This window comes from Rhodococcus sp. 2G, from assembly GCF_001886355.1.
GTDB classification, from domain to species: Bacteria; Actinomycetota; Actinomycetes; order Mycobacteriales; family Mycobacteriaceae; genus Rhodococcus; species Rhodococcus pyridinivorans.
In genome coordinates this window covers 2242381-3165126 of record NZ_CP018063.1, presented here as the reverse complement: position 1 = coordinate 3165126, position 922746 = coordinate 2242381, and the positions used below count along the sequence as shown (strand labels likewise).

General features: G+C 68.4%; 852 protein-coding genes, 13 tRNA genes, 2 other RNA genes, 22 pseudogenes, 2 riboswitches and 2 other annotated features (2 of these 893 cut by a window edge). Of the genes and pseudogenes, 598 read left to right on the top strand and 291 right to left on the bottom strand.

Features of this window, described 5'->3' with window-relative positions:
* Both BO226_RS14880 and BO226_RS14875 read left to right on the top strand, forming a co-directional pair.
* A protein-coding gene (locus BO226_RS14880) for a dihydrofolate reductase family protein (protein ID WP_024101753.1) crosses the window boundary here: on the top strand, positions 1-461 show its 3' portion. The gene continues 103 nt to the left of window position 1, outside the view; 461 of the gene's 564 nt are visible here — the last part of the coding sequence; its start codon lies beyond the left edge, outside the window; its stop codon occupies positions 459-461.
* Positions 462-524: 63 nt separating this feature from the next.
* Positions 525-746 carry a hypothetical protein gene (locus tag BO226_RS14875; RefSeq protein ID WP_006552390.1) on the top strand — a complete coding sequence of 74 codons (222 nt, stop codon included), beginning with the start codon at positions 525-527 and terminating at the stop codon, positions 744-746.
* Between the two features lie 77 nt (positions 747-823).
* On the opposite strand, the gene BO226_RS14870 is transcribed toward BO226_RS14875, so the two are convergent.
* The 3 genes from BO226_RS14870 to BO226_RS14860 are packed head-to-tail and all read right to left on the bottom strand — an operon-like array spanning position 824 to position 2878.
* Positions 824-1681: a polyphosphate kinase 2 family protein gene (locus BO226_RS14870; RefSeq protein WP_019291166.1), complete on the bottom strand. Its 858-nt coding sequence runs from the start codon at positions 1679-1681 to the stop codon at positions 824-826.
* Positions 1682-1736: 55 nt separating this feature from the next.
* Positions 1737-2090: a DUF4873 domain-containing protein gene (locus tag BO226_RS14865; RefSeq protein ID WP_019291167.1), complete on the bottom strand. Its 354-nt coding sequence runs from the start codon at positions 2088-2090 to the stop codon at positions 1737-1739.
* 44 nt (positions 2091-2134) lie between these two features.
* Positions 2135-2878, bottom strand: a complete 744-nt coding sequence (locus tag BO226_RS14860) for a TetR/AcrR family transcriptional regulator (protein WP_024101752.1) — start codon at positions 2876-2878, stop codon at positions 2135-2137.
* Between the two features lie 156 nt (positions 2879-3034).
* On the opposite strand from BO226_RS14860, the gene BO226_RS14855 reads away from it, so the two are divergent.
* The 6 genes from BO226_RS14855 (at position 3035) to BO226_RS14830 (ending at position 8141) form a co-directional block, all read left to right on the top strand.
* Positions 3035-4246, top strand: coding sequence for a DUF445 domain-containing protein (locus tag BO226_RS14855; protein WP_259443923.1), 1212 nt, complete (start codon positions 3035-3037; stop codon positions 4244-4246).
* Between the two features lie 61 nt (positions 4247-4307).
* Entirely contained in the window at positions 4308-4784 is a 477-nt protein-coding gene (locus tag BO226_RS14850; protein ID WP_071935550.1) for a helix-turn-helix domain-containing protein, read from the top strand.
* The gene (locus BO226_RS14845; protein ID WP_071935549.1) at positions 4781-5695 is read left to right on the top strand and encodes a heparin-binding hemagglutinin; all 915 of its coding nucleotides are present in this window, start codon (positions 4781-4783) and stop codon (positions 5693-5695) included. Before BO226_RS14850 ends, BO226_RS14845 begins: the two co-directional genes overlap by 4 nt.
* Positions 5696-5759: 64 nt before the next feature.
* On the top strand, positions 5760-6050 hold the full coding sequence (locus BO226_RS14840; RefSeq protein ID WP_024101750.1) for a DUF2516 family protein: 291 nt from the start codon (positions 5760-5762) through the stop codon (positions 6048-6050).
* 89 nt (positions 6051-6139) lie between these two features.
* Positions 6140-7063 carry an AurF N-oxygenase family protein gene (locus BO226_RS14835; RefSeq protein ID WP_071935548.1) on the top strand — a complete coding sequence of 308 codons (924 nt, stop codon included), beginning with the start codon at positions 6140-6142 and terminating at the stop codon, positions 7061-7063.
* A 40-nt stretch (positions 7064-7103) separates the two neighbouring features.
* Positions 7104-8141, top strand: coding sequence for an alpha/beta fold hydrolase (locus BO226_RS14830; RefSeq protein WP_071935547.1), 1038 nt, complete (start codon positions 7104-7106; stop codon positions 8139-8141).
* A 95-nt stretch (positions 8142-8236) separates the two neighbouring features.
* Here BO226_RS14830 and purU read toward each other — a convergent pair whose 3' ends face one another.
* The 3 genes from purU to BO226_RS14815 form a co-directional block, all read right to left on the bottom strand.
* Entirely contained in the window at positions 8237-9124 is an 888-nt protein-coding gene (gene purU, locus BO226_RS14825; RefSeq protein WP_006552379.1) for a formyltetrahydrofolate deformylase, read from the bottom strand.
* Positions 9125-9200: 76 nt separating this feature from the next.
* A complete protein-coding gene (locus tag BO226_RS14820; protein ID WP_071935546.1) occupies positions 9201-10073 on the bottom strand; it encodes a class I SAM-dependent methyltransferase in 873 nt (290 codons plus the stop codon).
* Positions 10070-10603: a GNAT family N-acetyltransferase gene (locus BO226_RS14815; protein ID WP_071935545.1), complete on the bottom strand. Its 534-nt coding sequence runs from the start codon at positions 10601-10603 to the stop codon at positions 10070-10072. The genes BO226_RS14820 and BO226_RS14815 overlap by 4 nt, the downstream gene beginning before the upstream one ends.
* Positions 10604-10797: 194 nt before the next feature.
* Here BO226_RS14815 and deoC point away from each other — a divergent pair, with 194 nt between their 5' ends.
* Positions 10798-11463 (top strand): deoxyribose-phosphate aldolase, encoded by a 666-nt coding sequence (gene deoC, locus BO226_RS14810; RefSeq protein WP_071935544.1) that lies wholly within the window; start codon positions 10798-10800, stop codon positions 11461-11463.
* A 38-nt stretch (positions 11464-11501) separates the two neighbouring features.
* Here the strand turns inward: deoC and BO226_RS14805 are convergent, their stop codons facing one another.
* Positions 11502-12254 carry an LmeA family phospholipid-binding protein gene (locus tag BO226_RS14805; RefSeq protein ID WP_006552374.1) on the bottom strand — a complete coding sequence of 251 codons (753 nt, stop codon included), beginning with the start codon at positions 12252-12254 and terminating at the stop codon, positions 11502-11504.
* Between the two features lie 104 nt (positions 12255-12358).
* On the opposite strand from BO226_RS14805, the gene BO226_RS14800 reads away from it, so the two are divergent.
* Complete coding sequence (locus BO226_RS14800) at positions 12359-12976, top strand: type IV toxin-antitoxin system AbiEi family antitoxin domain-containing protein (protein WP_006552373.1); 618 nt, start codon at positions 12359-12361, stop codon at positions 12974-12976.
* 35 nt (positions 12977-13011) lie between these two features.
* Here the strand turns inward: BO226_RS14800 and BO226_RS14795 are convergent, their stop codons facing one another.
* From BO226_RS14795 to BO226_RS14785, 3 genes are all read right to left on the bottom strand, one after another.
* The gene (locus BO226_RS14795; protein WP_071935543.1) at positions 13012-13821 is read right to left on the bottom strand and encodes an SAM-dependent methyltransferase; all 810 of its coding nucleotides are present in this window, start codon (positions 13819-13821) and stop codon (positions 13012-13014) included.
* A gap of 3 nt (positions 13822-13824) precedes the next feature.
* On the bottom strand, positions 13825-14325 hold the full coding sequence (locus tag BO226_RS14790; protein WP_071935542.1) for a DUF2505 domain-containing protein: 501 nt from the start codon (positions 14323-14325) through the stop codon (positions 13825-13827).
* 75 nt (positions 14326-14400) lie between these two features.
* Entirely contained in the window at positions 14401-14910 is a 510-nt protein-coding gene (locus tag BO226_RS14785; protein WP_024101744.1) for a DUF2505 domain-containing protein, read from the bottom strand.
* A 71-nt stretch (positions 14911-14981) separates the two neighbouring features.
* Here BO226_RS14785 and BO226_RS14780 point away from each other — a divergent pair, with 71 nt between their 5' ends.
* Positions 14982-16028: a UDP-N-acetylmuramate dehydrogenase gene (locus BO226_RS14780; protein ID WP_232238131.1), complete on the top strand. Its 1047-nt coding sequence runs from the start codon at positions 14982-14984 to the stop codon at positions 16026-16028.
* A gap of 142 nt (positions 16029-16170) precedes the next feature.
* Here BO226_RS14780 and BO226_RS14775 read toward each other — a convergent pair whose 3' ends face one another.
* Entirely contained in the window at positions 16171-16920 is a 750-nt protein-coding gene (locus BO226_RS14775) for an SDR family NAD(P)-dependent oxidoreductase (RefSeq protein WP_006552368.1), read from the bottom strand.
* Positions 16921-17003: 83 nt separating this feature from the next.
* Here BO226_RS14775 and BO226_RS14770 point away from each other — a divergent pair, with 83 nt between their 5' ends.
* Together BO226_RS14770 and BO226_RS14765 are read left to right on the top strand one after the other, a co-directional pair.
* Positions 17004-17681, top strand: coding sequence for a TetR/AcrR family transcriptional regulator (locus tag BO226_RS14770; protein WP_071935541.1), 678 nt, complete (start codon positions 17004-17006; stop codon positions 17679-17681).
* Between the two features lie 282 nt (positions 17682-17963).
* Complete coding sequence (locus tag BO226_RS14765) at positions 17964-19289, top strand: ROK family transcriptional regulator (protein WP_071935540.1); 1326 nt, start codon at positions 17964-17966, stop codon at positions 19287-19289.
* Between the two features lie 15 nt (positions 19290-19304).
* Here BO226_RS14765 and BO226_RS14760 read toward each other — a convergent pair whose 3' ends face one another.
* Complete coding sequence (locus BO226_RS14760) at positions 19305-20399, bottom strand: tocopherol cyclase family protein (protein WP_071935539.1); 1095 nt, start codon at positions 20397-20399, stop codon at positions 19305-19307.
* A 185-nt stretch (positions 20400-20584) separates the two neighbouring features.
* Here BO226_RS14760 and BO226_RS14755 point away from each other — a divergent pair, with 185 nt between their 5' ends.
* The 6 genes from BO226_RS14755 (at position 20585) to BO226_RS14730 (ending at position 27175) form a co-directional block, all read left to right on the top strand.
* Complete coding sequence (locus BO226_RS14755; protein ID WP_071935538.1) at positions 20585-21778, top strand: MFS transporter; 1194 nt, start codon at positions 20585-20587, stop codon at positions 21776-21778.
* Between the two features lie 5 nt (positions 21779-21783).
* Entirely contained in the window at positions 21784-22686 is a 903-nt protein-coding gene (locus BO226_RS14750; RefSeq protein ID WP_071935537.1) for an alpha/beta fold hydrolase, read from the top strand.
* Positions 22683-24017 carry a D-inositol-3-phosphate glycosyltransferase gene (gene mshA / locus BO226_RS14745; protein ID WP_024101737.1) on the top strand — a complete coding sequence of 445 codons (1335 nt, stop codon included), beginning with the start codon at positions 22683-22685 and terminating at the stop codon, positions 24015-24017. Before BO226_RS14750 ends, mshA begins: the two co-directional genes overlap by 4 nt.
* A complete protein-coding gene (locus BO226_RS14740) occupies positions 24014-24568 on the top strand; it encodes a YbjN domain-containing protein (protein WP_019291186.1) in 555 nt (184 codons plus the stop codon). The genes mshA and BO226_RS14740 overlap by 4 nt, the downstream gene beginning before the upstream one ends.
* A 444-nt stretch (positions 24569-25012) precedes the next feature.
* Complete coding sequence (locus tag BO226_RS14735; RefSeq protein ID WP_006552360.1) at positions 25013-25342, top strand: transglycosylase family protein; 330 nt, start codon at positions 25013-25015, stop codon at positions 25340-25342.
* Positions 25343-25588: 246 nt separating this feature from the next.
* Positions 25589-27175 (top strand): AMP-binding protein, encoded by a 1587-nt coding sequence (locus BO226_RS14730; RefSeq protein WP_071935536.1) that lies wholly within the window; start codon positions 25589-25591, stop codon positions 27173-27175.
* 122 nt (positions 27176-27297) lie between these two features.
* Here the strand turns inward: BO226_RS14730 and BO226_RS28720 are convergent.
* Both BO226_RS28720 and BO226_RS28715 read right to left on the bottom strand, forming a co-directional pair.
* Positions 27298-27674, bottom strand: a pseudogene (locus BO226_RS28720) (FAD-dependent oxidoreductase); the annotation flags it as partial.
* Positions 27675-27749: 75 nt separating this feature from the next.
* Positions 27750-27812 (bottom strand): annotated as a pseudogene (locus BO226_RS28715) (hypothetical protein); the annotation flags it as partial.
* A gap of 331 nt (positions 27813-28143) precedes the next feature.
* Here BO226_RS28715 and BO226_RS14720 point away from each other — a divergent pair.
* The 3 genes from BO226_RS14720 to BO226_RS14710 all read left to right on the top strand — a co-directional run bounded on the left by BO226_RS14720 (position 28144) and on the right by BO226_RS14710 (position 31024).
* Positions 28144-28890: a phosphoglyceromutase gene (locus BO226_RS14720; protein WP_019291191.1), complete on the top strand. Its 747-nt coding sequence runs from the start codon at positions 28144-28146 to the stop codon at positions 28888-28890.
* Positions 28891-29091: 201 nt separating this feature from the next.
* Positions 29092-30273 (top strand): sensor histidine kinase, encoded by a 1182-nt coding sequence (locus BO226_RS14715; protein ID WP_024101733.1) that lies wholly within the window; start codon positions 29092-29094, stop codon positions 30271-30273.
* A gap of 61 nt (positions 30274-30334) precedes the next feature.
* On the top strand, positions 30335-31024 hold the full coding sequence (locus tag BO226_RS14710) for a response regulator transcription factor (protein WP_006552355.1): 690 nt from the start codon (positions 30335-30337) through the stop codon (positions 31022-31024).
* On the opposite strand, the gene BO226_RS14705 is transcribed toward BO226_RS14710, so the two are convergent.
* Entirely contained in the window at positions 31006-31836 is an 831-nt protein-coding gene (locus BO226_RS14705; protein ID WP_071935535.1) for a hypothetical protein, read from the bottom strand. The two genes, BO226_RS14710 and BO226_RS14705, sit on opposite strands and share 19 nt — an antisense overlap.
* A gap of 45 nt (positions 31837-31881) precedes the next feature.
* Here BO226_RS14705 and BO226_RS14700 point away from each other — a divergent pair, with 45 nt between their 5' ends.
* Genes BO226_RS14700 through BO226_RS14690 form a run of 3 tightly spaced genes read left to right on the top strand, consistent with a single transcriptional unit; the run spans position 31882 to position 35070 of the window.
* Positions 31882-32835: a Ppx/GppA phosphatase family protein gene (locus BO226_RS14700; protein WP_071935534.1), complete on the top strand. Its 954-nt coding sequence runs from the start codon at positions 31882-31884 to the stop codon at positions 32833-32835.
* On the top strand, positions 32832-34112 hold the full coding sequence (locus BO226_RS14695; protein ID WP_071935533.1) for a hypothetical protein: 1281 nt from the start codon (positions 32832-32834) through the stop codon (positions 34110-34112). Before BO226_RS14700 ends, BO226_RS14695 begins: the two co-directional genes overlap by 4 nt.
* A 4-nt stretch (positions 34113-34116) precedes the next feature.
* Entirely contained in the window at positions 34117-35070 is a 954-nt protein-coding gene (locus BO226_RS14690; protein ID WP_019291195.1) for a sugar phosphate isomerase/epimerase family protein, read from the top strand.
* On the opposite strand, the gene BO226_RS14685 is transcribed toward BO226_RS14690, so the two are convergent.
* The gene (locus BO226_RS14685; RefSeq protein ID WP_019291196.1) at positions 35029-35445 is read right to left on the bottom strand and encodes a hypothetical protein; all 417 of its coding nucleotides are present in this window, start codon (positions 35443-35445) and stop codon (positions 35029-35031) included. The two genes, BO226_RS14690 and BO226_RS14685, sit on opposite strands and share 42 nt — an antisense overlap.
* A 94-nt stretch (positions 35446-35539) precedes the next feature.
* Here BO226_RS14685 and BO226_RS14680 point away from each other — a divergent pair.
* The 7 genes and pseudogenes from BO226_RS14680 to BO226_RS14650 form a co-directional block, all read left to right on the top strand.
* Positions 35540-36133: pseudogene (locus BO226_RS14680) on the top strand (MerR family transcriptional regulator); the annotation flags it as partial.
* A 69-nt stretch (positions 36134-36202) separates the two neighbouring features.
* A complete protein-coding gene (locus tag BO226_RS14675; protein WP_071935532.1) occupies positions 36203-37060 on the top strand; it encodes a thioesterase family protein in 858 nt (285 codons plus the stop codon).
* A 77-nt stretch (positions 37061-37137) separates the two neighbouring features.
* Positions 37138-37998, top strand: a complete 861-nt coding sequence (proC, locus tag BO226_RS14670; protein WP_024101725.1) for a pyrroline-5-carboxylate reductase — start codon at positions 37138-37140, stop codon at positions 37996-37998.
* Between the two features lie 213 nt (positions 37999-38211).
* A complete protein-coding gene (locus tag BO226_RS14665; RefSeq protein ID WP_006552345.1) occupies positions 38212-38448 on the top strand; it encodes a helix-turn-helix domain-containing protein in 237 nt (78 codons plus the stop codon).
* 270 nt (positions 38449-38718) lie between these two features.
* Positions 38719-38820 carry a 30S ribosomal protein bS22 gene (locus BO226_RS14660; RefSeq protein WP_003402602.1) on the top strand — a complete coding sequence of 34 codons (102 nt, stop codon included), beginning with the start codon at positions 38719-38721 and terminating at the stop codon, positions 38818-38820.
* A 225-nt stretch (positions 38821-39045) separates the two neighbouring features.
* A complete protein-coding gene (locus tag BO226_RS14655; RefSeq protein ID WP_121208889.1) occupies positions 39046-40077 on the top strand; it encodes an NAD-dependent epimerase/dehydratase family protein in 1032 nt (343 codons plus the stop codon).
* Entirely contained in the window at positions 40074-41057 is a 984-nt protein-coding gene (locus BO226_RS14650) for a lysophospholipid acyltransferase family protein (protein WP_006552343.1), read from the top strand. The genes BO226_RS14655 and BO226_RS14650 overlap by 4 nt, the downstream gene beginning before the upstream one ends.
* A gap of 12 nt (positions 41058-41069) precedes the next feature.
* Here the strand turns inward: BO226_RS14650 and BO226_RS14645 are convergent, their stop codons facing one another.
* Positions 41070-42026: an HAD family hydrolase gene (locus tag BO226_RS14645; RefSeq protein WP_071935531.1), complete on the bottom strand. Its 957-nt coding sequence runs from the start codon at positions 42024-42026 to the stop codon at positions 41070-41072.
* Between the two features lie 242 nt (positions 42027-42268).
* Between BO226_RS14645 and BO226_RS14640 the strand changes: the two genes are divergently transcribed.
* From BO226_RS14640 to BO226_RS14605, 8 genes are all read left to right on the top strand, one after another.
* A complete protein-coding gene (locus tag BO226_RS14640) occupies positions 42269-42559 on the top strand; it encodes a glutaredoxin family protein (protein ID WP_006552340.1) in 291 nt (96 codons plus the stop codon).
* A 159-nt stretch (positions 42560-42718) separates the two neighbouring features.
* The gene (locus tag BO226_RS14635; RefSeq protein WP_019291201.1) at positions 42719-43588 is read left to right on the top strand and encodes a redox-sensing transcriptional repressor Rex; all 870 of its coding nucleotides are present in this window, start codon (positions 42719-42721) and stop codon (positions 43586-43588) included.
* Positions 43585-45006: a glutamyl-tRNA reductase gene (locus BO226_RS14630; RefSeq protein WP_071935530.1), complete on the top strand. Its 1422-nt coding sequence runs from the start codon at positions 43585-43587 to the stop codon at positions 45004-45006. The genes BO226_RS14635 and BO226_RS14630 overlap by 4 nt, the downstream gene beginning before the upstream one ends.
* Positions 45003-46013 (top strand): hydroxymethylbilane synthase, encoded by a 1011-nt coding sequence (gene hemC, locus BO226_RS14625; RefSeq protein ID WP_071935529.1) that lies wholly within the window; start codon positions 45003-45005, stop codon positions 46011-46013. The genes BO226_RS14630 and hemC overlap by 4 nt, the downstream gene beginning before the upstream one ends.
* Positions 46014-46076: 63 nt before the next feature.
* Positions 46077-47642, top strand: coding sequence for a uroporphyrinogen-III synthase (locus tag BO226_RS14620; RefSeq protein WP_033096113.1), 1566 nt, complete (start codon positions 46077-46079; stop codon positions 47640-47642).
* Positions 47643-47728: 86 nt separating this feature from the next.
* The gene (hemB, locus tag BO226_RS14615; protein WP_006552336.1) at positions 47729-48706 is read left to right on the top strand and encodes a porphobilinogen synthase; all 978 of its coding nucleotides are present in this window, start codon (positions 47729-47731) and stop codon (positions 48704-48706) included.
* Entirely contained in the window at positions 48703-49236 is a 534-nt protein-coding gene (locus BO226_RS14610; protein ID WP_232237957.1) for a hypothetical protein, read from the top strand. Before hemB ends, BO226_RS14610 begins: the two co-directional genes overlap by 4 nt.
* A gap of 281 nt (positions 49237-49517) precedes the next feature.
* Complete coding sequence (locus tag BO226_RS14605; RefSeq protein WP_006552334.1) at positions 49518-50006, top strand: hypothetical protein; 489 nt, start codon at positions 49518-49520, stop codon at positions 50004-50006.
* Here BO226_RS14605 and BO226_RS14600 read toward each other — a convergent pair.
* Positions 49988-51934: an acyl-CoA dehydrogenase family protein gene (locus BO226_RS14600; protein WP_071935527.1), complete on the bottom strand. Its 1947-nt coding sequence runs from the start codon at positions 51932-51934 to the stop codon at positions 49988-49990. The two genes, BO226_RS14605 and BO226_RS14600, sit on opposite strands and share 19 nt — an antisense overlap.
* Positions 51935-52060: 126 nt before the next feature.
* Between BO226_RS14600 and hemL the strand changes: the two genes are divergently transcribed.
* The 7 genes from hemL (at position 52061) to BO226_RS14565 (ending at position 59185) form a co-directional block, all read left to right on the top strand.
* Positions 52061-53386 carry a glutamate-1-semialdehyde 2,1-aminomutase gene (gene hemL / locus BO226_RS14595; RefSeq protein WP_083543639.1) on the top strand — a complete coding sequence of 442 codons (1326 nt, stop codon included), beginning with the start codon at positions 52061-52063 and terminating at the stop codon, positions 53384-53386.
* A gap of 61 nt (positions 53387-53447) precedes the next feature.
* On the top strand, positions 53448-54098 hold the full coding sequence (locus BO226_RS14590) for a histidine phosphatase family protein (protein WP_060650690.1): 651 nt from the start codon (positions 53448-53450) through the stop codon (positions 54096-54098).
* Positions 54095-54700, top strand: coding sequence for a TlpA disulfide reductase family protein (locus BO226_RS14585; protein ID WP_006552330.1), 606 nt, complete (start codon positions 54095-54097; stop codon positions 54698-54700). The genes BO226_RS14590 and BO226_RS14585 overlap by 4 nt, the downstream gene beginning before the upstream one ends.
* Positions 54701-54702: 2 nt before the next feature.
* A complete protein-coding gene (locus tag BO226_RS14580; protein WP_006552329.1) occupies positions 54703-55521 on the top strand; it encodes a cytochrome c biogenesis CcdA family protein in 819 nt (272 codons plus the stop codon).
* Positions 55518-57185, top strand: coding sequence for a cytochrome c biogenesis protein ResB (gene resB / locus BO226_RS14575; protein WP_071935526.1), 1668 nt, complete (start codon positions 55518-55520; stop codon positions 57183-57185). The genes BO226_RS14580 and resB overlap by 4 nt, the downstream gene beginning before the upstream one ends.
* Positions 57185-58168 carry a c-type cytochrome biogenesis protein CcsB gene (ccsB, locus tag BO226_RS14570; RefSeq protein WP_071935525.1) on the top strand — a complete coding sequence of 328 codons (984 nt, stop codon included), beginning with the start codon at positions 57185-57187 and terminating at the stop codon, positions 58166-58168. The genes resB and ccsB overlap by 1 nt, the downstream gene beginning before the upstream one ends.
* A 51-nt stretch (positions 58169-58219) precedes the next feature.
* The gene (locus BO226_RS14565) at positions 58220-59185 is read left to right on the top strand and encodes a MinD/ParA family ATP-binding protein (protein ID WP_071935524.1); all 966 of its coding nucleotides are present in this window, start codon (positions 58220-58222) and stop codon (positions 59183-59185) included.
* A 26-nt stretch (positions 59186-59211) separates the two neighbouring features.
* Here BO226_RS14565 and BO226_RS14560 read toward each other — a convergent pair whose 3' ends face one another.
* Both BO226_RS14560 and BO226_RS14555 read right to left on the bottom strand, forming a co-directional pair.
* Positions 59212-59412, bottom strand: a complete 201-nt coding sequence (locus BO226_RS14560; RefSeq protein ID WP_024101710.1) for a hypothetical protein — start codon at positions 59410-59412, stop codon at positions 59212-59214.
* Positions 59413-59602: 190 nt separating this feature from the next.
* Positions 59603-59812, bottom strand: a complete 210-nt coding sequence (locus tag BO226_RS14555; RefSeq protein WP_006552323.1) for a BldC family transcriptional regulator — start codon at positions 59810-59812, stop codon at positions 59603-59605.
* Positions 59813-60020: 208 nt separating this feature from the next.
* On the opposite strand from BO226_RS14555, the gene BO226_RS14550 reads away from it, so the two are divergent.
* From BO226_RS14550 to BO226_RS14535, 4 genes are all read left to right on the top strand, one after another.
* Complete coding sequence (locus BO226_RS14550) at positions 60021-60404, top strand: DUF4229 domain-containing protein (RefSeq protein ID WP_071935523.1); 384 nt, start codon at positions 60021-60023, stop codon at positions 60402-60404.
* Positions 60401-61498 carry a PLP-dependent cysteine synthase family protein gene (locus tag BO226_RS14545; RefSeq protein WP_071935522.1) on the top strand — a complete coding sequence of 366 codons (1098 nt, stop codon included), beginning with the start codon at positions 60401-60403 and terminating at the stop codon, positions 61496-61498. The genes BO226_RS14550 and BO226_RS14545 overlap by 4 nt, the downstream gene beginning before the upstream one ends.
* Positions 61499-61575: 77 nt before the next feature.
* The gene (locus BO226_RS14540) at positions 61576-61791 is read left to right on the top strand and encodes an HTH domain-containing protein (protein WP_006552320.1); all 216 of its coding nucleotides are present in this window, start codon (positions 61576-61578) and stop codon (positions 61789-61791) included.
* A 5-nt stretch (positions 61792-61796) separates the two neighbouring features.
* Positions 61797-62360, top strand: coding sequence for a Clp protease N-terminal domain-containing protein (locus tag BO226_RS14535; RefSeq protein WP_033096353.1), 564 nt, complete (start codon positions 61797-61799; stop codon positions 62358-62360).
* Positions 62361-62381: 21 nt separating this feature from the next.
* Here the strand turns inward: BO226_RS14535 and BO226_RS14530 are convergent, their stop codons facing one another.
* Positions 62382-63368: a hypothetical protein gene (locus BO226_RS14530; RefSeq protein ID WP_071935521.1), complete on the bottom strand. Its 987-nt coding sequence runs from the start codon at positions 63366-63368 to the stop codon at positions 62382-62384.
* A gap of 111 nt (positions 63369-63479) precedes the next feature.
* Here BO226_RS14530 and BO226_RS14525 point away from each other — a divergent pair, with 111 nt between their 5' ends.
* Positions 63480-63869, top strand: a complete 390-nt coding sequence (locus tag BO226_RS14525; protein WP_033096110.1) for a phage holin family protein — start codon at positions 63480-63482, stop codon at positions 63867-63869.
* Between the two features lie 42 nt (positions 63870-63911).
* On the opposite strand, the gene BO226_RS14520 is transcribed toward BO226_RS14525, so the two are convergent.
* From BO226_RS14520 to BO226_RS14490, 7 genes are all read right to left on the bottom strand, one after another.
* Positions 63912-64781 carry a 1,4-dihydroxy-2-naphthoate polyprenyltransferase gene (locus tag BO226_RS14520; RefSeq protein ID WP_071935520.1) on the bottom strand — a complete coding sequence of 290 codons (870 nt, stop codon included), beginning with the start codon at positions 64779-64781 and terminating at the stop codon, positions 63912-63914.
* 48 nt (positions 64782-64829) lie between these two features.
* Positions 64830-65999 (bottom strand): o-succinylbenzoate--CoA ligase, encoded by a 1170-nt coding sequence (menE, locus tag BO226_RS14515; RefSeq protein ID WP_371683078.1) that lies wholly within the window; start codon positions 65997-65999, stop codon positions 64830-64832.
* Positions 65972-66271, bottom strand: a complete 300-nt coding sequence (locus tag BO226_RS14510; RefSeq protein ID WP_024101704.1) for a DUF3349 domain-containing protein — start codon at positions 66269-66271, stop codon at positions 65972-65974. The genes menE and BO226_RS14510 overlap by 28 nt, the downstream gene beginning before the upstream one ends.
* Positions 66272-66283: 12 nt before the next feature.
* Positions 66284-66544, bottom strand: coding sequence for a hypothetical protein (locus tag BO226_RS14505; protein ID WP_006552313.1), 261 nt, complete (start codon positions 66542-66544; stop codon positions 66284-66286).
* Positions 66541-67722 (bottom strand): inorganic phosphate transporter, encoded by a 1182-nt coding sequence (locus BO226_RS14500; protein ID WP_071935519.1) that lies wholly within the window; start codon positions 67720-67722, stop codon positions 66541-66543. The genes BO226_RS14505 and BO226_RS14500 overlap by 4 nt, the downstream gene beginning before the upstream one ends.
* 193 nt (positions 67723-67915) lie before the next feature.
* Complete coding sequence (locus BO226_RS14495) at positions 67916-68299, bottom strand: VOC family protein (RefSeq protein ID WP_024101701.1); 384 nt, start codon at positions 68297-68299, stop codon at positions 67916-67918.
* 2 nt (positions 68300-68301) lie between these two features.
* Positions 68302-68748 (bottom strand): hypothetical protein, encoded by a 447-nt coding sequence (locus BO226_RS14490; RefSeq protein WP_071936453.1) that lies wholly within the window; start codon positions 68746-68748, stop codon positions 68302-68304.
* A 184-nt stretch (positions 68749-68932) separates the two neighbouring features.
* Here BO226_RS14490 and BO226_RS14485 point away from each other — a divergent pair, with 184 nt between their 5' ends.
* Positions 68933-69229 carry a DUF4193 domain-containing protein gene (locus tag BO226_RS14485; protein WP_071935518.1) on the top strand — a complete coding sequence of 99 codons (297 nt, stop codon included), beginning with the start codon at positions 68933-68935 and terminating at the stop codon, positions 69227-69229.
* Positions 69230-69316: 87 nt separating this feature from the next.
* Here BO226_RS14485 and BO226_RS14480 read toward each other — a convergent pair whose 3' ends face one another.
* On the bottom strand, positions 69317-70210 hold the full coding sequence (locus BO226_RS14480; protein WP_024101698.1) for a 1,4-dihydroxy-2-naphthoyl-CoA synthase: 894 nt from the start codon (positions 70208-70210) through the stop codon (positions 69317-69319).
* 64 nt (positions 70211-70274) lie between these two features.
* On the opposite strand from BO226_RS14480, the gene BO226_RS14475 reads away from it, so the two are divergent.
* The 3 genes from BO226_RS14475 (at position 70275) to BO226_RS14465 (ending at position 72456) form a co-directional block, all read left to right on the top strand.
* On the top strand, positions 70275-70907 hold the full coding sequence (locus BO226_RS14475; RefSeq protein ID WP_006552307.1) for a PaaI family thioesterase: 633 nt from the start codon (positions 70275-70277) through the stop codon (positions 70905-70907).
* 80 nt (positions 70908-70987) lie between these two features.
* Positions 70988-71917: an o-succinylbenzoate synthase gene (locus BO226_RS14470; RefSeq protein ID WP_232238128.1), complete on the top strand. Its 930-nt coding sequence runs from the start codon at positions 70988-70990 to the stop codon at positions 71915-71917.
* Positions 71918-72015: 98 nt separating this feature from the next.
* Positions 72016-72456, top strand: coding sequence for a DUF6918 family protein (locus BO226_RS14465; protein ID WP_006552306.1), 441 nt, complete (start codon positions 72016-72018; stop codon positions 72454-72456).
* Positions 72457-72552: 96 nt separating this feature from the next.
* On the opposite strand, the gene BO226_RS14460 is transcribed toward BO226_RS14465, so the two are convergent.
* Together BO226_RS14460 and BO226_RS14455 are read right to left on the bottom strand one after the other, a co-directional pair.
* Positions 72553-73413, bottom strand: coding sequence for a siderophore-interacting protein (locus tag BO226_RS14460; protein ID WP_024101696.1), 861 nt, complete (start codon positions 73411-73413; stop codon positions 72553-72555).
* Positions 73414-73496: 83 nt separating this feature from the next.
* Positions 73497-74102, bottom strand: a complete 606-nt coding sequence (locus BO226_RS14455; protein WP_071935517.1) for a flavin reductase family protein — start codon at positions 74100-74102, stop codon at positions 73497-73499.
* A 52-nt stretch (positions 74103-74154) separates the two neighbouring features.
* Between BO226_RS14455 and menD the strand changes: the two genes are divergently transcribed.
* The 4 genes from menD (at position 74155) to BO226_RS14435 (ending at position 78189) form a co-directional block, all read left to right on the top strand.
* Positions 74155-75774, top strand: a complete 1620-nt coding sequence (gene menD / locus BO226_RS14450; protein ID WP_024101694.1) for a 2-succinyl-5-enolpyruvyl-6-hydroxy-3-cyclohexene-1-carboxylic-acid synthase — start codon at positions 74155-74157, stop codon at positions 75772-75774.
* Positions 75771-76223, top strand: a complete 453-nt coding sequence (locus BO226_RS14445; RefSeq protein WP_024101693.1) for a DUF3592 domain-containing protein — start codon at positions 75771-75773, stop codon at positions 76221-76223. Before menD ends, BO226_RS14445 begins: the two co-directional genes overlap by 4 nt.
* A gap of 82 nt (positions 76224-76305) precedes the next feature.
* On the top strand, positions 76306-77448 hold the full coding sequence (locus BO226_RS14440; protein WP_071935516.1) for a glycosyltransferase family 4 protein: 1143 nt from the start codon (positions 76306-76308) through the stop codon (positions 77446-77448).
* Between the two features lie 39 nt (positions 77449-77487).
* A complete protein-coding gene (locus tag BO226_RS14435; protein WP_071935515.1) occupies positions 77488-78189 on the top strand; it encodes a demethylmenaquinone methyltransferase in 702 nt (233 codons plus the stop codon).
* A gap of 158 nt (positions 78190-78347) precedes the next feature.
* Here the strand turns inward: BO226_RS14435 and BO226_RS14430 are convergent, their stop codons facing one another.
* Positions 78348-79619 carry a geranylgeranyl reductase family protein gene (locus BO226_RS14430; protein WP_024101690.1) on the bottom strand — a complete coding sequence of 424 codons (1272 nt, stop codon included), beginning with the start codon at positions 79617-79619 and terminating at the stop codon, positions 78348-78350.
* A gap of 112 nt (positions 79620-79731) precedes the next feature.
* On the opposite strand from BO226_RS14430, the gene BO226_RS14425 reads away from it, so the two are divergent.
* Together BO226_RS14425 and htpX are read left to right on the top strand one after the other, a co-directional pair.
* On the top strand, positions 79732-80778 hold the full coding sequence (locus BO226_RS14425) for a polyprenyl synthetase family protein (RefSeq protein ID WP_060650709.1): 1047 nt from the start codon (positions 79732-79734) through the stop codon (positions 80776-80778).
* A gap of 101 nt (positions 80779-80879) precedes the next feature.
* Entirely contained in the window at positions 80880-81740 is an 861-nt protein-coding gene (gene htpX, locus BO226_RS14420) for a zinc metalloprotease HtpX (protein ID WP_024101689.1), read from the top strand.
* Between the two features lie 100 nt (positions 81741-81840).
* Here the strand turns inward: htpX and BO226_RS14415 are convergent, their stop codons facing one another.
* A complete protein-coding gene (locus tag BO226_RS14415) occupies positions 81841-82332 on the bottom strand; it encodes a YajQ family cyclic di-GMP-binding protein (protein ID WP_006552295.1) in 492 nt (163 codons plus the stop codon).
* Positions 82333-82482: 150 nt separating this feature from the next.
* On the opposite strand from BO226_RS14415, the gene BO226_RS14410 reads away from it, so the two are divergent.
* The 27 genes and pseudogenes from BO226_RS14410 (at position 82483) to BO226_RS14280 (ending at position 109224) form a co-directional block, all read left to right on the top strand.
* Positions 82483-82565, top strand: a tRNA-Tyr gene (locus BO226_RS14410).
* A 261-nt stretch (positions 82566-82826) separates the two neighbouring features.
* Positions 82827-82899, top strand: a tRNA-Thr gene (locus BO226_RS14405).
* 43 nt (positions 82900-82942) lie between these two features.
* Positions 82943-83018: transfer RNA gene (locus tag BO226_RS14400), tRNA-Met, on the top strand.
* A gap of 59 nt (positions 83019-83077) precedes the next feature.
* Positions 83078-83245 (top strand): 50S ribosomal protein L33, encoded by a 168-nt coding sequence (rpmG, locus tag BO226_RS14395; protein ID WP_003941903.1) that lies wholly within the window; start codon positions 83078-83080, stop codon positions 83243-83245.
* Positions 83246-83329: 84 nt separating this feature from the next.
* Positions 83330-83905 carry a (3R)-hydroxyacyl-ACP dehydratase subunit HadA gene (gene hadA / locus BO226_RS14390; protein WP_006552294.1) on the top strand — a complete coding sequence of 192 codons (576 nt, stop codon included), beginning with the start codon at positions 83330-83332 and terminating at the stop codon, positions 83903-83905.
* A complete protein-coding gene (gene hadB / locus BO226_RS14385) occupies positions 83892-84317 on the top strand; it encodes a (3R)-hydroxyacyl-ACP dehydratase subunit HadB (protein WP_071935514.1) in 426 nt (141 codons plus the stop codon). The genes hadA and hadB overlap by 14 nt, the downstream gene beginning before the upstream one ends.
* Before the next feature lie 179 nt (positions 84318-84496).
* Positions 84497-84569 (top strand) — tRNA-Trp (locus BO226_RS14380).
* A gap of 32 nt (positions 84570-84601) precedes the next feature.
* Positions 84602-85027: a preprotein translocase subunit SecE gene (gene secE / locus BO226_RS27075; protein WP_156895215.1), complete on the top strand. Its 426-nt coding sequence runs from the start codon at positions 84602-84604 to the stop codon at positions 85025-85027.
* Positions 85028-85077: 50 nt separating this feature from the next.
* Positions 85078-85914, top strand: a complete 837-nt coding sequence (nusG, locus tag BO226_RS14370) for a transcription termination/antitermination protein NusG (RefSeq protein ID WP_006552291.1) — start codon at positions 85078-85080, stop codon at positions 85912-85914.
* Between the two features lie 95 nt (positions 85915-86009).
* Entirely contained in the window at positions 86010-86444 is a 435-nt protein-coding gene (rplK, locus tag BO226_RS14365) for a 50S ribosomal protein L11 (protein WP_006552290.1), read from the top strand.
* 116 nt (positions 86445-86560) lie between these two features.
* Positions 86561-87274 carry a 50S ribosomal protein L1 gene (gene rplA, locus BO226_RS14360; RefSeq protein ID WP_039585374.1) on the top strand — a complete coding sequence of 238 codons (714 nt, stop codon included), beginning with the start codon at positions 86561-86563 and terminating at the stop codon, positions 87272-87274.
* Positions 87275-87672: 398 nt separating this feature from the next.
* On the top strand, positions 87673-88200 hold the full coding sequence (gene rplJ / locus BO226_RS14355) for a 50S ribosomal protein L10 (RefSeq protein ID WP_006552288.1): 528 nt from the start codon (positions 87673-87675) through the stop codon (positions 88198-88200).
* A 123-nt stretch (positions 88201-88323) separates the two neighbouring features.
* Complete coding sequence (gene rplL / locus BO226_RS14350; protein WP_003937621.1) at positions 88324-88710, top strand: 50S ribosomal protein L7/L12; 387 nt, start codon at positions 88324-88326, stop codon at positions 88708-88710.
* Between the two features lie 328 nt (positions 88711-89038).
* A pseudogene (locus BO226_RS14345) lies at positions 89039-90411 on the top strand (ISL3 family transposase).
* An 83-nt stretch (positions 90412-90494) separates the two neighbouring features.
* Positions 90495-91571 carry an ABC transporter ATP-binding protein gene (locus BO226_RS14340; protein ID WP_041803793.1) on the top strand — a complete coding sequence of 359 codons (1077 nt, stop codon included), beginning with the start codon at positions 90495-90497 and terminating at the stop codon, positions 91569-91571.
* A 67-nt stretch (positions 91572-91638) separates the two neighbouring features.
* Positions 91639-92430 (top strand): MlaE family ABC transporter permease, encoded by a 792-nt coding sequence (locus BO226_RS14335; protein WP_006552286.1) that lies wholly within the window; start codon positions 91639-91641, stop codon positions 92428-92430.
* A 4-nt stretch (positions 92431-92434) separates the two neighbouring features.
* On the top strand, positions 92435-93295 hold the full coding sequence (locus BO226_RS14330; RefSeq protein WP_024101684.1) for an MlaE family ABC transporter permease: 861 nt from the start codon (positions 92435-92437) through the stop codon (positions 93293-93295).
* On the top strand, positions 93292-94665 hold the full coding sequence (locus tag BO226_RS14325; RefSeq protein WP_006552284.1) for an MCE family protein: 1374 nt from the start codon (positions 93292-93294) through the stop codon (positions 94663-94665). The genes BO226_RS14330 and BO226_RS14325 overlap by 4 nt, the downstream gene beginning before the upstream one ends.
* Positions 94662-95741: an MCE family protein gene (locus BO226_RS14320; RefSeq protein ID WP_024101683.1), complete on the top strand. Its 1080-nt coding sequence runs from the start codon at positions 94662-94664 to the stop codon at positions 95739-95741. The genes BO226_RS14325 and BO226_RS14320 overlap by 4 nt, the downstream gene beginning before the upstream one ends.
* A complete protein-coding gene (locus BO226_RS14315; protein WP_006552282.1) occupies positions 95738-96736 on the top strand; it encodes an MCE family protein in 999 nt (332 codons plus the stop codon). Before BO226_RS14320 ends, BO226_RS14315 begins: the two co-directional genes overlap by 4 nt.
* Entirely contained in the window at positions 96736-97986 is a 1251-nt protein-coding gene (locus BO226_RS14310; protein WP_071935513.1) for an MCE family protein, read from the top strand. Before BO226_RS14315 ends, BO226_RS14310 begins: the two co-directional genes overlap by 1 nt.
* Before the next feature lie 14 nt (positions 97987-98000).
* Positions 98001-98381: pseudogene (locus tag BO226_RS14305) on the top strand (MlaD family protein); the annotation flags it as partial.
* Between the two features lie 19 nt (positions 98382-98400).
* A complete protein-coding gene (locus BO226_RS14300; protein ID WP_039958116.1) occupies positions 98401-99648 on the top strand; it encodes an MCE family protein in 1248 nt (415 codons plus the stop codon).
* A gap of 140 nt (positions 99649-99788) precedes the next feature.
* Positions 99789-100403, top strand: coding sequence for a hypothetical protein (locus BO226_RS14295; RefSeq protein ID WP_024101678.1), 615 nt, complete (start codon positions 99789-99791; stop codon positions 100401-100403).
* A gap of 202 nt (positions 100404-100605) precedes the next feature.
* The gene (locus tag BO226_RS14290; RefSeq protein ID WP_198040555.1) at positions 100606-101241 is read left to right on the top strand and encodes a hypothetical protein; all 636 of its coding nucleotides are present in this window, start codon (positions 100606-100608) and stop codon (positions 101239-101241) included.
* Between the two features lie 389 nt (positions 101242-101630).
* Positions 101631-105137 (top strand): DNA-directed RNA polymerase subunit beta, encoded by a 3507-nt coding sequence (gene rpoB / locus BO226_RS14285; protein WP_039585362.1) that lies wholly within the window; start codon positions 101631-101633, stop codon positions 105135-105137.
* Positions 105138-105252: 115 nt separating this feature from the next.
* Complete coding sequence (locus tag BO226_RS14280; protein ID WP_071935511.1) at positions 105253-109224, top strand: DNA-directed RNA polymerase subunit beta'; 3972 nt, start codon at positions 105253-105255, stop codon at positions 109222-109224.
* Positions 109225-109372: 148 nt separating this feature from the next.
* Here the strand turns inward: BO226_RS14280 and BO226_RS14275 are convergent, their stop codons facing one another.
* Both BO226_RS14275 and BO226_RS14270 read right to left on the bottom strand, forming a co-directional pair.
* Entirely contained in the window at positions 109373-109864 is a 492-nt protein-coding gene (locus BO226_RS14275; RefSeq protein ID WP_006552274.1) for a SixA phosphatase family protein, read from the bottom strand.
* Positions 109861-110673, bottom strand: coding sequence for an acyl-[acyl-carrier-protein] thioesterase (locus tag BO226_RS14270; RefSeq protein ID WP_024101674.1), 813 nt, complete (start codon positions 110671-110673; stop codon positions 109861-109863). The genes BO226_RS14275 and BO226_RS14270 overlap by 4 nt, the downstream gene beginning before the upstream one ends.
* Positions 110674-110839: 166 nt before the next feature.
* Here BO226_RS14270 and BO226_RS14265 point away from each other — a divergent pair, with 166 nt between their 5' ends.
* From BO226_RS14265 to BO226_RS14250, 4 genes are all read left to right on the top strand, one after another.
* Positions 110840-112516: an FAD-dependent oxidoreductase gene (locus BO226_RS14265; protein ID WP_071935510.1), complete on the top strand. Its 1677-nt coding sequence runs from the start codon at positions 110840-110842 to the stop codon at positions 112514-112516.
* Positions 112517-112605: 89 nt separating this feature from the next.
* On the top strand, positions 112606-113061 hold the full coding sequence (locus BO226_RS14260) for a Rieske (2Fe-2S) protein (protein WP_006552271.1): 456 nt from the start codon (positions 112606-112608) through the stop codon (positions 113059-113061).
* 25 nt (positions 113062-113086) lie between these two features.
* Positions 113087-113452 (top strand): YidH family protein, encoded by a 366-nt coding sequence (locus BO226_RS14255; RefSeq protein WP_024101671.1) that lies wholly within the window; start codon positions 113087-113089, stop codon positions 113450-113452.
* Between the two features lie 13 nt (positions 113453-113465).
* Positions 113466-113798, top strand: a complete 333-nt coding sequence (locus BO226_RS14250) for a DUF202 domain-containing protein (RefSeq protein WP_071935509.1) — start codon at positions 113466-113468, stop codon at positions 113796-113798.
* On the opposite strand, the gene BO226_RS14245 is transcribed toward BO226_RS14250, so the two are convergent.
* On the bottom strand, positions 113785-114810 hold the full coding sequence (locus BO226_RS14245) for a YeiH family protein (protein WP_006552268.1): 1026 nt from the start codon (positions 114808-114810) through the stop codon (positions 113785-113787). The two genes, BO226_RS14250 and BO226_RS14245, sit on opposite strands and share 14 nt — an antisense overlap.
* A gap of 101 nt (positions 114811-114911) precedes the next feature.
* On the opposite strand from BO226_RS14245, the gene BO226_RS14240 reads away from it, so the two are divergent.
* A complete protein-coding gene (locus BO226_RS14240) occupies positions 114912-115805 on the top strand; it encodes a LysR family transcriptional regulator (protein ID WP_019291245.1) in 894 nt (297 codons plus the stop codon).
* 23 nt (positions 115806-115828) lie between these two features.
* On the opposite strand, the gene BO226_RS14235 is transcribed toward BO226_RS14240, so the two are convergent.
* Positions 115829-116692, bottom strand: a complete 864-nt coding sequence (locus BO226_RS14235) for an EamA family transporter (RefSeq protein WP_024101669.1) — start codon at positions 116690-116692, stop codon at positions 115829-115831.
* Positions 116693-116786: 94 nt separating this feature from the next.
* On the opposite strand from BO226_RS14235, the gene BO226_RS14230 reads away from it, so the two are divergent.
* The 3 genes from BO226_RS14230 to BO226_RS14220 all read left to right on the top strand — a co-directional run bounded on the left by BO226_RS14230 (position 116787) and on the right by BO226_RS14220 (position 120046).
* On the top strand, positions 116787-117581 hold the full coding sequence (locus BO226_RS14230; protein ID WP_071935508.1) for a TIGR03084 family metal-binding protein: 795 nt from the start codon (positions 116787-116789) through the stop codon (positions 117579-117581).
* An 88-nt stretch (positions 117582-117669) separates the two neighbouring features.
* Positions 117670-118818: an acyl-CoA dehydrogenase family protein gene (locus tag BO226_RS14225; RefSeq protein ID WP_071935507.1), complete on the top strand. Its 1149-nt coding sequence runs from the start codon at positions 117670-117672 to the stop codon at positions 118816-118818.
* A 67-nt stretch (positions 118819-118885) separates the two neighbouring features.
* Positions 118886-120046 (top strand): acyl-CoA dehydrogenase family protein, encoded by a 1161-nt coding sequence (locus BO226_RS14220; RefSeq protein ID WP_071935506.1) that lies wholly within the window; start codon positions 118886-118888, stop codon positions 120044-120046.
* On the opposite strand, the gene BO226_RS14215 is transcribed toward BO226_RS14220, so the two are convergent.
* Positions 120043-120702, bottom strand: coding sequence for a TetR/AcrR family transcriptional regulator (locus BO226_RS14215; protein WP_071935505.1), 660 nt, complete (start codon positions 120700-120702; stop codon positions 120043-120045). The genes BO226_RS14220 and BO226_RS14215 overlap by 4 nt on opposite strands.
* A gap of 162 nt (positions 120703-120864) precedes the next feature.
* On the opposite strand from BO226_RS14215, the gene BO226_RS14210 reads away from it, so the two are divergent.
* From BO226_RS14210 to tuf, 7 genes are all read left to right on the top strand, one after another.
* A complete protein-coding gene (locus BO226_RS14210; RefSeq protein ID WP_071935504.1) occupies positions 120865-121494 on the top strand; it encodes a TetR/AcrR family transcriptional regulator in 630 nt (209 codons plus the stop codon).
* A 10-nt stretch (positions 121495-121504) separates the two neighbouring features.
* Positions 121505-122056 carry a DUF3558 domain-containing protein gene (locus BO226_RS14205; RefSeq protein ID WP_051121622.1) on the top strand — a complete coding sequence of 184 codons (552 nt, stop codon included), beginning with the start codon at positions 121505-121507 and terminating at the stop codon, positions 122054-122056.
* Positions 122053-122586, top strand: coding sequence for a DUF3558 domain-containing protein (locus tag BO226_RS14200; RefSeq protein WP_071935503.1), 534 nt, complete (start codon positions 122053-122055; stop codon positions 122584-122586). The genes BO226_RS14205 and BO226_RS14200 overlap by 4 nt, the downstream gene beginning before the upstream one ends.
* A 324-nt stretch (positions 122587-122910) precedes the next feature.
* Complete coding sequence (gene rpsL, locus BO226_RS14195; protein ID WP_006552258.1) at positions 122911-123285, top strand: 30S ribosomal protein S12; 375 nt, start codon at positions 122911-122913, stop codon at positions 123283-123285.
* Entirely contained in the window at positions 123285-123755 is a 471-nt protein-coding gene (rpsG, locus tag BO226_RS14190) for a 30S ribosomal protein S7 (protein ID WP_006552257.1), read from the top strand. The genes rpsL and rpsG overlap by 1 nt, the downstream gene beginning before the upstream one ends.
* A 146-nt stretch (positions 123756-123901) precedes the next feature.
* Entirely contained in the window at positions 123902-126004 is a 2103-nt protein-coding gene (gene fusA, locus BO226_RS14185; protein WP_024101663.1) for an elongation factor G, read from the top strand.
* Positions 126005-126096: 92 nt separating this feature from the next.
* Positions 126097-127287 (top strand): elongation factor Tu, encoded by a 1191-nt coding sequence (gene tuf / locus BO226_RS14180; protein ID WP_064060461.1) that lies wholly within the window; start codon positions 126097-126099, stop codon positions 127285-127287.
* 127 nt (positions 127288-127414) lie between these two features.
* Here tuf and BO226_RS14175 read toward each other — a convergent pair whose 3' ends face one another.
* Positions 127415-128560 (bottom strand): serine hydrolase domain-containing protein, encoded by a 1146-nt coding sequence (locus tag BO226_RS14175; RefSeq protein ID WP_232237956.1) that lies wholly within the window; start codon positions 128558-128560, stop codon positions 127415-127417.
* Positions 128561-128698: 138 nt separating this feature from the next.
* Entirely contained in the window at positions 128699-129277 is a 579-nt protein-coding gene (locus BO226_RS14170) for a TetR/AcrR family transcriptional regulator (protein WP_071935501.1), read from the bottom strand.
* 99 nt (positions 129278-129376) lie between these two features.
* Between BO226_RS14170 and BO226_RS14165 the strand changes: the two genes are divergently transcribed.
* Positions 129377-130552 carry an oxygenase MpaB family protein gene (locus tag BO226_RS14165; protein ID WP_071935500.1) on the top strand — a complete coding sequence of 392 codons (1176 nt, stop codon included), beginning with the start codon at positions 129377-129379 and terminating at the stop codon, positions 130550-130552.
* 42 nt (positions 130553-130594) lie between these two features.
* Here BO226_RS14165 and BO226_RS14160 read toward each other — a convergent pair whose 3' ends face one another.
* Genes BO226_RS14160 through BO226_RS14140 form a run of 5 tightly spaced genes read right to left on the bottom strand, consistent with a single transcriptional unit; the run spans position 130595 to position 133115 of the window.
* A complete protein-coding gene (locus BO226_RS14160; RefSeq protein WP_006552251.1) occupies positions 130595-131158 on the bottom strand; it encodes a hypothetical protein in 564 nt (187 codons plus the stop codon).
* Positions 131155-132162 carry a DUF6286 domain-containing Asp23/Gls24 family envelope stress response protein gene (locus BO226_RS14155; RefSeq protein ID WP_006552249.1) on the bottom strand — a complete coding sequence of 336 codons (1008 nt, stop codon included), beginning with the start codon at positions 132160-132162 and terminating at the stop codon, positions 131155-131157. Before BO226_RS14155 ends, BO226_RS14160 begins: the two co-directional genes overlap by 4 nt.
* Entirely contained in the window at positions 132155-132349 is a 195-nt protein-coding gene (locus BO226_RS14150) for a hypothetical protein (protein WP_006552248.1), read from the bottom strand. Before BO226_RS14150 ends, BO226_RS14155 begins: the two co-directional genes overlap by 8 nt.
* A complete protein-coding gene (locus tag BO226_RS14145; RefSeq protein ID WP_006552247.1) occupies positions 132346-132657 on the bottom strand; it encodes a hypothetical protein in 312 nt (103 codons plus the stop codon). The genes BO226_RS14150 and BO226_RS14145 overlap by 4 nt, the downstream gene beginning before the upstream one ends.
* Positions 132654-133115: an Asp23/Gls24 family envelope stress response protein gene (locus BO226_RS14140; protein ID WP_006552246.1), complete on the bottom strand. Its 462-nt coding sequence runs from the start codon at positions 133113-133115 to the stop codon at positions 132654-132656. Before BO226_RS14140 ends, BO226_RS14145 begins: the two co-directional genes overlap by 4 nt.
* A 214-nt stretch (positions 133116-133329) precedes the next feature.
* On the opposite strand from BO226_RS14140, the gene BO226_RS14135 reads away from it, so the two are divergent.
* The 3 genes from BO226_RS14135 (at position 133330) to BO226_RS14125 (ending at position 136879) form a co-directional block, all read left to right on the top strand.
* The gene (locus BO226_RS14135) at positions 133330-134595 is read left to right on the top strand and encodes an NAD(P)/FAD-dependent oxidoreductase (protein ID WP_071935499.1); all 1266 of its coding nucleotides are present in this window, start codon (positions 133330-133332) and stop codon (positions 134593-134595) included.
* A gap of 67 nt (positions 134596-134662) precedes the next feature.
* Complete coding sequence (locus BO226_RS14130) at positions 134663-135466, top strand: glutamate racemase (RefSeq protein ID WP_006552244.1); 804 nt, start codon at positions 134663-134665, stop codon at positions 135464-135466.
* A 162-nt stretch (positions 135467-135628) separates the two neighbouring features.
* Positions 135629-136879 carry an MFS transporter gene (locus BO226_RS14125; protein ID WP_071935498.1) on the top strand — a complete coding sequence of 417 codons (1251 nt, stop codon included), beginning with the start codon at positions 135629-135631 and terminating at the stop codon, positions 136877-136879.
* A 52-nt stretch (positions 136880-136931) separates the two neighbouring features.
* Here the strand turns inward: BO226_RS14125 and BO226_RS14120 are convergent, their stop codons facing one another.
* On the bottom strand, positions 136932-137987 hold the full coding sequence (locus BO226_RS14120; protein ID WP_019291258.1) for a ferredoxin--NADP reductase: 1056 nt from the start codon (positions 137985-137987) through the stop codon (positions 136932-136934).
* 299 nt (positions 137988-138286) lie between these two features.
* On the opposite strand from BO226_RS14120, the gene mdo reads away from it, so the two are divergent.
* The 3 genes from mdo (at position 138287) to madC (ending at position 142291) form a co-directional block, all read left to right on the top strand.
* Positions 138287-139558, top strand: coding sequence for an NDMA-dependent methanol dehydrogenase (gene mdo, locus BO226_RS14115; protein ID WP_024101655.1), 1272 nt, complete (start codon positions 138287-138289; stop codon positions 139556-139558).
* An 80-nt stretch (positions 139559-139638) separates the two neighbouring features.
* Entirely contained in the window at positions 139639-140742 is a 1104-nt protein-coding gene (locus BO226_RS14110) for a MadB family AAA-type ATPase (RefSeq protein ID WP_071935497.1), read from the top strand.
* A 7-nt stretch (positions 140743-140749) separates the two neighbouring features.
* Complete coding sequence (gene madC, locus BO226_RS14105) at positions 140750-142291, top strand: MadC family VWA domain-containing protein (protein WP_071936451.1); 1542 nt, start codon at positions 140750-140752, stop codon at positions 142289-142291.
* On the opposite strand, the gene BO226_RS14100 is transcribed toward madC, so the two are convergent.
* The gene (locus tag BO226_RS14100) at positions 142201-142632 is read right to left on the bottom strand and encodes an SRPBCC domain-containing protein (protein ID WP_232238127.1); all 432 of its coding nucleotides are present in this window, start codon (positions 142630-142632) and stop codon (positions 142201-142203) included. The genes madC and BO226_RS14100 overlap by 91 nt on opposite strands.
* 33 nt (positions 142633-142665) lie before the next feature.
* Positions 142666-142785 (bottom strand): annotated as a pseudogene (locus BO226_RS28125) (transcriptional regulator); the annotation flags it as partial.
* A gap of 58 nt (positions 142786-142843) precedes the next feature.
* On the opposite strand from BO226_RS28125, the gene ggt reads away from it, so the two are divergent.
* The 4 genes from ggt (at position 142844) to BO226_RS14080 (ending at position 148293) form a co-directional block, all read left to right on the top strand.
* Entirely contained in the window at positions 142844-144841 is a 1998-nt protein-coding gene (gene ggt / locus BO226_RS14095; protein ID WP_071935496.1) for a gamma-glutamyltransferase, read from the top strand.
* 175 nt (positions 144842-145016) lie between these two features.
* Positions 145017-146249, top strand: a complete 1233-nt coding sequence (locus tag BO226_RS14090) for an iron-containing alcohol dehydrogenase (protein WP_071935495.1) — start codon at positions 145017-145019, stop codon at positions 146247-146249.
* Entirely contained in the window at positions 146246-147619 is a 1374-nt protein-coding gene (locus tag BO226_RS14085; RefSeq protein ID WP_071935494.1) for a MadS family sensor histidine kinase, read from the top strand. The genes BO226_RS14090 and BO226_RS14085 overlap by 4 nt, the downstream gene beginning before the upstream one ends.
* Positions 147616-148293 carry a MadR family response regulator transcription factor gene (locus BO226_RS14080; RefSeq protein ID WP_006553550.1) on the top strand — a complete coding sequence of 226 codons (678 nt, stop codon included), beginning with the start codon at positions 147616-147618 and terminating at the stop codon, positions 148291-148293. The genes BO226_RS14085 and BO226_RS14080 overlap by 4 nt, the downstream gene beginning before the upstream one ends.
* 21 nt (positions 148294-148314) lie before the next feature.
* Here the strand turns inward: BO226_RS14080 and BO226_RS27070 are convergent, their stop codons facing one another.
* The 4 genes from BO226_RS27070 to mftR all read right to left on the bottom strand — a co-directional run bounded on the left by BO226_RS27070 (position 148315) and on the right by mftR (position 150465).
* Positions 148315-148470, bottom strand: a complete 156-nt coding sequence (locus BO226_RS27070) for a hypothetical protein (RefSeq protein WP_024101650.1) — start codon at positions 148468-148470, stop codon at positions 148315-148317.
* 6 nt (positions 148471-148476) lie between these two features.
* Positions 148477-148917, bottom strand: a complete 441-nt coding sequence (locus tag BO226_RS14075) for a hypothetical protein (RefSeq protein WP_024101649.1) — start codon at positions 148915-148917, stop codon at positions 148477-148479.
* An 82-nt stretch (positions 148918-148999) separates the two neighbouring features.
* Positions 149000-149803: a mycofactocin oligosaccharide methyltransferase MftM gene (mftM, locus tag BO226_RS14070; RefSeq protein ID WP_071935493.1), complete on the bottom strand. Its 804-nt coding sequence runs from the start codon at positions 149801-149803 to the stop codon at positions 149000-149002.
* Positions 149800-150465 carry a mycofactocin system transcriptional regulator gene (mftR, locus tag BO226_RS14065; RefSeq protein WP_071935492.1) on the bottom strand — a complete coding sequence of 222 codons (666 nt, stop codon included), beginning with the start codon at positions 150463-150465 and terminating at the stop codon, positions 149800-149802. The genes mftM and mftR overlap by 4 nt, the downstream gene beginning before the upstream one ends.
* 120 nt (positions 150466-150585) lie before the next feature.
* Here mftR and mftA point away from each other — a divergent pair, with 120 nt between their 5' ends.
* Genes mftA through BO226_RS14030 form a run of 7 tightly spaced genes read left to right on the top strand, consistent with a single transcriptional unit; the run spans position 150586 to position 158274 of the window.
* Positions 150586-150681, top strand: a complete 96-nt coding sequence (gene mftA, locus BO226_RS14060) for a mycofactocin precursor MftA (protein WP_006553546.1) — start codon at positions 150586-150588, stop codon at positions 150679-150681.
* 40 nt (positions 150682-150721) lie between these two features.
* Positions 150722-151015 (top strand): mycofactocin biosynthesis chaperone MftB, encoded by a 294-nt coding sequence (gene mftB, locus BO226_RS14055; protein ID WP_006553545.1) that lies wholly within the window; start codon positions 150722-150724, stop codon positions 151013-151015.
* A gap of 19 nt (positions 151016-151034) precedes the next feature.
* Complete coding sequence (gene mftC / locus BO226_RS14050; protein WP_019291268.1) at positions 151035-152276, top strand: mycofactocin radical SAM maturase; 1242 nt, start codon at positions 151035-151037, stop codon at positions 152274-152276.
* Positions 152277-152299: 23 nt separating this feature from the next.
* Complete coding sequence (mftD, locus tag BO226_RS14045; RefSeq protein WP_006553543.1) at positions 152300-153508, top strand: pre-mycofactocin synthase MftD; 1209 nt, start codon at positions 152300-152302, stop codon at positions 153506-153508.
* A 13-nt stretch (positions 153509-153521) separates the two neighbouring features.
* Positions 153522-155423 carry a mycofactocin system FadH/OYE family oxidoreductase 1 gene (locus BO226_RS14040; protein ID WP_071935491.1) on the top strand — a complete coding sequence of 634 codons (1902 nt, stop codon included), beginning with the start codon at positions 153522-153524 and terminating at the stop codon, positions 155421-155423.
* Between the two features lie 50 nt (positions 155424-155473).
* Entirely contained in the window at positions 155474-156286 is an 813-nt protein-coding gene (locus BO226_RS14035) for a mycofactocin-coupled SDR family oxidoreductase (RefSeq protein ID WP_039585332.1), read from the top strand.
* 2 nt (positions 156287-156288) lie between these two features.
* Positions 156289-158274 (top strand): mycofactocin system FadH/OYE family oxidoreductase 2, encoded by a 1986-nt coding sequence (locus BO226_RS14030; protein ID WP_156895213.1) that lies wholly within the window; start codon positions 156289-156291, stop codon positions 158272-158274.
* On the opposite strand, the gene BO226_RS14025 is transcribed toward BO226_RS14030, so the two are convergent.
* Positions 158249-159232, bottom strand: a complete 984-nt coding sequence (locus BO226_RS14025; RefSeq protein WP_071935490.1) for a GNAT family N-acetyltransferase — start codon at positions 159230-159232, stop codon at positions 158249-158251. The genes BO226_RS14030 and BO226_RS14025 overlap by 26 nt on opposite strands.
* Positions 159233-159329: 97 nt before the next feature.
* Here BO226_RS14025 and mftE point away from each other — a divergent pair, with 97 nt between their 5' ends.
* From mftE to BO226_RS13945, 16 genes are all read left to right on the top strand, one after another.
* On the top strand, positions 159330-160013 hold the full coding sequence (gene mftE, locus BO226_RS14020; protein ID WP_019291273.1) for a mycofactocin biosynthesis peptidyl-dipeptidase MftE: 684 nt from the start codon (positions 159330-159332) through the stop codon (positions 160011-160013).
* Positions 160010-161443, top strand: coding sequence for a mycofactocin biosynthesis glycosyltransferase MftF (gene mftF / locus BO226_RS14015; RefSeq protein ID WP_071935489.1), 1434 nt, complete (start codon positions 160010-160012; stop codon positions 161441-161443). Before mftE ends, mftF begins: the two co-directional genes overlap by 4 nt.
* A gap of 1 nt (position 161444) precedes the next feature.
* Positions 161445-162905 (top strand): mycofactocin dehydrogenase MftG, encoded by a 1461-nt coding sequence (gene mftG / locus BO226_RS14010; RefSeq protein WP_071935488.1) that lies wholly within the window; start codon positions 161445-161447, stop codon positions 162903-162905.
* Between the two features lie 36 nt (positions 162906-162941).
* Positions 162942-164240 carry a helix-turn-helix domain-containing protein gene (locus BO226_RS14005; protein ID WP_071935487.1) on the top strand — a complete coding sequence of 433 codons (1299 nt, stop codon included), beginning with the start codon at positions 162942-162944 and terminating at the stop codon, positions 164238-164240.
* Positions 164241-164306: 66 nt separating this feature from the next.
* Positions 164307-165830 (top strand): aldehyde dehydrogenase, encoded by a 1524-nt coding sequence (gene adh, locus BO226_RS14000; RefSeq protein WP_006553532.1) that lies wholly within the window; start codon positions 164307-164309, stop codon positions 165828-165830.
* A gap of 93 nt (positions 165831-165923) precedes the next feature.
* On the top strand, positions 165924-166448 hold the full coding sequence (locus BO226_RS13995) for a DUF779 domain-containing protein (protein ID WP_006553531.1): 525 nt from the start codon (positions 165924-165926) through the stop codon (positions 166446-166448).
* 133 nt (positions 166449-166581) lie between these two features.
* Positions 166582-167130, top strand: a complete 549-nt coding sequence (locus tag BO226_RS13990) for a hypothetical protein (protein ID WP_006553530.1) — start codon at positions 166582-166584, stop codon at positions 167128-167130.
* 146 nt (positions 167131-167276) lie between these two features.
* Positions 167277-168677, top strand: coding sequence for an MFS transporter (locus BO226_RS13985; protein ID WP_006553529.1), 1401 nt, complete (start codon positions 167277-167279; stop codon positions 168675-168677).
* A 97-nt stretch (positions 168678-168774) separates the two neighbouring features.
* Positions 168775-170442 carry an AMP-binding protein gene (locus BO226_RS13980; protein WP_006553528.1) on the top strand — a complete coding sequence of 556 codons (1668 nt, stop codon included), beginning with the start codon at positions 168775-168777 and terminating at the stop codon, positions 170440-170442.
* A gap of 145 nt (positions 170443-170587) precedes the next feature.
* A complete protein-coding gene (locus tag BO226_RS13975; RefSeq protein ID WP_016932945.1) occupies positions 170588-170857 on the top strand; it encodes a GlsB/YeaQ/YmgE family stress response membrane protein in 270 nt (89 codons plus the stop codon).
* Positions 170858-171000: 143 nt separating this feature from the next.
* A complete protein-coding gene (locus tag BO226_RS13970; protein WP_071935486.1) occupies positions 171001-172962 on the top strand; it encodes an acetoacetate--CoA ligase in 1962 nt (653 codons plus the stop codon).
* A 64-nt stretch (positions 172963-173026) separates the two neighbouring features.
* Positions 173027-173377, top strand: a complete 351-nt coding sequence (locus tag BO226_RS13965) for a hypothetical protein (RefSeq protein WP_071935485.1) — start codon at positions 173027-173029, stop codon at positions 173375-173377.
* 375 nt (positions 173378-173752) lie between these two features.
* Entirely contained in the window at positions 173753-191422 is a 17670-nt protein-coding gene (locus tag BO226_RS13960) for a non-ribosomal peptide synthetase (protein WP_083543636.1), read from the top strand.
* A complete protein-coding gene (locus BO226_RS13955) occupies positions 191423-205420 on the top strand; it encodes a non-ribosomal peptide synthetase (RefSeq protein WP_071935483.1) in 13998 nt (4665 codons plus the stop codon).
* Positions 205421-205688: 268 nt separating this feature from the next.
* Entirely contained in the window at positions 205689-227987 is a 22299-nt protein-coding gene (locus BO226_RS13950) for a non-ribosomal peptide synthetase (RefSeq protein WP_083543635.1), read from the top strand.
* 227 nt (positions 227988-228214) lie between these two features.
* A complete protein-coding gene (locus BO226_RS13945; RefSeq protein ID WP_039586818.1) occupies positions 228215-228433 on the top strand; it encodes a hypothetical protein in 219 nt (72 codons plus the stop codon).
* A 76-nt stretch (positions 228434-228509) separates the two neighbouring features.
* On the opposite strand, the gene BO226_RS13940 is transcribed toward BO226_RS13945, so the two are convergent.
* Positions 228510-229286, bottom strand: coding sequence for an SDR family NAD(P)-dependent oxidoreductase (locus BO226_RS13940; RefSeq protein WP_071936449.1), 777 nt, complete (start codon positions 229284-229286; stop codon positions 228510-228512).
* 168 nt (positions 229287-229454) lie between these two features.
* On the opposite strand from BO226_RS13940, the gene BO226_RS28710 reads away from it, so the two are divergent.
* A complete protein-coding gene (locus BO226_RS28710; RefSeq protein WP_071935481.1) occupies positions 229455-230321 on the top strand; it encodes a wax ester/triacylglycerol synthase domain-containing protein in 867 nt (288 codons plus the stop codon).
* Here the strand turns inward: BO226_RS28710 and BO226_RS13930 are convergent.
* Positions 230224-231449 (bottom strand): IS3 family transposase gene (locus BO226_RS13930; protein ID WP_156895169.1). Its coding sequence is split into 2 segments (ribosomal slippage): positions 230224-231167 and positions 231167-231449, totalling 1227 coding nucleotides; the frame shifts between segments, so codons are not numbered across the junction. The two genes, BO226_RS28710 and BO226_RS13930, sit on opposite strands and share 98 nt — an antisense overlap.
* Positions 231046-231180: a sequence feature (AL1L pseudoknot), on the bottom strand. Its footprint overlaps the gene before it by 135 nt.
* A gap of 87 nt (positions 231450-231536) precedes the next feature.
* Here BO226_RS13930 and BO226_RS13920 point away from each other — a divergent pair.
* From BO226_RS13920 to BO226_RS13910, 3 genes are all read left to right on the top strand, one after another.
* Positions 231537-232247 (top strand): WS/DGAT domain-containing protein, encoded by a 711-nt coding sequence (locus BO226_RS13920; RefSeq protein WP_071935480.1) that lies wholly within the window; start codon positions 231537-231539, stop codon positions 232245-232247.
* 208 nt (positions 232248-232455) lie between these two features.
* Complete coding sequence (locus BO226_RS13915) at positions 232456-233544, top strand: alpha/beta hydrolase (RefSeq protein WP_071935479.1); 1089 nt, start codon at positions 232456-232458, stop codon at positions 233542-233544.
* 199 nt (positions 233545-233743) lie between these two features.
* Positions 233744-234619 (top strand): glycosyltransferase, encoded by an 876-nt coding sequence (locus BO226_RS13910; protein ID WP_232238126.1) that lies wholly within the window; start codon positions 233744-233746, stop codon positions 234617-234619.
* Here BO226_RS13910 and BO226_RS13905 read toward each other — a convergent pair.
* From BO226_RS13905 to BO226_RS13890, 4 genes are all read right to left on the bottom strand, one after another.
* A complete protein-coding gene (locus BO226_RS13905; protein ID WP_071935477.1) occupies positions 234592-235473 on the bottom strand; it encodes an ABC transporter permease in 882 nt (293 codons plus the stop codon). The genes BO226_RS13910 and BO226_RS13905 overlap by 28 nt on opposite strands.
* Positions 235474-235477: 4 nt before the next feature.
* On the bottom strand, positions 235478-236344 hold the full coding sequence (locus BO226_RS13900) for an ABC transporter permease (RefSeq protein WP_071935476.1): 867 nt from the start codon (positions 236342-236344) through the stop codon (positions 235478-235480).
* Positions 236341-237402 carry a daunorubicin/doxorubicin resistance ABC transporter ATP-binding protein DrrA gene (locus BO226_RS13895; RefSeq protein ID WP_064852604.1) on the bottom strand — a complete coding sequence of 354 codons (1062 nt, stop codon included), beginning with the start codon at positions 237400-237402 and terminating at the stop codon, positions 236341-236343. The genes BO226_RS13900 and BO226_RS13895 overlap by 4 nt, the downstream gene beginning before the upstream one ends.
* A 150-nt stretch (positions 237403-237552) precedes the next feature.
* Positions 237553-237732 carry an FCD domain-containing protein gene (locus BO226_RS13890; protein WP_071935475.1) on the bottom strand — a complete coding sequence of 60 codons (180 nt, stop codon included), beginning with the start codon at positions 237730-237732 and terminating at the stop codon, positions 237553-237555.
* Between the two features lie 405 nt (positions 237733-238137).
* On the opposite strand from BO226_RS13890, the gene BO226_RS13885 reads away from it, so the two are divergent.
* The 25 genes from BO226_RS13885 (at position 238138) to map (ending at position 252913) form a co-directional block, all read left to right on the top strand.
* Positions 238138-239646 (top strand): amidase, encoded by a 1509-nt coding sequence (locus BO226_RS13885; RefSeq protein WP_071935474.1) that lies wholly within the window; start codon positions 238138-238140, stop codon positions 239644-239646.
* 484 nt (positions 239647-240130) lie between these two features.
* Complete coding sequence (rpsJ, locus tag BO226_RS13880; RefSeq protein WP_003938093.1) at positions 240131-240436, top strand: 30S ribosomal protein S10; 306 nt, start codon at positions 240131-240133, stop codon at positions 240434-240436.
* Positions 240437-240481: 45 nt separating this feature from the next.
* A complete protein-coding gene (gene rplC, locus BO226_RS13875) occupies positions 240482-241135 on the top strand; it encodes a 50S ribosomal protein L3 (RefSeq protein ID WP_006554610.1) in 654 nt (217 codons plus the stop codon).
* Positions 241132-241815 (top strand): 50S ribosomal protein L4, encoded by a 684-nt coding sequence (gene rplD, locus BO226_RS13870; RefSeq protein WP_006554609.1) that lies wholly within the window; start codon positions 241132-241134, stop codon positions 241813-241815. The genes rplC and rplD overlap by 4 nt, the downstream gene beginning before the upstream one ends.
* Positions 241812-242117 (top strand): 50S ribosomal protein L23, encoded by a 306-nt coding sequence (rplW, locus tag BO226_RS13865; RefSeq protein ID WP_006554608.1) that lies wholly within the window; start codon positions 241812-241814, stop codon positions 242115-242117. The genes rplD and rplW overlap by 4 nt, the downstream gene beginning before the upstream one ends.
* Positions 242118-242155: 38 nt before the next feature.
* Positions 242156-242989 carry a 50S ribosomal protein L2 gene (rplB, locus tag BO226_RS13860; RefSeq protein WP_024101620.1) on the top strand — a complete coding sequence of 278 codons (834 nt, stop codon included), beginning with the start codon at positions 242156-242158 and terminating at the stop codon, positions 242987-242989.
* A 19-nt stretch (positions 242990-243008) separates the two neighbouring features.
* A complete protein-coding gene (rpsS, locus tag BO226_RS13855) occupies positions 243009-243290 on the top strand; it encodes a 30S ribosomal protein S19 (RefSeq protein WP_003938088.1) in 282 nt (93 codons plus the stop codon).
* The gene (gene rplV, locus BO226_RS13850) at positions 243287-243679 is read left to right on the top strand and encodes a 50S ribosomal protein L22 (RefSeq protein WP_006554606.1); all 393 of its coding nucleotides are present in this window, start codon (positions 243287-243289) and stop codon (positions 243677-243679) included. The genes rpsS and rplV overlap by 4 nt, the downstream gene beginning before the upstream one ends.
* Positions 243679-244476, top strand: coding sequence for a 30S ribosomal protein S3 (gene rpsC, locus BO226_RS13845; protein WP_006554605.1), 798 nt, complete (start codon positions 243679-243681; stop codon positions 244474-244476). The genes rplV and rpsC overlap by 1 nt, the downstream gene beginning before the upstream one ends.
* Before the next feature lie 4 nt (positions 244477-244480).
* On the top strand, positions 244481-244897 hold the full coding sequence (gene rplP / locus BO226_RS13840; RefSeq protein ID WP_006554604.1) for a 50S ribosomal protein L16: 417 nt from the start codon (positions 244481-244483) through the stop codon (positions 244895-244897).
* The gene (gene rpmC, locus BO226_RS13835) at positions 244897-245133 is read left to right on the top strand and encodes a 50S ribosomal protein L29 (RefSeq protein WP_006554603.1); all 237 of its coding nucleotides are present in this window, start codon (positions 244897-244899) and stop codon (positions 245131-245133) included. The genes rplP and rpmC overlap by 1 nt, the downstream gene beginning before the upstream one ends.
* A complete protein-coding gene (gene rpsQ / locus BO226_RS13830; RefSeq protein WP_024101619.1) occupies positions 245130-245414 on the top strand; it encodes a 30S ribosomal protein S17 in 285 nt (94 codons plus the stop codon). Before rpmC ends, rpsQ begins: the two co-directional genes overlap by 4 nt.
* Before the next feature lie 319 nt (positions 245415-245733).
* A complete protein-coding gene (gene rplN, locus BO226_RS13825; RefSeq protein ID WP_006554601.1) occupies positions 245734-246102 on the top strand; it encodes a 50S ribosomal protein L14 in 369 nt (122 codons plus the stop codon).
* A complete protein-coding gene (rplX, locus tag BO226_RS13820) occupies positions 246102-246419 on the top strand; it encodes a 50S ribosomal protein L24 (protein WP_006554600.1) in 318 nt (105 codons plus the stop codon). Before rplN ends, rplX begins: the two co-directional genes overlap by 1 nt.
* 1 nt (position 246420) lies before the next feature.
* The gene (gene rplE / locus BO226_RS13815; protein WP_006554599.1) at positions 246421-246987 is read left to right on the top strand and encodes a 50S ribosomal protein L5; all 567 of its coding nucleotides are present in this window, start codon (positions 246421-246423) and stop codon (positions 246985-246987) included.
* Between the two features lie 4 nt (positions 246988-246991).
* Positions 246992-247177 carry a type Z 30S ribosomal protein S14 gene (locus BO226_RS13810; protein ID WP_006554598.1) on the top strand — a complete coding sequence of 62 codons (186 nt, stop codon included), beginning with the start codon at positions 246992-246994 and terminating at the stop codon, positions 247175-247177.
* A 173-nt stretch (positions 247178-247350) separates the two neighbouring features.
* On the top strand, positions 247351-247749 hold the full coding sequence (gene rpsH / locus BO226_RS13805; RefSeq protein ID WP_006554597.1) for a 30S ribosomal protein S8: 399 nt from the start codon (positions 247351-247353) through the stop codon (positions 247747-247749).
* A gap of 15 nt (positions 247750-247764) precedes the next feature.
* Positions 247765-248304, top strand: a complete 540-nt coding sequence (gene rplF, locus BO226_RS13800) for a 50S ribosomal protein L6 (protein ID WP_006554596.1) — start codon at positions 247765-247767, stop codon at positions 248302-248304.
* A 2-nt stretch (positions 248305-248306) separates the two neighbouring features.
* Positions 248307-248714, top strand: a complete 408-nt coding sequence (gene rplR / locus BO226_RS13795) for a 50S ribosomal protein L18 (protein WP_006554595.1) — start codon at positions 248307-248309, stop codon at positions 248712-248714.
* A gap of 31 nt (positions 248715-248745) precedes the next feature.
* Entirely contained in the window at positions 248746-249393 is a 648-nt protein-coding gene (gene rpsE / locus BO226_RS13790) for a 30S ribosomal protein S5 (protein WP_006554594.1), read from the top strand.
* Complete coding sequence (gene rpmD, locus BO226_RS13785; RefSeq protein ID WP_006554593.1) at positions 249393-249572, top strand: 50S ribosomal protein L30; 180 nt, start codon at positions 249393-249395, stop codon at positions 249570-249572. Before rpsE ends, rpmD begins: the two co-directional genes overlap by 1 nt.
* Before the next feature lie 2 nt (positions 249573-249574).
* Positions 249575-250018, top strand: a complete 444-nt coding sequence (gene rplO, locus BO226_RS13780; protein WP_006554592.1) for a 50S ribosomal protein L15 — start codon at positions 249575-249577, stop codon at positions 250016-250018.
* Positions 250019-250245: 227 nt separating this feature from the next.
* Entirely contained in the window at positions 250246-251559 is a 1314-nt protein-coding gene (gene secY, locus BO226_RS13775; protein ID WP_006554591.1) for a preprotein translocase subunit SecY, read from the top strand.
* The gene (locus BO226_RS13770; RefSeq protein WP_006554590.1) at positions 251556-252101 is read left to right on the top strand and encodes an adenylate kinase; all 546 of its coding nucleotides are present in this window, start codon (positions 251556-251558) and stop codon (positions 252099-252101) included. The genes secY and BO226_RS13770 overlap by 4 nt, the downstream gene beginning before the upstream one ends.
* Positions 252102-252115: 14 nt before the next feature.
* The gene (map, locus tag BO226_RS13765; protein WP_006554589.1) at positions 252116-252913 is read left to right on the top strand and encodes a type I methionyl aminopeptidase; all 798 of its coding nucleotides are present in this window, start codon (positions 252116-252118) and stop codon (positions 252911-252913) included.
* Between the two features lie 24 nt (positions 252914-252937).
* Here map and dtd read toward each other — a convergent pair whose 3' ends face one another.
* Entirely contained in the window at positions 252938-253375 is a 438-nt protein-coding gene (dtd, locus tag BO226_RS13760; RefSeq protein ID WP_006554588.1) for a D-aminoacyl-tRNA deacylase, read from the bottom strand.
* A 219-nt stretch (positions 253376-253594) separates the two neighbouring features.
* On the opposite strand from dtd, the gene infA reads away from it, so the two are divergent.
* The 9 genes from infA to BO226_RS13715 all read left to right on the top strand — a co-directional run bounded on the left by infA (position 253595) and on the right by BO226_RS13715 (position 259328).
* Complete coding sequence (infA, locus tag BO226_RS27065) at positions 253595-253816, top strand: translation initiation factor IF-1 (RefSeq protein ID WP_006554587.1); 222 nt, start codon at positions 253595-253597, stop codon at positions 253814-253816.
* 92 nt (positions 253817-253908) lie between these two features.
* Complete coding sequence (rpmJ, locus tag BO226_RS13750) at positions 253909-254022, top strand: 50S ribosomal protein L36 (protein ID WP_003938068.1); 114 nt, start codon at positions 253909-253911, stop codon at positions 254020-254022.
* Between the two features lie 209 nt (positions 254023-254231).
* A complete protein-coding gene (gene rpsM / locus BO226_RS13745; RefSeq protein ID WP_006554586.1) occupies positions 254232-254600 on the top strand; it encodes a 30S ribosomal protein S13 in 369 nt (122 codons plus the stop codon).
* Complete coding sequence (gene rpsK, locus BO226_RS13740) at positions 254600-255013, top strand: 30S ribosomal protein S11 (protein WP_006554585.1); 414 nt, start codon at positions 254600-254602, stop codon at positions 255011-255013. Before rpsM ends, rpsK begins: the two co-directional genes overlap by 1 nt.
* A 22-nt stretch (positions 255014-255035) precedes the next feature.
* Positions 255036-255641, top strand: coding sequence for a 30S ribosomal protein S4 (gene rpsD, locus BO226_RS13735; RefSeq protein WP_006554584.1), 606 nt, complete (start codon positions 255036-255038; stop codon positions 255639-255641).
* 101 nt (positions 255642-255742) lie between these two features.
* Complete coding sequence (locus tag BO226_RS13730; protein WP_006554583.1) at positions 255743-256804, top strand: DNA-directed RNA polymerase subunit alpha; 1062 nt, start codon at positions 255743-255745, stop codon at positions 256802-256804.
* A gap of 30 nt (positions 256805-256834) precedes the next feature.
* On the top strand, positions 256835-257389 hold the full coding sequence (gene rplQ / locus BO226_RS13725) for a 50S ribosomal protein L17 (protein WP_006554582.1): 555 nt from the start codon (positions 256835-256837) through the stop codon (positions 257387-257389).
* A gap of 65 nt (positions 257390-257454) precedes the next feature.
* Positions 257455-258291: a tRNA pseudouridine(38-40) synthase TruA gene (truA, locus tag BO226_RS13720; protein ID WP_232237955.1), complete on the top strand. Its 837-nt coding sequence runs from the start codon at positions 257455-257457 to the stop codon at positions 258289-258291.
* Between the two features lie 35 nt (positions 258292-258326).
* A complete protein-coding gene (locus BO226_RS13715) occupies positions 258327-259328 on the top strand; it encodes an alpha/beta hydrolase (RefSeq protein ID WP_071935472.1) in 1002 nt (333 codons plus the stop codon).
* 85 nt (positions 259329-259413) lie between these two features.
* Here the strand turns inward: BO226_RS13715 and BO226_RS13710 are convergent, their stop codons facing one another.
* Positions 259414-260316 carry a phosphotransferase family protein gene (locus tag BO226_RS13710; RefSeq protein WP_071935471.1) on the bottom strand — a complete coding sequence of 301 codons (903 nt, stop codon included), beginning with the start codon at positions 260314-260316 and terminating at the stop codon, positions 259414-259416.
* Between the two features lie 59 nt (positions 260317-260375).
* Positions 260376-261518, bottom strand: coding sequence for an acyl-CoA dehydrogenase family protein (locus BO226_RS13705; protein ID WP_033096996.1), 1143 nt, complete (start codon positions 261516-261518; stop codon positions 260376-260378).
* A 69-nt stretch (positions 261519-261587) separates the two neighbouring features.
* Between BO226_RS13705 and BO226_RS13700 the strand changes: the two genes are divergently transcribed.
* A complete protein-coding gene (locus BO226_RS13700) occupies positions 261588-262193 on the top strand; it encodes a TetR/AcrR family transcriptional regulator (RefSeq protein WP_006550047.1) in 606 nt (201 codons plus the stop codon).
* Positions 262190-262765, top strand: a complete 576-nt coding sequence (locus tag BO226_RS13695) for an NADPH-dependent FMN reductase (RefSeq protein WP_071935470.1) — start codon at positions 262190-262192, stop codon at positions 262763-262765. The genes BO226_RS13700 and BO226_RS13695 overlap by 4 nt, the downstream gene beginning before the upstream one ends.
* On the opposite strand, the gene eccE is transcribed toward BO226_RS13695, so the two are convergent.
* Positions 262753-264465: a type VII secretion protein EccE gene (eccE, locus tag BO226_RS13690; RefSeq protein ID WP_083543634.1), complete on the bottom strand. Its 1713-nt coding sequence runs from the start codon at positions 264463-264465 to the stop codon at positions 262753-262755. The two genes, BO226_RS13695 and eccE, sit on opposite strands and share 13 nt — an antisense overlap.
* Before the next feature lie 138 nt (positions 264466-264603).
* Between eccE and eccB the strand changes: the two genes are divergently transcribed.
* Complete coding sequence (eccB, locus tag BO226_RS13685) at positions 264604-266058, top strand: type VII secretion protein EccB (protein WP_071935469.1); 1455 nt, start codon at positions 264604-264606, stop codon at positions 266056-266058.
* A gap of 1 nt (position 266059) precedes the next feature.
* Here eccB and mycP read toward each other — a convergent pair whose 3' ends face one another.
* Positions 266060-267427 (bottom strand): type VII secretion-associated serine protease mycosin, encoded by a 1368-nt coding sequence (gene mycP / locus BO226_RS13680; protein ID WP_033096999.1) that lies wholly within the window; start codon positions 267425-267427, stop codon positions 266060-266062.
* Positions 267424-268875 carry a type VII secretion integral membrane protein EccD gene (gene eccD / locus BO226_RS13675; RefSeq protein WP_232237954.1) on the bottom strand — a complete coding sequence of 484 codons (1452 nt, stop codon included), beginning with the start codon at positions 268873-268875 and terminating at the stop codon, positions 267424-267426. The genes mycP and eccD overlap by 4 nt, the downstream gene beginning before the upstream one ends.
* A 195-nt stretch (positions 268876-269070) precedes the next feature.
* Between eccD and eccCa the strand changes: the two genes are divergently transcribed.
* The 9 genes from eccCa to BO226_RS13630 all read left to right on the top strand — a co-directional run bounded on the left by eccCa (position 269071) and on the right by BO226_RS13630 (position 279653).
* The gene (eccCa, locus tag BO226_RS13670) at positions 269071-273054 is read left to right on the top strand and encodes a type VII secretion protein EccCa (RefSeq protein WP_071936447.1); all 3984 of its coding nucleotides are present in this window, start codon (positions 269071-269073) and stop codon (positions 273052-273054) included.
* Positions 273054-274568, top strand: a complete 1515-nt coding sequence (locus BO226_RS13665; protein ID WP_232237953.1) for a type VII secretion-associated protein — start codon at positions 273054-273056, stop codon at positions 274566-274568. The genes eccCa and BO226_RS13665 overlap by 1 nt, the downstream gene beginning before the upstream one ends.
* Before the next feature lie 130 nt (positions 274569-274698).
* The gene (locus BO226_RS13660; protein WP_019288588.1) at positions 274699-275052 is read left to right on the top strand and encodes a WXG100 family type VII secretion target; all 354 of its coding nucleotides are present in this window, start codon (positions 274699-274701) and stop codon (positions 275050-275052) included.
* A 60-nt stretch (positions 275053-275112) separates the two neighbouring features.
* Positions 275113-275403, top strand: coding sequence for a WXG100 family type VII secretion target (locus BO226_RS13655; protein WP_016690931.1), 291 nt, complete (start codon positions 275113-275115; stop codon positions 275401-275403).
* Between the two features lie 289 nt (positions 275404-275692).
* Positions 275693-276136, top strand: a complete 444-nt coding sequence (gene rplM, locus BO226_RS13650; RefSeq protein ID WP_006550055.1) for a 50S ribosomal protein L13 — start codon at positions 275693-275695, stop codon at positions 276134-276136.
* Positions 276133-276636, top strand: a complete 504-nt coding sequence (rpsI, locus tag BO226_RS13645) for a 30S ribosomal protein S9 (protein WP_006550056.1) — start codon at positions 276133-276135, stop codon at positions 276634-276636. Before rplM ends, rpsI begins: the two co-directional genes overlap by 4 nt.
* Positions 276637-276788: 152 nt before the next feature.
* Entirely contained in the window at positions 276789-278129 is a 1341-nt protein-coding gene (gene glmM, locus BO226_RS13640; RefSeq protein WP_071935466.1) for a phosphoglucosamine mutase, read from the top strand.
* 118 nt (positions 278130-278247) lie between these two features.
* On the top strand, positions 278248-278616 hold the full coding sequence (locus BO226_RS13635; protein WP_024101602.1) for a hypothetical protein: 369 nt from the start codon (positions 278248-278250) through the stop codon (positions 278614-278616).
* On the top strand, positions 278613-279653 hold the full coding sequence (locus BO226_RS13630) for a hypothetical protein (RefSeq protein ID WP_071935465.1): 1041 nt from the start codon (positions 278613-278615) through the stop codon (positions 279651-279653). Before BO226_RS13635 ends, BO226_RS13630 begins: the two co-directional genes overlap by 4 nt.
* Before the next feature lie 16 nt (positions 279654-279669).
* On the opposite strand, the gene BO226_RS13625 is transcribed toward BO226_RS13630, so the two are convergent.
* Positions 279670-280518: a hypothetical protein gene (locus tag BO226_RS13625; RefSeq protein WP_071935464.1), complete on the bottom strand. Its 849-nt coding sequence runs from the start codon at positions 280516-280518 to the stop codon at positions 279670-279672.
* Between the two features lie 128 nt (positions 280519-280646).
* Here BO226_RS13625 and glmS point away from each other — a divergent pair, with 128 nt between their 5' ends.
* The 8 genes from glmS to tsaD all read left to right on the top strand — a co-directional run bounded on the left by glmS (position 280647) and on the right by tsaD (position 289100).
* Positions 280647-282512 carry a glutamine--fructose-6-phosphate transaminase (isomerizing) gene (glmS, locus tag BO226_RS13620; RefSeq protein WP_006550061.1) on the top strand — a complete coding sequence of 622 codons (1866 nt, stop codon included), beginning with the start codon at positions 280647-280649 and terminating at the stop codon, positions 282510-282512.
* A gap of 28 nt (positions 282513-282540) precedes the next feature.
* Complete coding sequence (locus BO226_RS13615; RefSeq protein WP_071935463.1) at positions 282541-283992, top strand: bifunctional ADP-dependent NAD(P)H-hydrate dehydratase/NAD(P)H-hydrate epimerase; 1452 nt, start codon at positions 282541-282543, stop codon at positions 283990-283992.
* Between the two features lie 58 nt (positions 283993-284050).
* Entirely contained in the window at positions 284051-285223 is a 1173-nt protein-coding gene (gene alr / locus BO226_RS13610; protein ID WP_071936446.1) for an alanine racemase, read from the top strand.
* A gap of 4 nt (positions 285224-285227) precedes the next feature.
* Positions 285228-286286: an alpha/beta fold hydrolase gene (locus BO226_RS13605; protein WP_071935462.1), complete on the top strand. Its 1059-nt coding sequence runs from the start codon at positions 285228-285230 to the stop codon at positions 286284-286286.
* A 22-nt stretch (positions 286287-286308) separates the two neighbouring features.
* On the top strand, positions 286309-286767 hold the full coding sequence (tsaE, locus tag BO226_RS13600; RefSeq protein ID WP_033097002.1) for a tRNA (adenosine(37)-N6)-threonylcarbamoyltransferase complex ATPase subunit type 1 TsaE: 459 nt from the start codon (positions 286309-286311) through the stop codon (positions 286765-286767).
* Between the two features lie 79 nt (positions 286768-286846).
* Positions 286847-287515 (top strand): tRNA (adenosine(37)-N6)-threonylcarbamoyltransferase complex dimerization subunit type 1 TsaB, encoded by a 669-nt coding sequence (gene tsaB, locus BO226_RS13595; protein ID WP_006550066.1) that lies wholly within the window; start codon positions 286847-286849, stop codon positions 287513-287515.
* On the top strand, positions 287512-288027 hold the full coding sequence (gene rimI, locus BO226_RS13590; protein ID WP_071935461.1) for a ribosomal protein S18-alanine N-acetyltransferase: 516 nt from the start codon (positions 287512-287514) through the stop codon (positions 288025-288027). The genes tsaB and rimI overlap by 4 nt, the downstream gene beginning before the upstream one ends.
* 44 nt (positions 288028-288071) lie before the next feature.
* Positions 288072-289100, top strand: a complete 1029-nt coding sequence (gene tsaD, locus BO226_RS13585) for a tRNA (adenosine(37)-N6)-threonylcarbamoyltransferase complex transferase subunit TsaD (protein WP_033097166.1) — start codon at positions 288072-288074, stop codon at positions 289098-289100.
* A gap of 39 nt (positions 289101-289139) precedes the next feature.
* On the opposite strand, the gene BO226_RS13580 is transcribed toward tsaD, so the two are convergent.
* Positions 289140-290876: an Hsp70 family protein gene (locus tag BO226_RS13580; RefSeq protein WP_071935460.1), complete on the bottom strand. Its 1737-nt coding sequence runs from the start codon at positions 290874-290876 to the stop codon at positions 289140-289142.
* 311 nt (positions 290877-291187) lie between these two features.
* Between BO226_RS13580 and groES the strand changes: the two genes are divergently transcribed.
* Positions 291188-291490, top strand: a complete 303-nt coding sequence (gene groES, locus BO226_RS13575; protein ID WP_006550071.1) for a co-chaperone GroES — start codon at positions 291188-291190, stop codon at positions 291488-291490.
* An 87-nt stretch (positions 291491-291577) separates the two neighbouring features.
* Positions 291578-293188: a chaperonin GroEL gene (gene groL / locus BO226_RS13570; protein ID WP_071935459.1), complete on the top strand. Its 1611-nt coding sequence runs from the start codon at positions 291578-291580 to the stop codon at positions 293186-293188.
* A gap of 259 nt (positions 293189-293447) precedes the next feature.
* On the opposite strand, the gene BO226_RS13565 is transcribed toward groL, so the two are convergent.
* Positions 293448-293741 carry a WhiB family transcriptional regulator gene (locus BO226_RS13565; protein ID WP_006550073.1) on the bottom strand — a complete coding sequence of 98 codons (294 nt, stop codon included), beginning with the start codon at positions 293739-293741 and terminating at the stop codon, positions 293448-293450.
* A gap of 525 nt (positions 293742-294266) precedes the next feature.
* Between BO226_RS13565 and BO226_RS13560 the strand changes: the two genes are divergently transcribed.
* From BO226_RS13560 to BO226_RS13550, 3 genes are all read left to right on the top strand, one after another.
* A complete protein-coding gene (locus BO226_RS13560) occupies positions 294267-295184 on the top strand; it encodes a hypothetical protein (RefSeq protein ID WP_071935458.1) in 918 nt (305 codons plus the stop codon).
* 127 nt (positions 295185-295311) lie between these two features.
* On the top strand, positions 295312-295890 hold the full coding sequence (locus BO226_RS13555) for a sigma-70 family RNA polymerase sigma factor (RefSeq protein ID WP_019288580.1): 579 nt from the start codon (positions 295312-295314) through the stop codon (positions 295888-295890).
* Positions 295883-296953 carry an anti-sigma-D factor RsdA gene (locus tag BO226_RS13550; RefSeq protein WP_019288579.1) on the top strand — a complete coding sequence of 357 codons (1071 nt, stop codon included), beginning with the start codon at positions 295883-295885 and terminating at the stop codon, positions 296951-296953. The genes BO226_RS13555 and BO226_RS13550 overlap by 8 nt, the downstream gene beginning before the upstream one ends.
* A 95-nt stretch (positions 296954-297048) precedes the next feature.
* Here the strand turns inward: BO226_RS13550 and BO226_RS13545 are convergent, their stop codons facing one another.
* Positions 297049-297459, bottom strand: a complete 411-nt coding sequence (locus tag BO226_RS13545; RefSeq protein ID WP_006550077.1) for a DUF5319 domain-containing protein — start codon at positions 297457-297459, stop codon at positions 297049-297051.
* Between the two features lie 259 nt (positions 297460-297718).
* Between BO226_RS13545 and guaB the strand changes: the two genes are divergently transcribed.
* The 4 genes from guaB to guaA all read left to right on the top strand — a co-directional run bounded on the left by guaB (position 297719) and on the right by guaA (position 303996).
* Positions 297719-299242 carry an IMP dehydrogenase gene (guaB, locus tag BO226_RS13540; protein WP_033097050.1) on the top strand — a complete coding sequence of 508 codons (1524 nt, stop codon included), beginning with the start codon at positions 297719-297721 and terminating at the stop codon, positions 299240-299242.
* A 71-nt stretch (positions 299243-299313) separates the two neighbouring features.
* On the top strand, positions 299314-300447 hold the full coding sequence (locus tag BO226_RS13535; protein ID WP_006550079.1) for a GuaB3 family IMP dehydrogenase-related protein: 1134 nt from the start codon (positions 299314-299316) through the stop codon (positions 300445-300447).
* 182 nt (positions 300448-300629) lie between these two features.
* A complete protein-coding gene (locus BO226_RS13530) occupies positions 300630-302354 on the top strand; it encodes a GMC oxidoreductase (protein WP_071935457.1) in 1725 nt (574 codons plus the stop codon).
* A gap of 67 nt (positions 302355-302421) precedes the next feature.
* The gene (gene guaA, locus BO226_RS13525; protein ID WP_024101587.1) at positions 302422-303996 is read left to right on the top strand and encodes a glutamine-hydrolyzing GMP synthase; all 1575 of its coding nucleotides are present in this window, start codon (positions 302422-302424) and stop codon (positions 303994-303996) included.
* Between the two features lie 77 nt (positions 303997-304073).
* Here guaA and BO226_RS13520 read toward each other — a convergent pair whose 3' ends face one another.
* The gene (locus BO226_RS13520; protein WP_006550082.1) at positions 304074-304307 is read right to left on the bottom strand and encodes a hypothetical protein; all 234 of its coding nucleotides are present in this window, start codon (positions 304305-304307) and stop codon (positions 304074-304076) included.
* Complete coding sequence (locus BO226_RS13515) at positions 304300-305808, bottom strand: PspC domain-containing protein (protein WP_071935456.1); 1509 nt, start codon at positions 305806-305808, stop codon at positions 304300-304302. The genes BO226_RS13520 and BO226_RS13515 overlap by 8 nt, the downstream gene beginning before the upstream one ends.
* A gap of 97 nt (positions 305809-305905) precedes the next feature.
* On the opposite strand from BO226_RS13515, the gene BO226_RS13510 reads away from it, so the two are divergent.
* Entirely contained in the window at positions 305906-307228 is a 1323-nt protein-coding gene (locus BO226_RS13510) for an ATP-binding protein (protein ID WP_231414021.1), read from the top strand.
* Complete coding sequence (locus BO226_RS13505) at positions 307225-307911, top strand: response regulator (protein WP_071935455.1); 687 nt, start codon at positions 307225-307227, stop codon at positions 307909-307911. The genes BO226_RS13510 and BO226_RS13505 overlap by 4 nt, the downstream gene beginning before the upstream one ends.
* 94 nt (positions 307912-308005) lie before the next feature.
* Here the strand turns inward: BO226_RS13505 and BO226_RS13500 are convergent, their stop codons facing one another.
* Positions 308006-309154, bottom strand: coding sequence for a serine/threonine-protein kinase (locus BO226_RS13500; RefSeq protein ID WP_024101583.1), 1149 nt, complete (start codon positions 309152-309154; stop codon positions 308006-308008).
* Between the two features lie 274 nt (positions 309155-309428).
* On the opposite strand from BO226_RS13500, the gene BO226_RS13495 reads away from it, so the two are divergent.
* Genes BO226_RS13495 through BO226_RS13480 form a run of 4 tightly spaced genes read left to right on the top strand, consistent with a single transcriptional unit; the run spans position 309429 to position 313497 of the window.
* Positions 309429-310190 (top strand): hypothetical protein, encoded by a 762-nt coding sequence (locus BO226_RS13495; protein ID WP_006550087.1) that lies wholly within the window; start codon positions 309429-309431, stop codon positions 310188-310190.
* Positions 310187-311767 carry a DNA polymerase Y family protein gene (locus BO226_RS13490; protein WP_024101581.1) on the top strand — a complete coding sequence of 527 codons (1581 nt, stop codon included), beginning with the start codon at positions 310187-310189 and terminating at the stop codon, positions 311765-311767. The genes BO226_RS13495 and BO226_RS13490 overlap by 4 nt, the downstream gene beginning before the upstream one ends.
* A 15-nt stretch (positions 311768-311782) precedes the next feature.
* Entirely contained in the window at positions 311783-312571 is a 789-nt protein-coding gene (locus tag BO226_RS13485) for an alpha/beta fold hydrolase (protein ID WP_006550089.1), read from the top strand.
* Between the two features lie 11 nt (positions 312572-312582).
* The gene (locus BO226_RS13480) at positions 312583-313497 is read left to right on the top strand and encodes an exodeoxyribonuclease III (protein WP_006550090.1); all 915 of its coding nucleotides are present in this window, start codon (positions 312583-312585) and stop codon (positions 313495-313497) included.
* Positions 313498-313573: 76 nt separating this feature from the next.
* Here the strand turns inward: BO226_RS13480 and BO226_RS13475 are convergent, their stop codons facing one another.
* Complete coding sequence (locus BO226_RS13475) at positions 313574-314680, bottom strand: alcohol dehydrogenase catalytic domain-containing protein (protein WP_019288569.1); 1107 nt, start codon at positions 314678-314680, stop codon at positions 313574-313576.
* A 50-nt stretch (positions 314681-314730) separates the two neighbouring features.
* On the opposite strand from BO226_RS13475, the gene BO226_RS13470 reads away from it, so the two are divergent.
* Both BO226_RS13470 and BO226_RS13465 read left to right on the top strand, forming a co-directional pair.
* Entirely contained in the window at positions 314731-315255 is a 525-nt protein-coding gene (locus tag BO226_RS13470) for a hypothetical protein (RefSeq protein WP_024101580.1), read from the top strand.
* Positions 315256-315310: 55 nt separating this feature from the next.
* Entirely contained in the window at positions 315311-316189 is an 879-nt protein-coding gene (locus BO226_RS13465) for a sucrase ferredoxin (RefSeq protein ID WP_071935454.1), read from the top strand.
* Positions 316190-316316: 127 nt separating this feature from the next.
* Here the strand turns inward: BO226_RS13465 and BO226_RS13460 are convergent, their stop codons facing one another.
* From BO226_RS13460 to BO226_RS13450, 4 genes and pseudogenes are all read right to left on the bottom strand, one after another.
* Positions 316317-318440 (bottom strand): MMPL family transporter, encoded by a 2124-nt coding sequence (locus tag BO226_RS13460; protein WP_071935453.1) that lies wholly within the window; start codon positions 318438-318440, stop codon positions 316317-316319.
* Between the two features lie 285 nt (positions 318441-318725).
* Positions 318726-320255, bottom strand: a complete 1530-nt coding sequence (locus BO226_RS13455; RefSeq protein WP_071935452.1) for a multicopper oxidase family protein — start codon at positions 320253-320255, stop codon at positions 318726-318728.
* A 74-nt stretch (positions 320256-320329) separates the two neighbouring features.
* A pseudogene (locus BO226_RS28705) lies at positions 320330-320446 on the bottom strand (RNA polymerase subunit sigma-24); the annotation flags it as partial.
* Positions 320447-320497: 51 nt separating this feature from the next.
* The gene (locus tag BO226_RS13450) at positions 320498-320905 is read right to left on the bottom strand and encodes a YciI family protein (protein ID WP_071936445.1); all 408 of its coding nucleotides are present in this window, start codon (positions 320903-320905) and stop codon (positions 320498-320500) included.
* Positions 320906-321017: 112 nt separating this feature from the next.
* Between BO226_RS13450 and BO226_RS13445 the strand changes: the two genes are divergently transcribed.
* Positions 321018-321923, top strand: a complete 906-nt coding sequence (locus BO226_RS13445) for a D-isomer specific 2-hydroxyacid dehydrogenase family protein (protein ID WP_071935451.1) — start codon at positions 321018-321020, stop codon at positions 321921-321923.
* On the opposite strand, the gene BO226_RS13440 is transcribed toward BO226_RS13445, so the two are convergent.
* Entirely contained in the window at positions 321917-322249 is a 333-nt protein-coding gene (locus tag BO226_RS13440; RefSeq protein WP_024101573.1) for an ArsR/SmtB family transcription factor, read from the bottom strand. The two genes, BO226_RS13445 and BO226_RS13440, sit on opposite strands and share 7 nt — an antisense overlap.
* Positions 322236-322694, bottom strand: a complete 459-nt coding sequence (locus BO226_RS13435; RefSeq protein ID WP_024101572.1) for an ATPase — start codon at positions 322692-322694, stop codon at positions 322236-322238. Before BO226_RS13435 ends, BO226_RS13440 begins: the two co-directional genes overlap by 14 nt.
* A 186-nt stretch (positions 322695-322880) precedes the next feature.
* Here BO226_RS13435 and BO226_RS13430 point away from each other — a divergent pair, with 186 nt between their 5' ends.
* Genes BO226_RS13430 through BO226_RS13420 form a run of 3 tightly spaced genes read left to right on the top strand, consistent with a single transcriptional unit; the run spans position 322881 to position 327299 of the window.
* The gene (locus BO226_RS13430) at positions 322881-326132 is read left to right on the top strand and encodes an error-prone DNA polymerase (protein WP_071935450.1); all 3252 of its coding nucleotides are present in this window, start codon (positions 322881-322883) and stop codon (positions 326130-326132) included.
* Between the two features lie 11 nt (positions 326133-326143).
* Complete coding sequence (locus BO226_RS13425) at positions 326144-326998, top strand: DUF4349 domain-containing protein (protein ID WP_006550104.1); 855 nt, start codon at positions 326144-326146, stop codon at positions 326996-326998.
* Positions 326991-327299 carry a rhodanese-like domain-containing protein gene (locus BO226_RS13420; RefSeq protein ID WP_016692855.1) on the top strand — a complete coding sequence of 103 codons (309 nt, stop codon included), beginning with the start codon at positions 326991-326993 and terminating at the stop codon, positions 327297-327299. The genes BO226_RS13425 and BO226_RS13420 overlap by 8 nt, the downstream gene beginning before the upstream one ends.
* Here the strand turns inward: BO226_RS13420 and BO226_RS13415 are convergent.
* Positions 327296-327760, bottom strand: coding sequence for a tRNA (cytidine(34)-2'-O)-methyltransferase (locus BO226_RS13415; protein ID WP_071935449.1), 465 nt, complete (start codon positions 327758-327760; stop codon positions 327296-327298). The two genes, BO226_RS13420 and BO226_RS13415, sit on opposite strands and share 4 nt — an antisense overlap.
* 148 nt (positions 327761-327908) lie before the next feature.
* Here BO226_RS13415 and BO226_RS13410 point away from each other — a divergent pair, with 148 nt between their 5' ends.
* From BO226_RS13410 to BO226_RS13400, 3 genes and pseudogenes are all read left to right on the top strand, one after another.
* Entirely contained in the window at positions 327909-328592 is a 684-nt protein-coding gene (locus tag BO226_RS13410; RefSeq protein ID WP_071935448.1) for an excalibur calcium-binding domain-containing protein, read from the top strand.
* A 116-nt stretch (positions 328593-328708) separates the two neighbouring features.
* Positions 328709-329740, top strand: a pseudogene (locus tag BO226_RS13405) (aldo/keto reductase).
* Positions 329741-329889: 149 nt separating this feature from the next.
* Positions 329890-330504 (top strand): maleylpyruvate isomerase N-terminal domain-containing protein, encoded by a 615-nt coding sequence (locus BO226_RS13400; RefSeq protein WP_024101565.1) that lies wholly within the window; start codon positions 329890-329892, stop codon positions 330502-330504.
* A 102-nt stretch (positions 330505-330606) separates the two neighbouring features.
* Here BO226_RS13400 and BO226_RS28120 read toward each other — a convergent pair.
* A pseudogene (locus BO226_RS28120) lies at positions 330607-331026 on the bottom strand (glycosyltransferase); the annotation flags it as partial.
* 820 nt (positions 331027-331846) lie between these two features.
* On the opposite strand from BO226_RS28120, the gene BO226_RS13390 reads away from it, so the two are divergent.
* Genes BO226_RS13390 through BO226_RS13380 form a run of 3 tightly spaced genes read left to right on the top strand, consistent with a single transcriptional unit; the run spans position 331847 to position 334493 of the window.
* Positions 331847-333322, top strand: coding sequence for a wax ester/triacylglycerol synthase domain-containing protein (locus BO226_RS13390; RefSeq protein ID WP_071935447.1), 1476 nt, complete (start codon positions 331847-331849; stop codon positions 333320-333322).
* Between the two features lie 5 nt (positions 333323-333327).
* Positions 333328-334182 (top strand): bifunctional methylenetetrahydrofolate dehydrogenase/methenyltetrahydrofolate cyclohydrolase, encoded by an 855-nt coding sequence (locus BO226_RS13385; protein WP_198040554.1) that lies wholly within the window; start codon positions 333328-333330, stop codon positions 334180-334182.
* A 26-nt stretch (positions 334183-334208) separates the two neighbouring features.
* A complete protein-coding gene (locus BO226_RS13380; RefSeq protein WP_033097065.1) occupies positions 334209-334493 on the top strand; it encodes a DUF3017 domain-containing protein in 285 nt (94 codons plus the stop codon).
* Here the strand turns inward: BO226_RS13380 and metX are convergent.
* Positions 334490-335617: a homoserine O-acetyltransferase MetX gene (gene metX, locus BO226_RS13375; protein WP_071935445.1), complete on the bottom strand. Its 1128-nt coding sequence runs from the start codon at positions 335615-335617 to the stop codon at positions 334490-334492. The genes BO226_RS13380 and metX overlap by 4 nt on opposite strands.
* Before the next feature lie 134 nt (positions 335618-335751).
* Positions 335752-335863: riboswitch (SAM riboswitch) on the bottom strand.
* A gap of 270 nt (positions 335864-336133) precedes the next feature.
* On the opposite strand from metX, the gene BO226_RS13370 reads away from it, so the two are divergent.
* Both BO226_RS13370 and BO226_RS13365 read left to right on the top strand, forming a co-directional pair.
* Positions 336134-337351, top strand: a complete 1218-nt coding sequence (locus BO226_RS13370; RefSeq protein ID WP_006550117.1) for an NADP-dependent isocitrate dehydrogenase — start codon at positions 336134-336136, stop codon at positions 337349-337351.
* Positions 337352-337495: 144 nt separating this feature from the next.
* Positions 337496-338710 carry a hypothetical protein gene (locus tag BO226_RS13365; RefSeq protein WP_071935444.1) on the top strand — a complete coding sequence of 405 codons (1215 nt, stop codon included), beginning with the start codon at positions 337496-337498 and terminating at the stop codon, positions 338708-338710.
* On the opposite strand, the gene BO226_RS28115 is transcribed toward BO226_RS13365, so the two are convergent.
* A complete protein-coding gene (locus BO226_RS28115; protein ID WP_083543633.1) occupies positions 338653-339045 on the bottom strand; it encodes a helix-turn-helix domain-containing protein in 393 nt (130 codons plus the stop codon). The genes BO226_RS13365 and BO226_RS28115 overlap by 58 nt on opposite strands.
* Positions 339046-339262: 217 nt before the next feature.
* Here BO226_RS28115 and BO226_RS13355 point away from each other — a divergent pair, with 217 nt between their 5' ends.
* The 4 genes from BO226_RS13355 to BO226_RS13340 all read left to right on the top strand — a co-directional run bounded on the left by BO226_RS13355 (position 339263) and on the right by BO226_RS13340 (position 342526).
* Entirely contained in the window at positions 339263-340066 is an 804-nt protein-coding gene (locus BO226_RS13355) for an exodeoxyribonuclease III (RefSeq protein ID WP_071936444.1), read from the top strand.
* 75 nt (positions 340067-340141) lie between these two features.
* Positions 340142-341182, top strand: coding sequence for a tryptophan--tRNA ligase (trpS, locus tag BO226_RS13350; protein WP_006550121.1), 1041 nt, complete (start codon positions 340142-340144; stop codon positions 341180-341182).
* Positions 341183-341198: 16 nt separating this feature from the next.
* Complete coding sequence (locus tag BO226_RS13345) at positions 341199-342227, top strand: YhjD/YihY/BrkB family envelope integrity protein (RefSeq protein WP_006550122.1); 1029 nt, start codon at positions 341199-341201, stop codon at positions 342225-342227.
* 68 nt (positions 342228-342295) lie between these two features.
* On the top strand, positions 342296-342526 hold the full coding sequence (locus BO226_RS13340) for a LapA family protein (RefSeq protein WP_232237952.1): 231 nt from the start codon (positions 342296-342298) through the stop codon (positions 342524-342526).
* Between the two features lie 100 nt (positions 342527-342626).
* Here the strand turns inward: BO226_RS13340 and BO226_RS13335 are convergent, their stop codons facing one another.
* The 4 genes from BO226_RS13335 to sdhC are packed head-to-tail and all read right to left on the bottom strand — an operon-like array spanning position 342627 to position 345947.
* A complete protein-coding gene (locus BO226_RS13335; protein WP_006550125.1) occupies positions 342627-343403 on the bottom strand; it encodes a succinate dehydrogenase iron-sulfur subunit in 777 nt (258 codons plus the stop codon).
* Complete coding sequence (gene sdhA / locus BO226_RS13330) at positions 343403-345154, bottom strand: succinate dehydrogenase flavoprotein subunit (RefSeq protein WP_006550126.1); 1752 nt, start codon at positions 345152-345154, stop codon at positions 343403-343405. The genes BO226_RS13335 and sdhA overlap by 1 nt, the downstream gene beginning before the upstream one ends.
* Before the next feature lie 15 nt (positions 345155-345169).
* The gene (locus BO226_RS13325) at positions 345170-345610 is read right to left on the bottom strand and encodes a succinate dehydrogenase hydrophobic membrane anchor subunit (RefSeq protein WP_006550127.1); all 441 of its coding nucleotides are present in this window, start codon (positions 345608-345610) and stop codon (positions 345170-345172) included.
* Between the two features lies 1 nt (position 345611).
* The gene (gene sdhC, locus BO226_RS13320; RefSeq protein WP_006550128.1) at positions 345612-345947 is read right to left on the bottom strand and encodes a succinate dehydrogenase, cytochrome b556 subunit; all 336 of its coding nucleotides are present in this window, start codon (positions 345945-345947) and stop codon (positions 345612-345614) included.
* A 325-nt stretch (positions 345948-346272) separates the two neighbouring features.
* Between sdhC and BO226_RS13315 the strand changes: the two genes are divergently transcribed.
* From BO226_RS13315 to BO226_RS13305, 3 genes are read left to right on the top strand one after another with little or no spacing between them, the layout of a single operon-like run.
* The gene (locus tag BO226_RS13315; RefSeq protein WP_006550129.1) at positions 346273-346692 is read left to right on the top strand and encodes a cytidine deaminase; all 420 of its coding nucleotides are present in this window, start codon (positions 346273-346275) and stop codon (positions 346690-346692) included.
* The gene (locus BO226_RS13310) at positions 346685-347968 is read left to right on the top strand and encodes a thymidine phosphorylase (RefSeq protein ID WP_071935441.1); all 1284 of its coding nucleotides are present in this window, start codon (positions 346685-346687) and stop codon (positions 347966-347968) included. The genes BO226_RS13315 and BO226_RS13310 overlap by 8 nt, the downstream gene beginning before the upstream one ends.
* A gap of 56 nt (positions 347969-348024) precedes the next feature.
* The gene (locus BO226_RS13305) at positions 348025-349110 is read left to right on the top strand and encodes an adenosine deaminase (RefSeq protein ID WP_006550131.1); all 1086 of its coding nucleotides are present in this window, start codon (positions 348025-348027) and stop codon (positions 349108-349110) included.
* Between the two features lie 169 nt (positions 349111-349279).
* Here the strand turns inward: BO226_RS13305 and BO226_RS13300 are convergent, their stop codons facing one another.
* Genes BO226_RS13300 through BO226_RS13280 form a run of 5 tightly spaced genes read right to left on the bottom strand, consistent with a single transcriptional unit; the run spans position 349280 to position 352646 of the window.
* Entirely contained in the window at positions 349280-350518 is a 1239-nt protein-coding gene (locus BO226_RS13300) for a primosomal protein (RefSeq protein WP_071935440.1), read from the bottom strand.
* Between the two features lie 60 nt (positions 350519-350578).
* Positions 350579-350947 carry a YbaB/EbfC family nucleoid-associated protein gene (locus tag BO226_RS13295; RefSeq protein ID WP_006550133.1) on the bottom strand — a complete coding sequence of 123 codons (369 nt, stop codon included), beginning with the start codon at positions 350945-350947 and terminating at the stop codon, positions 350579-350581.
* A complete protein-coding gene (locus BO226_RS13290) occupies positions 350944-351258 on the bottom strand; it encodes a hypothetical protein (RefSeq protein ID WP_006550134.1) in 315 nt (104 codons plus the stop codon). The genes BO226_RS13295 and BO226_RS13290 overlap by 4 nt, the downstream gene beginning before the upstream one ends.
* Positions 351259-351318: 60 nt before the next feature.
* Positions 351319-352314: a C40 family peptidase gene (locus tag BO226_RS13285; protein ID WP_071935439.1), complete on the bottom strand. Its 996-nt coding sequence runs from the start codon at positions 352312-352314 to the stop codon at positions 351319-351321.
* Positions 352311-352646: a type VII secretion target gene (locus BO226_RS13280; RefSeq protein WP_024101552.1), complete on the bottom strand. Its 336-nt coding sequence runs from the start codon at positions 352644-352646 to the stop codon at positions 352311-352313. The genes BO226_RS13285 and BO226_RS13280 overlap by 4 nt, the downstream gene beginning before the upstream one ends.
* 112 nt (positions 352647-352758) lie before the next feature.
* On the opposite strand from BO226_RS13280, the gene upp reads away from it, so the two are divergent.
* Together upp and BO226_RS13270 are read left to right on the top strand one after the other, a co-directional pair.
* Positions 352759-353382, top strand: a complete 624-nt coding sequence (upp, locus tag BO226_RS13275; protein ID WP_024101551.1) for a uracil phosphoribosyltransferase — start codon at positions 352759-352761, stop codon at positions 353380-353382.
* A gap of 219 nt (positions 353383-353601) precedes the next feature.
* The gene (locus BO226_RS13270; protein WP_006550140.1) at positions 353602-354249 is read left to right on the top strand and encodes an MspA family porin; all 648 of its coding nucleotides are present in this window, start codon (positions 353602-353604) and stop codon (positions 354247-354249) included.
* Positions 354250-354303: 54 nt separating this feature from the next.
* Here BO226_RS13270 and BO226_RS13265 read toward each other — a convergent pair whose 3' ends face one another.
* The gene (locus BO226_RS13265) at positions 354304-355803 is read right to left on the bottom strand and encodes a phospho-sugar mutase (protein ID WP_071935438.1); all 1500 of its coding nucleotides are present in this window, start codon (positions 355801-355803) and stop codon (positions 354304-354306) included.
* Complete coding sequence (locus BO226_RS13260; RefSeq protein ID WP_006550143.1) at positions 355800-356612, bottom strand: purine-nucleoside phosphorylase; 813 nt, start codon at positions 356610-356612, stop codon at positions 355800-355802. Before BO226_RS13260 ends, BO226_RS13265 begins: the two co-directional genes overlap by 4 nt.
* A gap of 66 nt (positions 356613-356678) precedes the next feature.
* On the opposite strand from BO226_RS13260, the gene BO226_RS13255 reads away from it, so the two are divergent.
* The 6 genes from BO226_RS13255 to BO226_RS13230 all read left to right on the top strand — a co-directional run bounded on the left by BO226_RS13255 (position 356679) and on the right by BO226_RS13230 (position 363490).
* Positions 356679-357377 carry an enoyl-CoA hydratase/isomerase family protein gene (locus BO226_RS13255; RefSeq protein ID WP_024101548.1) on the top strand — a complete coding sequence of 233 codons (699 nt, stop codon included), beginning with the start codon at positions 356679-356681 and terminating at the stop codon, positions 357375-357377.
* 78 nt (positions 357378-357455) lie between these two features.
* Entirely contained in the window at positions 357456-358616 is a 1161-nt protein-coding gene (locus BO226_RS13250) for a M20 family metallopeptidase (protein ID WP_024101547.1), read from the top strand.
* Positions 358613-359770 (top strand): M20 family metallopeptidase, encoded by a 1158-nt coding sequence (locus tag BO226_RS13245; RefSeq protein WP_006550147.1) that lies wholly within the window; start codon positions 358613-358615, stop codon positions 359768-359770. The genes BO226_RS13250 and BO226_RS13245 overlap by 4 nt, the downstream gene beginning before the upstream one ends.
* A gap of 71 nt (positions 359771-359841) precedes the next feature.
* The gene (locus tag BO226_RS13240; RefSeq protein WP_006550148.1) at positions 359842-360885 is read left to right on the top strand and encodes an iron ABC transporter substrate-binding protein; all 1044 of its coding nucleotides are present in this window, start codon (positions 359842-359844) and stop codon (positions 360883-360885) included.
* Between the two features lie 107 nt (positions 360886-360992).
* Complete coding sequence (locus tag BO226_RS13235) at positions 360993-362447, top strand: ABC transporter permease (RefSeq protein WP_197539135.1); 1455 nt, start codon at positions 360993-360995, stop codon at positions 362445-362447.
* The gene (locus BO226_RS13230) at positions 362444-363490 is read left to right on the top strand and encodes an ABC transporter ATP-binding protein (protein WP_071935437.1); all 1047 of its coding nucleotides are present in this window, start codon (positions 362444-362446) and stop codon (positions 363488-363490) included. Before BO226_RS13235 ends, BO226_RS13230 begins: the two co-directional genes overlap by 4 nt.
* A gap of 12 nt (positions 363491-363502) precedes the next feature.
* On the opposite strand, the gene BO226_RS13225 is transcribed toward BO226_RS13230, so the two are convergent.
* Positions 363503-363973 (bottom strand): gamma-glutamylcyclotransferase, encoded by a 471-nt coding sequence (locus BO226_RS13225; protein ID WP_006550151.1) that lies wholly within the window; start codon positions 363971-363973, stop codon positions 363503-363505.
* Between the two features lie 210 nt (positions 363974-364183).
* Between BO226_RS13225 and BO226_RS13220 the strand changes: the two genes are divergently transcribed.
* Positions 364184-365581 (top strand): NAD(P)H-quinone dehydrogenase, encoded by a 1398-nt coding sequence (locus BO226_RS13220; protein WP_024101543.1) that lies wholly within the window; start codon positions 364184-364186, stop codon positions 365579-365581.
* 39 nt (positions 365582-365620) lie between these two features.
* On the opposite strand, the gene glpK is transcribed toward BO226_RS13220, so the two are convergent.
* Positions 365621-367135, bottom strand: a complete 1515-nt coding sequence (gene glpK, locus BO226_RS13215; RefSeq protein ID WP_024101542.1) for a glycerol kinase GlpK — start codon at positions 367133-367135, stop codon at positions 365621-365623.
* Positions 367136-367251: 116 nt separating this feature from the next.
* On the opposite strand from glpK, the gene glpD reads away from it, so the two are divergent.
* Positions 367252-368982, top strand: coding sequence for a glycerol-3-phosphate dehydrogenase (gene glpD, locus BO226_RS13210; RefSeq protein WP_024101541.1), 1731 nt, complete (start codon positions 367252-367254; stop codon positions 368980-368982).
* Positions 368983-369034: 52 nt separating this feature from the next.
* Here glpD and BO226_RS13205 read toward each other — a convergent pair whose 3' ends face one another.
* Together BO226_RS13205 and BO226_RS13200 are read right to left on the bottom strand one after the other, a co-directional pair.
* Positions 369035-369556 carry a hypothetical protein gene (locus tag BO226_RS13205; RefSeq protein WP_071935436.1) on the bottom strand — a complete coding sequence of 174 codons (522 nt, stop codon included), beginning with the start codon at positions 369554-369556 and terminating at the stop codon, positions 369035-369037.
* Positions 369557-369609: 53 nt separating this feature from the next.
* Positions 369610-370364, bottom strand: a pseudogene (locus tag BO226_RS13200) (oxygenase MpaB family protein).
* A gap of 186 nt (positions 370365-370550) precedes the next feature.
* Between BO226_RS13200 and BO226_RS13195 the strand changes: the two are divergent.
* Complete coding sequence (locus BO226_RS13195; RefSeq protein ID WP_071935435.1) at positions 370551-371165, top strand: TetR/AcrR family transcriptional regulator; 615 nt, start codon at positions 370551-370553, stop codon at positions 371163-371165.
* Here BO226_RS13195 and BO226_RS13190 read toward each other — a convergent pair.
* The 4 genes from BO226_RS13190 to BO226_RS13175 all read right to left on the bottom strand — a co-directional run bounded on the left by BO226_RS13190 (position 371135) and on the right by BO226_RS13175 (position 378542).
* Positions 371135-371935, bottom strand: a complete 801-nt coding sequence (locus BO226_RS13190; RefSeq protein WP_019288533.1) for a DNA-formamidopyrimidine glycosylase family protein — start codon at positions 371933-371935, stop codon at positions 371135-371137. The genes BO226_RS13195 and BO226_RS13190 overlap by 31 nt on opposite strands.
* Position 371936: 1 nt before the next feature.
* A complete protein-coding gene (locus tag BO226_RS13185) occupies positions 371937-376499 on the bottom strand; it encodes an ATP-dependent helicase (protein WP_033097076.1) in 4563 nt (1520 codons plus the stop codon).
* A 74-nt stretch (positions 376500-376573) separates the two neighbouring features.
* Positions 376574-377134, bottom strand: a complete 561-nt coding sequence (locus tag BO226_RS13180; protein ID WP_006550159.1) for a hypothetical protein — start codon at positions 377132-377134, stop codon at positions 376574-376576.
* A 37-nt stretch (positions 377135-377171) separates the two neighbouring features.
* Positions 377172-378542, bottom strand: coding sequence for an FAD-binding oxidoreductase (locus BO226_RS13175; RefSeq protein WP_006550161.1), 1371 nt, complete (start codon positions 378540-378542; stop codon positions 377172-377174).
* A gap of 100 nt (positions 378543-378642) precedes the next feature.
* Here BO226_RS13175 and BO226_RS13170 point away from each other — a divergent pair, with 100 nt between their 5' ends.
* A complete protein-coding gene (locus BO226_RS13170) occupies positions 378643-378900 on the top strand; it encodes a DUF7218 family protein (RefSeq protein ID WP_006550162.1) in 258 nt (85 codons plus the stop codon).
* A 114-nt stretch (positions 378901-379014) separates the two neighbouring features.
* Here the strand turns inward: BO226_RS13170 and amaB are convergent, their stop codons facing one another.
* On the bottom strand, positions 379015-380520 hold the full coding sequence (gene amaB, locus BO226_RS13165; RefSeq protein WP_071935434.1) for an L-piperidine-6-carboxylate dehydrogenase: 1506 nt from the start codon (positions 380518-380520) through the stop codon (positions 379015-379017).
* A 93-nt stretch (positions 380521-380613) separates the two neighbouring features.
* Between amaB and BO226_RS13160 the strand changes: the two genes are divergently transcribed.
* From BO226_RS13160 to BO226_RS13150, 3 genes are all read left to right on the top strand, one after another.
* Complete coding sequence (locus BO226_RS13160) at positions 380614-381021, top strand: Lrp/AsnC family transcriptional regulator (protein WP_232238125.1); 408 nt, start codon at positions 380614-380616, stop codon at positions 381019-381021.
* 67 nt (positions 381022-381088) lie between these two features.
* Positions 381089-382423, top strand: a complete 1335-nt coding sequence (gene lat / locus BO226_RS13155) for an L-lysine 6-transaminase (RefSeq protein WP_071935432.1) — start codon at positions 381089-381091, stop codon at positions 382421-382423.
* A gap of 47 nt (positions 382424-382470) precedes the next feature.
* Positions 382471-383301, top strand: a complete 831-nt coding sequence (locus BO226_RS13150; protein ID WP_071935431.1) for a tyrosine-protein phosphatase — start codon at positions 382471-382473, stop codon at positions 383299-383301.
* A gap of 3 nt (positions 383302-383304) precedes the next feature.
* Here BO226_RS13150 and BO226_RS13145 read toward each other — a convergent pair whose 3' ends face one another.
* From BO226_RS13145 to BO226_RS13095, 11 genes are all read right to left on the bottom strand, one after another.
* Positions 383305-384240: a hypothetical protein gene (locus tag BO226_RS13145; RefSeq protein WP_024101532.1), complete on the bottom strand. Its 936-nt coding sequence runs from the start codon at positions 384238-384240 to the stop codon at positions 383305-383307.
* Positions 384227-385378 carry a hypothetical protein gene (locus BO226_RS13140; protein ID WP_071935430.1) on the bottom strand — a complete coding sequence of 384 codons (1152 nt, stop codon included), beginning with the start codon at positions 385376-385378 and terminating at the stop codon, positions 384227-384229. Before BO226_RS13140 ends, BO226_RS13145 begins: the two co-directional genes overlap by 14 nt.
* Positions 385375-385656 (bottom strand): hypothetical protein, encoded by a 282-nt coding sequence (locus tag BO226_RS13135; RefSeq protein ID WP_071935429.1) that lies wholly within the window; start codon positions 385654-385656, stop codon positions 385375-385377. Before BO226_RS13135 ends, BO226_RS13140 begins: the two co-directional genes overlap by 4 nt.
* Positions 385653-385970 carry an SAV_915 family protein gene (locus tag BO226_RS13130; RefSeq protein ID WP_071935428.1) on the bottom strand — a complete coding sequence of 106 codons (318 nt, stop codon included), beginning with the start codon at positions 385968-385970 and terminating at the stop codon, positions 385653-385655. Before BO226_RS13130 ends, BO226_RS13135 begins: the two co-directional genes overlap by 4 nt.
* A 96-nt stretch (positions 385971-386066) precedes the next feature.
* On the bottom strand, positions 386067-386429 hold the full coding sequence (locus BO226_RS13125) for a VanZ family protein (protein WP_071935427.1): 363 nt from the start codon (positions 386427-386429) through the stop codon (positions 386067-386069).
* Positions 386430-386432: 3 nt separating this feature from the next.
* Positions 386433-386870: a DUF1707 SHOCT-like domain-containing protein gene (locus BO226_RS13120; protein WP_071936443.1), complete on the bottom strand. Its 438-nt coding sequence runs from the start codon at positions 386868-386870 to the stop codon at positions 386433-386435.
* A gap of 133 nt (positions 386871-387003) precedes the next feature.
* A complete protein-coding gene (locus BO226_RS13115) occupies positions 387004-387381 on the bottom strand; it encodes a DUF1707 SHOCT-like domain-containing protein (protein ID WP_006550174.1) in 378 nt (125 codons plus the stop codon).
* 128 nt (positions 387382-387509) lie between these two features.
* Positions 387510-389300: an acetyl/propionyl/methylcrotonyl-CoA carboxylase subunit alpha gene (locus BO226_RS13110; RefSeq protein ID WP_071935426.1), complete on the bottom strand. Its 1791-nt coding sequence runs from the start codon at positions 389298-389300 to the stop codon at positions 387510-387512.
* A 120-nt stretch (positions 389301-389420) separates the two neighbouring features.
* The gene (locus tag BO226_RS13105) at positions 389421-390881 is read right to left on the bottom strand and encodes a condensation domain-containing protein (RefSeq protein WP_019288523.1); all 1461 of its coding nucleotides are present in this window, start codon (positions 390879-390881) and stop codon (positions 389421-389423) included.
* Between the two features lie 7 nt (positions 390882-390888).
* Positions 390889-391302 (bottom strand): SufE family protein, encoded by a 414-nt coding sequence (locus BO226_RS13100; protein ID WP_071935425.1) that lies wholly within the window; start codon positions 391300-391302, stop codon positions 390889-390891.
* On the bottom strand, positions 391299-392192 hold the full coding sequence (locus BO226_RS13095; protein ID WP_024101525.1) for a sulfurtransferase: 894 nt from the start codon (positions 392190-392192) through the stop codon (positions 391299-391301). The genes BO226_RS13100 and BO226_RS13095 overlap by 4 nt, the downstream gene beginning before the upstream one ends.
* A gap of 62 nt (positions 392193-392254) precedes the next feature.
* Between BO226_RS13095 and BO226_RS13090 the strand changes: the two genes are divergently transcribed.
* On the top strand, positions 392255-392671 hold the full coding sequence (locus tag BO226_RS13090) for a group III truncated hemoglobin (RefSeq protein WP_019288521.1): 417 nt from the start codon (positions 392255-392257) through the stop codon (positions 392669-392671).
* Between the two features lie 13 nt (positions 392672-392684).
* On the opposite strand, the gene BO226_RS13085 is transcribed toward BO226_RS13090, so the two are convergent.
* The 3 genes from BO226_RS13085 to BO226_RS13075 all read right to left on the bottom strand — a co-directional run bounded on the left by BO226_RS13085 (position 392685) and on the right by BO226_RS13075 (position 395472).
* Positions 392685-393347 (bottom strand): Maf family protein, encoded by a 663-nt coding sequence (locus BO226_RS13085; protein ID WP_071935424.1) that lies wholly within the window; start codon positions 393345-393347, stop codon positions 392685-392687.
* A 1-nt stretch (position 393348) separates the two neighbouring features.
* The gene (locus BO226_RS13080) at positions 393349-393675 is read right to left on the bottom strand and encodes an acyl-CoA carboxylase subunit epsilon (protein WP_071935423.1); all 327 of its coding nucleotides are present in this window, start codon (positions 393673-393675) and stop codon (positions 393349-393351) included.
* A gap of 156 nt (positions 393676-393831) precedes the next feature.
* Entirely contained in the window at positions 393832-395472 is a 1641-nt protein-coding gene (locus tag BO226_RS13075) for an acyl-CoA carboxylase subunit beta (RefSeq protein ID WP_019288520.1), read from the bottom strand.
* Positions 395473-395588: 116 nt separating this feature from the next.
* Between BO226_RS13075 and BO226_RS13070 the strand changes: the two genes are divergently transcribed.
* From BO226_RS13070 to BO226_RS13050, 5 genes are read left to right on the top strand one after another with little or no spacing between them, the layout of a single operon-like run.
* Positions 395589-396434, top strand: coding sequence for a biotin--[acetyl-CoA-carboxylase] ligase (locus BO226_RS13070; RefSeq protein WP_019288519.1), 846 nt, complete (start codon positions 395589-395591; stop codon positions 396432-396434).
* Positions 396435-396489: 55 nt separating this feature from the next.
* Positions 396490-397059: a PH domain-containing protein gene (locus tag BO226_RS13065; protein WP_039584821.1), complete on the top strand. Its 570-nt coding sequence runs from the start codon at positions 396490-396492 to the stop codon at positions 397057-397059.
* On the top strand, positions 397037-397222 hold the full coding sequence (locus tag BO226_RS13060; protein ID WP_071935422.1) for a hypothetical protein: 186 nt from the start codon (positions 397037-397039) through the stop codon (positions 397220-397222). The genes BO226_RS13065 and BO226_RS13060 overlap by 23 nt, the downstream gene beginning before the upstream one ends.
* Positions 397219-397902: a response regulator transcription factor gene (locus BO226_RS13055; RefSeq protein ID WP_024101522.1), complete on the top strand. Its 684-nt coding sequence runs from the start codon at positions 397219-397221 to the stop codon at positions 397900-397902. Before BO226_RS13060 ends, BO226_RS13055 begins: the two co-directional genes overlap by 4 nt.
* A gap of 10 nt (positions 397903-397912) precedes the next feature.
* Positions 397913-399220 carry a sensor histidine kinase gene (locus tag BO226_RS13050; protein ID WP_071935421.1) on the top strand — a complete coding sequence of 436 codons (1308 nt, stop codon included), beginning with the start codon at positions 397913-397915 and terminating at the stop codon, positions 399218-399220.
* Between the two features lie 12 nt (positions 399221-399232).
* On the opposite strand, the gene BO226_RS13045 is transcribed toward BO226_RS13050, so the two are convergent.
* Positions 399233-399766, bottom strand: coding sequence for a GtrA family protein (locus BO226_RS13045; RefSeq protein ID WP_024101520.1), 534 nt, complete (start codon positions 399764-399766; stop codon positions 399233-399235).
* A gap of 156 nt (positions 399767-399922) precedes the next feature.
* Here BO226_RS13045 and BO226_RS13040 point away from each other — a divergent pair, with 156 nt between their 5' ends.
* From BO226_RS13040 to BO226_RS13010, 7 genes are all read left to right on the top strand, one after another.
* Entirely contained in the window at positions 399923-401197 is a 1275-nt protein-coding gene (locus tag BO226_RS13040; RefSeq protein WP_071935420.1) for a 5-(carboxyamino)imidazole ribonucleotide synthase, read from the top strand.
* Positions 401198-401228: 31 nt separating this feature from the next.
* Complete coding sequence (gene purE, locus BO226_RS13035; protein WP_071936441.1) at positions 401229-401702, top strand: 5-(carboxyamino)imidazole ribonucleotide mutase; 474 nt, start codon at positions 401229-401231, stop codon at positions 401700-401702.
* Between the two features lie 13 nt (positions 401703-401715).
* Complete coding sequence (locus BO226_RS13030) at positions 401716-402906, top strand: sensor histidine kinase (protein ID WP_071935419.1); 1191 nt, start codon at positions 401716-401718, stop codon at positions 402904-402906.
* Between the two features lie 100 nt (positions 402907-403006).
* Positions 403007-403636, top strand: coding sequence for a response regulator transcription factor (locus BO226_RS27050; protein ID WP_100167887.1), 630 nt, complete (start codon positions 403007-403009; stop codon positions 403634-403636).
* 112 nt (positions 403637-403748) lie between these two features.
* Positions 403749-404534: an ABC transporter ATP-binding protein gene (locus BO226_RS13020; RefSeq protein ID WP_071935418.1), complete on the top strand. Its 786-nt coding sequence runs from the start codon at positions 403749-403751 to the stop codon at positions 404532-404534.
* On the top strand, positions 404531-406975 hold the full coding sequence (locus BO226_RS13015) for an FtsX-like permease family protein (protein ID WP_071935417.1): 2445 nt from the start codon (positions 404531-404533) through the stop codon (positions 406973-406975). The genes BO226_RS13020 and BO226_RS13015 overlap by 4 nt, the downstream gene beginning before the upstream one ends.
* A 194-nt stretch (positions 406976-407169) precedes the next feature.
* The gene (locus BO226_RS13010; protein WP_232237951.1) at positions 407170-407583 is read left to right on the top strand and encodes a hypothetical protein; all 414 of its coding nucleotides are present in this window, start codon (positions 407170-407172) and stop codon (positions 407581-407583) included.
* Here BO226_RS13010 and BO226_RS13005 read toward each other — a convergent pair.
* Positions 407561-408271 (bottom strand): TIGR03089 family protein, encoded by a 711-nt coding sequence (locus BO226_RS13005; RefSeq protein WP_071935415.1) that lies wholly within the window; start codon positions 408269-408271, stop codon positions 407561-407563. The genes BO226_RS13010 and BO226_RS13005 overlap by 23 nt on opposite strands.
* 51 nt (positions 408272-408322) lie before the next feature.
* Entirely contained in the window at positions 408323-409816 is a 1494-nt protein-coding gene (locus tag BO226_RS13000; protein WP_006550196.1) for an LCP family protein, read from the bottom strand.
* A gap of 296 nt (positions 409817-410112) precedes the next feature.
* Here BO226_RS13000 and rfbD point away from each other — a divergent pair, with 296 nt between their 5' ends.
* From rfbD to BO226_RS12980, 4 genes are read left to right on the top strand one after another with little or no spacing between them, the layout of a single operon-like run.
* Positions 410113-410982, top strand: a complete 870-nt coding sequence (gene rfbD, locus BO226_RS12995; protein ID WP_071935414.1) for a dTDP-4-dehydrorhamnose reductase — start codon at positions 410113-410115, stop codon at positions 410980-410982.
* A 59-nt stretch (positions 410983-411041) separates the two neighbouring features.
* On the top strand, positions 411042-411968 hold the full coding sequence (locus tag BO226_RS12990; RefSeq protein ID WP_071936440.1) for a glycosyltransferase family 2 protein: 927 nt from the start codon (positions 411042-411044) through the stop codon (positions 411966-411968).
* Positions 411958-413043 (top strand): sugar phosphate nucleotidyltransferase, encoded by a 1086-nt coding sequence (locus tag BO226_RS12985; RefSeq protein WP_006550199.1) that lies wholly within the window; start codon positions 411958-411960, stop codon positions 413041-413043. Before BO226_RS12990 ends, BO226_RS12985 begins: the two co-directional genes overlap by 11 nt.
* Before the next feature lie 14 nt (positions 413044-413057).
* Positions 413058-413822, top strand: a complete 765-nt coding sequence (locus BO226_RS12980) for an SGNH/GDSL hydrolase family protein (protein WP_071935413.1) — start codon at positions 413058-413060, stop codon at positions 413820-413822.
* Positions 413823-413957: 135 nt separating this feature from the next.
* Here BO226_RS12980 and BO226_RS12975 read toward each other — a convergent pair whose 3' ends face one another.
* The 3 genes from BO226_RS12975 to cofD are packed head-to-tail and all read right to left on the bottom strand — an operon-like array spanning position 413958 to position 416871.
* Positions 413958-414512 (bottom strand): NUDIX hydrolase, encoded by a 555-nt coding sequence (locus tag BO226_RS12975; protein WP_006550201.1) that lies wholly within the window; start codon positions 414510-414512, stop codon positions 413958-413960.
* Positions 414513-414514: 2 nt separating this feature from the next.
* Entirely contained in the window at positions 414515-415882 is a 1368-nt protein-coding gene (locus BO226_RS12970; protein WP_033097202.1) for a coenzyme F420-0:L-glutamate ligase, read from the bottom strand.
* A complete protein-coding gene (cofD, locus tag BO226_RS12965) occupies positions 415882-416871 on the bottom strand; it encodes a 2-phospho-L-lactate transferase (protein WP_071935412.1) in 990 nt (329 codons plus the stop codon). Before cofD ends, BO226_RS12970 begins: the two co-directional genes overlap by 1 nt.
* A 334-nt stretch (positions 416872-417205) precedes the next feature.
* Between cofD and BO226_RS12960 the strand changes: the two genes are divergently transcribed.
* Positions 417206-417472, top strand: coding sequence for a WhiB family transcriptional regulator (locus BO226_RS12960; protein WP_167414258.1), 267 nt, complete (start codon positions 417206-417208; stop codon positions 417470-417472).
* Between the two features lie 123 nt (positions 417473-417595).
* Here BO226_RS12960 and BO226_RS12955 read toward each other — a convergent pair whose 3' ends face one another.
* Positions 417596-418090 (bottom strand): metallopeptidase family protein, encoded by a 495-nt coding sequence (locus BO226_RS12955; RefSeq protein ID WP_033097091.1) that lies wholly within the window; start codon positions 418088-418090, stop codon positions 417596-417598.
* Positions 418091-418177: 87 nt separating this feature from the next.
* On the opposite strand from BO226_RS12955, the gene BO226_RS12950 reads away from it, so the two are divergent.
* The 16 genes from BO226_RS12950 to secA all read left to right on the top strand — a co-directional run bounded on the left by BO226_RS12950 (position 418178) and on the right by secA (position 436158).
* Entirely contained in the window at positions 418178-418573 is a 396-nt protein-coding gene (locus BO226_RS12950; RefSeq protein WP_170318468.1) for a DUF3499 domain-containing protein, read from the top strand.
* 76 nt (positions 418574-418649) lie between these two features.
* Positions 418650-420020, top strand: coding sequence for a phosphomannomutase/phosphoglucomutase (locus BO226_RS12945; RefSeq protein WP_071935411.1), 1371 nt, complete (start codon positions 418650-418652; stop codon positions 420018-420020).
* A gap of 147 nt (positions 420021-420167) precedes the next feature.
* The gene (locus BO226_RS12940) at positions 420168-421253 is read left to right on the top strand and encodes a hypothetical protein (RefSeq protein WP_033097092.1); all 1086 of its coding nucleotides are present in this window, start codon (positions 420168-420170) and stop codon (positions 421251-421253) included.
* Positions 421253-422530, top strand: a complete 1278-nt coding sequence (manA, locus tag BO226_RS12935) for a mannose-6-phosphate isomerase, class I (RefSeq protein ID WP_006550209.1) — start codon at positions 421253-421255, stop codon at positions 422528-422530. Before BO226_RS12940 ends, manA begins: the two co-directional genes overlap by 1 nt.
* 210 nt (positions 422531-422740) lie before the next feature.
* Positions 422741-423985, top strand: a complete 1245-nt coding sequence (locus BO226_RS12930) for an alkane 1-monooxygenase (RefSeq protein WP_071935410.1) — start codon at positions 422741-422743, stop codon at positions 423983-423985.
* Positions 423986-423987: 2 nt separating this feature from the next.
* Complete coding sequence (locus tag BO226_RS12925; RefSeq protein WP_071936438.1) at positions 423988-424155, top strand: rubredoxin; 168 nt, start codon at positions 423988-423990, stop codon at positions 424153-424155.
* Positions 424152-424337 carry a rubredoxin gene (locus tag BO226_RS12920; protein WP_019288502.1) on the top strand — a complete coding sequence of 62 codons (186 nt, stop codon included), beginning with the start codon at positions 424152-424154 and terminating at the stop codon, positions 424335-424337. The genes BO226_RS12925 and BO226_RS12920 overlap by 4 nt, the downstream gene beginning before the upstream one ends.
* Before the next feature lie 69 nt (positions 424338-424406).
* Positions 424407-425012 carry a TetR/AcrR family transcriptional regulator gene (locus tag BO226_RS12915; protein WP_039584805.1) on the top strand — a complete coding sequence of 202 codons (606 nt, stop codon included), beginning with the start codon at positions 424407-424409 and terminating at the stop codon, positions 425010-425012.
* A gap of 128 nt (positions 425013-425140) precedes the next feature.
* Positions 425141-426610, top strand: coding sequence for an adenosylhomocysteinase (ahcY, locus tag BO226_RS12910; RefSeq protein ID WP_006550214.1), 1470 nt, complete (start codon positions 425141-425143; stop codon positions 426608-426610).
* Between the two features lie 56 nt (positions 426611-426666).
* Positions 426667-427332: a dTMP kinase gene (locus BO226_RS12905; RefSeq protein ID WP_039584803.1), complete on the top strand. Its 666-nt coding sequence runs from the start codon at positions 426667-426669 to the stop codon at positions 427330-427332.
* Positions 427333-427337: 5 nt separating this feature from the next.
* Positions 427338-428015: an MtrAB system response regulator MtrA gene (mtrA, locus tag BO226_RS12900; protein ID WP_006550216.1), complete on the top strand. Its 678-nt coding sequence runs from the start codon at positions 427338-427340 to the stop codon at positions 428013-428015.
* Positions 428016-428083: 68 nt separating this feature from the next.
* Entirely contained in the window at positions 428084-429733 is a 1650-nt protein-coding gene (mtrB, locus tag BO226_RS12895) for an MtrAB system histidine kinase MtrB (RefSeq protein WP_071935408.1), read from the top strand.
* On the top strand, positions 429730-431514 hold the full coding sequence (lpqB, locus tag BO226_RS12890; RefSeq protein WP_071935407.1) for an MtrAB system accessory lipoprotein LpqB: 1785 nt from the start codon (positions 429730-429732) through the stop codon (positions 431512-431514). The genes mtrB and lpqB overlap by 4 nt, the downstream gene beginning before the upstream one ends.
* A gap of 52 nt (positions 431515-431566) precedes the next feature.
* Positions 431567-432211, top strand: coding sequence for a ComF family protein (locus BO226_RS12885; protein WP_039584801.1), 645 nt, complete (start codon positions 431567-431569; stop codon positions 432209-432211).
* 235 nt (positions 432212-432446) lie between these two features.
* Positions 432447-433115 carry a ribosome hibernation-promoting factor, HPF/YfiA family gene (hpf, locus tag BO226_RS12880; RefSeq protein WP_024101500.1) on the top strand — a complete coding sequence of 223 codons (669 nt, stop codon included), beginning with the start codon at positions 432447-432449 and terminating at the stop codon, positions 433113-433115.
* A 184-nt stretch (positions 433116-433299) separates the two neighbouring features.
* On the top strand, positions 433300-436158 hold the full coding sequence (secA, locus tag BO226_RS12875) for a preprotein translocase subunit SecA (protein ID WP_232238124.1): 2859 nt from the start codon (positions 433300-433302) through the stop codon (positions 436156-436158).
* 68 nt (positions 436159-436226) lie between these two features.
* Here secA and BO226_RS12870 read toward each other — a convergent pair whose 3' ends face one another.
* A complete protein-coding gene (locus BO226_RS12870; protein WP_071935405.1) occupies positions 436227-436778 on the bottom strand; it encodes an Rv3235 family protein in 552 nt (183 codons plus the stop codon).
* 174 nt (positions 436779-436952) lie between these two features.
* Here BO226_RS12870 and BO226_RS12865 point away from each other — a divergent pair, with 174 nt between their 5' ends.
* The 6 genes from BO226_RS12865 to BO226_RS12840 all read left to right on the top strand — a co-directional run bounded on the left by BO226_RS12865 (position 436953) and on the right by BO226_RS12840 (position 443217).
* The gene (locus BO226_RS12865; RefSeq protein ID WP_083543738.1) at positions 436953-437441 is read left to right on the top strand and encodes an HAD-IA family hydrolase; all 489 of its coding nucleotides are present in this window, start codon (positions 436953-436955) and stop codon (positions 437439-437441) included.
* Complete coding sequence (locus tag BO226_RS12860; RefSeq protein ID WP_026061398.1) at positions 437438-438847, top strand: WS/DGAT/MGAT family O-acyltransferase; 1410 nt, start codon at positions 437438-437440, stop codon at positions 438845-438847. Before BO226_RS12865 ends, BO226_RS12860 begins: the two co-directional genes overlap by 4 nt.
* 36 nt (positions 438848-438883) lie before the next feature.
* Positions 438884-439360 carry a DUF6912 family protein gene (locus BO226_RS12855; protein WP_183079261.1) on the top strand — a complete coding sequence of 159 codons (477 nt, stop codon included), beginning with the start codon at positions 438884-438886 and terminating at the stop codon, positions 439358-439360.
* A gap of 110 nt (positions 439361-439470) precedes the next feature.
* Positions 439471-440601, top strand: a complete 1131-nt coding sequence (locus BO226_RS12850; RefSeq protein WP_024101494.1) for a ferredoxin reductase — start codon at positions 439471-439473, stop codon at positions 440599-440601.
* 31 nt (positions 440602-440632) lie between these two features.
* Positions 440633-441946 (top strand): fatty acid desaturase family protein, encoded by a 1314-nt coding sequence (locus BO226_RS12845; protein WP_019288491.1) that lies wholly within the window; start codon positions 440633-440635, stop codon positions 441944-441946.
* A gap of 35 nt (positions 441947-441981) precedes the next feature.
* Positions 441982-443217, top strand: a complete 1236-nt coding sequence (locus tag BO226_RS12840) for a fatty acid desaturase family protein (RefSeq protein WP_024101492.1) — start codon at positions 441982-441984, stop codon at positions 443215-443217.
* 73 nt (positions 443218-443290) lie between these two features.
* Here BO226_RS12840 and rsgA read toward each other — a convergent pair whose 3' ends face one another.
* Both rsgA and aroA read right to left on the bottom strand, forming a co-directional pair.
* Positions 443291-444310 (bottom strand): ribosome small subunit-dependent GTPase A, encoded by a 1020-nt coding sequence (rsgA, locus tag BO226_RS12835; RefSeq protein WP_071936436.1) that lies wholly within the window; start codon positions 444308-444310, stop codon positions 443291-443293.
* Complete coding sequence (gene aroA / locus BO226_RS12830; protein WP_198040664.1) at positions 444277-445563, bottom strand: 3-phosphoshikimate 1-carboxyvinyltransferase; 1287 nt, start codon at positions 445561-445563, stop codon at positions 444277-444279. Before aroA ends, rsgA begins: the two co-directional genes overlap by 34 nt.
* A gap of 80 nt (positions 445564-445643) precedes the next feature.
* Here aroA and BO226_RS12825 point away from each other — a divergent pair, with 80 nt between their 5' ends.
* On the top strand, positions 445644-446402 hold the full coding sequence (locus tag BO226_RS12825; RefSeq protein ID WP_024101490.1) for an SOS response-associated peptidase: 759 nt from the start codon (positions 445644-445646) through the stop codon (positions 446400-446402).
* A 22-nt stretch (positions 446403-446424) separates the two neighbouring features.
* Here BO226_RS12825 and ybaK read toward each other — a convergent pair whose 3' ends face one another.
* Positions 446425-446922: a Cys-tRNA(Pro) deacylase gene (gene ybaK / locus BO226_RS12820; protein WP_071935403.1), complete on the bottom strand. Its 498-nt coding sequence runs from the start codon at positions 446920-446922 to the stop codon at positions 446425-446427.
* Positions 446923-447128: 206 nt separating this feature from the next.
* Here ybaK and BO226_RS12815 point away from each other — a divergent pair, with 206 nt between their 5' ends.
* Together BO226_RS12815 and rsrA are read left to right on the top strand one after the other, a co-directional pair.
* Positions 447129-447773, top strand: a complete 645-nt coding sequence (locus BO226_RS12815; protein ID WP_371683125.1) for a sigma-70 family RNA polymerase sigma factor — start codon at positions 447129-447131, stop codon at positions 447771-447773.
* Positions 447770-448051, top strand: a complete 282-nt coding sequence (gene rsrA, locus BO226_RS12810) for a mycothiol system anti-sigma-R factor (protein ID WP_006550233.1) — start codon at positions 447770-447772, stop codon at positions 448049-448051. The genes BO226_RS12815 and rsrA overlap by 4 nt, the downstream gene beginning before the upstream one ends.
* A gap of 87 nt (positions 448052-448138) precedes the next feature.
* Here rsrA and BO226_RS28700 read toward each other — a convergent pair whose 3' ends face one another.
* The gene (locus BO226_RS28700) at positions 448139-448213 is read right to left on the bottom strand and encodes a 50S ribosomal protein bL37 (protein ID WP_022597109.1); all 75 of its coding nucleotides are present in this window, start codon (positions 448211-448213) and stop codon (positions 448139-448141) included.
* A 95-nt stretch (positions 448214-448308) separates the two neighbouring features.
* On the opposite strand from BO226_RS28700, the gene BO226_RS12805 reads away from it, so the two are divergent.
* Both BO226_RS12805 and BO226_RS12800 read left to right on the top strand, forming a co-directional pair.
* The gene (locus tag BO226_RS12805; protein ID WP_006550234.1) at positions 448309-448524 is read left to right on the top strand and encodes a biotin/lipoyl-binding carrier protein; all 216 of its coding nucleotides are present in this window, start codon (positions 448309-448311) and stop codon (positions 448522-448524) included.
* 34 nt (positions 448525-448558) lie between these two features.
* Complete coding sequence (locus BO226_RS12800; RefSeq protein ID WP_071935402.1) at positions 448559-450034, top strand: sensor histidine kinase; 1476 nt, start codon at positions 448559-448561, stop codon at positions 450032-450034.
* Between the two features lie 80 nt (positions 450035-450114).
* On the opposite strand, the gene BO226_RS12795 is transcribed toward BO226_RS12800, so the two are convergent.
* Together BO226_RS12795 and BO226_RS12790 are read right to left on the bottom strand one after the other, a co-directional pair.
* Positions 450115-450369 (bottom strand): WhiB family transcriptional regulator, encoded by a 255-nt coding sequence (locus BO226_RS12795; protein ID WP_006550236.1) that lies wholly within the window; start codon positions 450367-450369, stop codon positions 450115-450117.
* A 271-nt stretch (positions 450370-450640) separates the two neighbouring features.
* The gene (locus BO226_RS12790; RefSeq protein WP_006550237.1) at positions 450641-451579 is read right to left on the bottom strand and encodes a diacylglycerol/lipid kinase family protein; all 939 of its coding nucleotides are present in this window, start codon (positions 451577-451579) and stop codon (positions 450641-450643) included.
* A 47-nt stretch (positions 451580-451626) separates the two neighbouring features.
* Between BO226_RS12790 and BO226_RS12785 the strand changes: the two genes are divergently transcribed.
* The gene (locus tag BO226_RS12785) at positions 451627-452049 is read left to right on the top strand and encodes a hypothetical protein (protein ID WP_024101488.1); all 423 of its coding nucleotides are present in this window, start codon (positions 451627-451629) and stop codon (positions 452047-452049) included.
* Between the two features lie 6 nt (positions 452050-452055).
* On the opposite strand, the gene BO226_RS12780 is transcribed toward BO226_RS12785, so the two are convergent.
* Complete coding sequence (locus tag BO226_RS12780) at positions 452056-452541, bottom strand: GNAT family N-acetyltransferase (protein WP_006550239.1); 486 nt, start codon at positions 452539-452541, stop codon at positions 452056-452058.
* Between the two features lie 74 nt (positions 452542-452615).
* On the opposite strand from BO226_RS12780, the gene BO226_RS12775 reads away from it, so the two are divergent.
* A complete protein-coding gene (locus tag BO226_RS12775; RefSeq protein ID WP_071936435.1) occupies positions 452616-453416 on the top strand; it encodes a ParA family protein in 801 nt (266 codons plus the stop codon).
* Between the two features lie 30 nt (positions 453417-453446).
* On the opposite strand, the gene BO226_RS12770 is transcribed toward BO226_RS12775, so the two are convergent.
* Together BO226_RS12770 and BO226_RS12765 are read right to left on the bottom strand one after the other, a co-directional pair.
* Positions 453447-454652: an Rv3212 family protein gene (locus BO226_RS12770; protein WP_071935401.1), complete on the bottom strand. Its 1206-nt coding sequence runs from the start codon at positions 454650-454652 to the stop codon at positions 453447-453449.
* Positions 454653-454656: 4 nt separating this feature from the next.
* Positions 454657-456321 (bottom strand): DEAD/DEAH box helicase, encoded by a 1665-nt coding sequence (locus BO226_RS12765; protein WP_071936434.1) that lies wholly within the window; start codon positions 456319-456321, stop codon positions 454657-454659.
* A 206-nt stretch (positions 456322-456527) separates the two neighbouring features.
* On the opposite strand from BO226_RS12765, the gene BO226_RS12760 reads away from it, so the two are divergent.
* Complete coding sequence (locus BO226_RS12760) at positions 456528-457232, top strand: ferritin-like fold-containing protein (protein ID WP_006550243.1); 705 nt, start codon at positions 456528-456530, stop codon at positions 457230-457232.
* Positions 457233-457289: 57 nt separating this feature from the next.
* Positions 457290-457520, top strand: a complete 231-nt coding sequence (locus tag BO226_RS12755; RefSeq protein ID WP_006550244.1) for a DUF3107 domain-containing protein — start codon at positions 457290-457292, stop codon at positions 457518-457520.
* A 146-nt stretch (positions 457521-457666) separates the two neighbouring features.
* Here BO226_RS12755 and BO226_RS12750 read toward each other — a convergent pair whose 3' ends face one another.
* On the bottom strand, positions 457667-458323 hold the full coding sequence (locus BO226_RS12750; RefSeq protein WP_006550245.1) for a TetR/AcrR family transcriptional regulator: 657 nt from the start codon (positions 458321-458323) through the stop codon (positions 457667-457669).
* A gap of 194 nt (positions 458324-458517) precedes the next feature.
* Here BO226_RS12750 and BO226_RS12745 point away from each other — a divergent pair, with 194 nt between their 5' ends.
* The 8 genes from BO226_RS12745 to BO226_RS12710 all read left to right on the top strand — a co-directional run bounded on the left by BO226_RS12745 (position 458518) and on the right by BO226_RS12710 (position 468318).
* Complete coding sequence (locus BO226_RS12745; RefSeq protein WP_374214093.1) at positions 458518-459576, top strand: DUF3152 domain-containing protein; 1059 nt, start codon at positions 458518-458520, stop codon at positions 459574-459576.
* 71 nt (positions 459577-459647) lie between these two features.
* Positions 459648-460880: an adenylyltransferase/sulfurtransferase MoeZ gene (gene moeZ / locus BO226_RS12740; protein ID WP_071935400.1), complete on the top strand. Its 1233-nt coding sequence runs from the start codon at positions 459648-459650 to the stop codon at positions 460878-460880.
* Positions 460881-460955: 75 nt separating this feature from the next.
* Positions 460956-461810, top strand: a complete 855-nt coding sequence (locus BO226_RS12735; protein WP_006550248.1) for a TIGR02569 family protein — start codon at positions 460956-460958, stop codon at positions 461808-461810.
* A gap of 121 nt (positions 461811-461931) precedes the next feature.
* On the top strand, positions 461932-463386 hold the full coding sequence (locus BO226_RS12730; RefSeq protein WP_039584791.1) for a nitrate/nitrite transporter: 1455 nt from the start codon (positions 461932-461934) through the stop codon (positions 463384-463386).
* 30 nt (positions 463387-463416) lie between these two features.
* On the top strand, positions 463417-465933 hold the full coding sequence (gene nirB / locus BO226_RS12725; RefSeq protein WP_033097106.1) for a nitrite reductase large subunit NirB: 2517 nt from the start codon (positions 463417-463419) through the stop codon (positions 465931-465933).
* Between the two features lie 89 nt (positions 465934-466022).
* Positions 466023-466457, top strand: a complete 435-nt coding sequence (gene nirD, locus BO226_RS12720) for a nitrite reductase small subunit NirD (protein WP_006550251.1) — start codon at positions 466023-466025, stop codon at positions 466455-466457.
* Positions 466454-467593: a uroporphyrinogen-III synthase gene (locus BO226_RS12715; RefSeq protein ID WP_006550252.1), complete on the top strand. Its 1140-nt coding sequence runs from the start codon at positions 466454-466456 to the stop codon at positions 467591-467593. Before nirD ends, BO226_RS12715 begins: the two co-directional genes overlap by 4 nt.
* Complete coding sequence (locus BO226_RS12710) at positions 467590-468318, top strand: sirohydrochlorin chelatase (RefSeq protein WP_024101478.1); 729 nt, start codon at positions 467590-467592, stop codon at positions 468316-468318. The genes BO226_RS12715 and BO226_RS12710 overlap by 4 nt, the downstream gene beginning before the upstream one ends.
* Before the next feature lies 1 nt (position 468319).
* Here the strand turns inward: BO226_RS12710 and BO226_RS12705 are convergent, their stop codons facing one another.
* Complete coding sequence (locus BO226_RS12705; protein WP_071935399.1) at positions 468320-470056, bottom strand: NTP transferase domain-containing protein; 1737 nt, start codon at positions 470054-470056, stop codon at positions 468320-468322.
* Positions 470057-470174: 118 nt separating this feature from the next.
* Here BO226_RS12705 and BO226_RS12700 point away from each other — a divergent pair, with 118 nt between their 5' ends.
* The 3 genes from BO226_RS12700 to BO226_RS12690 are packed head-to-tail and all read left to right on the top strand — an operon-like array spanning position 470175 to position 472529.
* Positions 470175-470588, top strand: a complete 414-nt coding sequence (locus tag BO226_RS12700) for a DUF6412 domain-containing protein (protein WP_071935398.1) — start codon at positions 470175-470177, stop codon at positions 470586-470588.
* Positions 470521-471174, top strand: coding sequence for an ABC transporter ATP-binding protein (locus tag BO226_RS12695; protein ID WP_064061587.1), 654 nt, complete (start codon positions 470521-470523; stop codon positions 471172-471174). Before BO226_RS12700 ends, BO226_RS12695 begins: the two co-directional genes overlap by 68 nt.
* Positions 471165-472529, top strand: a complete 1365-nt coding sequence (locus tag BO226_RS12690) for a DUF6297 family protein (RefSeq protein WP_071935397.1) — start codon at positions 471165-471167, stop codon at positions 472527-472529. The genes BO226_RS12695 and BO226_RS12690 overlap by 10 nt, the downstream gene beginning before the upstream one ends.
* Here BO226_RS12690 and BO226_RS12685 read toward each other — a convergent pair.
* Positions 472488-472829 carry an MGMT family protein gene (locus BO226_RS12685; protein WP_006550258.1) on the bottom strand — a complete coding sequence of 114 codons (342 nt, stop codon included), beginning with the start codon at positions 472827-472829 and terminating at the stop codon, positions 472488-472490. The two genes, BO226_RS12690 and BO226_RS12685, sit on opposite strands and share 42 nt — an antisense overlap.
* 3 nt (positions 472830-472832) lie before the next feature.
* Complete coding sequence (locus BO226_RS12680) at positions 472833-473618, bottom strand: alpha/beta fold hydrolase (protein ID WP_198040551.1); 786 nt, start codon at positions 473616-473618, stop codon at positions 472833-472835.
* 154 nt (positions 473619-473772) lie between these two features.
* Here BO226_RS12680 and BO226_RS12675 point away from each other — a divergent pair, with 154 nt between their 5' ends.
* On the top strand, positions 473773-477099 hold the full coding sequence (locus BO226_RS12675; protein ID WP_071936433.1) for an ATP-dependent helicase: 3327 nt from the start codon (positions 473773-473775) through the stop codon (positions 477097-477099).
* Positions 477096-480452 (top strand): ATP-dependent helicase, encoded by a 3357-nt coding sequence (locus BO226_RS12670; protein ID WP_071935395.1) that lies wholly within the window; start codon positions 477096-477098, stop codon positions 480450-480452. Before BO226_RS12675 ends, BO226_RS12670 begins: the two co-directional genes overlap by 4 nt.
* Positions 480453-480459: 7 nt before the next feature.
* On the opposite strand, the gene BO226_RS12665 is transcribed toward BO226_RS12670, so the two are convergent.
* Together BO226_RS12665 and BO226_RS12660 are read right to left on the bottom strand one after the other, a co-directional pair.
* A complete protein-coding gene (locus BO226_RS12665) occupies positions 480460-481524 on the bottom strand; it encodes an NAD-dependent epimerase/dehydratase family protein (protein ID WP_071935394.1) in 1065 nt (354 codons plus the stop codon).
* 49 nt (positions 481525-481573) lie between these two features.
* Complete coding sequence (locus tag BO226_RS12660; RefSeq protein WP_033097208.1) at positions 481574-481963, bottom strand: DoxX family protein; 390 nt, start codon at positions 481961-481963, stop codon at positions 481574-481576.
* Positions 481964-482084: 121 nt separating this feature from the next.
* Here BO226_RS12660 and BO226_RS12655 point away from each other — a divergent pair, with 121 nt between their 5' ends.
* Together BO226_RS12655 and nudC are read left to right on the top strand one after the other, a co-directional pair.
* Positions 482085-483173 carry a potassium channel family protein gene (locus BO226_RS12655; RefSeq protein WP_006550264.1) on the top strand — a complete coding sequence of 363 codons (1089 nt, stop codon included), beginning with the start codon at positions 482085-482087 and terminating at the stop codon, positions 483171-483173.
* Positions 483174-483182: 9 nt separating this feature from the next.
* A complete protein-coding gene (gene nudC / locus BO226_RS12650; RefSeq protein WP_071935393.1) occupies positions 483183-484082 on the top strand; it encodes an NAD(+) diphosphatase in 900 nt (299 codons plus the stop codon).
* 125 nt (positions 484083-484207) lie between these two features.
* On the opposite strand, the gene BO226_RS12645 is transcribed toward nudC, so the two are convergent.
* Entirely contained in the window at positions 484208-484462 is a 255-nt protein-coding gene (locus BO226_RS12645) for a mycoredoxin (protein ID WP_024101470.1), read from the bottom strand.
* A gap of 109 nt (positions 484463-484571) precedes the next feature.
* On the opposite strand from BO226_RS12645, the gene BO226_RS12640 reads away from it, so the two are divergent.
* Positions 484572-486716 carry an ATP-dependent DNA helicase UvrD2 gene (locus BO226_RS12640; RefSeq protein WP_071935392.1) on the top strand — a complete coding sequence of 715 codons (2145 nt, stop codon included), beginning with the start codon at positions 484572-484574 and terminating at the stop codon, positions 486714-486716.
* A 661-nt stretch (positions 486717-487377) separates the two neighbouring features.
* On the top strand, positions 487378-487704 hold the full coding sequence (locus BO226_RS12635) for a WhiB family transcriptional regulator (protein ID WP_228044579.1): 327 nt from the start codon (positions 487378-487380) through the stop codon (positions 487702-487704).
* Positions 487705-487723: 19 nt separating this feature from the next.
* Here BO226_RS12635 and BO226_RS12630 read toward each other — a convergent pair whose 3' ends face one another.
* From BO226_RS12630 to BO226_RS12620, 3 genes are all read right to left on the bottom strand, one after another.
* Positions 487724-489049, bottom strand: a complete 1326-nt coding sequence (locus BO226_RS12630) for an ABC1 kinase family protein (RefSeq protein ID WP_033097113.1) — start codon at positions 489047-489049, stop codon at positions 487724-487726.
* Positions 489046-489936: a TOMM precursor leader peptide-binding protein gene (locus tag BO226_RS12625; protein WP_071935391.1), complete on the bottom strand. Its 891-nt coding sequence runs from the start codon at positions 489934-489936 to the stop codon at positions 489046-489048. Before BO226_RS12625 ends, BO226_RS12630 begins: the two co-directional genes overlap by 4 nt.
* Positions 489937-490021: 85 nt before the next feature.
* A complete protein-coding gene (locus tag BO226_RS12620) occupies positions 490022-491467 on the bottom strand; it encodes a zinc-dependent metalloprotease (RefSeq protein WP_071935390.1) in 1446 nt (481 codons plus the stop codon).
* A 115-nt stretch (positions 491468-491582) separates the two neighbouring features.
* On the opposite strand from BO226_RS12620, the gene BO226_RS12615 reads away from it, so the two are divergent.
* The gene (locus BO226_RS12615) at positions 491583-492608 is read left to right on the top strand and encodes a YlbL family protein (RefSeq protein ID WP_064061582.1); all 1026 of its coding nucleotides are present in this window, start codon (positions 491583-491585) and stop codon (positions 492606-492608) included.
* Positions 492609-492671: 63 nt separating this feature from the next.
* On the opposite strand, the gene BO226_RS12610 is transcribed toward BO226_RS12615, so the two are convergent.
* Positions 492672-493277: a PPA1309 family protein gene (locus BO226_RS12610; protein WP_006550273.1), complete on the bottom strand. Its 606-nt coding sequence runs from the start codon at positions 493275-493277 to the stop codon at positions 492672-492674.
* 192 nt (positions 493278-493469) lie between these two features.
* On the opposite strand from BO226_RS12610, the gene BO226_RS12605 reads away from it, so the two are divergent.
* Positions 493470-496484: a UPF0182 family protein gene (locus tag BO226_RS12605; protein ID WP_024101464.1), complete on the top strand. Its 3015-nt coding sequence runs from the start codon at positions 493470-493472 to the stop codon at positions 496482-496484.
* Positions 496485-496611: 127 nt separating this feature from the next.
* On the opposite strand, the gene BO226_RS12600 is transcribed toward BO226_RS12605, so the two are convergent.
* Positions 496612-497136: a transglycosylase family protein gene (locus BO226_RS12600; protein WP_006550275.1), complete on the bottom strand. Its 525-nt coding sequence runs from the start codon at positions 497134-497136 to the stop codon at positions 496612-496614.
* 465 nt (positions 497137-497601) lie between these two features.
* On the opposite strand from BO226_RS12600, the gene BO226_RS12595 reads away from it, so the two are divergent.
* Positions 497602-497678, top strand: a tRNA-Met gene (locus BO226_RS12595).
* A gap of 50 nt (positions 497679-497728) precedes the next feature.
* Here the strand turns inward: BO226_RS12595 and BO226_RS12590 are convergent.
* The 3 genes from BO226_RS12590 to BO226_RS12580 form a co-directional block, all read right to left on the bottom strand.
* The gene (locus BO226_RS12590; RefSeq protein WP_052040031.1) at positions 497729-499432 is read right to left on the bottom strand and encodes an acyl-CoA synthetase; all 1704 of its coding nucleotides are present in this window, start codon (positions 499430-499432) and stop codon (positions 497729-497731) included.
* A 221-nt stretch (positions 499433-499653) separates the two neighbouring features.
* Complete coding sequence (locus tag BO226_RS12585; RefSeq protein WP_071935389.1) at positions 499654-500868, bottom strand: acyl-CoA dehydrogenase family protein; 1215 nt, start codon at positions 500866-500868, stop codon at positions 499654-499656.
* A gap of 28 nt (positions 500869-500896) precedes the next feature.
* Positions 500897-502291, bottom strand: coding sequence for an acyl-CoA dehydrogenase family protein (locus tag BO226_RS12580; protein ID WP_071935388.1), 1395 nt, complete (start codon positions 502289-502291; stop codon positions 500897-500899).
* Between the two features lie 166 nt (positions 502292-502457).
* On the opposite strand from BO226_RS12580, the gene BO226_RS28110 reads away from it, so the two are divergent.
* Both BO226_RS28110 and BO226_RS12575 read left to right on the top strand, forming a co-directional pair.
* Positions 502458-502691 (top strand): MerR family DNA-binding transcriptional regulator, encoded by a 234-nt coding sequence (locus BO226_RS28110; RefSeq protein WP_231913094.1) that lies wholly within the window; start codon positions 502458-502460, stop codon positions 502689-502691.
* Entirely contained in the window at positions 502618-503082 is a 465-nt protein-coding gene (locus tag BO226_RS12575) for a GyrI-like domain-containing protein (protein WP_232237950.1), read from the top strand. Before BO226_RS28110 ends, BO226_RS12575 begins: the two co-directional genes overlap by 74 nt.
* A 45-nt stretch (positions 503083-503127) precedes the next feature.
* On the opposite strand, the gene hisN is transcribed toward BO226_RS12575, so the two are convergent.
* The gene (hisN, locus tag BO226_RS12570) at positions 503128-503913 is read right to left on the bottom strand and encodes a histidinol-phosphatase (protein ID WP_006550344.1); all 786 of its coding nucleotides are present in this window, start codon (positions 503911-503913) and stop codon (positions 503128-503130) included.
* Between the two features lie 145 nt (positions 503914-504058).
* Here hisN and prfB point away from each other — a divergent pair, with 145 nt between their 5' ends.
* From prfB to BO226_RS12495, 15 genes are all read left to right on the top strand, one after another.
* The gene (prfB, locus tag BO226_RS12565) at positions 504059-505177 is read left to right on the top strand and encodes a peptide chain release factor 2 (protein ID WP_006550345.1); all 1119 of its coding nucleotides are present in this window, start codon (positions 504059-504061) and stop codon (positions 505175-505177) included.
* Positions 505178-505198: 21 nt separating this feature from the next.
* Positions 505199-506086: a mechanosensitive ion channel family protein gene (locus BO226_RS12560; protein ID WP_232237949.1), complete on the top strand. Its 888-nt coding sequence runs from the start codon at positions 505199-505201 to the stop codon at positions 506084-506086.
* Entirely contained in the window at positions 506083-506565 is a 483-nt protein-coding gene (locus tag BO226_RS12555; RefSeq protein WP_064851517.1) for a hypothetical protein, read from the top strand. The genes BO226_RS12560 and BO226_RS12555 overlap by 4 nt, the downstream gene beginning before the upstream one ends.
* 55 nt (positions 506566-506620) lie before the next feature.
* A complete protein-coding gene (gene ftsE, locus BO226_RS12550) occupies positions 506621-507310 on the top strand; it encodes a cell division ATP-binding protein FtsE (RefSeq protein ID WP_071935387.1) in 690 nt (229 codons plus the stop codon).
* 49 nt (positions 507311-507359) lie between these two features.
* Entirely contained in the window at positions 507360-508265 is a 906-nt protein-coding gene (gene ftsX, locus BO226_RS12545) for a permease-like cell division protein FtsX (RefSeq protein ID WP_006550352.1), read from the top strand.
* Between the two features lie 69 nt (positions 508266-508334).
* Positions 508335-508811 (top strand): SsrA-binding protein SmpB, encoded by a 477-nt coding sequence (smpB, locus tag BO226_RS12540; protein ID WP_024101458.1) that lies wholly within the window; start codon positions 508335-508337, stop codon positions 508809-508811.
* Positions 508808-509665 (top strand): DMT family transporter, encoded by an 858-nt coding sequence (locus BO226_RS12535; RefSeq protein WP_051121498.1) that lies wholly within the window; start codon positions 508808-508810, stop codon positions 509663-509665. The genes smpB and BO226_RS12535 overlap by 4 nt, the downstream gene beginning before the upstream one ends.
* Positions 509666-509920: 255 nt before the next feature.
* Positions 509921-510289: a transfer-messenger RNA gene (ssrA, locus tag BO226_RS12530) on the top strand.
* Positions 510290-510699: 410 nt separating this feature from the next.
* Positions 510700-512328 (top strand): phosphoglucomutase (alpha-D-glucose-1,6-bisphosphate-dependent), encoded by a 1629-nt coding sequence (pgm, locus tag BO226_RS12525; protein WP_024101457.1) that lies wholly within the window; start codon positions 510700-510702, stop codon positions 512326-512328.
* A 60-nt stretch (positions 512329-512388) separates the two neighbouring features.
* Positions 512389-513606: an MFS transporter gene (locus BO226_RS12520; RefSeq protein ID WP_071936430.1), complete on the top strand. Its 1218-nt coding sequence runs from the start codon at positions 512389-512391 to the stop codon at positions 513604-513606.
* A 26-nt stretch (positions 513607-513632) separates the two neighbouring features.
* Positions 513633-514124: a MauE/DoxX family redox-associated membrane protein gene (locus tag BO226_RS12515; RefSeq protein ID WP_071935386.1), complete on the top strand. Its 492-nt coding sequence runs from the start codon at positions 513633-513635 to the stop codon at positions 514122-514124.
* A gap of 41 nt (positions 514125-514165) precedes the next feature.
* Positions 514166-514915 carry a DsbA family protein gene (locus tag BO226_RS12510; RefSeq protein ID WP_006550359.1) on the top strand — a complete coding sequence of 250 codons (750 nt, stop codon included), beginning with the start codon at positions 514166-514168 and terminating at the stop codon, positions 514913-514915.
* A gap of 146 nt (positions 514916-515061) precedes the next feature.
* Positions 515062-515134 (top strand) — tRNA-Ala (locus BO226_RS12505).
* A gap of 73 nt (positions 515135-515207) precedes the next feature.
* Positions 515208-515280: transfer RNA gene (locus BO226_RS12500), tRNA-Ala, on the top strand.
* Positions 515281-515390: 110 nt separating this feature from the next.
* Positions 515391-515876, top strand: coding sequence for a hypothetical protein (locus tag BO226_RS12495; protein WP_033097161.1), 486 nt, complete (start codon positions 515391-515393; stop codon positions 515874-515876).
* A gap of 410 nt (positions 515877-516286) precedes the next feature.
* Here the strand turns inward: BO226_RS12495 and BO226_RS12490 are convergent, their stop codons facing one another.
* Positions 516287-517228 carry a GlxA family transcriptional regulator gene (locus BO226_RS12490; RefSeq protein ID WP_024101449.1) on the bottom strand — a complete coding sequence of 314 codons (942 nt, stop codon included), beginning with the start codon at positions 517226-517228 and terminating at the stop codon, positions 516287-516289.
* Between the two features lie 107 nt (positions 517229-517335).
* Between BO226_RS12490 and BO226_RS12485 the strand changes: the two genes are divergently transcribed.
* Positions 517336-517647, top strand: coding sequence for a putative quinol monooxygenase (locus tag BO226_RS12485; protein WP_006247389.1), 312 nt, complete (start codon positions 517336-517338; stop codon positions 517645-517647).
* Positions 517648-518326: 679 nt separating this feature from the next.
* A pseudogene (locus BO226_RS28580) lies at positions 518327-519610 on the top strand (IS1634 family transposase); the annotation flags it as partial.
* Between the two features lie 75 nt (positions 519611-519685).
* Here BO226_RS28580 and BO226_RS12475 read toward each other — a convergent pair.
* From BO226_RS12475 to BO226_RS12465, 3 genes are read right to left on the bottom strand one after another with little or no spacing between them, the layout of a single operon-like run.
* On the bottom strand, positions 519686-521491 hold the full coding sequence (locus BO226_RS12475; RefSeq protein ID WP_024101448.1) for an oleate hydratase: 1806 nt from the start codon (positions 521489-521491) through the stop codon (positions 519686-519688).
* 45 nt (positions 521492-521536) lie between these two features.
* A complete protein-coding gene (locus BO226_RS12470; RefSeq protein ID WP_071935385.1) occupies positions 521537-522394 on the bottom strand; it encodes a 3-hydroxyacyl-CoA dehydrogenase in 858 nt (285 codons plus the stop codon).
* Positions 522395-522407: 13 nt separating this feature from the next.
* Positions 522408-523094, bottom strand: a complete 687-nt coding sequence (locus BO226_RS12465; RefSeq protein WP_230811593.1) for a TetR/AcrR family transcriptional regulator — start codon at positions 523092-523094, stop codon at positions 522408-522410.
* Between the two features lie 190 nt (positions 523095-523284).
* Here BO226_RS12465 and BO226_RS12460 point away from each other — a divergent pair.
* A pseudogene (locus BO226_RS12460) lies at positions 523285-523485 on the top strand (ISL3 family transposase); the annotation flags it as partial.
* Positions 523486-523835: 350 nt separating this feature from the next.
* Here the strand turns inward: BO226_RS12460 and BO226_RS12455 are convergent.
* Together BO226_RS12455 and BO226_RS12450 are read right to left on the bottom strand one after the other, a co-directional pair.
* Positions 523836-525680, bottom strand: a complete 1845-nt coding sequence (locus tag BO226_RS12455) for a siderophore-interacting protein (RefSeq protein WP_071935384.1) — start codon at positions 525678-525680, stop codon at positions 523836-523838.
* 89 nt (positions 525681-525769) lie between these two features.
* Positions 525770-527347 (bottom strand): AMP-dependent synthetase/ligase, encoded by a 1578-nt coding sequence (locus BO226_RS12450; RefSeq protein ID WP_071935383.1) that lies wholly within the window; start codon positions 527345-527347, stop codon positions 525770-525772.
* A gap of 167 nt (positions 527348-527514) precedes the next feature.
* Between BO226_RS12450 and BO226_RS12445 the strand changes: the two genes are divergently transcribed.
* Positions 527515-528792: a LuxR C-terminal-related transcriptional regulator gene (locus BO226_RS12445; protein WP_064852952.1), complete on the top strand. Its 1278-nt coding sequence runs from the start codon at positions 527515-527517 to the stop codon at positions 528790-528792.
* 39 nt (positions 528793-528831) lie between these two features.
* Here the strand turns inward: BO226_RS12445 and BO226_RS12440 are convergent, their stop codons facing one another.
* On the bottom strand, positions 528832-530610 hold the full coding sequence (locus tag BO226_RS12440) for a cutinase family protein (protein ID WP_071935382.1): 1779 nt from the start codon (positions 530608-530610) through the stop codon (positions 528832-528834).
* A gap of 333 nt (positions 530611-530943) precedes the next feature.
* Between BO226_RS12440 and BO226_RS12435 the strand changes: the two genes are divergently transcribed.
* The 3 genes from BO226_RS12435 to BO226_RS12425 all read left to right on the top strand — a co-directional run bounded on the left by BO226_RS12435 (position 530944) and on the right by BO226_RS12425 (position 533756).
* Positions 530944-532029 (top strand): S-(hydroxymethyl)mycothiol dehydrogenase, encoded by a 1086-nt coding sequence (locus BO226_RS12435; RefSeq protein ID WP_006550372.1) that lies wholly within the window; start codon positions 530944-530946, stop codon positions 532027-532029.
* Positions 532026-532661 carry an MBL fold metallo-hydrolase gene (locus BO226_RS12430; RefSeq protein WP_006550373.1) on the top strand — a complete coding sequence of 212 codons (636 nt, stop codon included), beginning with the start codon at positions 532026-532028 and terminating at the stop codon, positions 532659-532661. Before BO226_RS12435 ends, BO226_RS12430 begins: the two co-directional genes overlap by 4 nt.
* A 72-nt stretch (positions 532662-532733) precedes the next feature.
* Positions 532734-533756 carry a CobW family GTP-binding protein gene (locus BO226_RS12425; protein ID WP_071935381.1) on the top strand — a complete coding sequence of 341 codons (1023 nt, stop codon included), beginning with the start codon at positions 532734-532736 and terminating at the stop codon, positions 533754-533756.
* Positions 533757-533909: 153 nt separating this feature from the next.
* Here the strand turns inward: BO226_RS12425 and BO226_RS12420 are convergent, their stop codons facing one another.
* From BO226_RS12420 to BO226_RS12405, 4 genes are all read right to left on the bottom strand, one after another.
* On the bottom strand, positions 533910-535349 hold the full coding sequence (locus BO226_RS12420) for a DEAD/DEAH box helicase (protein ID WP_071935380.1): 1440 nt from the start codon (positions 535347-535349) through the stop codon (positions 533910-533912).
* Positions 535350-535572: 223 nt separating this feature from the next.
* Entirely contained in the window at positions 535573-535986 is a 414-nt protein-coding gene (locus BO226_RS12415) for a molybdenum cofactor biosynthesis protein MoaE (RefSeq protein ID WP_071935379.1), read from the bottom strand.
* On the bottom strand, positions 535979-536977 hold the full coding sequence (gene moaCB, locus BO226_RS12410; protein ID WP_024101436.1) for a bifunctional molybdenum cofactor biosynthesis protein MoaC/MoaB: 999 nt from the start codon (positions 536975-536977) through the stop codon (positions 535979-535981). The genes BO226_RS12415 and moaCB overlap by 8 nt, the downstream gene beginning before the upstream one ends.
* Positions 536974-538179 (bottom strand): molybdopterin molybdotransferase MoeA, encoded by a 1206-nt coding sequence (locus tag BO226_RS12405; RefSeq protein ID WP_071935378.1) that lies wholly within the window; start codon positions 538177-538179, stop codon positions 536974-536976. The genes moaCB and BO226_RS12405 overlap by 4 nt, the downstream gene beginning before the upstream one ends.
* A 129-nt stretch (positions 538180-538308) precedes the next feature.
* Here BO226_RS12405 and moaA point away from each other — a divergent pair, with 129 nt between their 5' ends.
* Both moaA and BO226_RS12395 read left to right on the top strand, forming a co-directional pair.
* Positions 538309-539367: a GTP 3',8-cyclase MoaA gene (gene moaA, locus BO226_RS12400; RefSeq protein WP_071935377.1), complete on the top strand. Its 1059-nt coding sequence runs from the start codon at positions 538309-538311 to the stop codon at positions 539365-539367.
* Positions 539360-539638, top strand: a complete 279-nt coding sequence (locus BO226_RS12395) for a MoaD/ThiS family protein (RefSeq protein ID WP_071935376.1) — start codon at positions 539360-539362, stop codon at positions 539636-539638. The genes moaA and BO226_RS12395 overlap by 8 nt, the downstream gene beginning before the upstream one ends.
* Here the strand turns inward: BO226_RS12395 and nadE are convergent.
* Entirely contained in the window at positions 539635-540471 is an 837-nt protein-coding gene (gene nadE, locus BO226_RS12390; protein WP_071936429.1) for an ammonia-dependent NAD(+) synthetase, read from the bottom strand. The two genes, BO226_RS12395 and nadE, sit on opposite strands and share 4 nt — an antisense overlap.
* Positions 540472-540548: 77 nt before the next feature.
* Between nadE and BO226_RS12385 the strand changes: the two genes are divergently transcribed.
* Positions 540549-541349, top strand: a complete 801-nt coding sequence (locus BO226_RS12385; protein ID WP_071935375.1) for a fructosamine kinase family protein — start codon at positions 540549-540551, stop codon at positions 541347-541349.
* Positions 541346-541894, top strand: coding sequence for a nucleosidase (locus BO226_RS12380; RefSeq protein ID WP_071935374.1), 549 nt, complete (start codon positions 541346-541348; stop codon positions 541892-541894). The genes BO226_RS12385 and BO226_RS12380 overlap by 4 nt, the downstream gene beginning before the upstream one ends.
* A gap of 21 nt (positions 541895-541915) precedes the next feature.
* Here BO226_RS12380 and BO226_RS12375 read toward each other — a convergent pair whose 3' ends face one another.
* From BO226_RS12375 to BO226_RS12365, 3 genes are read right to left on the bottom strand one after another with little or no spacing between them, the layout of a single operon-like run.
* Positions 541916-542335 (bottom strand): META domain-containing protein, encoded by a 420-nt coding sequence (locus tag BO226_RS12375; RefSeq protein ID WP_232237947.1) that lies wholly within the window; start codon positions 542333-542335, stop codon positions 541916-541918.
* Positions 542336-542359: 24 nt separating this feature from the next.
* Positions 542360-543151, bottom strand: coding sequence for an META domain-containing protein (locus BO226_RS12370; RefSeq protein WP_071935373.1), 792 nt, complete (start codon positions 543149-543151; stop codon positions 542360-542362).
* Positions 543152-543155: 4 nt separating this feature from the next.
* Entirely contained in the window at positions 543156-543800 is a 645-nt protein-coding gene (locus BO226_RS12365; RefSeq protein ID WP_050993422.1) for a TetR/AcrR family transcriptional regulator, read from the bottom strand.
* 128 nt (positions 543801-543928) lie between these two features.
* Between BO226_RS12365 and BO226_RS12360 the strand changes: the two genes are divergently transcribed.
* From BO226_RS12360 to BO226_RS12345, 4 genes are all read left to right on the top strand, one after another.
* On the top strand, positions 543929-544486 hold the full coding sequence (locus BO226_RS12360; RefSeq protein WP_071935372.1) for an NAD(P)H-dependent oxidoreductase: 558 nt from the start codon (positions 543929-543931) through the stop codon (positions 544484-544486).
* A 222-nt stretch (positions 544487-544708) separates the two neighbouring features.
* A complete protein-coding gene (locus BO226_RS12355) occupies positions 544709-545302 on the top strand; it encodes a 2Fe-2S iron-sulfur cluster-binding protein (RefSeq protein WP_071935371.1) in 594 nt (197 codons plus the stop codon).
* Entirely contained in the window at positions 545299-546300 is a 1002-nt protein-coding gene (locus tag BO226_RS12350) for an FAD binding domain-containing protein (protein ID WP_024101424.1), read from the top strand. The genes BO226_RS12355 and BO226_RS12350 overlap by 4 nt, the downstream gene beginning before the upstream one ends.
* Positions 546297-548420: a xanthine dehydrogenase family protein molybdopterin-binding subunit gene (locus BO226_RS12345; RefSeq protein ID WP_071935370.1), complete on the top strand. Its 2124-nt coding sequence runs from the start codon at positions 546297-546299 to the stop codon at positions 548418-548420. The genes BO226_RS12350 and BO226_RS12345 overlap by 4 nt, the downstream gene beginning before the upstream one ends.
* On the opposite strand, the gene BO226_RS12340 is transcribed toward BO226_RS12345, so the two are convergent.
* The 5 genes from BO226_RS12340 to BO226_RS12320 are packed head-to-tail and all read right to left on the bottom strand — an operon-like array spanning position 548400 to position 553335.
* On the bottom strand, positions 548400-548867 hold the full coding sequence (locus tag BO226_RS12340; protein WP_024101422.1) for an ATP-binding protein: 468 nt from the start codon (positions 548865-548867) through the stop codon (positions 548400-548402). The genes BO226_RS12345 and BO226_RS12340 overlap by 21 nt on opposite strands.
* On the bottom strand, positions 548857-549192 hold the full coding sequence (locus tag BO226_RS12335) for an STAS domain-containing protein (RefSeq protein ID WP_024101421.1): 336 nt from the start codon (positions 549190-549192) through the stop codon (positions 548857-548859). Before BO226_RS12335 ends, BO226_RS12340 begins: the two co-directional genes overlap by 11 nt.
* The gene (locus BO226_RS12330) at positions 549189-551144 is read right to left on the bottom strand and encodes a glycosyltransferase (RefSeq protein WP_071935369.1); all 1956 of its coding nucleotides are present in this window, start codon (positions 551142-551144) and stop codon (positions 549189-549191) included. The genes BO226_RS12335 and BO226_RS12330 overlap by 4 nt, the downstream gene beginning before the upstream one ends.
* Positions 551141-552379, bottom strand: a complete 1239-nt coding sequence (locus BO226_RS12325) for a PP2C family protein-serine/threonine phosphatase (RefSeq protein WP_024101419.1) — start codon at positions 552377-552379, stop codon at positions 551141-551143. The genes BO226_RS12330 and BO226_RS12325 overlap by 4 nt, the downstream gene beginning before the upstream one ends.
* Entirely contained in the window at positions 552376-553335 is a 960-nt protein-coding gene (locus tag BO226_RS12320) for a glycoside hydrolase family 26 protein (RefSeq protein ID WP_071935368.1), read from the bottom strand. Before BO226_RS12320 ends, BO226_RS12325 begins: the two co-directional genes overlap by 4 nt.
* Before the next feature lie 393 nt (positions 553336-553728).
* On the opposite strand from BO226_RS12320, the gene BO226_RS12315 reads away from it, so the two are divergent.
* The 5 genes from BO226_RS12315 (at position 553729) to BO226_RS12295 (ending at position 561218) form a co-directional block, all read left to right on the top strand.
* Positions 553729-553959, top strand: a complete 231-nt coding sequence (locus tag BO226_RS12315) for a redoxin NrdH (RefSeq protein ID WP_006550390.1) — start codon at positions 553729-553731, stop codon at positions 553957-553959.
* A 109-nt stretch (positions 553960-554068) separates the two neighbouring features.
* Positions 554069-554521 carry a class Ib ribonucleoside-diphosphate reductase assembly flavoprotein NrdI gene (gene nrdI, locus BO226_RS12310; protein ID WP_006550391.1) on the top strand — a complete coding sequence of 151 codons (453 nt, stop codon included), beginning with the start codon at positions 554069-554071 and terminating at the stop codon, positions 554519-554521.
* An 83-nt stretch (positions 554522-554604) separates the two neighbouring features.
* Positions 554605-556770 carry a class 1b ribonucleoside-diphosphate reductase subunit alpha gene (gene nrdE / locus BO226_RS12305; protein WP_019288422.1) on the top strand — a complete coding sequence of 722 codons (2166 nt, stop codon included), beginning with the start codon at positions 554605-554607 and terminating at the stop codon, positions 556768-556770.
* Positions 556771-556821: 51 nt separating this feature from the next.
* Complete coding sequence (nrdF, locus tag BO226_RS12300) at positions 556822-557823, top strand: class 1b ribonucleoside-diphosphate reductase subunit beta (RefSeq protein WP_071935367.1); 1002 nt, start codon at positions 556822-556824, stop codon at positions 557821-557823.
* Positions 557824-557981: 158 nt separating this feature from the next.
* Positions 557982-561218 carry an arabinosyltransferase domain-containing protein gene (locus BO226_RS12295; protein WP_071935365.1) on the top strand — a complete coding sequence of 1079 codons (3237 nt, stop codon included), beginning with the start codon at positions 557982-557984 and terminating at the stop codon, positions 561216-561218.
* Here BO226_RS12295 and BO226_RS12290 read toward each other — a convergent pair.
* The 3 genes from BO226_RS12290 to BO226_RS12280 are packed head-to-tail and all read right to left on the bottom strand — an operon-like array spanning position 561212 to position 563847.
* Positions 561212-561685: an NUDIX hydrolase gene (locus BO226_RS12290; RefSeq protein ID WP_006550397.1), complete on the bottom strand. Its 474-nt coding sequence runs from the start codon at positions 561683-561685 to the stop codon at positions 561212-561214. The genes BO226_RS12295 and BO226_RS12290 overlap by 7 nt on opposite strands.
* Positions 561686-561734: 49 nt before the next feature.
* Positions 561735-562793 (bottom strand): iron-siderophore ABC transporter substrate-binding protein, encoded by a 1059-nt coding sequence (locus BO226_RS12285; RefSeq protein ID WP_071935363.1) that lies wholly within the window; start codon positions 562791-562793, stop codon positions 561735-561737.
* A gap of 46 nt (positions 562794-562839) precedes the next feature.
* Complete coding sequence (locus BO226_RS12280; protein WP_071935362.1) at positions 562840-563847, bottom strand: ABC transporter substrate-binding protein; 1008 nt, start codon at positions 563845-563847, stop codon at positions 562840-562842.
* A gap of 270 nt (positions 563848-564117) precedes the next feature.
* Between BO226_RS12280 and ctaD the strand changes: the two genes are divergently transcribed.
* From ctaD to BO226_RS12265, 3 genes are all read left to right on the top strand, one after another.
* Positions 564118-565878: an aa3-type cytochrome oxidase subunit I gene (ctaD, locus tag BO226_RS12275; RefSeq protein ID WP_071935360.1), complete on the top strand. Its 1761-nt coding sequence runs from the start codon at positions 564118-564120 to the stop codon at positions 565876-565878.
* Positions 565879-566050: 172 nt separating this feature from the next.
* Positions 566051-567280 (top strand): phosphoserine phosphatase SerB, encoded by a 1230-nt coding sequence (gene serB, locus BO226_RS12270; protein ID WP_024101411.1) that lies wholly within the window; start codon positions 566051-566053, stop codon positions 567278-567280.
* A complete protein-coding gene (locus BO226_RS12265) occupies positions 567273-568115 on the top strand; it encodes a peptidyl-tRNA hydrolase (protein ID WP_006554579.1) in 843 nt (280 codons plus the stop codon). Before serB ends, BO226_RS12265 begins: the two co-directional genes overlap by 8 nt.
* A 27-nt stretch (positions 568116-568142) precedes the next feature.
* On the opposite strand, the gene glgX is transcribed toward BO226_RS12265, so the two are convergent.
* On the bottom strand, positions 568143-570275 hold the full coding sequence (gene glgX / locus BO226_RS12260; RefSeq protein WP_156895209.1) for a glycogen debranching protein GlgX: 2133 nt from the start codon (positions 570273-570275) through the stop codon (positions 568143-568145).
* A 73-nt stretch (positions 570276-570348) separates the two neighbouring features.
* On the opposite strand from glgX, the gene BO226_RS12255 reads away from it, so the two are divergent.
* Genes BO226_RS12255 through BO226_RS12235 form a run of 5 tightly spaced genes read left to right on the top strand, consistent with a single transcriptional unit; the run spans position 570349 to position 575036 of the window.
* Positions 570349-571179, top strand: coding sequence for an ABC transporter ATP-binding protein (locus BO226_RS12255; RefSeq protein ID WP_006554577.1), 831 nt, complete (start codon positions 570349-570351; stop codon positions 571177-571179).
* 44 nt (positions 571180-571223) lie between these two features.
* The gene (locus BO226_RS12250) at positions 571224-572057 is read left to right on the top strand and encodes an NUDIX hydrolase (RefSeq protein ID WP_006554576.1); all 834 of its coding nucleotides are present in this window, start codon (positions 571224-571226) and stop codon (positions 572055-572057) included.
* A 10-nt stretch (positions 572058-572067) separates the two neighbouring features.
* Entirely contained in the window at positions 572068-572847 is a 780-nt protein-coding gene (locus tag BO226_RS12245) for an enoyl-CoA hydratase-related protein (RefSeq protein WP_071935357.1), read from the top strand.
* A 53-nt stretch (positions 572848-572900) separates the two neighbouring features.
* Positions 572901-573878: a class I SAM-dependent methyltransferase gene (locus tag BO226_RS12240; RefSeq protein ID WP_019288412.1), complete on the top strand. Its 978-nt coding sequence runs from the start codon at positions 572901-572903 to the stop codon at positions 573876-573878.
* Entirely contained in the window at positions 573879-575036 is a 1158-nt protein-coding gene (locus tag BO226_RS12235) for a THUMP-like domain-containing protein (RefSeq protein WP_071935355.1), read from the top strand.
* 24 nt (positions 575037-575060) lie between these two features.
* On the opposite strand, the gene BO226_RS12230 is transcribed toward BO226_RS12235, so the two are convergent.
* Positions 575061-576377 (bottom strand): outer membrane protein assembly factor BamB family protein, encoded by a 1317-nt coding sequence (locus tag BO226_RS12230; protein ID WP_071935354.1) that lies wholly within the window; start codon positions 576375-576377, stop codon positions 575061-575063.
* A 93-nt stretch (positions 576378-576470) separates the two neighbouring features.
* Between BO226_RS12230 and BO226_RS12225 the strand changes: the two genes are divergently transcribed.
* Positions 576471-577229, top strand: a complete 759-nt coding sequence (locus tag BO226_RS12225; RefSeq protein ID WP_006554571.1) for an acyltransferase — start codon at positions 576471-576473, stop codon at positions 577227-577229.
* A gap of 34 nt (positions 577230-577263) precedes the next feature.
* Positions 577264-578765 (top strand): annotated as a pseudogene (locus tag BO226_RS12220) (amidase).
* A gap of 13 nt (positions 578766-578778) precedes the next feature.
* Here BO226_RS12220 and BO226_RS12215 read toward each other — a convergent pair.
* The 4 genes from BO226_RS12215 to BO226_RS12200 are packed head-to-tail and all read right to left on the bottom strand — an operon-like array spanning position 578779 to position 582909.
* Positions 578779-579321, bottom strand: coding sequence for a GNAT family N-acetyltransferase (locus BO226_RS12215; RefSeq protein ID WP_006554569.1), 543 nt, complete (start codon positions 579319-579321; stop codon positions 578779-578781).
* Positions 579318-580565, bottom strand: coding sequence for a glycosyltransferase family 4 protein (locus BO226_RS12210; protein ID WP_006554568.1), 1248 nt, complete (start codon positions 580563-580565; stop codon positions 579318-579320). The genes BO226_RS12215 and BO226_RS12210 overlap by 4 nt, the downstream gene beginning before the upstream one ends.
* The gene (locus BO226_RS12205; RefSeq protein WP_037216018.1) at positions 580562-582082 is read right to left on the bottom strand and encodes a 1,4-alpha-glucan branching protein domain-containing protein; all 1521 of its coding nucleotides are present in this window, start codon (positions 582080-582082) and stop codon (positions 580562-580564) included. Before BO226_RS12205 ends, BO226_RS12210 begins: the two co-directional genes overlap by 4 nt.
* A 26-nt stretch (positions 582083-582108) precedes the next feature.
* Positions 582109-582909, bottom strand: coding sequence for a class I SAM-dependent methyltransferase (locus BO226_RS12200; protein WP_071935353.1), 801 nt, complete (start codon positions 582907-582909; stop codon positions 582109-582111).
* A 223-nt stretch (positions 582910-583132) separates the two neighbouring features.
* Here BO226_RS12200 and BO226_RS12195 point away from each other — a divergent pair, with 223 nt between their 5' ends.
* From BO226_RS12195 to ligA, 8 genes are all read left to right on the top strand, one after another.
* Positions 583133-583918, top strand: coding sequence for an electron transfer flavoprotein subunit beta/FixA family protein (locus tag BO226_RS12195; RefSeq protein WP_019288406.1), 786 nt, complete (start codon positions 583133-583135; stop codon positions 583916-583918).
* Positions 583919-583963: 45 nt separating this feature from the next.
* A complete protein-coding gene (locus tag BO226_RS12190; protein WP_006554564.1) occupies positions 583964-584920 on the top strand; it encodes an electron transfer flavoprotein subunit alpha/FixB family protein in 957 nt (318 codons plus the stop codon).
* A 148-nt stretch (positions 584921-585068) separates the two neighbouring features.
* Positions 585069-585899 carry a GNAT family N-acetyltransferase gene (locus BO226_RS12185; RefSeq protein WP_071935352.1) on the top strand — a complete coding sequence of 277 codons (831 nt, stop codon included), beginning with the start codon at positions 585069-585071 and terminating at the stop codon, positions 585897-585899.
* Between the two features lie 83 nt (positions 585900-585982).
* The gene (locus tag BO226_RS12180) at positions 585983-586786 is read left to right on the top strand and encodes a lysophospholipid acyltransferase family protein (RefSeq protein ID WP_156895207.1); all 804 of its coding nucleotides are present in this window, start codon (positions 585983-585985) and stop codon (positions 586784-586786) included.
* A gap of 58 nt (positions 586787-586844) precedes the next feature.
* Complete coding sequence (locus BO226_RS12175; protein ID WP_006554560.1) at positions 586845-588080, top strand: cysteine desulfurase family protein; 1236 nt, start codon at positions 586845-586847, stop codon at positions 588078-588080.
* Positions 588077-589156 carry a tRNA 2-thiouridine(34) synthase MnmA gene (mnmA, locus tag BO226_RS12170; RefSeq protein WP_033097734.1) on the top strand — a complete coding sequence of 360 codons (1080 nt, stop codon included), beginning with the start codon at positions 588077-588079 and terminating at the stop codon, positions 589154-589156. The genes BO226_RS12175 and mnmA overlap by 4 nt, the downstream gene beginning before the upstream one ends.
* Positions 589153-590178, top strand: a complete 1026-nt coding sequence (locus tag BO226_RS12165) for a methionine synthase (protein WP_071935351.1) — start codon at positions 589153-589155, stop codon at positions 590176-590178. Before mnmA ends, BO226_RS12165 begins: the two co-directional genes overlap by 4 nt.
* Positions 590179-590215: 37 nt before the next feature.
* Positions 590216-592324: an NAD-dependent DNA ligase LigA gene (ligA, locus tag BO226_RS12160; protein ID WP_071935350.1), complete on the top strand. Its 2109-nt coding sequence runs from the start codon at positions 590216-590218 to the stop codon at positions 592322-592324.
* 37 nt (positions 592325-592361) lie between these two features.
* Here the strand turns inward: ligA and BO226_RS12155 are convergent, their stop codons facing one another.
* The gene (locus BO226_RS12155; RefSeq protein WP_033097737.1) at positions 592362-593003 is read right to left on the bottom strand and encodes a hypothetical protein; all 642 of its coding nucleotides are present in this window, start codon (positions 593001-593003) and stop codon (positions 592362-592364) included.
* A 173-nt stretch (positions 593004-593176) separates the two neighbouring features.
* On the opposite strand from BO226_RS12155, the gene BO226_RS12150 reads away from it, so the two are divergent.
* From BO226_RS12150 to BO226_RS12130, 5 genes are all read left to right on the top strand, one after another.
* A complete protein-coding gene (locus BO226_RS12150; protein WP_024101399.1) occupies positions 593177-594457 on the top strand; it encodes a metal-dependent hydrolase family protein in 1281 nt (426 codons plus the stop codon).
* Between the two features lie 58 nt (positions 594458-594515).
* The gene (locus tag BO226_RS12145) at positions 594516-595391 is read left to right on the top strand and encodes a hypothetical protein (protein ID WP_039586015.1); all 876 of its coding nucleotides are present in this window, start codon (positions 594516-594518) and stop codon (positions 595389-595391) included.
* Between the two features lie 3 nt (positions 595392-595394).
* Positions 595395-597380, top strand: coding sequence for a YhgE/Pip domain-containing protein (locus BO226_RS12140; RefSeq protein WP_071935349.1), 1986 nt, complete (start codon positions 595395-595397; stop codon positions 597378-597380).
* 54 nt (positions 597381-597434) lie between these two features.
* Positions 597435-598826, top strand: a complete 1392-nt coding sequence (locus BO226_RS12135) for a glutamate decarboxylase (RefSeq protein ID WP_006554552.1) — start codon at positions 597435-597437, stop codon at positions 598824-598826.
* Between the two features lie 226 nt (positions 598827-599052).
* On the top strand, positions 599053-601536 hold the full coding sequence (locus BO226_RS12130; protein WP_232238108.1) for a LuxR C-terminal-related transcriptional regulator: 2484 nt from the start codon (positions 599053-599055) through the stop codon (positions 601534-601536).
* Positions 601537-601571: 35 nt separating this feature from the next.
* On the opposite strand, the gene BO226_RS12125 is transcribed toward BO226_RS12130, so the two are convergent.
* Positions 601572-602222 (bottom strand): amino acid-binding protein, encoded by a 651-nt coding sequence (locus tag BO226_RS12125; protein ID WP_006554550.1) that lies wholly within the window; start codon positions 602220-602222, stop codon positions 601572-601574.
* 367 nt (positions 602223-602589) lie between these two features.
* On the opposite strand from BO226_RS12125, the gene gatC reads away from it, so the two are divergent.
* Together gatC and gatA are read left to right on the top strand one after the other, a co-directional pair.
* A complete protein-coding gene (gene gatC, locus BO226_RS12120; RefSeq protein WP_006554549.1) occupies positions 602590-602889 on the top strand; it encodes an Asp-tRNA(Asn)/Glu-tRNA(Gln) amidotransferase subunit GatC in 300 nt (99 codons plus the stop codon).
* Positions 602886-604361, top strand: a complete 1476-nt coding sequence (gene gatA, locus BO226_RS12115) for an Asp-tRNA(Asn)/Glu-tRNA(Gln) amidotransferase subunit GatA (protein ID WP_006554548.1) — start codon at positions 602886-602888, stop codon at positions 604359-604361. The genes gatC and gatA overlap by 4 nt, the downstream gene beginning before the upstream one ends.
* 84 nt (positions 604362-604445) lie before the next feature.
* Here gatA and BO226_RS12110 read toward each other — a convergent pair whose 3' ends face one another.
* Together BO226_RS12110 and BO226_RS12105 are read right to left on the bottom strand one after the other, a co-directional pair.
* Positions 604446-605726, bottom strand: a complete 1281-nt coding sequence (locus tag BO226_RS12110; RefSeq protein WP_071935348.1) for an alpha/beta-hydrolase family protein — start codon at positions 605724-605726, stop codon at positions 604446-604448.
* Positions 605723-606334 carry a hypothetical protein gene (locus BO226_RS12105; protein ID WP_071935347.1) on the bottom strand — a complete coding sequence of 204 codons (612 nt, stop codon included), beginning with the start codon at positions 606332-606334 and terminating at the stop codon, positions 605723-605725. Before BO226_RS12105 ends, BO226_RS12110 begins: the two co-directional genes overlap by 4 nt.
* A 167-nt stretch (positions 606335-606501) precedes the next feature.
* Between BO226_RS12105 and BO226_RS12100 the strand changes: the two genes are divergently transcribed.
* The 5 genes from BO226_RS12100 (at position 606502) to BO226_RS12080 (ending at position 612270) form a co-directional block, all read left to right on the top strand.
* Complete coding sequence (locus tag BO226_RS12100) at positions 606502-607668, top strand: sensor histidine kinase (RefSeq protein WP_387395774.1); 1167 nt, start codon at positions 606502-606504, stop codon at positions 607666-607668.
* Positions 607669-607679: 11 nt separating this feature from the next.
* On the top strand, positions 607680-608357 hold the full coding sequence (locus BO226_RS12095) for a response regulator (protein ID WP_016691187.1): 678 nt from the start codon (positions 607680-607682) through the stop codon (positions 608355-608357).
* Positions 608358-608460: 103 nt separating this feature from the next.
* A complete protein-coding gene (locus BO226_RS12090) occupies positions 608461-609489 on the top strand; it encodes a 6-phosphofructokinase (protein ID WP_019288390.1) in 1029 nt (342 codons plus the stop codon).
* A gap of 42 nt (positions 609490-609531) precedes the next feature.
* Positions 609532-611040 carry an Asp-tRNA(Asn)/Glu-tRNA(Gln) amidotransferase subunit GatB gene (gatB, locus tag BO226_RS12085; protein ID WP_024101389.1) on the top strand — a complete coding sequence of 503 codons (1509 nt, stop codon included), beginning with the start codon at positions 609532-609534 and terminating at the stop codon, positions 611038-611040.
* Between the two features lie 24 nt (positions 611041-611064).
* Entirely contained in the window at positions 611065-612270 is a 1206-nt protein-coding gene (locus BO226_RS12080) for a cation:proton antiporter (RefSeq protein ID WP_071935345.1), read from the top strand.
* On the opposite strand, the gene BO226_RS12075 is transcribed toward BO226_RS12080, so the two are convergent.
* Positions 612271-613416: a PQQ-dependent sugar dehydrogenase gene (locus BO226_RS12075; protein WP_071935344.1), complete on the bottom strand. Its 1146-nt coding sequence runs from the start codon at positions 613414-613416 to the stop codon at positions 612271-612273.
* A gap of 77 nt (positions 613417-613493) precedes the next feature.
* Here BO226_RS12075 and BO226_RS12070 point away from each other — a divergent pair, with 77 nt between their 5' ends.
* Positions 613494-614252 carry a DoxX family protein gene (locus BO226_RS12070; RefSeq protein ID WP_019288387.1) on the top strand — a complete coding sequence of 253 codons (759 nt, stop codon included), beginning with the start codon at positions 613494-613496 and terminating at the stop codon, positions 614250-614252.
* Between the two features lie 78 nt (positions 614253-614330).
* On the opposite strand, the gene ilvD is transcribed toward BO226_RS12070, so the two are convergent.
* Both ilvD and BO226_RS12060 read right to left on the bottom strand, forming a co-directional pair.
* On the bottom strand, positions 614331-616172 hold the full coding sequence (ilvD, locus tag BO226_RS12065; RefSeq protein WP_024101385.1) for a dihydroxy-acid dehydratase: 1842 nt from the start codon (positions 616170-616172) through the stop codon (positions 614331-614333).
* Between the two features lie 139 nt (positions 616173-616311).
* Positions 616312-616833, bottom strand: a complete 522-nt coding sequence (locus tag BO226_RS12060; protein ID WP_006554537.1) for a PH domain-containing protein — start codon at positions 616831-616833, stop codon at positions 616312-616314.
* Positions 616834-617099: 266 nt separating this feature from the next.
* On the opposite strand from BO226_RS12060, the gene BO226_RS12055 reads away from it, so the two are divergent.
* The 6 genes from BO226_RS12055 (at position 617100) to BO226_RS12030 (ending at position 625295) form a co-directional block, all read left to right on the top strand.
* Positions 617100-619040 carry an acetolactate synthase large subunit gene (locus BO226_RS12055; protein WP_071935343.1) on the top strand — a complete coding sequence of 647 codons (1941 nt, stop codon included), beginning with the start codon at positions 617100-617102 and terminating at the stop codon, positions 619038-619040.
* Entirely contained in the window at positions 619037-619540 is a 504-nt protein-coding gene (ilvN, locus tag BO226_RS12050; protein ID WP_006554535.1) for an acetolactate synthase small subunit, read from the top strand. The genes BO226_RS12055 and ilvN overlap by 4 nt, the downstream gene beginning before the upstream one ends.
* A 50-nt stretch (positions 619541-619590) precedes the next feature.
* Entirely contained in the window at positions 619591-620592 is a 1002-nt protein-coding gene (ilvC, locus tag BO226_RS12045; protein WP_170318577.1) for a ketol-acid reductoisomerase, read from the top strand.
* 118 nt (positions 620593-620710) lie between these two features.
* Positions 620711-622483 (top strand): SulP family inorganic anion transporter, encoded by a 1773-nt coding sequence (locus BO226_RS12040; protein ID WP_071935342.1) that lies wholly within the window; start codon positions 620711-620713, stop codon positions 622481-622483.
* A gap of 128 nt (positions 622484-622611) precedes the next feature.
* Positions 622612-624204 carry a phosphoglycerate dehydrogenase gene (serA, locus tag BO226_RS12035; RefSeq protein WP_071935341.1) on the top strand — a complete coding sequence of 531 codons (1593 nt, stop codon included), beginning with the start codon at positions 622612-622614 and terminating at the stop codon, positions 624202-624204.
* Positions 624205-624284: 80 nt separating this feature from the next.
* Positions 624285-625295, top strand: a complete 1011-nt coding sequence (locus tag BO226_RS12030) for a 3-isopropylmalate dehydrogenase (RefSeq protein ID WP_024101382.1) — start codon at positions 624285-624287, stop codon at positions 625293-625295.
* Positions 625296-625394: 99 nt separating this feature from the next.
* Here the strand turns inward: BO226_RS12030 and BO226_RS12025 are convergent, their stop codons facing one another.
* Complete coding sequence (locus tag BO226_RS12025) at positions 625395-626591, bottom strand: MFS transporter (protein WP_006554530.1); 1197 nt, start codon at positions 626589-626591, stop codon at positions 625395-625397.
* A gap of 110 nt (positions 626592-626701) precedes the next feature.
* On the opposite strand from BO226_RS12025, the gene BO226_RS12020 reads away from it, so the two are divergent.
* From BO226_RS12020 to BO226_RS12000, 5 genes are all read left to right on the top strand, one after another.
* The gene (locus BO226_RS12020; RefSeq protein ID WP_006554529.1) at positions 626702-627478 is read left to right on the top strand and encodes a fumarylacetoacetate hydrolase family protein; all 777 of its coding nucleotides are present in this window, start codon (positions 626702-626704) and stop codon (positions 627476-627478) included.
* Positions 627479-627544: 66 nt separating this feature from the next.
* The gene (gltX, locus tag BO226_RS12015) at positions 627545-629017 is read left to right on the top strand and encodes a glutamate--tRNA ligase (RefSeq protein WP_071935340.1); all 1473 of its coding nucleotides are present in this window, start codon (positions 627545-627547) and stop codon (positions 629015-629017) included.
* 215 nt (positions 629018-629232) lie between these two features.
* Positions 629233-629304: transfer RNA gene (locus BO226_RS12010), tRNA-Gln, on the top strand.
* 86 nt (positions 629305-629390) lie between these two features.
* A tRNA-Glu gene (locus BO226_RS12005) sits at positions 629391-629463 on the top strand.
* An 83-nt stretch (positions 629464-629546) separates the two neighbouring features.
* Positions 629547-629619 (top strand) — tRNA-Glu (locus tag BO226_RS12000).
* Positions 629620-629672: 53 nt separating this feature from the next.
* On the opposite strand, the pseudogene BO226_RS11995 reads toward BO226_RS12000, so the two are convergent.
* Both BO226_RS11995 and BO226_RS11990 read right to left on the bottom strand, forming a co-directional pair.
* A pseudogene (locus BO226_RS11995) lies at positions 629673-630184 on the bottom strand (pyridoxamine 5'-phosphate oxidase family protein).
* 94 nt (positions 630185-630278) lie between these two features.
* Entirely contained in the window at positions 630279-630980 is a 702-nt protein-coding gene (locus tag BO226_RS11990; RefSeq protein WP_006554526.1) for an IclR family transcriptional regulator, read from the bottom strand.
* 116 nt (positions 630981-631096) lie between these two features.
* Between BO226_RS11990 and leuC the strand changes: the two genes are divergently transcribed.
* The 3 genes from leuC (at position 631097) to BO226_RS11975 (ending at position 634033) form a co-directional block, all read left to right on the top strand.
* Complete coding sequence (gene leuC / locus BO226_RS11985; RefSeq protein ID WP_071935338.1) at positions 631097-632524, top strand: 3-isopropylmalate dehydratase large subunit; 1428 nt, start codon at positions 631097-631099, stop codon at positions 632522-632524.
* A gap of 28 nt (positions 632525-632552) precedes the next feature.
* A complete protein-coding gene (gene leuD, locus BO226_RS11980) occupies positions 632553-633149 on the top strand; it encodes a 3-isopropylmalate dehydratase small subunit (protein ID WP_006554524.1) in 597 nt (198 codons plus the stop codon).
* Between the two features lie 170 nt (positions 633150-633319).
* The gene (locus BO226_RS11975; protein ID WP_071935337.1) at positions 633320-634033 is read left to right on the top strand and encodes an HU family DNA-binding protein; all 714 of its coding nucleotides are present in this window, start codon (positions 633320-633322) and stop codon (positions 634031-634033) included.
* Positions 634034-634128: 95 nt separating this feature from the next.
* Here the strand turns inward: BO226_RS11975 and BO226_RS11970 are convergent, their stop codons facing one another.
* From BO226_RS11970 to cofC, 3 genes are read right to left on the bottom strand one after another with little or no spacing between them, the layout of a single operon-like run.
* Entirely contained in the window at positions 634129-635085 is a 957-nt protein-coding gene (locus tag BO226_RS11970; protein ID WP_071936425.1) for an NUDIX hydrolase, read from the bottom strand.
* Positions 635086-635098: 13 nt separating this feature from the next.
* Positions 635099-637294, bottom strand: coding sequence for an RNA degradosome polyphosphate kinase (locus tag BO226_RS11965; RefSeq protein WP_071935336.1), 2196 nt, complete (start codon positions 637292-637294; stop codon positions 635099-635101).
* Positions 637291-637992 (bottom strand): 2-phospho-L-lactate guanylyltransferase, encoded by a 702-nt coding sequence (cofC, locus tag BO226_RS11960; RefSeq protein ID WP_024101375.1) that lies wholly within the window; start codon positions 637990-637992, stop codon positions 637291-637293. The genes BO226_RS11965 and cofC overlap by 4 nt, the downstream gene beginning before the upstream one ends.
* Positions 637993-638231: 239 nt before the next feature.
* On the opposite strand from cofC, the gene BO226_RS11955 reads away from it, so the two are divergent.
* From BO226_RS11955 to holA, 14 genes are all read left to right on the top strand, one after another.
* Complete coding sequence (locus BO226_RS11955; RefSeq protein WP_024101374.1) at positions 638232-639230, top strand: NAD(P)H-dependent glycerol-3-phosphate dehydrogenase; 999 nt, start codon at positions 638232-638234, stop codon at positions 639228-639230.
* 5 nt (positions 639231-639235) lie between these two features.
* Positions 639236-640396, top strand: a complete 1161-nt coding sequence (locus tag BO226_RS11950; RefSeq protein WP_083543626.1) for a cystathionine gamma-lyase — start codon at positions 639236-639238, stop codon at positions 640394-640396.
* Between the two features lie 71 nt (positions 640397-640467).
* Positions 640468-641574, top strand: coding sequence for a D-alanine--D-alanine ligase family protein (locus BO226_RS11945; RefSeq protein WP_198040641.1), 1107 nt, complete (start codon positions 640468-640470; stop codon positions 641572-641574).
* Positions 641575-641622: 48 nt separating this feature from the next.
* Positions 641623-642906, top strand: a complete 1284-nt coding sequence (locus tag BO226_RS11940) for a glutamate-5-semialdehyde dehydrogenase (RefSeq protein WP_024101371.1) — start codon at positions 641623-641625, stop codon at positions 642904-642906.
* Between the two features lie 29 nt (positions 642907-642935).
* Complete coding sequence (locus tag BO226_RS11935; protein ID WP_071935333.1) at positions 642936-643832, top strand: AAA family ATPase; 897 nt, start codon at positions 642936-642938, stop codon at positions 643830-643832.
* A 1-nt stretch (position 643833) separates the two neighbouring features.
* The gene (locus BO226_RS11930) at positions 643834-645279 is read left to right on the top strand and encodes a vWA domain-containing protein (protein WP_024101370.1); all 1446 of its coding nucleotides are present in this window, start codon (positions 643834-643836) and stop codon (positions 645277-645279) included.
* A 70-nt stretch (positions 645280-645349) separates the two neighbouring features.
* Positions 645350-646012 carry a nicotinate-nucleotide adenylyltransferase gene (gene nadD / locus BO226_RS11925; RefSeq protein ID WP_071935332.1) on the top strand — a complete coding sequence of 221 codons (663 nt, stop codon included), beginning with the start codon at positions 645350-645352 and terminating at the stop codon, positions 646010-646012.
* Positions 646009-646416, top strand: coding sequence for a ribosome silencing factor (gene rsfS, locus BO226_RS11920; protein WP_024101369.1), 408 nt, complete (start codon positions 646009-646011; stop codon positions 646414-646416). The genes nadD and rsfS overlap by 4 nt, the downstream gene beginning before the upstream one ends.
* Positions 646417-646505: 89 nt before the next feature.
* Positions 646506-647084, top strand: a complete 579-nt coding sequence (locus tag BO226_RS11915; RefSeq protein ID WP_232238120.1) for a histidine phosphatase family protein — start codon at positions 646506-646508, stop codon at positions 647082-647084.
* Positions 647071-647853, top strand: a complete 783-nt coding sequence (gene octT, locus BO226_RS11910) for a diglucosylglycerate octanoyltransferase (RefSeq protein ID WP_071935330.1) — start codon at positions 647071-647073, stop codon at positions 647851-647853. The genes BO226_RS11915 and octT overlap by 14 nt, the downstream gene beginning before the upstream one ends.
* Before the next feature lie 5 nt (positions 647854-647858).
* The gene (locus BO226_RS11905) at positions 647859-648698 is read left to right on the top strand and encodes a DegV family protein (RefSeq protein WP_006554508.1); all 840 of its coding nucleotides are present in this window, start codon (positions 647859-647861) and stop codon (positions 648696-648698) included.
* Positions 648699-648843: 145 nt separating this feature from the next.
* On the top strand, positions 648844-649683 hold the full coding sequence (locus BO226_RS11900; RefSeq protein ID WP_071935329.1) for a ComEA family DNA-binding protein: 840 nt from the start codon (positions 648844-648846) through the stop codon (positions 649681-649683).
* Entirely contained in the window at positions 649680-652040 is a 2361-nt protein-coding gene (locus tag BO226_RS11895; protein ID WP_071935328.1) for a DNA internalization-related competence protein ComEC/Rec2, read from the top strand. Before BO226_RS11900 ends, BO226_RS11895 begins: the two co-directional genes overlap by 4 nt.
* On the top strand, positions 652037-653008 hold the full coding sequence (gene holA / locus BO226_RS11890; protein WP_071935327.1) for a DNA polymerase III subunit delta: 972 nt from the start codon (positions 652037-652039) through the stop codon (positions 653006-653008). Before BO226_RS11895 ends, holA begins: the two co-directional genes overlap by 4 nt.
* 160 nt (positions 653009-653168) lie before the next feature.
* Here the strand turns inward: holA and rpsT are convergent, their stop codons facing one another.
* Positions 653169-653429 (bottom strand): 30S ribosomal protein S20, encoded by a 261-nt coding sequence (gene rpsT, locus BO226_RS11885; protein WP_006554505.1) that lies wholly within the window; start codon positions 653427-653429, stop codon positions 653169-653171.
* A 363-nt stretch (positions 653430-653792) separates the two neighbouring features.
* Here rpsT and BO226_RS11880 point away from each other — a divergent pair, with 363 nt between their 5' ends.
* Positions 653793-654614, top strand: a complete 822-nt coding sequence (locus BO226_RS11880) for an aquaporin (protein WP_006554504.1) — start codon at positions 653793-653795, stop codon at positions 654612-654614.
* Positions 654615-654641: 27 nt separating this feature from the next.
* Here BO226_RS11880 and BO226_RS11875 read toward each other — a convergent pair whose 3' ends face one another.
* Positions 654642-655310: a type II toxin-antitoxin system PemK/MazF family toxin gene (locus BO226_RS11875; RefSeq protein WP_019288360.1), complete on the bottom strand. Its 669-nt coding sequence runs from the start codon at positions 655308-655310 to the stop codon at positions 654642-654644.
* Positions 655311-655373: 63 nt separating this feature from the next.
* Between BO226_RS11875 and lepA the strand changes: the two genes are divergently transcribed.
* Both lepA and BO226_RS11865 read left to right on the top strand, forming a co-directional pair.
* Entirely contained in the window at positions 655374-657269 is a 1896-nt protein-coding gene (gene lepA / locus BO226_RS11870) for a translation elongation factor 4 (protein WP_269666639.1), read from the top strand.
* A gap of 35 nt (positions 657270-657304) precedes the next feature.
* The gene (locus BO226_RS11865; protein WP_071935325.1) at positions 657305-658237 is read left to right on the top strand and encodes an NAD(P)H-dependent flavin oxidoreductase; all 933 of its coding nucleotides are present in this window, start codon (positions 657305-657307) and stop codon (positions 658235-658237) included.
* Between the two features lie 391 nt (positions 658238-658628).
* On the opposite strand, the gene BO226_RS11855 is transcribed toward BO226_RS11865, so the two are convergent.
* Positions 658629-660575 carry a glycoside hydrolase family 15 protein gene (locus BO226_RS11855; RefSeq protein ID WP_071935324.1) on the bottom strand — a complete coding sequence of 649 codons (1947 nt, stop codon included), beginning with the start codon at positions 660573-660575 and terminating at the stop codon, positions 658629-658631.
* A gap of 66 nt (positions 660576-660641) precedes the next feature.
* On the opposite strand from BO226_RS11855, the gene BO226_RS11850 reads away from it, so the two are divergent.
* The 6 genes from BO226_RS11850 to BO226_RS11830 all read left to right on the top strand — a co-directional run bounded on the left by BO226_RS11850 (position 660642) and on the right by BO226_RS11830 (position 665000).
* Positions 660642-660848: a hypothetical protein gene (locus BO226_RS11850; RefSeq protein ID WP_019288357.1), complete on the top strand. Its 207-nt coding sequence runs from the start codon at positions 660642-660644 to the stop codon at positions 660846-660848.
* 171 nt (positions 660849-661019) lie between these two features.
* Positions 661020-661112, top strand: coding sequence for an Ms4533A family Cys-rich leader peptide (locus tag BO226_RS28575; protein WP_309568822.1), 93 nt, complete (start codon positions 661020-661022; stop codon positions 661110-661112).
* A 152-nt stretch (positions 661113-661264) separates the two neighbouring features.
* Positions 661265-662290 carry a sulfate ABC transporter substrate-binding protein gene (locus BO226_RS11845; RefSeq protein ID WP_071935323.1) on the top strand — a complete coding sequence of 342 codons (1026 nt, stop codon included), beginning with the start codon at positions 661265-661267 and terminating at the stop codon, positions 662288-662290.
* A 114-nt stretch (positions 662291-662404) separates the two neighbouring features.
* Positions 662405-663202, top strand: coding sequence for a sulfate ABC transporter permease subunit CysT (gene cysT / locus BO226_RS11840; protein ID WP_016694104.1), 798 nt, complete (start codon positions 662405-662407; stop codon positions 663200-663202).
* A complete protein-coding gene (gene cysW, locus BO226_RS11835; RefSeq protein WP_071935322.1) occupies positions 663199-664005 on the top strand; it encodes a sulfate ABC transporter permease subunit CysW in 807 nt (268 codons plus the stop codon). The genes cysT and cysW overlap by 4 nt, the downstream gene beginning before the upstream one ends.
* Positions 664002-665000, top strand: a complete 999-nt coding sequence (locus BO226_RS11830) for a sulfate/molybdate ABC transporter ATP-binding protein (protein ID WP_024101362.1) — start codon at positions 664002-664004, stop codon at positions 664998-665000. The genes cysW and BO226_RS11830 overlap by 4 nt, the downstream gene beginning before the upstream one ends.
* A 34-nt stretch (positions 665001-665034) precedes the next feature.
* Here the strand turns inward: BO226_RS11830 and BO226_RS11825 are convergent, their stop codons facing one another.
* From BO226_RS11825 to BO226_RS11795, 7 genes are all read right to left on the bottom strand, one after another.
* The gene (locus BO226_RS11825; RefSeq protein ID WP_071935321.1) at positions 665035-665910 is read right to left on the bottom strand and encodes a universal stress protein; all 876 of its coding nucleotides are present in this window, start codon (positions 665908-665910) and stop codon (positions 665035-665037) included.
* A gap of 96 nt (positions 665911-666006) precedes the next feature.
* A complete protein-coding gene (gene ppk2 / locus BO226_RS11820) occupies positions 666007-666897 on the bottom strand; it encodes a polyphosphate kinase 2 (RefSeq protein ID WP_006554492.1) in 891 nt (296 codons plus the stop codon).
* 105 nt (positions 666898-667002) lie between these two features.
* Complete coding sequence (locus BO226_RS11815; protein WP_071935320.1) at positions 667003-667746, bottom strand: sirohydrochlorin chelatase; 744 nt, start codon at positions 667744-667746, stop codon at positions 667003-667005.
* Positions 667743-669077, bottom strand: a complete 1335-nt coding sequence (locus BO226_RS11810) for a sulfate adenylyltransferase subunit 1 (RefSeq protein ID WP_006554490.1) — start codon at positions 669075-669077, stop codon at positions 667743-667745. Before BO226_RS11810 ends, BO226_RS11815 begins: the two co-directional genes overlap by 4 nt.
* 2 nt (positions 669078-669079) lie before the next feature.
* Positions 669080-670024 (bottom strand): sulfate adenylyltransferase subunit CysD, encoded by a 945-nt coding sequence (cysD, locus tag BO226_RS11805; RefSeq protein ID WP_071935319.1) that lies wholly within the window; start codon positions 670022-670024, stop codon positions 669080-669082.
* A complete protein-coding gene (locus BO226_RS11800; RefSeq protein ID WP_006554488.1) occupies positions 670021-670749 on the bottom strand; it encodes a phosphoadenylyl-sulfate reductase in 729 nt (242 codons plus the stop codon). The genes cysD and BO226_RS11800 overlap by 4 nt, the downstream gene beginning before the upstream one ends.
* 49 nt (positions 670750-670798) lie before the next feature.
* The gene (locus tag BO226_RS11795) at positions 670799-672514 is read right to left on the bottom strand and encodes a nitrite/sulfite reductase (protein WP_071935318.1); all 1716 of its coding nucleotides are present in this window, start codon (positions 672512-672514) and stop codon (positions 670799-670801) included.
* Positions 672515-672906: 392 nt separating this feature from the next.
* On the opposite strand from BO226_RS11795, the gene hemW reads away from it, so the two are divergent.
* Positions 672907-674130, top strand: coding sequence for a radical SAM family heme chaperone HemW (hemW, locus tag BO226_RS11790; RefSeq protein ID WP_198040661.1), 1224 nt, complete (start codon positions 672907-672909; stop codon positions 674128-674130).
* A 40-nt stretch (positions 674131-674170) separates the two neighbouring features.
* On the opposite strand, the gene BO226_RS27045 is transcribed toward hemW, so the two are convergent.
* Both BO226_RS27045 and BO226_RS11785 read right to left on the bottom strand, forming a co-directional pair.
* Positions 674171-674320: a hypothetical protein gene (locus BO226_RS27045; RefSeq protein ID WP_156895203.1), complete on the bottom strand. Its 150-nt coding sequence runs from the start codon at positions 674318-674320 to the stop codon at positions 674171-674173.
* A gap of 20 nt (positions 674321-674340) precedes the next feature.
* Positions 674341-674694, bottom strand: a complete 354-nt coding sequence (locus BO226_RS11785) for a type II toxin-antitoxin system VapB family antitoxin (protein WP_006554485.1) — start codon at positions 674692-674694, stop codon at positions 674341-674343.
* Positions 674695-674850: 156 nt separating this feature from the next.
* Here BO226_RS11785 and hrcA point away from each other — a divergent pair, with 156 nt between their 5' ends.
* The 4 genes from hrcA (at position 674851) to BO226_RS11765 (ending at position 678791) form a co-directional block, all read left to right on the top strand.
* Positions 674851-675894 (top strand): heat-inducible transcriptional repressor HrcA, encoded by a 1044-nt coding sequence (hrcA, locus tag BO226_RS11780; RefSeq protein WP_071935317.1) that lies wholly within the window; start codon positions 674851-674853, stop codon positions 675892-675894.
* A 49-nt stretch (positions 675895-675943) separates the two neighbouring features.
* Positions 675944-677095 carry a molecular chaperone DnaJ gene (dnaJ, locus tag BO226_RS11775; protein ID WP_006554483.1) on the top strand — a complete coding sequence of 384 codons (1152 nt, stop codon included), beginning with the start codon at positions 675944-675946 and terminating at the stop codon, positions 677093-677095.
* Between the two features lie 9 nt (positions 677096-677104).
* On the top strand, positions 677105-677863 hold the full coding sequence (locus BO226_RS11770; RefSeq protein ID WP_006554482.1) for a 16S rRNA (uracil(1498)-N(3))-methyltransferase: 759 nt from the start codon (positions 677105-677107) through the stop codon (positions 677861-677863).
* A gap of 115 nt (positions 677864-677978) precedes the next feature.
* Positions 677979-678791, top strand: a complete 813-nt coding sequence (locus tag BO226_RS11765; RefSeq protein WP_071935316.1) for an alpha/beta hydrolase family protein — start codon at positions 677979-677981, stop codon at positions 678789-678791.
* Here BO226_RS11765 and BO226_RS11760 read toward each other — a convergent pair.
* Entirely contained in the window at positions 678735-680348 is a 1614-nt protein-coding gene (locus BO226_RS11760; RefSeq protein ID WP_071935315.1) for an MFS transporter, read from the bottom strand. The two genes, BO226_RS11765 and BO226_RS11760, sit on opposite strands and share 57 nt — an antisense overlap.
* A gap of 181 nt (positions 680349-680529) precedes the next feature.
* Here BO226_RS11760 and BO226_RS11755 point away from each other — a divergent pair, with 181 nt between their 5' ends.
* From BO226_RS11755 to era, 5 genes are all read left to right on the top strand, one after another.
* Positions 680530-681132 (top strand): TetR/AcrR family transcriptional regulator, encoded by a 603-nt coding sequence (locus tag BO226_RS11755; RefSeq protein ID WP_170318574.1) that lies wholly within the window; start codon positions 680530-680532, stop codon positions 681130-681132.
* 102 nt (positions 681133-681234) lie between these two features.
* Positions 681235-682293, top strand: coding sequence for a PhoH family protein (locus BO226_RS11750; RefSeq protein ID WP_006554479.1), 1059 nt, complete (start codon positions 681235-681237; stop codon positions 682291-682293).
* 49 nt (positions 682294-682342) lie between these two features.
* Positions 682343-682885 (top strand): rRNA maturation RNase YbeY, encoded by a 543-nt coding sequence (ybeY, locus tag BO226_RS11745; RefSeq protein WP_006554478.1) that lies wholly within the window; start codon positions 682343-682345, stop codon positions 682883-682885.
* 58 nt (positions 682886-682943) lie between these two features.
* Complete coding sequence (locus BO226_RS11740; RefSeq protein ID WP_006554477.1) at positions 682944-684260, top strand: hemolysin family protein; 1317 nt, start codon at positions 682944-682946, stop codon at positions 684258-684260.
* A complete protein-coding gene (gene era / locus BO226_RS11735; protein ID WP_024101353.1) occupies positions 684257-685174 on the top strand; it encodes a GTPase Era in 918 nt (305 codons plus the stop codon). Before BO226_RS11740 ends, era begins: the two co-directional genes overlap by 4 nt.
* A gap of 114 nt (positions 685175-685288) precedes the next feature.
* Here the strand turns inward: era and BO226_RS11730 are convergent, their stop codons facing one another.
* From BO226_RS11730 to BO226_RS11720, 3 genes are all read right to left on the bottom strand, one after another.
* Entirely contained in the window at positions 685289-685822 is a 534-nt protein-coding gene (locus tag BO226_RS11730; protein WP_232238107.1) for a transporter, IT superfamily protein, read from the bottom strand.
* A gap of 235 nt (positions 685823-686057) precedes the next feature.
* Positions 686058-686633 carry a TetR/AcrR family transcriptional regulator gene (locus BO226_RS11725; RefSeq protein ID WP_071935314.1) on the bottom strand — a complete coding sequence of 192 codons (576 nt, stop codon included), beginning with the start codon at positions 686631-686633 and terminating at the stop codon, positions 686058-686060.
* Positions 686624-688033, bottom strand: a complete 1410-nt coding sequence (locus tag BO226_RS11720; RefSeq protein ID WP_071935313.1) for an amidase — start codon at positions 688031-688033, stop codon at positions 686624-686626. The genes BO226_RS11725 and BO226_RS11720 overlap by 10 nt, the downstream gene beginning before the upstream one ends.
* Positions 688034-688136: 103 nt before the next feature.
* On the opposite strand from BO226_RS11720, the gene recO reads away from it, so the two are divergent.
* From recO to BO226_RS11700, 4 genes are read left to right on the top strand one after another with little or no spacing between them, the layout of a single operon-like run.
* Positions 688137-688967: a DNA repair protein RecO gene (recO, locus tag BO226_RS11715; RefSeq protein ID WP_024101350.1), complete on the top strand. Its 831-nt coding sequence runs from the start codon at positions 688137-688139 to the stop codon at positions 688965-688967.
* Positions 688924-689730, top strand: a complete 807-nt coding sequence (locus BO226_RS11710; protein ID WP_050993415.1) for an isoprenyl transferase — start codon at positions 688924-688926, stop codon at positions 689728-689730. Before recO ends, BO226_RS11710 begins: the two co-directional genes overlap by 44 nt.
* Positions 689727-690152: a hypothetical protein gene (locus tag BO226_RS11705; protein ID WP_006554470.1), complete on the top strand. Its 426-nt coding sequence runs from the start codon at positions 689727-689729 to the stop codon at positions 690150-690152. Before BO226_RS11710 ends, BO226_RS11705 begins: the two co-directional genes overlap by 4 nt.
* On the top strand, positions 690149-690706 hold the full coding sequence (locus tag BO226_RS11700) for a T3SS (YopN, CesT) and YbjN peptide-binding chaperone 1 (protein ID WP_024101349.1): 558 nt from the start codon (positions 690149-690151) through the stop codon (positions 690704-690706). Before BO226_RS11705 ends, BO226_RS11700 begins: the two co-directional genes overlap by 4 nt.
* Before the next feature lie 18 nt (positions 690707-690724).
* Here BO226_RS11700 and BO226_RS11695 read toward each other — a convergent pair whose 3' ends face one another.
* The gene (locus tag BO226_RS11695; RefSeq protein ID WP_006554468.1) at positions 690725-691141 is read right to left on the bottom strand and encodes a Fur family transcriptional regulator; all 417 of its coding nucleotides are present in this window, start codon (positions 691139-691141) and stop codon (positions 690725-690727) included.
* Entirely contained in the window at positions 691138-691521 is a 384-nt protein-coding gene (locus BO226_RS11690) for an ArsR/SmtB family transcription factor (protein WP_071935312.1), read from the bottom strand. Before BO226_RS11690 ends, BO226_RS11695 begins: the two co-directional genes overlap by 4 nt.
* 176 nt (positions 691522-691697) lie before the next feature.
* Here BO226_RS11690 and BO226_RS11685 point away from each other — a divergent pair, with 176 nt between their 5' ends.
* On the top strand, positions 691698-693089 hold the full coding sequence (locus tag BO226_RS11685; protein WP_071935311.1) for a glycine--tRNA ligase: 1392 nt from the start codon (positions 691698-691700) through the stop codon (positions 693087-693089).
* A gap of 81 nt (positions 693090-693170) precedes the next feature.
* On the opposite strand, the gene BO226_RS28420 is transcribed toward BO226_RS11685, so the two are convergent.
* Both BO226_RS28420 and BO226_RS11680 read right to left on the bottom strand, forming a co-directional pair.
* A complete protein-coding gene (locus BO226_RS28420) occupies positions 693171-693299 on the bottom strand; it encodes a hypothetical protein (protein WP_024101348.1) in 129 nt (42 codons plus the stop codon).
* Positions 693300-693302: 3 nt separating this feature from the next.
* Positions 693303-695318, bottom strand: a complete 2016-nt coding sequence (locus tag BO226_RS11680; RefSeq protein WP_071935310.1) for a TPM domain-containing protein — start codon at positions 695316-695318, stop codon at positions 693303-693305.
* Positions 695319-695404: 86 nt separating this feature from the next.
* Between BO226_RS11680 and BO226_RS11675 the strand changes: the two genes are divergently transcribed.
* From BO226_RS11675 to dnaG, 3 genes are all read left to right on the top strand, one after another.
* On the top strand, positions 695405-696097 hold the full coding sequence (locus BO226_RS11675) for a YdcF family protein (RefSeq protein ID WP_006554464.1): 693 nt from the start codon (positions 695405-695407) through the stop codon (positions 696095-696097).
* A gap of 38 nt (positions 696098-696135) precedes the next feature.
* The gene (locus BO226_RS11670; RefSeq protein WP_071935309.1) at positions 696136-697407 is read left to right on the top strand and encodes a deoxyguanosinetriphosphate triphosphohydrolase; all 1272 of its coding nucleotides are present in this window, start codon (positions 696136-696138) and stop codon (positions 697405-697407) included.
* Positions 697408-697550: 143 nt separating this feature from the next.
* Positions 697551-699446, top strand: coding sequence for a DNA primase (dnaG, locus tag BO226_RS11665; protein WP_006554462.1), 1896 nt, complete (start codon positions 697551-697553; stop codon positions 699444-699446).
* A 4-nt stretch (positions 699447-699450) separates the two neighbouring features.
* Here the strand turns inward: dnaG and BO226_RS11660 are convergent, their stop codons facing one another.
* Positions 699451-699696, bottom strand: a complete 246-nt coding sequence (locus BO226_RS11660) for a hypothetical protein (RefSeq protein ID WP_024101344.1) — start codon at positions 699694-699696, stop codon at positions 699451-699453.
* Between the two features lie 148 nt (positions 699697-699844).
* On the opposite strand from BO226_RS11660, the gene BO226_RS11655 reads away from it, so the two are divergent.
* A tRNA-Asn gene (locus BO226_RS11655) sits at positions 699845-699917 on the top strand.
* On the opposite strand, the gene BO226_RS28695 is transcribed toward BO226_RS11655, so the two are convergent.
* The gene (locus tag BO226_RS28695) at positions 699879-700127 is read right to left on the bottom strand and encodes a helix-turn-helix domain-containing protein (protein WP_442977407.1); all 249 of its coding nucleotides are present in this window, start codon (positions 700125-700127) and stop codon (positions 699879-699881) included. The genes BO226_RS11655 and BO226_RS28695 overlap by 39 nt on opposite strands.
* A 136-nt stretch (positions 700128-700263) precedes the next feature.
* Between BO226_RS28695 and BO226_RS28690 the strand changes: the two genes are divergently transcribed.
* From BO226_RS28690 to BO226_RS11380, 57 genes are all read left to right on the top strand, one after another.
* Positions 700264-700479 carry a helix-turn-helix domain-containing protein gene (locus BO226_RS28690; protein ID WP_071935308.1) on the top strand — a complete coding sequence of 72 codons (216 nt, stop codon included), beginning with the start codon at positions 700264-700266 and terminating at the stop codon, positions 700477-700479.
* Entirely contained in the window at positions 700445-701326 is an 882-nt protein-coding gene (locus BO226_RS11640) for a BRO family protein (protein ID WP_198040682.1), read from the top strand. Before BO226_RS28690 ends, BO226_RS11640 begins: the two co-directional genes overlap by 35 nt.
* Entirely contained in the window at positions 701323-701805 is a 483-nt protein-coding gene (locus BO226_RS11635; protein ID WP_156895199.1) for a hypothetical protein, read from the top strand. Before BO226_RS11640 ends, BO226_RS11635 begins: the two co-directional genes overlap by 4 nt.
* The gene (locus BO226_RS27040; RefSeq protein WP_156895197.1) at positions 701802-701942 is read left to right on the top strand and encodes a hypothetical protein; all 141 of its coding nucleotides are present in this window, start codon (positions 701802-701804) and stop codon (positions 701940-701942) included. Before BO226_RS11635 ends, BO226_RS27040 begins: the two co-directional genes overlap by 4 nt.
* The gene (locus tag BO226_RS28415; protein WP_269666631.1) at positions 701939-702067 is read left to right on the top strand and encodes a hypothetical protein; all 129 of its coding nucleotides are present in this window, start codon (positions 701939-701941) and stop codon (positions 702065-702067) included. Before BO226_RS27040 ends, BO226_RS28415 begins: the two co-directional genes overlap by 4 nt.
* Positions 702064-702465 carry a DUF4326 domain-containing protein gene (locus tag BO226_RS11630; protein WP_071935305.1) on the top strand — a complete coding sequence of 134 codons (402 nt, stop codon included), beginning with the start codon at positions 702064-702066 and terminating at the stop codon, positions 702463-702465. The genes BO226_RS28415 and BO226_RS11630 overlap by 4 nt, the downstream gene beginning before the upstream one ends.
* Positions 702462-702758 (top strand): hypothetical protein, encoded by a 297-nt coding sequence (locus BO226_RS11625; protein ID WP_071935304.1) that lies wholly within the window; start codon positions 702462-702464, stop codon positions 702756-702758. Before BO226_RS11630 ends, BO226_RS11625 begins: the two co-directional genes overlap by 4 nt.
* Positions 702755-703108 (top strand): hypothetical protein, encoded by a 354-nt coding sequence (locus BO226_RS11620; protein ID WP_071935303.1) that lies wholly within the window; start codon positions 702755-702757, stop codon positions 703106-703108. The genes BO226_RS11625 and BO226_RS11620 overlap by 4 nt, the downstream gene beginning before the upstream one ends.
* On the top strand, positions 703105-703260 hold the full coding sequence (locus tag BO226_RS27035) for a hypothetical protein (RefSeq protein ID WP_156895195.1): 156 nt from the start codon (positions 703105-703107) through the stop codon (positions 703258-703260). The genes BO226_RS11620 and BO226_RS27035 overlap by 4 nt, the downstream gene beginning before the upstream one ends.
* Positions 703261-703262: 2 nt before the next feature.
* Positions 703263-703451, top strand: coding sequence for a hypothetical protein (locus BO226_RS11615; protein WP_156895193.1), 189 nt, complete (start codon positions 703263-703265; stop codon positions 703449-703451).
* Positions 703448-703849: a hypothetical protein gene (locus BO226_RS11610; RefSeq protein ID WP_071935301.1), complete on the top strand. Its 402-nt coding sequence runs from the start codon at positions 703448-703450 to the stop codon at positions 703847-703849. The genes BO226_RS11615 and BO226_RS11610 overlap by 4 nt, the downstream gene beginning before the upstream one ends.
* A gap of 166 nt (positions 703850-704015) precedes the next feature.
* The gene (locus tag BO226_RS11605) at positions 704016-704303 is read left to right on the top strand and encodes a hypothetical protein (RefSeq protein WP_071935300.1); all 288 of its coding nucleotides are present in this window, start codon (positions 704016-704018) and stop codon (positions 704301-704303) included.
* 23 nt (positions 704304-704326) lie between these two features.
* Positions 704327-704617: a hypothetical protein gene (locus tag BO226_RS11600; RefSeq protein ID WP_033097011.1), complete on the top strand. Its 291-nt coding sequence runs from the start codon at positions 704327-704329 to the stop codon at positions 704615-704617.
* A 29-nt stretch (positions 704618-704646) separates the two neighbouring features.
* The gene (locus tag BO226_RS11595) at positions 704647-705462 is read left to right on the top strand and encodes a hypothetical protein (RefSeq protein WP_071935299.1); all 816 of its coding nucleotides are present in this window, start codon (positions 704647-704649) and stop codon (positions 705460-705462) included.
* A complete protein-coding gene (locus BO226_RS27735; protein WP_071935298.1) occupies positions 705459-706235 on the top strand; it encodes a DUF6551 family protein in 777 nt (258 codons plus the stop codon). The genes BO226_RS11595 and BO226_RS27735 overlap by 4 nt, the downstream gene beginning before the upstream one ends.
* Positions 706232-706495, top strand: coding sequence for a helix-turn-helix domain-containing protein (locus BO226_RS27730; RefSeq protein ID WP_071935297.1), 264 nt, complete (start codon positions 706232-706234; stop codon positions 706493-706495). Before BO226_RS27735 ends, BO226_RS27730 begins: the two co-directional genes overlap by 4 nt.
* Positions 706492-706800 (top strand): hypothetical protein, encoded by a 309-nt coding sequence (locus BO226_RS11580; RefSeq protein ID WP_071935296.1) that lies wholly within the window; start codon positions 706492-706494, stop codon positions 706798-706800. The genes BO226_RS27730 and BO226_RS11580 overlap by 4 nt, the downstream gene beginning before the upstream one ends.
* On the top strand, positions 706797-707081 hold the full coding sequence (locus tag BO226_RS11575) for a hypothetical protein (protein ID WP_071935295.1): 285 nt from the start codon (positions 706797-706799) through the stop codon (positions 707079-707081). The genes BO226_RS11580 and BO226_RS11575 overlap by 4 nt, the downstream gene beginning before the upstream one ends.
* Positions 707078-707263: a DUF7352 domain-containing protein gene (locus BO226_RS11570; RefSeq protein ID WP_071935294.1), complete on the top strand. Its 186-nt coding sequence runs from the start codon at positions 707078-707080 to the stop codon at positions 707261-707263. Before BO226_RS11575 ends, BO226_RS11570 begins: the two co-directional genes overlap by 4 nt.
* Positions 707263-707574, top strand: coding sequence for a hypothetical protein (locus tag BO226_RS11565; protein ID WP_071935293.1), 312 nt, complete (start codon positions 707263-707265; stop codon positions 707572-707574). Before BO226_RS11570 ends, BO226_RS11565 begins: the two co-directional genes overlap by 1 nt.
* Entirely contained in the window at positions 707574-708203 is a 630-nt protein-coding gene (locus tag BO226_RS11560; RefSeq protein WP_071935292.1) for a hypothetical protein, read from the top strand. Before BO226_RS11565 ends, BO226_RS11560 begins: the two co-directional genes overlap by 1 nt.
* Positions 708200-708403: a DUF1508 domain-containing protein gene (locus BO226_RS11555; protein WP_071935291.1), complete on the top strand. Its 204-nt coding sequence runs from the start codon at positions 708200-708202 to the stop codon at positions 708401-708403. The genes BO226_RS11560 and BO226_RS11555 overlap by 4 nt, the downstream gene beginning before the upstream one ends.
* On the top strand, positions 708400-708894 hold the full coding sequence (locus tag BO226_RS11550) for a hypothetical protein (RefSeq protein WP_071935290.1): 495 nt from the start codon (positions 708400-708402) through the stop codon (positions 708892-708894). The genes BO226_RS11555 and BO226_RS11550 overlap by 4 nt, the downstream gene beginning before the upstream one ends.
* A complete protein-coding gene (locus BO226_RS11545) occupies positions 708894-709445 on the top strand; it encodes a 3'-5' exoribonuclease domain-containing protein (protein ID WP_071935289.1) in 552 nt (183 codons plus the stop codon). The genes BO226_RS11550 and BO226_RS11545 overlap by 1 nt, the downstream gene beginning before the upstream one ends.
* Before the next feature lie 64 nt (positions 709446-709509).
* Positions 709510-710796, top strand: coding sequence for an HNH endonuclease (locus BO226_RS11540; RefSeq protein WP_071935288.1), 1287 nt, complete (start codon positions 709510-709512; stop codon positions 710794-710796).
* Positions 710786-711178: a hypothetical protein gene (locus BO226_RS11535; RefSeq protein ID WP_071935287.1), complete on the top strand. Its 393-nt coding sequence runs from the start codon at positions 710786-710788 to the stop codon at positions 711176-711178. Before BO226_RS11540 ends, BO226_RS11535 begins: the two co-directional genes overlap by 11 nt.
* Positions 711175-711903 carry a hypothetical protein gene (locus BO226_RS11530; protein ID WP_071935286.1) on the top strand — a complete coding sequence of 243 codons (729 nt, stop codon included), beginning with the start codon at positions 711175-711177 and terminating at the stop codon, positions 711901-711903. Before BO226_RS11535 ends, BO226_RS11530 begins: the two co-directional genes overlap by 4 nt.
* A 214-nt stretch (positions 711904-712117) precedes the next feature.
* Positions 712118-712300: a hypothetical protein gene (locus tag BO226_RS11525; RefSeq protein WP_071935285.1), complete on the top strand. Its 183-nt coding sequence runs from the start codon at positions 712118-712120 to the stop codon at positions 712298-712300.
* Positions 712300-712650, top strand: a complete 351-nt coding sequence (locus BO226_RS11520) for a hypothetical protein (RefSeq protein ID WP_071935284.1) — start codon at positions 712300-712302, stop codon at positions 712648-712650. The genes BO226_RS11525 and BO226_RS11520 overlap by 1 nt, the downstream gene beginning before the upstream one ends.
* Before the next feature lie 130 nt (positions 712651-712780).
* A complete protein-coding gene (locus tag BO226_RS11515) occupies positions 712781-713059 on the top strand; it encodes a hypothetical protein (RefSeq protein WP_071935283.1) in 279 nt (92 codons plus the stop codon).
* A gap of 13 nt (positions 713060-713072) precedes the next feature.
* On the top strand, positions 713073-714554 hold the full coding sequence (locus BO226_RS11510; RefSeq protein ID WP_071935282.1) for a hypothetical protein: 1482 nt from the start codon (positions 713073-713075) through the stop codon (positions 714552-714554).
* A gap of 14 nt (positions 714555-714568) precedes the next feature.
* Positions 714569-715879: a phage portal protein family protein gene (locus tag BO226_RS11505; RefSeq protein ID WP_071935281.1), complete on the top strand. Its 1311-nt coding sequence runs from the start codon at positions 714569-714571 to the stop codon at positions 715877-715879.
* Positions 715880-715965: 86 nt separating this feature from the next.
* Entirely contained in the window at positions 715966-717096 is a 1131-nt protein-coding gene (locus BO226_RS11500) for a head maturation protease, ClpP-related (RefSeq protein WP_232238106.1), read from the top strand.
* Between the two features lie 3 nt (positions 717097-717099).
* A complete protein-coding gene (locus BO226_RS11495; RefSeq protein WP_071935279.1) occupies positions 717100-717465 on the top strand; it encodes a capsid cement protein in 366 nt (121 codons plus the stop codon).
* A gap of 32 nt (positions 717466-717497) precedes the next feature.
* Complete coding sequence (locus BO226_RS11490) at positions 717498-718427, top strand: phage major capsid protein (RefSeq protein ID WP_071935278.1); 930 nt, start codon at positions 717498-717500, stop codon at positions 718425-718427.
* A complete protein-coding gene (locus BO226_RS11485) occupies positions 718424-718780 on the top strand; it encodes a hypothetical protein (RefSeq protein ID WP_071935277.1) in 357 nt (118 codons plus the stop codon). The genes BO226_RS11490 and BO226_RS11485 overlap by 4 nt, the downstream gene beginning before the upstream one ends.
* A 3-nt stretch (positions 718781-718783) precedes the next feature.
* Positions 718784-719146, top strand: coding sequence for a hypothetical protein (locus BO226_RS11480; RefSeq protein ID WP_071935276.1), 363 nt, complete (start codon positions 718784-718786; stop codon positions 719144-719146).
* On the top strand, positions 719146-719490 hold the full coding sequence (locus tag BO226_RS11475; RefSeq protein WP_071935275.1) for a hypothetical protein: 345 nt from the start codon (positions 719146-719148) through the stop codon (positions 719488-719490). The genes BO226_RS11480 and BO226_RS11475 overlap by 1 nt, the downstream gene beginning before the upstream one ends.
* A 47-nt stretch (positions 719491-719537) precedes the next feature.
* Positions 719538-719798 carry a hypothetical protein gene (locus BO226_RS11470; protein WP_156895187.1) on the top strand — a complete coding sequence of 87 codons (261 nt, stop codon included), beginning with the start codon at positions 719538-719540 and terminating at the stop codon, positions 719796-719798.
* On the top strand, positions 719798-720199 hold the full coding sequence (locus BO226_RS11465) for a hypothetical protein (RefSeq protein WP_071935273.1): 402 nt from the start codon (positions 719798-719800) through the stop codon (positions 720197-720199). Before BO226_RS11470 ends, BO226_RS11465 begins: the two co-directional genes overlap by 1 nt.
* 86 nt (positions 720200-720285) lie before the next feature.
* Positions 720286-721224 (top strand): hypothetical protein, encoded by a 939-nt coding sequence (locus BO226_RS11460; protein WP_071935272.1) that lies wholly within the window; start codon positions 720286-720288, stop codon positions 721222-721224.
* A gap of 72 nt (positions 721225-721296) precedes the next feature.
* Complete coding sequence (locus BO226_RS11455; protein WP_156895185.1) at positions 721297-721656, top strand: hypothetical protein; 360 nt, start codon at positions 721297-721299, stop codon at positions 721654-721656.
* Positions 721653-722015: a hypothetical protein gene (locus BO226_RS11450; RefSeq protein ID WP_071935270.1), complete on the top strand. Its 363-nt coding sequence runs from the start codon at positions 721653-721655 to the stop codon at positions 722013-722015. The genes BO226_RS11455 and BO226_RS11450 overlap by 4 nt, the downstream gene beginning before the upstream one ends.
* On the top strand, positions 722016-722834 hold the full coding sequence (locus BO226_RS11445; protein WP_071935269.1) for a hypothetical protein: 819 nt from the start codon (positions 722016-722018) through the stop codon (positions 722832-722834).
* Between the two features lie 13 nt (positions 722835-722847).
* On the top strand, positions 722848-727005 hold the full coding sequence (locus tag BO226_RS28095; RefSeq protein WP_071935268.1) for a phage tail tape measure protein: 4158 nt from the start codon (positions 722848-722850) through the stop codon (positions 727003-727005).
* A complete protein-coding gene (locus BO226_RS11435) occupies positions 727005-727907 on the top strand; it encodes a hypothetical protein (protein WP_071935267.1) in 903 nt (300 codons plus the stop codon). Before BO226_RS28095 ends, BO226_RS11435 begins: the two co-directional genes overlap by 1 nt.
* Positions 727907-729082, top strand: a complete 1176-nt coding sequence (locus BO226_RS11430; RefSeq protein ID WP_071935266.1) for a Gp37-like protein — start codon at positions 727907-727909, stop codon at positions 729080-729082. Before BO226_RS11435 ends, BO226_RS11430 begins: the two co-directional genes overlap by 1 nt.
* A 5-nt stretch (positions 729083-729087) precedes the next feature.
* Positions 729088-730176, top strand: coding sequence for a hypothetical protein (locus tag BO226_RS11425; protein WP_071935265.1), 1089 nt, complete (start codon positions 729088-729090; stop codon positions 730174-730176).
* A 10-nt stretch (positions 730177-730186) separates the two neighbouring features.
* Positions 730187-730516, top strand: coding sequence for a hypothetical protein (locus tag BO226_RS11420; protein WP_071935264.1), 330 nt, complete (start codon positions 730187-730189; stop codon positions 730514-730516).
* Positions 730513-731139, top strand: a complete 627-nt coding sequence (locus tag BO226_RS11415; RefSeq protein ID WP_071935263.1) for a peptidoglycan recognition protein family protein — start codon at positions 730513-730515, stop codon at positions 731137-731139. The genes BO226_RS11420 and BO226_RS11415 overlap by 4 nt, the downstream gene beginning before the upstream one ends.
* A complete protein-coding gene (locus tag BO226_RS28410; RefSeq protein WP_071935262.1) occupies positions 731139-732095 on the top strand; it encodes a M23 family metallopeptidase in 957 nt (318 codons plus the stop codon). The genes BO226_RS11415 and BO226_RS28410 overlap by 1 nt, the downstream gene beginning before the upstream one ends.
* 3 nt (positions 732096-732098) lie before the next feature.
* On the top strand, positions 732099-733238 hold the full coding sequence (locus BO226_RS11405; RefSeq protein WP_071935261.1) for a DUF4185 domain-containing protein: 1140 nt from the start codon (positions 732099-732101) through the stop codon (positions 733236-733238).
* Between the two features lie 13 nt (positions 733239-733251).
* On the top strand, positions 733252-733749 hold the full coding sequence (locus tag BO226_RS11400) for a hypothetical protein (RefSeq protein WP_071935260.1): 498 nt from the start codon (positions 733252-733254) through the stop codon (positions 733747-733749).
* Between the two features lie 42 nt (positions 733750-733791).
* The gene (locus tag BO226_RS11395; protein ID WP_033097043.1) at positions 733792-734082 is read left to right on the top strand and encodes a hypothetical protein; all 291 of its coding nucleotides are present in this window, start codon (positions 733792-733794) and stop codon (positions 734080-734082) included.
* Positions 734079-734597 (top strand): hypothetical protein, encoded by a 519-nt coding sequence (locus BO226_RS11390; RefSeq protein ID WP_071935259.1) that lies wholly within the window; start codon positions 734079-734081, stop codon positions 734595-734597. Before BO226_RS11395 ends, BO226_RS11390 begins: the two co-directional genes overlap by 4 nt.
* 16 nt (positions 734598-734613) lie before the next feature.
* Positions 734614-735444: a hypothetical protein gene (locus BO226_RS11385; RefSeq protein WP_071935258.1), complete on the top strand. Its 831-nt coding sequence runs from the start codon at positions 734614-734616 to the stop codon at positions 735442-735444.
* A 3-nt stretch (positions 735445-735447) separates the two neighbouring features.
* Positions 735448-737541, top strand: coding sequence for a hypothetical protein (locus BO226_RS11380; protein WP_071935257.1), 2094 nt, complete (start codon positions 735448-735450; stop codon positions 737539-737541).
* Here BO226_RS11380 and BO226_RS11375 read toward each other — a convergent pair.
* The gene (locus tag BO226_RS11375; RefSeq protein ID WP_071935256.1) at positions 737495-738553 is read right to left on the bottom strand and encodes an acyltransferase family protein; all 1059 of its coding nucleotides are present in this window, start codon (positions 738551-738553) and stop codon (positions 737495-737497) included. The two genes, BO226_RS11380 and BO226_RS11375, sit on opposite strands and share 47 nt — an antisense overlap.
* Positions 738554-738693: 140 nt before the next feature.
* Between BO226_RS11375 and BO226_RS11370 the strand changes: the two genes are divergently transcribed.
* The 5 genes from BO226_RS11370 to BO226_RS11350 all read left to right on the top strand — a co-directional run bounded on the left by BO226_RS11370 (position 738694) and on the right by BO226_RS11350 (position 741196).
* Positions 738694-739017 carry a hypothetical protein gene (locus tag BO226_RS11370; RefSeq protein ID WP_071935255.1) on the top strand — a complete coding sequence of 108 codons (324 nt, stop codon included), beginning with the start codon at positions 738694-738696 and terminating at the stop codon, positions 739015-739017.
* 49 nt (positions 739018-739066) lie between these two features.
* Positions 739067-739384, top strand: coding sequence for a hypothetical protein (locus BO226_RS11365; protein WP_071935254.1), 318 nt, complete (start codon positions 739067-739069; stop codon positions 739382-739384).
* Between the two features lie 131 nt (positions 739385-739515).
* Positions 739516-739662, top strand: coding sequence for a hypothetical protein (locus tag BO226_RS27030; protein WP_156895183.1), 147 nt, complete (start codon positions 739516-739518; stop codon positions 739660-739662).
* 129 nt (positions 739663-739791) lie between these two features.
* Complete coding sequence (locus BO226_RS11355; RefSeq protein WP_156895181.1) at positions 739792-740721, top strand: tyrosine-type recombinase/integrase; 930 nt, start codon at positions 739792-739794, stop codon at positions 740719-740721.
* 121 nt (positions 740722-740842) lie between these two features.
* Positions 740843-741196: a hypothetical protein gene (locus BO226_RS11350; RefSeq protein WP_232238105.1), complete on the top strand. Its 354-nt coding sequence runs from the start codon at positions 740843-740845 to the stop codon at positions 741194-741196.
* A 59-nt stretch (positions 741197-741255) separates the two neighbouring features.
* Here BO226_RS11350 and BO226_RS27720 read toward each other — a convergent pair whose 3' ends face one another.
* The 3 genes and pseudogenes from BO226_RS27720 to BO226_RS28085 form a co-directional block, all read right to left on the bottom strand.
* Positions 741256-741717 carry a hypothetical protein gene (locus tag BO226_RS27720; RefSeq protein ID WP_198040638.1) on the bottom strand — a complete coding sequence of 154 codons (462 nt, stop codon included), beginning with the start codon at positions 741715-741717 and terminating at the stop codon, positions 741256-741258.
* Positions 741718-741857: 140 nt separating this feature from the next.
* Positions 741858-742178 carry a DUF5319 family protein gene (locus tag BO226_RS11340; protein WP_156895179.1) on the bottom strand — a complete coding sequence of 107 codons (321 nt, stop codon included), beginning with the start codon at positions 742176-742178 and terminating at the stop codon, positions 741858-741860.
* A 34-nt stretch (positions 742179-742212) separates the two neighbouring features.
* Positions 742213-742839: pseudogene (locus BO226_RS28085) on the bottom strand (tyrosine-type recombinase/integrase).
* A gap of 549 nt (positions 742840-743388) precedes the next feature.
* On the opposite strand from BO226_RS28085, the gene BO226_RS11330 reads away from it, so the two are divergent.
* A tRNA-Ile gene (locus BO226_RS11330) sits at positions 743389-743462 on the top strand.
* Between the two features lie 122 nt (positions 743463-743584).
* Entirely contained in the window at positions 743585-743965 is a 381-nt protein-coding gene (locus tag BO226_RS11325; RefSeq protein WP_006554460.1) for a hypothetical protein, read from the top strand.
* Here BO226_RS11325 and BO226_RS11320 read toward each other — a convergent pair.
* Positions 743962-744408 carry a hypothetical protein gene (locus BO226_RS11320; RefSeq protein ID WP_071935250.1) on the bottom strand — a complete coding sequence of 149 codons (447 nt, stop codon included), beginning with the start codon at positions 744406-744408 and terminating at the stop codon, positions 743962-743964. The genes BO226_RS11325 and BO226_RS11320 overlap by 4 nt on opposite strands.
* Positions 744409-744845: 437 nt before the next feature.
* Between BO226_RS11320 and nhaA the strand changes: the two genes are divergently transcribed.
* Positions 744846-746699 (top strand): Na+/H+ antiporter NhaA, encoded by a 1854-nt coding sequence (gene nhaA, locus BO226_RS11315; protein WP_071935249.1) that lies wholly within the window; start codon positions 744846-744848, stop codon positions 746697-746699.
* A gap of 321 nt (positions 746700-747020) precedes the next feature.
* On the opposite strand, the gene BO226_RS11305 is transcribed toward nhaA, so the two are convergent.
* Positions 747021-747767, bottom strand: coding sequence for a TetR/AcrR family transcriptional regulator (locus BO226_RS11305; RefSeq protein ID WP_071935247.1), 747 nt, complete (start codon positions 747765-747767; stop codon positions 747021-747023).
* A gap of 73 nt (positions 747768-747840) precedes the next feature.
* Between BO226_RS11305 and BO226_RS11300 the strand changes: the two genes are divergently transcribed.
* The gene (locus tag BO226_RS11300) at positions 747841-748230 is read left to right on the top strand and encodes a VOC family protein (RefSeq protein WP_006554455.1); all 390 of its coding nucleotides are present in this window, start codon (positions 747841-747843) and stop codon (positions 748228-748230) included.
* 12 nt (positions 748231-748242) lie between these two features.
* Here BO226_RS11300 and BO226_RS11295 read toward each other — a convergent pair whose 3' ends face one another.
* A complete protein-coding gene (locus BO226_RS11295; protein WP_071935246.1) occupies positions 748243-748680 on the bottom strand; it encodes a VOC family protein in 438 nt (145 codons plus the stop codon).
* 1 nt (position 748681) lies between these two features.
* On the bottom strand, positions 748682-749254 hold the full coding sequence (locus BO226_RS11290; protein WP_024101338.1) for a DinB family protein: 573 nt from the start codon (positions 749252-749254) through the stop codon (positions 748682-748684).
* 61 nt (positions 749255-749315) lie between these two features.
* On the opposite strand from BO226_RS11290, the gene BO226_RS11285 reads away from it, so the two are divergent.
* Both BO226_RS11285 and BO226_RS11280 read left to right on the top strand, forming a co-directional pair.
* Complete coding sequence (locus BO226_RS11285) at positions 749316-750281, top strand: helix-turn-helix transcriptional regulator (protein ID WP_006554452.1); 966 nt, start codon at positions 749316-749318, stop codon at positions 750279-750281.
* A gap of 40 nt (positions 750282-750321) precedes the next feature.
* Positions 750322-751287 carry an endonuclease/exonuclease/phosphatase family protein gene (locus tag BO226_RS11280; protein WP_006554451.1) on the top strand — a complete coding sequence of 322 codons (966 nt, stop codon included), beginning with the start codon at positions 750322-750324 and terminating at the stop codon, positions 751285-751287.
* 39 nt (positions 751288-751326) lie between these two features.
* On the opposite strand, the gene BO226_RS28080 is transcribed toward BO226_RS11280, so the two are convergent.
* The 4 genes and pseudogenes from BO226_RS28080 to BO226_RS11270 all read right to left on the bottom strand — a co-directional run.
* A complete protein-coding gene (locus tag BO226_RS28080; RefSeq protein ID WP_232238104.1) occupies positions 751327-751632 on the bottom strand; it encodes a hypothetical protein in 306 nt (101 codons plus the stop codon).
* The gene (locus tag BO226_RS11275) at positions 751547-752305 is read right to left on the bottom strand and encodes an alpha/beta hydrolase (protein WP_232238119.1); all 759 of its coding nucleotides are present in this window, start codon (positions 752303-752305) and stop codon (positions 751547-751549) included. Before BO226_RS11275 ends, BO226_RS28080 begins: the two co-directional genes overlap by 86 nt.
* Before the next feature lie 273 nt (positions 752306-752578).
* Positions 752579-753336, bottom strand: a pseudogene (locus tag BO226_RS26690) (thiolase family protein); the annotation flags it as partial.
* Between the two features lie 40 nt (positions 753337-753376).
* Positions 753377-753463: pseudogene (locus BO226_RS11270) on the bottom strand (DNA-binding protein); the annotation flags it as partial.
* Between the two features lie 78 nt (positions 753464-753541).
* Here BO226_RS11270 and BO226_RS11265 point away from each other — a divergent pair.
* On the top strand, positions 753542-754021 hold the full coding sequence (locus BO226_RS11265; RefSeq protein WP_064257580.1) for a GNAT family N-acetyltransferase: 480 nt from the start codon (positions 753542-753544) through the stop codon (positions 754019-754021).
* A gap of 32 nt (positions 754022-754053) precedes the next feature.
* On the opposite strand, the gene BO226_RS11260 is transcribed toward BO226_RS11265, so the two are convergent.
* The 3 genes and pseudogenes from BO226_RS11260 to BO226_RS11250 all read right to left on the bottom strand — a co-directional run bounded on the left by BO226_RS11260 (position 754054) and on the right by BO226_RS11250 (position 757316).
* The gene (locus tag BO226_RS11260; RefSeq protein WP_064257581.1) at positions 754054-755247 is read right to left on the bottom strand and encodes an IS110 family transposase; all 1194 of its coding nucleotides are present in this window, start codon (positions 755245-755247) and stop codon (positions 754054-754056) included.
* A gap of 218 nt (positions 755248-755465) precedes the next feature.
* Positions 755466-755597 (bottom strand): annotated as a pseudogene (locus BO226_RS27020) (zinc ribbon domain-containing protein); the annotation flags it as partial.
* A gap of 66 nt (positions 755598-755663) precedes the next feature.
* Positions 755664-757316, bottom strand: a complete 1653-nt coding sequence (locus tag BO226_RS11250) for an MBL fold metallo-hydrolase (protein ID WP_071935245.1) — start codon at positions 757314-757316, stop codon at positions 755664-755666.
* A gap of 167 nt (positions 757317-757483) precedes the next feature.
* Here BO226_RS11250 and BO226_RS11245 point away from each other — a divergent pair, with 167 nt between their 5' ends.
* The 3 genes from BO226_RS11245 to BO226_RS11235 all read left to right on the top strand — a co-directional run bounded on the left by BO226_RS11245 (position 757484) and on the right by BO226_RS11235 (position 760106).
* Positions 757484-758611 (top strand): NDMA-dependent alcohol dehydrogenase, encoded by a 1128-nt coding sequence (locus tag BO226_RS11245; RefSeq protein WP_071935244.1) that lies wholly within the window; start codon positions 757484-757486, stop codon positions 758609-758611.
* Between the two features lie 52 nt (positions 758612-758663).
* Entirely contained in the window at positions 758664-759476 is an 813-nt protein-coding gene (locus BO226_RS11240; RefSeq protein WP_071935243.1) for a serine hydrolase domain-containing protein, read from the top strand.
* Positions 759477-759599: 123 nt separating this feature from the next.
* Positions 759600-760106, top strand: a complete 507-nt coding sequence (locus BO226_RS11235; protein ID WP_006554444.1) for a DUF3145 domain-containing protein — start codon at positions 759600-759602, stop codon at positions 760104-760106.
* A gap of 78 nt (positions 760107-760184) precedes the next feature.
* On the opposite strand, the gene BO226_RS11230 is transcribed toward BO226_RS11235, so the two are convergent.
* From BO226_RS11230 to aceE, 6 genes are all read right to left on the bottom strand, one after another.
* Entirely contained in the window at positions 760185-761618 is a 1434-nt protein-coding gene (locus BO226_RS11230) for an acyl-CoA carboxylase subunit beta (protein WP_024101332.1), read from the bottom strand.
* Between the two features lie 91 nt (positions 761619-761709).
* Entirely contained in the window at positions 761710-762966 is a 1257-nt protein-coding gene (locus tag BO226_RS11225; protein ID WP_162836414.1) for a KasA/KasB family beta-ketoacyl-ACP synthase, read from the bottom strand.
* On the bottom strand, positions 762963-763241 hold the full coding sequence (acpM, locus tag BO226_RS11220) for a meromycolate extension acyl carrier protein AcpM (RefSeq protein ID WP_006554441.1): 279 nt from the start codon (positions 763239-763241) through the stop codon (positions 762963-762965). Before acpM ends, BO226_RS11225 begins: the two co-directional genes overlap by 4 nt.
* 120 nt (positions 763242-763361) lie before the next feature.
* Positions 763362-764279 carry an ACP S-malonyltransferase gene (locus tag BO226_RS11215; RefSeq protein WP_071936421.1) on the bottom strand — a complete coding sequence of 306 codons (918 nt, stop codon included), beginning with the start codon at positions 764277-764279 and terminating at the stop codon, positions 763362-763364.
* A gap of 128 nt (positions 764280-764407) precedes the next feature.
* A complete protein-coding gene (locus BO226_RS11210) occupies positions 764408-765721 on the bottom strand; it encodes a PucR family transcriptional regulator (protein WP_006554439.1) in 1314 nt (437 codons plus the stop codon).
* Positions 765722-765787: 66 nt separating this feature from the next.
* A complete protein-coding gene (gene aceE, locus BO226_RS11205; protein ID WP_071935242.1) occupies positions 765788-768637 on the bottom strand; it encodes a pyruvate dehydrogenase (acetyl-transferring), homodimeric type in 2850 nt (949 codons plus the stop codon).
* 325 nt (positions 768638-768962) lie between these two features.
* Between aceE and BO226_RS11200 the strand changes: the two genes are divergently transcribed.
* From BO226_RS11200 to BO226_RS11190, 3 genes are all read left to right on the top strand, one after another.
* Positions 768963-769385 carry a DUF3052 domain-containing protein gene (locus tag BO226_RS11200; RefSeq protein ID WP_006554437.1) on the top strand — a complete coding sequence of 141 codons (423 nt, stop codon included), beginning with the start codon at positions 768963-768965 and terminating at the stop codon, positions 769383-769385.
* Positions 769386-769416: 31 nt separating this feature from the next.
* Positions 769417-769881 carry a peroxiredoxin gene (locus tag BO226_RS11195; protein WP_071935241.1) on the top strand — a complete coding sequence of 155 codons (465 nt, stop codon included), beginning with the start codon at positions 769417-769419 and terminating at the stop codon, positions 769879-769881.
* A gap of 32 nt (positions 769882-769913) precedes the next feature.
* Positions 769914-769988, top strand: a tRNA-Val gene (locus BO226_RS11190).
* Positions 769989-770179: 191 nt separating this feature from the next.
* On the opposite strand, the pseudogene BO226_RS26680 reads toward BO226_RS11190, so the two are convergent.
* Positions 770180-771154: pseudogene (locus BO226_RS26680) on the bottom strand (tyrosine-type recombinase/integrase); the annotation flags it as partial.
* The gene (locus BO226_RS11180; protein WP_156895177.1) at positions 771141-771644 is read right to left on the bottom strand and encodes a helix-turn-helix domain-containing protein; all 504 of its coding nucleotides are present in this window, start codon (positions 771642-771644) and stop codon (positions 771141-771143) included. The pseudogene BO226_RS26680 and the gene BO226_RS11180, both read right to left, overlap by 14 nt.
* Positions 771645-771719: 75 nt before the next feature.
* Here BO226_RS11180 and BO226_RS11175 point away from each other — a divergent pair, with 75 nt between their 5' ends.
* From BO226_RS11175 to BO226_RS11170, 3 genes are all read left to right on the top strand, one after another.
* Entirely contained in the window at positions 771720-771974 is a 255-nt protein-coding gene (locus BO226_RS11175) for a helix-turn-helix transcriptional regulator (RefSeq protein ID WP_232238103.1), read from the top strand.
* Positions 771975-772032: 58 nt separating this feature from the next.
* Complete coding sequence (locus BO226_RS27715) at positions 772033-772185, top strand: hypothetical protein (protein ID WP_198040637.1); 153 nt, start codon at positions 772033-772035, stop codon at positions 772183-772185.
* A gap of 555 nt (positions 772186-772740) precedes the next feature.
* Positions 772741-772968: a hypothetical protein gene (locus BO226_RS11170; protein WP_071935239.1), complete on the top strand. Its 228-nt coding sequence runs from the start codon at positions 772741-772743 to the stop codon at positions 772966-772968.
* Positions 772969-773546: 578 nt separating this feature from the next.
* Here the strand turns inward: BO226_RS11170 and BO226_RS11165 are convergent.
* The 3 genes from BO226_RS11165 to BO226_RS11155 form a co-directional block, all read right to left on the bottom strand.
* On the bottom strand, positions 773547-775043 hold the full coding sequence (locus BO226_RS11165) for a hypothetical protein (RefSeq protein WP_071935238.1): 1497 nt from the start codon (positions 775041-775043) through the stop codon (positions 773547-773549).
* A gap of 317 nt (positions 775044-775360) precedes the next feature.
* Positions 775361-775771, bottom strand: coding sequence for an HNH endonuclease signature motif containing protein (locus BO226_RS28685; RefSeq protein WP_083543622.1), 411 nt, complete (start codon positions 775769-775771; stop codon positions 775361-775363).
* A complete protein-coding gene (locus tag BO226_RS11155) occupies positions 775768-776079 on the bottom strand; it encodes a helix-turn-helix domain-containing protein (RefSeq protein ID WP_071935237.1) in 312 nt (103 codons plus the stop codon). The genes BO226_RS28685 and BO226_RS11155 overlap by 4 nt, the downstream gene beginning before the upstream one ends.
* Before the next feature lie 322 nt (positions 776080-776401).
* Between BO226_RS11155 and BO226_RS11150 the strand changes: the two genes are divergently transcribed.
* Both BO226_RS11150 and BO226_RS26675 read left to right on the top strand, forming a co-directional pair.
* Positions 776402-777010 carry a hypothetical protein gene (locus tag BO226_RS11150; RefSeq protein ID WP_071935236.1) on the top strand — a complete coding sequence of 203 codons (609 nt, stop codon included), beginning with the start codon at positions 776402-776404 and terminating at the stop codon, positions 777008-777010.
* Between the two features lie 153 nt (positions 777011-777163).
* Positions 777164-777972, top strand: a protein-coding gene (locus tag BO226_RS26675) for an IS5 family transposase (RefSeq protein ID WP_375295872.1) whose coding sequence is annotated in 2 segments (ribosomal slippage) — positions 777164-777511 and positions 777514-777972 — 807 coding nt in all. Because the reading frame shifts where the segments join, the coding sequence is not laid out codon by codon here.
* A gap of 44 nt (positions 777973-778016) precedes the next feature.
* Here BO226_RS26675 and BO226_RS11135 read toward each other — a convergent pair.
* Positions 778017-778331: a hypothetical protein gene (locus tag BO226_RS11135; RefSeq protein ID WP_071935233.1), complete on the bottom strand. Its 315-nt coding sequence runs from the start codon at positions 778329-778331 to the stop codon at positions 778017-778019.
* Between the two features lie 884 nt (positions 778332-779215).
* On the opposite strand from BO226_RS11135, the gene BO226_RS27710 reads away from it, so the two are divergent.
* Together BO226_RS27710 and BO226_RS11120 are read left to right on the top strand one after the other, a co-directional pair.
* A complete protein-coding gene (locus tag BO226_RS27710) occupies positions 779216-779773 on the top strand; it encodes a hypothetical protein (protein WP_071935232.1) in 558 nt (185 codons plus the stop codon).
* A gap of 61 nt (positions 779774-779834) precedes the next feature.
* Positions 779835-780979 (top strand): IS3 family transposase gene (locus tag BO226_RS11120; protein WP_442977402.1). Its coding sequence is split into 2 segments (ribosomal slippage): positions 779835-780099 and positions 780099-780979, totalling 1146 coding nucleotides; the frame shifts between segments, so codons are not numbered across the junction.
* A 389-nt stretch (positions 780980-781368) separates the two neighbouring features.
* Here BO226_RS11120 and BO226_RS11115 read toward each other — a convergent pair.
* The 3 genes from BO226_RS11115 to BO226_RS27015 form a co-directional block, all read right to left on the bottom strand.
* Positions 781369-782808 (bottom strand): IS1380 family transposase, encoded by a 1440-nt coding sequence (locus BO226_RS11115; protein WP_071934730.1) that lies wholly within the window; start codon positions 782806-782808, stop codon positions 781369-781371.
* Between the two features lie 92 nt (positions 782809-782900).
* Positions 782901-783725 (bottom strand): hypothetical protein, encoded by an 825-nt coding sequence (locus BO226_RS11110; protein ID WP_198040636.1) that lies wholly within the window; start codon positions 783723-783725, stop codon positions 782901-782903.
* A 48-nt stretch (positions 783726-783773) separates the two neighbouring features.
* Positions 783774-784433, bottom strand: a complete 660-nt coding sequence (locus BO226_RS27015) for a hypothetical protein (RefSeq protein ID WP_156895171.1) — start codon at positions 784431-784433, stop codon at positions 783774-783776.
* 454 nt (positions 784434-784887) lie between these two features.
* Here BO226_RS27015 and BO226_RS11095 point away from each other — a divergent pair.
* From BO226_RS11095 to BO226_RS28075, 3 genes are all read left to right on the top strand, one after another.
* Positions 784888-786161 (top strand): IS3 family transposase gene (locus BO226_RS11095; RefSeq protein ID WP_156354424.1). Its coding sequence is split into 2 segments (ribosomal slippage): positions 784888-785167 and positions 785167-786161, totalling 1275 coding nucleotides; the frame shifts between segments, so codons are not numbered across the junction.
* A 138-nt stretch (positions 786162-786299) separates the two neighbouring features.
* Positions 786300-787525, top strand: a protein-coding gene (locus tag BO226_RS11085; protein WP_156895169.1) for an IS3 family transposase whose coding sequence is annotated in 2 segments (ribosomal slippage) — positions 786300-786582 and positions 786582-787525 — 1227 coding nt in all. Because the reading frame shifts where the segments join, the coding sequence is not laid out codon by codon here.
* Positions 786569-786703 (top strand) — a sequence feature (AL1L pseudoknot). (Overlaps the previous gene by 135 nt.)
* A gap of 81 nt (positions 787526-787606) precedes the next feature.
* Positions 787607-788101, top strand: coding sequence for a recombinase family protein (locus BO226_RS28075; protein ID WP_071935227.1), 495 nt, complete (start codon positions 787607-787609; stop codon positions 788099-788101).
* Here the strand turns inward: BO226_RS28075 and BO226_RS11075 are convergent.
* Positions 788018-789457: an IS1380 family transposase gene (locus BO226_RS11075; RefSeq protein WP_071935226.1), complete on the bottom strand. Its 1440-nt coding sequence runs from the start codon at positions 789455-789457 to the stop codon at positions 788018-788020. The genes BO226_RS28075 and BO226_RS11075 overlap by 84 nt on opposite strands.
* A 179-nt stretch (positions 789458-789636) precedes the next feature.
* Between BO226_RS11075 and BO226_RS27010 the strand changes: the two genes are divergently transcribed.
* From BO226_RS27010 to BO226_RS11060, 3 genes and pseudogenes are all read left to right on the top strand, one after another.
* Positions 789637-789741, top strand: coding sequence for a helix-turn-helix domain-containing protein (locus BO226_RS27010; RefSeq protein ID WP_332260667.1), 105 nt, complete (start codon positions 789637-789639; stop codon positions 789739-789741).
* 136 nt (positions 789742-789877) lie between these two features.
* Positions 789878-790687: a hypothetical protein gene (locus BO226_RS11065; RefSeq protein WP_156895167.1), complete on the top strand. Its 810-nt coding sequence runs from the start codon at positions 789878-789880 to the stop codon at positions 790685-790687.
* Between the two features lie 208 nt (positions 790688-790895).
* Positions 790896-794397: pseudogene (locus BO226_RS11060) on the top strand (helicase-related protein).
* A 221-nt stretch (positions 794398-794618) separates the two neighbouring features.
* Here the strand turns inward: BO226_RS11060 and BO226_RS11055 are convergent.
* Positions 794619-795874, bottom strand: a protein-coding gene (locus BO226_RS11055; protein ID WP_232238102.1) for an IS3 family transposase whose coding sequence is annotated in 2 segments (ribosomal slippage) — positions 794619-795601 and positions 795601-795874 — 1257 coding nt in all. Because the reading frame shifts where the segments join, the coding sequence is not laid out codon by codon here.
* 1 nt (position 795875) lies between these two features.
* Here BO226_RS11055 and BO226_RS11045 point away from each other — a divergent pair.
* Positions 795876-798670, top strand: a pseudogene (locus tag BO226_RS11045) (DUF1156 domain-containing protein).
* A 2-nt stretch (positions 798671-798672) separates the two neighbouring features.
* On the top strand, positions 798673-802068 hold the full coding sequence (locus BO226_RS11040) for a DUF499 domain-containing protein (RefSeq protein ID WP_071935222.1): 3396 nt from the start codon (positions 798673-798675) through the stop codon (positions 802066-802068).
* Positions 802069-802239: 171 nt separating this feature from the next.
* On the opposite strand, the gene BO226_RS11035 is transcribed toward BO226_RS11040, so the two are convergent.
* Complete coding sequence (locus tag BO226_RS11035; protein WP_232238024.1) at positions 802240-803346, bottom strand: IS630 family transposase; 1107 nt, start codon at positions 803344-803346, stop codon at positions 802240-802242.
* Positions 803347-803587: 241 nt separating this feature from the next.
* Between BO226_RS11035 and BO226_RS11030 the strand changes: the two genes are divergently transcribed.
* From BO226_RS11030 to BO226_RS11010, 5 genes are all read left to right on the top strand, one after another.
* A complete protein-coding gene (locus tag BO226_RS11030; protein WP_071935221.1) occupies positions 803588-803893 on the top strand; it encodes a hypothetical protein in 306 nt (101 codons plus the stop codon).
* Positions 803894-804073: 180 nt separating this feature from the next.
* Positions 804074-804463: a recombinase family protein gene (locus BO226_RS11025; protein ID WP_083543621.1), complete on the top strand. Its 390-nt coding sequence runs from the start codon at positions 804074-804076 to the stop codon at positions 804461-804463.
* A gap of 183 nt (positions 804464-804646) precedes the next feature.
* Positions 804647-805633, top strand: a complete 987-nt coding sequence (locus BO226_RS11020) for a hypothetical protein (RefSeq protein ID WP_071935219.1) — start codon at positions 804647-804649, stop codon at positions 805631-805633.
* 259 nt (positions 805634-805892) lie between these two features.
* Complete coding sequence (locus BO226_RS11015; protein WP_156895165.1) at positions 805893-806750, top strand: GIY-YIG nuclease family protein; 858 nt, start codon at positions 805893-805895, stop codon at positions 806748-806750.
* 217 nt (positions 806751-806967) lie between these two features.
* Positions 806968-807219, top strand: a complete 252-nt coding sequence (locus BO226_RS11010; RefSeq protein ID WP_071935217.1) for a hypothetical protein — start codon at positions 806968-806970, stop codon at positions 807217-807219.
* Between the two features lie 327 nt (positions 807220-807546).
* On the opposite strand, the gene BO226_RS11005 is transcribed toward BO226_RS11010, so the two are convergent.
* The 4 genes from BO226_RS11005 to BO226_RS10990 are packed head-to-tail and all read right to left on the bottom strand — an operon-like array spanning position 807547 to position 809968.
* Positions 807547-807948 (bottom strand): DUF5655 domain-containing protein, encoded by a 402-nt coding sequence (locus tag BO226_RS11005; protein ID WP_081263469.1) that lies wholly within the window; start codon positions 807946-807948, stop codon positions 807547-807549.
* Positions 807945-808781, bottom strand: coding sequence for an SURF1 family cytochrome oxidase biogenesis protein (locus BO226_RS11000; protein ID WP_071935216.1), 837 nt, complete (start codon positions 808779-808781; stop codon positions 807945-807947). The genes BO226_RS11005 and BO226_RS11000 overlap by 4 nt, the downstream gene beginning before the upstream one ends.
* Before the next feature lie 28 nt (positions 808782-808809).
* Positions 808810-809280, bottom strand: coding sequence for a low molecular weight protein-tyrosine-phosphatase (locus BO226_RS10995; protein ID WP_071935215.1), 471 nt, complete (start codon positions 809278-809280; stop codon positions 808810-808812).
* On the bottom strand, positions 809270-809968 hold the full coding sequence (locus BO226_RS10990; RefSeq protein WP_071935214.1) for an HAD hydrolase-like protein: 699 nt from the start codon (positions 809966-809968) through the stop codon (positions 809270-809272). Before BO226_RS10990 ends, BO226_RS10995 begins: the two co-directional genes overlap by 11 nt.
* A gap of 75 nt (positions 809969-810043) precedes the next feature.
* Here BO226_RS10990 and BO226_RS10985 point away from each other — a divergent pair, with 75 nt between their 5' ends.
* The 3 genes from BO226_RS10985 (at position 810044) to BO226_RS10975 (ending at position 813161) form a co-directional block, all read left to right on the top strand.
* Entirely contained in the window at positions 810044-811192 is a 1149-nt protein-coding gene (locus tag BO226_RS10985; protein WP_071935213.1) for a Nif3-like dinuclear metal center hexameric protein, read from the top strand.
* 74 nt (positions 811193-811266) lie between these two features.
* Positions 811267-812004 (top strand): zinc ribbon domain-containing protein, encoded by a 738-nt coding sequence (locus BO226_RS10980; protein WP_006554428.1) that lies wholly within the window; start codon positions 811267-811269, stop codon positions 812002-812004.
* Positions 812001-813161: a bifunctional RNase H/acid phosphatase gene (locus tag BO226_RS10975; RefSeq protein WP_071935212.1), complete on the top strand. Its 1161-nt coding sequence runs from the start codon at positions 812001-812003 to the stop codon at positions 813159-813161. The genes BO226_RS10980 and BO226_RS10975 overlap by 4 nt, the downstream gene beginning before the upstream one ends.
* 133 nt (positions 813162-813294) lie before the next feature.
* On the opposite strand, the gene BO226_RS28070 is transcribed toward BO226_RS10975, so the two are convergent.
* The 4 genes and pseudogenes from BO226_RS28070 to BO226_RS10955 form a co-directional block, all read right to left on the bottom strand.
* On the bottom strand, positions 813295-813540 hold the full coding sequence (locus tag BO226_RS28070; protein ID WP_071935211.1) for a lipase family protein: 246 nt from the start codon (positions 813538-813540) through the stop codon (positions 813295-813297).
* Positions 813541-813659: 119 nt separating this feature from the next.
* Positions 813660-813829 (bottom strand): annotated as a pseudogene (locus BO226_RS28065) (lipase family protein); the annotation flags it as partial.
* On the bottom strand, positions 813829-814047 hold the full coding sequence (locus tag BO226_RS10960; protein WP_071935210.1) for a hypothetical protein: 219 nt from the start codon (positions 814045-814047) through the stop codon (positions 813829-813831). The gene BO226_RS10960 and the pseudogene BO226_RS28065, both read right to left, overlap by 1 nt.
* 84 nt (positions 814048-814131) lie before the next feature.
* Complete coding sequence (locus tag BO226_RS10955; RefSeq protein ID WP_019289801.1) at positions 814132-814653, bottom strand: DUF1697 domain-containing protein; 522 nt, start codon at positions 814651-814653, stop codon at positions 814132-814134.
* A 55-nt stretch (positions 814654-814708) separates the two neighbouring features.
* On the opposite strand from BO226_RS10955, the gene rnpB reads away from it, so the two are divergent.
* From rnpB to BO226_RS10935, 4 genes are all read left to right on the top strand, one after another.
* Positions 814709-815116, top strand: an RNA gene (gene rnpB / locus BO226_RS10950) — RNase P RNA component class A.
* Between the two features lie 268 nt (positions 815117-815384).
* Positions 815385-815567 (top strand): hypothetical protein, encoded by a 183-nt coding sequence (locus tag BO226_RS10945; protein WP_071935209.1) that lies wholly within the window; start codon positions 815385-815387, stop codon positions 815565-815567.
* Between the two features lie 43 nt (positions 815568-815610).
* A complete protein-coding gene (locus BO226_RS10940; protein WP_071935208.1) occupies positions 815611-817020 on the top strand; it encodes an RNB domain-containing ribonuclease in 1410 nt (469 codons plus the stop codon).
* On the top strand, positions 817010-817615 hold the full coding sequence (locus tag BO226_RS10935; protein ID WP_071935207.1) for a CHAP domain-containing protein: 606 nt from the start codon (positions 817010-817012) through the stop codon (positions 817613-817615). Before BO226_RS10940 ends, BO226_RS10935 begins: the two co-directional genes overlap by 11 nt.
* 7 nt (positions 817616-817622) lie before the next feature.
* On the opposite strand, the gene pip is transcribed toward BO226_RS10935, so the two are convergent.
* From pip to panB, 4 genes are all read right to left on the bottom strand, one after another.
* Positions 817623-818534: a prolyl aminopeptidase gene (gene pip, locus BO226_RS10930; protein ID WP_442977406.1), complete on the bottom strand. Its 912-nt coding sequence runs from the start codon at positions 818532-818534 to the stop codon at positions 817623-817625.
* Positions 818535-818585: 51 nt separating this feature from the next.
* Entirely contained in the window at positions 818586-819026 is a 441-nt protein-coding gene (locus BO226_RS10925; RefSeq protein WP_033097808.1) for a hypothetical protein, read from the bottom strand.
* Positions 819027-819097: 71 nt separating this feature from the next.
* Complete coding sequence (locus BO226_RS10920; protein WP_071935205.1) at positions 819098-821800, bottom strand: cation-transporting P-type ATPase; 2703 nt, start codon at positions 821798-821800, stop codon at positions 819098-819100.
* 112 nt (positions 821801-821912) lie between these two features.
* Positions 821913-822773 carry a 3-methyl-2-oxobutanoate hydroxymethyltransferase gene (panB, locus tag BO226_RS10915; RefSeq protein ID WP_024101318.1) on the bottom strand — a complete coding sequence of 287 codons (861 nt, stop codon included), beginning with the start codon at positions 822771-822773 and terminating at the stop codon, positions 821913-821915.
* Positions 822774-822958: 185 nt separating this feature from the next.
* On the opposite strand from panB, the gene BO226_RS10910 reads away from it, so the two are divergent.
* The 3 genes from BO226_RS10910 to BO226_RS10900 all read left to right on the top strand — a co-directional run bounded on the left by BO226_RS10910 (position 822959) and on the right by BO226_RS10900 (position 828958).
* Positions 822959-824509, top strand: coding sequence for an alpha/beta hydrolase (locus BO226_RS10910; protein ID WP_083543620.1), 1551 nt, complete (start codon positions 822959-822961; stop codon positions 824507-824509).
* 85 nt (positions 824510-824594) lie between these two features.
* Positions 824595-825932, top strand: a complete 1338-nt coding sequence (glnA, locus tag BO226_RS10905; protein WP_071935203.1) for a type I glutamate--ammonia ligase — start codon at positions 824595-824597, stop codon at positions 825930-825932.
* 14 nt (positions 825933-825946) lie between these two features.
* Positions 825947-828958 (top strand): bifunctional [glutamine synthetase] adenylyltransferase/[glutamine synthetase]-adenylyl-L-tyrosine phosphorylase, encoded by a 3012-nt coding sequence (locus BO226_RS10900; RefSeq protein ID WP_071935202.1) that lies wholly within the window; start codon positions 825947-825949, stop codon positions 828956-828958.
* A 7-nt stretch (positions 828959-828965) separates the two neighbouring features.
* Here the strand turns inward: BO226_RS10900 and BO226_RS10895 are convergent, their stop codons facing one another.
* The 4 genes from BO226_RS10895 to glnA (BO226_RS10880) form a co-directional block, all read right to left on the bottom strand.
* The gene (locus tag BO226_RS10895) at positions 828966-829301 is read right to left on the bottom strand and encodes a hypothetical protein (protein ID WP_024101314.1); all 336 of its coding nucleotides are present in this window, start codon (positions 829299-829301) and stop codon (positions 828966-828968) included.
* Positions 829302-829547: 246 nt separating this feature from the next.
* Positions 829548-831731: a catalase/peroxidase HPI gene (gene katG / locus BO226_RS10890; RefSeq protein WP_198040634.1), complete on the bottom strand. Its 2184-nt coding sequence runs from the start codon at positions 831729-831731 to the stop codon at positions 829548-829550.
* A gap of 37 nt (positions 831732-831768) precedes the next feature.
* Positions 831769-832206 carry a Fur family transcriptional regulator gene (locus tag BO226_RS10885; RefSeq protein WP_198040633.1) on the bottom strand — a complete coding sequence of 146 codons (438 nt, stop codon included), beginning with the start codon at positions 832204-832206 and terminating at the stop codon, positions 831769-831771.
* Between the two features lie 225 nt (positions 832207-832431).
* Positions 832432-833868 (bottom strand): type I glutamate--ammonia ligase, encoded by a 1437-nt coding sequence (gene glnA / locus BO226_RS10880; protein WP_006554411.1) that lies wholly within the window; start codon positions 833866-833868, stop codon positions 832432-832434.
* A 210-nt stretch (positions 833869-834078) separates the two neighbouring features.
* On the opposite strand from glnA (BO226_RS10880), the gene BO226_RS10875 reads away from it, so the two are divergent.
* Positions 834079-834555: an RDD family protein gene (locus BO226_RS10875; RefSeq protein WP_016694972.1), complete on the top strand. Its 477-nt coding sequence runs from the start codon at positions 834079-834081 to the stop codon at positions 834553-834555.
* A 106-nt stretch (positions 834556-834661) separates the two neighbouring features.
* On the opposite strand, the gene BO226_RS10870 is transcribed toward BO226_RS10875, so the two are convergent.
* The 5 genes from BO226_RS10870 to BO226_RS10850 all read right to left on the bottom strand — a co-directional run bounded on the left by BO226_RS10870 (position 834662) and on the right by BO226_RS10850 (position 841397).
* On the bottom strand, positions 834662-835402 hold the full coding sequence (locus BO226_RS10870) for a DUF4191 domain-containing protein (RefSeq protein WP_006554409.1): 741 nt from the start codon (positions 835400-835402) through the stop codon (positions 834662-834664).
* 83 nt (positions 835403-835485) lie between these two features.
* A complete protein-coding gene (gene lipA, locus BO226_RS10865; RefSeq protein WP_024101310.1) occupies positions 835486-836496 on the bottom strand; it encodes a lipoyl synthase in 1011 nt (336 codons plus the stop codon).
* 54 nt (positions 836497-836550) lie between these two features.
* Positions 836551-837330 carry a lipoyl(octanoyl) transferase LipB gene (gene lipB / locus BO226_RS10860; protein ID WP_064061308.1) on the bottom strand — a complete coding sequence of 260 codons (780 nt, stop codon included), beginning with the start codon at positions 837328-837330 and terminating at the stop codon, positions 836551-836553.
* A 127-nt stretch (positions 837331-837457) separates the two neighbouring features.
* Positions 837458-839587, bottom strand: a complete 2130-nt coding sequence (gene sucB, locus BO226_RS10855) for a 2-oxoglutarate dehydrogenase, E2 component, dihydrolipoamide succinyltransferase (RefSeq protein ID WP_071935200.1) — start codon at positions 839585-839587, stop codon at positions 837458-837460.
* Positions 839588-839885: 298 nt separating this feature from the next.
* Positions 839886-841397: a leucyl aminopeptidase gene (locus BO226_RS10850; RefSeq protein WP_071935199.1), complete on the bottom strand. Its 1512-nt coding sequence runs from the start codon at positions 841395-841397 to the stop codon at positions 839886-839888.
* A 155-nt stretch (positions 841398-841552) separates the two neighbouring features.
* Between BO226_RS10850 and gcvT the strand changes: the two genes are divergently transcribed.
* Together gcvT and BO226_RS10840 are read left to right on the top strand one after the other, a co-directional pair.
* Positions 841553-842653, top strand: coding sequence for a glycine cleavage system aminomethyltransferase GcvT (gene gcvT, locus BO226_RS10845; protein ID WP_071935198.1), 1101 nt, complete (start codon positions 841553-841555; stop codon positions 842651-842653).
* A gap of 32 nt (positions 842654-842685) precedes the next feature.
* Positions 842686-843792, top strand: coding sequence for a branched-chain amino acid aminotransferase (locus BO226_RS10840; RefSeq protein ID WP_024101305.1), 1107 nt, complete (start codon positions 842686-842688; stop codon positions 843790-843792).
* A gap of 74 nt (positions 843793-843866) precedes the next feature.
* On the opposite strand, the gene BO226_RS10835 is transcribed toward BO226_RS10840, so the two are convergent.
* Positions 843867-844631: an adenosylcobinamide-GDP ribazoletransferase gene (locus tag BO226_RS10835; protein ID WP_071935197.1), complete on the bottom strand. Its 765-nt coding sequence runs from the start codon at positions 844629-844631 to the stop codon at positions 843867-843869.
* Positions 844631-845722: a nicotinate-nucleotide--dimethylbenzimidazole phosphoribosyltransferase gene (gene cobT, locus BO226_RS10830; protein WP_071935196.1), complete on the bottom strand. Its 1092-nt coding sequence runs from the start codon at positions 845720-845722 to the stop codon at positions 844631-844633. Before cobT ends, BO226_RS10835 begins: the two co-directional genes overlap by 1 nt.
* 123 nt (positions 845723-845845) lie before the next feature.
* Here cobT and BO226_RS10825 point away from each other — a divergent pair, with 123 nt between their 5' ends.
* Complete coding sequence (locus BO226_RS10825) at positions 845846-846079, top strand: hypothetical protein (RefSeq protein ID WP_071935195.1); 234 nt, start codon at positions 845846-845848, stop codon at positions 846077-846079.
* A 13-nt stretch (positions 846080-846092) separates the two neighbouring features.
* On the opposite strand, the gene BO226_RS10820 is transcribed toward BO226_RS10825, so the two are convergent.
* Positions 846093-846767, bottom strand: a complete 675-nt coding sequence (locus tag BO226_RS10820) for a DUF3043 domain-containing protein (protein WP_016693856.1) — start codon at positions 846765-846767, stop codon at positions 846093-846095.
* Positions 846768-846908: 141 nt separating this feature from the next.
* Here BO226_RS10820 and BO226_RS10815 point away from each other — a divergent pair, with 141 nt between their 5' ends.
* Positions 846909-847259, top strand: a complete 351-nt coding sequence (locus BO226_RS10815; RefSeq protein WP_006554400.1) for a HesB/IscA family protein — start codon at positions 846909-846911, stop codon at positions 847257-847259.
* A 134-nt stretch (positions 847260-847393) separates the two neighbouring features.
* Positions 847394-848368 (top strand): carbohydrate kinase family protein, encoded by a 975-nt coding sequence (locus BO226_RS10810; protein ID WP_006554399.1) that lies wholly within the window; start codon positions 847394-847396, stop codon positions 848366-848368.
* An 83-nt stretch (positions 848369-848451) separates the two neighbouring features.
* Here BO226_RS10810 and asnB read toward each other — a convergent pair whose 3' ends face one another.
* Positions 848452-850377, bottom strand: a complete 1926-nt coding sequence (gene asnB / locus BO226_RS10805; protein WP_006554398.1) for an asparagine synthase (glutamine-hydrolyzing) — start codon at positions 850375-850377, stop codon at positions 848452-848454.
* A 353-nt stretch (positions 850378-850730) separates the two neighbouring features.
* Here asnB and ctaC point away from each other — a divergent pair, with 353 nt between their 5' ends.
* Positions 850731-851807, top strand: a complete 1077-nt coding sequence (gene ctaC, locus BO226_RS10800) for an aa3-type cytochrome oxidase subunit II (RefSeq protein ID WP_006554397.1) — start codon at positions 850731-850733, stop codon at positions 851805-851807.
* A gap of 33 nt (positions 851808-851840) precedes the next feature.
* Entirely contained in the window at positions 851841-852257 is a 417-nt protein-coding gene (locus tag BO226_RS10795; protein ID WP_006554396.1) for a cytochrome c oxidase subunit 4, read from the top strand.
* A 96-nt stretch (positions 852258-852353) separates the two neighbouring features.
* Here BO226_RS10795 and BO226_RS10790 read toward each other — a convergent pair whose 3' ends face one another.
* From BO226_RS10790 to ctaE, 6 genes are all read right to left on the bottom strand, one after another.
* Complete coding sequence (locus tag BO226_RS10790) at positions 852354-853364, bottom strand: MerR family transcriptional regulator (protein ID WP_039585174.1); 1011 nt, start codon at positions 853362-853364, stop codon at positions 852354-852356.
* A 4-nt stretch (positions 853365-853368) separates the two neighbouring features.
* Positions 853369-854076, bottom strand: a complete 708-nt coding sequence (locus BO226_RS10785) for a HEAT repeat domain-containing protein (protein WP_228044532.1) — start codon at positions 854074-854076, stop codon at positions 853369-853371.
* A gap of 162 nt (positions 854077-854238) precedes the next feature.
* On the bottom strand, positions 854239-855900 hold the full coding sequence (qcrB, locus tag BO226_RS10780; protein ID WP_024101297.1) for a cytochrome bc1 complex cytochrome b subunit: 1662 nt from the start codon (positions 855898-855900) through the stop codon (positions 854239-854241).
* Positions 855897-857024 carry a cytochrome bc1 complex Rieske iron-sulfur subunit gene (qcrA, locus tag BO226_RS10775; RefSeq protein ID WP_006550010.1) on the bottom strand — a complete coding sequence of 376 codons (1128 nt, stop codon included), beginning with the start codon at positions 857022-857024 and terminating at the stop codon, positions 855897-855899. Before qcrA ends, qcrB begins: the two co-directional genes overlap by 4 nt.
* A complete protein-coding gene (gene qcrC, locus BO226_RS10770) occupies positions 857021-857857 on the bottom strand; it encodes a cytochrome bc1 complex diheme cytochrome c subunit (protein WP_183079267.1) in 837 nt (278 codons plus the stop codon). The genes qcrA and qcrC overlap by 4 nt, the downstream gene beginning before the upstream one ends.
* Positions 857858-857957: 100 nt before the next feature.
* Complete coding sequence (ctaE, locus tag BO226_RS10765; RefSeq protein WP_006550008.1) at positions 857958-858572, bottom strand: aa3-type cytochrome oxidase subunit III; 615 nt, start codon at positions 858570-858572, stop codon at positions 857958-857960.
* 174 nt (positions 858573-858746) lie between these two features.
* Between ctaE and BO226_RS10760 the strand changes: the two genes are divergently transcribed.
* The gene (locus BO226_RS10760) at positions 858747-859202 is read left to right on the top strand and encodes a hypothetical protein (protein ID WP_071935194.1); all 456 of its coding nucleotides are present in this window, start codon (positions 858747-858749) and stop codon (positions 859200-859202) included.
* Positions 859203-859265: 63 nt separating this feature from the next.
* Positions 859266-860345, top strand: a complete 1080-nt coding sequence (gene trpD / locus BO226_RS10755; protein ID WP_024101295.1) for an anthranilate phosphoribosyltransferase — start codon at positions 859266-859268, stop codon at positions 860343-860345.
* A gap of 83 nt (positions 860346-860428) precedes the next feature.
* Here trpD and BO226_RS10750 read toward each other — a convergent pair whose 3' ends face one another.
* Together BO226_RS10750 and BO226_RS10745 are read right to left on the bottom strand one after the other, a co-directional pair.
* Positions 860429-860704 carry an Lrp/AsnC family transcriptional regulator gene (locus BO226_RS10750; RefSeq protein ID WP_006550005.1) on the bottom strand — a complete coding sequence of 92 codons (276 nt, stop codon included), beginning with the start codon at positions 860702-860704 and terminating at the stop codon, positions 860429-860431.
* Between the two features lie 32 nt (positions 860705-860736).
* Positions 860737-862485, bottom strand: coding sequence for a DEDD exonuclease domain-containing protein (locus BO226_RS10745; protein WP_033097588.1), 1749 nt, complete (start codon positions 862483-862485; stop codon positions 860737-860739).
* 449 nt (positions 862486-862934) lie between these two features.
* A riboswitch (cyclic di-AMP (ydaO/yuaA leader) is annotated at positions 862935-863099 on the top strand.
* Between the two features lie 15 nt (positions 863100-863114).
* On the opposite strand from BO226_RS10745, the gene BO226_RS10740 reads away from it, so the two are divergent.
* The 12 genes from BO226_RS10740 to BO226_RS10685 all read left to right on the top strand — a co-directional run bounded on the left by BO226_RS10740 (position 863115) and on the right by BO226_RS10685 (position 874232).
* Complete coding sequence (locus BO226_RS10740; protein WP_024101293.1) at positions 863115-863696, top strand: C40 family peptidase; 582 nt, start codon at positions 863115-863117, stop codon at positions 863694-863696.
* A gap of 321 nt (positions 863697-864017) precedes the next feature.
* Positions 864018-865061 carry a C40 family peptidase gene (locus BO226_RS10735; RefSeq protein WP_006554173.1) on the top strand — a complete coding sequence of 348 codons (1044 nt, stop codon included), beginning with the start codon at positions 864018-864020 and terminating at the stop codon, positions 865059-865061.
* Between the two features lie 76 nt (positions 865062-865137).
* Positions 865138-866478, top strand: a complete 1341-nt coding sequence (locus tag BO226_RS10730; RefSeq protein WP_071935193.1) for a hypothetical protein — start codon at positions 865138-865140, stop codon at positions 866476-866478.
* 89 nt (positions 866479-866567) lie between these two features.
* The gene (locus BO226_RS10725) at positions 866568-867737 is read left to right on the top strand and encodes a glycosyltransferase family 4 protein (RefSeq protein WP_006554171.1); all 1170 of its coding nucleotides are present in this window, start codon (positions 866568-866570) and stop codon (positions 867735-867737) included.
* A gap of 39 nt (positions 867738-867776) precedes the next feature.
* Positions 867777-868166 (top strand): hypothetical protein, encoded by a 390-nt coding sequence (locus tag BO226_RS10720; protein WP_024101289.1) that lies wholly within the window; start codon positions 867777-867779, stop codon positions 868164-868166.
* Positions 868167-868279: 113 nt separating this feature from the next.
* On the top strand, positions 868280-868717 hold the full coding sequence (locus BO226_RS10715; RefSeq protein WP_006554169.1) for an SRPBCC family protein: 438 nt from the start codon (positions 868280-868282) through the stop codon (positions 868715-868717).
* 23 nt (positions 868718-868740) lie between these two features.
* A complete protein-coding gene (locus BO226_RS10710; protein WP_071935192.1) occupies positions 868741-869949 on the top strand; it encodes an ArsA family ATPase in 1209 nt (402 codons plus the stop codon).
* A complete protein-coding gene (locus BO226_RS10705) occupies positions 869937-870359 on the top strand; it encodes a hypothetical protein (RefSeq protein ID WP_033097590.1) in 423 nt (140 codons plus the stop codon). The genes BO226_RS10710 and BO226_RS10705 overlap by 13 nt, the downstream gene beginning before the upstream one ends.
* A complete protein-coding gene (locus BO226_RS10700; RefSeq protein ID WP_024101286.1) occupies positions 870356-871333 on the top strand; it encodes an ROK family glucokinase in 978 nt (325 codons plus the stop codon). Before BO226_RS10705 ends, BO226_RS10700 begins: the two co-directional genes overlap by 4 nt.
* A gap of 177 nt (positions 871334-871510) precedes the next feature.
* A complete protein-coding gene (locus BO226_RS10695; protein WP_006554165.1) occupies positions 871511-872296 on the top strand; it encodes a lysophospholipid acyltransferase family protein in 786 nt (261 codons plus the stop codon).
* Positions 872297-872300: 4 nt separating this feature from the next.
* Positions 872301-872792 (top strand): polyadenylate-specific 3'-exoribonuclease AS, encoded by a 492-nt coding sequence (locus BO226_RS10690; protein WP_006554164.1) that lies wholly within the window; start codon positions 872301-872303, stop codon positions 872790-872792.
* 54 nt (positions 872793-872846) lie between these two features.
* Positions 872847-874232 (top strand): class II 3-deoxy-7-phosphoheptulonate synthase, encoded by a 1386-nt coding sequence (locus BO226_RS10685; protein ID WP_006554163.1) that lies wholly within the window; start codon positions 872847-872849, stop codon positions 874230-874232.
* 42 nt (positions 874233-874274) lie between these two features.
* On the opposite strand, the gene pknB is transcribed toward BO226_RS10685, so the two are convergent.
* Complete coding sequence (gene pknB, locus BO226_RS10680; RefSeq protein ID WP_071935191.1) at positions 874275-876317, bottom strand: Stk1 family PASTA domain-containing Ser/Thr kinase; 2043 nt, start codon at positions 876315-876317, stop codon at positions 874275-874277.
* Between the two features lie 182 nt (positions 876318-876499).
* Here pknB and BO226_RS10675 point away from each other — a divergent pair, with 182 nt between their 5' ends.
* Positions 876500-876871 carry an Rv2175c family DNA-binding protein gene (locus BO226_RS10675; protein ID WP_024101284.1) on the top strand — a complete coding sequence of 124 codons (372 nt, stop codon included), beginning with the start codon at positions 876500-876502 and terminating at the stop codon, positions 876869-876871.
* A 15-nt stretch (positions 876872-876886) separates the two neighbouring features.
* Here the strand turns inward: BO226_RS10675 and BO226_RS10670 are convergent, their stop codons facing one another.
* The 4 genes from BO226_RS10670 to BO226_RS10655 form a co-directional block, all read right to left on the bottom strand.
* Positions 876887-877825, bottom strand: a complete 939-nt coding sequence (locus BO226_RS10670; RefSeq protein WP_083543619.1) for a phytoene/squalene synthase family protein — start codon at positions 877823-877825, stop codon at positions 876887-876889.
* Entirely contained in the window at positions 877818-879404 is a 1587-nt protein-coding gene (locus BO226_RS10665; RefSeq protein WP_019289764.1) for an alpha-(1->6)-mannopyranosyltransferase A, read from the bottom strand. Before BO226_RS10665 ends, BO226_RS10670 begins: the two co-directional genes overlap by 8 nt.
* 100 nt (positions 879405-879504) lie before the next feature.
* Entirely contained in the window at positions 879505-881037 is a 1533-nt protein-coding gene (crtI, locus tag BO226_RS10660) for a phytoene desaturase family protein (protein ID WP_071936414.1), read from the bottom strand.
* A 5-nt stretch (positions 881038-881042) separates the two neighbouring features.
* Complete coding sequence (locus BO226_RS10655; RefSeq protein ID WP_071935190.1) at positions 881043-882089, bottom strand: polyprenyl synthetase family protein; 1047 nt, start codon at positions 882087-882089, stop codon at positions 881043-881045.
* A gap of 219 nt (positions 882090-882308) precedes the next feature.
* On the opposite strand from BO226_RS10655, the gene metF reads away from it, so the two are divergent.
* A complete protein-coding gene (metF, locus tag BO226_RS10650; RefSeq protein ID WP_170318569.1) occupies positions 882309-883253 on the top strand; it encodes a methylenetetrahydrofolate reductase [NAD(P)H] in 945 nt (314 codons plus the stop codon).
* Between the two features lie 24 nt (positions 883254-883277).
* Here metF and BO226_RS10645 read toward each other — a convergent pair whose 3' ends face one another.
* The 5 genes from BO226_RS10645 to BO226_RS10625 are packed head-to-tail and all read right to left on the bottom strand — an operon-like array spanning position 883278 to position 888298.
* Positions 883278-884495: a glycosyltransferase gene (locus BO226_RS10645; RefSeq protein WP_019289761.1), complete on the bottom strand. Its 1218-nt coding sequence runs from the start codon at positions 884493-884495 to the stop codon at positions 883278-883280.
* Entirely contained in the window at positions 884465-885187 is a 723-nt protein-coding gene (locus tag BO226_RS10640) for an LppM family (lipo)protein (protein ID WP_006554154.1), read from the bottom strand. The genes BO226_RS10645 and BO226_RS10640 overlap by 31 nt, the downstream gene beginning before the upstream one ends.
* Positions 885184-886062, bottom strand: coding sequence for a carotenoid biosynthesis protein (locus BO226_RS10635; RefSeq protein ID WP_006554153.1), 879 nt, complete (start codon positions 886060-886062; stop codon positions 885184-885186). Before BO226_RS10635 ends, BO226_RS10640 begins: the two co-directional genes overlap by 4 nt.
* Positions 886059-887654: a phytoene desaturase family protein gene (locus tag BO226_RS10630; protein ID WP_071935189.1), complete on the bottom strand. Its 1596-nt coding sequence runs from the start codon at positions 887652-887654 to the stop codon at positions 886059-886061. The genes BO226_RS10635 and BO226_RS10630 overlap by 4 nt, the downstream gene beginning before the upstream one ends.
* A complete protein-coding gene (locus tag BO226_RS10625) occupies positions 887651-888298 on the bottom strand; it encodes a GNAT family N-acetyltransferase (RefSeq protein ID WP_024101276.1) in 648 nt (215 codons plus the stop codon). The genes BO226_RS10630 and BO226_RS10625 overlap by 4 nt, the downstream gene beginning before the upstream one ends.
* 323 nt (positions 888299-888621) lie before the next feature.
* Here BO226_RS10625 and BO226_RS10620 point away from each other — a divergent pair, with 323 nt between their 5' ends.
* The 24 genes from BO226_RS10620 (at position 888622) to BO226_RS10505 (ending at position 916591) form a co-directional block, all read left to right on the top strand.
* The gene (locus BO226_RS10620; RefSeq protein WP_071935188.1) at positions 888622-889107 is read left to right on the top strand and encodes an SAV_6107 family HEPN domain-containing protein; all 486 of its coding nucleotides are present in this window, start codon (positions 888622-888624) and stop codon (positions 889105-889107) included.
* A gap of 173 nt (positions 889108-889280) precedes the next feature.
* Entirely contained in the window at positions 889281-889700 is a 420-nt protein-coding gene (locus tag BO226_RS10615; RefSeq protein WP_024101274.1) for a DUF3040 domain-containing protein, read from the top strand.
* A gap of 448 nt (positions 889701-890148) precedes the next feature.
* Positions 890149-890580 (top strand): division/cell wall cluster transcriptional repressor MraZ, encoded by a 432-nt coding sequence (gene mraZ, locus BO226_RS10610; RefSeq protein WP_006554148.1) that lies wholly within the window; start codon positions 890149-890151, stop codon positions 890578-890580.
* A 383-nt stretch (positions 890581-890963) separates the two neighbouring features.
* Positions 890964-891911 (top strand): 16S rRNA (cytosine(1402)-N(4))-methyltransferase RsmH, encoded by a 948-nt coding sequence (gene rsmH / locus BO226_RS10605; RefSeq protein ID WP_232238118.1) that lies wholly within the window; start codon positions 890964-890966, stop codon positions 891909-891911.
* Positions 891912-891914: 3 nt separating this feature from the next.
* A complete protein-coding gene (locus BO226_RS10600) occupies positions 891915-892763 on the top strand; it encodes a hypothetical protein (protein WP_071935187.1) in 849 nt (282 codons plus the stop codon).
* A 71-nt stretch (positions 892764-892834) separates the two neighbouring features.
* Positions 892835-894667 carry a peptidoglycan D,D-transpeptidase FtsI family protein gene (locus BO226_RS10595; protein ID WP_006554145.1) on the top strand — a complete coding sequence of 611 codons (1833 nt, stop codon included), beginning with the start codon at positions 892835-892837 and terminating at the stop codon, positions 894665-894667.
* A 206-nt stretch (positions 894668-894873) separates the two neighbouring features.
* Positions 894874-896508 carry a UDP-N-acetylmuramoyl-L-alanyl-D-glutamate--2,6-diaminopimelate ligase gene (locus BO226_RS10590; protein ID WP_064852008.1) on the top strand — a complete coding sequence of 545 codons (1635 nt, stop codon included), beginning with the start codon at positions 894874-894876 and terminating at the stop codon, positions 896506-896508.
* A complete protein-coding gene (locus BO226_RS10585) occupies positions 896505-898046 on the top strand; it encodes a UDP-N-acetylmuramoyl-tripeptide--D-alanyl-D-alanine ligase (RefSeq protein WP_071935186.1) in 1542 nt (513 codons plus the stop codon). Before BO226_RS10590 ends, BO226_RS10585 begins: the two co-directional genes overlap by 4 nt.
* Complete coding sequence (mraY, locus tag BO226_RS10580; RefSeq protein WP_006554142.1) at positions 898043-899122, top strand: phospho-N-acetylmuramoyl-pentapeptide-transferase; 1080 nt, start codon at positions 898043-898045, stop codon at positions 899120-899122. Before BO226_RS10585 ends, mraY begins: the two co-directional genes overlap by 4 nt.
* Positions 899123-899124: 2 nt before the next feature.
* Positions 899125-900615: a UDP-N-acetylmuramoyl-L-alanine--D-glutamate ligase gene (murD, locus tag BO226_RS10575; protein ID WP_083543618.1), complete on the top strand. Its 1491-nt coding sequence runs from the start codon at positions 899125-899127 to the stop codon at positions 900613-900615.
* An 80-nt stretch (positions 900616-900695) separates the two neighbouring features.
* Positions 900696-902192: a putative lipid II flippase FtsW gene (ftsW, locus tag BO226_RS10570; RefSeq protein ID WP_064852021.1), complete on the top strand. Its 1497-nt coding sequence runs from the start codon at positions 900696-900698 to the stop codon at positions 902190-902192.
* Entirely contained in the window at positions 902189-903343 is a 1155-nt protein-coding gene (murG, locus tag BO226_RS10565; protein WP_033097602.1) for an undecaprenyldiphospho-muramoylpentapeptide beta-N-acetylglucosaminyltransferase, read from the top strand. Before ftsW ends, murG begins: the two co-directional genes overlap by 4 nt.
* Complete coding sequence (gene murC / locus BO226_RS10560; RefSeq protein ID WP_024101267.1) at positions 903340-904908, top strand: UDP-N-acetylmuramate--L-alanine ligase; 1569 nt, start codon at positions 903340-903342, stop codon at positions 904906-904908. Before murG ends, murC begins: the two co-directional genes overlap by 4 nt.
* Positions 904905-905678, top strand: coding sequence for a cell division protein FtsQ/DivIB (locus BO226_RS10555; protein ID WP_006554137.1), 774 nt, complete (start codon positions 904905-904907; stop codon positions 905676-905678). The genes murC and BO226_RS10555 overlap by 4 nt, the downstream gene beginning before the upstream one ends.
* 245 nt (positions 905679-905923) lie before the next feature.
* Complete coding sequence (gene ftsZ, locus BO226_RS10550; RefSeq protein ID WP_071935185.1) at positions 905924-907153, top strand: cell division protein FtsZ; 1230 nt, start codon at positions 905924-905926, stop codon at positions 907151-907153.
* Entirely contained in the window at positions 907150-907896 is a 747-nt protein-coding gene (gene pgeF / locus BO226_RS10545; protein ID WP_071935184.1) for a peptidoglycan editing factor PgeF, read from the top strand. The genes ftsZ and pgeF overlap by 4 nt, the downstream gene beginning before the upstream one ends.
* Positions 907893-908624, top strand: coding sequence for a YggS family pyridoxal phosphate-dependent enzyme (locus BO226_RS10540; protein ID WP_024101264.1), 732 nt, complete (start codon positions 907893-907895; stop codon positions 908622-908624). Before pgeF ends, BO226_RS10540 begins: the two co-directional genes overlap by 4 nt.
* A 32-nt stretch (positions 908625-908656) precedes the next feature.
* Positions 908657-909319 (top strand): cell division protein SepF, encoded by a 663-nt coding sequence (locus BO226_RS10535; protein ID WP_006554133.1) that lies wholly within the window; start codon positions 908657-908659, stop codon positions 909317-909319.
* A gap of 156 nt (positions 909320-909475) precedes the next feature.
* On the top strand, positions 909476-909766 hold the full coding sequence (locus BO226_RS10530) for a YggT family protein (RefSeq protein WP_006554132.1): 291 nt from the start codon (positions 909476-909478) through the stop codon (positions 909764-909766).
* Between the two features lie 151 nt (positions 909767-909917).
* Positions 909918-910772 (top strand): DivIVA-like cell division protein Wag31, encoded by an 855-nt coding sequence (gene wag31 / locus BO226_RS10525; RefSeq protein WP_006554131.1) that lies wholly within the window; start codon positions 909918-909920, stop codon positions 910770-910772.
* A gap of 63 nt (positions 910773-910835) precedes the next feature.
* Positions 910836-911108, top strand: coding sequence for a hypothetical protein (locus tag BO226_RS10520; protein ID WP_006554130.1), 273 nt, complete (start codon positions 910836-910838; stop codon positions 911106-911108).
* A gap of 260 nt (positions 911109-911368) precedes the next feature.
* Positions 911369-914527 carry an isoleucine--tRNA ligase gene (gene ileS / locus BO226_RS10515; protein ID WP_071935183.1) on the top strand — a complete coding sequence of 1053 codons (3159 nt, stop codon included), beginning with the start codon at positions 911369-911371 and terminating at the stop codon, positions 914525-914527.
* A gap of 124 nt (positions 914528-914651) precedes the next feature.
* Entirely contained in the window at positions 914652-915962 is a 1311-nt protein-coding gene (locus BO226_RS10510; RefSeq protein WP_071935182.1) for a DNA polymerase IV, read from the top strand.
* Positions 915963-916084: 122 nt separating this feature from the next.
* Positions 916085-916591 (top strand): hypothetical protein, encoded by a 507-nt coding sequence (locus BO226_RS10505; RefSeq protein WP_033097609.1) that lies wholly within the window; start codon positions 916085-916087, stop codon positions 916589-916591.
* Between the two features lie 78 nt (positions 916592-916669).
* Here BO226_RS10505 and BO226_RS10500 read toward each other — a convergent pair whose 3' ends face one another.
* The gene (locus BO226_RS10500) at positions 916670-917626 is read right to left on the bottom strand and encodes a hypothetical protein (protein ID WP_037216823.1); all 957 of its coding nucleotides are present in this window, start codon (positions 917624-917626) and stop codon (positions 916670-916672) included.
* 66 nt (positions 917627-917692) lie between these two features.
* On the opposite strand from BO226_RS10500, the gene lspA reads away from it, so the two are divergent.
* The 5 genes from lspA to dnaE all read left to right on the top strand — a co-directional run.
* The gene (gene lspA, locus BO226_RS10495; RefSeq protein ID WP_033097611.1) at positions 917693-918307 is read left to right on the top strand and encodes a signal peptidase II; all 615 of its coding nucleotides are present in this window, start codon (positions 917693-917695) and stop codon (positions 918305-918307) included.
* Between the two features lie 14 nt (positions 918308-918321).
* On the top strand, positions 918322-919230 hold the full coding sequence (locus tag BO226_RS10490) for an RluA family pseudouridine synthase (protein WP_170318568.1): 909 nt from the start codon (positions 918322-918324) through the stop codon (positions 919228-919230).
* Between the two features lie 3 nt (positions 919231-919233).
* Positions 919234-919881: a hypothetical protein gene (locus BO226_RS10485; protein ID WP_006554123.1), complete on the top strand. Its 648-nt coding sequence runs from the start codon at positions 919234-919236 to the stop codon at positions 919879-919881.
* Positions 919882-920004: 123 nt separating this feature from the next.
* Positions 920005-920946: an EamA family transporter RarD gene (gene rarD / locus BO226_RS10480; RefSeq protein WP_442977401.1), complete on the top strand. Its 942-nt coding sequence runs from the start codon at positions 920005-920007 to the stop codon at positions 920944-920946.
* Positions 920947-920984: 38 nt separating this feature from the next.
* Positions 920985-922746, top strand: partial view of a DNA polymerase III subunit alpha gene (gene dnaE / locus BO226_RS10475; RefSeq protein WP_071935181.1) — the beginning only. 1775 nt of this gene lie beyond the right edge of the window; only the first 1762 of its 3537 coding nucleotides appear in the window; the start codon lies at positions 920985-920987; its stop codon lies off the right edge, out of view.

Here is a 922746-nt window from a genome sequence, read left to right as displayed (position 1 = left end):
GGCCGTTCGACTACGAGAAGTTCATCGCCGGTATCGGCGCCATCGTCATGGGATCGTCCACCTACCGCTGGGTGCTCGACCATGCAGGCGAGGACAAGTGGGAGTACGACCTGCCCTGCTGGGTGTTCACGCATCGCGACGACCTGCCCGTCGCCCGGGCAGGCGACGAACCCGGCGACATCCGCTTCACGCAGAAGGACGTCCGTCAGGTCTACGACGAGATGGCCGAGGCCGCGAACGGCCGCGACCTGTGGATGGTGGGCGGCGGTGATCTCGCCGGACAGTTCGCCGAGCGCGGTCTGCTCGACGAGCTCGTCGTCTCCTTCGCGCCGGTGACCATCGGTTCCGGCCGTCCGTTGCTCCCGCTACACGTGGAGATGCGCCTCACCGAGCTCGGGCAGAGCGGCGAGTTCGCCGTCCTCCGCTACGAGGTGCTGAAGGAATCCACCGGTCGGTTGTGATGCGCGTCACGTGCAGGTACCGTCGGCATCGAGAGGGACACACCTCGTCCGAGGAGGCCGGTCGTGAAACTCAATCTGTTCGTAGCCTGGAGCGCCTATGCGCTCGCACTCGCCTCGATCCTGATGATCGCCCTGACGATCGTCGCCGCGGGGTACGGATTCTCGGGCTGGGCGCTCGTCGCGGCGCTCGGCGCTGTCGTCGCACTCGGCGCGGCATTCGGCATGATGGCCGGAACCGTGCGCCGAGACCACAGACGGCACTACGACACCCCGCATCTGTTCTGAGGGTGATACCTGACGCGAGTCGGTGAAAGCCGACTCGCATCACTCACACGACGTCACGACTCTGCGAGTCTGTGACATCACGACTCTGCGAGTCGGCGCTTCTCCGTTTCGATGTCGAAAGTCGGCTCCGGCCAATCGAGGTCGAGACGTTCGAACGCGTCGATGAGCAGTTCCGTCACCGCGAGGCGGCTGTACCACTTGCGGTCGCACGGTACGACGTACCAGGGCGCCTCGTCGGTGCTGGTCCGATCCAGCACGTCCTGATAGGCCTGCTGGTACTGCGGCCACAGGGCGCGCTCCGAGACATCGCTCGGGTCGTACTTCCAGTGCTTGTCGCGGCGCTCGAGGCGCTCGGCGAGGCGCTTCTTCTGCTCGTCCAACGAGACGAACATCGCGACCTTCACGATGGTCGTGCCCTCCCGGACGACTTCGCTCTCGAACCGGTTGATCTCGTCGTAGCGTCCGCGCCAGACATTCTCCGGCACCAGTGATCTCACCCGCGCGACCAGCACATCCTCGTAGTGCGACCGGTCGAAGACGCCGAGCTGACCGTTGCGGGGGAGGGCCTTCGCGATCCGCCACAGGAAGTGGTGCCGCTTCTCCTCCTCCGTCGGCACCCCGAAGGCCTTATGGTCGACGCCCTGCGGGTCGATTTGGCCGACGACGTGACGCACCATGCCGCCCTTCCCGGCGGTGTCCATGCCCTGCAGGATCAGCAGCACCGAGCGGGTGCCGCCGGTCCGCCCCTCGGCGAACAGCATCTCCTGCAGATCGGAGAGGATGGCACCACGTTCGGCGAACAGACGTTCGCCGAGCGCCTTGTCGCCGTCGAATCCCGGGGTGCCGTTCGTGTCGATGTCGGCGACGCGGGTCTCGGGCGTCGCCCGGAGGGCTTCGACGATCGATGCGGGCCGGAAGACGTCGTCCTTCGTCATCCCGCCAGCGTGTCACACGCAGGCGTCATCGGGCGTGTGCCACACGCAGTCGTGATCAGGCGGGATCGACACCGTCGGTCTCGGTTGGCAGAGGGTAGGGCGGTCGCGAGATGCCGTCGACCATGTGGCTGCCCCACAGGTCGACCTCCGAGATGCGGGCGGTCGCGGTCTCGGGGGCGTCGGGCACTGTAATCGTCACGGTGGTGCCGGGGGCGGGCGAGGCGTCTGCTCCGAGGGTCTCGGCGAGCCTGCGGAGCCGGCCGCGCCACACGTGCCGGCCGAGCAGGGGGTCGAACCGTCCGGAGATCTCGACGTCGACGGCGACCGTGCGGTTGCCCACGGTGACCTCGGCGGGACCGCGGTAGCCGGGATCGTCCTCGTCGTGCAGGTCGTCGGCGTGGTCGCTCATGTCCGCACTATACATGCAACTTCGAGTAACAGTAAAGATGTCGATCAGGGAGTGGTCGACGACTCCGGCAGGAGTGGATGCGGTTGCGACTTGAAGCGCACCGGAGATCCGGCGACTCCGGCGATGCCGTTCATGCCGCCCCAGATCATCATCGTCAGATAATCGATCAGGTCCTCGGCGGTCATCGACTTGTTCGAGATCCACCAGTGCGTCGCGAGCTGGATGCCGCCGACGATTCCGTACGCCCACGGCACGGCACCACCCGAATCCATCTCGAGCAGCCGCAGCCGTTCACCGAGGACGGTAGCGACGAGCTCGGCGATCATCCGCTCCGAATCGGCCACCACGTCGCGCCCCGCCGACGCGCTGTTGCTCATCACGTACAGATAGACCTCGGGATCGTCGGCGACGGTCTCGACGTAGGCGGTGATCGCCTCCCGGGTGAGCTCGTACTCGTCGAGATCCTCCGCGACCGCCGCGTAGATCCGGGGAGCGAGGACCGTCTCGACGTACCGCAGCATCGTCGCGGTCGTCAGGTCGCTCTTGTCGGTGAAGTAGCGGTAGAGCACCGTCTTCGACACGCCGATCTCGGCGGCGATCTCGTCCATGCCGATCTCGTGGCCGCGGGAGCGGATCGCGTTGATGGTGCCGTCCACGAGCTCTTCCCGGCGGGCGATCTTGTGCTCGTGCCAGCGCCGTTTGCGGCCGTCCTGCTTCACGGGCGGGGCGGCCTCGCTCGAGGTCGTGGTCGAAGTCGTCTGCGGTCTGCTGGACACTGTGTGGCACATCCGTTCGGTTTCGATCGTCGGCTCAGTCTACGATCCGGCCCCCCGTCCTTCAGAACTCGAGGGCGATCCGTCCGCCGAGTGCCGACTTTCGGCACAATCGATCGGGTGCAGCTCCTGACGACCGACGACGAGATCAAACGCCGAGAACTCCGCCGTATGAAGGCGGTCGCGACCGGCTTCCTCGTCGCCGCCGCGATCATCTATCTCTTCTGCCGCTGGCAGGAAACCCGCGGCGCCGGCGCATGGGTGGGTTACGTGCGCGCGGCTTCCGAGGCCGGCATGGTCGGCGCGCTCGCCGACTGGTTCGCCGTGACCGCCCTGTTCCGGCACCCACTACGGATACCCATCCCGCACACGGCGATCATCAAGCGGAAGAAGGACCAGCTCGGCGCCAACCTGAGCTCGTTCGTCGGCAACAACTTCCTCGCACCCGAGGTGGTGTCGGCCAAGGTCGAGTCGGCGCAGATCCCGCTGCGGGTCGGTACCTGGCTCGCCGAACCCGAGAACGCCCAGCGTGTGGCCAAGGAGACGTCGACGGTCCTGCGCGGCGTGGTCGGAATCCTGCGCGAGGACGACATCCAGCAGATCATCGACCACACCATCGTCAAGCGGATCGCCGAACCGGAATGGGGACCGCCCATCGGGCGTGTCCTCACCGAACTCCTCGCCGAGAACCGCCACCTGCCGCTCGTCGATATGCTCGCCGAACGCGCGCACCAGTGGGCGCTCGGGAGCCAGGAGACCATCGACCGCGTGATCAGCCGCGACTCGCCGTCGTGGTCGCCGAAGTTCGTCGACCTGCTGCTCGGCGAGAAGATCCACCGCGAACTCGTGGAGTTCACGTGGAAGGTGCGGTCGAATCCCGACCACGAGGTGCGGCTCGCGGTCAACAAGTTCCTCGCCGACTACGCCCGCGACCTGCAAAGCGATCCCGTGACCATCGCCAAGGCGGAGAAGGTCAAGGCCGAGATCATGGGCCGCGACGAGATCACCGGGCTCGCCGCGGCGACCTGGCGGACGGCCAAGCGGATGATCCTCGACTCGGTGGACGACCCGAACAGCACCCTGCGCACGAAGATCGCGGAGAACGTCATGGCGTTCGGCATCCGGGTGCGTGAGGACGCCGAGCTGCGCACCAAGATCGACGGTTGGTTGCTCGACGCGGTGCGTTTCGTCGCGTCCAACTACGCCGACGAGATCACCTCCGTCATCCGCGAGACGGTCGAGCGCTGGGACGCCGAGGAGGCCAGCCGCAAGATCGAACTCGCCGTGGGTCGCGACCTGCAGTTCATTCGCATCAACGGCACGGTGGTCGGCTCACTCGCCGGGTTGACGATCTACACGGTCTCGGAGTTGCTGTTCGCGTGACGACGGTCACGTGCTAGCAGGGTGCTTGCTGTAGCTAGCACTTGTCCGTAGACTGGTCGGTGTGTCCACGGAACCAGATCCGATCGAGGGCTCGGACACGCCGGACGACAGCGCCGGACCGGGGGATATCGCCGTTCGGGTGGTCAACAACGCCGCCCAGGACATCGGTGCCTTCATTCGGTCGCAGCGCGAGGCTGCACAGGTGTCGCTCCGCCAGTTGTCGCAACTGGCCGGTGTCAGCAACCCGTACCTGAGCCAGATCGAACGGGGCCTGCGCAAGCCGTCCGCGGAAGTGCTCGCCCAGATCGCCAAGGGGTTGCGGCTCTCGGCCGAGGTTCTCTACGTGCGAGCGGGGATCCTCGAGCATCGAGCGGAGAGCGCCGTGCGCGACGCGGTGCTCGTCGACACCGTTCTCACCGAGCGGCAGAAGCAGGTCCTGCTCGACATCTACGACTCGTTCTGCCGAGAGAACCAGCAGAACACCGGCGAGGCCCGGTCCGACCATCCGACAGACTTCGACGAGGAGAAAACTCCATGACCGATCCCACCAACATCCGTACCTCCCTCTACGCCGCGGTCGGTGCCGGCGACGCCGTCGTCCAGGCCGTCGCCGACCTCGTGGCCCAGGCGCGCCGACGTGCGGAGACCAACCGCACCGAGGTGGCCGAGCGAGTCGAGACCGCCCGCGACCGCTTCGCAACCCTGCCCGCCGATCTCACCGAGACCGTCGAGTCCCTCCGCGAGCGTCTCGCCGAACTCCCGGCCGAGCTGCCCGAGGAGATCGCGGAGCTGCGCGAGCGCTTCAGCACCGAGGAGCTGCGCAAGGTCGCCGAGGCGTACCTGAAGGTCGCCTCCGACCTCTACACCGCACTCGCCGAGCGCGGTGAGGAGACCATCGAGCGTCTGCGCTCCCAGCCGGCCCTCGAGGACGGCCTCGGTCGCGCCGAAGCCGTGCTCGGCGACGCCGCCGACCTCACCGAGGAAGCCCTCGGGACGGTGGCCCGCCGGACCCGCGAGGTCGGCGAGCAGGCCGCCAAGCTCGCGGGTCGCGCGGCCGGCCGCATCTCCGAGACGAGCGACGAGGTGAGCGAGGCCGTGTCCGACGCCGGCGACAAGGCCGCCGAGCGCGTCGTCGAGCTCGGTGAGCGTGCCGAAGAGACGGGCTCCGAGACCGCCGGACGGGTCGAGTCGGCCCGCGGCGAGGTCCGCGAAGCGGCCGACAAGGCTGCGGAGAAGGTCCAGTCGGTGGCCACCCCGGTCGAGCCGGTCGAGGTCACCCCGGCCAAGGCTCCGGCCAAGAAGACTCCCGCCAAGGCTCCGGCGAAGGCCCCGGCCAAGACGGTTGCCAAGACGCCCGCCGCCAAGGCTCCGGCCAAGACCGCCGCCAAGACCCCGGCGAAGAAGACCCCTGCCAAGAAGGCGGCTCCGCGCAAGACCAGCGGTTCCTGACCTGCAGTGATCGATCGGCCCTCGTGCGAACTCGCACGAGGGCCGATTCTCGTAGACTGGTGTGGTGACCAATGTCGATTCACTTGCCGGTCTGATCATCCTCGCGCTGCAGATCATCGCCATCGCCGGGGCGGGATTCGCGCTGTTCCACGTCGTGCGTCAGCCCGCCGAGGCGTTTCCGGCCGTCGACAAGCTGACCAAGCCCGTCTGGCTCGGCATCCTCGTGGCCGCGTTGCTCGTCCTCGTCGTCTTCGGCGCGGTGGGTCTGCTCGGGATCATCGCGGTCGTCGCCGTGTGCGTGTACCTCGTGGACGTCCGTCCGCGGGTCGAGGAGGTCCAGCGCCCTCGGTGGTAGGGGGTCGGGCCTCCCTTTCGCTTGACAAGTGTGATCCAGATAATGACACTTCGGGTAACGGATAATTTTCCGAGACGAGGTGATCGGCGATGACGCTCCTGCGAAAGCACGACAGCCTGCCTGGTGAACACTCCACGGATCACCGGCAGGAGACCGCGCAACGCCTGCTCGATTCGTCGGCGCGGCTCTCCTACGATCCCGAGCTCGAGATCGACTGGGACGCGCCGCTCGTGGACGGCAAGTACGGCATGACCCCGGAGTGGTGCAGTCTCTACGGCACCGACCTGTGGGAACGCATGTCGGAGGACCAGCGCATCACCCTCACCGAGCACGAGGCCGCGAGCATCGCCGGCACCGGGATCTGGTTCGAGATGATCCTCATGCAGATGCTCGTCCGCGATCTCTACCGGCACGATCCGGCAACCCCCTACGTGCAGTTCGGGCTCACCGAGATCGCCGACGAATGCCGGCACTCGATCATGTTCGCGCGGTCGGCGCAGCGATACGGCATCCCCTCCTACCGGCCCAAGCGTTGGATCCGCGAGACCGGCCGGCTGTTCAAGGCCGTCGCGCGCGGCGCCCTCGCCTACGGCGGCACCCTGTTCGCCGAGGAGATCCTCGACATGATGCAGCACGATTTCATGCGCGACGAGCGGGTGCAGCCCATCACCCGGACGGTGAGTCACGTCCACGTCGTGGAGGAGTCGCGGCACATCCGCTACGCCCGCGAGGAGACACGCAGGCGCTCGGCCCGGCTCGGACGTCTCGAGCGGGCATGGATCCGGATCCACCTCGGGGTGAGCGCGTACTTCGTCGTCACCAGCCTCGTGAACGACCAGGTCTACGCCGCGGCCGGACTCGACGTCGCCGAAGCGAAGAAGGCCGCGCAGGAGAACAGGCACTACCACGACAAGCTCCGTCAGGGCACTCGCCGCACGGTCGAGTTCCTCGACGAGGTGGGACTGATCGGCGGTCCGTCCACTCTGCTTCTGCGTCGCGCGCACGTCCTGTGACGGCGCGCTGCTCCACCGAACCGACAGGAGAATTCCACCCGTGAGAAAGCCGTCCCCGACCGCGTCGATCGCCGCGGGCTCGATCGTCCTCGCTGCCGCGGCGACCACCGCCGTGCTCGTCCGCCGGCGTCGTCGGACGGTCGTCCGTACCGAGGACGTCGCCCCGCACGAGCTGCTGCGCGAACCGGAACTCGAACCCGAGATCCTCGACGTCCGCGCCGACGACGGTGCCCGGCTGAACGTGCTCGCCTATGGCGACGCGGACGCTCCCGTGCTGGTGTTCTGTCACGGCTGGACGTGCAACGCCGCGTACTGGACCCCGCAGATCAACGCCTTCGCGGAGAACTACCGGGTGGTGGTCTACGACCAGCGCGGGCACGGCGACAGCGAGGCCGGGGCGCGGACGCTGGGAGCAGACGTGCTCGCCGACGATCTCCGGACGGTCCTCGACGCTGTGGTCCGGCCCGGTTCGAAGGCCGTGCTCACAGGTCACAGCATGGGCGGGATGAGCATCATCGCGTGGGCCGAGAAGTACCCGGAGAACGTCGGCCGCACGGTCGCAGGCGTGCTGCTCGCAAGCACCGGCACCGACCGGCTGGTCGCGGACTCGGCGATCGTGCCGCTGCCGCAACGCTTCCCGCGGGTGCCGGTGTCCGTCGCGAGCCGGCTCATGGGTGCGACCGTCCCGTTGGCGGCGTCCCCGGTGACGACGCGGGCCCTGCGCTACGTGGCCCTGTCGCCCGGTGCGAGCGCCGCCGAGGTGCAGTTCTGCGAGAAGATCGTGCTCGGCTGCCCGCCGCGCACGCGGGGCGGCTGGGGCAGGGCACTGAGTGCCCTCGACATCCGTGAGGGTCTGCGCAATCTCACCGTGCCGACGACGGTGCTGGTCGGCACCGCCGACCGTCTCACCCCGCCTGTCCACGCCCGGCGTCTCGCCGAGGAACTCGACCGTGCGGGCAACCTCGAACGTTTCGTGGTGCTCGACGGCATCGGCCACATGAGCTCGGTCGAAGCGATCGACCGGTTCGACGAGGAGCTCGCGCACCTTGTCGAACGAGCCGGTGTGCCCGTCGGCTGAGCCGATCACTCGCACGCACGTCGGCTGAACCGATCACCCACGCACGAAAGACCGGTCCATCCGCTCGCGGGTGGACCGGTTTCGGCTCGGGGGATCTACCGGAAGACGACGGTCTTACTGTCGTGCACCAGCACACGATCCTCGAGGTGCCAGCGCAGACCGCGCGAGAGGACCAGCTTCTCGACGTCGCGGCCCTGACGGACCATGTCGCTGACGCTGTCGCTGTGACTGACGCGGATGACGTCCTGCTCGATGATCGGGCCCGCGTCGAGTTCGGCGGTGACGTAGTGGCAGGTCGCGCCGATGAGCTTCACGCCGCGCGTGAAGGCCTGGTGGTAGGGCCGTGCGCCGATGAACGACGGCAGGAAACTGTGGTGGATGTTGATCGCGCGGCCGGCCCAGTGCTCGCACAGTTCCTCCGGGAGCACCTGCATGAACCGGGCGAGGACCACCGCGTGCGGGTCGTGGGCGTCGACGAGCTTGCGGACCTGCTCGAAAGCCGGTCCGCGCTCGGCGGGATCCTTCGGGAACGACACGTAGTGGAAGGTGATGCCGTGTCGCTGCGCGACCGGTTCGAGATCGCGATGGTTGCCGATGACCGCGCAGATCTCGGCGTCGAGTTCCCCTGCGGCGACCCGTCCGAGGATGTCGTGCAGGCAGTGCCCTTCCTTGCTGACGAGCAGCACGACGCGCTTGCGCTTGCCGGTGTCGGAGAGCGTCCATTCGGTCTGCGGGCCGATGTCGGCGGCGACGCTCGCGAACTTCTCGCGCAGCTCGTCGAGTCCGAACGGGATCGACGACGCCCGGACGGCCTGCCGGGTGAAGAACCAACCGGTGTCTTGATCGGCGTGGTAGGCCGCCTCGACGATCGAACCACCGACCTCCGCGAGGAAGGTCGCGATGCGGGCGACGATCCCGGTGGTGTCCGGGCAGCCCAGGGTCAGAACGTAACGTCGATCGTCGGCGGATGAGGCGAGCGTCATGCCCCGATTCTCTCAGGTGACACACGGCGTCCTACTTCCGGTCGGCCCTGCTCCCGGTAGACCCTGTCTCCGGTCGTCAGCCCGAGACCGGAGGACGTCGAACCGTACCCGTGGCGACGAGAGTGGTCGCATCGATCGTGCGCAGTCCGCGTGCGGTGACCTCCTCGGCGATCTGCTGCCGCACCGACGCCACCTGCCCGGAGTCGAGCCCGGGCAGCACCGCGCGCAAACCGGTGCCCGTTACGAGCGACCAGCACAACTCCTCCGTCGCCGGAAGGAGATTCGACAGGGTGCGGACCTCCACGGAATCGGTTCCGGCGTCCGCGAGCCACGCCTCGAGTGTGTCCGGAGTGTCGATCCGGTGCAGGGGTGTGCGGTCGCGCAGGACGCCGCGCTCGCGCAGCCCGGGGGAGTAGCGCGACGCGACATCGAACACGATCGACGAGAACTCCTCCATCGCGCCGCGTCGCCAGACCGTCACGCCGGCGCGTCCGCCCTGCCTCACGAGCGAGACCAGACGCCAGAAGGTTCGGTCCATGTCCGGGAGGAAGAACACCCCGTAGGAGATCGACAGCACGTCGTAGCCGGCGTCGGGTACGTCCGACGGTGCCTCCCACTGCGAGGCGTCCGCACAGACGAATTCGATGTTCTTCAGGCCGCGGAGTTCCGCGGTCAGGCGGCCGTGTTCGAGCATCTCGTCGGCGACGTCGACGCCGTGGACGAGACCTTCGGGTCCGACGGCGGCGGCGGCGGGAAGCGCGGACGATCCCGTTCCGCAACACGCGTCGAGCACCGCCTCGTCGGGGGCGACGCCGAGCTGGAAGACCAGTGCCTGCCCGGCCGGTCCCCACACCGTCGGGGTCAGCTCGTCGAAATCCCCGCTCGCCGCGTCGAAGGTGCGTGCGGTCTCGGCGGAATCGGCCCAGGGGTTCTCGGGATCGTCGTTCATGCCTGCTCCTCGAGGGCGTAGAACGGCTCGGCGTACCGGAAGGTGCCCCGCAGCTCGGGGTCGTGTGCCGTGAGCGCCCGTGCCTGGAAGTGGGACGCCCACTCCTCGACGTCGGGGGAGATCCCGAGTTCGGCGGCGGGCACGAAACCGAAGCGGGGGTAGTAGTCGGGATGTCCGAGCAGGAGCACGATCGACTCGTCCAGGGCATCCGCCGCACCGAGCACGGCGTGCATGAGAGCGGCGCCCACGCCGGAGCGCTGGAAATCGGGACGGACACCGAGTGGACCGAGGCCCAGGGCAGGGGTGGCGCCGACGTGACCCCGGGTGGCGACGACCTGGCCGACGATCGCGCCCGAGGGGGCCTCGGCCACGAGCGACAACGGCGGCAGCCATGCGTCGCTCGCCCGCAACGACGCGACCAGACCGGGCTCGACCGGCTCGCGACCTTCCGGGGCGAACGGCGCGAACGCGGCGCGATGCACGTCGGCGGTCGCACGGACGTCGGCGGGGAGTTCTCGACGGATCAGCACGCGATCATTGTCGTGGCCGAAGCGGTGCGGCGGTATCGAATTATCGCCGTCTGCTGTTCCTCCGGACCACCACGACGGCCACAACTGCGACGAGAAGCGCGATCACCAGGATTTCCATGGGAATCGACTACCCGGCACTGGGCGAAGCCTGCTGAGCACGGCCGTCGGATCTCGCCGTGTGGAAAGCTGCAGTCATGTCTGGAACCACGTTGACCCGCGCGCAGGTCGCGTCGATGATCGACCACACCCTCCTCAAGCCCGAAGCGTCCTCGCAGGACGTGCGGGCCCTCGTCGACGAAGCCGTCGAACTCGGCGTGTACGCGGTGTGCGTGTCGCCGTCGATGCTGCCCCTGCGGGCCGAGGGGGTCACGGTCGCGACGGTCGTCGGTTTCCCTTCCGGCAAGCACCATTCCCTCATCAAGGGCGCCGAGGCGCGACTCGCCGTCGACGAGGGCGCACGTGAGATCGACATGGTGATCGACGTGGGCGCAGCGGTGGCCGGCGACTACAACGCCGTCCTCGCCGACATCCTCACCGTGCGTGAAGCGATCGGTTTCGACCCTGTCCTCAAGGTCATCATCGAATCCGCGGTGCTCTCCGACGAGGCGATCGTCGAGGTGTGCCGCGCCGCGGAGAAGGCCGGGGCGAACTTCGTGAAGACCTCCACCGGTTTCCATCCCGCGGGTGGCGCCACCACCCACGCGGTCGCGCTCATGGCGGAGACGGTGGGCGGCAAGCTCGGCATCAAGGCGAGCGGCGGCATCCGCACCGCCGAGGACGCGGTCGCAATGATCGCGGCCGGAGCGACGCGACTCGGACTGTCCGGCAGCCGCGCGGTGCTGGACGGGCTGCAGAGCTGACGACAGCTCTCGACGGTCTGCCGGACCGGCCTCCTCGCTCACGACAGGAGGCCGCAGCTGCCCTCCTGTTGTTGCTGCTGCTGTCCCTGCGGGGCCTCCGGCAGCACGAAGCGGCCACCCTCGAGGCGGAGATCGATACCGCTGTCGGTGACGTTCACCTCGGTGGCCTGCATACCCAGCGGGTACTGCTGCAGACCCGAGGTCAGGATCTCCACGACGCCGTCGACGAGGGCCGTCGGGAGCCCGATGCCGAGGATCGTCGCGTCGGTCGTCTCTACCGTCACCACACCGCCGTTCACCACCGGTCGCGCGGTGAACTCCGCGAGACCCTGGCCGCCGACCGTGAACGTCAGGGTGCCCGCGTTCTCGTCGGCCATGACATCGGTGACGAGGCCGCCGACCGACTGGCTCTGCACGGTCGCGAGGATCCCGGAGGTGGGCCACGAGACGTCGGCACTCGAGCTGCCGATGGTGCCGGCGCCCTCGGCGGAGTCGCGCAGGTCGACGTCGTTGACCTCGGCGTGCACCTGCATCTGCTGGGCCGGACCGAAGGCGGTGTCGTCGCTGTCGAGAGCGACCGAGGGAACCTGCCGGTCGAGCAGCTGGAGCAACACCGGCTTCCAGCTCAGGTCGACGTCGACTCCCGTGCCGAGCTCGCTCTCGAAGGACTGGGCGAGGCAGGCCGTCGCGCGGTTGCGGACGTAGACCTCCGCGCCCACCAGGACTGCGACCAGCGCCGCGACGAGAACGACGGCGATCGTGACGGTGCGGTTGCGCTTCCGTTGCGTCATGGTCGCCGATTCTTCCGGACGACGCTGAGGATCGACTGAGCACACGGCCACAGGATGAGGAAAATATGTGAGGTGTACCACATTTTTCGGCTACGCTGGGCGCCATGACAGGGTGGACGGATTCAGGTTACGACGCAACCGGGCGGGCCGATGCCGACGACTCGCTGCGGCGCCTCGCCGCCACACAAGCCGGGTTCTTCACCGCACGCCAGGCCGTCGGTCACGGAATAGCAGCTCACGACTTCGCGGAACGCATCGAGGCGGGACTGTGGATCCGCGTCGAGACCGAACTGTTCCGCCTCAGCGACAGCCCACGGACGAAGTTCGACGAATTCGCCCAATGGTGCACCTGGTACGAGGGGGAAGCGGTCGTCTCGCACCAGAGCGCCGCCGACCTGCACGGCATGGGCCACCTGCAGCCCCGCTTCCTGCACCTGTCCACACCCGACCAGCGCACCGTGCCGAGCAACCGGCTCGCGCTGCATCACCGGACGCTGGCAGAGGAGGACTGCGAGGTCGTCGGGGCCTTCCGGATCACCACACCCGCCCGCACCGCGGTCGACCTCGCGGCCGGCGGCGTGTCCCAGGAAGTGCTCGACGAACTCGTCGGCGACGCGATCGCGCTCGGCCGGGTCGACTCCGACCAGCTGCACGCCGCCGTGGCGAACCAGCCGGCCGCAGTGGCCGACCGGATCGAGCTCGCGCTCCTCGCCGCGGGCTGACCGACCGGAGCGACGACGAACTCGGACAGACGGTCTCAGACCGCGACCAGCTCGGATGCAACGGGTGCGCCGGCGGGCGCGACCGCGTCCCACGGCACCGTCAGCACGCAGTCACGCAGACGGCGGCGGGGCGGAGACACCGGGAAGCCCTGATCCCGCAGCAGCTCGAGCGTCGCCTTCCATCGGATCCGCGGCCCGAACGCCGCGTGCGGAGCGCTCGTCGCCCACGCCCGGTCGGCCGCGCGGAGCAGCGCGTGGATCGGCTCGCCCGGGACGTTCCGGTGGATCAGCGCCTTCGGCAGCCGTTCGGCGACGTCGGACGGTCTCTCCACGTGGAACGGGCTCCACGCCAGGGTCAGCGAACGGGGACCGTGCTCGTCGAGAAGCACCCAGGCGCAGCGCCGGCCCAGCTCGTCGCACGTGCCGTCGATGAGCAGGCCGCCGGAAGCGAGGCCGGAACGCAGGTGCGCCCACGCCGGTTCGACCGCCTCCTCCGGATACTGCCGGAGCACGTTGAAGGCCCGGACCAGGGTCGGGCGCAGGCCCGCGAGCTCGAAGCCGCCCCGGGCGAACGCGACACCGTCGCGGCCCGGGACCACACGGTCCGGATCGATCTCGAGACCGACCACGCGCAGATCGCTGCGGACCCGACGCAGGCGCGCGGCGAGTTCGAGGGTCGTCACCGGCATGGCGCCGTAACCCAGATCGACCACCAGCGGGTCGGTGGCGTGCGTCAACGCCCTCGTGATGTGGGGGTCGTGCATCGCCCAGCGGTCGCTGCGGCGCAGCCTGTTGATGCCGGTGGTACCGCGCGTGACGACACCGACGGGTCCTCGATTCCGCATGCGCTACCGACCGGCGAGCCAGTCGGCGGTGATGGCCGCCTCGGTGCGGAACACGTCGACGAGATTGGTGAGGATGAGTTCTTCGAGCTTGCCGCCGACGAACGGGATGTGCACCTTGGCCTCGGAGGTGGTGCGGAGCGTGGCGCCATGGTCGTCGGCGAAGAGCTCCATCGTGCCCGTGAGGCTGCCCGGGCCGCCGGGGATCGACGCCTGGTAGGTGCCGGTCGCGCCGTCGGTGAACGGCCCGTAGTTCTCCTTGCGCGTGATGACCATGTCCTTCTTGATCACCGTGCGTGCGATCTCCGGCAGGTCGGAACGTGGCAGGACGTGGTGCAACACCAGTGCGATGCCCGATTCGGAGACCGTGAACTCGCGGACGTGGTTCTCCGAATACTTGCGCATCTCGGTCATCCGCGCTTCCCAGTGATCGGGGTCGGCGAGAGCCTCGTACACCCGCTCCGGTGGATGAGGGAAGCGGGCGGAGTAGTCGATACGCCGTGCCACGACCGGCCAGGTTACCGCGCCGGACGGCCGGCCCGGAAATCGCGACCGTCCACGGGGGAGCCCCGCGGGGTGCGATCAGGCCGAGTGATCCCCGTTCAACCACTGTTCGGTGAAGGTGCGCTCCGCGTCGAACAGCTCGACGAGCTGCTCGACGATCATGCCCTCGATCTTGGAACCGAGGAACGGGATCTTCACCTCGACGGTGCCCTCGATGACGACGGACGAGCCTGCTCCGTCGGCGATGAGTGTCATCCCGCCGGTGACCTCGCCGGGCATGCCGTCGACGTGGGCCGAGAACCTGCCCTCGGCGCGACCGTCTGCGTACGCACCCCACGATTCGTGACGCCGGATGACGAGATCGCCCGGGCGGAGGCTCGTGACCATGCTCGGCAGGTGCTCGGCCGGGATGGCCTGGTGGAGGTCGAGTTCGATCGTGCCGTCGCCGGTGTCGGCGCGTTCGACCGCCGCGCCCGGGCCCCCGACCTCACTCAGCCGGGTCTGCCAGTACTGCGGATCGACGAACGCCGCGTGGACCGCAGCAGGCGGGGACGAGTAGTTCGCAGTGTGGTCGATAGGGCTGCCCATACGGGGCACGCTACCGTTTGCTGGTGCTTGATCCACGTACCAGGGCCCGGCTCGTCGAAACGGGAGCCACGGTGTCCGAGCAGGTGTCGCTGTCGGAATTCACGACCCTCCGGCTCGGTGGCCCCGCCCGGTATCTCGTCGAATGCACGTCCACCGCGTCGTTGATCGAGGTCGTGCGCCTGCTCGACGAGCAGGAAGTGCAGCTGCTGCTCCTCGCGGGTGGCTCCAACCTCGTGATCGGCGACGACGGCTTCGACGGCGTGGTGGTGCGTGTCGCGACCACCGGTGTCGACCTCCGCGACGACCACGTCCGGGTGGACGCGGGAGCCGAATGGGACGCCGTCGTCGCGGCCACCGTGGAGGCCGGCCTCGGCGGCCTCGAATGCCTGTCGGGCATCCCCGGCTCCACGGGAGCGACGCCGGTGCAGAACGTCGGCGCGTACGGCGTCGAGGTGGGCTCGATCCTGCGTCGCGTCCGCCTGTTCGACCGCGCCACCGGCCAGGACTCGTGGGCCGGCCCCGAGGCACTCGGTCTCGGCTACCGGACCAGCATCCTCAAGCACACCGACGCAGCGGTCGTCCTCGAGGTGGAACTGGACGTGCGGAGCGACGGTTCGTCCGCACCCCTCGCATACCGGGAGCTCGCTGTCGCGCTGGGTGCGGAGGAGGGCGAGCGCCGGCCGGCGGCGCAGGTACGCCAGCACGTGCTCGCGTTGCGCCGCAGCAAGGGCATGGTGCTCGACGCCGACGACCATGACACCTGGAGCGCCGGATCGTTCTTCACGAATCCCGTCGTCCCCGACGACCGCCTGCCGCAGGTGCTCGCGGCCATCGCGGCGAAGGTGGGGGCGGACGTGCGCATCCCGCAATTCCCCGCGGACGGCGGCACCAAACTGTCGGCCGGATGGCTCATCGAGCGGGCCGGTTTCGTGAAGGGTTTCCCCGGCGCCGACGCACCGGCGCGGTTGTCGACGAAGCACACGCTGGCGCTCACCAACAGGGGAGCGGCATCGGCCGCGGACCTCGTGGCGCTGGCGCGGACGGTGCGCGACGGCGTCGAGGACGCCTTCGGGGTCCGTCTGCATCCCGAACCCGTCACCGTGAACTGCGTGATCTGACGGACGGCCCGCCCGTCGCCCCCGGTCGAACACCCCGAAGGCGGTGGCGGGATCGAGGACCAGCTCCCGCCCACCCACGGTGACCGTGACAGTACCGACGGGGGTGGGCGCGACCGCCTCGCCGCGCCCACCACCCGGTGGGTCAGTCGGTGACGCGGTGGAACCGGCCGGCATTGGCCTGGTCGCGCGGCTTGACGATGATCTGGTCGAGGTTGACATGCGACGGCCGCGACGCGACGAAGCCGATGATGTCGGCGATGTCCTGGGCGACGAGCGGGGTGATGCCCTCGTACACCTTGTCGGCCCGATCCTTGTCGCCCTCGAAGCGCACCAGCGAGAACTCGGTCTCGACCGCGCCCGGCGCGACTTCGGTGAGGCGGACGGGCTGTCCGAGCAGTTCGCCGCGCAGCGTGCGGTGCAGCACGGCCTGCGCGTGCTTCGCCGAGGTGTAGCCGGCGCCGTTGTCGTAGGCCTCGAAGGCCGCGACCGAGGTGATGGTGACGATCAGGCCGTCGCCCGAGGCGATGAGCTTGGGGATCAGCGCCTTGGTGATGCGCATGGTGCCGATGACGTTGGTCTCCCACATCCAGCGCCAGTCGTCCTCGACGGCCTCGGCCACCGGTGCGAGTCCCTTGGCGCCACCGGCGTTGTTGACCAGCACGTCGACCCGCGGCAGCACCGTGGTGAAAGCGTCGACCGAATCCTCGTCGGTGACGTCGAGCTCGAGCGCGGTACCGCCGATCTCGTCGGCGAGCTTCTGCAGGCGGTCGAGGCGGCGTGCGCCCACCACGACGTGGAAGCCCTGTGCGGCGAGCGTGCGGGCGGTCGCCTCGCCGATTCCGGAGGAGGCTCCGGTGACGACGGCGACGCGGGAATCGGGAGAGATGCTCATGGGGGCAATCGTAGTGTCGGGCACCGGATGCCGCCGCACGTCCCGGCCTGCGAAGTCCTTTCCGTGCGGCTACCCTGCGGCGTATGACCACCACCCGCGGTCGATACAGTTCGGGCGAACAGACCCGGATCCGGCTCGTCGAAGCCGCTGAGCGACTCTTCGCCCGCAGTGGATACGACGGGGTCACCCTCGCCGACATCCGCAAGGCCGCCGGACAGCACAACTCGTCGGTGGTCGGTTACTACTTCGGCACCAAGGAGGGGTTGCTCGAGGCGGTCTTCTCCCACCGGTTGCTCGCCCTGCACTCCCAGCGGGAAGCGCTCCTCGCCGAGATGCTGCGGACGCGGGAGACCCTCTCGGTCCGCGACCTGCTGTGGGTGATCATCCGCCCCCTGGCCGGCACGCTCGGCCGCAACAACCACTACGTCGCCTTCCTCGACCGGCTGTCGAACCACGACCGGTTCGCCGAGTGCTTCCGCGTCACCGGACCGACGGGAACCGAGAGCGGCCGCCGGTCCGACACCGCGCTACGGACCCTGCTCGGGCCGTTGCCCGACGATATCGCCGGGCAGCGTCTGCGGCTGGTCTACTCCGGCACCGTCGGTGCGCTGGCGCGGTGTCACCGTGCAGGCGAATCACCCACCACGGCAGAACTCGCCGCACTCGTCGACGCGTGGGAGGCGTTGCTGCTCGCCCCGGTGTCGGCGGAGACCGCGCACGCACGCGGGGACGTGCAGGAAGATTTCCCACCGGATCGGTAAGGATTGGACACGACGCGGTTCGGGCGATAGTTTGAGCGACATGTCAGTCGGCCACGCCTCCGCACCGCGGGTCACCTATGTGACCGCCGCGCTGGGATCACGGCTGCCTCTGGCGCGCGAACTCTGTTGTCGCTGCTGCGGAAAGTAACTCCGCACCGATCCCACCCTCGTTGTGCGGGTCCGTCTCCGATCATGTTCTCCACGTCGGGGTCTCGGTGCGTCGATCGTCTCCCGCCCGTTCTCCGGTCATCACGTCCGGATCAGCAGCCAAGGATCAGCGCCGTGTCGGTTCCCACTCTCTCGCCGTCCGTTTCCCTTCCCTCGCGGTCGTCCGCGCCCCGTCGCGCCGCCGGTTCCGCCGTCCGTGGATCCACGCGTGCGACGGTCGTCCGTCCCCGCACCTCCCGTGTGTCGAGCCCCGTCAGGATCGTTCCGCCGGACCTGCGTATCGCCGACGGCACCGGGGCGTCGGTCTTCCGTGTCGCCGCCAACCGTGGCCCCGTCTCGCGCGACGTGATCGCCAAGGTCACCGGTGCGAGCATCGCCACCGTCAATCGTCAGGTGTCGGCCCTGCTCTCGGCAGGTCTGCTGCGTGAGCGCGCCGACCTGACCGAACCCGGCGCGGTCGGCCGGCCGCGTGTTCCCGTCGAGGTCGACCACGAGCGGTACCTGACGGTCGGCATTCACATCGGTGCCGTCACCACCGGCATCGTCGCCAGCGACCTGCGCGGTCGCATCATCGGCGCCGTCGAGGTCCCCACGCCGACCGGCGACCAGGACGCCGCGCTCGCGTCGATCACCGCGAGCGCCAAGGCCTTCGTCGGGCGGTGGCACCGCCGCGCCCCGTTGTGGGTCGGCGTCGCACTCGGCGGGCGGGTGGACTCGAACACCGCCGTCGTCACGCACCCGCGACTCGGCTGGGTCGACGCCCGGGTCGGCGTGATCGTCGGTGGCGGTATGGGGCTTCCGGTCTCGGTGGCCGCGCACGTCGAGGCGATGGCCGCCTCCGAACTGCTCCTCACCCCCGATCGCGACGCCCCCGAGGCCAAGGGCACCGGCCTGTACTTCTACGTTCGTGAGACGGCCGGTGTGGCAATCACTTTCGAGGGCAAGGTGCACACCCCTGCCGGCGGTCCGGGTTCGGTGACGCATTTCCCCACCGGTTCGTCGACCCGGTGCTCGTGCGGCGGCACGGGTTGCCTCGAGGCGACGGTGAGCGATCGGGCGGTCGTGCAGCGCGCGGTGGCCGAGGGCATCCTCGCCGACGGCGACAACACCATTCAGTCGCTCTACCGCCTCGCGCGCGGCGGTTCCGAGGCCGCCCACGGTCTGCTCGTCGAGCGGGCCACCGTGCTCGGCCGCACCGTCGGAATGCTGCGCGACCTGTTCAATCCCGACCGTGTGATTCTCGGCGGACAGGCCTTCACCGAGTACCCGGCCGCGGTTCCGCACGTCGCCCGCGCGTTCGCCGCGTCGACCACCCTGCCGCGCAAGGACATCCGCATCACCGGCTTCGGCAACCGGGTGCAGGCCCACGCCGCGGGTGTCGTCTCGCTCAGCTCGTTGTTCTCGGATCCGATCGCGGCGATGAAGCGCACCGAACTCTGAGCGATCCCGTCGGATTCACACGCTCGGTGGGGCGTCCGTCGCGTCCGCAGCGGCGCCCCGCCGGTCGAGTTCCGCCCGGGCCCGGTCCAGCCCGCCGTGTTCGAGTGCGGCCGAGTGCGATTCGTCGGCCCACACCAGTTTCCCCCGTTCGTGGACCGTCACGGTCATGCGACCGCCGAGATGTTCGATCGAACCGGCGACGTTCCGTCGTTCCGCGGGCACGGGGACCGGCAGGACGTGTGCCGCTCCGAGGGGTGAACTTCCCGAGATCTCCACGCTCCAGCGGGCATTGCGGCCGCGCAGGTGCCAGCTCTCGTCGGTGACCGTCGCCCGGACCGGGGATGTGACGGGATTGCCCAGCCGCACGATGCGCCCGTCGGGTAGCGCGACGACGACCGCCGTGACCTCCGTGTGCAGCGGACCCGAATGCACCTGCCCGCCTGCGAACGCCACACACGCCTGCGGGTCGGCGAATCCCTGCGTCTGACCCCACCACCACGACTCGGGGAAACCGCCCTTGCCCCAGTTCTTCTCGCCGTAGACCTGGGCGCCGGTCAGATCCCACTTCTCGTTGCCGAGGATCGCGTGCCCTTCCACCCGGCCGCCGAGCAGCCAGGAATGCCAGTACTGGTTGAGACCGGGGACGGAATGGAACACGCTCGACGCGCCGAAGCGGCGTCGCGGCCAGAGCCACAGATCCGACAACCGGATGTCGAGACGGGCGTCGTCGCCGAGATCCATCCACACGCGTTCGCTGTCGCCGCAGAAGACGTCGCCGGCCGATGCGCCGAGCCGATCGGGATCGGAAGCGGCCACCGGATGCGCGGCGGTGCGCAGGAAACCCCCGGGATGGGCGGCCAGACCGAGCGTCGCCCAGTGCGAGCCGGGCCCTCCCGAGTCGTCCGCACGGTTGACCCCGCACAGGGCGATGACGACGCGGCCGGTTCCGGGCTGGGTGAAGCGCCAGAAGTAACCCTCCATCGCGACGCCGTGCGCGGCGAGCGGATTCCCGAAGGGCAGATCCGCTCCCGACGCGCGGTAACGGGTCCACAGACTCCTCGGTGAGGGTTCCTTCGGTGAGAGCCGCCCGTGTCGTTCGTGCACCGCCATGCCCGCTCCGTTCCGTAGATCCGTCCTGTCCGTTCCCCGGATGTACCCAGCATGGCCGTTCCCGTCACGGATCGTGCGGAATCGGGCAGCGACGTCCGGAGGCCGGGAGGTACCTGCACCTCGCGTGGTCGGTCGGCCATAACGTTGACCGGACCGGATCGGACCGAAGAGAACGTGAGAAGTACGTGACAGGAGAGAAGGGCGGCTCGTACCGCGAGTTGTTCGCAGCGCCGGGTGCAGCCGCGTTCTGCCTGGCGGGATTCGTGGCGCGCCTGCCGATCGCGATGGTCGGGATCGGCATCGTCACGATGTTCTCCCAGCTCGAGGGGAACTACGCGGTCGGCGGCGCACTGTCCGCGGTGTTCGCGCTGTCGTACGCCGTGCTCACCCCGATCGTCTCCCGCGCGGTCGACCGGTACGGCCAGCGACGGGTCCTGCCCACGGCCGCGGCCGTCAGTGCGGTCGCCACCCTCGCGATGCTCGCCGGCGTCCGGTTCGAGGTGCCCACGATATGGCTGTTCGTCTGCGGGATCCCGGCAGGACTCATGCCCACGATCGGCGCGATGGTGCGGGCGCGGTGGACGCAGCTCTACGGCGGCACTCCACGACTGCGCACCGCCTTCGCGCTCGAAGCGGTGGTCGACGAGGTGTGCTTCATCGTCGGCCCCGTCCTGTCGGTGGGCCTGAGCGTGGCGGTCTTCCCCGAGGCCGGTCCGCTGCTCGGCGCGGTCCTGCTGCTCGTCGGGACCCTCGCCCTTGCGGCGCTGCGCAGCACGGAGCCTCCCGTGCAACCGCACACCGACGACCGTGCGCGGGCGAACATCCTGCGCATGCCCGTCCTCCTGTCGATCGTCGTGGTGATGGTCGCGATGGGTGTGGTCTTCGGCGTGATCGATGTCGCAGCCGTCGCGTTCACGGCCGAACAGAACTCTCCGGGCTCGGCCACCTTCGCGCTCGCACTGTTCGCGACGGGTTCGGCGATGAGCGGCCTGATCTTCGGTAGCCGGGTGGGATCGAGTGCTCCGACCCGCCAGTTGTTCGTCGCCACCGGCACTCTCGCCGTCCTGCTGTGCCCGTTGCTGCTCGCCGGTTCGGTGCCGATGCTCACGGTGCTGTACTTCGTTGCCGGATGCGCGATCTCGCCCATCATGATCGTGGCGACGTCGCTGACGCAGCAGATCGTGCCGCCCGACCGGCTCACCGAGAGCATGACGTGGACGGTCGCGGGTCTCGGCGTCGGCGTCGCCGCAGGTTCGGCGCTGGTGGGACAGGTCATCGACCGGGCCGATGCCGGCACCGGATATCTCGTGGCGGTCGCCGCGGGCATCCTCGCGGTCACCTGTGCCGGCGGGATCCATGTGCGAGCACGGTTAGAGTGACGCGCATGGCAGTTCGTGAAGTGGCCGGTATCGACGGCACCTCCCTCGTGTATCGCGTATTCGGCTCCGAGACGGCACCGGTTCTGGTGCTGCTCCACGGGTGGGCCCAGTCGTCGCGGTGCTGGGGCGACGGGGTCCTCGACGCACTCGCCCGCGACTTCCGTGTCGTCGCCGTCGACCTGCGCGGACACGGTTATTCGCAGGCTCCCGAGACCGGATACGCCGATCGCAGTCTGTGGGCCGGCGACCTCGCCGCGGTGCTCGCCGCCGAGAACGTCTCCGAGACGAACCCGGCGGTGCTGCTCGGTTGGTCGTACGGCGGCCTGGTGATCTGCGACTATCTCGCCGAACACGGCGCGGGAGCTGTCGCCGGCCTGGTCCTCGTGGGTGCCATCACGAGCATCGGCCGTGGCGAGAAGGGCGGACGCGTCGGTGCCTCGATGCGTGCCGCGATCCCCGCCGCGATGTCGGAGGACCCGAAGGAAGCGGTGCGCGCGCTCGGCTCCTTCGGTAACGCCCTCACCGGTCCCGTCGTCGAGGGCAGCGCTCTCCTCGAAGGCAAGGGCGCGGTGTCGCAGGCCTTGTTCGGTGCGAGCCTGTGCACCCCGCCCCGCGTCCGTGCGGCGCTGTTCGACCGGGCGGTGGGCAACGACGACCTGCTCGCCGACCTGGACGTGCCGGTTCTCCTCCTGCACGGCGACGCCGACTCGGTCGTCGACGTCTCCGCGGCGCACCACGCGGCGTCGCTGCTGCGACGCGCCACGACCTCGATCTGGGAGGGCGTCGACCACGGTCCGTTCGTCGAGGATCCCCACCGGTTCGTGTCGGAGGTCGGAGAGTTCGCTCGCACCGCGACGGCGGAGGCGGCGACACGCGAAGATCGGCAGCAGGGCAGTATGGAGGGGTGACGTCCCAGCCCAGCCGCCCGCACCGCGTGGCCGTGATCTCGGTCCACACCTCGCCGCTGGCGCAGCCCGGAACCGGGGACGCAGGCGGTATGAACGTGTACGTCCTGCAGACCGCCGTCGAGCTCGCGCGTCGCGGCGTCGAAGTCGAGATCTTCACCCGCGCGACCTCGTCGGCCGATCCGGCCGTCCAGCAGGCCGCGCCCGGGGTGCTCGTCCGCAACATCGAGGCCGGCCCCTTCGAAGGCCTCGACAAACACGACCTGCCGACGCAGCTGTGCGCTTTCGCTGCCGGCGTGCTGCGCGAGGAGGCACGGCACCCGCAGGGCTACTACGACCTGGTGCACTCGCACTACTGGTTGTCGGGGCAGGTCGGCTGGCTCGCCCGCGACCGCTGGGGTGTGCCGCTCGTGCACACCGCCCACACGCTCGCCGCGGTGAAGAACGCCTCGCTCGCCGAGGGCGACACCCCCGAACCCGCAGCCCGGCAGATCGGGGAACAGCAGGTCGTCGCGGAGTCCGACCGCCTGGTGGCCAACACCGCCGACGAAGCGGGGCAGCTCGAACGCATCTACGGGGCCGATCCCGCGAAGATCGACGTCGTCGCACCGGGCGCCGACCTGAACCGCTACCGGCCCGGCGACCGCGCGGCCGCCCGCGCCGAACTCGGACTCGACCCGCGCGAGACCGTCGTGGCGTTCGTGGGCCGCATCCAGCCGCTCAAGGCCCCCGACGTGCTGCTCGAGGCCGCTGCGCGGGCACTCGCCGACGATCCCGGCATGCCGCTGCGGGTCCTGGTGGTGGGAGGTCCCTCGGGAACGGGTCTCGAGCGCCCCGACGCGCTCATCGAACTCGCGTCCGCACTGGGCATAGCGTCGCGGGTCACCTTCCTCCCGCCGCAGCCGCCGGACCGTCTCGTCCAGGTCTACCGGGCTTCGGATCTCGTTGCGGTGCCGAGCTATTCGGAGTCCTTCGGTCTCGTCGCAATCGAGGCGCAGGCTTGCGGCACGCCCGTGCTGGCCGCGAACGTCGGGGGTCTCGGCGTCGCCGTGCGCGACGGGGAGACCGGCATGCTCGTCGACGGGCACCGCATCGACGACTGGGCGACGGCGTTGCGTTCGCTCGTCGGCGATCCGGATCGTCTCGCCCGGTTCGCGGCGACCGCGCCCGTGCATGCGGAGTCCTTCTCGTGGGAACACACCGCGGAAGGACTGCTCGACAGCTATCGGCGGGCCGGGATGCGCCGCAACCGCACCTTCGGTACCGGTGAGCATTCGCTGCGACGGCAGCGTGGAGTGTGGAAGTTGCGACGGACGAGGGGAGTCACGGCATGAGCGACCGGCTCATCGAACTGATCGAATCCACGCTGCGCGATCGCGAGCTCGAGTTCTCCGTCAAGGAGGGCGGGCACTTCGTCGTCGAGCTCCCGGGCGAGAAGAAGCTCAAGACGACCACGCTGCTCAGCGTCGGACAGCACGGTGTGCGGGTCGAGGCGTTCGTGTGCCGCAAGCCGGACGAGAACTTCGAATCGGTGTACCGCTACCTGCTGCGTCGCAACCGTCGCCTGTACGGCGTGGCGTACACGCTCGACAAGGTCGGCGACATCTATCTGGTGGGACGCATCGCCGCGCACGCGTTGACCCCCGAGGAGATCGACGCGGTCCTCGGGCAGGTCCTCGAGGCGGCGGACCACGACTTCAACATCATCCTCGGTATCGGGTTCATCACGTCCATCAAGCGCGAATGGGAGTGGCGGGTCTCGCGGGGCGAACCGTTGCGCAATCTCGAGCCGTTCCGTCACCTCATCGAGGAGGAGACCGGCACGCCGTTCGAGCCCGATGTGGACGACGACGAACCCGGGGATCGGCGCGAAGCGAACGGGTGACGGCGTTGCCGGACACCGTTATCTCCCCGTGAACATGTCCGGTTGGAGAGGTCTGCACGGCCGTATGGTGTGACCATTCCCACAATCGAAATCCGCTGAAAACGTCCGGGAAACGGTGCGTTCCCACGAAGCGACCTGGGGTTTTGTCGATCGCCGGTCCGGTTTCTCGCACAGCCGTACCGGAAAATCGAACCGTGACCTCGCCGTGATGAACCCTTACCGTCGATGTAGGCCCGATACCGACGGGCGTTACACACCGGCCCCGCAGCCGCTCGTTCCACCCCCGCGGGATTGTCGGATCCACAACCTGCCGAGGGGTGGAGCGAGAGAGCGACCGGGCGTGCGCGAGCACCGCACCGTGTCGCCGGCACCGACCGTCCAGCCCACATGTGGCGGACCCATTGCGTCGGGGGCCTCGCAAGCAGCCGGAAAGGATTCATCCACATGGCAAAGTTCACGATCAAGCGCGCCCTGGGCACCCTCGCTGCCTCCACTGCACTCGTTGCGACCCCGTTCGCTCTGGGTGCCGGTACCGCCAACGCCGCATCCGGCAACTGGGATGCCGTCGCACAGTGCGAGAGCGGTGGAAACTGGGCGATCAACACCGGTAACGGCTACTACGGCGGTCTGCAGTTCTCGCAGAGCACCTGGGAGGCCTACGGTGGCTCGGGAACCGCGAACAACGCCTCGCGCGAGGAGCAGATCCGCGTCGCCGAGAACGTCCTCGCCGGACAGGGCGTCGGTGCATGGCCGGTCTGCGGTCAGTACCTCTGACCGCAGCGCCCTCGGGCGTAGGGAGCGCAGCTCACACGACATCGTGAGCGCAGCTCCAGCAGCTTCCGAACCCCGCGTGCGATCCGTCGCACGCGGGGTTCGTGCTCTCCGGCAGGCGAACCGCGCCGGAACGGTATCCTCGCAATCCCCACACAGCGCGTGTGACGGGCTTCACAACCGCTGCGGTAGTGTGGACTCGACCGAAAGTCGGCACGGCGTGCCAGCAGAATGCTCGGAGGATGAGTAATGAGTTTCCGCAGTCCCTTTCCCGACGTCGACATCCCGGCATCGAGTGTCTACGACTTCCTGTTCGGTTCGCTCGACGAGTCCGAGCTCGATCGACCCGCGCTCATCGACGGCGCGTCCGGCACCGTGACGGACTACCGCACGCTCGTGGCCCACATCGACGCCGTCGCCGGAGCGCTGGCCGCCCGGGGCATCGGTGTGGGGAAGGTCGTCGGGCTGCTCGCACCCAACGTGCCGGCCTTCGCCTCGGTCTTCCACGGCATCCTGAGGTCCGGCGCCACCGCGACCACGATCAACGCCCTCTACACAGCCGGGGAGATTTCGAAGCAACTCGACGACTCGGGGGCCGTGGCACTGTTCACGGTGTCCCCGTTCCTGCCGCAGGCGAAGGAGGCCGCCGCGGCCGCCGGGATCCCCGACGAGTTGCTCTTCGTGCTCGACGGCGCCGAGGGCCATCCGTCCCTGCGCGACGTGCTCACCGAGGGTTCACCGGCTCCCGCCGTCGAGTTCGATCCGGCCACCCACCTCGCGGTACTGCCGTACTCCTCGGGCACGACCGGCCGGCCCAAGGGCGTGATGCTCACGCACCGCAATCTCGTCGCGAACGTCTGCCAGATCACCCCGCGGATGGGTATCGCCGCCGACGACCGCGTGCTCGCACTGCTGCCGTTCTTCCACATCTACGGCATGACGGTGCTGCTGAACGCCGCGCTGTACAACCGCGCGTCGCTGGTGACGATGCCGAAGTTCGACCTCGTCGACTTCCTCACCTACATCTCGGAACACAAGTGCACGTACGTGTTCATCGCGCCGCCGGTCGCTGTCGCGCTCGCCAAGCACCCCCTCGTCGACCAGTACGATCTGTCGAGCGTGCACACGGTCTTCTCCGGTGCTGCACCGCTCGACAAGGAACTCGCCGGATCGGTCGCGAAGCGCTTGGGCTGCAACGTCCGGCAGGGATACGGCATGTCGGAGATGTCTCCCGTGTCGCACGCAATTCCCTTCGAGGACAACGAGACCGAACTCGATTCGGTGGGACCGACGATCGCGAACATGGAATGCAAGATCGTCGATCCCGCCACCGGCGAGGAAGTCGAATATCCCACCGGCGACGGCGTTTCGGCGCCCGGCGAACTGTGGTGCAAGGGACCGAACGTCATGGTCGGTTATCTCGGCAATCCCGAGGCCACGGCCGACACCCTCGACGAGGACGGCTTCCTCCACACCGGCGACATCGCCACGGTCGACGGGAAAGGTGCCGTCCGGATCGTCGACAGGCTCAAGGAACTCATCAAGTACAAGGGCTACCAGGTGCCGCCGGCCGAGCTCGAGGCTCTGCTGCTCACGCACCCGCAGATCGCCGACGCCGCGGTGATCGGCGTCCGCGACGACGAGGGCGAGGAGGTTCCGAAGGCCTTCGTCGTCCGGCAGCCGGATTCGACGATCGACGAGGACGAGGTCATCGACTTCGTGGCCGCGCGGGTCGCGCCGCACAAGAAGGTCCGCCAGGTCGAGTTCATCGACACGGTGCCGAAATCCTCTGCGGGCAAGATTCTTCGGAAGGATCTGCGCGCCCTGAACGCCTGACGGGCGCACCGGCGACGTGTGGATCCCCGGGAGATCGTGTGTCTCCCGGGGATGCCGCTGTCCGGCCCCTGCTACGGAACCGCCGGGCCTCGACCTCTCGGGCCGTGGAGGACCCTGCCCGATCAGGCGAGCATGTGCGGTTGTCCCGCTCGGTACCGGTCGGCGTCGATGCGCCGCAAGGGTTCCAGTTCGGGCGGTTCGTGCAACTTGTACAGTGCCGGCGGTGCGGCGGGGGAGCCCGCAGTTTGGAGCAACGCACCCACCGCCACCCGCGCCGATTCGTTCGCGCTCTCCATCGTCGCGAGGTCGATGTCGTTGCGGACGTAGTCGCCCGCGAGGAACAGGTTCGGGATCGCGGTGTGTGCCTCGGGCCGGTTCGCGAGCGATCCCGCGGTGTTGATGAGCAGCGGGTGTCGTTGGTGACGCCACCGGCTCCCCACTTCACGCCGGGATCGAGGAACCACGAGGCGATGTCGTTCTCGTCGATCGCGCCCGTCCCGTGCAGATCGAGGCGGCCGCCTGCCGCGGTGCCGGGGGAGGGGATGCTGCGCGCCTTGCCGCCGAGCGCGGTCGGCTTGAGGACGGTGACCTCGAAGCCGCGTCCGATCAACTCGTGCGCGGCGGCCGGTCCGGCCATCCCGCCGCCGAGGATCGCGACCCGGCGTCCGCCGGAGTGCACCGCCGGTGCGCGGCGGCTCGGCTGTGCGCCCGCCGTGACCGGCAGTGCTGCGGCCCCGAGCGCGCCGAGGGCGGTGAGGACGGTGCGGCGGGACATGCGTCCGTCGGGCTGCGGACCCCGGTGTGGCTGCGGACCCCGGTGTGACATCGAATCCCGTGTGTGTCGGTGATGACGAACTGTGGTGCGCGGCGCCGACTCCCGCGTTCCTGGCAACGTACATTGTCAGATATGGCCCACGATCGGGGGCGCCCGTGGCGAAATCCCCATCCGTGCATGTCAGGATTGGGTCATGACTATCGGAACACTTGTTCTGCTCCGCCACGGCGAGAGCGAATGGAATGCGATGAACCTGTTCACCGGCTGGGTGGACGTGCATCTGACCGACAAGGGGATCGCCGAGGGCAAGCGGGCCGGTGCCCTCCTCGCCGAGCACAATGTGCTTCCCGACGTCTCCTACACCTCCCTGCTGCGCCGCGCGATCAGCACCGCCAACTTCGCGCTCGACGCCGCCGACCGGCACTGGATCCCCGTCATCCGCGACTGGCGTCTCAACGAACGCCACTACGGCGCGCTCCAGGGCAAGAACAAGTCCGAGATCAAGGACGAGTTCGGCGAGGAGCAGTTCATGCTGTGGCGTCGCAGCTACGACACCCCGCCGCCGCCGATCGAGCCGGGTTCGAAGTACAGCCAGGACGCCGACCCGCGCTACGCCGACGTCGACGAGGTTCCCCTCACGGAGTGCCTGAAGGACGTCGTCGCCCGTTTGATCCCGTACTGGGAGTCGACGATCTCCCAGGACCTGCTCGCGGGCAAGACCGTGCTCGTCACCGCGCACGGCAACTCGTTGCGCGCGCTCGTCAAGCACCTCGACGGGATCTCCGACGACGACATCGCGGGCCTGAACATTCCCACGGGCATCCCGCTGCGCTACGACCTCGACGAGAACCTGCGCCCGCTGAACCCGGGTGGCACCTATCTCGACCCCGAGGCCGCAGCTGCCGGTGCGGCGGCGGTCGCGAACCAGGGCGCCAAGTAGCAGCCTCACGGAAGCGAGATCCGACCCCGTTGCCGTTCGGTGACGGGGTCGGTTCGTTCGTGCAGGTCCGTCGCAGAGTGGTCCGTTCTGGGCGAACAAAGGGTGAACAACACTCCAACATCCGAAAAATGGGGTGTGACGTGCGGGAAATGCCGTCGACCCGCTGTCCGGTGGGGTACCGGTGTCATTACGATTCGAAGTGTGAGTGTTACGCAGGCCGTGTTGCTGGCCGTGGTCGCAGCGGTCCTCGGCGGGATCGTCACCGTCGCCGCCGGGAGGCTGGTGCAGCGCCGGGCCCACGGTAGCGACCAAGCCGACCTCACGATGTTCGACGTGCTCGACCGGGTCGTGCACGGGGCGTCGACCGGTATCGCGGTGGTCGACAAGTTCCACGACGTCGTCCTGTCGAACCCGCGCGCCGAGGAACTCGGCCTCGTCCGCAACCGGCAGATCGACGACCGGGCCTGGGCGGCCGCCTGCCAGGTACTCGAGAAGAGGAAACCGATCGAACTCGACTTGGGCGCGAAGGCATTGCTCGGCCGCGAGCCCGTCGCGGTGCGCTGCACCGTCCGGCTGCTGCTCGACCAGGATCCGCGCTTCGTCGTGCTCTACGCCTTCGACGACTCCGAGCACGTCCGCATGGAGGCCACCCGGCGCGATTTCGTGGCCAACATCAGCCACGAACTGAAGACCCCCGTCGGCGCGATGGCGTTGCTCGCGGAGGCGCTGCTCGAATCCGTCGACGATCCCGAGACCGTCCGCCACTTCGGCGAACGGGTCCAACGCGAGGCGACGCGCCTCGGCAACATGGTGACCGAACTGATCGCCCTCTCGAAGCTCCAGGGTGCCGAGAAACTGCCCGATCTCGAGGTCGTGGACGTCGACGACGTCGTCGACGAGGCTCTCGACCGCACGCGCCTGACCGCCGAGAACGCCTCGATCACCATCAGCACCGACCGGCCGAGCGGTCTCGAGATCCTCGGCGACCGAACGCTGCTCGTCAGCGCCCTCACCAACCTCATCGAGAACGCGATCGCCTACTCCCCGGCCGGCTCACCGGTGACCATCAGCAGGTCGCTGCGCGACGGCAAGGTCGCTATGGCCGTCACCGACCGGGGGATCGGTATCGCCAAGGAGGACCAGGAGCGGGTCTTCGAGCGCTTCTTCCGCGTCGACAAGGCCCGGTCGCGGGCCACCGGAGGCACCGGCCTCGGGCTGGCCATCGTCAAGCACGTCGCTGCGAACCATCACGGCGAGATCACCCTGTGGAGCAAGCCCGGTACCGGCTCCACCTTCACCCTCCTCGTCCCGGCCCACGTCGAGGACGCCGAGGATGACGAGAACCACACCGCCGACCGCACCGAGAAGGTGGTCGGATCGTGACGCAGACCCCACCCGGGTTCCCGGGCGGACGGATATCGAGAAACAGACGGAGGACCAGTTCGTGACGCGTGTGCTGATCGTCGAGGACGAGGAATCGTTGGCGGATCCGCTCGCCTTCCTGCTGCGGAAGGAGGGGTTCGAGACGACCATCGCCGGCGACGGCCCTTCGGCCCTCGCCGAGTTCGACCGGGAGGGCGCCGACATCGTCCTGCTCGACCTGATGCTCCCCGGGATGAGCGGCACCGACGTGTGCAAGCAGTTGCGGACCCGCTCGGGTGTGCCGGTCATCATGGTCACCGCTCGCGACAGCGAGATCGACAAGGTCGTCGGGCTCGAACTCGGCGCCGACGACTACGTCACCAAGCCGTACTCGGCGCGTGAACTCATCGCCCGGATCCGTGCGGTCCTGCGGCGCGGGGCCGACACCGAGAGCGAGGTAGCGGCGGACGACGGACTGCTCGAGGCCGGACCCGTGCGGATGGACGTCGACCGTCACGTCGTGCACGTCAACGGTGAGCCGGTTGCCATGCCGCTCAAGGAATTCGACCTGCTCGAATATCTCCTGCGGAACTCCGGGCGGGTGCTCACCCGCGGACAGCTCATCGACCGGGTGTGGGGCGCCGACTACGTCGGCGACACCAAGACCCTCGACGTCCACGTCAAGCGTCTGCGCTCGAAGATCGAGGAGGATCCGGCCAAGCCGCGTCACCTCGTGACGGTGCGCGGTCTGGGTTACAAGCTCGAGGCCTGATCGGAGCCGGCATCGGAGCCCACCTGTGCTGCCGACGTCGCGGGATGGATCGCGATCAGACCCAGTCCCTGGCGTCGCCGGCACAGGCGCGCGAGCTCGTCGTAGGCCGCCGCACCGAGGAGTTCGGTGAGCTCGGGGGCGTACGACTGCCAGACCGGACGCTCGCCGACGTGCGCGTCGGGAGAGCCCGAGCAGTACCAGTCGAGGTCGTGCCCACCCTCACCCCAGCCGCGTCGGTCGTACTCGGTGATGACCGTGCGCAGGATCTCGGTGCCGTCGGGACGCTCGACCCAGTCCTGGGTGCGGCGGATCGGGAGCTGCCAGCACACGTCCGGCTTCATCTCGAGCGGTTCGATGCCGCGTCGCAACGCCATGGTGTGGAGGGCGCAGCCCTGGCCGCCCTCGAATCCGGGACGGTTCAGGAAGATGCACGCACCCTTGTAGCGGCGGGTGCGCAGGGCGGGCTCGTCGTCGATCTCGTCCTCTTCGAGGTAACCCTTCTTGCCCAGGCCCTTGTCCATGAACTGCCAATCGGCCGGCGTGAGGTGTTTCACTGCCTTCGCCAGCTTCTGGCGATCGTCGTCGTCGGACAGGAACGCACCGTGCGAGCAGCACCCGTCGTCGGGTCGCTCGGCGATGATGCCCTGGCACGCCGGAGTGCCGAACACGCAGGTCCACCGCGAGAGCAGCCATGTCATGTCTGCGGCGATGACGTGTTCGTCGTTGTCGGGGTCGGTGAACTCCACCCATTCCCGAGGAAAGTCGAGAGGGACTTCCGGGGCCGGGTCGAGTTTGTGTGGGGCATGGGACATACCTGCTGTCACAGGTCCCGACGGTAGACCCAGTACCGTATTGATGTGCGCTTAGGGGTACTCGACGTCGGAAGCAACACCGTTCACCTGTTGGTGGTGGACGCCCATCGTGGTGGGCACCCCACGCCGATGAGTTCGACGAAGGCCACGCTGCGGCTGTCCGAGAACATGGACGACAACGGCGACATCACCTCCAACGGCGCCGATCGGCTCGTCGAGACCGCCGCCGAATTCGCCAGCATCGCCCGCACCTCGGGATGCGGCGAGCTCATGGCGTTCGCGACGTCCGCGGTGCGCGACGCCGGCAACTCCGAGGCCGTCCTCGAGCGGGTGCGCCGGGAGGCCGGGGTGTCGCTGGACGTGCTCTCCGGCGAGGACGAGGCGCGGCTGACCTTCCTCGCGGTGCGCCGCTGGTACGGCTGGAGCGCCGGAAACATCCTCGACCTCGACATCGGCGGTGGATCGCTCGAGCTCACCTTCGGTGGCGACGAGGACCCCGAGATCGCCTACTCGCTCCAGCTCGGTGCGGGACGGCTCACCCGCGACTGGTTCCGTGAGGACCCGCCCGGCAAGCGCCGGATCTCGGCGCTGCGCGACTGGCTCGACGCCGAACTCGCCGAGCCGGCGAAGGCCATACGCAACGCGGGCGCCCCCGACCTGTGTGTGGGCACCTCCAAGACCTTCCGGACCCTCGCCCGCCTGACCGGCGCGGCCCCCTCGTCCGCCGGCCTGCGGGTACAACGGACCCTGACGGCCAGCGGACTGCGCCAGCTCATCGCCTTCATCTCCCGGATGACCACGGCCGACCGCGCAGAACTCGAAGGCGTCAGCTCGGACCGGTCCGAGCAACTCGTCGCCGGCGCCCTCGTCGCGGAGGCGAGCATGCGTGCCCTCGGAGTGGAGACGCTGCAGATCTGCCCGTGGGCGTTGCGCGAAGGCCTGATTCTTCGGAAGCTCGATACGGATATGGGTGGCGAACTGGTGGTGGCAACCGGATGAGCGAGAATCGCAGCAACGACACGGGGCAGATCTCCGTGGCCGAGCTGTTGGCGCGTAACGGCCAGAAGGTGGGAACACGGGCCGGGGGACGACGCCGACGAGGTGCGAGCGGCGGCATCTCCGTCGCCGAACTGACGGGCGAGATCCCGATCACCCGCGCAGACAGCAAGGTCGAGCGGAATACCCCGACCGATGCGGAAAGCGCTGCCGGGCAGGCGGATTCGTCGTCCTCGACGGCTGCTGTCGAGGCGGAGACCCCGCCGAAGGCCGTCCCGGCGCCACGCAAGGTCGAGACCCCGAAGCTAGAGACGCCGAAGGCGGCGACCTTCGCGCTGTCCGACATCGAGAAGACCACCGTGACCCCGCGGGTTGCCGTCGAGACGAAGACGCCGCCGGTGAAGACCGGAACGAGCACGCCTGCCGTCACGAAGACGCCGCCTGCCGCGAAAACACCACCCACTGCGAAGGCGCCGTCCGGCCCGGCGGCGAAGGTGCCTGCAGCCGCGGATGCAGTGTCGAAGACGGACACGGTGTCGAAGACGGATGCAGTCTCGAAGACGGCCGCATCGACGAAGGCAGCGTCCAAGGCGGCGCCGCCCAAGATCGAGTCGCCGACCGAGGTCATCCGTCCCGAGGCGCTTCCCCGGCGCGCGCGGGCGCATCTCGGAGGGGCCGCGCCCGGCTCGCAGTCCGGTGAAGGAGCAGCGGTCGCCGACAAGAAGGCGGACAAGAAGTCCGAGAAGGCGAGCGCCCCGGCGGTGTCGGTGCGCAAGGCCGACGTCGCCGAACCGCGACTACTGTCCGGCCCCGCCAGCGACCTGCAGGGCACCGGTGCCGACGCCGACGACTCGACCGACACCATCGGTGCTGCGGGTGCCGCGCCCGACGCTTCGGAGGGAGTGGCATCGTCGCGGTCGCGGAAGTCCCGCGGCAAGGGTGGGAAGTCGACGTCCGACGCCGTCGACGACTCGGCACGGAAGAGTGCGGACGACGAGTCCACCGACGCGGAGCAGGGCAGTGGCCTCAAGCAATGGGCGTTGCTGATCGGCGAGAGCGTCGCCGCGATCGTCGCGGGCGGATTGCTCTTCAAGGGCTTCGAGCGGTTGTGGGACCTCATGCCGTGGGTTGCCTTCGCGCTCGCGCTGCTGGTGATCGTGGGCCTGGTCGCGCTGGTGCGTGTCCTGCGGCGCACCGACGACATCACGAGTCAGCTCATCGCGCTCGCGGTGGGAGCATTCGTGGCCTTCGGGCCGCTGTTGTTCCTGCTGCCCGGGTGAGCCGATGCCGACCGCGCAGGGAATCCGGGTAGGGCTGTCCACCGCTTCGGTCTATCCGGAGAACACCGAAGCGGCGTTCCGCTTCGCGGCCGATCTCGGTTTCGACGGGGTCGAGTTGATGGTGTGGGCCGAACCGGTGAGCCAGGACCCCACCTCGGTGGAGCGTCTGGTCCGCGAGTACGGCGTGCCGGTGCTCGCCGTGCACGTGCCGTGTCTGCTGATCTCGCAGCGCGTGTGGGGATCCGATCCCGCCGCCAAGCTCGACCGTTCGGTGCGTGTCGCCGAGATCCTCGGTGCGGAGACCGTCGTGGTCCATCCGCCCTTCCGGTGGCAGCGTCGCTATGCGGAGGGATTCTCCGACCAGGTCGCGGCGCTCGAGGCCGACAGCCACGTGGTGCTCGCGGTCGAGAACATGTACCCGATGAGGGCCGACGTCGTCTTCGGCGGTCGTGATCGCGGCGCCGAACGTCTGCGCCGGCGCGGTCCCGGCCGCGCGGTCTCGGCCTACAGCCCGTCGCTCGACCCCACCGACACCGGTTTCGCGCACTACACGCTCGACCTGTCGCACACCGCGACCGCGGGGGCCGACGCCCTCGCGCTCGCGGATCGGATGGGGGAGGGGCTCGCCCACCTCCATCTCGCCGACGGCCGGGGCTCCTCGCTCGACGAACACCTCGTCCCGGGAACGGGCACGCAGCCGTGTGCGGACGTGTGCCGCCGGCTCGCCGCGAGCGACTTCGGCGGGCACGTGGTGCTCGAGATCAGCACCCAGAGCGCACGGACGCGTGCGGAGCGCGCCGGGATGCTGGCGCGTTCGCTGGCCTTCGCGCGCACGCACCTGGATCGCTCGGCGACGCGCGCGATCACCGCCGGCCCCGAGAGTCCCCGGCACACGGACATCGCGCGCGTCCCCGCCTCAGAGGGCAGCGATTCCGGCGGCGAGCACGGCGACGCCTGAGATCAGCACGCCCGCGGTGAGGGAGACGGCGCCGAGCCGGACCGCCGCGAACATCCGGCCGGGCCGCGTCGGATCGGGCCCGAGCACCGACAGGAAGAAGCCTGCCGGGATCAGGATCGCGGCGACGAGCACGGCGATGGCGCCGGCCGCCGACCAACCGGGTGATGCGCCCACGACGTGCGTGAGAACGGCGATGAGCAACCCGAGGGTGACGAGTACGCCAGCGTGGGCGTGACCGGCACGGAAGAACGTCTTCTGCAGGTCGTTGGTGGGTACGCCGCCCGCGGCGACGCGTAGCAGGAAGGTGCCTCCGAAGGCGATGCCTGCGACGGTGAGCACGGTGCTCCCGAGAACGATGGTCACGAGCGGATGCATGAGGGCCTCCTCGGCCGGTACTCCGTGACTGGATACTACAACTATCCAATACTGGATAGTTGTAGTATCCGGTGTCGAGGAGCGGAGGTGATCGGTGCGTATCTCGGAACTCGCCGAGCGTTGCGGCATACCGCTGCCGACGGTGAAGTACTACCTGCGCGAGGGGCTGCTCATGCCGGGCGTGGCGACGAGCGTCACCTCGGCGACCTACGACGACCGGCACGTGCGGCGCCTGGGTCTGGTCCGGTCACTCGCCGCGCAGGGTCTGCCTCTCGAGAAGATCAAGACCGTCGTGGATCTCGTCGACAATCCCCGCGACGACCTCTTCGTCGAACTCGGCCACGCCATCGCCGCGCTGCCACCCTACGTCGAGGACTCGGCCGGTCCCGGCTATCCCCGCGCCCGCCACCTGCTCGAACGCCTCGGCCAGGTCTACGACCCACGGTTCGCGGCCGTGGCGCAACTCGAACACGCGCTCGCGGCACTCGAAGCCGCCGGCCTGCGGATGGACGACCGCCGGATCGACGCCTACGGCCGTCACGTCCGCGCCATCGCCGAACTCGACCTCGAACTGCTGCCGACGCACTCCCGGGAAGCCACCGTGGAAGCGGCCGTGCTCGGGACCGCCCTGTACGAACCGGTCCTCACGGCCATGCGCCGGTTGGCCCACCAGCATCTCGCCGCCCGCATGTTCGGGTCCGGTGGACCCCCCCACGACCGGCGCCGATCCGGCCCCGAACGACGACCAGGAGCAGCAGTGACCCTCACCGACCAGCCCTTCCTCGACCTGACCTCGGTCACCCGGGTGCCGGGAGAGCACCCGGATGGCACGGCGGCCTGGCAGGCGCACATCGATCCGGTGTGGACCATCGGGCCCAAGGTGCACGGCGGATGCATGCTCGCGGTCTGCGCGTCCGCGGCGCGCAGGTCGGTGCTCGACGCCGGCGTCGACCCGCTCACCCAGCCCCTCGCCGTGAGTGCCTCGTTCGTCGCCGCGCCCGACCCCGGCGACGTCGAACTCACCACCGTCCTACGCAAGCAGGGCAAGCAGATCGCCCTTGTGGACGTCGAACTGTCCCAGGCCGGGCGTGTGGCGGTGCGGGCGAGTGTCACCCTCGGCACGCCGGATACCGAGGAGCCCTTCCACACGGTGCCGCACCGCGCGACCACGATGCCCGCCGACCCGCCGGCCGAGTCGGTGCTCGTCACCCCCGAGCACCCCATGGGGCAGATCGTGAAGTTCGCCGCCACCTCCCACCTCCGGATCGACTCCGCCACCGCGCGTTTCCTCGACGGGCAGCAGGGCGAACCGCTCGTGTCGATGTGGACGCGGCCGTCGCCGGGCGACGAGGCCGACGTCGACACCTCGGTGCTGTTCGCGCTCATGTGCGGCGACGTGTCGGCTCCCGTCGCGATGAACCTCGGCCGTTTCGGCTGGGCGCCGACGGTGCAACTCACCGCCTATCTGCGGCGGGTTCCGGCTCCGGGATGGCTGCGGGTCATCGCCGAGAGCAGCGTGCTCGGCAGCACCTGGTTCGAGGAGGACCACACCGTCGTCGACTCGACCGGCCAGGTGGTCGTGCAATCGCGTCAGCTGGCCATGATGCCGCGCTGATACGCCCGAACGCGGTAGGTCCCGACAGGCGGTGACCGTGGTGTAGGCCGCACGGACGGTCGTGGCAGGCTGTCCCCATGACGAGAATCGCAGTGATCGGTGGCGGCAGGATCGGCGAGGCGCTGATCTCGGGTCTGCTGAAGAACGGCTTCGCGACCAAGGATCTCGTGGTCGCCGAGAAGTTCGAGGAACGGCGTGAGGAATTGTCCCGGGCCTACTCGATCCGGGTCACCGACAGCACCTCCGACGCCGCGGAAGGCGCCGACGTGGTGGTCGTGGCCGTCAAGCCCAACGACGTGGACGTCGTCGTCACCGCCCTCGCGGCGGTCGACGCCGGGAACGACGACGAGCAGATCCTGGTGTCGCTTGCCGCGGGCATCCCGACGGTCCGCTACGAGACCAAGCTCCCGGCCGGCTTCCCCGTCGTGCGCGTGATGCCGAACACCCCGATGCTCGTCGGGGAGGGCGCGAGCGTGCTGTCCGCCGGTCGGTACGTCAAGCAGCAGCATCTCGACACGGTCCGCGAGATCCTCGCGAGCGTGGGAACGGTCTCGGTGGTCCCGGAGGCGCAGATCGACGCGGTCACCGCGGTTTCCGGGTCCGGGCCCGCATATTTCTTCCTCGTCGCGGAGGCGATGATCGACGCCGGTGTCTCGCTCGGCCTGACGCGGGCGGTGGCCACCGATCTGGTGGTGCAGACGATGACCGGCTCGGCCGCGATGCTCACGCGCTCGGGGGACAACGCTGCCGACCTGCGCGCCGCGGTCACCTCGCCGGGTGGCACCACGGCGGCCGCGATCCGCGAACTCGAGCGTGGAGGCCTGCGTACGGCCTTCTACGAGGCGCTCGACGCTGCGAAGCGCCGTTCCGCGCAACTCGGGGCGGCATCGGATCAGCCGTCGCCTGCGGCCCGCGAGGGGCTCTCCGGGACGGCCTGACAGGGCATCCACCCGAGGCACTGACAGGTGTCACTGCGGAACGCTGACAGACGTCACCGTAGGGCGTAGCGTGGCGACGAACAGCCGCCCGCCGGAAATTCCCCAGCTGCATCGTCGCACAGGAACCATTCGTCACGCTAAGCTCGAATCAGCACGTGCGTGTCTGTTCCGCCGGAGGGGAAGCCGGCGGCGCGGGCGTGCCGGAGGTGTGTAATGGTTTCAGGAAACACGCCGTCGAAGGGTCAACCTCAAGACGGACAGTCGGTTCTCGCCGGTACCCAGTTCCTGACGGTTGCCGAAGTGGCAGCTCTCATGCGGGTGTCGAAGATGACCGTGTACAGGCTGGTGCACAGTGGCGAACTACCCGCAGTGCGTGTGGGACGCTCGTTCCGCGTGCATGCGAAGGCCGTCCACGACTACCTCGAGACGTCGTACTTCGACGTCGGATAGAGGTCGGACAGGGACGATCGGCGCATCGTCGGGGACGACGGTACGACGAACGGATCCGGTGCGCGAGGGAACGCGAGGGAAGTCGCGTTCCGGGACGGACCTCGGTTTCACGCCGGGTGGGCCGCCCCGGTAGGATTGCTTGTCGTCGTACCGGCCAGCCGGTGTCGTGAGGCGCTGTTACTCGTCGCCACGAGGCCCAGCGTCGACATACATCAGGCGTACGTCACCGGCGTGCGCAGGAACGCTACAAGGAACGTGAGGGATGCCCACATGGGATCTGTGATCAAGAAGCGCCGTAAGCGCATGTCGAAGAAGAAGCACCGCAAGCTGCTCCGCCGCACCCGAGTGCAGCGTCGTAAACTCGGCAAGTAAGCCCTGCGCCTATCCGATGCCCGTCACCTTCCATGGTGGCGGGCATCGTTCGTCTGTGCATCCCGGTACACGAAAGTTCACCCACGAGTCGTGCAATGGCGGCGAAGTGGCCGTATTGTGGGACGGCATACCGCGTCGGGGCGAATGTGACCGATGACGCGTGTGGTGCAGCAGGGGGTTTCACGAGTGGTTTCGCAGGGGCACGAAGTGGCACGTCCACGAGTCGTGCTGGTCACCGGAGCAAGTCGGTTCCTGGGTGGTTTCCTCGTCACCAGGCTCGCCCAGAATCCCGACATCGAGCGGGTGATCGGCGTCGACACCCAGTCGCCGTCGAAGGACATGCTCCGGCGCATGGGGCGGGCCGAGTTCGTGCTCGCCGACATCCGCAACCCACTCATCGGCAAGATCATCCGCAACATGGACGTCGACACCGTCGTCCACGCGTCCGCCGTCACGAAGGCCCCGAAGTCCGGGAGCCGCACGGCGATGAAGGACATGAACGTCCTCGGCGCGATGCAGCTGTTCGCTGTGTGCCAGAAGGCACCCTCGGTGCGCAGGATCGTGCTGCGCTCGTCGTCCGTCCTCTACGGATCGAGTGCCAAGGACCCCGCGAAGTTCACCGAGGAGATGAGCGCCCGCCGCCGGCCCACGGGCGCCTTCGCCCGCGACATGATAGAGGTCGAGGGATATCTGCGCGGCGTCGCCCGGCGGCGCAGCGACATCGCGACCACCATCCTCCGGTTCGCACCCACCGTCGGAAACCGGCTGCCCGGCTCGGTGTCGAGCTATCTCACCTCCCCGCTCGTCCCCAACGTGCTCGGCCGCGACGCGCGACTGCAATTGCTGCACGAGGAGGACGCACTCGGTGCGCTCGAACACGCGGTCGTCGCCGGACCGTCAGGGACGTACAACATCGCCGGTGAGGGGATCGTCACGATGACCCAGGCCGTGCGCCGGGCCGGTGGCGTCACCGTGCCGATGCCCTACGCGCTGTTCCGCACGGTCGGGCACGCACTCATGGGCTCCGTGATGAACTCCTTCACCAAAGAAGAACTCGACTATTTCCATTTCGGATGCGGACTCGACACCACGCGCATGCGCAACGAGTTCGGATTCGAACCACGCTGGACCACGAGAGAAGCGCTCGACGATTTCGCCCGGGGCCTCGCCCTCACCCGCATCGTGAAGACCGAATGGGTGGACAAGGCCGAGTCGATGGCGCTCTCCGTGCTCGGAGAGACGAGGGAGACGCGATGACGGAGGTCGCGAAGGTCATCCCGTTGCACGCCGGCAACCGCCGTCCCGGCGAACGGGTCACACGCACACCCCATCCGTCGATGGGGCCACCGCCCACCCCCGAGCAGGTGAACCGCACCGATCGATTCCTCGACGACCTGCGCGGCACGCTCGCACAACAGGTCACCGCCACCGCCGAGTTCGTGCGCCGCCGGATGACCGGCGACTACGAAGTCGACGACTTCGGCTTCGACCCGCACTTCACCGAGAACGTCGTCCTGCCGGTGCTGCGACCCCTGTTCGACAAGTGGTTCCGCGTCGAGGTCCGCGGCGTCGAGAACATCCCCGCCGAGGGCAGCGCACTCGTCGTCGCCAACCACGCCGGCACGCTCCCCGTCGACGCACTGATGACCTCCGTCGCCGTGCACGACCACGCGGATCGTCACCTGCGGATGCTCGCCGCCGATCTCGCCTTCGGTATGCCCGTGGTGGGGACGGTGACGCGCAAGGCCGGCCACACCCTCGCGTGCCATCCCGACGCCGAACGACTCCTCCGGCAGGACCAGGTGGTCGCGGTCTTCCCCGAGGGGTACAAGGGACTCGGCAAGCCGTTCAAGGAGCGTTACAAACTGCAGCGGTTCGGCCGCGGCGGTTTCGTGTCGGCGGCCCTGCGCACCCAGGCGCCCATCGTGCCGTGCTCGATCGTCGGCTCCGAGGAGATCTACCCGAACATCGCCGACCTCACCTCGCTCGCGCGCCTGCTCGGCCTGCCCTACTTCCCGATCACCCCGCTGTTCCCGGCGCTCGGCCCGCTCGGGATCGTGCCGCTGCCGTCGAAGTGGTACATCGAGTTCGGCACACCCATCGTCACCGACGTGTACGACGAGGCCTCGGCGGAGGATCCGATGGTGTTGTTCGAGGTCACCGACCACGTGCGCGAGACGATCCAGCAGACCCTCTACAAGCTGCTCACGCGCCGGCGGAACGTCTTCCTCGGCTGAGCACCTCGAAAATCAAGCCGCTCGGTCGCGGCGGCGACCCACGAGGACCGCGACAGCACCACCCGCGGCACCGAGACCGAGCGCCGTCGGCACCCCGACCTTCGCGGCCTTGCGCGCCGTCCGGAAGTCGCGGATCTCCCACCCGCGTGTGCGAGCGACCTGCCGTAGATCCGGATCGGGATTGATCGCGACGGCCGTGCCGACCACCGAGAGCATCGGCACGTCGTTGTGGCTGTCCGAATAAGCCGTGCAGCGCTTGAGATTCAGACCCTCACGGATCGCGAGGGCCCGCACCGCGTGCGCCTTGCCGAGACCGTGCAGGATGTCGCCGACGAGACGGCCCGTGAAGACGCCGTCCTTCGACTCGGCGACGGTGCCGAGCGCACCGGTCAGGCCGAGGCGTTCGGCGATGACGTCGGCCAGTTCGACCGGCGTCGCGGTCACGAGCCACACCTGCTGGCCCGCGTCCAGGTGCATCTGCGCGAGCGCGCGGGTGCCCGGCCAGATCTTGTCGGCGATGATGTCGTCGTAGATCTCCTCGCCGAGCCGGCGCAGTTCCTCCGTGGAGCGGCCCTGCACGAACGACAGCGCCTTGTCGCGACCGGACGCGACGTCGTTCATGTTCTCCTTGCCCGTCAGGCGGAACTTGACCTGCTGCCAGGCGAATTCGAACAGGTCGGACTTGTCGAAGTAGTTCCGGGCGACGAGGCCGCGGGCGAAGTGGATGATCGACGCGCCCTGCACCATCGTGTTGTCGACGTCGAAGAACGCCGCCGCGGTCAGATCGCGCGAGACGGGAGCGGTATCGGGGGAGGGCTCGGGTTCGACGCGGGATTCCTGCAACGCGAGGGCGGCATCGGCGCTCGCCTCACCTGCGAGATTGGCGCGGACCTCTTCCTCGCTGGGTCCGAACTTGCGAGAGAAGAGCCGACGTCCGGGACGGATGATGCTCGCCCACGTCTCACCCATGCCCCATCCGTAGGGAAACGAACGTCCTGGCACTCGCACCTCCGGTGTCGTAACGGGCGGGGCTGTCGAAACGGGCGGGCCCCGTGTGACCCCTGCACTTCCGGGCGCCGCACATATGGCGACCGCATGCACGGGCGACCCGCGCCAAGCCTAGCCCGCGACACCGCCCCTCACCGGGAGGCCGTCGCCCCCGTGACGGGGTGTGACGTTCATCTCGACAGGTCGTGCCGCACAGTGGAGCCATGAGTGAGCAATCGTCATCGGCAACGAGCGGCTCCGCGAGCCGTCATCACCTGACCCTTCTCGTGCGCGCCGGGTGCGGTGCGTGCGGTCCTGCGCGCGAGCAGCTCGAGGCGCTCGCGGAGGAGCTCGGCGTCGAGGTCACCTGCATCGACGTGGATGTCGCTGCCGCAACCGATCCCGATCTGAGGGCCGAATTCGGGGACCGTCTGCCCGTCGTTCTGCTCGACGGACGCGAGCACAGCTACTGGGAGGTCGACGAGCCGCGACTGCGCGCAGATCTCGCTCGGTGAGTCGGCAGGTCCTCGTCGTACAGCAGGTGGGAAGCACATTCGGGGTGCTTCGAGCAACTTTGTGCATGGCTTCACAAGCGGTTACCGTGGTGTGAACGAATTCCCGGATCACCGTGAGGCCAGGCGTGTATCCACCGGCCGGACGAGGAGCCACGTACCGTGACGCAGTTGCACCCACCGCAGGGCGAGGACGCTCGCGGCACCGCCGAGTCCGGCGAGGGTGCCACTCCCACTCCTCCGGTCCGCGATATCCCACAGGCTACTGTGACGCGTCTCGCGACCTACCTCCGGGTCCTCGGTGCGTTCGCCGAAGCGGGCACCCTCATCGTCTCCAGTGAGGAACTCGCGGCCGCCGCCGGGGTCGGTTCGGCCAAACTGCGCAAGGATCTGTCCTTCCTCGGACCCAACGGAGTGCGCGGCGTCGGCTACGACGTCCTGCGCCTCCAGTCCCGCATCGAAGCAGCTCTCGGACTCGACCGGGGCCATCGCGTCGTGCTCGTCGGAGTTGGCAGCCTCGGCCGCGCCCTCGCCCGGTATCCGGGCTTCGACCGCCGCGGTTTCACGATGGCCGGACTCTTCGATTCCGATCCCGACGTGGTGGGCACACGTGTGGGCGATCTCGTCGTGCGTCACGTCGACGATCTCGAGAACGGAGCCCATGAACTCGGCGCGACCATCGGTGTCGTCGCCACCCCCGACGAGGCAGCACAGCAGGTGTGCGATCGGCTCGTGCTCGCAGGAGTGCGCAGCATCCTGAGCTTCGCTCCCGTCGAACTCGATGTCCCCGACCACGTCGAGATCCGACGCGTCGATCTGTCCGTCGAGATGCAGGTCCTGTCCTTCAACAGCACCCGCAACGGGGAGACCCCCCGGGCCGCGACCGCTGACGTTCGTCCTGCTGCCGGCGACGTACGCCCCGCCGGCATACCGCGGGTGTCCACCCGAAGCTCTGCTCGGCGTACCACAACAGGAAAGGCGGGTCCGATGGGCTCGGCCGCGACCAGAAACGGATCGGTGATCGCACCGTGAGTGTTCTCCTCGTCGGGATATCGCATAGGAGCGCACCGGTCCCGGTGCTCGAGAAGGTGGCGGTCACGGACACCGACCGCCCCAAGCTCACCGACAAGATGCTGGCGTCGGACAAGATCTCCGAAGCGATGATCGTCTCCACCTGCAACCGGGTGGAGATCTACGCGGTGGTCGACGCCTTCCACGGCGCGCTCGCCGCGGTCAGCGAACTGCTCGCCGAGCACTCGGGTCTGCCCGTCACCGAACTGCACAAGCACGCCTACGTCCGCTACAGCGAGGCCGCTGCCGAACACCTGTTCTCCGTCGCCAGCGGGCTCGACTCGATGGTCGTGGGGGAGCAGCAGATCCTCGGCCAGATCCGCACCGCCTACGCCGCCGCCGACGCTCAGCAGGCCGCCGGCCGCACCCTGCACGAACTCGCCCAGCAGGCGCTGCGCGTCGGCAAGCGGGTGCACTCGGAGACCGGCATCGACGCCGCCGGTGCATCCGTCGTGTCGGTCGCGCTCGACAAGGCCTCGAACTTCCTCGGAGGCGCCCTGAAGGGCCGCACCGCCGCGGTGATCGGTGCCGGCGCCATGGGTGGTCTCGCCGTCGCGCATCTCGTCCGGGCCGAGGTCGGCTCGATCGTCGTCGCCAACCGCACCCGCGACCGTGCCGAGCGACTCGCCGAGACCGCACAGGCCGCCGGTGTCGACGCCGAGGTCGTCGGATTCGACGAACTCGCGACCGCACTGAGCCGCGCCGACGTCGCCGTCACCTGCACCGGAGCCGTGGGCGCCGTCGTCACGCTCGCCGACGCGCACCGCGCACTCGCGCAGCCCGGCCGCGGCGAACGCCCCCTCGCAATCTGCGATCTCGGTCTGCCGCGCGACGTCGACACCGCCGTGGCCGGTCTTCCCGGTGTGCAGGTCTTCGACATGGAGTCGCTGCAGCGCGACCCGTCGGCCGGCGCCGCCGCGACCGACGCGGAGGCCGCCCGCACGATCGTCGCCGCCGAGCTGTCGCAGTACCTCACCGCGCAGCGACTCGCCGAGGTCACCCCCACCGTGACGGCACTGCGTCAACGCGCCGCCGAAGTGGTCGAGGGCGAACTGATGCGCCTCGAATCGCGACTGCCCGATCTCGACGACGGCCAGCGCGGCGAGGTCGCCCGCACCGTGCGCCGGGTCGTCGACAAGCTCCTCCACGCACCGACGGTGCGCGTCAAGCAGCTCGCGTCGACGCCGGGAGGCGACCAGTACGCCGAGGCCCTGCGCGAGCTGTTCGAGCTGCGCCCGGGCTCGGTCGAGGCGGTCGCGACACCCACCAAGGATCTGAACTCGCTGACCGATCCCACCCTCTCGGGGGATCTGTCCGCCGCACTCGACCCCGCTGTCACCACCGAACTCCAGGCCTCACGAAAGGACGGCACCGCATGAGCACCGAAGCCGCATCGGTTTCCCGCGACGATGTTGCTCGGCAGGATCGTCCCCTGCGGATCGGTACCCGCGGCAGCGTGCTCGCCACGACCCAGGCCGGTACCGTGCGCGACGCACTGATTGCCGCCGGTCGCCCGGCAGAGCTCGTCATCATCACCACCAAGGGCGATGTGACGCCCGGCCCGGTGCAGCGCATCGGCGTCGGCGTGTTCACCGCCGAGCTGCGCGAGGCGCTGCTCGCAGGTGAGGTCGACGTCGCCGTGCACTCCTACAAGGACCTGCCGACCTTCCAGGATCCGCGCCTCGTCGTCGCGGCCGTCCCCGAGCGGGAGGACCCGCGCGACGCGCTCGTCGCCCGTGACGGACTCGTCCTCGGCGAGCTGCCGCCCGGCTCCAAGGTCGGTACCTCGGCGCCGCGCCGGCGGGCACAACTCGCTGCGCTCGGCCTGGGACTGCAGATCGAACCGCTGCGCGGCAACATCGACACCCGCATCGGCAAGGTCGACTCCGGCGAACTCGACGCGATCGTCATCGCGCGTGCCGGACTGTCGCGGATCGGACGCCTGGACCGGGTCACCGAGTCCCTCGAATCGGTGCAGATGCTGCCCGCGCCGTCGCAGGGTGCGCTCGCCGTGGAGTGCCGGTCGGACGATCCCGAGATGATCGAGCTGCTCGCCGGACTCGACCATGCGCCGAGCCGCGCCGCAGTCGTCGCGGAGCGCTCGCTGCTCGCCGAACTCGAAGCCGGATGCACCGCACCGGTGGGGGCGATCGCCGAGGTCGTCGAATCGCTCGACGACGACGGCCGGGTGATCGAGGAACTGTCGGTGCGCGGATGCGCCGCCGCCATGGACGGATCGGATGTGCTGCGAGCGAGCGCGGTGGGGGCGCCGGAGAAGGCCGAGGAACTCGGTCGCCGTGTCGCCCGCGAACTGCTCGACCTCGGTGCGCGCGAGCTCATGGTCGAGCACGGGGTCCTCCCCGAGACGAGACCTGCCGATGATTGACACAGCCGTCACCGTCACCCGATTTGCCCTTACCGCTGATTTGACCGCACTGGAGAATGACCGATGAGCCGAGTCCGTAAGCACAACCCCGGGCGCATCCTGTTCGTGGGATCGGGCCCGGGCGATCCTGCGCTGCTCACCGTGCGCGCGCGTGACGTGCTGGCGGGCGCCACGATCGCCTTCACCGACCCCGATGTCGACAAGGGTGTCGTGGCCCTCGTCGGTGTCGACCACGGCACCGACCCGGAGACCGGTGAGCCCGTCGCCGAGGTCCGTCCCGCGCTCGGCGAGCCCGCCGAGGTCGCCAAGACGCTCGTCGCCGAGGCGAAGGCCGGTCGCGACGTGGTGCGCCTCGTCGCGGGCGACCCGCTCACCACCGACTCGGTGATCGCCGAGGTCAACGCCGTCGCCCGCACCCAGGTGGTCTTCGAGGTGCTTCCGGGCCTGCCCGCCGGATCGTCCGTGCCGAGCTACGCCGGTATGGCGCTCGGCTCGTGCCACACCGAGGTCGACGTGCGCGGAGAGGTCGACTGGGCCGCGCTCGCCGCCGCCCCCGGCCCCCTCGTCCTCCATGCGACCTCCGGCCACCTCGCCGAGACCGCCAGCGCGCTGGTCGAACACGGCCTGGCGCCGCAGACCCCCGCCGCGATCACCGTGCGCGGCACCACCCGTCAGCAGCGCACCGTCGAGGCCACCCTCGCGACCCTGAACGACGCGGGTTCCGAGCTCGTCGGACCGCTCGTCGTCACCGTCGGCAAGGTCGTCTCGCACCGCAACAAGATGTCGTGGTGGGAGTCGCGCGCCCTGTACGGCTGGACCGTGCTCGTGCCCCGCACCAAGGATCAGGCCGGCGAGATGAGCGAGCGGCTCGTCACGCACGGCGCGATCCCGATGGAGGTGCCGACCATCGCGGTCGAGCCGCCGCGCAGTCCCGCGCAGATGGAACGCGCGGTCAAGGGCCTGGTCGACGGTCGCTACCAGTGGGTGGTGTTCACTTCCACCAACGCGGTGCGTGCGGTATGGGAGAAGTTCGAGGCGTTCGGTCTCGACGCGCGCGCGTTCTCCGGCGTCAAGATCGCGTGCGTCGGTGAGGCCACCGCTGCGAAGGTGCGCTCGGTCGGCATCATCCCCGAGCTCGTGCCCAGCGGCGAACAGTCCAGCCTCGGCCTGCTCGCCGAGTTCGCCCCGTACGACGACGTCTTCGATCCGGTCAACCGGGTGCTGCTGCCGCGCGCCGACATCGCCACCGAGACCCTCGCCGAGGGTCTGCGCGAGCGCGGCTGGGAGATCGACGACGTCACCGCCTACCGCACCGTGCGTGCCGCTCCGCCGCCGGCCGCGACCCGCGAGATGATCAAGACCGGTGGTTTCGACGCGGTGTGCTTCACCTCGTCGTCGACGGTCCGTAATCTCGTGGGTATCGCCGGCAAGCCGCACGCCCGCACGATCGTCGCGTGTATCGGCCCGAAGACGGCCGAGACGGCGATCGAGTTCGGCCTGCGGGTGGACGTGCAGCCCGAGACCGCGCAGATCGGGCCCCTGGTCGACGCGCTCGCCGAGCACGCGGCCCGGCTCCGGGCGGAAGGCGCACTGCCTCCGCCGCGGAAGAAGTCCCGCGCCCGCCGCTGATCTCTGGTGATCCGATGATCCGTGCGCGGTCCCGGTAGTCGCCACTACCGGGGCCGCGCACGACCCGTATGGAAGGTGTTCTCCCCATGTTTCCCGACATCCGTCCCCGCCGGCTGCGCAGCACACCCGCCATCCGACGGCTCGTGGCAGAAACCTCCCTCGAACCCCGCCACCTCGTGCTCCCGATGTTCGTGGCCGACGGCCTCGACGAGCCGCGCGAGATCGCGTCGATGCCCGGGGTGTACCAGCACACCGCCGATTCGCTGCGCAAGGCCGCGGCCGCGGCCGTGTCCGCCGGTGTCGGCGGCCTGATGCTCTTCGGTGTGCCCAGCCCCGAGGACAAGGACGCCCGTGGTTCCGCGGCGAGCGATCCCGGCGGTGTGCTCAACCGCGCGCTGCGGTCGCTGCGCAGCGAACTCGGCGACTCCACGGTGATCATGGCCGACACCTGCCTCGACGAGTTCACCGATCACGGCCACTGCGGTGTGCTCACCGACACCGGCGTCGTCGACAACGACGCGACCCTCGAGCGTTACGCCGAGATGGCCGTCGCGCAGGCCGAGGCCGGGGCGCACCTGCTCGGCCCGAGCGGCATGATGGACGGCCAGATCGGTTTCATCCGGTCCGCGCTGGACGAGGCCGGGCACACCGAGGTCGGTCAGCTCGCCTACTCCGCGAAATACGCCTCGGCGTTCTACGGTCCCTTCCGCGACGCCGTCGGCTCGTCCCTCGAGGGAGATCGCCGCACCTACCAGCAGGATCCGGCGAACCGTCGCGAGTCGCTGCACGAGGTGGACCTCGACCTCGCCGAGGGCGCCGACATGGTGATGGTCAAGCCGGCGATGTCGTATCTCGACGTGCTGCGCGAGGTCGCCGACCGCTCGCCCGTCCCGGTGGCCGCCTACCAGATCTCGGGGGAGTACTCGATGATCACCGCGGCCGCGCAGAAGGGCTGGATCGATCGCGATGCGGCGATCCTCGAATCGCTGGTCGGCATCCGGCGGGCCGGTGCGGACGTCGTCCTCACCTACTGGGCCGCCGAGGTCGCGGGTCGCCTGTCATGAGCTTCCCCGCACCTCCTGTCGGGCCCGGCCCCGCGGCGAATCGTCCCGTTCCCGGAGACGTCACGACGGCCCACCAATTGTGGTGCGGGGTACTCGCTCTCGCCGTCGTGAGTTTGGCGGCAAGTCTCGCCGATCTGCTGAGTCGACGCGAGGAACTGCTCGACCTCATGACCACGATGGCCGCCGAGCAGGCCATCGAGGGCGTCACCACGGAGCAGCTCGAGTCGGCGGTCCCGCTGCTGGTCGCGCTGACCGCCGGCATCGGCCTGGTGATCGTCGGAGTGCTGTATCTGGTAGTCAGGCAGCTGTTGAAGGCCAAGAACTGGGCCCGGATGTTGCTGACCCTGCTCGGGGTGTTCATGTCGCTGTCGACCCTGCCCACCGTCTTCGGTGTGGGCGTCGGGGAGGGCGGCGCGGGCTGGATACTCGGTGTGGTGGGCATTCTGCAAGCCGTCGCGACCGTCGGAGCGATCGTGCTGATGCACCGGCGGGATGCCAACCGCTTCTTCCTGCGACTGCCGGAAGAATAGACGTACCACTCGGTTTCGTCCGGCGCGACCGAAGAGTACGGTGGGCTCACCATGTGGGCCGCACGGCCCTTTCCGTCGAGCGAAAAGGACGTCATGCAGGTGGAACCGCGGCCCTATGGGCGCCGTCGCGAATTGGTGTTGATCGCTCTCATCGCCCTCCTCGGCCTGGTGACCACCGTGCTGCTGGTGATCCCCGGCGCGTTCGCCGCTTGACCGACCCGACGGCCCCCGATCCGGCGACCCCTGATCCGGCAACCCCTGATCCGGCAACCCCTGATCCGATGGGCACCGACCCGGCCGGGCCGCTGTTCCACGAACCCGGAGCGCGCTGGCGCACGGTCGCCATCGGCCCGCTGGTCTGCGTCGTGGCCCTCGTCGTCGAACTGTTCACCGGCCCCGTCGTGCACTGGGTCGCGCTGCCGATCATCGCGATCGTGCTCGCCGGCTTTTCCTACGTGATGGTCGTGGCTGCTCGTCGGCACGTCAGCGTCGAGCTCACCTCCACGGTCCTGCGGCAGGGCACCGAGGAACTGCCGGTCGCCGAGATCGAGGCGGTGCTGCCGCCGCCACCGGACGACCGGCGCGATCCGGAACGCTGGGAGACCGCCCGGAGCCTCGGCGAACTGGCGGATGTGCCGCGCGGCCGCAAGCCTGTCGGACTGCGGCTCATCGGAGGAACGTTCGTGCGGGCGTGGGCGAAGGACGCCGACGAGCTGCGAGCACGGCTCGGCGAGCTCGTCGGCGAACCCGGTCAGACTGCGACGTCCTGAGGTGGGACGACCGCTCCCTCACGGTCGAGCATGGCCGAGCCGAGCAGGTAGTCGGGCACACCCAACCCGTCCACGAGCGTCAACGCGTGCGGACGCAGGCTGCGGCACCGCTCGTTGATCCCGCGTGTGACGGCCTTGGCGCGTTCGACCGACAGCAGGCGGTGCTCCATGAACCACGCCTTGTCCTCGTCGATGATCGTCAGCGCGTAGAGATCGCACAGCTCCGACAGCAGGTCGCGGGCGGTCTCGTCCTTGCAGTCCTCGATCGCGGCGACGAACGCCTCGAGCACGACCCGGTCGATGTGCGCGCGGGCGGCGTGCAGAACGTGGTCCTGCACGAAGTTGAAGGCGTCGAACGGGTTGTCCTCACGCTTCATCGCGCCCTGCAGGCGCCGGGCCGCAGTCGACAGCAGGTACTGCTCGCGGTCCTCGAACATCGTCACCTGCGTACCGCGGTTGAAGAGGCTGCCGTCCTCCTCGTTGTCCTGGCGGGTGTCGACGATCGTCTGGATGATCTGCTGCGCCGCGGTGCGCTTCTTGACGATGTCGGAGATCGTGGTGGCGGCGAACCGCATCCACTCCACAGGGCTCATGCCCTGCACCTCGTCGGCGTAGGCCGTGAGCAGTTCCTTCGCGACCAGCTGGGTCAGGACGTGGTTGTCGCCCTCGAAGGTCGTGAACACGTCCACGTCCGCGCGCAGCGCCGTCAGCCGGTTCTCGGCCATGTAGCCGGCACCACCGCACGCCTCGCGGCACTCCTGTATCGCCCGCGACGCGTGCCAGGTGTTGGCGGCCTTGAGGCCGGCCGCGCGACCCTCGAGTTCGCGCTGTTCCTGCGCGTCGAGTTCCTGCAACGACGTCGACTGCAGCCGGTGCATCGTCGTGAGCAGCTCGTTCTGGGCGAAGCCGAGCGCGTACGAGCGGGCGATCAGCGGGAGCAGGCGCCGCTGGTGGACGAGATAGTCCATGATCGGCACCTCGCCGTCGCGCCCGGGGGCGTCGAACTGGCGACGCTTCTCGGCGTAGCGGGTGGCGATGCTCAGCGCGACCCGCGCCGCCGCACCCGCCGAGCCGCCGACGGTGATGCGCCCGCGGACCAGCGTGCCGAGCATCGTGAAGAACCGTCGGCTCGGGTTGTCGATGTCCGAGGCGTAGGTGCCGTCCGGTTCGACGTCCGCGTACTTGTTGAGCAGGTTCTCCCGGGGGATGCGCACCTGGTCGAAGACGATGCGGCCGTTGTCGACACCCGGCAGGCCGCCCTTGTAACCGCAGTCGGAGGTCGTCACACCCGGCAGGTCGTTGCCGTCCTCGTCGCGGATCGGGACGACGAAACAGTGCACACCGTGCGTCTCACCCTGCGTGACGAGCTGCGCGAAGACGGCCGCGAACCGGGCGTGTTGCGCCGCGCCACCGATGTAGTCCTTGCGGGACGACGGGGTGGGGGAGTGGATCACGAACTCCTGGGTGTCCGGATCGTAGGTCGCCGTGGTCTCGAGCGACTGTACGTCGCTGCCGTGGCCCGTCTCGGTCATCGCGAAGCAGCCGAGCACGTCGAGGTCGATGAGCTGCTTGACGTACTTCTCGTGGTGCCGCTCGGTGCCGAGGTTCTCGATGGCACCGCCGAACAGGCCCCACTGCACGCCCGCCTTGACCATCAGCGACAGGTCGGACATCGCGAGCATCTCGATGGATGCGACCGCGCCGCCCGCGTCGCCCGTGCCGCCGGACTCGACGGAGAAACCCGCCGCGGCATAGCCGTGTTCGGCGAGGATGCGCATCTGCTCGAGCGTGATGGCGCGCGCCTTGTCGGTCTCGGGGGTGTAGTGCGGTGCGAACTTCTCGTGCGCGAGATCCTTGCGTGCGCGTTCGCGTGCTTCGTGCCACGCACCGTCGAGTGCGATGCGCAGGTGTTCGGCTGTCGTCGGCATGCCTCAGACGATAGGTGCGACAAGTCACTCATGGTGTCCCTTTTTCCTGGTAAGGGAGAAAAAACACATGAGGTTTGAGGACCACTGTTTTTGGCAAATCCCGCGAAACTACGGACACTGGAAGTCGTGACTGCGACCCCCGATGCTTCGTCCACCCGCGACACTCGATCCGCCGCACTCTTCCACCGGGCATCGAAGGTGACACCGGGGGGCGTCAACTCTCCGGTCCGCGCGTTCGGATCGGTCGGCGGCAATCCTCCTTTCTTCGCATCGGGATCGGGTCCGCTGCTCACCGACGTCGACGGAAAAACCTACGTCGACCTGGTGTGTTCTTGGGGCCCGATGATTCTCGGGCACGCGCATCCGGCGGTCGTCGAGGCCGTCCGATCCACCGCGCCGGCGGGTCTGTCGTTCGGTGCCCCCACCGAGGGTGAGGTCGAACTCGCCGAGGAGATCGTCGCCCGCATCGCACCCGTCGAGCAGGTCCGGCTCGTCAACTCCGGCACCGAGGCGACGATGAGCGCCGTCCGTCTCGCGCGCGGATTCACCGGACGGTCGAAGATCGTGAAGTTCGCGGGTTGTTATCACGGTCACGTCGACGCGCTGCTCGCCGACGCCGGTTCCGGCCTCGCCACCTTCGGTCTGCCCACCTCGCCCGGCGTCACGGGCGCCCAGGCGGGCGACACCATCGTCGTCCCCTACAACGACCTCGCCGCCGTGCGCGCCGCCTTCGAGGCGAACCCCGGTGAGATCGCCGCGGTCATCACCGAGGCCGCCGCCGGCAACATGGGCACCGTCCCGCCGGTGTCCGGCTTCAACGAGGGCCTGCGCGAGCTCACCCGTGAGCACGGCGCGCTGCTGATCATGGACGAGGTGATGACCGGCTTCCGCGCGAGCCCGACCGGCTGGCACGGCATCGACGGTGTCTCCGGCGACCTGATGACCTTCGGCAAGGTCATGAGCGGAGGTCTGCCCGCCGCGGCCTTCGGTGGCCGCGCCGACGTCATGGCCCATCTCGCCCCGAGCGGACCGGTCTACCAGGCCGGCACCCTGTCCGGTAATCCCGTCGCCGTGGCCGCCGGCCTCGCGAGCCTGCGTGCCGCCGACGCCGAGGTCTACGCCACCCTGGACCGCAACTCCGAGACCCTCGGGCGTCTGCTGGGGGAGGCACTCGCCGCCGAAGGGGTGCCGCACCGCGTCCAGAATGCCGGCACGCTGCTGAGCGTCTTCTTCACCGATGAGCCGGTGACGAACTACGAGCAGGCCAAGGCCGCGCAGACCTGGCGCTTCCCGGCCTTCTTCCACGCGCTGCTCGAACGCGGCGTCTATGCACCCCCGAGTGCCTTCGAGACGTGGTTCGTCTCGTCCGCGCTCGACGACGACGCGTTCTCGCGGGTCGCCGACGCGCTGCCGCACGCCGCGCGCGCGGCCGCCGCGGCGACCGCGCCGTAGCACCGCTCTCCTGCCTGCCCAGCCCGATCCGCCCCTCCCACACCCCTCGAGGAACATCGACGTGACCGACGCCGCCCCGTCCGAGACCCGCACGATCGTGCACGTGCTCCGCCACGGAGAGGTCCACAACCCCTCCGGAATCCTCTACGGCCGCCTGTCCGGCTTCAAGCTGTCGGTGACCGGTGAGGCCCAGGCACGTGCGGTCGCGGCGTCGCTCGCCGACCACGACATCGCACACGTGGTCGCGTCCCCGCTCGAACGGGCCCAGCAGACCGCCGCCCCGATCGCGGAGAAGCACGGACTGCAGATCCGCACCGACGAGAACCTCATCGAGGCGGCCAACGACTTCGAGGGCTTGAAGGTCTCGGTCGGCGACGGTGCGCTCAGCCGCCCGCGCCACTGGTGGAAGCTGCGCGATCCGTTCACCCCTTCCTGGGGCGAGCCCTACCTGCAGATCGCCCACCGCATGCTCGCCGCCGTCAACGCGGCCCGCGTGGCCGCGGTGGGGCGGGAAGCGGTGTGCGTGAGCCACCAACTCCCGGTGTGGACGCTGCGCCGCTTTCTCGAGGGCGAGCGACTGTGGCACGACCCGCGTCGCCGCCAGTGCAGCCTCGCCTCGCTGACCTCCCTGGTCTACGAGGGTGACACCCTCGTCGACCTGGTCTACTCCGAGCCGGCCGGCGCCTCCGACCCGAACGTCCACGGCGCATGAGAAAGGTGTTCCGGGCGACGGTCGCCGCGATCTGCGGTGCCGTCCTTCTCACCTCCTGCGCCACCGGGGACGACGCCGTCGCCACCGGGGGAACGTTCGACTTCGTCTCGCCCGGCGGGCAGACCCGCATCTTCTACGACCCCCCGGCCGACCGGGGCACCCTCGGTGAGCTCACCGGCGAGGACCTCATGAACGAGGGCGAGACCATCTCCCTCGACGACTACGAGGGCCAGGTCGTCGTGCTCAACGTGTGGGGCCAGTGGTGCGCGCCGTGCCGCAGCGAAGCCGACGATCTCGAGGAGGTCTACGAGGCCACCAAAGATCTCGGGGTGCAGTTCCTCGGCATCAACGTCCGCGACAATCAGCGCGACAAGGCCCAGGACTTCGTCACCGACCAGCGGATCGGCTACCCGTCGATCTACGACCCGCCGATGCGGTCGCTGCTCGCCCTCGGCCGCAACTACCCGACCTCGGTCGTGCCGACGACGGTCGTCCTCGACCGTGAGCACCGCGTGGCTGCGGTCTACCTGACCGAACTGCTCGCCGAGGACCTGCAACCGGTCGTCGAACGGGTCGCGGCGGAACCGGATTCGGAGCAGTAACAGTGATCCTTGCGTCGGGTGTCGGGGAGACCTTCCAGAACGCGGCCCTGTCGGGTCCGCTGCTGTTGGCGATGGGCGCGTGCCTGCTCGCCGGTCTCGTCTCCTTCGCATCGCCGTGCGTCGTGCCGCTCGTTCCCGGCTATCTGTCCTACCTCGCCGGAGTGGTGGGAGCCGAGGCCCCCGCCGTCACCGCCGAGCAGGCCGGTGCCCGCACCACGACCGTCCGCAGCGACGGCCGCCTCCGGGTGGCCGGTGCCGCCGGGCTGTTCGTCCTCGGATTCACCGTGGTGTTCGTCCTCGCGACGGCCTCGGTGTTCGGGGCGATCTCCGCGCTCGCCGTCAACCGCGAACTGCTCATGCGGATCGGTGGTGTCGTCACCATCGTGATGGGTCTGGTCTTCATCGGTCTCATCCCAGTCTTGCAGCGCGACACGCGTCCGGCGCCCCGGCGCATCTCGAACCTTGCGGGAGCCCCGCTGCTCGGCGCGGTGTTCGCGCTCGGGTGGACCCCGTGCCTCGGTCCCACCCTCGCCGGCGTCATCTCGCTTGCGGCGGGCACCGAGGGCACCACCGCGGCACGCGGGGTGACGCTGATCGTCGCCTACTGCCTCGGCCTCGGGTTGCCGTTCGTCGTGCTCGCGCTCGGTTCGGCGCGGGCGCTGCGCGGGGTGGGCTGGCTGCGCACCCACGCGCGGACCGTGCAAATCGTCGGTGGCCTGATGCTCATGGCCGTCGGCATCGCTCTCGTCACCGGTGCGTGGGACCTGTTCGTGTCCTGGGTCCGTGACTCGTTCATCTCGGAAGTGACTCTGCCCGTATGACCGCGACACACACCCCGACCCCCGCACCGCAGCCGTCGCCTCCGCCGCGACAGGCCGCGTTCGGACGTGCCACGGCCTTCGTGCGGAACACCTGGCGCGGCCTGACGTCGATGCGGACCGCGCTGGTCCTGCTGTTCCTGCTCGCGCTCGCCGCGATCCCGGGCGCACTCCTGCCGCAGCGCAGCCTCAACACCCAGAAGGTCGACGAGTACATCGCGGCCCGGCCGACGCTCGGACCGATCATGGACCGCTTCGAGCTGTTCGACGTCTTCGGAAGCTTCTGGTTCACCGCCGTCTACGTGCTGCTGTTCGTCTCGCTGGTCGGCTGCATCCTGCCGCGCTGCGTCGAGCACTTCCACGCCCTGCGCACCCCGCCGGTCGCCGCGCCGCGCAACCTGCAGCGCCTGCCGCACCACACACAGACGATGGTGGCCGAGGCCCCCGCCGACGCCCTCGACCGGATCCAGAAAGAGCTGCGCGGTTGGAAGGTCGTGCGCCGCGAGGGCGGTGCCCGCGGGCGTGACGGCGAGGTGACCCTGTCCGCCGAGAAGGGTTATCTGCGCGAGGCCGGCAACCTGGTCTTCCACATCTCCCTCGTCGGGCTGCTCGTCGCGGTCGCCGCCGGCAAGCTCTTCGGTTACGAGGGGCAGCGCATCCTCGTCGCGAACGGCGAGGAGTTCTGCACCACCTCGCCCGCCTCCTTCGACTCGTTCCGCGCCGGCAGCACGCTCGACGGCACCGGTCTGAACCCCATGTGCGTGCGGGTGAACACCTTCGTCGCCGACTATCTCGACAACGGCCAGGCCGAGATGTTCACCTCCGACATCGAGTACCAGTACGGCGACGACCTCGTCACGAACACCTGGCGCGACGCGCAATTGAAGGTCAACCATCCGCTGCGGGTCGGCAGCGACCGCGTGTACCTACAGGGTCACGGTTACGCCCCGACCTTCACGGTCACCTGGCCGAACGGCGAGACCCGCACCGAAACGATGCAGTGGGCGCCCGACGACGCGACGACCTTCCTCAGCAGCGGCGCCATGCGCTTCGACCCGCCCGGTGGCATGTACCCCGACGCCGACGAGCGCCGGAAGAACCAGATCGCGATCGAGGGACTGTTCGCGCCGACGGCCTCGTTCCACGGCACGCTGCTCACATCGATCTTCCCCGCCCTGACGGACCCGGCTGTCGCCATCGACATCTACAAGGGCGACTCCGGTCTCGACACCGGCAACCCGCAGTCGCTGTTCTCGCTCAACAAGGAACTGATCAATCAGGGACGCCTCGTGAAGCAGGATCGTGTCAACCTGCGTCTGGGGGAGAGCGTGACGCTCGCCGACGGCACCGAGGTGCGATTCGACAAGGCCACCGACTTCGTCAACCTGCAGGTCTCCCACGACCCGGCTCAGCAGTGGGTGCTGGTCGCGGCGATCTTCATGATGGGCGGACTGCTCGTGTCGCTGCTGGTCAAACGACGCAGAGTGTGGGCACGCGCGTACCCGGACGGTACAGTGAGCGACGGCGAACGACGGACCGTAGTAGAGCTCGGCGGTCTCGCACGAACCGATCAGGCCGGATGGGGAGACGAGTTCGACCGACTGGTCGAGCGCCTTCTCGGCGACGATGCACCCTCCGCCCCGGCGGCACAGGAGAAGAAGAACTGATGACAGAGAACGACACCCTCGCGCAGTACAGCGACTGGGCCTTCGAATCGGCGTTCGCGGTGCTCGTGCTGGCTCTGCTGCTGCTCATCGCCGAGTACGCGACCCACCGGGCCGACGTCGTGGCGGAGCGGGAACGCGAACTCGTGGCCGCCGGAAGGCAGCAGGCCCCCGCCGAGCGCGCGACCGGGCCGGGACGGATCGACCAGACGCCGAGGCGCACCGTGTCGCAGCGTCTCGGCAACATGGGACGCGCGCTCGTCGTCGTGGTCGCGGGCCTGCAGCTCGCCTCGATCGTCCTGCGTGGGCTGGCCACCGAGCGGTTCCCGCTCGGCAACATGTACGAGTTCGTCTCGATGGCGTGCACCGCCGCGGTGATCTTCGGGCTGATCGTCCTCCGCAAGCCGGCCTACCGGATCATGTGGGTGTACCTGGTGGTCCCCGTATTGATCCTCATGTTCCTCGCGGCGACGGTGTTGTATGCCGACGCCGCTCCCGTGGTGCCGGCCCTCCGATCGTTCTGGCTGCCGATCCACGTGACGATCATCAGCGTCGGCAGCGGCATCTTCCTCGTCTCGGGTGTCGCGAGCGTGCTGTTCCTGCTGCGCATCCGCTTCCCGAAGGGCGAGGAGCGCAGCGGTGTGTTCGCGGCGATCGCCGAGCGGCTGCCCGACGCGCAGACCCTCGACCGGCTCGCCTACCGCACCACGATCATCGGCTTCCCGCTGTTCGGCGCCGGCATCATCCTCGGGGCAATCTGGGCCGAGGCGGCGTGGGGACGCTTCTGGGGCTGGGACCCGAAGGAGACGGTCTCGTTCATCTCGTGGGTCGTCTACGCCGCCTATCTGCACGCGCGTGCGACCTCCGGCTGGCGGAACACCCGCGCAGCGTGGATCAACATCGTCGGCTTCGTCACGGTGCTGTTCAACCTGTTCATCATCAACATGGTCGTGTCGGGCCTGCACTCGTACGCCGGGCTCAACTGAGGCTGCTATCGTCGCGCCGTCGTCCGTGACAGTCGACGGGGGGAGAACGCGGTGAATGGGGCCGGTAACGGGTCGTCGGGGCTCGACGGACACGCATTGGACGCGACGGCGCTGGACTCGTCGCTACTTGTACGTCCGGTCGCCGCGCCGCCGCGGAGGGGCTGGCGGCGGGTCGTCTACCGGGCGACCGGTGGTCGCGTGCACGTGGGGGAGAGTTCCCGGCAGCAACGCAAGGAGGAATCGGCCGAGCGGGTGCGTGCACCGCTGCACGGCTGCCATCGGATCGCCCTGCTGAGTCTCAAGGGCGGGGTGGGCAAGACGACCACCACGGTCACGCTCGGTTCGACCTTCGCGGAGCTGCGTGGCGATCGGATCGTCGCGGTCGATGCGAATCCGGACCGCGGGACGTTGAGTCAGAAGGTGGCCGAACAGACGCCGGCCACGGTGCGCACGCTGCTGCGCGATCAGTCGCTGCTCGAGACGTATGCGGACGTGCGCGCCTACACCTCGCAGAACACGCATCGTCTCGAGGTGCTCGCCTCGGACACCGATCCGGCGGTCTCGGAGGCCTTCAGCGCCGACGACTACGAACGGACGTTGGGTCTTCTCGAGCGGTTCTACAGCATCGTGCTCACGGATTGCGGGACCGGGCTCATGCACTCCGCTATGACCGCGATCCTCGAGAACGCCGACACGCTGGTCGTCATCAGTTCCGGTTCGGTGGACGGCGCCCGCAGCGCGTCGGCCACGCTCGACTGGCTCGACGCGCACGGCTATCGCGAACTCGTCGAGCGGTCGGTGGCCGTCGTCAACGCGGTGCGGCCGAGGTCGGGCAAGGTCGACCTCGACCTCGTGGTGCGACACTTCGAACAGCGGTGCCGCGCGGTCCACGTCCTGCCCTTCGATCCCCACCTCGAAGAAGGGGCGGAGATCGACCTGGACCGGTTGCAGTCGGGTACGCGGCGCGCCCTGCTCGGACTCGCCGCGGATATCACCGACGGTTTCGCCGCGCGGTGACAGACCGCTCGGCGTAACGCGAACGGTCAGTCGCCCCGCTCCTGATCGGACTCGCCGGTGCCGTCGCCACTCCGGCGGCGGTGCACCTCGCGATCGACCTTCCACAGGAAGTCGGGATCGTCGTCAGGCCCCATCACGCGGGACGGCGGACGAGATGTGGGACCGTACGCCTTCCACAGCAGGACGGCGAGTGTCACCGCACCGATGAGTGCCAACAGATAGAGCACGTTGCACCTCCTGACCGTGGTGGTGCCGGACGAGGACGTGCCCTCGCCGTGCACCTCCGGGCCGCGGCGACCGCAGACCGGTTCGTCCACATTCTAGGTGGGAGGAACCCGGTCCGGCACGTGGGTTCCGCGGGTGGTCGGCCGAGATCCGGCAGGTGTACGCCGGAGGTGCGGATTCTGCTGTCTCGGATCAGCGTGTCGCTTCGGTCGTGAGGGAGCGGAGAAGCGCCAGGACCTCGGACTCACGGAAGCGGCGATGGCCACCGGGGGTCCGCAGCGAGCCCAATCGGCCGGCGTGGGCCCACCGGGTGACGGTCTTGGGATCCACATGGAACAGTGCCGCCACCTGGCCCGGGGTCAGCAGGGATTCCTTCGCGCCGTTGAAAGTGGGTGCGCTCATTGCGAATGTCCTCCCGGTTGTCGTGATCGTGTTGTTCGACGCGATCGAGTTGTTCGATCGGGATGTCCAAGCCCATGGTGGCACCGATACCCCTGGTTGCTCGAACGGTCTACGGTTGGTAAAGCGGAAGTAATAGACAAAACGGACGGATGTCCGACTTACGGAAATCGACGCGGAGCTCGTCGCCCGGGCGGCCGGTTAACCTGGAGTGGTGAACGACGAACGCCGGAACGAACCCTCGGATACCCCCTCCCAGCGCACTCCACACCCTCACAGTGAGGGCGCCACGGCCGCCGACGGTCAGGCGGGGGCCGGGTCTCTGATCCGGGACGTCGCGTTGTACTCGGTGGCCCGACTCGCCCTCGTGGTCGTGCTCACTCTGCTCATTCTCTACGTTCCGCGGGCATTCGGGGTGGAAATCCCCCTCCTCGTCGCGGCCCTGTTCGCCGTGCTCATCGCCCTGCCCGTCTCGCTCGTGCTCTTCGCGTCGCTTCGGCGTCGCGTCAACGTGGGCATCGCCGCGGTCGATGAGCGTCGGCGCACCGAACGCGCGGACCTCGAGAAGCGCATGCGCGGCGAGAACGGGCGGTGACGGCGACCGGTGCGGTCGTCGACCGCAGCGCACCCCGGGACTGGGTCGACAACGCGGTCCGGCTCATCGAGGCCGACGCCCAGCGCAGCGCCGACACCCACCTGCTCCGCTACCCCCTCCCCGCGGACTGGGGCATCGACCTGTACTTGAAGGACGAGTCGACGCACATCACGGGCAGCCTCAAGCACCGTCTCGCGCGCTCGTTGTTCCTCTACGCCCTGTGCAACGGCTGGATCCGTGAAGGGACCCCGATCATCGAGGCGTCGTCCGGGTCCACCGCGGTCAGTGAGGCGTACTTCGCGCGACTCCTCGGCCTCGACTTCGTCGCCGTCGTACCGCGCCGCACCTCACCGGCGAAGGTCGCGCTCATCGAGGCGCAGGGCGGCCGGTGCCACTACATCGACCGCCCGCCCGAGATCTACACCGAGGCTCAGCGGCTCGCCGACGAGCTCGGGGGCTGCTTCATGGACCAGTTCACGAACGCCGAGCGGGTCACCGACTGGCGGGGCAACAACAACATCGCCGAGAGCATCTACTCGCAGATGCGTCTCGAGCGTCATCCCGTGCCGGAGTGGATCGTCGTCGGCGCCGGAACCGGCGGCACGAGCGCGACCCTCGGCCGCTACATCCGCTATCGCCGTCACCGGACACGGCTGGCGGTCGTCGACCCGGAGAACTCGGCGTTCTTCGGCGGGTTCGAGACGGGATCGGCCGACTACACGACCGGCATGCCCTCGCGTATCGAGGGGATCGGACGTCCGCGCGTCGAGCCGTCCTTCGTGCCCGAGGTCGTCGACCGGATGGTGCGGGTGCCCGACGCGGCGTCCATCGCCGCCATGCGGCACGCGAGCACCGTGCTCGGACGTCGGGTGGGCGGCTCGACCGGCACGAACCTCTGGGGAGCCTTCGGCCTGATCGCCGAGATGCTCGCGGAGGGCCGCGAGGGCAGCGTCGTGACGTTGCTGTGCGACGGCGGCGAGCGCTACGCCGACACTTATTTCTCCGACGAGTGGGTCGCTGCCGAGGAGATGGACCTCGCAGGGCCGCTCGCGGTGCTGGAGAAGTTCGCGACCACCGGCGGCTGGTGCTGGTAGAGCCTTCACCACCTGCGCAGATTCCGTTTCTGTCAATCGTCGTTGACGCGCCCTCGGTGTCAACCTATATTGACAACATGAGTGAAGCCACCACCCTCGCCGCTGCCGCCGCGAGCTCCGATCCCGCAGTGGGCCTGCGCGCCGTGCGTGCCCTGCGCCGGCTGCTGGAACGGCTCGAGGAGGTCCAGGTCACGAATGCCCGTGAGCGAGGTTGGTCCTGGCAGGCCATCGCCGACGAGCTCGGTGTCAGCCGCCAGGCGGTCCATCAGAAGCACAATCGGAAGCGCAGGTGATCGACATGTTCGAACGATTCGCCGACGGTGCCAGATCCGCCGTTGTCGCAGCGCAACAGGAGGCGATCCGGGTGTGCGATCCCCGGATCGAGGCGTCGCACCTGCTCATCGGGGCCGCTGTCGCTGCGGACGAACCGCTGCGGGTCCTGCTCGCGGAGGAAGGTCTCACGGTCGACGGGCTCCGCTCCGACCGGGCCGCCCGCACCGCCGACGCCCCGCTCGGTGACGAGGACGCCGCGGCGCTCGAAGCGATCGGGATCGATCTCGACGAGGTCCGGAGCCGTCTCGAAGCGGCCTTCGGCAAGGGGGTGCTCGACGGGAAGAACGCCGATCGGCGGGGCGTCGCGAACCGGCTCGGTCACATCCCGTTCGACCGGGCGGCGAAGAAGTCGCTCGAACTCGCGCTGCGGGAGGCCATCGCACGCCGCGAACGGGTCATCCGTCCCGAACACATCCTGCTCGGACTGCTGCGCAGCGACGATCCGGCGACCGGCGCCCTCGTGGAAGCGCACGTGCCGCGCGCGCAGCTCCGTCAGCGCCTGAGCGGCCACCTCGACGCCGCTGCCTGAGGTCGTCGAGCCTTCGGGTGGTTACCGGGTCGGCTGCGCGGGGGCGACGGCGAGCGGACGCCCGGCGACGAGCGGGACGACCATCGCCGCGACGAGCAGCAGCGTGCCGACCGCGATCGTCGCGAACGGCCACCACTGACGATCCGAGGTCGCCGTGACCTCCGCAGCCTGCGTGTCCGTAGCGGCCGGCGCGGTGCGCGGCAGCGCTTCGGTGGCCGACCGGACGTTGTCGGCGATGCCACCGACGACGTCGGCCACCGGCCCCACACCGTCGACCAGCTGTCCGGTGCCGTCCGTCAGGGCTCGGCCACCGTCGTCGAGGAGAACGAGGCCGTCGCGGAGCTGTCGCGAGCCGTCGGCGGCCTGCGCCATGCCCGCAACGAACTGCGCGTTCGGATCGGTGAGTTCGTAGGCGAGCTGCCGTGCGCCGTCGCGCAACTGCCCGAGCTGGGCGAGGGTGTCCGGTCCGAGGCCCTGCGTGTCGAGGGTCTCGACGAGCCCGCGCAGTCGGCCGGCCGCGCCCTGCGAGACCGGATCTGCAGATGCACCGAGCGTGTCGGCGACAGCTGCGAGTTGCGCGGTGACGTCGCCCTGCATCTCCCCGAAACCGGAGAGCCGGTCGACCACCTCGTCGACGCCACCGCTCACCTGGCGGGCACCGTCGCCGAGCATGTCGACACCGCCGTCGAGTTGTCCGAGACCGTCGGCGAGCTGCTCCCCGCCGCCACGGGCCTGCCGGAGACCGTCGGAGAGCTGGTGGGCACCGTCGTCGAGCTGGGTGCTGCCCTCCGTCAGCTGACCGACCCCGCCGTCGAGCACCGACAGCGGCAGTCCGGCCCGCTGCAGATTGCTCCGCGCCTCGTCGACGCCGTCCGCAGAGGGACTCGGCTTTTCCGCGACGGTCGCGACCGTCGTCTGGGGGCGGTCGAACCAGGCGAAGACCGAACCCGTGCCCACGAGGAGCAGACCGGCTACAGCGAGAAGCAGGGGGAGAAGACGTGAACGCACGCCGGCCGACGCTACCGTCCGTCGCTGAGAGGCCCCTGAGGGGGAGGGGCGATCCCGAATGGGCCCGATTTGCCCGTTACGAGACCGAGTTCGGTGTGCCACAGTGGCACCATGATTTCTCTGATACTGCGGTTGATCATCAACGCGGTCGGTCTGTGGCTCGCGGTCGAGCTGGTCGACGGGATCGACTTCACCGATCCCGCAGGCACCTCCGACACGACCCGCAAGGTCATCTCGCTCGTCGTGCTGGCCGCCATTTTCACCGTCGTCAACGCACTCGTGAAGCCGCTGGTGAAGCTGCTGTCGCTGCCGCTGGTGATCCTCACCCTCGGGCTCTTCCTGCTCGTCGTCAACGCGCTGATGCTCATGCTCACCGCGTGGCTGAGCGGATTCACCGAATACGGCCTCACGATCGACGGTTTCTGGGCGGCGCTGTGGGGCGGCGTGATCATCGCGATCGTCAACTTCGTCCTCGGCCTGGTCGTCCCGGACCGCGACTGATCCCGTCCGCCCGCGACCCGGTCCGCCGCGCCCGCATCATGGTCAGCCGAAGGCCAGCGCGGGCGCGGTGGCTACCGCCCACACGAGCATCGCGACACCCGAATCGCTGAGCGCCGGGATCAGCGCGAGACCGAGGGCACCGGCCCGCACCGGTTTGTGCGCGCGGACCGCGAACGGTGCGGCGAGGAAGCCGGCGAGCGCCCACGGCGTCGCCGCGACCAGCACGAGCGACATCACGAACGGCACGACGACCAGCACCAGGTGGAGCGTGCGGGTCCTCGGGTCGCCCAGCTTGACCGCCAGGGTCCGCTTGCCGGTCTCCGCGTCGGTGGCGATGTCGCGGAGATTGTTCGTCACCAGGACGGCCGTCGAGATCGAGCCGACGGCGACCGCGCAGGCCAGACCCACCCAGTCGACGCGACCGGCCTGAACGAACTGGGTGCCGAGCACCGCGACCAGCCCGAAGAAGACGAAGACGCCGATCTCACCGAAGCCGCTGTAGCCGTACGGGTTCTTTCCGCCGGTGTAGTACCAGGCCCCGGCGATGCAGACCGCGCCGACGAGCACGAGCCACCAGGCGGTCGTGACGGCGAGAGCGAGTCCCGCGACGGCCGCGATGGCGAAGCACACGAACGCCGCGCGCTTGACGGCGCCGGGGCTCGCCGCCCCCGAACCCACGAGCCGCATCGGGCCGACCCGCTCGTCGTCGGTGCCGCGGATGCCGTCGGAGTAGTCGTTGGCGAAGTTCACGCCGATGATCAGTCCGAGCGCGACGACCAGTGCCAGCAGCGCCTTCCACCACACGGACTCACCGAGCCACGCCGCAGCGCCCGTGCCCGCCAGGACGGGTGCGATCGCGTTGGGGAGGGTGCGCGGACGAGCGCCTTCGAGCCATTGACCAGCCGTTGCCATGGATCGATCTTCGCACCCGGGCCTGCCTGCCGCGTCGTGCGCACCCCGTCAGGAGAAGCGCGAGACGAGGGCGCGGCGATCGACCTTGCCCGGTCCACGCAGCGGCAGCGTGTCGACGACCTGCAGCTCACGCGGCGCAGCAGTGGGATCGAGCGTGGCCTCGACGTGGTCGCGGAGTTCGGCGAGCGTCGGCGTCGCGCCGGGGACGGGCACGACGACCGCCGCGACGCGCTGACCGAGCCGGGCGTCGGGCAGACCCACCACCGCGACCTCCCGGACGGCCGGGTGCTCGACGAGCACGGCCTCGACCACCTGGGGGACCACGGTGAGCCCACCGGTCGAGATGGCCTCGTCGAGCCGTCCCAGGATGCGCAGGACCCCGTCGTCGAGCATGCCCGCGTCGTCGGTGCGGAACCAGCCGGGTTCGGCGAAGGCAGGATGGTCGGGCAGGTTCCGGTAGCCCGAGGCGAGCGTGGCGCCGCCGAGCCACACCCGCGAGTCGCCGTCGACGCGCACGTACACGCCGTCGAGCGGCACGCCGTCGTAGACGCAGCCGCCGCAGGTCTCGCTCATGCCGTAAGTGCGCACGACGGTGATGCCGGCCGCCCGGGCGCGGTCGAGGATTGGCACGGGAGTCGCGGCCCCACCGAGCAGGATCGCGTCGAGGCGGGCGAGCGCCGCGGTGGCGTCGGGATGGTCGAGGGCCTTGATCAGCTGCGTGGGAACCATCGAGCTGTACCGGCGGGGGCCCGGCACGGCGTCCACCGCCGCCGGCAGATCCGCAGGATCGAAACCGGCGGACACGTCGACGACGACGGGTTCGGTTCCGGAGAGCAGGCTGCGCAGCAGCACCTGCATGCCCGCGATGTGATGGGCGGGCAGGGCCAGGAGCCACGAGCCCGTCCCGCCCAGTCGGGCGTGGGTGGCGTCGCCGCTCGCGCGCAGCGCCTGCGCGGACAACATGGCACCCTTCGGGGTCCCGGTCGTGCCGGAGGTCGCGACCACCAGTCCCACGCCGTCCGCGACGGGTTCACCGGGGCTCAGTGCGGCGGTGAGTCGGAGCGTCTCCCGCTCGTCCCCGGCGGGGACGGGAAGCAGCGCCGGTCCGTCACCGTCGAGCATGCGCTGCAGGGTGGGCAGCACGGAGCGGACGGCGGACCCGGCAGGAACGGGCAGGAGCTCGAGCGTGGTCACAGATCGTATTGTGTCGTGTCCCATCCGCCTGCCTCGAGCTGGCGGCGGACCCGGTCCACATCGTCGGGCGACGGCATGTTGTTGGTGATCCTGCTGACCAGGACCGCGATGTCGATGCGGTTGATCGAGAGGTCACCGTCCTCGACCAAGGTGTCGGCGACCTGGGCGACCTCCTCGTCGGACAGGCGCCGCGCGAGCAGTGCGAACAGGGGTACGTAGTCCTGTTCCGGTACCCCTTCGGGGTAACCGGCGCGGAGCCACTCGACGATGGAAGCGAGAAACGGCGGGAGAGCCACCCGTCACTCCGATCAGAAGATGTCGATGCCGAACGTTCCGGCGAGGAAATCGGACGCCAGCAGGAGGATTCCCGCCAGGATCGCGCAGGCGACCACGGCGAAGCACAACACCGCAGCGGTCCGCGCCACGGGAGTCGGTATGCCGTCGCTGCCCCGACCGGTGTCGAGCGCGCGGACCCCCAGGGCGAACAGGGAGGGCAGGCCGGCGCCGAGCAGCAGGCCCACGAGAACGACCTGCCAGAGGGAGTCGAGGGTGTGCGTCAACAGGTTCACGAGCGTCCTTCCCCGCTGACCGTTGCGGAGGCACCCGGCGCCGGGGCCGGCTTGTCGTCCCAGTCGGCGGTGACATTGGAGGCGTCGACGGGCTGCCGGCGCGAGCGCAGCCACATGAACAGGGCCAGGGCGCACAGGATCGCGAACACGCCGAGCACGCCGGGCATACCTCCGATGAGGTGGGCGAGCGCCCAGCAGATCGCTCCGACGACCGCGGCGCACGGCAGGGTGATGACCCACGCGACGACCATCCGTCGCGCCACCGACCAGCGCACCTCGGCGCCCTTGGTGCCCAGACCCGTTCCGAGGATCGACCCCGTGGCGACGTGCGTGGTCGACAGCGGCAGACCGAAATGACTCGAGGTGAGGATGATGGCGGCCGACGACGACTCGGCGGCCAGGCCCTGCGGCGGGGCGATCTCGACGAGACCCTTGCCCAGCGTGCGGATGATACGCCAGCCACCGAGATAGGTGCCGAGTGCGATCGCGACGGCACAGGCGACCTTCACCCAGAACGGCATCGCGGTGTCGGCGGTGATGGTGCCGTGGGCGACGAGGGCCAGGAAGATCACGCCCATCGTCTTCTGCGCGTCGTTGGTACCGTGCGCGAGGGACATCAGGGACGCCGTGCCGATCTGTCCCAGCCGGAAGCCGCGGTCGCGGTGCTCGGTGGAGACGGAACGGGTCAGGCGGTGAATCGACCAGATGCCCACCGTGGACACGAGCGCCGCGATGACGGGCGCAAGCACGGCGGGGATCAGGACCTTGCCCAGGACTCCGTCCCACACGACGCCCTGGACACCGATCGACGCCAGTGCAGCGCCGACGAGACCGCCGAACAGAGCGTGCGACGAGCTGGACGGCAGGCCGAACAGCCAGGTCGAGATGTTCCAGAGGATCGCTCCGACCAGACCGGCGAAGACGATGAGCAATAGATCGGTACCGCCGACGGTGTCGAGGTCGACGACACCCTTCGCGACGGTCGCGGCGACTTCCACGGACAGGAAGGCGCCGACGAGGTTGAGGGTTGCGGACAAAGTGACCGCGGTCTTGGGTTTGAGGGCGCCGGTGGCGATGGATGTCGCCATGGCATTGCCGGTGTCGTGGAAGCCGTTGGTGAAATCGAAAGCGAGGGCAGTGACGACCACCACCAGGAGCACGACGAACTCTGCGGTCACGTCTGTCGATTGTGGGGTAGCGGGCAGGTGAATGTACAGCGACGGGGATGTGAATTCTGCGCCTCGCCGTCACGCCCGACCGGTTCTTTCGGACTCCGACCATGAGCGGAGTGCAGAGCAGACCGCACGGCTTGTGTGCAAGATCACCGGCGCCGCGCGACTGCCTCCGGCCGTGCCCGGGTACCTCCGTTCGTCAACGGAGGTCGCGCCGCAAGGGATGGTCCTCGGGGATCTGCACCAGGACGATCGGGATCCCCTCGGGATCCGCGATCCACAGCTCGCGCAGTCCCCACGGCTCCTGCTTCGCACCCCGGACGATGCGCACGCCCTTCAGCGCCAGTTCGGCCTCGGCGTCGTAGACGTCGCGCACCTGGAGCCACAGGGCGCCGTGGAACATTTCGTCGCTGTCGTCGGATCGGCCGTGCGCGGCGATCTCGATGAGCGACTGCCCCGCGAAGAAGACGGTTCCGCCGGGATACTCGCGGGCGATCGCCAGTCCCAGCGTCGAACCGTAGAACTCGAGGGCGGCCTCGGGGTCGCGCGGACGGAGGATGGTGCGGCTGCTGAGGATCTCCACGGTCACTGTTCCTCGGCCGGGCAGGCCTCGTGATGGCGGCGGCCGTGCGTGCGCCGCGATTCCTTCATCTCGGCCTCGAACAGATGGCGCCGGCCCTCCACGAGTTCGTCGCGCACCTGCTTCTCGAAAGTGCGGAAGTCCGACCAGTAGCCGTCGTCGAACTCCTCGACGAGCTGGAAGGTCCAGCGACCCTCGGCGATGTTGCGTCCGATGATCTCGGTGCCGAGCCGCTCGGCGATCTCGTCGTGCCCGGCCTCGCGGAACAACTCCTCGGCGTCGCCGGTGAGCAGATCGGCGCGGCCCATCAGCTGGTGGAAGGCATAGAGATGGCCTCGCGCCTGCTCGACGGTCTCGAGGGCCTCGGACAGTTTGCCGGTCGCTTTCACAGTGGCGTCGGAGACGCCTTCCGGGCGGGTGTGGGCGGTTCGCGGACTCTGGCGATCGGTCATGTCCCACAGTGTGCCCGAGAGCACACGGTTCGAACGTAACTGAACATATGTGTTTGACGAAGCTTTCGATGGGACATTACTGACGGCAACGGTGCCCATGACAGCGCCGGCCTGCCACAGCGGATCCGACGCAGCCGTTACCGCGGCTGCGCGGCACCGCCGACAACGAGTGAGGAGAACTGCCATGGCGACCGACTACGACGCTCCCCGCACCACCGACATCCTGGGCGGCGGTGGCACTGCCCTGGACGAGCTGGACATCAAGCCCACCGCGGCCGCCGACACCGACGAGGGCGAGATCCTCGAGTCCCTCGACCTGCCCGGCGCCGACCTCTCGGCACTGTCGGCGGAGGAGCTCTCGGTGCAGGTCCTGCCGAAGCAGTCGGACGAGTTCACCTGCATGGGCTGCTTCCTCGTCCAGCACCACAGCCGTCGCGCGACGGGCGACGGCGAGCAGGCCTACTGCCGCGACTGCGTCTGACCTTCCGTCGGACGACTCCTCCCTGCGCGGCGAACCGGGCTTTGCACCTGCTGTAGCAGGGGCGAAGCCCGGTTCGCCGCGTCAGGATCAGTAGTAGTGCGGGTAGGGCGACCAGTCGGGCTCGCGCTTCTCGAGAAAAGCGTCGCGACCCTCGATCGCTTCGTCGGTCATGTAGGCCAGACGCGTGGCCTCGCCCGCGAACAACTGCTGACCGACGAGGCCGTCGTCCTGCAGGTTGAAGGCGTACTTGAGCATGCGCTGCGCCTGCGGCGACTTGCCGTTGATCTTCTGCGCCCACTCCAGCGCGACGTTCTCGAGCTCGTCGTGGTCGACGACCTTGTTCACCGCACCCATGTGGTGCATCTCCTCGGCCGTATAGGTGTCGCCGAGGAAGAAGATCTCCCGCGCGAACTTCTGGCCGACCATCTTGGCGAGGTAGGCGCTGCCGTAGCCCCCGTCGAAGCTGCCCACGTCGGCATCGGTCTGCTTGAAGCGGGCGTGCTCGCGGGAGGCGAGCGTCAGGTCGCACGTGACGTGCAGGCTGTGACCGCCACCGGCGGCCCAGCCGTTGACCAGAGCGATGACGACCTTCGGCATGAACCGGATCAGCCGCTGGACCTCGAGGATGTGCAACCGGCCCGCGCGGGCCTTGTCGACGGTGTCGGCGGTCTCGCCGCTCGCGTACTGGTAGCCGCTACGGCCACGGATCCGCTGGTCGCCGCCGGAGCAGAACGCCCACCCGCCGTCCTTCGGGCTCGGGCCGTTGCCCGTGAGCAGCACGACGCCCACGTCGGAGGTGGTCCGCGCATGATCGAGCACGCGGTAGAGCTCGTCGACGGTGTGCGGACGGAAGGCGTTGCGCACCTCGGGACGATCGAACGCGACGCGGACCGTGCCCTGCGTGACGTGTCGGTGATAGGTGATGTCGGTGAGGTTCTCGAACCCGGGTACCGGGCGCCACAATTCTGGATCGAAGGTCACCTCGTCACCATAAAGGGCCGGACATCTCGGCGACGTGCGCTGCCGCCCGATAACGTGCACAACCATGACCGAGCAGACCGATCCCCGCGACGACTACGAACACCACGGCGGATTCCCGGTCTACGAACCGGTGAAGGCGGGGCCGAACTACGGTCGCCTCGTCGAGACCTTCCGGCGTCTGCAGGATCTGATGGTCTCCACGAACCCGCCGGACGAGGTCGTCGACCGCGCGATCGAGCAGACCGAGGCACTCGTCGGCCTGCTTGCCGAGCACGCCGTGCCCGAAGGCCGCTCGCCCGCCGGATTCAACGTCGACCTGCCCGGACGCGGCAGCGCGCTGCTGCTGCCGTGGACGATCGAGAAGTACGGACCGGACGGTGTCCGTGAGCGCGGCGTCTTCCGCCGCTACCACCTCGGAGGCAACGGGGCCGCGCACGGCGGCACGCTGCCACTGCTGTTCGACGACCTGTTCGGCATGGTCATCCACGCCAACGGCCGCCCGATCGCCCGCACCGCCTATCTCCACGTCGACTACCGCAGGATCACTCCGATCGAGACCGAACTCGTCGTCGACGGCTGGGTGGACCGCGTGGACGGTCGCAAGGCCTTCTGCAAGGCCGAACTGCGCGATGTCGACGGCAACCTCCTCGCCGACTGCGAGGCGCTGATGGTCCAGTTGCTGCCGGGCCAGCCGTGACCTCCCTGCCCCTCCCGTCCGCGCTGCCCCTCCCGTCCGCGGACGAGTTGCTCGACGGGGCAGTCGTCGTCTCGCTGCCCATGCGCGTCCGGTTCCGCGGCATCACCGAACGCGAGGTGCTGCTGCTGCGCGGACCCGCCGGGTGGGGCGAGTTCGGACCGTTCCCCGAATACGGCGACGACGAGGCGGCGCACTGGTTGCAGTCGGCGATCGAAGCCGCCTGGCAGGGCCATCCGGCTCCGCGCCGCTCCCGGATCGCGGTCAACGCGACCGTGCCCGCCATCGGCCCGGAGCGCGTCCCCGAGGTGCTCACCCGGTTCCCCGGCGCGCGCACCGCGAAGGTGAAGGTCGCCGAAACGGGCCAGGATCTCGCGCAGGATGTCGCTCGCGTCCGGGCCGTGCGCGAGCACGTGCCCCACATCCGGATCGACGCGAACGGCGGCTGGAGCGTGGACGAGGCCGTCCGCGCCCTCACGGCGCTCACCGCCGACGGTCCGCTCGAATACGCCGAGCAGCCGTGCGCGACCGTCCCCGAACTCGTCGAGGTGCGCCGGCGACTGCCCGGGGTGCGCATCGCGGCGGACGAGAGCATCCGCCGCGCCGAGGATCCCCTGCGGGTCGTGCGGGCCGGGGGCGCGGACGTCGCCGTCGTGAAGGTCTCGCCGCTCGGTGGGGTCCGACGCCTCGTCGCGCTCGCCGACGAACTCGCCGGGCACGGCGTCGAGGTGGTCGTCTCGAGCGCCCTCGACTCCGCGGTGGGGATCGCCACCGGTCTCGCGGCGGCAGCCGCCCTGCCCGACCTCCCGTACGCCTGCGGGCTGGGCACGGGTGGTTTCTTCGAAGCCGACGTCGCGCCGGCTCTGCACATGTCCGACGGAGCGCTCGATGTCGTCGCGGTCGAGCCCGAACCCGAGCGGCTCGACGCGCTGCGGGCCGATCCCGATCGAGTCGAGTGGTGGTGCGAGCGGGTGCGTCGGTGCCGTACGGTGCTCGCCGGACGCGGACTGTGACGACCTCGCCGGACGCGGACTGTGACGGCACGGAATCGTCGTATATCGTTCCCCGCGTCCCAACGGTCACAAGTGTCACATCTACGGAGGCAGTGAAAGTGGTTGCAGCTCTGGGCGATGCCCTCCTCGGCGCCGACAAGTTCCCGGCGGTCAAGGCAGACGTCGAAGCCCTGATCGATGCTGAGGTGTCGGACAAGAAGGGTGCGTCCGGTCTCGCCCTCAAGGGTGGCTACGCAGCAGTGAAGAAGGTCGGCCCGGGCATCGTGCCGGGTGCCGTCGAAGGTCTGCTGCCCGAATTCGTCGAGAAGCTCCAGCCGTTCTGGGTGGAGTACGCAGGCAACGGTTCGTTCGCGGACTTCCTGGTCGCCCGCGGCGAGGTCGTCGCCGACGCTCTCCTCGGCGTGACCGACGAGCGCATCGCCGGCACGTCGAAGTCCGGCGTCAAGAAGGTCTACGACTCGCTGCGCCCCTCGGCCAAGAAGCACGTCGTCGAGGCCCTGCCGCGCCTGGGTGATCTCATCCAGAAGCACGCCGGCTGAGCCGACACCAGCGACATCCGGACGTCGCGGTCCCGAACCGGTTCGCCGGTCGGTACCGCGACGTTCGTCGTTCGAGGGGGTCGTTCGAGGGGTCCGTCAGTAGACGGGCTCCCCGTACTTCCAGTAGCCGATGAAGGTCACCGCCGCACGGTCCCAGCCGCACTCGCGCACGAGATGGCGGCGCACGCCGGTCGCGAGCGACGACTCGCCCGCGACGAACGCGTGGGCCGAATCCGACGAGGGCGTCGACTCCCGCACCGCGTCGACGACGAGACTGCCCGGAACCGCCTCGCCATCCGTCCTGATCACCGGATGCACCCGCACGTTCTCGCCCGTCGGCAGATTCTGGGCGCTGAGATCGCCCGGGTGCGGAACCTCGACGAAGACCTCCACGGCCGCGAACGGGTCGAGGGCAAGAATCGAGTCGAGGATGCCGACCACGGCGGGCACCGCGCTCTCGTCGCCGACGAGCAGCCACGACCGTGCTTCGTCGAGGGGCAGGTTGCTGATGCCCTCGTCGAGGATGCCGATCTCGTCGCCGGGCTGTGCCCGCTCCGCCCACGCCGAAGCCGGACCCAGATCGCCGTGCGACGCGAAATCGATCTCGATCTCTGAGGTCGGACCGAACAGCCCGGTGCCCGCAGGTCGCACACGGCGGAACGTGTAGTTCCGCAACACCGGACGCCGCTCCTCGGGCAGTTCCTGGTATTCGGGCCACCAACGGTCGTCGGTCGCGCCGGGAAGGGTCAGTTCCTGCTGATCCGGGGTGGGAAAGAACATGCGGAACCAGTGGTCGAAGCCCATCGGTGCGATCGAGTCGACGTCGTCGCCGCCCACGGTGATGCGCACGAAGGTCGGGCTGATGCGTTGGGCGGCGAGTACCTGCGCGCGCACCATCCGCCGCGACTCGGGCTTGAGATAGGGATTGCGCCGTGCGGTTCCGGTGCTCTTCGCCATACGGCCCTCCGAGGTTGCTCGGATGCCACCACTGACGACGTGCAGCATCCCGACGATCGTTCAGCGGAGCCTAACCTGTGTCGTCACCCGGGAGTGCCGGGCCGCTGCAGTCTCCGCACCGCGGGCGTCAGTCCCCATTCGGTCCGCCCCAACCGGCTCACCGCGCCGAGCGCGGCGAAGTCGGGGGCACCGTCCTCCGCCAGCACCTCCGAATCGACCGTCACGGCGAGGACGTCGCCCATCACGACGAACGAGTCGCCGATCTCGATCACACGGTGCAACCGGCACTCGATCGAGGCCGGTGCCTCCGCGACCCGCGGGGGCCGCACCCGCTCGCTCGGCTCGGCGTGCAACCCCACCTCGGTGAACTCGTCGATGTGGTGCGGGAACGCCGCCGACGAGGCGTTGACCTTCTCCATCAACGGCACGGTCGCGATGTTGATCACGAACTCGCCCGTCTGCTCGATGTTCCGCAGACTGTCCTTCCGGCCCACGGAGGTGAACTGCACGACCGGCGGGGCCGTACTCGCCACCGTGAAGAAGCTGTACGGAGCGAGATTGAACACACCGTCCTCGGCCTCGGTGGACACCCACGCGATCGGTCTCGGCACGATTGTCGCGGTGAGAAGGCGGTAGAAGCGGCCGGGACTCGACTCGGCGGGATCGAAGACTGTGCGCACGGCCTCCATTCTGACCGCACCTGTACCCGGCCACACTTCCGGCGCAATTACCCTGGACTCCGTGAATCCGTCCACTGCCCAGGCCACTGCTGTCGTCGACGAACTCGCCCGGGGCGGTGTTCGGGACGTCGTGCTGTGCCCGGGCTCGCGCAACGCGCCGCTCGCCTTCGCGCTCCAGGCCGCCGACAGCGCAGGACGTCTGCGCCTGCACATGCGTATCGACGAGCGCACCGCCGGATTCCTCGCGATCGGCCTGGCCCTCGCATCGGGGCGTCCCGTCCCGGTCGTCATGACCTCCGGTACCGCCGTGGCCAACCTCGCGCCCGCCGTGCTCGAGGCGAACTACGCCCGCGTCCCGCTGGTCGTGCTCAGCGCCAATCGCCCCTACGAACTGCTCGGATCCGGTGCGAACCAGACCGTCGAACAGCTCGGGTTGTTCGGCAGCCAGGTGCGCGCCACCATCAGTCTCGGCCTCGCCGAAGGCATCGAGCAGAACAGCCAGTGGCGTTCGGCTGTCTCCCGGGTTCTCGCTGCCGCCCGCGGAACCCGATCGGGCAACGCCGGCCCGGTCCACTTCGACATCCCGCTGCGCGAACCGCTCGTGCCCGAGCTCGACGCGAAGGGCCCGGTGCCCGAGGGCCGCCCCGACGGCAATGCCTGGACCACCACGGTGAACGCCACCCTCGACGTCCCGCTCGAGATCGACCTGACCCCCGACACGATCGTCGTCTCCGGTCACGGTTCCGCCCACCGCCCCGAATTGTCCGGGCTGCCGACCGTCGCCGAACCCACCGCTCCGTTGCACGGCATCCCGGTGCATCCGATGGCGCTGCCGCACCTGAAGCCGCGCCAGGCGATCATCACCGGACGGCCCACGCTGCACCGGCCGGTGTCGAACCTGCTCGCCGACCCCGCCGTCACCGTGTACGCGCTGACCACCGGCCCGCGCTGGCCCGACGTGTCGGGCAACGTCATCGCGACAGGCACCCGCGCCGTGGTGTCGGGAACACCCGACGAGGCGTGGCTCGAACGATGCCGCCAGCTGTCGGCGCACACCGACAAGGCCGTGCGCGCCCAGCTCGACGGGCATCCGAAGGCCACCGGACTGCACGTCGCGGCGGTCGTGACGGACTCGCTGAAGCCCTGCGACCAGCTGCTGCTCGGGGCGTCGAACCCGGTGCGCGACGCGGCGCTCGTGAGCTACCCGAAACCCGACGTGAAGGTGCTGTCCAACCGGGGTGTCGCCGGGATCGACGGTACGGTCTCCACCGCCGTCGGTGCCGCACTCGCCTACGAACAGGGACGGACCGTCGCGCTGCTCGGCGACCTGACCTTCCTGCACGACGCGTCGGGCCTGCTCATCGGGCCGTCGGAGCCGCGGCCGCAGAACCTCACCATCGTCGTCGCGAACGACGACGGCGGCGGAATCTTCGAACTGCTCGAACAGGGCGACCCGCAGTACGCGGGTGTTTTCGAGCGTGTCTTCGGCACCCCGCACGGTATGGACCTCGCGGCACTGTGTGCGGCCTACCGCGTCCCGCACGAGCTGGTGGATCTGCAGGGACTCGCGCTCGCCCTCGCGAACGACACGGCGCCGCCCGCGGGCATCCGTGTGGTCGAGGTCACCACCGATCGGGCCGGGCTGCGCGAACTGCACGCGGCGGTGCGGGCGCAGCTGTGAGCGGACCCGAGCGCGCGCGGCGCGCGGTTCTCATGGTCGCGGCGGCGATCTCCGCCCTCGCGGTGATCCTGTTCCTCGGCGCCCTCCGCAACGACCTCACCATCCGCTCCGACACGGGCACGGCCGTCGCGGAGGTGCTCTCGGCCGGCTCCGTGCGGTCCGCCGTGAGTTTCGTCACTCCTGACGGTGTGACGCACAATCCGGAGCTCGGCGTTCTGTACCCGACGGGGCTGACCACCGGGCAGCGGATCGCCGTCGAGTACGCCCGGAGTGATCCCGATCTCGTTCGTGTGACCGGTCGCGACGCCCGCGTCGCCCTGATCCCGACCGGATCGGTGATCGTCGTCACATGGTTGATCGCCACGCCGGTGCTGATCTGGCTGCGGCGGAGGGCGACCGCCGCACCCGCTGTCGCTCCCGACGTGAAGGATCGACAGCTGCAGGTGTGACGAACGAAACGTTCGTCGCGACTTCGTTCATCGGTCACCGAACTCGCACCTGCTCGACTCGCAGGCTCGCCACGCTGTCGGCGTGCGAGTAGCCATCGTCGCGGAATCCTTCCTCCCGAACGTCAACGGCGTCACCAACTCGGTGCTCCGCGTCCTCGAGCACCTCGACCGCACCGGACACGACGCGTTGGTCGTCGCACCCGACACGGTCGCAGGCAGGCCACCCGCTCCGTCCGACCATCACGGGACACCCGTCCACCGCGTACCGGCGGTGCGCGTACCGAGGATCAGCTCCCTCCCGGTGGGCGTGCCCGGCCCGGAACTCCTTCCGGTGCTGCGCACTTTCGCGCCGGATGTGGTGCACCTCGCGTCCCCGTTCGTGCTCGGTGCCGGCGGTCTCGCCGCCGCGGGACGCCTCGACATTCCGACGGTCGCGATCTATCAGACGGACGTGGCCGGATTCGCCTCCAGCTACGGGCTCGGCCTCGCCGCGCGTGCGTCCTGGCGGTGGACTCGGCGCCTGCACCGCGGCTGCGATCTCACCCTCGCTCCCTCGACCTCCGCCGTGGACGACCTCGTGGCCCACGGCATCCCGCGCGTGCGGCGCTGGTCGCGGGGCGTCGACACCGACCGCTTCGCGCCGTCCCGGCGGGACGAGGACCTGCGCGCCTGCTGGTCGCCGGACGGCCGTCCGATCGTCGGTTTCGTGGGACGCCTCGCGCCCGAGAAGCACGTGGAGCGGCTCGCGATCCTCGCCCACGACCCGCGGCTGCAGCTCGTCGTCGTCGGCGACGGTCCCGAACGGTCGCGGCTCGAACGTCAGCTGCCGTCGGCCGTGTTCACCGGGCAGCTGGGGGGCGAGGAACTCGCCCGCGCCCACGCGAGCCTCGACGTCTTCGTCCATCCCGGCGAACACGAGACCTTCTGCCAGGCCGTGCAGGAAGCCCTGGCGAGCGGGGTCCCGGTGATCGTGCCGGACGCGGGCGGACCACGCGACCTCGTCGCCCACTGCCGCAACGGTTACCGCTTGCCGGTGGACCGCTTCGTCGAATTGCTGCCCCGAGCCGTCGATGCGCTGCTCGCTCCTGGGGTCCGGGACGAGTTCGGTGGTGCGGCACGCAGTGGAGTGCTCGGCCGCACCTGGCCCGTGCTGTGCGACGAGTTGTTCGCCCATTACCGGCGGGTGCAGGGCCTTCCCGCGCACGCGCTCCGCCGCGCCGCATGAGCGCCGGCGTCCACTAGGGGAGCGGGTAACGTTTCGGCCGTGGCAACAACTCACGGATCACGCGCGTCGCTCGACAAGGACCCGCGTGAGGTCGCGTCCATGTTCGACGGGGTCGCTGCACGCTACGACCTGACCAACACCGTCCTGTCGTTCGGGCAGGACCGCGGGTGGCGTCGCGCGACCCGTGCGGCTCTCGACCTGAAGCCCGGCGAGCGGGTGCTCGACCTGGCCGCCGGCACCGGGGTCTCCACCGTCGAACTCGGACGGTCCGGCGCGTGGGTCGTCGCCACCGACTTCTCCAAGGGCATGCTGCACGCCGGTGAGTTCCGCAACGTCCCGATGGTCGCAGGCGACGCGATGAAACTGCCGTTCGCCGACGCGGTCTTCGACGCCGCGACCATCTCCTTCGGCCTGCGCAACGTCGCCGACCCGGACGAGGGACTGCGCGAGATCGCCCGGGTGGTCAAGCCGGGTGGACGCCTCGTGGTGTGCGAGTTCTCCACACCCGTGCGGGAACCGCTACGCACCGTCTACATGGAGTACCTGATGCGGACGCTGCCGCGGGTCGCGCGGGCGGTCAGCAGCAATCCCGACGCCTACGTCTACCTCGCCGAATCGATCCGGGCCTGGCCCGATCAAGAGCAGCTCGCCCGGCGCATCGAGGCCGCGGGCTGGAGCGACGTGAAGTGGCGCAATCTCACCGGGGGCATCACCGCCCTGCACCGCGCGGTACGCAAGTAGCCGGGCGCATCGGCACCGCGCGGTACGCAAGTAGCCGGGCGCATCGGCACTGCGCGGTACGCAAGTAGCCGGGCGCATCGGCACCGCGCGGTACGCAAGTAGCCGGGCGCATCGGCACCGCGCGGTACGCAAGTAACCGCGCGGCGCTGTATCGGCTCTCAGGCGAAGAGGGGCTGACGGTCCCAGCGCATCGAGAGATGACCGCTCGTCCGCCACACCCGGGCCACGAAGTCGGCGTCCTCGTCGGTGACGAGATTGCCCATCACCCGCACCGCGACCGACATCATCGTCCGCGACCGCATCGCGATCGGGCCGGTCGCCGGCAGGAACTTCGGGATCGTGAGCAGGCTCGCGAGGCGACGCGCAGTGGAGAACGCCCGGCCGTAGTGGGAGCGCAGCGTCGCCGGCCACAGGTCGGTGAGGTCGTCGGAGTCGAGCAGCCCGGCGAGCAACCGACCGCCTTCGAGTCCGTAGTCGATGCCCTCGCCGTTGAGCGGATTGACGCACGCCGCGGCGTCGCCGATCAGCGCCCAGTTCCTGCCCGCGACCCCCGACACGGCTCCGCCCATGGGCAGCAGCGCCGACGCCACACGCGTCACCTCACCGAGTTCCCATTCCGTGCGACGCTGCCGCGCGTAGAGGTCGATGAGAGGCCGCAGCGATCCGCTCGCCGGTCGCGAGGCGGTCGCGAGGGTCCCCACTCCCAGGTTCACCTCGCCGGTGCCGAGCGGGAACACCCAGCCGTAGCCCGGCTGGACGGCCCCCGCGTCGTCGCGCAGTTCGAGGTGCGAGGTGATCCACGGATCGTCGCTGCGCGGGGAGGTGGCGTAGGCCCGCGCGGCCACGCCGTAGGTGGTGTCGCGGTGCCAGCGACGACCGAGCACCTTGCCGAGGGGAGAACGCACCCCGTCGGCGACGATCACCGTGCGGCAGCGGACGGTCCGCGGTCCGTCGGCGGTGCGGAAGATCACGGCCGAGACCCGGTCGCCGTCGCGTTCGACGTCGACGGCCTTCGTTCCGTCCACGGCGCGGGCACCCGAGTCGAGCGCGACCTGCCGGATCCGGGCGTCGAGTTCGGTGCGCGGCACGGCGCTGCCCACGACCGGGAACGACGAGTCGGGCCAGGGGAGTTCGAAGCGACCACCGAAGCCCTCGAGACGCAGACCGCGGTTGACGGTGCGGGTGCGCAGCCAGTCGCCGAGGCCGAGTTCGTCGAGTTCGGCGACGGCACGCGGGGTCAGTCCGTCACCGCAGGTCTTGTCGCGAGGGAAGGTCGCGGCATCGACGAGCAACACCTCGCGACCGGCGCGGGCAGCCCACGCGGCGGCGGCGGAACCGGCTGGACCGGCACCGACGACGAGAACATCGGTACTGTCGGGAACGCAGGACTGGGATTGCCGCGGATCTCGCGCGGAGTGTTCGGCCACCACCGCTCCATCTTCTCAGGCCGCGATCGGCCGCCTCGACGAGGTGGATCGGGGAACGAACGGCTAGGTTCACTACGGTGAAGTCGAGGCGACAGAACAGGATGGGTACGTCATCGTGAGCACTGAGGGGGCGGCTCGGACCGCTGGTTCGGCCGATGCGGCGCCGAGCACCGTCGTGGCCGGTGTGGAACTCGGCGATCCGGTCCTCGCCGCGACAGTCGGGGACGGCCTCGCGAGCGTCGAGAAACTCCTGGTCGAGGAACTGTCCGACGGTGAGGACTTCCTGACGGAGGCCGCACTGCACCTTGCTAAGGCGGGTGGCAAGCGGTTCCGGCCGCTGTTCACTATCCTCACCGCGCAGCTCGGGCCGAAGCCCACCGATCCCGCCGTGGTGACGGCGGCGACCGTCGTCGAGCTCGTGCACCTCGCGACGCTCTATCACGACGACGTGATGGACGAGGCGACGATGCGTCGCGGCGCCCCGAGCGCCAACGTGCGCTGGGGCAACAGCGTCGCGATCCTCGCCGGCGACTATCTGTTCGCGCACGCCTCGCGGTTGGTGTCGACGCTGGGTCCGTCGGCCGTGCAGATCATCGCGGAGACGTTCGCCGAGCTGGTCACCGGTCAGATGCGCGAAACCATCGGTGTGCGTACCAACGACGACCCGGTCGAGCACTACCTGCGGGTGATCTGGGAGAAGACCGGTTCGCTGATCGCCGCCAGCGGTCGCTTCGGCGGTACGTTCTCGGGCGCCGATCCGGAACATGTAGAGCGTCTCGAACGGCTCGGCGACGCCGTCGGCACCGCTTTCCAGATCGTCGACGACATCATCGACATCGCGTCCGACACCACGGAGTCGGGCAAGACCCCCGGAACCGATCTCCGCGAGGGTGTGTACACCCTGCCGGTGCTCTACGCGCTGCGGGAGACCGGACCGGAGGCGGATCGTCTGCGTGAACTGCTCGTCGGTCCCATCGAGGACGAAGCACACGTCGCGGAGGCGCTCGAACTGCTCGTCCGCTCGCCGGGGATGGATGCGGCGAAGGCGACTCTCGCGACCTACGCCGCCCGCGCTCACGCCGAACTCGATGCCCTGCCGCAGGGGCCGGCGAACGAGGCGCTGCGTCGCCTCGTGGACTTCACCGTCGCCCGCGTCGGCTGACGGACCGTCGTGTCGTCCCGCCCCGGTAGGGGCGGGAACCGCGCCGTTCGCTCGTTCGTTGGACGAACGAGTGAGAAATCGTGGTGCGGAAGGGGTGCGACGTGCACGGATACTCGAACCGTCTCAAGACGGCCGGTCTGTTGATCGGAATGTCCGCGCTGATCGTGTTCGTCGGAGCGTTGTTCGGCAATTCGACGATCCTGCTGATATCGATCGTGCTCGCCGTCGGCATGAACGGCTACGCGTACTTCAACAGCGACAAGCTCGCCCTGCGGGCGATGCACGCCCAGCCGGTCACCGAGGTGCAGGCACCGGCGATGTACCGGATCGTGCGTGAACTCGCGACCGCGGCGCACCAGCCCATGCCGCGGCTCTACATCAGCCCCACCAACGCCCCCAACGCGTTCGCCACGGGTCGTAACCCGCGAAACGCCGCCGTGTGCTGCACGACGGGCATCCTGGAGATCCTGAACGAACGGGAACTGCGCGCGGTGCTCGGCCACGAACTCGCCCACGTCTACAACCGCGACATCCTCATCTCGTCGGTCGCCGGCGCGATGGCTGCCGTCATCTCGGGCCTGGCGAACTTCGCGTTCTTCGCCTCGGCCTTCGGCAACCGGGAGGGTGGCGCGAACCCACTGGCGCTGCTGCTGGTTTCCCTGCTCGGCCCCATCGCGGCGTCGGTCGTCAAACTCGCTGTGTCGAGGTCGCGCGAGTACCAGGCCGACCAGTCCGGTGCCGAGCTCACCGGCGACCCGCTGGCCCTCGCGTCGGCGCTGCGCAAGCTCGCTCTCGGCACGCAGGCCGCGCCGCTGCCACCCGAACCGAAACTCGCGGCCCAGTCGCACCTGATGATCGCCAACCCGTTCCGGGCGGGCGACAAGATGAGCCGGCTGTTCTCGACGCACCCGCCGATGGCCGACCGCATCGAACGGCTCGAGCGCATGGCCGGGATCCGCTGACCGGACGGCACCCCACAGACGACATCCCGGACGACTCCGCCCGCGACGACGGTCGCGGGCGGAGTCGTAGGAGAGGGCGTCGTCGGCAGCGGTCGACGTACTAGCGGTAGTTGACGAACTGCAGGGCGATGTCGAGGTCGGCGTTCTTGAGCAGCGAGATGACGGCCTGCAGGTCGTCGCGCTTCTTGCTGCTCACGCGCAGCTCCTCGCCCTGGATCTGCGCCTTGACGCCCTTCGGGCCCTCGTCACGGATGAGCTTGGAGATCTTCTTGGCATTCTCCTGGCTGATGCCCTGCACCAGCGTGCCGGTGATCTTGTAGACCTTGCCGGACTGCGTCGGCTCGCCGGCGTCGAAGGACTTGAGGGACAGGTCGCGGCGGATCAGCTTCTCCTTGAAGACCTCGAGCGCGGCGAGCGCGCGGTCCTCGGTCTCGGCCGAGATCGTGATGGCCTCGTCGCCCGACCACTCGATGTGCGCCCCGGTGTTCCGGAAATCGAAGCGGTTGGCGATCTCCTTCGCCGCCTGGTTCAGCGCGTTGTCCACTTCCTGGCGGTCGACCTTGCTCACCACATCGAACGACGAATCAGCCACGTCTCACTCCACTTCGGGGTCGGTCTGTAAGGGTTCTGTCCACCCGACGCTATCGGGTCGCGCGGAGCTGTGACCACTCGGTTTGCGTTTCGGGGGGGTATGCGTTGTATTCTTCCAAACGCATCGAGGACGCGGTCCCGATCGCACCCCGGCAGGTTGCCCGAGCGGCCAATGGGAGCGGACTGTAAATCCGTCGGCTTACGCCTACGTAGGTTCGAATCCTACACCTGCCACCGGAACGGCCCCGGTTCTTCGGAACCGGGGCTGTTCTGCATTCCGGGGCCCTTCGGTGCGGGCTCCGGAGTGTGGGTCCTGCTCTCCCCGATGCCTCCCGCCGGCCCGCCGCGCGCGTAGGTGTGGGCACGGGTGGGTGCGGGTGGGCAGAGCTCGGAGAGGAGCGGCGTTTATGCGCCTTCACCAGCGGATTTTGCACCAGGACCGAGTGTGTGTAATCTTTTGGAGGCCGCAGCGAGCAGAGATGCTCCGGAGGCCACGCCCCCTTAGCTCAGTCGGCAGAGCGTTTCCATGGTAAGGAAAAGGTCGACGGTTCGATTCCGTCAGGGGGCTCGCTGGATTGAGGTGCCGCCTTCGTAGCGACACTCGGCACCGAGGCGGTGTAGCTCAGTTGGTAGAGCAAACGACTCATAATCGTTGCGTCGCCGGTTCAAGTCCGGTCACCGCTACCAAAAGTTCATTGATCCACCCTGATCGATACTGATCGGATTGACGCGAAAGAAGGCATCCCGTGGCCTCCTCTACTGACGTTCGGCCGAAGATCACCTTGGCCTGCGAGGTGTGCAAGCACCGCAACTACATCACGAAGAAGAACCGTCGCAACGACCCCGACCGGCTCGAGCTGAAGAAGTTCTGCCCGAACTGCGGTACGCACCAGTCGCACCGCGAGTCCAAGTAGCCGGTCGCAACGACGTCGACGCATAAGGTCTCCGCAATACCGACCGTGCCAGTTGGCGTCGTCGGAATTGCGGAGGTTTTGCGTATGACGAACATACTCGAGAACCAGGAATCGGTGGACGCGACCGAACAGGCCGGGATCCCGTTCGATGCCGCCGCGCACGCCAAGTCCATGGTCGGTCACCACTACCGGGTGGGCGACTACTACGAGGTCGGTCGCGAGAAGATCCGCGAGTACGCCCGTGCCGTGCGCGATTCGCATCCGGCCCATCACGACGACGACGCAGCCCGGGGGCTGGGATATGACGGAGTGATCGCGCCGCTGACCTTCGTCTCGATCGTCGGCATGATCGCGCAGCGCAAGCTGTTCGAAGAGGTCGTCACCGGCTACGACCTGAGCCAGATCATGCAGACCGACCAGCGGATGGTCTACCACCGCCCGATCCAGGCCGGCGACAGGCTGTTCTGCGACGTCTACCTCGACGATTTCCGGCAAGCTGCCGGCAGCGACATCATCACCACCAAGAACGTGATCACGGATCAGTACGACAATCTCGTGCTCACCTCCTGGACGACGCTCGTCGCCCGTTCCGGTGGCGAGGTCGACGACAACATCGCGCACGCGGTCAAGGATGTGGTGATGCACAGTGACACTCCGTAGCTTCGCGGATGTCGCGGTAGGGGACGAGCTTCCGTCGAAGGTCGTCACGCTCACGCGCGGAAATCTGGTCAACTATGCAGGTGTGTCGGGTGATCCCAACCCGATCCACTGGAGCGACAGGGTGGCCGAACTGGCCGGCTTGCGCGATGTCGTCGGGCACGGCATGCTCTCGATGGGCATCGCGGCCGGCTTCGTCACGGAGTGGCTGGGAGACCCCGGCGCGGTGACCGAATACAACGTTCGGTTCACCAGTCCGGTATACGTAGAGGCCGACGAGGCCGCCGAGATCGAGTTCACCGGCAAGATCAAGTCGGTGGACGCGGAGAGCAAGACAGCAGTGGTCGCTATCGTGGCGAAGTCCGACGGTCGTAAGATCTTCGGTCGCGCCACGGCAACGGTCCGTTTGGCCTGACGGCCGAGCGGATTGGGTTTGTCCCGGGGCAATGCAGTACACTTAGGCTTCTGGGATCGCATAGCAGCGCGCTGCTCTACGAAGGCCGTAACGGCCCGACGGGGTAGCGCGCGTGTCATGTGGTCGCAGATGGGTCGGTTCCGGACACTCGCTTCGTACGAGTGTGGATGTCCGACCAGAGGGGCGTAGCTCAATTGGCAGAGCAGCGGTCTCCAAAACCGCAGGTTGCAGGTTCAAGTCCTGTCGCCCCTGCCCCCGGACTGCCAGCGACCGAGAGGAACGATGTGAGCGAGGAGCGCGGTCAGCGCCACAGCGGCACCGCAGGGAACAATCCCGGCGACGCTGGAACGGCTACCGGCGCGACCCCCGACGGTTCTTCCGCGGCTGCTCGGCCGACCGGCAAGCGGGCTACCCGTCGTGGTGCAGCCGATCCCTCGGCATCCACGACGAGTGCGGTGTCCATGAAGAAGACGTCGCGTTCGGCCACGGCCGTGAGCGATCGTCCCGCCGCGAAGTCCGAGAACATCTTCAAGCGACTCGTGCGCTTCTTCCGTGAGGTCATCGCCGAGCTCCGCAAGGTGATCTGGCCCAACCGCAAGCAGTTGACCACCTACACGCTCGTGGTCCTTGCGTTCGTGACCGTCATGACGGCGTTCATCTTCGGATTGGATCTGGCGTTCGTACAGGGCGTCAGCTGGTTGTTCGGTTAGCGCCTGTCCGCGCGAGACGAAAAATGTGATCGACGAGAGGAAAGTGCCCGGTGAGCACCCCCGAGAACGACTCGTACGAGGCTTCGGCCGAGGAGCACGTTTCGGACGAGGCCTTGGTTGACGACGTGACGGCCGAGTCGGCGGATGCGGACACCGAGGTCTCCGAGTCCGACGCTGCTGTCGAGTCCGGCACCGATGCCGAGACCGATGTCGAGGTCTCCGACGCAGCGGAGGGCACCGACGACGCCGCCGCCGAAGAGGACGAGGTCGACCCGGCCGAGGCCCTCGAGAAGCAACTGCGGCGCGAGCCCGGCGACTGGTACGTCGTGCACTCCTACGCCGGCTACGAGAACAAGGTCAAGACCAACCTCGAGACCCGCGTCCAGAACCTCGACCTCACCGAGTACATCTTCCAGGTCGAGGTGCCGACCGAAGAGGTCACCGAGATCAAGAACGGTCAGCGCAAGCAGGTCAACCGCAAGGTCCTGCCCGGCTACATCCTCGTCCGGATGGAACTCAACGACGAGTCGTGGGGCGCCGTCCGGAACACCCCCGGCGTGACCGGCTTCGTCGGAGCCACGTCGCGTCCGTCGCCGCTGACGATCAAGGAGGTCGTGAAGTTCCTCCTCCCGCAGCAGGCGAAGAAGAAGCCGGCGGCCGGTGCTTCGACCGCAGGCGAGCAGGCTCCCGCCGCCGCTGCGAAGCCCGCCATCGAGGTGGACTTCGAGGTCGGCGAGTCGGTCACCGTGATGGACGGCCCGTTCGCGACGCTGCCCGCCTCCATCAGCGAGGTCAACGCCGAGCAGCAGAAGCTCAAGGTCCTGGTGTCGATCTTCGGCCGTGAGACTCCCGTGGAGTTGTCGTTCAACCAGGTGTCGAAGATCTGACGATCCCCAGGATCCGACGGCGCCGGCATCCGGCGCGCACAAGCTTGCAGTAGCAGTACGCAAGAACCACACCGAGCACGAAACTAGGAATAGAGATGCCCCCCAAGAAGAAGAAGATCGCCGGGCTCATCAAGCTCCAGATCCAGGCCGGCCAGGCCAACCCGGCTCCGCCGGTCGGCCCCGCGCTGGGTCAGCACGGCGTCAACATCATGGAGTTCTGCAAGGCGTACAACGCGGCGACCGAGTCGCAGCGTGGCAACGTCGTGCCGGTCGAGATCACGGTCTACGAGGACCGTTCGTTCGACTTCAAGCTGAAGACTCCGCCGGCCGCGAAGCTCCTGCTCAAGGCCGCAGGCGTGCAGAAGGGCTCCGGCGAGCCGCACAAGACCAAGGTCGCCAAGGTGACCATGGATCAGGTGCGCGAGATCGCCAAGACCAAGCAGGAAGACCTGAACGCCAACGACATCGAGGCTGCCGCGAAGATCATCGCCGGCACCGCTCGGTCGATGGGCATCACGGTCGAGGGCTGAGCCCCTCGCTGTTCCGGGGCTCCGTCCCCGGGCTTGCATAGCACTCGTGGGAGGGCCGGCCAGGCCCGCTACCACGCCCGAACCATTCACCTGCCGGTGAGAAGTTAGGAAAGAACATGGCAAAGCGCAGCAAGGCATACCTCGCCGCGGCCGAGAAGATCGACTCGGACAACCTGTACAGCCCCCTCGCAGCTGCGAAGCTCGCGAAGGAGACCAGCTCGAAGAACTTCGACGCCACCGTCGAGGTCGCCATGCGACTCGGTGTGGATCCCCGCAAGGCGGACCAGATGGTGCGCGGCACGGTCAACCTGCCGCACGGCACGGGTAAGACCGCTCGCGTCATCGTCTTCGCGGTGGGCGAGAAGGCTGCCGAGGCCGAGGCCGCAGGTGCCGACGTCGTGGGCGCCGAGGATCTGATCGAGCGCATCCAGGGCGGCTGGCTGGACTTCGACGCCGCGATCGCGACCCCCGACCAGATGGCGAAGGTCGGTCGTATCGCCCGCGTCCTCGGTCCCCGTGGTCTGATGCCGAACCCGAAGACGGGCACGGTCACCCCGGACGTCGCGAAGGCCGTCACCGACATCAAGGGTGGCAAGATCAGCTTCCGCGTCGACAAGAACGCCAACCTGCACTTCGTGATCGGCAAGGCCTCGTTCGACGAGACCAAGCTGGTCGAGAACTACGCTGCTGCTCTGGACGAGGTGCTCCGCGCCAAGCCGTCCAGCGCGAAGGGCCGCTACATCAAGAAGGTCACGATCGCTACGACCACCGGCCCGGGCATCCCGGTGGATCCGCAGCGCACCCGCAACCTCCTCGAGACCGCGGAGTAATTCGCACTGCACGCAGTGGATGTGCGTCCTGAAGCGGCCGGTACAGCATCGCTGTGCCGGCCGTTTTGCATCTCGTGCACATCGTCCGCTACAGTGGTGGGGTAGTTCGGCGTGCGCCGATCTTCACCCCGATCATGTTCTACCCAAGACCGTTGGTCACCGAATCCGCGTGCGGATCGGTTGAAGGTCCGGAGTTGTCCGGCGGCCCACGCAGGAGGACGAGGTTAGGGGAGATGTGAACCGCGATGTGCCTTCCGGGTGCATTCGAGTTCCTCCTCCTTGTATGCCCCGTGTGCCCTGCGCCGGGGCGTTCGTCGTTTTCCGGTCCCGGCGGTCGTCCGGTGGGGCGTCCCACTCGGGACACCGGGAAAACGACTGTTACTGAGAGGAGGCGAAGTATGGCAAAGCCCGAGAAGGTTTCCGCAGTTGCGGAGATCACCGAGCAGTTCAAGACCTCCACCGCTGCCGTGATCACGGAATATCGTGGTCTGTCGGTGGGAAGTCTGACCGAGCTGCGTCGCGCTCTCGGAGAGGGTGCCACCTACTCCGTCGCCAAGAACACCCTGGTCAAGCGTGCCGCCGCTGAGGCGGGCGTCGAGGGTCTCGACGATCTGTTCGTCGGTCCGACCGCCATCGCGTTCGTCAAGGGCGAAGCGGTGGATGCTGCGAAGGCTCTGAAGAACTTCGCGAAGGACAACAAGGCTCTCGTCATCAAGGGCGGCTACATGGACGGCGCTGCGCTGTCCGTGGAGCAGGTCAACCAGATCGCGGACCTCGAGTCCCGCGAGGTGCTGTTGGCCAAGCTCGCCGGCGCGATGAAGGGCAACTTGGCAAAGGCCGCAGGCCTGTTCAACGCCCCCGCTTCGCAGGTGGCCCGCCTCGCGGCCGCTCTGCAGGAGAAGAAGGCGGGCGAAGAAGCCGCCTGACGCTGATCCGCATCACTGCGAATCTGCATCACCGCGAAAGATACATCCACGCGTGCTCCGGCACGCACCATCCCATCCGGTCGCGGATCAGCGACATGGGACTTATCAGGAAGGACCGCCACCATGGCGAAGCTCACCACCGAAGAGCTGCTCGACGCGTTCAAGGAACTGACCCTGCTCGAGCTCTCGGAGTTCGTCAAGGCATTCGAGGAGACCTTCGAGGTCACCGCTGCTGCTCCGGTTGCCGTCGCTGCCGCCGGTGCTCCGGCCGCTGCTGCCGAGGCCGAGTCCGAGCAGGACGAGTTCGACGTCATCCTCGAGGGTGCCGGCGATAAGAAGATCCAGGTCATCAAGGTTGTTCGCGAGATCGTCTCCGGCCTGGGCCTGAAGGAAGCCAAGGACCTCGTCGAGGGTGCTCCGAAGCCGATCCTCGAGAAGGTCGCCAAGGATGCTGCCGACGCTGCCAAGGCCAAGCTCGAAGAGGCCGGCGCCAAGGTCACCGTCAAGTAAGACGGTTTCCGAACTTTCCGTCGAGCGTTCCGACGCTCTCCGGAACGGTTCCGCACAGGGCCGTTTCCGCGAATTCATTTCGCGGAAACGGCCCTTCTGCATTTCGGGCATGAATGTCGAGTGATATGTCCGTTATCGGCAGAAATCGACATCTACGCCGTGTTCATGCAGGTCACGGCGTAAGTCGAGATACGCGTACCCCCTTGTACAACGTCCTTACTCATGAGTAGGATCGCGTGTCACAGATACCGGCTCTTCGCACTTCGTAGGGGCGTGATGTTGTCCGACCCCGTGCCGTGTCGGTGATTGAAAAAGGGCCCGCGCCCTTGTGAGCTGGGTGTTCTTCAGGCAACCAGACCAGCAAGGAACGCGGGCATGCTCCACAGTAGTGGTTCACTGCTGCTCGATCTCGACGGCGTCGTCGTCGAATCGGTGCGGCGCCTCGACGACGGCAGCCGGATCGTCCGGCTCGGCACCGACCCCCGGTGGGTCGGGGTGTGCCCGCAGTGCGGGCAGAAATCGACACGGTCGAAGGGCTGGGTGACCACCCGTCCCCGCGACGTGCAGGTCGGCCCCGACCGCCCCCGACTCGAATGGGACAAGCGGAAGTGGTTGTGCACCAACACCTCATGCGATCGGAAGGTGTTCACCGAGTCCGTGCCCGGCATCCCTCCCCGCAGCAGGGTCACCCCGCGGGCGAAGACGATGATGGCCGCGGCCGTCCTCGACGACGACCGCTCGGTGGCCGCCGTCGCCGCCGAGTACCGGTGCGGCTGGCACACCGTCCACGATCGGGTCGTCACCGTCGCCGACACCGTCCTCGACGACGAGCCCGGGCCGGTGACCGTCCTCGGTATCGACGAGACCCGCCGCGGCAAGGCGAAGTGGGAGACCGACCCGGTCACCGGAACCCGGCGGTGGGTGGACCGGTGGGACACCGGCCTGGTCGACATCGGCGGCGATCAGGGCCTGCTCGCCCAGGTCAACGGCCGCAGCGCGGCGACGGTGATCGACTGGCTCGACGCACGCGACGAGCAGTGGCGACGGCAGATCACCCACATCACTATCGACCTGTCGTCGGTCTACGCCAAGGCGGTACGTGAGGCGCTGCCGCACGCCGAATTGGTGGTCGACCGGTTCCACCTGGTCAAGAAGGCCAACGAAGTCGTCGATGCGGTGCGCCGGCGGGTCACCCAGACCCACCGCGGTCGGCGCGGCCGCAAGTCCGATGTCGAATGGATCAACCGTCGCCGGCTGCTGCGCGGCGCCGAGACTCTCACCGCCGAGCAGCGCACCGAGCTGTTCACCAAGCTGCTCGCCGCCGACCCCAGCGAGGAGATCGCCGCCGCCTGGATCGCCAAGGAGCTGCTGCGGGACCTGCTCGCGTGCACCGCCCGCGGCGGGCTGCGGCACGAGATCCGGGCCGCGTTGTATCGGTTCTACAAGTTCTGTGCGGCCTGCTCGGTGCCCGAGGTCACCGCGCTGGCCCGCACCGTCGAGACCTGGCAGGACCCCATCGTCCGGGCCATCCAGACGGGCCTGTCCAACGCGCGCAGCGAGGGCTACAACCGAATCGTCAAGCACGTCGGGCGGATCGCATTCGGATTCCGCAACCCCGACAACCAGCGACGCAGGGTACGGTGGGCCTGCACCCGCCGCTCCCGGCGGAGCACACCCAGTCGGCGTCAATGCCACTGCTAACTGCGAAGAGCCCAGATACCACTATCCATGCGATAGAGTGGCCCAACCCACACGGGGGCGACGGTATCGGACAGCGGAGGGTGATCGTGGGAGTCGAGGTTTCCGTCGAGGGACTGACCAAGTCCTTCGGCTCGCAACGTATCTGGCAGGACGTGACGTTGACGTTGCCGGCCGGTGAGGTGTCCGCGTTGCTCGGGCCGTCGGGTACCGGTAAGTCGGTGTTCCTCAAGTCGTTGATCGGTCTGCTGCGCCCGGAGGAGGGCTCGATCGTCATCGACGGCACCGACATCCTGCAGTGCTCCTCGAAGGAGCTCTACGAGATCCGCAAGTTGTTCGGGGTGCTGTTCCAGGACGGTGCGTTGTTCGGGTCGATGAACCTCTACGACAATGTCGCCTTCCCGTTGCGTGAGCACACCCGCAAGTCCGAGTCGGAGATCCGGCAGATCGTGATGAGCAAGCTCGAGCTCGTCGGTCTGCTCGGCGCCGAGGACAAGTTGCCCGGGGAGATCTCCGGGGGGATGCGGAAGCGCGCCGGTCTGGCGCGGGCGTTGGTGTTGGATCCGGAGATCATTCTGGTGGACGAGCCGGATTCGGGTCTCGATCCGGTGCGCACGACCTATATTTCGCAGACGTTGATCGATATCAATGCGGAGATCGATGCGACGATCCTGATCGTGTCGCACAACATCAATCTGGCGCGCACGGTGCCGGACAACATCGGGATGTTGTTCCGCCGGCAGTTGGTGATGTTCGGTCCGCGTGAGGTGTTGCTGACTTCGGATGAGCCGGTGGTCAAGCAGTTCCTCAACGGCACGATGATCGGTCCGATCGGGATGTCGGAGGAGAAGGACGAGGCGACGATGGCGCACGAGCAGGCGCTCGTCGAGGCGGGTCATCATGCCGGTGGTGTGGACGACGTCGAGGGGATCGTGCCGCAGATGCAGGCGACTCCGGGGATGCCGGAGCGGCAGGCGGTGGCGCGTCGGCAGGAGCGGGTGCGGTCGATCCTGCACAACCTGCCCCCGGCCGCCCAGAGCGCCATCCTCGAGTCGCTCGATCACAACGGCGCGCCCCACACAGCCCGGGGCTATGCCGACGACGACACCCAGATCATTCCCGCCTATACCGGAGAGAGATACGAGCAGCAGGCCCAGCAGTAGCACCAGCCGCAGCAGTGGTACAGCGTCAGCAGTGGTACAGCCGCAGGCTGGAGAAGTAGGAGAGTAGATGGGGGCGGGCAGCTCGCTCGTGCGGCCGGTTCACGGCGCACTCACCCAGGCCGGCAACATCGTCGAACTGTTCGTCGACGTCGTGCGGAACACCTTCCGCCGACCGTTCCAGTTCCGGGAATTCATCGAACAGGCGTGGTTCATCGCCAGTGTCACGATTCTTCCGACGGCGCTCGTCGCGATCCCGTTCGGCGCCGTCGTGTCGCTGCAGACCGGCTCGCTGATCAAGCAGCTCGGCGCCGAATCGTTCACCGGTGCCGCGAGCGTCCTGGCGGTCATCCAGCAGGGCAGTCCGATCGTGACGGCTCTGCTGATCGCCGGTGCCGCCGGCTCCGCGGTCACCGCCGACCTCGGATCGCGGACGATCCGCGAGGAGATCGACGCGATGGAGGTGCTGGGCATCAATCCCATCCAGCGCCTCGTCGTCCCGCGAGTACTGGCGATGGTGCTCGTCGCGCTCCTGCTCAACGGGCTCGTCTCCGTGATCGGCATCGCCGGCGGCTACTTCTTCAACGTGGTGCTGCAGGGCGGTACCCCCGGCGCCTACCTCGCCTCCTTCTCCGCCCTGGCGCAGCTACCCGACCTCTACGTCGCCGAACTCAAGGCTGCGATCTTCGGGTTGATCGCCGGCGTCGTCGCGTCCTACAAGGGGCTGCACCCCGGTGCAGGCCCGAAGGGCGTGGGGGAGGCCGTGAACCAGACTGTCGTCATCACGTTCCTGCTGCTCTTCTTCGCGAACCTGATCCTGACGATGGTGTACCTGCAGATCGTTCCTGCGAAGGGATCCTGACCAGATGACAGTCTCCAGAGGCCGCGGAGATCTCGTTCTTCTCCGGGGTCGCCGAGCGGTGCGCGCACCGCTGAACGTGCTCGACCGCGCGGGGGACCAGATGTCCTTCTACGCGCGCGCCGTCGCGTGGACCCCGCGAACCCTCACCCACTACCGCAAGGAAGTCCTGCGGTTGCTCGCCGAGGTCACCTTCGGCAGCGGTGCACTCGCCGTGATCGGTGGCACCATCGGCGTCATCGCGATGATGTCCGGCTTCACCGGCGTCGTCGTGGGTCTGCAGGGTTACGCCGCGCTCGAGCAGCTCGGCTCGTCGGTGCTCACCGGCTTCCTCTCGGCCTACGTCAACACCCGTGAACTGGCCCCGATCGTCGCGGCGCTCGCGTTGTCGGCGACCGTGGGCTGCGGCTTCACGGCACAGCTCGGTGCCATGAGGATCAGCGAGGAGATCGACGCCCTCGAGGTGATGGCCGTGCCGTCGCTGCCGTTCCTGGTGACCTCCCGGATGATCGCCGGCTTCGTCGCCGTGATCCCGCTGTACATCATCGGTCTCCTCGCGGCCTATCTCGCGACCCGCACGATCAGCACGCTGTTCAACGGCCAGTCGAGCGGCTCGTACGACCACTACTTCTATCTGTTCCTCCCACCGGAGGATGTGTTGTATTCGTTCGCGAAAGTGCTGGTCTTCGCGTTCGTGGTCATCCTCATCCACTGCTACTACGGTTTCCACGCCAGCGGCGGTCCCGCCGGCGTCGGGGTGGCCGTGGGCCGCGCGGTACGTACCGCGATCGTGACGATCGCGATCCTCGACTTCTTCCTCAGCCTCGCGATCTGGGGCACGACGACCACGGTGAGGGTGGCCGGATGAGCGACACGACCACTTCGCCCTTGCGTCGCCGCACCCTGGGATTGATCTTCTTCGTGGTGCTGGCGCTGTTCCTGTACGTCACGATCGCGATGTACAACAAGACGTTCACGAAGGTCGTGAAGGTCGACCTCCGCACCGACAGCATCGGCAACGCCCTGCCGCTCAACGCCGACGTCAAGGCACGCGGTGTGCTCGTCGGCGAGGTCCGCGGAACGAGCGCGGAAGGCGGCGACGTCACCGCGCATCTTGCGCTCGACCCCGACAAGGCCGAACTGATCCCGGTCAACGCCACCGCACAGCTGCTGCCGAAGACCCTCTTCGGTGAGCGCTACGTCTCGCTGATCATCCCCGACGATCCGGGGCGTCCCGTCACGAACGGCGATGTGCTGGTGCAGGACACGAGCGAGCGCACCGTCGAACTCGGCGACGTGCTCGACGGGCTGCTCCCGCTCCTCGAAGCCGTCCCGCCGCAGGACCTCGCCAACACGCTCGGCGCCCTGGCCCAGGGACTGAGCGGACGCGGCGAGAAGCTGGGACAGACGGTCGACGACCTCGAACAGATCTTCCGCGAGGTGAACGGCGAACTGCCCACACTGCAGGAGGATCTGCGCGGACTCGCCGATTTCTCGCAGACCTACTCCGAGGCCGCACCGGATCTCGTCGAGGCGCTGAACAACCTGCGCACGACGGGTGGCACGGTCGTCGAACAGCAGAACCAGATCCGCACGCTGCTTGCGAGCGCGACGGGAGCGTCGTCGCAGACGGCCGATTTCATCGAGCAGAACTCGAACTCGATCATCACGCTGTCCGCCGATTCGAAGGAGGCGCTGCAGCTGCTCGCCCGTTACTCGCCGTCCTTCCCGTGCACCTTCGAGGGATTCGCCGACGCGAAGCCGGCCGCCGTCGATCTGCTCGCGGCCGACGATCCGTTCCCGGGTGTGCGCGCGAACATCCAGTTCACGAACCCGAAGGGCCGCTACCTGCCGAACCAGGACGAACCGCGTCTGCTCGACGATCGCGGACCGGCCTGCTACGACGACGTGACCGCGCCCGGCCGCAACTTCCCGCAGTATCCGGGCGGTTCGATCAACGACGGTTCGTACCAGGTGCCGTCGCGTAATCCCGGCCCCGAGACCATCGATTTCTTCCCTGCCCCGGCAGGATCCGGCGTCCCCGACGACGTCGGTGAGATCATCGGCACCTCGGACGGCGGCGCGACTCCCGTCTCGTACGCCGGCTCGCGTCTGGAACAGGACACGCTCGACGTCATCTACGGACAGGCCACCGGTGTCGACCCCGAGGAGGTCCCGTCCTGGACCACCCGGCTCGGCGCTCCGGCGATCCGCGGTACGGAGGTGAGCTTCCAGTGAGAGGTCTCGCAGCACCCCTGATCAAACTCATCGTGTTCGCCGTGGTCACCGTCCTCGCGACCGGTGTCCTCGCCGCGACCATCGCCAATGTCGGCGGTGGGGGAGGAACGAAGTTCCACGCGATCTTTTCCGACGTCACCTCACTCAACAAGGGCGACGACATCCGCATCGCGGGTGTCCGCGTGGGGCAGGTCGAGGAGATCTCGGTCTTCGACGAACGGCAGGCGCGGGTCACCTTCTCGCTCGAGGAGCGCGACTGGCTCCCGGCCGGTGCCACCGCGACCATCCGGTTCCGCAATCTCGTCGGCCAGCGTTACATCGCGCTCGGTCAGGGTGAGGGCGCGCAGGGCGAGAAGATCACGGGCGGCGATACGATCCCGATCGAGCGTACGAAGCCGGCGGTGAACCTCACGACGCTCTTCGACGGCTTCCGGCCGTTGTTCCAGACGCTGAGCGCCGACGACGTCAACAAGCTCTCGTTCCAGATCATCCAGGTCTTCCAGGGTGAGGCCGGAACGATCGACGATCTGGTGCGCAGCACCGCGTCGCTGACCAACACCATCGCCGACAAGGACCGCGTGATCGGTGCGGTGATCGACAACCTCAACACCGTCCTGGCCACGATCGACCAGCGCGACGAGCAGCTCGATTCGCTGCTGGTCAACACGCAGGCACTCGTCAGCGGGTTGTCGGCCGACCGGGCGACCGTCGGTTCGGCCGTGGCGTCGATGGCGGGGCTGACCGACGCGGTCTCCGACGTCCTCGAGCCCACCCGCCCGTCGATCGCACAGTCGATCACGGCGCTCGAACAGGTCACTTCGAATCTCAACGCGAACCGCGACGAGGTCGACCGCGTCCTCGAGACGTTGCCGGTCAAGCTCGACAAGCTCGGGCGCGTGGCCAGCTCCGGTTCGTGGTTCCAGTTCTACCTGTGCGGTATCGACATCATCGCAGGTCCCGGTTCGGTCCCGTATCTGAATCTGCCGACGGGGCTGCCCACCGTGAACCAACCCATCTACACGAATGCGGCGAAGCGTTGCTCGCAAGAGGGGATGCAGGAGTTGCAGGGACGATGAGCAAACGTCGCAGTCCGGCCGCCGCCGGTGCCCTGGGCATCGTCGTGGTGCTGCTGGGGACACTGTCCGCCTTTTTCCTCGACGAACTGCCCATTATCGGGGCGGGCGCGACCTACGAGGCCGAGTTCAGCGAGGCCGCGGGTCTCAAACCCACCAACGAGGTGCGTATCGCCGGCGTGAAGGTCGGCAAGGTCACCGGAGTCGACCTCGAGGGCGACCGCGTGATCGTCTCGTTCAAGGTCCAGGACGCATGGGTCGGGAACGACACGGCGGCCTCCATCCAGATCAAGACGATCCTCGGACAGAAGTATCTGGCACTCGAGCCGCGGGGTACGGAGGTGCTCGACCCGGACGACCGGATCCCGCTCGACCGGACGGTCGCGCCGTACGACGTGATCGAAGCGTTCTCGTCGGCGGCCACGACCCTCGGCGAGATCGATTCCGAGCAGCTCGCGACCGGCTTCCAGACCCTGTCGGAGGCGTTCTCGGAGACACCCGACGACATCCGGGCCTCGCTCGACGGCATCAGCCGCCTGTCCGAGACCGTCGCGAGTCGTGACCAGGAGCTGAAGAAGCTCCTCGACGCGACCGGCAATGTCTCGAAGGTGCTCGCCGACCGCAACGCCGAGTTCAACCGGTTGCTCTCCGACGGTGCGCTGCTCGTCGCGGAACTGAACAATCGGCAGGAGGCGATCTCCCAGTTGCTCGATGGCACCAAGCGGTTGTCGGCCGAGCTCTCCGGGCTCGTCGAGGAGAACCGCGAGACCATCGGTCCCGCCCTGCAACAGTTGCGCGGCGTCGTCGACGTCCTCCAGGAAAACAACGACAACCTCGATCGGGCCATGGAGCTGTACGAGCCGTTCGTGCGTGTCTACACCAACGTCGTCGGCAACGGCCGGTGGTTCGACCAGGTCGTCGTGAACCTGACCCCGCCGGGCCTACCGGAGATCCCCGGTTACCGCGAGCCCGGTCGCCGCCTGGAAGGGGGCAACTGATGGCACACGCCGAGAACGGCGAGTCCCGCAGCAATCGCGGGCGCATCGCGCTGATCGCGGCCGTCGTGGCGGTCGCAGTGGCCCTGGCCGGAGCGGGGTGGTGGATGTTCACCCGGCTGGGCACCACCGAGATCACTGCCTATTTCGACAAGGCCGTGGGCATCTACGAGGGCTCCGACGTCCGGGTGCTGGGCGTCGAGGTGGGGAAGGTGACGTCCGTCGAACCGCAGGGCGACCTCGTGAAGGTCGGGCTGCGGGTGAACCGCGGCGTCGACATCCCGGCCGACGCCCGCGCCGTGCAGATCACCCCGTCGGTCGTCGCCGACCGTTACGTGCAGCTCACCCCTGCCTACACCGGTGGCGACACGATGAGCAGCGGTGCGGTGATCGACCGCGAGCGCACCGCCACCCCTGTGGAGGTCGACGAGCTCTACGCGAGCATCGACGAGCTCTCCCGCGCGCTCGGTCCCGACGGCGCGAACCGCGAGGGCGCGCTGACCGACTTCGTCGAAGTCGGTGCGGAGAACCTCGCCGGCAACGGTGAGGCCCTCGGGCAGAGCATCGAGAACCTGTCGGCCGCCGCGCGCACGCTCGACCAGTCGCGCGACGACCTCTACGGCACGATCGAGAACCTACAGGTGTTCGTCAGTGCTCTCGCGGCCAACGACGAGCAGGTGCGCCAGTTCAATGCGCAACTCTCGGACCTGTCGGGATTCCTGGCGGGGGAGCGGCAGAACCTCGGTGAGGCGCTGAACACGCTGTCGGTCACGCTCGGCGACGTCGCGACGTTCGTGCGCGACAACCAGGCGGCCGTGAAGGACAACGTCGACGCACTCGTGCCGATCACGGAGACCCTGGCTAACCGCCGGCAGGAACTCGTGAATTCGCTGACGCTGCTCCCGCTCGCGGTGAGCAACCTCGTCAACTCGTACGACGCCGAAGCAGGTGTGCTCGCATCGCGGCTCGTGCTGCCCGACCTGCAGGACCCTGCGGGAGCGGTGTGCAAGCTCATCGATCTCGGCAATCTCGTGCCCGGCGACGCGCGTTTCGAGCAGCTCGGCCGGCAGATGCAGCCGCTGATCGACCGGTGCCGCGACGTCGCCACGCAGATCACCGAGGACCAGCGGTCCCCGGATCTGATCCTGCCGTTCGGTGTCCTGAGCGGTGAGAACATCCAGCGGCAGGTCACCCCGGGCACGGTGCCCGGCGTGGTCTCGCCTCGGCTCGACCTCCGGGGAGGAGATCGGTGAGCGGCGCGAAGAGGATGGGCCGCACAGGTGTCTTCGGAGCGGCCGCGTGCGTGGTCGCGGTGACGGTCACGGGGTGCGGAGGTCTGTCCGACGTCCCGTTGCCCGGCGGCGCCGACGTGGGTAGCGATCCGATCCGTCTGTCCATCCAGTTCGACGACGTGCTCGACCTGGTTCCGCAGTCGAGCGTGAAGGTCGACGGTGTGCCGGTCGGGCGCGTCGAATCGATCTCGGTCGCATCCGATTTCGGGTGGACCGCCGACGTCGGCATCGTGCTCGACTCGAGCGTCGACCTGCCGGCGAACGCGCTCGCGAGCGTCGAACAGTCGAGTCTGCTCGGTGAGAAGTTCGTGCAGCTCACGCCTCCGGAGGACGAGCCCCCGACGGGCCGAATCAGCTCGGACTCGGGGGTGGGCAGTGAGATCGCGCCTGGTGAAAGTGCAGCTCGCGCTGTTCGTGGTCATCGCCCTGCTCGGCATCGTGTTCGTCGGTGCCCGGTACGTGCGGCTCGACAACCTCATGGGCTTCGGCCAGTACACCGTCGACGCGCGGTTCCCCACCGGCGGTGGCATCTTCCCGAACGCCGAGGTCACCTACCGTGGGGTGCCCGTCGGTCGAGTCGGGGCGCTCAGCCTCACGGACGACGGAATCAACGTCGAACTGCGCCTCGACAACGGCGGACCGCAGATCCCGGCGTCGGCGCGTCCCGTCGTGGCGAACCGGTCGGCGATCGGTGAGCAGTACGTCGATCTGCAGCCGCCGAACGACGAGGGCCCCTATCTCGAACAGGGCTCCGTCATCGAGGGCACCGAGGACGATCTGCCCACGCCGGTCGAAGACCTGCTGTTGAGCACGAACGACCTCGTGTACTCGGTTCCGCTCGAGCCGCTGCGCACCGTCGTCACCGAGCTCGGCGCGGCCTTCGACGGCCGCGGCGACGACCTGCAGGTGCTCGTCGACGCGCTCGCCGGTCTCAGCGAGAAGGGCACCGAATACCTGCCGCAGACCGTTACGCTCATCCGCGACAGCCTCACGGTGCTCGACACGCAGTCCGCCCAGTCGTCGGCGATCCAGCAGTTCAGCTCGGATCTGGATCTGGTGACCGCGCAGCTCCGCGACAGCGACCCCGACCTGCGGCGCCTGATCGACACCGGCACCGACGCGAGCGACCAGCTCTCCCAGCTGATCGAGGGCTCCGGCCCGGGCCTGACCACCGACCTCGCCAACCTCGCGGCGGTGGCGGAAGCAGCAGCCCCGCAGTCGATCGCTCTGCAGCCGCTCCTGGCCTTCCTTCCCGCCGTCGCGGGCAGTGCGAGTACGGTCGCTCCGGGCGACGGCGCGGTGCGTCAGGGCATCGTGCTCGAGACCAACAATCCGCCTTCGTGCACCATCGGGTACGAGGGGACGCAGGAGATCCTCGCGCAGATGCGCGCGCAGGATCCGAACTTCGACGAGACCCAGCAGGACTTCCCGTTCAACACGAACGCCTCGTGCGAGGTGCCGCAGGGCAGTGTCACCGGCGTGCGCAGCGCGAACCGCATCGTCTTCGCCGATCCGAACACGATCCAGCCCTGGGATTTCAAGCCGAAGAAGGACCCCGACAAGCTCAACCTGAATCCGATCGCGACGCAGCTCGCGCCGTTGCTCGGAGTCACCCCGAAGTGAGCAGTTAGTAGGTTTGTGGAGTGAGTGCACCAATTTCCTCCGACGCTCCGCCCACCCCGCCCCCCTCCGCCGACGGCAACTCGTCCGCGGACGGGCGGGGGCCGGGCGGGGCACGCAGGGCGGCCCTCGCCGTCGTCTCGGTGCTCGCCGTCGTCGCCCTCGCGGCGGCGGTGTGGTTCGGCTACGGCTGGGGGCGCGCGCTCCTGGTGGACCGTTCGGCTGCCGAGGCGCGGGACGCCGCGCTCTCGGGAGCCATGCAGGCGGCCGTCAACCTGAACAGCGTCGACGCGAACGACGTCGACCTGTCGATCGAGAACATGCGGTCGTCGATCACCGGCGACGCCCTGCGCAACGATCTCGCGGCGACCGAAGAGGACATCCGGGCCCGGGTCGCGGAGACCGGCACCAGCATGTCGGCCGAGGTGCTGTTCGGAACGCTCACCGAACTCAACACCGACGACGACCTGGGCAAGGCGCTCGTCGTCCTGGCCGTGCGCACCCAGACTCCCGAGTACTTCGTGACCAACAAGGTCCCGGTGCTCGTGTCGCTGCGCAAGGACGGTGACGTGTGGAAGGCCGAGACCATCGAACCGCTCGCCTCCGTCGAGATGGAGTCGGGACCGGTCCCCGGTGCTCCGGCTCCCGATCCCGGCGCGCAGCCCGCACCGGACGGGGCGCCCGCGCCCGAGGGTTCCGGGGCGCCCGCGCCCGAGGGTTCCGGGGCGCCCGCGCCCGAGGGCGAGGCGGGCCCGTGATGTTCGGCAAGTCGACGAAGGAGAACGTGTAGTGCCCCCGCAGCGACGGAAGACCGGCCCCAGTGGGCCCCCGCGCCGTCGGCCGAAGGTCGCCGGCACGTCCCGACCGCCTCGAGCGACCCCTGCAGAGGACGAACGCCCGACCCGGGCAGAGCAAAACTCTGCCGAGGAAACTTCTGCCGAGCAGTCACGACCCTCCGAGGTGACGCTCGACAAGCAGGACGAGGAGCAGGAGAAGCCGGCCCCGGCGGCCGGCGACGGAACTCCCGCAGAGCACCCGACGGAGTCTCCGGCCGAGCCGGTTGATCCGCCCGAGCCTCCCGCCGGTGACGCCGGCAGGTCGCGTGCCTCCGGTGGGTGGCGTCCGGTGATCGTCGTCGGTGCGGTGGCGGTGGTGCTCGCGGTGATCGCCACGGTCGCAGCCTTCCGCCCCGGCGTCGAGATCTCGAACGTCGCGTGGGTCGACACCGCGGAGACACGCGAGGTCACCGAGGCCGCGAAGGTCGCGATCGAGACCATGCACGGCTACGACTACCGCACCATCGACGAGGACTTCGGCCGGATCCGGGAGTTGCTGACCCCGGAGCGGCTCGAGGAGTTCGACTCGACCGCGGACGTCACCAAGAAGGCCGCGATCGACACCCGCACGGTCACCGAGGTGATGGTCGAGCACATCGGCGTGACGATGCTCGACGACACCCGCGCCGAGGTCGCCGCCTACATCAACGTCAGCGCCACCGGCGACGGGATCGCCCAGGGAAGTGCGGCCGCACCGCTGCTGGTGAGGATGGAGAAGTCGGACGGACGATGGCTGGTCTCGGAGATCCGCGACCGGTGACGACGGCTGCGGATCGCCCCCTCACCGGGGGCGTCCGCGGCCGCGACGCGCGGATCGTTCCGGACGCGCAGTCTTGACGCAGGCGACGCGAGCGGTCACTCTATCGGTACGCCTGTTCGACTGAAGGCTTCCTCGTGAGCCGCTCGAGGTCGTTTGCCAGGTTTCTTTGAGGCACCCCTGTGGACATTTCGCCTACTCAGGTGTAGGTTAGTTCTTTGCGCTGGCTGCCTCCTGTTCACCTTCTGATCGTCGAGTCGGAATTCGCTCTTTCGAGCGAGACCGTTTCGGTGCGTCGGTGGGGTTCTCGTTCGGGTTGCGACCAGCGAAAACGCCCCACATGAAGAAGCAGGTACAGCGGCGGTCGCACCGGTTGGAGCGGCCCGCGTGAGGTGCTGGAAGGACGCATCTTGGCAGTCTCTAGCCAGACCAAGGCAGTAGCCGGAATCCCCGGAGCCCCGACGAGGGTGTCGTTCGCGAAGATTCGCGAACCCCTCGAAGTTCCCGGGCTCCTCGATCTACAGACCGATTCGTTCGAATGGTTGATCGGCTCGGAGCGCTGGCGCGCGAAGGCTGCCGAGCGCGGCGACGGTCACGTCGTCGGTGGCCTGGAAGAAATCCTCGACGAGCTCTCGCCCATCGAGGACTTCTCGGGTTCGATGTCCCTGTCCTTCTCCGATCCGCGCTTCGACGAGGTCAAGGCCTCCGTCGAGGAGTGCAAGGACAAGGACATGACGTACGCGGCTCCGCTGTTCGTCACCGCCGAGTTCATCAACAACAACACCGGTGAGATCAAGAGCCAGACGGTCTTCATGGGTGATTTCCCGATGATGACCGACAAGGGCACCTTCGTCATCAACGGCACCGAGCGTGTCGTGGTGTCGCAGCTCGTGCGTTCGCCCGGTGTGTACTTCGACAAGAACGTCGACAAGAGCACCGAGAAGGACCTGCACAGCGTCAAGGTCATCCCGGGCCGCGGTGCCTGGCTCGAGTTCGACGTCGACAAGCGCGACACCGTCGGCGTGCGTATCGACCGCAAGCGTCGTCAGCCGGTCACCGTGCTGCTCAAGGCGCTGGGCTGGTCCACCGAGCAGATCGTCGAGCGTTTCGGGTTCTCCGAGATCATGATGTCGACGCTCGAGAAGGACAACACGGCGGGCACCGACGAGGCGCTCCTCGACATCTACCGCAAGCTCCGTCCGGGCGAGCCGCCGACCAAGGAGAGCGCGCAGACCCTGCTGGAGAACCTCTTCTTCAAGGACAAGCGCTACGACCTGGCGCGCGTGGGCCGTTACAAGATCAACAAGAAGCTCGGCCTGAACACGGGCCAGCCGATCGAGGCGTCCACCCTCACCGAGGAAGACATCGTCGCCACGATCGAGTACCTCGTGCGCCTGCACGCGGGCGAGAACAAGATGACCGTCCCCGGCGGCGTCGAGGTTCCCGTCGAGGTCGACGACATCGACCACTTCGGCAACCGTCGTCTGCGCACGGTCGGCGAGCTCATCCAGAACCAGATCCGCGTGGGCCTGTCCCGCATGGAGCGCGTGGTCCGTGAGCGCATGACCACCCAGGACGTCGAGGCGATCACGCCGCAGACCCTGATCAATATCCGTCCGGTCGTGGCCGCGATCAAGGAGTTCTTCGGAACCTCCCAGCTGTCGCAGTTCATGGACCAGAACAACCCGCTCTCGGGCCTGACTCACAAGCGTCGCCTGTCGGCGCTGGGCCCCGGCGGTCTGTCGCGTGAGCGCGCCGGCCTCGAGGTCCGCGATGTCCACCCGTCCCACTACGGCCGCATGTGCCCGATCGAGACCCCGGAAGGTCCGAACATCGGCCTGATCGGCTCGCTGTCGGTGTACGCGCGGGTCAACCCGTTCGGCTTCATCGAGACGCCCTACCGCAAGGTCGTCGACGGTGTCGTCACCGATGAGGTCGAGTACCTCACCGCCGACGAGGAGGACCGCTACCTCATCGCGCAGGCCAACTCGCCGATCGGTTCCGACAACCGCTTCTCGGACGAGCGTGTGCTCGTCCGTAAGAAGGGCGCGGAGATCGAGTACGTCTCCGCCGACCAGGTCGAGTACATGGACGTCTCGCCGCGCCAGATGGTGTCGGTCGCGACCGCCATGATCCCGTTCCTCGAGCACGACGACGCCAACCGTGCCCTCATGGGCGCGAACATGCAGCGTCAGGCCGTGCCGCTGGTTCGCAGCGAGTCGCCGATCGTCGGTACCGGCATGGAGCTGCGTGCCGCCGTCGACGCCGGCGACGTCATCGTCACCGAGAAGAGCGGCGTGATCGAAGAGGTCTCCGCCGACTTCATCACCGTCATGGCCGACGATGGAACCCGCAAGACCTACCGTCTGCGCAAGTTCGACCGTTCGAACCAGGGCACCTGCTCGAACCAGCGTCCGATCGTGGACGAAGGACAGCGCGTCGAGTCCGGCCAGGTCCTCGCCGACGGCCCCTGCACCGAGAACGGTGAGATGGCGCTCGGCAAGAACCTGCTCGTGGCGATCATGCCGTGGGAAGGCCACAACTACGAGGACGCGATCATCCTGTCGCAGCGCCTCGTGGAGGAGGACGTGCTCACCTCGATCCACATCGAGGAGCACGAGATCGACGCTCGCGACACCAAGCTCGGTGCCGAGGAGATCACCCGCGACATCCCGAACGTCTCCGACGAGGTCCTCGCCGACCTCGACGAGCGTGGCATCGTCCGCATCGGCGCCGAGGTCCGCGACGGCGACATCCTCGTCGGCAAGGTCACGCCGAAGGGCGAGACCGAGCTGACCCCCGAGGAGCGCCTGCTCCGCGCGATCTTCGGTGAGAAGGCGCGCGAGGTCCGCGACACCTCGCTGAAGGTGCCCCACGGCGAGAACGGCAAGGTCATCGGTGTTCGCGTGTTCTCGCGCGAGGACGACGACGATCTGCCTCCGGGTGTCAACGAGCTCGTCCGCGTGTATGTGGCGCAGAAGCGCAAGATCCAGGACGGCGACAAGCTCGCCGGCCGCCACGGCAACAAGGGCGTCATCGGCAAGATCCTCCCGCAGGAGGACATGCCGTTCCTGCCCGACGGCACCCCGGTCGACATCATCCTGAACACCCACGGTGTTCCGCGTCGTATGAACATCGGCCAGGTCCTCGAGACGCACCTGGGCTGGATCGGCAAGGCCGGCTGGCAGATCCAGGTGGCCGACGACGGCAGCCGTCCCGAGTGGGCGCAGAACCTCTCCGATGAGATGCTCGCCGCCGAGCCCGACACCAACATCGCCACCCCGGTGTTCGACGGTGCCCGCGAGGAGGAGCTGACGGGTCTGCTGTCCTCGACGCTGCCGAACCGCGACGGCGAGGTCATGGTCGGCCCCGACGGCAAGGCGACGCTGTTCGACGGTCGCTCCGGCGAGCCGTTCCCGTACCCGGTGTCGGTCGGCTACATGTACATCATCAAGCTGCACCACCTGGTCGACGACAAGATCCACGCGCGTTCGACCGGTCCGTACTCGATGATCACGCAGCAGCCGCTCGGTGGTAAGGCACAGTTCGGTGGTCAGCGCTTCGGTGAGATGGAGTGCTGGGCCATGCAGGCCTACGGCGCCGCCTACACCCTCCAGGAGCTGCTCACGATCAAGTCCGACGACGTGGTCGGTCGCGTCAAGGTCTACGAGGCGATCGTCAAGGGCGAGAACATCCCCGAGCCGGGTATCCCCGAGTCGTTCAAGGTGCTCCTCAAGGAACTCCAGTCGCTGTGCCTGAACGTGGAGGTCCTCTCCAGCGACGGCGCGGCCATCGCGATGGCCGACGGCGACGACGAGGACCTCGAGCGGGCGGCCGCCAACCTGGGCATCAACCTTTCCCGCAACGAGTCGGCCACGGTCGACGACCTCGCGAACTAGGAGCCGAGCCGACGCGGTACGCACCCCGACACCACTGGGCGCGTACCGCGTCGGGCCCCGGCAGCGATAGCGACAACTAGCAGCAATACAACCCGCACAGGGGAAAGGAAGTTACGTGCTCGACGTCAACTTCTTCGATGAACTCCGGATCGGCCTGGCCACCGCCGAGGACATCCGTAACTGGTCGTACGGCGAGGTCAAGAAGCCCGAGACCATCAACTACCGCACGCTCAAGCCCGAGAAGGACGGCTTGTTCTGCGAGAAGATCTTCGGTCCCACCCGGGACTGGGAGTGCTACTGCGGCAAGTACAAGCGTGTCCGCTTCAAGGGCATCATCTGCGAGCGCTGCGGCGTCGAGGTGACCCGCGCCAAGGTCCGCCGTGAGCGTATGGGCCACATCGAGCTCGCCGCTCCGGTGACGCACATCTGGTACTTCAAGGGTGTGCCGAGCCGCCTCGGCTACCTGCTCGACCTCGCGCCGAAGGATCTCGAGAAGATCATCTACTTCGCCGCGTACGTCATCACGTCGGTCGATGACGAGCTGCGCCACAACGAGCTCTCCACTCTCGAAGCCGAGATGGAGGTCGAGAAGAAGTCGGTCGCCGACCAGCGCGACGCCGACCTCGAGGCCCGTGCACAGAAGCTCGAAGCCGACCTCGCCGAACTCGAGGCCGAGGGCGCCAAGTCCGACGTCCGCCGCAAGGTCAAGGACGGCGGCGAGCGCGAGATGCGTCAGCTCCGCGACCGTGCGCAGCGCGAGCTCGACCGCCTCGACGAGATCTGGACGACCTTCACGAAGCTGAAGCCGAAGGACCTGATCGTCGACGAGATGATCTACCGCGAGCTCCAGGACCGCTACGGCGAGTACTTCACCGGTGCCATGGGTGCCGAGGCGATCCAGAAGCTCATCGAGAACTTCGACATCGATGCCGAGGCCGAGTCGCTGCGCGAGACCATCCGCAGCGGCAAGGGCCAGAAGAAGCTCCGTGCTCTCAAGCGCCTGAAGGTCGTGGCGGCGTTCCAGCAGTCCGGCAACTCGCCCATGGGCATGGTGCTCGACGCCGTGCCGGTGATCCCGCCGGAACTGCGTCCGATGGTGCAGCTCGACGGTGGCCGCTTCGCGACCTCCGACCTCAACGACCTGTACCGCCGCGTCATCAACCGCAACAACCGCCTCAAGCGACTGATCGACCTCGGTGCCCCCGAGATCATCGTCAACAACGAGAAGCGGATGCTGCAGGAGTCGGTCGACGCCCTGTTCGACAACGGCCGTCGTGGCCGGCCGGTCACCGGTCCCGGTAACCGGCCGCTCAAGTCGCTGTCCGATCTGCTCAAGGGCAAGCAGGGCCGCTTCCGTCAGAACCTGCTCGGTAAGCGCGTCGACTACTCGGGCCGTTCGGTCATCGTCGTCGGTCCGCAGCTCAAGCTTCACCAGTGCGGTCTGCCGAAGCTGATGGCGCTCGAGCTGTTCAAGCCGTTCGTGATGAAGCGTCTCGTCGACCTCAACCACGCGCAGAACATCAAGTCCGCCAAGCGCATGGTCGAGCGTCAGCGCCCGCAGGTGTGGGACGTCCTCGAAGAGGTCATCAACGAGCACCCGGTTCTGCTGAACCGTGCTCCCACGCTGCACCGCCTCGGTATCCAGGCGTTCGAGCCGCAGCTCGTCGAGGGCAAGGCCATTCAGCTGCACCCCCTCGTGTGTGAGGCCTTCAACGCCGACTTCGACGGCGACCAGATGGCCGTGCACCTCCCGCTGTCCGCGGAGGCGCAGGCCGAGGCCCGCATCCTGATGCTGTCGTCGAACAACATCCTGTCGCCGGCATCGGGCCGCCCGCTCGCCATGCCGCGTCTGGACATGGTGACGGGTCTGTTCCACCTGACCCGTCTGGTCGAGGACGCCCCCGGCGCCTACACGGCCGCGACCGCCGCCGAGCCCGAGCAGGGCGTCTACTCGTCGCCGGCCGAGGCCCAGATGGCCGTCGACCGTGGCGTGCTGTCGGTCCAGGCTCCGATCAAGGTGCGCCTGACCCAGCTGCGTCCGCCGCGCGACGTCGAGAACGAGCTGTTCCCGGAGGGTTGGAAGTTCGGTGAGCCGTGGACCACGCAGACCACCCTCGGTCGCGTGCTGTTCAACGAGCTGCTGCCGACGAACTACGCGTTCGTCAACGACATCATGCCGAAGAAGCGCCAGGCCGCGATCATCAACGACCTGGCCGAGCGGTACCCGATGATCGTTGTCGCGCAGACCGTCGACAAGCTCAAGGACGCCGGCTTCTACTGGGCCACGCGTTCGGGTGTCACCATCTCGATGGCGGACGTGCTCGTTCCGCCGGAGAAGAAGGACATCCTCGAGCGGTACGAGACCCAGGCCGACGCCATCCAGCGGCAGTACGACCGAGGCAAGCTCTCGGAGGACGAGCGTCGCGACTCGCTCGTCAAGCTGTGGCAGGAAGCGACCGAAGAGGTCGGTCAGGTCATGGAGGCGCACTACCCGGACGACAACCCGATCCCCACGATCGTCAAGTCCGGTGCTGCGGGCAACATGACCCAGATCCGTTCGCTGGCGGGCATGAAGGGTCTGGTGACGAACCCGAAGGGCGAGTTCATCCCGCGCCCGATCAAGTCCTCCTTCCGTGAGGGCCTGACCGTCGCCGAGTACTTCATCAACACGCACGGCGCGCGTAAGGGTCTGGCCGACACCGCTCTCCGTACCGCCGACTCGGGTTACCTGACCCGTCGTCTGGTCGACGTCTCGCAGGACGTCATCGTCCGCGAGGTCGACTGCGGCACGCCGCGCGGCATCGAGATGACCATCGCCGAGCTCGCACGCGACGCGACCGGTCAGCCGACCGGTGAGCTCGTGCGCGACGCTCACATCGAGACCAGCACCTACGCTCGCACGCTGGCGACGGACGCGGTCGACGCGAACGGCAACCTCGTCGTCGAGCGTGGTTCCGACCTCGGCGACCCGGCGATCGAGGCGCTGCTCGAGGCCGGTATCCAGAAGGTCAAGGTCCGCTCGGTCCTGACCTGCGACACCGGCACCGGCGTGTGCGCGACCTGCTACGGCCGTTCGATGGCGACGGGCAAGCTCGTCGACATCGGCGAGGCCGTCGGTATCGTCGCCGCCCAGTCGATCGGTGAGCCCGGTACGCAGCTGACGATGCGTACCTTCCACCAGGGTGGCGTCGGTGAGGACATCACCGGTGGTCTGCCCCGCGTCCAGGAGCTGTTCGAGGCTCGCGTCCCCAAGGGCAAGGCCCCGATCGCCGACGTCTCCGGTCGCATCCGTCTCGAGGACGACGATCGTTTCTACAAGATCACGATCATCCCCGACGACGGTGGCGAGGAGGTCGTGTACGACAAGCTGTCCAAGCGTCAGCGTCTGCACGTCATCCGCAAGGCCGACGGCACCGAGGGCGTGCTCGCGGACGGCGATCACGTGGAGGTCGGTCAGCAGCTCCTCGAGGGCTCTGCCGATCCGCACGAGGTGCTGCGCGTGATGGGCCCGCGTCAGGTTCAGGTCCACCTGGTCCATGAGGTCCAGGAGGTCTACCGGAGCCAGGGCGTGTCGATCCACGACAAGCACATCGAGGTCATCGTGCGTCAGATGCTGCGTCGCGTGACGATCATCGACTCGGGCTCGACGGAGTTCCTGCCCGGTTCGCTCGTCGAGCGCAGCGAGTTCGAGGCTGCGAACCGTCGTGTGGTTCAGGAGGGTGGCGAGCCGGCTGCCGGCCGTCCGGTCCTCATGGGTATCACGAAGGCGTCGCTGGCCACCGACTCGTGGCTGTCGGCGGCGTCCTTCCAGGAGACCACTCGCGTGCTCACCGACGCGGCGATCAACTGCCGCTCGGACAAGCTGATCGGTCTCAAGGAGAACGTGATCATCGGTAAGCTGATCCCCGCCGGTACCGGTATCAACAAGTACCGGAACATCGAGGTCCAGCCGACCGAGGAGGCCCGTGCGGCCGCGTACGCCATCCCGGCGTACGACGACCAGTACTACTCGCCGGACGGCTTCGGCCAGAACACCGGCGCTGCAGTGCCGCTGGATGACTACGGTTACTCCAACGACTACCGGTAGTTCGCTGCCGTAGTAGACGACGAAGGTCCCGCCCTCTTCTCTTCGGGGGCGGGACCTTCGTCATTTGTTCTCGACGGTGATGCCGTCACGGCGTGCGTGCGAGCGTCCCGTGGCAGTTCCGCTCGGGGTGGGTCGCTCGGGACGCGGGTCAGCGCGGGATGTGGAAGTCCACGAGTTCGGCGGTGCCTCGCGACAGTTCGGACCAGGATCCGCTCACCGTGAGGACCGCGATCGCGGAGGTGGGGAACTTCTCGGCCACCTGATGGGCAGCGTCGGTGCTGTGATCCGTGATGAGCCCGAGGACGGTCGCGGAGAGGGTCGGCTCGTGCCCGATGACGAGCAGGGTGTGCACGTCGTCGGCCGTTCTCCGGATCTCGGCGACCAGGGATTCCGGATCGGCGTGGTACAGGCTGTCGCGGTACTCGACGGGAGCCTCCACGGCTGCTTCGGCGAGTGTCTTGCGCGTCCGGGTCGCGGTGGAGCACAGAACGGCGTCCACTTCGGGCAGGTTCGCCCGGATCCAGCGACCGGCGAGTCCGGCCTCGCGGCGTCCGCGGGGGGAGAGGGGACGCTCGTGATCGTCCACGTCGTCCGGGTACGCGGACTTGCCGTGGCGCAGCAAGATCAGGGTACGGGTCATGGGGTCCACCGTAGAGCGTCCGGTTTCCGGCCGATCCACGCGACCGCGCGAGTGTGATCCTCGACCGTGAACCAGACCGTCAGTCCGTCCTCTCGCAGGGTCGTCCGCAGTGTGAGGGTCTCGCCGGCGGCGACGGGGCGCAGGTGTTCGATCACCGCCCGGTACGGCGCGTCCGGGATGTCCGGCCGGAGGGGCAGGAGCTCCTCGAGGCCGTGCCAGTAGACGGCGTTGTTGACGTGCCCGAACGGGTCGAGGTCGGTGGCGCGTAGGGGGAAGACGCGTTCGTCGTCGACCTCGTCGGGTGCGCGAGCGGGCAGCCACGCCGTCCACTTCAGGCGTGTGTCGTGCGCGTAGCGGGCCATGTGCTCGAACAGGCCGTCGCTGATCCGGGTGGGGGCGCCGGTGGTGGGACCGATGTCGATCCAGAACGCCGCGGTCTCGATCAGCGGGCCGTCCGGGGCGTCGCCGGGGTCGTCGAAGCGGACCCGCACGTTCGCCCACCGCGTCGACAGGGCGTCGCACCAACGTCGCAGCCGGAGCGTGCGGCCGTACTCGGCGGGGCGGTGCACGTCGACGATCGTGCGCCGGACGATCCAGAGCGGGTCGGTCTCGGACGCGCCGACGGCGGCGAGGTTGTCGGTGCCGATGTCCTGGAGATAGCGGGCGATGCCGTCGAGCCGCAGTCGCTTACCGGTGTCGACGTCGCCGGTGCGGACGGTGCGCTCGGTGGAGAAGGGGTTCGCCTGCTCGGGCAGTTCCGTGAGCGGTCGCGTCCGAGGCAGATCGGTGCTCGGCGTCGACGTGGCCATGTGTCCCCCCGGGTCGGATGTCCGATCGTGCGATTCTCGCAGTTTCGGTGGGCGGTCGCAGGTTCTCTTGCGAACCCACGGCGACAGCCGCTACAGTCGAATTAACTGTTACGGATCGTTACATGAAATTCGCGGACGCTCCGCCCGGCTGCCGAGGACCCTTCCCATGGCCTATGTGATCACCCAGACCTGCTGCAACGACGCGAGCTGCGTCGCAGTCTGCCCCGTGAACTGCATCCACCCCTCGCCGGACGAGCCCGAGTTCGCCACCGCCGAGATGCTGCACATCGATCCGAAGACCTGCATCGACTGCGGCGCCTGCGCCGACGCGTGCCCGGTCGAGGCGATCCTGCCCGACGACAAGCTCGATCCCTCCCAGATGCGGTTCGCCGAGATCAACGCGGCCTGGTACGAGGACCACCCGGCGCCGGAGGGGTGGAAGCCCCTCGTGCCCACCCCGGCGCCTCCGCGCGATCGTGGAACGCTGCGGGTCGCGATCGTCGGCGCCGGCCCCGCGGCCTGCTACGCCGCCCAGGAACTGCTCGAACGTTCCGAAGTCGAGGTCGAGATGTTCGACCGGCTCCCGACTCCCTTCGGCCTCGTGCGCGCCGGTGTCGCCCCCGATCATCCGGGGACCAAGGCGGTCACGGAATCGTTCGAATGGTCGTTCCGGCGCGAGGAGTTCGCCCTGCACCTCGCCACCGAGGTCGGTCGCGACATCACCCACGCCGAACTGCTCGAGCACCACCACGCCGTGATCTACGCGACCGGTGCGTCGTCCGACCGCCGCCTCGGGGTCGCCGGTGAGGACCTGCCCGGCAGCCACGCCGCCACCGAGTTCGTCGCCTGGTACAACGGCCACCCCGACTACGCCGACCGCACTTTCGATCTGTCCGGGGAACGCGCCGCCATCGTCGGCAACGGCAACGTCGCCCTCGACGTCGCGCGGATCCTCACCATGGACGTCGACGAACTCGCGCGCACCGACATCGCCGACCACGCCCTGACGGCGTTGCGGAAGAGCAACATCCGCGAGGTCGTCCTGCTCGGCCGGCGCGGCCCGGCCCAGGCCGCGTACAGCAATCCGGAGTTCCTCGCCCTCGGCGACCTCACCGGGGTCGACGTCGTCGTCGACGACGCCGACCTCGAACTCGATCCGGTGAGCGCCCGGGCCGTGGAGGAGGACGCGGCGACCGCGCTGCGCGTCCGTCTCGCCCGCGAGTACGCCGGCCGGCCCGTCCGTCCCGGGCACCGCCGCATCGTCTTCCGGTACCTCGCCGCGCCGAGCGAACTACTCGGCGACGACCACGTGACCGGCGTGCGGATCGAACGCACCGAACTCGTCGACGATAGTGGTCGTCTCTCCGCCCGACCCACCGGCCGTTTCGAGGACCTGCCCGCCACGCTCGTACTCCGGTCGATCGGCTATCGCGGCGTTCCGCTACCGGGTGTGCCCTTCGACGACGTCCGCGGGGTCGTTCCCAACACCGGCGGTCGTGTGGACGCGGGCGTCTACGTCACCGGGTGGGCCAAGCGCGGCCCGAGCGGCGTCATCGGCACCAACAAGGGATGCGCGAAGGAGACCGTCGCCGCGCTGCTGGCCGACTTCGACTCCGGTGCACTCGCCGCTCCCCGCGGTGACCGTCGTGCGCTGAACCGGTTGCTCGCACAGCGCAGGCCCGATCGGGTGGACCTGGACGGCTGGAAGACCATCGACGCCGCCGAGCGGCAGGCCGGACGAGCCCAGGGTCGGCCGCGCGTCAAGATCACCGATCGCGAGAGCCTCGTCGAACTCGGTCGTCGCCGACGCCGTCTTCCGCTGCTCGCCTCGTTGCGTCGTTGACACAGCCGCGGGTGACGCAGGTCGCGGCCCGCCCGGACGTTCGTCGATAGGCTCGGGAGAACCGAATCCCGACCCGAACGGACATGTGCATGAGCAGCGACAACCTCGACCGCACGGCGCTCACGCGCCGCACCCTCATCGGCGGCGCCGGTGTGGTGGCGGCCGGCGCGGCCCTTACAGCCTGCGGATCGTCCGGCGACACCGGCGAGGCGCGATCGGCGGTGCCCGCACCGACCACGACGGCGCCTCCCGGACCCGATGCGGAGGTCGTCGCCGCCGTCGCGGACGTGCCGGTCGGCGGAGGCGTCATGCTCGAATCGAAGAGGCTCGTCGTCACCCAGCCCGCAGAGGGCGACTTCCGCGCGTTCATCGCGATCTGCACCCATCAGGGCTGCAATCTCAGCGGTGTCGAGGATGATCGCATCATCTGCCCGTGCCACGGCAGCCGGTACGACCTCGACGGCGCGCCGGTCGAAGGACCGGCGAAGCGGCCGCTGAAGACCCGTCCCGTGGCGGCCCGCGGGTCCGATCTCGTCGTGGGCTGATCGGTCCGGGGATAGAGTCCGCTCCGTGGAGACCAGCGGAGGCTGGCGCCCGAAGGCGCTGCGTGACGGTACGGACCCGGACCCTCGTTTCACGCTGGCCAACGAGCGCACCTTCCTCGCGTGGGTGCGGACCGCGCTCGGCGTCATCGCCGCGGCGGTCGCGCTGGAGACCTTCGCGGGCGGCATCGTGTCGGAGGGGCTCCGCACGGTGCTGGCGTGCGTGTTGCTCGGATTCGCCGCTGTGCTCACGGTGTTCGCGCTGATCCGCTGGCACCGCGTCGAGCACGCGATGCGCACCGGACGGGCACTCCCGGTGCCGTGGGTGGCCTATCTGCTCGCCGTGGCCCTCGGGGTCTCGGGGGTCGTGCTCGCCGTCGCGATCGCCCGGTGAGACGAGCCGCACCGTGAGCCGGGACGATCTGCGGCACGGCGACGTCGGTCTGCAGCCCGAACGGACGAGTCTGGCGTGGCTGCGCACCGCCTCGGTGCTCGGTGCGGTGGTGCTCGGATTCATGCGGTTCGTGCCGGGCCCGGGTGCCGTGGTCGCGTCGATCGGCCTGGTCTGCCTCGTGCCCGTGCTGGCGGTGCTGCTCGCCTCCCGGATCGGTCACCGCGCGCGAGTGCGCGGTCTGGTCGCGGGTCGCGCGCCCTATTTCTGGTGGCGCAACGTCGCGGTCTCCGCCACGGTCGTGGTGCTCGCGATCTCGTCGGCCGTCCTGATCGTCACCGCCCGCTGAGTGACAACACGCCGATCAGGGCTATCGCCGCGACCCAGACGGTCGCCGCTGCCGCGAGCGCGATCGGACGCCATCCGACGCCGCGGAGCACTTCCCGGCGCACCCCCGCGCCCAGGGCGAACATCGCGACGGTCAGCAGCGTGCGCTGCACCGTCCCCGCAGCCTCCACCACGATCGGATCGAGCAGTCCGGTCGAGCGCAGTGCGACGCACGCGAGGAAACCCAGCAGGAAGACCGGCACGATCGGGGGAGTGCGCTCGTCGCGGCGGTCCTCACCGCGCCGCCGAGCGACGACCCCGACGACCGCCACGACCGGGGCCAGCAGTGCCACCCGCGCGAGCTTGACCGTCACCGCCGCGGCGAGCACCCCACCGGCGGTGGCCTCGAGGGCGGTGCCGGTCGCGACCACCTGGGCGACCTCGTGGATCGCCGCACCCGCCCACAGACCGGCGGTCCCGGGAGTCAGCCCGAGCATCCCGGCGGCGAGCGGAACGAGCGGGATCATCGCGGTGCCGAAGACGACCACCAATGCGACGGTGGTGACGAGTTCGCGTTTGCGCGAATCGATCACACCGTCGACCGCCGCCGCGGCCGCGGCTCCGCAGATCGAGAAACCGCACGCGATGAGCAGGCGCTGGGTCCAGCCCACCCCGAGCCACCGGCCGAAGGCGAGCGACCCGCCGATACCCGCGACGACGACGGTCGCCGCGACGACCGCTGTGCCCCACCCGAGGTCGACGAGATCGGAGACTGCGAGCTGCACGCCGAGAAGAGCGACGCCCACTCGGAGGAGACGCTTCGACGCCGTACCCAGGCCCGGCTCCAGAAGGCCGACCACCGGTGCGGGCAGACCGATATTCGCCACGACCACACCCAGGACGATCGCGACGAGCAACGGGCTCGTCCCGGGGATCAGGTGCGCCGCTCCCAGTGCGACGACCGCGCCCGCCGCGGCCACGAGGAGACCCGGGACGACGGTGGGCCGGGACACGGGCGCGTGGACGGTGAGCATGCCTCGACTCTTCCGCCGCAGCGGTGTCCGCACCAGCCGTCGATCGGACATGAGCTCATATCGAATGGATATGAGTGGCGAGTGCGGCATATCGTTAGTGCATGACCAGCTGGCCGGATCTCGTCGCTCTGGAACTGCTCGTCGGGGTCGACGACCGGGGCGGGCTCGGCGCCGCGGCCCGCGCGGCCGGTCTCGCCCAACCCAACGCGACCCGCATGCTGCGCCGACTCGAACGGCAACTCGGCGCGGTCCTCGTGCGGCGGGGCCGCACGGGTTCGGTGCTCACCCCGGAGGGCACGGTGGTCGCGCACTGGGCGCGGGAGGTCCTGGCCGACGCGGAACGCCTCCTCGACGCCGCTGCAGCACTGCGCGTCGAACAGCAACCCGAACTGGTGGTCGCGGCGTCGATGACGGTCGCCGAACACCTCATCCCGCGGTGGCTCGGCGCCTTCCGCACGCTCCGCGACGACGTCCAGATCCAGTTGCAGGTCCACAACTCGATGCGGGTGTGTGACGTCGTCGCCGAGGGCGGATGCGACGTCGGGTTCGTCGAGGGGCCGACGGTTCCGGAGGGACTGCACAGTGTCGCGGTGGCACGCGACCGCCTGGTCGTGGTCGTCCCGCCGCAGCATCCGTGGGCACGGCGGCGGCGCCCGCTCACCGTGGCCGAATTCGCGGCGACACCACTGGTCGTCCGCGAGGAGGGGTCCGGTACCCGCCGCACCCTCGACCTCGCGTTGCAGGAGTACGACCGGGCCGCACCGCTGCTCGAACTCGGGAGCGGAGCCGCGGTCCGCACGAGTGTGCTCGGGGGCACGGGCCCGGCGGTGCTGAGCACCCTGGCGGTGGAGGAGTATCTGGACTCCGGCCGGCTCGTCGCGGTCGCGGTGGACGGACTCGACCTGCAGCGTGTGCTCCGCGCGGTCTGGAGGCCGCCGCGGGTGTTGTCCGGTCCGGCGGGGGAGTTGGTCCGATTGATCACCCGTACCCGCTGACCTGGCTTACATCCGGCGCCGGGTCACGCGCGCGAGTGCTGCAACGCACCAGCCCCCGCGACCACCACGAGTGCGATACCCGCGAGGGCGAGAGGTTCGACGACCTGCCCCAGCACCAGAGCGCCGGCGAGCGCTGCGGCGGCGGGTTCGAGCGCGATGAGGATCGCGAACACCTTCTTCGGCAGGTCGCGCAGGGCACGGATCTCGAGGGTGTACGGGATCGCCGACGACAGCAGCGCCACGGCGAGTCCTGCGAGCACGAGGTCGGGCCGGAGGAGCTCGGTGCCGGCCGTCGCCGCGCCGAACGGCAGGACGACGACGGCCGCGATCGTCGTCGCCCCGGCCAGCCCCGCCGATCCGGGCAGGGTCGTCGCCACACGTGAGCCGGCCACGATGTACCAGGCCCACCCCGATGCGGCGACCAGCGCGAAGGCGACTCCGAGCGGATCGGGACCGGTGGACAGCCCGGCACCGTCGCCGACGCCGAGCAGGACCACCCCGCCCAGCGCGAGCACCACCCACAGGGCGTCGCGCATACGTCGGGACAGGATCGCGGCCAGCCCGAGAGGGCCGAGGAACTCGATGGTGACGGTCGCGGCGAGCGGCAGTCGCGTCAACGCCCCGTAGAACGCCGTGTTCATCAGCGCGAGACTCGCGCCCAGTGTCACCACCGCCCGCCACTGTTCCGGTGTCCACGTCCACGGCCGGGGCCGGGTGAACGCGCAGAGGATCACGGCGGCGAACAGCAGGCGCAGGGTCACCGTGCCGAGAGCACCAGCCCGGTCGAACAGGGTCGCGGCGAAGGCCGCCCCGAACTGCATCGACAGCACCGCGGTGAGGACCGCGACGACAGGGCCGACGGTGTGCGTGCGGGAATCGTCGGCCATCTCGTCAGTCTGTCCGACGAGCGCGAACGACGCCTGCCGCAAAAAACAATCACACGTGCTTGATTTTGGGGCTGTGGCGTGTGACGCTTGCCGCATGTCCGATCTGCACATCGTGCTCGACGATCTCCGCGCGGAGGGCGACGATCTCGACGCTCTCGTCGCGACCCTGCCCGACGAGAGTTGGGCACTGCCCACCCCGGCGGAGGGCTGGACCATCGCTCACCAGATCGGTCACCTGTTGTGGACCGACCGGGCGGCGCTCACCGCCGTGCGCGACCCGGACGCCTTCGTGAAGATGGTCGAAGCGGCATTCGGCGACCCGCTGGGATTCGTCGACGTCGGTGCCGAGGAACAGGCGGGGCGGCCGCCCGCGGAGTTGCTCGCCGACTGGCGCGACACCCGCCGCGAACTCGCCGACGCGCTCGCCGAACTCCCGCGGGGTACGAAGATCCTGTGGTTCGGACCGCCGATGTCGCCGGCGTCGATGGCGACCGCGCGGCTCATGGAGACCTGGGCGCACGGGGGTGACGTCGCCGACGCCCTCGGTGTCACCCGCACGCCCACCGCGCGCCTGAAGAACGTCGCGCACCTGGGGGTGCGGACGCGCGACTTCGCGTACGTCATCCGCGACCGGAAGCCCCCGGCCGAGCCGTTCCGCGTCGTGCTTACCGCCCCCGACGGGGACAGCTGGGAATGGGGGCCGGAGGACGCCGCGCAGTCGGTCACCGGCCCGGCCCTGGACTTCTGCCTGCTCGTCACCCAGCGCATCCACCGCGACGACACCGCCCTCGTCGCCGACGGCCCGGACGCGGAGGAATGGCTCGGCCTGGCGCAGGCCTTCGCCGGTGCCCCCGGCGCCGGGCGCGAGCCCGGCTCGTCCGCCACCTGAGACCGCCCGCCCCACAGTCGAGACACCTCCGGCCGAGACATCTTCGACCGAAACACCATCCTCGACCGAAAACACCATCGGAGACATCGTGAGCATGTGGACCACCCCCGAGCGTCTCGCCCTCCGCGAGACCGTCACCGGTTTCGTGAAGCGTGAGATCCTGCCCCACCTCGACGACTGGGAGCGCGCCGGCGAACTGCCCCGCGAACTGCACGTCGAGGCCGCGAAGATCGGCCTGCTCGGCGCCGGATTCCCCGAGGAGGTCGGCGGTTCCGGTGGCGACGGCGCCGACACGCTCACCGTGTGCGAGGCGTTCCACGAGGCGGGGGCCTCGGGCGGCGCGTTCGCATCACTGTTCACGTGCGGCATCGCCCTGCCGCACCTCATCGCGGCCGGCGATCCCGATCAGATCGACAAGTGGGTACGGCCCACTCTCGCAGGCGAACTCGTCGGGTCCCTCGCGATCACCGAACCGGGCGGCGGATCGGACGTCGGTCATCTGACCACCACCTCGGTGCGCGACGGCGACCACTACGTCGTCAACGGAGCGAAGACCTACATCACCTCGGGATGCCGCGCCGACTTCGTGGTCACCGCCGTCCGCACCGGAGGTCCCGGCGCCGGGGGAGTCTCGTTGCTCGTGATCGAGAAGGGCGCACCGGGTTTCACCGTCTCCCGCAAGCTCGACAAGATGGGATGGCGCGCGTCGGACACCGCCGAGTTGTCCTTCGCCGACGTTCGCGTACCGGTCACCAACCTCGTCGGCGCGGAGAACACCGGATTCTGGCAGATCGCACAGGGTTTCGTCTCCGAGCGGATCGCCCTCGCCGCCCAGGCCTATTCGGGTGCGCAGCGGTGCCTGGACCTGACCGTCGCGTGGTGCCGCGACCGCGAGACATTCGGCCGACCGCTGATCACCCGCCAGGCCGTGCAGCGCACCCTGTCCGAGATGGCGCGTCGCGTCGACGTCGCGCGCGTCTACACGCGGCACGTCACCGAGCGCGCCGTGGCGGGAGAGACCGACCTGATCGCCGAGGTATGTTTCGCGAAGAACACCGCGGTCGAGGCCGGCGAATGGGTCGCCGACCAGGCGGTTCAGTTGTTCGGCGGCCTCGGGTACATGGCCGAATCGGAGGTCGAACGGCAGTACCGCGACATGCGCATCCTCGGCATCGGTGGTGGCACCACAGAGATCCTCACCGAACTCGCCGCCAAGCGGCTGGGTTACGGCGCCTGACCCACCTGTTCCCTCATGCGACCGTCCACGGCCGCGCGTCCTCTCACCCGACCCGGAAGGCATCCCCGTGAGCATCATCGAGACCGAAGAACAGAAGGAACTACGCGCTGCGGTGGCGGCTCTGGCCGAGCGCTACAACTACGTCGACTACGTACTTCCCAAGTCGCGCGCGCACGAGCCGCTCACCGAATTGTGGGCGGAGGCGGCCAAGCTCGGCTTCCTCGGCGTGAACCTTCCGGAGCAGTACGGAGGCGGCGGCGCCGGCATCTACGAACTCGCGCTGGTGCAGGAGGAGCTCTCCGCGAAGGGCGCCGGGCTGCTGCTCGTCGTGGTTTCGCCGGCGATCTGCGGCACCATCATCTCCAAGTACGGCACCGACGCTCAGAAGCAGGAATGGCTGCCCGGCCTCGCCGACGGCTCTTGCATCATGGCCTTCGGCATCACCGAGGCCGACGCCGGATCCAACTCGCACAACATCACCACGATCGCGCGCCGCGACGGTGACGACTGGATCCTCTCCGGCAGCAAGGTCTACATCTCCGGTGTCGACCAGGCCGACGCCGTGCTCGTCGTCTCCCGCACCGAGGACGCGAAGACCGGCAAGCTCCGTCCGGCCCTGTTCATCGTGCCGACCGATGCCCCGGGCTTCACGAAGACGCCCATGGAGATGGACATCCTCGAGCCGGACTACCAGTTCTCCCTGTTCTTCGACGACGTCCGACTTCCCGCCGGCGCACTCGTCGGTGAGCCGGAGGCCGCGCTCATGCAGCTGTTCGCCGGACTGAACCCCGAACGGATCATGGGCGCGGCGATGGCAGTAGGTATGGGCCGGTACGCCCTCGACGCCGCGGTGCGCTACGCCAACGAGCGGACCGTCTGGAAGCAGCCCATCGGTGCGCACCAGGGCATCGCGCACCCGCTGGCGCAGCGCCGGATCGAGCTCGAACTCGCCAAGCTCATGATGCAGAAGGCTGCCGTCCTCTACGACAGCGGCGACGACTTCGGGGCCGCCGAGGCCGCGAACATGGCCAAGTACGCCGCGGGTGAGGCTGCGATCGCCTCGCTGGACCAGGCGATCCAGACCCACGGCGGTGCCGGCCTCACTCGGGAGTACGGCCTCGCGGCGATGCTCGGCGCCGCGCGCATCGCACGCGTGGCGCCGGTCAGCCGGGAGATGATCCTCAACTTCGTGGCCCAGCACTCGCTGGGCCTGCCGAAGTCGTACTAGGCCGACGCTTCCGAGTCGGATGCTTCCGGGTTCGAGGTTTCGGGGTTCGACACCTCGAACCCGGAGGTTCCGATGTTCGGCGGGAAGGAATCCGGCGGGAAGAGACCGGCCGCCTCCTCCGCTGGGAGCAGCGTCCCCAGCAGATAGGCGAGGGACCACCGCAACGAGCTCACGTCCTGCAGCGGCACGGTCTGCTGGTAGCCCACGAGCGTGTACAGGGCCAGCCGCGCGAACCGCTCGGCCTGGTCCCTCGAACCGAGGTACTGGGCCACCGCTTCGGCCACCACCGCGTACCGCAGGTCGTCGACCTCGCTCTGCACCTCGTGGACGCCGGAGTCGCTGTGCGACCAACCGCGGATGGCGGACTCGGCGGAGTGGGGGAGGCTGCACGCGAATTCGACGAGCAACCGGAGCCGCCGGGTCATCGAACCCTCGAGGCGCGCCGCGGCGGTGAGCTGGAGCGTCTGGCTCTCGAGCCAGTGCTGGAGGAATTCGGTCTTGAACTGCGCCCAGCTCTCGAAATAGTTGTAGAACGAGCCGGTCGTCACCTCGAGGTGACTGCACAACCGTGCCTGCTTGAGTCCGGCATGGTCGTTGGTGGCCAGGATGGCCAACGCGGCGTCGAAGTAGTCCTCGCGCCTGACGGTGGTCGCCACGTGGTGCTCCCCTTTCCCCCCGACCTGTTATACGAGTGTACGGATGATGACCTTTGCGTACGGTCTCGGGGTCGCACGAATACCCGTTCGGCGGAAGATCAGTCGTGACGGAACGGTCGTGACCACGGGGTCGTGACAGGACAGGCAGGAACAGGAGTCCCGATGGCGCGAGAACCGAAGCAGGACCGCAGCCGCGCCACGCGGCGGCGACTGCTCGAGGCGACGATCGACTGCCTCGTCGAATCCGGTTGGGCCGCAACCACGGTGAGTGTGGTCGCCGAGCGGGCAGGAGTGTCGCGCGGGGCCGCCCAGCATCACTTCCCGACCCGGGAGGATCTCATCACCGCATCGCTCGAGTTCATGTTCGACAGTCGCATCGAGCGGGTCCGCACCGAACCGTTCGACGTGCCCGAGGGCGTCGGCCGCACGGAGGCGGTGGTCGAGCGCATCGTCGACCAATGCACCGGCAACATGTTCAAGGCCGCCCTGCAGGTGTGGACGGCCGCGGCGGCCGATCCGGCTCTGCGCGAGATGCTCCTGCCGCTCGAGGAGAAGTTCGGCCGTGTCTCGCACGCGGTGGCCGTCGAGCAGCTCGGTGCCGACGACACCGACCCGGTCGTGCACCGGACGGTGCAGGCGACCCTGGATCTCGCGCGCGGCCTCGGCCTGGCCGACGTGCTGACGGACGACTCGGCCCGCCGGCGGGAGATCGTCCGTCACTGGGCCGCGCAGCTCGACGGGGTGCTCCGGGAGTCCTCGAGTCGTTGCACACAGGCGGGCCCGGCTCGGTAGTCTTCCCGCCATGCCTCTCCCGCGCATCGGAAGGACGGCGGCTGCCGTGGCGACGGTCGGTCTCATGGGTCTCGGTGCGGCGGCGTGCGGGAACTCCGACGACGCCGGACAGGTCGAGACCTCGCCGACCGCGTCTGTCACCGACCCCGGCCCGCTGTTCGACGAGTGCGGCGCGATGTCCGACGACGAGGTGGCGGCGGCTTTCGGTCTCGGCAGTTTCACGACGGTGACGCGCAACTCGGTGGGCTGCGAGTGGGAGATCTACGTCGGCGGCCCCAGCGTGAGCTTCTCGTGGTATCGGGGAAGTCCCATCGGCCGCGAACGCGCCGGCTCCGATCTCATCGGCCGGCCCGCCGCCGACGTCGAGATCGGGGGACGGTCGGGTTTCATGGGGTCCTATCAGAACGAGCTGGGGCAGACGACGCTGTGCGAGATCGGCGTGGAGTTCGGCGGCGACTTCGTCCACTGGTCGGTCTCGTACTCGAACCTCACGCCCGTCGCCGACGCCTGCGTCGTCGCTCGCGGACTGGCCACCACGAGTGTGGAAAGGGTGCAGAAGTGAACGCCCGCCGCTGGGGTGCCGCACTCGCGACCGTCCTCACGACGGGTGCTCTGCTCACCGGATGTACCCGCACCATCGAGGGGCGGGCCGTCCCGGAGGGGGTCGGCGGCGGCACGGGCGCCGAGTTCACCCGGCTGCTCACCGAGTGCGATGCGGTCGCCGACGAGAAGATCGCCGAGGCCGTGGGCGCGGATTACGTCTATCGCGGGTTCTTCGGTGCGATCTGCCGCTGGGACGGCGAGGGGCCCACGGGAGTAGTGAAGGTCACCTTCAACTGGTTCGAGACCGGTTCCCTCGACCACGAACGCGCCGCCGCCGAGGGGCTCGGCTACGAGATCGAGAACACGACCATCGAGGGCCGGCGGGCACTGCAGATGCGCCGACCCGGCGATCCGCTGTCGTGCGGGGTCAGTTCCGGGGCGTCGACGACCGGCATCTTCGGCTGGTGGGTGCAGTACACCTCCGGGGGAGCGGACCCGTGTGAAGCTGCTGCTACGTTGGCCCGGCTCACACTGAACCTCAGCAGTTGACGGTGTGTGCGGATCCTCGGGAGGGTGCGCGCTCCTCACTTTGACCTCATGCGCGCACGCCGGGTATCGTTGTGGGTCGTGTCCGGCATGCCCGGGCCGGTCTGTGTGCCTATGCGAGGTAGTGCCGTGCGCGTGGTCTGTAGATATCTGCAGGAACGAGCCCCCGGCTGCCTGTGTGGGGGTACGCGACACACCCGACCTCGTGTGCACACGAGGGGCGAGTGCGGGGCAGCAGCTTTCTTGCCCCAACCGATGGATCCCTAATTTCAGAACAGCCGAGGTTGCTCGAAGTGAGCAGCTTCAGACAACGAAGAAAGCCGGTTAATGCCAACCATCAATCAGCTGGTCCGCAAGGGCCGCCGCGACAAGGCCGCCAAGGTCAAGAGCGCGGCGCTCAAGGGCAGCCCCCAGCGTCGCGGTGTGTGCACTCGCGTGTACACCACCACCCCGAAGAAGCCGAACTCGGCTCTCCGTAAGGTCGCCCGTGTGCGCCTGACCTCCCAGGTCGAGGTCACCGCCTACATCCCCGGTGAGGGCCACAACCTCCAGGAGCACTCGATGGTGCTCGTGCGTGGCGGTCGTGTGAAGGACCTCCCGGGTGTGCGCTACAAGATCATCCGCGGCTCGCTCGACACCCAGGGTGTCAAGAACCGCAAGCAGGCCCGCAGCCGCTACGGAGCGAAGAAGGAGAAGGGCTGATGCCACGTAAGGGTCCCGCTCCCAAGCGCCCGCTGATCGCCGATCCGGTCTACGGTTCGCCGCTGGTCACCCAGCTGGTCAACAAGATCCTGCTGGACGGCAAGAAGTCCACCGCCGAGCGCATCGTCTACCAGGCGCTCGAGCAGGCTCGCGAGAAGACCGGTACCGATCCGGTCGTCACCCTCAAGCGCGCGCTCGACAATGTCAAGCCCGCCCTCGAGGTCCGCAGCCGTCGCGTCGGTGGTGCCACCTACCAGGTGCCGGTCGAGGTTCGCCCCGGTCGTTCCACCACGCTCGCACTGCGCTGGCTGGTGACGTTCTCGCGTCAGCGTCGCGAGAAGACCATGGTCGAGCGGCTCGCCAACGAGCTCCTCGACGCGAGCAACGGCCTCGGCGCCTCCGTGAAGCGCCGCGAGGACACGCACAAGATGGCTGAAGCCAACAAGGCGTTCGCGCACTACCGCTGGTGAGTCGTCGCCGACCGGGAGATGCCGTCATCACGGACCTCCCGGTCGGCTGCTCGCACAACTGTGTCGGTCCCGTAAAGGCCGGCTGACAACACAAGAACATGTGGTCCGCACCCAAGGACCGACACGAGCTACGAGCGGGGTTACCTGTGGCACAGGAAGTGCTGACCGACCTGAACAAGGTCCGCAACATCGGCATCATGGCGCACATCGATGCCGGCAAGACCACCACCACCGAGCGCATCCTCTTCTACACCGGTGTCAACTACAAGATCGGTGAGACGCACGACGGTGCCTCGACCACCGACTGGATGGAGCAGGAGAAGGAGCGTGGTATCACCATCACCTCCGCTGCTGTGACCTGCTTCTGGAACAAGAACCAGATCAACATCATCGACACCCCCGGCCACGTCGACTTCACGGTCGAGGTCGAGCGGTCGCTGCGCGTCCTCGACGGCGCAGTCGCCGTGTTCGACGGCAAGGAGGGCGTCGAGCCCCAGTCCGAGCAGGTCTGGCGCCAGGCTGCCAAGTACGACGTTCCGCGCATCTGCTTCGTCAACAAGATGGACAAGATGGGCGCGGACTTCTACTTCACCGTGCAGACGATCATCGATCGCCTGGGCGCGAAGCCGCTGGTCCTCCAGCTCCCCATCGGTGCCGAGGATGCCTTCGACGGCGTCGTCGACCTCGTCGAGATGAAGGCGCTCACCTGGCGTGGCACCACCGACATCGGCACCGAGGCCACGGTCGAGGAGATCCCGGCCGACCTCGCCGACAAGGCTGCCGAGTACCGCGAGAAGCTGCTCGAGACGGTCGCCGAGTCCGACGAAGAGCTCATGGAGAAGTACTTCGGCGGCGAGGAACTCACCGTCGCCGAGATCAAGGCGGCCATCCGCAAGATGACCGTCAACTCCGAGCTCTACCCGGTGCTGTGCGGCTCCGCCTTCAAGAACAAGGGCATCCAGCCCATGCTCGACGCGGTCATCGACTACCTGCCGAACCCGCTCGACATCGGCGACGTCATCGGCCACCAGGTCGGTAACGAAGAAGAGGAACTGCGTCGTAAGCCTTCGAAGGAGGAGCCCTTCTCGGCTCTCGCCTTCAAGATCGCTGCGCACCCCTTCTTCGGCAAGCTGACCTTCGTCCGCGTGTACTCCGGCCGGATCGACTCGGGCACCCAGGTGCTCAACTCGACCAAGGGCAAGAAGGAGCGCGTCGGCAAGCTGTTCCAGATGCACGCCAACAAGGAGAACCCGGTCGACGAGGCAGTCGCGGGCCACATCTACGCGATGATCGGCCTGAAGGACACCACGACCGGCGACACCCTGTGCGCGCAGGACGCCCCGATCGTCCTCGAGTCGATGACCTTCCCGGACCCGGTCATCCAGGTTTCCATCGAGCCGAAGTCGAAGGCCGACCAGGAGAAGCTGTCGACGGCCATCCAGAAGCTCGCCGAAGAGGACCCGACCTTCTCGGTCGAGCTCGACGACGAGACCGGCCAGACCGTCATCGGCGGTATGGGCGAGCTCCACCTCGACATCCTCGTCGACCGCATGAAGCGCGAGTTCAAGGTCGAGGCCAACGTCGGCAAGCCGCAGGTCGCGTACCGCGAGACGATCACCAAGCCGGTCGAGAAGCTCGAGTTCACGCACAAGAAGCAGACCGGTGGCTCGGGCCAGTTCGCAAAGGTCATCATCGGCCTCTCGCCGTTCGTCGGCGAGGACGGCGCGACCTACGAGTTCGAGAACAAGGTCACCGGCGGTCGCATCCCGCGCGAGTACATCCCGTCGGTCGACGCGGGTGCCCAGGACGCCATGCAGTACGGCGTGCTCGCCGGCTACCCGCTGGTGAACCTGAAGGTCACCCTCATCGACGGTGCGTACCACGACGTCGACTCGTCCGAAATGGCGTTCAAGATCGCCGGTTCGCAGGCACTGAAGGAAGCGGCCCGCAAGGCCGCCCCGGTGATCCTCGAGCCCCTCATGGCGGTCGAGGTCACCACGCCCGAGGACTACATGGGTGAAGTGATCGGCGACCTGAACTCCCGCCGTGGCCAGATCCAGGCCATGGAGGAACGCAGTGGTGCCCGTGTCGTGAAGGCGCTGGTTCCGCTCTCGGAGATGTTCGGTTACATCGGCGATCTGCGGTCGAAGACCCAGGGTCGTGCGAACTTCTCCATGGTGTTCGATTCCTACGCAGAGGTTCCCTCGAACGTCGCGAAGGAAATCATCGCCAAGGCGACCGGCGAGTAGCCTCCGGGTTATCCCTCGGTCACCTGCACGACCAAGTAATACAAACCGCACTGCTGCATACAGCAAGCAACAACAGTCCAGGAGGACATCCAGTGGCGAAGGCGAAGTTCGAGCGGACCAAGCCGCACGTGAACATCGGCACCATCGGTCACGTCGACCACGGCAAGACCACCACCACGGCTGCGATCACCAAGGTGCTTGCCGACAAGTTCCCCGACCTGAACGAGAGCTTCGCTTTCGATCAGATCGACAAGGCACCTGAGGAGAAGGCTCGTGGTATCACGATCAACATCTCCCACGTCGAGTACCAGACCGACAAGCGCCACTACGCGCACGTCGACGCCCCGGGTCACGCGGACTACATCAAGAACATGATCACCGGTGCCGCCCAGATGGACGGCGCGATCCTGGTCGTGGCGGCCACCGACGGCCCGATGCCCCAGACGCGTGAGCACGTGCTGCTCGCTCGCCAGGTCGGCGTTCCCTACATCCTCGTCGCCCTGAACAAGGCCGACATGGTCGACGACGAGGAAATCCTCGAGCTCGTCGAGATGGAGGTGCGCGAGCTCCTCGCTTCGCAGGAGTTCGACGAGAACGCTCCGGTCGTCCCGATCTCCGCTCTCAAGGCTCTCGAGGGTGACGAGAAGTGGGTCCAGTCGATCGTCGACCTCATGCAGGCCGTCGACGACTCCATCCCGGACCCGGTCCGTGAGACCGACAAGCCGTTCCTCATGCCCGTCGAGGACGTCTTCACCATCACGGGTCGTGGCACTGTCGTCACCGGCCGTATCGAGCGTGGCGTGATCAACGTCAACGAAGAGGTCGAGATCGTCGGCATCCGCCCCGATTCGACCAAGACCACGGTCACCGGCATCGAGATGTTCCGCAAGCTGCTCGACCAGGGCCAGGCCGGCGACAACGTCGGTCTCCTCGTCCGCGGCATCAAGCGCGAGGACGTCGAGCGTGGCCAGGTCGTCGTCAAGCCGGGCACCACGACTCCCCACACGGAGTTCGAGGGCCAGGCCTACATCCTCAACAAGGAGGAGGGCGGCCGCCACACGCCGTTCTTCAACAACTACCGCCCGCAGTTCTACTTCCGTACCACGGACGTGACGGGCGTTGTGACCCTCCCCGAGGGCACCGAGATGGTCATGCCCGGTGACAACACCGAGATGTCCGTCAAGCTGATCCAGCCGGTCGCCATGGACGAGGGCCTCCGCTTCGCGATCCGCGAGGGTGGCCGCACCGTCGGCGCCGGTCGCGTCACGAAGATCATCAAGTAGGCACCGCCTACGGGATCATCAAGTAGGCACCGCCTACGGGATCATCAAGTGAGCTAGTCCTCACTGACGCTCGAACGGCGTCCACCCTCCGGGTGGGCGCCGTTCGGCGTTTCTGGATCACAAGCGATCAGCCGACGATCTCCTTCAGCTGGTTTGCCACGGGGGTCACCGGTTCCTCCCCGTCGGCCGTCGGGATGTCGCTGCTCACGGCGGCGACGACCACGGCCCGGCGCTCGGGCAGATATCCCACGTAGGTGTTGAAACCGGGGAGTTCGCCCGTGTGGCCGAGCCAGCCGTTCTCGATACCGAGCCCGAGGCCGTAGGCGCGCGTGTCGGTCGCACCGGGGACGTCGAACAGGAACGAGTCGAGACGGAGCTGCTGCATCTCGGGGGAGAGGATGCCCTCGCCCGTCCCGAGGGCCGTGCCCCACAGTTCGAGGTCGTCGACGGTGGAGATCACCGCGCCGGCCGACCATCCCCACGACGGGTTCCAACCGGTCGCATCGGCCGTCTGCCCGTCCGGCTGTCCCTGTTCGGTGATCCCGTACAGGTGCGGTGACGCGATGGCCGCGTCGGTGGGCATGACGGTGTCGGCCATGCCCAGGGGCTCGAAGATGTTCGCCCGGAAGTACTCGTGCAGGCTCTGCCCGGAAACCTGCTCGACGACCAGCCCGAGCGCGATCGTGTTGGTGTTGGAGTACTCGAACCGCTCCCCGGGAGCGAAGTTCGGTGCGTCACCGCGTACGTAGTCGAGGAGTTCGTCCGGGGTCCACGGTGCCTCCGGATCGTCGAAGAGTTGCTGCTGGAATTCCTCGTCGAAGGTGTAGCTGGGGATGCCGCTCACCATCGAGGCCAGCTGACCCAGGGTGGCGACGTCGCCGTTCGGCAGGCCCGGCACATAGCGGCCGATCGGATCCTCCAGCGACAGGCGGTCGTCCTCCGCCAGTTGCAGTAGAGCGGTGATCGTCATCGTCTTCGTGATGCTGCCGATGCGGGTGTGGTCGTCCGGGCCGGGTTCCTCCGATCGATCCGCACCGATCGTGCCGGACGAACCGGTCCACTCGTATTCCGGGGTGACCACGCGCGCAACGACTCCCGGAAAGCCGACTTCCTCGCGGACGCGGTCGAGCACGTCCTGGAATTCGTCGGCGGGCGCCGCGCCGGTAGCGGTCGCATCGGTCGCGGTCGCTTCGGACGTTGCGGCGAGCGGTGATTCGCTCGAGGTGTCGTTGCCGCAGGCGGCCGCGACGGTGAGGATCACGGCGGACAACACGATCGGTAGTCGACGCACAGCACTCTCCTCGGTCGAGACGACGGTGTGAGAACGACAGTGATCAGTATGTGCCGTTCGGCAGGACGTCGGGTCTGTTTTCGAACCCGGAGATGAGCGCCGTACACGATGCGCCGTGCGTCAGGCGCTCTCGATCGCGGCGAGGAGCATCCGCGCCGTCACCGCGATCATCCGGGTCCGATCGGATCTCCGGGGCCGCAAGAGGGCGATCCGTGAACACAGGCTCGCCGTCGCTCCCATCACGATGAACACGAGATCGTCGAGTGCTGCGTCGTCGAGATCGGGTCGCAGCCGCGCCGGGATGATGCGTCCGAGCGGCCGCAGCGGACCTTCGACCTCGGCCCACGCGAGTCCGAACTCGATCTCCCCGGAGGTGTACGACACCCGGAGCACCGCGGCGTGTTTCTCGAACGCGGCGGTGAGGCTTTCCACGACCGTCGCCATGGCGTCCTCCGGCTGCTGGTCCATCGCCCGCCCGATGGCGGTGGACAGCGAGGTGGTGATCGCGTGGACGGCGGTCATGCGGAGTTCGTCGAGCACGGCGTCGACGTCGGGGAAGTATCGGTAGACCGTCCCGATGCTCACGTGGGCGTGCTCGGCGAGTGCCGTGGTGCTGATCCGCGCGGTGGGGCTGCGCTCGAGCAACTCGTACGCAGAGGTGAGGAGCAACTTGCGGGTGTCGTGACTTCGCTGCTGCACAGGACGCTTCCGAAGGGTTCTGCCTGCGGTTCTGTTGCCGCGTGGGGAGCTCATGAAAAGTGAATAGTAAGTGAGGATTCCTCGTGTTTCCATGGATGCATGGAGCGACACATCCCACGTGATCTCGTCAACGCCGACCTTGCGGTGCGCCGATACGCAGATCTCGGCGAGCGCTGGCTCGACGGCATGTGGCAGGCCGACCCGCCGGCCGACGCCGTGGTGAACGACGACTTCGGTCCGAACTCCGCGACGGCTGCCGTGCGCGTCGCACTCACCCACGGTGTCGAGGCGGTCCCCGACGCACCCGAATCCCTGCGAGAGCTGTTCGCCTTCCTCGACGACGAACCCGCCTGGGTCGACCACGACCGCATCGACAACGCCGCCGACGCGCTCGTTCGGCACACGCCGATCCTCGGCATGGTGCTCGGTGCTGCCTCGCTGCTGCGCGGTGCCGGAAACTTCATCGCCGGAAAGCCTCTCGCACTGACGGGCCGCTATGTGAGTCAGCCGGCCGTGCGGTCGGTCGAGGTCGGGGAGTGGTTACGGCACGTCCTCACTCGCGGCGGAATGCGCCGCGACGGAGGCGGATTCGCGTTCACGGTGCGGGTGCGCCTGATCCACGCCCACGTGCGCAAGGGCATTCTCGCGAGCGGGGTGTGGGACGAGGACGCCTGGGGAGTGCCGATCCCGCAGTCGTACATGGCGCTCACGATGGCCGAGTTCGGGCACATCGCGGTCGAGGCGATGCAGATCCTCGGGGTGCGCTTCACCGATCGCGAACTCGACGACATCTACCACCTGTGGCGCTACGTCGGGCACGTGATCGGGATGGGCGAGGAACTGGGCCTGCGCACCGAACGCGACCACATCGCGGTCGAGGACCTGTACCGGCTCACCTCGCCCGGCCCCAGCGACGAGGACCGGGATTTCGTCACCGCGCTGACCGAGCAGTATCTCGTCCCGGAGCTGGCCAACCTGCTGCCGGGCACCGCACCGATCCGGACGACGGTCGCCCGCACGGTGATGCACTCGCTGCAGCGGGTGTTCATCGGCGACGCCGACGCCGACGCCCTGCACATCCCCGACAGCCCGCTCAAGCACGTCCTCGGACGCGTCGGGCCGCTGCTCGCGCTCGTCGACCGCGTCCATGAATTCCGCTATCCGGACCTCGAACGCACCACACAGCGGGCGTACAAGGTGCGCGACGTGGCGATGGACCGGATGCGCGTGGACTACAGCGTCGAGCACGACCTCGTGGACGCGGCCCGAAGCTGAGCCACCCCGGGCCGGATGGGTTCCGGCCCGGGGTGGATGGGCTCAGTGGACATCCACAGCCGGGTCGAGATGTACCAGGACCTGCGTCGCCACGTGCGCCCCGCCGAGAGCGCGCGCGACCCGCTGGGCGGCATCCTCCGCGGCTTCCGTCAGCTCGGTGACATCGATGGTCGGGTCGGCGTGCACCACCACCGAGAGCGTCGGCAGGTGGCGTTCGACGACCGCGCGTCCGCGCACGGCCCGCACGCCCGGCAGGGCGGCGAGTTCGGCTGCCACACCGTCGACGACGGGACCGAGTTCGACACCGAGGGTCGCGTCGGTGACCTGGTCGTAGAGCTGCACGGTCGACGTGCGCCGGCGCGACAGGTTGACAGCGAGCAACGCGATGCCGAGCACGAGTCCGCCCGCGAAGACCGACCACAGGGCCGGTGTCCACCACGACTGGTCCGGGACGTCGGTCACGCGGGGACGGTCGAGACGCGAGAGTTGCTCTCGAGCTAGGGGAACCTGCCACACCCACGCCAGGGCGAATGCGCCGGCACCGGCGAGGGCGAGGCCCGCCAGGAAGGTGACGAGCCGATTCGCCAGCACGGTACGGAGTTTCACCGCGCCACCTCCACCACGAGTTCGACGGGGTCGGCGAGCGCCGCGAGGTTCGGGGCGACCGCGCCGCGCACGGACGCGGTGATCTCGTCGACCGGTGTCTCGTCCTCGATCGAGATGCGCACCACGGCACGGCGACGGTCGACGACCGTGCGGGCCGTGCGCACGCCGGTGAGAGCGGACGCGTGGGCGCTGCACATGCGTGCGACGTCCGTGCGCCGCATCCACACCGTGGGCACCGGCCCCGCGACCTGCAGCGGCACATGCGTCCGGCGGCGGGGTTTGAGGGCGACGACGATCAGGACGATCCCGAGGACGAGGCAGACGCCCGCGACGGGTGCGAGCCAGGTGTGCCAGTGCAGACGGCCGAACCACTCGAAGGAGTTGCGCAGCCACGGGGCACCGCCGTACGTCCCGTTGACGATGAGCAGTTCCCGGGCGGCGACGAACGACAGGGCGAGCGCCGCGATCGCCACGATCGCGGCGGCGGGTGCGGCCGCGGGCGGCGCCAGCGGTGGCAGGGGAGCGACGGTGGGGATGTCGGGATGCGGAGTGGTCCGCGCCGCGACGATGTCGGATTCCAGGTACTCGACGGGTGGCTGCGCCTCGTCGGTCTCGCCGTCCTCGACGAGCGCGGTCGCGACGATGAGCACGTTGAGTTCGCTGATCCGCATGCCCGTCAGGTCGTTCAGCTGGCGTTCGACCGCGTCGTGGACCCGGCGGGTGAGCATCGCCGCGTCGTACGGCCATTCGGCGGCGATGTAGAGATTCACCGCGACGGCCTTCGCGCCGGTGGTGACATCGGCCCGGGGCAGGTCGCGGCCGGTGAGACGCAGGATCCCACCTCCGCTGTGCCGCACCACACCGGGAACGCCGAGCGCGGCAGCCGCGGCGATGCGTTCGATCGCACGGTCCTTGACGACAAGGCTGCCGCGTTCGCCCGGGGGAACGACCCCGGTCCCGGTGTCGTCGGATGTCCCGACGTCGGACGCGGTGGGATCAGCCACGGCCCCGACTCCTCAACAGGGCGCCGAGGTCGAGGTGGCCGTCGCGATGGGCGCCGATCGCGGCACCGAGCGCGCCGAGCAGCACGGCGAACAGCAGACCGCTGAATCCGCCGATGATGCCGGCGAGGGCCAGGAGCAGCCCCGCGAGGAGTCCGACGACGGTGTTGCTGACGGGTGTGTGGTTCACGATGGGGCTCCTTCTCGTTCACCGGCGTGGACATCTTCGATGGTCACCTGGACGGGGACGTCCACCAGCGGGGACACCCGGACGCGGACGGCGTCGGCGACGGCCGGGAGATCGGCGGGGATCCGCACGACGATGTGCACCGCGCACAGCTGATCGGTCAGCCGCACACCTTCGACCCGTCGGCCGGGCAGATAGGTGGCGACCTCCCCGAATGCGCCGCGGTGCAGACCCACGACGCCGGGAACGGACAGCGCGGCGTCCGCCACCAGGTCGGCCGCATTCGCCTGCGCTGCTGATCCGGGGTTCACTGCACGCGGGGTTTGGCGTCGTCGGTGAGGGCCGCGGCCTCTTCGTGGAGCATCACGTCGAAGACCGTGATGTTGACCTCGGTGACCTCGAGTCCCGTCATGCGTTCGACCGCAGCGATGACGTTGTGCCGGATGGCGACGGCGAGTTCGTGCAGCGCGACGCCGTATTCGGCGACGATGCCGATGTCGATCGCGGCCTGACGTTCACCGACCTCGACGGCGACACCCTGTCCGTGGTTGATGCGCGCACCGGGGATGCGGTCGCGCAGTGCGCCCACGACGCGGGCGGTGCCGGCGCCCACCTCGATGACGCCGCTGATCTCGCGGGTCGCGAGCCCCGCGATCTTGGCCACCACCGCGTCCGCGATGATCGTGCGGCCCTGCGGGTCGGCGGATCCGGAGGAGGTTCCGGCGCCGAACTGTATGCGGCTGATACCTGCGCCGCTGTCGCTGGTCATGAGGGGCTCCCAGGTAGGTGTACCGGTCGTGTTCCGTGCTCGATCCTGTGCTGGATCCCATTGTCCTCACGGTGCCTCGAACTCTAACGGCCGACGTAGGTCTGTCGCCCGTCGTCGCTGTTTGGTAAGAACGTGGGACGCGGAGTGGGATGCATCACTACCGCACGGAACGCGCTTGCGTGTCACAACAGACGAAGCGAAGGATGGGCCGAGGGTGTCGAACGAGCGGGAGACCGAGAGTACGCCGGAGCGCGTCGTGGTCGTGGGCGCCGGCCTGGCGGCGGTGCGTACCGCCGAAGAGCTGCGCCGGGCCGGATACGAGGGCGAACTCGTGCTCGTCGGCGACGAGACGCACCTGCCCTACGACCGCCCGCCCCTGTCGAAGGAGGTCCTGCGCGGCGACCGCGACGACACGACTCTTCGGCCGAGCGAGTTCTTCGGCGACAACCGCATCGAGTTGATGCTCGGTGCCGCGGCTCGCTCGGTCGACACCGCGTCGCGCATCCTCACGCTCAGCGACGGCACCGAACTCGGCTACGACGAACTCGTCGTCGCCACGGGTCTGCGGCCCCGCCGCATCCCCGGTCTGCCGGATTTGGCGGGGGTCCACGTCCTGCGGTCGCTCGAGGACAGCCGCGCCCTGCGCGAGGCGATCGTTCCGGGTGCCCGCGCGCTCGTCGTCGGTGCCGGGTTCATCGGGTGCGAGGTCGCGGCGAGCCTGCGGGCGCGCGAGGTGGAGGTCGTGCTGGTCGAACCGCAGCCCACCCCGCTCGCATCGGTGCTCGGTGCCGAGGTCGGTGCTCTCGTCACCCGCCTGCACACCGCCGAGGGCGTCGACGTGCGTGCCGGCGTCGGATTGTCGGAGATCCGCGGCGACGGCCGTGTCACCTCCGCCGTCCTCGGCGACGGCCGTGTCACCTCCGCCGTCCTCGGCGACGGCCGTGTCACCTCCGCCGTCCTCGGCGACAGCAGCGAGATCGACGTCGACCTCGTCGTGCTGGGCATCGGTTCGATCCCGGCCACCGAGTGGCTCGAGGGATCGGGTGTCGAAGTCGAGAACGGTGTCGTGTGCGACGGCACGGGCCGCACCTCCACCCCGCACGTGTGGGCCGTCGGCGATGTCGCGTCCTGGCAGGTACCGGCCGGTGGGCGCAGGCGCATCGAGCACTGGACGAACGCCGGCGAGCAGGCATCCGTCCTGGCGAAGACCATCATGGGCGTCGAGGCCGGGGCCGCCGCACAGGTGCCCTACTTCTGGAGCGACCAGTACGACATCAAGATCCAGGGCCTCGGTGCGGTCACCGCCGACGACACGGTGCACGTCGTGCGCGACGACGGCCGCAAGTTCCTCGCGTACTACGAGCGCGACGGCAGGTTCGTCGGCGCTGTGGGCGGCGGCCTGCCCGCGCTGGTCATGAAGTCGCGCGCGAAGATCGCTGCGGGCGCCCCGATCGACGAGCTGCTCACGGCGGCGGTCTAGAGGAGTGAGCTGCGCGCCGGAACGACCGCCGTCGGGCCGGCCGTGCGCGACCCGCTAGATTCGTAGGGTGATCGTTGCGCTCATCGACTCGGGTCTCGGGCTGTTGCCGACGTCCGCGTGGCTGCGACGGTTGCGTCCCGATCTCGACCTCATGTTGTCGACGGATCCCGACGGCGCCCCGTGGGGCCCGAAGTCTCCGGACTGGGTGATCGACCGGGTCGTCACCACCGCCCGTCGCGCCGTCGCCCGGGGCGCCGAGGTGGTCGTGCTCCCATGCAACACCGCATCGGTGACCGCCCTCGAACACGTCCGGGCCGATCTCGGTCCGGCGGTGCCCGTGGTGGGCACGGTCCCCGCGGTCAAGCCCGCGGCCGCGGCGTGCGATTCGGTGGCGATCTGGGCCACCGCGGCGACCACCGCGAGCAGGTACCAGGCGAATCTGATCGACCAGTTCGCGAACGGGTCCGAGGTCGTCGGCGTGGCGTGTCACGGACTTGCCGACGCCATCGATGCGGGTGATCGGGTGGCCGTCGCCGCAGCGGTCGCCTCCGCGGCCGAGCGCACCCCTCGGGATGTCCAGGGTGTGGTTCTCGGTTGCACCCACTATCCGCTTGTCGCCGACACCATCATCGAACACCTGCCGGCCGGAGTGCGCCTGTTCGACAGCGCCGAGGCCGTCGCACGGCAGACGCTGCGCCGGATCGATGCGCTCGGGCGACCCGCCTCGGGTTCGGGCCGTGTCGAAGTCTTCCGCAGCGGTGTGCCCGGAGAGTTGCCGCTGGCAGCGACGGTCTTCGCTGCCGGTCGCGCCCTGCTCGCGGCGCCCGGCGACATGCGGGACGAGGACGTCGAGGACGCCACCTCCCTCTGAGTGTCCGAGCCGTCGGGTGGATGGCCGGAGGAATACTTCGTCGAGCGAAGTATGTTGGTGAAGGGGTGTTCACCAATTCGCGCGGAGGCGCTCGTTCGTTTCCGCGTGGGACACGCCGTTCGTCTCTCGCGTGGAACGCGCCGATCACCTTCTGGAGGTTCGATGACTGCTCCCGTCCAGCCCCGCGGCCGTATCCGCTCGTTCGGTTTCGCCGTGGTCGGCCTGGGAGCGTTCACCCTCACCGCGTCGTCGTCGGCACCGTCACCGCTGTATCCCGTCTACCAGCAGATGTGGGGGTTCTCCGCGGCGATGCTCACGGTGGTGTTCGCGGTCTACGTGCTCGCACTGCTCGCGGCGCTCGTGACGGTGGGGTCGCTGTCCGACCACGTCGGGCGCAGACCCGTGATCGTGACGGCCCTGCTGTTGCTCGCGGCGAGCATGGTGGTCTTCATCGCCTCCCCGGGGGTGGGGTGGCTGATCGTCGCGCGGATCCTGCAGGGTCTCGCGGTGGGCGCGGCGACGAGCGCGCTGGCGGCGGCCGTGATCGAGATGCAGCCGAACAGGCACATCGGTCCGCTGATCAACACCGCGGCGCCGTCGCTCGGCCTCGCGCTCGGCGCGGCGGGAGCCGGCGTACTCGTACAGTTCGCGCCGCTCCCCACGGTCCTGAGCTATGCGGTCGTCGGCGTTCTCGCCGTCGTGCTGGCGATCGCGCTGATCTTCGTGCCGGAGACCTCGCCGTCGGTGGGTTTCCCGTCGCGACGCGACGCCCTGCGGAGCCTGGTGCCGAGCGCGTCGGTGCCCCGTGAGGTCCGGGGCCGCTATCTGCTCATCCTGCCCAGTCTGATGTCGGCATGGGCACTCGGCGGGCTGTACATGTCGCTGGGGCCCTCGATCGTCGACTCGGTATTCGGTATCGACAACCGCCTCGCCGCGGGTCTGGCGATCGGCACGCTGTTCACGGCGGGCACGGTCGCGGCGACCACCACGGCCCGCCGCGACCCCCATCGCATCGTGATCCTCGGGGCCGTGTTGCTCGTGACGGGACTGGCCGCGGTGATCACCGCGCTCCTCACGGGATGGGTCGCGGCGTACTACGCGGGTACCGCGGTCGCCGGCTTCGGCTGGGGTTCGACCTTCGTCGCGGCCATGGGCGTGGTCGGCTCGCTCGGCCGACCCCACGAGCGCGGCCGGATATTCGCAACGACCTTCGTCGTCTGCTACTTCGCGTTCTCGGTGCCCGCGATGGCCGCCGGGGCGGCGGCCGGATCGTTCGGCCTGATGTCCACCGCCGTCGGCTACGGCGTGGTCGTCGCCGTGCTGGCGCTCGTGGCCGGGGTCGGCGTGCTCGTGCGAAAGCCGAAGCCCGACTCCGCCGGGATGCGGGAAGTGCCCGTCCCCGCACGTTCGTAGGGGCCGGGCACTTCCGCAGAGAGCGGGATCAGCGGGGCGTGAACCCGCCGGCTCAGAACTCGATCTTGAGGTGGTCGGTCACCGGCCGGGCCTGGCAACCGAGGATGTAGCCCGCCTCGATGTCCTCGGGGTCGAGCACGTCGCAGTTCTCCATCTCGACCTTGCCCTCGAGCACGGTGCACGCGCACGACCCGCATTCGCCCTCCTGACACGAATACGGCACGTCGATGCCCTTCGCGAGCATGATGTCGACGAGGGTCTGCGTACGCGGCCACGAGAGCTTGTGGACCTCGCCGTCGAGTTCGACCTCGACGGTCGCGGCGTCGGCGGCGTCCTCGTCGCTGACCTCGACCGGCGCCTGGTCGGCGAACGGGTCGCCCGACAGCGAGTTGAAGACCTCGGCGTGCACGCGGGCGCGGGGCATGCCCACGGTGTTCAGTGCCTGGTGGACCGTGTCCATGAACGGTCCGGGGCCGCACATGAACGCCTCGTACGACTCGTAGGGCGTTGCGATCGCCGCGAGCTGGTCGGCGGTGGGCAGACCCTGGACGGACTCGAGCCAGTGCACGACGGTCAGGCGCGTCGGGTACTTCTCCGCGAGAGCCCGCAGCTCCTCGGCGAAGATGACGGACTTCTCGTCGCGGTTGGCGTAGACCAGCACCACCGTGCCGCCGCCCTGGGTGAGCGCGGACTTGAGGATCGAGATCACCGGGGTGATGCCGCTGCCGGCGCCGAACAGCAGGAAGTCGTGGTCGAGCGACTTCGGGGTGAAGACGCCCGCGGGAGGGAGCACCTCGAGGGTCTGTCCGGCCGCGATGTTGTCGCACAGCCAGTTGGATCCGTAGCCGTCGGAGGTGCGCTTGACGGTGACCTTGGGGGCGTCGTCGGTGAACGGCGAGCTCGCGAGCGAGTAGCAGCGGGCCACCGAGCCCGTCCGGTCGCTCGGGATGCGCAGGGTGAGGAACTGGCCGGGCCGGTAGGCGAATTTGTCGCGCAGCTCGTCCGGGACGGCGAACACGATCGACCGCGTGTCGGCGGTCTCCTCGACGACGGCGGACACGGTGAGGATCACCGAGCGTGAGCCGTGGGGCACCTCGACAGTCGTCATGGGTGGGTCTCGTCCTCTCCTGCAAAGATGGCCGCGCACGACCGAATCTAGAACGTGTTCTAATTCAGGTTACCAGCGCACATGGGATGAGGAAAACGGTACCGGCACTGCTCGGGCGAGTGCGGCGCCCACCCGGTCAGCGGGAGGTGCCCTACCCGAACGGGCGGTGCCCCCGCGGCGACCGGACGGTTTCGGCCGCTGCGTCTTTCACGCCTCGCAGCTCTGGTCGATGGTGAATCGCGGATGAGGTCCACATCACACTCCCGATCCGGTACACCCCCTCTGCGAGGAGATACACCATGGCAATCGAGCTCAATCAGATCTGGGACTTCCCGATCAAGGAATTCCACCCCTTCCCCCGCGCGCTGATGGGTGTCGGCGCCCACGACATCCTCGGCGTCGAGGCGAAGAACCTCGGCTTCAAGCGCGCCCTGCTGATGACCACCGGCCTGCGCGGATCGGGGATCATCGAGGAGCTCATCGGTAAGATCGAGTACCAGGGCGTCGAGGTCGTCCTCTACGACAAGGTCGAGTCCAACCCCAAGGACTACAACGTCATGGAGGCCGCGGCGCTCTACCAGAAGGAAAAGTGCGACTCGATCATCTCCGTCGGGGGCGGATCGAGCCACGACGCCGCGAAGGGCGCCCGCGTCGTGATCGCCCACGACGGCCGCAACATCAACGAGTTCGAGGGCTTCGCGAAGTCCACCAACAAGGAGAACCCGCCGCACATCGCCGTCTCCACGACCGCCGGCACCGGCTCCGAGACGTCCTGGGCCTACGTCATCACCGACACCTCCGACATGGACCACCCACACAAGTGGGTCGGCTTCGACGAGGCCACGATCGTCACCCTCGCGATCGACGACCCGCTGCTCTACTACAGCTGCCCCCAGCACTTCACCGCCTACTGCGGTTTCGACGTCCTCGCCCACGGCTCCGAGCCGTACGTCTCCCGGCTGGACTTCGCCCCGTCGCTCGGCAACGCCCTGTACTCGATCGAGCTCGTCGCGAAGCACCTGCGTGAAGCGGTCTTCGAGCCGCGCAACCTCAAGGCCCGCGAAGGCATGATGAACGCCCAGTACATCGCCGCGCAGGCCTTCAACTCCGGCGGCCTCGGCATCGTGCACTCCATCTCGCACGCCGTCTCGGCCTTCTTCGACAGCCACCACGGCCTCAACAACGCCATCGCCCTGCCGCGCGTGTGGGAGTACAACCTGCCCTCCCGCTACGAGCATTACGCCCGCATCGCCACCGCGATGGGCGTGGACACCCGCAACATGACCACCGTCCAGGCCGCCGACGCGGCCGTCGAAGCGGCGATCCGTCTCGCGAAGGACGTCGGCATCCCCGACAACTTCGGGCAGGTGCGCACCGACTCGTACGAGAAGAACCAGATGAACACCAAGAAGTATGCGGGTCGCGGAGACGCGATCCGCGGCGACGAGAAGACCGTCCGGGCGATCTCCGAGCACATCCAGGACGACTGGTGCACCCCGGGCAACCCCCGCGAGGTCACCGTCGACTCGATGATCCCGGTCGTCGACCACTGCATCAACCGGTCCTACTGAGAACCCGCGCTCCCGGGGCGTCCCCTGCGCCCCGGGAGCGCCCTGCTCCGCTGCGACCACGCCACAGAAGGAGACCCCGGATGACCCCGTTCGCCTCGGGCGCCGAGTTGAAGGATGCGCTGCGCCGGCACGACTACATCGCCGACGACGAGTTCGCGACCGTCGTGCACCTCGCCACCGCACTCGAGCGGCCCCTACTGCTCGAAGGCCCCGCCGGGGTCGGCAAGACCGAACTGGCCAAGGCGCTCGCCGCGGTCGGCGGCCGGAAACTGGTTCGACTGCAGTGCTACGAAGGGCTCGACGACAGCCGCGCCCTCTACGAGTGGGACTACGCCAAACAGCTGCTGCACGTGCAGATGCTGCGCGACCGCATCGGCGAACTGCTCGCCGGTCGCGCCGACCTCGCGGACGCGTCGAAGTTCCTCGCGCAGCAGGACTTCGGACTGTACTCGGAGACCTTCCTGTCGGTCCGTCCGCTGCTCGAGGCCGTGCTCTCGGAGGAGCCGGTGGTCCTGCTCGTCGACGAGGTGGACCGCACCGAGGAATCCATGGAGGCACTGTTGCTCGAGGTGCTCGCCGAACGGCAGGTGACGATCCCCGAGGTCGGCACGTTCACGGCCCGGTCCACACCGTGGGTGATCCTGACCTCCAACGACACTCGCGAGTTGTCACCCGCGCTCAAGCGTCGCTGCCTGCACTACCACGTCGGATACCCGACACCCGAGCGTGAACGCGAGATCGTCACCGCGCGGGTGCCGGACGTGCGCCCGGGAACGGCTCACCAGATCGTCGACCTGTCCCGGACCCTGCGCGATCTGCCGCTGCGCAAGAGTCCCTCGATCTCGGAGGTCATCGACGCCGCACGTGCGGCGACGGTGATGGGACACGACGCCGACGACCCGGATTCGCTGGGCGGCATGCGCGACGTGCTGCTGGCGACGCTGCTCAAGTACACCGGCGACGTCGACCTCGCGAAGGCCCGGCTCGGCGGTGCGGCACCGGCAGCCGCGGTGTCCGAACCGATCGAACCCGAAGCGAGTGCGCCCGAAGCTGTTGTGAACGAATCTATTTCGTCGCGTGAACCCGTGACGGTCGCATCGCGCCCGGCGAACACCACGACGGCCGTCTTCCGGGGACGCGGTGGTGGCGGTCGCGACGCCGCGGGCAGCGGACTGCGGGGGTGACCCCGCAATGCACGCATCCCGGGTCACACAGGTGACCGCGCTCGACGAGCGTCGCCCCCGCTACGTGCTCGACGTGGTAGCGGCGGTGTTCGGCCTGCTCCTGCGACGCCACGGTGTCGCGGCGTCACCGGCCGAGAGCATCGAGGTGCGCCGGGTGCTCGACCTGGTCTCCGTCCGCGAGCGGGATTCACTGCGCTCGTGCCTGCGGGCGGTGTGCGCCAAGTACTCGCACGAGCGGGCCGGTTTCGAGCGCGCTTTCGACGAGTTGTTCGGTGCGGTCGACGCCGCCGTCGCCGCGAGCGGCGGCGGTCCCGCCCGGGCGCAGTTCGCCGAATCCCTGCCGGCGGCGCTCGAGATCGGCGACGACCCGAGCATCGCGCGCTACGCCGAGTACAACGACCGCGCAGCCGAGGTCGGCGACCACTTCGACACCCCGGAGGCCCGCAAGGGGTTCAACCCGCACAAGGACGACGACGATGTGTCGATGACGTCGTCCGATGCCGATCTGTCGGTGGACACGGGTGCGGACTCGGGCCGTCGCGGCGTCACCTACACCGTCGACGTCGAGAATGCGGCGACCACGACGGTGGGTGATCTGTCCGGTGAACCGGGTGCCGCGGTCGTCGGATCGCTGTCGTGGGACGACCCGGCGTCGATCCTCGCGTGGCTCGACGCCTACGACCCGCACCGCACCTACGGGGGAGAGGTCCTCGACGAACCCCTCTCCGCATCGCAACTCGCGCGACTCGTGGACGCGGTCGAGGCGTTCGTCGCCTCACTCGCCGCCGCGGTGCCGGGCGCCGAGGGTGTCGAGGCGCCCGAATCGCACGACGCCGCCGGCATCGATCGCGCCGAGATCGAGCTCGCGTGCCACGAGGTGCTGCGCCGCATGCGCGGACCGGTCCGGCCCCATCCGCGTGAGCGGACCCGCGGACGGCTCGACATGCGCAGGACCGCCCGGGCGGGGATGCGGACCGACGGTGTGCCGTTCCGGCTCGTCGTCCGCGCGCCCCGCCCCGACCGGGTGCGGCTGCTCGTCCTCGCCGACGTCTCGCTGTCGGTCCGCCCGATCACCGCGTTCACGCTCCGGCTCGCCCAGGCGATGCACGGGCGGGCGCACCGGTGCCGGGTGGTCGCCTTCGTCGATCGTCCGGTGGACGTGACGACACAGTTGCTCGCCGCCGGCGGTGACGGTGCCCTGGCCGCCGTACTCGCCCATCCTGCCGTCGATCTCGAGGCGAGCAGCGACTACGGAAGGATGTTCGACGAACTGCTCACCGAGCACTCCGGATCGATCGACGGCCGGACGTCGGTGCTGGTCGTGGGGGACGGGCGCTGCAACGGCCTGCCCCCGCGCACCGATCGGCTCGAGGAACTCCGTCGCCGCGTGCACCGCCTCGCGTGGATCACGCCCGAACCCGAGCGGTACTGGACGCAGGCGACCTGCGCGATGCCCGGCTACGCCGAACTGTGCGACGAGGTGGTCGTCGCCCGCGACGGCGCGCAACTGCTCGCGCGTGCCGCCGAACTCGGCCACGCCCTGCGGTGAACGGCGCTCACCGCGTCGCGGACCCGGCAAGCAGTTCCTCGAGTCGTTCGAAGCCCTCGGTCAGGCCGGTCTCCATACCCGCTTCCGCCATGCCGTCGCGGGCCTCCTGTCTCGGGTACACGGAATGGCGACCAGCTTGCAGGGACGTTCCCGAGGTCGACGAAGGTGAGCGTCTCGAGGCTCACCACATCAGGGAACCCGAGATATTCGAAGGTCTGGACGATGAACTCGTTCTCGCGGACGGTGTGGAAGACACCCGCGAAGCGGTAGCTGCCGCTGTCGTCGGAGTGTTCGTAGCGGTACGAACCGCCGGTGCGGAGGTCGTACTCCTCGATCTTCATCTGCAGGCCGCGCGGGCCGAGCCACTGCGCGACGGCGTCGAGACCGTGGAACTGCTGTTCCTTCACCAACCGGTAGCGGTCGATCCAGGAGGTCAGCATCTCCAGCCGTGGGGGCTTCAGGTGGACGGGCCGGCGCTGGGCGTCGCGCGTGCGCAAACGGATCGCGGTCGAATTCCCTACGGGCACTCACGCGCCCGGCTACGGTCAGTGAATGGTCCTGCCCTCGAGAGCCCGGTCCGGTGTCCGCGCGGCCTTCGCCGCGGCCGTCTCGATCACCCTCCTCGGCGCGTGTACGTCCGCGTCGGACGATATGGAGTCGGGCGGTACGGCTGACGTGCAGGAGACCGCGGCAGCCGCGACCTGCACCGCCGAACCCAACGGCACCCCGATCGCCGAGACGCAGCCGGCGACGGAGACCGGGGATCGCGACATCTCCACGAACCCCGAGATCGCGACCGGTTACCGCGCCGGCATGACCGCGGTGACCACCTCCTCCTTCGCCGTGTCGACGGCCAATCCCGCATCCACCGAAGCGGCATGCGAGGTCCTGCGCGACGGCGGGACCGCGGCCGACGCACTCGTCGCCGCCCAGATGGTCCTCGGTCTGGTCGAACCCCAGTCGTCGGGTATCGGCGGCGGAGCGTTCCTGGTGTACTACGACGCCGAGTCCGGTGAGGTGAAGGCATACGACGGCCGCGAGACGGCACCGATGTCCGCGACCGAGAACTATCTGCGATGGATCAGCGACACCGATCGCACCGAACCCCGCCCCGACGCGCGTGCGAGCGGCCGCTCGATCGGCGTGCCCGGCGTCGTGCGGATGCTCGAAACCGTCCACGCGAAGCACGGGAGTGCCGCCTGGGGCGAATTGTTCCGCCCCGCGATCGATCTCGCCGATCAGGGCATCGTGATCAGCGACCGTCTGGCGCAGTCGATCGCCGATTCCGCCGAGCAGCTCGCCGTCGACGACGAGGCCCGCGCCTACTTCCTGCAGGCCGACGGCTCGCCCAAGCCCGAAGGTGAGATCCTCACGAATCCGGCGATGTCCAAGACGCTCTCGGCGATCGCCACCGACGGCGCCGACGCCTTCTACACCGGTGACATCGCGGCCGGCATCGTCGAGTCCACCGGCACCGATTCGGGCGGGCGTACACCCGGAACGATGACCCTCGACGATCTCGCCGTCTACGAGGCGAAGGAACGGCAACCGCTGTGCACCCCCTACCGCGAGTACGAGATCTGCGGGATGCCCAACCCGTCCTCGGGTGGCATGGCGGTCGCGGCGACGCTCGGCATCCTCGAGAACTTCGACCTCGCGTCGCTGCCGCCGGGTGATGTCGATGCCGACGGTGGCGTCCCCGACGCGGATGCGGTGCACCTGATCTCCGAAGCCGAACGACTCGCCTACGCCGATCGCGACAAGTACGTCGCCGACGCCGATTTCGTGCCCCTGCCGGGTGGCTCGCTCGAGACCCTGGTGAACCCGGACTACCTGTCCGAACGCGCAGGGCTGATAGACCCCGGCAAGAGCATGGGCGAGGCGCAGCCCGGCGACTTCGGTCCGGTCCCGCTCGGCATGCCGCCGCAGAGCCCCGAACACGGCACCAGCCACATCTCGGTCGCGGACAGCTACGGCAACGTCGCATCCATGACGACCACCATCGAGTCGGCCTTCGGCTCGTTCCACATGACCGACGGCGTCCTCCTCAACAATCAGCTCACGGACTTCTCGGCCGAACCGGTCGACGAGGAGGGGCTGCCCGTCGCCAACCGCGTCGAACCCGGCAAGCGGCCGCGCAGCTCGATGGCCCCGACGCTCGTCTTCGATCGCACCTCCGACGGCGGTCGCGGCGACATCCGGATGGTGGTCGGGTCGCCGGGCGGCTCGGTGATCATCCAGTTCGTCGTCAAGACACTCGTGAACACTCTCGACTGGGGACTCGACCCGCAGCAAGCCGTCTCGGCCGTGTCGTTCGGCGCTGCGAACACCCCCGTCACAGGGGTCGGCGGCGAGCATCCGGCGATCGACGGTGCCGACGACGGAGCGACCGATCCACTCGTGCAGCAGCTCCGCGACAGGGGCCACGAGGTGTCCGTCGCCCCGCAGTCCAGTGGACTGAGCGCGCTGCTGCGTCAGGGGGAGGGATGGGTCGGTGGCGCCGACCCCCGACGCGAGGGCGCCGTGATGGGTGATACCGGCGGGCAGTGACGATCGGCGCCCGATATCCGTCGAGCGCGGATCGACGCCCGTGACCTACCCTGTCGGATAGGTGCCGACCTCACCATCGGTCCGGTGCGTCCCGTGCCCGCTCCGCCCGACAACCCGCGCACCGTAAGCTGGATCACACAGGTGCGCGGATCGTGCGGATCGTCAGGAGTGAACAGTGGCCGTCGTCATGCCGGGACACCAGAACACGACCCATCCCCGTGCTTCCGCGCGCCCTCGGGACGACCACCCCGCTTCGGGGCCGGCCCTGGTCAAGTTCCACGCCCCCGAGATCGTCTTCGGGGAGGGCTCGCTCGTCGAAGCGGCCCACGCCGCCGTCCGGCTCGGCGGTGTCCGCCCCATGCTCGTCACCGACCCGGGACTGATCGAAGCCGGCTGGGTCGACGAACTCCTGCAGCACCTGCGTGATCAGGGGGTCGACGCCACCGTGTGGGCCGGTCTCACCCCCAATCCGAAGGACCACGAGGTCGCGACCGGCCACGAGGTGTACCGGTCGCGGGGCTGCGACGTCCTCGTCGCGCTGGGCGGTGGCTCGGTGATCGACGCCGCGAAGGGCGTCGCGATCCTCGCCGCCAACGGCGGCAACATCCTCGACTACGAGGGCGTCGACCGAGCGCCGTTGCCCATCCCGCCGATGGTCATGGTGCCGTCGACGTCCGGGACGGGAGCCGACGTCTCCCAGTTCTGCGTGGTCACCGACACCGCGCGCGGCAGCAAGATCACCATCATCGGCCGGTCGCTCGTCCCCGACCTCACGGTGATCGATCCGCGACTGCTCACCACCATGCCCGACGACCTCAACGCCGCCACCGGACTCGACGCCCTCACCCACGGCATCGAGGCGTTCGTCTCCCGCGCCCACAACCCCCTCACCGACCATCACGCACTGCGGGCGGTCGGCATGGTCACCGGCACGCTCGTGCGCACGATCGACGACCCGACCTACATGCCCGCTCGCGCCACCATGGCCCAGGCCAGTCTCGAGGCCGGACTCGCGTTCACCAACGCGATCCTCGGTGCAGCCCACGCGATGAGCCATCAGGTCGGCGGTCTGCTCGACCTGCCGCACGGGGTCATCAACGGCGTGCTGCTGCCGCATGTCATCCGGTTCAACGGTGCCGACGATCCCGAGCCGTTCGTCCAGGTCGCCGCGACCCTCGGTCTGGAGGAGGCGCGCGGTGCCGCGCCCGAGGCCGTCGATGCCGTCGCGTCGCGCATCGACGCCCTCGCCCGTCAGGTGGGTGTGCCGCGCGGACTGCGCCAACTCGGCGTGCGGGAGGAAGACCTGCCGCGACTCGCCGAGGGAGCACTGCGCGACGCGTGCATGTCGACGAATCCGCGCACCGCGACCCGCGACCAGATGATCGAGTTGTTCCGGACGGCGCTGTGAGTGCTCCCGACCTGTCGGCACTGACCGGACTCCGCTCCGGGAAGTCGACCTTCTATCCGCAGTACCGCGGCGCCGCCGAACGGCTCGAACGCGTCGTCCACGCACTCGAACTGATCTCCCGGGCATTGGTGCGCACGGTCGAGGGGCCCGAGACGCTTATCTGCGCCGTCGCCGAAGCCGCTCGCGCGCACCTGAGCGCGACGTGGGTTGCCTTCGCCCTCGCCGACGGTGTCCTTCCCGATGCCGGGCCGCGCAGGCTCGTGCTCGGCCCCGACGCCACTCCCTTCCTCGTCGACAACGTCGAGGGACCGCCCCTGCCCGACGAGGTCGTGGCCCTGCTCGACGCCGTGCGTACCGGTGCCGTCGAACGTCGCGAGCTGGTCGAGAACCACCACGCGTTCGTGCCCATCGTCCTGGACGGGGGAGTCGCCGGTGCCATCGCCGCGTGGACGCCGGACCGCCGCGTCCTCGACACCACCGACCGCGCCGTTCTGTCGATCCTCGCCAGCCAGACCGCGGTCGCGCTGCAGAACTCCGCGCTCTACCAACGCGGACAACTCCTGCTCGAACGCGCCGAGCAGGCCTACCGCGAAGCGAACCGCTCCGCCGCCGATCTGCAGGCACGCAACGAGGAACTCGAAGCGACCCTGAAGAAACTCGCTCTCACGCAGCGGCAGCTGGGCGTCGCCCACCGGAACCAGGCGCTCGACGAGGAACGCCACCGCATCGCGCGCGAGCTCCACGACAGCGTCACACAGGCCGTGCTCTCGGCGGGCATGCAGATCGAAGTGTGCCGCAGCGACATTCCCGACGCCGGACGCAGCGAACGACTCGACCTCGCCAAGGAACTCACCCGCGGTGCCGTCGAGCAGTTGCGATCCGCGATCTACGCGCTGAACCGGCCGTCCGATTCCGAACGGATGTCGTTGCCGGAGATGCTCGAACAGCTCAGCGTGGCCCACATGCCGGGCGAACTCGAGGTCAAGACGAGAATGGGTGGCACACCGGTCGAGTTGAGCGGCGAGGCCGAGCACGCCCTGCTCCGGATCGCCGGCGAAGCGTTGTTCAACGCGGCGGTGCACGCCAACGCGAGTCGCGTGGTGCTGCGGCTCAGTTATGGACGCGATGCGGTCCTGCTGTCGGTCGCCGACGACGGCGACGGCGACCCGGCGCGTCTGCGGGTGATGCTGCGACTCGCCGCCAACGACCTCGACGGGAGCCATCGCGGTCTCGCGAACATGCAGGCCCGCGCCCGCGAACTCGGTGGCACCCTCGAGGTGCGTCGTTCCCGGTTCGGTGGAGTGCGAATCGCGGCCCGTATTCCGTTGCAGGACAATGCTGTAGCTCAACAGGTGGGAGAACCGTCATGACCGTCACGCCGCCTCGGATGACCCCGCGGGCGCGGCCCGGCACGGTGCGCATCGCACTCGTCGACGACCACGCGATCCTCCGCCAGGGACTCCGCTCGATCCTCGATCGCGAACCGGATCTCGAAGTGGTGGGGGAGGCCTCGACGGACGTGGAGGCGCTCGCGCTCGTCGACCGCATGCGCCCCGACATCGTGCTGCTCGATCTCAAGCTCTCGGCCGGGTCGGACTTCGAGGGACTGGGATTGTGCGGGCGGCTGTCCTCGGCGCACCCGGGCATCGGTCTGCTCGTGCTCACCACCTTCCTCGACGAACAACTCGTCGTGCGGGCGGTGCACGCGGGCGCGCGTGGTTACGTCGTCAAGGACGTCGACACCACCGAACTGGTGCGCGCCATCCGGGCGGTCTCTCGCGGTGAGAGCGCCTTCGACTCGCGCAGCGCGGCGGCGGTCGTGCGTTCGCTCAACGGGCAGGGCACATCCGCCGAACAGTTGACCGGCCGCGAACTCGAGGTGCTGAAGCTTCTCGCCGCCGGCATGTCGAACGTGAAGATCGGTGAGCAGCTTTTCATCTCGGCCACCACCGTGAAGTTTCACGTCAGCAACATCATGCGCAAGCTCGGGGTGAGCCGCCGGGCCGAGGCGGTCTACGCCGCCAGCAAGCAGGGGCTGATCTGACCGCCTGGCCCCTTCCGCGGCTCAGCTCTGCGCGGTGAGCTTGCTGCTGTAGGCCGCACCCCAGTCGTCGAGCCACGCGGCGACGGCCAACGGTTTCGCGTTCGGTGTCCGCGACGAGCGTGGCCGCGTCCGCAGATACGGCGACGGGGGACTGGCGGGTACGGACCCGACGTCCACACCGCGTCAGCGTCCGGTCGGAGCAGGCGAGTGCAATGGCACGAGTACCGACAGTGCGCCGGTATACAGGATCAGGCGCAGTAGCGGTCCGCCTCGGAGAAGCTGCCGGGTGATCTCCCGGACCCGTCGGCCCTCGTCCTCACCCGGCGGCGCGGCGAGCACGATCGCGGGACCGGAACCGGGCCGGGTCGCGGTGACGAGCAGACACTCCTCGACGGTGGTCAGTACCGGAATGTCGTTCGCGCCCTCGGTCTTTCCGATCGCCACGGCGTCGTAGTCGGAGTCGTCCGCATCGTCGTGGAAGACGAGCAGCCGCACGTCCGGTCGCTCGGGGAGCGGCCGACAGTCCGTCACCACTCCGCACGACATGTCCCGCGATGCGCCGGGGCGGGGAAGGACGACGCGACGAGTCGTCCAGCCGAAGTGGCTCTCGACGATGTGGTCCATCACGCCACCTCCTTCCGTCCACACCGGGTATTCGTCGCCGGACGGGAAACGGATGGGCGGGCAGGCGGATGGCCCGGGTGGATCACCCGATGACGAGCCACCCACCGTGGTGTTCGAACACCTCGAAGGGACGCCCCGTACTGCGGCCCAGTTCCTCGAGTGCGGGCAGGTCGAAGGTGCGCACGTGTCCGTGGCAGGCCGTCGCCTCGTCCTCGAACGGCACCGCGACCACCACCCGCTGCCGGGCGATCCGCAGCGCCTCGGCGAGGATCGTGGCACCGAGGGCGTCGTCGACGTGCTCGAGCAGGTGGATCGCGGTGACTGTGTCGGCGCTGCCGTCGGGCACCGGGACGTTCGCCGCGTCGCACGCGAGCGTGTCGACGTGCAGCCCGAGCCGCGGTGCGACCGCATCGAGCAGGCGCATCGTGCCGGGCAGGATGTCGGTGGCGGTGACGGTGGTGCCGGCGGCGGCGAGCCGCAGCGGCAGGAAGCCGAAACACGACCCCAGGTCGAGTACGCTCCCACGGACGAGTTCGGCGGCCCGATTATGGATGGGCGCGAAATCGGCTGTACCGTCGAGCAGTTCGCCGAGCGAGTTGCGGTAGTAGGTGACCCACGAGTCGAGGGCGCCGGGCACTGTGGAGCGGACGAGTCCCACCATCGTCAGCTCGAACTCGTCCTGACCGAACTCGATGTCCTGGATCGAGGCGGTGACCTCGGCGACGAGTCGCTCGCTGATCTGCTCGGCCGTGAGGGAATGCGTGACGTGGAGTCGGTCGTCCTCGCGCCGGACGTTCAGCGGCCCGGCGGGTACGCGTTCGACCGTCACGTGATCGTGTGTCCACCGGCCCGGGCTGCAGGGAGCGAGCGAATCGAGCAGGGTCATTGTTTCGCAACCTTTTTCGGAGGTGTGGAAAGGGGCAGTGTGGAAGGGGAGTGCGGGTCACTGTAGTCGAGACCGGCCGTCAGTGTCCCCATCCCGGTGGCCAGTAAGTCGTGCAGATCCGATCCGGGTTCGTCGAGCCACGCCTCGTAGGCGGAGATCGCGACACCGAGCAGCAGATAGCCGACGGTGCGGGGGATGTGGTCGTCGGGATCGGCCCCGATGCGACGGGCGACGAACTCGGCGACGACACGTCTCCAGCCCTGGTACATCACCGACGAATAGCCCTGCAGCGCGGGCGTGTGCAGGATGAGACCCATCCGCGCGCGGTGTCGTTCGGCCTCACTGTCGGGGAAGGTGTTGAAGTCGTGCAGGGCGGTGGTCAGCGCTTCCGAGAGCGGAACGTCTTCGGGGATCGTTTCGAGGCTCGCGCGCATGCCGGCGAGGTGTTCGTCGAAGTTTCCCCAGGCCACCTCGTTCTTCGACGGGAAGTAGCGGAAGAAGGTGCGTCGCGCGATGTCGGCCGCCTCGGCGATGTCGTCGATGCTCGTCTCGTCGAAGCCCGCCTCCATGAACAGCTCGATGCCGATTGCGGCGAGTTCCTCCTTCGTGGTGGACGGGCGGCGACCTATCCGAGCGGACGGTTTCCCGCGACTACGCGTCATTCTTCCTCCCGAAGGCGTGACATTCTGCACTTGATGCCATTACAGTGGTGAACTGTCTCACAGCGCAAGTCCCACTGTGACGACCGGCTCCGATCCAGGAGAAGAAACCGAGGAGGAAACATGTCCGATCGTGACAACGCCGTGATCGAATCCGATCTGATCGAGGAGTCCCTCGTCGAAGAGGTCTCCATCGACGGCATGTGCGGCGTGTACTGACATGACCGCGCCCGGAGCCACCGACGTGTCCCCCCTGGCAATGGACACCGAGACAGCAACGGACACCGAGATGTTCGATCCGGGTGCCGGCTGGCGGCTCCACCCGCAGGTAGCGCTTCGCCCCGAGCCGTTCGGGGCGTTGCTCTACCACTTCGGCACCCGCAAGTTGTCGTTCCTGAAGAACACCGTCATCGTCGACGTCGTCCGATCCCTCGGCGACCACGGGTCGGTGCGAGACGCGTTGCGAGCGCACGGGATCGACGAGAACGCCGAGCGGCCCTACGTGCGTGCCCTGGGCACCCTGGCCGATTCGCACATGATCGTTCCTGTCTGACGTCTGTAAGGACCAGCCCATGACCTCGCTGCTCGAACCGCCCACAACCTCCGCCCCACCGAAGGTCGGTCGCCTCGTCGACCAGTTCGAGAAGGGCCTCGACGCCCCGATCTGCCTGACCTGGGAGCTCACCTACGCCTGCAACCTTTCATGTGTGCACTGCCTGTCCTCGTCGGGCAAGCGCGACCCGCGTGAACTGTCGACCGAACAGTGCAAGGCGATCATCGACGAGCTGCAGCGCATGCAGGTCTTCTACGTCAACATCGGCGGCGGCGAACCCACCGTGCGATCCGATTTCTGGGAACTCGTCGACTACGCCACCGAACACCAGGTGGGCGTGAAGTTCTCGACCAACGGTGTGCGCATCGACAAGAAGGTCGCCGCCCGGCTGGCCGCCTCCGACTATGTCGACGTGCAGATCTCCCTCGACGGCGCCACCGCCGAGGTCAACGACGCCGTGCGCGGGCCGGGTTCGTTCGCGATGGCCGTGCGTGCCCTGGAGAACCTGTCCGAGGCGGGCTTCCGCGACGCGAAGATCTCCGTCGTCGTCACCCGCCAGAATGTCGACCAGCTCGACGAATTCAAGGCTCTCGCCGACCGTTACGGCGCGACCCTGCGCATCACGCGACTGCGCCCGTCCGGCCGCGCCGTGGACGTGTGGGACGACCTGCATCCCACCCACGAGCAGCAGCGGCAGCTCTACGACTGGCTCGTCGCCCACGGCGAGGGCGTGCTCACCGGCGACTCGTTCTTCCACCTGTCCGCCTTCGGCGGCGAGGGCGGCGGCTCGCTGCCCGGACTGAACCTGTGCGGTGCGGGACGCGTGGTGTGCCTGATCGACCCGGTCGGCGACGTCTACGCGTGCCCGTTCGCGATCCACGAGAACTTCCACGCCGGAAACATCCTCACCGACGGTGGTTTCGCGTCGGTGTGGAAGAACTCCGAGCTGTTCCGCGAACTGCGCGAACCGCAGTCCGCCGGTGCGTGCGGCTCGTGCAACTTCTTCGACGCGTGCCGCGGCGGCTGTATGGCCGCGAAGTTCTTCACCGGCCTGCCGATGGACGGACCCGATCCCGAGTGCGTGCAGGGCTACGGGCAGTCCGCGCTCGAAGCCGAGCGCACCGTGCCGCAGTCGAGCGTCGACCACTCGCGCACCGGCAAGCGCGCCGAACGGCGCACCCCGGCCGCACCGGTACCGCTGACCCTGCTCACCAAGCCCCCCGCCAAGTTCTGCGACGAGAATCCGCTCGCAGGGCTCTAGACCTTCCGAGGAGACGACCGACGATGGCCAAGCCTTCCTGGTTGAAGAATCCGTGGGCCCAGGACCCATGGTTCGAGACCGTCGCAATCGCACAGCAGCGCGCCCGTAAACGCCTGCCCAAGTCCGTCTACGGCGCACTCGTCGCCGGATCCGAGGCCGGCATCACGGCCGACGACAACACCACCGCCTTCCGCGAACTCGGGTTCGCCCCGCACGTCGCGGGACTGTCGGACAAGCGGGAGATGTCTACGACCATCATGGGACAGGATGTGTCCCTGCCCGTGATGATCTCGCCGACCGGTGTGCAGGCCGTGCACCCGGACGGTGAGGTCGCCGTGGCCCGCGCGGCCGCCGCCCGCGGCACCGCGATGGGTCTGTCGTCGTTCGCGAGCAAGTCCATCGAGGAAGTCGCGGCGGTCAACGACAAGACCTTCTTCCAGATGTACTGGGTCGGCAGCCGCGACACGCTGATCCAACGCATGGAACGTGCCCGCGCTGCGGGCGCGAAGGGTCTGATCATGACCCTGGACTGGTCGTTCTCCAACGGTCGAGACTGGGGCAGCCCCGCCATCCCGGAGCGGATGAACCTCGAGGCGATGGTCAAGTTCGCCCCCGAGGGCATCACCCGGCCCAAGTGGCTCCTCGAATGGGCGAAGACCGGTGCCGTGCCGGATCTGACCACCCCCAACCTCACACCGCCGGACGGCCAGGCCCCGACCTTCTTCGGCGCCTACGGCGAGTGGATGACCACGCCCCTGCCCACCTGGGAGGACGTCGCGTGGCTGCGTGAGCAGTGGGGCGATGCACCGTTCATGCTCAAGGGCGTCATGCGCGTCGACGACGCCAAGCGCGCCGTCGATGCCGGGGTCACCGCCATCTCGGTGTCCAACCACGGTGGCAACAACCTCGACGGCACCCCGGCGCCGATCCGGGCCCTGCCGGCGATCGCCGAAGCGGTGGGCAAGGACGTCGAGGTGCTGCTCGACGGCGGTATCCGCCGCGGCAGCGACGTCGTCAAGGCGATCGCGCTCGGCGCCAGGGCCGTGCTCATCGGCCGCGCGTACCTGTGGGGTCTGGCCGCGAACGGTCAGGCAGGCGTGGAGAACGTCCTCGACATCCTTTCCGGCGGAATCGGTTCCGCCCTCATGGGTCTGGGCAAGAACTCGATCCACGAGCTCACCCCCGACGACGTCTTCGTGCCGGACGGCTTCCGCCGCGATCTCGGCATCTGACCGAACCGACGATATGAGCCCCGCGCTCACCGAACCGATCACCCTCGCCGGACGCACCGCTCCGTCGAGGGTGATCTTCGGTCCGCACGTCACCAATCTCGGTGACGGCCGGTCGTTCTCGGACCGTCACGTCGCGTACTACGCGCGACGTGCGCAGGGTGGGTGCGGGATCGTCGTCACGGAGACGGCGTCGGTGCACCCGTCCGACCACCCTTACGAACGCGCACCGCTGGCCGAGTGCTGCGGGGACGGCTACCGGCGGATCGTCGAGGCCTGCCGTCCGCATGGCACACTCGTGCTCGCCGGCCTCGGTCATCGCGGCCTGCAGGGTTCGAGCGCGTGGACCCGGGCACCGCTGTGGGCACCCTCGCGCGTGCCGGATCCGGTGACACGCGAACTGCCTGCCGAGGCGACCGAGCGTGAAATCGCCGAGCTCGTCGAGTCCTTCGCCCGTGCTGCCGTCGTCGCCGCGGAAGCGGGTCTCGACGGAGTGGAACTCGACGCCGGACCGACCTCGCTGCTGCGGCAGTTCCTCTCCGGGCTGACCAACCGTCGCGACGACGCATACGGCACCGAACGCCTGCGGCTGCTGCGTGAGGCGATCGCCGCCGTTCGCGCGCAAATCGGCTCGGATCACATTGTTGCACTGAGACTCTCGTGCGACGAGAACGCGCCGTGGGCGGGCATCACACCCGACATCGCCGCCGGATACGTCCGCGCGATCGCATCATCGGTCGACCTGCTCACCGTGGTGCGCGGTGGATTGTTCTCACCCGAGTCGTATCGGCCCGACGCACATGTCCCCGCCGGATTCAACGACGACCTGTGCCGCCGCATCCGGGACGAGATCTCCGGATCGGTCCCGATCGCTCTGCAGGGCAGCATCGTCGACGCCGGCCACGCGCAGCGGGCCCTCTCCGACGGTGCGTGTGACCTGGTCGAGATGACCCGCGCGCAGATCGCCGACCCCGACCTCGTCGTCGCCGTCCGTCGCGGTCGTCGGCCGCGTCCCTGCGTGCGCTGCAACCAGGCGTGCCTCGTCGACGACTTCCACAACCCGATCGTGGGGTGCATCGCGAACCCGGAGGCCGGCGACGAGACACGGAACTCTCCCGGACCGGTGGACTCCGCACGCGACGTACTCGTGGTGGGTGCTGGACCCGCCGGTCTGGAAGCAGCGCGCGTGGCAGCGACGCGCGGTCACCGTGTCGTCCTGGTCGAGGCGGACGAACGGGTCGGTGGGACGATCGCCGCCGTCTCGCGCGGTGGCCGGCCCGACTTCGCTGCGCTCGTCGACTGGCTCGAACAGCAGTGCGTGGAGTCCGGCGTCGACATCCGTACCGGCACGGAAGTGAGCGCTGCCGACATCGAGAGTGCGCTCGCTGCGGGTACGGAGGTCGTGCAGGCCACCGGCGGGTTTCCACGTCCACCCTCCTTTCCGGTGACCGAGCCCGAGCGGTACGCGACCGCCGCGAAGGTGCTGTCGGGGATTCGGCCGCCTGCGTCCCGGATGGTCGTGTGGGATCCGACGGGTGGTCCGGTGGCGAGTGCCGTCGTCGACCGTCTCGTGGAGCGCGGCGCGGAGGTCCACTATGCGACGGGTGACCCGGTCGCCGGATCACGACTTGCGCCGACGGGGGACTTCGTCGCCTTCGACGTCCGCATGCAGCGGGCGGGCGTGGCGAGACATCTCGGGTGCCGGGTCGGTTCGGTCGACGCCGACGGCGTCGTGCTCGTCGACCGGGTGTCCGGGGAATCCACGCCGGTGGCGGACGCTGTCCTGGTCGACTGCGCACCCCCGTTACCGGCAGAAGTGTCCGATTGGCCGGGATCGCGGTCGATCGGCGACCAGGTGGCCCCGAGGACCGTGCGCGAGGCCGTCCGAGAGGGATACCGGGTGGCCACGGCGCTGTAACGTGGGGCACACTGAAACGCGTTCTAATTTGGGTCTACGGAAGGGCCGACATGGGAGATTTCGACGGCAAGGTCGTCTTCATCACCGGGATCGCGCGCGGGCAGGGCCGCAACCACGCCATCCGGTTCGCGCGTGAGGGCGCGTCCGTCATCGGCGTCGACATCGCGGCCCCGGTATCGGAGTACGTGACCTACGAGCAGGCCACCGAGGACGACTTCCACGAGACGGTCCGCCTCGTGGAGCAGGCCGGCGGGAAGATCCTCGCCCGTGTCGCGGACGTGCGCGACAGCGCCGCACTGAAGGCCGTCGTCGACGAGGGCGTCGCCCAGTTCGGGCGACTCGACGTGGTGGTCGCCAATGCCGGCATCTGCAGCTGGAACCGCTTCTGGGAAATGCCCGACGACCAGTTCGAAGAGCTGATCGACATCAACCTCACCGGTGTCTTCAAGACCCTCAAGGCCGCTGCCCCCGCGATGATCGAGGCCGGGAACGGCGGATCGATCATCGTCGTCAGCTCGGTGGCGGGCCTCAAGGCGATGCCAGGCCAGATCAACTACGCGGCAGCGAAATTCGGCCTCGTCGGTATCACGCAGGCAGCGGCGAAGGAACTCGGCCCGTACCGTATCCGGGTCAACTCCATCCACCCCTACGGCGTGAACACCCCGATGGGCACCGACGTCAGCGTCCTGAAGCTGTTCGAGAAGAACCCGTCGTGGGGACCGAACTTCGTCCCCATCCTCACCGAGAAGCCTGCGGCCGACCCCGACGACATCTCGGAGACCGTGTTGTTCCTCGCGAGCGATCGGGCCTCCACGATCACCGGCAGCCAGATGGCCATCGACCAGGGCAACTCGAAGGTCTGACGGTGACGCGCACGGCGACCGGCACCGTTCCGCACGCGTCGTTGCGGATCGGTCCGGTCACCCTGCGCAACCGCATCGTCTTCCCGGCGCACCTGACCAACTTCTCGGTCGACGGCACCGTCACCGACCGCCACATCGCGTACTACGAAGCCAGAGCACGAGGCGGCGCGTCCATGATCGTCACCGAGGAGCACACCGTGCACCCCTCGGACCGGCCCTACGAGAAACTGATCCGGGGCTGGGACCCGGACATCGTCACCGGTTACCGCCGCCTCACCGACGCCGTCCACCGACACGGCACGCGGATCCTCGCGCAGCTCAACCACAACGGCGCGCAGGGCACCTCGATGTACACGGGGCAACCGCTGTGGGCGCCGAGCCCCGAACCCGACCCGCTCTTCCGCGAGGTCCCACGCGTGATGACGGAATCCGACATCGCCGAACTCGTCGCGGGCTACGCCGACGTCGCCCGCCGCTGTGCCGAGGGCGGCTTCGACGGTGTCGAGATCCAGTGCTCCCAGGCATCCGTCCTGCGCGCTTTTCTCGCATCCGCGACGAACCGTCGCACGGACCGCTACGGCGGGGATCTCGCCGGGCGGGCCCGTCTGCTGCTCGAGGTCGTGTCCGCGGTACGGGCGGCCGTCGGGCGCGACCGTGTCGTGGGCGTGCGACTGACGGGTCACGACGGCACCGACGGCGGTGTCGGTATCGACGACGCCGTGCAGGTCGCGCGGATGCTCGAGGCGAGCGGCGACGTCGACTACCTCAACACGTCCGTGGGCGTCGCGACCGAGACGCTGCATCTGGTCGAAGCGCCGATGTCCACCCCGCACGGTTATTCCCTGTTCGTCCCCGACGCGATCCGGGCGGCGGTGTCGCTGCCGGTCGTCGGGGTCGGGCGCTTCACCCGACCCGAACAGGTCGGTGCCGCGCTCGCCGACGGAGTATGCGATCTGGTCGGCGCCGTGCGCGCGCAGATCGCCGACCCGGAGTTCGCGAACAAGACCCTCTCCGGACGCGACGACGAGATACGGCCGTGCATCGGCTGCAATCAGGAATGCATCGGACGGGTCGGGCTCAACCGTCCCATCGCGTGCGCGGTCAATCCCCAGGCCGGGTACGAATCCGACGCTCCTGCCGCGCCCGCCGTACCGCACCGGGTCGTCATCGTCGGCGGCGGACCCGCGGGCCTGCAGGCGGCGGTAACGGCTGCCGGAGAAGGACATTCGGTCACCTTGCTCGAACGGAACCGGTGCACCGGCGGCCAGATCCGTGAGGCGGCCGCAGCCCCGCACCGTGCCGAACTGCTCGGTGCGGTGACCCACCTCGACGCCGAGTGCCGCCGCAGGGGAGTGGACATCCGTACCGGTGTGACCGCCGATGCCGCGACGCTGCACGCGCTCGCGCCCGACGTCGTGGTCGTCGCGACGGGTGCGCGCCCACACCGGCCCGCATGGGCGGGTTCGTCGGCGCGGGTGAGCGACGTGCGCGACGTGCTCACCGGTCGCACCGCACCCTCCGGCCGCGTCCTCGTCGTCGACGATCTCGGTTTCCACCAGGCGACCTCGGTCGCCGAACTACTGGCCGACCGGGGGAGTGCGGTGACAGTGTGCACGCCGGGAATGCTCGTGGGCCAGGACCTCGGCCTGACGCTCGAGCTCGACGGCTGGTTGCGCCGCGCCCACGACAAGCGGATCGAGCGACTCACCGGCGTCGCCGTCGGCGGTGTCGTGGACCTGCCGGACGGCGCCGAGGTCACCCTGATCCACCACGCGACCGGCGAACCGGCGACGCTCGCGGTGGACGCGGTCGTCGTCGCCACCCATCAGGATCCCGTCGACGAGCTGTGGCAGGAGCTTTCGGCATCCGGCACGAGAGTGATCCGTGTGGGCGACGCGGTGACGCCACGCCGCCTGCACGCCGCGATCGTCGAGGGGGAGCGGGCCGCCAGGGACCTGGCTCCTACGCCTCCAGCCCGCGGCGCATGACGATGCGCGGCCAACGGTCGAGGCCGTGCTTCCGTTCCTCCGCGCGGATCCGGGTGAGAACTGGGGAGAGGGCATCGTCCGCGACCGTGTGAAAGCCGAGACGGGCGTAGTACGGGCCGTTCCACGGCACGTCGCGGTAGGTGGTCAGCGTCAGCGATCCGAACCCGGCGTCCCGAGCCCACCCCGCGACATGGTCGATCAGCTTGCGGCCGATCCCGCGACGCGCGTGATCGGGATGCACCGACACCTGCTCGATGTGGACACCGTTGTCGACGAGGTCGGCCACGAGATACGCGACCGCTCGTCCCTGCTCGTCGAACCACGCCCAGCAGCGGCCCGCGTCCCGGTGAGCGCGCAACTCCTCGACGGACGGAGGATCGTCGTCGGCGACGAACGCCATCCCGATCTCGGCGAAGGGCTTGCCCGCCGCGCGTTCGATCTCCTGCAGCACCGGCAGGTCGTCGTCGGTCGCCGGACGGATCGGGGGCAGTTCCTTGCAGTAGTACATCGCCGTCGGTGATTCCGCGTAGAGCCCGAAGCGCTCGGTCATCGGCACGTACCCGGCCTTCGCGTACAGCGCGATCGCCTCGGGTTGCTCGCTGCCCGTCTCGAGAATCATGCGACGGCGACCGGCATCGGTCGCCGTGCGCTCCAGCGCACCCAGCACCCGTGCTGCCACACCACGTCGCCGCATGCTCGCCCGCACGTACATCCGCTTGATCTCGGCATCATCGTCGCGTACCCCTCGATGCGAATGCTCCGGTGCACGCCAGCCGCCGATCCCGGCCGGAACCCCGTCGGCCACCGCCAGGAGGAACACCCCGCGTGGCGGTTCGAATTCGTGCGGCGCCAGTTCGGTGTCGTCGGGTCCGCCGTACCTCCGCACGTATTCGAGTTGGACCTCGCCGATGAGGTCCTGCACGTCCGGATCGTCCAGCGGACGAGGTTCGATCAGCACCGGGAAAGCGTACCGACCGGATCTCGGCGTCCGGGCGGACCCACCGAGACCTCCGGGTTTCGTGCACGCCCGCGAAACCCTTAGCATCGGAGCGGTGATGCGGGAGCTCGCCGACGCCTGTTGGACGGACATCGAACCCGACCGGGTGACGGTGGCCGTCCCGATCGGTGCGTTCGAACAACACGGCCCACACCTTCCCCTCGACACCGACACCCGGATCGCGACTGCTGTCGCCGCCGAGCTGCCCGAGGTGGTCCTCGCGCCACCCCTGCCCTACGGAGCCAGCGGGGAACACGAAGGTTTCGCCGGCACCGTCTCGATCGGAGCCGAGGTGACGAAGGCGCTGATCGTCGAATACGGCAGGTCGGTGTGCCGATGGGCGAAGCGGGTCGTCTTCGTCAACGGGCACGGCGGCAACGCCTATCCGCTGATCGAGGCGGTGAGCCTCCTGCGATACGAAGGCCGCGACGCTGCCTGGCTTCCGTGCGCGGTGCCCGGATCCGATGCCCACGCCGGTGTCACCGAGACGAGTCTGCTGCTGCACCTGGCGCCCGGGGCGGTCGACATGACGCGGGCCGCGGTCGGCGCAACGGAACCGATCGGAGCACTGATGCCACGACTGCGCGAAGCCGGTATCGTCTCGGTGTCCGCGAACGGAGTGCTGGGAGACCCCACCGAGGCCACCGCAGAACTCGGCGCGCGCCTGTTCGCGAGTCTGGTCGAGCGGGCGAGTGCACAGGTCGCCCGGTGGCAGCCGGGAACGGAAGGAAGGCTTCGGTGAGTCGGGCGATCACTCCACAGGCGACGTCCCCGGAGGCGGCGCAGCCCTCAGCGACCCGGCTCCCCGACGGTTTCGGTGTGCGCATCGACGCGCGGGTGCGCAGCTTCGCCGGAGGACGCGTCCTCGTCGGAGGATCGCCCACGCGCATGCTCACACTTGCCCCCGCCGCCGTAGCGATGATCGACGAGGACTTCGTCGAGGTGGTGGACGCGCAGAGCGCCGCGGTCGCGCGACGCCTGCTCGACTCGGGCATCGGAAACCCCCGGCCGACGAAGCTGCCGCCGAGTTCCGCCGTCACCGTCGTCGTCCCGGTCAAGGACAATCCGTCCGGCCTCGCCCGTCTGCTCGCCGCTGTCGAAGGGCACGAGGTCGTGGTCGTCGACGACGGTTCCGAGAAACCGGTCGAGGCGCCGGAACGTGGTCGCGTCCGGGTGATCCGGCACGAGACCGCACGCGGGCCGGCGGCGGCCCGAAACACCGGATTGCAGCAGGTGACAACGGAATTCGTCGCCTTCCTCGATTCCGATGTGGTGCCGCAGCTGGGCTGGCTCGAACGATCACTGGGGCACTTCACCGATCCTGCGGTCGCACTCGTCGCGCCGCGCATCGTGGCCCTCGAACCCGACAGCAGCGCGCTCGCGAAGTACGAGCACGCACGCTCGTCGCTCGACCTCGGCAGCCGGGAATCCGCTGTGGTCGCGGGTGGTCCCGTCTCGTACGTGCCGAGCGCGGCGCTGCTCGTCCGTCGCGACGCGCTCGTCGCCTGCGGTGGTTTCGACGAGACGATGCACGTGGCCGAGGACGTCGATCTGTGCCGGCGACTGCAGACCTCGGGGTGGCGGTTGCGGTACGAGCCCATCTCGCGGGTCGCGCACGACCATCGCACCCGCTTCCGGACGTGGTTGACGCGCAAGGCATTCTATGGAACCGGTGCGGCTCCGCTCGCCGAGCGGCATCCGGGTTCCGTCCCACCGATGGTGATGTCGATCTGGACGCTCCTCGCGTGCGTCGCGATCGCGACCTTCACCCGCGTCGGGGTGATCGCAGCGGTGCTGACCCAGGTGGTCACCTTCGTGCGGTTGCGGCGGATGTTCTCCGGACTCGACCGGCCCGACCGCATCGCCGCGCTGCTCACCGCCCAGGGATTCGCCGGTGGTCTGTGGCAGGTGGCGTCGGCGGTGTGCCGGCACTACTGGCCGGTCACGGTCGTCGCAGCGGTGTTCTCCCGCAAGGTTCGGCGGGCGGTTCTGGCTTGTGCTGTGGCCGAAGGCATCTGGGACTGGAAGACGCACCGCGAGAGCGGCGGGCTCGATCCCGTCCGGTACCTGCTCTACAAGCGCCTCGACGACCTCGCCTACGGCGCGGGGCTGTGGAAGGGTGCGTTCGACGCCCGCACGGCGGCCGCGCTCGTACCCGACATCCGGAAGTGACATGATCCCGGCGCACGCCGATGTGGTGATCGTCGGCGGGGGAAGTTGTGGCTGCGTTCTCGCCGCCGGGCTCAGCGACGATCCGGACCGCACCGTGCTGCTGCTCGAGGAGGGCACGGCGTTCGGGTCGGCGTCCGCTGTTCCGCGCGAGATCCGTGACGCTGCCGTCCTTCCGGTTGGTCCGGAGAGCCCGTGGACGGCGGACTTTCCCGGACGGTTGACCTCGGACGTCCAGGCGACCGTGACGCGGGGCCGGGTGCTCGGCGGCTCCGGCGCGGTCAACGGCGCGTACTTCGTGCGTGCGCGGCCGGACGACTTCGCGTCGTGGCCCGCCTCGTGGTCGTACGAGGAGGTGCTGCCGTCCTTCCGGGCCGTCGAGACCGACACGGATATCCCCGGCGACCTGCACGGAAGTTCCGGCCCGATACCGGTCGCCAGGGTGCCGCGCGAACGGATGCATCCGCTCTCGCGTGCCTTCGTCGACGCCTCCGAAAGTGCGGGATTCGCACCGGTCGCCGACCTCAACGCTCCCGGACCCGACGGGGTGGGTGCGGTTCCGTCGAACATGCGCGACGGCACGAGAGTGGGTCCGTTCCTCGCGTACCTGGCACCCGTCCTGGACCGGCCGAATCTGACGGTCGCCGGCGGGGTGAGCGCGACCCGAGTCGTGATGGCGGGCGGTCGCGCGGTGGGTGTCGAGATCGCCGGACCCGACGGACCACGAACGATCTCGGCCGGACACGTGATCGTCGCCGCAGGCGCAGTGAGGTCCCCGCAGTTGCTGATGCTCTCCGGGATCGGACCGGCCGACGAACTGCGCCGGCTCGGCGTCGATCCGCTGCACGACCTTCCCGGGGTGGGCCGCGATTTCTCCGACCATCCGGAGTTCGCCGTCCCGTACCGATTCCGCCCGGGCCTCCCGTCGCACACGCTGCTGCTCGAGACGGTCCTGCACACCGAGAACCTCGAACTGCGCCCGTACACCGCGGCATTCGGTGCGGCGATCCCCGGCAGCGGTGTCGCCGATCCGGTGCTCGGCGTCGTCCTGACGCGCCCACGCAATCGCGGACGCATCGTGCTCGACGAACGTGACCCGCGACGTCCACCTCTGCTCGATTATCGATACCTGACCGACCCGGCCGACCGGCAAGCTCTGGAGGAGGGTGTCCGGCTCGCCGCCGACCTCCTCGCCGCGACCACCGGCGTCGTCGAGGCCGGCAGCGTGGACGCGCGCGGCGGCAGGCTCGGAACGTCCCTGCACCTGTCGGGCACGTGCCGGATGGGCGACGACGAGAACGCCGTGGTCGACGAGTGGTGCCGCGTGCGCGGGATCGAGGGGTTGAGCGTCGTCGACACCTCGGTGTTTCCGCAGGTCCCCAGCCGTGGGCTGCACGCCACCGCGGTGATGCTCGCCCACCGCGTCGCCGCGACCGCGAGGGATGCCCTGCCGCACACGGTGTGATCCCGACTACAATGTCGGGGGAGGAGGCGCCGGTACATGACGGATCGTGGAATCGCGACGACCAACCCCTGGGTGGCACTCGACCCGGGAGCGGACGTGGCCGCGCACGCACGTGCGGTACTGCGCGCGCACGGCACGTTCGTCTCCGCCCGCGGCAAGAATCGGCTCGACGGGGTGCGCTCGGTAGTCCGCGACTCGTGGAGCCGGAGCCTGCAGCGCGGCATCGATCCCGACGTCGTCGAACAACCCGCACTGCTCTCCGGGCACGACCTCGAGGAGTACCGCGCCGGCCACCCCATGTCGCTGATCCGCCCGGTGGTGCGCAAGCTCCTCGTCGAGGACGCCGACGACAGTGGACTGCTCGTCGCCATCACCGACGGACAGGGACGGCTGCTGTGGGTCGAGGGCGATCACGCCGCGCGCGACCGCGCCCTGTCGATGAGTTTCGTCGAAGGGGCCGACTGGAGTGAGGACCGCGTCGGCACGAACGCTCCGGGAACGGCTCTCGCCGTGGATCATTCGGTGCAGATCTTCGGCGCCGAGCATTTCAACCGCACGGTGCACGAATGGAGTTGTTCGGCCGCTCCCGTGCACGACCCCACCAGCGGCCGGGTCCTCGGTGCCATCGACATCACCGGTGGGCACCGCGTCGCCGCGCCCGAGGTCCTGCAACTCGTCCGCGCGACGGTCGCGGCGGCGGAGGCCGAACTGCGGTTGCATGCCCTGAGCGGCCGCCCGTTGTTCCCGTCGGCGACGCCGCGCATCGAGACGATCGGCGCCGGGCGGCCCGCCCTGCACCGCGGAGGCGAACGCGTCGGCCTGTCCCGCCGGCACGCCGAGATCCTGCTGATCCTCGCCGATCACCCCGAAGGCCTGAGCTCCGACCGGCTCGCGATGCTGCTCGACGAGAACGAACTCGACTCGGTGACCATCCGCGCCGAGATGTCGCGCCTGCGCAAGGTGCTCGGGGCCGAACACCTCGGATCGCGGCCCTATCGGCTGCTCACCACGCTCGACACCGATGTCGCGGACGTGCGCCGCGCACTCGACCGCGGCGACGTGGCCTCGGCGGTCCGCCTCTGTACCGAGGAGATCCTGCCCGGATCGGTGGCGCCGGGCATCGAGGAGATCCGCGACGAACTCTGCTCGGGCGTGCGGGCGGCGCTGTTGCGCTGCGGCGAGGAGCATCTGCTCGCGCAATGGACCGCGTCCGTCCACGGCCGCGAGGACATCACCGCCTGGGCGGCCTACCGGGCATCGATCGATCCCCGGTCACCCCGCTTCGCGCAGGTCGACGCCACATTGACCCGATTGGACAGGCAGCTCGCAACGTAGTTGCAACCCTCGCGTTCGTAGTGTTCCGGATCACATACCGACCGCTCGACGCTGCAGGAGATGCACATGACCGTGTACGCCCGCCCCGGTTCGCCCGACGCCCACATGTCCTTCCAGTCCCGGTACGACAACTGGATCGGCGGTCAGTGGGTGCCCCCGGTGAAGGGGGAGTACTTCGAGAACGTCACCCCCGTCACCGGCCAGGTGTTCACCGAGGTCGCTCGCGGCACCGAGGAAGACATCGAACTCGCGCTCGACGCAGCCCACGCCGCCGCGCCGGCCTGGGGGAAGACCTCGCCCGCCGAACGCGCGGTGATCCTCAACAAGATCGCCGACCGCATCGAGGAGAACCTCGAGTCGATCGCCCTCGCCGAGTCGTGGGACAACGGCAAGCCCATCCGCGAGACCCTCAACGCCGACATCCCGCTCGCGATCGACCACTTCCGCTACTTCGCGGGAGCCATCCGCGCGCAGGAGGGTTCGATCTCCGAGATCAACTCCGAGACGGTCGCCTACCACTTCCACGAGCCGCTCGGCGTCGTCGGCCAGATCATCCCGTGGAACTTCCCGATCCTCATGGCCGTGTGGAAGCTCGCGCCGGCCCTGGCCGCCGGCAACGCGGTGGTCCTCAAGCCCGCCGAGCAGACACCGGCGTCGATCCTGCACCTGATCTCGATCATCGGCGACCTGCTGCCGCCCGGCGTGGTCAACATCGTCAACGGTTTCGGTGTGGAGGCGGGCAAGCCGCTCGCGTCGAGCCCGCGCATCCGCAAGATCGCGTTCACCGGTGAGACCACCACCGGCCGGCTGATCATGCAGTACGCCTCGCAGAACCTGATCCCGGTCACCCTCGAACTCGGTGGCAAGAGCCCGAACATCTTCTTCTCCGACGTGCTGTCGGCGAACGACGACTACCAGGACAAGGCGCTCGAAGGCTTCACGATGTTCGCCCTCAACCAGGGTGAGGTGTGCACGTGCCCGTCGCGTGCGCTGATCCAGCAGGACATCTTCGACGACTTCCTCTCGCTCGCCGCGGTCCGCACCAAGGCCGTCCGCCAGGGCGATCCGCTCGACACCGACACGATGATCGGCGCTCAGGCCTCGAACGACCAGCTCGAGAAGATCCTGTCGTACATCGAGATCGGCAAGAGCGAGGGTGCCAAGGTCATCACCGGTGGTGAGCGCGCCGATCTCGGCGGCGACCTCTCGGGCGGCTACTACGTGCAGCCGACGATCTTCCAGGGCAACAACAAGATGCGCATCTTCCAGGAGGAGATCTTCGGCCCGGTCGTGTCCGTGACGTCCTTCAGCGATTTCGACGATGCGATCTCGATCGCCAACGACACCCTCTACGGTCTCGGTGCCGGTGTGTGGTCCCGCGACGGTGGCGTCGCCTACCGTGCCGGTCGCGCCATCCAGGCCGGCCGGGTGTGGACGAACACCTACCACCAGTACCCCGCGCACGCGGCCTTCGGTGGTTACAAGCAGTCCGGCATCGGCCGCGAGAACCACCACATGATGCTCGACCACTACCAGCAGACGAAGAACCTCCTGGTGTCCTACGCCCCCAAGGCACAGGGCTTCTTCTGATCCGAACTTCGGCGCCTGTCACGTCCGCACGACGTGGCAGGCGCCGTTGCCATACGCTCGGAACACCGTGCACCCCAACGGAAAGGCAGGCCTGTGACCGTCCCGCGAATCGTGGCGACCGTCGATGCCGTCGCCCTGCTGCGCCGCCTCGCGCAGCGCAACGGACCGCTCATGATGCACCAGTCCGGCGGATGCTGCGACGGCTCCGCGCCGATGTGTTATCCCGACGGCGATTTCGTCGTCGGCGACTGCGACGTGCTCCTCGGAGTCCTCGACCTGCGCCTCGGGGCAGGGGAGACCCGCTCCGATCCGCCGGTCGGCGCGGACGCCGTGCCGGTGTGGATCTCCGGTTCGCAGTTCGAGGCGTGGAAGCACACCTGTCTCGTCCTCGACGTGGTGCCCGGGCGCGGCTCCGGGTTCAGTCTCGAGAGTCCGGAGGGGGTGCGGTTCCTCAGCAGGGGGCGCGCGTTCACTTCCGACGAAATGGCTCTCCTGGAAGCCCACCGGCCACTCACCGGGCGGGACCGGGAGGCCGGCGTGGAGCCCGCCGTGTCCGATGTGCCCACCGTGGTCGCCGAGGCCGCCGACGCGTGCCCGGTACCCGGCCTGTCCCCGTGATCCCATCTGCGTGATCCCATCGGGAGGAGGGTGACTCGCCTGCCGGTTGCCGGTGTGCGTCAGAATCGGGACGGAATCCGTCCGGATTCCGGACGACGACGTGGGCGCCCGGCGGGTGCGACGAGGAGTGGGCATGGCCTTCGCAGGCAACGTGGACGAACTGGCGCTGCTGCAGACGGTGCGCCTGAAGAAGCAGGTCACTGCCGAGGTGATCGCCGCGCACCTCGGTGTGTCGGTGGCGGCCGGCCAGGCTGCGGTGGCCGCGCTCCTCGAACAGGGCAAGGCGTCGGAGAACGGCGGCGGCATCAGCCTCACCGACAAGGGCACCTCCGAGCTGAACGATCAGCTCGATGCCGAACGGGTCTCCATCGACGAGGATTCGATCTCGGAGCTCTACGACCAGTTCCTCCCGCTCGACGAGGAGCTGAACACGCTCCTCGAGAACGCGGACGCCGACGGATTCGTCGACGGCCTCATCGACCTCGACCGCCGGGCGCAGAGTCTGTTCGACGACGTGTCGGCGTTCGTGCCGCGCCTGTCGCGCTACCAGGACCTGTTCGCCGAGGCCCTGGAGAAGATCAAGGGCGGCTCGCTGGCGTGGGCCACGGCCGCCAACATCGACTCCTACGCCTCCGTGTGGGGCGAGATGCGCCAGGAGATCGCGGGCGCCGCCGGCCGCTGACAATTTCGTTCGTTCGGCGCACTATGTGATGCCGGTCACCTCTACCCCCCTTTCGGGGGTGGTGCGGGGGTGACCGGCATCACTACGTTTCGTTCATCCGCCGAGGCGATCACGCCCGCGGTTCGAACGGACAACGGAGGACTCACGTGACCAGTGTGTCGACCCCGGGGGCTGCCGAACCCCCCGTCGCCGGACCGGTGGGACGTTCGCGTCCCGATCCATCCACACCCCGCCACGCGGGCCCCTCGAAGGAAGGGCCCGGTATCCGGCGCGTCGCCGTCGCCAGCTGCATGGGCACGACGATCGAGTTCTACGACTTCTTCATCTACGGCACCGCCGCAGCGCTCGTCTTCCCGACGGTCTTCTTCCCCGCGCTCGGATCGACCGCAGGTACCGTCGCCTCCTTCGCGACCTTCGCCGTCGCCTTCATCGCCCGCCCCGTGGGCGCAATGCTGTTCGGGCACTTCGGCGATCGCATCGGACGCAAGAAGACGCTGATCTCCACGCTGCTGCTGATGGGTATCTCCACCCTGCTCATCGGCCTTCTGCCCGGCGCCGAGACCATCGGTGTCGCCGCCCCGATCATCCTCGTGCTGCTGCGATTCGCCCAGGGCTTCGCAGTGGGCGGTGAGTGGGCCGGTGCGACCCTGCTCACCGCCGAATACGCGCCACCAGGCCAACGCGGTCTGTACGCGATGTTCCCGCAGCTCGGTCCCGCCATCGCATTCGCCCTGTCGAGCGGAACCTTCCTGTTCACCGGTCTCGCCCTCGGCGACACAAACGACGCCTTCCTGAACTACGGCTGGCGGATCCCGTTCCTGCTCAGCATCGTTCTCGTCGGCATCGGCCTCTACATGCGCCTCGCCATCGAAGAGACTCCTGTCTTTCGTGCGGAGCAGGAAGCCCGCCGTAGTGCCCCGGCCGCCGAGATCGAGGCCCCGCGCCGGCTGCCCTTCCTCGACGCGTTGCGCTACCAGGCCAAGGAGATCTTCCTTGCCGGCGGCGCGCTGGCCATCATGTTCGCCTTCTTCTACATGGGCACGGCCTACCTGACCAGCTACGCGACGTCCGAGCTGGGATTCGACCGGCCGTTCGTCCTGGTGGTGGGCATCGCCTCGTCGCTCGTCTTCGGTCTCGCGATCGTGCTGTCCGCGCTGTATTCCGACCGCTTCGGGCGCAAGAAGGTCATCATGGTCTCGTGCGCCTTCTCCGTGGTCTGGGCACTGGTGTTGTTCCCGCTCCTCGACACCGGCTCACCGATTGCGTTCGTGCTCGGAATGATGATCACCCTCGCGATCTTCGGTATCGCTTACGGGCCGTGCGGAGCACTGCTGCCCGAGATGTTCGCGACCCGCTACCGCTACACCGGTGCCGGTCTGGGCTACAACTTCGCCGGTGTCCTCGGCGGCGCCATCCCGCCGATGATCGCCGCACCGCTCGCCGCCTCCTACGGCGGTATCGCGATCGGGATCATGCTGGCCGGAATCGGCCTCGTGAGCCTGGTCTGCACCGCGGCGCTCGTGGAGACCCGCGACCGGGCCCTCTGATCCACCGCCCCACCGATCCACCCCCGGTGGCGGTCGTCCGGCAGCAGCCCGACGACCGCCACCACAGCCGTTTCCCCGCCTCGTGAAGGAGAATGCGATGTCCGGCCTCGACGTCGACCGTCTGCCCAGCTACACCCAGGGTGCCTGGGACGTCCCGCTGCTCGGCGACACCATCGGCGACAACCTCGACCGCACCGCCGCCCGCTTCGGCGACCGTGAGGCGCTCGTCGATTCTGCCGCCGGAAAGCGCTGGAGTTACACCGAATTCGTCGCGGACATCGACGTGCTCGCGCTCGGTATGTTGCGGGCGGGCATCACCAAGGGTGACCGCGTCGGAATCTGGGCACCCAACTGCTGGCAGTGGGTGCTCGTGCAGTACGCAACCGCGAAGATCGGGGCGATCCTCGTCAACATCAACCCCGCCTACCGCTCGCACGAGCTGCAGTACGTCCTCGAGCAGGCCGGTGTGCGGATGCTGGTGTCCGCCCCGACGTTCAAGACCTCCGACTACGCGCAGATGATCGAGACCGTCCGGCCCAACTGCCCCGATCTCGAGGACGTCGTCCTGCTCGACTCGCCGCGGTGGGACGAACTCGTCGACTCCGGCCGCGCCGCGCTCACCGAGGACCGGGCACCGCTCGACGCGGCCCAGGCCTCGTTGTCGCCCGACGATCCGATCAACATCCAGTACACCTCGGGCACCACCGGTTTCCCCAAGGGCGCCACCCTCAGTCACCACAACGTGCTCAACAACGGTTTCTTCGTCGGCGAGCTGTGCCACTACACCGAACGCGACCGGGTCTGCATCCCCGTCCCGCTGTACCACTGCTTCGGGATGACGATGGGCAACCTCGCGTGCACGAGTCACGGCGCGACCATCGTGTTGCCGGCGCCGGGATTCGACCCCGCTGCGACGCTCGGTGCGGTCGCCGAGGAGAAGTGCACGTCGCTGTACGGCGTGCCGACGATGTTCATCGCCGAACTGGCCGACCCCGGATTCGACAACTACGACCTGTCGAGTCTGCGGACCGGAATCATGGCGGGATCACCGTGTCCGGTGGAGGTGATGAAGCAGGTGATCGACCGGATGGGCATGAGCGAGGTCTCCATCTGCTACGGCATGACCGAGACCTCCCCGGTCTCGACGCAGACCCGCAGCGACGACAGCATCGAGCGGCGCGTGAGCACCGTCGGTCGTGTCGGCCCGCATCTCGAGGTGAAGGTCGTCGACCCCGTCACCGGACTGACGGTGCCGCGCGGCGAACCCGGCGAACTATGCACCCGCGGTTACTCGGTGATGCTCGGCTACTGGGATCAGCCCGACAAGACCGCCGAGGCGATCGACGCGGCCCGATGGATGCACACCGGCGACATCGGCGTCATGGACGAGGACGGGTACGTCTCGGTGACCGGCCGGATCAAGGACATGGTCATCCGGGGTGGGGAGAACATCTACCCCCGCGAGATCGAGGAATTCCTCTACACCCACCCGGACATCCTCGACGCCCAGGTCGTCGGCGTGCCCGACACGAAGTACGGCGAGGAACTCATGGCGTGGATCCGGATGCGCGAGGGCGCCGAACCGCTCGACGCCGATTCGCTCCGGACGTTCTGCACCGGCAAGCTCGCCCACTACAAGATCCCGCGCTATGTGCACGTGGTCGAGGAGTTCCCGATGACGGTGACCGGGAAGGTCCGCAAGGTGGAGATGCGCGAGCAGGCGATCGCCTTGCTCGAGGCGACACGAGCGGACGGGGGCCGGTGAGACCACGGCCCTGCCGGAGAAGGATGTTCACTCGAAAGGCACGTCGAATCCGCCTCGTGTGAGAGGTTCATGATCGACACTGATGGGGTACATGGTCGTCGAGGTTGCGCCGCCCCGGGTGCGGCGCCGAACAGAGAGGCTCACCATGGGACAGATCATCGGCACGATCATCTTCGGCGCAGTCATCGGTATCCTCGCCAGGTTGGTGATCCCCGGTAAGCAGGCGATGGGGATGCTCATCACCATCGTCATCGGCATCATCGGTGCGCTGATCGGTTACTGGATCTGGGGTCTGATCTCGTCCGAGGGGAACGAGAACACCTCCGGCATCGACTGGATCCGCTGGATCATCTCCATCGCCGTCGCTGTGGTGCTCACCCTCATCTACACGTCTGCGACGCGCGAGCGGCGGTAGCCGAGAGTCCTCGCGCGAGGCTCCGTTTCGGACGTCTCGGACGTCGTTCACGGGCAGTCCGTCCGTGCACGACGGTTCCCGGTCGGTCCGGGCGGGCCTTCGTCCGTGTTCAGGTACGGTCCCGGACCGGGAGGTGAACTGTGGTGGAACCGCAATGGACTCCGACGAACGTCGACATCGAGCAGGCGAACGTCACCGGATTCACCCGGTTCGTCGAGGAGAGACACGGACTCGACCTGCCCGGCTACCGGGCGTTGTGGCAGTGGTCCGTCGACGAGCCCGGCGCATTCTGGCAGGCAGTGTGGGACGCCTTCGACGTCGTCTCCCACACCGACCCCGGCCCGGCTCTGGCCGACGCCTCCATGCCCGGTGCCGTGTGGTTCCCGGGCGCGCGACTGAACTTCGCCGAGTACGTCTTCCGGGAGCGTCCCCCGGACGAGGCCGCCATCGTCCACCTCGACGAGGAGGGACGCCGGCGCGAGGTCTGCTGGTCCGAACTCGAACGCCGGACGGCCGCGCTCGCCGCGACGCTCCGCGCGCACGGGGTGGGGGAGGGTGATCGTGTCGTCGGCTACCTGCCCAACATCCCCGAAGCGATCGTCGCCCTGCTCGCCACGGCGAGCATCGGGGCCGTCTGGGCCGGATGTGGACAGGACTACGCCGCACCTGCGGCGATCGACCGTCTGGGCAGACTCGAACCACGAGCACTCGTCACGGCAACCGGATACCGCTACGCAGGACGGCGGCACGACCGCGTCGACGAGGTGGACGTACTCCGCGCCGCGATGCCCGGCCTCGCCCTGACGGTCGTCGTGTCGGAGGAGGAGACATCGTTCGACACGTCCGGGTTCGACACGTCCGGGCAGACCGGGACCGTTCTGGACTGGCGGGACGCTGTCTCCGGCGACGCCGCTCTCGAACCCCTACCCGTTCCCTTCGACCATCCGTTGTGGGTGGTCTTCTCCTCCGGCACCACCGGCCCACCGAAAGGCTTGGTGCACGGCCACGGTGGTGTGCTGCTCGAACACCTCAAGGCGTTGTCGCTGCACCTCGACCTCCGTCCCGGCGACCGCTTCCTCTGGTACACCAGCCCGAGCTGGATGATGTGGAACTTCCTGCTCTCGGGGCTGCTCGTGGGATGCACCGTCGTCACCTACGACGGCGCCCCGTCCCATCCCGAGGTCGATCGCCTGTGGCGGATCGCGGCCGACGAGAACGTCACGGTGCTCGGGACGAGCCCCGGCTATGTGCTGGCCTGCATCAAGGCCGGTGTCGTCCCACAGGACGACCACGATCTGTCGGCCCTCCGCGGCGTCGGGGTCACCGGGTCGACGCTGCCCGCCTCGTCGTCGGCGTGGCTGTCGGACAACGCCGGCGAGCACGTGCAGGTGATGTCGATCTCCGGCGGGACCGACGTCGTGACGGCCTTCGTCGGCGCCGTCCCCACGGTGCCCGTGTGGCCGGGGGAGATCTCGGTGCCCTGCCTCGGCGTGGCGGTCGACGCCTTCGACGAAGGGGGCCGGCCGGTGCGCGGAGAGGTCGGAGAACTCGTCGTGACCGTCCCCATGCCGTCCATGCCCGTGCGGTTCTGGAACGACCCGGACGGCAGTCGCTACCGCGATGCGTACTTCTCCGTCTATCCGGGTGTGTGGCGCCACGGCGACTGGATCACGATCACCGAGCGCGGAACCTTCGAGATGCACGGCAGGTCCGACTCCACCCTCAATCGCCACGGTGTGCGGATGGGCAGTGCCGATATCTACCAGGCCGTGGAGAACCTGCCCGAGGTCGTCGAGTCGCTCGTCCTCGGCATCGAACAACCCGACGGCACGTACCGCATGCCGCTGTTCGTCGTCCTCGCCGAGGGCGTCACGCTCACCGACGACCTGAAGGAACGGATCCGTGCGGCCGTGCGCGAGCATGCCTCGCCCCGGCACGTGCCCGACGAGATCGTCGCCGCGCCCGGGGTGCCGCACACTCGCACCGGTAAGAAGCTCGAGGTTCCCCTCAAACGGATCCTGCAGGGAGCCGATCCCGGCCGCGTCGTCGACCGCACCGCGATCGACGAACCCGACCTGCTCGACTGGTACCGCGACCAGGCGTGATCCGGGGCACACCATGAGCGTCACCTAACTGGACAGTCCCCGTCCCGAATGGTCGGATTGCGCCATGGACATCGCCATCAAGATCTTCCTCATCCTGCACTTCATCGGCCTCGCGGGCATCATCGGTTCGTGGCTCGCGGTCATCAAGGAACCGCGCGTCGTCGCCGGCATGCTGCACGGCGCCATCCTGCAGGTCGTGACGGGTCTGGCCCTGGTCGGTCTGCGGGAGGCGCAGGACGTCGTCGAGGTGAACCACATGAAGATCGGCATCAAGCTGCTGGTCGCCCTCGCCGTGCTCGTCGTGGCGTTCATCGGCCTGACGAAGGAGAAGCAGAATCCCGGCTCGACCGCGACCCTCGCCCACGTCGCCGGTGGTCTGGGCATTCTCAATGTGATCATCGCCGTCATGTGGTGAATCGGCGCGACGGATCACCTACTTATCGGTAGGTACTGTTTCAGTGTGTCTGTGGTGTCTCTCGATCGGCCGGTTCACGACTTCCAACCGGCCGGTTCTGACGCCCTGCAGACAGACTGTAAATTGGGCTGCTGTGTGTGCACCGAAAGCTCTGCCGACCGATGCCGAAGGATCGGCGACGGCTACGGACTCGACTTCGAGGTGACCGCATACGGGTGGGGGCGCGCTCGGACGGTGAAACAAGGCAGGGCCGATCGCGGATAGACAGTAAGCACCGTGTTGCTTCGGTGGATGCGGTCGGTCTTCCGCGAGCACAGTCGGAGGGCCGAGTCGTAGTGGTGGGGGAAACGAGGGTTTCCGGAAAAGAGGTAACGGTTGGACCCGCGAGAAATCGACGGAATCGACAGCGCTGGCCGGACGTCGAAAGAGGTAGCTTTGCCGCTTTCTCCGGCGCAGCTCGGACTGTGGTATGCGCAATACCGTAGCCCGGATGTGGCGATCAACAACGCCCAGTACGTCGACCTCCGCGGCGCTCTCGACACCGAGGTGCTCGAACGGGTCAGCAGGATCGCCGCCGGTGAACTGGAGTCGGGTTTCGTTCGGCTCGTCGAGATCGACGGCGTACCTCACCAAGTCATCGACCCGACTCTCGACACCACCCTCCTGCGCGTCGACCTCCGCGATGAGGAGGATCCTGAGCAGGCGGCGCTCGAATGGATGCGAAACGAGCACAGTGCTCCGATCGACATCATCAACGATCGCCTGATCGTCGCTGCAGCCATCCGGTTGGAGGATTCGCGCTACTACTGGTACGCGCGCGTGCACCACGTCGTTCTCGACGGTGTCGGTGCCATGAACTTCATGTTGCGTGTCGCCGAGCTGTATTCGGCTGCGGTCGAGCACCGCGAGCCCGAGCCGCTCGCCGCCGGCAGCCTCGCCGATCTTCGCGCCGCCGAGCTGGCCTATCGCAACAGCGCCAGGTTCGTGCGGGACGGCGAGTACTGGGCCGAACGGATCAGGGGAGTCGACACGGTCGTCGACCTCAGTTCACGCGTTGCTCCGCCGTCCTCCCGCAACGAGTTCGCCTCCGAAACACTTTCCAAGCCGCAGACCGAGCGTTTCGACGCTGCCGTGGAGCGGCACGGTTCGGCACGCTCCACGGTGTTCATCGCCGCGTTCGCCGCCTTCCTGTCTCGGATGACAGGTCGTGACGAGATCGTTCTCAGTCTGCCCGTCACCGGACGTGTGACTGCGGTCGCCCGGCGTTCCGGGGGCATGCTCTCCAACATCGTTCCGCTCCGGCTGCACGTCGGAGCCGAGCAATCGATCGGTAGACTGGTGTCGGACGTCCAGACCGCCGTCTCCAGCGCACTGCGGCATCAGATGTACCGCCATGAGGACATCCGGCGTGATTCGGCGGACCCGAACGGAGGTCTGTTCGGTCCGCTCGTGAATGTCATGCTGTTCCACAGTGGCATCCAGTTCGGTCCGATCAGGGGCGAATTGACCATTCTGTCGACCGGCACCGTAGAGGCGCTCGGTGTGAACCTGTACGAGAATGCTGCGGGGGATCGCCTCAACATCGATTTCGAAGCGAATCCCGGCCGCTACACCGCGCAGGAGAACGCGGAACACCATGCCCGCTTCTTGGCGTTTCTGTCGAGATTCGTCGAGGCCGAACCCGAGCGCCGGGTGCGGCAGATCGACCTTCTGGACGACGACGAGCGAAATCGGATTCTCACCGAGTGGAACGACACGGCGTGTGGGGTGCCGGAGACGACCTTGGTGGGGTTGTTCGAGGATCAGGTGGCGCGGACGCCGGATGCGGTTGCGGTGGTGTTCGAGGGTGTGTCGCTGTCGTATGCGCAGTTCGCGTCGCGGGTGCGGCGGTTGGCGCGGTTCCTGGTGGCCGAGGGTGTGGGTCCGGAGTCGTTGGTGGCTGTGGGGATGCGCCGGTCGGTGGAGATGTTGACGGCGATCTATGCCGTGCTCGAGGCCGGTGGTGCGTATGTGCCGGTGGATCCGGATCAGCCGGCGGAGCGGATCGGGTATGTGCTCGGGGTCGCGGATCCGGTGGTGGTGTTGTCGACCTCGGGTGACGGGTTGGTGGTTCCCGAGGGCCGGTCGGTGGTGTTCGTCGACGAGTTGGATGTATCGGAGTTCTCCGATGCTCCGGTGCGGGATGCGGATCGTCGGGGTGTGTTGCGTCGGGAGTTGCCGGCGTATGTGATCTTCACGTCGGGATCGACGGGTCGCCCGAAGGGTGTGTCGGTTTCGCATGCGGCGATCGTGAATCGGTTGGTGTGGATGCAGGCCGAGTACGGTCTGTCCGCTGCTGATGTGGTGTTGCAGAAGACGCCGTTCACCTTCGATGTGTCGGTGTGGGAGTTGTTCTGGCCGCTGCAGATCGGTGCTCGGTTGGTGGTGGCGCGGCCGGACGGTCATCGGGATCCGGGTTATCTGGTTCGGGTGATGGTCGAGCAGGCGGTGTCGGTGGTGCATTTCGTGCCGTCGATGTTGTCGGTGTTCGTGGCGGAGTCGTCGGTGGGCGAGGCGGTGTCGTTGCGGTCGGTGTTCGCCTCGGGGGAGGCGTTGCCGGCGTCGGTGGCGGCGCGGTTGCGGGAGGCGTTGCCGTCGGTTCGGGTGCACAATCTGTACGGTCCGACCGAGGCTGCGGTGGATGTGACCTTCCACGAGGTGTCGGATGCGGATCAGGTGGCGGTGCCGATCGGTGTACCGGTGTGGAACACGCAGGTGTTCGTGTTGGATTCGCGGTTGTCGCCGGTGCCTGCGGGTGTCGTGGGGGAGTTGTATCTGGCCGGGGATCAGTTGGCGCGGGGGTATGTGGCGCGGCCGGATCTGACGTCGGATCGGTTCGTGGCCAATCCGTTCGGGCCGGCGGGTGCGCGGATGTACCGCACGGGAGATCTGGTGCGGTGGGGTTCGTCCTCGAGTGCCGGTGGCGGTGCGGAGCTGGAGTATGTGGGGCGGGCCGATTTCCAGGTGAAGGTGCGTGGGTTGCGCATCGAGCTGGGTGAGATCGAGTCGGCGTTGCTGGATCTGGCCGTGGTGGCTCAGGCGGTCGTGGTGGTGCACGACGGTGAGCTGGGGCAGCAGTTGGTGGGCTATGTGGTGCCCGAGGCCGGGATGGTCGTGGATACGGCTGTCGTCAAGGCCGAGTTGGCTCGGGTGTTGCCGGGATACATGGTGCCGGACGCGTGGGTGGTCATGGACGAGTTCCCGCTCAACGCGTCGGGGAAGTTGGATCGGAAGTTGTTGCCGCCTCCGGTGTTCGAGGCGCGTGAGTTCCGGGCTCCGTCGACTCCGGTGGAGGAGATCGTCGCCGGGGTGTTCGCTGATGTGCTCGGTGTGGATCGGGTCGGTGCGGACGACGACTTCTTCGCGCTCGGTGGCAACTCGTTGATCGCCACGCAGGTCGTGGCCCGACTCGGCTCCGCCCTCGATGTGCATCTCGGCGTCCGTGCCGTGTTCGAAGCACCCACCGTTGCCGAACTGGCCGAGTTCGCATCCTCGTCCCGCGCTTCGGATCGGCGTCGGCCGGCGCTCGTGCGATATCCGCGACCGGACAGGATTCCGTTGTCGCTGGCCCAGTCCCGTATGTGGTTCCTGAACCAGTTCGATCCTACTGCGGCCACCTACAATTTGCCGTTCGTTCTACGCATGCGCGGAAAGGTCGACGTCGACGCGTTGCAGGCGGCACTCTACGACGTCGTCCGACGGCACGAGTCGCTGCGTACCGTCTTTCCCGAATCCGGTTCCGGTGCATACCAGTCGATCCTGCCGATGTCCGAAGTCGATCTCGGTCTTGCCGATGGATCGGTCTCGGAAGACGAACTGCCGGCGGTTCTTGCGGAATTCGCCTCGACCGGTTTCGATGTCTCCAGGGAAATTCCGATTCGCTGCCGCATCCTCCGCGTGACCGAGGATGAGGTCGCTCTCGCGATGGTCATCCACCATATCGCCGCCGACGGGGTCTCGTTCGGTCCCCTTGCGCGGGACATGGCTGCGGCGTACATTGCGCGATCCGGACGCGGCCCGCTGGCCTGGCCCGCTCTGGACGTCCAATATGCGGATTACGCGCTCTGGCAGCGTGAGGTGCTCGGCGACGAGTCCGATCCAGATTCTCTTGCCGCAGAGCAGATCTCGTACTGGACGAACCGGCTCGCGGGAATCCCCGAGCAACTCGACCTTCCGGCCGACCGACGGCGACCGGCCGTGCAGTCGTTCGTCGGGCATCGCGTCGGTTTCGACATCGACGCGCACACGTTCCGCGCGCTCTCGGACTTGGCCGGCGCACACAACGTCTCCATGTTCATGGTCATGCATTCGGCGCTGGCGGTGTTGCTTGCCCGGTTGTCGGCTACCGAGGACATCGCAGTAGGAAGCCCCATTGCCGGTCGCGGTGAACAGGCGCTGGACAACTTGATCGGAATGTTCGTCAACACGCTGGTGCTGCGGACGCATGTCGACCCCGGCATGTCCTTCGCCGAGTTGTTGCAGCAGGTGCGTGAGGTCGACCTGGGTGCATTCGCGAATGCGGACGTGCCTTTCGAACGTCTCGTCGAGGTCCTCAGGCCGACGCGGTCGCAGGCCAGGCACCCTCTGGTACAGGTGGTGCTTGCATACCAGGACATGGGCGATACCGGTCTCGAACTGCCGGATCTGACCATCGAAGCAAGCGAGGTCGACGTCGACGTCGCGAAATTCGATCTGCAGCTCACCCTTTCCGAGCGCACGGACACGACCGGATCTCCTGTCGGACTGATTGCCGAGTTCGTGTATGCGACAGATCTTTTCGACGCATCAACCGTTCGTGGATTCGCTGAACGCTTCCAACGGATCCTGGCGGCCGTCACCTCGGACGTCGATTGTGCAGTCGGGGATCTCGACATCCTCGACACCTGCGAGAGGCACGAACTCGTGTCCGTGAGGGGTGCCGGCAGCGCCGAACCCGTGACCCTCGCTCGGTTGCTGACCGACGCGGCCTCTCGGAATCCTCAGGGCACCGCGGTCGTCGCCGGCGATCGTTCCCTGACGTACAAGGAGGTCGATGCTGTCTCCTCCCAGCTCGCACGCGTGCTGATCGGACGGGGGATCGGTCCGGAGACGGTGGTCGCGGTCGCGGTGCCGCGATCGTTCGACTCCGTGATCTCATGGTGGGCCGTGGCCAAGACAGGTGCTGCGTTCGTCCCCGTGGACCCGTCCTACCCGAGCGATCGAATCGACCACATGGTCACCGATTCCGGTTCCGTGCTCGGTCTGACGACCGTGCAGTACCGGGCGTCGTTACCGGGTGGCATCACCTGGCTCGCTGTCGACGACGCGGAGTTCGTCGGAGATCTCGCGGTCGTCTCACCAGGTCCTGTCACCGACGCGGACCGCATCCGGCCACTCCGTCTCGACCATCTCGCATACCTGATCTACACGTCGGGTTCGACGGGCGTCCCCAAGGGGGTTGCGGTCACCCACGCGGGACTTGCGGCATTCGCGGCCGAGCAACGCGCCCGGTTCGGTGTGAATGCGCATTCTCGGACACTGCATTTCGCTTCGCCCAGTTTCGACGCATCGATCCTCGAACTGCTGCTCGCTGTCGGTTCATCGGCGACGATGGTGATCGCACCCGCCGATGTCTACGGCGGTGCAGACCTCGCAGAGGTCTTGTCCCGAGGTGGCGTCACGCACGCGTTCCTGACTCCTGCGGCTCTGGGCACCGTGGATCCGGCCGTCCTGCCGGATCTCCGGGTTGTCGTCGTCGGTGGCGAAGCGTGCTCACCCGAGTTGGTGGCCAGGTGGGCCCCGGGCCACACCATGTTCAATGCGTACGGCCCGACCGAGGCAACGGTCGCGTCCAACATCTCCGATCCCCTCGTCGCCGGCGACGTGATCACGGTCGGCGGACCCATCCGCGGGGTCACGACGTACGTGCTCGATTCCAGGCTCGGGCCCGTTCCGGAAGGTGTCACAGGAGAGCTCTACATCGCGGGTGCGGGCATTGCACGCGGGTACCATGCACGAAGCGGTCTCACAGCGGAACGCTTCATCGCGAACCCGTATTCGGAAATCGGTGAGAGAATCTACCGCACAGGCGATCTGGTCCGCTGGGTACCGGGTGCGCGGACACCGCAGATCGAGTATGTCGGCCGCAGTGACTTCCAGGTCAAGATCCGTGGCTTCCGGATCGAGCTCGGCGAGATCGACGCTGCTGTTGCTGCTCACGGCGATGTCGATCGTGCCGTGACCGTAGGACACACCGGCGTGTCGGGTACGACTCAGCTCGTGTCCTACGTGACCGCCGTGCAGGGCCGTGCGGTGGACGTCGAAGCTCTGACCGCGTTCGTAACCGGCCGGTTGCCGTCCCACATGGTGCCCGCAGCGATTGTCGTGCTGGACGAGTTGCCGGTGACACCTCAGGGCAAGCTGGACCGCAAAGCGCTGCCGGCACCGGTGTTCGAGACCAAGGGGTTCCGTACGCCGTCGACCCCGGTGGAGGCGATCGTTGCGAACACTTTCGCGGACGTACTCGGGGTAGCACGAGTCGGCGTGGACGACGACTTCTTCGATCTCGGTGGCAACTCGCTGATCGCCACCCAGGTGGTTTCGCGCCTGGGCGCGACATTGCAGACCACTGTCCCGGTGAGAGTGCTGTTCGAGGCCTCGACCGTCGGTACGCTGGCCGCGCGCGTAGAGCAGCACGCGCTCGGGGGAGGACGACCCGCCCTGGCGCCTGTCGACCGTCCCAGACGTATTCCACTGTCCCTCGCCCAGCAGCGAATGTGGTTCCTGAATCGTCTGGATTCCGATTCGGCGGTGAACAACATTCCGATCGCGATCCGGCTCAGCGGGGACCTCGACATTACCGCGCTGCAGGTCGCGGTCATCGACGTGACCGACCGACACGAATCACTGCGGACCGTCTTTCCGGACTCCGTGGAAGGCCCGAGCCAGGTCGTGCTCGACGCGGCACAGACGGTTCCCGATCTGACGCCGGAGCCGATCGAGCCGGACGAGCTGGAGAGCAAGCTGTTCGAGCTTGCGACCGTCGGCTTCGATGTGACGACCGAGGTCCCGCTGCATGCCCGCCTTTTCGAGATCGGCGAGCGTGAGTACGTCCTGGGCATGGTGGTGCACCACATCTCGGCCGACGGTTGGTCGATGGGGCCACTCGCACGCGACGTGATGGTTGCATACGCTGCACGCTCCTCGTGGGATGCGCCCGCATGGTCGCCGCTCCCGGTGCAGTACGCAGATTTCGCGCTCTGGCAGCGTGAGGTGCTCGGCGACGAGAACGACCCGGATTCCCTGATCTCGCGCCAGTTGGACTACTGGACCACGACGCTGGCAGGACTTCCAGATCAGCTCGACCTTCCCAGCGACCGGCCGCGACCGGCCGTTGCGTCGTTCGCGGGGGCGAGCGTCCGATTCACCATCGAGCCCGAACTGCATGCCGCGCTGATCGCTTTCGCCAGAGAGCGCTCCAGCACAGTGTTCATGGTCGTACACAGTGCGCTCGCGGTGGTGTTGTCCCGGCTGGCGAGCACGAACGACGTCGCAATCGGTACGCCGGTCGCAGGACGCGGCGAAGCCGGACTCGACGACATGATCGGAATGTTCGTCAACACTCTGGTACTGCGCACGCCGGTGGATTGGTCCGAGTCGTTCACGCAGTTGCTCGAGCAGGTACGCGAGACGGATCTCGGGGCTTTCGGGCACGCCGACGTACCGTTCGAGCGTCTGGTGGAGGTGTTGAACCCCACGCGCTCGGAGGCTCGGCACCCTCTCTTCCAAGTGATGCTGACGTTCCAGAACCTCGGTCGGACCGCTCTCGAGCTTCCGGGACTGTCGGTGAACGAGGTCGGCTTCGATACGCGGGTTGCGAAGTTCGATCTGCAGTTGACACTGTCGGAATCGATCGACGAGGAGGGCATCCCGGCCGGTATGCCCGCCGAACTGACCTATGCGACGGACCTGTTCGACGAGGCGACGGTCTCCTCTTTCGCAAGGCGTTTCGTGCGGGTGCTCGAAGCCGTGGTGGCGGACCCGTCCGTTTCGGTCGGCCGACTCCCATTGCTCGACGCTGCCGAGCGGACGCTCGTACTCGAGTCGTGGAACGACACGGCGTGTGGGGTGCCGGAGACGACCTTGGTGGGGTTGTTCGAGGATCAGGTGGCGCGGACGCCGGATGCGGTTGCGGTGGTGTTCGAGGGTGTGTCGCTGTCGTATGCGCAGTTCGCGTCGCGGGTGCGGCGGTTGGCGCGGTTCCTGGTGGCCGAGGGTGTGGGTCCGGAGTCGTTGGTGGCTGTGGGGATGCGCCGGTCGGTGGAGATGTTGACGGCGATCTATGCCGTGCTCGAGGCCGGTGGTGCGTATGTGCCGGTGGATCCGGATCAGCCGGCGGAGCGGATCGGGTATGTGCTCGGGGTCGCGGATCCGGTGGTGGTGTTGTCGACCTCGGGTGACGGGTTGGTGGTTCCCGAGGGCCGGTCGGTGGTGTTCGTCGACGAGTTGGATGTATCGGAGTTCTCCGATGCTCCGGTGCGGGATGCGGATCGTCGGGGTGTGTTGCGTCGGGAGTTGCCGGCGTATGTGATCTTCACGTCGGGATCGACGGGTCGCCCGAAGGGTGTGTCGGTTTCGCATGCGGCGATCGTGAATCGGTTGGTGTGGATGCAGGCCGAGTACGGTCTGTCCGCTGCTGATGTGGTGTTGCAGAAGACGCCGTTCACCTTCGATGTGTCGGTGTGGGAGTTGTTCTGGCCGCTGCAGATCGGTGCTCGGTTGGTGGTGGCGCGGCCGGACGGTCATCGGGATCCGGGTTATCTGGTTCGGGTGATGGTCGAGCAGGCGGTGTCGGTGGTGCATTTCGTGCCGTCGATGTTGTCGGTGTTCGTGGCGGAGTCGTCGGTGGGCGAGGCGGTGTCGTTGCGGTCGGTGTTCGCCTCGGGGGAGGCGTTGCCGGCGTCGGTGGCGGCGCGGTTGCGGGAGGCGTTGCCGTCGGTTCGGGTGCACAATCTGTACGGTCCGACCGAGGCTGCGGTGGATGTGACCTTCCACGAGGTGTCGGATGCGGATCAGGTGGCGGTGCCGATCGGTGTACCGGTGTGGAACACGCAGGTGTTCGTGTTGGATTCGCGGTTGTCGCCGGTGCCTGCGGGTGTCGTGGGGGAGTTGTATCTGGCCGGGGATCAGTTGGCGCGGGGGTATGTGGCGCGGCCGGATCTGACGTCGGATCGGTTCGTGGCCAATCCGTTCGGGCCGGCGGGTGCGCGGATGTACCGCACGGGAGATCTGGTGCGGTGGGGTTCGTCCTCGAGTGCCGGTGGCGGTGCGGAGCTGGAGTATGTGGGGCGGGCCGATTTCCAGGTGAAGGTGCGTGGGTTGCGCATCGAGCTGGGTGAGATCGAGTCGGCGTTGCTGGATCTGGCCGTGGTGGCTCAGGCGGTCGTGGTGGTGCACGACGGTGAGCTGGGGCAGCAGTTGGTGGGCTATGTGGTGCCCGAGGCCGGGATGGTCGTGGATACGGCTGTCGTCAAGGCCGAGTTGGCTCGGGTGTTGCCGGGATACATGGTGCCGGACGCGTGGGTGGTCATGGACGAGTTCCCGCTCAACGCGTCGGGGAAGTTGGATCGGAAGTTGTTGCCGCCTCCGGTGTTCGAGGCGCGTGAGTTCCGGGCTCCGTCGACTCCGGTGGAGGAGATCGTCGCCGGGGTGTTCGCTGATGTGCTCGGTGTGGATCGGGTCGGTGCGGACGACGACTTCTTCGCGCTCGGTGGCAACTCGTTGATCGCCACGCAGGTCGTGGCCCGACTCGGCTCCGCCCTCGATACATCGGTGCCGGTGCGCGCGCTGTTCGAAGCGCCCACGGTGGCGGCGCTCGCGACGCGGGTCGAGCGGACCGAGGGTGCGGGAGCGCGGAAGGCGCTCGTCGCCGTCGATCGTCCCACTCGCATCCCGTTGTCCCTGGCCCAGTCCCGTATGTGGTTCCTGAACCGATTCGACCCAGGATCCGCGGTGGACAACATTCCGGCCGCGATACGACTGCGAGGTGTCCTCGACGTCGAAGCGTTGCGTCAGGCGGTAACCGACGTGATAGGCCGGCACGAGGTGCTGCGTACCGTCTACCCCGAGGTCGACGGTGTCGGCTATCAGCAGATTCTTCCCGTCGATTCGGTCCCGCTCGAGCTTGTAATGGAGGATGTCGCAGAAGAGGACCTGCGCGCAGTGGTCGTCGATCTCGCGCGTGCAGGATTCGACGTGACCGAGGTGCCACCGGTACGGGCGCGACTGCTTCGGGTACACGACACCGAGCACATTCTCGTGTTCGTGGTGCATCACATCGCAGCGGACGGCTTCTCGATGGCCCCTCTCACTCGCGACGTCATGATTGCCTATGCTGCGCGTTCGCGTGCCGATCTGCCGGGCTGGCAGCCTCTGCAGGTCCAGTACGCGGACTACACGCTCTGGCAGCGTGAGGTGCTCGGCGATGAATCGGACCCCGACTCGATCGTGTCCTCACAGCTCGAGTACTGGAAGTCGCAGTTGTCGGGGTTGCCGGACCAGCTGGAGCTTCCGGCCGATCGCCCACGCCCGTCGGTCTCCTCGTACCACGGCGGGACGTTCTCGTCGCGGATCGCCCCGGACATGGGCCACGGCATCGACCGCGTCGCCCAAGCGCACGGAGTGACACCGTTCATGGTCGTCCATGGGGTGTTGGCAGTGCTCTTGTCCCGGCTCTCGGGCAACCGTGACATCGCCATCGGAACGCCGGTGGCAGGGCGCGGCGAGGCTGCACTCGACGAACTCGTCGGTATGTTCGTCAATACGCTGGTGCTGCGCATCGGCGTGGACGGCAGTGAGTCGTTCGCCGATCTCCTGGCGAGGGTCAAGGAGATCGACCTCGGAGCATTCGGGAACGCGGACGTTCCGTTCGAGCGTCTCGTGGAGGTGCTGGATCCCGAACGGTCACAGAATCGCCATCCCCTCTTCCAGGTGGTGCTCGCCTTCCAGAACATCGCGCAGGCGGCACTCGAGCTCGAAGGTCTCACCGCGCAAGGGCTCGAATTCGACCCGCATGTTGCGAAATTCGACCTGCAGGTGACGTTGACCGCGGCTTCGAGCGGTGGTTACGCTGTCGAATGGACCTATGCGACGGATCTTTTCGACGAGCCGACGGTGGCCTCCTTCGCCGAACGGTTCGAGCTCCTCCTGGCCGGAGTGCTGGCGGACACGTCACAGGCGGTGGGAACCGTCGATCTGCTGGCCGAGGCCGAACGTGCCGAAGTTCTCGGCGTGTGGTCCACACCGGGCGCGGAGGTCGATCCGGCGGCCACCCTGCCGGCGCTCTTCTCTGCGGCGGCCGCATCGTGGCCCGAGAACGTCGCAGTGGTGGCCGGTGAATCGTCCCTTTCGTACGCCGACCTCTCGACCCGCGTCAACGGCCTGGCGCGTCGTTTGATCGCCTCGGGCGTGGGACCCGGGTCGCTCGTCGCGGTGGCGTTGCAGCGCGACGAATTGCTGATCACCGCGTTGCTGTCGGTCCTCACCTCCGGCGGGGCATATCTGCCGCTGGATGTGACGAACCCGGCGGACAGGATCGCGTACATCCTCGGAGACGGCGCACCTGCGGTCGTTCTCACGACGACGGCCGAGCGCCGGTCGATCCCCGAGATTCCGGGGATCGAGGTGCTGGTGCTCGACGAGTTGGATTGGGACGCACTCGATACCCGACCGGTCACCGACGCGGACCGTGCCGGGATGCTGCGTTCGTCCGACACGGCATACGTGATCTACACATCGGGCTCGACGGGTCTGCCGAAGGGGGTGGCGGTCACGCACCGGAATGTCGTGGAGTTGTTCGCGAATGCGCAGCCTGTGTTCGGGTTCGACGAAACCGACGTGTGGACGATGTTCCATTCGTACGCATTCGACTTCTCTGTATGGGAGTTGTGGGGGCCGCTGCTGTACGGCGGTACCCTCGTCGTCGTCGACTACTTCACGTCGCGGTCACCCGAGCAGTTCCGGGAACTGGTTGTCCGAGCCGGCGTGACGGTGCTCAACCAGACCCCGTCGGCGTTCTACCAGTTCGCCGAGGCCGACCGTGCGGCAACCGAGGGTGAGAGCTCCGCACAGGCCGGTGAACTGGTGCTACGGCACGTGATCTTCGGGGGCGAGGCACTGGATCCGGGCAAGCTGGCCGGCTGGTTCGACCGATACCGTGACGATGCACCGCGGCTGGTGAACATGTACGGCATCACCGAGACCACCGTTCACGTGTCGTTCCTGGCTTTGACCCGTGAGATCGTGCGGTCCTCGTCCGCGAGTGTGATCGGTCGAGCGCTGCCCGGCCTGCAGGTGTACGTCCTCGACGAGTGGTTGCGTCCGGTTCCGGTCGGTGTCCAGGGACAGATGTACGTGGCCGGTGCGCAGCTCTCGCGCGGTTACGTCAACAAGCCTGCATTGACGGCCGGACGGTTCGTTGCGGACCCGTACGCGTGCTCCGCGACGGGTGGGTCGTCGATGTACCGGACGGGTGACCTCGGTCGGTGGAACACCGACGGGATGCTCGAGTACGCCGGCCGGTCGGACTTCCAGGTTCAGCTGCGTGGATTCCGAATCGAGCTCGGCGAGGTGGAGTCCGCCCTCACGCGCTGTCCCGGAGTGGCACAGGCGGTTGCGGTCGTCCGCGGTGACGAACGGACCGGCGACCGTCTCGTGGGCTATGTCGTACCGAGGGTTGGCGAGACCGTCGAGCCGACGCAGATTCGCGAATCCGTCGCACTGTTCCTGGCCGCGTACATGGTTCCCGACATGGTGGTCGTACTCGACGCGCTGCCGTTGACCCCGAACGGAAAGCTGGACCGGAAGGCTCTGCCGGAACCCGTTTTCGAGGTCAGGGATTTCCGGACCCCGCAGACTCCCGTCCAGGAGATCGTCGCCGGGGTGTTCGCCGAGGTGCTCGGCGTCGACCGAGTCGGTCTCGACGACGACTTCTTCGCGCTCGGGGGCAACTCGCTCGTCGCCACCCAGGTCGTCTCCCGGCTCGGATCGGCGCTCGACATGCGGCTCGGTGTCCGGGAACTGTTCGAGGAACCCACGGTCGAAGCCCTGGCAGCGCGGCTCGAACTGCACGCGGGTTCGGGTCGTCTCGCCCTCGTGAAGCAGCCGCGACCCGCGCGGGTACCGCTGTCGCTGGCACAGTCGCGCATGTGGTTCCTCAATCGATTCGACAACCGATCCACGGCATACAACATCCCGATGGCACTCGGCATGTCCGGACGTCTGGACGTGGCTGCCTTGGGTGCTGCGGTCGCAGACGTGACGGCGCGACACGAGGTGCTGCGTACCGTCTACCCGGAAAGCTCGGGTGCCCCGGTCCAGGTCGTCCTTCCGCCCACGCGGATGACGCCGACACTCGAGGTCGTGTCGACCTCCGAGGAGGAATTGCCCGAACTGCTTGCGGAACTCGCTGCGACCGCGTTCGACGTGACGACCGCTGTACCGCTGCAGGTCCGCCTGTACAAGCTCGCCGACGAGTACCACGTGCTCGCACTGGTGTTCCATCATATCGCTGCGGACGGCTCGTCGATGGCGCCGCTAGCGCGCGATGTGATGGTGGCTTATGCCGCACGCCTCGAGGGTCACGCACCGGACTGGTCGCCGTTGGCCGTGCAGTATGCCGACTACGCGATCTGGCAGCGACAACTGCTGGGCTCGGAGGACGACGAAGCATCGCTTCTCTCGCGTCAGGTCGGGTACTGGCGCAGCGCTCTCGCGGGCGTTCCGGACGAATTGCAGTTGCCGACGGACCGGCCGCGCCCTCCGGTGCAGTCGTTCCGTGGAGGGCGAGTCGCGTTCGGGATCGATGCGGAGTTGCACGAACGCCTCGTCACGCTTTCGCGCGGGCGCAACGCGACGCTGTTCATGGCGGCCCACACGGCGTTCGTGGTCCTGTTGGCACGACTGTCGAATACCGACGACATCGCGGTCGGCACTCCCATCGCCGGTCGCGGTGAACGTGCACTCGACGATCTCATCGGCATGTTCGTCAATACGTTGGTCCTGCGGACCGCGGTGTCGAGGCACATGTCCTTCTACGAATTGCTCGATTCGGTGCGCGAGACCGACCTGGAGGCGTTCGCGCACGCCGACGTGCCTTTCGAGCGCCTCGTCGAGGTGCTGAATCCGGAGCGGTCAACAGCTCGCCATCCCTTGTTCCAGGTGGGATTCTCGTTCCAGAACCTGGCGCGCACCACGCTCGAACTGCCGGGTATGACGGTGTCGGCGCTCGAACTCGACACGGGTGTCGCACAGTTCGACCTGCAGTTGTTCCTCACCGACCGGTACGGCGAGACTGGCACGCCCGAGGGAATCGACGCGGTATTCAGTTATGCGACCGACCTCTTCGACCGGTCCACGGTGGAGGCGTTCGCCGAGCGGTTCGTGCGCGTGCTCGAATCGATCGTGACAGATCCGACGTCGCCGGTCGGCGACATCGGGATCCTCTCGGCGGATGAGCACAGCCGCATGTTGGTCGAATGGAACAGCAACTCGCATGCCGTACCGGATGCGACTCTGGTCTCGATGTTCGATGCCCAGGTCGTGGCCACTCCGGACGCGCCGGCCATCGAGTACGACGGCGACGTGCTGACCTACCGCGAGTTCGGTGCGCGAGTCCGCCGGCTGGCGAGACGTCTGGTGAAGCTCGGTGTGGGTCCGGAATCGCTCGTGGCTTTGGGGATACGTCGCTCTCCCGAACTGGTGACAGCGATGTACGCTGTAGCGGCGGCCGGTGGTGCATACGTACCGATCGATCCCGACCAGCCTGTGGATCGCACGGCATACATTCTCGATACTGCCGATCCGGTATGCGTGCTGACCAGTACGCGCGACGGTTTCGGGGTGGGCAGCGCTCGACAGGTGGTCGTCGTGGACGACGAGACGGATGGGTTGTTCCGGGACACTCCGCTGACGGACGCCGAGCGACTTGCACCTTTGCGTCCCGACCACACCGCGTATGTCATCTTCACTTCCGGCTCGACGGGTCGACCGAAGGGTGTCGCAGTGTCGCACCGCGCGGTTGTGAACCAGATGCTCTGGAAGAACGCCGAGTTCGGGCTTGGGCCCGAGGATGCGGTACTGCTGAAGACGGCCGCAACCTTCGACCTGTCGGTGTGGGAGTTCTGGTCCGCTCTCGTGTCGGGTGCACGTCTCGTCATCGCGAGTGCCGAGGGACACCGGGACCCGGCGTATCTCGACGAGTTGATTCGCACCGGCGCTGTCACAACCTTGCACGCAGTGCCGTCGATGCTCGACGTGCTCATGACGGAAACCGGTGGTGCGCTTCCGTCTTCACTGCGGCGCATCCTCGCCATCGGAGAGACCCTGCCGGCACAGTCGGCGCAGGCGCTGCGGGAGTCGAACCCGCACGTGCGACTGTTCAACCTGTACGGCCCCACGGAGGCCGCAGTCTCGGTCACCAGCCACGAGGTGACCGATGGTGACACGGTCACAGTGGCGATCGGTGGGCCCGAGTGGAACACACGCCTGTACGTGCTCGACCAGCGGCTGAATCCGGTGCCGCCGGGAGTCCCCGGTGAGCTGTACCTCGCCGGGGTGCAACTCGCCCGCGGATACCTCGGTCGTCCGGACCTGACGGCGGAGCGGTTCGTCGCCGACCCGTTCGCGACGGGGACCGAGACCGGGGGGCGCTTGTACCGAACGGGCGACCTGGTCGTATGGACCGGAGAGGGCGAGCTTCGATACCTCGGTCGTACCGACTTCCAGGTCAAGATCCGCGGTTTCCGGATCGAACTCGGGGAGATCGAGTCGGTGCTTCGGAATCACCCGTCGGTGGCTCAGGCTGTCGTGCTCGTTCACCACGACGACCGGCTCGGCGACCAGCTGGTCGCGTATCTCGTCCCGTCGGCGGGGAGCGACCTCGCCGTCGACGATGTACGTGCCGCCCTCGGGGACCGTCTGCCGGGCTACATGGTGCCGGCTGCGTTCGTCGTACTCGACGCGTTGCCGCTGAACATCAACGGGAAGCTGGACCGCAGGGCTCTCCCGCAGCCGATGTTCGAGGCGAAGTCGTACCGTGCCCCGGCCACCCCGGTCGAACAGATCGTCGCAAGTATCTTCGCCGAGGTGCTCGGAACCGAACGGGTGGGGGCGGACGACGACTTCTTCGCGCTCGGTGGCAACTCGCTGCTCGCCACGCAGGTCACGGCCCGGCTCGGTGCGGCGCTGGATACCACGGTCCAGGTCCGGACGCTCTTCGAAGCTCCGACGGTGGCGGCCCTCGCCTCCCGTGCCGAGTCCGGCAAGGGATCCGGGGCACGGCGTGCACTCGTCGGTGCCCCACGCCCGAAGCAGGTGCCGCTCTCGCTCGCGCAGCAGCGAATGTGGGTGCTGAACCGGATGAATCCGAATTCGGTGGCCTACAACATCCCGGTCGTGCTGCATCTGTCCGGGTTGCTGGACGTACCGGCGCTCAGGGCTGCCGTCCGGGACGTGTTCGAACGGCACGAAATCCTTCGGACCCGTTACCCGGATACGGAGGACGGGCCGGTGCAGGAAATCGTTCCGGTCGGCGAGGCGGTGCCGACGCTCGATGTCGTCGAGGTTCCGGAGCATCTGCTGCCGGAGCGTATCGCGGAGGTGGTGGGCGTCGGCTTCGACGTCACTGCGACCGCGCCTGTGCGAGGTCGATTGTTCGAGCTCAATCCCACCGATCATGTTCTCGTGATGGTCGTTCATCACATCAGTGCAGACGGTTTCTCGATGGGACCGCTGACCCGGGACGTGATGACGGCCTATGCGTCCCGTGTCGAACGTGAGGTTCCGACCTGGTCTCCGCTCGAGATCCAGTACGCGGACTACGCACTGTGGCAGCGGGAGATCCTCGGCGACGAGAACGATCCGGAATCCACACTCGCCCGGCAGCTCGACTACTGGGCGAGCAGACTCGCCGGAGCGCCGGAGTTGCTCGAGTTGCCGGCTGATCGGCCCCGTCCTGCCCGGGCGTCCATGCGTGGGGCGGAGTACGAGTTCGCCATCGACCCGAACCGATCCGAGATGCTGGAAAAGGTTGCTCGCGAGCACAACTCGACGGTCTTCATGGTCATGCACGCTGCATTCGCAGTCCTGTTGTCCAAGCTGACGGGCACGAACGACATCGTCATCGGGACCCCGACGGCCGGTCGTGGCGAGGCCGCCCTCGACGACTTGATCGGCATGTTCGTCAACACCCTTCCCCTCCGGACGGAGATCGAGTCGAGTGCAGAGTTCGTCGAGCTGCTCTCCCAGGTCCGGGACCGGGACATCGAGGCATTCGGCAATGCGGACGTGCCGTTCGAGCGTGTCGTCGATGCGCTCGGCCGGCGCCGCACCGCCGCCTATTCCCCCCTGGTCCAGGTGCTGTTCGCGTTCCAGAACATGGCACCGCGCTCGCTGCAGTTGCCCGGCCTCGAGGTGTCGCTGGTCGAGGGCAATTTCGACCAGGCGAAGTTCGATCTGCAGCTCAGCGGCGGGGAGGTGTTCGACGAGAACGGGCGCAGTGGGGGCATCCGGTTGCTGTTCACCTATGCCACCGACCTGTTCGACGAGGAGACCGTCGCCCGGTTCGCCGCGAGGTATCTGCGGGTCGTCGACGCGGTCATCGGGAATCCCGGTGTCGTCGTCCGCGACATCGACATCCTCGACGAAGAGGAACGTGCGAATCTGACGCCGCAGCGGAAGGCGACCGCCGCGGACCTGCCCGAACTGGTGGCCGCCGCGGCGGCCGTCCGGCCCGACGAGACCGCACTGACACACGGCGATGCCACCGTGACCTTCGGGGCGTTGAACAACAAATTGGCGTCGGTCGCGAAGTCCATGGGCGCGACGCTCAAGCCGGAGGCGCAGGTCTCGGTGGCCCTGTCCGGTCTGGTTCCGGGAATCCTTCCGGCCCTGGGCGTCGACGGATACGCCGCACTGATCGAGTCACTCATCACCCAAGCGCAGAGCTTGGCGACACAGAGGAAAAGGTAGATGTCGGTTCGGAAGCCCGGTCAGGAATCTCTCACCATCGAGGACCTCCCGCGGCTGATCTCGGAGGTGGCGGCGGTAGCGCCCGAGCGGGTCGCGCTCTCGCACGGTGACACCGCCGTCACCTACGGAACGCTCCACGACGAACTGACCGGTCTCGACGCCGCGATGGGCGGAGCGCTCGGTCCGGACGCCCTCGTCCCGGTGGTGCTGTCGAACCTCGTTCCCGCACTGCTCGAATCCGATGCGGACGGTGGCCTCGCCGGTGTCGTCGAGACCCTCATCTGCGACACCGGCGACGTCGTCGACGTGCCCGTCGTCGCCAAAGCGGCCGACACCCTGCCGGCGCTGTTCGAGCAGCAGGTCGCCCGCACACCGGATGCGATCGCTCTCGAGTTCGAGGGGGAGACCCTCACCTACGCGCAGTTCGACGCCGCCGCCAACCGGATGGCCCGCTACCTCGTCTCGATCGGCGTGGGTCCGGAGACGACGGTGGGCCTCGCGATCCGCCGATCGCTGGATCTGCTCGTCGCCATGTACGGCATCGTCAAGACCGGCGGTGCCTACGTCCCGCTCGACCCGGACCACCCGGCCGACCGCATCGCGCACGTCCTCGCCGCAGCACGCCCCGTCGCGGTCCTGACGACCTCGCGCGACGGAATCGAGGTGCCCGCACACGTTCCGCTCCACGAGGTGGATCGGCTCGACCTCACCGGTTTCGACGCGGCCCCGCTCACGGACGCCGACCGCACCGGCCCGCTGCGCCGCGACAACACCGCCTACATCATCTTCACGTCGGGCTCGACGGGCCTGCCCAAGGGCGTGGCCGTCGCCCATCGGGCCATCGTCGCGAATCTGCGCTGGCGCCAGCGGGAGTACGGCTTCACCGAGGCCGACGTCATCCTGCAGAAGACGCCGTTCACGTTCGACGTCTCGGTGTGGGAGTTCTTCTGGCCGTTGCAGGTCGGCGCCCGCCTGGTCGTCGCCGTGCCCGACGGTCATCGCGACCCCGAGTACCTCGCCCGCGCGATCGCCGACCGCGGTGTGACCGCACTGCACTTCGTGCCGTCGATGCTCTCCGTCTTCGTCGCGGAGCCGCTCGCTGCCCGAACCGACTCTCTCCGTTACGTTTTCGCGTCCGGTGAGGCATTGCCCGCGCAGACCGTCGCCCGCTTCCACGAGATCAGTTCGGCAGAGCTCCACAACCTGTACGGTCCCACCGAAGCCGCCGTCGACGTCACCTACTACGCGACCGCACGCGGCGACAGGACGATCCCGATCGGTGCCGCCGTCGCCGACACCGGACTGCACGTGCTCGACGACGCACTCCGGCCGGTCCCGCCGGGCGTTCCCGGCGAGCTGTACCTGTCGGGTGTGCAGCTCGCGCGCGGCTACGTCGCCCGGCCGGACCTGACGTCGGATCGTTTCGTCGCCGACCCCACCGGCCGCAACGGCGAACGCATGTACCGAACGGGCGACCTCGTCCGGCGCCGCCCCGACGGGCAGCTCGACTACATCGGACGCGTCGACTTCCAGGTCAAACTGCGCGGACTGCGCGTCGAACTCGGCGAGATCGAAGCGGCCATCCTCGGACGCGACGACGTGTCCCAGGCCGTGGTGGTCGTGCACTCCGATCCGGTCACCGGCGACCACCTCGTCGCGTACGTCGTCGCGACGGGGGGAGTCACCCTCGACACGGCCGAGCTGACCGCGACCGCCCGCGAGCGGCTCCCGGACTACATGGTTCCGAACCTGTTCGTCCAGCTCGACGAATTCCCGCTCAACGCCAGCGGAAAGCTCGACCGCAAGGCACTGCCCGCCCCCGACTTCACGTCCGCGCGGGAGTACCGCGAACCGTCGACGCCCGCCGAACAGGCGGTCGCGCAGATCTTCGCGGACCTCCTCGGCGCGGAGCGGGTCGGCGCCGACGACGACTTCTTCGAGCTCGGCGGCAACTCGCTCATCGCGACGCGAGCCGTCGCCCGGATCAACTCGCGGTTCTCGGTGCACGTCGAGGTCGGGGAGTTCTTCGACGCGCCCACCGTGGCCGATCTGGCGCGACTCGTCGACGAGGCCGCCGATCGCGGAACCGGGCCGCGGCTTCCGTTGCGTCCGATGCCGCGTCCCGACCGGGTGCCGCTGTCGCTGGCGCAGCAGCGCATGTGGTTCCTCAATCAGCTCGAACCCGACTCCGCGGTCAACAACATTCCGTTCGCGCTGCGGCTGTCCGGACTTCTCGACCGGCACGCCCTGCAGATCGCGGTGGCCGACGTGCTGGCGCGGCACGAGGTGCTGCGGACGGTGTACCCGGAGGTCGACGGCGTCGGCTACCAGAAGGTCGTGCCGACCCGGGAGGTCATCCCGGACCTGAGCCCGGTGGCCGTGTCGGAGAGCGAGGTCGCCGAGCGGATCGCGGAGAAGATGGCGGCACCGTTCGACGTCACGCAGCGGGTGCCGTTCTGGGCGGGGCTGTTCGAGATCAGCGCGACCGAGCACGTGCTGGCGTTCTCCGTGCACCACATCGCCGGGGACGGCTTCTCGATGGGTCCCCTCACCCGGGACGTCATGACCGCCTACGCCGCGCGGTCGGCGGGGGAGTCCCCCGACTGGCAGCCGCTGACGGTGCAGTACGCCGACTACAGCATCTGGCAGCGGGAGATGCTCGGTTCGGAGGACGATCCGGAGTCGGTCGCGGCACGCCAGATCGACTTCTGGAAGCGGGAACTCGCGGATCTGCCCGACGAGCTTCCGCTGCCCACCGACCGGCCGCGTCCGGCGGTGGCGACCAGCCACGGTGACCTGCTGCGCTTCTCTGTGGACGCGAGCCTCCGGAATCGGCTGAACGCGGTCGCGCGGGACAACAACGCAACACTGTTCATGGTCGTGCACAGTGCGCTGGCCGTGCTGTTGTCGCGGCTGTCGGGTTCGCGCGACATCGCGATCGGTTCTCCCGTCGCAGGCCGTGGGGACGTCGCGCTCGACGACCTGATCGGAATGTTCGTCAATCCGCTCGTCCTGCGCTCGACGGTCGATCCCGCCGAGCACTTCACCGAACTGCTGTCCCGGGTCCGGGCATCGGACCTGAAGGCCTTCGCCCACGCGGAGGTCCCGTTCGAGCGGCTCGTCGAGGTCCTCAATCCGGTTCGGTCGCAGTCCCGGCATCCCTTGTTCCAGGTGGCGCTCGCGTTCCAGAACATGGACAACACCCGGCTCGAACTGCCGGGTCTGACGGTCAGCGGGGTCGAATTCGACTACGACCTGGCGAAGTTCGACCTGCAGGTCACGGTTGCGGATCATCCGGACGGCGCCGACAACGGTCTGCTCGTCGAGATGTCGTACGCGACGGACCTGTTCGACCCCGCGACCGTGGAGTCGATCGTGGCCCGCTTCGTGCGTGTGCTGGAAGCGATCGCGGCGGATCCCGCTGCCGTGGTCGGTGACATCGAACTGCTCGACGCGGCCGAGCGCGACGCGCTCGTGGCGGGCGTCGACGCGACCCGGCACGACATCGACGCGTCGACGACCCTGCCGGCGCTGTTCGAGGCGCGTGCTGCGGACAACCCCGGTGCGGTCGCCGTGGTGTCCGGCGGGCAGAGCCTGACCTACGGCGAGTTCGCCTCCCGGGTGAACCGGCTCGCGCGGCGGCTGATCGCGCAGGGCGTCGGACCCGAGGTGCGGGTCGCGCTGGCGATGCGCAGGTCCGCCGATCTCGTGATGGCGATGTACGCGGTGCTCACCGCGGGCGGCGCCTACGTGCCCGTCGACCCGGATCAGCCCGACGACCGGATCGACTACATCCTCGACACCGCCGCGCCGCTGTGCGTGCTGGTGGCCGACGCTGCCGACGCCGAGCGATTCGGCGACCGGACCGTGCTCGTCGGCGGCGACGACGATCCGGCCGTCTCCGACGCGCCCGTCGCCGACGCCGACCGGCGATCGGTGCTGCGCCCGGACAACACCGCGTACGTGCTGTTCACCTCCGGCTCGACGGGCCGCCCGAAGGGCGTGTCCGTCGCGCAGCGCTCCGTGGTGAACCAGGTGCTGTGGCTCACGGACCGCTTCGGGATCGACTCGTCCGACGTGGTGCTGCTCAAGACTCCCGTGACCTTCGACGTGTCGGTGTGGGAACTGTTCTGCACGCTTCTCGCCGGTGCCCGCATGGTGATCGCGGAGCCGGACGGGCACCGCGACCCCGTCTATCTCGCGCAGTTGATCGACGAGCAGTCGGTCACCATGGTCTCGTTCGTGCCGTCGATGCTCGGCCCCTTCGTCTCGGTACTCGGGTCCGAGGGTGGCGCGTCCCTGCGCGCCGTGCTCGTCGCCGGTGAAGCGTTCCCGCCGTCCACCGCCGCCCAGGTGCACGCGGCGATTCCGGGGGCCGCGCTGCACAACCTGTACGGTCCGACCGAGTTCACCGTGCACGCAACCGAGGCCGCGGTGCGGCCGGACGCGGCCGTGACGATCGGCCGGCCGGTGTGGAATTCCGGTGCTCTGGTGCTGGATTCGCGTCTGCGCCCCGTGCCGTTCGGTGTCGCGGGTGAGCTGTACCTGTCGGGCGTCCAGCTCGCACGCGGGTATCACGGCCGGGTCGACCTGACCGCCGACCGTTTCGTCGCCGACCCGTACGGTGCGCCGGGCGAGCGCATGTACCGCACCGGCGACCTCGTCCGCTGGACCCGCACGGCCGGCGGCGCACCGGAACTGGTGTACATCGGCCGCACCGACTTCCAGGTGAAGTTCCGCGGCCAGCGCATCGAGCTCGGCGAGATCGAAGCGGTCCTGTCCGCCGATCCGTCCGTGTTGTCGGCGGTGGTGCTCGTGCACGAATCGTCGACCGGCCAGCACCTGGTCGCCTATGTCGTCCCGGTGCCGGGCGCGGTGATCGACGCCGGCGCCGCCCGCACGGCCGCCGCGGCGGCGCTTCCGTCGTACATGGTTCCGTCGGTGGTGACCGTGCTCGACGCGTTCCCGCTCAACGCGTCCGGCAAGCTCGACCGCAAGGCGCTGCCGGAGCCGGAGTTCGAAGCTCGCGAGTTCCGTGCCCCGACCACACCGGTGGAGGAGATCGTCGCCGGGGTGTTCGGTGAGGTGCTCGGCGTCGAGCGGGTCGGTCTCGACGACGACTTCTTCGCGCTCGGCGGCAACTCGCTGATCGCGACCCAGGTGGTCTCGCGTCTCGGAGCGGCACTCGACACCCGCGTCCAGGTCCGTACGTTGTTCGAGGCATCGACGGTCGTGGATCTGGCCACCCGGCTCGAGTCGCACGTCGGGGCCGGTGGACGCGCTGCGCTCACGGCGCAGGTGCGCCCGGAGCGGGTTCCGTTGTCACTGGCGCAGTCCCGCATGTGGTTCCTCAACCGGTTCGACCCAGACTCGACCGCCTACAACCTGCCGATGGCGCTGCGGATCCGCGGTGCCCTCGACGTCGACGCGCTGCGTGCGGCCGTCGCCGACGTGGTGGCGCGGCACGAGTCGCTGCGCACGGTGTACCCCGAGACTTCGGACGGACCCGTCCAGGTCGTGCTACCGGTGCAGCAGTCCGTTCCGGACGTCGACGTCGAACGGACCACGGCCGAGCAGCTGCTCGCTGCCGTCACGGACTTCATGGTGCGGCCGTTCGATGTGACAAGCGAAGTGCCCCTGCGCATCCGCTTGTTCGATCTCGGCGGCGACGAGTTCGTGCTGGCGATGGTGGTGCATCACATCTCGGCCGACGGTGCGTCGATGGCGCCGTTCGTGCGGGATGTGATGCTCGCGTACAGCGCCCGGGTCGGCGGCGGAGCCCCGTCGTGGGAGCCGCCGGCGGTGCAGTACGCGGACTATGCGTTGTGGCAGCGGTCGGTGCTGGGCTCGGAGGACGATCCGTCCTCGCTGATCTCGCAGCAGATCCGCCACTGGACCGCTGCCCTGGCCGGGCTGCCGGATCAGTTGGAGTTGCCGGCCGATCGTCCGCGTCCGGCGGTGCAGTCGGTGGCCGGTGCGCGCGTCGATGTGGCGGTGCCGGCGGAGCTGCACGGGCGGTTGGTGCAGTTGGCGCGGGCGCACAACGCGACGTTGTTCATGGTCGTGCACGCGGCGTTGTCGGTGCTGCTGGCGCGGTTGTCGGGCACGTCGGATGTGGCGGTGGGCACGCCGATCGCGGGTCGTGGGGAGCGTGAGCTCGACGATCTGATCGGCATGTTCGTCAACACGTTGGTGTTGCGGGCGGATGTGCGTTCGGGTGGGTCGTTCGAGGAGTTGCTGGGGGCGGTCCGGGAGTCGGATCTGCAGGCGTTCGCGCATGCGGATGTGCCGTTCGAGCGGTTGGTGGAGGTGCTCAATCCGGCGCGGTCGACGGCGCGGCATCCGCTGTTCCAGGTCGGCTTCTCGTTCCAGAACCTGAACGAGGCCAGCCTGGAACTCGACGACCTCGCCATCGCCCCGCTCGACCTCGAGCACCGGACCTCGCAGTTCGATCTGCACTGGATCGTGCAGGACACCTACGACGAGGCCGGGGCTCCCACGGGGATCGGCGGTTTCGTGACCTATGCGACGGCGTTGTTCGACGAGTCGACGGTCGTGTCGTTCGTCGGGCGGTTCGTGCGGGTGCTCGAGGAGATCGTGGCGGATCCGTCGCGTCCGGTCGGGGATCTGGAGATCCTCGGTGCGGGGGAGCGGTCTCGGATCCTGGAGTCGTTCAACGACACTGCGCACGAGGTGGATGCGTCGGCGACGTTGGTCTCGTTGTTCGAGGCGCAGGTCGCCGCGACCCCGGACGCGCCGGCCCTCGAATTCGACGGTCGCACCTGGACCTACCGTCAGGTCGACGCGTGGGCGGGTGCGATCGCCCGGCAGCTGGTCGCGCGTGGCGTCGATCCCGAAGAGCGGGTCGCGCTCGGTATGCGCCGCTCGGTGGAGTTGGTGATCGGCATGGTCGCGGTCGCGAAGGCCGGTGGCGCCTACGTGCCGGTGGATCCGGATCAGCCGGCGGAGCGGACCGACTACATTCTCGGCACCGTCGATCCGGTGTGTGTGCTGACCACGCACCGTGACGATTTCGGCGTCGGTGGGCGTCCGGTGCTGTTCGTCGACGACGCGGCGACCGCGGATCTGTCCGCCGCGCCGATCACGGACGAGGAGCGGATCGTTCCGCTGCGCCCCGACCATACGGCGTATGTGATCTTCACGTCGGGTTCGACGGGTCGTCCGAAGGGTGTGGCGGTGCCGCATCGGGCGGTGGCGAATCAGTTGGTGTGGAAGGTTGCGGCGTTCGGGTTGGGGCCGGGCGATGCGGTGTTGCTCAAGACTGCGGCGACGTTCGACTTGTCGGTGTGGGAGTTCTGGTCGGCGTTGGTTTCGGGTGGCCGGTTGGTGGTGGCCGAGGCGGAGGGGCATCGGGATCCGGCGTATCTGCTGGGGTTGATGCGGTCGGCGTCGGTGTCGACGTTGCATGTGGTGCCGTCGATGCTCGAGGCTCTGTTGACGGCGGCGTCGTCCTCGGGTTCGGGTGGTGTGTTGGCGTCGTCGTTGCGTCGGGTGCTGGCGATCGGTGAGGCGTTGCCGGGGTCGGTGGCGCAGCGGCTCCGGTCGGTGAATCCGGGTGTGGGGCTGTTCAATCTGTACGGTCCGACGGAGGCTGCGGTGTCGGTGACCTGGCACGAGGTGTCGGATGCCGATGTGGTGGGTGTGCCGATCGGTGTGCCGGAGTGGAATGTGTCGGCGTTCGTGCTGGACGAGCGGTTGCGTCCGGTGCCGGTGGGTGTTGCGGGTGAGTTGTATCTGTCGGGTGTGCAGTTGGCTCGGGGGTATTTCGGTCGGCCGGAGTTGACGGCGGATCGGTTCGTGGCGAACCCGTTCGCCGGTGGGGCGAGCGGAGCGGCGGGGGACGTCACCGCCGGGGCGCGGATGTATCGCACGGGTGATCTGGTGCGGTGGCTGCCGGACGGCACGCTGGACTACCTCGGCCGTACCGATTTCCAGGTGAAGGTGCGTGGTTTCCGGATCGAGCTCGGTGAGATCGAATCGGTTCTGCGGAATCAGGTTTCGGTGTCCCAGGCTGTGGTTGTCGTGCACAGTGACCGGCACACGGGCGAGCAGCTCGTCGGTTACGTCGTCCCCGCGGACGGTGCGGCGGTCGAGGTGTCGGCGCTCGCGGCCGGGGTGGCGGCGGAGTTGCCGTCGTATATGGTGCCCACCGCGTGGGTGGTGCTCGACGCGCTGCCGCTGAACATCAACGGCAAGATCGATCGCAAGGCCTTGCCGGCGCCGCAGGTGGTGCAGCGCGAGTTCCGGGCACCCACGACCCCGGTCGAGGAGGCGGTTGCCGCGGTGTTCGCCGAGGTGCTCGGCGTCGAGCGGGTCGGCTTGGACGACGACTTCTTCGCGCTCGGCGGGAATTCGCTGGTGGCGACGCAGGTGACGGCCCGGTTGGGTGCGGCGCTGGATGCGCAGGTGCCGGTGCGGACGGTGTTCGAGGCGTCGACGGTGGCGGCGCTGGCGGCGGCGGTGGAGTCGCACGCCGGTTCCGGTGCGCGGGCGGCGCTGACGGCGCGTCCGCGTCCGGAGCGGGTGCCGTTGTCGCTGGCGCAGCAGCGGATGTGGTTCCTCAACCGCTTCGATTCCGGCACGGCCGTGAACAACATTCCGGTGGCGTTGCGGCTGAGCGGAGCGCTCGACGTCGCGGCACTCACCGCCGCGGTCTCGGATGTCGTGGCGCGCCACGAGGTGCTCCGTACCTACTACCCGGAGTTCGACGGCGTGGGACAGCAGGTCGTGCTGCCCGTCGCCGACGCTCCGGTGTTGGGGGTCGAGCGTGTCGACGCCGAGCGCGTCACCGAGCGGGTCGCCGAGCTGATCGGTTCCGGCTTCGATGTCACTGCCGAGGTGCCCTTCCGTGCAGTGCTGCTCGAGTTGTCCCCCGGCGAGTTGTCCCCGAACGAGCGGATTCTGGTGCTCGTGGCGCACCACATCAGCGCCGACGGGTTCTCCATGGGCCCGCTCGCCCGCGATGTGATGGTGGCCTACGCGGCCCGCTCGCGGGGCGAGGCGCCGTCGTGGGCACCGCTCGAGGTGCAGTACGCGGACTTTGCGCTGTGGCAGCGCGAGGTCCTCGGCGACGAGGACGATCCGGAATCGCTGATCTCCACCCAGCTCGACTACTGGTCCGAGACCCTCGCCGGAACCCCGGACGTGCTGGACCTGCCCACCGACCGGCCCCGGCCGGCGCAGGCGACCTATCGCGGCGACACGCACCGCTTCGAGCTGCCGGCGGACGTGTTCGCCGCCGTCGAACGGTGCGCGTCCGAGCAGTCGGCGACGCCGTTCATGGTGGTGCACGCGGCGTTCGCGGTGCTGCTGGCCCGCCTGTCGGGCACCGAGGACATCGTGATCGGGTCGCCGGTCGCCGGTCGCGGTGAGGCCGCGCTCGACGACCTGGTCGGCATGTTCGTCAACACCGCGGTGCTGCGTACCGTCGTCGACGGCTCCGAGTCGTTCACCGATCTGCTGCGCCGGGTCCGCGAAGGCGACCTCGCGGCGTTCGGGCACGCCGACGTTCCGTTCGAGCGTCTCGTCGACGAGCTCGATCCCGTCCGCTCGCAGGCGCATTCGCCGATCTTCCAGGTGGTGCTGGCCTTCCAGAACCTGGCCGCGGGAACGTTCGAGCTCGGCGACCTGTCGGTGGCGCCGGTCGAGGCCGACGCCCACATCGCGAAGTTCGACCTGCAGCTCACCGTCGTCCCGGGAGACCGGGACGAAGGCGCGGCCGTGCCCGCGATGTTCGAGTACGCGACCGATCTGTTCGACGACTCGACGGTCGCCGCGTTCGCGGAGCGTTTCGTGCGGCTGCTCGCGGCACTGACCGGTGCCCCGGATCAGTCCGTCGGGGACGCCGATCTGTTCGCTCCCGGCGAGCTCGCCGGGCTCCTGGCGCACGCCGGACCGGCCGGTCCGGAGCCGCGTACGCTGCCCGAGCTGATCGCCGCGGCCGTCGCCGCGAACCCCGACGGGGTCGCGGTCCGCTGCGAGGATCGCGAGCTCACCTACCGTGAGCTGGACGCGCGTTCGTCGCAGCTCGCCCGCGTGTTGCTGCAGCGCGGTGTCGGTGCCGAGCAGCTCGTCGCGGTCGCGATTCCGCGATCGATCGAATCGGTGCTCGCGGTCTGGGCCGTGACGAAGACCGGTGCCGCCTTCGTCCCGGTGGACGCGAACTACCCGGCGGACCGGATCGAGCACATGGTCACCGATGCGCGCGCCGCGGTCGGTCTGACCCTGGCGCAGCACGTCGAGGCGCTGCCCGGCGTCACCGACTGGCTCGTCCTCGACGACGCCGCGGTACAGACGTCGGGCGAGGCGGAAGCGGCGACTCCGGTCGCCGAGGCCGAACTGCCCCTCCCGATTCGGGTCGAGCAGGTGGCGTACGTCATCTACACGTCCGGCTCCACGGGTAAGCCCAAGGGTGTCGCGGTCACGCACGCGGGTCTGCACAACTTCTGTGTCGAGCAGCGCGAGCGCTACCGTCCCGGCCCGGATTCCCGGATCCTGCACGTGTCGTCGCCGAGCTTCGACGCATCGATGCTCGAGCTGCTGCTCGTGCTCGGCGCGTCCTCGACGATGGTGATCTCGCCCGCCGCCGTGTTCGGTGGTGCAGAGCTGGCGGAACTCATTCGCCGCGAACGGGTTTCGCACGCCTTCATCACCCCTGCGGTGCTGGCGTCGATGGATCCGTCCGGTCTGGATTCGCTGCAGCACCTCGCCGCCGGTGGTGAGGCGGTGCCCGCCGACGTCGTCGCACGCTGGGCGCCCGGTCGTTCGCTGTACAACGGCTACGGCCCCACCGAGACCACGATCATGGCGAACATCTCGGAGCCGATGGTGCCGGGCGCACCGATCACCATCGGTGGCCCGATCCGCGGGATGCGCGAGGTCGTGCTCGACGCGCGGCTGCGCCCGGTCCCCGTCGGCGTCGTCGGCGAGCTGTACATCTCGGGAGTCCAGCTTGCACGCGGGTATCACGCCCGCGGCGCACTGACCGCCGACCGGTTCGTCGCCGACCCGTACGGCGAACCCGGCGAGCGGATGTACCGCACCGGCGACGTCGTGCGGTGGACCCCGAGCGGGGAGATCGCCTACGTCGGCCGCAGCGACCACCAGGTGAAGATCCGCGGCCTCCGGGTCGAACTCGACGAGATCGACGCCGTGCTCGTCTCGCACGAGCGCGTGGACTTCGCGGCGACGATCGGCCACGAGACCCCGACCGGTGGCACCGCCGTCGTGTCGTACGTCGTCCCCGCCGCCGGCGCCGACCTGGACACCGACGCGCTGCGGGAGTTCGCGGCGACTTCGCTGCCCGCACACATGGTGCCGGTCGTCGTGATCCCGCTCGACGCGATCCCGCTGACCCCGGTCGGCAAGCTGGACCGCAGGGCGCTGCCGGAGCCGCTGTTCGAGACCAAGGCGTTCCGTGCGCCGTCGACGCCGATCGAGGAGATCGTCGCCGGGGTGTTCGCGGATGTGCTCGGCGTCGACCGCGTCGGGGCGGACGACGACTTCTTCGATCTCGGTGGCAACTCGCTGATCGCGACGCAGGTCGCGGCGCGGCTCGGCGCGGCACTCGACACCACGGTCCCGGTCCGGGAACTGTTCGAGGCGCCGACCGTCGGGACGCTCGCGGCCCGGCTGGAAGGGCTCGCCGGCGGGGGTGGCCGTGCGCCGCTCACGGCCGGTCCGCGACCGGAGATCGTGCCGCTCTCGCTCGCGCAGCAGCGCATGTGGTTCCTGAACCGGTTCGATCCGGCTTCCGGGTCCTACAACATCCCGCTGGCGATCCGGTTGTCCGGCACGCTGGACGTGGCGGCGCTGCAGGGCGCGGTCGGCGACGTGATCGGCCGGCACGAGATCCTCCGCACGGTCTATCCCGAACTCGACGGCAGCGGGCACCAGGTGGTGCTGCCGGTCGCCGACGCCCTGCCGGACCTGACTCCCGAGCGGGTCGGTGCGGACGAGCTGCCCGACCGGGTGCGCGCCCTGGCGTCGGCGGGATTCGATGTGACCGAGGCGATTCCGGTCCGGATCCGGCTGTTCGCGGTCGACGAGACCGAGCACGTCCTCGTGCTGGTCATGCACCACATCAGCGGTGACGGCTTCTCGCTCGGTCCGCTGACCCGTGACGTCATGGTCGCGTACACCGAGCGGGCCGCGGGACGCCTGCCCGAATGGGCGCCGCTGCCGGTGCAGTACGCCGATTTCGCGCTGTGGCAGCGGGCCGTCCTCGGTACCGAGGACGATCCGGACTCGCAGATCTCGGCACAGCTCGGCTACTGGCGCGAGGCACTCGCCGGACTGGCCGACGACCTCGAGCTGCCCACGGACCGGCCACGGCCGGCGATGCCGTCCATGGCGGGCGCGTACCACGCGTTCACGCTCGAGCCCGAGCTGCACCGCGGGCTGACCGAACTCGCGCGCGCACACAACACCTCGATGTTCATGGTGGTGCACGCGGCGCTGGCGGTCCTGCTGGCGCGGCTCACCGGCGGCCGCGACATCGCGGTCGGCACCGGTGTCGCAGGACGCGGCGAACCCGAACTCGACGACCTGATCGGCATGTTCGTCAACACGCTCGTGCTGCGCACCGATGTCGATCCGTCCCGGTCGTTCGGTGAGCTCGTCGACCGCGCCCGGGAAACGGACCTGTCGGCATTCGCGAACGCCGATCTGCCGTTCGAGCGTCTCGTCGAGGTTCTCGATCCGGCACGGTCGTCGGGACGTCACCCGTTCTTCCAGGTGATGCTGTCGCTGCAGAACTTCCGGCCGGTGTCCTTCGAGCTGCCGGGCCTGACGATCAGCGGCCTCGACACCGGAGAGGTCGCGGCCAAGTTCGATCTGATGCTGACGCTCGAGGGCACCTACGACGGCGCGGGTGATCCGGACGAGTTGATCGCCGGGTTCACCTACGCCACCGACCTGTTCGACGGCGCCACCGTCGAGCGGTTCGCCGAGCGGTTCACCCGGATCGTGGAGGCGGTCGTCACGAAGCCCGACGTGACCGTCGGCGACATCGACATCATGGGTGCCGCCGAACGCGCACAGTTCCAGGCCCGCACGACCGACACGGAATCCGAGTCGGGGGCCACGGCCCGCAACCTGGTGTCGGTGCTCATGTCCACCGTCGAGTCCGACCCGGAGGCTCCGGCGCTCGCGGACGGCGAGGACGAGGTCTCCTACGCCGAGCTGGATGCGAGGTCGTCGCGTTCGGCCCGGTTCCTGCTCGGTCGCGGTATCGGCACCGGAAGCCGGGTCGGCATCCGGATGCCGCGCTCGATGGACCGCGCCGCCGCCGTGTGGGCCGTCCTCAAGACCGGCGCCGCGGTCGTCCTCCTCGACGAGGCAGTGTCCGACGAGGCAGTGTCCGACGAGGCAGTGTCCGGCGGGGCAGTGTCCGGCGGGGCGGGGCTCGACGTCGTGCTCGGTGTCGCCGGGGACCCCGCCGATGCGTCGGTGATCGTCCTGGACGATCCGGACACGGCCGCGGCGATCGAGGCACAGTCCGGGACCCCGGTGACCTACGCGGACCTGATACGTCCGATCCGGGGCGACGACCCGGCGTTCGTGCTCGCTGCCGGCACCGAACGGGAACGGGTGATCGGCCACGCGGCCGCGGCGGACGTCGCCGCCCGGCTCGCGACCCGCACCGGCGTCGACTACGAGTCCCGCACGCACGTGCACGGGCCCGCCGACTCGGAGGCCGCGGTGCTCGAGCTGCTCGTGGCCGCCATTGCCGGCGCCGCCCTGGTGGCTCCGCAGGAACGCGCGGCGTCGTTCGAGGACGAGCTCGCCGATCAGTGGGTGACGCACCTGTTCGTCGGGTCACCCGGCGCACCCCGGTTCGACGACGGAATCCCAGAGGACCTCGGTGCGATGGTGTTCGTGGACGTGCAGCCGGAGCCCGGATACGAGGACCTGCTGGGGGCCGACGGTCCGGATCTGTTCACCGACGTGGTCACCGCCGCCGACGGCGGCCGGTAGGGGGAGCGGCAGCTCGATCGGTCGCCGCGCGGGCCGGAACCCGGACCGCGCGGCGGCCCGGGTTCCGGGCGCGCCAGGTCGCGATCGTGTAACGAATCGGCGCGCCGCGAGGGTATAGAGTTGACGCTTTCGTGCACGCATCAGCCGGATGCGGCGCCGAAGCGCCGGCTCGTACCATGGAGCGGGTTGTTGGGTCAATAGACGAGAGAGCCCCGCGTCGCGCTGCGACCGAGGTTCTCCTGTCCTGGGCATGAGGGGTTGTTAACGAATGACGGCTGACGAGACCGGTGCCAAGGCTGCAGGTGGGGCACGCCGCAGGACCGGCTCCAGCAGGCCCGCTCGTCGACGCCGCACACGTGCACTGACCCTCCCGCAGATGCTCGCCGCGGCCGTGGAGATGGACCCGACGGCCACCGCGGTCGTCCTCGGCGACCGCCGCCTGACCTACGGCGAGCTCGACGAGCAGTCCTCCCGCCTCGCGCGCGTCCTGATCGCGCGCGGCGCGCGGCCCGAAACGTTCGTCGCACTCGGACTCACCCGTTCGATCGAATCGGTCCTCGCCTGGTGGGCCGTCGCGAAGACCGGTGCCGCCTTCGTTCCGATGGACCCGACCTATCCCGCCGACCGCATCGAGCACATGGTCGCCGACTCCGGCTCGCGCTTCGGCCTCACCGTCACCGAGCACCGCGACCGCCTGCCCGACTCGGTGGAATGGCTCTCTCTCGACGGCGCGGAACTGGCCGCCGAGTGCGCGGCGGTGTCCGGGGCGCCGGTCACCTACGCGGACCGCGTCGGATCGCTCTCCGTCGACAACACCGCGTACGTCATCTACACGTCCGGCTCCACCGGCCTCCCGAAGGGTGTCACGGTCACCCACGGGGGTCTGTCGAACCTGTCGGCCGAGCAGCGCGAGCGGTTCAAGATCGACTCGTCCTCCCGCACCATGCATTTCGCGTCGCCGAGCTTCGACGCGTCGATCCTCGAGCTGCTGCTCGCGGTCGGTGCCGGGGCGACCATGGTCATCGTGCCGCCGACGGTCTACGGCGGTGACGAACTCGCCGAACTGCTGCGGAAGGAGGTGGTCACCCACGCGTTCATCACACCGGCCGCGCTGGCGTCGATGGATCCGGCCGGGCTGGACTCGCTGCGCTCGGTCATGGTCGGTGGTGAGGCCTACTCCACCGAGCTGATGGCGAAATGGGCCGGCGACCGCGACTTCTTCAACGTATACGGGCCGACCGAGGCCACCGTCATCGCGACCAGCAGCGACCCGCTCGACGCGGACGGCCCGATGCCGATCGGTGTCGCCCTGCGGGGTGTCTCGGCACACATCCTCGACGGCCGCCTCAACCCGACGCCGATGGGTGTCGCCGGTGAGCTGTACCTCTCCGGACCGGGCGTCGCGCGCGGCTACCACCGGCGTCACGGCCTGACCGCAGAACGCTTCGTCGCGAACCCGTTCACGGACGACGCGGGCACCGAGCCCGGCGCGCGCATGTACCGGACCGGCGACGTCGTGCGCTGGATCGACGGTCCGACCGGGCCGGTCATCGAGTACGTCGGCCGCAGCGACTTCCAGGTCAAGGTCCGCGGCTTCCGCATCGAACTCGGTGAGATCGACGCCGCGCTGTCCGCGCACGACTCCGTCGAGTTCGCCGCGACCGTCGGGCACACGTCCGCGACCGGCGTGACGACGCTGGTGTCGTACGTGCTGCCCGCGGCCGGATCGGTCGTCGACCAGGACGCTCTCAAGGAATTCGTGGGTCGGTCGCTGCCGTCCCACATGGTCCCCTCCGTGGTGATGACCCTCGACGCGATCCCCCTCACCGGGAACGGCAAGCTGGATCGGAAGGCCTTGCCGGAACCGGTGTTCGAAGCCAAGGAGTTCCGCGCTCCGTCGACCCCGACCGAGGAGACCGTCGCGGCCGTGTTCGCCGACCTGCTCGGTGTCGAACGTGTCGGCGTCGACGACGACTTCTTCGAACTCGGCGGCAACTCCCTGATCGCGACCCAGGCGGTGGCCCGCCTCGGAGCCTTCGTCGACACCCGCCTTCCCGTGCGGGACCTGTTCGAGTTCTCCACCGTCGAAGCCTTCGCCGCCTACCTCGATTCGCTCGGCGATGCGGCAGGGCGCATCCCGCTCGTGCCGCAGGACCGGGGTCCCGTTGTCCCGTTGTCGCTCGCACAGCAGCGGATGTGGTTCCTCAACCGGTTCGACACCACGTCGACCGTCAACAACATCCCGTTGGCGATCCGCCTCACCGGCCGCCTCGACGTCGCGGCACTGCGCGCGGCGATCGGCGACGTCGTCGAGCGGCACGAGATCCTGCGGACGGTCTACCCGGAGCTCGACGGCACCGGGCACCAGGTGGTTCTCCCCACCGCCGAGGTCGTCGACGAACTGATCGCCGTTCCGTCGACCGCAGACGAACTCCTCTCGAACGTGGTCGATTTCGTCGACGAGGGATTCGACGTCACCAGCGCGGTCCCGATGCGGATCCGCCTGTTCGCGCTCGGCGAGGACGAACACGTGCTCGTTCTCGTCGTGCACCACATCAGCGCCGACGGCTCGTCGATGGCCCCGCTGACCCGCGACGTCGTCACGGCGTACGCGGCCCGGAGCGTCGGCTCGGCGCCGGCCTGGGAACCGCTGCCGGTCCAGTACGCGGACTTCGCGCTGTGGCAGCGCCGGGTCCTCGGTTCCGAGGACGATGCGGACTCGCTCATCGCCGGGCAGCTCGACTACTGGAAGAACGCGCTCGCCGGGCTGCCCGACGAACTCGCCCTGCCGACCGACCGCCCCCGGCCGCAGACCGCGTCGAATGCCGGTGCGATGTACCGCTTCCCGATCGACGCGGATCTCGTCGCACGCCTCGAAGCGGTGGCCGCCGGCCGGCACGGCACCCTGTTCATGGTGGTCCACAGCGCGCTCGCCGTGCTGCTGGCCCGGCTGTCCGGCACCGAGGACATCGCGATCGGCACGCCCGTTGCGGGACGCGGCGAGCAGGCGCTCGACGACCTGGTCGGCATGTTCGTCAACACCCTCGTGCTGCGGACCCAGGTCTCGCCCGCAGCCACCTTCGCCGAACTCCTCGCCCAGGCCCGCGAGACCGACCTGGGTGCGTTCGGACACGCCGATCTGCCGTTCGAGCGGCTCGTCGAGGTGCTCAACCCCGTCCGGTCGCAGTCGCGGCACCCGTTGTTCCAGGTGGCGCTGTTCTTCCAGAACCTCGAGGAAGCACACCTCGACCTCGCGGGCCTGCGCGTCGAGGGGCTCGACGCCGGCACGACGACCTCACGGTTCGACCTGCAGCTGACCCTGGCCACCGACAGCGAGACCGACGGCATGGTCGGCATGCTCACCTATGCCACCGCGCTGTTCGACGAATCGTCGGTCGTGGAGATCTCGAAGCGGCTGCTGCGCATCCTCGACGCGGTCTCCACCGATCCCACGGTGACGATCGGGGACCTCGAGATCCTCGGCGCCGACGAGCGCCGCGCCCTGCTCGACGCGTGCAACGACACCGAGCACGCGATCGCGGACCATCTGCTGCTCGACGGATTCGACGCGCAGGTTGCCCGCACCCCCGACGCGACCGCCCTCGTGTACGAGGGTCGCGAGCTCACCTACGGCGAGTTCGATGCCGAGGTCAATCGTCTTGCGCGGCAACTGATCTCCCTCGGTGTCGGACCGGAGTCCCGGGTCGCGCTGGCGATGCGCCGGTCCGTCGAACTCGTCGTCGGCATGTACGCGGTGCTCCGCGCGGGCGGCGCCTACGTGCCCGTGGACCCGGACCACCCGGCCTCGCGCACCGAGTACATCCTCGACGCTGCCGAACCCGTCTGCGTGCTCACCACCGAGCGCGACGATCTCACGCTGCCCGAGCGCATCCCGGTCCTGCATCTGGACACCCTCGACCTCGCGCACCTGCCGGCCACGCCGGTCCTGGCGAGCGAGCGCACCGGGGTACTGCGTCCGGACAACACCGCCTACGTCATCTTCACCTCCGGATCCACCGGACGCCCGAAGGGTGTCGCGGTTCCGCACGGCGCGATCGCGAACCAGATGGCCTGGATGCAGGGCGAATACGCATTCACCGAGGCCGACGTCTATCTCCAGAAGACCGCCACCACGTTCGACGTGTCGCTGTGGGGATTCTTCCTGCCGCTGCGGGTCGGCGCGACGCTCGTCGTCGCGACACCCGACGGGCACCGGGACGCCGAGTACGTCGCCCGCACCATCCGGGAACGGTCCGTCACCGTCACCGATTTCGTGCCGTCGATGCTCGCGGTCTTCGTCTCGTACGCGGACCCGGCCGACCTGGTGACGCTGCGCGACGTGTTCGTCATCGGTGAGGCTCTGCCCGCGCAGACCGCGCACGCGTTCGCGTCGGTCTCGTCGGCCGGACTGCACAACCTGTACGGGCCGACCGAGGCGGCCGTGTCGATCACCTACCGGCAGGCCGCGCTCGACGACGCCGGGTCGGTCCCGATCGGTGTGCCGCAGTGGAATTCGAAGGTGTACGTGCTCGACGGCCGGCTGCGTCCCGTGCCGTTCGGTGTCGCGGGTGAGCTGTATCTGTCGGGTGTCCAGCTCGCGCGCGGGTATCACGGCCGGGTCGACCTGACCAGCGACCGTTTCGTCGCCGACCCCTTCGGTCTCTCCGGCGATCGCATGTACCGCACCGGCGACCTCGTCCGCTGGACCCGCACGGCCGACGGTGCACCGGAACTGGTGTACATCGGCCGCACCGACTTCCAGGTGAAGTTCCGCGGCCAGCGCATCGAGCTCGGCGAGATCGAGACGGCCCTGCTCGCCGACCCCACCGTCATGTCCGCATCGGTGCAGGTCGTCGCGACCCCGACCGGCGATCAGCTCGTCGCCTACCTCGTCGCCGAGGCCGGCGCCGACATCGACGAGCAGTCGCTGCTCGTCGGGCTCGGCAAGAGCCTGCCGTCGTACATGGTTCCGGCGGCCGCCGTCGTCCTCGACGCGTTCCCGCTCAACGCGTCCGGCAAGCTCGACCGCAAGGCACTGCCCGAGCCCGTGTTCGAGACCCGTGCGTTCCGTGCCCCCACCACCCCGGTGGAGGAGATCGTCGCCGCGGTGTTCGGCGAGGTGCTCGGCGTCGAGCGGGTCGGTCTCGACGACGACTTCTTCGCGCTTGGCGGCAACTCGCTGATCGCGACCCAGGTCGCGGCGCGACTCGGCGCCGCCCTCGAGGTCCGCGTTCCGGTGCGGGAACTGTTCGAAGCCTCCTCGGTGGAAGGCCTCGCCGCCCGGCTCGAGTCGCACGCCGGTGCCGGTGGACGCGCTGCGCTCACGGCACAGGAACGCCCGGAGCGGATTCCGTTGTCGCTGGCGCAGTCCCGCATGTGGTTCCTCAACCGGTTCGACCCGGACTCGACCGCCTACAACCTGCCGACCGCGCTACGGATCCGCGGTGCCCTCGACGTCGACGCGCTGCGCGCGGCGGTCGCCGACGTGGTGGCGCGGCACGAGTCGCTGCGTACCGTCTACCCGGAGACCGTCGACGGGCCCGTCCAGGTGATCCTGCCCGCGGGACGGGCTTCGGTCGCGATGGACGTCGTCACGGTCGACGAGGCGTCGATCGCCGGGGCGATGGCCGCCTTCGTCGGGCAGCCGTTCGACGTGACCACCGAGATTCCGCTCCGAGCAAGGGTTTTCGAGATCGGTGCCGACGACTTCGTGGTCGTCACGGTCGTCCACCACATCTCCGCCGACGGCTCGTCCGGCGGGCCGTTCGTCCGCGACCTGGTCACCGCGTACACGTCCCGGGTCGGCGGCGGGGTGCCGTCCTGGGAACCGCTCGCGGTGCAGTACGCGGACTATGCGTTGTGGCAGCGGTCGGTGCTGGGCTCGGAGGACGATCCGTCCTCGCTGATCTCGCAGCAGATCCGCCACTGGACCGCTGCCCTGGCCGGGCTGCCGGATCAGTTGGAGTTGCCGGCCGATCGTCCGCGTCCGGCGGTGCAGTCGGTGGCCGGTGCGCGCGTCGATGTGGCGGTGCCGGCGGAGCTGCACGGGCGGTTGGTGCAGTTGGCGCGGGCGCACAACGCGACGTTGTTCATGGTCGTGCACGCGGCGTTGTCGGTGCTGCTGGCGCGGTTGTCGGGCACGTCGGATGTGGCGGTGGGCACGCCGATCGCGGGTCGTGGGGAGCGTGAGCTCGACGATCTGATCGGCATGTTCGTCAACACGTTGGTGTTGCGGGCGGATGTGCGTTCGGGTGGGTCGTTCGAGGAGTTGCTGGGGGCGGTCCGGGAGTCGGATCTGCAGGCGTTCGCGCATGCGGATGTGCCGTTCGAGCGGTTGGTGGAGGTGCTCAATCCGGCGCGGTCGACGGCGCGGCATCCGCTGTTCCAGGTCGGTCTGTCCTTCCAGAATCTCGCCCGGACCTCGCTCGAACTGCCGTCGGTCAGCGTCGAGGGCATCGACCTCGCCGGCGACACCTCGCAGTTCGATCTGCACTGGATCGTGCAGGACACCTACGACGAGGCCGGGGCTCCCACGGGGATCGGCGGTTTCGTGACCTATGCGACGGCGTTGTTCGACGAGTCGACGGTCGTGTCGTTCGTCGGGCGGTTCGTGCGGGTGCTCGAGGAGATCGTGGCGGATCCGTCGCGTCCGGTCGGGGATCTGGAGATCCTCGGTGCGGGGGAGCGGTCTCGGATCCTGGAGTCGTTCAACGACACTGCGCACGAGGTGGATGCGTCGGCGACGTTGGTGTCGTTGTTCGAGGCGCAGGTCGCCGCGACCCCGGACGCGCCGGCCCTCGAATTCGACGGTCGCACCTGGACCTACCGTCAGGTCGACGCGTGGGCGGGTGCGATCGCCCGGCAGCTGGTCGCGCGTGGCGTCGATCCCGAAGAGCGGGTCGCGCTCGGTATGCGCCGCTCGGTGGAGTTGGTGATCGGCATGGTCGCGGTCGCGAAGGCCGGTGGCGCCTACGTGCCGGTGGATCCGGATCAGCCGGCGGAGCGGACCGACTACATTCTCGGCACCGCCGATCCGGTGTGTGTGCTGACCACCCGCGGCGAAGGCTTCGGGACCGAGAGCGATCGCGCCGTCCTGTTCGTCGACTACTTTGTGCCGCAGGATGATTCGACTTCGGACGATTCGGCGGCGGATGTCCCGGTCCACGTGGCGACTCCGGCGCCGGACCATACGGCGTATGTGATCTTCACGTCGGGTTCGACGGGTCGTCCGAAGGGTGTGGCGGTGCCGCATCGGGCGGTGGCGAATCAGTTGGTGTGGAAGGTTGCGGCGTTCGGGTTGGGGCCGGGCGATGCGGTGTTGCTCAAGACTGCGGCGACGTTCGACTTGTCGGTGTGGGAGTTCTGGTCGGCGTTGGTTTCGGGTGGCCGGTTGGTGGTGGCCGAGGCGGAGGGGCATCGGGATCCGGCGTATCTGCTGGGGTTGATGCGGTCGGCGTCGGTGTCGACGTTGCATGTGGTGCCGTCGATGCTCGAGGCTCTGTTGACGGCGGCGTCGTCCTCGGGTTCGGGTGGTGTGTTGGCGTCGTCGTTGCGTCGGGTGCTGGCGATCGGTGAGGCGTTGCCGGGGTCGGTGGCGCAGCGGCTCCGGTCGGTGAATCCGGGTGTGGGGCTGTTCAATCTGTACGGTCCGACGGAGGCTGCGGTGTCGGTGACCTGGCACGAGGTGTCGGATGCCGATGTGGTGGGTGTGCCGATCGGTGTGCCGGAGTGGAATGTGTCGGCGTTCGTGCTGGACGAGCGGTTGCGTCCGGTGCCGGTGGGTGTTGCGGGTGAGTTGTATCTGTCGGGTGTGCAGTTGGCTCGGGGGTATTTCGGTCGGCCGGAGTTGACGGCGGATCGGTTCGTGGCGAACCCGTTCGCCGGTGGGGCGAGCGGAGCGGCGGGGGACGTCACCGCCGGGGCGCGGATGTATCGCACGGGTGATCTGGTGCGGTGGCTGCCGGACGGCACGCTGGACTACCTCGGCCGTACCGATTTCCAGGTGAAGGTGCGTGGTTTCCGGATCGAGCTCGGTGAGATCGAATCGGTTCTGCGGAATCAGGTTTCGGTGTCCCAGGCTGTGGTCGTCGTGCACAGTGACCGGCACACGGGCGAGCAGCTCGTCGGTTACGTCGTCCCCGCGGACGGTGCGGCGGTCGAGGTGTCGGCGCTCGCGGCCGGGGTGGCGGCGGAGTTGCCGTCGTATATGGTGCCCACCGCGTGGGTGGTGCTCGACGCGCTGCCGCTGAACATCAACGGCAAGATCGATCGCAAGGCCTTGCCGGCGCCGCAGGTGGTGCAGCGCGAGTTCCGGGCACCCACGACCCCGGTCGAGGAGGCGGTTGCCGCGGTGTTCGCCGAGGTGCTCGGCGTCGAGCGGGTCGGCTTGGACGACGACTTCTTCGCGCTCGGCGGGAATTCGCTGGTGGCGACGCAGGTGACGGCCCGGTTGGGTGCGGCGCTGGATGCGCAGGTGCCGGTGCGGACGGTGTTCGAGGCGTCGACGGTGGCGGCGCTGGCGGCGGCGGTGGAGTCGCACGCCGGTTCCGGTGCGCGGGCGGCGCTGACGGCGCGTCCGCGTCCGGAGCGGGTGCCGTTGTCGCTGGCGCAGCAGCGGATGTGGTTCCTCAACCGCTTCGAGCCCGACTCCGCGGCCTACAACATCCCGATCCCGATGCGGCTGAGCGGAGCGCTCGACGTCGCCGCGCTCGAAGCGGCGGTCCGTGACGTGATCTCCCGTCACGAGGTCCTGCGCACCTTCTACCCCGAGGTCGACGGCGCCGGCGTCCAGGAAGTGCTCCCGGCCGGGTGGCTGCCGGACGGCCTCGAGCCGGTCCGGGTCGCCGACGAGAACGACCTGCGCACCCGGGTCGCGGAACTGCTGTCCGCGGGCTTCGACGTGACCGTGGCGCCGCCCGTGCGCGGCGCCCTGTTCCGGATCACCGAGGACGAGCACGTGCTCGCACTCGTCGTGCACCACATCGCGGCCGACGGTGTGTCGACCGGACCGCTGGCCCGTGACATCGTCCTGGCCTACACGTCCCGCGTCGGCGGGCAGGCCCCGGCCTGGAAGCCCCTCGAGGTGCAGTACGCGGACTTTGCGCTGTGGCAGCGCGAGGTCCTCGGCGACGAGGACGATCCGGAATCGCTGATCTCCACCCAGCTCGACTACTGGTCCGAGACCCTCGCCGGAACCCCGGACGTGCTGGACCTGCCCACCGACCGACCCCGGCCGGCGGTGCGCACCGGCGTCGGCGGAACCGTCGACTTCGCGGTGCCCGCGGATGTCGTCGCCGGGATCAAGCGCGTGGCGGCCGAGCAGCGCGCCACGCCGTTCATGGTCGTGCACACCGCGCTCGCGGTGCTGCTGGCCCGGCTGTCCGGCAGTGACGACATCACGATCGGCACCCCGGTCGCCGGTCGCGGTGACGCCGCGCTCGACGACCTGGTCGGCATGTTCGTCAACACCCTCGTGTTGCGCACTCCGATCGACCCGGGCGCGTCGTTCCGTGACCTGCTCTCGGGAGCGTCGCGCACCGATCTCGGTGCGTTCGCGCACGCGGACGTCCCGTTCGAGCGCCTCGTGGACCGGATCAATCCCGTGCGCTCGCAGTCGTTCTCACCGCTGTTCCAGGTCATGCTGGCGTTCCAGAACTACAGCCAGTCCGTGGTCGAGCTTCCCGGCCTCTCGGTGTCTGCGCTCGAATTCGATTGGCAGGCAGCACAATACGATCTGTCCGTCACGCTCGTCGAACCCGCCGGAGGCGACGGGTCCTACCTGGGCGAGATCGGCTACGCCGCGGACATCTTCGACGCGGCAACCGTGTCCGCGATCGCGGAGCGCCTCGTCCGTGTTCTCGCGGCCACGACCGCGGATCCGGACGTCGTCGTCGGCGACCTCGAACTGGTCGACGACGGCGAACGCCACCGGATGCTCGTCGAGTGGAACGACACGGCCCGCCCCGCGACCGGCGAACTGCTGCTCGACGGATTCGCCGCGCAGGTGCAGCGGACGCCGGACGCACCGGCGGTCGTGTTCCGCGACGAGATCCTCGACTACGCGGCGTTCGACCGCCGGGTGAACGCGCTTGCGCGGGTTCTCGTCGACCGGGGCGTGGGCCCGGAAGTGCTGGTCGGCGTGTGCATGAGCCGATCCGTCGACATGCTGGTCGCGATCTACGCGATCCTGCGGGCGGGCGGCGGCTACGTCCCGATCGATCCGGAGCATCCCCTCGACCGCACGGCGTACGTGCTCGAGGTCGCGGCACCGTTGCTCGTGCTCACCACCGCGGCGGACCGTGACGCCCTGCCGGGCGAGGTCGCGGCGATCGACGTCGCGGACCTCGACCTCGATGTCGACACGGCGCAGGTCGTGACGGCCGCCGGTCTGCGACCGGACAACACCGCGTACGTGATCTTCACGTCGGGTTCGACGGGACGTCCGAAGGGCGTCGCCGTCTCGCACCGGTCCGTCGTCAACCAGATCGCCTGGATGGCCGAGCGGTACGACCTCGGAGCCGGGGACACCGCGCTGCACAAGACCCCCATCACGTTCGACGCGTGTGTGTGGGAGCTGTTCTACCCGCTGCAGGCCGGTGCCCGGCTGGTGATCGCCGAGCCCGGCGGCCACCGCGACCCCGAGTATCTCGTGCAGGTCTCCCGCCGGTGGGACGTGTGCATCCTCGAGTTCGTTCCGTCGATGCTCGCGCTGTTCCTCGCCGACGACGGCCTCGCCCTGCCCCCGTCGCTGCGGTACCTGTCGGTCGGTGGCGAGGCACTGCCCCCGGAACTGGTGGCGCGTTTCGTGTCGCGTTCGGATGCGGTGCTCGACAACACCTACGGGCCGACCGAGGTGACCGTGACCTCGACGGTGTTCCGTTGTGTCGCAGAGGAATCCTCGTCGGTTCCGATCGGCGAGCCGATCCGTGGCGTCCGTGCGTACGTCCTCGACGCACGCCTGCATCCGGTGCCCGTCGGTGTCCCCGGCGAGCTGTACCTGTCGGGTGTCCAGGTCGCCCGCGGCTACCTCGGCCGGCCGGACCTGACCGCGGAGCGTTTCGTCGCCGACCCGTTCGCCGGGGCGAGCGAAGCGACGGGGAATGTCGCCGGGGCGAGCGAAGCGACGGGGAATGGCACGGCCGACGCCGGTGGTCGCCTCTACCGCACCGGCGACCTGGTGCGGTGGCTGCCCGACGGCACGCTGGACTACCTCGGCCGCACCGACTTCCAGGTGAAGGTGCGTGGTCTGCGCATCGAACTCGGCGAGATCGAGACGGCGCTGACCGACCTGTCCGAGATCGGGCAGTCCGTCGTGGTGGTCCACGACGGTGAATTCGGGCAGCAGCTCGTCGCCTACGTGGTGCCGTCGTCGGGCGCGACCGTCGATGTCGACGCCGCCCGCGACCGCCTCGGCGAATCGCTGCCCCGGTACATGGTTCCCGACGTCGTGATGGTGCTGGACGAGCTTCCGCTCAACCACTCCGGCAAGCTCGACCGGCGCGCCCTGCCGGAGCCGGCGCTCGCCGTGCGCGAGTTCCGCGCCCCGACGACCGCGGTCGAGGAGATCGTCGCCGCCGTCTACGCCGAGGTTCTCGGTCTCGATCGCGTCGGACTCGACGACGACTTCTTCGCTCTGGGCGGCAACTCGCTCGTCGCAACCCAGGTGGTCTCCCGGATCGGCAGCGAACTCGACACCCGGATCCCGGTGCGCGCGCTGTTCGAGGCCCCGACGGTCGCCGCACTCGCCGCGGTCGCCGAGCAGCACGCCGGTGCCGGCGGCCGGGTCGCGCTCACCACGCGGCCGCGCCCGGACCGTATTCCGTTGTCGCTGGCGCAGTCCCGGATGTGGTTCCTCAACCGGTTCGATCCGGAATCGGCCGCGTACAACGTGCCGGTCGCGATCCGCCTGACGGGTGAACTCGACGTGACGGCGCTCGAAGCGGCCGTCAACGACGTCGTCGCCCGGCACGAAGCCCTGCGCACCGTGTACCCGGAGGTCGACGGCGCCGGCACGCAGGTGATCCTGCCGGCCGGGCAGACGCGGATCGAGCTCCCGCCGCTCGAGGTGACCGAGTCCGAGGCGCTCGAGCGGGTGTTCGCAGCCGTGGGAACCGGATTCGACGTCACCACCGCTGTGCCGGTGCGCGCGGAACTGCTGCGCGTCGCCCCGGACGAGCACGTCCTGGTGGTCGTGGCGCACCACATCGCCGCCGACGGTTTCTCGATGGGACCGCTGACCCGTGACGTGATGGTCGCGTACGCGTCCCGGTCGCGCGGGGAGCACCCGTCGTGGGCGCCGTTGCCGGTGCAGTACGCGGACTACACGCTGTGGCAGCGCGAGGTCCTGGGAGCCGAGGACGATCCGCAGTCGCTGATCGCCGGCCAGCTCGACTACTGGACCACCGCGCTGGAGGGTGTGCCGGATCAGCTGGATCTGCCCACCGACCGGCCCCGGCCGGCCGTCGCGTCGAACACCGGCCGCGACCACCGCTTCGAGATCGGAGCGGACGTCCAGGCCGGCATCGCCGACCTGGCACGGCGTACGGGCGTGACCGCGTTCATGGTGGTGCACGCGGCGCTGGCCGCGGTCCTGGCGCGCGTGTCCGGCAGCGACGACATCGCGATCGGCACGCCGGTCGCCGGTCGTGGCGAGGCCGCGCTGGACGACGTGGTGGGCATGTTCGTCAACACCCTCGTTCTGAGGACGCGCGTCGACGGCGGAGAGCCGTTCACCGACCTGCTGTCCCGGGTCAAGGACACCGATCTCGGTGCGTTCGGGCACGCCGACGTGCCGTTCGAGCGGCTCGTCGAGGTGCTGGATCCGCCGCGGTCGCAGGCGCGGCACCCGCTGTTCCAGGTGATGCTCACGTTCGAGAACATCGGGCAGTCGAGCTTCGAGCTGCCGGGGCTGACGGTCGCCGGTGTTCAGGCCGAGAACCGCACGGCGAAGTTCGACCTGCAGTTCGTGCTGTCGGACACGTTCACCGCCGACGGATCGCCCGCGGGAATCGCCGCCGGTGTCACCTACGCGACCGATCTGTTCGACGAGGCGACCGTGGCGTCGCTCGCGCAGCGGTTCACCCGGGTGCTCGCGGCGGTCGTCGCCGATCCGGCGCTGCGGGTCGGAGCTGTTCCGGTGCTGGATGCGGCCGAACGGATCTCGGTCCTCGAAACGTGGAACGACACCGCACACGGGACGGATTCGACCGCGACCCTCGTCGATCTGTTCGAGGCGCAGGTCGTGCGCACTCCGGACGCCCCGGCGGTCGTGTTCGGTGACGAGACCCTGACCTACCGCGAATTCGCGTCGCGGGTGCACCGGCTGGCGCGGGTCCTGATCGCGTCGGGTGTCGGTCCCGATGCGCTCGTCGCCCTGACGACGCGTCGCTCGACGGAACTGCTCGTCGGCATGTACGCGGTGGTCGTGGCGGGCGGTGCGTACGTGCCGATCGATCCCGACCAGCCGGCCGAACGCAACGACTACGTGCTCGCGACCGCGGATCCCGTGCTCGTGCTGTCCACGAGCACGGACGCGATCGAGGCGCCGGGCCGGGACGTGGTGCTGCTCGATCGGCTCGACGTCTCCGACTACCCGGACGGTCCCGTCACGGACGCCGAACGGCTCGGTGCCGTCCTCCCGGACAACACCGCCTACGTGATCTTCACGTCCGGTTCGACGGGCCGCCCGAAGGGTGTGGCGGTCGCGCACGCCGCGATCGTCAACCGTCTGCTGTGGATGCAGGGGCAGTACGAGCTGACCGCGGACGACGTGGTCGTGCAGAAGACTCCGTTCACGTTCGACGTGTCGGTCTGGGAGTTCTTCTGGCCCTTGCAGATCGGTGCCCGCCTGGTCGTCGCGGCACCGGACGTGCACCGCGATCCGGCGGCGCTGGCCCGGCTCGTCGCCGACGCCGGTGTCACGGTGGTGCACTTCGTGCCGTCGATGTTCGCCGCCTACGTCGCCGAGCCGAGCGCGGCGGCGGGTTCCGGACTGCGGATGGTGTTCGCCTCCGGTGAGGCGCTCCCCGCGCCGATCGCCGCGCGGATGCGGGAACTCGTGCCCGGGGTCGCCGTGCACAACCTCTACGGCCCGACCGAGGCCGCGGTGGACGTGACCTTCCACGAGGTCACCGACGCGGACGTCGTGACCGTGCCGATCGGTGCGCCCGTGTGGAACACCCGGGTGTACGTGCTCGACGCACGCTTGCAGCCGGTGCCCGTGGGTGTCGCCGGTGAGCTGTACCTGTCGGGTGTCCAGGTCGCGCGCGGCTACGTGCGGCGCCCCGACCTGTCCGCGGAACGGTTCGTCGCCGACCCGTTCGTCGGGGCGAGCGAAGCGACGGGGAACGGCACGATCGGCGCGCGCATGTACCGGACCGGCGACCTCGTGAAGTGGTCGGCCGCCGGGGAACTGGAATACATCGGCCGCACCGACTTCCAGGTGAAGGTCCGCGGTCTGCGCATCGAACTCGGCGAGATCGAGTCGGCGCTGACGGACCTGCCCGAGATCGCCCAGTCCGTCGTGGTGGTCCACGACGGCGAACTCGGGCAGCAGCTCGTCGCGTACGTCGTGCCGGCCGACGGCGCGGATGTCGATGTGGCCGCGGTGAAGTCCGCGGTCGGCGCACGCGTGCCCGGGTACATGGTTCCCGATGTGGTGACCGTGCTCGACGCGTTCCCGCTCAACGCCAGCGGCAAGCTCGACCGCAAGGCCCTGCCCGCCCCGGTGTTCGAGGCCCGGGAGTTCCGTGCCCCGGCCACCCCGGTCGAGGAGATCGTCGCCGCCACGTTCGCGCACGTTCTCGGTGTCGATCGCGTCGGTGCCGACGACGACTTCTTCGCGCTCGGCGGCAACTCGCTCGTCGCGACGCAGGTCGCGGCCAGGCTCGGGGCGGCCCTCGACACCGAGGTACCCGTGCGGGTCCTGTTCGAGGATTCGACGGTGACGGCCCTCGCGGCCCGGGTCGAATCCCGCGCCGGTTCGGGCCGGCGTGCGCCGCTCGAGCCGCAGCCGCGCCCGGACCGGATCCCGCTGTCGCTGGCGCAGTCCCGCATGTGGTTCCTCAACCGGTTCGACACCGCCTCCGCGGTCGACAACATCCCGGTGGCGGTGCGCCTGTCCGGCGAACTCGACGTCGACGCGCTGCGTGCGGCGGTCGCCGACGTCGTGGCCCGGCACGAGGTGCTCCGCACCGTCTACCCGGAGGTCGACGGCGGCGGGCACCAGGTGGTGCTGCCCGCCGGTGAGGCCGGGGTCGAACTGGACGTGCGAGCCGTCACCGCGGATTCGGCGTTCGAGGTGGTCACCGAGATCGTCGAGTCCGGATTCGACGTCACCACGGAGGTTCCCGTGCGTGCCGCGCTGCTGCAGCTCGGCGACGGCGAACACGTCCTGGTCTTCTCGGTCCATCACATCGCCGCCGACGGTTTCTCGATGGCACCGCTGACCCGTGACGTGATGATCGCGTACGCCGCGCGTTCGCGCGGCGAGGCCCCGGCGTGGGCACCGTTGCCGGTGCAGTACGCCGACTTCACGCTCTGGCAGCGCGAGGTGCTCGGCGCCGAGTCCGATCCCGATTCGGTGATCGCACGGCAGCTCGGCTACTGGACCGAACGGCTGGCGGGCATCCCCGACCAGCTGGACCTCCCGAGCGACCGGCCGCGGCCGGCGGTGGCCACCAACCGGGGTGCGGCGTACACGTTCACGCTCCCGGCGCGGCTGCAGGACGCGATCGGCGCGCTGGCGCGTGACCGTCAGGCGACCCCGTTCATGGTCGTGCACGCGGCCCTCGCGTCCCTGTTGGCGCGGCTGTCCGGCACCGACGACATCGCGATCGGCGCACCCATCGCGGGCCGCGGCGAGGCCGCGCTCGACGACCTCGTCGGCATGTTCGTCAACACGCTGGTCCTGCGCACGGACGTCGCGGCAGGCGAACCGTTCGAGGAACTGCTCGGCCGGGTCCGGTCCACCGACCTCGGGGCGTTCGCGCACGCCGACGTGCCGTTCGAGCGTCTCGTCGAGGTGCTCGACCCGGCACGGTCGCAAGGCCGGCACCCGCTGTTCCAGGTGGCGCTGTTCTTCCAGAACATGAACCGCACCGCGCTCGAACTCGGCGGACTGTCCGTCGCGCCCGTCGAAACCGAGACGCATCTCGTCAAGTTCGACCTGCAGGTCGCGGTCGCCGAGATGTTCGACGACGCCGGCGCATCGGCCGGTGCCGCGGTGGAGCTCCAGTACGCCACCGACCTGTTCTACGAGTCGACGATCGTCGCGTTCGCGGACCGCTTCGTGCGGATACTCGAAGCGGTGACCACCGACCCGGCGATCGCCGTCGGTGACCTGCCGGTCCTCGCCGCGGACGAACGCGCCGAGATCGTCGACGCGCGCAACCGGACGCAGCACCCCACCGTCGACACCCTGCTGCTCGACAGCTTCGACCGGCAGGTGGTCCTGACTCCGGACGCGAATGCTGTGGTCTACGAAGGTGATTCGCTGACCTACGCAGAATTCGACGCTCGTGTCACCTCGCTCGCGCGGCACCTGATCGGGCTCGGGGTGGGGCCGGAGTCGCGGGTCGCGCTCGCGATGCGACGCTCGCTCGAGCTGGTCGTCGGCATGTACGCCGTGCTCCGCGCGGGCGGCGCGTACGTGCCGGTCGATCCGGACCATCCGGCCGATCGCATCGCCTACATCCTCGACGCGGCGGACCCGGTCGCGGTGCTCAGCACCGAACGGGACGAATTCACCGCCGCGAGCGGCCGGACTGTGCTGTTCCTCGACGCCCTGGACCTGTCCGATGTCCCGACCGATCCGATCGAGGACTCCGAGCGGATCGGGTCCGTGCACGCCGGCAACACCGCGTACGTGATCTTCACGTCCGGGTCCACAGGCAAGCCCAAGGGCGTCGCGGTCCCGCACGGCGCGATCGTCAACCAGATGGAATGGATGCAGGGGCAGTACCGGTTCACCGAGGCCGATGTGTACCTGCAGAAGACCGCGACGACGTTCGACGTGTCGCTGTGGGGCTTCTTCCTGCCCCTGCGGGTCGGGGCGACCCTCGTCGTCGCGACCCCGGACGGGCACCGCGACCCGCTCTACCTCGCGGAGCGGATCCGTTCGGCGGGGGTCACGGTCACCGACTTCGTTCCGTCGATGCTGTCGGTGTTCGTCTCCGCGGTGGCGCCGGGCGACGTCGCGGGCCTGCGCGACGTGTTCGTCATCGGTGAGGCCCTGCCCGCAGCGACCGCCGAGGCATTCGCGCGGATCAGCGGCGCCGGGCTGCACAACCTGTACGGCCCGACCGAGGCCGCCGTCTCGATCACCTACCGGCAGGCCGCACCGGGCGATGCCGGCTCGGTGCCGATCGGTGTGCCGCAGTGGAATTCGAAGGTCTACGTCCTCGACTCCCGCCTGAATCCGGTGCCCGACGGCGTGCCCGGCGAGCTGTACCTCTCGGGCGTGCAGTTGGCGCGCGGCTACCACGGCCGGGTCGACCTCACGAGTGACCGGTTCGTGGCCGACAGGTTCGAGGTGGGCGAGCGGATGTACCGCACCGGTGACCTCGTGTACTGGCAGGGCGGTGAACTCGTCTACATCGGGCGCACCGACTTCCAGGTCAAGTTCCGCGGCCAGCGCATCGAGCTCGGAGAGATCGAGGCGGCGCTGCTCGACGACGACGCGGTCATCTCCGCGGCGGTGCTCGTCGTCGACACCGCCACCGGTGAACAGCTCGTCGCGTACATCGTGCCGGGGGCGCCGGAGTCGTTCGACCTCGATCGGGCCCGCGAGTCGTTGAGCCGGAAGCTGCCGACCTACATGATGCCGTCGGCGTTCGTCGTGCTCGACGCGTTCCCGCTCAACGCATCGGGCAAGCTCGACCGCAAGGCCCTGCCGGCGCCGGTGTTCGAGGCGCGGGAGTTCCGGGCTCCGTCGACCCCGGTCGAGCAGATCGTCGCCGGGGTGTTCGCGGACGTTCTCGGCATCGACACGATCGGTGTGGACGACGACTTCTTTGAGCTCGGCGGCAACTCGCTCGTCGCGACCCAGGTCGTGGCCAGGCTCGGAGCGGCGCTCGACGCCGTGGTGCCGGTGCGTGCGCTCTTCGAGGCGACGACCGTCGAAGCGCTCGCCGCGCGTCTCGAGTCGCACACCGGGGGACCGGGCCGTGCCGCTCTCGTGCCGCAGCCCCGCCCCGACCGGATCCCGTTGTCGGCGGCGCAGTCCCGCATGTGGTTCCTCAACCGCTTCGACCCGGATTCGGCCGCGTACAACATCCCGATCGCGATCCGCATGTCGGGCACACTCGACGTGGCGGCCCTGCAGCTCGCCGTCGACGACGTGGTCGCCCGCCACGAGGTGCTGCGCACCGTCTACCCGGAGGCCGACGGCACCGGCGTGCAGGACGTGCTGTCCCCGGAGCGGGCCCGCCTGGCCCTGGCCGTCGAGAACGTCTCGGAGACCTCCGTACTCGAGCGGGTCGCCGAGCTGGTCACGGCCGGGTTCGACGTCACGACGGAGGTTCCGGTCCGCGCGGCTCTGCTGCGGATCGCTGTGGACGACCACGTGTTCGTGTTCGTCGCGCACCACATCGCCGCGGACGGCTTCTCGATCGCGCCGCTGACCCGCGACGTCGTCACGGCGTACGCGGCCCGCGTGCAGGGTGGCACCCCCACCTGGGCGCCGCTTCCGGTGCAGTACGCGGACTACACGCTGTGGCAGCGGGACGTGCTCGGTGACGAGGCGGATCCGCAGTCGCTGCTCGCCCAGCAGCTCGGGTACTGGACCGAAGCCCTCGCCGGGGCTCCGGAGGAGGTGACGCTGCCGACCGACCGGCCGCGTCCCGCCGCGCTGTCGCACCACGGTGCCACCCACCGGTTCACCGTTCCCGCCGACGTGCGCGCCGGTATCGACCGGCTGGCGGCGGAGCGGGGATCGACGCCGTTCATGGTGGTGCACGCCGCGTTGGCGCTGCTGCTGGCGCGGTTGTCCGGCAGTGACGACGTGACCGTCGGTGCTCCGGTGGCCGGTCGAGGTGACGCCGCGCTCGACGATCTCGTCGGCATGTTCGTCAACACGCTCGTGCTGCGCACCCCCGTGGTGGCCGACGAGACGTTCTCGGACCTGCTGGCGCGTGCCCGGACGACGGATCTCGGCGCGTTCGGACACGCCGACATTCCGTTCGAGCGCCTCGTCGAAGCGCTCGACGTCGAACGGTCCACCGCGCGCAACCCGCTGTTCCAGGTGGCTCTGGTGTTCCAGAACCAGCCGACCGCGGCGTTCGATCTCGGTGGACTGCGGCTCGCCGCAGTCGAATTCGAGGACGGAGTCTCGCGCTTCGACCTGCAGGTGACCGTCACCGAGATCGGTGCCGGCGGCGAATACCGCGTCGACCTGACCTACGCGACCGACCTGTTCGACGAGTCGACCGTGGTGGCGTTCGCCGAGCGGTTCGGCCGGGTTCTCGCCGCGGTCACCGCCGATCCCACGATCGTCGTCGGGGACGTCGAGGTCCTCGCGGACTCCGAGCGCGCGGCCCTCGTCGGCGCCGCCCGCGCGGGCGCCACCGCTGCCCGCGCTCCTCGCGGCCGGGTGTGGACCTCGACCCTGCCCGCGCTCATGGCGGAGGTCGTCGCGAAGAACCCGCACGGGACCGCGCTGGTCTTCGGTGACCGTTCGCTGACCTACCGGGAACTCGACGAGCAGTCCTCGCGCCTGGCGCGGGTGCTGCTCGGCCGGGGAATCGGGTCGTCCGATCTCGTCGCGATCGCGGTGCCGCGGTCGATCGAGTCCGTGCTCGCCGTGTGGGCGGTCGCGAAGACCGGCGCCGGTTACGTCCCGGTCGACGTGAAGTACCCGGCCGATCGGGTCGCGCACATGATCGACGATTCGGGAGTCGTTCTGGGCCTGACGATGTCGGCGCACGTCGACGCACTGTCGGACGGTGTCGACTGGCTCGTGCTCGACGACGAGGACGTGCGATCCCGGTGTGCTGCCGAATCCGATGCTCCGGTCACCTACCGGGATCTGCCCGCACCGATCCGGTCGTCGCAGGTCGCGTACGTGATCTACACGTCCGGTTCGACGGGCCTCCCGAAGGGCGTCGCTGTCACCCACGCCGGTCTACACAACTTCTGCGTCGAGCAGTACGAGAGGTACTCGCCGACGGAGCAGTCGCGCGTCCTGCACGTGGCATCGCCGAGTTTCGACGCGTCCGTCCTCGAACTGCTGCTGGCGCTCGGTGCGGCCTCGACGATGGTGGTCTCGCCGCCGGACGTGTTCGGCGGGGACGCGCTCGAGGACCTGATCCGGCGCGAGTCGGTGACGCACGCGTTCATTACCCCGACGGTGCTGGCGTCGATGGACCCGGCGGGTCTGGATTCGCTGCAGCATCTCGTCGCCGGTGGCGAGGCGGTCTCGGCGGACATCGTGGAGAAGTGGGCGCCCGGACGGTCGCTGTACAACGGCTACGGGCCGACGGAGACGACGATCATGTCGAACATCTCCGAGCCGATGGTCCCCGGTGCGCCGGTCACGATCGGTGGGCCGATCCGGGGAATGCGGGAATTGGTTCTCGACAGCCGATTGCGGCCCGTTCCGGTGGGTGTGCCCGGCGAGTTGTACATCGCCGGTGTGCAACTCGCCCGCGGATACCACGAGCGTCGCGGTCTGACCGCGGAGCGATTCGTCGCGGATCCGTTCGGCGTTCCCGGTGACCGCATGTACCGCACGGGCGATGTCGTGACCTGGACGGCGGACGGCGAGATCGCCTACGTCGGGCGCAGCGACTTCCAGGTCAAGATCCGCGGTCTGCGTATCGAACTCGGTGAGATCGATGCGGCCCTGTCCGCGCATCCCTCCGTCGACGTGGCCGCGACGGTCGCGCACAAGGACGGCGAGTCCACTTCGGCTCAGCTCGTCGGATACGTCCTGCCAGTGGCGGGGGAGCGGATCGATCCGGCCGAACTCAAGGAGTTCGTGGCGAGAAGCGTTCCCTCGCACATGGTTCCGTCGGCGATCATGGTCCTCGACGAGCTGCCGCTGACCCCGGTCGGCAAGCTGGATCGCCGGGCCCTGCCGGTGCCGGTGTTCGAGGCGCGGGAGTTCCGCGCACCCGTCACGCCGGTCGAACTCGCGGTCGCAGCCGTGTTCGCCGAGGTCCTCGGCGTCGAACGGGTCGGCCTCGACGACGACTTCTTCGAACTGGGCGGGCATTCGCTGCTGGTGATCAAGGTGATCAACCGGTTGCGGGACCTGACCGGTCTCGAGGTCGGCGTCCAGGAGTTGTTCGACCACCCGCAGGTCGAGGATCTCGCGCGGGCGATCGACCCGCAGCGCAGCGGCCCGGACGTCGCGAGCTTCGCGGAACACGTGAGCCTTGCCGCGGACATCACCGCCGACGGGGCACAGCCGCCGCGCGTCGAACCCGAGGTCGTGCTGCTGACCGGCGCCACCGGTTTTCTCGGCTCGCACCTGGTGCGGGAACTACTCGATCGCACCGACGCCGAGGTGTGGTGCCTCGTCCGGGCCGAGTCGCCCGAACACGGTCACGCCCGCATCGTGGAATCGATGCGCCGCTTTGGATCCTGGCGGGACACCGGAGTCGACCGCATCGTCGCGGTGCCGGGTGACCTCGGCCAGGATCGGCTCGCGCTCGACGAGGACCGGTTCGCCGAACTCGCCGAGCGAGTCGACGCCATCGTGCACAACGGGGCACGCGTCAACCACATCGAGACGTACAGCCGGTTGCACCGGCCGAACGTGCTCGCGACCGAGGAACTGCTTCGTCTCGCCGCAACCGTCCGTTTGAAGCCGTTGCACTTCGTGTCCACCGGTTCGGTGCTCACCGACGAGGTAGCGCTCGCCGAGGGACGGCCGTACATTGCGGCGGAGGATGACATCCTCGAAGCCGAGCGGGTCGGTGGTTCGGGCTATGTCCAGTCGAAGTGGGTGGGGGAGGCGGTGGCCCGCCTCGCCGGCGAACGGGGCCTCCCGGTCTCGATATACCGACCGGGTCTGATCACGGGCGACGTGGTGACCGGCGCGTGCGGGTCCGACGACGCGTTCTGGAACATGGTGCGCGCCATCGTCGCTCTGCGGAAGATCCCTGACATAGCGACAGGCACGGTGCCGATGGTCCCGGTCAACTACGTCGCCCGGGCACTGGTGCAACTGGCGATGAATCCCGAGACGTGGGGGGGGACCTTCCACCTCGTCTCGCCGCGACGTGTCTCGATGGGTGATCTCGAAACTCGACTGCGGGCGTATGGATACGACCTGGAAACCGTGACCGTTCCCGAGTTCGGTGAGGCGCTGTTCACCACGGCGGAGAAGCTCTCGGCCGTCGGTGACGACAGCCTCATGCGGGCGATGCTCGTGTCGGGTCAGTTCGCAACCGGCCTGGCCGAGATCGAGACGTTCTCGGATGACAGGACTCGTGCGTATCTCGAGGGGTCCGGCGTGGATTGCCCGGTCGTCGACGCCGAGGTGCTCGGACGGTATGTGGAGTACTACGCACGCACCGGGTTCTTCCGGCAACTCGACGATGCCGACCGAAAGGATGACCGGTAGACAACAGGCATCTCCGTGCCGGTCGGGTCGACCGGGTGGCGTGTGCTGTGCGAAGGCGGTGCAGACAGGAGCCGCGCGGGAGTTGCGGGCCCGTCACGAGATTTCGGGGGTAGACGCGCGAAGCCTTTACGGTATCGTCACGGTGGGCAAGTAGCGCGAATCGGGGTCGCGCTGATGTCGTCATCGCAAATGGTCGCATCGCGGCCGCTTACAGGAGGAGTTCTGAGATGCGTCGTGCACTCACTGTTCTGCTCGGCAGTGCTGCAACTGCCGGCCTGGTCCTCGGTGCTGCGGGAGCGGCCCAGGCGCAGCCGATCGTGCCGCAGGCGCCGATCCCGTTCATCGGCCTGACCCCGGATCAGCTCGCGGAAGCAGTTACTCCGCCGAACTGCCCGCCCGGCAACCTCTTCGCCGTCGTGGGCGGGTTCTGCTTCGTGATCGGCTGATTCCGTCGGCGACATCCACAACGACGGCGACGCGCCCACCGGGCCCGTCGCCGTCTGTGCGAAACGTCTTCCGGGCTCAGGCGCGCCAGACGAATCTGCGAGGCTTGATGCGATCCAGGGTAGTAAACACCTTGTAGCGCCGGCCGGGAACGCTCACGAGCCGACCGCGTGCGGCATCGTCGAGTCCTGCCCGTGCTACCTCATCGGTATCGAGCCACAAGGCTTTCGGCACACCGGATACATCCTGGTCACCGCGAGCATGGAACTCGGTATCCATGAACCCGGGGCACAACGCCACCACGCGAATTCCGTCCGCAGCGAGCTTGTGGCCGAGTCCTTCGGAGAATTTCACAACCCACGACTTACTTGCGCTGTAGGTCGAGGCGGGCCCGGCGAACAGTCCGGAAACGCTCGCAACATTCACGACAGTGCCCCTACCGGCGGCCCTCATCGCCGGTAGGGCAGCATGCGTGAGTTCGAGGACTGCAGTGACATTCACGGCCAGTTGGGCCCGCAGCAAGTCGAGATCCGCATCCCAGAACTCTCCGTCGGTGAGGAACCCCGCATTGTTCACGAGCACGTCGACGCCCTGCGTGAGACGCGCGGCCGTCGCGTCCCGGCCTTCATTCGTAGCAAGGTCCGCGACGAGGATCTCGGCGGCCGCGCCGTAACTTTCGGCCAATTCTTCTGCCGTCGTTCGGAGACGCTGCTCGTTGCGTGCGACCAGGACCAGGTCGTGACCGCGCTCGGCGAGTACTCGCGCGAATGAGGCCCCCAATCCTGAGGTGGGTCCGGTGACGAGCGCAATCGGCCGGGGAGTCGGCGCGGACGGTACAGCAACGGGATCTGTCATGGACGCCACGGTAACGGATGGCGACGAGTCGGTGACCGGTGAGACATATCTGCCCGACATGTAGTCGAGACCGCCTGCCTCGGTCCCATAATCGGCGCGTAGGCCAATTGAGCACGGTAGTGTTCTGTTATCCGAGTGTGATCGACTCTGTAACGAGAGGACAACTACATGAGCGCGCGGGCGGGGGCCGAACGTGCCGTGTCCAGGCGGACGATGACGCCCAGACATGCATTGCATCTCGCGGACGACGAGAGCGTGGAGACGTCGAACATCGTGCATGTCTGGGTCTTCGGACCCGGTGAGAACGGAGGGAATCCTCTAAGTCATGCAGAACTCGTGGATTGGGTGAGTGCCCGACTTTCTCGTTCGCGGGTATTCACGGAGGTCGTCGAGTTCCGGTCGCCGCTCGCGTATCCGTCCTGGCGGTCGGTGACGGATATGCGGGTGGAGGATCATGTCCACTGCATCGACCTCGACGGTGGTGGCTGGGGTGCGGTGCGACGCGAATTGCTCCGGGTCCTTACAACCCCGATAGACCTGCGTCGCCCGCCGTGGGAGGTATACGCGCTGACCGGGGCGCGTGCCGTGCCAGGTATCGATGACGGGGCCACCTTCGTGGCGTTGAAGTTCCATCATTCGATGGGGGATGGCGTCGAGGCGGTCGCGATCGGCCGGAAGTTGTTCGACGCACCGGATGTACTGGCCGACTGCAGCGACCGGGACCAGAAGTTCACAGCGCCACCGAATTTCGTCCGCCAGATCGGTATGCTCCCGGGGCAGATCACGAAGATGTTGCTGGCAGCTCGGCGTGCCAGGAACGCGGTTGCCGAACTCGGGACTCTCGATGAGCTCCCGTCCTTGCCCGAGGCCCGAGCCAACAGGTTCAACGAACTTGTCAAGTCCCGAGTTTTGTTGAGGCTGAGCGTGTGTTCAGTTCTCAGGCCGCAGAAGCGGCCGGCGGTTGTGCGTAGTAGGCGGTCTCGACCTCGGCTGGGGTGCGATAGTCGAGCATGCCGTGGACCCGTTCGGTATTGAACCAATGCACCCATTGCGCGGTGGCCGCTTCGACGTCCTCCCGGCCGGTCCAGGGACCGTCGAGGAAGATCAACTCGGCCTTGTACAGCGAGTTCAGCGCTTCGGCCATGGCATTATCGAACGAGTCGCCTTTCGATCCGACGGAGGCGACCGCGGCGGCCTGGTCCAGGGTCTGGGCGTAGCGCAGCGCTCGGTATTGCACGCCGCGGTCGCTGTGATGGACCAGTCCGGTGACGTCGCGGCCTGCGCGTCGTCGTGCCCACAGGCCCATCTTCAACGCGTCGAGCGCCAGGTCGGTGTACATCCGGGTCGAGGTCTGCCACCCGACGATCATGCGGGAGAACGCATCCAGGACGAACGCGACATAGACCCACCCGGACTGCGTCCGCACATACGTCAGATCGGCCACCCACAACTGGTTCGGCGCAGTGGCCGTGAAGTCTCGTTCGACGAGGTCACGGGGCTGATCGGTTTCCGGTGCCGGCTTCGTCGTGCGCGGCCATTTTCCGCGGACGGTGCCGCGGACACCGAGTTCGCGGCAGAGCCGCTCGATGGTGCAGCGGGCCACCTCGTGGCCTTCCCGGACCAGTTGGGCGTGGATCTTGCGGATTCCGTAGACCCGCATCCGTGGGTGGGAGTGGATGCGCATGATGTGTTCTTTGAGGACGGCATCGCGGCGTGCACGGGCGCTGGGTTCGCGACCTATGAAGGCGTAGTAGGTGCCCGGGGCGATCTTGACCTCGGTGTTCTCCGACAGAACGCGACAGATCGGTTCGATCCCCCAGCGGTGTTTGTGTTCGTCGATGAAGGCGACGATCACTTCAGTCGGCGGTCGAACTCCGCCTTCGCGAAAAAAGCTGTGGCAGAACGTAATATTTCCATCGACTGCCGTAGTTCGCGGTTCTCTTTCTCCAGACGGCGGATCCGTGCTTCGGCATCGACGGGCTCAGTGGGGAGCTCGTCGTCTTCGGCTTTGCGCACCCAGGTCCGCAGGGCTTCCTTGTGGACGCCGGTCTGCTCGGCGATCCGGTTGATGGCGCCGGTGCGGGTGTCGGGGTCGCGGCGGGCTTCGACGGCGAGTCGGGTCGCTCGCTCACGCAGTTCCTGAGGGTATTTGTAGTTCGCCATGTTGAGTCTGGGGTGATCCTTCCGGGATATCTGGCTCACCCTCAATGAAACCAGGGACGATTCAAACTACCACGCAACAACGATCTCGTGTTCGATCTGGCTCGGTGGCCGCTCGAGACTGTGCACGCGGCGCGGGCTGCACTCCCGGAAGCGACGGTGAACGACTTCGGATTGGCGGTCATCGCGGGTGCGATGCGGTCCTATCTGCGGGAGCACGATGAACTCGACGGGTCGTCGGTGGTGGTCGGGGTTCCGATGTCGCTCGTACCTCTCGCTTCCCGATGGACATCGAAGGACGAAGTCTCGAACCAGTTCGGCATGATCCTGGTCGACCTTCAGGCGGACGAACCCGACCCGATCGTGCGCTTCGCCGGCATCGTGGCGGGAACGATGCACGGGAAGCGTCGCAGTCGCAACTCTCTGGTACTCGCAGCGACAACGGCCTTGGACGATTATCCGTGGTGGGCCGCGAAGCGAGTGCTCGCGTCGACCCGACGCGCTGTGAAGAAGGGGAAGCGCATTGCCGCGAATGCTCTCGTCACGAATGTGCCTCGCGGATCTGCCGACGTGCAACTGTGCGGGCGAAGCGGGGTTTCGGCATTCGGGGTGGTCTCCGCGGACTCCGGCACGGCATTTGCAGTCGCATCGCTGGGTACCGAACTCACCATCTCCTTCACTGCCTCCCGGGCAGCCGTTCCCGGATCGCATCGTTTCCGTGAACTGCTCGAGGCATCCTTCACCGAACTCGTCGAAGCCCTCGGTGGTCTGAAGGCGAGTCGCTCCGATCTGGTGAAATGACCACTACCTCTATCGATGTCCGCAGACTCGGTCGCATCGTCGGGGTTCGCAGGGGTCGAATCCGCCAAGGGGACGTGACGGGACGCTCGTCTGAAGCGACGGGCATCCCTGCACGTAGACTTCCGTCGGCTATTGTCGCTCGTGCCCCGGCGCGGCCGTTCGGCTGGCAACGGCGACCCTGCAGTTCAACCGAAAAGGTGAAGAATCGATGAAGCAACCGAAGTCAGGATCCTTCGGGCGACTGCGCGTGCTGACAGCCGGCGCGGCGATTGCCTTGTTCTCGACCGCCGCAAGCGTGGTCCCGGCGAACGCTGAGCCGGTCCCTGATCCGGTGGCCGAGACACTCCAGCCGATCGAAGCGGTGACGAGCGAGAACGGTTCCAAGATCTCGCGCATCGAGAACTACGGCGAGCAGCAGCTCCTCGTGTACGTGTACTCCGCGTCGATGGACAAGGAGGTCCTGCTCGACGTCTGGCGTCCCGCAGACACGAGTGAACCGCGCCCGACCCTGTATCTCCTCAACGGCGCCGGCGGCGGTGAGGACAGCGCGACCTGGCGTTACCGGACCGACGCGATCGATTTCTTCAAGGACAAGAACCTGAACGTGGTGTCGCCGGTCGGAGGGCGGTGGAGTTACTACACGGATTGGGAGCAGGAGGATCCCGTCCTCGGTGTTAACAAGTGGGAGACCTTCCTGACGAAGGAGGTTCCGCCACTCATCGATGCGGCACTCGGAACGAACGGTGTGAATGCGATCGCGGGTCTGTCGTCGTCGGGTACGTCGGTCCTGCAGCTCGCGATCGAGGGCGACGGACTCTACAAGGGCGTGGCTGCGTACAGCGGTTGCGCGCAGACGTCGGACCCGATCGGGCAGCAGTTCGTGAAGATCACGACCGAGACTTGGGGCGGCGGCGATACTCGCAACATGTGGGGTGAGGACGACGACCCGACCTGGGTTGAGAAGGACCCCTATGTTCACGCCGAGGAACTGCGGGGAATGGAGCTGTACATCTCGAATGGCAACGGCCTGCCCGGTCCCTACGACACTCTGAACGGCCCGGAGATCGACGGTCAGGTGGACGTTCTCGCAAACCAGATCATCGTCGGGGGAGTGATCGAGGCGGCGACGAATTACTGCACTCACAATCTCCGTGATCGACTCGTGGAATTGGATATCCCTGCCACCTACAACTTCCGTCCCTCCGGATCACATTCGTGGGGGTATTGGCAGGACGACCTGAAGGATTCGTGGCCAGTACTGGCCAAGGCTCTCGGACTCGACGCTGCCACCGAGTAACGTCCTGGCTATGGGGGATATGCAAGGACATATCCCCCATAGGGGAAGTTATCGGACGGACGTCGAACACCCGTCCTTTCTGCACTCCACGCTCCAAGCTGTGTCGTTCGACACGTCCGGTTCGGTGTCGATACTTTTCCCAAAAAATATGTTTGTCTAAGTACCTATGTCGAGAACACGGTTGTCGGTTGTGATTCCGATGTTCGATGAGCAGGACTATATCGAGCAGTGTCTGCAGTCACTGCTGGCTCAGGAGTCGGAGATCGCCGAGATCATCGTCGTCGACAACAATTCGACCGACGCCGGCCCCGACATCGTTCGGCGCCTCGTGGCACAGAATCCCAAAGTACATCTGGTCTTCGAGCCGAAGCCCGGTGTCGTTCACGCCCGGAACCAGGGTTTCGCGTCGGCTTCCGGTGACATCCTTGCGAGGATCGACGCAGACACTCGGGTATCGAAGGATTGGGCGCACGTCGTCCGCTGCTACTTCGACCGGAGCGATACGGCAGCGATCGGCGGAATCACCGGTCTGAACGATTCGTACGACTCACCCTATCGGGGTCTCAAGAAGCGTGTCGTGGACTGGCAGGTCAATCGAGGAATGATCGGCGGAGAGAAGCGCCTGGCGAATCTGCACGGGGCCAACATGGCGATTCGTGCGTCCGCGTGGGAGCAAGTGCGTGACCGAATCAGTATGGACCTCGGAGTCCACGAGGATTTCGACCTCGGGATATGCTTGACCAAGGCCGGTTTCGGTATCGCTCAACTCGACCGCATGCGAGTCGAGGTATCGCCCCGCCGGGCCTACACGTCGCCTACGAGATTCGTGAAGTACACGAAGGCCACACTTGCCACGGGAAAATTGCACGGTGTCGTCGGAATTCGATTCCGAATCGCCGTGGGTGCACACTGGCTGGGGCACCTGGCGGCGTGGCTCGCATACCGCCCGTACGATCCCGTGGCCGAGCGGTTCTCACTGCGCCGCGTATTCCTCGGAGGCGGGGAGAGGAGTTTGCCCGTGAGTGAACGGGCCGAGAAGAAGCCTTGTCATCCGGTCTGTGCTGCGTGCCGATAGCCGTGTAGCGCCGGCAGCACGAAGATTGCAACCATCCCCACCGACCACGCGACCGTCTTCAGGAAGGGCTCGGCGACAGGCCCTCCCATCGCAAGCGCGCGCATCGTGTCGATCGCGCAGGACATCGGCTGGTTCGCCACGACGGGTTGCAACCAGCTCGGATACGCCATGACCGGCACGAACCCCGAGTTGAAGAACATGAGCAGGGTGCACAAAATCGAGACGGTCTCGACCAGGGGCGTGCGCCCCGGCAGGGTCGCCAGAGCGGTCACCATCATCGCGAAGCCCAGACCGAAGATCAGTGGGACCACGAGGATGAGCAGGGTGGGACCGAGGCCCTGGGTGAACCGGAAGCCAAGCGCCATGCCGGCGGCGAAGATCACGAGAGAGGTGACGAACACGCGCACCATCTCCGCCATCAATCGTCCCACCAGACCGGACGAGCGGTGGACGGGCAGCGTGTGGAACCGGCTCAGCAGGCCGGAATCGCGTTCGGTGCGCAGTCCCACCGCGCTGACCACCGAGCCGAACATCGCGCCGACGAGCACGATCATGGGCACGGTGCCGAAGATCGACGAATAGCCGGTCGCGGCGGTGATGCTGTCGCCGAGCACGATGCGAAACATCACCAGGGTGAGCGCCGGATAGATGAGCGCCTGGATCATCGTGGCGGGATCACGGGCCCACCTGAGCAGCAGCCGACCGCACTGCAGGCGGCTGTGCTCCCACAACGCACCGAGGGAACTCTCGCTGCGGATGCGATCCGGTTCGGGATAGGCGAAGGCGCGGCCCGGCGTCCCTGCCCGCTCTCGCGATCGCGCCCGCGCCTGCTGCGTCTCGACGGTCTCGCTCATCGACTCACTCCCGCCTCGTCGCGGCCCACACGGCCCCCGGGATGCAGACCACGGCCAGCCCGATCATCCAGAACAGACTCGGCCGAAAGACCTCCCAGGTCACCCCGTCCTGGGCCATATCGCGCATCGCGAAGGAGAACTGCGAGATCGGCTGATTGCGGACGAACGGTCTGATCCACTCGGGAAATCCCTCCTCGGGCACGAAACCGCACGAGAGCATCCCGAGGATCAGCTGCGGCAGGGTCAGTGCCTGCGCTGTCGCCTCAGGGCTCCGGGACAGACATCCGATCGCGTCGGCGCCCAGGCACAACAACAGGCTGATGATCAGGGCGGTCGCGCAGAACAACGCTGCCTGCCCGGGTCCGGCGGAGAAACGGAAACCGATGAGATAACCGAATCCGATCGCGGCGGCCAAGGAGATGACCGACCGCACCATGCTCGCCGTCATCCGTGAGGCCAGGGGCGCCGCCGGGGCGACGGGCAGCGTCTGCAGACGCGAGGTCACGCCGGTCGTGCCCTCCTGCGCTGCCAGCTGCGCCGCCGAGATGGCGGTGAAGGCCATCGACTGCAGCACGATGATGGGCATCAGGAATTGCGCGTAGTCGATGCCCTGCAACTGCATGACGAATTTGAGCGGCAGATAGAAACCGAGACCGAAGACGAACGGTGCCAGGACCGCGAGGACCAGCTCGCCGTACCGCGCCATCGTGCGCAACGACCGGAGCGTCAGCACCCACCACTGCTCGACCCCCGACGGCGTGATCCGGCGGTGGACGCCTCCCCGGCGTGCGGGAAGGGTGGACGAGGAGTCGGTGAACGAGACCGTGGGGGTCTCCGTCCCGCGGACCGTCTCGTCGGTGCGGGCCGTCACGGCCGCTCACCTGCCGACGCAGGCTCCGCCCGCTCCGGGTCGGGAAGTGCTGCCGGGCCGCCGTCCGTGAGGCCACCGTCCGCCGGGTCGCTGCCGTCGGGAGCGGATGCGGAGTGCCTGGTGAGGCGGAGGAAGACGTCGTCGAGCGAAGGACGTCGCAGGCCGATGTCGGCGAGTTCGATGCCCAGGGGTTCGATGCGCCGCAGCACCTCGGTGAGGGTCGCGGCGCCGTCGGGCGCCGGGACGGACACCCGATCCGTGTCGGGGACCGTGCCCACGAGCACGTCCTGGGGGAGGAGACCGTCCAGGACGTGCAGGATCTCGGGGATCGCCCGCGGGTCCACCGGAACGATCTCGCAGTGGGTGCCACCGGCGGAGGACTTCAGCTGGTTCGCGGTGCCCTCCGCGATCACGGTGCCCTTGTCGATGACGATGATGTTGTCGCTCAGCACGTCGGCCTCTTCGAGGTACTGCGTGGTCAGCAGCACCGTGATGCCCTGCTCCTTGAGCGCTGCCACCAGCGACCACACACCCTGCCGGCTGCGCGGGTCGAGACCGGTGGTCGGCTCGTCGAGGAAGACCACCTTGGGCCGGACCACGAGGCCGCACGCGATGTCGACCCGTCGACGCATACCGCCGGAGTAGCCCTTCACTGGACGGCGACCGGCGTCGACGAGATCGAACTCCCGGAGCAGCTCGTCGGCGCGCCGGGTAGCGGACTTCTTGTCCAGGCCCATCAGGCGCCCGAACAGGATCAGGTTCTCCCGGCCGGTGAGAGTGTCGTCGAGTGCTGCGAACTGGCCGGTCATCATGATCGAACGCCGGACCGCCGCGGCGTCGGCGACCACGTCGTGCCCGGCGACCACGGCGCGACCCGAGGTGGGACGCAACAGCGTCGACAGCACCTTGACCATCGTGGTCTTGCCGGCGCCGTTGGGGCCGAGGATACCGAGGACACGGCCCGGCGGTGCAGAGAAGCTGATCCCGTCGAGTGCGTGGACGTCGCCGAACGACTTGTGGACGTCCTCCACGAGAACTGCCTGGTCGTGATCGCTCACATCACACCCCGCCGTAGATCTCGGTCCCCGTCGGGGACGGGTCGGTCCGTCACCGTCGGAATCGTACCGGTGCGCACGGTCCCGGGAGGGGCGGACGGACATGCGCGTCGGCGCCGACGTCCGTTCCCCTCGGGGTGTCACGCCGGTCGGTCAGGACCAGACGCCGAGATCTTCGAGGTGTTCGACGAGTCGGTGGCCCCCGTCGGTGAAGTGTTCGCGCGTCTCGCGTCCGGCGGCCTCGACGTCACCGGTGCGCAACGCCTGCAGCAACCGTTCGTGCGAGGCGACCGCATCCGTCCCCCAGCTGCGATCGTCCGAGTAGAAGTGCACGGGCGTGTACCGGGTCGCGCACCGCCGGACATGACGAGGTTTCTCACGTGCGCCGCCACGTCGTCCGAGAGCTGCGGTCGCCGACGCACCCTGGGGGGACCGTGACGAAGCGGACGATTTCATAGCGCGCGCCTTCTCCTAGTACATGATCCGCCTTGTCACTTCACGGTCTCGGTAGCATCACAGCCGGAGGTGACATGTGGCACACCTACCGTGCCCTAACCTGGCTCGCAACGCACTGGATGGTTTGGTTGGCGGGTGAGCACCGGAGTATCACGCCGACGGTTACTGGGAGGGGCCGCCGGCGGATTGTTCGCGTGGGGTGCGACCGCGGGGAGCGGTCGTGCGGCCCCGCCACGCAGGCTTCCTCCACCCGATACCGTCACCGTCACCGATCCCGCGAGGATGAGTGCGGTCGAGGCGGCAGCGCTGCTGCACGCCGGCGAACTGCACCCGCGCGAACTGCTCGATGCCTGTCTGGACCGCACGCGCTCGTACGACGGAGCGATCGGTGCGTGGATCCGGCTCTACCCCGAGGTCGCCTACGCGGCGGCCGACGCGGCGGGGGAGCGGCTCGCCCGCGCGCGCCGCGGCCAGGCCTCGGCGCCACTCGTGTGCGGGCTTCCGATCGCTCTCAAGGACATCTTCGCGGTCTCCGGACTTCCGCTCACCGCGTCGAGTCGCGTCCTCGAGGGCAACATCGCGGCCGGGCACTCGGGTGTGTGGCGTCGACTCGAGGACGCCGGTGCGGTGCTCATGGGGCACGCCCACACCGACGAGTTCGCGATCGGTGTCGCCACCCCGCAGGTGGGCAATCCGTGGAACACCGAGATGTCGCCCGGCGGATCGTCCGGCGGCAGCGCGGCCGTGCTCGCCGCGCGGTTCGCGCCCCTCGCGCTCGGTAGCGACACCGGCGGTTCGGTCCGGTTCCCGGCGAGCGCCTGCGGTGTCTCGTCGATCAAGCCGACCTACGGGCGCATCACCTCGCACGGCATGATCCCGCTGACCTGGACCCGCGACCACGTGGGTCCGATGGGCCGCAGCGTCGCAGACGCGTCCCTGATGATGACCGTGCTCGCGGGCGCGGACCCGGCCGACCCGATCACGGCACTCGGACCCGACGTTCCCGAGGGCGGTTATCCGGTGACGGACGCCGGGGGAGCGAGTCCCCTCGCCGGCGTGCGGATCGGACTGCCCGTGAACACGAATCCCGCACCCCCCGAGGCGGTGCAGCGCGTCGTCGACGACGCGGCGCGGGTGGCGGAGTCGCTCGGCGCGGTCACCGTCCCGGTGACGATGCCGCCGCTGCCCGAATCCCTCGCGACCGGCGACCAGGTCGAGATGGGTGCCTACCACCAGCAGTTCACCGACCGGCTCGGCCTGTACCGCCCCGAGAACGCGGTGGCCGCGGGCACGGCGGTGGCCTCACTGGCCGTGCCGGTGGGCGACTACCTCACCTTCGAACGCGACCGTCTCCGGTACCAGAGCGACTACAACCGGATGTTCGTCGACCAGGATCTCGACGCGATCATGCTGCCCGGCGCCTCCGTCGACGGCGCACGACGCCAGGAGTTCCTCGGCATCAGTGTCACGGCCGGAGTGACGGGCCCCGTGCGATGGGCGAACTACTCCGGTGCCCCCGTGGTGACCCTGCCCGCCGGGTACTCCGCCGCGACGGGGATGCCGGTCGGTGTGCAGCTCGGTGCGCGGCCGTGGCAGGACGAACGTCTCATCGGCATCGGGCTCGAACTGCAGGAGGCACTGCCGATCTGGCGCGACGAGCCGCAGCTCGTCGCCGCCGGCGCACGGGTCCCCGAGGTCGCGCAGGTGCCGCCGGGCCCCGGTCCCGACCCGACGAATACGATCGGGGCGGCCGCTCCGGTTCGGACCCTGCCGATGAACCCCATCGGCTAGGCTCGACCACGCGGATCCGACCGCACGGCGTATCGCCGAGGTGCACATCACGCACCGTCGTGAGTTGAACTCTCGGCCGTGCTCCTGCATACTGGTCGGGTTGCCTTGACCGGGCCATCGATGTTTCGCGGCTCGGATCGGGAAAGACGTGACAGTCGCGGATCGAGCCTCACGGCCTGGTCGCGGCCACATGCAAGACGGAAGCAGTACCCCTGTGTGCTCCTGTGGAGCGCAGCCGGTTCCGTTCCTTGCGGTGTCGAAGCCTTCCAGCATCGACGCCGGGGAATGAGCGGCGGGCCGACACGCCCGACCGCGTGGGCCGGAGAACAATGACAGATGAACAGCGGCAAGCGGATCGGATACGTCCGGCTCGCACTGTGTTCGAGTGCTGTTCTCGGTCGCCGTTCCCTGGGGAACTGTGCAGACGAGGTGGTTTCCGGCTCCGCCGGGGATCACGAAACGCGGCAAGAAAAGGACACTAAGCGTGGCGGGACAGAAGATCCGCATCAGGCTCAAGGCCTATGACCACGAGGCGATCGACGCATCTGCGCGCAAGATCGTCGAGACGGTGACCCGTACGGGTGCCCGCGTGGTCGGCCCGGTGCCGTTGCCCACTGAAAAGAACGTGTACTGCGTCATCCGCTCGCCGCACAAGTACAAGGACTCGCGCGAGCACTTCGAGATGCGGACGCACAAGCGGCTCATCGACATCCTCGACCCGACGCCGAAGACCGTCGACGCGCTCATGCGCATCGATCTCCCGGCGAGTGTCGACGTCAACATTCAGTGACATTCGATTACAGCGAGCTTGTGAAAGACGCAGCGGAGACAACACATGACTAACCAGATCAAGGGAATCCTGGGCACCAAGCTCGGCATGACCCAGGTCTTCGACGAGAACAACCGGGTTGTCCCGGTCACCGTCGTCAAGGCCGGACCGAACGTGGTCACGCAGATCCGCACCGAGGAGCGCGACGGCTACAACGCCGTGCAGCTCGCCTACGGTGCCATCGCGCCGCGCAAGGTCAACAAGCCGGTTCGCGGCCAGTTCGAGAAGGCCGGCGTCACGCCGCGCCGTCACCTGGTCGAGCTCCGGATCGAGGACGCCTCCGAGTACGAGGTCGGCCAGGAACTCACCGCCGAGGTGTTCGAGGACGGCGCCTACGTCGACGTCACCGGCACCTCGAAGGGCAAGGGCTTCGCCGGCACCATGAAGCGTCACGGCTTCGCCGGCCAGGGTGCGTCGCACGGTACGCAGGCCGTGCACCGTCGTCCGGGCTCCATCGGTGGTTGCGCCACCCCGGGTCGCGTGTTCAAGGGCACGCGCATGTCCGGCCGTATGGGCTCCGACCGCATCACGACGCAGAACCTCTCGGTCCACAAGGTGGACGCCGAGAACGGTCTGCTGCTGATCAAGGGCGCGATCCCGGGTCGCAAGGGCGGCCTCGTGATCGTCAAGACCGCAGTGAAGGGTGGTGCACGGGCATGACCAGCACCGAGACCGCAACCAAGCTGACCCTGGACGTCAAGGCCCCCGGTGGCCAGACCTCCGGCTCCGTCGATCTCCCCGCCGAGATCTTCGACGCTCCCGCGAACATCGCGCTGCTGCACCAGGTCGTCACCGCGCAGCTCGCCGCGGCCCGCCAGGGAACGCACGCCACCAAGACCCGCGGCGAGGTCCGCGGCGGTGGCAAGAAGCCGTACCGCCAGAAGGGCACCGGCCGCGCACGTCAGGGCTCGACCCGTGCGCCGCAGTTCGCCGGCGGTGGCACCGTCCACGGCCCGCAGCCGCGCGACTACAGCCAGCGCACCCCCAAGAAGATGAAGGCCGCCGCCCTGCGCGGAGCCCTCTCCGACCGGGCGCGCAACGAGCGCATCCACGTGATCACCGAACTCGTCGCGGGTCAGACCCCGTCGACGAAGAGTGCTCGCACGTTCCTGGGCGAGATCAGCGACCGCAAGAAGGTCCTGCTCGTCGTCGGCCGTGAAGACGTGGCGGCGTGGAAGTCGGTTCAGAACCTTCCCAACGTCCACGCGCTCGCGCCGGATCAGCTGAACACCTACGACGTGCTCTACAGCGATGACGTCGTGTTCAGCGTCGAGGCGCTCAACACGTTCATCCACGGGCCGGCCGAGTCCGGCCAGGAAGTGAAGGAGGAGAGCAAGTGAGCACGATCGCCGATCCTCGCGACATCCTGCTGGCTCCCGTCGTCTCCGAGAAGTCCTACGGGCTGATGGAAGAGGGCACCTACACCTTCCTGGTCCACCCGGACTCGAACAAGACGCAGATCAAGATTGCCGTCGAGAAGGTCTTCGGCGTCAAGGTGAGCAGCGTCAACACCGCCAACCGTCAGGGCAAGCGCAAGCGGACCCGGTTCGGTTACGGCAAGCGCAAGAACACCAAGCGCGCGCTCGTGACCCTCACGGCCGACAGCAAGCCCATCGAGATCTTCGGAGGCCCGGTCGCCTAGCGATCGGAACTCTCGAGAGATAGAGGACGAGAAGACTCATGGCAATCCGTAAGTACAAGCCGACTACGCCGGGCCGTCGTGGCGCCAGCGTGGCGGACTTCGCCGAGATCACTCGGTCGACGCCCGAGAAGTCGCTGGTGCGCCCGCTGCACGGTCGCGGTGGACGTAACGCGCACGGCCGCATCACCACCCGTCACAAGGGTGGCGGACACAAGCGCGCCTACCGCCTGATCGATTTCCGTCGCAACGACAAGGACGGCGTGCCGGCCAAGGTCGCTCACATCGAGTACGACCCCAACCGCACCGCGCGCATCGCGCTGCTCCACTACGTGGACGGCGAGAAGCGCTACATCATCGCCCCCAAGGGCCTCGTGCAGGGTGCTCCCGTCGAGTCGGGCCCCAACGCCGACATCAAGCCCGGCAACAACCTGCCGCTGCGCAACATCCCGACGGGTACGACCATCCACGCGGTCGAGCTGCGTCCGGGTGGCGGCGCCAAGATGGCCCGCTCCGCCGGTGCGAGCATCCAGCTCCTCGGTAAGGAAGGCACCTACGCCACGCTGCGTATGCCCTCCGGCGAGATCCGTCGCGTCGACGTGCGCTGCCGCGCCACCGTCGGCGAGGTCGGTAACGCCGAGCAGTCGAACATCAACTGGGGCAAGGCCGGCCGTATGCGCTGGAAGGGCAAGCGCCCGACCGTCCGTGGTGTCGTGATGAACCCGGTCGACCACCCGCACGGTGGTGGCGAGGGCAAGACCTCGGGTGGTCGCCACCCGGTCAGCCCGTGGGGCAAGCCCGAGGGCCGCACCCGCAAGAACAAGGCGTCCGACAAGCTCATCGTCCGTCGTCGCCGTACCGGCAAGAAGCGCTAGTCAAGGAGGGAGTTAGAGAATGCCACGCAGCCTCAAGAAGGGCCCGTTCGTCGACGACCACCTCCTGGCGAAGGTGGACACGCAGAACGAGAAGGGCACCAAGCAGGTCATCAAGACCTGGTCGCGCCGTTCCACGATTCTGCCCGACTTCATCGGTCATACGTTCGCTGTCCACGATGGACGCAAGCACGTGCCGGTGTTCGTCTCGGAGTCCATGGTCGGTCACAAGCTCGGTGAGTTCGCGCCGACCCGTACGTTCAAGGGCCACATCAAGGACGACCGGAAGAGCAAGCGTCGATGAGCACTGAAACCACCACCAACAGCGCTCGGGCTGTTGCGCGCCACGTGCGCGTGACCCCGATGAAGGCGCGCCGCGTCGTCGACATCGTTCGCGGTAAGTCCGTCGAGGAGGCCCTGGCCATCCTCAAGTTCGCGCCGCAGGCCGCGGCCGAGCCGGTCGCCAAGGTGATCGCGTCGGCCGCTGCGAACGCGCAGAACAACTACAACCTCGACCCCAGCACGCTCGTCGTCGCGACTGCGTACGTGGACGAGGGTGCGACCCTGAAGCGGTTCCAGCCGCGTGCCCAGGGCCGTGCGTTCCGCATCCGCAAGCGGTCGAGCCACATCACCGTGATCGTGGAAAGCGTCGGGTCGGCCTCGACTCGTAACCGCCGGAAGGGAGCTCAGTAGTGGGCCAGAAGATCAACCCGCACGGCTTCCGTCTGGGCGTCACCACCGACTGGAAGTCTCGTTGGTACGCGGACAAGCAGTACGCGGACTACGTCAAGGAAGATGTCGCGATCCGCAAGTTCCTGGCCTCCGGCCTCGAGCGCGCCGGCATCGCGAAGGTCGAGATCGAGCGCACCCGCGACCGTGTGCGTGTGGACATCCACACCGCTCGTCCCGGGATCGTCATCGGACGCCGCGGCGCCGAGGCCGATCGCATCCGCGCCGAGCTCGAGAAGCTGACCGGTAAGCAGGTTCAGCTGAACATCCTCGAGGTCAAGAACTCGGAGTCCGAGGCTCAGCTCGTGGCGCAGGGCGTCGCCGAGCAGCTCTCGAACCGTGTCGCCTTCCGTCGTGCGATGCGCAAGGCCATCCAGTCGGCCATGCGTCAGCCGAACGTCAAGGGCATCCGCGTGCAGTGCTCGGGCCGCCTCGGTGGCGCCGAGATGTCGCGTTCGGAGTTCTACCGCGAAGGTCGCGTCCCGCTGCACACGCTGCGCGCGGACATCGATTACGGCCTCTACGAGGCACGGACCACCTTCGGCCGCATCGGCGTGAAGGTCTGGATCTACAAGGGCGACATCGTTGGTGGCCGTCGTGAGCTCGCTGCTGCTGCAGCTGCTCCCGCCGACCGGCCGCGTCGTGAGCGTCCGAGCCGCCCGCGTCGTTCCGGCGCGTCGGGCACCACCGCGACGAGCACCGAGGCCGGCCGCGCCGCATCGAGCGACGCTCCTGCCTCGACCGAGAACAAGGAGGGCTGACGCAATGTTGATCCCCCGGCGGGTCAAACACCGCAAGCAGCACCATCCGAGCCGTACGGGTGCCGCCAAGGGCGGAACCCAGGTGGCCTTCGGTGACTACGGCATCCAGGCTCTCGAGCCGGCCTACATCACCAATCGGCAGATCGAGTCCGCTCGTATCGCCATGACCCGGCACATCAAGCGTGGCGGCAAGATCTGGATCAACATCTTCCCGGATCGCCCCCTCACCAAGAAGCCTGCCGAGACCCGCATGGGTTCCGGTAAGGGTTCGCCGGAGTGGTGGGTCGCGAACGTCAAGCCCGGTCGCGTGCTGTTCGAGATGAGCTACCCCAACGAGGAGATTGCGCGCGAGGCTCTGCGTCGCGCGATGCACAAGCTCCCCTGCAAGTGCCGCATCGTGACGAGGGAGGAGCAGTTCTGATGGCTACCGGTACCCCCGCCGCGGAACTCCGCGAGCTGAGCGACGAAGAGCTGACCGACAAGCTCCGCGAAGCCAAGGAAGAGCTGTTCAACCTCCGCTTCCAGATGGCCACCGGCCAGCTGGACAACAACCGTCGGCTCCGCGTGGTGCGCAACGAGATCGCCCGTATCTACACGGTGCTGCGCGAGCGCGAGCTCGGACTGGCCACCGGCCCGAATGCGGGTGACGTGGCATGAGTGAGGAAAAGGCAGTGAGCAACCAGGAACAGCGCGCGAGCCGTAAGGTCCGCATCGGTTACGTCGTCTCGGACAAGATGGAGAAGACCATCGTCGTCGAGCTCGAGGACCGGGTGAAGCACCCGCTGTACGGCAAGATCATCCGCCGTACGACCAAGGTGAAGGCGCACGACGAGAACGGTCTGGCCGGCATCGGCGACCGCGTGCAGCTGATGGAGACCCGTCCGCTGTCCGCGTCGAAGCGCTGGCGTCTGGTCGAGGTGCTCGAGAAGGCCAAGTAAGGCCTCCTCGTCCTCGACAGGACCGAGAACATGCAGCACCCCACCACCCGCACCGCGGGCGGTGGGGTGCTGTGCGTCGGGTAGTAGGTGCAGCCCTCGCGTGGGGGAGCGGTGGACGTCGCTGCGACACGCCCGGTTCCGGGGTGGGGAGTGACATCACAATTCGCGAATTTGCCCTGCGTACGGTATATGGCCTACTCTGGACGGGTTGCTTACGGGACCCGTGTGTGATTCGCGCGTGCGCCGCAGGCAACCGACGACCGCGTACGTCCAGGTCGGAAATCTGACGTACACACCAATCCAGGTCAAGGAGAAGTAAGTGATCCAGCAGGAGTCGCGACTGCGCGTCGCCGACAACACGGGTGCCAAGGAGATCCTCTGCATCCGCGTTCTCGGTGGCTCGTCCCGTCGCTACGCCGGAATCGGTGACGTCATCGTCGCCACCGTCAAGGACGCGATCCCCGGCGGCAACGTCAAGCGTGGCGATGTCGTCAAGGCCGTGATCGTGCGCACCGCCAAGGAGCGCCGCCGTCCGGACGGTTCCTACATCAAGTTCGACGAGAACGCTGCCGTCATCATCAAGGGCGACAACGATCCTCGCGGCACCCGCATCTTCGGACCCGTCGGTCGCGAGCTCCGCGACAAGCGGTTCATGAAGATCGTCTCGCTCGCTCCGGAGGTGCTGTGATGAAGGTGCACAAGGGTGACACCGTGCTCGTCATCTCGGGCAAGGACAAGGGCGCCAAGGGCAAGGTCATCGCGGCCTACCCGGCGACCGGCAAGGTCCTCGTCGAGGGCGTGAACCGTATCAAGAAGCACACCGCCGTCTCTGCGAACGAGCGTGGCGCCTCCTCCGGCGGCATCGTGACGCAGGAGGCCCCGATCCACGTTTCCAACGTTGCGGTCGTCGACTCGGACGGAAACCCCACCCGCGTGGGCTACCGCACCGATGAGGAAACCGGCAAGCGCGTTCGGATTTCCCGGAAGAACGGGAAGGACCTCTGACATGACTTCCACCGAGAACAAGACCCAGCCGCGCCTGAAGGCCCGCTACCGCGCCGAGATCAAGGACGCGCTGAACGCGGAGTTCGACTACGCGAACGTCATGCAGATCCCCGGCGTCGTGAAGGTCGTCGTCAACATGGGTGTCGGCGACGCCGCCCGCGACGCGAAGCTCATCAACGGAGCCGTCAACGACCTCGCGCTCATCACCGGTCAGAAGCCGGAGATCCGTAAGGCCCGCAAGTCCATCGCACAGTTCAAGCTGCGCGAGGGCATGCCGATCGGTGCGCGCGTCACGCTGCGCGGCGACCGCATGTGGGAGTTCCTGGACCGTCTCGTGTCCATTGCGCTTCCCCGTATCCGGGACTTCCGCGGCCTCAACGGCAACCAGTTCGACGGCAACGGCAACTACACGTTCGGCCTGAACGAGCAGTCGATGTTCCACGAGATCGACGTGGACAAGATCGATCGCCCGCGCGGCATGGACATCACTGTCGTGACCACCGCTACCAACAACGAAGAAGGCCGTGCCCTGCTCAAGCACCTCGGCTTCCCGTTCAAGGAGAACTGAGCCCATGGCTAAGAAGGCACTGGTCAACAAGGCCAACAAGAAGCCGAAGTTCGCGGTGCGCGCCTACACCCGCTGCCAGCGCTGCGGGCGCCCGCACTCGGTCTTCCGCAAGTTCGGACTCTGCCGCATCTGCCTTCGCGAGATGGCACACCGCGGAGAACTTCCGGGAGTTCACAAGAGCTCCTGGTGACGTGAGCGGTGGGCGGAGGACCGAGAAGTTCTCCGCCCACTGTCACGCTGTCATGGGTTCGTCGCCGATCCGTCGACGAATCCGCTATCGAAACCGAGTTTCGACGTAGGCCCACGGCCGGCATGTTCCGGCGTTGCATGGGAACCGCATCGAGAAAGGTGAACAGGTCAGCCATGACCATGACCGACCCCATCGCAGACTTCTTGACGCGTCTGCGTAACGCCAACACGGCGTACCACGACGAGGTCAAGCTCCCGTCCTCGAAGATCAAGGTGAACATCGCCGAGATCCTCAAGCGCGAGGGCTACATCTCCGACTACCGCACCGAGGACGCCGAGGTGGGCAAGACCCTCATCGTCGACCTCAAGTACGGACCTTCCCGTGAGCGCAGCCTTGCCGGCGTGCGCCGCGTGTCGAAGCCCGGCCTGCGCGTGTACGCGAAATCCACCAACCTGCCCAAGGTCCTGGGCGGCCTCGGCGTGGCGATCATCTCCACGTCCTCCGGCCTGCTCACCGATCGCCAGGCGGCCAAGCAGGGAGTGGGCGGGGAAGTCCTCGCCTACGTCTGGTAAAGGGAGGCCACCACAATGTCGCGAATCGGAAAACTCCCCGTTGCAGTTCCTTCGGGCGTCGAGATCACCATCGACGGCCAGGATGTTGCAGTCAAGGGCCCCAAGGGCAACCTGTCCCTGACGATCGCCGAGCCGATCGCCGTCGCCAAGGGCGAGGACGGGGCAATCAACGTCACGCGCCCGAACGACGAGCGTCGCAGCCGCGCGCTGCACGGCCTGTCGCGGACGCTCGTGCAGAACCTCATCGTCGGTGTCACCGAGGGTTACACCACCAAGATGGAGATCCACGGCGTCGGCTACCGCGTGGCCCTCAAGGGCAAGGACCTCGAGTTCTCGCTCGGCTACAGCCACCCCGTGCTGATCGAGGCGCCCGAGGGCATCACGTTCGCCGTCGAGAACCCCACGCGCTTCTCGATCTCGGGCATCGACAAGCAGAAGGTCGGCCAGATCGCGGCCAACATCCGCCGGCTGCGCAAGTCCGACCCCTACAAGGGCAAGGGCATCCGCTACGAGGGTGAACAGGTCCGTCGCAAGGTCGGAAAGACGGGTAAGTGATCATGAGCCAGACCGAGAACCAGAAGGCCAAGCGCATCCCGCGCGGCAAGGACGCCTCCACCACGCGTCGCCTTTCGAAGACGCGTCGTCACTTCCGCCTCCGCAAGAAGATCTCCGGCACCGCCGAGCGTCCCCGCCTCGTCGTCAACCGGTCCTCGCGCCACCTGCACGTGCAGCTGGTCGACGACCTGACGGGCACCACTCTCGCCGCAGCGTCGTCCATCGAACCCGATGTGCGCGCTCTCGAGGGCGACAAGAAGGCTCGCGGCGCGAAGGTCGGTCAGCTGATCGCCGAGCGCGCGAAGGCTGCCGGCGTGGAAGCCGTGGTCTTCGACCGCGGTGGCCACACCTACAGCGGACGCATCGCGGCCCTCGCGGACGCGGCTCGCGAAAGCGGGTTGAAGTTCTGATGACCATTTTCTCGAACGGAAGGAACGCCTGATGCCGGGACGTCAGCGGCGTGACGGCGGCAACGGCCCCGCCGGACAGAACCCCAACAGCGGTGACAACCGTGGCGGTCGCGACCGCCGCGACCGCGACTCGCGCGGCGGCAACGCTGCCGAGAAGTCGAACTACATCGAGCGTGTCGTCTCGATCAACCGTGTGTCGAAGGTCGTCAAGGGCGGTCGTCGCTTCAGCTTCACCGCTCTGGTGATCGTGGGCGACGGCAACGGCCTGGTCGGCGTCGGCTACGGCAAGGCCAAGGAAGTTCCCGCGGCCATCCAGAAGGGTGTCGAGGAAGCTCGCAAGAACTTCTTCCGCGTCCCGCTCATCGGCGGAACCATCACCCACCCCGTCCAGGGAGAGGCTGCAGCCGGTGTCGTCCTGCTGCGTCCGGCTTCCCCCGGTACCGGTGTCATCGCCGGTGGCGCTGTGCGCGCGGTGCTGGAGTGTGCGGGTGTCCACGACATCCTGTCGAAGTCGCTCGGCTCCGACAACGCCATCAATGTGGTGCACGCGACGGTTGCGGCCCTCAAGGGTCTGCAGCGTCCCGAGGAAGTCGCGGCTCGCCGTGGCCTCACCCTCGAGGAAGTTGCCCCCGCCGGCATGCTGCGCGCACGTGCACAGGCTGCTGGGAGCGTGAAGTAATGGCAGAGCTGAAGATCACCCAGATCAAGAGCACCATCGGGGCCAAGTCGAATCAGCGCGACAGCCTCCGGACCCTCGGTCTGCGGAAGATCCGCCAGTCCGTCGTCCGCGAGGACAATGCGCAGAATCGTGGCCTCATCAACGTGGTGCGTCACCTCGTCACCGTTGAGGAGGTCTGAGAATGACCATCAAGCTGCATCACCTGCGCCCGGCTCCGGGTGCGAAGACGGACAAGACCCGCGTCGGACGCGGTGAGGGTTCGAAGGGCAAGACCGCCGGCCGCGGTACGAAGGGCACGAAGGCACGCAAGAACGTGTCGCCGGCCTTCGAGGGTGGCCAGATGCCCATCCACATGCGTCTGCCGAAGCTCAAGGGCTTCAAGAACGCATTCCGTACCGAGTACCAGATCGTCAACGTCGGGGACATCGCTCGCGTGTTCCCCGAGGGTGGACAGATCGGTGTCGCGGACCTCGTGGCGAAGGGTCTGGTTCGCAAGAACCAGCTCGTCAAGGTCCTCGGCGAGGGCGAGCTGACGGTGGCCGTGCAGGTCACCGCCGACAAGTTCTCGGCCTCCGCTCAGGAGAAGATCGCTGCAGCCGGTGGCAGCGCGACCGTCCAGGCCTGACCTGTACTTTCGCGTGTGAGTCACGGCTGTCGAACGGCCGCGGTGCAGATACCTGCACCGCGGCCGTTCGCGCGTTCACACCGGTGTCCCAAGCTGCGTTCGCAGCGGTGACATAGGCTACCGGGCTACGCCTCTCATCGGGGCCCACTGTTAGAGTTTCAGAGTTGTCTACCGTCCGACGGATCCCTCTCGATCCGTCGTCCCCGATCGGCCCGCCAGGAGGATCTTTGCTTTCCGCCTTCGTCTCGGCCCTCAGGACACCGGACCTGAGGCGGAAGATTCTCATCGCCCTCGGGCTCGTGGCGCTGTACCGCCTCGGTGCTACCGTGCCGTCCCCGGGCGTCGACTACGGCAACGTCCAGGCCTGTGTCGATCAGCTCGCCGGCAGCGAGCAGGCCGGCATCTACTCGCTGATCAATCTGTTCTCCGGCGGCGCGCTACTGCAGTTGTCGGTCTTCGCGATCGGCATCATGCCGTTCATCACCGCGAGCATCATCGTCCAGCTGCTCACCGTGGTCATTCCACGCTTCGAGGAACTGCGCAAGGAGGGCCAGTCCGGCCAGGCCAAGATGACGCAGTACACGCGTTATCTCGCTGTCGCGCTCGCCGTCCTGCAGGCCACCGGCATCGTCGCGCTCGCCGCCCGAGGGCAGCTGCTGCAGGGCTGCTCGGAGCCTATCCTCGCCGACGACAGCATCTTCGGGATGGTCGTCATCGTGCTGGTGATGACCGCCGGTGCCGCCGTCGTCATGTGGTTCGGTGAGCTCATCACCGAACGCGGTGTCGGCAACGGCATGTCGCTGCTGATCTTCGCCGGTATCGCGGCCGCGCTGCCGAGCGAGGGTCGCATGATCCTCGAATCCCGCGGCGGCCTCGTCTTCGCGATCGTCTGCGTCGTGGCCCTGGCCCTCATCACGGGTGTCGTGTTCATCGAGCAGGGTCAGCGCCGGATCCCGGTGCAGTACGCCAAGCGCATGGTCGGCCGTCGTATGTACGGCGGTTCGTCGACCTACCTGCCGCTGAAGGTCAACCAGGCGGGCATCATCCCCGTCATCTTCGCGTCGTCGCTGCTGTACCTGCCCAATCTCGTCGCGCAGCTCACCGGTGCCACGACGAACCCGGATCCGAGTTGGTGGCAGCGGATCATCAACGAGTACCTGGTCAATCCGAACAACCCGGTCTACATCGCGATCTACTTCGCCCTGATCGTGTTCTTCGTCTTCTTCTACGTCGCCATCACCTTCAATCCGGAGGAGCGGGCCGACGAGATGAAGAAATACGGCGGCTTCATCCCGGGCATCCGCCCCGGTCGCCCGACCGCCGAATATCTCAGTTTCGTGCTCAACCGCATCACGGTTCCGGGCTCGATCTACCTCGGTCTCATCGCGACGCTGCCGAACTTCTTCCTGTCCGGCAGCCAGACGGCCTCGAGCATCTTCGGTGGCGCCGCGGTTCTCATTCTCGTCAGTGTCGCGCTGGACACTGTCAAGCAGATCGAAAGTCAACTGATGCAGCGCAACTACGAAGGGTTCCTCAAGTGAGACTTGTACTGCTCGGTCCTCCCGGTGCCGGCAAGGGCACACAGGCCGCGATTCTGTCCGAGAAGCTCGGCGTCCCCGCCATCTCGACGGGCGATCTTTTCCGCGCGAACATCGGGCAGGGCACCCCGCTCGGCGTCGAGGCCAAGAAGTACATCGACGCGGGGGAGCTCGTTCCCGCCGAGATCACCAACAACATGGTGCGTGAGCGTCTGGCCGAGCCCGACGCCGCCAACGGCTTCCTCCTCGACGGCTTCCCGCGCAGCGTGGAGCAGGCCAAGGAACTCGAGAACATCCTGAAGGATCTCGGTGTCGAGCTCGATGGCGTGCTGTCCTTCGTCATCGACGAGGACGTCGTGGTCGAGCGCATGCTCGCCCGCGGTCGCGCCGACGACACCGAAGACGTGATCCGCAACCGTCTCCGGGTCTACCGTGAGGAGACGGCCCCGCTGCTCGACTACTACGCCGACTCGATCATCACGGTCGACGCGATCGGTGAGGTCGAGGAGATCAATTCGCGGGCTCTGTCCGCACTCGGAAAGTAGACGGGTAGTTCGACATGGGTTTCGGGCGCAAGCGCTCAGTGGTTCCGTTCCGCACCTCGGGTGAACTCGACGCGATGGCGGCGGCGGGAGCCGTGGTCGGTGCCGCACTCGTCGCAGTGCGCGAGGCCGCCAAGCCGGGCGTGAGCACCCTGGAACTCGACCAGGTGGCGGAATCGGTCATCCGCGATGCGGGGGCCGTTCCGTCCTTCCTGGGCTACCACGGCTTCACCGGTTCGATCTGTTCGTCGGTCAACGAGGTCGTCGTCCACGGCATCCCGTCGGTGTCGGTGGTGCTCGCCGAGGGCGACCTCGTGTCGATCGACTGCGGCGCGATCCTCGACGGCTGGCACGGCGACTCGGCATGGACCTTCGGGATCGGGGAGCTGTCGCAGGCCGACATCGACCTGAGCGAGGCCACCCGTCTGTCGCTCGAGGCCGGTATCGCGGCGATGCTCCCGGGCAACCGCCTGACCGACGTCTCGCATGCGATCGAGCAAGGCACGCATGCCGCCGAGAAGGTGCACGGCCGCTTGTACGGCATCGTCGACGGCTACGGCGGTCACGGTATCGGGCGCGAGATGCACATGGATCCGTTCCTCCCCAACGAAGGCAAGCCGGGCAAGGGCCCGAAGCTCGTCGTCGGATCGGTGCTCGCTGTCGAGCCGATGCTCACCCTCGGTACCTACGAGACCGAGGTCCTCGACGACGAGTGGACGGTGGTGACCGTCGACGGCAGCCGGGCCGCGCACTGGGAGCACACGGTAGCGGTCACCGAGGACGGCCCCCGTATCCTCACCGTCCGGCCGGAGTGACGCGAGCGGTCGTACTCCGCGGCGTCATACGTCGACGAGGAGCGTGACCGGTCCGTCGTTGACGAGGCTCACCTCCATGTGGGCCCCGAACTTCCCGGTCTCCACCGTCGCGCCGAGATCTCGTAGAGCGTTCGCGAACGCATCGACGAGAGGTTCGGCGATCGGGCGGGGAGCGGCGGCCGACCACGACGGACGCCTGCTCTTCCTCGTGTCGGCCATGAGCGTGAACTGGCTGACCACCAGGATCGGGGCGTCGACGTCGGAGGCGGATCGCTCGTCCTCGAGGATGCGCATCGTCCACACCTTCCGGGCGAGCGTCGCGGCCTTGGCCTCGTCGTCGTCGTGCGCGACGCCGACCAGCACGAGCAGACCGTGACCGTCTTCGGCCGGCGTGATGCGAGCCACCTCGGCTCCGTCGACCGCCACCGCCGCCGTGGTCACCCGCTGGATCAACGCCCGCACGTGCGGTCCTCCTCCTGGTCGTGGGCACGAGTGTGCCGGAGCTCATTTGTCCTGGACGGTCAACTTCCCGTACCATTGATCGGTGGTGCGCGCTGCGCTCCGATCGGTCCCGTGTCGAATTCCTTCGAATCTCGGTTCGTGTCCGGTCCCGGAGTTGCCGAGCGTCACGGTAACGGATGCCGATGCAACCACAACGCCGAACAACGGATCGCGGAGGATATGGCTAAGAAAGACGGGGCAATCGAGGTCGAGGGCCGGGTAATCGAACCGCTGCCCAATGCGATGTTCCGCATCGAGCTGGAGAACGGGCACAAGGTTCTCGCCCACATCAGCGGAAAGATGCGTCAGCACTACATTCGTATCCTTCCCGAGGACCGCGTTGTCGTGGAGCTTTCTCCCTACGACCTCACGCGTGGACGCATCGTCTACCGCTACAAGTAACGAAGCTTCCCCGGCCACACGGTCGGGGAGAATCATGTCGCCGGGCCGGCTCTGCCGTGTCCGGCGGCGCACATACAGGAGATCGGACTTACGTGAAGGTTCAGCCTAGCGTCAAGAAGATCTGCGAGAAGTGCAAGGTGATCCGCCGTAACGGTCGGGTCATGGTGATCTGCGAGAACCTGCGTCACAAGCAGCGTCAGGGCTAGATCCACCTTCGTCTCGAAGATCTGCTTGGCAACAAGCACGAAGACCTTCCAGCACCAGTCGCGTGGTTACGATCCTCGATCCGTCGAGGAGCTGCGCGATCAACCCCCGGTACGGAGGCCGGGGCCCCACTGTGTTTTTGAATCACACAGTTCTTCGACGCAGGGGACGGGCTGGGAGCAGACCTCCGCACACCGAATAGGAATGCCACATGGCACGTCTCGCAGGTGTCGATCTTCCCCGCGAAAAGCGGATGGAGATCGCACTCACGTACATCTACGGCATCGGCCGTACCCGCTCCCAGGAGATCCTCGAGGCCACGGGTGTCAACCCGGACCTGCGCAGCAAGGATCTGACGGACGAGGACCTCGCCAAGCTCCGCGAGTACATCGAGGAGAGCTACAAGGTCGAGGGTGACCTCCGTCGCGAGGTTCAGGCGGACATCCGCCGCAAGATCGAGATCGGCTGCTACCAGGGCCTGCGACACCGTCGTGGTCTGCCCGTGCGTGGACAGCGCACCAAGACCAACGCCCGCACCCGCAAGGGTCCGAAGCGCACCGTCGCAGGAAAGAAGAAGTAATGCCTCCCAAGTCACGCAGCACCGGTCCGAAGAAGACCCAGAAGGCACGGCGCAGGGACAAGAAGAACGTTCCGCACGGTGCCGCTCACATCAAGAGCACGTTCAACAACACCATCGTGTCCATCACGGACCCGCAGGGCAACGTGATCTCCTGGGCGTCCTCCGGCCACGTCGGCTTCAAGGGTTCGCGCAAGTCGACCCCGTTCGCCGCACAGCTCGCCGCCGAGAACGCCGCCCGCAAGGCGCAGGAACACGGTGTCAAGAAGGTCGACGTCTTCGTCAAGGGCCCGGGCTCGGGCCGCGAGACGGCGATCCGTTCCCTCCAGGCCGCAGGCCTCGAGGTCGGCACCATCTCCGATGTCACCCCGCAGCCCCACAACGGTTGCCGTCCGCCCAAGCGGCGTCGCGTCTAACGGGAAAGGAAGGTAAAGAAAAATGGCTCGTTATACCGGTCCCGTTACCCGTAAGTCGCGTCGTCTCCGTGTCGACCTGGTCGGAGGCGATCAGGCCTTCGAGCGTCGCCCCTACCCGCCCGGCCAGCACGGCCGCGCGCGGATCAAGGAGAGCGAGTACCTGCTCCAGCTGCAGGAGAAGCAGAAGGCCCGCTTCTCGTACGGCGTCATGGAGAAGCAGTTCCGTCGCTACTACGAAGAGGCCGCAAGCCGCCCCGGCAAGACCGGTGAGGTTCTGCTGGTCATCCTCGAGTCGCGCCTGGACAACGTCGTCTACCGTGCCGGCCTCGCCCGCACGCGTCGTCAGGCCCGCCAGCTGGTGAGCCACGGCCACTTCCTGGTCAACGGCAAGAAGGTCGACATCCCCAGCTACCGCGTTTCGCAGTACGACATCATCGATGTCCGCGAGAAGTCGCTGAGCACGCTGCCCTTCCAGGTCGCCCGCGAGACCCAGGGTGAGCGCCCGGTTCCGGGTTGGCTGCAGGTCGTCGGCCCGCGTCTGCGAGTGCTGGTCCACCAGCTCCCCGAGCGCGCGCAGATCGACATCCCGCTGCAGGAACAGCTGATCGTCGAGTACTACTCGAAGTAAGACACCTCGGTGTCGTGGTGTCCTCCGGTCCGTCCGGGCGGGAGGACACCGCTCCATTCCACTAGGGCGTCATATGGCGGACGCCCACAAGGAGGCAACAGATGCTCATCTCTCAGCGACCCGCACTGACCGAAGAGGTCATCGCTGAAAACCGCTCGAAGTTCGTCATCGAGCCGCTCGAGCCTGGCTTCGGGTACACCCTCGGCAACTCGCTTCGTCGCACCCTGCTCTCGTCGATCCCGGGCGCCGCTGTCACCAGCATCCGCATCGACGGCGTTCTCCACGAGTTCACCACCGTTCCCGGGGTGAAGGAGGATGTCACCGACATCATCCTGAACCTCAAGGGTCTCGTGGTGAGCTCCGAAGAGGACGAGCCGGTCACCATGTACGTCCGCAAGCAGGGGCCGGGCACCGTCACGGCCGGCGACATCGTGCCCCCGGCCGGTGTCACCATCCACAACCCGGATCTGCACATCGCCACCCTGAACGACAAGGGCAAGCTGGAGATCGAGCTCGTCGTCGAGCGCGGTCGCGGCTACGTTCCTGCCGTGCAGAACAAGGCGTCCGGCGCCGAGATCGGCCGTATCCCGGTCGACTCGATCTACTCGCCGGTGCTCAAGGTGACGTACAAGGTGGAAGCGACCCGCGTCGAGCAGCGCACCGACTTCGATCGGCTCATTCTCGACGTGGAGACCAAGAACTCGATCAGCGCGCGGGACGCGCTCGCCTCGGCGGGCAAGACCCTCGTGGAGCTCTTCGGTCTGGCTCGTGAGCTGAACGTCGAAGCAGAAGGCATCGAGATCGGTCCCTCGCCCGCCGAGGCCGACCACATCGCCTCCTTCGGACTTCCGATCGAGGACCTCGACCTCACGGTCCGGTCCTACAACTGCCTCAAGCGCGAAGGTGTTCACACCGTCGGCGAGCTCGTGGCACGGACGGAATCCGACCTGCTCGACATCCGCAACTTCGGCCAGAAGTCCATCGACGAGGTCAAGGTCAAGCTGCACTCGCTCGGCCTGTCCCTCAAGGACAGCCCGGCATCGTTCGACCCCAGCACCGTCGCCGGCTACGACGCCGCGACCGGTACCTGGAGCGATACCGAGGCCGGCTCCTTCGGTGACAACGACGGCAACGAGGACTACGCCGAGACCGAGCAGCTGTAGCAGCTCACGGTCCGTTACTAGGAGAAAATCATGCCCAAGCCCAAGAAGGGCGCCCGCTTCGGCGGATCGGCCTCGCATCAGAAGGCGCTCATGGCCAACCTGGCCACCGCGCTCTTCGAGCACGGCCGCATCACCACCACCGAGGCCAAGGCCAAGGCCCTGCGCCCGTACGCCGAGAAGCTCGTCACGCACGCCAAGGCCGGCACGCTGGCCTCGCGTCGTGAGGTGCTGAAGGTCATCCGCAACAAGGACGTCGTCCACTCGCTGTTCGCGGAGATCGGTCCCTCCTTCGAGGACCGCAACGGCGGTTACACCCGCATCATCAAGACGATGCCGCGCAAGGGCGACAACGCCCCCATGGCCATCATCGAGCTGGTGCGCGAGAAGACCGTCACCTCCGAGGCCGACCGCGCTCGCCGCGTCGCCGCCTCGCAGGCACCCGCCGAGGACAACGCGGTCCAGGCCGTCGAGGCCGAGGCCACCGACGCCGAGGTCGCGAACGCCGACGCCGTCGTCGAGGGTGTCGAGGACACCAACGCCACGGCTGCCGACGCACCCGAGGCGGACGAGGCCAAGAAGGACTAATCCACTTGGTTTCGGCATCTGCTGAAGCTCACGAGCCCGCCGACCCTTCCGAGGGCGGCGGGCTCGTGGCTTCTCACGAGACAACCCGTCTGCGACTCGACATCGCGTACGACGGCACCGACTTCTCCGGCTGGGCACGGCAGCCCGGACGTCGCACGGTGTGCGGGGAGATCGAGGAAAAGCTCTCCGCGATCGTCCGCACCCCCGTGCTGCTCACCGTCGCCGGTCGCACCGACGCCGGCGTGCACGCTTCCGGGCAGGTCGCCCACGTCGACGTCCCCACCGCGGTGCTGCCCGACGATCCGTCGCGCTGGGTCCGCCGTCTCGCACGGTTCCTGCCCCGCGACGTGCGGGTCACCGGGATCTCCGTCGCCCCCGAACATTTCGACGCGCGTTTTTCGGCGATCCGGCGCCACTACGAATACCGCCTCACCACAGCGGTGTACGGCGCCGAGCCGCTGCGTGCCCGCGACACCGTCGCGTGGCCGAAGGCCGTCGATCTCGATGCGATGCAACGCGCGTCGCAGTCGCTGCTCGGCCTGCACGACTTCGCCGCCTTCTGCAAGCGGCGGGAGGGTGCGACGACCGTACGTGAACTGCAGCGATACGGCTGGACCCGCGAAGGTGACATCCTCACCGCCTATGTCAGCGCCGACGCCTTCTGCTGGTCGATGGTGCGCAGCCTCGTCGGCGCGGCCCTGGCCGTGGGGGAGGGGCGTCGCAGCGTCGAGTGGATGACGGCCCTGCTCGACGAACGCGAACGTGCGGCGTCCGTCGCGGTGGCACCGGCCCACGGCCTGTCACTGGTTCGCGTCGACTACCCTGCTGACGAGGAACTCGCCGCGCGCAACGCTGCGACGCGGGAGATGCGCGGGCCCATCACGCCCGGCTGTTGCGGATGAAGGGAACGAATGTGCGCGCACGACGGTTTGCGTTGATGGGGACGATCGGGGCGCTCGCCGTCTCGTCGCTGGTCCTGTCCGGTGCCGCGGTCGCCCACGCCGAGGATCTCCCGGCCGCCGCGACCGGCGAGACCCGGTCGCAGAGCGCGACTGTCGAACGCATCGAGAAGCACACCGACCGCGATTGGTCGCTGTTCGTGTACTCGCCGTCGATGGAACGCACCATCGAGCTGCAGGTGCTGCGACCGGCCGACACGAGCGCGCCGCGACCGGTCTTCTACCTGCTCAACGGTGCCGGCGGGGGACTGGACCGGGCGACCTGGCGCGAGCAGACCGACATCGTGGAGTTCTTCGGCGACAAGAACGTCAACGTCGTCACTCCGGTCGGTGGCGCGTTCAGCTACTACACCGACTGGCTCGAGGACGATCACGTTCTCGGACGCAACAAGTGGACGACCTTCCTCACCGAGGAGATCCCGTCGGTGGTCGACGAGACGCTCGGCGCGAGCGGCCGCAACGCGATCGCCGGTGTGTCGATGTCGGCGACGTCGGCGCTGGCGCTCGCCCAGCAGGCGCCCGATCTCTACCAGGCGGTGGGTTCGTACAGTGGATGCGCCGAGACCGCGTCGGATATCGGTTCGCGCTATGCGGAGATCGTCGTCGCGTTCGGCGGGGGCGAGGTCGAGAACATGTGGGGACCGGTCGCCGGTGAGCACTGGACCGAACAGGACGTCGTGCTCAACGCCGAGAAGCTGCGCGGCAAGGCCGTGTACGTCTCCACGAGCAGCGGTGTCCCGGGTCCGTACGAATTGAAGGCATGGGAGCAGGACGGTGTCGCCGTCCTTCCCGATGTGGCTCTGCTCGGGCTCATCGAGGCCGGCGTGAACGATTGCACGACGCGACTGCGCGGTGCGCTGGACGCAGCCGGGGTCGAGGCGACCTACTCGGTCCGGCCCGACGGTACCCACACCTGGGGCTACTGGCAGGAGGCCCTGCACGAGTCGTGGCCCGTGCTCGGCGAGGCCATCGGCGCCTGAGCCGAGAGCGCTGCGCTCGAAAAGACACCCGGGGGGGTGAGGTCCGCGACCTCACCCCCTCGGGCGTTCTCACATGCTCGTCGGATCAGCCAGTCCAGGACCTCGAGGACGTTGCTGATGAGCGCATCGAGCGAACCGGGAAGCGGCCGAGCGCCTCGGCGATCATGCGGTGGCCCTCGGCCTCGTAGCAGTCGTCGCCCACATGGAAGGCCCACACCGCGACCGCGACCGCCGCGCGGACACGTCGGCGGAACCAGGCGTCCTCCTCACGGGGATCCTCGCCGTAGCCACGCAGGAAGGCATGCTCGGCACCGGGGACCCGGAGGAACTCGCGTACCGCGAGCCGCTCGAAGTCCTCACCCGCCGGGCGCATCGCGGCACGCCCGAAGTCGATCACCTTCACCACACCGATGTCGTCGGCGAGCCAGTTGCGGCTCTGCCAGTCGCCGTGGGTGGGCACCAGGGTGGCCGTCGGTGTCGGCCACCCCTCGACCATCGAGCGCAATCGGCCGGCGACGTCGGGACCGATACGGTGCGGCGCCGCGAGCCACCGCAGCGTCTTCGTGTTCGCCGATCGCTCGTACCCCTCGTCCACCACATGCTCCTGGCGATGGAACTGGGCGAGCAGCGCGCCGGCCTGTTCGTAGACGTCGAGACGGGACGACGCGGCGGTGCCCAGGACGAGCCGCCCCGGAAGGTATTCCGTCACGACGAGTTTCGTCGCGCGGTCGGCGAACACCATGCGGGCGGCCCGACCGCACCGTACCCACGGAGCGGTCCACCGCTCGTGCGCGCTGATCTCGCGGCCGATGTGCCGATCCGGAGTTCCGCCCGCCTTCACGACCAGCAGCCCGTCGTCGGTGTCGACCTCGAGGACAGTGGTCGACACCAGCCCCCAACTCATGTCGGAGACCACGACGATGCGGCCGAACCGCTGCGTCAGCAGGTGGCGTTGCTGTGGAGTGAGCCGCTCCAGGGCGTCCGGCATGAAGGCACTCTAGCGATCTTTCGCCGCGAAAACCCCTGTCGCTTCCGGCTTGCGATCGTTCACCCCGCGAGGGACCGCGCGATCACGAGTCGCTGAATCTGATTGGTGCCCTCGAAGATCTGCGTGATCTTCGCGTCGCGCATGAAGCGCTCGACCGGGAAGTCGCGGGTGTAGCCGTATCCACCGAGGACCTGCACAGCGTCGGTCGTGACCTTCATGGCGGCATCCGTCGCGACGAGCTTGGCCACCGACGCCTGCCGCGAGTAGGGCAGGCCGGCGTCCTTGCGCCGGGCAGCGTCGAGATAGGTGGCGCGGGCCGAGTCGACGGCGGCGGCCATGTCGGCGAGAACGAAGCCGAGGCCCTGGTGGTCGATGATGCGCTTGCCGAAGGCCTGCCGTTCCTTGGCGTAGGCCGTCGCCTCGTCGAGGGCGGCCTGGGCCAGACCCGTCGCGACGGCGGCGATCCCCAGGCGTCCGGAATCCAGTGCGCTGAACGCGATCGGCAGTCCCTGTCCCTCGGCGCCGATCCGGCGCTCGGCCGGGACGAAGGCGTCGTCGTAGTGGGCGGAGGTGGTGGGGATGGCGTGCAGGCCCATCTTCTCCTCGGGCTTGCCGAAGGACAGGCCCTCGGTGCCGGCGGGCACGAGGAAGCACGAGATGCCCTTGCTGCCGGTGTCGGCCGTGCGGGCGAACAGGGTGTAGAAGTCGGCCTTGCCGCCGTTGGTGATCCACGCCTTCGAGCCGGTGATGCGGTAGCCGCCGTCGACGGGCTTCGCACGGCACGCGAGGGCCGCGGCGTCGGATCCGGCCTGCGGCTCGGAGAGGCTGTACGCGCCGATGGTGTTGCCGCCCAGCATCTCCGGGAGCCACTTGTTCTTCTGCTCGTCGGTGCCGTGGGTGGCGAGCGCGAAGCACGACAGTCCGTGCACGCTCACCGCAACCGCCACGGCAGCCCAGCGGGCGCCGAGTTCCTCGAGGACCTGCAGGTAGACCTCGTAGGGTTGGTCGCCGCCGCCGAACTCCTCGGGGTACGGCAGGCTCAGCAGCCCTGCGGCGCCGAGTGCGGGGAAGACGCCCTCGGGGAAGGTCTCCTTGCGCTCGTGCTCGTCGACGCGCGGGGCGAGCACCTTGTCGGCGACGTCGCGGGTGAGGTCGATCAGGTCGTAGGCCTCGCGGGTGGGAAGCAGACGCTCGACGGGCACGGTGGTTCCTCCTGGAAGACTGGGGACCAAAAATAGTACTGAGCACGATACTGCAGTACTGTTCTCGGTATGGCAAGAGTCGGTAGCCGGCGGCCCACCGCCCGGCAGGCGCAACTGTTCGACGATCTGGTCGCGTTGTTCCTGGCAGAAGGCTTCGCGCACCTGACCCTCGACGACATCGCCGCGCGTCTGCGCTGCTCGAAATCGACGCTCTACGCACTCGCGGAGAACAAGGACCGGCTCGTCTACGCGGCGACCGTCCACTTCTTCAAGGGTGCCGCCGACCGGGTGGAGGCCGACGTCGCGCGGGCCGCGGACGCCCAGGCTCGCATCGGCGCCTATCTCGAGGCCGTGGGGCGCGAACTCGAACCCGCCTCCACGCGGTTCATGGAGGACATCGCCCACACGCCGGTCGCGCGCGAGGTCTACGAACGCAACACCCGGTTCGCCGCCGACCGCGTCCGCCAGCTCATCTCCGAGGGAGTTGCGGCCGGCGAACTGCGCGACGTCCACGCGGCCTTCGTCGCCGACGTCGTCGCCTCGGTCATGGTCCGCATCCAGCAACGACAGGTGGCCGAGGCGACCGGTCTCGAGGACGCACGTGCCTACCGGGAACTCGCCGCGCTGCTCGCGCACGGGCTCTCGACCGCACCGCACCTACGATCGACCCTATGACCACGGCTGCACCGAACGATCCGATCCGCCTCGAGGTCGTCGTCGCGAGTGTCCGCGCCGGTCGCATCGCGCCGGTCGTCGCAGACTGGTTCGCGGCCACCGCACGGCGTCGGCCCGAGTTCGACGTCGGCGTTCTCGATCTCGCCGAGACCCCGCTCCCGCACGACCTCTCGGGCGGTCCCGACGCCGACGCCTTCACCGGTCGCATCGGTGCTGCGGACGCCTTCGTGGTGGTGACCTCCGAGTACAACCACGGCTATCCCGCCGCGCTGAAGACGGCCATCGACACCGTCAAGCACGAATGGCGCACCAAGCCGGTCGGATTCGTCTCCTACGGTGGCCTGTCCGGCGGATTGCGCGCGGTCGAGCAGTTGCGGCAGGTCGTCCTCGAGGTCCACATGGTGCCGGTGCGGCAGTCGGTGAGCTTCCACCGCGTCAAGCACGCCTTCGCGGCCGACGGCACCACCACGGACGAGGCCGCGATCGACGGCGCGGAACGCATGCTCGACCAGATCGCCTGGTGGGCCCGCACCGTCCGCGCCGGAACCGCCCTCGACCGCTATCCCGGCTGAGGCGCCGGATCCGGCATGCGCGACCGGCCGAGATGGGTGCTCTCCGCCGCGATCGTCACGAGGGTGAGAGGCGTGCGTTCGCCGCCTGCCGTGAGCACCACACGGTCCCCGGCCGCTCCGGGTTGGAGCAACGACACCGTGGGGCGCTCGCGCGGCCATCCGTCCGGATGGATGTGCACGTGGATCGCGGTCGCGTGCGGCATGGACGAGGTGGGCGGGACGCCGTCGTAGACGACCGTGTCGAAATCGTGGTCGCCCGCGTACTCGCCCGCCAGACGCAGCCGGTCGGGTCCGGCCGCGGATCCGACCAGGCCGCGCCACGCACCGGACCGGTCGGTGTGGACGACGACCCGCGCCCCCACCGCGACGGCGCGGAAGACCACCTGCTGGGCGAGATACAACTCGCCCGCGATGTGGACCGAGCGGACTCCGGGACCGGTGAGACGCGCGGTGACGGCGCGACCGGCGTCGTCCGATCCGATGAGCTGCCCACACCCACCGGCCGGAAGAGCGAGGGCGTCGAGTTCCCCGCTACGCGATTCGCGCAAGGGAACCCGGTCTTCCAGTTGCGGAACCCCGAGGGGCAATGCCGCTGTGAGGAGTTCGGCGTGACGTCCGTACGCCGGGAACAGTCCGGCCACCGAGGGGACGTCCGCCTCGCGCGTGGTGAACCGTGCCAGCGCCCCGACCCGAACCGACCCGTCATCACCCGGTCGCAACCGGAGGACCAGTGTCGACGCCAAAGTTGGATGCGACCAGATCGCCGCCGTGTGGCGGCGGTCGATCCGACGTGGGTCGAAGGCGCCGCCCGAGTCGAACGCGGAGGCCAGGGCGACGTGCCGGCGCGTCGGGGCCCACTCCGTCGCCGGGACCCCGTGGGAGATGCGCAGCGCGGCCTGTTCGATCTCGCTCGCGGTGAGCAGTCGCGCACCGTACCCGGCGTCGCCGAGCGCGCGGATCACGCGCCGCGCCGCCGCGACGACGGTCCGGGCGGCACCCTCGGAGCCTCCGCCCCGGCGGGCGGCAGCGGCCGCGCAGGACGTGACGTCGAGTCGGAGCACCACCCGCACCGTGCGTTCGGCCGCGGCGGGAAGCGGGCCCAGCAACTGTGCGTAGGCCTGCCCCGCGGGGGTCGAGTCGCGAACCCGGCGCCCCTGCACCACGACATCGATCCCGTCCAGGACGACGTCGTGCCGGTACAGGCAGGCGGCGATCGCGTCGAGGGGGAGCGTTCGCCCCGTCTCCTCGCTGTCGCGCCCGAGTCGGGTGATCGCACCGGCCGGTGAGAACGGTTCGAGAACCACGGTCGCGTACGGGCCGTCCCATAGCACCCCCACCGGGACTGCCGACCCGACGTGGAAGTCGCGGAGGACACCCGAGACGGAGACGTCGTCCGGGCGTCGGCGCAGAACGGTCGCGATCCATTCGGCTGTGCCGCGTCCGCCGATCCGCACGAGGCACAGCGCGGCCGGTGGCACGGCGATCGCGCAGGCCACCCACACGGACGCCCCCGACACCACCGCCAGCGTCCATACGAGGGCGGCGACGCACTGGGCACCCACGAGCCGCACGGCGACACGGCTTCTCGCATCACCTGCTGCTGTGCTGATCCGTGCACCGGTGGGCGCTGTGCTGATCCGTGCACCGGTGGGCGCTGTGCTGACCCGTGAATCCCCCGACTCGAAGACGGTTCGTTGCATCGATCCCCCCGAACGACGGCCGGCAATGATTCCGGCGCGGTGCCGACCTTCCCCCTGACCGCGCGGAGCGCCTGTGGTGGACGCCCGACAGGACTGTACTGTGTTGCGCCAGAGAGCGTGCCGTACGGGGGGAGATCGATGGCAGCGCAACCGACCACGCGATGGCAGGTCAGTGGATACCGTTTCCTGGCACGACGCATGGATCATGCGTTGGTGCGGGGCGACGTACGAATGATCCACGATCCCATGCGTTCCCAGTTCCGGGCGTTCGTCGTCGGAGTCGTCGTCGCGTGTGTCGTGCTGGGAGGCTGTGCCGCCCTTGCCCTGTTCCGCCCCCAGGACCGGATCGGTGATGCTTCCGTCGTCGTCGGACGCGACTCCGGTGCGCTCTACGTCGCGATCGGCACGACCTTCCATCCCGTCCTGAATCTCGCGTCGGCCCGGCTGATCCTCGGATCGCCCACCGAACCGGCGGTCGTAGCCGACCAGGAACTGACGACACGACCACGCGGACCGCTGGTGGGGATCCCGGGTGCGCCGTCCTCCCTGGTCCATGATGCAGAGGAGGTGCCGTGGACGGTGTGCGACGTCGCCGACCCGAACGGTCTGCAGTCCTCGACCACCGCCGTGCTCGCCGGCACACCCGACCACCGGGCAGGCTCGGTGCTCGCCGACGACGAAGCGCTCCTCGTGGCCGCGGACGGCAGATACCACTTGCTCTACGAGGGCAGACGCGCCGAAATCGACCCGAACGACCGGTCGCTCGTGCGCCTGCTGGGCATCGACGTCTCCCGTGCGCGCCCCGCGAGTCCCGGACTGCTCGCCGCCGTGCCGGAATCGCCGAAGCTGGCGGCACCCCACATCACCGGCGCCGGAGGTGTCCCGGGCATGTCGATCCCGGGTGTGCGAGTCGGGTCGGTCGTCGCGGTGTCCGAACCGGACGGGCAGAGTTTCCACGTAGTGCTCGAGAACGGTGTGCAGGAGGTCTCGCGGGCCACCGCACATCTCATCCACTTCTCGGATTCGCAAGGAGCACCCGAGATTCCGGTGATCCCACCCGACGTCCTCGCAGCCGCGCCGGTCGTGCACGAACTGCCGGTCGACACCTTTCCCGAGGTCGTCCCGCGCATCGTCGATCCGGGGGAGAGGCCTGTGGCGTGCTCCACCTGGCAGCCCGGCACAGGCGAGAACGACCGGCACCGCTCGACTCTGCGGTTGTCCGCGGGGACGGCCCTGCCCACCGGCAAGGACGCCGTGCCGGTGGTCCCGGCCCAGGCGGACGATGCCGGACCGCAGGTCGACGCGATCCACATCCCGCCGGGCCGCGGCAGATACGTGCAGACCACCTCGCTGACCTCGGACACCGACCGTCTCGGTTCGTTGTTCTACGTCGCCGACACCGGCGTGCGGTACGGCATCACCGATGCGGACGCCGCTGCGGCACTCGGCTTCACGGATCCACCCGCCCGGGTCCCGTGGCCCATCCTGCAGTTGCTCGCTCCGGGACCCGCGCTCGGCCGGGAACAGGCGCTGCTCGCACACGACGGTGTCGCCGCCGACCCGGAGGCGGTCCCCGTCGGGGCGGGCAACTGATTCAGGTCCGTGATCGGGCGAGTCGTCGTGCCGGTGCAGTGAGGACGAGAACGAGGGCGGTCGCGGCGATCACGGCCGCAGCCGAGATCAGTGCGATGGTGCGCGGCCGGTGATCCGGTACCGGGGGAGGAGTCGGCTCGGCGACGGCAACCGCCGGCATCGGCTCCGCGCGCCCGGCCGGCAGCGGCGCGGTGACGGCGGCGAGCGGGTCGACGACCCCGTGGCCCACCTGCGGATTCCATCCTTCCGCGGGGGAGTGGGCGGTGCTCTCGATGCGCGTCATCACCTCTCGGGCGGACAACTGCGGGTACCGCGAGCGCACCAGCGCGACCGTCGCCGCGACGAGCGGCGCCGCGAAACTCGTCCCGGACACCGGTCTGCCGCCCTGGGGGCCGGGGATCAGGTCGGCCAGACCGTCGGTGCCGGGATTGAGTGAGACGAGCCCGCTCCCGGGAGCGGCGACGTCGACCCACGGCCCGGGCAGACTGTACCCGGCCGGTGTGCCGTCGTCCTCGACCGCGCCGACGGTGAGGACGTACTCGTCGTACCAGGCCGGTGATGCCAGGGTGACGACCGAATCCCACGGATCCGCACCGGGATCGGCCGGATCCGCCGAGCGCGGATTGCCTTCGCGGCAGGTGTCGGTGTTGCCGGCCGCCGCGACGACGACCGCGTCGTGTACATCCGTCGCGTACTGCACTGCCGCTCCCAGCGGACCGTCGACGAGGCCTTCGGCGACCGTCCGGCAGGCGACCTCGGAGATGTTGACGACGGTGGCGCCGAGATCCACCGCCTGCCGGACGGCCGCCGCGAGGGTCCGTACGTCGCCGTATCCGGAGGCGTTGCGCGCGGCATCGTCGTCCGATCGGGAGCGGTCGGAGAAATGGCCGCTCGACTGGCGGATGGCGATGATCCCCACGTCGGGTGCGCCACCGGCGAAACCCGATCCGGGTGTCGGCCGCGCCGCGATCAGGCCGGCGACGAGGGTGCCGTGCGCGTCGCAGTCCTCGGTGCCGTCACCCGTGGACACGTAGTCGCCACCCGGCCTCGGGGCCGGCAACCGTGGATGAGGATGGACCCCGGTGTCGATGACGGCGACCACCTGCCCCGCTCCCCGGGTGATCGGCCACACGGACGCGAAGTCGAGGATGCGTTGTGCCCGAGGGATCTGCGGTCCGTCGGGAGCATCCGGCAGTTCTGCGCACAGCACCCGCATCTCGGTGGCCTCGGGAGGCGCAGGCGTCGCGCCGGCGGGCAGTTGCGCCGGATCGGGTACCGGGGGCGCGGCGGTCGCGAGACCCGGAGTGGTGGTCGCTATCAGGGCGGCGAGGGCCAGGACCGCGAACCGGTGTGACAGCCGCACCGTCACAGTCCGCGGATCGCTGCGTACACACCGGCGACCCAGCAGGCCAACGGCACGACGGTGGCGATGGTCGCGTACTCCGCGATCTCGGCGATCCGGCGTTGTACCGGGGTGAACGTCCGTCGCGGCGCGACCACACCGAAGAGGAAACCGGCACACGCGAGACCCGTAGCGGATGCGAACACCGCCCACGGCGGCAACGCTCCGCTCGCTGCCGCACCGACGAGCAGCCCGAGCAGCAGTACCGCGCCACCGGCCACGAGGGGAGCCGCCTGCGCGGTCGCGGTGTAGGTGCGGCCTCGGAAGACCAGGACCACGGCCGACGCCACGGCCAGTGCTACCGCGGGCACGGACACGTCTCCGTCCAACGGGAACGCGGCGCACCACGCTCCGCCCGCCGTGAGTAGGACGACGGCGTGGACGATTCCGGTGAGCGCGCTCCGTGCCCGATTCGCACGGTGCTCGAGCTCCGCCTGTGACGGCAACCCGGACACGCTGCGATCGGGGGTCTCCGGTTCGAGCGGAGCGCCCGGAGCAGGGACCGGGGGGATGGGGAGTTTCGCGAGCATCGCCGCGAGGCGTGGTGCCGTGCCGGCGAGCAGCAGCGCCACCACCACCGTTCCGGCTCCGAGGGCGCGCGCCTCGAGTTCGGTGGTCGATGCGAGGGTGGCCGTCACGACGACGCCCGCGGCGGTCGCGGCGACCGCCGTGCACGGTGCGAGGCCGATGCGGGTGGCACGCACGGCGAGCACTGCGACGGCACCGGTCAGTGCCGCGGCGAGGACGAGACGCGGCGCCGGCGATTCGCCGGGAACGAGCAGCGCCCCGGCCGTCGCTGCGAGCGGGAAGGCGCACCACAGCAGCGCGGTCGCGGTCCGTCGATCGTCGTGGAGCCGGGCGAGGATGCCTGCGGCGAGCAGCACCAGGAGAGGCAGCGCGGCGCACACGGCTCCGAGGGCGAGACGGCTCGCGCCGTCGGGCAGGAACAGCAACGGTACGCAGCCCGCGGCGAGGGCGACCGGACCCAGGACGGCCGCGATGAGACCCGACGGGCCCGCACCCCACGGCGTCGTGGTCCGGTCCGAGGCCGCGACGCTGTACATGACGTCGTCGAACAACGGTGGAGGAGCGGGGGATCCGGCGTCCTCCAGGACGAGGATCTCCCCGTCGCGGACGCCGTGCTCGTCGAGACTCAGCGCACCGGACAGCGGGGCCCGACCGATCCGGGCGAGCGCCCAGCCGTCGGGTTCCGTGCGTTCGGGTGTCGCGTCGAAGTCGTTGTCGGGCCGGTGGCCGGCGACGAGATTCACGATCCCCGGGAGCAGCAGCGCCACCGGAACGTCGAGGGGCAGTGCGAGATCGACCTCGGTGTGGCGGGCGAGCACGGTGATCCGGCACAGATCCGGGGCGCCCACCTGCCCCGGGGTCTCGGATCGCGCACGCACAGATGTCATCGGCCTCGGTTCCCCCCGTCACTGCAGTCCGAACGACGCAGACCATACGACATCGTCCCGACCGGTGTCGTGCCCGAGTTGTCCGTCGAGGGGCCGAGGGGCGAACAGGAGCACGGAAGGTCGCAGCCATGGGTTAGTCTTCCACGACCGTGGGGCCGTAGGGGGCGGCCGACGGCGTTCCGGGGGGTGACGAACGTGAGTACCGTGCGTTTCGTACGCAGAGCACGGCGGGAGGCACCGCGCGCTCCCAGCGGCGAGGTGAGTGTCCAACCGCCACCGGACATTCCCCGGGCCACGCCCGGCAATCTGGTGACCAGACTGCTCCCGCTCGTGATGGTCGCGGCGATGATCGGGATGGTCGCGCTGATGTTCACCACCGGCGCCGCACGCAGCCCCATGGCGATGATCTTCCCGCTCATGATGGTCGTGTCCCTGGTGGGCATGCTCGCCAACGGTGGTCGCAGCGGGGGAACGAAGACCGCCGAGGCGAACGAGGACCGCAAGGACTATCTGCGCTATCTCGACCAGCTCCGGCGCGAGGTCACCGAGACGGCGCACGAACAACGTCGGGCGCTCGAATGGTCGCATCCCGACCCGGCCCTGCTGTGGACCCTCGCCGGCACCGTCCGGATGTGGGAGCGGCGCAGCACCGATCCCGACTTCGGTCACCTCAGGGTGGGGCGCGGCGGGCAGCGACTCGCGACCCGACTCGTGCCTCCGGACACCGGGCCGGTCGAGGATCTCGAACCCGTCGCCGCCCTGTCGCTGCGCAGGTTCGTGCGCGCGCACTCGGTGGTGCAGGCGCTGCCCACGGCTGTGTCGCTGCGGGGTTTCGCGGCGATCGGCCTCGAGGGCGATCGCAGCGCGGCGCGCTCGCTCGCTCGGGGGATGCTCGCGCAGGCGTGCACCTTCCACGGTCCCGACACACTGCAGGTCGCCGTCGTGTGCGGGCCCGACACCGCTGCGGAATGGGAATGGATCAAGTGGCTGCCGCATGCGCAGAACCCGGTCCTGCGCGACGGTGCGGGCAGTGCACGCACGGTGTTCGGTTCGCTGTTCGAACTCGAGACCGATCTCGCGGCGGTCCTCGCCGGTCGCAGCAGATTCGTCCGGAACGCCCCGGCCACCGAGGGTGCCGTGCACCTCGTCGTGGTCGTCGACGGCGGGGTCACGGGATCGGGTTCGGGGGTGCTCGACGACGGTCTCGACGCAGTGACCGTGCTCGACCTCTCCGGTTACGCCACGCGGCTCAGCGCGACGCGCGGCCTGCGCCTGGTGGTCGAGGAAGGACGGGTCGGGGTCGCCACCGGCACCGACGTCGACATCTTCGCCGATGCCGACGGCATCGGGACTCCGCAGGCACAGACGTTGGCCAGACTGCTCGCGCCGTACCGGGTGACGAGCGGAGCGGTGGACGAGAGCGCCGGCGACGACCGGCCGTCGAGCTGGCAGGAGCTGCTGGGCCTCGGGGACGTGGCCCGCTTCGACCCCGCGCAGGTATGGGTGCCACGCCGCGGGCGCGACCGCCTGCGGGTACCGATCGGTGTCGGCATCGACGGTGCGCCCGTCGAACTCGACCTCAAGGAGGCCGCCGAGAACGGGATGGGACCGCACGGACTGTGCATCGGCGCAACCGGATCGGGAAAGAGCGAGTTCCTGCGGACGCTGGTCCTCGGTCTCGTGGCGACGCACCCGCCGGAGGCACTCAACCTGGTCCTCGTGGACTTCAAGGGCGGCGCGACCTTCCTCGGTCTGGACCGGATCTCGCACGTCGCGGCGGTGATCACCAACCTCGCCGACGAGATCGCGATGGTCGACCGCATGAAGGACGCCCTCGAAGGCGAGATGAACCGCCGCCAGGAACTGCTCCGGACCGCAGGCAACTTCGCCAACGTCGGCGACTACGAGAAGGCCAGGGCGGCAGGTGCACCGCTCGACCCGCTGCCCGCGCTGTTCATCGTGGTCGACGAGTTCTCCGAACTGCTCTCTCAACAGCCCGAATTCGCCGACCTCTTCGCGGCGATCGGACGCCTGGGCCGGTCGCTGCACATGCACCTGCTGCTCGCCAGCCAACGACTCGACGAGGGTCGCCTCCGCGGTCTCGACAGCCACTTGTCGTACCGCATCGGCCTGAAGACCTTCTCCGCAAACGAATCGCGGAGCGTTCTCGGCGTTCCCGACGCCTACCACCTGCCGTCGACACCCGGCGCCGGATATCTGCGGACCGATTCCGCCGACATCCAGCGGTTCTCCGCGGCGTACGTCTCGGGGCCGTACGAGCCCGGCCGCCCTACCCGGCGCACCCGATCGGCGGTGCCGGCCGGCACGTCCCGGCCCCGGCTCTTCACCGCGCGGGCGGTGCCGGTCGACGCCGGTCCGCCCGCCCCGGTCACGGAGCCGCTCCCGGTTCTTCCCGCGGGTGACGGCCGGAGCGTGCTCGAGGTGGTCGTCGACCGGATGCGGGGGCACGGAACACCGGCGCACGAGGTGTGGCTTCCTCCGCTCGACGACTCCCCGTCGCTCGACATGCTGCTGCCCAGGTCGGTGCTCACCGGCGACGTGCCGCGTCACGCAACCTTGCGCACCGTCGTCGGTGTCGTCGACCGGCCGTTCGAGCAACGCCGCGACCCGCTGGTGGTCGACCTGTCCGGGTCGGCCGGCAACGTCGTGGTGGTCGGCGGCCCGCAGTCCGGGAAGTCCACACTGCTGCGCAGCCTCGTCCTGTCGATGGCCCTCACGCACAACGCCGAGCAGGTGCAGTTCTACGGTCTCGATTTCGGTGGTGGCACGTTGTCCGGTCTGGCCGGCCTGCCGCACGTCGGTTCCGTCGCGGGGCGGCACGACACCGACCGGGTGCGCCGCACGGTCGCGGAGATGATGTCGCTGCTGCGTCGTCGCGAACGGTCCTTCGCCGAGAACGGCATCGAGTCCATAGATCAGCTGCGGCGGATGCGCGCCGACGCGGTCGCACCGGCCACCGGCGATCCGTTCGGCGACGTCTTTCTCGTCGTCGACGGTTGGCCGAGCATCCGGCAGGACTTCGAGGCACTGGAACAGACGATCGGGATCCTCGCCGCCCAGGGTCTGTCCTACGGCATCCACGTGGTGCTCAGCGCCCCGCGCTGGGGTGACGTGAGGCCCGCCATGCGCGACCTGCTGGGTACGCGGCTCGAACTCCGCCTCGGCGACCCGTCCGACTCCGAGTACGGCCGAAAGAGAGCGGCGATGGTGCCGGAAGGGCGGCCGGGACGCGGTATCGACCGCGATGGCCTGCACATCCTGGGGGCGCTGCCGCGGGTGGACGGAAGCTCCGATCCGGCCGATCTCGCGGTCGGCGTCGCAGCGGCGGTCGAGGCCGTCCGTGCTGCCACGCCGGGGCGTTCGGCGCCGCCGGTGCGCATGCTGCCCGAACGCATCGACCGGCCCGACCTTCTCACAGCTCTGCCCTCAGGGTGGCCGCCACCGGCCGACGCGTCCCCGGCGGCCCGGCTCTCCGTCCCGATCGGCATCGACGAATCCGAACTCGCGCCCGTATCGGTGGATTTCACCGACCATCCGCACCTGCTGATCTTCGGCGACTCGGAGTGCGGCAAGACCAATCTGCTGCGAGGGCTGTGCCGCGGACTGGTCGAAGCCGGCAGCGGTGCGCAGACCAGGATCATCGTCGGCGACTACCGCCGCACGCTGCTCGGTGTCGTGGGCGGCGACCATCTCGGGGGATACGCTGCGTCGGCAACGGTCCTCGCAGCCATGGTCCGCGAACTCGCCGGCATCTTCGAGCGCCGGCTGCCGGGCCCCGGCACGACGCAACAACAGCTGCGCGATCGATCGTGGTGGACCGGACCCGAAGTGTTCGTGGTGATCGACGACTACGACATGGTCGCCACCTCTGGCCAGAATCCGCTGCTGCCGTTGCTCGACTATCTCCCGCAGGGACGCGACATCGGCCTGCACCTGGTGGTCGCGCGTCGCTCGGGTGGTGCCGGACGCGCGATGTACGAACCGATCCTCGGGCGTCTGCGGGAGTTGTCGACTCCGGGTCTGATCATGAGCGGTAGCCGCGACGAGGGAGCGCTCGTCGGCGCGGTCCGTCCGTCGCCGGTGCCGCCGGGCCGCGGCACACTCGTACGACGCGACGGCACGGCGCTCGTCCAGACCGCGTGGGCGCCGGAGGTGTGATGGCGCTCCGGGACGAGACGGTCGTCGCGGTCGCGTTCACGCTGACACCCGGATCCGTCCACATCGGATGGCCCGGAACCACGCGCAGCGTGCCCGCTCTCGCCGCGGATCTCGGCGACCGACGGGTCTACGGAGCGGCAGCGGAGGAACCGTCGGAGCCGGCCGGCGTCGCAGGACTCATGGATGTCACGGAACTCGTGGATGCGGCCGCGGTCGAAGGGGAAACCGAACTCGGAGAACTGCTGAGCGGGCTCGTCTCCTACGCCGCAGCGACCGTGGGTGCACCGGACATCGGCGGGGTGGCGTGCGCGATACACCCGACCTGGTGGAACGAGCGGCGCCGCGATCTCTTCCGGACCGCCGTGCGGCAGGTCGCAGGCGATACGATCCTGCTTCCGGCCGCGGTGGCCGCCGCGCGCGCCGCCGATCCTGCGCCGCACGAGCGGTGTGCGGTGCTCGAATTCGCCGCCGGGGGAGTCACCGCCGTGAGCATCGCTCCGCCGGGACCCGACGGGCCGACCGTCGAACGACTCGCACGCGATCCGGGTCTGTCGGTGCACTCCCCGGACGCCGCGATGCGACTCGAGAACCTGCTGACCTCGGTGTGCGGCGGGGCTGGGCCGGAGGTCGTGGTGGTGACCGGCGGCCCGGGCGAACCGTCCGGTGTCGAATCCTTCTCTCTCGCAGTTGATCTCGTGGATTCGGGTCGGCGGGTCCTGCCCGTCGCGGCCTCGGAGATGCTCAGCGCCGTGACCGGCCCTCCGGCGCCGCCGGCCGGAACCGGAGGGACCGCGAGAGCCCCGGCCATCGCTCCGACGACCGACGGACCCGACAGGACACTGCCGTGGCTCAGCGAGGTGCGCGCACGCCCGGATCCCCCTCGTGGCGGGCGGGCCGGCACGGTGCCCGCGCTGGTCGTCGCCGGGGCGGTGATTCCGTTCCTGCTCGCCGCTGCGATCTTCCTGTGGCCGCTTCTCACCGGAGAAGGTGGAGACGCGGAGGTCCCGGCTCCGCCGGAAGTCGTTGCTGCAGAGGAGCCGCCGACCGACGCTCGTGAGCCCGAGTCGGCCGCCGACGCCGGTCCCTCCCCGTCGACGCGGATCGACGCCGGTCCGCTGCACCTCGACCTGCCGGAGGGCTGGCGCGTCCGCGACCCCGCGACCGTGCCCGAGGGGCGCGCGGAACTGATACCGGTCGGCGGAACCGATCGCCGGATCCTGGTCGTGTACCGCGATCTTCCCGACGGGATCGACGAGCGCTCGGTCGCCTCCGCGTTGGCGGAGCGGGCCGCCGAACGTGCACCTGTCATCCGCGACCTCGACACCGACACGACCTTCGCCGACCGCAAGGTCGTGGCGTACACCGAAGTTCCCGACGACTACTCGGTGGTGCGGTGGTCGGTCCTGGTCTTCCCCGGACTTCAGGTCTCCGTGGGATGCCAGTACCTCGAGGGGGAATGGACCCGTATCCGGAGTGAATGCGAGCAGGCCGTCCACACCCTCCGGGGCGGGTGAGAAAAGAAGGTCCACGAATTTCGGAAGGCGCGGAACCGATACCGGATCGGGTGCGTCCAACCAGATGTAGGAGCCAGGACCGGCTCGACACCGAGCCGGATGATCCACGCACGAGCGAAGGAGTACGCCGTTGACCCAACCGACCGGCAATTCGAATCACCTCACCACCGATGTAGCGACCATGGAGGTCGTCGCGGGACAACTCCAGGACTCCCGCGCCGAACTCGACGCGATCCTCGGTCGTCTGACGGGCGTGGTGCAGTCCGCGCCGTCGGTCTGGCGGAGCCGCTCGGCGGAACAGTTCGCCGGAATCATGGAGCGCTGGAACGTCAACCACACCAAGCTGTCGAACGCCCTGGACGAACTGGCAGAAGCCGTGCGCACCAGTGGACGGTCGTACGCCGCTGCCGAGGACCAGCAGGCCCAGTCCTTGTCGGCGATCGACCCCGATGGCGGTTCGGTGCTCAACGGGTCGTTCAACTGATCCCCGGTCGCTCCGGCACACAACCCTCCGGCACACATTCGAGAACAAGGAGAACGATCCGTGTCCGAGATCTATCAGAACTTCGCCGGCGTCGCCGACCTGCACGCCCAGCTCGTGTCCGGTCAGAAGGCGATCGAGGCGACGCTCGACCGCATCGAGGGGCAGGTGGCGCCCCTCATCGCCACCTGGGACAGTGGGGCGCAGGAGCGCTACGCCGCCACGCAGGCGCGCTGGAACGAGGCCGAGGCCGGCCTCATCCAGGTGCTGCACGACATCGGTCGGGTGGTCTCGACCGGTAACGACAACATGCAGGAGGTCGAGCGCCTGAACCAGCAGCGCTTCCCGGGCTGATCCGGGTCTGCCGGATCCGGACCGATCCGGCGCTGTCACGTCCCGGTGGTGGAGAGGCCGCCGGGACGTGCTGCTGCTTCCGGGGTGCTCCAGCGGAGGGTGCGCAAGGGCAGGGCTGCTGCGGCGCTTTGACCGGCCCGGCGTCCGCCCGGTAGAGTGTCCCCTCGGCGTGTCGCACGTCGTCGTGCCCTGTGGTGCGACGAACACCTCTCCCGGGTCCCAACTGGCCGCCGGGCGTGGCAACCGTCGGCATGCAGGCCAGCAGCGAAACGATAGACGAGGAAGATCTGTGTCTACGTACACACCGAAGGCCGGCGACGTGACCCATCAGTGGCACGTCATCGACGCCACCGACGTGGTGCTCGGCCGCCTCGCGGTGCAGGCGGCAAACCTGCTCCGCGGCAAGCACAAGCCCACATTCGCGCCGCACGTCGACGGTGGTGACTTCGTCGTCATCATCAACGCCGACAAGGTTGCCGTCTCCGGCAACAAGCGGACCGACAAGTTCCTCTACAGCCACTCCGGTCACCCGGGCGGTCTGCGGGCTCGTTCCGTCGGCGAGGTTCTCGAGAAGAACCCCGACCGCCTCGTGGAGAAGGCCGTCACCGGCATGCTCCCGAAGAACAAGCTCGGTCGCGCCATCGCGAAGAAGCTGAAGGTCTACGCGGGCCCGAACCACCCCCACGCCGCGCAGCAGCCGGTGCCGTTCGAGATCAAGCAGGTGGCACAGTGACGACGCCCGAGGAACAGAACGTGAACCCCGAAGAGTACGTCGAGAACGTCGAGGTCGCTGCAGACGAGTACGTCGAGGACGTCGTCGAGGCACCTGCTGCCCCGATCGTGTTCGACCGTCCGGTCCAGACCGTCGGTCGCCGTAAGGAGGCTGTCGTCCGCGTCCGCCTCGTGCCCGGCACCGGCAACTTCACCCTCAACGGCCGCACCATCGAGGACTACTTCCCGAACAAGGTGCACCAGCAGCTCGTGAAGTCGCCCCTGGTGACGGTCGAGCGCACCGAGTCGTTCGACATCCACGCACGCCTGCACGGCGGCGGTCCGTCCGGCCAGGCCGGCGCGCTGCGTCTCGCCATCGCGCGTGCACTCACCGAGGTCACCCCCGAGGATCGCCCCGCGCTCAAGCGTGCCGGCTTCCTCACGCGTGACCCGCGTGCCGTCGAGCGCAAGAAGTACGGCCTGAAGAAGGCCCGTAAGGCATCGCAGTACTCCAAGCGCTGATGTGCCGCCGACGCTGATTTCGTCAGAGTCGGCACCTGTTCCATCACGAGAGCAGGCGTCGGTAGACATCTCCTACCGACGCCTGCTTTCGTGCATTCTGTCCTCTATCGACACCCGCGGCGGGGGCCGCACACGACTGGGAGGCTGTGTACATGGGTCGGTTGTTCGGCACCGACGGAGTCCGGGGCTTGGCCAACGCCGAGCTCACATTGGAGCTGGCAGTACGCCTGGCAGGCGCTGCGGCAGCGGTCCTGGCCCCGCAGGGTGCCGAGCGGCGACCGGTCGCGGTCGTGGGTCGAGATCCACGCGCGAGCGGGGAGATGCTCGAGGCGGCCGTCACGGCCGGACTCACCGCAGCCGGAGTCGACGTGGTGTCGGTGGGCGTACTGCCCACCCCAGCGGTCGCCTACCTCACGGGTGACTACGGCGCCGACCTCGGCGTGATGATCTCCGCGTCGCACAATCCGATGCCCGACAACGGCATCAAGATCTTCGCAGCCGGCGGGCACAAGCTCGACGACGAGGTCGAGGACCGGATCGAAGCGGTGCTGCACGGCGACGCCGAGAGCGCCGCACGCCCCACCGGCTCCGGTATCGGCCGGGTGCGCGTCGTGTCCGACGCCCTCGACCGCTATCTCGCGCATCTCGCGACGGCCGTGCACAAGCCGCTCACCGGTACGACCGTAGTGGTCGACTGCGCGCACGGCGCCGCCTCGCACGCCGGCCCGGCCGCCTACGCGGCCGCAGGTGCCACGGTCATCGCGATCAACGCCGAACCCGACGGACTGAACATCAACGACGGCTGCGGATCCACGCACCTGTCCGTGCTGCAGCAGGCCGTGCTCGAGCACGGCGCCGACCTCGGTCTCGCGCACGACGGCGACGCCGACCGCTGCCTCGCCGTCGATGCGACCGGCACGGTGGTCGACGGTGACGCGATCATGGCGATCCTCGCTCTCGGCATGCACGAAGCCGGTGAACTTCCCGACGACACCCTCGTCGCCACGGTGATGAGCAATCTCGGTCTGCATCTCGCGATGCGCGCGGCGGGGATCCAGGTGCGAACCGTCGGCGTGGGCGACCGCTACGTGCTCGAGGAGCTCCGCCGCGGTGGCTACGGCCTCGGCGGTGAGCAGTCCGGCCACATCGTCCTGCCCGCGCACGGTACGACCGGCGACGGCGTGCTCACGGGCCTGCGCCTGATGGAGCGGATCGCCACGACGGGTCTGCCGCTCGCGAAGCTCGCCTCGGTGATGACATCGCTTCCGCAGGTCCTCGTGAACGTGCGGGTCCACGACAAGGTCGCCGTCGCGAGCGATCCTGTGGTGGCGGACGCGGTCGCGGAGGCCGAGCGCGAACTCGGTGAGACCGGCCGGGTGCTGTTGCGTCCGTCAGGCACCGAGCAGCTCGTACGCGTCATGGTCGAAGCCGCCGACGACGATCACGCCCGGGCGGTCGCCGACCGTCTCGCGGGAGTCGTCGCCGCCGTCTGACCTGCGCGGTCCCTGCCCTTCGCTGCCGGTTTCCGCTCGCAGTCACGCTGCGGTGGAACCGGATCGTCCTGCGCTGCGTCCTAACCCTTCGAGAGGGTTCGGTGGGTGAAGGGCGGACATGGACACACAGCACAGCACGATCCAGGTCGACGGCGACGCGGTGCGAGCCGTCGCGGCACGACTCGAGGAGGTCGCCGAGGACGCCGACGACGAGATCCGTCGTGGCTTCGGCGGTCTCGTCTTCGACGGCTCCGGTGCCGGATCGACGCACCGGTCGGCCGGCGTTCGCGTCGAGACCGGATATCGCAGGATGCGTGCGACGTGTGAGAGCTGGGCGGCGACCGTGCAGGCGCAGGCCGACGCATTGCGCGCGGCGGCAGACAGATACCGGCACCAGGACGACGCGACCGGCATCGCCCTCACCGCTGTGACCGGTGCCGAACTCGACAGCGTCGGGTTCGGCGACGCAGGGACCCGGCAGCCGTGAGGACCCCTCCCGAGAGCGCAGGCGACATCCTCGACGCGGGAGCGCCCGGCCTGGCCCGTCTGACCGACCTCGTGCAGTCCCTGCATGCTCTCGGGCTCGAGTCCGGCTGTTGCGTCGCGGACGTCCGGGCACGCTACGACGAGGAACGAACCCTCTCGTTGCCCGCCCTCGCCGACGACTCCGCCACGACGCGCTCGCTCGCGACCTCGCTCGGTCGTCGGACCGACGAACAGCGTCGCCTCCTGCAGCAACTCGACGAGTCGTGGGACGGATCCACCGCCGACCGGGCTCGCGCCGAGCTGACGGCCACCGTCCGTTCCGGAGTGGCGCTGTGTGCGTCGCTGACCGATCTCGCGGTCGCGCTGGAATCGGCGGCCACCGCGATCGCCGCAGCGTTGCGTGAGAAGGCCCGCGTCGTCGGGGAACTCGCGGAAGGCACCGTCGACGGTCGCACGAGGGACGAGATCGACACGATCGTCGCCGGAGCGAGCGGTGGCCCGCACGGACCGAGCCCGGAGGAGCATGCCCGCTGGTTCGGCAACCCGCCCGGTGGCGACCTGGGCGACCCGCCCGGTGGCAACCTGGGCGACCCGCCCGGTGGCAACCTGGGCGACCCGCCCGGTGGCGACGTGTCCGACCCTGCCGCCGAGTGCCGGCGATGGATGGAGGAACGTCTGGTCCCGGCGGTCCGGGACGCCGTCGACGTGGTGCTCGGGGCATGTGAGGAGGCCGGCCGCCGGATCGCCGGCAGCGTCACCGACCTGGCGACGACCACCGAACGCGTCGCCGATGATGCCGGGGCGGCGGCCGCGGGCGTATCCGGTGCCGGGACGGTGGCTCCCGTCGTCGACGACGGGTCGACGCAGCACGGACCGAGCGACCCGCCGAATCAAGGTGCACTGCTGACGGTTCCCGGGATCCGCCCGGGCGAACGCAGACGCGAACACACCCCAGGACCGGTCGAGGCCGACCGCCGGCAGGACGAGAACGACGAGGGCGGTGCAGGAGTCGTGCTCGCGGAAGCCGGACCGCTGTGACGCGAACGACGGAACGTCAGCGCCCGAGGAGCAGGTTGACCTGCGTGCCGAGATCGCGATCGACGACGTCGGGGTCGGAGATCACCGTGGAGCCGGGCAGCTCGGTGGTGAGGTCGGAGAAGATCGCGTACGTCTTGTCGCCCGTGAGACGGTGCAGCAGGAAGCCGGTGAGCAGCGCACGAGTGCGTTCCTGGGTGCGACGCTCGGCACCACCGACGCCGAGCGCTCCGAGCAGACGGCGCCCCTCGACGAGTCCTTCGTCGTTCGCCTTCTCGACGACCCGTAGCTGCACGTCGTCGCTGCCCCACTCCCGGGCGACCGCGACGGCGTCGCTGGTCATCGACCCGATGCTCTTCTCACCGACGAGGACGAGGCCCGGTGCCCGCACGCGGTCCGCGGCTTCGGAGGCGGCGGGGGAGACGGGCGAGGGGTAGAGCGCGGCGACGGCCGCGACCTCACGCCTCGCTGCGGCGAGTACCGCCGCCCCGGCACCCGATCCGTGGCCCACCAGCGCGAGCTTCGACGGATGGACACTGATCCGCCCGGTACCGAGACGCACGCCGGTGCAGATGTCGAGGGTGGTGAGCAGGTCGGTCGACAACCCGATCGCCGACGGCACCGGTCCGCGCTCGGTGTTGGGCGCGCCCACCACGATTCCCCAGGACGCGAGGTGCTCGAAGAGCTTCGAGTACTTCGTGACCCCGGTGAGCCAGCCGTGCCCGAACGCGATCGCGGGCAGGTCGAAGCCTTCCGCTGGGGTGTACACGACACCCGGCTGACCGGCGAGCGCCAGGTCGCCGCGCAGCACCGAGTGCGGGCCGCGCCGGGAGAGTTCCTGAGCCAGTTTCTTGGGGTTCGCCGCCACGGCCTGAACGTTAGCGGATGGCGCTGCCCGCCGGGGTCGGTGCGTACCGGACGGCGTGCCCCGATGCAGGTGTACGGGCTCACCGGTGTGTTGTTCCCGGGCGGGGGTCGACCAGTACCCTGCTAGGCATGTGCGGAATCGTGGGCTATGTCGGGCACCGTCGTGCTCTCGACGTCGTGGTGGAAGCGCTGCGGCGGATGGAGTACCGGGGTTACGACTCGGCGGGAATCGCCATCCTCGACGGCAAGGGTGGTCTGGCCGTCGAGCGGAAGGCGGGGCGGCTGGTCAATCTGGAGGCCGAGCTCGCCGAGATCGGCGAGGAGCACTTCGCCGGTACCGCGGGGATGGGGCATACCCGGTGGGCCACCCACGGTCGTCCCACCGACCGCAATGCGCATCCGCATCGCGACGCGACCGGCAAGGTCGCGGTGGTGCACAACGGCATCATCGAGAACTTCGCGCCGCTGCGTGAGGAGCTCGAGAAGTCGGGTGTGGAGCTGGCCAGCGACACCGACACCGAGGTCGCGGTGCATCTGGTGGCCCGCGCCTACGCCGAGGGTCCGACGGCGGGCAACTTCGTCGACAGCGCCCGCAGTGTGCTGCGCCGGCTGCAGGGTGCGTTCACACTGGTCTTCGCCCACGCCGATCATCCGGGCACGATCGTCGCGGCGCGCCGGTCGACGCCGCTGGTCGTCGGGGTCGGCGACGGTGAGATGTTCATCGCCTCGGACGTCGCGGCGTTCATCGAGTTCACCCGGGAGGCGGTCGAGCTCGGTCAGGACCAGGTCGTGGTGATCACGAACAACTCCTACGAGGTCACCGACTTCGACGGCAACACCGACGTGGCGACGCGTCCGTTCACCATCGACTGGGATCTCGCCGCCGCCGAGAAGGGCGGCCACGACTACTTCATGCTCAAGGAGATCGAGGAGCAGCCGGCCGCGGTCGCCGACACCCTGCGCGGTCACTTCGTCGACGGGTGCATCGTGCTCGACGAGCAGCGCCTGTCCGATCAGGAACTGCGCGACATCGACAAGGTGTTCGTCGTCGCCTGCGGCAGCTCGTACCACTCGGGCCTGGTCGCCAAGTACGCGATCGAGCACTGGACCCGCCTGCCCGTCGAGGTCGAGCTGGCCTCGGAGTTCCGCTACCGCGATCCGGTGCTCGACCGGTCCACGCTGGTCGTGGCGATCTCGCAGTCCGGGGAGACCGCCGACACCCTCGAAGCGGTCCGGCACGCCAAGGATCAGAAGGCGCGGGTGCTGGCGGTGTGCAACACCAACGGCGCGCAGATCCCGCGGGAGGCCGACGCGGTGCTCTACACCCGCACCGGCCCGGAGATCGGTGTGGCGTCGACGAAGGCGTTCCTGGCGCAGATGGCCGCGAACTACCTGGTGGGTCTGGCGCTGGCGCAGGCGCGCGGCACGAAGTATCCCGACGAGGTGGCCCGCGAGTACCAGGATCTGGCGGCGATGCCGGAGAAGATCGCCGAGCTGCTGACCGGGATGGAGCCGGTGCGGGCGCTGGCGCGGGAGCTGTCGGCCTCGCCGGCCGTGCTGTTCCTGGGCCGGCACGTGGGCTACCCGGTCGCGCTCGAGGGTGCGCTCAAGCTCAAGGAGCTGGCGTACATGCACGCCGAGGGTTTTGCGGCCGGTGAGCTCAAGCACGGCCCGATCGCGCTGATCGAGGACGGGCTGCCCGTCATCGTCGTGATGCCGTCGCCGAAGGGCCGCGCCGTGCTGCACAGCAAGCTGCTCAGCAACATCCGCGAGATCCAGGCCCGCGGGGCCGTCACCGTCGTCATCGCCGAGGAGGGCGACGAGACGGTCCGGCCGTTCGCCGATCACCTCGTCGAGATCCCGTCGTCGGCGTCGCTGCTGCAGCCGTTGTTGTCGACGGTGCCGTTGCAGGTCTTCGCCGCGGAGGTCGCGCAGGCCCGTGGTTACGACGTCGACAAGCCCCGCAACCTCGCCAAGTCGGTCACCGTCGAATAGCGACCCACCCGCCGGTGCAGGAGGGACGATGCGCAGTTTTCACCCGTCCGACGTGGTCCGCGCGGCGGAGGCGCCGCTGCTGGAGTCTCTCCCCGAGGGAACCCTCATGCGGCGCGCGGCCTACGGACTCGCGCGGGTCGTGGCTTCCGAACTGCGTGAACGCACCGGTGGGATCGCCGGTCGGCGGGTGAGCCTGCTCGTCGGGTCCGGCGACAACGGCGGCGACGCGCTGTGGGCGGGAACCTTCCTGCGCCGGCGGGGCGTGTCCGTCACTGCACTGCTGCTCGACCCCGACCGGGCGCACCCCGCGGGTCTGCGGGCACTGCGGAAGGCCGGCGGGCGGATCGTCCCGGCGACTCCAGAGCACCTCGGCGACCCGGACCTCGTGCTCGACGGCATCGTCGGCATCTCCGGGCGCGGCCCGCTGCGACCGGCGGCGGCCGCGCTCGTGGACGAGATCACCGCGCCGATCATCGCCGTCGACATCCCGAGCGGTGTCGGCCCCGATACCGGTGCCGTCGACGGACCGGCGATCACGGCCGCGGTGACCGTCACCTTCGGCGCCTACAAGCCGGTCCATGCACTCGGCGCCACGCGCTGCGGTCGCGTCGAACTCGTCGACATCGGACTCACACTCCCGGAGGCCGGGCTGGTCGCGGCGGAACCGTCCGAGATCGGCGCGATCTGGCCGGTGCCCGGCGCCGAGGACGACAAGTACTCCCAGGGTGTGGTGGGTGTCCGTGCCGGCAGCGCCCGGTATCCGGGGGCGGGTGTGCTGTGCACGGGAGCGGCCGTCGCCGCGACCTCCGGCATGGTGCGCTACGCCGGGTCGGGTGCCTCCGAGGTGCTCGCGCGGTTCCCCGAGGTCGTCGTGTCGCCCTCGGTGGCCGAGACCGGGCGGGTGCAGGCCTGGGTCGTGGGGCCGGGTGCCGGTACCGACGATGAGGCCTGCGCGAACCTGCGCGACATCCTCGCCACCGACCTGCCGGTGCTCGTCGACGCCGACGGACTCACGCTCCTCGCCCGCGAACCCGGTCTCGTGCGGGGCCGGTCCGCGCACACCCTGCTCACCCCGCACGTCGGCGAGTTCGCACGCCTGACCGGGAACCGCCCCGAACCGGACCGGGTCGCGGCGGTACGTTCCCTCGCCGCCGACTGGGGAGTGCACGTGCTGCTCAAGGGGCGCGCGACGCTCGTGGCACGGCCCGACGGGCACGTCTTCGTCAACGATGCGGGCGGTTCGTGGGCGTCGACCGCGGGTGCCGGGGACGTGTTGGCCGGTGTCATCGGGTCGTTGCTCTCGTCGGGCATGCCGGTGGACCTGGCCGCGGCGGCCGGTGCTCGGGCCCACGCCCTCGCCGCGAACCTGGCCGCGCAGGACCCGAAGTCCCCTGGAGCGGCGCCGACCTCGGCGAGCGCGATCCTCTCGCGACTCGGCGACTCGATTCGTCTGCTGCGCACCCACATTGCCGAATCGTGACGTGGTACACGGGGACACGACGTCGGCGTCCGACGGCGCAGTGGCAGGATCGACAGACGTGACCACGACCCAACGCACTCCGCGACCTGCGCGTACCGTCCTTCCCCAAGCCGAAGCCCTCATCGATCTCGATGCCGTGGCGGAGAACGTACGAGCGCTCCGGGAGTACGCGGGTCCCGCTGCGGTCATGGCCGTCGTCAAAGCCGACGCCTACAACCACGGGGCCGTGCCGGTCGCGCGTGCCGCGCTCGCCGCAGGCGCCCGCGAACTGGGTGTGACGACGCTCGGCGAGGCCCTCGAACTCCGCGCCGCGGGTATCGAGGCTCCGATCCTGTCGTGGCTGCACACCGCCGACTCCGATTTCGCTCCCGCCGTCGAGGCCGGGATCGAACTGGGCGTGTCCTCGCCGCGGCATCTAGCGGCCGTCGTCGAGGCGGCGCGGCAGGTCGGGGTCACCGCGACCGTCACGGTCAAGGTCGACACCGGCCTCAACCGCAACGGTGTCGCCGTCGACAAGTGGGACGACATGGTGCGCGACCTGGGCCGGGCACAGGCCGAAGGTGTCGTGCGGCTGCGTGGAGCCTTTTCGCACCTCGCCCACGGCGACGAACCCGAGCATCCGGGCAACGCCGAGCAGCGCGACCGGCTGAGCGAGGCCGTCGCGGATCTGCGGCGGCACCATCTGGCTCCCGAAGTGGTGCACCTGTCGAATTCCGCGGCCACCGTCACCCGTCCCGACCTGCGATTCGACATGGTTCGGCCCGGAATTGCGATGTACGGGTTGACACCGATCCCGGAACTCGGCGACCTGGGCTTCCGGCCGGTGATGACCGTGCGGGCGAGGGTGGTGCTGGTGAAGAAGGTGAAGGCGGGAGACGGGGTGTCCTACGGGCACACCTGGACTGCTCCCGCGGATACGACGGTGGCGCTGCTGCCCATGGGATATGCGGACGGGATCCGCCGCAATCTCAGCGGGCGCATCGAGGTGCAGCTCGGCGGGCGCCGGTGCCCGCAGATCGGGCGCGTGTGCATGGATCAGGTCGTCGTCGACCTCGGCCCCGATGGGGCAGGAGTAAGCGAGGGCGACGAGGTGTTGTTCTTCGGTGACGGGCGTCACGGAGAGCCGAACGCCCAGGACTGGGCGGACAAGCTGGGCACGATCAACTACGAGATCGTGACCGGCATCGGCGGACGGACCGTCCGGACCTACGTCGGAGCGAAGGGAGCGTGACGTCATGTCCCTCGTGAACAGGATGGGACTCCTCAGTGCGAGCCTTGCGACGCTCGCATCGTCGGCGGGACTGTACGCGGTCAAGACCGCGGGCGCGCCCGCCCATGAGATCTATCAGAACGAGGACTTCGACGAGATCCTCCGGCTCCCGCGCCGCATCGTGACCACCGAGGACGGTGTCCCGCTCGTGGTCCGCGAGAGCGGCTCGGCCCTGGCTCGGCTCACCGTCGTGTTCGTCCACGGCTACTGCCTGCGCATGCAGGCCTGGCATATGCAGTACCGCCACCTGCGCGAACAGTGGGGACGTGACGTGCGTGCCGTCTTCTACGACCAGCGTGGTCACGGCGAATCCGGTTTCTCCGGTGCCGCGACGTGCACCATCGCGCAGCTCGGCCGCGACCTGGGCCGGGTGATCGACGAAGTCGCGCCCACCGGTCCGGTGGTGGTGGTGGGCCACTCGATGGGCGGCATGACCGCGATCGCGCTCGCCTCCCAGCGGCCCGACCTGTTCGGTGAACGCATCGTGGGCGTCGGTCTGCTGGCGACCACCGCGGCAGGGCTCAGCAAGACCGGTATCGGACGCAATCTCGAGAACCCGGTGATCGACGCGTTCCGGTACGCGGCGCGTACCGCACCGGGATTCGTGCAGTTCGCGCGCGGCGCGGCCCGTGCCGTCGTGACGCCGATCCTGCGTGCGGCGTCCTACGGCACGGTCGTGAGCCCCCGCCTGGTGAAGTTGTCCGACCGGATGCTCGACGAGACGTCGGTGCTCACCATCGTCAACTTCCTCCGCACCCTCGAACTGCACGACGAGTCCGCGGCGCTTCCGGTCCTGGGCACCGTGCCCGTGCTGGTGCTGTCCGGCGACGCCGACATGGTCATCCCGTACGCGAGTTCCGAGGCGCTGGCGGAGCAACTGCCCGATGTCGAACTCAAGCGGGTACGTGGTGCCGGGCACCTCGTGCAGCTGGAGTTCCCCGAGGTGGTCGACCGTGCCCTCGATCGTCTGATCCAGCGGAGTTTCACGCAGGGAGTGAACGGAAGGCAGATCGCAATTGGGTGATTCGCAATCGAGTGGGCCGCAGGTGGGGGAGCAGACCATCGAACTGCCGACCGTGGAGGACACCGAGGCGTTCGGGCGCAGGCTTGCAGCCGAGCTGCGGGCCGGGGACCTCGTCGTGCTCGACGGGCCGCTCGGCGCGGGAAAGACGGCACTGACCCGCGGAATCGCCGCCGGCCTCGGGGTGGAGGGACGCGTGACCTCCCCGACCTTCGTCATCGCCCGCGAACACCGTCCCGGTAGTCCGGAGGGACGCGAACCGGTCGGGCTCGTGCACGTCGACGCCTACCGTCTCGGCGACGGACCGAACGCCCTCGACGAACTCGACGCGCTCGACCTCGACACCGACCTGACCGACACCGTCGTGGTGGTCGAATGGGGCGGTGGCCTGGTCGAACAGCTCGCCGAACGGCATCTGAGGGTCCGGCTCCGGCGCGACCCGGGCACCGATGTCCGCCGTGCCTCGTGGGAATGGATCGGCTGAGCCACCGGCAGTCCGCATGCCGGTGGCTTCCGTCACTGCACACCGACCGGGCAGGTCGCGCGGGGTAAGCTGGTACATCGTGCTCGTGCTCGCTGTCGATACCGCCACCCCCGCCGTGACCTCGGGAGTCGTCCGTCTCGACCGCGGTCGGGACGATGCCCGACCCGAGACGGTCGCTGCGCGCGTGCTCGACAATCCGCGAGCGCACGCCGAAGTCCTCACCCCGCAGATCCTCGAATGCCTCGCCGAGGCCGGCGCTGCCCCCACCGATCTCGACGCGATCGTCGTCGGCATCGGACCCGGCCCGTTCACGGGTCTCCGCGTCGGCATGGCCACTGCTGCGGCCTTCGGTGATGCGCTCGGCATCCCCGTGCACGGTGTGTGCAGCCTCGACGCGATCGCCGCGGACGTCCACCGGGAACACGGTACGGACGACGATCTGCTCGTCGTCACCGACGCCCGTCGTCGCGAGATCTACTGGGCACGCTATTCCGGCGGCCGCCGCGTCGAAGGGCCCGAGGTGCGCAAGCCCGCCGACGTGCCCGCCGAGCCGTCGGTGCGGGTGGCGGGCTCGTCGTCGCACGTCGCGCTGTTCGACCTTCCGGCGGTGGACGTGCAGACGCCGTCCCCGGCGGGCCTGGTGACAGTCGCGGCCGACGCCCTGCGCGCGGGCGCCGAACCGGAGCCGCTCGTGCCCCTGTACCTGCGCCGCCCCGACGCGGTGGAGACCGCGAATCGCCGAGCATGAACGCCACACCCGAGGAGAATACGGCCGCAGAGAACGCGGTCGTCATCGACACACTGCGCCCCGAGGATGCACCCCGCTGCGCCGAACTCGAACAGATCCTGTTCCCCGGCGACGACCCGTGGAGCGCCGACGCCTTCCGTTCGGAGCTGGCCTCGCCCCACAACCGCTACTTCGCGGCCCGCGACCCGCAGGGCCGGCTGATCGGTTACGCGGGACTCGCGCGACTCGGTACGGCCATCGAACCCGAATCCGAGGTGCACACCATCGGTGTGGACCCCGTGGCGCGCCGCCGGGGGATCGGCGGAGCCCTCCTGGGGGAGTTGCTGGCCGTCGCCGACCGCTGGGGAGGGCCGGTCTTCCTCGAGGTGCGCACCGACAACGACGCGGCGATCGCCCTGTACCGGCGCGAGGGCTTCGAGATCGTCGGAACCAGGAAGCGTTACTACCAGCCGAGCGGCGCGGACGCGTACACGATGCGTCGTCCGGATCCGCGAGAGGAGTCACCGGCGTGAGCACCACCAGCCCCCGATTCGAGCTGCCCGAGCGCCCCGTCGTGATGGGCATCGAGAGTTCGTGCGACGAGACCGGTGTCGGCATCGTCCGCTGGGTGGGTGACGGCACCCTCGAGCTGATGGCCGACGCCGTGGCGTCGAGCGTGGACGAGCACGCCCGCTTCGGTGGTGTGGTGCCGGAGATCGCATCCCGCGCCCACCTCGAAGCCATGGTGCCGACGATGCGGCGCGCCCTCGACGAGGCCGGGATCGAGAAGCCGGACGCGGTGTGCGTAACCATCGGGCCGGGTCTCGCGGGAGCACTTCTCGTCGGTGTCGCCGCCGCCAAGGCCTACGCGGCAGCGTGGAACGTGCCGTTCTTCGCGATCAACCACCTCGCGGGCCACGTCGCGGTCGACACCCTCGAGCACGGACCGATGCCGCCCTGCGTGGCGCTGCTCGTCTCCGGTGGTCACACCCACCTGCTGCACGTCGAACATCTCGGCAAACCCATCGTCGAACTCGGCACCACCGTCGACGACGCCGCCGGGGAGGCCTTCGACAAGGTCGCGCGACTGCTGGGGCTCGGTTATCCGGGCGGTCCCGAGGTCGACAGGCTGGCCCGCCAGGGCGACCCCTCCGCGGTCGTCTTTCCGCGGGGTATGACCGGTCCGCGCGACGCGCGTCACGACTTCTCGTTCTCCGGTCTCAAGACCGCGGTGGCCCGCTTCGTCGAAGCGAAGGAACGTGAGGGCGAGCCGGTGCCGGTCGCCGATGTCGCCGCGGGCTTCCAGGAGGCGGTGGCGGACGTGCTCACCATGAAAGCTGTGCGGGCCGCCCAGGATCTCGGTGTCGACACGCTCGTCCTCGGTGGTGGAGCGACCGCCAACAGCCGGTTGCGCGCACTCGCCGAGGAACGGTGCACTGCTGCGGGTATTACCCTGCGCGTGCCGCGGCCGAAGCTGTGCACCGACAACGGCGTCATGATCGCGTCGCTGGGCGCGCATCTCATCGCCGCGGGGGCGCAGCCGTCCTCGCTGGGCGCTGCGACGGATCCGGGCCTGTCGGTGTCGGTGTCGCAGGTCGTGGCCTGACCTTTCCCGACCGACCCCCACCCGAGGAGGGCGCGCTGCCTAGGTGGGGGCGATCTCCGAGGCCCCGGATCCGGTGGTGGTCTCCCCGGTGGTCGTTTCCCCCGTCGTGGTCTGCCCGGTGGACGGCGCGGTCGTGCCCTCCTCCGTGACGGACGCGATCGTGGAGGACAGGTCGGTCGGATATGCGCCGGTGGACGACGCGGACGGCGTCTCGGTCGGCGAGGTGGTCGACGGGGGTGTCGGGCTCACACCGGTGCTCGGTTCGGTCGTCTCCGGATCGGTGGGCGCAGGGCTCGTCGTCTCCGGCGGTGTGGTCGGCTCGGTGGTGTCGGGAGCCGTCGTGTCGGGAGCCGTGGTGTCCGGAGCGGTCGTGTCCGGAGCCGTGGAGTCCGGAGCCGTGGAGTCGGGATCGGGTCTCGGTGCGGTCTCGGAATCCGGCGACGTGAACGGTCGGTCCGGGTCGGACTCTTCCTCCGCTGTCGACCCGGGGGTCGGCACCTGATCGATCGGCGTGGGCGTCACGGTGGTGCTCGACGACTCGGGCACAGTGGGCCACGGATCTCGGGTCGACGGAACGGTGTGCTCGACGGTCGGCAACGGCCAGGGAACCGTCGTCGGCGCGGGTGCGTCCCGGGTGCTCCGGGACGTCACGGGTTCGGGCGGCGGGTCGTGGGACGGGACGGCCGACTCGCCGGGACCGGCCTCCTGCGTGGGGACGTCGCCGCTCGTGAAACGCGGCGACACCTGGGCGTCGCTGCTGTCGCGTTGGGTGAAGTGCTGGGTGGCGAAGCCGGCCATGATCGCACTGAGCACCAGGAGCCCGGCGACCGCCCCGGAGACACGACCCGAGGACCGGTTGCCGGTGCGCGACAGGGCGCCGACCACGGTGTATCCGACCGAGGACGGGGAATCGGCCGACAGTGCCGCACCGATCGCGGCAGCCGCTCCCGGTTCGGGGACGGTGACGATCTCGCCGTCGAACTCCGCCGAGATCGCCGCGGCGAGGACGGGGGACGCGGCCGCGCCCCCGATGAGGGCCATGGTCTCGGGGACCGGATCGGTGCTCGAGCAGATGCGCCGCGTGAACGCCGCCGCTTCGTCGGCGAGATCGGTCGTCAGTTCGTCCAGTTGCGCTCGGGTGAGGGTGACCGTCGCGTCGGGACCGGCCTCGGCGATGTCGATGCGGGTCGTCGTCGCCGAGGAGAGTGCCTCCTGGGCGCCCTGGCACCGGGCCGCCAGCAGGCCGGGGTCGATCTGCCTCCGGGTGCGCATCCGCTCGGTGGCGTTGCGGACATGATCGAGCACACGTGCGGTCAGGGCGTCGCCGCCGACGGTCTCGGTACGTGCGGACCGCAGCAGGGTGCCGGTCTCGCGGTCGAGGACGGAGACGGTCGTGCCGGTGGCTCCGATGTCCACGAGCGCGATCGCGCCGGGTTCGCGACGGACCCCCACTGTGTAGAGATATTCGAGGGCGGCGGTGGTCTCCGGAACGAGGCGGACCATGTGGCCCGTCCGCTCGGCGGCCGTGCGGATCTCGTGCGCCTGTTCCTCGGTGCGGTATGCGACCGTGATGATGGCGGGACTGTCGGCTCCGCGGGCGGTTCCGCGAGGAGGCGTGAGCGAGACGGCGTCGAAGACGAGATCTCCGAGATCGCGCCCGGGCTGCGACTCGGAGGCGAGTCTGCGGAATTCCGTTGTGGGCGCGTGTGCAGCATCGACGCGCAGGGCCGAGCCGGCGCCGGAGGCGCCGACGGAGATGCCGAGCGACGTGGGCATTGTTCACCTTCCGTGCGTGATCGACGACCAGGCGTCCAGGGCCTACCTCGGCTGAGGTCACCGAACGATCACGCTCATGGGTTTCCGTTATTCAACCGTAACATGACGTCGGATTCCACGCAGGTCGGCGTATTTGCACCCGTTGCCCTTGAGCGCTGGCACTCTCGTGTATAGAGTGCTAGTGACACCGAGCGCCGGCCCGGCACCCGCGACGACGGGACGCGTGCGGAGTCACCGTGATGACTGAACACACCCGTGTCCGAGAACACCGGTTCTCGGACCCCATTACCCCTGAAAGTGGAGGGCTCATCGTGGCGAGCGTGAACATCAAGCCGCTCGAGGACAAGATCCTCGTCCAGGCCAACGAGGCCGAGACGACGACTGCCTCCGGCCTGGTCATCCCGGACACGGCGAAGGAGAAGCCCCAGGAGGGCACCGTCGTCGCCGTCGGCCCCGGCCGCTGGGACGAAGATGGCGACAAGCGCATCCCGCTGGACGTCAAGGAAGGCGACGTCGTCATCTACAGCAAGTACGGCGGAACCGAGATCAAGTACGCCGGCGAGGAGTACCTGATCCTGTCTGCGCGCGACGTCCTGGCTGTCGTCGCCAAGTAGGCCGCTTGCATTCCGCCCCGGTGTCCCGTTTCGGACCCGGGGCGGAATACGTTGGGGAACATCCGAGTCCAGGAGTAGTCGCAGAACATGTCCAAGCAAATCGAGTTCAACGAGACCGCGCGGCGGGCTCTCGAGCGCGGTGTCGACCAGCTGGCCGACGCCGTCAAGGTGACGCTCGGCCCGCGTGGCCGGCACGTCGTGCTCGCCAAGGCCTTCGGTGGTCCCACCGTCACGAACGACGGTGTGAGCATCGCCCGTGAGATCGAGCTGGAGGATCCGTTCGAGAACCTCGGCGCCCAGCTCGTCAAGAGTGTCGCGACCAAGACCAACGATGTCGCGGGTGACGGCACCACCACCGCGACCGTTCTCGCCCAGGCGCTCGTCAAGGCCGGCCTGAAGAACGTTGCCGCAGGCGCCAATCCGATCGCGCTCGGTGCCGGTATCGCCCAGGGTGCGGACAAGGTGAGCGAGGCTCTGCTCGCTGCCGCCACTCCCGTCGAGGGCAAGACCGCCATCGCGCAGGTCGCCACCGTGTCCTCGCGCGACGAGGAGATCGGTGAGATGGTCGGCGAGGCGCTGACCCGCGTCGGGGAGAACGGTGTCGTCACCGTCGAGGAATCCTCCACGCTGAGCACCGAACTGGTCGTCACCGAGGGCGTGCAGTTCGACAAGGGCTTCCTGTCGCCCTACTTCATCACGGACATCGACGCGCAGGAAGCCGTCCTCGAGGACGCGCTCGTCCTGCTGTACCGCGAGAAGATCAGCTCGCTTCCCGACTTCCTCCCGCTCCTCGAGAAGATCGCAGAGTCCGGCAAGCCGGTCCTGATCATCGCCGAGGACATCGAGGGCGAGCCGCTGTCGACCCTGGTGGTCAACGCGATCCGCAAGACCCTCAAGACCGTTGCCGTCAAGGCTCCGTACTTCGGTGATCGCCGGAAGGCCTTCCTCGAAGACCTCGCCGTCGTCACCGCGGGTACGGTCATCAACTCCGATCTGGGTCTGTCCCTCAAGGAGGCCGGACTCGACCTGCTCGGCTCGGCCCGCCGCGTCGTCGTCACGAAGGACAGCACCACGATCGTCGACGGTGCCGGTACCGCCGAGGACATCGAGGCGCGCGCCGCTCAGCTGCGTCGTGAGATCGAGGCCACCGAGTCCGACTGGGACCGCGAAAAGCTCGAAGAGCGCCTCGCGAAGCTCGCCGGTGGCGTCGCCGTCATCCGTGTGGGTGCGGCGACCGAAACGGACCTCAAGGAGCGCAAGTTCCGCGTCGAGGACGCAGTCAACGCCGCGAAGGCGGCCATCGAGGAGGGCATCGTCCCCGGTGGCGGGTCGGCTCTCGTACAGGCCGCACGCTCGCTCGAAGAGCTCCAGGCGTCCCTCTCCGGCGACGCCGCCACGGGCGTCGCCGCGCTGCGCACCGCGCTCACCGCGCCGCTGTACTGGATCGCCACGAACGCCGGCATCGACGGTGCGGTGGTCGTGAGCAAGGTCGAGGAGACGGGTAAGGGCTTCAACGCCGCGACCCTCTCCTACGGCGACCTCGTCGCCGAGGGCGTCGTCGACCCGGTGAAGGTGACGCGTTCCGCCGTCGTCAACGCCGCGTCGGTCGCACGCATGGTGCTCACCACCGAGAGCGCCGTCGTCGACAAGCCGGAGGAAGAGGCCGAGGCCGGGCACGGCCACGGTCACGCGCACTGAGCGACCGGTCAGGGCCGCGGACCCGCCGCCCGGCGGGTCCGTAGGTCGAGTCGGACGTGAAAGTCGTTCCGGACGGCACGAATACAGCGAGGCCCCGCAAGGAATGTTCGCATTCCCTGCGGGGCCTTCGTCGTATCGACGCAACTCCTCCAACCGGCCTCCCGGTCGTACCGTCACGGTCGTGTCGACATGATCACGACCGTGACGGTGTTGACATGGTCACGACCGTGACGGTGTCGTCACGGGGCGGGTGACCGCCTCACACAGCGACCTTCCGCCGTCGTTGCCTCGTGTACATCTCCCGCTCGGTCTCCGACATGCCGCCCCAGATGCCGTACGGCTCGGCGACGGCGAGGGCGTGGTCGCGGCAACGGGCCAGCACGGGGCAGGTGCGGCACAGCTCCTTCGCGCGGTTTTCCCGCTGGGCGCGGGCACGACCGCGCTCTCCGTCGGGGTGGAAGAACACCGAGGAGTCCACACCACGACACTTACCGTGCATCTGCCAATCCCAGAGGTCCGCGTTGGGGCCGGGCAGTGTGTGTGGTGCGGGCATGTGGCACTCCTTTGCAGCAAGCTCGCGTGAATTGTGCGAGCGGACCGTGGACACATCGGGATTCCCGCTGTGATCCGAATCAAACAAACTCACCGTAGGATCTGTATCGATTCGTCGTCAATGTTTTCGATGAGTGGGATAGTGCATAACCGAACAGCCAAGATTTAACCGCGGAAATATTTACTTTCGTGAGGAGTCGTGCCTGTGCGCTGCGGGCGGTGGTGATCCGGGGTATCTTATGCTCCCGACGTGGGTAAAAGGTCCCTTACTCGCTGGTAACCCGGCCTTTCGGCGGCCGGATGCGGGCTCCGACTCGGCCTCGGAGGTCAGGGGCAGCACCATACATGCACTACGCATGTTTTAACTCGATGTTTAACAAGATGTTCGGAAATGTCTTCTGTGCATCCCTGCGTTCCAATCATCGAGACTATTTGCGCTCGCGGTGATAATTTGTCTCCGACAAATGCCCGGCGTCGGCCCGGAGCCCCTCGTATCGTCGGTATCCGCTGGTGCGATGATTCCGCGATGGCACATTCCGACGCCCGCCGGCACACGGCACCGACACCGTCCGACCGCCACGCGATCCTGGTCGCCGCGGCCTTCGGCCCGTCCCCGGGGGCACATCCGCTCCCTGCGGCGCACGGACCCGAACAGAACTGGTTGCGGGCCGTCGCGCTCGGTGGGCAGGGACGTTACGCCGCCGCGCGGGCCGAGCTGGCCCGAGTGCGTGGAACCGGAGGAGTGTGGTCGTCGTTCGGAGCGAGCACCGAGGCATCCCTTCTCCGTCAGTTGGGCGGACATCGCGCGGCCGCCGTCCTGGACGGACGTGCTCTCGCCGAGGCGGGGTCGCTGCGAACCAGCTCCGGGAACACTGTCGCCGCACGGCGCGACGTCGGCACTGTCGCCGCACGGCGCGACGTCGATGTTGTCGCTGCATGGTGTGACGCCGCCACGGGGTTGGCGGCCGATGCGCTCGGGCGAGGCCGTCTCGCGGTGTGCGGGTCGCTGCTCGACCGATGCGCAGCCGCTCTCGACGCTGCCGAATCGGAAGCGGGGGAGAAGGCCTTCGTGCGACAGCGGATCCGTCTCGCATGGGTCGGGGCCGAATCCGCTCTCGCGGCAGGCGACTTCACCCGTGCGCGCATCCGGGCGGACCGCGCGGCGGAACTTGCGGACGGCTTCGGATCGATCCGGCACTCCGTGAAGTCGGACCTCGTGCGGTCGGCCTCTTTGACCGGACTGCCCGACCATGGTCCGGCCATGGATCTGGCCGCCGACGTCCTCGCGCGCGCGGAGGAACACGAACTCATTCCGTTGCAATGGGCCGCGGCGATGCTCCTCGACGGGCTGGGGGCAGGGAGAGACGCGGGTCGCGTCCGTGACTTCTGCGCGACCGTGATCAGGGGGCGTGGGGGTCGCTTCGTGACCTTGTCTGCCTGCTGAGTTCCATTCGCGCGCGGGGGGTGACCGGACCGGTCGGTCGTTGTAGTTACTCTGGGGGTGTTCCACGGTCAGGTGGAAGCCCGCCCGGGGGGTGGTGCCGTCTGTAACGCCAGGACTTGCGCAATCGATGACTGTTATGGGTGAGGAGTTGGACTCCGCGGTTGCTGCGGCTGCGCAAGGCGACCGGGCGGCTCTCGCTCAGGTTCTTGCAAGTGTCCGGCCCCTCGTCGTGCGGTACTGCCGCGCACGGGTCGGATCTGCAGAGCGCGGCCAGCTCTCTGCAGACGACGTTGCACAGGAGGTGTGCCTGGCCGTGATGACCGCTTTGCCGAGATATCAGGACCAAGGCCGCCCCTTCATGGCGTTCGTGTACGGGATCGCTGCTCACAAGGTCGCCGACGCGCACCGCAGTGCGGCGCGCAACCGCGCGGAACCCGTGGCGGATGTGCCGGAGGTGATGTCGCTCGACGACAGCCCCGAGGAATACGCGATCAACTCCGAGGCGGGCCGGCAGATGAAGCAGCTGCTGGGCATCCTCCCGGAGAAGCAGCGCGAGATCCTCATCCTCCGTCTCGTCATGGGATTGTCGGCCGAGGAGACGGCCGCAGCAGTGGGTAGTACTGCAGGAGCGATCAGGGTGGCCCAGCACCGGGCCATCGCGAGACTCAAGAAGGAAGTCACGAGAGCAGGTGAGCGGAATGGGTAGGGGGCGTTTCTCGGGCGACGGCTTCGACGACGAGTTTCCCGACGACGAAACCTCCGTGGACCTCGCCGCCGTGCGTCGTGACGACGCGCTGATCGATGCGATCTCCGGTAACGGGCTCGTCGAGACGAAGGACAACGAGGAGTACGAACTCGCCACTCTGCTCGCCGACTGGCGTGCAGAGATCCTCGCCGAACCGATGCCCGCCGGCCCCGACCTCGACGAAGTGGTCGCCGCTGTCCACCGGGAACTGGGAACACGGGAAACGCTCGCTCGGGCCCCGGAGGTCACCCCTCTGCGCCCGAGATCGAAGGGGCAACTCCGGTTGCTCCGTCCGCTCGCAGGTGCAGCAGCGCTCGTCGCCATCGCCGTCGGCAGCGCGACCGCCGTGTCCTACGGCGCCGAGCCCGGCGACCCGTTGTGGGGCGTCAAGCAGGTCGTGTTCAGTGAGCAGGCGCAATCCACCGAGGCCCGGATCGACACCACATCGACCCTGGAGCGTGCCGAACAACTCATCGCCGAGGGCAACACGGAGGAAGCACGCGAGTTGCTGACGTCCGCGGAGTCCCGTTCGGGCGACGTCCGGGACGCGGAGGAGCGCGATGCGCTCGGCGACTGGGTGCAACGCCTCGCCGAGGAACTCGGCCGGTTGGTGCCGCAGGTGCCTCCGCCGCCGGCAGCGCCGGTGGCACCCGAGGTGCCGGTGGTTCCCGGTGCCGTCGTGCCCCCGCCGGTCACGACGCCCGGCACGGATGGGCAGCAGCCTGCCCCGACGACCGGTGCGGAAACCGGCACGACCGTGCCGCCCACTTCCACGACGGTGGATCCGACCATCCTGCAAGCGCCGCCGCCTCCGGTTTCGAACACCACGACGCCGTCGCAGACCGCGCCACCGCCCCCGTCGAGCACGCCGGGTCCGTCGGTGCCCAGCGAGGCTCCTCCGTCGACCTCGGCTTCTTCCCCGACTCCCGCTCCGACGACGACGGCATCGTCGCCGCGGTCGACGCAGGACGGACCGGGAGCAGATTTCGCTCCGGGGTCCGTGACCACTTCGGAAGGCGGCTAGAAGTACAGAACGACCCGGGCCCGGCAGCATGTGCTGTCGGGCCCGGGTCGTTCGTGGAAGTGACGTGATGCGTGGTCCGCGTGGGGAACGGTCGGTCAGGAATCCAGACCGTAGGGGTCGACGGGAAGAGCCTCGTTCATGGACGCGTCCGCGTAGCCGCGGCAGTAGTCCCAAGTGACGTAGGCGTCGGGGGACGGATCGAAGGCCGGCTCGTGCGGTCTGACGGTGCCGTCGACGAGCAGCTGCAGCAGGTTCGCCCGCAGCATGTCCCAGTCGTGGTAGTGGTCCTGGTGGCAATCCTCGCAGCACACCACGAGTCCGCGGACGCCGCGGGGAGCCAACAGCGCCTCGTAGACGGCCAGGTCTGCGAGGTCCTCTTCCACCGCGAGCCGCTCCGCAGGATCCAGGGGCTGGCCCGGCTCGATCGCGTCCAGTGCTGCGGACGGATCGTCGGGGTCTCCTGCGAACGGGTCCGGTGGGAGTCCGGGAGGCAACTGATCACGCACGACTCCACGGTACGCAGACCGAGGGGGTCTGCGCCAGCGGTCGCCAGGGGACACGCCGTGAAATCACACGGGGTGATGTGACGAACATCGGGGAACAGGGTGGGAGCCGAGCTTGTTCCCCGAACAGATAACATGAAGGGGTGCGTGCCGCTCTCCAACCGCCCGTCGGTGCGACGAGCGCGCACAGCCTTCATTCATTCCTGCTGTCGGACGGTTCTGCCGTCCGCTCCCATCGACTGTCACGGAGGGTCCGAACCGCATGAGTAGTACCGGAGGGCGCGTGCACACCGGCGGTGACGACCCGAACAAGGTCGCAATGCTGGGTCTGACCTTCGACGACGTGCTGCTGCTTCCCGCGGCTTCCGACGTCGTTCCGAGTCAGGTCGACACGTCGAGTCAGCTCACCCGCGAGATCCGCCTGCGGATCCCGCTGGTCAGCTCCGCGATGGACACCGTCACCGAGTCCCGCATGGCCATCGCGATGGCCCGGGCCGGTGGTATGGGCGTGCTGCACCGCAACATGCCCACCGAGGTGCAGGCCGCGCAGGTCGAGACCGTCAAGCGGTCGGAGGCCGGCATGGTCACCGATCCCGTCACCTGCAAGCCGACCGACACGCTGGCCGAGGTCGACGCGAAGTGCGCGCGATTCCGCATCTCGGGTCTGCCGGTCACCGACGACGAGGGTCAGCTCGTCGGCATCATCACCAACCGCGACATGCGCTTCGAGGTCGACCAGAACCGCCCGGTCGCCGAGGTCATGACGAAGGCTCCGCTGGTCACGGCCCGCGAAGGCGTCACCGCTGAGGCCGCGCTCGGTCTCCTGCGTCGCCACAAGATCGAGAAGCTGCCGATCGTCGACGGTCAGGGCAAGCTCACCGGCCTGATCACCGTCAAGGACTTCGTCAAGACCGAGCAGCACCCCAACGCCACGAAGGACCGCGACGGCCGTCTGCTCGTCGGTGCCGCCGTGGGCGTCGGCGACGACTCCTGGACCCGCGCCATGACGCTGGTCGATGCCGGAGCCGACGTTCTCGTCGTCGACAGCGCCCACGGCCACTCGGCCAACGTGCTGTCGATGATCTCGAAGCTCAAGAGCGAGGTCGGCGACCGCGTGCAGATCATCGGTGGCAACGTCGCGACCCGCGAGGGCACCGAGGCGCTCATCAACGCCGGCGTCGACGCGGTCAAGGTCGGTATCGGCCCCGGCTCGATCTGCACCACGCGTGTCGTCGCGGGTGTCGGCGCGCCGCAGATCACGGCGATCCTCGAGGCGTCCACGGTGGCGCGCGCCCACGGCGTGCCGGTCATCGCCGACGGCGGTATGCAGTTCTCCGGCGACGTCGCCAAGGCTCTGGCGGCCGGTGCGTCCACCGCGATGCTCGGTTCGCTGCTCGCCGGCACCACGGAGTCCCCGGGTGAGCTGATCCTGGTGAACGGCAAGCAGTTCAAGAGCTACCGCGGCATGGGCTCGCTGGGCGCGATGCAGAGCCGCGGCGAGGCCAAGTCGTACTCGAAGGACCGCTACTTCCAGGACGACGTGCTCTCCGAGGACAAGCTCGTGCCCGAGGGCATCGAGGGACGCGTGCCGTTCCGCGGCCCGCTGCAGCAGGTCACGCACCAGCTCATCGGTGGCCTGCGCGCAGCGATGGGTTACGCCGGTGCGACGACGATCGAGCAACTGCAGGAGGCGCAGTTCGTGCAGATCACCGCCGCCGGCCTCAAGGAGAGCCACCCGCACGACATCACGATCACTGCCGAGGCACCGAACTACGTGGTCCGGTAGTTTTCGCGTTCGCAGCAGGGTCCCGTTCCGATTAGGACGGGAGCATCGTCCAAGAGGAGAAAGGGGCGCGCGTGCGCGACCTCGTTGAAATCGGCATGGGTCGCACGGCCCGACGTACGTACGAGCTGGGCGACGTCGACATCGTCCCGTCGCGCCGGACGCGGTCGTCGAAGGAGGTGTCGACGGCCTGGCAGATCGACGCCTACCGTTTCGACATCCCGGTGCTGGCGCACCCCACCGACGCGCTGGTGTCGCCCACCTTCGCGATCGAGCTGGGCAAGGCCGGCGGTCTCGGTGTCATCAACGGCGAGGGCCTGTGGGGTCGTCATGCCGATGTCGACGCCGTCGTCACCCGTCTCGCGGAGATCGCGAGCACGGATCCGCGCGCAGCCGTCCGTTACCTGCAGGAACTGCACATGGCTCCGCTGCAGGGCGATCTGCTGGCCGCGGCCGTCGCGCAGGTGCGGGATGCCGGGGTGACCACCGCGGTCCGCGTCAGCCCGCAGAATGCGCGCGCCCTCACGCCCGAGCTCGTGAAGGCGGGCATCGATCTCCTCGTCGTCCAGGGCACCATCATCTCGGCCGAGCATGTGGCCCACGGTGAGGACGAGCCGCTGAACCTCAAGACGTTCATCTCGGAGCTCGACGTGCCGGTCATCGCCGGTGGTGTCAGCGACCACCGCACCGCGCTGCATCTGATGCGCACGGGTGCGGCCGGTGTCATCGTCGGCTTCGGCTCCACGAAGCAGGCGACCACCACGTCCTCCTCGCTCGGTATCGGCATCCCGATGGCCACGGCCATCGCCGACGCCGCTGCGGCCCGGCGCGACTACCTCGACGAGACCGGGGGCCGTTACGTCCACGTGCTCGCCGACGGCGACATCGAGAACGCCGGCGACCTCGCGAAGGCGATCGCGTGCGGCGCCGACGCGGTGGTGCTCGGCGCGCCCCTGGCTCTCGCCGAGGAGGCCGCGGGTAAGGGCTGGTACTGGCCGTCCGTGGCCGGGCATCCGTCGATGCCGCGCGGCGCTGCGGTCCGGGTCGCCGAGGACGGGCGACCGGGCCTCGGCCGGGTGCTGTTCGGCCCGTCCGATGACCCCTCCGGTTCGCTCAATCTTGTGGGCGGCCTGCGTCGATCGATGGCGAAGGCCGGATACTCCGATCTGAAGGAATTCCAGAAGGTCGGTCTGTCGGTCCGCGGATAAGGACCTTCCCGGTACATCCCGATGGCCGGTCACAGCGTCGCAGGACGCGGTGACCGGCCATCGATTTTTCTCACACTTCGTTTTCGTGCAACTCCACGTAACGGGTAGAGTTGGGGCTGTGCCTGTAGTCACACCGCCGAAGTGCATACTTGCCGGTAACAACTCTCGCCGCTGGAGGTTCCATGGGTAAGCAACGGGTCACGGACTACGACGTCCTGATCGTCGGATCGGGTTTCGGTGGGAGCGTCACGGCGTTGCGCCTCGTGGAGAAGGGCTACAAGGTCGGCGTTCTCGAGGCCGGTCGCCGCTACGCCGACGCCGACTTCGCGAAGACCAGCTGGGACCTGCGCCGCTTCCTGTGGGCGCCCAAGCTCGGCTGCTTCGGCATTCAGCGCGTGCACCTGCTGCGCGACTGCCTGATCCTCGCCGGTGCCGGCGTGGGCGGCGGGTCGCTGAACTACGCGAACACCCTGTACAAGCCTCCGGCGCCGTTCTTCGAGGACCGCCAGTGGGCGCACATCACCGACTGGCAGGACGAACTGAGCCCGTACTACGACCAGGCGAAGCGGATGCTCGGCGTGGTGCAGTACGGCCGGATGACCGACGCCGACAAGGTGATCAAGTCGGTGGCCGACGACATGGGCGTCGGCGAGACCTTCATCCAGACGCCCGTGGGCGTGTTCTTCGGCGAACCCGGCCGCACGGTCGCCGATCCCTACTTCGGTGGCGTGGGCCCCGACCGCACCGGCTGCATCGAGTGCGGTGAGTGCATGACGGGATGCCGCCACGGTGCCAAGAACACCCTCGTGAAGAACTATCTGGGTCTCGCCGAGCGGGCGGGAGCCGAGATCGTCCCGCTGACCACCGTCACCGATCTCCGTCAGGCCGCCGACGGCACCTGGGACGTGATCACCGAACGCACCGGCGCGTGGGTCCGCAAGCGGCGGCGCACCTACTCGGCCGCGCACGTCGTCCTTGCCGCCGGAACGTGGGGCACGCAGCACCTGCTGCACCACCTCAAGGACACCGGTGCGCTGCCCGAACTGTCCGACAAGGTCGGCGAACTGACCCGCACCAACTCCGAATCGATCGTCGGCGCCGGCAAGATGCGGATCGATCCCGATCTGAAGCTCACCGAGGGCGTCGCGATCACGTCGTCGTTCCACCCCACCCCCGACACGCACATCGAACCCGTGCGGTACGGCAAGGGATCGAACGCGATGGGCTTGCTGCAGACCCTCATGACCGACGGCGACGGACGCACCCCGCGCTGGGCGAAGTTCCTCGGGCAGGTCGTGCGGAACCCCGTGAAGATGCTGCGGATGCTCTCGGTGCACCGGTGGAGCGAGCGCACCATCATCGCGCTGGTGATGCAGAACCTCGACAACTCCATCACCACCTACACGACCAAGGGTGTGTTCGGCCGCCGCAAGGTCACGAGCAAACAGGGCCACGGGCAGCCGAATCCCACCTGGATCCCGGCCGGCAACGAGGCCACGCGCCGCATCGCCGAGAAGATCGACGGTGTCGCGGGCGGCACGTGGGGTGAGATCTTCAACATTCCGCTCACCGCACACTTCCTCGGTGGCGCCGTGATCGGATCCGATCGTGACCACGGGGTCATCGATCCGTACCACCGCGTCCACGGCTACCCGACGCTGAGCGTCGTCGACGGCGCCGCGGTCTCCGCGAACCTCGGTGTGAACCCCTCGCTCACGATCGCGGCGCAGGCTGAACGCGCTGCGTCGTTGTGGCCCAACAAGGGTGAGGACGACCAGCGTCCCGAGCAGGGACAGCCCTACCGTCGTATCGCGCCGATCGAACCGAAGAACCCCGTGGTGCCCGTCGACGCACCTGGTGCGTTGCGACTGCCGGTCGTCGAGGTCAAGCACAGCGGCGTCGCGTAGCGACCCGGAAGTGATCGGATGAGCGGCCGCGTCGGGAACACCCGGCGCGGCCGCTTAGACTGTTCGGGTGTCGTCGCAAAGCCAGCAGTCCAGACCGGTCGTCGTCGTCGATTTCGGAGCTCAGTACGCGCAGCTGATCGCGCGGCGCGTTCGTGAGGCCAACGTCTACTCGGAGGTCGTGCCCCACACGGCCGGTGTCGAGGAGATCGCGGCGAAGAACCCGCGCGCGGTGGTGCTGTCCGGTGGCCCCGCCAGCGTGTACGAGGAGGGCGCACCGCGTCTCGATCCCACGCTGTTCGATCTCGACGTCCCCGTCTTCGGCATCTGCTACGGCTTCCAGGCGATGGCGCAGGCGCTCGGCGGCACGGTCGCGCACACCGGCTCGCGCGAGTACGGCCGCACCGAGCTGTCGGTCTCCGGAGGTGTGCTGCACGACGGTCTGCCCGAGACGCAGCCCGTCTGGATGAGCCACGGCGACGGCGTCACCGAGGCCCCCGAGGGCTTCGAGGTCACGGCGACCAGCGCCGGTGCCCCGGTCGCGGCGTTCGAGGACCGCGCCCGTCGCCTCGCCGGTGTCCAGTACCACCCCGAGGTGCTGCACTCGCCCCACGGCCAGCAGGTGCTGAGCCGGTTCCTGCACGACATCGCCGGAATCCCGGGCGACTGGACTGCAGCGAACATCGCCGACGCGCTCGTCGAGCAGGTCCGCGAGCAGATCGGCGACGGTCGTGCCATCTGCGGCCTGTCCGGCGGCGTCGACTCCGCCGTGGCGGCCGCGCTGGTGCAGCGCGCCATCGGCGACCGCCTGACCTGTGTGTTCGTCGACCACGGCCTCATGCGCGAGGGTGAACGGCAGCAGGTCGAGAAGGACTTCGTCGCCGCGACGGGTGCCCGTCTGGTCACCGTCGACGCGTCCGAGACCTTCCTGCGCGAGCTCGCCGGCGTCACCGACCCCGAGACCAAGCGCAAGATCATCGGCCGCGAGTTCATCCGTTCCTTCGAGGGCGCGGTCTCCGAGGTTCTCGGCGAGGGTGCCGACAAGGGCGAGACCGTGAAGTTCCTCGTGCAGGGCACCCTGTACCCGGACGTCGTGGAGTCCGGCGGCGGTTCCGGCACCGCGAACATCAAGAGCCACCACAACGTCGGTGGACTTCCCGAGGACCTCGAGTTCGAGCTCGTCGAGCCGCTGCGCCTGCTGTTCAAGGACGAGGTGCGCGCGGTCGGACGTCAGCTCGGTCTGCCCGAGGAGATCGTCGGCCGCCAGCCGTTCCCCGGCCCCGGCCTCGGCATCCGCATCATCGGTGAGGTCACCCGCGAACGCCTCGAGATCCTGCGCCGCGCCGACTCGATCGCCCGCGAGGAACTCACCTCCGCCGGCCTCGACGGACAGATCTGGCAGTGCCCGGTCGTGCTGCTCGCCGACGTCCGCAGCGTGGGCGTGCAGGGCGACGGCCGCACCTACGGACACCCGATCGTGCTGCGTCCGGTCTCCAGCGAGGACGCGATGACCGCCGACTGGACGCGCCTGCCCTACGAGACCCTCGAGCGGATCTCCACTCGTATCACCAACGAGGTGGCGGAGGTCAACCGAGTGGTGCTCGACGTGACGAGCAAGCCCCCGGGAACGATCGAGTGGGAGTGATTTCCGCTCGCCGTAAGCGGTGAGACGACGTCCCCCGGACCGGTCAGGTCCGGGGGACGTCGCGTAGGTGGGGGTGGTTATCTCCGGCGGTTGGGGAGGAAGACCAGCACCGCTCCGATCAGCAGGGCCGCGCCCACCAGGACCCATCCGAGGTCGACGGCGGCGAGGAACTCGACGGAGAACGGCCCGATCATGGCCCATCCGCTCACGACCAGCGCTGCCAGTGCGGCGAGCAGGAGCAGGAGCGACGGTCCCTTGCGGGTGCGCTCGGTCCGATCCTCGGTGTGTGTTCCGGTTTCGTGATCAGCCACGACGCACCTCCAGAGATCCGAATTCCATGTTCGCGTTCAGGTCCAGGACCGGCCCGTCGTCGACTCCGTCGGCACCACCGTCGATGCCGGGGGCGGGGCATCCCCTGATCTCACCGGGACCGACCGTGCAGTCGGCGCGGACGTCCAGGTTCTCCGGCAACAGCACCTCGACGCTGCCGAACCGGCCGTCGACCTGCACCGTGCGGTCCTCGGTGAGTTCGAGTCCCCGCAGATCGAGGGTCATCGCCCCGAACTGGAAGCTGTATTCGGACTCGAGCTGATCGGTACTGGTCGGAGCCCAGGTCCGGTCGCCCCAGTTGGAGGTGTCGACCGGGCCGGCGATCGAGGCGAGGACGACGAATCCGAGGAGGGGGCCGGTGACGACGAGCAGTCCGTGCCCGCGGTGCAGGAACGCGCCGATCAGCAGGCCCAGACCGACGACCGCGAGGGCCGCGGCACCCACCCGGGCGGGGGTCACCCAGGCCAGGTCGGCGGCGGCACCGAGCGCGCCGGTCACCGCAGCGGCGATCACGGCCAGTCCGAGAACCGTCGTGGTCAGGCGCGAGCGTCGATTCGTGACGATCGCAGGTTCGTGCTTCGGTGCCGGTTCGGGCAGATCCCATGCGAACGGGGCGACCCCGAGGGGATCCCATGCCGGCGGTGCCGAACGGTGGGGGGAGAGCGCGTCGACATCCGGGAGCGGAACGTCGGTGTCCTTGCGTTCGGTGTCCTTGCGGTCGGTGTCCTTGCGTAGGTCGGGCATCGGGGACGTCTTCCTCTCAGTCGTCTCGGTGGGCGCTGTGGAATCGGTGCCCGAAGCAGGGGTGTCCGAGGCGTCGGTGGTGCTCAGGACCTCCGTCGCGTCGGTGGTCTGCGCAGGCGGGGTTGCCGCTGTGCTGGTTGTCTTTGTGCCGGCTGCCTCTCCGCCCGGTGTCGTCGTGGCCGCCGGACCCGCCTGCATGTGCCATGCACCGGTGTGTGCGCCCCACGGGGAGCAGTACGCGTTCGTCACCGGAGGCTGAGGAAAGGCCGCCTGGGTGGGGAAGGAGGTTCCCTCGGGCGCCGGCAGCACCGGCGGTTCGGGACGCCGCTGATAGAGCAGCCACCAACCGCCGAGCAGCAGGAGCGTTCCGATGAATCCGGAACCGCCCGAACCCGCACCCACCGGACCGATGGCACCCGCCGCGATCGCCAGGGCCACGAGGAGTACGACGACCTTGGTCGTCGAGTCCGAGCTCGCACCCCGCCCGACGAGCGATTCGAGCGAGGAGACCTGGTCGCCGTGACGGGGGAACATCAGCCAGGCGGCCAGATAGAGGACGAGACCGCCACCGCCGAACAGCGCCGACGCGACGAAGACGACACGGATCAGCACGGGATCGACGCCGTAGCGCACTCCGATACCCGAGCACACACCCGCGATGTGCCCCTCCTTCGGCAGACGCACGGGGCGGGTCCGCCACATGTCCGCCACCTGGTCCTGAAAGCTCCTCGTGTCCATGGCACCCATCCTGCTGGGCTTCCGCGCGCGGCACATCAGGGACCAACCCTGATTTCCGAGGGCCCGATCGGAACCCGGACATCAGGGTTCGTCCCCGATGCCGGGCCGGCGATCTCCGTGCCAGTATCGAGGTGTGCAACCGGTACCTGGATTACCCGTGACCGTTCCCCGCCTCGAACGACGGGTGGGCGGTCGCATCGTGGGCGGTGTGGCCGGCGGTGTCGCCGACCATCTCGGCATCGACGCCACCAAGGTGCGGGTCGCGTTCACAGTGCTCGCCGCCCTCGGCGGGTTCGGGATCGCGGCCTACGGCCTGCTGTGGATGTTCGTGCCCCCGGGCTCCGACACCGATCGCCCCACCGGCCCCGAACGGCGCCGAGCCATCGGCCTCGCCTTCATGGGTATCGGCCTGGCGGTGGGTCTTTCGTGGCTGTTCAGTGGTGGTGCCGCCGGGGTGGTGCTGCCGATCGTCGTGGTGGTCGTCGGTGCGGCGCTCGTATGGCGTGAATTCGACGTCGAAGGCCCCCGATCGGTACTCGGTCTGCCCGCACATCCGACGGTCCTCACATGGGCCCGCGTACTCGGCGGCCTGACCCTCGTCGTCACCGGACTCGGAGTGATGGTCATCGCGCAGGTCGACGTCGCGGCGCTGCGCTCGTCGCTGGTCGCCGTGGTGGTCACGCTGGTCGGTGCCGCCCTGCTGTCGGTGCCGCTGTGGATCCGGATGTGGCGTGCCCTCGAGACCGAGCGTGCCGCCCGGGTGCGCAACGAGGAGCGCGAGGAGATCGCGTCGCACCTGCACGACTCGGTACTCCAGACCCTCGCGCTCATCCAGAAGCAGGCCGGCGACCAGCAAGAGGTCGTGCGACTGGCGCGCAGCCAGGAACGCGAACTGCGCCGCTGGCTGTTCGGTGGGGACGAGACGCCGAGCACCTCGCTCGCCGAGACGCTGCGCACCATCGCCGGTGAGGTGGAGGACCAGTACGGTCTGTCCGTTCAACCCGTCATCGTCGGTGACGTCGCGCCGGATGACAGCGATCTGACCCCCGAGGCCGCGACCGCCGTGCTCGGCGCGACCCGCGAGGCTCTCGTCAACGCCGCCAAGCACGCCGGGGTGGACAGCGTCGACCTCTTCGCGGAGGTGGAACCGCATCAGGTGAGCGTGTTCGTGCGCGATCGCGGCGTCGGATTCGATCCCGACGAGGTGCCGGCCGATCGGCAGGGTCTGGCCAAGTCGATCCGGGCGCGCATCGAACGTCGCGGCGGCCGGACGGTCGTGAAGTCGAGTCCCGGAAAAGGAACCGAGGTGCGCATCCATGCACCGCGCGCCGGCCGGACGGAGACCGAACGCGAACAGGACACCGAGTCGACCTTAGAGTGGGGGGTGAACGACCCCCACCCCGAGGAGCAGACACAGTGACTTCGATTCCGGCGACATCGTCCGATGCCACCGAGAACAACCGTCCCTATCGTGTCTTCCTGGTGGACGACCATGCGGTCTTCCGCTCCGGAGTGCGCGCCGAACTGGGGCGCGAGGCCGACATGGAGATCCTCGGCGAGGCAGGGGGAGTCGCCGAGGCCGTCGCCGGGATCGAGGCGACCAAGCCGGATGTCGTGCTCCTCGACGTCCACATGCCCGACGGCGGCGGCGTCGCCGTCCTCCAGCGGATCCCGGACGGGCCGGTCTGCCTGGCGCTCAGCGTGTCCGACGCGGCCGAGGACGTCATTGCCGTCATCCGCGCCGGCGCCCGCGGGTACGTGACGAAGACGATTTCCGGTCCGGATCTGGCCGACGCCGTCCGGCGGGTCGCAGGGGGAGACGCCGTGTTCAGTCCGCGTCTGGCCGGTTTCGTGCTCGACTCGTTCACCGGCCGGTCGGCCGCGCCGGAACCGCCCCTCGATCCCGAGCTCGACTCGCTGACGCCGCGGGAACTCGAGGTGCTGCGCCTGCTCGCTCGCGGCTACACCTACCGTGAGATCGCCGAGGAACTCGTGATCTCGGTGAAGACCGTCGAGACGCACGCGTCGAACGTGTTGCGCAAGACGCAGCAGTCGAACCGCAACGCGCTGACCCGTTGGGCACACCGCCGCCGCATCGACTGAGCGTGACCGGTGCTCGTCGTGCCGATGCCGGCGGCGTGCAGTTCTCGTCGCTCGCGAGCGAAATCATCGACGAGGACTGCGCAGCCGGCGCGGATCAGACGACCAGCGCGATGATGACGGCGACGAGCAACGCCACCAGGATCACCGCGATCATCGCCGCCATCGCCAGGGGTGCATAGGCGACGATGCGGTCCTGCGGGTTGTCGGGCACGGGGCCCTTCGGGAGCAGGCGGTCGAGCAGATCCGCCGGGGCGAAACCCTTCGCCGACTTCTTCGGACCACCGGTGGCCTGCGTCGCGGCACCGAGGGGGCGGTCGACGAAGGAACCACGGGGGCGTGCGGGTTCGGTGAAGTGCGCGGAACGCTGTGCCCACGACGGGATCGTGCCGTCCTCGTTCTGGATGGGACGGCCGCGCAGGGCCGCCGCCGATCCGCTCGGTCCGAGGACCACGCGGGCGAGGAGATCGCGCGCCTGCGCCATCGTCGGGCGTCGCGCCGGATCGGGCTGGAGCATCTCGAGCAGGGGCTCGGTGAGCGGACCGGTGTGCGTGGGCATGATGATCTCCGCCCGCGCGACCCGGTGCAGCAACGCGATCGAGTCGGTCTCGAAGCCGAAGGGCGGTTGCCCCTCCACCGCGGTGTAGAGGGTGGCGCCGAGCGAGAAGACGTCGCTGGCCTCGGTGGGATCGTTGCCGCGCGCGACCTCGGGTGCGAAATAGGCGGGGGTGCCGATGATCACGCCGTCGGGGTCGTTGTCGCCCTTCGCGCGAGCGATGCCGAAGTCGCTGATCTTCACGATGCCGGCGTCGCGGCCGCGTTCGGCGATGAGGATGTTGCCGGGCTTGACGTCGCGGTGGACGATCCCGGCGGCGTGCGCGGCGGTGAGGGCGTCGGCGACGTTCGCGCCGATCTGCGCCACCACGTACGGCGGGAGAGTGTCGACGACGTTCATCACCTGCGCCAGGCTGCGGGACGGCAAGTGCTCCATGACGAGCCACGGTTCGCCGTAGTGCAGAGCCATGTCGTACATCGAGATGGCGTGCTCGTGGGCGAGTTGGGCGGCGGCCCGGCCCTCCCGGAGCGCGCGGCGGCGAAGATCCTCGGCCTCGTCGGGATCGAGGTCTGCGGTGGAGATCACCTGCTTGACGGCGACGTCGCGGCCCAGACGGTTGTCGCGGGCGAGCCAGACGGCACCCATGCCGCCACCGCCGAGCTTGGAGTCGAGCCGATATCGACCGGCCACCAAGTGATCCGGTCCTACGGCCCGTCCTGCCCATGCCTGCTCCGCCACTCGATCGAGAGTAGTCGATCGGAGGTGTTCGCCCCGGCCGAAAAACGTGTGAGCTGCACTGTAGTCACCGTCGGGGGCGGTGCTCCCGGCTTGACGGGAAGGATTCGGGTCGGTTCTACTTGATGGAGATCGAAAGTATGTTCGAATAGAGTGCGAGCCGGGCCACGACTTCCCCGTGGTCGGCCGGTCGTGTGTGTCAGGCGGCAGGCGGATGACAGGGGTGACAGTGGGCGAGGTGGCCGAATTTCCGGTGGACGACGAGGAAGCGGGTCGCGCGGAGCGGATCGAAGCGTTGCGACGTCGGATCGCGGCAGTGCCGGCACGGGGCGAGGTCCAGTCCGTCGCGCGAGGCCGGGTCGAGGCCCCCTCCGACCGCATCCTGCCCGTCCCGGCTCCGCTCGCGGAACTGTTGCCCCAGGGCGGATTGGTGCGTGGCAGCGTCGTCTCGGTCTCGGGGGCCACCTCCCTTCTCCTCGGGATGCTCGCGTCCGTGACTGCCTCGGGCGGATACGCCGCCGTGATCGGTCAGCGCCGGCTGGGTCTGCTCGCCGCCGCGGAGATGGGAGCCCGTCTGCACCGGTTGGCTGTGATCCCCGATCCCGGACCGGATCCCGTGGAGATCGCCGCGGTGCTGCTCGACGGGATCGACCTGGTGGTGTTGGGGCTCGGTGGGGCATCGGTGCCGCCGTCCCGCGCTCGTGCGGTCGCCGCCCGGGCGCGGAGCAAGCAGTCCGTCCTCGTGGTCACGGACGGTCGCTGGGAGGGTGCACACGTGCGACTGGAGGCGCGGGTCGACGGTTATCGGGGTGTGGACGGTCCCGGCCGGGACCGGCTGTGCGCGACCCGCTTGTCGGTCCGGGCGCACGGGCGTGCGTTTCCTCCGCGCGCCACCCGCGTGGAGGTGTGCGCCGGCCGCAGTGCCGTCGAATGGGCGAGTGAGGAGCGAAATCGGCTGGAGGACGGGCATTTCCGTAAAGCGGTCCGGTGAACGACTCGTCCTCTCGACGGGCGCCCGCGCGGGTCGTGGCCCTCTGGTGCCCAGACTGGCCCGCCGTCGCCGCCGCCACCGCCGCGGAGTTGCCCGCGACCGTCCCGGTGGCGGTGGTCTCGGCGAATCGTGTCGTCGCCTGCTCGGCCTCGGCGCGGGCCGCGGGTGTCCGGCGCGGCCTGAGACGACGTGAGGCGCAGGCACGCTGCCCGGAACTGCATGTGGCCCGCTCGGATCCCGACCTGGAAGCGCGGACGTTCGAGGCGGTGGTGGCCGCAATCGATGCGGTGGCCCCGGGCGTGGAGGTGCTGCGCCCGGGTCTGGTGGTCCTCGCCGCGCGCGGTGCAGTCCGGTGGTTCGGTTCGGAGGAGGCCGCCGCGGAGGCCCTGATCGACGCGGTCGCGGCGAACGGCGTGGAATGCCAGGTCGGTGTCGCCGACGAGTTGTCCACAGCGGTCCTCGCCGCGCGCCGGAACGCGCTGGTCCCGACGGGGAGGGGCGCCGAGTTCCTGGCGCCGCTGCCGGTCTCGTATCTCGCGGTGGAACCGGCGCTGGCGGCTCCTCGGCGGGCCGACACGGTGGATCTGTTGCGCCGTCTCGGTATCCGCACCATCGGAGCGTTCGCCGCGTTGTCCCCGATCGATGTTGCGTCACGCTTCGACGCGGACGTCGTCGCTGCGCACCGGAGCGCACGGGGCCTGCCGGAACGTCCCCCGTCGGGGCGGCCGATCCCTCCGGACCTGACGGTCGAGCAGCCCTGCGACCCGCCGGTGGAGCGGGTCGACGCCGCGGCCTTCGCCGGTCGCGCACTGGCCGAACTGCTCCACACCAGACTCGCGGCAGCGGGAGTCGCATGCACGCGACTGCTCGTGACGGCACGCACCGGGGCAGGGGAAGAACTCGCGCGCACCTGGCGCTGCGCCGAACCGCTCACCCCCGAGGGTACGGCCGATCGTGTGCGATGGCAGCTCGACGGATGGCTCACCGGCCGCAACACGAACCGGCCCACGGCGGGAATCGTGCTGCTACGTCTCGAACCGGTCGAGGTCGTGGCCGCCGGTGCGCTGCAGCTCGGGCTCTGGGGCGGTGTCGGCGACGAGGACGAACGCGCACGTCGGGCGCTCGTCCGAGTGCAGGGCCTGCTCGGTGGGGACGCCGTCCGGATCGGAGTGCTCGGCGGCGGCCGGGGACCCACCGAACGGATCGTCCTCGTGCCCGTCGGCGACGAGGCGATACCGCACTCCGACCCGGACGCACCGTGGCCGGGCCGGCTCCCGCCCCCGGCTCCCGCGCTGGTGTTGCACACACCTCCCTCGATCCGGCTGGACGACGACGTGGGGAATCCGGTCTCGGTGACCGAGCGCGGACTGCTCAGCGGGTCACCTGCTCGGCTGCGATGGGGAAGTCGCAGCTGGACGGTGATCGGATGGGCCGGTCCGTGGCCGGTGGACGAGTACTGGTGGGATCCGGCCGCCGCCCGGTGCGCCGCCCGTCTGCAGGTGCTGCTCGAGGAATCACGGGCCCTGCTGGTGTTCTTCGGCGCCGACGGCTGGCGGGTGGAGGGCGTCTACGACTGAGTAGGCTCGAGCATCATGAGATCTCCGGTCCTCACCGTCGCGCCGAACGGGGTCGCCCTGGCGTATCGCGAATACGCTGCGTCCCGCGAATCCGCGGGGTCCGCCGCCCGTTCCGTGCCCGTACTGCTGGTGCACGGGATGGGGGGTGACGGGCGCACATGGACCCGGTTCGCCGGAAACCTGGTGAAGGCGGGCCGACGGGTGATCACCGTCGACCTGCGCGGGCACGGACGCAGCGGCCGGGCCCCCTCGTACCGTTTCGACGAGTTCGCCGCCGACGTCGCCGGCCTGTGCGCCCACCTCGGTGTCGAGGCCGTCGATCTCGTCGGGCACTCGCTCGGCGGTCATGTGGGATCGCTGGTCGCGCAACAGAATCCCGGCCTCGTCCGGCGACTTGTCCTCGAGGAGACACCTCTGCCGTTGCGGGAGGGGGATCCGGTTCCGGAGGTGCCGGCCCACCGCCCGACTCCCGCGGAGTTATGGCACGCCGCGACCAGCATGGCGCTCAACCCGCGCGCGGTCACCGCCTTCGACCGCTCGATGACGCCGTCGGTCGTCGCCCAGTTCCACACGCCGAATCCGGTGTGGTGGAAGCATCTTCCGTCCCTCGACGCTCCGACCCTGCTGTTGCGCGGAGCGCGCCGCGGCAGCATGGTCGACCCGCGCCTGCTGACGGCGGCAGTCGACGCGCTGCCTTCGGCCTCAGTGCGGGAGATCGGCTGCGGGCACAGCATCCACCGCGACCGTGCCCGCGATTTCGCAGCGGCCGTCGTCCCGTTCCTCACGGATCGAACGGTTGCCTAGACTGGACGATCGTGCGCATCGCGACCTTCAACATCAACGGAATCCGCGCCGCACAGCGCCGCGGATTCGAGGACTGGTTGCGTGAGCGCAACCCCGACGTGGTGGCCCTGCAGGAGGTACGCGCTCCGGCGGCTGCGATCCCGCAGGGAGTCTTCGGCAAGTACCACCTCGCCTACGACGAGGGCACCCTTCCCGGCCGCAACGGCGTCGGAATCCTGACCCTGCACGAACCTGCCGCCGTGCGCACCTGGAGCGGCACCGCACTGCTGCGACTTCCCGGTGAGGAACACGTCGACCGGATCGAGTTCGATCGGGGAGCGCTGGCACGCGGACTGTCCGAATTCGCCCACGAGGGGCGGTACGTCGAGGTGGATCTCGCCGACGCACCGATCACCGTGGCGTCGCTGTACCTGCCGAAGGGTGGGCTCCCGGCGCACCTCCAGAAGCCCGGGCGCATGCGCGACGAACCGGACGGTGGGATGCGCTACCAACGCAAGATGCGGTTCCTGTCGGCCTTCGCCCGGCAGCTGACCCGTAGCCGACTCGCGGCGCGCGCCCAGGGGCGGGAGTTCCTGATCATGGGTGATTTCAACGTCGCCCACACGCGCTACGACGTGCGCAACTGGCGGCGTCGCGGGCAGGCCGAGGGCTTCCTGCCCGAGGAACGCGCCTGGTTCGATTCACTGTTGTCGCCGCGCACGCTCGTCGACGTCGTCCGCCGGCATCATCCCGAGGTCGACGGTCCCTACTCGTGGTGGTCGTGGCTGGGGGAGTCGTTCGCCTCCGATTCCGGGTGGCGGATCGACTACCACCTCGCCACGCCGCGACTGGCCCGGACCGCGATCTCCGCAGGGACCGACCGCGATCCGGCGCCGGACCGGAGGATCAGCGATCACGCGCCGGTCGTCGTGGACTACGACATCTGAGTGACTGTCGTGGACTACGACATCTGAGTGACTGTCGTGGACTACGGCATCTGAGCTTGATATGTAGGGCTCGTGGTCAGTCCATGGTGAGGATCTGACGGAGGGCGGTTCCGTCGGCCAGGGCGTCCATCGCCTCGTTGATCCGACCCAGCGGCAGACGGTCGGTGACGAGTCGCTCGACCGGCAGTCGCCCCTCGCGCCACATGTCCACGAAGCGGGGGATGTCGCGGGCCGGGACGGCGGATCCGAGGTAGCTGCCCACCAGTGAGCGGCCCTCGCCGACGAGAGCGGTGGGCGAGATCTCGAGCCGGGCGTCGGGGGCGGGCAGGCCGACAGTGATCGTAGTGCCTCCCGGTCCGGTGAGCGCGACCGCCGTGGCGAGCGCGGGCACGCTCCCTGCGGCCTCGATGACCAGCCGCGCCTTCACGCCCTGTTCGACGGCCTCGTCCGGTGAGAGGACGCGTTCGGCTCCCAGCGACCGGGCCGTATCGCGCTTGTCCGGGGAGGTGTCGACGGCGATCACGGTGACGTCGTCGTGGGCCAGCGCCACGAGCAGCGCGGCCATCCCCACTCCGCCGAGACCGACGACGACCAGCGTGTCCCCGGCCTGAGGACGAGCAGTATTGACGACCGCACCGCCACCGGTCAGCACGGCGCAACCCATCAGCGCGGCGACCTCGGCGGGGACGTCGTCGCCGACACCGACGAGCGACCGCGTGTCGACGACGGCGTGGGTCGCGAAGGCCGATGCTCCCAGATGGTGGTGGACGTCGTTCCCGTCGCGGTGCAGCCGCCGGGCGCCCGACAGCAGGGTTCCCGCCGCGTTCGCGGCCGATCCCGGGATGCAGGGGCGGATGCCGTTGCTCGCGCAGCCCTCGCACTCACCGCAGCGGGGCATGAAGGTCATGACGACCCGCTCGCCGACGGAGAATCCGGTGGTGTCGTCACCGAGTTCGACGATGCGTCCGGCCGCTTCGTGCCCGAGCAGCATGGGAACCGGACGAGGCCGGTTGCCGTCGACGACGGACAGATCGGAGTGGCACACACCGGCGCATTCGATCTCGACCAGCGCCTCACCCGGGCCCGGTGGGTCGAGTTCGAGAAGGTCCACGCTGAGCGGGGTGGACTCCTCGTACCTCCGTCGACGTCCGATCTCCTCCAGGACTGCTCCGGTGATCTGCACGAGTCTCCCTTCCGTAGAGTCGCGGATTCTCTGCCTCTAGCATCACGAGCATGACACTCACCCGGGCCGACCGCTTCCTCATCGGTGCTACCGCAGTCTTCCTCGTGTCCCAGGCGAACATCGGTCGGGTTCTCGGCTCCACGGCCCCGACGGTGGGCACCCTCCAGACCACCTTCTCGGCCGCGAAGTACCGAAAGATCCTCGACAATCTCGGTCCTGAGGAGATCGAGCGCTACCGGCAGCACTACTACTGGGACATGGTCCATCCGGCGACCTTCGCGATCGCATTGCGGGCCGGTGCACGATCGCTCGACGAACACCGCCCGCTGTCGCCGAGCACGCGTCGGATCCTGATGGCGGCGCCCGTCGTCGCCGCGGCGGGGGACTACGTCGAGAACGCCGTCGGCCTGTACCTGCTGGATCACCGCACCCGGATCGACGATCGGACGGTCCGGGCTGCCTCGACCGTCAGCGTCACCAAGTGGGTGCTGGCGCTGGGCAGTTTCGCGTACCTGTCGCAGGGATTCCTGCGGATGTGGGGCGGTGCGGCACAGCGGCTTCTTCGCCGCGGCTGACCGGTCACCGCGGGGTGCCGGGCCGTCACGAGGGTGTCCGGGCCACAATGTCCGCGTGACCACCATCTCCGCCCCCACCTGTTCCGCACTGTCCGCGCTCGACGAGCCGCTGCCCGGTACGGCGGCCACCGCGCCCGGCTACGTGTGCCTCGAGGTGCCGACGGGCTGGGGCCGCGACGTGCTCGACGGCACCGCCCTCGGCGCCGAGTTGTCGGACGAATTGTCCGCCCGGGCGAAGGCCGCGGACGTGCGGATCCTGTTCATCCGGAGACCCGGCCGCGACGTGGTGCGGGAGACCCGGACCGTCCTGCTGGTCCGCACCGAACCGGAGAACACCTGGTGCGAGCGGCTCGAGATCACCGAGCCGGCGGAGCTGCTCGACATCGTCCCCCGTGTGGTCGCAGGTCCGGCCCCCGGTCTCGGCACGGCCGTGCAGGACCCGATCGTCCTGGTGTGCGCTCACGGAAAGCGGGACCGGTGCTGCGCTGTGCTGGGGCGCCCGATCGCGGCCGCTCTGACCGCCGAGTTCGGGCAGGACGTGTGGGAGTGCTCGCACACCGGCGGACACCGTTTCGCGCCGTCGATGATCATGCTGCCCACCGGTTACACCTACGGGCGGCTCGACGAGGACGACAGTCTCGCCGCCGTCCGCGACGCCCGGAACGGGTATGTCCACGCGGGTGGCCTGCGGGGTCGCAGCACCTGGGGTGCGGCCGGGCAGGCCGCCGAGATCGCGGTGCGCGAGGCGATCGACGAGTTCGCGATCGACGGCGTGACGGTCGAGGGCGGGGACGAGCCGATCGTGCGTCATCGCGACGGCCGGGCATGGCAGGTCGGGGTGGAGACCTCGGAACTACCGGCCCGTCCGGCGAGCTGCGGTGCCGCGGCCAAGCCGGCGCGTCCCGTCGTCGCGACGACGATCACGCCGCTGTAGCGACACCCCGACCACCCGGCCGCTCTGCGGTTCAGTGATCCCGCCGCTCTGCGGTTCAGTGACCCCGCCGCTCTGCGGTTCAGTGACCCCGCCGCTCTGCGGTCTAGTGATCCCGCCGCTCTGCGGTCTAGTGACCCAGTCCGACCTTCGCGTGCACGCGCTTCATCCACGCCGGTGCCCACCAGTTGGCCTCGCCCATGAGCTTGACCAGTGACGGCACGAGCAGCATGCGCACGATCGTCGCGTCGATGATCAGCGCGACGATCATGCCGACGCCGAGGAACCGCATGATCGACAGGCCGGAGATGGTGAAGGCCCCGGTGACCACGATCAGCAGCAGTGCAGCGGCGGTGACGACACGTCCGGTGCGGGCGATGCCGTACTCGACGGCTTCTACCGTCGTCGCTCCGGCCGCGCGGGCCTCCATCATGCGCGACATGAGGAACACCTCGTAGTCGGTCGACAGGCCGAACACCACGGCGAGGATGAGGACGACGAAGGTCGGCTCCATCGCCGCGGGAACGACGTGCAGCCACGAAGCACCGTGGCCCAGCTGGAACACCCAGGTCAGCACGCCGAAGGTCGCGGCGAGACTCAGTGCCGCCATGAGCACCGCCTTGATCGGCAGTGCCACCGACCCGAATGCCAGGAACAGCAGCACCAGGGTCGAGAGCACCATGATCGTGATCATCCAGGGGAGCGAATCCGAGACGGCCTGGTTGGCGTCGTCGACGAGAGCCCGGCCGCCGCCGACGAGCAGGTCGGTGCCGTCCGGCACGTCCAGGGCGCGCAGTTCGCCGGTGATCTCGCTCGCCCGTGCGGTGCCGTCCACGCCCTGAGCGTAGAGGCCTTGCAGGACCACCACGTCGGACTCCTGCCCGACGATGACGGTCTGCGAGATGCCGTCGACCTTGGCGACCTCGGTGGACACCGTGCGCACGGCAGTGCTGTCCGGGGCCTGTCCGTTCTCACCACGCAGGACGAGCGTGGCGCCGTTGCCGGTGCTCGGGAACTCGTCGAGCAAGGTCTGGGTGGCCGCGCGGGCCTGGCTGTCCTCGGGCAGGGCGGTGTATTCGATCTCCCCGAACCGTGCTTCGAACACGGGCGACGCGAGTACGAGGAGACCGCCGGTGATCACCACCGCGATCAGGGCGGGACGGCGCACGACCTTGCGGACGACCCCACCCCAGAAACGACGTGCCCGCGCTTCGGCGCGGGTGGAGGTCTCACGGTCCCAGGTCCACGCGTTGATGCGGTGGCCGAGCATCGTCAGCAGGGCGGGAACCGCGGTCAGCGACAGGACGGCGGCACCGAGGACGGCGGCCATGGCACCGAGGCCGAGCGACCGCAGCACCGTCTGCGGGAAGACGAGCATGCCTGCGAACGCGCAGATCAGCAGGGCAGCGGAGAACATCACGGTGTGACCGGCGGTGGACATCGTCCGCTTGACCGCCGAGGTGACGTCCGAACCGCCCGCGAGTTCCTCGCGGTAGCGGCTGACGATGAACAGGCCGTAGTCGATCGCCAGGCCCAGACCGATCAGCGACGTGATGTTCAGCGCGTACGACGACACCTCGGTGAAATTCGACAGCAGGCGCAGGGTGGCGAGGGACGAGAAGATCGCGAGTACACCCACGAAGACCGGGACCGCGGCGGCGATCACCCCGCCGAAGATGAACACCAGCAGCACCAGCGTGATGGGCACCGCGATGAGCTCGGACCGGACGAGATCGCTCTCCAGGGTGTCGGTGAACTCGATCGCGACCACGGTGTTGCCGGCGAACTGCGATTCCACGCCGGGCACCTCGAGCAGGTCGAGGGCTTCGGGGAAGCTCGCGGCCGTGAGCCCGGAGTTCGCGCCGAGCGTGATCGAGGCAGCCACGCTGCGTTGGTCGGTCGACAGCAGCAGCTGGTTCATCGGCGGCGGAGCGGTCCAGTAGGTCTGGATCGACTCGGCGGGGACGGCGTCCTGGAACTCGGCGAGGGTTCTTTCGATGTCGGGACGGATGTCGTCGACCGTGCGTCCCTCGGGTGCGGTGTAGAGCGCGATGATGTCCGCGGCCTGCGACCCGAAGTTCTCGTAGATGATCTGCTCGACCTCGACGGCCTCGCTGTTCGGGTCGTAGTAGCCCGTGCCGGTCAGCTTGCCGAAGATCCCGACGCCCCAGGCGCCGGCGAAGAGCACGACGAGCAGCACGATCGCCAGTACCCATCGGCTCCTGGTGACGACGATCTCGGCCCAGCGACTCATGCCCACTCCCGGTTCCGCTGACGATTCTGACGATCGGCAACTGTACTGGCGTGGAGTGGGAGGGCTTCACCCTGCTCGGCCGGAACGGCCGCGAGATCAGGGGAGGAAGAAGGTGGACCGACGCGCCGGATGCCTCACGGCACGTTGCGCAACGTGGCTCCAGCCGGACGGTATTCCACGAAGGCGGTTTCTCATTGGCTCCGGGGCGTACGCGACGCGCCGATCCACACTCCTCAACAGGGGTGGGCAAGGATCCATTCCCGGCCCTGCCGGACGTGACCGGGTTCACCCGCCGTCGTGGGCATGGTGGGCGGTGCCGGCCGCCTGCGTCACGTCGTGCACCTCGTCGGCGCCGACCACCACGAACTGTCCCATCATGCCGCTGTCCTCGTGTTCGAGCAGGTGACAGTGGTACATGTACGGCATCGCCGGATCGGTGTGGCTACCGAACGGAACGAGCAGCCGCACGGTCGCCGCCGGCGGGACGAAGACGGTGTCCTTGCGACCGGCCAGGGACGGGTGGTCGGGACTCACCCCGGTCATGCCGAGGATCTCGAACTGCACGTCGTGGATGTGGAAGTTGTGGATCGTGCCGCTGACGTTGCGCACCTCCCACAGTTCGGTGGTGCCGGCGACGACCACCTCGTCGATCCGGCCCATGTCCATCTCGCGATCGTTGATGGTCGTCGACGAGGTCAGGTCGATGCGGCGGGTGCTGCTCGGTTCCCCGAGCTCCGGAAGGGTGGTCAGCCTCTCCGGGATCGCGGCCGACGACCCGAGGACGGGTGCCGCCCGCAGCTCGAGGACGTCCATGCGGTCGTCGCCACCGGAGAAGCGGTCCTGCCAGAAGCCGGCCTTCAGCTCGGGCGGGGTGCTGCGCAGCACGTGCCTCGAACCTGCTTCCGGCCGGACGATGATCTCGGCACGCTCACCGGGCGACAGCTGGAGACTGCGGACGGCCCGCGGCTCCTCGAGCAGACCACCGTCGCTGCCGACGACGAGGAACGGCATCCCGGTGTCGAACGAGAAGTTGTAGACGCGCGCGTTCGACGCGTTGAGCACCCGGAGCCGGACCGTCTCGGTGCCGACGTCCAGGAACGGCCGCGGTGTGCCGTTGACGAGGATCTCGTCGCCGAGCGTGCCGACGTCGGCGAAGATCGCGTTGCTGTCGTCGAGCTGGTCGCCGTCGAACTTCCGGTCCTGAACGATGAGGGGGATGTCGTCGACCCCGTAGTCGTGGGGGAGCGGCGACGTGCCGGGCTCGTCGATCAGGAACATGCCCGCGACGCCCCGGTACACGTGCGCGGCGGTGGAACCGTGCAGGTGCGGGTGGTACCAGAGGGTCGCGGCCGGCTGATCGACGGTCCAGTACGGCGACCATGTCGTTCCCGGCTCGATCGGCTGGTGCGGTCCGCCGTCCATCACCGCGGGCAGGTGCATGCCGTGCCAGTGCATCGTGCTCGTCTCGCCGAGTTCGTTCGTGACGTTCACGCGCACGTTCTCGCCGCGCACGGCGCGGAGAGTGGGTCCGAGATAGCTGCCGTTCACTCCCCACGTCCGGGTGCCGGGGCCGTGCCCGAGGTCGGTCGTGCCGCGCCGCATGGTCAGGTCGAACACGCGCGTGCCGTCGGCGTCGACGGTGCCCGACTCGACGGGAGGGATGCGCAGGGCGGTGTCGAAGTCGACGCGTCCGGTGGTGTCGAGTGCGCGCGTGGTCCACGCGTGGACGGCCAGGCCACCGATGACCGCCACGAACGCGATGAAGAGCACGAAGGGTATGGCGAGCAGACGCACCAGGATTTTCACGACATCCATGCTCGTTCTCCCACACCCTCGGCACATCCGGCGTGGCACCGGATTTCGTAATGGGGGAGAACCCTGACGGAACCTCAGGAAACACTGTGCAGTCGTGCTGCCTGCCGCACGAGATGGTCGCGTTCGGGCACGCTGGTCGCCGGGTGCGCGGCCTCCGCGTAGAGCCGAGCCGCCGTGACGGTGTCCACGGCGTCACTCCGTGACGGTGTCCACGGCGTCACTCCGTGACGGTGTCCACGGCGTCACTCCGTGACGGTCGGCGGCTCGGACATGAACGGGCGCACCTCCAGCCATTCGTGGATCGGCTTCCCACCGGCTCCCGGCGCGGCCGACAGTTCGCCGGCCAGTTCCAGTGCCCGGTCGTAGCTGTCGACGTCGATCACCATCCACCCGGCGATGAGATCCTTCGTCTCCGGGAACGGCCAGTCGGTGACCGGGGGACGTCCCTCGCCGTCGTAGCGGACGAAGGTGCCCTCCGGGGAGAGCGCCTGCGCGTCGACGAACTCGCCGGTGCTCTCGAGCCGGGCGGCGAAATCCTGCATGTACCGGATGTGGGCCGACACCTCGTCCGGCTCCCACTGATCCCTGGGTACGTCGTTCACCGCTGCCGGGGCGCCGCGGGAATGCTCGAGCAGCAGGTACTCGGCCATGATGTTCTCCTCCGTGCGGTACGGCCCATTGTGGCCGCGTTCGTGGAGGAGATGGAACCGCTTCACGATTCTCGACATCCCTCCGCGAGGGATTCGAGGTTAGGGTCGCGGCATGCGTATTCATCTCGGACCCGGCCACGACGAACACCTCGCCACCGCGATCGTCTCCGGCGGTGGAACCCTCTCCGAACTGGACGAGGCCGATGCCCTGGTGTGGGACGGCAGCGCCGAGGAGTTCCCGGATCTGCCCGATCGGGTGCGTTGGGTGCAGCTCACCTACGCGGGTATCGAACCGTTCTTCCGGGCGGGCGTGATCGACGACCGCCGGCTGTGGGCGAATGCGTCCGGTGTATACGCCGACAACGTGGCCGAGTACGCGGTGGGAGCACTGCTCGTGGGGTTGCGGCAGTTCCACGCCTCGGTCGTCGCGAAGCGGTGGACCAAGGACGTTCTCGACCCGCGGGTGCGGACCCTCCACGGCTCGACCGTGGCCATCGTCGGATGCGGCGGTATCGGCCGGGCGATGATCCCGCGCCTGCACGCCCTCGGCGCGGACGTCGTCGCGGTCAATCGTTCGGGCCGTCCCGTCGACGGTGCGAAGGTCACGCTGCCGGCCGACCGCACGTCGGAGGTGTGGTCGATGGCCGATCACTTCGTCGTCGCCGCACCCGCGACCGCCGAGACCGATCATCTCGTCGACGCTGCCGCGCTCGCGGCGATGCCCGGGTCGGCGTGGCTCGTGAACGTCGCGCGGGGCAACCTCGTCGACACCGACGCGCTGGTGAAGGCGCTCGGGGACGGTGCGATCGCCGGGGCGGTTCTCGACGTGACCGATCCCGAACCGTTGCCCGAGGGTCATCCGCTGTGGGATCTCGACAACGCCGTGATCACACCGCACATCGCCAATACACGCAGCCGGCTGACGCAGACGTTCGCGCCGACCCTCGAGGAGAACGTGCGCCGGTTCGTCGCGGGCGAGGAGTTGATCGCCCGGGTCGATCCGAACGCGGGTTACTGAGGCCGTTCGGCCGCCTTCTTGATCGCGGACAGGCGACGGTCCCAGCCTGTCCCCACGGCGTCGATCGCACGCCCGACCGCGCTCAGCCGCGATCCGACGGCGGAGAAGCGGATCTCCCGTCCGGCGCGCTCGGAGGTCACGAGACCGCACCGCTCGAGCACCGCCAGATGCTTGGCGATGGCCTGACGGGAGACCGTGAACTCGGCCGCGAGTCCGGACGCCGACGCCGGAGACCGGCCCAGTCGCTGCAGGATGCGCCATCGGGTGTCGTCGGCCAGGGCCGCGAAAACGGGATGCAGATCGGCGGAGAACTCAGCGTCGGGCAACGCTTTCGTCCTTCTCGAGATGGTGCTTGGCGATTTCCAGTTCGGCCGTCCAGCCGCGGGAGTTCTCCTCGAAGCGGGTGCGGCGTTCGCTCGCGTCGCCGGGCAGGGAGTCGAATCCGGTTTCCGTGACTCGTAATTCGGTTGTGCCGGTGTCGAGCGCGGTGAGCCGGAACTCGACGAGGGTCGACGGACTGTCGGGATCGGTGTGGTCGGCGAGCCAGCGGAAGGCCGCGTAGTGCGGTTCGTCGAGGGTCACGGTGCGGAAGACGAAGGCGCCGTGGACCGGATCGTGCACGGTGGTGAGATCTCCGTCGTGTTCGAGGCGGTGCTCGGTCCACTCGTTGTCGTTGATGTACCAGCCGGGTTCGGCCACGAGTGTCCATACCCGGTCCACGGGCGCGTCGATGGTGATGTCGCGTTCGATGCGGTCGAGTTCGTCGGTCATGACTGTCTCCTCCGATGGGAATGCAACTCCAGGGTTGCACCCCTATCGCCCATGGTGCAACCCCCTGATTGCAGTCGATTGTGCAGGTCTCGTCGACATGCCTGGATGCATCGACGAGACCTGCACGCGTTCGAGCATCGAACTCGAACACATGTGCGATACTGAACCGGTCGAGGAGGTGCCGGAGTGGGATGGGGAAACGGTCCGCCGACCTGGTCGGAGATGGAGCGCGTGCTCTCGGGACGACCCGGCACTTCCCGTCGCGATACCGAACATCCCGGCGACGGGAGCGACAGCCCGGCGTGGTCGCGCACCCGCGCCGAGTACGAGGCGCGGGTCCGACGTCCCGAGGGGCCGGTCGTGCCCTACGCCGAACTGCACACCCACTCCGCGTTCAGCTTCCTCGACGGTGCCTCCACGCCGGAGGAACTCGCCGAGGAGGCGGCACGACTCGGACTCGAGGCCCTCGCGGTGACCGACCACGACGGACTGTACGGAGCGGTGCGATTCGCCGAAGCCGCACGCGAACTCGACATCCGCACCGTCTTCGGAGCCGAGCTGGGCCTCGACGATGCGCACCTGCTCGTCCTCGCCCGCGGTCAGGAGGGCTATCGACGCCTGTCGCGGCAGATCGCCGACGCCCACCTCGCAGGAGGGGAGAAGAGCAACCCGACGTACGACTACGACGCGCTCACCGACGCCGCCTGTGGGCACTGGCAGATCCTCACCGGTTGTCGCCGGGGGCACCTGCGACAAGCGTTCGTCACGGGCGGGATCCCCGCCGCCGAAGCGGCATTGCTCGATCTCGTCGACCGGTTCGGTGCCGACCGCGTGACCGTCGAACTCACCCGTCACGGATATCCCGACGACCACGAACGCAACGCAGCCCTCTTCGAACTTGCCGGGCGACACGGAATTCCGTGCATCGCGAGCACGGCAGCGCACTTCGCGCACCCCCGTCGGCGACGCCTGGCAATGGCCGTGGCGGCGATCTCCGACCGGCAGAGCCTCGACGACGCCGTCGGCCGGATCCCGCCGACCGGAGGCGGACACCTGCGGTCGGGGGAGGAGATGGCGTGGCTGTTCGAGGCCTTTCCGGGTGTCGTGCACCGTGCCGCCGAACTCGGCCGTGAATGCGCCTTCGACCTGCGTCTCGTCGCCCCGAAACTGCCGCCCTTCGATGTTCCCGACGGGCACACCGAGTTCACCTGGCTGCGCGAACTCACCTACGACGGGGCGCATCGCCGCTACGGTCCGGTCGAGCGCCGCCCCGACGCCTATCGGCAGATCGAACACGAACTCGATGTCGTCGGCCGGCTGGGATTTCCGGGATACTTCCTCGTCGTCCACGACATCGTCGACTTCTGCAAGCGAAACGACATCCTGTGCCAGGGAAGAGGATCAGCCGCCAACTCGGCGGTCTGCTACGCGATCGGCATCACCAACGTCGATCCCGTCGGCAACAAGCTGCTGTTCGAACGCTTCCTGTCGCCCGAACGCGACGGCCCACCCGACATCGACCTCGACATCGAATCCGACCGGCGCGAGGAGGCGATCCAGTACGTCTACCGCAAGTACGGGCGGATCAATGCCGCGCAGGTCGCGAACGTCATCACCTACCGCGGTCGCTCCGCCGTCCGCGACATGGCCCGTGCCCTCGGATACTCGCAGGGACAGCAGGACGCGTGGAGCAAGCTCATCGGCCGGTGGGGTGGGGTGCGGGTCGAGACCGACGAACGGATCCCGGAGATGGTTCTCGATCTCGCCGAACAGATCGAAGGTCTCCCACGGCATCTCGGCATCCACTCGGGCGGAATGGTGATCTGCGACCGGGCCGTCGCCGACGTGTGCCCCGTCGAATGGGCGCGGATGGAAGGGCGCACCGTCCTGCAGTGGGACAAGGACGACTGTGCTGCAGCGGGTCTCGTGAAGTTCGATCTGCTCGGCCTCGGCATGCTCTCCGCGTTGCACTACATGATCGACCTCGTCGACGAACACGAAGGCGTCCGAGTCGACCTCGCACACCTCGATCTCTCCGAGCCGGGGGTCTACGAGATGTTGTGCCGCGCCGACTCGGTGGGGGTCTTCCAGGTGGAGTCGCGGGCCCAGATGGCCACTCTGCCGCGGTTGAAGCCGCGATGCTTCTACGATCTGGTCATCGAGGTGGCCATCATCCGGCCCGGCCCCATCCAGGGCGGTTCGGTGCACCCCTACATCCGGCGGCGCAACGGTCTCGAACCCGTCACCTACGACCATCCCTGCCTCGAGAAGGCCCTCGAACGCACCCTCGGCGTTCCGCTCTTCCAGGAGCAACTCATGCAGATGGCCGTCGACGCCGCGGGATTCACCGCGGCGGAGGCCGATCGATTACGTCGCGCCATGGGATCGAAACGCTCGACGGAGAAGATGGAACGTCTGCGCGGACGCCTCTATCAGGGCATGCGGGACCTGCACGGCATCACGGGGGACGTCGCCGATCGCATCTACGAGAAGCTCTACGCCTTCGCGAATTTCGGTTTTCCCGAGAGTCATTCGCAGAGCTTCGCCTCGCTGGTGTTCTATTCGGCATGGTTCAAACTGCACCATCCCGCAGCGTTCTGTGCGGGCCTGCTGCGTGCTCAGCCGATGGGTTTCTACTCGCCGCAATCGCTGGTCGCCGATGCCCGCCGTCATGGTGTGGTCGTCCACGGCCCCGACATCGCGGCGAGTCTCGCGCACGCCACCCTCGAGAACGAAGGGAAGGAGGTCCGGCTCGGCCTGGCCACGGTGCGGCACATCGGCGACGACCTCGCCGAACGCATCGTGACCGAACGCAGTGCCCACGGCCCGTACACCTCGCCCGCCGACCTCGCCGCCCGCGTCGGTCTCACCACCACGCAGGTCGAGGCGCTGGCCACCGCAGGAGCTTTCTCCTCGTTCGGCGTCACCCGCCGCGAAGCCCTCTGGGGTGCGGCCCCGGCCGCGGCACAACGCCCCGGGCGGCTCCCCGGGATCGGGACGGTGCCGACTCCGGCCCTGCCGGGGATGAGCGCTCTCGAACTCGCCGCCGCCGACGTCTGGGCCACGGGAATCTCGCCCGACAGCTATCCGACGCAGTTTCTGCGCGAGCGGCTCGACGAACTCGGGGTGATCCCGGCCGCGGAGTTGTGGCAGGTCCCCGACGGGACGCGCATCCTCGTCGGCGGGGCCGTGACCCACCGGCAGCGACCTGCAACAGCCGCCGGTGTCACCTTCCTCAACCTCGAGGACGAGACCGGAATGGTGAACGTGGTGTGCTCGGTCGGTCTGTGGGCGCGCTACCGGACCGTGGCCCACACGGCTCCCGCCCTGCTCGTCCGCGGCCGGCTCCAGAACGCCGAGGGCGTGGTCACGCTCCTCGCCGACCATCTCGAAGCCATGGATCTGCGAATGCCGAGCAGATCACGCGACTTTCGCTAACATCGCCGAGTGTGAAACGCCTGTGGCCGGTCTCGTTGGCTCTGTTCGCTCTGGTCGTCACCGGCTGCGACGAGGGTGGTGGAGGCGAGGGCTCCTCGGCGTCCGCGCCTGCGATCTCGGCACCGGCGATCGTCGACGGCGGTCTCCGCGAGTCGCAACCCGAAGAGGCCGACCGCAAGGAGGTCGTCACCGGCTACCTCGAGATGGATGCCGGCGATCCCGTGGCGACGGGCCGCCGGGTCGTGACGGTCGTCGAGGAAGCCGGTGGACGCGTCGACTCGCTCACCGAACAACCCGAGGCGAGCAGCGTGCTCACGGTGCGGGTGCCCGCCGACCGGCTCGACGAGGTCGTCGACGAGATCCGCACACTCGGCCGTGTCACCAGCCTGAGCACCACCCGCGACGACGTGACGATGCAGTACACCGACCTCGAAGCCCGGGTGGGTGCGTTGCGGGCCTCGGTGGACCGCCTGCGGGCACTGCTCGAGTCGTCGGCCGACGTCGAGGCGCTGATCGCTGCAGAGACCGCGCTGGCCGAACGACAGGCCGAACTCGACAGCCTCGAGGCGCAGCGACGGCAGCTGGGCGACCGGATCGAACTGTCCACGCTCACCGTCGACATCACCACCGACCGCCTTCCCTCCGAACAGGACAGTTTCTGGGACGGGCTGGTCGCAGGATGGAACAGCCTGTGGGCCGCGCTGGGGGCAGCGGTGGTCGGTATCGGCGCCGCGCTACCGTGGGTGGCGTTCCTGTTCGTGTGTGCAGGTGTCCTCTACCTGGTCATCCGGCTCATCACCCGACGGGGACGTTCGTCCGGAACCACCGGGACGCCCGATACCGAGAGGACCGACAGCGATGCGTGAGGTCGACCTGGCCGCACTCGAATCCGCGCTCACCGACGGGGCGACCGTCATCGACGTGCGTGAACGCGACGAATACGCCCAGGTGCGCGTACCCGGCGTCACGAACATCCCGCTCAGCGAGTTCGTCGCGCGGATCGACGAGATCCCCACCGAGGGCACCGTCTACGTCGTCTGCGCCGTGGGTGGCCGCAGCCTGCAGGCCGCGCAGTATCTCGCCGGTCGCGGTGTCGACGCCGTGTCCGTCGCGGGTGGCACCGACGGATGGGCCCGCTCGGGTCGTCCGGTGGAGAGCGGCGCCTAAACCCCTCCGGGGAAACCGTGCTGTCGCCACGCCTCGTAGCAGGCGACGGCTGCGGCGTTCGACAGATTCAGCGAACGCCGCCCGGGCAGCATGGGGATACGGATCTGCTCGGTGATGTGCGGGTCGGCGAGCACCTCTGGCGACAGCCCTGTCGGTTCGGGTCCGAACAGCAGCACGTCGCCGGCCCGGTACTCGATCTCCGCATAACTCGACGTGCCGTGCGCGGTGAACGCGAACACCCGCTCGGGGACCAGCGCCGCCCACGCCGCCTCGAGGCTGCTGTGCACGGTGACCGACGCGAGATCGTGGTAGTCCAGGCCTGCGCGGCGCAGCTTCGGCTCGGACAGGTCGAAACCGAGGGGTTCCACCAGGTGCAGTTCCGCGCCGGTCGCGGCGACCATGCGTATGGCATTGCCGGTGTTGGGGGGAATGCGCGGCTCGTGGAACATCACTCTGAACACGATGCAGGTTAACAAGTCGGCACTGTGTGGCCCGGCTCGCACGCCCCGCCCACCCACCTGCCTCGGTGAGTTTTCCGAATCGGCGGTGTAACACACCGATCGGTACCGGCGACGTTCTGCGGAACGTATTCCTCAGAACGGATCGAGCATGAATCCTCCTGCCGGTTGGCATCCCGACCCCTACGACCCGTCCATCGATCGCTACTGGGACGGTCAGCAGTGGACGAACCAGACCAGACCCAGGGGCAGCGGCGACCCCACTCAGGTGTTCGGGGCTGTCGGCCAGGGCGGCAATCCCCCTGCAGCAGGTGGGTCGAAGCGGCGCAAGTGGCCGTGGGCGCTCGGCGCCGGCCTCGTCGGACTCGTGGCGCTCGGCGCCGCTGTCGGTGACGAGGAAACGAAGACGGAAACCTCCTCGGTGGTGTCCACGACGAGCAGTTCGGTGGCTCCGACCACGACGACGGCGAAGCCCGCCACGACCACGCCCCGGACGACGACACCGGCGCCCACCACGACCTCCGACTCGCCTGCTGTGGTGCCGTTGGTTCCCCAGGTCGGAACGACCGTCGTGGAAACGACGACGGAGTACACCCCGCCGCCCGCTCCCGCCCACACCCCGCCGGCGACGACGGAGTACACGTCGCCGCCGGTGATGGAGTACACGCCCCCGCCCGCTCCTGCGTACACGCCGCCGCCGGTTCAGCAACCGTCGGCGTCGTACGAAAACTGCGCCGAAGCGAGAGCAGCAGGTGTCGCCCCGATCCTGAAGGGAGAACCCGGATACGGCACACATCTCGACAGGGACAAGGACGGCATCGCCTGCGACAAGTAGTGCGCGCTTGGGTGTTTTGTGCGCAGTCTGAGCGGAACCGGTGACAGTCCGGAAGTGCCCGTGATCGAGTGTCGTGGACCCGAATTCCGCTGGAACCGAAAGGCGAACCCCGCCCGATGTCGCACGGCACCGTCGAAACCCCATACACCGCAGCCGAGAATCGTTACGAGACGATTCCCTACCGGCGCTCGGGGCGGTCCGGGCTCGACCTGTCGGCCTTCTCGTTCGGCCTGTGGCAGAAATTCGGCACCGACTACCCGTTCGAGACGCAGCGGGAGATCATCCTCCACGCCTTCGACCTCGGAATCACCCACTTCGACAACGCCGACCGGTACGGTCCGCCGCACCGCGCCGCGCAGAAGAACTTCGGCCGCATCCTCGGCAGGGACCTCGCGCCCTACCGGGACGAAATCATCCTGTCGACGAAGGCCGGCAACCCGATCGGTCCCGGTCCCTACCAGAAGGGCGGGTCGCGCAAGTCGCTGCTGGGCTCGCTCGAGCACAGCCTGCGTGACCTCGGCACCGACTACGTCGACATCTTCTACAGCCACAGTCCCGACCTGACGGCCCCGCTCGAGGAGACCGTCGGGGCACTCGTCTCCGCCGTCGAGTAGGGGAAGGCGCTCTACGTCGGCATCTCGAACTACCAACCCGATCGTGCGCACGAAGCCGCGACACTTCTGCGGGAAGCCGGCGCCCCACGGCTCGTCCACCAGCCGCGCTACTCGATCTTCGACCGCAGCATCGAGCAGAACGGTCTGCTCGACGCGGCCGAGCAGGACGGCTTCGGACTCGTCGTGTATTCGCCGCTCGCACAGGGACTTCTGACGGACAAGTATCTCGAGACCATCCCGGACGGTGCGCGAGCGGTAAACAGTGCGTTCCTCTCCCCGGACGTGATCGACGAGACCTACCGGCAGCGCGTCACCGAACTCGACAAGCTCGCCCGGTCGCGTGGGCAGTCGCTGGCCCAGCGGGCACTGCAGTGGGTGCTCCGGCAGCCCGCCGCGACCTCGGCGCTCGTCGGCGCGAGCTCGACCTGGCAGCTCGACCACAACGTCGAGACACTGAGCTTCCCGCCGCTCACCGACGACGAGCTCGCGGTCATCGACGAGTACGGTGTCCACGGCACCGGCCTCGGTCTCTGACATGACCGCCATCCGGCTCTACGAGAAGCTGGGATTCACGTTGCGCGAGCGATCCGTGCCGACCCGCGTGCGCACACCGACGGTGTAGCCGGCAGACGCGTGCTTTCATTCTCGTGTCGGGTTCGATCCGGTCGGCCGCGGGAGATGTCATGGAATCGCCGATAGCGACGTATGTCTCGGCGGTACGCAGCTTCGCGGAGTTGGTCCGTGCCGTGCCGGAGGGCCGCTGGGACGGTCCGGGCCTGGGTGAGTGGGACCTCCGAGCACTGATCGGACACACCTCACGCTCGTTGACGACCGTCATGACCTATCTCGACAGTCCTGCCGACACCGAGGACCTCGCGAGCGCGGAGCAGTACTACGTCCACGTCAAGGAACTGACCTCGGTCCTCGGCGCGGAGGACATCGTCGAACGTGGACGGCGTGCCGGTGCCGACCTCGGTGACGACCCGGTGGCGACGATCGGTGCCCTGTCGGCTGCGGTAATCGAGCGGCTCGGTACCGGGGAGGATCGTCTGATCCGGGTGATCGGAGGATCGGGGATCCGGCTGCATTCCTACCTCCCGACACGCACCTTCGAACTCGCCGTCCACGGTCTCGACATCGCCGACGCCGCGGATGTTCCCTACGAACCTCCCGCCGAGGTTCTCGAGCAGTCCGCCCTGTTGGCGGCGAGAATCGCTCTGGCACTCGGCGACGGCACGACCGTGCTGCGGGCATTGACCGGTCGGATGGCGTTGCCGAACGGCTATTCCGTCGTGTGAGCGGAGAGGTTCAGCGCAGCCGGACCAGAACATCCGATCCTCGAGCAGCGCGAGCACGGATGCCGGGGGAGGCAATCGTGAGATCTCGTCGCGCAATTGCTCGGCCCCGCGGCGGAGAGAGCGCGAGGACAGCGCGTCGAGGGTGATCCCTCCGATCTCCGCCGAGGTTACGGTGACGGGATCGACCGTGGTCCCTGCGCCCAGCGCGACCAGCCGTCGGGCGTTGAGTTCCTGGTCCGCGCCCATCGGAAGCGCGACGACCGGAACGCCGTGGGTGAGCGCACCGATGACGCTGCCCGATCCGCCGTGGTTTACGACGACATCGACGTGCGGGAGCACGGCCGACTGGGCCACGAGCCGCTCGATGCGGACGTTGCCGCCCGGTGACGGCAGGGTGGCCGGGTCGATGTCCCGGCCGACGGTGACGAGCACGCGCGCAGGTAGTCGGTGCAGCCCCCGGAGGAGACGGACGATGAGATCACCGGACTCGGTGTTGAAGACGGTACCCAGCGTGACGTACACGCGGTGGGGCTTCTCGCCGCTACGAAGCCAGTCGATCGCAGGGTGTTCGCGGGATGCGAGCGACGGGCCGGCCCTGTCGAGACGGCTGTGGGAGGCAACGGGACATCAGGATCACGGAACGACGGTGGGAACGGTGAGATGACCAAATCCTGTGTCAGGAAAGAGCACTCGTGATCGGAAGGGAGGTCGTGGGCGGCCCGTAGTCGTCCCAGTGGCTCACGGATGCGGTCGATCCGGGTGAGTGCTCCGGACGCGATGACGGCGACCACCACGCGGGGAACGGCGGCGTGCTCGGCCGCCGTCATCGCACCGAAGTCCATCTCGTCGCAGATCACCAGATCCGGATGCCAGCGGTCGATGACATCGCGGACCAGGTCGAATCGTCGCGCCGCGAGCACACCGGCGAAGTGGGTGCCGATCACCGAGTACTCGTGGTCGAGGTCGGGAGGAGCGAGCGTGCCCGTGGACCGACCGGAAGGAGATGTCGTCTCCCCCTCGGGGAAGTGTGCGTCGAAGCCTTCGGTGCCTGCGAGGACGTCCGCCTCCCCGCACACGCCGAGACGGTGGCCGGCCCCGCGCAGGACGTCGGCGATCGGGAGCATCGGTGCGAGATGGCCGAGGCCGCCTGCGAACGAGAACAGGACGCGACGCGCGGCCCGGCCTCGTGTACTGCCGGTCGTCGATCCGACTCGGTGCGCCATGGCCGAATTACACCGCTCCGCGCTCGTGTACGCGAATCGTCGACCGGGTGTGGCCCCGAGCGGTAACTGGTTCAATCGAGAGGCACGAGCAGCGGGCGACCCGGGAGAGAACCATCGCGATGACACGCCGACGCGGGATCAGACTGGCCGCGCGGGACGCGCTCCACGTCTTCGTGGGGGACACCGACCCCGAAGCTCCGCCGTCGACCATGGTGAGCTTCTACGTGTTCGACGCCCGGGGAGGCGAGGCCCCCATCCGCACACGTGGGGACGCCGTCACCTGGATCGGGGAGCGCCTGCATCGCACACCGGCGCTCACCCGACGCCTGCACCGCGTGCCGGCGAACCTCGACTTCCCGTACTGGGTCGAGACCGGCGTCGATCCGGACGATCACGTCCGGTACGAGACGATCGGACCGACCTCGCGCAGCGGGTTGCATCGGCTGCTCGCGTCGATGAAGGAACGCTGCCTCGATCTGTCCGCACCGCCGTGGGAAGTGCACGTCCTGACCGACATCCGCGGTGTCGAGGACCTTCCCGAGGGCGCCACCATCGTCGCGTTGCTCCTGCACCACTCGGTGACCGACGGGCTCGGAGCCGTCGAGATCGCTCGTGCACTGCTCGACGATCCGGCTGCCGCCCCTTCGACGGGAGGACGCGTCGTCGCCGTGCCGGGACCGGTCCGCGCGGCGGTCTCGCTGCCCTTCCGGTACGCGAGGATGCTCCCGGCTCTGGTCGCAGCACGTCGCGCTCGACGAGCACTGGGTGGTCTCACCGCATCGGGGGAGATCACCGCCCCCCGGCCGCAGCGTCCCCGCACCCGCTTCGACACCGACGCCGGCAGCGCCTGGCAGCTCGGCGTCGTCCGTATGCCGTTGCCGGAGGTGCGTGCCGTCGCGCGCGCCACGGATACCTCGGTGAACGACGTGATCCTGACGGTCGTCTCGGGCGGACTACGCGCCTACCTCGCATCCTACGAGGAAATTCCCGCCGATTCACCGGCGGCGATCGTTCCGGGATCCCTCCGGGACGGAGCGGGAGCGGAGTCGGAGAACAAGGTCACGCTCATGTATGTCGACCTGCACCTCGATCGGGCTGATCCGCGCGAGCGACTCCGCCGAGTCCACGAGTCGGCCGCTCTCGAGAAACAGCGCATCCGGCGTCCGGAGTCGGCTGCCTCCGTTGCGGCGGTGGATGCATCGCCCGCGTTCGACCTGGCGATGACGATCCGGAGAGCGCACCGCGGGCGGGTGGGGCCTACGGGAGACGTGGTGCCGCTGGCCAAAACCACCGTGACGAATGTGCCGCGCGGGCCGGTCGAGGGCCTCCGATTCGGTGGCAGTCCCGCCGTCGAGGCGATCGGTACTCCGATGCTCAACCGGAACTACAGTCTCGTCCACTCCGTGACCTCGCTCGGCGAGGTTCTCACCTTGTCTTTTCTGGCCTCGGACTCTTGCATGCCCGACCCCGAGCAGTACGAGCGGCACCTCGCCGAAGCCTTCGCGGAACTATCCCGGGACTGCCTGCCTCCCGGCGCGCGGACGGTTTCCGGTACCGGCCGCGATTCGACGCCGGACGGGCGCCTGGAAGAATGAACGACGTGACTTCGACGATCCTGGACGGCAAAGCAACCCGCGACGAAATCTTCGAGGACCTGAAGGTCCGCGTGGATGCGCTGAAGGCCAAAGGCGTCACGCCCGGTCTCGGCACGATCCTCGTCGGCGACGATCCGGGATCCGCGGCCTATGTGCGCGGTAAGCACAACGACTGCGCGAAGGTCGGCATCACGTCGATCCGCAAGGATCTGCCCGCCGACATCACCCAGGAACAGCTGTTCGAGGCGATCGACGAGCTCAACGCCGACCCTGCCTGCACCGGCTACATAGTCCAGCTCCCGCTGCCGAAGCATCTCGACGAGAACGCGGCGCTCGAGCGCATGGATCCGGGCAAGGACGCCGACGGATTGCACCCGGTCAACCTCGGCCGGCTCGTGCTCGGCAAGGAGGCTCCGCTGCCCTGCACGCCGCGCGGCATCATCCACCTGCTGCGCCGCTACGACGTGGAGATCGCCGGCGCGCACGTGGTGGTGGTCGGTCGTGGCGTCACCGTCGGCCGCCCGATCGGTCTGCTGCTGACCCGTCGTTCGGAGAACGCGACGGTCACCCTCTGCCACACCGGCACTCGTGATCTCGCTGCAGAGGTGCGTCGCGCCGACATCATCGTCGCCGCCGCAGGTGTTCCCGGGCTGGTGACGGCGGACATGGTCAAGCCCGGCGCCGCTGTGCTGGACGTGGGTGTCTCCCGCACCGAGGACGGACTGCGCGGCGACGTCGCCGCGGACGTGCGCGAGGTCGCGGGCTTCGTGTCCCCGAACCCCGGTGGCGTCGGACCGCTCACCCGCGCCTTCCTGCTGACCAACGTCGTGGAGCGGGCCGAGCTGCTCGCGACCCGATAAGCGGGTCGACGACCCCGGGAGACGAGATGGCTCAGGCTATGCGATTCACGCGTCTGAACCTGCCGCTGCTCGCGGTCACCCTGGTGATCGCGGCAGCGGTGATCTTGGTGATCGCCGATCGGTGGCGACGCGGAGCGTTCGTCTTCGGCGGCGCCACCATCCTCGCCGGCCTGTTCCGCTGGGCTCTCGACGAGGACAAGGTCGGTGTCCTCGCGGTACGCGGCAAGGCGTTCGACGTCGCCTCGATGATGGTCGTCGGCGGAATCGTGGTAGCGCTCGCCGCGTCGATCGACCCGCTGGGAACCGACTAGCCCTCGGCGAGCTTCATCAGTTCGACGAGGAGCTTCGCGACCTCGTCGGCCTCGGTGAGGAATCCGTCGTGTCCGTCGCGGGAGACGAGCACACGCAGGTCGCCCGATCCCGGGAGCAGATCGGCGATCTCCTGCTGCAGGCGCAGCGGGTACAGGCGGTCGGAGTCGACGCCGGCGACGATCGTCGGGACCGGGGTGGACGCGAGTGCGGCCTCGACGCCGCCGCGTCCGCGCCCGACGTCGTGCCGGTTCATCACGTCGGACAACACCACGTAGGTACCGGGATCGAAACGCGCGACGAGCTTGCGCGCCTGGTGCTCGAGATAGCTCTGCACGGCGTACCGGCCGCCGCGCCACGGGTCCTCGTCGTCCTGGGGTAGATTCCCGAAGCGCGTGTCGAGTTCGAGTTCGGTCCGGTAGGTGAGGTGCGCGATGGTCCGGGCGATGGCGAGTCCGGCTTCGGGACGCCGCCCCGTGCCGTAGTAGTCGCCGCCCTGCCAGTCGGGGTCGGCCGTGATGGCAGCCATCTGCGCGGTCTGGGTGCCGATCTGGTCGGCGGTCGCGCGGGCACCGGTGGCGAGGACGAGCGACGCTCGCACCCGCTCCGGGTACGCGATGATCCACTCGAGGGTGCGCATGCCACCCATCGATCCGCCGGTCACGGCGGCGGGGACGTCGATGCCGAGCCTGTCGAGCAGCGCCACCTCGGCCGCCACCTGGTCGCGCACGGTGATCAGCGGGAAGCGGGATCCCCAGGCCTTGCCGTCGGGTGCGGTGCTGCCGGGGCCGGTGGTGCCGCGGCACCCGCCGAGAATGTTCGTCGAAACCACGCACCAGCGGTCGGTGTCGATCGGAGCACCGGGGCCGACCATGCCCGACCACCAGCCGGGGGACGGATGGTCCGGTCCGGCGGGGCCGGTGACGTGCGAGTCGCCGGTGAGGGCGTGTTCGACGAGCACCACGTTGTCGCGGGCGGGGGACAGTTCGCCCCACCTCTGCACGGCGACGGTGACGTTCGGCAGCGTCTCGCCGCTCTCGAGCGCGAGATCACCGATGTCGATGGTGTCGAGGCGTCCGTCTGCCGGGGGCAGTTCGACGCGACGCCGCTCGGTGCCCGCCGTCAAGAGATGACCGCCTCGAGGCTCGCGGTGGGCTGGCAGCGCCGGCTGCGGATGTCGGTCATCGCGTCCTTCCGGCGGTGATGGGAGGTGTGATCGTGGCTTGCGTGCGACAGCACATCATCATCTCAGTCCTCCCGACAACAGGCTTGTCGGTGGGGTTCCACCGACCGTGTCATCACCCGGAGCACCCCACCCCGGTCGGAGGGTTGCCGGCCAGCAAGCCGGGGCTTGACGCTGGCACTCATGACTTTCCCGGCAGTCTAGCGACTCTCCGTTGCAGGGTCTTTATGCACCCTCTGAACATCCCTGACCAGCAGGAAAGTTACCGGTCGGTAGGGCGTGAGGGTGGGACGAGGCGCTTTGCGGTCGTCGGCAATAGCAGTACGCTTGTCATGTTTGGCCGCGGTTCAGGACGTGGACACGGCCATGCTCGCTGCTCGCGAGCCGACGGCGACCGCACCCACAAAGTGCGGTCGATTGGGGACCTACAGAAACGTCCTAGGAGGACACGAAACGCATATGTCCAAGATCAAGGTTGAAGGTAAGGTCGTCGAGCTCGACGGCGACGAGATGACCCGCATCATCTGGCAGTTCATCAAGGACAAGCTGATCCACCCGTACCTGGACGTGGATCTCGAGTACTACGACCTCGGCGTGGAGAACCGCGACGCCACCGACGACCAGGTGACGGTCGATGCGGCGAACGCCATCAAGAAGCACAACGTCGGCGTCAAGTGCGCCACCATCACCCCCGACGAAGCGCGTGTCGAGGAGTTCGGCCTGAAGAAGATGTGGCGGTCGCCCAACGGCACCATCCGTAACATCCTCGGCGGCACCATCTTCCGCGCGCCCATCATCATCTCGAACGTGCCGCGTCTGGTGCCGGGCTGGACCAAGCCCGTCATCGTCGGCCGTCACGCGTTCGGCGATCAGTACCGCGCCACCGACTTCAAGGTCGACCGCCCGGGCACCGTCACCATCACCTTCACGCCCGAGGACGGCAGCGAGCCGATCCAGCACGAGGTCTGCCAGATCCCCGAGGACGGCGGCGTCGTGATGGGTATGTACAACTACAAGAAGTCCATCCAGGACTTCGCGCGCGCCTCGCTCTCGTACGGCCTGCAGCGCAACTACCCGGTCTACCTGTCGACCAAGAACACGATCCTGAAGGCCTACGACGGCATGTTCAAGGACGAGTTCCAGCGGATCTACGAGGAAGAGTTCAAGGCGGAGTTCGACGCCGCCGGTCTCACCTACGAGCACCGCCTCATCGACGACATGGTCGCATCGTCCCTCAAGTGGGAGGGCGGCTACGTCTGGGCCTGCAAGAACTACGACGGCGACGTCCAGTCCGACACCGTCGCGCAGGGCTACGGCTCGCTGGGGCTGATGACCTCCGTCCTGATGACCCCGGATGGCAAGACCGTCGAGGCGGAGGCCGCACACGGCACCGTCACCCGGCACTACCGTCAGCACCAGCAGGGCAAGCCGACGTCGACCAACCCGATCGCGTCGATCTTCGCCTGGACCCGTGGCCTCGAGCACCGCGGCAAGCTGGACAACACCCCCGAGGTCATCGAGTTCGCGCAGCAGCTCGAGGACGTCGTCATCAAGACCGTCGAAGCCGGTCAGATGACCAAGGACCTCGCCCTGCTCGTCGGCCCCGAGCAGGGCTGGCTGACCACCGAGGAGTTCCTCGCAGCGCTCGACGAGAACCTGCAGAAGGCTCGCGCCTGATCTTCCGCTCCGTTCTCGACAGCACGTACACGGGACGCCCCAATCGGGCGTCCCGTGTCGTGTTCCCGAGCACTCCCGGCACCGGCTACCGTTTCGTGTACCACTGTCAGTCGCATCACCGTAGGGCTCGGGAGGAGGACGGCCGTGACCACCACTGCCACCGACTCCGAAGCCCGCGGCGGAGCGCACGCACGCCGGCGGTTCTGGACCCGGGTATGGATGCTGATGTTCGGCTCGGCGCTGGCCTACCTGCCCGTCGCGCTCGCGCCGAATCTGATCCACGCGATCGCCCGCCGCACCGACGAACTGGCCTACGACCGGTCCACGCCGGTGCGCAGCGGCGTGCTCACCACCCTCACGATGGGTGAGGCCGCCGCCGTCCTCGGGGTGCTCGCCGCCCTCGTCATCGCGCTCAATCTCATCGCGTGGTCGCTCGGACCGGTCATCGCCGCCGAGGGTTCGTCCCGATCGACCGAGGCGTTGCGCCTCGAGCACCTCGAACTGTGCGGGTCGGTGTTCGGTGTCGGAGCGACGATGACCTTCGTCGCAGCGCTGCTCGACGGTCTCCCACACTCCGTGGATCTGGCGGCGCTGCTGCTGTTCCCGGCGGTCTTCGTGATCGTGGTACTCAGCCAGGACCTGTTCCTCGCGACCCAACGCGGCGTCGGTGCCCGCCGTCGTCTGCGCCGGGAGGCGTCGCTGCTGCGCCGACGTGAACTGCTCGCCACGGCGGCGAGGCTGCGACCGGGCGACCCGCGGGTCGCCGGCCACCCCTTCGCGGCGCTCGCCGTCGAACTCGCGGTCCTGGCCGTCGTCACGGTGGTGACGGGGTTCCTCATGATCGTGGTGTTCGACGACGAGTCGGGCTCCGGGCCCTTCCTGGATTCCTCGGACATGGTCTTCGTGGTGGTCACGTCCGCGATCACGATGTTCACGGCCGTCGTCCTCGTGCTGTGGACGGTCCGCTGCTGGTTGCTCCGCCGATACGTCGGCGCGGTCCTGGCCGCGGCGTTGGGTGGCACCCTCTACGTCGTGGTCGGTGCGGGAATCGTGTGGGCGGCACTCGACGAGGACGCCGTCGCCGAGGCGATCGCCTCCGCCGCCGTCCTGTACGCCTGGATAGTCCTGCCGGCCGCCGTCCTGCTCCTCGGCACCGTCGGGGTGGGCCGTCGGGGTCGCTTCCCGGGTGTCACCGCCGCCCTGCGCGCCGCGGTGCTGCGCGAGCGGTACCGGGTGCGGCGCGCCGAGCTCGACGGTGGTCGGAGGAACGGTCGAGCGGAGGGTTCCGTCCCGCCGCTCCGTCATCTGATCGTGCGGGCGCGCACCGTCGCCCGTGTCGCTCCGGCGGACCGGACATGACGACGGGGACGTCCTCCTCGGAGGACGGCCCCGTCGATCCACTCGTCTACCGGTGCGCGCCCACCGGATCGCGGTGCGGAGCGCGCTGCCGCTCCGTCTGCTCGGTGAGCAGGTGGCCGAACAGACCCCCGGCGCGCAGCCATTCCCACTCGAGGGGAGTGTCGATCCGGGAGCGGCCAGTCCACCACCGTCGACTTGGGGAGCCCGGTGATCCCGACGAGTTCGCGCAGCGTCCGGATCGGGTGCTCGGCGTCGAATGCGTTGAGCAGATCGAACGCGCGGGCGACGCTCCGCACGCCGCCGTCGGCTTCGGCGACCGTCGATGCCTGTGTCATGCGAGTCACTCCAGGCCCACAGAACGGTTCGAACAATCCGCAGAATGGAACACATGAGTGTTTCCCCAGGAATACTCTCGGGACGTTCCGCTGAATGAGAGAAATTGGTGAATGTGTTCCGTCTTGTGGAACTCGCGGTCGTGGGGTGAGCCACTCTCACGGCAGGCTCCTTCCACGGTGGAGCAGCGGCATCGCCGGCGTCGGCTACGGTGACCCGGTGCCTCTCGTGATCACCACCGTGAACGTCAACGGCGTGCGCGCAGCCGCAGCCAAGGGTCTCGTCGACTGGCTCGCCTCGTCGGCCGCCGACATCGTGTGCCTGCAGGAGGTGCGGGCCACCGAGAAGCAGTTCCACGCCGCGATCGCCCCGGCGCTGGAGGCCGGATGGCACTGTGTCGGCGCGGAGTCCTCGGCCAAGGGCCGCGCCGGGGTGGCGATCCTCTCGCGTGTCCCGGCGGACGCCGTCCGCGTCGGATTCGACGTCGACGAGTTCGCCTCGGCCGGCCGCTACATCGAGGCCGACTTCGGCGACGTGACGGTGGGAAGCCTCTACCTGCCGACCGGTGAAGCACAGACGTCGAAGCAGGACGAGAAGGAACACTTCATGAAGAGCTTCGCGACCTACCTCGCCGAACGGTACGCCGCGGTGACGGCCGCAGGTCGCGACATGGTGGTGTGCGGCGACTGGAACATCGCCCCTACCGAGCGGGACATCAAGAACTGGAAGGGCAACGTCAAGAAGTCCGGCTTCCTGCCCGAGGAGCGCGCGTGGGTCGGCGACCTCCTCGAGACCGGCTGGCGCGACGTAGTGCGTGACCTCCACGGCGACGTCGCGGGCCCCTATTCGTGGTGGTCGTACCGCGGCAAGGCATTCGACACCGACGCAGGCTGGCGCATCGACTACCACCTCGTGACCCCGGGCCTGGCGGCCCGCGCGAGCGAGGCCCGCGTCGAACGCGCAGCGAGCTACGACCAGCGCTGGTCCGACCATGCACCGGTGACCGTGACCTTCGATCGCTGACCGCTTCTGCGGATCGGCGCAGAAGTGTCCACCTCGGTCGCAGCGCGGCGTGGCCTGCGTGGAATCATCGACGGCATGTCGAGCACTGCAGAACAGAACGCCACGAAGCCGAAGGCCCGCCCCCGTGTGCTGTCCGGCATCCAGCCCACCTCGGATTCGTTCCACCTCGGGAACTTCCTCGGGGCGCTGGCGCAGTGGGTTCCGGCGCAGGACGAGAACGACGCCTTCTACTTCATCCCCGATCTGCACGCGATCACCGTTCCGCACGAGCCGAAGCTGCTGCGCAAGCGAGTGCTCGTCTCCGTGGCGCAGTTGCTCGCGATCGGTATCGATCCGGAGAAGTCCGTGCTGTTCGTGCAGAGCCAGGTGCCCGAGCACGCCGAGCTCGCCTGGGTCCTGAGCTGCATCACCGGTTTCGGTGAGGCCAGCCGGATGACGCAGTTCAAGGACAAGTCGGCCAAGCAGGGCACCGAGCACGCCGGCGTCGGCCTGTTCACCTATCCGATCCTCATGGCCGCCGACATCCTGCTCTACCGCGCGAGCCACGTGCCGGTGGGGGAGGACCAGCGCCAGCACCTCGAACTCACGCGAGATCTCGCGCAGCGCTTCAACTCCCGCTTCGGCAAGACCTTCGTCGTCCCCGAGCCGACGATCGTGAAGGAGACCGCGAAGATCTACGATCTGCAGGATCCGACGTCGAAGATGAGCAAGTCCGCGACGACCGACGCGGGCCTGATCAATCTCCTCGACGATCCGAAGGTGTCGGCGAAGAAGATCCGCTCCGCGGTGACCGACAACGAGCGCGAGATCCGTTTCGACCGGGAGAACAAGCCCGGGGTGTCGAACCTGCTCACGATCCAGTCTGCGCTGTCGGGTCGCAGCGTCGACGAACTCGTCGCCGGCTACGAGGGCAAGGGTTACGGCGATCTGAAGGCCGACACCGCAGAGGTCCTCACCGAGTTCGTCACCCCGATCCGCACCAAGGTCGACGAGTACCTGGCCGACCCGGCCGAACTGAACCGCATTCTCGCGGGCGGCGCGGACCGCGCTCGCGAGGTCGCATCCCGCACCTTGGCGCAGGTCTATGACAAGGTGGGTTTCCTGCCGCGGACCTAGACGAAGGAGCACCCGGATGGCCGGCGAACCCGACGAGAAGCCGGGATTTCTCGAGCGTCAACGCGCGGCCCATCCCGTGCTCGACCGCATCCTCCGGGCCGGGGTTCGGTACCAGGAGAACAAGGGCGACTACTACGCGGCCGGTCTGACCTACTTCACGGTGCTGGCGATCGTCCCGATCATCATGGTCGTGTTCTCGCTGGCTGGTTTCGTGCTTGCCGGGCGACCCGAACTGCTCGACGAGATCCGGCAGGTCATCTCCGAGAACATTCCCGGTCAGCTCGGCGGCACCGTGCAGAGCCTGATCGACTCGGCGATCGAATCCCGCGGCGCGGTCGGCCTCATCGGCCTGCTCACCGCCTCGTATGCCGGTCTGGGCTGGATCACGAATCTTCGCGAAGCCCTCACCGCCATGTGGGAGCACCCGCGCGACAAGGGCAACTTCTTCGTAGTGAAGTTGCGCGACGGGGGCGCACTTCTCAGTCTCGGACTCGCGATGACCGTGTCGTTGGGGCTCTCGGCGCTGAGCAGCGGGCCGATCGCGCGCAGGATCGTCGAGCTGCTCAACATGGAGAATCTCGTCGGCATCGGCGTGGGTCTGCGAATTCTGGCTCTGGTGGCGGCCACTGCCGCCACCGGTCTGGTGTTCACCTGGGTGATCGCTCGCCTGCCCCGCGAACCCGTTCCGTTCCGCAGCGCGCTCGTCGCGGGTGCGATCGCCGGGATCGGTTTCGAACTGCTCAAGCAGACGGGTTCGATCTACCTCGAACGTGTGCTCAACGGCCCGGCGGGCGTCGCCTTCGGCCCGATCCTCGGCATCCTCGTGTTCGGTAACCTCACGGCCCGCCTGGTGCTCTTCTGCACCGCGTTCGCAGCGACGTCCCGAGCGAGCCTCGCACTCGCACACCATCCCGCGCCCACGGGGGCGGTCATCACGCCTCGCCTCGAGGTGCACGAGGGTCTCGACGCGCGCCGCGGCGCCGCAATCCTCGGTGCGGGCCTGGTCGGTGGACTCCTCGCCGGGCTGCGCTTCCGGAGGAAATGAGCGAACTCCCGGGGTGAAAACTCGGTTCGGGGGTGCCGATCGTGCCGCGGACGGGCGACGATGGAGGCGTGGCAAAACAGTCGCGATCCGCCGCGCCCCAACGCGCGTTCCGGGTGACTCCGCGCAGAGCGCTCGCGGCCGTCCTGGTCCTGCTCGCTGCGCTGTTCGTTCTCCAGAACCGCAACAGTACGAGCATCGACCTCTTCTGGATCTCGCTGCGGGCACCGCTGTGGCTGGTGCTCGTCATCATCTTCGCGGTCGGGTGGGTCGCGGGCTTCCTGTTCGCACGCGGACGCTGATCCGCATCGGTGCGACCACCGGCAACGGAGCACAGGAGAGTGGGCACAGACGACAGCAGGCCCGTCCCCGAAGGGACGGACCTGCTGTCGTGCGAGGTGATCAGCGAGCGAACATGAGCGCGCGCTTGACCTCCTGGATCGCCTTCGTCACCTGGATGCCACGGGGGCACGCGTCGGTGCAGTTGAAGGTGGTGCGGCAGCGCCACACGCCTTCCTTGTCGTTGAGGATGTCCAGCCGCTCGGAGGCACCCTCGTCACGCGAATCGAAGATGAACCGGTGCGCGTTGACGATCGCGGCGGGACCGAAGTAGCTGCCGTCGCTCCAGTACACCGGGCACGAGGTGGTGCAGCACGCGCACAGGATGCACTTGGTGGTGTCGTCGAACCGGGCACGGTCGGCCTGCGACTGGATACGCTCGCGGGTCGGCTCGTTGCCGGAGGCGATGAGGAACGGCTTCACGGCGCGGTAGGCGTCGAAGAAGGGTTCCATGTCGACGACGAGGTCCTTCTCGACCGGAAGGCCACGGATCGGCTCGATCGTGATCGTGACGTCCTTGCCGTTCTTGTCCAGCATGTCCTTCATGAGGATCTTGCAGGCGAGACGGTTGACGCCGTTGACACGCATCGCGTCCGAGCCGCACACGCCGTGGGCGCAGCTGCGACGGAAGGTGAGCGTGCCGTCGAGGTAACCCTTGACGTAGCCCAACAGGTTGAGCAGACGGTCGGACGGCAGCGCCGGCACCTGGAACGAATCCCAGTGCTGACCCTTGTCGTCCTCCGGGTTGAACCGGGCGATCTTGAGGGTGACCATCGTCGCGCCCTCGGGCACGGGTGGCAGTGTCGACGCGCCCGTGTCGGTCTTCTCGATGGTTGTCATCAGTACTTACGCTCCATGGGCTCGTACCGGGTCTGGACCACCGGCTTGTAGTCCAGGCGAATGTCGGAGATCAGTTCCTCGCCCACCTTGTACGCCATGGTGTGCTTGAGGAAGTTCTCGTCGTCGCGCTTCGGGTAGTCCTCGCGGGCGTGTCCGCCACGCGATTCCTTGCGGTTCAGCGCGCCGACGACGGTGACCTCGGCCATCTCGAGGAGGAAGCCGAGCTCCAGCGCCTCGAGCAGGTCGCTGTTGTAGCGCTTGCCCTTGTCGTGGACCGTGATCTCCTTGTAGCGCTTCTTCAGCTCGTGGATGTCGTTGAGCGCCTGCGTCAACGTCTCCTCGGTGCGGAACACCGACGCGTTGTTGTCCATCGTCTGCTGCAGCTCGGTGCGGATGTCGGCCACCCGCTCCTTGCCGCCCTGGTGCAGGATCAGATCGAGCCAGTCGTCGACGTACTTCGTCGGCTGCTCGGGCATCTCGACGTGCTTCGTGCTGTTGGCGTACTCCGCGGCGGCGATGCCGGCGCGACGACCGAAGACGTTGATGTCGAGCAGCGAGTTGGTGCCGAGACGGTTGGCGCCGTGGACGGACACGCACGCGCACTCTCCGGCCGCGTACAGGCCGGGCACGACGTTCTCGTTGTCGCGGAGGACCTCGCCGTCGACGTTGGTCGGGATACCGCCCATGACGTAGTGGCAGGTCGGGAACACGGGCACGAGCTCGGTGACGGGGTCGACACCGAGGTAGGTGCGGGAGAACTCGGTGATGTCGGGGAGCTTCTCCTCGAGGACGTCCTCGCCGAGGTGGGTCACGTCGATGTAGACGTAATCCTTGTTCGGTCCGGCGCCGCGACCCTCGAGCACCTCGAGCACCATCGAGCGGGCGACGATGTCGCGGGGCGCGAGGTCCTTGATGGTGGGGGCGTAGCGCTCCATGAACCGCTCGCCGTCGGCATTGCGGAGGATGCCGCCCTCGCCGCGCACGGCCTCCGAGATGAGGATGCCGAGACCGGCCAGGCCCGTCGGGTGGAACTGGTGGAACTCCATGTCCTCGAGCGGCAGGCCCTTGCGGAAGATGATGCCGAGGCCGTCACCGGTGAGGGTGTGGGCGTTCGACGTCGTCTTGTACATACGGCCCGAGCCGCCCGTCGCGAAGACGATGGCCTTGGCGTGGAAGACGTGGATCTCGCCGGTCGCGAGCTCGTACGCGATGACACCCGTCGCGACGGGACCGTTCTCGGTCTCGGTGAGGGTGATGTCGAGTGCGTAGAACTCGTTGAAGAACTCGACGTCGTGCTTGACGCAGTTCTGGTACAGCGTCTGCAGAATCATGTGGCCGGTGCGGTCGGCGGCGTAGCACGCGCGACGGACCGGGGCCTTACCGTGGTCGCGGGTGTGACCACCGAAGCGACGCTGGTCGATCTTGCCCTCGGGCGTCCGGTTGAACGGAAGACCCATCTTCTCGAGGTCGAGAACGGCGTCGATGGCCTCCTTGGCCATGATCTCCGCAGCGTCCTGGTCGACCAGGTAGTCGCCACCCTTGACGGTGTCGAAGGTGTGCCACTCCCAGTTGTCCTCTTCGACGTTCGCGAGGGCGGCGCACATGCCACCCTGAGCGGCGCCGGTGTGGCTGCGGGTGGGGTAGAGCTTCGTGAGCACTGCGGTGCGCGCACGCGGGCCGGCTTCGATGGCCGCACGCATGCCGGCGCCGCCGGCGCCGACGATGACTACGTCGTAACGATGTTCCTGCATGAAGGTTCGGCTCCCCTAGCTCGCCGTGATGTTCGGGTCGAAGGTGAAGATCACGTAGGTGCCCAGGCCCATGATCAGGATCATCGACACGACGAGGATCGTGTTGAGCCAGAACCGGGTGGAGTCCTTACGTGCGTAGTCCGCGATGACGGTGCGCAGACCGTTACCGCCGTGGAGCTGTGCGAGCCACAGCATCGACAGGTCCCAGAACTGCCAGAACGGGCTGGACCAGCGGCCTGCGACGAACGCGAAGTTGATGCGGTGCACGCCGTCATCGAGCATCAGCATGATGAAGAGGTGACCGAGGACCAGGATGATCAGGGCCAGGCCGGACAGGCGCATGAACAACCAGGCGTAGAGCTCGAAGTTGTTCTTCGCGGCACGCCGCGGCGTGCGCGGGTTGTCGAGGCCTGCGGGCCGGTCGTATTCCTTACCCAAAGTCTTCGCTTCGGTCATGTCAGTGCCCCGCAAACGTGTTGAAGAGGATGCGAACGGCCGCGGGGATCATCACCACGAACCAGATCGCGAGGATCGTCCAGAGCATCACGCGCTGGTACTTCGGGCCCTTCGACCAGAAGTCCACGAGCATGACCCGCAGGCCGTTGAGTGCGTGGTACAGGACCATCGCGACCAGGCCGAGCTCCATGAGGCCGACGATCGGGTTCTTGTACGTATCGATCACCGCGTCGTAGGTCTCGGGGTTGACCCGGACGAGTGCGGTGTCGAGGACGTGGACGAAAAGGAAGAAGAATGTCGCCACGCCCGTGATCCGGTGCAATACCCAGGACCACATGCCGGGGTCTCCCCGGTAAAGCGACCGTGTGCGCCCCGCCTTTGCGGGGGCGGCTTCAGTCGTGCTGCTCATCGAGTGCTGTGCCTCCAACGTCAATGGTGGACGCGTCGAGCTGCTCCTACCTGTGGGGGATTCCGCAGTACGGGCCCGACGTGAACCTGAACCGACTTGGATCGACTCTAGACCCATCCCAAACTCGGGAACCAATCTCCTGCGCCATTCGTACAGGCCCCAAAAGCGAAGTTAGGTTTGCCTTTCCAACTGTGATCTGGCGCAGCGGGGGTCGCCTACCGTCGTCCACGCCACCGTGACAGGATGGGGAACCATGCCGGACATCGACTGGAAAATGTTGCGCGCCAAAGCACATGAGGTGATGGGTCGAGCCTACGCCCCCTACTCCGGGTTCCCGGTGGGGGCTGCCGGCCTCACCGTCGACGGTCGGATGGTCCTCGGGTGCAATGTGGAAAATGTCTCACACGGACTGGGACTGTGTGCCGAATGTGTACTCGTCGGTAACTTGTTCGCCCAGGGTGGAGGGCGTCTGCGGGCCGTCGCCGTCTGCGACTCCAGAGGCCACGTCCTGACCCCGTGCGGCCGGTGCCGGCAGGTGCTCCTCGAACACGGCGGTCCCGATCTCGAGGTCGACGCCCAGGGTGGCCCGCGTCGCCTCTGCGAGCTCCTCCCCGACGCGTTCGGCCCCGACGATCTGGCGGCCGTGCGGGAGAACGAGGACCGCCGTGCCTGACATCGTCACCGTCATCCGCCGCAAGCGCGACGGACACGAGCTCTCCGGCGCCGAGATCGACTGGGTCATCGAGGCGTTCACCCACGAGATCGTCTCCGACGCCCAGATGTCGGCCCTGGCGATGGCAGTCTGGTTTCGCGGCATGAGCCGGGTCGAGACGGCACGCTGGACCACCGCCATGATCGACTCCGGTCGTCGTCTCGATTTCTCCGCTCTCGGCCTGCGCACCGTCGACAAACACTCGACAGGCGGTGTGGGGGACAAGATCACACTGCCGCTCGCACCGCTCGTCGCGGCCTGCGGCGTCGCGGTCCCGCAATTGTCGGGCCGCGGTCTCGGTCACACCGGCGGCACCCTGGACAAGCTCGAGGCGATCCCCGGCTGGAAGGCCGATCTGACCACCGCGGAGATCGCCGAGATTCTCAGCGACCCGGCCGTCGGTGCGGTCGTGTGCGCGGCGAGTGCCGATCTCGCCCCCGCCGACCGCAAGCTCTACGCGCTGCGCGACGTCACCGGGACCGTCGAGTCGATCCCGCTCATCGCCAGCTCGATCATGAGCAAGAAGATCGCCGAGGGCACCGGAGCCCTCGTCCTCGATGTGAAGGTCGGCAGCGGCGCCTTCATGAAGGAACTCGGCGAGGCCCGCGAGCTGGCGCGCATCATGGTCGAACTCGGCACCGACGAAGGGCTGCCCACGACGGCCCTGCTCACCCGCATGGACAGCCCGCTCGGGCGCACGGCGGGCAACGCGCTCGAGGTCCGGGAGGCCGTCGAGGTGCTCGCCGGCGGCGGACCCGACGACGTCGTCGAGCTGACCCTGGCCCTGGCCCGCGAGATGCTCGCCGCCGCCGGTGTCGACGATGTCGATCCCGCCGACCGACTGCGCGACGGCACCGCAATGGACCGGTGGAACGCGATGATCGCCGCCCAGGGCGGCGACCCCGCGGCGCCGTTGCCGGTCGCGACCCACACCGAGACCTTCCACGCCGACGCGGACGGGGTGGTCTCCGAACTCGACGCGTACAAGGTCGGTATCGCCGCCTGGCGGCTCGGAGCCGGTCGCGAACGGCAGGGTCAGGACGTGCAGCCCGGGGCCGGTATCGAACTGCACGCGGTCCTCGGTGATCGCGTCCGCGCGGGGCAGCCGATCGCGACGCTGCACACCGACACTCCGGGACGTATCCCCGACGCGCTCGCCGCCCTCCGCGGCGGTGTCCGAATCTCCGACACGGCCCCCGTTCGGCAGCCGCTCGTGATCGAACGGATCCGGGCGTAGGGGCGCGGTGGCCGGAGACCGAGCGGAACCGGCCGCCGCCGACTACCGTCCCGATCATGAACGGCCGTCTGACTCCCGAACTCGTTCGCACCGCACCCAAAGTGGTCCTACACGATCACCTGGACGGCGGACTCCGTCCCCGGACGGTCCTCGAACTCGCGGACGCGTGCGGGTGGTCGTTGCCCGCGGACACCGAAGCGGATCTCGCCCGCTGGTTCCGCGAATCCGCCGACAGTGGCTCGCTCGAACGCTATCTCGAGACCTTCGAGCACACCGTCGCCGTGATGCAGACGGCAGAAGGACTCGAACGCGTCGCACGCGAGTGCGTCCTCGACCTCGCCGACGACGGCGTGGTGTACGCCGAGGTGCGGTTCGCGCCCGAGCAGCACCTGGAGAAGGGACTGTCTCTGGACGAGGTCGTCGAGCGCGTCCTCGAAGGCTTCCGAGCCGGGGAATCGGAGGTGGCCGCCGGTGGTCGTCGCATCCGGGTGCGCTGCCTGCTCACTGCGATGCGGCACGCTGCACGCTCGTTGGAGATCGCCGAACTCGCCGTGCGCTTCCGGGACCGCGGCGTGGCGGGATTCGACATCGCCGGCGCCGAAGCGGGCAACCCGCCCAGCCGTCATCTCGACGCCTTCGAATACACCCGCGCGGCCAACGCGCACTTCACGATCCACGCCGGTGAGGCGTTCGGGCTCCCGTCCATCCACGAAGCGGTCGCCTTCTGCGGCACCGACAGACTCGGCCACGGTGTGCGCATCGTCGACGACATCGAAGTGCACGACGACGGAACCGCCACTCTGGGCCGGCTCGCGAACTACATCCGCGACAAGCGCATCCCCCTCGAACTGTGCCCGTCGTCGAACGTGCAGACCGGCGCGGTGCGCACGCTCGCCGAGCATCCCTTCGACCTGCTGGCCCGCCTGCGCTTCCGCGTCACCGTCAACACCGACAACCGGTTGATGAGCGACACCACGATGACGCAGGAGATGGTGCGGCTCGTCGAGACCTTCGACTACAGCTGGGTCGACCTCGAACGGTTCACGATCAACGCGATGAAGTCGGCCTTCCTCCCGTTCGACCAGCGACTGGAACTGATCGACGACGTCATCAAGCCTGGATACGCCGTCCTCGTCGGGTAGAGACCGCGACCCGCAGATACCTCTATGGGTGCGCGGGGCGGGAAATGGTCATCGGAGCGCGTTACAACGCGCTCTTGTGACCACTTCGCGCGCCGGAGTGCCCAAGTGGAGCTGCCGTCAGTGCCGACCCGACGCGACCCGCGTCAGTGCCGACCCGACGCGACCCGCGTCAGTGCCGACGCAGTCGCGCTTCGAACTCGCGCTCGAGCTCGCGCCAGGCGAGGGATTCGGTGTCGAACGGCGGCTTGGGTGCCGTTCGTCCCGAGTCGGGTTCGATCACGTGGTTGACGAACCAGCCGAGTTCCGTGGACGCGGCGAGCGCGGCCTCCGTCGAGTCGTCGTGCGCGAAGTTCGCTGCGTCGACGAACAACTCGACCGCGAGTTCGAGCTGGTCGGGGTCGACGGCCGCAACACCCTGAGCGATGTCGTCGGCGATCCCGGTGAGCACATAGACGTTGTCGTCGGTGACCGTCACGTCGAGCGATCCGTCGACGGCGGCGAGCTGGATCTCCGTGTACGGCTCGAGCGTCGCGAGGTCGTGGTCGTGGTTGTCGGCGAGGTGGCGGGCCAGCGCGCGCTCGGACGGGAAGACGTCGATCGTGCCGTCGTGGCCGAGGAAGACGGCGTCGTCGTTCACGTAGCACCGCAGCGAGTACCAGGTGCCGTCGGTCGTGATGATCCGGATGGGATCGATGCCGACCCGGGCCCAGAACTCGTAGCCGTCGTCCTCGTCATCGGTGTCGATGAACTCGTACTCGTCGTCGGCGTCGACGTCCTCGACCGTGTCGTCGGCCTCGACCTCGTTCTCGTCGACCGCGACGAGCTCGGATTCGATCTCGGCGACCACGGCAGCATCGACGTCGGGAGTGGAGATCACGGCGTCGAGCGCGTCGATCACGTCGTCCCAGTCCTGCGCGACCGCGGTCCCGACGCGATTCCACAGGTCGAGGCCCTCACGCGTGCGGAAGGCCGAGACACCGTGCTGCAACAGGAGGTCGATCTCCTCGCGTTCGAAGAACTTCGTCACGACGTCGAGATCGCAGACGTCGCCGAGGATGCTCACGATGTCGAAGGTGTCCTGCAGCTCGGACACCGACACGGGATCCGGATCGTCGGCCACGAGTTCGGGGACGCCGACGAGATCGTAGGTGTGCGGTTCGTCGGGTTCGAACTCCGAGGCCGCGAGCTTGGACACGATCGGCCACGCCTCGTGCTCGACGAGGTCGTTGTCGGCACCCGAACGCACGAACGCGACGAGCTCGGGGACCGACGGGAAGGCGTACAGATCGTCGCCGTGGCCGAGGAAGGCCTCCCACTCGTCGTCGCCTTCGCGCCAGCGCGGCGCCCAGAGCGTCACGAGGTTGCCGTCGGTGAGACCGAGCTCGATCGGGACGATGTCTCCAGCCATGGCGCGAAGCCTAGCCATGTCGGCGCCGAGAATATAGCCGGGGGCGGCTCGCTATCGGTTTCATCGCGTTACCGGACGGTCGCCGACGGTGACCGGGTGGTGACCGACGGCGACCGGACCGGCATCGCTCGCGTCGAGGGCCGCGCGGAGCTCGTCCATCGCGGAGACGCGCGCGGCAGCGGCCTGCCGTGCGGCGTCGTGCACGGTCGCGAGAATCACCGCGGCCAGTTCGCGGGGGTCGGTGCCGCCGATCGGCTCGGCCAGCTCGAGTCCTTCGAGCGCTCCCGAACCGTCCACACGGGCGGTCACGCGTCCGTCGGGACTGCTCGCGGTGCCCCGGACCGCGCCGAGCCTCTCCACCGTGCGTTCGAGCGCATCGAGCCGGACGTGGGCTCGGTCGACGATCGCCTCCACCATCGGTTCGCTCATCGAACGAGACTTCCACGACGATCGGTCGGTCCGTCCGCCAGGTCGGCGCGGGACGGCAGCCGCATCCGGTCGAGGATCTCGCGGGGGACACCTTCGGCGGCGAGGCGTTCGCCGCGGACCACCGCGGCCTCGAGAGCGGCCTGCCGGTTCAGGGCGAGGATCTGATCGGCCAGTTGCCTTGCTCCGTAACGTAACTCGCGGGGGTCGATGCGAAGGTCCACGGGTAGTCCACCGTCCGTCGTGCGCACCGAGATCGTCCCGGCCCGGTTGTGGGCGGTGGCCGTGATCGGTTCCGTCGTTGTGCTGTCCATATCGGGTTGGACGCAGCGCGAGCCCGGCCGGTTCCCGCCCGGTGCGGAGATTCTCCGGAATCAGCCGGCGGTCGGGCGGTAGACACCGTGGAAGGCCATTCCACCGTTGCTGGTGCGCATCGGCGTCACGGAGACGGGGTCGCCCGCCTCGACCATGAGGCCGTTGCCCACCACCATCGCCACGTGCCCGTCCCACACGACGAGGTCTCCGGGCAGGGCGGCCGCAGGATCCACCCGTGTGCCGACGTCCTGTTCCTGGGCCAACCGCGGCAGTTCGACCCCGGCCTGCGCGTAGGCGTACTGCGTCAGTCCGCTGCAGTCGAGGCCGGAGCCGGGACTCGTGCCGCCCCACACGTACGGGGTGCCCTGCTGGGCGAGGGCGTGACGCACCGCTGCCGCAGCGGTCTCGTTCGGTGCCAGGCTGACGCTGCCGTCCGGAAGCCGCACCTCCACGCCCGTCGAGAGCCCTCCACCGAAGGTGTGGAGCGAACGTGGCTCGTCGCCGGCCGGGTCGGGGCCGGGATGGTGGCCGGAGTCGATCGGGGGAGCGGAGGGCTCGGGTGGAAGGAGTGCGGACGCCCGATCGGTCAGCTCCGCGAGCGTTCCGGTCACCTGTGTCAGCACGTCCAGCCCGGCGACGAGGTGGTCGATCGCCACTGCGAGGAGCGCGAGCTGCCCCTGTGGAAGCGACGTCGCGGGTGCGGCCTGCTCGGCGAAGGTGACGAACGAGTCGACGAGACGAGCGATCTCGGCCGCACCGGTGACCACCGTGACGGTCGCCTCGAGCGCGATCCCGGCCAGTGCCGACCCACGATCGGCCGCCGCGAGGACGTCGGCGAGGACCTGCTCGGCACTCGCGATCGCCTGCGAGGCGGCCGGGCCACCCCAGGCCCAGGCGAGCTCGGCGACGGCGTCGCGCCCGGTCGCATTTACCTCCTCGGCCCACTGCGCACCGATGCGCACCATCTCGCCCGGATCGACGCCGGGTGGCAGCGCGGTGCCGAACGCGTCGAGCAGGCCGGTCAGCGGAGCGACGAGCAGATCCCCTCCGATCACAGTGACTCCACGACGGAGTCGAGTCGTGCGGCGGTGTCGTCGGTGGTGTGCTCGTAGGCGGCCACGGAGGCCTTCGCGGCGTCTCCCATTCCGCCGAGCAGGTCGCCGAGCCGGCCGAGATCGCGCACGTGCGCGGAGTGGGTCGCGGTGAGAGCGGCGAGCACGGGTGCCCCGATCGGACCCAGTGCGGCGCTCAGCGCCGAGGGGTCGCCGTGCCGTGTCCGTTCGGCGGCCTCGTGCAGGCGCGCGGCGAGTTCGACGGCGTCGTCGCCGAACCTCCCGACGGCACTCGTGTCGATCCGTATCGCGTCCCTACCGGAGTTCTCGGTCACCTCGTCGCCTCTCGCGTCGTTGATGTGGGATTCGGCACCTTCGGAGGGTTCCGTCCCCGCCTGGTTCGACGCACCCGACTGCCGATCGGTTCCGTCGTTCTATCCTTCGGACATGGATTCGCTCGTCGTCGACCATCCGCTCGCTGCTTCGCTCCTGACCATCCTTCGCGACGAACGCAGCGACAACGCTGCCTTCCGGCACGCGTTGAGGCGGCTCACCCAGATGCTCGTCTACGAGGCGGTGCGCGATGCGCCCACCGAGACGTTCGACGTCAAGACGCCGGTCGCGGTGACGACGGGGGTACGGTTGCAGCAGCCTCCGCTGCTCGTCCCGGTTCTTCGCGCCGGCCTCGGCATGGTCGAACAGGCCCACGCCCTGATTCCCCAGGCGCAGGTCGGTTTCGTCGGTCTCGCTCGTGACGAGAAGACCTTCGAGCCGGTGCCCTATCTGGAGTCGTTGCCGGAGGACCTGTCGGGTCTTCCCGTCTTCGTGCTCGACCCGATGCTCGCGACCGGGGGGTCGATGGTGCACACTCTCGACATCCTCGCCCAGCGCGGTGCCACGGATATCACCGCGATCTGTGTGGTCGCGGCGCCGCAGGGCGTCGAGGCCCTTGCTGCCTCGGGTCATCCGGTCCGGTTGGTCACGGCGTCGGTCGATGAAGGTCTCAACGAGAACAAGTACATCGTGCCGGGTCTCGGCGATGCGGGGGACAGGCAGTTCGGGCCGCGATAAACCGCGCGTCGTGTGTTACTCGTGTGACTGACGGTACGGATGTGACACCCGACCGCAGTCGTCTCGTTATCGAAAAACAACCCGCAGGTCTCGATTTCTTCTTACGCTCGGTGTGCTCCGTGTGAAGTCCACTGCGTAGGTACAGCCAGAGATGGGGTCGGCGGAATGGCAAGAATCTTCTCCCGCAATCTGATTCGTGGAAGTGTCAGAGCGGCTTCGGTGGGCGCGGTCGCCGTCCTCGCCGCAGTGACGAGTCACGGCACGGCTGCGGCCGCTGTCGACAACTCGCGCATCCTCCCGTTGGACGGAGGGCACGCGGTCGAAGTGATCCAGGCCGACACCTCGACACAGTCGGTGCCGCCGCTCGACAGCTCACCGCTGAGTGTCGAGTTCTTCCACGACGAGATTGCTACCGTTCGGATCACCGGTCCGAACGCGGCGAACTTCGTCGGGACGGCGGTGGAGGTCGGTTTCCAGGTCGGCTACCCGGTCGCGCTGCCGGGGGCGACGGTCACCGTCATCACTCCGAGCCTGTCCTGGGGTGTGGACAACGGTGCGGCCATCGGCCTCTCGCTCGACAACGAAGGTGGTGCCTCGCTCGATCTCGGCCTGGAGGCGGGTGGTTCGCTCAGCGGCGACATCATCCCGTCCCAGGAGATCGAGATCCCGCTCGAGCCGGGCGGCATCACGTCCGTCCCGATCGTCGAGGGCTTCGAGTTCGACGGCAGCTCGACGACCATCCGGATCGCCGGCGTGCACGGCTCGGTCTCGGGAGCCATCGGGCCGGTGATGATCCGTCCGTACCTGAAGGCTGTCACCGCCGACCGGAACACCGTCGTCACTTACGGTGTGCCGCAGCAGGTTTGATTGCAGCAGCAGGTCTGATCGAATCGGGTCCTGACCCGGCCGGATCCGGCCGGGTCAGGGGTTCTCGTCACCGAGCGAGGCCGCCCATCCGCGCAGGGCGTCGAGTATCGCTTCCGCGGCCGGGCGGTCCCGCTCCGTGACCACCTCCAGGTAGACCTTGAGCTTCGGTTCGGTGCCCGAGGGGCGCACCACCACGCGCACCCTCGGCCCGCTCGCGACGTCCTCGCGACTCTCGAAGACGAGAGCGTCGGTGTGCATCGGTCCCGGGCTCTCGGCGAGATCGGTCGCGGTCACCTCCAGACTCGCGAGGGTCGTCGGCGGCTCCGCACGCAGTCGCGTCATCACGGTGCCGATGCGCTGCAGGTCGTCGACGCGGATCGACACCTGATCGCCGACGTGGACACCGAGTTCGCGATGCAGGTCGTCGAGTGCGTCGAGCAGTGTCCGGCCGGCCTGCTTCAAATCGGCCGCGTAGTCGGCGACCATTACGGCGGTCGCGATGCCGTCCTTGTCGCGCACAGCGTCCGGATCGACGCAGTGCCCGATCGCCTCCTCGTACGCGTAGACGAGGCCGTCACCGGCGCGGGCGAGCCACTTGAAACCCGTGAGCGTCTGCGCATATCGCGCGCCGCGTGCGGTCGCGAGTCGCCCCAGCATGGTCGACGAGACAATGGTGGTCGCGACCAGTGAGCCGGGCGGTGACGACGCGAGGATCCGGTCGCCGAGCAGGACCCCGGTCTCGTCGCCGCGCAGCATCGTCCATCCCCGCGGGCCCGGGACACCGACGGCGCAACGATCGGCATCGGGATCGAGCGCCAGGGCGATGTCGGCGTCGACCTCGGCCGCCAGCGCGAGCAGAGCCTCTGTTGCGCCCGGTTCCTCGGGGTTGGGGAAGGCGACGGTGGGAAACGCCGGGTCGGGTGCGAACTGGGACGCCACGACGTGGATGTCGTCGAATCCCGCGGAACGCAGGGCCGCGACTGCCGTCTCGCCGCCGACACCGTGCAGTGCCGTCAGGGCGATGCGCATGCCTCGGTGCGGTGAGCGGGGGAGCGACGCGACCCGGGCGAGATAGCGGTCGACGAGGTCGTCACCCGACGGCGCGACCGGCATCCGGGGCACGTCCGCGGCGGAACCGACGGCGTCGATCGCCGTTTCGATCTCCCGATCGGCGGGTGCGGCCAGTTGCGCTCCGTCGGCGAGATAGACCTTGTACCCGTTGTCGGCGGCGGGATTGTGCGATGCCGTGATCTGCACGCCCGCAACGGCGCCCAGCGCCCGTACCGCGAAGGCGGTCACCGGGGTGGGGAGCGGCTCTCCGAAGGCGACGACCTCGAAGCCGGCCGCGGCGAGAACCTCTGCCGCGGCGGTGTGGAATTCCGCCGAGCCCGTACGGGCGTCGCGGCCGACGACGACGGTGCCGTCGCCCTGCCCGTTCGCCTCGAGCCACGCCGCGAGTCCGGCGGTGGTGCGGACGACGACGGGTACGTTCATGCAGTCCGGTCCGTCGCCGACCGGGCCGCGCAACCCCGCGGTGCCGAATCGCAGCGTCACAGCCGGGCCGCCAGATCGCGCAGAAGATCGCCCATCCGGGTCGCGGCCGCACGACCCGCGGCCAGTACCTCGGTGTGGTCGAGGGGAGCGCCGGTGATGCCGGCCGCGGCGTTGGTCACCAGCGAGACCGCGAGCACGCGCGCTCCGGCCGCGCGCGCCGCGATGGTCTCGTGGACCGTGGACATGCCGACGAGGTCGGCGCCGAGGGTGCGCAGCATCCGGATCTCCGCCGGGGTCTCGTAGTGCGGCCCGGGCAGACCGGCGTAGACCCCTTCGCGCAGCGACGGATCGATCTCGCAGGCGAGTGCACGAAGATCCGGCGAGTAGGCGTCGACGAGGTCGACGAACTGGGCACCCACCAGCGGCGAGCGACCGGTGAGATTGAGATGGTCCGAGATGAGAACCGGTTGTCCCACGGAGAACTCGGGATCGATGCCGCCCGCCGCATTGGTGAGGACGACGGTGCGGGCACCCGCTGCGACTGCCGTGCGCACGGGATGGACGACGCGGGCGAGGTCGTGCCCCTCGTAGGCGTGGATGCGGCCGGCGAGGACGAGGACGGCGTTGTCACCGGCGCGCACGGAGTGGATGTTCCCGGCATGCCCTGCCGCCGTCGGCGGTGCGAAGCCGGGCAGCTCGCTCATCGGGATCGTGGCGACGGGGATGCCGAAACTCTCGACTGCGGCCCGCCAGCCGGACCCGAGGACGACGGCGACGGAGTGTTCGGCGACCCCCGTCCGTTCGGCGAGAGCGGCGGCTGCGGCGTCGGCGGCCGCGGTGGGGTCGAAGACGTGATCGGGTTCTCCCATGGCATCGGACCCTAATCGCTCACAGCTTGTTACTCGTGGGTAAGTAGGCGCGGTATGCTGACGCGCATGCCTTACCTCGAACGTGACGGCGACGTCTTCGTCCTGCATCTCGGTGACCGTGACGCGGAGGTCTCCGAGAACCGGTTCCACCCCGATCGTCTCGCCGCGATCCACTCCCTCCTCGACGAGGTGGAAGCGCACGACGGACCCGCCGCCCTCGTGACCGCGGCGACCGGAAAGTTCTGGAGCAACGGACTCGACATCGACTGGGTCGGCGCGAACCTGCCGGATCTGCCGGGCTATCTGGACTCCGTCCACGCCCTCTATGTGCGGCTGCTCACCTTCCCGGCGGCGACGGTCGCGGCCGTGCAGGGGCACGCCTTCGGTGCCGGCGCGATGCTCGCGCTCGTGCACGACTTCCGGGTGATGCGCGGCGACCGCGGCTACTGGTGTCTGCCCGAGGTGCAGTTGAACATGCCGTTCACCGTCGGGATGTCCGCGCTGATCCGTTCCCGCCTGCCGATCCAGACGGCGGTCGAGGCCATCACCACCGGCCGTCGCTACGGCGGTGAGGACGCCGTGGCCGCGGGCATCGCCGAGCAGGCCGTCACCGGTGACGCCGTGCTCTCAACGGCGGTCGAGCGCGCAGCGGCGCTCACCGCCACCCGCGGGCCGAATCTGTCGGGCATCAAGCGCGGTCTGCACGCGCCGCTGATCTCGGCACTGGAGATCCGGACCGACGCGTCGAACTTCCGGTTCGGCTGATCGCCCCGCCGCGAAGTCGACGAACCGGTCGTACGCGCCGATCGATCGGGACGCGGTGAGCATGACAGACTGGACCCCGTGACGACCGACTACGCCACGGCGATCGAGGCTGCTTCCGACACCCTCGTCGGCCTGTCGCATTCCATCCACGCCGAACCGGAACTCGCGTTCGAGGAACACCGGAGCGCCGCAAAGATCGTCGAGGTGCTGCGCGACCACGATTTCGAGGTCACCACCGGCATCGCCGACCTGCCCACCGCCTTCGATGCGCGGTTCGGCAGCGGCGAACTCGTCCTCGCGTTCTGCGCCGAGTACGACGCACTGCCGGGCATCGGGCACGCGTGCGGCCACAACATCATCGCGGCGTCGGCCGTGGGCGCCGGGATCGGTCTCGCTGCGCTCGCCGACGAACTCGACGTGACCGTCCGCGTCATCGGAACCCCCGCGGAGGAAACCGGCGGCGGCAAGGTCCTCATGCTCGAACGCGGCGTCTTCGACGGCGTCGGTGCGGCGATGATGGTGCATCCCGGCCCGTTCGACATCACCGGGGCGACGTCGCTCGCCCTCGCCGACATCGCCGTCGAGTACGACGGCCGCGAGGCGCACGCCTCCGCGGCCCCCGAATACGGGCTCAACGCTGCCGACGCTGCGACCGTCGCCCAGGTCGCGGTCGGACTGCTGCGGCAGCACCTGCATCCCGGGCAACAGATCCACGGCATCGTCGCGCAGGGCGGGACGGCACCGAACATCGTGCCCAGCCACACCGAACTGCTGTACTACCTGCGGGCCGGGACGAGCGAACTCCTCGACGACCTCGTCGACCGCGCACGCAACTGCTTCGCCGCCGGGGCGCTGGCCACCGGATGCAACCACCGGATCCGGACGGTCTCGCCGACCTATACCGAACTCACTCCCGATCCGTGGCTGGTGCAGGCATATCGTGAGGAGATCATCGATCTCGGGCGCCGACCGCTGCCCGTCGAGGAGGAAGGAGCGCGCCCCCTGGGCAGTACCGACATGGGAAACGTGACGAACGTGGTGCCGGGAATCCATCCGGTCATCGGACTCGACTCCGGTGGCGCGGTGACACATCAGGCTGCATTCGCGGCCGCGTGTGTCACCGAGTCCGCCGATCGGGCAGTACTCGACGGAGCGCGTGCGCTCGCAGCGACCGCCGTACGCGCGGCGACCGATCCGGTCCACCGGGCACGGCTCCTCGAACAGGCCGGCCGTCGATGAACCCCTACGTCGAGAAGTGGTTGGACCGCCACACCGAGGACCTCTCGCTCTGGCGCCGTCACATCCATGCGAATCCCGAGCTCGCCCGGCAGGAGTACGCCACCACCGAGTTCGTCGCGAAGCACCTGCGCGCGGCCGGACTGGAGCCGAAGGTCCTGCCTCGCGGCACCGGCCTGATCTGCGATCTCGGTCCGACCGGCGGACCGCGCATCGCCCTGCGTGCAGACATGGACGCCCTGCCGATGCAGGAGGCCACCGGTCTGCCGTTCGAATCCACCGTCCCCGGTGTCTCGCACGTGTGTGGGCACGACGCCCACACCACCGTCGTGCTCGGTGCAGGTCTGGCGCTGGCCTCGATGCCCGAATTGCCGATCGGTGTCCGGCTGGTCTTCCAGCCCGCGGAGGAGGTCATGCCGGGCGGAGCGCTCGACGTCGTCGCGGCGGGCGGACTCGACGGGGTCGCGCGGATCTTCGCCTTGCACTGCGACCCGCGTCTCGAGGCGGGCAAGGTCGGTATGCGGGTCGGGGCGATCACCTCGGCGGCCGACACTGTCGAACTCGTCCTCGACTCACCCGGTGGGCACACCTCCCGGCCGCACCTGACCGGCGATCTCGTCTACGGCCTCGGTGCCGTCATCACGGGTCTTCCCGGCATGCTCAGCCGTCGCATCGATCCGCGCACCGGCACCGTCATGGTGTGGGGTGCGGTCAGCGCCGGCAAGGCACCGAACGCGATCCCGCGCACCGGCATGCTCGCGGGCACCGTCCGCACCGGCGACCACGACACCTGGCAGCTGCTCGAACCGATGGTCCGCGAGATCGTGCACGGTCTGCTCGCGCCCACCGGTGTCAGCTACGAACTGAACTATCGCCGCGGCGTGCCGCCGGTGGTCAACGACGAGGTGTCGGCGCGCATGTTCGAGGACGCGATCCGCGCGACCGGCCCCGACGCCCTCGCGGACACCCCACAATCCGGTGGGGGAGAAGACTTCTCGTGGTATCTCGAACACGTCCCCGGCGCCATGGGGCGGCTCGGGGTGTGGCCGGGGGTCGGGCCCGAACTCGACATCCACCAGCCCACCTTCGATCTCGACGAGCGGGCGCTGGCCGTGGGTGTGCGGGTGATGACGAATCTGGTTCTCGGCGCTGCGTGACGCAGCCCGAAATAAGCTCAGGCTTACCTGAACGGTAGGATGTGTGAGCTCACCCATACCAGGAGGAATCGATGTCCCTTCGACACCGGATCGGCGCAGGGCTGACGGCAGCCACGCTCGTCGCCGTTCTCGCCGCGTGCAGCGACAGCGGCTCGGGCGACACCACCCCGGACGCTTCGAACGGGGAGGCGCTCACGCTCTATTCCGGGCGTAGCGAGAACCTGGTGGGCCCGCTCGTCGAACAACTCGAAGGCACTCTCGGTTTCCCGATCGACGTCGTCTACGGCGGCACGCCGGAGATCACGGGCAAGCTCGTCGAAGAAGGTGCCGCATCGCCCGCCGATGTGGTCTTCAGCCAGGATGCCGGCGCGCTCGGTCTGCTCGACCGTTCGGGTCTGCTCGAGCAGCTGCCCGCGAGTGTGACGAATCAGGTGCCCGAGAACTACCGCGCGGAGGACGGCACCTGGGTCGCCACCTCTGCACGGGCTCGCGTCCTGGTCTACAACGACGACAAGGTGCAGCCGCAGGACCTGCCGAGCGGGATCGACGGGCTCCTCGACCCGAAGTGGAAGGGCCAGGTGGGCTTCGCGCCGACCAATGCGTCGTTCCAGTCGTTCGTGACCGGACTCCGTGTCTCCCGGGGCGAGGACGGTGCCCGCGAATGGCTCGAGGCGTTCAAGGCCAACGAACCGGTCGCCTTCGAAGGCAACGGACCTCTCATGGAGGGCGTCGACACCGGCCAGGTGACCCTCGGCCTCACCAATCACTACTACTGGTACGGGCTCGCGGACGAGAAGGGCGCCGACAACCTTGCCGTGCAGCTCCACTTCTTCGACGCGGGCGATCCCGGTGCCCTGGTGAACATCGCCGGCGCCGCGGTGCTCGCCACTACCGACCAGCGCGAGCAGGCCGAGCAGTTCGTGGCAGCGTTGCTCTCGCCCGAGTCGCAGACCTATTTCGCCGACGAGACCGCGGAGTATCCGGTCGTCGAGGGGACCGAAACCCAGACCGACCTGCGTCCGCTCTCCGAGATCGGGACCTCCGACATCGAACTGGCCGAACTGGCGTCCCTGGCCGAGACACAGGCGCTCCTGCAGGAACTGGAATTCATCTGATCACCCTCGTTACCCCGCGCGACGGCACCCGACACGGCCGGCCGATCTTGGCCACGGCTGCGCTGGGTGTCGCCGTGTTCGCGCTCGCACCTGTCGTGCACCTGGTGATGCGCGCGTTCGCGGACGGCCCCGAGCGGGTCTTCTCGCTCGTGTTCCGGCCACGCACTCTCGAACTGGTGTGGCGCAGCGGCGCGCTCGCCGTGACGGTCACGGTGGCCTGCCTGATCCTGGGGCTCGCCGCAGCATGGTTGACGACCCGCACGGATCTCCCCGGCCGTCGCTGGTTCGCGTTGGCCCTGAGTCTGCCCTTGGCGATCCCCTCGTACGTGTCGGGCTTCGTCTGGATCGCCCAGTTCCCCGCGCTCGAAGGTTTCGTCGGTGCTGCCCTCGTCCTGACCTGCGCGTCCTTTCCTTACGTCTATCTGCCTGTGGCGGCGGCACTCGCCTCGGCCGACCCGGGGCTCGAGGAAGTGGCCCGCACTCTCGGCCGGTCCCGGCTGACCGCCATCCTCACCGTCACCTTGCGGCAGGTTTGGCCGACCGCGGCGGCGGGCGGACTGCTCGTCGCGCTCTACACGCTCAGCGACTTCGGCGCCGTCGCATTGATGCGCTACGAAGCGTTCACCCTGGCGATCTACGGAAGTTACCGGGGACTTCTCGATCGCACGCCCGCCGCTGTCTTCGGCCTCGTGCTGGTCGCGATCGCCGTGGTGCTGACGGTCGCCGAACGGAGAGCGCGCCGCGGCGCCACCGCGCGGATCGGATCCGGTACCGCGCGCACGGCCGAACCCGTGATGCTCGGCTCACGGCGATGGCCGGCGATCGGCTTCCTCGCCGCTCTGCTCGTCGTGAGCGTGGGAGTTCCGGTCGCGGGCCTGGCCCGCTGGTTGTGGAGGTCGCAGCAGATCGCGGTCGACTGGTCCGGTATCTGGACCGCCACCACCTACACTCTGTGGGTGTCCGCGCTCGGTGCGTTGCTGACCACGGTGCTCGCACTTCCGGTGGGCATCTACGCCGCACGGTCGCACTCCCGATTGTCCCGCTTCACCGAGAGCGCCGCCTACATCGGCTTCGCGCTGCCCGGCATCACCGTCGGTCTGGCGCTCGTGTTCTTCGGCATCCGACTGCTCCCGCAGTGGTACCAGCAGACCCCGATGCTGGTGATCGCCTACGCGGTCCTGTTCCTCCCTCTCGCGGTGGGGTCGATCCATGCGGCGGTCGCCGCGATCCCCCGGGGTCTCGAAGATGCGTCCGCAACTCTCGGTTCCGGACGATTGCTCACCGGGCTGCGGGTGACGATCCCGATCGCCGCACCCGGCGTGGTCGCCGGTGCGGCATTGGCATTCCTGACCATCGCCAAGGAACTGCCTGCGACGCTGCTGCTCGTCCCCATCGGGCACGACACGCTCGCGACTGGGATGTGGCGACATACCGAAACCCTCGCGTACGGCTCGGCAGCACCCTATGCGGTGATCCTCGTCCTCATCGCGGCACTGCCGTCGCTCGTGCTGGGACGTCTGTTGCGCGGCCGGGTCGACGCGGAAAGTGGAGGCGAAGAGTGACCGGTCTGACCATCGAGAATGTATCCGCGCGATACGGCGCCGCCGAAGTCGTCACCGATGTGACCCTCGACGTGCCGCGCGGCGACCTGCTCGCCGTCCTCGGACCGTCGGGTGGCGGCAAGACCACGCTGTTGCGAGTGGCGGCTGGGCTGCATCCCGCAGCGTCGGGACGGGTCTCCGTAGACGACGTGACCGTGACCGACGTGCCACCCGAACGTCGCGGGGTGGGCCTCGTGCCGCAGGAAGGCGCGTTGTTCCCGCATCTGAACGTGGCGCGCAACATCGGCTACGGTCTGGGGCGAGCGAACCGGCCGTGGCGCGGAGGTGCGCGGGAGGAACATCGACGCCGGGTCGAGGAACTACTGGATCTCGTCGGTCTTCCGCGAGTCGGGGACCGTAAGCCGAGCGCGCTCTCCGGCGGGCAACAGCAGCGGATCGCTCTGGCTCGTGCACTGGCACCGCGACCGTCCGTGGTCCTGCTCGACGAGCCGTTCAGCGCGCTCGACGCCGGTCTGCGCGCGAGTCTGCGCGCGGATGTCCGTACGCTGCTGCGCGAACAGTCGGTCGCGGCGGTGCTCGTGACCCACGACCAGACTGAGGCCTTGGCCATGGCCGACAGGCTGGCAGTGATGCTCGACGGCCGGATCGCCCAGGTGGGCTCGCCCGAGGAGGTCTACGGGAGGCCGGCATCCGTCGCGGTGGGCGAGTTCGTGGGGGAGGCGATCGTACTCGAGGCCGAGGCGTTCGGCGACTGCGCGCAGACCCCGCTCGGGAAGGTTCAGCTCGTCTCACCCGGACACGGCGTGGGTCGCGTCCTGCTGCGACCGGAACAGATCGAAGTCGGGGCAGCGCCGACGAAGTGCCCTGCTGCCGGATCGTTCACTGTGCGCGACACGGCATTCGGCGGCGCACACAGCGAAGTGCGGGTCGAGGGGATGGGAATCGCCGTCCGTGCCCTGTGCACCACCCTGCACGGTCTGCAGGCGGGCGACCCGGTGACGGTGAGCGTCCGGCGACCGGTGCCCTTCTATCCCGGAGGGTAGGAAGGCCGGCGTCTAGAAGCCGTCGGGACGCCCCGGACCCACATTGCGACTGTTGCGGGTACGCAGATCCCGAACGTATTCGGCGGGGGCCCCGGCGATCTCGGCCGCGTCGGCCATCACGCCCAGATAGCGTGCCGACGGCAGGCCGCCCTCGTATCCGTCGACGACGTACAGCCACGCGAGGACCGGACCGTCGGCCGTGTCGACGCGCACGCGGATCTTGCGGTGGAAACCGAGTTCGGCTCCCTCCCAGCGGTCGAGGCTGCGTTCGTCGTCCTCCGGCACGTCGTAGAGCACGACGAACACCTTCGCGTCCGAATCCTCGACGACCGTCGCGAGGGCGCCCTCCCAGCCGATGTCGGCGCCGGCGAAGGTCAGTCGCCAACCGTGCAACCACCCGGTTCCCGCCATCGGCGAATGCGGGCAGCGCGTCAGCATCTGCTCCGGATGCATGTTGGACCCGTAGGCGGCGTAGATCGGCACGAGGATAAGGCTAACCCGTCGTCCACCGGAGTCGTCGGAGGGGCGGCGCAGGGACGGACGAGGAGTTATCGGGGGCCGTTGCGTGCCGGGTCCACCGGTCCCTGTGCGCGAGGTGGGGGCATTGGCATAGCGTTGAGACCACGTGTGTGCCCACCAGGCGCTCACGTGCAGCTGACCCGGCACCCTTCGGAATCGATACAGAGGAGAACAATGACCCGGATCGTCATCATCGGCGGCGGCCCCGCAGGATACGAGGCGGCGCTGGTGGCATCCCAGTACGGCGCGACGGTGTCACTGATCGATTCGGACGGGATCGGTGGCGCCTGCGTGCTCTTCGACTGCGTCCCCTCCAAGACCTTCATCGCCTCGACCGGCGTGCGCACCGACATGCGCCGCGCCGCCGACCTGGGCATCGAACTCGACCGTGCCGAGGTGTCGTTGCCGCAGGTGCACGGCCGTGTGAAGAGCCTCGCCCGCGCGCAGTCCTCCGACATCCGCACCAAGCTCGAGGCCGCCGGGGTGAAGCTGTTCTCCGGTTACGGCGAACTCGTCGACGCGCAGCCCGGCATGGCCGCCCATCAGGTGCGCGCCAAGCTGCTGACCGGCGAGGAAAAGGTGCTCGACGCCGACGTCGTGCTGATCGCCACCGGCGCGAGCCCGCGTGTCCTGCCGGGCGCGGAGCCGGACGGTGAGCGGATCCTCACCTGGCGTCAGCTCTACGACCTCGAGAAGCTTCCCGAGCACCTCGTCGTCGTCGGTTCGGGTGTCACCGGCGCCGAGTTCGTCTCCGCCTACACCGAGGTCGGCGTGCAGGTCACCGTCGTGTCGAGCCGCGACCGGATCCTGCCGCACGAGGACGAGGACGCGGCTCTCGTGCTCGAGGACGTCCTCACCGAGCGCGGTGTGACCCTCGTCAAGCACGCCCGCGCCGACCGGGTCGAACGCACCGAGGACGGCGTCCGCGTGCTCCTCGCCGACGGCCGCATCGTCGAGGGCAGCCATGTGCTGATGACCGTCGGCTCGGTGCCCAACACCCGGGATCTCGGTCTCGACAAGGTCGGGCTCGAACTCGACCGGGGCGGTTACCTTCCCGTCGACCGCGTCTCCCGTACCGCCGTCCCCGGCATCTACGCCGCGGGCGACTGCACCGGACTGCTGCCGCTCGCGTCGGTCGCGGCCATGCAGGGCCGCATCGCGATCTACCACGCGCTCGGCGAAGGCGTGAGCCCCATCAAGCTGAAAACCGTTGCGGCCGCAGTGTTCACGCGTCCCGAGATCGCCGCCGTCGGTGTCAGTCAGGCGACGATCGACAAGGGCGAGGTGCCCGCCCGCACAGTCATGCTCCCGCTCAACACCAACCCGCGCGCCAAGATGTCCGGCCTGCGGCGCGGTTTCGTGAAGATCTTCTGCCGCCCCGCGACCGGTGTGGTCATCGGCGGTGTGGTCGTCGCCCCGACCGCGTCCGAGCTCATCCTTCCCATAGCGTTGGCGGTGCAGAACAACCTGTCGGTCAACGACCTCGCGCAGACCTTCTCGGTCTACCCGTCGCTGAGCGGATCGGTCACCGAGGCCGCCCGCCAGCTGATGCGCCACGACGATCTGGACTAGGCACCGGACGGGGCGGGATTCGCGGCGATCCCGCCCTGCTCAGGCCCAGTCGTAGGTGCGTTCGACCGCCTTGTTCCATTCGCCGAACAGGCGCTCGCGTTCGTCGACCGGCATCGCCGGCTCCCACGTGCGGTCCGCGGTCCAGTTGCGGCGGATGTCCTCCTCGTCCTCCCAGAAGCCGACGGCGAGACCGGCCGCGTAGGCGGCGCCGAGCGCGGTGGTCTCGGAAACGGTGGGTCGTACCACCGGCACACCGAGGATGTCGGACTGGAATTGCATGAGCAGATCGTTGGCGACCATGCCGCCGTCGACCTTGAGGGTGCGCAGGTCGACCCCGGAGTCGGCGTTCATCGCCTCGATGACCTCCCGCGTCTGGTAGGCCGTCGCCTCGAGCGCCGCCCGCGCGAGGTGGCCCTTCTCGACGAAGCGCGTCAGGCCGGCGATGACGCCGCGGGCGTCGGGTCGCCAGCGCGGCGCGAACAATCCCGAGAAGGCCGGCACGAAATACGCCCCGCCGTTGTCGGGGACGCTCGTGGCGAGCGCTTCGATCTCGTCGGCGGACCGGATCAACCCGAGATTGTCGCGCAGCCACTGCACGAGCGAACCGGTCACGGCCACCGAACCTTCGAGGGCGTAGACCGCGGGGGCGTCACCTATGCGATAACAGACGGTGGTGATCAAGCCGTGCTCGCTGCGCACCGGGGTCGTGCCGGTGTTGAGCAGCAGGAAGTTGCCGGTGCCGTAGGTGTTCTTCGCCTCGCCGGGGGACAGGCAGCCCTGGCCGAAGGTCGCGGCCTGCTGGTCGCCGAGGATGCCGGCGACCGGGACCCCGGCGAGCGGTCCGCGCTCGCGGGCGTGCCCGTACACCTCCGACGAACTGCGGATCTCCGGCAGCATCGACTCCGGGATGCCGAGTTCGGCACAGATCGCCGGATCCCACTGCTGTGTCCCGAGATTCATCAGCAGCGTCCGGGAGGCGTTGGTCACATCGGTGATGTGCAGTCCGGGTGGCTGACCCTCCTCGCCGACACCACCGGTGAGATTCCACAGGATCCAGCTGTCGATGGTGCCGAACGCGAGGTCGCCGGCCTCGGCGCGCTCTCGGGCACCGTCGACGTTGTCGAGGATCCACCGCACCTTCGGTCCGGCGAAATAGGTCGACAGCGGTAGTCCGGTGATCTCGCGGTAGCGGTCGGGCCCGGCGTCGCCGGCAAGCTCCTCGACGAGCCTGTCGGTGCGGGTGTCCTGCCAGACGATCGCGTTGTACACCGGTTTTCCGGTGGTGCGGTCCCACACCACCGTGGTCTCGCGCTGGTTCGTCAGGCCGATCGCCGCGACGTCGTTGCGTCGCAGATCCGCTTTGGCGAGTGCTGCGGCGACCACTTCACGGGTGTTGAGCCACAGCTCTTCCGGGTCGTGTTCGACCCATCCCGACCGCGGGAGGAACTGGCGGTGTTCCTTCTGTGCGAGCGAGACGATGCGCCCGTCGTGGTCGAAGATGATGCACCGGCTGGACGTGGTGCCCTGGTCGATCGCCGCGATGAACTGGTTCACAGGTGATCCTCGGGTGAAGGGGACGGCTCGGTTCGGCAACGCTTCCGCTGCGCGCTGCGGGTCCGAAGCTACTACCCTTGATCGGGATACGTCGACGACTCACGGGAGCAGGTGCGGTGACCAACCAATCGGGTGTGCAACTCCTCGGACCGCAACAGCGCGCCGACGCCTGGCGTCGTCTCGCCACCGAACAGTTCGACGTCGTCGTCATCGGCGGTGGTGTCGTCGGGGCGGGAGCAGCACTCGACGCCGCGACCCGGGGCCTGCGAGTCGCTCTCGTCGAGGCCCGCGACTTCGCGTCCGGCACGTCGAGCCGGTCGTCGAAGATGTTCCACGGCGGCCTGCGCTATCTCGAACAGCTCGAATTCGGTCTGGTGCGAGAAGCCTTGCGCGAGCGCGAACTCGCATTGACGACCCTGGCCCCGCACCTGGTCAGGCCGTTGAAGTTCCTCTTCCCGCTCACCCATCGGGTGTGGGAGCGGCCCTACGTCGCGGCGGGCATCTTCCTCTACGACCGTCTCGGTGGCGCGAAGTCCGTTCCGGCGCAGAAGCACCTGACCCGCTCGGGCGCCCTACGGATGGTTCCCGGTCTCAAGCGCAATTCGCTCGTCGGCGGAATCCGCTACTACGACACGGTCGTCGACGACGCCCGGCACACCATGACCGTCGCGCGGACGGCCGCGCACTACGGTGCGGTGGTGCGTACGTCGACGCAGGTCGTCGGTTTCCTGCGCGAGGCCGACCGCGTGTCGGGTGTGCGGGTGCGCGACAGCGAGGACGGTTCGGTCACCGAGGTGCGAGCGCACGCGGTGATCAACGCGACCGGTGTGTGGACCGACGAGATCCAGTCGTTGTCGCGGCAGCGCGGCCCATTCCGGGTCCGCGCGTCGAAGGGCGTGCACATCGTCGTGCCCCGCGACCGGATCGTCAGCGATTCGGCGATCATCCTGCGTACCGAGAAGTCGGTGCTGTTCGTCATCCCGTGGGGCAACCACTGGATCATCGGCACCACCGACACCGACTGGAATCTCGACCTGGCGCACCCGGCGGCGACGAAGGCCGACATCGACTACATCCTCGACCACGTCAACCGCGTACTCGTCGTCCCGCTCACCCACGACGACATCGACGGTGTCTACGCTGGTCTGCGCCCGCTGCTGGCGGGGGAGAGCGACGAGACGTCCAAGCTCTCGCGTGAACACGCCGTCGCGCGGGTGGCGCCGGGGCTCGTGGCGATCGCCGGTGGCAAGTACACGACCTACCGCGTCATGGCCGAGGACGCCGTCGATCTCGCGGCCGAGGACATCCCGGCCCGGATCGCGTCGTCGATCACCGAGAAGGTGCCCCTCGTCGGGGCCGACGGGTACTTCGCGCTGGTCAACCAGACCATGCATCTCGCCGAGCAGTACGGTCTGCATCCCTACCGCGTCAAGCATCTGCTCGACCGCTACGGCTCCCTCGTCGAGGACGTGCTGAGCCTCGCGAAGGGCCGGCCCGAGTTGCTCGAACCGCTGACCGATGCCCCCCAGTACCTGCAGGTCGAGATGGTCTACGGCGCTGCGGCCGAAGGAGCCCTACATCTCGAGGACCTCCTGGCGCGCCGGACCCGGATCTCGATCGAATACCCGCACCGCGGGTTGCACTGTGCGGAGCAGACGGCCCGGCTGGTCGCTCCGGTCCTCGGCTGGGACGACGCGACGATCGACCGGGAAGTCGCGACCTACCGGGCGCGCGTCGAGGCGGAGATCGAGTCGCAGAACCGACCCGACGACGAATCCGCGGACGCGCTCCGGGCAGCGGCCCCGGAGGCCCGGCCGGAGATCCTCGAACCGGTGCCCATCACGTAGCCGCGGGCGGTTCGTGACGGGTGTCGGTGCGTGAGCACCGCCTTCTCGGCGGTCAGTGCGTGAGCACGACCTTCACGACGACCACGACCGTCGCGATCAGAGCCACCCCCACCGCGGCCGCCACGGTCCGGTGGTTCGGTCTGCGATTCTGTAACCGGCGCACGACGAATACGGTCGAGCCGATACGGATCAGCACGGCGACCTCGGCGAGGATGTGGGCCGTCCGGGGCTCGAGCCAGCCGACCCAGGCCGTGGCGAGCACGAGACAGGGCAATACCGCCGACGACAGGATGGGAACGGAGTCGCGGAGTTCCTCGATGCGTTCGCTGCGCGTGAGTTGAGCACCCGAACGAACGGACTGAGCGACCGACTCCGCGAAGACATGGGCGATGAACGTCGAGAGTGCGGTGCCGATCACGATCGCGATCCCGATGTACTCGGGCGAGGTCGTGATGGGGACGAGCGCGGCCAGCACCAGGATGTTGCCGTAGACGTAGGCGCTGATGCGGGAGGCCGCCGACTCCGGGGACAGAGGGCGGCGCCGTCCGGACGACAGGTACGAGGGCGTGGACACCTCGCTAGCGTGACACAGAACGCCCTCGTCGACGCCGCTACCGGAAGGGTGCGTCAGGGTGAAACAGAAGTGGGACGGTGGCGATCCGTCACCTTCGGGCTGTAGTGCATCCGCGGGTGGTAGCGGTATCGCCACGGAACGAGTTTCGTGCCGAGTCCGATGGCGCAACCGACGAGAGCGTGCAGTGCCGCCTCCGGTCGGCTCCATCGGTAGCCGAGCAGCTCGCGCACCGGAGGGTCGTACAACCCGACGGTGAGCCACAGGAAACCGGCCGTCACCAGCGGGCGGATCAACTTCCACACCTCTTCGGGGAACCACCGCAGGAAGGGCGGACGGTCGCGATTCGACAGGTCGAGCACGTCTCGGGTGGCCTTGTTGTCCTCGAGCACGGTGCGGCACTGCGGTCCCAGTACTCGAGGAAGTCCTCCCAGGATGCGGGGACCGAGTGCATCGGCATGCCGTACAGCCGGTACCACTGCACGTGCTCGTCGAACAGGCGGTGCTTCTGTTCGAGGGTGAGCGGGCCGTCGAACCACTCGATGGAGACGACGAGGCTGTAGAAGAAGGTCGCGTGCGCCCAGTAGAAGGTGTCGGGGTCGAGTGTGTGGTACCTGCGGCCCTTCTTGTCGATCCCCTTGATGGTGTTGTGGTAGCCGCGCACCTTCGCTGCGGTCTCCGGGGCGCGGGGACCGTCGAAGACGACGCCGTAGATCGGGTACAGCGATCGGTAGAGCCGTTCCCACCGTTCGTCGAAGAACTTCGAGTGCTCTTCGACCCCGGCGCCGAGTCCGGGATGCATGTTCTGCATCGACCCCGCCCACGGCCCGAAGAGCATGCCGCGCCGGCCGCCGAAGTATCGCCAGGTCAACGAATCGGGGCCCAGGGGTTCCGGTGGTTCCGGCCGCGCAGGGCGCGGTGCCGCGTGGTGCGACGACTCGGCGGTGTCCGGCCCGACGGACCCCTGACTACGCATGCTGTCAGGGGTCCGTCGGGCATGCAGTCAACGACGGGAAGCGACAAGGTGGACACCACGCGCCGCAGCTGGGCGGGCGTCGACCTGCTCGGAGCGCCCGACGGCGCGGCAGCGAACGTCAGGGCCGTGTGCCGGGCCGCCGAACTCACCGAACGGTACTTCTACGAGAGCTTCACCGACCGCGACACCTTCGTCCGCGAGGTCTACGCCCACGTCGCCGACCGCGCCCGCGACGCGCTGACCGAGGCGGTACTGTCCGCCCCCACCCTCGGCCGGGCCGAGGCCGCGGTGCGGGCGTTCGTCGAACTCATGGTCGACGACCCCGCGAAGGGACGCGTGCTCCTCCTCGCCCCGCTGCGCGAACCCACAATCAGTCGGCGCGGTATCGAACTCGCCCCGGCCTTCGTCGCGCTGGTCCGCGACCAACTACCCCCGGGCGGCGACGAGGGACAGCGCCACATGGTGGCCGTGGGTGCCGTCGGCGCCCTCACCAGCCTGTTCATGAGGTACCTCGAAGGCGACCTCGCCGTGTCGCGAGACACCCTCGTCCGGCACTGCGTCGCGCTCGTCGAGGACGCCGGCAGGGCGGCGTGTCTGCAGGGCGATCAGGGCGGGGATCCTTCCGGGCGCGGCTGACATCGCGGGCACCGGTAGACCACCCGCTCGGGATCGGTCGCGGTGCCGATCTCGCCGAACCGGATCGGGGTATGGCAGCGTCTGCACGGCTTCCCGCGACGCCCGTAGACCCACAGATTGCGGCCCGGACGGCGGTCGCCGGTGGTGATGCGGGTCGTCCGGTCGCGGTTCGCGACCAGCAACCGATGCGTGAGGTCGACCCACGCAGCGGGATCCCCGGCCTGCGCGACCGGGGTCCACGGATCGACGCCCCGCAGGAAGCACAATTCGGAGCGGTACACATTCCCGACGCCGGCCATGATGCGCTGATCGAGCAGGGCCACCCCGATCGGACGGTCCGGGTCGCGCACGAGATTCGCCGCCGCACGCTCGGGATCCCAATCGGGACCGAGCAGATCCGGCCCGAGATGGCCCACTGCGTCGTCCTCCCGGTCACGGGCGAGCACCTCGACGATGCCGAGTTCGAAACCCACCGCCTGCACGTCCTCGGTGCCGAGCACGATGCGCGCCTTGTATCCGGGCTTGCGCCACCGTGTTCCGCGCGGATAGACGTGCCATTCGCCTTCCATCTTCAGGTGCGAATGGATCGAGACGTCGGCGACGCGGACGAGTAGGTGCTTGCCCCGCGAGACCACTTCGTCGACCGTGCACCCGGTGAAATCGGCCGTGGCGAAACGCGGAACGCGGAAGTCCGTCTCTGTGAGCACCTTTCCCTCCAGTGCCGTTCGGAGGCGGTGCGCGGCGCGGAACACGGTGTCTCCCTCGGGCACGTCAGAACCTCAGCCGGTAGCCGCGCGGGGTCGCCGAGAATCCCGCTTCGGCAAGATATCCGGCGAACTCGTGCCCATGGATCGTCTCACCGTCGACCTTCTCGACGACGATCTTGTCGACACCACCGCGTTTGACGCTCGCAGCGAGCGACGCGCATGCGCTGCGCAACCGGCCCGGATCGTCGTCGAAGGTGAGCAGCGTGCGTCCGCCGCGTTCGACGAACAGCACGAGCGCCCCGTCGACGAGCACCACGAGTCCACCGGCCTTGCGGCCCGGCCGGTGCCGCGGCGCGTCGTCGTCGGCCGACGACTTCGGCCACGGCAGTGCCGCACCGTACGGGTTGGCCGGATCGCACGCCGCGAGGGTGACGGCCGCGGTCTCCGAGTGCCGGCCCTCGATCGAATCCGAGAACGACCGGAGACGGTCGACGACCGACGGTGTCGAGAACTGCGCTCCGCCCAGCGAATCGACGAAGTAACCGCGGCGGCACCGGCCCGTCTCCTCGAACCGGCTGAGCACCTTGTACATCGTCGCGAATCCGCCGGGCACACCCTCGCCGACGACGACACCGCGGGTGACCACGCCGTACCGCTCGAGCAGCAGTTCGGCGGTGGTGTGTGCGCGGACCGTCGCGTCGGTCTCGCGTTCGGGCAGCATCGACCAGCGCCCGCTCACGGTCGGTGGCCCGGTGCGGCTCGGCAGCGTGGGCCGGGCCCGGTACATCCGGGCGCGCGGCGCCCGGCGCGGGGTGCGGTGGGCGGGCTTGGCACGGGAGGTGTCGCCGATCAGGGCGCGCAGCGGGGCGAGGGTGTCGCCCGCGATATGCCCGCTCCACACCAGCTCCCACAGGGCGTCGGCGACCGTCGTGTCGCTCGCCGTGGTGTGGAGGACGGTGACGGCGTCGACGAGTTGCCGGAAGAAGTACGCGCCGCCGCCCGAGAGCGACTCGAGAATCGCCCGGTGCACCGGCCCCAGCTCGATGTCGTCGACCGGAGCGAGGCTCGCCGGGGCCAGATCGGCCGGATGCAGTGCCACCCAGCCGTCCTTCCCGGAGATGGACCCGGCACCCGACCACAGGACCTCACCGGTCGTGGTGAGTTCGTCGAGCATCGTCGGGGTGTAGTCGCGCACGCGGGGAGCGAGGATCAGCGGTTCGAGGGCGCTCGCGGGCACCGGTACCCCGGCGAGTTGTTCGACGACGGTGAGGACACCGTCGATGCCGTAGAGCGCACTCGTGCCCGGGCCGGTGCCGAGGTGGTGCCAGTCGGGCAGGAATCGTCCGAGGGTCGTGGTGCTGACGGGTTCGACGTCCTGCCGGGCGGCGGCGAGCGACCGGCGCCGCAGCCTTCGGAGCACCTCCGTGTCGCACCATTCCGATCCGCTCGCACCCGGGCGGAACTCGCCTGCCGTGACGCGCTTCTCGGACGCGAGCCGGCCGAGGACGGATTCGACGACCGCCGTGCCCAGTCCGAACCGGGCGGCGGCCTGCGCGGTGGTGAACGGGCCGTGGGTGCGGGCGTGCCGGGCGATCAGATCGCCGAGCGGGTCGGGGACCGGTTCGACGAACACCGTCGGGACCCCGATCGGCAGGGGCACGCCCAGCGCGTCGCGCAGGCGTGAGGCGTCCTCGACCGCCGCCCATCGGTGCTCACCCGCGTACGAGACACGCAACGCGCGGCGTTGCGCTTCGAGATCCTCGATCCAGGACGTCGGGTCGTCGGTGGTGCGCTCGCGCAGCTCGGCCTCGGTGAGCGGACCGAGCAGACGCAGCAGATCGGCGACGCCCTCGGCGTCGCGTGCGCGTCGCTGCGGGGTCAGGCGTTGCAGTTCGTGCTCGGCCTCGGTGATGACGTCGGCGTCGAGCAGTTCGCGCAGCTCGACCCGGCCGAGAAGTTCGGCGAGCAGCGTCGAGTCGAGCGACAGTGCCGCGGCCCGACGTTCGGCGAGCGGGCTGTCGCCCTCGTACAGGAACTCACCCACATAGGAGAACAGCAGCGACGTCGCGAACGGTGAGGCCGTGGGGGTCTCGACCTCCACCAGCCGGATCTTGCGCTGGGCGATGCTGCCGAGCAGGTCGCGCAGAGCAGGCAGGTCGTAGACGTCCTGCAGGCACTCGCGCACCGTCTCGAGCAGGATCGGGAAGTCGGGAAAGCGGCGAGCGACGTCGAGCAGTTGCGCCGATCGTTGGCGCTGCTGCCACAGCGGGGCGCGCTTGCCCGGGTTGCGGCGGGGCAGGAGCAGGGCCCGCGCCGCGCACTCCCGGAAGCGGGACGCGAACAACGCGGAGCCGCCGACCTGTTCGGTGACGATGTCGTCGATCTCCTCGGTGTCGAAGACGAAGATCTCCGAGCCGGGCGGGGCGTCGTCGGTGTCGGGCAGTCGGACGATGATGCCGTCGTCGGACGGGGTGGGGTGCGATTCGATGCCGTAGCGTTCGAGCAGTCGCGCGCCCACCGCGAGCGCCCACGGCGCGTGCACTCGCAACCCGAACGGCGAGTGCAGCACCAGCCGCCAGTCGCCGAGTTCGTCGCGGAACCGTTCGACGACGAGTGTTCGGTCGGTGGGCAGGTGACCGGTGGCGGTGCGCTGCTCGTCGAGCAGACGGATGAGATTTCCGGTGGCGTAGTCGTCGAGACCACCTTTGCGGCAGCGGGTCTCGGCGTCCTCCGGCGAGGCGTGGCCCATCTCGCGCAGGAATGCGCCGAGCGCGGCACCGAGTTCGGCGGGTCGACCCTGACTGTCGCCGTGCCAGAAGGGCAACCGGCCGGGCCGGCCGTAGGCGGGGGAGACCAGCACCCGGTCGAAGGTGATCTCCTCGATCCGCCAGCTGGTGGCACCGAGCGCGAAGACGTCACCCACTCGCGACTCGTAGACCATCTCCTCGTCGAGTTCGCCCACCCGCGTGTTCTTCTCGCCGACCATGTACACGGTGAACAGGCCGCGGTCGGGGATCGTGCCGCCGGAGGTGACGGCGAGCCGTTGGGCGCCGGGCCTGCCGATGAGGGTGCCGGCCGTGCGGTCCCATACCACCCGGGGACGGAGCTCGGCGAACTCGTCGGACGGATAGCGGCCGGCGAGCAGGTCGAGGACGGATTCGTAGACGCCGCGGGAGAGCGTCGCGAACGATCCGCTGCGCCGCACCGTGTCGAACCAGTCGTCGACGTCGACGGGTTCGAGGGCCGTGGCCGCGACCGTCTGCTGGGCGAGCACGTCCAGTGGATTCGCCGGGACCTGCAGCGCCTCGATGTGTCCCTCGACCATCCGCTCGACGGTCACCGCGCAGTGCACGAGATCGGTGCGGTGCTTGGGGAACAGCACGCCGCGTGAGGTCTCGCCCACCTGGTGCCCGGCGCGACCGACGCGCTGCAGACCGCTGGCCACCGAGGGCGGAGCCTCGACCTGGATCACGAGATCGACCGCACCCATGTCGATGCCGAGTTCGAGACTCGACGTCGCCACCACGCACCGCAACCGGCCCGACTTGAGATCGTCCTCGATCAGAGCGCGCTGGTCCTTGCTCACCGACCCGTGGTGGGCGCGGGCGAGCACGGGTGCAGCGCCGGCGGTGGTCTCGGTGGGCGATCCGAGCTGCGAAGGCGGTGCGCCCTCGCGGTCCACCTGCTCGCCGAGGCGTTCGGCCTGGATCTCGTTGAGCCGGGCGGTGAGACGTTCGGACAGTCGCCGGGAATTGGCGAACACGATCGTCGACCGGTGCTCGGTGATGAGATCGACGATCTGCTCCTCGACGTGCGGCCAGATCGACCCGGCCTGCGGTGTGGGTGAGAACGATTCCTCGTCGGGCTCGGAAACCCCGAGTTCGGTCATGTCCTCGACAGGTACGCGCACCGCGAGATCCCACGTCTTCGCCGAGGGCGGCGCGACGATCCGGATGGGGGCGGAACCGGCGAGGAACCGGCCGACCTCCTCGTGCGGTCGCACGGTGGCCGACAACCCGATGCGTTGGGCCGGCGCGCGCAGGAGCTGGTCGAGACGCTCGAGCGACAGCGCGAGATGCGCCCCGCGTTTCGTCCCCGCCACCGCGTGGACCTCGTCGACGATCACCGTCTCGACACCGACGAGGTTCTCCCGCGCGGACGAGGTGAGCATGAGGAAGAGCGACTCGGGCGTCGTGATGAGGATGTCCGGTGGCGTGCGCGCCATGGCGCGACGATCGGCCTGGGAGGTGTCGCCGGAACGCACACCGACGGTGATGTCGGGTGGCGTCAGACCGAGCCGTTTCGCGGTCTGGGTGATGCCGACGAGCGGAGACCGCAGGTTGCGCTCGACGTCGACGGCGAGGGCCTTGAGCGGCGAGACGTACAGCACGCGGGTGCGGTGCTCGCGCGCGGCGTGCTCGTCGGCCGGGGTGGACGAGAGCCGGTCGAGCGACCACAGGAACGCCGACAGGGTCTTGCCCGAGCCGGTGGGGGCGACGACGAGCGTGTGGGCTCCCGAGGAGATCGAATCCCACGCGCCGAGCTGGGCCGGGGTCGGGGACTCGAACGCCCCGGCGAACCACGCCCGGGTCGGCGCGGAGAAACGATCGAGGATGTCGGTCACCATCCCATCGTCTACCCGCCGACCGACACACTCAGTCGCCGCACGTGAACCCACTCAGTCGCCGCACGTGAACCCACTCAGTCGTCGTACGCGAACCGGGCGATCTGCCGGCAGTGATCGTCGGCCCAGGAGTTGCGGCCGCCGCGCATCAGTTCCGTTACGAGCGCCCGCGCCGGGGCCCGCCACGGCAGCGCCTCGAACTGCTCCCGCGCGGCGGGTTCGTCGCTCCACACCACGGACACCACGGAGCCCTCGTCGATGAAGGAGAGGCCGGGGGAGTCCGCCGCGAGCTGCTCGCGGGTCGAACCCGACGCCTTCTCCAGCTCGGCCCCCGACACACGGACGTAGCCGGCGAGGCTCCGCTGCCCGTCGGAGAGGTCGAGGAACATCCCTGCGACCGCCATGTTGCCGGCGTGCACCGACACCAGCGGCTTCCGCGGGTCGTCCGGCTCGCCGGCGGGAAGACACACGACGGACCAGTACTCGCATTCGCTCATGCGGGCGTTGGGCACGATCGACGACACGACGTCGCGGAGCCAGGCCGTGACGGAGCCGAACTCGGGATACTGTTCGAGCTCGCGGTACTTGGTCTCGCGCAGCGGCAGGGCGGTCGTTGACGGGGGCACACGGGTGTTCACGCGACGATTATGACCGCAGCCGATGTGGTGTGGGTCATCAGATCACCACGCCGGGATTCAGGATCGCGTTCGGGTCGAGCGCGGCTTTGATCCGCTCGGTCAACGCCATCACGTCCGGTCCCACCTGATCGGGTAGCCAGGCCTTCTTGAGCCGGCCGACACCGTGTTCACCGGTGATGGTGCCGCCGAGTTCGATCGCGAGATCCATGATCTTCCCGAAGACCGTCTGCGCCCGCGCCGTCATGTCCTCGTCGGCGGGGTCGTAGACGATCAGCGGGTGGGTGTTGCCGTCCCCGGCGTGGGCGATCACGGCGACGGTGACGTCGTGTCGGGTTGCGAGATCGGCGATTCTGCTCACCAGTTCCGGCAGTGCGGGGATCGGCACCCCGACGTCCTCGAGCAACAGGCTGCCGGTGCGCTCGACGGCCGGGATCGCCATGCGGCGGGCGACGGTGAACGCTTCACCCTCCTCGGGGTCGTCGGTCGCGAAGACGTCGTCGGCGCCGGCCTCGCGGCAGGCCCGCACCATGATCTCGATCTCCTCCGCGGCCGCGTTGCCGGGTGCGTCGGAGCGTGCGATGAGCATGGCCTCGGCGGTGCGGTCGAGTCCCATGCGCAGCATGTCCTCCACCGCCCCGATCGACGCCCTGTCCATGAATTCGAGCATCGCCGGTCGCAGGACCGCGGTGATCGCGACGACCGCGTCGGCGGCGGCCTGCACGGTGGCGAAGGTCGCGACCATCGTGGACGCCGGTGGCGGCGGTGGGACGAGGCGCAAGGTCACCTCGGTGATGACCCCGAGAGTGCCCTCGCTGCCGACGAACAGCTTCGTCAGCGACAGGCCCGCGACGTCCTTGACCCGCGGACCGCCGAGCCGCACCGCGGTACCGTCGGCGAGGACCACCTCGAGTCCGAGCACGTAGTCGGTCGTCACCCCGTACTTCACGCAGCACAGCCCACCGGCATTGGTGGCCGCGTTGCCGCCGATCGTGCAGATCTCGAACGACGACGGATCGGGTGGATACCAGAGTCCGTGTTCGGCCGCAGCCTGCTTCACCTCGACGTTGAGCAGACCGGGCTGGACGACGGCGGTGCGGGTCGCGGTGTCGACGGTGATCGCCCGCATCTTCTCGGTGCTGAGCACGATCCCGTCGGCGAGCCCGCCGGACCCGCCGGACAGACTCGTGCCGGCACCGCGGGGCACTACCGGCACCCGGTGGGCGTTCGCCCACCGCAGTGTCGCCTGCACGTCCGCGGTGGATGTGGCCCGTACGAGCGCGAGGGGAACCGCGGCGTCCGGGTCCTGCGCCCGGTCCTGCCGGTAGCCGGCGAGGATGTCGGGATCGATGATCAGTGCGCCGGCGGGCAGCTGCCCGCGGAGTTCGTCGAGCAGGTTCCCTGGATACACGCCCCAGGTCTACCACAGGATGTGTCACAGGCCACAGATCCTCTGATTGGGTGAAGTGTCGTCGGGTACCCCTTCCGCAGGACACGGAAAGGAGAAGACGATGCCGAATCCGTCGATCAAGAACGAGAAGATGTACGAGGACCTGCGCGAGGACGGTGCCTCCAAGGAGAAGGCGGCCCGGATCTCCAACGCGGCTGCGAACGAGGGTAAGTCGCAGGTCGGGAAGAAGGGTGGCAAGTCCGGCTCCTACGACGACTGGACGGTCGACGACCTGAAGAAGCGTGCGAAGGAACTGGGCATGACCGGTTACTCCGACATGAAGAAGGACGAACTGATCGACGCACTGCGCAACCACTAGCCGCCCGGAACCCGAGTTCGCGCGCCGAAACGAGCTTCGCCCCTGTTGTGGGGGCGGCGAGGCTCGTTCAGGCGCGCGAACGTCGTCGTTCAGGCGTACGAACGTCGTTCGGGATCAGCCGAACTCGACACCCTGGGCGAGCGGCAGCTCCGTCGAGTAGTTGACGGTGTTAGTCGCCCGCCGCATGTACGCCTTCCACGCATCCGATCCGGATTCGCGCCCGCCGCCGGTGTGCTTCTCCCCGCCGAAGGCGCCGCCGATCTCGGCCCCCGAGGTGCCGATATTGACATTCGCGATGCCGCAGTCGGATCGGGCGAGGAACAGTTCCGCCTCGCGCTGGTCGAGCGTGAAGATCGACGACGAGAGTCCTTGCGGGACACCGTTGTGCAAGGCGATCGCCTCGTCGAGGTCGTCGTAGTCGAGGACGTACAGGATCGGGGCGAAGGTCTCTTCACGCACCACCTCGGTCTGCGCCGGCATCCGGACCAGTGCGGGGGAGACGTACACGTCACCACCGGCGACCTCCACTCGGTCGCCGCCGACGACGAGCGTGCCCCCGTCGGCCTGCGCGCGGTCGAGCGCCGCGGTCATCGTCTCGTAGGACCGTTCGGAGATGAGCGGACCCACGAGGACACCCTCGTCCAGCGGATTCCCCACCCGCAGACGCGAGTACGCCTTCACGATGCGCTCGACGAACTCGTCGGCGATCGATCGGTGCACGATCAGCCGGCGCAAGGTGGTGCAGCGCTGGCCCGCTGTTCCGGCGGCCGCGAACACGACGCCCCGGACGGCGAGGTCCTGATCGGCGGACGGAGCGACGATCGCCGCGTTGTTGCCGCCGAGTTCGAGCAGGCTCCGGCCGAACCGGGCCGCGACGCGCGGTCCGACGATCCGTCCCATCCGGCTGGAGCCGGTCGCACTGACCAGCGCGATGCGGGGGTCGTCGACGAGCGCTTCACCCACCGTGTGGTCGCCGAGGAGAAGATGGTGGAGTCCTTCGGGGGCACCGACATCGGTGGCGGCGCGGCGCAGCAGCGCGTCGCAGGCGAGCGCGGTGAGCGGGGTGGTCTCCGACGGCTTCCACACCACCGGATCGCCGCACACCAGCGCGATCGCGGTGTTCCACGACCACACCGCCACGGGAAAGTTGAACGCGGAGATCACGCCCACCACGCCGAGCGGATGCCAGATCTCCATGAGCCGGTGCCCGGGCCGCTCGGACGGCATCGTCCGCCCGTAGAGCTGCCGCGACAGACCGGCGGCGAACTCACAGACGTCGATCATCTCCTGCACCTCGCCCGCGGCCTCCGACGGGATCTTCGCCGCCTCCAGGGTGACGAGCTCGGCGAGATGCCGCTTGTGCTCGACGAGAAGTTCGCCGAGCAGCCGCACCACGCGGCCGCGCACCGGAGCGGGGACGTCGCGCCATTGTTCGAAGGCTTGTGCCGCCGCCGTGATCGTCGCGTCGACCTCGGCGGCCGAGTGGACCGGGAGGTGCCCGATCACGCTCCCGTCGATCGGGCTGGTCACCGCGAGCGCCCCGTCGTCGGGCAGGGCGCCGACACCGCACTGTCTCAGAGCGGTCGCCGCGCGATCGGCGAGATCGGTGGTCGCATTCATCGGTGAGCTCCTTTACTGCTCGGATACCCTGCGCTGGTGCCCGAATCCTCGAGAAACGACTCGTCGAAGGAGTCGCTGGACGACATCGATCGGATGCTGCTGCGCGAACTGGTCGCCGACGGTCGCGCGACGCTCGTGGCGCTCGCCGAGAAGGCAGGACTGTCCGTCTCGGCCGTGCAGTCGCGGGTGCGCCGTCTCGAGGCGCGCAACGTGATCCGCGGATACAGTGCGCGCGTCGATCCCGAAGCGCTCGGGCTGATGCTGTCGGCGTTCGTGGCGATCACCCCTCTCGACCCGTCGCAACCCGACGACGCACCGGCCCGCCTCCGGCACATCTCCGCGATCGAATCGTGTCACTCGGTGGCGGGCGACGAAAGCTACATTCTCCTCGTGCGTGTCGAGTCTCCTCGCGCTCTCGAGCGGTTGCTGCAGGAGATCCGGGCGACCGCGAACGTCGCCACCCGCAGCACCGTCGTTCTGCAAACATTTTACGAACAATAGGCTCCTGCGCCGTATGTGTTTCTGTGATACCGGGTTTCTTCCGTTGATTCTCGCGTACGGTGGGGTTATGAGCACTGCATTCCGAAACCCGGACGGTGCCGAGAACCTCGCCCCCGACCGGGTACACAGCATCCTCGGCCGGCACATGCTCGCCGACGGTTTCGACCTCGTCCTCGATCTCGACCGTTCCCGCGGAGTACGCCTCGTCGACGCCCGGGACGGAACCACGTGGCTCGACATGTTCGGGTTCTTCGCGTCGTCCACGCTCGGAATGAATCATCCTGCACTGACCGATCCGGAGGCAGCGCACGAACTCGGCGCCGTCGCGGCGAACAAGCCCAGCAACTCCGACATCTACACCGTGCCCATGACGCGCTTCGTCGAGACCTTCGTGCGCGTTCTCGGCGACCCGGCGCTCCCGCACCTGTTCTTCGTCGACGGTGGTGGGCTCGCCGTGGAGAACGCGCTCAAGGTCGCGTTCGACTGGAAGAGCCGTCTCAACGAATCCCGCGGTCTGCCCGCCCACCTGGGCGGATCGGTACTGCACCTGACCGAGGCCTTCCACGGCCGCACCGGATACACGCTGTCGCTGACCAACACCGATCCGGTCAAGACCGACCGGTTCCCCAAGTTCGACTGGCCGCGGATCGACGCGCCCTATCTCACCGAGGGGCGCGACGTCGCCGTGGCCGAGGAGAAGGCCCTCGAGCAGGCCCGCCGAGCCTTCGCCGAACGTCCCCACGACATCGCGTGCTTCATCGCCGAACCGATCCAGGGCGAGGGCGGCGACCACCACTTCCGTCCCGAGTTCTTCCGGGCGATCGCGCAGTTGTGCCGGGAGAACGATGCCCTGATGATCTTCGACGAGGTGCAGACCGGTGCCGGCACGACCGGCACCGCGTGGGCCTACCAGCAGCTCGGCGTCACCCCCGACATCGTCGCCTTCGGCAAGAAGACGCAGGTGTGCGGCATCATGGCCGGCGAACGCATCGACGAGGTGCCCGACAACGTGTTCGCCGTGAGCTCGCGGATCAACTCGACATGGGGCGGCAATCTCACCGACATGGTGCGGGCCCGTCGCATCCTCGAGGTCGTCGAGCACGACCGGCTCATCGACCGTGCCCGGTTGAGTGGAGCGCACCTGCTGTCGGGGTTGCAGCAACTCGCCACGCGACGACCGGTCGTCACCGAGCCGCGCGGACGCGGACTGATGTGCGCGGTCGACCTCCCGACTCCGGAGATCCGCGACGAGGTGCTGCGACGGCTGTATCGCGACGAGCACGTCCTCGTGATCGGGACGGGCACGCGCGGCATCCGCTTCCGGCCGCCGCTCGTCGTCACCACCCACGAGCTCGACGAGGCCCTCGACGCGCTCGACAGGGTGACCTCGCAGTACGAATGAGGTGTGGGTCCCCCTGTTCGCGGCCGGACGGCGGTAGCTTGTCGGACATGGCCGATGCACTGGACGAAACCGTGACCGGCGGCGAATCCTTCGCGATTCCGTCGCTGGTCAACCTGAGGGACATCGGCGGTTGCCGGAGTTCGTTCGGCGGCGTGGTCCGCACCGGAGTGGTCTTCCGCTCGACGGACCTCAGCCGCCTGACCGACACCGACGTCGAGACCCTCGACGCCCTGAGCATCGCGACGGTCTTCGACCTGCGCACGCTCGAGGAACAGCAGCGCCGTCCCGATCGCGTCCCCGACGGTGCCCGGCACCTCGGGCTCGACGTCCTCGCCGACCGGCAGAGCGGATCGATCGCGGCCGCGCTGCCGGAACTCGTATCCAACCCGGAGCTGGTGGCGCAGACACTCGGGGACGGTCGTGCCGTCGAGTACCTGCGGCAGAGCTACCGCGAGTTCGTCACGCTGCCGAGTGCCGTGGCGTCGTACCGGACCCTGGCGAGCACCGTCGCCCACGGAGACGTTCCAGGGCTCGTGCACTGCAGTGCCGGCAAGGACCGCACCGGCTGGGCGGCGGCCTCGCTGCTCCTGTTCGCCGGCGCCGACCAGGAAGCCGTCTTCGCCGACTACCTGCGCACGAACGACGAACTGCTCCCGCATTTCGACGACTTCTTCGCCCGGTTCGCATCGCTCGGCGGCGATCCGGAACTGATCACACCCCTGCTCGGTGTGCGCCGCGAGTACCTCGAGGTGGCGATCGAGGAGGCGCTGTCGCGCTACGGAACCATCGAGCAGTACTTCGCTGCCGGACTCGGTCTCGACGACGACACCCTGCAGGCCTTGCGGACCCGGCTCGTCGATTCGAACGTGACCGCCTGACCGTCACCTCGGCGCCGGCGTGCTCAGGGTCGGCACGGGGACCGGACCGTAGCGTCGCCACCGCGGTCCGGGTGCGTAGGAGCGCAGCTCGTCGACTCGGCGTGCGACAGCGTCGGGATCGGCGAGTTCGGCGCGGGCGTCGGGGTCGCGGAGATAGTGGTCGAGCACGGCGTCGAGGAGTTCGGGTGCGATCTCGAACCGGCGCCGGTCGATGCGGGCGGAGTAGCCGGGGGCACGACGGGACGAGACGTGCAGATCGTTGCGCTTCCGGTCGTCGAGGATCCGCCACGGCAACGGAACTCGTGCGCTCGTCCCGGCGCCCCACTGCCGCAGGGCGACCAGCACGACGTACAGAGGATCGGGTTGAACGCCGGATGCCGTGGCGTTCCAGGGTATCCAGGTGTCGGTGGCGTGATCGCTGAAGCGGATTCCGTCCACGGAGAGTGCGATCCGGCCGGGGCGCAGCGTCCGCCGGGCGACGAAGAAGTAGAAACCGACCTGCCACGAGCAGACGACGATCGTCATGATCACGTTCTCGCTCGTCCGGTCTCCGGCGTTCGGGGTCGTCCAGACGGCGGCGAGCAACATCAGCGTCAGCATCCCGATCTGAACGGGAGCGGCCCAGAAGACCGAAGGTGACTGTCGCAGAACCAAGGCCGGGGAGTCGGTTTCGGTTTCCGCGACGATGTGCTCCGCTCGGGTGCGTGGGCTGTACATGAGGAAACCGATCACCGGATACACCAGAACGGTCGCTCCCAGAGCCAACAGGAAGGTCGTGCCGGTGGGTGCTTCGAGTGGCATTCCTGCTGTTGCCTGTTCGACAAAGACGCCGACGAGAAGTGCGGGGAACAACAGGCCGACGACGGCTGTGAAGACGATGACGTACAGTGCCCGCGGATTTCCGTATGTGCGGAGGTCGGAACCGTCAGAAAACTGCATCGAGAACTCCTCGTCCCAGTCGCGTCACTCCACCGACGGTCGCGCCGAGGAGATCCGCCGTAGCGTCTGCTGCACTTCCGAGTTCGTTCACCCCGGCCATGATCGTTCCCAAGGCGGAGGTCGTGCCCGACTCGTAGATATGGTCGACCATGCCGGATGTGAAGATTCCGCCGGCGGTTCCCGCCAGCACACCGATTACAGTGCCGACAGCGGTCCCGGCAATGGGAACGACCGATCCGACTGCGGCTCCTACCGCGGCGCCGGTCGTCATCGATGCCATCAGGCCCGCGCTGTTGGAGGCCACAGCCTGTTCGAGCGACTCGCCACCGGCGAAATAGTCCAGCCCTACGCCGGCGACGAAACCGAGAGCGTTTGCGGCCCCTGCGACTCTGGCGGCAGTTCGGGACAGCGGTACCGCGTCGTCGAGGTGTCTGCCTGTGTCGGCGAGGTCTTGAAGCGGTTGCTGAGCGATATCGAACAGACGTCGCAGTTCACCGTAGGGTGTGCCGTCCGGCAGTGCGAGAAATCGTTCCATCGACAGGAGTGCTGCGTTACGAAGATTTTCCTGAAGCTCGAGCAATGCCTTCACCCGACCACTCCGGTACAGGTCGGCGGAGTCGAACCCGGTGGTTGTCAGAAAAGTCGCGGACCACACGTGTCCGGTCCAGGTGTTCACGGCAGTTGCGATTGCGACCGACCAGCGAGCGTGCACCGCCTCGGCGGCTGCGTTCGCTTCTTGATACGCCAAGGTCCTTCGGAAAGCGGCTTCGTCGTCACCCGGGGGAGAATCACCGATCGTGTTGCACACCACCGACAGTCCCGCGGCGGCGGCGCGAGCGCGGATGTCGGCCATGTCGGACAGGGCGCGCGACAGTTCGCCCGCCAGGCCCGCGAAGACATCGGCGGTCTTCGATATCCGCGCGTGGAAATCGTCGATGGCGTGGACGTGTTCGCTCGACCTGTCGAGGTAGGTCTCGGAAGCGTCGCCCTCCCAAGCGTCGTCGGCGATGCGACGCGCCCGGGCCGCGGCGTCGGCGACGTTCCCGATCGTGGTGCCCAGCGTCGTGCGGATCCAGTCCTCGACCCGTCGGATATCGGTGGGGCCGCCGGCGATGAAGGTGTCGATCGGCACGGTCACTCCGACCAGGCCCGGACGAGCGCGGCGGCGGTCTCGTCGTCGGCGTCCCGGTACGTCTGCGCTGTGGTCGTCAGCAGGCCACCCGTTCCGCCGAGGAGCTCGACCATGCCGGCGAGGTCGGTGACGATCTGCGCAAGCATGCCGGTGAGCGGGCCGTTCGCGAGACCCGCGTCCACGCTCGTGGGGCAGGTGTCGACGAGATCCGCGGTGTCCGTGGCCGCACCCGTGTAGACGCCTGCAGCCCGATCGAGTTCGTCGGGATCGACGTACAGGCTCATTTCGCGTCTCCGGAGGCCGGGTGTCGACGTTCCGCTTCAGATATCGGGACGTCGAGCAGCAGCGAATCCCACGGCTGTGCCTCACGCAGTCGCGGGAGCACGTGCGTGGGCAGCACCAGCCACGGTTGGCCGGCGCCGCAACAGGAGTGGAGACGGTCGAGTGCCGTGTAGGCGAGCAGCGCGATGCGGCCGTCGCTGAGATACCGATAGTCGACGGTGGCATCGGCCGGATCCGAGACCACTTCCGCGCAGGGTAGATAGAGATACGGCGGAAGCACCGTCGGTAGTGCGTCCGCGATCTGTTCCTGCGACATTCGTTCCCCCGTGAGCAGCCCGTCCGACCCCCGTCGGACTGTCGGCGCGGAGGAGGCTACCAGCGGCAGGTTTTGTGACGAATCACGGGTTGATGCTTACGGTTTCGACCGTGCGCGAGAACGTGAGCCGACGACGGCCGCGACGGCGAGGCCGATCGCAACGCCGACGAGATCGGCGCACCAGTCCCAGAACGAGCCGGAACGCCGGACAGCGACGGTGGCCTGGAGGATCTCCGTCAGCACGCCGTAGAGGCCCAGCCACACCAGGGTGACGACGGGGGAGATGCGGGCGTAGCGAGAGCAGAGCGCGAGGGCCAGGAACATCAGCGCGTGTGTGACCTTGTCGGCGTGTGGCGGGCCGCTCGGCACGGTGCCGCCGGGGGAGAGCAGCATCGCAGTGATGACGACGACCGCGACGATCAGCGGCAGAGCGCGGTGCCGGAGGAGCGTGGACGGCACGGTTCAGGCGTTCTTCTTCTCGTCCCGCCGGGCGTTGGCGCCGCTGTCGGTGCTGTGGCCGTGCCGGTCGCGACCGGCGAACAGGACGATGCCCACGGCGGGGATCAGCAGGAAGAACAACCACGTGTCGAAGGTGAAGAACAGCACGAGCGCGACCAGCGGGGTCAGGCCCATCACGACCTCGCGCCAGCGATCGGGATCCTTCTTCGGGATGATCACCGGAAGATCGTCCCGGGTCGTGGCCGAGCTATCGGTGAGGTGGGCGGGCAGGTCGGTGAACAGCACGTCGAGATCACCGCGCGTCCCGGCCGCCGACGCCATCGCGCTGCGTTCGTCGAACTCCGACAGCGTCAGCCGGCCGAGCGCGAAGTGCTCGCCGAGCAGGTCGAGAGCCTCACTGCGTTCTGCGTTGCCGATCCGGACGTCGGGGTGTTCGGGCATGCCGGCCACACTAACCTGTGCCGTCGGACCGGCAACAGCCACGGGCACCTCTCGAAGGGCTGTGATCTCCACTACAGGATCTCCGCAACAGGATCTCCGCAAAAGCAGGAGGACGCGGCCGGGTACCGCGAGGTCAGGACGGCCCGCGGCCCTCGCCGAGGAGTCGGTAGGCCCGGCGACCCGCGACGAACAGCACACCGAAGGCGATGAGCAGCGCGATCGGGTGCCGGAAGACGACGATCACGAGCAGCGCGACCAGGATGAACGGAACCAACGTGAGCAGCTGTTCCGCCAGATCGCGTGGCCCGGTGGTGGCCATCGCGGCCGGCGCCGAGGGCAGGTCGGCGAAGAGGGGGATCAGGTCTCCGCGCACCGTGGCCTGCGTGGCGAGTGCGACCCGCTCGTCGAATTCCGCCAGGCTGAGACGGCCCGCGGCGAAGTGCTCGCCGAGCAGCGCTACGGCTTCTTCACGCTCGGCGGTGCCGATGCGGATGTCGGGGCGGTCGGCCATGACTCCAGGCTAGTGGTTTTTCGCGCGCATGAGCCGGTCACGGGGGCCCGATACGGCGAGGTCCCCCGCATCGTGAGCGATGCGGGGGACCGTCGGCCGTACTGCTCGAGCGTTGCTCGGGCGGGGTCCTACTTGATCTCGGTGAGCACGGTGCCCTGGGTGACCGCGGCACCCGGCTCGACCGCCAGGCCGGTGACGACGCCCGCCTTGTGGGCGTTGACCGGGTTCTCCATCTTCATGGCCTCGAGCACGGCGATGAGCTCGCCCTCGGCGACCTCCTGGCCCTCGGCAACCGCGACCTTGACGACGGTGCCCTGCATGGGTGCGGTCACCGCGTCGCCCGACGCCTTGCCGGCGCCGCCGCCACCACGCTTGCGGGGCTTCGGCTTCTTGCGGATCACGCCGGCGCCGCCGCCGTTACCGCCGAGCGAGAACTGCCCGGGCAGCGACACCTCGACGCGGCGTCCGCCGACCTCGACGACGACGTTCTGCCGCGGCAGGGTCTCGTCCTCGTCCTCGATCGGGGCACCACCGGTGTACGGCTCGATGGTGTTGTCCCACTCGTTCTCGATCCACTTGGTGTAGACGTCGAACTTCTCGCCGTCGCCCACGAACGCCGGGTTCTCGACGATGTGGCGGTGGAACGGGATGACCGTGGCCAGGCCCTCGACCTCGAACTCGGCCAGCGCGCGGGCAGCACGCTGCAGCGCCTGCTCGCGGGTCTCACCGGTGACGATCAGCTTGGCGAGCATCGAGTCGAACTGGCCGCCGATGACGTCGCCGGCGACGACACCCGAGTCGACACGCACGCCGGGGCCCGTGGGCTCCTTGTAGACGGTGATCGGGCCGGGAGCGGGGAGGAAGCCGCGACCGGCGTCCTCACCGTTGATGCGGAACTCGAAGCTGTGGCCGCGCGGGGTCGGGTCCTCGGTGAGCTCGAGCTTCTCGCCGTTGGCGATGCGGAACTGCTGACGCACGAGGTCGATGCCGGCGGTCTCCTCGGTGACCGGGTGCTCGACCTGCAGGCGGGTGTTGACCTCGAGGAAGGAGACGGTGTCGCCCTGCACGAGGTACTCGACCGTGCCGGCGCCGTAGTAACCGGCCTCGCGGCAGATGGCCTTGGCGGAGTCGTGGATGCGCTTGCGCTGCTCGTCGGTCAGGAACGGCGCGGGGGCCTCCTCGACGAGCTTCTGGAAGCGGCGCTGCAGCGAGCAGTCGCGAGTGCCGGCGACGATGACGTTGCCGTGCTGGTCGGCGATGACCTGGGCCTCGACGTGGCGGGCCTTGTCGAGGTACTGCTCGACGAAGCACTCGCCGCGACCGAAGGCGGCGACGGCCTCACGGGTGGCCGACTCGAACAGTTCGGGGATCTCCTCGATGGTCTGCGCGACCTTCATGCCGCGTCCACCACCGCCGAAGGCGGCTTTGATCGCGACCGGCACGCCGTACTTCTCGGCGAACTCGACGACCTCGTCGGCGTTCTTGACCGGGTCCTTGGTGCCGGCCGCCATCGGAGCCTTGGCGCGCTCGGCGATGTGGCGGGCGGTGACCTTGTCGCCGAGGTCGCGGATGGACTGCGGCGAGGGGCCGATCCAGATGAGGCCGGCGTCGATCACGGCCTGGGCGAAGTCGGCGTTCTCGGAGAGGAAGCCGTAGCCGGGGTGGATGGCGTCGGCGCCGGACTTGGCCGCGGCGTCGAGGATCTTGTCGAACACCAGGTAGGACTCGGCCGAGGTGTTGCCGCCCAGTGCGAACGCCTCGTCGGCGAGCTTCACGAACTGTGCGTCTGCGTCCGGTTCGGCGTAGACGGCGACACTGCCGTAGCCTGCGTCCTTGGCGGCTCGGATGACCCGCACAGCGATTTCGCCGCGATTCGCGACGAGCACCTTCGTGATCTGCGCGCTGGCATGACTGGGCACGGAGCCTCCTGTTGATCGATCGTTAGGTTATTTCCGTCGACGGGCAGTCTAAGCGCCATTCGGATCGACGATGTAACCGGATGCCCGTATACATTACGGCGGCCGTTCGAGCGCACAATGCTACTCACCGGTAGGTGGGACTGCCGCCGTTTCCGGCCGTGCGATCCACGGTCCACCCACCGCGACCTCGTGCATCAGTTCGCGGGTGCGCGTCAGAAGGCTCGGGACGTTCTTGTCCGCGACCGTATTGTCTGGAAATCGCGCCGACATGTTCACACCCTCGGGCGTGCGGTTGATCCAGACGTAGACGTCGTGGGTGAAGCTGCGGCTGCGCAGCGCCTGAGCGTTCCATTCGGGCCACTGGGCGGCCATCGGTACGAACCGCACGTCCATGTACGAGACGACGAAACGTGGACGGATGGGCACGCCGAGGAGTTCGCCCACCCGCGCGAACGGCACTCGTGCGCTCGCGCGGGTGCGGTGCAGTTCGTCGCCGGCCCGCATCGCCAGGGTCTCGAAATCCGTTGTGTCCGTGAGTTTCAGATCGATCGGACGCAGACCGACGAACCATCCGAGCGAACCCGCCCAGATCGGCCCGGCGCGGGTGTGCGCGGGCGCGACGGTCCGGAACCGATCCGCACCGGTGAGTTCGGCCGTCGCGCGGCCGAAGCACGCCAGCACGCCGGCGAAGAATCCCGTCCCGGCGCGTCGGCAGCATGCGGAGAAGGCGCTCGCCTCGTCGTCGTCGAACCAGCGTTCCGACAGTCGTTGCTGGGGTGTGGCGTGCGCGGGTCGCGCCCCGATCGGGAGGGGGAAGGCGGGCGGTTCGCCGCCGCATTCGGTGAGGGTCCGCCGCCAGATCTGCACGGCCTCGTCGTCGTCGTCGAGATGCGCGGACTCGTCGCGTTCGGCGGCGCCGAAGTCGATGTAGCTGCCCACCGGGAACAGGTCGGCGGCGCGACCGGTGCGCTCCTCCTCGTAGAGCGCCGAGATCTCGTGCGCCACGAGCACCACCGAGTACCCGTCGATGATGGAGTGGTCGGCGCCGAAGAAGACTGTGAACCGCTCGTCGGTGTCCTTCGCGCTTTCTGCGCTGTCGGGATCCCCGTCCGGTGTCCGCTCGAGCGTCGCGAAGACGTAGGACGGCCACAAGTGCGGGGTCGTGTAGTCGTCGAACAGACCGAGCAGGTGCTCGTGGATGGTGTCGGGATCGGCGGGATCGTGCCGGATGGGTCGCACCGACACCCGGCCGGGGGGAGCGGTGCGCCGCACCAGACCGCCGCCGCTCTGCTCCTCGTCGAGGTGCGCGTGGCTGCGCAGCGGTTCGTGCCGATCGATCCAGCGCTGCAGGGCCCGCCGGAACCGCTCGGTGTCGAGGGGCCCGGGGACCTCGAAGGCCGTGCCGAGCCAGGAGTCGCGGCCCCCGCCGTACCGGACCCCCGAGGTGCGCCTGAGATGCGCCTCGTGGATGTACGAGGCGGGACGAGGGTCCTCGCGCCAGTCGTCCTCGGCCGCACACGGCAGCCATTCGGTGAGAACGCCCGGGGGGATCCGGTAGTCGGCGAGCTCGGTGAACTCCATGACCGCGTCAGGTTCGGAGATGCCGCTTGATGCGGGTGAGCATCGCGCTCATCCCTCGCAGCCGCAGCGGGCTGACCGCCTCGGCGAGACCGAGCGAGGCATAGAAGTCGTCGGGCACGTCGAGGATCTCCTGTGCGCTGAGACCGTCGAGTCCCTGCTGCAGGATCGATGCGAATCCGCGGGTGGTCGGGGCTTCGGCGGGTGCGCTGAAGTGGAGCTTCACCTTCGACCGGTCGGATGCGTCGACGGACAGGAACAGCGGCGACTGGCACTCGGGCACCGGCTCCATCGCCGCTTCCTCGAGTTCGGCGGGAAGCGGCGGGAGCTCGCGGCTGAATTCGAGAAGCAACTGCAGCTTGTCCTGACCTTCGACGGCAGCGAAGTCGTCGACGATTTCGGCGAGGGGGGCGGGAATGCTCATGCGGCCGGCGCTTCTCCGGGCTCGTCGCCCTTGGCGATGGGCACGCGGACGGCGTTGCCCCACTCGGTCCACGAACCGTCGTAGTTGCGCACGTTCGAGTATCCGAGCAGGTAGGTGAGGACGAACCAGGTGTGGCTCGAGCGCTCGCCGATCCGGCAGTAGGCGATCACGTCGGCGTCCTGGTCGATGTCGCCGTAGATCTCCTCGAGTTCGGGCCGCGCACGGAACCGGCCGTCGGGCGCCGCTGCCTTCGCCCACGGGATCGACACCGCGGTGGGGATGTGGCCACCGCGCAGGGCGCCTTCCTCCGGGTAGTCGGGCATGTGGGTGCGCTCGCCGGTGTACTCCTGCGGCGACCGCACGTCGACCAGCGGGCCCTTGCCCAGGTGCGCGAGGACATCGTCCTTGAATGCGCGGATCCGGGCGTCGTTGCGCTCGACGACCGGGTAACCGCTCGTCGTGGCGGCGGGGATGTCGAGGGTGGTGTCGCGGTTCTCGGAGATCCACGCGTCGCGTCCACCGTCGAGCAGGCGGACGTCCTCGTGGCCGAAGAGGGTGAAGACCCACAGTGCGTAGGCGGCCCACCAGTTGGACTTGTCGCCGTAGATGATCACGGTGTCGGTGCGGCGGATGCCCTTGCGATCCATGAGCGCGGCGAACTGCTCGCCGTCGATGTAGTCGCGGGTGACGGGGTCGTTGAGATCGAGATGCCAGTCGATCTTCACCGCACCGGGGATGTGCCCCACGTCGTAGAGCAGGACGTCCTCGTCGGACTCTACGACCTTCACTTCGGGATGACCGAGATGAGCGGACAACCACTCCGTCGACACGAGACGGTTGGGATCGGCGTATACCGCGAACGAAGGGTTGCTATCGGGTGCGACGGGCACATGGGCTCCTGAGGCTGTGGTGGCAGGTGCGCCGTCGATTCTAGGCGGTACCGTGACGGGACGTGACCCGCAGTGACACCCACGGCGACCGGCCGGCCCCGGTCGAGCTCGCATCGCGGGAGCACATCGACCTGCTGGTCCGGCGGTTCTACGAACGGGCCCTCGACGATCCCGTGCTCGCGCCGGCCTTCGACGTCCTCGCCGTGATCGGACTCGACGACCATCTGGTGGTGGTCGGCGACTTCTGGGAGCAGATCCTCTTCCGCACCACCCGCTATCGCGGAGCGTTCGTGCCGGTGCACCGGGCGCTGCACGGACACCACGGACTGACCCCCGCCCGGTTCGAGCGGTGGTTGCAGTTGTGGTGCGGGACCGTGGACGAGATGTTCCACGGCGTGGATGCCGAACGTGCGAAGACCAAGGCCGAGGCGATGGTGGGCTCGTTGCAGAAGACCTTGTACGGCGGCACGGCCCGATAGTGCCGGGTACGGCTCAGTTCTCGAGCGCCTCGACGGGGATCGCGGCGTTCTCGGCCCACAACCGGGCGACGGAGATGCCGACCTCGGCGAGGAGGCGCCGCACCAGCGGGAGCCCGATGCCGATCACCGACGACGGATCGCCTTCGATGCCCTCGACGAACCAGCCCCCGTGACCGTCGAGCGTGAAGGCCCCGGCCACCTCGAGCGGCTCACCGCTGTCGAGATAGGCCTCGAGTTCCTCGTCCGTGGGGATGCCGAAGTGCACCACGGTGCCGCTGTGGTCGGCGGCCTCCGCGACGACCTCGTCGTCGCGGAGACGGAGCACGGCATGACCGGTGAGCAGCTCGCCGCTGCGGCCGGCCATCGCCCGCCAGCGCTCGCGGGCCGCCTCGACGGTGCCGGGCTTGCCCTGCAGAGCGCCGTCGATCAGCAGCATCGAGTCGCAGCCGATGACGACGGCGTCGCGCAGCTTCTGCTCGTGCAGGACGGGCAGGATGTCGGTGGCCTTGGCGCGGGCAAGCTCGGTGACCACCTGTGCCGGCGGCGTGCCGGGGCCGAGGGACGCGATGAGCGCGTCCTCGTCGACCTCCGACACCTGCACCAACGGCTTCACGCCCGCCGCGTGGAGAACCGCGAGGCGGGCGGGTGAAGCCGAGGCCAGAACGAGCCGGGGCATGTCAGCCGCGGTTCGGGTACGAATACGGCGAGAACGGCGCCCACTGTCGGTGCGTCCGCGTCGGATCGCCCCAGGTCTCGGGCGGCCGGGTGTCGACCACCTCGTCGCCCGCCGACGCAGCGGCAGCGGCGAACACGGCGACGAGAGCCGCGATCTCCTCGTCGGCGGGGTTGCCCTTGACGATGCGGATGGCAGCCGCGGTTTCGGCGACCGCGGTGCTCTCCTGGGCGGCTTCGGTCGCGTCGTCGGCGGCCGTGGCCTCGACCGCGGGCGGCTGCTCTTCGACCTCGAACTCGGTGATGATCTTGTCCTCTGCCGTCGCTGTCACAGGGCACCCCCCGGGTACGCGTCCACACAGGCATCGGATGCCCACCGGGTCGCTGTCATGTCGATCCCTCTCTCGGGTTCATCGCACGTCGTCGGCGACGTGCTACGCCGTACGGTCGCGGCAGGACCGAGCTGCGCCCGGTCCTGCCGCCGAGCGTCACAGCGGAATGTTTCCATGCTTCTTCGGCGGGAGCGAAACCATCTTCCGCTCGAGCAGGCGCAGCGCGGAGACGATCTGTCCGCGCGTGTGCGACGGCGGGATCACCGCGTCGACGTAACCGCGCTCGGCGGCGACGTACGGGTTCACCAGGGTGTCCTCGTACTCGTTCTGCAGCTCGAGGCGCAGCGCGTCGACGTCCTGACCGTTCTTGGCGGCCTCGAGCAGGCGCTTGCGGTAGACGAAGCCGACGGCGCCGGAGGCACCCATGACGGCGATCTGCGCGGTGGGCCATGCGAGGTTGACGTCGGCACCCATGTGCTTGGAACCCATGACGTCGTACGCGCCGCCGTAGGCCTTGCGGGTGATGACCGTGATCTTGCCGACGGTCGCCTCGCCGTAGGCGTAGAGCAGCTTGGCGCCGCGGCGGATGATGCCGTTGTACTCCTGCTCGGTGCCGGGCAGGAAGCCGGGAACGTCGACGAGCGTGATGATCGGCACGTTGAACGCGTCGCAGGTGCGGACGAAGCGCGCGGCCTTCTCGGACGCGTCGATGTCGAGGCAGCCGGCGAACTGCGTGGGCTGGTTGGCGACGATGCCGACGCTGCGGCCGTCGACGCGCCCGAAGCCGACGATGATGTTCTTCGCGCGCTCGGCCTGGACCTCGAGGAACTCGTCGTCGTCGAGCAGGCGACGAATGACCTCGTGCATGTCGTACGGCTGGTTCGGTGAATCCGGGATGAGCGTGTCGAGCTCGATGTCCTCGGCGGTGAGGGAGTCCTCGATCGCACCCTCGATCGGGTCGCTCGGCGCGAGGCGCGGCGCGGCGGCCTGGTTGTTGCTCGGCAGGTAGGACAGCAGGTCCTTGACGTAGTCCAGGGCGTCCTGCTCGCCGTCGGCGACGTAGTGCGCGACACCCGACTTGACCATGTGGGTGTGGGCGCCGCCGAGGTCCTCCATCGTGACGTCCTCGCCGGTGACGGTCTTGATGACGTCCGGGCCGGTGACGAACATCTGGCTGGTCTGGTCGACCATCACGACGAAGTCGGTGAGAGCGGGGGAGTAGACGTGACCACCGGCCGCGGGGCCCATGATCAGCGAGATCTGCGGGATGACACCGGAGGCCTGCACGTTGCGGTGGAAGATCTCACCGTAGAGACCGAGGGAGACGACACCTTCCTGGATGCGCGCGCCGGCGCCTTCGTTGATGCCGATCAGCGGACGGCCGGTCTTGAGGGCCAGGTCCATGACCTTGACGATCTTCTCGCCGTAGACCTCGCCGAGGCTGCCGCCGAAGACGGTGGCGTCCTGCGAGAAGACGCAGACGTCGCGGCCGTCGATCGTGCCGTAGCCGGTGACGACGCCGTCGCCGAGCGGACGGTTGTCGGCCAGGCCGAAGTTGGTGCTGCGGTGGCGAGCGAGGGCGTCGAGTTCGACGAACGATCCTTCGTCGAGGAGCGCCTGGATGCGCTCGCGAGCGGTCAGCTTGCCCTTGGCGTGAACCTTCTCGACTGCGGCCTCACCGACCGGGACCTTGGCCTGTGCTTGACGGTTGCGCAGGTCGGCCAGCTTGCCGGCGGTGGTGTGGATATCGGGCGTACTCGCCGCCTCGGGCGCGGACGGCTCCTGGACAGTGGTCATGGCCAGTCAGCTTAGCGATCGTCATACAAGGCCGCTGCATCGAGGTCCCGAAGGCCGGACCACCGCTCCGGACCTACCGGCGGGTAGGTGGCGAAGGCCCACTTTAGGCTGTGTACATGGCATCCGACCGGCCCACGACCGATCTCCTCGCCCTCCGCACACCGCTCGACGAGGCGGCGTTGCGCGATGCCCTCGTCGGCGTCGAGCGCGAAGGTTTCTACACACGTCTCGACGTCGTCGCCGACACGGCCTCGACGAACGCGGATCTGCTCGCCGTCGCCGCGACCGGCGACGACCGTCGCGTGCTGCTCGCCGAGTTCCAGCACGGCGGCCGCGGTCGCCACTCCCGCACCTGGAACGGTGTGCCCGGCGCGCAGGTCATCGTGTCGGTCCTGCTGCGGCTGCCCGAGTGCCCGCTGCAGAACCTCGGTTGGCTCCCGCTGTTGTGCGGCATCGCCGCCGTCGACGCTGTGCGATCCGTGACCGGCGTTGCGGCACAACTGAAGTGGCCCAACGACGTCCTCGTCGACGGACGCAAGCTCGCCGGGATCCTCGTGGAGGTCGCGGCCACCTCGCCGGTGCCCACGGTCGTCGCTGGCATCGGCATCAACGCCACCCTCGGACGCGACGAACTGCCCGTCCCCACCGCCACCTCGCTGCTGCTCGAGGACGCCACCGAACTCGATCGCACGCCGCTCGCGCAGGCGCTGCTCGCCGGCTTCGGCGAGCGGATCCGGGCGTGGGCCCGGGCGGGATGGGACACCACCGAACTCGCCGCGGCCTACCGCGAACGATGCGGCACGGTCGGGCAGCGCGTCCGTGCGATCCTGCCCGGCGACACCGAACTGCACGGCGTCGCGACCGACGTCGACGACCAGGGACGGATCGTGATCCGCCCCGACGGCGGGGAAGAGTCCGTGGCGGTCGCTGCGGGCGACATCACACATCTGCGACCGGTCTGAGCACCCTGCGACTGCTCGCATCGGTACAAGACCGACATATGCCATCGTGGGCGGTATGGGATACCCGGAGGACGCCCTCGCACCCGAGGAAGAGTTGCTGCTGCACCGGCATCCGCACTGGAAGTCTCTCGTACTGCCGACGGCCACCTTCCTCGTGTCGACGATGGTCGCCGGTTTCCTGGTGGGACTCGTCCAGGCCCGGCTCGACGGTGCCGCCGCGACCTGGTGTGGCCTCGCCGTGGCCGCGGCGTGGATCGGCCTCGTCGGCTGGCGGTGCGTCCCTCCCTTCGTCGGGTGGCTCACCACGCACTTCATCGTCACCGACCGGCGCGTCCTCGTCCGCACCGGTGTGCTCACCCACACGGGTATCGACATCCCGATGGGCCGGATCAGCAACGTCCAGTTCCGGCACGGCCTCGTCGACCGGATGCTCCGGACCGGCACGCTCGTCGTGGTCTCCGCCGCCGACGATCCCATCGAGTTCGACGACATCCCTGACGTCCAGCAGGTGCACGCCCTGCTCTACCGGCAGGCCTTCGACGCGCAGAACCAGCGCCCCGGTGACCGTCACACCACCCGCTACCGACGCGACGAGCACGGGCATGAGCACCGCAAGGGGTGGTGACCGCGAGTCGCAGGTGCGCCGACGCGAGTCGCAGGTGCGCCGACGCGAGTCGCAGGTGCGCCGACGCGAGTCGCAGGTGCGCCGACGCGAGTCGCAGGTGCGCCGACACGACCCGCCGGTAATCCCGACAAAGCGAACCGCGATCCGTACGCTGGCGTGGTGACTGCCGTTCTACTCGCCGAAGACGACGACGCAATCGCTGCACCGCTGTCCCGCGCGCTGGGACGCGAAGGGTACGACGTGACCGTCGAGGACAACGGTCCGGCCGCGCTCGAACAGGCACTGTCGGGCAGGTTCGAACTGCTCATCCTCGACCTCGGTCTACCTGGGATGGACGGACTCGAAGTGTGTCGCCAGATCCGGGCGAGCCGCTCCGATCTGGCCGTGCTCATGCTCACCGCCCGCACCGACGAGGTCGACTTCGTCGTCGGTCTCGATGCCGGCGCCGACGACTACGTCGGCAAACCGTTCCGTCTCGCTGAGCTCATGGCGCGTGTGCGCGCGCTGTTGCGCCGGCGCGGCGGCCCGGAGAACGACGACATCGTGGACGTCGCCGGGATCCGGCTCGAACGTGCCGCGCGCCGTGTCCTCGTGGACGGCTCCGAGGTGACGCTCGCCAACAAGGAGTACGAGCTCCTGCGTGTGCTGCTCGAGCACGCGGGGCAAGTCGTCTCCCGCGACGCGATCCTCGAGGAGGTGTGGGGCGACGCCGACCTGCGCGGTTCGAAGACGCTCGACATGCACATGTCGTGGTTGCGCCGCAAGATCGGCGACGAGGGGCCGGCCGGGGAACGTCGCATCGCCACGGTGCGCGGTGTCGGTTTCCGGCTGAACACCGACTAGCGTCTCCGGCGTGCGCAGCCGCATCCTCAACGCCGTCCTGGCGACCGTGCTGCTCGTCGCGCTGTTGCTCGGCATTCCGCTGGCCTACACGGCGTTCCTGTTCGTCGAGGACACCGCCCGCCGCGACCTGCAGAACCGGCTCGAACGCATGGCCGACGAGATCATCGCCCAGGAGGGCACCGACGGATTCGTCGTCGGTGGTCTCGACACGAGTTCCCTGCGTCTGCTCGTCCCCACCGACGGGCGGGCTGTCGTGGTCTACCCGACACCCGAGAACGTCGCGGCGCGGCTGGACATCGGCACGCCGGTGCTCGGGGCGTCGATCGTCGAGTCGTTGTCGATGGGGACGTCCGGCTCGTTGCTCATCGAGGTGCCCTCGGAGAGCATGCGAACTCTGCAGCAGCAGGTGCTCGCCGCGGTGAGCCTGCTGGTGCTGCTGTCCGTCGCGGCCGGGGCGCTGGTCGCGGTGGCGACCGCCCGAAGACTCGCCGACCCGCTGCGCGACGTGGCGAACCGGGCGGCCCGTCTCGCCGAGGGCGACTTCCGCCCGGTGGCCCGGCGGCACGGTATCCCCGAACTCGATCGCGTCTCCGACGTGCTGGATTCGGCCGCCGTCGAGATTTCGCACCGCCTGCAGCGCGAGCACGCGCTCGTCGGCGACGTCTCGCACCAGCTCCGCTCCCGGATGACCGCGATCCGGCTGCGGCTCGACGAGTTGTCCGCCCACGAGGATCCTGCCGTGGTGGAGGAGGCCGAGGCGGCCATGGCACAGGTGGACCGGCTGACCACCGCGATCGACGGTCTCGTGCGCCAGTCCCGCGACAGCAGTGCCGACCAGCGCACCGACGTCTCGGTGGTCGGCGAACTCACCGGTGTCGTCGCCGACTGGCGCGGTCCCTACGAGGAGGCGGGACGGGAACTGGTGTTGCGCGGCGATCCGTCGTTGCGGGCGGCGGTGACCGGTTCGCGGTTGCGGGAGGCGGTGGCGGTGCTGGTCGACAACGCGCTCGTGCACGGAGGAGGCACGTGCACGGTCTCGGTGCGGCAGGTCGCGACCCGCGGCGACGTCACGGTGTGTGTCGAGGTGGCCGACGAGGGTGAGGGCGTCAGCGACGAGGTCGCGCCGTACGTCTTCGACCGCGGCTTCTCCGGCGGCGGGTCGACCGGGGTGGGACTGGCGCTCGCACGTGCCCTCGCGGAGGCCGACGGCGGTCGCCTCGAACTGCAGCGACGCCGGCCGGCACTGTTTGCGCTGTTCCTCGGCGCGCCCCGCGATCGGGACACCTGTACGCCGACCGGCACGCGCGAACCCCGCTAGACCTTCTTCCCGTCAGGAGCGGTCGAGCTGCTCGCTGGGCTCGCCCAGGGGAGCGTCCGGGACCATCTCCTCCGGAAAGACGAACTTCTTGAAGCAGTAGAAGCGGAAGATCATCTGCAGCAGGTTGCCGATGATGTACGCGCTGACGAAGTCGGCGATGTTCTCCGTCGCGAGGCTCACCTCGGGTACGCGCAGGTCGAAGACGTAACTCGAGATCCACAGCGGGATGAACGAGAGCACGACGCCGATACCGCTGACGAAGAAGAACAGGAACGCCTCGTGGGCGCGCTCGCGACCGCCGCGATTGCGGAAGGACCATTCGCGGTTGAGGATGTACGAGCAGATCACCGCGACGACACCGGCGATGATCTTGGCGGTCACCGGCTTCTCGGACAGAACTGTGAGCTTGAGCGTGTAGAAGATCGCCGAGTCGATCACGAAGGTGGTGCCGCCGACGATGGCGAACTTGATCAATTCGCGATGCCGGAGCAACAGCCCCCGGAAAGGCTGGGGAACCCTGCTCAACGCTTCATCGACGATTGTCACTTGGAGAAGTGTACGAAACGAAGAGGTGAATTTCCGAAACCCGACCGCACATGTCGGCATTCCCACACCGCTGCGCGGGCCGGTGGGAGGTCCCTCGACGCTCGGCGGGGGAGCAGCGGAACGACGTCGCGACATGCTGTGACACCATGGACAGCCGTGACAGGCAGACCTGAATCGTCCCCCAGATCCGATACGCCCCGCACCCTGACGACGGGCATGCCGGTCGTCACGATGATCGGTGGTGGACAGCTCGCGCGGATGACCCATCAGGCGGCGATCGCGCTCGGCCAGACGCTCCGCGTCCTCGCCGGGAGCGCCGACGAACCCGCCGCGCAGGTCAGCCCTAATGTGGTGCTCGGCAGCCATGACGACCTCGACGTCCTCCGCCGCGCCGCGACCGGCGCGCACGCGCTGACCTTCGACCACGAGGGTGTCCCGACCGAACATCTCGAGGTCCTGCAGCGCGAAGGCGTCGCGGTGCTGCCGCCCCCGCAGGCCCTGATCTACGCCCAGGACAAGATCGCGATGCGCAAGCGGCTCGGTGAGCTCGGCGCACCGCTGCCGAAGTTCGCGGAGATCACCTCCGTCGAGGATGCTCGCGCCGCCCTCGACGCGCTCGGCGATCCGTACGTGCTCAAGGCCGCACGAGGTGGCTACGACGGCCGTGGCGTGTGGATTCTCGACGACCACGCCGAACTCGAGCGGGTCGTCGCCGACCAGCTCGCTGCCGGTGTCCCGCTCCTCGCCGAGGAGAAGGTCGAGTGGACGCGCGAGCTGTCGGCGATGGTCGCGCGGTCCCCGTTCGGCCAGGGCGCGTCGTGGCCGGTCGTCGAGACCGTCCAGCGCGACGGCCAGTGCGCCGTCGTCATCGCACCCGCCCCGAACCTGCCCGAGGACGTCGCCACCGCCGCCGAGCAGCTCGCGCTGCGCATCGCCGGTGAGCTCGGCGTCGTCGGTGTCATGGCGGTCGAGCTGTTCGAGACGCGCTCCGGTGAGCTGATCGTCAACGAACTGGCGATGCGTCCGCACAACTCCGGTCACTGGGGCATGGACGGTGCCCGCACCGGCCAGTTCGAACAGCACCTGCGCGCCGTGCTCGACTACCCGCTCGGCGACACGAGCCCGATCGCGCCGGTGACGGTGATGGCGAACGTGCTCGGCGCGCCCGAGGCGCCGGCGATGAGCATGGACGAGCGACTGCACCACCTGTTCGCCCGGATGCCCGACGTGCACGTGCACCTCTACGGCAAGGGTGAGCGCAAGGACCGCAAGATCGGCCACGTCAACGTGCTCGGCGCGCCGTCCGGGTCGATCGACGATCCCGAGTACGTCGCCGCCGTGCGCGAACGCGCGGAACGCGCGGCGCACTGGCTCTCGCACGCGGTGTGGACCGACGGTTGGAACGAACACACGGGAGAAATCGGTGAGTGACGTGGCACAGGGCGCACAGGTCGGCCTGATCATGGGCAGCGACTCGGACTGGCCGACCATGCAGGCCGCTGCCGAGGCGCTGGTCGAGTTCGGGATCCGCTTCGAGGTGGGTGTCGTCTCGGCGCACCGCACGCCGCAGCGGATGCTCGACTACGCCAAGGACGCCGCCGGCCGCGGGATCAAGGTCATCATCGCGGGCGCCGGCGGCGCCGCCCACCTGCCCGGCATGGTCGCCTCGGCGACCCCGCTGCCAGTGATCGGCGTTCCGGTGCCGCTGAAGTACCTCGACGGTATGGACTCGCTCCTGTCGATCGTGCAGATGCCCGCCGGTGTCCCCGTCGCCACCGTCTCGATCGGCGGCGCCCGCAACGCGGGTCTGCTCGCCGCGCGCATCCTCGGTGCCTCCGATCCGGCGCTGCGCAAGCAGATGGAGAAGTTCCAGGCGGGTCTCGAGCAGATGGTGCTCGAGAAGGACGAGGCGCTGCGGCAGAAGCTGCTCGGCTGACGGAGCGTCTGCCGTGCAGACGACCCCGCTGCTCGAACGCTGGAACAGGTGGGCCCGCGGGCACACCGGAGTGATCGACGGGGCGTTGGCCGCGGTGCTCGCCCTGTTCGGGGTCGCCCTGCACGTGGCGGACGCGCGATCGGTGGCGGGTCTGTTCGTCACCCTCGCGCTCACGCTGCCGCTGGCCTGGCGCAGGACCCGCCCGGTGGTGGCAGGTTCGCTCGTCGCGCTCGCCGCCTACGCGCACCTGCTCGCCCTGCCGGAGATCCTGCCGATCGCGGCGATCGCGGTGCCGATCGCGGTGTATGCGCTCGCCGCCTACGCTCCGCGGTGGGCCGCCAACACCGCGCTGCCCGTCGCGGTGGTTGGGGGCGCACTCGCCGGAGTGCTCTATTTCGGCTACGACGGCCGCACCGCGCTCGAAGCGTTCGTGACGGCCACCTTCGTCGCGGTCTCCCTCGCTGGTGTGTGGGCGTTCGGCCGGGTCCGCGGGTTGCGTTCGCGCGAGATGGATTCGCTCACCGAGCGCAACCGGTTGCTCGAACTCGAACGTCTCAAGGAGGCCGAACTGGCCGCCACCCAGGAGCGCACCCGCATCGCCCGAGAGATGCACGACATCGTCGCGCACTCGCTCACGGCGATCATCGCGCAGGCCGACGGTGGTCGCTACGCCGCCGCGACGAACCCGGAGGCGGCCGCAGGGGCGTTGACCACCATCGCCGAGACCGGGCGTCGCGCGTTGACCGACATGCGCGGGTTGCTGTCGGTGCTCCGTGAGGACACGCCGCGCGAGTTCACCACCACACCAGGCGTCGGCGACGTGCCGGCGCTCGTCGAGCAGATGCGCACGAGCGGGCTCGAGGTCGAGTTCTCGGTCGACGGGCAGAGCCGCGAGGTGCCCGAGGGACTGGGGCTGTCGGTTTACCGGATCGTGCAGGAATCGCTCACCAATGTCCTCAAGCACGCTGGTCCCCGCGCCCGCACCCACGTTCGTCTCGACTGGCGGCCCGACACGCTCGTCGTCGAGATCGTCGACGACGGCAGGGGAGCGGCGGCGCTCGTCGAGGCCCGCCCGGGTGGGCAGGGGCTGGCCGGTATCGAGGAGCGGGCCCGGCTGCACGGCGGTCGCGCGGCCGCTGGTCCGAGGGACGGTGGCGGCTACCGGGTCCGTGCCGAACTGCCCGCACCGGCGGTCTCCCCCTAGGGTGGCGTCCGTGACCGAACCCGCCCGCGACACCCGATCCGACACGACCATCCGTATCGGGCTCGTCGACGACCAGCAACTCGTGCGCGCCGGTTTCCGCATGGTGCTCGAATCGCAGCCGGACATCGAGGTCGTCGTCGAGGCGTCCGACGGCGAGGCCGCCGTCGCCGAACTCGAACGGGTCCGCGCCGACGTCGTGCTGATGGACGTGCAGATGCCGCGGGTCGACGGGATCTCGGCGACGCGGTCGTTGCTGCGCTCGGCCGACGCGCCGAAGGTCGTGGTGCTCACAACCTTCGACAACGACGACTACATCGTCCAGGCGATCGCCGCCGGTGCGAGCGGCTTCCTGCTCAAGGACGCGCCGCCCGAGGACCTGCTGGCCGCGGTACGGACGGTGCACCGCGGTGACGCCGTGATGGCCCCGCGCGCCACCCGCTCACTGCTGCACCATGTCTCGCCGTTGCTCGACGGTGCGGAGCGGCGCGCGGTGCCGGTCGCGGTGCCCGAGGATCTGACTCCACGCGAACTCGAGGTGCTCGTCGCGATGGCACACGGCCTGACCAACGGGGAGATCGCCGAGCGGTTCGTGCTCTCCGAGACGACCGTCAAGACCCACGTGGGCCGGGTGCTGGCGAAGACGGGATCGCGCGACCGCGTGCAGGCGGTGCTGTTCGCCTTCCGCGCCGGTCTCGTGCATCCCGACGATCTGCTCGGCTCGGGGGAATAGGACCGTGGTGCCATCCCGGAGACGACCGGTCCTCCCGGGGTAGGACACCGGGGCGGCGAAGATCGACTCGCGGGTCGATGTGCGTGCGCCGCATCGTTTCTAGCGTCGAAGCATGACTTCGATCAGCTCTTTCGTACCGGCATGTTCGGCTCAGGGGGTCGCCCGCGTCTACGGGCGCGGCGACGCCGAGGTGCGTGCCCTCGACGGGGTGTCCGTCGCCTTCGCGCGGGGACGCTTCACCGCGATCATGGGACCGTCCGGATCCGGCAAGTCGACACTCATGCACACCCTCGCCGGTCTCGACGGTGTCGATTCCGGGCGCGTGATCCTCCACGGCGACGGCCGCCGCGCCGACGTCGAGATCAGCACCGCCCCCGATGCGGTGCTCACCGAACTGCGCCGCGACCGCATCGGATTCGTCTTCCAAGCGTTCAATCTGCTGCCCGTGCTCACCGCCCGCGACAACATCCTGCTGCCGATGCGGCTGGCCGGCTCGCGCCCGACGCCCGAGTGGTTCGACGAGGTGACCGGCCGGCTCGGTCTGACCGACCGGCTCGACCACCTTCCCCACGAGATGTCCGGCGGTCAGCAGCAACGCGTCGCCGTCGCGCGGGCGCTCCTGCCGCAGCCCGACGTGATCTTCGCCGACGAACCCACCGGAAACCTCGACTCGCAGTCCGGCGGGGAGGTGCTCTCGATGCTCCGGTCGAGCGTGCGGGAGACCGGTCAGACCGTGGTGATGGTGACGCACGATCTGGTCGCGGCCTCCTACTCCGATCGGGTGGTGCTGCTCGCCGACGGCCGGCTCGCCGGTGAGATCGCGCAACCCACAGCGGATTCGGTGATCGATGCGATGCGCGACCTGCGCACATCCCGAACGGTGGTGCCGGTCCGATGAGGCATCTCGTCCTGGCCCAGGCCCGCGCCCATCGGGGGCGGTACGTCGCGTCCGTGCTGGCGGTCTTCGTCGCGGTCGCGTTCGTCGTCACCACCCTCGTGCTCGGCGACACGGTGAGTGCGTCGGTCTCGAAATCCACGGCGGCCCGGTATGAGGGGGTCGCGGCAGTCGCTCTTCCCGCCGACTCCACCGTCGCACCCGACGAGGTGCTCACGCTGGTCGCTACGACACCGGGCGTCGAGGCGGCGGCGCTCGACGTCAGCGGTCCCGTCCGGCTGATCGGAGCCGACGGGTCGTCCTCGAACGGCACCGCGACGAGCATCGCACCAGAGGGCGCCCTGCGGTGGCAGCAGCTCGGGGACGGACGCTGGCCGTCGAACCCGGGTGAGGTCGCCGTCGGCTCGTCGTCCGGCCGGGCGATCGGTGACGAGATCACCGTCGCCGGCCCGACGGGTTCCGTCCCCCCGACCACCGTGGAGGTCGTCGGTGTCGTCGATCTCGACGGATCACCGCTCGCCCTGAGCCCGGGATCGGTCTTCGGCGCCGCCGCGCAGGTGCGGTCGTGGTCCGGGGACACGACGGACTGGGAGGTCCGTGCAGCCGGTGACGCCGACGCCGTGCGAGCGGCACTCGCGCCGGTGCCGGGCGTCGACGTCGTGCCGGGTGCCGATCGCGCCACGGCGGTCGCCGACGACTACGTCGGGGACGTCACCCTGCTGCGCAACGTCCTGTTGTGCTTCGCGGCGATCTCGGTGGTCGTGGCCGGCCTGGTCATCGCCAACACCTTCTCCGTCCTGCTCGCCGCGCGCACCCGCGAACTGGCCCTGATGCGCTGCGTGGGCGTGACGTCCACCCAGGTCCGCCGCAGTGTCCGCGGCGAGGCGTTCGTCGTCGGCCTCGTCGCGGCCGTCCTCGGCGTGCTCGGCGGGTCCGGACTCGCCGCGGCCGTGGTGTCCGCGGCGCGGGCCGTGGACGCCCCGATCCCGCTCACGTCGGTCTCGGTGACGGTCACCACGGTGATCGCGGGTCTGATCGTGGGAACGGGCATGACGGTGGTCGCCGCGAACGGTGCCGCGCGGGCGGCGACCCGCGTGCGGGCGCTCGCGGCCCTGCAGCCCCTCGAGACCCGCCCCGAACCGGTGCGCGATTCGTGGGTGCGCCGCATCTGTGCCGCGCTGGCGATCGTCGGGGGCACGGCCCTGCTCGGTCTCGGGGTCGTCATGGCGAACGTGCTCGTCGCGTGCCCGGGCGGACTGCTGCTGTTCGTCGGTGTGGTGCTCGCCTCCCGCCGTCTCGTGCCCGCCGCGGTCGGTGCGGTGGGGGACGTGCTCGCCCGTGCCGGTGGCCCGCTCGCGGTGCTCGCCGCCGGCAACGCCCGGCGCAATCCGCGCCGCACCGCGTCGACGGCCACCGCGCTGTTCATCGGCGTGACGTTGACCTCGACCCTCGTCGTGGGGATCGGCACGCTCGAGGCCGGGGCGCCGGACGTGATCGACGAGCAGTTCCCCGTCGACATGGCCGTGACCGCGCCCGAACGCGACGGGCTCGCACCGGAGGTGACCGAGCGGCTGACGGCGGTCGACCGGGTGAGCAGCGGCGCCGAGCTCGCGACGGTCGACCTCACGATCGGCGGCACGGAGGCGTCGGTCCTCGGCGTCGATCCCGCGGCGATGGCCTCGACCGTCCGGACCGACGTGCGCCTGCCCGAGGCCGGGACGATCGTGCTCGAACGCTCCCTGGCGAGGTCGGTGGGCGTGGACGACGGAGCCGTCGTCACCGTCGGTGGCCCGGTGGGCACCCGCGAGCTGACCGTCGCCACGACCGAGCCGGGGATGCCCGACATGATCGAGTGGAGCGACCTGACCGCCGTCGCCGGCCCCGTCACGGCGGACACCGTGTGGCTGAAACTCGATCGGGGAATGTCGGACGAGGACCTCGTCGCCGTTTCCGACGACCTGTCTCGGGTCGCCGCGGCCGAGGTTCCGGGCAGCGAGGTGGTCGGTGCGGTGCAGATGCGGCAGATGCTCGAGAAGATCCTCGACACGATGCTGCTGATCGTCGGCGGGCTGCTGTCCGTGGCCGTGGTGATCGCCCTGATCGGCGTGGGCAACACGATGGCGTTGTCCGTGCTCGAGCTGCGACGGGAGACCGCGATGCTGCGCTCGGTGGGTCTCTCGCGGGCCGGAGTGCGGAGTCTGCTCGTGCGGGAGGCGTCGATCATAGCCGGCGTGGCGTCGCTGCTCGGCGTGGTGCTCGGCCTGCTGCTCGGGGTGGCCGGCACGGCCTCGGTGATCGGCCCGGGCCACATCGCACTCGGTTCGGTGCCGTGGTGGCAGCTCGCGGCGATCGTCCTGGTGGGCGGTGTGGCGGGCGTCGTCGCCTCGCTCGTCCCCGCCCAGCGCGCGAGCCGGGTGTCGCCGGTCGCGGCGATGGCGGGGTGACGGTCGGTCCTCCTCCCGACGGTGCTCCCGGTCGACCGGAACGCGCCCGAGTCCTTCCGCGGCTCGGGGGCGTTCGTCGTCGAATCGGCGGTTCGAGACGACCGGCCGAGAACTAGGCCGACGAAGTCGGCAGAGAATCAGGCCGACGAAGTCGGCAGAGGATCGGACCGATCGAGTCGGCGTAGGCTCGAGCCGTGTCGGGACGGGACCGGAAGCGTGCCAGGGCGATACGGGTGTCGCGCGGGGTCCCGTCGGTGCGGTTCGTCACCGCGCTCGCGACGGTGTGGGGCAGGGCCTGGGGCGGCTCGGTGTCCTTCGACGACGAGTTCGGCTTGCTCGTCTGCAGCGGTATGCGCGGTGGCTTCGCGCGCGGCGGCACCACCGTCGGCGGTGTCTTCCTCACCCGTAGGCCACCGACGCGGGCGCTGCTGCGCCACGAATCCGTGCACGCGGACCAGTGGGCCCGTTACGGCATCGGCTTCGCGGTGCGTTATCTGTGGGAGGAACTCCGCAACCCGGGGTCCCGCAACAGGTTCGAGATCGAGGCGGGACTCGCCGATGGCGGCTACCGCGCGGCGCGCGGGATCACCCGTCCAGACGAACCGTGATCTTCTCGCTCGCGACGCGGCGTTCGGTGGCCTCCGGGTCGGGATTGCTCACCTGTACCAGCGACGCCCGGGCCGCGAGCACCGCGAGCAGTCCGGCGACGAGAGCGTCGGGCTGCGACCAGGACCGGGACGACAACACGCGGTCGCCGCTGCCGATACCCGCCGCCGACGCCGACTCCGTGGCGGCAGCGAGCACGTCCGACTGCGAACGTCCGGCGAGCACCGCGTCGCCCGCACCGGAGGATCGGAACTGGTCGCCGTGCATCCGCACGTCCGTCGCATAGTCCGTGATCCCTGGCGGCAGGTCGCGCACGGGGGCACCGAAGGCGTCGAGCGACAACGCCGCGACCTCGGCAACCATGTCGACCTCGTCCAACCGGTCGGGGGTGACGAGAGCGAGATCGGCATCCGGGTCGGCGTCGAGGACGACCTCGGCCCCTGCCCACCACACGCCCAGCAGGACCGCGGCGCTCTGCCAGTGGGCGGGAAGCAGCACCGCCACCCGACCTCCCGGAAGGACTCCGAACTGGTCGCGAATCATATTGGCCGTCTTGGCAGCCCAGTTGGCGAGGGTGAGCGCCGACAGTTCGATCCGCGCGCCGGTCGCGTCGTCGTACCAGGTGATCCGCGGACCCGCCGGATCTTCGGCGAGGATCGGGTCGAGCAGTGCGTCGGTCAGGGTGGTCACGATGTCCTTCTTCTCGGATTCTGTTCGCGCGACTGTCGGTTCACACAGGTGTCAGTTCACGCAGCGCGGGCCGTCGGAGCCCGCATCGATGGGCGGTGCGGCGGGAGCCGGGGTGGCGGTGCCACCGGCCGGGCTCACGCCGATGTCGGAGGCGGATGCGGCGGTGGACGAACCGGAGTACGACGACGAGCCGGGGCCGGTGTAGTCGCCGGCGAGCACGACCCGCACGGTGCCGGCCGGGAGCGAGGGATCGGACTCGGTGGCGAGACCACCGAGCGCCGCGGCCACCGCGCGGGTCTCGTCGGAGTCCTCATCGGCACCGAAGACCGTCGACGTGCCCACACCGGAACCGGTGTAGTTGCCCACCTCGCCCTCGACGTAGCCCTCCTCGGACAGAGCCGTGGAGACCTGGGAGGCCAGGCCGGACACGGATCCGGCGTTCGCGACGTCGACCGTAACGGTCGACGCGTCGATGTCGGGAGCGGGCACCGGGGTCGAGGTGGTCTCGCTGCCGTCCGGTTCGCGGCCGATCAACTCGGCGACGAAGGAGCGCACCTCGTCCGGATCGACCTGCACGACCGACTCGCCGTAGTCGGTCATCGCGTTGATGTCCTGCACCGGGATCGTCGAGAAGGTCACGTCGCCACCGGCGAGGCCCTGCAGCTGGGTCGCCAGCGCCATGATGTCCCAATCGGAGTCGAGCACCACCGAGCGCTGCACTGCGGCGGTCAGCTGACTCACCTTCGACGGGTTGGACAACGTCTTGGCGCTGAGCACCTTCTGTGCCAGCGACGCCATGAACACCTGCTGCCGCACGATCCGGTCGAGATCGCCGCGCGGCAGGTCGTGACGCTGGCGGACGAAGCTCAGTGCGTCCGAACCCTGCAGGGTCTGCTCACCGGCATCGAAACGGGCACCCGACAGCGGCTCGTCGACCGGTGCGTTCAGGCACACCTCGACACCGCCGACGGCGTCGGTGAGCAGCACGAAGCCGAGGAGTCCGACCTCGGCGTAGTGGTCCACCGTCACACCCGTCAGGTCGGCGACCGACTCGATGAGCGCCTCCCGGCCTGCCTGGGTCGATTCCTTCTCGAGTTCGGCCTCGGTCGCGTCGGCGTCCGCTTCGACGAGCTCGGCGCGCCGGTTCGCCTTCGTGGCGCCGTAGGCCGCGTTGATCTTCGACATCCCGATCTCGGGCACCTCGACGTAGGTGTCGCGGGGGATCGACATCGCAGTGGCCGACCGGCCGTCGTTCGGCACGCGGATCAGGATGATCGTGTCGGTGTTGTTCGCTACTTCTTCGCCGGCGCGCAACGCGTCGAGCTCGCGCTGGGAGAGAGGATTGCCGTGCGCGTCGGTGCGGCTGTCCGTGCCCACCAGCAGGATGTCGACGGCGCCGTCCTCGCCGTCGCCGAGGGCCAGGCCGCGGACCGAGGCCAGCGACGACTGCAGCGCGTCGACGCTGCGCCACGCCGCACCGGTGACGACCAGCACGAGGCACGCCGCGATCGCGACGGCGATCTGCCACGGCCTTCCGCTGTACACCCGTGCCTCCGCCGGTGCTCCGGGGCTGCGTGAGGGCGGCTCGCGACGCGCGGAACGCCGGGACTGCCGGGGACCGGGATCCGACCCGTACCTGCCGTCGGCAGCTGTCGGATCGCCCGCGCGGGTGCGACGTCCCGTGGGGGCGGGACGTCGGCCGGTGCGGCGACGCGGCTCTGGCGGCACCTGGTACTCCTCCTGTGGGTGGTACGGGGTCTGTGGATGTAGCTCTCGGTTGAAGGCTACTGGTGGGGACGCTCGCCCGGCGCGCACCACTCCGGCGTGCCAGACTTCTCCGAGTGCGTAGCGTTCTCGTCACCGGAGCCCGTGGCCAGCTCGGCCGTCATCTCGTGAACCGCGGCACCGCGGCGGGGATACCGATCCGCGGTGTCGGATCGTCCGAGGTGGACATCACCGATCCACAGGCCGTGGCCGCCGCGGTCGAACCGGGATCCGTGGTGATCAACGCCGCCGCGTACACCGCCGTCGACGCGGCCGAGACCGACGAGGACCGGGCCGCTGTGGTGAACGGCACGGGCCCGGGCGTGTTGGCCGCCGTCTGTGCCGACAGAGGTGCCCGTCTCGTCCATGTCTCCACCGACTACGTCTTCGCCGGCGACGCGACCGAGCCGTACCGGGTGGACGCGCCGACCGGCCCGCGCACGGCCTACGGCCGCACCAAACTCGCCGGTGAACGGGCGGTGCTGGAGGTGCTTCCCACCGCGCACGTCGTGCGCACCGCCTGGGTGTACACCGGCGACGGCAACGACTTCGTCGCGACCATGCGGCGGCTCGAGGGCGAGCGGGAGACCCTGCGCGTCGTCGACGACCAACGTGGTTGCCCCACCTACGCGCGCGACCTGGCCGACGGACTGATCGAACTCGCCGAGCACGGTGACCGGATCCCCGGTGGGATTCTGCATGCCACGAACGCCGGAGAAGCGACGTGGTTCGACCTCGCCCGGGCGGTCTTCGAGGAGATCGGCGCCGACCCGGAGCGGGTGCAGCCCTGTGGCAGCGACGAGTTCGTCCGCCCCGCGCCGCGGCCGGCCTATTCGGTGCTCGACGACAGTGCCTGGATCGGTGCCGGCCTGACGCGCTTCCGTCCGTGGCGGGAGGCACTGCACGAGGCGATCGCCGGTAGCGGAACCGTGCCGCCCGCGCGATGACGTGTGAGGAAACGGCCCGTGAGGTGTCGCACACCGTCGAGGTCGCTAAGGTGGCCGGCGTGGATTCGACGCTGGCCGTGGTGACGGTGACCTATTCGCCCGGTGAGCACCTCGAGAACTTTCTCACCTCGCTCACCTCCGCGACCGTTCTGCCGACGCAGGTGATCCTGGCCGACAACGGTTCGATCGACGGTGCTCCCGAGGCCGCCGAGGCGGCACACGAGAACGTGCGACTGCTCCGGACCGGGGGAAACATCGGTTACGGCGGGGCGATCAATCGCGCGGTCGCCGAGATCGACCCGTCCGCGGAGTTCGTGATCGTCGCGAACCCGGACGTCCGGTGGCACCCCGGTTCGATCGACGAACTGCTCGAGGCGGCGCGTCGCTGGCCGCGAGCCGGCTCGCTCGGGCCGCTGATCCACGAACCCGACGGAAGCGTCTACCCCTCGGCACGCACCGTCCCCACCCTCGCCTCCGGTGCCGGTCACGCGCTGCTCGGCACCGTCTGGCCGGCCAATCCGTGGACGCGTCGCTACCGGCAGGAGAACGAGGAGATCAGCGAACGCCCCGTGGGCTGGCTGTCCGGATCGTGCCTGCTGCTACGGCGAGCGGCCTTCGATTCGATCGACGGCTTCGATTCGCGGTACTTCATGTACATGGAGGACGTGGACCTGGGCGACCGGCTCGGACGAGCGGGCTGGCTCAACGTGTACGTGCCGTCCGCGGTGGTCATGCACGCCAAGGGCCACGCGGCCGGACGGCACCCCGAACTGATGCTTCCGGCACATCATGAGAGTGCCTACCGCTTCCAGGCGGACCGTCACCCCCACGGGTGGCAGGCACCGCTGCGGTGGGCTCTGCGGGCCGGGCTCGCGGTGCGATCGCGAGTGGCGGTCGCAGCGGCCGTGCGGGAGCGTCGGAACGGGAGGACCGACCGGAACATTCGGGTCGGCACGACAGTGAACAGGGGAGACGATGACGAGTGAGTCGGCACCGCACACCGATGCGGTGATTCTGGTCGGCGGACAGGGCACGCGGCTACGTCCGTTGACGCTGTCGGCACCCAAGCCGATGCTGCCCACCGCGGGGGTGCCTTTCCTCACCCACCTGCTCGCGCGGATCCGTGAGGCAGGCATCAAACACGTCGTCCTCGGCACCTCGTTCAAGGCCGAGGTCTTCGAGCAGCACTTCGCCGACGGTTCCGATTTCGGTCTCGAGATCGAGTACGTCACCGAGACCGAGCCGCTCGGCACCGGCGGCGGTATCCGCAACGTGCTGCCGAGGCTGCGCGCCGACAACGTGATGGTCTTCAACGGCGACGTGCTCGGTGGCACCGATCTCGGTGCGGTGCTCGACACCCACGTGCGGACCGAGGCGGACGTGACCCTGCACCTGGTGCGGGTGAGCGATCCGCGTGCCTTCGGCTGTGTGCCGACCGACGAGGACGGCCGGGTGACCGCCTTCCTCGAGAAGACTCAGGATCCGCCGACCGATCAGATCAACGCCGGTTGCTACGTCTTCCGCCGCGAGATCATCGAGCAGATCCCCGAAGGCCGTCCGGTGTCGGTGGAGCGCGAGGTGTTCCCAGCGCTGCTGACCGAGGGCAAGAAGGTGTTCGGGCACGTCGACGCGGCCTATTGGCGCGACATGGGCACCCCGGAGGATTTCGTCCGCGGCTCGGCCGATCTGGTCCGCGGTATCGCTCCGTCCCCGGCGCTCCCGCCGCAGCGCGGCGAGTCGCTCGTGCATCCGGGTGCCTCCGTGGCCCCGGGCGCCCTGCTCATCGGGGGCACGGTCGTCGGCCGCGGCGCCGAGATCGGTGCGGGTGCCCGCCTGGACGGCGCGGTGATCTTCGACGGTGCGCGGGTCGAGGCCGGTGCGGTGGTCGAACGGAGCATCATCGGTTTCGGTGTACGGGTCGGTCCGCGGGCCTTGATCCGCGACGGTGTGATCGGTGACGGCGCCGATATCGGTGCGCGATGCGAGCTGCTGCGCGGTGCCCGGGTGTGGCCGGGAGTGAAGATCCCCGACGGCGGTATCCGGTTCAGTACCGACGTGTGAGTCGAGAGGTCGAAGTGGGTTTCGAAAGATACGTGGCCCTCGGTGATTCGTTCACCGAGGGAGTCGGCGACCCGGATCCGACGCGTGCCAACGGGCTGCGCGGTTGGGCCGATCTCGTCGCCGGTGAGCTGGCGCGGCACTCGGAGAGCTTCGCGTACGCGAACCTCGCCATCCGGGGCCGGTTGCTGCGACCGATCATCGACGAGCAGCTCGAGACCGCCGTGGCGATGCGTCCCGATCTCGTGACGATCTATGCCGGCGGCAACAACCTCATGCGTCCGAAGCTCGACCTCGACGCACTCGCGGCGGAATACGACGAGGCGATCGGCAAGCTCGCCGCGACCGGCGCCCGCATCCTGATGTGGACGGCCTACGACGGCAGCTGGGCGCCGGTCTTCGGGATGCTGCGCGGCCGCTGGGCCGTGTACAACGAACTCGTCCGGGCGATCGCCGATCGACACGGGGCGACCATCGTCGACTTCTGGCGGTTCGACGAGTACCGCGATCTGCGCATGTGGGACTTCGACCGGCTGCATATGTCCGCGGCCGGCCACCACAACATGGCGATCCGCGTGCTCGATCTGCTGGGCGTCGCACACGGTCTCGGACCGGTGGAGTTCGACGAGGCACCCGTCCTCACACGGGCCCAGGAACGCGCCGCGGACGGCGCGTGGATGCGCGAGTTCCTCGTCCCCTGGGTGGGCCGGCGGCTGCGCGGAGTATCCTCCGGCGACGGCATCACCCCGAAATACCCCGACCTCGGCCCTGTCCGGTTCTGACCTCACGGCCCGGTTCCGACCTCACGCTCGTCCCGGCAACCCACCGGGACGAGCGTGGTCGTCTCAGGCCCGTCGGGCCCCGTCGTCTCAGGCCCGTCGGGCCGCGTCGTCTCAGGCCCGTCGGGCCGCGTCGTCTCAGGCCCGTCGGGCCGCGGCGAGCCGGACCATGTGCGCGATGGTCTCGTGCTCGGCCTCCGGCGGAAGCGCGTCGACGGGCCACCACTGCAGGTCGGTGGATTCGTCGCTGCGCACCGGCCGGGCACCGACGGGTGCGGTCACCAGGAACCGCAGGTCGAGGTGACGGGTGGGCACGCCGAGGGAGCACGTGATCGGATGCGTGTGCGCCGACAGCAGTTCCGGATCGATCACCAGATCGGCGATGCCGGATTCCTCGGTGGCCTCGCGCAGGGCCGCGTCGACGACCGTGTCGTCCGACGGCTCGCAGTGACCGCCGAGCTGGATCCACCGCCCCACCCGCGGATGCAGGGTGAGCAACACGTTGCGGTGGTCGGCGTCGAGCACGATCGACGACGCCGTGATGTGGCCGGGCACGTGTTCGCGCAGGCACCCGTCGGGCGCTGAATCGAGGAACGCCAGCATCGTGTGCCGCAGCGATTCGGCGTCTTCCGAGTCGGTGCGCCAGGCGGTGAGCCGGTCGATCGCCGAGGCGTGCAGGGAACGCGCCGACACGACTACAGCTCCACGAGGGCGTCGCCCGGGTCCGCGGGTTCGCGCGGTTCCGGTTCGGTGAGCGGGTAACCGACGGCGACCGCCCCGAGCGGCGACCACTCGGCGGGAAGACCGAGTTCCTCGCGGACCACCTCGGGAGCGAAGATCGTCGAACCGATCCAGCAGCTGCCGAGCCCGCGGGTGGCCAGGGACACGAGCAGGCCCTGCACCGCGGCGCCGGCGGCGACGGTGAACATCGTCGCCTCGGCCGCGGTGCGACGGGCATCCGGATAGTGGTGTGCGCCGTCGGGCACCCAGAAGGGGACGATCACCTCGGGTGCGTCGTAGAGGATCGCGCCGCGGGAGATCCGGCGTTCGACGGCCACCGGGTCGAGTCCGTCGCCGTGGAGATCCTCGGCCCACCTGTCGCGCATGCGGTCGAGGAGCCGGCGGCGCACCTGCTCGGTGCGCACCCACACGAACCGGACCGGACGGGTGTGATGAGGTGCGGGTGCGGTGAGGGCCTCGGCGACCGCCTCGCGCAGATCCTCGGGATCGACGGGCTCGGAGGCGAACTGCCGCACCGACCGGCGCAGCAGCAGCGCCTCGCGCCGACCGCGTTCGAGAGCCTCCTCGGTGCCGAGCCAGAACAGGTCGTCCTCGCCGCTGCGGATCAGGGCGCGGGCGGTGGATCCGTCGTCGGGCAGGTCGAGTCCGCGTACCACGGCGACGGGCACACCGCCGAGCTTGCCCTTGACCAGATCGCCTGCGGCGGCGATCTCGTCGGCGACCGCCACGGACGTCACCTGCAGTTCGTTGCCCTGCGAGTCGTGGGAGCCGGCGTAGCCGTGCAGGACTGGAAGCCCGGACGAGCCGATCGCGGCGTCGGTCTGGCCGTTGCGCCAGGCGCGGCCCATGGTGTCGGTGACCACCACGGCGACCCGGACGCCGAGCAGCGCACCGATCCGTTCGCGGAGCGCCGCTGCGCTCGCATCGGGGTTCTCGGGCAGCAGCGCGAGTTCGGCGCTGTCGACATTGGATCCGTCGATGCCGGAGGCTGCCTGCACGATGCCGAGCTTGTTCTCGGTGATGAGGGTGCGGCCCTTGCGTGCCAGCACGCGCACCGCTTCCTGGTTCACCAGGCGCCGGCGGAGCGCGTCGCGGGCGTCGGGATCGGTGGGCGCGGCCACGATCCGTCCCTCGACCTTCGAGACCACTTTGCTGGTGACGACGAGGACGTCCCCGTCGGCCAGCCACGGTGCGGCCTGCGCGACGGCTGCGGCCAGGTCGTCGCCGGGCCGGAATTCGGGAAGCCCGGCGACGGGCAGGATCTCGATCGGGCCGCCCGGCGCGTGGTCGCGCACTGCAGGGTCGGCGACGGCGTCCGGCATCACAGGGTCACTCCGGCGAGGTCGAGGGCGGCGCGGGCCATCTCGGCCGTCGCGTCGGTGTCGGTCATGAGCAGGGGAACGGATCGGACTTCGACGCCTGGCACCTCGGCGTTGTCTGTCGAGTGCACGAGCCAGCCGTCGAGAATGCCTGTGCCCGAGCGGGCGCCGTAGTACCGGCCGACCGCCTCGGCGGTGGTCTCCACTCCGATGACGTCCAGGCACGCATCGGCCATGCCGCGCAGGGGCTTGCCGTCGATGACGGGGGACAGGCCGACGACCTTCGCCGACGTGGTGCGCAGCGCCCCACGGATACCGGGGATCGCGAGGATCGCTCCGACGCTCACGACGGGGTTCGACGGGGCCAGTACGACGGCGTCGGCGTTCTCGATCGCCTCGAGCACACCGGGAGCGGGCTCTGCCTCTTCTGCGCCGATGTGGGCGAAGCTGTGGGTGGGCACCTGGGCGCGGTGGCGGACCCACCATTCCTCGAAGTGCACGGCCCGCTGTTCACCGTCCTCGGGATCGGTGATGACGACATGGGTCTCGCTGCGGTCGTCGGAGACCGGCAGCAGGGTCACACCCGGCTTCCACCGCGTGCACAGTGCTTCGGTGATCGCGGAGAGCGGATAGCCGGTCCGCAGCATCTGCGTCCGGATGAGGTGGGTGGCGATGTCGCGGTCGCCGAGACCGAACCAGTCGGGGATCGCCCCGTAGGCGGCGAGTTCCTCCTTGGCGTTCCAGGTCTCACCGGCGCGGCCCCAGCCGCGTTCGGTGTCGATCCCACCGCCGAGGGTGTACATGCAGGTGTCGAGATCCGGACAGATCCTCAGGCCGTGCATCCACACGTCGTCGCCGACGTTGACGATCGCGGTGATGCGGTGTGCCGCGTCCGGATTCGGCTCCACGCCCGGAGGAATATCGAGAAGCCGGCGCAAACCTGAGAGAAAACGCGCCCCACCGACACCTCCGACCAATACAGTCACATTCACGGCCCAAGCCTAAGCGGTGCGTCGCCTACCCGGTCGCGCACCGTCCGAAACGCGTTTCGGCAAAGCGGCCGATGATATGTGAACAACGCCGCTCCGCTTGACCGCGACACACCCGAAGTGTCTAATCACATACATGTCATTCGATAATCGAATTCGAGATCCCTTGCGGTGAACCCGCATTCGAACGAGTATTCGAAGGATGGCAGCGGGTTGATCCCCGGTCATGATTCGGCGCTGCAGGTGAGGAGGGACAATGGCCGGCGAGCGCGACAGCTTCGAGCTCACTCGAAGCGATACTGCAGTCGAGGCTGTCTGTGACTACCCGGACGTCGGGGTGCCCGTCCTGAGTTTGATCTCGGGATTCGGTGACCCAGCGGACGGCGAGGAGCAGTGGCAGGAGCGTGCGCTCTGTGCGCAGACCGATCCGGAGGCATTCTTCCCCGAGAAGGGTGGCTCCACCAGAGAGGCCAAGCGCATCTGCATGGGGTGTGAGGTCCGGGACGAATGTCTCGAATACGCTCTCGCTCACGACGAGCGGTTCGGTATCTGGGGCGGGCTCTCCGAGAGGGAACGCCGTCGCCTCAAGCGCGGAATAGTCTGACGAGGAGTTCGGCCCGGTACGGGGAGTGCGGGACCGAGTGAAACACCGAATCGGATGACGAAGGCCGGGTTGCGGCCGTGGGGGACGAGCAACCCGGCCTTCGTCATGTATCCGGAACGTTTCTCAGTCCTCGTCGTCCTCGTCGAGTGTCGGATCCACCACTTCCGGTTCGACGCCGAGATAGGTGGCCACCTGGTGCACGAGGACGTCGTGCACCAGATCCGTCAGATCGTCCGGATCCTTCGCGCGCACCTCGAGAGGTCGGCGGAACAACACGATCCGCGCCCGGGTGGCAGCGCCTCGTCGATCGATCCCCGCCGGCACGAGCCGGGACAGCGGCACCGGCCCGTCGGCAACCACCTCGTCCGGCCAGTTGACCGAGTCGGGGTCGCGTGCCCGGATCTTCGGGACCTCGTCGACGGCGATGTCGAGCTTGGTGAGGCGGTCGTGCCAGCGCGCGTCGATCGGCGCGAACGCCCCCAATACGAGCAGGTCGAATTTCTCCGCGCGTGTCTTCCACGCCGGCAGGCTCTGCGGGAACAGGGGACCGCGGATTCCCCTGCCGCGGCGTGCCACGGCACGGGACGACACAGGGCGGGAACGTCGTGCGCGGACCATGCCATGGACACTACGACACGAAAATCGCTCCACCCTTTCGGTGTGTCCGAATAGTCCTGGCGCGTCCGGCGCGCTACGCTCCCAGTCGTGAGAACACTGCGTCGATGCTGCCGGCCTGGGTGCAAGAACCCTGCTGTTGCGACGCTGACCTACGTGTACTCGGACTCCACTGCCGTTGTCGGTCCCCTGGCGACCGTCGCGGAACCGCACTCGTGGGATCTCTGCGAGATGCACGGTTCGCGCATCACGGCACCCAAGGGCTGGGAACTCGTCCGATACGAGGGAGCGTTCTCGTCGGCCACCCCCGACGAGGACGATCTGACCGCCCTCGCCGAGGCCGTACGCGAGGCCGGCCTGGGGGAGCGTTCCCGTTCCGACGCGAGCGACGACGACGCCGAGCAACCCCAACGGGCCGTCGTGCCTCCCACCGCACGCACCGGCCGACGCGGTCACCTGCGTGTTCTTCCCGATCCCACGTCCTGAGCCGTTCGCACTAGGCTGAGCGAGTGCGATGGCGCGGAGGACGGTATCGCACGAGTCGAGTTCAGGAGCTAATACAGTGGCGAGAGCTGCCGAGTCGGTGTCAGCAGTCATCAAGGCCTACGACGTACGGGGTGTCGTCGGAGAGCAGATCGACGAAGAGTTCGTCCGCGAGGTCGGAGCGTCGTTCGCACGCCTGTTGCGCAGTGAGGGCAGCGCGGACCGTGTGGTGATCGGGCACGACATGCGCGCCTCGTCCCCCTCGCTCTCGCAGGCCTTCGCCGACGGGGTCACCGCCCAGGGACTCGACGTGGTGCTGATCGGCCTCGCATCCACCGACCAGCTCTACTTCGCGTCGGGCCTGCTCGACGCACCCGGCGCGATGTTCACGGCCAGCCACAATCCCGCGAAGTACAACGGCATCAAGCTCTGCCGTGCCGGTGCCAAGCCCGTCGGTCAGGACACCGGTCTGGCGCAGATCTCCGCCGACCTCGTCGAGGGGGTGCCCGCCTACGACGGCGAGCGCGGCAGCATCACCGAGCAGGACGTCCTCGAGGACTACGCCTCGTTCGTCCGCGGCCTGGTCGATCTCGCGGAGATGCGTCCGCTGAAGGTGGCGGTCGACGCCGGCAACGGCATGGGAGGCCACACCGTCCCCGCCGTCTTCGGTGCCCTGCCCGTCGATCTCGTGCCGCTGTACTTCGAACTCGACGGCACCTTCCCGAACCACGAGGCCAACCCCCTCGACCCCGCCAACCTCGTCGACCTCCAGCGTCTGGTCGTCGAGTCCGGTGCCGACGTGGGCCTGGCCTTCGACGGCGACGCCGACCGCTGCTTCGTCGTCGACGAGCGCGGCGAGCCGGTCACCCCGTCCGCGGTCACGGCGCTCGTCGCCGCCCGCGAACTCGCCAAGGAACCCTGCTCGACGATCATCCACAACCTCATCACCTCGCGCGTGGTGCCCGAACTCGTCGCCGAGCAGGGCGGCAAGCCGGTGCGCACCCGGGTCGGGCATTCGTTCATCAAGCAGCAGATGGCCGAGACCGGTGCCGTCTTCGGCGGGGAACACTCGGCGCACTACTACTTCCGCGACTTCTGGGGTGCCGACTCCGGCATGCTCGCGGCGCTGCACGTCCTCGCCGCACTCGCCTCGCAGGACGGTCCGCTCTCCGAGTTGATGAGCTCCTACAACCGGTACGCGGCGTCGGGCGAGATCAACTCGACGGTCGCCGATGCTGCCGAGCGCACCGAGGCCGTCGTCGCGGCGTTCGAGGACCGCGCGGTATCGATCGACCGGCTCGACGGTGTCACCGTCGACCTGCCCGACAACGCATGGTTCAACCTGCGCGCGTCCAACACCGAGCCGTTGCTGCGGCTCAACGTGGAGGCCCGCACGGACGGTGAGGTCGAGGCATTGGTGAAGGAGATCCTTTCCGTCGTTCGTGCGTAGGCGGAGGGACAACGGGAATAATCGAAGTGCCGGGACAGGTCGTGCCGGTGTCGGTTCGGCGGAGCACCGATCTCGGGTCGGTGGCCCCACCGGGCCCTGTCAGCCGGCCCGCCGAGGTCGCGGCGGCGGAAGGAAGGTGATGCGGTCGTGACGGCACCCTCACCGCTGTTCGACTTCGACGATGCGGGCGGTGTTCTCGCCGCCGATGTCGACGGCATCCTCAGGAGCGCGGCCCTCGGCGGCGCCCAGATCCGCGCGGTCGCCGCGGCGGTCGACGAAGGTCTGCTCGGCCGGCTCACCGACATGCACCCCCGCAGTGTGGTCTTCGTCGGCACCGACGCCCGCGCCCGCTCGGCCGCGGAACTGGTCGTCGCGATGTTCGGTGGGCAGGCCGGTGTACCGCTGATCTCCGCGCCGACCACACCGCCGTGGGTCGGCGCGCTCGATGTCGTGGTGGTCTCGGGAAACGACGCCGGCGATCCAGAGCTGGCGCGCAGCATCGACGCCGGACTGCGTCGCAGCGCTGAGGTCGTCGTCGACGCCCCCGACGAAGGTCCGGTGCGGGCGGTCTCGGCCGGTCGCGCGATGTTGTTGCCGCCGCGCGTCCGGGTCCAGACCCGGTACGTGCTCGCCCGGCACGTCGCGGTGTTCTGTGCGGTGCTCGGCGTGTTGCAGCGCGCCGTCCGGATCACCGGTGTCCCGCCGCTCGCCGAGGTCGCCGACACGGCCGACGAGGAAGCGGCGCGCAATCATCCGGCGAACGAGGTCTTCCACAATCCCGCAAAGTCGCTCGCGGTGCGCATGCAGTCGCGTCGCGTGGCGTTCGCGGGAGACTCCGCCGCGACGACGGTGCTCGCACGGCACGCGTCGGAGGCCCTGCTCCAGGAGGCGGGTGTGGTCGCCGGCGCTGCGGCACTGAGCGACGTGCTGGTCGCGCGCGACCGGCTCACGAATGTGGTCACCGCGAGCGGTGAGAACTACGACCCGTTCTTCCACGACGAGGAGCTGGACGGACCGGCGCCGATCGCACCGGCACGGGTGTTCGTGCTCAGCACCGACCCCGACCGCTCGGCGGCGCAGCGCAGGACGGCGGCACTTCCGGATGTGGAATTGATGTCCGTGATCGGAGAATTCGAATCGAGCACGGTTCCGACCGTGCTGGAACAGGTGGCAGTGTTGACCGTCCGCACAGAGATGGCGGCCGCATATCTCGGATTGGCAGGGGGGAGATAGTGCACCGACTCGAAGGTGCGGTGCGCTCGTACGCCTGGGGATCGCGGACCGCGATCGCCACCCTGCGTGGCCGCAATGTGCCGTCCCATCATCCCGAGGCCGAGTTGTGGCTCGGTGCGCACCCGGCCGATCCCGCCAGGCTGGTGGATCCGGACGGCGACGAGCACTCGCTGCTCGACGTGTTGTCGGCCGATCCGCAGCGACACCTCGGTGATCGCACGGTGGGGGCGTTCGGTCCCCGCCTGCCCTTCCTGCTCAAGCTACTGGCGGCGGAGGAGCCGCTGTCGCTGCAGGCGCATCCCAGCGCCGGCCAGGCGGCCGAGGGCTTCGCTCGTGAGGAAGCACTCGGCATCCCGATCGACTCGCCCGTCCGCAACTACAAGGACGCCAGCCACAAGCCCGAACTCGTGGTGGCGCTGACCCGGTTCGAGGCCCTGGCCGGCTTCCGTGACCCGAAACGGACCGTGGAGCTGTTCGAGGCGCTGGCCGTGCCGGAACTCGACCCCTATGTGGGACTGCTCGCGGGCCAACCCGATTCGAGCGGTCTGCGGGCGCTGTTCACCACCTGGATCACGTTGCCCCCGCCCGCTCTCGCAGCGTTGCTGCCGCGTGTGCTCGACGGTTGCGTCACCTATCTCGCGGCCGGACGGGACGGCGAACGCGATTTCGTTCCGGAGGTACGCACGGCCCTGCAGCTGGCGGACTTCTATCCCGGCGACGCCGGAGTGCTCGCCTCGCTGCTGCTCAACCGCATCACCCTGCAGCCGGGCGAGGGCCTGTACCTCGACGCGGGAAATCTGCACGCCTACCTGCACGGCATGGGTGTCGAGGTCATGGCGAACTCCGACAACGTGCTGCGCGGTGGTCTCACCCCGAAGCACGTGGACGTGCCCGAACTGCTGCGGGTGCTCGACTTCGGTGCGGCCTCGGTGCCGATTCTCGAAGCCGTGCCGGAGGCCTCGGCGGAGACCGGGTCGGGGCAGAGTCCGATCGAACGCCGCTACCGCACCCCGGCACCGGAGTTCGCGTTGTCCCGCATCGATCTCGGCGCGGGCGACGCCCTCGGGGTCGGTGCCGACGGACCACAGATCCTGCTGTGCACCGCAGGCGATGCCCGCGTCGAGTGCGACGGCGAGTCGGTGACGCTGAGGCCCGGCGACTCGGCGTGGTTGTCGGCGTGCGACCGGAATCCGACCGTCCACGGTTGTGCCGCGGACACCCAGGTCTTCCGGGCCCGGCTCGGGGAGATACCGGGATCGGCGACCGACGAGTCCTGAAGCAGAGTCCCGGTAGGGACGGAATCGAACCGAAGGCGAGCCCGCACGGGCTCGCCTTCGTCGTTTCCGGATGCACCTTCGTGAGATTTACAAAATCGCCTATATGTCTAGACCTAGGACGAACAGTGGCCTAGAGTCAAGATATGAGTGGTGTGCGTCACCGTGCGGTGGCGTGCCCGGCGCCATCAACGGTGATGAAGGAGACCCGACATGAGTACGGCATCCGCGGATTCGGTGGATCGACCCGACCTTCAGTGGCGCGACCGGAAACGCCATCTGTGGCTTCTGGGGCTGGTGCCCCCGACGGCGCTGTTCGTCGCCGCCGCCCTGGTGTGGGGCGGTAACGAACTCGGTCTGCAGAGCGTCACCCCGGTCCTGTGGTGGATAGGCCCCCTGCTGGTCTACGTACTCGTCCCGCTGCTCGACCTGTTCGTCGGCCCCGACGGCGAGAACCCACCCGACGAGTTGTTCGAGCAACTCGAGAACGACCGCTTCTACCGCTACTGCACCTACCTCTACTTGCCCTTCCAGTTCGCGTCGCTGGTCTTCGCCTGCTACCTCTGGTCGGCCGGCGACCTGTCCTGGCTCGGCATCGACGGCGGGCTCGGCGTGATGTCGAAGATCGGACTCGCGATCTCGGTCGGCGTGGTCGCGGGCATCGGTATCAACACGGCACACGAACTCGGCCACAAGAAGGTCGAATTCGAACGGCGACTGTCGAAGTGGGCGCTCGCCCCGTCGTTCTACGGGCACTTCTACATCGAGCACAATCGCGGCCACCACGTGCGGGTCGCCACCCCGGAGGATCCGGCCTCTGCCCGGTTCGGGGAGAGCTTCTGGCGATTCCTGCCCCGCAGCGTCGTCGGCAGCCTGCGGTCGGCGTGGCGCCTCGAACGGGCCCGCCTCGAACGGCTCGACAAGCCGGTGTGGAGCGTGCACAACGACGTCCTCAACGCGTGGGCGATCTCCGTCGCGCTGTACGCGGTGCTCCTCGGTGTCTTCGGTCTGTCGATCGCGCCGTATCTCGTGATCCAGGCGGTTTTCGGGTTCTCGTTGCTCGAGGCCGTGAACTATCTCGAGCACTACGGTCTGCTGCGGCAGAAGACCGCGAAGGGGCGCTACGAGCGCTGCTCGCCCGCGCACAGCTGGAACAGTGACCACCTGGTGACGAACATCTTCCTGTACCACCTGCAGCGGCACAGCGACCATCACGCCAACCCCACGCGGCGCTACCAGACCCTGCGCAGCATGGAGATCTCACCGCAACTGCCCGCGGGTTACGCGACGATGATCACCCTCGCCTACATCCCGCCGCTGTGGCGCAAGGTCATGGACCACCGCGTGCTCGACCACTACGACGGCGACATCACCCGCGTCAACATCGAACCGCGTCGACGCGAGAAGATCCTGGCCCGCTACGGAGCATCGGATCCCACTACTGCGGAAGGGGAGTGATCGTGGCGTCCTACCGCTGTCCCGTCTGCGAGTTCGTGTACGACGAGACCGCCGGCGTTCCCCGTGAGGGCTTTCCGGCCGGCACCCCGTGGTCCGACGTACCCGACGACTGGCCGTGTCCCGACTGCGGAGTCCGGGAGAAGACCGATTTCGAGGAGTACGCCCAGTGAGTACCGACTACCGTCTGTTCCGTTGCCTCGTCTGCGGATTCGAATACGACGAGGCCGAAGGGTGGCCCGACGAGGGCATCGGACCCGGCACCCGGTGGGAGGACATCCCCGACGACTGGTCGTGCCCGGACTGCGGCGCCGCCAAGGCCGACTTCGAGATGGTCGAGATCGTCCGCCGGTGAACCGCTGCACGGGGGATCACTACCCGTCTTGCTTTGACGAGCACATCCATGCGTGAGAGCGTTCCCACCATGCCGAACGCGCGGGTTCCCTTCCACGAGGCAAGTCGGGTGCTGCTGCGCTCGACGATCCTCGACGCCATGCGCGAGCTGCTACACGAACGCGACTGGTCGGCCGTCACCATGAGCGACGTCGCCCGAGCCGCCGGCATCAGCCGGCAGACCCTGTACAAGGAGTTCTCCTCCCGGCAGGGGCTCGCCCAGGGATATGCGCTGCGTCTGGTCGACGAGTTCGTCGATGCGGTGGCCGATTCGGTGTACGCCCACGTCGGCGACGCGCGGGCCGCGCTCGTGGACGGATTCACCTTCTTCTTCGAGGCGTCCGCCGCCGACCCCCTGGTGCAGTCGCTGCTGAGCGGGGAGGCCAAACCCGACCTGCTGCGGTTGATCACCACCGACGCCGCCCCCATCCTCGAGCGGGGCGCGGGTCGCCTCACGGAGACCTTCCACCACAGCTGGATCGCGGCGTCCGAATCCGACGCGGGGATCCTCGCGCGCGCTGTCGTGCGGGTCGCGCTGAGCTTCGTCTCGATGCCCCCGGCCTCGGGGCGTGATGTCGCCGCCGACCTCGCCGATCTGCTCGTGCCGTTCGTCGAACGGGCCGCCATACGCGGTTGACGTCCGGGCGTCGTACCGGAAGGTGCAGCGGACGGATCCCGTCGGGGGACGATCTGCCGGGCCTCTTCTCGCGCAGGTTGTATAGCCTGGAACCAACATCGTCTGCCGACAGGAAGAGGCATCTGCACGTGTCTGACACCACGCTCGTAGCCGACCGGGTCAACGGTCTCGATTTCAAGGTCGCCGATCTGTCCCTCGCCGAGTTCGGGCGCAAGGAGATCCGGCTCGCCGAACACGAGATGCCGGGCCTGATGGCGCTGCGTCGCGAGTACGCGGAGGTGCAGCCGCTGAAGGGCGCACGGATCTCCGGCTCGCTGCACATGACGGTCCAGACCGCTGTGCTCATCGAAACGCTCGTCTCCCTCGGCGCGCAGGTGCGCTGGGCGTCATGCAACATCTTCTCCACCCAGGACCACGCCGCCGCGGCCGTCGTCGTCGGCCCGCACGGCACCCCCGAGGAGCCCAAGGGCGTCCCGGTGTTCGCCTGGAAAGGCGAGACCCTCGAAGAGTACTGGTGGGCGGCCGAGCAGATGCTCACCTGGCCCGGCGAACCCGCCAACATGATCCTCGACGACGGCGGCGACGCCACGATGCTCGTGCTCAAGGGCGCCCAGTTCGAGAAGGCCGGCGTCGTCCCGCCGAGCGACGAAGAGCAGGACTCCGCAGAGTACAAGGTCTTCCTCGAGCTGCTGCGCCGCTCGCTCGCGGCCGACTCGAAGAAGTGGACCACCGTCGCCGAGTCCGTCAAGGGCGTCACGGAGGAGACCACCACGGGCGTCCTGCGCCTGTACCAGCTCTCCGCGGCCGGCGAGCTCGCGTTCCCCGCGATCAACGTCAACGACTCGGTCACCAAGAGCAAGTTCGACAACAAGTACGGCACCCGGCACTCGCTGCTCGACGGCATCAACCGCGGCACCGACGTCCTCATCGGCGGCAAGGCCGCGCTCGTGTGCGGTTACGGCGACGTCGGCAAGGGCTGCGCCGAGGCCCTGCGCGGCCAGGGCGCACGCGTCTCGGTCACCGAGGTCGACCCGATCAACGCCCTGCAGGCCATGATGGACGGCTACGACGTCGTGACGGTCGAGGACTTCATCGGCCAGGCCGACATCGTCATCACCGCCACGGGCAACAAGGACATCATCACCTTCGAGCACATGAAGGCGATGAAACACCAGGCCATCCTCGGCAACATCGGCCACTTCGACAACGAGATCGACATGGCCGGCCTCGAGCGGGCCGCCGACGTCACGCGGATCAACATCAAGCCGCAGGTCGACGAGTTCACCTTCGCCGACGGCCATTCGATCATCGTCCTGTCGGAGGGCCGCCTGCTCAACCTGGGCAACGCCACGGGCCACCCCTCCTTCGTGATGAGCAACTCGTTCGCCAACCAGGTGATCGCCCAGATCGAACTGTGGACCAAGCCCGACCAGTACGACAACGAGGTCTACCGCCTGCCCAAGCACCTCGACGAAAAGGTCGCGAAGATCCACGTCGAGGCACTCGGCGGACAGATCACGAAGCTGACCAAGGAACAGGCCGAGTACATCGGCGTCGACGTCGAGGGCCCGTACAAGCCCGAGCACTACCGCTACTGATCCCGGCAACTCGACGGGAACGCAGAGCGCATGAGTGATCGGAAATCACAGGGCACATGGGTGATCTGATCGTCGTCGAGGGTCTCGATGGGGCCGGCAAGCGGACCTTGTCCGCCGGTCTCGTCGAGACCTGGCGCGAGGCCGGACGGAAGGTCGCGACGCTGGCCTTCCCGCGGTACGGGCAGTCGATCCACGCCGATCTGGGCGCGGAGGCGTTGCGCGGGCAGCACGGCGACACCGCCTCGAGCGTCGAGGCGATGGCGTTGCTGTGGGCGCTCGACCGTCGCGATGCTGCCGACGAGCTGCGGAAGCTGCTCGCCGACAACGATATCGTGCTGCTCGACCGGTACGTCGCGTCCAACGCCGCGTACACCGCGGCGCGCCGGAACCAGGATGCGACCGGCCCGGCGGTGGAGTGGATCCGCCGTCTCGAGTTCGAACGGTTCGGGCTTCCGGTGCCCGATCTGCAGGTGCTGCTCCGCGTTCCGGTCGCCCTCGCCGCCGAGCGTGCCCGTAACCGCGCCGCGACCGAGGTCGACCGCGATCGCGACGCCTACGAGCGCGATGCCGGTCTGCAGGAGCGCACCGGCGCGGTCTACGACGGGCTCGCGCAGCAGCAGTGGATGTCTCCGTGGGAGGTCGCAGGCCCGCAGACCTCCCCGCGACAACTCGCCGTTGACATCTCAAATCTGCTTCACGACGCTCGAGGGGTGACACGATAGAGGCTATGAAGCCGAGGATTCTGGTAGTCGACGACGACACCGCGCTGGCCGAGATGCTCACGATCGTGCTGCGCGGCGAGGGATTCGAACCGTTCGTGGTGGGGGACGGCACTCAGGCGCTGGGTGCCGTGCGCGAGATCCGGCCCGACCTCGTCCTGCTCGATCTCATGCTCCCCGGCATGAACGGCATCGACGTGTGCCGTGTGCTCCGCGCGGATTCCGGTGTGCCGATCGTGATGCTCACCGCCAAGTCCGACACCGTCGACGTCGTGCTCGGCCTCGAATCGGGCGCCGACGACTACATCGTCAAGCCGTTCAAGCCGAAGGAGCTCGTCGCACGCGTGCGGGCCCGGCTGCGTCGCACCGAGCAGGAACCGGCGGAGGTCCTGACCATCGGGGACATCACCATCGACGTCCCCGCCCACAAGGTCACCCGCGGCGACGAGGCGATCTCGCTCACGCCCCTCGAGTTCGACCTGCTCGTGGCGCTCGCACGCAAGCCGCGCCAGGTGTTCACCCGTGAGGTCCTGCTCGAGCAGGTCTGGGGCTACCGGCACGCCGCCGACACCCGGCTCGTGAACGTCCACGTCCAGCGTCTGCGCGCGAAGGTCGAGAAGGATCCCGAGAATCCCGAGGCGGTGCTCACGGTGCGGGGGGTCGGCTACAAGGCCGGACCGCCGTGATTCGAACCTACCGGCTTCGGCGGCGTATCACGCGTAGGACGCTGCCGCTGGTGAGGTGGTCGCGGTCGATGAGCAGCCGACTCGCGCACACCTGGCGACGATCCCTGCAGCTCCGGGTCGTGACCTCGACCCTCACGCTGTCGCTGATCGTCATGTTCGTGCTCGGAGTGGTACTCACGAGCCAGATCACCGACCGACTGCTCGAAGTGAAGATCGACGCGGCGACCGAGGAGATGGATCGCTCGCGCGCACTCGTCGAGGGACAACTCGCGGGCGCCGACGACTCCGGCTCGCTCGCGGTCCGCCTCGACGGTGCCGCGGCGATCCTCACCAGCCGTGGCAGCGACGGGGGACAGGACACCGGCGTCGCCGGAACCTTCGACCCCGTCCTGATCGTTCCCGGCGACGGTCCGCGGGCCCCCACCTCGAGCGGGCCCGCCGACCAGATCCCGCAGAACCTGCGTGCCTTCGTCCAGAACGGGCAGATCGCGTACCAGTTCGCGACGGTCGCCGATCCCGACGGCTACACCGGGCCGGCCCTGATCATGGGCAGCCCCACCGACTCCGACATCTCGACACTCGAGCTGTATCTCGTCTTCCCGCTCGGCGGTGAGGAACGCACCCTCGCCCTCGTCCGCGGCACCCTGCTCGTCGGTGCCGTGGTCCTGCTCGTGCTGCTGGCCGCGATCTCGATGATCGTCGCGCGGCAGGTCGTGCTGCCCATCCGGTCGGCCTCCCGGATCGCCGTGCGCTTCGCCGACGGACGGCTCAAGGAACGCATGCCGGTCCGCGGTGAGGACGACATGGCGCGCCTGGCGATGTCGTTCAACGAGATGGCCGAGAGCCTGTCGCGGCAGATCACCCAGCTCGAGGAGTACGGCAACCTGCAGAAACGGTTCACCTCCGATGTGAGCCACGAACTGCGCACCCCGCTCACGACCGTCCGTATGGCCGCCGACCTCATCCACGACGGCAGCGACGAGCTCGACCCCGTCCTCAAGCGGTCCTCCGAACTGCTCGTCGCCGAACTCGACCGCTTCGAGAGCCTCCTCAACGATCTGCTCGAGATCAGCCGGCACGACGCGGGTGTCGCCGAACTCGCCTCCGAACGACTCGATCTGCGGATGTGCGCGCGTGCCGCCGTCTCGACCGTGCGGCACCTCGCCCGCGAGACCGCCACCGAGCTCATCGTCGACCTTCCGGACGAGTCCGTCGAGGCCGACGTCGATCCGCGCCGCGTCGAACGCATCCTGCGCAACCTGCTCGCCAACGCGATCGATCACGGCGAGGGCAAACCCATCCTGCTGCGGTTGCGCGCCGACGACGCGGCCGCGGCCTTCGTCGTGCGCGATCAGGGCGTGGGCCTGCGACCGGGGGAGGAGAAACTCGTCTTCAACCGGTTCTGGCGCTCCGATCCATCGCGGGTCCGGCGCTCCGGCGGCACCGGCCTCGGTCTCGCGATCAGTGTCGAGGACGCCAACCTGCACAACGGCAAGCTCGAAGCGTGGGGCGAACCGGGACGAGGTGCCAGCTTCCGGCTCACCCTCCCGCGCGAACGCGGACGTAAGGTGGGTCGCAGCCCCCTGCCTCTCGTGCCCAGCGCCGCGAAGGCCGTGCAGGGCAAGCCCCCGCCGGGTGACAACACCCCGGAGCGGCCTTCGACGGGCGAGATCCCGACCGACCCTGCGAGCACATCGTCCGAAGGAGCCAATACATGAGCCGCTCGACTCCGCGTGCAGCGGGCGTGCTCGTCGTACTCCTGACCGTGGCCGGACTCGTGCTGTCGGGATGCGCCACGCTGCCGGATTCGTCGTCACCGCAGGCCATCGGAACCCTTGAACGCGGCCCCGCGACCACCGAGGTCGCCGCTCCCGTGCCCGGTCGCGAACCCGACCTGCTCCTGCGCGACTTCCTGCAGGCGAGCACGGATCCGACCAACCGCCACCGCGCGGCCCGGCAGTTCCTCACCCCCACGATGTCCGAGTCCTGGGACGACGCGGCGAGCGCGACGATCGTCGACAAGGTCGACGTCCTCGTCGAGGAACGCGACGGCGACAGCGCCACCTACGTGGTGCGGGCCAGCACCGTCGGCTACCTCGAGGAGGGCGGCATCTACCGTCCCGCCGACGGGGAGTTCGAGGCGCGGTTCTCCCTGGTCCGCACGGACGGGGAGTGGCGCATCGACCGGTTGCCGGCCGGCGTCATCATGGACCGCCCGCGCTTCCTCAACACCTATCAGCGCCGCTCGCTGTACTTCCTCGACCCGACCGGCACCGCCGTCGTCCCCGACCCGCGCTGGATCACGGGTACCCCCGAACAGACGGCGTCGCAGTTGATCGGGTTGCTCGTCGAAGGGCCGAAAGAGGTCCTCGCGCCTGCGGTCAAGAATCTCCTCGAGGACGTCACCGTCATCGGCTCGGTGACGAAGGCGGACGGCCGCACGACCGACGTCGGCGTCGGACTCGGCGGTATCCGCATCGACTTCCAGGGGGTCGGCTCGATGGGCCGGCAGGATCGCGAACTGCTCGCCGCGCAGGTGATCTGGACCCTCGCCAACGCAGACATCAGCGGCCCGTACCAGCTCCTCGCCGACGGCCAGCCCCTCGACGAACGGTTCCCGAACGGGTGGACCACCGCCGACGTGGCATCGATGAACCCCCTTGCCGCATCGAGCGTGACGGTGGGCCTGCACGCGCTGCTCGACGGGACGCTGGTGAGCGTCGCCGAGACCGGCGTGACACCGGTCCGCAGCTTCTTCGGCATGTCCGACGATCTGCAGTCCGTCGCCTTGTCGCTGGACGGGGAACTCGTCGCCGCCGTCGAGAACACCGGGAAACCGGCACCGGAGCCGGCCGTGCAGCTGATGGTCGGTGCCTACAGCGAAGGCGCTGCCGAACCCGCGGTCGACGGCGAGTCGATCACCCGGCCGTCCTGGTCACCGAACAACAACTCGGTGTGGGCCGTCGTCAACGGCACGGCGGTAGTGCGTGCGGTGCGCGAGCCCGGCACGGGGCGGGTCACCGTGGTCGGCGTCGAAGCGGGTGCGATCCGTGCCCTCGGGGGCCCCATCACCGAGCTGCGCCTGTCGCGCGACGGTGTCCGCGCCGCCCTGATCATCGACGGACGGGTCTTCGTCGCGACGGTCGTACCGACCACGACCGGCGAATACTCGCTCGCCAACCCGCGCGAGATCGGCTTCGGCCTCGGCGGTCCCGCGCTCGCCTTGGACTGGAGCACGGCCGACACGATCGTCGTCTCCCGAGCGTCGGCCGACGTGCCCGTCGTGCAGGTCGCGGTGGACGGCTCACGCATCGACGCACTGCCGAGCCGCAATCTCACGCCCCCGGTGGTGGCGGTCGAGGCGTCCACGGCGAGCGAGTTCGTCGCGGATTCCCGGACGGTCTTCCAGCTCAACAACCGCGACCCCGCCGGCGACCGGTACTGGCGGGAGGTACCCGGACTGGCCGGGATGGCGGCGATCCCGGTCCTTCCCGGCTAGAGCGTGCCGACGGTGACGCCCAGGCGTCGGTGACTTCGGGCACACTCCCGGTGTGCTCACCGCCTTTCTCGATCTCGTCCTGCCCGCCCGGTGCGGTGGGTGCGCCGCTCCCGGAGCGAGCTGGTGCCGGGCGTGCGCACGCGAGCTCTCCGATCACCCCGTGGCCGTCGCGCCGCGCGTCGACCCCGGGACCCCGGTGTGGAGCCTGGGCCCGTACACCGGCCCCAGGCGCCGCGCGGTGATCGTCGCGAAGGAGCGTGCCCGCCGGGATCTCGCCGAGCCGCTCGGGCTCGCGTGGGCCGTCGCGATCGCGCGGCTGCGCCGATGGAGCGAGCTGCCCGAGGGTCCCTTGATCGTGACGCCCGCCCCCACCCGGACGCGTGCGGCGCGGGCACGCGGAGGCGATCCCGTCACGCGTGCCGCCCGGGCCGCCGCGACCCACGACCGTCGCCTCCACGTGCATCCGATCCTGAGTGTGGCGGCCGGGGTGCGTGATTCGGTGGGGCTCTCGGCAGCCGACAGGCAGCGCAACCTCGCCGGCCGTGTCGGGGTGCGCGCCGACGGTCTGCCGCGCACGATCCCGGTCCTCGTCGTCGACGACGTGCTCACCACCGGAACCACCGCGCGCGAGTCGGTGCGGGCACTCCGACGCGCCGGATTCGACCCTCTCGGAGTGCTCGTGATCGCCCACGCGTGAGCCCGCGGACGGGCCCGGAAAGTACCTCACCGAGTGACCGGAAGGCGACGCGATGGGAAATCGCGCGGGAACGGTGGCACACCTCCGCGTTACGTACTACCGTCGCCATCAGACCCGGAAACAACAAGGTAGACGGGTGGAAACGCCTGTTCTTCCGATTCCGGGTGAGCGCGCTCTCGCGCTCATACATCATGCCGGCGCGCGGGCTGCGCCGGCCGTAACTCGGGAGGTACGCGTGACGACCCCTTCGAAGTCCAGAGGTTCCGTTGCAGAGGCCGATGCAGCCACGGAAGGCCCACGTGCCGACGTTGTCGTGAAAGGACGCAACGTCGAGGTCCCCGATCACTTCCGGATCTACGTCTCCGAGAAACTCGCTCGGCTCGAACGTTTCGATCCGACGATCTTCATCTTCGACGTCGAGTTGCAACACGAACGCAACAGGCGTCAGAGGAAGAGTTGTCAGCGGGTCGAGATCACTGCCCGCGGAAAGGGACCTGTCGTACGCGCCGAGGCCAGTGCCGACAGCTTCTACGCTGCCTTCGAGTCTGTGATCAGCAAGCTCGAATCGCGCCTGCGACGGACGAAGGAGCGCCGCAAGGTCTCCTACGGTGAGAAGACGCCCGTGTCCGTGGCGGAAGCCACCGCGGCCCTCGCCCAGGATGACGAGCTCGCGATCTCGCCCGACCTGTCGCTCGGCGACAGCGAGAAGGAGCCTCAGGACGGTCCCGGTCGCATCGTCCGGACGAAGGAACACAACGCTGCGCCGATGACCGTCGACGACGCCCTCTACGAGATGGAACTCGTCGGTCACGACTTCTACCTGTTCCACGACAAGGAGACGGACAAGCCGTCCGTGGTCTACCGGCGACACGCCTTCGACTACGGTCTGATCAGGCTCGTGTGACACTGCAGGGAGTGACCGAAGGCACCTCGCCATCGCGGTCACTCCCGCGCAGCGCCTACCATGGAATCCGGCCGGGGTCCGACAAGGCCTCGGCCGGATTTCTTGTCCGTGCAGGTACCCGAGATTGAGGACGAACACACCAGTGCTGTCGCTGACGAAGCTGCTCCGGATCGGTGAAGGTCGCATGGTCAAGCGGCTCAAGCACATCGCCGAGCATGTTGATTCCCTCTCCCCGGACTTCGAGGCCCTGACCGACGCCGAGCTCCGGGCCAAGACGGACGAGTTCCGGAGCCGCTACCAGGACGGCGAGACGCTCGACGATCTGCTTCCGGAAGCCTTCGCGACCGCCCGGGAGGCGTCCTACCGTGTGCTCGGCCAGAAGCACTATCTCGTCCAGATCATGGGTGGCGCGGCGCTGCACTTCGGCAACATCTCCGAGATGAAGACCGGTGAGGGCAAGACCCTCACCTGCGTGCTGCCGGCCTACCTCAACGCAATCTCCGGCGACGGCGTCCACGTCGTCACCGTGAACGACTACCTCGCCAAGCGCGACGCCGAGTGGATGGGCCGCGTGCACCGTTCCCTCGGACTCGAGACCGACGTGATCCTGTCCGGCATGACCCCGGCCCAGCGCCGCGCGGCCTACTCCGCGGACATCACCTACGGCACCAACAACGAGTTCGGTTTCGACTACCTGCGCGACAACATGACGCACTCGCTCGACGACCTCGTCCAGCGTGGCCACAACTTCGCGATCGTCGACGAGGTCGATTCGATCCTCATCGACGAGGCCCGGACCCCGCTGATCATCTCGGGTCCCGCCGACGCGTCGAGCAAGTGGTACTCCGAGTTCGCGCGCATCGCCAAGCTGCTCAAGCCCGAGGTGCACTACGAGATCGACATCCGCAAGCGGACCGTCGGTGTGCACGAGGCCGGCGTCGAGTTCGTCGAGGACCAGCTCGGCATCGACAACCTGTACGAGGCGGCCAACTCGCCGCTGGTGAGCTACCTCAACAACGCCATCAAGGCCAAGGAGCTCTACGCCAAGGACAAGGACTACATCGTCCGCAACGGCGAGGTCGTCATCGTCGACGAGTTCACCGGCCGCGTCCTGTCGGGCCGCCGCTACAACGAGGGCATGCACCAGGCGATCGAGGCCAAGGAAGGCGTCGAGATCAAGGCCGAGAACCAGACGCTCGCCACGATCACGCTGCAGAACTACTTCCGCCTGTACGACAAGCTGTCGGGCATGACCGGTACGGCCGAGACCGAGGCCGCCGAGCTCCACCAGATCTACAGCCTGGGTGTCATCCCGATCCCGACCAACCGCCCGATGGTGCGCGTCGACCAGGGCGATCTGATCTACAAGACCGAGGAAGCGAAGTTCGCGGCCGTCGTCGACGACGTCGTCGAGCGTCACGAGAAGGGCCAGCCGGTCCTCATCGGTACGACGAGCGTCGAGCGGTCGGAATACCTGTCGCGACAGTTCACCAAGCGCGGGGTGCCGCACAGCGTGCTCAACGCGAAGTTCCACGAGCAGGAAGCGCAGATCATCGCGCAGGCCGGCCGGTCCGGCGCGGTGACGGTCGCGACGAACATGGCCGGTCGCGGTACCGACGTCGTGCTCGGCGGCAACCCCGACATCCTCGCCGACATCGAGCTGCGCAAGCGCGGCCTCGACCCGGTCAACACGCCGGACGAGTACGAGGCGGCCTGGGACGAGACCCTCGAGCGGATCAAGGCCGAGTCGAAGGCCGACGCCGAGAAGGTGCGAGCGGCCGGTGGCCTGTACGTGCTCGGCACCGAACGGCACGAGTCGCGTCGTATCGACAACCAGCTCCGTGGCCGTTCCGGTCGTCAGGGCGACCCGGGCGAGTCGCGGTTCTACCTCTCGCTCGGCGACGAGTTGATGCGACGCTTCAACGGCGCCGCGCTCGAGTCGATCATGACGCGACTGAACCTGCCCGACGACGTGCCGATCGAGGCGAAGATGGTCTCCAAGGCCATCAAGAGCGCGCAGACGCAGGTCGAGCAGCAGAACTTCGAGATCCGCAAGAACGTCCTCAAGTACGACGAGGTGATGAACCAGCAGCGCACCGTCATCTACGAGGAGCGTCGCCGGATCCTGCGCGGCGAGGACCTCGAGGGTCAGGTGCAGCACATGCTCACCGACGTGATCACCGCCTACGTCGACGGTGCGACCGCCGAGGGCTACGTCGAGGACTGGGATCTCGAGCAGCTGTGGACGGCGCTCAAGACCCTCTACCCGGTGGGTGTCGACCACAAGACGCTCGTCGCCGAGAACGAGGACCTCGACCGCAACGGTCTGCTCGAGGTCCTTCTCGAGGACGCCCGCGCCGCCTACGCACGTCGCGAGACCGAACTCGAGGCCATTGCCGGTGAGAACGCGATGCGCGAACTCGAGCGTCGCGTGCTGTTGTCGGTTCTCGACCGCAAGTGGCGCGAGCACCTCTACGAGATGGACTACCTCAAGGAGGGCATCGGCCTGCGCGCGATGGCGCAGCGTGATCCGCTCGTCGAGTACCAGCGCGAGGGCTTCGACATGTTCACCGCGATGCTCGAGGGCCTGAAGGAGGAATCGGTCGGATTCCTGTTCAACCTCCAGGTCGAGGCCGCGCAACAGCAGCAGTCCGCGGGTGTGGCGGTCACGCCGGCCTCTGCGGCGGCCGCCGCGCAGGCGTCCCCGAGCCTCGCCAAGGCTGCTCCCGCGCGATCCGCACAGCCGGCCCCGACGGCACAACAGGCACAGCCGGCACAACAGGCACAGCCGGCCCCGGCGGCACAACAGGCACAGCCGGCTCCGGCGGCGCAGGCGGAGCCCGCACCGGCCGCGCTGCGGGCCAAGGGTCTCGACGAGACCGAGCGGCGTCTGACCTACACCGGTCCCGACGAGGACGGCCGCGCCCACGTCGCGCGTACGACCGCCGGTTCCGACGCGCGCTCCGCGCCCAGGCAGGCGGGCACCCGCAAGGAGCGTCGTGCCGCGGCCCGGCGCGATGCGAAGACCAACCGACGACGCTGAACACGCTGAGTCGAAGACTCACGTAGGCGCTGAGTCGAAGACTCACGATCACCCCACGACCCTGTGGCTCACCCGAGCCACAGGGTCGTGATCGTCCAGCGGTGCGGAGCACGAGGACGGGGACGCTTGCGCACCATCCGGCCGGCGAAGGCGAACACCCGGTCCCCGCGACCGTAGCTGCCGAACAGTTCCACGGTGTCGGCGTCGACGGGACGCACCCGCGTCCGCAGCAGTATCGCGGTGCTGTGTCCGGCACGCGGAGGCCGGCCCGCGGTGATCGTCGCGACGAGACGCGGATCGAGGACCGTGGTGGACTGCACCGCGGGACGGCGGCCGTCGACGACCTCGAGGACCAGGCGCACCGCCGTCTCCGCGACCCGCACGACACCCGGATCGAGCACGATCGCGGGTCGGTCGCTCGGGCCTGTGGCCGGACCTTCGATGCTCGGGCCCTCGGCCGGACGTCCGGTTCCGTCGCGGCGGAGCGGGGCGCGCCCCGAGCGTCCGTCGTGCGGCGTGGGCCGACAGGTGACGTGGCTGCGGGGGTGTTGGCAGGATGCCTCGACCGGGGGTTCGAGGCGGGTGAGGCGGCGCACGTAGCGCCCGGTGTGATGCGACATGGGCTCTCCCGAAGGGCATGAGAACGGATCGTCACGGTGACACCGTGACGGCGGATCGGTTCGGGAGAGGACGAACCGCGCACATGATGCCACATCTCCGGGCGACGGTCCCGGTTCGACGCGCGCGGGATGCGCTGCGCGAGCAGGACGTCCAGGACCTACGGTGGTGTCGTGATGCGAGGACTCGTACTCGACGTCGGTGGCGTCCTGGTCGGGCCGGGAAGCGACCCCGACACCTTCGGCGCGGCCGTGACGGTCCTGCGTGCACGCGGTGTGCGGACCGCTCTGTTGAGCAACGACCCCGGGGGGCCCGGCGCGCAGTGGCTGCGCGATCTCGAGGGCCCGTTCGTCGACCGCGTGGTGCTCTCGGGGGACGCACGTGTCGCCAAACCCGACCCCGAGAGCTACCTGCTGGTCGCCCGGTTGCTGGACCTCGAACCCGGCGAGTGCGTCTTCGTCGACGATTCGGTCGGCAATGTGCGAGGCGCCGCCGCTGCGGGGATGGTCGGCGTACACCATGATGGTTCACACGACGCGCCGGGCGAACTGGCCGTACTCTTCGATCTCGATCCCGAGGAGATCGGGAGCGGAGCCACGGACGGCGCCGAGTCGTGGTGGCGATGTTCGGGAGGTTCGGGTCAGGAGGGGGAACGGTGTCGATGACGAGCCGGATGACGGCGCAGGACGCGTCGTACTACTACCTGGAGACGAGCAACACGCCGATGCACGTCGGGTCGCTCGCGATCCTCGAACCCCCCGAGGGCGGTCTCGACTACGAGAGCGTGCTGCGGTTGGTCGAGCAGCGACTGCCCGAGGTGCCCCGTTACCGGAAGAAGGTGCGGGAGGTCGCATTCGGGCTCTCGCGACCCGTGTGGGTCGACGACCGCGATTTCGACATCACCTACCACGTGCGGCGCTCCGCGCTGCCGAAACCCGGCTCCGACGAACAGCTGCACGACCTCGTCGCGCGTCTGGTCTCGCGACCGCTCGACCGCACGCGACCGCTCTGGGAGATGTATCTCGTCGAGGGGCTCGCGAACGATCGGGTGGCGCTGTTCACGAAGTCGCATTCGGCGCTCGTCGACGGCGAGGAGGCCCTCGACATCGTCCAGGTGCTCTTCGACAAGGAGCCGGTGCCGCGTGAGGTCCCCGAGGAATTGTGGATGCCCGAACGCGAACCGTCGGAGTCCGCTCTGCTCGTCGGAGCGCTCGCCGAACTCGTCGCGCGGCCGGGGGAGGGGATCGCCGCCGTGCGATCGGCCGTTGGCGATCTCACGGCGACCCTCACCGAGACCGTCGACGCCGTCGGCCGGATCGCCCGCACGGCAGCGCAGTCGGCGCCCGAGACTCCGCTGAACACGCAGATCTCGAGGAGCCGTCGGTTCTCCGTGGTGCGCTCCGATCTGGAGCCCTACCGCAAGATCCACTCCCGCTACGGCTGCACGATCAACGACGTGGTGCTCGCGGTCCTCGCCGGCGCGTTGCGGTACTGGCTGCTCTCCCGCGGGGAGCCGGTCACCGAGGCGACGGTGGTGCGGGCGATGGTCCCGATGTCGGTGTACACCCAGGATCCGGACGACTGCGGCGACAACGACACGATCCAGGTGCACCCGCAGGGCGAGGTGTCGTCCTTCCTGCTGGATCTGCCGGTGGGGGAGCCGAACGCGGTGGTCCGGTTGTCGCACATCGCGCATGCGGGCGAGGCCTACTCGCGGCAGCGGCGGCGGGTGGCGGCGCAGACGATGGTCCGCTTGTCGGGCTTCGCCCCGGCGACGATGCACGCGGTGGGAGCCCGGGTCGCGATGGGTTTCTCGCAGCGGATGTTCAACCTCATGATCACCAATGCGCCCGGTCCGCAGCACCCGCTCTACCTCACCGGAGCCCGGCTGCTCGAGATATTCCCGGTCTCGCCGCTGCTGAAGAATCAGGCCCTGAGCATCGCGTTGACGTCCTACGACGGCAAGATCTACTACGGTTTGAATGCGGATCGTGATGCGATGCCCGATGTGGACGTGGCAGCGACGCTGATCCAGGAATCTCTCGAGGAGTTGACGGATGCCGGCAGGTGAGAAGTGACGCGTGTCTATGTACCGGCAACGCTCGCGATGTTGCAGGGCCTCGTCGCCGACGGTGAGGTCGACGCGGTGGGCCGGACGGCCTTCGCGGTGACCCCCGCTCTGCGCGAGGCCTACACGGCGGGCGACGACGAGGAGCTCGCCGAGGTCGCTATGGCCGAGGCGGCACGCGCGTCGCTGCGGTTGCTCGGGTCGGAGGAGCCGAACGATCATCCGTCCTTCGCGTCGCGTCGGGTGGTGATCGCGGCCGACGTCGACGAGGTGAAGCCGCGACCGGATCTCGACGATGCGGTCGTCAAGCTCGCCGGGCCGATCACGATGCGTGCGGTCGCGTCGGTGCACATCGACCTGCAGGAGGCGGAGGCCGACGTCGCGCGGGCACGCGAGATCGTCGATGCCGCCGAACTGGGCGACGAGGAGGCCGAGTTCGTCCTCGGCGACGCGGAGGACCACGAACTGGCGTGGTACGCGGCCCAGGAACTGCCCTTCCTCCTCGAACTGCTCTGACCTTGCAGATCGCCACGTCATAGGTGTGACGACTGTCTCTCGCTCAACCTACGCTTCCGTAACCTCTGATAACCTACGGAGCCGTAACCGGAGTGAGGAGAAACGGTCGGATGGGCCTGAAGGAATGGATCGAGAAGCCTGCGGCACACGTCGCGCCAGGGGAGAAGTCGCTCTCCAACGTCCTGCGTGGCGCGGTGGCTCGGCTGACCACCCCTCTGCTCCCCGACGACTACCTGCATCTGGTCAACCCGCTGTGGTCCGCCCGCGAACTGCGCGGGCGCATCGTCTCGGTGCGCCAGGAGACCCCCGATTCCGCGACGATCGTCATCCGTCCCGGCTGGGGCTTCGACTTCGGATACGCGCCCGGCCAGTACATCGGCATCGGTCTGCATGTCGACGGTCGCTGGCACTGGCGCTCCTACTCGCTGACCTCCTCGCCCACCTGGGACGACAAGGTCATCTCCATCGCCGTGAAGGCGATGCCCGAGGGTTTCCTGTCCAGCCACCTCGTCGGTGGGGTCCCCGAGGGCACCGTCGTGCGCCTCGCCGCCCCGAAGGGCGATTTCGTCCTGCCCGACCCGCCGCCGGCGAAGATCCTCTTCCTCACGGCCGGCAGTGGCATCACGCCGATCATGTCGATGCTGCGGACGCTCGACCGGCGTGCGGTCGAGCGCGAACTCGACCTGCCCGACGTCGTGCACATCCACTCCGCGCCGACGGCCGAGAACGTGATGTTCCGGTCCGAACTCGAGCGTTTCGACGCCACCCACGATCGCTTCCGCGTGCACGTGCGTCACACCCGTGAGAAGGGCAAGTTCGCGCTCTCGGAGCTCGACGAGGTGTGCCCCGACTGGCGCGAGCGTCAGACCTGGGCGTGCGGTCCCCAGCAGATGCTCGACGACATCACCGCGCACTGGGCCGCGGAGGGCATCGAGGATCAGGTCCACCTCGAGCGCTTCGCCGTCAGCCGCGCCGACACCTCTGGCTCGGGCGGAACGATCACGTTCGCGAAGTCCGGCAAGACCGTCACTGTGGACGGCGCCACGACGATTCTCGAGGCAGGTGAGAGCGTCGGTGCGCTGATGCCTTTCGGTTGCCGCATGGGAATCTGTCAGACTTGTGTTGTGCCGCTCGAGAAGGGGCACGTCGTCGATCTGCGATCCGGCAAGGAGCACGCAGAGGGCGAACGCGTCCAGACCTGCATCTCCGCCGCTGCCGGCGACTGCACACTGGACGTGTAGACACCGACAGCAAACCTCCGAAGGATCCCGCTTGGCCATCACCGACATCCGCGCGTTCTCTCATCTGACCGAAGACGACATCGTTGCTCTTGCAAACGAATTCGACGCGATTCGACGGGATGTGGAGAATTCGCGCGGCCCGCGGGACGCCCGCTACATCCATTCCGTCATCCGTGCGCAGCGTGTGCTGGAGGTGGTCGGACGCTGCGCGCTGTTCGGTTCGCGTCGACGGTCGCGCTGGATCATCGGTACCGCTGCGCTGTCGCTCGCGAAGATCATCGAGAACATGGAACTCGGGCACAACGTGATGCACGGGCAGTGGGACTGGATGAACGACCCCGAGATCCACTCGACATCGTGGGAATGGGATCAGACCGGTCCGTCCGAGCACTGGAAGCGCGCCCACAACTACGCGCACCACACCTACACGAACATCGTGGGTATGGACGAGGACGTGGGATTCGGCATCCTGCGGATGACGCGCGACGAGAAGTGGCGTCCGCGCAATCTCGCGCAGCCGATCGCGAACATCGTCCTCGCGCTGACCTTCGAGTGGGGGATCGCGCTGCACGACCTCTCGGCGAAGAAGGAACTCGAGGGCGTCCCGCCCGTGCAGTGGAATTCGGGGCCCAACAAGGAATTCGCAGCGAAGGCCGGCCGGCAGGTCGTCAAGGACCTGGTGTTCTTCCCGGCGCTCACCGGTCCGGCCTGGCGCAGCACGTTGTCGGCGAACCTCACCGCGAACGTGATCCGCAACATCTGGGCGTATCTCGTGATCTTCTGCGGCCACTTCCCCGACGGCGCAGAGAAGTTCACGACCGAGCACTACGAGAACGAGACGCGCGGAGAGTGGTATCTGCGCCAGTTGCTCGGTAGCGCAAACATTTCCGGTGGGCGTGCGATGGATTTCCTCACCGGGAATCTCAGTTATCAGATCGAGCATCACCTGTTCCCGGACCTGCCGAGCAACCGCTACCCGGAGATCGCCGCCCGTGTACGGGCGCTGTGCGGCAAGTACGACCTGCCGTACACGACCGGTTCGCTCGCCCGGCAGTACTGGCTCGCCCTGCGCACGATCCACAAGCTCGCGTTGCCCGACCGATTCCTCAAGGCGACGGCCGACGACGCCCCCGAGACCTCCTCCGAGCGCAAGTTCGACAGGTGGCGCCCGGAGGCGCCCGCGGTGGTCACCGAGGCGTCCACCGGACGTCGCCGGGGTCTGCTCACGGCGCTGCGGGTCCATGCCGAGCATGCGGTAGCAGAACGTCGTCGTCGCCTGGTGAATCGGGTCACCGGCGACCTTCCGTCACTCTGTGATTCGCGCCACAGCTCCGAATCCGGCTAACCTACGGGACCGTAACCTACGGTAGAGTAGCCCGCATGGCGATATCGGATGTCAAGGAGTACGCGCACCTGACGGAGGCGGACGTCGAGGCTATCGGCCGCGAACTCGACGCCATCCGGCACGATATCGAGGAGTCCCGCGGGGAGCGCGACGCTCGGTACGTCCGCAACACGATCCGGCTGCAGCGCGGCCTCGAGATCGGCGGGCGCCTCGTGCTGCTCGGCTCGAACAAGCGTCCGCTGTGGCTGCTGGGCACGGGCATGCTCTCCCTGTCGAAGATCATCGAGAACATGGAACTCGGGCACAATGTGATGCACGGGCAGTGGGACTGGATGAACGACCCCGAGGTGCACTCGGCCAACTGGGAGTGGGACAACGTCGACCCGTCGGCGCACTGGAAGATCACCCACAACTACCTGCATCACAAGTACACCAACATCCTCGGCATGGACGACGATGTGGGATACGGCCTGCTGCGCGTCACCCGCGACCAGCGATGGAAGCCGTTCTACCTCGGCAACGTCGCGTACAACGCCATCCTCGCAGCGCTGTTCCAGTACGGCATCGCCATCCAGCTGCTCGAGCTCGGCAAGGTCATCCAGGGGCGCGACGACCGCGAGCTCACCAAGGCACGCGGCAAGGAGGTGCTCGCCAAGCTCGGCAAACAGCACCTCAAGGACTACGTGATCTATCCGGCGCTCACCGGCAAGTCCTGGAAGTCCACGATGAGGGCCAACGCCACGGCCAACTTCGTGCGCAACATCTGGACCAACGCGGTGATCTTCTGCGGTCACTTCCCGGACGGTGCGGAGAAGTTCACGAAGCAGGACATCGAGACAGAGACGCGTGCCGAGTGGTACCTGCGTCAGATGCTCGGCTCCGCGAACATCTCCGGCGGCAAGGTCATGGACTTCATGACCGGCAACCTGAGCTACCAGATCGAGCACCACATCTACCCCGACCTGCCGTCCAACCGGTACGCGGAGATCGCGGTGCGCGTGCGTGAGCTGTGCGAGAAGTACGACCTGCCGTACACCACCGGCCCGCTCGCGGTGCAGTACTGGAAGTCCTGGCGCACCATCGCCAAGCTGTCGCTGCCCGACAAGTACCTCAAGGACGACCGCGACGCCGCCCCGGAGACCGCTTCCGAGCGGGGCTTCGGCGGAGCGCCGGAGATCGATCCGGCCACCGGCCGCCGCGTGGGTCTGGCCACCACCATCGAGAAGACACGCAAGCGCGGATTCGTCCGCCGCGCGCTCGGCATGCGCTGACGGTCACGAGAACGAGCACGAACCCCGGCACCTACAGGTGCCGGGTTCGTGCGTTCGGCCGGGGTTCGTCGGTTCACCAGGGGTCGTTGGACGCGAGCGCCGTGAGCAGTTCGCGCACGGCCATCGCCCGGTTGTGCGACTTGCCCTCCAACGAGTCGAAGGCACATTCGGGATCGGCGGGCGGGCCGAGATGCGTGCACCCGCGCGGGCAGTCCTCGACCGCTTCGGCCAGGTCCCCGAACGCCGCGACGACGTCGTCGGGCCCGATGTGCGCGAGCCCGAACGACCGGATGCCCGGGGTGTCGACCACCCACCCGCCCTCGGGCAGATGCAGGGCCACCGACTGGGTGGAGGTGTGACGTCCCTTGCCCACCCCGGAGACCTCGCCGGTGGCGCGGTCGGCGTCGGGGACGAGCCTGTTCACCAGTGTCGACTTGCCGACCCCCGAGTGCCCGATCAGGGCGGTCACGCGACCGTCGATCCGCTCGTGCAGGGCGGTGAGATCGTCGTCCTGACCGACGAGCAGCACCGGGATGTCGAGATCCGCGAAGTGCGCGGCGAACTCGTCGGGATCGGCGAGGTCGCTCTTGGTCAGTCCCAGCAGGGGAGCGAGACCGCCGGCATAGGCCGCGACGAGTGCGCGTTCGACGAGTCCGGTCCGTGGTGGGGGATCGGCGAGCGCGACCACGATGAGCAGCTGTTCGGCATTGGCGACGACGATGCGCTCGAACGGATCGGTGTCGTCGGCCGTGCGCCGCAGGACGGTGCTGCGGTCCTCGACCCGCACGATGCGCGCGAGCGTGTCGGGGCGACCGGAGAGATCGCCGACGACACCCACCTGATCGCCCACCACGATCGGGGTCCGGCCGAGCTCGCGTGCCCGCATCGTCGTCACGATGCGGTCGGGCTCACCGCCGAGCGCGACACCCCACCGCCCGCGGTCGACGGAGACGACCATGCCCTCCTCGGCATTGCGGTGGGCCGGGCGGTCCTTCGTGCGCGGCCGCGATCCGCGCCCGGGGCGGACCCGGACGTCGGACTCGTCGTACTCCCGCCGCCTCAGGAGTCGCTCCCCGTCAGCAGCGACTCCCACAGGCCTTCGAAATCGGGGAGCGTCTTGGCGGTGGTGCCGATGTCCTCGACCTCGATCCCGTCGACGACGAGCCCGAGGATCGCACCGGCCGTGGCCATCCGGTGGTCGGCGTAGGAGTGCCAGATACCACCGTGCAGCGGCGTCGGCTCGATGTGCAGGCCGTCCTCGGTCTCGGTGATCGAACCCCCGAGACGACCGATCTCGGTGGCGAGCGCCGCCAGCCGGTCGGTCTCGTGACCGCGCAGGTGCGCGATACCGCGCAGGTCGGAGGGCGAGGCGGCGACCGCGGCGAGGGCCGCGACGGTCGGCGCCAGCTCGCCGACGTCGTGCAGGTCCACGTCGATGCCTCGCAATTCGCCCGGGCCGCGCACGGTCAGCGTCCCGTCTGCCCACGTCACCTCGGCGCCCATCTGCTCGAGGATGCCGCGGATCGCGTCGCCGGCCTGGGTGGTCGACTCGGGCCACAGGGGCACCGAGACGACACCACCGGTGACCGCCGCGGCCGCGAGGAAGGGCGTGGCGTTCGACAGGTCGGGCTCGACGGTGACGTCGACGGCCTTGATCGTCGTCGGGGGCACCCGCCAGCTGTCGGTCTCGGAGGTGTCGACGGGGACCCCGGCCGTTCGGAGCATCTCGACCGTCATCTCGATGTGCGGCATCGACGGCACCGGTTCACCGGCGTGGCGGACCACCACACCCTCGTCGAAGGCGGCCCCGGACAGCAGCAGACCCGAGACGAACTGCGAGGACGCGGAAGCGTCGATGGTCACGGAACCGCCGCGCACCGCACCGCGGCCGTGCACGGTGAAGGGCAGCCGGTCGCCGTCGATGTCGGCGCCGAGGGCGCGCAGGGCGTCGAGCACGGTGCTCATCGGGCGGACGCGGGCCTGTTCGTCGCCGTCGAACCGCACGTCGCCGTCGGCCAGTGCGGCCAGCGGCGGTACGAACCGCATGACGGTGCCGGCCAGTCCGCAGGCGACCTCGCCTCCGCGCAGGGGGCCGGGGGTCACGTCGAGGGTGGTGCCGCCGTCGCGCTCGGTGACGGTCGTGCCGAGCGTGCGCAGGGCCCCGATCATCAGGTCGGTGTCGCGGCTGCGCAGCGCGCCGGTCAGGGTGGACGGCCCGTCGGCGAGTGCGGCCAGGATCAGGGCACGGTTGGTGATCGACTTCGATCCCGGCAGCGTCACCGACGCTCGAACCGGGGACACGGCGCGGGGTGCTCTCCACAGACTCACCCGACCATCTTCGCCCATCCGGACCGGTGCGGGCACCCTCGCCCACCCGGTGCGCGCCGGTGTCGGTTCCGTCACCCGGCGATGCCACACTCGACGGCATGTGCGGAAGGTATGTCTCCACCGCCGACCCGGCGACGCTCGCCGTCGAACTCGACGCACTCGACGAGACCGGCGACGACAGCAGCCGGGACGGGCGGGGGCCCGACTACAACGTCGCGCCGACGACCGAGGTGCTCACCGTTGTCGCCCGGCACGACGGGGAAGATCCCGACGGTCCCGTCCGCCGCCGTATCCGCCGCATGCGCTGGGGACTCGTGCCGCACTTCGCCGAAGAGGTGGGCGGAAGCGCACCACTGATCAACGCGCGATCCGAGTCGGTCGCCACCAAGCCGAGCTTCGCGCGGTCGCTGCGCTACAAGCGGTGCCTCGTCCCGATGGACGGCTGGTACGAATGGCAGGTCGAACCCGCGCCGGACGGCAAGCCTCGCAAGGTGCCGTACTTCATGGCGCCGGCCGACGGATCGCGGATCTGCATGGCCGGGGTGTGGGCGGAGTGGCGCGACCCGCGGAACCCGAAGGCACCGCCGCTGTCGAGCACGGCGATCCTCACCGCGCAGTCGGTCGAGCAACTCGGCAACGTGCACGAACGGATGCCGCTGATCCTCCCGCCGGAGCGGTGGGATGCGTGGCTCGACCCCGACAGTCTCGGCCATCCGGATCTGATCGTGCCGAGCGTCGACGCGATCTCGGCGATCGAGATCCGCCGCGTGTCCGCGAAGGTCAACAGCATCCGCAACAATGGCCCCGAACTGCTGCAACCCGACGACGGCGCCGGCGATCAGATGGTGCTGTTGTAGGCGCTGCCGGAGCGGACGGGCCCTACGGACCGGCCGTGATCGGTGCCACGACGGCGCCGGTCAGCCGGATCAGATCGTGCGGATCCAGTTCGATCTCGAGCCCTCGCCGACCCGCGCTGCACAGCACCCGGTCCCACTGCTCGGCGGAGACGTCGATCACGGTGCGCAGACCCTTGCGCTGCCCGAGCGGGGAGATGCCGCCGACGACGTACCCGGTCGCGCGTTCGGCGGCGGTGTGATCGGCCATCACGGCCTTGCCGCCGCCCAGCGCCCCGGCTGCGGCCTTGAGCGACAGCGTCGCCGGGACCGGGATCACCGCGACGGCGAGCGTGCCGTCGGACAGCGACACCACCAGCGTCTTGAAGATCTGTTCGGCGGAAACCCCGAGGTGTGTGCCGAGTTCCTCGACGGCTTCGGCGCCGAAGGACGACGACCTCGGGTCATGTGCGTATTCGTGGACCCGGTGCGCGACCTTCTCGCGCTTCAACAACACCGTCGCGGGAGTGGATGTCGAGGCCATCCGATCACTCTAGAGAACCGGAGGTGGGGAACAAGCGCGGTGGGCACGGCGTTGCACACCGACGGGTGGATCCACCGGCCACCCGAGACCCGACGATCGGAGAATTCGTGGCAGTGCTGTGCCCGCCTCGACCGGACGCCATCGGACGTCCCCCCGATCCGGACGCCGTAGGACCGGTAGCCTTCTCGACAGGCGTCGATGAAGGGATCGGTGTGATCGAGGAGTCTGTGGAAGAACTGACCGAGCGGTTCGAGCGGGACGCGCTTCCCCTGCTCGATCAGCTCTACGGCGCTGCGCTGCGGATGACCCGCAATCCCTCCGACGCCGAGGACCTCGTACAGGAGACCTACATCAAGGCGTTCTCCGCCTTCCGGTCGTTCCGCGAGGGCACCAACCTCAAGGCCTGGCTGTACCGGATCCTCACCAACACCTACATCAACTCGTACCGAAAGCGTCAGCGGCAACCCGCGCAGTACCCGACCGACGAGATCACCGACTGGCAGCTCGCCGCCACGGCCGAGCATTCGTCGACCGGTCTGCGGTCCGCGGAGGTCGAGGCACTCGACGCGCTTCCCGACGACGACATCAAGGCGGCGTTGCAGGAGCTTCCCGAGGAGTTCCGCATGGCCGTCTACTACGCCGACGTCGAAGGGTTCCCCTACAAGGAGATCGCCGAGATCATGGGGACGCCGATCGGCACCGTGATGTCGAGACTGCACCGGGGTCGCAAGCAGCTGCGGGGCCTGTTGGCCGACGTGGCGCGCGATCGCGGTTTCATGCGGGAGAAGGCCGTGGACGCCACAACCGGAACATCGGATCAGCCCGAGAGCGGAAAGGGAGCACCGCAGTGAGCGAACCCGACTTCGATCGACTCGACTGCTCGGCGGTCATCGCGGACGTCTACCTGCTTCTCGACTCCGAATGCGACGCCGGTTCCCGCGAGAAGCTGCAGCGGCACCTCGACGAGTGCGGCACCTGCCTCGAGGCCTACGGGATCGAGGAGAAGATCAAATCGCTGCTCAGCCGCAAGTGCGGCGGGGAACACGCACCCGAGGGCCTGCGGGAGCGGCTCATGCTGCAGATCCGCCGCACCGTGGTGATCACCGAGACGGACAGCGCCGAGTCGTAGGCGAGTTCACTCGTACCGAGTCCTGGGTGAGACCCCCGAACGTGACAGGGGCCGGAAAGCTGCTGCTTTCCGGCCCCTGTCCGCGTCTCAGGCGTTGGGACGCTTGCCGTGGTTGGCGGCGTTACCCTTGCGGCTGCGCTTCTTGCGACCTCGCTTACCCATGGTGGGATCTCCTTTCTCGTTCATTACAGTGTTTCACGTGCGGTCGAGTGGTCCTGTCGGCAGGTCCGCCGCCGGAGCGTGAAACGAGGTGTTCGATGGCGGAAGACGTACGCGCGGAGATGGTATCGACCGTGTTCGAGGTCGTCGTGCGAGAGGGTGACGTGGTGGCCGAGGGCGACACGCTGGTGATCCTCGAGTCGATGAAGATGGAGATTCCCGTGCTCGCCGAGTCGGCGGGCACCGTGACCTCCGTCGGAGTCTCGGTCGGGGATGTCATCCAGCAGGGCGACCTCATCGCCGTGATCTCCTGACGGCGGGTATCTCCTGAGTACGAAAGCGGTTCCCGTGTCCACACTCAGTTCGTTGCTCGCGAGGTACACGGATCTTCCGGGCGCGGCCGTCGATCACCTCCAACGTGTCGTGGGCGAGTGGCAGTTGCTCGCCGACCTGTCGTTCGCCGACGTCCTCCTGTGGGTCGACGCGGCGCCGTCCGGAATCGTGTGCGTCGCACAGTGCCGACCCACCACCGCCTCGACGGTGATCCCCGAGGACGCCGTCGGCACGCTCGTCTCCGACAACGAACATCCTTACGTCCGTAAGGCTTTCGAAACCGGAGAGATCGTCGACGTCAAGTCGTCCCCGGGCGCCGGGATCAACATCCGTCAGGCCGTGCCGGTGCGCTGGGACGGTCGGGTCGTCGCGGTGCTCAGCCGCGACGCCGCCCGCGTGTCGCGGCGGTCGGCCAGCGCGCTCGAGACGGCCTATCTCGAATGCGCCGACGACCTCTACCGGATGATCAGCGAGGGCACTTTCCCGACGCCCGAGGCGCGCTCGGACACCAAGTCGAGTCCGCGTGCGGGCGACGGATTCATCCGGCTCGACCGGAAGGGCAAGGTCGTCTACGCGAGCCCCAACGCGCTGTCGGCCTATCACCGGATGGGTCTGAACTCCGACCTGATCGGTCAGGATCTCGTCGAGACGACCCGCGCACTGGTCACCGACCCCTTCGAGAGTCGCGACGTCACCGACTACCTCCGCGGGGCCGTGGAGGGCCGTCTGGGGCAGCGCATGGAGATCGAGGCACTCGGGGCCACCGTTCTGATCCGTGCGTTGGTCCTGAACCCGGGAGGGAGGATCCGGGGCGCCGCGGTGATCGTCCGCGACGTCACCGAGGTCAAGCGACGCGACCGGGCACTGCTGAGCAAGGACGCGACCATCCGCGAGATCCACCACCGTGTCAAGAACAACCTGCAGACGGTCGCCGCGCTGCTGCGACTGCAGGCGCGCCGAACCGGGAACGCGGAAGCCCAGCAGGCCCTGGGGGAGGCGGTCCGTCGCGTGACATCCATCGCCCTGGTCCATGAGGCGCTGTCGATGTCAGTGGACGAGGAGGTCGATCTCGACGGTGTGTTCGACCAGCTGATCCCCATCGTCGTCGACGTGTCGACGGTCGGCAGCCAGATCCGGGTGGTGCGGGAGGGGAATCTCGGCGTGTTCCCCGCGGATCGCGCCACGCCTCTGGTCATGGTGCTGACCGAACTCGTCCAGAACGCCGTCGAGCACGCCTTCGATCCGGGCGTGAACGGCACGGTCACCGTCAATGCCCAGCGTTCGGCCCGCATGCTCGACGTCGTGGTCCGCGACGAGGGGAAGGGTCTTCCCGAGGGGTTCAGCCTCGAGGCGTCGAACCGGCTCGGTCTGCAGATCGTCCGGACCCTCGTGGCTGCCGAGCTCGGCGGATCGTTGGAGTTGACGTCCAACGAGGTCGGCGGGACCGATGCACGCCTGCAACTACCGCTGGGCAAGGTGCCGGTCGCCTGATCGTCCTTACGACCGTGCACGTAAGAAGGCCCGGCCTCCCCCGTAGGGGAGCCGGGCCTTCGAACGTCTATCGGAGTTGCTCAGACCGCCGTACGAGCGCGGGTGCGGGCGTTGCGACGCTTGAGGGCGCGGCGCTCGTCCTCGCTCATACCGCCCCAGACGCCGGCATCCTGGCCGGATTCGAGCGCCCAGGAGAGGCATTCGGCGGTGACGGGGCAACGGTTGCACACGAGCTTGGCATCCGCGATCTGCGCGAGAGCCGGGCCGCTGTTTCCCACGGGGAAGAACAGTTCCGGATCCTCGTCGCGGCAGATGGCCTTGTGGCGCCAGTCCATGCTTCTACTCTCCTTCGATGGTGCGTGTGCACCGGCTGATTGGTCAATGCGTGTTCACGCCTGTGGCACGGAGTGTTTCCGCGCGGTTACTTGTGAATGCTTTCACGAACGAGCGTGGAGTCAATAGAATCGACCACGATCGTGGGGAAGCTCACGCTGGTGTGGGCTACGAGTTCGCCAATCCCTCTTTCTACTCCCCTCGAGCCGAGAAGGTAGTGGCAATCACAGAATTCGTGCTTCTCTTTCTGTCGCTGTCCCGCTGGGGGGATCGTCAGCGGGGCGCGACGACATCGAGGATCGACGCCACGGACACGAACTCGACCTCGGTCCGGAGTCCGAGATAGTCGCCGTCGACCTGAAGTCCGATCGGGCGCGAGGCCCGGGCGCGCACGCGCGCGACATCGTCCGCACGCACCAGATGCGGCGACGCCGGCTCGCCGCGGGCGGCCAGAAGTTGTCTCACCACCCGCAGGCTCGGAAGTACCCGGGTCGTCGTCATAGCAAACACACCCAAACCGGTGTCGAACGAGGTGCCGGGATTCGTGTGCACCGGCCGGGACTCGAGATAGGTCCACGGACTCGAGTTCGACACGAACGCATAGTGCACCCCCGAAACAGGTTCGGATCCGGGCATCTCGAGCGTGAGCGCCGGTTCGGCCCGCTTCGACGCGAAGAACCGGGCCACCGCGTGCCGCACGTAGCGCGCCGTCGTCACCTTCTTGCCCTCGGCGCGGCTCAGGTCTATGGCCTCGCACACCTGGGCGTCGAGACCGAGGCCCGCGTTGAAGGTGAACCACCGCCCGTCGCAGTGGCCGAGGCCGATCCGGCTGGTCCTGCCCTCCTGCAACGACTCGAGTACCTGCTCGGTGGCCTCGAGTGGATCGGCGGACAGTCCCAGGGATCGCGCGAACACGTTCGCCGAGCCGCCGGGCACCACCGCGAGTCGCGGCAGGGTCGGATCGGCGCCTCGGTCGGGGGAGGGGCCGAGGAGGCCGTTGACGATCTCGTTGACGGTGCCGTCGCCACCGTGCGCGACGACGACGTCCATCCCGTCGGCGTGCGCCGAACGCGCCAGTTCTGCGGCGTGCCCGCGGTGGGTCGTGTGCGCGACGGTCAGCGCGAGCCGGCCTCTCAGGGCGTGAGCGAGGCGGTCGCGACCGGCCGGGGTGGTCGTCGTCGCATTCGGGTTCACGATCAGCAGGGCGCGCACGGAACATCAGCCTAAGTGGTGCCCGGCGGGTCCACTACGCTGGACGGGTGCCTCTCGAAACACCTCGCAGCAGCGTTCCGTCGACCGTGCGTGCCGCCGGTTGGCTCGTCGTCCTCGAGGGCGTCGTCGCGATGGGATTCGCGGTGTACTCGATCATCCGCGCCGCCTCGGGCGAACACGATCAGTCGGTCACCAATGGCTACGGCTTCGCGCTGTGGCTGTTCATCCTGTTCGGCGGGGTCCTGGCCGGCGGGATCGCGCTCGTGCGCGGTGTGCGCTGGGGACGTGCCGTGGCGATACTCGCGCAGCTGTTGTTGCTGCCCGTGGTGTGGTCGCTGCTGACGGACTCCCACCAGCCGGTCATCGGCACTGTGCTGGCGCTCGTCGTGGTCCCCACGCTCGTGCTGCTGTTCAGCCCGCCCACGTCGCGGTGGCTCGCGCACGAGTACGCGCCCGACGTCGACGAGTGATCCGGCTCAGCTGCCGAGCGCTTGCAGGGCGGGGCCGCTGAGCCTGAAGGTCGTCCACTCGTCCTGCGCGACGGCACCGAGGGATCGGTAGAAACCGATGGACGGCTCGTTCCAGTCCAGCACCGACCAACTCAGGCGGGTGTAACCGCGCTCCACGCATTCGTGGGCGAGCGCCGCGAGCAGTGCCCGTCCGTGTCCCTTGCCGCGATGTTCGGGACGGACGAACAGATCTTCGAGGTAGATCCCGTGCACGCCGTCCCAGGTGGAGAAGTTCCGGAACCACAACGCCACCCCGACGACCCGGCCTTCGGTGCCGTCCTCTCCGGATTCCTCTGCGACGTGCGCGTACACCGAGGGCTGCGGCCCGAAAAGAGCCTCGTGGATCTGCTCGGGCACCACGGTGCACTCGTGCCGGGCCTTCTCGTATTCGGCGAGGTCGTAGATCAGCCCGGTGATCGCGGGGACGTCCTCGGGTGTGGCTCTGCGGATCACGGCGGGCTGCCTCCTGCGGTCTCGTGGGCGGATTCACCTCGCGCTGCGCCGCCGAGTGCGCGAGGATCGGGGTCGTGGCAACGGTACTTGCAGTGGCAAATCAGAAGGGTGGCGTCGCCAAGACGACCACCGTCGCGTCGTTGGGGGCCGCGCTGTCGGCGCTGGGCCGGCGGGTGCTCGTCGTCGATCTCGATCCCCAGGGGTGCCTGACCTTCTCTCTCGGGCACAACCCCGACAAGCTCGAACAATCCGTGCACGAGGTGCTCGTGGGCGGTGTCGAGACGAAGGACGTTCTGCTCGGGACAGCGGAGGGGATGTCGCTGCTGCCGGCGACCATCGACCTCGCGGGTGCGGAGGCGATGCTGCTCATGAAGCCGGGGCGTGAATACACCCTGAAGCGGGCGCTGGCGTCGGTGGAGGACGACTACGACGTCGTCGTCATCGACTGCCCGCCCTCTCTGGGCGTCCTCACCCTCAACGGGCTGACCGCGTCGCGGTCCGTGCTCGTTCCGCTGCAGTGCGAGACGCTCGCGCACAGGGGAGTCGGGCAGCTCCTGCGCACGGTGAACGAGGTGAAACAGATCACCAATCCGGATCTCGAGCTGCTCGGCGCGCTGCCGACCCTGTACGACTCGCGGACCACGCACAGTCGCGACGTGCTCGCCGATGTCTCCGACCGGTACGACCTGCCGGTGCTGGCCCCGCCCGTACCCCGCACGGTCCGCTTCGCGGAGGCTTCCGCCTCGGGCGCGACGGTGCTGGCGGGACGCAAGAACAAGGGCGCCGAGGCGTACCGGGCGCTCTCCGAGAACCTGCTGCGCTACTGGTCGGGGGAGGCGGAACTCGAGACTTTCGAGACCGCCGTCGCGGACTGAGACGTCAGCACCGACCGGGACGGCTCGCCATCAGCGCAGTGCCACGAGCTCATCGCCGCGTTGCTCGACCACGACATTCCCCGCGACGGCGACGTTCACCGTGGAGACCGTCCCGCGCTCGACGTCGATGCGCGGGCCGGGTTCACCGGTCCGTGAGTCGACTCCCACGAGGGCGTCCTCGACGGGAAGGAGCAGCGAACCGGCCATGATGTCGCCGTTGCCGAGAGTGTCCTCGACGGTCCACTGCGGGGCGAAATCGGTGGTGGACAATGCGACGGTGTCGCGGCCCGTCCACCACACGAGCACGCCGCCGCGCTCGAGGGCGGGGTCGTCCGATTCGCCGGCAGGACGCGACAGGGCGTGCGTGTCGAGGAGGACGCCCTCGCTGTCGAAGACCTCGATGCGCGGCCCGTCGTTGTCGTCCGGGGCCAGGTAGACCGCCGTGCGGTCGCCGACCACCGCGACGATGCGGGAGTCCCCGCCCGCTTCCGGCAGCACCGACGACGCGAACTCCTCGGGCTTGGTGCTGTCGTCGGGGGTGGGATCGAGAAGGGTGAGCCGATTGGTCGGCTCGTTCGCGCACTGCTCGAGCACGGCCAGCACTTCGGCGCCCGAATCCGCCGAGCGCAGTTCGCAACCCGATCGTGGCTGCGCGTTCGGGTTCACCGGTGCGTCGACGCGCCCGTACTCGACCGTGCGCACCAGATCGGAGCGCCACATCTCGAGACGTGACTCGCCGAAGGCGATCAGGTGCGAACCGGCGCCGACGACCCGGATCGGATCGTCCGCGTCGCTCGACCGTTGCGCGCCCCGAGAGCCACTGCCCGAGTCGAGCGCGGTGACCTGACCGCATCCCCGCGGGCCGAGATAGACCGAGACCACGTCGCCCCAGGCCTCGGTGACCGCGCACAACGCCCGGTCGCGGTCGTACCGCCAGCGTTCCTCGCCGGATTGCGGGTCGCGGCCGACCACCGCACCACCGTCTGCCGTGGCGACCGTGCCGCCGGACACCACCGGTGCGGTCGTCGCCGTACTCGGAGCACGCCACAGTTCGGCGAGCGTGCGCGGAAGAGATTGCGCGGCAGCGAGAGTGGGGACAGGACCGTCCCAGGTGGTCGACGTGGTGCCCCGCGCATCCGAGTTCAGCCAGACGACACTCGCCGCCACCAGAGCGGTGACGACGAGTGCGGCTGCGACGAGAAGGTCGGTGCGGGTGCGGCGCTCGGGCGCGAGCACGTGGTTATCGGGCAGACGACGTCGAGACCGCTTCCACGTTCGACGTGTCCTGCTGCTCTGCGCGACCGGCCGGGCCCTCGCCCGAGCGGGTGCGACGGCGACGACGGCGACGACGTGCCGGAGCGGCCGCCCCGGTGTCCTCACCCGTCTCCGCTGCGGCAGGCTCGTTCTCGGCCTTCACCGAGTCGTCCGAACCGGTTGCGGCCACATCCGTTGCGGAGCCGTCGGCAGACTTTCCGCGGACGGTACGACGGCGGACCCGGTTGCGCTTCGGGCGGGATCCGCCCTCGCGCTCGACGCGCTCGGGCTTCTCACCGTTCTCCGAGGCGGCGGGAGCGGTCTTGCGGACGCGTCCGGTGGCGTCGGACGGGATGTTCAGCTCCTCGAACAGGTGCGGGGAGCTCGAGTAGGTTTCGATCGGATCCGGGATACCGAGATCGAGAGCCTTGTCGATGAGCTGCCAGCGCGGCACGTCGTCCCAGTCGACGAGGGTGATCGCGATACCGGTGCGTCCGGCGCGACCGGTACGGCCGATGCGGTGGACGTAGGTCTTCTCGTCCTCGGGGCACTGATAGTTGATGACGTGGGTGACGTCGTCGATGTCGATGCCGCGGGCGGCGACGTCCGTGGCGACGAGCACGTCGATCTTGCCGCTGCGGAACTTGTCGAGTGCCTTCTCACGCGCGATCTGACCGAGGTCGCCGTGCACCGCGCCGCACGCGAAACCGCGCTCGACGAGGTCGTCGGCCACCTTCTGCGCCGTGCGCTTGGTGCGGGTGAAGACCATGGTGGCGCCGCGACCCTCGGCCTGCAGTACGCGGGCGACGAGTTCGGCCTTGTCGAGTGCATGCGCCCGGTAGATGAACTGCTGGGTGCGCTCGTGCACGGCCGACGATTCGGCCTCCTCGGCCCGGATGTGCGTCGGGCGGTTCAGGAACGTGCGGGCGAGGGTGATGATCGGGCCGGGCATGGTGGCCGAGAACAGCATCGTCTGACGACGGTCGGGGACCATCGTGAGGATGCGCTCGATGTCGGGCAGGAAGCCTAGGTCGAGCATCTCGTCGGCTTCGTCCATGACGAGCACGCCGATCTTGCCCAGGATCAGATGGCCCTGGTTGGCGAGATCGAGCAGACGGCCGGGAGTACCGACGACGACGTCGACACCCTTCTTCAGTTCGTCGATCTGCTGCTCGTAGGGGCGCCCACCGTAGATCGACAGGACCTCGAGGCCCGACTTGCGGCTGCCGGGCAGGTACTTGGAAGCGTTCACGAGGTCGTTGGTGACCTGGATGCACAGCTCGCGGGTCGGGACGATCACGAGTGCACGGGGAGTGCCGTCGAGGGTGGTCGTGCCGGAGCCCTCGGTGGCGATGCGATGCAGGAGCGGAACGCCGAAGCCGAAGGTCTTGCCCATACCCGTACGGGCCTGCCCGATGAGGTCGTCGCCGGCGAGGGCCAGCGGCAGGGTGAGTTCCTGGATCGCGAAGGTGCGTTCGATGCCGACCTCGGCGAGGGCGCGGACGATCTCGTCGCGGACACCGAGTTCGCCGAAGGTGGGGGGTACGTGGGTGGAGTCGAGTTGTGCGGAGACGGTCGTTTCACTCGCGTCGTCTTCGTGGTCGATGGTGATCTTGCTCAGGGGTCCGGCCTTCCTGGTCTCGGCACGCACGCACGAGGGGGAAAGGCGACCGGCCTGCACCTCAGCGCGAGCGGTTTCCACCAGGCTCGGCGAAGCGCGGCAGCGATCCGCAGTTCGGGTGCGCGCACATTATCTGGGAAGCTCGCGGGCCACGGTCGGCGGCTCGAAGCGCGGGCTTCCCGATCCATTGTACCGGTTCCGGCGCATTCCACGAGGTAGTACTACGCTTCGTCGTCATGGGAGCCGATACGCCGCAGTCCACCTCCGAGTCCGGCACGACGCCGGGCGGACCCGCAGTCCCCGCCGATCACCCCGGTGTCGCAGAGCTCTTCGCGTTGCTCGCGTACGGCGAGATCTCGGCGTTCTACCGGCTCGCCGAGGACGCACGGTTCTCCCCGTCCCTGCGCGGGCGGGTCGCCCTCGCAAGCATGGCAGCTGCGGAGATGAGCCATTTCGAGACGCTCCACACCGCGCTCACCGATCGTGGTGTGGAGATCTACGCGGCGATGGAGCCCTACCGCAAAGCCCTCGACGCCTACCACGCCTCGACCACTCCGTCGACGTGGCTCGAGGTTCTCGTGAAGGCATACGTCGGTGACAGGATCGCCGCAGATTTCTACTGTGAGATCGCCGACATGCTTGCTCCCGAGGTGTCCACGGTGGTCCGGGAGGTCCTCGCCGAGACCGGCCACTCGGAGTTCGTGGTGCATGAGGTCCGCGAGGTCGTCGAGCGCAGCCCGCTGCAGAAGGACCGCCTGATGCTGTGGGGACGCCGGCTGCTCGGCGAGGCCATCACCCAGGCGCAGTACGTCCTCGCGCAGAACGAGGAACTCGCCGAGCTGGTGATTCTCGCGTCCGGTGACCTGGCGAACATCGCCGCGCTGTTCGATCGCATGCAAGTCGAGCACGCCGAGCGGATGTCGGTGCTCGGACTGCATTAGCCTGGGGCTGATAGCAGTACCAGCTCGGTTTCAATGCATGAGAATCGGAGGTCCACCGTGGAGGTCAAGATCGGCGTCGCGGACAGCCCGCGCGAAGTTGTCGTCGTCAGCGACCAGACGCCCGACGAGGTGGAGAAGCTCGTCCGGGCCGCGTTGAACGGCGCCGACGACGGGGTGCTCGCCCTTGTCGACGAGAAGGGCCGCAAGGTTCTCGTGCAGGCCGCCAAGATCAGCTACGTGGACATCGGTCCTGCCACGCTGGGCAAGGTCGGCTTCGCCGCCAACTGAGAGCGACCGACGAGAACGGGCCGGGGCATGTCGCCCCGGCCCGTTCGTCGTTCTCGGTATGTGTCGTCAGCGACGACGGTGCTCATATGTCGTCAGCGACGACGGTGCTCATATGTCGTCAGCGACGACGGTGCGCCTCTGTGTCGTCAGCGACGACGGAGTTCCGGCTGCAGCGGCACGTGCTTCAGACCGCCCCAGGCCAGCGCGACCGTGGTGTCCACCGCGTCCTCCTTGGGGATCGGGCGTGCGGCGTCGAGCCAGTAGCGTGCGGTGAACTGGCTCGTTCCCACCAGGCCGACCGCGAGGATGCGGGCCCGGTACGGATCGAGACCGGAGTCGTGGCTGACGAGGTCGAAGACGGCGTCGACGCACGCCTCGGTGGCCTGCTCCACTCGCCGCGACACCTGCGGTTCGCCCATCAGATCGGATTCGAAGACGAGCCGGAATCCCTGGCTGTCGTTGTCGACGAAATCGAAGAAAGCCTGCACTGCGGCGCGCACGCGCTGACGGTTGTCGGTGGTGGACCGCAGGGCCTGGCGTACGCCGTTGATGAGGGTGTCCACATAGTTCTGGAGCACGGCGCAATACAGTTCGAGCTTGCCGGGGAAGTGCTGGTACAGGACGGGCTTGCTCACTCCGGCACACTCGGCGATCTCGTCCATGCCGGCCGAGTGGTAACCGCGTGTGACGAATACCTCGCTGGCAGCCTCGAGCAACTGGGCACGACGCTCGTCACGCGGCATCCGGGCGCCCCGTTTGCCGTTGGAACCCCGGCCGGATGCTCGTTCGGTGACGTCGGTCATGCTTACTCCCAATCTGCACTACTTCCGAACGTGGCCTGTACCACCTCGGCGCTCCTCGTCTCTGCACGTTACAGGTGAAGTCGCGTGTCGAACGGATCGGCCTACCGCCCAGTATCCGTTCCCGGTGCACGAATGGGGGCGCAGGTTCGGCGCTTCGGATATCGAAATGGTCTCGATATGACATCCTGACATCCGTGATCGAGCGTGGAGGAGTGCGCGAGAGCAGGGGCCCGCAGGGCTCCTCGCCGACAGATCCTTCCCCGACGCTGCCCGGTTCGTCCCGGTCGCCAGGAACGGAACGACCCGAGGCAAGTCGCCGGTCGCACCAGCCCCTGCGTGCCGTGTGGGACCCGGTGGGACGGCCGGACCGGCCGCCGCGCCGACCGCGACCCGAACGGGACGTCCGCAAGCAGACCCGCGTGGGCAGGTTCGTCGCCACCTACGGCTGGCGCGCCTACGCCGTTCCGATCCTCGCCGTCGTGACCCTGATCGTGCTGTGGGACGCCGCGCGTGGCGCCGGAGCGGAGGAGCCCGCCGACCAGACCGACGCGAGCGAGGTCACCGAGATCATCGTCGAGGCCCCGCAACCCGAGGGAACCTTCCCCGAGTCGCTCGAGTCCGGTGCGCTGCCGGAGGGCGGCCCGTTCACGGAGGTCGGTGCGCGGGAGTGGCGGGTCGTGCCCGGCACCACGGGTCAGGTCGGCGCGGGGCAGACCCGTGTGTTCACCTACACGGTGGAACTCGAGGAGGGCATCGACACCACCGGCTACGGCGGCGACGCGGCCTTCGCGTCGATGGTCGACCGGACCCTCGCCGACCCGCGCAGCTGGATCGGCGACGAGGCGGTCGCCTTCCGCCGGATCGACACCGGCGAGCCGGACTTCCGGATCTCCCTCACCTCGCAGATGACCATTCGCGAAGGATGCGGCTACGACATCCCGCTCGAGGGATCGTGCTTCAACCCCTCGATGGAGCGGGTGTTCCTCAACGAAGCGCGGTGGGTGCGCGGTGCCGTCGCCTTCCAGGGAGACATCGGGTCGTACCGCCAGTATCTCGTCAATCACGAGGTCGGCCACGCCATCGGCCTGGCGCAGCACGACGCCTGCACCATCGACGGTGGTCTGGCGCCGATCATGATGCAGCAGACCTTCGGAACCGCCAACGACGACATCGCCCGCCTCGACCCGGACGGCGCCGTCCCGGCCGACGGACTGCGGTGCCGGTTCAATCCCTGGCCGTACCCGCGGGCATAGCCGCCGGGGCACAGTTGTCGGGGGCACAACCGTCGGGAGGGCTGTCGGGGGAGGCTTCCGCGAATGGCACGATGGACGGTGACGCACGACGCATCGCGACAGGAGAACCCGTGACCGCAACGACACCGTCGACGCGACGACCTCTTCCGCCGCTCGTGGAGCCCGGCGCGGAGCTCGGTCACGAGGAGGTCGCGCGGTACAGCCGTCACCTGATGATCCCGAACGTCGGGGTCACCGGTCAGCGACGGCTGAAGAACGCGAGGGTGCTGTGCATCGGTGCCGGCGGGCTCGGTTCGCCCGCACTGCTGTATCTCGCCGCGGCGGGCGTCGGCACGATCGGCATCGTCGAGTTCGACGACGTGGAGACGTCGAACCTGCAGCGTCAGGTGATCCACGGCCGCTCCGACGTCGGACGGTCCAAGGGGGAGAGCGCCCGCGACAGCATCCTGGCCATCAACGACGGCGTCACCGTGCGCCTGCACGAGACGCGGCTGGAGTCGGGCAACGCCGTGCAGCTGTTCGAGCAGTACGACCTGATCCTCGACGGCACCGACAACTTCGCGACCCGCTATCTCGTCAACGACGCCGCGGTCCTCGCGGGCAAGCCCTACGTGTGGGGCTCGATCTTCCGGTTCGAGGGCCAGGTGTCGGTGTTCTGGGAGGACGCCCCCGACGGGCGCGGCCTGAACTACCGCGACCTCTACCCCGAGGCACCGCCACCGGGGATGGTTCCCTCCTGCGCGGAGGGCGGGGTACTCGGCGTCCTGCCCGGCACGATCGGCACCGTCATGGCGACCGAGGCGATCAAGCTCATCACCGGGATCGGCGAGCCGCTGCTCGGTCGCCTCCTGATCTACGACGCGCTCGCGATGTCGTTCCGGACGGTGACCCTGCGCCGGGATCCGGGACGGGTGCCCGTCACCGAACTCGTCGACTACGAGGCCTTCTGCGGGATCGTTCCCGATGCCGCCGCGTCGGCTCGCTCGGCCGTCACCCCCAGCGAGTTGCGCCGGATGCTCGACGAGGGCCGCGACATCGCGCTGATCGACGTGCGCGAACCCGTCGAGTGGGAGATCGTCCGCATCGACGGTGCCCGGCTCGTGCCGAAGGATCGCATCCTCTCCGGTGAGGTCCTCGCCGACCTGCCGCAGAACACGCCGATCGTGCTGTACTGCAAGACGGGAATCCGATCGGCCGAGGCGCTCGAAGTGCTTGTGCGAGCCGGATTCTCGGACGCGACACATCTGCACGGCGGGGTGATCGCGTGGGCGCAGCAGGTGGATCCCTCGCTACCGGTGTACTGACGGTGACCTCGTTGTGACCTGAAACAGCGGAGTGCCTTCCCGATCCGAGCGGTGTGCGGCGGTAGGTTGAGCTGCGTGAGCTCACTCGAACCGCCTCAGCACGTGTGCTCCACATTCGGTCTCCGCGACGTCGAACCGGTCCCGCTCGGGCCCGACTGGGACGGCGGTTTCCGGTGTGGAGACGTGGTGCTGTCCCGAGTCGCCGATCATGCTCGCGCGGCCTGGTCCGCCAAAGTGCGGGAGACCCTGACCGTCGACGGTGTGCGGCTGGCCCGTCCGGTGCGGTCCACCGACGGTCGCTACGTGGTCTCCGGATGGCGCGCCGACACCTACATCGTCGGTACGTCCGAGCCCAGGCACGACGAAGTGGTCTCGCTGTCGCTGCGGCTGCACACCGCCACCGCGCAGCTCGAACGTCCCCGTTTCCTCATGCAGCCTCCGGTCGCACCCTGGGAGGACGTCGACGTCTTCGTCGCGGCCGACCGCGCGGCCTGGGAAACCGTGCCCCTGCGCAGCGCCCGCGCGGCGGGTGCGCCCGAGACGGTGACCCCCGACGGCCGTAAGAGTCTCGACCTGATCAACCAGCTCGCGACCTTCCGCAAGCCCGTGCACCTGCCCGACCAGCTCGTCCACGGCGACCTGTTCGGCACCGTCCTGTTCGCCGGGCGCGCGGCACCCGGGCTGACCGACATCACCCCCTACTGGCGTCCGGCCTCGTGGGCGGCCGCTGTCGCCGTCGTCGACGCACTGTCGTGGGGCGGTGCCGACGAAGGGCTCATCGGTCGCTGGGAGGACCTGCCGGAATGGCCGCAGATGCTGCTGCGCGCGGTCATCTTCCGTTTGGCCGTGCACGCGCTGCACCCGCGCTCGACCGAGGACGCCTTCCCGGGCCTGGCGCACACCGCCGACCTCGTGCGGTTCCTCCTGTAACACCTCACAGGGCGGCCGGGGCCGGGGTGAGCAACTCTTGACGCGACGGTCACCGCGGGCAGCACCGTAGCAACACCCGTTTCCTACCTTGGGATCAACACGGACCCGAGGAGGAACGGCGATGACGACCTTCATCGAAAAGGAAAGTCTCAGAGACAAATTCGCGCGCAAGCACAACATCGAGCGGTGGGACGCCGAGGATGTGGAGGCGTGGGAGGCCGGCGGCAAGCAGGTCGCCAAGCGCAACCTGATCTGGTCGGTGATCGCCGAGCACGTCGGCTTCTCCGTCTGGTCGATCTGGTCGGTGATGGTGCTGTTCATGCCCACCGAGGTGTACGGCATCGACGCCGCCGGTAAGTTCTTCCTGGTCGCCGTCCCCACGCTCGTCGGCGCGATCCTCCGCATCCCCTACACCGTCGCCACCGCCCGCTTCGGTGGCCGCAACTGGACCATCTTCAGTGCCCTCGTACTGCTGATCCCCACCATCGGGGCGCTGTACCTGATGCTGAACCCGGGTCACTCCTACACGACGTTCATGCTGGTCGCGGCACTTGCCGGTGTCGGCGGCGGCAACTTCGCCTCGTCGATGACCAACATCAACGCCTTCTACCCCCAGCGACTGAAGGGCTGGGCCCTCGGACTCAACGCCGGCGGCGGGAACATCGGTGTCCCGGCGGTCCAGCTGATCGGCCTGCTCGTCATCGCCACCGTCGGCAACACCGAGCCCTGGATCGTGTGCGCGGTCTACCTGGTCCTGTGCGCCGTCGCCGCGCTCGGCGCCGCCCTGTTCATGGACAACCTCCGTGATCAGAAGGCCGACCTGCGGGCCATGGGCGCCGCGCTGAAGTTCCGCGACTCGTGGATCATCTCCTTCCTCTACATCGGCACCTTCGGTTCGTTCATCGGCTTCAGCTTCGCCTTCGGTCAGGTCCTGCAGATCAACTTCCTCGCCGGCGGCGACACCCCCGCCCAGGCCGCACTGCACGCCGCGCAGATCGCCTTCATCGGCCCGCTCCTCGGATCCATCTCGCGCCCGCTCGGCGGAAAGCTCGCCGACCGCATCGGCGGCGGGAAGATCACCCTCTACACCTTCGTCGCGATGGCCCTGGCCGCCGCGGTGCTCATCGTCGCCGGCACCCTCGACGACCGCACCACCGGCGCCGCGACCGGCGGTGTGCTGACCGCCATGGTGCTCGGCTTCATCGCCCTGTTCCTGCTCTCCGGGCTCGGCAACGGCTCGGTCTACAAGATGATCCCGTCCATCTTCGAGGCCCGTGCGCAGGATCTCGACGAACTGGATCGCGACGAGAAGGCCGCCTGGTCGCGGAGCATGTCCGGTGCCCTCATCGGCTTCGCCGGTGCCATCGGCGGACTCGGCGGCGTGGGCATCAACCTCGTCTTCCGCGCCTCCTACGGCGGCGAGGCGCAGTCCGCGACGATGGCCTTCTGGGTCTTCGCGATCTTCTACCTCGTGTGCATCGCGGTCACCTGGTTCGTCTTCCTCCGCCGCCCGAACACCACCCCCACGAGCGAGCCGTCCACCGAGGCTCCCGCCCCGGCCCGCGTCGCAGTCTGACCGATCCCCGGCACGAAGAAAGAGAACATCATGAGCCGCAAGAACGTCGTCGTCGTCGGACACGGAATGGTCGCCCACCGCTTCGTCGAAGCCCTTCGCGTCCGCGACGAGCAGAACAGCTGGTCGGTGACCGTGCTCGGCGAGGAGGCCGACGCCGCCTACGACCGCGTGGGACTGTCGTCCTACGTCGGAGCCTGGGACCGCAAGGAACTCGCCCTCGCCGGAAACGACTACGCAGCAGACGACCTCGTCGACCTGCGTGTCGGCACCCGCGCCGTGGGAATCGACCGCGCGGCCCGCACCGTCACCACCGCCGGCGGCGACGTTCTGCCCTACGACAGCCTCGTCCTCGCGACCGGCTCGTACCCCTTCGTGCCCCCCGTGCCCGGCCACGACCTGCCCGGCTGCTTCGTCTACCGCACGCTCGACGATCTCGACGGCATCCGCGCCGCCGCCGAACGCGCCAAGGCCGCCGGCCTCGCCGGCATCGTCATCGGTGGTGGCCTGCTCGGACTCGAGGCCGCCAACGCGCTGCGCCTGCTGGGCGTGACCCCGCACGTCGTCGAGTACAACAACCGGCTCATGCCCGCCCAGGTCGACGAGGGCGGCGGCCGTGTCCTCGACCGTCTCGTCACCGACCTCGGCCTCGTCACCCACACCGGTGTGGGCACCGAGAAGATCGAGGCCGGACCTGAGGCGCTCCAGGTGACCCTGTCCGACGGCTCCGTCCTCGCGGCCGGGCTCGTGATCTTCTCCGCCGGCATCCGTCCCCAGGACGAACTCGCCCGCGAGGCCGGACTCGAACTCGGCGGCCGCGGCGGTGTGCTCACGGACCGCACCTGTCGGAGCACCTCGGACGAGGCCGTCTACGCGATCGGTGAATGCGCGGCCGTCGAGGGCACCTGCTACGGACTCGTAGCCCCCGGCTACAGCACCGCCGAGGTCGTCGCCGACCGGCTCGTCGGCGGCACCGCCGAGTTCCCCGGCGCCGACCTGTCGACGAAGCTCAAACTGCTCGGCGTGGATGTCGCGAGCTTCGGCGACGCCCACGCGACGACGCCCGGCGCCCTCGAGGTCGTGCTGTCCGACTCCGCGAAGGGCACCTACGCCAAGCTCGTCGTCTCCGACGACGCGAAGACCCTGCTCGGTGGCATCCTCGTCGGCGACGCCTCCGCCTACGGCACGCTGCGACCGCTGGTGGGCCGCGAACTGCCGGGTGATCCGGCCACGCTGATCTCCCCGGTGGGGGAGAAGCCGGGCGCCGGCGCGCTGCCCGACGACGCCGAGGTGTGCTCGTGCAACGGTGTCACCAAGGGCGCGATCTGCGGCGCGATCTCCGAGGGCGCCTGCGACATCGCGCAGATCAAGTCGTGCACGAGTGCGGGCACCACCTGCGGCGGCTGCCTCCCGAGCATCAAGCAACTGCTCGCCCAGTCGGGTGTGCAGATGTCGAAGGCCCTGTGCGAGCACTTCGAGCAGTCGCGCGCCGAACTGTTCGAGATCGTCCAGGCCACCGGCATCCGCACCTTCTCCGCGCTCATCGCGCAGTACGGAACCGGACACGGCTGCGACATCTGCAAGCCGGTGGTCGCCTCGATCCTCGCGTCCACCGACTCCGACCACATCCTGCACCCGAAGCAGGCAGGTCTGCAGGACACGAACGACCACTTCCTCGCCAACATCCAGAAGAACGGCACCTACTCGGTCGTGCCGCGCATGCCCGGTGGCGAGTGCACCCCCGAGCAGCTCATCGTGATCGGTGAGGTGGCACGCGATTTCGGTCTCTACGTGAAGATGACCGGCGGTCAGCGCGTCGACCTGTTCGGTGCCCGCGTCGAACAGCTCCCGCAGATCTGGAAGCGTCTCGTCGACGCCGGCATGGAATCCGGCCAGGCGTACGGCAAGTCGCTGCGCACCGTCAAGAGCTGTGTCGGCTCCACCTGGTGCCGCTACGGCGTGCAGGACTCGGTCGGGATGGCCGTCGCCCTCGAATTGCGTTACCGCGGACTGCGATCGCCCCACAAGCTCAAGATGGGTGTGTCGGGTTGCGCCCGTGAATGCGCCGAGGCACGCGGCAAGGACGTCGGTGTCATCGCGACGGAGAACGGCTGGAACCTGTACGTGTGCGGCAACGGCGGCCAGTCGCCCAAGCACGCACAGCTCCTCGCCGGTGGTCTCGACGACGAGACCCTCGTCCGCTACATCGACCGGTTCCTGATGTTCTACATCCGCACCGCCGACCGGCTCCAGCGCACCGCGCCGTGGCTCGACGCACTCGAGGGCGGTCTCGCGCACCTCGAGGAGGTCGTGTGCGACGATGTCCTCGGCATCGCCGATGATCTCGAGGCCGCGATGGCCAAGCATGTCGAGGGCTACAAGGACGAGTGGGCCGGTGTCCTCGAGGATCCGGAGAAGCTGGCGCGGTTCGTCTCGTTCGTCAACGCGCCCGAGCAGCCCGACCCCACGGTCCGCTTCGACGACAGCGGCCCCCGCAAGGTCCCCGTCCTCGTGGGTATGCCGGGCATCGGACCCGGAACCGGGGCGTGACGACCGCTTACCCCGAGGGAACGAGCGGGTAACGCGCTCGAAACACCCGGCACCCACACTTCAGGACAGCAGTTTCAAGGAGGACAGCGATGACCGTCATCGAGACGCACACCGTAGGGGGATCGACGCGCGACAGCGTGTTCGACGGGCGACTGGAATGGACCTCGGCCTGTCCACTCAGCCATCTCATTCCGGGCCGCGGCGTGGCCGTGCTGCTGCGCGGCGGCGAGCAGGTGGCCCTGTTCCTGCTCGACGACGGAACGCTGCGCGCAGTAAGCAACTTCGATCCGTTCGGCCGCGCCGCGGTGATGTCCCGCGGCATCGTGGGCGACCGGGGCGGAGAGCCCACCGTGGCGTCGCCGCTGCTCAAGCAGGTCTTCTCCCTCGACGACGGCCGGTACCTCGACGATCCGTCGGTGCGTCTGCCCGTCTACGAGGTGCGCGTATGGGCGGGAGTCGTCCAGATCCACAGCCTCGTCCCCCGTGACCAGCGGCACGAGGGGCCGACCGGAGAGGGTTCGTGAGCGACGACAACGCGCCGTTGCGGGGATTCACCATCGGCGTGACGGCAGCTCGGCGTGCCGACGAGTTCGCCACGCTCCTCACCAGGCGTGGGGCCGAGGTCGTGCACGCCCCCGCCATCCGCATCATCCCGCTGTCCGACGACGACGAGCTCGAGCGCGTCACCCGCTGCATCGTCGCGCAGCCCCCGGACATCACGATCGCCACCACGGCGATCGGATTCCGCGGGTGGATGGGTGCAGCGGAGGGCTGGGGACTCGCCGACGACCTCGCGCAGGCACTCGGCTCGAGCCGGATCCTCGCCCGTGGCCCGAAGGTCACGGGCGCGATCCGGGCCGCCGAACTCCGCGAGGAGTGGTCTCCTTCCTCGGAATCGTCCGCCGAGGTGCTCGAACTTCTGCTGAAGGAGGGGGTCGCCGGCCGCCGCATCGCGGTGCAGTTGCACGGCGAGCGCACCGAATGGGAGCCTGGGACCGACGTGTGCGATGCGCTGCGCGCTGCGGGCGCCGACGTCGTGCCCGTCCCGGTCTACCGATGGACGGCCCCCGAGGATCTCACCGCGCTCGACCGGATGATCGAGCAGATCGTCGAACGCGGACTCGACGCCGTGAGCTTCACCAGTGCACCGGCCGTCGCGTCGATGCTCATGCGGGCCAAGGAGACCGGCTGGCTCGAGCCGATGCTCCGGTCGCTGCGGACCGGCGTCACCGCGGTGTGCGTCGGTCCCGTCACCGCGGCACCGCTCACCGAACTCGACGTACCCGTCAGCATGCCCACCCGATCCCGGCTGGGTTCGCTGGCCCGGCACATCGCCGAGGAACTGCCCCGGCGGGCTGTGCGCATCGAGGCCGGCGGTCACGTCCTCAGCCCGCGAGGGCGCTGCGTGATCGTCGACGGCACCGTGCGGTGCCTTCCCCCTACCGGGATGGCCCTGATGCGCACACTCGTCGCGCGCGCCGGTCTCGTCGTCTCCCGCGAGGAACTCCTCGCGGCCCTGCCCGGCGGTGGCGGCGACACTCACGCCGTCGAAACCGCGGTCGCCCGGGTGCGCTCGGCTCTCGGCGCACCGGCGATCGTGCAGACCGTCGTCAAGCGCGGCTACCGCCTCGCCGTCGACCCGGAAGGAATGCATCCATGACCGGTACACACGCCGACCCGGCGCTCCTGCTCGTCGCGCACGGCACCCGCAATCCGCGCGGTGTCGACATGATCGCGGCGCTCGCCGATGCCGTCTCCTCCCGCGTAGGTCCCACCCGTGTCGCCTTCGTCGATGTCCTCGGACCGTCGCCCTCGGAGGTCCTGCGCGACACCGGCCGTCCGACCGTGCTCGTCCCCGCCTTCCTCGCCTCCGGCTATCACGTGCACACCGACGTTCCGCGCGAGGTCGCGGCCGGCGGGAACGACGCGGTGACGATCACCCCCGCGCTCGGTCCCGATCCTGCTCTCGCCCGTGTCCTCGTCGAGCGGTTGCGGCAGGCCGGCTGGGTCGAAGGCGACGACGTCGTTCTCGCGGCCGCCGGCTCGTCCGACCCTCGCGCCCGCCACGACGTCCACGTGACGGCCCGCATGGTCTCGTCGCTCGTGCAGACCCCGGTGCGCGTCGGATGGATCGCCACCGGAGAACCGCGGGTCGCGACCGTCGTGGACGAGGTCCGCGCCGGCGGCGCACACCGGGTGTTCGTCGCGTCGTATCTTCTCGCCGACGGTCTGTTCCACCACCGCCTGGCGGAGGTCGGCGCCGACGGCGTCGCTGCGCCGATCGGTGTCGCCGAACCCGTCGTCGACCTCGTGGCCCGGCGCTACCGCTCCGCAGTCGATGCGTTGCGCCTCGCTCCCGTGGGAGCGGCTCGCCACCGCGCCTGAATCAGCGGGGGAGCGGCAGCAATTCGACGCGGTCGCCGTCCACCGCTCCCGGTGGCACCACGGCGATCGCGCTGCGCCCGACGAGGCCGGCGAGATGCGCGGTACGAATCGTGTTGTCGCACAACCATCGTCCCTGCACGTCCTGGCGGGCGGGGAGCAACCGCGTGATGTCGCCGACGACCTCCGAGGCGTTCGCCAGCGGAGCGGTCACAGGAGTCGCCGGGGTGCGGAGGGTGCGGCCGTCGACGATCGCAGGCAGCAGCACCAGCAGCGTCGACACCGCCGCCACCGGATTCCCGGGCAGTCCCAGCACGGCACGGCCGTCCGGCAGCGTCGCCGCGACCTGTGATCCGCCGGGCTTGCACCGCACCCGTTCGACGACCACCTGCGCGCCGGCCCGCGCCAGCGCACCGCGCAACTGATCGGCGGCGCCACCGCCCGTCGCGCCCACGATGACGATCGCATCGGCATCGGTGCCCGTGAACAACGCATCGAATCCGTCGGCGGTGTCGCGGAGATGCCCTTCACCGACCACCGTGGCGCCGCACCAGCGGACGAAGTCCGGGAGTACCGGACCCAGCGAGTCGCGCGTCTGCCCCTCGCGCAGAGGGCCGGTGCGTCGGATCTCGTCGCCGGTGAGCACTATATGTACCCGTAGAGGACCTCGCACCCGGAGTTCGGTGACCTCACCGCTGGCGGCCGCGGAGACGACCGCCGGGCTCACGGCGGTGCCGGCCTCGGCGAGGACCGTCCCCGACTCCCAGTCCTCCCCGCGGCGCCGCGCATCGTCGCGCACGGGCGCATCGGGCAGGCGACTGACGAGACCGCCTTCCACGCGGACGAACTCGTCGCGCACGACGGCGGTCGCGCCGGCCGGCAGGTGGGCGCCCGTCGCAATCCGGGCCGCTTCCCCGTCGCCGAGCGTGAGCGAGCCTCCGTCGCCCGCGTAGCGGATCTCGTTGCGCAACAACCACGGTCCGTCGCCCGCCACCGCGTAACCGTCCATCGCCGAGGTGCGGACGCGAGGCAACGCCTCCACCGCGACGAGCGGAGCCGCCAATGTGGCGCCCCGCGCCTCCTCGACCAGAACGGTGCGGGAAGGCAACGGCGACAACGCTTCCCGTAGGATTCTCCGCGCCCGGTCCGGATCGGCGGCCACACGGGCGGTCGCGGATCCGGCGCGCGCCGCCTCCAGATCGGCAGGGGTGTCGCAGTCGGTCGCCTCGGACACCGAGACGGTGACGTACCGCTCGGGCAACAACGCCTTCATGGGCCGGTTCGCGACGTCTCCACCGAGAGAGTCCAGACGCGCGGCCAGCGCCGGTGTCCGCCACGCGGCGAGCAGGAACTGCACCCGGCCGGTGTCGTCCACCGCGAAGGCGGCCTCGGCCGTCGCATCCTCGTTCAGGGCCTCCAACAGGGCCGCAACCGTCGTCGGTGTGACGAACGGAAGGTCGGCGGCGAGAGTGACCACGAGATCGGCGACCGGATCCGCCGCTGCCAGCGCCGCGACCGGACCCGCGCCGGGCGGTGTCTCCTGGATCTGCAGCACGTGGAGGTCGAGATCGTCGCGGTGCGGACCCACCACCGTCACCCGCGCGCACCCCTCGACCGCGCCCAGGGCGGTGTCGAGCATCCTGCGGCCGCCGACGGTCAGAGCGGGCTTGTCGACGCCTCCCATGCGGGTCGCGCGGCCTCCCGCGACGATCACGGCTTCGACGTGGGTGAGCGTGCTCATGTCTTCATGCTGCCTCATCCGCCGCGCTCGTGATCGTCTGTACTCGCTGTGCTGTAACCGATCGCACTGCCGTGTCCGGCACCGATCGCACTGCCGTGTCGCGGATAGACTGCCGGGTATGTTCTTCGGCTGGCGGAACGGCGCGGCGGTGTTCGTCGTCCTCACGTCCTGGCTCGTCGCCGCGGTCGTTCCGGTCACCGCGGTCTCCACCGGCGACACCGCCGGATTGCTCCTCGGCCTGCTGGTGGTGGTCGTCGCAGCACTCGCGTTCGTCGCCGCCGCGGAGGATCCGCTGTTCGCATTCGGTCGCAGCATCCGGGGCCCGACCTCCGAGGAACGACGTCTGCGCGGCGGGTTCCGCCGCCACTCCCACCCCGACACCGCCGGACGGCCACGTCCGCGCTCACCCGGTTCCGTCCTCGCCCTCGACACTCCGTCCGACGAGGAACACCGGGAGATTTTCCATGTTCGATCCCTATCCGCACGGCACACCCGCCGTGTCCGTCCGCAACGCCCACCGCTCGTTCGGTGACCTGACCGTCTTCACCGGGGTGAACGTCGACGTCGCCCCCGGCCGATGTTGCGCCGTGATCGGCGCGAACGGCACCGGCAAGTCCACCCTGCTCGGATGCGTCGTCGGCGTCGACCGACTCGACGAGGGCGTTGTCGAGATCCACGGCGTCCCCGTCGACGAGAGCTCGCCGACGCTGCGACGGCAGGTCGCCGCAGTCCTCGGCGACGTGGCGACATTCGCGCATCTCACCGCGCACGAACACCTGCAACTCGTCGCCACCGGTCACGGCGTGACCGACCCGTTCGACGCGGCGACACAGGTCCTCGAGGAGGTCGGTCTCGCCGCGTCGGCCGATCGACTGCCGCTGACCTTCTCGAGCGGGCAACGCCGCCGGCTCGCGCTGGCCTCCGCGCTGGTACGGCCCCGGCGGTTGCTCGTCCTCGACGAACCCGAACAGCATCTCGACGACGCCGGTCGCCGGTGGCTGGCGTCCACACTGGAAGCCGAGAAGCGCGCGGGCGGCACCGTGCTGATGGTCTCGCACGATGTCGCGCTGGTGGACGCGGTCGCCGACCAGGTGGTGGAGGCGGACCGATGGAGCTGACCGGAACCGTCCCCGGCGCGCGCGACCTCCGCGCGCTCCGTCACGCCTTCGAGCGCCGGCGCGCGCCGCTGGTGGATCGTCCGGCCCTCGCTGTGCTGGTCGTCCTCGGCTTGTATGTCGGCGGGGGCCTGGCGTGGTGGTTGTTCTCCCTTCCGGCGACGACCTTCGCGTGCGGGGACCCGATCGTGCGCGATTCGGGGTGCACCTCGGCGTGGGGATGGGCCGTCGTCGCGATCGCGGTCGCTGCGGGGACGGCGTCCACCCGGGCCGCAGGTCCGGTGACGTGCGGTACCGAGACGGAGTTCTGGCTGCTGTCCACACCGGTGGATCGCGGTGCGGCACTCCGCCCGAGAGTCGCGGCGCTCCTGATCTGCGGTGCAATCGCGGGTGCTCTCGCGGGACGGTTCGCGACGTTCGTGACCACCCCGGAGGGGCGCGTCGCGTTCACATGTCTCGCTGCCGCTCTCGGTGTCGGTGCCGTCGCCCTTCCGATGCTCGTGCAGTGCCGGGTACTCGTGCCCGCGGTCGTGCGGGTCGTGGTCGGGCCGTGCCTCGTCGCCGTTCCGGGCGTGGTGACGGTCGCCGCCGTCGGCGTCGCGGTGCCACCGCCGGGACCGTTGTTCGTGGTGGGGGCGTGGATCGCCGTTGCGGCACCGGCGGTCTCGGCGTTGCGTCGATGCGACAGGATCGCTGCACCGGAGTGGAGGGTGGGATCGGACACCGCGGTCGGTGTGTCGGCGTCGTTCACGGCACTCGATCCTTCGCTGCTGACAGGCGTGGTCGAACGGAAGGCCTGGTTGCGCATCGGATCCCGCCGCTCGCGGGCCCTGCCGCGCCGCCGGATCGCGGCACTCGTCCGTTCCGATCTGCTCCGCCATGTCCGTAGGCCCACACCCGTGCTCGTCGCGTGCGTGGCGCTGCTCGGCGTCGTGGTGCTGATGTCGGTCGTATCGCCGCCCGCCGCTGTCGTGGTGCAGCTCGTCGCCGTCTTCACCGTGGCGACGATCCTCGGTGCGGGTCTGCGCGACGTGAGCCGCGATCCCGATTTCGCCGTCCTGCTCGGTACGAGCGACACGTATCTGCGTCGCGCACTCTCGGCCGTCCCGGGGTCGGCCGCGGTCGTCGCCGGTGCCGTGACGGGATTCGCCGGGAGTGCGTCGGTGGCGAGCGTCGTGATCGTCATCGTCGGTGGGTGCGCGGCCGCCTATCGGATGCGCACGCGACCTCCGATCGGGTACGACGGTCTGATCCTCGAGACGGCCGTCGGGCAGATTCCGGTCGATCTGCTCCGGCAGTGGGCGCGGGGACCGGACCTACTCGTCGTCTGCGCGTGGCTCGCCGCCGTGCTCGCCTGAGCCCGGCGGGAACCGGTGTCGAGCACGGGTGAGATCGATCCGGTCGCCGGAGATCGGGACGCCCTCGAGTTCGAGACGCGCGAGTTGCCGGCGCGCGAGGTGCGAGGCCGGTCGCCCGGACGCCGGGACCACGCGGTGCCACGGCAGGTCGGCGGAATCGGTCCGCATGATCCATCCGACGGTGCGTGCACTCGACAGGCCCGCGGCACCGGCGATGTCGCCGTAGGTCGCGACCCGGCCTGCGGGCACGGAGGCCACGAGTTCGCGGACCCGCTCGATCTGCTCGTCCGTGGTGACCACCCGCTACACCATCCGGGCCACGAGTTCGGCGGTCTCGGCGGGACGCGCCTGGTCGATCATGTGGTCGCAGTCGAACTCGAGCAGGGTCAGGTCGTCGCCGAGTCGTTCCGCCAGGTCGCGACGGAAATTTGACGTGGTGTACGGGGGTTGCACCTTCCCGGCCTGCACGAAGATCGTCGGGATACCGGCCGGCGGCAGGACGGGTCCGCGGGCCAGCTCCCCCCACGAGGTCACCAGCGCAGGTACGCAGATCCGCCAGTTGACACGCCCCGAGTCGAGTTCGACGAGGTGCTCGGCGATCTCTTCGTCGAGCAACTCGGGGGCCACCTCGCCCCAGTCGCCGTGGACCTTCTCGGCCCGCGCCTCCGCCTCGTCCGTGTAGTCGGGGTTGTGGAGGGTGAGGTCGGCGATCTCGAGCATCCGGTCGGCCGGGAGGCCGATCGCCGGATCGAGGAGTACCAGCGCCCGCACCCTGTCGGGCACCGCGGCGGCGAGATGCAGCGCGAGGGCACCACCGAAGGAGTGGCCCACCACGGTGACGGGACCGGTGGTGTGTGCGTCCAGCACGGCCTTCAGGTCGGCGATGTGCGCCTCGAACGACCACGGGGGAGTCCACGGCGACCGGCCGTGACCCCGGAGGTCCGGAGCGACGAACCGCAGGTGGGGCAGGTGTCGTTCGCCGAGGTTCCGCCAGCGTCGGCCGTGACCGGTGAGTCCGTGCAGGGCGAGGACCTCCGGTCCGTCGACGGGGCCGAACAGATGGGTGTGCAGAAGATCCGTGGCACTCACGCCGACCACTATCCCAGTCGTGACTCCGCGGTGTGCCCCGGACGCTGTCGTACCCGTCTGGTGGGATGGGGTCATGCTCGACGTCGATACCGGCATCCCCGACCTGCACCCACCACGGGCGCAGGTCACCGACCTGCCCGCCACCGTCTCGCGCATGTCCGAACCGCAGATCCCCGATCGCGTCCGCCGCCCGGCCGCGCGCCTCGTGCGCAGGTCCGCCGAGACGCCGGTGGCCCGCGAGTGGCCCGACGACGTGCGCGTGCTGTTCGACGACGCCCCGCCCTCCCTCCGCTGGCGGCCGTGGCAGGTCCTCGGCGGTCCCGGCACGGGCAAGACGTCCCTGCTGGTCGACCTCGCGGTCCACCGCATCGCCTCCGGCGCCGATCCCGAGTCGGTGCTCATCCTCACGCATTCGCGGCGGGCCGCCACCGCCGTGCGCGAGGCGATCACGGCCGGTCTGATCGCGCTCGGCGACGGGGCAGTGCCCCGCGCCACACGCGAGCCGCTCGTCCGTACCGTCCACTCCTACGCCTTCGCGGTGCTGCGGTTGCAGGCCTCGGCGCACGGCAATCCGCCGCCCCGTCTGATCACCGGCGCCGAACAGGACGCCGTGCTGCGCGAACTGCTGCGCGGCGACATCGATGACGGCGCCGGGATGTGGCCCGAGCGGTTGCGTCCGGCACTGGGCATGACGGGCTTCGCCGTCGAACTGCGCGACCTGATGTTGCGCGCCAACGAGCGCGGTCTCGGCCCGGAGGATCTGGTCGCGCTCGGGGAGCGCCGCAATCGGCCCGAATGGGTCGCGGCCGGGCGTTTCGCGGAGCGCTACGAGCAGGTGATGCTGCTTCGCGGTGCCGTCGGTCTCGAAGCTCCGGAGGCCACCGCTCCGGCACTCGACGCGGCCGAACTCGTCGGCGCGGCGCTCGCGGCGTTCGCGACCGATCCCGATCTGCTGGCCGCCGAGCGCGGCCGCATCCGCCACCTGCTCGTCGACGACGCCCAGCATCTCGATCCGCAGGCCGCCGACCTGGTCCGCGTGATCGGTACCGGCACCCGCACGAGCACGATCGCCGGCGACCCCGATCAGGCCGTCTTCGGCTTCCGCGGCGCCGACACCTCCTTCCTCGAGAGCCTCGGCGAGGCCGACGGATCGCGCCGCATCGTGTTGGGTGTCAACCATCGCGCCGCTCCCGAGGTGGCGTCCCTCGCCGACGGGATCACCCGCAGACTGCCGGGCCTGCCGCCGCACCGGGGTATGGCCGGGCACCGCGTCGAGGAGGGCGATCCGGGGCAGGTCCGCGTGGCGGTGTGCTCGTCGCAGGCCAAGGAGGCGGCACTGGTCGCCGACACCCTGCGCCGGTCCCATCTCGTCGACGGTGTGCCGTGGTCGCGCATGGCGATCGTTGTCCGGTCCGTGCCGCGGGTACTCGCGCCGCTGCGTCGCGCGCTGCTCGCGGCGGGCGTCCCGATGACGACCGCCGCCTCCGAACTCCCGCTGGCCCGCCAGCACAGCGTCGCGGGACTGCTGCTCGTGCTGCGCGCGGTATCCGACAGTGGCTTCGGCGGGGACGAAGCACTTGCCCTGCTGTCCGGGCCCATCGGCGGTGCCGAACCGGTCGCGCTGCGGAGACTGCGGCGTGGTCTGCGGCGGGTCGAGCTAGCATCGGGCAACGACCGCGACTCCGCCGAACTGCTGCGCATCCTGCTCACCGAGGGCGACGACACCGCCGGGAACTCGCATCTGATCCGCGGGCTGACCGACGTCGAGGCGGCACCGCTGAGGAAGGTGCTCGGTGTGCTGCGCAAGGCCCGCTCGGCGGCGCTGCGCGGGGGCGGTCTCGAGGACGTGCTGTGGGAGGCATGGCAGGCCACCGGACTCGAACGGCGATGGGCCGCCGCGTCGGCCTGGGGTGGGCCGATCGGGGCGCAGGCCGACCGCGATCTCGACGGCGTCGTGGCTCTGTTCGACGCCGCCGCCGACTACGTCGACCGTCTGCCCCGCGCACACATCGCCGGGTTCGTCGACTATCTCACCGAGCAGGAGATCCCTGCGACGGCTCGCACCCGTGTCGCCGCCGAATCCGAAGCGGTCACGGTCGTCAGCGCGCACTCCGCCGCCGGTCGCGAATGGGACGTCGTGGTGGTCGCCGGTGTCCAGGAAGGGCTGTGGCCGAGCCTGCGCGCCCGCGGCACCCTGCTCGGCATCGAGGCCCTGATCGACGCGGTCTCCGGTGCCGACGGCGGCGACGAGGCCGGTGCGCGGCTCTCCCGCACCGCACCGCTGCTCGCCGAGGAGCGGCGCCTGTTCCTGGTGGCGTGCAGTCGCGCCCGCACCCACCTTCTGGTGACCGCCGTCGATTCGGTGAGCGGCGACAGCGAACTGGTCCGGTCCCGTTTCGTCGACGAACTGCGCGGTGTCGGCACCGACGACCTCGACGCGTCCGACGACCTCCTGGCCGAACCGGTGCCCGACGAGGTCCGCACCCGCGTGCTGGCCCTGCCCGCCCTCGTCGCCGAACTGCGCAGCGTGGTCTGCGATCCCGAGATCGCCGAGACCGAACCCGAACGACAGCAGCGAGCCGCCCAGCAACTCGCGCGGCTCGCGCGCGCCGGGGTGCGCGGCGCCCACCCCGACGACTGGTACGGCACGGCCGATCCCAGCACCGCCGACCCGCTGTGGGATCCCGACGACGACGCGGTGCGATTGTCGCCGTCCACGGTCGAACAGCTCACGACGTGTCCGCTGCGGTGGATGTTCGAGCGCCACGGCGGTTCCGACGGCGAGAACAGCCATGCCGTCACCGGCACGCTGGTACATACCCTCGTCCAGGCGCTCGCCGGGCGGATCCCTCCCGACCGCATCGACCAGGCCCTCGAGAAGGCATGGGACTCGGTCGATCTGGGTGCCGAATGGTATGCCCGCCGCGAGCTCGAACGCACCCGCCGCATGCTCGACACCTTCTCGACGTGGCTGCAGGGCACACGCGGAGAGCTCACCGAGATCGGCGTCGAGATCAAGGTCGACGGCATCCTCGAACCCGATTCCGACGACAAGCCCCGCGTGCGGCTCCGTGGTCGCATCGACCGGCTCGAACGCGACGCCGAGGGCCGCCCGGTCGTCATCGACGTCAAGACCGCGAAGAACCCGGTGTCGAAGGACGCCGCGCGCGATCATGCCCAGCTCGCCGCCTACCAGGTGGCCGCGGCGGCCGGCGCGATCGAGGGCGAACCGGCATCGGAGCCCGGTGGCGCGCGCCTGGTCTTCGTGGCGAAGCCGCACAACAAGGAAGGCGCGACGCAGCGCGTGCAACCGCCCCTCGACGAGGACGGTCTCGCGCAGTGGCGGGAGATCATCCACGACGCGGCGGCCGCGACCCGTGGCCCCCGCTTCGTTGCGAGGGTCAACGACGGGTGCCGGCACTGCCCGGTGCTGTCGAGCTGCCCGGCACACGACGAAGGCAGGCAGGTGACAGGGGAATGAGTGCACCACGGGTGAGCGCGAAGCGCCTGGCGGAGGCACTGGGACAGTTACCGCCGACGACCGAGCAGGCCGCCGTCATCGAGGCCCCGCCCGGCCCGATGCTGGTCGTCGCCGGGGCCGGTGCCGGCAAGACCGAGACGATGGCCGCGCGGGTGGTGTGGCTCGTCGCCAACGGTCTCGTCGAACCCGAGCAGGTGCTGGGCCTGACCTTCACGCGTAAGGCCGCGCAGCAGCTCACGGCCCGCATCCGGGCGCGCCTGGCCAAGCTCGCCGGATCGGCGCTCCTGCGCGACCTCGATCCGAGCGGCGGGTTGCGCGCACGGATCCTCGGCAGCGAACCGGAGGTGAGCACATACCACGCATACGCCGGTCGCCTGCTCACCGAGCACGGTCTGCTGCTGCCCATCGAACCGTCGGCGACGCTGCTGTCCGAGACCGAGCTGTGGCAGGTCGCGCACCGCGTGGTGAGCTCGTGGGACGGCGAACTCGACACCGACCGCAATCCCGCATCGGTGACCGAGGCCGTTCTCGCCCTGTCCGGCCAGCTCTCCGAGCACCTCGTCGAGCCGGATCTGCTGCGCGACGCCCACGTCGAACTCGAACAGCTGGTGCACACCCTCCCGCCCGGCCCGGGGCAGCGCGGAGCACCGTCGAAGACGCTGCTCGGCTACCTCGAAACCCAGCACGCGCGGTTGCAGTTGCTTCCGCTCGTCGAACGGCTGTCCGAGACACTGCGCCGCGAAGGTGCTCTCGACTTCGGGAGCCAGATGTCGCTCGCCGCGCGGGTCGCCCGCGATCACCGCGAGGTGGGAGCCGGGGAGCGGGAACGATTCCGGGCTGTGCTGCTCGACGAGTACCAGGACACCGGACACGCCCAGCGCGTGTTGCTCGCCGCCCTGTTCGGCGGTGGCGCCGATCCCGGTCTCGCGGTCACCGCGGTCGGCGATCCCATGCAGTCCATCTACGGCTGGCGCGGCGCGTCGGCCGCCAACCTGCCGCGGTTCGCGACCGACTTCCCGGCGGCCGACGGCGAGCCGGCACCCACCCGCGAACTGCTCACCAGCTGGCGCAATCCGCCGCAGGCCCTCGAACTGGCGAACGTCTCGTCCGAACCTCTGCGCGATCGCGGGGTGTCGGTCAGCCGGTTGCGTCCCCGCCCCGACGCGGCCGCCGGCGACGTCCGCCTCGCGTTGCACTCCGACGTCGCGGTGGAACGCGACTGGGTCGCCGACCGGATCGCCGACGAGTACGCCGCCGCCCGCGAGGCCGGACGCACACCGCCGACCGCTGCGGTCCTCGTCCGACGCAACGCCGACGCCGCTCCGATCGCCGAGGCGCTGCGCGCCCGCGACCTTCCGGTCGAGGTCGTCGGCATCGGCGGGTTGCTGCACACGCCCGAAGTCGCCGACGTGCTCGCGATGCTGCGCCTGGCGGCGGATCCGCTGGCCGGGAGCGCAGCTGTGCGGGTGCTCACCGGCGCCCGCTGGCAGCTCGGTGCCGCCGACCTGAAGGCACTGTGGGAGCGCGCCCAGGAACTGGCCATCGCGGGACGCTGGGGTGTCGCCGGTGCGGTGACCGATCCCGACGCGCTCGAGGACGCCCTCGATTCGGCGCTGCCCGGTGAATATGCCGACCAGGCCGGTCTCGCTGATGCGATCTCCGATCCCGGCGACAGCAGCCGCTATTCGAAGTTCGGCTACGCGCGCATCGTCGCGCTCGGTCGCGAGCTGACCTCCCTGCGCGAGCGGCTCGGCCAGCCGCTCACCGAACTCGTCGCCGAGGTCGAGCGTGTGCTCGGTATCGGCATCGAGACCGAGGCCCGCGTGGGCCGCCGACGCGGTGTCGCCGGCCGCGAGCATCTCGACGCCTTCGCCTCGGTCGTCGCGTCCTACGCGGGGCGGACCAACGCGACCCTGCCCGGTTTGCTGTCCTATCTCGCGGCGGCGGAGGAGATCGAGCAGGGGCTCGCGCCCGGTGAGGTGGAAGTCGACCCCGACCGCGTGCAGGTTCTCACCGTCCACTCCGCGAAAGGCCTCGAATGGGAGGTCGTCGCCGTCCCACATGTCGCTGCCGGGGTCTTCCCATCCTCCACCGCCGCCGCGACCTGGCTCGGTTCGACGACCGAACTTCCCCCGCACTTGCGGGGCGACCGGGTGCTGCCCGCCGACGATCCGGGCAGCACCGACGGTGTGCCCGTGCTCGAGCTCGACGACCTCTCCGATCGCAAGATGCTCGAGCGGGCCATCGACTCCCACAAGGACGCGCTCAAGCGCCGCAAGCTCGACGAGGACCGTCGGCTGTTCTACGTCGCTCTCACCCGCACCGAACGAACACTGTTCGTCTCCGCCCACCACTGGGCAGACACCGGATCCGAACCGAAGGGACCCTCGCAGTTCCTCGAGGAACTGCACGAGATCGTCACGGCCCGGCCCGAACTCGGTGCGATCGACCACTGGGCTCCGGAACCCGAACCGGAGGAGGAGAACCCGCTCACGGCCTCACCGCGCAGCGCACTGTGGCCGCGCGACCCGCTCGGTGCCCGGCGCACCGAGGTCGAACGCGGCGCGGCACTGGTCCTCGCCGAGTTCGACCGGACCGACCTCCCGACCGAATACGACGACGATCCCGACGAGTGGGCCACCGACGTCGATGCGCTCCTGGCCGAACGCGAACAGCGCGCCGAGCAGAGCGCCGAGGTGGTGCTGCCCGCACAGCTGTCAGTCAGCCAACTCGTCGATCTCGCCACCGATCCCGACGCCCTCGCCGCGCGTCTGCGTCGTCCGTTGCCGTTCCGGCCCAATCCGCTCGCGCGTCGCGGCACCGCCTTCCACGCGTGGCTCGAGCGCAGATTCGGCGCGACGCGCCTGCTCGACCTCGACGAGCTTCCCGGTGCCGACGACGAGGACGGCGACGATTCGCACTTCGACCGGCTCCAGGAGGCATTCCTGCGGTCGAAGTGGGCGTCGCGCAACCCCGTCGAGGTCGAGGTGCCGTTCGAAACGGCCCTGGGCGGCACCGTGATCCGCGGACGTATCGACGCCGTCTTCGAGGATCCGGACGGCGGTTGGACGGTCATCGACTGGAAGACCGGCGCCGAACCGGAAGGCGAGAAGCTCGCCGCGGTGGGTGTGCAGCTCGCCGCCTACCGGCTCGCCTGGGCCCAGTTGATGGCAGCGCGGACCGAGCGGCTCACCGGCCGACCGGCCGAACTGCCGCTGCACAAGGTCCGAGCGGCCTTCCACTACGTCCGCACCGGACGCACCGTCGCGCCCGAGGAACTGCCGAATGCGGCGATGCTCGAACGCCTCGTGCTCGAGGCGGGGAATCTGCGAGGGCGTGCCGACGGCGAGTGACGCAACCTCAGGGGCGCTGCCCGATACCGGTGGCCACTTCGTGTGCCCGGCGTCCGGCGGTATCGGGTGCAAGGGGAGCGGTGGGCATCCCGGCTCCCTCCCGCAGTCCCGACAGGAATTCCTCGAGGATCTCGGGCGGCGAATACTGCGGTTCCCAGCCCAGTTCTGTGCGGGCGCGCGTGCTGTCGAGCAATGGAAGTTGCAGCACGGTATCGAGCAGGCCGGGGGAGGCCGGAACGAGATGCGCGTGCCAGGCCGCCCGCACGGCCTTGCGGAGTGCTGCACGCGGTACGGGGATCTTCCTGGCGGAGAACATCTCTGCCAGGAACGCGCCGTCCACGGGCGGTTCCGTGGCGAGGTTGAACGCGCCGCGGACGGGCCGGACGGTCGCACGGACGAAGGCGTCGGCCACGTCGCTCGTGTGCAGTACCTGGGCACGCAGATCCTCGACCAGCGGCATCACGGGGAGCAGTCCGCTGCGCAGCAGGTTTCCCGGGAGCAGGGGGCCGACGAACAGGCGTCGCTGTGAGGTCGCCGATTCGCGCTTGAAGAGGAAGTAGGGCCGCATCCGTACGATGCGCATCTCCGGCGCCCGCAGTTCGAGGGTGTCGAGAAAACGTTCCAGATACGACTTCTCGCGGGGATAGGCGGCACCCGGCCACCCGTGCGTGGGCCAGTCCTCGGTGACGCGATCCGTCGAGCGTCCGGGCGAATAGGCCGCGACCGACGACGAGTAGATCAGCGCGGGAACCTTCTCCGCGGCAGCCGCCTCGAAGACAGAGATCGCGCCGAGCACATTGTTCTCCCAGGTCACCTCCGGGCGGTGCGTGGGTTGGAACAGCCAGGACAGGTGGATCACCGCGTCCGCGCCCCGCACGATGGGGCGGAAGTCGTCGGTGGTGGTGTCGGCGACCGTGAAGGTCGCCTTGGGGGACGTCCATTCCGTCGGTCGTCGCGCGACGCCGGCGATCTCGGCGACGTCGGGTTCGCGTCCGAGCGCCTCGACGATCCCGGTTCCCAGATTTCCGGTCGCGCCGACGACGACCACCTTCAGACCACGTGCGGTGTCCATACCGACGCATACCCGCTCGCTGTGACCTCACTCACCGCGTATGGTCAGCTCAGCGGGAGGATGTGCGGCGGACCTTCAGTGCCTCGGTGACGAGCGGGACCTGCAGCGGGAGCCGGGCGAGCGACACCGCCTTGGCGGCGGGGGAGAGCTTCGGGCTGCGCAGCCACGTCACGGCCATCTGCACGTTGGCGGGGAAGACCGCCAGGAACAGCGCCGCGGCCAGGGAACCGCCGAGGCGCCGGGTGCGCGGCACGGCGAGCGCGCCGGCGACGGCGATCTCCGCGACCCCCGAGGCGTAGGTGTAGGTGCGGGCATCACCCGGCAGGGCGCGGGGCACCATGCCGTCGAACGGTTCCGGTCGCACGAAGTGCAGGACCCCCACGCCGAGAAGTAGACCTGCCAGCCGGATCGCAGAGCGCTGCGACGCTTTCGTGGACATGCGTGCCACACTAGCGCGCGGCGGTACGCTGCGATCCGGTATCGGGCGCAGTTCGTTCGGTACCGCGACGACCGAGGGTGGCCACCAGTGGGGGCCGACAGCAGGAAGGTGGGACACCGCGATGCCCGGGAGGTTGCGTGCGCGGTTCAGCCGCTCCGATCAGCTCACCGAGCGCCCCGACTTCGCGCTCGTCGGTGTGCTGCGCGTACCCCAGGAACAGACGAGTCCCGGACTCGCGATCGCGCGTCGCATCGGCTACGCGTTCGCGGCGCTGTTCCTCGCGGTCGTCGTGGTCTACCTCGATCGCGATGGCTACCGCGACGCCCAGGGCGACGAACTGTCGCTGCTGGACTGCGTCTACTACGCCACGGTCTCGCTCTCGACCACCGGCTACGGCGACATCACCCCGTTCACACCCGAAGCGCGCCTGATCAACATCTTGCTGATCACCCCGCTCCGGGTGTTCTTCCTCATCGTGCTCGTCGGTACCACTCTGTCGGCACTGACCGAGAGTTCCCGGCAAGCATTCAAGATCCAGCGTTGGAGGCGCCGCGTGCGTAATCACACCGTCGTCATCGGTTACGGCACCAAGGGCCGTACCGCAGTCGACGCGATGCTCGGCGACGGGGTACCCCCGTCCGAGATCGTCGTGGTCGACACCGATCCGGTGGTTCTCGAGTCCGCGGCCGGCCAGGGCCTCGTGACGGTCCAGGGTTCGGCGACGAAGTCCGATGTGCTCCGGCTCGCCGGGGTGCAGCACGCGTCGGCGGTGATCGTCGCCGCGAACCGCGACGACACCGCGGTGCTCGTGACCCTCAGCGCCCGCGAGATCGCCCCGCGCGCGAAGATCGTCGCCGCCATCCGCGAGTCGGAGAACACCCACCTGCTGCGTCAGTCCGGTGCCGACTCGGTGGTCATCTCGTCGGAGACGGCGGGGCGACTGCTCGGCATCGCCACGACCACGCCGAACGTTGTCGAGATGATCGAGGACCTGCTCACCCCGGAAGCCGGGTTCGCCATCACCGAACGCGATGTCGACCCCAGCGAGGTCGGGGGATCCCCGCGGCATCTCAAGGACATCGTGCTCGCCGTCGTCCGCGACGGGCGGATGTGGCGGATCGGTTCGCCCGAGGTCGACGCGCTCGAAGCGAACGACAAACTGCTCTACATCCGGCTGGTGGGTTCGTCGCCGGGCGCCATGCGTGGCTAGGGTGCTGATGTGACCGGTTTCGCTCTGTCGGGTACCCCGCTGCTCTCACGTACCGTCGTCGACCGGGCGGAGGAACTGCGTTCGGACGAGGACGCCCTGCGCGCCGGCTGGGCCGGTGCGAAACTCCTGCGGGTCGATCGTCGCAACCAGGTCCGTGTCTCCGACAACGCGCTCGTGCTCGGTGAGGCGTCCGAACTCGGTCCCGAACCGGTCGAGGGCGCGATCTTCCTGGGTATCCGCGACGGACACCACGTCTGGGCGTCTCGCGTCCTGGCGCAGACGGGCACGGTGGCCGATCTGCGGCACATCGGCGAGCGTCTCGACGATGCCGACGCCGATCTGATGGTCAGCGCGGTCGCGTTGCTGAACTGGCACGACAACGCCGGCTACAGCGCGGTCGACGGCTCGCCCACCCGTCCGACGATGTCCGGCTGGTCGCGGATCAGCACCGAGACCGGACACCAGGAGTTCCCTCGCACCGACCCGGCGATCATCTGCCTCGTACACGACGGACACGACCGGGTGCTGCTCGCCCGGCAACCGGTGTGGCCCGAGCGGCGCTTCTCCGTTCTCGCAGGCTTCGTCGAAGCCGGTGAGTCGCTCGAATCGTGCGTGGTGCGGGAGATCCGTGAAGAGGTCGGTGTCGAGGTGCGCGACGTGCGGTATCTCGGCAGTCAGCCCTGGCCGTTCCCTCGATCGCTCATGCTCGGATTCGCGGCGATCGCCGATCCCGAGCAGGCGCTGGACTTCCGCGACGGGGAGATCACCGAGGCGCGGTGGTTCACTCGTGACGAGGTCCGTGCGGCGCTGGCGACTGGCGACTGGGCGTCCGCCGAGGACGCCCCGCTGTTGTTGCCCGGTTCGATCTCCATTGCGCGCGGGATGCTCGAGGGCTGGGCCAAGGAGTAGCAGGCCGTGCGGTAGAGGGCACTGCGGTAGAGGGCACTGCGGTAGAGGCACAGGATCGAGTCGGGCCCGGATACGGGGGAGGCCGGCCGCGACGAACGCGACCGGCCTTACCGGAAGAGCGGGAGCTACAGACCCAGAGCGCGCTGGACCTCGGCGAGCGACGGGTTGGTCGCGGTGCTGCCGTCGGCGAACTTGACGGTGGGCACCACGTGGTTGCCGTTGTTGACGCTGCCGACGAACTCCGCGGCGGCCGGATCCGACTCGATGTCGATCTCGGCGTATGGGATGCCGTTCTGGTCGAGCTGGGTCTTCAGCCGCCTGCAGTAACCGCACCAGGTGGTGGAGTAGACGGTGAGGGCGGGTGCGTCGGTGGGCGTCATGTCTTCGAGAACATCACAGCCGCCGAACATGTTCCGCGGCGGGGTGAGCTGTGGTCCTCACCACACCGGGTGATCTCACCGGTGGGCTGCGCTGTCGGCGGTCGCTGTCATGATGGAGGCCATGTGTGCGGATGTGGTGGACGGTCTCGACCCCGAGCAGGCAGCAGCGGTGCTCGCCCCACGCGGGCCGGTCTGCGTGCTCGCCGGCGCCGGTACCGGCAAGACCCGCACGATCACCCGCCGCATCGCCCATCTCGTCTCGGCCGGTCACGTCTCCGCGAGCCAAGTCCTCGCCGTCACCTTCACCGCCCGCGCGGCAGGGGAGATGCGTTCCCGCCTACGCGCCCTGGGCATCGGTGGCGACGGTACGCAGGTGCAGGCCCGCACCTTCCACGCCGCTGCGCTGCGGCAGCTGCGGTACTTCTGGCCGCAGGTGGTCGGCGACACACCCTGGCAACTGCTCGATCGCAAGTTCGCGGCGGTCTCGCAGGCGGCGCACCGGTGCGGCTTCCCGACCGACACCGACACCGTGCGCGACCTGCTGTCCGAGATCGAATGGTCCAAGGGCACGCTCGTCGCGCCCGAGGACTATCCCGCCGCGGCCGCCCGCGCCCACCGCACCCCACCGGCCGATCCCGAGCGGGTCGCGCGTGTCTACGAGACGTACGAGCAGCTCAAGACCCGGTCGGGCGACGGGATGTATCTCGACTTCGACGACCTGCTGCTGCACACCGCCGCGGCCCTCGAGGACAACCTCGCGGTGGCCGAGGAGTTCCGCGACCGCTACCGCTGCTTCGTCGTCGACGAGTACCAGGACGTCACGCCGCTGCAGCAGCGCGTGCTCGACGCGTGGCTCGGCGCGCGCGACGACCTCACGGTGGTCGGCGACGCCAACCAGACCATCTACTCGTTCACGGGCGCCACCCCGAAGCACCTGCTCGACTTCTCCCGCCGGTTCCCCGACGCCACGGTCGTGCGCCTCGAACGCGACTACCGCTCCACGCCGGAGGTGGTCGACCTCGCCAACCGCGTGATCGGTGCGGCGCGGGGCCGCATCGCCGGCACCCGGCTCCAGCTCATCGGTCAGCGTCCGTCCGGGCCGGAGCCCACCTTCGCCGAGTTCGACGACGAACCCGCCGAAGCGCAGGCGGTCGCCAAGGCCGTCGCGAAGCTGATGGGCAAGGGGGTCCCGGCGGCCGAGATCGCGGTGCTCTACCGCATCAACGCCCAGTCCGAGGCCTACGAGCAGGCGTTCACGCAGGCGGGTATCCCGTACCAGGTGCGCGGCGGTGAAGGTTTCTTCAACCGCGCGGAGGTCCGGCAGGCGGTCAACGCCCTGCGTCAGGTGGGTACGCGCGACGACCTGCCGGAGGATGCCGGTCGCAGTGCCGGGCTGCGCAGTCTCGTCCGGGCCACCTTGGTGCCGCTGGGCCTGACCGACACCGAACCGGTGGGTGCGCAGGCACGCGAGCGCTGGGCGTCGCTCGTCGCGCTCGTGCAGCTCACCGAGGAACTGCTCGAGCACGAACCCGATCTCGATCTGCAGGGTCTGTTGCGCGATCTCGCGGCCCGTGCCGAGGCGCGCCAGCCACCGACGGTCCAGGGCGTCACCCTCGCGTCGCTGCATGCGGCGAAGGGCCTCGAATGGGACGCCGTCTTCCTCGTCGGACTCACCGACGGCACCCTGCCGATCACTCATGTCACCGGCGACAAGGACACACCGCCCGACGAGGCCGGCATCGAGGAGGAACGGCGGCTGCTCTATGTCGGTGTCACCCGAGCCCGTGTGCACCTGCAACTGTCGTGGGCGTTGTCCCGCACGGCGGGCGGACGTCGGTCGCGGCGACGCTCTCGATTCCTTCACGGGCTCATCCCCGACAGTTCACCCGCGTCGAAGATCGCCGAACCGTCCTCCCCGCGGAAGAAGCGCCCGCAATGCCGCGTCTGTGGCAAGCCGCTCATGGGAACCACCTCGACCATGCTCGGCCGCTGCGAGGGTTGCCCATCCGATCTCGACGAGAATCTGCTGGTCGCGCTCAAGGAATGGCGCCGGGAGCGTTCGAAGGAGATGAAGGTTCCGGCCTACGTCGTCTTCAGCGACAACACCCTCGTCGCGATCGCCGAACAGCAGCCGCGCGACGATCGTGCGCTGGTCGCCATCCCGGGGATCGGGGCGAAGAAGCTCGAGCAGTACGGTGCCGACGTGCTCGCCCTCGTGCGGGGGGAGCGCACCGTCGACACCCTCGACCTCTGACGACTACCCGACCGTGTTCATTCGGCGCACAGGCAGAAGTAGTGCCCGGCCGGTCGCGGAACACCCGGAAGGTGCTTTTGTTCGAGCCGTCGTCGGCGCGCAACGCATCGAGCCCGAGGACGAGGCGTTCGGCCTCGTCGAGGTCGGGCAGGAGTCTCGTGGTCGCGAGGGACATGCCCTCCGACTTTGGTGCGGGGACGAAGAACGCGGCACGAAACCGCAGGTAGAAAATAACTTGTGCCGATCGTGCTCACGAATCTAGTCTGGATGACGATGTCACGGGAGACGGTCCGTGCGCGACGAGAAAGTGAGGTGGCCCCGATGCTCGGTTTCGATGCTTTTGCAGCGGCAGCGGCCCCTCGTGTCGCTGGGGCCGCCGCTACCACTCGCACCGCCACATCTGTGGCACCCGCAGTGGCAGCCGCGCCGCGTGCACGCCGACGTGTGCACGCCGCCGCCGTCTCGTCCGTGGTCGGAAGTCGATCGGGAACTGTTTCCCGGTAGACCTTTCGTCTCCTCCAGGCCACGGACCCCGCCCAGCGGACCGTGGCCTTTCTCGTTCTCCGGCCGGGTTCGCATCGCATTCCACCGAACCAACGAAGGAGCTCACGTGCCGAGCGAATACCCGTCGAGCCTGCCGAACCGAACGGAAGGAGACGAGATGCGTTGTACCGACATCCTGTCGCGCAGCGACACTTTCGCGGTCTCCCGCAACGACCGCGACCGCGACACCCTGCCGTGCCACGACAACGACCCCGACCTCTGGTTCGCTGAGACCCCGGCCGATCTCGAGTACGCCAAGACGCTGTGTGCGGGCTGCCCGGTGCGTGCCCAGTGTCTCGACGCCGCTCTCGAGCGGGAGGAACCCTGGGGCGTGTGGGGCGGGGAGATCATCGACCGTGGTGTCGTCGTGGCCCGCAAGCGGCCGCGGGGCCGGCCGCGGAAGAATCCGCTGCCCGAACCCCGCAAGGAACTGGTCTGTGCGTGAATACGGTTGCCCGGCTTCGTCACTCCTCGACGAAGCCGGGTAGCCATTCACTGAGGATGCGCATGTACGGCGCCTCGGCGTCGAGCTGAGCGCAGATGCCGACCGAGCCGAGCAGCACCCGGAACACACTCACGTACTCGGGCGGAAGATTCAGCGTCCGAGCCGTCTTGAAGGTCGAACTCGAGAAGTCCGTGGCCGTGCCCGCCACCCGCTGCAGCCATGTGCGGGTGAAGTGGAACGACTCGGTGTGGATCGGGTCGGTGAACGGCCGGAGGTAGTCGGCGATCTCCTCGTCGGTGACCGTGCGGCCGGGCAGGACGAACTTGTTGTCGTAGAGCAGCCGGGTGAGTTCGTCGAAACGTTCCTCGAGGGCGAGTCGGACCATCCGTCCGAGCACCGGCGGGAAGCCGTCGGGCATCGACGCCGTGGCCCCGAAGTCGATGACTCCGAGACGGCCGTCGTCGAGAAGCATGAAATTGCCCGGATGCGGGTCGCTGTGGAGCAGACCGGCGCGCGCGGGCGAACAGAAGTGGAACTCCGCGAGCAGCGCACCGGCCCGGTTGCGCTGCTCCCGCGTGCCACCGCTGATGATCACAGACAGCGGAGTGGCCGAAAGCCATTCGGTCACGACGACTTTCGGGGCGCTCGCGACGACACGCGGGATCACGAACTTCTCGTCGCCGGCGAAGGCCTTCGCGAAGGCTCGCTGGTTGTCGGCCTCGATCCGGTAGTCGAGCTCTTCCTCGGTGCGTGCGGACAACTCGTCGAGCAGCGCACGCACATCGGCACCCGGCATCATCGTGGCGAACAATCCGGCGAACCGGGACAGCGTGCGCATGTCGGCGCGCAGAGCCTCGTCGGCGCCCGGGTACTGGACCTTCACCGCGACCTCGCGTCCGTCCGACCACACGGCCCGGTGCACCTGGCCGATACTGGCCGACGCGACGGGCACGTCGTCGAACGACTCGAAGCGCTCACGCCACTTCGTGCCGAGTTGCTGGTCGAGCACGCGGTGCACGGCTTGGGCGGGCAGTGGAGGGGCCTCCGCCTGCAGTTTGGTGAGCGCCTCCCGATACGGCTCGGCGAACTCCTCCGGGACGGCGGCTTCCATCACGCTCAGGGCCTGGCCGAACTTCATGGCGCCGCCCTTGAGTTCGCCCAACACACTGAACAACTGTTCGGCGGCCTTCGCCGTCATCTCGGCGTCGATCTCCTCCCGATCTCCACCGGCGAGTCGACGGCCGAAACCGACAGCGGCGCGCCCGGCGATTCCCAGAGGAATGCTCGCGAGCTTGGCAGTGCGGGACGAGCTTCTGCGAGGGATGTCTGGCACGCCCCCCATCATGCCTGACCGACCCGAGCGATGGCCGAGCAGTCGCACCGGGGGTGACGGAACCATCGGCGCGTGACGATGCGGTGGGTTCGCAGGTCCAGTTCGAGTGTGCGGTCGACCGCCGGGGTCACGGACGGATCTGCGGAGAGGAACGCCTCGATCTGGCCGACGGCCATCGCCGCGGTCGCCGACGTCACCGCCCTGCCGGCGTGGCCCTGCCGCCCGTACAGCTGACTCGCCAGTCGCGGCCAGGACGGATCGAGATCGGCCCGCACGAGATCGGCGCAGCGCAGACAACTGCTCCGGCCGGGGAGTACGAGCGGGCCGACGATGCCGCGTCCGTCCCTGATCCGCACCGCGAGATGGGGGATACCGGCCCGCACGAGCATGTTCACGAGATGGGGGTCGGGCACCTGCCCGTCGGCGAGGACGACACAGTCGGCCGGGTCCTGCAGTTCGTCACCGGACGACGAGCGCACCCACCGCACATCCCATACCGGGAGATCCTCGACGATCGCCGAAGCGAGCGGACCCGAGCCGTGGACCCGCACCCGCCGCGGTCGCGCCGGACCGGGCGACGCGGGGACCTGCCGGACCGCACCCGTCGCGGTGAGCTCATCGAGCACCTGCCGGACCCGTCCGGACGGAAGCCCGCGCTCGGCTGCGACGTCCAGCACCTCGTCGAGGGTGAGCCGGCCGTCGAGCAGTCGGACGAGAACGCCGAGGTCGAAGCTGTCCATGCCCTGGGGTGGCAGGACGACGGTCGCGGTGCTGGGACCCCAGCCGAGCTGGAGCGAGCCGTCGGACCGCTCGAGCACGGCCAGTTCCGGATCGACCCGGAGAACTGCAGCCTCGGCCGGCGCGGGATTCGTGGTCGTCTCGCGCGATGCGGTGATCATGGAGACAGACTGACAGTATCCGCGCCCGTGGACGGCTCACGAGGAGCAGTTTGTCCACAGGCGCGGGTGCCTCTATCGGGTCGTTCTAGGAGGTGCTGTCGTCCCCGGGCCGGTCCTCGCCGGATCCGTCCTCGGCCGCGCGATCCCGTTCGGCCTGCTCACGTTCCATGGTCGCCTGAAGCTGGGCGATCGGATCCTCGAAGGCTCCGGTGCCACCGCCGATCACACGATCGACGAAGGCCGTCGGGTTGTCGAGATCCGACGAGTCCGGCAGCAGGTCGGGATGCGCCCACACATGGTCGCGGGCCTCGGTGCCGGCGTCGGTGGTGAGGCGTCGCCACAGCGCAGCGGCCTCGCGCACCTTCCGGGGCCGGAGCTCGAGGCCGACGAGCGTAGCGAAGGTCTGCTCGGCCGGTCCGCCCGTGGCGCGGCGACGGCGCAGGGTCTCGGTGAGGGCCGAGGCACCCGGGAGCCGCTCGCCGAGCGCGTCGGCGACGACCGTCTCGACCCAGCCCTCGACGAGCGCGAGCATCGTCTCGAGTCGTTCGAGTGCGGCCTTCTGCTCCGGGGTGGTCTGGGGTTCGAACGCGCCCTGCTTGAGGATTTCCTCGAGCTTGGACGGGTCGGTGAGTGCCGACGGGTCGAGTCCCTGGGCGAGATCCTCGATCGACGACATGTCCATGCGGATGCCGCGTGCGTACTCCTCGACGGTCGCCAGCATCCGCTGACGCAGCCACGGCACGTGGCTGTAGAGGCGCTGGTGGGCGGCCTCGCGTGCGGCGAGGAAGACGAGCACCTCCTGAGCGGGCTGCTCGAGTCCTTCACCGAAGCTCTCGACCGCGGCCGGCAGGAGAGCGGCGGTGCCCTCCGGGCCGAGGGGGAGACCGATATCGGTGGAGGTGAGCACTTCCTTCGACAACTGGCCGAGGGCCTGGCCGAGCTGGGAGCCGAAAGCAGCCCCACCCATCTGCGAGAACATCCCGAGCATGGGCCCGGCCATCGCACGGGCCTCCTCGGGCAGACCGTTCAGCATCATGCCGTTGACCTGCTCGGCGATCGGATCGCACAGGCGCTTCCACGTCTCGAGGGTGTTGTCGAGCCAGTCGACGGGCGTCCACGCCACGACCTTCGACGCACCCGCGGGCAGCGTGGTGGCCGCGTCGAGCCACAGTTCCGCGAGGCGCGCGGCGTCCGTCACGGCGTCGGCGGTACGGGGCGAGACCGGGTCGACGGACCCGATCTGCTGACGTGCGAGCTTCGTCGCGATGTCGTAGTTGACCGGACCCGAGCCGCCGCCGGAACCCATGGCGCTGCCCATACCGGCGAGCATCTGGCCGAACTGGCTGAGCATCTGACCGAACTGCGCGGGATCGAAGCCCTGACCGCCGAACGGGTTGTCGCCCCCACCGCTGCCGGGGAGTCCGAATCCGAAGGGCATGCCGCCACCGGCTCCGCCGCTACCGGAACCCTCGTCCTTCCTACGGTCGGGGTCGTCGTCGGGATTCGAGAATCCGAAGGGCGTGTCGCTCATGTATCCAACGGTACAAGGCGTCCAGGGCGGGGACCGGCGTCGTGGTCACGCTCATGGCGAACACGACACGGTCGTGGTGTGAAGGGGGTGGTCGGGCGACCGTTACCCTGGCCGGGTGAATCGTCGCTACGTCCTGCCGCTCGCGCTCGTGCTCCCGATCCTCGTCATCGTGGTCGTGGCGTTCAACGTCCGGGCGCCGTACGTGGCGCTCGGCCCCGGCCCCGTCTTCGACACGCTCGGGGAGATCGAGGGCACCCCGGTCGTCGCGCTCGAGGGGATCGAGGCGGACGAGACCGAGGGCAGTCTGTTCATGACGACCGTCGGGGTCACCGACAATCTCACCCTCGCGCAGACCTTCACCGCCTGGATCAGCGGGCGCTACGGCGTGGCGCCGCGCGAGCAGGTCTACCCGCCCGACCGCAGCAAGGACGAGGTCCAGGCCGTCGACCAGGCGCAGTTCGCCCAGTCGGAGCGGTCCGCCGAACTCGCCGCCCTGCACTATCTCGACCTGCCGGTGACCCTGCGGATCGCCGAGGTGGGCCAGGACGCCCCTGCCGCCGGGTTGCTCGAGGCGGGCGACCGGATCGTCGCCGTCGGCGGCGAGGAGATGCGCACGGCCGGCCAGGTCCAGCGCGCGGTCGGCGACGTGCCGCCCGGTGAGTCGGTGGACGTCACCGTCCGGCGCGGCGATGCCGAGGAGTCGTTCGACGTTCCCGTCGGTCCCCGGCCCGGCGACCCGGACAAGGGCTTCCTGGGCATCGCCACCGAGGAGGTTCCCGAGGTGCCCTTCGAGGTCACCTTCAACCTCGCCGACATCGGCGGACCGTCCGCCGGCCTGATGTTCAGTCTGGCCGTGGTGGACAAGCTCAGCCCGGGCCTGCTCAACGGCGGTCTGGACGTCGCCGGTACCGGCACCATCGACTCGGACGGGATGGTCGGTCCGATCGGCGGGATCACCCACAAGCTCACCGCGGCGTCGGAGGACGGCGCGACCGTCTTCCTGGTGCCCGCCGAGAACTGCGCGGAGGCGCAGAGCGGCGCCCCCGAGGGCGTGCAGCTCGTGAAGGTCGAGACGCTCGAGGGTGCGATCGACGCGCTGGCAGCGATCGCGGACGGACGCGACGCGCCCGCCTGCAGCTGATCCCGCCCGTCGGCAGCCGATCCCGCGCGCCGCACGGGGGCCGGCAGTGCGGTGATCGCCCTCTCAGTAGTCGTCGTCGCTCGCCTCGAGGGTCGCGTACAACGCGGCCACGACGTGCGGGGCGAGGTTGTCGTAGGTCCGCAGTTCAGTGCCCGCGAACGGATCGTCGTCGTCGAGGGGGCGCAACTGAAGGAGCGAGAGTGACGGCCCGTCGCGCAGGACCGCGGAGATGAGGCGGGCGGCGCGTCGTTCCGGGTGACTGTGCGCTGCGAGCCGGGCCGCCTCGTCTGCCGCGTGGGCGTCGGCGAGCAATGGCGTGAAGGCGTCGTCGAGTTCGTTCTCGGCGCTCGGCGGCAGCACGACCACCTCCTGCACGAGAGCGCACCCGGCAACCGATCCGGGCCAGGTGGTCGTGGCGAGGAACTCCTCGAGTGCGGGACTGCCGCCCTCGACGTCGTCGGGGAAAGATTCCTGCGCGATCGGGGTGTACTCGTGTCCCTCGTCGAGCTGGTCGGCGAGGGCGGGTTCGGCGGCTGCGAGAAGCACGGTCGGGACGAGCGCGAACATGACGGGAGGGCGGTCCCAACCCTCCGCATCCGCGAAATCGATGATCTCGTGGACGGCGCGCGCGAGTCCTTGTTCGGAAGGTACGGGAAGACGTTGGTTCACCGGCCTATCCTGGCACCCGTACGCGGGTGTGCGCTGCCGGACCTGCGTCGTGCGACCCCCTGTACGAGGATTCCGTAGAGTGGGGCGAAACGGTCACTCCGTGAGAACGAGGCGTGCTCGCACGCTTTCGTCGAGCGCGAGACGTACAGATGCGGTGCGATCGCGCCGCCGGACGAGTTGGGAGCGTGGCACGTGGGCATGAGGCCCCCGACCGGAGTACCTACATTGTCGAAGCGGAGCAGAGTTCTGCTGATCCTGGCAGTGGTGGCCGCAGTGCTGCTCCTGCTCGGACCACGGTTGGTGGACACCTACACCAACTGGCTCTGGTTCGGCGAGGTCGACTTCCGGGACGTATACGTCAAGGTTCTCCTGACCCGGATCGCACTGTTCCTGGCGGTCGGGTTGTTCATCGGCGGTGTCGTCTGGCTGGCGATGCTGCTCGCCTACCGGTCGCGCCCGGTCTTCGTGCCGACCACCGGACCCAACGATCCGGTGGCGCGCTACCGCACCACCGTGATGACGCGCATGCGCGCCTTCGGGATCGGTATCCCGGTCGTGCTCGGTGTGCTCTCCGGTCTGGTCGCCCAGGCCGGCTGGGTCACCGTCCAGATGTTCTTCAACGGCGGCGACTTCGGCACCACCGATCCGCAGTTCGGTCTCGACGTCGGCTTCTACGCCTTCGACCTGCCGTTCTACCGCTTCCTGCTCAACTGGTTCTTCGTCGCGATCGTGCTCGGGTTCATCGCGAACCTCGTCACCCACTACATCTTCGGCGGCATCCGCCTCGCCGGTCGCGGGGGAAGCATGTCGACGGCCTCGCGTGTGCAGCTCGCGGTCCTCGCCGGCCTGTTCGTCGCGTTCAAAGCGTTCGCCTACTGGCTCGATCGGTACGAACTGCTGTGGAGCAGCCGCAAGGAACCCACCTTCACCGGCGGTGGCTTCACCGACATCAATGCGGTGTTGCCGGCCAAGCTCATCCTGCTCGCGATCGCCGTCATCTGCGCGATCGCGTTCTTCGCCGCGATCTTCCTGCGCGACCTGCGGATCCCCGCGCTCGCGACGGCGCTGCTCGTGCTCTCGTCGATCCTCGTCGGTGCGGTGTACCCGCTCATGGTCGAGCAGTTCTCGGTGCGCCCGAACGCTGCCGACAAGGAGAGCGAGTACATCGAGCGCAACATCGCCGCGACCCGCGAGGCGTACGGCATCACCGACGACAAGGTGGCGTACGAGGACTACCCGGGTGTGGGCACCACCTCGCCCGAGAACATCCCGGCCGACATCACCACGATCGCGAACGCCCGCCTGCTCGACCCGAACGTGCTTCCCCGCACGTTCACGCAGCAGACGCAGCTGAAGAACTTCTACGGCTACCCCGAGTCGCTCGACATCGACCGGTACGAGCTCGACGGTCGTATGGAGGATTACATCGTCGCGGCGCGTGAGCTCTCGCCGACGAGCCTGACCGGCAACCAGACCGACTGGATCAACCGCCACACCGTGTACACGCACGGCAACGGTCTCGTCGCGGCGCCCGCCAACCGCGTGAACGCCGCCGCGAGTGCCTCGGCGGAGGAGGCCGCCAACAGCAACAGCGGCTATCCCGTCTACTTCGTCAGCGACCTGGCGTCGCTCGCTGCGGAGAACCAGGTCATCCCCGTCGAGCAGCCCCGCATCTACTACGGCGAGGTCATCGCCGAGGCCGATCCGGACTACGCGATCGTCGGCAACAGCGCCGACTCGTCCGGTCCGCGCGAGTACGACACCGACACCGAAAAGTACACCTACACCGGCTCGGGCGGCGTCGACATCGGCAACTGGTTCAACCGGCTCGCCTTCGCCGCGAAGTACGGCGAACGCAACATCCTGTTCTCGAGCGCCATCGGCAGCGACTCGAAGATCCTGTTCAACCGCGACCCGCGTGAGCGCGTGACGAAGGTCGCGCCGTGGCTGACGGCCGACGGCGACGCCTACCCGGCCGCGATCGACGGCCGCATCAAGTGGGTCGTCGACGCGTACACCACGCTCGACTACTACCCGTACGCGCAGCGCGCGTCGCTCGAGGGCCTCGTCGAGGACAGCATCGACCAGAACACCGGCCGGTTGCTGCCCCGCAAGGAGGTCTCGTACATCCGCAACTCGGTGAAGGCGACGGTCGATGCCTACGACGGCACGGTGACGCTCTACCAGGTCGACGATGAGGACCCGGTCCTGAAGGCGTGGATGGGTGTCTTCCCCGATGCGGTGACCCCGCAGGACCAGATCTCCGACGAGCTGCGGGCGCACTTCCGGTACCCGGAGGATCTGTTCAAGGTGCAGCGCGAGATGCTCGCCAAGTACCACGTCGACGACCCGCGCGAGTTCTTCACGAACAATGCGTTCTGGTCGGTGCCGGCGGACCCGACGGTCGACACCAGCGCGAACCAGCCGCCCTACTACCTGCTCATGGGCGATCGCGAGACGGCGGATCCCCGGTTCCGTCTGACCTCGGCGATGGTGGGTTACAACCGGCAGTTCCTGTCGGCGTACATCTCGGTCGAATCCGATCCGGAGAACTACGGGAAGTTCACGATCCTGCAGTTGCCGACGGATACGCAGACCTTCGGTCCGGAGCAGACGCAGAATGCGATGATCTCCGACACCCGAGTGGCTTCGGAACGGACCCTGCTCGAACGGTCCAACCGGATCCAATACGGCAACCTGCTCACCCTGCCCATCGCGGACGGCGGCATCCTGTACGTCCAGCCGATGTACACCGAGCGCAACGCGACGGCGGGTAGCACGTCGACCTTCCCGCAGCTGTCGCGCGTGCTCGTCAGCTACCGGGAGCCGGGTGCCAGCGGTGGCGTCCGGATCGGTTACGCACCGACTCTCGCCGGTGCGCTCGACCAGGTGTTCGGTCCCGGCGTCGGCGACGCGGCCACCGCTCCCGGTGGCGAGGCGCTGCCCACCGCCGAGGTGGAGGACGAGACGCGGGGCGAGGTGATCGAGGGCACCACGGACGAGAACCAGCCTTCCGATCAGCAGCAACAGCAGCCCGCCTCGCCGGCGCCGACGACTCCCGCGAATCGCGATGCCGCGGTCGCGGAGCTCGATTCGGCACTCGCGGAGCTGGCCAACGCGCAGACCAGCGGCGATTTCGAAGCCTACGGACGGGCGCTGCGGCGGGTGCAGCAAGCCGTCGATGCCTACGAATCCACGGGCGGCTGAATCCACTGGCGGCTGAATCCACTGGCGGCTGAATCCACCGGCGGCTGATCCGGTAACGGAAACCGACACGACGAAGGCCCGCGGTTCGCACCGCGGGCCTTCGTCGTGTTCGCAGAGACGGTCTGCGTCAGCGACCGGCCAGCGTGATATCGACGATCTGCGCGAACTCGGCGCCGAAGCCGTACTGCTGGGCGAGCTGGTTCGCGGTGTCGACGGCCTGGGTGACCTCGGCCGGCAACTCGGGGGCGGCCGGAGCCGCGGGTGCCGGAGCCTCGGGTGCCGGTGCGGGCGCCTCGGGTGCGGCGGGAGCCGGCGCGGATTCGGTTGTCAGGTACTGACCGCAGACGGGCCACGCGCCGGGGCCCTGCGTCTGCAGGACGTTCTCGGCGACACGGATCTGCTCCGCCTTCGAGGCTTGGTCCGCGCGGCCGCTGCCGCCGTTGGCCTCCCAGGTGCTCTGCGAGAACTGCAGGCCGCCGTAGTAGCCGTTGCCGGTGTTGATGGCCCAGTTGCCACCGCTCTCGCATTGGGCGACGCCGTCCCAGTTGTGCTGGGCGGCGGACGCGGTGCCGGTGGCGAGCGCGAACGGAACCGCGGCGAGTGCACCGGTGACGACGGCAGTGCGGAATGCACGCGTGCTGAAGTTGGTCATTCTGTGGAGTCCTTCCCGCGCTCGCGGAGCGCGACGGCCCTCGTCGATCTCGGTCGACGGAGAAATGTCTCCGTCCGGATCGGGGACCACGTCGGTTGCGTCCCTGCCCCTCGGGTCTTCGTAGGCACCGGATCCCGCGGGGCAGACTGGCGGCGACGGGCCGGTGGTGGCTCGGCTGTTTCGAGCCGGGACCGACAGTACAAAGCGCTCCGCGGCGCGTCATCCTCCGCCGGGAGAGGTGTTTGTCCACGTGATGGGATGGGACGATTGAGTCTTCGCAGCTCAGGAAGGTGATAACGGGGGTCGATGCAAGATCGTTACACCGCCGTTATGTGGCGATAGTCATGGTGGAAATGTGAACCGAGACACCTCGGGGTTGCGATTTCGGTTGTCGTCGAGGCCCATCCGCGTCCGACGAGGCGATTTGCATTCCGTTTCCGTGCTCGTGTAGGTTCATTCATGCAACGCGGGGTGGAGCAGCTCGGTAGCTCGCTGGGCTCATAACCCAGAGGTCGCAGGTTCAAATCCTGTCCCCGCTACCACCACGAAGGCCGGTCGTCTCGGACGACCGGCCTTCGTTCGTTCGAGGGGATCACCCCCGAGCGGTGGTGTACCCCTTCTCGGGATCCTCGGGCAGATCCATCTCCACCAGCACCCGGCGCAGCAGCTTCCCGGTGGCGTTGCGCGGCAGCTCGTCGAGGAAAACCACCTCGCGCGGAACCTTGTACCGGGCGAGATTCGACTTCACGAACGCCTTGATGTCCTCGGCGTTGCGGGAGGAGTCGGGGGAGGGAACCACGAAGGCTCGCAGCCGCTGCCCGAACTCGGGATCGGGGACACCCACCACGGCGGCATCGAGTATGTCCTCCCGCTCGGCGAGCAGGTTCTCGACCTCGAGCGGATAGACGTTCTCGCCGCCGGAGACGATCATGTCGTCGTCGCGACCGTTGACGAAGAGCAGGCCGTTCTCGTCCCAGTGCCCGATGTCGCCGATCGACAGCAACCCGTCGATGCGTTCCTTGTCGCGACCGTCGGTGTAGCCGGCGAAGGACAGGCCGCTCGAGACGAAGATGCGGCCGGGGACGTGCGGCTCGGTGATGCGGTTGCCGTCGTCGTCGAACAGCACCACCCGACACGTCACGGGAGGGCGACCGGCCGTGCCGGGGGCTTGCCGGATGTCGTCGGGGGTCGCGACCGTCGCGACGGCGCATTCGGTGGAGCCGTACAGGTTGTAGAGCACGTGTCCGAACGCCTCCGTCGTCCGGCGACACACGTCGGGCGAGAGCGACGAACCCGCGGAGAAGACGATCTTCAGGCTCGAGGTGTCGTACTCGGCGATCTTCTCCGGTCCGAGGTCGAGGATCCGCTGCAGCATCGTCGGGACCACCACCAGCACGATCGCTCCGTGCTGCTCGACGAGGCCCAAGGTGTCGACGGGGGAGAAGCGCCGCATCATCACCACGGTCTGACCCAGTGCGAGGGCGAGCGCGAACTGCGAGACGCCGGTGCCGTGGAAGGCCGGGGCGGCCATGAGCATCGTCTGCCCGGGGCGCAGCGGAACCCGATCGAGGAACTGGACCGACGCGAACGGTGACGTGCGGCCGCGCGGCGCGCCCTTCGGGGTGCCGGTGGTGCCGCTGGTGAGCAATACGAATCCACCGAAGACCTCCGGCGCGGGCAGGGACGAGCCGTCCAGCCCTTCGATCGACTGCTCCAGCGTCGGGATGCCGGGGACCTCGTCGTCCGCCCAGGAGACGTACCGGCGCACGTCGTCGGGGAGCGCGGCTGCGACCTCGGCGAATTCGCTGTCGAAGACGAACGTCGAGACCTGTTCGCGCGCTGCGACATCGACGAGTTGCCGCGGCGCGAAACCGGTGTTCATCATCACCAGTCGCACACCGAGCTTGGCGGTGGCGAGCATCGTCAACACGAGACCGCGGTGATTCCGGGCCATGATGCCCATGACCGATCCCGGCTCCACCCCGGCGCGTTGCCACGCACGCACGAGGGCATTGGAGCGGGCCTCGAGTTCCTTGTAGGTGACATCGCCGGCCTCGTCGATCAGGGCGACGGCGTCGAGACCGCGTTCGGCCTGTGCGTGCACGGCGCCGGCGAAGGGGCCGTACTTGTTGGCCGCCATGATCGTTCCGATGCTGTGGTCCACGCGCGGAAAGTGCAGCAGACCTGCGCGATGGAGTACCGCGAGTGATCCGATGGTGTCCTTGACCTGGCCGATCGTGTCGTCGAGCGTGATCCGCCCACTCGTGATCCTGCCGAGAATGTCCTGACCGAGCATCCGTCCCCCTAGCTGTGTGTCGGCGTCAGCACACACAGTAGCCGTGACGTAGCTCACATTCCAGGCAATCTTCCACGGATGATCTTCCTGGAACGGGTAGAGCCCTCGCCGCACCTGCGGCGAGGGCTCTACCCCGATGGATCCTCCGACACGTCCGGTACCGTGCGCAGACACCGGTCCCATCCTTCCGGCGCCCGCGGACGGACCCCATGCCCCGAGCGTTATTTCAGTTCGGAGGACGACTTTCCGAGCACCCGCCGAGCGACGATGAGCTGCTGGATCTGCTGGGTGCCCTCGAAGATGTCGAGAATCTTGGAATCGCGTGCCCACTTCTCGAGCAGCGGTCGCTGCGAATACCCGTAGGTTCCGGTGAGTTCGACGGCCTTGAGCGAGACCGCGGTGCCGGTGCGGCCGGCCTTCGCCTTCGACACCGACGCCTCGAGGGAGTTGGGCTTCTTGTTGTCGGCCATCCACGTCGCGCGCAGCGCGAGCAGGTAGGCGGCCTCCCAGTCGGCCTCGAGCGCGAGGAACTCGGCGGCCGCGGCATGCTGGTTGTTGGCGGGGATGTCGTAGGAGACCTCGACGCCCGCCTCCTTCAGGATCGTGCGCAGTTCCTCGAGTACCGCACGACCGAGACCCACGGCCATGCCGGCCACGATCGGACGCGTGTTGTCGAAGGTCTGCATGACCCCGGCGAACCCCTTCTCGGTGTTCACCTCCGGGGAGCCGAGGATGTTGTCCTTCGGGATGCGGCAGTTGTCGAGCACGAGCACCGCGGTGTCGGATGCCTTGATGCCGAGCTTCTTCTCGAGACGCGCGACCGAGAGTCCGGGAGCCTCGCGCGGCACGACGAACGACTTGATCGCGGCGCGGCCCTTCGACCTGTCGACGGACGCCCACACGACGATGTGCGTGGAACGCTCACCGGCGGTGACGAAGATCTTCTCGCCGTTGAGGACCCACTCGTCGCCGTCGAGCACGGCCGTGGTCGTCACGGCCGCCGAATCGGATCCGAAACCGGGCTCGGTGATTGCCATGGAGGCCCACGCCTTGCCGAAGCGTTCGAGCTGCTCGTCGGTGGCCACCGCGGCGATCGCGGAATTGCCCAGGCCCTGGTAGGGGATCGACAGGGTCAGGCCGACGTCGCCCCAGCACGTCTCGATGACATTGAGGAGTCCGGCCATGTTGCCGCCGTTGGCATTTCCGGCGGGGCCGTCCTGCTTGGCCTTGCTGTCGCGGCCGAGCGCGGCACCCGCCGCGCCCTGGCCGGAGTCGTTGAGCCCTTCGACCATCGCGGCCATGGTGTCGAGTTCGGTGGGGTACTCGTGCTCGGCGAGGTCGTACTTGCGGGAGATCGGCCGGAAAATCTGCGCGGCGACCTGATGGGCCTGGTTCGCGGAAGCCTTGAGCTTCCGGGGAAGTTCGAGATTGATCATCACAGGTTCCTTGTTCGGGTCGGGCCGATCAGACGAGGACGACGCCCTCGGCGACTCCGATTGCTCGCAGGTCGCGGTACCAACGTTCGACGGGGTGTTCCTTGGTGTAGCCGTGGCCGCCGAGCAGCTGGACGCCGTCGAGGCCGAACTGCATGCCCTTGTCGGTGGCGAGCTTGCGGGCCAGGGCCGCCTCGCGAGCGAACGACAGGCCCTGCTCGGCCCGCGACGCACCGCGCAGGGTGACCAGACGTAGACCGTCGAGCTCGATCTTGATGTTGGCCACCATGAACGCCACCGCCTGCCGGTGGCTGATGGGCTCGCCGAACGCCTCGCGCTCGTTGACGTAGGGGACCACGTAGTCGAGCACGGCCCGACCGGTGCCCATCGCCAGAGCTGCCCAGCCCAGGCGCGACAGGCGCACGGCGTCGGCGTACTGCTCGGCGCGGACGTCGGCGTCGTCGTCGCCGAGACGTGCCGATTCCGGCACCGCGACGTCCTCGAGCAGAAGGCGGCCCAGTCCGGCGGCGCGCAGGCCCATGCCCGGATCGGCCTCGATCACGACGCCCTTGCTCTTCGCCTCGACGAGGAAGAGGGACGGCTTACCGTCGAGTTCGGCTGCCACGACGAACAGTTCGGCGCTGCCCGCCGCCGGGACGAACGACTTCACGCCGTTGAGCCGGTAGCCGCTGGGGGAGCGCACCGCCTTGGTCTGCAACGCGAAGGGATCGAACAGGGCGCGCGGCTCGGCGATGACGACCGACGCCTGGGGGACATCGTCGCCGGCGAAGGCCGGCAGGTAGGTCTTCTGTTGGTCCTCGGTGCCCCACTGTGTGAGCGCCACGGCCACACCGCTCGGCGCGAGGATCGGCAGGGCCAGGCCCATGTCGCCGTGCGCGAGGGCCTCGGCGACCAGCACGTTGGTGACCACGCCGCGCTCGTCGGCGGCGCCGTCGAACGCCTCGGGTACGTTGACCATGGTGATGCCGAGTTCGGCTGCGCGCGCGAGCAGATCGGCCGGGGCCGCGGCGGCCTCGTCGGCGTCGTGCGCGGCGGGGCGCAGGATCTCGGCGGCGAACTCACGCACCGTCTCCGTGATCATCTGCTGATCGTCGGTCGGGGTGAGATCGAAGAAGTCGGCGTTCTTCGCGGTGGTGAGACGCTGCGGGCCGCTCGCGCCGCCGGACATCTTCTTGAAGGTGCGCGTGGCGGCGCCGAGGGTCTTGAAGCCGGTCTTCGTGGACTGGTACGTGATCCGGTCGATCGTCTCGCGGATCTTGTACCGGTCGGCCAGTTCGGAACCCGTGATCCGGGTGAGCACGCGCATGGCAGCACCCATGGCGTCGCGTTTGATCGGATTGAGGCCGACGGCGGACGTGTCGCGAGGCGTGTGGCGGCCCACGCTGTCTTGCTTGCTCATGATCACCAGAAGTCTCTCGATGCGGCAGCGGACACTCCCGATCTTACTTTTGAGTAAGGTCACTGTCTACCGCGCAGTAAGTTCCGCGGTGGACGCGTGTCGCCCAGCATCGTCCGCTGTGTCGCGAGCACGAGTTGACTCTCACACCGTGTGAGGTCGCAGACTCGGCGCCATGGCCGACACCACCAGGTTGATGTCCATCGGAGAGTTCTCGTCCCTGACCCGGATCAGCGTGCGGATGCTGCGGCACTACGACTCGCAGGGAGTGCTGATCCCCGCCGTGGTCGACGAGGTCAGCGGTTACCGCCGATACCTCCCCGAGCAGACCGCCGATGCCGCGCGAGATTCCTCAGCAGACGTACGTCTGCCTCTGTGGCACCGTCGCCGACTACTCGGCCGAAGGTGAACTGTGGCAACGCTTCATGCCCGCCCTGCAGGAGCAGGGCATCGTCCCGACCGGACCCGGCGGCTGCATCGAACACGACGGCGAGTTCCGTGAGTCGGACGTCGACGAATCGGTGTTCCTGCCGGTGGCGCCGGGAACCACGGCCCGCGAGCCGCTGACGGTCCACGAGTTCCCCTCACGCCGGGCGGTCGTCGCCACCGTGACCGGGCCGTACGCCGAATCGATCCCGCGGGCCCACGAGGCGATCGCCGAATTCCTGACCGAACACGGCCTGTCCGCGGCCCGGGTCGACGACGACGTGGCCACCCACCACTTCAACGTCTATCTCGATGATCCGGGCGTCACGAACGAAGCCGACCTCGAGACCGCTGTGCATCTCCCGGTCCGCTGACGAACCCGGCCCCACGCGTGACCATCCGTGCGTGGGGCCGGCCACTCACTTCAGTCGACCGAGCACCTCGTCGTGCAGCGTGCCGTTGGTCGCGACCGCACTGCCGCCGTGCGGACCGTCCGCACCCTCGAGGTTCGTGAACCGTCCACCTGCCTCGCGCACCAGCACGTCGAGCGCGGCCAGATCCCACAGCGAAACCTCGGGTTCGAGCGCGATCTCGAGGGCGCCCTCGGCGAGCAGGCAGTAGGAGAAGAAGTCGCCGTAGGCGCGCACCCGCCACACGTCGTCGGTCAGGGCGACGAAACGATCACGGATGCCACGCTCGTGCCAGCCGCTCAGGCTCGAGAAGCTCAGCGACGCCGACGCGAGGTCGGTCACCTCCGACACCGAGATGCGCCGGGGCTCGGCACCGTCGTGCGACACCCAGGCGCCGCCGTCCGCGGCCGCCCACCACCGACGGTTCAGTGCCGGGGCGCTGACCACGCCCACGACGGGCACACCGTCCTCGAGGAGCGAGATCAGGCTCGCCCAGACCGGTACGCCACGCACGAAGTTCTTCGTGCCGTCGATCGGATCGACGACCCACTGCCGCCCGCGGAAGACCGCGTCGCCACCGAACTCCTCGCCGAGCACCGCGTCGTCCGGTCGCTGCTCGCCGAGCATCTCGCGGATGGCGCGCTCGACGGCGAGGTCGGCGTCGGAGACCGGACTCAGGTCCGGCTTGTCGTCCACCTTCAGGTCCAGCGCACCGAAGCGGTCGCGGGTGATGGCGTCGGACGCGTCGGCGAGTCGGAGTGCGAGGTCCAGGTCGGCGGTGTAGTCGGTGGTCATGGCGGAAACGCTAGCCGCCGTCGTCCGGGGCCGAGCAGCTTGCCGTCCACTCCGGGGTCGGCGCGGTGCTCGACCCGACCGGGCCCTGCCGTGTCGATCGCTGCCCACGGCGGGCCGGTTCGTCGCTCCGGTAACCTGTTGAATCGTGCATCCCGATGTTTCCGCAGCCCTGACCGAGCTCGACACGACCCTCCGCACCGTGGAATCGGTCCTCGACGTCGAGGAGCTGCGACGGCGCATCGACGAACTCGAACACCAGGCCGCCGACCCCGAGCTGTGGAACGACCAGGACCACGCCCAGAAGGTCACCAGCGAACTGTCGCACGCACAGGGTGAGCTGCGCCGGGTCGAGGGCCTGCGCCAGCGGCTCGAGGATCTCCCGGTTCTGTACGAGCTCGCCGAGGGCGAGGAGGGCGAGGCCCGCACCGCCGCCCTGGCCGACGCCGAGGCCGAACGCGAGAGCCTGCGCGCCGACATCGAGGCGATGGAGGTGCGCACGCTGCTGTCCGGCGAGTACGACCAGCGCGACGCGCTCGTCAACATCCGCGCGGGCGCCGGTGGCGTCGACGCCGCCGACTGGGCCGAGATGCTCATGCGTATGTACATCCGCTGGGCCGACAAGCACGGCTACGGCGTCGAGGTCTACGACACCTCCTACGCGGAAGAGGCCGGCATCAAGTCCGCCACCTTCGCCGTCAAGGCGCCCTACACCTACGGGACCCTGTCGGTCGAGATGGGCACGCACCGTCTCGTCCGCATCAGCCCCTTCGACAACCAGGGCCGCCGCCAGACCTCCTTCGCCGAGGTCGAGGTGCTGCCCGTCGTCGAGACCACCGACCACATCGACATCGACGAGAACGACGTCCGCGTCGACGTCTACCGCTCGTCCGGCCCGGGAGGCCAGTCGGTCAACACCACCGACTCCGCCGTGCGCCTGACGCATATCCCGACCGGCATCGTCGTCACCTGTCAGAACGAGAAGTCGCAGTTGCAGAACAAGGTCGCGGCCATGCGTGTCCTGCAGGCCAAGCTCCTCGAGCGCAAGCGCCAGGAGGAGCGCGCCGAGATGGATGCGCTCAAGGGCGACGGCGGCAGTTCGTGGGGCAACCAGATGCGCTCGTACGTGCTGCATCCCTACCAGATGGTCAAGGACCTGCGCACCGAGTACGAGGTCAACAACCCCTCGGCGGTGCTCGACGGCGACATCGACGGATTCCTCGAATCGGGCATCCGCTGGCGTATGCGAGAAGAGCAGAAATCGTGATCGGAAACAGGAGAGGGGCCTGTGCCGTTTCTTCCCGGAGCTAGACTGCTCGACTGGTTGTCGACGAGTGGGCTGCTGATCGCACTCACGATTCTGGGTGCGGTTCTGATCGCCCGGTTCGTCTCCTGGATCGGCAGCCGCATCACGCGCCGCATCGACGAGCGCTACACGCAGTCCGACGACCTCGTGCGGTCCGAGGCGACGAAGCATCGCCATTCGGTCGCCCAGGTGGTCACGTGGATGGCGATCTCGTTCGTGTACATCGTTGCGACCCTGAAGGTGTTCGACTATCTGCAGCTGCCCATCGGCAGCCTGGTCGCGCCGGCGACCGTGCTCGGCGCGGCGCTCGGCTTCGGTGCCCAGCGCATCGTGCAGGACATCCTCGCGGGGTTCTTCATCATCACCGAACGGCAGTACGGCTTCGGCGACACCGTGCAGATCTCCGTGACCGGTGCGTCCGAGGACGCGATCGGCACCGTCGAGGACGTCACGTTGCGCGTCACCCGGGTGCGTAGCACGGCGGGTGAGGTCATCACCGTCCCCAACGGGCAGATCAACAAGGCCGTCAACCTGTCGAAGGACTGGGCGCGCGCCGTGGTGGACGTGCCGATCCCGGTGACCGCCGACATCGCCGACGTCACCGAGATCCTGCGCGAACTGGGTGTCGCCGCATACAAGGAACCCCGCCTGCGGGAGCTGTTGCTCGACGAACCGAGTGTGATGGGTGTCGAGAGCCTCGAAGTGGATCAGCTCAGCGTCCGCATGGTCGCGCGCACGCTGCCCGGCAAGCAGTTCCAGGTGGGCCGTCTGCTGCGTGCGCGGATCGCGCGGGCACTGCGTGAACAGGGCATCACCGTCACGCCCCAGCTCGGCACCGCCAGCGTGGTCGATCGAGTGGAGGCACAGTGACACCGGGTGGAGGGACGTCGGGTGGGGGCGCGGCCACCGAGCCGGAGGAGAAGCACCGCAGGCGCATCCCGTCGCACCTCCTCGGTGGGCGGATCAGGACCACGACCTTCGCGTTGTGCACCCTGTGGCTTGCGCTGTGGGTGACCTACCTGTTCCTCAACCAGCCCGAGGACACCCCCGATGCGCCGTCGACCGCCGTGATCATCTCCGAGACGCCCTACGTGCCGTACGTGCCGCCGGCGACCACGGCCCCGCAGGAGAAGTCCGTGCCGGAGACCACCGACACGCCCTATCCGCCGACGACGGCGACCGGCGTGCCGGGCAGGGAACAGGGCGGGACGCCGCCGCAGGATGCCACGACGACAGCGCCCCCCACCACGACGAACAGGCAGTTCCCGTTCGACCTGCCCACGATCCCCGGACTGAACGACCAGCAGGATCCGACGGTGACCGAGGACACCGACGCTCCGTCGTCGTAGAGCACCGACGAGCCGGTGCCGTAGGTCACCGTCCGGTAACGGTTAGCATGTCCACGTGATCCGGCTGGAGAATGTGTCCAAGTCCTACAAGACGTCCACGCGTCCCGCGCTCGAAGGGGTCTCGGTGCACGTCGAGAAGGGCGAGTTCGTCTTTCTCATCGGTCCCTCCGGATCCGGGAAGTCGACCTTCCTCCGGTTGCTCCTGCGAGAGGAGAAGCCCACCACCGGCGACATCCACGTGGCCGATTTCCACGTCAACCGGCTGCCGGCGCGTCGCGTACCGAAGCTGCGCCAGAATCTCGGATGCGTCTTCCAGGACTTCCGGTTGCTCCAGCGCAAGACGGTCGCCGAGAACATCTCGTTCGCTCTCGAGGTGATCGGTAAGCCGCGCGGAGTGATCGAACGGACGGTGCCGGAGGTTCTCGACCTGGTGGGACTGTCCGGCAAAGCCGACCGGGTGCCCGCAGAACTGTCCGGCGGCGAACAGCAGCGTGTCGCGATCGCGCGTGCGTTCGTCAACCGGCCGCTCGTGCTGATGGCCGACGAACCGACCGGCAACCTCGACCCCGAGACCAGCCAGGACATCATGCTGCTGCTCGAACGCATCAACCGCACGGGCACGACGGTGCTCATGGCGACCCACGACCACCACATCGTCGACTCGATGCGGCGACGGGTCGTCGAACTCGATCTCGGACGCGTCGTGCGCGACGAGGCACGCGGCGTCTACGGCGTCGGCCGCTAGATCCCGTCACCCGAGCATCCCCACCAGGCAACCGAAGGAATCCCACCCGATGCGTGCCAGCTTCCTGTTCAGCGAGGTCACCACCGGCCTGCGCCGCAACCTCACCATGACGATCGCGATGATCCTCACCACGGCGATCTCCCTCGCGCTGTTCGGTGCGGGGCTGCTCGTGGTCCAGATGGCGGGCAAGACGGAACGGATCTTCCTCGACCGGGTCGAGGTGCAGGTGTTCCTGACCGAGGACATCTCCTCGCTCGATCCGGAGTGCGAGCAGGATCTCTGCTCCACCCTGCGCAGCGACCTCGAGAGCACCGACGACGTGGTGTCGGTCCAGTACCTGAGCCGCGACGACGCCGTCCTCGACGCCACCGATCGTGTCTTCGCCGATCAGCCCGAACTCGCCGAACTCGTGAGTGCCGACAGCTTCCCTGCCTCCTTCAAGATCAAGATGTCCGATCCGGATCGATTCGCGGCGATCCAGGACGATTTCGGTACCCGGCCCGGCGTCGACAGCGTGCTCAACCAGCAGGATCTCGTCGAGCGTCTGTTCGGCGTGCTCGGCGGCATCCGCAACGGCGCGTTCGCCATCGCCACGATCCAGGCGATCGCGGCCGTGCTTCTGATCGCGAACATGGTGCAGATCGCGGCCTTCACCCGCCGCACCGAGGTCGGCATCATGCGGCTGGTCGGCGCGACCCGCTGGTACACGCAGCTACCCTTCCTCCTCGAAGCGGTGATCGCCGCGATCGTGGGTGCCGCACTCGCCATCGGCGGACTCTTCGTCGCCAAGAGCATGTTCGTCGACGACATGCTCACCGAGGTCTACGACGCGAACATCGTCGCCCGCATCACCGACAGCGACATCCTTCTGGTCTCGCCGTTCCTGGTCCTCGTGGGCGTGGGAATGGCCGCTCTCACCTCGTATGTGACCTTGCGTCTGTACGTGCGTGAATAAGGTGTCGTGCGAGGTTCCTATGCTGGACGGTGTTCTGTTCGATCGATCGTGGACCGGAAAGGCCTGCACGTGAAGGAAAAGGGCCGGAAGGTCATCGCGACCAACCGGAAGGCGCGCCACAACTACACCATCCTCGACACCTACGAGGCGGGCATCGCCCTCGTCGGTACCGAGGTCAAGAGCCTGCGGGAGGGAAAGGCCTCCCTGGTGGACGCATTCGCGACCGTCGACGACGGCGAGGTGTGGTTGCGGGGTCTGCACATTCCGGAATACGGGCACGGCACGTGGACCAACCACGCTCCGCGCCGCACCCGCAAGCTGCTGCTGCACCGTCGCGAGATCGACGCGCTCGTCGGCAAGACCCGGGAGGGCAACCAGACCCTCGTGCCGCTGTCGATGTACTTCTCCGACGGCAAGGTCAAGGTCGAGCTCGCGCTCGCCAAGGGCAAGCAGGACTACGACAAGCGTCAGGATCTCGCCCGCCGGACCGCCGAACGTGAGGTGACCCGCGAGCTCGGCCGGCGAGTGAAGGGCATGAGCCGCTGATCGCGGTCGCGCTCGCGCTTCTCGCGGCGGTCGGGTACGGCCTCAGCGATTTCGCCGGGGGTGCCGCCTCCCGTCGCGCGAGCGCACTCGGCGTCGTCGCCGTCACCTACCCGGCTTCGCTCGTCGTGTCCCTGATCGCCGCGTCGATCGTCGGCGGCGACCTCACCGCGGCGTCCCTCGCGTGGGGTGCCGCAGCGGGCGTGGCCGGCGGCATCGCCGTCTGGTGGTTCTACCTCGCACTGGCGAACGGGCCGATGTCGGTCGTCTCACCGGTCACCGCTGTCGTCGTGGCCGGAATCCCCGTGCTGTTCGGGATCGCGACGGGGGACCGGCCAGGTCTGCTCGCCTATCTCGGCATCGTCGTCGCGGTGATCGCGGTGGGGCTGGTCAGCCGCGAATCCGACGAGACCGTCACCGGTGTCGGACACCCGCGCTTCACGTCGAGGATCGCGTGGTGGACGGTCGGATCGGGCATCGCCTTCGCGTTGTCGTTCATCGGCCTCGGTCAGGTCGGCACCGGCACCGGCCTGTGGCCGCTCGCCGCCTCCCGCGCGACCGCCACCCTCGTGGTCTGGCTGGTGATCGCCTTCTCGTGGCGCACCGTGGTGTGGCCGATCCGGTCGCTCCTGCCGATCCTGATCGGGATCGGCGTGATCGACGTGATCGCGAACGGTGCACTGCTGTTCGCCTACCAGCACGGCCTGCTGTCGCTGGTGAGCGTGATCGCGGCGCTGTATCCGGCGGTGACGGTGCTACTCGCCGTCATCGTGCTCGGAGAGCGCGTGAGCCGGGTGAAACTGCTCGGCCTGCTCGCAGCCGGACTGGCCGTCGCACTCGTCAGCCTGCCCGGCTGATCCGGGGTGGGGTGGGAAGAACACGAATCCTGGAGGCGCTGGACCCGGCATCGTGGAAAGCGCGTCACCGGACGGAGCGCTACGGGTGACACCCGGCGACGCCGGACTCGGGTCACCCCGACCCGGTTCCGTTGCCGGTGAGCGGCGGTGTGAGTAGGCTCATGACCCGGCAACGAATCGTTTTCGAAAATGGGAATGACATCGGGCCTTCGGGTCGTTACAGTAGGTAGTCCTGCGAAGGTCGCAGGCGCGTACGGGGCTGAACGGTTTCGACTGCGTACGTTGAGCAAGGGGAAGCGTGTCGGTGCAGGCAAGAGACCACCGTAAGCGTCGCTGCAACCAATTAAGCGCCGAGTCCACTCAGCGCGAGTACGCCCTCGCTGCCTAAGCGAGCGCGTCTCTGTCAGCCCGGGTTTGCTCTCGACCCGGATCCTGGCATCGACTAGAGAGCTCTACCGTACGGCTCGGTCGCGGAGACGTGCGGGACAACAAACAGCGACTGGGATCGTCATCTCGTCTTGTTCGCGAGAACGGGAGATCCGAGTAGAGACATAGCGAACTGCACACGGAGAAGCCCTCGCGAGGCGGCGGAGGACCCGGGTTCGATTCCCGGCAGCTCCACCATCGACCCGGGTAGGTGATCGACCATCGATCACCTACCCGGGTTTCTTGTTGTCCGGGTGAGCCTGATCGGCAGTCTCGGGAAACGGCAGTGCCCGCCGTCGAGACTCAGAGGGTGAGTGTTCTCGACGACGGGCACGGTCGCTGTCGGTCCCGGAGACGTCGGAGACGGCGCCGAAACAGCGAGAGCGAAACGAAGAAATGTCCTCCCCGGCATCGTCTTCATTTCGTTCACTGAAGTTAGCCCACCTAATTGTGAACGCCAATACTACTTTCGGGTCAGAAACTTTGGTCCCATGGCCGTGATGACCTTTTCGTCAGTATCCGTACCGACGCGCGGATCGGGGTACTCATCCCGCGCGTGCCGCGGATCGGCGGCAAGATGAGAACACCACCATCGACGAGGAGAGCACATGGCGCACGAACGAGCGGGACAGCCGGCCACCGCGGCGGATCTCGAAGATCTCGCACACCTTGTCACCGCCTACTACACCGTGCAACCGGATCCCGAGAACGCCTCGCAGCAGGTGGCTTTCGGCACGTCCGGTCATCGCGGCTCGAGCCTCGACGGTGCGTTCAACGAAGCCCACATCCTCGCGACCACCCAGGCCATCGTCGAATACCGCGCCCAGCAGGGCACTTCGGGCCCGCTGTTCTTCGGCCGCGACACGCACGCTCTGTCCGAACCGGCCTGGGCGAGCGCGCTCGAAGTGCTCGTCGCGAACGGCGTCGAAGTGGTCGTCGACTCCCGCGACCGCTACACCCCGACTCCGGCCGTCAGTCACGCGATCCTGCAGCACAATTCCGGCTCCGGTGCCCGCGCCGACGGGATCGTCGTCACCCCCTCGCACAATCCTCCGCGCGACGGTGGCTTCAAGTACAACCCCCCGTCGGGTGGTCCGGCCGACAGCGACGCGACGTCGGTCATCGCCGCTCGCGCCAACGAACTGCTCGCCGCCGGACTCGACGGGGTGAAGCGGGTGCCGCTCTCGTCGGCGCTCGCGTCCGCCGGACGACACGACTTCCTCGCCGCCTACATCGACGATCTGCCGAACATCGTCGATCTCGACGTCGTCCGTGCTGCCGGGGTACGGATCGGCGCCGACCCGATGGGCGGTGCGAGCGTCGACTACTGGGGCGAGATCGCCGAACGGCACGCCCTTGACCTCACCGTCGTCAATCCGCTCGTCGACGCCACCTGGCGGTTCATGACGCTCGACACCGACGGGAAGATCCGCATGGACTGCTCGTCGCCGAACGCCATGGCATCGCTGATCGGCAACCGCGAGGCCTACGACCTCGCGACCGGCAACGACGCCGACGCCGACCGGCACGGCATCGTCACCCCCGACGCCGGTCTGCTCAATCCGAACCACTATCTCGCCGTCGCGATCGACTACCTGTTCCGCAATCGCCCCGGTTGGGCGGAGTCGAGCAAGGTGGGCAAGACGCTCGTGAGTTCGTCGATGATCGACCGGGTCGCCGCCGGCCTCGGCCGCGACCTGCTCGAGGTGCCGGTGGGCTTCAAATGGTTCGTTCCCGGGCTGAGCGACGGTTCGCTGGGCTTCGGCGGGGAGGAGAGCGCCGGTGCGTCCTTCCTCCGGCGCGACGGCTCGGTGTGGACCACCGACAAGGACGGCATCGTCCTCGCCCTGCTCGCGGCGGAGATCACCGCGGTGACGGAGAAGAGCCCGTCCCGCTACTATGCCGAACTCGTCGATCGGTACGGCGACCCCGCTTACGCGCGCGTGGACGCCCCGGCGACGCGCGAGCAGAAGGCGGTGCTGTCGAAACTGTCGTCCGAGCAGGTCGGCGCCACCGAGCTCGCCGGCGAACCGATCACCGCGACGCTCACTGCGGCACCCGGCAACGGTGCCGCGATCGGTGGCCTGAAGGTCACCACCGAGAACGCGTGGTTCGCCGCCCGCCCGTCCGGCACCGAGGACGTCTACAAGATCTACGCCGAATCGTTCCGCGGCCCCGACCATCTCGCCGAGGTCCAGCAGGCGGCACGCGAACTCGTCTCGTCCGTCCTGTCCTGAGCCCGCTCGCCCACCGCGCGACCGGGCGAGGTCGTGCGCCTCGCTAACATCGTGGGCATCATGCGGACACGTGATGCGGCTTTGCCGCGGGAAATCTGGGTTCTGGTCGTCGCGAGTTTCGTGATCGCGCTCGGCTTCGGTCTCGTCGCTCCCGCGCTGCCCCAATTCGCGCGAAGCTTCGACGTCGGTGTGACGGCGGCGACGGTCGTCGTGTCGTCGTTCGCGGCGATGCGACTGCTCTTCGCACCCGCGAGCGGGTCGCTGGTGCAGAAGTTGGGGGAGCGGCCCGTCTACATCACGGGCCTGCTCATCGTCGCCCTGTCGACGGGCGCGTGCGCATTCGCGGCGAGCTACTGGCAGCTGCTCGTCTTCCGGGCCCTCGGCGGCATCGGGTCGACGATGTTCACGGTGTCGGCGCTCGGTCTGCTCGTGCGGATCGCGCCCCCGGACGCCCGCGGGCGTGTGTCCGGCCTGTACGCGACCAGCTTCCTCATGGGCAACATCCTCGGCCCGCTCTTCGGCGGTGCCCTTATCGGACTGGGGCTGCGCGCACCCTTTCTCATCTACGCCGTGGCGCTGCTCGTCGCGGCCTCGGTCGTGGGGATCAGCCTGCGCTCGTCGGAACTCGCCCGTCCCGACAGTGGGGACGGCGTGCCCGTCATGCGCCTGCGCGACGCGCTGCGCTCGCCGGTCTACCGCGCGGCGCTGGGATCGAACTTCGCCAACGGCTGGGTGGTGTTCGGGGTCCGCGTGGCGATGGTGCCTCTGTTCGTCGTCGAGGCGCTCGACGAGGGTGAGGCGTTCGCGGGTGTCGCGCTGACCGCCTTCGCGGTGGGCAACGCACTCGTCCTCATCAAGTCGGGCAAGCTGTCCGACCGGTTCGGGCGGCGACCCTTCGTCCTGGCCGGTCTGGTGGTGTGCGGGGTCAGCACGATCGCCATGGGATTCACCGAGAGCGTCGTCTGGTTCCTCATCACCTCGTTCGTGGCGGGTATGGGGTCCGGGCTGTCGAATCCCTCGCAGCAGGCCGCCGTCGCCGACGTCGTGGGCAGCAAGGCCCGGGGCGGGCCGGTGCTCGCGACCTTCCAGATGGTCGCCGATGTCGGCGCGGTGATCGGTCCGGTCGCCGCAGGCTTCCTCGCGGACCGGTTGTCCTACTCGACGGCCTTCGCGGTCACGGGTGTGATCATGCTAGCGGCGACGCTGCCGTGGTTCGTCGTCGGACGCCCCCGGGTCGTCGAGCAGGTGACACAGGTGACCGACGACACGGCGCGGTGAGACGACCGCCCGGTATTGTCGCCGGCATGTGGGTCGGTCTCGTCTCCACGCTCGCCCGATACGGTCTGGCGGCGGTGTGGCTCGTCTCCGGTTGGGTGAAGTTCTCGGATCCGACGCAGACCGTCGTGGCGGTACGGGCGTACCAGATTTTGCCCACCGGCTGGGTGCGGCCGTTCGCCGCCGCCTTCCCCGTTCTCGAACTGGCCCTGGGCCTGGTCCTGCTCGTCGGTCTCGCGACGCGCTTCGCAGCGCTCGTCAGCGCCTTGGGGCTGGTCGCGCTCGTCGCCGCGATCGCCTCGGCGTGGGCGCGCGGCCTGTCGATCGATTGCGGCTGCTTCGGGGGAGGAGGTGTGGTCGAGGGCGTCGACGGCCGCGACTACGCGATCGAGATCGCCCGCGACGTCGGCTTCCTGGCGATGTCGATATGGCTGGTCGTCCGGCCGCGCACCTGGTTCGCGCTCGGTCCGGGTTCATGTGCTTCCCTCTCAGCGGCCCCTCAGTCGTCGATGGCAGAGTGAGATCGTCCTTCCCCACCGACGAGCAGTAGAGGGCAGCATCCGTGAGCGCGAAGAAGGTCTCATCCGGCAAGTACACACCGCAGCCGACGTCGAACAGGGTCACCTACATTCTCGGCGGCATCGCGATCCTGGTGATCGGTGCGCTCGTCATCGGTGGTGTCCTGTGGTCGTCGGGCAGCGGCGATCCCCGCAACGACGGCTACGGCTCCGTGCAGAACGGCGCGGTGGAAGTGTCGATCGAGGACGACGGCGCAATCCTGCTGGGCCGCCCCGACGCCCCACGGACCGTCGACCTGTTCGAGGACCCGCTGTGCCCCTACTGCGCCGAACTCGAACACAAGCACTCGCAGGAGCTCGCCCAGGCGATCGACGACGGCCAATTGGCGATCCGGTACCGGATGCTCGCTTTCCTCGACCGGGCGTCGAGCAGCGGCGACTACTCGACCCGCGCGGTGGCGGCGGCGCAGTGCGTCGCCGAGAGCGGCGATGCCCGCGCGTTCTCCGCATTCCACGACGCCCTGCTGTCGCCCGACAACCAACCGGCCGAGGGTGGCGACGGTGACATCGACAACGCGGGTCTCGCGCAGATGGCGCGCGACGCGGGTGCCTCCGAGGACGTCGCGCAGTGCATCACCGACGGCGCCCGGATCGATCAGGCCTCGGCCGACGCGGAGGCGGGACGCCGTCTGCTCGCGACGACCGGAGCGGCCGGCACGCCGGCTGTCGTGTACGAGGGGACCGTTATCGACGCCCTCGGCGACGAGAACTGGGTGACCGAACTCGTCGGATAGACGGAGCGGTGGCGGGAGCTGCGCACGGTGCGTGCTCCCGCCACAGTCACGCTGTCTACCAGCCGATTTGTTGGCGTCGAGCGCGATGGTGTAGTTTTCTTTCAGCGCGAAGGGGTCAACCGGAGCGCAACGGTACAACCGAATACGGGGCTATGGCGCAGCTGGTAGCGCACCACACTGGCAGTGTGGGGGTCAGGGGTTCGAGTCCCCTTAGCTCCACAAGATCGCTACAGGCGAGAGTTCACGCTCTCGCCTGTAGTCTTCGGTGGCGGTCCCCGTCAGGGCCGTGCAAGGGGCTATGGCGCAGCTGGTAGCGCACCACACTGGCAGTGTGGGGGTCAGGGGTTCGAGTCCCCTTAGCTCCACGTGAGTTGAGAAAATCGAAACCTGCCCCGCCTGAGTGCGGGGCAGGCTCGTTTCTGCGGTTCGAGCCGCGCTGGCCCCCTGACCCGACCCCCACTGAGAGGACTTGGCAATGCCCGCTCCCCAGACGACTGACCCGACAGCGCTGCTCGGCCGGTGGGAATTGACCGGCTTCTCCGAACAGGACGCCGGACACCGCTCGGGCAGCTACGCGATCATCTTCCGCGACCGTTCGCTCTACACCCCGGAAACCATCTCCCCCGCCGGAGGCGAAACGCTCGAGATCACCGACTCCGACGGCGAGGTCCACTTCTCGATGCGAGGCGGCGCCAAGGTCCCCTGGACCTCCGCCGAGAAGGAGCAGGGCGTCCTGACCGACTCGATCGAGGATCAGGACGGACGCATCGTCAGCAGCGTGGCGCCATACCTCCGCATGGAGCGACTCGTGGACGGCACCTGGGTGAGCAAGTACTCCGACAGCGACCTCGACATGAACAGCAACCTGTTCACCGACGGCCCCGACCTCATCCTGATGGTCACCACCATCGTCGACGAACTCTACGTCACCAAATACTTCTACCGCTTCTCCCCAGCCTGAGCATTCCGTGCGACCATTACAGGCTCTTCTCAGATGACGGTGTAGGTCGGCCGGGCGCGTCGGTCCGCAGATAGACGTCGAGGTCTCCCGACGATGGAGGTTCCTACGCCATCCATCCGAAAGACCTCGACGTGTCCGACGCTACCCCGCCGGCCGGCTTCGGCCGCGCTGACCGCCTTCGCGGCTCATCCCAATCGACCCTGATCGGGTCTGCTGACCCCCTCGACGAGAACGCAGCGACACCACAGCCACTCGACCCCGACCGTCCGGGAAGCCGGGGCACGTCACATGGCCGGTGCTGCGGGCGTGTCGAGTGGGTCGTCCAGGGGCGACGCAGGAGCGTCGACGCGACGTGCTGAGAGGTGGTTCCAACCGAGCGCTAGGACACCGGCTACAGGCATGGCGATAGGTCAGGAACGGCGTCGCTCCCTGCGCAGGAGGGAGCGCAGAGTCTCGGCGTTCGCGTAGCCGACCCGTAGCGCGATCTCGGCGGAGGTGAGGTCCGTGGTTGCTGAGAGGTGCCGAGCTCGTTCGATGCGAAGCCGTTGGACGAAGCCGAGCGGAGTGAGGTTGAGCGCCGCACGGACTCGTCGTTCGAGGGTGCGCCGGCTGGTGCCGAGCGACTGCGCGACGAAGGCGACGTTGAACGGTTCGTCCAGGCGGGCGCGCACGAAGCGTTCGAACTCGACGACGATCGGGTCCTCGTGCCGGAGATGTTCGTAGGCGACGAAGGCCGCCTGCGACGGACGCTCGTCGATGATGAGGAGCTTGGCGACATGTTGGGCCAGGTCGGGGCTGATCGATCGCACGAGTGAGAGCGCGAGGTCGATGTGGGCGAACGCGGCGCCGGCGGTGACGAGGTTCCCGTCGACCACGACCATGGTGTCGAGATCGAGGGCGACGGTCGGATAGCGCTTCAGGAACTCCGGCCCCAGGAACCAGCTGGTCGTCGCCCGCCGATGATTCATCCGTCCGGTCTCGGCGACGGCGAACACGCCGGTGCACGCCGCGGCGATCCGGGTGGTCGCGTCGTCGAGGCGCCCGAGTGAGGCGATGACCGAACGTGCATCTCGGCTCTGGAGGGCGTCGTTGGTAGCGGCGGCCGTGAGGGTTCCAAGCGCAGGGACGATGACCACGTCGAACTCTCCGGACTCCGACAGCGGGTGGTCTACCGACAGGGTCATCGATGCCGTCGTGGTCACTCGCCGTTTCGGTCCGAGGATGGCGAGTTCGATCGGGTCGATCCGCGGGTCGACATCGCCGCGGGCTCCGTCGGCCACCCGCACGATGTCGATGACCGACGCGACAGCCGAACCGAAGCAGCCGTCGATCGCGATCAGTCCGATACGCATGGCGCGAACAATAGCAATACTGTCGTATACGCCACTCCCCACCGGCCCTCGCTCGTCATACGCTGAACTCGCCCCACGAAGAACCCCGACTTCAAGGAGAACCCCTCATGTCCACACCAGCATCACTTCCGTATGCATTCGTCGCCAAGATCGTCGCGGCCGATGGACAGCACGACGCGCTCGCCGATCTGCTCGCCGGCGCTGTCGCACTCGCCAACGAAGAAGTAGGAACGATTGTCTGGTTCGCGGCTAGGACCCACGCCGACACCTTCTGGATCTTCGATGCATTCCCCGACGAGGCCGCTCGCGACGCCCACGCCAACGGCGCCATCGTCGCAGCCCTGATGGCCAACCAGCACCTCCTCGGCGCAGCACCCGAGATCCTGGCGGCCGACGTCCTCGCGTCCAAGCTCCCGTAGTCCGCCAACGCACGAGACGATCGCGCCCGCCGAGCCGTCGGACCCGACCGCCTCGACACCCGCACCACGTTGACGATCCCCGACGGGCCGATCACGAGGAGGCCAGGCAACACCGGGCGCAAGCCTGGAGCGGCACTGTTTCACCGGTGGTCATCGAGAGAGCCAGCGCGGTTCCATGGCAGCGCAACTGTGTCAACTTGCCCTCCGTCCCGCGAGGCGCCGTGGGCGGGTCGTGGTTGCGATCCGTTGCCGTGACGGGAGACGCGTTGCGCGTCGCAGCGATGACGGGTCGTTGGCGTTCCGGGGCGTTGCGTTCGTGCGCGCCGCGCGTGCGGCATGGAGCATCTCGCTGCGCACACAACGATCGCTGCGCCGACGCACCGTTGACACCTCGCACGTCCAGGTCGCGACACAACGCCACGCTGCGTTGCCGAGCGGAGCGAGGCCTATCGGCGTTGCCGAGCGGAGCGAGGCCTATCGGCACACGGGCAGGATGCCGGCCGCGAGCGCTCAGCCGGCGAGGGGTCCGTCGCAGAGGAGAGCGACGTCGGTGTCGGGCCGAGGCGTGAGGCCAGCGCATCGCGCGACCACCAGAACCGAACCGCCCCTGCCCTGCGTGTGCGCAGGGCAGGGGGCTGTTTCGCCGGAGCCGCCTGTCGGAATCGAACCGACGACCTAATCATTGATCGAGATTGCTAAGCAACGAATCAACGCTAACCAGCACGAACTCGATCTCGGGCTGGAGGATCGAGCCTCGGCGGTGATCGATCTGCCCGCCAGCACGGTAGCCGTAGTCAAACGCTCGTCGCCACGAATTTTGTGGCAGGGCTTGGCTGGCAGCTACGAGCGCCTGGGGTTGGGCGTGGTGGCGGATTCGGTATTCCGCGACCTTGGTACTGGCCCGTCTGGTCGAGCCGACGAGCAAACTAGATTCGGTACGGGTGCTTGGGCGCCTTGGCCTAGATCCCCCGCACGTCAACACGCTTTACAACTGTCTGGGTCGGGTAATTGCTCGCGACTACCGCACTCTCATCGCGGCCGCTTGTTGGCGCCACGTCACGGCCGCCGGCGGCCCCGGCGTCGCCCTGCTGGTCGCCCGGGACGGATTCCCGCTGGACGTGCACGTTTTCGAGGGCAACAAGGCCGAAACCAAGACCTTGATCCCAGTGATTACCGCCTTCCAGGAGCGGCACGCAATCGCGGACATGGTCGTCGTGGCGGACGCCGGGATGCTTTCAGCGGCCAACCTCAACGCCTCGAAGACGCAGGTCTATCGTTCATCGTCGGCTCCCGCACCTCCAAAGCGCCCAAGGAGCTCGAAGAGCACTTCGGTCGCCGCGGCAACGCCATCGACGACGGCGAGATCGTGGAGCTGACCCGCCCGATGGGGCAAGGCCGCGACAGGCGCGACCGCCGAGTGGTGTGGCATTACAAGTGGGAGCGCGCCCAGCGGGATCGCCGCACGCTCAGCGCGCAGATCGACCGTGCTCAGCGGGTGGCCCACCGGGCCGAGCCCTTGAAGAAGCAGCGGTTCGTCAAGCTCATCGGACAGAACGTCACTTTGGACGAGGCCTCGATCGAACGGGCTCGCCGAGCGGCCGGATACAAGGGGTACGTCACCAATATCGACTCGATGATCATGGATGGCCACGCCGTGGTGGCGTCGTACCACGACCTGTGGAAGGTCGAGCAGTCGTTCCGGATGGCCAAGTCCGACCTCAAGGCCAGACCGGTCTTCCACCGGACCAGGGATTCCATCGAGGCGCACTTGACCGTGGTGTTCGCCGCGCTGGCGGTTGCCCGATACCTGCAGAACATCACCGGCGTATCGATCAAGAAGGTCGTCGGCGCCCTCGAACCCCTGCGCACGATCGTGGTCGCCATCGGCGACCACGAGATGATCGTCGAGCCGAGCATCAACGACGACGCCCGCAAACTCATCGATGCGATAAACGCGGGTCACCAAAAGTTGTGGAACTCAGGCCAGAGATCGGCGCGGGGTGATCCTCGCTCGGTGGACGGAGTCGGCGTCTGCGGGTCAGGCTCCGGCGTCATCGGCACGGACTCGTTTCGTCGTGCCGTCGAGCTCGGGGATGAGTCCGAAGTCGGTGAGGAGTTGTCCGATCTGAGTGTGGTCGAGGTGCTTGATGATGCGGTTGCCGACGAACTTCGGGCCGGGGAGCTCTACCTCCTCGCCGTCGCGCAAGCGCGCGGTGGCCTCGAGCAGGAACCTGAGATCATAGGTGGAGTTGAACACCTCCGGCACGCCGCGATCGATGCCCAGCAGCTGGTAGGCGGCCTCCATCGCAGTACGCACCGAGTACTCGGTGGTGAAGATCGTGTCGCGCGTGGTTTCGGCGAACTGGCCGATGAACGCGAAGTTCACTGCGCCCTCGGGCACCACGTCGGGGCGGTCACCGGCGGTGCGGGGCATGAAGAACGAGGTGACGTAGGGCATCATCACGGGCACGGTCTTCGCGCCGTTTGCCGCGAGCTCCGGGATGTCCTCGACGGGCACACCCAAGTGATAGAGCCATTCTTGGGTGATCTCTTCGCCGGTCGACTCCTGCATTGTCTTGCCGGTGAAGTCGCCGGGCACGTCGACGAACAGGCCGTAGACCCACACGACGATCTCGTCGGGTGCTTGCGCTTTGAAGTGCGGCTGGCGGTTGACTGTCCAGCTGAGCAGCCAGGACGAGTCTTTCGCGGTGACGATGCCGCCGGTGACGATGTTGCCGGAGAACGGGTCGCGCTTGGCGATCTTCTTGATGTACCTCGGGATCTCAGGGCCGATGGTGGTGACCGTCGCTGACTCCCACTTCGTCTTCGAGATGTCGCCGCAGAACACCTCGGGGCGTCCGAAAGAGGGGTGCTTGGCCGCGATGCGCCGCCACAGGTCCCACGCCGGCGCGGGACCTTCGTCGAGTCTGGCCGCATTGTGGTGGGTGCCGTCGTCGGAGTTCTCTGTGAGCGAACCGATCGTGGCGAGCACGAGGTCGTCGGGACCGAGGTCGACGCCGCCGGGCACGCCGCCCTTTGTCCAGTGGATGCGGGTGGCCTGTTTACGGTCGCCGTCGAAAACGAAGTCGATGTCGGTGACCTCGGTGGAGAACTCGAATCTCACGCCCTGGTCCAGGAGCCAGCGGTACATGGGCAGCACGAGCGATTCGTACTGGTTGTACTTCGTGAACTTCAGCGCCGAAAGGTCGGGGAGCCCGCCGATGTGGTGCACGAACCGGTGCAGGTAGAGCTTCAGCTCGAGTGCGGAGTGCCAGTTCTCGAACGCGAACATCGTCCGCCAGTAGAGCCAGAAGTTGCTGCTCAGGAACTCTTCACCGAAGATCTCGTCGATGCGCTTGTCTTCCATCTCCTCACGCGAGGCGAGAAAGACCTTGACCAACTCCTTCTGAGCTTTCTCGCTCAGGCCGAACTCATTGTTGGTGACGAACTCCTCGCCCTGCCGGTGTGTGACCCGGTTGAGTGAGTAGTTGGGGTCGTCTTTGTTGAGCCAGTAGAACTCGTCGAGGACGGATCCGTCGACCTCGAGCGACGGGATGGTGCGGAACAGATCCCAGAGGCACTCCATGTGGTCTTCCATCTCGCGCCCGCCGCGGATGACAAACCCTTTGTCCGGCTTCTTGATACCGTCCAGCGCGCCGCCGGGCAGGTCCAGGCGCTCGAGGATTGTGATCTTGTCGCCGGAGAGTTGCCCGTCGCGGATCATGAACACCGCCGAGGCCATCGAGGTGAGCCCGGCGCCGACGAACCAGGCGGTCTTGTTCTCGACTCCCTCGGGCTTGCGGGGGCGGGCGAAGGCTTCGTAGTTTCCGCTGCTGTAGTACATCTGGCTTGCACGTCCTCTCGTAGACTGTTCTGCCGCGGTCGTGGGTCAGTTGTAGGTGTAGAAGCCCTCGCCGGTGGCGACGCCCAGCTTGCCGTGGTCGATGTACTCGCTCTTCAGCCAGGCCGCGAGCGCCTGGTCCTCCTCCCCGCCGTGGGCGAGGATGTTGTACGGGGTGGCCAGGCCGATGACATCGGTGATCTGGAAGGGGCCCATCGGCGCTCCCGTGCCGATCCGCCACACGTTGTCGATGTCCTTCGGCTCGGCGTATCCGCCGGCGGCGAGTGCGTACCCGGCGTTGAGGAACGGCACCAGTAGCGAGTTGAGGACGTAGCCGGACTTCTCCTTGTACACGGGGATCGGAACCATCCCGATGTTGCCGGCGAAGGTGACGACCTCGTCGAACACGGCCGGATCGGTGTCGGCGGTGCCCATCACCTCGGCGGTGTTGAACTTCCAGACCCGGTTCGCGAAGTGCAGCGCGAGGAACTTGGCGGGGCGTCCGGTGGAGTCCTCGAGGTCGCTGGGCAGAAGTGTCGACGAGTTCGTTGCGAAGATCGTCTTCTCCGGTGCGAGCTCGCCGAGCCTCCGGTAGGTGTCCTGCTTGATGGACAGCACCTCGGGGATCGCCTCGATGACCAGATCCGCGTCCGCGACCGCGTCGGCGAGGTCGGAGGAGAACCGGAGGCGGGTGAGCGCCTCCTCCGCCTTCCCCTCGGCTGCCCCCGCGACTCCGTCGTCCTTGTAGGTGGTGACGAGAGCGTCGAACCGCTTCTTGGCTGCCTCGATGGCGTCGCTGCTGATGTCATATGCGGTGACCTGGAAGCCGCTGTAGGCGGTCTGGAAGGCGATCTGGGTGCCGAGGACTCCGGTTCCCAGGACGGTCACGTGTGTGATGTTGCTCATTGTTCTGTTTCCTTCATTCCTTCTCGGGCGGCGGATCCGGCCGCCGGGGTGTGTGCAGCACGCCGGTCACGATGAGCGTGACCTGACGTCTGAGGTCGTCGATCGCGTCAGCCTCGGGGATGTCCGAGGCCGTCATCCGAGCGATCGCGAGATGAGTGACGGCGAACAGCGAGGATCCTGCGACGCGTGCCTCCCCGTCGCTGAGGGTCGGAGCGGCGCGTCGTAGCGTGTCGGAGAGGGACGCCTCGAGCTCGAAGATCAACGCCATGCCCTCGGCCCGGAACTTCGCGTCGTGAGGGCCGAACAGCAGTTCCCGCTGGTACGCAGCACTGTTCTCCGGCTCACGTGCGGCAGCGACGACGAGGGGGTGCAGGCGGGCGAAGACCGCGGCGGCGGGATCCGGCGTCAACGCCGCACGCGCGGCGCCCTCATCTATCGATGCCCGGAGTGCCTCGTTGTAGACCATGAGCAGCAACTCGCTCTTGGTCGCTGCGTACCGGAACAAGGTCCCCGCTGCGACTCCGGCCGCGGCGGACACCTCCTGCGTCGTCACCGCGGAGAACCCGCGCGCACGCAACAGATCGGACGCCGCGCGAAAGATTCGCTCCCGCTTGAGCCGCATGTTCTGCTCGCGGCGGGACTCTATCTCCCGAACGCCCGGGCGCCGTCCGCGCTCCGAAAGCTGCTGCACCTCGCTCACATTAATGAGCATACTCATTTTCTTGCGGACCGCAAAGGGCGTACGCACACGATCGGCGACAGGCGTGGCCGGTGTTGTGGCTCTTCGCAGTTGAGAGGGTGGGTGGCTGAGCGCGTCGGTCGCCGGATGAAAGTCGATGCCTTCCGATGATGGAAGTTCTCCCACTGACCATCCGCCGGAAGACCTCGACGTGCACCACGCTACCTTCGCGACCCCCGACCTGACCGTCTTCTGCCACCTCGACGAGCTCGGTCTTGTGGCCGTCGGTCAGCTGCTCGAGCCGGATCGCGCGGTGATCGAGTGCCGCGTCGCCGAGCCGGACCCGTGGTGCCGGGGATGCGGTAGCCGGGCGCTCTCGCGCGGGACGGACACGCGGCGTCTCGCCCACGAGACATCCTCGCGTTCTTCGACCGGACCGGCACGTGCAACGGCCCGACCGGGACCGTCAACGGGTGCCTGGAGCGCCTCCGCGGCTCGGCCCTGAACTTCCGGAACCTGACGAACCTCATCCGGTCGAGACAGCTGAGGAAGGCTCCGCCTCGGTGCGCCTGGTGGACACGCACGCTTCGAATGGCCCTGTGGCTCGCGACCATCCGTGCCAGCGCTGGGGCAAGTTTCGACAAGCCTCCCGCTAGGTCCACCGTTCGGAAGACATTCCTCGCGGGAGACTTCCTCGCAGCAGCTCTTCTCGTCGTTCTGCAGCGGCCCCGCGCGTCGCGAGGCCGCTGCATTCTCACGATCTCAGCCCGCCGAGCCGGTGGACGTGTACAGCGTCATGCCCCAACCCACCGTCGTGCGCTCGGGTTCCGCGAGGCCGGCCGCCTCGAACAGTGCCAGGTGGTCCTTGTGCGTACGACCACCGCCGCCGCTGAGTGCGAAGTCGACGAGATCGTCCTCGTAGTCGTGCTCACCGGCGATGTCGTCGAGCACAGTGCCGAAGACGAGGACCCGGCCGTCCGGATTCAGTCCCGCCGCTGCCTGCTGCAGCACGTGCACGGCGTCGGCATCGGGCAGTTCGTTCAACCGCCCGGTCAGCAGCACCGCGTCGACCGGTTCGGGGCGGGTTTCGAGCATGCTGCCCGGCGTATAGGCGACGCGCTCGTGCTCGCCGTGGACGCGACGCAGGACCTCGATCTCCGACGGCGCGGCCACCACGGTCGCCCGTACCGACGGATTCGCCGTGACGAGGGCGTGGGCGTAGGAACCGGCGGCCTCACCGGAGACCGCGATCGTCGAGACATCGGAGGGCACCTTCGCCGCGAGGGTACTGGCGAAGTAGACGGCCATTTCGGCTTCCTGCTCGTACCGATCCGTCAGGAGAGCGGTGTCGTCTGTGACGCGCTGCGCGAAGCTCTTACCGAACCGATGTGCGTCGTCCCCGCGACCCGTGCGGACGGCAGCGAGCAGTGCGAGCATGCCCGCCAGTTCCCGCTGCGCGTGCACACCGTCGAGTCGCAGTTCCTCGAGGTGGTGGTCGTCCTCGAGTTCACGGCCGACGCCGGTGAGCCGGAACCGGCCCTCGCCCAGATCCTCGGCCACCCCGATGGCGACGAGATAACGGAGAAGTTTGCCCAGACCGGTGCGGTCGGTCCCTGTCTTGGCCACGAGTTCGTCGAGGGTGCGCGGCGACGCGTCGAAGGCCGTCGCCAGTCCGATGGTCGCTGCGACCCGCAGCGCGAAACCCGGTGCGATCTCGGCCAATTCGTCGAAACGGTCGCGTTCGTCCTCGGTCGCCTCGAAATCGGGCAGGGAGGCGTCGGCCTCCGACACCGCGACTTCCTGACGACGCCAGTAGCCGGTGACCTCCATCTGTTCCTTCGGCAGGCCCTTCTCATTGCGCAGCCACCGCCGGATCGGGGTGAGCGTGAGGGCCTCACCGGCCACCCACGCGAAGACCGTGCCGTCCCACCACTCGGCGGCCCGGAGGGCATCGAACAACAGGGTGGTCGTGCCCGGCTCGGCGCCGTCGCGGCTCAGCCAGGTCAGCTCCACACCGGCGGGAACGGGAAGATCCTGCCGATTCGAGTCGTCGGCGATCTCGACGAAGATCCGGCCGCGTGCACCCTCCGGCCAGTTCTCGAGCCAGCGCCCGATGGCCGGCAGCGCCGTCTCGTCGCCTGCCACGAGCGTCCAGTCCACGCCCTGCGGGTGTCCGGCCGACGACTTCGGTCCGGCGATCTGGATGGTCTCACCGGGTTCCGCGCGGTACGACCAACTCGACGCGGGACCCACGCCGTGGCGCACGAAGTCCACGTCGATCTCGCCGGCGACCGGATCCCAGCGCCGGACGGTGTAGGTGCGCATGAGCAGCTTCGGATCGCGCGGCCAGTTCACCACGCCGTCGGCCTGGGTGGGGCCGAGGGCCTCGTCGAGTTCGGGATGCTTGAACATCAGCTTGAACTCGTCGTCCACACCGTCGGACCGGAACGCCTCCACCGGGAATCCGTTCGGCGCGACGTGCGCCCGCAACTGTTCGCCCCCGAGGGTCACCCGCCGCATCCCGGGGCTCACGTCCGTCACGCGGAGCACCTTCAGGTACCGCGTGGTGATCGGGAAGACCTCGAGGGGGCGAAGACTACGGGCCATGGGTGCGTTCTCCTCGGCAGGGGATCGTGGACGGCGGAACGACCGGTCTCTCCGCCCGCGCGGTGACCTGCGTTTAGGCGAACCTTACTTCAGAGGGCATCCGTCTGCCGCGACCCGTCCTGGCCCGCGCGACGACCGTTCGCGTACATCTCGTCGACGAGACTGGCGTACCGGGCGAGCACGCGATCCCGGATCGGACGCCCGGCCGGGTCGAGATCGTCGGTCTCCAGCGGCTCGCTCACCGCGACGAAACGGCGGATGCGTTCCCACGGATCCGATCGGGCGTCGAGCTGTTCCAGCGCGGCCGCGACGACCGGTTCCGGCGCGGTGGTGAACACGAGACCGACGCAGTACGGGCGCAGCTCCCCGGCCACGACGAGTTCGCTGCCCGGACACATCCGGCGCCAGCGGTCGGCGAGCGCGGTGGGGCCGACGTACTTTCCGGTGCTGGTCTTGAAGGTGTCCTTGCGGTGCCCTGTCACGACGACGAATCCGTCGGCGTCGATCTCTGCGAGATCGCCCGTGTGGAACCAGCCGTCGGCGTCGAGCGCGGCGGCACTCTCCGCGGGATCGTCGTGGTAACCGGTCATCACTCCGGGACTCCGAATGAGGAGTTCGCCGGTGTCGGCGATCCGGACCTCCGTGCCGCGCAGTGGTCGGCCGACCGTGCCGGGGCGGTGCGCGCCGAGCAGGTTCGCGCACGACGGTCCGGAGGTCTCCGTGATCCCGTAACACTCGAGCACCGGTACACCGAGCTGCTCGAACCGCCGGGCGACGTCTTCGGACAATCGCGCCGATCCGGAGACGACGAAGCGGAGCCGACCCCCGAGCTCGTCCCGTTCCAGCCGGGCGATCTTCTCGAGCACGTGCGGGACCGATCCCAGGAAGGTCGGCCGGACCGTGCGCAGATTCGCGGTGACGCGGTCGGCGCGACCGTCGACGGCGGTGCTCACACCTGTGTGCATGGCCATGAGCAGCAACGACCGGCCGAAGACGTGCGCGAGCGGCAACCACAGCAACTGACGGTCGGACGACGAGATCATCCCGGTCTGCGCGACGGCACGGGCGCCGTAGGTCGTGCCCCGGTGGGTCAGGCACGCGCCCTTGGTGCGGCCGTCCTCGCACGCCGTGTATATCAGCGCGGCCTCGTCGTCCGGGGACAACGCCGCGATCCGTCGCTCCACGACGTCGGGGTCGGTGCGCAGCAGACGGCGCCCTTCGTCGGCGAGCTTGTCGAGTCCGTCGATGCCCAGGACGTCGGTGGCGGCGACCGGCCGGTCGGCGACGGTGAGGACGGTGTGCGCACGCCGGATCTGCGACCGCACCTCGTCGTCGCGGGTCGCCGGGTAGATCGGGACGGTGACGCCGCCCGCGCACGCGATCGCGAGGTCGGCGACGACGGTCCGATAACAGGTCGTCGCGCAGATCGCGACCCGCGATCCGGCTCCCACACCCCGACCGATCAGTCCCGCCGCGAGGTCGAAGACCTCGCGGCGTACGTCCGTCCACGTCGAAGGACGCCACCGTTCACCGTCCGGGCACAGGTAGGCGACGGAGTCGGGGGAGCGGGACACCCGGTCGAGCAGCAGACGCGGCACGGTCGCGGGGAACCCGTCGCGACCGTCGATCGCGGTCGCGGTGCCCGTCGTCGCGCGGGGGTCCGCCACTGTTCGCAGCACCTCCCACGGACGAGGAATCGAAGTCGCCCCAGTGATCGGAATGTTACCGCCGGCCGGGGTCCGAGGGGCCGAAGTGGCGCAGTACGCGATGCACGCGTCGGCAGGGGCCGGGGCTCCTCCGGGAAGGCGCCGGTGGACGCCGATATCGTGGGCATGTGAGTCCCGCTGCCCGTCGCCCTGAGGTCCTGATCGCCGAGCTGCGCGACGTCCTCACCGGTCCGCTCGCGGAGATCGCGCAGCGATTCTCCACCTATGTCGACGACCTCGCTCCGCACAGTGCCCTGGTGATCTTCACGAGGGAATGCACCGGCCGGCCGCGGAAGGTGGCCGGCGACCCGTCGATCGTCGACCGGGTGACCATCGCCGAGCTGGATCGGGTGCGGAACGACCTCGCCGCGGGGGAGATCCGCCGCGGCAGCTTCCGTCTCGCTGGTCGCGATCGTGAGGTGTGCGCGATCCTCGACAGCACCGACACGCTCCTGGTGTTCGTGCCTCGCGGGGCCCGGGCCACCTCCGCGGCCCTCGTTCTCGTGCGGGCGGCGTTCGGCGTGGTCGCGACCGGCATCCGGTTGCAGGTGCACACCGCCAGCCCGGCATATCTCGCGGAATCGCGGGCCGCCTCCGCGGAGCGGGCCCGCACCGTCGCCGAGCTCACCGAATCCCATGCCGTGACCCTCGAGACGATCCTCGCGACCCTGCGGTCGAAGGATCTCGACGACACCCGTGCCCGGACCACGGCGCGGGAGACAGCGACCGAGGCCCTGATCGGCCTGCGATCGGCGGTGGACCTGCACCGCGAACTCGCGGAGGAGGCACTGACCACCGCGTTCGCGCGACTCCACGGTGAACTGCGCGATCTGGTGCGGCACCGCCCGCTCGACCTGCAGATGGTCGCTCCGCCGGTGGGTGGACGGGGACTGCCCGGCGAGGTCGCGCACGCGGCCCGCGCGATCGCCCGGGGCGCGGTGCTGGCGATGTCCGGTCAGACCGACGTGACGCGGGTGCGCGTCGCGTGGACCTGCGACGACTCGACCCTGCTGGTGGACGTGCGCGACGACGGCAGCGGCGAGATCGACGTCGTCGAACTCGGGCGCCAGCTGCGCGACCGCGTCGAAACCCTCGGCGGTGGAATCGAATCCGAGTCGACCCCCGGCTGGGGCACACGGATCGCGGTGAGCTTCCCGCTCGACCTGCCGATCGCTGCGACGGACGGACCCGCTCTCGATGCGCTCGCCGCGCTCGCGCCCCGGGAGATCGAGGTCCTCGAACATCTCGTGGCCGGACGGCGCAACCGCGTCATCGCCGAACGTCTCGGCGTGAGCGAGTCGACGGTGAAGTTCCACGTGGCCGGCGTACTACGAAAACTCGGCGTCAGCACTCGCGGTGAGGCCGCGGCTCTCGGTGCAGAGGCCGGGGTCCGCGCCGCGGGCTGACGCCGAGTTCTCGGTCGTCGGGTGGCCCGTCGAGGACGGTCAGGCAGCCGGTGCCGGCGACGTGGTCGTCGGGGCGACGGTCGTCGTGGGCGTTCCGGAGGAGGTGGTCGACCCGGCGCCCGTGGTGGTCTCGCCCGTGGCCGGAGTCGTGGTCTCCGACGGGGTGGAGACCGGAGCCGTGGTGGTCATCGGGGTGGGCGTGGCTGTCGTCACGCCCGCTTCGGGTGCAGGCGGGGCCACCGGTGCAGCGGGGTCGCCTGCGGGAGCCGGGACAGCGTCGACGGGGGTGGGCACGCTGCTGTCGGCGACCGTCGCATCGTCGGTCACAGTCGAGGACGGCGAGGTCTCCGGCGTGGTGGACGCCTCGGCGGTCTCGGCCTTCGCCGTCTCCTCGGCGATCATCAGCACCGCGGCCTTGTCGACCTTGTTCGCATCGACCGCGTTGCCCTCCTTGGCCTCGCGGGCCAGGTGCTCGAGCCAGGCGGCGGCGTACTCGACGGTGGACGTGCCCTTACCGTCGATGTCGTCGTCCCAGTAGTCGAAGTGGTGACCGTAGTGGTCCCGGGTCTCCTCGTTGTAGCCGAAGGTCTGGTCGTAGGGGTCGGCGAGCACCACCGCGAGGGTGTTCTGGTTGCTCCGGATGAACCCGACGACCTCCTTGACGATCTTCTCCGGCAGGTACGCGAGGTTCGACAGACGCTCCGCGGGGATCGGGGCCTCGGCACCGTCCTCACGGGTGGCGCCGGAGTCGGCGTCGGCAGCCACAGGCGTGGTGGGGCGGGCGGCGGGATCGTAGCTCGGGTCGGAGACCTTGATCAGCACCTCGAGGAAGGTCTCGTCCGACCGCATCCAGTCCGGATTCGCCGAGATGTCGGCGAGGGCGAGCAGCGCGACCCGGCCGACGACCTGGGCCAGGTCGGCGCCGGTCGCGGGGGTCAGTCCCTCACGCTCGAGGGCGTCGCCGTTGACCTGACGACCCACGTTCGCCAGCAGTTCGATCAGCGCGATGTTCTCGGGTGCCGAGCACGTGAAGTCGCCCTCGGAGCAGAACGAGGCGACCTTGCCGGCGAGATGACCGAAACCACCGTTCGTGTCGGGGAGGACACCGCGTCCGGAAACGGCGTCGCTGCCCGGCTGGTAGGGGCGATCGAAGCCGTCGGGGTTCGTGCCGTTTTCCGCGCCGGGGAAGAAGCCTTCTCCGGCCTCGCGGCCCGCGTCGGAGAGGATGACCACGCCGCTGACGGCGTCGGGATCGATGATCTCCCAGGAACCGTCCTCGCTCTGCTCCTGCGCACCGATCTGCATCGCGGCGCGGCGCGCGACGTCGGCGCCCTCGCTGAACCCGACGATGGCGAACTGGGTGTCGGGGCAGGACCGCCGGATGGCCTTCATGACCTCGATGGTGTTCTCGGCGCCCTTGTTCACGGCGTTCTCGTAGCTGGCGAGGTCGGCCGGGTACTCGATGTAGATGGCCGCGTAGCCGTCGCCGGCCTCGTGGTTCTCGAGCGGTGCGCTGATGACCGGCTCGACCCAATGGCTGCGGTAGGCGCCCTGCTGGGCGGCGGGAAGGCGGTTGCCGTTCTCGTCGACGAGCATCTTCGACTCGTCGCGAGGGATGTCACCGCGACCGCCGATACCCAGGCTGACCATGTCGTGACATTCGGTGGTCTTCGCCAGGCCGGCGAGGTACGGGTCGGCAACGGTGGGGGTGTCCTGTTGCGGAAGCACGATCGCGGCCGCTGCCACGACTCCGAGCGCGGTGGGGGCGAAGACGCCGGCGAGAATCCGCCGACGCGACAGCGACTTTCGAAGTGCCATGGGCCTCTACCAATCCGTTTCTGACCGAGGAATTGCCGGCCCGCCGAAGTGCGGCGGGTCGTAACGGATTTCGTGAAGGTCGCTCGCAGCGTTACATCGACACGGGTTTACCGAGGTGGCGACGGAGAAATGCAGGCGCGAACACCGAGCCGCGAAATCCAAGGGAAATGCGCCAATCGGACAATTCGAGTTCGCTGCTCAGCGACTGGCCGTTCGGCTGGGTCGGGCCCGCCGAACGATCAGGAGCAGAGCGCCGCGGGAGTGGCTAGGGTCGGAATCACCGGAAGTCGGAAACACCGGATACTGCCGGTCGCATCACGAAACGGAGACAGCATGTCGCAAACAGTCCGCGGAGTCGTCGCTCGCTCGAAGGGAGCGCCTGTCGAGGTCGTGCCCATCGTGATCCCCGATCCCGGCCCCGGTGAGGTCGTCGTCGCGATCGCCGCGTGCGGCGTGTGCCACACCGATCTGCACTACCGCGAGGGCGGCATCAACGACGAGTTCCCGTTCCTGCTCGGCCACGAGGCCGCCGGTGTCGTCGAATCCGTCGGTGAGGGCGTCGACTCGGTCGCCGTGGGCGACTTCGTCGTCCTGAACTGGCGCGCGGTGTGCGGCCAGTGTCGCGCCTGCAAGCGCGGTCAGCCGCAGTACTGCTTCGACACCTTCAACGCCACCCAGAAGATGACACTCGAGGACGGCACCGAACTCACTCCGGCGCTGGGCATCGGCGCGTTCGCCGACAAGACCCTCGTCCACGCCGGTCAGTGCACCAAGGTCGACCCGAGCGCCGATCCGGCCGTCGTCGGCCTGCTCGGCTGCGGTGTCATGGCCGGTCTCGGTGCCGCCGTCAACACGGGCGGAGTCACCCGCGGCCAGTCCGTCGCCGTCATCGGCTGCGGCGGTGTCGGCGACGCCGCGATCATGGGTGCGCGCCTGGCGGGTGCCGTCACGATCATCGCCGTCGACCGCGACGACAAGAAGCTCGAGTGGGCCACCGACCTCGGTGCCACCCACACCGTCAACTCCAGCGGGGTCGACGCGGTCGAGGCGATCAAGGAGCTGACGGGCGGTTTCGGCGCGGACGTCGTCATCGACGCGGTGGGCAGGCCGGAGACCTACAAGCAGGCCTTCTACGCCCGCGACCTCGCCGGCACCGTCGTCCTCGTCGGTGTACCCACCCCGGATATGACCCTCGAGATGCCGCTGATCGACTTCTTCTCGCACGGCGGCTCGCTCAAGAGCTCGTGGTACGGCGACTGCTTGCCCGAGCGCGACTTCCCGACCTACGTCGACCTGTACCAGCAGGGACGCCTGCCGCTCGAGAAGTTCGTCACCGAGCGCATCGGCATCGACGACGTCGAGAAGGCGTTCGAGACGATGCACCGCGGTGAGGTCCTCCGTTCGGTGGTGGTCCTGTGAGCACCTCGCCGATCCGCGTCGACCGGGTCGTCACGTCGGGCACCTTCGCGCTCGACGGCGGCGAATGGGAGGTCGACAACAACATCTGGCTCGTCGGCGACGACTCCGAGGTCGTGGTGATCGACGCCGCGCACACCGCGCAGCCGATCATCGACGCCGTCGGTGGACGGAAGGTCGTGGCGATCGTGTGCACGCACGCACACAACGACCACATCACCGTGGCGCCGGAGCTGTCCGAGAAGCTCGACGCGCCGATCCTGCTCAACCCGGCCGACGACGTGCTGTGGGAGATGACCCACCCGGGTGTCGCGCACGGCACGCTCGAGGACGGGGAGCGGATCCGGGTGGCCGGAACCGACATCCAGGCGATCGCCACGCCGGGTCACTCGCCGGGTTCGACCTGCCTGTACCTGCCGGAAGCGGGTGAGCTGTTCACCGGCGACACCCTGTTCTCCGGCGGACCGGGCGCAACGGGCCGCTCGTTCTCGGACTTCCCGACCATTATCGGGTCGATCCGCGACAAGCTGTTCGTCCTGCCCGCGGAGACGAAGGTGCACACCGGTCATGGCGACGGCACCACGATCGGCACCGAGTCGCCGCACCTCGAGGAGTGGATCAAGCGCGGCAGCTGACGCCGCCGGTGCGCGGTTCCGGCGGCGGTTGCCGTCGGAACCGCGTACGAGCGCACGGCTAGTCTCACCACCATGGCGAAGAAGCAGATCCCGGTGATCGTGGTGGCCGGATTTCTCGGCGCGGGGAAGACGACGCTGCTCAACCACCTGCTGCGCAACACCCGCGGTGCGCGGATCGGTGTGATCGTCAACGACTTCGGTTCCGTCAACATCGATTCGATGATGGTGGCGGGGCAGGTCGACTCGATGGTCTCGCTGAGCAACGGATGTCTGTGCTGCGTAGTCGATGTCAGTGACATGGACGCGATGCTCGACAAGCTCGCCCACCGCTCGTCCGATCTCGACGTGATCGTCGTCGAGGCGAGCGGACTCGCCGAGCCCCGCAACATGATCCGGCTCGTCGCCGGTTCGGAGAACGAATACGTCTCCTACGGTGGCCTCGTGCTGGTCGTCGACGCGGTGGAGTTCGACGCGACCGTCGAGCAGCATCCCGAGCTCGAACAGCACGTGGCGCTCGCCGATCTGGTGCTGATCAACAAGACCGACCGGATCGACGGTGAGGCCCACGACGATCTGCTGACGCGCCTGTGCCGGCTCAACTCCCGCGCCACGGTCGTCTCGACCGATCACGGTCGCATCGACCCGGCGTTGCTGTTCGACATCCCGGAGCGGCCGGGTCCGCAGCCGGGGGAGCAGCTCACCCTCGACCGGTTGCTCTACGAGCAGGACGACCACGAGCACACCCATCTGCACGACGGCTACGACGCGATCACCTTCGAGTCAGCAGATGCACTGCACCCCCGCGTGCTGGTCGATTTCCTCGAGAACCAGCCCGCAGGGGTGTTCCGTATCAAGGGATACGTGCGAGTCGCTGCCGGACTGGACACCGGCACCTATCTGTTGCACACCGTCGGCGACCACATCAGGTTCGAACCGGCGGGTCGCGGCGACGACGTGCCCGACGGGACGCGGCTCGTCGTCATCGGGGCCGATCTCGACTGCGACGACGTACGCGAGCGACTACGCCGCTGTGTGCCGACCGAACCGGTGTCCGCGGACGCGATGTACGCGATACACCGATTCACGCCCCGCTGAGGCGGAAGGCCGATTCATCCCGCTGAGGCGGAAGGCCGATTCATCCCGCTGAGGCGGAAGGCCGATTCATCCCGCTGAGGCGGAAGGCCGATTCATCCCGCTGAGGCGGAAGGCCGACTCACCCCCGCTGACGCGGGAGGCCGGCCCTTCGGCTCAGCGAGCGGCGGAGGTACGGCGCTGGGGACGACGACGGCCACCGGTGGCAGCTGCGGCGCCCTGACCGGCCGAACGCTGACCGCCGGCCGCGCGCTGCCCACCCGAGGAGCGCTGCCCACCCGAGGAGCGCTGACCACCGGCGGAACGCTGTCCGCTCGACGAGGAACTCTGACCCGAACCGGAGCCCTGGCGGGGAGCCGACGAACGGCGGCTGCCGCCGTTGCGCTGCGGACGCGACGGCGCGGAAGCCTGCTTCGGTGCCGGCGCGACGTACGGCGCGATCTCGCCGACGAGCTTCAGCACGTGCTCGGAATCCGCCGTCACCTTGATGGGGGTGACGTCGATGGCGGCCTTGCGCATGATGGCCGCGAGATCCCTGCGCTGGTCGGGTAGGACGACGGTGACGACGTCGCCGGTGCTGCCGGCGCGGGCCGTGCGACCGGAGCGGTGCAGGTACGCCTTGTGCTCGGCCGGGGGATCGACGTGCACGACGAGTTCGACGTCGTCGACGTGGACACCACGTGCGGCGACGTCCGTCGCCACGAGCACCCGCGCCTCGCCCGACGAGAACGCGGCGAGATTGCGGTCGCGGGCGTTCTGGGAGAGGTTGCCGTGCAGGTCCACCGCTGGGATGCCGGAGTCGGTGAGCTGCTTGGCGAGCTTGCGGGCCTGATGCTTGGTGCGCATGAACAGGATTCGGCGACCGGTTCCCGATGCGAGAGTGCGGACGAGGTCCTTCTTCGTATCCATGCCCGCGACGTCGAAGACGTGGTGGGTCATCGCGGCGACGGGGGAGGTGGCCTCGTCGACCGAGTGCATGACCGGGTTCTTCAGGAACCGCTTGACGAGCTTGTCGACGCCGTTGTCCAGGGTGGCCGAGAACAGCAGGCGCTGACCGTCTTTCGGTGTCGCCGTCAGGATGCGGGTGACGCCGGGCAGGAAGCCGAGGTCTGCCATGTGATCGGCCTCGTCGAGCACTGTGACCTCGATGTCGTCGAGCGCCACGAACTTCTGGCGCATGAGGTCCTCGAGGCGGCCCGGGCAGGCGATGACGATGTCGACGCCGCGACGGAGGGCCTCGACCTGGCGCTTCTGCGACACGCCGCCGAAGATCGTGGTGACCTTCAGACCCGACGAATGCGCGAGCGGTTCGATGGCCGCGGCGATCTGGGTCGCCAGTTCGCGGGTGGGAGCCAGGATCAGGCCACGCGGACGGCCTGCCGCCCGGGTGCTCCTGCCGGCGAGGCGAGCGGCGAGCGGGATCGAGAAGGCCAGGGTCTTACCGCTACCCGTGCGTCCGCGTCCGAGCACGTCACGACCGGCGAGGGTGTCGGGGAGGGTGTCCACCTGGATGGGGAAGGGGCTAGTGATCCCGGCGTCGTTCAGCGTGGCGACGAGCGGGCGTGGCACCCCGAGATCGGAGAAAGATGTGGTCATGGAACAGCGCTGCCTTTCGATGCGGCGTGTGTGCACTCGACGGGCCGTGTGCCCGTGGTGCTGTGCGATCGCCGCAAGGAAGGCCGGTGCATCTGTGCGTACTGCATCTGTGCATGCGGGCCGGGCACGATCCCGGGCCGCCGGTATCCCACGACGGTGGGCGTCGTCGTGACGCCCGAACCATGTCACCCTACCGCACGGGGTGCGTCAGTCCCTGATGTGACTACAGACCCACCCACTCCGAGGCACCCTCGGTGAAGTGCTGACGCTTCCAGATCGGCACTTCGGCCTTGATGCGTTCGACCAGTTCTGCGCAGGTGGCGAAGGCTTCTGCACGGTGTGGGGCGGCGACCGCCGCGACCAGCGCGAGATCGCCGATGGTGAGATCGCCCACTCGGTGCACCGCCGCGACCGGGAGCCCGGACTTCGCCGCGACGTCCTCGCAGCACCGACGCAGGAACGTTTCGGCATCCGGATGTGCCTGGTACTGCAGCGCGGTCACCGACTGTCCACCGTCGTGATTGCGGACGACACCGGTGAAGAGCACCACCGCACCGTGTTCGGCGCCTGCCACCGCGGCGTCCACCGCTGCGGGATCGAGCGGTTCCGAGGAGATCCGGGCCAGTAGTTCACTCATGAGCGCCGCCTCCTGCGACTTGTGCCAACAGATGGTCGAGGATCGGGTCGAGGGCGGCGAGACCGTCCTTCACCCCGCCGGGCGAGCCGGGCAGGTTCACGACGACCGTGTGGCCGACGAGACCGGCGACGCCGCGCGAGAGCACGGCGTGCGGGGTGGCCTCGAGTCCGCGCTGCCGGATCGACTCCGCGATGCCGGGCAGTTCACGATCGAGCAGGGCGAGAGTCGCTTCGGGGGTCGCGTCGGTCGGCGACGCCCCGGTTCCGCCGGTCGTCACGACCAGGGCAGGGCCCGGACGGACCGCGTCGGCGAGACCGGCGGCGATGTCGGCGTCCGCGTGGACGAGGGGACCGCGGACCGCGAATCCCTTGTCCTCGAGCCACGACCGGATGAGTGGTCCGGTGCGGTCCTCGCGGGTGCCCGCGGCGACACCGGTCGACGCGACGACCACGGCGGCGGAGCGTCCGGTCTTCTCCACGGGCTGTTCGCCGGCCCCGGGGGTCCCGTCCCGGCCGGGTGCGTCGTCACGGGTCCAGTGGCCGCGCTTGCCGCCCTCCTTGGAGATCAGCCGCACGCCGTCGAGAACGGCGGCCGGATCCACGGCCTTGACCATGTCGTGCAGGGTCAGGCCGGCGACGGCGACCGCGGTGAGCGCCTCCATCTCGACTCCGGTCGGGCCCTTGGTCTTCGCGGTGGCCTCGATCGTGATCGAGGTGTCGGTGAAGTCGAACATCACCTTCACCGACGACAGCGCCAGCTGGTGGCACAGGGGGATGAGCTCCCAGGTGCGTTTCGCCGCCGCGATGCCGGCGATGCGGGCCGTGGCCAGGACGTCGGCCTTGGGCATGTCGTCGGCGCGGACGAGCGCGACCACCTCGGGAGTGGTGACGAGTTCGCCTGCCGCCACGGCGATCCGTGTGGTGTCGGTCTTCGAGGAGACGTCCACCATGCGGGCGCGTCCCTGGTCGTCCAGGTGGCTGAGGTCGGTCACAGGATCCGTACTTTCACGAGGTCTCCGGCTTCGAGGGAGGTGGTGTCGGCGGGGATGTCGAGGAGCACGTCGGCGGCGGCGAGTCCGGCGACGAGATGCGACCCGTGCCCGCGGAAGGGGGTCACCCTCTTCTCGTCGAGTCGCCCGCGCAGGAACTGCCGGCGTCCCGGGATCGACGTGAGATCCTCGGTGAGCGGCAAGCTCTCGCACACGACGGGCGGATAGCCGGCGGCGGCCCGCAGTGCGGGTCGCGCGAACACCTCGAACGAGACGAGCGCGCTGACAGGATTGCCGGGGAAGGTCAGGATCGGCACGCCGTCGACCACGGCGGTGCCCTGAGGGCCGCCCGGCTGCATCGCCACCGAGACGAACTGCCCGCCCCGCGGCGCGAGCGTGTCCTTCACGACCTCGAAGTCGCCCTTCGACACTCCGCCGGAGGTGAACACGACGTCGGCGACGCCCACGGCATGTTCGAGCATCGTCACGAACTCCTCCGGATCGTCGTGGCAGTGGTCGATGGTCACGACGTCGGCACCGTTGGCCGACGCGCTCGCGGCCAGCGCCGGTCCGTTCGAGTTGAAGATCTGGCCCGGCCCGAGTTCGCTCCCGGCCGTGACGAGTTCGCTGCCGGTCGAGATGATCGCGACCCGCGGCCGTGCGCGGACGGGGATCGAGGTGAGGCCGACGGCGGCGAGCGCGGCGATGTGTCGGGCGGCGAGGACCGTGCCCGCGGGAAGCAGCAGATCGCCCTTGCGGACGTCGGTTCCCGCCTCACGCACATAGGTTCCGGGCGTGACGCTGCGCTCGACGGTCACGCTGCCGGCGCCGTCCGAGTCGGGGGTGGTCGCACGGGTGTCCTCGACCGGGACGACGGCGTCGGCGCCGTCCGGGACCGGAGCGCCCGTCATGATCTTCAGCGCGTGCCCCGGTTCGAGTGCCGCGACGGTGTCGCCCGCGGCCAGCACGCCCTGGACGGGCAGGTCGGCGGGGGTCGACGCGAGATCGCCGGCGCGGACGGCGTAGCCGTCCATCTGGGAGTTGCGGAAGGGTGGCAGGTCCAGCGGCGACTCGACGTCCTCCGTGAGGGTGCGGTGCAGCGCGTGCGCGAGCGGCACACGCAACGGGCTCTTCTTCCGCAACGGGTCGAGCAACGCCGCCACGTGCTGTTCGTGTTCCTCCACGGACCGCCTGCCGCTCGTCATGCCGCCATCCTAGGCACACGAGGACCGTGCCCCGCCGCCCACGACGCGCCGCGTGTGCCCCGTCTGTCCGGATGCGATGTCACGATCGGCGGTTGTGGGCATACTGGGCTGTATGAAAGCGATGGTCGTATGACAGCGGTGGACATGGGCATCCCGGTCGTGCGCGATCGCGCAGACGACGCGTCCGATCGGCCCGACGTGCCCGAGCTTCTCGATCGCTTCGGTCGCATCGCCCGCGACCTGCGCGTGTCCCTCACCGAGAAGTGCTCGTTGCGCTGCACCTACTGCATGCCGGCCGAGGGCCTTCCCGAGATTCCGCGCGACCAGCTGCTCGCGAGCGCTGAGATCGTGCGTCTGGTGGGCATCGCGACCGGTCGACTCGGTGTCCACGAGGTGCGCTTCACCGGTGGGGAACCGCTCATGCGCCGCGATCTCGAGGAGATCGTCGCCGGATGCGCGCAGCAGACGCCGGGGCTGCCGATCGCGCTGACCACCAATGCGGTCGGTCTCCGGCACCGTGCGCGGGCGCTGGCGGACGCCGGACTGACTCGGGTGAACATCTCGCTGGACACCATCGACCGCGAGCACTTCGCGCGGCTCACGCGCCGCGATCGGCTCGATTCGGTGCTCGACGGTATCCGCGCCGCGGTGGCCGCCGGACTGGGTCGGGTCAAGGTCAACGCTGTCCTGATGCCGGAAACCCTCGAAGGTGCGGCCGATCTGCTCGCGTGGTGCCTGGACGAGGGCGTGGAACTGCGGTTCATCGAGCAGATGCCCCTCGATGCCGATCAGAACTGGGCCCGTTCGCAGATGGTGCCGGCCGAGCAGTTGCTCGACGTGCTCGGTCGACGGTTCACGCTCACCGCGACCGAACGGGAGGATCCGTCCGCGCCGGCCGAACGCTGGCTCGTAGACGGCGGCCCGGCGACCGTCGGGATCATCGCTTCGGTCACCCGTTCGTTCTGCAGCGACTGCGACCGCACGCGCCTGACGGCCGAGGGAACGGTCCGGTCCTGCCTGTTCAGCGACCGGGAGACCGACCTGCGCGCCGCTCTGCGGGGCGGCGCCACCGACGACGAACTCGCCGCGCTGTGGCGCGGGGCGATGTGGAACAAGTGGGCCGGACACGGCATGGACGCGGCGGACTTCGCGCCGCCGCAGCGGAGCATGGGAGCTATCGGTGGCTGAGGTGACGACGGGGATCGAGGTGCGGTACTTCGCGGCCGCAGCAGATGCGGCCGGACGCGAGAAGGACACGATCGACCTGCCGGAAGGCGCCGATCTCGGCACGCTGCGTGCCGTCCTCGTCGATCGTTACGGCGCCGACATGGAGCGGGTCCTGTCGGTGGCGGCCTTCCTGCTCGAAGCCGGCGACGGCGGCACGGGCGAACTCACCCGGGACCTCGGCCGGACGGCCGGGTCCCGAGTGGACGTCCTGCCGCCCTTCGCGGGTGGTTAATCCTCACGCCACCAGGTGTCGAAGGGCGCCACGGGCATCACGCGCTTGTGCCGCGTGTCGAGGAACTTGGCCTCGAGGCGCTTGGCGAGGTCGTCGGTGACGTCCTTGCCCTCGAGATAGTCGTCGATCTCGCTGTAGGCCATGCCGAGCGCTTCCTCGTCGGGCAGCGCGGGACGGTCGTCCTCGAGATCGGCGGTGGGGATCTTGATCCAGGTGCTCTCGGGTGCGTCGAGTTCGCGCAGCAGCGCCGCACCCTGCCGCTTCGTCAGACCGGCCAGGGGAGTGATGTCGACGCCGCCGTCGCCGTACTTGGTGTAGAAACCGGTCACCGCTTCGGCGGCGTGGTCGGTGCCGACCACGAGGTAGCCGAGTTCTCCGGCGATCGCGTACTGGATCATCATGCGTTCGCGGGCCTTGATGTTGCCGCGCACGAAGTCGCGCAGACGCGTCTCGGTGCCGTACAGCGCGCGAGCCGCTTCCGAAGCCGTCGCGTCGGCGCCGGGCTTCACATCCACACCGAGAGTGCGGTCGGCTCCGATGAACTCCAATGCGACGAGGGCGTCGTGCTCGTCGGCCTGCTTGCCGTAGGGCAGGCGGACCGCGACGAACTCCGCCGTGTGGCCCTCGGCGCGGAGCTTCTCCGCGGCGAGCTGGGCGAGCTTGCCGGCGAGGGTGCTGTCCTGCCCGCCGCTGATGCCGAGCACGAATCCCTTCGCGGGAGTGCTGCGCAGGTAGTCGGCGAGAAACTGTACCCGCGCGTCGATCTCGGCGCGCGGGTCGATGGAGGGTTTCACCCCGAGTTCTTCGATGATCCGATCGCGAAGGTTCGTCATCTTCACGACCCTAGCGTTCCTGTGTTACTGCTGCGATACAACGGAGAAGAGGGTGGGCGAAGAGGGCGGGGCGAAGTGTGCAGTCGGGCAGACTCTTCAGGGTGAGCACCGGAGACGTCTTCCGCAAACACGACCCGCACACCCATCCTGATTTCTTCCGGGCCGAGGCGGCCGGTCTTGCCTGGCTCGCCGAGGCCGGTATGCCGGTGGCGGCGGTGCGGTCGGTGAGCGAGCACCACATCGAACTCGAGCGGATCGCCGAGGCATCCCCGTCCGCCGAGGCCGCACGGGAGTTCGGTGCGGCACTCGCCCGGATGCACGACGTGGGCGCCGCCGGTTTCGGTGCGGCACCCGACGATTACGACGGGCAGCTGTTCATCGGCCGCCGCCCCATGAGCCGCACCGTGCACGACACCTGGGGATCGTTCTACGTCGCAGAGCGGGTGCTGCCCTTCCTGCGCATCGCGGTCGAGGCGGGCAGCGTCACCGGCCGTCAGTGCCACGACATCGAGGCCGCCTGCGATCTCGTCGCCGCCGGAGCCTTCGACGACGAGGATCCGCCCTCGCGCCTGCACGGAGACCTGTGGAACGGCAACGTGCTGTGGTCGCCGCGCGGCGTCGTCCTGATCGATCCGGCCGCGCACGGCGGCCACCGCGAGACGGATCTGGCGATGCTCGCGCTCTTCGGTTGCCCGCACCTGGGCCGGGTCGTCGACGGCTACGAGGCGGCGCATCCGCTGCGTGCCGGATGGGAGCAGCGGGTGCCCGTGCACCAGCTGCATCCACTGGCGGTGCACGCCGCGGGATACGGTGCCGGGTACGGGCGGGAGCTGCACCGGGCGGCACTCGCGACCCTCGAACTCGGAGGCAGTACGTGAACGGGATCCTCGTCGTATCCGCGACCCGCGCCGAGGCGGCGCACGTCCCGGAACGCTACGAGACGGTGATCACCGGGATCGGGAAGGTCGACGCAGCGGTGGCCGTCACCGCGGCGCTCGCGGGGTATCCGGCCGACGCGCGGCCGCTCGTCGTGAACATCGGCACCGCCGGCGCATTGCACACCCACCACTCGGGACTGTTCCTGCCGTCCGCCGCGATCAACCACGACATCAGCAGCGAGATCCTGAAGAGCCTCGGTCATCCCGTGCAGGACGTCGTGCAGATCGACGACGGTGACGGCAGCGTGCTCGCCACCGGTGATTCGTTCGTCTCGGACGCCGAGATCCGCGACGCGCTGTCCGCGCGCGCCGATCTTGTCGACATGGAGGGTTTCGCAGTTGCCTACGCCGCCCGCCGCATGGGCGCGCCGTGCCGACTCGTCAAGCACGTGAGCGACCGGGCCGACGATTCGGCGCTCGACTGGCCGAAGCAGGTCGACCGCAGCGCACAGGAACTCGCCCGCTGGCTCGTCGAGCGTTACTGAACGATTCGCTGTCGAACGATCTCAGCGCCCGTCCGTACGTTCGGTGAGGGTGACGGTCACCGCGCCGGTGGTCAGGGTGAGCACCTCCCCGTCGAGAGTCCACCGGGGTGTGCCCGCGAACAGGGTCCGCACCCACTCGTCGGCGCCGTCGCGCGGAGGAGGACACGCCATCCTCGTGGACGCGAGCGTCCCGGCGCGGATCCTGCCCCCGGACAGGTCGGCGGTGCCGGTGAACCGGTTGCATCCGGCGGACGCCGCGACCCGCTCCCGGGCGGGGAACGACAACTGGAGCGGGCCGCCGCCGGGGATCGACTGCCCCTCGACCTCGGTCGAGACGTAACGGCGGCCGATCGGGTCGGACGGCGACGATCCGAACACTCCGCACCCGGACAGCAGCGCACCCAGTGCGAGGACGACGACCACGCGGACTGCTCCCGGCATGGGTCTCACGGTACCGAGAACGGATCAGCGGGCCGTGAACTCCAGTCCGTCGGTGCCGTTCGGCGCGGTGAGCGTCATCGACGAACCCTCGATGCTGTAGGTGGTCTCACCTGCGAGCACCTCGAGGATATGTGTCTCGATGGTGGTGACCTCGGGGTCGGCACAGGCGGCGCGGGTCATGGTGAGCGGTTCGAACAGGACGACGTCGTCACCGACTTCCGCGGTGCCGTCGAACTCGTTGCACCCCGTGTTGCCGGTGACGGTGCCGTCCTCGGAGAACACGAGCGTCGGCGCAGCGTTCTCCAGTGCCGTCGAGGTGGTCACGGCGTCGGCGGTGCGCAGCGATGTCACGACCCATTCGGTCCCGGTGATCGGCAGGTCGGGGTCGACCACCTTCTCGTCCTGGAGCGAGACCGTGATGTCGTCGCCGGTGAGCGTGAAGGTGTTCCCGTCGAGCGACCAGCGCGGCTCGGCGTCGAACAGCGTGGTGAGCCAGGCATCGGCTCCCTCGCGTTCCGGCAGGCAGGCCATCATCGTGCTCGCCAGGTCCGGCGCCTTCACTCTGCCTTCGGAGAGGTCGACGCCGCCGACGAAGCGGTTGCAGCCGGCAGTCGCCGAGATGCGTCCGTCCTCCGGGAACGCGACGACCATGGGTCCGGCGCCCGGAATCTGCGTGCCGCTCACGCTCGTCGAGACGAAGGTGCGGCCGGTGAGGTCCTCCGCGGAGTTGCCGTCGGCCGAATCCGAATCGGTGCTGCACGCGGCGGCCACCGCTGCCAGGGAGACCAGTGCGAGCACCCGGAATGTGCGAATCATGCCGTTACGGTACGGCGCTCGACCCAGATTTGCGGCTACCTCGACCGGTCACGACACGGTGTGCGAGTTCGGCCCAGTTGTCGGCGAGTCGGCGGAGCGGATGTCCCAGCTCGCGCCACTGGTGGAGCACGAGGGTGGCCTCGAGCGACGCGACCAGCGAGGTCGCCAGCAATCGGGTGTCGCCGGTGACTCCGGCGGCACGCAGCAGTGCGTCGACGTGGGCGAGCGAGACCAGGTGGGCGGGAGCGGTGTAGTGGGAGTCGGTGGCGGATTCGGCCGCGCGGAGCAGTTCGCCCTGCACCTCGACGAGTTCGATGCGTGCACGACCGAAGGCGATGAGCCGGTCCAGGGCCTCGGCGTCGGGGCCGAGCGGTGGCGGGCCGAACAGGAAGCCCTGCTGGAACTCGCGCTCGCTGTGGTCGAGCAGTGCCCGGACGAGCCCGGCGCGGGAGCCGAACCTGCGGAAGACGGTGCCCTTGCCGACCCCGGCCCGCGCCGCGACGGCGTCCATCGTCACGGCATCGACGCCGCGCTCGGCGACGAGCAGGGCGGCGGCGTCGAGCAGACGGGAACGATTGCGCGCTGCGTCGCCCCGTTCGGAGAGTCGTTCGTCCGCCAGGGGGAGAGCCCGGCTGTTCGCCGCAGGCAGCGCCCGACCGTCCGCGTGCGGGAGGGGGCGAGTGTTCACAAGGTCACACTCTAGCGGGGCGGGGAATAAAGCGGACCGCGGTCCGTTTAAAATTGCGTAGTCAACCACTTCGACCCGAGGATGTTCCCATGACCCGAGTTCTCGCCCTCGTCGGCAGCCTGCGTGACGGCTCCGTCTCCCGCCAGCTCGCCGAGACCGCCGCTGCGGTTGCTGCCGAGAACGTCGAGGTGACCCTCTACGAGGGCCTCGCCGACGTTCCCTTCTACAACGAGGATCTCGACGGCGAGGCTGCCCCCGCTGCTGCCGTGGCTCTGCGCGACGCCGCTGCCGAGGTCGATGCCGTGCTGATCGTCACGCCCGAGTACAACGGCACCGTCTCCGCGGTGCTCAAGAACGCCGTCGACTGGCTGTCGCGCCCCTACGGTGCCGGCGCACTGAGCGGCAAGCCCGTCGCCCTCGTCAGCCAGTCGCCCAGCCAGAACGCTGCGAAGTGGGCGCTCGAGGACGCGGTCAAGGTCGTCGGAATCGCCGGCGGCAAGGTCGTCGACGGCGGCTCGCTGTCGGTCGGCGAAACCTTCGGCAAGTTCGGCGGCGAGCACGCCAAGGAGCACGCCGAGACCGCGCAGCAGGTCGCAACGGTCGTCGCCGCACTGGCCGACGCCACCAAGGTGCTCGCCGACGCCTGATCGAGACGTCCGTCGTCCCTGCCGGTACCGCCGGCACCGAGAGCGGCCGGCGGACCGACCGACACCCCCGGTGCCGGAGACCCGCGAGGTCTCCGGCACCGCGTATCCGCAGGGTCCGGCCGAGCCGCGGACGCTCCGCTCGTCGCTCGTCGCATCTCGACGGTTCGATGACGCCTGCAGCGGGAATGCCCCGAACACAGCCCACTGTTCGGAGGTTTGCCCATGACAAGCGGGGACACGAGGACCGATACCGGCCACCGACCCGATCTCGACATAGTTCTCCACGTCGACGGGGTGGAGCGTCGCGTCCCGATCGACGTCCGCACCACCGTGCTCGACGCACTGCGCGACCGCCTCGGGATCACGTCCCCGAAGAAGGGATGCGATCTCGGTCAGTGCGGAGCGTGCACCGTGCTGATCGACGGCCGGCGCACCCTCTCGTGCCTGGCCCTCGCCGCCTCGCACGACGGCGCCGAGATCGTCACCGCCGCCGGACTCGGCGACGGGGAGATGCATCCGCTCCAGGCGCAGTTCATCGAGGACGACGCCTTCCAGTGCGGCTACTGCACCCCCGGCCAGATCTGTTCGGCCGTCGGCATGCTCGACGAGTTCGCCGACGGGGCGCCGAGTCACGTAACGGCCGATCTCGAACAGGCACCCGAACTCGACGTCGACGAGATCCGGGAACGCATGAGCGGCAATCTGTGCCGCTGCGCCGCCTATCCCAACATCGTCTCGGCGATCCGAACCGTCGCCGCCGGTGACAGCCGAATCGGTGCCGGCGACAGCCGCCTCGATACGGAGGAGACGCGATGAGCCCCCTCCGCTACGAGCGACCGGCAGATCCCGCCGCCGCCGTCGCCGTCGTGCACGAGACACCGGGTGCGGTCTTCCTCGCGGGCGGCACGAATCTGGTCGACCACCTCAAACTCGGCGTCGCGACCCCCGATCTCCTCGTCGACGTCTCGCATCTTCCGCTCGACGCCGTGGAGGAGACGGCCGACGGGGGCATCCGGGTGGGCGCCAACGTCCGCAACAGCGACCTCGCGGCGCATCCCTTCGTGCGGCGCAACTACCCGGTGCTGTCGCGCGCACTGCTCGCCGGTGCCTCACCCCAGCTCCGGAACACTGCGACCACCGGCGGCAACCTGCTCCAGCGCACGCGGTGCTCGTACTTCCGGGACGTGAGCACCCCCTGCAACAAGCGCGAACCCGGCAGCGGCTGCTCCGCCATCGGCGGATACACCCGCTACCACGCGATCCTCGGCGCCTCGGAGCACTGCGTGGCCACCCATCCGTCCGACATGGCGGTCGCCCTGCTCGCGCTCGACGCCGAAGTCCTGGTCCTCGGCCCGGACGGCGAGCGCGCCATCGCGGTAGAGGACTTCTACCGACTCCCCGGCGACACACCCGAGCGCGACACCGTGCTCGAACGCGACGACCTCATCGTCGGCGTGCAGATCCCCGCGGCGCAGAGTTCGCTGTCCACCTATCGCAAGGTGCGCGACCGGGCGTCCTACGCCTTCGCGTTGGTCTCCGTAGCGGCCGAGATGACCGTTGCGGACGGGACGATCACCGGGTGCCGCATCGCATTCGGTGGGGTCGCACACCGGCCCTGGCGGGCACACCGCGCGGAGGAAGCACTCCTCGGGCAACAACCCTCCGACGAGGTCTTCGCTGCGGCGGCCGAGGCCGAACTCGCCGACGCGAGTCCCCTCGACGGCAACGCCTACAAGATTCCGCTGCTGCGGCGAACCGTGGTGGCGACCCTGCGCGAACTCGACGAACGACGGGAACGAGGTGGATCCGCATGAGCCCCGAGCCGATCCGAGCAGGTGGACGCTCCACCGCGCGCATCGACGGACCGGCGAAGGTCGCCGGGACGGCACCGTACGCCTACGAGCACCCGGTCGACGATCCCGCCTACCTCGTACCGCTCACCTCCACCATCGCCCGTGGACGCGTCGACCGCATCGACACCGCCGCCGCAGAAGCGGTGCCCGGGGTGCTGAAGGTCCTCACTCCCTGGAACGCCCCACGTCTCACCGAAGAGGCCGAGGGCGAGTACTCCGTCCTGCAGACACCCGACGTGCTGTACCGGGGTCAGATCATCGGCGCGGTCGTCGCGGAGAGCTTCGAGATCGCCCGGGAGGCATGCTCGCTCCTGAAAGTCGAGTACAGCGAGGAACCGCACGACGCGCTCTTCCGCGCCGACCATCCCGACGCGTACACACCCGAGACCGTCAACGGCGGCTACGAACCCGACACCGAGCGAGGCGACGTCGACGCGGCCTTCGCCCGCGCCGAGACGGTGATCGATCAGTGGTACTCCACCCCTGAGGAACACAACAATCCACTCGAACCGCACACCGTGGTCGCGATCTGGCGGAACGACGGCGTGCCGTCGAACAGTGAGACCGACGGATACACCCTGACGCTGTACACCTCGACGCAACATCCGCACGGTGTCGTCGAGACCCTCGCGCCGGTCTTCGGTCTCGACGCGGCCCGGATGCGGGTGGTCTGTCCGTACATCGGTGGGGGATTCGGTTCCAAGGGCGGTCCTCACGCGCACGACGTCCTCGGCGGACTCGCGGCGCGGGCCCTGGCCGGGAAAGCGATCAAGTTCGCGGTCTCCCGACCAGACATGTTCGGTTACGTCGGGTACCGCGCTCCGACCGCCTCGCACATCCGGCTCGCGGCCGACAGTGACGGCAAGCTCACCGGTCTCGTGCACGAGGCGTTCGCCCAGTCGTCCCGGGTCACCGAATTCGTCGAACAGGCGGGGGTGCCGCTGCGCAATCTCTACGACGTCGCCAACGCCCGTACGTCGCATCGCGCGATCACCCTCGACGTGCCGGCGCCATTCTGGATGCGCGCGCCAGGTGAAGCGCCGGGCATGTTCGCCGGCGAGGTCGCGATGGACGAGCTCGCCGCCGAACTCGGGATCGACCCGATCGAACTGCGCATCCGCAACGAACCCGAGTCGGATCCGGATACGGGAAAGCCGTGGTCGTCGCGCCGACTCGTCGAATGCCTCCGCGAAGGAGCGCAGCGATTCGGATGGGATCCGTCCGACCGCGAACCCGGCCGCCGGCGGCAGGGCAACACCCTGATCGGTACCGGCATGGCGGTCGCGACCTATCCCCACATGGTCAATCCCGGCTCGGAAGCCCAGATCCGGCACCTCGGGGAGGGGCGCTACTCCGTCCGTATCGGAGCGACCGACCTCGGTACGGGTGCGTGGACGACCCTGACCCTCATCGCCGCCGACGCACTCGGATGCCGACCGGAGGACGTGGACCTCGAGATCGGCGACAGCGCACTGCCCAACGGCACGGTGGCCGGCGGGTCGTCGGGCACCTCGTCCTGGGGAACCGCGATCGTCACGGCCGCAGAGCAATTCGGCAAACGTTTCGGCGACGACCCGCCGGTGGGTGCCGAACTGTCCGCGTCGGCAGCCGAGAACCGCGAACTCGAGCACTACACCGCGCAGTCCTTCGGTGTGCACTTCGCCGAGGTGCACGTCGACGCCGACACCGGCGAGATCCGGGTGCCCCGGATGTTCGGTCTGTTCTCCGTGGGACGGGTGATCAATCCGCGAACCGCGCGTTCGCAGGTCATCGGCGGGATGTCCTTCGGGATCTCGATGGCGCTCTTCGAGGAGAGCATCCGCGACGCGCGTTTCGGGCACGTCGTCAACCACGATCTGTCCGAATACCACGTGCCGACACACGCCGACATCCGCCGGGTCGAAGCGGATTGGCTCGACGACGAGGACCTGCATGCGACACCCATGGGGTCGCGGGGGATCGGTGAGATCGGGATCGTGGGCAGCGCCGCGGCGGTCGTCAACGCCCTGTGGCACGCGACCGGAGTGCGGGTCCGGAACCTACCGGCCCGCCTCGACGACCTACTGCCCGGACTGCCCTGACGCGTCGGACCGGTGACAGACCAGCAGCCAGCGATTGGTGCCGGCCTGTCGCCGGTACCGCAGCTCGTCGAGCGCGGCGAGGGCAATGGCGAGTCCTCGACCGCGCTCGGCGAGGGCATCCGGGAGTTCGACCGAACGCAGATCCACACGTGCCGGGGCCCCGTCGTCGATGAATACTGCTTCGAGACGATCCGGGTGGAGCTCCAGCGTCAGGGTCACCGAGACAGCTTGTCCCCGGCCGGCGTGCTCGATGATGTTCGCGGCGATCTCCGCGACCGCGATCTCGAACTGCACGCGGTCGGACTCGTCGAGTTCCTCGGCGGCGAACATCTCCGCGACCAGATCCATGATCCGGTCGAGGGTGCCCTCGCTCGTCGGGGCGGACAACTCCCACCGGCAGGGCGCCCCGTCGGACGGCTGCGCGTCGGACGGGGCGTCAGTCGCCATCGAAGGCCGCGTCCGCGGAGTCGTGGGTCGCCAGGACCCGATCGAGGCGGGTCAGCGCGAGCACGCTCTGCACCTGCGCCGTGGGCGAGGCGATCCGCAGGTCGCCGCCGGCCTGCCGCGCCGCCTTCAATCCGGACACGAGTGCGCCGAGCCCGGACGAGTCGATGAACTCGGTCGTGCTGAGGTCGACGACGAGCCGATGGGATCCGTTCTCGACGAGATCGCGCAACTGCTCGCGAAGACGTGGCGCCGCAACCATGTTCAGACGACCGATGGGTTGCACGACGGTACTCGTTCCGACCGTGCGGGTTTCGTAATGGCTCATCGAACTCCTTCGTTCTCGGGTCCACGGTAGCGAGCCGCGCCGATCACCACCGACAGAATCAACAGGTCGAACACGACCCAGACGAGGTTCGCGGTCACGCCGAGAACCGAGATGTCGCCGAGGAACAACCGCACCGCGCCGACGACCGCCGCCACGACCAGCAGTGCCATGACGAGCAGTTGCTGACGGAACAGATACCAGGGGACACCCTCGCCACCCTGGCGCGTCTTCGGGGTGACCGCGAAATCCAGCGGCTTGTCGAAGTACACGTTGAGGAAGGCCGTCCAGCACGCCCTGATCCACACCGGGAACAGCGCGAGGCTGTACTGCTGGCCGCGCCAGGTCGGTGTGCCGCGGCCGACGACGAAGAACAGCAGCTGACTGAGGACCAGGAACGGGACGAGCCGCGCGAAGAAGTCGAGACTGTAGGCCTCCACCGGCAGGATCCCGAAGACGAGGTAGATCATCGGCGCCGCGAAATAGGCGAGGGCCGCGAAACCCGAGAGATAGCTCCACATCGTCGCCCAGTACATGAGGCGCTGCGCGAGGGTCATGCCCTTCTGGACGAGTGGGTTCTCCCGCAGCATCACCTGGATCGTGCCCTGCGCCCACCGGAGCCGCTGCGTGACCATCGTCTTCGGATCCTCCGGAGCCAGTCCGTAGGCGAGGATCTCGTGGTGGTAGACGGACTTCCAGCCCGCGCCGTGCAGACGCATGGAGGTGGCCATGTCCTCGGTCACGGAGATCGTGGCCAACGCGAGCATCGGCTCGGCCTCCTCGGCACGGTCGACGTCGACGGCCCGAATCATCGCGCGGATCGATTCGAGCGCGCCGAGCGGCGACCATTCGCGGTCGGCGAGGCGGTCGAGCACGGTCTCGTCGATGATGAGCGCATCGGTTCCGTGCGCGTCGAGCGCGGCGATCTCCTCGAGATCGGCTCGGATACCACCGAAGTCGGCATCGACGATGCTGCGCGCGGCGGCGTCGACCGCCTGCTGGAAGCGGAAGGTGACGTCGGCGAGCGCCGTTCCGGCCCGCAATTCGCCCCGAGCCGTGCGAACGGCCTGTCGCACCGAATCCAGTGCCGCGGCCACGTCGGGCTGATCGGCGGGAACCTTCCGGCGTGCGCGGTCGACCACCTTGCCCGCGGTGCGCAGGGTGCGTTCCACACCGTCCTCGATGGCCCGGACATAGCCGGAGATGCCGAGTTGCATGAGCGCTTCGCGTCGGAGGATCGCGTTGGACCCGCAGAAGAACGCTGCGTTCCAGCCGTCCTTGCCCTGCTGGATCGGGCCGTAGAACAAGGGGGCCTGGCTGCCGAGCGGGTCGGACTCGGGAACGTTGGTGAAGTACTGCGGTGTCTGGACCAGGGCGGTGCGGTCGTCGGTGAAGTATCCGAGTGTGCGATCGAGGATCTCGGGTTCGGGCACCTGGTCGGCATCGAGGATGAGCAGGAACTCGCCGTCCGAATGCAGCAGCGCGTTGATCAGGTTGCCCGCCTTGGCATGGCGCGGCTTGTTCGTCCAGCTCGCCGCCCGCGTCATGTAGTCGACGCCGAGTTCGGCGGCGGCTGCGGCGAGTTCGGGCCGGGATCCGTCGTCGAGGATCCACGTCCGGTGCGGATAGCGGATCCGCTTCGCTGCCGCGGCGGTGCGCAGCACCAGGTCGACGGGTTCGTTGTAGGTGGTGATGAAGACGTCGACCGTCAGCTCCTCCGGCGCTGCGGGTGGTTCGGACCGTCTCCTCAGCCGCCACATCGTCAATGCGAAGAGCAGCGAGTCGATCAGGCTGTACGTCTCGGCCAGCACCAGCGGAACCGCGATCCACCAGGCATCCCAGTTCACCGAGAACAGCCAGCGCCAGACGATGTAGTTCAGGCCGACGACGACCGTGAGGACGATGAGGACACGCAGGAACGGGGACGGGTAGCCCTCCTTCGTGACGGCCTTCACGACATTTCGTTCCGTCGTATCGCGACGACCGTGACGTCGTCGAGCGGAGGTTCGTTCACCGTCAGGGCACGTGCTGCGGCCACCAGCGCCTCCGGGGTCGGATGGCCGGCGACGAAACGGCACAGTGCCGCCGGGTCGCTGTTCTCGTCGAGCAGGTCGAGCAGTCCGTCCGAGCAGACCACCAGCATGTCGCCGGGAGCGAGGTGCGCGGTCTCCGATGTCCATGTGGTGGCGGGGAACACTCCGAGCGGGGGACCGTCGCCCTCGAGGGGTTCGACCCCGCCGTCCGCGCGACGGATCGCCGCGAGTCCGTGCCCCGCATCGGCGTGGTCGACGTCTCCCGTGGAGAACTCGATCGCAGCGACGAAGGAGGTGGCGAACGTTCCCGTGTGCTCGAAGTCGTCGGCGAGGTGCTCGGCGCCGAGGGTCAGCGCCATCCCGGTGTCGAGGACGCCGACCGGACGACGTCCGAAGCGCTCGAGCACCCGGCCGGCACCGCGCAACGAGGAACGCACGCCCGACGCCAGGATCGCCGCGCCGAGGCCCTTTCCCATCACGTCGGCGACGGAGATCACGACGCCCTCACGGAGCCGGTAGTGGTCGTAGAAGTCGCCACCCACCACGAAGGCGGGCAGGCAGACGGTGGCGATCTCGTAGCCCGGAAGGTCGGATAGCGGCCGGGGGAGGAGCTGCTTCTGGATCTCGGCGGCGCGGTCGAATTCGTCGGACCGGTCGAGTTCGCGCTGGGTCCATTCGGCCAGCTCCGCGAAGGTGTCGAGCTGATCCGGGTCGAGGTTCCTCTCCTCGGTGTCGTAGATGCAGAAGGTGCCCACGGGATGACCGGCCGGACCGAACAGGGGGTAACCCGCGTAGAACCGGATCCCACCCTCACCACCGATACCGGGGATGTCCATGAAGGCGGGATCGGTTGAGGCGTCGGGAAGGACGAGTGCGGGGTCGTCCGGCCGCTCGTACGCGCGCGCGATGGTGGTGCGGCACACCGTCCTCTCGCGAGGAACTTCGGAGAGTTCGAGTCCGAGGATCGACTTGAACCATTGCCGGTCGTGGTCCATCAGCGACACCGACGCCATGGGGACGCCGAACACGCGGCAAGCCATGCGGGTGATCTTGTCGAAGCGCTCCTCGTGAGGGGTGTCGAGCAGCTCGAGTCGCTCGACGTCGCGCATGCGCTCGTCCTCGAGATGGTCGGGGAGCAGCGACGCCTCGGATGTCATCGTGCGGTGTGTCTCCTGTGCAGAGCGTCGTCCAGGGCCGCCGCGCACTCGGCCGTGCTGGTCAGGCGCCAGTCGGTTTCCTTGTTGTGATGGAACCACACGAACGTCGTCACCGCGGGGTGACTGTCCAAGTAACCCACCAGATCCCGGATCCAGTCCGGCTTCGACCCACCGGCCTCCGCGCTCGCGACCTCGGTGACCGCGACGGGACGACCCGGGGCGATCCGGCCGAGCTCGTCGAAGGTCGGTCCGAACAGATCTTCGGGGGACTGCCAGCGACTCCACGGCCGGGTGGTGCCCCAGTTGTAACCGTCGACCCCGACGACGTCGACGTGGTCGTCACCGGGATACAGGGGTGCGATGGGACTGCTGCCCTCGTGCGGGACGTTGACCGTCCAGATCCAGCGCACGTTGTCGGCCCCCTTGGAAGCGAACAGTTCGTGCACGTGTCGCCACGCCGCGACGTAGGTCTCCGGTGGGGTGCCGCCGGCGGGACCCCAGGGATACCAGTCCCCGTTCGGCTCGTGTGCGAAGCGCAGGTACACCGTCCCGCCCCAGCCGGTGAGTTCGTCCGCCCACCGGTAGAGATGGTCGTCGTGGATCCCGGCGGCGATGTCGGCCATCGTGATCGACGTCCGGTCGTACGTCCCGTCGCCACGCTGCAGCCACGGTTCCCACGTGACGATCGGGTCGGCTCCCGAGGCGCGCACGATGTCGAGGGCCCCGACGGGTGGTGGGGAGAGGAAGTCGACGAACCACAGCACCGCGCCGGGTGCGGTGCCGACCGCCTCGGTGACCGCGCGGTACTCGTCGACGGCCACCGGGCCGCCCGGGGTGCTGATGCCGAAGCGGGGACACGCGGTGCTCGTCTCGTCGAGCGGGGCGGAGATCGGTTCGCACTCACGGCGCGAGTCGCAGGCGGCGCACAGGGACAGTGCCAGCAGTGCGGCGAGCATCGCGCGAACCGGGTGCACGAGGAGTCATTCTTCCCGCCCGGAGCTCCCCGCGCAGGCCCTTCGGAGGGTGTTCTCGCGGTGACCTCGCGAAGTTGTCGGTGGTGCCCGCCACACTGTGCTCGAGGTCTCTCTCGGACGCGCTGCGGCGACACGCCGGGACACGCCCGAAACGCCGTGGAGGGAGGGGCGCGACCTGGGAGTATCACCTTTGTAAGTCACAACATCCTGGGTTCTGTGTATCCGACGGACACAAGGTGTAGTGTCTAGACCGCTGGAGGGCCACAAGTGCCGACGATCTCTCGGGGAAGCGGGATCGGACGGATGAGTGGGCTTCCGGGTAACGCACAGCAGTCAGTCGTCAGGCCGCCCACGGCCGTCGGAAAAGGGGCATTCATGAACATCACCGTCTATACCAAGCCTGCCTGCGTCCAGTGCACCGCCACCTACCGCGCCCTCGACAAGGCCGGCATCGAGTACGACGTCGTCGACATCAGTGAGAACCCCGAGGCCCGCGACTACGTCATGGCGCTGGGATACCTCCAGGCGCCCGTCGTCGTCGCCGGCGACGACCACTGGTCGGGCTTCCGCCCCGATCGCATCAAGGCGCTTACCGTCGCTGCCTGAGCCTGGGCCGCGTTCGCCGCGGCCCGATCGTCGTCGTCTCCGGGCGGACGTGTTCTTCCGTGTCCGCCCGGGCCGGTCTTCGCAATCGAATGAAGAGTGGTGACTACCGATGGCTTCGCTGGGGTCGATCCCGGGAACATCGCTGGTGTACTTCTCGAGTACATCCGAGAACACCCACCGATTCGTGCAGAAACTCGGGATTCCGGCCAGCCGTATCCCATTGCACGATCGTGAGGGGAATTTCGAGGTCCACGATCCGTACGTGCTGATCGTGCCGACCTACGGTGGCGGGACGACCGCCACGGGCCGTGATACCCGCTACGTTCCCAGGCAGGTCATCCGATTCCTCAACAACGAGCACAATCGGGGCCTGATCCGCGGTGTCATCGCGGCGGGTAACACCAACTTCGGCGACTCGTACTGTTTCGCGGGAGACATCGTCTCGCGCAAGTGCAAGGTGCCGTATCTGTACCGGTTCGAGTTGATGGGCACGACCGACGACGTCGAGCGTGTCCGCGACGGTCTCGCCCGATTCTGGGAGTCCGTTCTCCAGAACGCCTGAGCCACATCCGTATCCGTATTCGACGCGCGTCGCGGACGTGACTGCGCGGCCGTTTCCTAACTCCGACAAGTGGGGACAGCACTGTGACCATTACCGATCCCGCTCCCGCCACGAGCGCACACCTCGACGATTCGCTCAAGGATCTCGACTACCACGCGCTCAACGCGATGTTGAATCTGTACGGCCCCAACGGCGAGATCCAGTTCGACAAGGATGTGGCCGCCGCCCGTCAGTACTTCCTGCAGCACGTCAACCAGAACACGGTCTTTTTCCACAACCTCGACGAGAAGCTCGACTACCTCGTCGAGGAGAACTACTACGAGCCCGAGGTGCTCGAGAAGTATTCGCGCGCATTCGTCAAATCGCTGTTCGAGCACGCATATTCGAAGAAGTTCCGGTTCCCGACCTTCCTCGGTGCGTTCAAGTACTACACCTCGTACACGCTCAAGACGTTCGACGGCAAGCGCTACCTCGAGCGTTTCGAGGACCGTGTGTGCATGGTCGCGCTGACGCTCGCCGACGGCGACGAGATCCTCGCCCGGCACCTCGTCGACGAGATCATCTCGGGTCGTTTCCAGCCGGCCACCCCGACCTTCCTCAACTCGGGCAAGAAGCAGCGCGGCGAGCCCGTTTCGTGCTTCCTCCTTCGCATCGAGGACAACATGGAGTCGATCGGCCGCTCCATCAACTCCGCACTGCAGCTGTCCAAGCGCGGTGGCGGTGTCGCCTTGCTGCTCAGCAACATTCGTGAGCACGGCGCTCCGATCAAGAAGATCGAGAACCAGTCCTCCGGCGTCATCCCGATCATGAAGCTGCTCGAGGACTCCTTCTCCTACGCCAACCAGCTCGGTGCCCGTCAGGGTGCCGGTGCGGTCTACCTGCACGCGCACCACCCCGACATCTACCGCTTCCTCGACACCAAGCGTGAGAACGCCGACGAGAAGATCCGCATCAAGACCCTCTCGCTGGGCGTCGTCATCCCCGACATCACCTTCGAGCTGGCGAAGAAGAACGAGGACATGTACCTGTTCTCGCCGTACGACGTCGAGCGCGTCTACGGCAAGCCCTTCGCCGACATCGACGTCACCGAGAAGTACTACGAGATGGTCGACGACAAGCGCATCCGCAAGTCGAAGATCAAGGCGCGCGAGTTCTTCCAGACCGTCGCCGAGCTGCAGTTCGAGTCGGGCTACCCCTACGTCATGTTCGAGGACACGGTGAACCGGGCCAACCCGATCGCCGGCAAGATCACGCACTCGAACCTGTGCTCGGAGATCCTGCAGGTCTCGACTCCCTCGGAGTTCAACGACGACCTGTCCTACAGTCATGTGGGCAAGGACATCTCGTGCAACCTCGGCTCGCTGAACATCGCGAAGACGATGGACTCGCCCGACTTCGCGCAGACCATCGAGGTCGCCATCCGCGGCCTGACGGCCGTCTCCGACCAGACGACGATCTCGTCGGTGCCGTCGATCGAGCGGGGCAACAACGAATCCCACGCCATCGGCCTCGGCCAGATGAACCTGCACGGCTTCCTCGCCCGCGAGCACATCTTCTACGGGTCCGAAGAAGGCGTCGACTTCACGAACATCTACTTCTACACCGTGCTGTTCCACGCCCTGCGTGCGTCGAACAAGATCGCGATCGAGCGCGGCTCGTACTTCAAGGGCTTCCCGGAGTCGAAGTACGCCTCGGGTGAGTTCTTCGACAAGTACACCGATCAGGTGTGGGAGCCGGCCACCGAGCGGGTCCGTCAGCTGTTCGCCGAGTCGGACATCGCGATCCCCACGCAGCAGGACTGGCGCGAGCTGAAGGAGTCCGTGCAGAAGCACGGCATCTACAACCAGAACCTGCAGGCGGTTCCGCCCACCGGTTCGATCTCGTACATCAACCACTCGACGAGCTCGATCCACCCGGTCGCGTCGAAGATCGAGATCCGCAAGGAGGGCAAGATCGGGCGTGTCTACTACCCGGCGCCCTACATGACGAACGAGAATCTCGAGTACTTCCAGGATGCCTACGAGATCGGCTACGAGAAGATCATCGACACCTACGCTGCTGCGACGCAGCACGTCGACCAGGGGCTGTCGCTGACGCTGTTCTTCAAGGACACCGTCACCACCCGCGACGTGAACAAGGCGCAGATCTACGCGTGGCGCAAGGGAATCAAGACCCTGTACTACATCCGCCTGCGGCAGATGGCGCTCGAGGGCACCGAGGTGGAGGGTTGCGTCTCCTGCATGTTGTGACCCTGCTCCACGACAGTCTTTGCATCAGCACACAATTCAGGTAGGTAACCGATGACTGCAGCAGCACACTCGCCGGCCGACGGCGTGCGCGTCAAACTCATCGATCGCGTCTCCGCGATCAACTGGAACCGCGTCCCCGACGACAAGGACGCCGAGGTCTGGGATCGCCTCACCGGCAACTTCTGGCTCCCGGAGAAGGTGCCGGTCTCCAACGACATCCAGTCGTGGGGCACGCTCACCGAGTACGAGCAGGAACTGACGATGCGGGTCTTCACGGGCCTGACGCTGCTCGACACCATCCAGGGCACGGTCGGCGCGGTCTCGCTCATCCCCGATGCGGTGACCCCGCACGAGGAAGCGGTGCTGACGAACATCGCGTTCATGGAGTCGGTGCATGCGAAGAGCTACTCGCAGATCTTCTCGACGCTGTGCTCGAGCCGCCAGATCGACGACGCCTTCCGCTGGTCGGAGGAGAACGAGCACTTGCAGCGCAAGGCGCAGATCATCCTCGACTACTACAAGGGCGACGACCCGCTCAAGCGCAAGGCCGCCTCGACGCTGCTCGAGTCGTTCCTGTTCTACTCGGGCTTCTACCTGCCGATGTACTGGTCGTCGCGGGCCAAGCTCACCAACACCGCCGACATGATCCGCCTGATCATTCGCGACGAGGCCGTCCACGGCTACTACATCGGCTACAAGTACCAGCGCGGGCTCGAGACGATCACGCAGGCCGAGCGCGACGAGCTCAAGGACTGGGTCTTCGAACTGCTCTTCGAGCTGTACGACAACGAGACCCACTACACGGCCGCCCTCTACGACCAGGTCGGGCTCACCGAGGACGTCAAGAAGTTCCTGCGCTACAACGCGAACAAGGCGCTGATGAACCTCGGCTACGAGGCGCTGTTCCCGAAGGACGAGACGGACGTCAACCCGGCCATCCTGTCGGCGTTGTCGCCGAACGCCGACGAGAACCACGACTTCTTCTCGGGCTCCGGCAGCTCCTACGTGATCGGCAAGGCCGTCGTCACAGAAGACGACGACTGGGACTTCTGACGTAGACGTTCTCTGTCACCGGCCCGAACGCATCGATCCCGTACACCGGCGCAGCAGCGCCCGTGTGCGGGATCGCGTGCTTTTCGCGGTCCGGCCCGTCCCCGATAGCATCGCTCCTCGTGACCGAGACAAGAGAAGCGTCGGGCTCGCCTCGGCCGGTGACAATCGAACGCGCGCCGTCGGGCGTGCGGGCAGTCGAGCAGCGGACCCGTCTGTGGGCGGTGCTCGCCGCCGTCGTGGGGATCGTCGCATCCATCGCGATGCCGTTCCTGCCCGTGACGCAGACCACTGCGACCATCGACTGGCCGCAGAGCGAGAGCAACGCAGGCATCTCGGCGCCGTTGGTGTCCTACGCACCGGTCGATCTCGACGCCACGATCGAGTGCCGGTCCGTGCGCGACGCGCTGCCGGACGGCGGCACCGTCTTCTCCACACTTCCCGCAGGAGCTCCCGACCGTGAACGCTACGGGCTGATCGCCCGTGTCCGGCCGGCCGGTGACGACGGGCCGGCGGTGTTCGAGGTGATCTCCCGCAACACACTGCTCGCCTCCGCGCCGGTGGACGACCTGGCCGGGGACTGCTCGGTCACCCTGTCCTCGAACTCGGAACGTACCGTCGCCACGATCACCGGCTCGGCCGCGGCGTCAGGGGAGCGGACCTTCGACCGAGACCTGCGGCCCCAGCTCGTCGGCATCTTCACCGACCTGCCCGGTCCCGCACTCGACGGTGTCTCGGTCACCGCGACCGTCGACACCCGCTTCACGACGTCTCCGACGGTGCTGAAGATCGTCGCGATGATCGTCGCGGTGGTGGCCACGGCACTGGCGTTGTGGACGCTGGCCCGGCTCGACCGTGCCGACGGTCGTCGCCACCGCCGCCTGTTGCCGGCGTCGTGGTGGTCGTTCACCCGTATCGACGCGTTGGTCGTCGGAACGTTGCTCGTCTGGCACGTCATCGGGGCGAACACCGCCGACGACGGTTACCAGCTCGGAATGGCCCGCGCGGCGGGCGAGGCCGGGTACATGGCGAACTACTTCCGGTGGTTCGGTGTGCCCGAGGCACCCTTCGGCACTCCCTTCTACGACGTCCTCGCCCTGATGACCCAGGTCTCGACGGCGAGCATCTGGATGCGGCTACCGGCACTGACCGCCGGAATCCTGTGCTGGTGGGTGCTCAGCCGCGAGGTCGCTCCACGTCTCGGCGTCGCACTGCGTCGCAACCGGCTTCCGCTGTGGACCGGGGCGCTGGTGTTCCTGGCGTTCTGGCTGCCGCTCAACAACGGACTGCGCCCGGAACCGATCGTCGCGACGGGCGTCGTGCTCACCTGGTGCTCGGTCGAACGCGCGATCGCCACCCGGCGTCTGCTGCCCGCGGCGGCCGCGATCCTCGTCGCCGCGCTCACCGTGACCGCGGGACCGTCGGGCATCATCTGTTTCGCTGCGCTGATCGCCGGTGCCCGCCCGATCGCCCGCATCCTCCATCGGCGTGCACAGACCCTGGGATGGCTGCCGGTACTTACGCCGATGCTCGCGGCCGGACTGGTGATCCTGGTGCCGGTCTTCGCCGACCAGACCCTCGCGGCGGTGCTGGAGATGCAGCACGTGCACGGCGTCGGTCCGAACGTGCCGTGGTTCCAGGAGTATCTGCGCTACCAGTACCTGCTGCAGATCACCGTGGACGGCTCGCTGGCCCGCAGGTTCGCGGTCTTCACCCTGGTGTTGTGCCTGGCGGTGGCGATCGTGGCGATGCTGCGCCGCGGTGGGCACATCCCCGGCACCGCGCAGGGACCGTCCCGCCGCATCGTCGGCATCACCCTCGGCGCGCTGGTGCTGATGATGTTCGCGCCCACCAAGTGGACCCACCACTTCGGTATCTACGCCGGTCTGGCCGCCGCGGTGGCGATGCTCGCCGCCGTGGCCACCGGACCCGCGGTGTTGCGTTCGCGACGCAACCGCGCCCTGTTCGCCGCGGCGGTGTCGTTCGTGGTGACCATGTCGTTCATCGGCCCCAACGGCTGGTGGTACGTCTCGAGCTACGGGGTCCCGTGGTGGGACAAGCCGCCGTCGGTCGCCGGATTCGGTTTCTCCACCGTCTTCTTCGCCGTGACGGTCGTCGCGTTGCTGCTGGTCGCGTGGTGGCACATCCACCCCGTCGCCTCCACCCGCACCGACACCCCGTCGCGGTTGTGGGCGGTGCCGCCGTTGACCGTCGCCGCCGCGGCGATGGTGCTGTTCGAGGTGCTGTCACTGGCCAAGGGCGCGATCTCGCAGTACCCGGGCTATTCGGTGGCACGGTCCAACGTCGACACGCTCACCGGCAACTCGTGTGCGCTCGCGAACGACGTGCTGCTCGAAACGGATCCGAACGCCTCGGTGCTCACCCCCATCGGCGCCGACGCGGCCTCCGCTCTCGATGCCGGGGGAGGGGACGGGTTCACGCCGGGTGGTGTCGCGCTCGATCTGACCCCGGACGACGACTCGGCCTCGGCCGGCACCGCCAACACCGTCGACACGAACGACGACCAGAGCTCGACCGGCGGTACCGGTGGCACCGGCGGCGGTACCGGCAGAGTCGGAATCAACGGCAGCACCGTCGCATTGCCGTTCGGCCTCGATCCGGTGACCACACCGGTGCTGGGCAGCCACGGATCGTCCCTCGGCGACGTCACGAGCGCCTGGTTCCGGCTGCCCGAGCCCGACGCGACCGGATCGCGTGGGGATCTCGTCACGATCGCCGCGGCCGGCCGGATCTTCTCCGTCGACGCCGACGGCACCGAAACCTACGGTCAGCGACTCGAACTCGAATACGGAACCACCGCTGCCGACGGCAGCGTGACCGCGCTGGGACGGGCGTTGCCGATCGACATCGGTCCGTCGCCCTCGTGGAGGAATCTGCGTGTGCCGATGGACACGCTGCCGGCCGAGGTCGACGCGGTGCGGATCGTCGCCTCCGACAACGATCTCGCGCCCGAACAGTGGCTGGCGTTCACCCCGCCGCGCGTGCCGCAGACACAGACTTTGCAGCAGGTCGTCGGGAGCGACACACCGGTCCTGCTGGACTGGGCTGTCGGTCTCAATTTCCCGTGCCAGCGGCAGATGGTGCACCGCAACGGCATCGCCGAGATCCCCGAGTACCGGATCCTGCCGGACCGGATCGGTGCTATCTCCACGGATCTGTGGCAGGACCACAACGGTGGCGGTCCTCTCGGCTGGACCGACCAGCTGTTGCGGGCCCGCACGATCCCGTCGTATCTCGATCACGACTGGGACCGCGACTGGGGAGCGATCGAGCAGTACACACCGATCGATCCGTCGACGGAGACCGCGGAACTCGACACCGCCACGGTCACGCGCAGCGGTCTGTGGAGTCCGGGTCCGATCAACACTGCCTACTGACGGAACCAAGCCTCCGCACGCCCGGCGAGCGCCTTCCCGAGCCGCAGACGCGACGTCTCGGTGAGTGGCTCGGGGAGGTCGTCGGGCGCGAACCACGCCACCTCGAGGTTCTCGTCGTCGGCGACGCGTGCGTCCCCGCCGGTCGCGCGGAGTAGGAAGCACACGTCGAGGTACTGCGCGACGTCGCCGTTGGGATAGGTGATGGGTGCGGTGACGTCGACGCTCGTCAGCCGCACGATCTCGGCGGCGACACCCGTCTCCTCGAGCACCTCCCGGACTGCGGCGACAGCCGGTTCCTCGCCGGGTTCGAGGATGCCGGACACCACGGCCCACATGCCGTTGTCGGCGCGGCGGGTGAGCAGGACGCGGTCGTCGCCGTCCGTGACGATCGCGCTCACCCCCGGCAGCCACAGGGGAGCGGTTCCTACGTGTGAGCGGAGCTGGACGACGAAATCGGGTATCGGCACGCCCTCGTTTCTATACCGGCAGGCGTGCTGCCGCCGGTCGAGCCGGCGATCAGTTCGAATATCCGTTGAGGGTGTACGTCAGGTCGGTGAGGATCGCCCGCGCGGCGACCGGTCCGGGGGTCGACCACACGTCGTCGGTCACGGAGAACAGACGGTTGTCGCGCACGGCCCCGAGGTCGAGCCACTCGTCGGTCTGCATGTAGTCCTTGCCGGCCTCGAGTCCGTCCTCACCGGCGAAGCGTACGAAGATCACATCGCCGTCCGCCGGGGCCGGGTCCTCCGTGTCGACGGCCTGCCACGGTTGTCCGTCGACGACCGCGAACCGCTGGGCCGGGGGCCGGGCAGCGCCGACGTCGCCGAGCACCTGCCCCGCGAACGACGCGGTGCCCTCCACGGTCGGGCCGTCGGCCGTGAACCGGACGATCGACGCCTGCGTCTGGGACGACACGAGCTCGCGGCCCAGATCGCGCGCGGCCGTCGCGTAGTCGTCGAGCACGCGACGTGCGGCCTCCGTGCGCCCGAGCGCCTCACCGACCCGCACGAACTGTTCCCTCCAGAAGACCGGATCGGACCCGACCAGCACGGTGGGTGCGATGCCGCTGAGGGAGGCGTAGACGTCCGGGGCGGTGGAGGAGCCGAGGATCACATCCGGCTGTGCGCGCTCGATCGCCGCGACGTCCGGGTTGCCCGCGGCACCCACGGGCGGGAGTTCTCCGATCCCGTAGCCGAGATATTCCGGCCGGCCGGTGAGCTCGGCGCTCGCTCCCACGACGCGCTCCCACAGCCCCAGGGCGCACACCGCGTCGAGCGCCGCGGGGTCGAGGACGACGATCCGCTGCGGGTCGGCGGGCACATCCGACCGGCCTGCGGTGTGCAGGACCGGCCGGGTGCCGGTGGTGGGCTGTCCCGGATCGAGCGGGGAGGGGAGTGCGCACGCGGTCGACGTGTCCCGGTCGATGCCCACGACCGACGCACCGGCGATGCGGGTCGTGGTGCGCATGATCTCCGATGCGTCGTCGTCGGGAGGTGTGGAGCATCCGGCCAGGGCTGTCGTCACCGCAGCGACGGCTGCGACGAGTACTGCTCGTGACCGGTGCACGGAAAACACGTCGGACCAACTCCTGTAGGACGCTGCTCGGATCGGACGGCTCAGGCTATCCGGTCGTGTGACGGTCGACGCCGAAGGTGTCCGCGAGGTCGTCGAGGATGCGGTGCGCACCCTGGATGCTCACCGGCATCATCCACACGCTGTCGTCGACCTCGACCTTCCGTCCCTGCAGGTTCTCCCACAGCGGATTGGTGACGAAGGGTTCGGCCGCCGCCTGCGCCTTGCCGTCGCCGAGGTCGTAGGTGGTGACGAAGATGACGTCCGCCTCGGCCTCGGTGATCAGTTCGGGGCTGATGGCGTTCATGATGCTCGACGGATCCGACGGGTCGGGACCCTGGCTCGCGGGGCGGGCGAGACCGGCGTCCTCGAGCACGATGCCGCTGAACGAGGTGGTGCGGTACAGCCGGGCCGTCGGTTCACCGGCGAAGCGGACGATCGAGATCGTCGGGTTGCCGGCCTTGGCGTTGATGTCCGCACCGATGGCCGCGGCGCGCTCCTCGTACTCGGAGATCTTCTGCTCGGCGAGGTCCTCCTTGCCGATGGCCTGCGCGACGAGGCGGATGTTGTCCTTCCACGTCGGTCCGGTCGACTGGGAGAAGACGGTCGGGGCGATGGCGGACAGTTCCTCGTAGTTCTCTCCGTCGCGCACCTCCGCCGAGAGGATGAGGTCGGGTTCGAGCGCGGCCACCTGTTCGAGGCTCACGTTCGCGGTCTTGCCGACGGACACGGCGTCGGTCGCGTACTGCTGCGAGTCGCCGAGATAGTCGGGGAATTCGTCGGTGCGGTAGTCGACGTACCCGACGAGAGGTGCCTCGAGGAGAAGCACGGCGTCGGAATAGCTCGTGTCGAGCGCGACGATGCGGGTCGGCTCGCTCTCGATCGTGGTGGAACCGCGGAAGTGTTCGACGGTCCGGGGGAAGCCGGCGGCCGAGTCGGACGCGGTGTCGGTGGTCGCGTCGTCGGAGGTGTCGGCCGAACTGCAGCCGGCGACGAGGAGTCCGGCGGTCAGCAGTGCTGCCGCGAACCGGGCTGGTCGGGAGGAGAGAACAGGCACGGGTCGTCCTTCTGTGATTGCGGGGGGAAGTGCACCCTAACCCGTGCTGTTCGCGCGTGGTGGGGTCACCTGGTCTCGCCCTTGCATGTGAGGTGCAGCACAGCCTCGGATTGTGGTTGTCGGCTCCGCTCCAGGTAGCCTCGCGAGTCGAGTACGACAGTGAGTAGGACCCGGAGGGCGACCGTTTCGGGCAGGGTCTACGATTCGATGAGCGCAAGCCAGAGACCGTTCGCCTCCAGCCCGAGGTCGAGCGCGCATTCAGGAGGATTAGTGACTGCCGTAGCGCCCCAGCCAGTCCCAGAGATAGCTGCAGCAAGGCCGTACCCGCCGCGGCAGGGACCCAAGGGTTCGTTCATCTACAAGATGATCACGACCACAGATCCCAAGATGTTGGGGATCATGTACATGGTCACCTCGTTCGCCTTCTTCCTCATCGGCGGCCTGATGGCCCTGCTGATGCGCACCGAGCTCGCGGTCCCCGGCCTGCAGTTCCTGTCGAACGAGCAGTTCAACCAGCTGTTCACCATGCACGGCACGATCATGCTGCTGATGTACGCGACGCCGGTCGTGTTCGCCTTCGCGAACTACATCCTGCCGCTGCAGATCGGCGCCCCCGACGTCGCCTTCCCGCGCCTGAACGCCTTCAGCTACTGGCTGTACCTGTTCGGCGCGACGATCGTCATGCTCGGCTTCGTCACCCCCGGCGGTGCCGCGGACTTCGGTTGGACGGCGTACACGCCGCTCACCAGTGAGATCCACTCCCCGGGTGTCGGTGCCGACTTCTGGATCCTCGGCCTCGGCGTGATGGGTCTGGGCACCATCCTCGGTGGCGTCAACTTCATCACCACCGTGGTGTGCATGCGTGCACCGGGCATGACCATGTTCCGGATGCCGATCTTCACCTGGAACATCCTGATCACCAGCCTGCTGATCCTGCTCGTGTTCCCGCTGCTGACCGCCGCCTTCATGGGCCTGTTCGTCGACCGTCACCTCGGTGGCCACATCTACGACCCCGCCACCGGCGGTGTGCTCCTGTGGCAGCACCTGTTCTGGTTCTTCGGTCACCCCGAGGTGTACGTCATCGCGCTGCCGTTCTTCGGCATCGTCTCGGAGATCTTCCCGGTCTTCTCCCGCAAGCCGATCTTCGGTTACACCGGTCTGGTCTACGCCACGATGGCCATCGCGGCGCTGTCCATCGCCGTGTGGGCGCACCACATGTACGCCACCGGCGCCGTGCTGCTGCCGTACTTCTCGTTCATGACCTTCCTGATCGCCGTCCCGACCGGTGTGAAGTTCTTCAACTGGATCGGCACGCTGTGGAAGGGCCAGATCACCTTCGAATCGCCGATGCTGTTCTCGGTCGGCTTCATCGTGACCTTCCTTTTCGGTGGCCTGACCGGTGTCATCCTCGCGAGCCCGCCGCTGGACTTCCACCTGCACGACTCGTACTTCGTGGTGGCGCACTTCCACTACGTGCTCTTCGGCACCATCGTGTTCGCGACCTACGCCGGCATCTACTTCTGGTTCCCGAAGATGACCGGCAGGATGATGGACGAGCAGCTCGGCCGCTGGCACTTCTGGCTGACCTTCATCGGTTTCCACACCACCTTCCTGGTGCAGCACTGGCTCGGTAACGAGGGCATGCCGCGTCGCTACGCCGACTACCTGCCGTCCGACGGGTTCACCACCCTGAACACGATCTCCACCATCGGTGCGTTCGTGCTCGGTGCCTCGACGCTGCCGTTCCTGTGGAACGTCTTCAAGAGCTACCGCTACGGCCAGGTCGTCACGGTCGACGACCCGTGGGGCTACGGCAACTCGCTCGAGTGGGCCACCAGCTGCCCGCCCCCGCGGCACAACTTCACCGAGCTGCCGCGGATCCGCTCGGAGCGTCCCGCCTTCGAGCTGCACTACCCGCACATGGTCGAGAAGATGCGCGCCGAGGCGCACGTCGGCCCGGGCAGCGACAAGCACAACGTCAACGTCCTCGAGGGTGCCGACCGTACCCCCGGCGACCATCCGCGCGCCTGAGCGCAGATCGACGATCGACCGAAGCCCCACCCGTTCACCGGGTGGGGCTTCGGCCTTTCCGTGGGTCCGGACCCGCGAACGGGAGCGGCGGTTCGCCCTGCAACAATGAACGAGCGAGCCGGTACGCGCGTGCGTCCGTGTGTACCTCGACAGACAAGCGATCGGAGACGTAGTGGCGTCTGACAGCACGGTGCTGGTGACCGTGACCGGACCTGACCATCCCGGCGTGACCTCGGTGCTCTTCGCAGCGCTGACGCGGCACGACGTCGACCTCCTCGATGTGGAACAGGTCGTGATCCGTGGCCGGCTCACCCTCGGTGTCCTCCTCGTCTGCCCGACCGATGTCGAAGCGATGCAGGACGAGGTCGAGTCCGCGATGGCCACCATCGGCATGCACGCCGACGTCCAGATCGGTGCCGAGCGCGGCGCCCGCACCGTCTCGACCCACGCCGTCGTCGTGCTGGGCAGCCCGGTCAGTGCCAAGGCGCTGCGATCGGTGGGCCGCACCCTCGCGGCCCAGGGCGCGAACATCGATTCGATCCGCGGCATCGCCGACTACCCGCTCACCGGCCTCGAGCTGATGATCACCGCGCCCGACACCAGCGTCGAGGCCGACGCCGCGCTGCGGCACGCCCTCGTCGAACTCGCCGCGGGCCTCGACGTCGACATCGCGGTGGAGCGCGGCGGTCTCGCCCGTCGTTCCAAGCGCCTGATCGTCTTCGACGTCGACTCCACGCTCATCCAGGGCGAGGTCATCGAGATGCTCGCCGCGCACGCCGGAGTCGAGGACAAGGTCCGCGAGGTCACCGAGGCTGCGATGCGCGGTGAGATCGACTTCGCGCAGTCCCTCGAACAACGCGTCGCGACCCTCGCGGGTCTGCCGGCGACCGTCATCGACGAGGTCGCCGAGCAGCTCGAACTCACTCCCGGTGCCCGCACCACGATCCGGACGTTGCGTCGGCTCGGCTTCCGCTGCGGCGTCGTCTCGGGCGGCTTCCGCCAGGTGATCGACCCGCTCGCACACGAACTCGAACTCGACTTCGTCCGCGCCAACACGCTCGAGATCGTCGACGGCAAGCTCACCGGGCGAGTGGTCGGCGACATCGTCGACCGCGCCGCCAAGGCACGCGCCCTCCGCGAGTTCGCCGACGAGGCGGGCGTGCCGGTCGAGCAGACCGTCGCGGTCGGCGACGGTGCCAACGACATCGACATGCTCTCGGCCGCGGGCCTGGGCGTGGCGTTCAATGCCAAGCCGGCCCTGCGCGAGGTCGCCGACACCGCCCTGTCGTATCCCTACCTCGATGCGGTGCTCTTCGTCCTCGGCGTCACCCGCGAGGAGATCGAGGCGGCCGACCGCGTCGACGGAACCCTGCGCCGCGTCCCGATCGACGGCAGTGTCTGAGCTGGACCCCGACTTCGCGGACACGGCGCCCGAGCCGGTCTTCGAGGCCGCACCCGATCGGGTCTTCGACCCGGCCTCGGATCCGGGTTTCGCCGAGCGCCACGGCGTACTCACCCGCGGTTACGGGCACCGGCCCGACCCGGAGGATCCGGCGAAGGTGCAGGCGATGCCGATTGTGCTGCACATCCCCAAGGTCGATCCACCCGCCCGCAGTGCGGTGCTCGAAGCCGCCGCGATGGCCACCGTGGCACTGTGTTTCGACCCGCGGGTCGGTCCCGGCCCGGACGGCGAACCCGGTCCGTGGCAGGAACCCTTCCTCGCATGGAACGACGCGCGGATCCGGAAGGTCGCCCGCCGCGCCCGCGGAGCGCACTGGCGTGCCGCGCAGGACGTCGACGGAGTCACCGTCGACCACGCCGGTGCCCAGGCCCGGGCGTTCGTGCCCGGCCCGGTGGGGGAACTGGACCCGCGCATCTCCCGCCTGCAGATCGGTGGCACCGACCTGCCCCACGACGATCCGCCCCCACCGGCGGACGGCGTTCCGGTCCTCTGGGTGCAGAAGGACCTCGAGATGACCGTCGGCAAGGCGGCCGCGCAGGTCGGTCATGCTGCGATGCTGTTCGCGGGGGCACTGGACGTCGACACCGCACGCGCTTGGGCTTCCGACGGATTCCCGTGTGCCGTCCGCGATGCGGACGAGGCCACCTGGCGCGAGCTGCTCGCCCGCGTGGAAGCCGGCACGGCCGTCGCGGTCCGCGACGCGGGCTTCACCGAGGTGGCCCCGGGTTCGATCACCGTGATCGCGGTGCCCGGCACGGTCGACGAACGAGCCTGACCTCCACCGGCGTCGTGCCGCCGTGGATCATCCTTGCTCGATGGGTCCGTCGTCCGCGATCCAGAAGATCAGCACCGTCGGACCGTCGACCGGGTACGAACTTCCCACCCGCATCGGGGAGGTGTCCGCGGGCCTGCCGTCGGGGGCACTCGAATCGAAGACGCACACGATGTTGCCGCGATACCACTCGGGTCCGGCGAGGGTCACCGTGGCGGCGTCGCCCGAATGCAGAACGAACAGCCCGCTGCTGTCCTCGAGAGTGACGCCGGTGCGGGTCACGGTGCCGAGTTGCGAGCCGTCGACCCAGCCCTGCAGCGTGCGGCGACTGTCGTCCTGCCACGCATCCTCGTCGAGTTCGATCCCCTCGATGCCGAACCACACGAGATCGGGATAGCCCACGGACCGGGCGCGGCCCTCGAAGAAGCGTCGCTGCCGCAGCACCGGGACGCGCGTGCGCAGGCGGAGCAGTTCGCGCACGTAATCCGTTCGCGCACGGTCGGCGTGCTCCCAGTCCAGCGGCCAGGCGTCGCGGACGGGGACGTCCTCGGGGACGCAGTAGGCGTTGTTGTTGCCGTTCTGCGTGTGCCCGAACTCGTCGCCGGCGAGCAGCATCGGTGTGCCCGTCGACAACAGCAGCGTCGCGAGCATCGCCCGGATGTGCCGGTCGCGGGCGGCGAGGATCTCCGGATCGTCGGTCGGCCCTTCGACCCCGTGGTTCACCGACTCGTTGTTGTTCGACCCGTCCCGGCCCTCCTCACCGTTCTCGTCGTTGTGCTTGCGCTCGTACGAGACCGCATCGGCGAGGGTGAAACCGTCGTGGGCGGTGACGAAGTTGACCGACATCCACGGCTGCCGGATGTTCCTGTCGTAGAGGTCCTCCGAACCGGTGAGCCGCGACGCTATCTCGCGGATCCCGGAACGTCCCGCCCAGTAGCGGCGGACCGTGTCGCGGTAGCGGTCGTTCCATTCGGCCCATTGCGCGCCGAAGTTCCCGAGCTGGTAACCGTGTGCGGTGGCGTCCCACGGTTCGGCGACGAGCTTGACGTCGCAGAGGACGGGATCGGTGACGATCGCGGTGAGCAGTGCCGCTCGCGGATCGAAGGCCCCACCGCGGGGACGGGCCAGCGCACTGGCGAGGTCGAAGCGGAAGCCGTCCACCCCCATCACGTCCGCCCAGTACCGGAGGCTGTCGCACACCATCCGCACGACGATCGGTGAGGACGCGTCGAGGGTGTTGCCGCACCCCGTCAGGTCGATGTCCCGTCCGTGCGCGTCGAGCAGGTAGTAGCCGGGCGCGTCGAGACCGCGCCAGGACAGACTCGGACCGTCGACCGATGCTTCGCACGTGTGGTTGTAGACGACGTCGAGCAGCACCTCGAGCCCGGCGCTGTGGAAGGCGTCGACCATCGTTCGGAACTCGGCGATCTCGTTGCCGGGCGTGACGGCGTAGGCGGGATGCGGCGCGAAGTACGAGGCGGTCGAATAGCCCCAGTGGTTGCGCATCCCCCGCGCACGCACCGACGGCTCGGTCACGAAGGCCTGCACGGGGAGCAGTTCGACCGTCGTCACTCCCAGCCCCACCAGGTGGTCGATCACCGACCGGTGGGCGAGTCCGAGATAGGTGCCGCGCAGTTCCGGCGGCACGAGCGGGTGACGGGCCGTGTACGAACCGACGTGCAGTTCGTAGACGACGGTGTTCTCCCACGGCACGCGGGGTTTGTCGTGCATGGGCGTCAGGACGGGGGTCACCACCGACAGAGGTGTGTGGCCGAGCGAGTCGGTGCTCGACATCGCACCGAACGGGTCACCCTGGTGAGGGATCAGCCGGTCCGGATCACCGACGTCGCCGACGATCCGGCGGGCCCACGGGTCGAGCAGGATCTTGTGCGGGTTGGTGCGCAACCCCCACTGCGGTTGCCACGGCCCGTAGGCGCGGTAGCCGTACCGTTGCCCGGCGCCGACGCCGGGGACCACCCCGTGCCAGACCCCGTAGGTGCGGTCGGGCAGGTCCACGCGGTGTTCGTTCCCGTCGTCGTCGACGAGGCAGACCTGGACGCGGTCGCTGTGCGGGGCGTGGACGGCGAAGCGTGTCCCACCGTCGACCGGGGTGGGGCCGAGCGGGAAGGCGGCCCGGTCGGGGAGCGCGACCGAGCCGGACACGACAGCAGATTCGGATGCGGAGGACGACACGGGAACCGATCCTGCCGCGTTTCGGGCTCGGGCGTAAGAGAAGATGGTCCGCGTGGCACAACCTGATCCCGATTTGCTCATCGAATTCGACGACGTAGTGGTCCGACGCGGCGGGAACGTCCTCGTCGGTCCCGTGACCTGGAAGGTGGAACTCGACGAACGTTGGGTGGTTCTCGGACCCAACGGGGCAGGAAAGACCTCGCTGCTGCGGGTCGCGGCGGCCGAGACGTTCCCCACCTCCGGCACCGCGCACGTCCTCGCGGAGACGTTCGGAAAGACGGATCTGTCCGAACTACGACCCCGGATCGGATTGTCCTCCGCGGCCCTGGCCAACCGGGTGCCGAACGACGAGAAGGTCACCGATCTCGTGCTCTCCGCGGGCTACGGCGTGCTGGGCCGGTGGCGCGAGCAGTACGACGACATCGACACGAGCCGCGCGGTGGAGATGCTCGAGAGCCTCGGCGCGGAACATCTCGCCGACCGTCTGTACGGGACGCTGTCGGAGGGCGAACGCAAGCGTGCGCTCATCGCCCGGGCGCTCATGACCGACCCCGAACTGCTGCTGCTCGACGAGCCCGCGGCCGGTCTGGACCTCGGCGGTCGCGAGGAACTCGTGGCCCGGCTCGGCACGCTCGCGGCCGACCCGGATGCCCCTGCGATCGTGCTCGTCACCCATCACGTGGAGGAGATCCCGCCGGGCTTCACGCACGCGCTGCTCCTGAAGGAGGGCGGTGTGGTCGCCCAAGGCCTGCTCGACGACGTGATCACCGCCGAGAACCTCAGCGCGGCGTTCAGTCAGTCCATCTCGCTCGACAAGGTCGACGACCGGTTCTTCGCCCGCCGCACCCGCCAGGCGGGACGGCACCGCCGGTGACTCCGGGTCGGGTGGTGCCGGGACCGATCGGTTAGGTTGAGGCCATGGCCAACAATCGCTCGGCATCCACCTTCGATCCCACCGCGGTACCCATCCGCGACGCGTCCACCGTGATGCTCGTGCGGGACTCTGCGCGCGGCGTCGAGGTGTTCCTGCAGCGTCGTGTCGTCGGCATGGACTTCGCCGGCGGCATGACCGTCTTCCCCGGCGGGGGTGTCGACACTTCCGACACCGACGCCGAGGTGCGGTGGACCGGACCGGACGTGACCTGGTGGGCCGAGCGGTTCGGTATCGGCGAGGCGCAGGCCCGTGCGCTGGTGCTCGCGGCCGTGCGCGAGACCTTCGAGGAGTGCGGCGTGCTGCTCGCCGGACCCACCGAGGATTCGGTGGTGGCCGACACCGGTGACTACGCGGAGGCGCGTCGTCTGCTGGAAGCGCGCGAGTTGTCCTTCGGCGACTTCCTGGAGAAGGAACAGTTGGTGCTGCGCGCCGACCTGCTGCGTCCCCACGCGAACTGGATCACCCCGCTGGGGGAGCGGCGCCGCTACGATACGCGTTTCTTCGTCGCCGCGGTACCGGAAGGACAGCGGGCCGACGGCAACACCAGCGAGACCGATCTGGTGCAGTGGCAGACCGCGGAGGAGGCCCTCGCCGACTGGCGGTCGGGCCGGTGCATCCTGCTCCCGCCCACGTGGAGTCAGCTGTCGATCCTGTCGGGCTTCGCCACGGTCGCCGACCTCATGGCGGCGGATCCGGTCATCGAGCCGATCCTGCCGATCATCAGCCGTCGCGACGGGGCGGTCCACATCGCGTTCGACGGGGACGAGGCCTACTACGAGGTCGGTACTCATCCGTGGGCCCAGCGCTCCGACATCTAGGCTGAGGACCATGGCTGAATTCGTGACCCTCGACGTCTCCGACGGCATCGGCACCATCCGTCTCGACCGCCCTCCGATGAACGCGTTGAACCGGCAGCTCCAGGAGGAGATCCGGGCCGCTGCGCGCGAGGCGACCGTCCGGTCCGACGTGAAGTCGGTGATCGTCTACGGCGGCGAGAAGGTGTTCGCGGCCGGCGCCGACATCAAGGAGATGGCCGACCTGAGCTACGTGCAGATGAGCGAGATCGTCGGCGACCTGCAGTCGGCCCTCGGGTCGATCGCCGACATCCCCAAGCCCACCGTCGCCGCGATCACCGGCTACGCCCTCGGTGGTGGCCTCGAACTCGCCCTCGGCGCCGACCGGCGCATCGTCGGCGACAACGTCAAGCTCGGCACGCCCGAGATCCTGCTGGGCATCATCCCCGGTGGCGGCGGCACCCAGCGACTGGCTCGGCTCGTCGGCCCGGCGAAGGCGAAGGATCTCGTCTTCACCGGTCGTTTCGTCGGCGCCGACGAAGCCCTGTCGATCGGTCTGGTCGACGAGGTCGTCGCCCCCGACGACGTCTACGAGGCTGCGCGTCGCTGGGCCGGGCAGTTCAGCGGCGCCGCCTCGCGCGCGCTCGCCGCTGCGAAGGCCGCGATCGACCAGGGCCTCGACACCGATCTGGATACGGGTCTGAAGATCGAACAGCACGTCTTCGCCGCGCTGTTCGCCACGAAGGACCGCACCATCGGCCTCGAATCGTTCATCGAGAACGGGCCGGGCAAGGCGAAGTTCGTCGGCGAGTGATGCCGACCGGCACCTGCACTTGTCCACAGCTTACCGATGAGTAGGATCACCGCATGACTGCCAGCAGGACCGACGGGGTCGACCCCGCGCCGAATCCGCACGCCACTGCCGAAGAGGTCGCAGCCGCGCTCGAGGACACCAAGCTAGCCCAGGTGCTCTACCACGACTGGGAAGCCGAGACGTACGACGAGAAATGGTCCATCTCGTACGACGAGCGGTGCATCGACTACGCCAAGGGGCGGTTCGTCGCCGCGGCCGGCGATCAGCCGCTGCCCTACGAGCGCGCACTCGAACTCGGCTGCGGCACGGGCTTCTTCCTCCTCAACCTCATGCAGGGTGGGGTCGCGAAGACCGGTTCGGTGACCGACCTGTCGCCCGGCATGGTGAAGGTCGCGCTCCGCAACGCCGAGAATCTCGGCCTCGACGTCGACGGCCGCGTTGCCGACGCCGAGACCATTCCGTACGACGACGACACCTTCGACCTCGTGGTCGGCCATGCCGTGCTGCACCACATCCCGGACGTCGAGCAGTCGCTGCGCGAGGTGCTGCGCGTGCTCAAGCCCGGCGGCCGTTTCGTCTTCGCCGGTGAGCCCAGCACGATCGGCAACTTCTACGCCCGCATGCTCGGCCGGGTCACGTGGGAGGCCACCACCAACATCACCAAGTTGCCTTTCCTGCGCGACTGGCGTCGTCCGCAGACCGAGCTCGACGAGTCCTCCCGGGCGGCCGCCCTCGAGGCCGTCGTCGATCTGCACACCTTCGATCCTTCCGATCTCGAGAAGCTGGCCTCCTCGGCCGGAGCCGTCGAGGTCAAGGCGTCGAGCGAGGAGTTCGCCGCGGCCCTGCTCGGCTGGCCGGTGCGCACCTTCGAGGCCGCCGTCCCGCAGGAGAAGCTGGGCTGGAACTGGGCGAAGTTCGCCTTCGGTGGCTGGAAGGCGCTGAGCTGGGTCGACGAGAACATCCTCGAGCACGTCGTGCCCCGTAGCTTCTTCTACAACGTCATGATCACCGGTGTGAAGCCCGGCAAGTAGTTGGGTTACGACTTCACCCTCGCCGACGTCGAGTACCTGACGTCGGACGACGGCCGCGACGCCCTCGCGAGCGTCGCCGACCGGGAGCTGTCGACGCGTACGCGCCTCGCCGACATCGGCTGGGCGCGTACGCGTTTCGGCGATCGTGCCGGAATGCTGGTCGAAACCGTCATCCTGCGGCGCAAGACGGAGGCGAAGATCGCCGGCGGCGGCGAGTGGGTGCTCACCGACGACGCTCTGCAGCAGTCCACGCCCACGCGCGTCGCGGCCCACCGCGCGAAGCGGTTGCGAGGGCGCACAGTGCACGACGTGACGTGTTCGATCGGCGCCGAGCTCACTGAACTCGTCGGGGTCGCCGAGACCGTGATCGGCAGCGATCTCGACGACGTGCGGCTGGCGATGGCCGCGCACAACGTCCCCGGGGCGTACCTCCTGCGCGCCGACGCCCTGCGTCCGGTCACGCGAGGCACCACCGTCATCGCCGATCCCGCACGCCGTTCGGGCGGGCGACGGACCCACGATCCGGCCGCGCTGCAACCACCGCTGCCCGATCTCCTCGACGCCTACGCGGGCCGCGATCTCGCCGTGAAGTGCGCACCGGGACTGGATTTCGACTCGTTCGACTGGGTCGGTGAGGTCGAGGTCGTCTCGCTCGACGGTGGAGTCCGCGAAGCGTGCCTGTACTCGCCGGGATTGAGCACTCCCGGCGTGCGCCGACGGGCTGCAGTACTGCGTTCGGACGGAACCGGTTTCGAGATCACCGACGCCGCGGACGACGACATTCCGGAACGGGAGCCGGGGGAGTGGATCGTCGACCCCGACGGCGCGATCGTGCGCGCCGGTCTCGTCCGCCACTACGCGGCAGCCCACGGACTGTGGCAACTCGACCCGCGGATCGCCTATCTCACCGGCGACAGCCTGCCCGACGGAGTACGGGGTTTCCGGATCGTCGAGCGTCTCAAGTACAGCGAGAAGACACTCCGTCAGGCGCTCGCCCGCCACGACTGCGGCGCGGTCGAGATCCTCGTGCGCGGCGTCGACGTCGACCCGGCGTTATTGCGTCCGCGCCTGAAACTGCGCGGGTCGGCCTCGCTCAGCGTGGTGCTCACCCGCATCGGCCGGACGCCGGAAGCCTTCGTCTGCACGCCGTCGCGCTGACCGCCCTCACACGGGCGGCCGTTCTCACACGGACTGCGGTTCGCGCAGCACCACCACGTCCCCGTCGAGGGTCGTGATCACGAACTCCCCGCCCGGGCCGACGCCGGTGCCGACCGGCAGTCCGGTGGCGGGATCGAGGGGTTCCTCCTCCATCGTCGCTCCGTCCGCGAGATCGAGCACCGCCGCTGAGAGACCCCTATCGCCGTCGACGACCACATAGGCCCGGCCGTCGGCGGTCACCGCCGGCGCACCGTACGGAGTCACGTCCGCCCGCTCCCACTCGACTTCGACGCTGTCGCCGCCGTCGCGCAGGGCCGTCAGCGGGGCGCTGCCGTCGGCCGACGCGAGGAGCAGCAGTCCGTCCTCGGTGACGGCGGGACCGAGCGCCGTGGGACGGCCGGTCTCGTGGGCCCATCGCGCTTCGCCTGTCTCGGCGTCGAGCGCCCACAGGGCACCCTCCCCGTCGTGGACGTAGACGGTCGAACCGTCAGCAGACAGAACCGGACTCGTCACCGCACCTCCGGGGAGGTCGGGTACCGACCACTCCTCGATGACCACGGCGTCATCACCGGCCGTGTAGCGCAGCGCCACGAGCGCCGACCTGTCCGAACCCGGACGCCACACGGTGACGAAGACACGGTCGGTGGCGGTGTCGACGGCCGGGGTGGTGGCGACCGGGCAGTCCTCCGAACCCCCGAAGCAGGCGGGGAGGCCGTGATCGCTCGCGAGTCGCGGCAGGTTCTGCCCGTCCTCGAGGGTCGGCACCGGCACCAGATCGAACAGCGGTGCCTCGAGTTGTCCCGTCTGCGGGTCGACGACGTTGACCTGACCGAAATGCGTGACCACCAACAGGCTTCCGTCGGAGGTGAACTGTGCGCTGCGGGGGCTGCCGCTCACGGGAATGCGCCAGCGACGCTGGCCGTGCTCGTTGAACGACAGCAGTCCGCCGTCCTCACCGACGTAGATGTTCGCGACGCCGTCGGAGACGGGGGTGATCGTCGTGACGGCCGGGGCGAGACGCGTGCACCAGCGCTTGCGGCCCGTGTCCATCTGGAAGGAGAACAGATTGCATCCGGCCTCCGTCGCGGCCGCCACCGAGACCTGGCCGTTGGCCGCGATCCCGGCGGGGGAGCCGACCGGGCCGCCCAGCGGACGCGTCCAGCCGGGCGCGAGGTCGTCGACGCTCTCGGCGGTCGCGGTGTTGCTGTTGCGGGCATCGGAGTGCCGTCCCGGCCAGCCACCGCTCGACAACACGTCGTCGGTGCCGGCCCCACCGCCGCACGCGCTCAGCGCGAAGACTACCGTCAGCGCCGGGACCGCGGTCCGCAGGACACCCCGCATCACTCAACTCCTCCACAGGCGAACGATTCGACGTGTCAGCGTATCGGGCCGGGGGTCGTGAGCCGCGAACGAGGCGGACCGTAGGCTGCCCCTATGACGAGCATGTGGGGTGCACCTCTGACGGCGAGGTGGCGCGGGTCCCGTCGGAGGGATCCCGAACAGGTACGATTCCTGACGCTGTCCTCTCTGAAATGGGTGCTGGACAACAAGGCGTACACGCCCTGGTACCTGGTCCGGTACTACCGCCTGGCGAAGTTCCGGCTGGCCAATCCGCACGTGGTGCTGCGCGGCATGGTCTTCCTGGGCAAGAACGTCGAGATCCACGCGACGCCCGAACTGTCGCGCCTCGAGATCGGCCGCTGGGTCCACATCGGCGACGGCAACGCCATCCGCTGCCACGAGGGTTCGCTCCGGATCGGCGACAAGGTCGTCTTCGGCAAGGACAACGTCGTCAACACCTATCTCGACATCGAGATCGGCGCGTCGACGCTGGTCGCAGACTGGTGCTACATCTGCGACTTCGACCACCGCACCGAGGACATCACCTACCCGATCAAGGACCAGGGCATCGTCAAGAGCCCCGTCCGGATCGGTCCGGACACCTGGATCGCCGCGAAGGTCACCGTGCTCCGCGGCACCCGGGTCGGCCGCGGTTCGGTGCTCGGAGCGCACGCGGTCGTCAAGGGAGACATCCCCGATTTCAGTATCGCGGTGGGTTCGCCCGCCAAGGTCGTGAAGAACCGTAAGGTGGCGTGGGAGAGCGCCGCTGCCGAGCGTGCCGCCCGGGAAGCGGCGCTCGCAGATATCGCACGGAAGAAGTCGGTAGACACGCCCGCAGGCGTCCACCAGTAGCGACGCGGGCCGGGACACTGTCGGCGGACAGCAGATGGATTACTCGGAGTATCGGAGTCACGACGCGACCGGCCTGGCCGAACTCGTCGCGACGGGGCAGGTATCGGCGAGCGAGTTGCTCGAGACCGCGATCGCGCGGCTCGACACGGTCGAACCGACACTGAACACCGTCGTCCGCAGGTTCGACGACAAGGCCCGTGTCCTGGCACGCGAACCGCTCGACGGTCCGTTCGCCGGGGTGCCGTTCCTGCTCAAGGATCTGGGGCAGGATCTGGCCGGTGAGCCGACCTCGTGCGGGTCCCGTGTCCTCGCGGACCTGCCGATGGACGAGAACTCGGTGATCGTCGACCGGTGGCTCGGAGCCGGCCTGGTCCCGTTCGCCAAGACCAACACCCCCGAGTTCGGGGCGAAGGGCATCACCGAGCCCGAGGCGTTCGGGGCCACCCGAAACCCGTGGATCCGTCGGTGACGCCGGGCGGGTCATCGGGTGGTTCCGCCGCGGCGGTCGCGGCCGGCGTCGTTCCCGCGGCGGGAGCGAGCGACGGCGGCGGCTCCATCCGCATTCCCGCCGCCTGCTGCGGGCTCCTCGGGCTCAAGCCCGGACGCGGACTCGTGCCCACCGGTATGCGCGGCGGGGAACCGCTGCACGGCGCGGCTACCAACGGGGTGATCTGCCGGACGGTGCGCGACGCCGCTGCCTTCCTCGACGTCATGGCGGGCCCGTACGCGGGTGGGCCGTATCTCGTCGAGCGTGCCCGGTCGTACGCGGAGGCCGCGCGCTCGGCGCCGAAGCGGTTGCGGATCGGATACGAGACCGCGTCACCGATCGGGACGCCGGTCGATCCGGAGGCAAAGGCCGCGGTGGACGCTGCCGTCGCGGTGCTCGAGGAACTCGGCCATCACGTCGAACCCGCCTCGACGGGTATCGACGAACGGCGTCTCGCAGAGGACTTCCTCATCATGTGGTTCGCCACGGCTGCCGCGGAGGTCGCCGAGGCCTGCCGCCTCACCGGAGCACGACCCGAGGACTTCGAGTTCGACACCCGCATCATCGCCGCCGTAGGCAAGGCGACCTCGGCGTCGGACTACATTGCGGCCCATGCCCGCTGGGCCGAGTACGCGAGCGGTCTCGCGCAGTTCCACGAACGCTACGATCTGCTGCTCACGCCGACACTCGCCTTCCCGCCGTCGCGCATCGGCGAACTCGACACGCCCCGCTGGATGCGGCGTGCCGGCGAGGCGCTCCTGCCTACCCGCACCGCGTGGATCGCGACCCGGGCCGGTTTCATCGACCGGGTGGTGGACGACAATCTGGGGCGCACCCCCTACACGCAGCTGGCCAATATCACCGGGCGCCCGGCGATCTCGGTGCCGTTGCACTGGACGGTGTCCGGTCTGCCGCTCGGGGTGCAGTTCGTCGGCCCACTCGGTGGGGAGAGTGTGCTCCTCGCCCTCGCAGGCGAACTCGAACAGGCCCGGCCGTGGTTCGATCGGCAGCCGCCGCTCGCTCCGGCCGAGTTGTCCGCTACCTCGTGAGTCGAAGGTCGACTCAGGGTCGGCCCAGTGGCTTCCGGTAGACGACCGTTTCACATAGGACCGCAAGAGCCGGAACGAGTTCCGGATGGCGCGTATCGAGCGGCGCGGGCTCCTCCGGCACGTACCCGAGCCGGGTGTAGAGCCGGTCGAGGAACACCTTCGACTCGTGTGAGGTGTCGCGCGGACGGATCACCTCGAGTTGCATTGCCTCGAAACCTCGCTCGGCGAACTCCGTCTCGACGGTGTCGATCAGGACGCGGCCGACGCCCGTGCCGCGGACCTTCGGGTCGGAGGCGAGCATCCCGAACTCGGCCGTCGTCGCGTCGACCGGGGTTACTCGGATACAGCCGACCACCCGGCCGTGCGAGCGGGCGATGCGAATGCTGCCCTCCCGCGCATATCGGGTGATCTCGTCCGTGTCGGTCCGTGTGGTGCCCGGTACCCACATGCCGTCCTCGGCCACCGCGTAGACCGCGTTGAGCAGTGCGGTGACGGCGACGATATCGGATTCGTGCGGTGCCAGGCGCTCGATTTGGACCGTGTGCTGCTCGTTCATCCGCGGTCCGGGAGGGGACGTTGGGGGACCGTGGGGCGTGCGAGCGGGTGACGCACCCGCCGCTTCGCCGACGAGTAGACCTGCGCGGTTTCTTCGGCGACGCGGCGCCAGTCGAAGTCGTCGGTCAGTCGTGCCCGGGCCGCCCGCGCGCGCACTCGGGCGGCCTCGGGATCGTCGAGGGTTTCCCGGACGGCCGAGACGAGTCCGGCCACGTCGCCGGGCCGGAACGACAGTCCGGTCACGCCGTCGACCACGGCTTCGCCCAGGCCGCCGGCGGTGGACGCGATGAGCGGGGTACCCGCTGCGGCGGCCTCGAGGGCGATGATGCCGAACGGCTCGTAGCGGCTCGGCAGCACGATCGCGTCGGCGCCGTGCAGCCAGCCGAGCAGTTCGGTGTGGTCGAGGTTGCCGAGGAAACTCACCGAGCGTGCGACGCGGTGTACGCGTGCCTGCTCGCGCAGCCACTCGAACTGGGTGCCCTCACCGGCGACCACGAGGGTCGTGCCGGGATGCGAGCGGCGGATGCGGGGGAGCGCGGCGATCGCGTCCTGCACACCCTTCTCGTATTCGAGGCGGCCGACGTACAGCAGTCGTGCCGGCCCGGGACGCGGTTCGCGGTCGCGGTACGACCAGGTGGTGATGTCGATGCCGTTGCGGATCACGGAGATCTCCGGCAGGTCCGGACCGTACAACTCGGTGACCTCGTCGTGCATCGACGCCGAACACGTGATGAGACGGTCGGATTCGTTGGCGAGCCACCACTCGACGGAATGCACCTGGCGGTTGATCCGGCCCGACAGCCAACCGCTGTGGCGACCGGCCTCGGTCGCGTGCAGGGTCGACACGAGCGGCACGTCGAAGTACTCGGCCAGCGCGATCGCGGGGTGGGCGACGAGCCAGTCGTGGGCGTGGACGACGTCCGGATACCAACCTTCGCCGATGCCGCCGCGGGTCAGCCCGATCCCGGCGCGGACCATCGCGTGGCCCATCGCCAGCGTCCAGGCGATCATGTCCTCGCCGAAGTCGAAGTGGGGTGCGTCCTCCGCGACCGCCACCACGAGCACGCCGTCGGCGATGTGGCTGATCGTGGGGTGGGTCGACGCATCGGTGCCGGTCGGGCGACGTGACAGCACCACCACCTCGTTGCCCGCCGCGGCGAGTTCGGTGGCGAGATGATGGACGTGTCTGCCCAGGCCGCCAACGACGACGGGTGGGTACTCCCATGAGACGAGCAGAATCTTCATCGCGGGCCTCCGTGGCGTCCGGGCAGTCGTCGGGCGTCGAGTCCTGGGAAGAGATTGTCGGCGCGGTTCCATCCGTCGGCCAGACGCCGTGCCGTCTCGGTGCGTCCGGAGTCGACCGCCTCGGCGATCTCACGAAGGGCGTGGGCGTGTTTGTGCGCGCGGTCGCGGGCATAGGCGGCGGCGGTGTCCTTGCTGACCATGAACGCCCAGTCGCTGGAGACCGTCAGCAGCGCTTCGCGCACCATCTGGTCGTGCACGCGGTTGCGGAGCGCGACCGACGACGTGCTCTGCTCGCGGGACTTGTCGATGCTGTCGAGGGTCGTGCGCACCACCTCGTCGTTGAGACGCACGAGATCGGCGACCTGGTCGCCGGCCCAGACCCGCCAGTCCTTGCCCGAACCCCACGACGAATTCTCGAGATCGACGGAGGCGCCGACGTATCCGCGGTCGCGGGCATCGGCGAGGGTTCCCACCTCGATGCCGGCCTCGGGAAGCGCGCGGAGCAGTCGTTCGAGGAAGATCGGACCTTCGAACCACCAGTGGCCGAACAGTTCCGTGTCGAAGGCCGCGACGACGAGTGCGTCCCGGCCGATGCGGCCGGATTCGCTGCGCAATCGCTGCCGGACGGTCTCGACGAAGTCGGCGACGTGCCGGTCGACGGCGTGCGACGCGAGTTCGGGATCGTAGGGCGCCTTCTCGTGCGAGGGCACCGTGCGGCCCGTGACGCGGGACGGTTTGAGTCCGGTGTCGTGGCAGTAGGTGTGGAAGTCGCGGTAGGCGGAGTGGCCGGGATAGCCGGACTTCGGCGACCACACCCGGTACGAGACCTGCAGGTCGCGGCCGAAACACACGACGTCCGAGTCGCGGACCGTGCGGCCGAGCGAGGTGTCGCCGCGCAGCGCAGGACCGTCGACCATGAAGTGCTCGACTCCCGCTGCGGCGTAATCGTTCTCCATGCCCGGCGTGTAACCGCATTCCGGGCCCCAGATGCCGCGGGGGCGATGGTTCCAGCGGGCGTGCGCGTCGGCGAGACCTTCGGACAACGAGAAGGTGCGCAGTCGCGGGTCGAGGAGGGGCTGGAACGGATGGGCGAGAGGCCCACCGAGCAGTTCGATCGCGTCGGCGTCGATCAGCTGCCGCACGACGGGGGATCCGCCGTGGCGCCATTGGGTTTCGAAGTCCTCCAGTGCCGCGGTGGCGGCGCGGTGCTCGCGGGCGCCGAGTGCGCGGTAGGACTCCTCCCGCATGCCGGCCGCCTCGTGCGCGCGCAGTTGCCAGTTGCCGAGCCAGTGGTGCATCCCGGCGAGGCAGTGCGGGTCGTCGAGTTGCGCGGCCAGTACCGGGGTGATGCCGAGTGTGAGCATCCGGGTTCGGCCTTCGGCGGCGAGCCGCCGCAGCACGTCGGTGACGGGCAGATAGGTCGCTGCCCACGACTGGTAGAGCCATTCCTCGCCGACGGGCCACCGGCCGTGGTGGGCGAGCCACGGGAGGTGGGAGTGGAGGACGAGCGCGAACATCCCGGGTTCGCGGGACGATGCGGCACTCACGGAGCGGTGTCCTTCGCTGCGGGGTCCTTCACGGCGATCGCGACCAGATCGAGGCTCGCATCGATGTTCTCGGGGACGATGGCGAAGTCGTCGGTGGAGACCATCGCGACGTCGGCGGTGAGATCGTCCGGCCACGGCTGCCCGGCGAGGGCGCGCTCGATCTGGGCGTCGATGAACGATCCGCTGTGCTTGGCATCGAGTGCGCGCAGCGTGGGGCCGTGGTGCACGCCGGTCATGAGTTCGACGCGGAAGCCGGCGTCCTCGAGCAGTTCGGTCAGTTCGGCGGCGTTCAGCTCACGGGTGTGGAAGGGGTTGAGCGGGGTGTCGCGGCCGGGGGAGAAGGTGATCCGGTTGGGAGTGCTGATGAGCAATTCGCCGCCGGGGGTGAGAACGCGGTGACATTCGCGTAAGAACTGTGTCTGATCCCACAAATGCTCGATCACCTGGAAGTTCACGACCGTATCGACCGATTCGTCCTCGAGGGGAAGTTCGGCGAGGTTTCCGTGCCGGATGTCCACGCGGGGGTAGCGCGCGCGGATGTGTGCGACGGCGCTCTCGTCGTAGTCGAGGCCGATCACGCGCGTCGCCACATCGGCGATCATGTCGGCCCCGTAGCCTTCGCCGGCGCCGGCCTCGAGCACGGCCCGGTTCACGCAACGGGGGAGAAAGTTCTGGTAGACGACCTCGTGACGTCGGAACCAATAGTTCTCCTCGGCGATGCCGGGGACCGTCCGTTCGCCGGTGAGGGGGAGGGCGTGCGCGTCATCGGCGCGGGCGGGGGTGTCGCTCACCGCCACGACATTAGACCTCTCCCCGGAGGGGTGGTCTCCGGTGTTCCAGATCACAGGTTTCGTCGTCCTTCCGTACGGCTATGGTGAACCGGGAATCCCGTCAAGTTACTGACTGGTAACTTAGCGGCTGATAATCTATCGCACACGCCGTGCGAAAGACACGAGTGCTCGGTTCAGGCAGCGCCTTGCCGACCAAAGGCAGCTACACACAGGAGGTCGACGCAGACCCATGACGAACATCGTCGTTTTGATCAAGCAGGTCCCCGACACGTGGTCCGAGCGCAAGCTCAGCGACGGCGACTACACGCTCGACCGTGAGGCCGCCGACGCCGTGCTCGACGAGATCAACGAGCGCGCCGTCGAGGAAGCTCTGCTCATCAAGGAGCGCGACGGCGGTGAGGTCACCGTTCTGACCGCCGGCCCGGACCGCGCCACCGACGCCATCCGCAAGGCGCTGTCCATGGGCGCCGACAAGGCGATCCACCTCAACGATCCCGCCATGCACGGCTCCGACTCGATCCAGACCGCGTACGCGATCGCCGCTGCGCTCGGCCAGATCGAGGGTGTCGAGCTGGTCATCGCCGGTAACGAGGCCACCGACGGTCGCGTGGGCGCCGTGCCCGCGATCATCGCCGAGTACCTGGGCCTGCCCCACCTGACGCACCTGCGCAAGCTCACGATCGCGGACGGCAAGGCCTCCGGCGAGCGCGAGACCGACGAGGGCGTCTTCGGCATCGAGGCTCCGCTCCCCGCCATCGTCTCGGTCACCGAGAAGATCAACGAGCCCCGCTTCCCCTCCTTCAAGGGCATCATGGCCGCGAAGAAGAAGGAAGTTCAGACCCTCACCCTCGCCGACATCGGTCTCGATCCCGAGATCTTCGGTGTTGCGAACGCTGCGTCCACCGTCACCGGTGTGACTCCGAAGCCCCCGCGCACCGCGGGTGAGCGCGTCACCGACGAGGGCGACGGCGGCAGCAAGATCGCTCAGTACCTGGTCGGCCAGAAGATCATCTGATCGCGCCCCGCGACAACATCTGACATATCTAGGAGAGAAGTAGTAATGGCAGAAGTACTCGTGCTCGTCGAGCATGCCGAGGGCGCGCTCAAGAAGGTCAGCACCGAACTCATCACCGCCGCGCGTGTGCTCGGCGAGCCCTCCGCCGTCGTCGCAGGTGCCCCCGGCACCGCCGACGCGCTGCAGGACGCCCTCGCCGCCGCCGGTGCGGTCAAGGTCTACGCCGCCGAGTCCGAAGACGTCGACAACTACCTGGTGACCCCGAAGGTCGACGTCCTCGCGTCGCTCGTCGAGTCCACCAGCCCCGCCGCCGTCATCACCGCCGCGTCCGTCGAGGGCAAGGAGGTGTCGGGCCGCCTCGCCGCCCGCATCGGCTCCGGTCTGCTCGTCGATGTCGTCGACGTCAAGGCCGACGGCTCCGCCGTGCACTCGATCTTCGGTGGCGCGTTCACCGTCGACGCCAAGGCCAACGGTGAGGTCCCCGTGATCTCCATCCGCCCGGGCGCCATCGAGGCCAAGCCCGAGGCTGCCGCGGCCGAGCGTGTGGCCGTCGAGGTTCCGGCCCAGGAAGAGAACGCCGTGAAGATCGTCTCGCGCGATCCGATCGTCGGCGGCGACCGTCCGGAGCTGACCGAGGCGTCGATCGTCGTCTCCGGTGGCCGCGGTGTCGGTTCGGCCGACAAGTTCTCCGTCGTCGAGGAGCTCGCCGACTCGCTCGGTGCCGCCGTCGGTGCTTCCCGCGCCGCCGTCGACTCGGGCTACTACCCGGGCCAGTTCCAGGTCGGTCAGACCGGTAAGACGGTCTCCCCGCAGCTGTACGTCGCGCTCGGCATCTCCGGCGCCATCCAGCACCGCGCCGGCATGCAGACGTCGAAGACCATCGTCGCCGTCAACAAGGACGAAGAGGCCCCGATTTTCGAGATCGCGGACTACGGCGTCGTCGGCGACCTGTTCAACGTCGCTCCGCAGCTGACCGAAGAGGTCAAGAAGCACAAGGGCTGATCCGCTCCGGCAGATCGATCCCTGCGCGGCCCCGCTCCTTCGAAAGGAGCGGGGCCGCGTGCATTCTGCGGGAGTGTTCATCGGCGATGCATCGCCGCGACACCCCGTCGCCGCCGGCGCGCCTCCCACGGTCGTTACACCTTGGGGCATGACCACATCGCCGGTGCTGTACCGCCCGAGTGGGTTCACCGCTCCCGTCCTGTCCGGCCCCCGCTACTCCCTCGTCGTGTCGACGGAAGCGTCGGATCGCCTGGCTGCGCAACGCCTTCGGTACCGGGTTTTCTCCGGTGAACCCGGCTTCCGGATCCCCGATGCGGGGGGCGGATCCGACGCCGACCGGTTCGACGAGTTCTGCGACCACGTGCTGGTGCGCGATCGGGTCACCGACGACGTCGTCGGCTGTTACCGGATGCTGCCGCCCGAAGCCGCCCGCGAGGCCGGTGGGTACTACACCGCCACCGAATTCGATCTCTCCGCACTCGACCCACACGGGCGCGGCCTGGTGGAGATGGGCAGGGCCTGCGTCGATCCAGCCCACCGTTCCGGATCGGTCCTCACCCTGATGTGGGCCGGCATCCTGCACTATCTCGAGGCGACCGGACACAACGAGGTCGTCGGATGCGTCTCGGTGCCCATGCGCACGACGCCCGACGAACCCGAGGCGTCGAACGTCCGGGCCGTGCGCGACCTGCTGCTCGAACGACACGCCGTCGAACCCGCAGCGCGGGTCCGACCGCTGAATCCCGTGATGGTCGACGGCCACCCGCTCGACGAGATCGCTCCGTTGCCGCGTCCCGTGGTCCCGCCGCTCCTGCGCGGATACCTGCGGCTCGGTGCCCGGATCTGTGGTGAACCGGCCCACGATCCGGACTTCGGGGTCGCCGACTTCGTCGCGATACTAGCCGTGGACCGGGCGGACACCCGCTATCTCGCCCGCCTGCGCGCGGCCGCCGAGCGTGCCGAGCGGGGGTCGCGGTGACTCGGGTCGGTACGACACGGGTGCACGCGTGGATGCCGTCGAGTCCGTGCGGGATCCGGTGCCTGCCGGACGGGACGGATCGTGTGGGTCTGCCGACGGTGTGGTTGCGCATCGCGACGGTCGCGGTCGTGCTGACGGTGGTGCCGCTCCTGCTGGCAGGACGGATGATTCCCGCGGCGCGTCGGGAGAGCACGGTGCGGCGCAGTGCGCGCCTGTTGTTGTGGTGCGTAGGCATCCGTCCGACGATCGACGATCGGCGTGACCGACGGGCGCGCGCAGGGGGCGTGCTCGTCGTTGCACCGCACATCTCGTGGACGGATGTCCTCGTCCTCACCGCAGTCGCTCCCGCGGAGTTCGTCGCACGAGCGGACCTGCTCGACTGGGGCCTGCTGGGCGCGCTCGCACGCCGGATGCGTGTCATCCCCATCGAACGGGAACGACTGCGACTGCTGCCCGCCGTGATCGAGCGAGTACGCACCCGCTTGCTGGAGGGCGGGTGCGTCGCCGTCTTCCCCGAGGGCACGACGCGATGCGGACGGTCCCACGGCGGTTTCCGCCCCGCCCTGCTGCAGGCGGCCGTGGACGCGCAGTGCCCCGTCCAGCCCGTCGGCCTGCGATACGGCAAGCGCGGGGGAGACCTCACCGCCGCGCCGGCCTTCGTCGGTGACGAGACGATCGGTTCCTCGATCCGGCGGATGCTCCGGAACCGCGGTGTCGTCGTCGAAGTCGTGCTCGCTCCGCTCGAACATCCGGGTCGGGACCGGCACGATCTCGCAGCCCGATGCGCCCGCGCGGTCCGTGCCGAGCGCCCGGTCGAGGCCGTGACGTTCCTGCCGGTCGGCGGCTCACCGGCCGGTGGAACGGCACGGACGGTGGACGCCGCCTGACGGGCGACCCCCCTGAGCGCGGCGGGCACCTGCGCCGACCCGCTATCCTGGATCGGTCATGACCTCGCCCGCCGCCGGTCCCTCCGGTACCTCCACGACCGTCTACCTCGATCACGCCGCGACGTCGCCGATGCTTCCTGCGGCCGTCGAGGCGATGACGTCGGTCCTCGCCACCGTCGGAAACGCGTCCTCCCTGCACGGATCGGGGCGCGCAGCGCGCCGGCGCGTCGAGGAGTCGCGGGAGTCGATTGCGGCCGCCCTCGGCGCCCGGCCCTCCGAGGTGATCTTCGTCTCCGGTGGCACCGAGGGCGACAATCTGGCCGTCAAGGGCATCTATTGGGGTCGCCGCGCCCAGGACCCCCGGCGTCGCCGGATCCTCGCGAGCGCGGTCGAACACCACGCCGTGCTCGACGCCGTCGAATGGCTCGTCGAGCACGAGGATGCCCAGGTGACGTGGCTGCCGGTGGACGGCTCCGGCCGCGTCGATCCCACCACGCTCCGCGAGGAACTCTCGCGCCACGCCGACGAGGTCGCCCTCGTGTCCGTGATGTGGGCGAACAACGAGGTCGGCACCGTCATGCCGATCACCGAACTCGCTGCGGTCGCCGCCGAGTTCGACGTCCCGATGCACAGCGACGCCGTGCAGGCGGTCGCGCATCTCCCAGTCGATTTCACCGCGAGCGGACTGTCGGCGCTGACCCTGGCCGCTCACAAGTTCGGTGGTCCGCAGGGAGTGGGAGCGCTGCTGCTCGGCAGGCAGGTACCGTGCGTGCCGCTCGCCCACGGTGGGGGCCACGAACGCGACGTGCGGTCCGGGACGCAGGACACCGCGTCCATCGTGGCGATGGCCGCGGCGTTGCGCGAGGTCACCTCGGATCTGCCCGGCCGCACCGCCGAACTCGCGCACCTGCGCGATCTTCTTGTCGCGGGTGTCGAGGCGGCGATCCCCGACGCGATCCTCAACGGTCCTCGCGAGGTCGGACGACTGCCCAACAACGCGCACTTCACGTTCCCCGGATGCGAAGGCGACTCGCTGCTGATGTTGCTCGACGCGGCCGGTATCGAATGCTCGACCGGTTCGGCGTGCACCGCCGGGGTCGCGCGCGCGAGTCACGTACTCGTCGCGATGGGGGCGGACCCGATCACGGCACGCGGTTCGCTCCGATTCTCGTTGGGGCACACCACAACCCGCAGTGACATCGACAAGCTGATCGAAACTCTCCCTTCCGTGGTGGACAGGGCTCGCGCCGCCGGACTGGCGAGCGCCGGTGGACGAGGAGGTGACCGGAGATGAGGATTCTTGCGGCAATGAGCGGCGGTGTGGACTCGGCGGTCGCCGCCGCCCGCATGGTCGAGGCCGGACACGACGTCGTGGGAGTGCATCTCGCGTTGTCGGCCGCGCCGGGCACGCTGCGCACCGGCTCGCGCGGATGCTGCTCGAAGGAGGACGCCGGCGATGCTCGCCGCGCCGCCGACGTGCTCGGAATTCCCTTCTACGTCTGGGATTTCGCAGACCGCTTCAAGGAGGACGTGATCGACGACTTCGTCGCGTCCTATGCCGCCGGTGAGACCCCGAACCCGTGCCTGCGTTGCAACGAGAAGATCAAGTTCTCGGCGCTGGCCGACCGTGCCGTCGCGCTCGGCTTCGACGCCGTCGCCACCGGTCACTACGCGCAGTTGAACGACGGGGTGCTGCGTCGCGCCGTCGACGCCGACAAGGACCAGTCGTACGTACTCGCCGTGCTCACTGCGCAGCAGTTGTCGCGCGCGGTGTTCCCCGTCGGCGACACCCCCAAGAGCCGGATCCGCGAGGAGGCCGCCGAACGCGGACTCGCGGTGGCGAACAAGCCCGACAGCCACGACATCTGCTTCATCCCGTCGGGCGACACCCGCGCCTTCCTCGGTGCCCGGATCGGTGTGCGTCCCGGCGCCGTCGTGGACGACCGTTCGGGTGAGGTTCTTGCGCAGCACGAGGGCGTGCACGGTTTCACCATCGGCCAGCGCAAGGGACTCGGTATCGCCGGGCCCGGACCGGACGGCCGCCCCCGCTACGTCACCGCGATCGAACCGGAGAGCGGCACCGTGCGGGTCGGCAGCGCCGAACAGCTGAAGGTCGAGTCGATCCGCGCCGAACGCGCCGTGTGGACCTCCGGCACCGCTCCTGTCGGACCGATCGAGTGCGTCGTCCAGGTCCGCGCCCACGGTGGCCTGGCCCCGGCCGTCGCCGAAGCGGTGGGTCCGGGCATCGAGATCTCGCTGCGCGAACCGCTCACCGGTGTCGCCGCCGGTCAGGCCGCCGTGCTGTACCGGTCCGACGCTGCGGGCGACATCGTCCTCGGCAGCGGAACCATCGCGGCAGGGGACCGGTGACGGCACCTGCCACCGGCCGCGAGGTGTGGTCCGGTCTCGCGACAGGCATCGGTTCGTGGCCCGGGACGGACCCGCGCGAGGCCGCGGCGGTCGTCGTCGGCGAACTCACGGATCTGCCCCACCTCGTCGAACTGCCGGCACGCGGCCTCGGTGCCGACATGATCGGGCGGGTCAGCGCCCTGCTCGTCGACATGTACCTCGACACCTCGACCACCGGCTACCGCCTCGTGTCGCGACGCGGCGGTGTGGCCGCCCGGGCGCGCGACCTGCTCGCCCAGGATCTCGATGCGCTCGAGGAGGCCTGGGAACGTGCCGGGCTGGATGCCGGCCGCCCCGTGAAGGTGCAGGCTGCCGGGCCGCTCACCCTCGCCGCCCACGTCGAACTCGCCACGGGACGCCGGGTGCTCATCGACCGCGGCGCCGTTCGCGACCTGGCCGAATCGCTCGCGGAGGGCCTGGCCCGACACGCCGCCGAGATCACCCGCCGGCTCGGGGTTCAGGTGGTCGCGCAACTCGACGAACCGTCGCTGCCGGATGTGCTCGCCGGAACGCTGAAGGGCCGGACCGTCCTCGAGACCGTCCCTGCCGTGCCGGACCCGGAAGCGCTGGACGTGCTCGACACGACGATTCGGGGCACTGGGCTCTCCGTCGCGGTGCACTGCTGCGCGGGCACCTTCCCGGCCGACTTCCTGCGGCGCAGCGCTGCCGACGCTGTGGCCTTCGACGTCGGATGCGTGCGACGCTCCGACCTCGACGGACTCGGGGAACTGTTCGACTCGGGCACGGTCCCGATACTCGGACTCGTGCCCGCCACCGCACCGGCCTCGACGGGCTGGCGCGAGTACGCGGCACCGGCCGTCGAGCTGATCGACCGGCTCGGGTTCCCCAGGAAGGTGCTGCAATCGGTGGCGGTGAGCCCGGTCTGCGGGCTGGCCTCGGCCTCCACGGAGGGGGCACGGGCCGCTCTGCGTTCGTTGCGCGACGTCGCGTCGGCCTTCGCTGAGGAAGCCGACACGCTCTGAGTATTCCGGTCGGTCCCCTCGACTAGGCTTGCAGGCTGTGAGTGAACCGACGGACGCACCCATCACCGCTCCTCCGGAGGCGCGTGAGCGCTGGCAGGATCTCGCCGAACAGGTGCGCGAGCATCAGTTCCGTTATTACGTGCGCGACGCCCCCATCATCTCCGACGGTCAGTTCGACGCGCTCCTCGGCGAACTGCAGGCACTCGAGGATCAGTACACCGAACTCCGCACGCCGGATTCGCCCACCCAGCTGGTCGGCGGCGGCTTCGCCACCGAATTCGGTGCCGTCGAGCATCTCGAACGGATGCTCAGCCTCGACAACGTCTTCGACGAGGACGAACTGCGCGCGTGGCTCTCGCGCGCCGAGGTCGAGACCGGCACTCACCCCGATTATCTGTGCGAGGTGAAGATCGACGGCGTGGCGCTCAGCCTCGTCTACGAGAACGGCAAACTCGTCCGCGCGGCCACCCGCGGCGACGGACGCACCGGGGAGGACGTCACCCTCAACGCCCGCACGATCGACGACGTTCCCGAAAAGCTCACCGGCACCGCCGAATACCCGATCCCGACGTTGCTCGAAGTGCGCGGCGAGGTGTTCTTCCGGCTCGAGGACTTCCAGACCCTCAACGCCGGGCTGGTGGCCGAAGGCAAGCCGCCCTTCGCGAATCCCCGCAATTCCGCCGCCGGTTCCCTGCGGCAGAAGAACCCGGCCGTCACCGCGCGCCGGCGTCTGCGCATGTACTGCCACGGCTACGGCCGCATGGAGGGCTTCGAACCCCGCTCGCAATCCGACGCCTACGCGGCCTTCGCGGCCTGGGGCCTGCCCGTCTCACCGCACACTGTTCGCGTGCAGGGCGCCGAGGCGGTCGTCGAGCGGATGCGCTACTGGGGCGAACACCGCCACGACATCGAACATGAGATCGACGGCCTGGTGGTCAAGATCGACGACATGGGGCTGCACCGACGCCTCGGTGCCACGTCCCGCGCCCCACGGTGGGCGATCGCCTACAAGTACCCGCCGGAGGAGGTCACCACCAAGCTCCTCGACATCCGCGTCAGTGTCGGGCGCACCGGACGCGTGACCCCCTTCGCCTACATGGAGCCGGTCACCGTCGCCGGGTCCACCGTCTCGCTGGCGACGCTGCACAACGCGTCCGAGGTGGAGCGCAAAGGCGTGCTCATCGGCGACACCGTGGTCATCCGCAAGGCCGGCGACGTGATCCCGGAGGTCCTCGGCCCGGTCGTCGACCTGCGCGACGGTTCCGAGTACGCCTTCGAGATGCCCACGCAGTGCCCCGAATGCGGTACCACCCTCGCCCCGGCGAAGGAGGGCGACGTCGACCTGCGCTGCCCCAACTCGCGGTCGTGCCCGGCGCAATTGCGCGAGCGGGTCTTCCACGTCTCGGGCAGGGGAGCGTTCGACATCGAAGCCCTCGGCTACGAGGCGGCCACGGCGCTGCTCGAGGGGAAGATCATCGCCGACGAGGGCGACCTGTTCTCGCTCACGAAGGAAGACCTCGAACGCATCCCGTTTTTCCGCACCGCCAAGGGCGTGCTGTCGAAGAACGGCGAACGTCTGCTGCAGAACCTCGACAAGGCGAAGGAACAGCCGCTCTGGCGCGTGCTGGTCGCCCTGTCCATCCGGCACGTCGGACCGACCGCTGCGCGTGCGCTGGCCACCGAGTTCGGCAGCCTCGACCGGATCCGGGCCGCGTCCGTCGACGAGCTCGCGGCCGTCGAGGGCGTCGGACCGACGATCGCCGCGGCGGTGACCGACTGGTTCACCGTCGATTGGCACGTCGCGATCGTCGACAAGTGGGCGGCAGCGGGTGTGCGGATGGCCGACGAACGCGACGAATCGATCCCGCGAACCCTCGAAGGACTGTCGATCGTGGTTACGGGCACGCTCGCGGGATTCTCCCGCGACCAGGCCAAGGAGGCCGTCCTCGCGCGCGGAGGCAAGGCCGCCGGATCGGTGTCGAAGAAGACGGCTTTCGTCGTCATCGGCGACAACCCGGGTTCGAAGGCCGACAAGGCCGCCGATCTCGGAGTACCCGTGCTCGACGAGGACGGTTTCCGGATCCTGCTCGACGAGGGGCCCGACGCCGCTCGCGCCTATCTCGAAGGGCGCGAAGGGGAGAACTGAGACGCTCTCCGCCGGCAGGTGCCCTGCCGGCGAATTCTCAGGAGGCCGTTGCGGATTCCGGTTCCTCGGCGCTGCGCCTCCCGAGGAATACCGCCGCGGCGAGCAGGAAGCAGATCGCCCCGACGAACGTGCCGGCGTTGGCAAGGCTCGGGTCGAGAGTGTTTCCGTCGTCGAGGACGAACGAACCGACGGCGGAGACCCCGAAAGCGATCGACCCGAGCATGTTCAGCCACCCGCTGATCCAGTCCTTCGAGCGCGGCGCCCAATGCGAGCCCGCTCGCCAGAGGACTGCACACGCGATCGCGCTCGACACCAGAAAGCACAGGGAACCTTCGAGATTGGGGTTCCACACCAGGTGCTCCTCACCCTTGACGGTGTGGGCGTGCAGTGCGGCTCCCGTGCTGACGTTGAACAGCAGCGTACCGATGAACTGGATCAGCGACGCGAGCCAGTCGGCGCGGATCGCCGGGCTGCCCTTGTCCGTGACGGTGGCCGGCCCACTGAGCATCAATTGGACGAATGCTGCACCCGTGAAGAACCAGGAACCCACGAAGAACGAAGTATTTGCACCGGCGGTGCCGAGAAGCGTCGCAATTCCGGGCGCCGAACCCAATGCGAACAGGGCGGCGCCGATGACGAATCCCCAGGACTGCATGCGCAATGTCGGGTGAATCAGCATTGGCGCAGTGTAAGTCGAAGATCGGAAATTTGTGTGTTTTCAAAAGAAACTATCCGATCGAATAGGTGCAGTTCAGAACGAACTTTCGAAAAGGGTGAACGGTTGGGGTGAATTGGTTCGGGATCCTTTCGGTTGGTCGGAAGTCGTGTTCGATGCGCGTTAGCGTCCCAGCCATGACGGAAACCGGTAAGTCCACTCAGCGCCTTCTTTTCCGTAATGTGCGAGTTTTCGACGGAGTTTCCGGAGAGCTCGTCACCGGCGACGTACTGATCGACGGAGACCGCATCGTCGCCGTATCCGAATCGCCGATCGGCGACGAACCCGGCCGCGAGACCGACGTGATCGACGGCGGCGGGCGGGTCCTCATGCCCGGCATGTCCGACGCGCACGTCCACCTCGTCGGTAACGCGAACTCCTACATCGACATGGTGATGGGCAGTGAAGCGCACATCGCGCTCAACGGCCTCGCCGAGGCCCGCAACATGCTGCTGCGCGGCTTCACCGCCGTCCGCGACATGGCCGGCGACACCGGCAGCATCAAATCGGTGATCGACCGGGGATTGTTCGACGGTCCCCGCATCTACCCGTCCCAGGCCGCGATCTCGCAGACGTCCGGGCACGGCGACTTCGGCTTCGTCTACGAATGCCCCACAGCCCTCGGTGGGGATCAGGCCCGCGCCGAACAGATCGGCTTCATGCGGGTCGCCGACGGTGAGGACCGGGTCCTCGCAGCCGTGCGCGAGCAACTCAAGAAAGGTGCATCGCAGATCAAGCTGATGGTCGGCGGCGGAGCGGCGTCCATGTACGACCCGCTGTACACCGTCCAGTTCATCGACAGAGAACTGCGTGCCGCCGTCCAGGCCGCATCCGACTACGGCACGTACGTGGCCACCCACGTCTACAACGTCACCGGGATCCGCCGCGCGGTCGCGGCCGGGGTGAAGTCGATCGAGCACGGCCACCTCGCCGACGAGGAGACCGTCGCACTGCTCGCGGAGAAGGAGGTGTGGTTGTCGATGCAGCCCTTCGCACTCGGCGACCACCACTATCCCGACCCGGATCGCGCGGAGAAGGACAAGCAGATCTGCACCGGCACCGACCACGTCTACGAGTGGGCGCAGAAGCACGGCGTGAAGACGGCCTGGGGAACCGACCTGCTGCTCGAGCCGCAGATCGCGCCGCGCCAGAGCGAGATGGCCGCGCGGCTCGGCGACCACTACAGCAACCTCGACGCGCTGCGGATGCTCACCTCCGGAAACGCCGAACTGTTCCGGCTCGCAGGCGAACGCGATCCCTACCGTCAGGCCCGATGGGGTGTGATCGACAAGGGCGCCTGGGCGGACGTGCTCCTCGTCGACGGCAACCCGCTCGAGGATCTGAGTCTGATCGCCGATCCGGCAAAGAACCTGTCGGTCATCGTGAAGAACGGCCACGTCGTCAAGAACAGCCTGTGACCGTGGCAGCGCATCGGACACGGCACCACACCCCACTCGCTCGGCGCAAGGACAGTCGGTGACTCACTACGGGCAGCACAGCGACGCAGAGGCCTGGGACGAGTTGTCGGACGAACAGCTCGAGGATCCCTTCGTCGTGGACGGAAACTACGGCGGAACGCCGGTGGGCACAGCCGAACCGGATGATGTCGGGACTCCGCCGTACGGCGCTCCGGTCGTGCAGCGGGCAACCGCCCGACAGACGCCGGGCACACTCGTGTCGGCGCGCGGGATCGAACTCCACGGACCCTGGGGCCATGTCTTCGGCCCCCTCGACCTGGACCTCGACGCCGGGGGAGTGACGGTTCTGGCCGCGCAGGCCGGTGCTGCGCGTACCGCGTTGCTCATGGCTCTGTGCGGTCGCATGCGACTGACCCGGGGATCGCTGACGGTTCTCGGCGAGGACAGACCGCAGAAGATCATCGCGCGGTCGGCGATTGCGTGCATGAACGAGCTCGACGAGGTACGCCCGTCGGTCACCGTGCGCGATCTCGTCACCGAGCAGAAGCGGTGGGATTCCCCGTGGTACAAGTTCGTTCCGCGGGTCCGTGAGGACGGTATCGCCGAGATGTGCGAGGAGATCTTCGGCGACGTACCGCTGCCACCGCTCGAGGCGTTCGTCGACGACCTCCCCGAACTCCAGCAACTGCTCCTGCGGATCTCGGTGGCGAACACCCGGCGTCCGCCACTGCTGGTGGTGGGCCGGATCGATCGGATCGCCGACGACGTCGAACGTGCCACCCTGCTCGGCCGGCTCGTCGCGCTCGGTGAGAACCAGGCGGTGATCATCGGCGACGTGAACCCCGTCGACCCCGATAGCGGGGTACGGGCCGTGGTGGACATGCACGATCTGCTCGGACCCGGTGACATCGGCGTCCTGACGAAGAGGAAGTGACGAGTGCTCGCAGGCGTCTCTCTCGGTAGCGACTCGAAGCGATACTTCCGCGGCACGATGCCGCGCATCGCGATCGCGACGATCATTCTCATGCCGTTGCTGTACGGGGCCATGTACCTGTGGGCCTTCTGGAATCCGTTCGGTGCGGTGAACAAGATTCCCGCGGCGATCGTCAACAACGACACCGGTCGTTCGTCGACGGGGGAACAGGTCGACGCCGGCGATCAGGTCGTGAAGTCCCTCATCGCATCCGGTCAGCTCGATCTGGCGGAGGTGTCGGAAGAGGACGCCGTCGCGGGTCTGGCCGACGGAAAGTACTACTACACCATCACGATTCCGGAGAATTTCACCGAAGCGGTCGAATCCCCCAACGGCGACAACCCGGAGAAGGCGAATCTGGTCTTCACTTTCAACGACGCGAACAACTATCTCGCGACGATCATCGGGCAGGACGCGTCCGAACAGGTGATCGGACAGGTGAACTCCACGATCGGTGCCCAAGGTGTCGGGACCGTGCTCACCGGTCTCGAGAGCGCCGGCTCGGGTCTGAAGCAGGCCGCCGACGGTGCCGGGCAACTCGCCGACGGCATCGACACGGCCAAGAGCGGCGCGGACCAGCTCGCTTCGGGATCGCAGGAGCTCGCGACGAACATGGTCACGGCGCGAGACGGGTCGGCGCAGCTCGCTACCGGCGCGAACGAACTCGCCACCGCGGTCGACGGCGTGACGGGTCCGCTGCTCAGCGCGCTCGACAGCGGTGCCCTCTCGGGTGTCGCCGGGCAGGCAGCGGAGCTGCGGGCCTCGCTCGACGCCCTCGAATCGCGGGTACCGCAGACCACGCAGTCGACGGTGAACCAGGCCGTACAGCAGGTCGTCGACATCCTGAACCGGAGCTCCGATCCGGTCGTGCAGCAGGCGATCACCGCGTTGACACCGCTGACGGCGCAACAGGCGGCCTCCGATGCCGACGCCCTACGCGCTGAGATCATGCGTCTGCAGGCAGGCGCCGAACAACTCGAGTATCAACTCGGCAACCCGAACAGTCCGCTACAGGGAGCCCTGGCGACGTTGTCGAACGGGGGACTGGCGGCGGACGTGAACCGACTCCGCAGCGGTGTCGACGAACTGAGCTCCGGTGCCGCCACGCTGAACTCCGGTCTCGTCCAACTCACCGACGGCAGTGTCCAGTTGGCCGACGGAGCAGGAGAGCTGTCCTCGGGCATGGTCGAGTTGCAGTCGGGTTCGCAGGAACTCGCGCAGGCCCTGAGTCAGGGTGCCACCCAGGTGCCGAACTGGACGGACGAACAACGCACCACCACCGCCGAGACGTTGTCGACTCCGGTTGCTCTGCAACAGAACTACACGAACGAGGCACCCACCTTCGGTACCGGTTTCGCCCCGTTCTTCCTGTCGCTCGCCCTGTTCGTCGGCGGCATCATCACCTGGATGCTGCTCACCCCGTTGCAGTCGCGGCCCACCGTCGCGGGACTCGGTGCCTACCGCACGGTCCTCGCGTCGTACTGGCCGGCTCTGCTGGTAGGCATCCTGCAGGTGGTCGTGATGTACACGGTCGTCCATTTCGGCGTCGGACTGGACGTGAAGCACGTGGTGGGGACGATCCTGTTCCTGATCTTGATCTCCGCAACGTATCTGGCCATGATCCAAGCGTTCAATGCGATCTTCGGCGTCGCCGTCGGTCGGGTGGTGACCTTGGCCTTCCTGATGCTGCAACTGGTCTCGGCCGGCGGTATCTACCCCGTGCCGACCACGGCGAAGCCGTTCCAGTACATCCACCCGTTCGACCCGATGACCTACACCGTCAACGGTCTGCGGCAGCTCACCGTCGCCGAGAACATCGATTCGCGATTGTGGATCGCAATCGCTGTCCTGGCCGGAATCCTGCTCGTATCGTTGACGCTGAGTGCCCTGTCGGTTCGGCGCAACCGCCGCTACACGATGGAGAGGCTGTACCCGCCGATCGAGGTGTGAGAGCCGCCCCGGATGTCCTGATGTCACCGGATCGACGAGTGTTCGATGCGGGAAATGGAGGAAACCATGTCAGAGTCCAATGCTCCAGCCGAGACACTCGCACCTGCCTTCACCGGCAGACTCGGTACCGACCCGATTCCTGCTCTGCGACTTCCCAAGTCGGAGACCGATCCGGAGGCGACGTACCAGTTCATACACGACGAGCTGATGCTCGACGGCAGCTCGCGGCTCAACCTGGCGACCTTCGTCACCACGTGGATGGATCCGCAGGCGGGTCGTCTCATGGCCGAGACGTTCGACAAGAACATGATCGACAAGGACGAGTATCCGGCCACGGCGGAGATCGAGACCCGTTGCGTCAACATGGTCGCGGCCTTGTTCCACGCCGAGAACCTCGATCCGGCCGATCCGTCGTCGGCCACCGGCGTCTCGACGATCGGTTCGTCCGAGGCCGTCATGCTCGGCGGTCTCGCGCTCAAGTGGCGCTGGCGTGAGGCCCGTAGGGCCGCCGGCAAGGACGCGTCGAAGCCGAACCTGGTGCTCGGCAGCAACGTGCAGGTGGTGTGGGAGAAGTTCTGCCGCTACTTCGACGTCGAGCCGAAATACCTGCCGATGGAGCCCGGCCGTTACGTCATCACCCCCGAGCAGGTCCGCGAAGCGGTCGACGAGAACACCATCGGCGTCGTCGCGATCCTCGGCACCACCTTCACCGGTGAACTCGAGCCGGTGGCGGAGATCGCCGCCGCGCTCGACGAGCTCGCGGCCTCCGGCGGTCCCGACGTCCCGTTGCACGTCGACGCCGCCTCCGGTGGCTTCGTGGTGCCCTTCCTCCATCCGGACCTCGAATGGGACTTCCGTGTGCCGCGGGTCGTGTCCATCAACGTCAGTGGTCACAAGTACGGCATGACCTATCCGGGTATCGGTTTCGTCGTCTGGCGCTCGAAGGAACATCTGCCCGAGGACCTGGTCTTCCGGGTCAACTACCTCGGTGGCGACATGCCGACGTTCACGCTCAACTTCTCGCGTCCTGGTAACCAGGTCATCGGCCAGTACTACAACTTCATCCGGCTCGGTGTCGCCGGGTACACGCAGATCATGGAGACCCTGCGCGACACCGCGCTCATGCTGTCGAAGCAGATCTCCGAGATCGAGAACATGGCGATCATCACGGACGGCTCCGCCATCCCGGTCATCTCCTTCGAGGTGACGGGCGACCCCGGCTTCACGGTGTTCGACATCTCCCACGAATTGCGGGCCCGCGGATTCCAGGTTCCGGCCTACACGATGCCGGCCGACGCGGAGGACGTCGCGGTCCTGCGAATCGTGCTTCGCGAGGGCTTCAGCCGGGACATCGCCCACAAGCTCGGTGAAGACATCGCCGATGTAGTCGGATATCTCCGCGAGGGTGTCGGTCGCGGCCACACCGACCAGGCATTCGCACACTGAACGAAGTCGCAGCGGGGGAGAAGCTCACCGAGTTTCTCCCCCGCCGACGTGAGATCCGTTCGTGGACCGTGTGAATGGAGGTACGGGACTACTTCGATGTGATTCCTGGCGCGCGATCGGAATCCCGGCGAAATCCGTCATTTCCCCCGCCGGCTGCTAATATTTGCACATACTTGTGAGTCCGTTTCGAGGGCGATGCTGCCCGGATGCGAAAGGGATAGTGGACGTGCCGAGAACACTGCCTTTGTCCCGTCGCCGATTGTTCTCCGTTCTGTCCGCGCATTCCGAACTCGCCGTGATCCTCGGTGGCCCCTTCTCCGGCAAGACGACCCTCGTCGACACGTGGCTGGCGATCGACCCGTGTCCCGAGTGGGCGCCGGTGGTGATTCCCGAACCCGCGCACGACGTCACACCCGAGACCTACTGGGCGACGGTGGCATCGTCGCTGTGCACCTCCCTCGGAGTCGACGAACCCGTTGCGGCGGAAGGCTCCTTCGACTCGTTGTGTTCGATACTGGTCCGGCACCCCCGGCCCGTGATGTTCGTGCTCGACGGTGTCCGGTCGGTCGAAGCGATCGAAGACCGGGTCGGGCAGTTGCTGCGGCTCGGGCCGCAGGTGCGGATGGTGGTCACCAGCAGGGCCACAGGCTCGTGGGCCGAACTTGTCGACGGACACCCGCACAGGACGATCGTCGGCGACGACGACCTGGCGTTCACCGTGGACGAGACCGCTGCACTGTGCCGGCTCTTCGGACTTGCGCGGGACCAACGCACCATCGAGTGGATCACCCGCCGCACCGAAGGATTCGCCGCATTCGTCGCGGCGGTGTGTGCGACGCTGCGTGCCGAGAAGCCGGATCGGGTCTACGGCACCGACGCCCTCGACGTCCTGGTCGACTCGACCGTCGATCTCGTCGTCATGCATGTCGTGGCCGCGGATCCCTCACTGGCACTGTCCTCCCGCTCGGTCCTCGTCTCCGCCGCACCCAACACGGTGACGGAGTCGTCGATTTCGGCTCTACCACACATCGACGACAGCGACGCCTTCCTCACCGCGCTGACCGAGTCGGGACTGATCGAGGCCTGCTCGACGGACGAGGACTCCACGGACGGCGAGACCGCCTGGCGCTATCCCGAGGTCGTCCACAGATCACTCCTGCGGGTGGGCAGCGCCGAATACCCGAAGGAGCTGTGGGATGCGCGGTCGGCTCTCATCGACTACTGGTTGCAGCGCTCGCGTCCGGACATCGCCCTCGAACATGCCGTGGAGCGGCGCGACTGGCGATGCGCGATCGACATCGTCGAGAAGAACTGGGTGGCACTGTACGGAAGCGGATCGCTCCGCTCCCTGGGGATCGTGCTGCTCGAGCTGCTCCCCGACGACATGACGACCAACGATCGCACCGTCGCGTCGCTGCGGACGATCACCCGTGCCCGGAACCAGGCGGGAGAGCCGGAACAGTGGGCCTTCCCGCGATCCTTCGAAACGATCCTTCGCCTCGGAAGTCTCCGGATGCAGGGTGCCTACGACGAGGCGATGGAAGTGTGCGACGGCCTGGCCACCGAACCCGTGCCGAATTTCGAGACGCTGGACGACACGACCCGGCACGCCCACGGACTGAAATACCTCAACTTCGGCACCGTCTACCTCCTCGGCGGACGCACCACCGATGCCGGAACGATGCTGCGCCGTGCCCACACGGCGGGTCGCGGTGTGTTCGTCGAGCGAGAGGCCGCGGGCAAACTCGCGCTCCTCGAAGCCCTCCGGGGCCGGACCCACGAGGCGACCCGGTGGATCGAGGAGGAGCTCCGGCATCCGCCGATCATGGGAGAGGCCGAGGCCCTCATCCGTACGGCGGGCCTGGTCGCCACCGCGCTCGTGGCCCTCGACAGGCTCGACACCGGCACGGCCTTCCGCGCGCTCTCCGAACTCGGCACTCCCCGCCACACGGAAGAGTTGTGGGCGGCCGTCATGTACGCGCGGGGGCGACTGGCGCTGCTGAGCGGTGTGCCCGCCGACGGCCTGCTGTACATCGATTCGGAACTTCAGCACTTCTCCCATCGCCTCACCGGTATCTCCGCGGTGTTGGTCGATGCCGCGCGTGCCGACCTGCACCTCGCGCTCGGCGAGGCCCGCGCGGCGCGCGAGCTGGTCGACAGCTCGACGCACCCCCTCACGGCTCCGGCCCGTGCGCGATTGCGTCTGCTCGGCGGCGATCCCGGAGGCGCGGAGGTGATCGTGCATCGTGGGGATGCCGCCCGTGAGCACTGTCCGGCCGTCGGTGCGGAACTCGCCCTGATCGGATCGGTGGCGTCTCTGAGACTCGGTCGCCGCACCGATGCGCGACGGCATCTCCAGCGGGCCGTGGTGCTGGCGGAACATGCCGGGGTGACACGGCCGTTCGTCGGAGTCCCGCCCTCGGCCGTGCGCGACATCCTGTCGCTCGGGGTCGACCTGCCGATCGATCTCGACCCGGCGATGGCCGAGTACGGCATCTTCCGCGAGATCCGTGTCGTCGTACGGCTGACCCCACGCGAGCGCGCGGTCCTCGACGCATTGCTCGCCGGCGGCACGACGAGCACGATCGCCAAGGAACAGTTCGTCACCCTCAACACCGTCAAGACCCAATTGCGTTCCCTCTACCGGAAACTGGGCGTGCATTCGCGTGAGGAAGCGATCGCGCAGGCGCACAGGCTCGTCGTCGGCTGAGACCCTTTCCCGAAGCTGCGACCGGAACCCGGGGACTATCGGAGGACGGTGCCGACGATGCCCGCGAAGTAACCGATGCGTGCGATCTCGGACGGACGGAACTCCGGTCCGCCGGGGCGGCCGAGGACGAGGACACGTTCGGGCGAGCCGAGGGGAGCGGCCGCGAGCATCGTGTCCATGTCGCGCCAGAGCTGCGGCACCCACTCACCGTCGTGGTCGAGCAGGGTGGCCTCGGCGAGCGGCATCCAGGGGACGCCGTCGAGGTGGGTCTCCGGCGAACCCGGGCTCCCCGCGAGGCGGAAGATGCCGTTCGGGCCGACTCCGAGCACGGTCGCCCAACCCACGCGGAGCACCCGGGGAGCGCCGTCGACGAGGATCTGGATGCGGTCGTCGCGGGCGGCGGCGACGTGATCGATCAATTCGAGTTCGCGATGGGTGTCGAGGATTCCGGCGTAGGGACGGATCGAGTCGACCGTCACACCGGGCAGGGCCTCGGCCGCGGTGAGGAGCGTGTCGGGGAGCTTGCCCGGCTCGACGTCGACGACGAGATCGTCGATCGCGAAGTCCGTGCCGCGTTCGACGACGTCGAGCGACAGGATGTCGGCGCCGACCGAACCGAGCGCCAGGGCGAGCGAGCCGAGGCTACCGGGACGATCGGGGAGCCTGACACGCAAGAGGTACGACACGTGAGTCCTTTCCCCAGTCGGTTTCCTGCCGTCGACGAACGCCACATCGACGGCACATGGTGCGCCGGCATCCGAGTGCCGGCCCAGGGGCCCGTGTCGACCTCTGGCAGACCACATCCTTGCACCTCGGCGCCGGCGTCCGGGACGGCGCCGATCCGAAATTATGCCGACCCCATCGATAATCCCCGGTCGCGACGGTGCATGTCACACGAACGCAACACAGCGTTGCGAAGCTTGCAACATCGGCGGACGGGACGCGACGCCGACCGGGCGACGAGTGATGTCGCCGAACCGCGTGCGCCGTCGCTTCCAGGACGCATTACCCTGGACAGGACGTTCACTCTCCATCGGAAAGGGGCCATTCACGGTGCCTGCCATCTCCCGTGACGAGGTCGCGCATCTCGCCCGGTTGTCCCGGCTTGCGCTGACCGATGCCGAACTCGACGAGTTCGCCGGTCAGTTGGATTCGATCCTCAACCACGTCAAGGCGGTGTCGGAGGTGGCCGCGGACGATGTGGCTCCCATGGCGAACCCGAACGCCGTCACCAACGTGACGCGACCCGACGTCGTCGTCCCCGGTCTCACACCCGAGCAGGCGCTCTCCGGTGCGCCGGCCGTCGAGGAGGATCGCTTCTCGGTCCCGCAGATCCTGGGAGAGGGCGAATGAGCACGGATACGACACGCCTCGACGCCGCGACCCTGGCGTCGAAGATCCATGCCGGCGAACTGTCGTCGGTGGAGGTCACCCAGGCCCACCTCGATCGCATCGCCGAGGTCGACGGCGAGTACAACGCCTTCCTGCACGTCGCCTCCGAGCAGGCGCTCGCCGCCGCGGACGAGGTCGACCGTGCCGTCGCCGCGGGCGAGAAACCGGCCTCGGCGCTCGCCGGTGTGCCGCTCGCGCTCAAGGACGTGTTCACCACCACGGACATGCCCACCACGTGCGGTTCGAAGATCCTCGAGGGCTGGGTCTCGCCCTACGACGCGACGCTCACCACGAAGCTGCGCGAGGCCGGGATCCCCATCCTCGGCAAGACCAACATGGACGAGTTCGCGATGGGTTCGTCCACCGAGAACTCGGCCTACGGCCCCACCCGCAACCCGTGGGACACCAGCCGTATCCCGGGTGGCTCGGGTGGCGGTTCCGCTGCGGCGCTCGCGTCGTATCAAGCACCCCTCGCGATCGGCACCGACACCGGTGGCTCGATCCGCCAGCCCGCCGCTGTCACCGCCACCGTCGGCACCAAGCCCACCTACGGCACGGTCTCTCGGTACGGCCTCGTCGCCTGTGCGTCGTCGCTCGACCAGGGTGGTCCCTGCGGCCGCACCGTCCTCGACACGGCGCTGCTGCACGAGGTCATCGCCGGGCACGACCCGCGCGACTCGACGTCGGTGAACGCCCCCGTGCGTCCCGTCGTGGAGGCGGCGCGCCAGGGTGCGGCCGGCGACCTGAAGGGCCTGAAGGTCGGCGTGGTCAAGGAGCTGCACTCCGACAGCTACCAGCCCGGCGTGCTCTCGTCGTTCGATGCGGCGGTCGAGACGCTCACGAAGCTCGGCGCGGAGGTCGTCGAGGTCTCGTGCCCGCACTTCGAGTACGCGCTCGCCTCGTACTACCTGATCCTGCCGTCGGAGGTCTCCTCCAACCTGGCCCGCTTCGACGCGATGCGGTACGGCATGCGCGTCGACGACGGCACGATGAGTGCCGAGCAGGTCATGGCCGCGACCCGCGCCGCCGGTTTCGGCAAGGAGGTCAAGCGCCGCATCATGATCGGCACCTACGCGCTGTCCTCCGGCTACTACGAGGCCTACTACGGTCAGGCACTCAAAGTCCGGAGCCTCATCGCGCAGGACTTCGACAAGGCCTACGAGCAGGTCGACGTGCTGGTCTCGCCCACGAGCCCGTTCACGCCGTGGAAGCTCGGCGAGAAGGTCGACGATCCGCTGGCGATGTACCTGTCCGATCTATGCACGCTCCCGACCAACCTCGCGGGGCACTGCGCGATGTCGGTGCCGTCCGGCCTCTCGGCGGACGACGGTCTCCCCGTCGGTCTGCAGATCATGGCCCCGGCCCTGGCCGACGAGCGCCTGTACCGCGTGGGTGCGGCCTTCGAGGCGGCACGAGGACCCATCGTCGCCTGATCCTTTCCCACACCACGACCCGTCGTGCCGTTCGTCGGCCGGCGGGTCGCGGTGTATCCGGACGCCGATCCGTGTGGGCGCGATCTACCCGTCGGCGGAGGTGCACCGCGCCTGATCGTCGCCGTAGCGATGACCGTGACCGGGTGCCGCCTCGAGCGAGGTGAGCAGGTCCACCGTTGTGTTCACGAACGACACCACCGGCAGCCACGGCGGGGTCGGGGCATCGGCGCGCGCATGCGACAGATCGGGCGGCGACCACAGCAGCGACGGCCGCCACCACACCACCGGGTCGGAGGTGTTCGCCCGGACACTCGCACCGGCGGTGCGGACCCCCGCGGGTGGCCCCGCGAGGAACAGTGCACACGGCTCCGGTTCGTCGTCGAAGACGGCGCTCGCGCCGGACGCTCCCAGAGACTGCCCGTAGACGTGCAGGGCGGGGCGTCGCTCGTCGGGCAGCGTGGACAGGTGCGCCCGCAAGGCGGTGACGAGCGCGCGGGCCTCCTCCTCCGCAGCACCGCGATCGAGGACGAAGGTCGCCCAGCTCGGCATGTCCGAGTACTGCTGGGCGACGATGGCGACATCGTCGCCCCACCGGTCCTCGAAGCCGCGAACCGCAGCGGCATCGACCCAGCCCGAGCCGGTCGGCACGGCCACCACGAGATGCGGTCGGTCGAAGGCTCTCGCCCGGCGGAGTTCGTCCACCGCGAACTCGGCGCGCGCAGACGGATCCGGCGCGGCCGACAACGGTATGTAGATCCGGATCGGTGACCCCTCGGAGGGCAGGGACACGAACTTCTGCCCCTCTCGACCCAACCGGTTCCACAACACCGCCGATCCCACGCCACCCGACAATCCCGCCGAGAGCGCGGTGGGGGAGGCGACCGTGTCGACCGCCCCTCCGGGTGAGAAGGCCACCGTGGTGCCGATCCCAACCGTGGCGCCGATTCCCAGCGTCGCGGCGACGGCCACCGCCACCCCGCGTCGCGACAGGAGGTGCACGAGGCGCGGAAGGGCGAGCAGCGCCGCGACGACCACGATCGCGACTGCCAGTGCCTCGAGCCACCAGCGCACATCCAGCGCCGGGACCGCCATCGCCTCCCGCAGACCGTTCTGCCACCGATGCGCACCGGCGGCCGTGACCAGCACGACGGATCCGCCGACGAGCGCGACGGGCACATGCAGTTCCGGTCTCGCCGGCCGCGGAGCCCGACCGGTCCGCCGCCTCGCGGTCACGACGAGACGGAGAACGGCCAGCGCGACCAGGACGAACACCCCTGTGACGACGCCCTGCACGACCGACTGTCGCGGCAGCAGGGGAGGGGCGAGGGAGATCACCGTCGCGAGAACCACCGTGAGGATCGTCATCGCCGTACCTTTCGTGCCGTGAAGCCCAGAGCGACCGAGCCCGCAGCGACGGCCAGGGCCCACGGCGATTCCGCGACAGGTGTCCGGTGACCCTGTCGCCACGAGTTGAATTCCACTGCTGCAGAAGAAATCCCTGCGATCGGCGTGCAGGAGGTGATGCCGGGTTCGGAACGGCAGACGGTGTCGAGATGCCGTGCGAACAGACCGTCGAGGTCGCGGCGGGCACCGGTGCCCAGCTCGCCACCGGTGGTGTGGGCGTATCGCAGGAGGTCGTACCCGAGATCGTGCACCCGGCATGCCGATTCGAACGCCGCCGGCAGCGGCACCGGGGCGGAGCAGTCACCTTCGGGGTCGGCGAGCACCGTCGTCCCGTCCGCCCACTGTTCGACGATCGGCGCATACCCCATCACGGCGGTGAAATCGGCCGGCAGGGACGACAGTGCTCCGTCCGCGTCGTCGGCGACGAGCGCCGTCACCGTCGCTGCGGCCGCGGCGTCCTCCGTCGGGGGCGCGGCGGAGTGGGCGAGCGCCCCCGGCGCGGCGGCATATGCTGCGGTGGCGAGGAAGACGACCGACGCGACTCGGACCGCTGCGGATCTCACTGTCATGCCGGTGACGCTAGGAACGCGCAGCCCTGCACCGGACCCCGCGACGGAGCGATCTCGAGGAGGCCGACACCACCCGCAGAGCTATGCGGATCTCACCCCCAGGTATGAGGACAGTCGAGACCCCGGCTCCTAGCGTGGGTGAGGTGAAAGAGCTTGCGAAGTCCGGCGTGAGAACCGCGGGACGCCTGGGCCGGGGACGGTGGAGCGTCATCACCGTGGTCACCGTGACGTTGATCCTCTATGCGATCGCGTGGCCGACGCTGCCCCTGACCCACGACGTCTCCCCACCCCTGTTGCCGCTGATCTCGGGGATGGCGGTGTTCCCGTTCCTCCTCGTGCTCGTCCGGCCGGCGCTCGGGTGGGCGGTGGCCGCGGCGGCGGGACTCGTCATCCCGATAGCGTTCGACCTGGTCCCCGGCTACGACTATCCGTGGCAGGTCGTGCACATCATGGTGATGCTCGCGCTGGTGTTCGCCGTTGCGATCCGCGAGGAGATCCGGATCGTCCTCGTCGTCTGGGTCTCGACGGTTCTGCTCTTCGCGGCCTTCGTCCCCGGCAGCGACGGCTGGGGCTGGGGGATCGGGATCAGCGCCCTGGTGGTGTTCGGGCTGTTGGTGCGCTGGCTGGTGATCTCCCGACGGCAACTCGCCCAGCAGGAGGAGGCCAGCGAGCTCGAACGTGCACGGCGCGCCATCCTCGAGGAGAAGGCCCACATCGCACGCGACCTCCACGACATCGTTGCCCATCACATGTCGATGATCGTCGTGCAGGCGCAGAGCGCGCCCTACCGGCTCCCGGACGTGAACGACGACGTACGCACCGAATTCGACGCCCTCGGTGCGACCGCACGGGAGGCGCTGAACGAGGTCCGCACCCTGCTCGGAGTACTCCGCAGCGACGGGCAGCTCCCCGAACACGAACCGCAGCCCGACATCGACCGCATCGGTGAGCTGTTCGAGTCCTCCCGCCGAGCCGGGATGGCGCTCGAGACGGAGACGGTCGGCGTCCCCGCACCCGTCTCCGACGGTGTCGGACTCACCGTCTACCGGATCCTGCAAGAGTCTCTGGCGAACGCGGCCCGGCACGCACCCGGCGCCCGCGTGTCCGCACGACTGCAGTGGGAGCCGGCGACCGTCACGGTGGAGGTGACCAACGGGCCGGCCTCGCCCGGTCAGGTCGACACCACCGTTCGGCAGTCGGACCGCAGCGGCGGCAACGGAATCCTCGGCATGGTCGAACGTGCGTCCGTCGTGGGCGGGCAACTCGTCGCCCATCCCCGTCCCGGCGGCGGTTTCGAGGTCCGAGCGGTTCTCCCGGTGCTGACCGGGGCCTAAGGTGGGTGCCGATGACCGAACCGCACCCTCCCATCACGGTGTTCATCGCCGACGACCAGGCAATGGTCCGGCAGGGCTTCGGAGCACTGCTCGGAGCCCAGCCCGACATCAGCGTCGTCGGCGATGCCCCCGACGGTCGAGCGGCTGTCTCGGAGGTCGCGCGACTGCGGCCCGACGTCGTCCTCATGGACGTGCGCATGCCCGAGATGAACGGTCTCGACGCGGCGCGGCACATCCTTGCCGACACCCGTGAGCCGCGGTCGAAGGTGCTCATGCTCACCACCTTCGACCTCGACGACTACGTCTACGAGGCGCTCGGGATGGGAGCGAGCGGGTTTCTGCTCAAGGACGCCCCCGCCGACGAACTCGTGCGGGCCGTGAGGGTGGTCGCCGATGGTCAGGCACTGCTCGCGCCGACCGTCACCCGTCGCCTCATCGCCGACGTCACCAGCCGGCGCCGGCCGGCGAGAGGGCGCGACCGCGTCCTCGATCCGCTCACCCCACGCGAACTCGAGGTGCTCGAACTGATCGCGCACGGCCTGTCGAACACCGAGATCGCAGAACGATTGTTCGTCGCCGAGCAGACCGTGAAGACCCACGTCGGCAAGGTTCTCGCAAAACTGCACCTGCGCGACCGGGCACAGGCCGTGGTGCTCGCCTACGAGTCCGGTCTCGTCACACCCGGCTGAATCGGGCTGCCGTCGCGCCGGTGAACGGGCAGGATGGCAATGCAGCAGCGGTCCGGGCGGTATCGGTCCGTGCGGTACGGAACCATGCGACGGGAGGTAGTGCGTGACGAGGATCGGAATTCTCACCAGTGGCGGGGACTGCCCCGGGCTCAACGCGGTCATCCGCGGTGCGGTGCTCAAGGGCACCGAGGTTCACGGACAGGAGTTCGTCGGATTCCTCGACGGCTGGCGCGGTCTCGTCGAGGGCGATGTGATCCCGTTGGACCGCAGCCGTGTTCGCGGTCTCGCCCAACAGGGAGGCACGATCCTCGGTACGAGCCGGTTCGGTCCGTACCAGGGACCCGACGGTGGGGCGCAGAACATCCAGAAGACCCTCGACCGCCTCGGGATCGACGCCGTGATCGCCATCGGGGGCGAGGGCACCGCTGCCGCCTCGAAGCGACTGTTCGGTGAAGGGATCCGCATCGTCGGTGTGCCGAAGACGATCGACAACGACCTCAGCCACACCGACTACACCTTCGGGTTCGACACGGCCGTCGAGATCGCGACGGTGGCGATCGACCGCCTCCGGACCACCGGCAACTCCCACAAACGCTGCATGGTGCTCGAGGTCATGGGCCGGCACGCCGGATGGATCGCGCTGCACGCCGGTACCGCCGGCGGCGCACACGCCATCCTCATCCCCGAGCACCCCGAGAGCCTCGAACAGATCTGCGAGTGGGTGACGAGTGTCCGCAACCGCGGACGTTCGCCGATGGTCGTCGTCGCGGAGGGCTTCACGCTCCCCGAGATGGAGGAGGCGTACTCCACCAAGGGGCTCGACGGCTTCGACCGGCCGCGCCTCGGTGGGATCGCGGAGGTGCTCGCGCCGCTCATCGAGAAGCACACCGGTGTCGAGGCCCGCGCGACGGTGCTCGGCCACATCCAACGGGGCGGTGTCCCCACGGCATTCGACCGGGTACTCGCCACGCGACTGGGCATGGCGGTGACCGATCTCGTCGCCGAGGAGGACTGGGGGCACATGGTCGCGCTGCACGGCACCGACATCGCCCGGGTCGATTTCGACGAGCTCGCCGAACCGAAGTACGTGCCCGACGAGCGCTATCAGGAGATGCGGATCCTGTTCGGGTGAGGCCGCGCGTCGGCACTGTCGGCGCCGTCTAAAATCGACACCATGACTGCCTCCGTGTCCGCTGACCTGCTCGCCTACGACGACGTGCTCGCGAAGTTCGAGCCCGTGATGGGCATGGAGGTGCACGTCGAGCTGCACACCGCCACCAAGATGTTCTGCGGCTGCCCGACGGCCTTCGGCGCCGAGCCCAACACGCAGGTGTGCCCGGTCTGCCTCGGTCTGCCGGGGGCGCTGCCCGTCGTCAACCAGGCCGCGGTCGAGTCCGCGATCCGCATCGGCCTCGCGCTGAACTGCTCGATCACCCCGTGGGGTCGCTTCGCGCGGAAGAATTACTTCTACCCCGATCAGCCGAAGAACTACCAGATCTCGCAGTACGACGAGCCGATCGCCACCGACGGATATCTCGACGTCGTGCTCGACGACGGCACCACCTGGCGAGTCGACATCGAGCGCGCGCACATGGAGGAGGACACCGGCAAGTCGCTGCACGTCGGTGGCGCCACCGGTCGCATCCACGGTGCGAGCCACTCGCTGCTCGACTACAACCGTGCCGGGGTTCCGCTCGTCGAGATCGTCACCAAGCCCATCGTCGGTGCCGGCGAGCGCGCCCCCGAGGTCGCCCGCGCCTACGTCACCGCCCTGCGCGACCTGCTCGAGGCACTCGACGTCTCCGACGTCCGCATGGACCAGGGCTCGATGCGGTGCGACGCGAACATCTCGTTGATGCCCATCGGCGCGAAGGAGTTCGGTACCCGCACCGAGACGAAGAACGTCAACTCCCTCAAGTCCGTCGAGGTCGCGGTCCGCTACGAGATGCGGCGCCAGGCGGCCGTGCTGGTCTCCGGTGGTGAGGTGATCCAGGAGACCCGGCACTTCCAGGAGGCCGACGGCACCACCTCGCCCGGTCGCCGCAAGGAGACCGCCGAGGACTACCGCTACTTCCCGGAGCCCGACCTCGAGCCGATCGCGCCCGACGCCGCCTGGGTCGAGGAGCTGCGCGCGACGCTGCCCGAGCTGCCGTGGCTGCGCCGCGCCCGCATCCAGGCCGACTGGGGTGTCTCCGACGAGGAGATGCGCGACCTCGTCAACGCCGGAGCGCTCGACCTCGTCATCGCGACCACCGAGGCCGGCGCCCCCGCCTCGGAGGCCCGCTCGTGGTGGGTCGCCTACCTGGCCCAGCAGGCCAACACCCGCGGTGTCGAACTCGCCGAACTGCCCATCACACCCGAGCAGGTCGCCCGCGTCATCGCGCTGGTGGCCGACGGCAAGCTGACGAACAAGCTCGCCCGTCAGGTCGTCGACGGTGTGCTCGCCGGTGAGGGCGAGCCCGACGAAGTGGTCGCCGCTCGCGGTCTCGAGGTCGTGCGCGACGATTCGGCGCTGCAGGCCGCGGTCGACGCCGCGCTGGCCGCCAACCCCGACATCGCCGACAAGATCCGCTCCGGCAAGGTCCAGGCGGCCGGCAAGATCGTCGGCGACGTCATGAAGGCCACTCGCGGACAGGCCGATCCGGCGCGCGTGAAGGAACTCGTCATCGCCGCGTGCAGTTGATCTTGCGCGGCTAGAGTAGCGGCGATGGACGCCGCTGTAGCCACCTCGCTGTTCTGGATCGCCGTCGCGGCGGTGCTGGCACCGCTGATCGCCGGCGCCGTCCCGCGACGGCTGGTCCCCGAGGTCGTGCTGCTGCTGGTGGCCGGTGTCCTCATCGGCCCCTACGCGCTCGACCTCGCGGAGACGGGCAGCGAGATCGGCATCCTGCGCGAACTCGGCCTGGGGATGCTCTTCCTGCTCGCCGGATACGAGATCGACCCGGCCGAGTTGCGCGGGCGGGGTGGGCGCCGCGCGATGCTCACCTGGTGCGTGTGCATGCTGTTGGCGCTCGGCACCGTCGCCGCGCTCGGAGCTGCAGGTCAGGTGCACGCCGAGATCGCCGTGGCGATCGCCCTGACGTCCACCGCGCTGGGGACGCTCCTGCCGATCCTCGCCGACCGCGGACTCGTCGCAACCCCACTCGGACGCTCGGTGCTCAACCACGGTGCGTTCGGCGAGCTGTTGCCCGTCGTGGCCATGGCGACCCTGCTCGGTGCGCGCGGCGCACTCGGCTCGCTGATCGTCCTGCTGGCGTTCGCGGTCGTGGCCGTCGTCGTCGCCGTGCTGCCGACCTGGATCCTGCGGGAAGGTTCACGGTTCACCCAGTTCGTCCGACTCGGCTCCGACACCACCGCCCAGATCCCGGTGCGACTGACGATGTTGTTGCTCGTCGGACTCATCGCCGTCGCCGCCGTCTTCGATCTCGACATCATTCTCGGGGCCTTCGCGGCCGGCTTCATCCTGCGCCGCACAATCCCGGCGGGCGACGAGCGGCTCGAGAAGAAGCTCGACGGTCTCGGATACGGCTTCCTCATCCCGATCTTCTTCGTCACCTCGGGCATGGCGATCGACGTCGGTGCCGTTGCGAGTGCCCCGGGCATCCTGCTGGCATTCCTCGGACTGCTCGTCCTGGTGAGGGGTGTACCGGTGTTCGTCGCATCGCGCCTCGAACGCGACGAGACCGGCAACCGCATGTTCGGAACCGCCGAACAACTGCAGATCGCCCTGTACTCCACTACGGGTCTGCCACTGATCGTCGCGGTCACCGGCGTCGCGGTGAGTGCCGATCAGATGACGAACGCGAGCGCGTCGATCCTCGTGGCGGCGGGCGCCGTCACCGTCCTCGTCCTCCCGATGCTCGCGGGACTGCTCCACCACCCCGCTGCGGCGGAGACACCGGGGCGGGCATGATCAGTCGAATCCGCCGCCACCGGCCGGGAACTGGATGCGGATGACGCGATCGTCGTTCGGTCCCGGTTCGGCGCCGGACTTGTTGACCGTCGAGACCCACAGCAGGCCGTCGGGCGACGAAGAGGCGCCGCGCAGCATGCCGTAGCGGTCCTCCGCCGCGAGGACGGGGGACGCCGTGACCGCGCCGGTCCCCGGATCGGTAGCGACGACCGCGACGGCCTTCGCGTCGGTGAGCGAGATCGCGATCCCGTCGGGAGCCGCCGCGCACCCGGCGACACCGGGCCGCTCGGGCCACGTCCAGGCCGGGCCGGTACCGGTCGAGCCGTCGACCCCGACCCGTTGGAGCCGGTCCTCGAGGGGAGTGCGGTCGGTGATCCACAGGTTGCCGTTCGGATCGCGGCACACATCGCCCGCGGTGCCGATGCCCGACAGCACCACCGAGGGAGTGGGTGCTGCGCCGGGTGCCGGGAGCGGCAGGTTCAGGAGCTTGCCGGACAGGACGTTCGGATCGTTTGCGGCCGCTGCGTTTCCGGCGTCGCCGGTCAGGACGGCGAGCTCGGTGGGCGAGACGAACTCGATGGCGCCGGAATTGCCCGTCGCGCCGCGCGGGATTCCCGTCAGCACGTCCTTGGGAGTGTCGCCCGCGGCGATGCGGACCACGCGGTTGTCCGAGGCCGTGGTGATGTAGGCGTAGAGCAGTCGGTCCTCGGCGAAGGTGGGGGAGAGTGCCACGTCCAGGAGCCCACCGTCCCCGGATCCGTCGACCGGGATCGTCGCGATCTCCACCGGCTCGGTCTCCGGCGCGACCTGCAGTATCCGACCCGTCCGGCGCTCGGTGACGAGCGCGGAGTTGCCGTCGGGCATCGTCACCAGGCCGCCGGTGACGTCGAGGCAGGTCGCGATCACGGACGGGTCGGGATCGACACACGGCCCCGGAGGCTTGGGGGAGGCGCTCGGCGTGGTCGTCTCGGTGGGGTCCTGGGGCCCGACGCCCGGTCCCGGATCGAAGGTGGGTTCGGGAGTGAACGGGCTCGATGCGGAGTCGTCGAAGCGGGCGCAGGACGGGACGGCGAGGACTCCCACGGCAAGCGCCGCCGCTGCCGCACGTACGCCCCACGAACCCGTCCACCGCGTACCCCGTGTCATGCCGCAAACGTTACCGGCACGACGCGCGCACCCGCGGATGCCGGGTGTGGGGGCAGTCACGGGCCTAGGCTGGGAGCGTGGCCGACAACAAGAACGGTGGCATACCGGACGCGGGTTCGAGTTCCTACGGAAACCAGCCCGACGAGCACACACTCGAGATGCACCGACCACGCGAGTCGTATCTCGGATCGGACGACGACTTCGGGGCCGGGGGAACGCCCCTCGGCACCGACGCCTACGCCGCTCCCACCGAGCAGATGTACCGGCCGGAGCCGGTATTCGGTGCGGATGCGGGCGGCGCGGTGGCCGTCGGCGAGCAGACCCCGAAGGTGCGCCGCGGGACGCTCGACCTCGGATTGTTCGTCCTGCGCGCGGCGGTCGGGGCGATCCTCGTCGCACACGGACTGCAGAAGCTGGTGGGTCTGTGGAACGGCCCGGGTCTCGACGGTTTCGAGTCGTTGCTGCGCGACGCGGGGTACCAGCAGCCCGCCGTGCTCGCGATCGTCGGCGCGGTCGGTGAGATCGCGGCCGGAGGACTGCTCGTCCTGGGTCTGCTCACTCCGTTCGCCGCTGCTGCGATCGTGGCCATCATGGTCAACGCGGTGCTGTTCAAACACGAACTCGAGCCGGGCGTCCAGTTCTTCGCCGCCGAATCGTCGGGCTTCGAGTTCGAGGCCCTTCTCGTCGCCTGCGCGGTGACGATCACCCTCACCGGACCGGGACGCATCGCGATCGACGGACGACGCGGCTGGGCGACGCGTCCGTTCCTGGGCTCGTTCGTCGTGCTGCTGATGGGTGTGGCGGCCGGCGTGTGCCTGTGGATCTTCGGACGCTGACATACGAAGGACGGACACCAGGCGAGGGCCCCGCGATCGGGATGATCGCGGGGCCCTCGTTCCTGCTGTCGTGAAGTGTTACGGCACGCGCCGGACGGCACCCTTGTCGGCGGAGGTCGCCAGAGCGGCGTAGGCGCGCAGTGCCTTCGAGACCGTGCGCTCACGGTCGACGGGCTGCCACGGACGCTCGGAGGCCTCCATCTTCGCGCGACGATCCGCGAGCACCTCGTCCTCGACGAGCACCTCGAGGGTGCGGGTCGCGACGTCGATGCGGATCCGGTCGCCCTGCTCGATCAGGCCGATCACACCACCGGACGCGGCCTCGGGGGAGACGTGCCCGATGGACAGACCGGAGGTGCCGCCCGAGAAGCGACCGTCGGTGATCAGGGCACACACCTTGCCCAGACCGATGCCCTTGAGGAAGGAGGTCGGGTGCAGCATCTCCTGCATGCCGGGGCCGCCGGCCGGGCCCTCGTAGCGGACGACGACGACGTCGCCGGCCTTGATCTTCTTGCCGAGGATGACCGAGACGGCCTCCTCCTGCGACTCGACGACGTAGGCCGGGCCCTCGAAGTGGAACAGATCCTCGTCGATACCGGCGGTCTTGAGGATCGCGCCGTCCGGTGCGAGATTGCCGCGCAGCACGCACAAGCCGCCCTCGACGGTGTAGGCGTGCTCGATGTCGCGGATGCAACCGTTCGCGGCATCGGTGTCGAGCGACGACCAGCGGTTGTCCGTCGAGAACGGTTCGGTGGTGCGCACACCGCCCGGTGCGGCGTGGAACAGTTCGAGGGCCGTCTCGGACGCCTTGCCGGAACGGATGTCCCAGGTGTCGAGCCACTCGTCGAAGCTCTTCGTGTGGACCGTGGAGACGTCGGTCTCGAGCAGACCACCGCGGCGCAGCTCGCCGAGGATGGCGGGGATTCCGCCGGCGCGGTGCACGTCCTCCATGTGGTAGTCGGAGTTCGGGGAGACCTTCGCCAGGCAGGGCACCCGGCGGCTGATCTCGTCGATGGTGGTGAGATCGAAGTCGACCTCACCCTCCTGCGCGGCGGCGAGGGTGTGCAGCACGGTGTTGGTGGAACCACCCATGGCGACGTCGAGCGCCATTGCGTTGCGGAAGGCGGCCGGGGTGGCGATGTTGCGCGGAAGCACCGACTCGTCGTCGTCGCGGTAGTAGCGCAGGGCGGCCTCGACGATCGTCCGGCCGGCGGTCTCGAACAATGCGCGTCGCGCCTCGTGGGTGGCGAGGGTCGAACCGTTGCCGGGCAGCGCGAGACCGAGAGCCTCGGTGAGGCAGTTCATCGAGTTGGCGGTGAACATGCCCGAGCACGAACCGCAGGTCGGGCACGCGCTGCGCTCGACCTCGTCGAGACCCGCGTCGTCGACGGCTTCGCTGGCGGAGGCCGAGATGGCGGTGATGAGGTCGGTGGGGGCCTGCGCGACACCGTTGACGACGACCGCCTTGCCGGCCTCCATCGGACCACCGGAGACGAAGACCGTCGGGATGTTCAGGCGCATCGCGGCATTGAGCATGCCCGGGGTGATCTTGTCGCAGTTCGAGATGCACACCAGTGCATCGGCGGTGTGCGCGTTGACCATGTATTCGACGGAGTCGGCGATGATCTCGCGGCTCGGCAGCGAGTAGAGCATGCCGCCGTGGCCCATGGCGATGCCGTCGTCGACTGCGATGGTGTGGAACTCGCGCGCCACGCCGCCCGCTTCGCGCACGGCCTTCGCGACGATCTCACCGACGTCCTTGAGGTGGACGTGACCGGGTACGAACTGCGTGTAGGAGTTCGCGATGGCGACGATCGGCTTGCCGAAGTCGGAATCGGTCAGGCCGGTGGCGCGCCACAGGGAGCGCGCTCCCGCGGCGTTTCGTCCGACGGTGGTGGTGCGTGACCTCAACGGGGGCATGGGCTGACTTCCTTGACGGTGGCTGGTGCGCAATCGGCCGGGCCGCGTCCGGGCGCCGGGCTGGGCGGATCCGGGCAACGGCACCGACGAATCTACTCGCGTGCTTCCGGATGCCTCTATTCGCACCCGGTCGCGAGGATCAGGAGGAGCGGTCCCCCTTCTTCTCGACGGTGACTGCGTCGTCGGTGGTTTCGGCATCCGGACCGGCTTCGGCGGCCGCCTTCTCGCGGTATGCCTTCTCCTCGGCGAGCTGTGCGGCCGCGTACGGATCGGTGATGCGGCCTCCGCTGGCCTCCGACAGCTGCGGCAGCCGGCCGAAGGTGACGACCGGCAGTGCGACCTCGCTGCCGTCGGTGAGCCGTGCGCGGGCCCAGCCCCGCTTCGGGAACCGGAGGCCGTCGAGTTCGTCCCACTTCAGGTTCGTGGTCTTGAAGGTCGCTCGCGCGACGATGCCCTCGGGGCCGACGACGGTGCGTACCCGCACGACCCAGGCGGCGACGAGGAACGGGATGATCAGCGTCCATGCGAAGGCCTCCGGCCACGCCAGCGCGGGGGAGGCGAGGGCGAGGAACAGCAGAGCGCACGCGAGGAAGGACAGTCGCGAGATCTGGATGACCTGCGTCGTCGAATCGGGCGTGTGGGATGATGGGGGCGGTGGCACGGGCTGCTGGGAAGATGACACCTCTACATCTTCGCACTGCAGCCGCGGCATCTCACATTCTGGGACAGTGGACCGCACCAAGTTGACTGTCTGGACACCATGCGCCTACCGTCGAGCGCGTGAATCAGAATGGGTTGCTCGTAATCGGCCGGCGCGTCGTCGCCTGAGCCGCATTTCGCAACTCGCCCACGACGCGCCACCCTCGTACAGCAGACTTGCTGACGAGGGTTTTTTGTTGCCCGGAGCCAGAATCAGAGGAATTCGCAGTGAGCGCACCAACCGCACGGCCTCAACCCTCGCCGCGAAAGCCGGGGTCCGCCACCCCGACTCCCGCAGCTGCCGCGACGCAGCCCGCCAATCGACGCCAGGTCGCCCCCGAGCGGGTCACCGGCGCCCAGTCGGTGGTCCGCGCACTCGAGGAACTCGAGGTCGACACGGTATTCGGCATTCCCGGCGGCGCGATCCTGCCCGTCTACGACCCGATCTTCGATTCGCGGCGCGTGCGCCACGTGCTCGTCCGTCACGAGCAGGGTGCCGGGCACGCTGCCACCGGTTACGCCCAGGCCACCGGCAAGGTCGGCGTGTGCATGGCCACTTCCGGTCCGGGCGCGACGAACCTCGTCACCCCGCTCGCCGACGCGCAGATGGACTCCGTGCCCCTCGTCGCGATCACCGGCCAGGTCGGTCGCCCGCTCATCGGCACCGACGCCTTCCAGGAAGCCGACATCTCCGGCATCACGATGCCGATCACGAAGCACAACTTCCTGGTCACCGACGGCGCCGACATCCCGCGCATCCTGGCCGAGGCGTTCTACCTCGCCTCCTCGGGCCGCCCGGGCGCGGTCCTCGTCGACATCCCCAAGGACATCCTCCAGGCACAGACCACCTTCAGCTGGCCGCCGGAGATGCACCTGCCCGGCTACCGCCCGGTGACGAAGCCGCACGGCAAGCAGGTCCGCGAGGCCGCGCGACTGATCGCCGACGCGAAGAACCCGGTGCTGTACGTCGGCGGCGGTGTCATCAAGGCCGAGGCGTCGGCCGAGCTGCTCGAGCTCGCCGAGCTGACCGGCATCCCGGTCGTTACGACGCTCATGGCCCGCGGTGCGTTCCCCGACAGCCACAACCTGCACTGCGGCATGCCCGGCATGCACGGCAACGTCGCCGCGGTGGCCGCACTGCAGAAGAGTGACCTGCTCATCACCCTCGGTGCCCGTTTCGACGACCGCGTCACCGGTCGGCTGGACTCCTTCGCGCCCGACGCCAAGGTCATCCACGCCGACATCGACCCGGCGGAGATCGGCAAGAACCGGCACGCCGACGTGCCGATCGTCGGTGACTGCAAGGAGGTCATCGTCGAACTGCTCGAGGCGATCCGCGCCGACCTGGCGACCGGCACGAAGCTCGACTACACGGCATGGTGGGCCTACCTCGACGACATCCGTCGCACCTACCCGCTGAGCTACGACCGTCCCACCGACGACACCCTGTCGCCGCAGTACGTCATCCAGGCCGTCGGTAAGCTCGCCGGTCCCGACGCGATCTACTGCGCAGGCGTCGGTCAGCACCAGATGTGGGCGGCGCAGTTCGTCGACTACGAGAAGCCGCGCACCTGGCTCAACTCCGGTGGTCTCGGCACCATGGGCTACGCGGTGCCCGCCGCGATGGGCGCCAAGATGGGTTGCCCCGACACCGAGGTGTGGGCCATCGACGGCGACGGCTGCTTCCAGATGACCAACCAGGAACTCGCGACGTGCGCCGTCGAGGGTGTGCCGATCAAGGTCGCGCTCATCAACAACGGCAATCTCGGCATGGTCCGGCAGTGGCAGACCCTCTTCTACGAGGAGCGATACTCGAACACCGACCTGGCGACGCACTCGCTACGCATCCCCGACTTCGTCAAGCTCGCCGAGGCCCTCGGCTGCGTGGGCATCCGCGTCGAGCGCGAGGAAGACGTCGAGCCTGCGATCCGCCGGGCGCAGGAGGTCAACGATCGTCCCGTCGTGATCGACTTCATCGTCGGCAAGGACGCGCAGGTGTGGCCGATGGTCGCCGCCGGCACGAGCAACGACGAGATCATGGCGGCTCGCGACATCCGGCCGCTGTTCGACGACGACGCCGCTGCCGACGATCCCGCCGTCATCCACGAGACCATCGACGCGCTCGAAACCCGCAGCGAGAACGCTGCGGCCCAGGAGGAGACCAAGTGAGCACGAGTCACACCCTCAGTGTTCTCGTCGAGGACAAGCCGGGCGTGCTCGCCCGAGTCGCATCGCTGTTCTCGCGACGCGGCTTCAACATCGAATCCCTTGCCGTCGGTGGCACCGAGGTGCCCGACATCTCGCGGATGACGATCGTGGTGACCGTGGACGAGTTCCCGCTCGAGCAGGTCACCAAGCAGCTCAACAAGCTCGTCAACGTCATCAAGATCGTCGAGCAGGAGGACGAGGCGTCCGTCGCCCGCGAACTCGTGCTCATCAAGGTGCGCGCCGACGCGAGTGTGCGCACCCAGGTCATCGAGACGGTGAATCTGTTCCGCGCCAAGGTGATCGACGTCTCGCCCGAGTCGCTGACCATCGAGGCGACCGGTACGCGGTCCAAGCTCGACGCGCTGTTGCGCATGCTCGAACCGTACGGAATCCGCGAGATCGTCCAGTCCGGTGTCGTCGCCGTCGGACGCGGTCCGAAGTCCATCACGGCTACCCGTTAGCCTTAACACACCCATACTTGCTGAAAGAGGTAATCACTGTGGCAGTCGAGATGTTCTACGACGACGATGCCGACCTGTCGATCATCCAGGGTCGTAAGGTCGCCGTCATCGGCTACGGCAGTCAGGGACACGCGCACTCGCTGAGCCTGCGCGACTCGGGCGTCGACGTTCGCATCGGTCTGAAGGAGGGCTCGAAGTCGCGGGCCAAGGCCGAGGAAGCCGGTCTCACCGTCGGCACCCCCGCCGAGGTCTCCGAGTGGGCCGACGTCATCATGATCCTCGCGCCCGACACCGCCCAGGCGTCGATCTTCACCAACGACATCGAGCCCAACCTGAAGGACGGCGACGCGCTGTTCTTCGGCCACGGCCTCAACATCCACTTCGGTCTCATCACCGCTCCGGAGAACGTGACCGTCGCGATGGTCGCCCCCAAGGGTCCCGGCCACCTCGTGCGTCGTCAGTTCGTCGACGGCAAGGGCGTTCCCGCGCTCATCGCCGTCCATCAGGACCCCAAGGGTGAGGGCCAGGCGCTCGCGCTGTCCTACGCCAAGGGCATCGGCGGCACCCGGGCCGGCGTCATCAAGACCACCTTCAAGGAAGAGACCGAGACCGACCTCTTCGGCGAGCAGGCCGTGCTCTGCGGTGGCACCGAGGAGCTCGTCAAGACCGGCTTCGACGTCATGGTCGAGGCGGGCTACGCCCCCGAGATGGCCTACTTCGAGGTTCTCCACGAGCTCAAGCTCATCGTCGACCTCATGTACGAGGGTGGCATCGCCCGCATGAACTACTCGGTGTCCGACACCGCGGAGTTCGGCGGCTACCTCTCCGGCCCGCGCGTCATCGACGCCGGCACCAAGGAGCGCATGAAGGAGATCCTGAAGGACATCCAGGACGGCACCTTCGTCAAGCGTCTCGTCGCCAACGTCGAGGGCGGCAACAAGGAGCTCGAAGGTCTGCGCAAGCAGAACGCCGAGCACGGCATCGAGGTCGTCGGCAAGCAGCTGCGCGACCTGATGAGCTGGGTCGATCGCCCCATCACCGAGACGGCGTGACAGCCACCTGATCCGGTCACGGCGGCCCGGTACCCCTACGGGGGTGCCGGGCCGCCGTCGTCGGTGCGCGTGAGCGATGTCGCAGCCACGGGCCGAGGCCGCGGAGGATACTTGGCTGATGTGGCTCCTCGCCGCGTTCGGGCGGCTCCCGGGTGTCGCCACCGCACGGTCCTACCGGCGGGGGTGGCTGCGGGGCGACGTCACGGCGGGTCTCGCGCTCAGCGCCCTGCTCGTCCCCACCGGCATGGGATATGCCCAGGCGGCGGGACTGCCGCCCTACACCGGTCTCTACGCGACAGTGGTGCCGATGCTCGTGTACGCGGTGGTCGGTCCGTCCCGGATCCTCGTGCTCGGACCGGATTCCGCGCTCGCCCCGCTCATCGCGGCCGCGGTGATCCCGCTCGCCGCCGACGGTGACCCGCAGCGTGCGGTCGCCCTCGCCGGTGTGCTCGCCCTCCTCGTCGGGGCGATCCTCCTCGTCGGGGGGATACTCCGCTTCGGATTCCTGACCTATCTGCTCTCCACACCGATCCGGGTCGGTTTCCTCAACGCGATCGCGATCATCGTCATCGTCGGGCAGCTCCCGCTCCTGCTGGGCACCTCGGCCGACGAATCCGGTGTCGTCGCCGAGGTTCTCGACGTCGTCGACGACGTCTTCGAGGACGGTGTCGAACCGGTCGGACTTCTCCTCGGCGCCGGCACCCTCGCTGTGATCCTCGTGCTGCAGAAGGTCGTTCGCCGCATACCCGCGGTGCTCGTCGCGGTGGTCGCCGCCTCCGCGGCGGTCGAGGTGTTCGGGCTCACCGATCGGGTGGAGATGGTGGGGGCGCTGCCCTCCGGGATCCCCGCGCCCGTTCTGGGCGGTATCGAACGGGGAGACGTGATCGAACTGCTCGCACCCGCGGTCGCGGTCGCCGTCATCGCGTTCGCCGACACCGCGGTGCTGTCGCGCTCGTTCGCGCTCCGACGGGGCGAGGACGTGGACGGCAGTTCCGAGATGCGCGCCCTCGGTGTGGTGAACATCGCAGCCGGTGCGACGGGCGGATTCCCGATCTGCGGCAGCGGCAGTCGCACTCCCGTCCTCGAACAGGCCGGAGCGCGTACCCAGCTCGCGGGTGCCGTCGGAGCGGTGACGGTCGCGATCTTCCTGCTGGCCGCGCCGGGGGCGACGGCGTACCTGCCGCAGGCCGCGCTCGCTGCCGTCGTGATCGCCGCGGCGAGTGCACTCGTCGATGCGAAGGGGCTCGGTCGCCTGTGGCGGGTCAACAAGATCGAATTCTGTTTGTCCTTCGCCGCATTCGTGGCGGTCGGTCTCGCCGGTGTGCTGAGGGGTGTACTCGTCGCGATCGCATTGTCGTTGGCGGTCGTGATCGTGCGTGCCTGGCAACCCCACCGGACCGAACTCGTCGAACTCGAGGACATCGCCGGATATCACGACCGGGAGCGGCATCCCGAGGGCCACCGCATCCCGGGTCTCGTGCTCGTGCGATTCGACGCTCCGCTGTTCTTCGCGAACGGTGTGATCCTCACGAAGTTCGTCCGTGAACTCGTCCGCGAACGCGAGGACCGTATCGAGTGGGTGGTACTCGCGGCCGAACCGATCACGGATCTCGACATCAGCGCCGTCGAGGAGATCGAACGTCTCGACGACTACCTCGCCCACAGGGGGATACGGCTCGCCTTCGCCGCGATGAAGGGGCCGGTCAAGGACAAGCTGCACCGGATGCAATCGGGGAATCGCTTCGGGGCCGATCGATTCCATCCGACCGTCCGCACCGCCGTGGTGGCCTTCCGGCACCGGAACCAGCCCGGCATCGAGCGCAGTGCGCTCGACGCACCCCCGCAGGACATCGTCCCGCCCCCGCGGAAGGATCGGCCCGCACCACCGTGATCCCGGTCCCGGTGGCCCCGTGGGAGGGGCCGGGGCACTAAACTGTGGGCGGTCGCGGGTGCCCACGCATGCTGTCGGGCGCGAGCGCCGTCGACCACTCACACATTCACGACACAGGGAGTCCGCACGTGAGCCAGAATGGCCGTCCAGTAGTCCTGATCGCCGACAAGCTTGCGCAGTCGACCGTCGATGCGCTCGGTGACGGTGTCGAGGTGCGCTGGGTCGACGGCCCCGACCGCCCCGCCCTGCTCGCGGCCGTGCCCGACGCCCAGGCGCTGCTGGTCCGCTCCGCGACCACCGTCGACGCCGAGGTGCTCGCTGCGGCGCCCAACCTCAAGATCGTCGGTCGCGCCGGTGTCGGCCTCGACAACGTCGACATCGCTGCTGCCACCGAGCGCGGTGTGATGGTCGTCAACGCGCCCACCTCCAACATCCACTCCGCCGCCGAGCACGCGGTCGCGCTCCTCATGTCCGCGGCGCGGCAGGTTCCAGCCGCCGACCGCACCCTGCGTGAGCGCACCTGGAAGCGGTCGAGCTTCAACGGCACCGAAATCCTCGGCAAGACGGTCGGCGTCGTCGGCCTCGGCCGCATCGGCCAGCTGTTCGCCCAGCGTCTCGCGGCGTTCGAAACCCACGTCATCGCGTACGACCCCTACCTGCCGGCCGCCCGCGCCGCACAGCTCGGCATCGAGCTCGTCGACATCGACGAGCTGGTCGCCCGCGCCGACTTCATCTCGGTGCACCTGCCCAAGACCAAGGAGACCGCCGGCCTGATCAACGCCGAGCGTCTGTCCAGGGCCAAGGACGGCGTCATCATCGTCAACGCCGCCCGCGGTGGCCTGATCGACGAGGACGCGCTGTACGACGCGCTCGTCGAAGGCAAGGTCCGCGCTGCCGGCCTCGACGTCTTCGAGACCGAGCCGTGCACCGATTCGAAGCTGTTCGACCTCGACAACGTCGTCGTCACCCCGCACCTCGGTGCATCCACCGCCGAGGCCCAGGACCGCGCCGGTACCGACGTTGCCAAGAGCGTGCTGCTCGCCCTCGCCGGCGAGTTCGTGCCCGATGCCGTCAACGTCTCCGGTGGCCCCGTGGGCGAGGAGGTCGCGCCGTGGCTCGAGCTCGTTCGCAAGCTCGGTCTGCTCGCCGGCACCCTCTCGCCCGAGGCCGTGCAGAACGTGCAGGTCGTCGTCAGCGGTGAGCTCTCGGCCGAGAACACCGACATTCTCGGCCTGGCCGCCCTCCGCGGCCTGTTCTCGGCGAGCAGCGACGAGCCCGTCACCTTCGTCAACGCCCCCAAGCTCGCGGAGCAGCGCGGCGTGACGGTCGAGGTCGAGAAGGTCAGCGAGGCCACCACGCACCGCAGCGCCGTCGAGGTCCGCGCCGTGGCGCCGGACGGACACGTCACGTCCGTCGCGGGTGCGCTCACCGGCCTGCAGCAGGTCGAGAAGATCGTCAACATCAACAGCCGCAGCTTCGACCTCCGCGCCGAGGGCCACAACCTGATCGTCCACTACCAGGACCGTCCGGGTGTCCTCGGAACGCTGGGCACCGTGCTCGGCAACGCGAGCATCGACATCCAGGCCGCGGCGCTGAGCCAGGACGCGGAGGGCCCCGGCGCCACCGTGATCCTCCGTGTCGACCGCGTCGTCGGCGACGCCGAGGTCGGACAGATCACCGAGGCGCTCGACGCGCGCGTCGCCCAGGTCGACCTGTCCTGATCCTTCGGTTCTCCATCATCCGGTGGCCGCGACCGTCTGCACGGTCGCGGCCACCGTCGCACAGGAAGTGAGTAGTGCTCATGAAACTTGCGGTCATCCCCGGTGACGGCATCGGTGTCGAGGTCACGGCGGAAGCTCTCAAGGTGCTCCGCGCCCTCGTCCCGGATCTCGAGACCACCGAGTACGACCTCGGTGCCCGCCGGTACAACGCGACCGGCGAACTCCTGCCCGATGCCGATCTCGCCGCGATCCGCGAGCACGACGCGATCCTCCTCGGTGCCATCGGCGATCCGTCGGTCACGCCGGGCGTCCTCGAACGCGGTCTCCTCCTGAACATGCGGTTCGCACTCGACCACCACGTCAACCTGCGGCCGTCGCGCCTGTACCCGGGCTCGAAGTCGCCGCTCGCCGCCGACCACGAGATCGACTTCGTCGTCGTCCGCGAGGGCACCGAGGGCCCGTACACCGGCAACGGGGGAGCGATCCGCGTCGGCACCCCGCACGAGATCGCCACCGAGGTCTCGGTGAACACCTGGTTCGGAGCCGAGCGCGTGGTCCGCTACGCCTTCGAGCTCGCGCAGACCCGCCGCAAGCACGTCACGCTCATCCACAAGACGAACGTGCTGTCGAACGCCGGCGCCATCTGGACCCGCGCCGTCGAGACCGTCGGCAAGGAGTTCCCTGAGGTCACCACGGCCTACTGTCACATCGACGCCGCGACCATCTACATGGTCGACGACCCGTCGCGCTTCGACGTCATCGTCACCGACAACCTGTTCGGCGACATCATCACCGACCTCGCCGGCGCCGTAACCGGCGGTATCGGCCTTGCCGCGAGCGGCAACATCGACGCCTCGGGCACCAACCCGTCGATGTTCGAACCGGTCCACGGCTCGGCACCGGACATCGCCGGCAAGGGCATCGCCGATCCCACCGCGGCGATCCTGTCCACCGCCTTGCTGCTGCGCCATCTCGGGCGCGAGGAGGATGCTGCACGCGTCGAGCGGGCCGTCGAGGCCGACCTCGCGAATCGTGGCACCGGTCCGATCGTGACCACCGAGATCGGCGATCGGATCGCTGCTTCTCTTTGATCTCTGAGCGCGGATTCTCTCCGGGCACCGAGTTCTTCGGCACAAACGCGCGTGGCGCCGGCGGGTACGTCCCGTCCGGCGCCACGCGCGTTTCGCGTATCAGTCCTTCGGTATCACCGGGACCGCCGCTGCGGGAGCGATGGCGGCCAGGGCGAAGGCCGCGGGGAATCCGACCGCGGCGATGAGCCCACCGAAGACCGGTCCGACGGCCGCGGCGAACACGAACTGCCCGGTGTTCTGGATCCCGAGTGCGCGGCCGCCCCAGAACGGGCCGGCGATCTCCGCGACGGCAGTGAATGCCAACCCGTTCGGCGCCGAGGTCAGGATCGACGCGACGAGCAGGACGCCCACCGCGATCGCCGAATCCGTCCACGCCGTGACGGAGAGCGCGACCATCGACACGACGACCGATGCGGCGACGAGGCGCATCGGTCCCAGCCTGCTGCCCACCCGATCGGACCAGGCCCCGGTGACGACACGTCCGAGGGCGCCGAGGATCTGGGCGGCGGTGATGACGAGACCGGCGCCGACCTCGTCCCAGCCGCGGTCGGCGATGAGCCAGACCAGGGCGTAGGTCCACACGACGTACTGCGGAACGACGAGCAGGATCGACGCGAGATGGATCCGCGTGAGGGACATGGAACTCCGGTAGGGATTGCCGAGCACGCCTGCGCGCTCGGCCTCCACCCGTCCGGGTCGGGGCGGATCCACCACGCCGACCGCGCAGACGACGGCTGCGAGCCCGCACGCGAGCATGGGAAACGAGAGCGCCCAGGCGATCCCGTGGTCGCCCGCGAGAGTGGGGATGACGAGTGCGCCCGCGGCGACACCCAGCGGCACCGACATCTGCCGGATGCCCATCGCGAGGCCGCGCTGGTGCGGCGGGAACCATCCGACCACCACGCGACCGCTCGCCGAATTGGCGCTCACGGCGCCGGCTCCCGCACACATCAGCAATAGGCCGAGCAGTGCTGCGGAGGTGGTGCGGGACAGGTCCAGTGAGGTGGTCGCGCTCGCGAGTCCCATCGAGACGGCCGCGATCCCGAGTCCGGCGGCCAGCGCGAGACGTTCGCCGAACCGGTCGGCGATCGCGCCCCACACGACGAGCGTGAACACGCCGCCGAGGATCGGTGCGCCGGCGAGGGTTCCGGCCTGGGCGAGGGTGAAGCCACCCTCCTGGTTCAGGATTGGGATGAGGAAGGCGACGCCGTTGATGACGGTGGCCTGGGAGGCCTGGGCGAGGACGCCGAGGGCCAGGATCAGCCATCGGCGCCGACCGATGTCCGGAGTGTCCATGAGTCCCACTATCTGAGAAAGTAGTACCGTTATATGAAATGTTGGTCGGACTCTATACCCGCGGCACCCGGGCGTCGATCGCAGTGTGCGCGCACCGTTAGACTCCGGACATGCGCCTTGGTCGAATTGCCAGCCCGGATGGTGTCGCGTTCGTGAGCATCGAAGGGGAGGGGAAGTCCGCGACGGCGAAGGAGATCGCCGAGCATCCTTTCGGGAACCCCACCTTCACGGGCCGGAGCTGGCCCCTCGCCGACGTGCGGATTCTCGCCCCGATCCTCGCCACCAAGGTGATCGCGGTCGGTCGCAACTACGCCGCCCACGCCGCCGAGTCGGGCAACGAGGTCCCCGACGAGCCGATGATCTTCCTCAAGCCCAACACGTCGATCGTGGGCCCGGGCGCGCCCATCGTGATTCCGCCCACCACCTCGCTCGTCCATCACGAGGCCGAACTCGCCGTGGTCATCGGGCGTCCCTGCAAGGACGTCCCCGCCGCGAAGGCCCGGGAGGCGATCCTCGGCTACACGATCGCCAACGACGTGTCCGCGCGCGACCATCAGCGCAAGGACGGCCAGTGGGGCCGAGCCAAGGGCCACGACACCTTCTGCCCGCTCGGTCCGTGGATCGAAACCGACATCGACCCTTCCGATCTCGAGATCTCGGCGGAGGTCGACGGGCAGATCCGCCAACGCAGCCGCACCTCGAAGATGGTGCACGACATCCCGAAGCTCATCGAATGGATCTCCGGTGTCATGACCCTGCTGCCGGGCGACGTCATCCTCACCGGCACTCCCGAAGGTGTCGGACCGATCGAGCCGGGCAACACAGTCTCGATCACCGTCGAGGGCATCGGAACGCTCACGAATCCGGTCGTCGCCAAGGGATCCTGACCGGAGCTCGCTGCGGGGCGGATAGCCTGGGAAGGTCTCCCGTCGATCCTCAACCCTGAGCGAGTCATGACCACCAGCGAAGTACGCGTACGTTTCTGCCCGTCACCGACCGGAACCCCGCATGTGGGTCTGGTGCGCACCGCCCTGTTCAATTGGGCTTTCGCGCGTCATCACGGCGGCACCTTCGTGTTCCGCATCGAAGACACCGACGCCGCACGCGACACCGAGGAGTCGTACCAGGCGATCCTCGACGCCCTCCGGTGGCTGGGTCTCGAATGGGACGAGGGTCCTGAGGTCGGCGGACCGTACGAGCCGTACCGGCAGTCGCAGCGACGCGACCTTCACCTCGAGATCGTGCAGAAGCTCGTCGACTCCGGTGAGGCCTACGAGTCGTTCTCGACGCCGGAAGAGGTCGAGGAGCGGCACAAGGCCGCCGGCCGCGACCCGAAGCTCGGCTACGACAACTTCGACCGCGACCTCACCCCGGAGCAGCGGCAGGCCTTCCTCGACGAGGGGCGCAAGCCGGTCGTGCGACTGCGCATGCCCGAAGAGGACCTCACGTGGAACGACCTGGTCCGCGGCGAGACCACTTTCAAGGCGGGCTCGGTGCCCGACTTCGCGCTGACCCGCGGCAACGGCATCCCGCTCTACACGCTCGTCAATCCCGTCGACGACGCGCTGATGAAGATCACACACGTCCTGCGCGGCGAGGACCTGCTGTCGTCCACCCCGCGTCAGCTTGCGCTGTACGCGGCGCTGCAGCGCATCGGCGTCACCGATTTCACGCCCGAGTTCGGCCACCTGCCGTTCGTGATGGGGCAGGGCAACAAGAAGCTCTCCAAGCGCGACCCGGAGTCCAACCTCTTCCTGCACCGCGATCGCGGGTTCATCCCCGAGGGCCTGCTCAACTACCTCGCTCTGCTCGGCTGGGGTCTCGCCGACGACCGCGACGTGTTCTCCCTCGACGAGATGGTCGCGGCCTTCGAGATCTCCAAGGTCAACTCGAACCCCGCCCGGTTCGACCAGAAGAAGGCCGACGCCATCAACGCCGAGCACATCCGCCTGCTCGAGCCGGAGGAGTTCGCGACCCGGCTGAAGGCGTACCTCGTCGAGCACGGCCGGATCGGGGCCGACGTCGACGACGCGCTCTTCCGGACGGCCGCCGACCTCGTACAGACCCGTATCGTCGTTCTCGGGGACGCGTGGGACCTGCTGAAGTTCCTGTTCGTCGACGACGCCGACTTCACGCTCGACGAGGCCTCCGCGGCGAAGAATCTCGAGGAGGATGCCGCGCCCGTGCTCGACGCCTCCGTCGCCGCCCTCGAGGGCCTGACCGAGTGGACCACGCCGGCGATCGAGGAGGCGCTCAAGAGCGCACTGATCGAGGGGCTCGAACTGAAGCCGAGGAAGGCCTTCGCTCCCGTGCGGGTCGCGGTGACAGGCTCGCACGTCAGCCCGCCGCTCTACGAGTCGATGGAACTGCTCGGCCGTGAGCGCACCCTTGCACGACTGCGTGCCGGGCGGGCGCGCATCGCCTGACCCCTGCATGGTCGCTCTCGGCCCGTCGTCGGCACCCGCCGGCGACGGGCCGAACTCGTTCCGGGCTCGATTTCATGCCGCCGAGCTCGTCCCGAGCTCGATTTCACGCCTCTGACCAGCCGATTTGTAGTTGGTGGCGGGGTTGGTGCTAATCTTCTTCTCGGTTCGGAACGGAGGCCACAACGCCCGCAGGGCAGGCCGAAGGAACAAACCATTGGGGTATGGTGTAATTGGCAACACAGCTGATTCTGGTTCAGCCATTCTAGGTTCGAGTCCTGGTACCCCAGCTGAGACGCGGCGGTTTGCCCGCAACGTCTCAGCCAGCTATGCTGGCTGAGCTTCCTTCGGGAAGCGAAGAGAAGAAGTTCCATAGGCCCCCGTCGTCTAGCGGCCTAGGACGCCGCCCTCTCACGGCGGTAGCGTGGGTTCGAATCCCATCGGGGGTACAACGGACTACCCACCGATCTCCGGGTCGGTGGGTGTTCTTCTCTCGGAGGCGTCGACTCGTCGATTCCTCGGAAAGTTCCAGGCCCCCGTCGTCTAGCGGCCTAGGACGCCGCCCTCTCACGGCGGTAGCGTGGGTTCGAATCCCATCGGGGGTACAACCACGAAGGCTCTCCGATCATCGATCGGAGAGCCTTTCGCGTATGGGCGGTCAGTGCGCGGCGGACGGAAGATCGGCGGCCGTCGTGCCGCCGATCCCATGGCAGGCATCCCGAGCTTGCAGTGATCCCACGAACGCACCCGCGCGGGCACCACACGGACGGCCACCCGTTTGTGCATCATCTGCTCCACCGCGGGGCGCGCCTCCTCCGTGTACGGGGCGGTGTACCGCTCCCACACGTCGCGGCAGACCTCGAACAGGCGGTCGTGGTCGTCCACGATCTCCGCCCGCCCCTCGATCGAGACGCCACGCAACTGGTCGTAGGTGTCGCCGGCCTCGACGAGGACGGTCACGCGATCGTCGCGCCGGAGGTTGACGACCTTCTGCGATTTCGCCTTCGTCTCGAACCAGATCTCCCCGTCGAGCACCGCGTACCACATGGCGACGAGGTGCGGGGTGCCCGTCGGTCCGAGGGTCGCCAGGTTCGCGACCCGGCTGCGGTGGAGGAACTCGTCGATCTCCGACTCCGTCATCATGATGCCTGCGCGGCGGTTGGTTCCCATGCGAAGCACTCTGGCAGAGCGTGGAGCCGCACGGCTGTCTTCCTCCCGCCCCGCCCGGGCTCCACCCGGGAGGGACACGGGCATGCGGTCGGCCTCAGAGACGCTTCTGGAGCGCTTCTGCGGCGGCGAGGAGGTCGGCGGCCCAGCGGGCGCCCGGTCGGCGGCCCATGCGGTCGATGGGGCCCGATACGGAGATCGCGGCGATCACGCCACCGCTGCTGTCGCGCACGGGTGCGGCGACCGACGCCACACCGGGTTCGCGTTCGGCGGCGCTCTGCGCCCAGCCGCGGCGGCGGACCTCGACGAGCACGCGTTCACCGAAGGCCGCGTCGGGGAGGATGGCGCGCTGGGTCGCCGTATCGGCCCACGCGAGCAGAACTTTCGCGCCGGAGCCGGCCGTCATCGGAAGGCGTGCGCCGACGAGGACCGTGTCGCGCAGACCGGTCGGCGGTTCGAGAGCGGCGACGCAGACCCGCTGGGTGCCCTCGCGGCGGTACAACTGCACGCTCTCGCCGGTGATCTCGCGCAGACGGGGGAGGACGAGCGAGGCGGCCTCGACGAGCGTGTCGCCTGCGCCCGCGGACAATTCGGCCAGTCCGGGGCCGGGACGCCACTGTCCGTCGCTGTCGCGCATGAGGAGGCGGTGGACCTCGAGGCCCACGGCGAGACGGTGCGCCGTGGCACGGGGCAGGCCGGTCCGCGCGCACAACTCGTTGAGGTTGCACGGCTGTTCGGCAACCGCATGAAGGACTGTCATCGCTTTGTCCAGCACTCCGATCCCGCTATGCTGTCTCATAGGTCGATACCTCCGTCTCGCATAATGGGAAGCATATCGCATGCCGAGAACGGTGGGGACGACGCCATACGCGGCCGGACAGCCCCCGGGATCCCGCGTTCGTCACGTACGACAAGGTGGAGAAGATGGCTGGAAAGACTCTGGCGGAAAAGGTATGGGACCAGCACGTGGTCGTGCGCGGTGAAGGAGAGGGATCGGCGCGACAGCCGGACCTGATCTACATCGACCTGCATCTCGTACACGAGGTGACCAGCCCGCAGGCCTTCGACGGTCTGCGGCTGGCAGGACGCCCGCTGCGGCGTCCCGACCTCACGATCGCCACCGAGGACCACAACGTCCCCACGGTGGACATCGACAAGCCGATCGCCGACCCGGTCTCGCGCACACAGGTCGAGACCCTGCGCCGCAACTGCGAGGAGTTCGGTGTCCGTCTGCACCCCATGGGCGACCTCGATCAGGGCATCGTCCACGTGGTCGGCCCGCAGCTCGGTCTCACGCAGCCCGGCATGACGGTGGTGTGCGGCGACAGCCACACCTCCACCCACGGCGCCTTCGGCGCACTGGCGATGGGCATCGGCACCAGTGAGGTCGAACACGTCATGGCGACACAGACGTTGTCGCTGCGGCCGTTCAAGACGATGGCCATCAACGTCGACGGCACCCTCGCGCCGGGAGTGACGAGCAAGGACCTCATCCTCGCGATCATCGCGAAGATCGGCACCGGCGGCGGACAGGGCTACGTCCTCGAGTACCGCGGCGAGGCGATCCGCGCACTGTCGATGGAAGCGCGGATGACCATCTGCAACATGTCGATCGAAGCAGGCGCCCGCGCCGGCATGATCGCCCCCGACGAGACCACCTACGAGTTCATCAAGGGCCGCCCGCACGCCCCGAAGGGCGCCGACTGGGACGCTGCCGTGGAGGCGTGGGAGCAGCTGAAGACCGACGACGACGCGGTTTTCGACGCCGAGGTCCACATCGACGGCAGCGCTCTGACCCCCTTCGTCACGTGGGGCACCAACCCGGGCCAGGGCGCTGCGCTCGGGTCCAGCGTTCCGGTACCCGAGGAGATCGCCGACGAAACCGAGCGGTCTGCAGCGGAAAAGGCGTTGCGCTACATGGATCTCGAACCGGGCATGCCGCTGCGCGACGTGAAGATCGACACCGTCTTCGTCGGCTCGTGCACCAACGGCCGCATCGAGGATCTGCGTGCCGTGGCGGATGTCCTGCAGGGCCGCAAGGTCGCCGACGGCGTCCGGATGCTCGTCGTGCCGGGTTCGATGCGGGTGCGCGCGCAGGCGGAGGAGGAGGGCCTCGGCGAGATCTTCACCGCCGCAGGGGCCGAGTGGCGTCAAGCCGGGTGCTCGATGTGCCTGGGCATGAACCCCGACCAGTTGGCGCCGGGCGAGCGTTCCGCGTCGACCTCGAACCGGAATTTCGAAGGACGGCAGGGCAAGGGCGGACGGACGCATCTCGTCTCGCCGGCCGTGGCCGCCGCAACCGCGGTGCGGGGAACGCTTTCCGCACCGGCGGATCTGGACTAGACCACAGGACCGACGAGGAGAATTTTCGATGGAAGCCTTCACCACCCACAGGGGCATCGGCGTCCCGCTGCGCCGCTCCAATGTCGACACGGATCAGATCATCCCGGCCGTGTACCTGAAGCGCGTCACCCGTACGGGATTCGAGGACGGTCTGTTCGCCGCATGGCGCAACGACCCGTCCTTCGTCCTCAACACCCCGCCCTTCGACCGCGGCAGCGTTCTCGTCGCCGGACCGGATTTCGGCACCGGCTCCTCGCGTGAGCACGCCGTGTGGGCGTTGTCGGATTACGGATTCCGGGTCGTGATCTCGTCCCGCTTCGCCGACATCTTCCGGGGCAACGCCGGAAAGGCCGGTCTGCTCGCCGCTCAGGTCTCACAGGACGACGTCGAACTGCTGTGGAAGCTCATCGAGCAGCAGCCCGGACTCGAACTGGAAGTGGATCTCGAGAACCGGACGGTGACCGCCGGAACCACCGTGGTGCCGTTCACCATTGACGACTACACGCGGTGGCGTCTGCTGGAGGGTCTCGACGACATCGGATTGACATTGCGCCAGGTAGACGCGATTTCCGAGTACGAAAAGTCAAGGCCGTCATGGAAACCGAGTACCCTTCCGGCGCCCTGAAAACACCCCCGAACGCGCCTTCTCCGGGCCCGGTCCGACGCTCCCGTCGGGCCGGGCCCGGAGGTTATTTGCATGAGAATCCGCGTGGCACATAGACTCTTGCCCGTTTGCGGGTCTACCGTGGACTGGAGTCGGTCTGACGGTGGACCGTGTATGTGCGGAGGAAATCAATGAACAAGGCAGAACTGATCGACGTTCTGACCGAGAAACTCGGTTCGGACAGGCGCACCGCCACCGCGGCCGTCGAGCACATCGTGGACGCGATCGTTCGCGCCGTGCACGACGGTAAGAGCGTCACCATCACCGGATTCGGTGTCTTCGAGAAGCGTCGTCGGGCCGCGCGTGTCGCGCGGAACCCGCGCACGGGTGAGACGGTCAAGGTCAAGCCGACCTCGGTGCCGGCCTTCCGTCCCGGCCAGTCCTTCAAGAACATCATCGCGGGCACCCAGAAGCTCCCGGCTTCGGGTCCGGCCGTGAAGCGCGGTGCAGCTGCAGCGGCCAAGAAGACCGCGGCAGCGAAGAAGGCGGCCAAGAAGACCACGGCGGCGAAGAAGACCACGGCGGCCAAGTCGACCGCGGCGAAGAAGACCACCGCAGCGAAGAAGACCACGGCGGCGAAGAGGACCACCGCCACCAAGTCGACTCCGGCGAAGAAGACCACCGCGGCCAAGAAGACCACGGCGGCCAAGTCGACTACGGCGAAGAAGACCACCGCCACCAAGTCGACCGCGGCGAAGAAGAGCCCGGCCAAGAAGACCACGGCGGCCAAGTCGACTCCGGCGAAGAAGACCACCGCCACCAAGTCGACCGCGGCGAAGAAGACCACCGCGGCGAAGAAGAGCCCGGCCAAGAAGACCACGGCCCGCAAGAGCACCAAGAAGTAACACCCACCCGCGATGCGGCTCGCACACGTGCGAGCCGCACAGGTGAGACGACGGCGGCCGCCGGACATCCGGTGGCCGCCGTCGTGTGTACTCGGTCAGATGCTCTCGTCGTCCGCCGGTGGACGGCCCGTGGGAAGAGGGCTGTCGAGGTGGTCGGCCGCGACGAGACGATCGCCGCGCAGCGACAACACCCACATGCTCCCCTTCCGGTTCCGCGCCGGAGGCAGCACGAGACCGTCGCGCTCGGCCCACCACTCCAGGAGCGGCGGGATCACCCTGCCCTGACTGGAAATCACGGGAGTACCGGGACCGGACGCGATCTCCAGCGCCCGCTTGCGGCCGCGGTCCGGATCGGCGCGGTACTCCTCCTCCGACAGGGCCGGCTCGATGGCGATCTCGAGCCCGTGCCGGGAGGCGAAGGGTTCGACCGTCGCGATGCACCGCGTGCGGTCGGCGGACACCACGCTGTCGCCGCCGAACGCCGTCAACTGCGGAACGAGCGCCTCGGCCTGTGCCCGTCCGGACGCATCGAGGGGCCGGTAACGGTCGTCGCCCTTGTACTTCTTCCGACTACCCGCCTTGGCGTGCCGCACGATCAGCGCCATGGTCGTGTCCAGCGGCACCCGGCGGAACCGGCGCAGGACACTGCGGTCCATCGGATAGGACAACAGATCGAATGCCTCTTCGGGGGACACCCAACGCAATTCGTCAACCTCGTCATTGGGCGCGAACTGCCCGTCGAGGCACCGCGCAGCCCAGTAGTCCACCCGCTTGAGCTTGCGGTGACCCGGAACGGGGTAGACGACCTTCCCGAGACTACTGCCGAGCGTGGAGCGGAATCCGGTCTCCTCCTCGATCTCCCGCACCGCGGCAACCACGGCCGTCTCACCCGCGTCGAGCTTGCCCTTCGGAAAGGACCAGTCGTTGTAGCGCGGGCGATGCACGAGCGCGACCTGCGCATCGTCCGGAGCGTTCTCGTCGACAGGACGCCACAGGACCGCGCCCGCCGCGAAGATGTTGGCCTTCACGGGCTTGTCGCGTGATTCGGTCAACGTTCCCTCCACCTCAGGACGCACGACTACGCATGAGTTCGACCTGGTGGTCGCGGGCAGCGGTCCCCGGCTCGGGGGACGCCGTCCAGGTGCCGTCGCCCTCGAGAATCCAGCAGCGGGTGACCGGGTCGAGCGCGGAATCGAAAATGCCGCCCAACTGCGCTGCGAGCCGGGTGTTCTTCACCTGCACCATCACCTCGACGCGACGGTCGAGGTTCCGGTGCATCATGTCGGCGCTACCGATCCAGTACTCGTCGCTGCCCCGGAAATGGAACAACCGCGAATGTTCGAGGAACCGCCCCAGAATCGAGCGCACCGTGATGTTCTCGCTCAGGCCGGGCACGCCCGGCTTGAGGGCACAGATCCCGCGCACGACCACCTCGGTCCGCACCCCCGCCCGCGACGCGCGGTAGAGCGCGTCGATCACCTGCTCGTCGACGAGGGCGTTGGCCTTGAGCCGGATCCCGCTGGGGCGACCGGCCGCGTGGTGCTCGATCTCACGCTCGACGCGTTCGATGATGCCCTTGCGGACTCCGTGCGGTGCGACGAGCAGATTGCGGTACTGCGCCTTCCGGGAGTATCCGGTGAGGGTGTTGAACAGGTCGGTGAGGTCGGCGCCGATCTCGGGTGACGACGTGAGCAGGCCGACGTCCTCGTAGAGACGGGCGGTCTTCGGGTTGTAGTTGCCGGTGCCGATGTGGCAGTAGCGGCGGATCGTCGAACCCTCGCGCCGCACGACCAGACAGGTCTTGCAGTGTGTCTTCAGACCTACGAGTCCGTATACGACGTGGACACCGGCCTGTTCGAGCTTGCGCGCCCACTTGATGTTGGCCTGCTCGTCGAAGCGTGCCTTGATCTCCACGAGCGCGACGACCTGCTTGCCCGCTTCGGCAGCGGCGATCAGGGCGTTGACGATGGGGGAGTCGCCCGACGTCCGGTACAGCGTCTGCTTGATCGCGAGGACCTGGCTGTCGGCGGCGGCCTGCTCGATGAACCGTTGCACGCTCGTGGAGAACGAGTCGTACGGGTGGTGGACGAGGATGTCGCCCTCGCGCAGGGTGGAAAACACGCTCTTCGGTGTCTCTCGCTCGCCGAAGGCGGGATGGGTCGCCGGCACGAAGGGGGCGTCCTTCAGATCCGGTCGGTCGACGGCGTGCACCTGCCACAGCGACGACAGATCGAGCAGCCCGGGCAACTGGACGACGTCCACCCGATCGACGTCGAGTTCGCGCAACAGGAGGTCGAGCATGTGCTCGGTCATGTCGTCCGACACCTCGAGCCGCACGGGAGATCCGAAGCGCCGCCGGGCGAGTTCGCGTTCGAGGGCTTGAAGGAGATCCTCGTCGCGGTCCTCCTCGACCTCGAAGTCGGCGTTGCGGGTGACGCGGAATGCGTGGTGCTCGACGATCTCCATGCCCGGGAACAACACGTCGAGATGGGCGGCGATCAGCTCCTCGAGCGGGAGGAAGGCCGGCAGTCCGTGCGACGAACCCGCGCGATCGACCCGGACGAACCGATCGACGTTGTCGGGCACCTTCACGCGCGCGAAGTGTTCACCGGACGACTGCGAATCCCTGACCGTGACAGCGAGGTTCAGGGACAGGCCGCTGATGTACGGGAAGGGGTGTGCGGGATCGACCGCGAGCGGCGTCAGGACCGGGAAGACCTGGTCGGCGAAATACTGTGTCAGTCGTCGGCGTTCGTCCTCCGTCAGATCCGCCCATCGGATGATCGAGATGCCTTCGGCCGCCAGGGCGGGCATGACCGAGTCGAGGAAGACCTGCGCATGGCGACCGGCGAGTTCGCGCGTGCTCGACGCGATGAGCGCGAGCTGGGCGCGCGGGGTCAGTCCGTCCGCGGACCGGACCGACAACCCCGTCTCGGCGCGACGTTTCAGCCCGGCGACTCGCACCATGTAGAACTCGTCGAGATTCGACGCGAAGATCGCGAGGAACTTGGCGCGTTCGAGCAACGGCTGCGAGGTGTCCTCCGCGAGCGCGAGAACGCGGGCGTTGAAATCGAGCCAGCTCTGTTCGCGGTTGAGATAGCGGTCGACGGGAAGCGTGTTGTCGTGATCGGTCCTCGACTGCAGTCCCGTCGCGGCCGGAGGGGCGCTGGTGGCGGTCGCTACGCGACCGGCGGGTCGTGCGGCACCGGATGGTGCCGCGTGCTCGGAACTCGTGGGATCGGGGGAATCGCCGTTGGTCACGAGTTCATTGTTGCAGAGCGACGGCTCCCTGCAGCGCTGTCGCACGGGTGGCACAGGGGGAACTCGACCGTGTCGAGCACGGCCGCGGTGGCCGGTCCGACGCCGAGTTGCAGTGCGGCGGCAAGATCGTCCGGTGTGTCCACATCGAGTCGCAGTCCGGGGAGGGAGTCCGGTACCGGGTACGCACCGGCATCGATGTGGCGACCGGCCGATCCCGGACCGAACGACAGTGGCGGCAGGGTGCCGCTCACGCAGTGCAGCAACGCCGTCGTACCGCTCGCCGTGTGGTCGACGACCACGGCCGTTCCGGTCCGCCGCGCAGTCTCGCGTGCGAGCACGAAATCCTCGGGCCGCAGGGACGGAAGGTCGGCCTGCAACGCCACGAGTTCGGCGCCGGGTGCGTGCTCCCGCGCCCGGCGGGCCGCTGCGAGCAGTGCGGAGTTCAGTGGGTCGGGGGAGTCGGGACGCACCGGATCGGGGAGGACGTCCGCGCCGCAGTCCAGCGCCGCGGCCGCGACCCGCTCGTCGGCGGTGACGACGGTGACCGTCACGTCTCCGGCGGACAGCGCCGCCGTCACGGTGTCCTGCAGCATCGCAAGCACCAGTGATTCCCGTGCTGCCGGGTCGAGGACGTGCGAGAGCCGCGACTTCGCCAGGCCGAGGGCCTTGACGGGAACGAGCACGTGCGTCGCGGGCATTGCCCGATTGTGCCATCAGTATCGAATCGCACGGTCGCGCCAGGTGACGAACCGCACGACCGCCCGGTGCGACCGGGTCGTGTGCGGTCCGTCCTCCGACCCGGCGCGGTGTCGGTGGAGCCTGCGCGATACTGGGTGCGACCGTGGGTGGTGACCGCCCGGACCGAACCGGTCGCGACCGCCCGCTCCGGGCCGATCGCGAGCGTGAGTGCCGGGCATCGGATGAGAGTGAGGATGGCGTGACCACAGCAGCAGTTCTGGGCGCGGGTTCGTGGGGGACGGCGTACGCCAAGGTGCTGGCCGACGCCGGAACGGACGTGACGATCTGGGCGCGGCGCGAGGAGGTGGCGCGTGGCATCGCCGAGCGGCACGAGAACTCCGACTATCTACCCGGTGTGGAACTGCCGCACTCGCTGAAGGCGACGGCCGATCATCGGGTGGCCCTCGAGGGCGCCGATTTCGTGGTCCTCGCCGTCCCGAGTCAGACCCTGCGTACCAATCTCGAGGAGTGGAAGGCAGATATCGGACCGGACGCGACACTTCTCAGTCTCGCCAAGGGAATCGAGAGCGGCACCCTGATGCGCATGAGTCAGGTGATCGGTCAGGTCACCGGCGCCGAGCAGAATCGCATCGCCGTGCTGTCCGGCCCCAACCTCGCCCGTGAGATCGCCGAGGGGCAACCGGCCGCGACTGTCATCGCGTGCCCCGATTCCACCCGCGCCATGGAGATCCAGAAATCCTGCGCCACAAAATATTTCCGTCCGTACACGAACTCCGACGTCATCGGCTGCGAGGTCGGCGGCGCCTGCAAGAACGTCATTGCCCTCGCGTGCGGCATGGCCGCCGGGGTCGGGCTCGGTGAGAACACCGTCGCGAGCATCATCACCCGCGGTCTCGCCGAGATCACCCGGCTCGGAACCGCCCTCGGGGCCAAGCCGGCCACGCTCGCCGGTCTCGCCGGTGTCGGCGATCTTGTCGCCACATGTACGTCCCCGTTGTCCCGCAACCGTTCGTTCGGCGAACGACTCGGCCGCGGTGAGTCCCTCGAGAGCGCGCAGGAGGCCACCCACGGTCAGGTGGCCGAAGGGGTCAAGTCGTGCACCTCGGTCCGCGCCCTCGCAGCGAGTTACGACGTCGAGATGCCGCTCACCGACGCCGTGCACCGCGTGTGCCACGAAGGCATGTCGGTGCAGGACGCGATCGGGCAGCTGCTCGGACGCCGGATCAAGCCGGAATGAGTGGCATGACGGGCGATTCGACTCGCTGTGTGAAGGCAGTTGCACACGAGGGTGTTCCGGGCTCCCCGCTGCAGGCGGGACCGGTCTTCGCGGCGCCGTATCTCCTCGGGGAGGACGAGCGCGACGACGTCGACACCTATGCGCGGGCCTCGAATCCCGGCTGGCGCGCACTCGAATCGGCGCTCGCCGACCTCGAGCACGCCTCGGCCGCCCGCGTCGTCGGCTCGGGAATGTCGGCGATCACGGTCGCCCTGCGATCCCTCGTGGCCCCGGGCGGCACGGTCGTCGTCCCCTCCGACGGTTACTACCAGGTGCGCGCGTACGCGCAGGAATTCCTGGCGCCGCACGGAGTGAAGGTCGTCGAGATGTCGGTCGCGGAGTTCGGTGACGGCACCCTGACCGATGTTCTGGTGACCGCTCCCGACACTTCCGCCGTACTGGTCGAGACCCCGTCGAATCCAGGCCTCGACACCGTCGACCTGCGCGCGATCGCGACCGCGTGCCACGTCTCCGACGCGCTCCTGCTCGTCGACAACACCACCGCCACACCCCTGGGCCAGCTGCCCCTCGACCTCGGCGCCGACGTCGTGGTGGCCAGCGGGACGAAATCGCTCAGCGGACACAGCGACCTGCTGTTCGGATACATCGCCGTCGCCGATCCCGAACTGCTGCCCGCGATCGACCGGGAACGACTGTTGTCGGGAACCGTGCTGGGACCCTTCGAGACCTGGCTCGCGCACCGCAGCCTCGGCACCGCCGGACTGCGCTTCGAACAGCAGTGCGCCAACGCGCTCGCCGTCGCCGGGATGCTGCTCGAGCACGCCGCTGTCACGGACGTCCGCTATCCCGGACTCGCCGGCGACCCCGCCCACGCCGTGGCGGCCGGCCAGATGAGCCGCTTCGGCCCCCTCGTCACCTTCCGGCTACCCGGCCGCGACGAGGTGCACCGCTTCGTCCGCGCGGCCACGCTCGTCGCACCCGCCACCAGCTTCGGCGGTATCCACACGACAGCGGATCGTCGCGCACGATGGGGCGATGCGGTGCCGGAGGGATTCGTCCGGTTGTCGTGCGGAATCGAGGACACCGCGGATCTGCTCGCCGATCTCGACGCGGCGCTGAGGGAGACGACCCTCCACCGAGGGAGACCGGAGCCCGCGGAGACATAGCAGGGTGTCCGGCCCCACCCGCATAGGACTCGCTCGACACGCGGAGATCGCCACCCGGTACGGTTCGACACGTGAGTATGCCCCGAACCCGGGTGGCCGTCGTCTTCGGTGGTCGCAGCAACGAACATTCCGTCTCCTGCATCTCGGCAGGGAGCATCCTGCGCAACCTGGATCCGGAGAAGTACGAGGTCGTGCCTATCGGCATCACTCCCGAGGGCGCATGGGTCCTCGGCGACGCGGACCCCGCCGGCCTCGCCGCGGCCGGTCGCGAACTGCCCGTCGTCGCCGGCGACGGCTCCGATCTCGTCCTCACCGCGGATCCGACCCGCGGTGGCGACATCTTCGCCCTCGACGAGGGCTCCTACGGCCGGGTGCTCGCCTCGGTCGACGTGGTGTTCCCGGTCCTGCACGGCGCCTACGGCGAGGACGGCACCATCCAGGGTCTGCTCGAACTCGCGGACATCCCGTACGTCGGTCCCGGGGTTCTTGCCAGCGCCGCCGGGATGGACAAGGAGTTCACCAAGAAACTGCTCGCGGCCGAAGGCCTGCCCGTCGGCTTCCAGATCGTCCTGCGTCCCGGCACCGCGACCCTCACCGAGGAGCAGAAGACCCGCCTCGGCCTGCCCGTCTTCGTCAAGCCCGCCCGCGGCGGATCGTCCATCGGCATCAGTCGCGTGGCCGACTGGGCCGCCTTCGACGACGCCGTCGCGAAGGCCCGGCAGCACGACCCCAAGGTCATCGTCGAGTCCGCGATCATCGGCCGCGAGGTGGAGTGCGGCGTGCTCGAGTTCCCGGACGGCGACGTCCGCGCGAGTGTCGTCGCCGAGATCCGCATGCCCGACACCTCCGGCGACCACGAGGCCTTCTACGACTTCGACACGAAGTACCTCGACGACGTCTGCGAGTTCGACGTCCCGGCCAAGCTCGACGAGGAGACCTCCGACCGGATCCGCGAACTCGCGGTCCGGGCGTTCCGCGCCCTCGACTGCCACGGCCTGTCCCGCGTCGACTTCTTCGTCACCGAGGACGGACCGGTGATCAACGAGATCAACACGATGCCCGGATTCACCTCCATCTCGATGTATCCGAGGATGTGGGAGGCCACCGGAGTGGAGTACGCCGAGCTGCTGTCGATCCTGGTGGAGACGGCGCTGGCGCGGGGCACCGGCCTGCGCTGACGGCACACGGCCTGTCGGCTTCCGCGAGGACCCGACTAGGCTGGATACATGACTGCCGTGACCCCCGACTCAGCTGCGACCGACGCCGGCACGGACACCCGTGAGGCCGTCCACGAGGCCGCGCGTCGCGCCCGCGTGGCCTCCCGTCGTCTCGCGTTGCTCACCACCATCGAGAAGGACGCGGCTCTGCACGCCGCGGCCGACGCTCTGCTCGCCGCCGCCGACACCGTCCTCGCCGCGAACGCGGAGGACATCGAGGCCGCCCGCGCCGGTGGCACCGAAGAGGCCATCCTCGACCGCCTGCGCCTGACCTCCGCCCGGATCGACGGGATCGCCGCCGGCCTGCGCCAGGTGGCCGGACTGCCCGACCCGATCGGCGGCGTCGTCCGCGGCTCGACGCTGCCGAACGGTCTCGAGCTGCGCCAGGTGCGCGTCCCGCTCGGCGTGGTCGGCATGGTCTACGAAGCACGGCCCAACGTCACGGTAGACGCATTCGGTCTCGCCCTGAAGTCCGGCAATGCCGCGCTGCTGCGCGGCTCGTCGTCCGCGGCCCGCTCCAACGCCGCGCTCGTCGAGGTGCTGCGCGCCTCGCTCGAGAGCCGGGGCATCCCCGCCGATGCCGTGCAGCTGCTGCCGAGCGCCGACCGCTCGTCGGTCACGCATCTGATCCAGGCCCGAGGCCTGGTCGACGTCGTGATCCCGCGCGGTGGCGCCGGTCTGATCGCCGCGGTGGTGCGCGACGCGACCGTCCCCACGATCGAGACGGGCACCGGCAACTGCCACGTCTACGTCCACTCCGCGGCCGATCTGGAGATGGCGGAGAAGATCGTGATCAACGCGAAGACCCGCCGGCCCAGCGTGTGCAACACCGCCGAGACGATCCTCGTCGACAAGGCGATCGCCGACACCGCCGTCCCGAAGCTCCTGCAGGCATTCCAGCAGCACAGCGTGACGGTCCACGGCGACCTGCCCGGCCTCGTGCCCGCGACCGACCAGGACTGGTCCGACGAGTACCTCTCGCTCGACGTCGCCCTCGCGGTGGTCGACGACCTCGACGCGGCCGTCGACCACATCGACCGTTACGGCACCGGCCACACCGAGGCGATCGTCACCTCGGACCTCGCCGCTGCTCGGGAGTTCACGACGCGCGTGGACGCCGCAGCCGTTATGGTCAACGCTTCGACGGCGTTCACGGACGGCGAGCAGTTCGGATTCGGCGCGGAGATCGGCATCTCCACCCAGAAGCTGCACGCTCGCGGCCCGATGGGTCTGCCCGAACTGACGTCGACGAAGTGGGTGGTGTGGGGCGACGGCCACACCCGTCCCGCCTGATCGAGACCGGCCCGACGAAAGGAACCAGCGTGGATCGTGCGCTGCCCACCACCCCGCCGATCTTCGCGGACGTCCAGGACGTCGTCGATCGTCTGGCCGGTACCGGTTATCTCGCCGACAAGTCCACCGCGACCGCGGTGTTCCTCGCCGATCGCCTCGGCAAGCCGTTGCTGATCGAGGGACCCGCGGGTGTGGGCAAGACCGAACTTGCCCGCGCCGTCGCCGAGACCTCCGAGGCCGAACTCGTGCGCTTGCAGTGCTACGAGGGCGTCGACGAGTCCCGCGCACTGTACGAGTGGAACCACGCCAAGCAGATCCTGCGCATCCAGTCGGCAGGGGCGACCGCCGCGGCGGGCGAGTCGTGGGACCGCACCAAGGAAGACGTCTTCTCCGAGGAGTTCCTGCTGTCGCGGCCGCTGCTCACCGCGATCCGCCGCGAGGATCCGACCGTGCTGCTCGTCGACGAGGTCGACAAGGCCGACGTGGAGATCGAAGGCCTGCTGCTCGAGGTGCTCAGTGACTTCGCGGTCACGGTGCCCGAACTCGGCACCATCCGGGCCACCCGTAAGCCGTTCGCGGTGCTCACCTCGAACGCGACCCGCGAGTTGTCCGAAGCGCTCAAGCGCCGGTGCCTGTTCCTGCACCTGGACTTCCCCGACGCCGACCTCGAACGACGCATCCTCGCCAGCCGGGCCCCCGATCTGCCCGACGCGCTCGCCGACCAACTCGTACGCACGGTCCGCGTGCTCCGCGGCATGCAGCTCAAGAAGGTGCCGTCGGTGGCCGAGACGATCGACTGGGGTCGCACCCTGCTCGCACTAGGACTCGACACCCTCGACGACACCGCGCTGCGCAGCACGCTCGGCGTGATCCTCAAGCACCAGTCCGACCAGATCCGCGCTGCCGCCGAGCTCCGGTTGAACTGACATGGCCGCCGCGCACCTTCCCGGATCCGAGGCGCCCCCGGCACCCCACGGACTGCCCGGGCACCTGGTCGGATTCGTCGAGGCGCTGCGCCGCCGCGGCATCGCGGTCGGGCCGTCCGAGACGGTCGACGCCGGACGGGTCATGACGGTGCTCGATCTCCTCGATCGGGAGGCCCTCCGCGAAGGCCTCGCGTGCACCCTGCTCCGCCGGTCCACACACCGGCCGACCTTCGACGCCCTGTTCGACCTGTGGTTCCCGCCCGCGATCGGACGCCGCGAGGCCACCGACCCTCAGGCGAGCATCCCGCGCACCCCCACGGGGGAGGTCGACTTCGAGGCCCTACGCGATCTCATCGCCGAGCTGCTGTCCGACGAGTCGCCGGAGGCACTCGAGGCCTCCGAGATGCTCGTCTCCGCCATCGTCGAGGAACTCGGCCAGTATGCGTCGTCGAACGGCCCGTCCTTCTCGGCCTATCAGGCGCTTCGCGACGTCTCCCCGGACACCCTGCTCACGAAGATCCTCGAGGGACTGCTCGGCAACAGCACCCGCGAGGAACGCGACGACGCCGCCTACGAGAGCGAGGTCGCGCGGCGCACCGCCGCCCAGCGCATCGCCGATTTCCGGGCGATGGTCGAACGGGAGACCCGGCGACGCACCGCCGAGCAGCTCGGCCGCGAACGCGTCGAGAAGTACGGGGTGCCCAAGCTTGCCGAGGAGGTCGACTTCCTGCGCGCGTCCGACGCGGAACTCGTCGCCCTGCGCCGCAGCGTCATGCCGCTCGCGCGTCTGCTCGCGAGCCGTCTTGCGGCGCGCCGCCGGCGCGCTCGTGCCGGCGCCATCGACCTGCGGCGCACACTGCGCAAGTCCATGTCGACCGGTGGCGTGCCCATCGACCTGGTCAACCGCAAGCCCCGTCCGGCGCGTCCCGAGCTCGTCGTGCTCTGCGACGTCTCCGGCTCCGTCGCCGGCTTCTCGCACTTCACGTTGCTGCTCGTGCACGCCCTGCGCGAACAGTTCTCCCGCGTGCGCGTGTTCGCGTTCATCGACACCGCCGACGAGGTCACCCATCATTTCGCCGCAGGGTCCGATCTGGGCGAGTCCATGTCGCGGATGCTGAAGGAAGCGGAGCTGATCACCTACGACGGTCACTCCGACTACGGACACGCCCTCGGCGGCTTCGCCGAGAACCACGCCCACGCCCTCACCAGCCGCAGCTCGCTGCTGATCCTCGGCGACGGCCGCACGAACTACCGCAATCCGAACCTCGAAGTCCTCGAACATCTCGTGTCCGTCGCACGGCACGCGCACTGGCTCAATCCCGAGCCGAAGGGACAATGGGGTTCGGGGGATTCGGCCGCCAGGGTCTACAGCGAGGTCGTCACGATGCACGAGTGCCGGTCGGCGCAGCAGCTCGCAACGGTGGTGGCGAGTCTGCTCCCCGTGTGAACCCGTAAGCTGGACAACCGTGCATCAGCCAACGGATCGGCCCTCGGCCCCCAGGCGCCGCCTGGGCGTCATGGGTGGAACGTTCGACCCGATCCACCACGGACACCTCGTGGCGGCCAGCGAGGTCGCCGCGAGCTTCGACCTGGACGAAGTGATCTTCGTGCCCACCGGGCAACCCTGGCAGAAGACCGGACGCGACGTCAGCCCCGCCGAGGACCGTTACCTGATGACGGTGATCGCGACCGCATCCAACCCACGGTTCTCCGTCAGCCGCGTCGACATCGATCGACGCAAACCCACCTACACCGTCGACACCCTGCGCGATCTCAGCGAGCAGTATCACGACGCGGATCTGTACTTCATCACCGGCGCGGACGCACTGGGATCGATCCTGTCCTGGCAGGACTGGCAGACCCTGTTCGACCTCGCCCGCTTCGTCGGGGTGTCCCGGCCCGGATACGACCTTCACGCCGAACACCTGGCACCGCATCTGGACGAACTCCCGGCCGAGGCGGTGAGCCTGGTGGAGATCCCGGCACTGGCGATCTCCTCCACGGACTGCCGCAGGAGGGCCCGCGAGAACCGTCCCGTCTGGTATCTGGTCCCCGACGGAGTGGTGCAGTACATCAGCAAACGCCGGCTCTACCGCACGAATACGCACCCCGACGGAGATCCCGTCCCGGTGTTCGACGGAAACACCCCCGGCACCATCGAGAGAAAGAGCACGCAGTGAGCGCAACGGCAGAAGCCACGGAGATGGCCCGAATCGCAGCCCTGGCCGCCGACGAGAAACTCGCCACCGACGTCGTGGTGCTCGACGTGTCCGAGCAACTGGTGATCACCGACTGCTTCGTCATCGCGTCCGCACCCAACGAGCGTCAGGTCAACGCCATCGTCGACAACGTCGAGGAGAAGCTGCGCGAGGCCGGCCACAAGCCCGTCCGCCGCGAGGGCACCCGCGAGGGACGGTGGACGTTGCTCGACTACGTCGACGTCGTGGTGCACATCCAGCACGAGGACGAGCGCAACTTCTATGCCCTCGACCGCCTGTGGAAGGACTGCCCGACCATCGAGGTCGACGGTGTGGGTGGCCCCCGTTCGGCGATCGACGCCGCCGACTCGCCGGAGGACGTGTGAGTCGTCCGGAGGAGGGTTCGCAGAGCCCGCGGGTGCGGCAGCTGGTGCTGCTGCGCCACGGCCAGACCGAGTACAACGCCACGCGGCGGATGCAGGGCCAGCTCGACACCGACCTCTCCGAGCTCGGCCGGCAGCAGGCGCTCGCCGTCGCCGAGGCGATCGCCCGGTTCGATCCGCTCGCCGTCGTCTCGTCCGATCTGCGCCGCGCCTACGACACGGCGACCGCGCTCGGCGATCGCATCGGACTGCCGGTCTCGATCGACACGCGGCTGCGCGAGACGCATCTCGGCGAATGGCAGGGCCTGACCCACACCGAGGTCGACGCCGTGGCCCCGGGCGCGCGCAGCGCGTGGCGCGCCGACGCGACCTGGGCACCGCCGGGAGGCGAGAACCGGATCGACGTCGCGCGGCGCAGCATGGCCGTCGTCGGCGAACTGCTCGACAAGTACGAGGACTGGAGCGATCGGCCCATCGTGCTGGTCGCACACGGGGGTCTGATCGCCGCACTCACCGCCGCCCTGCTCGACCTGCCCGTCGATCGGTGGTCCGTCCTCGGCGGTCTCGGGAACACCGGCTGGGTGCAGCTCAGCGGATACGGCGAGGTGCCGTCCTGGCGCCTCGACGTCTGGAACGCGTCGGCCACGGTGGCGCCCGATGACGTCCTCTGAACCCACGCCGATCGGAACCGACGCCGCCTTGCAGCGCCCGGTCCTGCTGGTGATCGGTGACTCCCTGAGCTACTACGGCCCGAAGGGCGGCCTGCCCGCCGACCATCCGCAGATCTGGCCCAACCTGGTCGCGGCCGAACTCGGATGGGACGTCGAACTCGTCGCCCGGATCGGGTGGACCACACGCGACGCGTGGTGGGCCATGACCCAGGACCCGCGGGTGTGGGCCGCGATCCCGCACGCCGGAGCCGTCGTCCTGGCCGTGGGCGGGATGGACACCCTCCCGTCCCCGCTGCCCACCGCACTGCGGGAGGGCCTGCGCTACATCCGCCCGCCCGCCCTGCGTCGCGCGGCGCGTAACGCCTACGGGTGGTTGCAGCCGCGACTGTCACCGCTCGGGCGACCGGTGGCGCTCCCACCCCGGGTCAGCGTCGAGTACCTCGAAACGATCAGGGACGCATTGGCATACATGCGCCCCGATCTGCCCGTCATCGGCACCATGCCGTCGGTGCACCGCAGCGAGCAGTACCGGTCGGTGCATGCCGGCCGGCTCCCCGCGGCACGCGCGATCACCCGCTGGGCGGCCGAGAAGTCGGTTCCCCTCGTCGATCTCGCCGAAGCGGTGCGGGAGAACGTCTTCTCCGACGACGCCAATCCCGACGGGATCCACTGGGGTTGGGAAGGACACCGCCGTGTCGCCGCCGCTGTCGGCGACGCGGTCCGGATCGTGCATCGGGATGCGGAAGTCCCGGTGGAGGGCCTACGGTAGGCGTCGTGTCCGTCGTCGTCGTCACAGATTCGTCGAGTTGTATCGACCCTGAACTGGTCCGTCGGTACGACATCCGTGTTGTGCCACTGCACATCATCGCGGGCGGACGCGACCTCCGCGAGGGCGTCGACGAGTTGCCGGAGGACCTGTCGACCGTGACGACCTCCGGTCCGTCTCCCGCAGAACTGACCGACGCCTATACCGAGGCGCTCGAGGACAGTGGAGGAGACGGCGTCGTAGCCGTGCACCTCTCGCGGGTGCTGTCCGGGACATGGGACGCAGCCCGGCACGCCGCCGAATCGCTGGGCGACCGGATCCGGCTCGTCGATTCGCGGAACACCGCCATGGGTTCGGGTTTCGCCGTCCTCGAAGCGGTGCGCGCCGCACGGGCCGGAGAAGACCTGGCCCGGGTGTACGAGCGGGCCGTGGAGGTCGCGGCGTCCGCCCGGACCCTGCTCGTCGTCGACCGGCTCGACCACCTCCGTCGCGGTGGCCGGATCGGCACGGCCACAGCGCTGTTGGGTACCGCGCTCGCGATGAAGCCCGTGCTGCACATCTCCGACGGCAAGCTCGTCCTGCGGGAGAAGACCCGCACGATGACCAAGGCGATGGCCAAGCTCGTCGACGGAGCCGCGACCGATGTGGGCGACGAACCGCTCGTCGCGGTGCACCACCGCGGGGCACCCGAGCGGGCGCGCAGCCTCGTCGATCAGCTCGCACAGCGCCTTCCGGAAGGCACCGAGATCGTCGTGTCCGAACTCGACGCGGTTCTCGGCGCGCACGTCGGGCCGGGTGCGGTCGGTGTGGTCGTCGCCTCCGCGGCGACCGGTGTCTCCGAGGACTGACCACCTACACCACCTCCCGGCCCGGATGATGCCGGTGGAGGCCCCATCCGGGCATTCATCCACAGGGGTGCGGGTCATCCACAACCCCGGCCGGATCGGCGCCGACACCGAATCCGGCGGTCGCGGCCGCGGTTAGCGTCGCGGCATGGCGAGCAGTGACCACCGTGATCTCGCGCGCACCCGCCTCGGCGCGATCACGCGTTCCTCGGCGATGCCCGCGGAACCGCCCTGGACCGGCGACAGGTCGGCGAACGACCACCCCTGGGCGGATCCGGACGACGGCGACGAACCCCTCCACAGCGGTCCCGGCCGGGAACGATTCGTCGATCGGCTGACCGCCGCGCGATGGGACACGGGACGACGGGGAACCGCTGCTCTCGCCGCGATCGGAGTGCTCGCCGCCGCAGTGGCACTCGTCGTCGTGTGGCGCGACCGGCCGGTCCCCGAACCGGTACCGCCGCTGCCGAGAGTCGAAGTCGTGGACACGGCAGAGCCGTCCGCCGCGAGGGAGACGGACACGGCACAGCCGGATTCCGCCGATTTCGTCGTCAGCGTCGTGGGTGCGGTGACACGTCCCGGGCTCGTGCGGCTGCCGGCGGGATCCCGTGTGGCCGACGCGCTCGACGCTGCCGGCGGTGCCGTCGACGGCGCCGACCTCATCGGCCTGAATCTGGCCAGGCGGGTCGCCGACGGTGACCAGATCGTCGTGGGAATCGCCCCGCCTCAACCTGTTCCGCAGGCCAGTGGAATCGTCGGGGCGCAGACACCGGGCGATGCTCCACCGGAGGCAGGCGGGCTGGTGGATCTCAACACCGCCGACGAGACTGCGCTCGACGCGCTGCCGGGCGTCGGTCCCGTCACGGCAGCGGCGATCGTCTCGTGGCGCGATACCAACGGACCGTTCACGGACGTCGAACAACTCGGTGAGGTCGACGGGATCGGACCGGCGCGACTCGCGAGGCTGCGTGAACTGGTGACGGTGTGACCGGACGGAACGACGGGTCCGACGCCGCAACGGTTCTCGATGCCCGGTTGGTGCCGTGCGCGCTGGCCGCGTGGGCCGTGACGCTTCTGGGCTTGTACACGGGATGGCGGATCGTGATCGTCGTGGCGGTCGCGGCCGTCGTCGGGTGCTCCGTGACGGTCCGTCTCGTCGCGACCGGTCGCATCCCACGCGGAGGTGCGCGGATCCTCCTCGCCGCACTGGCCGTCGTCGCGGGATTCGGACCGGCCGCCGGCCTCCGGATGTGGGCCGCCGACCAGCACCCGATCGCCTCCGCAGCGGAGAAGGGATCCTGGGCCGGCGTCGTCCTCCTCCCCACCGACGACCCGCGGCACATCCGGGCTGCGGCATTCGACGACACACCCCGGGTACGCATCCCGGCCCGGCTCGAGCACGTGACGGTCGGTGGGCGATCCATGGACACCGGGGGATCGGTGGTGGTGCTCGCCCCGGCCGACTCGTGGGGAGATCTCCTGCCCGGGCAGTCGGTCACCGCACGCGTGCGGGCGGCGCCGCACACCGGGCCGGGCACCACGGTGGCGGTGCTCCACGCGGAGAACGCACCCATGGTCGTCGGCCCGCCCCCGGTGTGGCAGCGATGGGCTGGCACGGTACGCGACCGGCTCGCGCAGGTGGGTTCCGCGGTGCTTCCCGCCGACCGGGCCGGCCTGCTGCCCGGTCTCGTGGTGGGCGACACCACGGCGCTGACCGACGAGGTGCGGGAGGACTTCCGGGTGGCTGGACTGACGCATCTGACGGCCGTGTCCGGAGCCAACGTCAGCATCGTCCTCGGAGCGGTACTGCTCCTCGTGCGCGCGGTAGGACTCGGACCGCGTTCCGGGACCATCCTCGCCGCGACGGCTCTCGTCGCCTTCGTCGTCGTGGTCCGTCCGTCGGCGAGTGTGGTGCGCGCGGCCGCGATGGGATCGATCGGGTTGCTGGCATTCGTGACGGGTCGTGAGCGACAGGCACTTCCCGCCCTGTGCACCGCGGTGGGCGTACTGCTCGTACTCCTGCCCGACCTCGCCGTCGACGTCGGGTTCGCGCTGTCGGTGTCCGCGACGGCGGCACTGATCGTCGCCGCGCCACCTGTCATGACCCGGCTCGTGGATCGCGGGTGGCCGCGTCCCATCGCGGAGGTCGCGGCAATGTCGCTGGTCGCGTTCGTAGCGACCGCACCTCTCGTCGCGGCGGTGAGCGGGACCGTGAGTGTCGTGTCGGTCGCGGCCAATGTCCTCGTCGCCCCGGTACTTGCGCCGCTGACGGTCCTCGGTTCGCTGGTCGCGGTGGGCGCCTCCGTCGTCCCGTGGGTTGGGGAGGTGCTCGCGCGCGGCACCGGGCCGTTCCTGTGGTGGCTGATCACGGTGGCCGACCGGGCGGCATCGTTGCCGTCGGCCGAGCTCGAGGTGCCGGACGGGCCGGTGGGGGCAGTGGTCGCGGCGGTGCTGGTCGCGGTGGCGTGGTCGGTGGCTCGTCACCGGCGGGTGCGGATCACGGCTCTCGTGATTGCGGTGGCCGTCGCGGCGGTGTGGCTCCCGGTGCGGATGCTGCGACCGGGCTGGCCCGGAGCCGAATGGGTACTCGTCGCATGCGATGTCGGTCAGGGCGATGCGCTGGTGCTGGCGACGGGGGACGGGCGCGCGGTCGTCGTCGACACCGGACCCGAACCGGAACCCGTCGATCGGTGCCTGCGCCGGTTGAGGATTCGCCGTATCGCACTGCTCGTCGTGTCGCACCTGCACGCCGACCACGCGGGTGGGATCCGCGGTGTCCTCACCGGGCGCTCGGTCGAGATGGTCGTGGTCGGGCCGGGTGCTGCCGGTGACGACGCGGCGGGTGTGCTCGACGCGGCGACCGGGGTCGGTGTCGTGGTGCGGGAAGTGGGTGCCGGTGCGACCCTGCGTGCGGGCGATCTCGACATCCGGGTGCTGGGCCCGGCCGGGCGACGGACAGGCGGTTCCGAGAACGACAACTCGCTCGTCCTGGCGGTCGACACCGTCGTGGGCCGGGTCCTGTTGCCGGGAGACGCGGAGGAGGCCGCGCTCGACGCACTCGTGCGGTCGGGCACCGACGTGCGTGCGGACGTGTTGAAGGTGCCGCACCACGGCTCGCGCACCACACCCGCACGCTTCCTCACCGCTGTGCGGCCGAGCGTCGCCCTCGTCAGCGCCGGGCGAGACAACCTGTTCGGGCATCCCCATCCCGAGATCGTCTCCACCCTGACCGGAATCGGGGCGCGGGTCCTGCGGACCGACCTGCACGGCGACGTTGCAGTGCTCCGTGCCGCCTCCGGGGCGCTCGCGGTGGTGTCGGACGTGCGTGGCACGATCGAACCGTGAGCGACGCGTCCCTGCATCTGATCCTCGGTGAGGAAGAACTGCTCGTCGACCGTGCCGTAGCGAAGATCGTGTCCGATGTCCGCACGCGCAGCGAAACTCCCGGCGATCTCCCCGTCTCCCGGCTCCGCGCCGGCGACGCGGGCGTACCCGAACTCGCCGAGCTGCTGAGTCCGTCGCTGTTCGCGGAAGAACGCATCGTGATCCTCGAATCCACCGCCGACGCCGGGAAGGACGCCGCGGCGCTGATCCTCGAGGTCGCGGGCGATCCGCCTCCGGGCGTGACACTGGTGATCCTCCACAGCGGCGGGGGACGCACCAAGGCGATGGTGCCCGCGCTGCGCAAGTGCGGCGCCGAGGAGCACATGTGTGCCGCTCCCGCGAAGGCGGGGGAGAAGGCGGCGTGGGTGCGGACGTTCGTCCACAAGGAGTTCCAGGCCGCGGGGGTGCGAGTCTCGGGCGATGTCGAACAGCTCGTCATCGAGGCGGTGGGTTCCGACCTGCGCGAACTCGCTGCGGCGTGCAGCCAGCTCGTGGCCGACACCGGCGGCAAGATCGATGCTGCGGCCGTGCGACGCTACTACTCGGGCAAGGCCGAGGTGTCGGGATTCGACGTAGCCGAGAAGGCCGTGGCCGGCGATACGGCCGGTGCGCTCGAAGCGCTACGGTGGGCGATGCACCGCGGTGTCGCCCACGTGCTGCTCGCCGATGCTCTCGCCGACGCCGTGCACACGATCGCCCGGGTCGGCTCGGCCGGTCGCGGCGACCCGTTCTCCCTCGCGTCGTCGCTGGGTATGCCGCCGTGGAAGGTGAAGAAGGCGCAGGCGCAGGCGCGCACGTGGGCGCCGGCGTCGATCGGGACCGCACTCACGGTGGTCGCTGCGCTCAACGCCGACGTCAAGGGAGCCGCGGCCGATCCGGACTACGCTCTCGAGCACGCCGTGCGGGTCATCTCCGAGCTGGCGGCCTGAGGCTTCTCCGCCGTGCCCGTGCCCGTGCCCGTGCTCGTGCCCGCGGCCGATTCCGGGCGGGCGGCATCATTTCCGTCGTTCAACGCCACGAAGGCCGTCCCCGGCGGGGGGACGGCCTTCGTGAAGCAGAGCCTGCGTCTACTACCTCGGAGCGATGAACTCAGAGCTTGTTGGCAAGCTTCGCGAGAGCAGACTTCTTGTTGGCAGCCTGGTTGGGGTGGATGACACCCTTGCTGGCAGCCTTGTCGAGCTGACGGCTCGTGGCGACGAGGAGCTCGTTGACCTTGTCCTTGTCGCCAGCGGCCGCAGCCTCGCGGAACGAACGGATCGCCGTACGAAGCGACGACTTCACCGACTGATTCCGGAGTCGGTTGCGCTCGTTGGTGCGAATCCGCTTCACCTGGGACTTGATGTTGGCCACGCGTAAAATCCTGTCGTCTTGCTGGTAGCTGGTAGGAAAGCTCTGGGTGCATCTGAGCACCGATGGACAAGGTTACCAAGAACGGATCGCAAAGCCCAAACCGGCGGTCGAATCACCCTTCTCACCGGCCTGATCGTTTCGGCCAGGACTACGCGCACCTGACTGTTGTTGTTGCGTGCCGCCGCGGGAGGGCATCTACATGGGCGGACACGCCACGGTGCACGATGTCGTTGTCGAGGTCACGGCGCATGCGTAATCTCCCTCACAGCGCGAACGACGAGTTCGCGGCTGCGGTGCATCGACTCGAAGTGTTCTACCACCAGGTTCCGCCTGCGAGCGGGACCGCGAACATCGAGGTGACCCATGGAACCCCCACGCGATCCCGAGTCCCGAATCGACGAAGATCTCGCACGCCAGACCTCCCTGGAAATCAGAGACCCCGGTGAGTTCTCCGACCTGCGGAAGTACGTGGCGGAGGCGATCGGAACCTTCCTCCTGGTGTTCTCCGCGGTGGGTACCGCGGTGTTCGCCGGAACCTATGTCGGTCAGCTCGGCGTCGCACTGGCGTTCGGCCTGACCCTGCTGTTCCTCGTGTACACCATCGGCCCGATCTCCGGGTGTCACGTGAACCCGGCGGTGACGCTCGGGCAGCTCATCGTCGGTCACGTGACGCCGGTGCGCGCCGTGGGTTACTGGATCGCGCAGGTCGTCGGCGGTCTGGTCGCCGGTCTGACGCTCTACGCGGTGGCGTCGTCGTTGCCGAGCTACGACCGTGCCGCCGACGGCCTCGGGGCGAACGGCTGGGGCGCGCACAGCCCCTCGGCGGTGCACGGTCCGCTCGGCGGCGTGCTCGAGAACGGCTACGGCATCGGCGCGATGATCGTCGTCGAGGTCCTGCTCACGGCCGTGCTCGTCTTCGTGGTGCTGGGTGCGACCGATCAGGTGGCCGACGCGCCGATCGCCGGCATCGCCATCGGCTTCACTCTCGCGGTGATCCACCTGATCTCGATCCCGATCGACAACACGTCGGTCAATCCCGCCCGTAGCCTCGCCGTCGCCTTCTACCAGGACGGTGCGCTCGGGCAGCTGTGGGCATTCATCGTGTTCCCGCTCATCGGCGGAGCGCTCGGAGCGCTCGTCTACACCTTCCTCTTCGGGCGGCGGTACGGGCTCCGGGCCTCCTGAGGGCCTGCGGTCAGGGCGCGGCCCGATTCAGCTCCAGCCGAAATCGGTACGGAGCCGGGTCGCGACCTGATCGAATCGTGCGCGGGGGAGGATCGCGCCTTCGCGGCGGATGCCGTCCTCGGGGACGTCGAGCACGCGATCGAGGCGCACCCAGCTCGGGCGGTTCTCCGCGTCCCACGGTCCGGAGCCGATTCCGAGCCAGTCGCGGTGACCGTCGCGGTCGGAGTTCGACGAGAGCATCAGCCCGAGCAGCGTCCTGTCGTCGCGGCCCACGACGAGCACCGGGCGGTCCTTGCCCTCCGTCGGATCTTCTTCATAGGCCACCCAGGTCCACACGATCTCACCCGGATCGGCGCGACCGTCGAGGTCGGGGGAGTACTCGAGGCGGCGGGCACGCTGCGCCGTGGGCGTGGTGCGCGACGCCACCGGGCGACCGGGGGCCGGACGCTTCGTGCCGGACTGGGTCTTCGCGGCACCTGGCTTCGGCGCCGTGGTCCCGGACGCGCCGGGCTTCGGTGCCGCAGTGGTACCGCTCCCCGAGGTTCCGCTCGCTGCGCCGGTCCGGCCGGCCGCGTTCAACGCGGCGCGCGCCTTGTCGAGCGCCCCGGACTGCTGCAACTGCTGGTAGATCTTCGGACCCTGGTCGACGGCGAGACGCCCCAGCTGCCTGCCCAACTTCTTCCATGTACCGGCCACGGGAACCGAGCTTAACCGGACCTGACCCGGGCGAAATCCCGGCCGCCGCCCGACTTGGATATTCTGCAGGGTGACCGCGGTCTGCTGGCCGCTGCCAGTCCGAGTCAGGAGCACGACATCAGCACCTTCGCCGACACCACGTTCACGGACCCCGCAAAGATCCGGAACTTCTGCATCATCGCGCACATCGACCACGGAAAGTCGACGCTCGCGGACCGGATGCTGCAGCTCACCGGGGTGGTCGAGGAGCGGCAGATGCGCGCCCAGTACCTCGACCGCATGGACATCGAGCGCGAGCGTGGCATCACGATCAAGGCGCAGAACGTACGTCTGCCGTGGAAGCTCGACGGCGAAGACTATGTGATGCACCTGATCGACACCCCGGGCCACGTCGACTTCACCTACGAGGTCTCCCGCGCGCTCGAGGCGTGCGAGGGCGCGGTCCTGCTCGTCGACGCCGCGCAGGGCATCGAGGCGCAGACCCTCGCCAATCTCTACCTTGCGCTCGACAAGGACCTGACGATCATCCCGGTCCTCAACAAGATCGACCTGCCCGCGGCCGATCCCGACCGCTATGCCGGTGAGATCGCGAACATCATCGGCTGTGAGCCGTCCGACGTGCTCCGGGTCTCCGGCAAGACCGGCGAGGGCGTCCCCGAACTCATCGACGCCGTGATCCGCCAGGTGCCGCCGCCGGTCGGTGACGCCGACGCGCCCGCCCGCGCCATGATCTTCGACTCCGTCTACGACACCTACCGCGGCGTCGTGACGTACGTGCGTGTGGTCGACGGCAAGATCGTGCCCCGCGAGAAGATCAAGATGATGTCGACGGGCACGACCCACGAACTGCTCGAGGTCGGCATCGTCTCGCCCGAACCCAAGGCCACCGCCGGTCTCGGCGTCGGCGAGGTGGGCTATCTCATCACCGGCGTGAAGGACGTGCGCCAGTCGAAGGTCGGCGACACCGTCACCACCGCCCGCCACGGTGCGGAGGAGCCGCTCACCGGCTACCGCGAACCGCGCCCGATGGTCTACTCCGGTCTGTACCCGGTCGACGGCTCCGACTACCCGGTGCTGCGCGACGCGCTCGACAAGCTCCAGCTCAACGACGCCGCGCTCACCTACGAGCCCGAGACGTCCGTCGCTCTCGGGTTCGGTTTCCGCTGCGGCTTCCTCGGTCTGCTGCACATGGAGATCACCCGCGAGCGCCTCGAGCGCGAGTTCGGCCTCGACCTGATCTCCACGGCTCCCAACGTCGTCTATCGCGTCGTGCTCGAAGGCGGCCAGGAAGTCGTCGTGACGAACCCGTCCGACTGGCCCGAGGGCAAGGCTCGCGAGATCTACGAACCGATCGTCAAGTGCACCATCATCGCGCCGAGCGAGTTCATCGGTTCGATCATGGAGCTGTGCCAGTCGCGGCGCGGTGAGCTCGGCGGTATGGACTACCTGTCCGAGACCCGCGTCGAGCTGCGGTACACGCTGCCGATGGCCGAGATCATCTTCGACTTCTTCGACTCGCTGAAGTCGCGCACCCGCGGCTACGCCTCGATGGACTACGAGGAGGCCGGAGAGCAGGAGGCCGCGCTGGTCAAGGTCGACATCCTGTTGCAGGGCGAGGCCGTCGACGCATTCAGCGCGATCGTCCACAAGGACGCCGCGGCCGCCTACGGCAACAAGATGACGACCAAGCTCAAGGAACTCATCCCGCGGCAGCAGTTCGAGGTGCCCGTCCAGGCCGCGATCGGCTCGAACATCATCGCCCGCGAGAACATCCGGGCGATCCGCAAGGACGTTCTCGCCAAGTGCTACGGCGGCGACATCAGCCGTAAGCGCAAGCTGCTCGAGAAGCAGAAGGAAGGCAAGAAGCGGATGAAGACCATCGGCCGCGTCGACGTTCCGCAGGAGGCGTTCGTCGCCGCGTTGTCGTCCGAGGCCTCGTCCGACAAGCCGAAGAAGTAGTCGCTCCTGCTGCGACGCCCACCGGAAGGATTCGCGTGCTCGACACCTGGCTCACCCGTGAACTCGGAATCTCCGTTCCTCTGCTGGGTGCGCCCATGGGTGGCCGGGCCGGTGGGCGGCTCGCCGGCGAGGTGACGCGGGCCGGCGGACTCGGCCTGATCGGTGCCGCCCGGTACAACACCGCCGAGTGGATCGAGGGCGAGGTGCGCACCGCCCGCGAGATCGGTGGTGGGGCCGTGGGATTCGGTCTGATGACCTGGGCGCTTGCCGACGACGACAGCCTCCTCACCGCGGTGCTCGAGCACCGCCCGCAACTGGTCACGCTCTCGTTCGGCGATCCCGCTCCCTACATCGAGCGCGTCCACGAGGCTGGGGCCGTCGTCCTCTCGCAGATCAACACGGTCGACGATCTGCGCGTGGTCGAGGCAGCGGGTGTCGACGCGGTGATCGCGCAGGGCCATGAGGCCGGTGGGCACACGGGCCGGATCGGTACCCTCCCGTTGCTGCAGGAGGTGCTCGAGTCGACGTCGCTGCCCGTGCTCGCTGCAGGTGGCATCGCCACGGGTCGCGGTCTGGCAGCGGTGCTCGCAGCCGGTGGGCAGGGCGCCCTGGTCGGGACGGCGCTGCTCGCCAGCCCGGAGACCGTCGGCCCCGACTACGCCCGTGGCCGGCTCGTGGAGGCCGGCAGCGCCGACACCGTCTACACCGACGTCTTCGACAAGGCCCGGCACCAGCCGTGGCCGGCGCGCTGGGGCGGACGCGCCCTGCGCAATGCGTTCACCGAGGAGTGGCACGGCCGGGGCGCCGACGAGGACACCCTCGCCGCGGCGTACACCGGTGACGATCCCGACAGCGGGGTGGTCTACGCGGGGGAGGCCGCCGGTCTGGTGCGCTCCGAGCGACCCGCGGGCGAGGTGATCCGGGGTATCGCCGAACAGGCGGAGACCCTGCTGTCCCGCTTCCGTTGAGCACTGCGCCGGCACACGGACGTCCACATTCGAGCTGAGGTGAGCCTCGCCTGAAGTGGAGGTCGCCCATGCGCCGAGTTGTTCTCTCCGCGGTAGCGCTCGTACTGTTCGTCGCCCCGACCCTCGTGGCGTGTTCGTCGGACACCGATGACACCGCGACCGCCGGCGGCGAGACCGTCACCGTTGAGCACTCCTACGGCACGACGACGATCGAGGGCACACCCGAGCGGATCGTCGCGACCTCCAGCCAATGGCTCGACGCTCTCGTCGAACTCGGGGTGCAGCCCGTCGCGTACTACAGCGCCGGCTCGTACGGCGACGAGCGCGGCCTCTATCCGTGGCAGACCGACGTCTCCCCGGATGCGGTGGCGCTGAGTCGCCTGAGACCGGCTCACGGTCCGAGATGCGCGGGCCGGAAGTTGCCCGCTCCGATCTCCCGCTCTGCGCGGATGACATGGACGACGGCATTGATGAGCGCCAGGTGGGTGAACGCCTGCGGGAAGTTCCCCAGATGACGTCCGCTCTCGGTGTCGATCTCCTCGGCATAGAGCTTCAGGGGGCTCGCGTAGTCGAGCAGGCGCTGGCACAGTGCGGCGGCCCGCTCGACCTCGCCGATCTCGACGAGCGCCGAGACCAGCCAGAACGAGCAGATGGTGAACGAGCCCTCCTTGCCCGCGAGCCCGTCGTCGGTGGTCTCCACCCGGTAGCGCAGCACCAGCCCGTCCTCGGTGAGTTCGTCGGCGATCGCCAGCACCGTGGCCCGCACCCGGGGGTCGTCCGCGGGCAGGAAGCGCAACAAGGGGATCAGCAGAGCCGACGCGTCGAGTGACGGGTGGCCGTACCGCTGGGTGAAGACGCCGCGTTCGTCGACGCCGTGTTCGAGGACGTCGGCCTTGATCTCGTCGGCCATCGCCGCCCACTTCCGGGCGTAGTCGGGACGACCCTGCAGTTCGGCGAGTTTCGCGCCGCGATCGAGTGCCACCCAGCACATGACCTTCGACGACACGAAGTGCTGGGGTTCGCCGCGCACCTCCCAGATGCCGCGATCGGGCTTGCGCCAGTTGGCCGCTGCCTCCTCGACCTGCCGGCGCAGGGTGTGCAACAACGTCTGGGGGAAGTGCCCGCGGGACTTGACGTGCAGGTACACCGAGTCGAGCAGTGTGCCCCAGATGTCGTGTTGCTGTTGGTGATAGGCGTCGTTGCCGATGCGGACCGGGGTGGCGCCGTCGTAGCCGCTCAGATGATCGAGGGTCGACTCCGGCAACTCGCGCTCACCGCCCACCCCGTACATCACCTGGAGCGGATAGCGGACGCCGTCCGCGTCGCGCGAGACGTCGAGGATGAACGAGAAGAAGTCGTCGGCCTCCCGGTCGAACCCGAGGGTGTACAGACCCCACAGTGCGAAGGTCGAATCGCGTACCCACGCGTAACGGTAGTCCCAGTTACGTTCTCCGCCAGGTGTTTCGGGGAGTGAGGTCGTCGACGCTGCGAGCAGCGCCCCGGTCGGGCTGTAGGTCAGTCCCTTGAGCGTCAGAGCGCTGCTCTGCAGGTAGGTGCGCCACGGGTGATCCGGGAAGCGGCCCGTCGTGATCCACTCGCGCCAGTAGTCCTGGGTGGCGGTCATCTTGACGGCGGCCTCGTCGAAGGTGTGCGGCATCGGGCAGTCCGACCACGACAATGCGACGAAGGCCGTGTCGCCCTTGTGGAGTCGACGTCGCGCGCGGACCTCGCGGTCCTCGATTCCGAGGCGCAGATCCGTCGTCATGCGCAGCGTCGGATGTTCGTCCGGCGCGTTCCGGCACACCGCGGTGGTCTCCTCGTAGACCTTGCCGGTATAGCTCCATTCGGTGCGGCCGCGGTGGTAGTCGAAGGCGGGTTCGCAGCTGACGTACAGGTCGACCGTCCCGTTCACGCAGCGCACCGTGCGCAACAGCATGTGCTCGGCCTCCCAGTCGGACGGGGTCCGGCGATGCGTGGTGGAGCGTTCCTCGACGTCGTACCAGGGTGACATGACCAGCGCGTCCCGCACGATCATCCAACCCGTGTCGGTCTGCCAGGTCGTCTCGAGCACCAGACCGCCCGGCAGGTACCGGCGTGCCGCAGGAACGGTGCGGTCGTGCGGCGACAACCGGAAATGTCCCGCGCTGCGGTCCAGCAGCGACCCGAACACACTCGGCGAGTCCGGACGGGGCACGCACATCCACTCCACGGTGCCGTCACGTGCGATCAGGCAGGTGCTCTCGCAATCCGAGAGGAATGCGTAGTCGTCGATCGGCGGGAACGGACTCCGTCGGAAGGGTGCCCCCGACAGCGGTGAGGAGGAGTGGTAGTGGTCCATCCCTCCATGATCACCGCGGGCCGGGCGGATCGCAGCGCGGTTGCCGAACCTACTAGGGTGTAGGCAATGGATCGGGTGGCTTCGTGGTGGGACGGCTTCGAGCTGTGGCTCGCGGGCCTGTCCTTCGTCCCCCAGGTGGCCCTGGTGCTCGCAGTGCTGGTGCCGGCCTGCTCAGGGGTCGCATGGCTGCTCGATCGGGCGATGGCCGGTGTCTTCGGACTGCTCGGCCGCGGAGAGACGGACTCGCCCGCCACGACGACGGAGGATTGCTGACATGCCGCGTTCGCGCGTAACCCTGGCGCTGATCGCGCTGCTGATCATCGTCGTCGTCGCATGGCTCGTCTCCATGTGAGCACGCCGCTCACGCATCCGGTTCGGTGCTCGACGTCCGGTGTCCGAATCGTCGATTTCGGTCGACCCTCGACCTCTGCTAATCTCTGCCGCGTGTCCGCGACCACTCTGCCCCGCCTCCGCCACGAGTTGGCGTTGATCGCTGTGGGCATGCCATCGGTCGCCGACATCGACTGTTGTCGCTGAATCCTCCTTCTCTCCGCGGTCCCCGTCTTCCGGATCCTCTCGTCCGTCGGTGCCGCATCCTCGCGAATCCCGGCCGGTCCGATTCCGGCAGCTCCTCGTCCGGTGCCGGTCGCGTTCATCCCCCCTCGAAACAGCCCCTCAGGAGGCTCGTCATGAAACGTTCCAGGTTCGTTGTCGCGGCGTTCGCCGCGGTCACCGCACTCTCCCTCACCGCCTGCTCCGGTGGTTCGAGCGACACCGTCGGAGCCGAGAGCGGCGGCGACGGATCCGGCGGCACGGTCAACCTCTACGCCTACGCCGTGCCCAAGGTCGGATTCGACTCGCTGATCCCCGCCTTCCAGGAGACCGAGGAAGGCGAGGGCGTCGTCTTCCAGCAGTCCTACGGCGCCTCCGGAGACCAGTCCCGCAAGGTGCGCGACGGCGCCGAGGCGAACTTCGTGAACTTCTCCGTCGAGCCCGACATCACCCGTCTCGTCGACGCGGGACTCGTCGACGAGAACTGGAACGACAACGCCTACAACGGGATACCGTTCGGATCGGTCGTGACCATCGTCGTCCGTGAGGGCAACCCGAAGAACATCCGGGACTGGGACGACCTGCTCCGGCCGGATGTCGAGGTCGTCACCCCCAACCCGTTCAGCTCGGGTTCGGCGAAGTGGAACCTGCTTGCGCCGTACGCCGCGAAGAGCAACGGCGGCGCCGACCCGCAGGCCGGCATCGACTACGTCACCGCACTGGTCACCGACCATGTGAAGGTGCAGCCGAAGTCCGGTCGCGAGGCCACCGAGACCTTCCTGCAGGGCACCGGCGACGTGCTGCTGAGCTACGAGAACGAGGCACTGTTCATCGAGCGCAACGGCGACCCCGTCGAGCACGTCACCCCGCCCGTCACCTTCAAGATCGAGAACCCTGCGGCGGTACTGAAGAACGCGAAGGACGTCGAGGTCGCGCAGGCGTTCAACGACTTCCTGTACACCCCCGAGGCCCAGCGCCTGTGGGCCGAAGCCGGTTTCCGTCCCGTCGATCCGACCGCCGCCGAGGAATTCGCCGATGAGTTCCCGCAGCCGGAGAAGCTGTGGACCGTCGCCGATCTCGGCGGTTGGGAGACCGTGAACGAGGAGCTGTTCGCCGACAGCACCGGCACCATCGCGGTGATCTACGACAACGCAACGAAGTAGAGCACGCGCGTGACCGTTTCGGAACACACCGCCGGGTCGGGAGGTTCGTCTCCCGCCCCGGCGGGTTCGCGTCGCCGGCCGTCCGCCACGGCCCCCGCCCGACCACAACGCCGGATGTTCACCGGCGCCGTCGGGCCCCTCGGTATCGGCATCGCCACACTGTGGTTGAGCTTGATCGTCCTGCTTCCCCTCGCGGCCCTGGCCTTCCACTCCGTCTCGGACGGTCTCGGGACGTTCGTCGATGCGATCACCGCTCCGGCCGCCCTGGCGACCCTACGGATCACCGTCGTCGTCTCGCTGGTCGTCGCGGCGATCAACGCGGTGATGGGCACGGTGATCGCCTGGGTGCTCGTCCGCGACGAGTTTCCGGGCAAGAAGTTCGTCAATGCCCTGATCGACCTGCCCTTCGCGCTACCGACGATCGTCGCGAGCATCGTGCTGCTCTCGCTGTACGGGCCGCAGAGCCCGATCGGTGTGCAGCTCAACGCGACCGAGCCGGGACTGGTGGTGGCGCTGGCGTTCGTCACGCTGCCGTTCGTGGTGCGCTCGGTGCAGCCGGTGCTCATCGAGGCCGACCGTGAGGTCGAGGAGGCCGCCGCCTCGCTCGGCGCCGGCAACTTCACGATCTTCCGCACGGTCGTGCTGCCCGTGCTTGCGCCTGCGGTCCTCGGCGGCACCGGCCTGGCATTCGCCCGCGCCATCGGTGAGTACGGCTCGATCGTGCTCATCGGCGGCAACATCCCGTACAAGACCCAGGTCGCGTCGCAGTACATCCAGCAGCAGATCGAGATCGACCGGCCGGTCAACGCCGCCGCGGTCTCCGTCGCGCTGCTGGTGATCGCCTTCGTCGTGCTGTTCGTCCTGCGCCTGGTCGCGAATCGAGGGCTGCGCCGAGAGGAGGACGACCGGTGAAACCGTCCCTCGCATCCCGACTGTCGCTGCGCTTCGTCGCGCTCGCCTACCTGTTCGTACTGTTGCTCGTCCCGATCGGGGTGATCCTCTACCGCACCTTCGAGAACGGCATCGTGGCGTTCGCCGAGTCGATCAGCACCCCGGCGGCGATCTCGGCGCTGAACTTGTCGCTGCTCATCGTCGCGATCGTCGTGCCCGTGAACGTGATCTTCGGCATCGTCGTCGCGCTGGCGCTCGTCCGCGGCAGATTCCCGGGGAGGGGACTGTTGCAGGCCGTCGTCGACCTGCCCTTCGCGGTCTCGCCGATCGTCGTGGGTGTCGCCCTGATCATGTTGTGGGGCGCCAACGGCTGGTTCGGTGCCGTCGAGGATCTCGGCTTCAAGGTGATCTTCGGCCTGCCGGGCATGGTGCTCGCGACGATCTTCGTGACGCTGCCGTTCGTCGTGCGCGAGGTCGAACCGGTGCTGCGCGAGATCGGTGAGGAGCAGGAGCAGGCCGCCGCGACCCTCGGCGCGAACACCTGGCAGACCTTCTGGCGGATCACGTTGCCGGCGATCTGCTGGGGCCTGACCTACGGCATCGTCCTCACCGTCGCGCGGGCCCTCGGCGAGTTCGGCGCCGTCATCATGGTCTCGTCCGGCTTCCCCGGCGTCTCCCAGACCCTGACGCTGCTCGTGCACGCCCGGTACATCGACGACCACAACACCTTCGGCGCCTACAGCGCCGCGACCCTGCTCATGGCCATCGCCGTGATCGTCCTGCTGCTGATGACCCTGCTCGACCGGAAGAGGACCACCGAATGATCACTGTTACCGGGGCGCGCAAGAACTACGGAGATTTCGCCGCACTCGCCGACGTCGACATCGACATCCCGTCCGGCTCGCTCACCGCCCTGCTCGGACCCTCGGGTTCGGGCAAGTCGACGCTGCTGCGTTCGATCGCCGGTCTCGAGACCCTCGACGCGGGCACCGTCCACATTGCCGGTAAGGACGTCACCGGCGTCACCCCGCAGAAGCGCGACATCGGTTTCGTCTTCCAGCACTACGCCGCGTTCAAGCACATGACCGTGCGCGAGAACGTCGCCTTCGGACTCAAGATCCGCAAGCGGCCCAAGGCCGAGATCACGAAGCGGGTCGACGACCTGCTCGAGATCGTCGGGCTCGGCGGGTTCCAGCGACGCTATCCGGCCCAGTTGTCCGGTGGCCAGCGTCAGCGTATGGCGCTCGCCCGTGCTCTCGCCGTCGACCCGCAGGTGCTGCTGCTCGACGAGCCGTTCGGTGCCCTGGACGCGAAGGTGCGCGCCGACCTGCGGACCTGGCTGCGCCGCCTGCACGACGAGGTGCACGTGACCACCGTGCTCGTCACGCACGACCAGGAGGAGGCGCTCGACGTCGCCGACCGCATCGCGGTGATGAATGCCGGACGTATCGAACAGGTCGGAACGCCGGAGGAACTCTACGATCGCCCGGCGAACAGCTTCGTGATGTCGTTCCTCGGGACGGTGTCCAAGCTCAACGGCGTGCTGGTGCGGCCGCACGACATCCGGCTCGCCCGGCAACCTGCGCTCTCCGACACCTCCGGCGGCTCGGTCGGTGTCACGCGGGCGACCGTCGAGCGTGTGGTCCGGCTGGGCTTCGAGGTGCGCGTCGAACTGCGCAACGACGCGACGGGTGAGCAGTTCACGACGCAGATCACCCGCGGCGAAACCCGCGACCTGGGGCTCGTCGCGGGCGACACCGTCTACGCGCACGCTCCGGCCGCGTCGGAGACCGCCCCGCTCGGTACCGCCGCGCAGTAACCGAGCGGGGGACTCGAGGGTCACGCGGGTCGGCTCAGTGGGCCTCGCTTTCCGATCGTTGGTGGGCCCGGCAGATCATGACCGGACAGCAACTGTGGTGGATGAGTCCCTGACTGCTCGAGCCGACCACCGCAGCGGCCAGCGGGCTCCGGCCGTGGCTGCCGACCACCACGAGCTGGGCACTCTTGGATTCCTCGAGCAGGACGATGTCGGGCTTGCCCCGCTCGACCCGGTAGGAGACCGCGACGTCGGGGAACCGTTCGGTGTGCCCGGAGGTATGCGACTTCATCTCCTCCCTCCGGTGCTCGACGTAGGCCGTCCAGTCCGTGAACCGTGACCCCTCGCCGTAGGTGAGCGTGGACTGCTCCGTCCAGGTGTGGATCGCGACGAGCGGTGCCTCGAGCGCCGCGGCGGTCGCGAACGCATGCTCGACGGCGAACTCGCTGACCTCGGTGCCGTCCACTCCGACGACGACCGGGCGCCCGTCGGGCGGTTGAAATCCGTCGCGGCTGCGCCACGTCACCACCGGGCATTCCGCGTGGTTGGCCACCGACACGACGTCGGAGCGCCGGATCATCGACTCCCACTCCGTGGTGGTCGTGTGACCGAGGACGATCATCCGTGCCTCGCGCGACAGGTCGGTGAGCACTCGATCCGGCTTGCCCGACGGAGTGGACCGCCGGACCTCGACCCGGTCGACCGCGCCCCGAACTGCCGCTTCCGCGGCGGTCAGAACGGCTTCCTCCGACGGGTCGGTCCCGTCGCCGGAGGTGGGGGGATGAACGTGGACCAGGTCGATCGGTTCGCCGAGACGTCGGGCGACGCAGGCGGCCCACCGGGCCGCATCGAGTGCGCTGTCCGATCCGTCGATGCCGACAACGATTCCGTGACCGACATTGGCTGTGCCCATGCTGCCTCCTCGCGTCACCATCCAGTGTGGTACGGATCGCAGTCTGGGCGCCAGTCCTGCGCACCTCGGCACGCCCGGAGCACGACCTCCCGGCAGCTAGTCGCCGACGGCGTCCTTGCCGCGCTGCACGATCCTCGGGTCGGCCGGGAAGACGATCTGACGGTCCTTGTCGTCGTACTCGAACTGGTTGAGGAAGAACCGCATCGCGTTGACCCGGGCCCGCTTCTTGTCGTTGGACTTGATGGTCGTCCACGGCGCCCAGTCGGTGTCGGTGCGCCGGAACATCTCTTCCTTCGCGTCGGTGTACTGGTCCCACTTGTCGAGCGATTCGAGGTCCATCTCCGACAGCTTCCACCGCCGCACCGGATCGAGCTGGCGGATGGCGAAGCGCGTGCGCTGCTCCCTCCGGGTGACGGAGAACCAGAACTTCGTCAGGGTGATGCCGGCGTCCACGACGAGCTTCTCGAACAACGGGACGTGCTCCATGAAACGTTCGTACTCGTCGTCGCTGCAGAAACCCATGACCCGTTCGACGCCGGCTCGGTTGTACCAGGAGCGGTCGAACAGTACGAGCTCACCGGCGGTGGGGAAGTGCTGGATGTAGCGCTGCATATACCACTGGCCCTGCTCACGGTCGGACGGCTTGTTCAGCGCGACGGTCCGGGCGTGCCGGACGTTGATGTACTCCTGGAACCGCTTGATCGTGCCGCCCTTGCCGGCGGCGTCGCGACCTTCGAACACGATGATGTGCTTGGAGCCGTTGTCCTTGGCCCACGACTGGAACTTCAGCAGTTCGATCTGCAGGAGATACTTCTCGACCTCGTAGGTGGCGCGGTCCATCCGGGTGTCGTACGGATAGTTCTCCCGCCAGGTGTCGACGGCCCGGCCCTCGATGTCGATCAGATCGGGGTCCTCACCGTGGTCGTCGCGCACCGAATAGCCCTCCGTGCGGAGCCGATCGATGTAGCGCCGAAGTTCGTTCTGCACGTGAGGCCCTCCCGGATCACCGATGTCGTCGGACGACGACCGTGACTCCGTTGTAGCGGAGGAATGCAAATCGTGCGTGAACTCGGGTGGAGATCCGGAAGTGACTCAGGCCACGCGCAGTCCGCGCCGCCGGTGCACGGCCTCGGTGTAGCGCTCGGTGATCACCCGCGCGACGGCATCGTGCCGGGTGAGGGTCTGCGCGACCCGCACGTGCCCGAGGCTGTCGGCCTCGGCGCAGGCACGGTCCCACAGCAGTCCGGGGGCGAGGATCCACGGTGTCAGCACGACGGTGCGGGCACCGCGGGAGGTGAGGTCGGCGAGGGTCGTCCCCACGGACGGACCGGTCGTGGCGAAGCACGCCGCGGCCTGCGTCCACGCCGTGCCGACGAGAATGCGGGGCACGACCAGCCCGGTCGCCCGGTTCGCTTCGGGGCGTCGCGATCCCACCGCGCACACTGCGATACCGACGGACGGATCGTCGGCCGACACCCCCGTGGCCGTGATGAGATCGCGAGCCGCGTCGACGAGGAGATCGTCGTCGCCGAGGATCGGCGAGCACAGCACCTCGAGCAGCGGATGACGTTTCTGCGCTTCGTGCAACAGGGCCGGCAGATCGACCCGCGCGTGGAAGGCGCTGCCGAGCAGCAGCGGCACCACCGCGACCTGCCGGTGCCCGTCCGCGGCGAGCGCGTCGAGAGCCTGACCGACCGACGGGGTGTTCAGGTCGAGGAACGCGAGTCGCACGTCCAGACCGGGGTTCTCGGCCCGGACGGTGTCGAGCGCGGCAGCCACGGCCTGCGCCGAACGCGGGTCGCGACTGCCGTGCGCGACGGCGACGAGCGGCATCATGCCGGGACGCGGTCCCCGAGCTCGATGTCGGCGAGTCCGTCGCCCACGAGACCCGCGGCGAGGGTGTTGCCCCCGGCCGGATCGATCAGCAGGAAGCTGCCGCTGCGGCGGTTGATGCGGTAGTCGTCCGCGGCGATCGGCTCGGCCACACGCACCGTGATGCGCGCGATCTCGTTGAGCTCGATGCTCTCCGGGCTCGGGACGGAGGAGAGATCCTGCTCGTCGAACCGCTCGTCGATCGTCCCGACGATGGCCTGCGTGATGCGGGTGCCGTGCTTGAGCAGCAACCGGGCGCCCGGGCGCAACGGCTTCTCGGCGAGCCAGCACACGGTGGCCTCGAACTCCGACAGCGGCTCGGGTGCCGCCTCCGGGGTGGCGATGATGTCGCCGCGGGAGACGTCGACGTCGTCGGCGAGCACGAGGGTCACCGACCGGCCGGCGTGCGCGACATCGAATGCGCCGTCGGCACTGTCGATGCGCTCGACGGTGGTGCGGACACCGGACGGCAGCACGACGACCTCGTCACCGGGGCGCACGGACCCTGCCGCGACCTGACCGGCGTAGCCGCGGTAGTCGGGGAACTCGGCGGTGCGGGGACGGATCACGTACTGCACCGGGAAGCGCAGACCGGTCTCGTGCCGGCCGTGCACATCGGCGTCGACGGGAACCGACTCGAGGTGCTCGATGAGCGTCGGGCCGTCGTAGTAGGGGGTGCTCTCGCTGCGCACGGCCACGTTGTCGCCGTGCAGCGCGGAGACCGGGATCTCCTGCACGTCCTCGGGTGCCCAGCCGAGCGAACTCGTCAGTTCCCCGAACTCGGCGGAGATCTGCGCGAACACCGAGGCGGGATCCTCGACGAGGTCGATCTTGTTGACCGCGAGGACGAGCTTCGGCACACCGAGCAGGGCCAGCACGGCGGCGTGCTTGCGGGTCTGCGAGACGACACCCTTGCGCGCGTCGACGAGCAGGACGACGAGCTGCGCGGTGGACGCACCCGACACCGTGTTGCGGGTGTACTGGACGTGACCCGGGGTGTCCGCGAGGACGAAGCTGCGCTTCGGCGTCGCGAAGTAGCGGTACGCCACGTCGATGGTGATGCCCTGCTCACGCTCGGCGCGAAGGCCGTCGACGAGCAGCGAGAGGTCGGGGGTGTCGAGGCCGCGGTCGACCGACGCGCGGGTGACGGCGTCGATCTGGTCGGCGAGTACGGACTTGGTGTCGTAGAGCAGTCGTCCCACCAGGGTGGACTTGCCGTCGTCGACCGAACCGGCGGTGGCGAGGCGCAGCAGCTGCGTGTCGCTCTGCACGCTCTGCTCGTGAAGGTCGCTCATGATCAGAAATAGCCCTCTCGCTTGCGGTCTTCCATCGCCGCTTCGGAAACCCGGTCGTCGCCGCGGGTGGCGCCGCGCTCGGTCAGTCGTGACGCCGCGACCTCGGCGAGGATCTCCTCGTTCGTGGAGGCCTCGGACAGGATCGCGCCGGTGGTCGATCCGTCGCCGACGGTGCGGTAGCGCACCGAACGCGTCTCGAGCTCTTCGCCCTCGGCCGGACCGCCCCAGACACCCGGGGTCATCCACATGCCGTCGCGGCGGTAGACGGGGCGCTCGTGCGCGTAGTAGATGCTCGCCAGTTCGACGTTCTCGCGGGCAATGTAGCGCCAGATGTCGAGCTCGGTGAAGTTGCTCAGCGGGAAGACACGCACGTGCTCCCCGGGTGCGTGCCGCCCGTTGTACAGATTCCACAACTCCGGACGCTGACGCTTCGGATCCCACTGGCCGAATGCGTTGCGCAGCGAGAAGATCCGCTCCTTGGCACGCGAACGCTCCTCGTCGCGGCGGCCGCCACCGAAGACGGCGTCGAACCGGTTCTCCGAGATCGCGTCGAGCAGCGGCACGGTCTGCAGCGGGTTGCGGATGCCGTCGGGACGCTCGGTGAGCCGGCCGTCGGCGAGGTAGTCCTCGACACTCGCGACGTGCAGTCGGAGGTTGTACTTTTCGACGACGTGGTCGCGGAACTCGAGGACCTCGGGGAGGTTGTGGCCGGTGTCGACGTGCAGCAGCGCGAAGGGCAGCGGCGCGGGCCAGAACGCTTTGATGGCGAGGTGCAGCAGGACGGTGGAGTCCTTGCCTCCCGAGAACAGGATGACGGGGCGTTCGAACTCGCCCGCGACCTCGCGGAAGACGTGGATCGCTTCCGACTCGAGGGCGTCGAGGGTGTCGAACCGGTCGCCGTCCAGCAGCGTCCGGGTCTCGGTGGGATTCGTATCGGTGAGTGTCATGAGGCGTGCAACCCGCATTCGGTCTTGGCTCGGCCGGCCCAGCGCCCGCTGCGCGGATCGGCTCCGGGAAGTGGTTTGGTGGTGCACGGGGCGCACCCGATGGACGGGTAGCCCTCGTCGACGAGCGGATTGACGAGGATCCCGTGTTCGTCGATGTAGTTCTGCATGTCCTCGTCGGACCATGCCGCGATCGGATTGATCTTCACCAGTCCGAACGCGTCGTCGAACGAGATGAGCGGTGAGTTCGCGCGGGTGGGCGCCTCGACACGGCGGATTCCGGTCACCCAGGCGCGGTAGCCCTTCAGGCTCTCCTTCAGCGGCACCACCTTGCGCAGGCGGCAGCACTCGTTCGGGTCGCGGGCGAACAGATCCTTGCCGAGCAGGGCGTCCTGCTCCGCGACGGACTGCTGCGCCCGGGCGTTGACGATGTTCACGCCGTACACCTGCTCCACCGCATCGCGCGTGCCGAGCGTCTCGGCGAAGTGGTACCCGGTGTCGAGGAACAGCACGTCCACGCCGGGACGCTGCTGCGCGGCCAGATGGACCAGGACACCGTCCTGCATGTTGGACGCGACGATGTACCCGCTACGTCCACCGTCGGTGGTGGGGGTACCGAAGGTCTCGTCCGTCCACCGCAGGAGTTCCTGCGCCGACGCACCTTCGAGTTCTGCCGCCCCCTGCGCGGCAATACTCCGGAGCTCGTCGATGTTCGTATCGATCGTCATCGCGTCCCTTCCCGATCCGTCTTCGTGTCGACCGCTGCAGCAGTGCCCGTCATCGCAGGTCTGCCTCCTCGGAGCGGACGACCCATTCGCCGAAGCGCTCGCCGGGCGTGCGCTCCTTGACGAAGGTGCGCACCACCCGCTCGATGTAGTCGCCGAGCTCGGCGCTGGTGACCTTGTGCTGGCGCAGCTTGCGTCCGAACTTCGCGTCGAAGCCCAGCGCACCGCCGAGGTGCACCTGGAAACCTTCGACCTGGTTGCCCTCACCGTCGTCGACGAGTTGACCCTTGAAGCCGATGTCGGCGATCTGGGAGCGCGCACACGAGTTCGGGCAGCCGTTGATGTTGATCGTCACCGGGACGTCGAGCTGCGCGTTGATGTCGGCGAGACGCTCCTCGAGCTCGGGCACGAGGGCTTGCGAACGCTTGCGCGTCTCGACGAAGGACAGCTTGCAGAACTCGATTCCCGTGCACGCCATGAGATTCTTGCGCCACGGCGACGGCGAGGCCGGCAGACCCAGCGCCTCGAGCTCGGTGACGAGCTGCTCGACCTTGTCGTCGGCCACGTCGAGCACGATCAGCTTCTGGTATGGGGTGAACCGGATCCGGTCGGAACCCGCACGTTCGGCGGCGTCGGCGACCTTCGACAGGATCGTGCCCGAGACACGACCGGCGATCGGCGCGACACCCACGGCGTTGAGGCCGTTGCGCAGCTTCTGGATACCGACGTGATCGATGGGACGCTCCGGTGCGGCCGGGGCCGGGCCGTCGATGAGCGGACGCTTCAGGTACTCGGTCTCGAGCACCTCGCGGAACTTCTCGATGCCCCAGTCCTTGATGAGGAACTTCAGGCGTGCCTTGGACCGCAGCCGCCGGTAGCCGTAGTCGCGGAAGATCGCGACGACGCCTTCCCACACATCGGCGACCTCCTCGAGCGGCACCCAGGCGCCGACCCGCTGCGCGAGCATCGGGTTGGTGGACAGGCCGCCGCCGACCCACAGGTCGAAGCCGGGGCCGTGCTCGGGATGCTCGACGCCGATGAAGGCGACGTCGTTGATCTCGTGCACGACGTCCTGCTGGCCGGAGATCGCGGTCTTGAACTTGCGCGGCAGGTTCGAATACTCGGGGTTGCCGATGTAGCGGCGCACGATCTCGTCGATCGCGGGGGTGCCGTCGATGATCTCGTCGAGGGACTCACCGGCGAGCGGCGAACCGAGCACGACGCGAGGGCAGTCGCCGCACGCCTCGGTGGTCTTCAGGCCGACCGATTCGAGACGACGCCAGATCTCGGGGACGTTCTCGACCTCGATCCAGTGGTACTGGACGTTCTCGCGGTCGGACAGGTCGGCGGTGTCGCGACCGAACTCGGTGGAGATACCGGCGATCGTCCGCAGCTGCGCGAGATTCAGGGCGCCGGCGTCGCAGCGCACCCGCATCATGAAGTACTTCGCCTCGAGCAGGTCGATGTTCTCGTCACCGGTGTAGGTGCCGTCGTAGCCCTGCTCGCGTTGGGTGTACAGACCCCACCAGCGGAAGCGTCCGCGCAGATCGCTCTTGTCGATTCCGTCGAAACCGGTTTGCGCATAGATGTTCTCGATACGCTTGCGGACGTTGAGCGGGTTGTCGTCCTTCTTCGTCTGCTCGTTGGCGTTGAGCGGCTCCCGGTAGCCGAGGGCCCACTGGCCTTCGGCGCGACGCTTGGCGGGACGCGCGCGGCGGGCGGGAGTGGCCGACTCGTCGGCGGGCGTGACGTCGGTGGTCGACGACATACAGGGTCTCCTGATACTCGCTGGAACCGGATCGACGAGCGCAGGAGGGAGCTGACCTCGTGCACGCATGCTTCGACCCGGCGGGATCTGGGATGTGCCGGGGAGTGCCGACTAGAGACAGTCGGCGCAGAGACAAGCGGCGCAAGGCAGACAACAGGATGCGCAGACGCGCTTGAAGTCGACGTGGCGTCGCGCCACGAGTCGCACTCCGTGTCCTGTCATGCGGACCATTGTGCCATGTCACCGGGGCGATTCCGAATTGCGGGCGGTATTTCCACCCGATTTTCGGGAAATGTCGAGGTAGGGGCGTCGCGCGCGGAGCCGCCCTTCGGGTCTCTGGAACACTGGAGGGCGTGAACAGCACTGAGATCGGTCGACGCACCGGCACGGAAATCGGTATCGCGGGTCGTCCGGCCGGTCTCGAACTTCCCGCTTCGGCACTCGCAGGAGTGGGGACGCGACCGTTCGGTGTGTACGTGCACGTGCCCTTCTGCGCGACCCGCTGCGGCTACTGCGACTTCAACACCTACACGGCCGGGGAACTCGGCAGCGCGGCGTCGCCGCAGTCCTGGCTGGAGGGTCTGCGCCGCGAACTCGACGCCGGTGCCCGGCTGCTGTCCGAATCCGGACGACGGACTCCCGCTGCCGAGACGGTCTTCGTCGGCGGCGGAACACCCTCGCTGCTCGGCGCGGACGGTCTCGCGCAGGTGCTCGACGCGATCCGCGACTCGTTCGGGCTCGCTCCCGGCGCCGAGGTGACCACCGAATCGAACCCGGAGTCGACCTCCACGGAGTTCTTCTCGTCGATCCGCGAGGCCGGATACACCCGCGTGTCGCTCGGCATGCAGTCCGCGGCGCCCCACGTGCTGGCGGTCCTCGACCGCACCCACACACCCGGGCGTCCCGTCGCGGCGGCGAAGGAAGCGCGCGCGGCCGGTTTCTGCCACATCAACCTCGATCTGATCTACGGCACTCCCGGCGAGCGCGACGCCGACCTCGACGCCTCCCTCGACGCCGTGCTCGAAGCGGGGATCGACCACGTCTCGGCGTACGCGCTCATCGTCGAGGACGGCACCGCCCTCGCTCGCCGTGTCCGTCGCGGCGAGCTGCCGGCTCCGGACGACGACGTGCTCGCATCGCGGTACGAGCGGATCGACGCGCGACTCGCCGACGCCGGGATGACCTGGTACGAGGTGTCCAACTGGGCGAAGGCCGATGATCCGTCGGCGCGCTGCGCCCACAACCTCGGTTACTGGGACGGCGGCGACTGGTGGGGCGCCGGGCCGGGCGCGCACAGCCACGTCGGTGGCGTGCGCTGGTGGAACGTCAAGCATCCCGCCCGTTACGCGTCGACCCTCGCCGACGGAGTCCTGCCCGTCGGGGGCAGCGAACATCTCACGGCCGAGGACCGGCACACCGAACTCGTCATGCTCACCGTCCGGCTGCGTACGGGCCTGCCGTTGTCGGAGCTCGACGAGGGTGAGCGCGAGGCAGCAGAGACGGTGGTCGCCGACGGGCTCGCCGTGGAACGCGACGATCAGCTCGTGCTGACCGACCGGGGCCGGCTGCTCGCCGACGCGGTGGTCCGCACCATCCTGCTCGGCGCGGACGACTGACCGTCCGGTCGCGTCATGCTGCTCCGACCGACCGGTCGCGTCATGCTGCTCCGATGCGCTCCGAGTCGTAGACCGACAGCCGCCCACGGTTCTCGACCACCGACACCCAGTGCTTCTCCGACTCGGTCCGGCCGTCGACGGTGACGAACGTGAAGGTGACGATCACACTCGACGCATCGCGGGGCTCCACGGTATCCACCCCTGATCGGGCTATGCGGGAGACGGGCCCCGAACCTCGGCGCCCGGGTCGGGCACGCCACCGGGAATCAGCACGTCGTACTCGAAGACACGCACGTGCAGCACCGTCCGGTTCCGCAGCGCGGACTGCACGGCACGGTGGAGTCCGTCCTCGAGGTACAGCACGCCCTGCCACTGGACGGCGTGTGGGAACAGATCGCCGTAGAACGTCGAGTCCTCCGACAACAGCCGGTCGAGTTCGAGCACCTTCGTCGTCGTGACGATCTCGTCGAGGCGCACCTGGCGGGGCGGAATCCTCGACCAGTCGCGCAGAGACAGTCCGTGATCGGGATACGGCTTGCCGTCCCGGACGCCCTTGAAGATCATGTGAACACATTACGGGGACGCGCCGAAGGCGTCGCTTCCGGTTCGGGGTGGTGTCGCACACGTGCCCGACACCTTCGAGGTCGTCGCGCGATTAGACTGGCAGGGTACGGCCCCGAGAGGTGCAGTCCTGCAGGCGGCGGAAACGGAGGTGGCGGGTTGTCGAGTACCGAGGAGCGGAGATTCACGGTCTTGCGCGCCATCGTGGCGGATTACGTGTCCACCAAGGAGCCGATCGGCTCCAAGACTCTCGTCGACCGGCACAATCTCGGAGTGTCCAGCGCCACGGTCCGCAACGACATGGCTGTGCTCGAAGCAGAGGGATACATCACACAGACCCACACGAGCTCGGGACGCGTGCCCACCGACAAGGGCTACCGCCAGTTCGTCGACAGGATCGCGGAGGTCAAACCGCTCTCGTCGGCCGAGCGCCGCGCAATCCTGCAGTTCCTCGAATCGGGCGTCGACCTCGACGACGTGCTGCGCCGCGCGGTGCGGTTGCTCGCGCAGCTCACCCGCCAGGTCGCGGTCGTGCAGTACCCGACGCTCTCCGCGTCGTCCGTGCGACATCTCGAGGTGGTCGCGCTGACACCGGCGCGGCTGCTGCTCGTGCTCATCACCGACTCGGGCCGCGTCGATCAGCGCATCGTCGAACTCGGCGACGTGATCGACGAGGACGGCCTGTCGCGGTTGCGTGAGCTGCTCGGCGGGGCATTGACCGGCAAGCGGCTCGCCGCGGCCTCCGTCGCAGTGACCGAGCTCGCCGACAACGCACCGGACGATCTGCGCGACGCGCTCATCCGGTGCACCACCGTGCTGGTGGAGACCCTCGTCGAGCACCCCGAGGAGCGTCTCGTGCTCGGCGGCACCGCCAATCTCACCCGCAACGCCGCCGACTTCGACGGCCACGGCATGCTGCCGGGCTCGTTGCGTACGGTCCTCGAAGCCCTCGAGGAGCAGGTCGTGGTGCTCAAACTGCTCGCGTCCAGCCAGGACGCAGGCCGGGTCACCGTCCGCATCGGTGAGGAGACCCAGTTCGAGGAGATGCGCACCACCTCGGTCGTGTCCACCGGCTACGGGGCCGCGGGTACGGTTTTCGGTGGTCTGGGAGTGCTCGGCCCCACCCGGATGGACTATCCGGGAACCATCGCATCGGTCGCCACCGTTGCGAGATATATCGGTGAGGTGCTCGGCGAACGCTGAGCACCGTCCATTTTTGCTCTGTAGAACGACGTAAGGACGAGAACCAAACGTGGCACGGGACTACTACGGGACGCTCGGCGTGTCCAAGAACGCGACCGACCAGGAGATCAAACGGGCGTACCGCAAGTTGGCGCGCGAGCACCACCCGGATGTGAACCCCGACGAGTCGGCGCAGAAGCGTTTCCAGGAGATCTCGGCCGCCTACGAGGTGCTGTCGGATCCCGAGAAGCGACGCATCGTCGACCTCGGCGGCGACCCGCTCGAACCCGGTGGCGGCGGTGCGGGCGGCTTCGGCGGCGCCGGCTTCGGTGGCGGCCTCGGTGATGTCTTCGAGGCGTTCTTCGGTGGTGGGGCCGGCGGTTCCCGCGGTCCGCGCGGCCGCGTCCAGCCCGGCGCCGACTCGCTGCTCCGCACCCGCCTGACCCTCGAGGAATGCGCTCGCGGCGTCACCAAGACGGTCACGGTCGACACCGCGATCCTGTGCGACGCGTGCACCGGTTCCGGCACCCACGGCGATTCGAAGCCCGTGCGCTGCGAGACCTGCGGTGGCGCCGGTGAGGTCCAGTCCGTCCAGCGTTCTTTCCTCGGCCAGGTCATGACGTCCCGCCCGTGCCCCACCTGCCGCGGTGTCGGCGAGACGATCCCGGATCCCTGCCGCAAGTGCGGTGGTGACGGCCGCGTGCGCGCCCGCCGCGAGGTCACCGTCAAGGTGCCCGCCGGCGTCGGCAACGGGATGCGCATCCGCCTCGCGGCCCAGGGCGAGGTCGGCCCCGGCGGCGGTCCTGCCGGCGATCTCTACGTCGAGGTGCTCGAACAGCAGCACGAGGTCTTCGTGCGCGACGGCGACGACCTGCACTGCACCATCCGCGTGCCCATGGTCGACGCTGCGCTCGGCACAAAGGTGACGATCGAGACCATCCTCGACGGCCCCACCGAGATCACCATCGATCCCGGCACCCAGCCCGGTTCGGTCTCGGTGCTGCGCGGCCACGGCATGCCGAAGCTGCGCTCGGGTACGCGCGGCGACCTGCACGCGCATCTCGAGGTCGTGGTGCCGAGCAAGCTCGATCACAAGCAGACGAAGCTGCTCGAGGACCTGCGCCGGCACAGCGACCGGGAGCATGTCGAGGTCGTGACCACGGGTTCGCAGAACACCGGCGGCCTGTTCTCGCGCCTGCGCGACGCGTTCAGCGCCCGTTAGGTCGCTCGGGTGGCCGCGACACTGTTCTACCTCGACCCGCTGCCCGACGAGGGGCGGACGGCCGTGCTCGACGGCAAGGAGGGCCGGCACGCCGCGACGGTGCGTCGTATCGCGGTAGGCGAGCGGCTCGTGTTGTCCGACGGTGCCGGTGAGGTCGCCGACGTCGAGGTCACGGCGGTCGCGAAGGACCGGCTCGAAGCGCTCGTGCTCGGTCGTCGCGTTGTCGACCCGCCGCGTCCGAGCGTGACCGTCGTGCAGGCGCTGCCGAAGTCCGACCGGTCCGAACTCGCCGTCGAACTGGCCACCGAGGCCGGCGCCGACGAGTTCGTACCGTGGCAGTCGGCGCGCTGTGTCGCCCGGTGGGATGCCAAGGCGGACAAGGGTGTTGCCAAGTGGCAGGCGGTCGCGACGTCCGCGGCGAAGCAGTCGCGGCGCGCGCACGTGCCGACGGTCGCCGGGTTGCACCGCACACCCGAGGTCGTCGCACGGGTCCGCTCGGCCGTCGAGCGCGGCGACGTCGTCGCGGTGCTCCACGAATCCGCCACGATCCCCTTCGCCGATCTGCCCGTGCGCGACGTCGATTCGCTGACGCTGATCGTCGGTCCCGAAGGCGGACTCGACGACGCGGAGGTCGAGACCCTCGTCGACGCGGGCGCGGTGGCCGTCGGTCTCGGCCCCACGGTGCTGCGCACCTCGACCGCCGCGGCCGTCGCACTCGGCGCGATCGGTGTGTTGACCGACCGGTGGCGTACCAGGCCCCTGCACTAGGGATCGCTTGCGGGTCCCGATTCTCTGTGCTGAGGGATCGCTTGCGGGTCCCGATTCTCTGTGCTGAGGGATCGCTTGCGGGTCCCGACCATACGTATCGAAGGAATTTCCTCTCTTGGCTCGTACGAAGATCGCCTACGGCACCCACTCGCAGCAGTTCGGGCACGTCTTCCTACCCGACCCCGCGACGGTGACGGGGCCCGTTCCCGCCGTCATGGTCGTTCACGGCGGTTCGTGGCACGGCCGCTACCAGCTCACCCTCGGTACGGCGCTGTCCGTGGAACTCGCGCGTCGCGGTGTGGTGGCGTGGAACGTCGAGTACCGCCGTCTCGAGGCCGGTGGCGCGTGGGACGAGATGTCCGCCGATGTGGTCGCGGCGTACGAGACGATCTTCACCGAGGTCGTTCCGCACGCGCAGCGCGGCGGTGTCGAGGTCGATCTCGACCGTGTGCGGCTCGTCGGTCACTCTGCGGGAGGCCAGCTGGCGGTGTGGCTCGCGGGTGAGAGCACGTCGGTGCGACCGGAATTCGTGGTTTCGCAGGCGGGTGCGCTCGACCTCGTCACCGCCGGGGAGCGCGGTCGTCGCGTGGAGGCGTTCGAGGCGCTCTTCGGTGCGTCCTACGCGGAGGCACCCGAGTGTTATCGGTCGGCCTCGCCGACGCACCGGCCGCCGATCGGTGTGCCGGTCGCGGTGCTGCACGGCACCGCCGACGAGCAGGTGCCGGTGGGTGTCGCGCACCGTTACGTCGACGCGGCCGACGCGGCAGGAGATCCGGTGTCGCTGGAGCTGTTCGACGGTGAGGATCACGTCGCCTTCCTGAACCGGAGCACCCGGGCCTGGGCGCGATCGCTCGACCTGCTCACCGTCCGGTCAGTGGCCGATCTCGGCCTCGCTGCCGGTGCGGGTGTGGAGTCCGCGGGGGAGTAGCGCGGTGACCGCCGCGGCGCCGATGAGCAGGACGATGCCGGCGACGAGGCTCGCGGACGAGATCGCCTCGGCGAACGCTGCGGACGACGCGTCGAGCAGCGGTTGTGCGTACGACGCCGCGAATGGGTTCGCCGCGAGTTCCTCCGCGACGATCGCCGCACCGCCCACCGAATCGCCGGCCGCCTCGATCGCCATCGCGGCCTGATCGGCCATCGGACCTGTGAGGTCCGCCAACGGCAATCCTTCGAGGAACCCGGAGATCTCGCGGTGATAGGTGGTCGCGAGGATCGAGCCGAGCACGGCGATGCCCAGCGACCCGCCGAATTCCACTGCGGTGTCGTTCAACCCGCCCGCCGCTCCGAGGTCCGAGTCGGGGAAGCCGCCCATGATCAGGTCGGTGGACGGGGATGTGGCCAGGCCGATGCCCAATCCGAGCAGCAACAACGAGATCAGAAAGGGCGTGAAGCCGGAGGCGCCGTCCGTGACGGTCAAGGTGAGGATGCCTGCCGCAGCGGCGACCATGCCCGTGCCCACGAGGACCCGCGCACCGAGTCGGGGCGCGAGCCGGCCGCTCAGCGCCGCGCCGAGCGAGACCGTCACCGCGAGGGGAAGCAGACGCAGACCGGTCTCGAGCGGGCCGTAACCGAGCACGAACTGGAACTGCTGCGCGACGAAGTAGATGGCACCGAAGGCGACGAGGAAGAGCAGTAACACCGACACGCACGCACCGCCGACGGTCCGGTCCGCGACCCGACGCACGTCCAGCAACGGCCGGGGGTGGCGAAGTTCCCACACCACGAAGAGCACCGCGGCGATCACCGAGCCGATCGAGGTGGCGATCACCCCGGTGCCCCAACCGAAGTGGAACCCCTCGATGATCGCGTAGACGATTCCGCCGAGAGCAGCGACCGACAGGGCGCCGCCGACCCAGTCGGTGCGGGTGAGATCGTCCGCCTTCGAGGCCGGCACGAGGATCAGGGCCGCGATCGCGGCGAATGCCGCGATCGGCACGTTGATGAGGAAGGTCGAACCCCACGAGTTCGATTCGAGGAGCCATCCGGCGAGCAGGGGACCGAGCGCAATGGCGAGTCCGGACGTGGCGGCCCAGGCTGCGATCGCGCGGGCACGCTCGTGCACGGGGAACATCGCGACGAGCAGCGACAGTGTCGCAGGCATGATCACGGCGGCGCCCACCCCCATGACGATGCGCGCGACGATCACGTCGCCGGCGCTGTCGGCGAACGATCCGTAGACCGCGCCGGCGGCAAAGACGACCAGGCCCGCCAGCAACGCGCGACGTCGTCCGTATCGATCGCCGAGCACGCCGAACAGCAGCATCAGCGCGGCATAGGGGACGGTGTAGCCGTCGATGATCCACTGCATGTCGGCGCTGGTGAGCTGCAGTTCGCGCAGCATGCCGGGTGCGGCGACGATGAGCGAGGTGTTGGCCATCACGACGATGAGCAGGCTCAGGCACAGCACCGCCAGTCCGGCCCAGCGCAGCCGGTAGGGTTCCTTCGCTGCGGTCCCTCCTGCGAGGGTCACGGCAGTGGGCATGGGCTCTCCTCGGGTGCGACACGGGCCGGGACCTGAGCCCCGATCTAAACGGTGGTGTGCAAGTTACGCAGCTGCACATCCGTGTGCAACTAAAATGAAAGACAGATCACATTCGGCGGAAGAGGGCGAGAACGTGGAGAACTCGGTCACACGACCGCGAACCCGATTCAATGCGAACCGCATGCGCATACTCGACGCTGCGGTGATGTGCTTTGCGGCCGACTCCGACGCGAGCATGGACGATGTCGCCAAAGCCGCGGGTGTCGTCCGCCGCACCGTCTATGCGCACTTCCCCAACCGGGAAGCCCTCGTCGAGGGGATCGTCGACGACGCCTCGACCGCACTCGCCGAGGCTCTCGACCACCCCGAGCCGGACGATCCCGCGGTCGCGCTCGCGGTCGTGGCGTTGCGGACCTGGCCCATCGGCGACCGCTACCGCGTGCTGCTCTCCTTCGCCCGCAAGGAGATGGGAGAGCAGCGCATCGCCGAGCTGGTCTCCCCGGTGCGCTCACGTGTCCTCGGGCACGTCGAACGCGGCCTCGCGCAGAGCCAGCTCTCCGACTACCTCCCGGCGCCCGTGCTCGTAGGGATGATGGAGGGCCTGACGATGGCCACACTCGAGCAGGCCAATCTCGGGCTGGTGGACGACTCGGGCGACACGATCGTCCTGGGCAATCTCGTGCTCGGTGGGGTCTCACCCGACCGGGCACCCGGGATCCTCGCCGAGGCACGGCGGTGGCTCGCGGAGGCGGGTTCTGGTGAAGGCGGAATCCAACCCCGCTGAAACTCCCTGTTGCGGGAGGGTGCGCTTCGTCCGGCGCTAGACTGGCACGAACACGACGACCGTCGTGCAGGAGCCGAACCGAAAGCAGGACGTACCGTCCACGTGAGTGAACCAGACCGACCCCACGAGCCCCCCGAATTCGAGCCGACCACGGTCAAATCGAGCCTCGACCTCCCCTCGGAGGCCGCAGCGCCCCTGCTCGGAGCCGCGGACGAGAATCTGATCGCCCTCGAAGCCCTCCTGGCGGCGGACATCCACGTGCGGGGCAACACCGTCACGCTGACCGGAGCGCCCGCCGACGTCGCCCTCGCGGAACGTGCGCTCGCCGAACTCGTCACCATCGTCCGTCGCGGACAATCGCTCGCGCCCGACGCCGTGCGTCGCACCGTGGGCATGCTCACCCAGGGGCTCTCCGAGTCGCCGGCCGACGTGCTCAGCCTCGACATTCTGTCGCGGCGCGGGAAGACGATCCGGCCCAAGACCCTGAACCAGAAGCGGTACGTCGACGCGATCGATGCCCACACCATCGTTTTCGGTGTCGGACCGGCTGGTACGGGCAAGACCTATCTCGCCATGGCAAAGGCCGTGCAGGCGCTGCAGACCAAGCAGGTCAACCGCATCATCCTCACGCGTCCCGCCGTCGAGGCAGGGGAGCGGCTCGGCTTCCTGCCGGGCACCCTGCACGAGAAGATCGACCCGTATCTGCGTCCACTGCACGACGCGCTGCACGACATGATGGATCCCGAGGCGATCCCGAAGCTCATGCAGGCCGGGGTCATCGAGGTCGCACCCCTGGCGTACATGCGTGGCCGCACCCTGAACGATGCGTTCATCATCCTCGACGAGGCGCAGAACACCACCGCCGAACAGATGAAGATGTTCCTCACGCGTCTGGGCTTCAATTCCAAGATCGTCGTGACGGGCGACATCACGCAGATCGACCTGCCCGGCGGCGCCCGTTCGGGTCTCGCCGCCGCCACCGAGATCCTCGACGGCATCGACGACATCCACATCGCGCGACTCGACAGCAGCGACGTCGTGCGGCACCGGCTCGTCTCCGACATCGTCGACGCCTACAGCCGTTTCGAGGCCACCCGCGACGGCGACGGGATCCCCGGCAACCGTGCTCAACGTCGCGCGCAGCGGGTGCAGCGTCGATGAACACCCTTGTAGATCAACCGAATACCGTCGTGCAGAAGGAACTCCAGTCATGAGCATCGAGATCTCGAACGAATCGGGAATGGACGTCTCGGAGGAGGAACTCCTCGACGTCGCCCGTTTCGTGATCGCCCGGATGGATGTGCATCCGGCGGCGGAGTTGTCGATGGTGCTCGTGGACCTCGACACCATGGCCGATCTGCACGTGCGGTGGATGGACCTTCCCGGCCCCACCGACGTGATGTCGTTCCCCATGGACGAACTCGAGCCCGGGGGGCGTCCGGACGCTCCCGAACCGGGACCGTCGATGCTCGGCGACATCGTGCTGTGTCCGCAGTTCGCCGCCGACCAGGCGGCGAAGGCCGGTCACCCGGTGGCCCACGAACTCGCCCTGCTCACCGTGCACGGCATGCTCCACCTCCTCGGCTACGACCACGCCGAACCGGAGGAGGAGAAGGAGATGTTCGGCCTGCAGAACCAGCTCCTCGCCGAGTGGTACGAGGAGATCCGCCGCGCCGAGCACGAGGCGCGGCTCGCCGCCCGCGACCGGAAGTTGCTGGGCAAGGCCGGTTTCGTCGACACCCCCGAATCATGAGCGGCGACAGTGCGAGCCATCGTGATCGGACGGCACCGATCGAGGGAGTGACGATCGCGTGAGTACCGTGCCCCTCGTCGTCCTGGCGGTCGTCCTGGTGGTGCTCGGCGGCCTGTTCGCCGCCGTCGATTCCGCGCTCAACACCGTATCCGCGGCGCGCGCCGAGGAACTCGCGAAGGAGGGCCGCCCCAGTGCGCGCCGCCTGCTCGGTCTGCTCGACGATCGGCCCCGCTACGTCAATCTGACGGTGCTGCTGCGCATCCTCTGCGAGATCACCGCCACCGTCGTGCTCGTCGGTGCGTTGCTCGCCGTGCTCGACCGCACATGGGCGCTCGTCGTGGGCGCTGCGGTGATGGTGATCGTCGACTACGTCGTGATCGGGGTCAGCCCGCGCACGCTCGGACGCCAGCACGCGTACCCGATCGCGCTCGCCGCCACCGGACCGCTGCGGGTACTCGGTGTCCTGCTCGGTCCGATCAGCCGAATCCTCATCAGCGTCGGCAATGCGGTCACACCCGGTCGCGGTTTCAGGAACGGCCCGTTCTCCAACGAGATCGAGCTGCGCGAACTGGTCGATCTCGCTCAGGAGAGCGGGGTCGTGGCCGACGAGGAACGCCGGATGATCCAGTCGGTGTTCGACTTCGGCGACACCACCGCTCGCGAGATCATGGTTCCACGCCCCGAGATGGTGTGGATCGAGGAGACCAAGACGGCCGGTCAGGCCACCTCGCTCGCCGTCCGCAGCGGGCACTCGCGGATCCCGGTGATCGGTGAGAACGTCGACGACATCCGCGGTGTCGTCTACCTCAAGGATCTCGTCCAGCAGACCTACTACCACCGCGACGGCGGACGCAGCGTCTCCGTCGCCGACGTCATGCGACCGGCGGTCTTCGTGCCGGATTCGAAGCGCCTCGACGATCTGCTCGCCGACATGCAGCGCGACCGCAACCACATGGCGATCCTCGTCGACGAATACGGCGGCATCGCCGGTCTCGTGACGATCGAGGACGTCATCGAGGAGATCGTCGGCGAGATCGCCGACGAGTACGACACCGGGGAGATCCCCGACGTCGAGGAACTCGGCGACGACACCTACCGCGTTTCCGCGCGACTTCCCGTCGAGGACCTCGGCGAACTGTTCGACATCGACATCGAGGACGACGAGGTCGACACCGTCGGCGGACTCCTCGGCTACGAACTCGGCCGAGTTCCTCTGCCGGGTGCGGAGGTACGGACCCACGGCCTGCTGCTCCGCGGCGAGGGCGGACCGGACGTCCGTGGGCGGGTGCGTGTGAGCACCGTCTTCGTGCAGCGCGTCAGCCCCGAAGAAGAACCCACCGATACCGATACGGCCACCACCGAGGAGCATGCATGACCGACACCGACTTCCGTTCCGGCTTCATCTGTTTCGTCGGCCGGCCCAACACCGGGAAGTCGACGCTCACGAATGCGCTCGTCGGCAGCAAGATCGCGATCACCTCGTCGCGCCCGCAGACCACCCGCCACACCATCCGCGGCATCGTCCACCGCGACAACGCCCAGCTCATCCTCGTGGACACCCCGGGACTGCACCGCCCGCGCACCCTGCTCGGCCAGCGGCTCAACGACCTGGTGCAGGACACCTACTCCGAGGTCGACGCGATCGGCATGTGCTTCCCCGCCGACGAGAAGATCGGCCCCGGCGACCGCTGGATCCTCGAGCAGGTGCGCCACATGGCGCCGAAGACCCCGGTCATCGGCATTGTCACGAAGATCGACAAGGTGGGCAAACAGCAGGTCGCCGCGCAGTTGCTCGCCGTGTCGAAGCTCCTCGGCGAGAACTGCGAGGTCGTGCCGGTCTCCGCGGCCTCGGGTGAGCAGGTCGAGGTCCTCGTCGACGTCCTCGTCTCGCACATGGAACCCGGACCGGCCTTCTATCCCGACGGCGAGCTCACCGACGAGCCGGAAGAGACCCTGATGGCCGAGCTCATCCGCGAGGCCGCCCTCGAAGGTCTCGGCGACGAGCTGCCCCACTCGCTCGCCGTCGTGATCGAGGAGATCACCGAACGCGAGGGTCGCACCGAGAAGCAGGGCGAGATGCTCGACGTGCACGCCCTGCTCTACGTGGAACGGCCGAGCCAGAAGGGCATCGTCATCGGCAAAGGGGGCGCGCGGCTGCGCGAAGTGGGCACCGCCGCACGCACCCAGATCGAGAAGCTCCTCGGCGTGAAGATCTACCTCGACCTGCACGTGAAGGTCGCGAAGGACTGGCAGCGAGACCCCAAACAGCTGGGCCGTCTGGGATTCTGACGCCGAGCCCTACGGGGTGGACGCGGTGATCGGCCGGGCGACCCACATCGACGCGAGGTAGGTCGGTGCCGACGAACGCGCTGAAGCGGTCGATCAGTTCCGCCGGCCGCGGTGTCATGGCGACGGCGGCGGAGACGTCGAAGCGGCGACAGCGGCGACGAGCAATCCGCTCACCACCGGGATCGCGAGTCGTCGCACGAGATCACCGACCGGGACGCGGCAGAAGCCCGCGACCACGATCAGCGACGACCAGATGACGCGGGTGCCGCCGCCGGTCCAGGTCGCGGCGTTCTGCGCAAGGGCGGCAAGCGTTGCGGTGTCCGTTCCGGCCTGCGGGGCGAGCGCAGCGGCGATACCACCGGTAAGCGGCAGACCGGCCCAGCCGGAGCCGTCCAGACCGATGAGCATGCCGATCAGGATCATGCTGAACGCGGCGAAGAGACCGTTGTCGGGAATGCGGGTCTGGATGCTCTCGACGGCGTCGAACAGGAAGGCCGGCCCGGTGCCGTCCTCGAGTCCCAGGATCGAACCGGAGTAGTCGGGGATGCCGGGGTACACGAATCCGGCCACCGGCAGGATGATTCCCATGGCCTTGAACGCGTGGACCAAGCCGTCGACGAAATGGGTGGCGCAATGTTCGAGTGCCACGCCCTGTCCGGAAATCGCGAGGGCGATCAAGGCCGAGCGGCGGCAGCCCGGCCTTGATCGCCGCCGGGAGCAGCACATGTCGATCTCGAAGAGTCGGACAGGACTCGGCAATCGGCCGACAAACCACTCGCGACGCGAAAGAATTGTGCACACGGCATAATTCGTGACGGTGGTGTTTCGTCGCGGACGCGGATGTGAACGCGTCGTCACGCCGGGGCCGGTGACCGAAGGGAACTCAGCGACGCGTGGCCGCCGCGCCGTGCAGCAGCAGCAGAACGGCCTCCGACAGATCCGGCTCCGTACCCGTCGACAGGCGGCGCAGTTGCAGCCCGGTGATGGTCGCGACGACCGTCGGGGCGATCGTCTCCGGATCCGGCACTCCCAGCGCGGAAAGGACGGAGACAGTCAACGCGTCGTAGGCACGCCAGCAGCGTTGGGCGACCCGCCGCAGTTCCTCGTCGCGCCCCGCCTGCACATAAAGCTCGAAGGGGGCGATGCGTTCGGCCGTGAAGGTCAGGTCGTGGGCGACGCGTTCGGTGAGTTCGGCGGCCTCCGTCAGCGACAGGGCCCGGGATCGATACTGCTCGGCGAGTTCTCGCAGCCGCTCGGTCTCCTCGTCGACGAAGAACTCGAGCGCGGCGCGCAGCAGGTCGGCCTGGGTAGGGAAATGGTAGGTAATCGAACCGAGCGACACTTCGGCGCGCGCCGCGATGCGCCGGTTCGTCACCCCGGCGACCCCGTCGGTGCCGACGATATACAGGGTGGCGTGGACGATCCGCGAGCGGGCGTCGTCGCGCGTGGTCACCACCATCGCTCCGGGGTGTGTTCGTGCCAGCGCAGCACCGATTCGAGTTGGGAGGCAAGGGACACCAGCAGCGGTTCGGAGTTCGCCGGGCCGAGCAGCTGGGCACCCACCGGCAGTCGCTCCTCGGTGAAACCCGCGGGGACGTTGATCGCGGGCCAGCCCAGCACGTTCCACGGCCACGCGTAGGGGCATGCGCCGGTGATGACCTTGTCGGTCGCCCAGCCGCCGATGCCGTCGATCGCCGTCACCGGCAGCGGCGGTGTGGCAGTGGTGGGGGCGAGTACGACGTCGAACCGGTCGAAGATGCGGCCGACCCGACGGTGCAGCCGCGGTTCGACCGCGCGCGCCGCCCGCAACGGATAACCGCGCAGGAACCGGCCGGTGCGGGCGTTGGCGCGGGTGCGCACGTCGGCGAGGGACGGGTCGGGCAGGCGGTACAACCACTCCTCGATACCGGCCATGGATCGAGGGAGGAAGGTGAGACCGAACGTCATTCCGTAGTCGGGATCGGCGAGCGTCACCTCGTGGCCGAGATCGCGCAGTGCCGCGGCGAGTGCGGCGATGCGGGTGCGGACACGGGCGTCGAGGCTGGTGGGTGTCGCGGTGAACGGGATCTTCAGCGACAGAGCGATGTTCAGCCTGCCGGGATCTCGTCCCACGGCGTCGGAGACGGTCAGCGGCGCGCACGCGTGCCGGTCGCCGGGGTGGTTCCCGGACACGACGTCGAGGAGCAGGGCCGCGTCGGCGACCGTGCGGGCGAGTGGGCCGTGCGTGGTGAGTCCGTTGAAGGATTCGGCGTCGGGCCACATGGAGATCCGGCCGCGTTGGGGCTTGATGCCGACGAGATTGGACCACGAGGCGGGGATGCGGACCGATCCGGCGCCGTCGGATCCCAGGGCGGCCGGCACGAGTCCCGCCGCGACGGCCGCGGCGCTGCCACCCGACGAGCCGCCGGGGGTGTGGTCGCGCGACCACGCGCTGCGGGTGTGCCCGAAGGCGTCGCCGCCGGTGAGCGGCCACTGGCCGAGTTCGGGGGAGTGGGTCTTGCCGACGATCACCGCGCCGGCGGCCCGCAGGCGACGCACCACCTCGGCGTCGGTGTCCTTCGGGGCGAAGGTGCCGGCGCAGCCGAACATCGTCGTCTCGCCGACGATGTCGGTGTCGTCCTTGATCGCGATGGGGACACCCAGCAGGGGGAGGCGTTCGCCGTTCGCGCGGCGCCGGTCGGCCTCGCGGGCCTCGTCGAGTGCGGTGGTGCGGCGCACGACGCGGAAGGCGTTCAGGTGCGGTTGCGATTCGTCGATCCGGTCGAGGCTCGCACGGACGAGGTCCGTAGAGGTGGCCTTGCCGCGGTCGAGTGCCTCGACGGTCGCCTTCAGGTCGCGCAGGTCGGTTCGAGCGTCCATTCGTTCCCCCGTTCGTTCGAACGAACAATAACGCGTTCCCGTTCTGGGTGTCGAGTCCCTTCGTGGACCGTCCCGTGTCACCGCGACATGACAGACTCGGGGAGTGAGGCTTTATCGGGACAACGCGGTGGTGCTGCGCCAGCACAAGCTGGGCGAGGCCGACCGCATCGTCACCCTGCTGACGCGTCGGCACGGTCTCGTGCGGGCCGTCGCGAAGGGCGTGCGCCGGACACGCTCCAAGTTCGGCGCACGGCTCGAACCGTTCGCCCACATCGACGTCCAGCTCCACCCGGGCCGCAGTCTCGACGTCATCACCCAGGTGCAGACCCTCGACGCCTTCGCGGTGGGTATCGTCGACGACTACTCCCGCTACACCACCGCGTGCGCGATCCTCGAGACCGCCGAACGCCTCGCCGGTGAGGAACGCGCGCCCGTGCCGCGCCTGCACGCACTCACCGTCGGCGCCCTCCGCGCGGTGTGCGACCGCACCCGGCCACCCGAACTCGTACTCGACGCCTATCTGCTGCGGGCCATGGCCTACGCGGGATGGGCGCCGGCGCTCACCCACTGCGCGCGCTGCGACCGTCCCGGCCCGCACACCGCCTTCCACGTCGCCGCCGGTGGTGCGGTGTGCGTGCACTGCCGTCCGCCGGGGGCGGCCACCCCGGCCCCGGGTGTGTTGGCGCTGCTCGACGCGCTCAACCACGGACGCTGGGCCGACACCGAGGCCGCCGACACGGCGGTGCGTCGCCAGGCCAGCGGGCTCGTCGCCGCGCACCTGCAGTGGCATCTCGAACGGCAACTGCGTTCGCTGCCCCTCGTCGAGCGCGGTCGCACCGACCCTGCGACGGGGAACCGGGTTGATGACGTCGCCCGGGGTGTCCGGCAGGATGGGGACCGTGATTCGACGACGTACCACGCCCCCATCGCCTGAGCGGGTGATCCGGCCGCCCGACCCGCATCCGTCGGGCGCGCGACCTCCCGTGCTGCAACCCGAGCTGATCCCCCAGCACGTGGCGCTCGTGATGGACGGCAACGGTCGCTGGGCGCAGGAGCGCGGTCTGCCGCGCACCGCCGGCCACGAACGCGGCGAGGCCGTGCTGATGGACACGGTGTGCGGATGTATCGAGATGGGCGTCGAGTGGCTCTCGGCCTACGCCTTCTCCACCGAGAACTGGAAGCGCAGCCCCGACGAGGTCCGCTTCCTCATGGGCTTCAACCGCGACGTGATCCGCCGCCGCCGCGACGAGATGCACGAGATGGGGGTGCGCGTCCGGTGGGCCGGTCGCCGTCCCCGCCTGTGGCGCAGCGTGATCAAGGAACTCGAGATCGCCGAGGAACTGACGAAGGACAACGACGTCATGACTCTCACGATGTGCGTCAACTACGGCGGTCGCGCCGAGATCGCCGACGCCGCACGGGAGATCGCCCGTCGGGTCGCGGCAGGGGAACTCGATCCCGAACGGATCACGGAGTCGACGATCGCGCGGTATCTCGACGAGCCCGACATGCCCGACGTCGACCTGTTCCTGCGGCCCTCGGGCGAGCAGCGCACCTCGAACTTCCTGCTGTGGCAGTCGGCCTACGCCGAACTCGTCTTCCAGGACACGATGTTCCCCGATTTCGACCGGCGCGATCTGTGGGCGGCGTGCGTCGAATACGCCTCCCGCGACCGGCGGTTCGGTGGTGTGAAGTGACCTCGCTGCGCGAGCGGATCGCGGGCGCGCTGACGCCCTTCGTCGACGTCCGCACCCCGTCGTCCGCCGCCGACGGCGACGGCTCGTTCGGATTCGACTACGGCGCCGTGCCCTTCGCGCTGCAGGTCGTCACGCTCACCGAAGGACTCGACGTGGTCTCCGTCACCGGAGTGCTCGCGTGGGATCTTCCACTCGACGACGCCGTGCGCGGTCGGGTCGCGGCCGCCGCCGACGCCCTGCAGTTCGGCTCGGTCCACCTCATCGAACGCGAGACCGACGCCGACGTCGTGCTGCGGTACTCGTTCCCCGCGACCGGGCTCGACGACACGGCGCTGACCACCATGCTGTTGCTCGTGCTCGACGGTGCCGCCGACGCGCGTGGCGCCGTGGCCGGCACCCCCGATCCCAAGGAGAATTCGTGACCACCACCGACATCGACGCCGAGACCACCACCGAGGAGGTCGTCGCCGCCGACGGGACGCACGCCGTCGCGATCCCCACCGAGGACGACGACATGCTGCGCGCCGCTGTGGTGGAGACGCTGTCCGAGATTCTCGAGGAAGCGCCCGAGCCCGACGAGGACGGCGAGATCCCGATCTGGATCGACGACGTGCTCACCTACGCGACGGTCGACGCCGAGGGCGGCTTCGTGCTGCTCACCACCTACCTGGTCGAGGGCATCACGGGCCGCACCCGCGCCGCCGAGGTCCTCGGCGACCTGCAGGTCGAGTTCCCCGAAGTCAAGTTCGTCCTCGACAAGGACCGAGTCACCGTCGAACTGCGGGTCGCAGCGTCGCCGCTCGTCCCGATCCATCTCGTGCGGGCCGTCGCGTCGCTCGTGCCGGTCGTCGAGCAGGCACGCGCATTGGCGCAGCGTCTCGGCGGAGAAGCGTCGGTCTTCGACGGTGAGGCCGAGGACGACGAGGAGAACCTGCTCGCCGACGGCTGCGGCTGTGATGACTGCGATTGCGGCTGACGGCCGCGGGCCGTCGGTTCAGCCCTGAGCGAGGGCGCACTCGCGGCAGTTGCCGAAGATCTCGACGGTGTGGCTGACGTCGACGAAGCCGTTCGACTCGGCCACCTCGTGCGACCAGCGTTCGACCTCCGGGCCGTCCACCTCGACCGTGAAGCCGCAGTGGCGGCACACGAGATGGTGGTGGTGCCCGGAGGAGCACCGCCGGAACAGCGACTCGCCGCTGTCGGTGCGCAGCACGTCGACGCTGCCGACCTCGGCGAGCGACTGCAGGGTGCGGTAGACGGTCGTCAGGCCGATGCCCTCGCCGCGCTTGCGCAGCTCGTCGTGAAGGTCCTGGGCGGACCGGAACTCCTCGGTGTTGTCGAGCAGGTCGACGATGGCGCTGCGTTGACGGGTCGAGCGGACCCCCACGAGAGGTTTGCGGGCGGAGGTCACTGCGATCGTCCTTCCTGGGCGTGAGCGACGGCGTCGACGACGATGCGGGCGAGATGGTCGTCGGCCAGGTGGTAGAGCACTTCGCGTCCCGAGCGTTCGCCGCGCACGACGCCGGCGGTCTTGAGCACGCGGAGATGCTGGCTGATGAGCGGCTGGGTGACGCCGAGGGCGCCGACGAGCTCGTGCACGCAGCGGGCCGACTCGCGCAGTTCGAGCACGATCGAGATGCGGACGGGTGCCGACAGTGCGCGCAGCAGCTCACCGGTCGCGATCAGGGCGCCGGGGGAGACATCGACCGGGGACGGCAGGGCGTCGCTGCCGATCGGGCCGCGGGCGCGCTCGCCCGTGCTGCACTCGCGTGGATCGGCGTCGATGCTCACGGGGCTCCTCGGGGCAGGGGCGGCCGCCGGTCGGCGGGCCTTATTGCAAATCGATTCCATTTTGATATGCACGGTTGTGCATGTCAACCGGCGCGAATTCGAGCTGCGAACGAGGAGCGATAGGCTTACAGATCGACGCATGCTGCGAAAACCCGCATCGAAGATGGAGAAACCGAGTGGCACCCAAATCCAAGATCGATACCGTCGCCAACCTCGCCAAGCGCCGGGGCCTGGTCTATCCCTGCGGTGAGATCTACGGCGGCACCAGGTCCGCGTGGGATTACGGGCCGCTCGGCGTGGAGCTCAAGGACAACATCAAGAAGCAGTGGTGGCGCAACATGGTCACCAGCCGCGAGGACGTCGTCGGCCTCGACTCGTCCGTGATCCTGCCGCGTCAGGTCTGGGTCGCCTCCGGCCACGTCGGTGTCTTCAACGACCCGCTCGTCGAGTGCCTGAGCTGTCACAAGCGTCACCGGCAGGACCACCTGCAGGAGGCCTACGCCGAGAAGAACAAGCTCGACGACCCCGACGCCGTGCCGATGACCGAGATCGTCTGCCCGGACTGCGGCACCAAGGGCCAGTGGACCGAGCCCCGCGACTTCAACATGATGCTCAAGACCTTCCTCGGCCCGATCGAGAGCGAGGAAGGCCTGCACTACCTGCGCCCCGAGACGGCGCAGGGCATCTTCGTGAACTTCGCGAACGTGCTCACCACCTCGCGCAAGAAGCCGCCCTTCGGCATCGGCCAGATCGGCAAGAGCTTCCGCAACGAGATCACGCCCGGCAACTTCATCTTCCGCACCCGCGAGTTCGAGCAGATGGAGATGGAGTTCTTCGTCAAGCCCGGCGAAGACGAGCAGTGGCACCAGTACTGGATCGACTACCGGATGAACTGGTACACCGATCTGGGCATCAACAAGGACAACCTGCGCCTCTACGAGCACCCGCTCGAGAAGCTGTCGCACTACTCGAAGCGCACCGTCGACATCGAGTACCGCTTCCACTTCCAGGGCAGCGAATGGGGTGAGCTCGAGGGCGTCGCGAACCGCACCGACTTCGACCTGTCGACGCACTCGAAGCACTCCGGCACCGACCTGAGCTTCTTCGATCAGGCCACCAATGAGCGCTACACGCCCTACGTGATCGAGCCGGCGGCCGGCCTGACCCGTTCGCTCATGGCCTTCCTCGTCGACGCCTACACCGAGGACGAGGCACCCAACGCCAAGGGTGGCGTCGACATACGCACCGTGCTGCGCCTCGACCGTCGTCTCGCGCCGGTCAAGGCCGCCGTGCTGCCGCTCAGCCGCAACGCCGACCTGAGCCCGAAGGCCAAGGACCTCGCCGCGAAGCTGCGCCAGAACTGGAACATCGAGTTCGACGACGCCGGCGCCATCGGCCGCCGCTACCGTCGCCAGGACGAGATCGGCACCCCGTTCTGCATCACAGTCGACTTCGACACCCTCGAGGACCAGGCCGTCACGATCCGTGAGCGCGACACCATGGCGCAGGAGCGTGTGAGCCTCGACCAGGTCGAGGGCTACCTCGCGCAGCGCCTGATCGGCTGCTGACCGATCCGATCGACGCAGATGCCCTCCGGTCCCGACGGACCGGAGGGCATCTGTCGCTTCGTAGCCGGGTGCTCGTAGCGGTCACCTCGTCGAGCGTCGATCGAGGTACTCGAAGTCCACGTCCCGGAAACGGGTTTCGTCACCGCGGCGGGTGTGCAGGATCACCGATTCCAGGCCGGTGCCCGGTGCGCGTGCTGCGATCGGGCGCATGGTCTAGAAGCGTCCTCCACTCGATCCGCCGAAGCCGCCGCCCCCGAAACCGCCCCCACCGAAACCGCCACCGAAGCCACCGCCGCGGCCGCTGTTGAGCACGCTGTTGATGAGGATGCCGCCGAGCACGGCACCGGCGACGTTGCCGCCCGACGAACCACCGCGGGGCGGACGGTGCTGGTTGTTCCAGCGCTGCACGTCGTTCTGGGCGCTGCGCAGTGCCTGCGCGGCCAGCGACGCGGCGGACCGCGCGTACTGGATGGCGGCCGCCGGATCGGACTCGGCTGCCTGCTGCGCGGCCTGCAGGTGCCGCTGCGCCTCCGACAGGCGGGTGCGTGCCTGGGCGCCCACGACGCCGCGGCGGGTCCCGATGAAGTCGGCCGCGGCGGTGACCTGCGCTTGCGCTGCGCTCAGATCCTGTTCGAGGCGGCGCCGCATCTCCTCGGCTTGCTGCTTCGCCTGCCGCGTCCGGGCACGCAACTCGTCGAGACGCGCATCGGCCTCGACGACCCGCGTGAAACTGCCCAGCGGGTCGGTGTGCTGCTCGGCCCGGGCGTGGTCGAGGGCTTCCTGCACGGCCTTCAGGGCGTCGACGAGTTCCGGGCCGCCCGCGTCGAGGAGTTGCTTCGCGTCGGCGACACCCTGTTCGGCGTCCTCCACCGCGGCGGGAAGCGTCGCGATCGCGCGCCGGATGTCCTCCGCCGCATGGTCGAGCGCGTCGAGCAGCGTCGCGGCATGCCCCAGTGCGCGTTCGGCCTCGCGGATGGCGCGCACGGCGTCGCCCTGCTCACCGACCGGTCGCGCCACCGCCGTGCGGCCCTGGTCGATCGCGTTCTCGGCGAACGAGATCTCCTCCCGCGCCAGCGAGACGTTGTCGACCACCGGAGTCAGGGCGCCCGCCGGGAACTCCGAGTGCAGCTGCCCCAGAATCCGCTCGGCCTCGGGGATGCGGGCCTGCAGCGCGATCGCGCGCTGCGTGAGGCCGTCCAGACGGGCCGGGGCATCGAGCAGCAGGTTGCGCATCTTGTCGAACGCCTCGACCTGCGCATCGAGTTCGCGGTTCGCCTGCCCGCACGAGGAGACGAGTTGCACGAGCATGTCGCGCTGCTGTTCGGGCGTCTCGGGGATGTCGTCGTCGAGGCGCTGACGGATCTCGAAGGCGTTCGCCAACGCGACCTGTGCCTGCCGGTGTGCGCGGTCGAAAGGAGCCACCGCGGAGTCCCCGAACTCACCCCGGGCGAGCTCGAGCGCTTCGGCGCTGGACCGCACCGCGTTGTCGGTGTCCACCAGGAGGGTCTGTGCATACTGGTCTAGACCCTCGACCGGCAGACCGCGCAGAGCGGTCGTGTCGGCCGGATCGACCTGCGCGGCCTGCGCGGCACCGGCGTCGGCGCGCTTCCTCTTCGACCGTCGGTTGTAGGCGTAGAGCCCGGCACCACCGGCCGCGATGACACCGCCGCCGACGAGCAGCGTCGTCACCGGAGCAGCCGACGGCGTAAGGGCGTTGCTCAACCCGTCGGCCGCGCCCACGGCGGCGCCCGCCCAATCGCTGTTGCGCAGGGCCGGCACGACGCCGGACGAGCTGATCCGGTCGCGCTCGCTCTCGGAGATCTCCGAACCCGTCGGTGTCCACAGCGCGAACTCGCGGTCGTCGGTCGCCACCGCCAGCAGCGCGGTGTCGGGACCGAAATTGCTTGCCTGCGCGGTGGCCTGCGCCCAACTGTTGTAGTCGCGTCCGTCGAAGCTCGACACGTAGGTCACCCACAACTGCAGGCCGTGCTCGTCGTAGAGGGTGTTCGCCGCTTCCTGGATGCGTGCGACGTCGGCGTCGTCGAGCACGCCCGCGGTGTCGGTGATCGGCTGGGGGAGCCGCGAGGGTGGCTCCGCGGAGGCCGCCGCGGGAAGGAGCAGCCACGCGGTCACTGCCAGCAGGGCGGGGACGAATGCGAGCGCGGACCGTGCAGGTCGCCGGAGCGGTGCTGCAGGTCGCTGGAGCGGTGCGGCCGATACTTGTGCCATGGAATCGAATCTAGTGGTTGCGAGGTGAGGACGGGGTCGGCGCGTCGTCCGGTCGACGCGTTCTCGTTCGCTGGCAGAATCAGGGGGTGAGCACCGCATCCCGCCGCACCGGCACCACCGCGACGTACACCGGGGACGACCTCGGGGTCGGCGCGCGCATCGCGCGCTGGCTCCGGCGACTGATCATCGGGGTGCTGCTCGCCGCCGTCCTCGTCGTCGGCGGCACGGCGCTGCGGGTGTGGCAGGTCGCGCGGATCGACGACCGCACCCCCGCCGACGCCATCGTCGTGCTCGGGGCCGCGCAGTATTCGGGCACACCGTCGTCGGTCTTCGAGGCCCGCCTCGAGCAGGCCCTCAAGCTCTACGAAGCGGGAGTGTCGCCGCGGATCGTCACCGTCGGCGGCAAGCAGGAGGGCGACCTGTTCACCGAGGCCGCGGCGGGTAAGAACTATCTCGTCTCGCGCGGGGTGCCCGCCGAGTCGATCGTCGCCGTCGAAGAGGGCTCGGACACACTGCTCAGCGTCGAGGCCGTCAGCCGCGAGATGTCGGAGCTGGGCCTGTCGTCGGTCGTGCTCGTCAGCGACCCGTGGCATTCGTTGCGTACCCGGACCATGGCGCGCGACGCCGGTCTCGACGCCTGGACCGCTCCCACCCGCCAGGGTCCGGCGGTGTTCACCCGCGAGTCGCAGCTGCACGGCATCGCCCGCGAGACCGGCGCGTTGATCTGGTACCAGATCACCCACTTCTCCGCCGATTTCCCGTACACGGCGCAGCAGTGAGGCGGAACGTAGGGTCTTCGGTGACGGAAGGCAGTGTGATGCAGGGCTACAGCGAACACGATCTCGAACGGCGCGTCGCCGAGCCGCGCAAGACTTCGGCGCTCGCCGGGTCCGAGGGAGCGGCGTCCGAGCGGACCGCCTTCGCACGCGACCGTGCGCGCGTGCAGCACTGCGCGGCCCTGCGCCGCCTGGCCGACAAGACACAGGTCGTCGGCCCGCGTGACGGCGACACCCCGCGCACCCGTCTGACGCACTCGATGGAGGTCGCGCAGATCGGCCGCAGCATCGGCGAAGGGCTCGGCGCCGACCCCGATCTCGTCGACCTGGCCGGCCTCGCCCACGACATCGGGCACCCGCCCTACGGGCACAACGGCGAGCGGGCACTCGACGCGGTCGCGGAGTCCTGCGGCGGATTCGAAGGCAACGCGCAGAACCTGCGCATCCTCACCTGCCTCGAACCGAAGATCCTCTATCCGGACGGCTCGAGCGCCGGTCTCAACCTCACCCGCGCCTCGCTCGACGCGACGCTCAAGTACCCCTGGACGCGTCCGCGCCCGGGCGCGAAGTTCGGCTCGTACGACGACGACGCCGAGATCCTCCACTGGATCCGCGAAGGCGCACCCGAGCGCCGCAAGTGCCTCGAGGCGCAGATCATGGACTGGTCCGACGACGTCGCGTACTCGGTGCACGACCTCGAGGACGGTGTGATCGACGGTCGCATCGACCTGCGGATGCTCGACGATCCCGACGATGTCGCCGGACTCATCGAGGTGGGCATGCGCGAATTCTCGGGTCTCGACCCGGCCGAGCTCACCGAGGCGGCGAAGCGGTTGTCCTCCATGCCGGTGGTCCGCGCCGTCGGCACCTTCGACGGCACCCTCGCCTGCTCGGTCGCGCTCAAGAAGCTGACCAGCGAGCTGGTGGGCCGCTTCGCCAACGCGGCGATCCTCGGGACCCGGGAAGCGACGGAGAGCCGCCCGGTCACCCGGTACGACGCCGACCTGGTGATCCCGGCGATCGTGGTCTCGGAGGTCGCGTTGCTCAAGACGATGGCGCTGCAGTTCGTCATGTCCGACCGCGCCCACCGCACCCGCCAGGAATCGCAACGCGAACGCATCCACCGCGTCGCCGAGTGGCTACTGCGCACCGCGCCGGTCGGTCTCGACCCGTTCTTCGTCGCCGCCTGGAAGGCCGCGCCCGACGATGCTGCGAAGGTACGGGTCGTGGTCGATCAGATCGCGTCGTGCACCGAATCGCGCCTCGAACGGATCGACCGGGACAGCCTCGCCGCGCAGGCGAGCTGGGGCTGACACCGACGTTTGCGCCCTTCGCGGACACAAGCACGAGTCCGGCGCCGTGCATCTGTCCGGAGGGACGCGCTTACGCGCTCGCGGGTGTGGGTTGCGCCGGACCGTCGTGCCGGGCAGTCTGCCCGGCGGCTTAGACTCGTCTCGTGGCCGGCCGTATTTCAGACAGAGACATCGCGGCCATTCGCGACCGCGTGCGCATCGAGGACATCGTCGGCGAGTACGTCGCACTCAAGCGCGGAGGCGCCGACTCGCTCAAGGGCCTGTGTCCCTTCCACGACGAGAAGTCCCCGTCTTTCCACGTGCGGCCCAATCACGGGCACTACCACTGCTTCGGCTGCGGTGAGGGCGGCGACGTCTACTCGTTCCTGCAGAAGATCGAACACGTCAGCTTCGTCGAAGCCGTCGAGCAGCTCGCCGAGCGTGTCGGCTACACGCTGAACTACGAGGGCGGCGGTCCGTCCGTCCAACGCGACCGGGGCACGCGTGCCCGGCTGGTCGCGGCGAACGCGGCCGCCCAGCAGTTCTACGCCGAGCAACTGCGCGCGCCCGACGCCCAGGCCGCCCGCGACTACCTGACCGAACGCAACTTCGACCAGGCGGCCGCCGAGACGTTCGGCTGCGGCTACGCACCCGCCGGCTGGGACGCGCTCACCAAGCACCTCCTCGGCCGGGGATTCGAATTCTCCGAACTCGAGGCCGCAGGACTGTCCCGGCAGGGTCGCCGCGGTCCGATCGACCGCTTCCACCGTCGACTGCTGTGGCCCATCCGCAATCTCGCGGGCGACGTCATCGGCTTCGGTGCCCGCCGTCTGTACGACGACGACCAGATCACCGCCAAGTACATGAACACACCGGAAACGGTGCTGTACAAGAAGTCTCAGGTGCTGTTCGGGCTCGACCTCGCCAAGCGCGAGATCGCCAAGTCGCATCAGGCCGTGATCGTCGAGGGCTACACCGACGTCATGGCCATGCACCTGGCCGGCGTGAAGACCGCGGTCGCCGCGTGCGGCACGGCCTTCGGTGACGAACATCTCGCGCTGTTGCGTCGCCTGCTCATGGACGACAGCTTCTTCCGCGGTGAGGTCATCTACACCTTCGACGGCGACGACGCCGGTCGCGCGGCGGCGATGAAGGCGTTCGAGGGCGATCAGAAGACCGCCGCGAAGACCTACGTCGCGATCGCCCCCAAAGGCATGGATCCGTGCGAGTTGCGGCAGCAGTCGGGCGACGGCGCGGTGCGCGACCTCGTGGCCCGCCGCACCCCGATGTTCGAGTTCGTCGTGAAATCGATTCTCGCCGAACACAATCTCGACACCGTCGAAGGTCGCGTCGAGGCCCTGCGCCGATGTGTCCCCGTTGTGGGCCGGATCAAGGACCGCACGATCCGCGACAACTACGCGGTGCAACTCGCGCACTGGACGGGATGGGACGACATCCCCACCGTGCGTCGGCGTGTGCAGGAGGAGGCACGGCGAGGAGTTCGTGCACCGGAAGCCAAGGCGCGGCCCGCGACGGCCACGGCGGAGCCCGTGTCGGCCCTGCGCCGCCCTCGGCCGAATGATCCGACGCTGTGGCCGCAGCGCGACGCGCTGAAGGCCGCGCTGCAGTATCCGGGTATCGCCGGGACCGTCTTCGACTCCCTGCCGCCGGAGACCTTCACCGACCCTGCTTACGCGGCCGTGCGGCAGGCCGTCGCCGACGCCGGCGGAACCGCAGCGGGCCTCGGGGGAGCCGAGTGGGTCGACGCCGTCGGCAGGGCAGCGACCGATCCCGTCGCGCACTCGCTCGTGATGGAACTCGCCGTCGAACCCGTCCCCGCCGAAGAGGACCGGCTGCCGCGCTACATCGGTGGCGTGCTGGCCCGGCTGCAGGAGGTCTGGGTCGGCGAGCAGGTGGCCGAACTGAAGTCCAAACTGCAGCGGATTTCCCCGGCCACCGAGTCCGAGGAGTTCCACGCCCTGCTCGGCGACCTCATGGCGCTCGAACAGTACCGGCGGAGCCTGCTCGACCAGGCCATCGGTGACGGCCTGGCCGGCTGACCGTCTACTTCTTCAACTGGTCCCGCGGGATCATGATCGTGGTCGTCTCGTCGATGGGCTTCATCGGCTCGAGCTTGGGCTGAGGACTGAGCGAGTCGGCGAGCTTCTGCCGGCCCACCTCGATCGCCTTCTTCGTGACGGGGCTCGCGGCCACCGCCTTGGCCGTCTTGCTGATCTGTTCGTACCTCGCGCGACCCGCTCGGGTGCCGAGTACGTATCCCGCAGCGACCCCGACCAGCAAACCCATCAATGTGTTGTCCTTCCACCTGTGACTGCGTCGTCCCCATCCTGCCCGATGACCCCGCAGCATGCCCACAAGCAGGCGATTTGGTGCTGCGGCGGGTGGGACGCTATGGTTTTTCACGCACCGGGGGAAACCGCGGAGCACCGCAGGACAATCCCCTGTAGCTCAATTGGCAGAGCATTCGACTGTTAATCGAACGGTTGCTGGTTCGAGTCCAGCCGGGGGAGCGGGAGTGAAGCCCCGCCTGGGTTATTACCCGGGCGGGGCTTTCTTTCGTTCGGGATCAGATCGAAGATCCCCACCTCCAGGATCTCCGCCAACTGGTAGAGCTCGTTGATCTCCCACGGCCTGTCTCCGCGCAGCTTCCGGCTCAGCGTCGACTGGGCCATTCCGAGCTGTTTCGCGACGTCTGTCTGGTTCCGTCGCTGCCTCCACATGAGCTGATGGACACGCTCACCGATCACCGCGTTGTAGTCCACATCGATCACCGACTTGCTCGCTCGTGTCGTCATAGATACCACGGTACGTCAAACGCGACAGCCGCGACAATAGTTGTGACCAGGTTGACGCCTTATGTCGGAGCGGGATACCGTCACGTCTATGCCAGACCGGAATAACACCGATGAGCTTTTGACCACAGGTCAAGTCGCACGGGAATGGCAGGTCAGCGTTCGCACCATTCAGCGGTACATCGCCGCCGGACACATCAAGGCAACCCGCCTGCCGTCCGGAGTCGCGAGGATCCGTCGCTCGGATGCTGAGAATGCTCTCAATTCCCCTGCTGTCTGACCCAAAAAGAACCCGTCTGGTGCGCGAACACCAGACGGGCGTGACAAGCGATTGGAGACTCTCGATGCCAAGAGAGATATTACCAACGGGGACCGACTCTCCACAGTCCCCGTTCGACCGCGTCCGGCAGGTCCGCGACGACGGTTCGGAGTTCTGGTCAGCCCGCGACCTGTGCCAGATCGTCGAGTACGAAACCTGGCGCAACTTCGCTGCGGCTATCGACCGCGCGAAGATCGCGTGCGAGAACAGCGGATCCGCAGCTCAGGATCATTTTGTCGGCGCCAGCAAATTGATCGAGCTGGGCAAGGGCGGTCGCCGAGAAGTCGAGGACTTCAACCTGTCCCGATTCGCCGCGTACCTGGTCGTGATGAACGGTGACCCGCGCAAGCCGGCGATCGCCGCAGCGCAGTCCTACTTCGCGATCCGGACCCGGCAGGCAGAGGTCGTCGAAACGAGACTCGCCGACGCGCTCGACGTGCCGAAGCGGCAGATGGAGATCATGCAGCTCGCCCAGGGGCTGATCGATCCCCGCCACCTCGAAGCCAAGGCCCGCCTCGTCCTTGCCCGTGCTCTCGGTGAGGCTCCCGAACTCGACCCGAAGACCACCCCGCTGTACGCGCAGACGTACCTCGAGGAGAAGGGCCTGACCCGGGACGAGATCAAGTCGATGTCGTCGGTGTTCGGCAAGCGCCTCAAGGCGATGTACCAGCTCGAGCGCGGCGAAGATCCGGGCCAGTACCCCCTCGAAACGAAAGCGGGCCAGGTCCGACAGGTCAACGCCTACACCGAAGCCGACCGGGATCTGTTCGACCGCGTGTGGACGAAGTACTACGGAGAAGCATCATGATGAACCTGGACCCCGGCGAGCTGACCGAGGTGGCCGACTTCCTCGGCGCACTCGGATTCGATGATGCCGCAGACGCCCTTCGTACCGCAGCGCGGAATACCAAGAGCCGGAACGATGAGGACGAGCGCGTCGACCGGTACGCCCGGGTGTTCCTCGACGGCGAGGCGGAGTGGTGGCGGGAGGCCCAGTATGACTTCACGCCGATACCGATGACTCCGGCAGTGAAGTCCGGTATCCGCGCGGTGCTCGCGGAGGTCGAGAGGGAGCAGGCGCCGAAGCCGCGCCAGTGGAACGACCTCCGATTCGTGCCCGAAGATGTCGAGCGCGTTCGCGCCACCGACACAGACGGGCGTGAGCGTGTGCTCGCTCGAGGTCGGGCTCTCCACGGCTGGGTGTGGGCCAACACCGGCCAGGTGGTGTGGACCGATCACTGTAGATCGCTTGCGCCGTACACCGAGATCCTCGGTGGTGCCGAATGAGCCGCACCCGCATCCGTCGCCTGCTCGCCACGGCATTCGCCGGCGCGTTCCTCGTAGCCGCGTGCGACACCGGCAGTAGCGAGCCTGTGGTCATCGGCGAGTATCACGCCCAGGTCGATACGTGGGGGTCGAGATGACCGGCCGCCGTGACGACAACGCAATCCGCGGGCTGGTGTTTGCGATCGGTGCCGCGCTGCTCGTCATCCTTGCGACGTTGATCGTGGCGGGCCTGCTGATCGGGATCGGGACGGTGACGCCATGAGCCCGCAGCGGATCCAACGCAAGCGCACCGCGGGCTGGCGGATGCCCGAAGGCGCGGTGTACGTCGGCCGCCCGAGTAAGTGGGGCAACCCGTTCCGGGCGGGAGCGTTCACATTCCTCACCGGACCGAAGGCCGGCAAGACGATGGATGCGGCCGACGCGGTGAAGGCCTTCCGCAACCGCATCAACCTGGTCGAGGGCGAGGAAGTCATCGCTCGGATCCGGAAAGAACTCGCTGGCAAGGATCTCGTGTGCTGGTGTCCGCTGGACGCCCCGTGTCATGCGGATGTGCTGCTCGAGATCGCCAACCGAGACGACGGTGTCGGCGCGTGTGGGGTTGCCGCGCCGACACCGTCCACCCACCATCCCATACCACCGAAAGCGCGGTGCGAATCATGAGTCGTGAAGCGGACATTCGCACATCGGCAGCAGTCGCCCAGTTCTTCCGGAACTCCAACCGCGCCCGCACATCCGAAGTGGCGACTCCGGTCGCCGACGCTGTATCGGAACCGTCGGGCCTGCGGATCGATGTGACACCCCCGCCGGCGGGGTTCGGTTCGTGGCAGCAGTGCACCTATCGCGAGTGGGCGGCAGCTCGCCGGGACGGGTTGCCGGCGCTGCAGCTCGAGATCACCAACGACGACCAGTTCGGTAGCGCCTACTGGACCGCACGCAGGCAGGCCGGTTCATGACCCCGCCGCGGTTCGACCTGCGGACGCCGCGACTCGGCGAGGTGTGCATCGTGACCCCCGATGGTTTCGAGTCGATCGGAACCATCGAGGGCGACATCGTCATCTCGTGGGAGACGGTGGAACGCCAAGCCGAGGACTGCATTCCCTTCACCACGAAGGTCGAGGCGTCGTGGTCCGTACCGATCGACCCGGACGAGGCGTTCCAGGCACGCCGCAACCTCGCACGCATTGCCGGTCTGCCGCTTCCGACCACCGCCGGCATCGACCTGTGGCCCGACATTGAGCGCCGCGCAGCGGCCGCCCTCACTCGCTCCCAGAAACTCAGCAACCGGAAGGCAGGTGCCCGATGAGCGCACCCATCGACACCGACGAAGGCTGGGCGGCCTACCGAGCCGCAACCGACGACCTCGACCGAATCTCGAATCGCGACCTGGCCCTGTACCTCGCGATGCTCGTCGTCGCGGCACTGTGCTGCATCGCCGCGATCGCTGGCGGGTGGTGACCGTGGCCTACGCCAAGACCGAAACCAGTGGGGACGTCACCGCAACCTGGCACTCGGGATCGCAGGAGATCCACGTGCTCGTGGGCCTGTCCGGCCACCTGTACCTCACGGTCGACGAAACCCACCAGCTGATGGACGAACTCCGCGTCGCCTTGCGCACCGCGGCCGAGGACGAAGGAGGCCGGCCATGATCGACGACCGTCATCGCCTCGACCAGGTCGACGGCATCGAGGCCCGCACGATCTCGGATGTGGCCGCGAACCTCGCCGTGAGCCTGACACTGCAGGCGGACGAGCACGACAACGCCCGCGGGGAACGGCTCACCCAGGCGAACGCCGCGGTGAACCTCGCAATCTCGTGGCGCACGTTCGCAGCGATGTACGACGCCGACCAGGAGCTGCGCGCCGAGCGAGACGAGCTGCCGCGCGATCAGCGCGCCGAGGACATCGCGAGGGGCGTGTACGAGGTGCCGACCCTCGAACACCTCGTCGCGTTGGCCCGCACGATCGCCAAGGACCCCGCCGCGGCCGATGTGCCGATCGACATCGCGTACCGGCCGAACTCGGGAATGCAGGTGCATACGCCATGAGTCTGCCGATGCCTGAGTTCGATCACCTGGAGTTATGCGCGGAGTGCGGCCATGACCGGGAATCGCACAACCACGGAAGTGGGTCCTGCAGCGTCACCACCGACCTCGGTCCCGGAATCCACATCTGGTGCCCGTGCCCCGTTTACCAACCCGAGGAGACCACCCCGTGAACCGAATCGAGATCGGACCGCCGTTGGGCAGCGACGAGGCTCGCCTGTTGGCCGACACCCTCGGCGCGGGCAGCGCGGTGGTGTATCTGCCGGACCTCGGCAAGACCCGGCTGCCGGCGGATCGGACGATGATCGCCTGGACCTCCGAGGACGGGTCGGCGTGCATCACCGTCGAGCCGGACGGCCGGATCGCCCCGCACGCCGCAGCCCTGACCACGGCGCAGGCGAACGATCTGGCGGCCGCGCTGATCGCGGTCACGCTGCGGGTGGTGGCCTCCACCTGATGGCTCGGTGCAGGAACTGCCAGGTGGAGATCACGTGGGCGACGTCCACGGGATCTGGCAAACGGATCCCGCTCGATCTGTACCCGGATCCTGGTCTCGGATCGGTGCGCAAGCGTGACATCCGGGACCAGGACGGGGTGATCTACGCGGACATCCTCCGCGGTGACGAGCTGCACCGCGCGATCGCCGACCAGCAACCCTTGTACGTACTGCATTCCGAAACCTGCCACGCGCGCCGGCCACCGAATCCGAAGCCCGCGCATATCCGTCTCGACCCGCCACGAAAAGTGAAGCGGCAATGGAGATACCGGTAACCATCATTTCTGATCGAAAGGGGTACGGCGTGACCACGATCTGTGTCGCCACCCACGACTTCCGCCGCGCGTGCACCGCCGTGGTCAAGCACGCCTACCCGAAGGAACACGCGGTGCTCAACCGGGTGCGCATGGCGATCGACAAGCACAACATCACCCTCACCGCATCCGACGGCTGGACCTCCGGTCTGGCGATCGCTTCGGTGTGGGAGTCCGAGAACGACATCGTGCCCATCCCGTCCGAGGGCGTGCTGGTCGATCTCGCGCCGGATCAGATCCGCAAGATCCTCGCCGTGTTCCGGGCACCGAAGGACAAGTCCGAGGAACCCGAGGCGATCATCGAGATCGAGGTCGGCGACAACTACGTGAAGATCGCCGACGTCTCCGGACTGCCCGGCATCGACGGCCAGGCCCTCGAACTGCCGCGCATGGACACCGTCGAGTCGTTCCCCGACGTCGCTCACACCATCTCCCGTATCCGGCACCTGCCGCACGCCGGCCGCGACACCATCCACCTGTCGCCGATCGTGATCAGCGCGTTCAGTGCCGCGGCGAATGCCTACGGCGAGCCGATCTCGATCACCGGGCACGCCGAGTCTCGAATGTTGTCCGTGGTGGTCGGCGAGAGCTTCCTCGGGGCGCTGATCCCGACGATGTTGTCCGACGAGGACAAGGCGAAACGCGAACTGTGGGACGACTCGTGGGAGATCCGCCTGCCCGCTCCGGATTCGGTGCCGCGCAACGCGACGAAGCCCGAAACGAACCAGATCAAAGCGGCCGCCGAGCAGCTCGCGAAGGCCGGCGTCGTGGAGATCACCTTCGGAGGGAAAGGCCGCGAACGATGAGCGACACCTTCATCGACGTCGTCCGCGTCGCAGACATGTTCGCCGACAGCACCTATCAGCGCGACCTCGACATCAAGCGAGTCGACCGGATCGCGGCCACCTGGGACCGCCGCCTCGTCGGTGTCCTCGAGGTCTCCGACCGCGGTGCCACCGCGTCGCCGCGCTTCGCGATCATCAACGGTCAGCACAGGTGGGCCGCCGCCGCTCGCCTCGGCATCGCACAGCTCGCCGCCACCGTGCACACCGAGCTGACCGTCGAGGACGAAGCCAAACTGTTCTTCGACATCGACGCCAAGACCCGCGCCCTGACCACCTGGGACCGCTGGCACGCCCGCAGCGCCGCCGGCGACCACGCGGTCCTGGCGATCGAACGTATCGCCGCCGAATGCGGCCTCGAAGTCACCCAGAATCCCGGACCGAAGAACCTGCAGTGCTGTGCCGCACTCGAACGCATCTGGTCCCGCTGCGCACCCGAAGTCCTCGCCGACACGCTCGTGCTCGTTCTCGACATCTGGCCCGGCGAAACCGAAGCCCGCAAGGCCGTCGTCCTCGAAGGCGTCGCACTCGTACTCGACACGTACTCGCTGACCATCGACAACGGTCGCCTCGGCGACGCTATGTCCGACCTCACCGCCCGCCAGCTCGTCACCCGAGCACGCGACATGCAAGAACGCTCCGGCGGGTCCCTCACCAAGTGCATCGCCCGACTGCTCGTCACCGCCTACAACAAACGCGCCGCCCGCGGCCGACTCGACCCAGAGGCAATCCGATGACAACCACACACCCCACCGAATGGACCGCAGAGGACTCCGACGCACTCGACGTCGAGATCCTCGTCAACGCCCGCCGGCGCACCGTCCCGCCCCTCAAGTCGAAGATGAATCCCGGTCACCGTCGCGTCATGGCCACCGCCGCGCAGGTGCTCGCGGAGAAGGGCCGAAACCATCACGAGATCGCCGAGCACCTCGGTGTCACCGCTCGGTCCGTACAGCGCTGGAAGAAGGCCTTCACGCAGTCCGGCGGTGCAGCATGAGCACGCGAACACTGCGGGAGCTGGAAGCCGCTCGGGAAGACATGCAGACGTTCGTCCGGCTGGGGCGCACATTCAGTGCGATCGCGATCTCCACGTTGGTGCTCGGGTCGTCTGGCATACCGACGGCATACATCACGGGTAATGCCGCATTCGTCGTGATCACGGTCGTGTTCTGGATCGCCACCATCGTGTCGACCGTCTTCTCGATCTACATCTACAGCGAGGAAGTGTCCCGGTCGCGGCAGCGGCTCCGCAGCGCTCAGTGGGCTTACGAGGACGCAGTCATGAAAGAGGCCGGAGCATGAGCAACATCGACCAGACCTTCGCGACGGACATCACGAAATGCCGCACCTGCCGAGCCGAAATCGTGTGGGCCAGCACCACCAAGGGCAACGCGATACCTCTCGAGCCGGAGCCCTCGCCGAACGGGAATCTGAACGTGTACCCGGTGCCGGCGGATCCGCGGGGACGCATCGCGATCGTCGTCACCAACTCGCGCCGCGCAGCTCTCGCCGCGGCCGGAATCCCGCTGTACGTCTCGCACTTCCTGTCGTGCCCCGACGCCGCCGAATGGAGAAAGCAATGACCGACAACCCGGCCGAGGTGTACCGCACCCGGCTTCCCGAAGCGCTCGAAGCATTCGACCGCTACCGCGAGGGCACCGGACACGTGCTCGTCGACGACGCCGTGTACGTCGGCACTGCGGTGTGCCCGAACGGCTTCGTGTGGCACGTGTACCTCGACGCCTCGACCACGGCGGTGCAGTGATGACCGCCCGCGCCGAGCTGGTCGACCTGGTCTGGAATGTGCAGACGCAGGACCCCGACGCACTCACGCCGCGTGATGCCGAAGAGGTCGCCGACGCAATCCTCGCCGCCGGATACCGGAAGCGGCGTGTCGTAACGACGGCGACGGAACTCGAGGCAGTGCCGCGTGGCGTGGTGCTGCGGTCCAAGGCGGGCTCGATCGTGGCTCGATTCGACGCCGTCCGTGGCGTGGTGTTCGGAGAAGGCCGGCCGTTCCCGTGGGGCATCGTGGATCTGCCGGCCGTGGTCCTCTACGACCCCACGGAGGCGTGATGGCCGACTACTGCTCTGTGACCCTCGATCAGGCACCCGCGCACAAGTGCCTGTGCCGCCGCGACTACAAGCACAACAGCCCGCATCGCTGCTACTGCGGGCACCTGTGGGGTGATCCGTTCGTCGAGATGTCCTACGACGAGCAGCGCGCATTCCTCGGGCTGCCGCGGGTGGACCTCATCGCTGGCTCCTACCAGCTCGGCAAGGCATATACCGAGCAAATCCTCGACGAGCTGATGCCGCAGGAGAAGGTCTGGGCGACATTCGCCGGTCTCCGCTCGCAAGACCTTGTGCCGGCGCCCGTCCCGGCATCGTCTCCGCGTGACGACCTCGGCAAGGAAATCGTGATCGCAGTCGATGGACTGTCCGTTGGTGGCCGCCGATTACCGGGTGTGATCGAGAAGGACTCGTTGCACGTCGAGCCGATCTGTGATGCTCCCGGCTTGTGGCGGGTCGACCTATCGCTGCTCACGACCACGCCGCCGCGGTTTATTGGGACGCGCCTCGTCGACGGCGGCTGCAAGGTGCGGCTGCGGTCGGGCCGATGGGAATGCGTACTCGACCACGAAGTTCATCGCGATGCGCAGATCATCGCCCTGCTGAATGGCTCCAAGATCGGACGCACATGACCATCCCATCGCTGCACACCGTGCGCCTGTACATCGCCCGCGACGGATTCCGCTGGCACCGCAAGGCAGCCAACGGCCGGATCGTCTCCGAATCGGGGGAGGCGTACACCACGAAGGGCGCAGCCCTCGAAGGGCTGTCGATGTCCAACCGCGACACCGACAACTACACGTTCATCGACGACACCGAGGAGCAATCGTGACATCAGCAGAAATCGATCTCGACGAGGTCGTGAAAGTATTCGTGGACGGTGCCGCGACCTACTGGCGCGATCATGGACGTCCCGATTTCGTCCCCTCGCCACCGACCCCCGCGACGCGCTGCGGAATCCGTGCCGTGGTCGCCCACCTCGAGCAGACGGCACCTGCTGCTGTCGGCCGCTGTGGTGTGGTGTCACCGCTGGTACTCGAAGACCAGGACGGATTCTCGACGTGCTGTTTGCCCGCCGGCCATGACGGTTGGCACCGCGGCGACATGGGCGCCGAATGGGGTGTCGCCCGCGACATGTCGGTCGAGGCAAAGCGAGCTGTCGCCGAGAAGGTGCTCACCGAACGCGCCGACGAACTCGAGGAAATGGCCGAGCGGATGGGCGCCGAGAACCCGCTCGTCGGCGCAGCGGCACGTGTGGTCGTCGATCACCTGCGCGGCTACGTGAAGTACCGCTTGCCGTTCGAGTTCCCCGGGGACGAGTGATGCGGTACTTCTACGACACCGAGTTTCTGGAGGACGGCCGCACGATCGATCTGATCTCGATCGGCATCGTCGCCGAGGATGGGCGCGAGTACTACGCGGTCAATTCAGATATGGACCACGGCCGGATCGCGGCCGACGAGTGGTTGTGCAAGAACGTCGTCCCGCACCTTCCGCTGAGGGGCGGCAAGCCCACGAAGAGCTTCGGGTCGAATCGGTGGAGCTGGTCACTCGATATGAGCTCGACTCTGGTCAAGCCGAAGTGGGTCATCGCCAACGAGGTGCGCGAGTTCCTTCTCGCTCATCCCGACACCGAACACGAGGTCGAGTTGTGGGCCGACTACGGCGCCTATGACCACGTGGCCCTCGCCCAACTTTGGGGACGGATGATCCGGCTGCCGAAGGGCCTGCCGATGTTCACCCATGAGTTCCAGCAGAGGTGGCGCGACGCGGGTCGCCCCGAGCTACCCGAGCAGACCGATGGACAGCACGACGCGCTCGCCGACGCCCGGAACCTGAAGGAGTGTTTCGAGGTGCTACAGCAGGCGGAATGAATCCACCGGCTACGGAAATAGTCGATTTACGGAGGTTCATCCTCGGCGAGTTTGAAGGAGCGCAGTGTTCTTCCAAGTCAGCGACCAGGTTCCGCAGAGTCCGAAGCATCGCGCTCTGGCTGAGCGGGCACTCGAGGGGCACCTCGACGGGATCGCTGCGATCGGACTGTGGACGATGGCCGGCGCGGACACGAACGGCACCGCCGAGCACCGCCCGAAAGACGGTGTGGTCCGGCGGACCGACCTGATCCGCATCCTGCTCAACCCGCAGATCGCCGAGCACCTGGCGTCGATCCTCGTCGAGGTCGGACTCTGGCACGCCCCCGGCCACACCTGCCCCCGCTGCCCCGAGGTCGAACCCGGCACCTACCTGTTCCACGACTGGTTCGACATGGGATACGACCCCGGCGACAAGGTCGATATCACCCGCCGCAAACGGAAGGAGCTCAAAGACCAGGAGATCATCAACTCGGTATGGGCACGCGACTGCATCGATCCCGCGAAGCCGACCGAAGCGAATTGCCGCTACTGCGGCATCCTCATCCGCCGCAAGGACACCCGATCGGAAACCGGCCGCCGGGCCTCGCTCGATCACGTCGATCCGAACCGTGCCGATGGTGTCCGCAACATCGTGCTGTGCTGCACGTCCTGCAACCAACACAAGGGACAACGAACCCCGGCCCAGGCCGACATGGTCCTGCTGCCACCGCCCGCTCGTGACAACGTCTCGCCGCATCCCGCTGCTGAGAAAGTTTCGCCGCACCGATCCGCCGCTGAGAACGTCTCGCCGACAACAGTCGCCGCTGAGACCGGATCGCCGGATCACCGCGCCGCCGAAATGACCTCGCCGGACACCCGCGCTGCAGAGACCGCACGTCCGACCAGCAGTGACGCGACCACCCGTCGACCACGACCCGACCAGACCACCGACCACGCGAAACGAGCTGTCCCCACGCGGGCGACGCGCGCGCGTACGGGCGTGGCAGGGTCAGGGCAGGGTCAGGGTTGGGTTACTGGTGAGGGTTACCAGGATGGGTTAGCCGCTGCTGTTGACGAGAGATCACCTCGCAAACGTCGTCGGGGTAGAGGCGGCAGGAACCGTAACCGGAATCTTTCAACCCCTGACCAACTGATCGATTCCTCGAAACCCATTCCCGAACCTCAACCCGAATCCCGTGAGTGGGATGCGGGCGCCGCACCGCACGTGCCGGCCCCGGGCAGGTTCGGCTCCCCCTGGGCGGGATGGACCGGGCCGCCGTCGACGGTCGATGAGACCACCTGTCCGATCCACCATCTGCCCGAACCGTGCTGGAAGTGCGCACCACCGGAAGGACATCCCCATGACCACTGACCCGAACGACCGGTTCACCCCGGCCGAACTCGCCGATCTCGACAGCCGGGCCGTGCAGCTGGTCGCGATCGCACACGGCGAGGGCAGTGCCGGCGACGTCGCACGGTTGACCGCGAACCTGGATCGGCAGCAGCTGATCGGCCTCGCGATCTCGTGCGCGGCGATGGTTGACCCGGACCGGTCGGTCGCCGAGCTGCTCGCGTGGATGAACGCCGACGACCCGCGTCAGGGCTGGACCGACGAGGAGTTGCGGCGAGCCCACGCCCGATACAGCCGGGGGGTGCGTGACGAGCAAACGGTCCAGGGCGAGCGGATCTACCAGAAGATCAGCAAACGGCGGCAGCGCACCGCACCGTCGACCGGACTCGAGGTGGTCGCATGAGCCGGCCGTCGATCCGTCGGGTCAAGGAAGACCTGGAGTATCTGCAGGAGGCGTGGCCGTCGCTCGTGGCGTTGAGGGTTCCGGGTACGGCCCGCTCGTGGGTGGAGAACCCGCGCCGTGCCGGGATGCTCTCACCCGAGGACCAGGAGCGTCTCGGCAAACGCGGGTTCCAGACCCCGGCCCCCGCCGACATCCAGGTGCTCGACCTGATCTGGTCGATCGCCAACCAGGCGCGGGACATCGTCGAGTGCATGGTCGAGGTGATCGACGCGGGCCGCGACTATGTGCCGGCCGAATCATCGACCCGGGATCCGCGGCCGTGGTTGGAGACGGCACGCGAACTGATCGACGCCGCCCAGAAGATCGACGAGGCGACGCTGCCGTGGGTGGCGTGCCAGATCGCACCGCTGGTGAAGCAGACCGCGCATCTGCTCGGGGACTTCCGTGACGGGCAGGTGCTCAACGGGATCTGCCCGTGGTGCAACGGCCGCGGCGACGGCGGGATGGTGGGGCTGCGCACGATGCAGCTGCACTACCCGGACCCGGACGAGGAGGACGACCAGCCGTTGGTGGTGTGCCGTGGGGTGAACTGTGATCCGCCGCGGGGGATGGTGGGGATGCGGTGGCGTGGCCGTCCGGCCTGGACTCGTCGTGAGTGGGACTGGTTGGCGAAGATGCTGCGCGATCCCGAGGCCGAGCCGGGTGTGGTGGAGAAGGTGGGGTGACACGCCTGGATGTGGGGGCTGGCTTGCTAACAGAGTTATCCACAGGCATGATGTCCCCAAGCGACCTCCCATGCCCGAAGCAAGGCATGGGAGGTTTCGCATATCCGGGCCGGTGTCCGATCGGATGCGGGAGGTCGAGCCACATGCAACTCACCAGGATCGGTCGACTGTTGGTGTGGCTGCGCAACCTCGACGCACGACGGAGGGTGCGGCCGTGACCGATGAGCAGACAGTCGAGTTGTGGCCGGTCAACATGCGGACCGGACTGTGGTGCACGACCTGCCAGCTGCCGAGCGTGGTCGAGTTCGATCTGGCCACCCTCGGAGACGACGGCGTGACTGTGGTCGCCGAGGCTGCCACCGTGTGCACCGAGTGTTCGAGCGAGGACACCGACTGATGTCGACAACGCGGCCCCGCAAGACCACGACCCAGAAGGGTCTCGGGTGGTTGCATCAGCAGCAGCGCACCCGGTTGCTCAACCGTCACGTCGACGGCACGCCGTGCTGGTGGTGCGATCGGCCGATGTTCCGTGATCCGGATCGGAACTTCGACAACCAGCCGTTGGCAGCCGACCACACGCAGGCCCGCATTCATGGCGGCATGAAGGCCGACCGGCTGCTGCACAACAAGTGCAACTCTGAGCGGCAGGACGGCCGCAACGACGACCGCCGGCCCGCCGTCACCGGGCAGTCGATCGAGCCGGCGACCGCCGATGACCGCGCCGACTGGTGCCTGCTCGACTGGTGACTCACCTCCGTCCCTCGCCCGCATCCCACCGGCTCTGACCAGGGAAAATGCGGGTGGGGGGGTGTTCCTGACCGCCCCGCCGACGGAGTCAATCTCTCTCTCCGTTTTTTCCCAAGGGGGTGGACCGCCGGTGGGCGACGAGGTGACCGGGGCCGGGCCGGGCGAGGTCGCGCAAGCCGCGGCGGCCGGCGACAAGCGGGCGACGTTGGTCGCGATGCGCGACCGCTGCGCGCGGGCGATCGACGACTCGTCGACGCCGGCCCGCGATCTCGCGGCGTTGACGAAACGGCTCTCGGACTTCATGGACGCGATCGAGGAAATCGACGAGAGGGCGAAGGCGGAGGCAGGTTCGGATGACGACAACAACACGTCGTCGACCGACGAGGTCTTTGACCCCGAAGCTCTCTGAGGCTGCCCGCCATGTGGTGATCCCCGAGGGGATCGTCTCGACCGGCTACGGCGGGATCCGCAAGTGGCTGCGGCTGATGCGGGTCGAGCACGACCCGTGGCAGCAGGGCGTCGGGCAGATCGCGCTCGGCAAGACCGCCGACGGCATGTACGCGGCGACGGTCGGCGGCATCACCATCAGCATCCCGCGGCAGGTCGGCAAGACGTTCTTCGTCGGCTCGCTGGTCATCGCCCTGTGTCTCGAGTTCCCGGGCCTGACCGTGGTGTGGACCGCGCACCACCTGCGGACCTCGACCCGCACGTTCCAGACGCTGCAGTCGCTGGTCAAGCGTCCGGGCATCGCGGCGTATGTGCCGTCGAACGGGGTGCGCACCGCCAACGGCGAGCAGCAGATCGCGTTCACGAACGGCTCGATCATCATGTTCGGTGCCCGGTCGATGGGCTTCGGGCGTGGCTTCGAGGAAGTCGACGTCGAGGTGTTCGACGAGGCGCAGATCCTCACCGAGCGTGCCCTCGAGGACATGCTCGCGGCGACGAACCAGTCGCAGCATCCGGCCGGCGCGCTGTTGTTCTACCTGGGCACGCCGCCGCGGCCCGGGATCGATCCGGGAGAGGCGTTCTCGAAGAAGCGCCGCAAGGCGCTCGCGGGGCAGCTGCGCAACGGCGCGTACATCGAGTGCAGCGCCGATCGCGATGGGGACATCGACGATCCGGAGCAGTGGAAGATCGCGAACGCTTCGTACCCGACGCGGACCTCGCACGAGTCGATGCTGCGTCTACGGGAGAACCTCCCGAACGACGACGGGTGGCGGCGTGAGGGTCTCGGCGTGTGGGACGAGTTCTGGGATCAGGACGAGTCCGCGACCGAGAACATCATCGATCCGAAGCTGTGGAGCGACATGGCCAGAGGGGACGCGAAGCTCGGCAAGAAGATCGCCCTGGCGATCGACATGTCGCCGGACCGCAACTGGGTGTCGATCGGCGCGGCGGCTCGCACGAGCGACGTCAAGGTGCACGTCGAGGTCGGATACCACTCGGCGCCCGGGCCGGGCCTGGTGCGGATTCTGCTCTCGCTGATCGACCGGTGGGATCCGTGTGCGCTGGTGATCGACAAGGCTTCGCCGGCCTACTCGTTGCACCCCGACCTCGTGGCCGCCGGCATCGAACCGGAGGTCACCACAGCGGGGCAGATGGTGCAGGCATGTGGCGGGTTCTACGACGACGCGGTCAACGCGAACCTCTGTCACACCGGGGACCCGTTGCTCGCCGACGCACTCAAGGGTGCGACGAAGCGGGAACTGCCCGGTGGCGGCTGGGCGTGGAACCGCAAGGGGAACATGACCATCTCGCCGTTGGTGGCCGTGACGCTCGCGCACTGGGCGCTCAAGGTCTACGACATCGCCAAGCCGCCGCCCCCGCCGCCGGCGGTGGCAGCCCGCACCGATCCGGGGCCGTCCGGTTCCGGTGATCTCGACGTACTTACCGCAGCGTTCTGAAAGGAGCCGACCTCGTGGCCGAGACCGCCGCACCCCCTGTGCCGTCCTACGAGGTCGGTTACGTCCGCGCCGACGGTGGCGTGTCGACGATGGACTGGCAGCAGTGGATGGACGAGGAGAAGGTCCCCGAGCTGCGGTGGCCCCAGTCCATCGGTGTGTACGGCCGGATGATGCGCGAGGACGGTCGTGTCTCGTCGGTCATCTCGGCGATCGGTCTGCCGATCCGTCGCACCACCTGGCGGATCGAGAAGAACGGCGCCTCGGACGAGGTCACCGAGTTCGTCGCCCGCAACCTGGGGTTGCCGATCGTCGGCGAGTCCGAGGACGACAAGCCGCGGCCGCGCACCAAGGGCCGGTTCTCGTGGGCCGAGCACCTGCGGTGGGCGCTGCTGATGCTGCCGTACGGGCACAGCTACTTCGAGCAGGTGTACCGCCTCGAGGACGGGCGGGCGCACCTGCGCAAGCTGGCGCCGCGCCCGCACCGCACGATTGCCGGGATCAACGTCGCTCGGGACGGCGGCCTGGACTCGATCGTGCAGCGCGCGCCGGCACCGGAGATGAACGTGCGGACGGTCGTCGACGGTGGCATCAAGATTCCGGTGTCGCGGCTGGTCGCCTACGTGCGTGATCCGGAGCCGGGCGATTGGCGGGGCAGCTCGCTGCTGCGGCCGGCCTACAAGCATTGGCTGCTCAAGGACGAGCTGATGCGCATCGAGGCCGCGACCGCGCGGCGTAACGGCATGGGTATCCCGGTCGCCACCGCCCCCGAGGGTGAGACCGACATCGATCGGTATCAGAAGCTGGCATCGTCGGCGCGGGCCGGTGAGTCCTCCGGTATCGGGTTGCCGGCCGGTGCCGAGATGAAGCTGCTCGGTGTGTCGGGCAACCTGCCCGATATCCGGCAGGCGATCGAGTATCACGATCGGCAGATCGCGCTCGCTGGTCTGGCGCACTTCCTGAATCTCGATCGCGGCGGATCGTATGCGCTCGCCTCGGTGCAGGCCGACACGTTCGTGCAGTCGGTGCAGACCCAGGGCGAGGAGGTGCGTGATACCGCCAACGCGCACGTCGTCGAGGATCTGGTGGATCTGAACTTCGGCGAGGACGAGCCGGCGCCGCGGTTGGTGTTCGACGAGATCGGCTCGCGCCAGGATCTCACGGCCGATGCGCTCAAGACGCTCATCGACGCCGGTCTGATCCGTCTCGACCGGTCCCTCGAGGAGTACGCGCGGCAGCAGTACGGCTTGCCGTCGAAGGACACCCCCGCGCCGGAGGAGCCGTGGACGCCGCCGGAGAACCCCACCCCTGAGGAGAGTCAGCAGTGAATCCGTTCCTGCGAAACCCGAAAGCGTTCCAGCGCACCGCTATTCGTGCTGAGAGTCCCGCCCCGAAATCAGGGGAGGCGGGCACGGTGTCGCTGCGTCTGTACGACCCGATCGACTCGTGGGGCGGCTACTGGGGGATCTCGGCGAAGGAGTTCGTCGACGTTCTCGACGAGCTGCCCGAGGACACGAGCGAAATCCGGCTGCTGATCAACTCGCCCGGCGGCGAGGTATGGGAGGCGCTGGCGATCCTCAACGCCCTGCGCGCCCACTCGGCGAAGGTCGTGGCGGTCGTCGAAGGTATCGCCGCCTCGTCTGCCTCGTTCATCGCGGCCGGTGTGGACGAGCTGCACGTGATGGCCAACTCGAAGATCTTCGTGCACAAGGCGTGGTCGTTGTGCGTCGGCAACGGCGATGACATGGCCAAGAGCGCCCGCGACCTCGAGCACGAGGACCGCAACATCGCCGCGGTGTATGCGGCCAAGGCCGGCGGCACGGTCGAGGACTGGCTGCAGGTCATGGCGGACGACACCTGGTATTCGGCAGACGAGGCCGTCGCCGCCGGGCTCGCCGACGGTGTGATCGCTGCCAGCGGGCAGCGTGATGTCGAGGCGGTGGAGCAGGCGAGCAACCGTTTCGACCTGTCGATTTTCAATCGTGCCGGCACCGGTCGGTACGCCCGGAGTTCCTCTGCCGCCGAGGCGGAGGCCGATAAGAAGGAGGGGCCGATGCCCACCTTGAAGGAATCTCTCGCGGAGCGCCTCGGCATCGGAGCCGACGCCGATGACGACACCATCGTGGCCGCGCTCGACGAGGCACTCGACGAACGCGCCGAAGCCACCCCGGCCGCCGCGGTGTCCGCGGCGCCGAGCCTCGACCAGGCCGTCGCTGCGGTTCGCGCTGCGGGTCTCGTCGCGGTCGAGCAAGGCGTGATCGACGACCTGCGCTCGAAGGCCGAGCGGGGCGATCAGGCACGCGCTCAGCAGATCCGGGAGGCGAACGAGGCCGTCGTCGACGCCGCGATCCGCGACGGCAAGATCCCCCCGGCTCGCCGCGACCACTGGGTCAACGCGATGGCCGCCGATGCCGAGGGCACCCGCTCGGTGCTCGACGGCATGGAGAAGGGCCTGATCCCGTACGCCGAGGCCGGTCACAGCGTCGACGACGACGAGTCCGCGGGCGACGAAACCTACGCCGCCCTGTTCGGAAAGGAATCCTGAGCCATGCCTGACCACACTCCGCACTTCCGCCCGGGCCAGGGCATCACGCGCACCACCTCAGCGGCGGTGACGGGCGGCCAGCTCGTCGCCGTCTCCGGTAACGACACCGTCGCCGCGACCACCGCCGCGACCGGCGCGTGGCTCGGTGTCGCCGCCTTCGACGCCCCCGTGGGTGAGAAGGTCACCGTCCTCTGCGAGGGCGTGCACGAACTCGCCGCGTCCGGAGCGATCGCTGCCGGCGCGCGGGTGATTCCGGCTGCGGCCGGTGCGGTCGCCGATCTGGGTGCCGGCACCGATTACTCGCAGGTCGTCGGCATCGCTCTCGCGGCGGCGTCCGGCGGCAAGGTCCGAGTCAAGCTCGCTCGGTAACGGGCGCACACGAAGGAGAAGGGGCACACATCATGCCGATCACCTACCCGCCGCCCGCACCCACGTTGTCGGGCGACTTCACCACGATCAGCCGGTTCCTCAACGATCCGACGCTGATCGCGCGGCGCCTGCGCACGCTCGCCGAGCAGCGGTTCATCGCCGATGTGCTGCTGACCGGGCGGTACACCACCGATTCCGGTTCGGTGCAGTACGAGCAGGGCGAGACGATCTACTCCGAGCGTCCCCCGGAGGCGGTGGCCCCGGGTGCCGAGTACCCACTCACCTCGATCGGGACGGGCACGGCTCAGCTGGCCAAGACGGTCAAGTGGGGCCAGGACGTCGAGATCACCGACGAGGCGATCTCGCGGCAGAAGATCGACCCCGTCAACCGCGCCCTGATCAAGCTGGTCAACCAGATGGTCAAGACCATCGACGGCGTGGCGCTCGGTGCGATCGCCTCGCAGGTCACCCAGTCCACCGCGGCGATTGCACCGTGGTCCGGTACCGGTGCGGCTCCGGCGATCCTGCGGGACGTGCTGCGGGCGGTCGCCAATATCCGGGCGCTCAACGAAGGGTTCGAGGCCGACACGGTCGTCATCGACGACCTGACGTTCGCGAACATCATGAGCGACGACAAGATCTCGACGCTGCTCGCGCGTGAGTCGCAGGACAGCCCCATCTACACCGGTTCTCTGCCGGAGATCGCGAACCTGCGGTTCCTGCCCACGCCGAACCTGCCGGTCGCGGGCCAGGCGCTGGTGCTCGACTCCACGCAGCTCGGCGGCATGGCCGACGAGAACCTGCAGGGTCCGGGCTATGTCAGCACCGACGGTGTCGGTGTGCAGGCCAAGACCATCCGTAAGGACGACGACGACAAGTGGCGGCTGCGCTGCCGCCGCGTCACCGTCCCGATCGTCGTCGAGCCTCGCGCGGCGTGGAAGATCACGGGGGTCGCGGCATGACGGTCTACGCGGCCGCGGCGCTGGTCGTCGCGAAGAACCAGGCCGGTCACGTCGGCTACTACTACGAGGGTTCGGTCATCCCGTACCTGTCGGCGCAGGACAAGAAGCGTCTGCTCGACGACGGGCTCGTGGTCGAGGTCGACGACGCGGAGCTGCTCGTCGCGGCCGGCGTCGAGGACCCGGAGGTCGCCACCTCGCAGGCCGGCGGCACCGAGACCGATGGTGTGGTCGCGCGGCCGAAGCAGGCTGCCGACAAGGAGGACTGGGTCGCCTACGCCGTGTTCCGCGGCATGGCCGAGGACGAGGCGCGGGCGCTGACCAAGCCCCAGCTGATCGCCTCCCTGACGGAGTGACCGGTGGCGGCCTTCGCGATTCCCGACGACATCACCTTCCGCGGTCGGCCATTGCCGGCCTGGCAGCAGGTCGACGCGCAGATGATGCTCGACGCCGCGGCGTCGTGGATCCGGGAGCGTAAGCCGGACATCGCGCCGGACGACCCGAACGCGAAGCTGGTGTCGATCCAGGTTGTGAAGGCCGCCCTGGCGTCCGAGCAGTATCTCGGGCTCTCGTCGTTCTCCAAGACCACCGGCGAGGTATCACGCAGCGGCACCCTCACCAACCCGGGGGAGCTGCTGAGGTTCACCGACTTCCACAAGGAGCTGCTCGGCATCCCGTTCCGGGCAGGTCCGGTGTGGTCGTTCAAGGTCGGGGACTACTGATGTTCGACGATCTCGGCGAGCAGACCGTGCACCTCACCCCGCGGACGAAGCTCCGGTTCGGGGAGTACGTGGACGGCCCGACCGTGGACTACCCCGGATGCGCGGTGCAGCCGGTGCAGTCCGAGGAACGCCGAGACGACGGTGAGGCCAGCGAATCACGCTGGAAAATCATTGCACCGCCGGGGTTTCCGGAACGCACCACCAGCGTCGCGACGGTCGACGGGATCGTCGACGACGGTGGCCGGCCGCGTCGGTTGCAGGTCGACGGCGAATTGCAGACCCACTACGACGACGAAGGATTCGACGTCTACGTCGGTGGGTTCCTGACCGAATGGAGAGGGTAATGGCCCGAGGCGGATTCACGTGGACCTCACGGGACGCAAAACAGATCATGGCCTCACCGAAGGTGCAGAAGGCTGTGCGTGCTGCGGCCGAGCGTGGCAAGGCGGCTCTCGGCGGATCGTTCGGCCGCGCGGCGAAGGTCGTGCCGTCCCGCGGCTACGACGGCCGGCCCGGTTACCGGATCGTGGTGCCGCCGTCCCCGGCGGTGCGTAACCCGCTGGCGGCCGAGTTCGGCACCCGCCGCTCGCGCGGTGCGAACCGGTTGCAGGCCGCCCGGCACGCGGCGAACAGCCGTAGCGGGAGACGGTGATGGTCGTCTCCACGCCGCTGCCGTTCGCCAATGCGGAGAAGCTGGTCATCCTCGCGCTCGAGGATCTCGGGTGGACGGACATCGATCCGCCCCCCGAGGATGTCGAGATCGGCATCCGGGTCAACCGTGTCGGTGGCACCGACGACGGGATCACCGACTACCCGCGATTCGAGATCTCGTGTTTCGCCCCGTCCTACGACGAGGTCAACGACCTCTCCGAGACGGTGCGTGACCGAATGCTCGCGCTCGGCGGTGAAGTGTTCGTGCTCGACGGCCGGCGCGTCACCATCGATTTCTGCCGCACCGACGTTCCGCCGGAGTCCACGCCGTACGAGAACCCGGACCGCATCCGCAAGACCGCCTGGTATCAGGCCGGATTGATGCGGCCCCGCCCGGCCTGACCGGGCGCACAACCGAATACCGACATCTGATCAGCCCGCGAATCGTCGTGGGCTTTCTTGTTTCCACGACGAAGGAGGCAATCCCCATGCCCAGCAAAGTCGCACAGCTCGAGATCGCTCGGCACCAGCGCGAGTTGATCCTCAAGCCCCGCGCCGCTCACGTCTTCGGTGCCCCCGAGACAACCCCGGTGGTGCTCAACATCACCGAAGGGCCGAACAGCCAGCTCGCCGAACTACCCGACGGCTACTACGATTTCGGGCTGCTCGACAAGGAAGACGCCATCACGCTCTCGCGCGAGATGGAGAAGTCCGACATCAACGCGATCGGCTACTCGAACCCGGTCCGCTCCGACATCACCAGCGACATCTTCGGTATGGCGTTCAAGGGACTGGAGACGAACCGGTTCAACATCGAGACCAACCTCGGTGTCGACCTCTCCGGTGTGACCCCCGATCCGATCACCGGGGAGATCTCGTTCGATCAGCCCGCGGTCGCGCTGATCCGCCGCCAGCGCTACATGCTGCTCTCCGAGGTCGGCTCCGGTGTCGACACGATCTACTTCGGCCGGCAGTTCCTTGCCGGTGAGGTCGCCGAGACCGGCGAGCAGACCATCACCGACGGTGAGGGATATCTCGGGTGGCCGTTCACGGTCAACGCGATGGTGGACACGGCCTACGGGGTGTCGGTCCGGCACCACTTCGGTGGTCCCGGTTGGAAGAACCTGCTCACCGAAGCCGGGTTCGATCCGGTCGTCAACTACCTGGTGACCATCGGTGGCAACCCGACCGGCGGCACGTTCACCCTCTCGTTCGGTGGGCAGACCACCGCCGGCATCGCGTTCAACGCCACCGCTGCGGCGGTGCAGGCGGCACTCGAGGCACTGTCGACCCTCGATGCAGGTGACGTCACGGTCACCGGTACGGCGGGTGGCCCCTACACGGTGAAGATCGACGTCGCCAAGGTCGGCACCCTGACCGGTTCCGGTGCGTCGTTGACCCCGTCGGGCACGGTCACCATCTCCTGACATCGCCTGACGGTGTCGAACCCTTACCGCGCCCGGGCGCGCGAGAAACGGAGCAGGAAGAACATGGGCACGATGCGCACATTCGATGCGTCGAACTGGGAGCCACGCGAGTTGATCGCCCCGGATGGCCGGCGGTTCACCCCGTCGTCCCGCGCGGAGGAAGGCGAGCTGCTCGCCCGCAAGTACCGCGTGGCCGATCCCGAACAGGGGAAGGACGTTCCGCAGACGGCGCAGGTTCCGGTCGCCGACGCGGCACCGGAGTCGGCCCCCGTGGCGGAGTCCGTGGTCGAGGACGTACCGGCCGACCTCGAATCCGAACCTGCCGAGGCAGCGCCGCGGCCTCGTCGCCGGAAGGCTCCCGCGGCTGAGGCCCCGGCCGAACCCATCACCGAAGCCGCACCGGTTGCGGACACCCAGGAGGAACAGCTGTGAGCGAAGCACCCATCGAGATCGGCTCCCGCACGTCGGGCAACGTCAAGCGGTTCGGCGGCACGACGTCGACGAAGGAGCCGTACCGCTTCGTCCTCGCCGATAGCCCCGAGTTCGCGGTGCACGAACCCGACACCGGCACGATGCTCGAGCTGCAGTCGGACAAGACCACGCTGCGGCAGGGTCTGCGGTTGCTGCTGCTCGACCAGTACGACGCCGCCGAGCCGTACATCGAGGCGCTGCCGTGGGATGAGTTCATCGAGTGGCAACGGGATCTGTTCGAGTACTTCGGTCTCGACGCCCGTCGTTTCGAGGAGCGCCAGGCCGTCAACCGTTTCGAGCGGCGTCGCCGGCGCCGGTAGGTGGACGACCACGAGACGGACCTGCCGGCTTCGTTCTTCGAGACCCTGCTGAGCGAGGCGGTGGGACCGTTCTTCTTCGATCTCGACGGCGCCGAGGTCGTGCTCCCGGTGCCGACGGCCGATGCGGTGTGCGACCTCGACATCGCGGTCTCGGTGCACGACGAGTTCGAGGCGCTCGTCGACGACGACGATCTCGCCGACGACATCCTCGAGGTGTTCGCCGAAAAGCCGGTCGGGGAGTTCGTGGCCCTGGTCGACGACATCCGCAGTCATTTCGGGGTGCTGGTGCCCCCCGACGGCGGATTCCTGCGGGTGGTCGAGACCCTCGATCTGTACGGCGAGGACATCGAACGGGACCTCATCGGACTCGGTCTGAATCTGTACGACTGGGTGCGCGATCACGACAACACCCCGTGGGCGAAGCTGTTCCGCATTCTCGACCGCCCACCGGAGGGTGGCTGGTTCGAGGCGGCGCTCAAGTCCGATATCGAACTTGCCGAGCAGATCGCCAAGCGCAAGAAGGAATCGGGGGAGCAGCAGGCGTCGCCGTCCCGGCCGCCGCTGGTCGGCTGGACCCGCGACCGTGACACCAACACCGCGATCCTCGAGACGCTGCGGCGTATCGAGGCGTCGATCTTCCAGGCCAGCCCGAAGATCAAGGGCCGTGGCCCGAAGACCCCACGAAATCTGCTGCGTCCGTTGACCGCTCACGAGCGGTATCAGAAGTACCGACTGTACGTCGAGCACGACGACATCGCCTCGAAGGTGCTCGGATCCCGCTACAAGCGCCTGTCCCTGCCCGATCCGACCGACGACTGAAAGGAGCCTTCCGGTGCCTGACCTCTCTGGTGGTAGTGCCTTCGTCGACGTGTTGCCGTCGATGCGTGGCTATTTCCAGCGTGTGCGCCGGGAGATCCAGTCAAACCCGGTCGATCACCAGATCGAACCGAGCGTCGACCAGTCGGCGTTGAGCAAGGCGCAGAAGCAACTCGAGCAGGCCTCCGCGAAGACGGAAGCGGCGCGGCGCAAGCACGCCGACACGACCGGCGCCGTCACCGTTGCCGAGGCAAAGCTGCAGGCGCTGATCGACAAGGGCGTCACCGATGCCGGCCGCCTCGCCGATGCCCGGGAGAAGGTCGCCAAGGCCACCCGCCAGCAGGAGGCGGCCGCGCAGGCCTTGCAGGCCGCCGAGTCCGGGCAACGCAGCGCCGAGGGCCGGGTGGTGCGGGTGCAGGCCCGGCTCGACAGCAGCGAGGCCGAGCAGCAGACCGACACGTTCTTCCAGCGGATGACCGGCCGTGCCCGCACCTTCGGGTCGGGTTTCTCGGGGATCCTCAAAGGCGCCGCGACCGGCGCGGCCGCGGCGATCGGGATCGTCGCCTCGCAGATGGGTGAGGTACTCGAACGCGGCAACCTGCAGCGCTCGCTGCGCGCCCAGCTCGATCTCACCGCGGAGGAATCCAAACGCGCCGGGACGATCGCGGGCAACGTCTTCGCGCAGAATTACGGCGGGTCGATGGCCGAGGTCACCGACGCCGTGGGCGCTGTTGCGGGGTCGCTCGCGCTGATCGGCGATACCACCGACGCCGAGATGGAGGATCTCACCAAACGGCTGCTGGTGATGGGTCAGACCTTCGGCATGGACGTCAACGAGCTCGCCATGTCCACCTCGCTGCTCATGCGCAACGGCATCGCGGCCAATGGGCAAGAAGCGACGGACATGCTCATGGCCGCCTTCCAACGGGTGCCTCCCGCGATGCGTGGCGAGCTGATGCCGATCGTCGACGAGTACGGCGGCTACCTCACCGGGCTCGGGTTCACCGGGCAGGAGGCGATGGGCCTGATCGTCAACGCCGCGCAGAACGGTGCGATCGGCATGGACAAGATGGGGGACTCCCTCAAGGAGTTCCAGATCCGGGCGACGGACATGTCCGAAGCCACCGCCGGAGCGTACGAGATCCTCGGCATGAACCAGACGGACATGACCAACCGCCTGTTGGCCGGCGGGGACACTGCCAAGACAGCGTTCCGGGAGATCATGGCCGGCCTCGAAGGCATCCAGGATCCGGCGGCGCAGTCGCAGGCGGCCCTCGCTCTGTTCGGTACCCCGCTCGAGGATCTCGGGGTCGACAAGATCCCGATGTTCCTCAAGCAGCTCTCGAATGCGGACTCGGCGATGGGCGAGTTCGAGGGGTCGGTGGGCGAAGCCGGGGACGTCCTCGCCGGCGGACCGCTCGAAAGCATCACCGTGTTCGGCCGGGAGATGCAGAACAAGATCGTCGGTCTGCTCGACGACAACGTGCTGCCCCTGTTCGGTGAGTTCACCGGCGCTCTCGAGGACTCGGAAGGCAATGCGCTCGCCGCGGCCGCGTCGATGGTCGGGCTCGGTGGCGCGGTCGGCGGATTCGAGGAAGCCAAGGGCGTCTTCGATTCGGTCAAGGAAGGAGTTGTCGGCGTAAAGGATTCGCTGGTCTCGGCGAAGGACACCGCAGTCTCGGCGTGGGGCTCGCTCAAGGACGCCGGAGGCTGGGCCAAGACCCAAGCCGGCGCGGTCGCCTCGTTCGTCAAGACCTCCGCATCGGCGACGGTCGAGGCCGCCAAGACCGCGGGAGCCTGGGTGCTGGCCCAGTTGAAGGTGGCCGGCGGTTGGGCACTGGCGGCACTCAAAGCCACCGCGTCGTTCCTGGCGATGGCCGCGTCCGCGTCTCTCAACGCCGCGAAGGTGGCCGGGGCGTGGGTGCTGGCCCAGTTGAAGGTGGCCGGCGGATGGGCGCTGACGGCCCTGCAGGCCACCACCTCGTTCATCGCTATGGCGGCGTCCGCGTCGTTCCATGCCGCCCAGACGGCGTTGTCCTGGGTCATCGCGAACGGCCGGATCGCCGCCTCGTTCGTCATCTCCAAGGTGGCCATGCTGGCATCGGCGGCGGCCACCGGAGCGATGACCGCCGCCCAGTGGCTGCTCAACGCAGCCCTCAACGCCAACCCCATCGGCATCATCATCGTCGCCCTGCTCGCCCTGGTCGGCGCCATCGTGTGGGCCTGGAACAACGTCGACTGGTTCCGCAACGCGGTGATCACCGCCTGGGAATGGATCCAGAACGCGATCTCCTGGGCCTGGAACAACATCATCCTGCCGATCCTCCGGTGGTTCGGGGACATGTTCTCCGCGCTCGGCGCCGGGATCATGTGGGTCTGGGACAACGTCATCAAGGTCGCGTGGAACAACCTGCTCGCCGGGTTGCGCGCGGTCGGCGACTTCTTCTCCTGGGTCTGGAACAGCGTCATTCGTCCGGCCTGGGATGCCCTGGGTAACGGCATCCGCTGGGTGGTGGACAACGTCATCCTCCCGGTCTGGGAAGCCCTCAAGCGCGGACTGGGATTCGTGCGCGATTCCTTCTCCAGCGCAGTCGAGTTCATCGGTCAAGTCTGGGACAAAATCAAGGCCATCGCCGCCAAGCCCGTGCGGTTCGTCGTCGACACCGTCTACAACAACGGCATCCGCGCGGCATGGAACAAGGTCGCCGGGTGGCTCAACCTTCCGGAGCTGCCCGAGGCGCACCTCGGCGAACTCGCCCACTACGCGACCGGCGGCCGGGTGTTCGGTGCCGGCGGCCCGACCGACGACAAGGTTCCGGCCATGCTGTCCAACGGCGAGTACGTCGTGCGCACCGAAGCTGCTCGTGCGATCGGATACGACACCCTCGACCGGCTCAACAACCGTCCGCGCCGAATGGGTGAGTCGGATCTGTTCCACTACGCCGGCGGCGGCCGGGTCCAGGGCGGCGCGGTTCTCACGACAGATATCCAGCGGGCGATGTGGGATGCGGTGCGCACCGCCTTCCCGGGCGCCGTGCTGACCTCCGGCACCCGATTCCAGGACGTCGGCTCCGGATACGACTTCCACATGGCCGGTGCGGCGATCGACCTCGGCGGCCCGATGCAGCAGATCGCCTCGTGGATCGCCCGGACCTACCCTGACGCGCTCGAGCTGTTCTGGGATCCGGGTCCGAACATCGACGAGGGCCGGCCGATCGGCCCGATCGGTGGACACTCCGATCACGTGCACTGGGCGATGAATCGCATGGTCACCTCGGACGGGCAGCTTGTATCGGCCGACGTCGGTTCGTCCGGAGGCGGTGGCCTGTTCGGGTGGCTGCGTAACCGGGTTGCCGACGCCTTCGAGGGTGTGATGAATCCGATCGGCGACGCGATCCCCGATTTCGGGGGCGGTGACATCGGCAAGCTGCCGAAGCTCGCGTTCGAGAAGTTCAAGACCGGGGTGGGTGATTTCCTGCGCGGCAAGGCCGACGAGGTCGAACCCACCCTCGGGTATGCCGATCCGGGTGGGGCCGGGGTGCAGCGGTGGCGCCCGCTCGTCGAGGAACTGCTCGCCCTGTACGGGCACCCGTTGTCGTGGACGTCCTCGGTGCTGCGGCGCATGAATCAGGAATCGGGTGGTGATCCGCGGGCGATCAACCTGTGGGACTCGAACGCTGCGAACGGCACACCGTCCAAGGGCCTGATGCAGGTGATCGACCCGACGTTCGCGGCGTACCGCGACCCGGCTTTCGTCAACGATATCTGGGATCCGCGGGCGAACATCGCGGCGTCGATGCGGTACGCGCAGTCGCGATACGGCAACCTGCTCGCCGCCTACAACCGTGCCGGCGGCTACGACGACGGTGGGCTCGCGTACGGCCGCGGCCTGATGCTCAAGGACATCATCCGTCCCGAGCGGGTCCTCGATGCGGACATGACCCGCAGCTTCGACGACAAGCTCATCCCGATCCTGGACCGGCTCACCTCGATGTCCGTCGACGAGGTGCTCTCCGCTGCCGATCGGCAGGCGCTGGTGTCGGTGGATCTGTCCGGCGCACAGATCATCGGCCAGCACGTCGAGCACCAGACGGTCAACACCGGTGCCGATCTCGAACGCAAGACCAGGCTCGCCACCAAACGGGCGTTCGCGCAGACGGCAGGGCAGATCTGATGCAGACCTCCATCGACGTCAAGTGGATCAGCCACCTCGGGGTGACCTGGGATCTGATGCGCGGCACCGAAGGAGTGACGCTGACCTCCGGTCTCGAATCGCTGATGCTGCCCACCTTCACACCGAAGACCACCCGCACCGCCCGCGCCCCGGGCCGCCGGTTCCACGGCATCGACCTCGAGGAGTTCTCCGCGCAGCTCGGGGTCACGGTCGCCGACACCTGGGTCTCGCGTCCGGACGGGTCGTTTCGGCGCGGCGCACAGTGGCTCGGACTCGACGCCGCGTTCCGGGAGAGTTTCTCGCCGACCGAACCCGGCACGCTGCAGATCACCTCGCCGTCGGGCACGCGCCGCTATATCGGGCGGCTCGAGGACATCGAGGCCGAGTCGATGAGTCCGATGCCCGATGTCCGCGGCCGCCAGTCCTACGACATCAGTCTCGGCGCGGAGATGCCCCTGTACTTCGGGGACGTCGTGGCCCAGGACTTCCCGTTCGTCGAGTCCACCGCGGAGAACTACTACGGCCCGACCAACCTGGCGCCACCGTTCTACATCTCCGCGGGCAACGCCGCCGGCAACGCCCAGGTGCTCAATCCGGGGCACGTCGAGACGTGGCCGACGTGGATCATCGACGGCCCGGGGCAGGCAATCGTCGGCGTCGGGAACCACATGACCCATGTGCCGGCGCTCGGAGCGGGGCAGCGGTTGGTGATCGTCACCGACCCGCACCGCACCTCGGTCACCGACGAGGGTGGCAATCGGGCGTGGGATCGGATGGAGCTCTACGATTTCGCGCCGATCCCGGTCGGTGACCAGGTGCCGGTCAGCGTGCACATCATCGGGGGAGGACCGGGCGCGAACATCCGTCTCGAACTGACCCCGCTGTATCTGGGGCCGTACTGATGCCGGCGACACCGAACTACCTCGTCTACGACGCGGCGAACCGGCTGGTCGAGCCGATCACCGGGCACGAGTCCGCGACGATCAAGTGGTCGTGGACCGACGCGCACACCGGCTCGATCGTCATCCCCGGCCAACCCTCGGATGCGTTGCTGACCACCGTGCTCGACGCCGATATCCGGCCGGTGCTGTTCAAGGCCGACACCGCGGCGACGCGACCGTTCACCGGCCGGATCCACAACGCCGAATTTCTCGACGAGGGCGAAGGTCCGTCGCTGGAGTTGACGATCGTCGGGGACCGGATCTGGTTCGATGCGATGCTTGCCGTCGCCTTCCCGACGGGCAGCCCCGCCGAGCAGGCCGGCCACGAGTCCGACACCCGCACCGGCCCGCTCGAGACGGTGGTCAAGGGCTACATCGCCGACGCCGCCGACCGGCTCGGCGTGCCGATGGTCGTGGTGCCGGCCACGGATCCCGATCCGTCGCCGACGGTGACGTTGTCGGCGCGGATGATCACCCTCTCCGAGCTGATCGGCGATGCGCTCGCCGCGCACGGCTACGGCATCGACGTGCGCATGTGGCGCACCGGTGACCCGTTGCCGGCGGCGATGACCTTCGAGCCGGAGCCGGGCACCCTGATCGTGGACGTCATCACCCCGGTCGACAACCGCAACCTGCTCTGGCAGCAGGAGCAGCTCGCCACGTGGAGTCTGTCGTCGACCGCCCGCACCGCCAACCGCGCGTATGTCGGCGGGCCCGGATCGGGCACCGACCGCACCTTCTCCGAGTGGGTCGACGTCGACGCCGCCGCGGCGCAGGGCCGGTTCGCGCTGCCGGAGCTGTACGTCGACAACAACAGTGAGGCCACCGACGCCGCCACCGCGGCCCGGGCGGCCCTCGCGGCCAAGGCCGGCGGCAAGACCGTGCGGTTCACCGTCGTCGACGAGAACCCGTGGCGATTCGGTCTCGACTGGGAACTGGGGCACTACGCCTACGCGCGGATCGCCGGCGGGCTGTTCCGCGCCCAGATCACCGAGGTCGAACTCGACGAGCAGCCGGGCAAGCCCATCACCTACACCCCGCAGTGCGGACCGGCGGCCCCGGGCCGACCGGAAGAAGTCATCGAAGCGGTCGCGCGTCTGACCGCGCAGCTGCGTACCCAACAGGCCAGGAGGTAGAGCAAGTGGTAGCCACCGTCGCCGGATTCCAAGGCACTGTCACCGAATCGCAGGAGGCCGGCCGATTCGCACGCGCCGCCGGCCGAGCGGTGGTCGACACGGCCAGCGCACTGAAAGCCACCTCGTCGGGCACCCGCACGATCACCCTCGCTGCCGGATCGGCGCTGGTGTGCGGTGTGCTCTACACCGAATCGGCGGTCCAGTCGATCCAGCTGCCCGCCAACACCGCCTCCGGGGTGCGCCTGGACATCGTCGGGCTGCGGTTCACCTGGAACGGCCTGTCCAGCTCGGTGACCCTGTTCTCGAAGCAGGGCACCCCCGGCTCGACGGTGCGCCCGGCACTGACCCGCACCCCCGGCGGGATCTACGAGGTGCCGATCGCGGTGGTGCGGGTACGGCAGAACATCACCACCATCGCCGCCTCCGACGTGCTCGACGTGCGGGTGTGGGGCGGTATCGGCGGACCGTTCCAGGCGTCGCAGACCGACCAGCTCGCCGTGGTGGATCTACCGGTCGGCGCGCAGATCGAAGCCGCCGGGTCGGTGTATCGGGTCAGCGCCAACGACGGCGCCGGCAACAGCACCCTGTCGGTGGTCTCCGCAGCGTCGAATGCGTGGACGAACTGGGATCCGGTACTGCGATTCCAGGGCTTCGGCTCCAACCCCGCCGGCACGGTCGTCCTCGGTTCCGGTGGGGTGCGACGCGGCCGCTACAAGAAGATCGACGGCATCGTCTGGGCAGAGGCCGAAATCCGCTGGGGCACATCCGGGTACGACCTCGGCTCCGGGGATATCACCATCGACCTGCCCCCGGGGCTGACTCCCGAGTCGAACATCGACGACCGGTGGTGCGACGGCGAGCTGAACACCAATTCCGGGGACGGCTACATGAACTGGCCCATCAAGGTCGCCCTGGTCAAGGGCGTGTCCGTGGGCCGGATCTGGGCGCCGACCGCCGGCAACGACATCCGTCTCAAGCCGATGACCGCCGGACCCAATCCAGGGCAGCCCGGCACCGGTGTGCCCTACATCCTCGGCGGCTTCCCACAGGGCGGGGTGCTGACCTGCCTGCTCAACTACCCGACCGCCGGATAGGAGACCCACGATGATCTACCACCGGATCGCTCGCGGCGGAAACAACATCGGCGCGGTCGAAGACCATGTGCGCCGCAATCTCGCCGCCGCGGTCGACTTCGACGACGACCCCGACGTCGAGTACGACGCCGTCGCGATCACCTTCGACACCCTCCCGAACGGGGACGTGCAGGTGACCGGCGAACTCGACGCCCCGCCGTCGGCGCCGTATCTGCTGCCCGGCTACGACCCGGACGACCTCGAGGCGAACCCGCCGCGCTACAGCCTCGACGGCCCGATCGCCGATCCGTCCACCCCGCCGTCCCGGCAGCATCCGAACCTGGAAGGGCAGTCGCGATGAGTGTCTCGTTCGCCAAGGCCGTACGCGACGGCTGCCGCAATCTCGGGGTCGAAGTCAACGAGGTCGACGGCTGCTACAGCCGCGGCAACGGGCAGACCTCGGACTACCGCGGCATCGTCAACCACCACACCGCCGGCGGCTTCACGATCGGATTCGACCGCATCCTCGTCGACGGCCGCTGGGACCTGCCCGGCCCGCTGTGCAACACCGCACTCGACCGCAACGGCCGCCTGTGGCTGATCGCCGCGCACCCCGCCAACCATGCCGGCGCCTCCGGCGGCTGGGACACCGCACCGCTGCCCCGCACGGGACTGTTCAACAAGCTCACCTGGGGCTGCGAGATCCAGTACCCGGGCGTGGTGCCGATGACCGACGCCCAGTACCGCGCGGCGCTGATCCAGTCGCATGTGGTGTGCAAGGTCGCCGGGGTGCCGGGGGACTACCGGTGGGTGAAGTTCCACCAGGGCACCTCGGTGCAGGGCAAGTGGGATCCCGGCTACGCCGAGGGCCGCACCTACGACATCGCCCGATTCCGCGACGACATCCGCCGCCTGGACCTCGGCGCCGACGACGGTGGCCCGCTCTGGCAGCAGATCATCGACGAGCTCACCGGAGGCGCCTGATGCCCGCCAAGGTCGTACATCCCATCGCCAAGGTCCGCGGCAGCGGCTACGGCCCGCGCACCAACCCGGTCACCGGCAAGCGCGAGCACCACAACGGCGACGACTATCCCGTCCCGGCCAAGACCCCGATCTACGCACCGACCGGCGGCGTCGTGATCGAAGGCAAGGACCGCGCCGCCGACACCGTCGACGGGTTCGGCAACTGGATCTGGATCGACGCCCAGCACCAGGTGGGCAAGGACTTCATCTTCGGCCACCTCGAGCACCGCGACATCCTCGTGCGCGCCGGTGACCGGGTCAAGGCCGGCGATCTCATCGGCTATGTCGGATCCGCCGGCCAATCCACCGGCCCGCACCTGCATTTCGAGGTGTGGTCCGCACCCGGCCGCCTGGGCGGCAAAGCCCTCGACCCCGCCGCGTGGCTCGCCCGCGCCGGCGCCACCGAACCCCTCGCCGGCCCCACCGCGGCGAAGACCCCCACCAGCTCGAAGGCGCAGGTGCCTTCACCAACGAAAGGAAACACCGTGGCTACAGCAGCAGACGTTCAGAACGAACTCGAAGGCACCGACACCGGCCACGCCGTCGAGGTCTACGGGGGATTCCCAACCGAACTCGGACGTCGCACCGTGCGCTCGATCCAGGACAAGGTCGGCATCCTCGCGTGGGATCTCACTCGCGGGCACACCCAGTACGACGAGGGACTGCCCGGCACCCGCGGCCCGGTCTCGCTGTGGGACTCGGTCAAGCGGATCCTGCGGGAGAACACCTCGTGGCTGCCGCGCCGCGGCCTGACCACCCTCGCCGCGAAGGTCGATCAGCGCGACACCCTGCGCGGTGACGCGAAGGACGCTGCCTCGTACGCCGCGGCCAATCATGCGCTGCTCAAGGCGATCGCGTCGGCGAACAATGTCGACGTCGCCACGGTGCTTGCGCCCTTCCAGAACGACGCGAGCTGAACCGTGACCAAGATCCGCGATCTGAATCCGATCGGGAACATCGCGCGGCCGATCGGTGGCACCGACCTGGGCATCCCGTTCGTGATGCCGAACGGCCGGGTCGGCTACGTCTTCGGCGACACCTTCGGCGGCACCACACAGATCGCCGGCGGCCCCGACTGGCGCTCACCGGTGATCGTCACCTCGCCGACGCGGGACATGACCCAGCCGATCGTGATCGACGGGGCGTGCCGCGGCGGGGACCAGTTGTGGCCGTACGTCCATGCCAATGGCGAGTTCTCCACCGTGCTGCCATGCGACGTAGTTGTGATTGGCTCGCGCCTATACCTCTGGGTGATGATCACGCAAGGTCTCGGCAACGAAAAATGGTGCGAGATCTGGTATTCGGACGACAGCGGCGAGACCTGGCACAACGGCACCAGCTACGCCACCCCCGGGGTGGGGGCGTCCTCGCGCTGGTCGACCTCGGCGTTCCGCGGCCAGCGCGTGATGATGACCTGGGACCGCGGCCGCGACGGCTGGGTTTACGCGATCAGCACCGGTGGGCTCGCCCGCAACAAGAACGCGCTGCTGTGGCGGGTGCGTGAGGCCGACATCCTCGACCCCGCCAAGTGGGAGGGCTGGTGCTGGCTGAACAACCAGTGGCAGTGGAAGGCCAACCCGGCCGATCACGAACCCGGCGACATCCTGCCCGCCGGCGCCCGGCTCGGGGAGATCGGGCTGCGCTGGATCCAGGGCCACTGGGTATTCTCCGGGTTCGATGCCGGCGCCTACGAGGCGTTCGTCCGCACCGGCTACGGCCCCATCTCGGGCGTGAACTGGGGCACGGCCCCGAAGCTGCGGCCCGTGCGCGGCTCCGGGCTGTTCCCGGTCGGCTACGACGTGCAAGCGAACCTTTACGGCTGCTACGTCCACCCCGACAGCAAGTTCGAGAAGCCCGACGGCACCAAGGGCCAGTTCGTGATGATCGTCTCCCAGTGGAACGGGCAGAACGGCCAAGGTCCGTACCGGGCGATGCAGTACCGGTTCACCGCCCCGAACAAGCTCGGAACCCTGCTCGCCGACCCAGCGCCCAACGACGGCGGCAGCGGACCGATCTCCGAATGGGACCCCATCCTCGCCGAGATCCTCGGCACCAGCTGAGAGGGGAACGACCATGCCCGCAGACCATGCCAGCGACAACCCGGATACCGGTGGCGAGGAGCTGCCGTTCTGGGAGATCGTGCGCCGCGAAGCCGCCGACGCGGCCCGCGAAGAGTGGGAGCGAAATCAGGAGGCCTTCCGCCGCCAGCTCTCCGGTTACGCGCGTGAGGCCGGCACCGGGGCGCTGCTCGGACGCGGCGCCCCCGAGCTGCTGCCGAACCTGACCGCGGTCACCAGCCGTGGCGAGGAGCTGACCGTCGTCGACGCCCGCAACCGATCGTGGCGCACCTTCGTCCAGGGCCTCGCGATCGACCTCGGGTTCGCACTGCTGTCGGTCCTCGCCCTGGCGATCAGCGATTTCGATTTCCTCGACGGTGCCGCCTGGGCAACCCTCGGCGTGCTCGTGCTCAAGACGATCATCCAGACCGCGATCTCGTACATCGCGCGGCTCAAGATCACCCCGAGCTACGACGAGCCTGCCGCCGGTCCACCCGATGGGGCGCGGTCATGACCACACGGGCCTGCGGGCCGGGAGCGAAAGAAGGTGCCCCACGTGACACAGCCGAACGGACCGTCGCCGCGCACACGCACGCTCGTCGTCGGCATCGTAGTGGCCCTGTGGGGCACCTCCGTCGGAATCCAAATCGCATCGCAACTGCCGTTCATGCGCTTCGACTGGTCACCGCCGATCGGTCTCAACGAGATCATGACGGCCGTCGTGATGTGGATGCTCGCCCGCAATCACCAGGCCACCAAGGCCGAATCCGACAACCCGCCACCGTCGACAGATCCGCCGGCACCGCAGCCGCGAACCGACGAGGCGGGACAGGGAGGTAACTCGTGACCGAACTGTGGGAGACCATCATCCGCTACGTGCTGGTCGGTGCAGCCGCTTACGCCGCCGGCACGATCGTCCAGTACCGGCAGTTCCGGCTCCGGGGCGTGTCGTTGCTGGTGCCGTTCGTCCCGAAGTCCTCACGCAACTTCACGATCGTCGTGCTCACTCTGTCGCTGCTGACCGCATTCTCGGTCATCACCTCGCAGGTGCAGCAACAGCACCAGTCGCGGTGCAACGCCGACTTCCAACAGGTCATCCGCGACAACGCCCGCATCAACGACGAGGACCGCGAACTCGAACGTGCCGACGACGATCTGCGCGGTCGCCGCGACGACGCGCTCGACTCGCTGGTCCTCGGGTTGATGAGTGCACCGGGGAGCGGGTCGGCGATACGGCTGCTCACCGAGTACGACCGCAAGGTCCAGCAGCTCGAGACCGAACGCCGCGACCTCGACATCCGCCGCGATGAACTGCGGCAGAAACGCCGCGACAACCCGTATCCCACCCCACGGTGCGACTGAGAACAGGAGAGCGCTCATGCCCTCGAAGGTCGCTGAACTCGAGATCGCGCGGCACCAGCGCGAGTTGATCCTCAAACCGCAGGCCGCGCACATCTTCGGTGCCCCGGACACCACGCCGGTGATCCTCAACATCACCGAAGGCCCGGACGGGGAGCTCGCCGAACTGCCCGACGGTTACTTCGATTTCGGTCTGCTCGACAAAGAGGACGCCATCACGCTCTCGCGCGAGATGGAGAAGTCCGACATCAACGCGATCGGCTACTCGAACCCGGTCCGCTCCGACGTCACCAGCGACGTCTTCGGTATGGCGTTCAAGGGACTCGAAACCAACCGGCACACCATCGAATCGAATCTCGGTGTCGACCTGTCCGGCGTGACCCCGGATCCGTTCACCGGGGAGATCTCGTTCGATCAGCCGGCGGTCTCGCAGATCCGCCGGATGCGGTATCTGTTGCTCTCGCAGGTCGGTTCCGGGGTCGACACGATCTACTTCGGGCGGCAGTTCCTCGCCGGGGAAGTCGTCGACGTCGGCGAGCAGACCGTCACCGACGGCGAGGGTTATCTCGGGTGGCCGTTCACGGTCAACGCGATGGTGGATACGACCTATGGCGTGTCGGTCCGGCATCACTTCGGTGGCCCGGGGTGGATGCGGCTGCTCGAGGAAGCCGGGTTCCCGCCCATCGATCCGGGCGGCCCCGGCTTCGAGTTGTTCGAGTCTCCGCCGGGGTCGGGCCTGTACGCCTTCACCGGGCTGACCGAGGATCCGCCCGGATCCGGCCTGTATGCGATCCCGCCCGGCATGACCGAAAACCCGGCCGGTTCCGGCCTGTACACGATGGGAGCCTGACCGATGGTCAAGAAGCTTGTTTCCTACGATTCCGACACCGGGGAGCTGTCCTCCGACGTCGAGGCCGACCTCGCGCAGCGGTTCGGTGAGAAGCTCTCCAAAGCGGACGCAGATGCCACTTATGTGCCGCTGTCGGTCTTCGCAAAAGATGCGGTGATCGCTACCTCTGGCGCGTTCCCCGGCTTGGATCCGACCGCAGCCACAGATTCCACGGCTGCGCTGCAGGCGGCGGCGAATGCCACCCCGGACGGCGCTCGCTTGATCATCCCGGCGGGCTACTACCGCCAGGACGGCACGCTGTCGGTGGTCGACAAGACGATCACCATTGAGAACTACGGCGCCTTCTTCCAGAAGAGCACCGACGGGGCGATGATCTCCGCGGCCGCTACCGTCGACACCATCTACCCCGTGTCATCGCTGACGGCAATCACCGTCTCGGACGAGAACAGCGACCCCGGAGTGCGCCTGACGCTGTCGACGAACCCTGGCTGGACCAAGGGCGACATCGTGCAGGTCATCGCCGACGACATCCTCCCCGGCGTCCTCCCCGGCAACGGCACGAACGAACCCCGCACCGGCCAGTTCTTCCTGGTACACAGCACCGGCACGAACACGGTCGATCTGGTCGGCACGCTACATGATCCGATGACCACCAACATCCGCGTCCATCGGCTCCGCCGTCACCGCGTGACGATCGCCGGCGGGGACTTCAACAAGACCGGCACCGGCACCACCATCGGCCTCACGCGACTCGCCTCGCCGGTGATCCGTGACGCCTCGTTCAATGCCACCGCAGGCCAGGTCATCGGCGTCACGGGGTGCGTGGGCTGGCGCGTCGACAACATCGTGGTCGACGCAGCTCCGAACAACCCCGGCAGTGGCATCTTCGGCTACGGCATCAACAACACGTGCAGCGCGTGGGGCCGTGCCTCGCGAATGCGGATCCACCGGGTGCGCCACGCCTACACCACCGCCGATCCGATGGTCCCGGCGAACTCGTCCGCAGTGCACAACTACGGTCGCGCCTTCGGTAACGTCTGCGAGAACTCCACCGCGGTCGGCACGAACTCGACCGCCTGGGACACGCACTCGATGAGCCAGGGCGACATGTTCGTCAACTGCGACGCGATCGATTGCTACAACGGCTACGGCCTTCGAGGGCGCCAGCACAGCATCCAGGGCGGCAAGGTCATCGACTGCCGCTACCTGTTCCGGATCTTCTCTCAGACCGGGTCGAACTCCGAATCGTGGGGCCACATCATCGACGGCATCCACGCCACCCGGATCTACGGCGACGAGGAAGCGATGCGCATCGACCTCAACCCGCTCTCCGGTGTGTTCGAGTCCCGCAAGTCGACCATCCGCAACATCACCATCGACGGCGTCAAGGGCCACGTCATCCAGGCCATGAACGCACTGTTCGACGGCGACGGATGGATGGTCAACGGCGCGGCGGTCCGCACCCCCAACGCCGCGGTGTTCCAGCTGATCAACGCGAAAGCGAAGATGGGCCGGGTCTGCATGGATCAGACGGCTCACACCTCGGGCACCGGGCAGCGGTTCGCGTACATGGCCGGCACCTCCGAACTGGACGTCGCCGGCGGCCGGTGGGACTTCACCACCGGGCCCGACTTCACGCGGATCGTGGTACGCGCAACGGGTGCCACGGACAAGGTTCGGATCGACAGCCTCGAAATGTCCGGCAAGGCGACGATGCCATACGACTCGCTCTACGATGCGAACTCGTTCGTCGACTACACCGGCCCGGTCAGCGATGCACGAGGGTCGCTGGTCGTGACGTCGCGAGAGGCGATCGCGGATGCGACGAAGCTGGCGCCGATCGCTTGGACTCGGTCCCCGGTCGTGCAGCTCCAGCTGTTCAGCAACACCAGCCCCTACACCCTCGCGGCGTTGCCCTCCGGGCGGTACCGGGGTCAGATGCTGGTGATGTTCGTGCTGGGCACCTCGACCCAGCCGATCACGATCCCGAACGACGCGACGAAGAAGATCGTCACGAAGGCGGCTGCGGACCTGGTCCTCAACGCCGGCGCTACTGCACAGTTCGTGTGGAACTCGACTCACTGGGTTCAGCTGTAGCGATCGCCTGCGGACGTCGACGGGGCTTCTCGCCGAGGAGTAGGGTGCGCACGATGTTCCACCTGCCGAACAGCAGTTGGAAGATGATCGGCGCACCCACTCCGACGGCGAGGCACACCACGAATACGGCGGGATCCCAGTCGATGCCGACCTTACCGAGGGCGATGCGGGCGCCGGCGGATCCGAACACGTGCAGCAGATAGATGCCGAACGAGAATCCGCCGATCCATGCGAGCCACCGGTATGCAATCAACTTGCGAAGCGAGTACAGGAGCATGACGCCGCCGACACCGACAGCCAGGCTGAGCGCCCGACGCACCGCATCCTGGGGTTCGAGGTCGTTGACGATGACCGCGAGGCGGATGCTGTAGACACCGGCGAAGACGGCCAGCGCTCCGAGCAGCTCCCATCTGCGGAAGCTGAACAGCTTGAACCGGTACATGCCGTAGCCGATCAGGAAGAATGGCAGCAGTCGGATGGCACCGTTGATGCTGAACACGTTCGCAGTGTCAGGTACGCGAACGAACACGAAGAGCAGGAGCGCGACGGCGGTGCAGGCCGCCCAGCGCGGCACGGTGCACAAGGCGCCGGCCGCGCCCAGCACTCCGACTGTGAGGAAGATCAGGAAGATCGACTGCAGGAACCACAGGTGCTCGTAGCCGTATACGTAGACGCGCCAGAACTCGCTGAGCTTCGGCTTGCTGTTCGTATCCGGAACGACGAGCTTCATGCCGAACAGGAGCACGCCGACGGTGAGGAGCGGCAGGATCAGGCGCCTGGTCTTCCCTCGCAGTAGCTGCGGAAGATCGTCACGGCTCTCGATCGGACGCATGGCGTAGACGTAGCCGGAGATCACTGTGAACAGCGGCATCCGGATGTCCTCGAGGCCGAGGTAGAACAGTCGCCAGATCGAGTCGTCGGCGACATTCATTCCGCGGTCGGAGCTGGTCCCGATGACATGTCCGGCGACCATCAGAAATACGGCGAGGCCGCGGAGCGCCTGAATCGACATGTCTTTGGATCGGAGCCCCGCCTCCCCGCGGGTACTCACGGTATTTGTCATGGCGAAGATTCTCGCGCACGGTCGACTGTGCCGCAGTGCGACATGACGCCCCGCCCGTAACGCATCCTTATGTGCTTGGAGGAAACAGCATGAGTGAGTATCTGGACAACGGTGCGAGTCTCGCTGGGCCGGGGCTCTTCGACGCCGGCCACGGCGTCAGCTACACCCCGTACTACCTCGACGAGGAGCGCACCCGCCTCGGCGGGCTGTACATGTGGCACCCGTGCCCGTTGACGCGCGAGCGACTGGGCATCGACGACATGGCAGGCGTCGGCCCCAACGCCAAGACGGGTCAGGCGTGGGGTTACGAGAATGTCGGCGATCCGGCCCACATCACCCTGATCGGTTCGGTGCTCGACCCCGACTGCGGGTGGCACGGCTTCATCCGCAACGGCCGGTGGGAACCATGCTGACCACCGGCGGCGATCTGGATCGTCCTACTCGCTGAGTAGAAAAGCAGACATGGGTTACGCCTACTACGTCCTGCCCGACGGTCGCGAAGCCGGATACGGCGTGGAAGCGGAATGCGACCACCCCGGCTGCACTACGCGCATCGATCGCGGGCTCGGGTATCTGTGCGGGGAGGCTCCGGACGGTCATCGTGACCCGGACGAGCCGGGGTGCGGGAAGTACTACTGCGGTCAGCACCAGTACGCGCACGAGTGCACCAACCCGGTCTGTGATGCCTACTCCGACGACGACGAGCAACTGTGCTGCGGGCTCGCGAGGGGACACGAGCTGCCGCACCGCGACCAGATGAAAGAGCAGGACTTCGGGTGAGTGTCGGTGCTGCCGATTAGCCTGGCGTACGCACTGGCGTGCACCGGCACCCCCTGAGCCGGGACGATCGCCCCTCACCGTTTCGCGGTGGGGGGCGATTTTCGGCGTCCGGGCATGTGACACTGGTCGGCATGGCTGATTCCGAGGACGCTGCCGTGGTCGATCTGTCGTCGCATCCGCGCTATCGACATGCCGAGTGGGATGCGCTCGACCAGCTCGCGCACAATCTCGAAGTTGTTGCGGCGTACCTTGATCCGACGGGCCACGAAGGGCAGTAGGGTTCTGGCGCGCAAGATCATCCGCGCGTATCCTCGCGGGCACCTCGGGACGTAGAACGAGGTCGGCCCCGCACGGTGCTCGCAACACCGGAACGGGGCCTTGCCACCACCCAAGTCTGAGTTGGAGTGATGACCGTGCATGACGCTACCCTCTTGCCCGCCGGCCCCGGCACCGACCCCGTCCGGCTCTCGCCGTTCGACCTCGCCGCCGCGGGCTTCCTCGCGCGCTACAGCGGGCAGTCCTTCGAGGCGTACCGGCTCGATCTGCGCCTGTTCCACGACTGGTGCGCGAGTGTCGGTTTGGATCCGCTCGCGGCGCAGCGCCCGCACCTCGAGCTGTTCGCCCGCTACCTCGAGTTCGAGCGCGGCAACGCTCCGTCGACGGTGCACCGGCGCCTGTCCTGCCTGCGTATGTTCTTCCGGACGCTGCACGTCGACGGGATCATCGACCGCAATCCGGCCGAGTACGTGAAGATGCCGAAGGTGTACTTCGACGAGACCCGGATGGTCGGGCTCGAACGCTCCGAGATCTCGGCGCTGATCGCCACGGCCCGCGCGTCGACCCCGACCGACGGTGCGCTGGTGACGATGCTGGCGCTGCTCGGCCTGCGGGTTTCCGAAGCGTGCGCGGTCGATATCGAGGACTTTCAGTACACCGAGCGCGGGCACCGGGTGCTGCGGATCATGGGCAAGGGCGGCAAGCCTGCGTCGATTCCGTTGCCGGTGCCGATCGCCCGGGCGATGGACCGCGCCGCCGAGGGACGCACCTCAGGTCCGCTGCTGTTGCGTCGCGATGGTTCGCGTATGACGCGGCGTTCCGCGGATCGGGTGGTGAAGCGTCTCGCGCGCAAGGCAGGCATCACCCGGAACGTGCACTGCCATCTGTTGCGCCACGGCTATGTCACCTCGGCGCTCGACGCCGGCATTCCGTTGCGGGATGTGCAGATCATGGCTCGTCACGCGGATCCGCGGATGACCTCGCGCTACGACCGCGCCCGCAACAACTTGGATCGGCACGGCAACTATGTCCTCGCCGCCTATCTCGGGGGTGCTGCGTAGGCGGTTCGCGCTGGTGGGCGCGGCAGGAACGTAACGGTCGGTTCGCTGCGGGCGATCGCCGGGTAGACGGAGACGTCATTCACCCGAGCGATTGGAGACTCGCTTCATGATGATCAGACGTGTGTTCGCTGCTGCCGCGCTCACCGCTGCTGCCGCGATTGCGCTCGCGCCGGCCGCGTCGGCGCAGGACGACTACATCGACCCGACGGGGCCGTACGACGCGACGGAGTATTTCGTGACGCCGTGGGAAGCTGGCGCGTTCGCCGAGCACGCCGACAAGGGGTTGATTATCAGTCCGTATGGTGACGCCGGATTGCAGTGCCGCGGTTTCCACGGCCGGATCTGGGATTGCACTCAGACGCTGCCGGACGGGTCGGTGAACCGGCTGATCCGGCTCTCGCCGGATGCGTACCCGTCGCGGATCATGCGTGAGGTCTGGGCGTACGACCCGTTCAACACCGGCAGCGCCGGATAGGGATAGACGAGAAGTGGCCCCGACCATCGAGGTCGGGGCCACTTTTTGCTGCGTCGAGTCTACTTCGAGGCGAGCTCCGGGCAGCGGTAGGCGACGGCGAGGTCGACGAGTTCGGACGCCTGGGAATCTTCGAGTCCGAAGTCGCCGGCTGTTGTCGCCTTCACCGCGTCGACGGCGCCGGGACCCTCTTCCACATCGACGCTCAGGCAGGTGACGTTCGCGAACTGCTGAGCGAGCTCAGGAGTCAGGGTGCTGCCGGCGAGTGTGCCGCCGACTGCGTCTTCCATGTCGCTCGCGAGCTGCGCCGCATCACCGGGTCGTTCCTGGACCTGTTCGCGGGCACCTTCTTCCATCATCCTGCCGAAGTCATCCTGCGCCCCATCGGTGCCGGCATCCTCGGTTGTCGTGGCCGCGCCGGTCGGGTTCGGCGCCGAGGTCGGTGCCGGGGTGTCGTCGCCGCTGTCACCGCACGCGGCGAGCAGTAGCAAAGCGGGCACGAGGAGCAGACTGCGCATTCTCATAGTGGTGTCCTCTCGGTGTGTCGGGGGACTGCTCGGTTCATCTACCCGGTGTACGCCCGGGTAATCCTCGGTAGTGCCGAGGTTGATGTCATCCGGGGTGACGGCTTCCCCTCCGCACCCGGCACATCGGTAGTGACTGATCAGGACTCTGTCGTGGGTCCCCACCGTTCGACGTCGCGCGTAAGCCCCGCCAGATAGCCGCGGCACCAGTCCCAACTGGCATATCCGTGTGGGTCCCTGGTCGCGTTCTCCGGGTGATGTGCGACGTCCCCTGTGTCGCGCAGGCTCTCGAGGTTGCCCAACAGCTCGTGCCAGGTCGGGTAGTGGTCGTGGCGACAGTCGTCGCACATGACCACGAGCCCTTTGACGCCGAGTGGCGCAAGAAGGGCCTCGTAGACGCGGACGTCGGCGAGATCAGTCTCGACAGCTTTTCTCTCGTCGGGGGTCAGTGGTACGGGCATTTGGTGTCTCCTTCTGGGTAATTGATACGCGATGTCATGCCGCGGCTTGGACCGCAGCTCGTACATCGTCACGGGTGATCGCGGTGTAACGCTGGGTGGTCGCGACACTGGCGTGACCAAGGGCTTCCTGCACTGCGAGCAGGTTGCGGGTGCCTTGGAACGCGCGGGTTGCGAAGCGGTGGCGCAGCTTGTGCATCGACTAGCCTTCGGGCATGAGCTCGCTGATGAGTTTGCCGACTGTATCGGGTGACAGGTGGCCGTCGTCCTGCCCCGGGAACAGCCAGCCGGACCTTCCCCGTCCGATGGTGTGCCCTCCGGGGCCTTTGGCGATCTCGTGGGCGAGCGCGTCGCTGACCGGGATGGTGCGTTGCTTTCCGCCCTTGCCGTGGACGACGAGCGTCCAGCCGTCGATTTCCTCGAGGAGATCGTTCGTGTGGACCCGTGCGACTTCGGCACGGCGCAGCCCGGCTTCCCCGGCGAGCTGTGCCATGAGTCGTTCGCGTGGTCCGGCCTGCATGAGGATCTGTTGCCAGATTCGGTCGGTGGCCGGCCGCGGTCGCGGTCGGGACTCGGGAACCTTCGGCAGCGCGAGCGCGGGGTTCGTGTCCGTGATGCCTCGGGCGATGCACCACTCGTAGAACTTGATCAGCGAGGTGCGCATCCCGCGGCGGTGCTCCGGTGACCAGTCGCGCCGGGCGAACGCGACGACGAGCAGGTCGGTGCTCACGATTGCGGGCGAGGTGGTGTCGAGAATGCGTGCTGCTCGGCGCACGTGTCCGCGGCGCAATCGCAGGGTGGTTTTCGGGACGGCGCCGGCGCGCAGCCAGTCGAGCCATTCCTCTATGGCGTGTTCCCAGTCACTCGGCAGTTTGTATGTTTGTTTGTGCACATAAGTGTGTATATGTGGTGCGGCGACTTCGCGTGACAGAAATGCGGTTCGGAGTTCCGCCACATCGCCCCTGGTCACGCGACTGCCAACCGCAAACCGAACGGTTGCTGGTTCGAGTCCAGCCGGGGGAGCGCCTACAGAATCCTCCCACCCGTCACGGGTGGGAGGATTCTGTGTATCCGGGGGTGCCTATGCGGCAGAACATCCACCGATGTGATCTCTGTTACTTCGTACCCGGTAGAGTGTTGCCCGCTGTGTCCGGGTAGCATTCGATCGCGCCGTGCGAGCAGTGCGGCACTGTGCGACGCATGTCGTCGCGACGGGGCGGTAGCTCAGTCGGTTAGAGCCGCGGACTCATAATCCGCTGGTCGCGGGTTCGAGCCCCGCCCGCCCCACATCCTTCGCTCATGGCCGCGAGATGTTCCTGCTTGTCGGAACGGTAGCGTTCGACCCCATGAGCACCCTTCGAGAAGTCGGTGAGCGCGAGGCGTGGCGTTGCTGGTTGTGCGACGAGCCCGTGGACCCCGACATGTCGGTCAACGACCCGCGCGGTCCCAGCATCGACAGCATCAACACCGCCAAGAAGGGTGGCAAGGGAAAGGGCGGAGTCGAGCGACTCGCGCACCGCGCCTGCAACACCAAGAAGGGTGCCGTCAAACCCGTCGTGCCGTGGTCCGACCGGCTCTTCGTCGTCGACCCGGCGCCCATCATCGGCGTCGTCGAGCAACTCACCCGCAAGGGTGGTCGTGTCGCCGTTGCCCGGTGTCCCGAGAAGTCGGACGCGGAGGACGCCTCCGAATGGCTCCTCGACCGCTTGTCGCGACTCGAGCCGGGAGTGCGGTTCGATACCAGGATCGAGCAGGCCGGCGGCGGCTACCTCCTCGTGCTGACGACCTAACCGGGAGCCAACACCAGTCCGGAATGATCCGATGACTCGGCGGAGACCTCGACCTCGGGGAGCACCGTTCCGTCGTCCCCCCGCAGCGTGTAGCGACCCGGCATGAGACCGGTGAACAGGAACCAACCGTCGTTCGTCGTGACGATGGTGCGGTCGATGTACTGCTCGCACACGTCCAGGCCGGTCAGTCGAATCGTGGTGGACGGATGGAAGACGCCTCCGATCCGCCCGTTCGCCACCGCTCCGATCGCAGCCGGTGGATCCGGGTGGTCGCCGAGCTCGTCCGGACGCCAGGCAGGCGCACCGTCCGGCGGTGCACACACCGAGACCGAGGAGTGCGACGACCGGGCATGCGCGACCGTCGGGTCGGCCCGGACCACAGAGTCGGGCTGGTGCGTCGTCGCCGCGACGAGCACCCCTGCTCCCAGTGCGGTGATCAACATCCATCGGGCTCTTCGGATCGTCCCCGTGTGCAGCAACGGATCCACCTCCTCTCCGTAAGAGAACTTAGGAAAGTTGTTCTCGCCGAGGGTTATTCGGAACCGATGCTTCGGTGGATCGTGACGATACCCGGGGCGGACGCGCAGGGCTATCCTCCGTCGAGGCGACAGGTAGTGGCGGAATGTAACGGTCGGGCTGTCGAAACGCCGAAATCGGTTGTTGGCACAACGATTCGGTCTAGTTTCGGATGAGGTCGGTAGTCGGAGGGGTGCATTCCGCCTCCTGTACGGCGGAACCGGTTGCATTGTTGTGTTCGGACAATGCAGGTTCGAACGGCCGATACCGGAAGTAATCGCCCCGGGGGCCGGCGTTGTGCGATGTCGTCGGTGTACTCACCGGCACCGAGTTGCTCGGAGCGGATTGCGGAACGAGGGAGCACATGACGGTCGACGAGAATCCGACGACGCTCCGCCGGGCGTCCGACCTTCTGGCAGGGGTCCGCGACGGCACGGACGACGACACGCTCGCGGCAGGCGTCGTACTCGCGGCGACCCTGATCGCTCTGGTCTGGGCCAACCTGGGCGACTCGTACGAGGCGTTCTGGCACACACCTCTCAGCATCAGCATCGGCGACTACGGCATCGATCTCGACCTCGAGCACTGGGTGAACGACGCCGTCATGACGCTGTTCTTCTTCGTCGTCGGCCTCGAGGTCAAACGCGAGCTCACCATGGGAGAGCTCACCGACCGGACGCGCGCCGCGGTCCCGCTCGTGGCGGCAATCGCGGGGCTCGCGCTACCTGCGGGACTGTTTCTGCTGCTCAACCCCAGCGGGGAGGCCGCAGGAGCGTGGGGTGTGGTCGTGTCCACCGACACCGCCTTCGTGCTCGGTGCGCTCGCGCTGGTCGGACCCCGCTGCCCGGCCCGCCTGCGCGTGTTCGTCCTCACGCTGGCCGTGGCCGACGACATCGGCGCCCTCGCCATCATCGCCTTCGTCTACACCGACGATCTGCAGCCGGTCTACCTGATACCTGCCGCGATCGGACTGTTGCTGATCCTGCAGTTCCGCCGGCTCGAGGTGTGGCGGGGCGTCGTCTACTTCGTCGTCGCGGCAGGGACGTGGGTGGCGTTCTACGAATCCGGTGTGCACCCGACCCTCGCCGGTGTACTGATCGCGTTGATCCTTCCCGTCTATCCGCCGCGCCGCAGCGAGGTGGAGCGCGCCGGCGAACTCACGCGGGCGTTCCGCCAGTCGCCCAACTCCGACTACGCGCGCGCCGCGCAACTCGGGGTGCTCCGCGCGGTGTCCGTGAACGAGCGGCTGCTACGGTTCTACCAGCCGTACACGGCGTTCCTCGTCGTGCCGATCTTCGCCCTCGCCAACGCGGGTGTGGTGATCTCCGCCGAGACCGTCGGCACTGCGATCCGGTCGCCGATCACGTGGGGCGTCGTCCTCGGTCTCGTGGTGGGCAAACTCGTGGGCATCACCGCGGCCACTGCCGTCTTCTCGAGCCTGCGTCCGGGCAGCCTGCCGCCGGGACTCACCCTCTCGCACGTCGGTGGGGGTGCCGCGCTCGCCGGCATCGGGTTCACGATCTCATTGTTCATCGTGGATCTGGCGATCGAATCTCCCGAAGCGGCCAACGACGCCCGAATCGGCGTCCTTCTCGCGGCTGTTCTCGCCACGGCGCTGGGCTGGGCTTTGTTCCGGCTGTCCGACCGCCTGAATCCGCCGCAGGGATCTGCCGGGCTCGTGCTGCTGCGTCCGGTGGATCCGAACCGCGACCACATACGGGGACCGGTCGACGCTCCGCTCACACTCGTCGAGTACGGAGACTTCGAGTGCCCGTTCTGCAGCAAGGCCACCGGCAGCATCCGCGACGTGCGCGAGCACTTCGGCGACGACCTGCGGTACGTCTTCCGGCACCTTCCCCTCGATGAACACCACCCGCACGCCCGGTTCGCCGCCGAAGCGGCCGAGGCTGCGGCGGCGCAGGGACGATTCTGGGACATGCACGACCACCTGTTCGCCCACAGCGACGCTCTGTCCCGCGACGAGATCTACGAACACGCCCAGCAGTTGGGTCTCGATATGGACAGGTTCGACGAGGACCTTCGCCTGGGGCGGTACCGTCACCGTGTCGAGGACGACGATCTCGACGCCGAGGCCAGCGACGTCTTCGGAACGCCCACCTTCTACCTCGGCGCCACCGGATCGGACCTCGCCCGGCACACCGGCCCGTTCGACGCGGCGACGTTGATCCGCAGGCTCGAAGAGGTGCGCGAGAGGTGATGCGATTCGGGTGGATCCGACCCCGGAAAGCGGGGGCGGATCCACCCAAGTCGTGACGGTTTCTACCGGATGCTGGGTCCGGCCTCCGCGGATCCGGTCGGTAACAGGCCGGCCAAGCTGGCGAGGAGCGTTTCCCAGCGGCATTCCGCGGAGATCGACGCGAAGCGGCACCCGGAGTAGTCCTCCGTGGGGAGCGTAGGTGTGCCGGGATCTGCGTACGCCGTGGCCGGCACTGCGAAGGCGATTGCGGCACAACCGAGCACGCCCGCGGCGAATCGCTTCATGAAATCCTCGCATCTCTCGTACGAACCTTCGGGGAAATCATTCCCCGGTGGGTCGCACCCCGCCATTCGAGACGAGCGGTTCGAGCCCGTCGAGGACGCGCTGCAGCCCGAACTCCCATGCGTGGTGCGGGCTGTAGGCGGCGTTCATCTCTGCTCCGGCCGCCGCTCCCACCCGCTGTGCGAGGGGATGGTCGTCACCGAGATAGTGCGCGAGTCGCTCGTTCCATCGCGCCCAGGCCTCGCCCATGTCGGCGGCGTGCGGATCAGGTCGTCGGGCTCGGGCCGCACCCCGCACGAAGTCCGCGACGAACGTGAGCGCGGCGTCGCGATCGATGTCGCCGAGGGGCGTGCCGTCGAAGGCGTGGAGTTCGTGGTCGTACTTCGCGATCGTGCCGGGGCCGAGCGCGGTGCGCTGATCGTCGACGTCCAGCAGCCACCAGTGTGCGGCGTAGTGCTCGAGTTCGGATTCGGCGACCTGCCGTACCCGATCTCGCCACGACGGGGACTCGTAGGGCGGCCGGGGTTGCCGGGCGTGGACCCGATCGACCATGAGGACGAGGAGGTCGTCGCGCGACCCGACATGGGTGTAGAGGGCCATGGCGGAGACGCCCAGATCGGTCGCGAGGCGACGGATCGTCACCGTGTCGAGGCCCACCGCGTCGGCGACGGTTACCGCAGCGTCCACCGCGGATGTGGTGGTGATCTTGGCTTTCGGCCCGCGGGAACCACCGGTCGGCGCGTCGGGATGCTCGCGCCACAGCAGGTCGATCAGATCGCGCGCCATAAATGCCTCCCGAAAACTCGCTCTCGGGAGTACTCTATACGCCGTACAAGGTTTCTGCTCTGGGGGAGGTCCTATGAAGATCAAGTCCACAGCACTGTCGCTCAACGTCGCCGACACTGCCGCATCGGCAGATTTCGCGATCCGGCACTTCGGTTTCACCGAGGAGATGTCGGCGGACGGATTCGTCTCGTTGACTCACCCGGACGCAGGATTCAACATCGTGTTCCTGCGTACCGGGCTGTCGACCTTCAAGCCGGAATCCGTCGCCGGCCCGGCCGGTCAGGGCATGCTCATCGCCTTCGTCGTCGACGACGTCGACACCGAGTTCGCGCGCATCGCGGAAGCCGGTGCGACGGTCGTGACCAAGCCGGAGACCGAGCCGTGGGGTGAACGGTACTGCCAGTTCGCGGATCCGAACGGGATCATCTGGCAACTCGTCCACTGGGTCTCGGAACCGGCCTGACCATGCGAAGTCTCAGTCGAGGCAGAATTCGTTGCCCTCGGGGTCGGCCATGACGATGTGGCCGGCCCCGAACGGCGGCGCCGGGTCGTGACGCTCCAGGCGCGTGGCCCCGCGTGCGACGAGCCGTTCGGCCTCGGCTTCCAGGGCAGTCATGCGCTCGGCGCCGTCGAGTCCGGGCGCGGCACGCACGTCCAGATGCATCCGGTTCTTGGCCTGCTTGCCCTCGGGCACCTTCTGGAAGAACAGCCGGGGCCCTGCCTCGTCCGGGTCGACGATGCCCGACGCGTCGTTGCGTCGTTCGAGTGGCACCCCCATTGCGTCGAGCGCGTCGTCCCACGACACGAAATTGCCGGGCGGCTTCTGGAGTTCGTAGCCGAGGGCGTCCGCCCAGAAGTCCGCGAGAGCCGCGGGATCGGCGCAGTCGAACGTGATCTGGATGTCGCGGGCCATGTCAGCTCGCCTCCTGTCGGGCGCGGGTACGGGTGTGCAGGTAGAGGTCCCTCAGAAGACAGACCTCGGACAGATGATGGATGAGTTCGCGGTGGATGTGCAGGACCAGCGCGCCCATCGGGTACTCGGCGTACGGTCCTTCGGCTTCACCGCACGGTCGGGCGAGTCCGTCTTCCCCGAGGGACTCGACGCCCGCAATCCACGTGGCGAGTTCGGCATCGAGCTGGGCGAGGGCCTCGTCCGCGGTCGCTGCGTACTCGAACGACATGTAGTCGGTGGCTGTGCGTCCGAAATGGCTCGCGTTGCGCATCGTCAGCACGCCGACGATCACATGCCCGAGCCGCCACGCAATGGTCGTGAAGGGCGGCGGATCCGGTTCGGGGACCGCGAAATCGATGGTCATCGCCCCGGCGCCTCCCAGTAGGGGAGCGGTGCCAGTCCCGCGCGGCCGAACACTCCAGCAGTCGAGTGCGGGCTCGAAGAAGTATTCGTCGTCGGTGAGGCCGTCGAGGCGACGGCGAACCGGATAGTCGAGTTGCTGTCGCAGTAGGTGGTTCCAGTCGAGTTCTGTCATGGCTCCAGGTTGGCGCATATTCCGGACAACTTCGGTCCGTGATCCGTGCGACTATCGTCGTGTGACCGTCGAGTCGACCACCGAACGGGTTCTGAGGGTGCTTGCGCTGTTGCAGAGTCGCCCCTCGTGGACCGCTGACGAACTGGCTGCGGAACTCGGCGTGACCGATCGCTCGGTGCGCCGCGACGTCGATCGGCTGCGCGCCCTCGGCTATCCCGTCCGCGCGACCCCCGGTGTCGGCGGTGGTTATCAGCTCGGTGCCGGCACGAGACTGCCGCCGCTGCTCCTGCACGACGACGAAGCGATCGCCACGGCGGTGTCGCTGCGACTGGCGTCGGGCAGCACCATCGCCGGTGCCGCCGAGGCGGCCCTGCGCGCACTGGCCAAGCTCGATCAGGTGATGCCGCCGCGTCTGCGCGCGGAGGTGCGGGCGATCTACGGGGCCACCGAGACCGTCGTCGGCGCGGGCACCGAGATCGACGCCGACACGCTGCTGGCGTTGGCCCGAGCGTGCCGCGACGCGACCCGTGTGCGGTTCCGGTACACCACCCGGCAGGAGGCGGACGACGAGCGCACCGTCGAACCGGTGCGTATGGTCGCTGCCGGACAGCGCTGGTACCTCATGGCATGGGACGTCGATCGCGACGACTGGCGCACCTTCCGGCTCGACCGGATGCGCGACGTGTCCCTCACGACCTGGCGGTTCCGGCCGCGGCAGCATCCCGATCCGGTGTCGTACGTCCAGCGGTCCGTGACGGAGTCGCCCTACCGGTACATTGCGCGGATCCGCCTGCGGGCGGACGCCGACCAGGTGCGCGACATGGTGCCGCCGCAGGTCGGGCGGGTCGAGGACGACGAGGACGGGTGGTGCGTGCTCGTCGTCGGCGCGGACGACCCGGACTGGGTCGTGATGCACGTCGCGCGAATGGGTTTCGAGGCGGTCGTCCTCGAGCCACCGGAACTTCGGGCGGCCGCGGACCGGCTCGCGACGCACCTCGCCGCGATCGCCTCCCGCTCCGATCGGTGACGGGTCCTCGCGCACGCGACCTGCGGCATGGTTGTGTGGCGTGGTGACGGCGAAGTGGCTCCGGCTCGGATCGGACGTTCTCGGGTGGACGGCAACCGCGACAGGCGCGGTCGGTCTCGCGCTCCACTTCGGTAGGTGGTCGGCCCAACCCTTGGTGCTCGCAGCGTCCGGCGCGTCGTATCTGATGGCCGGTGCGGTGATCGGGCTGATCGCCTTTGCCGTCCGTCGACGCCTATTCGGGGCCCTCGTTGCGGGTGCGATTGCTGCGACTGCGGTCTGGACCCAGGCGCCTCTCCACGTCGCGACGGCTGCGGCCGGTGCGGGGCCCGATATCACCGTGATGCACGCGAACATTCTGTTCGACAGGGGTGCCGATCCCGAGGTCGTCGTGTCCCGGGTCCGGGACCGCGACGTCGACCTGCTCACGGTGAACGAACTCACCTCTGCGGGGGTCGATGGACTCACCCGTGCCGGTCTCGACGAGCTGTTGCCCCATCGGTATCTCGTCCCCGGAGAGTTGGCGTCGGGAACGGGGATCTGGAGCCGATTTCCGCTGTCGGACACCGTCGAACACGACGGATTCGTCTTCCGTCAACTGTCTGCGCTCGCGGACGTACCGGGGGCGGGACCGGTCGCGGTCCACGCGTTCCACCCGGTCCCACCGGTGTTCGATGCGCAGGACTGGGCTGCCGAACTGTCGCGGTTGCAGGACATCCTCGATCGATCTCCGGCCGACGTCCCCGCAGTCGTGGGCGGCGATTTCAACGCCACCTACGACCATGCGCAGTTCCGCGCGTTGCTCTCGGGGCGTTTCGCCGATGCCGCGGAGCAGGCGGGAGCGGGGGCGGTGCGTACCTATCCGACCGACAAACCCGGCCCGCCGCTGGTGGCGATCGATCACATCCTCGTCGGGAACGGGACGGCCGTCGCGTTCGACTCCGACGACCTTCCCAGGGCGGATCACCGTTCGGTGGTCGCCCGGATCCGGTTGGACCCCGGCGAGTGACGCCTCGGGATCAGGCCCCCCGCGAGCGAAGCCTCGCGATCAGGCCTCAGCGCCCATCGACTCGGCGAGGATCGGCCACGCCTTGCGCAGGTCGTCCTCCCAGTAACCCCACGAATGCGTTCCGTCGGCATCGAGTTCGGCCGTGACCGGGATGTCGAGCGCTTCGAGCCGGTCCACCAGCTGGTGCGTGCAGGCATTCGTGGCGGCCTCCGTGGCGGCCTCGATCGCTCCGCCTGCGACGATCTGCGTGGCGAACGATTCACCCGCCGCGCGTTCCTGACCGGGGACGTCGTACGCGCCGGGCAGACCGTTGCGGCTCGACAGGTACAAGGCCTTGCCGCGCAAGCCTTCCGCATTGAGGTAGACGTCGTGCTCGGCCCAGCGCGGACCCGTCGGCCGGACCCCACATACTCTCGACGTCGCCGTTGCCGCGGCGCTCGACGACGAGCCTCACGTACAGCTGACCGACCGGATCACTGGTGCGCACGCATCCGCTGAGGGATGCGACGCCGGAGTACAGGTCGCCGCTCCGGATCGCGAGGTCCAGCGCGGAGCCGGCACTCATGGACATCCCGATGATCGACTGCTTGCCGTCGGTGGCGAGCAGTTCGTCGACGACGGGCGGCAGTTCCTCGAGGAGGAAGGTCTGCCACTGGTTGCGACCGAGAACCGGATCGTCGAGATCCCAGTCGGTGAAGTAGCTGAAGTTGCCGGTGGCGGGGATGACCACGTTGACATTCTTGTCCGAGAAGAACTCGGCGATGTCGCTGCTCTCCATCCACCCGGTGCCGTCGATCACCCCGACACCCGCGCCGCCGAGGGCGTAGACGACCGGCCGCGGCTCGCTCGGATCGGCCGGACGCAGGACGTCCAGGGGGATCACGGTATCCACGGCCGGGGAATAGACGCGGACCGTCCAGTGCTGGTCGGTCACCTCGTCGACGCCCTCGACGTAGGCGGTGGCGGGCTCGGCGTCGGGTTGCTCGGGATCGGCGTGCGCGGTGGCGGTGTCGAACACGAGCGACGAGAGGCCTGCGAGACCGACCGCAAGGCTGCGGAAGCCACGACGGGACACGACGAATCGACGCACGGATGAACGCCTCGACTCGAAGTGATGCCGAGAGTCGTCCCCCGCGTTCGACCCGCTGAGCTGGACAGTACCTTCCTCCGGTTGCGAAAAGTGCCTCGGGGTGCTGTGATTCCGGCCTCGCGGTGTCCCTGGGACGAGTTCGGCCACCGCACTCGGGATCTCTTGCGGCGACCGAACTTTCGTGCGGTTACGTGGTGCTCGGAGTGACAGGATCGATGCGGCTGCGGTGCCGGGGCACCGTGGACTTGGGCGAGGCCCACCTTCGGTTCGCCCGGAACCTGCCGCTCGCCGGCCTGACCGCGCAGCTGCAACACCAGTTCGTGGACCTGGCGGATACCGGAGGCGCCGATGGGTTCACCGTTGGCGATGAGACCACCGTCGGTGTTCACCGGGAGGGATCCGCCGATCTCGGTGGCTCCCTCGACGCCCTCGGGGCCGATGCCGACGCCCTCGAAGGTGGCCTTGGCTGCGTAGACGGTGGGGGAGACGTCCTCCTCGACCGACGCCCACGTCACACGGACCTCGTACGCGCCGTAGGTGCGCGTGCGAATCGCGTTGGAGCGCAGGTAGACCGGCGTTTCGGTAGTGTGCTTCGACACCAGATCGCCGCGGCACATGATCACCGCTGCGGCAGCCTCGTCCGGCGCGCAGAACATCTTCGCCGTGAGCGGGTAGTTGAGCATCGGCGACGACAGAATGTCGTCGATGTTGAACTCCATGCGGCGGAAGGCATTCGGGTTGAGGCCGCCGTTGCGGTAGTTCTTCGCCTTCATGCCGAAGAACTTGGTGGTGACGAACTGTCCGTTCTCGGCGTACCAGGCGGGCAGACCGAGCATGGCGGGATCGGCGGTGAAGCGGACGTCGCGCACGTGTTGAACACGTTGGTGAAGGGAATGCCGGTTGGCGCCGAATCTACCGAACGGGTGAAGGCCCACCCCGATGATGGCAACGTCGTTCACGATGTCGGGAACTCCTCGATGGGATGTGTGCGGATCAGATCGGCACGAAGCCCTGCGTGGTCCATGCCACGAGCGTGCCGCGACGCGGCAGCAGCAGCTCCGAGAAGTTCGCCCCGCTGCACCGGGGGGTGTCCCTATGTTGATGTCAACCGACCGGGGATGCCACTGAAGTGCGGTCCGGTAGGGGCTGGAATAATCGACATGCATGGAATCCGTTGTGACACTGTCAGGTGGGGACGCGGGTGAGCTGCTGACGTTGCAGCGTGCTGCATATGTGACTGAGGCGCAGGCCCACGACGACGTGAACCTTCCCCCGTTGATGCAATCCCTCGACGAGTTGGTGAGTGAGCTGACGCAGCCCGACGTGCTCGCGTTCGGGTTGCGCGATGACTCCCAACGTCTCGTCGCCGCCGTGCGCGTGTATCTCTCTCCGACGGAGCCTCATACCGCCGAGTTGGGAAGGCTGGTCGTGGCCCCGGACATGCAAGGCCAGGGCCGGGGCAGTCGACTGCTCGAACTGGTGGAAGAGCGACTACCTGAGCAGATCACTGATCTGCAGTTGTTCACAGGTGAGCGCAGCCTCGGCAACCTGCGGCTCTACTCCCGATTCGGGTATCAGGAAACGCACCGCACTCCGACTCCGGGCGGCTATGCGCTGATCCATCTGGCGAAGCAAGTGCGCTAACAACGGGTCAAGCCCCAACTCGTGGTCTGTGCTCATGCTGCTTCTGCGATTGGGGACCGGTAGAAGGTCTTGTTCTTGAGCATGGCGTAGAGGACGTCGCAGCGCCGCCGCGCAAGGCAGATCAGGGCGGCGTTGTGCTTCTTGCCCTCGGCGCGTTTGCGGTCGTAGTAGGCGCGGCTGGTCGGATCGTGTAACGCGGCGAATGCGGACAGGAACAACGCCCGTTTGAGCTTGCGGTTGCCCGATCGGGCGGGGTGCTCCCCACGGATCGACGACCCGGAACGATGAGTCACCGGGGCGATACCGGCATAGGCCGCCAGGTGTGCCGCAGACGCGAACGCGGAACCGTCACCGACCTCGAGGAGGACGCGGGCTGCAGTCCTGATGCCGACGCCGGGCATCGACATCAGGACCTGGGAAAGAGGGTGGTCGTCGAGCATCCTCTCGACATCCTCGGCAATGCTCTTGCGCTGCTGCAGAACTTCTTTCAGAGAATCTGCAAGTTTCGGCAGAACGATCTCGGCGGCGGCACTGCCCGGCACCGTCACAGATTGCGCATCCAGGGCGGCGAGGATCTCCTCGGCGAGACGGGTGCCCATTCGCGGAGCGTGCTTGGTTGCGAGTGTGGTGAGCCGGCGCTTGCCGGCCTTGCGGATACCGACCGGTCCACCGCAGCGCGACAGGATTTCGAGCACGGCCGGATGCGCGATCCTGGGGCCCAGGACGCGTTCGAGAGCGGGGTGGATTCCGGTGAGCAATCCGCGGATGCGGTTGCTGATGCGGGTGGCCTCACCGGCGAGATCGTCGTCGAATCCGACGAGTACCCCGAGTTCGGCCAGGGCCTCGTCACCGACATCGACCCGGCGCAGCGTGTGCGGCATCGTGCGGGCGGTGTCGGCGATGATGAACGCATCTCGGGCGTCGGTTTTGGCCTGACCCGGGTAGAGGTCGGCGACGCGGCGCATCGTCAATCCCGGCAGGTACGCCACGGCGTGGCCGCAGGCTCGGGCCACGGTGACCGGCAGAGCGCCGATCGTGTTCGGTTGGTCGACGATCACCAGTACCGGGCCGTGTTCGGCGAGACGGTCGAACACAGTCCGCAGTTTGGTTTCGTCGTTGGGCAGGGCTTTGTCGAACAGTCGAGTGCCCGAAGGGTCGAGTCCGACGGCGTGGTGTTCGCCTTTGCCCACGTCGATGCCGCAGAACACGGCGTAGGTCGGGTCCATGAAGCGTGCCTTTCGTTCCGCTCCGGACGGTCACCGATCCGACGTCGATACCCGGCACCCACGTTACGAAGAGACCTACCGCAAATCCGGTGGCCGTGTCCCTATCAGCGGTCCATCGACGTCACCAGGTTCGGCGACACCACCCCCCGGATCATTCGAGAGACAGGGGCAAGAAGTCATACCGAACTTGGCGACCGTGGTCCCGCGGTGCGGGACTACGAAGAAGGTAACGGGCAACGCGGCTGGGTGGGCCATGTGGTCGCGGAGCAGTCGTCGCAGCGGCTGCCGATGAGCTGCGGGTTCTCTGCCGGCCACGTGGATACTTCGGGCGCGAGCGCCTTCGTCGTCATGGTTCGTCCTCCGTTGTCCGATGCCGATGCGGCGGCCCTCGCCGCGGTCGAACATGAGGATCACGCTCAGAAACGGCGCCTCCGGCGGGGCGGAGGCTTGCGCCGACCCGGCCTCGAGTGGCGCCGGTGCTCCTCCGGGGTCTGGGCACCCGTGCGGTATTCGTCGAGCACCTTCCGCATCGCAGCGATCGCGCGCTCCCGGGTGCGCGGGTCGTCGATCTCGAGCAGCTGGTCGCGCAGACCGGTGGCGAACTCGGCGTAGTCGTTCTGCCAGTCGCGGCCGACGTGCACCGGTGCCGGGGGTGCGACCGTGGCGATGTGCTCGGGCGGACCGCCCGCCACGAGCCGGTATCGGGCGCCGATCTCCGGGACGACCACGTTCAGTCCGGCATCGAGGTCGTGCAGCGCCGCCGTGAAGGCGGCGAGCGCATCGGGTTCTCCGTGGTCGAGGAAGACTGCACCGGAGATCGGCGCGCGGTGCCCGACCCAGCGCACCAGCTCGCCGCGGTCGGCATGTGCGGAGTAGCTGTCGATCCGCCGGATCTGCGCCCGGACGTCGATGTCCTCACCCGAGATCCGGACCTTCGACGCACCCTCGAGGATCACCCTGCCGAGCGTGCCCTGCGCCTGGTAGCCGACGAAGAGCACCGTCGAGTCGAGGCGGGCGAGGTTGTTCCGCAGGTGGTGCCGAACCCGTCCCGCCTCGCACATCCCGGAGGCCGCGATGATGATCGCGCGATCGTAGCTGTCGATCCGCATCGATTCCTCGGCCTCGGCGGTGTACCGGATGCCTGGATGGCGGAAGACGTTCCGGCCGTCGAGATCCTCGAGTTCTCCGGCATGTGCGGCGAAGACGTCGGTCGCGCGGATCGCCAGCGGGGAGTCGACGAAGACCGGCACCCCCGGAATACGCTCGTCATCGAGCAGATATCCGATGTCGAGCAACAACTCCTGGGTGCGTTCGAGCGCGAACGACGGCACGATCAGGTTGCCGCCCCGCCCGAGTGCCTCGTTCACCTCCCGGGCGAGGAGGTCGCGGCGCTCGGCGATCGTGAGTCGAGGGCGTGAGCGGTCCCCGTAGGTGGATTCGCAGACGACGTAGTCGAGTCCGGTCGGACCTTCCGGATCGGCGTGGAAGGCCTTCTGTTCCGGCCCCAGATCCCCCGAGAACAACATCCGCACACCGCCGGCCTCGATCTCCGCCGAGGCCGATCCCAGGATGTGTCCGGCATTCCACAGGCGGACCCGGAAACCGGGCGCCGGTTCGAACCACTCCTCGAGCGGTATCGGCCGGGCGCGTGAGGCGGCGAGCCGGGCGTCCTCCTCGGTGTAGATCGGGTGGAATTCGGCGCGGTTCGCGCGGTCGCGTCGCCGATTGCGGCGCTGGGCCTCGAACTCCTGGATGCGAGCCGAGTCGGCAAGCATGAACGAGAGCAATTCCGCTGTGGGGGCCGTGCAGAAGATCGGGCCGTCGAAGCCGCGGGCGACGAGCTTGGGGAGCAGGCCGCAATGGTCGATGTGGGCGTGGGTGAGGATCACGGCGTCGACCGACTCCGGGGGGAACGCGAACTCGGCGACGTTCAGGTTCTCGAGGCTGCGGGAGCCCTGGAACAGTCCGCAGTCGATCAGGATCCGTGCGTCGCCGAGTTCGACCGTCGCGCACGAACCGGTGACGGTTCTCGCCGCCCCGTGGAAAGTGAGTTCCGGATTGTCGGACACGGCATCTCCTCGGACGCTCGGGCGGTGGTGACCCGCGGGACTGCCTCTCACCGTATCGAGCGCGGGTGTCCCACCGGACCGGGAAAGGATGTAGAACCTGTTCCAATTCTGTGCGATTGTGGCTATCGTCACGTGCACAACCGGCAATGCGATGGAGGGCGAGCCAGATGAAGACCAAGGGTGCAGTGCTGTGGGGCATCGACGAACCGTGGTCCGTCGAGGAGATCGACCTCGGCGATCCCGTTGCGGGCGAAGTGCAGATCCGCATGGAAGCCGCCGGCATGTGCCATTCCGACCATCACATCGTCACGGGCGCAACCCCGATGCCGTCCTTCCCCGCCATGGGTGGTCACGAGGGCTCGGGCGTGATCACCAAGGTCGGTGAGGGTGTGGTGGGTCTCGAGGTGGGCGACCACGTCGTGCTGTCCTTCATCCCCGCGTGCGGACGGTGTCCGTCCTGTTCCTCGGGGCACTCGAATCTGTGCGACCTCGGGGCGGGACTGCTCAGCGGCCAGGCGATCTCCGACGGCACCTACCGCATTCAGGCCCGCGGCGAGAACGTGATCGCGATGTGCCTCCTCGGCACCTTCTCGCCGTACATGACGGTCAACCAGAGCCAGGTCGTCAAGATCGACAAGGACGTACCCTTCGAGCTCGCGGCGCTGGTCGGCTGCGGCGTGCCCACCGGCTGGGGTTCGGCGACGAACATCGCCGAGGTCAAGGCCGGCGACTCGGTCGCCATCATCGGCGTCGGCGGTGTCGGCATGAGCGCTCTGCAGGGCGCCGTCGCCTCGGGTGCGCGCCACGTGTTCGCGATCGACCCGGAACCGTTCAAGCGCGAGCAGGCGCTCAAGTTCGGTGCCACGCACACCTACGCCTCCATCGAGGAGGCCATCGTGCCGATCATGGAGATCACGTGGGGCCGCATGTGCCACTCGACGATCATCACCGTCGGCGAGATGAAGGGTGAGCTGGTCGATCCCGCCCTGACGCTCACGGCCAAGGGCGGACGGTGCGTCGTCACGGCGATGGGCTACATGTCCGACATGGACGTCAAGCTCAACTCGTTCCTGTTCTCGATGCTGCAGAAGGACCTCAAGGGCAACATCTTCGGTGGGTGCAACGCCCGCGTCGACATCCCGAATCTGCTCGACCTGTACAAGTCCGGTCAGCTGAACCTGGCCGACATGGTCACGCGTACCTACACCCTCGAGCAGATCAACGACGGATACCGGGACATGCTCGAGGGCAGGAACATCCGCGGCGTCATCCGCTACACCGAAGCCGACTGGTGACCGGTACCGACCGGTGACCCCGCGCCGCCGGGGCGTCTCGTAGGCTGATCGCGTGCACAGCCTCGATCTGCTCAGCGACTGGCCCGTCGACCGTTCCGCCGCCGCGGTGGTGACCCGCGATGCCGGAACGGTCGCGTCCAGGGGAGACCTCGACGAGGTCTTTCCCCTCGCGTCCGTGACGAAGCCGCTCGTAGCGTACGCCGCGCTCGTGGCCGTCGAGGAGGGCGCGATCGAGCTCGATCAGCCTGCGGGTCCCGAGGGGTCGACGGTGCGGCATCTGCTCGCCCACGCCTCGGGTCTGGCGTTCGGTGAGCGCACCGTGCAGACCGAACCCGAACGCAAGCGGATCTACTCGAGTGCGGGCTTCGAGGTGCTCGCCGAACTCGTCGAGACGGAAACCGGTATCGAGTTCCCGGAATACCTCCGGCAAGCGGTCTTCGAGCCGCTGGGCATGCCGTCCTCGTCCCTGCCGGGGCCGGCGGGTCACGGGGCGCAGTCGTCGGTCGCCGATCTCGCACTGTTCGCGCGTGAGCTGCTCGATTCCGTTCTGGTCTCGCACGAAACCCTCACCGAGGCGACCAGCGTGCAGTTTCCGGGTCTGAACGGACTCGTGCCCGGCTACGGGATGTTCAAGCCCAACGACTGGGGTCTCGGATTCGAGATCCGGGGCGAAAAGAACCCGCATTGGACCGCTCCCGGTAATTCACCGCGTACTTTCGGTCATTTCGGTCAATCGGGCACATTCATTTGGGTAGATCCCGAAATTTCCGTCGCCGCTGTGGTACTTACTGATCGTGCGTTCGGAGACTGGGCCAAACCGCTCTGGCCTGCCCTCGGAGACGCGATCATCACCGAATTCACATGAACCTCTCTGGTTCGCTGGCGAAACACACGCCACACGGGCACACTTGTACGCAGCCTGCATGGAGAAGCCTTGGTCGACGAAGGTCGTTGGGGAAGACGTCCTGGTCGAACCGGAGGTGAATGTATGCGCGCATCCAACCAATTCGCGGATGCCACGGCGGGGGTGATCTATGTCCACTCCTCACCGGCGGCGGTGTGCCCGCACATCGAGTGGGCACTGGCCGACATCCTCGACTGCCGGCCCGATCTCTCGTGGACGGGCCAGCCCGCCGCACCGGGGCTGCTGCGCACCTGCGTCGACTGGGTCGGGCCCGTGGGCACGGCCGCGCGACTGGCCGACGTGCTGCGGTCGTGGCCGATGCTCCGCTTCGAGATCACCGAGAATCCCAGCGAGGGCGTCGACGGCGAACGTTTCAGCTACGCCCCCCGACTGGGTCTGTGGCGCGGGTGCACCAGCGCCAACGGCGACATCGTCGTCGGAGAGATGCGTCTGCGCGCCATGCTGTCCTCCGCCGATGTCACGAGCGAACTGCACCGCGCCCTCGGAACGGCATGGGACGAAGAGCTCGAGCCGTACCGCAGCGGCGACGAAGGCGCGCAGGTGACGTGGCTCCGCCGGGACGTCGGCTGACCGCGGTCCGCCGCCCCGGCGACGCGACCGGAACGCACCCCACATCTTCCTGATACGAGAACACCGGCTGTGTCCGGATCAGAGAGGAATATTCTTGTGCCGTCCGCGCACCGCGGGTGCGGCGGCGAGCGCGGCGGCCAGGGTGCTGCGCGTGGTGGCGGGATCGATCATCTCGTCGACCACACCGATGGCCATCGCACGACCGACGCCACCGGCGATCGCCTCGTGTTCGGCGGCGAGACGGTCGTGCAGCGCCTCACGCTCTTCCTCGGGAGCCGCGGCGAGGGCCTTCTTGTGGAGGATGCCCACAGCGGCTTTCGCGCCCATCACGGCCACCTCGGACTCCGGCCACGCGTAGACGGCGGTGGCCCCGAGCGCCCGGGAGTTCATCGCGATGTACGCGCCGCCGTAGATCTTGCGGGTCACGAGCGTGACGCGGGGAACCTTCGCCTCGGCGAACGCGTGGAGCAACTTGGCGCCGCGTCGCACGACACCCTCCCACTCCTGGCTTACACCGGGAAGGTAACCGGGAACGTCGACGATGACGACGAGCGGAACACCGAAGGCGTTGCACATCCGCACGAAACGCGCTGACTTCTCGGCGCTCTCGGAGTTGAGGCAGCCGCCGAGGCGCAGCGGGTTGTTGGCGATGACCCCGACCGTGCGGCCGCCGAGACGGCCGAAGCCGGTGACGATGCTGCGGGCCCAGCCGGCCTGCAGTTCCTCGAAGGAGGACTCGCCGTCGACGTTGTCGAGCAACTGGTGGACGATCGGCCGCACGTCGTATGCGCGTCGCGGCGAGGCGGGCATCAGCGCCCGCAGGTCGGTGTCGCCGAGTGTCGCTGCGACGACGTCGAATTCGCCCTGCTCGGCCAGCATCGACACCAGGCGGCGGGCCCGGTGCAGGGCGTCGGCCTCGTCGTGCGCGGCGATGTGCGCGACACCGGACTTCTTGGTGTGCGTGTCGGGGCCGCCGAGCGACTCCATGTCGACCTGCTCACCGGTGACGCTGCGGACCACGTCCGGTCCGGTGACGAAGACACGGCCCTCGGGGGCCATGATGACGATGTCGGTCAGGGCCGGGCCGTAGGCGGCACCGCCGGCCGCGAAGCCGAGAACGACGGAGATCTGGGGGATCAGACCGGACGCGCGGACCATGGCCTCGAAGACCAGGCCGACGGCGTGGAGGGCTTCGACGCCCTCGGCCAGACGCGCGCCACCGGAGTGGAAGATGCCGACCACGGGGATCTCGTGGTCGATGGCGTGGTCGATGGCGGAGACGATGTGCTTGCATCCCTCGACGCCCATGGCTCCGCCCATGACGGTGGCATCGGAGCAGTATGCGACGGTGCGGATGCCGTCGACCTCGCCGACGGCGGCGAGGACGCCCGACTTGTCGCGGGTGTGCAGCAGTTCCAGGCTGCCCGGGTCGAACAGTTTCTCGAGACGGGCCAACGGATCTCTCGGGTCCACCGTCGTCTCACGCGGGGTGGCTGGATCCAGGATGGTCATCGGGTGCTCCTCGGGCAGACGCGGTGGTGGTGGGCTGCGGTGGAGGCTCCGGGTGGAGCCTCCACCGCATGGGGCGCAGCGGCGTCGACGGTCAGGCGCGACCGAATGCGAGCGCCACGTTGTGCCCACCGAAACCGAACGAGTTGTTCAGCGCGAAATCGATCCGGCCGGAACGTGGTTCGCCCTTGACCACGTCGAGATCGATCTCTGGATCCTGGTTCTCGAGATTCAGCGTGGGCGGGATGACCCCGTCACGCAGAGCCAGGACCGTGAGTACTGCTTCGAGTGCACCCACCGCACCGATCGAATGACCGAGCGCGGACTTGGGGGCGTAGATCGCGGCGTGGTTGCCCACGGCCGCGTTGATGGCCTTGGCTTCGGCCACGTCGCCGATCGGGGTGGCCGTCGCGTGCGCGTTGACGTGCCCGATGTCGGCCTTGGTGAGCCCGGCGGTCTCGATCGCTCGCCGCATGGCCCGAGCCGCTCCCGTACCTTCCGGATCGGGGGCGACGATGTGGTAACCGTCGGAGGTGATGCCGGCGCCGAGGATACGAGCGTGGATGGTCGCTCCGCGTGCCTTGGCGTGCTCCTCGCTCTCGAGGACCATCAGTGCGCCGGCCTCCCCGAAGACGAAACCGTCGCGGTCCTTGTCGAACGGACGCGAGGCGCCCTTCGGATCCTCGTTGCGGGTGCTCAGCGCCCGCATCATCGCGAAGCCCGCGGTGGCGACCGCGTCCAGCTGACCCTCGACACCACCGGTGACGACGATGTCGGCGTCGCCGAAGGCGATCATGCGGAACGCGTTGGCGATCGCCTCGGATCCGGACGAGCACGCCGAGACCGGGGTGATGACCCCTGCGCGAGCACCGAGTTCGAGCCCGACGGTGGCCGACGGTCCGTTCGGCATGATCATCTGCACCGCGAAGGGCGAGACCTTGCGGTAGCCGCCGGCACGGAGCTTGTCGACGGCGTCGATGAGCGACTCGCCGCCACCGAGGCCCGTACCGATGACCACACCGAGACGGTCCTGGTCGACCTCGGGGCTGCCGGCGTTCTGCCAGACGGTGCGCCCGAGGGTGAGCGCGAGGCGCTCGACGAAGCTCATGCGACGGAGTTCCACCCGGGACAGTCCCTCGTCGGGGCTGACCTTCAGGGTTCCGCCGATGCGCACCGGGAGGTCGAACTCGTCGACGAATCCGCCGTCGATGGTGCCGATCCCGCTCTCACCGGCCAGCAGTGCTTTCCAGGTGGCGTCCACGTCGCCGGCGATCGACGTCGTAGCCGCGAGGCTGGTGACGACGACGTTGCGGAGTGCCCGAGGAGAAGGGGAGGTCACAGCAGAACTCATTCGTTGTCGTTCGTGGCCTGAACGCCTGCGGCCTCGAGCTTCTGGATGTAGTTCACGGCGTCACCGACGGTGCGCAGACCGGCGAGATCCTCGTCAGGGATCTTCACGCCGTACTTGTCCTCGGTCTGGACGGCGATCTCGACCATGGACAGCGAGTCGATGTCGAGGTCGTCGACGAAGGACTTGTCGACGGTCACCTCGGAGGGCTCGATGCCGGTGACCTCTTCGATGATCTCCGCGAGACCGGCGATGATTTCTTCCTGGGTGGCGGCCACGATGTGGCTCCCTTCTCGATCTGTCGACTATGTCGTTCGAAACCGGCCGGATGTTTCCGGTCGGGGGTCCGGGGAGGTCCCGGTGAGGTGCCCGTGCTGTGCGACGGCGCGCGCAGCAACCTAACCGAGTTGAAGACTTTCGGCCAGAGCGGAGATCTCCGCGGGGGTCTTGAGGGCGACGGTGGGCGTGCCGCGCATCTCGCGCTTGGCGATGCCCACCAGCGTGCCGGCGGGGGGAAGCTCGACGATCCGGCTCACCTGCGCCGCGCGCAGGTAGGCGGTGCACAGGTCCCACCGGACGGGCCGGGTGACCTGAGCTGCGAGACGTTCGAGGGCGTCGGCTCCGGAGGTGACGGGCTTGCCGTCGTAGTTCGACAGCAGCGTGTGCGTCGGATCCGATGGTGTGATCTTCGCCGCGGCGGCAGCCACGGCGTCCTGGGCGGGTGCCATGAATCGGGTGTGGAAGGCACCGGCGACCGGCAGGGCGCGGACGCGGGCCTTCTCGGGCGGGTTCGCAGCGAGTTCCTCGAGCGCACTCAGACGCCCGGCTGCGACGATCTGACCGGCCGCATTCATGTTTGCGGGGGCCAGATCCAACTCGGCGAGGCGCGCGAGCACCTCGTCCTCGCCGCCGCCGAGGACGGCGGACATTCCGGTGGGTTCGAGGGCGCAGGCGCGGGCCATCTCGGCTCCGCGGACGGCGGCGAGGGCGACGGCGTCGTCGGCGCTGATGACACCCGCGATGGCGGCCGCGGCGAGTTCGCCGACGGAGTGGCCGGCGACGATCGTGTCGGCGGGCACGAGGCCGCGACGGTCGAGATCCTCGAAGGCGAGCAGGGCGGAGGCCACCACGAGCGGCTGGGTCACCGCGGTGTCGGTGATCTCCTCGGCGGTGGCAGTGGTGCCGAGACGCGCGAGATCGAGTCCCGCCGTCTGCGACCACCGGTCGATCCGGTCGCGCGCTCCGGACTGCTCGAGCCACGGGGCGAGCATTCCGGGTGTCTGAGACCCCTGGCCGGGGGCAAGCAGCGAAATCACGATCACCAGGGAACACCGCGAACGGGTGCCTGCGAGATGTCGGTAGCGATGAAAGGTTGCCCCTCGATTTGTAGGGTTCCCACAAATCTGCACGTCGGTGCTCGCTATCGGAGGAAAGGCCGGGGACGTTACGTGTCCGATTCGCGAATTGTGAATCGTGTGACAGGTGGTGCAGGCGATCTCAATTCGTTATGGCTTCGTGCCAGGCGGCCTACCGTGGCAGCGATTCGAAGCACGTACGCATCGCGAGGATTTGTGGGATCCCGACCCGTTACTTCTGTGATCCGCTTCAATCGATACCGCACGGTATTTGGATGAACAAACAGCTTCCGGGCGCAAGTCTCGACAGCGCCCCCACTGTCGAGGTATGCGTCCAGCGTGTCCGCGAGGGACGGCCCGGCGGCTGCGAGCGGGGCGACGACGAAGTCCTCGAGCGCGGCGATCGCGCCGGGATCACCGAGCAGCGCACGTTCGGGCAACAGCTCGGCGGCGTGCACCGGCCGGGGAGCCCCCGGCCACCCCACGACCGCCTCCATGCCGGCGAGCGCTTCGACGGCGGAGACGTGTGCGGTCGCCAGCGTCGGTGTCGTCGGACCGATCACCACCGGATCGTCGGAGAACGCGCGCATCAACTCGGAGCGGAAGTCCGCCGCGTCGACCGTCCCGTGCAGTTCACCGCTGACCACCATCACCAGGCGTTCGCCCTGCACCACCGCGAGAGCCGCGCGACCGTGCTCCTGGGCGACGGTGTGCACGGTGGTGATCACCGAGACGCCCTGGTCGGGCGGGGGAGTACCGACTATCACCGTCGCCGGGGCGGTCGCGTCCCAGTTGAGGGTCGCGGCCCGCGACTGCATGTCGGGCCCGGTGTCCCCACGCACCACGGCGTCGACGACGAGGGCCTCGAGCCGCGTGTCCCAGGCGCCCCGCGACTCGGCCGCCCCCGCGTACACCGCCGCGGCAGCGAAACCGAGCTCGCGCCCGTACCGCAGGATCGCCTCGGTGAGCGCCACGAGCTGTTCCTCGTTGCGGGCGAGGGCCGGCAGCCACTGCTCGAAGAACTCCATCGCCGCGCGGACCATGTCCACCGTCTGGCGCAGCGTCAGTCGCCGGGCGAGATCCTGCGGGATCATCTGGAAGGCGTCGAGGCTGAAGCGCAGGTCGCTGTCGGGATTGCGCACCCACTCGAGGAAGTCGACCACCGACGTCTGGATCACCAGCTGCACGGTCGACCGCTGCGACGCGTCGAGATCGGCGAAGAAGGGCAACTGCTCCTGCATGACGTGTACCGCTTCGGTGGACAGTCGCCCCGAGAACTGCTTGACCCGACGGAGCAGCGCGTCGGGCAGCGGTGCCCGCTCGGGACGGGACGGCGGTACCGGGCGTTCCCTGTGAACGCCCGGTACCTGCCCGGTCCGGCGGGGTTGCGGCTCGTCGACCATGGGACGAAAGTACCCGGCGCCCGCGACCCGGCCGGTCACGCCACTCGGACGTGACCGGCGGACGGATCAGGCGACGCCCGGATCCGCCATCGAGACCGGGGCAGCCGTCACGTCGTCGATCTTGTAGGTGCGGGCCGCCTCGACGGCCTTCTCACGATCGATCGCGCCTTCGCGGCCGAGTGCCGAGAGCACCGCGACCACCGTGGACTCGGCGTCGATGTTGAACACGCGGCGGGCGGCGCCACGGGTGTCGGAGAAGCCGAAGCCGTCGGCGCCGAGCACCGTGTAGTCGCCCGGAACCCACTTGCGGATCTGATCGGGCACCGCGCGCATCCAGTCGGACACCGCGACGAACGGACCCGCCGCGTCGTTGAGCACCGACGCGACGTACGGCACCGAGGCTTCCTCACCGGGGTTCAGCAGCGCCTGGCGGTCGCACTCGACGCCGTCGCGGCGCAGCTCGCCCCACGAAGTGACGGACCAGACGTCCGCGGACACTCCCCATTCGTCGGCGAGCATCTTCTGCGCACGCAGCGCCTCGGGCATCATCACGCCCGAGACCAGGATCTGCGCCTTCGGACCCGACTCCGGTCCCCGCTTGTACAGGTAGATGCCCTTGAGAAGGCCCTCGACGTCGAGATCCTCCGGCTCGGCCGGCTGCGAGTACGGCTCGTTGTAGATGGTGATGTAGTAGAAGACGTCCTCACCGCCGAAGCCGTCGACACCCTCCGTGCCGCCGTACATCCGCCGCAGACCGTCGCGGAAGATGTGGGCGATCTCGTAGGAGAACGCCGGGTCGTAGGTGACCGCGGCCGGGTTGGTCGACGCGAGCAGCAGCGAGTGCCCGTCGGCGTGCTGCAGGCCCTCACCGGTCAGCGTGGTGCGACCGGCCGTCGCGCCGAGGGCGAACCCGCGTGCCATCTGGTCGGCCGCCGCCCACAGGCCGTCGCCCGTGCGCTGGAAACCGAACATCGAGTAGAAGATGTACACGGGGATCATCGGCTCGCCCTGCGTTGCGTAGGACGTCCCGACCGCCGTGAACGACGCCGTCGAACCGGCCTCGTTGATGCCCTCGTGCAGGATCTGCCCGGCTTCGCTCTCCTTGTAGGCAAGCATCAGATCGGCGTCGACCGAGGTGTACAGCTGACCGTTGCGGTTGTAGATCTTCAGCGACGGGAACCACGAGTCCATACCGAAGGTGCGGGCCTCGTCCGGGATGATCGGCACGATGCGCTTGCCGATCTCCTTGTCGCGCAACAGTTCCTTGAGCACACGGACCGTCGCCATGGTGGTGGCGACCTCCTGCTTGCCCGAACCCTTGCGGACGACGTCGTAGGTCTTCTCCGCGGGCAGCGCCAACGGCTTCGCGGTGGTGCGGCGCTCCGGAAGGAAACCGCCGAGGGCCCGGCGACGCTCGAGCATGTACTGGATCTCGGGCGACTCGAAGCCGGGGTGGTAGTACGGCGGCATCTTCGGGTCCTTCTCGAGCTCTTCGTCCGAGATCGGGATCCGCTGGATGTCGCGGAAGTACTTGAGGTCCTCGAGGGTGAGCTTCTTCATCTGGTGGGTCGCGTTGCGGCCCTCGAAGTGCTTACCGAGCGTGTAGCCCTTGATGGTGTGCGCGAGGATCACCGTCGGCTGACCCTTGTGCTCCATCGCCGCCTTGTAGGCCGCGTAGATCTTGCGGTAGTCGTGGCCACCGCGCTTGAGGTTCCAGATCTGCTGGTCGGACAGGTCCTTGACCAGTTCCTTCGTCCGCGGGTCGCGGCCGAAGAAGTGCTCGCGCACGAACGCGCCGTCGTTGGCCTTGTAGGTCTGGTAGTCGCCGTCGGGGGTGGCGTTCATGAGATTGACCAGTGCGCCGTCCTTGTCGGCGTGCAGCAGGGCGTCCCACTCGCGGCCCCACACGACCTTGATGACGTTCCAGCCGGAGCCGCGGAAGAACGACTCCAGCTCCTGGATGATCTTGCCGTTGCCACGCACCGGGCCGTCGAGACGCTGCAGGTTGCAGTTGACGACGAAGGTCAGGTTGTCGAGACCCTCGGTGGCCGCGACGTGCGCCAGACCGCGCGACTCCGGCTCGTCCATCTCGCCGTCGCCGAGGAACGCCCAGACGTGCTGATCGGAGGTGTCCTTGATGCCCCGGTCGTGCAGGTAGTGATTGAACCGTGCCTGGTAGATCGCGTTCATCGGGCCCAGGCCCATGGACACGGTCGGGAACTCCCAGAAGGTCGGGAGCAGGCGCGGGTGCGGGTACGAGGGCAGGCCGCCGCCGAGCGAGGCGTGGCTGTGCTCCTGACGGAAGCCGTCGAGCTGCTCCGTGCCGATGCGGCCCTCGAGGAAGGCTCGGGCGTAGATACCGGGGGAGGCGTGGCCCTGGATGAAGACCTGGTCGCCGCCGCCGGGATGGTCCTTGCCGCGGAAGAAGTGGTTGAAGCCGACCTCGTACAGGGCGGCGGACGACGCGTAGGTGGAGATGTGACCACCGACGCCGACACCCGGGCGCTGCGCGCGGGTGACCATGATCGCCGCGTTCCACCGGATGTACGCGCGGAAGCGACGCTCGACCTCCTCGTCACCGGGGAACCACGGTTCGCTCTCGGTGGGGATGGTGTTGACGTAGTCGGTGGAGGTCAGGGCGGGAAGGGAGACCTTGCGCTCGTTGGCACGCTCGAGCATGCGCAGCAGCAGGTAGCGCGCGCGGGTGGGGCCCGCGGCCTCGAGCATCCCGTCGAACGACTCGAGCCACTCTTCGGTCTCCGCCGGATCGATGTCCGGCAGATAGGAGGCCACACCCTCGCGGATCACCCGGACACGGTTGTCCTTGGTCGATGCCGGCTTGGCCGAGGAATCCGGTCCCGACGCGCCCGGTGCGGCGCCTTCTCGGGAGTCGGATCCGTGGATCAGGTCTGTCAACGTCTGCTCCTCATCGTGGTGGGCGCGTAGGTGGAGCGCCCTCTCCGTCGGCCGGCTCTTGTGGGAGCCGACGCAATCGACATCTGAACATGATGCACCCCTCATCTTCCCCCATCCGCGACGAAGGATCACGCCGTGGCCCGGCCAACAGGACGGAACGGACACCGTGCGAGGCGGTGCAATGGGTCCCTCTGGAAAGATTCTCCCGCTTTTCCCAGCGATTCGGGTTGCGTTGAGGCCCGCAACGATGTTCGCTTTGACCAATCGATCGTCACGCCGGTACGCGGATCCGATTCGCGCACCACAACCCTTAGGAGGAGCCACCGTGGTCGCCGCGGCGGATGCCAAGAACTATGTCTCCAAGCTCGGTATCACTCACGACCACGTGGTGCAGGAACTCGGTTGGGACGAGGACACCGACGACGAGTTGAGAGCTGCGATCGAAGAGGTCACCGGTACCGAGCTGCTCGACGAGGATTCCGACGAGGTCGTCGACGTCGTGCTGCTGTGGTGGCGCGACAGCGACGGCGACCTGGTCGACGCCCTCATGGACGCGATCGGCCCCCTCGCCGACGAGGGCGTCGTGTGGGTGCTCACCCCCAAGACCGGGCGCCCCGATCACGTCGAGCCCAGCGAGATCGCCGAGTCGGCCGCCACAGCCGGCCTCACCCAGACCACGGCCACCAACCTCGGTGACTGGATCGGCAGCCGCCTCGTCCAGCCCAAGGCCGGCCGTCCCCGCCGCTGAACCGGCTCCCGGAACGTAAGGATCCATACGCATGCCGATCGCCGTGGGCGCCGAAGCCCCCGATTTCACTCTCAAGGACCAGAACAACCAGGAGGTGACGCTGTCGAGCTTTCGGGGCAGCAAGAACGTGCTCCTGGTCTTCTACCCCCTCGCCTTCACCGGCGTCTGCCAGGGCGAACTGTGCGCCGTCCGCGACGACCTGCCCACCTTCGAGAACGACGACACCGCCATCCTCGCGGTGTCGGTCGGCCCGTCGCCGAGCCACAAGATCTGGGCAGCCGAGCAGGGCTACACCTTCCCGCTGCTGTCCGACTTCTGGCCGCACGGCGAGGTCGCGCAGGCCTACGGTGTGTTCAACGAGAACTTCGGTTTCGCCAACCGCGGCACGTTCGTCATCGACAAGGACGGCATCGTGCAGTTCGCGGAGGAGAACCAGCCCGGAGAGGCCCGTGACCAGGGAGCTTGGGCCAGAGCGCTCGCCGCGCTAAAGTCCTGATGCGAAGTCGGCGGCACCTGCCGCCGTCTTTCGGGCGTGTAGCTCAGTGGTAGAGCTCTGGTTTTACACACCAGCGGTCGGGGGTTCGAAACCCTCCGCGCCCACCATGTAAGTGGCGGTGAAAGTCCTGGTCAGGGCTCTCCTGCTCGCCTGTTGATGCATTCTTTGCCCACATTTTGCCCACACTGGCTTTCGCTCGGGCTTCCGACAGGGCGCTGGCCACCGCTTCGAGATCTTCGTCGAAGAGGTCGGCGTACACGTCGAGGGTCATCGCGGCACTTGCGTGCCCCAGCATCCGCTGCAGCGCTTTCACGTTGACGCCCGCGGAGACTGCCAGGCTCGCCGAAGTATGCCGGAGGTCGTGGGGCGTCACCCGGGGGACGCCGGCGGCGGTGACGGCCTTGTCGAACCAGCCCGACTTCGTGTGTGGGCGACGAAGGTGATTACCGTTCTCGTCCGAGAACACCAGCTCGGTTGCTCCCTTGTTCTCGCACTGGCGGGCCAGATAGGGCACCAGGAACGCCGGCAAGGGGACGGTTCGGCGCTTGTGTCCCTTCGGGGTGCCCACGATGATGTCGCGGCCCACCTCTACAGCGTTCTCATCGACTGTCGCGCGGCGCTTCAGGAGGTTCAGATCGCGCACCCGCAGACCGGATGCTTCGCCCCAGCGGAGGCCGGTATAAGCGAGCATGAGCACCAATGGCTCGTACGGGCCCGCCGCCGAAGCAAGCCGAGCGACCTCGTCATGGGACAGATAGACGGGGCGTTTCTTGGGCTTGCGAGGGAGCTTGACTCCGCGTGCGGGGTTCGACGCGATGAGGCGGTCGCGTACGGCGTCGTCGAGTATCGAAGCCAGAACCTGATACGTCCGAATCACCACCGTTGCTCCGACAGGCTTCACGCCGTCGCTACCCGTTCCGAGTTCGGAGACCCACTGCTGAACAGCCGTGGCGCGCACGTCGCCTATCCGTACGTCTGCCCATCTGGGACGAACCCTGATGCGCCATGCCGTCTCCACAGGGCGGTATGCGGAAGGCTTGAGGTGGGTCTGGCGCGCCAGCCAGGCATCCCCAAGGTCACCAATGGTCTTCCTGGAGTCGGCGGGTGCGATGAACTCACCCTTCATCTTGGAGACCTCGACGGACGCGGCGAACGCCTGCGCTTCTCGCCTGGTTCGGAATCCTCGTTTGTCGGTCTGCCGGTGATCCGGGGTGCGGTACCGAACGCGGTATCGCTTTCCTGCCTTGGTTTCGTACGATTCAATCGTCGCCATCGATCTCATCTTCCCCGTCTTGGGTGCTGTCCAAGTTCTCAAGCAGGGGCACGAGGTCGATCTCGATGGGCGGTCCGTCGGCTCGCACACGGACCTTCAGTCGGATCGGGCCGATGCGAGCGTTCGGGGGGAATGGTGGCAGCTCGCCGCGGTCAGATGCAGGAGTATTAAGCCACTCGAGGGCCTGCTGAACGTCATCAGCGGGGGCGGTGTACCCGGACTGCTTTCGGGAATCATCAGGCACCTGGCGTAGAAGGTCGGCCGGGTCCACACCAAGTGCGTGGGCGAGGGCGACGAGGTCATCAACATCGACACGCCGTTGCAAGTCGCGGATGCGGGTGAGTCCCAGCGGCGCAATCGGCCGGCCCAGCTGCTTCAGTCGTCGGCTGAGATCGGCATACGAAATGCCCTGAATTCGCCGGAACCGCTCCATATTCGTGGCAACCGTAGTGCCGGCCGGACCAGGGGTGATCCGCTGTTTCGTGGACATGCTCGCCAGTCTTGCATATCAAAATAGAGTGTTCAACCGATCATATTGACATCAGTCCACTGATACTCAATCATCGTGACGAGACTCGGTTACGAGCTCGTTGAGATCAAAATGATGGAGCAGATGGCCATGTCAGACACCCGACCGCTTGCGACCGATCCCGAGTTTTGTGCGTTCGCCGGCATCAGCAAGCAGCAGAGCGCGCAACTGAGATACCTCGGCACGGGCCCGAAGTTCATCCGGGTCACTGGGCGGCAAATCCGCTACCGGTGGTCGGACATCGAGGAGTGGTGTGAGAAGCGCGCATACTCGAGATCGGACCAACGATGACCGCCGACGGGTGGAGGTATAGGCCGACGGTCTCAGTGACGCGGACTGGCGGCTTCTGATGTCGACGATCGACGAGACGATGAGAGCTGCAATTGCGGAGCATGCTCGCCAGCTTGCAGATCAGGCACCTCCGCTCACGAGCGACCAGCTCGTGCGGCTTCGGGCGATCTTCGGCACCACGGCAACCGGCGCGGGCGGCGATGTCGGGTGAGCAGCCAGAGCATCGGCGCGACGATCCTCCGCGTTTCACCTTTCCCTTCGACCGCTGTGAGCCGCCTCTTCTCTGTATCGCGCACTGCCTGCATTTGGCGGAAGCAGCGGTGGTCAGCGTCGTCGCCGACCGAGCTTCCGCAGCTCGTTGTTCGCCTTCGCTGAGATCTCGGCGTCCCGGAGAACAGTGAGTCGAACGACGTCGCACCGTCCAGCCCCGTCCATCTCTGAAAGACCCCGGTCCCGTGTGGATCCTTCGAGTCTGTGCGGCCGTACGGCGGCGACCTGGTCGAAGCGATTCCCGCCACTTTCAACATCACCACCCGACCAGGACGAAGGCTCTGACGACCATCAAGATCACTGTTGCGGAAATGGTTCACGAGATCGTCCGCCCCGCGAGAACATCGCGGCGGGCGAGGCGGCACACATCCTCGCCGAGCAACACAACCTCGACGGCGACCACACCGATGTACTCTGGGGGCTCCTACTCGACCCGTCCGGATTCCGGTATCCAAGCGGCTTCGTCGCACTCGGCTCGTCCGAATCACGCCACGGCATGCAACGGACTCTGAAGATGTGCACGAACCTGACCGAGATGGGTCTACTGACCAAAACGCGCGCGTTCGATGAACGGCTTGGCGAGGAGGTCGACTCTTACCTTCCGTCCGAGTCCGTGTGTGCCTTCTGGCAGGAACGGGTCGAGTGCAACCCCGAGCGGTACTCCGACGAGTACATGCGCGAGGAGATCCGCCGGGCGCTCGGGTATGAAGAGGCGGAGCGATGAGCATCCGTCCCCCCATTCACCAGGAGAACGCGTGACCGTCACACGCCACGCGGCCGGCGCTCGCCCAGGTTTCCGCGCTCGTACAGTTCCTCGTGGAATGGGTGGCGGACTGCATCGGCGACCTCTCTGATCGTGAGGCCCTGCCGATCAAATCGAGATCACCGTCAACCTTCGCCCGTTGACGGTGATCTCGATAGGGGGACGTGCTCCTCGTGGTTCGGCCGCTGCTCGAGGAGACATGCAGGGGGTTGCGCCAGATCGTCGCTTCGACATCGCGCTGGCGGCAGGGAGTAGATCCACGCCGCCGTGAATTCCGTGATGCTGCGCCGGGGTGCGGAAAAGGAAGTCGCGGAATCTCGGTCACGGGGACTCGAACGGTGACTGTGGCCATCCGTTCAGGGAAAGGCACCGGCCCTCAACGCGCTGTCCATCAGCCTTCAGCGTCCCCAGTCTGAAGGCTGATGGGGTGCGACGCGGTTGGCGCACCAGATCTTGGCGGCCGAACGCGCGTGTCACCGGCTCCGGACCGGATGGCATCGCGGTGGAGACCGTCAGAATCAAGGACAAGTAGCAGAGACTCAAGGTGGGTGTGCGGCGAGAGCGTTCACGTGAGGTGATCGCACCGGCCGACCACAGGAACCGATTGCTCTAGGAGCTCGGCGTGGTGGTTCGGTCCTGGTGATCGTGTCGAGAACGTCGATGTGCACTCCGCAGGTGTCGTGGCGGGAAGCGTAGATCCGGCTTATGGGCCTCCGTTTATGCAGGTCAGGGGAGTTACCTGCTAGTGGAGGAGAGATGGAGGAGTGGGTCGAGCCGCAGCAGCGAGACGGCACAGGTTGCCGGGCCGGCGGCAGTACGAGCGGAGACCTAGCCTGGAGGAGGTCTTCGAAGATGGTATGGACGGCTCGGTGCTCCTTGACCTCCAGCTCCAACCCGTGCTCTCGTGCAACGGTCGTCATGGTCAGGCGGAGCAGGTCTGCATCGACGTCGGCGACGATGAAGGAGTCGTGCAAGGGAAGGGGACATCGTCCGGTCTGCTCGAGCATCCGGAGCATCACGTCCACGGCGATGTCCGAGTCGAGACGCTGGAATCGTGCCCCGCAGTCGGACCCGAAGAGCGGATTGATTCGCGAATGTTTGTGCTCGACAGCGGAGACGAGTGTCTCGGCAAGATCCCTGATGGAATCGCCGGAAGCAGCGGGATTCTGTGCCAACAGAACGGACACAGGCCCGTCGAGGTTTTTGGCGACGGCTCCGACAGCGCTTCGCCGGCTCCGTGCATTGAACAGAACGTTCACGGCCAGCTTCACGGCCGCACGGTCGAATCCGTCGATGCTGTAGGGATCGCCGGTTGGCATCGACGCGCCCGCCTCGGCATAAGCCATGCTGATGTGAAGTGCGCGGTAATCGATCTCCACCACGGGGCGCAGTTCCCCCTCCACTACGACCTCGAGGTCGAGCCGGTCGTCGGCGGACATGTTCTGAACCGACGTGCCCTGGAAGTACAGTCGGCCCCCGCGTTCGAACGAGCCGTTGAAGATTCGGCGAATGATCGGCGTGCGCAGCCTCCGACCGCGGTGAACGATTCGTAGGTCGGTGAGGCTCTCATTGATCCGCAGGACGTCGCGTCGCATCGCCTCCGTCGCGATGGTGTCGAGGTAGTCGAGCAGCTTTTTGCCGGCGCTGTCGCGGAGCGCGATCGTCTCGGAGCGTGCCTCGAGCGCTCGACCTTCCGAGACATCGATATGGGAACCGACCAGGGCCATCAACTCGTCGGTCGCATACGCCACGGACTGCCTTCTATATGCCCACGCTCCCAAGTGATGCTTGATCAGTCCTGCCGACGCCAGCAGATCCATCGCTTTCGTGACGAGGTGCCACGTGAAAAGCCGGTCGCCGGCCCGGTACCGCGCCGGAATGTTGTAGAGATCTTTGCCTCGCGCGTAGTGCACCCCGCGACCGGTTACTTTCTGTTCCAGGGCGATCGACCGGACGAGGGATGCCGCGGCGAGCACCAAGTGTTCGGTCGGCTCGCCCGCAAGATGGGGTCGGAGCCTGTTGGCGATGGTGAGCAATTGCTCGTCGCTCCAACGCAATTCCAATGGACTATGCCGGCGGAAGAGGGGACTGCCCAGCAGGCCGTTGGCCGCGCGGCGGCCCGCTCGACGGTGAGATCCCGCGCCCGATCCGTTGTGGGCTGGCGGGGAAGTCGGTAGATTCATGGATGCGCCTCGCGAATGCGCGAATGTGGGAATGTGTCTGGCGATTCGATCCTATCGGACCGGCCCCCTCCGGCTCTTGCTCCGGACGGGGCCGGCCCTTTTTTGCCCGAGATGTATCGCTTCTGGGCCCATAGGCAGGTCCGATCCTGGATCATCGCTTCGTGAGTCGATCAGGATGGAGCGGCCTGGCGGCCACGTCGTCCTCGTTTGCACAGCCGGCAGACTCGACCACCTCCTGGGGAAAGGTAGAGCGATTCTGGAGTCCACGGGTGTCTGTTGGCGCAGTGAGTCAGCAAGTCCGGTCGCTGTGCCCGGCGGACATTTTCCGCGACGGTCACCGGGTCGAGGTGGAACGGGTTAACACAAGACCTCTCTCGGCATAAGTGGTCGAGGACGAGCCCCTCGGGAATTTCGCCGACGAGGAACTCGTACGCCCACCGGTGCGCGACAACCGTACGCCTGTTCACCCGGAACTGTCCGTAGCCGTCGCGGTCTCGGCGAGCGATCCACCGCCAGCATCCGGTTGACGATTCGGACAGCTTGTCGAAGAAGCGGTCTTCGACCGTACTGATCCGGGTCATGACTCGTCACCGCCTCGCTGAGCCTCAGGAGCCGACTCGACATCAGCGTGGGCGCGGGCACGACGGTCGGTGACCGCCGCAGTTCCGTCGCAGGCAACGGTGTCGCCGACAGCGCTTTCCGCGGCGCGCTCTTGGGTCTTGATCCAGTCCTCGACCGCTTCGACCCTGTGCAAGATGCGGTTGCCCGCACGGAAGTACGGTGCGGACGTTCCGCGGGCACGGTACTCGCGTTGGGTACTGATCGGAATGCCGTACAGCTCTGCGAGCTCGTCGACGGTCAGTACGCGTCGCCGTAGCGTCTTCGACACGGCGTTCCTCCATCCGGCCCCAGGCCGTAGATGGGGCCAGATCGCCCCTCTCTCTTCTTATGGGCGCGGCAGAGGGGTCACTACGAGGTCGCGGGCGCGGATTCGACAAAATCTGAGCTACTTACATCCACGACGGCCCGCTCGGGGCAGTCCCGAAAGGAGTCGGCGCTCACGCAGGGTAAGTGCTGGGAGGTGCCGCTCCAGCGCAGAGATCGACCAGCACCGAGACTCGTTTTTGCTGGCCTTACAACTCGGCAGTGAGCTGCAACAATGAGTGAAAGCTCGGAGCTCGAGCTGATACAGATCTTCAGGAGCGACAGCGATGACTGACCTGGCGGAAATGTCCCATGCATCCGATGATCTGCTCGACGCCGGCGGTGCCACCGGTGACGACTTCGCGATCCATCTCGAGCCTCGTTGCCGCGTCTGCCGAAACGATGTCGTGCGCCGGAAGGTCAACGACCTGTTGGCAGCGGGAGCGACCTACGCTGGAATTCACCGCGCCGTCGCCGAGGACAACGCCGGCGTCGATAAGGCCGATCGCGTCACTGTTGATTCGATACGCCGGCACGCCGCCCGCCACTACCCGGTGCAGAACGTGGCGAAGGCGACCTATCGCGAAATCCTTGAGCAGCGTGCAAAAGAGAATGGCATCGACTTCGTCGACGGTGTCGCCACCGCGATCACGCCGATGGCGTTCTACGAGACGCTCATGGTCAAGGGCTACCAGTCCTTAGTTTCCGGGCGCGAGGATGTGGACGCGAACACGGCGATGAACGCTGCCGCCAAGCTGCAGGCAATCCTGGATACGAGGCAGGGCGATGCCGACATCGCCGGACTGAGGCTTCAGGTTCGACAGCTGGCCGATGCGGTCCGTTCGACCGTCCCCCAGTCAATGTGGGCCGACATCCTTGCCAAGCTCGAGGATTGAAGTGGGCCATCTTCCGTTGTCGCGCAGAGCTTGCCGCACTCGGGTTTGTGTCTGATGAAGCCGCCCCTAGCGGCACCGAGCCTCGTCGCCGAGCTGCAACACTAAGAGCGTGTCTCACGTGGATGAAGTGGGTTGTGATGCATGATGTAGTTCGTGGTTGACGAGTTGTCTATCCGGTTGGTGCCGGATGCGTTGTGGGAGATCGCCGAACCGCTGATTCCGGCCTTCGCCCCCCGACCGCAGGGTGGTGGCAGTGCGCCGGTCGACGACCGGGCGGTGTTCACCGCAATCGTGTTCGTATTGACCAGCGGCTGCGCCTGGCGGCACCTGCCGCCGTCGTTCGGGGTCAGCGTCCCGACCGCGCATCGCCGCTTCACGGCCTGGGTACGCGCGGGGGTGTTCGAGAAACTGCACCGCGAGGTGCTCGATCGACTCGGCGGCTCGGGTGAGCTGGACTGGTCGGCAGCGATCCTGGACGCCGCGAGTGTCCGGGCGAAAAGGGGGGATCTTTGACCGGGCCCAGCCCGGTCGATCGCGGCAAGAAAGGATCGAAGATCCACGTCCTGTCCGAGGCCGAGGGAATTCCGCTGGTTGTCGGCGTCTCTGCAGCGAACACCCACGACAGCACCATGCTGCGGCCGCTGGTCGAGGCCATTCCCGCGGTCAGGTCCCGTCGTGGGCCGCGACGACGCAAACCGGGTCGCCTGCGCGCCGACAAAGGTTACGACTCCGCCGCTCACCGTTGCTGGTTGCGGGAGCGCCGGATCGTCCCGCGGATCGCTCGTCGCGGCATCGAACGCAACGACCGCCTCGGCCGGCACCGATGGAAGATCGAACGCACCCTCGCCTGGCTCACCGGCTACCGCAGGCTCACAATCCGCTACGAACGCCACGCCGAGCACTTCACCGGCTTCCTGCAACTCGCCGCGGCGCTCACCTGCTTCAAGAAGCTCTCCACATGAGACATGCTCTAAGCACCTGCCCGTCCGCTCTTATGTGACAGGGCTCAGGGAGCCGGTATGTATTGCTGGACTGTGATCGTCACATCGGTAAGAGTCGATCCGTCGGCGTTCTCAAGGAGCTGGAACGCGGGGGTGTGGCACTGGTCGAGGTCCATCCAGCCGGCATTTCCAGTGACCTGCATTCCCGGCGTGCCGACGGCATCGACGTAGGAAGCGACGAGTTGGCTGTTATCGTTGACAGCTCGCCAACGCACCAGGAACCGGCTCGAGTCGCAACCGTTCATCGTGGCGGGGAAAGCTGCATAGTCCGGGCCAGGAGCTTTCGCCCACGGCGAGTCGGTGAAGTAGCGGGGCAGCACCGTCCATGACCTTGTCGAAGTCCACCGTGGCAGTGCAGTCGGAAACTCCGGTGACGGCGCGAGTCCGACAGAGTTCGGGCCAGGCCACTCCGATCGATAGTCTTCCGGCGATGCCTCTTCCGTTACCGGCGTAGAAGTGGTGGGGCCGGTCGTCGCGGGTCGCGGGGTGGTCGCTTCAACGCCGTCGAGTGGGGCGGGCACCATCTGTGTCGTACTGGCCTCGCCGCCATCGGCTCGGGGAGGTGCCGCGGTCTCGGAGTCGCGGTCTTGACCGCGGAGCAGGAACAGGCTCAGCACCACGATGAGCACACCGGCCAACACCGCGACAGCGGTCCCCAAGATCCAGATCGTGCGGGTGCGTGAGTCCGGGCTTCGCCGAGGAGGCTGTGGCTCGCGGGGGTCAGAGATCTCAGGATCCATACTGCTCTCTCCTCCGATCGGTCGGATGGTACGGCCGGCGCATCACCGAAGTAGATCCAGACAACCATGAGAGTCACGTCGACGAGGGCGATTACGGTGTCGCGTGGCTGTGCAGGGTCGCCGGCTGTTGTCGCCGAGAGCAGGGCGTCGCATGCAGGGCGAGGTTGTGGCGGTCGCGATTGAGTTTCTGTGCCTATGGAGGCTCAGGTGAGGGGTACCGCAGAAGCCGTCGCGCGACGCGGTGAGGTCTTTCGAGTGGCCGATGCGATGGTCGACGAGGTACGGCACCCGTTCGTAGTGCCCAGTTTCATTGCAGGAGATAGCGACGCGACGTTCTCCACCTCTGTGCAATGCTCGGGGTCGTATGCCGGGGTAGCCGGAACGTGGACTGACGAGACCCGAGTTCACAGCGCCCTGTAGGTTTCACCAGCACTGGATGACCCGTGATTGCGTAGTGTCTCGGTATGATTCCGGCCCCAGGTCAGCGAGACCTCGTCGCGGCGCTTGTCGACGCGCGCTCGCGCTACCCGGACATCGAGGGGGGCAGTTCCTACGATGAGGTGTTGCTCGAGGTCCAAGCACGTGCTGAGCGGGACGGGTCGATCGGCAAAGCCGACATCGGTGCGTTGATGCTGTGGAAACGGTTGAACCTCAGCACCGCCTGGACGCGCGAGCTGAACGAGTGGCCGGACCGCAAGGTACGAGCGGTGACTGGCGAGGCATTCGAGATCGCCAGGGACACCAATAGCACCATCCCTGAGGCGGCGGGAGCGGCGCGATCGAGGTTGCTTGAGTTGCCGGGGTGCCAGCATGGCGCTGCGGTCGCCTCCACATTGTTGACCGCCGGCGCACAGGATCGGATGGCGGTCTACGACCGCCGGGCGGTGGCCGCGCTCCGAGTGCTCGGGTACGCCGATCCGGTCGGACGCTACAGTCGCTATATGACGACGGTGTGCGAACTCATCGAGACGGTGAACGCAGCGACGGGCGCGACATGGGTCTGGCGTGACCCCTGTGAGTAGGTCCGGGTTGTTCTAGAGTCCTGATTGCCCTGGTAAGGGCGAAGAAGGGACGATAAGGATCATGGCGGGACGCAAACGTCACTCGGCCGAGGACATCGTGCGCAAGCTGCGCCGGGCCGACGAGTTGGCCGCGGAAGGCAAGAACGGCGAGGAAATCGCCGCAGCACTCGAGGTGTCGGCGGCGACGCTGTACAACTGGCGTCGTCAATACGGCGGCATGGATGCCGATGCGGCGAAGGAACTCAAGGAACTACGGGAGCAGAACAGCCGGCTCAAGCGACTGCTCGCCGATGCCGAGTTGGAGAAGGACGCGCTGCGGGAGATCGCGAAGGGAAAATTCTGAGCCCGACCGCCAAACGCGCCGCGATCACCATGCTCACCGACACCCTACAGATGTCGGAGCGGTTCGCGTGCAAGGTCGTTGGGCTCTCCCGATCGGTTTACCGGCGGTTGCCGCTGGCGCAGACACCGGACGACCCGGACGCCGACCTGCGCGCAGAGCTACGCAGATATTCCCGCAAGCATCCACGGCACGGGTTTCGTCGGGCGTGGGCGTGGCTGCGCTACGACCAGGGCATCGAGGTGAACAAGAAGAAGATCCACCGCCTGTGGAAGGAAGAAGGATTGCAGGTCCGGCGTGCTCCACGCCGCAAACGTGCCGGCCTGTCCTCCGTTCCGATCGTCGACGCGGATGCTCCGAATGTGGTGTGGGCATTGGACTTCCAGTTCGATTCGACCGTCGACGGCAAGACGGTGAAGATCGCGTCGATGGTCGACGAACACACCCGGATGTCGTTGTTGAACATCGTGGACCGCTCGATCACCGCCGGCCGGTTGATCGAGGGCTTGGAGAAGGCGTTCGCGATGTGGGGTGGGCCGCCGCTGGTGTTACGGATGGACAATGGGCCGGAGTTCATCTCGGAAGCGCTGCGGGACTTCTGTGCTGGGTCGGTGGGGGTGTCCTACATTCCGCCGGGCACGCCGTGGAACAACGGGTTCATCGAATCGTTCAACAACCGGTTGCGCGATGAGTGTCTGAACCGCAACTACTGGCCGACTCTGCTCGAGGCCCGGGTGGTGATCGAGGACTTCAAGGACGACCACAATCACCGACACCGTCATTCGGCATTGGGGTACAAGACCCCCGCCGAGTACGCTGCCGGATGCACCCACCGGCACCAGCCCGTGGCGTGCGAGATCGACTGATCGACTGCACGTAGGAACCGGCTCTAGAACCGCCTGGACCGACTATCGGGGACCTGCCAGGTCCCGCGTGACGTCGACAAAGCGTTGTTCATGGGTGGCAGTTGAGGCCAGACCTACTAGCACGTCATTCGATAAACCGTCGGCCTCGATGGCGATTAGGTCTCGAGTGGGGCGGGCGTGTCGCTTGCTCGCCTGATCAGATCGAGTAAGAGGTCTCGCCGTTCCACGAGGTCCGACTTTCTAAGCCTCAATGCACCGAGCGTCTGATGCTGTCGTCGTGGCTTCCATTGCACGACTTGGGACAGGGTGTGGACATGGACGATCTTCCGACCTTCGATGTCGGGTTGTTCCACTGGTCTTTCGAGTCGTTGGCGGGCAGGGAGTGTCTGTTAGCCGAGAATCGGTCGGTTTCGTCCGAACACCGTGTCGAACAGGGCGTTCCACCCCGATTCCCACGGCCACTGTTGGGGTAGATGCAACGTCAACCGGCGCGCCGACGACGCGATCCGAGCAGGGACCGACACAATGGTCCGCCGGACAGTTCCGGTGGTGGCCTTGACCAGCTTCGGATCGCCTGTGACGGTAGCCGCGGCGCGGGTGAGGTTGAACGCCATCACCGCGCAGACCAGCCACGCAGCATTGGCAGTGAACCGAGACGACGGCAAATGAGCGAGCGCGGAGCTCTTCAGGTCCGCGTGGACCTGCTCGATGATCGCGTGATGGCGGTGGAGCTTGTCGGCGGCGACGGCATCGAGATCGGTGGCGTCGACGGTGGTGAAGAAGGCATGAAACCGCCAGACGTCGAACAATTCGCCCTGGCCCTGGTCCTTCTTCGGCCGCAGGTCGGGGATACGCCGTACGATCAACCGCCCCGGAACCCGGTGGGTCTTCTTCTTCGAGGCGAACGCGGTGAACGGTATCTCCGCGACCTCGGCAGCCGAGATCCAGCGTTCGGTGTCGTGGTCGTAGATCGCGTTGGTGTACTCGATCGGAGTCCACGCATCCTCGTCGATCGAGGCGATCGCGGTCTTGATGGGTGAGGTCAGGCGCACGGTGACCGAGACGTCGGCGCCGCCGCGCAGCGCCGCCCCGATGGTGGGATATCCGTAGAACGCCGAGTCGGCCCGCACCAGCGGTCTGGGCGTGGCCTGTGCCGTGGTTCGCGCCCCTGGGCCGGCGGTAGCTGTGTGCAGGTGCGCGACGGTGGTCAGGGTGTCGGCGATCATCCGGGCTGCTCCACGCGCTGATCCGCAGGACCCTTTGCGCAGACGCTGTCCGACGATCACCGGGGCCGCGGTGTCGGTGGTGACCGTGGTGATCAGCGCGTTCAGTCCGCGGACCCCGGAATAGCCGTATCCGGAACCCTGTTTGCCGTGCCCGTGCACTTCGATGATCGAATCGTCGATGTCGACCAGCACGCGTTCGGTGTCGATCCCGGCCACCAGCGGAGTTCTGGTGGCCAGTCCGCGCAGGAACCGGGAGGCAACGGCGTCGAGTTGCCGAACGTGCCCGAAGGTGAAGGTGCGCAGGAACGACCCCAGCGTCGACGGTGCGTACGGGCGGTCGAAGAGTGTTCCCATCGCCCCGTGCCGTAGTAATGCCATGTCGGCGATGCTGTCCGCGCCGGCGACCATTCCCGCGACGAGTGCTCCGATCTTGTCGCCGGAGTGAGCACCCTTGTCGGTGGGAACGCTGAGGTGTTCGTCGGCGAGAGCCTGCAGGCCGCAGTTCTGCGCCAGACCCATGATCGGAACCAGCCCAGCGGTCGACACGAGATTCGGATCGTCGAACCTCGCCGCAGCGACGGGCCGGGTGTGAGAGAGTTGCATCTACGAGATGCCCTTCGTTGTGGCCGAATTGTTTCTGTGAGAAGTTCAATTCTTTCACTACGACAGGGCATTTCGCCGTTACGACTCGCCCATCACATCAGCCTGATCGGTGCATCCAGGCTAAGACGCAACCGGTACCGACCCCACTGCGAGTCGTAGTCCATGCGGTCTACTCCGGCCTCATCGAGCATCGCGGTCAGTTCCTCGGTGCGGGGGATCCGGGGTTCGGCGAGTACGAAGTCCTTCCGGATGCGCAGGGTAATGAAGTTGTCGACCACTCCATTTCGGGTAAGTCCGATGTAAAACTTGTTGTACTTGAAGGCCATTCCGGGGGTTATTTCGTTGATCAGCTCGAGCAGCTCGTCGGCGATCGCGATGGTCTCCGGCGTCCCCTTTCCGACCCAGTACGACCGGTCCGTTGCCTGGCCTGGTTCGTCTTCCTCCTCAGTGCCGAGGCTCGTCAGATCCAGCACCGTCGTTGCGTGCAGGGTGAGGGCTTCGCCGACCTGGAGCGCTTGCATCTGGATAGCGATGAGCGGGATCGTCTTGTTGAGCAGGCTGATGACGTTGAGGAACCGACTGGTGATGTCTTCGGCGACGATCACGGCAACATGTTCGTACTGGGGATAGCGGGATTTTTCGATGTCCCAGTATTCGATCGTGCGGATGATGTGTGCTTCATCGGTGGCACCGAGTTGGATCTCCACCTCGTACCGACGGTTCGAATCGGGATCGCTCAGCAGCAAGTCCAAGCGACCAGCACGAGGCTGACGTCGCTCGACGTCCTTGACTGCGAGATCGCCGAGGCCGAGTAGCGTGGGATCCTCCACGATCCGCTCTTGCAGCCATTTTTCGTTCAAATGTGGGTGCGCCTTGAGGCTTACCCGTGTCGCCTTGACGAGACGCACATCGCTCACTTTCGTCGCTCACTCTTCGGGTCGATGATCTTGCTCGCGCTCCCCGGATCAGAAGCCGCTGGATGCACCGGGGGCACCGGGAACCAGGGTCTCAGGGATAGGCCACTCCCAGCTGATGTCCTTGCCGAGCATGTCAAGGTAGATGCTTTGGGTCCCGACGGGGACGTCGAACGCGTAGGTACCGCGATACGTCGACGCGGGGGCGAGTGGCTCGTCGAATGCGTCGTCGTTGAGTTCCTCGCAGTTGAGCGCTGCGGTGCTGATCAAACTCTCGAGGACGGCTCCGTCGGGTCCGATGCCTCTCCAGTTTCCGGCCTTCAGGCTGCGGTCGGCCATCTGTTTGACACTGCGGTTGCCGGCACCGGTGACCGCCTCCGTGTAGTTCGGCGCTGTCACGGCTTCGATATCAACGAAGAGGTACTGCCCGTTGGGAGTGAATTGCCAGAAGCCTGTGCACCCCGGGTTCATGCGCGGGTTGCTCAGAGTGAAGGTGAAGGCGGGTTCGCCGCTGACATTGTCGATCAGACCGGCCGCTTCACCAAAGCCCTTCTCGATGCGACCCTGGGCGTTGCGGGGCGGTCCGGACGTAATCGACGCTGATGACGCAGAATCCGAGTTGCTCGTCGTGGCGGAGTCTGTGGTAACACCGGTCGCGCAACCTGATAGAAGGACGACTGATACCGCCACCCACGCAGTCCGTGTCTTCATGGCGTGAACCTCCCTTGCGCTTCGCCGCTCAAACGACTGTCCGCGCTGTTGCCGTTGCCAGGATTGTCGCAGTCCTCAAGGCCCGGAACGTGGAACGACACATCCCATTCGCGCTCCCCTCCCTGGAGGGGATGTCTACCCCGCGCCGCCGGGTTGCCGTGCGCACGGTGTCTCATATCAGTTCTGACTGAGACACCCGGACCACGCGGTGGTCGGGAAGGGCTTTCCCCAGGTCGAGATGTCTCAAAAGTTCGTCTCACAATTTTCTGTCTTAATATTTACGCGACAAAATATTTGAGACACACTGGCTTGCATGAGCGAGACAGTTGCCCCGACAGGGACCCGAATCGGGTACGTCCGCGTGTCCACCGTGACTCAGACACTCGAGCAGCAGGAGGCTGCTTGATCCCTCCCGGGATTTCCGGAGGGCTCCTCTCAAGGGAGGATGAAACCTATGGCAGCAGGATCGAAGCGGTACTCGGCTGAGTTGAAGCGAGACGCCGTGGACATGGTGGCCCAGTTGGTGGCCCACGGGTCGGCGGAGTGGCCGGCGATGCGCAAGACCGCAGATCTGTTGGGGGTGACCTCGGCGGAGACTGTCCGTCAGTGGGTTCGTAAGGCCCCGGCCGCTGATGCGGAAGGCGCCTCGAGGGCCGACAACGAGGAGATCCGCAGGCTCAAACAGGAGGTCGCCGAACTCAAACGGGCCAACGGCATCCTGAAAGCGGCGTCGGTTTTCTTCGCGGCCGAAATCGACCGGCCACACCGGTAATTGTGGACTTCATCCGCACCCACCAGGGACATCGGGTGGGTGCGGATGGTCTTATCTGGGGTGTCGATTCGATGTGCGCCGTGCTCTCTGAGCACGGCTGGCGCATCGCCCCGTCCACATACTACGACCACATCAACCGCGGGCCGAGCGCCCGTATGCTCGCTGACGCGCAGGTCATCGATGCGATCTTCATGCTCCGCAAGAACAAACCCCTGACCCGCGTTCTGGGCTCACGAAAGACATGGATAATGCTGCGCAGCAACGGATTAGATGTCGCCCGTTGCACGGTTGAACGGGTCATGCGGGAGATGGGATGGCACGGCGCGATCAAGAAGAAACGGGTGCGCACGACCATCCCTGACGCGGCGGCCAAGCGGCCGACGGATCTGGTCGACCGGCAGTTTTATGCCGCGGCACCCAACCGCCTGTGGGTGGCCGATTTCACCTACTGCCGCACCGAATCCGGTTGGGCGTACACAGCCTTCGTGACTGACGTGTTCGCCCGCAAGATCGTCGGCTGGAAGGTGGCCACGGAGATGACGGTGAACTTGGTGACCGATGCGATCAACAATGCGATCGACAACAGAAAACGTTGCGGGGTAGTCGATTTGAGCAAACTCGTCCATCATAGCGACGCCGGATCGCAGTATACTGCCATCGTGTTCGGGCAGCGATTGGCCGAGGAAGGGATCGCGGCCTCTATCGGCACCGTCGGGGACAGTTTCGACAATGCCCTGGCCGAATCGGTGAACTCGGACTACAAGAACGAACTGGTCGACAACCAGCCCCTGTTCCATGGAGCCACTGAGTTGTCGCTGGGCACCGCCGAATGGGTGGCGTTCTACAACCGAGAACGACCACACAGCTACTGCCACGACCTCACCCCCGACCGGGCAGAGCAACTCCACTACGATCGCATGCGCACCCTCAATCCGGAGGAAGCGCTCACACCATGAGCTCTCCGGAAACGCCGGGAGGGATCAGCTCTCGCCACGGCCGGCGTCAGCAAGACCTTCCAGGACAAGATGTTTGAATCGTCCCTGGTTTCATTGAGGGTGAGCCAGATATCCCGGAAGGATCACCCCAGACTCAACATGGCGAACTACAAATACCCTCAGGAACTGCGTGAGCGAGCGACCCGACTCGCCGTCGAAGCCCGCCGCGACCCCGACACCCGCACCGGCGCCATCAACCGGATCGCCGAGCAGACCGGCGTCCACAAGGAAGCCCTGCGGACCTGGGTGCGCAAAGCCGAAGACGACGAGCTCCCCACCGAGCCCGTCGATGCCGAAGCACGGATCCGCCGTCTGGAGAAAGAGAACCGCGAACTACGGCAGTCGATGGAAATATTACGTTCTGCCACAGCTTTTTTCGCGAAGGCGGAGTTCGACCGCCGACTGAAGTGATCGTCGCCTTCATCGACGAACACAAACACCGCTGGGGGATCGAACCGATCTGTCGCGTTCTGTCGGAGAACACCGAGGTCAAGATCGCCCCGGGCACCTACTACGCCTTCATAGGTCGCGAACCCAGCGCCCGTGCACGCCGCGATGCCGTCCTCAAAGAACACATCATGCGCATCCACTCCCACCCACGGATGCGGGTCTACGGAATCCGCAAGATCCACGCCCAACTGGTCCGGGAAGGCCACGAGGTGGCCCGCTGCACCATCGAGCGGCTCTGCCGCGAACTCGGTGTCCGCGGCACCGTCCGCGGAAAATGGCCGCGCACGACGAAGCCGGCACCGGAAACCGATCAGCCCCGTGACCTCGTCGAACGAGACTTCACGGCCACTGCGCCGAACCAGTTGTGGGTGGCCGATCTGACGTATGTGCGGACGCAGTCCGGGTGGGTCTATGTCGCGTTCGTCCTGGATGCGTTCTCCCGCATGATCGTCGGGTGGCAGACCTCGACCCGGATGTACACCGACCTGGCGCTCGACGCGTTGAAGATGGGCCTGTGGGCACGACGACGCGCAGGCCGCGACGTCACCGGACTGGTCCATCACAGCGACCGCGGCGTGCAATACCGAGCGCTGCGCTACGCCCAGACCCTGGACCAGGCCGCCGCGGTCGCCTCCGTCGGATCGAAAGGCGACTCGTTCGATAATGCCATGGCCGAAGCGCTGAACTCGCTGTACAAGGCCGAGTTGATCTTCCTCGACGGTCCCTGGACCGGCCGGGAGGACGTCGAAGCGGCCACCGCGCAATGGGTGCATTGGTTCAATACCGAACGGGTCCACGGCATGCTCGACTATCGCACCCCAGCCGAGGTCGAGACCGCCTACTACGCACAACCGCCGGCCGCTTCTGCGGCCTGAGAACTGAACACACGCTCAGCCTCAACAAAACTCGGGACTTGACAGTCCGGTGCCCGCGACGACCGGCCGGGGCTCGCCGCCATGCTCGAGTATGTGCGCGACGGTGACACCGTCGTCGTGTGGAAACTCGACCGACTCGGCCGCAACACGCTCCACATCCTCGAGGTCGTGCGCGCCCTCACGGAGCGGGGTGTCACCCTTGTATCGACCTCGGATGGCATCGACTCGTCGACGTCCGCCGGGCGCATGGTGATCGGAGTGCTCGCCTCTATGGCTGAATTCGAGCGCGAGCTCGCCAAAGAACGGACCGCCCTCAAGCGTGAGGCGGCGCGGAAAAACGGCACTAAGCCTCAATGCACCGAGCGTCTGATGCTGTCGTCGTGGCTTCCATTGCACGACTTGGGACAGGGTGTGGACATGGACGATCTTCCGACCTTCGATGTCGGGTTGTTCCACTGGTCTTTCGAGTCGTTGGCGGGCAGGGAGTGTCTGTTAGCCGAGAATCGGTCGGTTTCGTCCGAACACCGTGTCGAACAGGGCGTTCCACCCCGATTCCCACGGCCACTGTTGGGGTAGATGCAACGTCAACCGGCGCGCCGACGACGCGATCCGAGCAGGGACCGACACAATGGTCCGCCGGACAGTTCCGGTGGTGGCCTTGACCAGCTTCGGATCGCCTGTGACGGTAGCCGCGGCGCGGGTGAGGTTGAACGCCATCACCGCGCAGACCAGCCACGCAGCATTGGCAGTGAACCGAGACGACGGCAAATGAGCGAGCGCGGAGCTCTTCAGGTCCGCGTGGACCTGCTCGATGATCGCGTGATGGCGGTGGAGCTTGTCGGCGGCGACGGCATCGAGATCGGTGGCGTCGACGGTGGTGAAGAAGGCATGAAACCGCCAGACGTCGAACAATTCGCCCTGGCCCTGGTCCTTCTTCAGCCGCAGGTCGGGGATACGCCGTACGATCAACCGCCCCGGAACCCGGTGGGTCTTCTTCTTCGAGGCGAACGCGGTGAACGGTATCTCCGCGACCTCGGCAGCCGAGATCCAGCGTTCGGTGTCGTGGTCGTAGATCGCGTTGGTGTACTCGATCGGAGTCCACGCATCCTCGTCGATCGAGGCGATCGCGGTCTTGATGGGTGAGGTCAGGCGCACGGTGACCGAGACGTCGGCGCCGCCGCGCAGCGCCGCCCCGATGGTGGGATATCCGTAGAACGCCGAGTCGGCCCGCACCAGCGGTCTGGGCGTGGCCTGTGCCGTGGTTCGCGCCCCTGGGCCGGCGGTAGCTGTGTGCAGGTGCGCGACGGTGGTCAGGGTGTCGGCGATCATCCGGGCTGCTCCACGCGCTGATCCGCAGGACCCTTTGCGCAGACGCTGTCCGACGATCACCGGGGCCGCGGTGTCGGTGGTGACCGTGGTGATCAGCGCGTTCAGTCCGCGGACCCCGGAATAGCCGTATCCGGAACCCTGTTTGCCGTGCCCGTGCACTTCGATGATCGAATCGTCGATGTCGACCAGCACGCGTTCGGTGTCGATCCCGGCCACCAGCGGAGTTCTGGTGGCCAGTCCGCGCAGGAACCGGGAGGCAACGGCGTCGAGTTGCCGAACGTGCCCGAAGGTGAAGGTGCGCAGGAACGACCCCAGCGTCGACGGTGCGTACGGGCGGTCGAAGAGTGTTCCCATCGCCCCGTGCCGTAGTAATGCCATGTCGGCGATGCTGTCCGCGCCGGCGACCATTCCCGCGACGAGTGCTCCGATCTTGTCGCCGGAGTGAGCACCCTTGTCGGTGGGAACGCTGAGGTGTTCGTCGGCGAGAGCCTGCAGGCCGCAGTTCTGCGCCAGACCCATGATCGGAACCAGCCCAGCGGTCGACACGAGATTCGGATCGTCGAACCTCGCCGCAGCGACGGGCCGGGTGTGAGAGAGTTGCATCTACGAGATGCCCTTCGTTGTGGCCGAATTGTTTCTGTGAGAAGTTCAATTCTTTCACTACGACAGGGCATTTCGCCGTTACGACTCGCCCATCACATCAGCCTGATCGGTGCATCCAGGCTAAGTTCGGTCGCCCCCGCAAGGTCGTCGACGCTCAGGCGATCGCCACCGCGCGCAGGATGAAGGCAGACGGGCACACCGGTAAGGACATCGCCAAGTACCTCGGTGTCAGTCGCGCAACGCTGTACCGATTGCTCGCCGACGACACTCGTTCGGCCGCGTAGATACGTCCCTGCCGCCTTCTATCCGGTTGTACGACGACTGCGTGTCGGGCACGACCTTCGCGTTGATGTGACTCCATGATGTGGTGATCATCAGTCTGTTTGTTCCGCAAACGTGCCGCTACGAAGGGAACTCACGTTGACGTACTGGCTCTATAAGTGCAATGCCGGAGAAGGCGGACCGTCTGGGTATGCGGGGGACTGGCTGCGAGGCGTGTTCAGTCGTGGCGGACCGGTCGACTGGGGCGGGGACTACTCCACGCAATCGCAGGAGGTGTCGAAGTACCTCGCCAAGGAGGTCGCGGCCGGTGACGTGGTGGTGGCGTATCAGACCGACACAAAATCCGTCGTGGGGTTCTGTACGATTGCCCGGCTGACCGGCGACCCCGGTGATCGCACGCTCTTCCTGCAACCCATTCACTGGCTCACGCCTGCGTTCCTGGTGCACGAACACAAAGCAGGAACACCACTGGAACATTCGATCGCGGTGAACGGCCCGGCCGCATTTCGAAAGTTGCCGACCGCAGAGATGAAGGCCCTCGTGACGCTGAGTGGAGCGCCTGGACGGGTGCTCCAGGGCAAACCTGCACGTGACGGTTGGCAGCCGATTGCGGTCCGCGATCCCGCCGAGCTGATCGTGCCGCTTGAGGATGTCTGGGCCGAAAGCGGACGGGGCTATCACGGCTTGGAAGAGTCGGTGCGGCTGAATGGCGTGCTTATCAAACCCAAGACGGTGACGTTCTTCGCGAGCCTGGACGATCTGAGCGACTACGTGCGCTCACAAGTCGGAACGTGGGAAGCCGCTGGCTATTTCAACACCACCGGCGAGTGGTTCGACGGTAGTTTTGCGCATCTCACGGAAGGTGTCGCTAGTGGCATGACGGTGACATACGAACCGTTTACCTACTTCGACGCCTTTACGCGCGACGGTGAAAGCTCCGACACCTGACGCAAAAAGGATTAGCGGTTTGACCGGGGGCGAGGCCGGTGTGTTGCCGCGGAGAAGCTGGATCGGCTCGGGTGCCGTCCCGGGCATGTTCTGAATGTAGCGGTAGGACTGACCACGAGCGTCGCCACGCCGCTCACCTGTTCCCATCCCGCCGCGCGCGTTCGCTCTCGTATCCTCCGATCATGACTGTGCGTAACGGGCAGATGTGATGAGCAGAGACGCGACTACGGGTGCGCCGGCTCGCTTGGAAGACCTGGAGTCTGGCACCACGCTGTTGGGTCTGTTGCCGCAGCCGGTCAACGTCCTGGCGGTGGCGGTGCATAATCCCGACGCGGTGACTGTCACGTTCCAGAGTGCCGACGGGAGTCTCGGGCAGCGGGTGCTTTACCGCGCCGACGAGGCTAATCTGTCGATCCAGTCGTCGACGGCTCGATGGCGGTTCGACGCCGATCCGATCGAGTTCCGCTTAGCGGCCGAGGCGTTGCGAATCCGGATGGCTGGCCTGCACGACCCGATGGTGGCGGTGTCTTCCAGTGCTGTCGACCCTTTGCCGCATCAGATCCGCGCGGTGTACGGCGAACTCTTGCCTCGAACACCACTGCGGTTCCTGCTCGCCGACGACCCTGGTGCCGGCAAGACGATCATGGCCGGCCTGTATGCCAAGGAGTTGATGCTGCGCGGTGATCTGGCGCGCATGTTGATCATCGCCCCGGGCGGCCTGGTCGAACAGTGGCAGGACGAACTCGCCGCGAAGTTTGGCATCGTCGCGGAACTCCTGTCCCGGGAAATGATCAACGGTTTGGTCGACGGGAATCCGTTCACGCGGCATCCGTTGTTGATCGCGCGGATGGATCAGTTGGCCCGCAATGACGACCTACTGGCGCTGCTGGACGAAACCGAGTGGGATCTGGTGATCGTCGACGAGGCGCACCGGATGTCGGCGAACTGGTGGGCGGGGGAGCTGGATACGACCCGCCGCTACGAGCTCGGTCAGCGGCTCGGCACGATTGCGCGGCATTTATTTGTTGATGACCGCGACGCCGCACTCGGGCAGTGAGTCGAACTTCCAGGCGTTTATGGCGCTGCTGGACCCGGACAGGTTCGAAGGCGAGTACCGCTCCGGTGCACACTCGACCGACACCTCGGGCCTGATGCGTCGAATGGTCAAGGAAGAGCTGCTCACCTTCGATGGCAAGCCGTTGTTCCCGGAGCGGATTGCCGAAACCGTGCCCTACCGGCTCTCGGACGCCGAGCAGAACTTGTACGACCAGGTCACTCGATACGTGCGAGAGGAGATGAACCGAGCCGAACGTCTCGGCAGCGACAACCCCCGAGCCCGCACGGTTGGATTCGCTCTCACAGTGCTCCAGCGTCGTCTCGCGTCGAGCACGCACGCGATCCTGCGGTCGCTGCAACGTCGTAGTCAACGACTCGAGACCAAACGCCGCGAGATGCTCGAACCCCGTTACTCGCGCGCAGAGGACGACCTCGCGGTGATGACGTCGTGGGACAAGCTCGACGACCCCGACGAGCTGGACGCCGAGGAGACAGAGCGACTCGAAGAGTCCGTGGTCGACGCTGCTACCGCCGCGCAGACCATTGCTGAACTCGATATCGAGATCGCCCAGCTCGCTGAGCTGGTCACCCTCGCCCGCACCGTGCGTGACAGCGGCGAGGACCGCAAGTGGAGTGAGTTGCGCTCGCTGCTACTCGACAACGCGCTGCTGGCCACAGCCGATGGAACACCGCGCAAGCTGATCGTCTTCACCGAACACAAGGACACCCTCGACTACTTGACCGCCCAGATCCGCAATGTGATCGGACGCGAGGACGCAGTTGTGACTATCCATGGCGGCACCCGCCGTGACGAGCGACGCTCGATCCGCGAAGACTTCACCCACAATCCGGACGTGCGGGTGCTCGTCGCGACTGACGCGGCCGGTGAGGGGTTGAACCTGCAATCCGCCCACCTCATGATCAACTATGACCTCCCATGGAACCCGAACCGGATCGAGCAGCGCTTCGGCCGGATCCACCGCATCGGACAGCGCCATACCTGTCGGTTGTGGAACCTGGTCGCCGAGGACACCCGTGAGGGTCAGGTGTTCACTCGGCTGCTGCAGAAGATGGAGACGCAGCGCCGCGCCTACGGCGGTCGGCTGTTCGACGTGCTCGGTGAGGCGTTCAAGGACCAGCCGCTGCGCAAGCTCCTCATGGAGGCCATTCGTTACGGCGACGACCCCGCCCGCTTGCAGGAGCTGAACAGGATCGTGGACGCCGAAGTTTCGAAGGGCCTCGACGACCTGCTCGCCGAGCGCGCTCTGGCCAAAGAGTCCCTAACCCCACATCAGCTCGACCTGCTGCGTCGCCAGATGGACGAGGCCCGCGCCCGCCGGCTGCAGCCCTATTACGTCGAACTGTTCTTCCGGGACGCGTTCAAACGCCTCGGCGGACGGATGGCTCGCCGAGAGAAGGGCCGCTACGAGATCGCCAATGTGCCCGCCGCTGTCCGACAACGGCAACGCCCCGGGGCAGTACTGCCTATCGCCACACGCTACGAGCGGGTGACCTTCGACCCCGAACATGTCGACGTCGACGACGCGCGCCGCGCAGAGCTACTCGCTCCCGGACATCCGCTGCTCGATACTGTCCTCGACGCCACTGTGGAGGTCCACCGGTCTGCGCTGGAGGCTGGGACGCTTCTGTTCGACCCTGCCGATCCGGGCACAGAGCCCCGCCTGATCGTCGCGCTGACTGGAGAAGTCCTCGACGGCACCGGCCAGGTGGTGTCGAAGCGTTTCGAGTTCGTCACTCTTACCCCCACAGGCGGTGCGGCCGTCTCGGGGCCGGCCCCGTACCTCGACCTGCAGCCTCTGCCCGACGATGTCCGTCTGTTCGCCGACCCCGTCCTCTCAGGTGGATGGTTGACTGCCGGCGTCGAGCAGCTAGCCGCCTCGTGGGCGATCGCCCACGCCCAACCCGAGCACTTACAGCAGGTGCGGGAGCGGCTGATGCCGCTGATCGACAAGACCCGCACGGCCGTCACCCAGCGCCTCAAGCAGCAGATCAACTACCTGTACTCCGAGGCAACTCGGCTGCGCGACATCCCCGGCACTGGCAAGCCGGGACGTCACCGCAAACAACGGCAGAGCCCCGACCGGCTCGAAGCCCGAGCTCGGGACCTCGAAGCCAGGCTCGATCATCGCACCGCCCGCCTCGCCGCGGAGGCGCAGCTGGCGGCGAGCCCGCCAACGGTGATCGGCGCGGCGTTGGTCATCCCTGCCGGGCTCGTCCCCGGCGAGATCGCCAGCCACGCCCGGGAGACCGCCAGGGTCGAGCGACGCGCCGTCGACAAGGTCCTCGAAGCTGAGCGTGCCCTCGGGCGCAACCCAGTGGAAATGCCGCACAACAACCCCGGCTACGACATTCGCTCCACCACCTCAGACGGGCGATCGGTATTTATCGAGGTCAAAGGTCGTATTGAAGGGGCTGACGATGTGACCATCACTCTGAACGAGGTGCTGCTCGGCAAGAACGTGCCCGCCGCCCATCGCCTCGCGTTGGTGGAGGTCAGCCCGGCCGGTCCTGAGCACGACCAGCTGCGCTATCTCGCCGAGCACTTCCGCAGTATCGACCTGGGTGATCTCGCCGCCACAGACGTGCGCCTGCACTGGTCGAAAACGTGGGCCAAGGGAACCGACCCCTGCTGACCCCTACTACGCCCTACCGGATGTGCCCAAGCATGGTTGCTACGGTTCATCCAACCGCACCACTGCTATAGCTGACCTTTGGAGTTCAACACCGATGACCCGCCCGAGCTTGCCCAACTACCACAGCGCGGCCACCGACATAGGATCGCGCGGGTGCCGGGCATGAGCACACCGAAGCGCAAGCTGATTGAGGTTGAACCGTCTCGGGTTTCTTGCCGCTCCTATATCGGTGACGGCTCCGGTTGCGGAGTCGACAGGTTAGCGTAGTACGCCGCCTCGAATTCATCCGGCGGGACGTATCCGAGACGGCTGTGCAGGCGACTGCGATTGAACCAGTCGACCCACTCCATCGTGGCGTACTCGACGTCCTCGACGGACTTGTAGGGACCCGGATGGAACGGGTTTCCCTTGGCGATCACTTCGGTCTTGAACAACCCGATCGTGCTCTCGGCCAGAGCGTTGTCGTATGCGTCTCCGACGCTGCCGACCGACGCGGCAATACCCTCCAGCACAAGGGTTTCCGCGAAAGCAATGGAAGTGTATTGACTGCCGGCATCGCTATGGTGGATCAACCCTGAGCCGACCGGGTGGCCCGTGTGGTCACGTCGCCACAGTGCCATCTTCAAGGCGGTGGTGACCATCGCGGTGTCTTTGACGGTGGCGGCATGCCAGCCGACGATCGCCCGCGAGAAGCAGTCGATCACGAACGCGACATAGACGAACCCCACCCAGGTGCGGCAATAGGTGAAGTCGGTGACCCACTTCCGATTCGGAACCTCGGCGGTGAAATCACGATCGACCAGGTCAGGGGCGCGGCGGCTGTGCGAGCCGCCGGGCATGGTGGTGCGGTGCCGACGGCCCCGGACCGCTCCGGACAGTCCTTCGTCGCGCATCAACCGGTCGACGGTGCATGCCGCGACGTCGTGGCCGTGTCTGCGCAGGTGCACGGTCATCTTTCGGCGACCGTAGAGACCTTCGGCGGTGCCGACGGTCTCACGCAGAGCGTTCGTCAGATGTGCATCGGCGACGGTCCGGCGGGATGGAGAAGCAGTTTTCCAGTTCCGATACGTGCGTGGGGCGACCTTGACGCCACGCTCGGTGAGCACGGCGCAGATCGACTCGACCCGGTGTCCTTGTGCACGCATCTGGTCGATGAACTGGCAGATCAGCGGCGGCGAGGGTCGAGCTCCCTCGCGAAGAAAATCGAGGCCGATTTCAAGATCTCGTTGGCCTCACGGAGGTCTCGGACTTCGCGTTCGAGCTCTTTGATTCGTTGCTGTTCAGCGGTGGTCACGCCGGGTGTCTTGTCGGCATCGATCAGAGCCTGGCGGGTCCAGGTGCGCAGCGACTCGACACCGACGCCGAGCTTCGGGGCGATGGCTTTGCACGCCGCGAACGGCGAAGAATATTCGTCGAGGTGGTCGAGGACCATCTTCACCGCTCGTTCACGCTGCTCGGCGGGGTAACGCTTGGACATGATGTGCATCCTCCTCAAGAAAGGAGGCGGCATCAAACCCGAGACGGTTCAGGTCGGTCTCCCGCTCAAGGTCATCAACGAGGAGTCCGCGCGTGAGAAGTCGATCCGACATGGTCACCCCTCGACCCTGCACCTGTGGTGGGCACGCCGACCCCTCGCCGCCGCGCGTGCTGTCTTGTTCGCGCAGTTGGTCGACGACCCTTCCTCGCACCCAGACAAGTTCCCTACGGAGGAAGCCGTCACGGCCGAGCGCGCCCGCCTCCACACGCTGATCGAGAAGCTGGTGGTGTGGGAGAACTCCAACGACGAGAAGCTCCTCGCGCAGGCGCACGACGAGATCATGGCCTCCACGGGCGGGAATCCACCGCCGATTCTCGACCCCTTTGCCGGCGGCGGCACGATCCCGCTCGAAGCTCAACGTCTTGGCCTCGAAGCACGTGCATCCGACCTCAATCCCGTCGCTGTCCTGATCAATAAGGCCCTCATCGAGGTCCCCCCGAAGTTCGTAGGCCGCCCCCTGTTCACCCCGATGTCGCTCAGGACCAGCTCGTCTCATCGTGGCCTAGGGCGACAGGACTCGCTGAGGATGTACGCCGCTACGGGCAATGGATGCGCGATGAAGCCGAAAAACTCATCGGTCACCTCTACCCCAAGGCCAACCTGCCGGACGGGTCGCAGGCCCCCGTGATCGCGTGGATTTGGGCACGCACCGTCACCTGCCCGAATCCCGCCTGCGGCATCGCCATGCCCCTGGTCCGCTCGTGGCGGCTCGGCAAGAAAAAGGGCAAAGAAGCGTACGTGGTCCCCACCGTGGCTGATGGCAAGGTCCTCTTCACGATCGGACATGATCCGAAGACAGCACCGGAAAAGGACTCTGACGGCACCGTCCACCGAACCGGCGCAACCTGCGTCGGCTGCGGAGCGGCTGTCGAGCGCGAGTATATTAAGACGCAAGGCCGCGCTGGACGCATGGGGACTCAGCTCATGGCCACGGTCGCAGAAGGCAAGCGCGCTCGCATCTACCTTGAGCCGACACGCGAGCACGAGGCTGCCGCAGCAGTGCCACTCCCGGAGAACGTGCCCGACCAGGATCTTGGCTATCACCCGAAGGATATCTGGACCCCGCCTTACGGTTTGAGTACCTTCGCTCACCTGTTCACCGCGCGCCAACTCACTGCGCTTACCACATTTAGCGATCTTGTAACCGAGGTACGCGAACAGGTACTCACTGACGCCCTAGAAGCGGGCATGTCCGAGGGTGACCGACTTGCGGTAGGAGGCACCGGAGCAGCGGCTTACGCTGACGCAGTTGCCACCTATCTCGGATTGGTTGCAAGCAAGCTCGCCGATCTAAACTCGGTGATTGTCAACTGGTACGTCAGTCGGGAATCAACCAGCTCAACCTTTGCCCGGCAAGCGCTGCCAATGACATGGGACTTTGCCGAGGTGTTGGTGCTCGGTGAGAACACAGGTTCATTTCGCAACGCGTTGAAGATGCTGGTTGGCTCGCTCGCATGCTGTGCAGACGGACCTGTTGCGTCAGTCCAGCAGAGCTCTGCTCAAGCTGTCGACTTTGCTGGTGCATTGGTTTCGACCGACCCCCCCTACTACGACAACATTGGCTACTCGGACTTATCCGACTTCTTCTACGTGTGGCTGCGCCGGGCCCTTCGACCAATTCACCCCGATCTGCTCAGCACAATGTTGGTGCCGAAGGCGGAGGAGCTGGTTGCTAACCCATATCGTCACGGTGGCAAAGATGGCGCACACCGATTCTTCGAAGAGGGCTTCCAGGACGTGTTCCGGCGAGCTCGTGAGTCGGCCCTGCTCGACTACCCAATCACTGTCTACTACGCATTTAAGCAATCCGAGACCACCGAGGGCGGCGAAGCATCCACCGGTTGGGAGACCCTGCTAGAGGGCATGATCCGCTCCGGGTGGTCGGTAACCGCGACCTGGCCGCTGCGCAGCGAACGTACAGGCCGAGCAATCAGCAAGGAAACCAATGCCCTGGCGTCGTCGATTCTTCTCGCGCTTCGCCCCAGGCCTGAGGATGCGCCGCGAACAGACCGTCGCCGGTTCATCGCCGCTTTAAAGGCGGAGCTGCCGACGGCATTGAAAGAGTTGCAGCAAGGCGCGATCGCGCCCGTGGATTTGCCGCAGGCGGCGATCGGCCCGGGGATGGCGGTCTTCTCTCGGTACTCTGCGGTGTTAGAGGACGATGGTTCCAAGATGCGGGTGCGTGCCGCGCTCGCGCGAATCAACGAGGTACTCGACGAGGTCTTGACCGAACAGGAAGGCGACTTCGACTCGGATACCCGCTTCGCGATCGCCTGGTTCCGCCAATACGGGTTCGACCCCGGTGCATACGGTGATGCGGACAACATCGCCCGGGCTCGCAACGCGTCGATCGACCACCTCGATCATGCCGGAATTCTCACCAGCCGGGCGGGCAAGGTGACCCTGCTGGCTCCGGACAAGCTCAATGAGAGCTATCACCCTGCCACGGACCCGTCGATCAGCGTGTGGGAGGTCGTGATGCACTTGACCCGGGCACTGACTACCCAGGGAATCCCCGCCGCCTCCGCTCTGCTGGGACGGGTACCCGCATCGATCGAGCGGGATCTGTGTAAGGAGCTGGCGTTCCTGCTGTTCTCAATCGCCGAGGACCGCAAGCTCACGAAGATCGCCGTTGAATTCAACGCGCTCGGCACCGCGTGGAACGAGATTGCAGCAGCCGCTCCGTTGGCCGCCGCGCAGCCGACCCAGGCGACGTTCGACTACGAGGAGCAGTAGGCATGGCGAAGATCAGTAACCGCGACCGTGTCCGCCGCGCACTAGAACTGCTTGGGGAGTCGCTCGACCCGTTCATCGCCGCGGCGACCAGTGACAAGGTGCCCGCGGACAAGCACTGGACGATGCTGCTTGCTGCTAAGGACGTCGGCAAGGGTGCCGCCGCAACGAAGAAATACAACCCGGTTGACCCGCAGAACGGGCTGCGGATGCTCACCGAGAACATCACAGGCAAGGCTATCCCTGGCTGGTTCCCGTTCAACGAAAAGCTTTCCAGGGCCGAGCAATCCCTGGCTAGCGAACTGCGGGACGTGCGCGACCGCGAGGCCCACCACGAGCCGTTCTCCGCTGATGACGCCTACCGAGCTCTCGGCACCGCCGAGCGGCTGCTGCGGGCGATCGGGGCACCGGACGCAGCCGATGAGGTCAAGCGTTCCCGCATCGACCTGAGGCGAGTCTCTTCTGAGCAGGAGGATCGCAAGGTGGTCAAGGCCGCCGGTGCCGCCGAGGTCGGCTCTGCGGGGCTGCTGCCGTGGCGGGAGGTGTTGCGCCCCCACGACGACGTCGCCAAGGGCAACTTCCGTGCGGCTGAGTTCGCCGCTGACTTGGCCATGGTTGCGCGCGGCGAGGGCGACCCCGAGTACACGGACCCGGTCGAGTTCTTCCGTCGTACCTTCCTTACTGGCGGATTGCAGGACCTGATCGCCCGCGCGGTCAAGCGCATCTCTGGGGACAAAAACGCTTCCCCGGTGATCAACCTGCAGACCAACTTTGGTGGCGGCAAAACGCATTCGATGCTTGCCCTGTGGCATCTCGCGTCCGGCAGGCCGGTGGCGGACTACCCACAGGAGCTGCAGGACCTGCTCGGCCCGGTCCGACTCGATCGGAAGATTGGCAAGGTTGCGCTGGTCGGCAACCACCTCGAACCCTCCGGCCTGAAACCCAAGCCGGACGGCACGAAGATCAACACCCTGTGGGGCGAACTGGCTTGGCAGCTCGGTGGACGCGAGGCCTACGAGATCGTCGCCGACGCCGACCGCACCTCCACCAACCCGGGCGGCAGCCTCCGCGAGCTCCTTGCCGCATACGCGCCGGCGATAATCCTGATCGACGAATGGGTGGCTTACGCCCGCCAACTCTACGGGCGCGACGATCTCGCCGGCGGCAGCTTCGACACCCAGTTCACGTTCGCCCAGACCCTTACCGAAGCCGCGAAGGCCGTACCCGGTGCGCTGGTAGTGATCTCGATTCCCGCCTCGGCTCGTGATGACGACGGCCACAGTGAGGTGAGCGAGGAAGAGGTCGGTGGCGAGAATGGGCGCGAAGCGCTACGCCGCCTACAGAACGTCGTGCGCCGAGTGGCCGATCAGTGGAAGGCGGCCAACCCCGAGGAGTCGTTCGAGATCGTGCGACGCCGGCTTTTCACTGCCCCGGACGGACAGGCGCTCGCGCAGATCGGTGCAACAGCGCAGGCGGTGGTCAAGTTCTACCGCGAGCATCACGGCAAGTTCCCTAGCGAAGCTATCGACAACGACTACCTCGACAGGATCCGCGCCACCTATCCGGTGCATCCTGAACTTTTCGACCGGCTCTACCAGGACTGGTCGACCTTGGAGCGTTTTCAACGCACTCGCGGTGTGTTGCGGCTGATGAACACTATCGTTGGCGCGCTGTGGCGCGCCGGTGACACCGCGCCGTTGATCATGCCGGGCTCGGTACCTCTGCGGGATCCGGAGGTCATGACCGAGATCACCCAGTACCTCGAAGATCAATGGAAGGCGATTATTGACGCCGACGTCGATGGAGCTCACGCCGCGCCCGCCCAGGTCGACCACGCCAGTCCCGATCTGCTCGGCAAGCGTTTCATCACCCAACGCCTGGCGCGGACTGTGTTCATGGGCGCGACCCCTACGCTCCATGGCTCTCATAAAGGTGTCGACAAGGCTCGGGTATTCCTCGGCACCGCGTTGCCCGGGGATGTGCCGGGCAACTTCCACTCGGCCCTGAACCAGCTCGCAGACAAGGCCACCTACTTTTACTCCTCGGGAACGCAGTTCTGGTTCGACACGCAGGCCAACACCACACGCACTGCCCGTGACCACGCCGAACGGCTGCATCCGGAGGAGGTGTGGGCCGAGATCACACGGCGGCTGCAGGACCACCGCAGCCCCAGCGGGCAGGGTTTCGCTGCCGTGCACATCGCCCCAGACTCCTCGTCTGACGTGCCCGACGGTCAGGAGGCGAGGCTGGTGATCGTGCCCCCGGCGCACGTCTACAACCGTCGCCAGGGCACTGAATCGCCGGCCTACACGTGGTCGACGGAAATTCTCGACAGGCGGGGCAGCGGAGCTCGGACGCACCGGAACATGCTTGTGTTCCTCGCCGCCGACTCGGCCCGCTACGAAGAACTGCAGGCCTCGGTTCGCGACTTCCTGGCCTGGAAGTATGTGCGCGACAATGCGGACGGCCTCCTCGATCTCACAGCCCAGCAGAAGAAGCAGGCAGAGGACAGGCTCAAGCGAGCCGATACAACTGCGCGTGATCGTCTGCTCGGCGCGTACCACTGGACGCTGGTCCCCACTCAGCCAGATCCGACCCGTCCGCTGCACCTGGATGCGATCAAGGCCGAGGGCAGCACCGACAACCTGGCAGAGCGGACCGCCAAACGCCTTGTTGACAAGTCCGAGCTCGTGCTCAAGCGTGCCTCTGGAGGGATCCGCCTAGACCTGGATACCACCTTGCACACGGTATTCGAGCGTGATGGCCACATCAGTCTCGGCGCGCTGTGGGACTACTACACCACTTACCCGTACTTGGCGCGGCTGCGGGACCGTGGCGTCCTCGAAGACGGCGTGCTCTCCGCTCTCGACACCCCGATCGACTGGGAGCGTCAGGGCTTTGCTCTTGCGGAGGGGTGGGATGGAGAGGTGTACGCGGGTCTTCTGCTGCCGACGGACAATGCCCCCAAGCCTGCGACGGTCGACTCGTTGCTGCTCGTCGAACCGCGCCGTGCGACCGAGCAGCGGGAACGTGACCTTGCCGAAGCCGGAGGGGACGAACCCGAATCCTCCGGTGATCAGGAGTCGCAGACCGGGGACGACACGCCCGGTAAGGGCGGCCCCTCCGTGCCGCCTCGCTCGGTGACTACAAAGCCGGAGCGTCGACCCAAGACTCGCTACTTCGGCACCGCTGCACTGGATCCGGACTTCTACGGACGTGACTTCGGGCGTATCACCAGTGAGGTCATCCAGCACCTCGCTGCAGTCGATGGTGTTGAACTTGAGGTGCGGTTGGAGATCACTGCGGTCGCCCGGGACGGGTTCGACGAGGCCAAGGTCCGCACAGTGTCCGAGAACGCCAGCACGCTCAAGTTCGACCAGTCGGGGTTCGAGGACGATTGACGCCGACCGCCTCCTCCTCGGCATCCCAGCTCAAAGTGTCGAGGAGGGGGCGGTGCAAGGCTATCGCCAGCCACGGTCCACGCGGAGCCTGTGAAGGGTCTTTGCGTTCTTCTCGTTGTTCAGTGGCCACGGTAGATCACCCTTGAGGAGGTCGGGCCTGCTAGTGGCTCGTCACGCAACCTTGGCCGGGTAATGCGGGTACTCGGTCCACGACCGGATCGGTGAGTCGGGAGCGAATCGGGTTTTCGGTTCGGCACGGGCATTGCGCCACCGCATATACGCCCCGATCGCAGTGTTCTGCTCGGTGTGGCTGCGGTGATCGGTGCCGTTGAGGGCGAAGTACCGCAGTGCCGCGAATTCGGATTCGATCCAGTTGAGCCACGACCCGTAGGTCGGCAAAAACACCAACTCGACGTCATGGTCCTCAGCCCACCGGCGGACGGTCAGGTGCCGGTGCGGGGAGAAGTTGTCGAGCACGACATACAACTTCTCCCCGGGCCACCTGGCCCGCAACATCTTGAGCAGCTCGAGGAACTCGCCGGCGCGTTTACGTGGCTTGATTCGGTAGTACATTCTGCCGCTGGATAAGTCGAGCGCGGCGAGCATGTGCATCACGCCGTCGTAGCGGTGATACGTCGCCCGCAACCGAAGCGGAGACGTCGCCGGCCGCCACGATTTCCCTTTACGGGGTTGCAGGTTCAGCGGCCCGAATTCGTCGACGCAGACGACCCGCCCGTCGGCTGGCGGGGTGTCATACAGCTTGAGGATCGCGTGCATCTTCGACAAAAAATCCGGGTCGGTCGAGGCCTTCCACGTCGTGGTCGACTGCCAGGTGACCTTGCCCTTGCGCAGGATGCGGCGCAGCGTCTCACGACTGATGGCCGGCACGATCTTCTGCGCGATCAGGTGCTCGGTCAGCTTGGTGAGACTCCAGGTGGAGAACGCGGTGATTTTCCAATCGGAGGGGGACGTCCGGGCGATCAAGCAGATCTTCTCGCGAGTCTGCTCATCGATCGTCTTCGGACGTCCCCCGTTCCATTTTGGGTGCAACGCCTCGAATCCCTGCTCGTTGAACGCATGGATGACATCGCGGACGTAATCGTCGCTGACCTGCATCAACGAGGTGATGTCCTTGACGGTCTGGCCTTGGGCGGACATCAGCACCACGATGGCTCGTCGTAGCTTGATCGGGTCCTTGGCGGTGCGGCTGATCTTCTGCAGCCGTCGCCCTTCCTCCATGGTCAACGATCGGACGAACACGCTGGGTTGACGTGCCACGACCACCTCCTTGTCTCGACTCGGAGACAGTCTGCCGTGGACGTGTCGGTCAGCCGCGGATTACCCGGTCAACAATCCGTGACGAGCCACTAGTGGCTCGTCACGCAACTTTGCAGGGCAGTTCGGGAAGCCACCGGTTCACGTCTGGGGCGCGGCGGCGCAGTTCAAGAGGTTTCCGCACCCGATTTGGAGCTGCATCCTGAACGATCGACACCGTGAGCATCTTTGGCATGATGCGGCGATGACGATGGACCAACTTCTCGAGGAGGAGCCGGGACAGTGGGGACTGCGCGGCGACCCGTACGTGTGGGCGGCGCTCCGAGAGCACTTGGCCGGGCTTCCACTCCCCGACGACGAGGCGACGTTGGAAGAGTCGCTCCTTACAGCCTTCACGGCGGTCGTGGGTTCGGACCTGCGAACCGAGCTTGCGGAGCGGGTGTATCGGGAAGAGTTCGCGCACGGCGGCATGTCCAGCGGTTACGTTCATCTACCAACCTGGCGGGATCATCTGATTCCGCTGCTGGTGAGTCGGGGGCGACGGGTCTGAGCGTCGGCGGCGCGGGACGTGCCGCTGGACTGGTGTGGACACACAGTTGACGTGCCACGACCACCACCGTTTCTGTCTTGGAGACAGTCTCCGGTCCGTCGCACCGAACTCCTGAGTTAACCCCACGGCCGAACGGCTTCGTCGATTCTCGACATCGACACGAGCACCCCCGCCGGTGAGATGGCCGCAAACGTCATCATCTCCGGCAGTCAGTACGAACGCCGCTCGATCTCGTCTCGAACGAAAGATGCGCCTGCAGCCAAGCGTGCTCGAGGCGAGCGCCTCGGGGTGGAACCCGCGCTGCCCCGGGAAGTCACCCGGCGGATCGTCACCGAGCGGGCCGAGGGTCGGACCTTCCAGGCCATCGCGGACCGATTGATGTCCGACGGCATTCCTACCGCTCGGGGGAAGGCGACCTGGTATCCGGCCACGGTCAAGGCTGTGATGGTCAGTGACAATGCCGCCGCGTTGCGGTCGGAGGTGGACTTGTCTGACGTCCGCATCGGCAAGAGTCACAGGCCGGACCCACCCCCAACAAGCTGGCTTCGACCGCCGGAACCGCAGCGGTAATCAGCATGACTTTCCACTCAAGTCCCGCACCGAACAGCCGTTACATACCCGACCTCCCGCAGGGAATGCCGCAGGACACAACTTGAAGATCGCGTGAGCGGCGCGATCGGTGGGAGCTAGAGCGGACGGGGTTACGCCGCGAAGTCCTGCTAGATCGCTCGCTAGTGCGCGAGACTGCAGGCTGTGAACACCGAACGCCTCAACGCACTGTTCCAGCGAATACAGGACGGCCCAATCCGCAGCAGGTGGCACTGGCTCGGCTACAACTTCACTCCCGGGACGGAAGGCTCCACCTACTTCGCCCCGCTGACTCTGATTGCCCTGGACACAGTCGACCAGATGATGCCCGGTTATGCCGAAGAGATGCTGACGCGTCTCGAAGGTATGGGAGGCCGCAAGAAGAACATGGACGACTACGCCGCCATCATCCAGTGGTTGGCCGAACTGCTCGTGATGTCTCACCTCGCCAAACATGGGTGGGCGGCCGAGGCGATCTTCGAAATGGAACCGACGGTCGTAGGCTCCAAGCGAAACCCGGAGGCTGTCATTCGCGTCCCGGGCATAGGCAGCCTGGGTGTCGAGGTCAAAGCTCCGAACCTGGAATCGCATCGTCTCGCCCGCGGGTCGGCACCCTGGCAGATGGTGGAGCGGGGTCCTGTTGCCCCTGCCGATCTGAACGGCGACGTTACGCTGCCACGGGACAATCCCGTCAAAGACTTCTTGATTTCGGCCGACGCGAAGTTCGCTGGTTTCCGCGACGCCTACGAGGACTTTCGCTCAGTCTTGATGATCGTGGTTGACGACTACGTCAACGAGCCACTTTCGGCGTTGCTGTCGTCGGCGTCGGGTCTGCTCACACCCAACAGTTTCCACAAAGACGAATACGGCAACGCCGTGACATACCCGAATCTCGATGCAGTTGTGCTCATTCGTCACCAGCACCAGTTCCGGCTTGGCATGGCCAATGCGCCAGCAGTTGATGAGCGGAAGCACTTTCTCGACTACGGCGACCGCGATGACTTTCCGCCGCACGTCTTCATCCCGATCCCGAACGGTCGGCCGCTGCGGGAGGAATGGCTCGATGCTCTGGCGGCATGGCCTCTCGAAGCGCTCAATCATGGAGCCGAGTACAACCCTGGGGGGCTCATCATTTGGAATCAATCTGGTTGAGAACGACTTCTCTCACGCGCCTTCAAGCGCGGTGGGTAGCGTCCATGAGGGGTTGTTGGATAAGCCAGGCTTCGGAACTCACCGTCAGGGCCCCGCAACTCCGAACAATGTCTCCGTTGGCGGGTTGGGGTCGACTACCCGGTCGGCCCGGCGAGTTTTCTGAAGCGCTCCGAACTGCCGGGGCAGCTGGGCGTATTCCGACTCCTAGGTATGGCGGCGCTTGCGCACGGCGATTCGGATTCGGTGGGACGATCACAAGATGTCGACGGATAGATCGAGCGCAGCGAACGCCGGCTGGGGAGGCGGTGATGAGGTGTTAACTCCCGCCCCGCCTCGAGCCGAGCTCGGTCCCATACGGCCGCCTACCGAGGTCCGCTCCGAACTGGTCGCGTTCCTCGAGCAGGATGCGTCGCGGCTCGGCGAGGTGTATCGCTGCCTGCAGCGTGGTTTGACTGCCGACGACATTGCCTCCGAGTTGGAGGTGTCCACCTCAGGCTTCGTCTGGATGTACGAGCGGCGCATTCGAAGCCTGCTCGACGGCGATCTGCCTACGGCCCCGACCGTGGCCCTGGCGGTAGCCCGCAAGTTCCGCAGCATGCTGAAGACCGGGGGATGGTCGGAGACCTGCCGCGCCTACCTCGAACACAACCTCGCCGAACTCGAACGGCGTGCTTCGGACGAGTCGGCCCGCAGCGTGGAGGTCCTGCAGGCCAAGGCGGAGACGGAGAAGGCCGAGGCGCAGAACGACGTCGGCATCTATGTCTATGCCCTCCCGCACTATCTGTTGCATCCGTACGAGCCCGACAGCGGACGCACCTTGATGAAGGTCGGCCGGAGCGACAGCGACGTGATCGTCCGCTTCCGGAATCAGACCCGTACCACGGCGCTGCCCGAGGAACCGGTCTTGCTTCGCATCTACCGGACCGATCCCGGCGCGGCAGCATCGGCAGAGACGACCTTCCACCGTCTGCTTGAGGCAGCCGATCACCACCGTAGCGTGGCGCGGACCGCTGGCCGAGAGTGGTTCGTCACGAGCACTCGCTTCCTCGACGAGGTCGCGAGAGCTCTGTCGCTGTCCTCGGTAATAGTCAACGAAGCTGAGGTCACCGACGACTAATCCGAGCTGTCTATACCTACGGCGCGGTTCGGAGTCTGGCTCTCAGGCCACAGAGCCGACTGTGCAGTGCTGGTCGGCCGGGGCATGCACCAATAAGCGGCCAGGGTATGATCTCCGTCGCACTTCTTAGGGGTGACACGAAGAAATTCGCGCGTAGTTCCGGCGTCCTCAACCATCGACGGAGGCCCACATCTAGGCCCCGAACGAAGGGTTCTAAATGTTCAAGATGTTGAGTGATTTTCAGGACCGGGAGGTCCCCGTGCGCATCTACACGCCGGGCGGTGAGCCGGTTGACGCCGTGGTCGACCGGCTTCCCGGTCTGGAGGAGGGTAAGACCGCCGTGGTGGTCACCGTGCGGTCTACGGGACGCATCCGCTGGATCGCGCTAGACCAGATCGTTGCAGTGGAGGATGCCCCTGCGCTCGAGCCGGAGTTCGCACCTCTTCTGGGAGAAATTCGAACGCGCTGAGCGACGCTGAGCGAGACGCACCCCGCTGCTCCATCTCTATGGGGTGCGGCAGCGGGGATTTCGCGTCCAAAATCGCATGTGCATTCGCAGGCGCGATGGCCTTGGACGACCAGTCCTGGTGCCCACAATTTGCCCACACTGATGCGTCGATGACTGTGATTGAGCGTGATCAGGCAAGCACGAGAACTCCTGATCAGCACCCGCTTCTCCCGCCGACCTCGGGCTAATCGGGGGTTCGAAACCCTCCGCGCCCACAATCACATGTAGCGATTCCGGTGGATCCGGCCACCGTCTAGCGGGGTCCGATCCACACAAATCCCCTAGACGTCAGTCGCGCGGTTCCGCCGCGGTGCGGTAGGCGACGTTCAGCAACTCCACGAAGTGGTCGTCGAGGTCGTCGACCGACGAGACGCTCAGCCGGTGCGTCGTCACCGTCCCCTTCTTCGGGAACGCCTCACGCAGCGTCGCGTGGTGGATGCGCCGCGGCAGATCCAGAGCCACCTCGAGACGCGAGGCGTAGACGAACGCCGCCGCGAACGGACGGCCCCGCGACCAGGAGATCTCCGACGCGTGAACGTGCTCGGTGACGTCGCCGCCGAGGTCGAGGATCATCGCGCGCACGTGCCGGAACACATCGACGGCGGCCGGATCCTTGTCGGCCAGGTAGTCGTCGACGGTCGCGTACATCGGGAGCTCCTCGAATCGGGGCAGGGTGGTCGGCTCGGTCACCGCGGCCGGCCGTATCGATCGGCGAGCTTCTCGCTCGCGGTGCGCGGTGCCGCTTCCGCCGGGGCCTCGGCTGCGTCACCACCGTCTTGCGAACCCTTGGACTTCCTACGCTCCCGCAGCTCGGCCCACACGAAATAGCCCAGACCCAGCGGAGCCATGATCCCGAACGCCAGCCACTGCAGGCCGTACGACAGGTACGGGCCCGAATCGAGCTGGGGGAGCGGGATCACGCCGAGACCGCCGGGCTGGTCGGCGTCGAGCTGCAGGTAGACGTCCTCGAGATCAAGACCAGTGACGGATGCGACCTGCGGGGCGTCGATGAAGTAGACCTGCTGGTAACCCGCGTCGAAGAAGGGGTCCTTGCCGTCGACCGTTCCCTCGGACATCCGGATGCGGGCGTCGAGCGTGACGGGGCCGGACGGCGCGGGCGGGATCTCGGGGATCTCGGTGCCGCGGACCGGCCGCACGTACCCGCGGTTGACGAGGATCGTTCCGCCGGAATCGAGTGCGAACGGAGTCAGCACCTCGTAGGCCGGCTGCGACTCGACGCTGCGCAACCGCACGAGCACATCAGACTCGGGCAGATAGGAGCCCTGCGCGAGCGCACGGCGCCACTCGTCCTCGATGATCGGACCGTCGCCGCCCAGTAGTTCACCGACGGGAACCGGATCCTGTGCCATCGACGCAGCGATGCGACCGTTGCGGTCCTCGGTGCTCGTGTTCTTACCCAGCTGCCACGGCGCGAGGACCGTGAAGCACGCGTAGGCGAAGCCGACGACCACCAGTGCCAGGACCAGCCAGCCGGGGCGTAGGAGAAATGTCAATCGGCGCACAGATCCACGGTAGCCGGTGAGGTGCGTCTCACTGCTGCCGCACCCGCTCGAGCAGGCCCGGAACGGCGGCTTCGATCTGCTCGCGGACCTGCTCGAACTCGTCGAGAGAGTCGTAGTACGGATCGGGCACGGAATCGTCGTCGGCGTCGGGATCGAACGAACGCAGCAGCACACGGCGATCGGACGGGACACCGAGCTGCGCCAGCGCCCGCTCGTGAGTGGTGGTCATGGCGACGACGAGGTCGGCCGCCAGGTGCTCGGCACCGAGCTTCGCCGCGCAGTGACCGGTGGGATAGCCGTGCCGCTGCAGCACCGCATCGGTGCGCGGATCCGCCTCGGACCCGACGTGCCAGCCGTGCGTGCCGGCGCTGCTCACCCGGACGCGCTCGTCGAGTCCCTCCCGCCGCAGGTGCTCGGCGAAGATCTTCTCGGCCATCGGCGACCGGCAGATGTTGCCGGTGCACACGAAGGTCACGTGGAAGCGGTCGTCAGCGTCCACCCGTGAGTACCTCCCGAAGTTCCTCGACCGAGGCGGTCGTCCGCGCCGCCGCACGACCCTCGGTCTCGGTCCCGTAACCCCACTCGACGAAGACCGTGGGGATGCCGAACCGGCCCGCACCGTGGATGTCGTGCTCGCGGTCGCCCACCATCACCACACCGGTCGTGCCGCCCGCCTCGGCATCCTGCGGATCGATCCCGAGAGCGGCGAGGCTGTGCGCGACGACCTCCCACTTGTGCCGCCGGGCGCCGTCGTCGCTCGCACCCCCGATGAACTCGAAGTATCCGGTCAGACCGAAGTGGTCGAGGATCCGTTCGGCGAACGTCTGGGACTTCGACGTCGCCACCGCCAGGCGGCTACCTGCCTCACGGACGGCCTCGAGCACCGCTTCGATGCCGTCGAAGACGGCGTTCTCCGCCCAGCCGGTGGCGGCGTAGTAGTCCCGGTAGGCCGCGAGTCCCGCAGCGACCTGCTCCTCGTCGAGCCCGAGATTCTGCAGGGTGTCGCGCATGGGCGGTCCGAGCAGCCACTGCAGGTCGCCGTCCGGTGCCTCGAAGCCGGTCGTCTCGGCGGCGTGGAGGAACCCGTTGATCACCCCGGTCGCGGAATCGGTGAGCGTGCCGTCCAGATCGAAGAGGACGACGGGAGCAGGGAGCGCGAGCGGCTGGGTGGCAGCGAGAACGGTCACCGGGCCATTCTCCCCGTTCGTTCGGTCTTCCGCCGCGTAGGGTCGTGCGCGTAGGAGAGAGCGGATCGGCTGGAGGTGGACGTGACGGCGGCGACGCTGCGTGAGGTGATCGACGTTCTGGAGACGGCCTACCCGCCGTCGCTGGCGGAGAGCTGGGACTCGGTGGGACTCGTCGCCGGCGACCCCGACGAGCCGGTGCGCAAGGTGCTGCTCGCCGTCGACGCGACCGCGGCTGTCGTCGACGAGGCGATCGAATGGGGCGCGCAACTGCTGCTGGTGCACCACCCGCTGCTGCTGCGCGGAGTCGACACGGTGGGCGCGCACACCCCCAAGGGCGCGCTGATCCACCGCCTCATCCGCGGCGGCTGCGCTCTGTTCACCGCGCACACCAACGCCGACCGTGCGAACCCCGGTGTCTCGGACGCCCTCGCCGGGGCGCTGGGCCTGACCGGCCTGCGACCGCTCGAGGCCAAGCCCGAACCCGCGACCGACAAGTGGGTCGTCATGGTGCCGTCCGACGCCGCCGACACGGTGCGCGCGGGACTGTTCGCAGCGGGCGCGGGTGCTCTCGGCAACTACCGCGAATGCTGCTGGTCGACCACGGGCACCGGCCAGTTCCGCCCGGTCGACGGCGCGGACCCGGCCGTCGGCTCGGTCGGCGACCTCGAACGCGTCCCCGAGGACCGGATCGAGGTCATCGCGCCGCGCCGGTCGCGCGCGGCGGTACTCGCGGCCCTGCGCGACGCGCACCCGTACGAGGAACCGGCCTTCGACATCATCGAACTCGCCGACCTGCCGGGCGATCGTGGGCTCGGCCGGGTGGGGGAGCTGCCGCAGACCCGCACGTTGCGCGAGTTCACCGCCGACGTCGCCGCCGCGCTGCCGGCCACCGAATGGGGTGTGCGCGGTGCGGGCGACCCCGACCGGCCGGTGCGGACCGTGGCGGTGTGTGGCGGATCCGGTGATTCTTTCCTCGGGCTCGCCACCGCGAAGGGGGTCGACGTCTACGTCACCGCCGACCTGCGGCACCATCCCGCCGACGAGCATCTGCGCGCCGGGGGTCCCGCGCTGGTGGACGTCGCGCACTGGGCGAGCGAGTACCCGTGGTGCGCGCAGGCCCGCGACGTCCTCGATAGGGCGTTCGCCGATCGGGACGGCTGGCGGGCGCGGGTCAGCGAGTTGCGCACCGATCCCTGGACGACCGCGGCGGGCGCGGTACGGTAATCAGCTACGACACGTCCCGCGTGGCCGCCGACTCCCGGTCCACCGACACACCATCGAAAGCAGGAACCACCCGAGTGAACGTCGAACCCACCGTGCAGGCCAAGCTGCTGTCCCTCGCCGCCGTGGACGCAGAGCTGAACCGCCTCGCGCATCGCCGTCGGACACTGCCCGAACAGCAGGAGGTGGACCGCCTGCAGACCGAGCGCAACGCGCGCAAGGACGCCGCGGTGGCCGTCGAGATCATCCTCGACGACCTCGACCGGGACATCCGGAAGCTCGAGGGCGAGATCGAGGCCGTGCGCATGCGCGCCGACCGCGACCGGTCGATGCTCCAGAGCGGCTCGGTGGGATCGAAGCAGCTCACCGAACTGCAGCACGAGCTCACCAGCCTCGAGCGTCGCCAGGCGGCACTCGAGGACGACCTGCTCGAGGTCATGGAGCGTCGTGAGGCGTCGAAGGCCGACCACGACCACGCCGGTGCGCGGGTCTCGCAGGTCGACGACCAGCTCGGCGACGCCGTCCGGGCCCGCGACGAGGCGCTCGCCGACATCGAGGTGGCCGAGCAGCGGTGCCGCAGCGACCGCGAGGCACTGCTCGCCGTCTTCCCTACGGAACTGGTGACGCTCTACGAGAAGCAGCGCGAGAAGTCCGGCATCGGCGCCGCACTGCTGCAGGCCCGCCGCTGCGGCGCGTGCCGTCTCGAACTGGACCGCGGTGAGATCGCCCGGATCGCCGCCGCACCCGCCGATCTGCTCGTCCGGTGCCCGGAGTGCGACGCGATCCTGGTCCGCACCAAGGAATCCGGACTGTGACGACGGTCGTCGTCGAAGCGGACGGTGGTTCTCGCGGGAATCCCGGACCGGCCGGTTACGGTGCCGTGGTCTTCGATGCCGACCATCGGACCGTCCTCGCCGAACGCCAGGCGAGCATCGGGCGCGCGACGAACAACGTCGCCGAGTACAAGGGTCTGATCGCCGGTCTCACGGCCGCCGCCGAGCTCGGCGCCGACGAGGTGCACGTCCGCATGGATTCCAAGCTCGTCGTCGAGCAGATGAGCGGACGGTGGCAGGTCAAACATGCCGACATGATCCCGCTGGCCGCGCAGGCACGTGAGCTGGCCGGCCGGTTCCGCAGCGTCGACTTCACGTGGATCCCGCGTGCGGAGAACGCCCACGCCGATCGGTTGGCCAACGCCGCGATGGACGCGGCCGCCGAAGCACTGCTGGACGTCGCGTCCGACACTGTGACGCGTCCCGTGGCGCCGTCGAATGCGGGGACCGAGAACGTCGCCACCCCGCCGGCCGTGCCTGTGCCCGATCCGGCAGTGCCGCCTTCACCCGGCTGGACCGGTGCGGTCGGGTCACCGACCCGTCTTCTGCTGCTGCGTCACGGGCAGACCTCGCTGTCGGTCGAGCGTCGCTACTCGGGGCGGGGCAACCCGGAGCTGACCGAACTCGGTCGCGACCAGGCGGTCGCCGCGGCCCGGCGACTCGGTGCCCGCGGCGGGATCACCGCCGTGCTGGCGTCACCGCTGGGGCGAGCGCGGGAGACGGCCGCTGCGGCCGCCGACGCCCTCGATCTCCCGGTGATGGTGCACGACGGGCTGATCGAGACGGATTTCGGCGACTGGGAGGGTCTCACCTTCGCCGAGGCCGCGCGTCGCGATCCCGAACTGCACCGCCGCTGGCTCGGCGACACCTCCGTGCGACCCCCGAACGGCGAGAGCTTCGACGAGGTCGCCAAGCGGATCGCCTCGGTACGCGACGACCTGCTGACCGACTACGCCGGCTCGACCGTGCTGGTCGTCTCGCACGTCACGCCCATCAAGACGTTCCTGCAGATGGCGCTCGAGTCCGGCCCGTCGCTGCTGTACCGCCTGCACCTGGATCTCGCGTCGCTCAGCATCGCCGAGTTCTACGCGGACGGCGGCTCGTCCGTGCGGCTCGTCAACGACACCTCGCACCTGTGAACCCGTAGCGGTCGCGAAACGACAAGTGGCCGCGCAGACATGTCGGGGGGTTGCCTGCGCGGCCACTCATCAGGTCTATCTGTCGGCCGGCCGAGGGTGTTACACGGTCCCGAGAAATTCTTCCGGCGGGATGTCAGGCGGTGCAGTCGGACTGGGATTCCCGGCCGGAGAACCGCTGATCGAGCCAGTCGACGCCTTCGACGACGGCCGGGAACATGCCGATCAGATGGCCCGTCCCGGTCTTCGTCAGAACGGGTCCGACGTCGTAGCGGCGGTAGGTGACGTCGGCGCCGGCCGAGCACCACTCGTCGACCATGGGGTCGACCCCTTGGGCGAGCACGAGGTCGTCGCCCGTGCTTTGCGCCACGAAGACCGGCATTGCCGGGGCGCGGTTGCTGAGTTGCTGCTCGGCGACCAGCGACGCCCACGGCTCGTCGCCGAGATGAAACCGTCGACGACCCAGCCGATCCCGCCGGAGAGCAGGGATCCGTCGCCGGCCACGGCGAGGTCGCCCAGGTCGGCGGGCGGTGAACCGGCCACGGCGCCGACCACCGACAGTTCGGGGCGTACGTCGCGGCGAGTTCGGCGGCCGAGGCGGATGCCATGCCGCCCTGCGAATATCCCCAGAACGCGATCGGGCCGTCGGGGTCGAGACCGCTCCGGTACATCACGCGGGTGACGGCCGCGTCGAGGACGGCCGGGGTTTTTTCGGGACGACGGCGGCGACCGACGATGCGGTGCGCAGGACGTCGCCGAGCGGCGCCGTCTCGAAGGCCGGAGGGGACGTGTAGAAGTCGGTATCGGACTCGGCGGTCTCCACCGTCGGTGTGGTCGCGAGGAGTGCAGCCGCGGCGATCGAGGCGAATGCTCCGGTGCGTCTGCGCATCCTGGACCTTCCGGCGGGCCGAATGTCGAGGAGGGACGCTACCTGCAGTCTGTACGCAGGTGCGATGGCCGGCGACGTGCCCTGTCAGGCCAGTCGACGCAGCGTGTTGAGGTTCCGGACGGTCGTCGTCGCCTTGTTCCGGGCCGAACCCGACTGTTTCCCCACGGCACTGTCGAGCGTCGAGCCCTTCACGACCTGCCAGTAGAGGACCCTCTTGCCTACCTCGATGCACTCGAGATTCGGATCGAGATCGTCCGACAGGGCGGCCAGCGATTCGAGTACGGCGGGATCGGAGACGAACACGACGTACGAATGCCGGTCGGCGCGTGCGTCGTCGAAGGGATACGCCTCGACGACCCGCGCGAGATACGACTGCTCGACGACGAAGGTGTAGGCCTCGTAACCGAACCGCTCGGTGAGTGCGGCCTCGATCCGGGCCTTCGCGGTGGCGGGGTCGTCCTCGGAGTCGAAGAGCACGTTGCCGGACGCGAGTACGGTGCGGACGTTCTCGAAGCCGAGGCCGACGAAGACCTTCTTCAGATCGGCCATCCGGATGCGGATGCCGCCGACGTTGATTCCGCGGAGCAGGGCCACGAGTCGCGTCATGAGTGCACCGTAGTTGGCGGCGCCGATACGCCGCGGGATAGTCTGGTCGAGCGAACGAGTCGGCCGGGCGGCCGCGGAGCAGGGAACCGGTACCGGATGGTGCCAGGCCCTGAATCGAGGAAAGTCCGGACTCCACAGAGCAGGGCGGTTGCTAACGGCAACCCGAGGTGACTCGCGGGACAGTGCCACAGAAAGCAAACCGCCTGCCGTACGGCAGGTAAGGGTGAAAGGGTGCGGTAAGAGCGCACCAGCGCCCCGGGTGACCGGGGCGGCTAGGTAAACCCCGCCCGGAGCAAGGTTGAAGGTCGCACCGCGTGCGGTGCGGCTGCGCAGGTGTTCGAGGGCTGCTCGCCCGAGCCTGCGGGTGAACCGCTCGAGGTACCCGGCGACGGTGTGCCCAGATGGATGGTCGCCACCCCGTTTCGGCGGGGGACAGGATCCGGCTTACAGGCCGGCTCGTTCGCCCGGCGTCTCCCGATCCCACCGCGTTGCTACCGGTCGGGTCAGATCGGATAGATGACCAGCAGGTGCGCCCAGTAGGAGGCCGCATCCGGACCCAGCCAGGGCAGCAACGCGTCGTAGAGGATGTAGGACATGGCGTGCTCCTTCGTTCGGACATCGAGCACATGCGCGTTCGGACATCGAGCACATGTGTGCGGCCCGACAGTACCGCGCCACGCCCGCCGACGGGTTGCCCGTACACGAGGACGTCGTTCGGGCACACTGAGACCATGAGCGACGACGGCTGGTACTACGACGTGCGTACGCGGAAGGTCTCCCAGGGCAAGGATCCGCACGCCCTCAACCGCATGGGGCCCTACCCGGATCGGGAGACCGCTCAGCGGGCGCTGGAGATCGCGGCAGAGCGGAACAAGGCGGCCGACGCCGCCGACGACGACTGGAAGAACGGTTGAGTCCGACGACGAGCACCCGGAACCGCAGGAGTTCCCGAGCATCGTGGTGACCACTCCCATCGTCGTCGCGCCGGCGATCGACTTCGCCGACGTGCGCGCCGAATTCGACCTCGTCGACGGCTTCCCGTCGGATGCCCTCGACGAGGCACGGCAGGCGGCCGACCGCTACGCGGACGTCCGCGAGGACCGCACCGATCTGCCTCTCGTGACCATCGACCCACCCGGATCGATGGATCTCGATCAGGCGCTGCACCTCGAACGCACTGACGACGGCTTCGTGCTGCACTATGCGATCGCCGACGTGTACGCACTCGTCGAACCGAGTGGCGCACTGAACGCCGAGACGCACCGCCGCGGGCAGACCTTCTACCTGCCCGACGGCTCGGTGCCGTTGCATCCGCGCGAGCTGTCCGAGGGCACCGCGAGCCTGCTGCCGGACGCCGTCCGTCCGGCGGTGTTGTGGCGCATCGAGACCGACCACCGCGCCGAGCCCGTCGCGGTGAGCGTGCGGCGTGCGCTCGTCCGGTCGGTCGCGCGCATGGACTACGCCGGAGTGCAGCGCGACGCCGACGCGGACAGGTTGCATCCGTCCGTCGAGGCGTTGCCCGACTTCGGCCGGTTGCGCTCGGCCGCGGCGCTCGCGCGCGGCGCGATCGAACTGCGTCTGCCCACGCAGGACGTCGTGCCGCACGGCGACGGCTGGAGGCTGCAGATCGAACCGCGGACCGAGGCCGACGAGTGGAACTCCGAGATCTCGCTACTCACCGGAATGTGCGCCGCGCAGATGATGATCGACGCCGGGGTCGGTCTGCTGCGCACCCTTCCCGCCGCCGATCCCGCGGCGGTCGACGGGCTGCGTCGCACCGCTCGGTCGTTGGACGTGCCGTGGCCGCCGGAGATGGGAGTCGGGTCCTTCCTCGCCGGACTCGACGCCCACGATCCGCGCACGCTCGTGTTGATGAGCGAAGCGCCGACGCTACTGCGCGGGGCGTCCTACGCCGCCTTCGACGGTGAACTGCCCGAGACCATCCTGCACGGAGCGATCGGCGCGCCCTACGCGCATGTCACCGCGCCGTTGCGCCGGTTGTCCGACCGATACGCCACCGAGGTGTGCCTCGCGGTGTCGTCGGGTCTGCCCGTCCCGGAGGCGGTGCGCGCCGAACTGTCCGCGATGCCGAAGATCATGTCGTCGACCGATTCGCTCGCCGGCAAGGTGAACCGCGCGTGCATCGACCTGACCGAGGCCGTCGTGCTCGCGCCACGGGTGGGGGAGACCTTCGAGGCGACGGTCCTGAAGGAAGCCACCGAGCGGCGCGACGCGGAGGTGTTCGTCGCCTCCGAGACCGTCATCGGCCCGTGCGGCGGGGCACCGGAGGAGGGCAGCACGGTGCGGGTGCGGCTCACCCTCGCCGACCCGCAGGCACGCAAGATCCGTTTCGACCATGATCGGTGAGACGCCGCGGCGGCGGCGACGGCCGGTCGCTGCCGTCCTCACCGTCGCGGTCGCGTTGTGCGCGGCGCTCGCGGTGCTCGTGTGGTGGATCCTGCCGAACCGGCTGTTCCCGTGGGACAGCGCGGCATTCCCCGAGATCGACACCTCGGCGTTGACACCGACGCAGGTGCGGATCGTCGAACTGCTCGAGGAGCAGCACGAGGCGCAGAATCCCGGCACGTTCTACTCGGAGGGTGTCCGCGAACCGTGGTGCGCCGACTTCGTCAGCTGGATCATGCGGGAAGCCGGTGTGCCGCTGTCCAATCCGCATTCGGGCCACTGGCGGATCCCCGGCGTGTTCACGCTCGGTGAGTTCTACGAGCAAGCCGACCGCTACGAACCGGCGGGCACGGGGTACCGGCCGGAGGTCGGCGATGTGGTGCTGTACCACAACAGGATCGGCGTCGGTCAGCGCGAGCACACGAACATCGTCGTCGCCGTCGACGGTGATTCCGCGATCACCGTCGGCGGCAACGAGATGGGCCGGATCCGCGTCCACGAACTCGACGTGACCGGGGACGACGCGGTGGTCGGCTTCGGGCGGCTGCCGGGCTGATCCTGGGTCAGCGGAACATGTCGGTGGCCTCGACGAGCCGGTGCACGATTCCCGGTTCGGTCGCCGCATGGCCCGCGTCGTCGACGATGTGCAGGCGGGAGAACGGCCACGCCTCGTGCAGGTCGTGCGCGCTGCGCGTCGGGCACACCACGTCGTAGCGGCCCTGCACAATCACGCCCGGGATGTCGCGCAGCAGATGCGCGTCGCGCAGGAGTGCGCCCTCGTCGAAGAAGCCACGGTGGTGGAAGTAGTGGTTCTCGATGCGCGCGAAGGCCAGCGCGAAACGGGGTTCGGCCGTCTCCGCGACGCGATCCGGGTTCGGCAGCAGTGAGCTCGTGGCGCCCTCCCAGGTGGACCACGCGATCGCCGCGTCCAGAGCGACGTCCGGATCGGTCGAGTGCAGCAGACGGTGGTAGACGTCCACGGGATGCTCGCCCCGCCCGGCGGCCGCAAGCGGAGCGCAGAATCCCTCCCACGCCTCGGGGAACAGCTGCCCGGCGCCACCGTTGTAGTACCAGTCGATCTCGCTGCGGCGCAGCAGGAAGATCCCGCGCAGGACGAGTTCGGTGACGCGCTCCGGGTGCCGCTGGGCGTAGGCGAGGGCGAGCGTCGAGCCCCAGGACCCGCCGAAGACCATCCACCGGTCCACACCGAGGAAGGTGCGCAGCCGCTCGATGTCGGCGACCAGATGGTCGGTGGTGTTGACCGACAGGTCGGCGCCGTCGGCCACGTGGGGCTGCGACCGGCCGCAGCCGCGCTGGTCGAACAACACGATCCGGTAGGCGCCCGGATCGAAGAAGCGCCGGTGCAGGGGTGCGGTGCCGCCACCCGGACCACCGTGGAGGAAGACCACGGGCTTGCCCTGCGGGTTACCGCTGACCTCCCAGTACAGCTGCTGGCCGTCACCGACGTCGAGCATGCCCGTCTCGTGCGGCTCGATCGGCGGATACAGTTCGCGTCGCTCCACGGATCAGAACCCGACGAGGCCCGACGCGAGATCGGGGATCTCGAGTGCCTGCACGGCCTCCTCGCGCACCTCCGGGCACTGCGCGGAGGTCGCCGCGTCGATGCGGCCCCGGTCGCCCGCGAGCGCGACGAGGTCGACACCGTTCGCCGCACCCCATTCGCCGACGAGGATGTTGAGGCCACCGCGCCCCACCGAGGGGGTGTAGGTGCGCCAGTTCGACAGCTGGCCCTCGAGGCGTGCACACAGATCTGCGGCCTGCGCCTCGGTGAAGCCACCCGCTCCGGCCTCCGCGGGGCTCGACCCCGCAGCCGATGTCGTCTCCGTCGTCACCGGGGACTCGGTGGACGTGCCGGTCGGTGCCGGGTCCTGGGCCGGCGCGCACGCCGCGAGAACACCTGCCAGCGCGACGGCGACGGCGGGAACGAGACTGGAGCGGATCTGCATGGACACCTCACGGGTCGTACGGTCGGATCGTCGTCGAGTCTGCCACCGGCCGGGGACGGGGCCGTCGGCGGTCAGGACACGGGTGCCGGTCGCAGGCGCCGGACCACCCACTTCTCGAACTCGGCGACGACGAACACCAGCAGGCCCGCCGCGAGCACCTTGCCCCAGTCCGCCCACGAGATCGCGGCGGACCCGAAGATCGCCTGCATGAACGGGGCGTAGGTGAACAACAGTTGCAACGCGGCGCACGCCGCGATCGCAGCAAGCACGTACCGGTTCCCGAACAGCCCGTCGCGGGTGAGGACCGTGTCGCGGATGCGGCGGCTGTTGAGCAGGTAGAACATCTCGGCCACGACGATCGCGTCCACCGCGAGCGTGCGCGCGACCTCCACCGGTGCACCGCGGTCGAGTTCCCACAGGAACAGGCCGAGCGAGCCGACCATCATCAGCACCGACACCATCACCACGCGCCAGACGAAGAAGCGGGACAGCAGTGATTCCCCGGGCGGTCGCGGCCTGCGGAGCATGACCGACTTCTCCGTCGGTTCGAACGCGAGCGCCAGACCGAGGGTGCTGACGGTGGCGAGGTTGATCCACAGCACCTGCGCGGGTGTGAGCGGCAGGGTGAGCTGGAAGAGGATGGCGGCGACGACCACCAGCGCCTCACCGCCGTTGGTGGGCAGCATGAAGAGGACGAACTTCTTCAGGTTGTCGTAGACGCCGCGGCCCTCGCGGACTGCGGCGGCGATGCTCGCGAAATTGTCGTCGGCGAGAACGACGTCGGCCGCTTCCTTGGCGGCCTCGGTTCCGGTCATGCCCATCGCGACCCCGACGTCGGCCCGCGCAAGCGCCGGCGCGTCGTTCACACCGTCGCCGGTCATCGCCATGACGTGACCGCCGGCCTGCAGGGCGCGCACCAGACGGAGTTTGTGCTCGGGACTGGTGCGCGCGAAGATGTCCGTCTCCGCGACGACCCGGCGCAGTTCCGCATCGTCGAGGGTCTCGATCTCGGCGCCGGTCATCGCCCGCGAACCCGTGCCGAGACCCATCTGCGCCCCGATCTCGGCGGCGGTGGCGGCGTGGTCACCGGTGATCATCTTCACCGTGATCCCGGCGCGGTGGCATTCGCGCACCGCCGTGATCGCCTCCTCGCGCGGCGGGTCGATGATGCCGACCAGAGCGAGCATCGTGAAGTCGTGCCGGGCGTCTTCGAAGGCGAGCACGCCGTCCTCCGGTTCGCGGTCGCGGAACGCGAGGGCCAGCACGCGCAGGCCCTGGGCCGCGATCTCGTCGGCGCGGCGGGTCCAGTAGGCCTCGTCGACGGGGCGTACCACGCCGTCGGCGCCGAGCTGGCCGGTGCAGGCGACGAGGACCCGCTCCGGGGCGCCCTTGAGCAGGATGCGTTCGCGGCGACCGTCGTCGTGCGGGTGCAGGGTCGCCATGAACTTGTGTTCGGATTCGAACGGGACGACATCGAGGCGCGGCCACCGCTCGTGGGCCGCCGCGGTGGGCAGGCCGGCCTTGCGGCCGAGGACGACGAGCGCTGCCTCGGTGGGGTTGCCGTGCACCTCCCACACGCCGTCCTCCTCGACCACCTCGGTGTCGTTGCACAGGACACCGGCGCGGACGGCCAGATCGAGTGCCGGGTCGGTGTGCGGATCGACCGGATCGCCACTCTCGGCGGCGATGATCGAACCGATCGGCGCGTAACGGACACCGCCCACCTCGACGGTGCGGTGCGCACACACGACCTTCTGCACGGTCATCTCGTTGCGGGTCAACGTGCCCGTCTTGTCGGAGCAGATCACCGTCACCGAGCCGAGGGTCTCGACGGCAGGAAGGCGCCGGATGACGGCGTTGCGCCGGGCCATGCGTTGCACGCCGAGGGACAGGGCCACGGTCATCACGGCCGGGAGTCCCTCGGGGATCGCGGAGGCGGCCAACGCGACCACGAGGGTGAACATCTCCGCCGGGCTCTCGCCGCGCCACACGACACCGAGCGCGAAGGTCACGGCGGACGCGAGGAGGATGACCGCCGCCAGCCAACGGCCGAAGCGGCCGATCTGCTCGAGCAACGGTGTGGCCGCGCGGTCGACACCCGACAACAGGGCATTGATGCGGCCGAGTTCGGTGTCGGAGCCGGTCGCGATCACCACGCCGTCACCCTGGCCGAAAACCGCGACGGTGCCGGTGAAGCACGTCGATCTGCGGTCGCCGAGTTCGGTGTCGGCGTCGACCGGGTCCGGTGTCTTGGCGACGGGCACGGATTCACCGGTCAGGGCCGCCTCGTCGATGCGCAGCTCACGCGAGCTCAGGATCCGCAGGTCGGCGGGGACGCGGTCGCCGGAGGCGAGGCGCACCACGTCGCCCGGCACGAGATCTGCCGCGGGGATGTCGACGATCCGGCCGTCGCGGTGGACCCGCGTCCGGGGCGCGAGCATGGCACGGATCGAGTCGAGCGCGGACGCGGCGCGACCCTCCTGGACGAAACCGATGAGCGCGTTCACGATCACGGCACCCATCAGGACTGCCGTGTCTATCCAGTGGCCCAGGAACGCGGTGACGACAGCGGCCGCCATCATCACGTACAGCAGGACGTTGTGGAACTGTCGCAGCAGTCGCCACCACCAGCGATCCGAGCGGGGAGCGGGCAGCGCATTGGGTCCGTACAGCTCCCGCCGGCGGGTCGCCTCGGCCGTGGTCAGTCCCGCTTCGGTGGTCTCGAGCCGGGCGAGCGTGTCACCGGAATCGAGTGCGTGCCAGGGGTGGCCCATTACCGAAATTTTACTCAGTGTCGCTTCCGCGGGCACCCCGGGACGGCGGTGATCCCGGACGCACGAGGGGCACCACCGCGGTCGGTGGTGCCCCTCGGCAAACGAGCGATCGTCAGAAGGAGTGCTCGGGCCCCGGGAAGGTGCCCTGCCCGACCTCTGCTGCGTACTGTGTTGCGGCGCGGCGCAGTTCGTCGCCGACCTGCCCGAACTTCTTGACGAACTTCGCGGTCTTGCCGCTGGTGTAGCCGGCCATGTCCTGCCAGACGAGCACCTGCGCGTCGCACTCGTTGCCCGCGCCGATGCCGACGGTGGGGATGCTCAGCTTGCGGGTGACCTGCCCGGCCAGCTCGGCCGGCACCATTTCCATCACGACGGAGAAGGCACCCGCCTCCTGGACGGCGATCGCGTCGGCGACGAGCTGCTCGGCGCCGTCGCCGCGGCCCTGCACGCGGAACCCGCCGAGCGTGTTCACGGACTGCGGGGTGAAGCCGATGTGGGCCTGCACGGGGATGCCGGCGGCGGTGATCGCGGCGATCTGTGGAGCCATCCGCTCGCCGCCCTCGAGCTTCACCGCGTGGGCGCCGCCTTCCTTCATGAACCGCACGGCGGTGGCGAGGGCCTGTTCGGGCGAGGCCTCGTACGAGCCGAACGGCAGGTCGGCGACGACGAGCGCGTGCGGAGCACCGCGCACGACGCCGCGGACGAGGGGGAGGAGTTCGTCGACGGTCACGGGCACCGTGGTGTCGTAGCCGTAGACGACGTTGGCTGCGGAATCGCCCACGAGCAGGACCGGGATACCGGCCTCCTCGAAGATGCGGGCGGAGGAGTAGTCGTAGGCCGTCAACTCTGCCCAGCGGCGGCCTTCGGCCTTCATCGCCTGCAGGTGATGGACTCGCGTCTTGCGCTTGGGGGTGTCTGCAGGGGCTGCGGCGGAGGCCGCGCCACCGTATACGGACGTCATGTTCTCGGACATCACTGTCCCTTTCTTCCTCGAGGCCCTCGGGGTCCCCGGGTCGGGTGATGACTGTCTCAGTCTGCCACTCGGGTTCGGACGGACGAAGGCCGCGCAGCGGTGCGATTCGTCACACCGCACGACCGCTCGGAAGGGAGCGCAGGTCGTGCCGCTGCAGGCCGACCGGGGCATGGCACGATCGGATCGTGCCCCACCCTGCTCGCGCGCGCATCCGTCGTCTGTCCCTCCTGACGCTCGTGGCCGCCGCCGCGGCGACCGCGTGCGGTGACACCGCGCAGGAAAAGCGACAGCCGTCGGCGGTCGGAGTCGTCCCGGGACTCGAGCGGTTCTACGAGCAGGACGTCGACTGGGAGTCGTGCGGGTCGTACGGCGCGGACGGGCCGATGATGGTGCGGCAGGGTGTGGAGTGCGCACGCATCGAGGTTCCCCTCGACTACGAGGACCCGGACGGTGAGGTGATCACCCTCGCGGTGTCGCGACTGCCCGCCGGCGGCGACCGGATCGGTTCCCTGCTGGTCAACCCCGGCGGCCCGGGCGCCTCGGGACTGTCCACCGCGCTCGCGGCCGACGGCACCGTCCTCGCCGACCGCTTCGACGTGGTCGGCTTCGACCCCCGCGGTGTCGGATCGTCCGAACCGGCGGTCCGCTGCCTCACCGACGCCGAGTTCGACGCCGACCGTGCTGTGGACGACGGGGACACGAGCCCTGAGGGCATCGCCGCGACGGAGAAGCGCAATCAGGAGTACGCGGAGCTGTGCGCCGAACGCAACGGCACGGATCTGCTCGCGCACCTCGGCACGCGCGAGGTCGTGCAGGACATGGACGTCCTCCGCGGGGTCCTCGGGGACGACGCGCTGACCTATCTCGGCTACTCCTACGGCACCCGGCTCGGCACCCTCTATGCCGAGGCCTTCCCGGGCCGGGTGCGGGCGATGGTGCTCGACGGTGCGATCGATCCGGAGCAGGACCCGGTCGAGGAGATCGTGCTGCAGGCCGTGGGCTTCCAGAAGGCCTTCGACGAGTTCGCGGCGTACTGCGCGCAGTACGCGGGGTGCCCGCTCGGGACCGATCCGGCCCGGGCCGCCGAGCGGTTCCGGGGGCTCGTCGACCCGCTGCTCGACGCTCCGGCACCGACCACCGATCCGCGCGGACTGAGCCACCGCGACGCCATCACCGGTGTGCAGCAGGGCCTGTATTCGCCGACCCTGTGGGGTTCGCTGCGCGGTGGGCTGGAGGCGCTCGCGACCACCGGCACCGGCGACACCCTGTTGCGGCTCGCCGATCTCTACGAAGGGCGCGGCGAGGACGGCACCTACAGCAACATCACCGACGCTTTCAACGCGATCCGGTGCGTGGACGACCCACCGGTGACCGACCGGGCGCTCGCGGGCGAACTCGACATGCGGTTCCGCGCGGCCGCACCCTTCCTCGACGACGGCCGCGGCACCGGATCGGCGGCCCTCGACGTCTGTGCCTTCTGGCCGGTCCCGGCCACGGGGGAACCGCACACTCCCGACGTTCGCGATCTGCCGCCCGTGCTCGTGGTCTCGACGACCGGGGATCCCGCGACCCCCTACGACGCGGGGGTCGAACTCGCCGCCCGGCTCGGTGGTGTCCTGGTGACCTTCGAGGGAACGCAGCACACCGTCGCCCTGGACGGCAACGAGTGCGTGGACACCGCTGTGACCAGCTATCTGGTGGATCTCGAGGTGCCCGCGCGGGATCCTCGCTGTTGACCGGAGGGGCGTGTGAGCGACACGCCATCCGGATGCGCCTGCCGATGTAACACGGAATTAACGGATTGTGCCTAGTCTCGCGGGTATGGATCGCCAGAAGGAGTTCGTGCTCCGCACCCTCGAAGAGCGCGACATTCGGTTCGTGCGTCTGTGGTTCACCGACGTCGTCGGCACTCTCAAGTCGGTGGCGATCGCGCCTGCCGAACTCGAAGGGGCCTTCGAGGAGGGCATCGGCTTCGACGGCTCGGCCGTCGAGGGCTTCTCCCGCATCTCCGAAGCCGACATGGTTGCGCGTCCCGACGCCACCACCTTCCAGGTGCTGCCCTGGAGCGACGACCGGGGCCACCAGTACTCGGCCCGGATGTTCTGCGACATCACCATGCCCGGCGGCACCCCGAGCTGGGCCGATCCCCGCCACGTGCTGAGGCGTCAGCTCAACAAGGCTTCCGATCTCGGGTTCAGCTGCTACGTGCACCCCGAGATCGAGTTCTTCCTCGTCGAGGACGGCCCCGAGGGCAGTGCACCCGTGCCGGCCGACATCGGCGGCTACTTCGACCAGTCGGTGCACCGTTCCGCCCCGCACTTCCGGCGTCACGCCATCGACGCGCTCGAATCCATGGGTATCTCGGTGGAGTTCAGCCACCACGAAACCGCACCGGGCCAGCAGGAGATCGACCTGCGCTACGCCGATGCGCTGTCCATGGCCGACAACGTCATGACCTTCCGCTACGTGGTCAAGGAGATCGCGATGCAGGAGGGCGTGCGGGCCACCTTCATGCCCAAGCCCTTCCGCGACCACGCCGGCTCCGCGATGCACACCCACATGTCGCTGTTCGAGGGCGAGACCAACGCCTTCCACGACCCCGACGACCCGCTGCAGCTCTCGGCGACCGGCAAGGCGTTCATCGCCGGTGTCCTCGAGCACTCCAACGAGATCAGCGCCGTCACCAACCAGTGGGTCAACTCCTACAAGCGTCTCGTGCACGGGGGAGAGGCACCCACGGCCGCGTGCTGGGGCCCGTCGAACCGGTCCGCGCTCGTGCGCGTCCCGATGTACACGCCGAACAAGGCATCGTCGCGTCGCGTGGAGATCCGCACCCCCGACTCGGCGTGCAACCCCTACCTGACCTTCGCAGTGCTGCTCGCGGCCGGTCTGCGCGGCATCGAGAAGGGCTACGAGCTCGCCCCCGAAGCAGAGGACGACGTGTGGTCGCTGACCTCCGCCGAGCGTCGCGCCATGGGCTACCGCGAACTGCCTACCGATCTCGACATCGCGCTGCGCGAGATGGAGAAGTCCGAACTCGTCGCCGAAACCCTCGGTGAGCACGTCTTCGACTACTTCCTGCGCAACAAGTGGCGGGAGTGGGAGAACTACCGCAGCCAGGTCACCCCCTTCGAACTCGAGCAGTACCTGGGGTTGTAAGCGACGATGGAAGCGTGGTGAGACCGCCCAGCGCGCGTTCGGTAGTTCCCGGCCCCGGTCGGCTCGGCCTCGTCGAGCCGACCGCCCCCGCCGAGCTCGCTCGACTCGGATGGAACGACGCCGACAGCGTCGAACTGCTGTGGGCGCTGTCCCGTGCCCCCAACGCCGACCTGGCCCTGCGCACCCTCGCGCGCCTGGCCGACGCGCTCGGTGACGACTGGGCCGAACTCGACTCGGCGCTGCGCTCCGACACGCGCCTGCGCGGCCGGTTGTTCGGTCTGTTCGGGGCGTCGTCGGCGCTCGGCGACCACATCGTCGCCAACCCGGATCGCTGGAAGATGCTCGCGGGCAGCGCGGCGCTGCCCGACAAGCACACCTTCACGGCGCGGATGCTCGACAGCGTCGACGCCGAACCCGAGCCCGACGGACGTCCCGGCCGGCTGATCCACCGGGCCGGGCTCATCGGCCCGCACGCGGTCGCGGCGCTGCGCACCACCTACCGCGACCAACTGATGCTGATCGCCGCCGCCGATCTCGCGGCGGTCGTCGAGAACGAACCGGTGCTGCCCTATCTCGAGGTCGGGGCGCTGCTCGCCGACCTCGCCGACGCGGCGCTGACCGCGGCCCTTGCGGTGGCCGTGTCCACGGTGATCCCGGAGGGCCCGTGCCCGATCGACCTCGCCGTCATCGCGATGGGCAAGTGCGGTGCGCGCGAGCTGAACTACGTCAGCGACGTCGACGTCGTCTTCGTCGCCGAACCCGCCGACGCCCGCGCGAGCCGGATCGCCGGCGAGATGATGCGCATCGGCACGTCGGCCTTCTTCGAGGTCGACGCCGCGCTGCGACCGGAGGGCAAACGCGGCGAGCTCGTCCGCACCCTCGAATCCCACGTCGCCTACTACAACCGGTGGGCCAAGACCTGGGAGTTCCAGGCACTGCTCAAGGCACGGCCGATGACCGGGAACCTCGACCTCGGCCGCCGGTACATCGACGCCCTGAGCCCGATGGTGTGGACCGCCTCCGAACGCGAGGACTTCGTGCCCGACGTGCAGGCGATGCGCCGCCGGGTCGAGGAGATGGTGCCCCCGGAATTACGCGAACGCGAACTCAAGCTCGGACGCGGCAGCCTCCGCGACGTCGAGTTCGCCGTGCAGTTGCTCCAACTCGTGCACGGTCGCGTCGACGAATCGCTGCGCGTGCCCAACACCGTCGAAGCGCTGTGCGCGCTCGCCGACGGCGGTTATGTCGGGCGCGACGACGCCGCGAACATGCGGGCGTCCTACGAGTTCCTCCGCCTGCTCGAACACCGGCTCCAGCTCCAGCGGCTCAAGCGGACCCACACCCTGCCACCGCCCGAGGACCGCGAGGCCCTGCGGTGGCTCGCGCGCGCCGCGCACATGCGGCCGGACGGGCGCAAGGACGCCCTCGGCGTGCTCGAATCGGAGATCAAGCGCAACTCGTCGCGGATCCGGAAACTGCACGCGCGCCTGTTCTACCGGCCGCTGCTGGACTCGGTGAGCAAGCTCGACAAGGAAGCGCTGCGGTTGTCGCCCGACGCGGCCGTCCGCCAGCTCGCCGCGCTGGGGTACAACGGCCCGCAGCACGCGATGGAACATCTGGCGGCGTTGTCCGGGGGAGCCTCCCGCAAGGCGCGCATCCAGGCACTGCTGCTCCCTCAGTTGCTCGAATATCTCGGCGAGACAACCGATCCCGACGCCGGTCTGCTCGCCTACCGGCGGCTGTCCGATGCGCTCTACGACACGGTCTGGTTCCTGCGGGTGCTGCGCGACGAGCCGGCCGTCGCCGAACGTCTCATGACGGTGCTCGGCTCGTCGGCCTACGTCGCCGACCTGCTGGTGAAATCTCCCGACGTCATCCGCCTGTACGCCGACGCCTCGACCGGGCCGCGGCTGCTCGAGGCGAACCCGCCCGAGGTTGCGCGCGCCCTCGTCGCATCGTCCTCGCGCTACTCCGACCCCGCTCGCGCCATCGCCGCCGCGCGTTCGCTGCGCCGCGCCGAACTCGCGCGCGTCGCGAGTGCCGACATCCTCGGCATGCTCGACGTGCCGCAAGTGTGCCGGGCGTTGTCCACGGTATGGGCGGGTGTCCTCGAAGCCGCGCTCGACGCGGTGATCCGGGGCTCGGAACAGTCCCGCGGACCGGCGCCGGCGCGTATCGCAGTGATCGGGATGGGCCGGCTCGGAGGCGGCGAACTCGGCTACGGATCCGACGCGGACGTGCTGTTCGTGTGCGACCCGCTGCCGGACGCCGACGAGACCGATGCGGTCAAGTGGGCCACGAGCATCGCCGAGCAGGTGCGGCGACTCCTCGGCGCGCCGAGCACCGACCCACCGCTCGAGGTCGATCTGGATCTGCGTCCGGAAGGTCGCAGCGGCCCGATCGTCCGGACGTTCGCGTCCTACCGGGCGTACTACACGCAGTGGGCCGAGGTGTGGGAGGTGCAGGCGCTGCTGCGTGCACACGCCGTCGCGGGCGACCGCGAACTCGGCACCCGCTTCCTGCACATGATCGACGAGGTGCGCTATCCGGAGGGCGGGGTCTCGCAGGAGGCCGTCCGCGAGATCCGGCGCATCAAGGCACGTGTGGACTCCGAGCGGCTGCCGCGCGGGGCCGACCCGGCCACCCACACCAAACTCGGACGGGGCGGCCTCGCCGACATCGAATGGACCGTGCAGCTGCTGCAACTCCAGCACGCCTACCGGCTCCCGGCGCTCCGCACGACCTCGACGCTCGAGGCGCTCGACGGCATCGGCGCCGCCGAGCTGCTCAGCGCGACCGACGTCGAACTCCTGCGCACGGCATGGATCACCGCGACGGATGCGCGGAACTGTCTCGTGCTCGTCCGCGGCAAACCGACCGACCAGCTCCCGGGGCCGGGACGGCTGCTCGAAGCCGTTGCCCGCGTGACGGGGTGGCGTGGTGAGGACGCGTCGGAGTTCCTCGACCACTACCTACGCGTCACGCGTCGGGCGCGGGCGGTCGTCGAGCGGGTGTTCTGGGACTGACGGACCGTCAGTCGCAGAAGACGACGAGTGCGAGTCCTCGCCAGACCTCGACCTCGGTCTTGTCCCACTCCTTGTTCTCGTGGTCCCAGTCGTACTCGACCTCGACGTCGTAGCCGCGGTCGCGTTGCTCGGTCACCCTGCAGTTCTGCATGGTGCTGCCGGACCGGTTGAGGATGATGTAGGGGACGCCCGCGTCGGAGAGCACCTGCTGTGCCTGCTCCTGCGACATGCCGACGACGGAGATGTCGGTCTGGGCCGCTGCGGTGCCTGCGAATGCGACGGACAGAGGGACGGGGGACAGCATGACAGCGGCGCATGCTGCCGAAACGAGGGATCTACGCATGGTGGCCTCCCGAGGAGACGTGTCGTTCGGATACGGACCACGTCGCATCCACTCCCCCGCGAGCGGGTGTGACGAACATCACCAAAGCTGTGTCCTCACGGTACACCCGTGTGCAGTACGGCTGTCCAGTCGGTTTCGGCTCGGCGGACCTGCGCACGACCCCCTGCACACGACGGAGCCACCCGCCGAACACGACGGGTGGCTCCGGGACGGTGCGTCAGGCGCGGTCGTGGACCGCCGGCGCGGTCACTTCTTCAGATCGAAACGATCCAGGTTCATCACCTTCGTCCAGGCCGCGACGAAATCGCGGACGAACTTCGGGCCGGCATCGTCGGTCGCGTAGACCTCGGCGAGCGCCCGCAGCTGCGAGTTATGCCCGAAGACCAGGTCGACGGCGGTCGCGGTGTACTTGACCTGGTCCGATCCCCGAGCGCGTCCTTCGTAGACGCCCTCGCTGTTCTGCGAGACCTTCCACTCGGTCCCCATGTCGAGCAGATTGACGAAGAAGTCGTTCGTCAGGGTCTGCGGGCGGTCGGTGAAGACCCCGTGCTTGCTGCCGCCGTGATTCGCGCCGAGCGCACGCAGACCGCCGACGAGCACCGTCGTCTCGGGCGCGGTCAGCGTCAGCAGGTTGGCGCGCTCGAGGAACAGCTTCTCGGGCGGAAGCTTCTCTTCACCGCGCAGGTAGTTGCGGAAACCGTCGTGCTTCGGCTCGAGCACCTCGAACGACTCGACGTCGGTCCACTCCTGGCTCGCATCGGTGCGGCCGGGGAAGAACGGAACCGTGATGTCGTGTCCCGCATCCTTGGCGGCCTTCTCCACCGCGGCGTTACCGGCGAGGACGATCAGATCCGCCAGGGAGACCTTCTTGTTGCCGCCCGAGCCGTTGAAGTCCTGCTGGATACCCTCGAGGATCTGCAGTACCTGTGCGAGCTGCTCGGGTTCGTTGGCTTCCCAGTCCTTCTGCGGCTCGAGCCGCACGCGCGCGCCGTTCGCGCCGCCGCGCTTGTCGGTGCCGCGGAAGCTCGCGGCCGACGCCCACGCGGTGGCGACGAGCTGCGGGATCGTCGCTCCCGAGTCGAGGACCTTCGCCTTGAGTGAGGCGATGTCGCTCTCGTCGATCAGCTCGTGGTCGACGTCCGGCACCGGGTCCTGCCAGATCTGCGGTTCCGGGATCCACGGTCCGCGGTACCGCGAGAGCGGACCCATGTCGCGGTGCAGCAGCTTGAACCACGCCTTGGCGAACTCCTGCTCGAGTTCCTCGGGATGGTCGAGCCAGCGCCGGGTGATCTCGCCGTAGACGGGGTCGTAGCGCAACGCGAGGTCGCTGGTGAGCATGCCCGGCGCGTGCTTCTTCGTCGGGTCGTGGGCGTCGGGCACGGTGTCCGCGCCGGCACCGCCCTTCGGCGTCCACTGCCACGCACCGGCGGGGCTCTTGGTCTTCTCCCACTCGTAGGCGTACAGCGTCTCGAGGAAGCTGTTGTCCCACTTGGTCGGAGTGGGCGTCCAGGTGACCTCGAGACCGCTGGTGATCGTGTCGCCACCGACACCGGTGCCGTACGAGTTCTTCCAGCCGAGACCCTGCTGTTCGATCGGGGCACCCTCGGGTTCGGGCCCGAGATTGTCGGCCGGGGCGGCACCGTGAGTCTTGCCGACGGTGTGACCGCCGACGATGAGCGCGGCCGTCTCGACGTCGTTCATCGCCATCCGGGCGAACGTCTCGCGGATGTCGCGTCCGGACGCGAGGATCTCCGGGTTGCCGTTGGGGCCTTCGGGATTGACGTAGATCAGACCCATCTGGACGGCACCCAGTGGGCCCTGGAGTTCGCGCTCACCGGCGTAGCGTTCGTCGCCGAGCCAGGTGTCCTCCGGGCCCCAGAAGACCTCGTCGGGCTCCCAGATGTCCTCGCGGCCGAACGCGAAGCCGAACGTCTTGAACCCCATCGACTCGTAGGCGCAGTTGCCGGCGAAGACCAGCAGGTCGGCCCAGGAGAGCTTGCGGCCGTACTTCTGCTTGATCGGCCACAGGAGACGACGGGCCTTGTCGAGGCTGACGTTGTCGGGCCAGCTGTTGAGCGGAGCGAACCGCTGCGCGCCCTTGCCGCCGCCACCGCGACCGTCGGCGATGCGGTAGGTGCCGGCCGAGTGCCAGCTCATACGGATGAACAGACCCCCGTAGTGACCGAAGTCGGCCGGCCACCAGTCCTGGGAATCCGTCATCAGGTCGATCAGATCCTGACGGAGCGCCTCGACATCGAGGGATTCGACTTCCTTCGAGTAGTCGAAGTCGGGTTCCAACGGATTGGACAGCGGTGAATGCTGGTGCAGGACCGTCAAATCCAGCTGGTCCGGCCACCAGTCCTGATTGGTCCTCGGCCGGTGCGGTGACGGCTCGGGGGAGGGGACTGCCGGGTTTTCGCTTTCGGACACTGCGGTTTCCTTCCGGATCAGGGTCGATCGGACCGATTCAGGGCTGTTGTCGTGGATCGTCTGTCGAACAGTCGCGGCACAGGCCCCAAAAGACGACGTCCGCCTCGTCGACGTCGAAACCTGCGTCCACCGGTGACAGGCAACGCGAGTCACCGACGGTGTGGTCGACATCCGAGATCACGGCGCAGGACCGGCAGACGAGGTGGTGATGACTGTCGCCGACACGCACCTCGTACCGCGCGTGGAAACCTGCGGGCTGGATTCGCCGGAGCAGGCCGTGTGCCGAGAGCGCGTGGAGGATGTCGTACACGGTGTGCCGGCCGATGCCGGGAACGACGGCGCCGACCGCGTCGAAGATGCGATCGGCATCGGCGTGCGGGTGCTCGTGCGCCGCATCGAGCACCGCCAGACGCTGTCGGGTCACGCGAAGACCGGCTGCGCGTAACCGCTCGGAGAAATCCCGCGTCGAGGGCACGTGCCCACTATGGACGACTTTTCTGGAACCGGTCGCGATTTCGCCGGATTCGATGACGAACAAACGATTCTCGCGCGCCGAACCGGGGCTTGCTGCTGCTGCAGCAGGGGCGAACCCCGTTTCGGCGCGCGAGGATGCCGGAGCGGAAGGGGCGCAGACAAGGCGAGAGGCCGCCCGTCCCGGAAGGGACGAACGGCCTCTCGAAGAGTGCTTACCGGACTCGACTCAGCAGTCGAAGTACAGCTGGAACTCGTAGGGGTGCGGGCGCAGGTTGACCGGAGCGATCTCCTGCTCGCGCTTGAGCGAGATCCAGGTCTCGATGAGGTCGGTGGTGAAGACGCCGCCCTCGGTGAGGTACTCGTGGTCGCGCTCGAGGTTGTCGATCACGGCCGACAGGCTGGTGGGGGCCTGCGGGATGTTCTTGGCCTCCTCCGGCGGGAGCTCGTAGAGGTCCTTGTCGACCGGAGCGAGCGGCTCGATCTTGTTCTTGATGCCGTCGAGGCCGGCCATCATCTGCGCCGCGAAGTTCAGGTAGGGGTTACCCGAGGAGTCGGGAGCGCGGAACTCGAGACGCTTGGCCTTCGGGTTGTTGCCCGTGATCGGGATACGCACGGCGGCCGAACGGTTGCGCTGGCTGTACACGAGGTTGATCGGAGCCTCGTAGCCCGGCACCAGACGGTGGTACGAGTTGATCGTCGGGTTCGTGAAGGCGAGCAGCGACGGCGCGTGGTGGAGGATGCCGCCGATGTACCAGCGGGCGAGGTCGGACAGACCCGCGTAGCCGGACTCGTCGTGGAACAGCGGCTTGCCGTCCTTCCACAGCGACTGGTGCACGTGCATGCCCGAGCCGTTGTCGCCGAAGAGCGGCTTCGGCATGAAGGTGGCGGTCTTGCCGTTCTTCCACGCCGTGTTCTTGACGATGTACTTGAACAGCTGCAGGTCGTCGGCTGCGGAGAGCAGCGTGTTGAACTTGTAGTTGATCTCGGCCTGGCCGCCGGTGCCCACCTCGTGGTGGCCGCGCTCGAGCTCGAAGCCGGCGAGCTGCAGGTTGGTGGAGATCTCGTCGCGCAGGTCGACGTAGTGGTCGTACGGAGCGACGGGGAAGTAGCCACCCTTCGGGCGGACCTTGTAGCCGCGGTTCGGGGTGCCGTCGGCGTTGTACTCGGCGCCGGTGTTCCACGAGCCGGAGATCGAATCGAGCTCGTAGAACGCGCCGTTCATCTTCGAGTCGTAGGAGACGGAGTCGAAGATGTAGAACTCGGCCTCGGCACCGAAGAAGGCGGTGTCGGCGATGCCGGTGCTGATCAGGTATTCCTCGGCCTTACGCGCGACGTTGCGGGGGTCGCGGCTGTAGGACTCACGGGTGAACGGATCGTGGACGAAGAAGCTGACGTTCAGGGTCTTGGCGGCGCGGAAGGGATCGATGCGGGCGGTCGTCACATCGGGGAGCAGGAGCATGTCCGACTCGTGGATGGACTGGAAACCCCGCACGGAGGATCCGTCGAATGCCAGGCCGTCCTCGAAGACGTCCTCGTTGAACGCCTTCGCCGGGATCGAGAAGTGCTGTTCGATGCCGGGCAGGTCCGTGAAGCGGATATCGACGTACTCGACGTTCTCTTCCGCGATGTACTTGATGACCTCTTCGGCCGTGGTGAACGCCACGCTTGTGCTCCTTCAGTCGGTGCGCGCCATGGGTGCTGGGCGCCTGCGTCGGATCAGACGTTATGGATCTGGTGTTGCCCGTCCATCAAGCCTATGTTTCGCGGGTGTTACACATGCTTTCGTCCTGCTGTGAGGTCGAAAAGGTGGTATAAGTCACCGCGGCCAACACGGGTCGACGCTGGTCCGCCCATGAGAGCTTATCCTGGTGCCATGGCACGCATGACGGGCAGTTGGCTTTCCGGGCCTGCTGCGGCGCTTCCCAAAGGTCTCCAGCAGGAGCAGGACTATCCCGGGCAACTGCTCGGCCTCCCCGAACACGGCCCCGGCTCCATGGTGCCCACCGTCCGCCGGGTACTCGCCCTCGCGGTCGACTGGTTCATGTCCATGGCGATCGCCGCCGGCCTCGTCGGGGGCAACCCGCTCGAGAGCCCGCTGCTGTCGTCGTACACCCTCATCATCTGGTTCGTGGTGGGCGTGGGATGCGTGAGCCTGTTCTCGTTCACCCCCGGCCAGTTCGTCGCCGGGCTGCAGGTCGTGCGGGTGGACGCCCCCGTGCGGGTCGGCATCGTGCGCGCGCTCGCACGTCAGGTGCTGCTGGTGTTCATCGCCCCGGCGCTCGTCACCGACATCGACGGTCGCGGCCTGCAGGATCGCGCCACGGGCACCGCGGTCGTCCGTTCGCGCTGACCGCGCACGCGTCCGTTCGAGCCGATCACCCGAAAACTGCTCCGCATACGCCGAAGGCCGCCTTCGTCCCCGGGACGAGAGGCGGCCTTGGGCGTACTTCGGAAGATCAGCGGCGGCGCATCGTGCGCTGCACGCTGCGCATCTTCGCACCGGCGGGAAGCGGACCCTTGGGCATGGCCGGCCCGGACTTCTTCGTGCTCAGCGCGGACAGGCGACCCTCGATGGTGTCCATCCGCTTGGTGTCGATGTTGCGAGGCAGCTTGTTCAGACGCTTCTGCAGCTGGGAGAGCGGAATCTGGCCCTCCTCGTTGCCGACGACGAACTCGTAGATCGGGGTGTCGCCGACGAGACGCGCGACCCGCTTCTTCTCCTGGGCCATCAGGCCCTTCACGCGACCGGGGTTGCCCTCACCGACGAGGATGATGCCGGGGCGTCCGATGACGCGGTGCACGGCGTCGAGCTGGGTGGTGCCCGCGACCGCCTGGCTCACGCGCCATGCGCCCTGCAGGTTGTCGAGCGCCCACGCGGCCGCACCGGCCTGGCCGTCGGCCTTCGCGTACACGCTCTTCTGCACGCGGCGCCCGAAGATGATGAAGGCCAACAGGACGCCGACGAGGATGCCGACCGGCAGCAGGAACCACTGGATGTCGAAGATCAGGCCGACGAGGAAGAACACCACGATCGAACCGACGAGGGCACCGATCATCCACGGCAGGAGTGCCTTGTCCTCCTTGCGCTGGATCTGGAACGCCTGCCACAGCTGGGTTCGACGCTCCTTCGACGCCTGCTTGCGTGCGGCCTTCGCCGCGGCCTTCGCTTCCTTGTCGGTCTTGCTGCCCTTCGCCATGTACTCAAGGATACGGCCCCGGTGGTGGCACGTTTACCACCACCGGGGCCGCCTGAGGACCTGCCGCGACGAGCGGCGGGAGGTCAGTTGCCGAAGCGCGCGAGAACGGCGCCGGCTTCCTGGGACGCCGTGCCCTCCTCGGCGAGATGCGCCTGGTCGGCGGGAAGTTCGCGTCCGTGGTGGGCCATCGCCTGCGCGTACAGGCGACCGGCGCGGTACGACGAACGCACCAGCGGACCGGCCATCACACCGGCGAACCCGATCTCGCGGGCGGTCTCGGAGTGATCGACGAACTCCTGCGGCTTGACCCAGCGCTCGACCGGATGGTGGAGCGGGGAGGGCCGCAGGTACTGGGTGATCGTGATGATGTCGCAGCCGGCGTCGTGCAGGTCGTGCAGCGCTTCGGTGACCTCCTCGGGGGTCTCGCCCATGCCGAGGATGAGGTTGGACTTGGTGACCAGTCCGAAGTCGCGGGCCTGCCGGATCACGTCGAGCGACCGCTCGTAGCGGAAGGCCGGACGGATGCGCTTGAAGATCCGCGGCACGGTCTCGACGTTGTGCGCGAGCACCTCGGGACGCGACTCGAAGACCTCCTGCAGCAGGTCGGGCTTGCCGTTGAAGTCGGGGATGAGGTTCTCGACGCCGGTGCCCGGGTTGAGCGCGTGGATCTGCTTCACTGTCTCGGCGTACAGCCATGCGCCGCCGTCGGGCAGATCGTCGCGGGCGACGCCGGTGATCGTGGAGTAGCGCAGACCCATCGAGCGGACCGACTCGGCGACACGACGCGGCTCGTCGCGGTCGAGCGCGGCGGGCTTACCGGTGTCGATCTGGCAGAAGTCGCAGCGACGGGTGCACTGCTCGCCACCGATGAGGAATGTCGCCTCGCGGTCTTCCCAGCACTCGTAGATGTTGGGACAACCGGCTTCCTCACAGACCGTGTGCAGACCTTCGCGTCGCACCAGGCCCTTGAGGTCGGTGTACTCCGGGCCCATCTTCGCCCGGGTCTTGATCCAGTTGGGTTTGCGTTCGATCGGCGTCTGCGCGTTTCGGGTCTCGATCCGCAGCAGCTTGCGTCCTTCTGGGGCCACAGTCACGCACTCGATCGTACGCCGCCGGTCCTGCCCGGACCCGGCGGGTGCGACCGCCCCTCAGAACCGGTGTGTCGTGAATTCCGGGGTGGTGGTGGGAATTCCGGACGCCCCGACGGCGTGCTCGAAGGTGACCCGTTCGATGTCGCACTCCGTCACGGGGATTCGGCCGTCGAGAGCGGCGATGACGGCCTCGGTGACGGCCGGGATCACGTCGTCGACGGTGACCTCCCGGCCGAGTTCGCCGGTGAGCGACGCGACTCCGGCGTCGCGGATGCCGCACGGGACGATCGAGTCGAACGCGTCGAGAGCCGAATTGCAGTTGAGTGCGAAGCCGTGCATGGCGACACCACGTTGCACCCGGATGCCGATCGCGGCGATCTTGCGTTCGGGGAGCCAGTGCCCGTCGCGCAGCTCGGCGGGAAGCCAGACACCGGAGCGTCCTTCCACGCGGCCGCAGTTCAGGCCCATGTCGGTACAGACGCGGATCAGGCCCTGTTCGATGCGACGCACGTAGCCGACGACGTCGATCGGCTCGGCGAGCTTGACGATGGGGTAGCCCACGAGCTGCCCGGGGCCGTGCCAGGTGATCTTGCCGCCGCGGTCGACGTCGATGACGGGCGTGCCGTCGGTGGGGCGGTCGCCGTCCTCGGTGCGGCGCCCGGCCGTGTAGACGGGCGGGTGTTCGAGCAGGAGCAGGGTGTCGGCGCCGATGCCGTCGGCGCGCTCGTTCGCGAGTTCGCGCTGCCTCTCCCAGGCCTCGAGATAACCGAGGGTTCCGAGACATGCGACGGCGACGGGAGCCGAATCGGAACGGGCGGAAGACGAGGGATCACTCATGTTCCTGAACTCTACGCCGCACCGCAGGGGGAGGGCACCCGCTGTGGCGCGGACGCCGACGGGGGCATCACCGCAGTGGTGATGCCCCCGTCGGAGGTCGTCGGACGGATAGTCCGGATCCGGAAACCTACAGTCCCAGATCGGACTCGAACGCGCCCTCCTCGAGACGATGCTTGATCGTCTTGAGGAAGCGGCCCGCATCGGCACCGTCGATCAGGCGGTGATCGTAGGTGAGCGGCAGGTAGCACATCGAGCGGACGCCGATGGACTCGTTGCCGGTCTCGTCGATCACCACGACCGGACGCTTGACGATCGCGCCGGTTCCGAGCATCGCGGCCTGCGGCGGCACGAGGATCGGGGTGTCGAACAACGCGCCCTGGCTACCGATGTTGGTGATGGTGAAGGTGCCACCGGCCAGCTCGTCGGGCTTGAGACCACCCTTGCGGGCACGCTCGGCGATGTCGGCGATCGCGCGGGCGAGCTCGGCCAGCGACAGGTCGCCGGCGTTGTGGATCACCGGGGAGAGCAGGCCCTGCTCGGTGTCCACCGCGATGCCGAGGTGCTCGGCCGCGTGGTAGGTGATCTCCTTCTTGCTGTCGTCGAAGGAGGCGTTGACGTTCGGGTGCGCGCGCAGCGCCTCGACGACAGCCTTGGCGAAGAACGGCAGGAAGGTGAGGTTGACGCTCTCGCGCTCGGAGAACGCCTTCTTCGCCTGGGCCCGCAGCTGGGCGATCTTGGTGACGTCGACCTCGAAGGTCTGGGTGAGCTGCGCGGTGGTCTGCAGCGACTCGAGGGTCTTCTTCGCCGTGATCTGGCGGATGCGGTTGATCTTCTGGGTCGTTCCGCGCAGCTTGGCGAGCTCGGGGCGCACACCCGGAGCCGGACTCGCCGGAGCGGCCGACTTCTGCTGCTCGCCACCGGCTGCCTTGCCACCCTCGGCGGCAGCGAGGACGTCCTGCTTGCGGATGCGGCCACCGACACCGGTGCCCTTCACCGTCGACAGGTCGACGCCGTGCTGCGAGGCGAGCTTGCGCACGAGCGGGGTGACGTACGGGGTCGCACCGCTCGGGGTGGACTCCTCCTGAGGCGCGGGCTTCGGGGTCGTCGCCGCGGTCCCGACCGGCTTCGGTGCGGGAGCCGGGGTGGCCTGCTCGACCTTCGGGGCCTGCTGCTGTGCGGCGGGCTTCTGCTCGGCGGGCTTCGGAGTCTCCTGCTTCGGAACCTCCTGCTTCGGCGCGGGCTTCTCCTCGGCGGGAGCGGACTGCTGGGCCGGGGCCTCGCTGCCGATGACGGCGAGCTGTCCACCGACCTCGACGGTCTCGTCCTCCTGAGCGGTGATCTCGGTGAGGATGCCGGCGACCGGGGAGGGGATCTCGGTGTCGACCTTGTCGGTGGAGACCTCGAGGAGCGGTTCGTCCACGGCGACCTCGTCGCCGACGGCCTTGAGCCAGCGGGTGACGGTGCCTTCGGTGACCGACTCGCCCAGTGCCGGCATGGTGACCGGGGTGCCCTCGCCGCTACCACCCGAGGATGCGGGCTGCGCGGGGGCGGACGGAGCCGGAGCGGCCTCCTCGGACGGCTCGGTGGTGGGCTCGGCGGCCGGCGCCGACTCCTCGGCCGGGGCGGACTGCTCGGCGGGAGCGGACTGCTGGGCCGGGGCCTCGCTGCCGATGACAGCGAGCTGTCCGCCGACCTCGACGGTCTCGTCCTCCTGAGCGGTGATCTCGGTGAGGATGCCGGCGACCGGGGAGGGGATCTCGGTGTCGACCTTGTCGGTGGAGACCTCGAGGAGCGGTTCGTCCACGGCGACCTCGTCGCCGACGGCCTTGAGCCAGCGGGTGACGGTGCCTTCGGTGACCGACTCGCCCAGTGCCGGCATGGTGACCGGGGTGCCCTCGCCGCTACCACCCGAGGATGCGGGCTGCGCGGGGGCGGACTCCGCGGCGGGCTCTTCGGCGGGAGCCTCTTCGGCCGGTGCCTCTTCGGCAGCGGGTGCGGAATCTCCGCCGGCTTCCTCACCGGCGTCACCGATCACGGCCAGTTCGCCACCGATCTCGACCGTGTCGTCCTCCTGGGCGACGATCTTGACCAGCACGCCGGCTGCAGGCGACGGGATCTCGGTGTCGACCTTGTCCGTGGAGACTTCGAGCAAGGGCTCGTCGACTTCGACCGTGTCTCCTTCCTGCTTGAGCCATCGCGTGACAGTTCCCTCGGTGACGCTCTCACCAAGCGCTGGCATCTGGACGGAGAAGGCCATGTCTGTTGACTCCTCGACGGTTGTGTTCGTGTGTGTTGAGTTGTACCGACTCGTGGTCGCCGACCATTGTGTGGTCGTTGACCATTGTGCGCGGGCCAGGAACCCCGTGCCTGCTGGTTCACGTGTTCGGTCGGGCCGATACCGGCGGGGCATGGCCCCTCCCATCCTTGCACCTATCTTTCGGTGATGTTCGGGGAGGGGCGGATCACCTCACACCGGGGTTCCGCTGTTACCGATCACACCGGTCCTCTCCCTCGCCCCGGGCGGGGCCAGGCGGGGAGAGGACCGGTGCGGAAGATCATCCGTTGGCGGCGATGTCCTCGATCACGGCGAGCATGGTGCGCACGGGCACGCCGGTGCCGCCCTTGCCGACGTAACCGAACGGTCCGCCGGTGTTGAAGGCCGGGCCGGCGACGTCGATGTGCGCCCACTGCACACCCTCGGCGACGAACTCCTTCAGGAAGATGCCGGCCGTGAGCATGCCGCCCCACCGGTGGGGGGAGACGTTCGCGAGGTCGGCCACGCGGGACTCGAGATCACCGCGCAGTTCCTTCGGGAAGGGCATCGCCCAGCCGTTCTCGCCGACCTCCTGGGACAGCGCGGCCACGCGGTCGCGGAACTCGTCGTGACCCATGACGCCCGGCGTCCGGGTGCCGAGGGCGACCATCTGTGCGCCGGTGAGGGTCGCGGTGTCGATGAGGTAGTCGGGATCGTCCTCGCATGCGCGCACGATGGCGTCGGCGAGGATCAGGCGACCCTCGGCGTCGGTGTTGATGACCTCGACGGTGGTTCCACCGTACTGGGTCAGCACGTCGCCCGGACGCTGCGCGGTCGACGACGGCATGTTCTCGGCCATCGGCACGGTCGCGGTGACGTCGGCGGCGACACCGAGCTTCGCGGCGAGCACGACGGTCGCGACGACCGCGGCGGCGCCGGCCATGTCGGAGGTCATCGCCTCCATGCCGGCGGCGGGCTTGATGGAGATGCCGCCGGTGTCGAAGGTGATGCCCTTGCCCACGAGCGCGACCTTCGGGGCCTTGCGCTTCTTCGACGAGTAGGACAGGCGCACGAGACGCGGGGGACGCGACGAGCCCTTGCCGACGCCGACGATGCCGCCGAAGCCCTTCTTCTCGAGCACCTTCTCGTCGAGGATCTCGACCTTCAGACCGGCGGCCTCGCCGAGTGCCTTCGCGCGCTCGGCGAACTCGGCCGGGAACAGGTGGCTCGGCGGGGTGTTCACGAAGTTCCGGGCCGTCGCGACGGCCTCGGCGATCGCGACGGAGCGGGAGAGCGCCGCCTTCGCCGCGCGGTCGCGGGTCGAGGGCACGAGCAGTTCCACCCGCGCGACCGGCTGCGCGTCCTTCTTGGGTGCGGACTTCTCCGACCGGAACTCGGTGTAGGTGTAGGCGCCGAGCGCGAAACCTTCCGCCGCGGCACCGAGGTCGACGGCGGACAGCGTGGTCGCGACCGTCTCCACACCTGTCAGTGCGCGCGCCGCGGTACCGGCGGAGCGGCGGACCTGCTCGGCGTCGATCTTGTCGGCGTCGCCGAGACCGACGGCGAGCACGCTTGCCACGGGCAGGGAGGCAGGCGCCGGCACGCGGGTGAGCTCCTCGCCGCGGCCTTTCGCGCCCACGGCGACCAGGGAGTCGAGCAGTTCGCCGAGAACCGCTTCGTCGATCGGGGCGTCGCCTGCGAGGATCTCGGGGGTGCCGTCGGCGGAGGTCACGCCGATCACCAGGACATCGGCTCGTGTGGAAACCGAACCGGCGAGAACGAGTTCGGGAAGATCGGGAGTGGGTGCACTCACAGGGCATCTCCTTGGAGCTTGGTCGGGAACGAGCGAGTCGTTCTCTTGCGGCGTCGTTCGGTGCGAGGGGAATCGCCTCGATGTAATCGACCCTAATGACAACGACGCCCGGCGTCGCTGTCGGACACGGTGGCGGTGGGATAGCGTCGTACGCCATGAGCGACGAGGAACTGAAGCAAGGCCCCATCCACACCGTGCACGTCGAACTCGGTGCGACCTTCGCTCCGTTCGGCGGCTGGGAGATGCCGGTCTCCTACGCAGGGACGGTCGCCGAGCACACGGCCGTGCGCGAGAACGTGGGACTGTTCGACGTCAGCCACCTGGGCAAGGCACTCGTCGCCGGACCGGATGCCGCCCAGTTCCTGAACACCACGCTCAGCAACGACCTCACCCGCATCGGTCCCGGCAAGGCGCAGTACACCCTGTGCTGCACCGAGAACGGCGGTGTCGTCGACGACCTGATCGTCTACCACGTCTCCGACGACGAGCTCTTCCTCGTTCCGAACGCGGCCAACACCGCAGCGGTCGTCGAGGCGCTGGCCGCCGCGGCACCGGCCGGCGTCACAGTGACGAACCAGCATCGCGACCACGCGGTGTTCGCGGTCCAGGGGCCGAAGTCCGTCGAGGTCCTCGAGGCGCTCGGCCTGCCCACCGACATCGCCTACATGGGCTTCGCCGACGCCGAGTACGAGGGTGCTCCGGTGCGCGTGTGCCGCAGTGGCTACACCGGTGAACGGGGCTACGAGGTGCTGCCGCGCTGGGACGACGCCGAAGGTGTCTTCCGCGCGCTGCTCGACGCCGTCCGCGCACAGGGCGGTCAGGCCGCCGGTCTCGGCGCCCGCGACACCTTGCGCACCGAGATGGGCTACGCGCTGCACGGGCACGAGCTGTCCGTCGACATCTCGCCGCTCGAAGCGCGGGTCGGCTGGGCCGTGGGCTGGAAGAAGCCGCAGTTCTGGGGTCGCGACGCGCTGGTCCGCGAGAAGGAGGCGGGCCCGGCACGGAAACTGTGGGGCCTGCGGGCGCTCGACCGCGGCGTCCTGCGTCAGGACCTGACCGTGCGTCGCGACGGTGACGAGGTCGGGCGGACCACCTCGGGCACCTTCTCGCCGACCCTCAAGATCGGCATCGCCCTCGCACTCCTCGACACCGCCGCCGGACTCGAACCCGGCGACGAAGTGAGCGTGGACGTGCGCGGACGGTCGCTGCGCGCCGAAGTGATGGCTCCGCCGTTCGTCGAGGACCACACCAGATAGGGCTTCTGCAGGCGGTTGTACCATTGTCCTCCATGACAGGTGTCCTCGAATTCGCCCGCGTCCAGCATCCTTCACCGAGCTCTGCGGAGCGGCGCCAGGAGGTTCTGTCGAATCCCGGTTTCGGGCAGTACTTCACCGATCACATGGTGTCGATCACCTACACCGGCGGGATCGGTTGGCACGACGCGAAAGTCGAGCCGTACGCCCCGATATCCCTGGACCCGGCCGCGATGGTCCTGCACTACGGGCAGGCGATCTTCGAGGGTCTCAAGGCCTACCGGCAGGCCGACGGCAGCATCGCGTCGTTCCGCGTGACCGCCAATGCCGCGCGCATGAACCGGTCCGCGGAGCGGCTCGCGATGCCGTACCTGCCGCCGGAGCTGTTCGTGAAGGCGATCACCGAGCTGGTCGAGGTCGACAACGAGTGGGTTCCCGCCGCCGGCGGCGAGGATTCGCTCTACCTGCGTCCCTTCGCCTTCGCGACCGAGCCGGCTCTCGGCGTGCGGCCCGCGAAGGAGTACAAGTTCCTCGTCATAGCGTCCCCGGCGGGTGCCTACTTCCCGCGCGGCGTGAAGCCGGTCAACGTGTGGCTCTCCCGCGAGTACGTGCGCGCCTCCCCGGGCGGCACGGGCGCCGCGAAGTTCGCCGGCAACTACGCGGCTTCGCTCGTCGCGCAGGCGCACGCTGCCGAGCAGGGCTGCGACCAGGTGGTCTGGCTCGACGCGATCGAGCGCAAGTACGTCGAGGAGATGGGCGGCATGAACCTGTACTTCGTGTACGGGTCCGGTGCCGACGCGCGTCTGGTAACCCCGGAGCTGTCCGGCTCGCTGCTCCCCGGCATCACCCGCGACTCGCTGCTCACCCTCGCCAAGGACTCCGGTCTCTCGGTCGAGGAGCGACGCATCAGCACCGACGAGTGGCGCGAGAAGGCCGGCAGCGGTGAGATCACCGAGGTGTTCGCGTGCGGTACCGCCGCGGTCATCACGCCGGTCGGCAGCGTCAAGGACAAGGACGGCGAGTTCACCATCGCCGACGGCGAGCCCGGCCCCATCACGATGGCCCTGCGCGACACCCTGACCGGTATCCAGCGCGGTACCTTCGCCGACACCCACGGATGGATGACGACGCTGCGCAAGTGACGTAGCCACGAACGCGAAGGGGTGTTGCCGGATTTCCGGCAGCACCCCTTCGTCGTTTCCGGACGCAGTGCGATCTAGAGCAAGGCCGCCGCAGCCACCGCGACGGCAGAGACCGTGCCCTCGGTGACCGCGCCGAGCACGTCGCCGTTCATGCCGCCGAAGCGCGCGACGCAGTGACGGGCGAAAAGCACCGAGGCGACCAGCACCACCGTGACGACGAGCGGTCCCGCCCAGAGCGGACCGGGCAGGCACACGAGCGACAGTGCCACCGCGGCCACCGTCCACACCGTGATCGGCACGACACCCTGCGTCCCCGCCACGAGCGAGCCGAAGCCGCTGCCGGGCGCTGCCGGGACACCGCGCCGGCACGCGACGACCACGGCCACACGTCCGGAGAAGACCGCGAACCCGACCGCCCCCCACGCGTCGGTGTCGACGAGCGCACCGAACGAGGCGGCCTGCAGACCGAGGACGACGACGAGCGCCGCCACACCGAAGGGACCCGCGCCGCCGCTGTGCATCACCTCGCGCGCCCGCTCGGGCGGGCCGTAGCAGCCGAGACCGTCGGCGGTGTCACTCAGGCCGTCGACGTGCATTCCGCGGGTGCCGACCGCCAGCACCCCGACACACACCAGGCCCGTCACCAGTGGTGGCGTCCCGACGGCGGAACCGATCAGGCAGAGGGCTGTGGCCGCGGCGGCGAGTACGGCACCGGCGATCGGCGCCGCGGAGATCGCACGTCCGGCGACCGTCCGGTCGATCTCCGTCGGGCCTCGCGCGGGCAGGACCGTCAACCACGACAGGGCCAGCGCGACCCCGCCGAGCCAGGCGCGGATCATCAGTCGGCGTTTGCCGGGGCGCTCTCGTCGCGGGTGCTCACGCCCGCTTCGGAGAAGGTGGCCATCTGCGCGAGAATCGCGACCGCACCTTGCAGCACCGGCAGCGCCGTCACGGCTCCCGATCCCTCGCCGAGGCGCATACCGAGGTCGACGATCGGTTCGAGCCGGAGATGACGCAGCGCGATGGTGTGGGCGGGTTCGGCCGACCGGTGACCGGACACCCACCAGCGTGCCGCGCCGGGTGCGAGTTCCTCGGCGACCATCGCAGCAGCGGTGACGACGACGCCGTCGAGGATCACCGGCGTCCGGCGGACCGCGGCCTGCGCGAGGAATCCCGCCATCGCAGCGAAGTCCGCGCCACCGGCGGTGCGCAGCAGGGCGACGGGATTGCGTACGTGGGGCCGCGCCCGCCACATGGCGTCGCGGATCGCGGTGACCTTGCGCATCCACCCCGCGTCGTCGACGCCGGTGCCGCGGCCGACCGCGGCCACGGGTTCGGTGGAGGTGAGGATGGCGATGAGAACGGTTGCAGGAGTGGTGTTCCCGATCCCCATATCGCCCGCGACGAGGAGATCGGCGCCTTCGTCGACCTCGCGGTCGGCGAGCGCCCGGCCGGCCTCGATCGCGCGGACCGTCTCGTCGTGCGTGAGCGCGTTCTCGCGGTCGATGCTGCCGCTCGAGCGACGGATCTTGAACTCGGACACCTCGGGGGAGGTGTCGCTCTCGACTGCCATGTCGACGACCCGCACTCCTGCGCCCGCGGCGGCGGCGAGCACGTTCACGGCGGCGCCACCCGCGGACAGGTTCGCCACCATCTGCGCGGTGACCTCCGGCGGATAGGCCGAGACCCCGTTGCGCGCGACGCCGTGGTCACCTGCGAAGACCACGACCCGCGGTCGGCGGAAGGGATGGGGCGGGACCTCGCCCTGACAGGCTGCGACCCAGCACCCGAGTTCCTCGAGCCGTCCGAGTGAGCGGGCGGGTTTCGTCAGATCCCGCTGGCGTTCCTCGGCGGCGACGCGTGCTTCGAGATCGGGTAGGTCGACGCGCGGGAACTCGACGTCGGCGGGGGAATCGGAACCGCTGGTCACAGGTCACCTCTCGGACGGATCTTCACGCGAGAACGCTATCAACCGCCCGCTCTGGCAGAAATCCGATGCTATGCGTCATCACTGCCACTTCTCGGCGATCGGATTCGGTCGGAGGATCGAGACATGATCGAACTCACAGTCGCCGTCCTGGTCCTGTCCACCCTGGTCATCGGTCTCGAGGTGCTCCGCCGGCGGACCGCCACCGCGCCGGCCTGGGTCCGGCGCGCGCCCTGGCGGCTCCACTGGGAGCGCCCCGCACGGACGACTCGGCCGCGGCACCGCATGTCGCAGGACGTGCAGGCCGCGGCCGAGATCCGGCAGCTACCGCCGGTGGTGTGCGGGGCGCCTCACAACTGAGGTCGCCGGGAGGTCAGACGGCGTCCCCCGGGCCGACCCGGGGGAGCGGTGCACGCAGCTTCTTGATCTGGGAGGCGCGCACGAAGGCGTACCAGCCGAGGCCGAAGCCACCGTCGGTCGAATCGGGGAAGCGCTCGCGCACCTTCTTGTTGACCATTCGCCCGAGATAGATGCCCTCGATGATCATCAGGAACATCATCACGAACATCGCGAGCGTGACGTACTGCTGCACCACCGGCCCGAGGAACATCGACATGATGAGCACGAGCGCGAGCGGCATGAACAGGCCGACGAGATTGCGCCGGCTGTCGACGATGTCGCGCACGTAGGCGCGCACCGGGCCGCGGTCGCGGGGGAGCAGGTACTTCTCCTCGCCCGCGAGCATCCGGTTGCGACGCTCGGACGCGTCGGCGCGACGCTGCGCGGCGGCCGCCTTGCGCTCTTCCTTGCTCTGCGACTTGCGTGCGGCCTTGCGGCGCTCGCGGGCTTCCTTCGCAGTCAGGGGAGCGGGGGCGACGGGACCGCGACGACGGTTCTCGGCGTCGCGCCGTTTGGGCGTCGGACGCCCCTTACCGGTCGTCGCCTTCGCGGACGCGGAATCGTCGGGAGTCGCGGCCGGGGAGTCCTCGGTCGCAGGAACCTGGTGATCGGCGGAGTCGTCGGAACCACCGCGGCGTAGCAACTTCACACCACCAGGCTATGGGATAGTGGAGAGAAGCGGGAAATTCCGCACGCCATACCACGCTCGGCGCAACTCGTCCACGAGGAATAGATTCCGGCGCGGTACCGTTGAACCATCGGGTTTCGACACGAACGACAGGGAGCGCCCATGACTGTGCAGCAAGAGACCGATACTCACGGCGTCATCCTGACCGAGGCCGCCGCTGCGAAGGCGAAGGCACTGCTCGATCAGGAGGGCCGCGACGACCTCGCACTGCGTATCGCCGTGCAGCCCGGAGGCTGTGCCGGTCTGCGGTACCAGCTGTTCTTCGACGACCGCACGCTGGACGGCGACCTCACGAAAGAATTCGCCGGTGTGACGCTCGCCGTCGACCGGATGAGCGCGCCGTACGTCGAGGGTGCGTCGATCGACTTCGTCGACACCATCGAGAAGCAGGGCTTCACCATCGACAACCCGAATGCCACGGGGTCGTGCGCCTGCGGCGACTCGTTCAACTGAACCGAGAACGCACCTCGGAACCCCGGCGCTTCACGGCGCCGGGGTTCCGTCGTTTCCGCGGTAGTACCGTGGGACCGCTCCGGCTCTCCGTGTGAGCAGCCACACCATCGACATCCGCGGAAAGGCTCAGCCACGTGACTATCGCCGTGACCGGCTCCATCGCCACCGACCACCTCATGCGCTTTCCCGGCCGGTTCGCCGAGCAGCTGCTCGCCGACCAGCTCGCGCACATCTCCCTGAGCTTCCTCGTCGATGACCTCGTCGTCCGGCGCGGCGGAGTGGGCGGCAACATCGCCTTCGCGATGGGTGTCCTGGGCGGAACGCCGGTGCTCGTCGGCGCCGTCGGCGCCGACTTCACCGAGTACCGCACCTGGCTCGAGGACCACGGGGTCGACTGCTCGTCGGTGCGGATCTCGCAGACCGCCCACACCGCCCGCTTCGTGTGCACTACCGACCTGGACATGGCGCAGATCGCCTCGTTCTACCCCGGTGCGATGTCCGAGGCCCGCGAGATCTCCATCGCCGACGTGGTGAGCAAGCACAGCGTCGACCTCGTGCTCGTCGGCGCCAACGATCCCGACGCGATGATCCGGCACACCGAGGAGTGCCGCCGGCTCGGCGTCCCGTTCGTCGCCGACCCGTCCCAGCAGCTCGCCCGCCTGGACGGGCAGCAGGCCGAGCAGCTCATCGACGGCGCCGAGTACCTGTTCACCAACGAGTACGAGTGGGGACTGCTGCTGCAGAAGACCGGTCTCACCGAGGACGAGGTGCAGGCGAAGGTCGGCATGCGCATCACCACCCTCGGCGGTGACGGCGCGACGATCGTCGACCGCGACGGCAACCAGGTGCAGGTCGGTGTGGTGCCCGAGCGCGCAAAGGTCGACCCCACCGGTGTGGGCGACGCCTTCCGCGCCGGCTTCCTGCTCGGACACCGCTCCGGTCTGAGCATCGAACGGGCCGCGCAGCTGGGCTCGCTGGTCGCGGTGCACGTCCTCGAGACCACCGGCACGCAGGAGTGGAACTTCGACCGCACCGACGCCCTCAAGCGTCTCGCCGACGCCTACGGCACCGCCGCCGCCGACGAGATCGGCGCGATTCTCGGCGCCTGAGCGGCGGAACACCCGATCCTGGAAACGCGACGGCCGCGAACATCCCCGGGGATGTTCGCGGCCGTCGCGTACGGGTCGGGTGATCAGATCTCGACCGGGTAGGCCGGCTCCTGGATCTGCGGCACGATGCGCTTCTCCACGAAGATGCCGTGCCAGACCATGAAGCACAGCACCGTCCACAGACGACGGCTGTGATCGATCGGGCCGGTCCGGTGCTCGTCGAGCATCTTCGCCACCGCGCCCTTGTCGAGCAGGTGATCGGTCTGCGACTCGGCGATCACCTCGTGCGCCCAGTCGAACAGCTCCGTGCCGGCCAGCCAGTGCCGCAGCGGCACCGGGAAGCCCAGCTTCGCGCGGTGCAGCACGTGTGGCGGGACGATGCCCTCCAGCGCCTGCCGCAGCGCATACTTCGTCGTCTGTTTCGTGATCTTCTGGTCCAGCGGAACCTGCGACGCCACCCGGAACACCTCGGAGTCCAGGAACGGCACGCGCAGCTCGAGCGAGTTGGCCATCGTCATCTTGTCGGCCTTGACGAGGATGTCGCCGCGCAGCCACGTGAACAGGTCGAGATGCTGCATCCGTGCCACCGGATCCCAGCCGGCAGACTGCGCGTAGATCGGGGCGGTGACGTCCTGGTGCGTCCATTCCGGACGGAAGTCGCGCAGCACCGAGCGCAGCTGCGCGTCGTTGAAGCTGCGGGCGTTGCCGTAGTAGCGCTCCTCGAGCGTCATCGAGCCACGGTGCAGCAGGCTCTTGCCTCGGGTGCCCTCGGGGATGCGCTCCGAAAGCTTCCCGGCAGCCCGGCGCAGCGCCGGCGGCAGGAACTCGAACGGACGCAGCGACAGCGGCTCGCGGTAGATCGTGTAACCGCCGAACAGCTCGTCGGCGCCCTCACCCGACAGCACGACCTTGACGTGCTTGCGGGCCTCCCGGGCGATGAACCACAGCGGCACGAGCGCCGGGTCGGCCACAGGGTCGTCGAGGTACCAGATGATCTCGGGGATCGCCGCGGCGAACTCGCTGGGGGAGACCACCCGCACCACGTGCCGGGCACCGATCGCGGCCGCCGACTCTGCAGCGACGTCGACCTCGGAGTAACCCTCCCGCTCGAAACCCGCGGTGAAGGTGATGAGCTTCGGGTTGTGGCGCATCGCCAGCGCGGCGATGGCCGTCGAATCGATGCCACCCGAGAGGAACGACCCGACGGTCACGTCGGCGCGCATGTGCTTGGCCACCGAGTCCTCGAGGGCCTCGGCGATCTCGCGGTAACGATCCTGTTCGCGGCCCGCCGCGAACGGCCGGACCGGGAAGGTGGGATGGAAGTATCGCGTGATCTCCGGCTCGGCGCCGGGCGTGATACGCGCGTAGCAGCCCGACTCGAGGCGGCGGATCCGCCGGTGCAGCGTCTCGGGCTCGGGAACGTACTGCAGCACCGTGTAGTGCTCGATCGCACGAGGATCGAGCTCGGTGTCGATGCCGATCACGTCGGCGAGCTCCAGCAGACTCTTCTTCTCGCTGCCGAAGGCGGTACCGCCGGTGCCGGTCGCGAGGAACAGCGGCTTGATGCCGAACGGGTCGCGGGCGACGAACAGCTCGCGGGTGTGCGTGTCCCAGATCGCGAAGGCGAACATACCCCGCAGGCGCTGGACCGCGCGCACTCCCCAGTGGTGGTAGGCCGCGACGATCGCCTCGCTGTCGCCCTCGGTCGCGAAGGAGGTACCGAACGTCTCGGTGAGCTCCTTGCGCAGTTCGAGATAGTTGTAGATCTCACCGTTGAAGGTCAGCGCGTAGCGGTCGGGCTGCTCCGGCGGGCCCCAGCGCAGCGGCTGGTGCGAGTGCGCGATGTCGATGATCGACAACCGGTTGAATCCGAAGACGAGGTCGGCGTCGTGCCAGGTGCCGTGCTCGTCGGGGCCGCGATGGCGCAGGCAGTGCATCGCGGAGTCCACCTTCGCGACGGCGTCGTCGCTGGTGCCGTCAGTGGTCAGAAACCCGAGCAATCCGCACACGCGTGGGTTACCTCATTCCGGTCGGGGGTGTCGCGAAGAACCCCGGTGGGTGCCCAGCGCGGGACACCGCACCGCGCATGACACCGGGAACTACCACTCGGGGTCCGGCGTTGGTTCTACCGAAGTATGCCGCAGACGGTCGACATCGGGCAGCCGCGCCCGGACGCCACCGACGATCACTCGCCCGACAGGAGAAAACCGACGTCACGAGCCGGGTCTTCCGGTCGAAACGCCCAGTCCGACACTTTCTTCGTGCCCCGGCGATGGATAGCGCCCGGGTTTGGTCTACGCTGCGTAGTAATTGGGCCGGCCCTCCGGGTGTGCCCTAGTGGAATTGCGGCGATCAGGAAGGCGTGAACGTGGCGCAAGGTCGGATCCTTCGGCGGTTCGGGCTCGCAGCATCACTCGGCATTGCAGCCTTGGTGCTGACCGGGTGCTCGAGCGAAGAAATCCTTCGTTTCGGCTGGCCGGAGGGCATCACTCCTCAGGCCGAGCGTATGCGTGAACTGTGGACGTGGTCGGTTGTCGCCGCCCTCGTCATGGGAATTCTCGTGTGGGCACTCACCTTCTGGGTGATCATTGCCTACCGGCGTCGGAAGGACGATCCGGAGTTCCCGCGTCAGACGGCATACAACGTGCCGCTCGAGCTGGCTTACACCGCGGCGCCGTTCGTCGCCGTGTGTGTCCTCTTCTACTTCACGGTCGTGGTGCAGAACTACGTCCTGGAGAAGGAAGACAACCCGAACGTCGTGGTCGACGTGACGGCGTTCCAGTGGAACTGGAAGTTCGGCTACCGGACGATCGATCTGCAGGACGGCACGGCCCCTTACAACGGTATCGACGAGGTCGCCGAGGCGGCAGTCGCACAGGAGCCGTTCGACCCGTCCACCGCGCACGGTGAATCGGGTGAGGAGCACGAGGCTCCGGGAGCGATCCACGGCAAGCCCGCCGAGGACCTGTCCTACCTGCACTACGACAAGATCGAGACGATCGGCACCAGCGAAGAGATTCCGGTGCTCGTTCTTCCCACCGGGAAGCGCATCGAGTTCCAGCTGGCGTCCTCCGACGTCATCCACGCCTTCTGGGTGCCGGAGTTCCTGTTCAAGCGCGACGTGAACCCGAACCCGCGTGAGAACAACTCCGATCCGGTCTTCCAGATCTCCGAGATCGAGCGTGAGGGCGCGTTCGTGGGCCGCTGCGCCGAGATGTGCGGCACCTACCACGCGATGATGAACTTCGAGGTCCGCGCGGTCAGCCCGGAGGACTTCGCCCGGTACATCGAGCTCCGCAAGCCGGTCGAGGACGGCGGCGAAGGCCTGTCGAACGCTCGTGCGCTCGAAGCCATCGGCCAGAGCCCGATCGCGACCTCGACGACTCCGTTCAAGACCGACCGCACGGATCGGTCGGCGACCGTCGCCGCAGGCGAGTGACGGCCACCCCCTCCGACAAGGACAAGTGCTGATATGAAGATCGAAGCCAAGCTCTTCGAGGTCGTGACGGTGTTCTTCGTGCTCGTCGCCATCGTGTACGGCGTGTTCACCGGGCTCTCGGACAAGGGCATCGAATGGGCCGGCCTCACGGCCATCGTCCTCTCCGCCGGTCTGACCCTGATCGTCGGAACGTACTTCCGCTTCGTTGCTCGTCGTCTCGACACCCGTCCCGAGGACTACGAGGACGCCGAGATCAGCGACGGCGCGGGCGACCTCGGTTTCTTCAGTGCGGGTAGCTATTGGCCGATCCTGCTCGCCGGCGCAGCAGCGTTCGCCGCCATCGCACTGGCCTTCTACCAGCCGTGGATGATCGTCCTCGCGGTCGCGCTCATCATCGCGGCAGCAGCCGGCCTGGTGTTCGAGTACCACATCGGACCCGAGAAGCACTGAGCCGGTACCCTCGACCACACGGGCGCCGCACCTTCGGGTGCGGCGCCTGCGTCGTTTCCGTCGTCGTTTCCGTCGTCGTTCTCGAGGTTCAGTTCTTCAGGGAGCCCGACGCGTGGTGAGGACGACCCTCGCGGTCGCTGCAACCGTACGATTCGGATCGTCGGTCAGAGCCTCGAGCGCGTCGTCGGCGGCCGACCCGGGGATCTCCGCGAGTGCCTGCGTGAGACGTAGCCGGACACCGGCATCGTCCGAGCCGCCGAGCGCGTGCTGCAGCAACCGCACGATCTCGGCGGACGACAGCGGCCGATCTGCGAGCAGGCCGAGTACCTCGGCGGCCTCGACGTCCGACCGGCCCTCCACGATCATCTCTACGAGCACGGGGACGGCCACGTCCACCCCTCGCGCCCCGAGCGTCAGAGCCGCCGTGGAACGTGCTTTGGGATCGGCGTCGTCGAGGGCCCCCTCCAGGAGCCTCGTCGATTCGGGCACACGGAGTTCCGCGAGTGTCGCGATCGCCCGTCGCCGCACCGGCACCTCGTCGGAGTGAAGGCCCTCCGCGAGTGCCGGCAGCGCAGCGTCGAATGCCTCCGCTGCTCGGGCGAGCGACCAGCGCAGCGCGCCGGCGACGAACGGATCCTCCTCTGACAGCGCCGCCCGGACCAGCGCTGCGACCGGCAGCGTCGTGTCCTCGTCCTGGGACAGGATCGCCTGCTGGCGGCGGGAGCCGGAATCGGATTCGAACGCGCGCAACAGCGCGACGAGGCGCAGGACGTCGTCCCAGCCGCTGGGGGAGGCCGAGTCGACGCCTTCGAGACGAGCGAGGAGTTCGGTCTCGGCGGCGATCCGTTCGCGCGTGTGCCGGATCAGCTCCTGCACCAGATCCGCCGGAGCGAAATCCGGTTCCCCCAGCGCACGTCCGACCTCGTTCAGAGACAGGCCGAGACTCCGGAGACTCTCCACGTGGAAGAGCCTCCTGAGGTCGTCCTCGGTGTACTCGCGGTAGCCGCCCGAGGTACGGCCAGTCGGCGTGACCAGCCCCAGGCGGTCGTAGTGCCGCAGCATGCGGCTGCTGACACCGGAGCGCCGCGAGACCTCACCGATCAGCACCGGCTCACTCCCGGATACCGTCCGCGCCGAGTGCGGCGACGCGTTTCGCCGACTCCACAGAGAGGACGAACGCGCTGTCGGGGTCGACGCGGATCCGTTCGGTGGCCTCCGCGTGAGCGCGGACGCGCGGGTCGGGGCTGTTCATCGCCGTGTCCAGGACCGGCGCCGCGGCCTCGTCGAGTGCCGCGAGAGCGCGACCGAGGCTCAGTTGTAGGTCGCGGTCGCCGCGGCCCAGTTCGGCGCCGAGAGCCGCAGCGAGGCCGCTTTCCGAGCCCGGTGGCACGAGAGCGACCGCCGCGCGCCACGCGCTGCGTGCCACCTCGTCGTGCTCGTCGTGGAGCATCCCCGAAACCTTCGGCCATGCGACGGGATCGCCGATCTTCGACAACGTGTGCAGGGCCTGACTGCGTGCCTGTGAGACATCCGAACCGAGCTCGGCGAGCAGACGCGGCACGGTCACCCCGGCCGGCAGACGGCACAGCGCCCAGGTCAGCATGTCGCGGACGAAGAAGTCCGGCTCCACCGCGCACCGGTCGACGAGAGCGGTCACCGTTTCGGGATCGGGTGCGGTACCCGACTCGAGTGCGGCGCGCAGACGCACGGAGGCGTCGTCGGCGGACAGGGCCTCGACGAGGCGGGTGGACAGGGCCTCGACGAGGCGGGTGGACAGGGCCTCGACGAGGCGGGTGGACGGGTCCTGATGTGTGCGCATGGGAGGCACCTCCTTCACGACCCATTCGAGCGCTTGTCAGAGTGTCAAGGTCAAGACGTACGCTCCGGACGATATCCGGTGGGGGATGGGAGAACCCCCCAACGACGAACGGGGCCCCGGACCGTGATGGTCCGGGGCCCCGTTACGAGCCGCTGATGCGGATCAGTGCTGCGACTTGTCGGGCAGCTGGGCTGCGCCGTCTCCGTTGCCGTGGACGCGCTCCTGGTACTCGCGGAGCGTGTTCCGCAGCTCGAGCTCGGCCTCGTGGTGGGCGGCCTCGAGAGCGGCGGCCTCGTCGGCCGGGTCCGGGCTCCACCAGCTGCCGGAGCCGGGCTTGCCGGCGGTGCCGAGCTTGTTCATCCGCTTCGGAACCGGGGCGGCCTGGTACTCCAGCGGGATCGGGTGGCCGTGCTCGTCCACCGGGCCGAGCGGCTGGTGGATCTCGATGTACTCGCCGGTCGGCAGGCGACGGACGATGCCCGTCTCGATGCCGTGCTCGAGCACCTGACGGTCGCTGCGCTGCAGACCCAGGCAGAACCGGTACGCGATGTAGTAGGCGAGCGGCGGGAGCAGGACGAGACCGATGCGGCCCATCCAGGTCGTCGCGTTGATCGAGATGTCGAACTTGTACGCGATGATGTCGTTGACACACATGATCGTGGCGACGGCGTAGAACGCCAGGGCCATGAACCCGATGCCGGTGCGGACCGGCACGTCGCGCGGACGCTGCAGCAGGTTGTGGTGTGCGTCGTCCTTCGTGAACTTCTTCTCGATCCACGGGTAGACCGTGAGCACGACGAACACCAGGCCCATGATCAGCGCGATCCAGAACGGCTGCGGGATCGTGTACCGGCCGAACAGGTACAGCTCCCAGGCGGGCCAGATACGGGCCATGCCGTCCGTCCACATCATGTAGATGTCGGGCTGCGAGCCGGCGGACACCTGCGACGGGTTGTACGGGCCGATGTTCCAGACCGGGTTGATCTGCAGCAGGCCGGACATCAGGGCGAGCACCGCGAAGGTCATCGCGAAGAAAGCACCCGACTTGACGGCGAAGACCGGGAGGATACGAACGCCGACGACGTTCTGCTCCGTGCGGCCGGGGCCGGGGAACTGCGTGTGCTTCTGGTACCAGACCAGCGCGAGGTGCGCGGCGATCAGGGCCAGGATGATGCCCGGGACGAGCAGCACGTGCAGGACGTAGAAGCGCGGGATGATCAGCTCACCCGGGAAGTCGCCACCGAAGATCGCCCAGTGCATCCACGAACCGATGATCGGGATCGAGAGCGTGATGCCCGAGAACGCGGCGCGGAGGCCGGTGCCCGAGAGCAGGTCGTCGGGGAGGGAGTAACCGAAGAAGCCTTCGAACATCGCCAGGATGAGCAGCAGCGAGCCGATCACCCAGTTGGCCTCACGCGGACGCCGGAACGCACCGGTGAAGAACACGCGCAGCAGGTGGACGACGATCGACGCTGCGAACATCAGTGCTGCCCAGTGGTGGATCTGTCGCACGAACAGACCACCGCGGACCTCGAAGGAGAGGTTCAGGGTCGTCTCGTAGGCGCGGGACATACCCACACCGCGCAGCGGCGTGTAGACGCCCTCGTAGATGACGTGCGCCATCGAGGGGTCGAAGAACAGGGTGAGGAAGATACCCGAGATCAACAGGATGACGAAGCTGTAGAGCGCGATCTCACCCAGGAGGAAGGACCAGTGGGTGGGGAACACCTTGTTGATCTGGCGGCGGATGCCCGCGGACAGGTGGTAGCGAGAATCGAGATTCTCGCCGATCTGTGCGGCGCGGGACGGGGTTGCAGTACTCACGGGCGACGCTCCCAGAATGCCGGGCCGAGTGCCTCGATGAAGTCACCGTTGGCGACCAGGAAGCCCTCTTCGTTCACTGTAATCGGAAGCTGCGGCAGTGCGCGAGCAGCGGGACCGAAAATCGGCTTGCCGTACTCCAGCGCATCGAACTGCGACTGGTGGCACGGGCACAGGATGCGGTGCGTCTGCTGCTCGTAGAGCGAGGTCGGGCAGCCGAGGTGCGTGCAGATCTTCGAGTACGCGAAGTAGTCGCCGTAGTTGAAGCTCTCCTGGCCCTTGCGCTTGACGACACGCTCGGTGTCCTCGGTGCGCAGGCGGATGAGCATGACGGCGTTGCGGATGCCGCGCAGGCTCTGCAGCAGAGCGTGGTCGTCACCGCGATCGGACTCGCGGAACGGGAACACCGTCTCCATACCGCCGGCGTCGAGGTCCTCCGGGCGCACCAGGACGATGTCCTGGGGGCGGCCGGTGTCGCGACGCAGGTAGATGGTCTCGCCGGGGTAGCGCGGAGTCCAGCCCGACACCCACAGCGACGACTGGTCACCCTCGGCCCACGGATTCTTGATCAGGCCGCCGAGCGGCATGATCAGACCGAGGCCGAGCGCGCCACCACCGAAGATCGCGGTGCGCTTGATCAGCTTACGGCGCGGCAGGGTGGACGTCTCGAGCGAGTCGGAGAGCTCGGCGACGATCGTCTTGCGATCGACCTCGGGCGAGCCGCCGTCGTGCCGATCCTGGATCGACACCTCCTCGGGGATGAACTTCTTGGTGAACTGCACCGCGCCCACGCCGATGCCGAGGATGGACAGACCCAGGGTCAGTCCGAGCATCGGGGTGTAGAGGCTGTACCAGCCGTAGTTCTCGTCGCCGATGCCCTGGTACTCCCACGGCCAGAACAGGTAGATCGCGATGAACGCGACACCCGCGATGCCCGCGAGGGCGAACCAGAATGCGACGTTGCGCTCGGCCCGCTTCTCGGCACGCGTGCCTTCGACGGGCCAGCGATCCTTGCGGAACGCGACGTCGACGCCGTCGAGGTTCGTGCCGAGCGTGACGAGATCGTCCCGGCTCATCCGGTCGAGATCTTCGACCGTGTGCTTGTTCGGCGTTTCGCCGCCACTCATGACCTTGCTCCGATCCACAGTGCAGCGCCGACGACGGCGACCATGCCGACGACCCACATGGTCGGCCCTTCGGCACCGGGGCCGAAGCCGCCGAGCCCGTAGCCACCCGGGTCTCTCGTCTCACTGGCGGACTTGATGTACGCGATGATGTCCTTCTTCTCCTCGACCGTCAGCTGACGATCGGAGAACTTCGGCATGTTCTGGGGGCCGGTGAGCATCGCGGTGTAGATCTGCTGCTCGTTGGCCGGATCCAGGTTCGGTGCGAACTTGCCGGACGAGAGCGCGCCGCCGCGTCCGGTGAAGTTGTGGCAGGACGCGCAGTTCTGGCGGAAGAGCTCCGAACCGCGTCCGATGTCGTTGCCGCGCAGTGACGACTGGGCGATCTCGCCGTTCTCGTCGCGGATGACCGTCGGGCCTCCACCGTTGGCCTGGATGTACGCGCCGAGCGCGTCGGTCTGCGCAGCGTCGAACTTCGGGTCCTTGCGGAGGGCCTGGGCCTCGTTGCGCATCATCGGCATGCGGCCCGAGGAGACCTGGAAGTAGACGGCGGCCTCGCCGACACCGATGAGGCTGGGACCGCGGTCCTGGACGCCCTGAAGATTGACACCGTGGCAGGTCACGCAGGAGGTCTCGTAGAGCTGCTGACCCTCGCGGATCAGAGCGCTCTGGTCGTCCTGCGCTGTAGCCACCTGCGGGGCAGGTGTCAGCGCGGAGGCGATGAAGCCTGCGCTGAGGAGACCGAGCGCAAGGACCAACGCTCCGGTGACGCGCCGGCGCATCTTGCGCTGGCGGCGGGACTTCGCAGCATCGGCTGCAGAGGATCGACCGGGCATGTCACCCTCGGAGGCGAGAGGTGGGGATGAACTCATCTGTATCCCTTTTTTTATGTCGGGACGGACTGGACGTCAGGGGGCTGCCTGGGCGTTCAGCTGGCTAACGGATGAAATAAATCGTGGCAAACAGCGCGATCCAAACGATGTCGACGAAGTGCCAGTAATACGAAACGACGATGGCCGCAGTGGCCTGCGCAGGCGTGAACTTGCTGACCTTCGTGCGGAACAGCAGGAACACGAATGCGATGAGGCCGCCGATGACGTGCAGGCCGTGGAAACCGGTGGTCATGTAGAACACCGAGCCGTACACGCTGCCGGGGATGGTCGTGCCGTCCTTCACCAGGGTGATGTACTCGTAGCCCTGACCGAGCACGAAGAAGGTGCCCATGCCGAGGGTGATGATGTACCACCGTCGCAGGCCGAAGACGTCGCCGCGCTCGGCGGCGAAGACGCCCAGCTGGCAGGTGAAGGAAGAAGCGATCAGCACCATGGTGATCGGTACCGCCAACCACAGGTTCAAGTGGGTGGGCGGGGGCGGCCACATGCCCTCCGGGGCCTGTGCCCGTGCCACGAAGTACATGGCGAAGAGCCCTGCGAAAAACATGAGCTCACTGGACAACCACACGATGGTGCCGACGCTGACCAGGTTGGGCCGGTTCAACGAGTGCACGCGCTGTGTGATTGCAGATCCTGAAGTCCCTACTGCGCTCGTCACGCTGGCTAGTATGACCCGTCGTAGTACGTCTTGGGCAATCGGGGCCGAAATCGGCGCGTCCGTGCAGGTGCCGGACCTGTATTTCTCCAGGTGGGCACTCGGTGGCGGGTGCTCGGAGGGGTGTCACACGGGACATTTCGGAGGGTCGCGGAGGTCACGTGCGATCGTGGTGACATGAGTACCGGAAAGGGTGTTCGGGGGTGGCTGCGGTCCCTGATCGGTCGGCGCAGCGAACCGCTCGACGCGAACCGGCCCGACCTGGTCGTGGTCGTCTCGTCCTTCGACGACGCGGAGGCGTGTTCGACGGCGCTCGAGCGTGCCGCCGAGGCGACACCTGTGTGGCAGGCCGAGGACGAGGCGGTTCTGCGGCACCACCTCGCCCTGCCCGCCGACAGGGTGGACCGGGCGGCGGAACTGGCCGGGCAGGACGGCTACGTCGTGGCCGGGACCGGCGACGGGAACGTCTCAGCCGCGGCCGTCGCGGGCGCCTCGGTGATCCTGCAGCGCGTGCAGGTCCTCGATGCACTGCACTGTGCGCAGGAGAAGTCGCGCATGGCCTCGCTTGCCCAGCGGCTCGGTGGAACGGCCCTGGGATGGGACGCTCTGCAACCGCAGGATTCCGCTGGCTAAGCTGACCGGTCGGAGGGCACGCCGGTGCCCGGTGAGGAGCGAGATGCGGCGAGGGCAGGTGCGATGAACGCGACGCGAGACGCGGACGAGGTGACGCAGAACTGGCCCTCCGTCCTGGGAGTGCTCACGGCCGGGCAGAACCTGTCCGCCGCGGAGGCGCGATGGGCGATGAGCGAGATCTTCTCCGACAACGCCACTCCCGCTCAGATCGCGGCCTTCGGTGTCGCTCTGAAGATGAAGGGCGAGACACCCGAGGAGGTGCGGGCACTCGCCGACACGATGCTCGACTACGCCCGGTTGGTCCCGGTCGACGGTGACGTGGTCGACGTCGTGGGCACCGGTGGCGACCGGGCGAACACCGTCAACATCTCCACGATGGCCTCGCTGGTCGTCGCCGCAGCGGGTATCCGCGTGGTCAAACACGGCAACCGCGCCGCCTCGTCCAAGAGCGGCGGCGCCGACGTGCTCGAAGCGCTCGGAGTGCACATCGATCTCGGACCCGACGAGGTGGCCCGCTCGGTCGCCGAGGCCGGGATCGGATTCTGCTTCGCGCCGGTCTACCACCCGGCGCTGCGTTTCGCGGCCGCACCGCGCAAGCAGATCGGCATCCCGACGGTCTTCAACGTCCTCGGCCCGCTCACCAATCCGGCCCGCCCGAGCGCCGGCCTGATCGGGTGCGCCTTCGAACCGCTCGTCCCGACCGTCGCCGGTGTGCTCGCGCAGCGCGGCAATTCGGCGCTCGTCGTCCGAGGCGACGACGGTCTCGACGAACTGACCACCTCCACGACCTCGCGCGTGCACGTCGTCCACGGCGGCGAGGTCCGGGTCGTGACGCTCGATCCGCGCGATCTCGGTATCGAACGGGTTCCGCTCGAGGCACTCCGCGGAGGTGACGCCACGGAGAACGCGGCGATCGCGCGGGCGATGCTGGCGGGGGAGACAGGGCCGGTGCGCGATGCCGTGCTCCTCAACGCCGCCGGGGCAATCGCGGCTTTCCGGGGCGTCGACGGCGTTCTCGAGGATGCCCTCACGGCCGGGCTCGAGACGGCGGCAGAGGCGATCGACAGCGGCCGGGCCACGGCCGTCCTGGAGCAGTGGGCCGAGGTCACCACGCGGCTGGGTGCCGGTTCCGGACAGAAATGACCGGAGAAGAGTAAGGACACACGAACGACGGGCCCGCACTGCATCGGTGCGGGCCCGGCGGTCGTCGGTGGTGCTGCGGGGTGTCAGTTCCCGATCGAGAAACCGGCCTCGACGTCGGCGCTCGAGTACGACTGGAATGCGATGTGGGTGACGGTCTTCGTCACGCCGTCGATCTTGTTGATGCCCCGGGTGACGACCTCCGCGATCTTCTCGTGGTCGCGGACCCGGACCACGGCCACGAGGTCGACGTCGCCCGCGCAGGAGTACACCGTGTCGACACCGTCGAGGTCGGCCACCGCTTGCGCGGTTTCGGGGATACGGTTCGCCTCGGCATCGATCAGGACGATCGCGTTGATCATGGGGTCTCCTTCAACCTTCCTCGGGGATTGCATCAGCCTAAGCGGTGCGGGTCGTCGGCGGAGAGGAGCCTGCGGACCGCGCGGGCGTCGCGGGCGAGCTCGGCCCACGTGCTCCACCGGCCCGCACCCCGTGTCGGTTCGCACCAGCCCTCGCTCGCCCGGACGATGCGGATGCCCTCGCCGTCGAGCCAACGTGCGACCAGACCGATCTCCTCCGGGGACGCGCCCCGGAGCGGGCCGGGTGACGGCCGCACCGTCTCGGCCGCGGCGACGATCGCCTCGACGACGGGCATCGGGCGCACACCGCGCGGTGCCACTCCGGCGGACGCGAGACGACCGGCGCGCACGACGGCGAACTCCCACCCGCCCTCGGCCCGCGGTCGCGCGGCGACGAGTTCGTCGACGGCCGCCAGCGCCGCGAGGCGTTGCGTGCGCCGCAGCGCGACGAGGGCGGCGGCGAGGCGGTCGCGGAGGCGGGCGGCGTTCTCGAACAGCTGGTCGCGCACGAGGGCGTCGAGTCGCTGCTGCGCCGATTCGACGGCGTCGTCGGCGGTTCCGCGGACGACCGCGCGCGCACGCTCGACCTGGGCTGCGTAGGCGGAGGCGTCCTGGACCCCGAAGGCGGCTGCGGCGCAGCCCCCGACCGCGACGGGCGGGCAGCGGTCGCCGTGGCGGGCCGTACGGCCGATCCTGCGCGTGCACGTGCGCAGACCGCACATCTCCGCGAGCAGTGCCGCGACATCCGCGGCGTCGGCGCGCACCGAGAACGGGCCGACCGAGTCGGGTCCGGGGGTGCGGCTCACGGCGAGGCGCGGGAACGCCTCGTCGGTGAGGATGATCCACCAACCGCGCATCGGATATTTCGACCGGCGGTTGTAGGGAGGGGTGTGGGCCGCGATCAACCGGAGTTCGCGGACGCCGGCCTCGAGCCCGTGGGCGCATTCGACGTGATCGATGCGTGTGGTGAGCGCGACCATCTCGCGCAACCGCGGTCGCGTCTCGGAGCCCGTGAAATAGGTACGGACACGCCGGTGCAGGTCGACCGCCGTGCCGACGTACAGCACCTCGTCCGACGGGCCGCGGAACATGTAGACACCCGGTTTGCGCGGCAGATGCGCGGCGAGTGCGCGTTTGGCCCTCTGCTCGGCGGTGACCACCGGCATATAGTCGCGCAGTTCGGTGAGGCTGTGGACGCCCTGGTTGCCGACCCGTTCGATGAGGGCGTGCAGGACGTCCACGGTGGCGCGTGCGTCGTCCAGGGCGCGGTGGGTGGGCACGGTGGAGACCCGGAACAGTTCGGCCAGCGCGGACAGCTTCACCGACGGCGCTTCGTCGCGTCCGAGGACGCGGCGGGCCAGCTTGACGGTGCACAGCACCTGGAAGCGGGGCCACGCGAGTTCGCACTGCGCCGTGGCCGCCTCGAGGAAGCCGACGTCGAATCCGGCGTTGTGTGCGACGAGCACCGCTCCGGACGCGAATTCCAGGAAGGCGGGCAGCACCTCCTCGACCTTGGGCGCCGCATAGACCATCGCGGTGGTGATGCCGGTGAGCTGCACGATGTACGGGGGGATGGGTCGCCCCGGATCGACGAGGGTCGCGAACTCGCCGAGCACCTCGCCCCCGCGGATCTTCACCGCGCCGATCTCTGTGATGGCGTCCTCGGCTGCCTTCCCGCCGGTCGTCTCGAGGTCGACGACGACGAAGGTGGTCTCGCGCAGCGGAGTGTCGAGCTCGTCGAAACCGAGTTGCACGCCGAGGGCGGATGGTTGCGGCGAGGTCATGCGGCAGAGCCTAGGAAGCGTCACCGACACGCCGTCGAGCGGGCTTCGGAGCGGGGTTCGGAGCACGGGGAGATGAGGATCACACTGCGTTCTTTTCGGCTCGATGAAGGGTAAACGGAGGCCGGAGAACAGACCGATCGGCCTCCGGGAACGACAATCCGGCGAATCGGGCGCATCGCCTCGTCGACGGTCGATGAGTCAGCGTGCCCTGACCTGGTTCTTCCGGAAGGAACTCGGGTGAAACGGGCGCCGGGCCTCTCCCGAGCGGAGGCGCGCCGGACAGTGGCCGTTACCGCGCCGTTATCGGATCGTTGCCCCGCGACGGCATTCCTCCAGGGGTGGGCCGAGAAGGTCGGGTCGCACGGCAAGGCGGTCGACTTCACCGATGCCGTTTCGTAATCTTTTCGAGACCGAGCGGAGAGTTTCCGCCCCACCCCCGGGTCGGAGCCGCACGGTTACCGCCTAATCGCTTCTCCCGTCTGCGGGAGCGGTGAGCCGGGGACCCACACGTAGTACTCGGGGTGAATCCCCTCCGCTGCTCGCGGGGAGGGGTAGGGCTGATCTTCCGGCCCGAACCCGTCAGCTAACTCGGTCGGCGGGTGAACGGAAGAAACGGAGAACGTCCCCTCGTGGTTTCGAACAACAGCACGCGCACCGTCCGGCGCGCACTCGTCGCCGGTGCCATTGCTCTCGGAGCAGTCACCGTCTCGGCCGGCCCGGCGATGGCCGAGCCGATCAACATTCCCGGTGTCGGAACGTTCGATCTCCCGGCCGGTGTGACCGTGCCGCCGGAGATCGCCAACATCGTTCCGCCGGCCCCCGAGGCCGCCCCCGCGCCTCAGTCCGGTTCCTTCACCGCCCCCTTCAGCTCTGTCGGCCAGCGCGCTGCCGACGCCGCGCAGTCGAAGATCGGTGCCCCCTACGTCTACGGCGCTGCCGGCCCGAGCTCCTTCGACTGCTCGGGTCTCGTGCAGTGGGCCTACAAGCAAGCCGGTCTGAGCGTCCCGCGCACCAGCTACGAGCAGGCCTCCGCCGGTGCCCCGGTGGACGTCGCGGCTCTGCAGCCCGGGGACGTCGTGTCGTTCTACGGCGGCAGCCACACCGGCATCTACATCGGCGGCGGCAACATCGTGCACGCCTCCACCTCGAGCCAGCCGGTCAAGATCGCACCGCTGAACTCGATGCCCGTCGACGGCGCCCGTCGCTTCTGATCGACGGCGCCCGTCGCTTCTGATCGGTCGGCGCCCGTCGCTTCTGATCGGTCGGCGCCCGTCGCTTCCGATCGGGCTGAGCACCCCCGCTCCAGCGCCGACGCACTGCCCGAGGAGGGTGGGTCCGGTACGTACCGGACCCACCCTCCTCGTGTGTCTGCACGTCCTTTCCGATGCAGGAACTGCTTGCACAAACGGCCGCTGCGTGGGAGGGCTACTCGCAGGTAGACACAAACCTATGCAATTCCGTAACCTGATCGAGACCTTTGGGAAAGGATGCGAGCCCACGTGGTTTCCGACAGGACGAAGCACCTCGTACGAGTGCAGGACAGGCGACGGACCGGCCGTCCGGCGCTCGTCGTAGCCCTCGTGATGATGGTCCTCGGTTTCACCCTGGCGCCGGCGACGGCGCAACCCGCAGGGGAGAGCCCGGCAGCACGCCTCGAGCACCTCGCGGATCTGTCGCGTCGCAGCGAACAGGCCACCGAGGCGTTGCACGCCGCCGGGGCGGATCTCGAAGCGAAGGTCGCTGCGCAGCACGAGGCCGAGGTGCGTGCCGGCCAGGCCGACGACGCGCTCGGCGCCGCTCGCGCCGAGATCGCCCGCTTCAAGCCCACCGTCGACAAGCTCGCGCGGGCCAACTACCGCGGTGCGCGCACCAACCGGCTGTTCGCCGTCATGGTGAGCGACTCGCCCCAGCAGATGCTCGACCAGATGGTCCTGCTCGACGTCCTGGGCGAGCAGACCTCGCGTGAGGTCGAGGGCTTCCGGGCGGCCACCGCCGCTGCGGCCGAGGCGGCCGTCGCCGCGCAGCATGCCGCCGACGAGGCGCGTGCCGCCGCCGAGCAGGCCCAGACCCTCCGCGACGAACTCCAGCGGCGACAGGCCGAACTCGAGGAGCAGATCGAAGGGGTCCTGAACGCCTTCGAGGCGCTGAGCGACGCGGAGAAGGCCGAACTCGCCGGCACTCCCTTCCCTCCGGGCCTCGACGCCGAGAAGATCCTGCAGCACCTCGTCCCCGGCAGCAACGGCGCCGCGCTCCGCGCCGCCCTGTCGCGGATCGGCTCGCCGTACGTGTGGGGCGCGACCGGCCCCGACCAGTTCGACTGCTCGGGACTCATGGTGTGGGCGTACAACCAGGTCGGCAAATCACTGCCCCGGTCGAGTCAGGCCCAGGCGCAGGGCGGCATCCCCGTCTCCCGCGACAATCTGCAGCCCGGCGACCTCGTGATCTTCTACGACGACGCCTCCCACGTCGGCATGTACGTCGGCGATGGCAACATGGTGCACGCGTCGACCTTCGGTGTGCCGGTGAAGGTGCAGTCGATCGATCGCTTCCCGTTCCACAGCGCCCGGCGGTACTGACCGGGTAGAGGCGGGATCGCAGCCGGTGGGCGAGGGCGTACGGGACCACCCTCGGACACCGACCTAGACTGACGCGGTGCCCGCGCGATCGTCCTTCACCGCCGGTACCCGCAAGTGGGAACGTCTCGGCCTGGCCGGACTCGTGGTCGCGCTGGTCACGGCAGGACTGCTGCTGGCCGTCGACCCGGTGGACACCGACGACGCCGACAGCCGGGTACGGGCCGAACTGCAGGTCGTGCTCGACGACTGGGCGCACGCCGTCCGGACCGGCGACGACGGGTCCCTCGCGGAGTTGATCGACGACGCGTCTCCGGAACTCCTCGACGCCGAACGGGAGCGGATCGCGGCGATCTCCGCCGTTCCCCTCGCCGATCTCGGCTACGAACTCGCCTCCGAACCCGCGCTGCCCCTGCCGCCCGAGACGATCGCCCGGTTCGCGGCCGACGAGGTACGGGCGCACCGCGTCCACCTGCGGTACGCCGTGGACGGAATCGACGACATACCCACCCGGCGACCGGTGACCGTGCTGTTCGTCCACCGGCCGCAGGGCTGGCGGATCGCCGACGACGCACCCGATCTCGCCGGGGCGCAGACCGTCACCTGGCGAGGGCCCTGGGACCACGGCAGCCTCCACCTCGCGACCGCGCAGACCGAGGGTGGTCGCTCGCTCGTGATCGGACACCCGGACAACGCCGCCTTCGTCGACGGCCTGGCAGGCGACCTGCCGTCGGTGGTCGAGGCTGTCGACGACCTTTGGGGCGATTCCTGGCCGCGACGCGCACTGGTGGTCGTGACGTCCTCACACGAAGAGTTCTCGCACCTCGTCGGGCCACGACACGACGGCGACGACATCGCGGCCGTCGCGGTCTCCGACGATGTCGACCACGAGCGCGGGATCGCCACCGGGCAGCGCATCGTCTTCAACCCGGCCGCGAGCGACCGGCTGGACGACACCTCCCGCCGGATCGTGCTCGCGCACGAGACGGTGCACGTCGCCGCACGCGCCGGCACCGTGGACGGCTCCCCGATGTGGGTCCTCGAGGGCTTCGCCGACTACGTCGGCCACCGCACGGCCGCGGAGGGCCTCGCCACCGGGCCGGTCGACGTGCAGCGGATCGCGCCGACGCTGACCCGGCAGGTACGGGCGTCGGGTGCACCGACGTCGCTGCCCGCCGACGGCGACTTCATCGGCGACCGGTCGACGCTCGCCTACGAGAGCTCCTGGTCGATCGCCGCGTACACCGCGGACCAGTTCGGACACGACACGCTCGTCTCCCTCTACCGCGCCCTCGCCGCGGGTCCCGTCACCGACGAACACCTCGACGACGTGCTCACAGACCTGCTCGGCGTCGACACCGCCGGCTTCGTGGGCGGTTGGGGTCGCTGGCTCGGAGAGCGCATCCGCGACATCCGCTGACCGGGACGGTCCGGGCCGGGCCCATCGGCACCGTCCGGAGCTCGGGACCCGTCGGCGCCTTCCCGTCGCGCTGCTTCTACGGTGGTCCCATGTCGCGGACCCTACTGGTGACGAACGATTTCCCGCCCCGACCGGGGGGCATCCAGTCCTATCTGCACGCCTTCGCGAACCAGCTGCCGTCCGACGACCTGGTCGTCTACGCGCCGCGGTGGCGCGGCGACAGCCATGTGAAGTTCGACGCACGAGTCCCCTTCGAGGTCGTCCGTCATCCCACGACACTGATGCTGCCGACACCCGACGTCGCGCGACGGGCCACGCGGCTGCTCACCGAACACGACTGCGACACCGTCTGGTTCGGAGCGGCTGCACCGTTGGCGCTGCTGGCGCCCGTGCTGCGCCGCGCCGGCGCTCATCGCATCGTCGCCAGCACCCACGGCCACGAGGTGGGATGGTCGATGCTTCCCGCCGCCCGGCAGGCGCTGCGGCGGATCGGCGAGCACACCGACACCGTCACCTACGTCAGTCGTTACACGAGGGGGCGGTTCGCCTCGGCATTCGGCCCCGAAGCGGGTCTCGAACACCTGCCGTCCGGGGTGGACACCGACGTCTTCCGGCCGGATCCGGCGGCCCGCGCCGAACTGCGGGCACGTTACGGTCTCGGCGACCGGCCCACCGTGCTGTGTCTGTCGCGCCTGGTGCCGCGCAAGGGACAGGACGTGCTCATCCGCGCGCTGCCCGCGATCCGGAAGCGGATCGACGGTGCCGTCCTCGTCATCGTCGGCGGCGGACCGTACGAGTCGCGCCTGCGGGAGCTCGCGCGCCGCACGGATGTCGAGGAGCACGTCGTATTCACCGGCACCGTGCCGTCGGCCGAGCTCGCCGCGCACCACACCATCGCTGACGTGTTCGCGATGCCGTGCCGGACCCGCGGCGGCGGTCTCGACGTCGAGGGCCTGGGCATCGTGTACCTCGAGGCGTCCGCGACCGGGGTGCCCGTCGTGGCAGGCCGGTCGGGTGGTGCCCCGGAAACGGTGCGCGACGGTCGCACCGGCTACGTCGTCGACGGCACCTCCGTCACAGCCGTCGCGACCGCGGTGTCCGGTGTCCTCGCCGATCCCGATCGTGCCGCCGCGATGGGCGCGGCCGGTCGAGAGTGGGTCTCCAGCGATTGGAGATGGGACGTCCTGGGCGCAAGATTGCGCGGTTATCTCGACGCCTCGGCGCCCCCGAACGAGACGGTGACGCCGTCGGCGGGGTGACCGGACGGGCCGCCGACGCGATATGTGAAGCTGTTCTGCGTGAGCAGCATTCAGGTGGCGGACCAGACCTTCGTAGCGGCGCCTCCGGAGCGCATCGCCGAGGAGGTCGCGGCCCTCGATCGGTGGCGTGCATGGTGGCCCGATCTCGTACTGACCGTGCGGGAGGACCGAGCCGAGAAGGGCATCCGGTGGACGGTGTCGGGTCCGCTCGACGGAACGATGGAGGTGTGGATCGAGCCGGTTCTCGACGGCGCGGTGATCCACTACTTCCTGCACTGCGAGCCGGCCGGTGTCGCGCCCGAGCGGGTGGCGGGTCTCGACCTCGCGGGAATGAACCGTACGCGCCGGGTCCAAGGGAAGGTGATGACCTTCGAGGTCAAGCAGCGTCTCGAGGCCGGTCGTCCGGCAGGTGAACCGCCGCGACACTGAAGCCACCGAAGGCGCGTCGTCCCGATACCGTTGTTCCCACGGTGTGTGATAGACCCTCGGGGCGGGACTGATCGGTGCACACCCGAGGGACCGAGAAAGGGAGCCGTCACCACATGGCCGAGAAGACGAAGAGGTCGATCACCATCGACGCGCCGGCCGAGCGTGTCATGGAGGTCATCGCAGATTTCGATGCCTATCCGACGTGGGTGTCGGCGGCGAAGACCGTGGAGGTCGTGGAACATCGTCCCGACGGCCGCGCCGAACGCGTGCGCTTCGTCCTCGACGCCGGCATCGTCAAGGACACCTACGTCCTGCGGTACAAGTGGGCGTCCGACAACCGTGCCGTGAGCTGGGAGCTCGAGAGCGGTGAGATCCAGAAGGCCCAGTCCGGTTCGTACGTGCTGACCGAGGCTCCCGGCGGCACCACGGTCGTCGACTACCAGCTCACCGTGGATCTCACGATCCCGATGATCGGTCTGTTCAAGCGCAAGGCGGAGAAGGTCATCACCGACACCGCGTTGAAGGAACTCAAGAAGCAGGTGGAGGGCTGAACGTCCGGCACGCCCCGGCCCGCGTGCGATGGTTCCTCGGAAAGGGCGGCGCCGGGAAGACGACCCTTGCCGCGGCCGAGGCGCTCGCGACCGCCCGTGCGGGAGAACCCGTGCTCGTCGTGTCCATCGACCGGGCGCACTCTCTCGGCGACGTGCTCGACCTGCCTCCGGCCACGAACCGGGACGCCGGCGCGACGGACATCCGCACCGTCGAGGACAACCTCGGCATGGTCGAGATCGACTCGCTGCAGCTGCTCCGCACGCGCTACGCGGTCCTCGCCTCGATGGCGGCGCTCGCCGGGACGCACGAGCACGCAGACCAGTTCGACCTGCCCGAGCCCGACGAACTGACCGGGCTTCCCGGCGTCGAGGAACTGCTCGTGCTCGCCGAGGTCGCGCGACTCGCGGACAGCGGACGGTGGGCTCTCGTCGTCGTCGACGCCCCGGCCTCCGCCGACGCCCTGCGCACCCTCACCGCGCCGCGCACGGTCTCCGATTCGCTGGAACGGATCTGGCCTCAGCACAGCCGGGTCGCGGCGGGCACCGGTCCGGACCCCCGCGCGGGTGTCTTCGTCGCGCTGTTCGATCGGTTGCTGTCGGGGATCACCGCGGTACGCGACCTGCTCGACGATCGCGGACGCAGCGCCGCGGTGATCGTGGCGACGCCCGACTGCGCCGGTCGTGCCGAGCTCGCACGGGTGCGATCGTGGCTCGCCCTGTCCGGCATTCGCGTCGACGCGGTCGTCGTCAACGGCGTCGTCCCCGCGGTGGGCGGTTCGGGTGCGGCTGCACGGCTGCTGGCCGATCAACGGGCCGCGCACGAGGCGATCGTCGCCGAGATCGGGGCGGCCGTCACCGACGTTCCCGTGATCGTGTGCGAGCGCCGTGCTGCGGAGCCGGTAGGGTTGGCAGCTCTGGAGGAGCTCGCCACGGCGCTCCGCCGCGATGCACTCGTTCCCTCGTCGGAGACCGACGAGCCGGTCCGGGTGCAGCACGAATCGGGAACGGGGGTGGAGTCGGTGTACGCGATGCGCATGTACCTGCCGCTCGCCGATCCCGCGTCCCTGACACTCGGACGGATCGGCGACGACCTCGTCGTCGGCGCCGACGGCATGCGACGCCGGGTGCGACTCGCCTCGGGGCTGCGGCGGTGCACCGTCTCCGATGCCGAGTTCGACGGAACCGATCTGGTGGTGCGATTCGTACCGGATCCGGCGGTGTGGCCGCTGTGAGGGACGACCACGAAGCCCTGATCTCCGAGTTGTTGTTGCTCGCCGACGCCGTGCTCGACCGCGTCGAGGGCACGGTGCAGCAGTTCGTCGCCGCGACCGGCGACGCGTCGGCTCATACCGCCCCCGATACCGCGACCGGTTCGACGGCGCCGGGTGACGCCGAGGCCGCGACCACCCCGAACGGGTGCGCGTGGTGCCCGCTCTGTGCCGCCGCAGCCCTGGTTCGCGGCGAGAACCACGAACTGGTCAGCAGGCTGGCGTCGAAACTGGCGGCGTTGATCGCGTTGCTGCGGAAGTTCCTCGCGCAGTTCCTGCCCTCGACCGGTGGCGTCCCGCCCGAGCCGACCCCCGATCCGCCGACACGGGATCGTCCGGCCTTCGAGCCGATCTCCGTCAACCTCCGCACGTGAACACGCACGACCCCGGGCTCACGGTCGGGATCGACATCGGGGGCACGAGCATCCGCGCGGCAGCCGTCGACCGTAACGGCGACGTCGTCGACAGTGTGCGCACGCAGACGCCGTCCTCCGCGGTCGCCCTCGAGAACGCGCTGCACCGGCTCGTCGAGCATCTGCGTGAGCGCAACGACATCGGCGCGGTCGGGCTGGGGGTCGCGGGTTTCCTCACCGAGGACCGCACCACCGTGCGGTTCGCACCGCATCTGCCCTGGCGCGATACGCCGCTCGCCGAGACGCTCACCGAACGCTTCGGGTTGCCGGTCGTCCTCGAACACGACGCCAATGCCGCGGCCTGGGCCGAGTACCGCTTCGGCGCCGCCGCGGGCAGCACGATCGCGGTGATGGTCGCGCTCGGAACGGGCATCGGCGCGGCCCTGCTGCTCGACGGCAGGATCTATCGCGGTGCCTACGGTGTGGCGCCCGAACTCGGTCACCTGCAGGTCGTGCCCGACGGGCGGCCCTGCCCGTGCGGCAAGCAGGGATGTTGGGAGAGGTATTGCAGCGGAACGGGTCTCGTGGACACGATCGTCGAGATGCTCGCGGCCGAACCCGGGCGGTCCGTTCTCGCGGGCGAGATCGCCTCGGATCCCGGATCGCTCACCGGCCGGCGGGTCGCCGGTGCGGCCCACGACGGCGACCCCGTCGCTCTCGCGGCCTTCGACGATTTCGCCCGCAGGCTCGCGCTCGGACTGGCGCTCGTCGCCGACGTCTACGACCCCGAGCTCGTCGTCATCGGGGGAGGAGTCTCCGGTTCCGCGCCGTTGTTCCTCGACGCCGCGCGCGAGCACTACGCGGCCGTGACCACCGGCGCCGGCCATCGTCCTCTCGCGCGCGTCCGGGTCGCGCAGCTCGGCGACGCCGCCGGGCTCATCGGTGCCGCCGATCTCGCCCGATCCGCGATCGAAACCTCACGACCGCCGCTGTAGTCGAATTCCACTGGAGGTGAGATTCGCCGGAGGTGAGATTATCGTCACGTCGACGTTGAAAGGGTGGGGTCGAGCACTGGGGCGATGTGCGAGGGGCAGTCGCGTCGTCGTAGAGTCGACCGGCGGGCGGTGCTGCACCGATCCGTGTGGGGGATGATCGGATTCGGGAAGGATGCCATGTGGTACTGGCTGTTCAAGTACGCCCTCCTGGGGCCGCTGCTGTGGCTCATAGGACGTCCGAAGTTCGAAGGCGGCGAGAACATTCCGGCGCACGGACCGGCGATCCTGGCCAGTAACCACCGGGCCGTCCTCGACTCGTTCTACCTTCCCCTCCTCGTACGTCGGCGCATCACCTTCCTCGCGAAGAGTGAGTACTTCACCGGCACCGGACTCAAGGGCGCCTTCCAGCGCTGGTTCTTCTCGTCCGTCGGGCAGGTCCCCATCGACCGCACCGGCGCCGACGCCGCGCAGGATGCGCTCAACGCCGGGGTCCGGGTGCTCGGCCAGGGCAAGCTGCTCGGCATCTATCCCGAGGGCACCCGCTCACCCGACGGACGCCTCTACAAGGGCAAGACCGGCCTCGCGCGACTGGCGCTGGAGACCGGCGTCCCCGTGATCCCCGTCGCCATGATCGGCACCGACCGGATGAACCCCATCGGGTCGAAGATGTGGCGACCGGCGAAGATCACCGTCCGGATCGGTGAGCCCATCGACTTCTCCCGGTTCGAGGGCATGGGCGGAAACAGGTTCGTGGAGCGCACCGTCACCGACGAGGTCATGTACTCGCTCATGCAGCTGTCGGGCCAGGAGTACGTCGACATCTACGCCGCCTCCCTCAAGAACAAGGGCTCGGCGGACGAGTCGGGGGTCGGGGACACGGGCGCGTCGACGAACGGCAGTGCCGCGACCCCGCCGCAGGATGGTCCCGTCGCGGACCGCGTTCCCGACACGCGTGCCGGGTGAGCAGGTGCGCTACTTCTACGACTGCGAGTTCATCGAGGACGGACGCACGATCGAACTCGTCTCGATCGGTGTCGCCTGCGAGGACGGCCGCGAGTTCTACGCGGTGTCGACCGAGTTCGACCCGACCCGGGCCGGAGCCTGGGTGCGCCGCAACGTCCTCCCGAAGCTCCCGCCCCCGGCGCACCCCGCCTGGAAGTCGCGATCGAGGATCCGCGACGACTTACTGAAGTTCCTCGTGCCACGACCGGGCATCCGGCCCGAACTGTGGGCGTGGATCGGAGCCTACGACCACGTCGTGCTCGTCCAGCTGTGGGGCACCATGCCCGAACTCCCGGACGTCCTGCCCCGCTTCACCCGCGAGCTCCGGCAGTATTGGGAGGACTCGGGCTCACCGCCCCTGCCCCCGGCGCCGGACGACAACCACGACGCCCTCGCCGACGCCCGCCACAACCTCGCAAAGTTCGAAGCGATCGAGGTTGCTCGCCGGTCGCGGTGACGCGGGTAACGGGGTGCTGCGCCGCTTCCGGCCGTCACGCCATATCCTGGACGGGTGAACTGGACTGTCGACGTGCCGATCGACCGCTTGCCCGAACTTCCCCCGTTGCCCGAGGAGCTGCGTGCCAACCTCGACGCGGCGCTTGCAAAGCCGGCGCTGCAGCAGCCCAGCTGGCCCGAGGAACAGGCCGCGGCGATGCGCACCGTGCTCGAGAGCGTGCCTCCCATCACCGTGCCCCGCGAGGTCGAGGAGCTGCAGAACCAGCTCGCCGCCGTCGCTCGGGGTGAGGCCTTCCTCCTCCAGGGTGGCGACTGCGCCGAGACGTTCGCGGACAACACCGAGCCGCACATCAAGGGCAACATCCGCACGCTGCTGCAGATGGCGGTGGTGCTGACCTACGGTGCGTCGACGCCGGTCGTGAAGGTCGCGCGGATCGCCGGCCAGTACGCCAAGCCGCGTTCGTCCGACACCGACGCGCTCGGTCTGCCGTCCTACCGCGGCGACATGGTCAACTCGCTGGTCGCCGATGCCGAGGTGCGCAGGCACGATCCGTCGCGCCTCGTGCGCGCCTACGCGAACGCGAGCGCCGCGATGAACCTCGTGCGTGCCGTCACCGCCGCCGGTGAGGCCGACCTGCACCGCGTGCACGACTGGAACCGGGCCTTCGTCTCGGCCTCGCCCGCCGGTGCCCGCTACGAGGCGCTCGCCTCCGAGATCGATCGTGGTCTGCGATTCATGGACGCTTGCGGTGTCATCGACCCGAATCTGCGCGCGGCGACGATCTATGCCAGCCACGAGGCTCTCGTCCTCGACTACGAGCGCGCGATGCTGCGCCTCGACAACTCGGGCGACAAGCCGCGCCTGTACGACCTGTCGGCCCACTTCCTGTGGATCGGTGATCGCACCCGCCAGCTCGACGGCGCGCACATCGCGTTCGCGGAACTGCTGTCGAACCCGATCGGTCTGAAGATCGGTCCGTCGACCACCCCGGAGATGGCCGTCGAGTACGTCGAGCGCCTGGATCCGCACAACACGCCGGGCCGACTGACCCTGATCTCCCGGATGGGTCACTCGAAGGTCCGCGATCTGCTGCCCGGCATCATCGAGCGCGTCGAGGCCTCCGGTCACAAGGTGATCTGGCAGTGCGACCCGATGCACGGCAACACCCACGAGGCGTCCACCGGCTACAAGACCCGTCACTTCGACCGCATCGTCGACGAGGTGCAGGGCTTCTTCGAGGTGCATCGCGCGCTGGGCACGCATCCGGGTGGCATCCACGTCGAGCTCACCGGTGAGGACGTCACCGAGTGCCTCGGCGGTGCCCAGGACATCTCCGATCTCGACCTGCACGGTCGCTACGAGACGGCGTGCGATCCGCGGCTGAACACGCAGCAGTCGATCGAACTCGCGTTCCTGGTCGCGGAGATGCTCCGCGGTTGATCACAGCGGAGATGCTCCGCGGGTAGGGGACAGGCGGTCGGATCAGGGCAGTGCGGTCAGCGTGACCGTGCTGCCCTGTTCTGCTCTCCGCCCCGCCCCGGGATTCTGGCCGATCACGACCGAGCGGTCGGAGTCGCCGAGTTGCCGCACCTCGACCTCGAATCCGAGGCGGGTGAGCTCGTCGCGGGCCGAGCCCACCGAGCGTCCCAACATCGACGGCACCTTCACTGCATTGGATACAAGGAGGGTGACGGTTCCGCCGGCGCTGACGTCTTCGCCCTCCTCCGGGTCGGTGCCGATGACCCGCCCCTCGTCGACATCGGCGTCGAAGACCTCACGGATGTCCCCGACGGTCAGGCCTGCCTCGTCGAGGATGCGACGCGCCTCGTCGACCGGGCGCCCGGTCAGATCGGGCAGGGTCACGGGCGGCGGTCCCTTGCTGATCACAAGCGCGACCTCGGACCCCACGGGCAGGACGGTGCCGGGCGCGGGGTCGAGCGCGGCCACTCCGCCCTCGGGCACCGTGGTGCTGAACGCGGTACCGCCCTCGACCGGTTCGAAGGTGCGGCTCCGCAGTTCGTCCTCGACGACGGATCTCTCACCGGCGCCGGGAATGGACGGGACGGTGGGTCTGCCGAGCGACACGAGCAACGCGATCGTGTCGCCGTCGGGCACGCGTGAGCCCGCGGTGGGGTCGGTGCCGAGGACGGTGTCGACGGGAACGTCGTCGGAGTACTCGCCCCGGATCTCGCTGGACAATCCGGCCGTCTCGATCGCGGACACGGCCGCCGCCTTGTCGAGTCCCAGCACGGTCGGGACGTCGCTGAGCCGGCCGGCGCCGAGCCACCACCCGGCGATCCCCATGAACAACGCGAGCACGATGATCGCGGCGATCCAACCGGCGGCGGACCGGCGCTGACGGCGGCGGTCGACGGCGTAGTCGGGCGGGGGCGCCACCGGTTCGGTGTCGGGACGCGGATGGGTGCGGGTCGCGACCCGGGTCGGGTGCGGGCGCGTGGCCGGTGCATTCGGGCCGGGCGTGGCCGGCACGGCGGTCTGCACGGTCGTCGGAGCATGCGAGTTCGCGGCCGAGCCGGTAAGCACCGTCGTCGCCGGAGCAGGATCGGCAGGCCCGGAAGCGGCGCCGTCGATGGTGCGGGTCGGTGCCGCGGCATCGGGATCCACCACGGGTGGCGTCCGCACCGCGGATCGTCTCGGAGCCGGAACCCGGTAGCGGGGGAGATCGAGCGTGTCGCATATCTCGCCGAGCGCGACGGCCATCACCTGCGCGTCGGCGTAGCGTTCCGTCGGTTCGCGTTCGGTGGCCCGGCGGACGAAGGCGTCCAGTTCGGGAGGAACCCCGTCGATGGCCGAACTCGGATCCGGCACGTCCTTCTCCACGCGCTGGTATGCCACCGACAGGGACGTGTCGCCGGTGAAGGGAGTGCGGCCGGTGAGCATCTCGTACACGAGCACACCGGCGGAGTAGACGTCGCTACGCGCGTCGGCGCTGCCGACGGTCACCTGCTCCGGAGACAGGTACGCCGCGGTGCCGAGGATCACGCTGCGCGAGGTGGTGGTCGCGGCGGCGACCGCCCGGACGAGCCCGAAGTCGGCGATCTTCACCTCACCGTTGCCGGAGATGAGGATGTTCTCGGGCTTGATGTCGCGGTGCACGAGACCCGCCCGGTGGGCGACGGCCAGGGCTCCGAGGACCGGTGCGGCCACGGCGGCCGCGGCGTGCGGCGGCATCGGCCCGCGTTCGCGCAGCAGCTCGCGCAGGGTGCCGCCCTCGACGAGCTCCATCACGAGGAAGACGTGATCGCCGTCCTGGCCCTGGTCGTAGACCGCGACGAGCCCGGGATGCGTCAATCGCGCGACGGATCTGGCCTCGAACTCGAACCGTGCCAGGAATTGGGGATCGGCCGCGAACTGCGGATCCATGATCTTCACGGCGACGGGACGGTCGAGACGCATGTCGGTGCCGCGGTAGACGGTCGACATGCCGCCCCGCGCGATCTGCGATTCGATGCGATAACGCCGGTCGAGCACGACGCCGACCAGTCGGTCGCCTCCAGCGGTCACCCGGTGTACCCCCGTGTCTCGTGCGTGATGGTGGGACGCCGGTACCCGGGCCTTCGAGGTATCGACGTGACGAAGCTCCGGCTCCGCGTGTGCGGAGCGATTTCGTCCCCGTCGATCGTAGCCAGCTCCCGTGGACGGTAGCCGCGTAGCTGCCTGCGCGGCCGCAGCGATAACGTGGTGGGGTGAGTGCAATTCCTTACTGCGACGACGTTCTCGACCGCTCCGTGCCCGTGGTGCAGCTCGTCGACGTGGCCAAGAGCCTCGGCGTCGCCACCTCCCGCGTACACCAGATGGTGCGCGACCGGCAGCTGCTGGCGTTCAAGCGCGACCGCGTGCCGGTCCTGCCCGAGGCCTTTCTCGACGAGGAAGGAAACGTTCTCAAGGGTCTTCCGGGCCTGATCGCGGTGCTGCACGACGGCGGTTACGAGGACGACGAGATCCTGCGGTGGCTCTTCGCCGAGGACGATTCTCTTCCCGGTGGATGCCCTGTGGCCGCGATGCACACGCAGTCCGCGCGCGAGGTCGTGCGGCGGGCGCAGGCGCTCGCCTTCTGAGTCTCCGGGGCGTCGTTACCGCTTCCGGAGCAGTGAGCCGGCGACGTACTCGGTGATCATGACCGCGGCGCGCGTGCGGCGCGGAACCGTCGCGCGCCGGTCGAGCACCCGGAACCCGCTGCGTTCGACCTCGTCGAGAATCCGCCCGTAGAGCGTGAAGGCTGCGCGGATACCCGGCCGGATCCGGTCGGGGAGTACCTCCAGCCCGGGTTCGGCTTTGCGATATTCGGCGCGGGTCAGCGCGACCGCGTGGGCGAGTGCCCGCCGGACCGTCGGGTCCATCGCGCCGGTGCGCCGGCATTCCTGCAGCAGGTCGATGTCGACCCCGAAGGCCGACCACAGTTCGAGCGGGATGTAGAGACGTCCGCGTTCGAGGTCCTCGCCCACGTCGCGGATGAAGTTGGTGAGCTGGAACGCCGCCCCGAGCGCGGCTGCGGCGGGCGGGGCGGCCGGATCGTCGACGTCGAGGATCGGCAGCAGTTCGAGACCGATCACCGCCGCCGAGCCGTACATGTACTCGCGCAGTTCCTCCATGGTCCCGTAGCGGGGCCGGAACTCGGGCGTGCCGGGCACGTCCATGCGCATGGATCGGATGAACGCCTCGAAATAGTCGATCGGGATGCGGTACTGCCCGATCGTGTCGGCAAGCGCGCGGACCACGAGACCGGTGTGGTCGAGCGGGCCGGGAGCGCCCGCGAGTGCGGCGTGCAGACGGCTGTGCGCGTCGTCGACACCACGGATCGCGGCCTCCGGGTCGTCCACGGCGGTGACGTCGACGATGTCGTCGACGTGTCGGGCGAAGCCGTAGAGCGCGTGCACGGCGTGTCGTCGCGAGGCGGGCAGCAGCCGGGTCGCGAGGTTGTAGGTGCGTCCGTGTTCGGCGGTGAGCTCGGCGCAGTAGGCGTAGGCCCGGGTGAGATCGTCGGCCGCGATCCCCGTGGGGCGCTCAGGCACGGTCGTCCAGGGCAGCGCCGGCGGGTGATGCCGGTCGAGGTCGTAACCGCAGGCGCAGCGGGTCGTAGGTGACCAGCGAACGGGCCGCGACGATCGAGGCGAACACCGCGAGCGCGACGTGCGCGATGTTGTACATCCCGATCGACCCGTCGGGGTTGAAGATCAACATCAGCCATGTCGACAGTGCGACGAGCACCATGAGCACCCGGGGCGACATCGCGAAGGCGGCGGCGACGGCGAGCGGCCAGGAGTAGTACCAGGGCAGCGCGGCGGGCGACAGCAGGGTCACCGCAGTCAGCGCCACGACGATCCCGAAGATCGCGTCGCGCTCGGTGCGGCGGAAGCGCCACCACGCCCACACGAGGATCACCACCAGCGCGATCGCGCAGAGCATGCGTGTGATGTCGAGGACCGATCCGAGCCGCCACGGAGTGACCCAGGTGACGGCGTGCGCCATCATCGTCGGCAGCGACAGCCAGTTGATGATCTTCGACGAGCCGGACAGGGCGGTGAGCCAGCCGATGCCGACACCGGCGAGCAACGAGGTGCCACCGAAGACCGCGGCGAAGACCCCCAGTCCCAGGCCGACGGCCTTGGCGAACAGGCGCACGGGCGCTGCCGGTTCGCGTCCCTCGGCAAGCGCACGATCGCGTTCGTGGATCATCCACACCCACACCAGGAAGGGCAGTGCCAATCCTGCGGTGGCCTTGATCGCGGCGCCGAGGGAGACCAGGGCGATGCCGCCGAGGTGCCGGCCCTCGAGCACGAACACGATGCCGGCGATCATGAGACCGACCATCAGCAGCTCGTTGTGCACACCGCCGACGAGGTGGATCAGTACGAGCGGGTTCAGCACTGCGAGCCACAGGGCAATCGCGGGATTTCCGCCCATGCGACGGGCGAGTTTCGGCACGGCCCACGCCATGAGTGCCAGGCCGGGAAGCATGGTCAGGCGCCACAGCCAGGTGCCCGTCACCACGTTGTCGTCGGTGATGGACGTGATGCCCGCACCGAGCAGCAGGTGGACGGGCCCGTAGGGCGTGGTCGTCGTTGTCCACACATTGCTGACGTTGTCGAGCAGGACGCCCGGATTGACGACCGGGCCCACCTCGTACGGGTCGAAACCGTCGCGCAGCAGTGCGCCCTGCGCGAGGTAGGAGTAGGCGTCGCGGCTGAACATCGGTGTCGCGACCAACAGGGGAGCGGTCCACGCGGGCAGCACCGTCCACAGATCGCGCACCGTGACGTGGCCGGCGAGGGTCGCCCGGCCGACGCGCACCCACGCTGCGATCATGAGGAGCACACCGACCCACAGGATGATCCGCGAGAGCAACTGGCCGTGGCCGAACCGCAGCCACGACAGATAGATGTCCTCGAGCAGCGGGTCGATCCGCCGGACACTGCCCGATCCGAAACTGCCGAAGGTCATGAGTACCGCGCCCCACGCGCCGAGCAGCGCGGCATGGCCGGCGGGACTCCTCAGGAATGCGTGCTTCGGACGCTCACCCTTCGGTGCGGCCGTCCCCTCCGGCGCGGGCGAGGTCTGCGGCTCGGCGTCGGGCGAGGCAGGGGACGACATCGGTACGGTTCCTCCCCCGTGGACGTGTGGATGCGCGGCGCGCAGATAGCTGGCGAACGAGGACAGTTTAGTGGAGACGCGGAGCGTGGTGCGCCCGGTGTCACCGCCTTCGCGGAACACCGAGCCGTTCGGCGGCGAGCCTTCCGGACAACAGCACGGTGGGGACACCGACGCCCGGCACCGTCGCCGACCCCGCGAGCACCACGCCGGGAACGGCCGGATCGAGGTTGCGGCGCCGGAACGGTCCCGTCTGCCGGAAGACGTGAGCGCTCGAGAACGGGCTGCCCGCCTGCATGCCACGAGCGTGCCAGGTGGCCGGCGTGTCGATGTGGTCGACGCGGAAACCGTCCGTGATGCCGCCGTATCCGCGGCGGTCGAGGACGTCGAGCAGTTCGTTGCGATAGGGCGCCGCGAGCTCGGCCCAGGCGAGCGGAGCGCTGTCGAGGTTCGGGCATGGCGCCAGCACCGACAACGGTTCGTGCTCGACGCCCTCACGGGTGAATCGCAGGCCGGGATCGGACAGTGCCGGTCGCGTGATGAGCAGCGAGGGATCCGACATCGGCCGGCCGCGTCCGCGGCTGCGGGTGATCTCCGCGAAGGTGCGGTCCCACTCCCTGCCGAAATCGATCACGTGGTGGTGTTGCGCCGCCCAGCCACGGGTCACCCCGGTGGGGATCGACCCGTGCAGCACGACGGCCGACGGCGCGGCCAGCGTGCGGCGGCACCGTCGGCGCGGCAGCAATCCGTCGACCACCGGGGTGTCGGGGGTCAGGACGGCCGCGTCGCACGGGAAGCGCTGTCCGTCGCGGGTGCGGACACCGTCGACCCGACCGGCGGAGAGGTCGAGCGAGGTCACCTCCCGGCCGAGTTCGAGCCGTCCGCCGGCCTCGACGAACGCCGCGGCCATCGCGCGGGCGACCGACCGCATGCCGCCGTCCACCGCGTACACGCCCAGCGACGTGTCCATGTGGGCGATGGCCCCGTAGACGGCGAGGGCCCGTGCCGGAGCGACCCCCGCGTACAGCGCCTGGAAGGTGAAGACGCGGCGCAGGCGCGGGTCGGTGACCCTGCGGTTCACCTGCGCGCCGAGCCTGCCGAACCCGCCCAGTCGGAGCAGACGCGCCAGATCGCGCAGCGCCGCCGGGGACGAGACCAGGTCGAGCGGCGAGTCGAAACTCGCGTCCATGAAGCGGTCGAACTCGGCGTCGAAGATGTCGGCGAGCCACGCGCGCAACCCCAGATAGCGGCGTGCCTCGTCGGGACCGCACACCCGTGAGATCTCCGCGACCATGGCGTCGGGGTCGGAGTGCACGTCGATCGAGGTGCCGTCGGCGAACCGCGCGTGATAGGCGGGGGACAGTCGCCGGGTGCGCAGGGCCGGCCGGACGGAGTTGCGGTCGGTGCCCACCGCGGCGAGCGCGTCGTCGATCAACTCGGGCATCGTCAGCACGGTGGCGCCGTTGTCGATCTCGTAGCCCGGGCCGTGATAGCTGCCGACCCGGCCGCCGACGTCGTCGGCGCGTTCGAGCACCGTGACGTCCTTACCGGCGCCGCGCAGGTACAGTGCCGCCGACAGACCGGCGAGACCGGCACCGACCACGACGACCCGGTCGGCTCCGGGAACGGTCCGCACCGCCGTCACGCCACCCGTCGCGTCGCCGCGACCGCCGACTCGCGCAGAAGGGCCTTGCCCTCCTCGGTGGCGCCGGACGCCTCGAGCGCCTCGAACGCGCTGTCGGTCAGTTCCGAGATGCGGTCCTCGATTCGGGCGACCGCGCCGAGATCGACGAGCAGCGAGCGGAGGTGCTCGACCTGCGCGTCGGACAGATCGGTCCCGATCGAGGTGCGCAGCAGCTCGGCCGCGGCCGGATCGGAGGCATCGGCCGTCTCCAGTGCCAGCGCGTACAGGACGGTCCTCTTGCCCGAGCGCAGGTCGTCGCCCGAAGGCTTGCCGGTGACCTCGGGGTCGCCGAAGACACCGAGCAGGTCGTCGCGCAGCTGGAACGCCAGGCCGATGTCGGTGCCGAAGCGGCGGTATGCGGCGATGAGGTCGTCGTCGGCGCCGGCGAGGGCAGCGCCGATGTGCAGGGGGCGTTCGATCGTGTACGCCGCGGTCTTGAACCGGTTGACCCGCGTAGCGGCCTCCACCGATTCGTCCGCCGCCACTTCGTTGGCGATGTCGAGGTACTGCCCGCCGAGCACTTCGGTGCGCATCGCGGTCCAGGCCGGGACCACGCGCGCGACGGTCGCGGGGTCGAGCCCCGCCGAGTGCAGCATGTCGTCGGCCCAGACCAGGGCGAGGTCGCCGAGCAGGATCGCGACCGACTCGCCGAACTGCTCCGGCCTGCCGTGCCAGCCGGCCTTCCGGTGCTGCTCGGTGAACTCGACGTGCACGGTGGGGAATCCGCGGCGCATGGTGGAGGCATCGATGATGTCGTCGTGGACGAGCGCCGCGGCCTGCACGAGCTCGAGCGCGGAGCACGCCTGCAGGACGGCCTCGGCGTCCGGCCCGGTCGGGTCACCACCGGCGCCGAGCCAGCCCGTCCAGGCGAAACGCGGACGCACCCGCTTGCCGCCGCGCAGCACGAATGCCTCGAGCGTGTCGACGGCCTGCCGGTATCCATTGCCCACCGAGTCGACCAGGTCGGAGCGTGAGGTGAAGAACTGCCGGAGGGAGTCCTCCACCCGATGGGGGAGCTGCTCGGCAGACAGGTGAACGGCGCCGGTAGACAGGACGAAACCTCCAGGTCGATGGGTGACGGCACCTCGGAGGCGGGTGAGCCGGAGGTGCCGCGACCAGCCTATCCGCACAGTCGGGTCGTCGCCGGTAGCGACCGCCCCGGGGGCGCCACCTATGCTGGACCGGTGACAAGCGACTTCGTCAGGGCAACCGAGGACGGCGGGATTTCTCGGACCCCGTCGATCGTGGACCGTCTCGGGTCCGCGCGTTCGGGCCGCATTCCGTTCTCCGTCGAGTTCTCCCCGCCTCGCGACGCCGAGGCCGAGGGACGACTGTGGCGCGCCGTGCGGACGTTCGAACGTCTCGGCCCGGCCTTCGTATCGATGACCTACGGCGCCGGGGGCTCCACCCGCGACCGTACGGTCCGGGTCACCGGACGCCTCGCCGAGGAGACCACCCTCCTGCCGGTCGCGCACCTCACGGCCGTCGGGCACAGCATCGACGAACTGCGCGCGATGGTCGGCGCCTACGCCGACCGCGGCATCACCAACATCCTCGCGCTGCGCGGTGACCCGCCGGGCAACCCGCTCGGCGAGTGGGAAAAGCACCCCGAAGGTCTCGAATACGCCGACGAGCTCGTGCGTCTGGTGCGCGAGCTCGGCGACTTCCACGTGGGCGTCGCGTCGTTCCCCGAAGGACACCACCGGTCCCCGGACCTCGATCACGACACCCGCTATCTCGTGCAGAAGCTCCGTGCGGGTGCCGAGTACTCGATCACCCAGATGTTCTTCGACGTCGAGCACTACCTGAGGCTGCGCGACCGGGTCGTGGCCTGCGACGCCGAGCAGGGGCTCAAGCCGATCATCCCCGAGATCATGCCCATCACGTCGCTGCGCTCGGCGCGGCGCAGCCTCGAACTGTCGGGTTCGCATCTGCCGCCCGTTCTCGAGGAGCGGCTGCGGCGCGCGGCAGGCGACGGTCCGGAGGAGAACCGCGCCGCGGTGCGCGAGGTGGGCATCGAGGTGGCGACGGAGATGTGCGAGCGGCTGATCTCCGAGGGTGCGCCGTGCCTGCACTTCATCACGCTCAACTTCGCCCGCGCGACCGGCGAGGTGCTCGACCGCCTCGGCTACGAACTCGAAGCTCCCGCCGCGGTGCAGCCGGCCTGACATCCGGCCCGCGCCGGTTCGGGGTCAGGGCAGGACGCGGGCCTTCCACGCCGCGCGTCCGCTGCGCCGTGCCCGGATCGACGACGCCGTGAGCGCACCGACCGCCAGGACCGATGCCGGGTGCGCCGCGGCGTCCAGCAGATCGTCGACGGGACGGTCCGGAGCGTCCGGGTGTCGGCGTCCTCCCCGCTCGGTGACGCGCGCGAGAAGGCGTGACGTCACGCCCGCGGTGGCACCGGCCACGCCCCAGCGTCGCGTCCGTCCCCCGCCGAGAAGCGCCGCGGCCGGGGGCACGAAGTAGGCGAGGAGATACAGCGCGACCACCGCGGCCGCCCCCACCGGGGATCCGAACGCCGACCACAACCAGCGGGTGTAACCGCCGATCAGCGGGCGGGCTCCGTCGTACATCCGGCACGACGCCAGTCCGCCCGCGGCCGCGACCGTCGTAGGCAGTCCGGCGCGACGCAGCGTCCGGGCCAGATCCAGATCCTCCGTGGGACTCGCCGCGACCGCGGCGTGCCCGCCGATCGCCGCGTAGGCGCGCGCGTCGAAGACGAGGAACTGTCCGCACGCGACCGCCATCGACGGCCGGTGGGTGCGGTGCGAGACCGCGACGGGGAGCAACGAGAACCACGACCAGAACAGCAGGGGCTGCACGAGCCGTTCGAGCGCCGATCCGGTGAGCTGGTACGGGAACGGTGAGACGAGCGCGGCGTCCTGGTGGCGCAGCAGAGCGACGGCGGCGGCGAGCGCGTCGGGTGCGAGCCGGACGTCCGCGTCGACGAACACGACGATGCCGCTGTCGGTAGTCGATCCGGCGTGGGCGACGGCTGCGGCGCACGCGGCCGCCTTCCCGGTCCATCCTTCGGGCGGTGGCTGTGTCGATCGGACGACGGTGATGCGCTCGTCGCCCTCGGCCGCGGCCGTGGCCAGGTCGGCGGTGCCGTCGGACGAGTCGTCGTCGAGGATCACCACGCGCAGGGCGTGCAGTCCTGTCTGTGCCCGCAGGTCGGACACGATCGCGGCGATGCGGGGCGCCTCGTCGCGGGCGGGGACGACGACGGTGACCTGCTCGTCGACCACCGGTCCCGGCACGAGACGAGGGAGCGAGACCCGGTTCGCGACGGCAACGGCCGCGCCGTAGGAGGCGACGAGAGCGCCACCGGCGACGAGTCGCGTGAGACCGGGGGACGGGTCGCGCGGAAGGCGGGTCAGGACCGCGTCCCGTTCGCCGACGACCACTGCGGCGCGGGATTGCGGGTGAACCAGGCCGCGCCGGCGATGATCAGCGTGACACCGAAGGCGCCGCCGGCCATGATTCCGGCCCAGCCCGCGAAACCGCGCGTGTTGGGATCGGCGTAGCGCACCTCCGCGCGGAGGGTGCTCACCTCGCCGGCCGGAATCTTCCAGGTCACGACCGAATCCGACTCGCGGGTGCCGTTGGTGGTCGCCACCCGGGCGGGGAACGCGATGGTGAACTGCACGTCGGTCCCCTGGGTGGGAGCGGACTCGAGATCCACACGTCCGTTCAGTGCCACCAGATCGCCCGAGCGCTGCAGGTTGAGCTGGAACATGCCGGCGCTCTGATCGGACATCGTGGCGAGCTGCTGGACGTCGCCGAAGGTGAGGTCGTTGAAGAAGACCTGGCTCCCGACGTAGCCGTCCTGTGAGTACTCCTGCACCCGCACCTTCCCGGCCAGGGCCGAGGGAGCGGTGAGTTCGGGGCCGGGATCGTTTTCGTCGGCGGGGATGGTCGCGGCGACGATCTGCCCCGACACACGGTCGTCGGAGGAGATCCCCATCGTCGCCTGCACGCGCAGGCAGCCGGTGAGGAGCGGGAGGCCGAGGAGCACGAGCCCCACGACCGCGACGACACGACGGCGGACGGACAGGATGGACGACTGCACGGAGAACATGGTGCCAGGCACGGTCATCCTCGTCGGTTCTTCGGGTCGCTCGCGGCGAGTCGTGCCTCGTCCCGCCCGGGGCCGGACACGCTTGCGCGCCACGACCGGACGAGTGAGACCAGCAGGGGAAGACCCAGCACCCCCATGACGACCAGCCCGTAGACCGCGGAGTAGCCGAGTTGGGGAGCGTCGAGGAATACGCTGTGGGCGAGGGCCGAACCGAGCCACGTCCACAGGAACAGCGCAATCGGCACGGCGTCGTGCCGGGGCGCGTCGGCACGGTCCGAGCGGGAGTCGACGAGCACGAGTACGGTCGCCATGATCGCGGCGACGAGGAGCCAGCCCGCGTAGTTGGTGAGCGGGATGTGCTCGATCCCGGGCAGGCCGCCGGCGTTGCACCACGACCAGTGCCCGTCCGCCACCATCTGGGGGTCGAGATAGAGATCCCAGCCCAGCATGCCGACGGTGACCGCCGCGACCCTGCCGGGACCGTTGCGGACGAGGCGGGAGGCTACGCACCAGACGGGGTACAGGCCCGCCGACCACGCCAGCGGCACCACCAGCGGGACGTCGAGTGCGGCCGGCCCGAGCCTGTCGGTGACGTAGCTGTAGCAGCCGTAGGGATAGCCGGTCATCGTGCCGACCACCTCGGACAGATACCCGATGCCCGCCGAGCTGACGAACAGGACGACGGCGAAGGTGATGCCGCGGTTCAACGCGGCGTGGACGAGGCAGGCGGCGGTGAGCAGCGTGACGACCGCGACGGTCGCGGCGTCCCGGGCGCCGCCCTCGGTGAGGGGATAGGCGATCTGGGCGAGGACCGCGGCGACGGCCGGGACGATCGGAAGGACCGTCCGCCACCGGGCCGGTCGGGGCGGTGCGGGGACGCGGGTGTCGGTCACCGCGACACCCAGCCCTTCACGCGGTCCACGAGACTGCCCTTGGCGTCGGCGAGGGCGACCCGGGCGGCGTTGCGGCCGCTCGCACCGGAGACTCCACCACCGGGATGGGTCGAGGCGCCGGTGAGATAGAGGCCGGGCGCGTCGGGCACCCGGTAGCCGGACAGCTCCGGCAGCGGACGCCACAGGAACATCTGGTCCAGCGACATCTCCACGTGCATGACGTTCCCGCCGAGCAGGCCGAGTTCGCTCTCGATGTCCGCGGGGGTCTGCACGTGGCAGTGCTCCACGCTCGCGGTGAAGCCGGGAGAGCGCGTCTCCATCTCGGCGAGGATGCGGTCGGTCTCGGCGCCGGCGATGTCCGCCCAGCGACGTCCGCCGCGCAGCGCGTACGGATGCCACTGGGACCACAGCGTGATCTGGTGCTTGCCGTCGGGTGCGATCGTCGGGTCGAGGGCGGAGAAGCTCATCGCGAGGACGGTGGGTCGCGGGGGCAGGTCTCCCGCCATCGCGGCACCGTGCGCGGCGCGCAGGTGGGCGCGGTCGTCGACGAGCAGTTGCAGACCGGAGGTCGTCGATTCGGGCTCGTCGCAGCCGCGGTAGCGGGGCAGCGAGTCGGTGCCGAGGCGCAGGACCATGCCGATGCCCGGACCGACCCGCATGCTGCGACGCCAGCCCTCGAGCCGGTCGCGGTCGTATCCGCCGCGGTCGAGCAGATCCAGCGTGGTCAGCACGTGGCATCCGGCGACGACCCTGCGGGCTTGCACCGAGCGTCCCGATTCGGTGCGCACGGTCCACAGATCGCCGGTCCGGCGGATCTCGGTGGCGGCGTCGCCGCAGGTCACCGTGCCGCCATCGGACCGCAGCCGCGACAGCAGGGCCTGGGTGAGCGCACCGCTTCCGCCGATCGCGCGACCCGGGGGAAGGGTGTGCATGAGGGCGGCGAAGCCCACCATCGCCGCGGTGCCGGGTTCGGACATGGGCGGGCCGGACTGCGCGCCGAACCAGGCGAGGGCCGCCTTGAGGGGTTCGTCGTCGAAGTACTCGTCGAGCAGGCTGTCGCCGGTGGTGAGGAACCGGCGGGACAGGGCGCTGCCACCCTCACCCGCGTCGAGTCCCCAGAACGAGGACAGCAGGTGCCGGCCGGTCGGGGGACGGGTGAACGACGTCATCACCGCCGCGCTGCGCGGGCCCCAGTCCTGCACGAAGCGGCGGTACGCGTCGGCCTCGCGGCGTCCGCAGGCGGCCTCGACGGAGGCGCAGGTCCGGTCGAGATCGCGGTGGAAGACGATGCCGGGACGGTCGAAGTCCGCCGGGGGCGGCGCGTACGCCCACGGGTCGCAGTCGATGTAGCGCAGGCCGTGGGCGGCGAGATCGAGTTCCTCGACGATCCCGGAGTGGCGCACCATGATGTGCGCCGAGGAGCCGCGGTCGACGGCATATCCGGGGAAACGTTCGACGGTGGAGACGGCGCCGCCCGGCACGGTGTCGCGTTCGAGAACCTCCACCGACCATCCGCCGCGGGCGAGATAACACGCGGAGACCAGGGCGTTGTGGCCCGAGCCGACGACGACGACGTCGAGTGTGGCGTTCATGGGGTACCGCTTCCGTCCGGATCGCCGATCGTGTGATGGTGGTGCGGAACGAGGTCCGGCTCGAGGGGCAGGCTCCTGCCGAGGACCGCGAACGGGCGGGCGTCGCCGGTGAAGACGAACCGGCGGACGACGTCCTGGAATCCGAACCGACGGTACAGCCGCCACGCCCGGTTGTCCTCGCCCGGCACCTCGGGTGTCGACAGCAGTACGGCCGCTTCCGTGCGTTCCCGCAGCAGCGCCGACAGGAGCAGTTCACCGATGCGGCGTCCCTGCATGTCGGGTCGGACGTGCAGTTCGGTGAGCTCGAAGTAGTCGGAGAGAACGCGATCGATCTCCTCGGGGGACCGTCCGGAATGGCGCATGCCGGCGCGCACCTGCTGGTGCCACCACTGGCGGGTGTCGCCCCGGTAGCCGTACGCGATCCCGACGACGGTGTCCGGATCCTCGGGGAGGCTCGCGGCGAACGCCTGCCAACCCGCGCGGGCCGAATGCTCGGACCACATCGGCGCGCGGTGGTACTCCGTGCCTCGGGGATATCGCATCGCCGCGACGTAGACGGTCAGCAGCGAGGGCAGGTGCGCACGGAAGTCCGCGGGGGAGAGCTCGGTGAGGATCGGGGCGTCCTGGCAGGGATCGGTGGTCATGCGTGACTCGTTCGGGTGGCTCGCGGTGCGTCGGAGGTGCTCGGGTCTCGCTGATCGTTCGGGATGACGTGGCCGCCTTCTCTTGACGGGTTGTCGGTGGGTCCAGCTATATTGAATACGTCGAACGCATGTTCGACATCGGTGATCCGGGGATGTTCGAGGGAAGCGAACATCCCCGGATCACCCTGGGGTCTCCCGCTCGGCGTCCGTGTCGGGCCTCACTCGAGGACAGTGATCTCCGTTCCTCGGCGTTTCGGCGGGAATGCCACCGGATACCGCTCGTTGTAGCGAGTGGTGAGACCACGCCGAGGAGGTGCGTGAACATGGCCAACGGTCAGGTCGCGAGTCGAGGCCCGCGCCGAACGTCTCCCACGCTCGGGCCGTCCGCATGCATCGACCATGCCACCTCGGCGCGCGCGGCGACGCTGCTGCGCAAGGCCGACGATCTGCTTTCCGGTGCCGCCGGTGCCGGCGATCCGGGCGAGCGGTTCCGCCTCGCCTACCTGGCGGCGCTGCGCGGTGCCGGTGCGGTGGTCGCGGCCGCGGAGCTGCGCTCCGGGATCCGGTCCCGCCGACCCGCGACGCGCAACGCATGGGCACTCATGGCGCGCGCCGACGAGTCCTTCGCCGTCTGGGCCGACTACTTCGCCGATCGCTCCGCCACCCGCACCGCGGTCGAGGCGGGGGTCGCGCAGGCGGTGGGAGCCGACGAATCCGGTGCCTTCTACGACGAGGTGGGCCACTTCCTGCACGATGTGGAGGGCTATCTCGACGCCGAAGCAGAGCCGGAGGTCGGTGTCGGTGGGTGACTTTCGCCCCTTCACGAGGGCCTTCGCCGACGACGGGATCGAACTCACGTGTGGAGTTTGTGGTCCACAGCGACATCTGCTCGTATTATTGACTCAGGCGGCCGTACGGACGGCCCCCCACCGGATTCGCCCCACGGATCCGGTGGCCACCGTTTAGTGCCGGGGGAGGTACCGTGCCACTCTCCGAGCACGAGCAGCGCATGCTCGATCAGATCGAGAGCGCGCTCTATGCTGAGGATCCCAAGTTCGCCTCGACCGTGCGTGGCAGCCGGTTGGGGATGGCGTCGAACCGGCGGCGGCTACAGGCCGGCGCATTGTTCGTGTTGGGCCTGACGCTGCTGATCGCCGGCGTTGCCCTGCCGCTCAAGCCGGGCGGCTTCCCGATCATCAGTCTGCTCGGGTTCCTCGTGATGTTCGCCGCCGGAGTCTTGTTGCTCCTCGGCGGTCGTCGGCCGTCGACTCCCGGGGCGACGGGCGGTAGTTCCGGTTCCGGAAAGTCCGGTCGAAGTTCCCGCGGCGGCAAGAAGTCCTCGGGTGGTGGCTTCACCAACCGCATGGAAGAGCGGTTCCGGAGGCGTTTCGAGCAGGACTGACCTCCTCGACCATCAGGTGTACCGACGACGGCGCGACCCACGGGTCGTGCCGTCGTCGTTCGTGTGCAGACCTTTCACCGACCCGGCGTGGTCCGCCTCTCCGCCCCTCTGTCCCTCCACTACCGCGCCCCACTCGCGCAATCTCCGTCTCCCCACCGCCTCCCACCTCGGCTCCGGCCGCAGTGTTTTCCCTGGTCGCCGATTGCTCGGCCCTCGCTCCGCCGGTGGGGCGGATCGTCGGGGCGCCGACAGCGGTGGATCCGTCGTCGTCACGCGAGCGCGTGTCCCCATTTTCCGCCACCTGCTCTGAGCTGGGAATGTGACGACAACACGCGCGGCCGGGCGGCAGTAATCCGTTTCCGGTGGGGCAAAGTGGGGTAATGTGGGGCGCGGCGGGACAAGGTGTCCTGTCGCGCGAAGCATCCGTCCGGCAGCGGGGAGGCGCCGAGTGTTCCTCGGTACCTACACCCCGAAGTTGGACGACAAGGGCCGGCTGACACTGCCGGCGAAGTACCGAGACGAGCTGGCGGGAGGGTTGATGATCACGAAGGGGCAGGATCACAGCCTCACCGTGTTCCCTCGCGACGAGTTCGCCGCTCTGGCCGAACGCGCTGCGAGTGCCTCACGGAGCAACCCTCAGGCACGTGCGTTCCTGCGGAGTCTCGCGTCGGGAACGGAGGAGCAGCGACCCGACTCACAAGGCCGGATCACGCTGTCGTCAGCCCACCGCAAGTACGCCGGTCTCACCAAGGACTGCGTGGTGATCGGTTCGGTCAGGTACCTCGAGATCTGGGACGCGACGGCATGGGAGACCTACCTCGCCGAGCACGAAGAAGACTTCTCGGAAGCGAGAGACGAAGCACTACGCGACATCTTGTAACCACGGCTCGGGTTGCGCGGCGAGTGCCGCGAGGCCTCTGCCCGATGTGCCGGCCCTGACGCACTTCCCCAGCGCCAGGTACGGACCGGAGGGCCCTGACGCACTTCCCCGGCGTCAGGTCTCTTCGGACTCGGACAGAGACCTCGAGGCATTCGCCGTCTTCCGTATCCACCCCCGTGGCGGCGAGCACGGTATCGAGACGAGCGACAGGCAGGCACGAGGCATACCACCGTCCACCCGACGAGTACCCGACAGACCGTAAGCGGCCCGAGCAGGATTCCGGAGGACACATGGTGGACGGCGAGCACGAATCCGTCGATGGTACGGATGAGGCCACCGGTGCCGATGTGACATCTGCGGCGGAATTCGGCCACGTGCCCGTCATGCTCCAGCGCGCCGTCGACCTTCTCGGTCCGGCCATCGAGAGCGTCGGTCCCGACGGCGAGGGCGCGGTCTACGTCGACGCGACACTCGGTCTCGGGGGGCACTCCGAACACTTCCTGACGATCTACCCGAGGCTGCGGCTCGTCGGCCTCGACCGTGATACCGACGCACTGGCGATCGCCCGCGAGCGACTCGCACGGTTCTCCGACCGCACAGACTTCGTCCACACCCGCTACGACGGGATCGCCGACGCGCTCGAGAGCGTCGGCCTCGACCGGTACGGCTCGGTCCACGCCGCCCTGTTCGATCTCGGCGTGTCCTCGATGCAGCTCGACGAGGCGGAGCGCGGTTTCGCCTATTCCAAGGACGCCCCGCTCGACATGCGGATGGATGCCACCACCGGCATCACCGCGGCCGATGTCCTCAACACCTACAGTCACGGCGACCTCGCTCGCATCCTGAGCACCTACGGCGAGGAGCGCTTCGCCGGCAGGATCGCCTCCGAGATCGTGCGGACCCGGGCCAAGACTCCCTTCCGGACGAGCGGCGAACTCGTCGAACTGCTGTACCGCACGATCCCGGCGGCGACCCGCCGTACCGGTGGTCACCCGGCCAAGCGCACCTTCCAGGCGTTGCGGGTCGAGGTCAACGCGGAGCTCGACTCGTTGCGCACCGCGATCCCCGACGCTCTCGACGCTCTCGCGGTGGGCGGCCGGATCGTCTTCATGTCCTACCAGTCGCTCGAGGACAAGGTCGTCAAGCAGGAACTGACACCGCGTGCGAAGTCCCGCAGTCCCGAAGGGCTTCCGGTCGAACTGCCCGGGATGGGACCGGAACTGCGCATCCTCACCCGCGGTGCGGAGCGGGCAACGGACGACGAGATCGAGGCCAACCCACGTTCGGCGCCCGTCCGCCTGCGTGCTGCAGAACGAATCGCCAGGAGGTAACCGATGACCGTACAGGTGGCACCCCCGCAGCGCCGGAACCCGGGGCGATCGACCGCAGCGCAGCGTGCCTATCAGCGACGGTCGCAGCGCGCAGCGCAGCTCGGGGTCGAACAGGTGCAGACCCGCGGGCGCACGACGGGTGCCGGACGTGTCCGCACCCGGATCCCGTTCGTCGCCACCATCATCGGGCTCCTGGGCGTGGGCATGGCCGTGACGCTGTTGCTGACCACCCGGGCGACCGAAGACTCCTACGAGCTCAGCGCGGCGCGGTCCCTCAACGAGGAGCTCGCCCAGAAGCGGGCGGTGCTCCAGCGCGACGTCGCCACGGCCGAGTCGGCTCCCGCGCTCGCGGTCGCCGCGGCGGAACTGGGGATGATCCCCACCGGGCAGGTCGCGCGGATCGTCGTCGCTCCGGACGGTTCGGTGCAGGTGGTGGGCGATCCGGTTCCGGCCCAGGGTGCCCCGCCGGTCCCGCTGGATCCGCCCGCCCGAGAGGACGCCCGCGTCCAGACCCCGCTGGCCGGCAGCGCTGGGGCGGAGACCCCGCGGCCGCTCGGTGACGTGAGCGAGGAACCCCGGCCGCGCACCGACACCGAGGGCACGCGTCGGGCCGCGCCATCGGCCGACGGCCGCCCGGTGGGCGAGGAACCGGCACCGGCTCCCGTGCCGGTACCCGCGGCGGAAGCTCCCGCGGCCGCCACGCCGGATGTCGAGGGTGCCGCACCTGTACCGCCCGCGGCAGGACAATCGGTACCCGTGAGCGAACTGCCGCAATCCGAAGCGCCCCGTGAGGCGACGCCCGAAGCACCAGTCCAGGCCGTGCCGACGGAACCCGAGGGCGGGCCTCGGTGAACAACCGCTCCACCCCTCGGCGTGCACCGCAGCGACGTTCCACCCCGGCGACGCGCGGCGGCCGCGCTCGAATGCCCGCGCCGCGCGATCGCAAGCAGCGCGACCGGACGAGTTTCGCGTTCCGCAACAAGTGGGGCCGGATCGGCATGTTCGGCATTCTGGGCGTAGCCGTCGCCCAGTTGTTGTCCGTGCAGCTCGTCCAGGCCCCCACACTGTCCGCCGAAGCCGCCAGTCAGCGCACCACCCGACTCGTCGAACCCGCGACCCGCGGCACCATCGCCGATCGCAACGGGGAACCGCTCGCGTACACCATGGAAGCGAAGGCACTGACCTTCCAACCCGTGCGGGTGCGCAAGGAACTCGAGGAGGAACGCGCGAAGGACCCGTCCCGGCCCGAGGTCTCCGAATATCTCGAGGGCGTCGCGTCGGCGGTCCACGAGGCGCTCGGCGCTGCGGCGCCGGAGAAGGACGTGCTCGAGATGCTCGAGAGCGACGAGACCTTCGTCTACCTCGCCCGCGGCGTCGATCCGGGGGTCGCGGCGGAGATCGTCGACGAGTACGACAAGGTCGGCACCGAGCGTCAGGACATCCGTCTGTATCCGGGCGGATCGCTCGCCGCCAATCTCGTCGGGGCGACCGGCTGGGACGGACACGGCCTGATCGGGCTCGAAGCGTCGATGGACGCCGTGCTGGCGGGTACCGACGGTTCGTCCACCTACGACCGTGGATCCGACGGCGCCGTCATCCCGGGCAGCTGGCGCGACCGTCAGCCCGCCGTCGACGGTTCCTCCGTCGAGCTCACGATCGACAACGACCTGCAGTACCACGTGCAGCAGGAGGTCCAGCGCGCGAAGGACCTGTCCGGGGCGAAGAACGCCTCCGCTGTGGTGCTCGACGCGCACACCGGCGAAGTGCTCGCCATGTCGAACGACAGCACCTTCGACCCGTCGATCGGTGTCGCGAACAACCCGCCCGACGCCGAACAGGGCAACCTCGCGGTCAGTTCGCCGTTCGAACCCGGATCCGTGAACAAGATCATCACCGCGGCCGCGGCGATCGAGGACGGTCTGACCCGCCCCGACGAGGTCCTGCAGGTCCCCGGCACGATCACCATGGCCGGCGCGACCGTCAAGGACGCCTGGGACCACGGGGTCGTGCCGTACACCACGACGGGTGTGTTCGGGAAGTCGTCGAACGTCGGCACGCTCATGCTCGCCGAGCGGATCGGTGAGGACCGCTTCGCCGAGATGCTGCGACTGTTCGGTCTCGGCCAGCGCACCGATGTCGGCCTGCCCGGCGAATCCGCGGGTCTGCTGCCCAGCCGTGAGCAGTGGTCGGGTGGCACCTTCGCGAACCTGCCCATCGGCCAGGGTCTGTCGATGACCCTGCTGCAGATGACCGCGATCTACCAGACCATCGCGAACGACGGGGAACGTGTCCCGCCGCGGGTCGTGCGCGCGACCATCGCGCCGGACGGCACGCGCACCGAGACGCCCCGTCCCGATCCGGTGCGGGTGGTGAGCCCGCAGACCGCCGCGACGGTGCGCGACATGTTCCGTTCCGTCGTCCAGTCCGATACCGGCAACCAGCAGGGCACCGGTGCGGGCGCCGCCATCGAGGGCTATCAGATCTCGGGCAAGACGGGTACCGCCCAGCAGATCGACCAGAACTGCAAGTGTTACTCGAACTCCGACTACTGGATCACCTTCGCCGGCATCGCTCCGTCCGACGATCCGCGCTATGTCGTGGGCATCATGCTCGACGCCCCGACCCGCAGCTCCGACGGCAGCGGGGGCCAATCGGCCGCGCCGCTGTTCCGCAACATCGCGTCGTGGTTGCTGCAGCGCGACGGCGTGCCGCTGTCGGCCGAACCGGAGAGCAAGTTGATCCTCCAGGTCGACTGACGAGGTGACCGTGGCGCCTCGGTAGGCTGACAGGTCGGTAACGTGACACGACGGTCGTCGCCGAGAGCGGATCGGGAACGAACCCGGAAACATCCGTCGGAGTGCCTGCAGACGAGCTGCAGCGAAGCGAGAGGAAACTGGTGCCTGTGCCATCGAGTCCGGATCCGGCTCCTCCGGAGGAGGGGCGGAGACCCGAGCACCCACCGATGACGCAGATCTCGGTTCTCGCCGACGCCATCGGGGCGCGCGTCGAGATCGTCAATGCAGCCGCCGGAGAGGATGCGGCCCGCGCGGCCGCGATCACCGGCATCGACCTGCGCGCCCAGGGCATCCGCCCCGGCGACGTCTTCGCCGCGCTGCCCGGCGCGCGCGCCCACGGCGCCTCCTACGCGGGCACCGCGCTCGAACGCGGAGCGGTCGCCGTGCTGACCGACGAGGCCGGTCGCGACCTCGTCGCCGAGGCCACCTCCGATTCGGTCGCGGTCCTCGTCCATCCCGAACCGCGTGTCGCGCTGGGGGCGGCGTCGGCCACCGTCTACGGACACCCCTCCCGGAGCATGCAGGTCATCGGCATCACGGGCACGTCCGGTAAGACCACGACGTCCTATCTCGTCGAGGCAGGCCTCGTCGCGGCCGGACGCGTCGTCGGTCTCGTCGGGACCGTGGAGACCCGGATCGAAGGCATTCGCGTGCCGAGCACCCTCACGACACCCGAGGCGCCGCAGCTGCACGCCCTGTTCGCCGTCATGCGCGAACGCGGTGTCGACACGGTCGTGATGGAGGTTTCCAGCCATGCCCTCGCACTCGGTCGCGTGGACGCCACCGAGTTCGCCGTCGGCGGGTTCACCAACCTGTCCCAGGACCATCTCGACTTCCACAAGGACCTCGACGACTACTTCGGCGCGAAGGCCCGGCTGTTCGCCGAGGACTCGCCGGTCCGGGCCCGCCGCGCGGTGGTGTGCACCGACGACGTGTGGGGACGTCGCATGGCCGAGGTCGCGCGCGCGGGCCGCGACGACGCGACCGCAGTCCGCACGGTCACCACGGGTGGCGACGGTGACGCCGGTGACGCTGCCGGCGCCGCGGCCGATTGGACGGTCACCGACGAGGTCCCCGAAGAGACGGGAGTGCAGCAGTTCACCCTGACCGGTCCGGACGGGATCGCCCGCCGCGCCACCGTCGGCCTGCCGGGCCGCTACAACGTCACCAACGCCGCTCTCGCCGTAGCGCTTTGCGCCGAGGTGGGCGCCGACATCGACGCCGCGATCCGCGGTATCGCCGATGTCGCGGTGCCCGGCCGGGTCGAACGGGTCGAGCGCGGTCAGGACTTCCTCGCCGTCGTCGACTACGCCCACAAGCCCGCGGCGCTCGAAGCGGTCATCGGAACCCTGCGCGCCGCGACCGAGGGACGCATCGCCGTCGTCGTCGGTGCGGGCGGCGACCGCGACCGGACGAAGCGGCCGATCATGGGCGAGGTCGCGGCGCGGGCCGCCGATCTGGTGGTCGTGACCGACGACAACCCACGAACCGAGAGCCCCGCCGCCATCCGCGCGGCCGTCCTCGACGGTGCACACTCCGTCCCGGCGGCCGAACGCGGCGAGATCCTCGAGATCGGCGATCGCGCCGCGGCGATCGACGCCGCGGTCGCGTGGGCCCGCCCGGGCGACGTCGTCCTCGTCGCCGGCAAGGGCCACGAGACGGGGCAGGAGATCGACGGAGTGAAGCACCCCTTCGACGACCGCGAGGTCCTCGGCGCAGCTCTCGACAAGTACCGGACCGCAGGACCCGACGGTGACCATCCGCCTGCTGCGGGCGGTTCGCATCACGGAGGCAAGGCATGATCCCGATGACACTGGCTCGGATCGCGGAGGTCGTCGGGGGCACCCTGCACGACGTCGACGATCCGTCCGCCGAGGTGACCGGTTCCGTCGAGTTCGACTCGCGACGGATCGGTCCCGGCGGCCTGTTCCTGGCGCTGCCCGGTGCGCGCTCGGACGGGCACGATCACGCCGCGGCCGCCGTCGCCGCCGGTGCGGTCGCGGTCCTGGCCGCACGGCCGGTGGGTGTGCCCGCCATCGTGGTGCCGCCCATCCCGCCGACCGAGACCAACACCCTCGCGCTCGAACACGACAGCGACGGATCCGGCGTGGCCGTGCTCGTCGGCCTCGCGAAGCTCGCCCGCACCGTGGTGGACACGCTCACCGGCGCCGGCCTCACCGTTGTCGGTGTCACCGGTTCGGCGGGCAAGACGTCCACGAAGGACATGATCGCCGCCGTGCTCGCACCGCTCGGTGAGGTCGTCGCCCCGCCCGGCTCGTTCAACAACGAACTCGGCCACCCCTGGACCGCGCTGCGCGCCACCGAATCCACCCGGTTCCTCGTCCTCGAGAAGTCGGCGCGGGGCCCCGGGCACATCGCGACCCTGACCCGCATCGCCCCGCCGCGGATCGGCGTCGTGCTCAACGTCGGTACCGCACACCTCGGCGAGTTCGGCTCGCAGGAGGTCATCGCCGAGACGAAGGGCGAACTCGTCGAGGCGCTGCCCAGCGCCGCCGAGGGGGGAGTGGCGATCCTCAACGCCGACGACACCCTCGTGTCGAAGATGGCGACCCGCACCACCGGTCGTGTGGTGACCGCCGGGACCGGGTCCGGTGCCGCCTATCGCGCCGAGGACATCCACCTCGACGACCAGGCGCGTGCCTCCTTCACCGCCGTCGTCCCCGGCGCCGACGGACAGGAGCGGCGCGTGCCCGTGCGGCTCGCCGTGCACGGCGAACACCAGATCGGCAACGCCCTGTCGGCGATCGCCGTCGCCGTGGAGTGCGGTGCGACGGTCGAGCAGGCCGCCGAGGCGCTCGCGACGGCGGGTCCCGTCTCGGCGCACCGCATGGCGGTGCAGACCCGATCCGACGGGGTGACCGTCATCGACGACGCCTACAACGCCAATCCCGATTCCATGCGCGCAGCCGTGAAGGCCCTGGTCACCATGGCGCGGTCCGGTCCGGATCGCCGGCGCACCTTCGCGGTGCTGGGGGAGATGGCCGAGCTCGGGGACGACGCCGTCGTCGCCCACGACGCCATCGGACGCCTCGCCGTGCGCCTCGACGTCACCCGCATCATCGCCGTCGGTGCCACGCGGCCGGTCCGGGGTCTGTTCCAGGGCGCCGTGATGGAAGGATCGTGGGGTGAGGAAGCGAGCCACGTACCCGATGCCGACGCCGCGATCGCGTTGTTGCGCGACGAACTGCAACCGGGCGACATCGTGCTCGTGAAGGCATCGCAGTCCGTGGGACTGTGGACCGTCGCCGAGGCCGTCCTCGCGGACGACCCCGGTGCCGGAGACAACGACGCTGCTGTGGGGACGGAGGACGCCCGGTGAGACAGATCCTGTTCGCGGCGGGCATCGCGCTCGCAGTCTCGATCCTGCTCACCCCCCTCCTGATCAAGATGTTCTCCCGGCAGGGCTTCGGGCAGGAGATCCGGGTCGAGGGCCCGCAGAGCCACCAGTCCAAGCGCGGCACCCCCACCATGGGCGGCGTCGCGATCCTCGCCGGTCTGTGGGCCGGTTACTGGGGGTCGCATCTCATCGGTACGGGATACGACGCGGAAGGTCCCACGGCCTCGGGTCTGCTCGTGCTCGGCCTGACGACGGCGCTCGGCGGCGTCGGCTTCCTCGACGACTTCATCAAGATCCGCAAGCAGCGCAATCTCGGTCTGAACAAGACGGCCAAGCTCGTCGGCCAGCTGGTCGTCGCGGTGGGTTTCGGCATCCTCGCGCTGCAGTTCCGCAATGCGGACGGTCTCACCCCGGCCAGCACCGATCTGTCCTACGTGCGCGACATCGCCACGGTCTCGATGGGCTCGATCGTGTTCATCCTGTTCGTCTATCTGCTGGTCAGCGCGTGGTCGAACGCGGTGAACCTCACCGACGGCCTCGACGGTCTCGCTGCGGGTTCGATGGCGCTGGTGCTCGGCGCCTACGTCATCATCACCTTCTGGCAGTACCGCAACGCGTGCGCCGTGGAGCCGACCGCCGGGTGCTACGACGTCCGTGATCCGCTCGATCTCGCGTTGCTGTGCGCCGCCGGCGCTGCCGCCTGCATCGGCTTCCTGTGGTGGAACGCCGCACCGGCCAAGATCTTCATGGGCGACACGGGCTCGCTCGCCCTCGGCGGCATGCTGGCCGGTCTGTCCATCACGACCCGCACCGAGCTGCTCATGGTGGTCATCGGCGCGCTGTTCGTCGCGGAGGCCGCCTCGGTGGTCATCCAGGTCGCGGTCTTCCGGTCCAGCCGCAGGCGGGTGTTCCGGATGGCACCCTTCCACCATCACTTCGAACTCGGCGGATGGGCCGAGACCACGGTGATCATCCGGTTCTGGTTGCTCGCCGCCATCGCCTCGGCGATCGGTCTGGCCCTCTTCTACAGCGAATACCTCGCGGCGATCGGGGACTGACCGTGAACGACGAACTCGAACGGCTCAGAGGACGGGCGGTGCTCGTCGCCGGGGCAGGGGTCTCCGGCCGCGCGACGATCGAACCCCTCACCGATCTCGGCGCTCACGTCACCGTCACCGACCGCAACGAGCGCGCACTGGCCGAGTGCGCGGCGCTCGGCGCCCGGACGGTCGACCTCGACAGCCTCGTCGACGACCCCGCTGCGCTGCGCGAGTTCGCCCTGGTGGTCACGAGTCCCGGATTCCCGCCCGACGCCCCGCTGCTCTCGCGCGCGGCCGGCGCGGCGATCCCCATCTGGGGCGACATCGAACTGTCCTGGCGCATCGACCGCGCCGAGGTCTACGGACCGGCCCGTCGGTGGCTGGTGGTCACCGGGACGAACGGCAAGACCACCACGACCATGATGCTGCACGCGATCCTCGAGGCCGCCGGTCTCGGCAGCGTCGCGTGCGGCAATATCGGTCTTCCCGTGCTCGACGCCCTGCGCCGCGACGAACCGCGGGCCGACGTCCTCGCCGTGGAGTTGTCGTCTTTCCAACTGCACTGGGCGCCCTCGGTTCGGCCCGAGGCCGGTGTCGTGCTCAACATCGCCGAGGACCATCTCGACTGGCACGGCGGCATCGAGAACTACATCGAGGCCAAACTCGGTGCCCTCACCGGCGCCGTCGGGGTCATCGGTCTCGACGACCCGATCGCCGGTGGTCTCGGCGACCGGTCCCGTGCCGTGGTCACCGTGGGCTTCACCCTGGGCTATCCGCAGGAAGGCGAACTCGGGATCAGCGGCGAACTGCTCGTCGACCGGGCGTTCGCCGATTCCGCCGTGCTCGCCCGCGTGGACGACGTGACGCCGCCCGGCCCTGCCGGACTGTCCGACGCACTCGCGGCCGCAGCCCTCGCCCGGGCCATCGACGTGCCCGCCTCGGCGGTGCACGACGGCCTGCGACGGCACCGCGTCGGTCCGCACCGCGCCGCGCCGGTCGGGCAGGTCGACGGCGTCGAGTACATCGACGATTCGAAGGCGACCAATCCGCACGCGGCCCGTAGTTCGCTGCTCGCCCGCGACCGCGTGGTGTGGATCGCCGGTGGTCTGCTCAAGGGCGCCCGCGTGGACGACCTGGTCGCCGAGGTTGCGCCGCGACTGTCCGGAGCCGTGCTGCTCGGCCGCGACGCCGGCGACATCGCCGACGCGCTGGCGCGACACGCCCCGCAGGTCCCGGTCGTCGTCGTGGACACGGGCGACGATGAAGCGATGACCGATGCGACGAGCGAGACCGACACGTCTTCGGTGAGGAGGGCCGTGGCACCGGGCGCCGACGGTCCTGCCGCGATGCGCGTGGTGGTCCGGGAAGCGGCCGCACTCGCCTCGCCGGGGGAGACGGTGCTGCTCGCCCCGGCCGCGGCATCGCTCGACATGTTCGCCGATTACGCGGAGCGCGGCCGGAGTTTCGCGTCCGCGGTCGAGGAACTCCGCGGGGGCGGGACGCAACCGTGACCCCTCGGGCAGGAGCGACCCGAGCAGGGGCGAACACCGACGAGCCGGTGGTCGGAGTACGCGGCCGGTTCGGGGCCTGGATGGCGCGACCGCTCGCGTCCTTCCATCTCGTGGTGACGATCGCCGTCCTGCTCACCGTGCTCGGCCTCGTCATGGTGCTGTCGTCGTCGAGCGTCGGCGCGGTGGCCGCGGCGGGATCGGCCTACGGACTGTTCACCTCCCAGGCGATCTTCGCCGTCCTGGGCATGGTGATCTTCTACATCGCGCTGCAGATCCCGGTCCGGGTGATGCGACGCTTCGCCTTCCCGGCGTTCGCGTTCTCGGTCGTGCTGCTCGTGCTCGTGCTCATACCGGGCATCGGTACGGTCTCGCAGGGCACCCGGGGGTGGTTCGTCATCGCCGGTATCTCGTTGCAGCCGGCGGAGATCGCCAAGATCACCCTTGCCGTGTGGGGTGCGCACCTGCTCGCCTCCCGGCGTGGGGAGAACTCGACGCTGCGCGAGATGCTCGTCCCGCTCGTCCCGGCCGCCCTGCTCGTGACCGGCCTGATCGTGCTCCAGCCCGACCTCGGCACCACCGTCTCGATCGTGATCATCGTGATCGCCCTGTTGTGGTTCGCGGGACTGCCGCTCAAGGTGTTCCTCGGGATCGTCGGCACGGCCGCCACACTCGCGGTGATCCTGGCCTTGACGGCCGGCTATCGCTCGCAGCGTGTGCGGGCCTTCTTCAACCCCGGCGACGACCCGCAGGGTGCCGGTTACCAGGCGCGACAGGCGAAGTTCTCCCTCGCGGACGGCGGCCTGTGGGGTCGCGGGCTCGGTCAGAGCCGCGCGAAGTGGAGTTATCTGCCCAACGCCCACAACGACTTCATCTTCGCGATCATCGGTGAGGAACTGGGCTTCCTCGGTGGAGTGGCCGTCATCGGCCTGTTCGGTCTGTTCGCCTATGTCGGACTGCGGATCGCGATGCGCTCGGCCGACCCCTTCCTGCGCCTGTTCACTGCGACGGCGACGACGTGGATCATCGGCCAGGCCTTCATCAACATCGGCTACGTCGTGGGACTGCTGCCCGTGACCGGCCTGCAGTTGCCGCTCGTGTCGGCCGGTGGTACCTCGACGGCCACCACCCTGCTGATGTTCGGCCTGATCGCCAACGCAGCCAGACACGAACCCGAGGCCATCGCCGCGCTGCACGCGGGTCAGGACGGCCGGTTCGCGCGGCTGCTGCGCCTGCGCAAGCCGGAGGCCTACCGGGCCGGTCGCTCCTCGGCGGCGCGTACGGTCGCAGCACGACAGCCGCGAGCGCGGGCCGCGGCGCCCGAGCGCAGTGCCCGCCCCGCGTCGAAAGGTGGGGGATCGCGCAAGCGGCAGTCCCCCGCACCGAACGAGCGGCAACGGGGAGCCGCGACGGACCGCCGGACATCGGCGGGCCGGACGGAACCCCGGGAGGGGACCGGCCGGGCCCGGCGTGCACAACCTGCACAACCTGCACGCGAACCGGCTCGCGGCCGGCAGCAGACGAACCGCACGACACGCGGATCGAACGGACGAAGCGGAGAGAGAGGGAACCGTAGGTGAGTGGGGAGAGGCCGGCACTGTCGGTGGTGGTGGCCGGAGGCGGCACGGCCGGTCATATCGAACCGGCACTCGCGGTGGCCGACGCCGTTCGCGCACTCGTGCCCGACGCGCGGATCACCGCGATCGGCACCGAACGGGGACTCGAGACGACGCTGGTGCCGCGCCGCGGATATCCCCTCGAACTCATCCCACCGGTGCCGCTGCCCCGCAAGCCGACGGTGGACCTGCTGAGACTTCCCGGCCGGGTCGTCTCGTCGGTGCGCCGTACCAGGCAGATCCTCGACGAGGTCGGCGCCGACGTCGTCGTCGGTTTCGGCGGGTACGTGGCGTTGCCCGCCTATCTCGCGGCCGGAGCCGGTCCGCTGCGTCGACGCCGGCGCATCCCGGTCGTCGTCCACGAGGCCAATGCCAGTGCGGGCATCGCCAATCGCATCGGTGCCCTGCGGGCCGAGCGCGTGCTCGCCGCCGTCCCGCGCTCGGGAATCGTCCGGCGCGGTGACGCGCAGATCGTGGGGATCCCGGTCCGCTCGTCGATCACCGGTCTCGACCGCGCCGGGCTGCGCGCGGAGGCACGCCGGCACTTCGGTCTGCCCGACGACGTACCCGTGCTGCTCGTCTTCGGTGGGTCGCAGGGTGCACGCTCGCTGAACGAGGCCGTGTCCGGCGCGTCCTCGGCACTCGCGGAGGCCGGCATCGCGGTGCTGCACGCGCACGGACCGAAGAACACCGTGGACATCCCCGCCCATGTCGGTCACGCCCGCGCCCCGTACGTCACCGTGCCCTATCTCGAACGGATGGACCTCGCGTACTCCGCCGCCGATGCGGTGGTCTGCCGGTCCGGGGCCATGACGGTCGCGGAGGTCTCGGCGGTGGGTCTGCCCGCCGTGTACGTGCCGCTCCCGCACGGGAATGGTGAACAGGAACTCAACGCCCGCCCCGTCGTCGAGGCCGGCGGTGGCAGGATCGTCGCCGACGGCGACCTGACTTCGGACTATGTCGCCACGGAAGTGGTGTCGCTGCTCGGCGACGAGCGGAGACTCGTGGAGATGGGGCGCAGCGCCGCGGCCGCTGGTCACCGCAGCGCCGCAGACGAGATGGCGCGCATAGTGCTCGAGGTTGCCGGAGTGGAACCGAACAGGAGTGAACGATGAGTGCGCAGTTACCCGCCGAACTCGAGCGGGTGCACATGGTCGGTATCGGCGGTGCCGGGATGTCGGGCATCGCCCGGATCCTGCTCGCCCGTGGGGGACAGGTATCGGGTTCCGACGCGAAGGAGAGCCGCGGTGTGCTCGCGCTGCGGGCCCGCGGCGCGCAGGTCCGCATCGGCCACGCCGCCGAGGCTCTCGACCTGCTGGAGGGTGGTCCTACCGCCCTGGTCACAACGTTCGCGGCTATCCCGAAGGACAATCCCGAACTGGTCGCCGCCCGCGAGCGGGGCATCCCGATCCTGTTGCGACCCGCGGTCCTCGCCTCGCTGATGCGAGGGAACCGCACCTTCCTGGTCTCCGGCACCCACGGCAAGACCTCCACGACGTCGATGCTCGTCGTCGCGCTGCAGCACTGCGGCCTCGATCCGTCCTTCGCGGTGGGCGGTGAACTCAACGAATCCGGGACCAACGCCCACCACGGCAGCGGGGACGTCTTCGTCGCCGAAGCCGACGAGAGCGACGGCTCGCTGCTGCAGTACGACCCGAACACCGTGATCGTCACGAACATCGAGGCCGATCACCTCGACTACTTCGGCACGCCGGAGGCGTACACGGCGGTCTTCGACGAGTTCGTCGCCCGCATCGCCCCCGGCGGCCTGCTCGTCGTCTGCCTCGACGACCCCGGCTCGGCGGCCCTCGCCGAGCGCGTCGTCGCCCTCGGCCGCGACGACCTGCGGGTGCAGGGTTACGGCACCGCCGACGTCATCGGCACCGTGGGCGACCACCGCGGCGTTCCCGTCGGGGTGCGGCTGCTCGGCTGGGAGGCCAAGGATGTCGGCGGCGTCGCCGAGTTCCACCTCGCGGGTGAGGATTCGCCGCGCACCGTGCGACTGTCCGTCCCCGGCCGGCACATGGCGCTCAATGCTCTCGCCGCGCTGCTCGCCGCGCTCGAAGCCGGAGCGCAGGTCGACGAGGCGCTGGAAGGCCTCGCCGGTTTCGGTGGTGTGCACCGGCGGTTCCAGTACACCGGCCGCGAACACGGTGTGCGGGTGTTCGACGACTACGCCCACCATCCCACCGAGGTCCGCGCGGTCCTTGCGGCCGCGGCCGAACTCGTGGCGGGAGAGCCGCTGCGCTACACCGAGACGGGCACCGAACGGCCCCGCGTGATCGTCGTCTTCCAGCCGCATCTCTACTCGCGCACCGAGGCGTTCGCCACCGAGTTCGGGCAGGCTCTCGACCTCGCCGACGAGGTCGTGGTGCTCGACGTCTACGGCGCCCGGGAGGAACCGATCCCGGGTGTGAGCGGTGCGCTGGTCGCGCGGGCGGTGAGCAAGCCTGTGCACTACCAGCCGAATCTGTCCGCGGTGCCGCGGCAGGTCGCGCGTCTGACCCGGCCGGGTGATGTCGTGATCACGATGGGTGCCGGTGACGTCACGATGCTGGGCCGGCAGATCCTCGACGCGCTCCACAGCAAACCGGGTCGCTTCCGTCCGGCCGGGGCGGCTGCCGAGCCCGGCGGATTCCGCGCACCCGGCGGTTCCGGACCGGGACCGATCAGCTCGTGACGCCCGCCGCCGTCTCGTCGCGCCGCCGTCGCGGACGACCGTCACGCGAACCGCGTGAGCCCGATGAAGCCCGCGAACGCAGCACTGCCCGCCGCCCGTCCGGGCGGTCGGTGCGCCTGCGGACGGTACTGCTAGGGGCGGCTGTCGTCGCGGTGTTCCTCGGCGCCATCGCGGTGGCGTGGCTGTCGCCGTTGCTGTCCGTGCGGGTGATCGAGGTGGACGGGATCGAGGTCGTCACCTACGACGAGGTGGTCGACGCGCTCGCGGTCGCCGAGGGCACGCCGCTGCTCCGGGTCGACACGGCCGCGGCGGCCCAGCGGGTCGCGACGATTCCGCGTGCGGCGTCGGCCCGGGTCCAGCGGGTCTATCCCTCCACCGTCCGGGTGACAGTGACCGAGCGCGAGGCGATGGTCTTCTTCGACGCCCCCGACGGCACCCACTCTGTCGACATCGAGGGAGTGGACTTCGCGGTCGAGCCGCCTCCGATGTTCACTCCCCGTCTCGTCACTCCGACGCCGGGCACCGGCGACCCCGCGACCCGCGCCGCCGTGGAGGTGCTCGACAAGTTACCGCCCGACCTGCGCGTGCAGGTGGAGACGGTCGAAGCGCCCTCCCCGTCCGACATCTCGATCGTCCTCACCGACGGGCGTGTCGTGGTGTGGGGTGGAACCGATCGTTCCGAGCGGAAGGCGGCGGTCGTCGGCCCGCTGCTGACACAGCCGGGGGAGCGATTCGACGTGGCGAGTCCCGACCTGCCGACGGTGAGGTGAGGGATCGACGAAATTCGTCCGGCGTGTCCGGCGCGTCTACTGGCTAATCTCGGTACCCGTGCCATAGCGTTTCGGACAGTCGCGTTACTTGACATAACCTTCAAGCTGTGGTTGAGGGTTTGTCGGGGCAGCGCGCTGCGGAGCCGTCCGCCCGACCGGCGGACGTGACCGACATCGAGTCAGACCCAGACCCAGCACCACCCGGACACCATGCACCACCCGGAACTTCAGGAAGGCGAGAGCACATGACGCCCCCGCACAACTACCTCGCCGTAATCAAGGTCGTCGGTATCGGCGGTGGCGGCGTGAACGCGGTCAACCGCATGATCGAGCAGGGACTCAAGGGAGTCGAGTTCATTGCCGTCAACACCGACGCGCAAGCCCTGCTCATGTCGGATGCCGACGTCAAGCTCGACGTCGGCCGCGAACTGACCCGCGGACTCGGCGCCGGCGCAGACCCGGAGGTCGGCCGCAAGGCCGCCGAGGATCACAAGGACGAGATCGAAGAAGTACTCAAGGGCGCCGACATGGTCTTCGTGACCGCAGGCGAGGGTGGTGGAACCGGTACCGGCGGCGCTCCCGTCGTCGCGAGCATCGCCCGCAAGCTCGGCGCGCTCACCGTCGGTGTCGTCACGCGTCCGTTCTCGTTCGAGGGCAAGCGCCGCGGCAGTCAGGCCGACACCGGCATCCAAACGCTGCGCGAGTCCTGCGACACGCTCATCGTCATCCCCAACGACCGGCTCCTCCAGCTCGGCGACGCCGCCGTCAGTCTCATGGACGCCTTCCGCTCCGCCGACGAGGTGCTCCTCAACGGTGTCCAGGGCATCACCGACCTCATCACCACACCGGGTCTGATCAACGTCGACTTCGCCGACGTGAAGGGCGTCATGTCGGGTGCCGGCTCCGCGTTGATGGGCATCGGCTCGTCGCGCGGCGAGGGGCGTGCGATCAAGGCCGCGGAGGCCGCGATCAACTCGCCGCTGCTCGAGGCGTCGATGGAAGGCGCGCGCGGCGTGCTGCTGTCGATCGCCGGCGGATCCGATCTCGGCCTGTTCGAGATCAACGAGGCTGCCTCGCTCGTGCAGGAGGCCGCGCACATCGACGCCAACATCATCTTCGGCACGGTCATCGACGACTCGCTCGGCGACGAGGTCCGCGTGACCGTCATCGCCGCGGGCTTCGAGGGCGGAACGCCTGCCCGCCGTCCCGTCGAGGTCGGCCAGCAGCAGCAGGGGCAGGCGCAACAGCAGCCGCAGCAGCAGCAGCAGTCGGCCGGTCGGCCCGGTGCGATCGGCGTCGCGCGCGCCGGCGAACTCGGCCGTCCCGAGCGCGAGACCGTCGAAACCACCCCCGTGCGCGAGCAGCCCCCCGTCGGCAGCCAGCCGCCGGCCGGAGGCGGCAACGCACCCCGCAGCGTGGACATCGACGACGACGGTGACGACGACGTCGACGTGCCGATCTTCATGCGCCGTTGACGGCTCCGCACCGCCTGCTGCGCGCCCGCCGGGTCGTGACCACACGAGCCGGCGGGGTGTCCGCAGCTCCGTACGACAGTTTCAACCTCGCCGATCACGTCGGTGACGACCCGGCCGCAGTCGCTGCCAACCGGCGGCGGCTCGCGTCCGTCATCGGGTTGCCGCCCGAGCGGTTCGTCTGGATGGAACAGATCCACAGCCGCAACGTCACCGTGGTCGACGGGCCGGTGTCCGAACCCGTTCCCGCCACCGATGCGCTCATCACCCGCGAGACCGGGCTCGCGCTCGTGACCCTCAGCGCCGACTGCGTGTCGATCCTGCTGTCCGACGAGGTGGCCGGGGTGATCGCCGCGGTGCACGCCGGCCGGGTGGGGGCGCGCATCGGGATCCTCCCGCGCGTGCTCGACGTCATGGTCGATCTCGGCGCCCGCCCCGATCGCATCGGTGCGCTGCTCGGACCGGCCGCGAGTGGCCGGCAGTACGAGGTGCCCGCGGCGATGAGGGCCGATGTCGAGGCACACCTGCCCGGTAGCGCGACCCGCACGAACCGCGGTACTCCCGGACTCGACCTGCGTGCCGGACTGCGCCGCCAGCTCGCCGATCACGGCGTGACCGCCGTGGTGGAGGATCCGCGCTGCACGATCGAGGACACCTCGCTGTTCAGCCACCGGCGTTCGGCACCCACGGGGCGGTTCGCCTCGGTCGTCTGGCTCGAGGAGGCCGGCGAGGAGGGAACGGCGTGAGCCCCACCTCCGAGGAGCGGCGCGACGAACTCGCCGGACGTCTCGCCACCGTACGCGAGCGGCTCGACGCCGCGGCGCGCGCCGCCGGACGCGATCCGTCGGACGTCGCGTTGCTGACGGTCACCAAGTTCTTTCCCGCCTCCGACGCCGTGCTCCTCCACGAGCTGGGATGCGAACGCTTCGGCGAGTCCCGCGAGCAGGAGGCGAGCGCGAAGATCGCCGTGTTCCGGGAGAGCGTCGACGCGCCGGTCGAGTGGCACATGATCGGTCGGGTGCAGCGCAACAAGGCCCGTGCCGTCGCCCGTTGGGCGCACACGGTGCACTCGGTCGACAGTCTCCGTCTCGTGCAGGCCTTCGAGAAGGGGGCGCGGGCCGCCCTCGACACCGGCGAACGCACCGGACCGCTGCGGGCACTGCTGCAGGTCAGCCTCGATGGCGACCGGGAGCGCGGCGGCGTGGTCGCCGAGGATCTTCCCGCCCTCGCCGAGGCGGTCGCCGCGTCCGAGGTCCTCGAACTCGGAGGCCTGATGGGAGTGCCGCCGCTCGGGTGGGAGCCCGAACGGGCATTCGAGCAGCTTCACGCCATGCATGCACGGTTGCTGCAGGACCACCCGGCGGCGGTGGAGCTGTCCGCGGGCATGTCGGGTGACCTCGAGCACGCGGTTCGATGGGGTTCGACGTGCGTGCGTGTCGGAACGGCGGTCTTGGGGTATCGACCGTTAGCCTGAATGACATCCGCCGCGCGAGGGAAAGGCGATCGATGAGCACACTCCACAAGTTCAAGGCGTACTTCGGGATGGTGCCGCTCGAGGATTACGAGGACGAGTACCTCGACGATCCGGCGAGTGGCCGCCGCGACCGTGATCGCGACTACGGCGAGGCCACTTATGGCGGCTACGCGCCGTCGCATCGCGACGAGTACGCCCCGTCGCACCGCGAGGAACCGGTTCGCGAGTTCGAGCACGACGAGTTCGACCGGTACGAGCCGGCACCGCGTCCGCGGGTCGAACCCATCACCGCTCGCAGTCCCCGTCCGGCGCCCACCCCGGCCCGCGCGGTTCCCAGCCGTGCACCACTGACGGCGGAGAGCCGGCTCGAGCGCGCCGAGCCCCGGCGTGGTGCGCTCTTCGACGAGGGAGGTCCGTTGTCCAAGATCACCACGTTGCGCCCCCGCGACTACAGCGAGGCGCGCACGATCGGTGAGCGTTTCCGCGACGGAACGCCGGTCATCATGGACCTCGTCGAGATGAGCAACGCCGACGCCAAGCGACTCGTCGACTTCGCGGCCGGGCTCGCCTTCGCGCTGCGCGGTTCGTTCGACAAGGTGGCCACGAAGGTCTTCCTGCTCTCGCCCGCCGACATCGACGTCTCCGCCGAGGAACGGCGGCGTATCGCCGAGACCGGCTTCTACAACCAGCAGTAGTCGACGCGCGCTGCGCGGGCGTGCACACGGCACGTCCGTCGTGGCATGCCCGTCGCCGTCCCTCGAGTGTTCCGACACGCCCGGCCATGATGCAGATCACTGCAGGCCGGGCGTTTCGGTTTTGATCGACCCGTCATCGTCGGGCATTGTGGGCAGGTGGCCGTTTTCGAGGTGCTGTGGTTCCTGCTGTTCATCTTCTGGCTTCTGCTGATCGGGCGGATCATCGTCGAGTTCATCAGAACCTTCGCGCGGGAGTGGAAGCCGTCCGGCTTCGTGGTCGTCGTTCTCGAGGCGATCTTCACGGTCACGGATCCGCCGGTGAAGCTGCTGCGGAGACTGATTCCGCCGCTCAATCTCGGTGGTGTACGGCTCGATCTGTCCATCATGGTCTTGCTGTTCATCGTGTATTTCCTCATGGCATTCCTGCCCAGGGGCGGCGCAGCATGATGCCTGCGTCGGACGTCGGGTCGAGCCGTCCCGGAGCTGCCGTGTGCCACAATGGAGTGCCATATACAGTGGGTTTTGATACGCGTAACGCACTGTCGATTACTCAGAACGCCTGCTTGACCGCTTACTCGACGCGTGAAGGGATCCTTCCATGCCGCTGACACCAGCTGATGTGCACAATGTCGCGTTCAGCAAGCCTCCGATCGGGAAGCGTGGTTACAACGAGGACGAGGTCGACGCCTTCCTCGATCTCGTCGAGCAGGAGTTGACGAACCTCATCGAGGAGAACGCCGACCTGCGTCAGCGGGTCGCCGAACTCGACCAGGAGCTTGCCGAAGCCAAGAAGGCGCCGCGCAGCGCGTCGTCGTCCGCGCCGGCGGCCCCGTCCAAACCCGAACCCGCGCGTGTCGTCGAGACACCCAAGCCGGAACCCGCCCCGGCGCCGGCTCCGGCACCCGTCCCGGTCGCCGCTGCGCCGTCGAGCGGCGACGCGAGCATGCAGGCCGCCAAGGTCCTCGGGCTCGCGCAGGAGATGGCCGACCGCCTCACCGGCGACGCCAAGGCCGAGGCCGAGGAGCTCGTGCGCAACGCTCGGACCAACTCCGAGCAGCTCGTCTCCGACGCCCGCACCCGCAGCGAGGCGATGATCGCCGACGCGCGGCAGAAGTCCGACGCGATGCTCGCCGATGCCCGCACCCGTTCGGAGACCCAGCTGCGTCAGGCCAAGGAGAAGGCCGACGCGCTGCAGGCGGACGCGGAGAAGAAGCACACCGAGATCATGGCCACGATCAACCAGCAGCGTTCGGTGCTGGAGGAGCGCATCGAGCGGCTCAAGACGTTCGAGCGTGAATACCGGGTGCGCCTGAAGTCCTATCTGGAGTCGCAGCTCGAAGAGCTCGAGCAGCGCGGTTCCGCCGTTCCGGTGGACGGTGGACAGGAAGTGTTCAACCAGTCCAACTCGTCGTCGTCGTTCGGATCGTCGTCCTTCGCGAAGGGCAACAGCTGACCGACGGTCTCTCCGGCTGGTGCTGTACGGCCTGGTGCTGTACCTCGGTAGAGGAGGAGCGTCGTGCTCGTCGTCACGCTGGTACTCGCAGCTGTCGGATTCGGTCTTCTCGTGATCGCGTTGATGACCGGTTCGGTGCTCTGGGCATGGGGTTGTATCGCGGTGTGCGTCGTGGGAGCGGTGCTCCTGCTGGCGAGCACGCTCGGCGGACGGAGTTCGGCCGAAGGTGAGTGGGCCGATCCCCGTTCCGTCGGGCAGGCCGGAGCCTCGGGCGGACGTCCCGGTCGGCGTGCATCGCGCCGGCGTCGCGGCGACCGGAATTCTTCGGATCGCTGAAGCGTCCTACAATATGCATCACCGAGCGTGAAGCTCGATCCCGCGATCGCGGGCGGCGTCGATCCGGCCATCACCGGGGAGCCTCCGGAAGAACGGCGACCTTGCCGGTCGCCCAGTAGAACCGGACGGGTGGGCCCGTCACAGCCCGAACGAGTGGCCGTCCCCCGGGACGAGCAAGCGGGGTGGTACCGCGGTGGCCGTGCACGCGCACGGCGATCGTCCCCGTGCCGAGACGTATCCAGGCACGGAGGAGCCACGCTGTGACCGAGAACCACGCTGCACCGGATCCCACCGCAGCAACCGCCGGCAGTACTGCCGGATATCCGCGCGTCGACTACGACCTGCCGCGCGATTCGGGTGTCGACTTCCCGGCGCTCGAAGAGCGTGTGCTCGCGCAGTGGGCCTCCGACGGTACCTTCGAGGCGTCGCTGCGCAACCGTGACGGCGCCGACGAGTTCGTCTTCTACGACGGCCCGCCCTTCGCGAACGGCCTCCCGCACTACGGGCACCTGCTCACCGGCTACGTCAAGGACGTCGTCCCGCGCTTCCAGACCATGCTCGGGAAGAAGGTCGACCGCCGCTTCGGCTGGGACTGCCACGGCCTGCCCGCCGAGCTCGAAGCGGAGAAGCAGCTCGGCATCAAGGACAAGTCCGAGATCGATTCGATGGGCCTGGCCGAGTTCAACGCCTACTGCAAGCAGTCGGTGCTGCGCTACACCGGTGAGTGGCGCGACTACGTCACCCGTCAGGCCCGCTGGGTCGACTTCGACAACGACTACAAGACCCTCGACCTCGACTTCATGGAGTCGGTCATGTGGGCGTTCAAGTCGCTGTACGAGAAGGGCCTGATCTACCAGGGCTTCCGGGTGCTGCCCTACAGCTGGTACGAGCAGACGCCGCTGTCGAACCAGGAGACCCGTCTCGACGACGCCTACAAGATGCGTCAGGACCCGGCGGTCACCGTCGACATGGTGCTGCGTGCACCCGGTTCCGAACTCGACGGCGCGTGCGCGCTCATCTGGACCACCACGCCGTGGACCCTGCCGTCCAACCTCGCGATCGCGGTGCACCCCGAGATCGAGTACGTCGCCGTGCGTGGCGCCGACGACAAGACCTACCTGCTCGCGCAGGATCGTCTCGGCCACTACGCCCGCGAACTCGGCGAGGAACCCGACGTGCTCGGCCGTTACCGCGGCACCGACCTCGTCGGTCTCGCCTACGAGCCGCCCTTCGACTTCTTCACCGGCCGCGAGAACGCCCACCGGGTGATCGCCGCCGACTACGTCACCACCGAGTCCGGCACCGGAATCGTCCACCTCGCACCGGCTTTCGGTGAAGAGGACATGGAGTACTGCCAGCGCAACGGCATCGAGCTCGTACAGCCGCTCGATCCGGGCGGCAAGTTCACCTCGATGGTGCCGCCGTACGAGGGTCTGCAGGTCTTCGACGCCAACCCGGCCATCATCAAGGACCTCAAGGCCGCCGGAAAGCTTGTGCGGCACGAGACCATCGAGCACTCCTACCCGCACTCGTGGCGGTCGGGTCAGCCGTTGATCTACATGGCGGTGCCGTCGTGGTTCGTCGCCGTCACCCGTTTCCGCGACCGCATGGTCGAGCTCAACCAGCAGATCACGTGGGTGCCCGAGCACATCCGCGACGGTCAGTTCGGCAAGTGGCTCGAAGGTGCCCGCGACTGGAACATCAGCCGTAACCGCTACTGGGGCAGCCCGATCCCGGTGTGGATCTCGGACGACCCGGAGTACCCGCGTGTCGACGTCTACGGTTCGCTCGACGAACTCGAACGCGACTTCGGCGTGCGGCCCACCGACCTGCACCGGCCGATGATCGACGAACTGACCCGGCCGAATCCCGACGACCCGACCGGGAAGTCGACCATGCGTCGCGTCCCCGAGGTCCTCGACTGCTGGTTCGAGTCCGGCTCGATGCCGTTCGCCCAGGTGCACTATCCCTTCGAGAACCGCGACTGGTTCGACACGCACTACCCGGGCGACTTCATCGTCGAGTACAACGGGCAGACCCGCGGCTGGTTCTACACGCTGCACGTCCTGGCCACCGCGCTGTTCGACCGTCCTGCCTTCAAATGCGTTGCCGCGCACGGCATCGTCCTCGGCGACGACGGCCTGAAGATGAGCAAGTCGAAGGGCAACTATCCCGACGTCAACGAGGTCTTCGCCCGCGACGGTTCCGACGCGATGCGCTGGTTCCTCATGTCCTCGCCGATCCTGCGCGGCGGCAATCTCGTCGTCACCGAACAGGGCATCCGCGAGGGTGTGCGGCAGGCGCTGCTGCCGTTGTGGAACGCGTGGAGCTTCCTGCAGCTGTACGCGTCGAAGCCGGGCACCTGGCGGACCGATTCGACGAACGTGCTCGACCGGTACATCCTCGCCAAGCTCGCGCAGACCCGCGACGTCATCACCGAGGCGCTCGAGGCCGTCGACATCGCCGGGGCGTGCGACGAGCTGCGCACCTTCTGCGACGCGCTGACCAACTGGTACGTGCGCCGCTCGCGGAACCGGTTCTGGGACGAGGACACCGACGCGATCGACACCCTCCACACGGTGCTCGAGGTCGTCACGCGCCTGGCCGCGCCGCTGCTGCCGATGGCGTCCGAGGTGATCTGGCGGGGTCTGACCGGTGGCCGGTCGGTGCACCTGGCGGACTGGCCGGCGTCCGACGACCTGCCCTCGGATCCCGCGCTCGTCGCGGCGATGGACGAGGTGCGCGGGGTGTGCTCGACCGTGCTGTCGCTGCGTAAGGCCCAGAAGCTGCGCGTGCGACTCCCGCTGCCCGAGGTCACGGTCGCGACGCCGGGCTCGTCGCATCTCGATCCGTTCGTCGACCTCATCAAGGACGAGGTCAACGTCAAGCGGGTCGTGACCACCGAGGACGTCGAGGCCCACGGCCGGTTCGAGGTGGTCGTCAACGCACGTGCCGCCGGTCCCCGTCTCGGCAAGGACGTGCAGAAGGTCATCAAGGCCGTCAAGGCGGGCGACTGGACGCAGGCGGAGGACGGCACGGTCACCGCGGCCGGCATCGCCCTGCTGCCCGAGGAGTACACCAGCCGTCTCGTCGCGGCCGAGCCGGAATCCACCGCCGCGCTGCCGGGTGGCAACGGCCTGGTGGTCCTCGACACGACCGTCACCGAGGAACTCGAGGCCGAGGGCTGGGCCAAGGACCGCATCCGCGAATTCCAGGACGCGCGCCGCAACCTCGGCCTGGAGGTCTCCGACCGCATCTCGGTGCGGTTCGAGGTTCCGGCCGAACGCGCCGAATGGGCCGACCGCCACCGGGATCTGATCGCCGGCGAGATCCTCGCCACGACCTTCGAGCTCGGCGCCCCCGAAGGCGAGGCGATCGAACTCGGCGAAGGAACCCGCGCGTCCATCGTCAGGGCGTGACCGGGCCGGTGCTTCCGGAAGGACCGAGCGTCCTTCCGGAAGCACCGACCTGCGGCCTCCCACCGGACGTGTGGGTGCGGCGCACTAGTCTCGACACGTGCCCGCTTCCGTGAGTCGGCGCTGGGTGTTGCACCTGGATCTCGACGCGTTCTTCGCGTCCGCCGAGCAGTTGACCCGGCCGACCCTGCGGGGCCGGCCGGTCCTCGTCGGTGGGCTCGGTGCCCGCGGGGTGGTGGCCGGCGCGAGCTACGAGGCCCGCGTCTACGGTGCGCGCTCTGCCATGCCGATGAGCCGGGCACGGCGCCTCGTCGGACCGGCGGCGGTCGTGCTGCCTCCGCGCGGAATCCTCTACCGCGAACTGAGCGGACTCGTCTTCGACACCCTGCGCGCCCGGATCCCGATCCTCGAGACCCTCTCTCTCGACGAGGCGTTCGCCGAACCTCTCGAACTCGCCGGCGCCGACGCCGACGAGGTCGAACGCTTCTGTTCCGAGTTACGCGAACACGTCAGGGAGAAAACAGGTCTCGTCGCCTCCATCGGGGCCGGATCGGGTAAGCAGATCGCGAAGATCGGGTCCGGTCTCGCGAAACCGGACGGGCTGCTCGTCGTCCGGCCCGAAGGCGAACTCCCGTTGCTGCACAGCCTGCCGGTGCGCAAGCTGTGGGGGATCGGTCCGGTGGCCGAGGACCGGTTGCGGCGACTCGGCATCGAGACCATCGGAGATCTCGCGGCGCTGCCCGTCGCCGAGGCGGCGTCGATCCTCGGCGGCACCATCGGGCCGGGACTGCACCGGCTCGCCAACGGATTCGACGACCGGCCCGTCGCGGAGCGCGCCGAGGCGAAACAGGTCAGCGCCGAGACCACCTTTCCCACGGACATCGTCGCGATGCCCGGACTGCGGCGGGCGATCGCCGCGTCGGCGACCGCCGCGCACACACGCCTGCGCAAGGACGGGCGTGCCGCCCGCACGGTGGTGCTCAAGCTGCGCAAGGCCGACATGTCGGTGCTCACCCGGTCGTCGACCCTGCCCTACGCCACCGAGGACATGCAGGTGCTCACCGCCGCCGCCCAGCGACTCGCGCTCGATCCCCTCGAGATCGGCCCCGTCCGGCTCGTCGGGGTGGGCTATGCGGGTCTGTCCGCTATCGCGCAGGACACCCTGTTCCCCGAACTCGACCGGACGACGACCGAGGAGACCGGACCGGCAGAGGAGGACGACGAGGAGCGCGTCGCGGCGAGCGGACCGGCCACCCGGTGGACGCCGGGCGCCGACGTCTGCCATCCCGAATTCGGGCACGGATGGGTGCAGGGCGCGGGCCACGGCGTGGTCACCGTCCGCTTCGAGACACGCAGCACGGGTCCGGGACCAGCACGGACGCTCGACGAGAACGATCCCGACCTCGGCGTCGCCGACCCGCTCGCGAGCCTGAACTGAAACATGTTCCCGGCGCCCTCATGGTCTTCTTACTACCGCCGGGTACTCTTGCGGGCGATCCGCTGCCGGATGACCGAGCACGACGAACACATCGTGCACGACCGAACGAGAAGGACGAGAAGTTGAAGCTTCGCAAGATCACCGTCGCCACCGTGGCGCTCGCCGCCGCCCTCACGATGTCCGCCTGCAGCTCGGACGACGGCGGTAGCTCCTCCGAGACGACCGCGAAGACCAGCACGACCACGACCGCCGCGGCTCCGGCCGTCGACTACCCGCCGGTGCCCACCGTCGAGGAGCTCAACGCCGACCTCGCGCGCGCCTTCGACCTGAGCGTCCCGGCCGCCGAGAAGACCGACCTGGTTCAGGGTGCCGAGGAGGATCCGGAGCTGATCAACATGGTCGCCCAGGCGGCCAACGACGCCGGTGTGCAGGTCAACGTCGTCGACGTGACCGACAACGAGAACGGCACGATCACCGCCGGTGTCGAGATGGCGCTCGCGGGCAGCGACCAGCCGTCCTTCGGCACGGTCGACTTCGTCGCCGAGGACGACACCTGGAAGGTGTCGAAGGACTATGCGTGCTCCATCGTCATCAACATGGCGCAGCTGCAGTCCCCGGCCTGCGTGTGATGTAGTACTCGTCCCGAACGAACCGACGGCCGGCGCGGATCATCCGCGCCGGCCGTCGGTGTTCGTCCGTCTCCCGGACTACTGATCCGGGGTGTTCCAGCCCACCCGGTCGACCTGCGACTGCGACAGGCGCGTTCCGCCGTCCGGCTCGACGTAGGTCTGATCGCCCCGCACCGTCAGTTCTCCGCCGACGGGCAGGGGGAGCGACGCGTCGATCGTCATCGACCCCTCACCGGCCATCGTGTACTGCTCGATGTCGAGACGGCCCTGCCCGTTCGGCAGCACCCAGGTGGACTCGCGCGGTGTCTGTTCAACCTTCACGTCGACCGTGATGCGGTCGTCCTCCCGCTCGACGAGCGTCGCCGTCCCGACCTGGTCGAGGGTGATGCCCGCGCTCATCACCTGCTGGTGGATCTCCCACACCGCGCCCACCCCGACGGCTTCCTCCGGGAACGAGACGATGCGATAGACGGCCTGGTAGAAGGCCTGCTCGATCGCCGACCGTGCGATATTCGCCGCATCGGGAGTGGGCTCGAGGCGCAGCGCACTGATCGCGCCGGTGGGGCCGATCGTCAGTCCGGCTCCGGAACCCTCGGCATCGGACAGTGCCGATCCGAGCGTCTCGTCCGGCGACGTCGCCGATCCGACGGTGATGTCGACCACGGTGCTCGGGTCCTCGTCGGAGACCGCCCGCTCGACCGTCGCCGAGAGCGGAAGGGTCAGCTCGGGAGTGGAGAAGTCCTGCTGCGGGTCGTCGCCGACGCGCTGGAAGACCTCGGACCGGGTGGTGAGGACGACGCCCTGCTGCACCCCGGCCTCCGGTACGAGCCGCACCACCGATCGGGGTTCGGCACCGGGGTCGAGCACTGTCGTGGTCACCGCCGACACCGGCACCGTCACCTCCGTCGATGTCGCCGCCGTGACGGCGGGCGCGCCGTCCGAAGGACCACCGCAACCGGCGACGAGAGCGGAGAGGGACAGCACAGCCGCGAGGGCACACGGCCCCGAGCGGGGGAATCTGGACAGCGCAGGCACGCCACCCAGGGTAGCCACGACGGGAGGGGGAACCGCCGCGGTCGTCCGGTAGGGGATGATGGAGCGGTGACGAACGAAGCTTCCCGACCCGACCGCGACGCGGAGACGCCGGTTCCCGGTCGTGCCGACGAGCCGTCCCCCTCCGTCGGCCGGCGCATGCTGCGGCCGCTGCTGCTCGTGGCGCTCGTCGTCTACGTCGCGGATCTGGTGACGAAGGTGCTCGCCGTCCACTACATCGACCCAGCCGATCCGATCTCGATCGTCGGCGACACGGTCACCCTGACACTCGTCCGCAATCCCGGTGCCGCGTTCTCCATGGCCACGGGCATGACCTGGTTGCTCACGCTGGTCGCGATCGCCGTCGTCGTCGGCGTCGTGAAGATCGGCCGGACCCTGAGATCGAGGTGGTGGGCGCTCGGCCTCGCCCTCGTCCTCGGGGGAGCGCTCGGCAATCTCACCGACCGTCTGTTCCGCTCGCCCGGACCGCTGCAGGGCCACGTCGTCGACTTCGTGTCGGTCGGATGGTGGCCGGTGTTCAACGTCGCCGACTCGGCCATCGTGTGCGGAGCGATCCTGCTCGTGGCCTTGACCGTCTTCGGCGTCGAACCCGACGGTGGTGCCTCGAAGGGCCGGGACGCAGCGCCGGGTGCGGACGAAACGAGAAAGGAATCACACCAGTGAGGGAAACCCGCGCGATGCCCGTACCCGACGGGCTCGACGGGATGCGTGTCGATGCAGGCCTCGCGCGCCTGCTCGGTCTGTCCCGGACCGTGGTCGCCATGCTCACCGAGGAGGGCGCCGTCGTGGTCGACGGCGCGGCGGTGGGCAAGTCCGACCGACTGTCCGCAGGCTCCTGGCTCGAGGTGGAACTGCCCGAGCCGCCCCGCCCCCTGACCATCGAGGCCCAGCCCGTCGAGGGCATGGAGATTCTCTACGCCGACGACGACATCGTCGCGGTCGACAAGCCCGTGGGTGTCGCCGCCCACGCGAGCGTCGGCTGGACCGGACCGACTGTGATCGGCGGCCTCGCCGCCGCCGGCTACCGGATCTCCACGTCCGGCGCCCACGAACGCCAGGGCATCGTGCACCGGCTCGACGTGGGCACCTCCGGCGTCATGGTGGTCGCGACGTCCGAACGCGCCTACACCGTCCTCAAGCGCGCCTTCAAGGAACGCACGGTCGACAAGCGGTACCACGCGCTCGTCCAGGGGCATCCCGACCCGAGCAGCGGCACCATCGACGCACCGATCGGCCGCCACCGCAGCAGCGACTGGAAGTTCACGGTCACCGCCGACGGCAAACCCAGCGTGACGCACTACGACACGATCGAGGCGTTCCAGGCCGCGAGCCTGCTCGACATCCATCTCGAGACCGGTCGGACCCATCAGATCCGGGTGCACTTCTCGGCACTGCGTCACCCCTGCTGCGGCGACCTCACCTACGGAGCCGACCCACGTCTCGCGGCGCGTCTCGGTCTCGAACGGCAGTGGCTGCACGCGTGCACCCTCGGGTTCTCGCACCCGACGCGCGGGCACTGGGTCGAGATCACCAGCAAGTACCCTCCGGATCTCGAACACGCGCTCGCCGTGTTGCGCAACGCCTGACCGATGGGACGTGTCCTGCCCTGGGCGTCGGTCGTCGTTCTCGTCGTCGCGGTGCTCGTCGCCGGGTGGACCTCACCGCCGCGGACGGCCCCCGTGGGGAGCGACACCCTCGGCCCCGACAACGGGGAAGCGGTCGCCGACTATCTGGCACGGGCCGCGGACAGCCTGAGCGAGGCGGCAACGGACGGAGACCTCGAGCACTGGGGACTGGTGTCCTTCACCGACGCCGTCGGCATCGACCGGGTAGTCGAACGCACCGACGAGGTGCGCGTGGCGCAGGTGCTGTTCCGCGTCCCGATCGACCGCGTCCAGACACCACTGGTGCCGGTCGCGGTGCCGGAGAACCCGGAGGCGGTGCGTCGTGCCCCCTCGGTCGCCGCGGGCCGGCTGAGCCTGGTGGAGTTCGGGACCGAACGCGCCGCGCGGGTCGGGGCGGTCTCCGCGCAGCGGCTCGCCGACGGCTGCGACTGCGTCGTCGCGGCGGTGCTCCGGGGTACTCCCTCACAGTTCCGGGCCGTCGCCGACGCCCCGGACGTGCGGGCCGTGGAGGTCCTGCCCGCAGACGCGATCGCGGGACGCTTCGCGGTGACCCCGCTGCTGCCCACCCACGTCGAGACGGTCGTGCCCGGCCCGGACGACGGGGAAGTGTGACGGTGCGGTGGATCCCGTCTCGGAACGACAGTGTCTCGGAACGACAGTGTCTCGGAACGACAGTGTCTCGGAACGACAGTGTCTCGGAACGACAGCGCACCGGCGGCGCCGTAGGGTGAGCCGGTGAGCGACTCGGAGGGTCGGAACGACTCGGAGCAGCGGAACATCGTGCGCACCGGGGTGCTGTGCGGTCTGGGTGCCTACGGATTGTGGGGACTGTTCCCCGTCTACTTCGGTCTGCTCGAACCCGCCGGCGCCGTCGAGATCCTCGCGCACCGCGTGCTGTGGACCCTCGTGCTCATGCTGATCGTGCTGGGCGTCATGGGACGCCTCGGCACCCTGCGCGGCCTGTCGGCCCGCACCTGGGGCCTGGTCGCCGCGGCGTCCACCGCGATCGCGGTCAACTGGGGCGTCTACATCTACGGCGTCGTCTCGGGCCGGGTCGTGGAGACCGCACTCGGCTACTTCATCAACCCGCTCGTCAGCGTGGTATTCGGTGTCCTGTTCTTCCGGGAACGATTGCGGCCGGCGCAGATCGCGGCGCTGGTGCTCGCGGTGTGCGCGGTGGTGGTCATCACCGTCGACTACGGCAGACCACCGATCATCGCCTTGACCCTGGCGCTGTCCTTCGCGTCCTACGGGGTGATCAAGAAGATCGTGCCGCTCGATCCGCGCACGTCCCTGACAGGGGAGGGGATCGTCGCGGCCCCGTTCGCGCTCGGGTACGTGATCTTCCTCGCGGTGACCGGCACCGGCACCTTCCTCGGGCACGGCGTGGATCACACGGCTCTGCTCGTATCGGCGGGGCTGGTGACCGCAGTGCCGCTGCTGCTCTTCGGCGCGGCCGCACAACGGGTCCCGCTCGCGACACTCGGCATGCTGCAGTACCTCACGCCGAGCCTGCAGATGACGTGGGGTGTGGTGGTGCTCGGGGAGGACATGCCCGCCTCGCGGTGGATCGGTTTCGTCCTGATCTGGATCGCCCTGGCGGTGTACAGCACGGACGCACTCGTGCGGGCCCGTCGTCAGCGTGCCGTGGTCACTGCGGAGCCTCGCGCGGCTTAGACTCGTCTCTGCCCACAGACATCCCGGGAGAGGCACGCGTGGCTGACTCGTTCGTTCATCTGCACACCCACACCGAGTACTCGATGCTCGACGGTGCCGCGAAGGTCGGACCGTTGTTCAAGGAGGCCGAACGGCTGGGGATGCCGGCCGTGGGCATGACCGACCACGGAAACATGTACGGCGCCAGCGAGTTCTACAACGTCGCCAAGAAGTTCGGCATCAAGCCGATCATCGGCATCGAGGCGTACGTCGCGCCGGAGTCGCGCTTCTCCACCAAGCGTGTGCAGTGGGGTGATCCCGGCCAGAAGTCCGACGACGTCTCCGGCTCGGGTGCCTACACCCACATGACGATGGTCGCCGAGAACTCGACGGGCCTGCGGAACCTGTTCAAGCTGTCCTCCCTCGCATCGATCGAGGGTCAGCTCGGCAAGTGGGCCCGTATGGACGAAGAGCTCATCGCCCACCATCACGAGGGCATCATCGCCACGACCGGCTGCCCGTCGGGCGAGATCCAGACGCGCCTGCGCCTCGGCCACGAGCGCGAAGCGCTCGAAGCCGCCGCGAAGTGGCAGGAGATCTGGGGCAAGGACAACTTCTTCCTCGAGCTGATGGACCACGGCCTGTCCATCGAGCGTCGTGTGCGCGAGGGTCTGATCGAGATCGGCCGCAAGCTCGACATCCCGCCGCTGGTGACCAACGACTGCCACTACGTCACCAAGGATGCGGCCGCGAACCACGAGGCGCTGCTGTGCATCCAGACCGGTAAGACCCTCTCCGATCCCACCCGGTTCAAGTTCGACGGCGACGGCTATTACCTCAAGTCGGCGCAGGAGATGCGCGAGCAGTGGGACCGCGAGGTGCCGGGTGCGTGCGACAACACGCTGCTCATCGCCGAGCGCGTGCAGTCCTACGAGGACGTGTGGACCCACCGCGACCGGATGCCGATCTTCCCGGTGCCGGAAGGGGAGACGCAGGCGAGCTGGTTGCACAAGGAGGTCATGCGCGGCCTCGACCGTCGCTTCCCCGCCGGCCCGCCCCGCGAGTACGTCGAGCGCGCCGAGTACGAGATCAGCGTCATCAACCAGATGGGCTTCCCTGCTTACTTCCTCGTCGTCGGCGACCTCATCAACCACGCCCGCGAGGTCGGCATCCGCGTCGGCCCCGGCCGTGGTTCGGCCGCCGGTTCGCTCGTCGCCTACGCGATGGGCATCACCAACATCGACCCGATCCCGCACGGTCTGCTGTTCGAGCGGTTTCTCAACCCCGAGCGCGTGTCGATGCCCGATATCGATATCGACTTCGACGATCGTCGCCGCGGTGAGATGGTGCGCTACGCCACCGAGCGGTGGGGCAACGACAAGGTGGCCCAGGTCATCACGTTCGGCACCATCAAGACGAAGGCCGCGATCAAGGACTCCGCGCGAGTGCAGTTCGGCCAGCCCGGATTCGCGATCGCCGACCAGATCACCAAGGCACTTCCGCCGCCGATCATGGCGAAGGACATCCCGGTCTCGGGTATCACCGATCCGAGTCACGAGCGGTACAAGGAAGCCGCCGAGGTTCGTCAGCTGATCGAGTCCAACCCGGACATCAAGAAGATCTACGACACTGCGCTCGGGCTCGAGGGCCTGATCCGCAACGCCGGCGTCCACGCCTGCGCGGTGATCATGTCGTCCGAGCCGCTCATGGACGCGATCCCGCTGTGGAAGCGCGCGCAGGACGGCGCGATCATCACCGGCTGGGATTATCCGTCCTGCGAGGCCATCGGCCTGCTGAAGATGGACTTCCTCGGTCTGCGCA

Excerpts from the sequence above, each read along its gene's own strand:
- mftR (WP_071935492.1), bottom strand. The coding sequence starts at position 150,465 with ATGACGCGTAGTCGCGGGAAACCGTCCGCTCGGATAGGTCGCCGCCCG.
- BO226_RS14140 (WP_006552246.1), bottom strand. The coding sequence starts at position 133,115 with ATGACCAGCGACAGCGGCGCAGGTATCAGCCGCATACAGTTCGGCGCC.
- BO226_RS14870 (WP_019291166.1), bottom strand. The coding sequence starts at position 1,681 with ATGACGAAGGACGACGTCTTCCGGCCCGCATCGATCGTCGAAGCCCTC.
- BO226_RS27015 (WP_156895171.1), bottom strand. The coding sequence starts at position 784,433 with ATGAAGACACGGACTGCGTGGGTGGCGGTATCAGTCGTCCTTCTATCA.
- BO226_RS12370 (WP_071935373.1), bottom strand. The coding sequence starts at position 543,151 with ATGATTCGCACATTCCGGGTGCTCGCACTGGTCTCCCTGGCAGCGGTG.
- BO226_RS12675 (WP_071936433.1), top strand. The coding sequence starts at position 473,773 with ATGTCCGAACCGCAGATCCCCGATCGCGTCCGCCGCCCGGCCGCGCGC.
- BO226_RS13245 (WP_006550147.1), top strand. The coding sequence starts at position 358,613 with ATGAACCCCTACGTCGAGAAGTGGTTGGACCGCCACACCGAGGACCTC.
- BO226_RS14750 (WP_071935537.1), top strand. The coding sequence starts at position 21,784 with ATGGCAGTTCGTGAAGTGGCCGGTATCGACGGCACCTCCCTCGTGTAT.
- rpsD (WP_006554584.1), top strand. The coding sequence starts at position 255,036 with ATGGCTCGTTATACCGGTCCCGTTACCCGTAAGTCGCGTCGTCTCCGT.
- BO226_RS12575 (WP_232237950.1), top strand. The coding sequence starts at position 502,618 with ATGCCGCGCGAGATTCCTCAGCAGACGTACGTCTGCCTCTGTGGCACC.
- BO226_RS12195 (WP_019288406.1), top strand. The coding sequence starts at position 583,133 with ATGACGAACATCGTCGTTTTGATCAAGCAGGTCCCCGACACGTGGTCC.
- BO226_RS11990 (WP_006554526.1), bottom strand. The coding sequence starts at position 630,980 with ATGAGACAGCATAGCGGGATCGGAGTGCTGGACAAAGCGATGACAGTC.
- deoC (WP_071935544.1), top strand. The coding sequence starts at position 10,798 with ATGTCTGGAACCACGTTGACCCGCGCGCAGGTCGCGTCGATGATCGAC.
- BO226_RS10745 (WP_033097588.1), bottom strand. The coding sequence starts at position 862,485 with ATGACCTCGCCGCAACCATCCGCCCTCGGCGTGCAACTCGGTTTCGAC.
- BO226_RS11245 (WP_071935244.1), top strand. The coding sequence starts at position 757,484 with ATGAAGACCAAGGGTGCAGTGCTGTGGGGCATCGACGAACCGTGGTCC.
- BO226_RS12825 (WP_024101490.1), top strand. The coding sequence starts at position 445,644 with ATGTGCGGAAGGTATGTCTCCACCGCCGACCCGGCGACGCTCGCCGTC.
- glmS (WP_006550061.1), top strand. The coding sequence starts at position 280,647 with ATGTGCGGAATCGTGGGCTATGTCGGGCACCGTCGTGCTCTCGACGTC.
- BO226_RS10665 (WP_019289764.1), bottom strand. The coding sequence starts at position 879,404 with ATGTCGTCCCCTGCCTCGCCCGACGCCGAGCCGCAGACCTCGCCCGCG.
- mtrB (WP_071935408.1), top strand. The coding sequence starts at position 428,084 with ATGAGCAGCCGACTCGCGCACACCTGGCGACGATCCCTGCAGCTCCGG.
- BO226_RS11225 (WP_162836414.1), bottom strand. The coding sequence starts at position 762,966 with ATGAGTTCTGCTGTGACCTCCCCTTCTCCTCGGGCACTCCGCAACGTC.
- BO226_RS13455 (WP_071935452.1), bottom strand. The coding sequence starts at position 320,255 with ATGGATGTCGTGAAAATCCTGGTGCGTCTGCTCGCCATACCCTTCGTG.
- BO226_RS12620 (WP_071935390.1), bottom strand. The coding sequence starts at position 491,467 with ATGAGCGACACGCCCTTCGGATTCTCGAATCCCGACGACGACCCCGAC.
- BO226_RS13345 (WP_006550122.1), top strand. The coding sequence starts at position 341,199 with ATGGCCGGCGAACCCGACGAGAAGCCGGGATTTCTCGAGCGTCAACGC.
- BO226_RS12645 (WP_024101470.1), bottom strand. The coding sequence starts at position 484,462 with ATGACGCCCACCGACGCACCCGCCCTCACCGTCTACTCCACCACCTGG.
- BO226_RS12340 (WP_024101422.1), bottom strand. The coding sequence starts at position 548,867 with ATGGCGACTGACGCCCCGTCCGACGCGCAGCCGTCCGACGGGGCGCCC.
- BO226_RS13955 (WP_071935483.1), top strand. The coding sequence starts at position 191,423 with ATGTCGGTTCGGAAGCCCGGTCAGGAATCTCTCACCATCGAGGACCTC.
- BO226_RS13070 (WP_019288519.1), top strand. The coding sequence starts at position 395,589 with ATGGCATCCGACCGGCCCACGACCGATCTCCTCGCCCTCCGCACACCG.
- BO226_RS12515 (WP_071935386.1), top strand. The coding sequence starts at position 513,633 with ATGTGGGTCGGTCTCGTCTCCACGCTCGCCCGATACGGTCTGGCGGCG.
- BO226_RS12415 (WP_071935379.1), bottom strand. The coding sequence starts at position 535,986 with ATGAGTGAACTACTGGCCCGGATCTCCTCGGAACCGCTCGATCCCGCA.
- mftB (WP_006553545.1), top strand. The coding sequence starts at position 150,722 with ATGGACACCGAGACAGCAACGGACACCGAGATGTTCGATCCGGGTGCC.
- rpsS (WP_003938088.1), top strand. The coding sequence starts at position 243,009 with ATGCCACGCAGCCTCAAGAAGGGCCCGTTCGTCGACGACCACCTCCTG.
- BO226_RS11635 (WP_156895199.1), top strand. The coding sequence starts at position 701,323 with ATGATGAACCTGGACCCCGGCGAGCTGACCGAGGTGGCCGACTTCCTC.
- BO226_RS13185 (WP_033097076.1), bottom strand. The coding sequence starts at position 376,499 with ATGGTGACCGACATCCTCGATCGTTTCTCCGCGCCGACCCGGGCGTGG.
- BO226_RS13240 (WP_006550148.1), top strand. The coding sequence starts at position 359,842 with ATGTCCCTTCGACACCGGATCGGCGCAGGGCTGACGGCAGCCACGCTC.
- rplA (WP_039585374.1), top strand. The coding sequence starts at position 86,561 with ATGGCAAAGCGCAGCAAGGCATACCTCGCCGCGGCCGAGAAGATCGAC.
- BO226_RS14760 (WP_071935539.1), bottom strand. The coding sequence starts at position 20,399 with ATGGCGGTGCACGAACGACACGGGCGGCTCTCACCGAAGGAACCCTCA.
- BO226_RS12475 (WP_024101448.1), bottom strand. The coding sequence starts at position 521,491 with ATGTACTACAGCAGCGGAAACTACGAAGCCTTCGCCCGCCCCCGCAAG.
- menE (WP_371683078.1), bottom strand. The coding sequence starts at position 65,999 with ATGGGACACGACACAATACGATCTGTGACCACGCTCGAGCTCCTGCCC.
- BO226_RS13020 (WP_071935418.1), top strand. The coding sequence starts at position 403,749 with ATGACTTCGATCAGCTCTTTCGTACCGGCATGTTCGGCTCAGGGGGTC.
- BO226_RS12640 (WP_071935392.1), top strand. The coding sequence starts at position 484,572 with ATGATGGAGGCCATGTGTGCGGATGTGGTGGACGGTCTCGACCCCGAG.
- mftD (WP_006553543.1), top strand. The coding sequence starts at position 152,300 with ATGGCCAAGCCTTCCTGGTTGAAGAATCCGTGGGCCCAGGACCCATGG.
- BO226_RS14775 (WP_006552368.1), bottom strand. The coding sequence starts at position 16,920 with ATGAGCATCTCTCCCGATTCCCGCGTCGCCGTCGTCACCGGAGCCTCC.
- BO226_RS10725 (WP_006554171.1), top strand. The coding sequence starts at position 866,568 with ATGTCGCGGACCCTACTGGTGACGAACGATTTCCCGCCCCGACCGGGG.
- murC (WP_024101267.1), top strand. The coding sequence starts at position 903,340 with ATGAGTGCGCAGTTACCCGCCGAACTCGAGCGGGTGCACATGGTCGGT.
- BO226_RS13530 (WP_071935457.1), top strand. The coding sequence starts at position 300,630 with ATGGGTAAGCAACGGGTCACGGACTACGACGTCCTGATCGTCGGATCG.
- BO226_RS12805 (WP_006550234.1), top strand. The coding sequence starts at position 448,309 with ATGGCGGAAGACGTACGCGCGGAGATGGTATCGACCGTGTTCGAGGTC.
- BO226_RS12225 (WP_006554571.1), top strand. The coding sequence starts at position 576,471 with ATGACGAGCATGTGGGGTGCACCTCTGACGGCGAGGTGGCGCGGGTCC.
- BO226_RS12345 (WP_071935370.1), top strand. The coding sequence starts at position 546,297 with ATGAGCCCCGAGCCGATCCGAGCAGGTGGACGCTCCACCGCGCGCATC.
- BO226_RS13315 (WP_006550129.1), top strand. The coding sequence starts at position 346,273 with ATGCCGGACATCGACTGGAAAATGTTGCGCGCCAAAGCACATGAGGTG.
- BO226_RS11380 (WP_071935257.1), top strand. The coding sequence starts at position 735,448 with ATGGTCAAGAAGCTTGTTTCCTACGATTCCGACACCGGGGAGCTGTCC.
- BO226_RS12040 (WP_071935342.1), top strand. The coding sequence starts at position 620,711 with ATGTGGCTCCTCGCCGCGTTCGGGCGGCTCCCGGGTGTCGCCACCGCA.
- BO226_RS10895 (WP_024101314.1), bottom strand. The coding sequence starts at position 829,301 with ATGCGTAGATCCCTCGTTTCGGCAGCATGCGCCGCTGTCATGCTGTCC.
- nirB (WP_033097106.1), top strand. The coding sequence starts at position 463,417 with ATGAGCCGCAAGAACGTCGTCGTCGTCGGACACGGAATGGTCGCCCAC.
- BO226_RS11170 (WP_071935239.1), top strand. The coding sequence starts at position 772,741 with ATGCAACGGACTCTGAAGATGTGCACGAACCTGACCGAGATGGGTCTA.
- BO226_RS14125 (WP_071935498.1), top strand. The coding sequence starts at position 135,629 with ATGACTGCTCCCGTCCAGCCCCGCGGCCGTATCCGCTCGTTCGGTTTC.
- BO226_RS10600 (WP_071935187.1), top strand. The coding sequence starts at position 891,915 with ATGACCGTACAGGTGGCACCCCCGCAGCGCCGGAACCCGGGGCGATCG.
- BO226_RS13460 (WP_071935453.1), bottom strand. The coding sequence starts at position 318,440 with ATGAGTCGCTGGGCCGAGATCGTCGTCACCAGGAGCCGATGGGTACTG.
- BO226_RS10640 (WP_006554154.1), bottom strand. The coding sequence starts at position 885,187 with ATGACCGTGCCTGGCACCATGTTCTCCGTGCAGTCGTCCATCCTGTCC.
- ggt (WP_071935496.1), top strand. The coding sequence starts at position 142,844 with ATGGTCCTGCCCTCGAGAGCCCGGTCCGGTGTCCGCGCGGCCTTCGCC.
- lipB (WP_064061308.1), bottom strand. The coding sequence starts at position 837,330 with ATGAGTGATCCCTCGTCTTCCGCCCGTTCCGATTCGGCTCCCGTCGCC.
- BO226_RS13145 (WP_024101532.1), bottom strand. The coding sequence starts at position 384,240 with ATGCAGTTTTCTGACGGTTCCGACCTCCGCACATACGGAAATCCGCGG.
- BO226_RS11025 (WP_083543621.1), top strand. The coding sequence starts at position 804,074 with ATGGCCGCAAACGTCATCATCTCCGGCAGTCAGTACGAACGCCGCTCG.
- BO226_RS12205 (WP_037216018.1), bottom strand. The coding sequence starts at position 582,082 with ATGTTCGCGCTCGTCCTCCACTCCCACCTCCCGTGGCTCGCCCACCAC.
- BO226_RS12750 (WP_006550245.1), bottom strand. The coding sequence starts at position 458,323 with ATGACCGACGTCACCGAACGAGCATCCGGCCGGGGTTCCAACGGCAAA.
- map (WP_006554589.1), top strand. The coding sequence starts at position 252,116 with ATGGGTTTCGGGCGCAAGCGCTCAGTGGTTCCGTTCCGCACCTCGGGT.
- BO226_RS28070 (WP_071935211.1), bottom strand. The coding sequence starts at position 813,540 with ATGCCGGTCTTCGTGGCGCAAAGCACGGGCGACGACCTCGTGCTCGCC.
- BO226_RS12690 (WP_071935397.1), top strand. The coding sequence starts at position 471,165 with ATGGAGCTGACCGGAACCGTCCCCGGCGCGCGCGACCTCCGCGCGCTC.
- wag31 (WP_006554131.1), top strand. The coding sequence starts at position 909,918 with ATGCCGCTGACACCAGCTGATGTGCACAATGTCGCGTTCAGCAAGCCT.
- BO226_RS14555 (WP_006552323.1), bottom strand. The coding sequence starts at position 59,812 with ATGAGCGCACCCACTTTCAACGGCGCGAAGGAATCCCTGCTGACCCCG.
- BO226_RS11340 (WP_156895179.1), bottom strand. The coding sequence starts at position 742,178 with ATGCCCGTACCACTGACCCCCGACGAGAGAAAAGCTGTCGAGACTGAT.
- BO226_RS13560 (WP_071935458.1), top strand. The coding sequence starts at position 294,267 with ATGGCACATTCCGACGCCCGCCGGCACACGGCACCGACACCGTCCGAC.
- BO226_RS12520 (WP_071936430.1), top strand. The coding sequence starts at position 512,389 with ATGCGGACACGTGATGCGGCTTTGCCGCGGGAAATCTGGGTTCTGGTC.
- rplP (WP_006554604.1), top strand. The coding sequence starts at position 244,481 with ATGTTGATCCCCCGGCGGGTCAAACACCGCAAGCAGCACCATCCGAGC.
- rplF (WP_006554596.1), top strand. The coding sequence starts at position 247,765 with ATGTCGCGAATCGGAAAACTCCCCGTTGCAGTTCCTTCGGGCGTCGAG.
- BO226_RS13515 (WP_071935456.1), bottom strand. The coding sequence starts at position 305,808 with ATGGACACGAGGAGCTTTCAGGACCAGGTGGCGGACATGTGGCGGACC.
- BO226_RS13150 (WP_071935431.1), top strand. The coding sequence starts at position 382,471 with ATGGCCGATGCACTGGACGAAACCGTGACCGGCGGCGAATCCTTCGCG.
- BO226_RS11725 (WP_071935314.1), bottom strand. The coding sequence starts at position 686,633 with ATGGTGGTGACCACGCGCGACGACGCCCGCTCGCGGATCGTCCACGCC.
- BO226_RS12425 (WP_071935381.1), top strand. The coding sequence starts at position 532,734 with ATGGCGAAGAAGCAGATCCCGGTGATCGTGGTGGCCGGATTTCTCGGC.
- BO226_RS27010 (WP_332260667.1), top strand. The coding sequence starts at position 789,637 with ATGAAGGCAGACGGGCACACCGGTAAGGACATCGCCAAGTACCTCGGT.
- BO226_RS13710 (WP_071935471.1), bottom strand. The coding sequence starts at position 260,316 with ATGCCGGACGCCCTGGAGCGGCTCACTCCACAGCAACGCCACCTGCTG.
- BO226_RS12860 (WP_026061398.1), top strand. The coding sequence starts at position 437,438 with ATGACGAGCCGGATGACGGCGCAGGACGCGTCGTACTACTACCTGGAG.
- BO226_RS10815 (WP_006554400.1), top strand. The coding sequence starts at position 846,909 with ATGACTGTGCAGCAAGAGACCGATACTCACGGCGTCATCCTGACCGAG.
- BO226_RS12095 (WP_016691187.1), top strand. The coding sequence starts at position 607,680 with ATGACCGAACCGCACCCTCCCATCACGGTGTTCATCGCCGACGACCAG.
- BO226_RS28695 (WP_442977407.1), bottom strand. The coding sequence starts at position 700,127 with ATGTGGAGGCAGCGACGGAACCAGACAGACGTCGCGAAACAGCTCGGA.
- BO226_RS12435 (WP_006550372.1), top strand. The coding sequence starts at position 530,944 with ATGTCGCAAACAGTCCGCGGAGTCGTCGCTCGCTCGAAGGGAGCGCCT.
- BO226_RS14075 (WP_024101649.1), bottom strand. The coding sequence starts at position 148,917 with ATGGACCACATCGTCGAGAGCCACTTCGGCTGGACGACTCGTCGCGTC.
- BO226_RS14330 (WP_024101684.1), top strand. The coding sequence starts at position 92,435 with ATGACAGTCTCCAGAGGCCGCGGAGATCTCGTTCTTCTCCGGGGTCGC.
- upp (WP_024101551.1), top strand. The coding sequence starts at position 352,759 with ATGGATTCGCTCGTCGTCGACCATCCGCTCGCTGCTTCGCTCCTGACC.
- BO226_RS13105 (WP_019288523.1), bottom strand. The coding sequence starts at position 390,881 with ATGGAGTTCACCGAGCTCGCCGACTACCGGATCCCCCCGGGCGTTCTC.
- BO226_RS11010 (WP_071935217.1), top strand. The coding sequence starts at position 806,968 with ATGTTCAAGATGTTGAGTGATTTTCAGGACCGGGAGGTCCCCGTGCGC.
- BO226_RS28075 (WP_071935227.1), top strand. The coding sequence starts at position 787,607 with ATGCTCGAGTATGTGCGCGACGGTGACACCGTCGTCGTGTGGAAACTC.
- BO226_RS14860 (WP_024101752.1), bottom strand. The coding sequence starts at position 2,878 with ATGTGCCACACAGTGTCCAGCAGACCGCAGACGACTTCGACCACGACC.
- BO226_RS14770 (WP_071935541.1), top strand. The coding sequence starts at position 17,004 with ATGACCACCACCCGCGGTCGATACAGTTCGGGCGAACAGACCCGGATC.
- gltX (WP_071935340.1), top strand. The coding sequence starts at position 627,545 with ATGACCACCAGCGAAGTACGCGTACGTTTCTGCCCGTCACCGACCGGA.
- BO226_RS14470 (WP_232238128.1), top strand. The coding sequence starts at position 70,988 with ATGCGCGTCCGGTTCCGCGGCATCACCGAACGCGAGGTGCTGCTGCTG.
- BO226_RS11115 (WP_071934730.1), bottom strand. The coding sequence starts at position 782,808 with ATGCAACTCTCTCACACCCGGCCCGTCGCTGCGGCGAGGTTCGACGAT.
- BO226_RS13730 (WP_006554583.1), top strand. The coding sequence starts at position 255,743 with ATGCTCATCTCTCAGCGACCCGCACTGACCGAAGAGGTCATCGCTGAA.
- BO226_RS11075 (WP_071935226.1), bottom strand. The coding sequence starts at position 789,457 with ATGCAACTCTCTCACACCCGGCCCGTCGCTGCGGCGAGGTTCGACGAT.
- cofC (WP_024101375.1), bottom strand. The coding sequence starts at position 637,992 with ATGCCCGCGACGCACGTGCTCGTTCCCGTCAAGGCCCTCGGCCTGGCG.
- BO226_RS11570 (WP_071935294.1), top strand. The coding sequence starts at position 707,078 with ATGACCGACAACCCGGCCGAGGTGTACCGCACCCGGCTTCCCGAAGCG.
- glnA (WP_071935203.1), top strand. The coding sequence starts at position 824,595 with ATGGATCGCCAGAAGGAGTTCGTGCTCCGCACCCTCGAAGAGCGCGAC.
- ccsB (WP_071935525.1), top strand. The coding sequence starts at position 57,185 with ATGACAGAGAACGACACCCTCGCGCAGTACAGCGACTGGGCCTTCGAA.
- BO226_RS11040 (WP_071935222.1), top strand. The coding sequence starts at position 798,673 with ATGGCGAAGATCAGTAACCGCGACCGTGTCCGCCGCGCACTAGAACTG.
- BO226_RS11565 (WP_071935293.1), top strand. The coding sequence starts at position 707,263 with ATGACCGCCCGCGCCGAGCTGGTCGACCTGGTCTGGAATGTGCAGACG.
- BO226_RS14325 (WP_006552284.1), top strand. The coding sequence starts at position 93,292 with ATGAGCGACACGACCACTTCGCCCTTGCGTCGCCGCACCCTGGGATTG.
- BO226_RS13420 (WP_016692855.1), top strand. The coding sequence starts at position 326,991 with ATGCGTGAGGTCGACCTGGCCGCACTCGAATCCGCGCTCACCGACGGG.
- BO226_RS13945 (WP_039586818.1), top strand. The coding sequence starts at position 228,215 with ATGCGTCGTGCACTCACTGTTCTGCTCGGCAGTGCTGCAACTGCCGGC.
- BO226_RS12375 (WP_232237947.1), bottom strand. The coding sequence starts at position 542,335 with ATGCCGGGAGCAGTCCGCGTGGTCGTCGTCCTCGCACTGGGTGCGCTG.
- BO226_RS10760 (WP_071935194.1), top strand. The coding sequence starts at position 858,747 with ATGAGTACCGGAAAGGGTGTTCGGGGGTGGCTGCGGTCCCTGATCGGT.
- BO226_RS12135 (WP_006554552.1), top strand. The coding sequence starts at position 597,435 with ATGGAGGAAACCATGTCAGAGTCCAATGCTCCAGCCGAGACACTCGCA.
- BO226_RS12250 (WP_006554576.1), top strand. The coding sequence starts at position 571,224 with ATGGCCAACAATCGCTCGGCATCCACCTTCGATCCCACCGCGGTACCC.
- rplJ (WP_006552288.1), top strand. The coding sequence starts at position 87,673 with ATGGCAAAGCCCGAGAAGGTTTCCGCAGTTGCGGAGATCACCGAGCAG.
- BO226_RS14855 (WP_259443923.1), top strand. The coding sequence starts at position 3,035 with ATGAAGGCGGTCGCGACCGGCTTCCTCGTCGCCGCCGCGATCATCTAT.
- BO226_RS14315 (WP_006552282.1), top strand. The coding sequence starts at position 95,738 with ATGAGCAAACGTCGCAGTCCGGCCGCCGCCGGTGCCCTGGGCATCGTC.
- BO226_RS14455 (WP_071935517.1), bottom strand. The coding sequence starts at position 74,102 with ATGGAGGCCGTGCGCACAGTCTTCGATCCCGCCGAGTCGAGTCCCGGC.
- sdhC (WP_006550128.1), bottom strand. The coding sequence starts at position 345,947 with ATGTGGTCCTGGGTATTGCACCGGATCACGGGCGTGGCGACATTCTTC.
- BO226_RS13065 (WP_039584821.1), top strand. The coding sequence starts at position 396,490 with ATGGGATACCCGGAGGACGCCCTCGCACCCGAGGAAGAGTTGCTGCTG.
- BO226_RS13195 (WP_071935435.1), top strand. The coding sequence starts at position 370,551 with ATGCAGTCAACGACGGGAAGCGACAAGGTGGACACCACGCGCCGCAGC.
- BO226_RS27715 (WP_198040637.1), top strand. The coding sequence starts at position 772,033 with ATGTCGACGATCGACGAGACGATGAGAGCTGCAATTGCGGAGCATGCT.
- BO226_RS10835 (WP_071935197.1), bottom strand. The coding sequence starts at position 844,631 with ATGATCCGCGCCTGGCTCGGCGGGGTCGCGCTGGCCCTGTCGTGGTTG.
- BO226_RS28110 (WP_231913094.1), top strand. The coding sequence starts at position 502,458 with ATGGCCGACACCACCAGGTTGATGTCCATCGGAGAGTTCTCGTCCCTG.
- BO226_RS12105 (WP_071935347.1), bottom strand. The coding sequence starts at position 606,334 with ATGACAGTGAGATCCGCAGCGGTCCGAGTCGCGTCGGTCGTCTTCCTC.
- BO226_RS11495 (WP_071935279.1), top strand. The coding sequence starts at position 717,100 with ATGCCTGACCACACTCCGCACTTCCGCCCGGGCCAGGGCATCACGCGC.
- BO226_RS12865 (WP_083543738.1), top strand. The coding sequence starts at position 436,953 with ATGCGAGGACTCGTACTCGACGTCGGTGGCGTCCTGGTCGGGCCGGGA.
- BO226_RS11460 (WP_071935272.1), top strand. The coding sequence starts at position 720,286 with ATGCCCAGCAAAGTCGCACAGCTCGAGATCGCTCGGCACCAGCGCGAG.
- BO226_RS14685 (WP_019291196.1), bottom strand. The coding sequence starts at position 35,445 with ATGCATCCGCTCGTGACCATCGTTCTCGGGAGCACCGTGCTCACCGTC.
- lat (WP_071935432.1), top strand. The coding sequence starts at position 381,089 with ATGAGCACTGCATTCCGAAACCCGGACGGTGCCGAGAACCTCGCCCCC.
- BO226_RS13235 (WP_197539135.1), top strand. The coding sequence starts at position 360,993 with ATGCGCGCGTTCGCGGACGGCCCCGAGCGGGTCTTCTCGCTCGTGTTC.
- BO226_RS10585 (WP_071935186.1), top strand. The coding sequence starts at position 896,505 with ATGATCCCGATGACACTGGCTCGGATCGCGGAGGTCGTCGGGGGCACC.
- BO226_RS12585 (WP_071935389.1), bottom strand. The coding sequence starts at position 500,868 with ATGATCAATCTCGAACTTCCCCGGAAGCTCAAGGCTTCCGCGAACCAG.
- BO226_RS10935 (WP_071935207.1), top strand. The coding sequence starts at position 817,010 with ATGATCGGTGAGACGCCGCGGCGGCGGCGACGGCCGGTCGCTGCCGTC.
- BO226_RS13615 (WP_071935463.1), top strand. The coding sequence starts at position 282,541 with ATGCGCAGTTTTCACCCGTCCGACGTGGTCCGCGCGGCGGAGGCGCCG.
- BO226_RS14460 (WP_024101696.1), bottom strand. The coding sequence starts at position 73,413 with ATGGCGAAGAGCACCGGAACCGCACGGCGCAATCCCTATCTCAAGCCC.
- BO226_RS10875 (WP_016694972.1), top strand. The coding sequence starts at position 834,079 with ATGGCACGCATGACGGGCAGTTGGCTTTCCGGGCCTGCTGCGGCGCTT.
- BO226_RS14535 (WP_033096353.1), top strand. The coding sequence starts at position 61,797 with ATGTTCGAACGATTCGCCGACGGTGCCAGATCCGCCGTTGTCGCAGCG.
- BO226_RS28685 (WP_083543622.1), bottom strand. The coding sequence starts at position 775,771 with ATGACCCGGATCAGTACGGTCGAAGACCGCTTCTTCGACAAGCTGTCC.
- BO226_RS12655 (WP_006550264.1), top strand. The coding sequence starts at position 482,085 with ATGCCCGGGAGGTTGCGTGCGCGGTTCAGCCGCTCCGATCAGCTCACC.
- BO226_RS10955 (WP_019289801.1), bottom strand. The coding sequence starts at position 814,653 with ATGACGCGACTCGTGGCCCTGCTCCGCGGAATCAACGTCGGCGGCATC.
- BO226_RS11555 (WP_071935291.1), top strand. The coding sequence starts at position 708,200 with ATGACCATCCCATCGCTGCACACCGTGCGCCTGTACATCGCCCGCGAC.
- BO226_RS11305 (WP_071935247.1), bottom strand. The coding sequence starts at position 747,767 with ATGGCGCGCGATCTGATCGACCTGCTGTGGCGCGAGCATCCCGACGCG.
- BO226_RS13980 (WP_006553528.1), top strand. The coding sequence starts at position 168,775 with ATGTCCGGCCTCGACGTCGACCGTCTGCCCAGCTACACCCAGGGTGCC.
- BO226_RS13300 (WP_071935440.1), bottom strand. The coding sequence starts at position 350,518 with ATGGCTGGAGACATCGTCCCGATCGAGCTCGGTCTCACCGACGGCAAC.
- BO226_RS14650 (WP_006552343.1), top strand. The coding sequence starts at position 40,074 with ATGACGGAGGTCGCGAAGGTCATCCCGTTGCACGCCGGCAACCGCCGT.
- BO226_RS13170 (WP_006550162.1), top strand. The coding sequence starts at position 378,643 with ATGCCGAATCCGTCGATCAAGAACGAGAAGATGTACGAGGACCTGCGC.
- BO226_RS13810 (WP_006554598.1), top strand. The coding sequence starts at position 246,992 with ATGGCTAAGAAGGCACTGGTCAACAAGGCCAACAAGAAGCCGAAGTTC.
- BO226_RS12355 (WP_071935371.1), top strand. The coding sequence starts at position 544,709 with ATGACAAGCGGGGACACGAGGACCGATACCGGCCACCGACCCGATCTC.
- rplX (WP_006554600.1), top strand. The coding sequence starts at position 246,102 with ATGAAGGTGCACAAGGGTGACACCGTGCTCGTCATCTCGGGCAAGGAC.
- BO226_RS13335 (WP_006550125.1), bottom strand. The coding sequence starts at position 343,403 with ATGACAACCATCGAGAAGACCGACACGGGCGCGTCGACACTGCCACCC.
- BO226_RS13305 (WP_006550131.1), top strand. The coding sequence starts at position 348,025 with ATGAACGGCCGTCTGACTCCCGAACTCGTTCGCACCGCACCCAAAGTG.
- BO226_RS11670 (WP_071935309.1), top strand. The coding sequence starts at position 696,136 with ATGCAGGGCTACAGCGAACACGATCTCGAACGGCGCGTCGCCGAGCCG.
- BO226_RS12245 (WP_071935357.1), top strand. The coding sequence starts at position 572,068 with ATGGCTGAATTCGTGACCCTCGACGTCTCCGACGGCATCGGCACCATC.
- BO226_RS13605 (WP_071935462.1), top strand. The coding sequence starts at position 285,228 with ATGTCCCTCGTGAACAGGATGGGACTCCTCAGTGCGAGCCTTGCGACG.
- BO226_RS11400 (WP_071935260.1), top strand. The coding sequence starts at position 733,252 with ATGCCCGCAGACCATGCCAGCGACAACCCGGATACCGGTGGCGAGGAG.
- BO226_RS10945 (WP_071935209.1), top strand. The coding sequence starts at position 815,385 with ATGAGCGACGACGGCTGGTACTACGACGTGCGTACGCGGAAGGTCTCC.
- ilvD (WP_024101385.1), bottom strand. The coding sequence starts at position 616,172 with ATGCCCCCGTTGAGGTCACGCACCACCACCGTCGGACGAAACGCCGCG.
- BO226_RS11580 (WP_071935296.1), top strand. The coding sequence starts at position 706,492 with ATGAGCACGCGAACACTGCGGGAGCTGGAAGCCGCTCGGGAAGACATG.
- rplR (WP_006554595.1), top strand. The coding sequence starts at position 248,307 with ATGAGCCAGACCGAGAACCAGAAGGCCAAGCGCATCCCGCGCGGCAAG.
- BO226_RS12360 (WP_071935372.1), top strand. The coding sequence starts at position 543,929 with ATGACCCGAGTTCTCGCCCTCGTCGGCAGCCTGCGTGACGGCTCCGTC.
- BO226_RS14865 (WP_019291167.1), bottom strand. The coding sequence starts at position 2,090 with ATGAGCGACCACGCCGACGACCTGCACGACGAGGACGATCCCGGCTAC.
- hisN (WP_006550344.1), bottom strand. The coding sequence starts at position 503,913 with ATGACCACCGACTACACCGCCGACCTGGACCTCGCACTCCGACTCGCC.
- BO226_RS13295 (WP_006550133.1), bottom strand. The coding sequence starts at position 350,947 with ATGAGCGAACCGATGGTGGAGGCGATCGTCGACCGAGCCCACGTCCGG.
- BO226_RS12665 (WP_071935394.1), bottom strand. The coding sequence starts at position 481,524 with ATGGACACCGCACGTGGTCTGAAGGTGGTCGTCGTCGGCGCGACCGGA.
- BO226_RS11290 (WP_024101338.1), bottom strand. The coding sequence starts at position 749,254 with ATGACAGAACTCGACTGGAACCACCTACTGCGACAGCAACTCGACTAT.
- BO226_RS14260 (WP_006552271.1), top strand. The coding sequence starts at position 112,606 with ATGAGCAGCGACAACCTCGACCGCACGGCGCTCACGCGCCGCACCCTC.
- BO226_RS11610 (WP_071935301.1), top strand. The coding sequence starts at position 703,448 with ATGATCGACGACCGTCATCGCCTCGACCAGGTCGACGGCATCGAGGCC.
- BO226_RS14740 (WP_019291186.1), top strand. The coding sequence starts at position 24,014 with ATGAGCGACCGGCTCATCGAACTGATCGAATCCACGCTGCGCGATCGC.
- BO226_RS12150 (WP_024101399.1), top strand. The coding sequence starts at position 593,177 with ATGACGGAAACCGGTAAGTCCACTCAGCGCCTTCTTTTCCGTAATGTG.
- BO226_RS11880 (WP_006554504.1), top strand. The coding sequence starts at position 653,793 with ATGGAACCCCCACGCGATCCCGAGTCCCGAATCGACGAAGATCTCGCA.
- BO226_RS12590 (WP_052040031.1), bottom strand. The coding sequence starts at position 499,432 with ATGCTCGGTCAGGACATTCTCGGCAGGATCACGAGTGGGCGGATCACG.
- BO226_RS14475 (WP_006552307.1), top strand. The coding sequence starts at position 70,275 with ATGACCGAGCAGACCGATCCCCGCGACGACTACGAACACCACGGCGGA.
- BO226_RS12470 (WP_071935385.1), bottom strand. The coding sequence starts at position 522,394 with ATGAGCAACATCACACACGTGACCGTCCTGGGAACCGGAGTCCTCGGC.
- BO226_RS14485 (WP_071935518.1), top strand. The coding sequence starts at position 68,933 with ATGGCGACCGACTACGACGCTCCCCGCACCACCGACATCCTGGGCGGC.
- BO226_RS14120 (WP_019291258.1), bottom strand. The coding sequence starts at position 137,987 with ATGACGACTGTCGAGGTGCCCCACGGCTCACGCTCGGTGATCCTCACC.
- BO226_RS12730 (WP_039584791.1), top strand. The coding sequence starts at position 461,932 with ATGACGACCTTCATCGAAAAGGAAAGTCTCAGAGACAAATTCGCGCGC.
- BO226_RS12705 (WP_071935399.1), bottom strand. The coding sequence starts at position 470,056 with ATGAGCACGCTCACCCACGTCGAAGCCGTGATCGTCGCGGGAGGCCGC.
- BO226_RS13990 (WP_006553530.1), top strand. The coding sequence starts at position 166,582 with ATGGCCTTCGCAGGCAACGTGGACGAACTGGCGCTGCTGCAGACGGTG.
- BO226_RS14720 (WP_019291191.1), top strand. The coding sequence starts at position 28,144 with ATGACTATCGGAACACTTGTTCTGCTCCGCCACGGCGAGAGCGAATGG.
- BO226_RS11755 (WP_170318574.1), top strand. The coding sequence starts at position 680,530 with ATGCGCATACTCGACGCTGCGGTGATGTGCTTTGCGGCCGACTCCGAC.
- BO226_RS10595 (WP_006554145.1), top strand. The coding sequence starts at position 892,835 with ATGCCCGCGCCGCGCGATCGCAAGCAGCGCGACCGGACGAGTTTCGCG.
- BO226_RS11470 (WP_156895187.1), top strand. The coding sequence starts at position 719,538 with ATGGCCTCACCGAAGGTGCAGAAGGCTGTGCGTGCTGCGGCCGAGCGT.
- BO226_RS12870 (WP_071935405.1), bottom strand. The coding sequence starts at position 436,778 with ATGTCGCATCACACCGGGCGCTACGTGCGCCGCCTCACCCGCCTCGAA.
- ftsW (WP_064852021.1), top strand. The coding sequence starts at position 900,696 with ATGGCGCGACCGCTCGCGTCCTTCCATCTCGTGGTGACGATCGCCGTC.
- gatB (WP_024101389.1), top strand. The coding sequence starts at position 609,532 with ATGACTGCCTCCGTGTCCGCTGACCTGCTCGCCTACGACGACGTGCTC.
- moaA (WP_071935377.1), top strand. The coding sequence starts at position 538,309 with ATGACAGCGGTGGACATGGGCATCCCGGTCGTGCGCGATCGCGCAGAC.
- BO226_RS11235 (WP_006554444.1), top strand. The coding sequence starts at position 759,600 with ATGCGCGCATCCAACCAATTCGCGGATGCCACGGCGGGGGTGATCTAT.
- BO226_RS12760 (WP_006550243.1), top strand. The coding sequence starts at position 456,528 with ATGGGAGCCGATACGCCGCAGTCCACCTCCGAGTCCGGCACGACGCCG.
- BO226_RS13700 (WP_006550047.1), top strand. The coding sequence starts at position 261,588 with ATGGCAAGAGTCGGTAGCCGGCGGCCCACCGCCCGGCAGGCGCAACTG.
- BO226_RS14205 (WP_051121622.1), top strand. The coding sequence starts at position 121,505 with ATGCCTCTCCCGCGCATCGGAAGGACGGCGGCTGCCGTGGCGACGGTC.
- BO226_RS14110 (WP_071935497.1), top strand. The coding sequence starts at position 139,639 with ATGACCCCGTTCGCCTCGGGCGCCGAGTTGAAGGATGCGCTGCGCCGG.
- BO226_RS14270 (WP_024101674.1), bottom strand. The coding sequence starts at position 110,673 with ATGGCCACGTCGACGCCGAGCACCGATCTGCCTCGGACGCGACCGCTC.
- rpmD (WP_006554593.1), top strand. The coding sequence starts at position 249,393 with ATGGCAGAGCTGAAGATCACCCAGATCAAGAGCACCATCGGGGCCAAG.
- BO226_RS11300 (WP_006554455.1), top strand. The coding sequence starts at position 747,841 with ATGAAGATCAAGTCCACAGCACTGTCGCTCAACGTCGCCGACACTGCC.
- BO226_RS11195 (WP_071935241.1), top strand. The coding sequence starts at position 769,417 with ATGCCGATCGCCGTGGGCGCCGAAGCCCCCGATTTCACTCTCAAGGAC.
- BO226_RS14690 (WP_019291195.1), top strand. The coding sequence starts at position 34,117 with ATGCCGACCGCGCAGGGAATCCGGGTAGGGCTGTCCACCGCTTCGGTC.
- gcvT (WP_071935198.1), top strand. The coding sequence starts at position 841,553 with ATGAGCGACGAGGAACTGAAGCAAGGCCCCATCCACACCGTGCACGTC.
- BO226_RS11815 (WP_071935320.1), bottom strand. The coding sequence starts at position 667,746 with ATGATGCCGCTCGTCGCCGTCGCGCACGGCAGTCGCGACCCGCGTTCG.
- BO226_RS12420 (WP_071935380.1), bottom strand. The coding sequence starts at position 535,349 with ATGACCACATCTTTCTCCGATCTCGGGGTGCCACGCCCGCTCGTCGCC.
- BO226_RS12255 (WP_006554577.1), top strand. The coding sequence starts at position 570,349 with ATGGTCCGCGTGGCACAACCTGATCCCGATTTGCTCATCGAATTCGAC.
- mnmA (WP_033097734.1), top strand. The coding sequence starts at position 588,077 with ATGAGGATTCTTGCGGCAATGAGCGGCGGTGTGGACTCGGCGGTCGCC.
- mftA (WP_006553546.1), top strand. The coding sequence starts at position 150,586 with ATGTCCGATCGTGACAACGCCGTGATCGAATCCGATCTGATCGAGGAG.
- rplK (WP_006552290.1), top strand. The coding sequence starts at position 86,010 with ATGCCCCCCAAGAAGAAGAAGATCGCCGGGCTCATCAAGCTCCAGATC.
- hadA (WP_006552294.1), top strand. The coding sequence starts at position 83,330 with ATGACGAACATACTCGAGAACCAGGAATCGGTGGACGCGACCGAACAG.
- cysD (WP_071935319.1), bottom strand. The coding sequence starts at position 670,024 with ATGACACTCACCGATACGAATCCCACCGAGACCCGGACGCTGCTGGAC.
- BO226_RS12440 (WP_071935382.1), bottom strand. The coding sequence starts at position 530,610 with ATGGCACTTCGAAAGTCGCTGTCGCGTCGGCGGATTCTCGCCGGCGTC.
- BO226_RS12495 (WP_033097161.1), top strand. The coding sequence starts at position 515,391 with ATGCCCGCTCCCCAGACGACTGACCCGACAGCGCTGCTCGGCCGGTGG.
- BO226_RS10630 (WP_071935189.1), bottom strand. The coding sequence starts at position 887,654 with ATGAACGCCACACTCGACGTCGTCGTCGTCGGCTCGGGCCACAACGCC.
- BO226_RS13555 (WP_019288580.1), top strand. The coding sequence starts at position 295,312 with ATGACTGTTATGGGTGAGGAGTTGGACTCCGCGGTTGCTGCGGCTGCG.
- BO226_RS14800 (WP_006552373.1), top strand. The coding sequence starts at position 12,359 with ATGACAGGGTGGACGGATTCAGGTTACGACGCAACCGGGCGGGCCGAT.
- BO226_RS11680 (WP_071935310.1), bottom strand. The coding sequence starts at position 695,318 with ATGGCACAAGTATCGGCCGCACCGCTCCAGCGACCTGCAGCACCGCTC.
- rplB (WP_024101620.1), top strand. The coding sequence starts at position 242,156 with ATGGCAATCCGTAAGTACAAGCCGACTACGCCGGGCCGTCGTGGCGCC.
- nadD (WP_071935332.1), top strand. The coding sequence starts at position 645,350 with ATGGGTGGAACGTTCGACCCGATCCACCACGGACACCTCGTGGCGGCC.
- BO226_RS11930 (WP_024101370.1), top strand. The coding sequence starts at position 643,834 with ATGGCCGCCGCGCACCTTCCCGGATCCGAGGCGCCCCCGGCACCCCAC.
- BO226_RS14665 (WP_006552345.1), top strand. The coding sequence starts at position 38,212 with ATGGTTTCAGGAAACACGCCGTCGAAGGGTCAACCTCAAGACGGACAG.
- BO226_RS13135 (WP_071935429.1), bottom strand. The coding sequence starts at position 385,656 with ATGAGCCTGTACGTCGATCCCGACGAACTCGATCGGGCTGCAGGCGTC.
- mftC (WP_019291268.1), top strand. The coding sequence starts at position 151,035 with ATGACCTCGCTGCTCGAACCGCCCACAACCTCCGCCCCACCGAAGGTC.
- qcrA (WP_006550010.1), bottom strand. The coding sequence starts at position 857,024 with ATGAGTGGCGGCGAAACGCCGAACAAGCACACGGTCGAAGATCTCGAC.
- BO226_RS11950 (WP_083543626.1), top strand. The coding sequence starts at position 639,236 with ATGACGGGCGATTCGACTCGCTGTGTGAAGGCAGTTGCACACGAGGGT.
- BO226_RS11620 (WP_071935303.1), top strand. The coding sequence starts at position 702,755 with ATGACCCCGCCGCGGTTCGACCTGCGGACGCCGCGACTCGGCGAGGTG.
- BO226_RS27040 (WP_156895197.1), top strand. The coding sequence starts at position 701,802 with ATGAGCCGCACCCGCATCCGTCGCCTGCTCGCCACGGCATTCGCCGGC.
- BO226_RS14620 (WP_033096113.1), top strand. The coding sequence starts at position 46,077 with ATGAGCCGAGTCCGTAAGCACAACCCCGGGCGCATCCTGTTCGTGGGA.
- BO226_RS11180 (WP_156895177.1), bottom strand. The coding sequence starts at position 771,644 with ATGTCCACGAAACAGCGGATCACCCCTGGTCCGGCCGGCACTACGGTT.
- BO226_RS10620 (WP_071935188.1), top strand. The coding sequence starts at position 888,622 with ATGGCCAACGGTCAGGTCGCGAGTCGAGGCCCGCGCCGAACGTCTCCC.
- BO226_RS12985 (WP_006550199.1), top strand. The coding sequence starts at position 411,958 with ATGACGAGTGAGTCGGCACCGCACACCGATGCGGTGATTCTGGTCGGC.
- BO226_RS12110 (WP_071935348.1), bottom strand. The coding sequence starts at position 605,726 with ATGACGATCCTCACGGTGGTTCTCGCGACGGTGATCTCCCTCGCCCCT.
- BO226_RS11640 (WP_198040682.1), top strand. The coding sequence starts at position 700,445 with ATGCTGAGAATGCTCTCAATTCCCCTGCTGTCTGACCCAAAAAGAACC.
- BO226_RS14645 (WP_071935531.1), bottom strand. The coding sequence starts at position 42,026 with ATGGGTGAGACGTGGGCGAGCATCATCCGTCCCGGACGTCGGCTCTTC.
- BO226_RS12210 (WP_006554568.1), bottom strand. The coding sequence starts at position 580,565 with ATGAAGATTCTGCTCGTCTCATGGGAGTACCCACCCGTCGTCGTTGGC.
- BO226_RS10625 (WP_024101276.1), bottom strand. The coding sequence starts at position 888,298 with ATGACCACCGATCCCTGCCAGGACGCCCCGATCCTCACCGAGCTCTCC.
- BO226_RS11230 (WP_024101332.1), bottom strand. The coding sequence starts at position 761,618 with ATGACCATCCTGGATCCAGCCACCCCGCGTGAGACGACGGTGGACCCG.
- BO226_RS14165 (WP_071935500.1), top strand. The coding sequence starts at position 129,377 with ATGGAGCGACACATCCCACGTGATCTCGTCAACGCCGACCTTGCGGTG.
- rplQ (WP_006554582.1), top strand. The coding sequence starts at position 256,835 with ATGCCCAAGCCCAAGAAGGGCGCCCGCTTCGGCGGATCGGCCTCGCAT.
- BO226_RS13255 (WP_024101548.1), top strand. The coding sequence starts at position 356,679 with ATGCCTTACCTCGAACGTGACGGCGACGTCTTCGTCCTGCATCTCGGT.
- BO226_RS12155 (WP_033097737.1), bottom strand. The coding sequence starts at position 593,003 with ATGCTGATTCACCCGACATTGCGCATGCAGTCCTGGGGATTCGTCATC.
- panB (WP_024101318.1), bottom strand. The coding sequence starts at position 822,773 with ATGTCCGAGAACATGACGTCCGTATACGGTGGCGCGGCCTCCGCCGCA.
- BO226_RS12970 (WP_033097202.1), bottom strand. The coding sequence starts at position 415,882 with ATGCCGGACGCCGTCGCCGACCCTGCAGTGCGCGACCACGCGCCGGGC.
- BO226_RS13910 (WP_232238126.1), top strand. The coding sequence starts at position 233,744 with ATGTTCGATGAGCAGGACTATATCGAGCAGTGTCTGCAGTCACTGCTG.
- BO226_RS12335 (WP_024101421.1), bottom strand. The coding sequence starts at position 549,192 with ATGAGCCATTACGAAACCCGCACGGTCGGAACGAGTACCGTCGTGCAA.
- BO226_RS13975 (WP_016932945.1), top strand. The coding sequence starts at position 170,588 with ATGGGACAGATCATCGGCACGATCATCTTCGGCGCAGTCATCGGTATC.
- trpS (WP_006550121.1), top strand. The coding sequence starts at position 340,142 with ATGTCGAGCACTGCAGAACAGAACGCCACGAAGCCGAAGGCCCGCCCC.
- ftsX (WP_006550352.1), top strand. The coding sequence starts at position 507,360 with ATGCGTGCCAGCTTCCTGTTCAGCGAGGTCACCACCGGCCTGCGCCGC.
- mftE (WP_019291273.1), top strand. The coding sequence starts at position 159,330 with ATGCGGGAGCTCGCCGACGCCTGTTGGACGGACATCGAACCCGACCGG.
- BO226_RS11575 (WP_071935295.1), top strand. The coding sequence starts at position 706,797 with ATGAGCAACATCGACCAGACCTTCGCGACGGACATCACGAAATGCCGC.
- BO226_RS14785 (WP_024101744.1), bottom strand. The coding sequence starts at position 14,910 with ATGGGCAGCCCTATCGACCACACTGCGAACTACTCGTCCCCGCCTGCT.
- BO226_RS13635 (WP_024101602.1), top strand. The coding sequence starts at position 278,248 with ATGGACACACAGCACAGCACGATCCAGGTCGACGGCGACGCGGTGCGA.
- BO226_RS10795 (WP_006554396.1), top strand. The coding sequence starts at position 851,841 with ATGAAGATCGAAGCCAAGCTCTTCGAGGTCGTGACGGTGTTCTTCGTG.
- BO226_RS11900 (WP_071935329.1), top strand. The coding sequence starts at position 648,844 with ATGGCGAGCAGTGACCACCGTGATCTCGCGCGCACCCGCCTCGGCGCG.
- BO226_RS14610 (WP_232237957.1), top strand. The coding sequence starts at position 48,703 with ATGAGCTTCCCCGCACCTCCTGTCGGGCCCGGCCCCGCGGCGAATCGT.
- BO226_RS10750 (WP_006550005.1), bottom strand. The coding sequence starts at position 860,704 with ATGATCAACGCGATCGTCCTGATCGATGCCGAGGCGAACCGTATCCCC.
- BO226_RS13390 (WP_071935447.1), top strand. The coding sequence starts at position 331,847 with ATGACACGCCGACGCGGGATCAGACTGGCCGCGCGGGACGCGCTCCAC.
- BO226_RS12175 (WP_006554560.1), top strand. The coding sequence starts at position 586,845 with ATGACCTCGCCCGCCGCCGGTCCCTCCGGTACCTCCACGACCGTCTAC.
- rplO (WP_006554592.1), top strand. The coding sequence starts at position 249,575 with ATGACCATCAAGCTGCATCACCTGCGCCCGGCTCCGGGTGCGAAGACG.
- BO226_RS14235 (WP_024101669.1), bottom strand. The coding sequence starts at position 116,692 with ATGGCCGACGATTCCCGCACGCACACCGTCGGCCCTGTCGTCGCGGTC.
- mftM (WP_071935493.1), bottom strand. The coding sequence starts at position 149,803 with ATGACCCTGCTCGATTCGCTCGCTCCCTGCAGCCCGGGCCGGTGGACA.
- BO226_RS13445 (WP_071935451.1), top strand. The coding sequence starts at position 321,018 with ATGCGTATTCATCTCGGACCCGGCCACGACGAACACCTCGCCACCGCG.
- BO226_RS14540 (WP_006552320.1), top strand. The coding sequence starts at position 61,576 with ATGAGTGAAGCCACCACCCTCGCCGCTGCCGCCGCGAGCTCCGATCCC.
- BO226_RS11975 (WP_071935337.1), top strand. The coding sequence starts at position 633,320 with ATGAACAAGGCAGAACTGATCGACGTTCTGACCGAGAAACTCGGTTCG.
- adh (WP_006553532.1), top strand. The coding sequence starts at position 164,307 with ATGACCGTGTACGCCCGCCCCGGTTCGCCCGACGCCCACATGTCCTTC.
- BO226_RS12320 (WP_071935368.1), bottom strand. The coding sequence starts at position 553,335 with ATGCTCGCCGCACTGCTGGCACTGTCCCTGTGCGCCGCCTGCGACTCG.
- ybeY (WP_006554478.1), top strand. The coding sequence starts at position 682,343 with ATGAGCATCGAGATCTCGAACGAATCGGGAATGGACGTCTCGGAGGAG.
- BO226_RS12405 (WP_071935378.1), bottom strand. The coding sequence starts at position 538,179 with ATGACGAGCGGCAGGCGGTCCGTGGAGGAACACGAACAGCACGTGGCG.
- BO226_RS11830 (WP_024101362.1), top strand. The coding sequence starts at position 664,002 with ATGATCACTGTTACCGGGGCGCGCAAGAACTACGGAGATTTCGCCGCA.
- BO226_RS11015 (WP_156895165.1), top strand. The coding sequence starts at position 805,893 with ATGTCGACGGATAGATCGAGCGCAGCGAACGCCGGCTGGGGAGGCGGT.
- eccD (WP_232237954.1), bottom strand. The coding sequence starts at position 268,875 with ATGACATCTGTGCGTGCGCGATCCGAGACCCCGGGGCAGGTGGGCGCC.
- resB (WP_071935526.1), top strand. The coding sequence starts at position 55,518 with ATGACCGCGACACACACCCCGACCCCCGCACCGCAGCCGTCGCCTCCG.
- BO226_RS14490 (WP_071936453.1), bottom strand. The coding sequence starts at position 68,748 with ATGACCGATCGCCAGAGTCCGCGAACCGCCCACACCCGCCCGGAAGGC.
- BO226_RS13325 (WP_006550127.1), bottom strand. The coding sequence starts at position 345,610 with ATGACCGAAGCGAAGACTTTGGGTAAGGAATACGACCGGCCCGCAGGC.
- BO226_RS14705 (WP_071935535.1), bottom strand. The coding sequence starts at position 31,836 with ATGTCCCATGCCCCACACAAACTCGACCCGGCCCCGGAAGTCCCTCTC.
- era (WP_024101353.1), top strand. The coding sequence starts at position 684,257 with ATGACCGACACCGACTTCCGTTCCGGCTTCATCTGTTTCGTCGGCCGG.
- BO226_RS14805 (WP_006552374.1), bottom strand. The coding sequence starts at position 12,254 with ATGACGCAACGGAAGCGCAACCGCACCGTCACGATCGCCGTCGTTCTC.
- BO226_RS13085 (WP_071935424.1), bottom strand. The coding sequence starts at position 393,347 with ATGCCCCGGCTCGTTCTGGCCTCGGCTTCACCCGCCCGCCTCGCGGTT.
- nadE (WP_071936429.1), bottom strand. The coding sequence starts at position 540,471 with ATGACGAACCTTCGCGATCGGATCATCGAAGAACTCGGGGTGAAACCC.
- mftG (WP_071935488.1), top strand. The coding sequence starts at position 161,445 with ATGATCCCGGCGCACGCCGATGTGGTGATCGTCGGCGGGGGAAGTTGT.
- BO226_RS13940 (WP_071936449.1), bottom strand. The coding sequence starts at position 229,286 with ATGACAGATCCCGTTGCTGTACCGTCCGCGCCGACTCCCCGGCCGATT.
- BO226_RS14835 (WP_071935548.1), top strand. The coding sequence starts at position 6,140 with ATGACGCTCCTGCGAAAGCACGACAGCCTGCCTGGTGAACACTCCACG.
- sucB (WP_071935200.1), bottom strand. The coding sequence starts at position 839,587 with ATGGCCTTCTCCGTCCAGATGCCAGCGCTTGGTGAGAGCGTCACCGAG.
- BO226_RS13510 (WP_231414021.1), top strand. The coding sequence starts at position 305,906 with ATGCCGGGCCGGCGATCTCCGTGCCAGTATCGAGGTGTGCAACCGGTA.
- BO226_RS12215 (WP_006554569.1), bottom strand. The coding sequence starts at position 579,321 with ATGAACGAGCAGCACACGGTCCAAATCGAGCGCCTGGCACCGCACGAA.
- rpsK (WP_006554585.1), top strand. The coding sequence starts at position 254,600 with ATGCCTCCCAAGTCACGCAGCACCGGTCCGAAGAAGACCCAGAAGGCA.
- rimI (WP_071935461.1), top strand. The coding sequence starts at position 287,512 with ATGAACGCCACACCCGAGGAGAATACGGCCGCAGAGAACGCGGTCGTC.
- BO226_RS11385 (WP_071935258.1), top strand. The coding sequence starts at position 734,614 with ATGCCCTCGAAGGTCGCTGAACTCGAGATCGCGCGGCACCAGCGCGAG.
- BO226_RS10490 (WP_170318568.1), top strand. The coding sequence starts at position 918,322 with ATGCCCGTACCCGACGGGCTCGACGGGATGCGTGTCGATGCAGGCCTC.
- BO226_RS13965 (WP_071935485.1), top strand. The coding sequence starts at position 173,027 with ATGGACATCGCCATCAAGATCTTCCTCATCCTGCACTTCATCGGCCTC.
- ybaK (WP_071935403.1), bottom strand. The coding sequence starts at position 446,922 with ATGGCCTCGACATCCACTCCCGCGACGGTGTTGTTGAAGCGCGAGAAG.
- BO226_RS14735 (WP_006552360.1), top strand. The coding sequence starts at position 25,013 with ATGGCAAAGTTCACGATCAAGCGCGCCCTGGGCACCCTCGCTGCCTCC.
- BO226_RS14310 (WP_071935513.1), top strand. The coding sequence starts at position 96,736 with ATGGCACACGCCGAGAACGGCGAGTCCCGCAGCAATCGCGGGCGCATC.
- trpD (WP_024101295.1), top strand. The coding sequence starts at position 859,266 with ATGAACGCGACGCGAGACGCGGACGAGGTGACGCAGAACTGGCCCTCC.
- BO226_RS14240 (WP_019291245.1), top strand. The coding sequence starts at position 114,912 with ATGACCAGCTGGCCGGATCTCGTCGCTCTGGAACTGCTCGTCGGGGTC.
- gatA (WP_006554548.1), top strand. The coding sequence starts at position 602,886 with ATGAGCACGGATACGACACGCCTCGACGCCGCGACCCTGGCGTCGAAG.
- octT (WP_071935330.1), top strand. The coding sequence starts at position 647,071 with ATGACGTCCTCTGAACCCACGCCGATCGGAACCGACGCCGCCTTGCAG.
- rpsM (WP_006554586.1), top strand. The coding sequence starts at position 254,232 with ATGGCACGTCTCGCAGGTGTCGATCTTCCCCGCGAAAAGCGGATGGAG.
- BO226_RS14080 (WP_006553550.1), top strand. The coding sequence starts at position 147,616 with ATGACCGTCACGCCGCCTCGGATGACCCCGCGGGCGCGGCCCGGCACG.
- BO226_RS13410 (WP_071935448.1), top strand. The coding sequence starts at position 327,909 with ATGAATCCTCCTGCCGGTTGGCATCCCGACCCCTACGACCCGTCCATC.
- BO226_RS14520 (WP_071935520.1), bottom strand. The coding sequence starts at position 64,781 with ATGGCAACGGCTGGTCAATGGCTCGAAGGCGCTCGTCCGCGCACCCTC.
- BO226_RS14730 (WP_071935536.1), top strand. The coding sequence starts at position 25,589 with ATGAGTTTCCGCAGTCCCTTTCCCGACGTCGACATCCCGGCATCGAGT.
- BO226_RS10715 (WP_006554169.1), top strand. The coding sequence starts at position 868,280 with ATGGCCGAGAAGACGAAGAGGTCGATCACCATCGACGCGCCGGCCGAG.
- BO226_RS11760 (WP_071935315.1), bottom strand. The coding sequence starts at position 680,348 with ATGCCCACTGCCGTGACCCTCGCAGGAGGGACCGCAGCGAAGGAACCC.
- BO226_RS11560 (WP_071935292.1), top strand. The coding sequence starts at position 707,574 with ATGGCCGACTACTGCTCTGTGACCCTCGATCAGGCACCCGCGCACAAG.
- BO226_RS14695 (WP_071935533.1), top strand. The coding sequence starts at position 32,832 with ATGAGCGAGAATCGCAGCAACGACACGGGGCAGATCTCCGTGGCCGAG.
- BO226_RS10485 (WP_006554123.1), top strand. The coding sequence starts at position 919,234 with ATGGGACGTGTCCTGCCCTGGGCGTCGGTCGTCGTTCTCGTCGTCGCG.
- BO226_RS12030 (WP_024101382.1), top strand. The coding sequence starts at position 624,285 with ATGAAACTTGCGGTCATCCCCGGTGACGGCATCGGTGTCGAGGTCACG.
- rplD (WP_006554609.1), top strand. The coding sequence starts at position 241,132 with ATGACCAGCACCGAGACCGCAACCAAGCTGACCCTGGACGTCAAGGCC.
- BO226_RS13915 (WP_071935479.1), top strand. The coding sequence starts at position 232,456 with ATGAAGCAACCGAAGTCAGGATCCTTCGGGCGACTGCGCGTGCTGACA.
- BO226_RS28115 (WP_083543633.1), bottom strand. The coding sequence starts at position 339,045 with ATGACACAGGCATCGACGGTCGCCGAAGCCGACGGCGGCGTGCGGAGC.
- BO226_RS12240 (WP_019288412.1), top strand. The coding sequence starts at position 572,901 with ATGACTGCCAGCAGGACCGACGGGGTCGACCCCGCGCCGAATCCGCAC.
- BO226_RS14640 (WP_006552340.1), top strand. The coding sequence starts at position 42,269 with ATGAGTGAGCAATCGTCATCGGCAACGAGCGGCTCCGCGAGCCGTCAT.
- BO226_RS13260 (WP_006550143.1), bottom strand. The coding sequence starts at position 356,612 with ATGGGAGAACCCGATCACGTCTTCGACCCCACCGCGGCCGCCGACGCC.
- BO226_RS12695 (WP_064061587.1), top strand. The coding sequence starts at position 470,521 with ATGTTCGATCCCTATCCGCACGGCACACCCGCCGTGTCCGTCCGCAAC.
- BO226_RS28420 (WP_024101348.1), bottom strand. The coding sequence starts at position 693,299 with ATGCGCCCGATCGCAGCACGCGCACCGGGCACCGGCCTGGAATCGGTG.
- ilvC (WP_170318577.1), top strand. The coding sequence starts at position 619,591 with ATGTTCTACGACGACGATGCCGACCTGTCGATCATCCAGGGTCGTAAG.
- BO226_RS12020 (WP_006554529.1), top strand. The coding sequence starts at position 626,702 with ATGCGCCTTGGTCGAATTGCCAGCCCGGATGGTGTCGCGTTCGTGAGC.
- BO226_RS11800 (WP_006554488.1), bottom strand. The coding sequence starts at position 670,749 with ATGACGATCGATACGAACATCGACGAGCTCCGGAGTATTGCCGCGCAG.
- BO226_RS11825 (WP_071935321.1), bottom strand. The coding sequence starts at position 665,910 with ATGGGCACAGCCAATGTCGGTCACGGAATCGTTGTCGGCATCGACGGA.
- moeZ (WP_071935400.1), top strand. The coding sequence starts at position 459,648 with ATGGACGGTGACGCACGACGCATCGCGACAGGAGAACCCGTGACCGCA.
- BO226_RS11630 (WP_071935305.1), top strand. The coding sequence starts at position 702,064 with ATGAGCCCGCAGCGGATCCAACGCAAGCGCACCGCGGGCTGGCGGATG.
- BO226_RS11915 (WP_232238120.1), top strand. The coding sequence starts at position 646,506 with ATGCAGGGCCAGCTCGACACCGACCTCTCCGAGCTCGGCCGGCAGCAG.
- eccB (WP_071935469.1), top strand. The coding sequence starts at position 264,604 with ATGGCAGCGCAACCGACCACGCGATGGCAGGTCAGTGGATACCGTTTC.
- rpsQ (WP_024101619.1), top strand. The coding sequence starts at position 245,130 with ATGAGTGAGGAAAAGGCAGTGAGCAACCAGGAACAGCGCGCGAGCCGT.
- BO226_RS12325 (WP_024101419.1), bottom strand. The coding sequence starts at position 552,379 with ATGACATCCGAGGCGTCGCTGCTCCCCGACCATCTCGAGGACGAGCGC.
- BO226_RS12600 (WP_006550275.1), bottom strand. The coding sequence starts at position 497,136 with ATGACCAACTTCAGCACGCGTGCATTCCGCACTGCCGTCGTCACCGGT.
- BO226_RS13160 (WP_232238125.1), top strand. The coding sequence starts at position 380,614 with ATGCTGCTGCGCGAACTGGTCGCCGACGGTCGCGCGACGCTCGTGGCG.
- rpsG (WP_006552257.1), top strand. The coding sequence starts at position 123,285 with ATGCCACGTAAGGGTCCCGCTCCCAAGCGCCCGCTGATCGCCGATCCG.
- mdo (WP_024101655.1), top strand. The coding sequence starts at position 138,287 with ATGGCAATCGAGCTCAATCAGATCTGGGACTTCCCGATCAAGGAATTC.
- BO226_RS11295 (WP_071935246.1), bottom strand. The coding sequence starts at position 748,680 with ATGGCCCGCGACATCCAGATCACGTTCGACTGCGCCGATCCCGCGGCT.
- BO226_RS11355 (WP_156895181.1), top strand. The coding sequence starts at position 739,792 with ATGACCGTGCATGACGCTACCCTCTTGCCCGCCGGCCCCGGCACCGAC.
- BO226_RS27720 (WP_198040638.1), bottom strand. The coding sequence starts at position 741,717 with ATGAGAATGCGCAGTCTGCTCCTCGTGCCCGCTTTGCTACTGCTCGCC.
- nhaA (WP_071935249.1), top strand. The coding sequence starts at position 744,846 with ATGACGGTCGACGAGAATCCGACGACGCTCCGCCGGGCGTCCGACCTT.
- BO226_RS14660 (WP_003402602.1), top strand. The coding sequence starts at position 38,719 with ATGGGATCTGTGATCAAGAAGCGCCGTAAGCGCATGTCGAAGAAGAAG.
- BO226_RS13450 (WP_071936445.1), bottom strand. The coding sequence starts at position 320,905 with ATGGCCGAGTACCTGCTGCTCGAGCATTCCCGCGGCGCCCCGGCAGCG.
- BO226_RS14245 (WP_006552268.1), bottom strand. The coding sequence starts at position 114,810 with ATGCTCACCGTCCACGCGCCCGTGTCCCGGCCCACCGTCGTCCCGGGT.
- BO226_RS11435 (WP_071935267.1), top strand. The coding sequence starts at position 727,005 with ATGCAGACCTCCATCGACGTCAAGTGGATCAGCCACCTCGGGGTGACC.
- aroA (WP_198040664.1), bottom strand. The coding sequence starts at position 445,563 with ATGGGCGAAGATGGTCGGGTGAGTCTGTGGAGAGCACCCCGCGCCGTG.
- rpsH (WP_006554597.1), top strand. The coding sequence starts at position 247,351 with ATGACCATGACCGACCCCATCGCAGACTTCTTGACGCGTCTGCGTAAC.
- pip (WP_442977406.1), bottom strand. The coding sequence starts at position 818,534 with ATGCTCGACGTCGGTGACGGCCAGCAGCTGTACTGGGAGGTCAGCGGT.
- BO226_RS11260 (WP_064257581.1), bottom strand. The coding sequence starts at position 755,247 with ATGGACCCGACCTACGCCGTGTTCTGCGGCATCGACGTGGGCAAAGGC.
- BO226_RS11210 (WP_006554439.1), bottom strand. The coding sequence starts at position 765,721 with ATGGTCGACGAGCCGCAACCCCGCCGGACCGGGCAGGTACCGGGCGTT.
- BO226_RS13100 (WP_071935425.1), bottom strand. The coding sequence starts at position 391,302 with ATGAGCATTCCCGCCCCCCTCGCCGAAATCGTCGACGACTTCGCTGCC.
- BO226_RS11430 (WP_071935266.1), top strand. The coding sequence starts at position 727,907 with ATGCCGGCGACACCGAACTACCTCGTCTACGACGCGGCGAACCGGCTG.
- nrdF (WP_071935367.1), top strand. The coding sequence starts at position 556,822 with ATGACTGCAGCAGCACACTCGCCGGCCGACGGCGTGCGCGTCAAACTC.
- BO226_RS12670 (WP_071935395.1), top strand. The coding sequence starts at position 477,096 with ATGAGTGCACCACGGGTGAGCGCGAAGCGCCTGGCGGAGGCACTGGGA.
- BO226_RS11375 (WP_071935256.1), bottom strand. The coding sequence starts at position 738,553 with ATGTCGATTCAGGCGCTCCGCGGCCTCGCCGTATTTCTGATGGTCGCC.
- BO226_RS11710 (WP_050993415.1), top strand. The coding sequence starts at position 688,924 with ATGGGGACCGTGATTCGACGACGTACCACGCCCCCATCGCCTGAGCGG.
- BO226_RS14600 (WP_071935527.1), bottom strand. The coding sequence starts at position 51,934 with ATGCCGACGACAGCCGAACACCTGCGCATCGCACTCGACGGTGCGTGG.
- BO226_RS28410 (WP_071935262.1), top strand. The coding sequence starts at position 731,139 with ATGCCCGCCAAGGTCGTACATCCCATCGCCAAGGTCCGCGGCAGCGGC.
- BO226_RS11415 (WP_071935263.1), top strand. The coding sequence starts at position 730,513 with ATGAGTGTCTCGTTCGCCAAGGCCGTACGCGACGGCTGCCGCAATCTC.
- tsaD (WP_033097166.1), top strand. The coding sequence starts at position 288,072 with ATGGGCATCGAGAGTTCGTGCGACGAGACCGGTGTCGGCATCGTCCGC.
- BO226_RS11795 (WP_071935318.1), bottom strand. The coding sequence starts at position 672,514 with ATGTCGTCGACCACCGACGTCACGCCCGCCGACGAGTCGGCCACTCCC.
- rplC (WP_006554610.1), top strand. The coding sequence starts at position 240,482 with ATGACTAACCAGATCAAGGGAATCCTGGGCACCAAGCTCGGCATGACC.
- BO226_RS12700 (WP_071935398.1), top strand. The coding sequence starts at position 470,175 with ATGTTCTTCGGCTGGCGGAACGGCGCGGCGGTGTTCGTCGTCCTCACG.
- BO226_RS11150 (WP_071935236.1), top strand. The coding sequence starts at position 776,402 with ATGACTGACCTGGCGGAAATGTCCCATGCATCCGATGATCTGCTCGAC.
- BO226_RS13695 (WP_071935470.1), top strand. The coding sequence starts at position 262,190 with ATGACCACGGCTGCACCGAACGATCCGATCCGCCTCGAGGTCGTCGTC.
- BO226_RS14100 (WP_232238127.1), bottom strand. The coding sequence starts at position 142,632 with ATGAAGATCGAGGAGTACGACCTCCGCACCGGCGGTTCGTACCGCTAC.
- BO226_RS14335 (WP_006552286.1), top strand. The coding sequence starts at position 91,639 with ATGGGGGCGGGCAGCTCGCTCGTGCGGCCGGTTCACGGCGCACTCACC.
- secA (WP_232238124.1), top strand. The coding sequence starts at position 433,300 with ATGGTCAAGCGGCTCAAGCACATCGCCGAGCATGTTGATTCCCTCTCC.
- BO226_RS10785 (WP_228044532.1), bottom strand. The coding sequence starts at position 854,076 with ATGCGCACACATCAGGACCCGTCCACCCGCCTCGTCGAGGCCCTGTCC.
- BO226_RS14605 (WP_006552334.1), top strand. The coding sequence starts at position 49,518 with ATGGGCACCGACCCGGCCGGGCCGCTGTTCCACGAACCCGGAGCGCGC.
- BO226_RS12630 (WP_033097113.1), bottom strand. The coding sequence starts at position 489,049 with ATGATGGGGGGCGTGCCAGACATCCCTCGCAGAAGCTCGTCCCGCACT.
- BO226_RS11475 (WP_071935275.1), top strand. The coding sequence starts at position 719,146 with ATGTTCGACGATCTCGGCGAGCAGACCGTGCACCTCACCCCGCGGACG.
- eccE (WP_083543634.1), bottom strand. The coding sequence starts at position 264,465 with ATGCAACGAACCGTCTTCGAGTCGGGGGATTCACGGGTCAGCACAGCG.
- BO226_RS11625 (WP_071935304.1), top strand. The coding sequence starts at position 702,462 with ATGAGTCGTGAAGCGGACATTCGCACATCGGCAGCAGTCGCCCAGTTC.
- rpmC (WP_006554603.1), top strand. The coding sequence starts at position 244,897 with ATGGCTACCGGTACCCCCGCCGCGGAACTCCGCGAGCTGAGCGACGAA.
- BO226_RS14585 (WP_006552330.1), top strand. The coding sequence starts at position 54,095 with ATGAGAAAGGTGTTCCGGGCGACGGTCGCCGCGATCTGCGGTGCCGTC.
- BO226_RS13905 (WP_071935477.1), bottom strand. The coding sequence starts at position 235,473 with ATGAGCGAGACCGTCGAGACGCAGCAGGCGCGGGCGCGATCGCGAGAG.
- rpsE (WP_006554594.1), top strand. The coding sequence starts at position 248,746 with ATGCCGGGACGTCAGCGGCGTGACGGCGGCAACGGCCCCGCCGGACAG.
- BO226_RS28415 (WP_269666631.1), top strand. The coding sequence starts at position 701,939 with ATGACCGGCCGCCGTGACGACAACGCAATCCGCGGGCTGGTGTTTGCG.
- BO226_RS13015 (WP_071935417.1), top strand. The coding sequence starts at position 404,531 with ATGAGGCATCTCGTCCTGGCCCAGGCCCGCGCCCATCGGGGGCGGTAC.
- BO226_RS14005 (WP_071935487.1), top strand. The coding sequence starts at position 162,942 with ATGACGGATCGTGGAATCGCGACGACCAACCCCTGGGTGGCACTCGAC.
- BO226_RS13715 (WP_071935472.1), top strand. The coding sequence starts at position 258,327 with ATGGGGACGATCGGGGCGCTCGCCGTCTCGTCGCTGGTCCTGTCCGGT.
- BO226_RS11030 (WP_071935221.1), top strand. The coding sequence starts at position 803,588 with ATGACGATGGACCAACTTCTCGAGGAGGAGCCGGGACAGTGGGGACTG.
- BO226_RS11845 (WP_071935323.1), top strand. The coding sequence starts at position 661,265 with ATGAAACGTTCCAGGTTCGTTGTCGCGGCGTTCGCCGCGGTCACCGCA.
- BO226_RS13950 (WP_083543635.1), top strand. The coding sequence starts at position 205,689 with ATGACGGCTGACGAGACCGGTGCCAAGGCTGCAGGTGGGGCACGCCGC.
- BO226_RS11720 (WP_071935313.1), bottom strand. The coding sequence starts at position 688,033 with ATGGACGCTCGAACCGACCTGCGCGACCTGAAGGCGACCGTCGAGGCA.
- BO226_RS11785 (WP_006554485.1), bottom strand. The coding sequence starts at position 674,694 with ATGATCTTCAAGGGCGTCCGGGACGGCAAGCCGTATCCCGATCACGGA.
- amaB (WP_071935434.1), bottom strand. The coding sequence starts at position 380,520 with ATGAATGCGACCACCGATCTCGCCGATCGCGCGGCGACCGCTCTGAGA.
- BO226_RS14230 (WP_071935508.1), top strand. The coding sequence starts at position 116,787 with ATGTCCGATCTGCACATCGTGCTCGACGATCTCCGCGCGGAGGGCGAC.
- BO226_RS11365 (WP_071935254.1), top strand. The coding sequence starts at position 739,067 with ATGGGTTACGCCTACTACGTCCTGCCCGACGGTCGCGAAGCCGGATAC.
- BO226_RS10535 (WP_006554133.1), top strand. The coding sequence starts at position 908,657 with ATGAGCACACTCCACAAGTTCAAGGCGTACTTCGGGATGGTGCCGCTC.
- BO226_RS13075 (WP_019288520.1), bottom strand. The coding sequence starts at position 395,472 with ATGACCACTGTCCAGGAGCCGTCCGCGCCCGAGGCGGCGAGTACGCCC.
- BO226_RS11490 (WP_071935278.1), top strand. The coding sequence starts at position 717,498 with ATGCCGATCACCTACCCGCCGCCCGCACCCACGTTGTCGGGCGACTTC.
- BO226_RS13435 (WP_024101572.1), bottom strand. The coding sequence starts at position 322,694 with ATGACCGACGAACTCGACCGCATCGAACGCGACATCACCATCGACGCG.
- BO226_RS11420 (WP_071935264.1), top strand. The coding sequence starts at position 730,187 with ATGATCTACCACCGGATCGCTCGCGGCGGAAACAACATCGGCGCGGTC.
- BO226_RS13885 (WP_071935474.1), top strand. The coding sequence starts at position 238,138 with ATGAGTGCGGTCGAGGCGGCAGCGCTGCTGCACGCCGGCGAACTGCAC.
- glmM (WP_071935466.1), top strand. The coding sequence starts at position 276,789 with ATGGGTCGGTTGTTCGGCACCGACGGAGTCCGGGGCTTGGCCAACGCC.
- BO226_RS28710 (WP_071935481.1), top strand. The coding sequence starts at position 229,455 with ATGAGCGCGCGGGCGGGGGCCGAACGTGCCGTGTCCAGGCGGACGATG.
- BO226_RS11535 (WP_071935287.1), top strand. The coding sequence starts at position 710,786 with ATGACCACTGACCCGAACGACCGGTTCACCCCGGCCGAACTCGCCGAT.
- madC (WP_071936451.1), top strand. The coding sequence starts at position 140,750 with ATGCACGCATCCCGGGTCACACAGGTGACCGCGCTCGACGAGCGTCGC.
- BO226_RS11810 (WP_006554490.1), bottom strand. The coding sequence starts at position 669,077 with ATGAGCGACCTTCACGAGCAGAGCGTGCAGAGCGACACGCAGCTGCTG.
- proC (WP_024101725.1), top strand. The coding sequence starts at position 37,138 with ATGACGAGAATCGCAGTGATCGGTGGCGGCAGGATCGGCGAGGCGCTG.
- BO226_RS27735 (WP_071935298.1), top strand. The coding sequence starts at position 705,459 with ATGAGCGACACCTTCATCGACGTCGTCCGCGTCGCAGACATGTTCGCC.
- BO226_RS14795 (WP_071935543.1), bottom strand. The coding sequence starts at position 13,821 with ATGCGGAATCGAGGACCCGTCGGTGTCGTCACGCGCGGTACCACCGGC.
- BO226_RS12930 (WP_071935410.1), top strand. The coding sequence starts at position 422,741 with ATGAGTACGGCATCCGCGGATTCGGTGGATCGACCCGACCTTCAGTGG.
- BO226_RS11940 (WP_024101371.1), top strand. The coding sequence starts at position 641,623 with ATGACTGCCGTGACCCCCGACTCAGCTGCGACCGACGCCGGCACGGAC.
- guaB (WP_033097050.1), top strand. The coding sequence starts at position 297,719 with ATGAGTAGTACCGGAGGGCGCGTGCACACCGGCGGTGACGACCCGAAC.
- BO226_RS12190 (WP_006554564.1), top strand. The coding sequence starts at position 583,964 with ATGGCAGAAGTACTCGTGCTCGTCGAGCATGCCGAGGGCGCGCTCAAG.
- BO226_RS14525 (WP_033096110.1), top strand. The coding sequence starts at position 63,480 with ATGATTTCTCTGATACTGCGGTTGATCATCAACGCGGTCGGTCTGTGG.
- rplL (WP_003937621.1), top strand. The coding sequence starts at position 88,324 with ATGGCGAAGCTCACCACCGAAGAGCTGCTCGACGCGTTCAAGGAACTG.
- purU (WP_006552379.1), bottom strand. The coding sequence starts at position 9,124 with ATGACGCTCGCCTCATCCGCCGACGATCGACGTTACGTTCTGACCCTG.
- BO226_RS11545 (WP_071935289.1), top strand. The coding sequence starts at position 708,894 with ATGCGGTACTTCTACGACACCGAGTTTCTGGAGGACGGCCGCACGATC.
- BO226_RS11455 (WP_156895185.1), top strand. The coding sequence starts at position 721,297 with ATGCGCACATTCGATGCGTCGAACTGGGAGCCACGCGAGTTGATCGCC.
- qcrC (WP_183079267.1), bottom strand. The coding sequence starts at position 857,857 with ATGCCCGGTCGATCCTCTGCAGCCGATGCTGCGAAGTCCCGCCGCCAG.
- BO226_RS10825 (WP_071935195.1), top strand. The coding sequence starts at position 845,846 with ATGATCGAACTCACAGTCGCCGTCCTGGTCCTGTCCACCCTGGTCATC.
- BO226_RS12955 (WP_033097091.1), bottom strand. The coding sequence starts at position 418,090 with ATGGTCCGCGCACGACGTTCCCGCCCTGTGTCGTCCCGTGCCGTGGCA.
- BO226_RS12660 (WP_033097208.1), bottom strand. The coding sequence starts at position 481,963 with ATGTCCACGAAAGCGTCGCAGCGCTCTGCGATCCGGCTGGCAGGTCTA.
- BO226_RS12850 (WP_024101494.1), top strand. The coding sequence starts at position 439,471 with ATGGGCCTGAAGGAATGGATCGAGAAGCCTGCGGCACACGTCGCGCCA.
- BO226_RS10695 (WP_006554165.1), top strand. The coding sequence starts at position 871,511 with ATGTGGTACTGGCTGTTCAAGTACGCCCTCCTGGGGCCGCTGCTGTGG.
- BO226_RS12795 (WP_006550236.1), bottom strand. The coding sequence starts at position 450,369 with ATGGACTGGCGCCACAAGGCCATCTGCCGCGACGAGGATCCGGAACTG.
- BO226_RS13665 (WP_232237953.1), top strand. The coding sequence starts at position 273,054 with ATGGCGCTCCGGGACGAGACGGTCGTCGCGGTCGCGTTCACGCTGACA.
- leuD (WP_006554524.1), top strand. The coding sequence starts at position 632,553 with ATGGAAGCCTTCACCACCCACAGGGGCATCGGCGTCCCGCTGCGCCGC.
- BO226_RS12185 (WP_071935352.1), top strand. The coding sequence starts at position 585,069 with ATGACCACATCGCCGGTGCTGTACCGCCCGAGTGGGTTCACCGCTCCC.
- BO226_RS11320 (WP_071935250.1), bottom strand. The coding sequence starts at position 744,408 with ATGTTGATCACCGCACTGGGAGCAGGGGTGCTCGTCGCGGCGACGACG.
- BO226_RS11850 (WP_019288357.1), top strand. The coding sequence starts at position 660,642 with ATGGATCGGGTGGCTTCGTGGTGGGACGGCTTCGAGCTGTGGCTCGCG.
- BO226_RS13370 (WP_006550117.1), top strand. The coding sequence starts at position 336,134 with ATGTCCAAGATCAAGGTTGAAGGTAAGGTCGTCGAGCTCGACGGCGAC.
- BO226_RS12710 (WP_024101478.1), top strand. The coding sequence starts at position 467,590 with ATGACCGGTACACACGCCGACCCGGCGCTCCTGCTCGTCGCGCACGGC.
- nirD (WP_006550251.1), top strand. The coding sequence starts at position 466,023 with ATGACCGTCATCGAGACGCACACCGTAGGGGGATCGACGCGCGACAGC.
- rplE (WP_006554599.1), top strand. The coding sequence starts at position 246,421 with ATGACTTCCACCGAGAACAAGACCCAGCCGCGCCTGAAGGCCCGCTAC.
- BO226_RS28690 (WP_071935308.1), top strand. The coding sequence starts at position 700,264 with ATGTCGGAGCGGGATACCGTCACGTCTATGCCAGACCGGAATAACACC.
- BO226_RS12075 (WP_071935344.1), bottom strand. The coding sequence starts at position 613,416 with ATGACACGGGGTACGCGGTGGACGGGTTCGTGGGGCGTACGTGCGGCA.
- BO226_RS12915 (WP_039584805.1), top strand. The coding sequence starts at position 424,407 with ATGCCGAACGCGCGGGTTCCCTTCCACGAGGCAAGTCGGGTGCTGCTG.
- mtrA (WP_006550216.1), top strand. The coding sequence starts at position 427,338 with ATGAAGCCGAGGATTCTGGTAGTCGACGACGACACCGCGCTGGCCGAG.
- rsmH (WP_232238118.1), top strand. The coding sequence starts at position 890,964 with ATGCTCCAGCGCGCCGTCGACCTTCTCGGTCCGGCCATCGAGAGCGTC.
- BO226_RS12025 (WP_006554530.1), bottom strand. The coding sequence starts at position 626,591 with ATGGACACTCCGGACATCGGTCGGCGCCGATGGCTGATCCTGGCCCTC.
- BO226_RS13120 (WP_071936443.1), bottom strand. The coding sequence starts at position 386,870 with ATGCCCGAACACCCCGACGTCCGGATCGGCAACGCAGAACGCAGTGAG.
- groL (WP_071935459.1), top strand. The coding sequence starts at position 291,578 with ATGTCCAAGCAAATCGAGTTCAACGAGACCGCGCGGCGGGCTCTCGAG.
- BO226_RS10840 (WP_024101305.1), top strand. The coding sequence starts at position 842,686 with ATGACAGGTGTCCTCGAATTCGCCCGCGTCCAGCATCCTTCACCGAGC.
- BO226_RS13400 (WP_024101565.1), top strand. The coding sequence starts at position 329,890 with ATGGAATCGCCGATAGCGACGTATGTCTCGGCGGTACGCAGCTTCGCG.
- BO226_RS27035 (WP_156895195.1), top strand. The coding sequence starts at position 703,105 with ATGAGCGCACCCATCGACACCGACGAAGGCTGGGCGGCCTACCGAGCC.
- BO226_RS11530 (WP_071935286.1), top strand. The coding sequence starts at position 711,175 with ATGAGCCGGCCGTCGATCCGTCGGGTCAAGGAAGACCTGGAGTATCTG.
- BO226_RS12905 (WP_039584803.1), top strand. The coding sequence starts at position 426,667 with ATGGGTGATCTGATCGTCGTCGAGGGTCTCGATGGGGCCGGCAAGCGG.
- BO226_RS13565 (WP_006550073.1), bottom strand. The coding sequence starts at position 293,741 with ATGCCCGCACCACACACACTGCCCGGCCCCAACGCGGACCTCTGGGAT.
- BO226_RS12230 (WP_071935354.1), bottom strand. The coding sequence starts at position 576,377 with ATGCGGGGTGTCCTGCGGACCGCGGTCCCGGCGCTGACGGTAGTCTTC.
- BO226_RS12350 (WP_024101424.1), top strand. The coding sequence starts at position 545,299 with ATGAGCCCCCTCCGCTACGAGCGACCGGCAGATCCCGCCGCCGCCGTC.
- BO226_RS11265 (WP_064257580.1), top strand. The coding sequence starts at position 753,542 with ATGGAATCCGTTGTGACACTGTCAGGTGGGGACGCGGGTGAGCTGCTG.
- BO226_RS13115 (WP_006550174.1), bottom strand. The coding sequence starts at position 387,381 with ATGGCCGACCGCCCCGACATCCGCATCGGCACCGCCGAGCGTGAAGAA.
- hemB (WP_006552336.1), top strand. The coding sequence starts at position 47,729 with ATGTTTCCCGACATCCGTCCCCGCCGGCTGCGCAGCACACCCGCCATC.
- ftsZ (WP_071935185.1), top strand. The coding sequence starts at position 905,924 with ATGACGCCCCCGCACAACTACCTCGCCGTAATCAAGGTCGTCGGTATC.
- BO226_RS12080 (WP_071935345.1), top strand. The coding sequence starts at position 611,065 with ATGGACGCCGCTGTAGCCACCTCGCTGTTCTGGATCGCCGTCGCGGCG.
- BO226_RS11485 (WP_071935277.1), top strand. The coding sequence starts at position 718,424 with ATGACGGTCTACGCGGCCGCGGCGCTGGTCGTCGCGAAGAACCAGGCC.
- BO226_RS10925 (WP_033097808.1), bottom strand. The coding sequence starts at position 819,026 with ATGCAGATCCGCTCCAGTCTCGTTCCCGCCGTCGCCGTCGCGCTGGCA.
- BO226_RS11370 (WP_071935255.1), top strand. The coding sequence starts at position 738,694 with ATGAGTGAGTATCTGGACAACGGTGCGAGTCTCGCTGGGCCGGGGCTC.
- BO226_RS10920 (WP_071935205.1), bottom strand. The coding sequence starts at position 821,800 with ATGGGCCACCCCTGGCACGCACTCGATTCCGGTGACACGCTCGCCCGG.
- BO226_RS14275 (WP_006552274.1), bottom strand. The coding sequence starts at position 109,864 with ATGACCCGTACCCTGATCTTGCTGCGCCACGGCAAGTCCGCGTACCCG.
- BO226_RS13220 (WP_024101543.1), top strand. The coding sequence starts at position 364,184 with ATGACCCGGATCGTCATCATCGGCGGCGGCCCCGCAGGATACGAGGCG.
- BO226_RS14820 (WP_071935546.1), bottom strand. The coding sequence starts at position 10,073 with ATGAACGACGATCCCGAGAACCCCTGGGCCGATTCCGCCGAGACCGCA.
- BO226_RS12635 (WP_228044579.1), top strand. The coding sequence starts at position 487,378 with ATGCGTTGTACCGACATCCTGTCGCGCAGCGACACTTTCGCGGTCTCC.
- BO226_RS12855 (WP_183079261.1), top strand. The coding sequence starts at position 438,884 with ATGTTGCAGGGCCTCGTCGCCGACGGTGAGGTCGACGCGGTGGGCCGG.
- BO226_RS10870 (WP_006554409.1), bottom strand. The coding sequence starts at position 835,402 with ATGGCGAAGGGCAGCAAGACCGACAAGGAAGCGAAGGCCGCGGCGAAG.
- BO226_RS14040 (WP_071935491.1), top strand. The coding sequence starts at position 153,522 with ATGAGCCCCGCGCTCACCGAACCGATCACCCTCGCCGGACGCACCGCT.
- pgm (WP_024101457.1), top strand. The coding sequence starts at position 510,700 with ATGGCGCACGAACGAGCGGGACAGCCGGCCACCGCGGCGGATCTCGAA.
- BO226_RS27030 (WP_156895183.1), top strand. The coding sequence starts at position 739,516 with ATGGCTGATTCCGAGGACGCTGCCGTGGTCGATCTGTCGTCGCATCCG.
- BO226_RS27730 (WP_071935297.1), top strand. The coding sequence starts at position 706,232 with ATGACAACCACACACCCCACCGAATGGACCGCAGAGGACTCCGACGCA.
- nrdI (WP_006550391.1), top strand. The coding sequence starts at position 554,069 with ATGGCTTCGCTGGGGTCGATCCCGGGAACATCGCTGGTGTACTTCTCG.
- BO226_RS14035 (WP_039585332.1), top strand. The coding sequence starts at position 155,474 with ATGGGAGATTTCGACGGCAAGGTCGTCTTCATCACCGGGATCGCGCGC.
- BO226_RS12490 (WP_024101449.1), bottom strand. The coding sequence starts at position 517,228 with ATGCGTATCGGACTGATCGCGATCGACGGCTGCTTCGGTTCGGCTGTC.
- BO226_RS13290 (WP_006550134.1), bottom strand. The coding sequence starts at position 351,258 with ATGGACAGCACAACGACGGAACCGATCACGGCCACCGCCCACAACCGG.
- BO226_RS14265 (WP_071935510.1), top strand. The coding sequence starts at position 110,840 with ATGGCCTATGTGATCACCCAGACCTGCTGCAACGACGCGAGCTGCGTC.
- hemC (WP_071935529.1), top strand. The coding sequence starts at position 45,003 with ATGAGCACCGAAGCCGCATCGGTTTCCCGCGACGATGTTGCTCGGCAG.
- BO226_RS27050 (WP_100167887.1), top strand. The coding sequence starts at position 403,007 with ATGGTGCTCGAATCGCAGCCGGACATCGAGGTCGTCGTCGAGGCGTCC.
- BO226_RS12625 (WP_071935391.1), bottom strand. The coding sequence starts at position 489,936 with ATGATCACCGCATCGCGCGAGACGACCACGAATCCCGCGCCGGCCGAG.
- rpsL (WP_006552258.1), top strand. The coding sequence starts at position 122,911 with ATGCCAACCATCAATCAGCTGGTCCGCAAGGGCCGCCGCGACAAGGCC.
- BO226_RS11520 (WP_071935284.1), top strand. The coding sequence starts at position 712,300 with ATGTCGACAACGCGGCCCCGCAAGACCACGACCCAGAAGGGTCTCGGG.
- BO226_RS13380 (WP_033097065.1), top strand. The coding sequence starts at position 334,209 with ATGGCTCAGGCTATGCGATTCACGCGTCTGAACCTGCCGCTGCTCGCG.
- sdhA (WP_006550126.1), bottom strand. The coding sequence starts at position 345,154 with ATGCAGGAACATCGTTACGACGTAGTCATCGTCGGCGCCGGCGGCGCC.
- BO226_RS12485 (WP_006247389.1), top strand. The coding sequence starts at position 517,336 with ATGTCCACACCAGCATCACTTCCGTATGCATTCGTCGCCAAGATCGTC.
- BO226_RS12840 (WP_024101492.1), top strand. The coding sequence starts at position 441,982 with ATGGCGATATCGGATGTCAAGGAGTACGCGCACCTGACGGAGGCGGAC.
- BO226_RS12455 (WP_071935384.1), bottom strand. The coding sequence starts at position 525,680 with ATGGCCCGTAGTCTTCGCCCCCTCGAGGTCTTCCCGATCACCACGCGG.
- BO226_RS13130 (WP_071935428.1), bottom strand. The coding sequence starts at position 385,970 with ATGTCGCAGGAACAGATCGCGGACGCACTACCGACGGTGCTTCCGCCG.
- BO226_RS11855 (WP_071935324.1), bottom strand. The coding sequence starts at position 660,575 with ATGGACCACTACCACTCCTCCTCACCGCTGTCGGGGGCACCCTTCCGA.
- BO226_RS10960 (WP_071935210.1), bottom strand. The coding sequence starts at position 814,047 with ATGCGCAGACGCACCGGAGCATTCGCCTCGATCGCCGCGGCTGCACTC.
- BO226_RS10590 (WP_064852008.1), top strand. The coding sequence starts at position 894,874 with ATGACGCAGATCTCGGTTCTCGCCGACGCCATCGGGGCGCGCGTCGAG.
- BO226_RS13485 (WP_006550089.1), top strand. The coding sequence starts at position 311,783 with ATGAGATCTCCGGTCCTCACCGTCGCGCCGAACGGGGTCGCCCTGGCG.
- BO226_RS11465 (WP_071935273.1), top strand. The coding sequence starts at position 719,798 with ATGGTCGTCTCCACGCCGCTGCCGTTCGCCAATGCGGAGAAGCTGGTC.
- BO226_RS27710 (WP_071935232.1), top strand. The coding sequence starts at position 779,216 with ATGATTCCGGCCCCAGGTCAGCGAGACCTCGTCGCGGCGCTTGTCGAC.
- rplV (WP_006554606.1), top strand. The coding sequence starts at position 243,287 with ATGAGCACTGAAACCACCACCAACAGCGCTCGGGCTGTTGCGCGCCAC.
- BO226_RS13580 (WP_071935460.1), bottom strand. The coding sequence starts at position 290,876 with ATGCCCACGTCGCTCGGCATCTCCGTCGGCGCCTCCGGCGCCGGCTCG.
- infA (WP_006554587.1), top strand. The coding sequence starts at position 253,595 with ATGGCTAAGAAAGACGGGGCAATCGAGGTCGAGGGCCGGGTAATCGAA.
- BO226_RS13550 (WP_019288579.1), top strand. The coding sequence starts at position 295,883 with ATGGGTAGGGGGCGTTTCTCGGGCGACGGCTTCGACGACGAGTTTCCC.
- BO226_RS13470 (WP_024101580.1), top strand. The coding sequence starts at position 314,731 with ATGACACTCACCCGGGCCGACCGCTTCCTCATCGGTGCTACCGCAGTC.
- BO226_RS13060 (WP_071935422.1), top strand. The coding sequence starts at position 397,037 with ATGAGCACCGCAAGGGGTGGTGACCGCGAGTCGCAGGTGCGCCGACGC.
- BO226_RS14845 (WP_071935549.1), top strand. The coding sequence starts at position 4,781 with ATGACCGATCCCACCAACATCCGTACCTCCCTCTACGCCGCGGTCGGT.
- cysT (WP_016694104.1), top strand. The coding sequence starts at position 662,405 with ATGTTCACCGGCGCCGTCGGGCCCCTCGGTATCGGCATCGCCACACTG.
- BO226_RS14210 (WP_071935504.1), top strand. The coding sequence starts at position 120,865 with ATGGCGCGAGAACCGAAGCAGGACCGCAGCCGCGCCACGCGGCGGCGA.
- BO226_RS12315 (WP_006550390.1), top strand. The coding sequence starts at position 553,729 with ATGAACATCACCGTCTATACCAAGCCTGCCTGCGTCCAGTGCACCGCC.
- purE (WP_071936441.1), top strand. The coding sequence starts at position 401,229 with ATGGGCAGCGACTCGGACTGGCCGACCATGCAGGCCGCTGCCGAGGCG.
- lpqB (WP_071935407.1), top strand. The coding sequence starts at position 429,730 with ATGAGCCGCTCGACTCCGCGTGCAGCGGGCGTGCTCGTCGTACTCCTG.